At 68.2% G+C, this 776,647-nt stretch carries 647 protein-coding genes, 15 tRNA genes, 1 other RNA gene and 9 pseudogenes (1 of these 672 running past the window's edge); 329 read left to right on the top strand and 343 right to left on the bottom strand.

Features of this window, described 5'->3' with window-relative positions; genetic code table 11:
* Together K7G19_RS13520 and K7G19_RS13515 are read right to left on the bottom strand one after the other, a co-directional pair.
* A partial coding sequence (locus K7G19_RS13520) for a DNA polymerase III subunit gamma/tau (RefSeq protein ID WP_226107644.1) occupies positions 1 to 1,653 on the bottom strand: 1,653 nt, incomplete at its 3' end.
* A 99-nt stretch (positions 1,654 to 1,752) separates the two neighbouring features.
* The gene (locus tag K7G19_RS13515) at positions 1,753 to 4,275 is read right to left on the bottom strand and encodes an adenosylcobalamin-dependent ribonucleoside-diphosphate reductase (RefSeq protein ID WP_226107643.1); all 2,523 of its coding nucleotides are present in this window, start codon (positions 4,273 to 4,275) and stop codon (positions 1,753 to 1,755) included.
* Between the two features lie 215 nt (positions 4,276 to 4,490).
* On the opposite strand from K7G19_RS13515, the gene ffs reads away from it, so the two are divergent.
* Positions 4,491 to 4,589: signal recognition particle sRNA small type (gene ffs / locus K7G19_RS13510), an RNA gene on the top strand.
* Positions 4,590 to 4,784: 195 nt separating this feature from the next.
* On the opposite strand, the gene K7G19_RS13505 is transcribed toward ffs, so the two are convergent.
* The 3 genes from K7G19_RS13505 to K7G19_RS13495 all read right to left on the bottom strand — a co-directional run bounded on the left by K7G19_RS13505 (position 4,785) and on the right by K7G19_RS13495 (position 12,226).
* Positions 4,785 to 8,429: an exodeoxyribonuclease V subunit beta gene (locus K7G19_RS13505; RefSeq protein ID WP_226107642.1), complete on the bottom strand. Its 3,645-nt coding sequence runs from the start codon at positions 8,427 to 8,429 to the stop codon at positions 4,785 to 4,787.
* Positions 8,426 to 11,767 (bottom strand): PD-(D/E)XK nuclease family protein, encoded by a 3,342-nt coding sequence (locus tag K7G19_RS13500; RefSeq protein ID WP_226107641.1) that lies wholly within the window; start codon positions 11,765 to 11,767, stop codon positions 8,426 to 8,428. Before K7G19_RS13500 ends, K7G19_RS13505 begins: the two co-directional genes overlap by 4 nt.
* 144 nt (positions 11,768 to 11,911) lie before the next feature.
* Positions 11,912 to 12,226, bottom strand: a complete 315-nt coding sequence (locus K7G19_RS13495; RefSeq protein WP_370639541.1) for a hypothetical protein — start codon at positions 12,224 to 12,226, stop codon at positions 11,912 to 11,914.
* 329 nt (positions 12,227 to 12,555) lie between these two features.
* On the opposite strand from K7G19_RS13495, the gene K7G19_RS13490 reads away from it, so the two are divergent.
* The 7 genes from K7G19_RS13490 (at position 12,556) to K7G19_RS13460 (ending at position 19,764) form a co-directional block, all read left to right on the top strand.
* The gene (locus K7G19_RS13490; protein ID WP_226107640.1) at positions 12,556 to 12,891 is read left to right on the top strand and encodes a hypothetical protein; all 336 of its coding nucleotides are present in this window, start codon (positions 12,556 to 12,558) and stop codon (positions 12,889 to 12,891) included.
* 31 nt (positions 12,892 to 12,922) lie between these two features.
* Positions 12,923 to 13,249: a thioredoxin TrxA gene (gene trxA / locus K7G19_RS13485; RefSeq protein ID WP_006578220.1), complete on the top strand. Its 327-nt coding sequence runs from the start codon at positions 12,923 to 12,925 to the stop codon at positions 13,247 to 13,249.
* Between the two features lie 201 nt (positions 13,250 to 13,450).
* On the top strand, positions 13,451 to 14,713 hold the full coding sequence (gene rho / locus K7G19_RS13480; protein ID WP_006578219.1) for a transcription termination factor Rho: 1,263 nt from the start codon (positions 13,451 to 13,453) through the stop codon (positions 14,711 to 14,713).
* Positions 14,714 to 14,893: 180 nt separating this feature from the next.
* Entirely contained in the window at positions 14,894 to 15,745 is an 852-nt protein-coding gene (locus K7G19_RS13475; RefSeq protein ID WP_226107639.1) for a M90 family metallopeptidase, read from the top strand.
* A 193-nt stretch (positions 15,746 to 15,938) separates the two neighbouring features.
* Positions 15,939 to 16,202, top strand: coding sequence for a type B 50S ribosomal protein L31 (locus tag K7G19_RS13470; protein ID WP_149319853.1), 264 nt, complete (start codon positions 15,939 to 15,941; stop codon positions 16,200 to 16,202).
* Between the two features lie 291 nt (positions 16,203 to 16,493).
* Positions 16,494 to 18,275 (top strand): glycosyltransferase family 39 protein, encoded by a 1,782-nt coding sequence (locus K7G19_RS13465; protein WP_149319852.1) that lies wholly within the window; start codon positions 16,494 to 16,496, stop codon positions 18,273 to 18,275.
* A 139-nt stretch (positions 18,276 to 18,414) separates the two neighbouring features.
* Positions 18,415 to 19,764 (top strand): MATE family efflux transporter, encoded by a 1,350-nt coding sequence (locus K7G19_RS13460; protein WP_150082644.1) that lies wholly within the window; start codon positions 18,415 to 18,417, stop codon positions 19,762 to 19,764.
* 143 nt (positions 19,765 to 19,907) lie between these two features.
* Here the strand turns inward: K7G19_RS13460 and K7G19_RS13455 are convergent.
* From K7G19_RS13455 to gltX, 4 genes are all read right to left on the bottom strand, one after another.
* Positions 19,908 to 19,984 (bottom strand) — tRNA-Asp (locus K7G19_RS13455).
* A 77-nt stretch (positions 19,985 to 20,061) separates the two neighbouring features.
* Positions 20,062 to 20,137, bottom strand: a tRNA-Glu gene (locus K7G19_RS13450).
* 102 nt (positions 20,138 to 20,239) lie between these two features.
* Positions 20,240 to 20,315, bottom strand: a tRNA-Ala gene (locus K7G19_RS13445).
* Between the two features lie 316 nt (positions 20,316 to 20,631).
* Complete coding sequence (gene gltX / locus K7G19_RS13440) at positions 20,632 to 22,038, bottom strand: glutamate--tRNA ligase (RefSeq protein WP_226107637.1); 1,407 nt, start codon at positions 22,036 to 22,038, stop codon at positions 20,632 to 20,634.
* A 306-nt stretch (positions 22,039 to 22,344) separates the two neighbouring features.
* Here gltX and K7G19_RS13435 point away from each other — a divergent pair, with 306 nt between their 5' ends.
* On the top strand, positions 22,345 to 23,283 hold the full coding sequence (locus K7G19_RS13435) for a patatin-like phospholipase family protein (protein ID WP_150082646.1): 939 nt from the start codon (positions 22,345 to 22,347) through the stop codon (positions 23,281 to 23,283).
* A gap of 191 nt (positions 23,284 to 23,474) precedes the next feature.
* Here K7G19_RS13435 and K7G19_RS13430 read toward each other — a convergent pair whose 3' ends face one another.
* From K7G19_RS13430 to K7G19_RS13410, 5 genes are all read right to left on the bottom strand, one after another.
* Positions 23,475 to 24,155 carry a C40 family peptidase gene (locus K7G19_RS13430; protein WP_149319848.1) on the bottom strand — a complete coding sequence of 227 codons (681 nt, stop codon included), beginning with the start codon at positions 24,153 to 24,155 and terminating at the stop codon, positions 23,475 to 23,477.
* A 378-nt stretch (positions 24,156 to 24,533) separates the two neighbouring features.
* Positions 24,534 to 26,231, bottom strand: coding sequence for an ABC transporter ATP-binding protein (locus K7G19_RS13425; protein ID WP_226107690.1), 1,698 nt, complete (start codon positions 26,229 to 26,231; stop codon positions 24,534 to 24,536).
* A 17-nt stretch (positions 26,232 to 26,248) separates the two neighbouring features.
* Positions 26,249 to 27,451: an ABC transporter permease gene (locus K7G19_RS13420; protein WP_149319847.1), complete on the bottom strand. Its 1,203-nt coding sequence runs from the start codon at positions 27,449 to 27,451 to the stop codon at positions 26,249 to 26,251.
* Positions 27,448 to 28,497 carry a microcin C ABC transporter permease YejB gene (locus K7G19_RS13415; RefSeq protein WP_226107634.1) on the bottom strand — a complete coding sequence of 350 codons (1,050 nt, stop codon included), beginning with the start codon at positions 28,495 to 28,497 and terminating at the stop codon, positions 27,448 to 27,450. Before K7G19_RS13415 ends, K7G19_RS13420 begins: the two co-directional genes overlap by 4 nt.
* 46 nt (positions 28,498 to 28,543) lie before the next feature.
* Positions 28,544 to 30,433 carry an extracellular solute-binding protein gene (locus tag K7G19_RS13410; protein ID WP_149319845.1) on the bottom strand — a complete coding sequence of 630 codons (1,890 nt, stop codon included), beginning with the start codon at positions 30,431 to 30,433 and terminating at the stop codon, positions 28,544 to 28,546.
* Positions 30,434 to 30,806: 373 nt separating this feature from the next.
* Between K7G19_RS13410 and fabI the strand changes: the two genes are divergently transcribed.
* From fabI to K7G19_RS13380, 6 genes are all read left to right on the top strand, one after another.
* Positions 30,807 to 31,595, top strand: a complete 789-nt coding sequence (fabI, locus tag K7G19_RS13405) for an enoyl-ACP reductase FabI (protein WP_006578939.1) — start codon at positions 30,807 to 30,809, stop codon at positions 31,593 to 31,595.
* A 107-nt stretch (positions 31,596 to 31,702) separates the two neighbouring features.
* Positions 31,703 to 31,779 (top strand) — tRNA-Pro (locus tag K7G19_RS13400).
* Positions 31,780 to 31,830: 51 nt separating this feature from the next.
* Positions 31,831 to 31,907 (top strand) — tRNA-Arg (locus tag K7G19_RS13395).
* Positions 31,908 to 32,156: 249 nt separating this feature from the next.
* The gene (infA, locus tag K7G19_RS13390; protein ID WP_006578938.1) at positions 32,157 to 32,378 is read left to right on the top strand and encodes a translation initiation factor IF-1; all 222 of its coding nucleotides are present in this window, start codon (positions 32,157 to 32,159) and stop codon (positions 32,376 to 32,378) included.
* 746 nt (positions 32,379 to 33,124) lie between these two features.
* Positions 33,125 to 33,601, top strand: coding sequence for a histidine phosphatase family protein (locus K7G19_RS13385; RefSeq protein WP_149319844.1), 477 nt, complete (start codon positions 33,125 to 33,127; stop codon positions 33,599 to 33,601).
* Between the two features lie 345 nt (positions 33,602 to 33,946).
* Positions 33,947 to 34,783: a GNAT family N-acetyltransferase gene (locus K7G19_RS13380; RefSeq protein WP_149319843.1), complete on the top strand. Its 837-nt coding sequence runs from the start codon at positions 33,947 to 33,949 to the stop codon at positions 34,781 to 34,783.
* Positions 34,784 to 34,940: 157 nt separating this feature from the next.
* On the opposite strand, the gene ppx is transcribed toward K7G19_RS13380, so the two are convergent.
* On the bottom strand, positions 34,941 to 36,473 hold the full coding sequence (gene ppx, locus K7G19_RS13375; protein ID WP_226107632.1) for an exopolyphosphatase: 1,533 nt from the start codon (positions 36,471 to 36,473) through the stop codon (positions 34,941 to 34,943).
* 130 nt (positions 36,474 to 36,603) lie between these two features.
* Between ppx and ppk1 the strand changes: the two genes are divergently transcribed.
* Positions 36,604 to 38,721 (top strand): polyphosphate kinase 1, encoded by a 2,118-nt coding sequence (gene ppk1 / locus K7G19_RS13370; protein WP_149319841.1) that lies wholly within the window; start codon positions 36,604 to 36,606, stop codon positions 38,719 to 38,721.
* A gap of 92 nt (positions 38,722 to 38,813) precedes the next feature.
* Here the strand turns inward: ppk1 and phoR are convergent, their stop codons facing one another.
* The 11 genes from phoR to K7G19_RS13315 form a co-directional block, all read right to left on the bottom strand.
* The gene (phoR, locus tag K7G19_RS13365; protein WP_149319840.1) at positions 38,814 to 40,133 is read right to left on the bottom strand and encodes a phosphate regulon sensor histidine kinase PhoR; all 1,320 of its coding nucleotides are present in this window, start codon (positions 40,131 to 40,133) and stop codon (positions 38,814 to 38,816) included.
* 191 nt (positions 40,134 to 40,324) lie between these two features.
* The gene (phoB, locus tag K7G19_RS13360) at positions 40,325 to 41,032 is read right to left on the bottom strand and encodes a phosphate regulon transcriptional regulator PhoB (RefSeq protein WP_149319839.1); all 708 of its coding nucleotides are present in this window, start codon (positions 41,030 to 41,032) and stop codon (positions 40,325 to 40,327) included.
* 180 nt (positions 41,033 to 41,212) lie between these two features.
* Entirely contained in the window at positions 41,213 to 41,917 is a 705-nt protein-coding gene (phoU, locus tag K7G19_RS13355) for a phosphate signaling complex protein PhoU (protein ID WP_006576606.1), read from the bottom strand.
* A 74-nt stretch (positions 41,918 to 41,991) separates the two neighbouring features.
* A complete protein-coding gene (gene pstB, locus K7G19_RS13350) occupies positions 41,992 to 42,780 on the bottom strand; it encodes a phosphate ABC transporter ATP-binding protein PstB (protein WP_006576607.1) in 789 nt (262 codons plus the stop codon).
* A 49-nt stretch (positions 42,781 to 42,829) separates the two neighbouring features.
* Entirely contained in the window at positions 42,830 to 43,741 is a 912-nt protein-coding gene (gene pstA / locus K7G19_RS13345) for a phosphate ABC transporter permease PstA (RefSeq protein ID WP_150082649.1), read from the bottom strand.
* Positions 43,738 to 44,703, bottom strand: coding sequence for a phosphate ABC transporter permease PstC (gene pstC, locus K7G19_RS13340; protein WP_226107630.1), 966 nt, complete (start codon positions 44,701 to 44,703; stop codon positions 43,738 to 43,740). Before pstC ends, pstA begins: the two co-directional genes overlap by 4 nt.
* Before the next feature lie 95 nt (positions 44,704 to 44,798).
* Complete coding sequence (pstS, locus tag K7G19_RS13335; RefSeq protein WP_149319836.1) at positions 44,799 to 45,830, bottom strand: phosphate ABC transporter substrate-binding protein PstS; 1,032 nt, start codon at positions 45,828 to 45,830, stop codon at positions 44,799 to 44,801.
* A gap of 292 nt (positions 45,831 to 46,122) precedes the next feature.
* Positions 46,123 to 47,466: a phosphoglucosamine mutase gene (glmM, locus tag K7G19_RS13330; protein ID WP_226107628.1), complete on the bottom strand. Its 1,344-nt coding sequence runs from the start codon at positions 47,464 to 47,466 to the stop codon at positions 46,123 to 46,125.
* A gap of 85 nt (positions 47,467 to 47,551) precedes the next feature.
* Positions 47,552 to 48,418 carry a dihydropteroate synthase gene (folP, locus tag K7G19_RS13325; RefSeq protein ID WP_226107626.1) on the bottom strand — a complete coding sequence of 289 codons (867 nt, stop codon included), beginning with the start codon at positions 48,416 to 48,418 and terminating at the stop codon, positions 47,552 to 47,554.
* Positions 48,419 to 48,629: 211 nt separating this feature from the next.
* A complete protein-coding gene (ftsH, locus tag K7G19_RS13320; RefSeq protein WP_006576612.1) occupies positions 48,630 to 50,513 on the bottom strand; it encodes an ATP-dependent zinc metalloprotease FtsH in 1,884 nt (627 codons plus the stop codon).
* 250 nt (positions 50,514 to 50,763) lie between these two features.
* Positions 50,764 to 51,429: an RlmE family RNA methyltransferase gene (locus tag K7G19_RS13315; RefSeq protein ID WP_149319833.1), complete on the bottom strand. Its 666-nt coding sequence runs from the start codon at positions 51,427 to 51,429 to the stop codon at positions 50,764 to 50,766.
* A 148-nt stretch (positions 51,430 to 51,577) separates the two neighbouring features.
* On the opposite strand from K7G19_RS13315, the gene K7G19_RS13310 reads away from it, so the two are divergent.
* Positions 51,578 to 52,078 carry a YhbY family RNA-binding protein gene (locus K7G19_RS13310; RefSeq protein ID WP_150082652.1) on the top strand — a complete coding sequence of 167 codons (501 nt, stop codon included), beginning with the start codon at positions 51,578 to 51,580 and terminating at the stop codon, positions 52,076 to 52,078.
* A 67-nt stretch (positions 52,079 to 52,145) separates the two neighbouring features.
* Here K7G19_RS13310 and K7G19_RS13305 read toward each other — a convergent pair whose 3' ends face one another.
* The 15 genes and pseudogenes from K7G19_RS13305 to gloB all read right to left on the bottom strand — a co-directional run bounded on the left by K7G19_RS13305 (position 52,146) and on the right by gloB (position 72,362).
* Positions 52,146 to 52,619, bottom strand: coding sequence for a DUF4149 domain-containing protein (locus tag K7G19_RS13305; protein WP_149319874.1), 474 nt, complete (start codon positions 52,617 to 52,619; stop codon positions 52,146 to 52,148).
* Positions 52,620 to 52,686: 67 nt separating this feature from the next.
* Positions 52,687 to 53,163 carry a transcription elongation factor GreA gene (gene greA / locus K7G19_RS13300; RefSeq protein ID WP_149319831.1) on the bottom strand — a complete coding sequence of 159 codons (477 nt, stop codon included), beginning with the start codon at positions 53,161 to 53,163 and terminating at the stop codon, positions 52,687 to 52,689.
* A 303-nt stretch (positions 53,164 to 53,466) separates the two neighbouring features.
* Positions 53,467 to 56,715, bottom strand: a complete 3,249-nt coding sequence (gene carB, locus K7G19_RS13295; RefSeq protein ID WP_149319830.1) for a carbamoyl-phosphate synthase large subunit — start codon at positions 56,713 to 56,715, stop codon at positions 53,467 to 53,469.
* Between the two features lie 67 nt (positions 56,716 to 56,782).
* Positions 56,783 to 57,511 carry a leucine efflux protein LeuE gene (gene leuE, locus K7G19_RS13290; RefSeq protein WP_226107624.1) on the bottom strand — a complete coding sequence of 243 codons (729 nt, stop codon included), beginning with the start codon at positions 57,509 to 57,511 and terminating at the stop codon, positions 56,783 to 56,785.
* Between the two features lie 82 nt (positions 57,512 to 57,593).
* Positions 57,594 to 58,730, bottom strand: a complete 1,137-nt coding sequence (gene carA / locus K7G19_RS13285; protein WP_226107623.1) for a glutamine-hydrolyzing carbamoyl-phosphate synthase small subunit — start codon at positions 58,728 to 58,730, stop codon at positions 57,594 to 57,596.
* Positions 58,731 to 59,082: 352 nt separating this feature from the next.
* A complete protein-coding gene (locus K7G19_RS13280) occupies positions 59,083 to 59,505 on the bottom strand; it encodes a RidA family protein (protein WP_226107688.1) in 423 nt (140 codons plus the stop codon).
* A 309-nt stretch (positions 59,506 to 59,814) separates the two neighbouring features.
* Positions 59,815 to 60,243: pseudogene (locus tag K7G19_RS13275) on the bottom strand (acyl-CoA thioesterase); the annotation flags it as partial.
* Positions 60,240 to 61,910 (bottom strand): AMP-binding protein, encoded by a 1,671-nt coding sequence (locus K7G19_RS13270; protein WP_226107622.1) that lies wholly within the window; start codon positions 61,908 to 61,910, stop codon positions 60,240 to 60,242. The pseudogene K7G19_RS13275 and the gene K7G19_RS13270, both read right to left, overlap by 4 nt.
* A gap of 44 nt (positions 61,911 to 61,954) precedes the next feature.
* Positions 61,955 to 63,175: an acyl-CoA dehydrogenase family protein gene (locus tag K7G19_RS13265; protein WP_226107621.1), complete on the bottom strand. Its 1,221-nt coding sequence runs from the start codon at positions 63,173 to 63,175 to the stop codon at positions 61,955 to 61,957.
* A gap of 38 nt (positions 63,176 to 63,213) precedes the next feature.
* Positions 63,214 to 64,065 carry an enoyl-CoA hydratase family protein gene (locus K7G19_RS13260; protein WP_226107620.1) on the bottom strand — a complete coding sequence of 284 codons (852 nt, stop codon included), beginning with the start codon at positions 64,063 to 64,065 and terminating at the stop codon, positions 63,214 to 63,216.
* 144 nt (positions 64,066 to 64,209) lie between these two features.
* A complete protein-coding gene (locus K7G19_RS13255) occupies positions 64,210 to 65,016 on the bottom strand; it encodes an SDR family NAD(P)-dependent oxidoreductase (protein WP_226107619.1) in 807 nt (268 codons plus the stop codon).
* Positions 65,013 to 67,382: a bifunctional salicylyl-CoA 5-hydroxylase/oxidoreductase gene (locus K7G19_RS13250; protein WP_149319823.1), complete on the bottom strand. Its 2,370-nt coding sequence runs from the start codon at positions 67,380 to 67,382 to the stop codon at positions 65,013 to 65,015. The genes K7G19_RS13255 and K7G19_RS13250 overlap by 4 nt, the downstream gene beginning before the upstream one ends.
* Before the next feature lie 251 nt (positions 67,383 to 67,633).
* Complete coding sequence (locus tag K7G19_RS13245; protein ID WP_226107618.1) at positions 67,634 to 69,526, bottom strand: propionate--CoA ligase; 1,893 nt, start codon at positions 69,524 to 69,526, stop codon at positions 67,634 to 67,636.
* Between the two features lie 237 nt (positions 69,527 to 69,763).
* Complete coding sequence (locus K7G19_RS13240; protein WP_226107616.1) at positions 69,764 to 71,434, bottom strand: transglycosylase SLT domain-containing protein; 1,671 nt, start codon at positions 71,432 to 71,434, stop codon at positions 69,764 to 69,766.
* 127 nt (positions 71,435 to 71,561) lie between these two features.
* Entirely contained in the window at positions 71,562 to 72,362 is an 801-nt protein-coding gene (gene gloB, locus K7G19_RS13235) for a hydroxyacylglutathione hydrolase (protein WP_149319820.1), read from the bottom strand.
* A gap of 10 nt (positions 72,363 to 72,372) precedes the next feature.
* Here gloB and K7G19_RS13230 point away from each other — a divergent pair, with 10 nt between their 5' ends.
* From K7G19_RS13230 to K7G19_RS13215, 4 genes are all read left to right on the top strand, one after another.
* A complete protein-coding gene (locus K7G19_RS13230) occupies positions 72,373 to 73,176 on the top strand; it encodes a class I SAM-dependent methyltransferase (RefSeq protein ID WP_149319819.1) in 804 nt (267 codons plus the stop codon).
* A 141-nt stretch (positions 73,177 to 73,317) separates the two neighbouring features.
* Positions 73,318 to 73,767 (top strand): ribonuclease HI, encoded by a 450-nt coding sequence (gene rnhA, locus K7G19_RS13225; protein WP_149319818.1) that lies wholly within the window; start codon positions 73,318 to 73,320, stop codon positions 73,765 to 73,767.
* Between the two features lie 10 nt (positions 73,768 to 73,777).
* Positions 73,778 to 74,503: a DNA polymerase III subunit epsilon gene (dnaQ, locus tag K7G19_RS13220; protein WP_149319817.1), complete on the top strand. Its 726-nt coding sequence runs from the start codon at positions 73,778 to 73,780 to the stop codon at positions 74,501 to 74,503.
* A 139-nt stretch (positions 74,504 to 74,642) separates the two neighbouring features.
* A tRNA-Val gene (locus K7G19_RS13215) sits at positions 74,643 to 74,717 on the top strand.
* A 213-nt stretch (positions 74,718 to 74,930) separates the two neighbouring features.
* On the opposite strand, the gene K7G19_RS13210 is transcribed toward K7G19_RS13215, so the two are convergent.
* The gene (locus tag K7G19_RS13210; RefSeq protein ID WP_370639534.1) at positions 74,931 to 75,500 is read right to left on the bottom strand and encodes a DUF1801 domain-containing protein; all 570 of its coding nucleotides are present in this window, start codon (positions 75,498 to 75,500) and stop codon (positions 74,931 to 74,933) included.
* A gap of 215 nt (positions 75,501 to 75,715) precedes the next feature.
* On the opposite strand from K7G19_RS13210, the gene K7G19_RS13205 reads away from it, so the two are divergent.
* Complete coding sequence (locus tag K7G19_RS13205; protein WP_149319799.1) at positions 75,716 to 76,462, top strand: hypothetical protein; 747 nt, start codon at positions 75,716 to 75,718, stop codon at positions 76,460 to 76,462.
* Positions 76,463 to 76,558: 96 nt separating this feature from the next.
* Here the strand turns inward: K7G19_RS13205 and K7G19_RS13200 are convergent, their stop codons facing one another.
* Positions 76,559 to 77,473 (bottom strand): LysR family transcriptional regulator, encoded by a 915-nt coding sequence (locus K7G19_RS13200; RefSeq protein ID WP_226107614.1) that lies wholly within the window; start codon positions 77,471 to 77,473, stop codon positions 76,559 to 76,561.
* A gap of 132 nt (positions 77,474 to 77,605) precedes the next feature.
* On the opposite strand from K7G19_RS13200, the gene K7G19_RS13195 reads away from it, so the two are divergent.
* The gene (locus tag K7G19_RS13195) at positions 77,606 to 78,844 is read left to right on the top strand and encodes a M20 aminoacylase family protein (RefSeq protein ID WP_226107612.1); all 1,239 of its coding nucleotides are present in this window, start codon (positions 77,606 to 77,608) and stop codon (positions 78,842 to 78,844) included.
* Entirely contained in the window at positions 78,841 to 79,809 is a 969-nt protein-coding gene (locus tag K7G19_RS13190; RefSeq protein WP_226107610.1) for a tripartite tricarboxylate transporter substrate binding protein, read from the top strand. The genes K7G19_RS13195 and K7G19_RS13190 overlap by 4 nt, the downstream gene beginning before the upstream one ends.
* 92 nt (positions 79,810 to 79,901) lie before the next feature.
* Here the strand turns inward: K7G19_RS13190 and waaC are convergent, their stop codons facing one another.
* The 7 genes from waaC to K7G19_RS13155 form a co-directional block, all read right to left on the bottom strand.
* Entirely contained in the window at positions 79,902 to 80,897 is a 996-nt protein-coding gene (gene waaC, locus K7G19_RS13185) for a lipopolysaccharide heptosyltransferase I (protein ID WP_226107609.1), read from the bottom strand.
* 335 nt (positions 80,898 to 81,232) lie between these two features.
* Positions 81,233 to 82,984: an ABC transporter substrate-binding protein gene (locus K7G19_RS13180; protein ID WP_226107607.1), complete on the bottom strand. Its 1,752-nt coding sequence runs from the start codon at positions 82,982 to 82,984 to the stop codon at positions 81,233 to 81,235.
* A 184-nt stretch (positions 82,985 to 83,168) separates the two neighbouring features.
* The gene (locus K7G19_RS13175; protein ID WP_174107149.1) at positions 83,169 to 83,477 is read right to left on the bottom strand and encodes a DUF2160 domain-containing protein; all 309 of its coding nucleotides are present in this window, start codon (positions 83,475 to 83,477) and stop codon (positions 83,169 to 83,171) included.
* A gap of 27 nt (positions 83,478 to 83,504) precedes the next feature.
* Positions 83,505 to 84,326, bottom strand: coding sequence for a carbohydrate ABC transporter permease (locus K7G19_RS13170; RefSeq protein WP_149319796.1), 822 nt, complete (start codon positions 84,324 to 84,326; stop codon positions 83,505 to 83,507).
* Positions 84,319 to 85,200, bottom strand: coding sequence for a carbohydrate ABC transporter permease (locus K7G19_RS13165; protein WP_023265145.1), 882 nt, complete (start codon positions 85,198 to 85,200; stop codon positions 84,319 to 84,321). Before K7G19_RS13165 ends, K7G19_RS13170 begins: the two co-directional genes overlap by 8 nt.
* Positions 85,197 to 86,363: an ABC transporter ATP-binding protein gene (locus K7G19_RS13160; RefSeq protein WP_226107605.1), complete on the bottom strand. Its 1,167-nt coding sequence runs from the start codon at positions 86,361 to 86,363 to the stop codon at positions 85,197 to 85,199. The genes K7G19_RS13165 and K7G19_RS13160 overlap by 4 nt, the downstream gene beginning before the upstream one ends.
* 4 nt (positions 86,364 to 86,367) lie before the next feature.
* Positions 86,368 to 87,579 (bottom strand): ABC transporter ATP-binding protein, encoded by a 1,212-nt coding sequence (locus tag K7G19_RS13155; RefSeq protein WP_150082662.1) that lies wholly within the window; start codon positions 87,577 to 87,579, stop codon positions 86,368 to 86,370.
* 207 nt (positions 87,580 to 87,786) lie between these two features.
* On the opposite strand from K7G19_RS13155, the gene K7G19_RS13150 reads away from it, so the two are divergent.
* Positions 87,787 to 88,554, top strand: coding sequence for a DeoR/GlpR family DNA-binding transcription regulator (locus K7G19_RS13150; RefSeq protein ID WP_226107603.1), 768 nt, complete (start codon positions 87,787 to 87,789; stop codon positions 88,552 to 88,554).
* Positions 88,555 to 88,615: 61 nt separating this feature from the next.
* Here the strand turns inward: K7G19_RS13150 and purU are convergent, their stop codons facing one another.
* Together purU and K7G19_RS13140 are read right to left on the bottom strand one after the other, a co-directional pair.
* A complete protein-coding gene (purU, locus tag K7G19_RS13145) occupies positions 88,616 to 89,482 on the bottom strand; it encodes a formyltetrahydrofolate deformylase (RefSeq protein WP_149319792.1) in 867 nt (288 codons plus the stop codon).
* Positions 89,483 to 89,566: 84 nt separating this feature from the next.
* Positions 89,567 to 90,463 carry an NUDIX hydrolase family protein gene (locus K7G19_RS13140; RefSeq protein WP_226107601.1) on the bottom strand — a complete coding sequence of 299 codons (897 nt, stop codon included), beginning with the start codon at positions 90,461 to 90,463 and terminating at the stop codon, positions 89,567 to 89,569.
* Positions 90,464 to 90,555: 92 nt separating this feature from the next.
* On the opposite strand from K7G19_RS13140, the gene glpK reads away from it, so the two are divergent.
* From glpK to K7G19_RS13070, 14 genes and pseudogenes are all read left to right on the top strand, one after another.
* Entirely contained in the window at positions 90,556 to 92,166 is a 1,611-nt protein-coding gene (gene glpK, locus K7G19_RS13135; protein WP_226107600.1) for a glycerol kinase GlpK, read from the top strand.
* A gap of 180 nt (positions 92,167 to 92,346) precedes the next feature.
* The gene (locus K7G19_RS25010) at positions 92,347 to 93,957 is read left to right on the top strand and encodes a glycerol-3-phosphate dehydrogenase/oxidase (protein ID WP_150082666.1); all 1,611 of its coding nucleotides are present in this window, start codon (positions 92,347 to 92,349) and stop codon (positions 93,955 to 93,957) included.
* Positions 93,958 to 94,039: 82 nt separating this feature from the next.
* Positions 94,040 to 94,429, top strand: coding sequence for an MliC family protein (locus K7G19_RS13125; RefSeq protein WP_226107599.1), 390 nt, complete (start codon positions 94,040 to 94,042; stop codon positions 94,427 to 94,429).
* 83 nt (positions 94,430 to 94,512) lie between these two features.
* Entirely contained in the window at positions 94,513 to 94,896 is a 384-nt protein-coding gene (locus K7G19_RS13120) for a hypothetical protein (RefSeq protein ID WP_053822121.1), read from the top strand.
* Between the two features lie 488 nt (positions 94,897 to 95,384).
* Positions 95,385 to 97,726: pseudogene (bcsB, locus tag K7G19_RS25095) on the top strand (cellulose biosynthesis cyclic di-GMP-binding regulatory protein BcsB).
* 46 nt (positions 97,727 to 97,772) lie between these two features.
* On the top strand, positions 97,773 to 98,966 hold the full coding sequence (gene bcsZ / locus K7G19_RS13110; RefSeq protein ID WP_226107598.1) for a cellulose synthase complex periplasmic endoglucanase BcsZ: 1,194 nt from the start codon (positions 97,773 to 97,775) through the stop codon (positions 98,964 to 98,966).
* Positions 98,948 to 102,796 (top strand): cellulose synthase subunit BcsC-related outer membrane protein, encoded by a 3,849-nt coding sequence (locus K7G19_RS13105; protein WP_226107597.1) that lies wholly within the window; start codon positions 98,948 to 98,950, stop codon positions 102,794 to 102,796. Before bcsZ ends, K7G19_RS13105 begins: the two co-directional genes overlap by 19 nt.
* Before the next feature lie 18 nt (positions 102,797 to 102,814).
* Positions 102,815 to 104,827, top strand: coding sequence for a cellulose biosynthesis protein BcsE (bcsE, locus tag K7G19_RS13100; RefSeq protein ID WP_226107596.1), 2,013 nt, complete (start codon positions 102,815 to 102,817; stop codon positions 104,825 to 104,827).
* Positions 104,828 to 104,834: 7 nt separating this feature from the next.
* Positions 104,835 to 105,038 (top strand): hypothetical protein, encoded by a 204-nt coding sequence (locus K7G19_RS13095; protein WP_149319785.1) that lies wholly within the window; start codon positions 104,835 to 104,837, stop codon positions 105,036 to 105,038.
* A pseudogene (locus tag K7G19_RS25090) lies at positions 105,035 to 105,308 on the top strand (cellulose synthase operon protein YhjQ/BcsQ); the annotation flags it as partial. The gene K7G19_RS13095 and the pseudogene K7G19_RS25090, both read left to right, overlap by 4 nt.
* Before the next feature lie 342 nt (positions 105,309 to 105,650).
* Entirely contained in the window at positions 105,651 to 105,950 is a 300-nt protein-coding gene (locus tag K7G19_RS13085) for a cellulose synthase operon protein YhjQ/BcsQ (RefSeq protein WP_226107593.1), read from the top strand.
* Positions 105,947 to 108,514, top strand: a complete 2,568-nt coding sequence (bcsA, locus tag K7G19_RS13080) for a UDP-forming cellulose synthase catalytic subunit (protein WP_226107591.1) — start codon at positions 105,947 to 105,949, stop codon at positions 108,512 to 108,514. Before K7G19_RS13085 ends, bcsA begins: the two co-directional genes overlap by 4 nt.
* A 114-nt stretch (positions 108,515 to 108,628) precedes the next feature.
* Positions 108,629 to 110,329, top strand: coding sequence for a cellulose biosynthesis protein BcsG (gene bcsG, locus K7G19_RS13075; protein ID WP_226107589.1), 1,701 nt, complete (start codon positions 108,629 to 108,631; stop codon positions 110,327 to 110,329).
* Positions 110,326 to 110,595 carry a hypothetical protein gene (locus K7G19_RS13070; RefSeq protein WP_226107587.1) on the top strand — a complete coding sequence of 90 codons (270 nt, stop codon included), beginning with the start codon at positions 110,326 to 110,328 and terminating at the stop codon, positions 110,593 to 110,595. The genes bcsG and K7G19_RS13070 overlap by 4 nt, the downstream gene beginning before the upstream one ends.
* Here the strand turns inward: K7G19_RS13070 and K7G19_RS13065 are convergent.
* Together K7G19_RS13065 and K7G19_RS13060 are read right to left on the bottom strand one after the other, a co-directional pair.
* Entirely contained in the window at positions 110,576 to 111,298 is a 723-nt protein-coding gene (locus K7G19_RS13065; RefSeq protein ID WP_149319781.1) for a TetR/AcrR family transcriptional regulator, read from the bottom strand. The two genes, K7G19_RS13070 and K7G19_RS13065, sit on opposite strands and share 20 nt — an antisense overlap.
* Before the next feature lie 233 nt (positions 111,299 to 111,531).
* Positions 111,532 to 112,128: pseudogene (locus K7G19_RS13060) on the bottom strand (copper resistance protein CopQ); the annotation flags it as partial.
* Between the two features lie 355 nt (positions 112,129 to 112,483).
* Between K7G19_RS13060 and K7G19_RS13055 the strand changes: the two are divergent.
* The 4 genes from K7G19_RS13055 to K7G19_RS13040 all read left to right on the top strand — a co-directional run bounded on the left by K7G19_RS13055 (position 112,484) and on the right by K7G19_RS13040 (position 113,893).
* Complete coding sequence (locus K7G19_RS13055) at positions 112,484 to 112,885, top strand: VOC family protein (protein ID WP_150082672.1); 402 nt, start codon at positions 112,484 to 112,486, stop codon at positions 112,883 to 112,885.
* Between the two features lie 176 nt (positions 112,886 to 113,061).
* Positions 113,062 to 113,346, top strand: a complete 285-nt coding sequence (locus K7G19_RS13050) for an ADP-ribosyl-(dinitrogen reductase) hydrolase (protein WP_190286327.1) — start codon at positions 113,062 to 113,064, stop codon at positions 113,344 to 113,346.
* 16 nt (positions 113,347 to 113,362) lie between these two features.
* The gene (locus K7G19_RS13045; RefSeq protein WP_226107585.1) at positions 113,363 to 113,710 is read left to right on the top strand and encodes a BrnA antitoxin family protein; all 348 of its coding nucleotides are present in this window, start codon (positions 113,363 to 113,365) and stop codon (positions 113,708 to 113,710) included.
* Between the two features lie 92 nt (positions 113,711 to 113,802).
* Positions 113,803 to 113,893 (top strand) — tRNA-Ser (locus K7G19_RS13040).
* A gap of 443 nt (positions 113,894 to 114,336) precedes the next feature.
* On the opposite strand, the gene K7G19_RS13035 is transcribed toward K7G19_RS13040, so the two are convergent.
* Positions 114,337 to 114,951, bottom strand: a complete 615-nt coding sequence (locus K7G19_RS13035) for a hypothetical protein (protein ID WP_226107583.1) — start codon at positions 114,949 to 114,951, stop codon at positions 114,337 to 114,339.
* Positions 114,952 to 115,113: 162 nt separating this feature from the next.
* Between K7G19_RS13035 and K7G19_RS13030 the strand changes: the two genes are divergently transcribed.
* A complete protein-coding gene (locus tag K7G19_RS13030; RefSeq protein ID WP_226107581.1) occupies positions 115,114 to 116,169 on the top strand; it encodes a glycosyltransferase in 1,056 nt (351 codons plus the stop codon).
* A gap of 29 nt (positions 116,170 to 116,198) precedes the next feature.
* On the opposite strand, the gene K7G19_RS13025 is transcribed toward K7G19_RS13030, so the two are convergent.
* The 3 genes from K7G19_RS13025 to K7G19_RS13015 form a co-directional block, all read right to left on the bottom strand.
* Complete coding sequence (locus tag K7G19_RS13025; protein WP_226107579.1) at positions 116,199 to 116,999, bottom strand: DNA adenine methylase; 801 nt, start codon at positions 116,997 to 116,999, stop codon at positions 116,199 to 116,201.
* A 180-nt stretch (positions 117,000 to 117,179) separates the two neighbouring features.
* Positions 117,180 to 117,440: a hypothetical protein gene (locus K7G19_RS13020; RefSeq protein WP_226107577.1), complete on the bottom strand. Its 261-nt coding sequence runs from the start codon at positions 117,438 to 117,440 to the stop codon at positions 117,180 to 117,182.
* A 3-nt stretch (positions 117,441 to 117,443) separates the two neighbouring features.
* Positions 117,444 to 117,773, bottom strand: coding sequence for a hypothetical protein (locus K7G19_RS13015; protein ID WP_226107575.1), 330 nt, complete (start codon positions 117,771 to 117,773; stop codon positions 117,444 to 117,446).
* 232 nt (positions 117,774 to 118,005) lie between these two features.
* Here K7G19_RS13015 and K7G19_RS13010 point away from each other — a divergent pair, with 232 nt between their 5' ends.
* A complete protein-coding gene (locus tag K7G19_RS13010) occupies positions 118,006 to 118,908 on the top strand; it encodes a DUF3800 domain-containing protein (RefSeq protein ID WP_226107574.1) in 903 nt (300 codons plus the stop codon).
* Here K7G19_RS13010 and K7G19_RS13005 read toward each other — a convergent pair.
* Complete coding sequence (locus tag K7G19_RS13005) at positions 118,844 to 120,373, bottom strand: amidase (protein WP_226107573.1); 1,530 nt, start codon at positions 120,371 to 120,373, stop codon at positions 118,844 to 118,846. The two genes, K7G19_RS13010 and K7G19_RS13005, sit on opposite strands and share 65 nt — an antisense overlap.
* A 6-nt stretch (positions 120,374 to 120,379) precedes the next feature.
* Positions 120,380 to 121,369 (bottom strand): tripartite tricarboxylate transporter substrate binding protein, encoded by a 990-nt coding sequence (locus K7G19_RS13000; RefSeq protein WP_226107572.1) that lies wholly within the window; start codon positions 121,367 to 121,369, stop codon positions 120,380 to 120,382.
* A gap of 200 nt (positions 121,370 to 121,569) precedes the next feature.
* On the opposite strand from K7G19_RS13000, the gene K7G19_RS12995 reads away from it, so the two are divergent.
* From K7G19_RS12995 to K7G19_RS12955, 9 genes are all read left to right on the top strand, one after another.
* A complete protein-coding gene (locus tag K7G19_RS12995) occupies positions 121,570 to 122,490 on the top strand; it encodes a LysR family transcriptional regulator (RefSeq protein ID WP_226107571.1) in 921 nt (306 codons plus the stop codon).
* Between the two features lie 173 nt (positions 122,491 to 122,663).
* Positions 122,664 to 123,902 (top strand): FAD-binding oxidoreductase, encoded by a 1,239-nt coding sequence (locus K7G19_RS12990; RefSeq protein WP_226107570.1) that lies wholly within the window; start codon positions 122,664 to 122,666, stop codon positions 123,900 to 123,902.
* Positions 123,903 to 124,043: 141 nt separating this feature from the next.
* The gene (locus K7G19_RS12985; RefSeq protein ID WP_149319774.1) at positions 124,044 to 124,532 is read left to right on the top strand and encodes a GFA family protein; all 489 of its coding nucleotides are present in this window, start codon (positions 124,044 to 124,046) and stop codon (positions 124,530 to 124,532) included.
* A gap of 124 nt (positions 124,533 to 124,656) precedes the next feature.
* Positions 124,657 to 124,986: a multidrug efflux SMR transporter gene (locus tag K7G19_RS12980; RefSeq protein ID WP_149319773.1), complete on the top strand. Its 330-nt coding sequence runs from the start codon at positions 124,657 to 124,659 to the stop codon at positions 124,984 to 124,986.
* Between the two features lie 547 nt (positions 124,987 to 125,533).
* Positions 125,534 to 126,499: a helix-turn-helix transcriptional regulator gene (locus tag K7G19_RS12975; RefSeq protein ID WP_226107569.1), complete on the top strand. Its 966-nt coding sequence runs from the start codon at positions 125,534 to 125,536 to the stop codon at positions 126,497 to 126,499.
* 294 nt (positions 126,500 to 126,793) lie between these two features.
* Complete coding sequence (locus tag K7G19_RS12970; RefSeq protein WP_226107568.1) at positions 126,794 to 132,670, top strand: Ig-like domain-containing protein; 5,877 nt, start codon at positions 126,794 to 126,796, stop codon at positions 132,668 to 132,670.
* A 229-nt stretch (positions 132,671 to 132,899) separates the two neighbouring features.
* Positions 132,900 to 134,384: a TolC family protein gene (locus K7G19_RS12965; RefSeq protein WP_226107567.1), complete on the top strand. Its 1,485-nt coding sequence runs from the start codon at positions 132,900 to 132,902 to the stop codon at positions 134,382 to 134,384.
* Positions 134,385 to 134,493: 109 nt separating this feature from the next.
* Positions 134,494 to 136,761, top strand: coding sequence for a type I secretion system permease/ATPase (locus K7G19_RS12960; RefSeq protein ID WP_226107566.1), 2,268 nt, complete (start codon positions 134,494 to 134,496; stop codon positions 136,759 to 136,761).
* A 4-nt stretch (positions 136,762 to 136,765) separates the two neighbouring features.
* A complete protein-coding gene (locus tag K7G19_RS12955; protein WP_226107565.1) occupies positions 136,766 to 137,938 on the top strand; it encodes an HlyD family efflux transporter periplasmic adaptor subunit in 1,173 nt (390 codons plus the stop codon).
* On the opposite strand, the gene K7G19_RS12950 is transcribed toward K7G19_RS12955, so the two are convergent.
* Both K7G19_RS12950 and acs read right to left on the bottom strand, forming a co-directional pair.
* Positions 137,935 to 139,986: a sodium:solute symporter family protein gene (locus tag K7G19_RS12950; RefSeq protein WP_149317062.1), complete on the bottom strand. Its 2,052-nt coding sequence runs from the start codon at positions 139,984 to 139,986 to the stop codon at positions 137,935 to 137,937. The two genes, K7G19_RS12955 and K7G19_RS12950, sit on opposite strands and share 4 nt — an antisense overlap.
* 88 nt (positions 139,987 to 140,074) lie before the next feature.
* Positions 140,075 to 142,057, bottom strand: a complete 1,983-nt coding sequence (gene acs, locus K7G19_RS12945) for an acetate--CoA ligase (RefSeq protein ID WP_226107564.1) — start codon at positions 142,055 to 142,057, stop codon at positions 140,075 to 140,077.
* A 305-nt stretch (positions 142,058 to 142,362) separates the two neighbouring features.
* On the opposite strand from acs, the gene K7G19_RS12940 reads away from it, so the two are divergent.
* The 4 genes from K7G19_RS12940 (at position 142,363) to murI (ending at position 146,810) form a co-directional block, all read left to right on the top strand.
* Entirely contained in the window at positions 142,363 to 143,355 is a 993-nt protein-coding gene (locus tag K7G19_RS12940; RefSeq protein ID WP_226107563.1) for a DMT family transporter, read from the top strand.
* 143 nt (positions 143,356 to 143,498) lie between these two features.
* The gene (locus tag K7G19_RS12935) at positions 143,499 to 144,047 is read left to right on the top strand and encodes a TIGR00645 family protein (protein ID WP_149317060.1); all 549 of its coding nucleotides are present in this window, start codon (positions 143,499 to 143,501) and stop codon (positions 144,045 to 144,047) included.
* Between the two features lie 268 nt (positions 144,048 to 144,315).
* The gene (locus K7G19_RS12930) at positions 144,316 to 145,839 is read left to right on the top strand and encodes a fumarate hydratase (protein WP_226107561.1); all 1,524 of its coding nucleotides are present in this window, start codon (positions 144,316 to 144,318) and stop codon (positions 145,837 to 145,839) included.
* Between the two features lie 122 nt (positions 145,840 to 145,961).
* Positions 145,962 to 146,810 (top strand): glutamate racemase, encoded by an 849-nt coding sequence (murI, locus tag K7G19_RS12925; protein ID WP_226107559.1) that lies wholly within the window; start codon positions 145,962 to 145,964, stop codon positions 146,808 to 146,810.
* A gap of 147 nt (positions 146,811 to 146,957) precedes the next feature.
* Here murI and K7G19_RS12920 read toward each other — a convergent pair whose 3' ends face one another.
* Positions 146,958 to 149,258 carry an AAA family ATPase gene (locus tag K7G19_RS12920; protein WP_149317057.1) on the bottom strand — a complete coding sequence of 767 codons (2,301 nt, stop codon included), beginning with the start codon at positions 149,256 to 149,258 and terminating at the stop codon, positions 146,958 to 146,960.
* Between the two features lie 577 nt (positions 149,259 to 149,835).
* Between K7G19_RS12920 and K7G19_RS12915 the strand changes: the two genes are divergently transcribed.
* From K7G19_RS12915 to K7G19_RS12900, 4 genes are all read left to right on the top strand, one after another.
* Entirely contained in the window at positions 149,836 to 150,501 is a 666-nt protein-coding gene (locus K7G19_RS12915; protein ID WP_149317056.1) for an energy transducer TonB, read from the top strand.
* Positions 150,502 to 150,547: 46 nt separating this feature from the next.
* Positions 150,548 to 151,276 (top strand): MotA/TolQ/ExbB proton channel family protein, encoded by a 729-nt coding sequence (locus tag K7G19_RS12910; protein ID WP_149317055.1) that lies wholly within the window; start codon positions 150,548 to 150,550, stop codon positions 151,274 to 151,276.
* 38 nt (positions 151,277 to 151,314) lie between these two features.
* Entirely contained in the window at positions 151,315 to 151,728 is a 414-nt protein-coding gene (locus K7G19_RS12905; protein ID WP_149317054.1) for a biopolymer transporter ExbD, read from the top strand.
* A gap of 245 nt (positions 151,729 to 151,973) precedes the next feature.
* Complete coding sequence (locus tag K7G19_RS12900; RefSeq protein WP_149317053.1) at positions 151,974 to 152,318, top strand: hemin uptake protein HemP; 345 nt, start codon at positions 151,974 to 151,976, stop codon at positions 152,316 to 152,318.
* A gap of 127 nt (positions 152,319 to 152,445) precedes the next feature.
* On the opposite strand, the gene K7G19_RS12895 is transcribed toward K7G19_RS12900, so the two are convergent.
* Both K7G19_RS12895 and K7G19_RS12890 read right to left on the bottom strand, forming a co-directional pair.
* Positions 152,446 to 152,853, bottom strand: a complete 408-nt coding sequence (locus K7G19_RS12895) for a heme-binding protein (RefSeq protein ID WP_149317052.1) — start codon at positions 152,851 to 152,853, stop codon at positions 152,446 to 152,448.
* Positions 152,854 to 153,009: 156 nt separating this feature from the next.
* The gene (locus tag K7G19_RS12890; RefSeq protein WP_149317051.1) at positions 153,010 to 153,384 is read right to left on the bottom strand and encodes a hypothetical protein; all 375 of its coding nucleotides are present in this window, start codon (positions 153,382 to 153,384) and stop codon (positions 153,010 to 153,012) included.
* A 180-nt stretch (positions 153,385 to 153,564) separates the two neighbouring features.
* On the opposite strand from K7G19_RS12890, the gene K7G19_RS12885 reads away from it, so the two are divergent.
* Positions 153,565 to 153,651, top strand: a tRNA-Leu gene (locus K7G19_RS12885).
* A gap of 250 nt (positions 153,652 to 153,901) precedes the next feature.
* On the opposite strand, the gene K7G19_RS12880 is transcribed toward K7G19_RS12885, so the two are convergent.
* Entirely contained in the window at positions 153,902 to 155,002 is a 1,101-nt protein-coding gene (locus K7G19_RS12880; RefSeq protein ID WP_226107557.1) for a YeiH family protein, read from the bottom strand.
* Positions 155,003 to 155,103: 101 nt separating this feature from the next.
* Between K7G19_RS12880 and K7G19_RS12875 the strand changes: the two genes are divergently transcribed.
* Positions 155,104 to 156,033, top strand: a complete 930-nt coding sequence (locus tag K7G19_RS12875) for a LysR family transcriptional regulator (protein WP_150082682.1) — start codon at positions 155,104 to 155,106, stop codon at positions 156,031 to 156,033.
* 185 nt (positions 156,034 to 156,218) lie between these two features.
* Here K7G19_RS12875 and ybaL read toward each other — a convergent pair whose 3' ends face one another.
* The 6 genes from ybaL to uvrC all read right to left on the bottom strand — a co-directional run bounded on the left by ybaL (position 156,219) and on the right by uvrC (position 161,495).
* Positions 156,219 to 157,451 (bottom strand): YbaL family putative K(+) efflux transporter, encoded by a 1,233-nt coding sequence (gene ybaL, locus K7G19_RS12870; protein ID WP_149317048.1) that lies wholly within the window; start codon positions 157,449 to 157,451, stop codon positions 156,219 to 156,221.
* A gap of 393 nt (positions 157,452 to 157,844) precedes the next feature.
* Positions 157,845 to 157,918 (bottom strand) — tRNA-Cys (locus tag K7G19_RS12865).
* A gap of 104 nt (positions 157,919 to 158,022) precedes the next feature.
* Positions 158,023 to 158,098, bottom strand: a tRNA-Gly gene (locus K7G19_RS12860).
* Positions 158,099 to 158,152: 54 nt separating this feature from the next.
* Positions 158,153 to 158,228: transfer RNA gene (locus K7G19_RS12855), tRNA-Gly, on the bottom strand.
* Between the two features lie 159 nt (positions 158,229 to 158,387).
* Positions 158,388 to 158,987, bottom strand: a complete 600-nt coding sequence (gene pgsA, locus K7G19_RS12850; RefSeq protein WP_150082683.1) for a CDP-diacylglycerol--glycerol-3-phosphate 3-phosphatidyltransferase — start codon at positions 158,985 to 158,987, stop codon at positions 158,388 to 158,390.
* A 255-nt stretch (positions 158,988 to 159,242) separates the two neighbouring features.
* Positions 159,243 to 161,495 carry an excinuclease ABC subunit UvrC gene (gene uvrC / locus K7G19_RS12845; protein ID WP_226107555.1) on the bottom strand — a complete coding sequence of 751 codons (2,253 nt, stop codon included), beginning with the start codon at positions 161,493 to 161,495 and terminating at the stop codon, positions 159,243 to 159,245.
* Positions 161,496 to 161,673: 178 nt separating this feature from the next.
* On the opposite strand from uvrC, the gene earP reads away from it, so the two are divergent.
* Together earP and efp are read left to right on the top strand one after the other, a co-directional pair.
* A complete protein-coding gene (gene earP / locus K7G19_RS12840) occupies positions 161,674 to 162,981 on the top strand; it encodes an elongation factor P maturation arginine rhamnosyltransferase EarP (protein ID WP_226107553.1) in 1,308 nt (435 codons plus the stop codon).
* Positions 162,982 to 163,156: 175 nt separating this feature from the next.
* Positions 163,157 to 163,717: an elongation factor P gene (efp, locus tag K7G19_RS12835; RefSeq protein ID WP_006578548.1), complete on the top strand. Its 561-nt coding sequence runs from the start codon at positions 163,157 to 163,159 to the stop codon at positions 163,715 to 163,717.
* Positions 163,718 to 163,823: 106 nt separating this feature from the next.
* Here the strand turns inward: efp and nagZ are convergent, their stop codons facing one another.
* From nagZ to K7G19_RS12730, 21 genes are all read right to left on the bottom strand, one after another.
* The gene (gene nagZ, locus K7G19_RS12830) at positions 163,824 to 164,873 is read right to left on the bottom strand and encodes a beta-N-acetylhexosaminidase (protein WP_149317045.1); all 1,050 of its coding nucleotides are present in this window, start codon (positions 164,871 to 164,873) and stop codon (positions 163,824 to 163,826) included.
* Positions 164,874 to 164,890: 17 nt separating this feature from the next.
* Complete coding sequence (acpS, locus tag K7G19_RS12825; protein ID WP_149317044.1) at positions 164,891 to 165,319, bottom strand: holo-ACP synthase; 429 nt, start codon at positions 165,317 to 165,319, stop codon at positions 164,891 to 164,893.
* Positions 165,316 to 166,098, bottom strand: coding sequence for a pyridoxine 5'-phosphate synthase (gene pdxJ, locus K7G19_RS12820; RefSeq protein WP_226107551.1), 783 nt, complete (start codon positions 166,096 to 166,098; stop codon positions 165,316 to 165,318). The genes acpS and pdxJ overlap by 4 nt, the downstream gene beginning before the upstream one ends.
* A gap of 7 nt (positions 166,099 to 166,105) precedes the next feature.
* Positions 166,106 to 166,993 carry a DNA repair protein RecO gene (gene recO, locus K7G19_RS12815; protein ID WP_149317042.1) on the bottom strand — a complete coding sequence of 296 codons (888 nt, stop codon included), beginning with the start codon at positions 166,991 to 166,993 and terminating at the stop codon, positions 166,106 to 166,108.
* A complete protein-coding gene (era, locus tag K7G19_RS12810; RefSeq protein WP_150082689.1) occupies positions 166,986 to 167,936 on the bottom strand; it encodes a GTPase Era in 951 nt (316 codons plus the stop codon). The genes recO and era overlap by 8 nt, the downstream gene beginning before the upstream one ends.
* On the bottom strand, positions 167,933 to 168,703 hold the full coding sequence (gene rnc, locus K7G19_RS12805; protein ID WP_149317040.1) for a ribonuclease III: 771 nt from the start codon (positions 168,701 to 168,703) through the stop codon (positions 167,933 to 167,935). The genes era and rnc overlap by 4 nt, the downstream gene beginning before the upstream one ends.
* Before the next feature lie 59 nt (positions 168,704 to 168,762).
* A complete protein-coding gene (gene lepB / locus K7G19_RS12800) occupies positions 168,763 to 169,662 on the bottom strand; it encodes a signal peptidase I (RefSeq protein ID WP_149317039.1) in 900 nt (299 codons plus the stop codon).
* A gap of 98 nt (positions 169,663 to 169,760) precedes the next feature.
* Complete coding sequence (gene lepA, locus K7G19_RS12795) at positions 169,761 to 171,554, bottom strand: translation elongation factor 4 (protein WP_150082691.1); 1,794 nt, start codon at positions 171,552 to 171,554, stop codon at positions 169,761 to 169,763.
* Positions 171,555 to 172,003: 449 nt separating this feature from the next.
* Positions 172,004 to 173,485: a DegQ family serine endoprotease gene (locus K7G19_RS12790; protein ID WP_149317037.1), complete on the bottom strand. Its 1,482-nt coding sequence runs from the start codon at positions 173,483 to 173,485 to the stop codon at positions 172,004 to 172,006.
* Between the two features lie 158 nt (positions 173,486 to 173,643).
* The gene (locus K7G19_RS12785; RefSeq protein WP_226107549.1) at positions 173,644 to 174,717 is read right to left on the bottom strand and encodes a MucB/RseB C-terminal domain-containing protein; all 1,074 of its coding nucleotides are present in this window, start codon (positions 174,715 to 174,717) and stop codon (positions 173,644 to 173,646) included.
* A gap of 8 nt (positions 174,718 to 174,725) precedes the next feature.
* Positions 174,726 to 175,364: a sigma-E factor negative regulatory protein gene (locus K7G19_RS12780; RefSeq protein WP_226107547.1), complete on the bottom strand. Its 639-nt coding sequence runs from the start codon at positions 175,362 to 175,364 to the stop codon at positions 174,726 to 174,728.
* Between the two features lie 108 nt (positions 175,365 to 175,472).
* Positions 175,473 to 176,072, bottom strand: a complete 600-nt coding sequence (gene rpoE, locus K7G19_RS12775; RefSeq protein ID WP_006578764.1) for an RNA polymerase sigma factor RpoE — start codon at positions 176,070 to 176,072, stop codon at positions 175,473 to 175,475.
* Between the two features lie 173 nt (positions 176,073 to 176,245).
* A complete protein-coding gene (locus K7G19_RS12770; RefSeq protein ID WP_226107545.1) occupies positions 176,246 to 176,725 on the bottom strand; it encodes an FUSC family protein in 480 nt (159 codons plus the stop codon).
* Positions 176,726 to 176,753: 28 nt separating this feature from the next.
* Positions 176,754 to 177,986: a beta-ketoacyl-ACP synthase II gene (gene fabF, locus K7G19_RS12765; RefSeq protein WP_226107543.1), complete on the bottom strand. Its 1,233-nt coding sequence runs from the start codon at positions 177,984 to 177,986 to the stop codon at positions 176,754 to 176,756.
* A gap of 298 nt (positions 177,987 to 178,284) precedes the next feature.
* Positions 178,285 to 178,524, bottom strand: coding sequence for an acyl carrier protein (gene acpP / locus K7G19_RS12760; RefSeq protein WP_006577662.1), 240 nt, complete (start codon positions 178,522 to 178,524; stop codon positions 178,285 to 178,287).
* 138 nt (positions 178,525 to 178,662) lie between these two features.
* Positions 178,663 to 179,412 carry a 3-oxoacyl-ACP reductase FabG gene (gene fabG, locus K7G19_RS12755; RefSeq protein ID WP_053822165.1) on the bottom strand — a complete coding sequence of 250 codons (750 nt, stop codon included), beginning with the start codon at positions 179,410 to 179,412 and terminating at the stop codon, positions 178,663 to 178,665.
* A gap of 55 nt (positions 179,413 to 179,467) precedes the next feature.
* Positions 179,468 to 180,400 (bottom strand): ACP S-malonyltransferase, encoded by a 933-nt coding sequence (gene fabD / locus K7G19_RS12750; protein WP_149317032.1) that lies wholly within the window; start codon positions 180,398 to 180,400, stop codon positions 179,468 to 179,470.
* Between the two features lie 99 nt (positions 180,401 to 180,499).
* Positions 180,500 to 181,480 carry a beta-ketoacyl-ACP synthase III gene (locus K7G19_RS12745; protein WP_149317031.1) on the bottom strand — a complete coding sequence of 327 codons (981 nt, stop codon included), beginning with the start codon at positions 181,478 to 181,480 and terminating at the stop codon, positions 180,500 to 180,502.
* A gap of 132 nt (positions 181,481 to 181,612) precedes the next feature.
* Positions 181,613 to 182,692 carry a phosphate acyltransferase PlsX gene (plsX, locus tag K7G19_RS12740; protein WP_149317030.1) on the bottom strand — a complete coding sequence of 360 codons (1,080 nt, stop codon included), beginning with the start codon at positions 182,690 to 182,692 and terminating at the stop codon, positions 181,613 to 181,615.
* Positions 182,693 to 182,866: 174 nt separating this feature from the next.
* Entirely contained in the window at positions 182,867 to 183,046 is a 180-nt protein-coding gene (rpmF, locus tag K7G19_RS12735) for a 50S ribosomal protein L32 (protein WP_006577657.1), read from the bottom strand.
* A gap of 133 nt (positions 183,047 to 183,179) precedes the next feature.
* Complete coding sequence (locus K7G19_RS12730; RefSeq protein WP_226107541.1) at positions 183,180 to 183,773, bottom strand: DUF177 domain-containing protein; 594 nt, start codon at positions 183,771 to 183,773, stop codon at positions 183,180 to 183,182.
* Between the two features lie 258 nt (positions 183,774 to 184,031).
* On the opposite strand from K7G19_RS12730, the gene K7G19_RS12725 reads away from it, so the two are divergent.
* Positions 184,032 to 184,691, top strand: a complete 660-nt coding sequence (locus K7G19_RS12725) for a Maf-like protein (protein ID WP_370639533.1) — start codon at positions 184,032 to 184,034, stop codon at positions 184,689 to 184,691.
* A 41-nt stretch (positions 184,692 to 184,732) separates the two neighbouring features.
* Positions 184,733 to 185,464, top strand: a complete 732-nt coding sequence (locus K7G19_RS12720) for an SAM-dependent methyltransferase (protein ID WP_149317027.1) — start codon at positions 184,733 to 184,735, stop codon at positions 185,462 to 185,464.
* Between the two features lie 182 nt (positions 185,465 to 185,646).
* Here the strand turns inward: K7G19_RS12720 and K7G19_RS12715 are convergent, their stop codons facing one another.
* The 4 genes from K7G19_RS12715 to K7G19_RS12700 all read right to left on the bottom strand — a co-directional run bounded on the left by K7G19_RS12715 (position 185,647) and on the right by K7G19_RS12700 (position 189,161).
* Complete coding sequence (locus K7G19_RS12715) at positions 185,647 to 186,861, bottom strand: S49 family peptidase (protein WP_226107537.1); 1,215 nt, start codon at positions 186,859 to 186,861, stop codon at positions 185,647 to 185,649.
* A 118-nt stretch (positions 186,862 to 186,979) separates the two neighbouring features.
* Positions 186,980 to 187,432, bottom strand: a complete 453-nt coding sequence (locus K7G19_RS12710) for a Rieske 2Fe-2S domain-containing protein (RefSeq protein WP_150082695.1) — start codon at positions 187,430 to 187,432, stop codon at positions 186,980 to 186,982.
* The gene (locus tag K7G19_RS12705) at positions 187,425 to 188,084 is read right to left on the bottom strand and encodes an HAD-IA family hydrolase (protein ID WP_226107535.1); all 660 of its coding nucleotides are present in this window, start codon (positions 188,082 to 188,084) and stop codon (positions 187,425 to 187,427) included. The genes K7G19_RS12710 and K7G19_RS12705 overlap by 8 nt, the downstream gene beginning before the upstream one ends.
* Before the next feature lie 54 nt (positions 188,085 to 188,138).
* Positions 188,139 to 189,161, bottom strand: coding sequence for an RluA family pseudouridine synthase (locus K7G19_RS12700; protein ID WP_226107533.1), 1,023 nt, complete (start codon positions 189,159 to 189,161; stop codon positions 188,139 to 188,141).
* Positions 189,162 to 189,999: 838 nt separating this feature from the next.
* On the opposite strand from K7G19_RS12700, the gene K7G19_RS12695 reads away from it, so the two are divergent.
* The 5 genes from K7G19_RS12695 (at position 190,000) to K7G19_RS12675 (ending at position 197,297) form a co-directional block, all read left to right on the top strand.
* On the top strand, positions 190,000 to 193,305 hold the full coding sequence (locus K7G19_RS12695; protein WP_226107531.1) for an Rne/Rng family ribonuclease: 3,306 nt from the start codon (positions 190,000 to 190,002) through the stop codon (positions 193,303 to 193,305).
* Between the two features lie 241 nt (positions 193,306 to 193,546).
* Positions 193,547 to 194,671 (top strand): GTP 3',8-cyclase MoaA, encoded by a 1,125-nt coding sequence (gene moaA / locus K7G19_RS12690; protein WP_149317021.1) that lies wholly within the window; start codon positions 193,547 to 193,549, stop codon positions 194,669 to 194,671.
* A 58-nt stretch (positions 194,672 to 194,729) separates the two neighbouring features.
* Entirely contained in the window at positions 194,730 to 195,329 is a 600-nt protein-coding gene (mobA, locus tag K7G19_RS12685) for a molybdenum cofactor guanylyltransferase MobA (RefSeq protein WP_226107529.1), read from the top strand.
* Positions 195,330 to 195,476: 147 nt separating this feature from the next.
* A complete protein-coding gene (gene glp, locus K7G19_RS12680) occupies positions 195,477 to 196,784 on the top strand; it encodes a gephyrin-like molybdotransferase Glp (protein WP_226107527.1) in 1,308 nt (435 codons plus the stop codon).
* 234 nt (positions 196,785 to 197,018) lie between these two features.
* Complete coding sequence (locus K7G19_RS12675) at positions 197,019 to 197,297, top strand: hypothetical protein (RefSeq protein ID WP_150083596.1); 279 nt, start codon at positions 197,019 to 197,021, stop codon at positions 197,295 to 197,297.
* Between the two features lie 123 nt (positions 197,298 to 197,420).
* Here the strand turns inward: K7G19_RS12675 and K7G19_RS12670 are convergent, their stop codons facing one another.
* The 5 genes from K7G19_RS12670 to pncB all read right to left on the bottom strand — a co-directional run bounded on the left by K7G19_RS12670 (position 197,421) and on the right by pncB (position 203,668).
* Positions 197,421 to 198,818, bottom strand: coding sequence for a DNA recombination protein RmuC (locus K7G19_RS12670; protein ID WP_150083595.1), 1,398 nt, complete (start codon positions 198,816 to 198,818; stop codon positions 197,421 to 197,423).
* 90 nt (positions 198,819 to 198,908) lie between these two features.
* Positions 198,909 to 199,946, bottom strand: coding sequence for a D-glycerate dehydrogenase (locus tag K7G19_RS12665; protein ID WP_150083594.1), 1,038 nt, complete (start codon positions 199,944 to 199,946; stop codon positions 198,909 to 198,911).
* Positions 199,947 to 199,954: 8 nt separating this feature from the next.
* The gene (locus tag K7G19_RS12660) at positions 199,955 to 201,400 is read right to left on the bottom strand and encodes a sodium:proton antiporter (protein ID WP_150083593.1); all 1,446 of its coding nucleotides are present in this window, start codon (positions 201,398 to 201,400) and stop codon (positions 199,955 to 199,957) included.
* A 218-nt stretch (positions 201,401 to 201,618) separates the two neighbouring features.
* Entirely contained in the window at positions 201,619 to 202,305 is a 687-nt protein-coding gene (locus tag K7G19_RS12655; RefSeq protein WP_226107525.1) for a lactate utilization protein C, read from the bottom strand.
* A gap of 187 nt (positions 202,306 to 202,492) precedes the next feature.
* Positions 202,493 to 203,668 (bottom strand): nicotinate phosphoribosyltransferase, encoded by a 1,176-nt coding sequence (pncB, locus tag K7G19_RS12650; RefSeq protein ID WP_149317013.1) that lies wholly within the window; start codon positions 203,666 to 203,668, stop codon positions 202,493 to 202,495.
* 373 nt (positions 203,669 to 204,041) lie between these two features.
* Here pncB and fdxA point away from each other — a divergent pair, with 373 nt between their 5' ends.
* The 8 genes from fdxA (at position 204,042) to K7G19_RS24935 (ending at position 209,307) form a co-directional block, all read left to right on the top strand.
* A complete protein-coding gene (gene fdxA, locus K7G19_RS12645; RefSeq protein WP_226107524.1) occupies positions 204,042 to 204,365 on the top strand; it encodes a ferredoxin FdxA in 324 nt (107 codons plus the stop codon).
* Between the two features lie 107 nt (positions 204,366 to 204,472).
* Entirely contained in the window at positions 204,473 to 205,579 is a 1,107-nt protein-coding gene (locus K7G19_RS12640) for an NAD(P)/FAD-dependent oxidoreductase (protein ID WP_149317012.1), read from the top strand.
* 314 nt (positions 205,580 to 205,893) lie between these two features.
* A tRNA-Asn gene (locus tag K7G19_RS12635) sits at positions 205,894 to 205,969 on the top strand.
* A gap of 234 nt (positions 205,970 to 206,203) precedes the next feature.
* Complete coding sequence (gene rpsU / locus K7G19_RS12630) at positions 206,204 to 206,416, top strand: 30S ribosomal protein S21 (protein WP_006578041.1); 213 nt, start codon at positions 206,204 to 206,206, stop codon at positions 206,414 to 206,416.
* Between the two features lie 236 nt (positions 206,417 to 206,652).
* Entirely contained in the window at positions 206,653 to 207,075 is a 423-nt protein-coding gene (locus K7G19_RS12625; RefSeq protein ID WP_226107522.1) for a VanZ family protein, read from the top strand.
* 162 nt (positions 207,076 to 207,237) lie between these two features.
* Positions 207,238 to 208,149 carry a nodulation factor ABC transporter ATP-binding protein NodI gene (gene nodI / locus K7G19_RS12620; protein WP_149317010.1) on the top strand — a complete coding sequence of 304 codons (912 nt, stop codon included), beginning with the start codon at positions 207,238 to 207,240 and terminating at the stop codon, positions 208,147 to 208,149.
* Positions 208,150 to 208,271: 122 nt separating this feature from the next.
* The gene (locus K7G19_RS12615) at positions 208,272 to 209,141 is read left to right on the top strand and encodes an ABC transporter permease (RefSeq protein WP_223819659.1); all 870 of its coding nucleotides are present in this window, start codon (positions 208,272 to 208,274) and stop codon (positions 209,139 to 209,141) included.
* Between the two features lie 31 nt (positions 209,142 to 209,172).
* Entirely contained in the window at positions 209,173 to 209,307 is a 135-nt protein-coding gene (locus tag K7G19_RS24935) for a hypothetical protein (protein ID WP_255650761.1), read from the top strand.
* A 25-nt stretch (positions 209,308 to 209,332) separates the two neighbouring features.
* On the opposite strand, the gene K7G19_RS12610 is transcribed toward K7G19_RS24935, so the two are convergent.
* The 23 genes from K7G19_RS12610 to sdhC form a co-directional block, all read right to left on the bottom strand.
* A complete protein-coding gene (locus K7G19_RS12610) occupies positions 209,333 to 210,538 on the bottom strand; it encodes an O-succinylhomoserine sulfhydrylase (RefSeq protein ID WP_149317009.1) in 1,206 nt (401 codons plus the stop codon).
* Between the two features lie 86 nt (positions 210,539 to 210,624).
* Positions 210,625 to 212,151, bottom strand: coding sequence for an amidophosphoribosyltransferase (gene purF / locus K7G19_RS12605; RefSeq protein ID WP_149317008.1), 1,527 nt, complete (start codon positions 212,149 to 212,151; stop codon positions 210,625 to 210,627).
* 95 nt (positions 212,152 to 212,246) lie between these two features.
* Complete coding sequence (locus tag K7G19_RS12600) at positions 212,247 to 212,744, bottom strand: CvpA family protein (protein WP_149317007.1); 498 nt, start codon at positions 212,742 to 212,744, stop codon at positions 212,247 to 212,249.
* Positions 212,745 to 212,772: 28 nt separating this feature from the next.
* Complete coding sequence (locus K7G19_RS12595) at positions 212,773 to 213,579, bottom strand: SPOR domain-containing protein (RefSeq protein WP_149317006.1); 807 nt, start codon at positions 213,577 to 213,579, stop codon at positions 212,773 to 212,775.
* Positions 213,580 to 213,712: 133 nt separating this feature from the next.
* A complete protein-coding gene (gene folC, locus K7G19_RS12590; protein ID WP_226107521.1) occupies positions 213,713 to 215,023 on the bottom strand; it encodes a bifunctional tetrahydrofolate synthase/dihydrofolate synthase in 1,311 nt (436 codons plus the stop codon).
* 241 nt (positions 215,024 to 215,264) lie between these two features.
* Positions 215,265 to 216,137 carry an acetyl-CoA carboxylase, carboxyltransferase subunit beta gene (accD, locus tag K7G19_RS12585; protein WP_226107520.1) on the bottom strand — a complete coding sequence of 291 codons (873 nt, stop codon included), beginning with the start codon at positions 216,135 to 216,137 and terminating at the stop codon, positions 215,265 to 215,267.
* 221 nt (positions 216,138 to 216,358) lie between these two features.
* Positions 216,359 to 217,162, bottom strand: coding sequence for a tryptophan synthase subunit alpha (trpA, locus tag K7G19_RS12580; RefSeq protein WP_149317003.1), 804 nt, complete (start codon positions 217,160 to 217,162; stop codon positions 216,359 to 216,361).
* 2 nt (positions 217,163 to 217,164) lie between these two features.
* Positions 217,165 to 218,196, bottom strand: coding sequence for a site-specific DNA-methyltransferase (locus K7G19_RS12575; protein ID WP_226107519.1), 1,032 nt, complete (start codon positions 218,194 to 218,196; stop codon positions 217,165 to 217,167).
* Positions 218,196 to 219,389: a tryptophan synthase subunit beta gene (gene trpB / locus K7G19_RS12570; RefSeq protein ID WP_226107518.1), complete on the bottom strand. Its 1,194-nt coding sequence runs from the start codon at positions 219,387 to 219,389 to the stop codon at positions 218,196 to 218,198. The genes K7G19_RS12575 and trpB overlap by 1 nt, the downstream gene beginning before the upstream one ends.
* A 114-nt stretch (positions 219,390 to 219,503) precedes the next feature.
* Positions 219,504 to 220,277, bottom strand: coding sequence for a phosphoribosylanthranilate isomerase (locus K7G19_RS12565; protein ID WP_226107517.1), 774 nt, complete (start codon positions 220,275 to 220,277; stop codon positions 219,504 to 219,506).
* The gene (gene truA / locus K7G19_RS12560; protein ID WP_150083588.1) at positions 220,261 to 221,085 is read right to left on the bottom strand and encodes a tRNA pseudouridine(38-40) synthase TruA; all 825 of its coding nucleotides are present in this window, start codon (positions 221,083 to 221,085) and stop codon (positions 220,261 to 220,263) included. The genes K7G19_RS12565 and truA overlap by 17 nt, the downstream gene beginning before the upstream one ends.
* 10 nt (positions 221,086 to 221,095) lie before the next feature.
* Positions 221,096 to 223,480: a FimV/HubP family polar landmark protein gene (locus tag K7G19_RS12555; RefSeq protein ID WP_226107516.1), complete on the bottom strand. Its 2,385-nt coding sequence runs from the start codon at positions 223,478 to 223,480 to the stop codon at positions 221,096 to 221,098.
* A gap of 183 nt (positions 223,481 to 223,663) precedes the next feature.
* Positions 223,664 to 224,800: an aspartate-semialdehyde dehydrogenase gene (asd, locus tag K7G19_RS12550; RefSeq protein WP_150082706.1), complete on the bottom strand. Its 1,137-nt coding sequence runs from the start codon at positions 224,798 to 224,800 to the stop codon at positions 223,664 to 223,666.
* A 286-nt stretch (positions 224,801 to 225,086) separates the two neighbouring features.
* The gene (gene leuB, locus K7G19_RS12545) at positions 225,087 to 226,154 is read right to left on the bottom strand and encodes a 3-isopropylmalate dehydrogenase (protein WP_149316996.1); all 1,068 of its coding nucleotides are present in this window, start codon (positions 226,152 to 226,154) and stop codon (positions 225,087 to 225,089) included.
* A gap of 80 nt (positions 226,155 to 226,234) precedes the next feature.
* Positions 226,235 to 226,885, bottom strand: a complete 651-nt coding sequence (leuD, locus tag K7G19_RS12540; RefSeq protein ID WP_149316995.1) for a 3-isopropylmalate dehydratase small subunit — start codon at positions 226,883 to 226,885, stop codon at positions 226,235 to 226,237.
* A 33-nt stretch (positions 226,886 to 226,918) separates the two neighbouring features.
* A complete protein-coding gene (gene leuC, locus K7G19_RS12535; protein ID WP_226107514.1) occupies positions 226,919 to 228,328 on the bottom strand; it encodes a 3-isopropylmalate dehydratase large subunit in 1,410 nt (469 codons plus the stop codon).
* Between the two features lie 401 nt (positions 228,329 to 228,729).
* Positions 228,730 to 230,529 carry a methyl-accepting chemotaxis protein gene (locus tag K7G19_RS12530; RefSeq protein WP_226107512.1) on the bottom strand — a complete coding sequence of 600 codons (1,800 nt, stop codon included), beginning with the start codon at positions 230,527 to 230,529 and terminating at the stop codon, positions 228,730 to 228,732.
* A gap of 187 nt (positions 230,530 to 230,716) precedes the next feature.
* The gene (gltA, locus tag K7G19_RS12525; protein WP_149316992.1) at positions 230,717 to 232,018 is read right to left on the bottom strand and encodes a citrate synthase; all 1,302 of its coding nucleotides are present in this window, start codon (positions 232,016 to 232,018) and stop codon (positions 230,717 to 230,719) included.
* Positions 232,019 to 232,060: 42 nt separating this feature from the next.
* Positions 232,061 to 232,345 carry a succinate dehydrogenase assembly factor 2 gene (locus K7G19_RS12520; protein WP_006578088.1) on the bottom strand — a complete coding sequence of 95 codons (285 nt, stop codon included), beginning with the start codon at positions 232,343 to 232,345 and terminating at the stop codon, positions 232,061 to 232,063.
* A 52-nt stretch (positions 232,346 to 232,397) separates the two neighbouring features.
* A complete protein-coding gene (locus tag K7G19_RS12515; protein ID WP_149316991.1) occupies positions 232,398 to 233,099 on the bottom strand; it encodes a succinate dehydrogenase iron-sulfur subunit in 702 nt (233 codons plus the stop codon).
* 42 nt (positions 233,100 to 233,141) lie between these two features.
* On the bottom strand, positions 233,142 to 234,920 hold the full coding sequence (sdhA, locus tag K7G19_RS12510; protein WP_149316990.1) for a succinate dehydrogenase flavoprotein subunit: 1,779 nt from the start codon (positions 234,918 to 234,920) through the stop codon (positions 233,142 to 233,144).
* A 3-nt stretch (positions 234,921 to 234,923) separates the two neighbouring features.
* Positions 234,924 to 235,235: a succinate dehydrogenase, hydrophobic membrane anchor protein gene (sdhD, locus tag K7G19_RS12505; RefSeq protein ID WP_255650780.1), complete on the bottom strand. Its 312-nt coding sequence runs from the start codon at positions 235,233 to 235,235 to the stop codon at positions 234,924 to 234,926.
* 66 nt (positions 235,236 to 235,301) lie between these two features.
* Complete coding sequence (sdhC, locus tag K7G19_RS12500) at positions 235,302 to 235,712, bottom strand: succinate dehydrogenase, cytochrome b556 subunit (RefSeq protein WP_006578084.1); 411 nt, start codon at positions 235,710 to 235,712, stop codon at positions 235,302 to 235,304.
* Between sdhC and K7G19_RS12495 the strand changes: the two genes are divergently transcribed.
* Positions 235,711 to 236,043 carry a hypothetical protein gene (locus K7G19_RS12495; RefSeq protein ID WP_226107510.1) on the top strand — a complete coding sequence of 111 codons (333 nt, stop codon included), beginning with the start codon at positions 235,711 to 235,713 and terminating at the stop codon, positions 236,041 to 236,043. The two genes, sdhC and K7G19_RS12495, sit on opposite strands and share 2 nt — an antisense overlap.
* A gap of 63 nt (positions 236,044 to 236,106) precedes the next feature.
* Here the strand turns inward: K7G19_RS12495 and K7G19_RS12490 are convergent, their stop codons facing one another.
* Positions 236,107 to 237,012, bottom strand: a complete 906-nt coding sequence (locus K7G19_RS12490; RefSeq protein WP_226107508.1) for a GntR family transcriptional regulator — start codon at positions 237,010 to 237,012, stop codon at positions 236,107 to 236,109.
* Positions 237,013 to 237,433: 421 nt separating this feature from the next.
* Between K7G19_RS12490 and K7G19_RS12485 the strand changes: the two genes are divergently transcribed.
* From K7G19_RS12485 to K7G19_RS12455, 7 genes are all read left to right on the top strand, one after another.
* Positions 237,434 to 238,417 carry a malate dehydrogenase gene (locus K7G19_RS12485; RefSeq protein ID WP_006578853.1) on the top strand — a complete coding sequence of 328 codons (984 nt, stop codon included), beginning with the start codon at positions 237,434 to 237,436 and terminating at the stop codon, positions 238,415 to 238,417.
* Between the two features lie 241 nt (positions 238,418 to 238,658).
* Positions 238,659 to 239,639, top strand: a complete 981-nt coding sequence (locus K7G19_RS12480) for a CoA ester lyase (RefSeq protein ID WP_226107506.1) — start codon at positions 238,659 to 238,661, stop codon at positions 239,637 to 239,639.
* Between the two features lie 281 nt (positions 239,640 to 239,920).
* Complete coding sequence (locus K7G19_RS12475) at positions 239,921 to 240,553, top strand: hypothetical protein (protein ID WP_226107504.1); 633 nt, start codon at positions 239,921 to 239,923, stop codon at positions 240,551 to 240,553.
* A 69-nt stretch (positions 240,554 to 240,622) separates the two neighbouring features.
* Complete coding sequence (locus K7G19_RS12470; RefSeq protein ID WP_149316985.1) at positions 240,623 to 242,098, top strand: bifunctional 2-methylcitrate dehydratase/aconitate hydratase; 1,476 nt, start codon at positions 240,623 to 240,625, stop codon at positions 242,096 to 242,098.
* 267 nt (positions 242,099 to 242,365) lie between these two features.
* Positions 242,366 to 245,071 carry an aconitate hydratase AcnA gene (gene acnA, locus K7G19_RS12465; RefSeq protein WP_226107502.1) on the top strand — a complete coding sequence of 902 codons (2,706 nt, stop codon included), beginning with the start codon at positions 242,366 to 242,368 and terminating at the stop codon, positions 245,069 to 245,071.
* A 251-nt stretch (positions 245,072 to 245,322) separates the two neighbouring features.
* Entirely contained in the window at positions 245,323 to 245,472 is a 150-nt protein-coding gene (locus tag K7G19_RS12460; RefSeq protein WP_170265902.1) for a hypothetical protein, read from the top strand.
* Between the two features lie 243 nt (positions 245,473 to 245,715).
* On the top strand, positions 245,716 to 246,918 hold the full coding sequence (locus K7G19_RS12455; RefSeq protein ID WP_006579014.1) for a DUF2863 family protein: 1,203 nt from the start codon (positions 245,716 to 245,718) through the stop codon (positions 246,916 to 246,918).
* A gap of 111 nt (positions 246,919 to 247,029) precedes the next feature.
* Here the strand turns inward: K7G19_RS12455 and K7G19_RS12450 are convergent, their stop codons facing one another.
* Entirely contained in the window at positions 247,030 to 247,707 is a 678-nt protein-coding gene (locus K7G19_RS12450; protein WP_226107501.1) for a tRNA (guanosine(46)-N(7))-methyltransferase TrmB, read from the bottom strand.
* Between the two features lie 425 nt (positions 247,708 to 248,132).
* On the opposite strand from K7G19_RS12450, the gene K7G19_RS12445 reads away from it, so the two are divergent.
* Positions 248,133 to 249,782, top strand: coding sequence for an ABC transporter substrate-binding protein (locus K7G19_RS12445; RefSeq protein ID WP_226107499.1), 1,650 nt, complete (start codon positions 248,133 to 248,135; stop codon positions 249,780 to 249,782).
* A gap of 146 nt (positions 249,783 to 249,928) precedes the next feature.
* Here the strand turns inward: K7G19_RS12445 and K7G19_RS12440 are convergent, their stop codons facing one another.
* From K7G19_RS12440 to K7G19_RS12425, 4 genes are all read right to left on the bottom strand, one after another.
* Positions 249,929 to 250,843 (bottom strand): spermidine synthase, encoded by a 915-nt coding sequence (locus K7G19_RS12440; protein WP_150084888.1) that lies wholly within the window; start codon positions 250,841 to 250,843, stop codon positions 249,929 to 249,931.
* Positions 250,844 to 250,923: 80 nt separating this feature from the next.
* Positions 250,924 to 251,421 carry a DNA-deoxyinosine glycosylase gene (locus tag K7G19_RS12435; RefSeq protein WP_226107497.1) on the bottom strand — a complete coding sequence of 166 codons (498 nt, stop codon included), beginning with the start codon at positions 251,419 to 251,421 and terminating at the stop codon, positions 250,924 to 250,926.
* Positions 251,422 to 251,510: 89 nt separating this feature from the next.
* Positions 251,511 to 253,430, bottom strand: coding sequence for a molecular chaperone HtpG (htpG, locus tag K7G19_RS12430; protein ID WP_226107495.1), 1,920 nt, complete (start codon positions 253,428 to 253,430; stop codon positions 251,511 to 251,513).
* 293 nt (positions 253,431 to 253,723) lie between these two features.
* Positions 253,724 to 255,274, bottom strand: coding sequence for a PLP-dependent aminotransferase family protein (locus K7G19_RS12425; protein ID WP_370639532.1), 1,551 nt, complete (start codon positions 255,272 to 255,274; stop codon positions 253,724 to 253,726).
* Between the two features lie 413 nt (positions 255,275 to 255,687).
* On the opposite strand from K7G19_RS12425, the gene K7G19_RS12420 reads away from it, so the two are divergent.
* From K7G19_RS12420 to K7G19_RS12390, 7 genes are all read left to right on the top strand, one after another.
* On the top strand, positions 255,688 to 256,461 hold the full coding sequence (locus K7G19_RS12420; RefSeq protein WP_226107684.1) for an alanyl-tRNA editing protein: 774 nt from the start codon (positions 255,688 to 255,690) through the stop codon (positions 256,459 to 256,461).
* A 5-nt stretch (positions 256,462 to 256,466) separates the two neighbouring features.
* The gene (locus K7G19_RS12415; RefSeq protein ID WP_187829123.1) at positions 256,467 to 257,120 is read left to right on the top strand and encodes a LysE family translocator; all 654 of its coding nucleotides are present in this window, start codon (positions 256,467 to 256,469) and stop codon (positions 257,118 to 257,120) included.
* A gap of 192 nt (positions 257,121 to 257,312) precedes the next feature.
* The gene (locus K7G19_RS12410) at positions 257,313 to 258,284 is read left to right on the top strand and encodes a DMT family transporter (RefSeq protein WP_226107682.1); all 972 of its coding nucleotides are present in this window, start codon (positions 257,313 to 257,315) and stop codon (positions 258,282 to 258,284) included.
* Between the two features lie 33 nt (positions 258,285 to 258,317).
* On the top strand, positions 258,318 to 258,773 hold the full coding sequence (locus K7G19_RS12405; protein ID WP_149316979.1) for a RidA family protein: 456 nt from the start codon (positions 258,318 to 258,320) through the stop codon (positions 258,771 to 258,773).
* A gap of 103 nt (positions 258,774 to 258,876) precedes the next feature.
* Positions 258,877 to 260,064 carry a PLP-dependent aminotransferase family protein gene (locus K7G19_RS12400; RefSeq protein ID WP_150084892.1) on the top strand — a complete coding sequence of 396 codons (1,188 nt, stop codon included), beginning with the start codon at positions 258,877 to 258,879 and terminating at the stop codon, positions 260,062 to 260,064.
* A 47-nt stretch (positions 260,065 to 260,111) separates the two neighbouring features.
* Positions 260,112 to 260,756: a glutathione S-transferase family protein gene (locus K7G19_RS12395; RefSeq protein WP_149316977.1), complete on the top strand. Its 645-nt coding sequence runs from the start codon at positions 260,112 to 260,114 to the stop codon at positions 260,754 to 260,756.
* A gap of 367 nt (positions 260,757 to 261,123) precedes the next feature.
* A complete protein-coding gene (locus K7G19_RS12390; protein ID WP_150084893.1) occupies positions 261,124 to 262,800 on the top strand; it encodes an L-lactate permease in 1,677 nt (558 codons plus the stop codon).
* Between the two features lie 226 nt (positions 262,801 to 263,026).
* On the opposite strand, the gene K7G19_RS12385 is transcribed toward K7G19_RS12390, so the two are convergent.
* Entirely contained in the window at positions 263,027 to 264,301 is a 1,275-nt protein-coding gene (locus K7G19_RS12385) for an SUMF1/EgtB/PvdO family nonheme iron enzyme (protein WP_150084894.1), read from the bottom strand.
* Between the two features lie 220 nt (positions 264,302 to 264,521).
* Positions 264,522 to 265,463 carry an L-histidine N(alpha)-methyltransferase gene (gene egtD, locus K7G19_RS12380; RefSeq protein ID WP_149316974.1) on the bottom strand — a complete coding sequence of 314 codons (942 nt, stop codon included), beginning with the start codon at positions 265,461 to 265,463 and terminating at the stop codon, positions 264,522 to 264,524.
* A 34-nt stretch (positions 265,464 to 265,497) separates the two neighbouring features.
* On the opposite strand from egtD, the gene K7G19_RS25085 reads away from it, so the two are divergent.
* From K7G19_RS25085 to K7G19_RS12360, 4 genes are all read left to right on the top strand, one after another.
* Positions 265,498 to 265,710, top strand: coding sequence for a hypothetical protein (locus tag K7G19_RS25085; protein WP_150084895.1), 213 nt, complete (start codon positions 265,498 to 265,500; stop codon positions 265,708 to 265,710).
* Positions 265,711 to 266,298: 588 nt separating this feature from the next.
* Complete coding sequence (locus K7G19_RS12370; RefSeq protein WP_149316973.1) at positions 266,299 to 266,997, top strand: TerC family protein; 699 nt, start codon at positions 266,299 to 266,301, stop codon at positions 266,995 to 266,997.
* A gap of 169 nt (positions 266,998 to 267,166) precedes the next feature.
* Positions 267,167 to 267,961 carry a thymidylate synthase gene (locus K7G19_RS12365; RefSeq protein WP_226107491.1) on the top strand — a complete coding sequence of 265 codons (795 nt, stop codon included), beginning with the start codon at positions 267,167 to 267,169 and terminating at the stop codon, positions 267,959 to 267,961.
* Positions 267,958 to 268,449: a dihydrofolate reductase gene (locus K7G19_RS12360; RefSeq protein WP_149316971.1), complete on the top strand. Its 492-nt coding sequence runs from the start codon at positions 267,958 to 267,960 to the stop codon at positions 268,447 to 268,449. Before K7G19_RS12365 ends, K7G19_RS12360 begins: the two co-directional genes overlap by 4 nt.
* Positions 268,450 to 268,568: 119 nt before the next feature.
* Here K7G19_RS12360 and pmbA read toward each other — a convergent pair whose 3' ends face one another.
* Positions 268,569 to 269,939: a metalloprotease PmbA gene (gene pmbA, locus K7G19_RS12355; protein WP_226107489.1), complete on the bottom strand. Its 1,371-nt coding sequence runs from the start codon at positions 269,937 to 269,939 to the stop codon at positions 268,569 to 268,571.
* 111 nt (positions 269,940 to 270,050) lie between these two features.
* Here pmbA and yjgA point away from each other — a divergent pair, with 111 nt between their 5' ends.
* Positions 270,051 to 270,665, top strand: a complete 615-nt coding sequence (gene yjgA / locus K7G19_RS12350; protein ID WP_370639531.1) for a ribosome biogenesis factor YjgA — start codon at positions 270,051 to 270,053, stop codon at positions 270,663 to 270,665.
* Positions 270,662 to 271,330 carry a molybdopterin adenylyltransferase gene (gene mog / locus K7G19_RS12345; protein ID WP_226107486.1) on the top strand — a complete coding sequence of 223 codons (669 nt, stop codon included), beginning with the start codon at positions 270,662 to 270,664 and terminating at the stop codon, positions 271,328 to 271,330. The genes yjgA and mog overlap by 4 nt, the downstream gene beginning before the upstream one ends.
* A 133-nt stretch (positions 271,331 to 271,463) precedes the next feature.
* Here the strand turns inward: mog and K7G19_RS12340 are convergent, their stop codons facing one another.
* Together K7G19_RS12340 and orn are read right to left on the bottom strand one after the other, a co-directional pair.
* Entirely contained in the window at positions 271,464 to 272,345 is an 882-nt protein-coding gene (locus K7G19_RS12340; RefSeq protein ID WP_226107484.1) for an AEC family transporter, read from the bottom strand.
* A gap of 166 nt (positions 272,346 to 272,511) precedes the next feature.
* Complete coding sequence (gene orn / locus K7G19_RS12335) at positions 272,512 to 273,201, bottom strand: oligoribonuclease (protein WP_150084898.1); 690 nt, start codon at positions 273,199 to 273,201, stop codon at positions 272,512 to 272,514.
* A 220-nt stretch (positions 273,202 to 273,421) separates the two neighbouring features.
* Here orn and K7G19_RS12330 point away from each other — a divergent pair, with 220 nt between their 5' ends.
* The 3 genes from K7G19_RS12330 to K7G19_RS12320 all read left to right on the top strand — a co-directional run bounded on the left by K7G19_RS12330 (position 273,422) and on the right by K7G19_RS12320 (position 276,045).
* Positions 273,422 to 274,669: a M48 family metallopeptidase gene (locus K7G19_RS12330; RefSeq protein ID WP_150084899.1), complete on the top strand. Its 1,248-nt coding sequence runs from the start codon at positions 273,422 to 273,424 to the stop codon at positions 274,667 to 274,669.
* Positions 274,666 to 275,664, top strand: coding sequence for a ribosome small subunit-dependent GTPase A (gene rsgA / locus K7G19_RS12325; RefSeq protein ID WP_226107482.1), 999 nt, complete (start codon positions 274,666 to 274,668; stop codon positions 275,662 to 275,664). The genes K7G19_RS12330 and rsgA overlap by 4 nt, the downstream gene beginning before the upstream one ends.
* Positions 275,665 to 275,739: 75 nt before the next feature.
* Positions 275,740 to 276,045 (top strand): putative signal transducing protein, encoded by a 306-nt coding sequence (locus K7G19_RS12320; protein ID WP_149316964.1) that lies wholly within the window; start codon positions 275,740 to 275,742, stop codon positions 276,043 to 276,045.
* A 148-nt stretch (positions 276,046 to 276,193) separates the two neighbouring features.
* On the opposite strand, the gene K7G19_RS12315 is transcribed toward K7G19_RS12320, so the two are convergent.
* Complete coding sequence (locus K7G19_RS12315; RefSeq protein WP_149316963.1) at positions 276,194 to 277,186, bottom strand: CobD/CbiB family protein; 993 nt, start codon at positions 277,184 to 277,186, stop codon at positions 276,194 to 276,196.
* Between the two features lie 240 nt (positions 277,187 to 277,426).
* Positions 277,427 to 278,125 carry a pirin family protein gene (locus K7G19_RS12310; protein ID WP_149316962.1) on the bottom strand — a complete coding sequence of 233 codons (699 nt, stop codon included), beginning with the start codon at positions 278,123 to 278,125 and terminating at the stop codon, positions 277,427 to 277,429.
* A gap of 150 nt (positions 278,126 to 278,275) precedes the next feature.
* On the opposite strand from K7G19_RS12310, the gene K7G19_RS12305 reads away from it, so the two are divergent.
* Together K7G19_RS12305 and gluQRS are read left to right on the top strand one after the other, a co-directional pair.
* Positions 278,276 to 279,199, top strand: a complete 924-nt coding sequence (locus K7G19_RS12305) for a LysR family transcriptional regulator (protein WP_149316961.1) — start codon at positions 278,276 to 278,278, stop codon at positions 279,197 to 279,199.
* Between the two features lie 126 nt (positions 279,200 to 279,325).
* Positions 279,326 to 280,246 (top strand): tRNA glutamyl-Q(34) synthetase GluQRS, encoded by a 921-nt coding sequence (gene gluQRS, locus K7G19_RS12300; RefSeq protein WP_226107480.1) that lies wholly within the window; start codon positions 279,326 to 279,328, stop codon positions 280,244 to 280,246.
* 74 nt (positions 280,247 to 280,320) lie between these two features.
* On the opposite strand, the gene K7G19_RS12295 is transcribed toward gluQRS, so the two are convergent.
* Together K7G19_RS12295 and K7G19_RS12290 are read right to left on the bottom strand one after the other, a co-directional pair.
* The gene (locus tag K7G19_RS12295) at positions 280,321 to 281,820 is read right to left on the bottom strand and encodes a DEAD/DEAH box helicase (protein ID WP_149316959.1); all 1,500 of its coding nucleotides are present in this window, start codon (positions 281,818 to 281,820) and stop codon (positions 280,321 to 280,323) included.
* A gap of 298 nt (positions 281,821 to 282,118) precedes the next feature.
* Positions 282,119 to 283,114: a LysR substrate-binding domain-containing protein gene (locus K7G19_RS12290; RefSeq protein WP_226107478.1), complete on the bottom strand. Its 996-nt coding sequence runs from the start codon at positions 283,112 to 283,114 to the stop codon at positions 282,119 to 282,121.
* 166 nt (positions 283,115 to 283,280) lie between these two features.
* Here K7G19_RS12290 and K7G19_RS12285 point away from each other — a divergent pair, with 166 nt between their 5' ends.
* Positions 283,281 to 284,726: a D-serine ammonia-lyase gene (locus tag K7G19_RS12285; protein WP_226107476.1), complete on the top strand. Its 1,446-nt coding sequence runs from the start codon at positions 283,281 to 283,283 to the stop codon at positions 284,724 to 284,726.
* Between the two features lie 207 nt (positions 284,727 to 284,933).
* On the opposite strand, the gene K7G19_RS12280 is transcribed toward K7G19_RS12285, so the two are convergent.
* Together K7G19_RS12280 and K7G19_RS12275 are read right to left on the bottom strand one after the other, a co-directional pair.
* Complete coding sequence (locus K7G19_RS12280; protein ID WP_149316957.1) at positions 284,934 to 285,932, bottom strand: tripartite tricarboxylate transporter substrate binding protein; 999 nt, start codon at positions 285,930 to 285,932, stop codon at positions 284,934 to 284,936.
* A gap of 308 nt (positions 285,933 to 286,240) precedes the next feature.
* On the bottom strand, positions 286,241 to 287,959 hold the full coding sequence (locus K7G19_RS12275; protein WP_226107474.1) for an acyl CoA:acetate/3-ketoacid CoA transferase: 1,719 nt from the start codon (positions 287,957 to 287,959) through the stop codon (positions 286,241 to 286,243).
* A 237-nt stretch (positions 287,960 to 288,196) separates the two neighbouring features.
* On the opposite strand from K7G19_RS12275, the gene K7G19_RS12270 reads away from it, so the two are divergent.
* The 3 genes from K7G19_RS12270 to K7G19_RS12260 all read left to right on the top strand — a co-directional run bounded on the left by K7G19_RS12270 (position 288,197) and on the right by K7G19_RS12260 (position 291,122).
* The gene (locus tag K7G19_RS12270; RefSeq protein ID WP_149316955.1) at positions 288,197 to 288,982 is read left to right on the top strand and encodes an IclR family transcriptional regulator C-terminal domain-containing protein; all 786 of its coding nucleotides are present in this window, start codon (positions 288,197 to 288,199) and stop codon (positions 288,980 to 288,982) included.
* Between the two features lie 326 nt (positions 288,983 to 289,308).
* Positions 289,309 to 290,265, top strand: coding sequence for a LysR family transcriptional regulator (locus tag K7G19_RS12265; protein WP_226107472.1), 957 nt, complete (start codon positions 289,309 to 289,311; stop codon positions 290,263 to 290,265).
* Positions 290,266 to 290,435: 170 nt separating this feature from the next.
* Positions 290,436 to 291,122, top strand: coding sequence for a hydrolase (locus tag K7G19_RS12260; RefSeq protein WP_226107470.1), 687 nt, complete (start codon positions 290,436 to 290,438; stop codon positions 291,120 to 291,122).
* 61 nt (positions 291,123 to 291,183) lie between these two features.
* Here K7G19_RS12260 and K7G19_RS12255 read toward each other — a convergent pair whose 3' ends face one another.
* From K7G19_RS12255 to K7G19_RS12215, 9 genes are all read right to left on the bottom strand, one after another.
* Complete coding sequence (locus K7G19_RS12255) at positions 291,184 to 293,589, bottom strand: DNA polymerase II (RefSeq protein WP_226107468.1); 2,406 nt, start codon at positions 293,587 to 293,589, stop codon at positions 291,184 to 291,186.
* Positions 293,590 to 293,869: 280 nt separating this feature from the next.
* Positions 293,870 to 294,544, bottom strand: coding sequence for a type II CAAX prenyl endopeptidase Rce1 family protein (locus tag K7G19_RS12250; RefSeq protein ID WP_226107466.1), 675 nt, complete (start codon positions 294,542 to 294,544; stop codon positions 293,870 to 293,872).
* A gap of 113 nt (positions 294,545 to 294,657) precedes the next feature.
* A complete protein-coding gene (locus K7G19_RS12245; protein WP_226107464.1) occupies positions 294,658 to 294,876 on the bottom strand; it encodes a KTSC domain-containing protein in 219 nt (72 codons plus the stop codon).
* 135 nt (positions 294,877 to 295,011) lie between these two features.
* Positions 295,012 to 295,090, bottom strand: a tRNA-Ile gene (locus K7G19_RS12240).
* Between the two features lie 61 nt (positions 295,091 to 295,151).
* Positions 295,152 to 297,731, bottom strand: coding sequence for an RNA polymerase sigma factor RpoD (gene rpoD, locus K7G19_RS12235; RefSeq protein ID WP_226107462.1), 2,580 nt, complete (start codon positions 297,729 to 297,731; stop codon positions 295,152 to 295,154).
* A gap of 207 nt (positions 297,732 to 297,938) precedes the next feature.
* The gene (gene dnaG, locus K7G19_RS12230; RefSeq protein WP_226107460.1) at positions 297,939 to 299,750 is read right to left on the bottom strand and encodes a DNA primase; all 1,812 of its coding nucleotides are present in this window, start codon (positions 299,748 to 299,750) and stop codon (positions 297,939 to 297,941) included.
* A gap of 225 nt (positions 299,751 to 299,975) precedes the next feature.
* On the bottom strand, positions 299,976 to 300,425 hold the full coding sequence (locus tag K7G19_RS12225; protein ID WP_149316949.1) for a GatB/YqeY domain-containing protein: 450 nt from the start codon (positions 300,423 to 300,425) through the stop codon (positions 299,976 to 299,978).
* A gap of 152 nt (positions 300,426 to 300,577) precedes the next feature.
* The gene (gene rpsU / locus K7G19_RS12220) at positions 300,578 to 300,790 is read right to left on the bottom strand and encodes a 30S ribosomal protein S21 (protein ID WP_006576196.1); all 213 of its coding nucleotides are present in this window, start codon (positions 300,788 to 300,790) and stop codon (positions 300,578 to 300,580) included.
* Between the two features lie 129 nt (positions 300,791 to 300,919).
* Positions 300,920 to 302,242 carry an NAD(P)/FAD-dependent oxidoreductase gene (locus K7G19_RS12215; protein ID WP_226107458.1) on the bottom strand — a complete coding sequence of 441 codons (1,323 nt, stop codon included), beginning with the start codon at positions 302,240 to 302,242 and terminating at the stop codon, positions 300,920 to 300,922.
* Positions 302,243 to 302,358: 116 nt separating this feature from the next.
* Between K7G19_RS12215 and tsaD the strand changes: the two genes are divergently transcribed.
* On the top strand, positions 302,359 to 303,393 hold the full coding sequence (tsaD, locus tag K7G19_RS12210; protein WP_150084913.1) for a tRNA (adenosine(37)-N6)-threonylcarbamoyltransferase complex transferase subunit TsaD: 1,035 nt from the start codon (positions 302,359 to 302,361) through the stop codon (positions 303,391 to 303,393).
* A 155-nt stretch (positions 303,394 to 303,548) separates the two neighbouring features.
* On the opposite strand, the gene folE2 is transcribed toward tsaD, so the two are convergent.
* The 4 genes from folE2 to K7G19_RS12190 all read right to left on the bottom strand — a co-directional run bounded on the left by folE2 (position 303,549) and on the right by K7G19_RS12190 (position 307,746).
* Complete coding sequence (folE2, locus tag K7G19_RS12205) at positions 303,549 to 304,364, bottom strand: GTP cyclohydrolase FolE2 (protein WP_226107456.1); 816 nt, start codon at positions 304,362 to 304,364, stop codon at positions 303,549 to 303,551.
* A gap of 207 nt (positions 304,365 to 304,571) precedes the next feature.
* The gene (gene dxs / locus K7G19_RS12200; RefSeq protein ID WP_226107454.1) at positions 304,572 to 306,509 is read right to left on the bottom strand and encodes a 1-deoxy-D-xylulose-5-phosphate synthase; all 1,938 of its coding nucleotides are present in this window, start codon (positions 306,507 to 306,509) and stop codon (positions 304,572 to 304,574) included.
* A 71-nt stretch (positions 306,510 to 306,580) separates the two neighbouring features.
* Complete coding sequence (locus tag K7G19_RS12195) at positions 306,581 to 307,465, bottom strand: polyprenyl synthetase family protein (RefSeq protein WP_150084916.1); 885 nt, start codon at positions 307,463 to 307,465, stop codon at positions 306,581 to 306,583.
* Entirely contained in the window at positions 307,462 to 307,746 is a 285-nt protein-coding gene (locus tag K7G19_RS12190; protein ID WP_149316943.1) for an exodeoxyribonuclease VII small subunit, read from the bottom strand. The genes K7G19_RS12195 and K7G19_RS12190 overlap by 4 nt, the downstream gene beginning before the upstream one ends.
* A gap of 341 nt (positions 307,747 to 308,087) precedes the next feature.
* Here K7G19_RS12190 and K7G19_RS12185 point away from each other — a divergent pair, with 341 nt between their 5' ends.
* From K7G19_RS12185 to K7G19_RS12175, 3 genes are all read left to right on the top strand, one after another.
* Positions 308,088 to 309,191: an aromatic ring-hydroxylating dioxygenase subunit alpha gene (locus K7G19_RS12185; RefSeq protein WP_149316942.1), complete on the top strand. Its 1,104-nt coding sequence runs from the start codon at positions 308,088 to 308,090 to the stop codon at positions 309,189 to 309,191.
* Between the two features lie 340 nt (positions 309,192 to 309,531).
* Positions 309,532 to 310,452, top strand: a complete 921-nt coding sequence (locus tag K7G19_RS12180) for a DMT family transporter (RefSeq protein WP_226107451.1) — start codon at positions 309,532 to 309,534, stop codon at positions 310,450 to 310,452.
* Between the two features lie 233 nt (positions 310,453 to 310,685).
* A complete protein-coding gene (locus tag K7G19_RS12175; protein WP_226107449.1) occupies positions 310,686 to 311,564 on the top strand; it encodes a sulfurtransferase in 879 nt (292 codons plus the stop codon).
* Between the two features lie 295 nt (positions 311,565 to 311,859).
* On the opposite strand, the gene K7G19_RS12170 is transcribed toward K7G19_RS12175, so the two are convergent.
* Positions 311,860 to 312,705 (bottom strand): ZIP family metal transporter, encoded by an 846-nt coding sequence (locus K7G19_RS12170; protein ID WP_370639540.1) that lies wholly within the window; start codon positions 312,703 to 312,705, stop codon positions 311,860 to 311,862.
* 199 nt (positions 312,706 to 312,904) lie between these two features.
* Here K7G19_RS12170 and K7G19_RS12165 point away from each other — a divergent pair, with 199 nt between their 5' ends.
* The gene (locus K7G19_RS12165; RefSeq protein WP_226107445.1) at positions 312,905 to 313,219 is read left to right on the top strand and encodes a hypothetical protein; all 315 of its coding nucleotides are present in this window, start codon (positions 312,905 to 312,907) and stop codon (positions 313,217 to 313,219) included.
* Positions 313,220 to 313,306: 87 nt separating this feature from the next.
* Here K7G19_RS12165 and K7G19_RS12160 read toward each other — a convergent pair whose 3' ends face one another.
* From K7G19_RS12160 to polA, 4 genes are all read right to left on the bottom strand, one after another.
* Positions 313,307 to 313,798 carry a nucleotidyltransferase domain-containing protein gene (locus K7G19_RS12160; protein ID WP_226107442.1) on the bottom strand — a complete coding sequence of 164 codons (492 nt, stop codon included), beginning with the start codon at positions 313,796 to 313,798 and terminating at the stop codon, positions 313,307 to 313,309.
* 172 nt (positions 313,799 to 313,970) lie between these two features.
* Positions 313,971 to 314,846 (bottom strand): dienelactone hydrolase family protein, encoded by an 876-nt coding sequence (locus tag K7G19_RS12155; protein WP_226107440.1) that lies wholly within the window; start codon positions 314,844 to 314,846, stop codon positions 313,971 to 313,973.
* 317 nt (positions 314,847 to 315,163) lie between these two features.
* The gene (locus K7G19_RS12150) at positions 315,164 to 316,492 is read right to left on the bottom strand and encodes an NAD(P)/FAD-dependent oxidoreductase (protein ID WP_226107438.1); all 1,329 of its coding nucleotides are present in this window, start codon (positions 316,490 to 316,492) and stop codon (positions 315,164 to 315,166) included.
* Between the two features lie 138 nt (positions 316,493 to 316,630).
* Positions 316,631 to 319,435, bottom strand: a complete 2,805-nt coding sequence (gene polA / locus K7G19_RS12145) for a DNA polymerase I (RefSeq protein ID WP_150084919.1) — start codon at positions 319,433 to 319,435, stop codon at positions 316,631 to 316,633.
* Positions 319,436 to 319,439: 4 nt separating this feature from the next.
* Between polA and K7G19_RS12140 the strand changes: the two genes are divergently transcribed.
* The 4 genes from K7G19_RS12140 (at position 319,440) to K7G19_RS12125 (ending at position 323,028) form a co-directional block, all read left to right on the top strand.
* Positions 319,440 to 320,408, top strand: a complete 969-nt coding sequence (locus tag K7G19_RS12140) for a TIGR00730 family Rossman fold protein (RefSeq protein WP_149316934.1) — start codon at positions 319,440 to 319,442, stop codon at positions 320,406 to 320,408.
* Positions 320,409 to 320,576: 168 nt separating this feature from the next.
* Positions 320,577 to 321,017 carry a hypothetical protein gene (locus tag K7G19_RS12135; RefSeq protein WP_370639530.1) on the top strand — a complete coding sequence of 147 codons (441 nt, stop codon included), beginning with the start codon at positions 320,577 to 320,579 and terminating at the stop codon, positions 321,015 to 321,017.
* Between the two features lie 179 nt (positions 321,018 to 321,196).
* Complete coding sequence (locus K7G19_RS12130; RefSeq protein WP_226107436.1) at positions 321,197 to 322,180, top strand: homoserine kinase; 984 nt, start codon at positions 321,197 to 321,199, stop codon at positions 322,178 to 322,180.
* A gap of 56 nt (positions 322,181 to 322,236) precedes the next feature.
* Positions 322,237 to 323,028: a BPSS1780 family membrane protein gene (locus K7G19_RS12125; RefSeq protein WP_150084921.1), complete on the top strand. Its 792-nt coding sequence runs from the start codon at positions 322,237 to 322,239 to the stop codon at positions 323,026 to 323,028.
* Between the two features lie 15 nt (positions 323,029 to 323,043).
* Here K7G19_RS12125 and K7G19_RS12120 read toward each other — a convergent pair whose 3' ends face one another.
* Both K7G19_RS12120 and K7G19_RS12115 read right to left on the bottom strand, forming a co-directional pair.
* The gene (locus tag K7G19_RS12120; protein ID WP_226107434.1) at positions 323,044 to 325,404 is read right to left on the bottom strand and encodes a UvrD-helicase domain-containing protein; all 2,361 of its coding nucleotides are present in this window, start codon (positions 325,402 to 325,404) and stop codon (positions 323,044 to 323,046) included.
* Between the two features lie 199 nt (positions 325,405 to 325,603).
* A complete protein-coding gene (locus tag K7G19_RS12115; protein ID WP_226107432.1) occupies positions 325,604 to 326,302 on the bottom strand; it encodes a TetR/AcrR family transcriptional regulator in 699 nt (232 codons plus the stop codon).
* A gap of 371 nt (positions 326,303 to 326,673) precedes the next feature.
* Between K7G19_RS12115 and K7G19_RS12110 the strand changes: the two genes are divergently transcribed.
* Both K7G19_RS12110 and galU read left to right on the top strand, forming a co-directional pair.
* Positions 326,674 to 329,541 (top strand): valine--tRNA ligase, encoded by a 2,868-nt coding sequence (locus K7G19_RS12110; RefSeq protein ID WP_226107430.1) that lies wholly within the window; start codon positions 326,674 to 326,676, stop codon positions 329,539 to 329,541.
* Between the two features lie 143 nt (positions 329,542 to 329,684).
* The gene (gene galU / locus K7G19_RS12105) at positions 329,685 to 330,554 is read left to right on the top strand and encodes a UTP--glucose-1-phosphate uridylyltransferase GalU (protein ID WP_149316927.1); all 870 of its coding nucleotides are present in this window, start codon (positions 329,685 to 329,687) and stop codon (positions 330,552 to 330,554) included.
* Between the two features lie 153 nt (positions 330,555 to 330,707).
* Here galU and K7G19_RS12100 read toward each other — a convergent pair whose 3' ends face one another.
* The 6 genes from K7G19_RS12100 to K7G19_RS12075 all read right to left on the bottom strand — a co-directional run bounded on the left by K7G19_RS12100 (position 330,708) and on the right by K7G19_RS12075 (position 335,448).
* Positions 330,708 to 330,935 (bottom strand): sulfurtransferase TusA family protein, encoded by a 228-nt coding sequence (locus K7G19_RS12100; RefSeq protein ID WP_006578930.1) that lies wholly within the window; start codon positions 330,933 to 330,935, stop codon positions 330,708 to 330,710.
* Between the two features lie 55 nt (positions 330,936 to 330,990).
* The gene (locus K7G19_RS12095) at positions 330,991 to 331,578 is read right to left on the bottom strand and encodes an NUDIX domain-containing protein (protein WP_226107428.1); all 588 of its coding nucleotides are present in this window, start codon (positions 331,576 to 331,578) and stop codon (positions 330,991 to 330,993) included.
* A 153-nt stretch (positions 331,579 to 331,731) separates the two neighbouring features.
* Positions 331,732 to 332,763: a low specificity L-threonine aldolase gene (locus K7G19_RS12090; protein WP_149316925.1), complete on the bottom strand. Its 1,032-nt coding sequence runs from the start codon at positions 332,761 to 332,763 to the stop codon at positions 331,732 to 331,734.
* A gap of 94 nt (positions 332,764 to 332,857) precedes the next feature.
* Positions 332,858 to 333,046, bottom strand: coding sequence for a 4-oxalocrotonate tautomerase (locus K7G19_RS12085; RefSeq protein ID WP_226107426.1), 189 nt, complete (start codon positions 333,044 to 333,046; stop codon positions 332,858 to 332,860).
* Positions 333,047 to 333,132: 86 nt separating this feature from the next.
* Entirely contained in the window at positions 333,133 to 333,918 is a 786-nt protein-coding gene (locus K7G19_RS12080) for a class II aldolase/adducin family protein (protein ID WP_149316923.1), read from the bottom strand.
* A 309-nt stretch (positions 333,919 to 334,227) separates the two neighbouring features.
* Positions 334,228 to 335,448 (bottom strand): YbfB/YjiJ family MFS transporter, encoded by a 1,221-nt coding sequence (locus tag K7G19_RS12075; RefSeq protein WP_226107680.1) that lies wholly within the window; start codon positions 335,446 to 335,448, stop codon positions 334,228 to 334,230.
* A gap of 392 nt (positions 335,449 to 335,840) precedes the next feature.
* On the opposite strand from K7G19_RS12075, the gene K7G19_RS12070 reads away from it, so the two are divergent.
* Together K7G19_RS12070 and K7G19_RS12065 are read left to right on the top strand one after the other, a co-directional pair.
* The gene (locus K7G19_RS12070; RefSeq protein WP_226107424.1) at positions 335,841 to 337,364 is read left to right on the top strand and encodes a nodulation protein NfeD; all 1,524 of its coding nucleotides are present in this window, start codon (positions 335,841 to 335,843) and stop codon (positions 337,362 to 337,364) included.
* A pseudogene (locus K7G19_RS12065) lies at positions 337,361 to 338,095 on the top strand (slipin family protein); the annotation flags it as partial. The gene K7G19_RS12070 and the pseudogene K7G19_RS12065, both read left to right, overlap by 4 nt.
* Positions 338,096 to 341,956: 3,861 nt before the next feature.
* On the opposite strand, the pseudogene K7G19_RS25080 reads toward K7G19_RS12065, so the two are convergent.
* Positions 341,957 to 342,373, bottom strand: a pseudogene (locus K7G19_RS25080) (DUF294 nucleotidyltransferase-like domain-containing protein); the annotation flags it as partial.
* Positions 342,374 to 344,062: 1,689 nt separating this feature from the next.
* Here K7G19_RS25080 and K7G19_RS12055 point away from each other — a divergent pair.
* On the top strand, positions 344,063 to 345,649 hold the full coding sequence (locus K7G19_RS12055; protein WP_226107420.1) for an ankyrin repeat domain-containing protein: 1,587 nt from the start codon (positions 344,063 to 344,065) through the stop codon (positions 345,647 to 345,649).
* Between the two features lie 72 nt (positions 345,650 to 345,721).
* Here the strand turns inward: K7G19_RS12055 and ppa are convergent, their stop codons facing one another.
* Positions 345,722 to 346,249, bottom strand: a complete 528-nt coding sequence (gene ppa / locus K7G19_RS12050; protein WP_006577062.1) for an inorganic diphosphatase — start codon at positions 346,247 to 346,249, stop codon at positions 345,722 to 345,724.
* Positions 346,250 to 346,598: 349 nt separating this feature from the next.
* On the opposite strand from ppa, the gene K7G19_RS12045 reads away from it, so the two are divergent.
* A complete protein-coding gene (locus K7G19_RS12045) occupies positions 346,599 to 348,035 on the top strand; it encodes an aldehyde dehydrogenase family protein (RefSeq protein ID WP_150083601.1) in 1,437 nt (478 codons plus the stop codon).
* Positions 348,028 to 348,270, top strand: coding sequence for a hypothetical protein (locus K7G19_RS12040; RefSeq protein ID WP_006577064.1), 243 nt, complete (start codon positions 348,028 to 348,030; stop codon positions 348,268 to 348,270). Before K7G19_RS12045 ends, K7G19_RS12040 begins: the two co-directional genes overlap by 8 nt.
* A gap of 103 nt (positions 348,271 to 348,373) precedes the next feature.
* On the opposite strand, the gene K7G19_RS12035 is transcribed toward K7G19_RS12040, so the two are convergent.
* The gene (locus tag K7G19_RS12035; RefSeq protein ID WP_006577065.1) at positions 348,374 to 348,544 is read right to left on the bottom strand and encodes a rubredoxin; all 171 of its coding nucleotides are present in this window, start codon (positions 348,542 to 348,544) and stop codon (positions 348,374 to 348,376) included.
* 201 nt (positions 348,545 to 348,745) lie between these two features.
* Between K7G19_RS12035 and hemL the strand changes: the two genes are divergently transcribed.
* The 4 genes from hemL to K7G19_RS12015 all read left to right on the top strand — a co-directional run bounded on the left by hemL (position 348,746) and on the right by K7G19_RS12015 (position 352,342).
* Positions 348,746 to 350,038, top strand: a complete 1,293-nt coding sequence (gene hemL / locus K7G19_RS12030; protein WP_226107419.1) for a glutamate-1-semialdehyde 2,1-aminomutase — start codon at positions 348,746 to 348,748, stop codon at positions 350,036 to 350,038.
* 217 nt (positions 350,039 to 350,255) lie between these two features.
* On the top strand, positions 350,256 to 350,900 hold the full coding sequence (locus tag K7G19_RS12025) for a LemA family protein (RefSeq protein ID WP_149316919.1): 645 nt from the start codon (positions 350,256 to 350,258) through the stop codon (positions 350,898 to 350,900).
* A 74-nt stretch (positions 350,901 to 350,974) separates the two neighbouring features.
* Complete coding sequence (locus tag K7G19_RS12020; RefSeq protein WP_150083614.1) at positions 350,975 to 351,802, top strand: YgcG family protein; 828 nt, start codon at positions 350,975 to 350,977, stop codon at positions 351,800 to 351,802.
* Between the two features lie 12 nt (positions 351,803 to 351,814).
* A complete protein-coding gene (locus K7G19_RS12015; RefSeq protein ID WP_226107418.1) occupies positions 351,815 to 352,342 on the top strand; it encodes a TPM domain-containing protein in 528 nt (175 codons plus the stop codon).
* 102 nt (positions 352,343 to 352,444) lie between these two features.
* Here the strand turns inward: K7G19_RS12015 and K7G19_RS12010 are convergent, their stop codons facing one another.
* A complete protein-coding gene (locus tag K7G19_RS12010; RefSeq protein WP_226107417.1) occupies positions 352,445 to 353,710 on the bottom strand; it encodes a nitrate/nitrite transporter in 1,266 nt (421 codons plus the stop codon).
* A gap of 165 nt (positions 353,711 to 353,875) precedes the next feature.
* Between K7G19_RS12010 and K7G19_RS12005 the strand changes: the two genes are divergently transcribed.
* The 4 genes from K7G19_RS12005 (at position 353,876) to K7G19_RS11990 (ending at position 359,985) form a co-directional block, all read left to right on the top strand.
* On the top strand, positions 353,876 to 354,796 hold the full coding sequence (locus K7G19_RS12005; protein ID WP_149316916.1) for a LysR substrate-binding domain-containing protein: 921 nt from the start codon (positions 353,876 to 353,878) through the stop codon (positions 354,794 to 354,796).
* Positions 354,797 to 355,701: 905 nt separating this feature from the next.
* Positions 355,702 to 357,078 carry a sigma-54 dependent transcriptional regulator gene (locus K7G19_RS12000; protein ID WP_149316915.1) on the top strand — a complete coding sequence of 459 codons (1,377 nt, stop codon included), beginning with the start codon at positions 355,702 to 355,704 and terminating at the stop codon, positions 357,076 to 357,078.
* 72 nt (positions 357,079 to 357,150) lie between these two features.
* Positions 357,151 to 359,199 (top strand): GtrA family protein, encoded by a 2,049-nt coding sequence (locus K7G19_RS11995; protein ID WP_226107415.1) that lies wholly within the window; start codon positions 357,151 to 357,153, stop codon positions 359,197 to 359,199.
* 9 nt (positions 359,200 to 359,208) lie between these two features.
* Positions 359,209 to 359,985, top strand: coding sequence for a bifunctional 2-polyprenyl-6-hydroxyphenol methylase/3-demethylubiquinol 3-O-methyltransferase UbiG (locus K7G19_RS11990; RefSeq protein ID WP_149316913.1), 777 nt, complete (start codon positions 359,209 to 359,211; stop codon positions 359,983 to 359,985).
* A 30-nt stretch (positions 359,986 to 360,015) separates the two neighbouring features.
* Here K7G19_RS11990 and K7G19_RS11985 read toward each other — a convergent pair whose 3' ends face one another.
* Positions 360,016 to 361,062, bottom strand: a complete 1,047-nt coding sequence (locus K7G19_RS11985; protein ID WP_149316912.1) for a glycosyltransferase family 2 protein — start codon at positions 361,060 to 361,062, stop codon at positions 360,016 to 360,018.
* 220 nt (positions 361,063 to 361,282) lie between these two features.
* Complete coding sequence (locus K7G19_RS11980) at positions 361,283 to 362,566, bottom strand: glycosyltransferase family 87 protein (RefSeq protein ID WP_226107413.1); 1,284 nt, start codon at positions 362,564 to 362,566, stop codon at positions 361,283 to 361,285.
* A 1,155-nt stretch (positions 362,567 to 363,721) separates the two neighbouring features.
* Here K7G19_RS11980 and K7G19_RS11975 point away from each other — a divergent pair.
* The 15 genes from K7G19_RS11975 (at position 363,722) to K7G19_RS11905 (ending at position 378,045) form a co-directional block, all read left to right on the top strand.
* Positions 363,722 to 363,895: a Flp family type IVb pilin gene (locus K7G19_RS11975; protein ID WP_226107411.1), complete on the top strand. Its 174-nt coding sequence runs from the start codon at positions 363,722 to 363,724 to the stop codon at positions 363,893 to 363,895.
* 109 nt (positions 363,896 to 364,004) lie between these two features.
* Positions 364,005 to 364,175: a Flp family type IVb pilin gene (locus K7G19_RS11970; protein WP_149316909.1), complete on the top strand. Its 171-nt coding sequence runs from the start codon at positions 364,005 to 364,007 to the stop codon at positions 364,173 to 364,175.
* Between the two features lie 122 nt (positions 364,176 to 364,297).
* Complete coding sequence (locus K7G19_RS11965; protein WP_149316908.1) at positions 364,298 to 364,837, top strand: prepilin peptidase; 540 nt, start codon at positions 364,298 to 364,300, stop codon at positions 364,835 to 364,837.
* Between the two features lie 62 nt (positions 364,838 to 364,899).
* Positions 364,900 to 366,300, top strand: coding sequence for an ATP-binding protein (locus K7G19_RS11960; RefSeq protein ID WP_226107409.1), 1,401 nt, complete (start codon positions 364,900 to 364,902; stop codon positions 366,298 to 366,300).
* Positions 366,301 to 366,405: 105 nt separating this feature from the next.
* Positions 366,406 to 367,263, top strand: coding sequence for a Flp pilus assembly protein CpaB (gene cpaB, locus K7G19_RS11955; protein ID WP_150083610.1), 858 nt, complete (start codon positions 366,406 to 366,408; stop codon positions 367,261 to 367,263).
* A 118-nt stretch (positions 367,264 to 367,381) separates the two neighbouring features.
* Positions 367,382 to 369,382: a type II and III secretion system protein family protein gene (locus K7G19_RS11950; RefSeq protein WP_226107407.1), complete on the top strand. Its 2,001-nt coding sequence runs from the start codon at positions 367,382 to 367,384 to the stop codon at positions 369,380 to 369,382.
* Between the two features lie 22 nt (positions 369,383 to 369,404).
* Complete coding sequence (locus K7G19_RS11945; RefSeq protein WP_226107406.1) at positions 369,405 to 369,749, top strand: hypothetical protein; 345 nt, start codon at positions 369,405 to 369,407, stop codon at positions 369,747 to 369,749.
* Positions 369,750 to 369,803: 54 nt separating this feature from the next.
* On the top strand, positions 369,804 to 371,066 hold the full coding sequence (locus tag K7G19_RS11940; protein WP_226107405.1) for a TadE/TadG family type IV pilus assembly protein: 1,263 nt from the start codon (positions 369,804 to 369,806) through the stop codon (positions 371,064 to 371,066).
* Between the two features lie 119 nt (positions 371,067 to 371,185).
* On the top strand, positions 371,186 to 371,692 hold the full coding sequence (locus K7G19_RS11935) for a TadE/TadG family type IV pilus assembly protein (protein ID WP_226107678.1): 507 nt from the start codon (positions 371,186 to 371,188) through the stop codon (positions 371,690 to 371,692).
* Positions 371,693 to 371,844: 152 nt separating this feature from the next.
* The gene (locus K7G19_RS11930) at positions 371,845 to 372,252 is read left to right on the top strand and encodes a TadE family protein (RefSeq protein WP_262484840.1); all 408 of its coding nucleotides are present in this window, start codon (positions 371,845 to 371,847) and stop codon (positions 372,250 to 372,252) included.
* A gap of 61 nt (positions 372,253 to 372,313) precedes the next feature.
* Positions 372,314 to 373,498, top strand: coding sequence for an AAA family ATPase (locus K7G19_RS11925; protein ID WP_226107404.1), 1,185 nt, complete (start codon positions 372,314 to 372,316; stop codon positions 373,496 to 373,498).
* Between the two features lie 88 nt (positions 373,499 to 373,586).
* A complete protein-coding gene (locus K7G19_RS11920; protein WP_150081750.1) occupies positions 373,587 to 374,951 on the top strand; it encodes a CpaF family protein in 1,365 nt (454 codons plus the stop codon).
* A 27-nt stretch (positions 374,952 to 374,978) separates the two neighbouring features.
* Positions 374,979 to 376,010, top strand: a complete 1,032-nt coding sequence (locus K7G19_RS11915) for a type II secretion system F family protein (RefSeq protein ID WP_223819412.1) — start codon at positions 374,979 to 374,981, stop codon at positions 376,008 to 376,010.
* Between the two features lie 8 nt (positions 376,011 to 376,018).
* Positions 376,019 to 376,987, top strand: coding sequence for a type II secretion system F family protein (locus tag K7G19_RS11910; RefSeq protein ID WP_226107403.1), 969 nt, complete (start codon positions 376,019 to 376,021; stop codon positions 376,985 to 376,987).
* A 197-nt stretch (positions 376,988 to 377,184) separates the two neighbouring features.
* Positions 377,185 to 378,045 carry a metallophosphoesterase gene (locus tag K7G19_RS11905; RefSeq protein ID WP_226107402.1) on the top strand — a complete coding sequence of 287 codons (861 nt, stop codon included), beginning with the start codon at positions 377,185 to 377,187 and terminating at the stop codon, positions 378,043 to 378,045.
* Between the two features lie 230 nt (positions 378,046 to 378,275).
* On the opposite strand, the gene groL is transcribed toward K7G19_RS11905, so the two are convergent.
* The 13 genes and pseudogenes from groL to K7G19_RS11840 form a co-directional block, all read right to left on the bottom strand.
* Positions 378,276 to 379,919 (bottom strand): chaperonin GroEL, encoded by a 1,644-nt coding sequence (gene groL / locus K7G19_RS11900; protein WP_149316898.1) that lies wholly within the window; start codon positions 379,917 to 379,919, stop codon positions 378,276 to 378,278.
* A 108-nt stretch (positions 379,920 to 380,027) separates the two neighbouring features.
* On the bottom strand, positions 380,028 to 380,318 hold the full coding sequence (groES, locus tag K7G19_RS11895) for a co-chaperone GroES (RefSeq protein WP_149316897.1): 291 nt from the start codon (positions 380,316 to 380,318) through the stop codon (positions 380,028 to 380,030).
* Positions 380,319 to 380,714: 396 nt separating this feature from the next.
* Positions 380,715 to 381,692, bottom strand: coding sequence for a TIGR03885 family FMN-dependent LLM class oxidoreductase (locus K7G19_RS11890; protein WP_226107400.1), 978 nt, complete (start codon positions 381,690 to 381,692; stop codon positions 380,715 to 380,717).
* A 156-nt stretch (positions 381,693 to 381,848) separates the two neighbouring features.
* Positions 381,849 to 382,235: a sensory rhodopsin transducer gene (locus K7G19_RS11885; protein ID WP_149316895.1), complete on the bottom strand. Its 387-nt coding sequence runs from the start codon at positions 382,233 to 382,235 to the stop codon at positions 381,849 to 381,851.
* A gap of 67 nt (positions 382,236 to 382,302) precedes the next feature.
* A complete protein-coding gene (locus tag K7G19_RS11880) occupies positions 382,303 to 383,931 on the bottom strand; it encodes an alpha-amylase family protein (protein ID WP_149316894.1) in 1,629 nt (542 codons plus the stop codon).
* 64 nt (positions 383,932 to 383,995) lie between these two features.
* Complete coding sequence (locus K7G19_RS24930) at positions 383,996 to 384,784, bottom strand: alpha-amylase family glycosyl hydrolase (RefSeq protein WP_370639539.1); 789 nt, start codon at positions 384,782 to 384,784, stop codon at positions 383,996 to 383,998.
* A 215-nt stretch (positions 384,785 to 384,999) separates the two neighbouring features.
* Positions 385,000 to 385,608 (bottom strand): annotated as a pseudogene (locus K7G19_RS24925) (alpha-amylase family glycosyl hydrolase); the annotation flags it as partial.
* Between the two features lie 298 nt (positions 385,609 to 385,906).
* The gene (locus K7G19_RS11865) at positions 385,907 to 386,197 is read right to left on the bottom strand and encodes a winged helix-turn-helix domain-containing protein (RefSeq protein ID WP_149316893.1); all 291 of its coding nucleotides are present in this window, start codon (positions 386,195 to 386,197) and stop codon (positions 385,907 to 385,909) included.
* Between the two features lie 154 nt (positions 386,198 to 386,351).
* Positions 386,352 to 388,655, bottom strand: coding sequence for a xanthine dehydrogenase family protein molybdopterin-binding subunit (locus tag K7G19_RS11860; RefSeq protein WP_226107398.1), 2,304 nt, complete (start codon positions 388,653 to 388,655; stop codon positions 386,352 to 386,354).
* 18 nt (positions 388,656 to 388,673) lie between these two features.
* A complete protein-coding gene (locus K7G19_RS11855; protein WP_149316891.1) occupies positions 388,674 to 389,132 on the bottom strand; it encodes a (2Fe-2S)-binding protein in 459 nt (152 codons plus the stop codon).
* Positions 389,133 to 389,483: 351 nt separating this feature from the next.
* Positions 389,484 to 390,617 carry a hypothetical protein gene (locus K7G19_RS11850; RefSeq protein ID WP_149316890.1) on the bottom strand — a complete coding sequence of 378 codons (1,134 nt, stop codon included), beginning with the start codon at positions 390,615 to 390,617 and terminating at the stop codon, positions 389,484 to 389,486.
* 308 nt (positions 390,618 to 390,925) lie between these two features.
* Positions 390,926 to 392,065: a DUF3883 domain-containing protein gene (locus tag K7G19_RS11845; protein WP_226107396.1), complete on the bottom strand. Its 1,140-nt coding sequence runs from the start codon at positions 392,063 to 392,065 to the stop codon at positions 390,926 to 390,928.
* A 413-nt stretch (positions 392,066 to 392,478) separates the two neighbouring features.
* The gene (locus tag K7G19_RS11840) at positions 392,479 to 392,889 is read right to left on the bottom strand and encodes a hypothetical protein (protein WP_226107394.1); all 411 of its coding nucleotides are present in this window, start codon (positions 392,887 to 392,889) and stop codon (positions 392,479 to 392,481) included.
* 490 nt (positions 392,890 to 393,379) lie between these two features.
* Here K7G19_RS11840 and K7G19_RS11835 point away from each other — a divergent pair, with 490 nt between their 5' ends.
* Positions 393,380 to 396,895, top strand: coding sequence for a diguanylate cyclase (locus K7G19_RS11835; protein WP_226107392.1), 3,516 nt, complete (start codon positions 393,380 to 393,382; stop codon positions 396,893 to 396,895).
* Between the two features lie 160 nt (positions 396,896 to 397,055).
* Here the strand turns inward: K7G19_RS11835 and K7G19_RS11830 are convergent, their stop codons facing one another.
* A complete protein-coding gene (locus K7G19_RS11830; RefSeq protein ID WP_226107389.1) occupies positions 397,056 to 398,849 on the bottom strand; it encodes a hypothetical protein in 1,794 nt (597 codons plus the stop codon).
* A gap of 330 nt (positions 398,850 to 399,179) precedes the next feature.
* Here K7G19_RS11830 and K7G19_RS11825 point away from each other — a divergent pair, with 330 nt between their 5' ends.
* The 5 genes from K7G19_RS11825 to K7G19_RS11805 all read left to right on the top strand — a co-directional run bounded on the left by K7G19_RS11825 (position 399,180) and on the right by K7G19_RS11805 (position 405,610).
* Complete coding sequence (locus K7G19_RS11825; RefSeq protein WP_226107387.1) at positions 399,180 to 399,692, top strand: cupin domain-containing protein; 513 nt, start codon at positions 399,180 to 399,182, stop codon at positions 399,690 to 399,692.
* A gap of 536 nt (positions 399,693 to 400,228) precedes the next feature.
* Positions 400,229 to 401,539, top strand: coding sequence for a dicarboxylate/amino acid:cation symporter (locus tag K7G19_RS11820; RefSeq protein WP_149316885.1), 1,311 nt, complete (start codon positions 400,229 to 400,231; stop codon positions 401,537 to 401,539).
* Between the two features lie 179 nt (positions 401,540 to 401,718).
* On the top strand, positions 401,719 to 403,743 hold the full coding sequence (locus tag K7G19_RS11815; protein ID WP_226107385.1) for an ATP-binding protein: 2,025 nt from the start codon (positions 401,719 to 401,721) through the stop codon (positions 403,741 to 403,743).
* Positions 403,724 to 405,052 carry a sigma-54 dependent transcriptional regulator gene (locus K7G19_RS11810; RefSeq protein WP_226107383.1) on the top strand — a complete coding sequence of 443 codons (1,329 nt, stop codon included), beginning with the start codon at positions 403,724 to 403,726 and terminating at the stop codon, positions 405,050 to 405,052. The genes K7G19_RS11815 and K7G19_RS11810 overlap by 20 nt, the downstream gene beginning before the upstream one ends.
* Before the next feature lie 186 nt (positions 405,053 to 405,238).
* Positions 405,239 to 405,610 (top strand): hypothetical protein, encoded by a 372-nt coding sequence (locus tag K7G19_RS11805; protein WP_149316883.1) that lies wholly within the window; start codon positions 405,239 to 405,241, stop codon positions 405,608 to 405,610.
* A gap of 176 nt (positions 405,611 to 405,786) precedes the next feature.
* Here K7G19_RS11805 and K7G19_RS11800 read toward each other — a convergent pair whose 3' ends face one another.
* Complete coding sequence (locus K7G19_RS11800; protein WP_226107676.1) at positions 405,787 to 406,872, bottom strand: ornithine cyclodeaminase; 1,086 nt, start codon at positions 406,870 to 406,872, stop codon at positions 405,787 to 405,789.
* Positions 406,873 to 406,927: 55 nt separating this feature from the next.
* On the bottom strand, positions 406,928 to 407,836 hold the full coding sequence (locus K7G19_RS11795) for an arginine deiminase-related protein (protein WP_226107381.1): 909 nt from the start codon (positions 407,834 to 407,836) through the stop codon (positions 406,928 to 406,930).
* A 209-nt stretch (positions 407,837 to 408,045) separates the two neighbouring features.
* Between K7G19_RS11795 and K7G19_RS11790 the strand changes: the two genes are divergently transcribed.
* From K7G19_RS11790 to K7G19_RS11770, 5 genes are all read left to right on the top strand, one after another.
* The gene (locus K7G19_RS11790; RefSeq protein ID WP_149316881.1) at positions 408,046 to 408,468 is read left to right on the top strand and encodes an Lrp/AsnC family transcriptional regulator; all 423 of its coding nucleotides are present in this window, start codon (positions 408,046 to 408,048) and stop codon (positions 408,466 to 408,468) included.
* Between the two features lie 221 nt (positions 408,469 to 408,689).
* Positions 408,690 to 409,349, top strand: a complete 660-nt coding sequence (locus tag K7G19_RS11785) for a paraquat-inducible protein A (protein WP_149317106.1) — start codon at positions 408,690 to 408,692, stop codon at positions 409,347 to 409,349.
* Entirely contained in the window at positions 409,346 to 410,161 is an 816-nt protein-coding gene (locus K7G19_RS11780) for a paraquat-inducible protein A (protein ID WP_226107379.1), read from the top strand. The genes K7G19_RS11785 and K7G19_RS11780 overlap by 4 nt, the downstream gene beginning before the upstream one ends.
* Before the next feature lie 130 nt (positions 410,162 to 410,291).
* The gene (locus tag K7G19_RS11775) at positions 410,292 to 411,941 is read left to right on the top strand and encodes an intermembrane transport protein PqiB (protein WP_226107377.1); all 1,650 of its coding nucleotides are present in this window, start codon (positions 410,292 to 410,294) and stop codon (positions 411,939 to 411,941) included.
* Positions 411,938 to 412,666 carry a membrane integrity-associated transporter subunit PqiC gene (locus K7G19_RS11770; RefSeq protein WP_226107375.1) on the top strand — a complete coding sequence of 243 codons (729 nt, stop codon included), beginning with the start codon at positions 411,938 to 411,940 and terminating at the stop codon, positions 412,664 to 412,666. Before K7G19_RS11775 ends, K7G19_RS11770 begins: the two co-directional genes overlap by 4 nt.
* Positions 412,667 to 412,798: 132 nt before the next feature.
* Here the strand turns inward: K7G19_RS11770 and K7G19_RS11765 are convergent, their stop codons facing one another.
* A complete protein-coding gene (locus K7G19_RS11765; RefSeq protein WP_226107374.1) occupies positions 412,799 to 413,311 on the bottom strand; it encodes a nucleoside 2-deoxyribosyltransferase in 513 nt (170 codons plus the stop codon).
* A 237-nt stretch (positions 413,312 to 413,548) separates the two neighbouring features.
* On the opposite strand from K7G19_RS11765, the gene K7G19_RS11760 reads away from it, so the two are divergent.
* The 5 genes from K7G19_RS11760 to K7G19_RS11740 all read left to right on the top strand — a co-directional run bounded on the left by K7G19_RS11760 (position 413,549) and on the right by K7G19_RS11740 (position 417,567).
* Positions 413,549 to 414,490 carry a 2-hydroxyacid dehydrogenase gene (locus K7G19_RS11760; RefSeq protein ID WP_149316876.1) on the top strand — a complete coding sequence of 314 codons (942 nt, stop codon included), beginning with the start codon at positions 413,549 to 413,551 and terminating at the stop codon, positions 414,488 to 414,490.
* Positions 414,491 to 414,624: 134 nt separating this feature from the next.
* The gene (locus tag K7G19_RS11755) at positions 414,625 to 415,125 is read left to right on the top strand and encodes a helix-turn-helix transcriptional regulator (RefSeq protein WP_149316875.1); all 501 of its coding nucleotides are present in this window, start codon (positions 414,625 to 414,627) and stop codon (positions 415,123 to 415,125) included.
* A 191-nt stretch (positions 415,126 to 415,316) separates the two neighbouring features.
* A complete protein-coding gene (gene modA / locus K7G19_RS11750) occupies positions 415,317 to 416,129 on the top strand; it encodes a molybdate ABC transporter substrate-binding protein (protein ID WP_370639529.1) in 813 nt (270 codons plus the stop codon).
* A 23-nt stretch (positions 416,130 to 416,152) separates the two neighbouring features.
* A complete protein-coding gene (gene modB / locus K7G19_RS11745) occupies positions 416,153 to 416,824 on the top strand; it encodes a molybdate ABC transporter permease subunit (protein WP_149316873.1) in 672 nt (223 codons plus the stop codon).
* 11 nt (positions 416,825 to 416,835) lie between these two features.
* Positions 416,836 to 417,567 carry a sulfate/molybdate ABC transporter ATP-binding protein gene (locus K7G19_RS11740; protein WP_150081669.1) on the top strand — a complete coding sequence of 244 codons (732 nt, stop codon included), beginning with the start codon at positions 416,836 to 416,838 and terminating at the stop codon, positions 417,565 to 417,567.
* Positions 417,568 to 417,675: 108 nt separating this feature from the next.
* Here the strand turns inward: K7G19_RS11740 and K7G19_RS11735 are convergent, their stop codons facing one another.
* Positions 417,676 to 418,494 carry a TOBE domain-containing protein gene (locus tag K7G19_RS11735; protein ID WP_226107373.1) on the bottom strand — a complete coding sequence of 273 codons (819 nt, stop codon included), beginning with the start codon at positions 418,492 to 418,494 and terminating at the stop codon, positions 417,676 to 417,678.
* A 310-nt stretch (positions 418,495 to 418,804) separates the two neighbouring features.
* Between K7G19_RS11735 and K7G19_RS11730 the strand changes: the two genes are divergently transcribed.
* The 3 genes from K7G19_RS11730 to K7G19_RS11720 all read left to right on the top strand — a co-directional run bounded on the left by K7G19_RS11730 (position 418,805) and on the right by K7G19_RS11720 (position 421,406).
* Positions 418,805 to 419,941, top strand: coding sequence for an HPP family protein (locus K7G19_RS11730; RefSeq protein ID WP_149316870.1), 1,137 nt, complete (start codon positions 418,805 to 418,807; stop codon positions 419,939 to 419,941).
* A gap of 115 nt (positions 419,942 to 420,056) precedes the next feature.
* Positions 420,057 to 420,752 carry a transglycosylase domain-containing protein gene (locus tag K7G19_RS11725; RefSeq protein ID WP_150081663.1) on the top strand — a complete coding sequence of 232 codons (696 nt, stop codon included), beginning with the start codon at positions 420,057 to 420,059 and terminating at the stop codon, positions 420,750 to 420,752.
* A 186-nt stretch (positions 420,753 to 420,938) separates the two neighbouring features.
* Positions 420,939 to 421,406 (top strand): MgtC/SapB family protein, encoded by a 468-nt coding sequence (locus K7G19_RS11720; protein ID WP_150081660.1) that lies wholly within the window; start codon positions 420,939 to 420,941, stop codon positions 421,404 to 421,406.
* A gap of 205 nt (positions 421,407 to 421,611) precedes the next feature.
* Here K7G19_RS11720 and ppk2 read toward each other — a convergent pair whose 3' ends face one another.
* Together ppk2 and K7G19_RS11710 are read right to left on the bottom strand one after the other, a co-directional pair.
* Complete coding sequence (ppk2, locus tag K7G19_RS11715) at positions 421,612 to 422,529, bottom strand: polyphosphate kinase 2 (protein ID WP_149316868.1); 918 nt, start codon at positions 422,527 to 422,529, stop codon at positions 421,612 to 421,614.
* 206 nt (positions 422,530 to 422,735) lie between these two features.
* Entirely contained in the window at positions 422,736 to 423,644 is a 909-nt protein-coding gene (locus tag K7G19_RS11710; protein ID WP_149317104.1) for a LysR substrate-binding domain-containing protein, read from the bottom strand.
* 347 nt (positions 423,645 to 423,991) lie between these two features.
* Between K7G19_RS11710 and K7G19_RS11705 the strand changes: the two genes are divergently transcribed.
* The gene (locus K7G19_RS11705; RefSeq protein ID WP_226107372.1) at positions 423,992 to 427,627 is read left to right on the top strand and encodes an indolepyruvate ferredoxin oxidoreductase family protein; all 3,636 of its coding nucleotides are present in this window, start codon (positions 423,992 to 423,994) and stop codon (positions 427,625 to 427,627) included.
* Positions 427,628 to 427,785: 158 nt separating this feature from the next.
* Here K7G19_RS11705 and K7G19_RS11700 read toward each other — a convergent pair whose 3' ends face one another.
* Positions 427,786 to 429,930 carry an aconitase family protein gene (locus K7G19_RS11700; RefSeq protein WP_370639538.1) on the bottom strand — a complete coding sequence of 715 codons (2,145 nt, stop codon included), beginning with the start codon at positions 429,928 to 429,930 and terminating at the stop codon, positions 427,786 to 427,788.
* A gap of 394 nt (positions 429,931 to 430,324) precedes the next feature.
* Here K7G19_RS11700 and K7G19_RS11695 point away from each other — a divergent pair, with 394 nt between their 5' ends.
* Positions 430,325 to 431,209 carry a LysR family transcriptional regulator gene (locus K7G19_RS11695; protein WP_149316866.1) on the top strand — a complete coding sequence of 295 codons (885 nt, stop codon included), beginning with the start codon at positions 430,325 to 430,327 and terminating at the stop codon, positions 431,207 to 431,209.
* A 216-nt stretch (positions 431,210 to 431,425) separates the two neighbouring features.
* Positions 431,426 to 432,496 carry a tripartite tricarboxylate transporter substrate binding protein gene (locus K7G19_RS11690; RefSeq protein ID WP_226107370.1) on the top strand — a complete coding sequence of 357 codons (1,071 nt, stop codon included), beginning with the start codon at positions 431,426 to 431,428 and terminating at the stop codon, positions 432,494 to 432,496.
* A gap of 16 nt (positions 432,497 to 432,512) precedes the next feature.
* Here K7G19_RS11690 and K7G19_RS11685 read toward each other — a convergent pair whose 3' ends face one another.
* The 3 genes from K7G19_RS11685 to pcaB all read right to left on the bottom strand — a co-directional run bounded on the left by K7G19_RS11685 (position 432,513) and on the right by pcaB (position 436,508).
* Positions 432,513 to 433,922, bottom strand: coding sequence for a lyase family protein (locus tag K7G19_RS11685; protein ID WP_226107369.1), 1,410 nt, complete (start codon positions 433,920 to 433,922; stop codon positions 432,513 to 432,515).
* 5 nt (positions 433,923 to 433,927) lie between these two features.
* Entirely contained in the window at positions 433,928 to 434,914 is a 987-nt protein-coding gene (locus tag K7G19_RS11680) for a tripartite tricarboxylate transporter substrate-binding protein (protein ID WP_226107368.1), read from the bottom strand.
* A gap of 154 nt (positions 434,915 to 435,068) precedes the next feature.
* Complete coding sequence (pcaB, locus tag K7G19_RS11675; RefSeq protein ID WP_226107365.1) at positions 435,069 to 436,508, bottom strand: 3-carboxy-cis,cis-muconate cycloisomerase; 1,440 nt, start codon at positions 436,506 to 436,508, stop codon at positions 435,069 to 435,071.
* A gap of 147 nt (positions 436,509 to 436,655) precedes the next feature.
* Between pcaB and K7G19_RS11670 the strand changes: the two genes are divergently transcribed.
* Positions 436,656 to 437,390 carry a GntR family transcriptional regulator gene (locus K7G19_RS11670; protein ID WP_226107363.1) on the top strand — a complete coding sequence of 245 codons (735 nt, stop codon included), beginning with the start codon at positions 436,656 to 436,658 and terminating at the stop codon, positions 437,388 to 437,390.
* A 148-nt stretch (positions 437,391 to 437,538) separates the two neighbouring features.
* On the opposite strand, the gene K7G19_RS11665 is transcribed toward K7G19_RS11670, so the two are convergent.
* Both K7G19_RS11665 and xseA read right to left on the bottom strand, forming a co-directional pair.
* A complete protein-coding gene (locus tag K7G19_RS11665; RefSeq protein WP_053822315.1) occupies positions 437,539 to 438,120 on the bottom strand; it encodes a superoxide dismutase in 582 nt (193 codons plus the stop codon).
* A 183-nt stretch (positions 438,121 to 438,303) separates the two neighbouring features.
* Positions 438,304 to 439,689, bottom strand: coding sequence for an exodeoxyribonuclease VII large subunit (gene xseA / locus K7G19_RS11660; RefSeq protein ID WP_226107361.1), 1,386 nt, complete (start codon positions 439,687 to 439,689; stop codon positions 438,304 to 438,306).
* Between the two features lie 974 nt (positions 439,690 to 440,663).
* Between xseA and K7G19_RS11655 the strand changes: the two genes are divergently transcribed.
* From K7G19_RS11655 to adk, 6 genes are all read left to right on the top strand, one after another.
* Positions 440,664 to 441,284 (top strand): MotA/TolQ/ExbB proton channel family protein, encoded by a 621-nt coding sequence (locus tag K7G19_RS11655; protein WP_149316863.1) that lies wholly within the window; start codon positions 440,664 to 440,666, stop codon positions 441,282 to 441,284.
* A gap of 14 nt (positions 441,285 to 441,298) precedes the next feature.
* Positions 441,299 to 441,727, top strand: a complete 429-nt coding sequence (locus K7G19_RS11650) for a biopolymer transporter ExbD (protein ID WP_149316862.1) — start codon at positions 441,299 to 441,301, stop codon at positions 441,725 to 441,727.
* Positions 441,728 to 441,816: 89 nt separating this feature from the next.
* The gene (gene lpxK / locus K7G19_RS11645) at positions 441,817 to 442,929 is read left to right on the top strand and encodes a tetraacyldisaccharide 4'-kinase (RefSeq protein WP_149316861.1); all 1,113 of its coding nucleotides are present in this window, start codon (positions 441,817 to 441,819) and stop codon (positions 442,927 to 442,929) included.
* Complete coding sequence (locus K7G19_RS11640; protein WP_006579104.1) at positions 442,910 to 443,098, top strand: Trm112 family protein; 189 nt, start codon at positions 442,910 to 442,912, stop codon at positions 443,096 to 443,098. The genes lpxK and K7G19_RS11640 overlap by 20 nt, the downstream gene beginning before the upstream one ends.
* A gap of 12 nt (positions 443,099 to 443,110) precedes the next feature.
* Positions 443,111 to 443,932, top strand: coding sequence for a 3-deoxy-manno-octulosonate cytidylyltransferase (kdsB, locus tag K7G19_RS11635; protein WP_226107359.1), 822 nt, complete (start codon positions 443,111 to 443,113; stop codon positions 443,930 to 443,932).
* Between the two features lie 344 nt (positions 443,933 to 444,276).
* Entirely contained in the window at positions 444,277 to 444,942 is a 666-nt protein-coding gene (adk, locus tag K7G19_RS11630) for an adenylate kinase (protein WP_149316859.1), read from the top strand.
* 163 nt (positions 444,943 to 445,105) lie between these two features.
* On the opposite strand, the gene K7G19_RS11625 is transcribed toward adk, so the two are convergent.
* Positions 445,106 to 446,869 (bottom strand): hypothetical protein, encoded by a 1,764-nt coding sequence (locus K7G19_RS11625; protein WP_226107357.1) that lies wholly within the window; start codon positions 446,867 to 446,869, stop codon positions 445,106 to 445,108.
* A gap of 346 nt (positions 446,870 to 447,215) precedes the next feature.
* Between K7G19_RS11625 and K7G19_RS11620 the strand changes: the two genes are divergently transcribed.
* Positions 447,216 to 447,974 (top strand): 3-hydroxyacyl-CoA dehydrogenase, encoded by a 759-nt coding sequence (locus K7G19_RS11620; RefSeq protein WP_149316857.1) that lies wholly within the window; start codon positions 447,216 to 447,218, stop codon positions 447,972 to 447,974.
* A gap of 332 nt (positions 447,975 to 448,306) precedes the next feature.
* Entirely contained in the window at positions 448,307 to 450,280 is a 1,974-nt protein-coding gene (gene ggt, locus K7G19_RS11615) for a gamma-glutamyltransferase (protein ID WP_370639528.1), read from the top strand.
* Between the two features lie 185 nt (positions 450,281 to 450,465).
* Here ggt and K7G19_RS11610 read toward each other — a convergent pair whose 3' ends face one another.
* Positions 450,466 to 451,359, bottom strand: a complete 894-nt coding sequence (locus K7G19_RS11610; RefSeq protein ID WP_149316856.1) for a LysR family transcriptional regulator — start codon at positions 451,357 to 451,359, stop codon at positions 450,466 to 450,468.
* Between the two features lie 163 nt (positions 451,360 to 451,522).
* On the opposite strand from K7G19_RS11610, the gene K7G19_RS11605 reads away from it, so the two are divergent.
* Positions 451,523 to 452,542: a bile acid:sodium symporter family protein gene (locus tag K7G19_RS11605; RefSeq protein ID WP_149316855.1), complete on the top strand. Its 1,020-nt coding sequence runs from the start codon at positions 451,523 to 451,525 to the stop codon at positions 452,540 to 452,542.
* 172 nt (positions 452,543 to 452,714) lie between these two features.
* Here K7G19_RS11605 and K7G19_RS11600 read toward each other — a convergent pair whose 3' ends face one another.
* Positions 452,715 to 454,244 carry an N-acetylmuramoyl-L-alanine amidase gene (locus tag K7G19_RS11600; protein ID WP_226107355.1) on the bottom strand — a complete coding sequence of 510 codons (1,530 nt, stop codon included), beginning with the start codon at positions 454,242 to 454,244 and terminating at the stop codon, positions 452,715 to 452,717.
* A complete protein-coding gene (tsaE, locus tag K7G19_RS11595) occupies positions 454,238 to 454,750 on the bottom strand; it encodes a tRNA (adenosine(37)-N6)-threonylcarbamoyltransferase complex ATPase subunit type 1 TsaE (protein WP_226107354.1) in 513 nt (170 codons plus the stop codon). The genes K7G19_RS11600 and tsaE overlap by 7 nt, the downstream gene beginning before the upstream one ends.
* 16 nt (positions 454,751 to 454,766) lie before the next feature.
* On the opposite strand from tsaE, the gene queG reads away from it, so the two are divergent.
* Complete coding sequence (gene queG / locus K7G19_RS11590; protein ID WP_226107352.1) at positions 454,767 to 455,972, top strand: tRNA epoxyqueuosine(34) reductase QueG; 1,206 nt, start codon at positions 454,767 to 454,769, stop codon at positions 455,970 to 455,972.
* 14 nt (positions 455,973 to 455,986) lie between these two features.
* Positions 455,987 to 456,118 carry a hypothetical protein gene (locus K7G19_RS24920; RefSeq protein ID WP_255650758.1) on the top strand — a complete coding sequence of 44 codons (132 nt, stop codon included), beginning with the start codon at positions 455,987 to 455,989 and terminating at the stop codon, positions 456,116 to 456,118.
* On the opposite strand, the gene K7G19_RS11585 is transcribed toward K7G19_RS24920, so the two are convergent.
* Complete coding sequence (locus K7G19_RS11585) at positions 456,111 to 457,004, bottom strand: AEC family transporter (RefSeq protein ID WP_150081637.1); 894 nt, start codon at positions 457,002 to 457,004, stop codon at positions 456,111 to 456,113. The genes K7G19_RS24920 and K7G19_RS11585 overlap by 8 nt on opposite strands.
* A gap of 351 nt (positions 457,005 to 457,355) precedes the next feature.
* Here K7G19_RS11585 and K7G19_RS11580 point away from each other — a divergent pair, with 351 nt between their 5' ends.
* The 6 genes from K7G19_RS11580 to plsY all read left to right on the top strand — a co-directional run bounded on the left by K7G19_RS11580 (position 457,356) and on the right by plsY (position 462,137).
* The gene (locus K7G19_RS11580; protein WP_223819415.1) at positions 457,356 to 457,880 is read left to right on the top strand and encodes a chalcone isomerase family protein; all 525 of its coding nucleotides are present in this window, start codon (positions 457,356 to 457,358) and stop codon (positions 457,878 to 457,880) included.
* A 112-nt stretch (positions 457,881 to 457,992) separates the two neighbouring features.
* Positions 457,993 to 458,964 (top strand): tripartite tricarboxylate transporter substrate binding protein BugE, encoded by a 972-nt coding sequence (locus K7G19_RS11575; protein WP_149316849.1) that lies wholly within the window; start codon positions 457,993 to 457,995, stop codon positions 458,962 to 458,964.
* A 201-nt stretch (positions 458,965 to 459,165) separates the two neighbouring features.
* Complete coding sequence (locus K7G19_RS11570) at positions 459,166 to 459,732, top strand: methylated-DNA--[protein]-cysteine S-methyltransferase (protein WP_226107351.1); 567 nt, start codon at positions 459,166 to 459,168, stop codon at positions 459,730 to 459,732.
* Between the two features lie 140 nt (positions 459,733 to 459,872).
* Positions 459,873 to 460,769: a site-specific tyrosine recombinase XerD gene (gene xerD / locus K7G19_RS11565; RefSeq protein WP_226107673.1), complete on the top strand. Its 897-nt coding sequence runs from the start codon at positions 459,873 to 459,875 to the stop codon at positions 460,767 to 460,769.
* A 93-nt stretch (positions 460,770 to 460,862) separates the two neighbouring features.
* Positions 460,863 to 461,357 (top strand): Cys-tRNA(Pro) deacylase, encoded by a 495-nt coding sequence (gene ybaK / locus K7G19_RS11560; protein ID WP_149316848.1) that lies wholly within the window; start codon positions 460,863 to 460,865, stop codon positions 461,355 to 461,357.
* Between the two features lie 156 nt (positions 461,358 to 461,513).
* Positions 461,514 to 462,137, top strand: coding sequence for a glycerol-3-phosphate 1-O-acyltransferase PlsY (plsY, locus tag K7G19_RS11555; protein ID WP_149316847.1), 624 nt, complete (start codon positions 461,514 to 461,516; stop codon positions 462,135 to 462,137).
* Positions 462,138 to 462,251: 114 nt separating this feature from the next.
* Here the strand turns inward: plsY and K7G19_RS11550 are convergent, their stop codons facing one another.
* Together K7G19_RS11550 and K7G19_RS11545 are read right to left on the bottom strand one after the other, a co-directional pair.
* On the bottom strand, positions 462,252 to 463,529 hold the full coding sequence (locus K7G19_RS11550; protein ID WP_150081631.1) for an ATP-binding protein: 1,278 nt from the start codon (positions 463,527 to 463,529) through the stop codon (positions 462,252 to 462,254).
* Positions 463,526 to 464,266 carry a response regulator gene (locus tag K7G19_RS11545; RefSeq protein WP_149316845.1) on the bottom strand — a complete coding sequence of 247 codons (741 nt, stop codon included), beginning with the start codon at positions 464,264 to 464,266 and terminating at the stop codon, positions 463,526 to 463,528. The genes K7G19_RS11550 and K7G19_RS11545 overlap by 4 nt, the downstream gene beginning before the upstream one ends.
* A 297-nt stretch (positions 464,267 to 464,563) precedes the next feature.
* On the opposite strand from K7G19_RS11545, the gene K7G19_RS11540 reads away from it, so the two are divergent.
* The 4 genes from K7G19_RS11540 to K7G19_RS11525 are packed head-to-tail and all read left to right on the top strand — an operon-like array spanning position 464,564 to position 474,207.
* Positions 464,564 to 466,216: an MdtA/MuxA family multidrug efflux RND transporter periplasmic adaptor subunit gene (locus tag K7G19_RS11540; RefSeq protein WP_226107350.1), complete on the top strand. Its 1,653-nt coding sequence runs from the start codon at positions 464,564 to 464,566 to the stop codon at positions 466,214 to 466,216.
* A gap of 25 nt (positions 466,217 to 466,241) precedes the next feature.
* The gene (locus tag K7G19_RS11535; protein WP_226107349.1) at positions 466,242 to 469,412 is read left to right on the top strand and encodes an MdtB/MuxB family multidrug efflux RND transporter permease subunit; all 3,171 of its coding nucleotides are present in this window, start codon (positions 466,242 to 466,244) and stop codon (positions 469,410 to 469,412) included.
* Positions 469,409 to 472,738, top strand: coding sequence for an efflux RND transporter permease subunit (locus K7G19_RS11530; RefSeq protein WP_226107348.1), 3,330 nt, complete (start codon positions 469,409 to 469,411; stop codon positions 472,736 to 472,738). Before K7G19_RS11535 ends, K7G19_RS11530 begins: the two co-directional genes overlap by 4 nt.
* A gap of 2 nt (positions 472,739 to 472,740) precedes the next feature.
* On the top strand, positions 472,741 to 474,207 hold the full coding sequence (locus tag K7G19_RS11525) for an efflux transporter outer membrane subunit (protein WP_226107347.1): 1,467 nt from the start codon (positions 472,741 to 472,743) through the stop codon (positions 474,205 to 474,207).
* A 192-nt stretch (positions 474,208 to 474,399) separates the two neighbouring features.
* Here the strand turns inward: K7G19_RS11525 and K7G19_RS11520 are convergent, their stop codons facing one another.
* Positions 474,400 to 475,314 carry a LysR family transcriptional regulator gene (locus tag K7G19_RS11520; protein ID WP_149316842.1) on the bottom strand — a complete coding sequence of 305 codons (915 nt, stop codon included), beginning with the start codon at positions 475,312 to 475,314 and terminating at the stop codon, positions 474,400 to 474,402.
* A gap of 150 nt (positions 475,315 to 475,464) precedes the next feature.
* Here K7G19_RS11520 and K7G19_RS11515 point away from each other — a divergent pair, with 150 nt between their 5' ends.
* Positions 475,465 to 475,917 carry a PACE efflux transporter gene (locus tag K7G19_RS11515; RefSeq protein ID WP_150083293.1) on the top strand — a complete coding sequence of 151 codons (453 nt, stop codon included), beginning with the start codon at positions 475,465 to 475,467 and terminating at the stop codon, positions 475,915 to 475,917.
* A gap of 248 nt (positions 475,918 to 476,165) precedes the next feature.
* On the opposite strand, the gene K7G19_RS11510 is transcribed toward K7G19_RS11515, so the two are convergent.
* Positions 476,166 to 476,378 (bottom strand): glycine zipper 2TM domain-containing protein, encoded by a 213-nt coding sequence (locus tag K7G19_RS11510; protein WP_006579879.1) that lies wholly within the window; start codon positions 476,376 to 476,378, stop codon positions 476,166 to 476,168.
* A 208-nt stretch (positions 476,379 to 476,586) separates the two neighbouring features.
* On the opposite strand from K7G19_RS11510, the gene K7G19_RS11505 reads away from it, so the two are divergent.
* The 8 genes from K7G19_RS11505 to dacB all read left to right on the top strand — a co-directional run bounded on the left by K7G19_RS11505 (position 476,587) and on the right by dacB (position 485,590).
* Positions 476,587 to 477,339: a hypothetical protein gene (locus tag K7G19_RS11505; protein WP_226107346.1), complete on the top strand. Its 753-nt coding sequence runs from the start codon at positions 476,587 to 476,589 to the stop codon at positions 477,337 to 477,339.
* Between the two features lie 126 nt (positions 477,340 to 477,465).
* Complete coding sequence (locus K7G19_RS11500; RefSeq protein WP_150083295.1) at positions 477,466 to 478,728, top strand: flavin-dependent oxidoreductase; 1,263 nt, start codon at positions 477,466 to 477,468, stop codon at positions 478,726 to 478,728.
* A gap of 34 nt (positions 478,729 to 478,762) precedes the next feature.
* A complete protein-coding gene (locus K7G19_RS11495) occupies positions 478,763 to 479,914 on the top strand; it encodes an ABC transporter substrate-binding protein (RefSeq protein ID WP_226107344.1) in 1,152 nt (383 codons plus the stop codon).
* A complete protein-coding gene (locus K7G19_RS11490) occupies positions 479,911 to 480,405 on the top strand; it encodes a DUF3237 domain-containing protein (protein WP_226107342.1) in 495 nt (164 codons plus the stop codon). Before K7G19_RS11495 ends, K7G19_RS11490 begins: the two co-directional genes overlap by 4 nt.
* A gap of 37 nt (positions 480,406 to 480,442) precedes the next feature.
* The gene (locus K7G19_RS11485) at positions 480,443 to 480,991 is read left to right on the top strand and encodes a MarR family winged helix-turn-helix transcriptional regulator (RefSeq protein ID WP_226107340.1); all 549 of its coding nucleotides are present in this window, start codon (positions 480,443 to 480,445) and stop codon (positions 480,989 to 480,991) included.
* 195 nt (positions 480,992 to 481,186) lie between these two features.
* A complete protein-coding gene (locus K7G19_RS11480; protein WP_226107338.1) occupies positions 481,187 to 482,818 on the top strand; it encodes a hypothetical protein in 1,632 nt (543 codons plus the stop codon).
* A gap of 90 nt (positions 482,819 to 482,908) precedes the next feature.
* Positions 482,909 to 483,898, top strand: a complete 990-nt coding sequence (locus K7G19_RS11475; RefSeq protein WP_226107336.1) for a hypothetical protein — start codon at positions 482,909 to 482,911, stop codon at positions 483,896 to 483,898.
* A gap of 99 nt (positions 483,899 to 483,997) precedes the next feature.
* The gene (dacB, locus tag K7G19_RS11470) at positions 483,998 to 485,590 is read left to right on the top strand and encodes a D-alanyl-D-alanine carboxypeptidase/D-alanyl-D-alanine-endopeptidase (protein WP_150083299.1); all 1,593 of its coding nucleotides are present in this window, start codon (positions 483,998 to 484,000) and stop codon (positions 485,588 to 485,590) included.
* Positions 485,591 to 485,746: 156 nt separating this feature from the next.
* On the opposite strand, the gene K7G19_RS11465 is transcribed toward dacB, so the two are convergent.
* The 7 genes from K7G19_RS11465 to K7G19_RS11435 form a co-directional block, all read right to left on the bottom strand.
* Positions 485,747 to 486,724: an L-threonylcarbamoyladenylate synthase gene (locus K7G19_RS11465; RefSeq protein ID WP_149317097.1), complete on the bottom strand. Its 978-nt coding sequence runs from the start codon at positions 486,722 to 486,724 to the stop codon at positions 485,747 to 485,749.
* A gap of 49 nt (positions 486,725 to 486,773) precedes the next feature.
* Complete coding sequence (locus K7G19_RS11460) at positions 486,774 to 488,018, bottom strand: 5-(carboxyamino)imidazole ribonucleotide synthase (protein ID WP_150083300.1); 1,245 nt, start codon at positions 488,016 to 488,018, stop codon at positions 486,774 to 486,776.
* A gap of 126 nt (positions 488,019 to 488,144) precedes the next feature.
* Positions 488,145 to 488,642, bottom strand: a complete 498-nt coding sequence (gene purE / locus K7G19_RS11455; protein WP_149316831.1) for a 5-(carboxyamino)imidazole ribonucleotide mutase — start codon at positions 488,640 to 488,642, stop codon at positions 488,145 to 488,147.
* Between the two features lie 40 nt (positions 488,643 to 488,682).
* Positions 488,683 to 489,591 (bottom strand): phosphoribosylaminoimidazolesuccinocarboxamide synthase, encoded by a 909-nt coding sequence (locus K7G19_RS11450; protein WP_226107334.1) that lies wholly within the window; start codon positions 489,589 to 489,591, stop codon positions 488,683 to 488,685.
* Between the two features lie 179 nt (positions 489,592 to 489,770).
* Positions 489,771 to 490,835, bottom strand: a complete 1,065-nt coding sequence (gene fba / locus K7G19_RS11445) for a class II fructose-bisphosphate aldolase (RefSeq protein WP_149316829.1) — start codon at positions 490,833 to 490,835, stop codon at positions 489,771 to 489,773.
* Positions 490,836 to 491,108: 273 nt separating this feature from the next.
* Positions 491,109 to 492,545 (bottom strand): pyruvate kinase, encoded by a 1,437-nt coding sequence (pyk, locus tag K7G19_RS11440; RefSeq protein WP_149316828.1) that lies wholly within the window; start codon positions 492,543 to 492,545, stop codon positions 491,109 to 491,111.
* 113 nt (positions 492,546 to 492,658) lie between these two features.
* Positions 492,659 to 493,855, bottom strand: a complete 1,197-nt coding sequence (locus K7G19_RS11435; RefSeq protein WP_149316827.1) for a phosphoglycerate kinase — start codon at positions 493,853 to 493,855, stop codon at positions 492,659 to 492,661.
* A 400-nt stretch (positions 493,856 to 494,255) separates the two neighbouring features.
* Between K7G19_RS11435 and K7G19_RS11430 the strand changes: the two genes are divergently transcribed.
* The gene (locus tag K7G19_RS11430; protein ID WP_149316826.1) at positions 494,256 to 495,416 is read left to right on the top strand and encodes a helix-turn-helix transcriptional regulator; all 1,161 of its coding nucleotides are present in this window, start codon (positions 494,256 to 494,258) and stop codon (positions 495,414 to 495,416) included.
* A gap of 142 nt (positions 495,417 to 495,558) precedes the next feature.
* On the opposite strand, the gene K7G19_RS11425 is transcribed toward K7G19_RS11430, so the two are convergent.
* From K7G19_RS11425 to K7G19_RS11415, 3 genes are all read right to left on the bottom strand, one after another.
* Positions 495,559 to 495,882, bottom strand: a complete 324-nt coding sequence (locus K7G19_RS11425; protein ID WP_149316825.1) for an AzlD domain-containing protein — start codon at positions 495,880 to 495,882, stop codon at positions 495,559 to 495,561.
* Positions 495,879 to 496,778 carry an AzlC family ABC transporter permease gene (locus K7G19_RS11420; RefSeq protein WP_223819612.1) on the bottom strand — a complete coding sequence of 300 codons (900 nt, stop codon included), beginning with the start codon at positions 496,776 to 496,778 and terminating at the stop codon, positions 495,879 to 495,881. The genes K7G19_RS11425 and K7G19_RS11420 overlap by 4 nt, the downstream gene beginning before the upstream one ends.
* Positions 496,779 to 496,981: 203 nt before the next feature.
* Positions 496,982 to 498,016, bottom strand: a complete 1,035-nt coding sequence (locus tag K7G19_RS11415) for an AraC family transcriptional regulator (RefSeq protein WP_226107332.1) — start codon at positions 498,014 to 498,016, stop codon at positions 496,982 to 496,984.
* Positions 498,017 to 498,158: 142 nt separating this feature from the next.
* On the opposite strand from K7G19_RS11415, the gene K7G19_RS11410 reads away from it, so the two are divergent.
* On the top strand, positions 498,159 to 498,914 hold the full coding sequence (locus K7G19_RS11410; protein WP_226107330.1) for an SDR family NAD(P)-dependent oxidoreductase: 756 nt from the start codon (positions 498,159 to 498,161) through the stop codon (positions 498,912 to 498,914).
* A gap of 157 nt (positions 498,915 to 499,071) precedes the next feature.
* On the opposite strand, the gene K7G19_RS11405 is transcribed toward K7G19_RS11410, so the two are convergent.
* Positions 499,072 to 500,091 (bottom strand): tripartite tricarboxylate transporter substrate binding protein, encoded by a 1,020-nt coding sequence (locus K7G19_RS11405; protein WP_226107328.1) that lies wholly within the window; start codon positions 500,089 to 500,091, stop codon positions 499,072 to 499,074.
* A gap of 319 nt (positions 500,092 to 500,410) precedes the next feature.
* Between K7G19_RS11405 and K7G19_RS11400 the strand changes: the two genes are divergently transcribed.
* The 6 genes from K7G19_RS11400 to K7G19_RS11375 all read left to right on the top strand — a co-directional run bounded on the left by K7G19_RS11400 (position 500,411) and on the right by K7G19_RS11375 (position 505,401).
* Positions 500,411 to 501,331: a branched-chain amino acid transaminase gene (locus K7G19_RS11400; RefSeq protein WP_149316823.1), complete on the top strand. Its 921-nt coding sequence runs from the start codon at positions 500,411 to 500,413 to the stop codon at positions 501,329 to 501,331.
* An 86-nt stretch (positions 501,332 to 501,417) separates the two neighbouring features.
* Entirely contained in the window at positions 501,418 to 501,612 is a 195-nt protein-coding gene (locus K7G19_RS11395; protein ID WP_006575845.1) for a zinc-finger domain-containing protein, read from the top strand.
* A 184-nt stretch (positions 501,613 to 501,796) separates the two neighbouring features.
* On the top strand, positions 501,797 to 502,819 hold the full coding sequence (gene waaF, locus K7G19_RS11390) for a lipopolysaccharide heptosyltransferase II (RefSeq protein WP_226107326.1): 1,023 nt from the start codon (positions 501,797 to 501,799) through the stop codon (positions 502,817 to 502,819).
* A gap of 196 nt (positions 502,820 to 503,015) precedes the next feature.
* Positions 503,016 to 503,456 (top strand): nuclear transport factor 2 family protein, encoded by a 441-nt coding sequence (locus tag K7G19_RS11385; RefSeq protein ID WP_149316821.1) that lies wholly within the window; start codon positions 503,016 to 503,018, stop codon positions 503,454 to 503,456.
* Positions 503,457 to 503,574: 118 nt separating this feature from the next.
* Positions 503,575 to 504,567 carry a YheT family hydrolase gene (locus K7G19_RS11380; RefSeq protein WP_223819620.1) on the top strand — a complete coding sequence of 331 codons (993 nt, stop codon included), beginning with the start codon at positions 503,575 to 503,577 and terminating at the stop codon, positions 504,565 to 504,567.
* Positions 504,568 to 504,747: 180 nt separating this feature from the next.
* A complete protein-coding gene (locus tag K7G19_RS11375) occupies positions 504,748 to 505,401 on the top strand; it encodes a DUF2946 family protein (RefSeq protein WP_226107324.1) in 654 nt (217 codons plus the stop codon).
* Between the two features lie 121 nt (positions 505,402 to 505,522).
* Here K7G19_RS11375 and K7G19_RS11370 read toward each other — a convergent pair whose 3' ends face one another.
* Complete coding sequence (locus K7G19_RS11370) at positions 505,523 to 507,205, bottom strand: M48 family metalloprotease (RefSeq protein ID WP_370639537.1); 1,683 nt, start codon at positions 507,203 to 507,205, stop codon at positions 505,523 to 505,525.
* Positions 507,206 to 507,609: 404 nt separating this feature from the next.
* On the opposite strand from K7G19_RS11370, the gene moaC reads away from it, so the two are divergent.
* Entirely contained in the window at positions 507,610 to 508,086 is a 477-nt protein-coding gene (gene moaC / locus K7G19_RS11365; protein WP_226107322.1) for a cyclic pyranopterin monophosphate synthase MoaC, read from the top strand.
* Between the two features lie 140 nt (positions 508,087 to 508,226).
* On the opposite strand, the gene K7G19_RS11360 is transcribed toward moaC, so the two are convergent.
* The 9 genes from K7G19_RS11360 to recA all read right to left on the bottom strand — a co-directional run bounded on the left by K7G19_RS11360 (position 508,227) and on the right by recA (position 517,993).
* Positions 508,227 to 509,156: a hypothetical protein gene (locus K7G19_RS11360; protein ID WP_226107320.1), complete on the bottom strand. Its 930-nt coding sequence runs from the start codon at positions 509,154 to 509,156 to the stop codon at positions 508,227 to 508,229.
* A gap of 189 nt (positions 509,157 to 509,345) precedes the next feature.
* Entirely contained in the window at positions 509,346 to 511,184 is a 1,839-nt protein-coding gene (locus K7G19_RS11355) for a PglL family O-oligosaccharyltransferase (protein WP_226107671.1), read from the bottom strand.
* A 160-nt stretch (positions 511,185 to 511,344) separates the two neighbouring features.
* A complete protein-coding gene (locus K7G19_RS24915; protein ID WP_255650757.1) occupies positions 511,345 to 511,893 on the bottom strand; it encodes a pilin in 549 nt (182 codons plus the stop codon).
* Between the two features lie 204 nt (positions 511,894 to 512,097).
* Positions 512,098 to 512,793, bottom strand: a complete 696-nt coding sequence (locus tag K7G19_RS11340) for a TerC family protein (RefSeq protein WP_150083306.1) — start codon at positions 512,791 to 512,793, stop codon at positions 512,098 to 512,100.
* A 307-nt stretch (positions 512,794 to 513,100) separates the two neighbouring features.
* Positions 513,101 to 513,982 (bottom strand): succinate--CoA ligase subunit alpha, encoded by an 882-nt coding sequence (sucD, locus tag K7G19_RS11335; RefSeq protein ID WP_006576698.1) that lies wholly within the window; start codon positions 513,980 to 513,982, stop codon positions 513,101 to 513,103.
* 73 nt (positions 513,983 to 514,055) lie between these two features.
* Positions 514,056 to 515,222, bottom strand: coding sequence for an ADP-forming succinate--CoA ligase subunit beta (gene sucC / locus K7G19_RS11330; protein WP_149316813.1), 1,167 nt, complete (start codon positions 515,220 to 515,222; stop codon positions 514,056 to 514,058).
* Between the two features lie 100 nt (positions 515,223 to 515,322).
* On the bottom strand, positions 515,323 to 516,003 hold the full coding sequence (locus K7G19_RS11325) for a DUF2889 domain-containing protein (protein ID WP_149316812.1): 681 nt from the start codon (positions 516,001 to 516,003) through the stop codon (positions 515,323 to 515,325).
* Positions 516,004 to 516,325: 322 nt separating this feature from the next.
* Complete coding sequence (gene recX / locus K7G19_RS11320) at positions 516,326 to 516,793, bottom strand: recombination regulator RecX (protein WP_226107318.1); 468 nt, start codon at positions 516,791 to 516,793, stop codon at positions 516,326 to 516,328.
* 147 nt (positions 516,794 to 516,940) lie between these two features.
* Positions 516,941 to 517,993: a recombinase RecA gene (gene recA, locus K7G19_RS11315; RefSeq protein WP_149316810.1), complete on the bottom strand. Its 1,053-nt coding sequence runs from the start codon at positions 517,991 to 517,993 to the stop codon at positions 516,941 to 516,943.
* 436 nt (positions 517,994 to 518,429) lie between these two features.
* Between recA and K7G19_RS11310 the strand changes: the two genes are divergently transcribed.
* From K7G19_RS11310 to K7G19_RS11290, 5 genes are all read left to right on the top strand, one after another.
* A complete protein-coding gene (locus K7G19_RS11310) occupies positions 518,430 to 519,122 on the top strand; it encodes a response regulator transcription factor (protein ID WP_149316809.1) in 693 nt (230 codons plus the stop codon).
* 88 nt (positions 519,123 to 519,210) lie between these two features.
* Positions 519,211 to 520,785: a sensor histidine kinase gene (locus tag K7G19_RS11305; RefSeq protein ID WP_226107316.1), complete on the top strand. Its 1,575-nt coding sequence runs from the start codon at positions 519,211 to 519,213 to the stop codon at positions 520,783 to 520,785.
* Positions 520,782 to 521,150, top strand: coding sequence for a DUF4212 domain-containing protein (locus tag K7G19_RS11300; RefSeq protein WP_149316807.1), 369 nt, complete (start codon positions 520,782 to 520,784; stop codon positions 521,148 to 521,150). Before K7G19_RS11305 ends, K7G19_RS11300 begins: the two co-directional genes overlap by 4 nt.
* A 418-nt stretch (positions 521,151 to 521,568) precedes the next feature.
* Positions 521,569 to 523,269, top strand: a complete 1,701-nt coding sequence (locus K7G19_RS11295; RefSeq protein WP_149316806.1) for an MFS transporter — start codon at positions 521,569 to 521,571, stop codon at positions 523,267 to 523,269.
* Positions 523,270 to 523,457: 188 nt separating this feature from the next.
* A tRNA-Met gene (locus tag K7G19_RS11290) sits at positions 523,458 to 523,534 on the top strand.
* Positions 523,535 to 523,742: 208 nt separating this feature from the next.
* On the opposite strand, the gene K7G19_RS11285 is transcribed toward K7G19_RS11290, so the two are convergent.
* Entirely contained in the window at positions 523,743 to 524,699 is a 957-nt protein-coding gene (locus K7G19_RS11285) for a YafY family protein (RefSeq protein ID WP_226107314.1), read from the bottom strand.
* Positions 524,700 to 525,113: 414 nt separating this feature from the next.
* Between K7G19_RS11285 and K7G19_RS11280 the strand changes: the two genes are divergently transcribed.
* Entirely contained in the window at positions 525,114 to 525,371 is a 258-nt protein-coding gene (locus K7G19_RS11280; protein WP_149316804.1) for a hypothetical protein, read from the top strand.
* A gap of 299 nt (positions 525,372 to 525,670) precedes the next feature.
* Complete coding sequence (locus tag K7G19_RS11275) at positions 525,671 to 526,108, top strand: universal stress protein (RefSeq protein ID WP_150083310.1); 438 nt, start codon at positions 525,671 to 525,673, stop codon at positions 526,106 to 526,108.
* 87 nt (positions 526,109 to 526,195) lie between these two features.
* On the opposite strand, the gene K7G19_RS11270 is transcribed toward K7G19_RS11275, so the two are convergent.
* Entirely contained in the window at positions 526,196 to 527,227 is a 1,032-nt protein-coding gene (locus tag K7G19_RS11270; protein ID WP_226107312.1) for a serine/threonine protein kinase, read from the bottom strand.
* A 31-nt stretch (positions 527,228 to 527,258) separates the two neighbouring features.
* Positions 527,259 to 528,809, bottom strand: coding sequence for a DEAD/DEAH box helicase (locus K7G19_RS11265; RefSeq protein ID WP_226107311.1), 1,551 nt, complete (start codon positions 528,807 to 528,809; stop codon positions 527,259 to 527,261).
* 469 nt (positions 528,810 to 529,278) lie between these two features.
* Here K7G19_RS11265 and miaB point away from each other — a divergent pair, with 469 nt between their 5' ends.
* From miaB to K7G19_RS11210, 11 genes are all read left to right on the top strand, one after another.
* Positions 529,279 to 530,595 (top strand): tRNA (N6-isopentenyl adenosine(37)-C2)-methylthiotransferase MiaB, encoded by a 1,317-nt coding sequence (gene miaB / locus K7G19_RS11260; RefSeq protein ID WP_255650769.1) that lies wholly within the window; start codon positions 529,279 to 529,281, stop codon positions 530,593 to 530,595.
* A 142-nt stretch (positions 530,596 to 530,737) separates the two neighbouring features.
* A complete protein-coding gene (locus K7G19_RS11255) occupies positions 530,738 to 531,733 on the top strand; it encodes a PhoH family protein (RefSeq protein WP_149316799.1) in 996 nt (331 codons plus the stop codon).
* A 1-nt stretch (position 531,734) separates the two neighbouring features.
* On the top strand, positions 531,735 to 532,484 hold the full coding sequence (gene ybeY, locus K7G19_RS11250; protein WP_150083312.1) for an rRNA maturation RNase YbeY: 750 nt from the start codon (positions 531,735 to 531,737) through the stop codon (positions 532,482 to 532,484).
* A 271-nt stretch (positions 532,485 to 532,755) separates the two neighbouring features.
* Positions 532,756 to 533,628 (top strand): HlyC/CorC family transporter, encoded by an 873-nt coding sequence (locus K7G19_RS11245; protein ID WP_149316797.1) that lies wholly within the window; start codon positions 532,756 to 532,758, stop codon positions 533,626 to 533,628.
* Complete coding sequence (gene lnt, locus K7G19_RS11240; protein ID WP_226107307.1) at positions 533,625 to 535,343, top strand: apolipoprotein N-acyltransferase; 1,719 nt, start codon at positions 533,625 to 533,627, stop codon at positions 535,341 to 535,343. Before K7G19_RS11245 ends, lnt begins: the two co-directional genes overlap by 4 nt.
* Before the next feature lie 449 nt (positions 535,344 to 535,792).
* Entirely contained in the window at positions 535,793 to 536,782 is a 990-nt protein-coding gene (glyQ, locus tag K7G19_RS11235; RefSeq protein WP_226107305.1) for a glycine--tRNA ligase subunit alpha, read from the top strand.
* Entirely contained in the window at positions 536,779 to 537,372 is a 594-nt protein-coding gene (locus K7G19_RS11230) for a hypothetical protein (RefSeq protein WP_149316794.1), read from the top strand. Before glyQ ends, K7G19_RS11230 begins: the two co-directional genes overlap by 4 nt.
* 64 nt (positions 537,373 to 537,436) lie before the next feature.
* Positions 537,437 to 539,560, top strand: coding sequence for a glycine--tRNA ligase subunit beta (gene glyS, locus K7G19_RS11225; RefSeq protein ID WP_226107303.1), 2,124 nt, complete (start codon positions 537,437 to 537,439; stop codon positions 539,558 to 539,560).
* A 65-nt stretch (positions 539,561 to 539,625) separates the two neighbouring features.
* On the top strand, positions 539,626 to 540,267 hold the full coding sequence (gene gmhB / locus K7G19_RS11220) for a D-glycero-beta-D-manno-heptose 1,7-bisphosphate 7-phosphatase (RefSeq protein ID WP_226107301.1): 642 nt from the start codon (positions 539,626 to 539,628) through the stop codon (positions 540,265 to 540,267).
* A complete protein-coding gene (locus K7G19_RS11215; protein WP_226107300.1) occupies positions 540,264 to 541,016 on the top strand; it encodes a 1-acyl-sn-glycerol-3-phosphate acyltransferase in 753 nt (250 codons plus the stop codon). The genes gmhB and K7G19_RS11215 overlap by 4 nt, the downstream gene beginning before the upstream one ends.
* Positions 541,013 to 541,894, top strand: coding sequence for a M48 family metallopeptidase (locus K7G19_RS11210; protein WP_370639527.1), 882 nt, complete (start codon positions 541,013 to 541,015; stop codon positions 541,892 to 541,894). Before K7G19_RS11215 ends, K7G19_RS11210 begins: the two co-directional genes overlap by 4 nt.
* A gap of 129 nt (positions 541,895 to 542,023) precedes the next feature.
* Here the strand turns inward: K7G19_RS11210 and K7G19_RS11205 are convergent, their stop codons facing one another.
* Entirely contained in the window at positions 542,024 to 546,193 is a 4,170-nt protein-coding gene (locus K7G19_RS11205) for an ankyrin repeat domain-containing protein (protein ID WP_226107299.1), read from the bottom strand.
* Positions 546,194 to 546,446: 253 nt separating this feature from the next.
* Between K7G19_RS11205 and gloA the strand changes: the two genes are divergently transcribed.
* On the top strand, positions 546,447 to 546,854 hold the full coding sequence (gloA, locus tag K7G19_RS11200) for a lactoylglutathione lyase (RefSeq protein WP_149316789.1): 408 nt from the start codon (positions 546,447 to 546,449) through the stop codon (positions 546,852 to 546,854).
* 91 nt (positions 546,855 to 546,945) lie between these two features.
* Here the strand turns inward: gloA and K7G19_RS11195 are convergent, their stop codons facing one another.
* From K7G19_RS11195 to K7G19_RS11175, 5 genes are all read right to left on the bottom strand, one after another.
* Positions 546,946 to 548,232, bottom strand: a complete 1,287-nt coding sequence (locus K7G19_RS11195; RefSeq protein WP_226107298.1) for an ankyrin repeat domain-containing protein — start codon at positions 548,230 to 548,232, stop codon at positions 546,946 to 546,948.
* A gap of 238 nt (positions 548,233 to 548,470) precedes the next feature.
* Positions 548,471 to 549,283: a 16S rRNA (adenine(1518)-N(6)/adenine(1519)-N(6))-dimethyltransferase RsmA gene (gene rsmA / locus K7G19_RS11190; RefSeq protein ID WP_149316787.1), complete on the bottom strand. Its 813-nt coding sequence runs from the start codon at positions 549,281 to 549,283 to the stop codon at positions 548,471 to 548,473.
* Positions 549,284 to 549,293: 10 nt separating this feature from the next.
* Positions 549,294 to 550,397: a 4-hydroxythreonine-4-phosphate dehydrogenase PdxA gene (gene pdxA, locus K7G19_RS11185; protein ID WP_223819614.1), complete on the bottom strand. Its 1,104-nt coding sequence runs from the start codon at positions 550,395 to 550,397 to the stop codon at positions 549,294 to 549,296.
* Between the two features lie 81 nt (positions 550,398 to 550,478).
* Positions 550,479 to 551,984, bottom strand: coding sequence for a peptidylprolyl isomerase (locus K7G19_RS11180; protein WP_226107668.1), 1,506 nt, complete (start codon positions 551,982 to 551,984; stop codon positions 550,479 to 550,481).
* A gap of 9 nt (positions 551,985 to 551,993) precedes the next feature.
* Positions 551,994 to 554,417 (bottom strand): LPS-assembly protein LptD, encoded by a 2,424-nt coding sequence (locus K7G19_RS11175; protein WP_149316786.1) that lies wholly within the window; start codon positions 554,415 to 554,417, stop codon positions 551,994 to 551,996.
* A 156-nt stretch (positions 554,418 to 554,573) separates the two neighbouring features.
* On the opposite strand from K7G19_RS11175, the gene K7G19_RS11170 reads away from it, so the two are divergent.
* The 10 genes from K7G19_RS11170 (at position 554,574) to purH (ending at position 563,963) form a co-directional block, all read left to right on the top strand.
* Entirely contained in the window at positions 554,574 to 555,617 is a 1,044-nt protein-coding gene (locus K7G19_RS11170) for an aminoglycoside phosphotransferase family protein (RefSeq protein WP_149316785.1), read from the top strand.
* Positions 555,617 to 556,348 (top strand): AzlC family ABC transporter permease, encoded by a 732-nt coding sequence (locus tag K7G19_RS11165; RefSeq protein WP_226107297.1) that lies wholly within the window; start codon positions 555,617 to 555,619, stop codon positions 556,346 to 556,348. The genes K7G19_RS11170 and K7G19_RS11165 overlap by 1 nt, the downstream gene beginning before the upstream one ends.
* The gene (locus K7G19_RS11160) at positions 556,345 to 556,668 is read left to right on the top strand and encodes an AzlD domain-containing protein (RefSeq protein ID WP_149316783.1); all 324 of its coding nucleotides are present in this window, start codon (positions 556,345 to 556,347) and stop codon (positions 556,666 to 556,668) included. Before K7G19_RS11165 ends, K7G19_RS11160 begins: the two co-directional genes overlap by 4 nt.
* Positions 556,665 to 557,441: a nucleotidyltransferase family protein gene (locus tag K7G19_RS11155; protein WP_226107296.1), complete on the top strand. Its 777-nt coding sequence runs from the start codon at positions 556,665 to 556,667 to the stop codon at positions 557,439 to 557,441. The genes K7G19_RS11160 and K7G19_RS11155 overlap by 4 nt, the downstream gene beginning before the upstream one ends.
* A 221-nt stretch (positions 557,442 to 557,662) precedes the next feature.
* Complete coding sequence (locus K7G19_RS11150; protein WP_226107294.1) at positions 557,663 to 559,048, top strand: aminopeptidase P N-terminal domain-containing protein; 1,386 nt, start codon at positions 557,663 to 557,665, stop codon at positions 559,046 to 559,048.
* Positions 559,048 to 559,515: a hypothetical protein gene (locus K7G19_RS11145; protein WP_226107292.1), complete on the top strand. Its 468-nt coding sequence runs from the start codon at positions 559,048 to 559,050 to the stop codon at positions 559,513 to 559,515. The genes K7G19_RS11150 and K7G19_RS11145 overlap by 1 nt, the downstream gene beginning before the upstream one ends.
* Entirely contained in the window at positions 559,496 to 560,824 is a 1,329-nt protein-coding gene (locus tag K7G19_RS11140) for a UbiH/UbiF/VisC/COQ6 family ubiquinone biosynthesis hydroxylase (protein ID WP_226107290.1), read from the top strand. The genes K7G19_RS11145 and K7G19_RS11140 overlap by 20 nt, the downstream gene beginning before the upstream one ends.
* Positions 560,825 to 561,083: 259 nt before the next feature.
* Entirely contained in the window at positions 561,084 to 562,142 is a 1,059-nt protein-coding gene (dusB, locus tag K7G19_RS11135) for a tRNA dihydrouridine synthase DusB (RefSeq protein WP_226107288.1), read from the top strand.
* The gene (locus tag K7G19_RS11130) at positions 562,139 to 562,372 is read left to right on the top strand and encodes a Fis family transcriptional regulator (protein WP_006578759.1); all 234 of its coding nucleotides are present in this window, start codon (positions 562,139 to 562,141) and stop codon (positions 562,370 to 562,372) included. The genes dusB and K7G19_RS11130 overlap by 4 nt, the downstream gene beginning before the upstream one ends.
* A gap of 16 nt (positions 562,373 to 562,388) precedes the next feature.
* A complete protein-coding gene (gene purH / locus K7G19_RS11125; protein WP_226107286.1) occupies positions 562,389 to 563,963 on the top strand; it encodes a bifunctional phosphoribosylaminoimidazolecarboxamide formyltransferase/IMP cyclohydrolase in 1,575 nt (524 codons plus the stop codon).
* Positions 563,964 to 564,111: 148 nt separating this feature from the next.
* Here purH and K7G19_RS11120 read toward each other — a convergent pair whose 3' ends face one another.
* On the bottom strand, positions 564,112 to 564,393 hold the full coding sequence (locus K7G19_RS11120; protein ID WP_347880648.1) for a HigA family addiction module antitoxin: 282 nt from the start codon (positions 564,391 to 564,393) through the stop codon (positions 564,112 to 564,114).
* A gap of 149 nt (positions 564,394 to 564,542) precedes the next feature.
* Here K7G19_RS11120 and ruvC point away from each other — a divergent pair, with 149 nt between their 5' ends.
* The 5 genes from ruvC to K7G19_RS11095 all read left to right on the top strand — a co-directional run bounded on the left by ruvC (position 564,543) and on the right by K7G19_RS11095 (position 569,413).
* On the top strand, positions 564,543 to 565,088 hold the full coding sequence (gene ruvC, locus K7G19_RS11115) for a crossover junction endodeoxyribonuclease RuvC (RefSeq protein WP_150083327.1): 546 nt from the start codon (positions 564,543 to 564,545) through the stop codon (positions 565,086 to 565,088).
* 349 nt (positions 565,089 to 565,437) lie between these two features.
* The gene (locus K7G19_RS11110; protein WP_370639536.1) at positions 565,438 to 566,562 is read left to right on the top strand and encodes a glycerophosphodiester phosphodiesterase; all 1,125 of its coding nucleotides are present in this window, start codon (positions 565,438 to 565,440) and stop codon (positions 566,560 to 566,562) included.
* Between the two features lie 204 nt (positions 566,563 to 566,766).
* Complete coding sequence (ruvA, locus tag K7G19_RS11105) at positions 566,767 to 567,348, top strand: Holliday junction branch migration protein RuvA (protein ID WP_226107282.1); 582 nt, start codon at positions 566,767 to 566,769, stop codon at positions 567,346 to 567,348.
* 344 nt (positions 567,349 to 567,692) lie between these two features.
* Positions 567,693 to 568,769 (top strand): Holliday junction branch migration DNA helicase RuvB, encoded by a 1,077-nt coding sequence (ruvB, locus tag K7G19_RS11100; RefSeq protein ID WP_149316772.1) that lies wholly within the window; start codon positions 567,693 to 567,695, stop codon positions 568,767 to 568,769.
* A gap of 14 nt (positions 568,770 to 568,783) precedes the next feature.
* Entirely contained in the window at positions 568,784 to 569,413 is a 630-nt protein-coding gene (locus K7G19_RS11095) for a hypothetical protein (protein ID WP_226107280.1), read from the top strand.
* Between the two features lie 108 nt (positions 569,414 to 569,521).
* On the opposite strand, the gene cobA is transcribed toward K7G19_RS11095, so the two are convergent.
* From cobA to K7G19_RS11060, 7 genes are all read right to left on the bottom strand, one after another.
* Positions 569,522 to 570,286, bottom strand: coding sequence for a uroporphyrinogen-III C-methyltransferase (gene cobA / locus K7G19_RS11090; protein ID WP_226107278.1), 765 nt, complete (start codon positions 570,284 to 570,286; stop codon positions 569,522 to 569,524).
* A 48-nt stretch (positions 570,287 to 570,334) separates the two neighbouring features.
* Positions 570,335 to 571,648: a sulfate adenylyltransferase subunit 1 gene (locus K7G19_RS11085; RefSeq protein WP_226107276.1), complete on the bottom strand. Its 1,314-nt coding sequence runs from the start codon at positions 571,646 to 571,648 to the stop codon at positions 570,335 to 570,337.
* Between the two features lie 106 nt (positions 571,649 to 571,754).
* Positions 571,755 to 572,741, bottom strand: coding sequence for a sulfate adenylyltransferase subunit CysD (gene cysD / locus K7G19_RS11080; RefSeq protein WP_149316768.1), 987 nt, complete (start codon positions 572,739 to 572,741; stop codon positions 571,755 to 571,757).
* Between the two features lie 8 nt (positions 572,742 to 572,749).
* Positions 572,750 to 573,559: a phosphoadenylyl-sulfate reductase gene (locus tag K7G19_RS11075; protein ID WP_226107274.1), complete on the bottom strand. Its 810-nt coding sequence runs from the start codon at positions 573,557 to 573,559 to the stop codon at positions 572,750 to 572,752.
* Positions 573,556 to 574,134 (bottom strand): DUF934 domain-containing protein, encoded by a 579-nt coding sequence (locus tag K7G19_RS11070; protein WP_149316766.1) that lies wholly within the window; start codon positions 574,132 to 574,134, stop codon positions 573,556 to 573,558. Before K7G19_RS11070 ends, K7G19_RS11075 begins: the two co-directional genes overlap by 4 nt.
* 41 nt (positions 574,135 to 574,175) lie before the next feature.
* Positions 574,176 to 575,855 carry a nitrite/sulfite reductase gene (locus K7G19_RS11065; RefSeq protein WP_226107272.1) on the bottom strand — a complete coding sequence of 560 codons (1,680 nt, stop codon included), beginning with the start codon at positions 575,853 to 575,855 and terminating at the stop codon, positions 574,176 to 574,178.
* Positions 575,856 to 575,930: 75 nt separating this feature from the next.
* On the bottom strand, positions 575,931 to 576,704 hold the full coding sequence (locus K7G19_RS11060; RefSeq protein WP_226107270.1) for a sulfite exporter TauE/SafE family protein: 774 nt from the start codon (positions 576,702 to 576,704) through the stop codon (positions 575,931 to 575,933).
* 157 nt (positions 576,705 to 576,861) lie between these two features.
* Here K7G19_RS11060 and K7G19_RS11055 point away from each other — a divergent pair, with 157 nt between their 5' ends.
* The 12 genes and pseudogenes from K7G19_RS11055 (at position 576,862) to denD (ending at position 588,866) form a co-directional block, all read left to right on the top strand.
* A complete protein-coding gene (locus K7G19_RS11055) occupies positions 576,862 to 577,803 on the top strand; it encodes a CysB family HTH-type transcriptional regulator (RefSeq protein WP_150083333.1) in 942 nt (313 codons plus the stop codon).
* A 77-nt stretch (positions 577,804 to 577,880) separates the two neighbouring features.
* Positions 577,881 to 579,041, top strand: coding sequence for a class I SAM-dependent methyltransferase (locus K7G19_RS11050; protein ID WP_226107666.1), 1,161 nt, complete (start codon positions 577,881 to 577,883; stop codon positions 579,039 to 579,041).
* A gap of 155 nt (positions 579,042 to 579,196) precedes the next feature.
* Positions 579,197 to 580,396, top strand: a complete 1,200-nt coding sequence (locus K7G19_RS11045) for an ABC transporter substrate-binding protein (RefSeq protein WP_149316762.1) — start codon at positions 579,197 to 579,199, stop codon at positions 580,394 to 580,396.
* Between the two features lie 79 nt (positions 580,397 to 580,475).
* Complete coding sequence (locus K7G19_RS11040; protein ID WP_226107268.1) at positions 580,476 to 581,345, top strand: NAD(P)-dependent oxidoreductase; 870 nt, start codon at positions 580,476 to 580,478, stop codon at positions 581,343 to 581,345.
* Positions 581,346 to 581,490: 145 nt separating this feature from the next.
* Positions 581,491 to 581,575: transfer RNA gene (locus K7G19_RS11035), tRNA-Leu, on the top strand.
* Between the two features lie 270 nt (positions 581,576 to 581,845).
* On the top strand, positions 581,846 to 582,550 hold the full coding sequence (locus tag K7G19_RS11030; RefSeq protein ID WP_226107266.1) for a FadR/GntR family transcriptional regulator: 705 nt from the start codon (positions 581,846 to 581,848) through the stop codon (positions 582,548 to 582,550).
* Positions 582,551 to 582,583: 33 nt separating this feature from the next.
* Positions 582,584 to 583,480, top strand: a pseudogene (gene ltnD, locus K7G19_RS11025) (L-threonate dehydrogenase); the annotation flags it as partial.
* Positions 583,481 to 583,549: 69 nt separating this feature from the next.
* The gene (gene otnK / locus K7G19_RS11020) at positions 583,550 to 584,902 is read left to right on the top strand and encodes a 3-oxo-tetronate kinase (protein ID WP_226107264.1); all 1,353 of its coding nucleotides are present in this window, start codon (positions 583,550 to 583,552) and stop codon (positions 584,900 to 584,902) included.
* Positions 584,899 to 585,537, top strand: coding sequence for an aldolase (locus tag K7G19_RS11015; protein ID WP_226107262.1), 639 nt, complete (start codon positions 584,899 to 584,901; stop codon positions 585,535 to 585,537). The genes otnK and K7G19_RS11015 overlap by 4 nt, the downstream gene beginning before the upstream one ends.
* 91 nt (positions 585,538 to 585,628) lie before the next feature.
* A complete protein-coding gene (locus tag K7G19_RS11010; protein ID WP_149316756.1) occupies positions 585,629 to 586,951 on the top strand; it encodes an MFS transporter in 1,323 nt (440 codons plus the stop codon).
* A gap of 54 nt (positions 586,952 to 587,005) precedes the next feature.
* Positions 587,006 to 587,788, top strand: coding sequence for a 2-oxo-tetronate isomerase (gene otnI, locus K7G19_RS11005; RefSeq protein ID WP_149316755.1), 783 nt, complete (start codon positions 587,006 to 587,008; stop codon positions 587,786 to 587,788).
* Positions 587,789 to 587,894: 106 nt separating this feature from the next.
* The gene (gene denD, locus K7G19_RS11000; protein WP_226107260.1) at positions 587,895 to 588,866 is read left to right on the top strand and encodes a D-erythronate dehydrogenase; all 972 of its coding nucleotides are present in this window, start codon (positions 587,895 to 587,897) and stop codon (positions 588,864 to 588,866) included.
* Between the two features lie 42 nt (positions 588,867 to 588,908).
* Here denD and K7G19_RS10995 read toward each other — a convergent pair whose 3' ends face one another.
* Together K7G19_RS10995 and K7G19_RS10990 are read right to left on the bottom strand one after the other, a co-directional pair.
* On the bottom strand, positions 588,909 to 589,505 hold the full coding sequence (locus tag K7G19_RS10995) for an alpha-ketoglutarate-dependent dioxygenase AlkB (protein WP_226107258.1): 597 nt from the start codon (positions 589,503 to 589,505) through the stop codon (positions 588,909 to 588,911).
* A 183-nt stretch (positions 589,506 to 589,688) separates the two neighbouring features.
* Entirely contained in the window at positions 589,689 to 591,056 is a 1,368-nt protein-coding gene (locus K7G19_RS10990) for a TolC family protein (protein ID WP_226107662.1), read from the bottom strand.
* Between the two features lie 183 nt (positions 591,057 to 591,239).
* Between K7G19_RS10990 and K7G19_RS10985 the strand changes: the two genes are divergently transcribed.
* The 3 genes from K7G19_RS10985 (at position 591,240) to K7G19_RS10975 (ending at position 596,182) form a co-directional block, all read left to right on the top strand.
* A complete protein-coding gene (locus K7G19_RS10985; RefSeq protein ID WP_226107255.1) occupies positions 591,240 to 591,857 on the top strand; it encodes a TetR/AcrR family transcriptional regulator in 618 nt (205 codons plus the stop codon).
* A gap of 78 nt (positions 591,858 to 591,935) precedes the next feature.
* Positions 591,936 to 593,039, top strand: coding sequence for an efflux RND transporter periplasmic adaptor subunit (locus K7G19_RS10980; protein ID WP_226107253.1), 1,104 nt, complete (start codon positions 591,936 to 591,938; stop codon positions 593,037 to 593,039).
* Complete coding sequence (locus K7G19_RS10975) at positions 593,036 to 596,182, top strand: efflux RND transporter permease subunit (RefSeq protein ID WP_226107251.1); 3,147 nt, start codon at positions 593,036 to 593,038, stop codon at positions 596,180 to 596,182. The genes K7G19_RS10980 and K7G19_RS10975 overlap by 4 nt, the downstream gene beginning before the upstream one ends.
* 33 nt (positions 596,183 to 596,215) lie before the next feature.
* Here the strand turns inward: K7G19_RS10975 and K7G19_RS10970 are convergent, their stop codons facing one another.
* The 5 genes from K7G19_RS10970 to K7G19_RS10950 form a co-directional block, all read right to left on the bottom strand.
* Positions 596,216 to 597,043, bottom strand: a complete 828-nt coding sequence (locus K7G19_RS10970; protein WP_226107250.1) for an IclR family transcriptional regulator — start codon at positions 597,041 to 597,043, stop codon at positions 596,216 to 596,218.
* 72 nt (positions 597,044 to 597,115) lie between these two features.
* The gene (locus tag K7G19_RS10965; RefSeq protein WP_226107249.1) at positions 597,116 to 599,221 is read right to left on the bottom strand and encodes an acetate--CoA ligase family protein; all 2,106 of its coding nucleotides are present in this window, start codon (positions 599,219 to 599,221) and stop codon (positions 597,116 to 597,118) included.
* 4 nt (positions 599,222 to 599,225) lie between these two features.
* Positions 599,226 to 600,017, bottom strand: a complete 792-nt coding sequence (locus K7G19_RS10960) for an enoyl-CoA hydratase/isomerase family protein (protein WP_149316747.1) — start codon at positions 600,015 to 600,017, stop codon at positions 599,226 to 599,228.
* Between the two features lie 50 nt (positions 600,018 to 600,067).
* Positions 600,068 to 601,015, bottom strand: coding sequence for a tripartite tricarboxylate transporter substrate binding protein (locus K7G19_RS10955; RefSeq protein WP_226107661.1), 948 nt, complete (start codon positions 601,013 to 601,015; stop codon positions 600,068 to 600,070).
* A gap of 321 nt (positions 601,016 to 601,336) precedes the next feature.
* On the bottom strand, positions 601,337 to 603,451 hold the full coding sequence (locus K7G19_RS10950; protein WP_226107248.1) for a TonB-dependent siderophore receptor: 2,115 nt from the start codon (positions 603,449 to 603,451) through the stop codon (positions 601,337 to 601,339).
* 247 nt (positions 603,452 to 603,698) lie between these two features.
* On the opposite strand from K7G19_RS10950, the gene K7G19_RS25075 reads away from it, so the two are divergent.
* Complete coding sequence (locus K7G19_RS25075; protein WP_370639526.1) at positions 603,699 to 604,328, top strand: response regulator transcription factor; 630 nt, start codon at positions 603,699 to 603,701, stop codon at positions 604,326 to 604,328.
* Between the two features lie 27 nt (positions 604,329 to 604,355).
* Here the strand turns inward: K7G19_RS25075 and K7G19_RS10940 are convergent, their stop codons facing one another.
* On the bottom strand, positions 604,356 to 604,799 hold the full coding sequence (locus tag K7G19_RS10940) for a GNAT family N-acetyltransferase (RefSeq protein WP_149316743.1): 444 nt from the start codon (positions 604,797 to 604,799) through the stop codon (positions 604,356 to 604,358).
* 269 nt (positions 604,800 to 605,068) lie between these two features.
* Positions 605,069 to 605,719: a LysE family translocator gene (locus K7G19_RS10935; RefSeq protein WP_150083349.1), complete on the bottom strand. Its 651-nt coding sequence runs from the start codon at positions 605,717 to 605,719 to the stop codon at positions 605,069 to 605,071.
* 302 nt (positions 605,720 to 606,021) lie between these two features.
* On the opposite strand from K7G19_RS10935, the gene K7G19_RS10930 reads away from it, so the two are divergent.
* Positions 606,022 to 607,245, top strand: coding sequence for an MFS transporter (locus K7G19_RS10930; protein WP_226107247.1), 1,224 nt, complete (start codon positions 606,022 to 606,024; stop codon positions 607,243 to 607,245).
* A 21-nt stretch (positions 607,246 to 607,266) separates the two neighbouring features.
* Here K7G19_RS10930 and ant(3'')-Ib read toward each other — a convergent pair whose 3' ends face one another.
* The gene (gene ant(3'')-Ib, locus K7G19_RS10925) at positions 607,267 to 608,067 is read right to left on the bottom strand and encodes an aminoglycoside nucleotidyltransferase ANT(3'')-Ib (protein ID WP_226107658.1); all 801 of its coding nucleotides are present in this window, start codon (positions 608,065 to 608,067) and stop codon (positions 607,267 to 607,269) included.
* A gap of 243 nt (positions 608,068 to 608,310) precedes the next feature.
* Positions 608,311 to 609,231 carry a LysR family transcriptional regulator gene (locus K7G19_RS10920; protein WP_226107246.1) on the bottom strand — a complete coding sequence of 307 codons (921 nt, stop codon included), beginning with the start codon at positions 609,229 to 609,231 and terminating at the stop codon, positions 608,311 to 608,313.
* Between the two features lie 117 nt (positions 609,232 to 609,348).
* Between K7G19_RS10920 and K7G19_RS10915 the strand changes: the two genes are divergently transcribed.
* The gene (locus tag K7G19_RS10915; protein ID WP_226107245.1) at positions 609,349 to 610,356 is read left to right on the top strand and encodes a zinc-binding alcohol dehydrogenase family protein; all 1,008 of its coding nucleotides are present in this window, start codon (positions 609,349 to 609,351) and stop codon (positions 610,354 to 610,356) included.
* Positions 610,357 to 610,652: 296 nt separating this feature from the next.
* Positions 610,653 to 611,429, top strand: coding sequence for a M48 family metallopeptidase (locus K7G19_RS10910; protein WP_226107243.1), 777 nt, complete (start codon positions 610,653 to 610,655; stop codon positions 611,427 to 611,429).
* A gap of 164 nt (positions 611,430 to 611,593) precedes the next feature.
* On the opposite strand, the gene hutG is transcribed toward K7G19_RS10910, so the two are convergent.
* The 11 genes from hutG to K7G19_RS10855 all read right to left on the bottom strand — a co-directional run bounded on the left by hutG (position 611,594) and on the right by K7G19_RS10855 (position 624,469).
* The gene (gene hutG, locus K7G19_RS10905; RefSeq protein ID WP_149316735.1) at positions 611,594 to 612,409 is read right to left on the bottom strand and encodes an N-formylglutamate deformylase; all 816 of its coding nucleotides are present in this window, start codon (positions 612,407 to 612,409) and stop codon (positions 611,594 to 611,596) included.
* 157 nt (positions 612,410 to 612,566) lie between these two features.
* Positions 612,567 to 613,958, bottom strand: coding sequence for a formimidoylglutamate deiminase (locus K7G19_RS10900; protein WP_226107241.1), 1,392 nt, complete (start codon positions 613,956 to 613,958; stop codon positions 612,567 to 612,569).
* Positions 613,948 to 615,249: an imidazolonepropionase gene (hutI, locus tag K7G19_RS10895; protein WP_149316733.1), complete on the bottom strand. Its 1,302-nt coding sequence runs from the start codon at positions 615,247 to 615,249 to the stop codon at positions 613,948 to 613,950. Before hutI ends, K7G19_RS10900 begins: the two co-directional genes overlap by 11 nt.
* Positions 615,246 to 615,899 carry a HutD family protein gene (locus K7G19_RS10890; protein WP_149316732.1) on the bottom strand — a complete coding sequence of 218 codons (654 nt, stop codon included), beginning with the start codon at positions 615,897 to 615,899 and terminating at the stop codon, positions 615,246 to 615,248. Before K7G19_RS10890 ends, hutI begins: the two co-directional genes overlap by 4 nt.
* On the bottom strand, positions 615,896 to 617,596 hold the full coding sequence (gene hutU, locus K7G19_RS10885) for a urocanate hydratase (RefSeq protein ID WP_226107238.1): 1,701 nt from the start codon (positions 617,594 to 617,596) through the stop codon (positions 615,896 to 615,898). The genes K7G19_RS10890 and hutU overlap by 4 nt, the downstream gene beginning before the upstream one ends.
* A 136-nt stretch (positions 617,597 to 617,732) precedes the next feature.
* Entirely contained in the window at positions 617,733 to 619,325 is a 1,593-nt protein-coding gene (hutH, locus tag K7G19_RS10880; RefSeq protein ID WP_149316730.1) for a histidine ammonia-lyase, read from the bottom strand.
* A gap of 137 nt (positions 619,326 to 619,462) precedes the next feature.
* Entirely contained in the window at positions 619,463 to 620,260 is a 798-nt protein-coding gene (gene hutC / locus K7G19_RS10875) for a histidine utilization repressor (protein ID WP_226107236.1), read from the bottom strand.
* 76 nt (positions 620,261 to 620,336) lie between these two features.
* Positions 620,337 to 621,116, bottom strand: coding sequence for an ABC transporter ATP-binding protein (locus K7G19_RS10870; RefSeq protein ID WP_149316729.1), 780 nt, complete (start codon positions 621,114 to 621,116; stop codon positions 620,337 to 620,339).
* Positions 621,113 to 621,997, bottom strand: coding sequence for an ABC transporter permease (locus K7G19_RS10865; RefSeq protein ID WP_149316728.1), 885 nt, complete (start codon positions 621,995 to 621,997; stop codon positions 621,113 to 621,115). Before K7G19_RS10865 ends, K7G19_RS10870 begins: the two co-directional genes overlap by 4 nt.
* A 15-nt stretch (positions 621,998 to 622,012) precedes the next feature.
* The gene (locus K7G19_RS10860) at positions 622,013 to 622,993 is read right to left on the bottom strand and encodes an ABC transporter substrate-binding protein (RefSeq protein WP_149316727.1); all 981 of its coding nucleotides are present in this window, start codon (positions 622,991 to 622,993) and stop codon (positions 622,013 to 622,015) included.
* 510 nt (positions 622,994 to 623,503) lie between these two features.
* A complete protein-coding gene (locus tag K7G19_RS10855; RefSeq protein WP_150083358.1) occupies positions 623,504 to 624,469 on the bottom strand; it encodes an NAD-dependent epimerase/dehydratase family protein in 966 nt (321 codons plus the stop codon).
* 9 nt (positions 624,470 to 624,478) lie between these two features.
* Here K7G19_RS10855 and K7G19_RS10850 point away from each other — a divergent pair, with 9 nt between their 5' ends.
* The 3 genes from K7G19_RS10850 to K7G19_RS10840 all read left to right on the top strand — a co-directional run bounded on the left by K7G19_RS10850 (position 624,479) and on the right by K7G19_RS10840 (position 627,792).
* Positions 624,479 to 625,534, top strand: a complete 1,056-nt coding sequence (locus K7G19_RS10850; protein WP_149316725.1) for a CDP-6-deoxy-delta-3,4-glucoseen reductase — start codon at positions 624,479 to 624,481, stop codon at positions 625,532 to 625,534.
* 356 nt (positions 625,535 to 625,890) lie between these two features.
* Positions 625,891 to 627,078, top strand: a complete 1,188-nt coding sequence (locus tag K7G19_RS10845) for an acetylornithine transaminase (protein ID WP_150083359.1) — start codon at positions 625,891 to 625,893, stop codon at positions 627,076 to 627,078.
* A gap of 237 nt (positions 627,079 to 627,315) precedes the next feature.
* Positions 627,316 to 627,792, top strand: a complete 477-nt coding sequence (locus K7G19_RS10840; RefSeq protein WP_226107234.1) for a nuclear transport factor 2 family protein — start codon at positions 627,316 to 627,318, stop codon at positions 627,790 to 627,792.
* A gap of 82 nt (positions 627,793 to 627,874) precedes the next feature.
* Here K7G19_RS10840 and K7G19_RS10835 read toward each other — a convergent pair whose 3' ends face one another.
* The 7 genes from K7G19_RS10835 to K7G19_RS10805 all read right to left on the bottom strand — a co-directional run bounded on the left by K7G19_RS10835 (position 627,875) and on the right by K7G19_RS10805 (position 635,013).
* Complete coding sequence (locus tag K7G19_RS10835) at positions 627,875 to 628,591, bottom strand: ABC transporter ATP-binding protein (protein WP_149316722.1); 717 nt, start codon at positions 628,589 to 628,591, stop codon at positions 627,875 to 627,877.
* Positions 628,592 to 628,604: 13 nt separating this feature from the next.
* On the bottom strand, positions 628,605 to 629,381 hold the full coding sequence (locus tag K7G19_RS10830) for an ABC transporter ATP-binding protein (protein WP_149316721.1): 777 nt from the start codon (positions 629,379 to 629,381) through the stop codon (positions 628,605 to 628,607).
* A gap of 14 nt (positions 629,382 to 629,395) precedes the next feature.
* Positions 629,396 to 630,553 (bottom strand): ABC transporter ATP-binding protein, encoded by a 1,158-nt coding sequence (locus K7G19_RS10825; protein ID WP_149316720.1) that lies wholly within the window; start codon positions 630,551 to 630,553, stop codon positions 629,396 to 629,398.
* 13 nt (positions 630,554 to 630,566) lie between these two features.
* On the bottom strand, positions 630,567 to 631,502 hold the full coding sequence (locus K7G19_RS10820) for a branched-chain amino acid ABC transporter permease (RefSeq protein ID WP_149316719.1): 936 nt from the start codon (positions 631,500 to 631,502) through the stop codon (positions 630,567 to 630,569).
* Between the two features lie 220 nt (positions 631,503 to 631,722).
* Entirely contained in the window at positions 631,723 to 632,919 is a 1,197-nt protein-coding gene (locus K7G19_RS10815; protein ID WP_149316718.1) for a branched-chain amino acid ABC transporter substrate-binding protein, read from the bottom strand.
* A gap of 599 nt (positions 632,920 to 633,518) precedes the next feature.
* Positions 633,519 to 634,478, bottom strand: coding sequence for a 4-hydroxy-3-methylbut-2-enyl diphosphate reductase (ispH, locus tag K7G19_RS10810; protein WP_149316717.1), 960 nt, complete (start codon positions 634,476 to 634,478; stop codon positions 633,519 to 633,521).
* A 49-nt stretch (positions 634,479 to 634,527) separates the two neighbouring features.
* Complete coding sequence (locus K7G19_RS10805; protein WP_006575659.1) at positions 634,528 to 635,013, bottom strand: peptidylprolyl isomerase; 486 nt, start codon at positions 635,011 to 635,013, stop codon at positions 634,528 to 634,530.
* 110 nt (positions 635,014 to 635,123) lie between these two features.
* Here K7G19_RS10805 and radC point away from each other — a divergent pair, with 110 nt between their 5' ends.
* The 4 genes from radC to nadB all read left to right on the top strand — a co-directional run bounded on the left by radC (position 635,124) and on the right by nadB (position 638,292).
* Complete coding sequence (gene radC, locus K7G19_RS10800) at positions 635,124 to 635,798, top strand: DNA repair protein RadC (RefSeq protein ID WP_149316716.1); 675 nt, start codon at positions 635,124 to 635,126, stop codon at positions 635,796 to 635,798.
* A gap of 178 nt (positions 635,799 to 635,976) precedes the next feature.
* Positions 635,977 to 636,210 (top strand): 50S ribosomal protein L28, encoded by a 234-nt coding sequence (gene rpmB / locus K7G19_RS10795; protein ID WP_006575661.1) that lies wholly within the window; start codon positions 635,977 to 635,979, stop codon positions 636,208 to 636,210.
* A 13-nt stretch (positions 636,211 to 636,223) separates the two neighbouring features.
* Positions 636,224 to 636,394, top strand: coding sequence for a 50S ribosomal protein L33 (rpmG, locus tag K7G19_RS10790; RefSeq protein ID WP_006575662.1), 171 nt, complete (start codon positions 636,224 to 636,226; stop codon positions 636,392 to 636,394).
* A gap of 299 nt (positions 636,395 to 636,693) precedes the next feature.
* Positions 636,694 to 638,292: an L-aspartate oxidase gene (nadB, locus tag K7G19_RS10785; protein ID WP_149317086.1), complete on the top strand. Its 1,599-nt coding sequence runs from the start codon at positions 636,694 to 636,696 to the stop codon at positions 638,290 to 638,292.
* A gap of 118 nt (positions 638,293 to 638,410) precedes the next feature.
* On the opposite strand, the gene nadC is transcribed toward nadB, so the two are convergent.
* From nadC to purN, 6 genes are all read right to left on the bottom strand, one after another.
* Complete coding sequence (gene nadC, locus K7G19_RS10780) at positions 638,411 to 639,295, bottom strand: carboxylating nicotinate-nucleotide diphosphorylase (RefSeq protein WP_226107232.1); 885 nt, start codon at positions 639,293 to 639,295, stop codon at positions 638,411 to 638,413.
* On the bottom strand, positions 639,292 to 640,440 hold the full coding sequence (gene nadA, locus K7G19_RS10775) for a quinolinate synthase NadA (RefSeq protein WP_226107229.1): 1,149 nt from the start codon (positions 640,438 to 640,440) through the stop codon (positions 639,292 to 639,294). Before nadA ends, nadC begins: the two co-directional genes overlap by 4 nt.
* 177 nt (positions 640,441 to 640,617) lie before the next feature.
* On the bottom strand, positions 640,618 to 641,808 hold the full coding sequence (locus tag K7G19_RS10770) for an acyl-CoA desaturase (protein WP_006575665.1): 1,191 nt from the start codon (positions 641,806 to 641,808) through the stop codon (positions 640,618 to 640,620).
* 353 nt (positions 641,809 to 642,161) lie between these two features.
* Positions 642,162 to 643,523: a mechanosensitive ion channel family protein gene (locus K7G19_RS10765; RefSeq protein WP_226107226.1), complete on the bottom strand. Its 1,362-nt coding sequence runs from the start codon at positions 643,521 to 643,523 to the stop codon at positions 642,162 to 642,164.
* 109 nt (positions 643,524 to 643,632) lie between these two features.
* A complete protein-coding gene (locus tag K7G19_RS10760) occupies positions 643,633 to 645,036 on the bottom strand; it encodes an RsmB/NOP family class I SAM-dependent RNA methyltransferase (protein ID WP_149316712.1) in 1,404 nt (467 codons plus the stop codon).
* Positions 645,033 to 645,773, bottom strand: a complete 741-nt coding sequence (purN, locus tag K7G19_RS10755; protein ID WP_226107225.1) for a phosphoribosylglycinamide formyltransferase — start codon at positions 645,771 to 645,773, stop codon at positions 645,033 to 645,035. The genes K7G19_RS10760 and purN overlap by 4 nt, the downstream gene beginning before the upstream one ends.
* 195 nt (positions 645,774 to 645,968) lie before the next feature.
* Between purN and K7G19_RS10750 the strand changes: the two genes are divergently transcribed.
* Complete coding sequence (locus K7G19_RS10750) at positions 645,969 to 646,628, top strand: response regulator transcription factor (protein WP_149316710.1); 660 nt, start codon at positions 645,969 to 645,971, stop codon at positions 646,626 to 646,628.
* 210 nt (positions 646,629 to 646,838) lie between these two features.
* Here the strand turns inward: K7G19_RS10750 and K7G19_RS10745 are convergent, their stop codons facing one another.
* Entirely contained in the window at positions 646,839 to 648,644 is a 1,806-nt protein-coding gene (locus K7G19_RS10745) for a hybrid sensor histidine kinase/response regulator (RefSeq protein WP_226107222.1), read from the bottom strand.
* A gap of 215 nt (positions 648,645 to 648,859) precedes the next feature.
* Between K7G19_RS10745 and K7G19_RS10740 the strand changes: the two genes are divergently transcribed.
* The 5 genes from K7G19_RS10740 to dut all read left to right on the top strand — a co-directional run bounded on the left by K7G19_RS10740 (position 648,860) and on the right by dut (position 655,368).
* Positions 648,860 to 649,876 carry a bifunctional riboflavin kinase/FAD synthetase gene (locus K7G19_RS10740; protein WP_149316708.1) on the top strand — a complete coding sequence of 339 codons (1,017 nt, stop codon included), beginning with the start codon at positions 648,860 to 648,862 and terminating at the stop codon, positions 649,874 to 649,876.
* 117 nt (positions 649,877 to 649,993) lie between these two features.
* Positions 649,994 to 652,912: an isoleucine--tRNA ligase gene (ileS, locus tag K7G19_RS10735; RefSeq protein WP_226107220.1), complete on the top strand. Its 2,919-nt coding sequence runs from the start codon at positions 649,994 to 649,996 to the stop codon at positions 652,910 to 652,912.
* Positions 652,912 to 653,436 (top strand): signal peptidase II, encoded by a 525-nt coding sequence (gene lspA / locus K7G19_RS10730; RefSeq protein ID WP_006578057.1) that lies wholly within the window; start codon positions 652,912 to 652,914, stop codon positions 653,434 to 653,436. Before ileS ends, lspA begins: the two co-directional genes overlap by 1 nt.
* A gap of 92 nt (positions 653,437 to 653,528) precedes the next feature.
* Complete coding sequence (gene coaBC / locus K7G19_RS10725; RefSeq protein ID WP_226107218.1) at positions 653,529 to 654,728, top strand: bifunctional phosphopantothenoylcysteine decarboxylase/phosphopantothenate--cysteine ligase CoaBC; 1,200 nt, start codon at positions 653,529 to 653,531, stop codon at positions 654,726 to 654,728.
* Between the two features lie 139 nt (positions 654,729 to 654,867).
* Complete coding sequence (gene dut, locus K7G19_RS10720) at positions 654,868 to 655,368, top strand: dUTP diphosphatase (protein WP_149316705.1); 501 nt, start codon at positions 654,868 to 654,870, stop codon at positions 655,366 to 655,368.
* A 133-nt stretch (positions 655,369 to 655,501) separates the two neighbouring features.
* Here the strand turns inward: dut and K7G19_RS10715 are convergent, their stop codons facing one another.
* The 4 genes from K7G19_RS10715 to clpS form a co-directional block, all read right to left on the bottom strand.
* Positions 655,502 to 656,356: a VOC family protein gene (locus tag K7G19_RS10715; RefSeq protein WP_226107216.1), complete on the bottom strand. Its 855-nt coding sequence runs from the start codon at positions 656,354 to 656,356 to the stop codon at positions 655,502 to 655,504.
* Between the two features lie 65 nt (positions 656,357 to 656,421).
* Entirely contained in the window at positions 656,422 to 657,414 is a 993-nt protein-coding gene (locus K7G19_RS10710; RefSeq protein WP_149316703.1) for a tripartite tricarboxylate transporter substrate-binding protein, read from the bottom strand.
* 177 nt (positions 657,415 to 657,591) lie between these two features.
* Complete coding sequence (gene clpA / locus K7G19_RS10705) at positions 657,592 to 659,889, bottom strand: ATP-dependent Clp protease ATP-binding subunit ClpA (RefSeq protein ID WP_149316702.1); 2,298 nt, start codon at positions 659,887 to 659,889, stop codon at positions 657,592 to 657,594.
* Positions 659,886 to 660,212, bottom strand: coding sequence for an ATP-dependent Clp protease adapter ClpS (clpS, locus tag K7G19_RS10700; protein ID WP_006578051.1), 327 nt, complete (start codon positions 660,210 to 660,212; stop codon positions 659,886 to 659,888). Before clpS ends, clpA begins: the two co-directional genes overlap by 4 nt.
* 459 nt (positions 660,213 to 660,671) lie before the next feature.
* Here clpS and K7G19_RS10695 point away from each other — a divergent pair, with 459 nt between their 5' ends.
* The gene (locus tag K7G19_RS10695) at positions 660,672 to 660,878 is read left to right on the top strand and encodes a cold-shock protein (RefSeq protein WP_006578050.1); all 207 of its coding nucleotides are present in this window, start codon (positions 660,672 to 660,674) and stop codon (positions 660,876 to 660,878) included.
* Positions 660,879 to 661,775: 897 nt separating this feature from the next.
* Here K7G19_RS10695 and K7G19_RS10690 read toward each other — a convergent pair.
* From K7G19_RS10690 to icd, 13 genes are all read right to left on the bottom strand, one after another.
* Complete coding sequence (locus K7G19_RS10690) at positions 661,776 to 662,699, bottom strand: hypothetical protein (RefSeq protein WP_226107214.1); 924 nt, start codon at positions 662,697 to 662,699, stop codon at positions 661,776 to 661,778.
* 233 nt (positions 662,700 to 662,932) lie between these two features.
* On the bottom strand, positions 662,933 to 664,102 hold the full coding sequence (locus K7G19_RS10685) for a phage major capsid protein (RefSeq protein WP_226107212.1): 1,170 nt from the start codon (positions 664,100 to 664,102) through the stop codon (positions 662,933 to 662,935).
* 2 nt (positions 664,103 to 664,104) lie between these two features.
* Positions 664,105 to 664,833, bottom strand: a complete 729-nt coding sequence (locus tag K7G19_RS10680) for an HK97 family phage prohead protease (protein WP_226107209.1) — start codon at positions 664,831 to 664,833, stop codon at positions 664,105 to 664,107.
* A gap of 88 nt (positions 664,834 to 664,921) precedes the next feature.
* Entirely contained in the window at positions 664,922 to 665,176 is a 255-nt protein-coding gene (locus K7G19_RS10675) for a hypothetical protein (protein ID WP_226107207.1), read from the bottom strand.
* Positions 665,177 to 665,384: 208 nt separating this feature from the next.
* The gene (locus K7G19_RS10670) at positions 665,385 to 666,461 is read right to left on the bottom strand and encodes an AAA family ATPase (RefSeq protein ID WP_226107205.1); all 1,077 of its coding nucleotides are present in this window, start codon (positions 666,459 to 666,461) and stop codon (positions 665,385 to 665,387) included.
* Positions 666,452 to 666,769: a hypothetical protein gene (locus K7G19_RS10665; protein WP_226107203.1), complete on the bottom strand. Its 318-nt coding sequence runs from the start codon at positions 666,767 to 666,769 to the stop codon at positions 666,452 to 666,454. The genes K7G19_RS10670 and K7G19_RS10665 overlap by 10 nt, the downstream gene beginning before the upstream one ends.
* A 148-nt stretch (positions 666,770 to 666,917) precedes the next feature.
* On the bottom strand, positions 666,918 to 667,133 hold the full coding sequence (locus K7G19_RS10660) for a hypothetical protein (RefSeq protein ID WP_226107201.1): 216 nt from the start codon (positions 667,131 to 667,133) through the stop codon (positions 666,918 to 666,920).
* Positions 667,126 to 667,533 carry a hypothetical protein gene (locus tag K7G19_RS10655; protein WP_226107199.1) on the bottom strand — a complete coding sequence of 136 codons (408 nt, stop codon included), beginning with the start codon at positions 667,531 to 667,533 and terminating at the stop codon, positions 667,126 to 667,128. Before K7G19_RS10655 ends, K7G19_RS10660 begins: the two co-directional genes overlap by 8 nt.
* Before the next feature lie 307 nt (positions 667,534 to 667,840).
* Positions 667,841 to 668,065 carry a transcriptional coactivator p15/PC4 family protein gene (locus K7G19_RS10650; RefSeq protein WP_226107197.1) on the bottom strand — a complete coding sequence of 75 codons (225 nt, stop codon included), beginning with the start codon at positions 668,063 to 668,065 and terminating at the stop codon, positions 667,841 to 667,843.
* Entirely contained in the window at positions 668,062 to 668,295 is a 234-nt protein-coding gene (locus tag K7G19_RS10645) for an AlpA family transcriptional regulator (RefSeq protein ID WP_226107195.1), read from the bottom strand. The genes K7G19_RS10650 and K7G19_RS10645 overlap by 4 nt, the downstream gene beginning before the upstream one ends.
* 156 nt (positions 668,296 to 668,451) lie before the next feature.
* Positions 668,452 to 669,273, bottom strand: coding sequence for a DUF6387 family protein (locus K7G19_RS25070; protein WP_226107193.1), 822 nt, complete (start codon positions 669,271 to 669,273; stop codon positions 668,452 to 668,454).
* A complete protein-coding gene (locus tag K7G19_RS10635; RefSeq protein ID WP_226107190.1) occupies positions 669,251 to 670,516 on the bottom strand; it encodes an integrase arm-type DNA-binding domain-containing protein in 1,266 nt (421 codons plus the stop codon). Before K7G19_RS10635 ends, K7G19_RS25070 begins: the two co-directional genes overlap by 23 nt.
* 172 nt (positions 670,517 to 670,688) lie before the next feature.
* Positions 670,689 to 671,939 carry an NADP-dependent isocitrate dehydrogenase gene (gene icd, locus K7G19_RS10630; RefSeq protein ID WP_226107188.1) on the bottom strand — a complete coding sequence of 417 codons (1,251 nt, stop codon included), beginning with the start codon at positions 671,937 to 671,939 and terminating at the stop codon, positions 670,689 to 670,691.
* A gap of 265 nt (positions 671,940 to 672,204) precedes the next feature.
* On the opposite strand from icd, the pseudogene K7G19_RS10625 reads away from it, so the two are divergent.
* Positions 672,205 to 672,739 (top strand): annotated as a pseudogene (locus tag K7G19_RS10625) (pseudouridine synthase); the annotation flags it as partial.
* Positions 672,740 to 673,125: 386 nt separating this feature from the next.
* Entirely contained in the window at positions 673,126 to 673,662 is a 537-nt protein-coding gene (locus tag K7G19_RS10620) for a DUF192 domain-containing protein (protein WP_226107186.1), read from the top strand.
* Between the two features lie 92 nt (positions 673,663 to 673,754).
* Here K7G19_RS10620 and K7G19_RS10615 read toward each other — a convergent pair whose 3' ends face one another.
* The gene (locus K7G19_RS10615; protein WP_149316699.1) at positions 673,755 to 674,240 is read right to left on the bottom strand and encodes a YajQ family cyclic di-GMP-binding protein; all 486 of its coding nucleotides are present in this window, start codon (positions 674,238 to 674,240) and stop codon (positions 673,755 to 673,757) included.
* 167 nt (positions 674,241 to 674,407) lie between these two features.
* Here K7G19_RS10615 and murB point away from each other — a divergent pair, with 167 nt between their 5' ends.
* Positions 674,408 to 675,418: a UDP-N-acetylmuramate dehydrogenase gene (gene murB / locus K7G19_RS10610; RefSeq protein ID WP_226107184.1), complete on the top strand. Its 1,011-nt coding sequence runs from the start codon at positions 674,408 to 674,410 to the stop codon at positions 675,416 to 675,418.
* Between the two features lie 171 nt (positions 675,419 to 675,589).
* Here murB and K7G19_RS10605 read toward each other — a convergent pair whose 3' ends face one another.
* From K7G19_RS10605 to argF, 4 genes are all read right to left on the bottom strand, one after another.
* Entirely contained in the window at positions 675,590 to 676,630 is a 1,041-nt protein-coding gene (locus K7G19_RS10605) for a patatin-like phospholipase family protein (RefSeq protein WP_226107182.1), read from the bottom strand.
* An 88-nt stretch (positions 676,631 to 676,718) separates the two neighbouring features.
* On the bottom strand, positions 676,719 to 677,030 hold the full coding sequence (locus tag K7G19_RS10600) for a pyrimidine/purine nucleoside phosphorylase (RefSeq protein WP_149316696.1): 312 nt from the start codon (positions 677,028 to 677,030) through the stop codon (positions 676,719 to 676,721).
* A 169-nt stretch (positions 677,031 to 677,199) separates the two neighbouring features.
* Positions 677,200 to 678,429, bottom strand: a complete 1,230-nt coding sequence (locus K7G19_RS10595; RefSeq protein ID WP_144829900.1) for an argininosuccinate synthase — start codon at positions 678,427 to 678,429, stop codon at positions 677,200 to 677,202.
* 176 nt (positions 678,430 to 678,605) lie between these two features.
* Positions 678,606 to 679,529: an ornithine carbamoyltransferase gene (argF, locus tag K7G19_RS10590; protein WP_149316695.1), complete on the bottom strand. Its 924-nt coding sequence runs from the start codon at positions 679,527 to 679,529 to the stop codon at positions 678,606 to 678,608.
* A gap of 392 nt (positions 679,530 to 679,921) precedes the next feature.
* On the opposite strand from argF, the gene K7G19_RS10585 reads away from it, so the two are divergent.
* The gene (locus tag K7G19_RS10585; protein WP_006579060.1) at positions 679,922 to 680,221 is read left to right on the top strand and encodes a DUF3579 domain-containing protein; all 300 of its coding nucleotides are present in this window, start codon (positions 679,922 to 679,924) and stop codon (positions 680,219 to 680,221) included.
* Positions 680,222 to 680,409: 188 nt separating this feature from the next.
* Here K7G19_RS10585 and rpsT read toward each other — a convergent pair whose 3' ends face one another.
* Positions 680,410 to 680,676 carry a 30S ribosomal protein S20 gene (gene rpsT / locus K7G19_RS10580; protein ID WP_006579059.1) on the bottom strand — a complete coding sequence of 89 codons (267 nt, stop codon included), beginning with the start codon at positions 680,674 to 680,676 and terminating at the stop codon, positions 680,410 to 680,412.
* Between the two features lie 327 nt (positions 680,677 to 681,003).
* Here rpsT and murJ point away from each other — a divergent pair, with 327 nt between their 5' ends.
* A complete protein-coding gene (gene murJ, locus K7G19_RS10575; protein ID WP_149316694.1) occupies positions 681,004 to 682,554 on the top strand; it encodes a murein biosynthesis integral membrane protein MurJ in 1,551 nt (516 codons plus the stop codon).
* Between the two features lie 32 nt (positions 682,555 to 682,586).
* A complete protein-coding gene (locus tag K7G19_RS10570) occupies positions 682,587 to 683,435 on the top strand; it encodes a SirB1 family protein (RefSeq protein WP_023263957.1) in 849 nt (282 codons plus the stop codon).
* A 105-nt stretch (positions 683,436 to 683,540) separates the two neighbouring features.
* Here the strand turns inward: K7G19_RS10570 and K7G19_RS10565 are convergent, their stop codons facing one another.
* A complete protein-coding gene (locus K7G19_RS10565; protein ID WP_187829116.1) occupies positions 683,541 to 684,188 on the bottom strand; it encodes a VTT domain-containing protein in 648 nt (215 codons plus the stop codon).
* A gap of 218 nt (positions 684,189 to 684,406) precedes the next feature.
* Between K7G19_RS10565 and mutL the strand changes: the two genes are divergently transcribed.
* The 3 genes from mutL to K7G19_RS10550 all read left to right on the top strand — a co-directional run bounded on the left by mutL (position 684,407) and on the right by K7G19_RS10550 (position 688,009).
* Positions 684,407 to 686,431: a DNA mismatch repair endonuclease MutL gene (gene mutL, locus K7G19_RS10560; protein ID WP_226107180.1), complete on the top strand. Its 2,025-nt coding sequence runs from the start codon at positions 684,407 to 684,409 to the stop codon at positions 686,429 to 686,431.
* Positions 686,432 to 686,476: 45 nt separating this feature from the next.
* On the top strand, positions 686,477 to 687,430 hold the full coding sequence (miaA, locus tag K7G19_RS10555) for a tRNA (adenosine(37)-N6)-dimethylallyltransferase MiaA (RefSeq protein WP_226107178.1): 954 nt from the start codon (positions 686,477 to 686,479) through the stop codon (positions 687,428 to 687,430).
* Positions 687,431 to 687,502: 72 nt separating this feature from the next.
* Positions 687,503 to 688,009, top strand: a complete 507-nt coding sequence (locus K7G19_RS10550; protein WP_149316690.1) for a GNAT family N-acetyltransferase — start codon at positions 687,503 to 687,505, stop codon at positions 688,007 to 688,009.
* 209 nt (positions 688,010 to 688,218) lie between these two features.
* On the opposite strand, the gene purM is transcribed toward K7G19_RS10550, so the two are convergent.
* Positions 688,219 to 689,271, bottom strand: a complete 1,053-nt coding sequence (purM, locus tag K7G19_RS10545; protein ID WP_150083374.1) for a phosphoribosylformylglycinamidine cyclo-ligase — start codon at positions 689,269 to 689,271, stop codon at positions 688,219 to 688,221.
* 294 nt (positions 689,272 to 689,565) lie between these two features.
* On the opposite strand from purM, the gene K7G19_RS10540 reads away from it, so the two are divergent.
* The 9 genes from K7G19_RS10540 to K7G19_RS10500 all read left to right on the top strand — a co-directional run bounded on the left by K7G19_RS10540 (position 689,566) and on the right by K7G19_RS10500 (position 696,828).
* On the top strand, positions 689,566 to 690,636 hold the full coding sequence (locus tag K7G19_RS10540; RefSeq protein WP_149316688.1) for an AI-2E family transporter: 1,071 nt from the start codon (positions 689,566 to 689,568) through the stop codon (positions 690,634 to 690,636).
* A 10-nt stretch (positions 690,637 to 690,646) separates the two neighbouring features.
* Positions 690,647 to 691,354, top strand: a complete 708-nt coding sequence (gene hda, locus K7G19_RS10535) for a DnaA regulatory inactivator Hda (RefSeq protein ID WP_064576515.1) — start codon at positions 690,647 to 690,649, stop codon at positions 691,352 to 691,354.
* 153 nt (positions 691,355 to 691,507) lie between these two features.
* Positions 691,508 to 692,182, top strand: a complete 675-nt coding sequence (locus K7G19_RS10530) for an HAD family phosphatase (protein WP_006578919.1) — start codon at positions 691,508 to 691,510, stop codon at positions 692,180 to 692,182.
* A gap of 1 nt (position 692,183) precedes the next feature.
* Positions 692,184 to 693,689, top strand: a complete 1,506-nt coding sequence (gene pcnB / locus K7G19_RS10525) for a polynucleotide adenylyltransferase PcnB (RefSeq protein ID WP_226107177.1) — start codon at positions 692,184 to 692,186, stop codon at positions 693,687 to 693,689.
* Positions 693,686 to 694,204, top strand: a complete 519-nt coding sequence (gene folK / locus K7G19_RS10520; protein WP_149316685.1) for a 2-amino-4-hydroxy-6-hydroxymethyldihydropteridine diphosphokinase — start codon at positions 693,686 to 693,688, stop codon at positions 694,202 to 694,204. The genes pcnB and folK overlap by 4 nt, the downstream gene beginning before the upstream one ends.
* On the top strand, positions 694,168 to 694,530 hold the full coding sequence (locus K7G19_RS10515; RefSeq protein WP_149316684.1) for a DMT family protein: 363 nt from the start codon (positions 694,168 to 694,170) through the stop codon (positions 694,528 to 694,530). The genes folK and K7G19_RS10515 overlap by 37 nt, the downstream gene beginning before the upstream one ends.
* A gap of 49 nt (positions 694,531 to 694,579) precedes the next feature.
* On the top strand, positions 694,580 to 695,401 hold the full coding sequence (panB, locus tag K7G19_RS10510; protein WP_149316683.1) for a 3-methyl-2-oxobutanoate hydroxymethyltransferase: 822 nt from the start codon (positions 694,580 to 694,582) through the stop codon (positions 695,399 to 695,401).
* A 9-nt stretch (positions 695,402 to 695,410) separates the two neighbouring features.
* Entirely contained in the window at positions 695,411 to 696,109 is a 699-nt protein-coding gene (locus tag K7G19_RS10505) for an ABC transporter permease (protein WP_149316682.1), read from the top strand.
* Positions 696,106 to 696,828 (top strand): energy-coupling factor ABC transporter ATP-binding protein, encoded by a 723-nt coding sequence (locus K7G19_RS10500; RefSeq protein WP_226107176.1) that lies wholly within the window; start codon positions 696,106 to 696,108, stop codon positions 696,826 to 696,828. The genes K7G19_RS10505 and K7G19_RS10500 overlap by 4 nt, the downstream gene beginning before the upstream one ends.
* On the opposite strand, the gene K7G19_RS10495 is transcribed toward K7G19_RS10500, so the two are convergent.
* Positions 696,825 to 698,741 (bottom strand): chorismate-binding protein, encoded by a 1,917-nt coding sequence (locus tag K7G19_RS10495; protein WP_370639535.1) that lies wholly within the window; start codon positions 698,739 to 698,741, stop codon positions 696,825 to 696,827. The two genes, K7G19_RS10500 and K7G19_RS10495, sit on opposite strands and share 4 nt — an antisense overlap.
* A 366-nt stretch (positions 698,742 to 699,107) precedes the next feature.
* Between K7G19_RS10495 and K7G19_RS10490 the strand changes: the two genes are divergently transcribed.
* Both K7G19_RS10490 and K7G19_RS10485 read left to right on the top strand, forming a co-directional pair.
* Positions 699,108 to 703,133, top strand: a complete 4,026-nt coding sequence (locus K7G19_RS10490) for a hypothetical protein (protein WP_226107175.1) — start codon at positions 699,108 to 699,110, stop codon at positions 703,131 to 703,133.
* Positions 703,114 to 704,163, top strand: coding sequence for a hypothetical protein (locus K7G19_RS10485; RefSeq protein ID WP_226107174.1), 1,050 nt, complete (start codon positions 703,114 to 703,116; stop codon positions 704,161 to 704,163). Before K7G19_RS10490 ends, K7G19_RS10485 begins: the two co-directional genes overlap by 20 nt.
* Before the next feature lie 110 nt (positions 704,164 to 704,273).
* Here K7G19_RS10485 and dnaJ read toward each other — a convergent pair whose 3' ends face one another.
* The 3 genes from dnaJ to K7G19_RS10470 form a co-directional block, all read right to left on the bottom strand.
* The gene (gene dnaJ / locus K7G19_RS10480; protein WP_006575623.1) at positions 704,274 to 705,407 is read right to left on the bottom strand and encodes a molecular chaperone DnaJ; all 1,134 of its coding nucleotides are present in this window, start codon (positions 705,405 to 705,407) and stop codon (positions 704,274 to 704,276) included.
* A gap of 185 nt (positions 705,408 to 705,592) precedes the next feature.
* Complete coding sequence (dnaK, locus tag K7G19_RS10475; RefSeq protein WP_149316678.1) at positions 705,593 to 707,548, bottom strand: molecular chaperone DnaK; 1,956 nt, start codon at positions 707,546 to 707,548, stop codon at positions 705,593 to 705,595.
* A gap of 185 nt (positions 707,549 to 707,733) precedes the next feature.
* Positions 707,734 to 708,285, bottom strand: coding sequence for a cob(I)yrinic acid a,c-diamide adenosyltransferase (locus K7G19_RS10470; protein ID WP_226107173.1), 552 nt, complete (start codon positions 708,283 to 708,285; stop codon positions 707,734 to 707,736).
* Between the two features lie 208 nt (positions 708,286 to 708,493).
* On the opposite strand from K7G19_RS10470, the gene K7G19_RS10465 reads away from it, so the two are divergent.
* The 9 genes from K7G19_RS10465 (at position 708,494) to K7G19_RS10425 (ending at position 719,201) form a co-directional block, all read left to right on the top strand.
* The gene (locus K7G19_RS10465) at positions 708,494 to 709,912 is read left to right on the top strand and encodes an FAD-binding oxidoreductase (protein ID WP_226107172.1); all 1,419 of its coding nucleotides are present in this window, start codon (positions 708,494 to 708,496) and stop codon (positions 709,910 to 709,912) included.
* 55 nt (positions 709,913 to 709,967) lie between these two features.
* On the top strand, positions 709,968 to 710,858 hold the full coding sequence (locus K7G19_RS10460; protein WP_149316676.1) for a LysR substrate-binding domain-containing protein: 891 nt from the start codon (positions 709,968 to 709,970) through the stop codon (positions 710,856 to 710,858).
* A gap of 254 nt (positions 710,859 to 711,112) precedes the next feature.
* Positions 711,113 to 712,636: an FAD-linked oxidase C-terminal domain-containing protein gene (locus K7G19_RS10455; protein WP_226107170.1), complete on the top strand. Its 1,524-nt coding sequence runs from the start codon at positions 711,113 to 711,115 to the stop codon at positions 712,634 to 712,636.
* Between the two features lie 17 nt (positions 712,637 to 712,653).
* Positions 712,654 to 713,619 (top strand): ion transporter, encoded by a 966-nt coding sequence (locus K7G19_RS10450; protein ID WP_223819617.1) that lies wholly within the window; start codon positions 712,654 to 712,656, stop codon positions 713,617 to 713,619.
* A 137-nt stretch (positions 713,620 to 713,756) separates the two neighbouring features.
* Positions 713,757 to 714,863: a glycolate oxidase subunit GlcE gene (glcE, locus tag K7G19_RS10445; RefSeq protein ID WP_226107168.1), complete on the top strand. Its 1,107-nt coding sequence runs from the start codon at positions 713,757 to 713,759 to the stop codon at positions 714,861 to 714,863.
* A gap of 158 nt (positions 714,864 to 715,021) precedes the next feature.
* Complete coding sequence (glcF, locus tag K7G19_RS10440) at positions 715,022 to 716,266, top strand: glycolate oxidase subunit GlcF (protein ID WP_150083381.1); 1,245 nt, start codon at positions 715,022 to 715,024, stop codon at positions 716,264 to 716,266.
* Between the two features lie 68 nt (positions 716,267 to 716,334).
* Complete coding sequence (locus tag K7G19_RS10435) at positions 716,335 to 716,751, top strand: CidA/LrgA family protein (RefSeq protein WP_226107167.1); 417 nt, start codon at positions 716,335 to 716,337, stop codon at positions 716,749 to 716,751.
* Positions 716,748 to 717,470: an LrgB family protein gene (locus K7G19_RS10430; protein WP_006578593.1), complete on the top strand. Its 723-nt coding sequence runs from the start codon at positions 716,748 to 716,750 to the stop codon at positions 717,468 to 717,470. Before K7G19_RS10435 ends, K7G19_RS10430 begins: the two co-directional genes overlap by 4 nt.
* 174 nt (positions 717,471 to 717,644) lie before the next feature.
* Positions 717,645 to 719,201 carry a BCCT family transporter gene (locus K7G19_RS10425; RefSeq protein WP_226107166.1) on the top strand — a complete coding sequence of 519 codons (1,557 nt, stop codon included), beginning with the start codon at positions 717,645 to 717,647 and terminating at the stop codon, positions 719,199 to 719,201.
* A 134-nt stretch (positions 719,202 to 719,335) separates the two neighbouring features.
* Here the strand turns inward: K7G19_RS10425 and K7G19_RS10420 are convergent, their stop codons facing one another.
* Positions 719,336 to 719,830 carry a glutathione peroxidase gene (locus K7G19_RS10420; protein ID WP_149316670.1) on the bottom strand — a complete coding sequence of 165 codons (495 nt, stop codon included), beginning with the start codon at positions 719,828 to 719,830 and terminating at the stop codon, positions 719,336 to 719,338.
* A gap of 90 nt (positions 719,831 to 719,920) precedes the next feature.
* Here K7G19_RS10420 and K7G19_RS10415 point away from each other — a divergent pair, with 90 nt between their 5' ends.
* Both K7G19_RS10415 and proC read left to right on the top strand, forming a co-directional pair.
* Positions 719,921 to 720,649, top strand: a complete 729-nt coding sequence (locus K7G19_RS10415; protein WP_226107165.1) for a YggS family pyridoxal phosphate-dependent enzyme — start codon at positions 719,921 to 719,923, stop codon at positions 720,647 to 720,649.
* A 161-nt stretch (positions 720,650 to 720,810) separates the two neighbouring features.
* Positions 720,811 to 721,650, top strand: coding sequence for a pyrroline-5-carboxylate reductase (gene proC, locus K7G19_RS10410; protein ID WP_226107164.1), 840 nt, complete (start codon positions 720,811 to 720,813; stop codon positions 721,648 to 721,650).
* A gap of 103 nt (positions 721,651 to 721,753) precedes the next feature.
* Here proC and ubiA read toward each other — a convergent pair whose 3' ends face one another.
* The 5 genes from ubiA to recG all read right to left on the bottom strand — a co-directional run bounded on the left by ubiA (position 721,754) and on the right by recG (position 729,059).
* The gene (ubiA, locus tag K7G19_RS10405; RefSeq protein ID WP_150083385.1) at positions 721,754 to 722,611 is read right to left on the bottom strand and encodes a 4-hydroxybenzoate octaprenyltransferase; all 858 of its coding nucleotides are present in this window, start codon (positions 722,609 to 722,611) and stop codon (positions 721,754 to 721,756) included.
* A gap of 253 nt (positions 722,612 to 722,864) precedes the next feature.
* Positions 722,865 to 723,350 carry a Dps family protein gene (locus K7G19_RS10400; RefSeq protein WP_149316666.1) on the bottom strand — a complete coding sequence of 162 codons (486 nt, stop codon included), beginning with the start codon at positions 723,348 to 723,350 and terminating at the stop codon, positions 722,865 to 722,867.
* A gap of 169 nt (positions 723,351 to 723,519) precedes the next feature.
* Positions 723,520 to 724,968 carry a catalase gene (locus K7G19_RS10395; RefSeq protein WP_226107163.1) on the bottom strand — a complete coding sequence of 483 codons (1,449 nt, stop codon included), beginning with the start codon at positions 724,966 to 724,968 and terminating at the stop codon, positions 723,520 to 723,522.
* Positions 724,969 to 725,504: 536 nt separating this feature from the next.
* Positions 725,505 to 726,455, bottom strand: a complete 951-nt coding sequence (locus K7G19_RS10390) for a LysR substrate-binding domain-containing protein (RefSeq protein ID WP_149316664.1) — start codon at positions 726,453 to 726,455, stop codon at positions 725,505 to 725,507.
* Positions 726,456 to 726,827: 372 nt separating this feature from the next.
* Positions 726,828 to 729,059, bottom strand: coding sequence for an ATP-dependent DNA helicase RecG (recG, locus tag K7G19_RS10385; protein ID WP_226107162.1), 2,232 nt, complete (start codon positions 729,057 to 729,059; stop codon positions 726,828 to 726,830).
* A 277-nt stretch (positions 729,060 to 729,336) separates the two neighbouring features.
* Here recG and queA point away from each other — a divergent pair, with 277 nt between their 5' ends.
* The 5 genes from queA to secF all read left to right on the top strand — a co-directional run bounded on the left by queA (position 729,337) and on the right by secF (position 735,221).
* Positions 729,337 to 730,374, top strand: coding sequence for a tRNA preQ1(34) S-adenosylmethionine ribosyltransferase-isomerase QueA (gene queA, locus K7G19_RS10380; RefSeq protein WP_226107160.1), 1,038 nt, complete (start codon positions 729,337 to 729,339; stop codon positions 730,372 to 730,374).
* A 62-nt stretch (positions 730,375 to 730,436) separates the two neighbouring features.
* Positions 730,437 to 731,567, top strand: a complete 1,131-nt coding sequence (gene tgt / locus K7G19_RS10375; protein WP_226107158.1) for a tRNA guanosine(34) transglycosylase Tgt — start codon at positions 730,437 to 730,439, stop codon at positions 731,565 to 731,567.
* Between the two features lie 133 nt (positions 731,568 to 731,700).
* Positions 731,701 to 732,030, top strand: a complete 330-nt coding sequence (gene yajC / locus K7G19_RS10370; protein WP_149316660.1) for a preprotein translocase subunit YajC — start codon at positions 731,701 to 731,703, stop codon at positions 732,028 to 732,030.
* A gap of 209 nt (positions 732,031 to 732,239) precedes the next feature.
* Positions 732,240 to 734,114 (top strand): protein translocase subunit SecD, encoded by a 1,875-nt coding sequence (secD, locus tag K7G19_RS10365; protein ID WP_150083390.1) that lies wholly within the window; start codon positions 732,240 to 732,242, stop codon positions 734,112 to 734,114.
* Between the two features lie 135 nt (positions 734,115 to 734,249).
* Positions 734,250 to 735,221 (top strand): protein translocase subunit SecF, encoded by a 972-nt coding sequence (gene secF / locus K7G19_RS10360; protein WP_149316658.1) that lies wholly within the window; start codon positions 734,250 to 734,252, stop codon positions 735,219 to 735,221.
* 116 nt (positions 735,222 to 735,337) lie between these two features.
* On the opposite strand, the gene K7G19_RS10355 is transcribed toward secF, so the two are convergent.
* The 8 genes from K7G19_RS10355 to purB form a co-directional block, all read right to left on the bottom strand.
* Positions 735,338 to 736,330, bottom strand: a complete 993-nt coding sequence (locus tag K7G19_RS10355) for a response regulator (protein ID WP_149316657.1) — start codon at positions 736,328 to 736,330, stop codon at positions 735,338 to 735,340.
* Positions 736,327 to 737,490 (bottom strand): hybrid sensor histidine kinase/response regulator, encoded by a 1,164-nt coding sequence (locus K7G19_RS10350; RefSeq protein WP_187829093.1) that lies wholly within the window; start codon positions 737,488 to 737,490, stop codon positions 736,327 to 736,329. The genes K7G19_RS10355 and K7G19_RS10350 overlap by 4 nt, the downstream gene beginning before the upstream one ends.
* 28 nt (positions 737,491 to 737,518) lie before the next feature.
* Positions 737,519 to 738,850: a sensor histidine kinase gene (locus tag K7G19_RS10345; protein WP_149316656.1), complete on the bottom strand. Its 1,332-nt coding sequence runs from the start codon at positions 738,848 to 738,850 to the stop codon at positions 737,519 to 737,521.
* A gap of 20 nt (positions 738,851 to 738,870) precedes the next feature.
* The gene (locus K7G19_RS10340; RefSeq protein ID WP_150083391.1) at positions 738,871 to 740,262 is read right to left on the bottom strand and encodes a cyclopropane-fatty-acyl-phospholipid synthase family protein; all 1,392 of its coding nucleotides are present in this window, start codon (positions 740,260 to 740,262) and stop codon (positions 738,871 to 738,873) included.
* Positions 740,263 to 740,827: 565 nt separating this feature from the next.
* Positions 740,828 to 741,418 carry a YceI family protein gene (locus K7G19_RS10335; protein ID WP_226107156.1) on the bottom strand — a complete coding sequence of 197 codons (591 nt, stop codon included), beginning with the start codon at positions 741,416 to 741,418 and terminating at the stop codon, positions 740,828 to 740,830.
* Positions 741,419 to 741,544: 126 nt separating this feature from the next.
* A complete protein-coding gene (locus K7G19_RS10330) occupies positions 741,545 to 742,117 on the bottom strand; it encodes a YceI family protein (RefSeq protein WP_149316653.1) in 573 nt (190 codons plus the stop codon).
* An 81-nt stretch (positions 742,118 to 742,198) separates the two neighbouring features.
* The gene (locus K7G19_RS10325) at positions 742,199 to 742,747 is read right to left on the bottom strand and encodes a cytochrome b (protein WP_149316652.1); all 549 of its coding nucleotides are present in this window, start codon (positions 742,745 to 742,747) and stop codon (positions 742,199 to 742,201) included.
* Between the two features lie 377 nt (positions 742,748 to 743,124).
* Positions 743,125 to 744,516 carry an adenylosuccinate lyase gene (gene purB, locus K7G19_RS10320; protein WP_149316651.1) on the bottom strand — a complete coding sequence of 464 codons (1,392 nt, stop codon included), beginning with the start codon at positions 744,514 to 744,516 and terminating at the stop codon, positions 743,125 to 743,127.
* A gap of 444 nt (positions 744,517 to 744,960) precedes the next feature.
* Between purB and K7G19_RS10315 the strand changes: the two genes are divergently transcribed.
* On the top strand, positions 744,961 to 745,575 hold the full coding sequence (locus K7G19_RS10315; RefSeq protein WP_226107154.1) for a glutathione S-transferase family protein: 615 nt from the start codon (positions 744,961 to 744,963) through the stop codon (positions 745,573 to 745,575).
* A 102-nt stretch (positions 745,576 to 745,677) separates the two neighbouring features.
* Here K7G19_RS10315 and mnmA read toward each other — a convergent pair whose 3' ends face one another.
* Both mnmA and K7G19_RS10305 read right to left on the bottom strand, forming a co-directional pair.
* The gene (gene mnmA, locus K7G19_RS10310; protein WP_255650754.1) at positions 745,678 to 746,826 is read right to left on the bottom strand and encodes a tRNA 2-thiouridine(34) synthase MnmA; all 1,149 of its coding nucleotides are present in this window, start codon (positions 746,824 to 746,826) and stop codon (positions 745,678 to 745,680) included.
* Entirely contained in the window at positions 746,823 to 747,326 is a 504-nt protein-coding gene (locus K7G19_RS10305) for an NUDIX hydrolase (RefSeq protein ID WP_226107152.1), read from the bottom strand. Before K7G19_RS10305 ends, mnmA begins: the two co-directional genes overlap by 4 nt.
* A gap of 231 nt (positions 747,327 to 747,557) precedes the next feature.
* On the opposite strand from K7G19_RS10305, the gene K7G19_RS10300 reads away from it, so the two are divergent.
* From K7G19_RS10300 to K7G19_RS10275, 6 genes are all read left to right on the top strand, one after another.
* Positions 747,558 to 748,679 carry a Re/Si-specific NAD(P)(+) transhydrogenase subunit alpha gene (locus tag K7G19_RS10300; protein ID WP_226107150.1) on the top strand — a complete coding sequence of 374 codons (1,122 nt, stop codon included), beginning with the start codon at positions 747,558 to 747,560 and terminating at the stop codon, positions 748,677 to 748,679.
* A 169-nt stretch (positions 748,680 to 748,848) separates the two neighbouring features.
* Positions 748,849 to 749,211 carry an aspartate 1-decarboxylase gene (gene panD, locus K7G19_RS10295; RefSeq protein WP_006577190.1) on the top strand — a complete coding sequence of 121 codons (363 nt, stop codon included), beginning with the start codon at positions 748,849 to 748,851 and terminating at the stop codon, positions 749,209 to 749,211.
* A gap of 181 nt (positions 749,212 to 749,392) precedes the next feature.
* Entirely contained in the window at positions 749,393 to 750,415 is a 1,023-nt protein-coding gene (locus K7G19_RS10290; RefSeq protein WP_226107148.1) for an HAD family phosphatase, read from the top strand.
* A gap of 95 nt (positions 750,416 to 750,510) precedes the next feature.
* A complete protein-coding gene (locus K7G19_RS10285) occupies positions 750,511 to 750,843 on the top strand; it encodes an NAD(P) transhydrogenase subunit alpha (protein WP_149316646.1) in 333 nt (110 codons plus the stop codon).
* Positions 750,840 to 752,303 (top strand): NAD(P)(+) transhydrogenase (Re/Si-specific) subunit beta, encoded by a 1,464-nt coding sequence (locus tag K7G19_RS10280; RefSeq protein WP_149316645.1) that lies wholly within the window; start codon positions 750,840 to 750,842, stop codon positions 752,301 to 752,303. The genes K7G19_RS10285 and K7G19_RS10280 overlap by 4 nt, the downstream gene beginning before the upstream one ends.
* A gap of 192 nt (positions 752,304 to 752,495) precedes the next feature.
* Positions 752,496 to 753,533, top strand: coding sequence for a response regulator (locus tag K7G19_RS10275; protein ID WP_226107146.1), 1,038 nt, complete (start codon positions 752,496 to 752,498; stop codon positions 753,531 to 753,533).
* 72 nt (positions 753,534 to 753,605) lie between these two features.
* On the opposite strand, the gene K7G19_RS10270 is transcribed toward K7G19_RS10275, so the two are convergent.
* From K7G19_RS10270 to K7G19_RS10230, 9 genes are all read right to left on the bottom strand, one after another.
* Positions 753,606 to 754,862 (bottom strand): class I SAM-dependent RNA methyltransferase, encoded by a 1,257-nt coding sequence (locus K7G19_RS10270; RefSeq protein WP_226107144.1) that lies wholly within the window; start codon positions 754,860 to 754,862, stop codon positions 753,606 to 753,608.
* A 170-nt stretch (positions 754,863 to 755,032) separates the two neighbouring features.
* Positions 755,033 to 755,638 carry a 2-hydroxychromene-2-carboxylate isomerase gene (locus tag K7G19_RS10265; protein ID WP_226107143.1) on the bottom strand — a complete coding sequence of 202 codons (606 nt, stop codon included), beginning with the start codon at positions 755,636 to 755,638 and terminating at the stop codon, positions 755,033 to 755,035.
* Between the two features lie 97 nt (positions 755,639 to 755,735).
* Positions 755,736 to 756,158 carry a CopD family protein gene (locus K7G19_RS10260; protein ID WP_149316642.1) on the bottom strand — a complete coding sequence of 141 codons (423 nt, stop codon included), beginning with the start codon at positions 756,156 to 756,158 and terminating at the stop codon, positions 755,736 to 755,738.
* A gap of 24 nt (positions 756,159 to 756,182) precedes the next feature.
* A complete protein-coding gene (locus tag K7G19_RS10255) occupies positions 756,183 to 757,463 on the bottom strand; it encodes a glutamate-5-semialdehyde dehydrogenase (RefSeq protein ID WP_149316641.1) in 1,281 nt (426 codons plus the stop codon).
* 204 nt (positions 757,464 to 757,667) lie between these two features.
* Positions 757,668 to 758,723, bottom strand: a complete 1,056-nt coding sequence (holA, locus tag K7G19_RS10250; RefSeq protein WP_150083397.1) for a DNA polymerase III subunit delta — start codon at positions 758,721 to 758,723, stop codon at positions 757,668 to 757,670.
* Between the two features lie 67 nt (positions 758,724 to 758,790).
* The gene (gene lptE, locus K7G19_RS10245) at positions 758,791 to 759,297 is read right to left on the bottom strand and encodes an LPS assembly lipoprotein LptE (protein ID WP_149316639.1); all 507 of its coding nucleotides are present in this window, start codon (positions 759,295 to 759,297) and stop codon (positions 758,791 to 758,793) included.
* 64 nt (positions 759,298 to 759,361) lie between these two features.
* Positions 759,362 to 761,986: a leucine--tRNA ligase gene (gene leuS, locus K7G19_RS10240; protein ID WP_150083398.1), complete on the bottom strand. Its 2,625-nt coding sequence runs from the start codon at positions 761,984 to 761,986 to the stop codon at positions 759,362 to 759,364.
* Positions 761,987 to 762,252: 266 nt separating this feature from the next.
* Complete coding sequence (gene dapB, locus K7G19_RS10235; RefSeq protein ID WP_149316637.1) at positions 762,253 to 763,050, bottom strand: 4-hydroxy-tetrahydrodipicolinate reductase; 798 nt, start codon at positions 763,048 to 763,050, stop codon at positions 762,253 to 762,255.
* A 177-nt stretch (positions 763,051 to 763,227) separates the two neighbouring features.
* Entirely contained in the window at positions 763,228 to 763,887 is a 660-nt protein-coding gene (locus K7G19_RS10230; RefSeq protein WP_226107142.1) for an outer membrane protein assembly factor BamE, read from the bottom strand.
* A 220-nt stretch (positions 763,888 to 764,107) separates the two neighbouring features.
* On the opposite strand from K7G19_RS10230, the gene fur reads away from it, so the two are divergent.
* Positions 764,108 to 764,539, top strand: a complete 432-nt coding sequence (gene fur / locus K7G19_RS10225) for a ferric iron uptake transcriptional regulator (RefSeq protein ID WP_149316635.1) — start codon at positions 764,108 to 764,110, stop codon at positions 764,537 to 764,539.
* 96 nt (positions 764,540 to 764,635) lie between these two features.
* On the opposite strand, the gene K7G19_RS10220 is transcribed toward fur, so the two are convergent.
* From K7G19_RS10220 to tkt, 3 genes are all read right to left on the bottom strand, one after another.
* Positions 764,636 to 765,622 (bottom strand): LysR family transcriptional regulator, encoded by a 987-nt coding sequence (locus tag K7G19_RS10220; RefSeq protein ID WP_149316634.1) that lies wholly within the window; start codon positions 765,620 to 765,622, stop codon positions 764,636 to 764,638.
* A 281-nt stretch (positions 765,623 to 765,903) separates the two neighbouring features.
* The gene (gene gap, locus K7G19_RS10215; protein WP_006579985.1) at positions 765,904 to 766,914 is read right to left on the bottom strand and encodes a type I glyceraldehyde-3-phosphate dehydrogenase; all 1,011 of its coding nucleotides are present in this window, start codon (positions 766,912 to 766,914) and stop codon (positions 765,904 to 765,906) included.
* An 87-nt stretch (positions 766,915 to 767,001) separates the two neighbouring features.
* Positions 767,002 to 769,032: a transketolase gene (tkt, locus tag K7G19_RS10210; RefSeq protein WP_187829091.1), complete on the bottom strand. Its 2,031-nt coding sequence runs from the start codon at positions 769,030 to 769,032 to the stop codon at positions 767,002 to 767,004.
* Between the two features lie 166 nt (positions 769,033 to 769,198).
* Here tkt and K7G19_RS10205 point away from each other — a divergent pair, with 166 nt between their 5' ends.
* The 4 genes from K7G19_RS10205 (at position 769,199) to K7G19_RS10190 (ending at position 772,196) form a co-directional block, all read left to right on the top strand.
* The gene (locus K7G19_RS10205; protein ID WP_226107141.1) at positions 769,199 to 770,008 is read left to right on the top strand and encodes a spermidine synthase; all 810 of its coding nucleotides are present in this window, start codon (positions 769,199 to 769,201) and stop codon (positions 770,006 to 770,008) included.
* A gap of 161 nt (positions 770,009 to 770,169) precedes the next feature.
* Positions 770,170 to 770,613 carry a glyoxalase/bleomycin resistance/extradiol dioxygenase family protein gene (locus K7G19_RS10200; RefSeq protein ID WP_149316632.1) on the top strand — a complete coding sequence of 148 codons (444 nt, stop codon included), beginning with the start codon at positions 770,170 to 770,172 and terminating at the stop codon, positions 770,611 to 770,613.
* A gap of 169 nt (positions 770,614 to 770,782) precedes the next feature.
* Complete coding sequence (locus K7G19_RS10195; protein ID WP_226107140.1) at positions 770,783 to 771,529, top strand: 16S rRNA (uracil(1498)-N(3))-methyltransferase; 747 nt, start codon at positions 770,783 to 770,785, stop codon at positions 771,527 to 771,529.
* A gap of 94 nt (positions 771,530 to 771,623) precedes the next feature.
* Positions 771,624 to 772,196 (top strand): YidB family protein, encoded by a 573-nt coding sequence (locus K7G19_RS10190; RefSeq protein WP_149316630.1) that lies wholly within the window; start codon positions 771,624 to 771,626, stop codon positions 772,194 to 772,196.
* 138 nt (positions 772,197 to 772,334) lie between these two features.
* Here the strand turns inward: K7G19_RS10190 and K7G19_RS10185 are convergent, their stop codons facing one another.
* The 3 genes from K7G19_RS10185 to K7G19_RS10175 form a co-directional block, all read right to left on the bottom strand.
* On the bottom strand, positions 772,335 to 772,943 hold the full coding sequence (locus K7G19_RS10185; protein WP_006579293.1) for a barstar family protein: 609 nt from the start codon (positions 772,941 to 772,943) through the stop codon (positions 772,335 to 772,337).
* Positions 772,940 to 773,314 (bottom strand): ribonuclease, encoded by a 375-nt coding sequence (locus K7G19_RS10180; RefSeq protein WP_226107650.1) that lies wholly within the window; start codon positions 773,312 to 773,314, stop codon positions 772,940 to 772,942. Before K7G19_RS10180 ends, K7G19_RS10185 begins: the two co-directional genes overlap by 4 nt.
* Positions 773,315 to 773,644: 330 nt before the next feature.
* Positions 773,645 to 775,993, bottom strand: a complete 2,349-nt coding sequence (locus K7G19_RS10175; RefSeq protein ID WP_149316628.1) for an NADP-dependent malic enzyme — start codon at positions 775,991 to 775,993, stop codon at positions 773,645 to 773,647.
* 312 nt (positions 775,994 to 776,305) lie between these two features.
* Between K7G19_RS10175 and thiL the strand changes: the two genes are divergently transcribed.
* On the top strand, positions 776,306 to 776,647 hold the beginning of the coding sequence (gene thiL / locus K7G19_RS10170) for a thiamine-phosphate kinase (RefSeq protein WP_226107139.1). Its footprint extends 708 nt past the window's final position; only the first 342 of its 1,050 coding nucleotides appear in the window; it begins with the start codon at positions 776,306 to 776,308; its stop codon lies off the right edge, out of view.

Below are 776,647 nucleotides of genomic sequence, written 5' to 3'. Positions count from 1 at the left end.
CTGGCGCGCCGCCGCCAGCGCCGCGCGAGCGGGCGACAGCGGCTTGCCGTCGTTGGCGGGCCTGGCGGCAGCGGCCGGCGCAGCGTCGGGCGCCGCGGGGGCCGCCGCGGACGGCGCTGAGACGGGTGCCGCGGCAGGCGCCGATACGGGCGCCGCCGCGCCGGAAGCCATCGGGCTCGACGCGGCCGGACGCGGACCCGGCGTCGCGACGGGCGCTACCGGCGCTACGTGAGTGGCGGGCGCGGCAACGGGCCTGGCCGCAGCCCTTGCGGCGGCGGCAGCGGGCGTGGCGCCGGGCGCGGCAGCCGGGCCGGCAGCGGCGGCGACAGCGGTATTCGGTGCGGTGCCGGCGGCGGACCTGGCAGGACCCGCGCCGGACGGCGAAACCGGCGAACCGTGCGGAACCGGCGAAGCCGATGCTGCCGAAGCCGATGCCGTCGATGCTGCCGATGCCGATGCCGCCGCGGCGCCGGCCACACCGGCCATCGCGGAGCCGGACATCCTGCGCGCACCGGCCGTCGCCGGGCCTGCCGGCGTCGGCGCCGACGGCATCGCCGAGGGCCGGAACGCCAGCATCCGCAGCAGCGTCATCGTGAAGCCGGCGTACTCGTCCGGCGCGAGCGCCAGCTCGCTGCGGCCGAGATTGGCGATCTGGTAGAACAGCTGCACTTCCTGCGGATCGAAGGCGGCCGCCAGGCGGCGCACTTCGCCGGCCTCGGGCCATTCCTCCTGCACCGACGCCGGCACCGCCTGCGCCAGCGCGATCTTGTGCAGCAGCGAACCGAGGTCCTGCAGCGCGCCGGCGAACGACAGGCTGCGGTCGGCCATGCTGTCGGCCACCGCCAGCATCGCGGCGCCGTCCTCGGCGGCCAGCGCGTCGAGCAGCTGCACCAGGTAGCTCTGGTCGATCGCACCGAGCATGCCGCGCACCGAGGCCTCGGACACCTCGCCCGCGCTGTAGGCGATGGCCTGGTCGGTCAGCGACAGCGCGTCGCGCATCGAGCCGTGCGCGGCCTGCGCGAGCAGCCGCAGCGCATTGCCGTCGTGCGCGATGCCCTCCTCGGCCAGGATGCGGTCGAGGTGGTTGACGATATGGCCAGGCGGCATCTGCTTCAGATTGAACTGCAGGCAGCGCGACAGCACCGTGACGGGGATCTTCTGCGGGTCGGTGGTGGCGAGGATGAACTTGACGTGGCCGGGCGGCTCTTCCAGCGTCTTCAACATCGCGTTGAAGGCGTGGTTGGTCAGCATATGCACTTCGTCGATCATGTAGACCTTGAAGCGTCCGACCGTCGGCGCGTAGACCGCCTTGTCGAGCAGCTGGGCCATCTCGTCGACGCCGCGGTTCGACGCGGCGTCCATCTCGATGTAGTCGACGAAGCGGCCCGAATCGATCTCGGTGCAGGCCTTGCAGACCCCGCAGGGCTGCGCGGTGATGCCGCCGTTGCCGTCAGCCCCCGTGCAATTCAGGGCCTTGGCCAGGATGCGCGACAGCGTGGTCTTGCCGACGCCGCGCGTACCGGTAAACAGGTAGGCGTGATGCAGCCTCTGCTGTTCCAGCGCATGCGTGAGCGCGCGCACCACGTGCTCCTGGCCGACCAGCGTGGTGAAATCCCTGGGGCGCCATTTGCGCGCTAGAACTTGGTAACTCATGGCGGCGATTGTAGCAAATGGCGACCCGCCGGCCGGCGGCCTGTCGCCGGGCCCGGCAAGGGGAACGGGCGCGAGGTCGATCGGGGATTCAGCGGGCCATCAGCCGCACTCGCCGACGTAGCCGCAATTGGCGCATTTGGCGCAGCCATCGACCTTGTGCAGCGCATGCGCGCCGCATTCCGGGCATGGCTTGCCGGTGCCGACGCCCGGCGCGCCGACGGGCAGGCCGGCGCCGGGCGCCGCGGCACCCCGCAGCGGCATCGCGTCCTGCGCGAGCCCGGCCTCGCGCTGCGCCAGCCGCTCGGCCAGCGCGGCGACGGGCACCTGTTGCCCCTCCGCATCGAGAAAGCCGCGCTTGATCAGGATGCGCTGCAGCGCGTAGCCGAGCGCCGCCACCTCGGAATCGTGGAAGCGCGGCACCTCGGTGCCGTCCTGCCGCGTCAGCGTGCCATAGCGCACCGTGCCCTTGTCCCACACCACGTTGCGCATGTCGGCCAGCGCCTTGGCGATCGAGCCGCCCGAGCGCGCCACCATCGACAGCAGCCGCATCGTCGAGGTAATCCATTGCTGGCCTTCGCTGCGCTGGCCGGCCGGCATGAAGAACTCGACCGGCCGCTCGATCGTCACGGGCCTGCCGTCGACCACGCCGTTGACGCGCATGAAGTTGACGGTCAGGTAGACGGTCTTGTGGCCCTCGTAGGTCAGGTACTCGACCTTGGACGTCACGCCCTCCAGATCGCCCACCGGCCGGCTCTCGAAGGGCTTGCGCAGCGGATCGTCGCCATTGGCGCCTGTTGCGGCCGCTGCGCCGGCCGTGCCCGCCGTGCCCTGCCCCGCCGCCTCCGCGACCGACAGCACCGCGCCCAGCACGCGATTGGGCCGATAGGTGGCCAGGCCCTTCAGCCCGGCCTTCCACGCCTCCAGATACAGGTTGCGGAAGGCTTCGTACGGATAGTCCTCCGGCACGTTGACGGTCTTGCTGATGCTGGTGTCGATATAGGGCTGCACCGCCTCCAGCATCTTCATATGATCGAGCGCGGACATCTGCAGCGCGGTGACGAAGCTGTCCGGCAGCTGCTCGACATCGCCGCCCAGATGACGGTACAGGCGCCAGGCATGGTCGGCGACCTCGTAGACCTTGTAGCTGTCGTCGCCCATCCGCTTGCGCCGCTGGTAGGTCCACGAGAACGCCGGCTCGATGCCGTTGGAAGCGTTGTCGGCAAAGGCCAGCGTGATGGTGCCGGTCGGCGCGATCGACAGCAGATGCGAATTGCGGATGCCATGCGCGCGAATCGCGGCCCGCACCGGCTCGGGCAGCCGGCTGGCGAAGCCGCTCTGCAGATAGGCGTCGGCATCGAACAGCGGGAAGGCGCCCTTCTCGCGCGCCAGTTCGGTCGAGGCCAGATAGGCGGCATCGCGCAGCGTCTGCGCGATGCGCGCTGCCAGCGCGCGGCCCGCCTCGCTGTCGTAGCGCACGCCCAGCATCACCAGCGCGCTGCCCAGGCCCAGAAAACCGAGGCCGATGCGGCGCTTGGCCATCGCCTCGGCGCGCTGTTCCGGCAGGGGCCAATAGGTGACGTCGAGCACGTTGTCCAGCATCCGCACCGCCACCGCGACCAGCGCGCGGAAGCCGTCGAAGTCGAAGGACGCGGCCCCGCTGAACGGACCGCGCACGAAACGGGTCAGGTCGATCGAACCCAGGTCGCAGCAGCCGTAGGCCGGCAGCGGCTGCTCGGCGCACGGATTGGTGGCCTCGATGCGTTCGCAGTAATGGAGGTTGTTGTCGTCGTTGATGTGCGACAGGAACAGGATGCCCGGCTCGGCGTGATCGTAAGTGGCCTGCATGACCTGATCCCACAGCTGCCGCGCCGGCACCCGCCGGTACACCCACATGCCGTCATCGCGGCGCCAGGCGCCGGTGGCGATCGTCTCGGGCGCCGGCTCGGCGACGTGGACCAGGTCGATCTCGCCATCGTCCTCGACCGCCTGCATGAAGGCATCGTCGACGCCGATCGACAGATTGAAGTTGGTCAGCTCGCCGCGGTCCTTGGCGTGGATGAAAGCCTCGATATCGGGATGATCGGCGCGCAGCACGCCCATCTGCGCGCCGCGCCGCGCGCCGGCCGATTCGACGGTGGCGCACGAGGCATCGAACACCTTCATGAACGAGACCGGGCCCGAGGCGCGCGAATGGGTGCCGCGCACCAGCGCGCCCGAGGGACGGATCGCCGAGAAGTCGTAGCCGACTCCGCCGCCGCGGCGCATGGTCTCGGCGGCCTGCGCCACCGCGGCGTAGATGCCGGGCTTGCCGTCCACGGTCTCGGACACCGCGTCGCCGACCGGCTGCACGAAGCAGTTGATCAGCGTGGCCTCGATGCGCGTGCCCGCCGCGGAATGGATGCGCCCGGCCGGCACGAAGCCGCCTTCGAGCGCGGCAAGAAAACGCTGGGCCCAGCGTTCGCGCTGCGCCTCGGGCTCGGCCTCGGCCAGTGCGCGCGCCACGCGGGCGCGCACATCGGCCGCGCTGCGTTCCTCGCCCTTGGCGTACTTCTCGCGCAGCACCTCGACCGAGATTTCCTGCGGCGGCAGTACGGCCTGCATCATCTGTTCGTTGGCATTCATCGGTCAGCTCACCTCTCGCCCTTGTCGGCGCCGTTGGATTCGCACCGTCATTTGCGCCGTCATTCGCGCCGTCATTTGCCGTTCGCCCCTGCCGCATCCGGCATGCGGATATCGGGTCTCGATGCCACCCCGCCATGCCGTTCCGCGATGCCATCTGGCAATGCCGACGACGGCTTTTCGCGCGACGCACGCACTCTGGGTTACAATGCCGGTCGGACGGGCCTCCTCGCATGGCGGCGCGGTCAACCTGGTCAGGTCGGGAACGAAGCAGCCACAGCCGTTTTCCGCCAGTGCCGAGGGTCAGGCTCGTCCCCCTTCCTTCCTGTCTTTCCTTCCCCTTCTTTTTCCCTGCTGGCCACGGCGGCATGCCGCGACGCCATGATTCCCACCGGGTTCCCACGCTTCGTTGCGACGACTTGCCGAGGGACCGCGCTCGCCCGTAGTTCGCCTATCCCCTCGCCCGTAGCTCACGCGCCATCTTATCGCCGTTTGCCGCTGCCCTGCTGCCGTCAGAACAGCGACGCCTGCCGGGGTGGCGGCGGCGCCGACAGTTGCCCCAGCGCGATCCATTCGCCGTCCGCGGTGGCGATGCCCGACTCGATGCGCCGGCCCGGGAACATCGGCCGCAGCGCGGCCTCGTAGCGGCGCAACTGCGCCGCGTAGCCGGCGTGCTCCTGCGGCAGCAGGCGCAGCTTGTAGTCGACCACCACCACGCGATCGGCGTATTCGACCAGCCGGTCGATCCGCAGCAGGCGCCCCTGCGCGCCATACAGCTCGACCTCGTTGCGCGCGCCGAGCGCGCCCTCGGCCAGCAACAGCGGACGCAGCGCGGGCGCGTTCAGCATGGTGCGTACCGCCTGCACGGCGGCCTCGGCCTGCTCGCGCCACTCGGTGCGCGCCTGCTGGCTGCCGGCTCCGGCCAGCGGAAACCAGCGCATCACCGCCTCGGCATCGGGCACGCCGTCGTAGGCGCCGGGGTAGCGCGTGATCCGTTCGAGCAGCGCATGCACCAGTTCGCCATGGCGAGCGGCGGCGGCATCGAAGACGATCTCGTCGTCGCGCTCTTCGTCCTCTTCCTCACCCTCGGCACCGATGGCTTCGCGCGGCGCCATGGGCGGCGCATCGCGATAGCGCGCGCGGAAGTCGGTGAAGCGGATCGGCCCTTCCACGCCGCCCGACGCGACACCACGCACGCCGACGTAATCGTCCGGCAGCGGCGGCACCGGCTCGCCGACATCCGCGACCTGCAGGCGCACATACCAGCTGCCGGCGATCTCGCTGCCCGGTTCGCCGTCGCCCGCGCCCTTGCCGTTGCGCTGGATGCCGCTGACGATCAGCCCCTGGCGGGCGCGCGTCATCGCGACATAGAGCAGGTTCCAGTTCTCGCGTTCGGCCAGCGCGGCCTGCTCGTCGAAGCGCGCCGCGCGCGCCAGCCCACGCTCGGAGCGCTTGCCGTACGCGGAGAAATGCACCGGCGCCGCGGCCGACGGCGGCCAGTCGATCAGGATGCCGGCGCGATCGGCGGCCGGCTCGCTGTGATTGGTGTCGAGCAGCACCACGAACGGCGCCTCCAGCCCCTTGGCCGCGTGCACGGTCAGGATGCGCACCGCGTCGAGCGTGCCATTGCTGTCGTCGGCGCCCTCGGGCTCGTCGGCCTCGGCTTCCGCCGCATCGCCCATGCCGCCTTCGTCGGGGCTCTCGTCCTCGTCGCCGCGGCGGATCGCCTGCAGCTCGTCGATGAACTTCGGCAGGCTCGGATAGCGGCCGCCGTCGAGATCCAGCGACAGCTTCAGGAACGCGTCGAGATTGGCCAGCACCTGCTCGCGGATTTCCGCGGGAGCGGCCTGCGCATAGCGGCGGCGCACCTCGCCGGTGTGATAGATGTGGTCGATCAGGTCGTGCACCGGCCGATGCGGCGCGATCTCGAGCCAGCCGCGCAGGCGCGCCAGTCCTTCGCGCAAGGCCGCAGACGCGTGCTGCGGAACCTCGCCGGCCGACAGCGTCGGCCACCAGCGGCGGTTGCCTGCCAGCCGCGCGATCGCGATCAGGTCTTCGTCGCAGGCGCCCACCAGCGGGCTCTTCAGCACGTGCGCGAGATCGAGGTCGGACTCGGGCGTCATCAGGAAGGCCAGCAGCGCCGACAGGTCCAGCGCCTCGAGCGTGGCCAGCAGGCCGCCTCGGCGCGGGCTCAGGCAGGGAATGCCGGCCTCGCGGAAGGCGCGCTCGTAGTCGGCCAGATAGCTCTTGCGCCGGACCAGCAGCGTGATGTCGCGCCAGCAGGCCGGACGCTGGCCGTCGCCCTCTTGGACCGGCACGGTCGCGCGCAGATGGCGCAGCCACGCGGCGACGCGGCGGCCCTCCTCGAAGCGCGGCGAATCGCCCAGCGGCGTGCGCGGCTGTGTCAGCGTGTCCCGGGACTCGGGGGCGATGTTGGCGTCGCCGTTGCCGTTGCCGTTGCCATTGCCGTTGCCGTCCTCGCCATTGCCGCCATTGCCGCCATTGCCGTCGCTGCCGCCGTTGCCGTTCGCCGGCACCAGCGGCAGCAGCCACACCGGCCCGCCCTGCTGGTCCAGCGCGGTGGTCTGCGTTTCGTACAGCGGATAGCGTCCTTCCGCGCGCGCCTGGTCGAACACTGCATTGACCCAGCGCAGCACGCTGCCGCTGTTGCGGCGGGTGCGGTTGGTGCGCAGCACCGTCGCGCCGAACTCGCGCTGCAGCATCTGCCGCGCGACGTCGAACAGCCGCGCGTCGGCACGCCGGAAGCGATAGATCGATTGCTTCGGATCGCCCACCAGGAACACCGTCGGCCGTTCCGCCAGATCCTGATAGCCGGCCAGCCAGCCCTGCAGGATGCGCCATTGCAGCGGGTTGGTGTCCTGGAATTCGTCGAGCAGCAGATGGCGATAGCGCGCGTCGAGCCGCACCTGCAGATAGGTCGCGGTCTGCTCGTCGCGCATCAGCCGCGCCGCCAGCCATTCAAGGTCGGCGAAGTCCATCGCGCGCTGCTGGCCCTTGTGCTCCTGATAGCGCGCCAGCAGCGTGTCGCCCAGCAGATAGAGATCGCGATTGAGAGCCAGCACCGCCGCCTCGCAACGGCGCGCGGCGACCTGCCGCAAGGCGTCGCACAGTGCCGCGTGCCTGGCCAGCAGCGCGTCGGCCTCGGCCTCTCCTCCTGCGGCCTTGACCAGCGCCGCGGTGCGCCGCAGCGCGCGGGGCTCGCCCTTGCCGGTGAAGAAGGCCTCCCAGCAGCAGCCGAACGCGTCCTGCGCCGGCTGCCCGCTGAGCGCGCCGGCCTCCGCCCAGGTCCGCATTGCCGCCAGCGCGGCGCCGATGCGATCGGCATGGCCCTGCTCGGTCTTGCCAGCCTGGGACAGCGAAGCCGCCAGCGCCTCGCAGTCGGCGCGCAGCGCCGCGTCGGCCATCGCCTGTGCCAGCACGTCGATGCGCGCGTCGTCGCCCAGATCGTCCGCCAGCCGCTCGGCGGGATCTTCATCGGGCGCGGCCTCGCGCATCGCCCACCATTCGCTGCGCGCGTGGAACATCGCGTCGAGCAGCGCGTGCGCCGAGAATTCGCCGATCGCATCGACCAGCCTCTCGTAGGCTTCCCGGTACGGCGCCGCCTCGGGCGCGGACAGCCCGCGCCAGAACGGCGCCCACGCCTCGCGCTTCATGCGCAGCGCATCCTCGCGCAGCGCCGCGCCCGGCACGATGCCGGAGGCCAGCGGCGCGCCGCGCAGCAAGGTGCCGAACCAGCCGTGGAAGGTGTCGATGGCGATGCGGCCCGGGCTGGCCAGCACGCGCGCATGCAAGGTGCGGGCACGCGGCAGCGCGGCGCGCGCGGCCTCGGGCGACAGGCCGCGCTGCTCCAGCGCGGCCAGCACCTGCGCGTCGGTGCCGCGGGCCAGTTGCGCCAGCACGTCCAGCAGGCGCTCCCGCATTTCCTCGGCGGCCTTGCGGGTGAAGGTGATGGCGAGGATCTGGCTCGGCTCGGCGCCGGCCAGCAGCAGGCGCAGCAGCCGCGCCACCAGCAGCCAGGTCTTGCCGCTGCCGGCGCAGGCCTCGACCACCACGGAGCGCGCGGGATCGCAGGCGGCGCGCGTGAATTCGGCTTCGCTGACGTCCTGCCCGTCGCGCAGATAGGCGTGCACGGTCATGCCAGCGGTCCTCCTTGCTTGTTGCTCGATGGAGCGGTCGTTGGTTCGGTCGTTGGTTCGGTCGCTTGTTGGCTCGTTGGTTCGTTCGCCTGTTCGTTCGCCTGTTCGTTCGCCTGTTCGTTCGCCTGTTCGCTCATCTGCTCGTGCCCTTGCCGCCCCGGCGGCTCGTTGGCCGTTCGCCCTTCCGGCGAGCCGGACTGCTGTGCGGGCGCGCGCTCGTGCGTGTATCTGGGCGCGGCGGCGACCGCCTCCGGCAGCGCAGTCGACTGCCAATACCCCTTGCGGCACAGCCCGCGCGCATTGCACCAGGTGCACGCCGCGGCGTCGCCGAAGGCCGGCAGCGGCGCGCCCTCGCGCAGGCGCAGCACGTCGTGCGTCAGCTGCTCGTGCAGCCACGCCACCGCCTCGTCGAAGTCCGGCAGCGAGACCTCGCGGCGGCTGGCCGGCGACGCGCTGCGCGGTTCGTTGCGGCCGTCCTCCAGCGCGATCCAGCTGCCCGCGCGCGCATCGGCGCGCAGCAGGCCGTAGAACGGCAACTGGCAATCTTCCTGCGCGTCGCGCGCCTTGCGCCTCAGGCGCGCGGCGCTTTGCGTCTTGTAGTCGAGCACCGCATGGCGCCCGTCGCGATGGCGGTCGAGCCGGTCGATGCGGCCATGCAGCCGAATCGGCTGGCCGTCGCGCATGGGCAGGTCGGCGCCGGCGTCGAGCTCGCCGGCATGCCAGAACCAGCCTTCGCGCTCGCGCGCGGCCTGCCACGCGACATACGAAGGCAGCACCGCGAGCCAGCGGCGGTAGTAGCCGATCGCATTGCCGTCCTCGGCCATCACGCCGTCGAAGACCTCGCGCGAGACCGCCTGCAGATGGGCGATGCGGGCCGCGTCGTCGCGCACGTCCTGTGCCTGCACGTCGCGGTGATAGCGCAGCAGGATCTGGTGCAGCAGCTCGCCGATATCGCGCTTCTCGAGGTCGTCGCTGACCGTTTCCAGGCCGGCCAGCCCCAGCATGCGGCCGGCGAAGAACTGGTACGGGCAGCGGCGCAGCATGTTGTACGACTGCGCGGTCCAGCGCGCGGGGGCCAGCTCCGGCGCCGAGGGCGCGGGCATATTGCGGACCTCTGCCCGGGCCTCGTGCAGCGAAGGCACGACGCTCGCCCCGATCGGCGCGCCGGCGGCTTCGCAATGCACCGCCAATCGTTCGAGCCAGCCTGACACATGCTTCGGCTCGCCGCGGCCACCGAAACGCTGCCAGGTCATCACGACGTCGTCGTTGTTCAGCAGCACCTCGGCCAGGTCGCGCGCCTGCTGCGCGAAGCGCGCCTCGCGGTCCTCGAGGCCGAGCTCGCGCCGCATCTGGTTGGAGAAGAACATCAGCTCGGCGGCGGTCGACGGCAGTTGCGCGTCGTCGCAGCCGACGATCACGACGCCGTCGAAGCGCCGCATGCGCGCCCCGTTCAGCGGCAGGATCGTGATGCGCGCGGCGGCGGGCTCGCTCGGCTCCTTGTAGGCCACCGCTTCGAGCAGCGCGGCCAGCATCGCGCGGAATTCGGCCAGCGTCAGCGTGGCGGTGGCGCCGGCCTCGTCGTCGGGCAGCTCGTCGAGCCGCGCCAGCGCATCGAGCAGCTGCGCGCCGGCATCGTCGGCGGCCAGCGCCGGGCGCATGTCGAGCGCGTCCAGGGTGGTCTGCAGGCGCTGCAGCCAGAAGCCGACCGGACGCGCATCGTTGCCGCGCGGCCAGGCCTGTGCCTCGCCGGCCATCTGGCCCAGCAGCGCGGCAGCGGCGGCCTGGGCGGCGGCCAGCGCGGCCGCTTCCTCGTCGTCCTGCGGGCCGGTGTCGGCCGTCCACTGCGGCTGCGGCGCCGCCGGAAAGCGCTGCAACAGCCGGCGCCATCCGCCCGTGATGCCATGGCGGCGCACCTGCCGCTCCAGCAGCGCGATCGCGGCGCCGCGTTGCGGCAGCTGAGGCAGACAGAACGGGCTCTTGAGCAGATCGAGCAGCGCCGCGGTATCGCCGTCGCCGACCACCAGGTCGAACCAGCGCATCAGCGCGGCCGCGGCACGCGTGGTCGACAGCTTCCAGCCGGTCTCGTCGCGCACCGGCGCCCCGGCGCGCGCCAGCAGCGCGCGGGCGCGGCGCGCGACCACGCGGTCATGCGCGACCAGCGCCAGCTGCTTGCGTCCCTCGTTGAGCCAGCGCACCAGCTGGTCCGCCGCGGCGGCCGCCTCGTCCTCGAAGCGGGCGCTGCCGATCAGCCGCACGCGCGGGCGGTCGACCGGCAGGCGCGGCGCCGGCAGCGACGGCACCGCGGTGGTATCAGCGGGCAGACGGCATTCGGGCCAGAGCTCGAGCAAGGTGCGATACCAGCTGCCGCGTCCGCCATCCGGATCGTCGGCGCCATCGTGAGCGCCATCGTGAGCGCCATCGTTGGCGTGATCGTTGGGGCGACCGTTGGGGCGACCGTTGGCGCGTCCCTTGGCGCGTCCATCGGCACCATCGAGCGCAAGGTCGATCGCCGCTTCCGCAGGCGCGCCGCGGTGTTCCCGCTCGCCGCTCTCTTGATCCTCGTCGCTCGCCTCGCCTTCGGCCGCCTCGCCGCGCCAGTCGTAGCCGATCTCCAGCACCGGCACCATCTCCGCCGCGGCGCGCAGGAAGGCCGCCTCGATCGGCGTCGGCGGCGTCGGGCCGAGCCAGACCACCGGGCCGGTCAGTTGCTGGGCGAGCGCCTGCAACGCACGGCGGCGCGCCGGCAGCGGATCGTCGGGCCCGGACAGCGCCTGCCAGAACGCCAGCACGATGCGCGCCTCCTCGCCGAGGAAACGCTCGGACAGATGCGCATAGGTGCGTTGCAGCGCCTCCTGCAACAGGCTGGCGCGGTCCTCGGCGAGCACCGCGTCGTCGTCGCGGATGGCGGCGTCCTCGAGCCATCGCGCCGACAGCTCGTCGCAGACGGTCAGCACGGTCTGCGCGAGCCCCCAGGCCGCCGGTTCGGTCTGCGCGCCGAAGGCCCGCCGCAGCCAGTCCTGGCCGCGGATCGCCTGCTGCACCGCGAGCAGGCGCGCGGCGTGGCTGCGCACCTTGTCGCCATGCAGCATCGCCGGCGGAAAGTCGAGCAGCCAATGGCCCAGCGTCAGGATGCGCGGCAGCAGGCGCGGGGTGCCGGACGCGCGCGCGGCGCGGTCCAGCGCCTGGCGCACGCCCGGAATCTGTGCCGCGGTCGGCACCACCAGATGCGCGGCGGACGCGCTCTGGCCGTGCTGCTCGCAGCGGTCGAGGAAATACCAGGCCGCGGCCGCGGCATTGTCGAGAAAGTCGCGGCCGGGGCGGAAACGCAGCGTCGTCATGTAGCGGGGTGGAATGGCAGGGGCGAAGCTGGCGGAAGCAATGGCAATCGTCGGGACATCGGCAAGCGCTCGGCGCGAACCGTGCGGACGAGCCGCATCGGCGCCGCGCGGCCCCGCGCCGGCGTCAGGCGATCGCGCTCGGGATCAGGAGCGCTCGCCTTCGATGCGGGCGCGGATCTCGCGCGCGGTCTCGAGCAGCCCTTCGTAGCCGGAGCGCGCATGCTCGGGCAGGTCCGGATCGCCGACCAGCGTACCGAGCGTTTCGATGATGCTGTAGACGAGGCCCTTGGCCGCGCCCACCGCAATGCTGTTCTCTTCGACCGCGGTACTCAGATGGGCCAGCGCGTCGCCCAGGTGCTCGGCGCCGGCGGGATCGGTCGGCGCGTCGGCATCCGTGTCGGCACTCGCCTCGGGCAACTGCCTGGGATCGCGCACGGGATCGCGTACGGAATCGCGCATCGGGTCGCGGGTCGGATCGCGGGTCGGATCGTCTTCGGGCGTCATGGTGGTGGCCTGATCGATTGGGAGGGGCTGCGCCGGGCCTTGTCCGGCACGTGTTCATTCTACGCGCGCCGTGCCGGCCCACGGCAAGCGCGGCTCAGTCAAGGGCTTACTGAGGGGCTTACCGAGGGGCTCACCGAGGGGCTCACCGAGGGGCTCACTGAGGGGCTCACTGAGAGGCTCATTGAAGGGCTCATTGAAGGGCTCACTCAAGGGCGAACGCAAGGCCGAGCGCGAGAGAGCGCGCGAGGGCGAGCGCGGCCGCCGCCGCGCACCGGGAAAACCCGATGCATCAGCGCCCGATGCACAAGCGGGCGATATTGACAAAATCTCTGACGCCGATTGAAAGGCATCATTGGCTTCGCGGCGCCGAGCGCGGCAAAATGGCGCCATCCCTGGTACGAGGCCATGCCGACGGCGCCGGGACCGCACGGTTCGCAGGCATGCGGGCGACGGCGGGGACGGTTGAATTCGAGGCCGCCGCCGCCATCTTCGGTATTGCGAATCCGGGCGGCAATCCCGGCAGCCAATCCGGGCAGCATCAACCGGCGCAATATGGCCGGCCCCGACGAGCCGCGAAAAAGTCGTGTAATGTAGCGGTTCGGCATAATCCAGCCTTTTGATATCCCCGAGCGAACCCTGAGGTTTTCCGCCATGAGCGAACAAATCAAGTATGTGAGCGACGCCTCCTTCGACGCCGACGTCCTCCAGTCCGACAAGCCCGTGCTGCTCGACTTCTGGGCCGAATGGTGCGGCCCCTGCAAGATGATCGCGCCGATCCTGGACGAAGTCGCCAAGGACTACAGCGACAAGCTGCAGGTGGCCAAGATCAACGTCGACGAGAACCAGCAGGTGCCGGCCAAATTCGGCATCCGCGGCATCCCCACGCTGATCCTGTTCAAGAATGGCCAGGTCGCGGCGCAGAAGGTCGGCGCGCTGTCGAAGTCGCAGCTGACCGCCTTCCTCGACGGCAACCTGTAATTGCCCCGCGCGGCGCCGCGCAACGCGCGCCGCGACAGGCATCGCCGCCCTCCCGGGCGGCCACGATCCGGCTGGCGCCCCGGCTCTGGTGCGCCGGTCGGATTGTGCTAAGATGCCCCCTACAACTTCCCCGAGCGTTCGCTCATTTCTTTCCCCTTCCTTTGCTTCCGCCCGTCCGGGCCCCATCTGTACCCCTCGTCTATGCACCTGACAGAACTCAAATCGCTTCACGTGTCTGCCCTTCTCGAAATGGCCGCGACCCTCGAGATCGACAACGCACAGCGGATGCGCAAACAGGAACTGATGTTTGCGATCCTGAAGAAGCGCGCCAAGATGGGCGAAACCATCTACGGAGACGGCACGCTGGAAGTGTTGCCTGACGGCTTCGGCTTCCTGCGCTCGCCCGAAACGTCTTATCTGGCCAGCACGGACGATATCTATATTTCCCCCTCGCAAATCCGCCGTTTCAATCTGCATACCGGCGATTCGATCGAGGGCGAGGTGCGGACGCCCAAGGATGGCGAGCGCTATTTCGCGCTGGTCAAGGTCGACAAGGTCAACGGGCAGCCGCCCGAAGCGGTCAAGAACCGCATCATGTTCGAGAACCTGACGCCGCTGCATCCGAACCGGCCGCTGACGCTCGAACGCGATATCAAGGCCGAGGAAAACATCACCGGCCGCATCATCGACATGATCGCGCCCATCGGCCGCGGCCAGCGCGCGCTGCTGGTGGCCTCGCCGAAGTCCGGCAAGACCGTGATGCTGCAGCACGTCGCCCACGCGATCGCCAACAACCATCCCGAAGCCGACCTGTTCGTGCTGCTGATCGACGAGCGTCCCGAGGAAGTGACCGAGATGCAGCGCTCGGTGCGGGGCGAGGTGGTGGCGTCGACCTTCGACGAACCGGCGATCCGCCACGTGCAGGTGGCCGAGATGGTGATCGAGAAGGCCAAGCGCCTGGTCGAACTGAAGCGCGACGTGGTGATCCTGCTGGACTCGATCACGCGTCTGGCGCGCGCCTACAACACGGTGGTGCCGGCCTCGGGCAAGGTGCTGACCGGCGGTGTCGACGCCAACGCGCTGCAGCGTCCGAAGCGTTTCTTCGGTGCCGCGCGCAATCTCGAGGAAGGCGGTTCGCTGACCATCATCGCCACCGCGCTGATCGAGACCGGCAGCCGCATGGACGACGTGATCTACGAAGAGTTCAAGGGCACCGGCAACATGGAAGTGCACCTCGAACGCCGGCTGGCCGAGAAGCGCGTCTACCCGTCGATCAACCTGAACAAGTCCGGCACGCGCCGCGAGGAACTGCTGATCAAGCCCGAGATCCTGCAAAAGATCTGGGTGCTGCGCAAGTTCATCTCGGACATGGACGAAGTGCAGGCGATGGAATTCATCCTCGACAAGATGAAGGCGACCAAGAACAACGCCGAATTCTTCGACATGATGCGCCGCGGCGGCTGAGGCCGCCCTCGCCGGGCGCATCGCCCGGATGGCTTGCATCGCTCGACGTCAAGGCGCGCCACGGCGCGCCTTTTTTCCGTCCGCGCCACGCTGCCCGTATTCAGCCACCTCGCCGGTATTCAGCCACCTCGCCGTATTCAGCCACGCTGCCCGTATTCACCGACTGAACCGATTGCCACCATGCTCGCCCGCCTCGCCAGACTGCTGCATGCCCGCTCGCGCCAGCGCAAGCTGCGCCGCTACGCGATCGACGACGCGCTGTGGCGGCAGACCGTATCTTCGCTGCCCTTCCTGCAGCGCTACGGCAGCGACGATCTGGCGGCGCTGCGCGAGCTGGCCACGCTGTTCATCGCCGACAAGGAATATTCGACCGCGCATGAGCTGGTGCTGACCGACGAGATGGTGGTCAGCGTCGCGGCGCAGGCCTGCGTGCCGATCCTGCGGCTTGGCCTGGAGTGGTATCGCGGCTGGCACGGCATCGTGCTGTATCCCGGCGAATTCATCATCCGGCGAACCGTCGAGGACGAGATCGGCCTGGTGCATGGCGTGGTCGAGGAGGCCAGCGGCGAGGCATGGGAGCACGGGCCGGTGATCCTGTCCTGGCCCGACGCCAGTCTGCCGGGCGCGGGACTGGACGCCGCCGCGGACCAGCCCGACGACACCTACAACGTGGTGATCCACGAGTTCGCCCACAAGCTCGACATGCTGGATGGCGAGGCCGATGGCGTGCCGCCCTTCTCGCGCGCGCTGCATGCCGGCGTGCAGCGAAGCCAGTGGGGGCAGACATTCGACGCTGAATACCAGCGCTTTGCCGACGCCTGCGACGCGGTGCCCGACGCCGCCTGGGACGAGCTGGACCGCCTGCCGGCGCCGATGCGTGTGATCGATCCCTATGGCGCCGAGACGCCGGGCGAGTTCTTTGCGGTCGCTTCCGAGGCGTTTTTCGTCGAGCCGGCCGGGCTTTCGCGGCATTGGCCGGTGCTGTACGGGCTGTTGAAGACGTTCTACCGGCAGGATCCCGCCTCGATGTGACATATGAGGCATAAAGCAGCACTGCGGCGCAACGACGCACTGCTTGTTGCACCTTGCCCAAGTCCTTGTTTCTCTGCCATAATCCGCGTTTGTCCGTCACCGGCAAGTGGTTCGCTCGCCGCCAGCGATCGCAACAGCAAGCGCAACAGCAATGGCGGCCGCGGACTGGCTACCCAACCTGCAAGGAAACACCATGAAAGAAGGCATTCACCCGAATTACCGCGAAGTCGTGTTCGTCGACGTGTCGTGCGACTTCAGCTTCCTGACCCGCTCGACCATCCAGACCAAGGAAACGATCACCTGGAAGGATGGCAAGGAATACCCGCTGGCCAAGATCGAAGTGTCGTCGGAATCGCACCCGTTCTACACCGGCACCCAGAAGATCATGGACACGGCTGGCCGCGTCGAGAAGTTCCGCCAGAAGTTCGGCAGCAAGCTGGGCAAGGCCGCGAAGTAATCCGGCTGGACCAGAGACGGCGCCGGCAGCGCATCCCGCATGCCTTCTGCCGCCGTCCGATGCGCGCCTTCCTGCAGGAACCGGTGCACATTGTGTTAAAAGAGGCAGCCTAGGCTGCCTCTTTGCTTTTGCAACGCGTCTGGCGCAGCGCGGTCGTCTTTCCGATGCACGCCGTCGACCGCGCCCGCCCAGTCCGGTGCGAGCCCGGCGCCCTGGCCGGCGCTCAAGCCGACGCCAAAACCGACGCCCAAGCCAGCGCCAATCCACGCCGCCCAGTCCGCTGACCGATCGATGAGTCCCGTCAAAGCCTCCCGCGTCCACCTGACCGCCGCCGCCACCGGGGCCCTGCCCCGCGCCCTGCTGCTGGCGATCTGCATCATCTACGGCGCCGTCGGCCTGTTCGGCCGCGACCCGTGGAAGAACGAGGACGCCGCCGGCTTCGGCGTGATGTGGCAGCTGGCCATCGGCGGGCTGCACGACTGGCTGATGCCCAATATCGCCGGCCGGCCCTACGGACAGGACGGCCCGCTGGTGTTCTGGGTCGGCGCGACGATGATCCGCCTGGCCGGCGGGTGGCTTGGCGCGCCCGATGCCGCGCGGCTCGCCACCGCGCTGTTCTATTTCGCGACCTGCGCCTTCATCTGGTACGCGACCTATCTGCTCGGACGCCGTGCCGAGGTGCAGCCCTTCGCCTTCGCCTTCGGCGGCCAGCCCAATGCGCGCGACTACGGCCGCACGCTGGCCGATGGCGCGCTGCTGATCTTCCTGGCCTGCGTCGGCCTGGCCATGCGCGGGCACGAGACCACGCCGCAGGTCGGCCAGGTCTGCTTCGTCGCGATGAGCCTGTATGGCCTGGTGCGCAGCCTCGACATGCCGACCCAGGGCGCGCTGTGGCTGGGCGCCGGCCTGGGCGCGCTGACGCTGGCCAGCGGGCCGATCCTGCCGCTGGTGCTGTTTGCCGCGATCCTGATCGGCGCGCTGGTCTGCAAGCCGCTGCCACTGCGGCGCGTGCTGACGATCGCCCTGCCGATCGCGCTGGCGATGGTCGCGGCGTGGATGGCGGCGACCTATTTCGGCGCCGCGCATCGCGACGAGGCGGTCGCCTTCATCCGCGAATGGTCGCGCTACGACCGGCGTACCTACAGCTGGCCGAACGGCTTCGCGATCGGCTTCGTCGCCCGCAACTTCTTCCTGTTCTCGTGGCCGGTGTGGCCGATCGCGATCTGGTCCTGGCTGAGCTGGGCCGGCATGCGGCGCGGTCCCCATGTCGCGTTGCCGCTGGCGCTGCTGCTGCCGCTGTTCGTGCTGCTGCTGATGCTGCGCCAGCCCGGCGACGTGCAGTTCATCCTGCTGCTGCCGCCGATGGCGGTGCTGGCGGCCTTCGGCCTGCCGACGCTGACGCGCGCGACCATCAACGCGATCGACTGGTTCGCGCTGCTGTTCTTCACGATCTTCGGCGGCACCGTCTGGTTCATGTGGCTGGCCAAGACGACCGGCTGGCCGCCGCGGATCGCCAACAACATCTTCAAGCAGCTGCCCGGCTACCTGCATGTGTTCTCGGCCAGCGCGGTGCTGTTCGCGCTCGCGGCGACCGCGGCCTGGGTGCTGGTGGTGCGCTGGCGGCTGTCGCGCGCGCCCAAGCAGATCTGGCGCCCGGTGGTGATCTCGGCCGCCGGCACCACGCTGATGTGGGTGATGGCGATGACGTTGTGGCTCCCGTCGATCAACTACGGCAAGACCTACCGCGATGTGGCCGAGGCCGCCTCGATGGCGCTGCCGACCACCTACGAGTGCGTGCAGCCGATCCGCATGGGCGACGCGCAGCTGGCCTCGTTCGCGTTCTTCGGGCATTTCCGCTTCGGCGGCCCGGAGGACGGCTGCGACGTGCTGCTGCGGCACGACCCGGTCGACTACGGCGAGCCGTCCAGCATCTCGCGCTTCGAATGGCGGCTGATCTGGGAAGGCCGCCGCCCCTCGGACCGCGATGAACGCTTCCGCATGTACCAGCTGATCGAAAAGCCGCCCGCGCCGCCGCCGCGCAAGAGCACGCGCCGGCTGCCGCGGCAGCCTTGATCGGCGGTTGCTGGCAGCGCGGGGCAGCCGGCGCTTCCTCGCCTGCCAGCCCTGCCTGCGCTGCCTGCCCTTGCTCCGCCCCTCCCGGCGCCCTCGCGCAACTGTCCTGCCATCGCCCGGCCCGCGCCCTCGAACGACCATGACCCTGACCCAGGACCTTCGCCGCATCGCCGCGCTGGCCGGCCCCGTGCTGGTGGGCCAGCTGGCCGTGATCGCCTTCAGCGTGATCGACACCATCATGGCGGGCCGCGCCTCGGCCACCGACCTGGCCGCGGTCGGGCTGGGCGGCTCGATCTACGTGACGGTCTACATCAGCCTGATGGGGGTGCTGCAGGCGCTGGCGCCGATCGCCGGCCAGCTCTATGGCGCGGGCCGCCACGCCGAGATCGGCGTCGAGGTGCGCCAGGCCGCGTGGCTGGGGCTGGCGCTGGCCGTGCCGGGCATGCTGCTGCTCAGTTTTCCGGGCCCGCTGCTGGCGTTCGCCAAGGCGCCGCCCGAACTGGTCGACAAGGCCACCGCCTACCTGCATCTGCAGGCGTTCGGCCTGCCCGCGGCGCTGGGCTTTCGCATCTATTCGGCGCTGAACAATGCGCTGTCGCGGCCGATCATGGTGACGCTGCTGCAATTGCTGGGGCTGGCGGTCAAGATACCGCTCAACGCGTGGTTCATCCATGGCGGGCTGGGCCTGGCGCCGATGGGCGGGCCGGGCTGCGCGCTGGCGTCGACGCTGATCAGCTGGATGTGGTGCCTGTCCGGCGCGCTGATCCTGCGCCATGGCGGCGCCTATCGCCCGCTGGGCATCTTTGCCGCGTGGAGCTGGCCGATGCGTTCGCATCTGTGGGCGCTGCTGCGGCTGGGCGTGCCGATGGGGCTGACCTATCTGATCGAGATCACCTCGTTCACGCTGATGTCGGTCTTCATCACGCGGCTGGGCACGGTGACGCTGGCCGGCCACCAGATCATCGCCAACCTCGGCGCGGTGGCCTATATGCTGCCGCTGTCGCTGGGCATTGCCACCTCGACGCTGGTGGCGCAGGCGGTCGGCGCGCGCGACCGGGCCGGCGCGCGTCGCGTCGGCTGGCGCGGCATCCGGCTGGCGGCGGCACTGGCGCTGGCGGTCGGGGCAACGCTATGGCTGCTGCGCGCGCCGGTGCTGCGGGCCTATGCCAGCGATGCGGCGGTGGTACAGGCCGCGCTGCCGCTGGTGACCTTCGTCGCGCTCTATCAGGCCTTCGACGCCGTGCAGGTGACCACGGCCTTCGTGCTGCGCGCCTACAAGATTGCGCTGGTGCCGACCGTGATCTATGCGGTGTCGCTGTGGGGAATCGGCCTGGGCGGCGGCTATGTGCTGGGTTTCGGGCTGATCGACGGGATGCCGGCGTTCACGCACGGCGCCGCCGGTTTCTGGCTGGCCAACAGCCTGAGCCTGGCGATTGCCGGGGCGCTGCTGGTGTTCTATTTCATTCGGATCAGCGAGGAGCGCAGCTGAGGGGATTGAGGCCAGAGGTCGAACCCCACCGCACTCGCGGCGCTCCGCCCTTCCGCCCGGACGAATCGGGCGGCAAAATCCCGCGCCAAAAAGGAAAACCAAAAAGAAAAACCCGCATGGCGTTAACCATGCGGGTTCAGTTTTGGCGGAGTGGACGGGACTCGAACCCGCGACCCCCGGCGTGACAGGCCGGTATTCTAACCGACTGAACTACCACTCCTTAGTCGGCTTATCGATATTGCCGCACCGAGGTGCAGGCTTTACCAATAATCTGGACGTTTGATTACGCCCATTATCTGGCGTCCCCTAGGGGATTCGAACCCCTGTACTCACCGTGAAAGGGTGATGTCCTAGGCCTCTAGACGAAGGGGACAGAAACCTGTTTTTCAACACGTTCCGTCTTGTTTCGCGCATCGCGGCGAGCCGCTTTGCGGAAACGGATAACACCGTGCTGCTGATGTTACCGCTGGAATTTTGGTGGAGCTAAGCGGGATCGAACCGCTGACCTCTTGCATGCCATGCAAGCGCTCTCCCAGCTGAGCTATAGCCCCATAAGTACTGCTGCCGCCGTTATTGCCACCGGCGTTTCGTCTTTCGTTTCCAGATTATCCTTCGTTTTACCGAAGCGATTATCTTGTCGTTTCCAGCGAAGCCAAGATTATATAACAGCCTTGCTTTTTTGCAAGCCCCTATTTCACTTTTTTACTGCTTCGGCTTGTCGTCGATATCGCTTTGGATATTCGCCGCCGTTACCGCCGCGGTACTGCCGTGATGCCCGCTTGGTGTTGAACCGCGCTGCAGGGAGAAAGAGATTATGCGCAAGTCGCGGCAAAAGCGCAAGCCCCTGCCGCAACTTTTTTTGCTGAATCAGGCACCCACACCGGCCTGCAGCCGGCGCAGCACCGTATCGCGGCCGATCAGTTCCAGCACCGCGTCGATGCTCGGCGTCTGCAGCTGGCCGACCACCAGCAACCGCACCGGCATCGCCAGCTTCGGCATCTTCAGGCCGAACTCGGCCAGCACCGCCTTGAACTCGGCGGAGATCGCCTCGCGACGCCATTCGGCCAGGCCAGCAAGGCGCTCGGCCAGCGCGCGCACGGCCGGCACGATCTCGGCGGTCAGGTGCTCTGCCTTCAGCGCCGGATCGGGCTGCGGCTCGCCGCGATAGAACAGCAGCGCGGTCTGCGCGACCTCCTTCAGCGTATTGGCGCGATCCTTGACCAGCGCGACCACGCCGACCAGGTCGGCGCCTTCCACCTTGCCACCCAGCTGCTCGATGAAGGGTCGGGTCAGCTCGGCCAGCCGCTCGTTGTCGCCGACCTTGATGTAGTGGTTGTTCAGCCAGGCCAGCTTCTCGGGGTTGTACTGCGCCGGCGACTTGCCGAGGTGTTCGAGGTCGAACCACTCCACGAACTGATCGCGCGAGAAGATTTCGGCGTCGCCATGCGCCCAGCCCAGCCGCGCCAGATAGTTCAGGACCGCCTCGGGCAGATAGCCTTCGTCGCGATAGGCGGTCACCGCCATCGCGCCATGGCGCTTGCTCATCTTCTCGCCGTGCTCGTTCAGCACGGTCGGCAGGTGCGCGTAGACCGGCGGCGTGCCGCCCAGCGCGCGGATGATGTTGATCTGGCGCGGCGTGTTGTTGACGTGGTCGTCGCCGCGGATCACATGGGTGATCTTCATGTCGAGGTCGTCGATCACCACGCAAAAGTTGTAGGTCGGCGTGCCGTCCGGCCGCGCGATCACCAGGTCGTCGAGCTCGTCGTTCGAGATCTCGATGCGGCCCTTGACCGCGTCGTCCCACACCACGCTGCCGCCGATCGGATTCCTGAAGCGGACCACCGGATCGACGCCGGCCGGCGGCGTCGGCAGGACCTTGCCCGGCTCGGGCCGCCAGAAGCCGTTGTAGCGCGGCTTCTCGCCGCGCGCGCGTTGCTCCTCGCGCAGCGCGTCCAGCTCCTCGGTGCTCATATAGCAGTGGTAGGCCAGGCCCGCGTCGAGCATCTGCCGGACCACCTCGCGGTAGCGGTCCATCCGCTGCATCTGGTAGAACGGGCCCTCGTCGATGTCCAGGCCCAGCCACTCCATGCTTTCGAGGATCACATCGACCGCTTCCTGCGACGAGCGTTCGACGTCGGTGTCCTCGATGCGCAGGATGAAATCGCCCTTCATGCGACGGGCGAAGGCCCACGGATACAGCGCGGAGCGGATATTGCCCAGGTGGATGAAGCCGGTCGGGCTCGGGGCGAAGCGGGTGCGGACGCGTGTGGTCATAGACGGGAAACAGGGGGAATACCGCGGAAACTCGGCAAACAAAAAGGCCCGCGCAGCAACAGGCGGGGCCGACGATTCGGAGCGGGTTATTGTAGCAAAGGCCCCTGTCACCCCCGGCAGGCATATCTGTCACCCCTGCCCGTTCCGCAGGCCGCGCGGCGGAATCGTTTATGCTATCGCCCCGTCCGAACCGCTGCCCCGCCGGGCCCGCCCTCGAATGGCGCCGGTGGCTCGCTTAAGAACCGACGAACCGGCGGACCGGCGGACCGGCGGACCGACCTCCCGCCCGACCCTTTCATTTCCCGCATGCAACGACGTACCTTCCTGAGCGCGGCGGCGGGCGCCACCGCGGCGTCCCTGCTGGCGGCCTGCAGCCTGGGCCCCAAGCCTGACACTCCCGCCGAACCGTCCGCGGTCACGCCGCCGCCGCGGCCCATCCGCATCGGCCTGGCGCTGGGCGGTGGCGCCGCGCGCGGCTTCGCCCATATCGGCGTGATCAAGACGCTGGAAGCGCACGGCATCCGCCCCGACCTGGTCACCGGCACCAGCGCCGGCGCCGTGGTCGCCGCGCTGTACGCCTCCGGCATGGACGGCTTCGAGCTGAACAAGCATGCGCTGAAGATGGACGAGGCCACCATCGCCGACTGGGCGCTGCCGTTCGGCACGCGCTTCGGCGGCTGGCTCAAGGGCGAGGCGCTGCAGAACTATGTGAACCGGCTGGTGGACAACCGGCCGATCGAGGCAATGAAGATCCCGCTGGGCATCGTCGCCACCGACCTGAAGACGGGCCGCGCGATCCTGTTCCGGCGCGGCAACACCGGACAGGCGGTGCGCGCCTCCAGCAGCGTGCCGGGCGTGTTCCAGCCGGTGTCGATCCAGGGGCACGACTATGTCGACGGCGGCCTGGTCGAGCCGGTGCCCGTGGATTCGGCACGCAGCATGGGCGCGGACTTCGTCATCGCGGTCAATATCTCGGCCGATCCGGCCAGCCAGAACAATGCCGGCCAGAGCGGCGTGCTGCTGCAGACCACGGCAATCATGGGGCAATCGATCAACCGGCTTGCGCTGGCGCGCGCCGACGTGGTGATCCGTCCCGATCTGCCCGACATGAGCGGCAGCGACTTCGGCGCGCGCAACCGCGCGATCCTGGCCGGCGAGAAGGCCGCCGTCGCCGCCCTGCCCGCGCTGCGCGAGAAGCTGGCGCAGGCGCGGCTGCAGCCGGTCGCTCCGATTGCGGGCAAGTAGGCGGCGGAAGTAGGCGGCGGGAAGTAGGCGCGGAAGTAGACAAGGCGGGCGCAAGGAACGACCGCGCAAACAAACGAGGCAAACAAAAAGGACTGCCGAGGCAGTCCTTTTTGTTGCATGGCGATCGGCACGGATTGGCGCCGATTCGACACCGTGTCGCACCGATCGGCGCCGCGCGGCGCCCTCGCCGCTCAGCCGCCGTAGAACGTGCGTCCGCTGGCGTTCGGATCGAAGCGCTTGAGCGTCTCGACCATGCCGCCGATGCCGCCTGCCGCGCCGTTGTCGCGCTCGGGCATATCGTCGATGCGGCGCGCGCCGTTGTAGCGCGTGACCCAGTAGGCCGAGCGCATGTCGTCGACGCGGATCTTGCTGCCGGTCGACGGTGCGTGCACGAACTTGTTGTCGCCGATATAGATGCCCACATGCGAGAACGCGTGGCGCATCGTGTTGAAGAACACCAGATCGCCCGGGCGCAGCTCGTGCGCGGCGACGTTGGTGCCGACGCGGCTGATCTCGACCGAGCGCCGCGGCAGCATGAAGCCGAAGGTGTCATTGAAGACGTAGCGGACGAAGCCGCTGCAGTCCAGGCCCGATTCCGGCGTGTTGCCGCCGAAGCGATAACGGACACCGATCAGGCCCAGCGCGTTCATCACCAGGTCGCCGGCCTTGTTGGCGACATGGCTCGTCGAATTCATCATCGACGACAGCAGGCCCTTCCTCGGCTCGGACTGCTGCGGGGCCTCGACGCTCAGCTCCGCGCCGGGTTCCTTGAACACCGTGTCAGCCAGGGCTCCATTCGACAAGGCCGCGCCGCATGCCAGGGTCAGTCCGATGGCGGCACGCGCCAGGGAATGAAGCACCGTTCGCTGCATGGGTTCTCCCGTTGGTTCCGGTTCGGATGGTTCAAATCACACGATCCCTCACGCGACGCGGCAATCCATCGTCGTGTGGATCGGAGATGACTATGTGGAAAAACTGCTGAGGGCGGATGTCGGCACCGAATCATCCCGACAACGGCGTCGGGGCACGGCGTGCATGCATCCGCCAGGAGACGTGCGGCGTGCAAACCACCCACACATCAAGTTCTCGCGGGATGGTATAAGGTCACGCCAGCGATGTCAAAGTTCGTTACAAAATCGGCCGAAATCGCCATGTAATCAACGGAATAGCGAGGGACTTGCACGCTAATTCTTCCGATTGACCGCAATATCGGACATGAGCGCGGACATGGAGCGGAGACATCGGCGGGATCAACCCGGCCAGCCGCCCACGTCTCCAGGACGCGGTTCCAGGCCCCGCCCCAGCACCGAATCCATGCCGAGCTGGGCGGCCCGCATCAACTTGCGCGTGTAGGCATGCTGCGGTGCGCCCAGCACCGCCTCGGTTTCGCCCGCCTCGACCACCTCGCCGCCCTTCATCACGATGACCCGGTGCGCCATCGCCCGGATCACGGCCAGATCGTGGCTGATGAACAGGTAGCTGAGGTTGTACTTGCGCTGCAGCTGCGCCAGCAGCGCCAGCACCTGCTGCTGGATCGATACGTCGAGCGCGGAGGTCGGTTCGTCGAGCACCACCACCTGCGGCTTGAGGATCAGCACGCGCGCGATGGCGATGCGCTGGCGCTGTCCGCCGGAGAATTCATGCGGATAGCGTCCCAGCGCGGTCCGGTCCAGCCCGACTTCGCGCAGCGCCTCGATCACGCGCTCACGCATCGCCTCGCGCGACAGACCGGGCTGATGCAGCGCGAGGCCTTCGCCGACGATCTGCTCGATCGTCATGCGTGGCGACAGCGAGCCGAACGGGTCCTGGAACACCACCTGCAGCCGGGCCCGCAGCGACGCCCGCTCGGCCCGCTTGACCTGGTCCAGGCTGCGGCCGAGGAACTGGATCTGCCCGCCGCTCTTGCGCTGCAGGGCCAGCACGGCATGGGCGAGCGTGGTCTTGCCCGAGCCGGACTCCCCGACGATGCCCAGCGTCTCGCCCTCGCGCAGATCGAAGTCGACCTCCTTGACGGCGCGCACCACGTCGCGCCCGAACCAGCCCGCCAGCCCGCGCCGCTTGCGCGTGTAGTTGACGTCAAGTCCACGCGCGCTCAGCAGGGTCGGCGCCAGCGGCAGCACCGGCACCACGTCGCGCCGGGGGCGGCTGTCGATCAGCCGCTGCGTATACGGATGGCGCGGGTTGGCGAAGACCTCGGCGGTCTCGCCGATCTCGACCAGCACGCCCTGCTCCATCACGCCGATACGCTGGGCGAACGCGCGCACCATGTTCAGGTCGTGCGTGATCAGCATCACCGCCATGCCGAACTCGGCCTGCAGGTCGCGCAGCAACTCGAGGATCTGCACGCGGATGGTGACGTCGAGCGCGGTGGTCGGCTCGTCGGCCAGCAGCAGCTTCGGCCGGCAGGCCAGCGCCATCGCGATCATCGCGCGCTGGCGCTGGCCGCCCGACAGCTGGTGCGGGAAACTGTCGAAGCGGTGCGCGGCCTCTTCGATGCCGGTACGCTCGAGCAGCGCGATCGCGCGATCGCGCGCGGCGCGCTTGTCCAGCCCCTCGTGCAGCTCCAGCGTCTCGACGATCTGGTTGCCGACGGTATAGAGCGGGTTCAGCGCGGTCATCGGCTCCTGGAAGATCATCGCGATGTCGCTGCCGCGGATCGCGCGGATCTCCCGGTCGGGCACGCGCAGCAGGTCGCGCCCCTCGAAGTGGATCGCGCCCTGGTAGCGCGCATCCTCGACCAGCCGCAGCATCGACAGCGCGGTCACGGTCTTGCCGGAGCCGGACTCGCCGACCAGCGCGAAGCGTTCGCCGGGTCGCAGCGAGAAACTGACATCGCGCACCGCGCGGGTCGCCTCCGGGCCGTCCCCGAAGGTCACAGACAGGCGGTCGACGCGGATCAGCGCCGGGTCGGCGGCGTCCGGGGGTGCGCCCACGGGCTGCGGCGGCATCGTGATCGGAAGGTCGTTCATGGCCGCGCTCCCGCGGCGGACTGCCCCGCCGCCGCGGCGTCCGCCGCCGGTCCGCCCGCCGATCCCGCCGAGGGGTCGGGCAGCTTGGGTTCGACCCGGCCGCGCAGCGCCGCCAGGCCCAACCGCGTATCGAAGGCATCGCGCAGCGCGTCGCCCATGAAGGTCAGCAGCAGCAGCGTGACCACCAGCACGCCGAAGGTCGACAGCGAGATCCACCACGCGTCCAGATTGGCCTTGCCCTGCGCCAGCAACTCGCCCAGGCTCGGCGTGGTCGGCGGCACGCCCAGGCCAAGGAAGTCCAGGCTCGTCAGCGCCAGGATCGCGGCGCTCATGCGGAACGGCAGGAAGGTGATCACCGGCGTCAGGCTGTTGGGCAGGATATGGCGCCACATGATCTGCACATTGGACAGGCCCAGCGCGCGCGCCGCCTTGACGTAGTCGAGCGAGCGGTTGCGGTAGAACTCGGCGCGCACGTAGTCCGACAAACCCATCCAGCCGAACAGCGACAGCAGGATGATCAGCAGCGCCAGGCTCGGCTCGAAGATCGACGCGAAGATGATCAGCAGATACAGCTCGGGCATCGAGCTCCAGATCTCGATCGCGCGCTGCGAGATCAGGTCGAAGCGCCCGCCGAAGAAGCCCATCAGCGCGCCGGTGATGGTGCCGATCACCACGCCGATCACGGTCAGCGCCAGGCCGAACAGCACCGACACGCGGAAGCCGTAGATCAGCCGCGCCAGCACGTCGCGGCCGCGGTCGTCGGTGCCGAGCCAGTTCTCCGACGACGGCGGCGCGGGATTCGGCTCCTTGGCGAAGTAGTTCAGCGTGTCGTACGAATAGCGGTTGGGCGGATAGATGGCCCAGTTGCCGTTGCTGGTGATGCGCTGGCGGATGAAGGGATCGAGATAGTCGGTCGGGGTCGGGAAGTCGCCGTCGAAGGTCGTCTCGGCATAGGTCTGCACGATCGGGAAATACCACTCGCCGCGGTACTTGACCACCAGCGGGCGGTCGCTCGACAGCACCTCGGCGAACATGCTGAGCACGAACAGCACGACGAAGGCGATCAGGCTCCAGTAGCCGAGCCGGTTGCGGCGGAAGCGCTGCCAGGCGCGCTGGCGCGGCGACAGCGAGGACGGCAGCCGGTCCAGGCGCGGCGGCCGCGGGGTCGAGCGGAAAGGAGTTTGCCAACGCGGGATCATCGCGGCATGGCCTCGAAATGGATGCGGGGGTCGACCAGCACGTAGCAGACATCGGAGATCAGCCGGGTCACCAGGCCGATCAGCGTGAACAGGTACAGCGTGCCGAGCACGACCGGATAGTCGCGGCGCAGCACCGCCTCGTAGGACAGCAGGCCCAGTCCGTCGAGCGAGAACAGCGTCTCGATCAGCAGCGAGCCGGTGAAGAAGGCGCCGATGAAGGCCGCCGGGAAGCCGGTCACCAGCGGGATCAGCGCATTGCGGAAGATATGCTTCCACAGCACGCGCCGCTCCGACAGGCCCTTGGCGCGCGCGGTCAGCACATACTGCTTGCGCACCTCTTCCAGGAACGCGTTCTTGGTCAGCATCGTCACCACGGCGAAGCTGCCGACCACGGACGCGGTGATCGGCAGCACCAGGTGCCACAGATAGTCCATCACCTTGCCCATCAGGGACAGCTGCTCCCAGTTGTCCGAGGTCAGGCCGCGCAGCGGGAACCACTGCACGAAGGTGCCGCCGCCGAACAGCACCAGCAGCAGCACGCCCAGCACGAAGCCCGGGATCGCGTAGCCGACCAGCACGACCATGCTGGTCACCACGTCGAAGCGGCTGCCCGCCCGGATCGCCTTGGCGATGCCGAGCGGCACCGATATCAGATAGGTCAGGAAGAAGGTCCACAGGCCCAGGCTGACCGACACCGGCAGCTTGGACTTGACCAGCTCCCACACGCTGCGGTGCTGGAAGTAGCTCTGGCCCAGATCGAACTGCGCAAAGCGCTTGAGCATCATCCAGTAGCGCTCCAGCGGCGGCTTGTCGAAGCCGTACAGCGCCTGGATCTCCTTGATCTTCTCGGGGTCGACGCCGCGCCGGCCGCGATATTCGGCACCGCCGCCGCTGGCCTCGCCGCCGCCCCCGCGGCCCTTGAGCTCCATCATCATCTGCTCGACCGGGCCGCCGGGCACGAACTGGATCACGACGAAGGTCAGCGTGATGACGCCGATCAGCGTCGGGATCATCAGCAGAACGCGTTTGAGCAGATAGGCCAGCATGCCGTTTCCTGTTTTCCTTTGGCGCCAGTCGCGGCCATCGCCGCGGTCAGCGCGCCGCCTTGGCCGGGCCTGGCTTCGCTTCGGCCGCCGTCGCCTGGGCCGCCTTCGCCTGCGCAGCGGGCACATCGCTGCGCCACCAGCTGCTCAGCACCCAGCCCTCGGCCGTGTAGTAGTACGGCAGCCGCTGCGGATAGACCAGCTCGCGCCGGTAGGCCACGCGATGCGAGGCGCTGTACCAGTTCGGCACCACGTAGTAGCCGTGCATCAGCACGCGGTCGAGCGCGCGCGACGCATTGATCAGGTCCTTGCGCGTATGCGCGCGCAGCACCTGGTCGACCAGCTTGTCGACCGCGGGCGATTTCAGCCCGAACAGATTGTCCGAGCCCGGCATCGAGGCCGCCTCGCTGGTGAAGCGATCGCGCAGCTCGTTGCCGGGGCTCTGCGAATCGGGGAAGCGGATCGACACCACGTCGAAGTCGAAGTCTTCGAGCCGCTTCTGGTACAGCGCGAAATCGGTGGTGCGCTGATGGACCTGGATGCCGAGCTTTTCCAGGTTGCGCACATAGGTCGTGATGACGCGGCTCATCGCGCCGCCGTCGTCGAGAAACTCGAACACGAAGGGCTCGCCCTTGGCGTTGCGCAGCGCGCCGTCGCTATAGGTCCAGCCCGCCTGCGCCAGCAGCCGGCGCGCCTCGCGCAGGTTGTCGCGCAGCGAGCGCGGCGGCTCGGTGGTCGGCTGCGTGACAATGGGACCGAATACCTCGGGCGCCAGCTGGTCGCGCAGCGGCTCCAGCAAGGCCAGCTCGCCGGGGCCGGGACGGCCGTCGAAGGTTGCGCTGGCGGCCAGCTCGCTGTTGGAGAACCAGCTGTCGAGGCGCTTGTAGGCGCCGTAGAACAGCTGCCGGTTCAGCCATTCGAAATCCAGCGCGAGGATCAGCGCCTGGCGCACGCGCACGTCCTGGAACAGCGGCTTGCGCATGTTCATCACGAAGCCCTGCATGCCCGCGCCATTGCGGTGCGGGAATTCGGTCTTCATCAGCTCGCCGTTGGCGAAGCGCTTGCCGACATAGCTCTTGGCCCAGCTCTTGGAGCGGTACTCGACGATGGCGTCGAATTCGCCGGCCTTGAAGGCCTCCAACCGCGCGGTCTCGTCCTTGTAGAGGCGGTACACCACGCGGTCGAAGTTGAAGGTGCCGCGCCGCACCGCCAGGTCCTTGCCCCAGTAGTTCGGATTGCGCTTGTAGATGATGCCGCGGCCGGCGTCGTAGCGCTCGATCAGATAGGGACCGCTGGTGACGGGCGTCTCGAAGGTCAGCTTCTCGAACGGCACCTTGGCCGTCCATTTGCGCGAGAACACCGGCAGCGAGCCGACGATCAGCGGCAGCTCGCCGTTGCGCTGCTTGAAGTCGTAGCGCACCGTCCGGTCGTCGATCACGGTCAGCGATTTGACGTCGGCGCACATGCTGCGATAGCCGGGGCTCGAGGCCTTGCTCATCAGCATGTCGAAGGAATACTTGACGTCGCTGGCCAGCACCGGATCGCCGTTGTGGAAGCGCGCCTGCGGATGGATGCGGAAGGTCACCGACAGCTCGTCGGGGGCCACCGTGACGTCTTCGGCCAGCAGGCCGTAGGCGCTGGCGGTCTCGTCGGCGCTGCCGATCAGCAGCGACTCGAACATCAGCGAGGTCAGGCCCGGCGCGGCGACGCCCTTCAGCGTGAACGGGTTGAACTTGTCGAAGCTGGTGCGCCGGTCCGGATTCGCCAACGTCAGCGTGCCGCCGCGGGGGGCATCGGGATTGACGTAGTCGAAATGGTGGAAGTCGGGCGGGTACTTCAGGTCGCCGTGCAGCGCGAAGCCGTGCGCGGCCCATGCCGTGGTCGGCATCGTCGGCAACAGCGCGGCCACCAGGGCGGCTGCGGCGGACCGTGCCAGCATCTGGACCAGGCCGGTGCGAGTCCGCGCCCGGATACGATGCCATGCCGAAAACGGCCCTGCTGCTTGCCTTTGCATCCGGTCGATGCCCTCCCCCAGAACTTCGCTTGCCAAGTACGGCCGCGGTCGGTGCCCGGGCCAAGTTGTGCGACAATTTTACCTTCGTTCGGCGGCGTTCCAGCCATCCGGACATTCCAGTACGCGGCGTGGCCGCGGCCGCAACGGGCCTGCCCGCTCGCCATCGGCGATCCGGTACGGCAAGCGGGTCGGTCATCCGGCCCTGCGGCCCGGCGAGGCTCAGCACGAACCGTGCCCGGCAGCGTGCCCCACGCCGGCGCGCCGCGAACGCGCATCACAAGACCACCATGGAGAACTTATGGGATTTCTGGCAGGTAAGCGGATCCTGATCACCGGCTTGCTGTCGAACCGCTCGATCGCCTACGGCATCGCGTCGGCCTGCAAGCGCGAAGGCGCGGAACTGGCCTTCACCTATGTCGGCGAGCGCTTCAAGGACCGTATCCAGGACTTTGCCAAGGAATTCGGCAGCGATCTGGTATTCGAATGCGATGTGTCGAGCGACGAGCAGATCGCCGCCACCTTCGCCGCGCTCGGCCAGCGCTGGGACAAGCTCGACGGCCTGGTCCATTCGATCGGCTTCGCCCCGCGCGAGGCGATCGCCGGCGACTTCCTCGACGGCCTGTCGCGCGAGGCGTTCCGCGTCGCCCACGACATCTCGGCCTACAGCTTCCCGGCGCTCGCCAAGGCCGCGCTGCCGCTGCTGTCGGACAAGGCCTCGCTGCTGACGCTGACCTATCTGGGCAGCGAACGCGTGGTGCCCAACTACAACACGATGGGCCTGGCCAAGGCGTCGCTGGAAGCCAGCGTGCGCTACCTGGCCGCCTCGGTCGGCCCGCGCGGCATCCGCGCCAACGGCATCTCGGCCGGCCCGATCAAGACGCTGGCCGCCTCGGGCATCAAGGGCTTCGGCAAGCTGCTCGGCCACTTCGAGGAAGCCGCCCCGCTGCGCCGCAACGTCACCATCGAGGAAGTCGGCAACGTCGCGGCCTTCCTGCTGTCGGACCTGTCGAGCGGCGTGACCGGCGAGATCACGTACGTCGACGCGGGCTTCAATATCGTCGGCGCCAGCCTGCCGGAAGGCGAGTAAGGTCGTAGAGGGCCGAACAGGGGCGAACAGGGACGGATAACCGGGCTGTCTGTGCACCGCCGATCGCGTTTGACCGCCGCAGTGCCGACGGATACAATGCGCGGCTTCGGGGCGTAGCGCAGCCTGGTAGCGCATCTGATTTGGGATCAGAGGGTCGCATGTTCGAATCATGTCGCCCCGACCAGAACGACAAGGGTTAGCAGGCCACGGCCGGCTAACCCTTTTTCTCTTCCGACCGCCCTTAGCTCAGTTGGATAGAGCACTCGCCTTCTAAGCGAGCGGTCGCACGTTCGAATCGTGCAGGGCGGGCCACACCTCTTTGGTGGCGGCAAAGGCACTCCCAGGCGGAGACTATTCCGCCCGATTTTCCCTCTGCTTTTATCGCCGCCGGTTCACAAAGCCTGCCGCGCCGACGCCACGTTTCGCCGGTTCCCGCCCGCGTACGGGAACTAAAGGCAGGCGCCCGGAACCCAAAATGCTGCAGGTGCGTTCGTGCTATAATCGCGCATCCGCAAAGGCGGCCGTCCGGCTGCCCATCATGGAGCCACAAAGGAAGGAAGCTTGGCTAAGGAAGAACTCATTGAATTCGGCGGCGTCGTTTCGGAAGCGCTGCCCGACAACCGCTATCGCGTGCTGCTGGAAAACGGCGTGGAAATCTGGGCCTACGCATCGGGCAAGATGCAGAAGCACCGGATCCGTATTCTGGCCGGCGACCGCGTGACGCTGGAAATGTCGCCCTACGACCTGACCAAGGGTCGCATCAACTTCCGTCACAAGAGCTGATACCGGACCGCCCGGTCCAACGGTTTCGCTCCTGTTCGGCGTCGCGGCGACGACGCGATTCTGCTCGTCGCCTGGCCGCGTCGTGCCTCCCACCCAGCGCAGCTTGCACGCGGTCACTCGATCCGAATGACCGCGACGGTGGCGTTCGCGCGTCTGGCGGGAAGATGCCTCGCCGCACCCCTTCGAGGTGCCGGTGTACTGGCATCGACCGCGCCGCCCTCCCCCCTGAAGTTCGACACGGCCCTCGCCTTCGGTCGCCCCTTTGCCGGTCGTCCCGTCGCCACTCGTTTCATTGCTGGTCGCCCCGTCGTCGCTCTTAGCGTTACCCCTTTTGCCGGTCGCCCCGTCGTCGCTGGTTTCATTGCTGGTCGCCCCGGCGTCGCTCTTCCCTTACCCTTGCCGGTCGTCCCGTTGCCGGTCGTCCCGTCACGACACGCATTGTGACCGTCGCGCGACCGTCATCGTGCTGTCATCGACGCCGCCGATACTCCCGCGTCGCCCGGTGACATGATCCTGTCACCGGCATGGCGGCGCATTGCCCACGCCATGTCGGTGCGCGATACTGACCGCGGCATCGACTGGCCGGCCACGCACCGGAAGACGGCGCCGACACCACGGACCGGACGCCGCGTCGAACGCAGGCCGGACACCCCAGTCGAACCGATCCAGACGGAGCCGGTACCGGTTTCCGGAGTTCCAACACGAACGACCACCGCACGGCATTCGCGCCGTGCCGATCTCCAGCAATGAACCTGATCCTGTGGCGCCACGCCGAAGCGGAAGCGCTCCCCGATGTTGCCGGCATGGGCCGCGCCGCGGACCTGCAACGTGCCCTGACCCGCCGCGGCCGCAAGCAGGCCGAAGCCTCGGCCGCCTGGCTGCGGGCGCATCTGCCACCCGATGCGCGGCTGTTGTGCAGCCCCGCGCAGCGCAGCCGCGAAACCGCCGCGGCGCTGCGCGCTGACGCGCTGGTGGTGCCCGCGCTGGCGCCAGACAGCGATGTCACGGACGTGCTGGCGGCGATCGACTGGCCGCATGCGGCCGGTACCACGGTCGTGGTCGGCCATCAGCCCTGGATCGGCCGGCTCGCGGCTCTGCTGCTCGCCGGCACGGAGATCAGCTGGAGCATCCGCAAGAGCGGCATCTGGTGGCTGACGGCCCGCACGCGCGAGCACGAGGACCAGGTCGTGCTGCGCGCGGTGATCAATCCCGAATTCCTGTGACCTTCGTCCGGCGGCGCTGCGTGGCGAGGTGATCGTCGCCACGCCGTCATGTCGCGACGCCTTCATGCCGCGACGCCTTCATGCCGCGACGCCCTCATGCCGCGACGCCCTCATGCCGCGACGCCCTCATGCCGCGACGCCTTCATGCCGCGACGCCCTCATGCCGCGACGTCCTCATGCCGCGACGTCCTCTGTCGCGACGTCCTCTGTCGCGACAGGTTCATGCCGCCACGCCCTCATCTGCCACGGCAGCACGGTCACGCAACCGTCATCGCCGGTTCACGGCTCTGTCACCGCTCCCCTCTACATTGTTTCGCAGCCATGTTGTCATCGAAAGGACATCTGATGCGAGACCTCCCGACGCCTACCCAGCCGCTCTTCGATTCCTTGCCCAATGGCCTGGCGGGCCATCCGGGCCGGAGGCGTCTTCATCGCCAATCCGTTGCGCAGCAAGATGCAGCGCCTGCTCTCAGCGTGGCGTGGGCGCGCCACCAGGACGAAGTAGTCGAAGCGCAGCGCCTGCGCTACAAGGTATTTGCCGAGGAGATGGGCGCGCGCCTGTCGACCTCGTCGCCCGAGCTCGACATCGACATGTTCGATGCCTACTGCGACCACCTGATCGTGCGCGACCTCGCCACGCTGAAGGTCGTGGGCACCTACCGCGTGCTGCCGCCGCACCAGGCCAAGCGCATCGGCTGCCTGTACGCCGAATCGGAATTCGACCTGGTCCGGCTGGCCCACCTGAAGCCGAAGATGGTCGAACTGGGCCGCTCGTGCGTGCACCGCGACTACCGCACCGGCAGCGTGATCATGGCGCTGTGGGGCGGGCTGGGCGAGTACCTGCAGCGCTGGGGCATCGAGTCGATGCTCGGCTGCGCGAGCGTGCCGATCAACGACGGCGGCCATATCGCCGCGAGCCTGAGCCGCGTGTTCGCGCGCGACTATCTGGCGCCGATCGAATACCACGCGTTTCCCCGGCTGCCGCTGCCGGTGCACGAGCTGAACCAGGATCTGGAAGTCGAGCCGCCGGCGCTGATCAAGGGCTATCTGCGCCTGGGCGCACGCATCTGCGGCATGCCGGCCTGGGATCCGGACTTCAACGTGGCGGACTTCCTGACGCTGCTGCGCGTCGGGGATATGAATCCGCGATACGCGCGGCATTTCCTCGGGCTGCAGCGCTAAGAGGTTGAGGGCTTGAGGCAGCGCGCCAGCCGCGCGCTGTCTCCTCTCGCCGCCTCCCGCAAGCGGGGGGCACTGTCCGGAGCCCTCTCCCGCAAGCGGAAGACGTAGAACACCGGCGCAATCTCTACGCGTCTGCCGGTGGCGGATTGCCCGCCCTTCAGACGTACACCACCTTGTAGCGGATCCCGATCCGCTCCCATTCGTCGGCTTCCTTGCCGAGGCTGTATTCGACCAGCGGATTGGCCTCGACCCACGCCTTCGGCAGCCGCACCTCGAAGCCCTCTTCCAGCGCGTCGGCGCGCTGGCTGACCCTGATCTCCGGCAGTTCGACGTCGGCACGCCGCCGGCACAGCACGAAGGCCAGCCGCAGGCTGAACAGCATGCGCCAGTCGAGAAAGCGGCCGCGCCCCGACAGCTTGCCGAGCTTGCCGGCATGGCCGAGCAGCAGCGTGGCGAGCCGCGCCTGGTCGGTCTTGGAAAAGCCCGGCATGTCCGCATGCGTGGCGATATAGGCCGAATGCTTGTGGTAGCTGCTGTGCGCGATCGACATGCCGATCTCATGCAGGCTGGCGGCCCAGCCCAGCAGCGCCAGATTGTCCTCGCGCCGTTCGTTGGCCGGATCGGGAAACTGGGCCAGCAGCCGTTGCGCGGCCTGCCGCACGCGCGCGGCCTGGGCACGGTCGACGCCGTAGCGGCGCATGAACTGATCCACCGTCACCGTGCGCATGTCCTCGTGATGGCTGCGGCCGAGCAGGTCGTACAGCACGCCCAGGCGCAGCGCGCCGTCGGTGACGTCCATGCGGTCGATATCGAGCTCGGCAAACACGCCGAGCATGATCGACAGCCCGCCGGGCAGCACGGGGATGCGGTCCGGCTTCAATCCGACCAGCCGCACGCGGTTGGTGTTCTCCGCCTTGATCAGCGCGCGCTTGAGCCGCTCCAGCCCTTCCCGCGTGATGCCGTGCTCCTGCGCGTTGTCGTTCATGCCGTTGAGCTCGATCAGCTCGGCCAGCGCGCGCGCGGTGCCCGACGAGCCCACCGCCTGCTGCCAGCCTGCGCTGCGGTACTGGCGCACCAGCACCTGGATCTCGCGGCGCGCGGCCAGCTCGGCCTGCTTCATCGCGTATTCATCGACATTGCCGCTGGGGAAGAACTGCCGGCTGTGCGAGACGCAGCCGATGTAGAGCGACTCCATCAACTTGGCGGTGTAGCCATGGCCGATGATGAATTCCGTCGAGCCGCCGCCGATATCGACCACCAGCCGATTGCCGGCGCAGGCCGGCGCATCGTGCGACGCGCCCAGATAGATCAGCCGGGCCTCCTCGCGGCCGGCGATCACCTCGATCGGAAAGCCCAGCGCGTTCTCCGCCTCGATCAGGAATTCGGAGGCGTTCTTGGCCACGCGCAGCGTATTGGTGGCGACCGCGCGCACCTGGTCCGGCGAGAATTCGCGCAGGCGGTCGCCGAAGCGCCGCAGCGCCTCCACGCCGCGGCGCCGCGCCGGCTGGTCCAGGTACTTGTCTGCGGTCAGGCCCGCGGCCAGGCGCACCGGCTCGCGCAGCGCATCGACCTGGAAGATCTGGCTGACCGGACCGGTCGCGGTCTGGGTCTCGTCCACCCGGCCGATCATCAGCCGGAAGCTGTTGGAACCCATATCGACGGCGGCGAGCAGGCGTGGAGTATTGTTCATCGTCATAGCAGTCTGAAAACGCGGACCGGCTGCATTCCGTTTATCGCGGGCCGCGCGAGGCACGAAGAATATGTCCTGGCCGTGTCGGTGTCATGACAAAATCACGTTGTCATCAAGTTGACACGATTCTATGGAAAAGTCGCCGCATCGCCCAAAGAAGGTCATGCCCATGTCGACGACCCCGCCCGGTACGCTGCTCAATCGCGAACTCGGCATCCTGGAATTCAACTCCCGTGTGTTGGCCCAGGCAGCGGACCCGGCAGTGCCGCTGCTCGAGCGCCTGAAGTTCATCTGCATCGTGTCGAGCAATCTCGACGAGTTCTTCGAGATCCGGATGGCCGGTCTCAAGGAGCAGATGCGCGACAACCCGTCCGGCCTGACCCCGGACGGCCTGTCGTTCCAGCAGACCTACCAGTCGATCACCGAGCGGACACAGCGCCTCGTTGCAGCGCAGTATGCCATGCTGCAGGACGTGCTCTTCCCCCTGCTGGAGCGCGAGGGCGTGTTCTTCCATATGACCACGGTCTGGAACGACGCGCAGCGCGACTGGGCGCGCGACTTCTTCGTGCGCGAGATCGGTCCGGTGCTGACGCCGATCGCGCTCGATCCGGCCCATCCCTTCCCGCGTGTTTCGAACAAGAGCCTGAACTTCGTCGTCGAGCTGTCCGGCAAGGACGCGTTCGGCCGCGAGGCGGACCTTGCGATCGTGCAGGCCCCGCGCGCGCTGCCGCGCGTGGTGCGGATGCCGCAGTCGCTGTCGGGCTATCCGTACGGCTTCGTGCTGCTGTCCTCGTTCATGCAGGGCTTCGTGCACGAGCTGTTCCCGGCGATCGAGGTGGACGGCTGCTATCAGTTCCGCGTCACGCGCAATTCGGACCTGTTCGTCTCCGAAGACGAAATCACCGATCTGCGCGAGGCGCTGCAGGGCGAACTGCCGACGCGCCACTACGGCGACGCGGTGCGGCTGGAGGTCGCGGCCGAAACGCCGCCGGCGCTGACGCGGCGGCTGCTGACCGAGTTCGCGCTCGGCGAGCAGGACCTGTATCGCGTCAGCGGGCCGGTCAATCTGGTGCGGCTGATGTCGATCCCCGACATGGTCGACCGCCCTGCCCTCAAATATCCGCCGCACGTCCCCGCCGCAGTGAAGGCGTTCAGCGGCGGCACGCCGATGTTCGACGTGATCCGCCAGCGCGACGTGCTGCTGCACCATCCGTACGAGAGCTTCAGCTCGGTGCTGGACCTGCTGCAGCTGGCGGCCAACGATCCGGACGTGGTCGCGATCAAGCAGACCGTCTACCGCACCGGCAACGATTCGCTGGTGATGGAAGCGCTGATGACCGCGGTGCGCAACGGCAAGGATGTGACCGTCGTGCTGGAGCTGCTGGCGCGCTTCGACGAGGAAACCAATATCAACTGGGCCGAGCGCCTCGAATCAGCCGGCGCGCACGTGATCTACGGCGTGGTCGGCCACAAGTGCCACGCCAAGATGCTGCTGATCGTGCGGCGCGAGCCTGCCGGTCCGAAGAGCAAGCAGACCAAGCTGCGCCGCTATGTGCATCTGGGCACCGGCAACTATCATCCGCGCACCGCGCGGCTGTACACCGACTTCGGGCTGCTGACCGCCAACGAGGAAGTGTGCGAGGACGTGCATCACGTGTTCCAGCTGCTGACCGGCACGGCCGGCTCGATCAAGCTCAAGCACCTGTGGCAGTCACCGTTCACGATGCAGAGCAATCTGGTCGAACATATCCGGGCCGAGGCGCGCAACGCGCGGGCCGGCAAGCCGGCGCGCATCATCGCCAAGATGAACGCACTGCTGGAGCCGTCGGTGATCGAGGAGCTGTACAAGGCTTCGCGCGCCGGCGTGCAGATCGATCTGATCGTGCGCGGCGTCTGCGCGCTGCGGCCCGGCGTGCCGGGACTGTCCGAAAACATCACGGTGCGATCCATCGTCGGCCGCTTCCTCGAACACCATCGCGTCAACTACTTCCTGGCCGGCGGCACCGAGCTGCTGTATCTGTCGAGCGCCGACTGGATGGACCGCAACCTGTTCCGCCGCGTCGAGGTCGCCTTCCCGATCCTCGACAAGACGTTGAAGACGCGCGTGATCCAGGAAGGGCTGCTGGTCCATCTGCGCGACAACGGCTCGGCCTGGGTCATGCAGCCGGACGGCAGCTATGTCCAGCAGACGGGCAAGGGGAAGGAACGGCGGGTCAGCCAGATGGAGTTGCTGGGGATGTTCGCCTGAGGGCCACACGGCCTTTCCTGCTGGTTCCTGCTGAAGAGAAAGGCGTGCAGGAAAGGCGGTACCTCGTCCGCCAATCAACCCGAGATCCGCCTCTACGCCGCGTGCCGCGCGCCCGGCTGGTGAATGCTGCGATCGACGGGGAACACCACCCGGAACACGCTGCCCTTCCCCACCTCGCTGCTGATGCGCAGTTCGGCGTGGTGGCGCGACAGCACGTGCTTGACGATCGCCAGGCCCAGGCCGGTGCCGCCGGTATCGCGCGAGCGGCTGCGGTCGACGCGATAGAAGCGCTCGGTCAGCCGCGGAATGTGTTCGGCGGCGATGCCCAGGCCCGTATCGCTGACCGAGAACACCGCGTGGCCGTCGCGATAGCACAGCCCGATGCCGATGCGGCCGCCGTCGGGCGTGTAGCGCACCGCGTTCGACACCAGATTGCCCAGCGCCGACAGCAACTCGGTTTCGTTGCCGCGGATGCCGACCGCCCGGTCGATGTCGGCGGTGATCTCGTGCCGGCCCTGCGACAGCCCCTGCGCGTCATGCACCAGGTGGTGCACCAGCGCGCCGATATCGACCGGATCCTGGCTGGGCGGCTGCATGTCGCTCTCGAGCTTGGCCAGCGCCAGCAGGTCCTCGACGATATGCTGCATGCGCATGGCCTGCGTCATCATCATGTCGACATAGCGCCGACGATCCTCGTCCGAGACCGGCAGGTCGCGCACGGTCTCCAGAAAGCCCGTCAGCACCGTCAGCGGCGTCTTCAGTTCATGCGAGACGTTGGCGACGAAATCGCGCCGCATCGACTCGGTGTTCTCGAGCTTGGTGATGTCCTGCGTCAGCACCAGCTTGCGATTGTCGCCATAGGGCAGCACCTGCACCGCCAGCACGCTCTGCTTGTGTTCGCCCATGTCGCGCATCTGCAAGGGTTCGTCGAAACGTTGCAACATCAGGTACTGCACAAACTCCGGGCGCCGGATCAGGTGCGTGATGCGCTGGCGCGCGTCGCGCCGTGCGCTGAGGCCGAAATGCAGCTCGGCCACGGCGTTGCACCACTCGATCTGGTCGGCGTCGTCCAGCATCAGCACGCCGTTGGGCGAGGCCTGGATGGCCTGGATGAAGCGCGTGTGCTGCTGCTCGACCTGCAGCACCTGCATGCGCCAGCGCTTGACCAGGCGGTGCAGCCGATAATAGACCTCGCCCCACAGCCCGACCGCGCTCGGAATCTCGCCGTAGGCCGGCGCGTCGAGCACCTTCCACAGCCGGTTGATCTGATACAGATAAAAGACAAGCAGCGCGAGCAGCGCGCCGGTGGTCAGCGCCAGCGCGGCGGTCACGCCGACGAAGACGGCGAGCAGCGCGGCGGCGATGGCCAGCAGGATCAGGACGGCCGCGGATCGGGCCCAGATGACATTCATGAGATCGTGCGATGGCAGCCTGGCGGGGAACGGCGTCGGTGGAGATCAGGTCCGGCCGCCGCAGGCGGGATGGGCCGCAGTGTGCCACGAAAAATGGAACGGCGACGCAACGGCGAGGCAACCGCGCGGCGACAGAATAGCCGCCTCGCCCGGGCCGCCAACCGCGCGGCAAACCGCGCGAGGCCGGCCGCTCACTGCCCCGGCGAACGGGCCAGGCGGTAGCCGCTGCCGCGAACGGTCTCGATCATCGCGCTGTAGCCCCCGGGGGCCAGCGCCGCGCGCAGGCGCTTGATATGCACGTCGACGGTGCGCTCCTCGACGAAGACGTGGTCGCCCCAGACCTGGTCGAGCAGCTGCGAGCGGCTGTGCACCCGCTCCGGATGCGTCATCAGGAAATGCAGCAGGCGGAATTCGGTCGGGCCAAGCTCGAGCTTGATCGGGCCGGATTCGTCTTCGCCGGTGACGCGATGCGTGGCGGGATCCAGCCGCAGGCCGTTGATCGCCACCACGTCGTCGGTCAGCTGCGGCGCGCGCCGGCGCAGCACCGCCTTGATGCGCGCCAGCAGCTCCTTCGGCGAGAACGGCTTGGTCACGTAGTCGTCGGCGCCGGCTTCCAGCCCCATGACCTTGTCCTGCTCCTCGCTGCGCGCGGTCAGCATGATGATCGGGATCTGCTTGGTGCGTTCGTTGTTGCGCAGCTCCTTGGCGAACACCGCGCCCGACTTGCCCGGCAGCATCCAGTCGAGCAGGACCAGATCAGGCAACACATCGCTCATCAGCGACAGCGCCTGCTCGGCGTTGTAGGCACGAATCGGATAGTGCCCCGCGTGCTGCAGGTTGACGGCGATCAGTTCGGCGATGGCCGGTTCGTCTTCGACGACCAGAATACTGCTAGGCATGAATGAGTTCTCCGCTCTCTGGCAGGTTCAGGTATTGGCAGATGGAACAGCGAGATGGCGATATACAGCGGACGAAATACAGCGAGCCATGTACGGCAAGCGCCTCGCAACGGCCAGGTACCGACCGGGCAGCTGAACAACGGGCAGGTACCGCGGCGTCGTTCGACCGGTGCGGCCCGATCAGCTCAGCGCTTCCTTTTCCATGTCCTCGCGCGAGGTATGGCGAACGTCGGTGCCCTTGACGATATAGATGATGAACTCGGCGATGTTCTTGGCATGGTCGCCGATGCGCTCGACCGCCTTGGCGATGAACAGGAAGTCCAGCGCGACCGAGATCGTGCGCGGGTCTTCCATCATGTAGGTGATCAGCTTGCGCACGAAGGCACGGAATTCGTCGTCGATCGCCTTGTCTTCCTTGACGATGCGCGCGGCCGCGACCGTATCGAGGCGGGCGAAGGCATCGAGCGACTTGCGCAGCAGCGCGATCGCCAGGTCGCCGGCCAGCTTGACCTCGGCGTAGTTGATGCCCTGCGCGCCGGTCTCTTCCATGATGTGCTTGGTGCGCTTGGCGATCTTCTCCGCCTCGTCGCCGGCGCGCTCCAGGTTGGTGATGGTCTTCGAGATGGCCATCACGAGGCGCAGGTCGCGCGCGGTCGGCTGCCGGCGCGCGATGATATTGCCGCAGTCGGCGTCGATCTCGATCTCCAGCGCATTGATCTGGTTCTCGCGCTCGATGACCTGCTCGGCCAGCGTGGCGTCGAAATCGGCCAGCGCCTTCATCGCGGTATCGATCTGCGCCTCGACCAGGCCGCCCATCTGCAGCAGCTTGGTATTGATCGCGTTGAGGTCGGCGTCGAATTGGGTCGACAGGTGCTTGTCGGTCATCATGTTCTCCTGGCCGCGGATGCTGGCGCGTCGCGCGGCACGGCGGGCGTTGCTTGGAAGGGCTGCCTTGGTGCTCAGCCGAAACGGCCGGTGATGTAGTCCTCGGTTTCCTTGCGGTGCGGCTTGATGAAGATCTTCTCCGTCTCGCCGAACTCGATCAGCTCGCCCAGGTACATATAGGCGGTGAAGTCCGAGCAACGCGCGGCCTGCTGCATATTATGGGTCACGATCACCACCGTGTACTCGTCCTTCAGTTCGGCGATCAGTTCCTCGATGCGGCCGGTCGAGATCGGGTCCAGCGCCGAGCACGGCTCGTCGAGCAGCAGCACCTCGGGGCGGATCGCGATGCCGCGCGCGATGCACAGCCGCTGCTGCTGGCCGCCGGACAGGCTGTAGCCCGACTGGTGCAGCTTGTCCTTGGCCTCGTTCCACAGCGCGGCCTTCGACAGCGCCCACTCGACGCGGTCGTCCATCTCCGAGCGCGACAGCTTCTCGAACAGCCGCACGCCGAAGGCGATATTGTCGTAGATCGACATCGGGAACGGCGTCGGCTTCTGGAACACCATGCCGACCTTGGCGCGCAGCAGCGCGATGTCCTTGCGGCTGGTCAACAGGTTCTCGCCGTCCATGTTGATCTCGCCCTCGGCACGCTGCTCGGGATAGAGCGCGTACATCTTGTTCAGGGTGCGCAGCAGGGTCGATTTGCCGCAGCCCGAGGGACCGATGAAGGCCGTGACCTTGCGGTCCGGGATCGACATGTTGATGTTCTTCAGCGCGTGGAACTGTCCGTAGTAGAAGTTCAGGTTGCGCACGTCGATCTTGGCGCGGACGCTGTCGGGGATGTCGATGACGGTCGAAGTCATGCTGGGTCTCGCAGGTAGATTCGTGGTTTCGCAGGCTGCGCGGTTTGGCTCACTGGCTCTTCTTGAACAGCACGCGCGCCAGGATGTTCAGCGCCAGGACGCCGATCGTGATCAGGAACACGCCGGCCCAGGCCAGCTGCTGCCATTCGGTGAACGGGCTCATGGCGAAGCGGAAGATCGTCACCGGCAGGTTGGCCATCGGCTTGTTCAGGTCCGTGCTCCAGAACTGGTTCGACAGCGCGGTGAACAGCAGCGGCGCGGTTTCGCCGGCGATCCGGGCCACCGCCAGCAGCACGCCGGTGATGATGCCCGCGTACGAGGCCTTGACGGTGATCGACAGCACCATCTTCCATTTCGGCGTGCCGAGCGCGAAGGCGGCCTCGCGCAGCGCATTGGGCACCAGGTTCAGCATGTTCTCGGTGGTGCGCACGACGATCGGAATCTGCAGCAGCGCCAGCGAGCAGATGCCGGCCCAGGCCGAGAAATGCCCCATCCGGGCCACCACCAGCGCGTAGACGAACAGGCCGATCACGATCGACGGCGCCGACAGCAGGATGTCGTTGATGAAGCGGATGAAGCTGGCCAGCGGCGACTTCTGGCCGTACTCGGCCAGATAGATGCCGGCCAGGATGCCCAGCGGCGTGCCCAGCACGGTGGCCAGGCCCACCATCACGAAGCTGCCGAAGATGGCGTTGGCAAGGCCTCCGCCGGCGGTGTTCGGCGCCGGCGTCATCTGCGTGAACAGGTCGATCGACAGGCCGCCGATGCCCAGCGAGATCGTGGTCCACAGGATCCACGCGAGCCAGAACAGGCCGAAGGTCATCGCCGCCAGCGAGGCCGCCAGCGCGTAGACGTTCATGCGCTTGCGCCGTGCCTGCAGGCGCTCGCGCACCTCGTTGGCATCGGCGTGGACGGCCGGGATCGACGAGGTCGACATGGTCGCTTGGCTGGTCGAATTCATTTCTTGCCCTCATTGCGCGACAGGCGCAGCAGCAGCAGTTTGGACAGCGCCAGCACCACGAAGGTGATGAAGAACAGGATCAGGCCGAGCTCCATCAGCGCGGCGGTATGCAGGCCGGGACCGGCCTCGGCGAACTCGTTCGCCAGCGCGGACGTGATGCTGTTGCCCGGCGAGAACAGCGAGGCGTTGTCCAGCAGGTTGGTGTTGCCGATCACGAAGGTGACCGCCATGGTCTCGCCCAGCGCGCGGCCCAGGCCGAGCATCACGCCGCCGATCACGCCGGCGCGGGTATAGGGCAGCACGACGCTCCACATCACCTCCCAGGTGGTGCAGCCCACGCCGTAGGCGGACTCCTTGAGCAGCACCGGGGTGACCTCGAACACGTCGCGCATCACCGAGGCGATGTACGGAATGATCATGATGGCCAGGATCACGCCCGCGCACAGCAGGCCGATGCCCAGCGGCGCGCCCTGGAACAGCGGCCCGATCAGCGGCAGTTGGCCCACCGTGGCGGCCAGCGGCTTCTGGAAGTATTCGCCGAACAGCGGCGCAAATACCAGCAGGCCCCACATGCCGTAGACGATCGACGGCACCGCGGCCAGCAGCTCGATCGCCGTGCCCAGCGGGCGGCGCAGCCATGCGGGCGAGAGCTCGGTCAGGAAGAGCGCGATGCCGAAGCTGACCGGCACCGCGATGATCAGCGCGATCAGCGAGGTCACCACCGTGCCGTAGATCGGCACCAGCGCGCCGTAGATATCCGCGGGGGGATCCCACTGCGCGGTCCACAGGAATTTGAAGCCGAAGGCCTGGATCGAAGGCCAGGCGCTGATGGCGAGCGAGACGATGATGCCGCCCAGCAGCATCAGCGTGATGATGGCGGCGCCGCGGGTCAGGCCACCGAACAGGATGTCACCGGTGCGGCCGGGTGCGCGTACGGCGGGAAGATCGGACGTGGTCGCCATGGCAGGGAGTATTCCGGTTTGCGCCCTTCTCCCGCATGCGGGAGAAGGGCTTGGGGAGAGGGCCGACTGCGCCCTCCCTTCGCATCGACAGACGATCAGTACAGGCCCTTGCCCGAGGCGTCCTTGATGCTGCTCTTCCAGGTCGCGCGGATCTGGTTGACGACCGACTCGGGCATCGGCACGTAGTCCAGTTCGCTCGCCATGCTGGCGCCGCTCTTGTAGGCCCAGTCGAAGAACTTCAGCACTTCCGCGCCCTGCGCCGGCTTTTCCTGGTTCTTGTGCACCAGGATGAAGGTCGCGCCGGCGATCGGCCAGGCGTCCTTGCCCTGCTGGTTGGTCAGGATCTGGTAGTACGACTTGCTCCAGTCGGCGCCGGCGGCGGCAGCCTTGAAGGCGTCGTCGCTCGGCTCGACGACCGCGCCCGCGACGTTCTTCATCTTCACGTGGGTCATCTTGTTCTGCTTGGCGTAGGCGTACTCGACATAGCCGATCGCGCCGTTCAGGCGCTGCACGAAGGCGGCCACGCCCTCGTTGCCCTTGCCGCCCGTGCCGCCGCCCGGCCAGTTGACCGAGGTGCCTTCGCCCACCGAGCTCTTCCAGTCAGCGCTGACCTTCGACAGGTAGTTGGTGAAGATGAAGGTGGTGCCCGAACCGTCGGCGCGGCGCACCGGCAGGATGTCCTGGCTCGGCAGCTTGGCGTTGGGGTTCAGCGCCTTGATGGCCGGATCGTCCCACTTCTTGATCTTGCCCAGGTAGATGTTGGCCAGCACTTCGCCGGTGATGGTCAGTTCGCCCGGCTTGATGCCTTGCAGGTTGACCACGGGCACCACGCCGCCGATCACCGTCGGGAACTGCACCAGGCCTTGCTTGGCCAGTTCCTCGTCCTTCAGCGGGGCGTCCGAGGCGCCGAAATCGACCGTCTTGGCGTTGATCTGCTTGATGCCGCCGGACGAGCCGATCGATTGATAGTTGACCTTGTTACCCGTAGCTTTTTGGTATGCGTCGGCCCACTTGGAATAGACGGGCGCCGGAAAAGAAGCGCCTGCACCGGTAATTTCTGCCGCGAATGCGGAGCCTGCTACCACCATCGAAACGATGCCCGCAACGGCAGTCTTGACCAGCTTCATATGTCCTCCAGAGAACATGGTTGGGAATGTCAGTTTTTTGACATCCCGAACTGTATGCGGCCTCTATGACAGTTCCATGACATCGCGAAAATTTCTCTGAAGAGACATTTAAGGCAAGCGAGGGGGCGTCGGCTGGGGGTAGCTGGAGCGGATGCGGGTGGCTGGGGTGGCTGGGAGGACCGCGGAGGTGACCGGGCGGTGGGTTGCTGGCGGTTGAGTGGGGGCTGGGGGCCAAAGGAAAACGCCCGGCCGAGGCCGGGCGTTCCATGGCGGCTGACTGCCTTGCGCCGTGTCAGGTCGCCAGCGCGTCGGCCAGCTTGCGGGCCGCCTGTTCGGCGGTCTCGGCCTGTTCGGCCTCGACCATCACCCGCACCACCGGCTCCGTGCCGGAGGCACGGATCAGCACCCGACCCTTGCCGGCCAGCGCCGGCTCGATCTCGGCGCGCGCGGCCTGCAGGCCGGCATGGTTCTGCCAGTCGAAGCCCTTCTGCACGCGCACATTGATCAGCGTCTGCGGGAACAGCGACACGCCGTCGAGCAGCTGGGCCAGCGTCTTGCCGCTGCGGCGCAGCGCCGCCAGCACCTGCAGGCCCGACACGATGCCGTCGCCCGTCGAGTGACGATCCAGGCACAACAAGTGGCCGGAGCCCTCGCCGCCCAGCGTCCAGCCGCGCTTGCCCAACTCTTCAAGCACGTAGCGGTCGCCGACCTTGGCCCGTACGAATTGGACGCCCTGGCGTTGCAGGGCCAGTTCGACCGCCATATTGGTCATCAGCGTGCCGACCACGCCGGGGACGCTTTGTCCGCAGGCGATGCGGTCCTGCACGATCGCGTACAGCAGCTCGTCGCCGTTGTAGAGCCGGCCGTCGGCGTCGACCACCTGCAGCCGGTCGGCGTCGCCGTCGAAGGCCAGGCCGAGGTCCGCACCCTGGGCCTTGACGGCCTCGACCAGCTTGTCGGGCGCGGTGGCGCCGTAGCCGTCATTGATGTTGCGGCCATTGGGCTGGTTGCCGATCGACACCACGTCGGCGCCCAGCTCGTGGAACACGTGCGGCGCGATGTGGTAGGCGGCGCCATGCGCGCAGTCGACCACCAGCTTCAGGCCGTGCAGGTCCCGGTCGTACGGGAAGGTGCTCTTGCAGAACTCGATGTAGCGGCCTGCCGCATCGTCGATCCGGCGGGCGCGGCCCAGCTGGTCGGACGGCACGCAATGCATCGGCGCCTCGAGCTCGGCCTCGATCGCCAGTTCGACCTCGTCGGGCAGCTTGTCGCCGGTGGCCGAGAAGAACTTGATGCCGTTGTCGTGATACGGATTGTGGCTGGCCGAAATGACCACACCAGCGGCCAGGCGCAGCGCGCGGGTCAGATAGGCGATGCCCGGCGTCGGCAGCGGACCGGTCAGCAGCACATGGACACCGGCCGCGGTAAAGCCCGCCTCCAGCGCGGCCTCCAGCATGTAGCCGGAAATCCGCGTGTCCTTGCCGATCAGCACCGTGGGCTTGCCCTGCGAGCTCGGCTGGCCAAGCGCCAGCACGCGTCCGGCCGCATAGCCGAGCCGCATCACGAAGTCCGGCGTGATCGGCGCCTCGCCGACCCTGCCGCGCACGCCATCGGTGCCGAAATATTTACGTGTCATCCGATCGTTCTCCCTGTTCTGATTCGGGTTCAGGTGTTTGCGTTGTGAGGGGGTTCGCGGTGTTGCGGCGATGCAGTGCCCGGACTCAGGCCGCGGCATCCACGCGCTGTTGCCGCACGGCCCACCAGGTCTTGATCGCATCGACCGACGCCTGCACATCGTGCACGCGCACGATATAGGCGCCGCGTTCGGCCGCGCACACAGCCGCGGCGATGCTGGCCGCGACGCGCTCCCGCGGCGGCCGTCCGCCAAGGATCGCGCCAAGCGTCGATTTGCGCGACAGCCCTGCCAGCAGCGGCAGGCCATCGACGGCCAGCTGCGGCAGTTCGCCGAGCAGGCGCAGATTATGATCCGCGGTCTTGCCGAAGCCAAAGCCCGGGTCGAGCACGATGCGGCTGTCGTCGATGCCGGCCGCGCGCAGCGCATCGACCCGCTCGCGCAGGAAACCGCGGACCTCTCCGACCACGTCGTCGTAGTGCGGGGCCTCCTGCATCGTCTGCGGGTCGCGCTGCATGTGCATCACGCATAGTCCCGCATTGCCCGCCTCGGCTGCCGCCACGGCCTCGAGCGCGCCCGGCATGCGCAGGCCCCAGATGTCGTTGATCAGGTCGGCGCCGGCCGCCAGCGCGGCGCGCATGGTCTCGGGCTTGTAGGTATCGATCGACAGCGGCTTGCCGCAGCCGCGCAGCGCCTCGACGACGGGCAGCACGCGCGCCAGCTCCTGCTCCAGCGGAAGCGACGCCGAGCCGGGCCGGCTCGATTCGCCGCCGATATCGATGATGTCCACGCCCTCGGCGATCATCTGCTCGGCATGCCGCAGCGCCGCGTCGCGGCTCGCATGCTGGCCGCCGTCGGAGAACGAGTCCGGCGTCACGTTGAGAATGCCCATGACCAGCGGGCGGCGGTCGCGTGCAAAGCGATAGCGCCCGCACTGGAAATACGAGGTCGACAAGTTGCGGTCCTGAATAAGCGGGGAAGGAATATGCGGGGACGTCGGGCGAGGCACGTGGCGCGGAAAGTCGGGACGAAAGCCGGGACCAAAGCCGGCACGACAGTCGGGACGAAAAAAGCCGGTGCCCTGGGGCACCGGCTTTGCGAGGCTCAGCGCGTGACGCGCAGCGCTGCCATCATCCTTTGACTGGACAGTCCCGGACGGTCCCGGATCAGGCCGCGGCCGGCGCGTTCGACGGCGTCACCGGCGAGCCGCCCGACGGCGGCGTGCCGCCACCGCTGGCGCCCGGCATGCCGCGCGGCGGACGCGGCGGCTTGCCAGCCATGATGTCGTTGACCTGGTCGGCATCGATGGTTTCCCATTCCATCAGCGCGGCGGTCATGGCCTCGACCTTGTCGCGATTCTCTTCCAGCAGGCGCTTGGCCAGCGCGTACTGCTCGTCGAGGATGCGGCGGATCTCGCCGTCGACCTTCTGCTGCGTGACTTCGGACACCGACTTGGACGACATCTTGCCGAACAGGCCTTCCTGCTCCGTGTCGACATAGACCATCGTGCCCAGCGTGTCGCTCATGCCGAAGCGGGTCACCATGTCGCGCGCGATCTTGGTGGCGCGCTCGAAGTCGTTGGACGCCCCGGTGCTCATCGCATTGAGGAACACCTCTTCCGCGGCGCGACCGCCGAACAGGATGGCGATCTCGTCGAGCATGTTGTCCTTGTACTTCGAGTACTTGTCATGCTCGGGCAGCTGCCAGGTCACGCCCAGCGCCCAGCCGCGCGGCATGATCGTGACCTTGTGCACCGGGTCGGCCTTGGGCAGCAGCTTGGCCACCACCGCATGGCCCGACTCGTGGTACGCGGTCGCCTTGCGTTCCTCTTCGCGCATCACCGTGGACTTGCGCTCCGGACCCATGTAGATCTTGTCCTTCGCGTCCTCGAAGTCCTGCATGTCGACCACGCGCTTGTTGCGACGGGCGGCGAACAGCGCGGCCTCGTTGACCAGGTTGGCCAGGTCGGCGCCGGAGAAGCCCGGCGTGCCGCGCGCGATCACCGACGCGTCGACATCGTTGCCGATCGGCACCTTGCGCATATGGACCTTCAGGATCTGCTCGCGGCCGCGGATGTCCGGCAGGCCGACGAAGACCTGGCGGTCGAAGCGGCCCGGACGCAGCAGGGCCTTGTCCAGCACGTCGGCACGGTTGGTCGCGGCGATCACGATCACGCCCGAGTTGGCCTCGAAGCCGTCCATCTCGACCAGCATCTGGTTCAGCGTCTGCTCGCGCTCGTCGTTGCCGCCGCCCATGCCGGCGCCGCGATGGCGGCCGACCGCGTCGATTTCATCGATGAACACGATGCAGGGGGCCTGCTTCTTGGCGTTCTCGAACATGTCGCGCACGCGGGCCGCGCCGACGCCGACGAACATTTCGACGAAGTCCGAACCGGAGATGCTGAAGAACGGGACCTTGGCCTCGCCTGCGATGGCGCGCGCCAGCAGCGTCTTGCCGGTACCCGGAGGGCCGACCAGCAGCACGCCGCGCGGAATGCGTCCGCCCAGCTTCTGGAACTTCTGCGGGTCCTTCAGGAAGTCGACCAGCTCGACCACTTCTTCCTTGGCCTCGTCGCACCCGGCGACGTCCTGGAAGGTGACCGCGTTCTGGTTCTCGTCGATCAGGCGCGCACGCGACTTGCCGAACGAGAAGGCGCCGCCTTTCCCGCCACCCTGCATCTGCCGCATCATGTAGAACCAGAACACGATGATCAGCAGGGTCGGTCCGAGGTAGTACAGGGCCTGGACCAGCACATTGGGCTCGTCATCGGCCTTGCCGGTCACCTGGACGCCGTATTTCATCAGGTCGCCGACCATCCAGATGTCGCCCGGCGAGATGATGGTGTATTTCTGCCCTTCCTTGGGCGTCACCACGAGGTTTCGGCCCTGTACGTCGACGCGGCTCACCTTGCCGTTCTTGGCGTCATCCATGAACTGCGAATAGGTGACGCTTTCCTGCGCACGGGGCTTGTCGAACTGCTTGAAGACGGTAAACAACACCAGCGCGATCACGAGCCAGATTGCCGCCTTTTGAAACAGGTTGTTATTCAAGGCCGAACTCCTTTGCGAATGCCTTGCCAACGATAGCTGCATTGCATTGTAATGCAGCGCCGCCCCGGGGGGCGAAAAGCGTCCCTATCGGACCGATAGCGATAGCGCCAGCGGCCGACAGCCCGTAGGCCAATGCGGGACGACACTCAGACCGGCAACGGCTCAAATGGTGCCCGGCTTCGGGTCCATGGGCAGTGCCCGGCCCCCGTGCCGGGCGGTCCGGCGGCTTCCGCCACGCAGCCGGGCAATTTCAGCCCGGCGACTTCAGGTGGCGCCCCAGAATGAAGGTTTCGGAGGACTTGTCCCGCGAGGCCTTCGGCTTGCGCTTGGCGACCACCTTGAACTGGCGCTTGAACTTTTCGACGATCTGGCTGTAGCCGCTGCCGTGGAAGCACTTTACCAGCAACGCGCCATCGGGTTTCAGATGGGCCTGGGCGAATTCGAGCGCCAGGTCGCACAGATATTCGATGCGCGCCGCATCGGCCGAGGCCACACCGGACAAATTGGGGGCCATATCGGACAAAACAAGGTCGATCTTGTTGCCGCCGGAGGCCTCCAGCACGATCTGCTCGAGCTGGCGGAACACCGCCTCCTCGCGGAAGTCGCCCTGGATGAAGGTCACGTCGGCGACCGGCTCCATCGGCAGCAGGTCGATCGCGACCACCGCCCCGTCGATATGCCCTTCCCGCGCCCGGGGCGAGGCCGCCAGCTTGTTGCGCACATACTGGCTCCAGCTGCCCGGCGCCGCGCCCAGGTCGACGATGACCTGCCCCGGCTGGATCAGCTTGTCCTGCTCGTCGATCTCCTTGAGCTTGTAGGCCGCGCGCGCGCGATAGCCTTCGCGCTGCGCCAGCTTGACGTAGGGATCGTTGATATGGTCGTGCAGCCACGACTGCCTGAACTTGTTCTTGGCCATTTCTCGTGATTTCGCCGCCAGACCGTGACGGTTTGACGGATAATACGCGCCGTTGCGACGCCCTTGCGACGTAAGAGGCCCTACCGGCCGAATTTCCAGCCGACTTCGCAGCCGCCTTTACCGGCGTCGCCCCTATTCCTGCCTGACTATGCCTGCCCTTCAATTGAATCCCGCCCAGCGCTCCGAACTCCGCTCCCGTGCCCACGGCCTGAACCCGGTCGTGATGATCGGCGCCGAGGGGTTGACCCGTGCCGTCCTGGCCGAGATCGACCGCAGCCTCGCGGCCCACGAACTGATCAAGATCCGCGTGTTCGGCGACGAGCGCGACACCCGCATCGCCATCTACGAAGCCATTTGCGATGAACTCGGCGCCGCCCCGATCCAGCACATCGGCAAGCTGCTGGTGGTCTGGCGTCCCGGCCCCGCGCGGCTCAAGGAGAACCAGCCGCAGGACCTCGGCCGCATGGCGCCGGCTCGCCGCGGCGCGGCACCGCGCACCGTCACGGTGCGCAAGCCCGCCGCCAAGCCGGGCGGCCGCCCGACCCGCAACGAGGTCCGTGTGCTCGGCAACGAGCGCGTGACCGCCGGCGGCAACGTCAAGCGCGCCCGCAGCCGTCAGGCCAGCCAGAAGAAGAAGTCGCTGGGCTGATCCGTGCCGTGCTCCCCTCTCCCGCAAGCCGGAGAGGGGCAAAAAACCACCCGGAGGGGAAGTCCCTTCAGTCCTCCGCCACGGTGCGCCGGCCGGCGAGACGCCAGACCAGCACCAGCGCCAGCACGCTCTGCAGCAGATAGAAGGCGCTCGAGATGCCGTGCAGCATGCCGAAGCGCGCCCGGAACGGCGACTCGGACACGCCGAGCCCCATCGCCTGCGCCTTGTGCCGCAGGCTCTCCATGAAGGGCTGCAGCCCGAAATACCCAATCAGCACGCAGCACAGCATGCCGAGCACCAGCCAGCGCAGCGCCCGGTAGCGCGTGGCGCCGCGCCGGATCATCACGTTGCACAGCACCAGCTGCAGCACGCCGATCACCACGCCGAGCACGGCCTCGGTGCGGAACAGCTGCCCCGCCAGCATGCCGGCCATTTCGCGGCTCGGCAGCACGGCAAACAGCGTGGGAGCGACCAGATAGCCGATCGTCCAGAGGCTGCCGGCCCAGATCACCGTCAGCAGCAGGAACAGCCGGTGGGGCAGCAGCGGCTGGCCGGCGGACGCCGGGCCCGGCAGCGGGGAGGACGGCGAGACCACGGCGCGCGCCGCCTCAGATGTAGCGGACGGTGATGACTTCGTACTCGCGCTCGCCCCCGGGGGCCAGCACGGTTGCGACATCGCCCTCGAACTTGCCGATCAGCGCCCGCGCGATCGGCGAGCTGACGGAGATCTTGCCGCTGTCGAGATCGGCTTCGTCCTCGCCGACGATCTGATAGCGGACCGACTTGCCCGACTCCAGGTCTTCCAGGTCGACGGTGGCGCCGAACACGATACGGCCATCGGTGTCGAGCTGGGTGGGATCGATGATCTGCGCGGCCGACAGCTTGGCCTCCACTTCCTGGATGCGGCCCTCGATAAAGGCCTGCTTTTCCTTGGCTGCGTCGTATTCCGCGTTTTCCGACAGATCGCCCTGCGCGCGCGCCTCGGCGATGGCATTGATCACCGCGGGACGTTCGACGGCCTTCAGGCGTTGCAGCTCCGCTTTCAGGAGTTCTGCGCCGCGCTTGGTAATCGGAATGGTGCTCATGTCTTCGTCAGGCAAAAAAATGAGCCGCAGCGCAGCGGGCGATGTACGCAGCGGTTTTGCCGGCACACCTCCGCTCAACCGCGGCTTTTAGGTTCGTTGGTGACTACCAGGGAATATTCGGTAATGCGTTGCGATACCGTTGCAATACCGGATATTGCTTCGTATTGCTTCTTTTTCGGCCGGCAGGCCGCCGAAATTCCCGTTAGTTTAGGACAAGACGTCCGCCGGCATCAACACCGGCGGACGCAGGGGTCCGGCGCATCCGGTCCCGTCAGCCGAACCTGGGCTCGGCCGGGACCGTGATCAGGCCAGCGAAGCGTGCAGGCCCTGCAGGTCGTAGACCTCCAGATTCTGCATCTGCTTCAGGCCCTCGACCGCGGCGCGGGCACCGGCGATGGTCGTGTAGTACGGCACGCGGTTGGCCAGCGCCGAGATCCGGATCGAGCGCGAATCGGCGATCGCGGTGCGGGTCTCGTCGACCGTGGTGAACACCAGCGCCAGCTCGCCGTTCTTCAGCATGTCGACGATATGCGGACGGCCGTCCTTGACCTTGTTGACCACGCGCACCGGAATGCCGGCCGCCTCGATCGCGGACGCGGTGCCGCGGGTCGCCACCAGCGGGTAGCCCATGTCGTGCAGCATGCGGGCGACGCTGACCGCGTGCGGCTTGTCGCTGTCCTTGACGGTCAGCAGCACGGTGCCGCGTTCCGGCAGGCGCGAACCGGCCGCCAGCTGGCTCTTGAACAGGGCCTCGCCGAAGGTCTTGCCCACGCCCATCACCTCGCCGGTCGAACGCATCTCGGGTCCGAGCACCGGATCGACGCCAGGGAACTTGTTGAACGGGAACACCGCTTCCTTGACGCTGTAGTACGGCGGCACCACCTCGTCGCCAATGCCCTGCTCGTCCAGCGACTGGCCGGCCATGCAGCGCGCGGCGATCTTGGCCAGCGACAGGCCGGTGGCCTTCGACACGTACGGCACCGTGCGCGAGGCGCGCGGGTTCACTTCGAGCACGTAGACGATGTCCTGACCGTCCTTCTGCTGGATCGCGAACTGGACGTTCATCAGGCCGACCACGTTCAGCGCCTTGGCCATCGCGGCGGTCTGGCGCTTCAGTTCGTCGACGGTCGCCTGCGACAGCGAGTACGGCGGCAGCGAGCACGCCGAATCGCCCGAGTGGACGCCCGCCTGCTCGATATGCTCCATCACGCCGCCGATGAAGACGCGCTTGCCATCGCACAGCGCATCGACGTCGCACTCGATCGCATCGTTGAGGAAGCGATCGAGCAGCACCGGCGAGTCGTTCGACACCTTGACCGCCTCGCGCATGTAGCGCTCGAGGTCGCGCGGCTCATGGACGATCTCCATCGCGCGGCCGCCCAGCACGTACGACGGGCGCACCACCAGCGGGTAGCCGATTTCCTCGGCCAGCTTCAGCGCCTCGTCCTCGGCGCGTGCGGTACGGTTCGGCGGCTGGCGCAGGCCGAGTTCCTGCAGCAGCTTCTGGAAGCGCTCGCGATCCTCGGCCGCGTCGATCATGTCGGGGCTCGTGCCGATGATGGGCACGCCGTTGGCCTCCAGATCCAGCGCCAGCTTCAGCGGGGTCTGGCCGCCATACTGCACGATCACGCCGACCGGCTTTTCCTTGTCGACGATCTCCAGCACGTCCTCGAGCGTCAGCGGCTCGAAGTACAGGCGGTCGGAGGTGTCGTAGTCGGTCGACACGGTCTCGGGGTTGCAGTTGACCATGATGGTCTCGTAGCCATCCTCGCGCAGCGCGAGCGCCGCGTGCACGCAGCAGTAGTCGAACTCGATGCCCTGGCCGATCCGGTTCGGGCCGCCGCCCAGCACCATGATCTTGCGCTTGTCGGTCGGGTTGGCCTCGCACTCGCCGTGCTCGGCCTCGTAGGTCGAGTACATGTAGGCGGTGTTGGTGGCGAATTCCGCCGCGCAGGTGTCGACGCGCTTGTAGACCGGGCGCACGTTGCTCGCCAGGCGCGCCTGGCGCACGGCCTTGGCGTCGGTCTTCATCAGCTTGGCCAGGCGCCGGTCGGAGAAGCCCTTCTGCTTCAGGTAGCGCAGTTCGGCGGCCGACAGGCTGTCCAGCGTGCGGGCCTTGACCTGGGCCTCGGTCTTGACGATGTCCTCGATCTGGGCGAGGAACCACGGGTCGATATCGGTCTCGGCGTACACCTCCTCGAGCGACATGCCCAGGCGGAACGCATCGCCAACGTACCAGATCCGGTCCGGGCCCGCCTCGCCGATCTCCTCGACGATCTCGTCGCGGTCGGTCGACTTCTCGTCCAGCCCGTCGACGCCGACCTCGAGGCCGCGCAGCGCCTTCTGGAACGATTCCTGGAAGGTGCGGCCCATCGCCATCACCTCGCCCACCGATTTCATCTGCGTGGTCAGGTGGCTGTCGGCCTGCGGGAATTTCTCGAAGGCGAAGCGCGGCACCTTGGTGACCACGTAGTCGATCGACGGCTCGAACGATGCCGGGGTCTGGCCGCCGGTGATCTCGTTCTTCAGCTCGTCCAGCGTGTAGCCGACCGCCAGCTTGGCGGCGACCTTGGCGATCGGGAAGCCGGTGGCCTTCGAGGCCAGCGCGGACGAACGCGACACACGCGGGTTCATCTCGATCACGATCATCCGGCCATCCTTTGGATTGATCGAGAACTGCACGTTGGAGCCGCCGGTATCGACGCCGATCTCGCGCAGCACCGCCAGCGAGGCGTTGCGCAGCAGCTGGTATTCCTTGTCGGTCAGGGTCTGCGCCGGGGCGACGGTGATCGAGTCGCCGGTGTGGATACCCATCGGGTCCAGGTTCTCGATCGAGCAGACGATGATGCAGTTGTCCTTCTTGTCGCGGACCACTTCCATCTCATACTCTTTCCAGCCCAGCAGCGATTCCTCGATCAGCAGCTCGCGCGTCGGCGACAGGTCCAGGCCGCGCTTGCAGATCTCCTCGAATTCCTCGCGGTTGTAGGCGATGCCGCCGCCGGTGCCGCCCAAGGTGAAGGAGGGGCGGATCACGATCGGATAGCCGCTGGTGTTGGTCTCGCGCGCGATCTGCGACTGCACGGCCAGCGCCTCTTCCATCGAGTGGGCGATGCCGGACTTGGCCGAACCGAGACCGATCCTGGTCATCGCGTCCTTGAACTTCTGGCGGTCCTCGGCCTTGTCGATCGCCTCGGGCGAGGCGCCGATCAGCTCGACCTTGTACTTGTCGAGCACGCCGTGGCGGTGCAGGTCCAGCGCGCAGTTCAGCGCGGTCTGGCCGCCCATGGTCGGCAGGATCGCGTCGGGACGCTCCTTGGCGATGATGCGCTCGACCACTTCCCAGGTGATGGGCTCGATGTAGGTCACATCGGCGGTGTTCGGGTCGGTCATGATGGTCGCCGGGTTCGAATTGACCAGGATGACCTTGAAGCCTTCCTCGCGCAGCGCCTTGCACGCCTGCGCGCCGGAATAGTCGAACTCGCAGGCCTGGCCGATGATGATGGGGCCCGCGCCGATGATCAGGATGCTCTGGATGTCTGTGCGTTTTGGCATTGCACGCTCTCTTTGTCGGCCGGTCCGCGCTCGCTGGGAGCAGGCGCACCGCGCCGGATATCAATATTCAGTTCAGGGTGGCCGTCGCCAGCTTGGCGCCGAAGCCGATAAACATCGCGCCCACGCCGCTCGCCATGCCGGCCGACAGCCTGCGCCGGCGGCGGAAGGCCTCGGCCAGCTTCGCGCCGACGAAGATGATGGCGGTCAGGTAGGCGAAGCTGCAGACCTGGCAGACCAGCCCCAGCGCGGCGAACGACAGCACCGGATAGGCGAACTGCGGATCGACGAACTGGATGAAGAACGAGACGAAGAACAGGATGGCCTTGGGGTTCAGCAGGCTGATCAGCAGCGCCTTGCGAAAGGGGTTGGTCGGGTCGGTGGCCTGCACCGGTCCCTGGCCCTCGCCCCGCCCCTCGCCCTGCCCCGCAGCCTCGCACTGCTCCGCCGCCGCGGCTTGCGCGCCCTTGCCGTGGCCGGTCCAGCTGCGCAGCGCGCCGCGCAGCATCTGGAAGCCGATCCACGCCAGATAGGCGGCGCCGATGTATTTGATCACGTAGAACAGCCCGGGGCTGGCCTTGAGCAGCGAGGCCACGCCGGCCGCCGACAGCACCATCAGGATGGCGTCGCCGAGGAACACGCCGCAGGCGCCGCGATAGCCGGCGCGCACGCCCCGCTGCGCGGCGACCGACAGCACGTACATCGAATTCGGCCCCGGCAGCAGCACGATGAAGATCGTGCCCAGCAGGTAGGTCCAGAAATCGGTAATGCCGAAGGTGGCGTGCATCAGGGCGTTCATGGTCGCGATCCTGTCGTCGTCTCGTCCGCGTCTTGTCAGCGTCTTGTCAGCGTCTCGTCCGGTCTCGATGTCGAGGTCCGCCTTACTGGCGGGCCTCCTCCATCAGCTTCGTGAAGCGGTCGAACAGATAGGCCACGTCGTGCGGGCCGGGCGACGCTTCCGGGTGTCCCTGGAAGCAGAAGGCCGGCTTGTCGTTCAGCGCGAAGCCCTGCAGCGTGCCGTCGAACAGCGAGACGTGGGTCACGCGCGCGTTGGCCGGCAGCGTCGCGGCGTCGACCGCAAAGCCGTGGTTCTGCGAGGTGATCACCACGCGGCCGTCATCCAGATCCTTGACCGGATGGTTGGCGCCGTGGTGGCCGGTCGGCATCTTGACGGTCTTCGCACCGACGGCCAGGCCCATGATCTGGTGGCCCAGGCAGATGCCGAAGGTCGGGATGCCGCGCTGCAGGAATTCCTGCGTGGCGCGGATCGCGTAGTCGCACGGCTCAGGATCGCCCGGGCCGTTGGCCAGGAAGATGCCGTGCGGCTTGTAGGCCAGCGCGTCGGCGGCGGTCGACTGGGCCGGCAGCACCGTGATGCGGCAGCCGCGCTGGGCCAGCATCCGCAGGATGTTGAACTTGACGCCGTAGTCGAACGCGACCACGTGGAAACGCGGGTTCTCCAGCTTGCCATAGCCGCGTTCCAGCGCCCACTCGGTCTGGTTCCACTCGTACGGCTCCTTGACCGACACGACCTTGGCCAGGTCCATGCCGGCCAGGCCCGGGAACGAGCGCGCCAAGTCGATGGCCTTCTGCGCGTTGTCCTCGCCGGCCAGGATGCAGCCGTTCTGCGCACCCTTCTCGCGCAGGATGCGGGTCAGCTTGCGGGTGTCGATGCCGGCAATGGCGGGCACCTTCTCCTGCTTCAGGTAGTGCGGCAGCGTGTGCTGCTTGCGGAAGTTCGAGGCGAGCAGCGGCAGATCCTTGATGATCAGGCCGGCGGCATGGACTTTGGTGGCTTCGACATCCTCGGAATTGACGCCGACATTGCCGATATGCGGATACGTCAGCGTGACGATCTGCCGCGAATAGCTCGGGTCGGTGAGAATTTCCTGGTAACCGGTCAGCGCGGTGTTGAACACCACTTCGCCGATGGTATGGCCGGAGGCGCCGATGGAATAGCCACGAAAGACCGTGCCGTCTGCTAGCGCAAGGATGGCGGGCGGAAAAGACGGTAACACGGGTAGGCTCCTGCTGGATTCACCCCGTGACCGACCTCTCTCGACGCCTCGTGCCCCGAATCTGACGGCGAGCGCACCGGCGGCGAGCCGGGGCTGTCGGGCCGGGCTGCGCGGGATTCGGCGTGGGGGCGGCAAAGGTGTCGACGGCGATCGGCACGGCGCTCCGGGGCGAATCCGCAGGGCAGCGGTCAGGGCGGCGGAAGGTGGAATGCGGTTGGCGCTAGGGTGAAGGGTTCTGAAAGCGAAACTTTCGGATTCTACCTCACGCCGGCCAATTTCTCAAGTTTTCAAGGACTTGCGTATGCCGGGCGAGGGATTTCCCTCCCCCGGTTACGTGATGCGCGCGCCAGTATCACGCTGTCGCGGACACGGTGGGCGGCACCACGGCTGTCACTTCGATCTCGACCCGGGCGCGCGGTTCGATCAGGTCCGCGACCTCGATCGCGGTCATGGCCGGAAAGTGGCGCCCGATGATCTGGCGATAGTGTTTGCCGATGGCGGGATAGGCGGCGACATATTCCGCCTTGTCCTTCACATACCAGGTCATTCGGGCGATATGCTCGGGCCGAGCGCCGCCCTGCTCCAGGATCGCGACCACATTGCGCAGCGCCTGGGCCGTCTGCTCGGCGAAGTCGTCGCTTTCGAATTCGCACTGGCCGTTCCAGCCGATCTGGCCGCCGACGAAGATCAGCCGGCTGCCGGCCTGGAATTCGGTCAGGATGCCGTTGGCATAGCCGCGCGGCGCGGCCCAGCCCGGGGGCTGCAGCACGGCCATCGGCTCGCCCCGCTCGGCGGCGGTGGCGGTCTTCGCGGTGTTCGCACTGGTCGAGGATTTGGCGGCAGGCGCCACGATATCGTTCATAGCTTGGACTCGTCAGGAATTCGATGAAGTAGAGGCCGAGATGGCCGAGGCGGCGGAGGTGCCCTCTGCGGCCGAACTGCGCGCTGTGGTCGAAGCGGCCGATGTGGCCGATGTAGCCGATGTGGCCGATTTGGCCGAGCTGCCCGTTGCGGTCGCTGTGGCCGATTTGGCCGAGCTGCCCGTTGCGGTCGCTGTGGCCGATGCGGCTTCGGCCGCTTCGTCGACGAAGCGGGCCATCGCCTCGCGCACCGGCGCGGGAAAGGGCCGCGGCGCCATGCGGGCCGTATCGACGCAGACCAGGCGCTGACTGAATTCGACGCGCAGGTCCGCCCGCCCTTCGGGTTCCGCGCCGAGAAAACGCACCCGCAGCGTGCAGCTGGAACTGCCCAGCCGCGTCACCGCCAGCTCGCGCGTCAGCACCTCGCCCATCCGGCTCGGCGCGACGAAGCGGCACTGCAGGTCCGCGGTCGGCACGCCGGCATGGTCGGCGCCGTGCATGCGCTCGAACGGCCAGTCGAGCGCCTCGCGAAACCAGTCTTCGACCAGATCGTTCAGCATCTCGAAATAGCGCGGAAAGAACACGATGCCGGCGGCGTCGCAGTCCTTGAAGCGCACCCGCACCGTGTTGCGAAAGCTCGCGGCTGCCGTCATGACGCCGGCGTCCCGTTCTGCTCGGCCATCTGCCGCAGCCGGAAACGCTGCAGCTTGCCGGTCTCGGTGCGCGGCAGCGCGTCGACGAAGTGGATGCGGCGCGGATACTTGTACGGCGCGATCTGCCGCTTGACGTGCTCCTGCAGCGTGACGCGCATCGCATCGTCGCCGTGGAAGCCGGGTCGCAGCACCACATAGGCGGCCACCACCTGGCCGCGCCCGTCATCGGGCGCGCCGACCACGCCGCACTCGGCCACCGCTTCGTGCTGCATCAGCGCGGCCTCGACCTCGGGACCGGCGATGTTGTAGCCGGCGGAGACAATCATGTCGTCCGAACGCGCCTGGTAGAAGTAGTAGCCGTCGGCGTCCATCACGAAGGTATCGCCGGGCAGGTTCCAGCCGTCGCGTACGTAGTTGGCCTGGCGCGGATCGTCCAGATAGCGGCAGCCGGTCGGCCCCTGCACCGCCAGCTTGCCGGGCACGCCGGGCGGCAGCGTCTGCATGTTCTCGTCGACAATGCGCGCGACATAGCCGGGCACCACCTTGCCGATCGCCCCCGGGCGCACCTCGTCGCCGGCGCTGGAGATGAAGATGTGCATCATCTCGGTGCCGCCGATGCCGTCGATCATCTCGATGCCGGTCGCCGCCTTCCAGCTCTGGCGCGTGGCGTCGGGCAGCGCCTCGCCGGCCGACACGCTTTTCTTCAGGCTCGACAGGTCGTAGCGCCCCGCCGCCGCGGCCATCTGGCGATAGAAGGTCGGCGCGGTGAAGACGATGGTCGCGCGCGCGTCCTGGATCAGCGCCAGCAGCGTCTCCGGCGTCAGCTTCTCGGCCAGCACCGTCGAGGCGCCGGCCCGCAGCGGGAAGCACAGCAGCCCGCCCAGGCCGAAGGTGAAGGCCAGCGGCGGCGTGCCGCAGAACACGTCGTCGGCCGTGGGTTTAAGCACATGGCGCGGGAACAGGTCGCACATCGCCAGCACGTCGCGATGGAAATGCACGGTGCCCTTGGGCTGGCCGGTGGTGCCACTGGTAAAGGCGATCAGGCAGATGTCGTCGCTGGCGGTATCGCAGGCGGCGAAATCGTCGGGCTTGCCTTCCAGCGCCGCCTCGAGCGAGCCCGGCCCGCTGCCGTTGAAGCACAGCACCTGCCGCATCGTCGGACAGTGGAACTCGCCGCCCTCGCGCATGTTCGCGTCCAGCTCGTCGCGCAGCCGCGCATCGCACAGCGCGGCGCCCACCTCGGCGCGATCGATTACCTGCTTCAGTTCGCGCGCGCGCAGCAGCGGCATCGTCGGCACCGCGATCAGGCCGGCCTTCAGCGTCGCCAGCAGGCTCGCGGCCATCATCAGGTTGTTGGGACCGCGCAGCAGGATGCGGTTGCCGGGCACCAGTCCCATGTCCTCGGTCAGCACGCGCGCGATGCGGTTGGTCAGCGCGGCCAGCTCGGCATAGCTGACGGTGGCGAACCCGCCGGCGCTGCCGGCATCGGGATAGCCGATCGCGATCCGTTCGCCGCGGCCCTCGCGCACATGGCGATCGACCAGTTCCACCGCCGCGTTGAACCGCTCGGGATAGCGCGTGTCGTCGTTGAACAGGAACTGCGGCCAGGCCTCGCGCGGCGGCAGGCGGTCCTGGGCGAAGGTATCGATGTGGGCTGTGCTCGCCATGGCTGTCTCCTTGATGGGCGGCGCTCGTTCTGTGGAGCGCGCGGTCAGGACCGCGGTTGCCGCGCGGCCAGCGTTTCGCGCGCGACGATCAGCTTCTGCACTTCGGTGGCGCCCTCGTAGATGCGCAGCGAGCGGATCTCACGGTACAGGCTCTCGACCCGGCTGCCGATGCGTACGCCAAGTCCGCCAAACAGCTGCACCGCGCGATCGATCACCATCTGCGCGTTCTCGGTCGCAGTCATCTTGGCCATCGCGGCCTCGCGGGTCGTGCGGACCGGAGCGCCGCCTTGGGTGCCGCCCTGACTGCGGCCCGCGCCGGTATCGCGCAGCCACGCCGCACGCCAGGTCAGCAGCGCGGCCGCGTCGAGCGCGGTCGCCATCTCGCCGAGCGCGGCCTGCGTCAGCTGCAGGTCGGCCAGCTTGCCGCCGAAAATCGGGCGCGCGGTGGCCCGCGCGATCGCTTCATCGAGCGCCGCGCGGCCGAAGCCAAGCGCGGCGGCCGCGACCGAGGCGCGGAAGATGTCCAGCGTCATCATTGCCAGCTTGAAGCCCTGCCCCGGCTCGCCCAGCCGCTGCGAGACCGGCACGCGGCAGCCCTCGAAACGCAGCGTGGCCAACGGATGCGGCGCCATCACGTCGATGCGCTCGGCGATCCGCAGGCCCGGCGTATCGGCATCGACGACGAAGGCCGTGATGCCGCGCGCGCCGGGCGCCTCGCCGGTGCGCGCGAACACGCAGTAGAAGTCGGCGATGCCGCCGTTCGAGATCCACGTCTTGGTGCCGTCGAGCACGTAGTGGTCGCCGTCCAGCGTCGCGCTGCACTGCATCGCGGCGACGTCGGAACCGGCCTCCGGTTCGGACAGCGCGAAGGCCGCGATCGCCTCGCCGCGCGCCACGCGCGGCAGATAGCGCTGGCGCAGCGTCTCGTCGCCCGCCAGCGTGATCGCGCCCGAGCCCAGTCCCTGCATCGCGAACGCGAAGTCGGCCAACCCATCGTGGCGCGCCAGCGTCTCGCGCAGCAGGCACAGCGCGCGTGAATCGAGCTGGTCGAGCACGCCGCCGTAGGCGAGCGGCACGCAGTAGCGCAGCCAGCCGGCCTCGCCGAGCTGGCGCACGAGCGCGCGGCAGTCCGCGTCGACATCGGCGCCGGGCGCATGCGGCTGCGCGGACAACGAGCGCGCGCACCAGGCGTCCAGCTCGCGCGCCAGCGCGCGGTGCGCGTCGTCGAAGAAAGGCAGCGCCAGATCGTCTTGCCAGCCGGTCATGTCAGTTCCCTCGGTTGCCTTCACTGAGTCACCTTCACTCAGTTGCCTTCGAACACGGGCTTCGCCTTGGCGACGAAGGCCTCGTAGGCGCGGCGGAAGTCGCCGGTCTGCATGCAGATCGCCTGGGCCTGCGCCTCGGCCTCGATGGCCTCGTCCAGCCCCATGTTCCATTCCTGGTGCAGCAGCTTCTTGGTGACGCCATGCGCGAAGGTCGGGCCCGCGGCCAGTTGCGCGGCCAGCGCGGCGGCCTCGTCGCGCAGGCGTTCCGGCGCGTGCAGCGCATTGAAGAAGCCCCACTGCAGCCCTTCCTGCGCGCTCATCGCGCGGCCCGTGTACAGCAGCTCGCTGGCGCGTCCCTGGCCGATCATGCGAGGCAGCAGCGTGCAGGCGCCCATGTCGGCGCCGGCCAGGCCGACTCGAACGAACAGGAAGGCGGTACGCGCCGATTCGGTCGCCAGCCGCATGTCCGAGGCCAGCGCGATCATCGCGCCCGCGCCAGCGCAGACGCCGTCGACCGCCGCGATGATCGGTTGCGGACACGCCCGCATCGCCTTGACCAGATCGCCGGTCATGCGCGTGAAATCCAGCAGCTCGGGCATCGCCATCTTCGTCAGCGGGCCGATGATCTCGTGCACGTCGCCGCCCGAGCAGAAATTGCCGCCTGCGCCCTGCACCACCACCGCCTTGATGTCGTTCGCATAGACCAGCGCGCGGAACAGATCGCGCAGTTCCGCGTAGGCGTCGAAGGTCAGCGGGTTCTTGCGCTCGGGGCGGTTCAGCGTCACGGTGCCGACCTTGCCGTCATCGGATACCGACCACAGGAAGTGGCGCGGCGCGAAGTCCGCGAAGCCGCGCTTGTGGTGGCGCATGTCCAGTGCGATCTCGTTCATCTGCGTTCTCTCGTCGATGTGTCGATGTGTCGATGTGTCGATGTGTCGGTGTGTCGGTGTGTCGGTGTGTCGGTGTGTGTGTCGATGTATCGCTGCCGAGGTCCCGGTGCTTGGGTTCGTCGTTCGCCGCCGCGGAAAGCCGGTTCAGCCCGCCATCACCTCGCCCCCGGCGACCGCGATGGCCTGGCCCGTGATCGCGCTCGCGGACGGCCGGCACAGCCACGCGACCGCGTCGGCCACTTCATCGGGATCCACCAGCCGGCGCTGCGGATTGCGGCCGGCCAGTTCGGCGCGCGCCTGCTCTTCCGTGCGGCCGGTCTTGCTCACGATATTGGCCACCGCCTCGCGCACGATGTCGGTATCGGTATAGCCGGGACAGACCGCATTGACCGTGACGCCGCTGCGCGCCAGCTCGAGCGCCAGCGCGCGCGTCAGCCCCAGCACACCGTGCTTGGCGGCACAGTAGGCCGTCACATAGGCATAGCCGGTGAGCGCGGCCGTGCTCGCGACATTGACCACGCGGCCCCAGCCTGCGTCCCGCATCGCCGGCAGCGCGGCCTGCGTGCACAGGAAGGTACCGGTCAGGTTCACGTCCAGCATGCGCCGCCACAGCGCCAGGTCGGTTTTTGCAAATGGCGCGCTGTGCGCCTGGCCGGCGTTGTTGACCAGCAGGCCGATCGGACCCAGCGCCCGGGCGGCCGCGTCGAACGCCCGCGCCACGCTGTCGGCATCGGCGACGTCCGCCTGGACTCGATGCAGCCGCGCACCGGGATGGTCCTGCCCAAGCCTCTCCACCGCGCGCGCCAGCGCATCGCCGTCGCGGCCCAGCAGTGTCACGCTGGCGCCGTCGGCCAGCAGCCGACCGGCAATCGACGCTCCGATGCCGCGCGCGCCGCCGGTGACCAGCGCGTGCCGCCCGTGCAGCGGCAAGGACGAACGATCGCCGCTCATCGCGCCCCCGCCAGCGCCGCGGCGCGTTCGAGGTTGGTCTCCAGCTGCCGCTTGCCGGCCTGGTACTGCACCGGCCAGTCGACCGGGCGATAGCCCAGCTGCGCGGCCTGATGCAGCGTCCAGGCGGGATCGGCCAGATGCGGCCTGGCGATCGCGCACAGGTCGGCGCGGCCCGCGGCGATGATGCTGTCGACGTGATCCGCCTCGGAGATCGCGCCCACGGCGATCGTCGGAATGCCCGCCTCGTTGCGGATGCGGTCCGCGAACGGCGTCTGGTACATGCGCCCATAGACCGGCGTTTGTTCGGGGCTGACCTGGCCCGACGAGCAGTCGATCAGGTCCGCGCCGGCCGCCTTGAAGGCCCGCGCGATCTCGACCGCGTCGTCGGGCGTGATGCCGCCCTCGACCCAGTCGTGCGCGGAAATGCGGACCGACATCGGCCGCTGCGACGGCCATACCTCGCGCACCGCGGCGAACACCTCGAGCGGATAGCGCAGCCGGTTGGCCAGCGATCCGCCGTACTCGTCTTCACGCCGGTTGGTCAGCGGCGAGATGAACGACGACAGCAGATAGCCGTGCGCGCAATGCAGCTCCAGCCAGTCGAAGCCCGCCTCGGCCGCGCGCCGCGCCGCGGCAACGAAATCGTCGCGCACACGGTCCATGTCCTCGCGCGTCATCGCGCGCGGCACCTGCGAGATGCCGGGCAGGTAGGGCAGCGGCGAGGCCGAGATCAGCGGCCAGTTGCCCTCGGGCAGCGGATGGTCCATCGCCTGCCAGCCCAGCTGCGTCGACCCCTTGCGGCCGGCATGGCCGAGCTGCATGCCGATGCGCGCGCCGCCGGCGAGCCCCGTGCCCGCATGCACGAACTCGACGATGCGCCGCCAGGCATCGCGCTGCACGTCGTTCCACAAACCCGGGCATCCCGGCGTGATGCGCGCGTCGGGCGAGACGCAGGTCATCTCGGCCATCACCAGGCCGGCGCCGCCCTGCGCGCGCGCGCCCAGATGCACCAGATGGAAGTCGCCGGGCACGCCGTCGACGCAGCAATACATCGCCATCGGCGACACCACCACGCGGTTCTTCAGCGTCAGGCCGCGCACGCGGTAAGGCGTGAACATCGGCGGCAGCGCACCGTCATGCGCGCGCAGGCTTTCCTCCGGCACGCCGGCCTGGCGGGCCAGCCAGCGCTCGTAGTCCTCGACATAGGTGCGATCGCGCAGCCGCAGGTTCTCGTGCGAGATGCGCTGCGAGCGCGTCAGCAGCGAATAGGCGAACTGCTCGGGCGCCAGGCCCGCATAACGCTCGACGTTCTCGAACCATTCGGTGGAATTGCGCGCGGCGTTCTGGATCTTCAGCACCTCGACGCTGCGGGTGGCCTCGTAGCGGCGCAGCGCCTCGTCGAGCGCGTCCGGACCGGGCTCCGTCATGCCGCGCAGATTGCTGGCCAGATCGATCGCATCCTCGAGCGCCAGCTTGGTGCCCGAGCCGATCGAGAAATGCGCGGTGTGGGCGGCATCGCCCATCAGCACCACCGGCACGCGGCGGCCGCCGGCCAGCGTGTTCCAGTGGACCCAGGTGTTGCAGATCACGCGGTTGAAGCGGATCCAGTTGGCCGAGCCGCGCAGGTGGGTGGCGTTGCTGATCAAGGGCTGGCCATCGAGATATTTTGCGAACAGCCGCTCGCAGTAGGCGATGCCCTGCTGCTGGTCCATCTGCTCGATGCCGGCGGCGCGCCAGACGCGTTCCGGCGTCTCGACGATAAAGGTCGACGTATCGTCGTCGAAGCGGTAGGCGTGCGCCTGGAACCAGCCGTGCTCGGTCTGTTCGAAGGCGAAGGTGAAGGCGTCGAAGCGCTTCTTGGTGCCGAGCCAGACGAAGCGGCACTGGCGCGTGTCGATGTCCGGCGCGAAGGTGTCGGCGTAGCGGGTGCGCACGCGGCTGTTGACGCCGTCCGAGGCGATCACCAGGTCGGCGCGGTATGTCTCGGCCAGGGCCTGGTCGTCCTGTACGTCGGTCTCGAACACCAGTTCCACGCCCAGCGCCTCGCAGCGCGCCTGCAGGATGTTCAGCAGGCGCTTGCGGCCGATGCCGATGAAGCCGTGCCCGCTGGAGCGCATCGTGCGGCCGCGGAAGTGGATGTCGATGTCGTCCCAGTGATTGAAGGCCGCGTCGATCTCTCGCGCGCTCTCCGGGTCGGCCTCGCGCAGGTTGTCCATGGTGGCGTCCGAGAACACCACGCCCCAGCCGAAGGTGTCGTAGGGCCGGTTGCGCTCGACCACCACCACCTCGTGGCGCGGATCCTGCCGCTTCATCAGCAGGCCGAAGTAGAGGCCGGCCGGTCCGCCGCCAATACACAGTACTCGCATCTGTGGTCTCCTCGCGGCGCCGGGTCGCTACCGCTCGCCACCGTTCGCCCCTGACCGCCATGGATGGCCACCGGTCGCGGCTGATCACCTCTGCCGCCGTGGATGTGCCGGCGCGGCGCCGTCATCCTGTGCCACCTGCGCCGCAATCAATACAGCCCTAAATATTTTATATATAAAATAATAGGGCGAGGATGACCGCTTGGCAAGCGGCACCACCGGCATGGCCGTGGGCGCCGCTCGCCGGCGGGCGCTCAGCCCTGCAGCGCCTCCCGGAACTGCGCCAACGCCGACGGGTCCTCGATGGTCGTCAGGTCGCCGGGATCGCGCCCTTCCGCCACCGCCTGGATCGCGCGGCGCAGCAGCTTGCCGGAGCGCGTCTTCGGCAAGGCGCCGACGAACACCACGCGAGACGGCCGCGCGACCGCGCCGAGTTGCCGGTCCACGGTCTGCATGATCTCGCCTTCGAGCGCCATGCGGTCCTGCGGCGTGGCGGCGCGTCCCGCATCGCGCAGGATGCAGACCGCCAGCGCAACCTGCCCCTTCAGCGGATCGGCGATGCCCACCACCGCGACCTCGGCCACGGCGGGATGCGAGGCGATGCTTTCCTCGATCTCGCGCGTCCCCAGCCGGTGGCCGGCGACGTTCAGCACGTCGTCGGTGCGCCCGAGGATGAACAGGTAGCCGTCCTCGTCGCGCACGCCCCAGTCGAAGGTCGAGTAGCGCTGGCGATCGGGAAAGCCGGACCAGTAGGTCTTGACGAAACGCTCGTCGTCGCCCCAGACCGTGCTCATGCAGCCCGGCGGCAGCGGCCCCTCGATCGCCACCACGCCCTTCTGCCCCGGCGCGCATTCGGCGCCGGTCTGCTCGTCGACGATGCGCACGTCGTAGCCGTACACCGGCAGCCCCGGCGAACCCAGCTTGGCGGGCAGCGCCTCGATGCCGTGCTGCAGGGCGATGATCGGCCAGCCGGTCTCGGTCTGCCAGTAGTTGTCGACCACCGGCTTGCCGATGGCCGACTGGATCCAGCTCGCGGTCGGCTCGTCCAGCGGCTCGCCCGCCAGGAACAGCATGCGCAGGCTCGACAGGTCGTAGCGGGTCAGCCAGGCCGGGTCCTGCTTCTTCAGCACGCGGATCGCGGTCGGCGCGCTGAACATCACGTTGACGCGATACTGCTCGACCAGCTGCCACAGGATGCCGGCATCAGGCCGCACCGGCGTGCCCTCGTACAGCACCGTCGTCATGCCGGCCAGCAGCGGGCCGTAGACGATATAGCTGTGGCCGACGACCCAGCCGATGTCCGAGGTGCAGAACATCGTGTCGCCGGGCTTGCCGCAGAAGATGTATTCCATCGACGTGGCCAGCGCGACGGCATAGCCGCCGGTATCGCGCTGCACGCCCTTGGGCTTGCCGGTGGTACCCGACGTGTAGAGGATGTACGACGGCGCGCTCGATTCCAGCCATTCGCACGGCACCTGCGTCGCGCCGACGCGCTCGCGCCAGGCCAGGTAGTCCTCGTCGCGGCCAGGGGTGCGCTCCATCGGCGCGAGCCCGCGGTCGACCAGCAGCACTTTCTCGGGCGGGTTCTGCGCCAAGCGCAGCGCCTCGTCGAGCAGCGGCTTGTAGGGCACGACCTTGCCGCCGCGCGAGCCGGCGTCGGCGCTGACCACCACGCGCGGCCGCGCGTCGTCGATGCGGGCCGCCAGGCTGACCGAGGCAAAGCCGCCGAACACCACCGAGTGCACCGCGCCGATGCGCGTGCAGGCCAGCATCGCGAACACCGCCTCGGGGATCATCGGCATATAGATCAGCACGCGGTCGCCCTGGCGCACCCCCAGCGCCAGCAGCACCGCGGCCATGCGGTTGACCTCGGCGTGCAGCTCGCGATAGCTGTAGCTGCGGCGCTGGTCGGTTTCGGTGGAGACATGGACCAGTGCCGGCTGCTCGGCGCGCTTGGCCAGGTGCCGGTCTACCGCGTTATGGCAGAGATTGGTGCGGCCGCCGACGAACCAGCGCGCAAACGGCGGCCGGCTGTAGTCGAGTACCTGTTCGCAGGGGGTCTGCCAGTCGATGCGGCGGGCCTGTTCGGCCCAGAAGGCGTCGGGATCGACGAGGGAGCGCGCGTGCACGGCGCGGGTGGTGGTCATTGCTGTCTCCTCCGCTGGGGCGGCGGTTATCGTTGGACCGCCAGTTTGCCACCACCGGCACCGGCTTCGCCATCCGCAATGTCCACAAGGTCACGCGCGGGGCCGGCTGGTCCGACTGATCCCGCTGATCCGGCTGGCCCGGCTCGCCAAAGAAAAAGGGCACGCCCCTCGGCATGCCCTTTCCCGTGTCTTCGGCGCCGCTGTCGACTGCGCCGGTGCCTGCTGCGGTGCCGCGCCTCAGCGCGCCTTGCCCTTCGCCTTGGCCTTCGGTGCGGCGCTGGCCTTGGCGCTGGCGCGGCTGCCGGACGCCTTGGCGCTGGCCTTGACGGACGCCCTGGACGACGCCCGCACCGCCTTGCCGTGCGGTTCGACCACCACCCGCTGGCGGGCGCTCACGCGGCTGCCCTTGCCCGACACGCGGATCACCCGTACCTCGTCGTCGCGCTCGGCGATGGCCCGCGCGCGCTTGACCGGCACGTTGAGCACCAGGCTCTGCCCGGCCACCAGCTTGGAGCCGGACAGCTTGTTCCAGGCGCGCACCTGGCTGACCGACACGCCATAGCGGCGCGCCACCGAGGCGACCGTATCGCGCTTGCCGGCGCGCACCACCAGCCGGCGCGCTTCGGGCAGGTCCGGCTCCATCGCCAGGATCGCGTTCTCCGCCAGCGTGGCGCTGATGTCCTGGGTATGGCGTCCGGAGCGGGGGATCATCACGGTCGAGCCGGGCTTGAGCCGCATCCCCTTCGGAATCCGGTTGATCTCGCGCAGCGTGTCCGGATCGACGTTCAGCCGCGCCGCCAGCGATTCGACGCGCTCGCGGCCGTCCACCGTCACCGCGGTCCAGCTCGACAGGCCGCCGCGATAGGTGTTCAGGTTGTACTGGAAGCGCTCGGCGTTCTCGAACGGCAGCAGGATCTGCGGGTTCGACGCGCCCAGGATCACCGGCTTGTTGAACGACGGATTGAGCGCGCGGAATTCCTCCAGCGGCATGTTGGCCAGCTTGGCGGCCAGCGTCACGTCGATGTCGCGCGAAGTGGTTACCGTGACGAAGTACGGGTGGTCCGGAATCGGCGGCAGCGTGACGCCATACGAGGCCGGATTGCTGACGATGTTCTTGACCGCCTGCAGCTTCGGCACGTAGTAGCGCGTCTCGTTGGGCATCGTCAGGCTGGCGTAGTCGGTCGGCAGCCCGCGCGCCTCGTTGCGTGCGATCGCCCGCGACACCGCGCCCTCGCCCCAGTTGTACGCCGCCAGCGCCAGATGCCAGTCGCCGAACATGTCGTGCAGCCGGCTCAGGTAGTCCAGCGCCGCTTCGGTCGAGGCGAGCACGTCGCGGCGCTCGTCGCGGAACATGTTCTGCTTCAGGTTGTAGCTCTTGCCGGTGCTCGGAATGAACTGCCACATGCCCGCCGCCTTCGCGCTAGACACCGCCTCCGGATTGAACGCGCTCTCGACAAAGGGCAGCAGCGCCAGCTCGGTCGGCATGTTGCGGCGTTCGAGCTCGGCGACGATGTGGTACAGGTATTTGCTCGACCGCGCGATCATCCGCTCCATATAGTCGGGCCGCGCCGCATACCACTGCGTGCGGTCCTCGACCAGCGTGCCTTCCAGGTCCGGCATCGAAAAGCCGCGACGGATGCGCACCCAGATGTCCTGCGACTGGCCCAGTGTCCAGTCGATCCTGTCCTCGTCGACGTTGATCGGCGCGGTATCGCGCGAGATGGTCGGCGGCAGGTGGATCGAATTGAGCGGATCGGTGGGGGGAAGGCCGGATTTGGGCTTGGTGGCGGAGGCCAGGGCGGTCGGCGAGCCGGCCGTGCCGGCTTCATCAGGCGGGACGGGCGTGCTGGCACATGCCGCCAGCAGCGCCGCACAGGCTACGGCCGCCAGGTATCGACCAATTCTCATCAATTTCTCGGATCGTGACGCTAAAAATTGGCTGATGCTAAAGACAAAGCGGCTCGTGCGTCAATCGGATTTTCCGCATTCCGCGGGGGCGCTCAGCGGTGGCGCGGATGGATGGGCGGGATGTCGGTCAGCGAAAGCCGTCCTTCCAGGCCCGCAGCGCGCCGAACGCCGCGGCATCGTCGCCCGCCTGCGCGCCCTGCCCGGCCAGTGCCCGGCGCACGGCGGGCTCGCGCGAGCGCAGGAAGGGATTGACCGCGCGCTCGTGGCCGACGGTGGTCGGCACGGTCGGCTCGCCGGCGGCGCGCAGCGCCTCGACGCGCGCCTCCCAGGCGGCCAGCGCGGCGTTGTCCGGCTCGACCGCGCGGGCGAAGCGGACATTGCTGCGCGTATACTCGTGAGCGCAATAGACGCGGGTCGCGTCGGGCAGCGCGGCCAGCTTGTCCAGCGACGCCAGCATCTGCGCCGGCGTCCCCTCGAACAGCCGCCCGCAGCCGCTGGCGAACATCGTGTCCCCGCAGAACACCACCGGGCCGATGCCGACCAGCTCGCCGGTGTAGGCGATATGTCCCGCGGTATGGCCGGGCACCTCGAGCACCCGCAGCCGCAGCGCCGGCGCCTTCAGCTCGACCTCGTCGCCCTCGCGCACCGCGCGGGTACGATGGCCGATGCGCTCGGCGGCGGGTCCGATCACCGGCACAGGCTCGCCGTCGGGCCCGGCCGGCCAGGCCGCCAGCAGGTCCGCCACCCCGCCCTGGTGATCGCCGTGGTGGTGGGTGATTACAATGGCGCCCAGGACCAGCCCCGCCCGCGCCAGATAGGCCAGCACCGGCGCGGCCTCGCCCGGATCGACCACGGCGGCGGCATGACCGTCGTCGATCGCCCAGATATAGTTATCCTGGAAAGCGGGGATCGGCTCCACCCTCAACATGCGTGCTCCTATGTCCAAGCGTCCGATTATAGATTGGGAAAACTGGCTGGCCTCCCCGCCCGGCCAGTACATGCTGCGCTGGGAGGAAGGCCAGTACGACCGCACCGTGGCCGACATCTTCGGCTATCACGCGATCCAGCTCGGCATGCCGGTGCTGGACACCCTGCGCGAGAACCGCATGCCGTTCGGCGGCCTGGCGCTGGACGCCCGCAGCGGCCCGCACGGTCCGCGCGCCGCGGAGACGGGCAGCGCCCCCGGTGCCCAGGTACTGTGCCGCTTCGACGAGCTGCCCTTCGATACGCAGAGCCTCGACCTGGTCACGCTGCCCCACGTGCTCGAATTCTCCGAGGATCCCCACGAGGTACTGCGCGAGGTCTCGCGCGTGCTGATGCCCGAGGGGCGCGTGGTGGTGTCCTGCTTCAATCCGATGAGCCTGTGGGGCGCGCGCCAGGGCCTGAACCGGCTCGGCGCCGATCCCTTCCTGCCGACCGACGCCCAGTCGATCGGCTTCGTTCGCATCAAGGACTGGCTCAAGCTGCTCGGCTTCGATATCATCCGCGGCCGCTTCGGCTGCTATTGTCCGCCCTACCGCACCGACCGCTGGCTGCAGCGCGCCGCGTTCATGGAGAAGGCCGGCGATCGCTGGTGGCCAATCTTCGGCGCGGTCTATATGCTGTCGGCGGTCAAGCGCGTGCGCAACATCCGCCTGGTCGGGCCGGCCTGGAAGACGCCCAAGGCCGCGCTGGCGCCGGTGGCGGCCCCGGTCGCCACGCCCAACGGCACGCACGGCAAGGCGCCCGGCGAAGAGAAGTAACGAAAGTCGGGGCCAGCGCCGCGGCCCCGCCCCGCCCGCTGCCGCGGCCGTGCCGGCCCGGCACTGAATCCAACCTTGTCCGCCCCGGCGGACGCCCGGCCCGCGGCACCGTCCCGCCGCACCGGTTCCCAACCTTCATCGATGCAAGAAGTCACGATCTATTCCGATGGCGCCTGCAAAGGCAATCCCGGCCCCGGCGGCTGGGGCGCCGTGCTCGTCGCCAATGGCCACGTCAAGGAGCTGTTCGGCGGCGAGGCCAATACCACCAACAACCGGATGGAGCTGACCGCCGTCATCGAGGCGCTGCGCGCGCTGAAGCGGCCGTGCAAGGTGCAGGTCTGGACCGATTCGCAATACGTGCAGAAAGGCATCTCCGAATGGATCCGCGGCTGGAAGGCGCGCGGCTGGAAGACCGCCGAGAAGAAACCCGTCAAGAACGCCGACCTGTGGCAGGCGCTCGACGCCGCTGCCGCCGAGCACGACGTCACCTGGCACTGGGTGCGCGGCCACAACGGTCACCCGGGCAATGAACGGGCCGACGCGCTGGCCAATCGCGGTGTCGCCTCCCTCACCGGCGCCCAGGTTGAGTAGAATGCCCGCCATGCGACAAATCGTACTGGACACCGAAACCACGGGCCTGAACGCCGCCACCGGCGACCGGCTGATCGAAATCGGCTGCGTCGAGCTGGTCAACCGGCGGCTGACCGGGCGCAACCTGCATTTCTATATCAACCCGGAGCGCGACATCGACGCCGGCGCGATTGCGGTGCACGGCCTGACGGTCGAATTCCTGGCGGACAAACCCAAGTTCGCCGAGGTCGTCCACGAGATCCGCGATTTCGTCCAGGACGCCGAGCTGATCATCCACAACGCCGCGTTCGACCTGGGCTTCCTCGACATGGAATTCCAGCGGCTCGGCCTGCCGCCGTTCCGCAAGCATGTCGGCAGCGTGATCGATACGCTGCTCGAAGCGCGCCAGATGTTCCCCGGCAAGCGCAACTCGCTCGACGCCCTGTGCGAACGCCTGGGCGTCAGCAACGCGCACCGCACGCTGCACGGCGCGCTGCTGGACGCGGAGCTTCTGGCCGAGGTCTACCTGGCGATGACGCGCGGCCAGAACTCGCTGGTGATCGACATGATGGACGCCAGCGCGGGCGCCGGCCCGGCCGCGGTCGCCACCGCCGACCTGTCGGCGCTGCGCCTGCCGGTGCTGGAGCCAAGCGAGGACGAACTGGCGGCCCACGCCGCGGTGCTCAAGGACCTCGACAAGGCCAGCGGCGGCAAGACGGTATGGCAGGAGGCGCCGCCGCTGGAAGAGGCGGCATGACGCCCTGCCGCCACGGGCCGCAGGCAGGGTCGGAGGCAGCGCCGCAACGCAAAAAATTCGCCGAAGGGCTTTACAAGATACAAAGGTCCTGACATAATCTCGCTTTCTCTGCTGCACGGCAGTTCAAGCGCAGCGGCAGGGGTGGTTAGCTCAGCGGTAGAGCACTGCCTTCACACGGCAGGGGTCACAGGTTCAATCCCTGTACCACCCACCAGAATACGAAAAGCCAGCCTTGCGCTGGCTTTTCTCATTTCCGGGGTCGGGGCGCACGATCCTGCGATTTCTGCCCCCCCTTCTACCCTCTCCCCTGCAATCGGTCCGATGCCGCAATTTGCCATTGCGACCTGGACTCCGATCCTCACTTGACCGATGGGCCACGCAACGAAAGCCGTGGCACCGCGCGGTCCGCAGCGCCCAAATCGCCGGGTTACGGCACCCACCCCGGCAATTCCGCCGCCTGCCGTATCCAGTCGCCTACCTGCTTCTCGTCGATCTCGTCGGCTTCGTAAATGTCGAGATATCGGGTATTCGGGTCCTTCGATTCGCCGGGCGGCAGCGGGCGCAGCGACGATCCCTTGAAAAAGGCCACCTTCACGTATCGCGTGAAGCAATGGAAGCTGAGAAACCAGCCCTGCCCCTCCACGCCATAGAACGGCGAATTCCATTTCACTGCCTTGCGCACGTCCGGCACGGTGCGCACGATCAGCGCGTCGAGTCGTCGCCCGAGGTCGCGCTTCCAGCCGGGCATGGCAGCGATGTAGGCCTGCACCGGGCCATCGCCGTCGCCCTTCGGGATTTGAGGATTGCCGCCTGAGAGCAGGACCGGCTTTCCGTCGGGCGGCGATTTTGCTGCGGGTTTCCCGGCCGCCTTTGCTGTCGGTTTCGCGGCCGGCTTCGCCGCGGCCTTCGCCGTGGTCTTCACCGCGGCCGTCACCTCGGTCTTCACGTCGATTTTCTCCCCGGCCTTCCCCGCTTTCGTGGATGTCTTGTTTGCCATCGTCTTCCCTCCCAGCGCGACGCGCGTCCGGCACTGAACCGGTCCGATCCTAGGTCAAACACCTGGAGCCAACAAGCCAGCCCCGCTCGAAGGTCCTGCGCCCCCCACCAATCGGGAATGGCGGCCACCGCGGCCTGCCTCTAAGATTGCCGCGCCCCGGTGCAATGCCAGGGCGCCATCCCGATAAAAAACAAAGACAACCCTTCGAGAAATCCATGAACAAGACCCTGCTGATTGCCTCCCTGGCACTGGCGCTCGCCGCTTGCGGCGGTGGCGGCGGAGACGATGACGGCCCGGCTCCGCAGCCGGCCACCTCCCCTGCGGAAGGCCTGTACACGGGCAAGACTTCGGCGAACCAGGACATCGCCGGCCTCGTGCTCGACGATGGCACCTACTACATGATCTACACCTCGTTGGCGCCGGTCTCGCTCGGCGTGGTCCAGGGCAAGCTGAATGCCGCCAATGGCAGCTTCACGTCGAACGACGGCAAGGATTTCAGCGTGTCGTCGCGCGGCATCTTCGACGTGGCGGTCAACGGCACCTACGCGACCAAGGGGAACCTGAACGGCACCGTCCGCTATCCGGCAACGGGCCAGACCGCGACCTTTACCAGCACCTACGACAAGAACTACGAACTGACGCCGTCGCTGGCGACGCTGGCCGGCACCTACACCGGTACGTCGGTGATTCCGGAGGGCGGCGAGTCGGCGACCATTACGGTGGCCACTTCGGGCACGATCAGCGGCGCGGGCGCGTCCGGCTGCCGCATCGAAGGCGTGGCCAAGCCGCGCGCGCGTGGCAACGCCTACGACATCACCGTGACGTTCGGTCCGTCGCCCTGTGCCCGCCCGGGGCAGAAAATGAGCGGCGTCGCGTATTACAGCGCGGAAGACCGCGGCCTGATCGCCGCCGGCACGACTTCGGACCGGTCGGCGGGCGTGCTGTTTGTGGGTACGCGATAACGGGTAGAGGCGCGCGCAGCAGGGCCATGCCGCCGCGCCCCAGGCGGCATGGCGCATCGCGTTGGCGTGCGCGGCCACGGTGTATCCCAAGCGGGCTTAGCGGGTCTGCTGCTGACGAAAGGCCCCTTCCAGCAATCCCAGCATGCGGCGCGCCGCTTCGGTCAGCACGCGCCCCTTCCTGACGATGACGCGCGTCTTCGCCGCCTCGAGCGCCGTATTGCCGCTCCGGATAGCCACCAGCTCTCCGCGCGCGAGTTCCTCGGCCACGGCGCTGCTGGACAGAAAAGTCACGCCGAGTCGTTTCATCACGAAACGCTTGAGCAAGGCAATCGAGCCGGAAGTGAATGCCGGATCCAGCGCAATGCCCTCGGCGAACTCGCCCAGGCGAATCAACTGATGCAGTCCGAATCCGGGTGCCATGATGGCAACCGGATAATCAGCGGCCTCGCGCAGCGTGGGCGTGCCGTCGTGTTTCGTCAGCGGATGGCCGGGCCAGGTCACGATACAGACCGGCTGGCTGCATTCGCCAACGACTTCGATGTCTGCCTGTGCGGGCGCGTTCATCACCACGCCGATATGCGCCTCGTCCGTGGCGATCCTGGCCACGGCATCGGCCGCACTGGCCAGTTCGACGGCGACCTGCACCCCGGGGTATTGCCTGCAGAAGACGTCGATCACGCCATTCATCAGCAGGTCCACATATCCCTCGCCCACCAGCAGCCGCAGCGTGCCGCGCCGCAAGCCCGCCAGTTCGTCGATGCGCTCGCGCAGGGCCTCTTCGCTGGCGAGCCGGTTGCGGCAGTGCTCGAGCACCAGGGCCGCGGCATCGGTCGGCACGATGCCCCTGCCCTTGCGCTCGAACAAGGCCACGCCGAGCTCCTGCTCCAGTTGCTGGATCTGCCGGCTCACCACGGACGGTTCGACGTTGAGCCGGTCCGCCGCGCCGCGCACCGACCCGCAGGTCGCCGCCTCGTAGAAATACCCCAGCCGCTTGTCGCCCAGCTTGACCATGCCGATCTCCCGATTCCCTCCATCGTTGACCTCAAGACAACGATATTCGCCGAAATCATACATTGATCGAACAAAGGTCGGCGGCCAGTATTGCACTCCTGATCGGGCAACTCAGAACAGGAGCAACCAACCATGTCGACAGCGGACCTCTGCCAGGTCGAACACCTGACGGCACAGGCCGGGGCGTTGGCCGATATCCGGCGACGCATTCACCAGCACCCCGAACTGGCCTACGCCGAACACGCGACCGCTTCGCTGGTCGCGCAATTGCTGACCGAATGGGGCTATGAAGTGGCGACCGGCATTGCCGGCACGGGGGTGGTCGCCAGCCTGAAGGCCGGCACCAGCGACCGGAGCATCGGCATCCGCGCCGACATGGATGCGCTGCCGATCCAGGAGGCCACGGGCCTGCCCTACGCAAGCCGGACTGCCGGCGTCATGCACGCGTGCGGACACGATGGCCACACGGCGATCCTGCTCGGCGCGGCCCAGTACCTGGCCCAGCACCGTGGCTTCGACGGCACGGTCCGCCTCTACTTCCAGCCCGCCGAAGAAGCTGGGGTCGGCAGCGGTGCGCAACGGATGATCGCCGAAGGCCTGTTCGAACGGTTTCCCTGCGATGCCGTATTCGGCCTGCACAACCATCCCGGCCAGCCGGCCGGCAGGTTCCTCTTTCGCAGCGGGCCGTTCATGGCTTCGGGCGACAAAGTCACCGTCACCGTCATCGGCAAGGGCAGTCATGCGGCGCGGCCGCACCTGAGCGTGGATCCCATCGTGGTGGCGTCGAGCATCGTCATGGCCTTGCAGACGATCGTGTCCCGCAACGTCGATCCTGCTGCGGCAGCGGTGGTCACGGTCGGCGTGCTGCAGGCGGGCACCGCGAACAACGTGATTCCCGCGTCGGCGACGCTCGAGCTCAGCGTCCGTGCATTCGACTCCAAGGTGCGGGAACGGCTGCGGGCGCGCATCGACGCGCTGGTCCAGGCGCAGGCGCAGAGCTATGGCGCCACCGCCGAAATCGACTACGTCCTCGGCTATCCGGTGGTCGTCAACACCGAGCGCGAGACCGCCTTCGCCATCGAGGTGGCCCGCGATCTGGTCGGCAGCGATAACGTGGATCCCCACTTCGAACCGGTCATGGCGAGCGAGGACTTTGCCTTCCTGTTGCAGCAACGGCCGGGATGTTTCCTTCGGCTCGGCAACGGCGTCGGCGATGGCATTGGCGAAGGCGGCTGCATGGTGCATAACCCGCGCTATGACTTCAATGACGCGACGCTGCCGATTGGCGCGGCATTCTGGGCCCGGCTGGTTCAGCGCTATCTGGCGGCCCCGCTCTCGCCCACTCCCTCTCTTCCGAAGATCGACGTATGAAGTCCACTGCCCGTATCGTCCTGACCGCGCTGGCGCTGACTGCCCCGCTGATCGCCACCGCCGAGCCCGCCTATCCCTCCAAACCCGTCAAGATCGTGGTCGGCTATGCGCCGGGCGGTTCCGCCGATGCCGCCGCGCGGCTGCTGGCGAACCAGCTGTCGGTCCGGATGCGACAACCGTTCGTCGTGGAGAATCGCCCCGGCGCCGCGAGCAGCATTGCGGCGAGCGGCGTGGCGCGCTCGGCCCCGGATGGCTACACGCTGTTCCTCGGCTCGAATGCCAATGCCATCAACGCGACGCTGTACAGGAAGCTGCCGTTCGACATCCGCAAGGACTTTGCCCCCGTCGCGCTGGTTACCAGCTTTCCCAACGTGATGGTGGTCAATCCTGCGCTGCCGGTGAAGACCGTGGGCGAGTTCATCGCCTATGCCAAGGCACATCCGGGCACGGTCAACTTCGCGTCGTCCGGAATCGGCTCGTCCACGCACCTGTCGGCGGAAATGTTCAAGTCGATGGCGGGCATCAAGATGGAGCACATCCAGTACAAGGGCAGCGCTCCGGCGCTGACCGACCTGATGGCGGGGCAGGTGCAGGTGATGTTCGACAATGCGCCGTCGGTACTGCCGTTCATTCGCAGCGGCAAACTGCGCGCTCTCGCCGTGACGAGCGCGCAGCCGCAGCCGTTCGCGCCGCAGTTGCCGACGATCGCGGGCGCCGGGCTGCCCGGCTTCGAAGTGAAATCGTGGTATGGCCTGTTCGCGCCTGCCGACACGCCGCCGGCCGTCGTGCAGGCGCTGAATAAGCAGGTCAATGCCGCCTTGCAGGACCGGTCGATGCGCGACCAGCTGGCCACGCTCGGTGCCAGTCCGGAGGGCGGCACGCCGGAAGCCATGCGAAAGCATGTCGAGCAGGAAGTCACGAAGTGGGCCGCCGTCATCCGGCAGTCCGGCGCGACGGCGGAGTAGAAGGCCGTTGCGCAAAACGGGCCGTTGCACGAAACGGGCCGTCGCGCGGAAAGCGGGCCCTCAGCCGGGGCCGCGCCCGCGGCGGGCTTGCACTACGCCCCAGCGGCCGCCGGCGCGCCTACCGCTACCCTGCCGGTCACCTGATCGATGGCCCCGATCACCTCCGGCACGTCCGGCACCACGCCTTCATTGCCGATGGACACCGCCCGGCCGGGCTCCGAAATGCCGAAGTGCTCGCGCGACGTCGCGGTGAACAGCATCACCGACGGCTTGCCCAGTGCATGGGCGAGGTGGACGAAGCCGGTGTCGGTGCCGATCACCAGGTCCGCGGCGGCGACGCGCTGCGCGCATTCGGTGATCGTCATCTTCGGCAGTACCTCGGCGTCCGGGATGCCGCGCGCCAGCACTTCGGATTGCTCCTTTTCCGCCGGCGAGCCCCAGGGCAGTTGCACGCGGTACCCGCGGGCGGTCAGTTCGCGGCCGACCGCCATCCAGCGTTCGGGCGGCCATTTCTTGATCTCGAGCGAGGTCGCGTGGAACAGCATCGCGCGCGGTACGCCGTCGGTATTGAGCGGCGCGGCCGGAGCCGGGATGCGCAGTTCGTAGTGTTCCTTCGGGTCGAGTTCGTAGCCAAGCGCCTTGGCGGCGACCAGGCGCATCTTGTGGCGGGCGGTGGCATCGCCGTGCGGCGCGAAGATGTCGGTGTAGAACATCTCGGCGCGGGCTTCGCCCAGGTGTTTGGCGGCATAGCCGAAGCGGCGGCGCGTGCGGGCCAGCCAGCCGACGATGGCGCTCTTGTAGACGCCGTGCACGTCCAGCACCACGTCGTACTTTTCACGGCGCAGTTCGCGCACCGCGGCGAGGATCGCGCGCAGGTCCTTCCATTGCTTCGACTTCTTGTAGCCGCGCAGCGGGGGCGAAATCACGCGGTCGACGCCGACCGTCCAGCGGGGAATATCGGCGCAGGAGGCGTCGGCGACCCAGTCGATCTTGGCCTCGGGATAGGCGTGCCGCAGATCCCAGATCAGCGGCAGCGTGTGTGCCATATCGCCGAGGGAGGTGATCTTGATAACCAGGATGCGCTTCATGGGTGCAGGAACGGGCCTTCGCCCCGGGGCTGAGTTTTGCGAAGGCCGTAGTATGCACCAGAGGCTGGCGGGTCAACGTTTCGGGACGTAACGGGGAAATTGGACCGGGGGGAAGGCGAGCGGCTGCCCTCTCCCCCGGCCCCTCTCCCGCGGGCGGGAGAGGGGAGAACGACATCGGCAAGACCGGGCCGAACCGGCCAGGCCAACCAGGTCAGGCCCAGCCCACCCAAGCCGAGCCCGCCCAAACCAGCTAGCCCGGCCCGCCACCCAGGTGGCCAGACGAATCCGACGAGACAGTCCGGCCAGACGAGCCGAGCGGCCCGTCCGGCGCCATCTCACCGCACCTTGCCCTCCTTCCAGGCCTGCAGCAGCTTCTCGTAGGCGATCGTCTCGCCCTTCGGCTTCTCGTTGGCCAGCTTCTTCCACGGCGCGTGTTCATCCGACAGCCACTTGGCCGCATCGCCCTTGGGGTTGAGCTTCGGCGCGCAGGTCGCCATGCCCGCGCGCTGCAGCCGCGCCATCACCTGATCCATCTCCTCGGCCAGGCTGTCCATCGCGGCCTGCGGGGTCTTCTCGCCGGTCACCGCCGTGGCAACGTTCTTCCACCACAGCTGCGCGAGCTTCGGATAGTCTGGGACGTTGGTGCCGGTCGGCGTCCACGCCACGCGTGCCGGGCTGCGGTAGAACTCGATCAGCCCGCCATACTTGGCCGCGTTCTTGGTCAGGTACTCGTGGTTGATGTCGCTGTCGCGGATGAACGTCAGCCCGGTCAGCGACTTCTTCAGCGACACCGTCTTCGAGGTCACGAACTGCGCGTAGAGCCACGCGCCCGCCAGGCGGTTCGGATCGGTCTTCTTGAAGAAGGTCCACGAGCCCACGTCCTGGTAGCCGTTCTGCATGCCCTGCTTCCAGTACGGGCCATATGGCGACGGCGCCATGCGCCACTTCGGCGAGCCGTCGGCGTTGACCACCGGCAGCCCCTTCTTGGTCATGTCGGCGGTGAAGGCGGTGTACCAGAAGATCTGCTGCGCGACCTGCCCCTGCGCCGGCACCGGGCCGGCCTCGGAAAAGGTCATGCCCATCGCCTGCGGCGGCGCGTACTTCTTCATCCAGTCGACGTACTTGGTCAGCGCGTAGACCGCCGCCGGGCTGTTGGTGGCGCCGCCGCGCGCGACCGAGGCGCCGACCGGCGTGCACTTGTCCGCGGCCACGCGGATGCCCCACTCGTCGACCGGCATGCCGTTGGGCAGTCCCTTGTCGGCGGTGCCGGCCATCGACAGCCACGCATCGGTGAAGCGCCAGCCCAGCGACGGATCCTTCTTGCCATAGTCCATATGGCCGTAGACCTTCTTGCCGTCGATCTCCTTGACGTCGTTGGTGAAGAAGTTGGCGATGTCCTCGTAGGCGGACCAGTTGGTCGGCACGCCCAGGTCATAGCCGTACTTGGCCTTGAACTTCTCCTGCAGGTCCTTGCGCGCGAACCAGTCGGCGCGGAACCAGTAGAGGTTGGCGAACTGCTGGTCCGGCAGCTGATACAGCTTGCCGTCCGGCGCGGTGGTGAACTTGGTGCCGATAAAGTCCTTGATGTCGAGATCCGGATTGGTGAATTCCTTGCCGGCGCCGTTCATGTAGTCGGTCAGCGGCAGGATCGCGCCGTAGCGATAGTGCGTGCCGATCAGGTCCGAATCGGAGATCCAGCCGTCGTAGATCGACTTGCCCGACTGCATCGACGTCTGCAGCTTCTCGACCACGTCGCCTTCCTGGATCAGGTCGTGATTGACCTTGATGCCGGTGATCTCCTCGAAGGCGCGCGCCAGCGTCTTGGCCTCGTACTCGTGCGTGGTGATGGTCTCGGACACCACGTTGACCTGCGTCACGCCCTTGGCCTTGAGCTTGGCGGCCGCGTCGATGAACCACTTCATCTCGGCCAGCTGCTTGTCCTTGGCCAGCGACGAGGGCTGGAATTCGTTGTCGATCCACTTCTTCGCCTCGGTCTCTCCCGCCCAGGCGGCATGGCCGCAGGCGAGCGCGGCGGCCACCGCCACCAGCTTCACCGCAAGCCTTGCCCGTTGCTTCAGCGCTGTCATCGATGTCTCCTCGAATGGTCCTTCCCGATAGCGTTGCGGGTCGCGGCCGGGGAAGGATTGAGCCGCGCTACCTGCGAATACCAACCAAAATCACCCAAATCACCCAAATCACCCAAGTACCCAATGCACCTCTGAACCTCGGCAATACAAGCCGGACATCCGCCCGGAAAACCCGCCCGCGGGCTCACCCCTTGCGCATCACCAGCGCCAGCACCGCCATCGACAGCACGAAGCTGATCCACACCGACGGCTCCTCCGGCAGCGAGAACCAGTTCATCATCGCCTCGCCCAGGCCCACCCATGCAAGGTTGATCCACGCCGCGCACATCAGGCCGATGAACAGCCGGTCGCCGCGCGTGGTGGCGATCGGCAGCCAGCCCTTGCGCAGGCGCGTCGGCGAGCGCAGCTCCCAGATCGTCATGCCGATCAGCATCAGCACCACGCAGACGAAGAACACCGCGACCGGCGTGGTCCACACCATCCAGCCGAACATGGCCGTCGTTTCCATCGCCACCCCCGCTCAGACGCGGCCCATCGCGAAGCCCTTCGCGATGTAGTGCCGCACGAACCAGATCACGATGCCGCCGGGCACGATGGTCAGCACGCCCGCCGCGGCCAGCACGCCCCAGTCCATGCCGGAGGCGGACACCGTGCGTGTCATCGTCGCCACGATCGGCTTGGCGTCGACCGAGGTCAGCGTGCGCGCCAGCAGCAGCTCGACCCAGCTGAACATGAAGCAGAAGAACGCCGCGACGCCGACGCCGGCCTTGATCAGCGGCAGGAAGATCGTCAGGAAGAAGCGCGGGAACGAATACCCGTCGACATAGGCGGTCTCGTCGATCTCGCGCGGCACGCCGGACATGAAGCCCTCCAGGATCCACACCGCCAGCGGCACGTTGAACACCAGGTGCGCGAGCGCGACGCCCAGGTGCGTGTCCATCAGCCCGACGCTGGTATAGAGCTGGAAGAACGGCAGCAGGAACACCGCCGGCGGCGTCATCCGGTTGGTCAGCAGCCAGAAGAACACGTGCTTGTCGCCGATGAACTGGTAGCGCGAGAACGCATACGCGGCGGGCAGCGCCACGGTGACCGAAATCACGGTGTTCAGCGCGACATAGATCAGCGAGTTGATATAACCCGAGTACCAGGACGAATCGGTGAAGATGGTGCGGTAGTGCTCCAGCGTGAACTGCGCCGGCCACAGCGACAGCGTCGACAGGATCTCGTCGTTGGTCTTGAACGACATGTTGAGCATCCAGTAGATCGGCAGGATCGCGAAGAGCAGATAGACCAGCAGGAAGGCGGCGCGCCACCAGCCGCCGCGCGAGGCCGGGTCATGCATGGGGAACCTCCTCGGCGACCGTGCCCGCGCGCTGCATCCAGTTGTAGAGCACGAAACACAGCAGCAGGATGATCAGGAAATAGACGATCGAGAACGCCGCGGCCGGGCCGAGGTCGAACTGCCCCACCGCCTTCTGCGTCAGGTATTGCGACAGGAAGGTGGTGGCGTTGCCGGGGCCGCCGCCGGTCAGCACGAAGGGCTCGGTGTAGATCATGAAGCTGTCCATGAAGCGCAGCAGCACCGCGATCATCAGCACGCCGCGCAGCTTGGGCAGCTGGATATGGCGGAATACCGCCCAGCGCGAGGCGCCGTCGATCTGCGCGGCCTGGTAGTAGGCGTCGGGAATCGCGCGCAGGCCGGCGTAGCACAGCAGCCCGACCAGCGGCGTCCAGTGCCAGACGTCCATCACCAGCACCGTCAGCCACGCGTCCAGCGCGTTGCCGGTGTAGTTGTAATCGAAGCCCAGACCCGCCAGCGCGGCGCCGAGCAGGCCGATGTCGGTGCGGCCGAAGATCTGCCAGATGGTGCCGACCACGTTCCACGGAATCAGCAGCGACAGCGCCACGATCACCAGCACGGCCGACGCCTTCCAGCCGCGCGCCGGCATCGACAGCGCCAGCAGGATGCCCAGCGGAATCTCGACCAGCAGCACCGCCAGCGAGAACCCCAGCTGCCGCAGCAGCGCGTCGTGCAGTTCGCCGTCGCGCAGCACCGCGCGGAACCATTCGGTGCCGACGAACACGCGCCGCTCCGGCGAGATGATGTCCTGCACCGAGTAGTTGACGATGGTCATCAAGGGCAGGATCGCCGAGAACGCGACGCAGACGACCACCGGCAACACCAGCAGCCACGCCTTCTGGTTGATCGGCTTCATCGGACCAGCTCCTCGTCGACGTAATAGCAGGTATGGCGGTGGAAGACCGAGAACCACGCGGTCTCCCCGGGCCGCAGCGCGGCGGCCTCGTCGCCGAGCCGGGCGCGCAGCAGCGGGGAACCATCGGCGCCAACGATGCCATTGGCGCCAACGATGCCATCGGTTCCCTCGACGCCTGCGCCGCCAGCGTGGTCCTGCAGCCGCGCGGCCGCGATCCAGTAGGTGCCGATGTCCTGCGCGCGCTCGATCACCGCGGGCACCGCCTGTTCGTCGTCGGGCCGGGCGAGGCGCAGGTACTCGGGCCGCACGCCGATCTTGAACGCGCCGGCCGCCTGCAGCCGCTGCGCGATGGCCTCGTCCGCCGGCGGCGCATAGCGTCGTCCGGCCAGTTCGATCCAGCCGTCGCGCCAGCGCGCCGGCAGGAAGTTCATGCCGGGGGAGCCGATGAAATGCCCCACGAACGTATGCGCGGGCCGCTCGAACAGCGCGTCCGCGGTGCCGACCTGCACCGCCTTGCCGCGCGACATCACCACCACCTGGTCGGCGAAGGTCAGCGCCTCGGTCTGGTCGTGCGTGACGTAGATCAGCGTCAGATGGAATTCGCGGTGGATCTGCTTGAGCTTGCGCCGCAGCTGCCATTTGAGGTGCGGGTCGATCACCGTCAACGGCTCGTCGAACAGGATGGCGGCGACATCGTGCCGCACCAGCCCGCGCCCCAGCGAGATCCTCTGCTTGGCATCGGCCGACAGCCCGCTGGCCTGGCGGTCGAGCACGGCCGACAGGTCCAGCATCTCGGCCACCTGCCCCACCCGCTCGCGCACCTGGGCCGCCGGCACGCCGCGGTTGCGCAGCGGGAAGGCCAGGTTCTGCCCGACGGTCATGGTGTCGTAGATCACCGGGAACTGGAACACCTGCGCGATATTGCGCGCCTGCGGCGAGTCGCCGGTGACGTCGCGCCCGTCGAACGACACGGTGCCCTGCGACGGCCGCAGCAGTCCCGAGATGCAGTTCAGCAGCGTGGTCTTGCCGCAGCCCGACGGTCCGAGCAACGCATAGGCGCCGCCGTCGTCGAAGGTAAAGCGCAGCGGCAGCAGCGCATAGTCCTCGTCGCTGCGCGGATTGGGCCCGTAGGCGTGGGCCAGGTCCAGGTCGATGCGGGCCATGGCCTCAGTTCCCCTGCCCGTTGCCGCGCCGCAGATGCTGGCGGCGCGGTGCGCGAACGCAGCGGCCCTGCGCATCGAACAGATAGAGCTGGGACGGATCGAGGCGCAGCGTCACCGTCTCGCCGAGCGCCAGTTCCAGCACGCCGGGCACCTGTGCCACCAGGTTGCCGACCGCGGTGTCGACGTGCACGAAGGTATCGGAGCCGGACAGCTCGGCCAGCGCGACGCGGCCCGGCAGCGGCACGCCTTCGCGCGCGCGAGGCACGCCGACGGCGAGCTCGTCGTGCCGGTCGGAGACGCCATCGAGCCACAGCGTGCCGGCGCGCACGCCGACGGTGACCGGCCCGGCATAGCCTTGCAGCGCATCGCCGGCACGATCGGCGGGGCCGCCGACGGCGCCGTTGCCGCTAATGGCGCTGCTGATGGCGCCGTCATCGGGCCGCAGCGCCACCTCGATGCCGTCCGGCAGATGCACGGCGCCGTCGCGCCATTCGCCCGCGATCAGGTTCATCGGCGGATCGCTGAACGCGCGCGCCACGCGCAGCGAGTCGGGATAGTGGAAGACCTCGGCCGTCGGCCCGTATTGCAGCAGCTCGCCGGCATCGAGCACCGCGGTATGGCCGCCGAGCAGCAGCGCCTCGGCCGGCTCGGTGGTCGCGTAGATCACGGTGGCGTCGCCCTGCGCGAACAGCTGGGCCAGTTCCTCCCGCAGTTCCTCGCGCAGCTTGTAGTCGAGGTTGACCAGCGGCTCGTCCAGCAGCATCAGCGGCGCGCCCTTGGCCAGCGCCCGCGCCAGCGCAACGCGCTGCTGCTGGCCGCCGGACAGCTCGGCGGGATGGCGCTCGAGCAGATGGTCGATGTGCAGCCGCGCGGCCAGTGCGCGCACCTGCCGGTCGATCTCCGCGGCGCCGCGCAGCCGCAGCGGCGAGGCGATGTTGTCGAACACGGTCAGCGACGGGTAATTGATGAACTGCTGGTAGACCATCGACACATTGCGCTGGCGTACCGGCATGCCGGTCACGTCTGCGTCGTCGACCAGCACGCGCCCCGCGCTGGGGCGGTCGAGCCCGGCCATTACCCGCATCAGCGATGTCTTGCCCGCCTGCGTCGCCCCGAGCAGGATCGTCACCGCGCCCGGGACCGGCGCCAGCGACATCGGATAGAGATGGACCTGCGAACCTGCCTGCTGCGCGATGCCTTCCAGTCTGAGCTGCATCCGGTCTCCGTCAGGGTTCTGCTGCCCGGCGCGCGGCATCGTTCGGCCCGAAGGAAGGTCGCGGGATCAGCGGACACAGAACGGGACGCAAAAGGGAACACCGGCGCGCATCGATTGCTTGCCTGCTCGTTTTAGTAAAGAAGCGAACAAAAAACAATAGTGCAATGCGTCATTTGTTTTCGTTTTTGTTTGAACTAGAATCCCGGCATGACGCTCAATCCCCGCCAGACCGCTCTTCTGGAAGAAGTCCGCAGCCAGGGTTTCGCCTCCATCGAAGAGCTAGCACGCAAGTTCGGCGTGACCCTGCAAACGGTCCGGCGCGACGTCAATCTGCTGGCGGAGAACGGCATGCTGGCGCGCTTTCACGGCGGCGTGCGGATGGATGGCTCGACCACCGAGAACATCGCCTATCGCCAGCGCCAGTTGCTCAATGCCGAAGGCAAGGCGCGCATTGCGCGCGCGGTGGCCGCCGCGGTGCCCGAGGGCTGTTCGCTGATCCTGAACATCGGCACCACGGTCGAGGAGATCGCCCGCGCGCTGGTGCATCACCGCGGCCTGCGCGTGATCACCAACAACCTGCACGTCGCCAATATCCTGGCCGACAACCAGGACTGCGAGGTCATCGTCGCGGGCGGCGTGCTGCGTTCGCGCGATCGCGGCATCGTCGGCGAGGCCACGGTCGAGTTCATCGGCCAGTTCAAGGTCGATATCGGGCTGATCGGCATCTCGGGGATCGAGGCCGACGGCACGCTGCGCGATTTCGATTTCCGCGAGGTCAAGGTCGCGCGCACGATCATCGAGCATTCGCGCGAGGTCTGGCTGGCCGCGGACGCCAGCAAATTCAACCGGCAGGCGATGGTCGAGCTGGCGCACCTGTCGCAGATCGACCGGCTCTTCACCGACGAGCCCTTGCGGGCGCCGTTCGAGCAGATCGTTGCGGACAGCGGAGTGAAGTGTGTGGTGGCGGGGGAATAGGGCCGGAGCCCGGCCTGCGCCCTGCCCCTCTTCCGCTCGGGGGAGAGGGGCAGGGCCGTGCTTACTTGAAGACGACCGTCTTGTGCCCGTTCAGCAGGATGCGATGTTCCGCATGCCACTTGACCGCGCGGGCCAGCGCCACGCACTCGACGTCGCGGCCGACCGCGGTCAGCTGGTCCGGGTCCATGCTGTGGTCCACGCGCTCGATCTCCTGCTCGATGATCGGGCCCTCGTCGAGGTCGGCGGTCACGTAGTGGGCCGTCGCGCCGATCAGCTTGACCCCGCGATCGTGCGCCTGGTAGTAGGGCTTGGCGCCCTTGAAGCTGGGCAGGAAGGAGTGGTGGATATTGATCGCGCGGCCCTCGAGCTTGCGGCACAGGTCGTTCGACAGCACCTGCATGTAGCGCGCCAGCACGACCAGGTCGATCTTCTGGTCCTGCACCACCTCGAACACCTTGGCCTCCTGCGCGGCCTTCTGTTCGGCCGATGCGTTCATCAGCGGCAGATGGAAGAACGGAATGTCGTAGGACGCGGCCAGCTGGTAGAAATCGCGGTGGTTCGACACGATCGCGGCGATCTCGACCGGCAGCTGCCCGCTCTTGGCGCGGAACAGCAGGTCGTTCAGGCAATGGCCGATGCGCGACACCATGATCATCACGCGCGGCTTGATCGCGGCATCGAACAGCTCCCACTGCATCGAGAACTGCTCGCCGACCGGCGCGAACGCGCTCTTGAGCGTGCCCAGCTCCGGACCGCCCGGGGCCGCGGTGAAATGCACGCGCATGAAGAAGCGGCCGGTGTACTCGTCACCGTACTGGTCCGAATCGACGATATTGCAGCCGTGCTGGAACAGCAGTCCCGAAACGGCGTGCACGATGCCCGGCTGATCGGGGCACGAAATGGTCAGAATAAAGCCTGGATTGCTCATCGTTGGTGTTCTCTGGAGGGGGCGCGTCCGGCGGGCCGGCCGCCTTGCAGGGCCTCGTACGGGGTCCGGTACGGCGAGCTCGCGCTAGGCGGCGAAGCCCGGTACCGGCGGCGCCCAGCCGCGCCGGCGCAGCGCACAGAGCGTCACCAGCGTGGCATCGAGCGTCATCGCGCCATCCGCCATGATAGCAAGGGCGGCGTCCGCACCCACCAGCCGGTGCTCGGCGACCTCGCCGTCGCGGTTGTGCGGCACGAAGTCGGCGGGCAGTTCCAGGTCGTACAGATAGACCGTTTCCCACTGCACGCCCTCGTCGATTTCGCGCAGCACCTGCACCTCGCCATGGGCCTGCGCCTGGGCCGCGAGCCACGGCGCAATGCCCGATTCCTCGTCGCATTCGCGCACCAGCGTCGCCAGCGGGTCGCTGCCGTGGGGCATGCCGCCGGCGACCAGGTTGTCCCACATGCCGGGATCGACCGCCTTGCTCTCGCTTCGCCGGGCGATCCACAGCGCGCGCTGCCCGGCCACGATGCCGTTCATGTGCGAGGCGAAGGTCAGCAGCCCGAAATAGCGCGCGGCGGCGCGTTCGATCGTCGCGAAGGCCGGGTGAGCAAGCGCCGGCGTGACGGCGAACGGCTCGTCGCGCCAGCCGCGCAGCAGGTTATGCGCGGCCAGCCGGCGGGCCAGCCTGGCAAGTGCCGCGCTGCGGGCCTCGAAGCCCTGCACGTCCGGCAACAACGCGACCGCGTCCGCGCTCTCGGCGCCCAGCACGGCGAAGTCGATGCCCTCCGCTCCTTCGAGCTTGCGCAGCGTCCGCGCATGCCGGCGCGGCAGCCAGCCGACCTGCCGGCCCTCCACGGTCAGCCGCAGATGCCGCGCGGGATCGAAGCGCGAGCGCGCGGCGAGGTTGGCCGCGAGCCTGGTGGCGAGGTCCGCGGCGACGTCGGCGGCAATGTGTTGGGCAAGGTCGAGGGAATCGGGCATCGGCATATTGGCGCCCGGCAAGGGCGTTCTCCGTACGGGTCCCGGTACGAAACCACGGAATCATTGAAATCGAAATCAGCAGGATGGCAGCCATGACCGACAGCACGACGCCAGCGCGCGGCGAATACATCCTGGCGCTCGACCAGGGCACCAGCAGTTCGCGGGCAATCCTGTTCGATCATGCCGGCAATGTGGTGCGGATCGCCCAGCGCGAGTTCCGGCAATATTATCCGCAGCCCGGCCATGTCGAGCACGATCCCTACGAGATCTGGCAATCGCAGCTGGCGGTCGCGCACGAGGTGCTGAACGGCGCCAGCGTGTCGGCCGGCCAGATCCGCGCAATCGGCATCACCAACCAGCGCGAGACCGCGGTGCTGTGGGACCGCCGCACCGGCGAGCCGGTCGGCCGCGCGCTGGTCTGGCAGGACCGCCGCACCGCGCCGATGTGCGAAGCGCTGCAGCGGGACGGCCATGGCGAGCGCTTCCGCGCGAAGACCGGCCTGGTCATCGACGCCTATTTCTCCGGCACCAAGCTGCGCTGGATGCTCGACCACTACGACGGCGCGCGCGAGCGCGCGGCACGCGGCGAGCTGGCCTTCGGCACCGTCGACAGCTGGCTGATCTGGCAGCTGACCGATGGCGCGCGCCATGTCACCGACGTCTCCAACGCGTCGCGCACGATGCTGTTCAACATCCACGAATTCCGCTGGGACGACGAACTGCTGGTGCTGCTCGACATTCCGCGCAGCCTGCTGCCCGACGTGGTGCCGTCCAGCGGCGAGGTCGCGCGTACCTCGCAACGCGTGTTCGGCGCCGAACTGCCGATCGCCGGCATCGCGGGCGACCAGCAGGCGGCCACGTTCGGGCAGGCCTGCCTGTCGCCCGGCATGGCCAAGAACACCTATGGCACCGGCTGCTTCCTGCTGATGAACACCGGCTCGGCGCCGGTGGTCTCGCAGAACCGGCTGCTGACGACGATCGGCTGGCAGCTTGGCGCGGGCTCCGGCGGCACGGCACAAAGCACGGCGCAAGGCACGACACAAGGCTCGGCGCAAGCCAGCACCCAATATTGCCTTGAAGGCGGTGTCTTCATGGGCGGCGCGACGATCCAGTGGCTGCGCGACGGCCTGCAGATCATCCAGAGCGCGCCCGAGGTCGAGCCGCTGGCGCGGCAATGCGACGACACCGGCGGCGTGGTGCTGGTCCCCGCCTTCGCCGGCCTCGGCGCGCCGCACTGGGACGCGTTTGCGCGCGGCACGCTGATCGGCATCACGCGCGGCACCGGTCGTCCCCAGATCGCGCGCGCCGCGCTCGAGGCGATCGCGCTGCAAAGCGTCGACGTGCTGGATGCCATGCAGAAGGACGCCGGCATCGCGCTGGCCGAGCTGCGCGTCGATGGCGGCGCCTCGCGCAGCGACCTGCTGATGCAGATGCAGGCCGATCTGCTGGGCACCGCGGTCGTGCGTCCGCGCGTCACCGAAACCACCGCGCTGGGCGCGGCCTATCTGGCGGGCCTTGCCTGCGGCTTCTGGCGCGACCAGCAGGAACTGGCCAGCCAATGGCAGATCGAACAGCGTTTCGAGCCGCGGCTGTCGGCCGATGCACGCGAGAGCCAGCTCGCGCGCTGGCATCGCGCGGTGGAGCGCGCGCGGGACTGGGCGCGGGACGATGGGGCATCAGCCAGTGCCTCGCCGGCCGGCTGAGCGCGTTGCCTCGATACGCCAACAACGCCATCAAGCGCCAATAACCACCGACAGCCGCCGACAGCCGCCGATAGCCGCCCATAACCGACCGCCTCCGACGCCCCGCCGACGATCCCCACAATCCGCCGACGCGCCGAAGAACCGCCACCACCGACCCGACTCGCACCGCTCTTCCTTGCCATGCAGACACCCAACCCTACCCTGCCCCCGGATCGCGCGGCGCTGATCGCCACGCTGGAGCGCGAGCGCCGCTGGGACGTGATCGTGATCGGCGGCGGCGCAACCGGGCTCGGCACCGCCGTCGATGCCGCCGCGCGCGGCTATCGCACGCTGCTGCTGGAGGCCGCCGACTTCGCCAAGGGCACCTCGAGCAAGGCCACCAAGCTCGTACACGGCGGCGTGCGCTACCTGGCCCAGGGCAATATCGGGCTGGTGCGCGAGGCCCTGCAGGAGCGCGGCATGCTGGCGCGCAACGCGCCGCATCTGGTGTGGCCGCTCGGCTTCGTGGTGCCCGCCTATCAGCTGTTCGACCAGCCCTTCTACGGCATCGGCCTGAAGGTCTACGACATGCTGGCCGGCAGCCGCAACCTGATGGACAGCCGCTGGCTGAACCACCAGGAGGCGCTGGCCGCGGCGCCGACGCTGGCCGAGCATGTCGGCGGCCGCCCGCTGCGCGGCGCGAACCTGTATTTCGACGGGCAGTTCGACGACGCACGCCTGGCGATCGCCCTGATGCGCACGCTGTTCGATCTGGGCGGCATCGCGCTGAACTATGCCCGCGTGAGCGGGCTCGTGATGCAGGCCGGCGTGGTCGGCGGTGTTACCGTGCGCGACGAGCTCGGCGACGCCGAACTGACGCTGCATGCCGAGTGCGTGATCAATGCCACCGGCGTCTGGGTCGACGCGGTGCGGCGCATGGAGGACGAGCGCGCGCAGATGATGGTGGCGCCCAGCCAGGGCGTGCACCTGACGCTGCCGCGCAGCTTCCTGCCGGGCGATCGCGCGATCCTGGTGCCCAAGACCGACGACGGCCGCGTGCTGTTCCTGGTGCCCTGGAACGGCCACACGATCGTCGGCACCACCGACACGCCGCGCCGCGACCTGCCGCTGGAGCCGCGCGCCGAGGACGACGACGTCGACTTCATCCTCGAGACGGCGGCGCGCTATCTGTCGCGCGACCCCACTCGCGCCGATGTCACCAGTGTCTGGGCCGGACTGCGCCCGCTGGTCAAGGCGACCGGCGAAAGCTCGACCGCCTCGCTGTCGCGCGAACACACCATCGTGGTATCGAAAGCGGGCCTGATCACGGTGACCGGCGGCAAATGGACCACCTATCGCAAGATGGCCGAGGACGTGGTGGACACCGCGATTCGCCGCCAGATGCTGCGCGCCGCGCCCTGCGTGACCGCCGACCTGCCGCTGCATGGCGCCGGCGCGTGGGCCGGCCAGCAGGCCAACCTGAACGCGCCGGACCGCTACTATGGCGGCGACCTCGGTCTGCTGCGCAGCCTGCCGGGCGCGGACAACGTGATCGCGCCGGAATCGGGCCTGACCGAAGCGCATGTCCGCTTCGCCGCGCGCTACGAATTGGCGCGCAAGGTCGAGGACGTGGTGGCGCGCCGCAACCGGCTGCTGTTCCTCGATGCCCGCGCCGCCGAGGCCGCGGCCCCCCGCGTGGCCGCGATCCTCGCGCAAGAGCTGGGCCACGATGCCGCCTGGCAGCAGGCGGAGATCGACAGTCTGCGCAGCCTCGCGGCAAGCTACCGGCTCGATGGCGGCGCGGGACGTTGAGCGGGACGTTGCGCTTCATGTGCCGGCGCCCCTTCATCGATTGCCTTTTACCGCTTCGCTGCAGGAACCAACCGATATGGCCATGCCCTTCCCCCGTCCGTCCTTTTCCCTTCGCCGCGCCGCGCTGATGCCCTGCGCCGCGCTGATTGCGGCGGTCTCCTTCACCGCGCCGGCACAGGCCCGCCCCGGCATCGATGGCGTACGCTTCGACCCGCCGGTCACCGTGCGCTACCGCTGCGACGGCGGCAAACAGCTGACCGCACGCTATTTCAACAGCCCCGACAACCAGATCGCGATCCTGCGGCTCGACGGCAAGCCGCTGCTGTTCGTCACCGTGCTGAGCGCGTCCGGCGCGCGCTATGCGCATGGCCAGCATGTCTGGTGGACCAGGGGCGACGACGCGATGCTGCAGGACATCACGCAGGGCGAAAACGCGCCTCCCGTCTACGCGAATTGCCACGCGCAGCGATAAGCGCGCCGCGCCAGACGCGCGGAGGGTGGGCGCGGCCATGGTGTCCGAGCGATAATGCGGGTCATCGAATCAGGGAGAACACCATGGACGAGATAGACGATCTGTCCGATCTGCCGATGCCCCGCTTCATCTGGGGCTTCGCCATCGCCACCGGCAAGGGGGGCGAAGTGATGCACGACGAATTCGAGTATCTGACGCATACCCGCAGCCCGCGCTTCACCTGCCGCGTGGTGGAGCTCGAGGACATGCCCACCGAGAGCGACGAGTCCGGCATCGACGGCCGCATCGTCCACTACGACGATCCCGCACGCCTGTTCTACATCACCGATGCCGGCATGGCGCTGGTCAATTTCGAGCTGTTCGACAAGCTGCCCGACCGCCAGAAGCTGAAGAAGGTCTGCGACGAGGCCATCCGCAACTGGATGATCCGCCGCGACTTCCTCGACAGCGAGGATGACGAGGATTGAGCCGCAAACCCGCCGAAAACGGGCCGCAGAGGGCACAGACAGTCGGACACCCGGTCGGCCCAGTCCTACAAACCTAGCGGAGGGGTCCCGACAGTAGGCCCCGCCCCCGCTCCCTATAGTGAAGCCATGGAGTTCACGACAAGGAGCGAAACCATGCCTTATATCCTCGCCTGGTTGCTGGGTGTACCGGCCTTCGTGCTGGTCCTGATCTGGCTGTTCGCGCACTGATCCGCGGACGTGGCCGGCGGCCTCCGCGACCGTCTCGCCGTCGGCCACGCCCCATGTGGCAACGATCCAACGTCCGCCCGCAAGGCGGACGTTTTTATTGCGCGCCGCCATCCCGCCGCAGCGGTCGTCCAAACACATTGGTGTAGACTCCGCCGGACAAGGCGCATCGTATTGCCACAGAGCGCCGCCCCCGCCGCTGCTATCGAGGGGAACATGGCCAGACGGACGCTACACGGGCGTTCATCGTTTATTTGGCATTGATGACGAGGATCGATCTGACCGCCGCCACGCCGCGCCGACGTGGCGCCATGCTGACCACGGCATGCCTTCTGGCCGCGCTGGCCTTGCCGCCGGCGCACTCCCAACCCGCTTCCCCCGCTACGGCAATCGAAGGCCCGAACAGCAACGGAGGCGCCGCCACGTCATCCGCCAGCGCCCCGGCCGCAACAGCTGCGCCGGCCGGCACGCCGACGCGCCGCCAGACGCTGACGGTCGCCGAGATGGGCGCCTATGGTCCGATCGCACTGCGCGGACTCGACCCCGAACGCGTGCTCAATGTCGGCATCCGTGCGGACGAGGTCGTCACCAGCGCCACGCTGCGGCTGCACTATACGTATTCGCCCTCGCTGATCTATCCGCTGTCGCATCTGAAGGTCAAGCTCAACGACGAGGTCGTCGCCACGCTGCCGCTCGAAGCGAATCGCGCGGCCCAGCAGGTCACGCGCGAGATTGCGCTGGAGCCGCGGCTGTTTACCGACTTCAATCGCCTGGCGATCGAATTCATCGGCCACTACACCGTGGACCACTGCGAGGACGCCGCGCATTCGGCGCTGTGGACCGATATCAGCGCCAACAGCACGCTGACGCTGACCACCGCCGCGCTGCGGCTGCCGGACAACCTCGCGCTGCTGCCGCTGCCCTTCTTCGATCGCCGCGACAATCGCCGCGTCACCGTGCCGTTCGTGCTCGCCGAGAACGCCGACATGGCGACGCTGCGCGCGGCCGGCGTGGTGGCGTCGTGGCTGGGCGCGCTGGCCGACTACCGCGGCGCGCGCTTCCCCGTGGCGCGCAGCGCGCCGGCGGGCCAGCACGCGATCATCTGACCCTGCCCGGCCCCGGCGCGGCCGCGCTGGGCCTGCGCGAGATCGCCGGGCCGTCGGTCACGGTGATGCCCAATCCGAACAGCCCCGACCACAAGCTGCTGGTGATCGCCGGCCGCAATGCCGAGGAACTGCAGACCGCGGCCAATGCGCTGGTGCTCGGCAAGGCGGCGATGGCGGGCCGCCAGGCACTGATCCAGACCGTCGACCTGGGACCGCCGCGCGCGCCGTATGACGCGCCGAACTGGGCGCCGGTCCATCGTCCGGTGCTGTTCCGCGAGCTGGTTACCGATCCGCAGCAGCTGCAGGTCTCGGGCAACGACCCGCAGGCGATCCGCGTCAATCTGCGCGTGCCGGCCGACCTGTACGGCTGGAACCAGCGCAGCGTGCCGCTGAACCTCAAATACCGCTACACGGCACCGTCGACCTACAACGACTCGGTGCTGAACGTCGATATCAACGAGCAGCTGGTGCGCTCGTACCGGCTTCGTCCGCTGTCGGGCAGCGACGACGAGAACCTGGTCAGCGTGCCGCTGCTGTCGGGCAGCGACGCGGTGGTGTCCAACGAGATCCGCGTGCCGGCCTTCCGCGTCGGCAGCGACAACCAGATGCAGTTCCGCTTCCATCTGGATTCGCAGAAGACGGGCCTGTGCGCGTCGACGCCGGCCAAGGTCGCGCGCGCGGCGATCGATCCGGACTCGAGCATCGACTTCAGCGGCTTCGCGCACTACGCCGCGATGCCGAACCTGGCGTTCTTCGCCAACAGCGGCTACCCGTTCACGCGCCTGGCCGACCTGGCCGATACCGCGGTGGTGCTGCCCGACGCGCCGCGCGCGATCGATCAGGAAGCCCTGCTGACGCTGCTCGGCCATATGGGCCGCTGGACCGGGCTGCCGGCGCTGCGCGTCACGGTGGTGCCGGCGAAGGACGTCGAATCGGTCGGCCAGCGCAACCTGCTGATCGTCGGCAACGGCAGCGCCGGCGAACTGCTGGCGCGCTGGGGCAAGTCGCTGCCGCTGATGATCGCGCGCGGCAAGACCGAGATGGCGCTGCGCGACCAGCGCGCCAGCGCGTGGTCGAACTGGCTCAGCGACAGCGAGCCGGAGACGATGACGCCGGCGGGCCGCGCGATCCTGTCGGCCGACGGCCCGTTGGCCGCGCTGGTCGGCTTCGAATCGCCCTACCGCGAACGGCACAGCGTGGTCGCGGTGACCGCGACCGAGGCCGACCGGCTCGGCGACGTGCTCGATGCCCTCGACGATCCGACCAAGGTCGCGCAGATCCGCGGCGACCTGACCGTGGTGCGCGCCAAGGAGGTGGAAGGCCTGCGGCTCGGCGAGCGCTATTTCGTCGGCGATTTCCCTTGGTATGCGCGGGTCTGGGTGCGGGTGTCCTCGCACCCGGTATTCCTCGGCATCGCGGGCATCCTGGCCGGCCTCGCAGTGGCGCTGAGCGCGTTCTGGGCGCTGTCCCGGCTGGCGGCGCGGCGTAACGGAGGCTGAGATGGCGGGGTTCGGGATGGCCGGGTCCGCGATGGCGGGGGTCGCGATGACTGCGTGCCTGCGCGGCAACGTCCGCCGGCTCGCGGCGGCGGCGCGCGCGCTGCTCGGCGCCGCGCTGCTGACCGCGTCGCTCGGCTGCGCCGCGGCGTCCTGTCCCTGGCCCGCCTGGGACAGCTTCAAGCGCGACACCATCAGCGCCGACGGCCGCGTGATCGACGCCAGCACGCCGCAGCAGACCACGGTGTCCGAAGGCCAGGCCTATGCGCTGTTCTTCGCGCTGGTCGCCAACGACCGGCCGACCTTCGAGCGGCTGCTCGCCTGGACCGAGAACAACCTCGCCGAGGGCGATCTCGCTTCACGTCTGCCGGCATGGATCTGGGGCAAGCGCGAGGCCGCCGACGGCAAGCCCGAGAGCTGGGGCGTGCTCGACGCCAACCCCGCCTCCGACGCGGATCTGTGGATCGCCTATGCGCTGCTCGAGGCCGGCCGCCTCTGGCAGGAACGCCGCTACACCGCACTGGGCACCGTGATCGCGCGCCAGGTGGTGCGCCAGGAGACCGCGCTGCTGCCGGGGCTGGGCCGCACGCTGCTGCCCGGGCCGATGGGCTTTCATCCTTCGCCGACGATGTGGCGGCTCAATCCGAGCTATGTGCCGCCGCAGCTGATGCGCCGGTTTGCCGCGCTGTGGCCGCAACAGACGGAATGGGCGCAGCTGCTGTCCAGTTCGGCCCGCCTGCTGCTCGATACCGCGCCGCGCGGCTTCTCGCCCGACTGGGTCGAATATCACGCGGGTGCGAAACCGGGCTTCCGCCCCGACCAGCAGACGCAGGCCGAAGGCGCGTACAACGCGATCCGCGTCTATCTGTGGGCCGGCATGCTGGCGCCGCAGGATCCGCTGCGCACCCCGCTGCTGAAGACCTATCGCCCGATGGCGGACTACACCATCGCGCACGGCCATCCGCCCGAGCGCGTCGATACGCGCTCCGGCACCGTCGGGCCGAATTCGGGCAACGGGGGCTTTTCCGCCGCGGTGGCGCCGTATCTGGCCGCGCTCGGCGAGACCGGCGCGGCGCAGCGCCAGGTCGAGCGGATGCGCAAGCTGTCCGCCGAACAGCCGCTGGGCTATTACAGCCAGGTGCTGGCGCTGTTCGCCCTCGGCCATCTCGATGGCCTGTACCGTTTCGAAGCCGACGGCGCGCTGACGCCGGCCTGGACAGCGACATGCCCCGTTCGCCGCTGATCCCCGCCGCCGCGGTGCTGCTCGTCCCGGCGATGCCCGCGGCAGCGCAGGCCCCAACCGCGCCAGCTGCGCCTGCCGCGCCGGCCCCGTCATCAGCCAATGCGGAGCTCGCCCGCCTGCTGTCTTCGGCGCGCATGTGGGAAGCCAAGAATCGCGCCGACCTGGCGCGCAGCGCCCTCGACAAGATCCTGACCATCGAGCCGCAGCAGCCCGATGCGCTGCTGTTGCTGGCGCAGATCGAGCTGCGCTCGAACCGCCCGGCCGAGGCGCAACGTATCCTGCAGCGCCTGCGCCAGCATCATCCGAAGCAGCCGGCCACCCGCGAGCTCGAGGACACCTACCGCATCGCCACGCAGGACAAGCGCGAGATGGCGACGGTACGCATGCTGGCGCGCGGCGGCAACGAGAAGGAAGCGCTCGACCGGCTGCAGCGGCTGTTTCCCGACGGGCCGCCGCAGGGCGAGCTGGCGATCGACTACTACCGCATCCTGGCGGGCACCGACGCCGGCCGTCCGCGCGCCATCGCCGAACTGCGCAGACAACTGGCGCAGCGGCCCGACGATGCGCGCCTCGCGCTGGTGCTGGGGGACCTGCTGACCGACCGCCCCGCCACGCGCGCCGAAGGCCTCGATCTGCTGTATCGACTGAGCCAGCGCACCGACGCCGACCGCAAGACCGCGCTCGACATCTGGCGCCGCACGCTGTATCGCGTCAATGACGATCCCGCTTACGCGGTCTGGTTCGAGCGCTATCTGAAGGAAGTGCCCGACGACGACATCGCGCGGCAGACGCTGGCCGAACTCGAGGCCAGGCGAGAGGCGCATCGGCGCATGCTGGCCGATCCCGCCTGGCAGGCGCGCCAGCGCGGCCTGCGGCAGCTCGAGCGCGGCAACCTTGCCGAAGCGCAGGCCGCCTTCGAACAGGCCATGCGCACGCGCGGCAACGATGCCGAGGTGGTCGGCGGCCTGGGCCTGGTGCGCCTGCGCGAGGGCCGCCACGACGAGGCGCGCGCGCTGTTTTCCCGCGCGCTGCAGCTCGATCCCGAGCAGCGCAACAAATGGCGCAGCCTGCTGGATACCGCCACCTTCTGGGGCACGATCGCACGCGCGCGGCTGGCCGGCACGCAGGGCAAGCCCGCCGAGGCCGAGACACTGGCCCGGCAGGCGCTGGCGCGCCAGCCCGACAACGCCGATGCGCTCGTCATCCTGGCCGACGCGCTGGTTGCGCAGCAACGCGAGGCTGAAGCCGAGACGCTGCTGCGCCAGCAACTGGCCGGCCGCACGCCGGACCCTGGCGCGCTGCGCCGGCTGGTGGCGCTGCTGCAGAACAGCGGCCGCCACGCCGAAATCGGACCGCTGCTGGCCGCGACCGAAGCGCGCCTGCAGAAATCGCCGGCCAATGCGGAAACGCTGCGCCAGTTGCGCGCCGAGCTGCTGACGCGCCAGGCCGACCAGCTGCTGGCCGAGCGCCGCGCGAGCCCGGCCATCGCGCGGCTGGAGGAGGCGCTGCGGCTGACACCCGAGGCGCCCTGGACGCGCTACACGCTGGCGCGGGCCTATCGCGATCTCGGCCTGCCTGCGCTGGGCCGCGAGACCATGGACGAGGGCCTGCGCCTCGCGCCGGGCGCCGACATGCGCTATGCGGGCGCGCTGTTCCTGAATTCGGTCGACGACCCCGATGCCGCCGCCACGCTGCTGGCGCAGATTCCCGACACCGAGCGCACCGAGGGCATGCGCGAACTCGGCGGCAATCTGCGCGCGCAGCAGTGGCTGCGGCAGGGCCGCCTGGCGCTGGCCGCCGGCCGTCCCGACGAGGCGCGCGCGCTGCTGCGGCAAGCCGCCGACGCGACGCAGGCGGACCCGCAGATGCTGGCCACCGTCGGCCGCGAAGCGATCGCGCTGGGCGAGGCCGACTATGGGCTCGGGCTGGTGCAACAGTGGCTGGCCGCCCATCCCGACGATCCTGCGATCGGCGTGCGGCTGCGTTACGGCGAGCTGCTGGCCGCCGCGGGCCGCGACGATGCGCTGCGCGCGTGGCTGGATGACCTGCGTGCCCGCGATGCGCGGACCCGCGGTCAACGGGGCGCCTTCGAACCCGGGCAGCGCGCCGCGCTGGACGACCAGGCGCTGCGGCTCGCGCTGCGCGACACCGACCGCCATCTCGACGCCGACGATCCCGCCGGTGCGCTGCGCGTGCTGGCGGCGGTGCCGGCCGGACAGCAACAGGACCGGCGCTGGTCGCTCGCGTTGGCCGACGTGCGGGAGCGGCAAGGCGATCTCGATGGCGCCGCCGCTGCCGCGCGCACGGTGCTCGCACGCAGCCCGGACGATGCCGAGGCGCGCCTGACGCTGGCCCGGCTCGCCGAACGCGCCCGGCGCAACGACGAGGCGCTGCGCATCGTGCGCGACGTGCTGGCCGGCACGGCGGAGGACGATATCGATACGCGGCTGTCGGCAGCGCGGCGCCTGACCGCGCTGCGCCGCGACGGCGAAGCGGCCGCGGTGGTCGACGCGCTGCGCCAGCGCTATCCGCAGCGCGCGGATATCGTCGTACAGCAGGGGCGCATCGCGCAGTCGCGCGGCGAGTTCAACGAGGCGGCCTCGCTGTACCGGCAGGCCCGCACGCTCGAACAGGCCGAGGCCGCGGCGCCCGCGGCCGGCGGCACCGCCGCGCAGCGCGCGCTGCAGGATCTCGATGCGCGTCGCGACGGCCAGGTCGCCACCGCGACGCTGTTCTCGCGCAAGTCCGGCGACAGCGGCATTTCCGAGCTGAGCGCCACCGAAATCCCGCTCTACGTGCGGATTCCGCATGGCTACACCGGCCATGTGTTCTTCCACGCCGATACCGTGCTGCTCGATGCCGGCACGCTGCGCACGGACGTCGCCAACGGCGCCGACGAGTTCGGCCAGATCGCCGCGCGCGGCGGCGCCGGCATCGCGCCGCGCGGGCAATCCGACAAGGGCGTGGCGCTGGCCGCGGGCTATGCGTACAACGGCGCCTACGACAGCTGGCGCGCGGATCTCGGCACGACCCCGCTCGGCTTCCTGCAGCAGACCGTGGTGGGCGGACTGCGCTATCGCGCCGAGCTGAACCGCGCCGCGGCCACGGTCGACGTGTCGCGCCGCGCGGTCACCAGCAGCCTGATCTCCTACGCCGGCGCGATCGATCCGGCCAGCGGCGAACGCTGGGGTGGCGTGGCGCGCAACGGCATCACGCTTGGGTACTCGCACGATGTCGGGCGCGGCAGCGTGTTCGCCACCGTTGGCGCCGGCGTGCTGACCGGGCACAACGTCCGCACCAATCGCGAGTTCACGGTGCGCGCCGGCTTCGACTGGCCGCTGCTGCAGGCGCGCAACCAGCGCGTGACCAGCGGCCTGGTGGTCAACTACTGGCGCTACCAGGAAAACCTGCGCTACTACACCTTCGGCCACGGCGGCTACTACAGCCCGCAGCGCTATCTGTCGCTGGCGGTGCCGCTCGAATGGACGGGACGGCGCGGCGCGTGGTCGTGGCGGCTGGGCGGCTCGGCCGGCTGGTCGGATACCTACGAGAAGGACATGCCCTACTATCCGACCCGGCCGGACCTGCAGCGCATGGCGGGCGATCGGACGTTCCGCGGCGGAAACGGCGGCGGCTTCAGCTATACCGCGCTGGCCGCGGTCGAATACCGCTTCGCGCCGAAGTGGGTCGCCGGCATGGCGCTGCAGATCGACCGCTCGCGCGACTATGCGCCCAATCGCGCGATCGCCTATCTGCGCTATCACTTCGAACCGCAGCGCGGGCCGGTGCCGTTCCCGCCCGAGCCGGTTCGACCGTATTCCTCGTACTAGATCGGATCGACGCGAATCATGAACCCATCGACGAGGCCCGCCACCACCTCCCTGACACCGTCCTCCGCCGCGGCGACGGCGACGCCCGCCCCGCCGCGCTCGGCGCTGTTCGCGCGGCTGCAGGCGCGGCCCTCGCTGGCGATCGACGGCCTCCCGGCCGAACTGGCGACGCTGGCGGCTGGCCACGTGCATATCGTCTATGCCGAGCCGTCGCCGGCGCGCGATGCGCTTTTCTGGCAGACCGCCGCCAACGCGCTGCGCGGACCGGCCACGGTGCTGTCCGCACGTCCGGTCGACGGCATCGCGCAGGCGCTGCGCGAGCACGGCCTCGATATCGACGTCGGCGGCGCGCTGCATCATCGCGCCAATCTGTGCGGGCTGCGAGTCGGCCGCGCTCACGGCAGCAGCAACGGCAATGGAAGCCGCGCCGCCGGCATCGACACGCTGACCGATGCGCTGCAGGCGCTGGCAGACCAATGCGCGGCCCGCCACAGCGTGGTGATCGTCGAAGGCGCGGAGGCCTGCTTCTCCTGGGACGACGGCGCGCGCCTGTCGCGCGAAGGCGCGCGGCTCGCCGCGTGGTGCGCGCGCGAGCGGCTGTCGCTGCTGCTGGTGCTGGCGCCGCCGACGGACGACCTCGACGAGATCCGGCGGCCGGCCGATCTCGGCAGCCTGCACGCCCGCTTCGCCGGTGCCGCGCATCTGTCCCAGGTGCAGGGCCAATACACCTGGGAGGTGGCGTTCTGGCGCGATCGCGAAGCGGTGCTCGCCAGCCGCTCGCTGCCGCTGCGCTTCGCCGCCGATGAGCATCGCCTGATGGTCAGCGGCGCCGGCGCGGACGGCGAAGGCGAAGCGGCGGCGGCCGGCCTGCTCGCGCCCGACGAACATCGCGTGATCGTTTGCCGCGACGCCGTCGCCCACGAGCGTTGGGTGCCGGAGTCCTGGCAGCTGGTCGACAGCAACGAGGCCGCGGTGGCCAGCGCCGGCGGCGCGGTGGCGGCGACCGTGCTGCTGCACTACCAGGGCAACCGCGCCTTCGAGACGCTGGCCGAGCAGGTGCACCGGCTGCGGCGCACGCGCGGCAGCGCGCTGAAGATCGTCGTGCGCGAGGACCAGGAAGCGATGCGGCAGCACTACGAGCTGCTGCTGCTCAATCTCGGCGCCAACCTGGTGATCGCGCGGCGCACGCCGTTCGCGCGCGTGCAGGCGATGCTCGAGGGCGTGCAGGGACAGGTGTTCTCGCGTCCGCTGCCGGCGGACTACCGCACCGCGTTGTCGGCGGTGCTGACGGGCTCGGCGATCGGCTACGTGCCCCCGGCCGAATTCATCGACACGGTGCGCGGCGCGGTCGAACAGGGCCGGACCATCCGGCTGCCGCACGTGCTGCTGCGCCTGACGCTGCTGCCGGAGGTCGCGCATATCGACGCGCTGCGCGCCTGCCGCATGAACCGTACCGGCGATATCTGCAGCGCCGATGCCGACAGCGTCTACGTGTTCTTCTTTGCCTGCCGGCTCGACGACGCCGACGCGGTCTGCCGGCGCGTGTTCCAGCGGCCGCTGGAGGCGCTGTTCTCGGGCGAGCTGCGCTGCGGCGACGCGCCGACCATCGAGGCCGCGCTGAACGCGTTCGCGCAGCAGGCCGCGGAGCGGACGCTGCCCGACTACAGCGGCTGGCTGCAGGCGCGGGAGGAAGCCAGCGCGGCGGCGGTGGCGGAAGGCGCTACGGTGGCCGAAGGCGCCACGGTGCCCGCCATGCCGGCCGAGGCAAGTCCGCAGGCCGGAGCCGGTGCCTGGCCCGAGGACCGCGGCGAACATCGCGCCGACATTCGCGCCGAAATCACCGCTGAAAATCGCGCGCGGAATCGCGCCGAGGATCACGCCGAACATCGCGCAGAACATCGCGCCGGCCCCGCGCTGCCGCTGCTGTCCCCGCTCGATGCGCTGCGGCCGGCCGCAGCGGCTCACGCCACGCATTCCAAACCCCGCACCGCGCCGACGCCGGCCGCGGTGCCGCTCAAAGCCCGGGAATAGCATCGCCATGCGCGTCTTTATCGGATATTTCATCTGGGGCCTGATACTGGCCGCCCCCGTCGCCTGGCTGATCTGGAAGCTGGACCTCATGCGCGTGATGCCGCGCTGGTTCCAGCCGCGCCAGCGCCGCGCGGTGCGGCTGCCGCCCCAGCTCGAAGGCATCGTGATCCGCGGCAAGCGGTGGCAGGCGCCGAAGGACGGCACGCGATGAAGACGATCGCCATCGTCGCGCCGGTAGGCGGCGCGGGCCGCAGCACGATGACCGCCGCGCTGGCCTCGCTGCTGGCCGGGCGCGGGCATGCGGTGCTGGCGCTGGAGTGCGATCCGCGTAATCTGCTCGGCCTGCATTTTGGCCTGCGCGAGCCGGTCGAACGCGGGCTGGTCGACGCGGCGCTGCGGCCGTCGGCGAGCGACTGGGCCACCGCGGCCCTGCGCAGCGACGACGACGTGCTGCTGGTGCCGTGGGGTCAGGTGGATGGATTGCCTCGCGACAACGGTGGTGGCGACAGCCACGGCCACAGCCACAGCCACGGCCACGGCCACGGCCACAGCCACGGCGACGGCGAACGCGAACGCGAACGCGAACGCGGCGGCACCGATGATGACGCCGAGGCCGTCGCCACGCGCTGCCTGATCGAGCAGCCGCACTGGCTGCGCGCGCTGCTGGCGCAGGTCGCGACCTGCCCGACGACGGCATTGTCCTGATCGGATACGCCCGCCTGGCCGGCCCTGCATGCCACGCAGGCGCTCGCCGCCGCGGATCTGGCGCTGGTGCTGGCGCCGCCCGAGCCGGAGGTCTGCGCCACGCTGCCGCGCATGCAACATGCGCTGGAACGGATCGGCCTGCCCTATCGCGTGGTGGCAACGCGGGTCCCAGCCCGCGCGCCAGCTGCATGGCGATGTGCTGGCGCTGCTGCGCACCCGGCTGCGCGAGCGGCTGCTGCCCTATCAGGTGCATCTGGATCACGGCCTGCCCGAAGCGCTGGCGCGCGGCGAGAACTTCTGCCGCGCGATGCCGCATTCGCAGGCCGCGCACGATCTGCAGGGCATCGCAGCCTGGCTGTCGCAATGGATCGCGGCATCGCTTGGTGCGGCCGCGCAAGACGCGGGGACACGCAGATGATCCTCGGCGTGCTGCTCGACCTGACCCTGCGGCTGCGTGCCGCGCTGGCCCAAGGCCTGGATCTTGGCGAGCGGCCCGCGCGCAACGAATGGCTGGTGCGCCTGTTCTTCCGCCCGGCGCGGCCCGGCAAGCGCGACTGGCCGGCCGAGTTTGCCGCGTGGCTGTCGGCCCGCTCCGCCGAGCGTCTTGGCATCGATCCACGTCACAGCCTGCCGCGTCGCGTATGGCGATTGTTCGTGCGCCCGCCCCGGCCGCGCCGGCGCCTGGCCGCGCCGACGCGCCGGCGCAGCCCGCAGGAACAGGCGCCGCCGCAATCGCCGCTGCGCCGCTGGCTCGATCACCGGCTCGAGCCGGCCTATCGCTACGTCGCGCGCAAGCGGCGGCGCCTGGCGGCGCGCCTGCCGCGCGTCGACTGGATGCGTGCCAGCAGCGGCCTGGCCCACGTGGCGGCGCTGGTGCATCGCGTGCGCGGCCTCGCGCCCACGCTGCTGGTGCTGGCCGCGCTGACCGGGCTGGTGCTGTGCACCACGCCGCTGCCGCTGGGCGGACAGCTGACCGTGTTCGCGCTGGTCTGGATCGCGGTGATGGTGCTGCGCAGGATCCCGGGGCGCTTCCCCACGCTGACGATGATGGCGCTGTCGCTGCTGATGACGCTGCGCTATATCTGGTGGCGTGCCACCGAGACGCTGGACCTGGCCACGCCGATGGAGGTCACCATCGGCTATCTGCTGTTCGCCGCCGAGGCCTACACCTGGCTGGTGCTGATCCTCGGCTATGTGCAGACCGCCTGGCCGTTGTCGCGCCGGCCCAAGCCGATGCCGGCCGATCCTGCGCAATGGCCGACCGTCGACGTCTATATCCCGACCTACAACGAGCCGCTGTCGGTGGTGCAGCCGACCGTCTACGCCGCGCGCAGCCTCGACTGGCCCAGCGGCAAGCTGAACATCTACCTGCTGGACGACGGCCGGCGGCCGCAGATGCAGGCCTTCGCGGAGCAGGCCGGCGTGCACTACCTGACGCGCAACGACAATCGGCACGCCAAGGCCGGCAATATCAACCATGCGCTGTCGGTGACGCAGGGCGACTACATCGCGATCTTCGATTGCGACCACATTCCGACCCGCTCCTTCCTGCAGATGACGATGGGCGAGTTCATCGCCGATCCGCGCTGCGCGATGGTGCAGACGCCCCACCACTTCTTCTCGCCCGATCCGTTCGAGCGCAACTTCGATACCTTCCGCCGCGTGCCCAACGAAGGAAGCCTGTTCTACGGGCTGATCCAGGACGGCAACGACCTGTGGAACGCGGCCTTCTTCTGCGGCTCGTGCGCCGTGATCAAGCGTGCGCCGCTGGCCGAGATCGGCGGCATCGCGGTCGAGACCGTGACCGAGGATGCGCACACCGCGCTGAAGCTGCACCGGCGCGGCTACAACACCGCGTACCTGCGCACCGTGCAGGCGGCTGGGCTGGCCACCGAAAGCCTGGCCAGCCATATCGGCCAGCGCATCCGCTGGGCGCGCGGCATGGCGCAGATCTTCCGCATCGACAATCCGCTGCTCGGCAAGGGGCTCAAGCTGTTCCAGCGGCTGTGCTACTCGAACGCGATGCTGCATTTCTTCTACGGCATCCCGCGGCTGATCTTCCTGACGATGCCGCTCGCCTACCTGGTGTTCGGCATGCATGTGATCAACACCTCGGCGGCGATGATCGCGGCCTACGTGCTGCCCTATCTGGTGATCGCCAACATCACCAACTCGCGCATCCAGGGCAAGTACCGGCATTCGTTCTGGGCCGAGGTCTACGAATCGGTGCTGGCGTGGTACATCGTGCTGCCGACCACGATGGCCTTCATCAATCCGCGGCTCGGCAAGTTCAACGTGACGGCCAAGGGCGGCCGGATCGAGGACGACTACCTGGACTGGACGATCTCCAAGCCCTATCTGCTGCTGCTCGCCCTGAACGTGGCGGGCCTGGGCATGGGCGTGGGCCGGCTGCTGATGGGCACCACCACGGAACCCGGCACGGTCGTGATGAACATGGTCTGGGCGACCGTCAACCTGCTGATGCTCGGCGCGGCCATCGGCGTCGCCAAGGAAGCGCGCCAGGTGCGCGTGTCGCACCGGATTCCGATGCGCGTGCCGGCCACGCTGCTGCTGCCGGACGGCACCACGCTGGCGTGCAAGACCGAGAACTATTCGCTGGGCGGCCTGGGACTGCTGCTGCCGATCGACGTGGCGCTCGGCGAAGGCGAACGCGTCGGCGTCTGCCTGTCGCGCGGCGCGCGCGAATACCACTTCGCCGCCACGGTGGCGCGCAACGTCAACCGCCACCTGGGCGTGCGGATGCAGGACCTGAGCCCGGAAGCCGAGACGCAGCTGATCCAGTGCACCTTCGGCCGTGCCGACGCGTGGATCGACTGGCTGGACGACCAGCCGCGCGACGCGCCGCTGCGCGGGCTCAAGGAGGTCATCGAGATGGGTTATCAAGGCTTCCTGCGCCTGTACGACGCCGCGATCGACATGCTCGAGGCCGCGCTGGTGCGGCGGCGAACGCGGCAGTCCTGAGTCCGGGCACGCGCACCGTCGTTGCAAACGCCCTCGCACCGCCATCGCACGTCATAGCATCGATCAACGCACCCATCCACGCACCTCGAACCGCAATCCCGAACCGCCAACCCCATGGGAATCTGGAACCTCTACTTCGCCGCCAAGCTCTACCTGTTCGCGATCGGACAGGTGCAGCCGCGCTGGCTGCTGAACCTGCTGTTCGCGCTGTGGCTGGTGCTGCCGGTGGAACACCGCGGCCTGCGCGTGCTGCGCCAGGTGCTGGCCGTGGTCGTCGGCGTGGCGCTGCTGTACCACGAATCGAACCTGCCGCCGTTCGCGCGGGTGGTCTCGCAGTTCTCGAATCTGAGCGCCTTCACGCCGGCCTATCTGCTGGAGCTGCTGCAGCGCTTCGTCAGTCCGCAGATGGTGCTGGGCGCGATCGTTGTCACGCTGGCCTATCTGGTGATCAACCGCTGGGTGCGCGTCACCACCTTCGTGCTGCTCGCGCTGGTCCTGGTGCCGCTGTGGCAAGGGGCCGGCACGGCTTCGACGGGCGCCGCGGCGACCGGGGCCGCCGCCACGCGCGTCGCGCAGCGCCCGGCTCCGACGATGCGGATCGACAGCCCGGCCGAGGTCGGCGACAACGAGGCGCAGCTGAACGCGTTCCGCACGCAGGAGGCCTCGCGCCAGGTCGCGTTCACGCCGTTGAGCGCCTCGCCCGACAGCCAGTTCGACATCATCGTGCTGCATGTCTGCTCGCTGTCCTGGGACGATCTCGACGTCGCCAAGGCACGCAACCATCCGCTGCTGTCGCGCTTCGACTATCTGTTCACCGAGTTCAGTTCGGCGGCCAGCTACAGCGGTCCGGCGGCGATCCGGCTGCTGCGCGCAACCTGCGGGCAGCAGCCGCACCAGGCGTTGTACTCGCCGGCGCAGCCGCAATGCCATCTGTTCGAGGCGCTGGCGCAGGCCGGCTTCGATACGCGCGTGCTGATGAACCACGATGGCCGCTTCGACAATTTCCGCGGCTTCGTCGACAAGGAGATCGGCATTCCGAACGTCACGCACGTGCCGGTCGACGGCGTGCCGCCGGCGATGCGGGCCTTCGACAATTCGCCGATCCTGGGCGACTACGCGGTGCTGGAGAAGTGGTACAAGTCGCGACTCGCGCAGAACAGCGGACCGCTGGCGCTGTACTACAACACGGTCACGCTGCACGACGGCAACCGCCTGCCGGATTCGAAGCTGACCAGCATCCAGTCGTATCCGCTGCGGCTGACGCGGCTGCTGGACGATATCGACAAGCTGATCGCGTTGATCGAGCAGTCGGGCCGCAAGGCGGTGGTGGTGTTCGTGCCCGAGCACGGCGCGGCGCTGCGTGGCGATGCCAACCAGATCGCCGGCATGCGCGAGATTCCGACGCCGCGAATCGTGCATGTGCCGGTGGGGGTCAAGCTGATCGGGCTGCAGGGTGGCAATGCGGGCGGCGAGGTTGGCGGCAATGCGGGTGGTATTGCGGGCAGCGGTAGTGCCGGCGGCAACGCGGGAGGTAATGCGGCAGGAAATGCCGCAGGCCATGCGCAGGGCAACGGCAATGGCGGCGGAGGGCCGGTGACGATCCACGCCCCGAGCAGCTATCTGGCGCTGTCGCAGCTGTTGTCGAACCTGGTCGCCGACAGTCCGTTCCGGCAAGGCGCGCCCGCGCCGTCGCAGTACGCGGCGGACCTGCCGCAAACCCGCATGGTCGGCGAGAACGAGGCGACCGTGATGATGAAGCGCGGCACCGGCTACGTGGTGCGCACGCCCGACGGCGTATGGGTGGATGGCAAATGAGCGACGGCGAGCGCAAACGCGCCGGCCTGCGGCGCGGCCTGCGAGCGCGGCACGCACCGCGGCCCAATAACGATATCGAGGCGCTGGCGATGAAGGTGCCGGGCTTCGCCGCGCATCGCTATGTCGACGAGCAGGAAGCCCAGGCGGCCTGCGCCGCCGCGGCGCGGTGGCCACGGCTGGCGGGATGGCTGGGCTATGGGAAGGACGGCGAGGCGGAGCGCCACGGCGCCGTCGACGCACCGGCGTTCAAGCCGTCGCCGCGTTGAGCGCCTGCGGCTCGGCCTTTGGCTCGTTCGTTGCGTTGCCCGCGGCCGAGGTCGAAGCCGACGACAACCCTGCCGGCACATCGGGTCCCGCCACCGCGGCCAGCAGCAGATTCGCCGCCGGCTCGAGCCGCTCGGCCTGATTGAACAGCCGCACGGACACCAGGCTGTTCTGCAAGGCCGCGAACAATACCTGCGCCAGCGCCGCCGAGCCGATCGCCGGCTGCGCATCGCCGCCGTTCTGCGCGCGGGCGCGCTCCAGCAGCGCCGTCAGCCAGCTTTCGTTGATCCGATGGAACTCCTGCAGCGCGTGATGCACCGCCGGCGGCAGGCACAGCGCCTCCGTCGACAGCATGCCGGCAAGACACACCTGTTGCCCGCTGCATTCGCGCCGCCACGACGCCAGGTAACGCTTGGCCTGCTCCAGCGGCGGCAGCGCCGGATCGATGCCCTCCAGGTAACGCGCCGAGCGTTCGCTGTAGGCGTTCACCGCTTCCAGTGCCAGGTCTTCCTTGGTCGGGAAGTAGTAATGGATGCTTGAAGTCTTGACGCCGACGCGCTCGGCCAGATCGCGGTAGCTGAAGCCGTTGAAGCCCCGCTTGCGGATCAGGTCGAGCGTGTGTTCGAGCAGCCTGTCACGGACCGTCGAGCTCGCGCCGGAGGGGTGACCCCGGCCGGCGGAGCGGGAAGTCGAAGCGTCTTTCATGACATGCCCTCCCCCGCTACCACGAGCGGCCGTTGCGGTATTGCCCTTCAAGCGTTGGCACCTTCGGTGAACACGTCGAACTGGCCCTGGCGAGCGCCTTCGGTGAAGACATCGAAGCGGCCCTGGCGGGCGCCGTCGGTGTACGGGCTGCGCGACGGCTCGGCCGACACGCCGGTGCGATCGAGGCCGGCGACGAGCGCGCCTTCGGTGAACACGTCAAACTGGCCTTGGCGAGCGCCTTCGGTAAAGACATCGAAGCGACCCTGGCGCGCGCCGTCCGTGTACGGGCTGCGCGACGGCTCGGCCGACACGCCGGTGCGATCCAGGCCGGCGACGATGCGGGCGCCGTCGGTGTACGGGTCGAACTTGCCGCCACGGGCGCCGTCGGTGAACTGGTTCACGCTGCGAGCCGGGCTGGCCGACACGCCGGAGCGATCCAGGCCGGCGACGACGCGCGCGCCGTCGGTGTACGGGTCGAACTTGCCGCTACGGGCGCCGTCGGTGAACTGGTTCACGCTGCGAGCCGGGCTGGCCGACACGCCGGTGCGGTCCAGGCCGGCGACGATGCGGGCGCCATCGGTGTACGGGTCGGCCTTGCCGGTGCGAGCCCCGTCCGCGTACGGATCCGCCTTGCCGCTGCGGGCGCCGTCAACGAAGGTGTTGCGATTGCCGCTGCGGGCACCGTCGACATAGGTGCTGCGCTCGCCGGCGCGGAACTCGTAGCCGTACTTGTCGGCGGGAACGGTGGCAGCCTGCGCGGTGCCAGCCACGAAGGCGGCGGCAAGGGTGGCGGCGGTCAACAGGGTCTTGGCGAAGGTACGGTTGGTCATGATTTGCTCCTTTCAGGAAGCCGCATCGGGCGGCTCGAATCGATTTGGATTGGAATCCGGTTGTCGAATCTACTAATAGATAGATAACCCGACTCAAAAAAATCCCGGATTCCCGGGGTTGTTGCGTTGGGCTGGTGCCGCTTCACTTCTTCTTCGCTGCGGCGCCGCATCCATGAGTCTCACTTTATCTACTACTAGGTAGATAGTCAAGGAGTTTTTCGGGCGCTTCCGTTCGGGTGGGCGGAGACCATAATGCTTCGATACCGGCCACCCAGCCGTGGTGCGCCGATAAAGTCACTCCGATGCCTCACCGGCCTCGGATTGCCACCATCGAATCCTCACCCAGGAGACACCCATGCAGATCCAACGCGGCCGCCTGATCGACCATCTCCACCTCAAGGTCCGCGACCTCGGCGCGTCGCGCCGCTTCTACGGCGCGGTGCTCGGCGTGCTGGGCATCGACATCACCGACGGCGATGGCTACTTCTACGCCGACGAGCTGTGGGTCGACGAAGGCACGCCGGGCCAGATCTCCCACGCCCACTTCGCCTTCCAGGCCAAGGACCGCGAAACGGTCGACGCCTTCTACAAGGCCGGCCTCGCCGCCGACGGCCGCGACAACGGCGGCCCCGGCGAGCGCGACTATCACCCCGGCTACTACGCGGCGTTCCTGCTGGATCCGGACGGGAACAACGTCGAGGCGGTGTACCACGGGCCGCACCAGCGGTCGGCGGAGGCGGTGGTGGTCAGTTGGTGAGCCCGGCCGGGAAGTCGGCGAGCATCGCGTATATACAGAAGATTTTGCTTTTCGGCAGCATGACCAAGAAAATCGGCCGACAAAGTGCTTAAATAGGCCTCAACGTGGCGCATCGAGTATTTATCACGGTGCGCCACTTTTGTTTCGAACTCACTTACTGTATATACACTCTCATCATGAGCATAGTTCTCGCGCCTCGAATCATTGAGAAGCTGCGGACCAAGCACAATGTTTCCGAGGCGGAGGTGCGAGAGGCGTTCTCCAACATTTGCGGCCAACTCCTTATCGACACCCGAGAGGAACATGCCACCGACCCGCCAACGCTGTGGTTCGTTGCGGAGACCAACGCGGGCCGCTTGCTCAAGGTGATCTTCATCCACAAGGAAGGAAACAACGTCGTCAAGTCCGCTTACGACGCCTCCGAGAAGATCCAGGCCATCTACAACAAGTTCGGAAAGTAACTGACCAGGAGAGGGTATGACTCAAGCCGCCAAGATCCCGGGTACCGAAGAGGCATGGGACAACGGTACGCTGGGCGAAGACGAACACTACGTGGCCGTCGCGCCCAAGGACCTGCAGGATTCGGTGAATCAGTCCCTGGGGATGCAGGCGATCTCGATTCGCCTGCCCAAGGACCTGCTGGAGCAATACAAGGCGATTGCGCAATATCACAAGATGGGCTACCAGCCGCTGATGCGCGAAGCGCTTACGCGTTTCGCCACCTCGGAGATGAAACGGATCGTCATCGAAGTCAGCAACGAGCGGGACCAGGCGCGAGAGGAACAACGTGAACCTGGGCCAAAGCCCCGCCGGAAAGCGGCGTAACAGCGCTTGCTTGCTACCACGTCTCTCCCGCCCCTGCTCACATCACGAAACTGTGGCTTCTGCAGGGGAGTCTGATATAATCGCGGGCTTCCGGAGAGATGGATGAGTGGTTTAAGTCGCACGCCTGGAAAGCGTGTATGGGTTAATAGCCCATCGGGGGTTCGAATCCCCCTCTCTCCGCCAGATACCTCTAAGCCTTGTCTGGCTTGGAAAAGCAGGTGGGATAAGGGTTTCACGCAGTGCACTATGCCGCGCGGGTGTTACACAGGCGCCGGAGAAACCCGAACGGCCCACCACCTCGCGAAGCGCGGCAACGTCTATTGCATCCGCCGCAGAATCCTCTAGACCTGATTGAGCAACACAGCGGCAAGCGCGAGATTGTCCGCAGTCTTGGTGCCAAGATGGCACCTTGGCCGAGCGCGAATCCCGCTGCATGCATATCTGTCGCCCTCGATGATGAATTAGAGGCTGTCCGCCGCTCAGCGACACCGGCGGAGCCAATGACCAAGCCATCCCCGTCCAACGCATGGAAATGGTCGCGCATTGGGATGCTGTAACGTCGCGCGATGCTTGGCACCGTTTTGCAGGCCCTTTGGCATTTTCCGCTAGGGCGCATCTACAGCGAGTTAGTAATTGTTAAGGGGCCTCCAGCCGTTCCGCACAGCCGACTGCAGGAACTCGCGCCCTCTGACGGTGATAAAGAGCCCTTGTTGGTTCTCTCCTACCAAGGTCCTATCCATCAGCCATGCCAGCCAGCGGTCAAACGAGTCGGCCTGATAGACCGAGGGGTTCGCGCTTGCGGCACCATCGTAGATCGTTTTGGCCATCGCTCGCGGCATGGGGGCCGGGGAACTGTTCAATTGCGTCAGCAAAAGGTATTGGCTGTTGAAGATCCCGTAGAACACGTTATCGAACTCGCGCCCGATGTGCATTGCGGCAAGCGCCCGCAGCAAGAAACGATGGCGGTCTGCCCCAGCGACGTTCCGCTTATCCAGCTCTGCGGTGATGTGCTGTTCTACCTCACTGACCAGCGGCGAGCTATTTGCTGCCATGATCGCTTCGATCTCTTCATCGACGGACCGGGGCTTGCTTTGTGTGTCTGGAGTGCCGGTGGACAGGCCGTCTCTACCGACACGCGTCGTGCGATCCAGCAAACCGGCGATTTGCCGGTGGAAGACAAGGAGAAACACTACGCCCACCACCACGGCCGCCAGGGGCCACCACATCCCGTCCATTTCCATCGGCCTCCTTTCTTAACATCTTCGAAGCATATCGTGGAAAGGGAGGATCGGTCACCCAGGTGGTATAGGTGCCGTACAGATAACCTCACGCTAGTGCCAAGCCCGGGAGGTTCGCGCTTATAATTGCGGCAAATAACAAGAGCAGTTCGGGTCACTATTGATATGCGCGTCATCTACTACGCCACCTCGCCTCGTCCTGATGCGCACGCAGGGGGTGTTAAGGTCATCTATGACCATTGCAACGCCCTTAACGATATGGGCATCCCCGCGGCTATTCTTCATGAGAGGCGCGGGCATCTTTATCGGTGGGCGCGGCGGCCTGCTCCCACCATCGCCGCGAAGGATCTTCGCGCGACCGATCATCTGGTCCTGCCGGAAATAAAGGCCGCTTCGCTCGCCCGCATGCTGGTCAAGGCCGGCATGCCGTACTCGATCTTCGTGCAAAACGGGTACTACCTGAGCGAGCGCTGTCGTCACACGTCCGATTCCGACATTTGCTTCGCGTACCAGAACGCCTCCGCAATTCTTTCGATATCGAGTGATACGTCGGACCTCCTTGCGCTGCATTATCCGAGCCTCGCAGACCGGATCGTGAATGTCCAATGCTCGATCCATGCGGACACATTTGCGACGGGGCGAGGCAAGCGCAATGTCATTACTTTCATGCCTCGCAAGAACGGCCGACACGCCGCTGCGGTTTTGTTCGCCCTGAAGCAACGCTTACCGGCAGGCTGGGACACGATCGCGATCGATGGCATGAATGAGACGCAAGTCGCAGAAGCCTTGCAGATGTCCCGCATCTTCATGTCGTTCTCCGACTTGGAGGGTCTCGGCCTGCCACCGATCGAGGCAGCGCTTTGTGGCAACTACGTTATCGGCTATCACGGCGGAGGTGGTCGAGAGTATTGGCGCGCGCCAAACTTTGAACCAGTCGACACGGGGGACATTGGATCTTTTGCGCGCCGCGTCCTCGCAAGAGTCGATCAACTGGAAAAAACGCCCGCCGATTCCATCGGCGAGCTGCTTCCTGGCATTGACGTCCTGCGGGCACGGTACTCACCAGCTAACGAACAAGCTGGCCTCCGTCGCTTTGTTTCCGCTATTGGCGCGACATCTGCGCCCACACAGCAAGGCTCCACGGCACAGCTCGACTCGCTCTCCAAACTACAACGGCGAGCCAAGCTGCGCTGGTGGCTGGGAGCCACGGTAGCTGGCTGACACGGCCAGCATGTGCCCGTGGGCATCGCTCAGAAGAGTTGCCCGAGGTCCTCTGGCCTCCAATTCATGATCACCAGCTCACGGCTCGTCTGAGGACGTCCCTGAGCATTTGCCACGCTGTATTTGATGTCGAGGCCCATCATATGGTGGCCGGCGAAGGCTGCGCGAATGTCGGGATGGTCGTTGATGGACACCATGACCTTTCCTTGAGCCGCCCGCATCATCTCGGCCATTTCAACGTAGTTGTCGAAGGCGAACGGCACACCATACCCTTCGGTCTGCCAGTATGGTGGATCGAGATAGAAGAGCGTGTGCGACCGATCGTAACGTCGCATGCATTCCTGCCACGGTAGGTTTTCGACGTTGGTGCCAGCGAGGCGCAGATGGGCCGCCGAGAGGCTCTCCTCAATCCGGCAGAGGTTGATCATCGGCGCGGTCGTGGCCGTGCCATACGTTTGGCCGTCAACTTTGCCGCCGAACGCATGGTGCTGTAGGTAGAAGAACCGGGCAGCTCGCTGAATGTCGGTAAGCGTTTCGGGGCTGGCCAGCTGCGCCCATTTGAACATCTGCCGACTGGACAGCGCCCACTTGAACTGGCGTACGAACTCTTCCAGATGGTGCTGAACCACCCGATACAGGTTGACCAGGTCGCCGTTGATATCGTTGATTACTTCCACTGCAGCGGGCATGCGGCGCAGGAAGTAAAGGGCCGCCCCACCGCAGAACACTTCAACGTAGCACTCATGCGAAGGGAACAGCGGCAAGAGCTTGTCGGCCAAGCGGCGTTTGCCACCCAGCCAGGGAATGATGGGGCTCGGGTTTCCGAACATGGTGTAATGCGCAAGCCTTTTCTTAACTGTTAAACACTGGTAGGCTTCGCCCGCTGCGTCGACGCGGTCGGGGGCTAGGCCTTGGCTTGCAGGTCTACTCTGCAGGTCCGGGATGCGGCGGAATGCTCCAACATTCCGCCGTAACCCCGTTACTTCAAGTTCGCCACGCCGGCCACTTCGTTAGGCGGCCGTCTGGTTCTGCGCAGGAGCGTTAGGCTCCGCAATGGGGCCGAATTCACCAGCCACGGCACGAGCGTAGATCTCACGACCATGCGCGTAGCTGTCGGTTGGCATCGCGTTGAACGCGATTTTCTCGGTCTCGTACTTCGGGTCCATCGCCGCCAGATGGGGAAAGATCAGGTCCACCGTAACGCCAGTCTTGCTGGCATCGATCCAACGCGGGTTGGACACTTCCTGGTATTCAAGCGTCATCGCTTGCATGTATTACCCCACACGTACATAGAGATACACAGAGTTGTGAGCGGTGCCCGTCGGCACCCACGATCCCGGCTGGGCCGGATTCGGACCAGTATTTGATCCGAGCGCAAGCGAGCCAATGTGACGGTCTTTGAAGACCGTCGACAGCGGCCCCTGCAAATAGTCGAACAGCCTCGTGTGCGTCACCAACGCGCCTTGGTACTGTGAGTCGACGTAGGTTTGGATGTTTGCGCCATCCCAGGCCAGCTCTACCCAGTTGTTGCTGTTCGTGATGACGTAACCGGCATTGCCGTTGTTATTGCGGCGAGGCACCTTGGCGGCTAGGAGATCTGACAACCACCCGCCGCCAGGAAACCCCAAGAACAGATTCCCGTCCAACTCTGGTTGTTTTGTACCGACGCCCCCTTCTCGTGAGGAGATGACGCTTGCGGACGCTTGAGGGCAAAGCTAGACTGACCGAATAGTCGAGAGCGCTGAGACATCGGTGCGTTGGACGATCGCTCCACTCGGCTTACCTCATACCTGAGCGGACCGCAAAGCGGTCCGCTTTTTCGTTAGCAGGTGCGCTGTGTATCTTCTCTACCTGGATGAGTCGGGCCACGTCCATGATCCGGCGACGAAATTCTTCGTCTTGGCCGGATTCTGTGTGTTTGAGCGACAGACTCACTGGCTTGAGTCGCATATCGATCCGATTGCAGAGCGGTTCAGCACTACCGACCCTGGAAACATAGAGTTCCACGGTGCGCCAATGCGCACCGGAAAGGACGAATGGCAGGGCATCAAGCCCGCGGATCGAGTGCAGGCGGTAGTCGATATTCTTGGCTTGCTGGCCGACCCTCGACTGAAACTCAAGGTGTTCGCATCAGTGATCGAGAAAAGCACGATGGCGACCGACCAGATCGTCCAACGAAGCTTCGAGAACGTCGCGCGCGAGTTCGACCGGTACTTGACGTCGCTGTACCGGGCCAAGCGCTCCAACGCGCAGCGAGGGCTCGTGATCGTCGACAAGAACAGCTATGAAGAAAAGCTCCAGGCACTGTCGCGCGTTTTCAAACACCAGGGGCATACCAACGGCAAGCTGCGCAACTTTGCTGAAGTGCCGCTCTTCCTCGATTCGAAGGCCTCTCGTCTCATCCAGATGGCGGACCTGATTGCGTACTGGATATTCCGCTACTTCGAAAGCGGGGACGACAGGGGTTACCGACTCATCGCGCCGTACATTCACGGCAGGAAGAGGGCCCGGACCGGTCTGATCGCTTCGCTGACGGAGGAGACGCACCAACGGCTGGCGCGCCTTTCCGTCCCGACGTTTCCCTTTCCGGCACCGAGCGAACGAACACCGACGTCAAGGCATCGCATGGGCTGCCCTAGCCGCGGCGCTTCAGCTCTGCCGGCCGTTGGTCCCACTACACGGCCGACACCGTCCCAGTCCCCGCCTTGTCCGTCTCCACCCCCTCCGGCGGCGCCGTAACAATCGACCGCAATCCCGGCTCGGCGGGCGTCAGCCTGTCTAGGTCCGGCTTCGGGCGCGACAAGCCGGGCATCGATGCAAACGCCGATTCCATCGCCTGTGCCACGCCGAGCGTCAGTGCATCGCCGCGGAACGGGCCGGTGATCTGCAGGCCGAAGGGCATGCCGGCCTCGTCGGTGCCGCAGGGCAAGGCGAGGCAGGGATGGGTGGTCAGCGTCACCACATAGGTCAGCGCCAGCCAGCGGTAGTAGTTCTCCTGCTTCGCCCCCTCGACGACGTCCGCGTAGAGCGTGGTCCAGGGGAACGGCGACACCGGCGTGGTCGGGGACAGGATCACGTCGTAGTCGCGGAACGCCTGCTGGAAGCGCTGAAAAACGCGAGTCTGTTCGGCCTGCGCCCACGCGCTGTCGACCAGCGACATGCGCGCGCCGATCTCGTAGTTGGCGCGCGTATTGGGGCCGAGGCTGTCGGGGTCGCGCTCGTAGGTGTCGCGCAGCGACGCGACGAAGCTCTCTGCGCGCAGCACGTCGAAGCAGCGATGCACGTCGCCCAGGTCGAATGCGACCTCGTCGCAGGACTTGAACAGGTGCCGCATCGCGGCGATCCGCGCGCGGAACACGCGGCGGATATCGGCATCGACGGCGCAGCTGCCGAAGTCCTCGGTCCAGCCCACGCGCAGCCCGGACAGATCGACGCGTGCCGGCGTCAGGAACGCCAGCGGATCGACCGCGTGGCTGAGCGGATCGCCGGCCGATTCCCCGGCCGACGCGGCCAGCTGCAAGCAGGCATCGGCCACCGTGCGCCCCATCGGGCCGACCACGGAAATCGGCGTCCATCCCAGCAGCTTGCGCGAGTTCGGCACCAGCCCCGGCGACGGGCGAAAGCCCACCACCCCGCATTTCGCAGCGGGGATACGCAGCGACCCGCCGGTATCCGAACCCGTGCAGACCGGCAGAAAGTCCGCCGCCAGCGCGGCCGCCGATCCGCCCGACGAGCCGCCGGCGTTCAGGTTCGGATTGAACGGATTGCCGGTGGCGCCCCACACGGCATTGCGCGAATTGGCGCCCGCGCCCATCTCGGGAATATTGGTCTTGCCGACGACCACGGCGCCGGCCTGCCGCAGCCGCGCGACCAGCGTGTTGTCCTGCGCGGGCACATTGCCCCGGTACAGCGGGGAGCCGTAGGTCGTCAGCAGGCCGGCCGTCGCCTCGAGATCCTTGACCCCGAGCGGCAGGCCATGCAGAAGGCCCAGCGTATCGCCGCGCATCACCGCCTGTTCCGCCGCCCTCGCCTCCTCGCGTGCGCGCTCGTAGCAGGTGGCGGTGATCGCGTTGATCAGCGGGTTATAGCGCTCGATCCGCGCGATGCAGGCTTCCAGCAGTTCCACCGGCGAAATCTGGCGCGCGCCGATCAGGCGACGCAGCTCGACGGCGGACAGCGAAGTCAGTTGGTTCTGGTCGGACATGGCGGGTCAGTCGAGCTTGATGTTGGCGCGCTGCGCGATGGCTCGCATCTGCGGAATTTCCTTCTCGATCATCGCGCTGACCTGCTTGCCCGTTGCGAACGACGGCTCGATGCCGTTGTCGGCCAGCTTCTTGCGCGTGTCGGGGTCGGCGATCGTATCGGCCAGCGCCTTCTCCAGCTTCGCGTGCACCTCGGCCGGCAGGCCGCGCGGCGCCATCAGCGCGATCCATGTGCTGGCGTCCATGCCGGGATAGCCGCCCTCGGCAACGGTCGGCACATTGGGCAGCAGCGACGAGCGCTTGGCCGTCGTCACCGCGATGGCCTTGACCTTGCCCGCGCGCACCTGCGGGATCGCCGCCGCCACAGTGTCGATGCTGAACGGAATCTGGCCGCCGATCAGATCGGTCATCGCAGGCGCGCTGCCCTTGTACGGCACGTGCAGCATCTTCGCGCCCGTCAGATTGAGCAACTGCTCGCCGGCAAAATGCGCGGTGGTACCGGCGCCGAACGAACCGTACGAGTACTTGCCGGGCTCGTTCTTCGCCGCGGCCACGAACTCCTTCAGATTGTTCACCGGTACATCGCGGTTGGCCAGCAGGATCAGGCCGGTGACGCCGATCACGCCGATCGGTTCGAAGTTCTTCTGCGGATCGTACGGCAGCTTCGGATAGACCGCGGGATTGACCGTGAACGTCGTGCCGGAACTGGCCAGCAGCGTGTAGCCGTCCGGCGCGGCCTTGGCGACATAGCTGGCACCGACCACGGTACCGGCGCCCGGCCGGTTCTCGACCACGATGGTCTTGCCCAGCCGTTCGCCGAGCTTCTGCGCGACGATGCGCCCCACCACGTCGGTGGCGCCGCCGGGCGGGAACGGCAACACCAGCTGGATCGGCTTGGCGGGGAAGCTGCCCTGCGCCGACGCGGCCGACGGCGCCATCGCAACGAGCGCCAGGCCGGTGGCGGCAAACAGCAAACGGACGGGTGAGGAAGAACGCATGGGATGCTCTCTCGTAGGAATCCAGGGCAACGCCGGCATAAGCGGGTCGGTTCGATGTCATCCTAATGTCAAACTTCGCATAGAATCGTCGCAATGTTTCGAACAGTCGATTGCCGAAACGGCAATCCTTGGCGCAATCCCCGAGCGGGTTTTCCCCAGGACGCCCGCGACCCTTTTCCCCTTTTTCACCTCGATATCCCATGTCCTATCGGGCCCTGCAGGAGACCGCGGTACGCTACTTCCTCGAAGTGGTTCGCACCGGCTCGGTCAAGGATGCGGCGATCAAGCTGAACGTCGCGCCATCGGCCGTCAGCCGGCAGATCGCCAAGCTCGAAAGCGAACTGGACACGCTGCTGTTCGACCGGCGCGCGCGCGGCCTCGTCCCCAATGCCGCGGGCGAGCTGCTGGCTGCATTCGCCAAGCGTTCGCAGCAGGACATCGAGCGCGTGGCCGGCGATATTCAGGCGCTGCGTGGTCTTCGCGTCGGGCGCGTGCGGCTCGCTGCCGTCGAGGGCATCGCGCACGAATTCCTGCCGAATCTGGCCGCCAGTTTTCGCGAGACCCATGCGGGCATTCACTTCGAGCTCGAGGTCTGTCCGCAGGGCGATATCGCGCGTCGCATCCGCGACGGCGAAGCGGATATCGGCATCACGCTGGCGTGGTTGCCCGAGCCGGAAATCCACGTGGAGCTGCGGCACCCCGCTCCGGTGCTGGCCGTGATGGCGCCGGACCATCCGCTGGCGCGGCATCGGCAACTGTCGCTCGCGCAGGTCGCCACCTATCCGCTGGCGCTGCCGCCCAAGGACAGCTCCGTGCGGCAATTGCTCGATGCCGGCTGCAGCCGGCAGGGCCTGCGCTACCAGACGGTGTTCTCCAGCAACCAGCTTGATTCCCTGGTCAGCTTCGCGGCGGCCGGCGGCGGCGCGATCTGTTTCTACGGCGAGGTATCGATCCGCGGCAGGCTCAAGGCCGGCACCATCGCCGCGGTGCCGCTGCGCGACCGCGAGATGAACGAGCGGCAGATCGAGGTGCAGACGCTGGCCAACCGCAAGCTGCCGCCGGCCGCGCGCGCCTTCGTCGACCATCTGCGGCGGGGACTGATCGAGTTTCCAAATTCGTGATTGCCAAAACCGCAATCGAGGATTCGGAATATTGCGCGTGCCGCATGCCTTCACGCAGGCGCGGCGCGGCGAAAATCCAGGTACGAACCTGATCACCTGAACCATCTGACCCAGCTGATCCATCTGACCCAGCTCATCCTCCCGATCCACCTTTCCCGCGAGTCGCTGCCTTCATGTCACAGGAAATCCTCGTTCTCGGCGCCGGCATGGTCGGTGTCAGCACCGCCCTGGCCCTGCGCCATCGCGGGCATCATGTCGTCCTCGTCGATCGCGCCGCGCCGGGCACCGAAACCTCCTACGGCAATGCGGGCTTCATCCAGCGCGAGGCGGTGCAGCCGTATGCGTTCCCGCGCGACTGGAAGACGATCCTGCGTGTGATCGCCCGCCGGGGCAACGACGTGCACTACCACCCCGGTGCGATGCTGCGCCTGTTGCCCGTGCTGGCCCGGTACTGGCGCGAATCGGCACCGGACCGCTACGCCGGCACGATCGCCGCCTATGCGGCATTGGTCAGGCACTGCGTCAGCGAACACGAAAAGTGGATCGCCGCCGCCGGCGCGGACCATCTCGTCAGCAAGGCGGGATGGCTGGAGGCATACCGCAGCCAACGCGCGTTCGACGACACGGTGCGCAGCGCGACGATCGTGGCGCGCGAGCATGGGCTCGATTGCGCCGTGCTCGACGGTGCCGCGCTGCGGACCGCAGAGCCCGCGCTGCGTGGCGGACTCGCCGGCGCGATCCATTGGCGCGACCCGTGGACCGTCAGCGATCCCGGCGAACTGGTGCAGCGCTACGCCGCGCTGTTCGCGCGCCAAGGCGGCATCGTGCGCCGAGGCGATGCCGCGACGCTGCAGGCCGACGGCAGCGGCTGGCGCGTGATGACCGACGCCGGTCCGCTGTCTGCCGCCCAGGCCGTCATTGCGCTGGGGCCGTGGGCGTCAGCGCTGACGCGGCCGCTCGGGTATCGGCTGCCGCTGTTCATCAAGCGCGGTTACCACCGGCACTACGCCAGCGCGCGCATGCCGTCGCTGCCGCTGCTCGACGCGGAGCGCGGCTTCGTGCTGGCGCCGATGCGGCGCGGTCTTCGCCTGACCACGGGTGCGGAATTCGCGCACCACGACGCGCCGCCGACGCCGGTGCAATTGGCGGCGGCCGAGCGCTACGCAAGCGACCTCGTCGATCTCGGCGCGCCGGTGGAAGCGCAACCCTGGATGGGCGCGCGGCCCTGCGTGGCCGACATGCGGCCCGTGGTCGGCCGCGCCCCGCGCCATCGCGGCCTGTGGTTCCATTTCGGTCATGCGCATCAGGGCTTCACGCTCGGCCCTGCGACCGCGCGGCTGCTCGCCGAGCTGATCGACGGCGAGACGCCTTACGTCGATCCGCGGCCCTACGATCCTGCGCGATTCGGATAGGGCGCGAATCGAGCCTCCAACCAGCGCGCGAGCATGGGCCCGAACAAGGGCTCGAATACGGGTTCGATGTCATGCAAAATCCAATGGCAGCAACGGCGGGCAACGCATCGGCGACGCTCGCCCTACCCCATGGGAGGTCGCATGCATCTCGAAGGCTCCTGTCACTGCGGCGCGGTCCGCTTCAGCGTGGAATCGCCCTGGCCCTACCCCTATCTGCATTGCTACTGCTCGATCTGCCGCAAGACCGCGGGCGCGGGCGGTTATGCCGCGAACATCGGCGCGCTGAACGACACCTTGCGCATACGCGGCCGGCAGCATATCGGCATCTATCACGCCGTGATGCGTGAGCCCGGCAAACGCGCCAGGCGATCGCCGATGGAGCGGCACTTCTGTACCAAGTGCGGCAGCGCATTGTGGATACGTACCCCGGACGAGCCCGAGCGCGTCTATCCGCATGCGTCGGCCATCGATACGCCGCTGCCGCGCCCGCCGGAGATCGTCGAAGCGGAGCTCGACTCCGCGGCGTCGTGGGTCGAAGTGCCGAGCGGGAAGGGACATGTGCATTGCGCACAGTGGCCCGAGGAAACGCTGGCGCAATGGCATCGGCGGCACGGCCTTGAGCAGCGCTGAGCCGCGCCGCACAGGGGCGTATCGCCGCCGTGCGTCTTGCCGCGCGCCACGCCATGCAGCAAGGGGGGACAGGGCACCGCTGCTATGCTTGGCGCTCCGTCGATACACGACACCACGCCATCCCATGCACTGGATCTACCTGTCCATCGCCATCGTCGCCGAAGTCATTGCCACCACGGCCCTCAAGGCCGCCGCCGGCTTTACCCGTCCCCTGCCCTCGCTGGTCGTCGTGACCGGCTATGCGATCGCGTTTTTCTGTCTGTCGCTGACGCTGCGCAGCGTGCCGATCGGCATCGCCTACGCGATCTGGTCCGGCGTCGGCATCGTGCTGGTGTCGGTGGCGGCGTGGCTGCTGTTCGGCCAGCGGCTCGATCTGCCGGCGCTGCTCGGCATCGCGCTGATCATGGCCGGCGTGCTGGTCATCAATCTGTGGTCGAAGTCGGTCACGCATTGAAATGCGGGCGCCTTCGCGCGCCTTGACCGCTTCCGCGCCTTTCCTCTTGCGCTGACGCAACCGGCCTGCGCCCTACCTGCACACCCTGCGCGCACCCTACCAACACCCTACCGGCACCCTACCAAGTGCAAACAAATGTAAGCACTTTCAAAAGTGCGTTGGAAGCGACCATAATTTGTAAAAACTGCAGTACTCTAATAACAATCGATTTAAGTTATCAGTAAATATCGATTTAAACAAAACTAAAATCAAGCAACCGGCAATCGGAAGTTCGACGAAACCGCGCGGTCATTTCATTGCAGCGGCCAGATCGAATTCCAGCGCCAGTCTTGACCAGAGAATTCCGGGGGGGCATCCGGGCGCAGCCCATGCCAATTGATGGATATTCCATTGCCATGGAATATCCAGGGTCATTGTCGCGGTCTGTCGCCATCGCCTGATTCAGCCAACCCGTTTTGCCGCGGTTTTGCCGCGGCCCTTTGTGGGATCGCCTGTAGCGTTCGCCGTCCCGGCGTGCGCTCGTTTTTTGGCAGGACAGAACTGGCGTATGGCTCAAACCCGCATTGGAACGGACGCAATCATCGCGTCCAGCTGCGCGCAGGCGCAGGACTGGCTCGCTCGCCACTATCCCGGCATCACGATCGAGGCCGATGGCAGCCGGCCCAGGCTCGAAATCCAGATCGACTATCTCGACGGCATGGCCGTGCATACGCTGGTCACCGACACCACGCTTTGCCTGCGGCTGCCTTGCCAGACCGACGGCTATGTGCTGGTCACCCACGCCGAAGGGCAGCTCGCCCTGGCGGCCGATCAGGACGCGCTGCAGCCCTTGCCAGCCGGCGCGGCCGTCGTCGACGCCAGGCGCGTCACCGCCTGGAGCTTCGGTCCGGGCCGCTACGAAACCATCCTGATCGATGCGGCCCGCCTCCACGGCCGGCTGTCGCAGTCGATCGAACGCCCGGTGCCGCACCGCGTGAAATTCTTGCCGGCGGGAGACAGCGTGCCTTCCGGCGTGCGCTTTGCGGGCGAGCTGGTGCGGGCGGCGCGGCGCTATTTCAATGCGGATGGCGGCCCGCACGCCATCGCCCCGGACATCGTGCAGAGCGTGCAGGACGCCGTGATCTTCGCCATGCTCAAGGAGATCCCGCACAACTACTCGGTCTACATGGCGCGCCGGCATACCGGCCCTTCGCCGCGCCATGTGCGCCGGGCGATCGAGTACATCCACGCCAACGCCACCGCGGCGCTCGGCCTGGCCGACATCGCCAACGCCGCCCGCGTCAGCATCCGCACGCTGCAGGCGGGCTTTGCCAAGTTCAAGGGCTTCACGCCGATGGGTTACGTGAAGCGGGTGCGCCTGGAGGGCGCCCACGCCGACCTGCGGACCGCCGGCGCGGAACAGTCGATCGCCGACATCGCGCGGCGCTGGGGCTTCAGCCATCTCGGACAATTCGCCAGGGACTATCGCATGGCCTTCGGCGAAACGCCTTCCGAGACCCGTCGCGGCGATTGACGGCAATTGTCGAGGTTAATTGTCGCCAGCCAAATAAATACGGTTTAAATCAGAATTAATAGAATCGAATACTAATACCCCTTCGCCTACCGGCGTAGGGGTATTTTTTCTTTAAAACCACCCCGTGGTATTAATGACTGCCAGGCGATTCATTATCAAAAAAACGCAAACCATATCAATCGCACGCACTATATCGCTTACCGAACAGACAGAGCCATATCGCCACTTGCGAATCACTTATACGCTGCATCTCCAATAGCGAGCAGTAATCTCGATCGACCCAAGGAGATAGGCATGGCTTCGTCAGCAGTTCTGCAAAACCACATCGATGTCGCGGTGCCCGTCGGGACCAAGACCATCGCGGCGCCCGAGGGTGCCGCCAATTTCCTGGTCGCAGGCAACAAGGACAACGTCGCCAACTATGCGCGCGAAGGCAACGACCTGCTGATCGAGTTCAAGGATGGACAGACGCTGCGCATCCAGGGCTTCTTCGCCAATGGCGTGAACTTCAACAATCTGGTGTTCGTCCAGGACGATGCGCGCTGGCTGGCCACGTTCGACCAGGCCCTGATGGCAGGCGGCGACAATGTCCTCGAATCGGCGGTGGTCTACGAGCCGATCGCCGACAGCAGCGCGGCGCTGCTGGGCATCCTCGGCCTGGCGGCGGGCGCCGGCGTGATCGCGGCGGCAGCGGGCGGTGGCGGCGGCGGCGGCGATGACAGCCGGCCGGCGCCCGGTCGTCCGACCGTCAGCCTGCTGGACGACCAGTCTCCGGTGACGGGAACGATCGCCAACGGCAGCGCAACCAACGACGCCACGCCGACGCTGCAGGGCACCGGTGCCCTACCCAACGGCCGCATCCAGATCTCGATCGATGGCCAGCCGCCGGTGACCGTCAACGCCGACGCGAACGGCAACTGGAGCTACACGCCGCCGGCGCTGGCCGCCGGCCAGCATCAGATCGTCGTCACGCAGACCGGCGCCGATGGCAAGACCAGCGAGCCCACGGTGATCGACCTGGCGGTGGACACCACGGCGCCGGCCACGCCGACGCTCAACCCCTCCAATGGCGCGACCCTGAGCGGTACCGCCGAGGCCGGCAGCACGGTCGGCATCGACCTGAACGGCGACGGCACGCCGGATGCCACCGTCATCGCCGACGGCAACGGCAACTGGACCTACACCCCGACCTCGCCGCTGCCCGACGGCACCACCGTGACCGTGGTCGCGACCGACCCCGCCGGCAACACCAGCGAGCCGGCCACGACGACGGTCGACGCCCAGCCGCCAGCCACCCCAACCGTCAACCCGACCAATGGCACCTCGCTGAGCGGTACCGCCGAGGCCGGCAGCACGGTCGGCATCGACCTGAACGGCGACGGCACGCCCGATGCGACGGTCGTCACCGACGGCGGCGGCAACTGGACCTACACGCCGACCTCGCCGGTGCCGGACGGCACCACGGTGACCGTGGTCGCGACCGACCCGGCCGGCAATACCAGCGGCCCGGCGACCACGACCGTCGACGCGGCCGCCCCCGCCGCGCCCGCGATTTCCAGCGTCACCGACGACACCGATCCGGTCAGCGGGCCCCTGACTTCGGGCGGCAGCACCAACGACACCACGCCGACGATCGCCGGTACCGCCGAAGCGAACAGCACCGTGCAGATCTTCAACGGCACGACGCTGCTGGGCACCGTCGTCGCCGACGGCAGCGGCAACTGGACCTTCACGCCGACCACGCCGCTGGCCGACGGCAACTATTCGCTGACCGCCACGGCCACCGATGCGGTCGGCAATGTCAGCGGTCCCGGTACCGCCTTCATCATCACGGTCGATACGGCGCCGCCGGCCGCGCCCGCCATCTCCCAGGCCAACGGCACCACGCTGGCCGGCACGGCCGAAGCCGGCAGCACGATCGCGATCGACCTGAATGGCGACGGCACGCCCGATACCACCGTCACCGCCGACGGCAGCGGCAACTGGAGCTACACGCCGGCCACGCCGCTGCCCGACGGCACCGTCGTCAGCGTGACCGCTATCGATGCCGCCGGCAACGGCAGCGCGCCCGTCACCGCCACCATCGACTCCGTCGCGCCGACTGCACCGGCCATCGCCAGCGTCACCGACGACGCCGACCCGGTCAGCGGCCCGCTGACCTCTGGCGGCAGCACCAACGACGCCACGCCGACGATCGCCGGCACCGCGGAAGCCAACAGCACGGTCCAGATCTTCAACGGCACCACGCTGCTGGGCACCGTCGTCGCCGACGGCAGCGGCAACTGGACGTTCACGCCGACCACGCCGCTGGCCGACGGCAGCTACTCGCTGACGGCCACCGCGACCGATGCGGCCGGCAACACCAGCCCGGCCAGCACGGCATTCGACTTGACGGTCGATACCGCGCCGCCGGCCGTTCCGGTCATCGTGCAGGCCAACGGCAACACGATCGCCGGCACCGCGGACGCGAACAGCACCATCGCCATCGACACCAACGGCGACGGCACGCCCGACGCCACGGTCACCGCCGACGGTGCAGGCAACTGGACCTACACGCCGACCACGCCGCTGGCCGATGGCGCGACGGTCAGTGTCACCGCCACCGATCCCGCCGGCAACGCCAGCGCACCGGCCACCGCCACTGTCGATGCGGTGGCACCGGGCACCCCGACGATCGCACCGACCAACGGCACGCTGCTGCAGGGCACCGCCGAAGCCAACAGCACCGTCAATATCGACACCAACGGCGACGGTACGGCCGATGCCACGGTCACCGCCGACGGCGACGGCAACTGGACCTATACGCCGACCGCGCCGCTGGCCGACGGCACCGTCGTCGAGGTCACCGCCACCGATGCCGCCGGCAATACCAGCGCGCCGGCCACGGAGACCGTCGACGCCGCGGCACCGAGCGCGCCTTCGATCGACACCGTCGTCGACGATGTCGATCCAGTCTCCGCGCCGCTGACCTCCGGCGACAGCACCAACGACGCCACGCCGACGATCGCCGGTACCGCGGAAGCGAACAGCACCGTGCAGATCTTCAACGGCACCACGCTGATCGGCACGGCGACCGCCGACGGCAGCGGCAACTGGACCTTCTCGCCGACCACGCCGCTGGCCGACGGCAGCTACTCGCTGACGGCAGTCGCCACCGACGCGGCGGGCAACATCAGCCCGGCCAGCGGCGCGTTCGACTTCACGGTCGACACCGCTCCGCCGGCCGCCCCGGTCATCACCACAGCCAATGGCGGCACCATCGCCGGCACCGCGGAGGCCAACAGCAGCATCGCCATCGACACCGATGGCGACGGCACGCCCGATGCCACCGTGACCGCCGATGGCAGCGGCAACTGGAGCTATGCGCCGACGACGCCGATCGCCGATGGCACGACCATCAGCGTGACGGCGACCGATGCCGCCGGCAACGCCAGCGCACCGGCCACCATCGCCATCGATTCGGTCGCACCGGCCGCCCCGGTCATCGCGCCGACCAACGGCACGGTGATCGAAGGCACCGCCGAGGCCAACAGCACGATCGCGATCGACACCAATGGCGACGGCACGCCCGACGCCACCGTCACCGCCGATGGCAGCGGCAACTGGACCTATACGCCGACCACCCCGCTGGCCGACGGCACCGTCGTCAGCGCGACGGCCACCGACGCCGCCGGCAACACCAGCGCGCCAGGCAGCGCCACCGTCGATGCGGTGGCGCCGGGCACGCCGACGGTCCAGCCCACCGACGGCACGCTGCTGCAGGGCACGGCGGATGCGAACAGCACCGTCAATATCGACACCGACGGCGACGGCACCGCCGACGCCACGGTGACGGCCGACGGCAGCGGCAACTGGACCTATACGCCGACTACTCCGCTGGCCGACGGCACCGTGGTCAACGTCACGGCAAGCGATGCCGCCGGCAACGTCAGCGCCCCGGCGACCACCACGGTCGATGCGCTGCCGCCGGGCGTGCCGACCATCGCACCGACCGATGGCACGCTGCTCGAGGGCACCGCCGAAGCGAACAGCACCGTCGACATCGACACCGATGGCGACGGCACGCCCGAGGCCACGGTCACGGCCGACGGCGGCGGCAACTGGACCTATACGCCGCCGACCCCGCTGCCCGACGGCACCGTCGTCAGCGTCACGGCACGCGATGCCGTCGGCAACACCAGCGCGCCGGCCACCGCGACCGTGGATGCCGTGCCGCCGGCCGCGCCGGTCATCGCGCCGACCAACGGCACGGTGATCGAAGGCACCGCCGAGGCCAACAGCACGATCGCGATCGACACCAATGGCGACGGCACGCCCGATGCCACCGTTACCGCCGACGGCAGTGGCAACTGGACCTATACGCCGACCGCCCCGCTGGCCGACGGTACCGTCGTCAGCGCCACCGCCACCGACGCCGCCGGCAACACCAGCGCGCCGGGCAGCGCGACGGTCGACGCCGTGGCGCCAATCGTGCCGGTCATCGTCAGCGTGACCGATGATGTCGACCCGGCCAGCGGCCCGCTGACCTCCGGCGGCAGCACCAACGATGGCACGCCGACCATCGCGGGCACAGCCGAGGCCAACAGCACCGTGCGCATCTTCAACGGCACCACGCTGGTCGGCACGGCGACCGCCGATGGCACCGGCAACTGGTCCTTCACGCCGACCACGGCGCTGGCCGACGGCAGCTATTCGCTGACGGCGGTCGCCACCGACGCGGCGGGCAATGCCAGCGGCAGCAGCACGGCCTTCGATCTGACCATCGATACCGCGGCACCGGCCGCGACGCTCGCCATCACCGGCATGACGGACGACACGGGCACCGCGGGCGACTGGACCACCGGCGATACCGCGCCGACCTTCTCGGGAACGCTCAGCGCTCCGCTGGCCGACGGCGACCGCGTCGAGGTCAGCTACGACGGCGGCACCACCTGGACGCAGGCCACTGTCAACGGCACCAGCTGGTCGTGGTCGGCACCCAATCACCAGTTCGCCGACGGCAACCACTCGGTGACGGTGCGGCTGATCGATGCCGCCGGCAATATCGGCGCGAGCAGCGACACGCAGACCTTCACGATCTCCACCAATGTCGCTCCGGAGGTGTCGGCGCAGGAATCGGGCGGGCTGCTCGGCATCGTCGACGCCAATGTGCTGGGCCTGATCGACCTGAGCTCGCAGCAGGTGTTCGGCGCGAGCGACTACAACAACAACATCCAGCAGGTGGTGCTGCGCTACGGCGGCCTGATCGGCCTGCCGCTGCAGCGGCTGGGATACAACGCCGAGCTTGCCGCGGAGCTGGGCATCAACGTGGTTCCGCTGCACGACCCGGGCATCCTGGGCGTGATCGCGGCAGTGTCGACGCTGACGATCACTTCCGCCGACGGCGGGCCGATCGATACGCTGCGGCTCAACGAGCTGCTCGGCTCGGTGACGATCGAAGGCGGGCTGCTGGGCGTCAGCCTGGACCTGCTGTCGAACTTCACGATCACCGCGACCGACACCACCGGGTTGACCGATACCGCCAACGCCACCCAGCTCGCCAGCGCCGAGGTACTCGCCGGCCTGCTCGGCTCGAGCCAGTCCACCGCGATCGTCGAAGGCACCTCGTCCGCCGACACGGTCGATGGCACCGGCAACAGCGATCGCCTGTACGGCTACGCCGGCGACGACACGCTGAACGGCGGCGACGGCAACGACCTGCTGCGCGGCGGCGCGGGCAACGACACGCTGAACGGCGGCAACGGCAACGACCTGCTGATCGGCGGCGCCGGCAACGACACGATGAGCGGCGGCGCGGGCGGCGACGTGTTCCTGTACGAGGTCACCGCCAACGACGGTACCGGTGGCAACGGCAGCGACGTCATCACCGACTTCACGGTGGGGACCGCGCCGGGCCAGGCGGCATCCGACGTGATCGACCTGTCGAGCCTGCTGGTCGGCTACACCGGCGACGGCGATGGCCCGGCGCACTACGTCAACGGCGTGGCGACGATCGACGACGGCGACAACATCGGCGACTACCTCAGCGTCACCAACGACGGCACCAATACGGTCATCCATATCGACCGCGACGGTACCGGCGCCGCCTTCGGCTCGGAGACGCTGGTCACGCTGACCAACGTCAACACCGATCTGGAGACGCTGCTGGCCAATCGCCAGGTTCTCGTCTGAGCGAAGCGGGCGGCGGTCCCCCCGTTCCGCCGCCCGCTTCGCCAGACGCTTTCTCGCCGCGCTCTCACCGCATTCACACCACGACAAGGAGACCCGCCCCACCGCATCGATCCACCCTGCAATACCCCGTCGGCCGCGACGCTGCCTCGCGACCGATGCGTGGCCACATGTCAAAGCCTTCACCGCGAAGCGTGGTGATTTCGTGAAACCGACATTGTTGAGATCCATCGTGGCCTTCTTTGCCAACGGAGCGCGGACCCGGCAGCGCGCGCTCCTTTCCCGGCTTCCCGCCGGGTACACGCTGCGCATTACGCCCTCGTCGGCGACGCTGTCCGCCTTTACTGCGCCGGCCGCGCTGGCCGCGCTGACCTTGCTGGTGCTGCCCTGCTCCGGGCCGGCGTCGGCCGCGCCCTATACCGCTTCGACGTCCACGGCCCCGGCAAGCTCGGCCGGCATGCCGGGCCCCTCGGCACCGCAACGCATCGCCCTCGACGGCCTGACGCTGCGCAACGCGGTCGGCATCGCGATCGCGCGCCATCCCGACATCAGCCGCGCCAACGCGGTGGTCACGCAAAACCTCTCCGAAATCTCCGTGGCCAAGGCCGCCTGGTATCCGAAGATCGAATACGGCGTGCAGCCCGGCTATGGCGGCAGCTTCGGCAGCGGCGGCAACGATCTCGGCTCGCGCGCCTCGGTCGGCGCCAGCCAGCTGCTATACGACTTCGGCCGCACCCGCAGCAAGGTCTCGGCGGCCGACGCCAATCTGGGCAAGAGCCAGCATCAGCTCGCCGATACCGTCGAGACGGTGGCGGCCAATACCGCCGACACCTTCGTCGAACTGGCCGCCAGCCAGGCCGTGATCGCGGCCGCGCAACGGCAGGTGGAATCGATGAACGAAACGCGCGCCCGCATCGGCGAGCGCGTGCGCGCGGGACTGTCGGTGTCGTCCGACCGGGACCTGGCGGAGGTAGCCACGCTACGCGCCAGCGCCGAGGTGCTGAAGGCCCGCAACCGCTTCGATGTGGCGGCCACCAAGCTGGCCGAGCTGATCGGCGCGCGTCCGCAGCAGGTGGCGGACCTGGCCAACACCGGCGGCGTGATCGAGCGGATCACGCGCGACGGCGGGGGCGGGCGCGACGACCAGATCGACGACACGCCGTCGGTGCTGGCGGCACGCGCGGCGGTCGATGCGGCCGCCGCCAACGTCGATCTGGCCAAGGCCGAGCGCTATCCCTCGGTCAGCGTCGGCGTCAGCCGCTCGCTGTCGACCGGACGCGCCAACGCCAACGACGACACCTGGGTCGGCCTGTCGATCCGCGGCGACTTCTCGCTGGGCCGGCTCGCCCAGCACCGCATCGCCGCCGCGCAGGCGCAGGAGCGCGCCGCCGCCGATGCGCTGGAAAACCAGCGGCTGCGCACGCGCACCGCGCTGTACGCGGCGCAGACCGAAGCGGAAGGCGCGGCCGCGCGGCTCGCCAGCTACCGCAACGTGATCGAGCTGTCGCGCTCGTCGCGCAATCTGTACTGGCAGGAATACATGCTGAACAAGCGCTCGCTGACCGAGGTGATCACGCGCGACCGCGAGATCTTCCTCGCCGAGGAAGAATGGATCAACGCCATGGCCGACGGCATCCGCGCCCGCATCAAGGCGTATGCCGCGGTCGGCAAGTTCGTGGAGCTGCTGCGGCAGCAGGAAGGCGCACGCGATGAATGACCCCACTCCGTTGAGCGCGCTGGCGCAGGCCGCCGGGCAGTCCCCGCACACGCCAGCGTCAGCGCCACCGCATACGCCACCGCATACGCCATCGCAAATGCCATCGCAAATGCCATCGCAAACGCCACCGCCAGCGCCAGCGCCCGCGCCTTCGCAGCATGCCGAGCCCGAGGCCGATGCCACGCTGCAGCCGTGGATCGATGCGATGCTGCTCGCCGCGCGGCGGCTGAACGTGCAGGCCTCGCCCGAGCAGCTGCGCAATGCCGCGGCGTGGGTCGGGCGCGGCGAGCAGCAGCGCGACACCGCCATCGTCGAGCTGGCCGCATCGGCCGGTCTGTCCGCGCAATTCGTCGAGCTGCCGCCGGCCTCGCTGTCGCCGGTGATGCTGCCGGTGCTGGTGCCGCTGGGCCGGCAGGTCGGCATGGTGATCGCCGTGGTCAACGGCGTGGCCACGTTGCTGCTGCCGCTCGACGGCAAGCCGGTCGAGCGCAGCCTGACGCTGGACGCGCTGGCGCGCGAGGCGAGCGGCCAGCTGCTGCTGGTGCAGGCGCGCACCGCTCGCCGCGGCGACCGGCTCGATGCCTATCTGCGCGCGGCGCCGGACTCGTGGCTGACCGGCATCTTCACCGCGCACTGGCGCACCATGCTGGACCTCGGCCTGGGCTCGCTGTTCGGCAACCTGCTGGCGGTCGGCACCTCGCTGTTCGCGATGCAGGTGTGGGACCGCGTGGTGCCGGCGCGCTCGCTCCATACGCTGTGGGTGCTGGCTTCGGGCGTGGCGCTCGCCCTCGCGCTGGAGCTGCTGATCCGCACCGCGCGCGTCTCCATCACCGATCATTTCGGCAAGCGCGTCGACATGAAGCTGTCGGCGATGTTCTTCGCCCGCGTGCTCGATATCCGCAACGATGCGCGGCCGCGCTCGCCCGGCACGCTGATCGCGCAGCTGCGCGACCTCGAACAGCTGCGCGAGCTGCTGACCTCGAGCACGCTGGGCGTGCTGATCGACCTGCCCTTCGTCGCCGCCTTCCTGTTCATCATCTGGGTGCTGGGCGGCTGGCTGGTGGTGATTCCGCTGGCGGCGATTCCGCTGCTGATCCTGCCGGGGCTGCTGGCGCAGATACCGCTGGCCCGGCTGTCGCGCGAAGGGATGGCCGAGGCCGCGCTGCGCAATGCGATCCTGATGGAATCGATCTACCGCGCCGAGGACATCAAGTCGCTGCAGGCCGAGCCACGCTTTCGCGGGCTGTGGGACCAGGCCAACCACGTCAACGGCGAGATCGGGCTGAAGCAGCGCTTCATCGCCGGGCTGCTGGTCAACGTGTCGCAGACGGTGCAGCAGATCGCCTATGTCGGCGTGGTGATCGCCGGCGTCTACGGCATCCTCGACGGCAATCTCTCCTTTGGCGCGGTGCTGGCCTGCTCGATCCTGACCAGCCGCACCATCGCGCCGCTGGCGCAGATTCCGGCGGTACTGGGCCGCATCCAGAATGCGCGCGTCGGCAAGAAGGCGCTGGACGAGCTGCTGCGGCTGCCGGTGGACCACGATCCCGACAAGGACGCCTATCACAAGCCCGTGCTGCGCGGCGGCTATCGCTTCGAGAACGTGGCCTTCAGCTTCGATCCGCAGGAAAGGCCGGTGCTGACGATCCCGCAGCTGCGCATCGCGCCGGGCGAGCGCATCGCGATCCTGGGGCGCGTCGGCGCCGGCAAGTCGACGCTGCTGCGGCTCGCGGGCGGGCTGGCTTCGCCGACGCAGGGCCGCATCGTGCTCGATGACACGCCGATGGAACTGATCGATGTCGCCGACATCCGCCGCGACATCGGCAGCGTGCTGCAGGAATCGAGCCCCTTCTACGGCACGCTGCGCGACAACCTCTTGATCGCCAATCCGCTGGCCACCGACGAGCAGCTGCTGCGCGCGCTGCGCATTGCCTGCGCCGACCAGTTGCTGCTGAACCAGCCGCACGGGCTGGACCTGCGCATCCGCGAGAACGGGCTTGGCCTGTCCGGCGGCCAGAAGCAGGTACTGGTCCTCGCCCGCACCTTCCTGCGCGACCCGCAGGTGCTGCTGCTGGACGAGCCGACCGCTTCGCTGGACGAGGGCACCGAGCTCGCGGTGATCGAACGGATGCGGCAATGGATGGGCCGGCGCACGCTGATCGTGGCGACGCATCGCTATCCGGTGCTGTCGCTGGTCGACCGCATCATCGTGGTCGACCGCGGGCGCATCGTGCGCGACGGGCCGAAGGACGAGGTGCTGGCCGCGCTCAAGCGCACGGCGCCGCCACGGCCGGCGGCATCGGCCCAACCGCCGACACAACCATCCGCGCAACCATCGTCGCCGGCGCCCGCCCACGCGGCCCCGGCCGCGGAGTAGCCCCATGAACAAGATCTCGATGCGTGCGCGATTCGAAGACGGCGCCGGTGGCGCGCGCCTGCTGCTGTGGCTGGGCATCGGCGCGATCGCCGCCTTCCTGCTGTGGTCCGCCTTCGCCAGCCTGGACGAGGTGGCGGTCGGCGAAGGCAAGGTGACGCCGGCCTCCAAGGGCCAGATCATCCAGAGCCTGGAGGGCGGCATCCTCGCCGAACTGGCGGTACGCGAAGGCGACGTGGTCGAGGCCGGCCAGCAGCTGGCCACGCTGGACCCGGTGCAGGCGCGCTCGTCGATGGAGGAGACGCTGGAGCGCATCGCCGCGCTGCAGGCGCGCGCCGCGCGGCTGCACGCGGAGATGAACGACGCAGACGCGGTGGCCTTCCCCGCCGAGCTGGCGCGCGACACCGCCGTGGTCGAGCGCGAGCGGCAACTGTTCATCGCCAACCGCCGCGCCTTCCGCGAGAACCTCGCCAATCTGCGCCAGCAGTTGCGCCTGGCCGAACAGGAGCTGCAGATCGCGCTGCCGCTGCTGCGCACCGGCGCCACCAACGAGGTGGAGATCCTGCGGCTGCGGCAGAAGGTGGCCGAGTTCGCCACCAAGCTCGATTCGACGCAGAGCGAGTACTACGTCGCGCTGAAAGCCGATTACGCCAAGACGATGGCGGACCTGGGCCCGTTGCTGAAGGTGCGCGAGGGACGCGCCGACCAGCTGCGGCGCACCGCGATCACCTCGCCCGCGCGCGGCATCGTCAAGGACATCCGCGTCTCGACCATCGGGGGCGTGATCACGCCGGGCGGCGTGCTGATGGAAATCGTGCCGCTGGGCGACCAGCTGCTGATCGAGGCGCGGCTGTCGCCGCGCGACATCGCCTTCATCCATCCGAACCAGGAGGCCACGGTCAAGATCACCGCGTTCGAGCCGTCGATCTACGGCACGCTGCCGGCCAAGGTGGACCGCATCTCGCCCGACACCATCGAGGACCAGGTCGACCGGCGCATCTACTACTACCGCGTCTACGTGCTGACCCAGCATGCGTTCCTGGAGACGAAGGACGGCAAGCGCCATCCGATCCTGCCGGGCATGGTGGCGACCGCGGAGATCCGCACCGGCCGCCGCACCGTGATGGACTACCTGGTCAAGCCGCTGAACCGCGCCGCGGAGGCACTGCGCGAGCGCTAGCCCTTGCGCAGATAGGTCACCAGGCGGTCGATCACCGGCGCATTGCGCCGCGTCAGCAGGCTTACCACGATGGCGACCGCAAACCCCGCCGGCACGCCGAAGGCGCCCGAGGCGATCGGATCGACGCCGAACCAGCGGTCGCCGAAGATGCCGGTCATCCGCGTGAAGAACGGGTAGTTGACGAAGATGTAGTAGATCGACACCGACAGCCCTGCCAGCATGCCGGCGAAAGCGCCGGCCGCGGTGGTGCGCTTCCAGAAGATCGCCAGCACCAGCACCGGGAAGAAGCTGGACGCCGCCAGCGAGAACGCCGCGCCGACCAGGAACAGGATGTTGCCGGGCCGCAGCGAGGTCACGTAGGCCGCGAACAGGGCCACGCCAAGCAGCAGTATCTTGGCGGTGGTCACGCGCCGCTGCTGGCTCGCGCCGCGATCGACCATGTGATAGAAGACGTCGTGCGACAGCGCGTTGGCGATCGTCAGCAGCAGCCCGTCGGCGGTCGACAGCGCCGCGGCCAGCGCGCCGGCGGCGACGAGCCCGGAAATCACGTACGGCAGTCCGGCGATTTCCGGCGCGGCCAGCACGATCATGTCGGGCTGGATCATCACCTCGGCCCACTGCACGATGCCGTCGCCATTGACGTCGCGGATGCCGAACACCGGCGGGTCGATGCGGCGCCATTGCATGACCCACGCCGGCAGATCGGCATAGGGCGTGCCCACCAGATGATGCAGGAACTGGTACTTGACCAGCGCCGCCAGCGTGGGCGCGCTGACGTACAGCAGCGCGATGAAGAACACCGCCCAGGCCACCGAATTGCGGCTCTCCTTGACCGACGGCGTGGTGTAGAGCCGCGTCAGGATATGGGGCAGGCTGGCGGTACCGAGCATCAGGCAGAAGGTCAGCAGCACGAAGTTCAACCGCTCGGTCTTGCGCTCGGCCTCGGATGGCGACGGATAGGGCTCGGTGGCCGGCACCGGCGGCTGGCTGCGCGCCAGCGCGTCCTCGCGCTGCTGCGTCCATTGCTGCAGGGCCGCGGCCGGGTCCGCCGGATAGTCGGCGCGCTCGCGCTCGACCGCCTTGATCTCGCGCAGCGGCGCATTGCGGGCGCGCAGCTCCAGCAGCCGCGCATTGAGCCCGTCGCGCACCTCGTCGAAGGACTGCGGCAGCCGCGCGATGCGCTCCTGCAGCTCGATCGCCTGCTGCCGGTAATGTTCGCGCACCGCCAGCTCGCCCGGATCGCGCAGCAGCTCGCGCTCGCGCTGCGCGACGTCGGTCAGCACCGTGCCGTAGCCCAGCTGCGGCACCGCCTCGCCGTGATGCTTCCACGCGATCATCGACACCGTGGTCAGGAAGGCGACGATCATCACGATGTACTGCGCGACCTGCGTCCAGGTCACCGCGCGCATGCCGCCGAGAAAGGAACAGACCAGGATGCCCGCGAGGCCGAAGAACACGCCCACGGCGAAGTCGACGCCGATGAAGCGCGTGACCACCAGCCCGACGCCCTGGATCTGCGCGACCAGATAGACGAAGGAACACAGCGAGGCGGCCAGCACCGCGATGCCGCGCACCGGCAGGTTGCCGCCCGGCTTGCCGTTGCCGTAGCGCGCGGCGAGGAAATCGGGAATCGTGTAGCCGCCGTACTTGCGCAGATACGGCGCAAGCAGGAAGGCCACCAGGCAGTAGCCGCCGGTCCAGCCCATCACATAGGCCAGTCCCTCGTAGCCCGAGGCGAACAGGATGCCGGCCAGGCCGATGAAGGACGCCGCGCTCATCCAGTCGGCGGCGATCGCCATGCCGTTGAACATCGCGGGCACGCGCCGGCCCGCGACATAGTATTCGTGCAGGTCCGCGGTGCGGCAGATCAGCCCGATGCAGGCATAGATCGCGATGGTGATGAAGAGAAAGACGTAGCCGAGCCAGAGCGCGTCGGCATTGGATCGCTCGAGCAGCCCCATCATGCCGATGAAGCCGAACAGTCCGAGCGTGAACAGGCCGTAGTACAGCAGCAGCCGGCGGCGAAAGCGCGACTGGGCTTGGGCCATGGGCGGGAGCGGAATCGGGAGCGAGGAAGGCGGCGATCAAACGCGAAGCGGGCGCCGCGGCAACGGCGCCCGCTTCGCGCGGCGGGTCTTACTTGGCCTGCCGCAGCTGTTCGAGGATGGCCGGGTTCTCCAGCGTGGAGGTGTCCTGCGTGATTTCCTCGTTCTTGGCCAGCGACCGCAGCAGGCGGCGCATGATCTTGCCCGAGCGCGTCTTTGGCAGGTTGTCGCCGAAGCGGATGTCCTTCGGCTTGGCGATCGGCCCGATCTCCTTGGCGACCCAGTTGCGCAGCTCGTTGGCGATCTGCACGGCCTCCTCGTCGTTCGGACGCGCGCGCTTGAGCACCACGAAGGCGCAGATGGCCTCGCCGGTGGTGTCATCGGGACGGCCGACCACCGCGGCCTCGGCGACGATCGGATTGGCCACCAGCGCCGACTCGATCTCCATCGTGCCCATGCGGTGGCCCGACACGTTCAGCACGTCGTCGATGCGGCCCATGATGGTGAAGTAGCCGGTCTCCTTGTCGCGCACCGCGCCGTCGCCGGCGAGATAAAGCTTGCCGCCCAGCTCGGCCGGGAAATAGCTCTTCCTGAAGCGCTCCGGATCGCCCCAGATGGTGCGGATCATCGCCGGCCACGGACGCTTGACCACCAGGATGCCGCCGCTGCCGTTGGGCACGTCCTGGCCGGTCTCGTCGACCACCGCCGCCATGATGCCGGGTAGCGGCAGCGTGCACGAGCCCGGCACCAGCGGCGTCGCTCCCGGCAGCGGCGTAATCATGTGGCCGCCGGTCTCGGTCTGCCAGAAGGTATCGACGATCGGGCAGCGGCCGCGGCCGATATTCTCGTGGTACCACATCCACGCTTCGGGATTGATCGGCTCGCCGACGGTGCCCAGCAGGCGCAGGCTCGACAGGTCGTACTGTTTCGGATGCACGGCCTGGTCGGCCTCGGCGGCCTTGATCAGCGAACGGATCGCCGTCGGCGCGGTGTAGAACACGCTGACCTTGTGGCGCGCGATCATGTCCCAGAAGCGGCCGGCGTTCGGATAGGTCGGGATGCCCTCGAACATCAGCTGGGTCGCCCCCGCGGCCAGCGGGCCGTAGGCGATATAGGTGTGGCCGGTGACCCAGCCGATGTCGGCGGTACACCAGTACAGGTCGTCGGGCTTGATGTCGAAGGTCCATTTCATCGTCATCAATGCCCACAGCAGATAGCCGCCGGTGCTGTGCTGCACGCCCTTGGGCTTGCCGGTCGAGCCCGAGGTGTACAGCACGAACAGCGGATGCTCGGCATCGACCGGCTCGGCCTCGCAGGTCTCCGGCTGGCCCGCGCAGACCTCGTCGAGCCGGCGGTCGCGGCCTTCGACCCAGTTGACCTTGCCGCCGGTGCGGCGATAGACCACCACGTGCTTGACCGCCTCGCAGCCGCCCAGCGCCAGCGCCTCGTCGGCGATCGCCTTCAGCGGCAGCGCCTTGCCGCCGCGCATCTGCTCGTCGGCGGTCAGCAGCGCCACCGCGCCGACGTCGACCAGCCGCTCCTGCAGCGACTTGGCGGAGAAGCCGCCGAACACGACCGAATGGGTGGCGCCGATGCGGGCGCAGGCCTGCATCGCGCAGACGCCCTCGATCGACATCGGCATGTAGATCACGACGCGGTCGCCCTTGCCGATGCCCAGCGCCTTCAGGCCATTGGCCAGCTGGCACACGCGCGCATGCAGCTCGCGATAGGTGACCCGGGTGACCGTGCCGTCGTCGGCCTCGAACACGATCGCGACCTTGTCGGCGTTGCCGTTCTCGAGATTGCGCTCCAGGCAGTTGTACGAGGCGTTCAGCTGGCCGTCCTCGAACCACTTGTAGAACGGCGCGTTGCTCTCGTTCAGCACCTTGGTGAAGGGCTTGGCCCAGACCAGCTGCTCGCGGGCATGGCGCGCCCAGAAGCCTTCGTAGTCGCGCTCGGCCTCTTCGCACAGCGCACGGTAGGCGTCCATGCCGGAAATGGCTGCGCTCTTGGCGAACGATTCGGGTGGGGGGAATACGCGATGCTCTTGCATCACCGATTCGATGGCGGACATAGCTCGTCTCCTGAAAGGCCAGTATGGCTTCGATACTTTTGCCGCAACGCTACGCTGCGCGGCTTACTGCAACCTGACGCTGTTCCCTTGCTGTCCGTTCCCGTCCTTTCCGGTCGTGCAGGCCGAAGGCGCATTGCGATGCAGCAATGGTGCCGGCTTGGCGTTGCGCGCATGGCGTCCGCATGTGAAGCCTAAGCCTTAAGGCTAGCACAGCTATAATCGCCCGGCGCGTGCGGCGGCGCGCGCTGCGGTCCGCTGACGACCGCTGCAGCCGACCGCGCGCAGTGCCACCGAAGACCGATCCCGTGCCCCCTTCCCTTCCCCTGAATGCCCTGCTGCTGGCCGCCTCGATGGCGCTGGTCGGCAGTAATGTCGGCCTCGGCAAGGCGATCGTGGCCCATGTGCCGATCCTGCTGTTCGCGCTGCTGCGCTTCGTGGTCGCCATCGTCTGCCTGTCTCCGTGGTATCGGCCCGCGCGCATGCGCCGCGTGTCCCGCCGCGAGTGGTTCAACCTGTTCCTGCAGGCCTTCTTCGGGACCTTCCTGTTCACGCTGCTGATGCTGGGCGGCGTGCGGCTGACCAGCGCGATGTCCGCCGGCGTCATCACCAGCACCATTCCCGCGACCGTGGCGATCCTGTCGTGGCTGGTGCTGCGCGAACGGCTGTCGCGCCGCACCGTGCTGTCGGTGCTGCTGGCGGTGGCGGGCATTGCGGTGCTCAATATCGCGCGGGGCGGCCACCACGGCGGCGGCGGCAGCGATGCGCTGCTCGGCAACCTGATGGTGATGGGCGCCGTGGTCTGCGAATCGATCTACGTGATCCTGTCCAAGCGGCTGGCGCAGACGCTGGCCGCGATCGAGATCTGCGCCTATACGCACCTGATCGGCGGCCTGCTGATGCTGCCGCTCGGGCTGGTGCCGCTGCTCGACTTCGATGCGAGCACCGTGCCGCTGCATGTGTGGGCCATGGTGCTGTGGTACGCGCTGTCGGCCAGCGTGTTCTCGTTCTGGCTGTGGATGAAGGGCATCCGCCATGTGCCGGCGCAGCTGGCCGGCGTGTTCACCTCGGTGCTGCCGATCGCGGCGGCGCTCTACGGCATCGTGTTCCTCGGCGAGACGCCGGGCTGGGCACACGGCGTCGCACTGGTCTGCGTGCTGGCGGGCATCGCGCTGGCGAGCTGGCCGGGCAGGCTGGCGCGCGCGGCGGCCGTACGGGAGCACAGCGGCGAAGGCAACGGCGACGAGACCGCCCGCATCGGGTCCGGTCACGGCGCCACGGTACAATCCCGCGGCCGCTGACCGGGGCGCCGCCCCGAACCTCGATCGGGGCGCCGGCCGGCACGTCGTGCTGCCGCACCGGCAGCGCAACGTTTCCATGCAAGCTCTTTCGTAACCTCTCACGCAATCCCTGGGCACCCCAGGCAACCCCCTACGCAAGGACCATGGCATCAAACTTATCGCCGGAGCCGCAACGGATGCGGCCGATTCCCCGTCTGATCTTCGCTTCGCGCTGGCTGCAGCTGCCGCTGTATCTGGGCCTGATCGTCGCGCAAGGCGTCTACGTCTATCACTTCCTGATGGAGGTCTGGCATCTGCTGGCCCACGTCACCGAGTACGACGAGAACAAGATCATGCTGGTGGTGCTGGGCCTGATCGACGTGGTGATGATCTCCAACCTGCTGATCATGGTGATCGTCGGCGGCTACGAGACCTTCGTGTCGCGGCTGGGCATCGACAACCATCCGGACGAGCCGGAATGGCTGGACCACGTCAATGCCGGCGTGCTCAAGGTCAAGCTGTCGATGGCGCTGATCGGCATCTCGTCGATCCACCTGCTCAAGACCTTCATCGACGCGGGTCAGCGCGACACCCATACGATCATGTGGCAGGTGGTGATCCACGTCGCCTTCCTGTTCTCGGCGATCGCGATGGCGTGGGTCGACAAGATGATCACGCACTCGCATCCGGCGCTGCAGGATCGGGGGCTCTGACCCGCCCCGGCGGCCTCCCGCAGTGCCGGCCGCGACGCCGGCACTGCGCCAGCCCTCGAAGACCGCGGCTCCCGGCCGCGGTTTTTTCATGCGCCGCCATGTCGCGCCATGTCGCGGCATCTCGCGGCTCTTTCGCGCATGATATGGAATTTACGTCACATTCCATGCCGGACCGCCGGCCGGCCGCCGGGACGGGTCCTGCGAGGGGGTGTATGATTCCGGGCGGAATTTTCGTCAGCTTTTGTCCGACTGCCCTCCCCCACAAGACATGACCGTCATCAAGCAAGAAGACCTGATCCAGAGCGTCGCCGACTCCCTGCAGTACATCAGCTACTACCACCCGATGGACTACATCACCAGCCTGGGCCGTGCCTACGAGCTGGAGCAAAGTCCCGCGGCCAAGGATGCGATCGCGCAGATTCTGACCAACAGCCGCATGTGCGCCGAAGGCAAGCGCCCGATCTGCCAGGACACCGGCATCGTGACCGTCTTCGTCAAGGTCGGCATGGACGTGCGCTGGGACGGCGCCACCATGAGCCTGACCGACATGATCAATGAAGGCGTGCGCCGGGGCTACACCCATCCCGACAACGTGCTGCGCGCCTCGATCGTCAATCCGCCCGAAGGCGGCCGCAAGAACACCAAGGACAACACGCCCGCGGTGATCCACTACGAGATCGTGCCGGGCGACAAGGTCGACATCCAGGTCGCGGCCAAGGGTGGCGGCTCGGAGAACAAGTCCAAGTTCGTGATGCTGAACCCGTCCGACTCGATCGTCGACTGGGTGCTGAAGACCGTGCCGACCATGGGCGCGGGCTGGTGCCCGCCCGGCATGCTGGGCATCGGCATCGGCGGCACCGCCGAGAAGGCGATGGTGATGGCCAAGGAATCGTTGATGGAATCGATCGACATCCAGGACATCATCGCCCGCGGTCCGAAGGACTGGATCGAGGAACTGCGCGTCGAGCTGTACGAGAAGGTCAATGCGCTGGGCATCGGCGCGCAGGGCCTGGGCGGTCTGGCCACGGTGCTGGACGTCAAGATCATGGCCGCGCCGACGCACGCAGCGTCCAAGCCGGTGGCGATGATCCCGAACTGCGCGGCGACCCGCCACGTGCATTTCACGCTGGACGGCAGCGGCCCGGCGAAGCTGGAAGCGCCGGACCTGTCGCAGTGGCCGCAGGTCGAGTGGGCGCCGAACACCGAGACGTCCAAGCGCGTCGATCTGAACACCCTGACGCCCGAGGAAGTCGCCTCGTGGAAGCCGGGCCAGACGCTGCTGCTGAATGGCAAGATGCTGACCGGCCGCGACGCCGCGCACAAGCGCATCGCCGACATGCTGGCCAAGGGCGAGAAGCTGCCGATCGACTTCACCAACCGCGTGATCTACTACGTCGGTCCGGTCGATCCGGTGCGCGACGAGGTCGTCGGCCCGGCTGGCCCTACTACCGCCACGCGGATGGACAAGTTCACCGAGACCATGCTGTCGCAGACCGGCCTGATCGCGATGATCGGCAAGGCCGAGCGCGGCCCGGTGGCGATCGAATCGATCCAGAAGCACAAGTCGGCCTACCTGATGGCGGTCGGCGGCGCGGCCTACCTGGTGTCGAAGGCAATCCGCGGCGCCAAGGTGCTGGCCTTCGAAGACCTCGGCATGGAAGCGATCTACGAGTTCGACGTCAAGGACATGCCGGTGACGGTGGCGGTCGACAGCAGCGGTACCTCGGTGCACAAGACCGGCCCCGCCGAATGGCAGGCCAGGATCGGCAAGATCCCGGTCGCGGCGGTCTAAGGTCGGTGGTTGCCGGGCGATAGCGGTTCGCGATCGCCCGGTACGATTCACCGCCCCTGTTCTCTCCCCAGCCCTCTCCCCACCCTCTCCCGCACGGGAGAGGGAGCACACACCGCCCTCCCGTGTCCCCGTCCCCCATCGGCATCTTCGATTCCGGCCTCGGCGGCCTGTCCGTGCTGCGCGAGGTCCGCGCGCTGCTGCCGCACGAAACCCTGCTCTATCTCGCCGACTCGCGCTATGCGCCCTATGGCGACAAGCCGCAGGCCTTCGTGCAGGCGCGCACGCTGCAGGCCTGCGAATGGCTGGCGGCGCAGGGCTGCAAGGCGCTGGTGGTGGCCTGCAATACGGCGACCGCGCACGGCATCCAGGCGCTGCGCGAACGCCTGCCCTTGCCCATCGTCGGTGTCGAACCCGGATTGAAGCCGGCGGTCGCGGCCAGCCGCAGCAAGGTGGTCGGCGTGCTGGCCACCGCCAATACGCTGGTCAGCGACAAGTTCGCGCGGCTGCTGCACTCGCTGGAGGACCAGTGCCGCTTCGTCTGCCAGCCCGGCGGCGGACTGGTGGCGCGCATCGAGCAAGGCGATGTCGACGGGCCGCTGGTTCGCGAACGGCTGCAGACCTGCCTGGCGCCGATGCTCGAAGCCGGCGCCGATACGCTGGTGCTCGGCTGCACCCACTATCCCTTCCTGAGCGAGACCGTGCGCGAGCTGATCGGCGAGCGGATGACGCTGATCGATACCGGCGTCGCGGTCGCGCGGCAATTGCAGCGCAAGCTGGCCGAACACGGCCTGGCGGCGGACGCCGGGATGGGCGGGAATACGGGCATCGAACCTGGCGCGAATCCGATCGCGGTGGCGCGCTATTGCACCACCAGCGACGCCGAACATCTGCGCAGGATGGCGCGCGCGCTGCTGCATGTCGATGCCGCGGCGGAAACGGTGGTCATCGAACCGGCGCCGATTTCGCTGTGATGGTACGGCGGGGCGCTGCTTGCCCTGCTGGTGCCTGCTTCGTTGCGAGCCTCGCCGCTGCTTCTTTGCGAGCCTCGCTGCCAGCTTCATTGCCTGCTTCGCTGCCAGCCATGTTGCGGGCCTCGTTGCCCGCCCTCCTGCCCAACATCAACGCACGAAGCCCAGCGGACGACGCTCCCGCACCTCAGGCTTGACCGCATGCTCCTGGCGCAGCTGGGCAAGGAATTCGTCCGGCGTCAGCGCTTCGCCCAGCAACGCGCATTGCCGCTTGACGGTGGCGAAGTCCCCCGGCGTCAGGCCGTCGAGCGCCGCCAGTTCGCGCCGCATCGCATCGTCCAGCGCGGACGCATCGCCGTCGAGCGCCTCGTCGACGAACATCGATTCGCGCTGCGCCGGCAGCAGCGGCATGAAGCGAATCTTGAAGGAGAAGCGGCGCAAGGCGGCCTCGTCGAGCCGGTCGAACAGATTGGTGGTGCAGACGAAGATGCCGTTGAACCGCTCCATCCCCTGCAGCATCTCGTTGACCTCGGACACCTCGTAATTGCGCACCGCCTGCTGGCGGCTCTGCATGAAGCTGTCGGCCTCGTCGAGCAGCAGCACCGCGCCGTCTTCCTCGGCGCGCGCGAACATCGCCGCGATCTGCTGCTCGGTCTCGCCGACGTACTTGCTCATCAGGTCCGAAGCGCGCCGGATCATCAGCGGCAGCTCCAGCGCGGCGGCGATATGCTCGGCCAGGGCGGTCTTGCCGGTGCCCGGGGGGCCGTAGAAACACAGCGTGCCGCGTCGCCGCGCCTGCAGCGCCTGGATGATCCGCTCGACCCGATAGCGCGTTTCCAGGTTGAGCCGATCGAGCCGGTAATGCGTGACCACCGGCCGCGTCTCCGCTTCGGGCCGCAGTCCCATCGCGCGGTCGGCGTGTTCGAGCTGGCGCAGGATCAGCGTCTCGACCGGTTCGCCGATGCCGGGCTGGGCCAGCTGCACGAAGCGCGCGGCCGATTGCACCTGCGCCGGCGTTAGCGTGCGGCGCGCCGCCAGCGACGCGATAAAGGCATCGTCGACCGCCAGTCCGCCAAGGTGCTTGCGGATGATGTTCTCGCGCACCTGAGGCGGCGGAATGCGCAGCTCCAGATGGAACTGGAAGCGGCGCAGATAGGCGGGATCGATCTGCCGGATCGAGTTGGAGATCCAGATCACGGGCACCGGATTGCGCTCGAGCGTCTGGTTGACCCAGGCCTTGCCGTTGACCGAGGCACGCGTGTCCTCCTGCCCGAACAGGCTCATCAGCTCGCGCGCCGAGCCGGGGAACACGTCCTCGACTTCGTCGAACAGCAGCGCGGTATTGGCGCGGCCGCGCAGGAAGGCCTGCGAGACCTGCAGCGAGCGATAGCGGTCCTTGCCCGACAGGCTGTTGCCGTCGCGGTCCAGGCAGTCGACCTCGTACAGCTCGCAGCCGGCCTCGCGCGCCAGCAGCCGCGCGAACTCGGTCTTGCCGGTGCCGGGCGGCCCGTAGATCAGCACGTTGACGCCCTCGGCATGCTGGCGCGTGGCGTTGGCCAGCAGCGCGGTCAGATAGCGGGCGTCGCTCTCGACATGGGGGTAGTCGGTGCTCGACAGCGTCGGCGGCGCGGCCGGGCGCGTGAACACCGCCATCATCTCGGCCTCGTCGGCGTAGTTGCCGAGCAGCACATGCAGCAGCCGGTCCGACAGCCGCATCAGGTCGCCCAGATCGGTCACGCTGTTTTCGGGCAGCGGCTGCTCGATCAGGTTCAGCGTCTCGAGCCGCGAGCCCGGCCGCAGCGACGCCGCCACCTGGGCCGGCGCGGCACCGGTGAGCCCGGCCAGGATCTGGAAGGCTTCCTGGCTGTGCGCGACCTTGCAGTCGACCATCACCGCGCGCAGGTCGCGCTTGTACTTGGCCAGCGCGGCGAACAGCAGCAGCTTGCGCTCGTGGTCGGGCAGGTCCAGCACATGGCTGAGCATGTCGATATTGCGGACCAGCAGCACGCGCTCGCCGTCGAGCCGGGCCGCCAGCGCGGCGGCCGAGACCTCGAACACGGTGAACATGTCCTTGGCATGGTGCTTGACGTACTCGTCCAGGTAATAGAACAGGGCCCCTTCGTCGAAGGCGCTGTTCCACTGGCCGTGCCGCTCGAGAAATTCCTCGGGAGTCAGCCGGCCCGCGCCGCGCCAGGCCGGCATGTCGGCGCAGCGCGCGGCGAGGAACCGCTGCACGCGCATCACCACGCCGTAGGGCCACACCAGCTCCTGCGCGCTGACCGTCAGCACGTCGTTGATATTGCTGCGCAGATTGAAACGCGGTCCGAGCGCGCAAACCACGCGCAGCGCGAACTGGGCGCACATCCAGTCGAGCGCCGTGGTGGCGCCCGCCCCGGGGGCCGCGCGCAACAGCGCCGGCCGGTCCTCGTCGATGCTGCGGGTGAAATCCATGGGCAAGGCTCCTCGTCCCGGACGAGCGACGGAGGACCGTCGCCGCCGCTTCCTTCGCCGTTTTTTTCGCTTGGTTCTCGGCCTGCTTTGCCGCTGTTCCTGCCGCGTGCTCTTTTACTGACCTCGATCGCCTGCTGTTCCGCCTGCTTTACCCTTTGTCGTGCGGGCCGCCTGCCAGTTCACCGGCCCCCTTTTTCGTATGCTAGCTCGCTTTGCCGGGCGCAGTTAGTCGGGGCGACCCCGCACGGCGCCGCCAGGCCGACCCGCTCTCCTGCAGGGTTATGTGGCGAGAAGGCCGACAAATAGGAATCATTATCGTTTATACTCACGCGCTGACACGCTGCCAGAGAGTGGCGCTCCCCCGGGCTTTGACTTTGAAGGAGCGTTTATCATGGAACTGCTGATTAGCCTGCTGGTTGGTTGCGGTATTTCGCTGGTGCTGTTTCGCCGTAAATAGATTGCTGGGACGGCTGCAGACCAGCCGAATCGCCGCGCCGCTCGCGCCCGACACACCGTAGCCGCCTTCGGGCGGAAGGCCGCGCCTGCAACGCCGGTTAGCCGAAATTTGTTGTCTCACATGTTCGATCAACGTTTCCTGAAGATCACGCTTGCCGTTCTGCTTTTCCACGCCGGCCTGCTGTATCTGATCCAGAGTGGGCTCGCGCGCAAGATGACCGAAGCGGTGATCGCGCCCGAAATCATCGCCCGTATCATTCCGCTGGAACCGCCGCAGCAGCCGGCACCGGAGCCGCCCAAGCCGACGCCGAAACCGGAGACCCCGCCCAAGCAGGTCAAGGTCACCAAGCCGACGCCGCAGCCCAAGCCGCAACCGAAGCCGGAGCCGCGCATCGAGCCGACGCCGGCGCTGCCGCCGACCCCGACCGCGGTGGAAGCGCCGCCCGCACCGCCGGCTCCGCCCGCCCCTCCGCCGCCCCCCGAGCCGGCACCGGTCGCCACCGGTCCGCGCGCCGTCGGGATCGGCGAGATTCAATGCACGCCGCCGCAACCGACCTACCCGTCGCAATCGCGGCGGATGGGCGAGACCGGCAAGACCGTGGTGCGCCTGACCACCGACGATACCGGCAAGGTCGTCAAGACCGCCGTAGTGAGCTCCAGCGGCTCGTCGCGCCTGGACCAGGCCGCGATCGACGCGGTCCAGCGGATGCGCTGCAAGCCTTATGTCGAGAATGGTCGTGCGATCGCGGTCACCGCGCAGCAGCCGATCGCTTTCGAGCTGAACTGATTTGAACTGAACCCTCCATACGATTTACGACTTACCAGGAACCATCATGCAGGACCTCGGACTCAGCCATCTGTGGGCGCAAGGCGATTTCGTCATGCGTGCGACCGCCATCATTCTGCTCGTCATGTCGCTGGCGTCATGGATCGTGATTCTCACCAAGGCGTGGGATCTGGTCCGCCTGAAGAAAATGGCGCAGGGCGCGGAAAAGCGCTTCTGGCATTCGGACGATTTCGACCATGCGCTCGAAACGCTCGGCAGCAGCGAATCGAATCCGTTCCGCACGCTGGCGCTGACCGGCAAGGAAGCGGCCCAGCACCATCGCGCCAGCCAGCCGCAGCTGCATGACGTGATGGATATTTCCGACTGGCTGACCCGCTCGCTCAAGAGCGCGATCGACGATGCCGTTTCGCGCATGCAGTCGGGCCTGGCCATCCTCGCCTCGGTGGGCTCGACCGCGCCGTTCGTCGGCCTGTTCGGCACCGTCTGGGGCATCTACCACGCGCTGATCGGCATCGGCGCCTCGGGCGTGCCGACCATCGACAAGGTCGCCGGCCCGGTCGGCGAAGCGCTGATCATGACGGCCTTCGGCCTGGCCGTGGCGATTCCCGCGGTGCTCGGCTACAACGCGCTGACGCGCGGCAACAAGGCGGTGATCTCCAAGCTGAACCGCTTCGCGCACGATCTGCACGCCTACTTCGTCACCGGCGCCCGCGTGCGCCCGACCGGCACCCGCGCCGCCGACGACAACGCGGTGCGCCTCGCGGTCAAGAACTGAACTGACGCGGACCGCCCTCCGCTCGAAAGGAAGTCATCATGGCATTCGGTACTCTCGACGATGACGATGACGCAGTCATGAGCGAGATCAACATGACGCCGCTGGTCGACGTCATGCTCGTGCTGCTGATCATCTTCATCATCACCATCCCGGTGATCAATCACGCGGTCAAGATCGACCTGCCGCGTGCGACCAATCAGCCCAACGATCCCAAGCCGCAGAACATCAACCTGTCGATCGACGCGGCCGGCAAGGTGTTCTGGAACCAGCAGGAGATCGACGACACGACGCTGCAGAACAATATCGCGCAGGCGGCCCAGCAACAGCCGCAGCCCGAGCTGCATCTGCGCGCCGACCGCGACGTGCGCTACGAGCGCGTGGCCGAGGTGATGGCCGCCGCGCAGCACGGCGGTCTCGGCAAGATCGGCTTCATCACGGAGCCGAAGCAGTAAGACCCCCAGCGGCGCGCAGTGCCGCGCCGCTTTCCCCAAGCCCCACCCTGCGGTGGGGCTTTTTCTTTTGTGTTTCGAATGAAACCAAATGCGTTTTTTGGCAGCGCTGCCTTCGGCCGCCCGATATCATGCACAGAGTCGTTGTAATGATAACGATTCTCATTTAATATGAACGGAACGACGGCAGCCACCTTTTCCATTCCCGGCGCCGTGACACCGACCATCCCCGAACAGGAGCCCCATCGATGAGCACCCTAGCCTTGCCGCTGACGCAACCGCGCGAAGTCACCCGCCGCCGCCTGTCGCTGCGCCGCGTGGTGGTGAACGAGAATCCGGCGCCGAACGCGCGCCGCGAGACTGCGGCGCCGTCGGCGATGGCGACGGTCAAGTCGGCGGTGGCCCGTCTCGAAGCACTGGTGCGCGACAATCGCAGCACCAATGCGGCTGCCCATGCGGCCCCCGCACAGACCGCCGAGGCGGTGCCGCTGGAAGCGCTGATGCGGGGCGCGACCACGCTGCCGATCCTGCATAACGGCGAGGTCTACACGCTGCGCAAGACGCGCTACGGAAAACTGATTCTGACGAAGTAAGCCGCCCGCCGTGGCATGCCGCATCGCGCGGCATCCCGGCATCGGGCAACCCGCTCCAGGACGGAGCGGACGCGGCCGCCGCAACCGCCGGCGGCCGATGAAGAACGATCAGGCCGAAGCCGCCGGATCAGACACCCAGCGCGGCAATGCCTGCACGGCCGATCTGCGCATCCTCGCTCGACTTGACGCCCGACACGCCGACCGCGCCGACCACCTGGTCGCCGGCGATAATGGGCACGCCGCCTTCCAGCATGCCCTGCAGCACCGGCGCCGTCATGAACGAATTGCGGCCGTTGTTGATCATGTCTTCGTAGATCTTCGATTCGCGGCGGCCCAGCGCCGAGGTGCGGGCCTTTTCGGTCGCGATATAGGCGGAGATCGGCGCAGCGCCGTCGAGCCGCTGCAGAGCCAGCAGATGGCCGCCGTCATCGACGATGGCGATCGAGACGGCCCAGTGATGGGCCTTGGCCTCGGCTTCGGCTGCGGCCATCACCTTCTTCACGTCTTCCGCAGTCAGCACGGACTTTTGCTGCATACCACTCTCCTGAATCGATAAACAATGAGCCGGCAGTATAGCGCCGGCACCACTTCGGTGACCACGACGCGGGCACCTTTGTCGGGCAAAACAGCCATGCCAAAAAAGCAAAGGGCCCCGCGGGGCCCTTGTGATCCGGATCGTCGATTCGGCGATCTAGTCGCGATGATGGCGATGTCCGTGACCGCCATGCCAGTGGCCGTGCCGGCCGCCGTGATAGTGCCGGCCAGGATGGCCGTAGTAGCGCGGCGGGCCATAGTAGTGCGACGGCGGCGGGCCGTAATAGCGCGGCGGCGGACCGTAGTAGCCGTAACCCGGCCGCACCACCACCGGGGGCGGACCGTAATAGACCGGCGCGGGCGCCACTACCACGGGCGGCGGCGCGACATAGGCCGGCGGGGGATAGTAGGCGGGACCGCCGACCACGACGCCCGGCACGCCGATCACCACGCCGACGTCGACACGGGCCATCGCGGCGCCTGAGGCCATCGCAGCCAGCACGCCAAGCCCTGCGAGCAACCAACGTTTCATGATCTTGCTCCTCGCAAGGTTGATCTTGATACCCGTATTCTAGGCCCGGGCTAGATCACAGGTGCAACGGCGGGTTCTACATTGTTACCGCCAGTAACATCCTTGCCAGGAAGGGTACGAGAGCGATCATGCGGCGCTTGCGTCCCGGGCGGCGACCGCCCACAATACCGGGCTTGCCGTGCGGCCGTGGAGAAATTGGTAGACTCAGCAGACTTAAAATCTGCCGCCTTTCCGGGCTTACGGGTTCGAGTCCCGTCGGCCGCACCAACCACGCCGCAAGCCCCCGCCGTACTTCTACGGTACTACCCGCGCCGCGTTGGCACCTTACCCACATTCCGGTAACACCCTGGCCTGAATCCGGTAGTACCTTGCCTCGCACCCCGGCGGCACCTGACGTCGCAGGCGGGTAGCACCTTGCCGCGCGACGGGGCGGCGCCACGCCGATGCGGGGCCATTGCGGCCCCGCCCGCCACCCCCTCTATCCCTCATCGCTCCTGCCGACGGACTCGATCGCTCGTCACAGAAGCACCGCGCACAGCAGCGCGCCGGCACCGACCAGGAAGACGAACAGCAGCGCGGCCAGCAGCATCGGCCTGCGGCCGGCGCGCAGCAGGTCGCCGATCCGCGTATGCAGGCCGATCGCCAGCATCGCGCAGGCCAGCAGCCAGTTGTCGAAGGCAACCAGACCCGGCTTCCATTCGCTCGGCACCAGGCCGAAGGAGTTGATCGCCAGCACGGCGACGAAGCCGAGCGCGAACCAGGGGATCGCCGCCCGGATCCGGGCCCAGTCGATGCCGCGGCGGCCGGCCGTTGCACCCTGCGCCCGGTCCTCGGCACGCGGCCACAGCGCCAGGATCAGCAGCAACGGGCCGAGCGCCAGCACACGAACCATCTTGGCCAGCACGGCGGCATCGCCCGCCGTCTCGCCGACCGCCTTGCCGGCGACGATCACCTGCGCGACCTCGTGCAGCGTGGCGCCCGTATAGATGCCGAAGGCGCGCTCGCCGACCTGCCAGTGCCAGACGTTGGTCACCAGTTCATACAGATAGGGATACAGCAGCATGCCGACGGTGCCGAACAGCACCACTGTGGCCACCGCGACCGCGGTCTGCCGGTCGTCGGTGCGCGCGATCGAGGCGACCGCGATCGCGGCCGCCGCGCCGCACACCGCGCTGCCCGCGCTGACCACCACCGCCTCGCGGCGGGTCAGGCCAAGCCACCGGGTGCCGACCCAGACTCCGGCGCACAGCGTCGCCGCCAACATCAGCAACGGCGCCACCACACCGCCGACACCGAGCGCCTCGATCGAGCCGAAGGTCAGCCGCAGGCCGTACAGCGCCACGCCCAGCCGCAGCAACGTCTGCCGGGCCAGCTGCATGCCCGGCGCCAGCGGCGCCAGCCAGTGGCGCGGCAAGGTATTGCAGGCGACCATGCCGGCGCACATGGCGAGCATCAGCGGGCTGACGCCCAATTGCGACAGCGCCGGCAGCCCGGACAGGACCAGCGCGAGCCACGCAATCGCGCCAAGCGGCGCAAGCGTCAGCAGTCGATAACGCCAGGAAATGGCGCGGGCTGGGGCGGTAGCGGGGGCGGCGGCAGGAATCGAGGTGGTCGGCATGGCGCAGGGACGACATGGGCGTGGAGAATGACGCCAGCGTAACAACCGACCTCTCATCTGTAAAACAGGTAATATCGTTACTTCTTACCTGGTTTATAGATATGCAACATCGCCCCTTGCGGCTGACGCTGCGTCAGCTCGCCGTTTTCGTCGCCGTGGTCCAGCACGGCAGCACGACCGCCGCCGCCGATGCGGTGGCGATGTCGCAGTCCGCCGTCAGCGCCGCGCTGGCCGACCTGGAACGTGCACTGGACCGGCGCCTGTTCGACCGCATCGCCAAACGGCTGACCATCAACGAAACCGGACGGCAGTTCTTCCCGCGCGCGCTGTCGCTGCTGGATCAGGCGCACGAGCTGGAACGCTTCGCCGCCGACGCCGGCGTGCAGTTGCGCATCGCCGCCAGCAACACCATCGGCAGCTATCTGCTGCCCGCCCTGCTGACCGGCTTCCGTCAGGCCCAGCAACAGCCCTGCGCGCTGGACCTGCGCATCGGCAATACCCATGACGTGCTGCAGGAGCTGTTGCGGCTGGAAGCCGATATCGGGCTGATCGAGGGCACCTGCCACGAGCGCGAGCTGACCAGCGTGCACTGGTGCGACGACGAGATGGTGGTGGTCGTGGGGGCCGGGCATCCGCTGGCGCAGGCCGATGGCGATCTGGGCGCGCTGCGCGAGGCGGACTGGCTGGTGCGGGAGCGCGGCTCGGGGACGCGCGAGATCGTCGAGCAACGGCTTGCCCCGCTGCTCGGGCCGCTGCGCTTTGCGCTGGAGCTCGGCAACGCCGAAGCGATCAAGCGCGCGGTGATGAGCGGCTTTGGTGTCAGCTGCCTGTCGCTGCATGTGGTGCGCGACGAGCTGGAGCGCGGCACGCTGGTGGCGCTGCGCCGCGGCCTGCCGCGGCTGGTGCGGCCCTGGCACCTGGTGGTCCATCGGGACAAGTATCCGACCCAGGGCCTGCTGGCCTTTACCGAATACCTGCGCCGGACGGCGCCACAACTGGAACTGGAAGAAGTGGAAAAGCGGGAAGGATGAGCGAACCGATCGGCGATCCACGCGGCGAGCCGCTCGGCGATCCACGCGGCGAGCCGCTCGGCGATCCACGCGGCGAACCGCTCGGCGATCCACGCGGCGAACCGATCGGCGTGCCAAGCGGCAGGCCATTCGGGGGGCCAATCGGGGGCCTATCAGGAGGCCCGGACGCGGCCCCCGCCGGATCGTCAGGCCGCCTGCGCCTCGCCCGCCTCGCTCTGGCGCGCCACATAGCGGTCCAGCCAGCGGAACAGCAGCGGGTTGAGCACGATCGACAGCAAGGCGCCCGCCAGGATCAGGCTTTGCGCGCGTTCCGGCAGGATCTGCAGGAACACGCCGAGGCTGGCCAGAATGAAGGAGAACTCGCCGATCTGCGCCAGGCTGGCGGCGATCGTCATGCCGGTCCGGTTCGAATAACCGAACATCCGCACGATGCCGAGGGCCGCCACCGACTTGCCGACCACGATGATCGATACGGTCGCCAGCACGCCCCACGGGTCGCGCACCAGCACCATCGGGTCGAACAGCATGCCGACCGAGACGAAGAACAGCACCGCGAAGGCGTCGCGCAGCGGCAGCGATTCCTCGGCCGCGCGATGGCTGAATTCGGACTCGGCCAGCACCATGCCGGCAAAGAACGCGCCCAGCGCGAACGACACGCCGAACAGCGAATAGGCGCCGAAGGCGACGCCGAGCGCGGTCGCCAGCACGCCCAGGCGGAACAGTTCGCGGCTGCCGGTCCAGACGATGCGCTCGAGCATCCACGGAATGAAGCGGCGGCCGATCACCAGCATCACGGCGACAAAGGCCGCGACCTTGCCGAGCGTCAGCGACACCGTCAGCAGGATGTCCGTGACGCTGGCCGCCGGCGCCTCCCCGCTGGCACCGGCCGGCACCAGCAGGCCAGACAGCGCCGGCAGCAGCACCAGCGCGAGCACCATCGCCAGATCCTCGACCACCAGCCAGCCGACCGCGATGCGGCCCTGCTCGCTGTCGACCAGATCGCGATCCTGCAAGGCCTTCAGCAGCACCACGGTACTGGCGACCGACAGGGCCAGCCCGTAGACCAGGCCCTGGCCCCAACTCCAGCCGAAGCCCCAGGCGACGCCCATGCCAAGCAGTGTCGCGATGCCGATCTGCGCCACCGCGCCGGGGATCGCGATCTTGCGCACCGCCATCAGGTCGCGGATCGAGAAATGCAGGCCCACGCCGAACATCAGCAGGATCACCCCCAGCTCGGCCAGCTCCGGCGCCAGCGCCTGGTCGGCGGTATAGCCCGGCGTATGCGGTCCGACCACCACGCCCGCGCACAGGTAGCCGATCAAGGGCGGCAACCGTAAACGCCCCGCCAACGCACCGAGGACAAAGGCCAGGACAATGCCGCCGACGATGGTGCTGATGAGCGGAGTAGCGTGATGCATGCGTGGTGGTTTCCTTCTGATGGCCGGCGTGGCGCCGGGAAGTCGAACGGCGATCCGGTCCCGATCGACGCGGACACGCCGCCATCGCCGGAGCCTGGTGCCGGCGCCGCCCGGGCGGACAGTCTGCGGAAATGAAACCGAATGGGAGTCGTCGCCACCGGCAGCGGTGCCCGGGGCGCGAGGCCTGGGCACGTTGCCAGCATGGTCCAGCAACGGCGACGACTGGTGCGATAGACGTAATGTATCACGCGAGCCACGCGCCAAAGCCGCGAACAGGGCGCAAAAAGGCGGCGACAGACCGTGAAAAGCCGTGGAAGACGCAGGGAATGCCGGGATGGGTACAAGATCGGCGGCGAACACCGCGGATCGAGCCGGACAGCTGGGGAAGATCGATGGAGGCGGGGGTCGGAATCGAACCGGCGTACACGGCTTTGCAGGCCGCTGCATAACCACTCTGCCACCCCGCCGGGTGACCTGGATGCTGGATTGTAGCCGCTGTGGCTTCCGGGCGCCGGAGGCCGATGCGGCAGCATCGCAAACTAAAAAGGGAAGCGCTGCTTCCCTTTCGGACTGGAGCGGGAGACGAGTCTCGAACTCGCGACCTCAACCTTGGCAAGGTTGCGCTCTACCAACTGAGCTACTCCCGCATGACACCTGCTGCGGCAAACCCGGAAATCGCTACCGGATCGACCAGAAAATTCTGGAGCGGGAGACGAGTCTCGAACTCGCGACCTCAACCTTGGCAAGGTTGCGCTCTACCAACTGAGCTACTCCCGCAGTGTCCTGCGTACTGCACTTGCAACAACACGGTGCTAAATCACTGCATATAGACCGCTTCTTGCTGCATCTCGCTTCGTTCGTTTTGTTTCGTCAGAAGCGAGAACGAAATTATGCAAACATCCGACAATGAAGTCAAGCATATTTTTGCACTGATCCTCACTTTTGCGCCGCGGCCCGCGCGGCCGCCGCGCTGCGCTCCCGGATCTGCGGCCAGGCGAGCTTCATGTAATAGAACATCGACCAAAGGGTGAGCACCGCCGCCACATAGATCAGCCAGCCGCCCAGCATGCCCGCGTCGATACCGAACAGCGGCGCATCGAACAGCAGCAGCGGGATCGCGATCATCTGGAACGTCGTCTTGAGCTTGCCCAGGAAGTTGACGGCGACGCTCTTGGAGGCACCGATCTGCGCCATCCACTCCCGCAGCGCGGAAATGGTGATCTCGCGCCCGATGATCACCAGCGCGATCAGATCGCTGACCCGGTCCAGCGCCAGCAGCGACAGCAGCGCGGCCGCGACCATCAGCTTGTCGGCGACCGGGTCGAGGAAGGCGCCGAACGACGAGGTCTGGTTCCAGCGCCGCGCCAGGAATCCGTCGAGCCAGTCCGTGGCCGCCGCCACGATGAAGAACACGGCCGCCGTCAGGTTCTTGGCGGGCATCGACAGCCAGGCATCGGGCAGATAGAAGACGCCGACCACGAGCGGGATCATGGCCACGCGCAGCCAGGTCAGCAGGATCGGAATATTCAGCGGCATAGGCGGATCGGCAGGGTCGAAGACGGGACAATCACGCGATTGTCGCCGATTCCGACATCAATTGAGCATTTCTCGAAGCGGGGACGACCGATCACGTTCCGCGCCGGCGGTGGCCGGTATCGGCGGCCGAACCCATGTCGGACCTGCAACCGGGGGGACCACGACCGGAGTGCGGCCACCGGCGTCCCACAACCGGATGCCGCAACCGATGCCGCAACCGGTCACCGCAACCGGTCACCGCAACCGGACGCCGCGTCAGTGCAACTGCCGATAGATTTCCTCGGCCAGCGCGCGCGAAATGCCGTCGACGCTGGCGAGCTCGTCGACGCTCGCCGCCATCACGCCGCGGATGCCGCCGAAACGGGTCAGCAGCTTCTGCCGCCGGCGCGCGCCGATTCCTTCGATCTCCTCCAGCCGCGAGGTGGTCCGCGTCTTCGCACGGCGCGCGCGCATGCCGGTGATCGCGAAGCGGTGCGCCTCGTCGCGGATCTGCGCCACCAGCATCAGCGCCGCGCTGCCCTGCCCCAGTTCCAGCGCGGGCCGGCCGTCGGCGAACACCAGCGTCTCGAGGCCGACCTTGCGGCCTTCGCCCTTGGCCACGCCGACCAGCAGCCCGATATCGAGACCGAGCTCCTCGAACACCTGGCGCGCGACCTCGACCTGCCCCTTGCCACCGTCGATCAGCACGATATGCGGCATCGCGGCGCTGTCCTCCTGGCTGCGCTCGACCAGCTTCTGATAGCGGCGCGTCAGCACCTGGCGCATCGCCGCATAGTCGTCGCCGGGCGTGATGCCGTCGATGTTGTAGCGGCGGTATTCGCTGTTCTGCATCGCATGGTGATGGAACACCACGCACGAGGCCTGCGTCGCCTCGCCGGCGGTATGGCTGATGTCGAAGCATTCGACCCGCAGCGCGCCCAGATCGTCGAGTTCGATGCCGATGGTCTCCGCCAGCGCGCGCGTGCGGGCCTCCTGGCTGCCCTGCTCCGCCAGGCGCCGTGCCAGCGCCAGCGCCGCGCCCTGCTGCGCCATCTCCAGCCAAGCGCGCCGCTGGCCCTGCGGCTGGCGCACCAGCGTGATGCGGCGGCCAGCCTGCATCGTCAGCGCCTCCATCAGCGCGCCGTCGGCCGGCGCGTGACTGACCACCAGGATCGGCGGCACCGGCTGATCGAGATAGTGCTGCGCCATGAAGGCGGCCAGCACGTTGGCGGCGACGCGCTCGGCCGTCGCGGCGCCGGACTCCGCAGGCGCGGCCGCCTCGGCAGGTTCGGCGGGTTCGGCAGGTTCGACCAGATTGACCGGATTGGCCGGATCGGACAGCGCGCCGCCCTCGGCCGTGGCAACGACGTCCTCGGCCTCCTCGTCGACGATCATCGCGGCCTCCTCGACATGCGCGGGGAAGTACGCCTTGTCGCCCAGATGGCGGCCGCCGCGAACCATCGCCAGGTTGACGCAGGCGCGTCCGCCCTGCACCGCGACGGCCAGGATATCGATATCGCTGCTCTGCCCCACTTCCTCGACGGCCTGGCGCTTGAGCACCGTCGACAGCGCGCCGATCTGGTCGCGCACGGCGGCGGCCTGCTCGAACTCGAGCCGCTCGGCGTGCTGCTCCATCTTCTGCTGCAGGCCTTCGAGCACCTCCTTCTGTCGGCCCTGCAGGAAGCGCGCGGCGTTGCCCACGTCGCGCGCGTAATCCTCCTCGCTGATCGCGCCGACGCAGGGCGCCGTGCAGCGGTGGATCTGGTGCAGCAGGCACGGCCGGGTGCGGTTGTTGAAGACGGTGTCCTCGCAGGTCCGCAGCTGGAACACCTTCTGCAGGATCTGCATGCTTTCGCGCACCGCATGCGCGCTCGGGAACGGGCCGAAATACTGGTGGCGCCGATCGGTCGCGCCGCGGTAGTACGCCATGCGCGGATAGCGATGCGCCGACAGCTTCAGCAGGGGGTACGACTTGTCGTCGCGGAACAGGATGTTGTAGCGCGGCGTCAGCGCCTTGATCAGGTTGTTCTCGAGCAGCAGCGCCTCGGCCTCGCTGCGGACCACCGTGGTCTCGATGCGGGCGATGCGCGACACCATCATCGCGATGCGCGGCGACAGCTGGGTCTTGTTGAAATAGCTCGAGACGCGCTTCTTCAGGTCGCGCGCCTTGCCGACATAGAGCACGCCGCCGGCCGCGTCGTAATAGCGGTAGACGCCGGGCAGGCCCGGCAGCGCGGCGATCACGGGGCGAGGGTTGAAGTGGCTTTCCTGCTCCGATTCCTGTTCGAGCTCCGGCCGCTGCTCCGGCCCCTGCTCCGGCTTCCGCTGCGGCTCCTGCCGCTGTGCACCGGCCTTCGCGGGTGCGACCGAAGCGTCGGCCGACGAAGCCCGGGCGGCGGGCGACGTCGACCCGGGCGTGTCGAGCCCTGGCTCGGGCGCGTGGAGGTGCGGCTCAGCCTCGGCAGGCGTGTCGATGCGCGGCTCGACCTCGGCGGGCGTGCCAGTGGGTTGCGGATCCGGACGTGACATCGGGGAAGGCGGCAGGGACATGCGAGGGGCCGCCGCAAACGTGACGCGCTGCACGCGCGAAGGCTGGCGGGGCTCTAAAATCGCAAGTTTAGAGCAATTCCGCCCGCCTCCTGCCAAACCGGCGGCCCCGTCTTCGCCTCACCGGGCCTGGCCCGCGCCGGAAACGGCCGACTTCCCTATGACCATCCGCTCCTGGGACATCTTCTGCACCGTGATCGACAACTTCGGCGACATCGGTGTCTGCTGGCGGCTGGCCCGCCAACTCGCGCAGGAGCATGGCCACGCCGTGCGGTTGTGGGTCGACGATCTGGCCAGCTTTGCGCGCCTGGCGCCGGCCATCGATCCCGCTGCCGACCGCCAGCGCCTGGCCGGCGTCGAGGTCCGCCGCTGGGTCGCGGGCAGCGACGAGGGGCTGGGCGGGCCGGTGGGCGAGTCCGGAGGCCAAACGGCCGGAGAGACCGTCGGCGAGTCGGCTGGCGAGTTGGCAGGCAAGTCGGCAGGCAAGTCGGCAGGCAAGTCGGCAGGCAAGTCGGCGGGCGAGTCGATGGGCGACATCGCGCCGCACGACGCGGTGATCGAGGCCTTCGCCTGCGAGCTGCCGCCGGCCTTCGTCGCCCGCATGGCCCAGGCCCAGCGCAAGCCGGTGTGGGTCAATCTCGAATACCTGAGCGCCGAGCCCTGGGTGCGCGAGCATCACGGCATGGCGTCGCCGCATCCGCGCCTGCCGCTGGTCAAGTACTTCTTTTTCCCCGGCTTCGAGCCGGGCACCGGCGGCGTGCTGCGCGAATCGCTGCTCGCCATGCAGCGGCGCAGCTTTACGGACTCGCCGGCAGCACAGGCGCGGCTGTGGCATCGGCTCGGCGTCACGCCGATCGACGGCGCGCGCCGGGTCAGCCTGTTCGCTTACCCAAACCCGGCGCTGCCGGCGCTGCTGGCCCACTGGCGCGACGGCGACGAGCCGGTGCAGTGCCTGATGCCGTCCGGCCCAGCGGCGCAGCAGGCGTTCGCCTGGGCGGGCACGGACGCCGCGGCGGCAGCGTCGCCCGGGGCGGCCTGCACCTTGGGCCGGCTGCATCTGCAGCAGGTGCCCTTCCTGCCCCAGGAGCAGTTCGACGAATTGCTGTGGGCCTGCGATGTCAACTTCGTTCGCGGCGAGGACTCGTTCGTGCGCGCCCAATGGGCCGCGCGCCCCTTCGTCTGGCACATCTATCCGCAGGCCGACGACGCCCATCGCGTCAAGCTGGACGCCTTCCTGGCGCTGTATCGGCAGCAGATCGGCGAGCCGGCCCACGCCGAGGCGATGACGCGCTTCTGGCATGTGTGGAACGGCGCCGCGCCGCCCGAGGACATCGCGGCCGCGTGGGACGGCCTGCGCGACGCGCTGCCCGGCCTGGCGCGCACGGCGCAGCGCTGGCAGCACAGCCTGGCCGCGCTGGGCGATCTCGCAGCGAACCTCGTAGCGTTTTGCGAAAGTCGGGTAAAATAGCGGGTTGATTTGATGGCGACCGGGCTGGAAATCCTGGGTTGCCCGCACGGCGCCTGACGGCGTCCGAGCCTGCGGGCCCCGCGCGGAACTGAGCACGGATCGCGAACGCGCCGCCCCGGCGCGCCCTCGCCACGCCGAACTCCCAGACATTTTTAATTCAGGAAGATTAGTTCAGATGAAAACCGCACAGGAACTCCGCGTCGGTAACGTGTTCATGATCGGTGCCGATCCGATGGTCGTGCAGAAGGCCGAGTACAACAAGTCGGGCCGCAACGCCGCGGTCGTCAAGATGAAGTACAAGAACCTGCTGACCGACGCACCGGGCGAGGCCGTGTTCAAGGCCGACGACAAGTTCGAAGTGGTCGTGCTGGATCGCAAGGAATGCACCTACTCGTACTTCGCCGACCCGATGTACGTGTTCATGGACGCCGACTACAACCAGTACGAAGTCGAAAGCGACAACATGGGCGACGCCCTGCACTACCTCGAAGACGGCATGAACGTCGAAGTGGTGTTCTACAACGACAAGGCCATCTCGGTCGAAATGCCGACCACGCTGGTGCGCGAGATCGTCTACACCGAGCCCGCCGTCAAGGGCGATACCTCGTCGGGCAAGGTGCTGAAGAACGCCAAGATCAATACCGGCTTCGAACTGCAGGTGCCGCTGTTCTGCAATATCGGCGACAAGATCGAAATCGACACCCGTACCGGCGAATACCGCAGCCGCGCCAACTAAGGCGAGGCAGACGGACCCTCGCGGTCCGTGCCGAGACGAAAAAAGGGCAGCCCGACCGGCTGCCCTTTTTCGTTGCGGCGCGATGATTGCCGCGAGCGCTGCGGCCTCAGCCGATCAGCGCCTCGTCGCGCAGCTGCCGCAGCGCGCTGCGATAGCCCGCGTCCTGCTCGAGCTTGTTCCAGTCCATCGCCTTGCCGCGCGCGAACAGCCGGCGCACGCGCCGTTGCGAGGCCTTGTCGATCGACACGTCGAGCTCGGCCAGCAGCTGGTCGGCGCGCTCGGGATGATTGCAGATCAGCACCATGTCGCAACCGGCATCCAGCGCGGCACGCGCGCCCTGCGTGACGGTGCCGGCGACGCTGGCGCCTTCCATGCTGAGGTCGTCGCTGAAAATCACGCCCTCGAAGCCGAGCTGGCCGCGCAGGATGTCCTGCAGCCAATAGCGCGAGAAGCCGGCGGGATTGGGATCGACCTTGGGGTAGATCACGTGGGCCGGCATCACCGAGGCCAGCGTCATGCCCATCCACTGATAGGGCCGCACGTCCTGTTCCAGGATTTCGTCCAGCGTGCGCTCGTCGACCGGCACCGCGACATGCGAATCCGCCTCGACGTGGCCGTGCCCCGGGAAATGCTTGCCACAGTTGGCCATGCCGGCCAGCAGCAGGCCATGGGTCAGATGGTTGGCCAGCATCGCCACCACGCGCGGATCCGCGTGGAAGGCGCGATCGCCGATCACGCCGCTGCGCCCGTAATCGAGATCGAGCACCGGCGTGAAGGACAGGTCGATATCGCAGGCGCGCAGCTCGGCCGCCAGCACATAGCCGCACGCCACTGCCGCCCGGGTCGCGGCCAGCACGTCGCGATCCCACAGCTCGCCCAGCTTTGCCATCGCCGGCAGATGGGTGAAGCCGTCCGTCTTGCAGCGCTGCACCCGCCCGCCTTCATGGTCGATGCAGATCAGCACGTCGTCGCGCAGCGCGCGAATCTCGCGCGTCAGCGACACCAGTTGCGCGCGCGACTCGAAGTTGCGCGCGAACAGGATCACGCCGCCGGTCAGCGGATGCGAGATGCGGCGCGCATCGTCGGCGTCCAGCTGCTTGCCCTTGACATCCAGCACGACCGGGCCCGGTCGCTTGCCTGCGTTCTTCTTGGTCATCGGTGAAAGAGAGGGAGTTATCTGGGTAGGGACACGCCCGAGGTGTCGGCCGGCCCCGTCCGTTCCGCGATCGCGAAGGCGACCGCATAGTCGTGTTCGTCGCTGACGCTGACGCGCACCGTCAGGCCGCGTTCGTCCAGCCATTGCGCCAGCTCGCCGTGGCAGTGCGCATAGGGCTCGCCGGACGGCAGGTTCAGCAGCTCCATCGCGCGCCAGGTCATCGGCCAATGCATGCCCAGGCCGATCGCCTTGGAGAAGGCCTCCTTGGCGGCGAAACGCGTCGCCAGGAAGGCCAGGCCGCGCTTTTCGACGCGCGCGCGGCGCCGATGATAGACGGCAAGCTCCTGCGGGCCCAACACCTTCTCGGCGAAGCGGCCGCCGGTGCGGGCCATCACGCCGCGCACGCGCTCGATCTGGATGATGTCGGTGCCGACGCCGTAGATCACGCCGGAGCCTTCGGCGCGGGATAGCGCGTGCCGAGCCGGGCGGCGACCATGATCGCCTTCATCTCGCGCACCGCGTTCTGCCAGCCGGCGAACACCGCGTGGGCGACGATGGCGTGGCCGATATTGAGTTCGGCGATGCCCGGCAGCGCGGCGATCGGCTGCACATTGGTGTAGTGCAGGCCGTGGCCGGCGTTGACCACCAGGCCATGCTTCAGGCCGGTCTCGACGCCGTCGGCGATGCGGCGGAATTCCAGCGCCTGCGCCTCGGGCGTCTCGGCATCGGCATAGCGGCCGGTATGCAGCTCGATCACGGGCGCGCCGCTGGCGGCGGCGGCCTCGATCTGCTCGGCCTGCGCATCGATGAACAGCGACACGCGGATGCCGGCGTCGGCCAGCTGGCGGCACGCCGCCTTGACCTGCTCGAATCGCCCCGCCACGTCGAGCCCGCCTTCGGTGGTCACTTCCTCGCGGCGCTCGGGCACCAGGCAGACGTCCTGCGGACGGATCTCGCAGGCGATGTCCAGCATCTCCGGGGTCAGCGCGCATTCGAGGTTCATCCGCGTGGCCAGCTGCGGCCGCAGCGCGCGCACGTCGGCATCGCGGATATGGCGGCGGTCCTCGCGCAGATGCAGCGTGATCAGGTCCGCGCCGGCCTCCTCGGCCTGCAGCGCGGCCTGGATCGGATCCGGATAGACGGTGCCGCGCGCGTTGCGCAGCGTCGCAACGTGATCGATGTTGACGCCGAGCGCAATGACGCCGGGATGAGCGTGGAAAATCATAGGGAGATCACAGGGCTTGCAGGTCGATCAGGATCTGGCGCGTCTTCAGTGGCACGCCTTGCAGATGATAATGCAGAAGAAAGCGCATCAGCGCGCGGCCCTGCGTGACGGTCTGCGGCCGGCTGTAGTCGTCGCGGGACATGTCGAGCAGCGTCTGCCCCGATACCACCGGCCACGACGATGGATCGCTGGCATGCGCGCGCCGCACGCCGCGCTCCGGCTGGTAGACGTAGTCGAGCCCCGGCTGCACCGCCTCGCCGGTCGAGGTACAGCGGTCGAAGGCCACCGCGAAGCCGGTCTCCTGCAGCAGCACGCGCTCGAACCCGCGCAGCACCAGTCCGGCCGGCTCGCCCTGCCCCAGCCGCGTCAGCGTCGCCATGTAATGGCGGAACAGCGCTTCGTGCGCGTCCTCGCGCGGGCAGAAGCGCAGCAGCAATTCGTTCAGATAGAAGCCGGACAGCAGGGCCTCGCCGGCCAGCGGCGGCATGCCGCCGATCCACTCCGCCTTGGTCAGTGTCTTGACCTCGCCGCGCCCGCTCCACGACAGCGAGATCGGCAGGAAATGCTGCAGCACCGCGCGCAGCGCAGAATGCGGGCGCTTGGCGCCCTTGGCGACCAGCGCCATGCGGCCATGGTCGCGCGTGAAGACATCGACGATCAGGCTGGTTTCGCGATACGGCCAGGCATGCAGCACGAAGCCCGGCTGATTGACCACGCGCAGCTCGGTGCGCGCCGGTACGATCCGCATCGCGCGATCCATCATCGCGCGCGCGCCGGCCAGCTCGGCGCCGACGCTGTCGAGCACTTCGGCGGCTTCCTCTGCCACCGGGTCCGCGCGGCGCGCGGAGGCGGTCCCGCGCCGCGCAGGCGCCGGGACCGCCGGGCGGTCACTCATATCCGTAGGCACGCAATCCGGCTTCGTTGTCGGCCCAGCCGCTCTTGACCTTGATCCACAGCTCCAGGTAGACCTTGCCGTCGAACAGCTTCTCCATGTCCAGGCGCGCCTCGGTGGAGATCTGCTTGAGCTTGGCGCCCTTGCTGCCGATCACCATCGCCTTGTGCGCATCGCGCTCGACCAGGATGGTGGCGAACACGCGCCGCAGCCGGCCTTCGGTCTCGAACTTGTCGATCACGACGGTGCTGGTGTACGGCAGCTCGTCGCCGGTCCAGCGGAACACCTTCTCGCGGATGATCTCCGAGGCGAGGAAGCGCTCGCTGCGGTCGGTCAGCGCGTCGGTGTCGTACATCGGCTCGCCTTCCGGCAGATAGGGCCGGATGATGCCGAGCAGGCGTTCGATATGGTCGCGCGTCTTGGCCGACATCGGCACCACCTCGCGGAACGGAAACTGGTGTCCCATCTTCTCGAGGAAGGGGAACATGATCTCCGAACGCCGGTCGCCGGGCAGACGGTCGATCTTGTTGACCACCAGCAGCACCGGCGTATTGCGCGGCAGCAGCGTCAGCACCTTCTCGTCGTCGGGCCCGTACTGGCCGGCCTCGACCACGAACAGCACCAGGTCGACCGACGACAGCGTCGAGGTCACGGCGCGATTGAGCGAACGGTTCAGGGCGCTGGCATGCCGGGTCTGGAAGCCCGGCGTATCGACGAACACGTACTGCGTATCGTCGGTGGTCTGGATGCCGACCAGCCGATGGCGCGTGGTCTGGGCCTTGCGGGAGGTGATGCTGATCTTCTGGCCGACCAGCGCATTGACCAGGGTCGACTTGCCGACGTTGGGCCGTCCGACGATGGCCACGGTGCCGCAGCGGAATGCCGCGGGCGGGTTTGCCGCCGCGGAGTCCGTGGACTCCGGCTGCGGGCGATTCGATTCGGTCATTCCTTCAACCTGAGAGACAACTGCGGATCCGGGGGAACGGGCTGCTTGCGGGTCTTGCCGGTGCGTTCGGCGCGGCTGCGCTTGAGCAGCTGGGGCACCAGCCGCTGCACCTCTTCCAGCGCCAGCTTGGCGGCGGCCTGTTCGGCGGCGCGGCGCGAGGCCCCGGTGCCGAATACCTGCACCTCCAGTTTAGGCACGATGCATTCGACTTCAAACTGCTGGTTATGGGCGGCGCCGTGGGTAGCGATCACGTTGTACTGGGGCAGCGCGATCTTGTGGCCCTGCAGGTATTCCTGCAGCAGCGTCTTGGCGTCCTTGCCGAGCGTGCGGGGATCGACCTGCTCGAGGATCGGGATATAGAGCTTGCGGATCAGGCTGCGGGCGGCCTCGAAACCGGCGTCGAGAAAGACCGCGCCGACGATGGCTTCGAGGGCGTCCGCGAGGATCGAGGGGCGGCGGAAACCGCCGCTTTTCAGCTCGCCCTCGCCCAGCCGCAGCGACTCGGACAGCTGCAGCATCTGCGCGATCTCGTACAGCGCCTGCTGCTTGACCAGATTGGCCCGCACCCGCGACAGGTCGCCCTCGTCGAGCTTGCCGAACATGCCGTACAGCATGTCCGCGACGGCGCAGTTCAGCACCGAGTCGCCGAGGAATTCCAGCCGCTCGTTGTGGTGCGCGCTATGGCTGCGGTGCGTCAGCGCCTGCTGCAGCAATTCGGGCTTGCTGAAACGGTAGCCGAGTCGTTGCTGCAAGGCGTCGAGGTTCATGTCAGTACTGCGTTCCCGAAGAGGTAATCGAATGGCGCGCTCCGGCCGGCGGCCGCCGTTTATTGGAACGACCCCACCCGGCCCAGGTTGCCGAGATTCATCCAGATCAGGAATGCCTTGCCGACGATATTCTCGTCCGGCACGAAGCCCCAATAGCGCGAATCCAGGCTGTTGTCCCGGTTATCCCCCATGACGAAATAGTGACCCGAGGGCACCTTGCAGGTCACGCCCTGCTGATTGTAAGTGCAGTTTTCGCGGAAGGGAAAATCCGGGTCGGCACCGGCCACGAAGGCCGGCCGGTCGGCGTCGTTCAGGATGCCATGGGGCGCGCCGCCCGGCAGGGTTTCCTTGTAATGCTTGGAATACGACAGCCGCTCCTCGTCCAGATAATCGGGCAGCGCGTCGTATTGCGCCGGCTTGCCGTTGACGGTCAGCCGCTTGTTTTCATAGGTCACCACATCGCCGGGCACGCCGATCACGCGCTTGATGTAATCGAGCGACGGATCCTTCGGATAGCGGAACACCATCACGTCGCCGCGCTGCGGCTCGCCCAGCGAGACGATCTTCTTGTTGATCACCGGCAGGCGCAGCCCGTATTCGTACTTGTTGACCAGGATGAAGTCACCGATCAGCAGCGTCGGGATCATCGAGCCGGACGGGATCTTGAACGGCTCGACCACGAACGAGCGAAGCACGAACACGGCCAGGATCACCGGGAAGAAGCTGGCCGAATATTCGAGCCACCAGGGCTGGCGCAGCTTTTCCTCGGCCAGCCGGCTGCGCGAGGATTCGAAGTCGGTGCCGGAGCCGTGCCCCGGCATCGCGGCGCGGCGCGCATCGAACTCGGCCAGCGCGGCCTGCGCCGAAACGCGGCGCTGCTTCTGAAACACCAGCTTGTCGGCTACCCAGGCAATACCGGTGATGACCACCAGCACAAAAAGGATCAGTGCAAAATTCATGACGGCTAGATCGTTGGCGAAATCTTATTGGTACGAACCGGAGGGCGTGTGGGCTGGACCGGCGCTGCGCCGATTCGCCACGCTTGCCGTCCGGCGCGTCATTTCTCTTCCACCTGCAGGATGGCCAGGAACGCTTCCTGCGGAATTTCCACCGTGCCGACCTGCTTCATGCGCTTCTTGCCGGCCTTCTGCTTTTCCAGCAGTTTCTTCTTGCGCGAGATATCGCCGCCATAGCATTTGGCCAGCACGTTCTTGCGCAGCGCCTTGACGTTTTCCCGCGCGATGATGTTCGAGCCGATCGCCGCCTGGATGGCGACGTCGTACATCTGGCGCGGAATGATCTCGCGCATCTTCGCGGCAACTTCGCGGCCCCGGTATTGCGAATTGGAACGGTGCACGATGATCGAGAGCGCATCGACCTTGTCGCCGTTGATCAGGATATCGACCTTGACCACATCGGAAACGCGGTACTCCTTGAACTCGTAATCCATCGACGCATAGCCGCGCGATACCGATTTGAGCCGGTCGAAGAAATCGAGCACGATCTCGGCCATCGGAATCTCGTAGGTCAGCTGCACCTGCTTGCCGTGGTAGCTCATGTTGACCTGCGTGCCCCGCTTCTGCGTGCACAGCGTGATCACCGAGCCGACGTAATCCTGCGGCATGTACAGGTTGACCGTGACGATCGGTTCCAGGATCGCGTCGATCTTGCTGGGGTCGGGCATCTTGGCCGGGTTCTCCACCTGCGCCATGGTGCCGTCGCGCATCTGCACCTGGTAGACCACCGTCGGCGCGGTGGTGATCAGGTCCATGTCGAACTCGCGCTCGAGCCGCTCCTGCACGATCTCCATATGCAGCAGGCCGAGGAAACCGCAGCGGAAGCCGAAGCCAAGCGCCTGCGAGACCTCGGGCTCGAACTGCAGCGAGGCATCGTTCAGGCGCAGCTTCTCCAGCGATTCGCGCAGCGCCTCGTACTGGTTGGCCTCGACCGGATAGAGGCCGGCGAACACCTGCGGCTTGACTTCCTTGAAGCCCGGCAGCGGCGCCTCGGCCTTGCGCGTCACCGTGGTAATGGTGTCGCCGACCTTGGCCGCCTTCAGTTCCTTGATGCCGGCGATCACGAAGCCCACCTGCCCGGCCGACAGCGCCTCGCGCGGAATCGACTTGGGCGAGAAGATGCCGACCTGCTCGACCAGATGCTGCGAGCCGTTGGCCATCAGCAGCACCTTGTCCTTGGGACGCAGCGTGCCGTTGACCACGCGCACCAGCATCACCACGCCGACGTAGTTGTCGAACCACGAATCGATGATCAGCGCCTGCAGCGGCGCGTCGGGGTCGCCCTTGGGCGGCGGCACCTTGGCGATCAGCGCCTCGATCACGTCCTCGACGCCCTGGCCGGTCTTGGCCGAGCACGGGGTCGCGTCATGCGCGTCGATGCCGATCACGTCCTCGATTTCCTGGATCGCGTTGTCGGGATCGGCCTGCGGCAGATCGATCTTGTTGAGCACCGGGACGACCTCGACGCCGAGCTCGATCGCGGTATAGCAGTTGGCCACGGTCTGGGCCTCGACGCCCTGCGAGGCGTCGACCACCAGCAGCGCGCCTTCGCAGGCGGACAGCGAGCGGCTGACTTCGTAGCTGAAGTCGACGTGTCCCGGCGTGTCGATCAGGTTCAGGTTGTAGAGCTTGCCGTCGCGCGCCTTGTAGCTCAGCGCAGCGGTCTGGGCCTTGATCGTGATGCCCCGCTCCTTTTCGATATCCATCGAATCCAGGACCTGGGCCTCCATTTCGCGGTCGGAAAGGCCTCCGCACAGCTGGATGATGCGATCGGCCAGGGTCGATTTCCCGTGGTCGATATGGGCAATGATCGAAAAGTTACGGATATGGTCCATCGGTTGGTCAGGGGAGCGCCGCGGCAGCGCATTGGCAACGGGCGATGGCGACGTACGCGCATCCGGCCGCGGCACAGCATGTCATGGGCGGAGGGACGGGCGGCCCGCCGGGCGCGCCTGGGCCCGGCCGCAGGTTGGTGGCGCGCTTGGGTCCGACCGTTTCACAGGGTCGGCGGCTTTCGCGCCAGACGGCGATTTTACCGGATTTTCAAGGGGGTCCCGGTGCTCAATCGCAGAGCGAAGCGGGAAAATGCCGTGGCAACGACGGCGGCATCGATATCGCGGTCGTCCGGGCGCAGAAAAGCGCCCTGGACCGACCGCGAAGTCCGCCCGGAAAGGCGCCGGCGCCCCGCTTTCGCGGGGACGGCCGCAGCGCATATCTGGGGCGTTTTTTTCGCGCCAGTCGGCCTCGGTCCGACTCGCCCCCCTTCAACCCGACTCGGCCTGCCTCAGCGTGCGCCGCCGTTCGGGCGCAGCGTCAGCACCTGGGTGGCGTCGCCGCGGCGCACGAAGACCGCCGCCATCCGGCTCTTGTCCAGGCCGCGCACCAGTTCGTTGAACTGGCGGGCGCTGGTCACATCGGTGTCGCCCAGGCGCAGGATCACGTCGCCCGGACGAATGCCGGCACGTGCCGCGACGCCTTCGGCCGCCTGGACCTCGACGCCGGACTTGATCTTCAGCTCGCGCAACCTGGCCTCGGACAGATCGCCGACCACCAGTCCCAGCGCATTGGGCTTGGCGCCCGCCGCGCCGTCATCGCCCGGCGTGGTGCCGGCGCGCGGGCGCGGCTTGGCATCCGGCTCCAGCTCCGCCACCGTGATGGTGACCTCGCGGGTCCCGCCCTTGCGCCACAGCTGCATGGGCACGCGCGTACCCGGCTTGGTCTCGCCGACCAGGCGCGGCAGGTCCGAGGCGCGTTCGATATCGCGGCCGTTGAACTTCAGGATGATGTCGCCCGCCTCGATGCCGGCCTTCTCCGCCGGACCGCCCGGCTCGACGCTGCCGACCAGTGCACCGCGCGCCCGGCCCAGGCCCAGCGAATCGGCGACTTCCTTGGTGACGTCGCCGATCGCCACCGCGATACGGCCGCGCGTGACCTTGCCGGTCGACTTCAGCTGCTCGCTGACGCGCAGGGCCTCGTCGATCGGAATCGCGAACGAGATGCCCATGTAGCCGCCGCTGCGGCTGTAGATCTGCGAATTGATGCCGATCACCTCGCCGCGCAGATTGATCAGCGGTCCGCCCGAGTTGCCGGGGTTGACCGCGACGTCGGTCTGGATGAACGGCAGGTAGTCGCCGGTGTCGCGCCCCTTGGCCGAAACGATGCCGGCGGTCACGCTGTTGTCCAGGCCGAACGGCGAGCCGATCGCCAGCACCCATTCGCCGACGCGGATCTTGTTCGAATCGCCCATCTGCAGGCGCGGCAGGCCATTGGCATCGACCTTCAGCAGCGCGACGTCGGTGCGCCGGTCGGTGCCGATCAGCCTGGCCTTGAACTCGCGCTTGTCGGGCAGCGTGACGTAGATGGTCTCGGCGTCGGCGACCACGTGGGCGTTGGTCATCACGTAGCCGTCCTGGCTGATGATGAAGCCCGAGCCGACGCCGCGGCTCTGCTCCTCGCCCTGCGGCGGCTGGCCGCGGCGCGGCGTCCCCGGCGGCGTCGGCGCGCCCGGCATCGGGATGCCGAAGAAGCGCCGGAAGAACTCGGCCATCTCCTCGTCCTCGGGCGTCATGCCGCGCGAACGCACGCGCTCGGTGGTGCGGATATTGACCACGGCCGGGCTGACGCGCTCCACCAGGTCGGTGAAGTCGGGCAGGCTGTAATTGGAAGCGGTGGCCTGCGCATGGACCGGCGTGGCCAGCATGGGACCCGCCGCCAGCACGGCGGCCAATGCCATGGTCCTGGCCACGGCGTAATAGTTTGACGACATGGTCGACTCCCGCGAGTTCAGCGTAACAGGGTAAGCAAGCCGGGGCGTCCGGTCCAGTCAGGGCCAGCCCGAAGGGTGTCCACGCAACCGTGCGGAGAACATCCGAAGAATTGCCCGGCGTGTGCAGGCGGGCGCGCCGGCGCGCGCCGCATCCCGGCTCAGCGTGGCTTGGGCGCGCGGTATTCCACCGCGGCCGCGAACTGCTTGACCGTGGCCGCCGGCACCTCGCCGACGACGGTGATCCAGAAATCGGCGACCTTGCGCACCACCACCTGGGTCGCGCCCAGCGAGGCAACGCCCTCGCGGCGCACCCGCTGTTCCGATACCGGTTCGATGAATACCGACAGCCCGGTCAGGCCATCGCTGTAGACGACCTGCAGCACCTCGAACACCTGTTCGCGGCCGCTGCCTTGCGCGCTGCGCAGGTCGCCCAGCGGGCGACGGACCTCGCGAATCTTCTGGAAACCCTTGACCGGCACCGTGATCAGCCAGCCCTCTTCGGCGATATTGGCCGGCTGGTAGTTGATCTCGTAGCGCTGCCAGTTGGCGGCGCTCTTGATCGCGCCGAGGATCTTCTGCTTTTCGGACGGCACGCCGATCTCGATCTGCGAGAACGCGACCTGCTCGAGCACCTTGCCGCCCTCGCCGATGGTCTGCGCACGCATCAGCAGGCCGGAATGCTTCTCGGCCCAGAGGCGGACCGCATAGCGGGCGCCGTCGTGCGGCACCAGCGAGAAGACTTCGCATTCCATGCCCGCCACGCGTTCGGGCGACAGCCTGCGCATCTCGTAGAGATCGAGCACATCGCCCTTGTTGGTGGCAAGCAGTGCCGGGAAACGGTCCTTGGCGTCCTGGCGCTCGACCACCACGAGCTTGGCTTCGGGGATCAGGCTATGGACGATGTCGTTCTGGCGCAGGACCTCGCGCGGCTTGCCGTCGAGCGTCTCGAGCCGCTCGTACTCGTTGTGCACCAGGTCGCTGAAATGCTGGATGCGCGAGGCATGCATCACGCTGCCACGCTGGTAGATCAGAGTACCGACGTAGTTTTCGCGCTGCGCGGCGCGGTGGATCTTGCCAAGCCAGGCCGCGGCATCGCGGCGCGCCAGCGTGGGCTCGGGCGTCTGTGCCGTCGCCACCGCGGCCGTCAGGCACAAGGCGAGAAAAAAGGACCTCCTCAGGGCCCTTATTCCTTGTGCGCCCGCTGCATGGGCGGGCGCCCATCCTTTTTGCATGTCCGGCATTATTCCTGCGTGTTGTCCTGAGAGAAGCTTGCACTATTGGCGACGTTGCGCATGGTCGGCACCATGGCGTTGGTCGTCACGGACACCCGGTGAGCCCGCAGGTACTCGTCCAGGCGCGGATCGCGGATCATCTGGCCGGCATCGGCGGCGACGGTCAGCACGCCGGTGGCCTTGGGCGCCGCGGGGACGCCTTCACTGGTGCTGGCGACGATGGCGCCGGGCGCGGCCGGATCGGCATCGCGCATTTGCGGCACCACCACCCAGCTGACCGCCGCGACGGCGGCCGCGATCGCGGTGCCCGGCATCACGCGGCGCACCCACGACGGGCGCAGCAGCAGACGGTGGCGGCGTACCGGCGCATCGGCCAGCGCGGCCGGCGCCAGCAGATGCGGCTCGTCTTCGAGACGGCTGGCGAAGCGCGACACGAAGGCCGCGGTCGAGCCGGCATGGGCCAGCTCCTCGGAACGCAGCGTATCGCCGATCAACTGGAACACCGACCATTGCTCCTGGCCCGGCTCGCTTTTCGCGAGCGCCAGCACGGCCTCGAATTCATGCGGCGCCAGTTCGCCGTCGATCAATGCGGAAATCTGCTCCGCTGCCTCGGGCGCATGAACCGATTGCCTGTGAGCCTGACCCATTTCCAACCCCTCGATAACCATCGAACACCGAACAATCCCGTCACAATACTGTCGCTTCTCGATGCAGGAGCAGGCTGCAACGCTGGCCGCACGACATGTCTTTGACTTCTACCACCGCTTGCCTTCTGCCGTTCCCAGCAGCGGGCGTAATTTTTCCGCAATCGCTTCGCGTGCCCGGAAAATGCGCGATCTGACCGTACCGATCGGACACCCCATCGCTTCGGCGATTTCCTCGTAGCTGAGGCCTTCGATCTCGCGCAGCGTGATGGCGGTTCGCAATTCCTCCGGCAGGGCCTCCATGGCGCGGTTGACGGTGTCTGCCACCTGGCGCGTATGGAGCATCGACTCCGGCGTATTGATATCCCTTAGTTGCTCACCATCCGCAAAAGTTTCAGCCTCTTCGGCATCGATGTCGCTGGACGCCTCGGGCCGGCGGCCCTGCGTGGCCAGGTAGTTTTTGGCCGTGTTGACAGCGATCCGATACAGCCAGGTGTAGAACGCCGATTCCCCGCGGAATTGGGGCAAGGCGCGATATGCCTTGATAAAGGCATCCTGCGCCACATCCTCCACTTCAGCGGGGTCCCTGACCAGACGCGAGATCAACCGGATGATCTTGCGGTGGTATTTGGCCACCAGCAGTTCAAAGGCCCGCTTGTCGCCCTGCTGGACGCGTTCAACAAGGAGCTGGTCGGCTTCGCGTTCGCTCACGAATAGTTCACCTGCAGTGTATCTCTTGGTATCGCTGTCAAAACAAACGTTGTATTTTACCTACGCCGCACCCCGCGAAACCGCCGCGGAGCGAAAAGCGTATTGACAGCCGGGGCGAATGCCACCGGGCGTCAGTATGCATTAAGCGGCACCGCTTGGGCCGCCGATCGTGTTCAAAGCGGCCCAGAGGACGCATGCAGCGCCCGCAGCATCGCTCGCCGGGAGGCACCGGAGGCGCTGTCCCGATCGTCCGGAACGCCACCGCTGCCCATCACCAGCACGGGCGGCACGGCGGCTTGCCCGGACTCCACAGGCGCCAGCCGAAGCACCGCGGCAACCCCGCCCAACTGCCAGCACGCCACCACGCGGGCCCTCACCTGGCCGCCGTCGGGCAACGCGACGACGATCCGAGCCGCCGAACCGCCCGGCGCGACGCCGGCAAGGCGGCATGCCGCCGCCCGCCACGCCCCTCGCCAGGTACGGCCACCCGACAGCATGGCAGCCACTGCCAGGACCGCCCAACACAGCGGCGCCGTCTCGCCCGCCGCCCAACCCTGCCCTGCCCGCCACAGCAACCACAGCAACGCGGCAAGCTCGCAGCCCAGGAACGCCGCCAGCAGCCAACGCTGCGGATGACGTCCCCGGGACAGCAAGCAAGGGAGGGGCCGGCGGGCGCCGGCTTCAGGCACGACGGAAGACGAGCGTGCCGTTGGTACCGCCGAAGCCGAAGTTGTTCTTGACGGCCACGTCGATCTTCATCTCACGCGCGGTGTTCGGCACGTAATCGAGATCGCACTCGGGGTCCTGATTGAAGATATTGATCGTCGGCGGCGCGACCTGGTGATGCAGCGCCAACACCGTGAAGACCGACTCCAGGCCGCCGGCGCCGCCCAGCAGATGGCCGGTCATCGACTTGGTGGAGTTCACCGCGATCTTGTAGGCGTGCTCGCCGAAGGCCAGCTTGATCGCGTCGGACTCGTTCTTGTCGCCCAGCGGCGTCGAGGTGCCGTGCGCGTTCAGGTAGTGCACTTCGTCCGGGTTGACGCCTGCGTTCTTCAGCGCATTGACCATGCAGCGGCGCGGACCGTCGGTGCTCGGCGCCGTCATGTGGAACGCGTCTCCGCTCATGCCGAAGCCGGACAGTTCGGCGTAGATCTTCGCGCCGCGCGCCTTGGCCGACTCGTACTCCTCGAGCATCATCACGCCGGCGCCTTCGCCCAGCACGAAGCCGTCGCGATCGACATCCCACGGACGCGAGGCGGCTGCCGGATCGTCGTTGCGGGTCGACAGCGCCCGCGCTGCGGCGAAACCGCCGATACCCAGCGGCGACACGGTCGATTCCGCACCGCCGGCGAGCATCGCGTCGGCGTCGCCCGCCTCGATCAGCCGCGCGGCCAGGCCGATGCTGTGCAGCCCGGTGGTGCAGGCGGTCACGGCGGCCAGGTTCGGGCCCTTGAGGTTATGGTTGATCGACAGGTGGCCGGAGATCATGTTGATGATCGAGCCGGGCACGAAGAAGGGCGAGATCCGGCGCGGGCCGCGGTTGGTCAGCTCCGCGTGCGTATCCTCGATCATGGGCAGGCCGCCGATGCCCGAGCCGACCAGCACGCCGATGCGATCGGCGTTGGCCTCGGTCACTTCCAGGCCGCTGTCGCGCAGGGCCTGGGTGCCGGCCGCGATGCCATAGTGGATGAAGGTATCCATATGGCGCGCTTCCTTGGCCGGGATGTAGTCCTCGACGTTGAAGCCCTTCACCTCGCCGGCGAAATGCACCGCCAGCGCGGAATGATCGAATTTGGTGATGGTGGCAATGCCGGACTTGCCGGCAACCAGATTGGCCCAGCCTTCGGCAACCGTGTTTCCGACCGGAGACACAAGGCCGAGCCCGGTGACGACGACGCGACGACGGCTCACTATGATTTCCTACGGGTGGATGAGGCAAGGCGGAACGGGCGGCAGCCCGCGGCACCGTGAAGGCGCCATGGCGATTCCGCCGCGCCGGCGGACCGGCGCATCGGCCAACATGCCGGCCGGACCGACGGACCCGATCCGGGGCCGGCAGCGCGGCGGCACGATGGCCGCTGATGGAGCCAGGTTCAGCTCCACCGCAACTCCGCTTGCTCGAACAAACGAAAGCCACAGAAAACGGCACAACGGGATCTGACGACCCCTTCGCCCGTTTTCTGTGGCCCGGAATCCGGATACGACAGGCTTACGCCTTGACGTGCGCCGAGGCGTAGTCGATGGCCTGCTGCACGGTCGTGATCTTTTCGGCTTCCTCATCGGGAATTTCCATGCCGAATTCATCTTCCAACGCCATCACGAGTTCAACCGTGTCCAGCGAGTCGGCGCCGAGGTCGTTCACGAACGAGGATTCGTTCTTGATGTCGGCTTCGGCGACGCCGAGTTGCTCTGCCACGATCTTCTTGACGCGTTGTTCGATATTGTCCATTTAGCCCTCCAGGGAAGTTCGACAAAAAAGTGGGCGCATTTTAGCAGGTTTGGCCCGTGAAAATGCCGTCCGCAGTCTTTCGCAAGAAATGCGCCCGTTCTTCTAAAAAAGGGGGTGACGCCAAGGCGTCGCGCCCCCTCAGTTCATATACATGCCACCGTTGACATGCAGCGTGGTGCCGGTCACATAAGCCGCCTGCGGACCGGCCAGGAAAGCCACCGCATTGGCGATGTCCTCCGGCTGACCGAGCCTGCCGAGCGGAATCTGGGTCTTGAGCGCGGCATGCTGCTCTTCCGACAGCACCTTGGTCATATCGGTATCGATAAACCCCGGTGCGACGCAATTGACGGTGATGTTGCGGCTGCCGATCTCGCGGGCCAGCGCCCGCGTCATGCCTTCCACGCCCGCCTTGGCCGCAGCATAGTTCATCTGGCCCGGATTGCCGGTCGAGCCGACCACCGAGGTGATGTTGATGATGCGTCCGCCGCGGGCCTTCATCATCGGCCGCAGCACACCGCGCGACAGGCGGAATACCGCCGTCAGATTGGTGTCGATCACCGCGCTCCAGTCCTCGTCCTTCATCCGCATCGCCAGCTGGTCCTGCGTGATGCCGGCATTGTTGACCAGGATATGGATGCCACCGTGATTCTTGACGATCTCGTCAATCAGCGCCTCGCAGCGCGCCGCGTCGTTGACGTCGAGCACCGCGCCGGCGCCCTTGAGCTGCTCGGCGGCCAGGTATTCGCCGATCGCGGCGGCGCCCTTCTCGCTGGTGGCCGTGCCGATCACCAGCGCGCCCTGCCGGGCCAGTTCCAGTGCGATCGCGCGGCCGATGCCGCGCGAGGCGCCCGTCACCAGCGCGACCTGATTGTCCAGGGTCTTGCTCATCCCGTTATTTCTCCTTGTTCGCTTGGCCTAGCCGTATCCGTTTGCCGTACGCGAATCAGCCGCGCACCAGCGCCAGCGTGTCCTGCAGCGAGGCCGGATCGACGATCGCGCCGCCGACCAGATTGCCGTCGATGCGCTTGGTCAGGCCGGCCAGCACCTTGCCCGGGCCGCATTCGATCACATGCGTGACGCCGTCGGCGGCCATCTTCTGCACCGACTCGACCCAGCGCACCGGCGCCGCGGCCTGACGCACCAGCGCGTCCTTGATCGCCTCCGGATCGTTGACGATCGCCACGTCGACGTTGTTGATCAGCGGGATCGACGGCGCCGAGAACGTGAGGCCCGCCATGCGTTCGCGCAGGCGGTCCGAGGCGGGCTTGAGCAGCGACGAATGGAACGGCGCCGAGACCGGCAGCGGCAGCGCGCGCTTGGCGCCCTTGGCCTTGGCGATTTCGCAGGCCTTTTCGACCGCCGCCTTGGCGCCGGCGATCACCACCTGCGCCGGGGCGTTGAAGTTGACGGCTTCGACCACGCCGGCGGCCGAGGCCTCGGCGCAGGCGGCGCGCACGTCGTCGTCGGACAGGCCGAGAATCGCGGCCATGCCGCCCTCGCCCACCGGCACTGCCTCCTGCATCGCCTGGGCGCGGAAACGCACCAGCGGCACGGCATCCGCAAACGGAATCACGCCGGCGGCGACCAGCGCCGAATACTCGCCCAGGCTATGGCCGGCCACCAGCGCCGGGGCCGGCCCGCCGGCCTCGCGCCAGGCGCGGTAGATCGCCACCGCGGCGGTCAGCATCACCGGCTGGGTATTGGTGGTCAGGTTCAGCTCTTCGGCCGGACCTTCGGCGATCAGGCGCGCCAGGTCCTGGCCGAGCGCGTCGGACGCTTCCTGCAGCGTCGCGCGCACCACCGGGTTGTCGGCGAAGGCATTGAGCATTCCGACCGACTGCGAGCCTTGGCCGGGGAAGACGAATGAGAATTTCATCGGTTTCCGATCGGTTTGAAAATGGAATCGCCGGTGCGCCATCACGCATCCGGTCGCGCAGCGGCTGCCGCGCGCCGATGCCGGGCACCGGCCTGCGAATTACATGCGCAGCAGCACCGCGCCCCAGGTGAAACCGCCGCCCACGCCTTCCATCAGCACGTGGTGGCCGGGGCGGATGCGCCCGTCGCGCACCGCGACGTCGAGCGCCAGCGGAATCGACGCGGCCGAGGTGTTGCCGTGCTCGTGCACGGTCGCGATCATGCGCTCGAGCGGCAGGCCCAGCTTCTTCGCGGTGCCCTGCATGATGCGGATATTGGCCTGGTGAGGAATCAGCCAGTCGAGCTTCTCGGCCGGGAAATCTGCCGCGGCCAGCGTTTCGCGCGCGACCTTGTCGAGCACGCTGACGGCGAGCTTGAACACCGCTTGGCCATCCATGTGCAGGAAGGCATTGCCGGTGATATTGCCGGCCGCCACATTGCCCGGCACGCACAGGATATCGACATGGCTGCCGTCGGCGTGCATCGCCGAGGACAACACGCCGGGCTCGTCCGAAGCGGTCAGCACGACCGCGCCGGCGCCGTCGCCGAACAGCACGCAGGTGGTGCGATCGTTGAAGTCGAGAATGCGCGAGAACACTTCGGCGCCGATCAGCAGCACGTTGCGATGCGAGCCGCTGCGGATGAACTTGTCGGCGGTGGCGAGCGCATAGGCGAAGCCCGAGCACACCGCCTGCAGGTCGAACGCCGCGCAATGGTTGGTGATGCCGAGCTTCTGCTGCACCAGGCAGGCGGTACTCGGGAACACGTAGTCCGGCGTCGAGGTGGCGACGATGATCAGGTCGATCGACTGGCGATCGATGCCGGCCGCTTCCAGCGCGCGCTCGGCGGCCTTGACCGCCAGGTCGCTGCTGGTGACATCGGGCTCGGCCCAGTGGCGCGCCGAGATGCCGCTGCGCGAGACGATCCACTCGTCGCTGGTCTCGATGCCCTTCTCGGCCAGCTGCGCCGCGAGCTCGTGATTGGTGACGCGCCGCGGAGGCAGGTAGCTCCCCGTGCCGATGATTTTTGCGTAGCTTGTCATGTGGTGTCGGATCGTATTGCCGGACTCAGCGCGACCCCGCCGCGGCGGCATGCCGGCCTGGCCGGTGCTGGCGCGCGGGGCGTGGGACCAGGGGCACCGGCGTCGCCGCTGCCTGGGTGATGCAGGGCAGGATCATGCGGCGTGTGCGCTGCGACCCGCGTCCGGCGGGTCCGTCTCCTGGCCCGCGGATGCGGTGCCCGCGGTGCTCGTCTTGTTGGCGAACGCCTGCGAAATACGGGCGATGACGCCATTCCTGGCCGCATCATACCCGCGTTTGATAGCCCACTCAAAAGAGTGGGCATCGGCGGAACCGTGGCTCTTGATCACCAGGCCGCGCAGCCCGAGCAGCGAGGCGCCGTTGTAGCGGGCGGGATCGAGCCGCCGCGCCAGCCGCGTCAGCACCGGCATCGCGATGCCGGCCAGCAGCTTGGTGAACCAGGAGCGGGTGAATTCCTCCTTGATCATGCTGCCGATCATCTTGGCCAGGCCTTCGGTGCTCTTGAGCGCCACGTTGCCGACGAAGCCGTCGCACACCACGATGTCGGTGGTGCCCTTGAAGATGTCGTTGCCCTCGACGTTGCCGTAGAAGTTCAGCTCCGAGGCGCGCAGCAGCTCGCCGGCGCGCTTGACCACCTCGTTGCCCTTGATCACTTCCTCGCCGATGTTCAGCAGGCCGACCGTCGGGTGTTCCTTGTGGTCGACCACTGCCACCATGGCCTCGGCCATGCGGGCGAATTGCAGCAGATGTTCGGGTTCGCAGTCGGCATTGGCGCCGAGGTCCAGCACCGTGGTGCCCCAGCCCTGCTCGTTCGGGATCGTGGTGGCGATGGCCGGGCGCTCGATGCCTTCGAGCGTCTTGAGCACATAGCGCGACACCGCCATCAGCGCGCCGGTGTTGCCGGCCGAGATGCAGGCGTCGGCGCGGCCTTCCTTGACCTGGGTCACCGCGACGCGCATCGACGAATCCTTCTTCTTGCGCAGCGCGACCTCGACCGGGTCGTCCATCGTGATCACTTCGGTGGCGGCCACCACGGTCACGCGCGGATGGTTCTGCGCGTGCAGCTTCCTGAGCTGCGGCTCGATGGCATCCGGCCGCCCCACGAGCACCATCTCGGCATCCTCGTGGGCGGCAAGAAAACTGATCGCCGCCGGCACCGTCACGGACACGCCGTGATCGCCGCCCATGCAGTCGATAGCGAGTTTGATCGTCATTGTTTGCTGATGCGCGAGGCGCCGAATCCGCGCTGCGGTGGCCTCGCAGGGAAAGCGGCGCCAGCGTCCACGCTTGCCGCGCCCAACAAAAAAGCGGCAAGGAGTTTGCCGCTTCTTTGTATGTCTTCTACCTGCAAGCGCGTGCGGGACGCAGCGTCACGCCGAGCGAATGCTTCAGTCGTTCTTGGTCTTGACGACCTTGCGGCCACGGTAGTAGCCGTTCGGGCTCACGTGGTGGCGCAGGTGCGTCTCACCCGTGGTCGGCTCGACTGCCAGCGGCGCGACGGACAGGTGATCGTGCGAACGATGCATGCCGCGCTTGGACGGCGACTTCTTGTTCTGTTGAACAGCCATGATGACTCCTTGGAGAATTTGCGGATATTAACACACGCATCCCGCACGAGGCGTAGCCGGGCCCGGCCGGATGCTGATTACGGGTACGACGCTTTTACTGCCGAAGCGCGCCGCCGCGGACCATGTCCGGGCGTCAGTGCTTCGTCTTCAGACTGGCCAGCGCCGCGAAGGGCGATGGCCGCTTTTCTTCCTGCTCGTCCTCGGGTTCCGGCTCGACGCTGCCGTCGGTGCCGGTCACCAGGCTCTCGTGCACCGCCGGACAGACCTCGTGCTTCGGCGCCACCGGCAGCGACAGCAGGATCTCGTCCTCGATCAGCGCCAGCAGATCGAACCGGCGCGAGCCCGCGATGACATCGATCTCGTCGTCGTCCATCGGCGCGGCGTCGGCCTCGGCTTCGCTGGCCACCACCTCGAAGCGGGTCGCGGTCGAGATCGGCTCGGCGTAGACCGCCAGGCAACGCTGGCAGTTCAGCCACATGCTGCCCTGCACCGCCAGATCGAGAAACAGGCGCCGGCGCGCCGGCTTGCCGGGCTCGGCCGCTTCGTCCTGAGTGGAACCGCTCATGGTGTAGCGGAACACTTCGTCCGGGGCCGAGGCTGGCGCTTCGGCGGAGGTCTCGGCTATGATGCGCGGCAATTCACGCGCCGCGATCTCGCCGGCCGCCGAGCCCGAGGACCGGCAGAACTCGAAGAGATCGAACGCTTGCAAGTCGATGGGCTGAGTCATGTCGCTGAGTGCGCCTCTGTACCTTGTACCAAGCTGGCGCTGGCAATGCTGCTGAACGCTGGTCCTGTCGCCGCCGCAACCGTCGAGTGACGAGGCCGCCGCACAAAGTCCAAATCGAGCGGACTTTGGCACCTGCAGGACACCACGCGGCGGATGCCTGCGCGGTAAAACGCGTGATTATACGTCGAAATCTCCGCCGCGGTCAAAACCGAACGCGCTTTGCCCGTTGCGCATTCCTCTTTCGCTTCAAACACTTATATGTCTTCCGCTGTGACACGCGATGCGGCGCCCGGTGCGGCGCCCGAAGTGGCTTCCCACGCGGCACCGGCCGCGGTTCCCAGGCTGATTCTCGGTTCCAGCTCGCGCTATCGCCGCGAACTGCTGGAGCGCCTGCGCATTCCGTTCGAGATCGACGTGCCGGACATCGACGAGACGCCGCTGCCGGGCGAGACACCCGAGGCGACCGCGCTGCGCCTGTCGCGCCGCAAGGCCGAGGCGATCGCGGCCCGCCACCCCGGCGCGCTGGTGATCGGCTCCGACCAGGTCGCCACGCTGGACGGCACGCAGGTCGGCAAGCCCGGCTCGCACGAGCAGGCCCTGGCGCAATTGCGCTGGATGCGCGGCCGCACCGTGACGTTCCATTCGGCCCTGTGCCTGCTCGACGGCCGCAGCGGCGAGGTCCAGCTGGAGGACGTGCGCACCCAGGCGACCTTCCGCGAGCTGGATGACGACGAACTGGAAGCCTATCTGTGGCTGGAGCGGCCCTATGACGTGGCCGGCAGCGCCAAATCGGAGGGACTCGGCATTGCGCTGCTGTCGCGCGTCGAGTCCGACGATCCGACCGCGCTGGTCGGCCTGCCGCTGATCGCGCTGACCAGCATGCTGCGCCGCGCCGGCTATCCCTTCTTCAAGGCCTGATTCCCCGGACCTTCCTTCTTCGCTGTCGAGGACATCCGCACATGAGCGGCACGCTATACCTGATTCCCAACACGCTCGGCAAACGCGACGAAGCCGATCCGCTGCCGGCCGTGATCCCGGCCGACGTGCAGCAGATCGCCGCGAGCCTGGACTACCTGGTCGCGGAAAACGCCAAGACCGCGCGCGCCTATCTGAAGAAGCTCGGGCAGACCTGTCCGCTGGCGCGGCCGATCCAGCAGATCGAGATCCGCGAGCTGAACGTCAATACGCCCGAGGCGGCGCTGGCGGAACTGCTGGCCCCGGTGCTGGCCGGCCGCGACGCCGGCCTGCTGTCCGAGGCCGGCGTGCCGGCGGTGGCCGACCCCGGCGCCAATCTGGTGCGGCTCGCCCATGCGCGCGGCGTGCGCGTGCGGCCGCTGGTGGGCCCGAGTTCGATCCTGCTGGCGGTGATGGGCTCCGGGCTCAATGGCCAGAGCTTTGCGTTCAACGGCTATCTGCCGGTCGATCCGGCCGAGCGCACGCAGCGCCTGCGCGAACTGGAGCAATGGTCGCGCAAGCACCGGCAAACCCAGGTCTGGATCGAGACGCCGTATCGCAACGATGCGCTGCTGGCGGCGCTGAAGGCCAGCTGCGCCGGCACCACGCTGCTGTCGATCGCGGTGGACCTGACGCTGCCGAGCGAGACCATCGTCACGCAGCCGCTGTCGGCCTGGCAGCCGGGCCGGCTTGAACTGCACAAGCGGCCGGCGATCTTTTCGATCCTGGCGGCTTGAGCGGCTGGCCGCGCCGTCCGGCAGGCCTTGGGGCCGCGCCGAGGGGGCCGGGGAGCCGGGGAGCCGAGGAGCGGGCAGCCGGGGCCGGGCCAAGCAAGCCCAGAAGCACGCAGGCCACCAGGCCGGGAGCCGGCGAGCAAGCCGCGCCGCGCGCGGTACGCGAGCGCCCCCTGGCGATCGAATCAATACAGCGACTGCACCCGCGAGCTCCACATCAGCGTCTTGGCGGCCGCGGTGCCGACCGCGGCGCCGAAGCGCTTGGCCACGCGTTCGGCGATGTTCTCCTTGACCGTGTAGTCGACGATGTTCTCGGCCTTCAGCACGTCGCGCGCCACCGATTCGGCGCTGCCCAGGCCGTCGGCCAGGCCCAGCTCGATGCTGCGCTCGCCCGACCAGAACAGGCCGGAGAACAGCGTCGGATCGTCCTTCAGGCGGTTGCCGCGCCCTTCCTTGACCACCGCGATGAACTGCTCGTGGATCTGGCGCAGCATCTGCTCGGCAAAGGCCTTCTGCTGCGGCGACTCGGGCGAGAACGGGTCGAGCATGCCCTTGTTGGCGCCCGAGGTGTACAGCCGGCGCTCGACGCCGAGCTTGTCCATCAGCCCGGTAAAGCCGAAGCCGTCCATCAGCACGCCGATCGAGCCGACGATGCTGGCCTTGTCGACATAGATCTTGTCCGCCGCGGCCGCCACGTAATAACCGCCCGAGGCGCAGATCTCCTCGACCACCACATACAGCGGCTTGGACGGATGCAGCGAGCGCAGGCGCTGGATCTCGTCGTTGATGATGCCGGCCTGCACCGGCGAGCCGCCGGGCGAGTTGATCTTCAGGATCACGCCGGCGGCGTTGGCATCGGCAAAGGCGGCCTGCAGCGAGGCATTGATCGATTCGGCGCTGGCCGGCGTGCCGGCGGCGATCTCGCCCTCCAGCGTGACCATCGCGGTATGCCGGCCGCTGGTGATGGCGCCGTCGGGCTTGAAGTCGAACAGCGAGAACAGCACCAGCGCGACCAGCGCGAAGCCGGCAAGACGGAAGAAGATCTTCCAGCGGCGCGCGGCCCGCTGCTCGCGCAAGGTCGCCATCAGCACGCGCTCGAGCACATCGCGCTCCCAGCCGGCGCCGGTCTTGACCGGCCCCGCCGACTCGCCCTTGAGCCGCGCCTTGCGCTCGACCGACTCGCGGCGCGCGGCGGCCTCGGCGTCCCTGACCTCGGCCTCGAGCGGATAGTCGGCGTGGGGCGCGGTTTCAAGCCGCTCGCCGGGCTCGTTCCCGCCCTCACGCCGGACCTCGCTTCGGCCCTCGCTTCCGCCCTCTCGCCGGCCCTGGCCCTCGTCGTGGCGACCCGGTTCGGCATCCGGCTCGTTCGGGTTCACCGGCGGTTTGTTCTGGTCTGTCATGCAAATACTCTCGAACGGGTGTCACCGCGCAAACATCGTTGCGCAGGCGGCCCCGAGGATTTCCTCGGTCAAATCGCGGTTCTCGGGGTTTCCGATGCGCGGTCGCGGCTTCCGCCGCCTACGGCACCGGCGGTGGCGACGGCGACGCCGGCGGATCGTCGTACGGCGACTCCGGTATCCAGTAGACGGCGCCGTCGCGCTCTTCGACCCGCAGCTTGGCGAGCGAAGCGCCGCGGCACGGTCCGCCGACGCACAGTCCGCTGTCGGGCGCATAGATCGCGCCATGTGTGGCGCACATCAAGTATAGGCCCGACGATTCGAAAAAGTGGCCTTCCTGCCAGTCGAGCTCCATCGGCACATGGGCGCACTGGTTCAGATAGCCATGCACCGCGCCCTCGTAGCGCACCGCGAAGGCGCCGATCTCGCGGCCGCCGATCGCGACCGTGAAGCGCACGCCGACGCCGCCTTCGGCCAGCTCGTCGGCCGCGCACAGCCGGCGCGCGCCGGCCGGCACAGCCGGCGTGCCCGCCGCCGAGCCGGGTCGATCGGGTCCGGGACCGGCATCAGCCATGGGTATGCAGCCAGTCGTGCAGGTCGGCGATCGAGCTGGCGCAGTGCAGCGGCGTCATCGCCCGCAGCGAATCGGCCGGGTGGGCGCCATAGCAGACGCCGATGCCGTGGGCGCCGGCGTTGACCGCCATCTGCAGGTCGTGCGTGGTGTCGCCGATCATCACGGTGCGCCCCATCTCCTGGCCCAGTTCGCGCGTCAGCTCGTGCAGCATTGCCGGATGCGGCTTGGAGAACGTCTCGTCGGCGCAGCGCGTGGCATCGAACAGCGCCGTCAGGCCGGTGGCGGCCAGTGCCCGCTGCAGTCCGACGCGGGTCTTGCCGGTGGCCACGCCGAGGAAATAGTGCTGGGCCCGCAGCGCCTGCAGCATCTCCAGCGCGCCGTCGAACAGCACCAGCTCGGCGTCGCGGGTCAGGAAGTGATACCGATAACGCTCGGCCAGCTTCGGATAGTCGACCGGGTCCAGCGTCGGGATCGCATATTCGAGCGCGTCCCTCAGCCCGAGTCCGATCACGTGGCGGGCGGCGTCCTCGTCGGGCACCGGCAGGCCAAGGTCGCGGCTGGCAAGCTGGATGCATTTGGCGATGGTCGGAGTGGAATCCATCAGGGTTCCATCCCAGTCGAAGACGATCAGGTCGAAGCGTTGCCGGGCCATGGGGGTTCTCGATCGAAAAAATTGGGCCGCCGAGGTGACGATGACGTCATCCGGCTAGGGGGCGTGGGTCGTAGACGCGTGGCCGGCCTGTCCCATCTGCTTCAGCTGGCGCAGGAAGGCTTCGCACTCGTCCGGCAGCGTCGCACTGAGCGTCAACGGCTGGCCGGTACCCGGATGCACGAACGTCAACCGGTGCGCGTGCAGGAACATCCGCTTCAGGCCCGGCTTGGCGCCAGCGCGCGCCAGTGCCTTGTTCAGCGCGAAGTCGCCGTACTTGTCGTCGCCGACGATGGGAAAGCCCAGTTGCGCCAGATGCACGCGAATCTGATGGGTGCGGCCGGTCTTGAGCTCGGCCTCCAGCAGCGTGTAGCCGGGGAAGGACGCGACACGGTTGAACACCGTATGGGACGGCTGGCCATCGGCCTGCACGCGCACGCGGCGCTCGCCGTCCGGCGTGGTGTACTTGAACAGCGGAAAGCGGGCGTGCTGGCGGTTGTGGCCGAATTCGCCGGCGACGCAGGCGAAATAGCGCTTGTCCATCGCGTTGTCGCGGATCTGCTGGTGCAGGTGCACCAGCGCGGCGCGCTTCTTGGCCAGCAGCAGGATGCCGGAGGTTTCGCGGTCGAGCCGGTGCACCAGCTCCAGAAAGCGGGCCTCGGGGCGCGCTTGGCGCAGCTGTTCGATCACGCCGAAGGCCACGCCGGAGCCGCCATGCACCGCCACCCCGGCCGGCTTGTCGATCACCAGCAGATGCGCGTCCTCGAACAGCACCGGAAACGAGGCCGCGGGCACGTAGACGTCGGCCGCCGCCGTCGCCGACATCCGAAGTGGCGGAATGCGCACAACATCGCCCAGCTTCAGCCGGTAGGTCGCATCGACGCGGCCCTTGTTAACCCGTACCTCGCCGGAGCGCAGGATCCGGTAGACATGGCTCTTGGGCACGCCCTTGGCGACCCGCAGCAGGTAGTTGTCGATACGCTGACCGTCGGCGTCTTCCCCGATGGTCACATACGCCACCTGGGGCGCATCCGTGCCGGATCGCACCTCTTTTTCAATTCGATGGCGTAACTCATTCATTTTCAAATATAATTTCCGCGCTACCCCGGCCATAGCCGGCAGCGCAAGCGGTGTAAGCGAATTGTCGCATTTTACACTTCGGGTCACCGCTGGCCCGGCCCGGTCCCCCGCCATCGCGTAATCCGCAGGCGCCGGACGGGCAAATGGCGGTACAGGCCGACAGCTCCGCTGGCAGCCTACAGCAGTAAATAAAGTAACAAGCAGCACGCACGGTACCGGCTGTGCGCAGGAAAACCGCCCAAAGGCGGGTTCGGCGCGGACGCGGTCACGTGGGAGCAGAGTGTTCAGGTAGAACAGAATTTGAAGGCGGATGCCAATACGGCATTCGCTTCGGTGAGAGAAAGTCCCGCCGCACCGGAAATCGGTGCCGGCCGGTTGCCTGGCCCCTCGCCTGATCGACGACATGGTGACAATCGCGGCGCCCGGTCGCAGAACTCCAACAAGCAGCAGGTGCGCCTGCCTTGTCGGTCGCTCAGGTCGTGGTGGCATGCCGCCGCGTCCGACAACCTTGCTCTTTGACGCGTCCTGGCCGTTCGTGGCCGGCCCCGGTGCGAGCCGAAGCGCAAGCGGCATCCTGTCGTCGCTGCCCTCCCCCGCACCCCGGCCTCCGTCCGATATCGCCGCCTGACCCTGCGCGCAGCTCGCGCATGGCGGGCATGGCGGTCCGAACCCCGCGCAGCGCGCCGACGTCTCTCTCTTTCACCCGTGCCCAGCCGGCGGCTTGCATTCGCCCCGGCGCCTTCGGCAATTCTCACGCCACCTCTCGCTTCCTCGCGTGCTTTCGAAACGCCGCGCGGCACTACCGGTGCCGGCCGCGGCATTGGAACGAGGGTTTGCGATGAAACGCATGCTGTTCAATGCGACGCAGCAGGAGGAATTGCGCGTCGCCATCGTCGACGGTCAGAAACTGATCGACATCGACATCGAGACCGCCGGGCGCGAGCAGCGCAAGGGCAATATCTACAAGGGCGTGATCACCCGCATCGAGCCGTCGCTCGAAGCGTGTTTCGTCAACTACGGCGAAGAGCGCCACGGCTTCCTGCCGTTCAAGGAAGTGGCCCGTGCCTACTTCAAGGAAGGCGTCGACGTGCGCAACGCGCGCATCCAGGATGCGCTGCACGAAGGCCAGGAACTGATCGTCCAGGTCGAGAAGGAAGAGCGCGGCAACAAGGGCGCGGCGCTGACCACCTTCATCTCGCTGGCCGGCCGCTATCTGGTGCTGATGCCGAACAACCCGCGCGGCGGCGGCGTGTCGCGCCGCATCGAGGGCGAGGATCGCCAGGAACTGCGCGAGACGATGGGCCAGCTGACCGTCCCCGACGGCATGAGCATCATCGCCCGCACCGCCGGCATCGGCCGCTCGGCCGAGGAACTGCAGTGGGACCTGAACTACCTGCTGCAGCTGTGGAAGGCCATCGACGGCGCCGCGCTGGACAACAAGGCGCCGCTGCTGATCTATCTCGAGTCGAGCCTGGTGATCCGCGCGATCCGCGATTACTTCCAGCCCGACATCGGCGAGATCCTGATCGACACCGACGACATCTACGAGCAAGCCCGCGCCTTCATGAGCGTGGTGATGCCCGACAACATGAACCGCGTGAAGAAGTACCGGGACGACGTGCCCCTCTTCTCGCGTTTCCAGATCGAACACCAGATCGAATCCGCGTATTCCCGCATGGTGATGCTGCCGTCGGGCGGCGCCATCGTGATCGACCACACCGAGGCCCTGGTCTCGGTCGACGTCAACTCGGCGCGCGCCACCAAGGGCGCCGACATCGAGGAAACCGCGCTGCGCACCAACCTGGAAGCGGCCGACGAGATCGCCCGCCAGCTGCGCCTGCGCGACCTGGGCGGCCTGATCGTGATCGACTTCATCGACATGGAGTCGAACAAGGCGCAGAAGGACGTCGAGACGCGCCTGAAGGACGCGCTGCGCCATGACCGCGCGCGCGTGCAGATGGGCAAGATCAGCCGCTTCGGCCTGATGGAGCTGTCGCGCCAGCGCCTGCGTCCGTCGCTGTCCGAGGGCTCGCATATCACCTGCCCGCGCTGCAACGGAACCGGCCATATCCGCGATACCGAATCGTCCGCCCTGCAGGTGCTGCGCATCATCCAGGAAGAGGCGATGAAGGAAAACACCGCCGCGATCCACTGCCAGGTCCCGGTCGAGGTCGCCGCCTTCCTGCTGAACGAAAAGCGCCAGGACATCAACCTGATCGAGCTGCGCTTCAAGGTCAACGTGCTGCTGATCCCGAACAAGCATCTGGAAACGCCGCACTACAAGCTCGAGCGGCTGCGCCACGACGATCCGCGCCTGGAAGAGAGCACGGCCAGCTACCGCATGGCCGAGGCCGCCGCCAAGGAACTGGAGGCGGACACCAGCTACAGCAGCCGCAAGAAGGAAGACGCCAAGCCGCGCCAGGAAGCCGCGGTCAAGGGCATCACCCCCGAGCAGCCGGCCCCGGTTTCGGTGCCGCGCCCCGAGCGCGCCCCGCGCCAGGAAGCCCCGGCCGCCAAGCCGGCCGCTCCGGCAGCGCCGACGCAGCCGATCGGCAGCGGCGGCTTCATCGCCTGGCTCAAGGGCCTGTTCGGCGCCCGTCCGGCGCCGGCTCCCGTGCAGCCGGCCAAGCCCGCCGCGGCGGAAGCCCGCACCGGCGGCAATGGCGAAGGCGGCCGGCGCGAGCGCGGCCAGCGTGGCGAACGTGGCCAGCGCGGTGAACGCGGCGAGCGCACGGAGCGTGGCGACCGCGCAGAACGTGGTGAGCGCGCCGAACGCGGCGAGCGCCAGGCCGCTCGTGGCCAGCGTGCGGAACGCGGCGAGCGTGGCGCCGAGCGCGGTGAGCGTGCCGAACGCGGGGAACGTGCGGAACGCGGCGAGCGCGCCGAACGTGGCGATCGCGCCGAGCGTCAGCCGCGCCAGCCGCGCCAGGGCGAGGCGCAGCCGGCGCAGGCCGAAGCCCGCCAGCCGGACGCCCTGCAAGGCGAACGTGGCGAGCGCACCGAGCGCAGCGAAAACCGTCGCGAACGCAACCAGGAACGCCGCGAGCGCCAACGCGACCGGCAACGTGAGCGCAGCGAGGCGCGCGCCCCCGACGCCGACCAGGCCGACCTGGAAGCCGGCGTGCCGACCCAGCCGCTGCCGGTGGCCGCACTGACCGACGAGGCTGGTGCCGTCCGCGCCGACCTGCCGGAAACCGCCGATACCGCCGAAAACGGCGAGGGCGAGGAGCGCCGCCGCCGCAATCGCCGTGGCCGCAACCGCTATCGCCGCGAGCGCGAGGAAGGCGCCACCACCGAAACGTCCGAGACCGCCGACGCAGAAGGCGCGGAAGGCCAGGCCGAGAACGCCATCGCCACCATGCCGGCCACCGGCCAGGCCCTGGCCGAGGCCAGCGAGGCTGCCGACGTCACGCCGGTGCCGGTCGCCGCGGTCGCGGCTGCCGAAGCCGAAAGCGCGGGCGTCGCACCGACCGCCGCGATGCCGACCCAGGCCGTGCCGGCCCAGCCGGCCCCGGCTCCGGTGATCGCCGCCGAACTGGCCCCGGGCAGCTCGGCCGCCACGCAGGTGTCGCCGGCCGAGGCCGTCGCCCCGACCGCCCCGGCGCCGCAGGCGCCTGCCACGGCAGCCGCCGAGGCAGTGCCCGCGCAAGCGGCTACTGAAGCAGCCACCGAAGCAGCCACGAAAGCGTTGGCCGACGTGACGTCCGAGGTCGCCATGCCAGCCACGCCGGCCCCGGCCGCCGAGGCCGTGCCGCAACCAGCCGAGGAAACGATCGCCCAGCCGGTCGCCCAGCCGGTCGCTCAGCAGACCGTCGAGGCGGTCAGCGCCCCGGCAGCGCAGCAGCCGCAGGCTGCCCCGGCGCAGGCCCAAACCCAGGCCCCGGCCCCGGCCGCAGCAGCCGCACCGCTGTCGGCCGACGCGCTCGAGCCGATGCTGAACGCCGCCGGCCTGCAGTGGGTGCACACCGACAGCGCCAAGTACCGTGCCGCGCAGGAAGCCGCTGCCCGCATCGTGCCGGCGCCGCGGGTGCCGCGCGAGCGCAAGCCGCTGCCGCCGCTGCCGCAGGGCCCGATGGTGCTGGTCGAGACCGGCGGCCGCGAGGTCACCATGGACTCGCAGCAGCAGTCCGCCGCGCAGCAATAGGCGCGAATAAGCGCGAACAAGCGCGACGATAGCCCCATGGTCTCCGCGAAAGCGGGGACTCCGAGGGCTCTCAACGACGCTGGCTTCCCGCATGCGCGGGAACGACGCGATCCAGGGGGACGGCACGGCCGTCCCCTTTTTCATGGCCGCGCGTGCCCGCGGGCGCTTCGGCGACCCCTCAACGCAAGCTCGGCTAGAATGGCGGCAGAACGGCGCCGGTCTGGCGGCGACCTATCACGACATGACCGAATCCGTCATCCCCATCTTCGACCTGCGCGAGCATCGCTATCACTCGATGCAGCCCGCGATTCCGGCGCAACTGGAATCGCCGACCGGGCTGTTGGCCGACCGTCGCGGACGGCCGCTGCACGACCTGCGCATCTCGGTGACCGACCGCTGCAATTTCCGCTGCGTCTACTGCATGCCGAAGGAAGTCTTCGACAAGGACTACACCTTCCTGCCGCATTCGGAACTGCTCAGCTTCGAGGAGATCGAGCGCGTCGCGCGGCTGTTCGTCGCCCACGGCGTCGAGAAGATCCGGCTGACCGGCGGCGAGCCGCTGCTGCGCAAGAACATCGAGAAGCTGGTCGAGATGCTGGCGCGCATCGAGACGCCCGCCGGCAAGCCGCTGGACCTGACGCTGACCACCAACGCCTCGCTGCTGGCCCGCAAGGCGCGCGCGCTGCGCGATGCCGGGCTGACGCGGGTTTCGGTCAGCCTCGATGCGATCGACGACGCCACCTTCCGCCGCATGAACGACGTCGACTTCGCCGTGGCGGACGTGCTCAAGGGCATCGAGACCGCGCAGGCGGTCGGGCTGGCGCCGCTCAAGGTCAACATGGTGGTCAAGCGCGGCACCAACGACGCCGAGATCGTGCCGATGGCGCGCCATTTCCGCGGCAGCGGCATCATCGTGCGCTATATCGAATTCATGGACGTGGGCGCCAGCAACCACTGGCGCATGGACGAGGTGCTGCCGTCCGACGAAGTGGTCGCGCGCATCGACGCGGAATTCCCGCTCGAGCCGATCGCCGCCAACTACAGCGGCGAGACGGCGCAGCGCTGGCGCTACCGCGACGGCGCCGGCGAGATCGGCGTGATTTCCAGCGTCACCCACGCCTTCTGCGGCGATTGCAGCCGCATCCGGCTGTCGACCGAGGGCCGGCTCTACCTGTGCCTGTTCGCCACCGAGGGCTACGACCTGCGCGCGCTGCTGCGCGGCGGGCACAGCGATCTCGAGATCGCCAACGCGATCGCCGGTGTCTGGCGCGAACGCACCGACAACTATTCGGAGCAGCGCGGCGACGCGCAGGTGCGCGCGGCCCGCGCGGCGCGCAAGATCGAGATGTCCTATATCGGCGGCTAGGCGTTCGCCTCGCCTCCGACTCCGTTCAACGCTTCACCGCTTTTCACCGACACCTGCGATGATCGAACGCGAAGACATTACCGGCCTGATCCTGGCCGGCGGACGCGGCAGCCGCATGGGCGGCACCGACAAGGGCCTGCAGTCGCTGCGCGGCGCCCCGATGGCGATGCACACGATGATGCGGCTGGCGCCGCAGACCGGCGCGCTGCTGATCAACGCCAACCGCAATCTGGCCGCCTACGAATCGTTCGGCGTGCCGGTGGTCACCGACTCGGTGCCCGACTTCGCCGGCCCGCTGGCCGGCATGCTGGCGGGGCTGGAACAGTGCCAGACCCGCTGGATGGTCACCGCCCCGTGCGATTCGCCGTTCCTGCCCACCGACCTGGTCGCGCGGCTGGCGCAGGCAATCGAGCGCGAAGGCGCCGAGATGGCGATGCCGGTTACCGTCGACGAACAGGTCCGCCGCCAGACCCAGCCGGTATTCCTGCTGATGCCGCATACCGCGCTGGACAGCCTGGTGGTCTTCCTCAACGGCGGCGGCCGCAAGATCGAGGCCTGGGCCTCGCAGCATCGGCTTGCCGAAGTGCCGTTCGACGACGCGGCGCCCTTCGCCAACATCAACACGCTGGACGAACTGCGCACCTTCGAGGCGCGCTGAGCGGGGGCCGAGGCGCGGCCCTGAGCTGCTCCACCGCCCTCGCCGCCCTGCTGTCCTGCTGCCCTGCTGCCCTGCTGCCCGACCGGCGCACGACCCCTCGCCAGCCTGAGCCCCGAACCCGAACCGAACCCCAACGCGAACCCTGCCATGCCGTCCCTGCAATCCGTGATCTCCTGCCTGTCCGACTACGATCCCAGCGCGCTGCCCGTGGAGCAGGCCAACCGGATCATCGCCGAGGTGATCGAACCGGTCAGCGGCATCGAGCAGGTCGCGATCCGCTCGGCGCTGGATCGCGTGCTGGCCGAGGACGTAGTCTCGCCGATCGACGTGCCGGCGCACGACAACTCCGCGATGGACGGCTATGCCTTCTCCAGCGCCGCGCTGCAGGCGGCGAACGGCGGCGAGGTGACGCTGCGCGTCATCGGCACCGCGCTGGCCGGCGAGACCCACGGGCTGACCCCGGCGGCCGGCGAGGCGGTACGCATCATGACCGGCGCCGTGATGCCCGTCGGCTGCGACACGGTGATCCCGCAGGAATTCACGCAGGCCGTGCCGGGGGCGGGCAGCGAATCGGGCGGCGAAGCGGTGCGCTTTGCCGCCGACGCGGTCCGGGCCGGCGACAACCGCCGCCTGCGCGGCGAGGACCTGGCCCGCGGCAAACCCGCGCTGAACCAGGGGCGCGTGCTGCAGCCGGCCGACCTCGGCCTGCTGGCCTCGCTCGGCATCGCCGAGGTCAAGGTACGGCGCCGCCTGCGCGTGGCCTTCTTCTCGACCGGCGACGAGCTGCGCTCGATCGGCGAGCCGCTCGACGCCGGCTGCGTCTACGACTCGAACCGCTACACGCTGCACGGCATGCTGCGACGCCTGCATGTCGAGCTGATCGACATGGGCGTGGTGCGCGACGATCCGGCCGCGCTCGAGGCCGCGCTGCGCAGCGCGTGCGAGAACGCGGATGCGGTGATCACCTCGGGCGGCGTGTCGGTCGGCGAAGCCGACTACACCAGGCAGATCATGGCCGAACTCGGCGACGTGACCTTCTGGAAGATCGCGATGCGCCCCGGCCGGCCGATGGCCTTCGGCCGCATCGCGTCGAACGGCCATCAGGCGCTGCTGTTCGGCCTGCCGGGCAATCCGGTCGCCGTGATGGTGACCTTCTACCATTTCGTCCGCGCCGCGCTGCATCGGATGATGGGCGCGGACATCGCGCCGCCGCCGCTGATGCGCGTGCGCAGCGCGCACGCCATCCGCAAGAAGCCCGGCCGCACCGAATACCAGCGCGGCATCCTCGCGCGCGGCGCCGACGGCCAGTGGGAGGTGCGCATTACCGGCCAGCAGGGGTCCGGCGTGCTGCGCTCGATGAGCGAGGCCAACTGCTTCATCGTGCTGGGCCACGAGCAAGGCGGCGTCGCGGCCGGCGATCCGGTCGAGGTGATGCTGTTCGAGGGCCTGCTGTAAGGCCGGGGCACCGCGCCCAGCCCCCTCGCCGGCCCCATCGCCGGCCCCATCGCTGCGCCTTCGCTCGCCCCATCGCGCATCCGTCTGCGGGCCGGCGGGTTCGTCCCTCGCCACTGTCGTTTTTTTGCGTACCGAAGCCGTGCGCGCGGCCGCCCCGGCGGGGCGAGGCTATGCGCCACGCCACCCATTCGCTACACTTGCCGCACCCCAACTCTTCCCCACTGCCACGCTGTCATGAATCAGGAGATCGCTTACCTCCACCCCGTCAAGACCGCACGCGCGCTCGTTCTGGTCTACCTGTGCTTCTCGGTGCCGATCGTGTCGATGGGGTTGTTCGTGGCCTTTGTCCGCTACGGCGATCTGCCCGGCATCACGGTGTTCACGGCGCTGATCCTGAATGCGCTGGTCGGTTTCGGCCTGCTGTGGCTGGCCTGCAAGGCCTACAACTGGGTGGCGGCCCGCTTCGGCGGCATCGAGGTGACGATCCGCAATCTGCCGCCCGAGGGGCAATAAGCTCCGGCAGCCGGGCCCTTCTCCGACAAAAAAAGCGCATCCCGGCGGATGCGCTTTTTTTTTGCTCGGACGCTGCCGCCGGCAGCCCCCAGGCCGGCGGGCCCGAATCCCTGCCGGCGCCGCTCAGGCCGCCGGGCCGGCATCCTTCGGCCCGGCCTCGCCGTCGTCCTCCTCCGGCAAGCCCAGCAGCTGCTCGGCGGCCTCGGACGGCAGCGCCTCGACCTTGCGCAGCTTGCGCGCCATCTGGCGGCTGCGCACCTCGGCCTGCTCGATATTGCGGGCGGCGCGCTCCAGCGTGTCGCGCGTGCGCGCCAGCACGTCGCCGAACTTGCCGAACTCGGTCTTGACCGCGCCCAGCACCTCCCACACCTCGCTCGAGCGCTTTTCCAGCGCCAGCGTGCGAAAGCCCATCTGCAGGCTGTTCAGCACGGCGGTCAGCGTGGTCGGGCCGGCCACCGTGACGCGATGATTGCGCTGCAGCAGGTCCGTCAATCCGGGCCGGCGCAGCACCTCGGCATACAGGCCCTCGGTCGGCAGGAACAGGATGGCGAAGTCGGTGGTGGCCGGCGGCGACAGGTACTTCTCGGCGATGGTCTGGGCCTCGCGCTTGATGGCCACTTCGAGCTCGCGCCCGGCGGCGGCCACGCCTTCGACATCGCCGCGTTCCTGCGCGTCGGTCAGCCGTTCGTACTGCTCCTTGGGGAACTTGGCGTCGATCGGCAGCCAGACCGTGCCGTTGCCGCTGCCGCTCCCTCCGCCGTTGCCGACGCCCACTTCCTTGCCCGGCAGGCGGATCGCGAACTCGACGCGCGCGCCCGAGTTCGGCACGGTCTCGACGTTGCGCGCGTACTGCTCCGGCGTCAGGATCTGCTGCAGCAGCATTTCCAGCTGGACCTCGCCCCAGGTGCCGCGCGTCTTCACATTGGTCAGCACGCGCTTGAGGTCGCCGACGCCCTGCGCCAGCATCTGCATCTCGCCCAGGCCGCGATGCACCTGCTCGAGCCGGTCCGACACCATGCGGAACGATTCACCCAGCCGCTGCTCCAGCGTCGCGTGCAGCTTCTCGTCGACGGTACGGCGCATCTCGTCGAGCTTGGCGGCGTTGTTGGCCTCGATGTCCTTGAGCTTCTGCTCCAGCGTGGCGCGCACCTCGCCCAGGCGCCGCTCGTTCGATTCGGTCAGCTTGGCGAGCTGCTGCGCGAACATGTCGATCTGGTTGTTCTGCAGCGTGGCGATATGCGTCATCTGCGCCGACAGCGTCTGCTGGAAGCGCATCATCTGCTCGCTGGTTTCGTCGCGCCCCAGGCGCGCGGCCTCGGCAACCTCGCCGCGCAGGCTGCGTTCGAGCCGTTCGCTGTCGCGCTCGCCACGTTCGCGCCAATCGGCCAGGCGTTGCATCAGTTCGGCATGCAGCTGCCCGGCGCTGCCGTCGCGCCCGCGCATCAGCAGCACGACGAGCGTCAGCAGGGTCAGCAGCAGGATCGCGGCCAGCGCGATCAGGATCAGCGAGGAGGAAGACATCGGGGATCGAGTCATGAAGCCGGGTGGAAGCCGGCGCCGCCGCGGCCAGGCCAGCCGTGGCCACCGCGCGGTGGCCACCACAGCGGCACGCTAGCGGCGCGCCAGCACTTCGGGGTTCAGCACACAAGGCGGCCGGCCGGCATCTGGCCCGGCGCCGAGCGCGGCAATCAGATTGTCGGCGGCGAGATTGGCCATCGCGCGCCGCGTCTTTTCGGAGGCGCTGGCGATATGCGGGGTCAGCACGACGTTGGGCACCTGCAGCAGCGCGGGATGGACCTTGGGCTCGCCCTCGAACACGTCCAGCCCCGCGGCGAAGATGCGCCGCTCGCGCAGCGCCTCGGCCAGCGCCGCGTCGTCGACGATGCCGCCGCGTGCGAGGTTGATCAGCGTCGCGGTCGGCTTCATCTGCGCCAGTTCGGCCGCGCCGATCGCATGGTGGCTCTGCTCGCTGTACGGCAGCACCAGGATCAGGTGGTCGGACTCGCGCAGCAGTTCCGCCTTGCTGACGTAGCGCGCGCCGAGACCCTGCTCGATCTCGGCCGGCAGTTGGCTGCGGTTGTGGTACAGCACCGTCATGCCGAAACCGGCGGCGCGCCTTGCCAGCGCCTGGCCGATGCGGCCCATGCCGAGGATGCCCAGCTTGCTGCCGTGCAGGTCCATGCCGAGGAACATGTCGTAGGACCAGCGCTCCCATTTGCCGGCGCGCAGGAAGTGCTCCGACTCGGTGACGCGCCGCGCGGTGGCCATCAGCAGCGCCCAGCCGAAATCGGCGGTGGTCTCGGTCAGCACGTCCGGCGTGTTGGTGGCGACGATGCCGGCCGCCGTCAGTGCAGGCAGGTCCAGGTTGTTGTAGCCCACCGCCATGTTGCAGACCGCGCGCAGTTCGGGCAGCGCGCCGATCAGCCCGGCGTCGATGCGGTCGGCGGCATTGGAAAGCACACCGGCCTTGCCGGCCAGGCGTGCCTTCAGCGCGGCGGCGTCGAGCGGCACGTCGGGCTGGTTGTGGTCGACCTCGAAATACTGCGCGAGGCGTTCGATCACATCGGGGAAGATCGCCCGCGTGACCAGCACGGCCGGACGCGGCGAGGAAGATTGCGCTTGGGATTGCGGTTGGGATTGCGAAGCCATCGTGAACCTCAGACGCGGAAGAACAGCAGGGTCATCACCCCGAACAGCGGCACCAGGATGCCGCAGGACCACAGCATATAACCGAAGAAGCTCGGCATGCGCACGCCGCGGTCCTCGGCGATCGCCTTGACCATCAGGTTCGGCGCATTGCCGATATAGGTGTTGGCGCCCATGAATACGGCGCCGGCCGAGATCGCCGCCAGCGTGGTGGCGTCGCGCGTCATCAGCGTGGCCGCGTCGCCGCCGGCGGTATTGAAGAACACCAGGTAGGTCGGCGCGTTGTCGAGGAAGGACGACAGCAGGCCGGTGGCCCAGAAATACATGCTGTCGATCGGCTGGCCGTTGCTGTCGCTGACGGCGCGGATCACGCCGGCGAAGGCACCGTCGGTGCCCGCCTTCAGCATCGCGATCACCGGGATGATGGTCAGGAAGATGCCGGCGAACAGCTTGCCCACTTCCAGGATCGGATCCCAGTTGAACTCGTTGCCGGCGCGCGCGCTGTGCGGCGTGATCGCCAGCGACACCAGCGCCACCACCACCAGCGCCACGTCGCGCACCAGCGCCTGCAACGGCACGACGGTGCCCATCACGTCGAACGCGATATCCGATTGCCACAGGCCGCTCATCAGCACCAGCGCCATGATCGCCAGCAGCAGCGCGAAATTGGCCTTGCCGTCGATGCGGATGCCGCGCGAATCCGGCGTCGGATCGAGCCGCGGGGGCAGTTCCTCCTCGCGATTGAGGAAGTAGTGGCGATCGACGAAATAGAAGATCACCAGCAGCGCGATGCACAGGAACAGCGTCTGCGGAAAGATATGGCGCGTGGTCCAGAAGAATTCGACGCCCTTCAGGAAGCCGAGGAACAGCGGCGGATCGCCCAGCGGCGTCAGCGAACCGCCCGCATTGGCGACCAGGAAGATGAAGAAGACCACCACGTGCGCGACATGGCGGCGGTTGTCGTTGGCGCGCAGCAGCGGACGGATCAGCAGCATCGCCGCGCCGGTGGTGCCCATCACGCTGGCCAGGCAGGTGCCGAGCGCGAGGATGCCGGTGTTCAGCTTCGGCGTGCCATGCAGGTTGCCCTGCACGCAGATGCCGCCCGCGACGATATACAGCGCGCCGATCAGCACGATGAACGGAATGTACTCGGCCACCAGCGCATGCACGACGTTGGCCGTGGCGGCATGCATGCCGAATGCGAGCGCGAACGGCACCAGGAACAGCAGGCCCCAGCCGGCCGCGACCTTGCCGAAGTGGTGATGCCAGAAGCGCGGCGCCAGCAGCGGAAACAGCGCGATCGACAGCAGGATGCCGGCGAAGGGCAAGGCCCACTGCGGCCCCAGCGCGGCGCCGTCCAGTTCGGCGGCGCCGGCCAGCGCGGGGAACATCGCCAGCATGGCCGGCAGCGCCAGCCGGGGCGCGTTGGACAAGCGCGGCGCGAGGGCGGACTGCATCGTGTTCGGTCTCCTGTTATTGCTGTTTGTTGGAAGTGGGTTCGAATGCGGGATGCCCGTCGTCGTATCAGGGCCGGCGCGACGGGATGCGGCGCGCGAGAGCAGGACGGGCGTCGCGTGCCGTGGCGCAGCGATATTCAGGCCGGCTCAACCACGCTCAACCACGCTGCGGCGCGCTCGAAAACCGTTCCGGCACGCACCTGCACGTCAACGCGCCCTCAGGCCTGTTCGACCAGCACCACGTGCACGCGATACGGCCCGTGCGCGCCCAGCACGATGGTCTGCTCGATATCGCCGGTACGGGACGGGCCGCTGATGATGTTGGTCGCGCGCGGCAATTCGCCCCGCGCGGCGCGCACCAGCGCGAAGGCTTCCTCGAGGTCGGCGACGATGCGGCCGGCCGGCACCACCGCGATATGGGTCTCGGGCAGCAGCGCGCCGGAGGCGAAGGTTTCCGGCCCCGACAGCAGCATCAGCGAACCGGTCTCGGCGATCGCGCAGAAGCAGCCGGTGATGCCGACCAGATCGCCATGGTCGCGGTCGGCCTCCGGATCGCGCAGCGGCGGCCGCGCTTCGACCGCGATGCCCTGCGCCTGCCAGTCGAGCGCGGCGAGCGCGGGCCAGGCGACCGCGCGCGGGGGCAGCGCCAGTCCGCTCAGATAGTGCGCCACCGCCGCCGGCACGTCGGCCAGCGTGGCGACGCGCTCGACCGTCGAGGCCATCTTGCGCGCCTGCACGCTGAACGCTTCGACCAGATCGCCGGCCACGCCGGGACGCGGCCCTTGCGGATGGCGCGCCAGGTAGTCGGCCACCGCCTCGCGCTCGCCTCGGGTCGGTTGCGCCGGCCGCCCCTGGGCGGCACGGATACGGGCGAAGATGCGGTCGCGAGCGGAATCGGTATTCATGGTGCGGACGATCGGTGTCGGGAGGCCGGGGCAGCGGGCATTATAAGTCCCCCTGCCCGCGGCTTTCGCCGAAAACGCAGCGGGAAGGGGCCGCCGGACGCAGCAGCCGGAAGCCGCCGCCCGAAGCTGCGTCCGGAAGCGGCGGCGGAAAGCAGCGGCGGAAAGCGGTTGCGGAAACCGGCCAGGATCAGGCCGGCTCGACGCCGAACACCTGGCGCAGATAGCCAAGGTAGGCCGGGTCGTCGCACATGGTCTTCTCCGGCGTGTCCGACAGCTTGGCGACCGGTTGCCCGTTGCAGCGGACCATCTTGATGACGATCTGCAGCGGCGTGTAGCCCAGGTCGTTGGTCAGATTGGTGCCGACGCCGAACGCCAGCCGGCAGCGGCCGCCGAAGCGTTCGTACAGCTCGATCACGCGCGGGATATTGAGGTTGTCGCTGAAGATCAGCGTCTTGCTGCGCGGATCGACGCGGTTCCTGCTGTAGTGCTCCAGCATCCGCTCGCCCCAGGCCACCGGATCGCCCGAGTCGTGCCGCACGCCGTCGAACAGCTTGCAGAAGTACAGATCGAAGTCGTTCAGGAAGGCATCGAAGCCGTAGGTGTCGGACAGCGCGATGCCGAGGTCGCCGCGATATTCGCGCGCCCAGGTCTCCAGCGCGAACACCTGCGAATCGCGCAGCCGCGGCCCGAGCGACTGGCAGGCCTGCAGGTATTCGTGGGCCATGGTGCCGAGCGGCGTCAGGTTGTGCTTGCGGGCGAAATGCACGTTGCTGGTGCCGGCCAGCTGCGGTCCCAGCAGTTGCTGCATCGACGACAGCACCTCCTCCTGCCAGTCGCGCGAGAAGCGCCGGCGCGTGCCGTAGTCGGCGATCACGCAGTCGTCGCGGCCCGGCATGCGCAGCAGCGCCAGCTTGTCGACCAGCCGGCGCCGGCCTTCCTCCCAGTCGGGCTGCGGCTGGGTATGGCGGAAGTACACCTCGTTGACGATCGCCAGCAGCGGGACTTCGAACAGGATGGTATGCAGCCACGGGCCGCGGATCGTGATGTCGATTTCGCCCGGATGCGTCGGCGACGGGTTCACCGACACGTATTTGGCGTTGAGCTGGAAGAGGCCGAGGAAATCGACGAAATCGCTCTTGATGAAGCGGAAGCCGCGCAGATATTCCAGTTCGTCCTCGGTGAAGCGCAACTGGCACAGCAATTCGATCTGCGCGCGGATCTCGTCCGCGTACGGCGTCAAATCCACGCCGGCATTGCGGCATTTGAAGCGGTACTCGACCTGGGCCGCCGGAAAATGATGCAGCACGACCTGCATCATCGTGAATTTGTAGAGGTCGGTGTCGAGCAGAGATTGGATGATCATGGCGTAACCCGCACAAGTGTGCCGAATCAGGCCCACATGCTAACCCATCGGGCGACCTCGTCGCGCATGGGGCCAATGCGCGACGGCGGCCCATACCGGGACCAAAGCGGCCACCGGATCGACCCGCGGACCAATGCCGAACAGTGCCGCATAAAGAAATAAGAAAACTATCTGATTCGGCTATATAGGGCCGCTGTGCGGCACGAACGGGTCGGCTACAATACCGATCTTTGAAAGGCCGCGGTCGACGCTCGTCCCGCGTGTGCGTGCGCTGTACGGGAACAAGCGCGGACACAAGCACGGGGCACAAGTACCGGCACAAGCGGCCCAAAACAGTCTCCCATCGAAGCCGATCCGTTTTCCTGGAACCGAAATGACTCACGTTGTCACCGAATCCTGCATCCGTTGCCGCTATACCGACTGCGTTGACGTGTGTCCGGTTGATTGTTTCCGCGAGGGCCCCAATTTCCTCGCGATCGATCCGGACGAGTGCATCGACTGCGCGGTGTGCGTCGCGGAGTGTCCGGTCAACGCGATCTATGCCGAGGAAGACGTGCCGGGCGACCAGCTGCAGTTCATCGAACTGAACGCCGAACTGGCCCGCAGCTGGCCTTCGATCACCAAGACCAAGGCCCCGCTGCCCGAGGCCGAGGAATGGAAGGACGCCACCGGCAAGCTGCAATACCTGGAACGCTGAGCCGACGCGCCAGCCACCCCCACCCGATAGCGACAAAGAGAAGGCCGTCCCCACGCGCTTTCCCGCAATGCCGGGCACCCCGTGCCCCCAAACGTATCAGGACGCATATGGACTTGAGCATCCCCAACCCCGTCGCGGACACCACCAATCAGGTCGGCGGCAACGCTGGCGGTGGCCAGCCCCTCGAAATCGACGCGCTGATCGTCGGCGCCGGTCCGGTCGGCCTGTTCCAGGTCTTCGAACTCGGCCTGCTCGAGATCAAGGCGCACGTGATCGACTCGCTGAAGGTCGTCGGCGGCCAATGCGTCGAGCTGTATCCGGACAAGCCGATCTATGACATCCCGGCGGTGCCGATCTGCACCGGCCAGGAGCTGACCGACAACCTGCTCAAGCAGATCGAGCCGTTCGAGCCGACCTTCCATCTCGGCCAGGAAGTCTCGGTGGTCGAGCGCCAGGAGGACGGCCGCTTCTTCGTCGAGACCTCGCTCGGTACCCGCTTCCTGACCAAGACCATCTTCATCGCCGCCGGCGTCGGTTCGTTCCAGCCGCGCACGCTGAAGGTCGAGGGCCTGGACAAGTTCGACGGCAAGCAGCTGTTCTACCGCGTCAAGGATCCGAGCCGCTTCCACGGCCGCAACCTGGTGATCGTCGGCGGCGGCGACTCGGCGCTGGACTGGACGCTGGACCTGGTCGGCAAGGCCGAGTCGGTCGTGCTGATCCACCGTCGCGACGGCTTCCGCGCCGCACCGGCCTCGGTCGCCAAGATGAAGGAACTGTGCGAGCAGATGGAGATGCAGTTCATGGTCGGCCAGATCAGCGGCTACGAGGAAAAGGACGGCGTGCTGACCGAGATCAAGGTCACCGGCGGCGACGGCGTGACGCGCCGCATGCCGCTGGACGATCTGCTGGTGTTCTTCGGGCTGTCGCCCAAGCTCGGCCCGATCGCCGAATGGGGCCTGGACCTGGAGCGCAAGCAGATCAAGGTCGATACCGAGAAGTTCGAGACCAATATCCCGGGCATCTTCGCGGTCGGCGACATCAACACCTATCCGGGCAAGAAGAAGCTGATCCTGTCGGGCTTCCACGAGGCCGCGCTGGCCGCCTTCGGCGCCGCCCCGTACATCTTCCCCGAGAAGAAGATCCACATGCAGTACACGACGACCTCGCCGAAGCTGCACAAGATCCTGGGCGTCGAATCGCCGGTGTTCGACTGAGCGATGCTCGACGGAGCGATGCATGGCCAACGCCGGGCATCGTCTCGCAGGTCTGTTGAAGAACCGCCTTCGGGCGGTTTTTCATTGCCTCCCGCAAATTCTTCTTGGCATTCCGCTCGCCCGCCGTCTATAATGCGCCCCTCGCCAACGCACATTCGCGGCACCGGATCGGCCCCAGGGCTTCCGACCCAACGAATGCGCAGGCAGGCCGGACACTTCGGCGCGGCGTTTTGCGGATGACGCAACGACAACAAAATGTCGAAACGTTGTTGACGAAGTAACGAGAAACTGGCTATAATCCTTTTCTCAGCTGTTCCCCGATAGCTCAGTCGGTAGAGCGACGGACTGTTAATCCGCAGGTCCCTGGTTCGAGCCCAGGTCGGGGAGCCAAAGAATAAAAGGCCCGCCATCCGAGATGGCGGGCCTTTTCACTGGTGCGCTGGCATCCTGCGTGACCGACCCTGTCGCGACTCGCACGCCCACCCTTCCGGTCCACTGCCCCGCCATGCTTGCGGGGTTTTGCCAACACCCAGCTCCGCGGGTATCGGCAGCGAGCACAGGCTCGAGGCTGCCGAGGCTCACCGTTCCACCCCGCCGCAGCAGCGGCACCCCGAAGGACAAGCTTTGACCAAGATCGTTTTGAAGCCGGGCGAACCGGTTGACGTCGCCATGCGGCGATTCCGCCGGGCCATTCTGCAAAATGGCCTGATCGTCGAACTGAAGAGCCGCACGGCCTACGAGAAGCCGACCACCGAGCGCAAGCGCAAGAAGAAGGCCGCCGAGTCGCGCCTGCGCAAGCGTCTGCGCATGCAGATGCTGCCGAAGAAGATGTACTGATCGTCTTCGACTGCCGGGAGTCCCGCGGGCGCGGCGCATCGTCCGCCGCGTGACCCCCGTTGCTGTCCCGTTCTCCCACCGCCCGGGAGAACGCGCACTCCCCCGGGGAGCGCCCTCTCGTCCAGCCATCTGGCCGACGACACCCGCTGCGCCACCCATCCCCACAGCCGATATCGGCCCCCTGCCCCGGCTGCTACAGTACGTTCCTGTTGTCTCGCCCCAGGAATCGTTTCCGCATGCCTTCCGGATCTTCCCGTCCGTCTTCACGTCGGTCTTCTCGTCCGTCGCCCAGCCTGACAATCGGCCCGTCGCAGTGGCGTCTCGCCTTCTGGCTATGCCTGTGCGCCGTGCTGACACTCGCGCTGATGCCGCCGACGACGCCGATGCCGACCACCGGCTGGGACAAGAGCAACCACCTGCTGGCGTTCGCCACGCTCGGCGTGCTCGGATGGCGCGCCTATCCGGCGCGGCCATGGGCCGTGCCGCTCGGCTTGCTGGTCTATGGCGGACTGATCGAGTGGCTGCAGTCGATGACGCCCTACCGCTCCGCCGACGCCATCGACATATTGGCCGACGCGCTGGGCCTCGCGCTGGGGTGGCTGCTGCACGGACTGGTGCGTGCGCTGATGCGCCGCCTGCGGGCACGACGCGCGGCCTGACGGGCCTGGCCGGCATAACCGGCATAAACGGCATAGCGGGCCTGGTGAGCCTGGCCCCCGGCCGGATTGACCGACGCCCTGCTGCGGCGCGCCAAGGACCGATCGCAAGCAGATCGGCATAATGGCGGGATTGCGCCAGGCGCGCTTCACCGGAACGCTGCGTTGACTGCCATTCTCGAATTGCGCCACGTGCGCAAGCAATACGGCAACACCGTCGTCGTCGACGATCTGAGCCTGCAGGTGCAGCGCGGCCAGTGCTTTGGCCTGCTGGGCCCCAACGGCGCCGGCAAGACCACCACGCTGCGCCTGCTGCTCGGGCTGACCACGCCGGCCTCGGGCGAGCTGACGCTGTGCGGCGAACCGGTTCCCGCCCGCGCGCCGCAGGCCCGCATGCGCGTCGGCGTGGTGCCGCAGTTCGACAATCTCGACCCGGACTTCACCGTGGTCGAGAACCTGCGCATCTTCGGCCGCTATTTCGGCCTGTCGGCCGCCGAGATCGAACGGCGCGTGCCGATGCTGCTCGAATTCGCCCGCCTGGAAAATCGCGCCGACGCGCATGTGCGCGACCTGTCCGGCGGCATGCGCCGGCGCCTGACGGTAGCGCGGGCGCTGATCAACGATCCCGACCTGCTGGTGATGGACGAGCCGACCACCGGGCTGGACCCGCAGGCGCGCCATCTGATCTGGGACCGGCTCAAGTCGCTGCTGGCCGCCGGCAAGACCATTCTGCTGACCACCCATTTCATGGAGGAGGCCGAGCGGCTGTGCAACTATCTGTGCGTGATCGACGGTGGCCGCAAGATCGCCGAAGGCAAGCCGCATGAGCTGATCGACCGGCAGATCGGCTGCGACGTGGTCGAGGTCTATGGCGAGGAACTGGACGCGCTGCGCGAGCGCTTGGCGCCGCTGGCCGAGCGCACCGAGAAGAGCGGCGAGACGCTGTTCTGCTACGTGCGCGAGCCCGAGCCGCTGCTTGCGGCGCTGCACGGCAATGGCGGCATCCGCTACCTGCATCGCCCGGCCAATCTGGAGGATGTGTTCCTGAAACTGACCGGCCGCGAGATGCGGGATTGAACGCCTGACCGGCCTGCCCGCAGCCGAGCCGCAGCCAGCTTGACGCTCACCCGCACCGAGCCCTCAACGACCCCGCAACCCATCCGCAGCCCACCGCCACGCACCGAACCATCGAGGAAACCATGAGCGAACGAGACCCGGACCCGGGCAACGACGGCAAGCTGGCCACCGCGGCGGCGGCGTCCGGCGGCGCGACCCTCACCACGCGGCGCTATCCGCAGCCGCTGTGGCCGCTGAACCTGCGCAACTGGACCATGGTCTGGTATCGCAACTACCGCGTCTGGCGCAAGCTGGCGATCCCGTCGATGATCGGCAACCTGGCCGATCCGATGATCTACCTGTTCGGCCTGGGACTGGGGCTCGGCCTGCTGGTCGGACGCGTCGACGGCGTCTCGTACATTGCCTTCCTCGCCGCCGGCACCACCGCCTCCAGCGTGATGATGTCGGCCAGCTTCGAGTCGATGTATTCGGCCTTCTCGCGCATGCACGTGCAGCGCACCTGGGAGGCCATCATGCACGCGCCGCTGACGCTGGGCGACGTGGTGCTCGGCGAGGTGCTGTGGGCGGCCAGCAAGGCCGTGCTGTCGGGCGTGGCGATCATGCTGGTGGCCAGCGCGCTGGGCTATGCGCAGATGCCGAACGCGCTGCTGGCGCTGCCGGTGATCGCGCTGGCGGGCATCGCCTTCGCCAGCCTGGCGATGATCGTCACCGCGCTTGCGCCCAGCTACGACTTCTTCATGTTCTACCAGACGCTGGTGATGACGCCGATGCTGCTGCTGTCGGGCGTGTTCTTTCCGCTGGAACAGCTGCCGCCCGGCGTGCAGGCCGCCACGCAGGCGCTGCCGCTGGCGCACGCGGTGGCGCTGATCCGGCCACTGATGCTGGATCGCCCGGTCGACCAGGTCGGCCTGCATCTGGCCGTGCTGGCCGCCTATGCGGCGGTGGCCTTGGTGGTGGCGCTGATGCTGCTGCGCCGGCGGATGCTGCGGTAGGGAGGGCGCCCCGCGTGCTGGGGGACACGCCATGGAAAAAGCCGGCCCTGGGGCCGGCTTTTTCCTCGTCGATCGAATCGAGCGAATTAAGCGAATCGATTGGATCGCGCGAATCGAGCGAATCGAGCGGGTCGGGCGGGTCGAGCGCGTCGAGCGCGTCGAGTAGGTCGAGCGCGTCGAGTCAGTGAAGCTTAGTCGCCCAAGCCGCGCAGCAGATCCGCCTTCAGGTCCTCGACCGACTCCAGCCCCACCGCCATGCGGATCAGGCCCTCGCCGATGCCGGCCGCGGCCTTGGCCTCGGGGCTGACGCGTGCGTGCGTGGTGGTGTACGGATGCGTCACGGTGGTGCGCGTGTCGCCCAGGTTGCCGGTGATCGAGCACAGGCGCGTGCTGTCGATCACGCGCCAGGCGTTGGCGCGCTGCTGTTCCGGCGTCGCGCCCTTCAGTTCGAACGACACGATGGCCCCGCCGCCGCTCTGCTGGCGCATCGCGATGTCGTGCTGCGGATGCGACTTCAGCGCGGGGTGATAGACCCGTGCCACCGCCGGATGCGATTCGAGGAACTGGGCCAGCGCCAGCGCGCTGGCCGAATGGCGCTCCATGCGGATCGCCAGCGTCTCCATGCCCTTGAGCATCACCCAGGCGTTGAAGGCGGACAGCGTCGGGCCGGCGGTCCGCACGAAGGGGAACACCTTGCCCATGATGAAGTCGTGCTTGCCCAGCACCGCGCCGCCGAGCACGCGGCCCTGGCCGTCGATATGCTTGGTCGCCGAATGCACCACGAGGTCGGCGCCGAAGCGCAGCGGCTGCTGCAGCGCCGGCGAGCAGAAGCAGTTGTCGACCACCAGCAGCGCACCGGCGTCGTGCGCGATATCCGCCACCGCGGCGATGTCGGCCACCTCCGTCAGCGGGTTCGACGGCGTCTCGAGGAAGAACAGCTTGGTGTTCGGCTTGACCGCGGCGCGCCAGCCGGCCAGGTCGGTGCCGTCGACGAAGGTGGTCTCGACGCCGAACTTGGCGAAGATGTTCGAGAACAGCGTCATCGTCGAGCCGAAGATCGCGCGCGAGCTGACGAGGTGGTCGCCGGCCTGCATCGACGACAGCACCACCGACAGGATCGCGCTCATGCCCGAGGCGGTCGCCATGCAGGCCTCGGCGCCTTCCAGCGCGGCCAGCCGCTGCTGGAACATGCTGACGGTCGGATTGGTGAAGCGCGAGTAGGTGTAGCCCTCTTCCGAGTTGGCGAAGCGCTCGGCCGCCTCGGCGGCGCTGCCGAAGCAGAAGCTCGACGTCAGGTACATCGCCTCGGAATGCTCCATGAACTCGCTGCGCAGCGTGCCGGCGCGCACGCCGAGCGTATCAATGCCGAGGGAGTCGAGGTCGAGCGGGTCGTTCATGGTCGGGGCAATCGTGGGTAGCGATGGAATGGCTCCCCTCCCCCGCGCGCGGGAGAGGGGTTGGGACAGGGAGAAACCGGCGGGCCTTACTCGTTGCCGCCCGAGCGCTGCAGATGCAGCTGCGAACGCTCGGTATCGCCGCCGCCTTCGCGGTCGGCTTCGCTGCGTGCGGTCTCGAGGCGGTCCAGATAGGCCTCGTCGATATCGCCGGTGATGTACTTGCCGTCGAAGCACGAGGCCTCGAAGTCCTTCAGCGCCGGGTTGATGTCGCGCACCGCCTGCTTCATCGCCTCGACGTCCTGATAGACCAGCTGGTCCGCGCCGATCATGCGGCAGATCTCGTCATGGCTGCGGCCATGCGCGACCAGCTCGCTGCGGGTCGGCATGTCGATGCCGTAGACGTTGGGGAACTTCACCGGCGGCGCCGCGGACGCGAAGATCACCTTGTTGGCGCCCGCATCGCGCGCCATCTGCACGATCTCGAACGAGGTGGTGCCGCGCACGATCGAGTCGTCGACGATCAGCACGTTCTTGCCCTTGAACTCGACGCCCATCGCGTTGAGCTTCTGGCGCACCGACTTCTTGCGCACCGCCTGGCCCGGCATGATGAAGGTGCGGCCGACATAGCGGTTCTTGAAGAAGCCCTCGCGATAGTTCAGGCCAAGCTTGTTGGCGACCTGCATCGCCGCCGGCCGGCTCGAATCGGGAATCGGCATCACCACGTCGATATCGCCCGCGCTGACTTCGCTGCGGATCTTCTCGGCCAGGTAATCGCCCATGCGCAGGCGCGCGTCGTAGACCGGCACGCCGTCGATGCACGAATCCGGCCGCGCCAGGTAGACGTATTCGAAGATGCAGGAATTGAGCAGCGGATTGTCGGCGCACTGCTTGGTGTACAGCTTGCCGTCCAGGTCGATGAAGATCGCCTCGCCCGGCGCCACGTCGCGCTCGAGCTTGTAGCCGATGCCTTCGAGCGCCACCGATTCCGACGCGACCATCCATTCCTTGCCGGTCGCCGTCTCGATGCTGCCCAGGCACAGCGGGCGGATGCCGAACGGATCGCGCACGGCCAGCATGCCGTAGCCGGCGATCTGCGCGGCGATCGCATACGAGCCTCGCACGCGGCGGTGCATGCCCGCCACCGCGGCGAAGATGATCTCGGGATCGAGCGAGGTGCCGTTGCTGGCGCGCTGCAGCTCGTCGGCCAGCACGTTCAGCAGCACCTCGGTATCCGAGTGCGTATTGATGTGGCGGCGATCGCGCCGGAACATCTCCTCGCGCAGCTGCTGCCAGTTGGTCAGGTTGCCGTTATGCGCCAGGATGATGCCGTACGGCGCATTGACGTAGAACGGCTGCGCCTCTTCCTCGCTGGAGGCCGAGCCCGCGGTCGGGTAGCGCACCTGGCCGATGCCCGCCGCGCCCGGCAGGCCGCGCATGTTGCGCGTGCGGAACACGTCGCGCACCAGGCCGTTGGCCTTGTGCATGTGGAAGGTGCTGCCGTTGGCGGTCGCGATGCCAGCGGCGTCCTGACCGCGATGCTGCAACAGCAGCAGGCTGTCGTAAATCAACTGATTGACGGGCGTGGCAGACACCACACCGACGATACCGCACATGCCAAGCTCCCAGGAAAGGCTTTGATTCGGCGCGCCCTGCGCGCTGCCGACGGCAGACCAGGCGCGAAAAGTTCATGCCGGGCGCGCGCCCGGCCTCAGGTTCTGACGTATTTGGCGATTTCCGGCGGCAACCAGGGCCGCAGCGACTCCATCGCGGCGATGACATAGGGGCGCGACACCGCGTCGCGCCAGAAAGGTTCGTCGGGCATCTTGGTGAAGCCGGCCAACGTGACCAGCAGCATCACCACCAGCGCGCCGCGCGCCACCCCGAACACCAGTCCAAGCCCGCGATCCGCCGGCTTCAGGCCGGTGGTTTCCAGCAACTGGCCGATCACCGCGCCGGCCAGCGCCGCGGCAATCACGGTGCCGAAGAACAATACCGCGAATCCGGCGGCGCTGCGCGCGAGCGCGCCGCCGGGCAGCGACTCGGGCATCCATTGCGTCGCGACGCCGACATAGTTGTAGGCCACGAAAAAGGCCGCGATCCACCCCACCAGCGACAGCAGTTCGCGCATCAGGCCGCGCAGCGCGCCGACCAGCCCCGAGGCGACCAGCACGAACACGACCGCGTAGTCGAAGAACGTCAGCTGCATTCCCGCGAGCACCGCCGTCCGCCGCCGCTCAGAGCTCGACCACGCGGGCCGTCAGGCCGGTGGCGCGGACCCGCTTTTCGGCGGCATCGGCGGCATCACGGTCCGAGAACGGGCCGGCGCGCAGCAGGATGCGTTCGCCGTCGGCCAGCGCCTTGCGTTCGATATATGCGGGCACCTTGTTCGCCTTCAACTTGCTCATCCACTGCCTGGCCTTGTCCTCGGTCGAGAAGGCGCCGACGAGGATCACGTATTTGCCGCTGCCGGACGATTTGGCTTCGGCCTTGTCGGTTTTCGATTCGGCCTTCGATTCCGCCTTGGGATCGGGTTTCGCCTCGGCCTGGCGCGCCGCTTCGGTACGCTCGGCCGGCTTTTCCGGCGCCTTGTCGGCGGCGCGGGCCGCCGGTGCGCTGACCAGTTCCTCGCCGGCATCGAGCGCCTGCGCATCGAGGCGCGATTGCTGCTGCGGCGCCAGCGGCGCGGCCTTGCGCGGTTCCGGCCTGGCCTGCGCCTCGCCCTGGCCACCGCTCAGGCGCACCGCGATCTGGTCGGCGGCGGGACGCGGCTCGGTCTCGAAGACGATCGGCAGCACGATCACCGCGGCCACCGTCATCACCAGCGCGCCGATCAGGCGACGCCGCGCGCGTTGCTTCTGGGGGAATTCCGGGTCCAGCATGTCGTCCGCATAGTCGTCGCCACCGCGGTCGCCACCCCGGCGCATGTCGCGGCTGCCGGCGCGCGCGCCGGCTGCTCCGGCGTCGGCGCTGCGGGCGCGCCGTGCGCGCTCCGGTGCCGCGTCTTTGCCCTTGCGGAAGGAAAACAGCGAAAGCAGGCCCATAGATTGGTTCGGTGCGGGCGGCAGGCGCGGCCGCCCCTTGAGTTTGTCGCTCGACCGCGGCGCGTGCCCCGGCAGTGCCCCGGCAGTGCCCCGGCAGTGCCCCGGAAGTGTCCCGGGAAAACGGTGCGGCAGGCTAGTTCGCCTGAGTCGCCCGGTACGCCATCACGCCGGCCACGGTATAGAACGATCCGAAGACCAGGATTCTATCATTCTCGGTGGCACGCTCGATGGCGTCCCGATAGGCCGCCTCGGGGCTGGCGAAGCACGCCGCGGTGGCGTCCGGGCCCGGCCGGAAGCCGCCCTGCTCCAGGTGCTCCAGCAGGTCCTGGGCGCTGGCCGCACGCGGCGTCGGCAGGTCGCACAGGCACCAGTGATCGACCTTGTCGCTCAGGTGGCGCAGCACGCCGGCGATGTCCTTGTCCGCCATCGCGCCGAACACCGCGTAGGTGTAGCGGAAGAAGCCCATGTTCTCCAGGCTCTGGCCCAGCGTGGCGGCGGCATGGGGGTTGTGGGCGACATCGAGGATTACGGTCGGACGCCCCGCCATCACCTGGAAGCGGCCCGGCAGATCGACGAAGGCGAGCCCGTTGCGCACCTCCTGCGCGCTGACCGGCAGCCGGTCGCGCACCGCCTGCAGCGCGGCCAGCGCGGCCGACGCATTCAGCAGCTGGTTGGCGCCGCGCAGCGCCGGATACCCCAGCCCATTGAGCTTGCGCCCGCGGCCGCTCCAGTCCCACTGCAGGCGCTCCTGGCCCTTGGCGGCCTGGTGCTGGAAATCGCGCCCGACCAGCCACAGGTCGGCGCCGATCGTCTCGGCATGCTCGACCAGCGAGGCCGGCGGCATCGGGTCGCCGCAGATCGCCGGCACATGCGGGCGGAAGATGCCGGCCTTCTCGAAGCCGATCTTCTCGCGGGTATCGCCCAGGTACTGGGCATGGTCGATATCGACGCTGGTGACGATGGCGCAGTCGGGATCGAACACATTGACCGCGTCGAGCCGGCCGCCCAGCCCGACCTCGAGGATGATCGCGTCAAGCTGCGCGGCGGCGAAGGCATGGACGATGGCCAGCGTGGTGAACTCGAAATAGGTCAGGCTGACCGGGTCGGCGAAGCTGGTGCGGGCGCGCTCGACCGCCTCGAAATGCGGCAGCAGCTGCGCGTCGGTCGCCATCTCGCCGTTGATGCGCGCGCGCTCGTTGAACGACAGCAGATGCGGCGAGGTATGGCAGCCGACCTTGTAGCCCGCCTCCAGCAGGATCCGCTCGAGCATCGCGCAGGTCGAGCCCTTGCCGTTGGTGCCGCCCACGGTGAACACCAGCGCGTCGATGCGCAGGCCGAGCGCTTCCTTGACCCGGCTGATCCGTGTCAGGCCCATGTCGATGCCGACCGGGTGCGCGGTTTCGAGGTGGGCCAGCCACTCGGGCAGGGAGGAGAAGATAGGCATGATGCTGCTGTGATGTGCTGCGGTTCGCGCCCGGTTACGCCAGGCGTCCCATGCGGTTTCCTCCCCTCTCCCGCTGGCGGGACAGGGGTTGGGGGAGAGGGCAACTCAACACCACCCCGCCTCCCCAACCCTCTCCCGCTGAGGGGGAGAGGGAGAACACCCTGCGGCGAACCATACTATCCAATGAAAAACGCGGACCAGGTCCGCGTCGTCAAACCATCCTTCGGCGATCGGGGTCCGCTCAGGCCACCGCGTCGGCCGGCTGCTTCTGCAGCAGCGCCAGCAGTTGCGCGAGCTCGGCACGCAGCTTGCGCCGGTCGACGATCATGTCGATGGCGCCCTTCTGCAGCAGGAACTCGGCACGCTGGAAGCCTTCGGGCAGCTTCTCGCGCACGGTCTGCTCGATCACGCGCGGGCCGGCAAAGCCGATCAGCGCCTTCGGCTCGGCGATCACCACGTCGCCCAGGAAGGCGAAGCTGGCCGACACGCCGCCCATGGTCGGGTCGGTCAGCACGCTGATGAACGGCAGCTTGGCGGCCGACAGCTTGTTCAGCATCGCGGTGGTCTTGGCCATCTGCATCAGCGACAGCAGGCTTTCCTGCATGCGCGCGCCGCCGGTGGCGGTGATGCAGATGAACGGCACCTTCTGCTCGAGCGCGGCCTGCGCGCCGCGCGCGAAGCGCTCGCCGACCACCGAACCCATCGAGCCGCCCATGAAGGCGAATTCGAAGCAGCTGACCACCACCGGAATGGTATGGATCGCGCCGCCCATCACCACCATCGCGTCGGTCTCGCCGGTCTCGTCCATCGCCGCCTTGATGCGGTCCGGATACTTCTTCGAGTCCTTGAACTTGAGCGCGTCGACCGGCACGATTTCCTGGCCGATCTCATAGCGGCCCTCGGCGTCGAGCAGCGAATCGAGCCGCTCGCGCGCGCGGATGCGCATATGGTGGTCGCACTTGGGGCAGACATGCAGATTGGCCTCGACGTCGGTCCGGTACAGCACGGACTCGCACGACGGGCACTTGACCCACAGGCCCTCGGGGATGCCCTTGCGGGACGAGGGGTCGGTCTGTTGAATCTTGGGGGGCAGGAGTTTATCCAACCAGCTCATCAAAACGCTCCTTTCGGATAAGGCCGCGGCCTGGCGCATCGCGAAGTGATATGGCGCACGCGCGCGCAGGTGGCAGGCCCGGCCATCGGCCAAGGCGGCGAATGTACCACGGGCGCCGCACAAGGGCCGAGATTCTGTGCCGCGGAAGGCAGGAATCGGCGGCCGTCGACGGGGAAATGTCGCCAGAGCCCGCCGATGGCCGCCGATATGAGGCTAATACATCACGCCTTGGCGTCCAGCGCCGTGCGGATCTCCGCGATGAACGAACGCAGCGATTGTACCGCCTGTTCCCGCGGCGCTTCCTCCAGCAGTTGCACCAGCCGGCTGCCGATCACGACCGCGTCGGCCACGCTGGCGATCGCCCGCGCGGTCTGCGCGTCACGGATGCCGAAGCCGACGCCGACCGGCAGGTTGGCGTGGCGCTTGATCACCGGCAGGCGCGCGGCGACGCTGTCCAGGTCCAGCGCGCCCGAACCGGTCACGCCCTTGAGCGACACGTAGTACAGGTAGCCGCTGGCCACCTTGGCGACCTGCGCGATGCGCGCATCGGTGGTGGTTGGCGCCAGCAGGAAGATCGGATCGATGCCGTGCTCGCGCATCAGCTGGGCAAACGACTCGCACTCCTCGGGCGGGTAGTCGACCACCAGCACGCCGTCGACGCCGGCCTCACGAGCGGCCTGCGCGAACGCGCGCTCGCCCATCCGCTCGATCGGGTTGGCATAGCCCATCAGCACCACGGGCGTGCCGGCGTCGCGCTGGCGGAATTCGCGGACCCAGCCCAGCACCTGGGTCAGGCTGACGCCGTTGGCCAGCGCCCGCTCGGACGCGCGCTGGATCACCGGGCCGTCGGCCATCGGGTCGGAGAACGGCACGCCCAGCTCGATCACATCGGCGCCGCCCTCGACCAGCGCATGCATCAGCGCGACCGTCAGGCCGGGCTCGGGATCGCCGGCGGTGATGAAGGGAATCAGGCCCTTCCTGCCTTGTGCGGACAGCGCCGCGAAAGTCGATTGGATGCGGGACATGGTCAGGATGCGAGGTGGGGCAGCGCGTCCGCCGGACCGGCGTCGTTGGCGGCTGCCGGGGTAGACGGGGTAGACGGAGCCGAGGCGGCGATCGCGGAGACGGAGGCATTGGCGGCGGCTTGGGAGGCGGCTTCCGCGGCAGCTTCGGCCGCCTCCGCCGCCGCGGCGGCATCGGGCCGCGCCAGCGGCATCACCGAGGCGACGCGCGCCCGCGCGACATCGACATAGTCGGGATTGATCTCGAAGCCGACGAAGCGGCGCCCATGCCGGGCGCAGGCCACCGCGGTGGTGCCGCTGCCGGTGAACGGATCGAGCACCAGCCCGCCGGGCGGACAGCTGGACAGCACCATCCGCTCGACGATCTGCAGCGGCTTCTGGGTCGGATGGTCGGCGCGCTCCGGGTCCTGCCGATGGATGCGCGGCACGCTCCACAGGTCCTTCGGGTTGTAGCCGACCTCCAGCCACTTCTTGCCCTCGAAGCGCGGCCGGCTGCGCGCCTTCTTGGTCTCGGCGTCGTACGGCACGCGCACCGAGTCCAGGTCGAAGTAGTAGTCGCGCGCCTTGGCGAAGAAGCCGATGTTGTCGTGCACCGACGAATACTTGCGCGTGGTGCCGCCCATGCTGGGCACGCGCCGGTCCCAGATGATCTCGTTGACCATCGTCAGCCGGCGCTTGAGCATCACGAACAGCTCGGGCGAGTACTGCCAGGTGCAGAACAGGTACAGCGAGCCGCGCGGCGACAGTTTGGGCACCACCGCGTCGATCCAGCGCTCGGACCATTCCAGATAGGCCTGGCCCGACAGCCGGTCCGAATCGTTGCCGTAGTCCTTGCCGAGCCCGTAGGGCGGGTCGGCAACCACGAGATCGATCGAACCGTCGGCCAGCCGGCGCACGCCGTCGAGCACGTCCTCCTGGTACAGCAGGGCCGGCAGCGCCGGCGCGGCGGTCAGCGCGATCGCGTCGCCGCCGCCGACCGTCGGCGTGGTGGTATCCGCGGCGGCGGCGCCCGGCGCGGCTTCGGGAAGCGTGCGCATCAGAGCGTCAACCCCGCACGTTCGGCGACCGTGTGCATGTCCTTGTCGCCGCGCCCGGACAGATTGACCAGCAGCAGCTTGTCCTTGGGCAGCGTCGGCGCCAGCTTGCACGCGTAGGCGATCGCATGGCTCGACTCGAGCGCCGGGATGATGCCCTCGATGCGGCAGCAATCGTGGAAGGCGCGCAGTGCCTCGTCGTCGGTGATGCAGACGTACTCGGCGCGGCCGCTGTCCTTGAGCCACGCGTGCTCGGGACCGACCCCCGGATAGTCCAGCCCCGCCGACACCGAATGCGTCTCGATGATCTGGCCGTTCGGATCCTGCAGCAGATAGGTGCGGTTGCCGTGCAGCACGCCGGGGGAACCGGCGCTGAGCGACGCAGCGTGCCGGCCGGTGTCGATGCCGTCGCCGGCCGCCTCGACGCCGATCAGCCTGACGTCCTTGTGGTCGATATACGGATAGAAGATGCCCATCGCGTTGGAGCCGCCGCCGATGCAGGCGATCACCGCATCGGGCTGCCGGCCGGTCAGCTCGGGCATCTGCACCTTGGCCTCCTCGCCGATCACGCACTGGAAATCGCGCACCATTGCGGGATACGGGTGCGGGCCGGCGACGGTGCCGATGATGTAGAAGGTGTTCTCGACGTTGGTCACCCAGTCGCGCATCGCCTCGTTCAGCGCGTCCTTCAGCGTCCTCGAACCGCTCTCGACCGGCACCACGGTGGCGCCGAGCAGCTTCATCCGGTAGACGTTGGCGGCCTGGCGCTTGATGTCCTCGGCGCCCATATAGACCACGCACTCCATGCCGAAGCGCGCGGCGATGGTGGCGGTGGCCACGCCGTGCTGGCCGGCGCCGGTCTCGGCGATCACGCGCGGCTTGCCCATCTTCCTGGCAAGCAGGGCCTGGCCGATCACGTTGTTGATCTTGTGCGCGCCGGTGTGGTTCAGGTCCTCGCGCTTGAAGAAGATCTGCGCGCCGCCGAGCGTCTCGCTCCAGCGCTGCGCATGGTAGATCGGCGACGGCCGGCCGACGAAGTGCTTCAGCTCGCGGCGGAATTCGGCGTCGAACTCGGCGTCGTTCTTCAGGCCGGCATAGGCCTCGCGCAGTTCGTCCAGCGCATGGGTCAGGGTCTCGGAGACGAAGGTACCGCCATAGGGGCCGAAATGGCCGCGGGAATCGGGCAGGTTGTACATGAGTGGGGCTTCCGGGTGGCGCGGCCGTCCTCGATGGATCGGCCGCGGCAGGGGAACAGGGTGGCTTGCGGGACCGGCGCGATGTCTGTCATCCGCGCCGGTCGGTCGCCAGGCTCAGGCGGCGTGGTTGGCATCCGCGGCGCGCACCGCGCGCACGAAGTCGGCGATGCGGGCGGGATCCTTGACGCCCTTGGCCGCCTCCACGCCGCTGCTGACATCGACGGCGTAGGGGCGCACGCGCTCAATCGCGCCAGCCACGTTTTGCGCGTTCAACCCACCACTCAAAACGATGCGAGGAGCGGCGCTTGCGGTTCGATTGCCGTTGCATGGTGATGTGCTGGGGCGAGGCGCAATCCATCCGGGAGGGATCAGGGTCCAGTCGAAGGCGTGGCCGCCGCCGCCATAGCCTTCGACGAAGGCATCGAGCAGGATGGCCGCGGCGTCACGATATTGATCGCCGAATTCTACCAAATCGAGGCCGGGGCGCACACGCGCGGCGCGCAGGAACGGCAGCCGGCAGCGCTGGGCGGCGCGCGCGCAGTCCTGCGCGCTCTCGTCGCCGTGGAACTGCAGCAGCGACAGCGGCACGCGCTCGGCCACGTGGGCGATGTCCTCGGCGTCGGCATTGACGAACAGGCCGACCACCGCGACGAAGGGGCCGGCGGCCTCGGCCAGCGCCGCGGCGCGGGCCACGTCGACATGGCGGGGACTGCCGGGATAGAACACCAGCCCGATCGCATCGGCGCCGGCGTCGACCGCCGCGCGCACATCGTCCTCGCGCGTCAGCCCGCAGATCTTGATGCGGGTGCGCGGGCGGACCGGCACAAACTCGGCCGGCGCAGCGGCGGGCGCGGCTGCGGCGCCGGGCGCGCTAGTTGGCGAAGGCATCGGCAAACACTCCATGAAACAGGCTGCCGGCCGGATCGGCGGCCGGGATGCCATAGGGCTCAGGATACCTGACCCCGGCCAGATACAGGCCGTCCGGCATGAAGGTGGGCGCGGCCATGCTGCGCTGGCGCGAGGCCAGCACCTCGGCCAGCCACGAGGCCGGATAGCGACCCCGCCCCACCGCCACCAGGCAACCCATCAGGTTGCGGACCATGTGGTGCAGGAAGGCGCTGGCGCGAAAACGCAGGAACACCCAGTCGCGGTCGGCGTGGATGCGGATCTCGTACATCGTCTTGACCGGCGACTTTGCCTGGCATTCGGCGGCGCGGAAGGCCGAGAAATCGTGCTCGCCGATCAGGCAGGCGGCGGCCTCGCGCATCGCGTCCACGTCGAGCCGCTTGCCCGGCGGCAGCATCAGGTAGCCGGCGCGGCCGTGCACCAGCGGCGCGCGGTGCGGTCCGGTATAGAGCGCGTAGTAATAGGTCCGCTCGAAGGCGGCAAAGCGCGCGTGAAACGCCTCGTCGACCGGCTTGGCCCATTGCAGCGCGATCGTCGGCGGCAGGAAGGCATTGACGCCGCGCACCCAGGAGAACGGTTCGCGCGACAGCACGGTATCGAGATGGATCACCTGCCCCAGCGCATGCACCCCGGCATCGGTGCGCCCCGCCACGGTGGTCGGAAGCCGCTCGCCGGCGAAGCGGGCGATGGCGTCCTCCAGCACGTCCTGCACGGTATTGCGATGCGGCTGGGACTGCCAGCCGGAGAAGGCGGTGCCGTCGTAGTGGAGGCCGAGGGCAAGACGGGTCATGGATGCGAGGTTACGGACGCGGGGGCGTGTCGGCGGGCTTGTCGGGGGGCGCCATGATATCAGGCGAGCCCTTGCGGGGCTGGTCGCCCGGGTCGTTGGCGTCGGCGTCGGCGTCGGCGTCGGCGTCGGCGTCGGCGTCGGCGGCGTCGGCGGCGTCGGCGGCGTCGGCGGCATCTGCGGCATGGCGGCCGGCATCCCCGCCGGCATCGAGGTCGAGCGAGATCCCGCCGAGGTCGAAGGCCAGCGGGCGGGGCATGGGCGCGGCGGCGCGGGCGGTGTGCGATACGCCGCCGGCGCCCTCGTCGCCGTCATTGACCTGGATGCCCTCGTTGCCCGCATCTGCCTCGATGCCCTCGATGTCCTCGATGCCCTCGATGTCCTCGATGTCCTCGATGTCCTCGATGTCCTCGATGTCCTCCATGCCCTCGTCGGCCTCGATGCCCTCGCCAGCCTCGTCGCCCTCGCGGGCCGCGATCGAGGGACCGGCGAAGGCCTGCGCCGCGGACGCCGGTGCCGCGATGGGCTGGTCACCGGCGGGCGCCGGGAAGGCGTCCAGCGGCAGGCTCAGGCCGGTCAGCGCGACCGGCGCACCGGCGAGGATGTCGTCGCCCGAGCGGGGCACGCCCGGCTCTCCAGCCAGCGGCCGGCGCTGGCGGCGATACAGCGCGTAGCCCCCCAGCAGCGCGATCGCCAGGCCGCCGCCCGGCAAGGTCCACGGGCTCTGCAGCAGCGTGTCGAACCAGGAGGCCGAGGCGCGCAGCGGCGAGACGGCGGGAGTGGAGGCGGCAGCGGACGCCGCTGGCGCAGCCGCGGCGGGCTGCGCGCCCTGGGTGACCGAGGCCGGCGCAGCCGCGGCGGGCTGCGCGCCCTGGGTGGCCGAAGCCGGCGCTGCCGCGCCAGGCGGCGTCCCCTGGGCAACAACCGGGGCGGGCGCGGCTGCTGCAGGCTGCGTGCCTTGCGCGACCGTGGCCGGCGCCGCCGGTGCGCTGGCGCCCTGCCCCTGCACCCCACCCTGCCCGTCCGGCCCCAGCCTGGCCAGCTCGGCGCTCTTCATCTCCAGCAGGCGCTGCATGTCGCCGACGTTCTTGCGCAGCTGCGTCAGGCGCTCCTCCGCCTCGCGCAGCTGGCGTTCACGTGCGACCTGTGCTTCCGTGGTCTCGCCCTTGGGCGCCACGGCGCCGGCCTCCGGCTTGCTGAGCCGCAGTTCGTCGCGGGCCTGTTCGGGCACGGCGGCATCGCGCACGCGCGCGGTGATCTGGCCCCGCTGCTGCTGGCCGCTTTGCGGCTGCACCTGCATCGCGGCAGCGGCATCGGCCAGGCGGTTGCGGTAGGCGTCGAAGGCGCGGGTATGGGCGACGATCTCGCGGCGCGCCTCGGGCCCGGCGATCGTGCCGGCCTGCTGCGCCGACGGCAGCGACAGCACCGCGCCGGCCTTCAGGCGGTTCATGTTGCCGGCGATGAAGGCGTCGCGATTGGCGCGGTACAGCGCCACCACCATCTGATCGAGCGAGACGTCGTCGGCCACCACGCGCTGCTGCGCGAGCTCCCGCGCGATGCCGTACAGATGGTCGCCACGGCGCACGGTATAGCTGCCGCCGGCCATGGCGGGCGACTTCGTGGCGGGCTTGGCGGCCGGCTTCGTGACCGAGTCGGCGGTGGCGTTCGCGCCCGGCTTCGCACCCGAGTTGGCAGTGGCGGCCGGCCGTTCCTGATCGGGCGCGGCAGCCGACGGCCCGGCCGGCTCCGGCGTGGCGGCCTGCACCAGCGGCGCCGCGCCGGCGTCGGGCTGCGCCGCGATGGCGGGATCGGCCGGCGGCGGGGCAAGCAGCACGGTGTAGGCCCTGGTCACAGTCCCCGTTGTGCCCGTTGCCCCAGTTGCCCCAGTTGTGCCCGTTGTGCCCGTTGTGCCCGTTGTGCCCGTTGTGCCGGTTGTGGCCGTTGTGCCCGTTGCCCCCGTTGTCCCCACGGTTCCCGCTGGCCCGCGCAGCTCGAGCAGCAGGTCGATGAAGTTCTCCCCCACCGGCTGCGCCGAGCGCAGCCGCGCCACCGGGCGGCCGTCGGCATTGCGCGTCAGCTCGATCCGCAGCCCCTCGGCCCCCGCCGGGTAGGTCAGCCCCGCCGCGGCATAGGCCTGCGGCGACGCCAGTGCCACCGTCAGGCCCTCGGCCTCTCCGGCCGCGACATCGCGCAGCTCGATCTCCGCCTGCAGCGGCTGGCCCTGCCCCGAGAGCACCTGCAGCGAACCGAGCGCCGCGGCGTGAGCGGCCGACGGCAGCAGCGCCTGGCTCAGCAGCACGCCGAGAGCGGCGGCCGCCAGCGCGTGGCGGCGCGGGCGGCGCGCACCTTGCGCACGGTGCGGATGGTTCGGCGTGGGGTGGCGGCGATGGTGGCTCACAGGGACCTCATGCGGGGTGGGGGTTCGACGGGCGATCGCGCGAAAGCACGGTATTGTGACCCAGGACCCCGACGGAACAATGTCCGGAAACGACGACGCCGCGCATCGGCGCGGCGTCGTTGGCCAGCGGGTGGCGCGGCGGCGGCCTGCATGTTGCCTTGCCGCAACGCCACCTCGGCGGGATCAGCTCTCGATCAGGATCCGCAGCATGCGGCGCAGCGGCTCGGCGGCGCCCCACAGCAGCTGGTCGCCGACGGTGAAGGCCGACAGGTACTCGCCGCCCATCTGCATCTTGCGCAGGCGGCCGACCGGGATCGTCAGCGTGCCGGTCACCGCGGCCGGCGTCAGGTCGGTCATGCTGGCTTCGCGGGTGTTCGGCACGACCTTGGCCCACGGGTTATGGGCGGCCAGCATGCCTTCGATCTCGTCCAGCGGCACGTCGCGGCGCAGCTTGATGGTCAGCGCCTGCGAGTGGCAGCGCATCGCGCCGATGCGTACGCACAGGCCGTCGACCGCGATCGGCGTGGCGCCGGTCGCACCGAGGAAGCCGTCGCCGCGGCCCAGGATCTTGTTGGTCTCGGCGCCGCCCTTCCATTCCTCGCGCGACACGCCGTTGCCCAGGTCCTTGTCGATCCACGGAATCAGGTTGCCGGCCAGCGGCACGCCGAACTGCTTGGTCTCTTCGCCGGACAGGCCGTGCTGGGTCGCCAGGATGGTGCGGTCAATCTCGAGGATGGCCGAGGCCGGATCGTCCAGCAGCGGCTTGACCGCGGCGTTCAGCGTGCCGAACTGCGTCAGCAGCTCGCGCATGTGCTGCGCGCCGCCGCCCGAGGCGGCCTGGTAGGTCATCGAGGTCATCCACTCGACCAGGTCGTGCTGGAACAGCCCGCCCAGGCCCATCAGCATGCAGCTGACCGTGCAGTTGCCGCCGATGAAATTCTTGACGCCCTTGGACAGCGCGTCCTTGATCACACCCTGGTTGACCGGATCGAGCACGATGATCGCGTCGTCCTTCATCCGCAGCGACGAGGCGGCATCGATCCAGTAGCCCTTCCAGCCTGCGGCGCGCAGCTTGGGGAAGACCTCGTTGGTGTAGTCGCCGCCCTGGGCGGTCAGCACGACGTCGCAGCGCTTGAGCGCCTCGATGTCGTTGGCGTCCTGCAGCGTGGTTTCGTTCTTCGCCATCGCCGGGGCCTTGCCGCCTGCGTTGGACGTGCTGAAGAAAACCGGCTCGATATGGTCGAAGTCGCGCTCTTCCTGCATGCGTTGCATCAGCACGCTGCCGACCATTCCTCGCCAACCGACGAGACCTACAATCATGACAAACCTCGGATGTGATTGAAACTTCCCCGCATTTTCCTCGCCCGGCGTGGCTGCGCGGGGAAGACGAGCAGGCACGACGAACGATCTAGGCGATCGTGGTTTTAATAATGGTTTTAATCGTCGTTGCGGTGATGGTGCCGCGCGCACCCGCGCCCGTCGTCGCGCGCAGGGCGGCCGTCGAGGCGATGTCAGTCGGAAGGGACCGGGGGTTCGGGAGCATCGGCGCAGTCTACACGATTTTGCGGGATCCGGCCGGGGCGCACGCGCCCCGGCCTGCGAGCCCTTACAGCGCGGCCAGCACGGCCTCGCCCATCTCGCGGGTGCCGACCTGCCGGCAACCCGGCGTGACGATGTCCGCGGTGCGGTAGCCCTGGGCCAGCACGGACTTGACGGCGTTCTCGATGCGGTCGGCCTGCTCGGCCTTGTTCAGCGAATAGCGCAGCATCATCGCCGCCGACAGGATGGTCGCCAGCGGGTTGGCGACGCCCTTGCCGGCGATGTCCGGCGCCGAACCGTGCGAGGGCTCGTACAGGCCCTTGTTGTTGGCGTCCAGCGAGGCCGAAGGCAGCATGCCGATCGAGCCCGTCAGCATCGCCGCCTCGTCCGACAGGATGTCGCCGAACATGTTGCCGGTGACGATCACGTCGAAGCTCTTGGGTGCCTTGATCAGCTGCATCGCCGCGTTGTCGACGTACATGTGCGACAGCTCGACGTCCGGATACTCCTTCGAGACCTCGATCACGATGTCCTTCCAGAACTGGAAGGTCTCCAGCACGTTGGCCTTGTCGACGCTGCACAGCTTCTTGCCGCGCTTGGCCGCAGCCTGGAACGCCACGTGGGCGATGCGGCGGATTTCCGGCTCGCTGTAGCGCATCGTGTCGAAGCCCTCGCGCGCGCCGGGGAACAGCCCGTCGGTCGCCGTGCGCACGCCGCGCGGCTGGCCGAAATAGATGTCGCCGTTCAGCTCGCGCACGATCAGGATGTCCAGGCCCGCCACCAGCTCGGGCTTCAGGCTCGAGGCGCCGGTCAGCTCGGGATAGCAGATCGCCGGGCGGAAGTTGGCGAACAGCTGCAGATGCTTGCGCAGGCCCAGGATGGCCTGCTCGGGGCGCAGCGCGCGCTCCAGGCTGTCGTACTTCCAGTCGCCCACCGCGCCGAACAGGATCGCATCGGCCTGCTGGGCCAGCTTGAGCGTCTCCTCGGGCAGCGGGTGGCCCTTGGCCTCGTAGCCGGCGCCGCCCACCGGGGCGGTTTCCATCTCGAACTTCTCGTCGAGCGCGTTCAGGACCTTGACGGCCTGTTCGACGATCTCGGGGCCGATGCCGTCGCCCGGCAGGACTGCGATCTTCATGCTGTGTTTGCCTTGTTGTCGTTTCGGTTCGTTGCAATGCGCGCGCGGCTCGGCGCGCGCTGTGCGGTGCTACGGCGGCGTCAGCCGACCAGCCGGTTGTTCAGCCACGGCATCTTCGTCACGCGCTCGGCCTCGAAGGCGCGGATCTTGTCCGCGTGGCGCAGCGTCAGGCCGATATCGTCGAAGCCGTTCAGCATGCAGTACTTGCGGAACGGCGCGATGTCGAACTCGAAGCCCGCGCCCGACGGCGTGATCACGGCCTGGCGCTCCAGGTCGATGGTCAGCTGGTAGCCGTTGAAGGCGTTGGTCTCGTTGAACAGCTGGTCGACCTGGGCCGCGGTCAGCACCACCGGCAGCAGGCCGTTCTTGTAGCAGTTGTTGAAGAAGATGTCGGCGAAGCTCGGCGCGATCACCGCGCGGAAGCCGTACTGCGTCAGCGCCCACGGCGCATGCTCGCGGGAGCTGCCGCAGCCGAAGTTCTCGCGCGCCAGCAGGATCGACGCGCCCTGGTAGCGCGGCTGGTTCAGCACGAAGTCCGGGTTCAGCGGGCGCTTGCTGTTGTCCTGGCCGGGCTGGCCGACATCGAGATAGCGCCATTCGTCGAACAGGTTCGGGCCGAAGCCCGTGCGCTTGATCGACTTGAGGAATTGCTTCGGGATGATCGCGTCGGTATCGACGTTGGCACGATCGAGCGGCGCCACCAGGCCCTTGTGTACAGTGAACTTTTCCATGGTCTCGTCCTTGGTTCCGGGGTCGGCGATGCGTCAGCCGAGCTGGCGGATATCGACAAAATGGCCTTCGATCGCGGCCGCCGCGGCCATCGCCGGGCTGACCAGATGCGTGCGGCCGCCGGCGCCCTGCCGGCCCTCGAAATTGCGGTTCGAGGTCGAGGCGCAGCGCTCGCCCGGATCGAGCCGGTCGGCATTCATCGCCAGGCACATCGAGCAGCCCGGCTCGCGCCATTCGAAGCCGGCGGCCTTGAAGACCTTGTCCAGCCCTTCGCGCTCGGCCTGTTCCTTGACCAGGCCCGAGCCCGGCACCACCATCGCCAGCTTGACGTTCGGGGCGATGCGGCGGCCCAGCTTCTGCACCACCCAGGCGGCGGCGCGCATGTCCTCGATCCGGCTGTTGGTGCACGAGCCGATGAACACCTTGTCGATGCGCACGTCCTGGATCGGCACGTTCGGCTGCAGGCCCATGTACTGCAGCGCGCGTTCGATCGCGTTGCGCTTGTTCGGGTCCTTTTCCTTGTCCGGATCGGGAATGCGGTCCTCGATGCTGATCACCATTTCGGGCGAGGTGCCCCAGGTGACCTGCGGACGCACTTCCTCGGCACGCAGCTCGACCACGCGGTCGAAATGCGCGCCCGGGTCCGAATGCAGCGTGCGCCAGTAGGCGACCGCCTGCTCCCATTCGGCGCCCTGCGGCGCGTAGGGACGGCCCTTGACGTATTCCAGCGTGACGTCGTCGACGGCGATCAGGCCGGCGCGCGCGCCCGCTTCGATCGCCATGTTGCAGACCGTCATGCGCCCTTCCATGGTCAGGTCGCGGATCGCCGAGCCGGCGAACTCGATGGTGTAGCCGGTACCGCCCGCGGTGCCGATCTTGCCGATGATGGACAGCACGATGTCCTTGGCGGTGCAGCCGCGCGGCAGCTTGCCCTCGACCTTGACCAGCATGTTCTTCGCCTTCTTGCCCAGCAGCGTCTGCGTGGCCAGCACGTGCTCGACCTCGGAGGTGCCGATGCCGTGCGCCAGCGCGCCGAAGGCGCCGTGCGTGCTGGTGTGCGAGTCGCCGCAGACCACCGTCATGCCCGGCAGCGTCGCGCCCTGCTCCGGTCCGATCACGTGCACGATGCCCTGGCGGTGGTCGTTCATCTTGAACTGCGTGATGCCGTAGGCGTCGCAGTTGGCGTCCAGCGTGTCGACCTGCAGCCTGGAGATCGGATCGGCGATGCCGTGGCTGCGGTCGGTGGTCGGCACGTTGTGGTCGGACACCGCCAGGTTCGCGCTGATGCGCCACACCGGCCGCTCGGCCAGCTTCAGCCCTTCGAACGCCTGCGGGCTGGTCACCTCGTGCAGCAGGTGCCGGTCGATATAGAGCAGCGTGGTGCCGTCTTCCTCGACGTGCACGGTATGGTCGTCCCAGAGTTTGTCGTAGAGCGTCTTGGCCATGTCGCGGGGGGCGGCGACAGCCTCGCCGAGGCGGGCCGGCACCGCTGATAGAAGTTGCGGGGAGGAGGTCTTCGCAGCGTCGGTTGCAACGCGGGGCTGCGTGGCTGCGTTTGCTTGACTTCGGGGGGAATTATGCCGGAAACCCCGGCGAAACAAGGGTTTGGCGCCGCCAGCGATGTAATGTGATTGGCGAAAGGGGGATTTCGCGGATGGCGAAAACGGGGTTTTGGCGCCGGTTTTGACACCGTTCTCGAACGCCCCGTTTCGCAAGGCCTCGTTTCGCAAGGCCGCGTTTTGCAAGGGCGCGTTTTTCAGGGCCGCGCTTTTCGGGGCCTTGCAAGGCCGGCGGCGGGCGGCTGCCCGCTCGCCCGCCCCTTCCCTCCGTCAAGCCGTCGATGCCCTCAATCCAGCCTGAACGTCCGCACCACGCCGGCCAGCCGGCCCGCCTGGTCCTGCAGCATCGTGGCCGCCGCGGTCGACTGCTCCACCAGCGCCGCGTTCTGCTGGACCATCTGGTCGAGCTGCCCCACCGCGGCATTGACCTCCTGGATGCCGCGCGTCTGCTCCTGCGCCGCATGCAGGATTTCGGAGATCACCTGCGACACGCTGTTCACGTTGCCGACGATCTCGCGCATGGTGCCGCCGCTGCGCTCGACCTGCTCGGAGCCGGCGTTGACGCTGCTGACCGTCGACTCGATCAGCGTCTTGATTTCCCTGGCGGCCTGAGAACTGCGCTGCGCCAGCGAGCGCACTTCGCCCGCCACCACCGCAAAGCCGCGCCCCTGCTCGCCGGCGCGCGCCGCTTCCACGGCGGCGTTCAGCGCAAGGATATTGGTCTGGAACGCGATGCCGTCGATCACGCCGGTGATGTCCGACACCTTGACCGCCGCCTGCTGCACGTCCCCCATGGTCTGGACCGCGGCGTCGATCGCCTGCCCGCCCTCGTTGGCGACCTGCCTGGCCTGCACCGACGAGCGCTCGGCGGCGCGGGCAGACGCTTCGGACTGCCCCACCGTGGCCGTGATCTGCTCCATCGACGCGGCGGTCTGCTGCAGGCTCGCGGCCGCCGATTCGGTGCGACGCGACAGGTCGGCATTGCCGGCGGCGATCTCGTTGGCGGCCCCGTGCACGGCCTCGCTGGCATCGCGGATCTGCCGCATCACGCCGACCAGCTTGTCGGCAAACGCGTTGAAGGCGACGGCGATCTGCGCGACTTCGTCCTTGCCCTGCGCCGGCAGCCGGCGCGTCAGGTCGCCGTCGCCGCTGCCGATGGCCGCCATCGCATCGCGGATCGACGACAGGCGGCGGAACGAGACCGCCGTCACGGCCGCCATGATCAGCGCGGCGGCCAGCGCAACGACGACCAGCGAGATCACCGAGGCGACCAGCACCGAACGCATGCCCGCGGTGGCCTCGGCCTTGTCCAGCGCGATCACCGCCATCCAGTCCGTGCCCGGAACGGCGGTGACGCCCAGCAGCTTGGCCTCGTCGCCGACCATCACCTCCATCGGCGTGTCGAGCCCCAGCTGCGCCGCCAGCTTGTCGCCGTCGAGACCCGGAATCAGTTCGCCGATCGGCTTGAGCATCAGCTTGTCGTCGCCGTACGCGACGATCTGGCCGTTGCGCGACACCAGGATGCCGAAGCTGCTCGGCGTCGGATGGATCGAGCGCACGTTGTTGACCACGCCGTCCATCGGCACATTGCCGCCGACCACGGCGCGCAGGCTGCCGTCGCGGACGATCGGCACCGCGAACGTCACCACCATCTTGCCGGTACTGGCCGAGACATAAGGCGGGGTGACCACCGGCTTGCCGGCGGCCGCGGCGAGCTTGTACCACGGCCGCGAGGTCGGGTCGAAGCCCGGCTTCACGCTCTCGGGATTCGAGAAATGGTGGCGCTTGTCGGGGTAGCCGACGAAGGTGTTCAGAAACCCGCCGGCCTCGACGATCAGCTTGAGCACGGGGCCGGGATCCTCCTGCAGCGCGGCCTCGTGCAGCGCGGCCATGCTGACCGTGTGGGCCGACACCCATTCGGCGATGGCATCGACATGGCCGGCCTGCACCGCGCGCAGGTTGTTGCGGATGGCTTCGTCGTTGTAGCGGGAGGCAACGAGGTGATTGACGAAGGCGTTGCAGACCAGCGCGACGACGACGATGGCGACGGAAAATCCAACGATGCGCGCGCGCAGCGAGGCAAACATGTGATTACCCCTTCTCTTGTGATGGGCCGGATGCAGACGATTGCTGCATCGATTTACGGCGCACTGGACGAAAGGGTTGAGTAGGGACAAATCCCTGTTCAGAAATCGCGCTCGCTAGCCGCGCCCCAAAAAAAACGCCCCGTGCCGAAGCACGGGGCGTCCTCTGACGCGGAACGGGATGCGGGAATCAGCGCTTGCCCATCTCCGGCACGTCGCGGGTCGCGGCGCCGTTGAACAGCTGGCGCGGACGGCCGATCTTGTACTCCGGATCGGTGATCATCTCTTCCCACTGCGAGATCCAGCCCACGGTGCGGGCCAGCGCGAAGATGCAGGTGAACATCGAGGTCGGGATGCCCAGCGCGCGCTGCACGATGCCCGAGTAGAAGTCGACGTTCGGGTACAGCTTGCGGCTGACGAAGTACTCGTCTTCCAGCGCGATCTTCTCGAGCTCCATCGCCAGCTTGAACAGCGGGTCGTTGTGCAGGCCCAGCTCGTTCAGCACCTCGTGGCAGGTCTCGCGCATCAGCTTGGCGCGCGGGTCGTAGTTCTTGTAGACGCGGTGGCCGAAGCCCATCAGGCGCACGCCCGAGTTCTTGTCCTTGACCTGCTTGATGAACTCGCTGATGTTGTCGACGCTGCCGATCTCTTCCAGCATGTTCAGCGCCGCCTCGTTGGCGCCGCCGTGAGCCGGGCCCCACAGGCAGGCCACGCCCGAGGCGATCGCCGCGAACGGGTTGGTGCCCGACGAACCGGCCAGGCGCACGGTCGAGGTCGAGGCGTTCTGCTCGTGGTCGGCGTGCAGGATGAAGATGCGGTCCAGCGCGCGCTCGAGCACCGGGTTGACCTGGAACGGCGCGCACGGGGTGGCGAACATCATGCGCATGAAGTTGCCGGTGTACGACAGGTCGTTCTGCGGATAGATGTACGGCTGGCCGATGTTGTACTTGTAGGACATCGCGACCAGGGTCGGCATCTTGGCGATCAGGCGGATCGCCGAGATTTCGCGCTGGTGCGGATCGTTGATGTCCATCGCGTCGTGATAGAACGCGGACATGCCGCCCACCAGGCCGGTCAGCACGGCCATCGGGTGCGCGTCGCGGCGGAAGCCGCGCATGAAGAACTGCATCTGCTCGTGAACCATCGTGTGGTTCATCACGCGGCCGACGAATTCTTCCTTCTGCTTGGCGTTGGGCAGCTCGCCCTTGAGCAGCAGGTAGCAGACCTCGAGGAAGTCGCACTTCTCGGCCAGTTGCTCGATCGGATAGCCGCGGTACAGCAGTTCGCCCTTGTCACCGTCGATATAGGTGATACGGGAATTGCAGGAGGCCGTCGACATGAAACCCGGGTCGTAGGTGAACTTGCCGGTCTGGCCGTACAGCTTGCGGATGTCGATCACGTCCGGGCCGACGGTACCCTTGTAGATCGGCAGCTCGACGCTGGGGGACCCATCGGAGAACGATAGCGTGGCTTTCACATCGGACGGCGTCATGTCGGTTCCTTCAAATGCTAAGAATAATAGTGTTGACCAAACTCACACCGAGCGCAGCAGGCCTAGCAGCTTGCGCATCGGCGGCGTGTCGAGCTCACCGTCCAGCTCCTTGCGGGCAAGCAGCAGGTCCATCAACTCGTTGTCGCTGAGCTCGAGCAGCTCGCTCAGCGATGCCACGTCCTCGTCGGACAGGCTCTCCTCGTAACGGTTGAAAAAACGTTCGACGATGATGTCGTTCTCCAGCAGGCCGCGGCGCGCGCGCCAGCGCAGTCGCGCCCGCTTGTGCGGGTCGGCCTGATGGGAGAAAGTGGTGGGGTGATCCGTCATATGGCTTGGCCTTCACGGACGACGCCGTGGGGCGTCGTCCGGTCCAGCAGGTTCAGACCGCGCGGCGAACCATCAATTCCCGAATCTTGCCGATCGCCTTGGTCGGATTCAGTCCCTTCGGGCACACATCCACGCAGTTCATGATGGTGTGGCAGCGGAACAGGCGATACGGGTCGTTCAGGTCGTCCAGACGCTGGTTGGTGGCCTGGTCGCGGCTGTCGGCGATGAAGCGGTAGGCCTGCAGCAGGCCGGCCGGGCCGACGAACTTGTCCGGGTTCCACCAGAACGACGGGCACGAGGTCGAGCAGCTCGCGCACAGAATACACTCGTACAGGCCGTCGAGCTCGTCGCGCTCTTCCGGCGACTGCAGGCGCTCCTTCTCGGGCGGCGGCTCGTCGTTGATCAGGAACGGCTTGATCGAGTGGTACTGCTTGAAGAACTGCGTCATGTCGACGATCAGGTCGCGCACGACGGGCAGGCCCGGCAGCGGACGCAGCACGATGCGGTCCGGCAGCTCGCGCATGTTGGTCAGGCAGGCCAGGCCGTTCTTGCCGTTGATGTTCATCGCGTCCGAACCGCACACGCCTTCGCGGCAGGAGCGGCGGAACGAGATGCTCTCGTCGAGCTTCTTGAGCTTGACCAGGGCATCGAGCAGCATGCGCTCGTGACCGTCGAGCTCGACCTCGTAGGTCTGCATGCGGGGCGCCGCGTCCTTGTCCGGATCGTAGCGGTAGACTTCGAAAATACGCTTCATTTCTGTGGGTCCTGTAGTCGTCTGTAGTCGCCTACGCGGTGCTTAGAAGGTGCGGGCCTTGGGCGGAACGCTTTCGACCGTCAGCGGCTGCATCTTGACCGGCTTGTAGTCGAGACGGTTGCCTTCGCTGTAGAACAGCGAGTGCTTGAGCCAGTTCTCGTCGTCGCGGGTCGGGAAGTCGCTGTGGGCGTGGGCGCCGCGCGATTCCTTGCGCGCCGCGGCCGAGATCATCGTGGCCTTGGCCACTTCGACCAGGTTGGCCACTTCCAGCGCCTCGACCAGCGCGGTGTTGAACACCTTCGACTTGTCCTTCAGGTGGATGTTGTCCGAACGCTCGGCCACTTCCAGGATGCGCTGCACGCCTTCGTCCATCAGCTTCTGCGTGCGGAACACGCCGGCGTGCGACTGCATGTTGCGGCGGATGTCGTTGGCGACGTCCTGCGCATACTCGCCCGACGAGGACGACTGCAGCTTGGCCAGGCGCGACAGCGCGCGGTCGGCGGCGTCCGCCGGCAGCGGCTTGTGTTCCTTCTGCTTGAGCGCGGTCGAGATGATGTGGTTGCCGGCGGCGCGGCCGAACACCACCAGGTCCAGCAGCGAGTTGGTGCCCAGGCGGTTGGCGCCGTGCACCGACACGCAGGAGCATTCGCCGATCGCGTAGAAGCCGTTGACGACCTCGTTGGGGTTGCCGTTCTTCGGCACCACCACCTGGCCGTAGTAGTTGGTCGGAATGCCGCCCATCTGGTAGTGGATGGTGGGCACGACCGGGATCGGTTCCTTGATCGCGTCGACGTTGGCGAACTTCAGGCCGATCTCGCGGATCGACGGCAGGCGCTTCATGATCTTCTCGGCGCCGACGTGGGTCAGGTCGAGCAGCACGTAGTCGCCGTTCGGGCCGCAGCCGCGGCCTTCCTTGATTTCCTGGTCCATCGAGCGCGAGACGAAGTCGCGCGGCGCCAGGTCCTTCAGCGTCGGCGCATAGCGCTCCATGAAGCGTTCGCCGTCCTTGTTGCGCAGGATGCCGCCTTCGCCGCGCACGCCTTCGGTGATCAGCACGCCCGCGCCGGCCACGCCGGTCGGGTGGAACTGCCAGAACTCCATGTCTTCCAGCGGCACGCCGGCGCGCGCCGCCATGCCCAGGCCGTCACCGGTGTTGATGAAGGCGTTGGTCGACGCGGCGTAGATGCGGCCGGCGCCGCCGGTGGCGAACAGCGTGGTCTTGGCTTCGAGGATGTAGACCTCGCCGGTTTCCATTTCCAGCGCGGTCACGCCCAGCACGTCGCCGTCCTGGTCGCGGATCAGGTCCAGCGCCATCCATTCGACGAAGAAGTGGGTCTTGGCGCGGACGTTGCGCTGGTACAGCGTGTGCAGCAGCGCGTGGCCGGTACGGTCGGCCGCGGCGCAGGCACGCTGCACCGGCTTCTCGCCGTAGTTGGCGGTGTGGCCGCCGAACGGGCGCTGGTAGATCGTGCCGTCGGGGTTGCGGTCGAACGGCATGCCGAAGTGTTCGAGCTCGTAGACCACCTTCGGCGCTTCACGGCACATGAACTCGATGGCGTCCTGGTCGCCCAGCCAGTCCGAGCCCTTGACCGTGTCGTAGAAGTGATAGTGCCAGTTGTCCTCGCTCATGTTGCCGAGCGAGGCACCGATGCCGCCCTGCGCCGCCACCGTGTGCGAGCGCGTGGGGAACACCTTGGAGAGCACGGCGACGTTCAGGCCGGCTTCCGCGAGCTGGAGGGATGCGCGCATCCCGGCGCCGCCCGCCCCGACGATGACCACGTCAAAGCGCCGACGCGGCAATCCAGTCTTGACTGCGACCATGAATTACACCCTCCAGAGAATCTGAGCAGCGTAGCCCGCGCATCCGACGAGCCACAGAATCGTAAGAACTTGCAGCACGAGGCGAACCGCCATCGGCTTCACGTAGTCCATCCAGATGTCGCGCACGCCGATCCAGGCGTGATAGAGCAGCGACAGGATCGTGACGAATGTCAGGATCTTCATCCATTGATTGGCGAACAGGCCCGCCCAGCCCTCATACGAGGCACCGTTCGACAACAGGAACGCCACCGCCAGCACGACGGTGTAGACCACCATCACCACGGCGGTCACGCGTTGCGCCAGCCATTCCTTCATGCCGTAGTGGGCACCGACGACCAGACGCTTGGGACCGATATTGTTATTTGCCACCTTGCATGCTCCTCAAAACACGCCGAACAGCTTCAGACCGAACACGGCGGTCAGAAGCAGGCTGACGATCAGCACGGCGATGGCCGACTTGGCCGACGACGGCTTGTCCACGCCGACGTGCATGTCCAGCAGGAGGAAGCGGATACCGGCGCAGAAATGATGCAGATAGCCCCAGATCAGAACCAGCAGAACCAGCTTGACGAAGCCACCGGACAGAAGGGCCGAGAACTTTGCGAAGCTCAGTTCGGAAGTGACGCTCTGCTCGAAGAGGTAGAGGATGAAAGGAAGGAGGAGGAACAGCAGCGCACCGCTGACGCGATGCAGGATGGACACCTTGCCGGCCCAGGGCAACCGGTAGCGTGCGAGTTGCCCGATACCGATATTCCGGAACTCCGGCCTGGCTTGTTTGACGGCTTCAGCCATGCGAGACCCCATTAGCGATAAAAAAACGAAAGAGCCGAATGCACAATGTGCAAATCCACGTGATTTTAGCGCCTTTGTTGCGCGGCGCACCAATAATTTTCGACTATCGCACACCAACATGGCGGCCGCGACAATCGCGCGCAACGCCATTGCGCAGCGAATCTCGCGGTGCCGGATTTCGCGCCGCCGTCACGCATGCCACGCGCTCGCATCACGCATTGAACGGGCATTGAACGCGCATTCAACACGCCACGCGACACGCAGCCGCGGCGCTCTCCACCACCCCTCGCCGCGCATTCCGATCGCCCTGCGCAATGCCGGCCGCCGTTGACGACAAGGCGCGCAACAATCGCCCGCGTCATGCGTTCTCTCGCGCGTGGGTGCGCGGGGCCGTTCAGCTCAGATCGTTCTGGTAATAGTGCCGCGTGGTCACATACAGCCCGCGCCGCACTTCGACGGGACGGTCGCCATAGGTGAACGAGACCCGCTCCACCGACAGCAGCGGCGAACCGGGTTCGACCGACAGCAGCGCCGCGGCGGTCTCGTCGGCGCTGACGGCGCGGATCTTCTCGGTGGCGCGCACCATGCGCGTGCCGTACTCGGCCTCGAACAGCGCGTACATCGGCCCTTTCCACTCGGTCAGCTTCTCCGCCGTCAGGCCCTTGAAGTTCGCGCCCAGCAGCCAGATGTCGTCGAGCACGGTGGCTTCGCCGGAGAAGAACAGCACGCGGCGGATCTGCACCACGCTGTCGCCGGTGCGGATGTCGAGCAGCCGCGCGATCTCGGCCGGCGCCCGCAGGCGCTTGCATTCGAGCACCCGGCTGGCGCCGTAGTGCGGCTCGCCCTCGTCGGGGACCAGCCGCAGGAATCGGAACTTGACCACGTCTTCGTGATGGGTCGTCACGAAGGTGCCCTTGCCCTGCCGGCGCGCGACCAGGTTCTCCGCCGCGAGCTCGTCGATCGCCTTGCGGACCGTGCCCTGGCTGACCTTGTAGCGGGCCGCCAGCTCCATCTCGCTGGGGATCATCTCGCCCGGCTTCCACTCGCCGGACTGCAGGCTCTGCAGGATCAGCGACTTGATCTGCTGGTAAAGCGGGCTGAAGGTCGGGGAAACCGCCTGGGAAGCGGCCTGGGAAGCGGCGGAGGCAGTGGCCGGGGGGACGGCCGCGGCACTGGCGGCGCTGGAAGCGGCCGGTGCGCTGGCGGGCGTGGACGCCGACGTCCCGGCGCCGGGCGTGGCGGCGCCATCTTGCGCGGCCGTCACGGCGGGGGCGGCGAGGGACGTGGGCAACGTGGACATAGGCGGATTTCACCACAGATCGGCAAAGCGCGTCCAGCACTGCATCAAATGTCTTATGTCTTATATAAGACATATGAATTGACAGCCCATGCCACGGCGCCTACACTCGCGCCCTGTCGTGCGCCCGCGGTCCGCCCACGGATGCGCGTCCCCGGGTGCGCTGTGGTGCGGTTCGCCGCCCGCCTCGGCCGGAATACGGCTGGATGCGGTCCCCGGCTTCGCAGTAGACTTACGCCTTGTCGTCATCCGCGACCCGCCGCGGCACCTCCGCCCGCCCTGCCGAGCGCGGCGCCGGACGGTGCGCCGCCGCCCGTGGCGACAACCTCGCTCCCGGTGTGCCCCGGCGCAATGGCGCGACAATCGCGCGCCGCGCCTCGTGCCGCACCGGCCGGTTTCCCTTTCTTCGTTTGGAGACTTACAGATGGCTAAAGCCCCCATGCGCGTCGCAGTGACCGGCGCCGCTGGCCAGATCGGCTACTCCCTGCTGTTCCGCATCGCCAACGGCGACATGCTCGGCAAAGACCAGCCGGTCATCCTGCAGCTGCTGGACCTGCCGCAGGCCCAGAACGCCGTCAAGGGCGTCGTGATGGAGCTGGAAGACTGCGCGTTCCCGCTGCTGGCCGGCGTGGTGATCACCGACGATCCCAAGGTCGCGTTCAAGGACGCCGACGTCGCGCTGCTGGTCGGCGCCCGTCCGCGCAGCAAGGGCATGGAGCGCAAGGACCTGCTCGAAGCCAATGCGCAGATCTTCACGGTGCAGGGCAAGGCGCTGGACGAAGTCGCCAGCCGCAACGTCAAGGTGCTGGTGGTCGGCAACCCGGCCAACACCAACGCCTATATCGCGATGAAGTCGGCACCGAACCTGCCGAAGGAAAACTTCACCGCGATGCTGCGCCTGGACCACAACCGCGCGCTGTCGCAGATCGCTGCCAAGACCGGCAAGCCGGTGTCGTCGATCGAGAAGCTGTTCGTCTGGGGCAACCACAGCCCGACCATGTACGCCGACTACCGCTACGCGACCGTCGACGGCCAGAGCGTCAAGGACCTGATCAACGACCACGCCTGGAACAACGACGTGTTCCTGCCGACCGTCGGCAAGCGCGGCGCCGCCATCATCGAGGCGCGCGGCCTGTCGTCGGCCGCCTCGGCCGCCAATGCGGCGATCGACCACGTGCGTGACTGGGTGCTGGGCTCGAACGGCAAGTGGGTCACGATGGGCATCCCGTCGGACGGCTCGTACGGCATTCCGCAGGACGTGATGTTCGGCTTCCCGGTCACCACCGCCAACGGCAAGTACGAACTGGTCAAGGGCCTGGAGATCGACGCCTACAGCCAGGAAAAGATCAACATCACGCTGAAGGAACTGGAAGAGGAACGCGCCGGCGTGCAGCACCTGCTGGGCTGATACCCTTCCCTTCGCCGCATGCGAAACCGGGGCACCGCAACGAATCATCGAAGCGGGCCCCGGTTTTTTGTTGGTCCCCGCGTAGGCGTACGTCCGATACCGGCCGCGCCGCCTTCGCTGTAAACGGGTTGTTCCGGCGTTTGCCGTCCTTGCCCTGATGTGCCGCGATGCGGCCGGGCAAGCCAGCCCCGCTTCCCGAATTTTCCCGATTCCCTCTCCCACCGTTAGAGACGAAGACGACGTGCATCCATCCGAAGTCTTGTTCCAGGGCGAAGCCGTACCGGTCCAGTTGCCGGTCTGCGACCACTATGCCGGCAGCGAGAAGCTGATGCGCAAATCGCTGGCGCTGCAGCAGGAGCTCGGCCCGGTATTCGACCTGACGCTCGATTGCGAGGACGGCGCCGCGGTCGGCAGCGAGCGCGAGCATGCGCAGCTGTGCGCGCAGCTGATCAACGGCCCGCTGAACCTGTACAACCGCGTCGGCGTGCGCATCCACGATCCCGCGCATCCGAGCTGGGGCGACGACGTCGATATCCTGGTCGCCGGCGCCGGCGCGCGGCTGGCCTATGTGACGGTGCCCAAGGTCACCGACGTGGTCGAAGTCGCCCGCGTGACCGACCGCGTCAACCAGGCCGCGCGCGCGGCCGGCATCGCCCGCCATATCCCGATCCACGTGCTGATCGAAACCCACGCCGCGCTCGAGCAGGTATTCCGCATCGCCTCGCTGGTGCAGGTCGAATGCCTGAGCTTCGGCCTGATGGATTTCGTGTCGGCGCATCACGGCGCCATTCCCGGCGAGGCGATGCGCTCGCCGCAGCAGTTCGAGCATCCGCTGGTGCGCCGCGCCATGCTGGAGATCTCGGCGGCCTGCCATCGCCACGGCAAGGTGCCCTCGCACAACGTCAGCACCGATATCCAGAACCCGGAGCGCGCCGGCGACGACGCGCGCCGCGCCCGCGCCGAGCTCGGCTTCCTGCGCAAATGGAGCATCCATCCGGCGCAGATCGCGCCGATCGTGCGGGCCTTCCAGCCGGGGGACGAGGAGATCGGCCTGGCCAGCGCGATCCTGCTGGCCGCGCACGAGAACAACTGGGCGCCGATCCGGCACCAGGGCGAGCTGCACGACCGCGCCAGCTACCGCTACTACTGGGCGCTGCTGCAGCGCGCCCATGCGACCGGCGCCACGCTGCCGGCCAATGTGACGGAACTGTTTTTCGGCTAGGCCGGCGCCGGGGGCATCGCCAATGACGGTGCGCCGGCGGTTCGGCAAATCGGCGAGAATAGCGGCGCCGCGTTTGGCGTGAACCCGGCAGACCGGCAGGCCGCAAGGCCAGGACCAAGATCCGGGACCCGTATCCAGGACCAGGGACACGGGACTCAGGACCCAAGACCCAAGACCCAAGACCAATAAGCGCGACAGCGCAGATTCCGCAGATCCAGATCCAATTTCAGATTGAGACCTGCAATTTCCGCATCCACCCATCCATATCGAGGAAGTATCCGATGAAACACCTCCTGCTCGCCGCCTGCCTCGGCGTCTTCACGCTGTCGGCCGGAAGCGCCGCCATCGCCCAGGAAACCGCCAAGAAGGCCAGCACGGCCAAGAAGAGCGCCGCCAAACCGAAGGCCAAGGCCAGCAGCAAGAAAGGCACGACCAAGACCGCGGCCGCGGCCCCGGTGGTGCCGGAAGGCGAGAAGTGGCAGTGCGAACTGGGCAAGTCGCTGTACGTCGCCGGCAACATGCTGCGCGACGAAGTGATCACCGTGCACTGGGATGGCCGTAACCACCGCCTGCCCCGCCAGGCCACGGTGACCGGCGCCGACCGCTATTTCGACCCGCAATCGGGCCTGGACCTGGTGGTGATCCCCAGCAAGGCCATGCTGTTCGACCGCAACCACGGCCAGCGCCTGGCGGACGAATGCCAGACCACCGCCATGCTGGCTGGCGCCGCCGCACCCACCCAGTCCGGCGCGCTGCGCGCCCCGGTGACCACGCCGCTGCTGGTCGCGCCGCAGACGTCTACGCCGGCCACGCCCGCCCAGGACGGCCAACCCGCCGCTCCGGCCGCTCCGTCGGCCGCCGCCCCGGCCGCGGCCGCCGGCGCCACCGAGCAGCAAGCGGCGCCGCGCCAGTAAGGCGCGGTACCCGGCCCCGCGCTCGCATGCCGCGCGGGGCCACGCAGCACCACACCGAGGAGAAGTGTCGTGTCCGCAGCCAGTCCGAATCTCCGTCCAAATCCCCATCCGCAGGCCCGGCCCGAGCCGGACCAGGTGCTGGTCGACATCGCCGACTATGTGACCCGGTACCAGGTCAAGAGCGCCCTCGCCTACGACACCGCCCGCAACTGCCTGATCGACACGCTCGGCTGCGGCCTCGAGGCGCTGTCCTACCCCGCCTGCACCAAGCTGCTCGGCCCGATCGTGCCTGGCACCGTCGTGCCGCACGGCGCCCGGGTCCCCGGCACCCAGTTCCAGCTCGACCCCGTTCAGGCCGCCTTCAACATCGGCACGATGATCCGCTGGCTGGACTTCAACGACACCTGGCTGGCGGCCGAATGGGGCCATCCCTCCGACAACCTGGGCGGCATCCTGGCCACCGCCGACTGGCTGTCGCGCCAGCGCGTCGCGGGCGGCAGGAAGCCGCTGACGATGAAGGACGTGCTGACCGCGATGATCAAGGCCCACGAGATCCAGGGCTGCATCGCGCTGGAGAATTCGTTCAACAAGGTGGGGCTGGACCACGTGGTGCTGGTCAAGGTCGCCTCCACCGCCGTGGTCGCGCAGATGCTGGGCCTGTCGCGCGACGAGATCGTCGATGCGCTGTCGCTGGCCTGGGTCGACGGCCAGAGCCTGCGCACCTATCGGCATGCGCCGAATACCGGCAGCCGCAAGAGCTGGGCCGCCGGCGACGCCACCAGCCGCGCGGTGCGGCTGGCGCTGATCGCCAGGACCGGCGAGATGGGGTATCCCTCGGTGCTGACGGCCAAGACCTGGGGCTTCTACGACGTGCTGTTCGACGGCAAGCCGTTCCGCTTCCAGCGCCCGTACGGCACCTACGTGATGGAGAACGTGCTGTTCAAGATCTCGTTCCCGGCCGAATTCCACGCGCAGACCGCGGTCGAAGCCGCGATGACGCTGCACGGGCTGCTGGACGGCATGGGGCGCACGGCGGCCGAGATCCGGCGCGTGACCATCCGTACCCACGAGGCGTGCCTGCGCATCATCGACAAGAAGGGGCCGCTGGCCAATCCGGCCGACCGCGACCACTGCATCCAGTACATGGTGGCGGTGCCGCTGCTGTTCGGGCGGCTGACCGCCGAGGATTACGAGGACAGCGTCGCCGCCGATCCGCGCATCGATGCGCTGCGCGAAAAGATCGCCTGTGTCGAGGATGCCGGCTTCACCGCCGACTATCACGATCCGGACAAGCGCTCGATCGCCAACGCGCTGACGGTCGAACTGACCGACGGCACGGTGCTGCCCGAGGTGGCGGTCGAATACCCGATCGGACACCGGCGGCGGCGCGAGGACGGCATCCCGCTGCTGGTCGAGAAATTCCGCACCAATCTGGCACGCCGCTTTCCGCCGAAACAGCAGCAGGCGATCCTCGACGTGTCGCTGGACCAGGCGGCGCTGGAGGCGATGCCGGTGCACGAGTACGTCGACCTGTATGTCATATAGCGTCGCCTCGGCCTCGCTGGATGCCGCTCCGGCGCTTCGGGTCATCATCCCAGAATGTGATTTGTTTAGCTCTTTTACTGGTATAGGATGCGCGAGGCCGAAGTGGCGTGCCGGTTGCCCGTGCCGAACGTGACGCATAAAGTAATGCTGATGCCGTCACGCCGGCGCTGCAGTCGCCGCCCGCCACGTCATGTCGATGCGCAGCGAAGTTCGCACAACGTCCGCACGAAGTCCCGCAAATAGCACCTCTTCGATTGGAGTCAGGCAATGCCCCACAACTTGAACGACACGCTCAAAGAATTCCAGATCGGCCCTTCCGCGAAGGGACAGTTCTACTCGCTGCCGCAGTTGGGCAAGACCCTGGGCGTCGCCATCGAGCGCCTGCCGGTGTCGATCCGCCTGGTGCTCGAATCGGTGCTGCGCAACTGCGACGGCAAGAAGGTGACCGAGGAACACGTGCGCCAGCTGGCCAACTGGGACCCGACCGGCGCGCGTGTCGACGAGATTCCCTTCGTGGTCGCGCGCGTGGTGCTGCAGGACTTCACCGGCGTGCCGCTGCTGGCCGACCTGGCCGCGATGCGCAACGTCGCCGAGAAGATGGGCCAGAACCCGAAGAAGATCGAGCCGCTGGTGCCGGTCGACCTGGTCGTCGACCACTCGGTGCAGGTCGACCACTTCCGCGAGAAGAAGGCGCTGGACCTGAACATGCAGCTCGAATTCCAGCGCAACAACGAGCGCTACCAGTTCATGAAGTGGGGCATGCAGGCGTTCGACACCTTCGGCGTGGTGCAGCCCGGCTTCGGCATCGTGCACCAGGTCAATCTCGAATACCTGGCGCGCGGCGTGCACCGCAAGGACGGCATCTACTACCCGGACACGCTGGTCGGCACCGACTCGCACACGACCATGATCAACGGCATCGGCGTGGTCGGCTGGGGCGTCGGCGGCATCGAGGCCGAGGCAGGCATGCTGGGCCAGCCGGTCTACTTCCTGACGCCCGACGTGGTCGGCGTGGAGCTGCAGGGCCGGCTGCGCGAAGGCGTCACCGCCACCGACCTGGTGCTGACGATCACCGAGATGCTGCGCCGCGAGAAGGTGGTCGGCAAGTTCGTCGAGTTCTTCGGCGAAGGCACCGCCAGCCTGTCGGTGCCGGACCGCGCCACCATCGGCAACATGTCGCCGGAGTACGGCGCGACCATGGGCTTCTTCCCGGTCGACGAGAAGACCATCGAATACTTCCGCGGCACCGGCCGCACGCCCGACGAGATCGCCGCGTTCGAGGCGTATTTCCGCGCCCAGGAGCTGTTCGGCATCCCGCGCGCCGGCGAGATCGACTACACCAAGGTGCTGACACTGGACCTGTCCACGGTGGCGCCGTCGCTGGCGGGCCCGAAGCGTCCGCAGGACCGGATCGAGATCGGCAACGTCAAGCGGACCTTCGCCGACCTGTTCAGCAAGCCGGTCGCCGAGAACGGCTTCAGCAAGGACCCGGAGGACCTGGAGCGCGTCTACAAGACCTCGGACGGCATTCCGGTGCACAACGGCGACGTGCTGATCGCGGCGATCACCTCGTGCACCAACACCTCGAACCCGAGCGTGATGCTGGCCGCCGGCCTGCTGGCCAAGAAGGCCGTGCAGGCGGGGCTGCACGTGGCGCCGCACATCAAGACCTCGCTGGCCCCCGGCAGCCGCGTGGTGACCGAATACCTGAAGGCCGCGGGCCTGCTGCCGTACCTGGAGAAGCTCGGCTTCGGCGTCACCGCCTACGGCTGCACCACCTGCATCGGCAATGCCGGCGACCTGACGCCGTCGCTGAACGAGGCCATCGTGCAGAACGACCTGGTGGCCGCCGCGGTGCTGTCCGGCAACCGAAACTTCGAGGCGCGCATCCATCCGAACATCCGCGCCAACTTCCTGGCGTCGCCGCCGCTGGTGGTGGCCTACGCGATCGCCGGCAACATCCTGTGCGACCTGATGACCGAGCCGCTGGGCAAGGGCAAGAACGGCCGCGACATCTATATCGGCGACATCTGGCCGACCTCGGACGAGGTCAATGCGCTGATGCGCTTCGCGATGGACGAAGAGACCTTCAAGGACAACTACGAGAAGGTCAAGAAGCCGAGCACGCTGTGGGGCAAGATCAAGGGCACCTCGGGCCAGGTCTACGACTGGCCCAAGTCGACCTATATCGCGCAGCCGCCCTTCTTCGAGAACTTCACGATGGAGCCCGACAGCGGCGCGCGCAGCATCCGCGGCGCCCGCGCGCTCGGCATCTTCGGCGACTCGGTGACCACCGACCACATCTCGCCCGCGGGCTCGATCAAGGACACCTCGCCGGCCGGCAAGTACCTGCTCGAGAACGGCGTGCTGAAGGCCGACTTCAACAGCTACGGCTCGCGCCGCGGCAACCACGAGGTGATGATGCGCGGCACCTTCGCCAACGTGCGCATCAAGAACCTGATGATCCCGCCGCGGGAAGACGGCACGCGCGTCGAGGGCGGCTACACGCTGTTCCAGCCCTCCGGCGAGCAGCTGTCGATCTACGACGCGGCGATGAAGTACATCGCCGAGGGCACGCCGACGGTGGTGTTCGGCGGCGAGGAATACGGCACGGGCTCGTCGCGCGACTGGGCCGCCAAGGGCACGCAGCTGCTGGGCGTCAAGGCGGTGATCGCGCGCAGCTTCGAGCGGATCCACCGTTCGAACCTGGTCGGCATGGGCGTGCTGCCGCTGCAGTTCAAGGGCGAGGACAGCGCGCAGTCGCTGGGACTGACCGGCACCGAAACCTTCGACATCGAAGGCATCGAGGGCGAGCTGCGGCCACAACAGGACGTCACGCTGGTGATCCACCGCGACGGCGGCCAGACCCAGCGCGTGCCGCTGCTGCTGCGCATCGACACGCCGATCGAGGTCGACTACTTCAACCACGGCGGCATCCTGCCCTTCGTGCTGCGGCAGCTGCTGGTGGCGTAAACGCCGCGCCATGAAGGCCGCGCCATGGCCCCCGGTGGCATTCGCCGCCCGGGGCGATGGCGCGGTCATCGCCTTGTCATGACTCCGTCATCGCCGCTTCATGGCCGCTGCATGGCCGCTTCATGGCCGCTGCATGGCCACTTCATGGCCGCATGTAAGTTCCACGCAAGCCTGCGCTGCCACACTCGGTCTCATCCATAGAACAGCGCGGCCCCGCCCTGGCGGCCGCCAACGAGACCTGGGAGACAAGCATGGCCAAGATCCTGATCGCCTTTATCGTCATCGCCGGCGCCGCCCTGATGCTGCTGATGCAGGGAGGCGGCGACGTCTCGATGGGTGGCGAGCAACACGGCACCGAGACCCACGCGCCGGCCTCGGGCGAGGCCAAGACCCAGAAGTGACCGGGCAGCCCTGACGGGCTTGTGGCAAGGCGGACACCGTTCCGATGCGTCGCCCGGCGGCACCGCGCCGGTCCGGCAGGCACCTGCCGTATCGCTTGCGGATGCGCACTCCATGCGGGCGATGCCGACACGCCGACGATGCGGCGCATGGCACATCCATCAGGGTTTGCCCATGTGTTGGCTGGGCCGTGTCAACGCAACGAGTAGAATACCGTTTTACCGAAAAACGGATGAACTCAGCATATGGCAGGTTTTCGCCCCAAGGCCTCTCAACGACTGTCGCCGGACGCCGAGCGTCTCGTCGCCGACGCGCTCGCACTCGATGCGTCGGGTAGCCGCATGGAGGACGCGTATTGGGAACGGCGCCTATCGCAACGCCTGGGCCGGCTGCTGAAAAACGGCAGCCAGTCGGCGCTGGACGCCGCGCTCGAGCATCTGTTCAAGCACAACGTCGACGCCTCCGACGTCCTCGCCGAGCAGGCCGAGACGCTGGCCGAGTCGGCCACCGTCGAGATCGACGGCGTGCGTTACGACGCGCTGCTGATCGCGGCGCCGATTCTCGCCCACACCCGCTACGCGATTCCGTCGGGCGCGCTCAAGCCCGAGCAGGCGCAGACGCTGGCCGTCCACCTGCAGGCCCATGTAGTGGCCTCGAATGCCCGCATGGCGCTGTCGCCGTATCTGTACAGCATCGACCAGTTGCCGCGCACCCATAGCGACACCTTCGCGCTGACCCACAAGCTGATCTCGGCCGCGCTGGCCGGCGTCGCGCCCAAGGTCGATCTGCGCGACCTGCCCGAGACCGCGCCCATCCTGGCCGATCCGCGCTATCTGCTGGCGGTGGTGGTCGCCGAGCACGAGCAGCCGCTGTTCCGCTGGCAGGAGGAATCGAAGGAGCACCATGCCGAGCGCTCGGTGTGCCTGGAGCAATGGCGCACCCAGGTCCAGCCCTCGCTGGCGCTGCTGCTGCCGGGCTGCGAGTTCGAGCTGCTGCTGCCCGACGCCTTCTTCCTGTCGTGCCGCGAGTCGGACAAGAGCATCCGTCCGCTGACCGTGCGCGCGGCGGTCAACTATCTGTGCGGCACGCTCGATATCACGGCCGGCCAGCTGGCGGCCGTCACCGCGGCCTTCGGCGAGGACGAGGTCGAGGAATACCGCGTCGCCTTCACGATGCGCGGCGAGAAGGACGTGATCTACGGCATCGTCTGGCCGGTCTACGGCCGCGAGTCGGGCGAGATCGACGACAGCGGGCAAGGCAATCCGCTCGAACAGATCTGCGAGGAACTGCGCAACGCCGGCGTCGACGACATCTTCCGCCACGCCTCGCTGTTCGATCCCGAGTACTGCGAGGACTGCGGCACGCCGCTGTACGCGGACCGTTCCGGCGAGATCGTGCACGCCGAGCTGCCCGAGGACGCGCCGACGCAGCAGCCGCTGTTCCACTGAGCCGCGCGAGGCGGCAACGGAACGACCCGACGGCCCGCAACCTTGCGGGCCGTTGTCATTGCGGCGTGGCTCGTTGAGACGCGGACCGTTGCCCTTGCGCCGGGCCCGTTGTCATTGCGGCGCCGGCCCCTCGCTGACGCAGCGCCACAGCGGGTGGCCCGAGGCCTGGTACTTGCGCTCGAACGGCGTCATCGGCTGCGCCGGATGCCAGGGCTCGGTACGGGCGGGCCGGCCCACCAGCGCCAGCGCCTGCGCGAATTCGTCGATATACACCGGCCAGTTGCTGCGGCACTCCAGATAGTCACCGCAGGCGGCCAGCGCGGGAAACACCGCATGGCCGTGCCAGCGCCGTCCGAGATGCCCGATCTTGGGCCAAGGATTGGGATACAGCACGTAGTGGCGCGACACCGCGATGCGGTCGCGCTGCAGCAGGCGCCAGACGTCCACCAGATCGGCGCGCGCCCAGACGAAGTTGTCGGGCAGCGCGCCCTGCCACCAATCCTTGCCGGCGGTCAGCCGCTTCTCGGACTGATCGACGCCGATGACGAATTGGTCCGGAAAGGCCTGCGCCAGCCGCAGCGTGCTTTCGCCGACGCCGCAGCCGGCATCGAGGATCAGCGGCGCGCCGCCGGCGGCCTGCCAGCTGGCCAGCGCCGCGTCGAGCGCGCGCCGGCTGACCTCGCCGATCGGCTTGCGGAACGGTTCGGCGAGATGGCGGGCGACGCGGGTGGCAAGCTGGTGGTGGGCATCGGTCTGGGCCGACGCGATCGGGCGGGAGTTGGCGAACATGGGCGCGATTCTACCGGGCGGGCTCCGGCGGGCGCTCGTTGGTGGACGTGCTTCGGTGTTTCGGTGCTTCGGTGTTTCGGTGTTTCGGTGTTTCGGTGTTTCGGTGTTTCGGTGTTTCGGTGTTTCGGTGTTTCGGTGTTTCGGTGTTTCGGTGCTTCGGTGCTTCGGTGCTTCGGTGGATGGGCTTCGGTGGGACGCGCGTCGGTTCGGGCGCGCCGTGCCTGCGCGACCCCCGCCTGCAGTCGCCATAAGCATATGACGCACGCATCGCACGCCGGCCGCGATTTATCGGCACAATGCGCACGAAGCCATCCGCGAACCCGCCTGCCCGGCGTGGCCGCCGTCCTCCCCAATGCGTCGATGTGTCGATGCGGGGACCGGCAAGCCCGCCTCCCGCGCAGGCCCGTACCAGGAGCCAAGCAACGATGCCGCACCGCCACCGCCCCCTTCACAAGTCCCGCCAGACGACCCCCGCCCAACCGTCCCGCCGCGGCTGGCTGCGCACCAGCGCCGCGCTGCTGGCCACGCTGAGCGCCAGCGCGGCCTTCACGCTGCTGCCCGCGGGCGCCGCCCAGGCCGAGGACCTGCGCATTGGCCTGGCGGCCGACGTCACCTCGATGGACCCGCACTGGAACAACGCCGGGCCCAACAACGCGATCGCGCTGCATATCTTCGAGTCGCTGGTGTTCATGGACAAGAACGCCCGCTATATCCCGGGCCTGGCGTTGTCGTGGAAACCGATCGACGCCACCACCTGGGAAATCAAGCTGCGCCCCAACGTCAAATGGCACGACGGCTCGCCGTTCACCAGCGAGGACGTCAAGGCGTCGCTGCAGCGCCCCGAGAAGCTGACCAACGCGCCGGGCTCGTTCACCAGCTACACCAAGCCGATCGCGCGCATCGACACGCCGGACCCGCTGACGGTGCGGCTGACCATGAACGTGCGCAACTACGCCAACCTCGCCAACGACCTGAACAGCGTGCCCATCATGCCCAAGCGCATCGCGGCCACGCTGAACCAGACCGACTTCGACAGCGGCAAGGCGATGATCGGCACCGGGCCGTTCAAGTTCGTCCGCTTCGCGCGCGGCAGCGAGATCGTGATGGAGCGCAATCCGGACTACTGGGGTCCGAAGCCCGAGTGGGACCGCGCGGTGTTCCGCATCATCACCGACAGCGGCGCGCGCACCTCGGCGCTGCTCGCCGGCGATGTCGACGTGATCGAGAGCGTGCCGTCGGCCGACGTGGCCAAGCTGAAGAAGGATGCGCGCTTTCGCATCGAGCAGCAGGTCTCGTGGCGCACGATCTTCTGGCAGATGGACCAGTGGCGCGACGATCCGCCCTATGTGACCGACCGCGCCGGCAAGCCGCTCGGCAAGAACCCGTTCAAGGACGCGCGCGTGCGTGCCGCGATCAGCCATGCGCTGAACCGCGACGCGATCGTCTCGCGCATCATGGAAGGCCTGGCGGTGCCGGCCTCGTCGATCGTCTCGCCGCAGATCTTCGGCCATCCGGGCACCAAGCCGGACGCCTACGATCCGCAGCGCGCCAGGCAGTTGCTGGCGCAGGCGGGCTATCCGAACGGCTTCGGGCTGACGCTGCATGCGACCAACAACCGCTATCTGAACGATGCCGCGGTGGCGCAGGCCACCGCCAGCATGCTGACGCGCATCGGCATCCAGACCAAGGTCGAGACGATGCCGGTGGCGGCGTACTTCACGCGCGCGCGCCAGGGCGATTTTTCCTTCCAGATGCTGGGCTGGGGCTCGGCCGCGGCCGACGTCGCGCTGCGCTCGATCACGGGCACGCCCGATCCCAAGACGGGCTACGGCACGTGGAACTGGGGGCGCTACAGCAATCCGCAGCTGGACAAGCTGATCGAGACCTCGCTGACGACGATCAGCAGCGACAAGGCGCGCGAGGAGAACGCGCGCACCGCGGCCAGGTTCGCGCTGGCCGACCACGCCATCATCCCGTCGCACAGCCAGCTGGCGATGTGGGCGATGCGCAAGGGCGTACGCTACGAAGCCCGCACCGACGAATGGTCGCTGGCGCAGTTCTTCCACAAGGAATAACGGCGGGCGGAGGAACCACCTCGCTCTCCCCGACTCTCCCACCCCTCTCCCCCCTGATCGGGAGAGGGAGAACCCCTGAGCAGAAATCCGGCGAGAGGCGCCCCTCTCCCGCGCGCGGGAGAGGGGCCGGGGGAGAGAGCCGCGGCTTAAATCCGCAGCCGCTCTTCCTGCCGCGCATTCGCGCGGCGCAAGCCCTTGACCCACTGCCGCGCCGGCAGCCCGGTCGCTTCCTGCACCACGCGCGCGCGCTGCTCCAGGGTCTCCCAGTCGATATCGATCGCCGGCCCGTTGAAGGCCAGCGCGATCACGTTGCCGTCGTGCACCTCCGGGAACACCAGCACGCGGTCCTCGAACGCCTCGCAGATCCGCACGATGTTCTTCGGGAAGCTGTCGTGGTCGCCGAACAGGTTGATCGTCATCACGCCGGGGGCCTTCAGCACGCGCCGGCAGGCCTTGTAGAAGGCCGTGGTGTCCAGCACCGGACCGCGCGCGGTGGCGTCGTACAGATCGACCTGCAGCACGTCGTGCGCGCCAGTGCTCGCGGGGTCCATCACATAGTCCCAGGCGTCCTGCTCGCGTACCGTCAGCCGCGCATCGTCCTCGCGCAGGCCGAACATGCTGCGCCCGGCGACGATCACGGCCGGATTCAGTTCGACCGCGGTCACGCGCGCCCTGGCGAAATGCCGATGGCAGAACTTCGTCAGCGAGGCCGCGCCCAGCCCAAGCTGCGCGATATGGAAATCGCGCTGCGACGGCGACAGGAACAGCAGCCAGGCCATCATCTGCTGCGCGTATTCGAGCTCGATCGCGTCGGGCTTGCGCAGCCGCATCGCGCCCTGCACCCACTCGGTACCGAAATGCAGGTAGCGCACGCCATTCCATTCGGAGAAGGTCACCGGCGCAAAGCGCGGCGTCATCCGTTTCTCGTCGCGGCGATCCTCCGCCGCACCGAGATCGGAGGCGGTGTCGCGATCGTGGCGGCGCGCATTGCGCTCCCGTTCGCCGCGCGCGGGACGGCGGGAAGCCACGGCTTCGATCGATTTTCGTTTCAACAGGGTCATCAGTCAGCAATGCGGCAGGCTACGGAAAGACAGCCCGGGTCCAAGGCGTCCAAGGAGTCCGACGGGCGGTCCGCGTCAAATCACGGCCGCGATTGTGACAGAAGCGCGCGCCACAGCTGCAGCTTCTGCTCGAAGGTGCGCGCGGCATGGGCGGGGCTCGACGAGGGCAGCACCACGGTCTCGTAGCCGGCCGCGGCGAATTGCGGCGCAAAGCGGCCGGATGTGCCGCCGTTGAAGCCGACGCGGCGCAGCGCCGGTGCAAGCTGCCGCAGGCGCTCGAAATCGTTCGCCTGCGGATGGCGGATATTGGAATCGAGGCTGCCCGGGCGCACGCAGGCGCCCAGCACGTCCCAGATGCCGACGCGATGTGCCAGCACGCGCGTCAGCCGCTCGGCATAGGGCAGCTCGGGCAGCGGCTCGCCGAGCAGCGCCCCCAGCAGCGGCCAGAACTGGTTGCGCGGATGCGCGTAGTACTGGCGCGCCGCCAGCGAGGCGGCGCCCGGGAAGCTGCCGAGGATCAGCACGCGGGTATGGCGGTCGATCACCGGCGGCAGACCTTGCTGCAGGTCCGCCGGCATCTCCGGTGTTGCAACGGGCGTTGCACCGGGTAGTGCCCCCGCTGCCGCCTCCGGTCGCGCCGCCCGTGGCGCCCCACGCCGGGCCGGCATCAGGCCAGCAGCTTGTTGATCCGCTGCACGTAGGCCGCCGGATCCTCCAGCATGCCGCCTTCGGCCAGCAGCGCCTGGTCGAACAGCACGTGCACGCGGTCGGCGAAGGCATCGGCATCGCCATCGGCCCCGGCGCCCGCGAGCTGGCGCAGCTTGCCGACCAGCGCATGCGACGGATTCAGTTCGAGGATCGGCTTGGTCTGCGGCGCCTTCTGGCCGGCCTGCTTCAGCAGCCGCTGCAGATAGCCGCTGATCTCGCCCTCGTCCGACACCAGGCACGAGGCCGAGTCGGTCAGGCGCAGCGTCACGCGCACGTCCTTGGCCTTGTCGGCCAGCACTTCCTTCGCGCGCGTCAGCACGTCCTTCCATTCGTCCTCGGCCTTCTGCTGCTCGGCCTTTTCCTCTTCGTCGGCCAGCGCGCCCAGGTCCAGGCCGCCGCGCGCGACCGACACCAGCTCCTTGCCGTCGAACTCGTTCAGGAAGGACAGCATCCACTCGTCGACGCGGTCGGTCAGCAGCAGCACCTCGATGCCCTTCTTGCGGAACACCTCCAGATGCGGGCTGGCCTTGGCGGCATTCCACGTGTCGGCGGTCACGTAGTAGATCTTGTCCTGGCCTTCCTTCATGCGGCCGACATAGTCGGTCAGCGACACGGTCTGCTCGGCCGAGTCCTGGTGCGTGGAGGCAAAGCGCAGCAGCTTGGCCAGCCGCTGCTGGTTGGCCGTGTCCTCGCCCAGGCCCTCCTTGAGCACCTGGCCGAACTGCTGCCAGAAGCTCGCGTACTTGTCGCGCTCGGCCTGGTCCTCGCTGTCGGCCATCGCCTCGAGCATCGACAGCACGCGCTTGGTGCTGCCCTCGCGGATCGCCTTGACGTCGCGGCTTTCCTGCAGCAGCTCGCGCGAGACGTTCAGCGGCAGGTCGGACGAATCGATCACGCCCTTGACGAAGCGCAGGTAGTTCGGCAGCAGCTGCTCGGCGTCGTCCATGATGAAGACGCGCTTGACGTACAGCTTCAGGCCGCCGCGATGGTTGCGGTCCCACAGGTCGAACGGCGCGCGCGCCGGGATGTACAGCAGCTGCGTGTATTCGTTGCGGCCTTCGACGCGGTTGTGCGTCCACGCCAGCGGCTTCTCGTGGTCGTGCGCGATGTGCTGGTAGAAGGCGACGTACTGCTCGTCGGTGATGTCGCTCTTGGCGCGGGTCCACAGCGCGCTGGCCTGGTTGACGCTCTCCCACTCGCCGGTGCGCTTGTACGCGCTGGTGTCGGCGTCCCAGACCTCCTTGGGCATGCGGATCGGCAGCGAGATATGGTCCGAGTACTTGCGGATGATGTCCTTGAGCTTCCACGCCGACAGGAAGTCGTCCTCGCCCTCGCGCAGATGCAGCGTGATGGCGGTGCCGCGCTCGGCGCGCTCGATCGCATCGACGGTGAACTCGCCGTCGCCGCCGCTCTCCCAGCGCACCGCCTCGGAAGCGGGTACGCCGGCGCGGCGGGTCTCGACCGTGACGCGGTCGGCGACGATGAAGGCCGAGTAGAAACCGACGCCGAACTGGCCGATGAGCGCGGCGTCCTTCTGCTGGTCGCCCGACAGCTGCTCGAAGAATTCCTTGGTGCCCGAACGCGCGATCGTGCCCAGGTTGCGGATCGCCTCGTCGCGGCTCATGCCGATGCCGTTGTCGGTGATCGTGATGGTGCGGGCCTTGCTGTCGGTCTCGATGCGGATCGCCAGGTCGGCGTCGTTCTCCAGCAGCGCGGGATTGGCGATCGCCTCGAAGCGCAGCTTGTCGGTGGCATCCGAGGCGTTCGAGATCAGCTCGCGCAGGAAGATCTCCTTGTTGCTGTACAGGCTGTGGATCATCAGATGCAGCAGCTGCTTGACTTCCGCCTGGAAGCTCATCGTCTCGTGCGTGGCGTTCATGGTTCTCCTCGTGAATGGATCCGGGCGCCGCCGCCGCGCAGGGCGGCAGCGCCATCGTGCAATTCGCGTCGCCGCGGCGGGCTTGGCATGGCGCTGGGCCAGGGCCGGCATGGCCGCGCCGGTGGCGGCCAGATAGGGACGCCCCGGCGGTTTTTCAAGTGGTGGCCGCGGCACGGCGGGGGCGGCTCGGTGGTGGCCGCGGCACGGCCCGGGGCGGCTCGGTGCCCCCCAAGCCAAGGGCGGGGCCCCGCCACGGCCAGGGGGACGCGGCCCGGCCCCGGCCCCGGCTCCGGCTACAACCGGTCCAGCTGGCGCGCGAGGAAATCGAGCATCTGCGGATCGTGGCCGCAGGCGACGTTGAAGCGCATCCAGCCCGACGGCAGCTGCGACGGCGAGAACAGGCTGCCGGGCGCGAACAGATAGCCCTCCTCGTGCCCCGCGGTGGCGATCGCATTGGTATCGCGGCCGGTATCGGCCCACAGGTACATGCCGGCATGCTGGCCCGGAAACAGCGTCAGGCCCAGCTTCTCCAGCGCGTGCCGGGTCTCGTCGCGGGCGCGCTCGAGCCGGTTGCGCACGCGCTCGACGTGCTTGCGGTAGTGCCCCTCGGTCAGCACCTTGTACAGCACGCGCTCGTTGATCTCCGGCGTGGCGAGCCCCGCCAGCAGCTTGGCGTCGGTCAGGCTCTGCACCAGTTCGGGACGGGCCGCGACGAAGCCGACCCGCAGATTGGCCGCCAGCGTCTTGGAGAAGCTGCCGAGGTAGACCACGCGCTTGAGCTGGTCCAGGCTCGCCAGCCGCGTGGCCGGATGGCCCGGCGGGCACAGGTCGCAGTAGATGTCGTCCTCGACCACCAGGAAGTCGTACTGCTCGGCCAGCCGCAGCAGCTGGAAGGCCTTGGCGGCCGACAGCGAGGTGCCGGTCGGATTGTGCAGCACCGAATTGAGGATCAGCAGCCTGGGACGGTGGGCCTGCACGATGCGCTCCAGCGCTTCGAGGTCCGGGCCCTCCGCCGTGTACGGCACGCCGATCACCTGCGCGCCCTGGGCGGCGAAGCGGGCGAACATCACGAACCAGGCCGGATCGCCGACCAGCACCGGATCGCCAGGCCGGACATACAGGCGCGCGATCAGGTCCAGCGCCTGGGTGATGCCCGAGGTCAGCAGGATCTGCTCGGGCGCGGCGCCGATCTCCAGTTCGGCCAGCCGCGTGCGCAGTTGCTGGCGCAGCGGCAGGAAGCCCTCGGGCGTGCCGCTGGCGAGGAAGTGGCTGCCCGGCTGGCGCGCCAGGCCGCGCAGCGCGCTGCCGATCAGCTCGCCGTCGAGCCAGTCGTTGGGCAGGAAGCCCAGCCCCGGCGCCTTGCGCGGCTCGGCCCGGTGGAACATGTTGCGCAGCAGCCAGGGCACGTCGATATTGCGCGACCCATGCGGCGCCGGCGGCGCGGCCTCGCTGGGCAAGCCCGCGCCCAGGCCCGGACCGATGCCGGGCCCGCGCTCGCGCACGAAAAAGCCCGAGCCCCGCCGCGATTCGAGGTAGCCCAGCGCGACCAGCCGGTCGTAGGCCTCGACCACGGTAAAGCGCGAGATGCCCTTGTCCTGCGCGAGCTGGCGGATCGACGGCATGCGCATGCCGGGGCGGAACACCCGCTCCTCGATCCGCATCCGCGCCCATTCGGTCAGTTGCCCGACCAGCGTCATCTGCGCCGACGGCACCGGGTCGGGCAGGCTGCCGGCGGCCGACAGCTCGCCGGATGCCGTGGGGGCCGACGGCAACACCAGCCGCAGCGGACGGCGGCTGCCGGCACGCGCGGCCTTGCCGGCAGCCTCGGCCTTCGCTTCGCCCATCGCGTGCCCGGCTGGCGGCGCTGGTTCGGTCTCGCCGTGCGGCGATCCGGCTTGGTTTCCTGTTTCCATGGACGGCCCCCGAAAACTGTACTGAGGATCAGCAGAATAACTGTATCGGTACTGTACCGACAACCTTGTCTAACATCGACCCACGTTGAAAGCCTGCCGGGCATCACCTGACGGCCGGCGCCAGCCTGTCCGGGCGGCACCGCCATGCCGGGACAGGCGGCCGCACCGGTACAGGCCCAGAGGCACCGCCGACCCAATAGCGATACCCGAGCCGATACCCAGGCCGATGCCGGCGATACCCGCGATACTCGCGATACCGCTGATATCCCGCGGTATCCGCCGATATCCGCCGATATCCGCGATTTCCCGCAGAACAAAGGAGACTCCCGATGTCCGACACCCTGTTGCCGCCGACGCGCAAGCGCTTCGACGAGGACGCCTATCTCGACCGCTGCAGCGCCACCGTGCTGGCGGTACTGCCCGAAGGCATCGTGCTCGACGAAACGGTCTGCTACGCGCGCAGCGGCGGCCAGGCCGGCGACACCGGGACCCTGACGCTGGCCGACGGCAGCACGATCGCGCTGGCCGAGACCCTTTACGCGGCCGACCGCAGCGTGATCCTGCACGTGCCCGCGCCGGACCAGGCGCTGCCGGCGCTGGCCCCGGGCGACCGCGTCACCGTGGCGATCGACTGGGCGCGCCGCCATCGGCTGATGCGCCTGCACACCTGCCTGCATCTGCTCGGCTCGCTGATCCCGGTGCCGGTCACCGGCTGCAACATCAACCCGGACACCGCGCGCATCGACTTCGACCTGCCCGAATCGACGCTGGACAAGGCCGATCTGACCGAGCGCCTCAATGCGCTGATCGCCGCCGATACGCCGGTTCGCATCGACCGCATCACGCCGGAGCAGCTGGCGGCCGAGCCGGACCTGGTGCGCACCATTGGCGCGGCACCGCCGGCGGGCACCAGCCAGATCCGCATCATCGAGATCCCCGGCATCGACCGCCAGCCCTGCGGCGGCACCCATGTCGCCGCGGTCGGCGAGATCGGCCCGGTGGTGGTGAGCAAGATCGAGAAGAAGAGCCGCACCAACCGGCGCGTGGTGGTGAACTTCGCCGAAGCGGCCGATCAGGCGATGATCTCCGACGCCGGTCCGGCGCGTGCCGCGGCATGAGCCCGATGCCGATCGATGCGGCCCTGCCCGCCTGGCTCGCCGGCCTGTCCGTCACGCAGTTTGCCGCGCTGCTGTCGCTGATGACGGTCGGCCTGTTCACGCCCGGCCCCAACACCACCATCGCCGCGGTGACCGGCGCCAACTTCGGCCTGCGCGCGACGCTGCCGCACTGCATCGGCGTCGCGCTCGGCTTCGCCAGCATCCTCGCGCTGTGCGCGGCAGGGGTCGGTGCGCTGATCGTCGCCAGCCCCGTGCTGGCCACGATCGTCCATCTGGCGGGCGTCGCCTACCTGCTGTGGCTGGCCGCGAAGATCGGCCGCAGCGCCGCGCTCAGCGACCGGCAGGTGCTGGCGCCGCTGTCGGTCTGGCAATCGGTGGCGCTGCAGTACGCCAACATCAAGGCCTGGATGCTGGCGCTGGCGATCGCCGCCTCCTACATGTCCGGGGCCGAGTCGCCGCTGCAGCGCGGCCTGCTGGTGTGCGCGGTGTTCGGCGTGTTCGGCTTCCTCAGCAATGGCGCCTACGGCGCAATGGGCGCGTCGCTGCGCCAGTGGCTGCAGGTCGGCCAGCGCATCCGCTGGTTCAATCGCGCGATGGGGCTGGCGCTGGCCGCGACCGCGCTGTGGATCGCCTTCGCGGGGCGGCCGGCGATGCCGTAGCGCACGCAAAAGCCGCCGCAAGAACAGCGCACAAGCACAGCCGCACAAGAACAGTCGCTCAAGAACGCCACCGAACACAGTCCCTGCCAGAACAGCCCGCATAAACGCCCGCAAGACCACCCGCAAGAACGCCACCAGGACCCTGCCATGACGCAACGCGACACCGCCGCGCCCTGTCCCTCGCGCGCGGCCATGCCCGCCGAGGCCCCCAGCGGCGGCATGCTGCTCGGCTTCATCGGCGTGGCGATCTTCAGCCAGACGCTGCCGTTCACGCGCATGGCGGTGGCCGAGCTCGACGCCACCTTCGTCGCGCTGGCCCGCGCGCTGGTGGCGACGCTGCTCGCGCTGGCGCTGCTGTGGCAGCGCGGCGCGCTGTCCGCGGCGCGCCGTCCGCGCGGCGGCCAATGGTTCCGGCTGGCCGTGACCGCGCTCGGCGTGGTGATCGGCTTTCCGCTGTTCTCGTCGCTGGCGATGCGCGAGGTGCCGGCCAGCCACGGCGCCATCGTGATCGGGCTGCTGCCGCTGGCCACCGCGGTGTTCGCCGCCTGGTTCGGCCGCGAGCGGCCGTCGATCGCGTTCTGGGCCGCGGCGCTGGCCGGCAGCGCGCTGGTGGTCGGCTTCGCGCTGTGGCAAGGCGCCGGCGCGCTGCAGCACGCCGACTGGCTGCTGTTCGCCGCGATGGTGCTGGGCGCGCTGGGCTACGCCGAGGGCGGCAAGCTGTCGCGCGAGCTCGGCGGCCTCGAGACCATCAGCTGGGCGCTGGTCGTGTCGCTGCCGGTGGTGCTGCCGACGGTCGCCTGGATGGCCGCGCAGACGCTGCCGCAGATCGCCGCCGCGTCGGCGCGCGCATGGCTGGGCATGGCCTACGTCTCCCTCTTCTCGATGTTCATCGGCTTCGTCTTCTGGTACGCCGGACTGGCGAAAGGGGGCGTGGCCCGCGTCGGCCAGATACAATTGCTGCAGCCGTTCATGACGCTGGCCGGCGGCGCCTTGCTGCTGGCCGAGCCGCTCGACGCGCCGACCATCGGTTTCGCCGTCGCGGTGATCGCGGTGGTGGCGCTGGGGCGCCGGACCGCAGTGCGTGCCGCGCCCGGGTCCGCCACGTCGGCCACGTCGGGCCCGTCCGCTGCGTCCGTGGGCCTGCCGCCCGCACGATCCCGCTGAACCCTCACGAACTCTCGCACAACAGGAGTCTGCATGTCCGTCTATGACACCCTCGCCCGCCTGGGCATCGAACTGCCGACCGCCGGCGCCCCCGCCGCCGCCTACGTGATGGCCGCGCAGACCGGCAACACGGTCTTCCTGTCGGGCCATATCGCCCGCAAGGACGGCAAGCCTTGGGTCGGCAAGCTCGGCGACCAGCTGGGCACCGAAGAGGGCAAGGCGGCGGCGCGCGCGATCGCGATCGACCTGCTGGCGACGCTGCACGCGCACGTCGGCGACCTGAACCGCGTGACGCGCATCGTCAAGGTGATGAGCCTGGTCAATTCGACGCCGGACTTCACCGAGCAGCACCTGGTCACCAACGGCTGCTCCGAGCTGCTGGCCGAAGTGTTCGGCGACAAGGGCAAGCATGCCCGCAGCGCGTTCGGCGTCGCGCAGATTCCGCTGGGCGCCTGCGTCGAGATCGAGATGATCGTCGAGGTCCAATAAGGCCAGCCCCAACTTTTCAGGCGTGCGCGCAGCGCGCATCGCCGCACCGATTTGACCGACATCGCGCGGCGCCGCCGCGCGAGAACCACACCAAGAGACCATCATGCATTGGGCCATCTCCCGCCGGGCGCAACAACTGACCAGCTCGGCCATCCGCGAAATCCTCAAGGTCACCGAGCGTCCGGAAGTCATTTCGTTCGCCGGCGGCTTGCCGTCGCCCGCGACCTTCCCGGTCGCCGCGATGGAACAGGCGGTGGCCCGTGTATTCGCCGACAATCCGCACGCCGCACTGCAGTACACCGCCACCGAGGGCTATCTGCCGCTGCGCGAATTCATCGCGCGCCGCCATGGCGTCGATGTCGAGCGCGTGCTGATCACCACCGGCTCGCAGCAGGCGCTGGACCTGCTGGCCAAGGTGCTGATCGATCCGGGCAGCCCGGTGCTGGTCGAGACGCCGAGCTATCTCGGGGCGCTGCAGGCCTTCTCGCTGTTCGAGCCCGAGTTCGTCTCGTTGCCGAGCGACGACCAAGGCCTGCAGCCCGAGGCGCTGACCGCCGAGCTGACCGCCGGCGCGCGCTTCCTGTACGCGCTGCCGAACTTCCAGAACCCGACCGGCCGCCGCATGCCGCTGGAGCGCCGCCAGGCGCTGGTGCAGCGGGCGCGCGAACTGAACGTGCTGCTGATCGAGGACGATCCCTACGGCGAGCTGAGCTACACCGGCAACCAGCTGCCCACGCTGCTGTCGATGAACCCGGACGGCGTGATCTACATGGGCTCGTTCTCGAAGGTACTGGCGCCCGGCCTGCGGCTGGGCTACGTGATCGCCCCGCCCGAGCTGCATTTCAAGCTGTGCCAGGCCAAGCAGGCCTCCGACCTGCATACGCCGAGCTTCACGCAGCGCGTCGCCTACGAAACGATCCGCGACGGCCTGCTCGATACGCATATCCCGACCATCCGCGAGCTCTACGGCAACCAGTGCCGCTACATGCTCGATGCGCTGGCGCGCCATATGCCGGCCGGCGTCAAGTGGAACCAGCCCGAGGGCGGCATGTTCATCTGGATGTCGCTGCCGGAAGGGCTGGACAGCATGGCGATCCTGCAGGAAGCGGTCAAACGCAACGTCGCCTATGTGCCCGGTGCCCCGTTCTTCGCCACCAATCCGCGGCAGAATACGCTGCGGCTGGCCTTCGTCACGGTGCCGCCCGAGCGCATCGAGCAAGGCGTGGCGATCCTTGGCAAGCTGTTCGCGGAGGCCATCGCGGCGCAGGCCGGCCACGCCAAGGCGGCCTGATCCGGCGCTGACTGGCCACGGCACCAACCAGAACAAGGAAGACCAATATGTTGCGCATCTGGGGCCGGCTCTCTTCGATCAACGTCCAGAAGGTCGTCTGGTGCGCGCGCGAACTGCATCTCGATCACGAGCGGATCGATATCGGCGTCACGCGCGGCGACCTGGATACCGAGGCCTACGTCCGCCTGAACCCGAACCGGCTGATCCCGGTGATCGAGGACTTCCGCGGCACCGATATCGGCGGCGAGCCGTTCGTGCTGTGGGAATCGAATGCGATCGTGCGCTACCTGTGCGCGCAGTATGGCGAAGGCACGCTGTGGCCGGAGGACGTGCGCACCCGCGCCTCCGCCGACCGCTGGATGGACTGGCAGAACACCGCCTTCACGCCGGCCATGGTCGACGCCTTCGTGCAGACCGTGCGCACGCCGGCGGAGCGCCGCGACGCCGACGCGATCGCCCGTTCGATCGCGCGGGCCGAGCCACTGGCCGCCCTGCTCGACAAGGCGCTGACCGGGCGCGAATTCATCTGCGACGACCGCTTCAGTATGGCCGACATCTCGCTGGCCTGCGCCGCGCATCGCTGGATGGGCATGCCGATCCAGCGCGAGCCGCGCCCCGAGCTGGAGCGCTGGCTGGCGAAGATGCGCGCGCGGCCCGCCGCGTCGGGCATCCTGGTGCTGCCGCTGGCTTGAACACCTCCGATGGCCCCGGCGCTGGCGCCGGGCCAGCCGCCGGAACACCATCTCCGCAGCGGTTCCCTCCCCCGCAGTTGTTCCTTCCCCGCCCGCCGTGCCGGCAAGCAGACATTTCCGTTCCGCAACAATTGGAGTACGCTGCACACCGGACGCGCGCCCCGGGCAAACCCTGATTCCTGAATCCGGTTCACGCCCATCGTGACGCGATGTATCGCGGGTGACCTATAGCCGTCCTTAAAATCCTTCGCTTGCTCGTGCGCGAAGCTTGGGTCACCCCTGCGCGTCCCTGTCGTGCGCAGGCAAACCGGCGAGGATCGCCCGCAGAAGGATGGCTCGCCGGCCCATCACTGAGGAGGATTCAATCGTGTGGAGTCAAGTCTACGACCCGCTCGGCAGCATGGCCCTGTCCACGCTCGCCGCGGGCGTGCCGGTCGCGGTGCTGTTGGGCGCGCTGGCGTTCTTTCATTTGCAGGCCCATCTGGCCGCCGGCCTGGCGCTGGTGGTCGGCATCGTGGTCGCCTCGGCGATCTTCGGCATGCCCGCCGCGATGGCCGGCAAGGCCGCCGGCCTGGGCATCGCTTCCGGCCTGTTCCCGATCGGCTGGATCGTGCTGAACATCATCTTCCTGCACCGGCTGACCACGCTGAACGGCTCGTTCAAGGTGCTGCAGGGCTCGATCGCCGGCATCACCGAGGACAGGCGCCTGCAGCTGCTGCTGGTGGCGTTCAGCTTCGGCGCCTTCTTCGAGGGCGCGGCCGGTTTCGGCACGCCGGTGGCAGTGACCGGCGCCATCCTGATCGGCCTGGGCTTCTCGCCGCTGGCCGCGTCGGGCCTGGCGCTGATCGCCAATACCGCGCCGGTTGCCTACGGCGCGCTCGGCTCGCCAATCATCGCGCTGTCGGCCGTGACCGGCCTTGACCTGCTCGACCTGTCGGCGATGATCGGCCGCCAGCTGCCGCTGTTCTCGGTGCTGGTGCCGTTCTGGCTGATCTGGGCCTTTGCCGGCTTCCGCGGCATGCTTGAAGTCTGGCCCGCCATCCTGGTAGCGGGCGTCAGCTTCGCGATCCCCCAGTTCCTGGTGTCGAACTACCACGGTCCGTGGCTGGTGGACGTGATCGCCGCGCTGGTGTCGATGGGCTCGCTGGCGCTGTTCCTGAAGGTCTGGAAGCCGAAGAAGATCTGGACCACCACCAAGATCCTCGGTCGCCACGACGAGTCGAAGGTCGACGATCCCGAGGCGGTCGCCGCCGAGGCGCGCGCCAACGCCGCTGCCGCCGGCATCTCGACCGCCAAGGCGTGGATGCCCTGGGTCATCCTGACCGTGTTCGTCTTCATCTGGGGCGTGCCGCAGATCAAGAAGGCCTTCGACGCGATCTGGTCCTGGAAGTATGCGATCCCGGGCCTGGACAAGGCCGTGCTCAAGGTGCCGCCGGTGGTGCCGCAGCAGGTCGCCGAGGCCGCGGTGTTCAACTTCAACGTGCTGTCGATGGCCGGCACCGGCATCCTGGTCGCTGCCGTCGTCGGCGGGCTGCTGATGGGCTATTCGGTGCCGCGCCTGCTGCGCGAGTACTGGAACACCATCAAGCTGGTGCGCTACTCGCTGCTGACGATCTGCGCGATGTTCGGCGTCGGCTACCTGACCCGCTATTCGGGCCTGGACGCGACGCTGGGCCTGGCCTTTGCCCACACCGGCGTGTTCTACCCGCTGTTCGGCACCATGCTGGGCTGGCTGGGGGTCGCGCTGACCGGTTCGGACACCGCGTCGAACGTGCTGTTCGGCGGCCTGCAGAAGACCACCGCGGAGCAGCTTGGCCTGTCGCCGGTGCTGATGGCCTCGGCCAACAGCTCGGGCGGCGTGATGGGCAAGATGATCGACGCACAATCGATCGTGGTGGCCTCGACCGCGACCAAGTGGTACGGCCACGAGGGCGACATCCTGCGCTACGTGTTCTTCCACTCGGTCGTGCTGGCGATCCTGGTGGGCCTGTTCGTCACGTTGCAGGCCTATGTGGATCCGTTCACCCGCCTGGTGATCCACTGATCCACTGATCCACTGATCCACTGATCCACTGATCCACTGATCGACCGACGGCGATGCCGTTCTCGCGCAAGCGGGACGGCAAGTCCGGCAACGAAAAAAGCCCCGCTTCGGCGGGGCTTTTTCATGGCGGGACGATCCGCGTCGCCGGTGCTTCGCCGCTTCGTCGCCGGTTCTTCGGGGCGTTACGCACTCGGAGCGCCCACAGTGCTCAAAGCGCTGACAGCGCTCACAGCGCGCAGGTACGGAACCCCACGAAGGCCGCGTCTTCCTCGGGCGCCAGCGCCAGCCGCGCGCGCGCATGGCGCAGCCGCGTGGGCCCCACGAAGCAGGCGCCGCGCACGGCCTGGCAAAGGCCGAACCGCGCCTGCATCTCGCTGTCGCCGGGACCCGGGTGCGAGGGCACGTCGGCGAAGCCGGCATAGGGCTCGTACGGCGTCGCGGTCCATTCACGCACCATGCCCCAGCGGAAGCCGCCGCGATTCTGCACCGCGGCCATCTCCCACTCGGCCTCGTCCGGCAGGCGGCGGCCGGCCCAGGCGCACCAGGCCTGCGCCTCGTACAGCGTCACGTGGCGCACCGCCTCGTCGGGATTGAGCGTGCGCAGCGTGTCGAAGCGCTGCGCCATCCAGGCGCGCGTCTGCGCATGGCGCTCCCAGTAGCGCGGCGCCGAGCGCTCCTGCGTCATCAGCCACTGGCGGCCGGCGGGCGACCACCAGTTGGGCCGCTCGTAGCCGCCGTCGTCGACGAATTCCAGGTATTGCGCGTTGGTGACCGGCGCGGCGTCGATCTCGAAGGCCGGCACATAGGTCGGCTGCGCGGGCAGTTCGTCGGGCATCGCGAAGCCGTCCGGCTCGCCCCAGCCCTGCGTGAAGCGGCCGCCGGGAAACTGCAGCGTGCCGGCGTCGGGCACGCTGACCGGCGGGCGGGTCAGCGCGGGATCGTCGGGCGCCATCGCCAGCGCCTGCAGCAGCGCCGCGATGCGCTCGATCTGCGCGTCCTCGTGCTGCAGGGCCCGGCGGAAGGGATACAGCGTGTCGTCGCCATCGTCGGGCAGCAGCGCGATCCGGCGCAGCACCGCGTCGAGCACCGAGGCCGCGTAGTGCTTCAGCGCGGCGACGTCGGGCAAGGCCACTTCCCAGCGCGCATCGGGGCCGATGCGCTCGGGATCGAACCATTCGTCGGCGCCGTCGAGCAGCGCCGGCGCGGCCGGCACCGGCAGCAGCACGCCGGCGCGCTCCTGCCATTGGACGTCGCGCAGGCACCACCATTCGGCATGCCAGGCGAGATGGCCCAGCGTCCATAGCGGTGGATCGGCATCGTACTGGCGCGGCACGATCCAGCCGCGGCGGGCCGCGCCGAACGCGGACAGCCAGGCCAGCGTGCGGTTGCGGCTGTCGACCAGCGCCTGCGCCAGCCCCTCGCGCGGCAGGCGCCGCGCGTCGCTCCAGTCGTGCCGGCCGCCGGTGAAATACAGATCGGGAAGCATGGTGAAGCCGCTCATCGGATTGCCCGTCTCGTCAAACGCCGCTGGAAAAACCGCTCGCAGCGCGGGCGGCATGTCAGCGGACATTATGACACCGCGGCTTTTCCCTTCCCCGGGCGCGCCTTTGGCGCCGGGCCTTCGCCTCACCCTCAGGCCCGTCAAGCGCGTCGAGACCCTCAGGGCCGTTGAGACCTCAGGCGCAGTGGGGCCATCGGGCCCGGTGAGACCATCACCCCCGTCAAGCCGGCACCCGCGCGTGGAACACCGCGAACCATTGCCGCGCGTCGGTCCAGCACACCGGATCGGCAAAGCCCGCTTCCTCGAGCAGCGCGGCGAAGCCCTCGACGCGGTACTTGTGCGAGTCCTCGGTATGGATGCGCTCGCCGGCATGGAAGGCGCGGCCGCCGCCGGTCCAGTGGACCTCGACGTCGCGCACCGCTTGCAGATGCATCTGGATACGCGAGCCCTGCCGGTCGAAGCTGGCGACATGGCGCCAGTCGGCCAGCGCGAAGTTGGCGTCGATCGCGCGATTGACGTTGCGCAGCACGTTGCGGTTGAACGCCGCGGTCACGCCCAGCGCATCGTCGTAGGCCGATACCAGCTGCGCCTCGTCCTTGAGCAGGTCGACGCCGATCAGCACGCCGTCGCCCTGGCGCGCCGCGGCGCGCAGCCGCTGCAGCAGCGCCAGCGCGGCGTCGGGCGCAAAGTTGCCGATGCTCGAGCCCGGATAGAAGAACAGCCGCCGGCCCTGCCGGATCGGCGCCGGCAGCGCGAGCGGCGCGCACAGGTCCGCGCCCAGTCCCATCATCGGAATCTGCGGATGCTGCTGTTGCAGGCCGGCCAGCGTGTCGCGCAGGAACTCGACCGAGATATCGAGCGCGACGTACTGGGCGGGGCGCAGCACGCCGAACAGCCGCGCAGCCTTCTGGCAATTGCCGGCGCCCAGGTCGATCAGCACGCCGCCGCTGCCGCAGCGCGCGCCGATCGCGGTGGCATGCGCGGCGAAGATCTCGGCCTCGGTGCGGGTCGGGTAGTACTCGGGCAAGGCGGTGATGGCCTCGAACAGCCGCGAGCCCAGCACGTCGTAGAAGTGCTTGGGCTGGACGCTGGCGTGCGGCGCCAGCAGGCCGTCGATCAGGTCGGCGCGCTCGGCCTCGTCGTCGTGGCGGTACTGCTGCACGAAGGCGAGCGGATCGCCGAAACGCGAGCGGGCTTTGGCGAGGGACGAAGCCGCGGCGGCGGCCCCGTTGGTGGTTGGAGAAGACGACGACGAAGAAGGGGCTGAAGAAGAGGACGAAGAAGGGGACGAAGAAGACGAGGACGATGAAGAAGCGGCGCGCGGTCCGGATCCATTGTCCTGGCGAAGGCGGCGCGATGGCATACCGATGGAATCAGCCGGCATGGAGTTCTTCCTTCTGGTCGGTTGATGTGGCTGGATGTGGCTGGATGTCACTGGGCACTGCACAACCCCGAACCCCCGGCACACCGCCGCGGCAAGCGGCCGGTGCGGGCAGAAGGACGCGCCGCCATCGCTGTCCGGCGGCGCATCGGCCACTGCCGATCCGGTAAGGATAGGCGCTATCGGGCCCCTCTGCCTGCCCGGCTGCCTCCGACACGCCGCGTGGCGGCCCTCGCCGCACCGCCACCGTGGCCCCGCCGTGGACCCCGCGCGATCGCCCCGGGGCCACGCGCCATGGCCCGCCGCGAGGGTAAACGCCATTTGCCGCAAAGGCGACAATCGCCATGGACCTCGTTTATAATCCGTGCCCAAGCAAGGCCGACCACGGCCAAGCCCCTTCAAAGGGGAGTAGCTCCAGGGCAGCCCGCCCTTAGCACAATCGTCATTACGAGCGCCGCGTCCCCATTGCGGCCTCCGGTTGTGCTGACCGTACCGGCGAATCGCCGGTCGGTCGAGCAAGACCTTTGCAACCTGGATTCATGGTTTGCAGAGGCTCCCGTCCGCGGCTGCATGACTCCAGGCGAACCTGTATTTCACGTTTCCAATAGGAGAGTTCATGGAGTGGCTTACCGATCTGTTCACGATGCAGTTTCTGACGGCACTGCTGTCGATCGTCGTCATCGACCTGGTGCTCGCTGGCGACAATGCCATCGTGATCGCGCTGGCGGCGCGTAATCTGCCGCCGCATCTGCAAAAGAAGGCCATCGTCTGGGGCACCATCGGCGCCGTGGTCGTGCGTTCGGCCATGACCATCGGCGTGGTCTGGCTGCTGAAGATCCCTGGCCTGATGCTGGTCGGTGGCCTCGCGCTGGTGTGGATCGCCTACAAGCTGCTGTCGGACGAAAACGGCGAGGACGAGCACGGCGCCCCGGCGACCACGCTGGCCGGCGCGATGAAGACCATCATCATCGCCGACGCCGTGATGGGCGTCGACAACGTGCTGGCCGTGGCCGGCGCCGCGCACGGCAGCTTCCTGCTGGTGGTGCTGGGCCTGCTGATCAGCATCCCGATCGTGGTCTGGGGCTCGCGCCTGGTGCTCAAGCTGATGTCGCGCTACCCGGTCATCATCTACCTGGGCGCCGGCGTGCTGGCCTTCACCGCGGCCAAGATGATCCTGGGCGAACCGCTGGTCAAGCCGTTCTTCGCCGCCAACCCGGCGCTGGCATGGCTGCTGTATGCCGTGATCATCGGCGGCGTGCTTGGCGCCGGCTATCTGGTGCAGAAGCGCCGCGCACCGGCGGTCGAAAGCCAGTAAGCAGCACGCTCGCTTCCCGCCCGCGCGGGAATGACGAGATCGGATCAAGGGGCGGCTCCACAGGGGCCGCCCCTTTTTTCATGCCGGCGCCCGTTCGAGGCGCATCGGCTAGAATGACGGCCTGGCCCGCAAGCCGCCGCGCTGCGGCCCTTTTTCCTTTCCGACGCCGATGAAACAGTATCTCGACTTCATGCGCCATGTGTACGAGCATGGCACCGTCAAGGCGGACCGCACCGGCACCGGCACGCGCTCGGTGTTCGGCTATCAGATGCGCTTCGACCTGCGCGAAGGCTTCCCGGTGGTCACCACCAAGAAGCTGCATCTGAAGTCGATCATCTATGAGCTGCTGTGGTTTCTGCAGGGCTCGACCAATGTGCGCTGGCTGCAGGAAAACGGCGTCACGATCTGGGACGAATGGGCCGACGAGAACGGCGAGCTCGGCCCGATCTACGGCTACCAATGGCGTTCGTGGCCCGCGCCCAACGGCGAGCACATCGACCAGATCGCCCAGCTGATCGAACAGATCCGCGGCAATCCGGATTCGCGCCGGCTGATCGTGTCGGCCTGGAACGTCGGCGACATCCCCCGCATGAAGCTGCCGCCCTGCCACGCGTTCTTCCAGTTCTACGTGGCCGACGGCCGGCTGTCGTGCCAGCTGTACCAGCGCAGCGCCGACATCTTCCTCGGCGTGCCGTTCAACATCGCCAGCTATGCGCTGCTGACGCACATGATCGCGCAGCAGACCGGCCTCGAAGTCGGCGATTTCGTCTGGACCGGCGGCGACTGCCACATCTACAGCAACCACGAGGAGCAGGTGCGCACGCAGCTCGCGCGCGAGCCGATGGCGCTGCCGAAGCTGCAGATCCTGCGCAAGCCCGATTCGATCTTCGACTACCGCTACGAGGACTTCGCGCTGGTCGGCTACGAATCGCATCCGGCCATCAAGGCCCCGGTCGCGGTATGACGCTGCTGACGTTGATCGTCGCGCGCGCGCGCAACGGCGTGATCGGCCGCGACAACACGCTGCCGTGGCGGCTGCCCGAGGACCTCGCGCACTTCAAGCGCACCACGATGGGCGCGCCGGTGATCATGGGCCGCAAGACCTGGGAATCGATCGGCCGGCCGCTGCCGGGCCGCCGCAATATCGTGGTGAGCCGCAATGCGGGACTGCGGCTGGAAGGCGCGGAAACCGCGTCCTCGCTCGAGGATGCGCTGCGCCTGTGCGTCGGCGTCGAGCAGGTCTTCCTGATCGGCGGCGCGCAGCTCTATGCCGAGGCGCTGCCCAGCGCCGACCGGCTGATCGTCACCGAGATCGACGCCGATATCGAGGGCGATGCCCACTTCCCCGAGATCGATCCGCGGCGGTGGATTGCCACCGAGCGCGAGCGGCATCATTCGGAGTCGAACGGCTTCGACTATGCGTTCGTGACGTACGAACGGGCGCCGGAGTAAGCAGCAGCCAGAATCGGCCAGCGCTGAAGCGAGCGCACTGGCGATAACGATACTCCCTCTCCCGCATGCGGGAGAGGGGAGAACACCGCCGGCTTCGCTTGAGCGAGCGAGCTTTCCGCTCAATTCCCCGCAATCGTCATCTGCTCGATCAGGATCGAGCCGGTCTCCTTGGTGCCGCGCACCAGCGTGTCGGCGCCGATCGCGACGATCTGGCGGAACATCTCCGCCATGTTGCCGGCGATCGTGATTTCCTCGACCGGATACTGAATCACGCCGTTCTCGACCCAGTAGCCCGACGCGCCGCGCGAATAGTCGCCCGTCACGTAGTTGACGCCCTGCCCCATCAGCTCCGTCACCAGCAGGCCGGTGCCCAGCTTGCGCAGCATCGCCGGGAAATCGTCGCCCGGCTGCGTCAGCTTGCTGGTCAGCGCCAGGTTGTGCGAACCGCCGGCATTGCCGGTGGTCTGCATGCCGAGCTTGCGCGCCGAATAGGTCGACAGGAAATAGCCTTCCACCACGCCGTCGCGCACCACGTCGCGGGCGCGGGTCTTGACGCCCTCTTCGTCGAACGGCGCGCTGCCCATCGCGCCCGGCACGTGGGGACGCTCGTGGATGTCGATATGCGGGGCGAATACGGCCTTGCCGAGCGTGTCGTACAGGAAGGTCGACTTGCGATAGAGCGCGCCGCCCGATACCGCCTGCACGAAGGCGCCCAGCAGACCCGCCGCCAGCGGGGCCTCGAACAGCACCGGGCAGCGGCGCGTCGACAGCTTGCGCGCATGCAGCCGCGCCAGCGCGCGTTCGGCGGCGTAGCGGCCGATCGCCTCGGGCTCGGCCAGCGCTTCGGGCGCGCGCTTGGACGAATACCAGTCGTCGCGCTGCATGCCGCTGCCGCTGCCGGCGATCGGCGCGCACGAGACGAAATGGCGCGAATACGGATAGCCGCCGACGAAGCCGCGCGTGGTGGCCAGCACGAACTGCGAATGCTGCGCCGACACGCTGGCACCATCGCTGTTGCGGATGCGCGGCGACACCGCGAAGGCCGCGGCCTCGGCGCGGCGCGCGATCTCGATGGCCTGCTCGGCATCGATGGCCCAGGGGTGGAACAGGTCCAGGTCGAGCGGATCGCGTTCGAGCAGTTCCTCTTCGGCCAGCCCCGCGCAGTCGTCCTCGGCGGTGAAGCGCGCGATGTTGTAGGCCGCCTCGGCGGTGGCGCGCAGCGCGGCCGGGGAGAAGTCCGAGGTGCTGGCATTGCCGCGCCGCTTGCCGATCATCACGGTCACGCCGACCACCTTGTCGCGGTTTTGCTCGATCGTCTCGACCTCGCCCTTGCGCACCGAGACCGACAGGCCGCTGCCCTCGGAAATCTCGGTGGCGGCATCGGTGGCGCCCAGTTCGCGGGCGACGCGCAGCACATCGGCTGCCATTTCGCTCAGTTGCGCCTGGGTGTAGGTGAAGTGGACGTTCTGGTCGGTCATGAGATCGGACATGCGTAAGTCTGGCGTAGGTCGGGCGTGGGAGGGGCGATTCCGGCGTCGGGCCGGAAGCCGGGGAGGCAAACGAAACCCAAACGGGAATCATAGCAAGATAAAATGCCGCCCATGACGCGACATCCCCGCCACTCCCCCGGCGCCGGCTTTCCCGGCGCCTTCGCCCCCGAGCCCGACGACGACTCGCCCAAGAGCAAATCGCAGCGCAAGCGCGACATGCATGCGCTGCAGGACCTGGGCAGCGAGCTCGAGGCGCTGCCCAAGGACCGGCTGGCGCGCGTGCCGATGCCCGAGGTGCTCGAGGACGCCATCCGCGAGGCCCGCCGCATCACCAGCCACGAAGGCAAGCGCCGCCAGATGCAGTATGTCGGCAAGGTGATGCGCGGCCTGAACGACGACGAGATCGACGCGATCCGGCGCGCGCTGGACGGCTTCAAGGGCACCAGCAAGGCCGAGACCGCACGGCTGCATCTGATCGAGCGCTGGCGCGAGCTGCTGCTCAAGGACGACGAGGCGCTGACGCGCTTCCTCGCCGAGCATCCGGCCGTCGACGTGCAGGCGCTGCGCAGCCTGATCCGCAACGCGCGCAAGGAGCAGCAGCTGTCCAAGCCGCCGCGGCACTTCCGCGAGCTGTTCCAGGCCATCAAGAGCGCGCTGGAGGCACGCGAGCAGCCCGGCTCGGCCGCGGCCGAGCCCTCACCCGGACAGGACCAGGAGCCAGCATGAGCGACCCCACCCAAACCCTCAGCCAAGCGAGCAGCCAGCCGATCACCCAACCGATCGCCCGCCGCCATCCCGACGAGCTGCTGGTCGGCTTCGTGTCGATCTCGGACCGCGCCTCCGCGGGCACCTATCAGGACGAAGGCATCCCCGCGCTGCGCGACTGGTTCGGCCGCACGCTGACCTCGCCGTGGCAGGGCGTCGAGCGGCTGATCCCGGACGAGCAGGCGCAGATCTCGCGCACGCTGATCGAGCTGGTCGACGTGGCCGGCTGCGACCTGGTGCTGACCACCGGCGGCACCGGCCCGGCGCGCCGCGACGTGACGCCCGAAGCCACGCTGGCGGTCGCCACCAAGGAGATGCCGGGCTTCGGCGAACAGATGCGCCAGGTCAGCCTGCATTTCGTGCCGACCGCGATCCTGTCGCGCCAGGTGGCCGTGATCCGCGAGACGCCGAGCCATGCGGCGCTGATCATCAATCTGCCGGGCCAGCCGCGCGCGATTCGCGAGACCCTCGAAGGGCTGCGCGGCGACGACGGCAAGCCGCTGGTGCAAGGCATCTTCGCCGCGGTGCCGTACTGCATCGACCTGATCGGCGGGCCCTACATCGAGACCGACGAGGCCGTGGTCAAGGCCTGGCGGCCCAAGCACGCGATCCGTCCGTCCAGGTAGCGAGCCCCGGGCCCCTCTCCCGGCGCCTCTGTCGCGCGTCGGAGGGAGAACACCAAGGGCGCTTGCTACCCGCTCCTTCCTTCCCCGCTTGCGACAGCGGGGTTGGCGGAGAGGGCCTGCAGGCCAACGCCCTCTACCGCAGTCCCAGATACAACCCCACCGGCACGAACACCACCGCCGCGATATTGCCCAGCAGCACGATCGAGGCCACCTGGTCCGGCTCCTGCCGGAAATGATCGGCCACCAGGAAGTTCAGCACCGCCGGCGGCAGCGCGGCAAAGACGAACAGCAGCCCGCGCTGCAATTCAGTCAGCGGCACCACCGCCGCCAGCGCCAGCGCGCAGGCGATGCCGGTCAGCGGGCAGATCACCGCGCCGGCGAGCCCCATGCCCCAGTTGCGCAGATTGACGTCCTTCATCCGCACGCCGAGCGCGAACAGCATCAGCGGCACGGTGGCGTCGCCCAGCAGCTTGATCGACTGGTAGACCGGATCGGGCAGCGCGAACCACGGGCGCATCAACGACAGGGCCACGCCGGCGATCGTCGCCAGCACCATCGGGTTGCGCGAAATCTGCGCCAGCGAGGCATGGCGGTTGACGATCTTCAGCCCCAGCGTGAAGTGCATCAGGTTGGACGCCGCGAACAGCGCCACGGCCGGGGCCAGCCCGGCCGGCCCGAAGGCGAACACCGACAGCGGCAGCCCCATGTTCCCCGAGTTGTTGAACATCATCGGCGGCACGAAGGTGCGCGGGTCCGCGCCCATCAGCCGCGCCGCGCCCAGCGCGAGCAGGCCCGAGCCGAGCACCACGCCGACCGCGCAGGCCAGCAGCGCGACCTGGTCGGCCAGCACGAACTCCTTGCTGACGAAGGCCGACACCACCAGCAGCGGCGCGATCACGTCCAGCGTGGCGCGATTGATGCCCGCCATGTCGGGATGGGCCTTGCGCCCGTACAGCCAGCCGACCAGGATGATCAGGATGACGGGCGTGATGATCGAGACGATGCGCTCAAGCATGGCGGGATGGATGTAGGTGGGACGAGTGCCGGTGGACGAGTGAGGGCAATGGCGAGCGGGACGAAACCGGCGGCGGCATCATCCGCCGTCCCCGCGCAGGCGGGGACCAGCGGCTCGCGGCAGGTCGCTGGGCCCCGCATCCAAGCGGACGACGAACCGGGAAGGATCAGGCGCCGCCGGTAGAGGCGGCCGTGCCGCCCGCGTCCGCCGCGCCCTGCTCCGCCTGCTGGCTGCTGCGAATGAAATGCGTGCGGTAGTAGCGCAGCTCCTCGATCGACTCGAGGATGTCGGCCAGCGCGGTATGCAGCTGCCGCTTGATGAAGCCCTTGTGGATCGCCGGCTCCCAGCGCTTGCACAGCTCCTTCAGCGTCGACACGTCGAGGTTGCGATAGTGGAAGAAGGCCTCGAGCTTGGGCATGTAGCGCGCCATGAAGCGGCGGTCCTGGCAGATCGAGTTGCCGCACATCGGCGACTTGCCGGCCGGCACCCAGCGCTTGAGGAAGGCGAGCAGCTCGGCCTCGGCCTGGGCCTCGGTCAGCGTCGAGGCCTTGACCTTGTCGATCAGGCCCGAGCGGCCATGGGTGCCCTTGTTCCAGTTGTCCATCGCGTCGAGCACGGCGTCGTCCTGATGGATCACCAGCACCGGGCCCTCGGCGAGGATATGCAGCTCGGAGTCGGTGACCACCACCGCGACCTCGATGATGCGGTCGTTCTCGGGCGACAGCCCGGTCATCTCCATATCGAGCCAGACCAGATTGTTTTCGCTCTTGACCGACTTGACGGCGGGCGTGGCGGAAGCCGGGGCCGGGACGGAGGCGGGAGCGGGTACGGAGGCGGCGGTGCTGGAGCTTGTCATCGGACTGCGTGAGGATCGGGAAGCGGGAGGGATCGAAAGAACCGGACTCATCGGATGATCGGAATGATCGGAATCTTCGGAACATCCGGTACGGACGATCGCGACCGGACGGCGGCACGAATGGGCTGCACGAATGGACAGCACGGACGGCGGCCCGGCGCGAAGACATATAATTCTCGCATATCGATGGCACTAGACCGCCCCACAAGGCAAGGACCCGATGTTCACGCTGCTTTTTCTCGTCGCCCTGGTGGTGATGGTGCTCACCAAACTCTGGCTGGCCGCGCGCCAGGTTCGCCATGTCGGCCTGCATCGCGACACCGTGCCGCCCCGCTTCGCCGACACCATCTCGCTGGCCGCGCACCGCAAGGCCGCCGACTACACGATCGCCCGCACGCGGCTGTCGATGCTCGAAGTGCTGGCCGGCGCCGCCGTGCTGATCGGCTTCACGCTGCTCGGCGGCCTGCACTGGCTGAACCAGTTCTGGTACGGCACCTTCGGTCCCGGCTATGCCTATGGCGTCGCGCTGATCGCCAGCGTCGCGCTGATCGGCGGGCTGGCCGAGCTGCCCTTCACGCTGTACGCGCAGTTCGGCATCGAGCAGCGCTTCGGCTTCAACCGGATGACGTGGCGGCTGTGGCTGCTCGACACCATCAAGATGCTGGTGGTGGCCGCGGTGCTGGGCCTGCCGCTGCTGCTCGCGGTGCTGTGGCTGATGGACCGGACCGGACCGTGGTGGTGGCTGTGGACCTGGGTGGTGTGGATGGCCTTCAACCTGGTGCTGCTGGTGATCTTCCCGACCTGGATCGCGCCGCTGTTCAACAAGTTCGAGCCGCTGACCGACGAGACGCTGAAGCAGCGCATCGAGGCGCTGATGCGCCGCTGCGGCTTCGCCAGCAAGGGCCTGTTCGTGATGGACGGCTCGCGCCGCAGCGCGCACGGCAACGCCTATTTCACCGGCTTCGGCGCGGCCAAGCGCATCGTCTTCTTCGACACGCTGCTGTCGCGGCTGAACGCCGACGAGATCGAGGCCGTGCTTGCGCACGAGCTCGGCCACTTCAAGCGGCGCCATATCGTCAAGCGCATCGTCGTGACGTTCGCGCTGAGCCTGGCCTTCCTCGCGCTGCTGGGCTGGCTGTCGACGCAGGCGTGGTTCTACACGGGCCTGGGCGTGCTGCCGAACCTGATGTCGGACAGCCATGCGCTGGCGCTGGTGCTGTTCTTCCTGACGCTGCCGGTATTCACCTTCCTGCTCGGACCGCTGTCGAGCCTGACCTCGCGCCGGCACGAGTTCGAGGCCGATGCGTTCGCCGCCGAGCACGCCGACGCCGGCCATCTGGTATCGGCGCTGGTCAAGCTGTACAAGGACAATGCCTCGACGTTGACGCCCGATCCGCTCTACAGCGCGTTCTACTACTCGCACCCGCCCGCGGCGCAGCGCATCGACCGGCTGCTGGCGCACGCATGAACCGCCCCGCCCGACAACGAGGCGGCGCCGCCGCCGGCCGCGGCGTGCTTGGCGCATTGCCAGGCGCATCGACGCGCGAGTCAAAACGAGACACCGCGCTGATCGTCGCCGCGCACGGCCGCCATTATGTGATCGAGCTCGACGATGGCGAGCGCACGCGCATGCATGCGTTTCCGCGCGGCAAGAAGAGCGAATGCGCGGTCGGCGATCGCGTGCGCGTCGAGCGTGCCGCGGCGGACCAGTGCGTGATCGTCGAGGTCGAGCCGCGCCGCAATCTGCTGCATCGCTCCGACCAGTTCAAGTCCAAGCTGCTGGCCGCCAATATCGACCAGGTGGCGATCGTGCTGGCGACCGAGCCCAGCTTCTCCGAGGACCTGCTGGGCCGCGCGCTGGTTTCCGCCGAGGCGCTGGAGATCGCGCCGCTGATCCTGCTGAACAAGACGGACCTGACCGAACGGCTGGAGGAGGCGCGTCGCCGGCTGACGCTGTACCGCCAGCTCGGCTATCGCACCGTGGAGCTGTCGGTGCACGGCAACCCCGAGGACGCGCTGGCGCAGCTGCGCCCCCTGACCGCCGGGCGCGCGACCATCCTGATCGGCCAGTCCGGCATGGGCAAGTCGTCGCTGCTGAATCTGCTGATTCCCGGCGTGGAGGCGCAAACCCGCGAGATCTCGGCCAAGCTCGATTCGGGCAAGCACACCACGACGTTCACGCGGCTCTACCACCTGCCCGACGACTGGGGCCAAGGCGGCAGCCTGATCGATTCGCCCGGCTTCCAGGAGTTTGGCCTGCACCATCTGTCCGAAGGGATGCTCGAGCGCGCCTTCCCCGAATTCCGCCCGCGGCTGACCGAATGCCGCTTCTACAACTGCCACCACATCAACGAACCGGGGTGTGGCGTGCTGGCCGCGGTGGACGCCGGCGGCATCGCGCCGCGGCGGCATCAGCTGTATCTGCAGCTGCTGCACGAGTCGCGGCAGCAGAAGCCGTGGTAGGCAAGCCGTAGGGGTCTCTCCCCTCTCCCCAACCCCGTGCTAAGGTGTCCCGCATCCCCACTGCCGGTGACGCCGATGAAACTGCTGCTGTCGACGCCCTCGCTGGTGCATGCAGCCCACTGCCGCAATCTGCTGCTGGCGGCGGGCATTCGCGCGCAACTGCGCAATACCTGGCTGGCCGGGGCGACCGGCGATATTCCGTTTCAGGAGAGCGCGCCGCAGGTGTGGCTGCTCGACGATGCGCGCGAGGAGGAAGCGTGGGCGGTGCTCGATGCCGCCGCCAATCCGGCGCCGGGGCCGCGCTGGCGCTGCACGCGCTGCGGCGAATGGCACGAGGCGCAGTTCGGCGCCTGCTGGCAGTGCGGCAGTCCGCGGCCGTGAATCGGCGGCCGTGAGCCTCAGCCCTGAACCGCAGCACTGAGCCGGGGCACTGAGCCAAAGCGCCGAGCCGGGGCACTGTATCCGCAGCCATGAACCGGGACACTGAACCGCGGCCCGGGCATGGGCCGACTGCTCTGGCTGCCGACCCTCAGCCGACCCAGCTCGCCAGCGACAGCATCGCCAGCAGCAGCATCCACAGCACCACCGCGCGCCAGACCAGCCCGACCGCCGACTGCAGCGCCCGCACGCCGGGATCGGCGCCAAGTTCGGGCGCGGCCGGCTCGGGCACGCCGTCGTCCTCCATGCCGGGCGCATAGTCGAACGCGGCGCCGGTGCCGGGGCTGGCCAGCACCACGCTGGTGTCGTCCTCGGGCAGCGGCGTGCCGAGCCGCACGCCGAGCGCGCCGCCCCCGCTGGCCAGCAGGATGCCGTTGGTCTCGTCGCGCCACTTGCGCGCATGGTTGCGCCAGGCGTAGACGGCGTCCTCGAAGTTGCCGACGATCGCAAAGCCGATCGCCGTCAGCCGCGACGGGATCCAGTCCATCAGATGGAAGGCGCGCGCCGCGAAGCGGCCGAAGGCCGGGCTGCGCTCGGACGACGGCAGGTTCCACTGCCGCGACAGGTATTCGGCGACGCGGTACAGCACCACGCCGGCGGGGCCGATCGGCAGCAGGAACCAGAAGAACACCCCGAACACATGCCGGTGCACGGCGACGATGGCCGCCTCGAGCGTGTGGCGCACGATCTCGCTGATCGGCATGTCGACGGTATCGAGCCCGGTCCACTCGTGCAGCAGCGCGCGGGCGGTGGCCGGATCGTCGCGATTGAGCGCGTCGTGGATATCGGTGAAGTAGTGGCTGAACTGGCGGAAGCCCAGCGTCAGGTACAGCAGCAGGACGTTCCAGGCGAGCGTCAGCGCCACGCTGATGGTGGCCAGCAAGTGATGGACTACGAGCGCCGCCAGGGTCAGCGGCAGCGCCACCGTCATCCACGCCAGCGCCGCGTCGCGCGGCCGGCCGGTGTCGAAGGCGCGCTCGGCCCGTTCGGCGAGCGCGCGCACCATTTCGTGAATGGGATTGTTGCGGCCCAGGGCGCGGAACTGCTCGGCGATCAGCGCAAGAAGGACGGAAACGAAGGTCATCTCGGGTCGAAAATAGGCGGCGAGGCGAGCTGCCGGGGCGTCCCGGACCATGTGCCGGTCCGGGCGCTTATCTATAGCGAGAAGATAGCACAGCGCTTCCGCCTGCCCTGCCGGGCGGGACTTTGCGTTACATCTGCCTGCCGTCATCCCGCCGCCCCCGCGCATGCGGGCGCGCGGCGGCCTGACGGCACAGGGATGAGTCAGCGGGTCCCCGCTTTCGCGGGGACGACGCCTTGCATGTCACGGCAGGTCGAACACCAGCACCTCGGCGCCATCGCCTTGCGCCAGGCTGACCGCATCGACGCCTTCGAGCTTCGCGGCATCGCCGGCCTCCAGCGCCTGGCCGTTGACCGTGATGGCGCCGCGGGCGACATGCACATAGGCGCGCCGTCCCCGGGCCAGCGCCAGCGTGGCGGCCTCGTCGCCATCGAACAGGCCGGCGTAGAGACGCACGTCCTGATGGATCCGCACCGAGCCGTCGGCCCCGTCGCGGCTGCCGACCAGGCGCAGCCGGCCGCGCTTGTCGGCAGCGTCGAAATGCTTCTCCTCGTAGCCCGGCTCGATGCCGTTGCGGTCCGGCACGATCCAGATCTGCAGGAAATGCGTGGTGTCGTGCGCCGCGTGGTTGTACTCGGAGTGCCGCACGCCGGTGCCGGCGCTCATCCGCTGCACGTCGCCGGGGCGGATCACGCTGCCGTTGCCGATGCTGTCCTTGTGCGCCAGTTCGCCGGACAGCACATAGCTGATGATCTCCATGTCCCGGTGGCCGTGCGTGCCGAAGCCCATGCCGGGCGCGACGCGGTCTTCGTTGATGACCCGCAGCGGCCCGAACTGCACATGGCGCGGATCGAAGTAATCGGCGAACGAGAAGCTGTGATACGACTGGAGCCAACCATGGTCGGCATAACCACGTTCTGCGGACTTGCGAATTTCAATCATTTTGATGTCCTTCCTGGCTAGTGGTCCTCGGCTTCATCCTCCCGGACTTGCATATGGACCGTCTGTTCTGCAACGATGCTAGGAAGTTTAGGACGCCTGCGCTATATTGGCGGCGGGCCATTTGCAAGCACTCATTCAGAATTTCTGAATATGCCACTCTCTCTCGAATCCCTGGAAGTTCTCGACGCGATCGAACGCAAGGGCAGCTTCGCGGCCGCCGCGCATGAAATGGGCAAGGTGCCGTCGGCGCTCACCTATGTGGTGCGCCGGCTGGAGGAAGACCTCGACGTGCTGCTGTTCGATCGGCGCCGCCACCGTGCCGAGCTGACCCCGGCCGGCCGCGCGCTGCTCGACGAGGGCCGCCACCTGCTGCACGCGGCCGACGACCTGGCGCGCCGGGTCAAGCGCCTGGCCACCGGCTGGGAGGCCAGCCTCAATATCGTGGTCGACGACCTGATCAATTTCCGCGCGCTGCTGCCGGTGATCCAGGACTTCTACGCGGAGAACAGCGCCACGCGGCTGCGCTTCGCCAAGGAGGTGCTGGGCGGCTCCTGGGACGCGCTGGTCAGCAACCGCGCCGACCTGGTGATCGGCGGCGCCTACGACGCGCCCAGCACGCAGGGCTTCCAGATCCGCTCGCTCGGCGCGATGCCGTTCGTGTTCGCGGTCGCCGCTCACCATCCGCTCGCCACCGAGCCCGGCCCGCTGACCAGCACGCAGATTGCCCGCCACCGCATCGTCGCGGTCGGCGACACCTCGCGCAATCTGCCGGCGCGCACGCATGGCGTGCTGGCCGGGCAGGACATGCTGGTGGTGCCGACCATGCGCGACAAGCTCGATGCGCAGATCCGCGGCCTGGGCTGCGGCTGGCTGCCGGCGCCGATGGCGCAGCCGCATATCGAGAGCGGCGTGCTGCAGGTACGCGAGACCGTCGAGGTGCGCGCGCCGGGCACCTTCACCATCGCCTGGCGCACCAGCCATCGCGGCAAGGCGCTGCAATGGTGGACCGACAAGCTGCAGAATCCCCGGCTGGCGCAGGCGCTGCTGTCGCAACAACCGGGCGCGCCGGAGTAGCCGGACATGACAGCAGTACCGGGGCAGACCGATCAGCCATCGGATCGTCGGCCGTCAGAACCCCGGCCCGCCGGCCGTCGGTCGTCCGATCTTCAGCCGTCCGATCTTCCGCCGTCCGACCGTCAGTTGCCGGATAGCCGGCCGCGAGATGGCCGGCCGTCAGATCCACCCTACCGCGGCCGCTTCGCCCCCTCCCCCACCGGGCCGCTGCATCTGGGCTCGTTGGTCACCGCGCTGGCAAGCTGGCTCGACGCGCGCGCCCATCGCGGCCGGTGGCTGGTGCGCATCGAGGACATCGACTATCCCCGCTGCGTGCGCGACGCCGACCGCCAGATCCTGCAGACGCTCGACCGCCTGGGCCTGCATCCGGACGAGGAGCCGGTCTGGCAGAGCCGGCGGGAGGCGCTGTACGCCGACGCGCTGCACCGGCTCGAGGCGGCCGGGCTGGTCTATCCCTGCGGCTGCTCGCGCAAGGAGATCGCCGACTCGCTGCGGCACGTGCGCGAGCGCCATCAGACCCTGGCCTATCCCGGCACCTGCCGCAACGGCCTGCACGGCAAGCTGCCGCGCGCCTGGCGCGTGCGCGTGCCGGACGGCGAGGCGGCGCTGCTGTGTTTCGACGATCGCTGGCAGGGCCGGCAATGCCAGGACCTGGCCACCGAGCTGGGCGACTTCGTGCTGCGCCGGGCCGATGGCCTATGGGCGTATCAACTGGCGGTGGTGGTCGACGACGGGCTGCAGGGCATCACGCATATCGTGCGCGGCGCCGACCTGCTGGATTCGACGCCGCGGCAGATTCATCTGCAGCGGCTGCTGGGGTTGCCGACGCCGGCCTATCTGCATGTGCCGGTGGTGGTCAACGAGATCGGGGAGAAACTGAGCAAGCAGACCGGCGCCGAAGCGGTCGACGCGCTCGCGCCGCTGGACGCGCTGCGCGCGGCCGGCGCGCATCTGGACTTGCGCAGCGGCCGCACCGATGTGGAGGGCTGGCTGGCCGAGGCGACGGCGCAGTGGGCCGCGAGGTGGGTGACACCGGCGGCCAGTTAGGGAACCGCGCCGTCGTCAGGCGGCGCGTCGTGACGAAACGCTTCGCCGGGAAGCGCCCGGAAGGCGAGCAGGATTCAGGACTTGCGCGGCACGCCGCCGAGCAGCGCGGCGACGGGGCGCTTCGGCCGGGCGCGTGCCAGGCCGACCTGGCGCGGATCGAGCGTCGGCTCTGCAGGCGCCGACGATGCGCTCGGGCTAGGCTCGTAGGGCCGCGAGAAGAAGGGATCGTCGGCCGGCCGGAAGGCGTTGCGCGCATTGCCGTGATCGGTCTTGCGCGGACGGTCCTCGCTGTCGGCGCGCGGGCGGCGCGGTTCGCTCGAGCGGCCGCGGCGGCGGTCGTCATCGGCGGCACGGAAGCGCGCAGCCGCCGGATCGAAGCCCTCGAGCTGCGCCCGCGGAATCTGCCGCTTCAGCATCTTCTCGATATCGGCCAGCAGGCGCTCGTCGCCCGGCACGAAGATCGACAGCGCGTCGCCGGTGGCACCCGCACGGCCGGTACGGCCGATCCGGTGCACATAGTCCTCGGCGTTGAACGGCAGATCGAAGTTGATCACGCAGGGCATGTCGGCGATGTCGAGGCCGCGCGCGGCGACGTCGGTCGCAACGAGCGCGTCGATGTTGCCCTGCTTGAAGCCTTCCAGCGTCTGCATCCGCTCGGTCTGGGTCTTGTCGCCGTGGATCGCGGCGGCATTGATGCCCTCGCGCTCCAGATGGCGCGCCAGGCGCGAGCAGCCGATCTTGCTGTTGACGAAGACGATGCACTGGCGCGACAGGCCCTGTTCGGCGCGCTGCTTCAGCAGATGCACCACGGCCTCCTGTTTCTGGCCGTCCTGCACCTGGTACACGGTCTGGCGCACGTTCTCGTTGGCCGAATTGCTGCGCGCCACTTCGATCGTCACCGGCTGGTGCAGATAGCTGGCCGCCAGCTTCTTGATCTCGGGCGAGAAGGTCGCGGAGAACAGCAGCGTCTGGCGCTTGGCCGGCAGCAGGTTGATGATGCGCTGCAGGTCCGGCAGGAAGCCCATGTCGAGCATGCGGTCGGCTTCGTCCAGCACCAGCATCTGCACCTGCGACAGGTTGACCGACTTCTGCTGCACGTGGTCGAGCAGGCGGCCCGGGGTCGCGACCAGGATCTCGACGCCGCGCCGCAGCGCGTCGGTCTGCGGATTCATGTCGACGCCGCCGAACACCACGGTGCTGCGCAGGTCGGTGTGGCGCGCATAGCGGGCCACGTTGTCGTAGACCTGGTCGGCCAGTTCGCGCGTCGGCGTCAGCATCAGCGCGCGCACCGGGTGCCGCGCCGGCGAGGCGCTGGCGTTGGCCAGCGGCAGCAGGCGCTGGATGATCGGCAGCGCGAAGCCCGCGGTCTTGCCGGTGCCGGTCTGCGCCGCGCCCATCACGTCCTTGCCCAGCAGCACCACCGGGATCGCCTGCGCCTGGATCGGCGTCGGCTTGGTATAGCCCTGCTCGGTCAGCGCCCGCAGCACGCGCGGGTCGAGCCCGAAGCTGTCGAAGGTGATGTCGTCGGTGGAAGTCGGTACAGCAGTGGTGTTCGTGTTCGTGGTGGTGGTCATGGTATGGGTGTCTGGCGAAGGCGAACCCGGCGCCAGCGGACACGCATCGATCGAACGCAATGGAACTGGCGGAAGCCGCGCAGCACTTGGCCTGGGCGGCAAGGGCGGAGTGGGGCTGTGGGGTCGGCACCGCATTCCGGCGCCGATTTCGAGGCCCCTGCCGCGTCGAGATCGGCAACATCTGGCAAGCCGATCAATAGCGCTACAGAATCAAAGACTTAGATTCTACAACAGCGGGCAGGTGCGGGGTAGTGCGGCGCTCGGGAGTGTGGTACGGGCGCTCCCTGGCCTCGGCAAGCTATCGGGGGCGCCGCGGCGGTGGCCGGCGCCTCTTGCCCGGCGCGGCGGCCCGCGTCAGCCACAGCGTCCGTGCCGCGCGAAAGCGCGCCCCCTCGGCCTCCAGCCAGCTTTCGATGGCAGCCACCTCCGGGCTCTGGCCGTGAGCCGAGACGAAGTAGTAGGCGGCCTGGCTGGGCAGATGCAGGCCGAACAGGTCGACCAGCCGGCCGGCCTGCAGGTCTTCCAGCACCAGCGCGGTCCGCCCCATCGCGACGCCCTGCCCCGCCAGCGCCGCGCCGATCGCCAGCTGCGACAGGTTGAAGCGCTGGCCCTGCGCCAGGTCCGGCACCGTGACGCCGGCCTGCTCCAGCCACGCGCCCCATTCGTCGAATTCTCCGGCGCCGTCCCAGGGGCTGGCGTCGTGCAGCAGCAGCTCGCCGCGCAGGTCGGCCGGCGAACGCAGCTCCGGATGCGCGGCGACGAAGGCGGGGCTGGCCACCGGCAGCAGCCATTCGTCGAGGAAGCGCCGCGCGTGCACGTCGCGGTAGGCACCCGGATCGAAGCGCACCGCCGCGTCGATGCCCTCGCGCAGCATCCGGCCGCGGTCCAGCGCCTGGAATTCGCCCTGCACGCGCAGGCCGATATCGGCATGGTCGCGGAAGAAGCTGCCCAGCCGCGGCGTCAGCCAGCGCATCGCGAACGAGGGGGAACAGGACAGTGACACCGGCCCCATCTCGCCGCGGCGGCGCAACTGGCCCAGCGCGCCTTCGATCGCTTCGAAGGAATCGCGCAGCACCACGCGCAGCCGCTCGCCCTCGGGCGTCGGCACCAGCGCGCGCGGTGTGCGCACGAACAGCGGGCGTCCCAGCCATTGCTCCAGGTGCTTGACCTGCTGACTGACCGCGCCCTGGGTCACGCACAGCTCGCCGGCGGCACGGGTGAAGCTGTGGTGGCGCGCCGCCGCCTCGAAGCAGCGCAGCCAGGCAAGGAGGGAGGCGGAGAGCGTCGTGGTCATCGTTGTCATTAGTGCAGCTAATGCATGGCGCAGCAGGAATGGTTTGCCGGAATCGGTGGTTGCGCGAACAATGCGGGAAAAGCGCCCGCGCAAGGTCGGCCTGCCTGACACCCGAAGAACGACGCCAACTGTTTTACAACCGCACAGCAGCCGCGCTCCCGCACCGATGACCGAAGTGAACAACTCCAGCCCCAACTCGACGTTTTCCCCGCCCGAAAACACCGGTTCCGCCCCGGCGGCAAGCGCGGCGGCTCCCGCGGCCGATGCCGCGCTGCTGGCGGCGCTCGGCGCGGCCCGGCCCTGCCTGTGGACCAACCCGCTGCTGGCGCCGCAAACCCCGGCGGCAGTCCGCACGGGCGAGAAGGACATTAGTCTAGCTGATGTCCATGCAGCCCACGCCCGCTTCCCGCGTTTCGCCCCGCTGCTGCAGCGGCTGTTTCCGGAGCTGGCGGACAGCGCCGGCGCCATCGAATCGCCGGTGCTGCCGGCCGCCGCGCTGGCGCCCGCCATTGGCTTGCCTTCCGGCAGCGGCGCGCTGTGGATCAAGGCCGATCACAGCCTGCCGGTGGCCGGTTCGATCAAGGCCCGCGGCGGCATCCACGAGGTGCTGGAATTCGCCGAAGGACTGGCGCTGCAACACGGACTGGTCACCAAGGATGCGAGCCCCGACGACTATCGCCGGCTGGCCGAACCGACGGCGCGCGCGGTCTTCTCTCGCTACCAGGTCGCGGTGGGCTCGACCGGCAATCTGGGCCTGAGCATCGGCGTGATGGCGTCTGCGCTGGGCTTTCGCGCGGTGGTGCACATGTCGGCCGACGCCAAGGCGTGGAAGAAGGACCGGCTGCGCTCGCGCGGCGTCGAGGTGATCGAGCACGCGGGCGACTACCAGCAGGCGGTGGCCGCCGGCCGTGCCCAAGCGCAGCAGGACCCCTTCTGCCATTTCGTCGACGACGAGCGGTCGCTGTCGCTGCTGCTCGGCTACAGCGCCGCGGTGTTGCGGCTCGACGCGCAGTTGCGCGAGCACGGCATCGCGCCCGACGCGAAGCGTCCGTTGTTCGTCTATCTGCCTTGCGGGGTCGGCGGCGCGCCGGCCGGCATCGCCTTCGGCCTGAAGCAGCTGTACGGGCCGCACGCGCATTGCTTCTTCGCCGAGCCGACGCAGTCGCCCTGCTTCCTGGTGCAGATGATCGGCGCCGAGGTCAACGGCGCCGGCGGCAATCCTTCGGTCTACGACTACGGGCTCAGCAATCGCACCGAGGCCGACGGCCTGGCTGTGCCGCGCGCCTCCGAGCTGGCCGCGGCGGCGATGCGCGAACTGCTGTCGGGGGTCTATACCGTGGCGGACGAACAGCTGTTCCGCGACCTGTATCTGGCCAAGCGGGATGCCGGCATCGAGATCGAACCGTCGGCGGCCGCCGGCTTCAGCGGCCCCGCGATGCTGACGGGCACCGAGGCCGGGCAGGCCTATCTGGCCCGCCATGGCTTGACGGAGGCGATGCCCACCGCCACGCATCTGGTCTGGACCACCGGCGGGCTGTTCGTTCCCCCCGAGGAATACCGGCGCTTTCTCGCGCGCGGCGAGGCGCTGGCGACTTCGCCGGCACGGCAGTAGGCGCACCCGAGCGGGCCGCGTTCGACGGCGGCCATCGAGCGGAGCCACCGACCGCAGTCATCCAGCGCAGTCGTCGAGCGCCGACATCTACGGCAGCCACCGACGCCCGCCACAAAGAGCAAGGGCCGGCGACCATACGATCGCCAGCCCTCACCCTACCCCGCTAAGAAGGCAAGCCACGGTGCGCCCATGACGGGCGCGGGCGTATCAGTCGCCCTTGATGCCGTTGTCCTGGATGACCTTGCCCCACTTCTTGTCGTCGGCGCGCATGCGTGCGGCCAACTGTTCCGGCGGCATATAGGCCGCCACCGTGCCCGCGCCCAGCATCTTCTGCTGGACGGTCGGATCGGCCAGCGCGGCCTTCAGCTCGGCCGACAGCTTCGCGATGATGTCCTTCGGCGTGCCGGCCGGCGCCAGCAGGCCGCCCCAGGCGGTCGCCTCGAAGCCCGGGAAGCCCTGCTCGGCCACGGTCTTGACCTCGGGCGTGAAGCTGACGCGCTTGGCCGAGCCCACCGCGATCGGACGCAGCTTGCCGGCCTTGATGTGCGGCAGCGCGGCGATCATGTCGGAGAACATCATCGGCACCTGGCCGGCGAGCAGATCCGAGATCGCCGGCGCGCTGCCCTTGTACGGCACGTGCTGCACGTCGAAGCTGCCCAGGTTCTGCAGCAGCTCGGTCGACAGATGGCCGAAGCTGCCGTTGCCGGCGCTGGTGTAGTTCATCTCGCCCGGCTTGGCCTTGGCCTTGGCGATGTACTGCTGCAGCGTGGTCACGTCGGGCAGCGCGTTCGGATTGACCACCATCACGATCGGCAGATCGTAGGCGGCGCCGATGGGCGCGAAGTCCTTGAACAGGTCGTAGCCCTTGCGGTTGATCAGGTGCGGCGCGATCAGCGTGGGCGTGGCCAGCACCAGCAGCGTGTAGCCGTCCGGTGCGCTCTTGGCCACGGTCTCGGCGCCGATGGTGCCGGAGGCGCCGGGGCGGTTGTCGACCACCACGGGCTGCTTCAGCGAATCGCTGAGCTTCTGCCCGATGATGCGCGCGGCGGTATCGGTCGGGCCGCCCGGCGGGAACGGCACCACCAGCCGGATCGGCTTGGAGGGATAGCTGTCGGCGAACGCCTGGGTGGCGCACAGCGGCAGGGAAAGGGTCAGCATGGCGGCGCCGAGGCGGCGCGCGAAGGTACGGCGGCTTGTGTTCTGCATGGCAACAAGAGAAACGTCATCCGAAATCGGCGCGGTCCGCGTCGGGCGCGCCGGCGAAACAGGCAACTCTCGGCGACTCGCGGGGCAGTCCATGGCCCGTGGAGCGCAAATCGATCCCGTCATTTCCAGTCGAAACAAGGCGTGGTTGGTCTCCTTGGCGTACTGCGTGGCCGGTGGTCCGGCCTTGTCGTTGTTGTGGAGGAAGGGCGGGCGGTGCTCCGCCCCGCGAAATCTTCGGGCTGCCGGCGAGCATCGGGCGTCGGCGGGTGTCGGCTCGCCTCGGCCCGCGTCGGCCGCGCCGGCCCGCGTCAGCCCGCCGTGGCGATCGAGAACGGCCCCGGCCGGAACAGGCAGGCATCCATCGTGCGCAGATCCGGCGCGACCGCGATCGGCGTCGCGCACTGCGCCAGCACATCGCGCTGCAGGTCCACGCCGGGCGCGATCTCGATCAGCGTCAGGCGCGCTTCGCCATTCGCATCGGCTCGCATCTCGAACACCGCTCGCTCGGTGATGTACAGCACCGGCACGCCCAGCGAGGCCACGTACGGCCCGTTGAAGCTCAGGTGCGAGACCTCGGGAACGATCTTCTTCACGCGTCCCTCGCGCGCGATCTGCAGCTGGCCGCCTTCGGCGCGGACCTCGAGCCCGCCCGCCGTCAGCGTGCCCATGAAGACCACCGCCTTGGCGCTCTGCGTGATGTTGATGAAGCCGCCGACGCCGGCGATCAGCGCCTGCGTGCCCTCGCCGAACTTGCTGACGTTGACGTTGCCGTGGCCGTCGAGCTCGGCGAGACCAAGGATGGCCAGGTCGATGCCGCCGCCCTCGTAGAAATCGAATTGCGCGGGCTGGTCGATCACCGCCTCGGGATAGGCCGACGCGCCGAAGCTCAGGCCGTCGGCCGGCGTGCCGCCGATCGGGCCGGCCTCGACCGTCAGCGTGAAGCCGTCCAGCCCCGCCTGCTCGGCCAGCATGCCGACCGCCGCCGGCATGCCGACGCCTAGATTGACCACGCGCGGCCGGCGCCTGGCCAGCTCCAGCACCGCACGGCGCTGCGCGATGGTGCGGGCGTCGAGTGTTGGGGGCGCGGGATCGATGTCGGGCACAACATCGGCATCGGGCACAACATCGGCATCGGGCGCGACGCCGGCTTTGGCAACCGCACCGGCCTCGGCAGTCGCCGCCTGCTGCGCCGCCGCCTTGCCGCGCCACGGCGTCACGTAGGCCGGATTGAAGCGCTCGGCGAAGGTCATCTGATGATGGGCCGGATCCTCGCTGACCACCACGTAGTCGACCAGGATGCCCGGCACATGGATGGCCTGCAGATTGTCGTGATGGTCGACCAGCTGCTCGACCTGCGCGATCACGATGCCGCCGGAGTTGTGCGCGGCCTGCGCCATCGCCAGCAGCTCGTGGTGGAAGGCTTCGCGATGCGTGCTCAGGTTGCCGCGCGGATCGGCCGCGGTGCAGCGGATCAGCGCGCAATGGATCGGGAAGCTTGGATAGAACAGGTAGTCGTCGCCGCGGAAGGACACCGCCTCGACCCAGTTGGCGCGGCCCTCGGCGATCGCCTCGCGGGCGCGCCGGTTGACGGCGCCGCCGTGGTAGCGCGGATCGCGCTCGCTGCGCGGATCGACGAAGGTGTGCAGGCCGATTTTTGTCATCACGCCGGGCTTGCCGCCGGCGATCGCGCGGTACAGGTGCGTCAGCACGCCCTGCGGCAGGTTGTAGCCCTCGCACTGCTCGGCCATTGCCAGATCCGCCAGCCGCGTCGCGGAGCGCCAGTGGCCGCCGACGATCGACGCGGTCATGCCGGCATTGCCGAAATGATTGACGCCGCGTGCGCCGCGATCGCCCTGCCCGGCCGAGTAGACCAGCGTCAGGTCGCGCGGCAGGCCGCTCTGCAGGAAGCGCCGCTCCAGCGCCTCGGTCACCGCCTCGGCATGGCCGGCCCCGACGAAGCCGGCGCTTGCCACCGTCCATCGGTCCTGTACCAGGGCCGCCGCCTGGTCTGCGGTGATCACCTTCATGCTGTCTCCTGATGCTGCGGCGCGCGGGGCGCCGCTGTCGCCGTCGGCGCCCGGCATCGGAGCGCGCTTGTCGGCGGAATATTGCGGTTCGCGTTTTGCGAACATTTGTTCGCGGATCGCCGTATCATACGGACGACTGGCCGATTCGCGCAAGCCCGAAGTCGGCACTAGAATCGCCGCAATTCCATTTCGACGTATATTTCACGTCACTTCAACGCTCGATCCAGGACGCTCTCCATGCCCGAAGCCGAGGCCCCGACGCAGAAAAAGGATGAGTTGCTCGACTCCCTGAACAAGGGGCTGGCGCTGCTGCGGCTGTTCGCCAGCGGCGTCGAGAGCCTGTCGATGCAGGACGTGGCCGACCGCCTCGATGTCACGCGGGCAGCGGCGCGCCGGCTGCTGTTGACGCTTCACCACAACGGTTATCTGGCGCAGAACGGCCGGCAGTTCTCGTTGACCCCTCGGGTGATGGAGCTCGGCTACGCCTATTTCGCCTCGATGAGCCTGCCGCGGCTGGCGCAGCCGCATCTGCGCGCGCTCGCGAGCCGCTGCGGCGAGACCTGTTCGATCGGCATGCTGGACGACGACGCCGTCGTGCTGGTCGCGCGGGAAGAGCCGCGCCAGATCCTGCGCGTGGACATGGCGATCGGGCGGCGCATGCCGGCCTACGCGCATTCGCTCGGACGCGTGCTGCTGGCGGGCCTCGATGACGCGGCGCTGGAGCGCTACCTCGCGCACGCCGAGCTGCGCAAGCTGACGCCGTTCACCATCGATTCGCGCGAGGCGCTGCGCGCCACGCTGGCGCAGGTGCGCGAGGACGGCCATTGCGTGCTGGTCAGCGAGCTGGTCGACGGCTTCGCCGGCATCTCGGTGCCGCTGCGCGACCAGACCGGCAAGGTGGTCGCCGGCCTGGGCTTCAGCATGGTGCTCGGCAGCCGCAGTGCCGCCACGCTGGTCGAGCGCTATCTGTCGCCGCTGCGCGAGGTCGCCGCGGCGATCGAGGCGGTACTGCGCGCCCGCTGAGCCCAAACCCCGCCCCGTTCGGGCAGGCCCAGGGCGCAAACAAAAAAAGCCCCGCAAGCCGGGGAGCTGCGGGGCATCAGTGGTAGCGGGGTCGAATTGCATTCGCACCCACGGGCGCTATCTTGCTCAAGGATTGTCCGAAGCACATCACCCGAACGTAGGGCGCGATGGCGTTGCCGCTCACGAGAGGCGGCATTCGGCGTGTGCGCGGCCGACAAAACGCACACCGGCCAGACACCGGGCGCGCGACACAGCCGAGGAGCGCAAAGCCATCTTCGCTACCATGCAGCCTTCGAAGACGACAAGAACTGGCAAGGGACCGCGCCATGGAACTCAGACAACTGCGCTACTTCGTCACCGTGGTGCAGCACGGCAGCATGGGCAAGGCGGCGCTCGAACTGGGCGTCGTCACCTCGGCCCTGAGCCAGCAGATCAGCCGCCTCGAGAGCGAGCTGTCGACGCGGCTGCTGCAGCGGACCTCCAGCGGCGTGGTGCCCACCGATGCCGGCCTCGCGTTCTGGCGGCAGGCTCAGCTGGCGCTGCGGCATATCGACGATGCCGCCGAGGCGGCCAGGCATGCGCGGCTGTCCGGCCATGTCAGCGTCGGCCTGGCGCCGACCACGGCAAGCGTGCTGGGCCTGCCCTTCATGCGCGCGATGGCCGAGCGCTACCCCGACGTGCGGCTGCGCATGGTCGAAAGCCTGTCGGGCTATCTCGCCTCGATGCTGAACGCACGCCAGATCGATCTGGCGATGCTGTTCAATGACGAGCCGGCGCAACGCTGGACCGTGCAGCCGCTGCTCGACGAACGCCTGTTCGTGATCGGCGTGAGATCGCTCGCCGGCATGCCCGACGGCGAAGGCGTCGCCATGGCATCGCTGGCGGGGCTGCCGCTGGTGCTGCCAAGCGGCACGCACGGCCTGCGCGCGCTGGTGACGAGCTGCTTCCACGATGCCAAGGCGCAGCCGCGCATCGTCGCCGAGGTCGATGGACTCGCGGTGCTGATGGACGCGGTGCAAGGGGGCCTGGGCGCGACGATCCAGCCCGGCGCGGCGCTGGCCCGCACCCACAGCGACCAGCTCGCCAGCGTGCCGCTGCTCGACGAGCGCGCGAGCCGGCCAAACCTGCTGGTCAGCCTGAACGACGATGAGCTGTCGCCCGCCGCGCTGGCCGCGCGCGTGGTGCTGACCGATGTCGCGCGCACGCTGGTGCGCGAGGGGAAATGGCCCGGAGCCACGCTGCGCGTCGGCACGGCGCACGATGCCGAGGCCGCAGCGGGCTGAAAAACGGCCACCCCTATAATTCAAAATTATTGAATAACTGTTTCGCAAATAGCCCCATTCTGCGACTCCATTGGTCCGTATAGTTCACTCCATCGCAGCAATAAACCGATAAAAAAACGGCAACACAGCGCGCCGCGATGAATTCAACCAATTTGACCAAAGGAACCACCATGTCGAACCCGAAGCTCGAAGTCCTGACCCCGCAAAACAGCCAGCTGATCATCATCGACCACCAGCCGCAGATGGCCTTCGGCGTGCAGTCGATGGACCGCCAGTTGATGAAGAACAATGTGGTGGGCCTGGCCAAGGCCGCCAAGATCTTCGGGATTCCGACCATCATCACCACGGTCGAGAGCGAATCGTTTTCGGGCTACACCTATCCCGAGCTGCTCGATGTGTTCCCGAACCAGAAGACGCTCGAACGCACCTCGATGAATTCGTGGGACGACCAGAAGGTGCGCGACGCGCTGAAGGCCAACGGCCGCAGGAAGGTGGTCGTGGCCGGCCTGTGGACCGAGGTCTGCAATACCACGTTCGCGCTGAGCGCGATGCTCGAGGGCGACTACGAGATCTACATGGTCGCCGACGCCTCGGGCGGCACCACCAAGGAAGCGCACGACTACGCGATGCAGCGCATGATCCAGGCCGGCGTGGTGCCGGTGACCTGGCAGCAGGTCGCGCTGGAATGGCAACGCGACTGGGCGCGCCGCGACACCTACGACGCCGTGATCGGCCTGGCGCAGGAACATTCGGGCGCCTACGGCATGGGCATCGACTACGCCTACACGATGGTCCACAAGGCCGCGCAGCGCACCGCCACGCCGCACGAGTCGATCGCTCCGGTGGCGGCGAACTGAACGCCCGCCTGAACGCCCACCTGAACGCGACACGGAACGCGATCCATGGACGCGCCGGCGACTAGAACAGCCCCAGCTGCCGGCTGACCACGTTGTCGAAGGCGTCGCCGACGAAGGGCAGGATCGCGTCGGCGACCGGCTGCAGCTGCCGGCTCAGGTAGTGGTCGTAGTCGATCGGGGCCCGGCGGACCTCCAGCGGTTCCGGCCCCGCGATCGTCATCACGTACTGGATCCACGCGCCCTGCCGGTATTGCAGCGGCCGGCCCCGCTCGCGATTGAAGTCGTCGGCCACGCGCGCCGCCCGCACATGCGGCGGCACATTGCGCTGGTAGTCGTCGAGCTGCCGGCGCAGGCGCTTGCGATAGACCAGCAGCGCATCGAGCTCGCCGCGCAGCAGCCTGGCGACGTACTCGCGCACATAGTCCGCATACGGCTCGTCCTGGAAGACGCGCCGATACAGCTCCTGCTGAAAGGCCTGCGCCAGCGGCGACCAGTCCGTGCGCACCGCCTCCAGCCCCTTGAACACCATCTGCTCGCTGCCGTCCGCGCCGCGCACCAGGCCGGCATAGCGCTTCTTGCTGCCGTCCTCGGCGCCGCGCACGGTCGGCATCAGGAAGCGCCGGTAGTGGGTCTCGTACTGGATCTCCAGCGCGCTGTCGAGCCCGTAGGCGTCGCGCAGGTGCTCGCGCCACCAGTCGTTGATGTGCGCGACCAGCTCGCCCCCGATGCGGTCCGCCTCCTCGTCGGCGTGGCGGCGGCCCAGCGCGACGAAAGTCGAATCGGTATCGCCGTAGATCACCGTATAGCCGCGCCCCTCGACCAGCTCGCGCGTCCTGCGCATGATCTCGTGGCCGCGCATCGTGATCGACGAGGCCAGCCGCGCATCGAAGAAGCGGCAGCCGGTCGAGCCCAGCACGCCGTAGAACGCGTTCATGATGATCTTCAGCGCCTGCGACAGCGGCTTGTTGCCGTCGCGCTTGGCGGCGTCGCGCCCCTGCCAGATCTCGGCGACGATGGCCGGCAGCGCGTGGCTGTCGCGCGAGAAGCGCGCGCCGCGAAAGCCCGGCACGGTCTGCGCCGGATCGGCGCTGTGCATGCCCTCCACCAGCCCGACCGGATCGATCAGGAAGGTGCGGATGATCGACGGATACAGGCTCTTGTAGTCGAGCACCAGCACCGAGTCGTACAGCCCCGGGCGCGAATCCATCACGAAGCCGCCGGGACTGGCCTCTTCCGGCTGGTCGCCCAGGTTCGGCGCGACATAGCCGAGCCGATGCATGCGCGGCAGATACAGATGCGTGAAGGCCGCCACCGAGCCGCCGCTGCGATCGGCCTCGAGGCCGGTGACGGTGGCGCGGTCCAGCAGGAACTGCAGCAGCTCGGCCTTGTGGAAGATGCGCGTGACCAGCTCGCAGTCCTTCAGGTTGTAGCGCGCCAGCGCCGCCTTGTCGGTGGCGAACATGCGGTCGATCGCATCCATCCGGTCGTACGGATCGTCGATGTCCTTGCCCTCGCCGAGCAGCGAGCGGGCGACGAATTCCAGGCTGAACGAGGCGAAGCTCCAGGTCGCCGATCGCATCGCCTCGATGCCGTCGATGATCAGGCGTCCGGGCAGCGCGGCGAAGTAGTGATGCTCGCGCGTGCCGTGCTGGCGCCATTCGAGCGGCGCGCCGCCGCGGCCCAGGCGCAGCGGCACCTTCAACTGCTCGGCATGCTGGCGCAGCACGCGCAGGTCGAACTGCACCAGGTTCCAGCCGATGATCGCGTCGGGGTCGTGGCGGTCGAACCAGGCGATCAGCCGGTGCAGCATGTCGGCCGGGTTGTCGCAGTATTCGAGGTGGAAATCGACGCCGGGATCGAGGCGGGGATCGACGCGGGAATCCTGCGTGCCGGCATCGCTGCCGGTCGGCGGACCGAGCATCAGCACCGTGCGATCGCCGCAGCCTTCCAGCGCGATCGAATAGAGATCGCCCTGCATGCTGGTCTCGATATCCAGCGACACGCAGCGCAGCTGGGGGCGATAGCTGGCGGCGGGCCGGATCTGCACGTCGACCAGGGCGCCGTCCCCGTCCGGCCGCCCGGAGAACTGCACCGGCGCGGTGATGAAGCGCTCCATCAGATAGCGCTCGGGCGGACGGATGTCGGCCTCGTAGACATCGATGCCGGCCTGCCGCAGCGTCTTCTCGATGCGCAGCAGTTGCCTGTACTGACGGCAATAGACGCCGGTGACGGGACGCAGCCGGAAGTCCTTCAGCGCCAGCGGCTTGAGCTGAACCTGGGGCTCGCCGCGCAGCAAGGCATCGGCGCGCGGCTGCTGTTCCTCGGGAATGAAGGCGACGCACGGCTGCGGCGGCAAGCGCAGGCGCCGCGGACCGTCATCGGTGGCCAACCAGATTTCGATCTCGGTGCCGGCCGGCGTGTCGCGCCAATGGCGGGTCAGGATGAAGCCGTGCTGCGGCGGGACCACGGTGGGGGGGGTGTCGGGGAAGGGTCGGAATCTGGACGTCGCCGGCGCATGCGGCCGGGGATCGGCGGCGAGTCTAACATGCGGCCTCGCCGGTCGAGGGACGCTGACCTGCCGCTCACCTGCCGCTCACCTGCCGCTCACCCCCCGCTCACCCCCCGCTCACCCCCCGCTCACCCGCCGCTCACCCGCCGCTCGGCTGCCGCTCACCCCCCGCTCACCCGCCGCTCGCCCGCCGCTTACCTGCCTCTTACCTGCCTCTTACCTGCCGCTTACCTGCCGCTTACCCGCCGACCATCGCGGCCAGCGTCAGGTGCGCCACGACATGGGCGACGATCGCCGCTTCCAGGCCGTAGCGCCAGAACAGGAAGCCCGCGATCACGCCGAAGGCCGCGTTGGCCCCGGTCAGATGCAGCACCACCGGCCACGCCAGCGGTCCGGCCAAGCCTGCCGCGGCGGGCAGATGCGCGAGCCCGAACACCACGGCGCTGAGCGCGATCGCGATCCAGAACAGCCCCGCGCCGGGGTTGGCGGCACCGCGTCGGAATACGCGCCACAGCGCCCACACCAGCAGGCTCATCAGTCCCCATCGGACCAGGACTTCCTCGGTCACGCCGCCGTACAGCAGCCGCACGGCCAGTGGCATCGTCGCGCCGTGAATCGGCGCCGCCGCTTGCGGCGCGGTCGCGATCAAACCCCACAGCAATACGCCGGCAAGCAGGCCCCCTATCAAGCCCGGCAAGCACTGCGGACGCAACGCGCCCCACGGCGCCCGGCCCGCCGCCAGCTCGGCCATGGCCTGCGCCCGCAGCCCGGCCTTGCCGGCGAGCCGGGCACCGGCGAAGGCCGCCAGCGCGAGCAACAGCGCGCTCTGCACGCCGCTGGCCACGCCCACCACCCACATCGGCACGGGAAGGACCTGGTGCTGCAGCAGCACCGGCACCCCCAGCCATGCCATGGCGATCACGCCGGGAAGGCCGGCACACCAGGTGAGGAGAAACAGGCGGCGGTTCAGGGTTCGCTGAGCGGTCCGCTCGGGGATTGGCTTCGTGTCGATCGCTTGGGTCTGCATCATGGTTCGTGGATGGACTCGTATTCGTAGGCGCCCAGGATGTAGTCGTTGAAGTATCCGCCCTTGGAGTCGGCGTCCATGAAATCGCGGTACACGCTGGCCGGGACGTCGAGATAGTGGTAGAGCTTGCCGCTGACGAACTCGATGCCGAGCACGCGCTTGCGGTAGTCGTAGCCGATGGCGGCCACGACGGACGATTCGACGGGATCGAAGTACATGGCTGTCGTTCTCATCCGGTGCCGAAGGCAGTGCTCAAGCCAGTGCTCAGGCCAGTGCTGAAACCAATGACGGAGCCGATGCCGGAGCACCAACAAAAAGGGGTTACGTTTGCACGTAACCCCTTTTTACTACAGTGGTGGGCCTCCCGTGAGTCGAACACGGCACCAATGGATTATGAGTCCACTGCTCTAACCAGGCATGAGCTAGAGGCCCCAAAAACCGATCCCAATAGCCGCCGCACCATGGATGCTTGCCGGCCATCAGGGCAGTTCTATCAGCTGCCTTCCAGGAAGCTCTTCAGCTTGTCGGAGCGGCTCGGGTGGCGCAGCTTGCGCAGTGCCTTGGCCTCGATCTGACGGATCCGTTCACGCGTGACGTCGAACTGCTTGCCGACCTCTTCCAGCGTGTGGTCGGTGCTCATTTCGATGCCGAAGCGCATGCGCAGCACCTTGGCTTCGCGCGGCGTCAGCGAATCGAGCACGTCCTTGACCACGTCGCGCATCGAGCCGTGCAGCGCGGCCTCGGCGGGCGCCAGCGTGTTGGTGTCCTCGATGAAGTCGCCCAGATGGGAATCGTCGTCGTCGCCGATCGGCGTTTCCATGGAGATCGGCTCCTTGGCGATCTTCATGATCTTGCGGATCTTGTCCTCGGGCATCTCCATCTTCTCGGCCAGCGTCGCCGGATCCGGCTCGTTGCCGGTTTCCTGCAGGATCTGGCGCGAGATGCGGTTCATCTTGTTGATCGTTTCGATCATGTGCACCGGGATACGGATGGTGCGCGCCTGATCGGCGATCGAACGCGTGATGGCCTGACGGATCCACCAGGTCGCGTAGGTCGAGAACTTGTAGCCGCGGCGATATTCGAACTTGTCCACCGCCTTCATCAGGCCGATGTTGCCTTCCTGGATCAGGTCCAGGAACTGCAGGCCGCGGTTGGTGTACTTCTTGGCGATCGAGATCACCAGACGCAGGTTGGCCTCGGTCATCTCGCGCTTGGCCTCGCGGGCGCGCTTCTCGCCCTCGGACATCTTGCGGTTGACTTCCTTGAGTTCCTTCAGCGGCAGCACCACGCGCGCCTGCAGGTCGATCAGCTTCTGCTGCAGCTCGTGCACGGCCGGCACGTTGCGCTCGACGATCGTGCTGTACGGCTTGTTGTCGGCGACGACCGTGTGGATCCAGTCCAGGTTGGTCTCGTTGCCCGGGAAGCGGGCCACGAAGTCGGCGCGCGGCATGCCGCACTTGTCGACCACGATGTTCAGGATCGCGCGTTCGAGCTTGCGCACTTCGTCGACCTGGCCGCGCAGCGTGTCGCACAGGCGCTCGACGTTGCGCGCGGTGAAACGGATACCCATCAGTTCGTTCTGGATGGCTTCCTGCGCCTTGATGTAAGGCTTGGACTTGTAGCCTTCCTTCTCGAAGGCGCGGCGCATCTTGTCGAACTGGTCGGCGATCACGCGGAATTTTTCCAGCGCGGCCACCTTGAGCTCTTCCAGCTGGCGTGCCGAGGCACCGCCGCCGGCGGCGTCGTCGTCCTCGTCCTCGTCGGCTTCCTCGTCGTCCGATTCGAGTTCCTCGTCGTCGGAGGCCGCGGCGGCCGCCGGCGTCACGCCGACTTCCTCGACCGCCTCTTCGGCGTTCGGATCGATCAGGCCGTCGACGAACTCGTCGATCTTGATCTCGTCATTGGCGACGCGCTCGGCGTGCGCCAGGATTTCCGAGATCGTGACCGGGCAGGCCGAGATGGCCATCACCATGTCCTTCAGGCCGGCCTCGATCCGCTTGGCGATCTCGATTTCGCCTTCGCGGGTCAGCAGCTCGACGGTACCCATTTCGCGCATGTACATGCGGACCGGGTCGGTGGTGCGGCCAAATTCGGAGTCGACCGTCGACAGCGCGGCTTCGGCCTCTTCCTCGGCTTCTTCCTCGCTGGTGGCGGACGGGGCATTGTCGTTGAGCAGCAGCGTCTCGGCGTCGGGCGCCTGCTCGTAGACGGCGATGCCGATGTCATTCAGCGTCGCAACCAGGGTGTCGATCGTTTCCGAATCGACCATGTCGTCCGGCAGGTGATCGTTGATCTCGGCGTAGGTCAGGTAGCCGCGCGACTTGCCCAGCTTGATCAGCGCCTTGAGCTTCTGGCGGCGCGCCTCGAGCTCTTCCTCGGTGCCCTGCTGGGCCGAGGCGAACTCCTTGAGCAGCGCCTTTTCCTTGGCCTTGCGGTCCTTGGCTTTCTGCTTCTCGGTCTTCGGAGCGGCCGCCGGCGCGGCGGCACGCGTGTCGTCTTCGTAAAGCTCGTCGTTCACGTCGTCAGTATGGCTTTCGTCTTGCAGCATCTCGGCCTTGGGCTTGCGGCCGCGCTTCTTGGGCTCCGGCGCGACGGCCGCAGCGGGACGCTGGGATGCTACGGGTGCGGAGGTGGCGGCGCGCGCCTTGGACGCCGCCGCGGTCGCGCCGGACTTGGCGCTGGCGGTCTTGGCGCCGGCGGCTGCCGTTCGCTTGCTCTCGACTTCGGTGTTCTGCTGTTTCGCCACGGGGATACTCTTGCCTTTAACAGGTTCGGACGCGGCACGTTTGCCGCCCGCTGTTGCCGTATGCGCGCTTGCGCTCGCGCTTGCATTGGCGTTCTTGCCGCTCTCGCGTGCCGAAGTCGAGGGCTGTTTCTCGGATGCGCGGGTTCTGGTGGGTGTCGTCGTTGCGGCCGCCTTGGCGGGACGCGCTGACTTGGCTGGCGCAGACCTGGCTTGCGTCGCAGATCGCGTGGCGGGCTTTTCCGCCGCGGTCGCTTGTGTCGACGCCTTGCCGCTCCCCGCTCGGGGAGCCTTAGTGGAAACCTTTTCGGTTGCTTTGGCCTTTGCCATTGGCACGCTCACTTTCACCAGAACTGGAGAGAAAGATTTCGCAATCCAAACCGGCTATTGTAGCACGTCCCCACTAGCCGGCCTTCCCGACAGGTGAGGTTTTCACCTGAAAAATCAAGGCTTAAGCCCAAAATCGATGGACTTTTGCCCTGTTTGTTGCCAGTTGGCCGCGTACCTGTCTCCGGTATGGCGGCCGAATTCCGTTTTTCAACCAAGGCGCTTGCGCCGGTGGATCTCCGCGATGAGCCAGCGCATGCGCGTCTTGCCCGCCTCGTCCGCGGTGCCGTTCTCGATCGCGGACTGCAGCTGCGTCAACTCGCGCTGCAGCGGCTCGACCAGCAGCTTGGCGATCGCCGCGTCGAACTCCAGCGTCGCCGGCTCCTCGTCGATGTCCTCGCGCAACACGCCGGCGCGCACATTGGCATAGACGTCGGCAAACGGCGACTGCGCCAGCTGCTCGCTGAAGGCGGCGAAGTTGACCTCGCCCTGCAGGGCGTCGCAGCTCGCCACCAGATGGGCCAGCACTTCGGAACCGCCGGTATCGGCATCGAGCAGCAACGCACGCGCGTCGTCGTCGAGCCGCGCCGACAGCGCCGGATAGCGCATCAGCAGCTGCAGCACACGCTGCTCCAGTCCCGCCGGGGCCTGCCGGCGTGCCCGCGCACGCGGCTGGGCGAAGCGGCCGACCCGCGCGGCGTCGCTGCCCAGACCGCACACCGCCTCGATCTCGGCCGGCGTGGTACCGGTGGCCTCGGCGAGCTCGCGCACGATCTGCAGGCGCAGGCCGCCGGGCGGCATCGCCTTGAGCAGCGGCTTGGCCTCGTACTGCGCACGCGCCCGGCCTTCCGGCTGCCGCAGGTCCTGCTCCTCGGTCACGCATTGCAGCAGGAAGCGCGACAGCGGCATCGCATCGCGCACCTGGGCGGCGAAGGCCTCGGTGCCTTCCTCGCGGACGTAGCTGTCGGGGTCGTGCTCGGCGGGCAGGAACAGGAAGCGGATGGTCTTGTTGTCGGCGACGTAGGGCAGGCACGCCTCCAGCGCACGGCGCGCGGCGCGGCGCCCGGCGGCATCGCCGTCGAACGAGAACACCACCGCGTCGGTCTGGCGCAGCAGCTTCTGCACATGCACGGGAGTACAGGCGGTGCCCAGCGTGGCCACCGCATTGGCGAAACCCAGTTGAGCCAGCGCCACCACATCCATATAGCCTTCGACCACCAGCACATAGCCGGTTTCCCGGATCGCATGCCGCGCCTCGAACAGCCCGTACAGCTCGGTGCCCTTGCTGAACAGCGGCGTTTCGGGCGAATTCAGATACTTGGGCTCGCCCTGCCCCATCACGCGGCCGCCGAAGCCGATCACCTGTCCCTTGGTATTGCGGATCGGGAACATGATGCGATCGCGGAAGCGGTCGTAGCGGCGCGGCTTGCCGTCGGCGTCGCGCTTTTCGCTCTCGATCAGCAGCCCCGCCTCGATCAGCGGGCCCGCAATCGCATCGTCGCGATAGCTGCCGAACACCGACTCCAGGCCCTGCCAGTCGTCCGGCGCATAGCCCAGGCCGAACTGGGCGGCGATCTCGCCGGTCAGGCCGCGGCCCTTCAGGTACTGGATCGCCGTCGGCGCCCCGCGCAACTGGCGACGATAGAACTCGCCGGCCCGCGTCATCGCGTCGGACAGCGCCAGCGACTTCGCCTGCTGCTCGGCACGCTGGGCCGGCGGCAACCGGTCGCGCTCCTCGGGCACGCTGAGGCCGACCGACTGCGCCAGTTCGCGCACCGCATCGGGATAGCTCTGCGCGGAGTACTCCATCAGGAAGCCGATGGCCGACCCATGCGCGCCGCAGCCGAAGCAATGGTAGAACTGCTTGGCCGGCGATACTGTGAACGATGGTGACTTCTCGTTATGGAAGGGGCACAGCCCCATGAAGTTCGCGCCGCCCTTCTTCAGCTGGACATACTTGCCCACCACATCGACGATATCGACGCGGTTCAGCAGGTCCTGAATGAAGGATTGCGGAATCACCCGGTTGGCCGTCCTGACGACGCGGCCGCCGCAAACCTCGGGCAGCCCTTGTAGAAATGCAAGCCGGGCGGTGTTCCACCCGGCGAAGTGTGAAATTATTGTAGTGCGTCGATCGCAGCTTGCCAGAAATTTGTGACTATATTGCCACTATGCTGTGCCGCGGCATGCGATCGCACCGGCGCCGCGCCCGACTTGCCGGCGCTGTTTGCCGCACTACCTGCCGCGCTACTTGCCGGTCAACGCGGCCTTGACCTGGGCCGACACGGCGCTCATATCGGCGCGGCCCGCCAGCCGGCCTTTCAGCAGGGCCATGACCTTGCCCATGTCCTGCGGGCCCGCGGCGCCGCTCTCGGCGACCGCCTTGGCGACTTCGGCCGCCACCTCATCCTCGGACAGCGCGGCCGGCATGTAGACCTGCAGCACTTCGACCTCGGCGCTCTCCTTGTCGACCAGATCGGTGCGGCCGGCCTGCTGGAACTGCGAGATCGAATCCTTGCGCTGCTTGATCAGCTTTTCGACCACCGCCAGCACGGCGGCATCGTCCAACTCCGTCCGCTCGTCGACCTCGCGCTGCTTGATCGCCGCCAGCAGCAGCCGGATCGTGCCGAGCCGCTCGGACTCGCGCGCCCGCATGGCGGCCTTCATGTCATCGCTGATTCGTTGCTTGAGGGACATGGCAATCTTTCCAGGTGAACTCGTCGGCACAAAACCGCGACGAGCGAGGGCGGACAGGGAAGCGCAGCACCAACACAAAAACCCGCCGGAGCAAGGCCCACAGCGGGTCGGGATGCTGACGCGGAAAGGCGATCAGCCGATCGACTGGTCGATCAGTACAGCTTCTTCGGCAGCATCTGGCTGCGAATGCGCTTGTAGTGGCGCTTCACCGCCGCTGCCTTCTTGCGCTTCCGCTCTGCCGTCGGCTTTTCATAAAACTCGCGCGCCCGCAGTTCAGTAATCAAACCGTTCTTTTCAATGGTGCGCTTGAAACGACGCATTGCAACTTCAAACGGCTCGTTTTCTTTGAGGCGAATCGTGGTCATGTGCCAAAAAAGGAGTTAGCGGTTTTACGAAGACTTGGAGTCTAGCACGAAATCCGTCAAGCGTACCAGTTTACTTGGCGGCCGGGTTGCTTTTCGGCGCGTTCAGTTGGCGGCGGGTCTGGTCCGCAATTACGTCGAAGACGCGACCCCATCGCCGGATGCCTGGGCCACGGCCCGAACGTTCTCGGCCACCGCCTTGCCGGCCGCGACGCCGGACGCCCAAGCCCACTGGAAATTGTAGCCACCGAGCCACCCGGTGACGTCAACCACCTCGCCGATGAAGTACAGGTTCGGCACCGAGCGCGCCATCATCGTGCTGGACGACAGCGCGCGCGTATCGACCCCGCCGCGCGTGACCTCGGCCTTGCGGTAGCCCTCGGTGCCGGACGGCACCAGCTGCCAGCGGTTCAGCGCCTCGCCCAGCTTGCGCAGCGCCTTGTCGGGCAGATCGTGCGGCAGCCTGGCGGCGTCCAGCCCTGCCGCCTGGCACCAGGCGTCGGCCAGCCGTGCCGGCATGCGCGCGGCCAGCAGATTGCCAAGATGCTTGCGGGTGCCGTTCTTGGCCTCCAGCAGCCAGGCCGCCGCGTCCTCGCCCTCGAACAGGTCGATGGTGATCGGCGTGCCGGGGCGCCAGTAGCTGGAGATCTGCAGCACCGCCGGGCCGGACAGCCCGCGGTGGGTCCACAGCAGATCTTCGCGGAAGGCGCCGGCCTCCTTGCCCTTGCCGGTGGCGATATCGACTTCCTTGGACAAACCTGCCAGCGGCGCGAACGGCTGCCAGGCGGCCCCATCGAAGGTCAACGGCACCAGCGCTGGCCGGGTTTCCACGATCGGCAAGCCGAACTGGCGAGCGATCCGGTAGCCGAAGTCGGTGGCGCCGATCTTCGGGATCGACAGCCCGCCGGTCGCGACGACCAGGGCGCCCGCGCGCACCGGGCCGTCGGGCGTCAGCAGTAGAAAATCGTCCCCTTCGCGCCGGACCTCGGCGACCGTGCAGCCGGTGCGCCAGTGCACCTGCCCCGCGCCGCACTCGGCGCGCAGCATCTCGATGACCTGCTCGGCGCTGTCGTTGCAGAACAGCTGGCCGCGGTGCTTCTCGTGCCAGTCGATCTGATGGCGCCGCATCAGCGCGAGAAAGTCCTGCGGCGTATAGCGCGCCAGCGCCGAGCGGCAGAAATGCGGGTTGTCGGACAGGTAGTTCGCGGGACCGGCATGCAGATTGGTGAAATTGCAGCGCCCGCCGCCGGAGATGCGGATCTTCTCGGCGAGCCGCGTGGCATGGTCGATCAGCACCACGCGGGCGCCCTGCTGGCCCGCGACCGCGGCGCACATCATTCCCGCCGCCCCGGCGCCGAGCACGGCGACGTCGTAGCGCCCGGCCCGGGACGATGACGACGGCTGGCGCGATAATGGGCGCGCCGATGGGGGCACTGCTGGGTGCGACTGTGGCATGACTGTCCTGCTGGAGAATCGGCGATTGTAGCGAAAAGCGGGCAATGGCCTGCTGTGCTACCCTCACAGGCTTTGCCCCGCAGCCACCTGGGGACTCCTGGACCCCGCCTTACACCATGCTCGTTCTCGGCATCGAATCCTCCTGTGACGAAACCGGCCTGGCCCTCTACGACACCGAGGCCGGCCTGCTCGCGCACGCGCTGCATTCGCAGATCGCGATGCACCGCGACTACGGCGGCGTGGTGCCGGAGCTGGCCTCGCGCGACCATATCCGCCGCGTGCTGCCGCTGCTGCAGCAGGTGCTGGACGAGGCCGGCCGCAAGCGCGGCGATATCGACGCGATCGCCTTCACGCAGGGCCCGGGCCTGGCCGGCGCGCTGCTGGTCGGCGCCTCGGTGGCCAACGCGCTGGGATTCGCCCTCGATGTGCCGATGCTCGGCGTTCATCATCTGGAAGGCCATCTGCTGTCGCCGCTGCTGACGCCGAATCCGCCCGCCTTCCCCTTCGTCGCGCTGCTGGTATCGGGCGGCCATACGCAGCTGATGGAAGTGCGCGGCATCGGCGACTACGCGCTGCTCGGCGAGACGCTGGACGACGCCGCGGGCGAGGCCTTCGACAAGACCGCCAAGCTGCTCGGCCTGGGCTACCCCGGCGGGCCGGAAGTGTCGCGGCTGGCCGAGTTCGGCCTGCCGGGCGCCTACGAACTGCCGCGGCCGATGCTGCATTCGGGCAATCTGGATTTCTCGTTCGCCGGCCTGAAGACCGCCGTGCTGACGCAGGCGCGCAAGCTCGGCAATATCTGCGAGCAGGATCGCGCCAACCTGGCGCGCGCCTTCGTCGACGCGATCGTCGATGTGCTCGCCGCCAAGTCGATGGCGGCGCTGAAGGTGACCGGCCACAAGCGGCTGGTGGTCGCCGGCGGCGTCGGCGCCAACCGCCAGTTGCGCGAACGGCTCGACGAGCTGGCGGCGAAGCGCCGCGCGCAGGTGTTCTATCCCGACCTCGCCTTCTGCACCGACAACGGCGCGATGATCGCCTTCGCCGGCGCGATGCGGCTGCAGGCCGCGCCGCAACTGGCGCAGCGCGAGTACGGCTACGGCGTCACGCCGCGCTGGGATCTGTCGGATCTGCGGCTGCCTGCGGTGCAATGAGCGGCGCCATGTGCCAGGCCGTGCCATGAGCCGCGCGCTGACCTGCCCCGTGGCCCGCCCCATGACCCCCGCCTGAACCGCAGGGCGCATCAGCGAAAAAAAACGCCACCCGGCCGGGTGGCGTTTTTCTTGGTGGGTGGCGACGAAAAGATCGCTCAGCCGGCCAGCTGGCTCACCCGCTTGTCGCGCTCGATCACCGCATACGCGCTGTGGTTGTGGATCGACTCGAAGTTCTCGGCTTCCAGCACATAGGCGACGATGCGCTCGTCGGCATTGAGCCGCATCGCGATGTCTCGCACCAGGTCCTCGACGAACTTCGGGTTCTCGTAGGCGCGCTCGGTCACGTACTTCTCGTCCGGGCGCTTGAGCAAACCCCAGAGCTCGCAGGAGGCCTCTTCCTCGGCCATGCGGACCAGCGCCTCGATCGGCAGATCAGCCGCCAGTTCGACGCTCATCGTGATGTGCGAGCGCTGGTTGTGCGCGCCGTACTGCGAGATCTTCTTCGAGCACGGGCACAGGCTGGTGACCGGCACCAGCGCCTTCAGCCACACGCGGGTGACGCCGTCGCGCGCTTCGCCGATCAGCGTGACTTCGTAGTCCATCAGCGAAGCGACGCCCGACACCGGCGCGATCTTGTTGATGAAATACGGGAAGGTGACTTCGATACGGCCGGCCTGCGCTTCAAGGCGCTGCAGCATCTTGTCGAGCAGCGCGCGGAACGAGGCCAGGTCGAGCGGCTCGCGCTCGTCCTCGAGCAGCGCGACGAAGCGCGACATGTGCGTGCCCTTCTGGTCGGCGGGCAGATGCACGTCGAGGTTGAAGGTGCCGACGGTCGGATGCACGCCCTGCGCGGTACGCATCGTGAGCGGATAGCGCACGCCGCGCACACCCACGCGCTGGATCGGGATCTGGCGGGTGTCCAGGCTCGATTGCACATCGGGCATCACGAAGGCCGGATTGATGTCATTCATGACGGATTTCCTCGGTTTCCTTTACGGTCGCGGCATCTTCGCAGTCCACCTTGCCGCGCAACGAGTGTGAAACCACGGGCGCGCCGGAAAACACGGCGGCGCCAGCCCGCAGCTGCGAACACGAAACCCGCGATTCTAAGGGAATTCGGGTGATGCCGCCCGCACCGGGCCGACAGCGGCCGGTGCGGGTGCGTGGGAAGAACCCGCTCAGGCGGCCTTGGTTGCCGCGGCAGAGGCGGCGGTGGCGGCCGTGGCAGCGGGCGCCGCCAGGCCGAAACGCTCGCGCACCGAGCGCTCGATGCCGCCCGCGTCCAGGCCGCATTGCGACAGCAGGAAGGCGGGATCGCCGTGGTCGATGAAGTGGTCCGGCAGGCCGAGCTGCAGCACCGGAATCTCGATGCCGGCCGCTGCCAGCGCCTCGAGCACCGCGCTGCCGGCGCCGCCCATCACCACGCCCTCTTCCACCGTGACGAGGTAGTCGTGCTCGCGCGCCAGCGTCTTGACCAGCTCCACATCGAGCGGCTTGACGAAGCGCATGTTGGCCACCGCGGCGTCGAGCTTGTCGGCCGCGCCGAGCGCGGGATGCAGCATCGAGCCGAACGCCAGCACGGCGACCCGCTGGCCGGCACGCGCGCCGCAGTTGCGCCGCATCTCGCCCTTGCCGACCGGCAGCGTCTCCAGGGTGGCCGCGGTCGCCACGCCCGGACCGGCGCCGCGCGGATAGCGCACCGCGGTCGGGCAGTCCTGCGCAAAGGCGGTGCTCAGCAGCTGGCGGCATTCGTTCTCGTCCGCCGGCGTCATCACCATCATGTTGGGGATGCAGCGCAGGTAGGCGATATCGTAGGCGCCCGCGTGGGTCGCGCCATCGGCGCCGACCAGGCCTGCGCGGTCCAGCGCGAACACCACCGGCAGGTTCTGCAGCGCCACGTCGTGGATCAGCTGGTCGTAGCCGCGCTGCAGGAAGGTCGAGTAGATCGCGACCACCGGCTTCAGGCCCTCGCAGGCCATGCCGCCGGCGAAGGTCACCGCATGCTGCTCGGCGATGCCCACGTCGTAGTAGCGGTCCGGGAAACGCTGTTCGAACTCGACCAGCCCCGAGCCCTCGCGCATCGCCGGCGTGATGCCGATCAGGCGCGGATCGGCCGCGGCCTGGTCGCACAGCCATTCGCCGAACACCTGCGTATAGGTCTTGCGCGCCGGCTTGGCGGCCGGGCGGATGCCCTCGGCCGGATTGAACTTGCCGGGGCCGTGATACAGGATCGGGTCGGCCTCGGCCAGCTTGTAGCCCTGGCCCTTCTTGGTGACGACATGCAGGAACTGCGGGCCGGCGCCCTCGAGCGCGCGGCGGCGGATGTTCTGCAGCGTCGGCACCAGCGAATCGAGATCGTGGCCGTCGATCGGCCCGATGTAGTTGAAGCCGAATTCCTCGAACAGCGTGGCCGGCACCACCATGCCCTTCGCATGTTCCTCGAAGCGCTTGGCGAATTCGAGTACCGGCGGCGCGACCGACAGCACGCGCTCGATGCCCTTCTTGGTCGCGGCATAGAACTGCCCGCTCAGCAGGCGCGCCAGGTGCCGGTTCAGCGCGCCGACCGGCGGCGAGATCGACATGTCGTTGTCGTTGAGCACCACCACCAGCGGCAGGTCCTTGTAGACGCCGGCGTTGTTCATCGCCTCGAAGGCCATGCCGGCGGTCATCGCGCCGTCGCCGATCACCGCGATCGACACGCGCTGCTCGCCGAGCGTGCGTGCGCCGAGCGCCATGCCCAGCGCGGCCGAGATCGACGTCGACGAATGCGCGGTGCCGAAGGTGTCGTACTCGCTTTCGCTGCGGCGGGGAAAGCCCGAGATGCCGTTCCACTGGCGCAGCGTGTTCATGCGCTCGCGCCGCCCGGTCAGGATCTTGTGCGGATAGCTCTGATGGCCGACGTCCCACACCAGGCGGTCCACCGGGGTGTCGAACACGTAGTGCAGCGCGATCGTCAGTTCGACCGTGCCGAGATTGGACGACAGATGGCCGCCGGTCTGCGAGACCGACTCCAGCACGAAGGCGCGCAGTTCGTCGGCCAGCGTGGTCAGCTGGCGGCGGTCGAGCTTGCGCAGGTCCGCGGGGTCGTCGATGGTATTGAGCAATGCGTAAGTCATGGTATCCGTCCTGCCGCCGGATTCTCCCGTCCGGCTCGTCGTTTTACGGCGATCGGTCGCGCGGCGCGCAGTCAATGCGTGCGCAGCACGATCAGGTCGGCCAGGTCCGCCAGTCTTGCCGCGGGGGCGCCGAAATCGCCCAGCGCCTTGCGCGCGTCGTCGCGCAGCCGGGCGGCCAGTTCGCGAGCCGCATCCAGGCCCAGCAGCGACACATAGGTGGGCTTGTGCTGCTCGGCATCCTTGCCGGCGGTCTTGCCCAGTGTGGCGGTATCGGCGGTAACGTCCAGAATATCGTCTACCACCTGGAACGCCAAACCGATCGCGGCGGCGTAGCGGTCCAGCGCCGCCAGTCCGGCCTCGTCGATGCGGCCGCACAGCGCGCCCATGCGGATGCTCGCGCGCAGCAACGCGCCGGTCTTCATCCGGTGCATCGTTTCGAGCTGGTCCAGCGACATCGCCTGGCCGACATGCTGCAGGTCGATCGCCTGGCCGCCGGCCATGCCGATCGAGCCCGAGGCGCGCGCCAGTTCGCCGACCAGCCGCAGCCGCGCGGCGGGTTCGAGCGCGTCGGTCTCGGCCAGCACGATGAAGGCCTGGGTCTGCAGCGCATCGCCGACCAGCAGCGCGGTGGCCTCGTCATAGGCCTTGTGCACGGTCGGCCGGCCACGGCGCAGGTCGTCGTCGTCCATGCACGGCATGTCGTCGTGCACGAGGGAATACGCGTGGATCATCTCGACGGCGCAGGCCGCGGCATCGCAGGCCCGCGGGTCGGCGCCGCCAACCTCGCCCGCCGCATGGACCAGCAGCGGGCGCACCCGCTTGCCGCCGCCCATCGCCGCGTAGCGCATCGCCTCGTGCAGCCTTGCCGGCAGGCGGTCCGCCGCCGGCAGCGCGGCCGCCAGCGCCGCCTCGGTACGGGCGGCGCGGTCCTGCATCCATTGCGCGAAGGCGGTCATTCGGTCTCTGCCTGGCTGCCCGGCTCGGCCAGGGGCTTGAGGGTATCGCCCTCGAGCACCTTGACCTGCTGCTCGATGCGCTCGAGCATCTGCTGGCAATACTTGACCAGTTCGGCACCGCGCCGGTAGGCCGCCAGCGATTCCTCCAGCGGCAGGGCCCCGCTTTCCATGCTGGTGACCAGCGCTTCGAGCTCGGCCATGGCGGCCTCGTACGAGGCCGGCGGCGCGCTGGTGGGGACCTGGTCGCCGTCGCCGGCAGGCACGGTGTTTGTCTTTGGCATAAAGGGGATTCGATCCAGAAACCGCGATTTTACGGCAAATCGCCGCGGCCAAGCCCGATCCGATGGAGGGGGCCGGCGCGGCCCGACCGGCACGCCGATAGCCGACATGTCGCCGTGAGCATAAATCGCCACATTACGACCGACCAATGTTCGCGGTCGCGCCAAAAAGGCAAAAAAATCAGGCCCTTATCCCGGGGGGTGGGGTACAATCCCCGGTTCGTCAGCGAAAACCGCGGCACCATGCCCCGGGGCTCAGGGTCTGACTGTCTTTCCCATATCGATTTCAATTTCGATGGTTGGGTTGTTCACTGCTTTCGCCTGTTTATTAGGGAGTGGGGATAATGTCCAATCTCAGCACCGCGCTGAAGCTTGCGCCGGCTGATACACAGCTGCCCGTCCGTGCGTACTTCGACGAGGCCTTGCATCAACAGGAACTGGATCTGCTGTTCAAGAAGGGCCCCGGTTATGTCGGCCACGCGCTGATGGTGCCCGAAGTCGGCGACTACCATACGCTGGCCGCCGAGGAAGAGGGCCGCATGCTGGTGCGCAATCCGGAGGGCATCGAACTGATGTCCAACGTCTGCCGCCACCGCCAGGCCATCATGCTGAACGGCCGCGGCAACGCCTCCAACATCGTCTGCCCGCTGCACCGCTGGACCTACGATCTGAAGGGCGAGCTGCTCGGCGCGCCGCATTTCGCCCAGCAGCCCTGCCTGCATCTGAAACGTTCGCCGCTGCAGAACTGGAACGGCCTGCTGTTCGAAGGCGAGCGCGATGTGCGCGCCGATCTCGCGCGCCTGGGCGTCTCGCAGGACCTGAACTTCGACGGCTACATGCTCGACCATGTCGAGGTCCACGACTGCGACTACAACTGGAAGACCTTCATCGAGGTCTATCTCGAGGACTACCACGTCGTGCCCTTCCACCCGGGCCTGGGCAGCTTCGTGTCCTGCGACGACCTGAAGTGGGAGTTCGGCGAGTGGTACAGCGTGCAGACCGTGGGCCTGCACGCCGGCCTGAAGCGCCCCGGCAGCGCGACCTACCAGAAGTGGCACGACGCCGTGCTGCGCTTCAACAACGGCGAGCTGCCCAAGCACGGCGCGATCTGGCTGACCTACTACCCGAACGTGATGGTCGAGTGGTACCCCAACGTGCTGGTCATCTCGACGCTGCACCCGATGGGCCCGCGCAAGACCCGCAACGTGGTCGAGTTCTACTACCCCGAGGAAATCGTGCTGTTCGAGCGCGAGTTCGTCGAGGCCGAGCGGGCCGCCTATATGGAGACCTGCGTCGAGGACGACGAGATCGCCGAGCGCATGGATGCCGGCCGGCTGGCGCTGATGAAGCGGGGCGACAACGAGGTCGGCCCGTACCAGTCGCCGATGGAAGACGGCATGCAGCACTTCCACGAGTGGTATCGGCGCGCGATGGGACCGGCGGCCTGAGCGCCGGCCCCTGCCCTGCCTGAGACGGACCGCCACGGCGGTCCGTTTTCATTGGCGCGGACGCGGGCGTCGCTGCGTCGTACACTGCCTCGCACGCCACACATCGCCTCAACCGCCGCCTCCACCGCCGCCTCGCACGCCCCCTGGTGCGCCGCCCGGCACGCCGCTTCGCACACTCCTGGGCGATGACCGCGCATGCGCTTTGGTGCATTGCATCAGCACTGCTACAATCGGCTCGCCCAAGCGGCTGTCACCTCACTTGCCGCCCGGCACGCTGCCGCGCCGATTGGCGCCGCGCCGCGGTTCCCGACATTCCCCGCTGTCCTCGCCTTTCCTCGCCATGCAATCGCTCTGGATGCTGTTCGCCGCCTTCTCGTTCTCGTTGATGGGGGTGGGCGTCAAGCTGGCTTCCGAGATGTACACCACCGGCGAGATCGTGTTCTACCGCAGCATGATCAGCATGCTGATCATCTGGGCGATCCTCGCCTCCAGCGGCATCTCGGTGCGCACCCCGCATATGACCACGCATATCAAGCGCAGCCTGTTCGGCGTGACCGCGCTGATGCTGTGGTTCACCTCGATCAGCCTGCTGCCGCTGGCCACCGCGATGACGCTGAACTACATGTCGCCGGTCTGGATCGCGCTGATCGTCGGCGCCGGCGCGGCGCTGGCCGGCACCGCTGGCGGCGCGGACCGCAAGCTGATCGGCGCGATCGTGATGTCGTTCGCCGGCGTGATCTGCCTGCTGCAGCCTTCGGTCGGCAAGGACCAGCTGACCGGCGGCCTGGTCGGGCTGATCTCGGGCATGTTCACGGCGCTGGCCTATGTCGAGGTGCGGCAGCTCGGCCAGCTGGGCGAGCCCGAAGGCCGCATCGTGTTCTATTTCTCGCTGGTCGGCACGCTGGCGGGGGTGGTCTGGATGATGTTCTCGGGCGTCAGCAGCCACACCTGGCACGGCGCCGGCCTGCTGCTGGGCATCGGCATCCTGGCCACCCTGGGCCAGACCGCGATGACGCGGGCCTACAAGCGCGGCAACACGCTGCTGACTGCCAACCTGCAGTACGCCGGCATCGTGTTCTCCAGCCTGTGGGGCATGATGATCTGGGACGACGCGCTGAACTGGCTGTCGTGGCTCGGCATGGGCCTGATCATCGCCAGCGGCATCGCTACCACGCTGACCCGCGCGCGCGAGAGCACCAGCCAGCCGACGGCGGCGACGCCGGTCAAGTCGGCCGAGGCGGAGGTGCATCCCGAGGTGTAGGCCCCTCGGCGTGGCACTCCCCTTGGGGAAGTCGCGGTCGTTCCGGGACGGCGAACGCCGCCCCCCCTCTCCCCGGCCCTCTCCCGCAAGCGGGAGAACGCCCCGCGCAAGCCGGCATGGCGCGCGCGCAGGCTGGCCCGCTCCGCGTCAGCCTCGGCCCGATAGCGGCAGACGCCACTTTCGGCGATCATCGGAATTCCTCGACGATCCGTCGCCACTAGACAGGTTTTACGATGCCCCAAGCCGTTTGGACCACGCTGATCTCCTGCGCCGACCTGCATGCGCTGCGCCAGGATCCGGGCCGGCACAGCGTGCTGATCGATTGCTCCTTCGACCTGACCGATCCCGCCGCCGGCCGCGAGGCCTACCACCAGAGCCATCTGCCCGGCGCCTTCTACCTGCATCTGGACAACGAGCTGTCGGGCGAGAAGACCGGCAGCAACGGCCGCCATCCTCTGCCCGATGCCGATGCGCTGACGGCGCGCCTGCGCGCGCTCGGCGTCAACGACGACACCCAGGTGGTGGTCTACGACGCCCAGGGCGGCATGTACGCCGCGCGGGCCTGGTGGCTGCTGCGCTGGATCGGCCATCAGGCGGTGGCCGTGCTCGACGGCGGCAAGCAGGCCTGGGTCGCCGCCGGCCTGCCGCTGGAGAGCGGCACCACGCCGGAGCCGGAGGCATTGGCAGGCGGCAACCTGACCCGCCGCCCTTCGCTGGTCGGCACGGTCGACGCCGATACCCTGATGGCCAATCTGCAGTCGCCGACGCGGCTGGTGGTCGATGCCCGCGCGCCCGATCGCTTCCGCGGCGAGAACGAGACGCTGGACCCGGTCGGCGGCCATATTCCCGGCGCGGTCAACCGCTGCTTCAAGGACAATCTGCAGCCCGACGGCCGCTTCAAGCCCGCCGAGGCGCTGCGCGGCGAATTCGGCGGCGTGCTGGGCGCGACGCCAGCGGAGCGCGCGGTGATGCAGTGCGGCTCCGGTGTCACCGCCTGCCACAATCTGCTGGCGCTGGAAGTGGCGGGACTGCAGGGCGCGGCGCTCTACCCCGGTTCGTGGAGCGAGTGGTGCGCCGATCCGGCGCGGCCGGTCGCGACCGGGGACCGGTAGGCCGGCGTCGGTCAAGCCAGCCGCCCTCGGGACTGGCAAGCCGGCGTCAGTCGAGTCAACCGCCCTCGGGGAGCGGTAGCCGGCGCCAGTCGAGTCGATCGCCCTCGGCGAGCGGTAGCCGGCGCCAGTCAAGTCAACCGCCCTCGGGGAGCGGTAGCCGGCGCCAGTCGAGTCAACGGCCCTCGGAGAGCGGTAGCCGCCGCCAGTCGACTCAACCGCCCTCGGGGCGCGGTAGCGGGCGCCGGTCCGGCGCTAGTCCAGCCAGCCGCCCGGGGAGAGCGGGGGCTGGACGAACTCAATGGTCGGTGTGCGCGTGCGCATGGCCGGCTGCGCCATGGCCGGCCTCGCCGTGGCCGTGGTGATCGTGGACCCCGTCGGTCACCCAGACGATCGCCGCGATGCCGGCCGCCACCAGCACCACCTGCACGATCGATTCGCGCCAGCGCGGCTTGCGCTGCATCTGCGGCATCAGATCGCTGACCGCGATATAGAGGAAGCTGCTGGCGGCGATCACCAGCACATACGGCACCCAGCTGCTCATCTCGTCGAGCAGGAAGTACCCCACCAACCCGCCGACCACCGCGGCCAGGCTCGACAGCAGATTGAAGGCAAACGCGCGCGCCTTCGAAAACCCGGCATTGAGCAGCACGATGAAGTCGCCCACTTCCTGCGGGATCTCGTGCGCGGCGATCGCCAGCGCGGTGACGATGCCGATCTTCGGGTCGGCCAGGAAGGCCGCGGCGATCACGATGCCGTCCGCGAAATTGTGGAAGGTGTCGCCGACCAGGATGGTCAGGCCGCTGCGGCCCGCCTCTTCGCGGTCATGCCCGTGATGGTGATGATGACCGTCGCCCTCGTGATGGTGCGAATGGCGCAGCAGCGAGATCTTTTCCAGCAGGAAGAAGCCCAGCAGGCCGGCCAGCAGCGTGCCGAACAGCGCGCGCGGGTCGGCGCCCGAGGCGAACGCCTCCGGCAGCGAATGCAGCAAGGCGGTGGCCAGCAGCACGCCGACCGAAAAACTGACCATGCGCTCCACCGCGCGCGATGCCGCGGTCAGAGACAGCAGGGCGGCACCGAGAATGCTGCCCACGCCGGAAATCGTGGTGGCCAGCAGGATCAAGACGAGCGTGGAAAAGATGATGGGCTCCCGGAGGGTTCGCCCCCTGCCCGTGTCGCGGGCCGCGCGGCCTGGCCGCGTCGATCCGTATAAACGCAACACTGTTGCAAGAGGCGCAAAGCCCGCATTGTACGGAGGTCGGGGGCGGTTTTGCAATGGGCTTGACGCGTGCCGGCCCTTTGCGTCTTCGCTACTCTTCCGCCCAGGATGCGCCGGTCAAGCGATGAGCCTGTCCCAGATACTTTTCGAGTATCGAAAGGAGGCTCGTGGCCTGACCGGCGGAAATTGGGGGAAAGGGAGACGTGTAGCTCGTGCCGTTGCGCCGCATATGGGCATTGACCACAAAAGCGAATTCAGCATTGCTCATTCCGAGATCCGCACAGACCCTCTGAATCGCCATATTGCGACCGGCATCGCGAATCCGTACCTCGTGGAACTCCAACACTGCCTGAACCACCTGGAAAAACCCTTCGTAGCAATGGAAAAGACGGGCATTGGCGCTTCGTCAGCATCCAGTTGCCGCCCGGCAGCCAAATAGGCGCGCGCGTTACGTAAATAGGCCTCCAGTGCGCCTGGCGTTCGAGGTTGCTCCGTAAAGCAGTTAAGACGAATCAGATTTTCATACTCATGTGGCCGGGACATCAGGTAGCACCCTCACGATCGATCCGGCGGCAATACGGGCAACGAGGGGGTCGCTGCTCACGAGATCCGCCCATTCGGCAGGAGAGTACGCATTCAGATGTACGGGGCGACCAAGTTCAACTCCGACCTTCAGCATTGCGTCCATTAACGCCATCATCGGCGCTGTCCCTATCACCATCAGGTCGATATCGCTGCGATGGCTGTCCTCCTCGCGTGCAACCGATCCAAACAGAAAGGCCTCGGCGATTTCGGCTGCAAACGGCCGCAGCGCATTTCGTATCGGCTCTACCAAGCCAAACGACTTGCTGCAAATGCTCTGTAGTTCGGGATAAAGGGCAAACGCGGTATTGGCCCGGATGACGCGTTGGTTGCCGCGTCGCGGCTCCTCCGACAAGACGCCCGCATCAATGAGCCGTTGGACGTGGCGCTGACCGTTGCCACGCCCTCCACCGACATGCTCGATCAGTTCACTCAACGTGAACGTCCGCGTCGGCTCCCCGTAGACTCTCGCCAACACGCGTTGAACCCCCGGCGAGAACATGAAGTCAGCTAGTCCCACACATATCCCCAATTTAGGTACGATCGTACCCATTATAGGGATACTTGGACGGCGGTTGGCTCCCGGTATCGTGGTTCTTTTGGTAGAGCTACGCCACCCCATGCTCCTTGAACCACGCCAGGCACTTCTCCCAGCCGTCCTTCGCGTCCGCCTCGCGGTAGCTCGGCCGGTAGTCGGCATGGAAGGCGTGGCCGGACTCGGGGTAGACGATGAACTTGGAGGCCTTGGCCCCCGGGTTGTTGGCCGCCGCCAGCGCGGCCTTCATCCGGTCGACCGCCTCCAGCGGGATGCCGGTGTCCTTGCCGCCGTACAGCCCAAGCACCGGCGCCTTCAGCTGCGCGGCGAGATCGATCGGATGGCGGGGCTGCAGCGGCGTGGTGTCGCCGTTCAGCCGGCCGTACCACGCGACGCCGGCCTTCAGCTGCCTGCTGTGCGCGGCGTACAGCCAGACCACGCGGCCGCCCCAGCAGAAGCCGGTGATGCCGACCTTGCCGAGATTGCCGCCGTTGGCGCCGGCCCACGCCACCGCCGCATCGAGGTCGCCCAGCACCTCGTTGTCCGGCGTCTTGGCGATGATCTCGCGCTGCAGTTCCTGGATCGTGCCGAAGCTGGTCGGATCGCCCTGGCGCGCAAACAGCTCGGGCGCGATCGCCAGATAGCCCTGCTTGGCGAAGCGTCGGCAAGTATCGGCGATGTATTCGTGCACGCCGAAGATCTCGCTGATCACCAGCACCACCGGCAGGTCGCGCTTGCCCTGCGGCATCGCGCGGTAGATCGGCATCTTGAAGTCGCCGGATGGGATGGTGACCTCGCCGGCCGTCAGCCCTTCGAAGTCGGTCTTGATCGCTTGCGCGGTGACCGGCAACGCTGCGGCGGCGAAGGCCGAGCCGATGGCGGTCTTGACGAAGCTGCGCCGGTCGAACGTCTGGCCGGGTACGAGGCTTTCCACTTCGGGCTTGAGCATGCGGGTCTCCTGATGTTGGCGAACGGGGGACGCTGCGCCAGCAGACGAGCCGGGGCATCAGGAAGGCGATTCTAAGCAAACATGGTGTCCAGCGCACGCTGCAGGCCGGCGGGCGGCGCGCGCAGTGCCCGCGCCCTTGCCGAGCGCATGTCGAGCTTCTACCGAGTCCCTACCAAGACCGTGCGGAGCCACTGCAAAACCCCTGCCGAGCCCCTGCCGAGCCTCCGCCGAGCCCCCTCCGAGCCCCTGACGTGCCTTTGCGGCGCCCCTCGGAGCCCGGCCCTTGCCGCGCCCGCCCCGCCCGGGGCGGCCACCGCTCAGTGCAGCTTCACCCGCGGATTGGTCTTGCTGCGCAGCCAGTGCGCGACCGTATCGAGCGCCATCCGCACCGCGCCGTGCAGCGCCATCACGTGCATCCGGTACAGCGACGAGTACATCAGCCGGGCCATCAGCCCCTCGATGAACATCGAGCCGCCGATCAACCCACCCATCAGGTTGCCGACCGCGGTGAAACGGCCCAGCGACACCAGCGAGCCGAGATCCTTGAACTGGAATTCCGGCAGCGGCCGGCCCTCCAGCCGCGCCCGCAACGCGTCGTACAGAAAGCTGGCCTGCTGGTGCGCGGCCTGCGCGCGCGGCGGCACCGTGGTCTGCTTGGCCGGCCACGCGCAGCTGGCGCAATCGCCGAACGCGAAGATGTCCGGGTCGTCTTCGCTCTGCAGCGTCTGCCTGACCACGATCTGGCCCTGCCGGCTCAACGTCAGGCCGAGCGTCTTCAGCACCGGCGGTGCGGTAATGCCCGCCGCCCACACCGTCAGTTCGGCGGGAATCCGTTTGCCGCTGGCGGTCAGCACCGCATCGGGCGCGATCTCGGTAACGCGCTCGCCGACCAGCATCCGCACGTCCAGCTTGCGCAGCAGTTCGGCGGTTTCGCTCGACACGCGCTCGGACAGCGCCGGCAGGATGCGCGGGCCGCCTTCGATCAGCGTGATATGGATATCGCGGCGGGGGTCCAGGCGGTGCAGCCCGTAGGCATTGAGCACCTGCGCGGTATTGCGCAGCTCGGCCGACAGCTCGACGCCGGTCGCGCCGGCGCCGACGATCACGACATCGACGTCCGGCCGGCCGTCGCCATCGTCGTCGTTTCGGCTGAGCCCGTTCTGCGCGCGGACACAGGCCGAGATCAGCCGGCGGCGGAAGCGTTCGGCCTGCTCGACGGTATCGAGCGCGATCGCATGTTCGGCCGCGCCGGGCGTGCCGAAGAAATGCGTGACCGAGCCGATCGCCAGCACCAGCGTGTCATAGGGAATGTCGCGCGCGGGCAGCAGTTCCAGCCCGTCCTGGTCGACACAGGCCGCGACCGAGATCGTCTTGCGCGTGCGGTCGAGGCCGGTCAGCTCGCCCTGCTGGAACTCGAAATGGTGCCAGAGCGCCTGCGCCGCATATTCGAGCTGATGGGTGTTCTGGTCCATGCTGCCCGCGGCGACCTCGTGCAGCAGCGGCTTCCAGATATGCGTGGGCGAACGGTCGACCAGCGTGATATGCGCGGCGCCGCGCTTGCCCAGCTTGTCGCCGAGACGCGTCACCAGTTCCAGGCCACCTGCTCCACCGCCGACTACGACAATCCGATGCGCACTTGTTTGCATTGTTCTACCCGTTCTGAATGGTCGGACCGCCGGCATGCCGGCGGCGACTGCTGCCTGCTGCTGTCAGTTCTGTCAGTTCTGTCGGCACCAGTTTGCTGCAATGCAGCAAACTTGGCAAGACGGCACCGGGCGAACACCTCAGTGCGCTTCTTCCCAATTCGCACCGACCCCGGTTTCGGCGACCAGCGGCACCCGCAGCGCCGCCACGCCGCACATCAGTTCCGGCAGGCGCGTGCGCACCAGTTCCAGTTCGGCGGTCGGCACCTCCAGCACCAGTTCGTCGTGCACCTGCATGATCTGCCGCGTGCCGAGCGACTCGCGCTCGATCCAGTCCTGCACCGCGATCATCGACAGCTTGATCAGGTCGGCCGCGGTGCCCTGCATCGGCGCATTGATCGCGGCGCGCTCGGCGGCCTGGCGGCGCGGGCCGTTGCCGCCGTTGATGTCCGGCAGCCACAGCCGGCGGCCGAACACGGTCTCGACATAGCCCTGCTCCCGCGCGGTCTGGCGCGTCTCTTCCATGTAGCGCGCCACGCCGGGATAGCGCATGAAATAGCGGTCGATATAGTGCTTGGCCGCGTCGCGCTCGATGCCGAGGTTGCTGGCCAGGCCAAACGCGCTCATGCCGTAGATCAGGCCGAAGTTGATGACCTTGGCATAGCGGCGCTGCTCGCTGCTGACCGCATCCGCCGCCACGCCGAAGATCTCGGCCGCGGTCGCGCGGTGGATGTCGTCGCCGCGCGCAAAGGCGCCGAGCAGGTTCTCGTCGCCCGAGATATGGGCCATGATGCGCAGCTCGATCTGCGAATAGTCCGCCGACACGATCGCATGGCCCGGCGACGCGATGAAGGCCTCGCGAATGCGGCGGCCCTCCTCGGTCCGCACCGGGATGTTCTGCAGGTTCGGCTCGGTCGACGCCAGCCGGCCGGTCACCGCGGTGGCCTGGCCGTAGCTGGTATGCACGCGTCCGGTGGCGGGATTGACCATGCGCGGCAGCTTGTCCGTGTAGGTCGACTTCAGCTTGGACAGCGCGCGATAGTCGAGCAGCAGCCGCGGCAGCGGATAGTCCTCGGCCAGCTTCTGCAGCACCTCTTCGTCGGTCGACGGCGCGCCGCTGCTGGTCTTCTTGACGACCGGCAGCTGCATGCGCCCGAACAGGATCTCGCCGATCTGCTTGGGCGAGCCCAGGTTGAACGGCTGGCCGGCGGCCTCGTAGGCGCGCTGCTCCAGTTCCATCATGCGCTGACCCAATTCGGCGCTTTGCGCGGCCAGGCGCGGCGCATCGATCAGCACGCCGTTGCGCTCGATCTTCTGCAGCACCACCGACACCGGCATCTCGATGCGCTCGTAGACGTAGCGCAGGCCCTCGGCCGCCTCGAGCTGCGGATACATCTTGCGATGCAGGCGCAGCGTCACGTCGGCGTCCTCGGCCGCGTATTCGGTCGCGCGCGCCAGGTCGATCTGGTCGAAGCACAGCTGGTTGACGCCCTTGCCGCAGACCTCCTCGTAGGTCAGCGTCTTCAGGTTCAGCAGCCGTTCGGCGAGGCTGTCCATGCCGTGATTGCGGTGCGAGGCCAGCACGTAGCTCTGCAGCATGGTGTCATGGCGAATGCCGCGCAGCGCGATGCCGTGGTTGGCGAACACATGGACGTCGTATTTCAGATGCTGGCCGACCTTGTGCCGGTCCGGGTCCTCCAGCCACGCACGCAGCCGCGCCAGCACGAAGTCGCGCGGCAGCTGGCCGCGGCCTTCCATGCCGGCCACGTCGGGGCCCTGGTGCGCGACCGGGATATAGCAGGCGATGCCGGGCTCGACCGACAGCGAGATGCCGACCAGTTGCGCCTGCATCGGATCGATCGATGTGGTCTCGGTATCGATGCAGGTCAGCTCGGCGCGTTCGATGCGGCGCGCCCATTCCTCGAGCGCGGACTCTGTGACCACGGTCTCGTAGCGGATCTCGGCCGGCGGGGTCTCCGCCACGGGCTCATCGGTGGCGGCCGGACCGTCGAACAGGCTCGCCTGCGGACCGCGCGACGCCGCGGCGGCAGCGGCCTGCGCGCGCGCATCGGGCAGGCGTTCGCCGGTCAGCTCGCGCAGCCAGGTCTTGAAGCCGTAGCGCGAGAAGAACGCGACCAGCTTCTCCTTGTCCTCGCCCATGTCGCGCAGCGCGTGGAAGTCGGGGATCGGTCCGGACAGATCGCAATCGATCTTCACCGTCACCAGCTCGCGCGCGCGCGGCAGCCAGTCGAGCGTGTTGCGCAGGTTCTCGCCGACCACGCCCTTGATCTTGTCCGCGTTGGCCATGATGCCGTCGAGCGTGCCGTATTCGGTCAGCCATTTGACCGCGGTCTTCGGACCGACCTTGGGCACGCCCGGCACGTTGTCGACCGCATCGCCGATCAGCGACAGATAGTCGACGATGCGTTCCGGCGGCACGCCGAACTTGGCCACCACGCCCGGCGGATCGAGGACCTCGCCGCTCATCGTATTGACCAGCGTGACGCTGTCGTTCACCAGCTGCGCCAGGTCCTTGTCGCCGGTCGACACCACGGTGCGGATGCCCTCCGCGGTAGCCTGGCAGGCCAGCGAGCCGATCACGTCGTCGGCCTCGACGCCATCGACGACGACGATCGGCCAGCCCAGCGCGCGCACCGCCTCATGGATCGGCTCGATCTGCCGCGCGAGATCCTCGGGCATCGACGGGCGGTGTTCCTTGTATGCGGGGTACAGCGCATCGCGGAAGGTCTTGCCCTTGGCGTCAAACACGCAGGCGCTATACTCTGCCGGGTAATCGTTGCGCAGCTTGCGCAGCATGTTGATCATGCCGTAGATGGCCCCTGTGGGCAGGCCTTCGCCGTTGCGCAGATCCGGCAGCGCGTGATACGCGCGATATAGATAGCTCGACCCATCGACGAGCAGCAGTGTTTTAGGACTATCCGACATTCCCATGGACTCGAAATTGACTGGTGCCGCGGCAAGCGGTGAACCCACCGCCCCCGACCACGCCAACGGCGTGGCCGGCAGCCGCAGCAACCCCGTGACCGCGGCGGTCCGTGCCAACGAAGGCAAGATCACCACGGCTGCGGATATGGATGTGAACGTCACCGTCGGCCCCGCCGACGATGGCCCGGGCGATACCGCCTCGCCCGCCGAAGCGCCGGCGTCCGCCAAGGCGGCGCGGACCAACCCGCGCAAGATGATTCCCAGCCTGCGTGCGCTGGCCGACGAAGATCGCGCGACTGCAAAGAAGGCGCGCGCCTCGTGGCAAATGTTCACGATTATGGCAGAGTTCATCGAGGCGACCGAGTACCTGTCCGAGGTCCGGCCGGCCGTCTCGATCTACGGCAGCGCGCGCCTGCGCGAGGATTCGCCGTACTACCAGCAAACCATCGACATCGCGCGGCTGTTCTCCGACGCGGGCTTCGCCGTGATCTCCGGCGGCGGCCCCGGCATCATGGAAGCGGCCAACAAGGGCGCGCACGCAGGCAAGTCCGCGAGCGTCGGCCTCAATATCGAACTGCCGCACGAACAGCAGGGCAATCCGTACCAGGACATCGCCATGCGCTTCCGCCATTTCTTCACGCGCAAGGTGACCTTCGTCAAGAACTCGGACGCCTTCATCGTGATGCCGGGCGGCTTCGGCACGCTCGACGAACTGGCCGAGGTGCTGACGCTGGTGCAGACCGGCAAGTCGCGCGCGGTACCGGTGGTGATGGTGGGCAGCCGCTTCTGGAAGGGCCTGCTCGACTGGTTCCGCTTCACGCTGCTGCCGATGGGCCTGATCGCCGAGCACGACCTCGATCTGATGCAGATCGTCGACGAGCCGCACGAGGTGCTGGAGGCGGTCTACGACTACTACGAGCGCCGCGGCGGCGAAAACCCGATCCCGCCGAAGGAAGAGATGTTCTATCTGTGAGTGGCGTGGGCGGGCGGTGCCCGAGTGCCCGAACCGCCTCGCCACGGGCCCGCGGGCGGCAGGAATTGCTAGAATGCAAGCCTGATGCCCGAGTCGCGCCCGGCCCTGCCGCGCGCGGCGCCCATTCGGATGCGCCGGCACCCCGCGCGCATCGCACAGGAGCCCGAGATGACCTCCCTTTCCTTTCCGGCCGCCAGCGCGGACGAGCCGGAGCCCCTGCCGGGGGTTGCGCGACGCGGCCTGACGCTGGCCGCGACGGTACTCGCGCTGATCGCCGCGCCGGCCGCGCTGGCCCAGCAGTCCGCACAGCAGGCCGCCGACGACAACGGCGCGCTGTCCCAGCAGGAACTGAACGAGATCAACAACCAGCCCATCGCCCCGTCGGCGAAGACCCAGCTCAATCATCCGCGCGAGCCGAGCTTCCAGCTGAACGAGGCCGATGGCACGCAGGTGCGCGAATACCGCGACCGCCGCGGCCAGCAGGTCGATATCGAAGTGAAGTCCGGCGCGGGCACGCAATACCAGATGAGCCGTCCCGAGGACAGCTCGCCGCGCATCCGCGAACGGGAAGTCAATCGCGTGCCTTCGGTGCGCGTGCTGCAGTTCTGAGCCTGCCGCGGACGGGGCCGACCCGTCCGCGCGCGCCATCCGACGTTTCACCGCTCCCGGCCCGGGGGTTCGCTTCCGGGCCGCGCCGGACGCCGCTGTCCGCGGCGCCACGGCATGCCGCGGGCCTTGCCCGCCGGCGCCATCCGGCTTTACATCCGGTTCCAACCAGACAAGACAGTATGGCTGTATTCACCACGGTCTCGCACGACGAGATCGCGCAATGGCTGCTCGACTACGACCTCGGTACGCTGCGCGCGCTGCGCGGCATTCCCTCGGGCATCGAGAACAGCAATTTCTTCGTGACGATGGAGCGGGACGGCCAGACGCGCGACTACGTGCTGACCATCTTCGAGCGGCTGCGCTTCGACCAGTTGCCGTACTACCTGCATCTGATGGCGCATCTGGCCGAACGCGGCATCCGCGTGCCCGCGCCGATGCCGGGCAAGGACGGCGAGATCCTGCGCACGCTCAAGGGCAAGCCCGCCACCATCGTCACGCGGCTGCCGGGCAGCTCGCAGCTGGCACCGAACGCGCAGCAATGCGCCGAGGTCGGCGACATGCTGGCGCGCATGCACCTGGCCGGCCGCGGCTATCCGCGCCAGCAGCCGAACCTGCGCAGCCTGGCGTGGTGGCGCGAGACGGAAGGGCAGATCCTGCCCTTCCTCGACGACAGCCAGCGCGCGCTGCTGCAGGACGAGCTCGCGTTCCAGAGCGCGTTCTTTGGCGGCGCAGCCTATGCCGCACTGCCGGGCGGCCCCTGCCATTGCGACCTGTTCCGCGACAACGTGCTGTTCGAGGACGCCGGCAACGGCCAGTCGCGGCTGGGCGGCTTCTTCGATTTCTACTTCGCCGGCGACGACAAGTGGCTGTTCGATCTGGCCGTGACCGTCAACGACTGGTGCATCGACCTGGCCAGCGGCGAGCTGGACGCCCCGCGCGCGACCGCGCTGCTGCGGGCTTATCATGCGGTCAGACCCCTGGACGCGATCGAGGCCGCGCACTGGCAGCACATGCTGCGGGCCGGCGCGCTGCGCTTCTGGGTCTCGCGGCTGTGGGACTACCATCTGCCGCGCGAGGCCGACATGCTCGAGCCGCACGACCCGACTCACTTCGAACGCATCCTGCGCCGGCGCATCGCCGCCACCGCGCTCCCCTGGACCTGATGGGCGCCGCCGATGGCAGCCCCTGATCGCCGCACCTGATTCGGACCCGATTCGTCATGCAACTACTGGAAGTCCCCGCCAAGGAAGGCTACGTCTGGTTCCGCCAGGGTCTGTGGCTGTTCCGCAAGAACCCGCTGACCTTCCTGATGCTGCTGTTCATCTATCTGATCGCCGCGCAGATCGCCATCTTCATTCCGCTGATCGGCATCGTTGCGCTGCTGGTGGTGACGCCGGGCCTGTCGGTCGGCATCATGACCGCGTGCCGCGAGGTGATCCAGAACCGCAAGGTGATGCCCACCGTGCTGCTGGCGGGATATCGCAGCAACGGCAAGGTGGCCGCGCGCCATCTGCTGATCCTGGGCGCCATCTATGCGGGACTTGTGTTCCTGCTCAGCCTGATCGCCGGCACGCTGGTCGACATGCGCGCGCTGCTGCCGGTGCTGCTCAAGGAAGAGCCGCCGACCCCGGAGGCGATCCGCCAGCTGTATTACGCGCTGCTGGTAGGGGCGGCGCTGTACACGCCGATCGCGATGCTGTTCTGGTTCGCGCCGCTGCTGGCCGCCTGGCACAACGTGCCGCCGGTCAAGGCGCTGTTCTTCAGCTGGACCGCGTGCTGGCGCAACCGCGGGGCCTTCTTCACCTATGCGATGCTGTTCGTGCTGCTGCTGGTGGCGGTGCCCTTCTTCCTGGAGGCGATCTTCAGCGCCTTCGGCGCCGAAGGCGTGCTGTCCTTCCTGGTGACGCCGTATTCGCTGCTGATGCTGGCGATCCTGTACTGCTCGTTCTACGCGACCTATCGCGGCTGCTTCAACATCGCGCCGCCGAATGGGGACAGCGCGGCAGCCTGACACCACCCACCAGGCTCAATCGATCGCGTCCAGCTTCGCCACCGACAGCGCCAGCCACTTGGCGCCGTGGCGCTTGAACTCGATATTGGCGCGGGCATCCGCGCCCTCGCCTTCGAGCGCCTTGATCACGCCCTCGCCGAACTTGTTGTGGAAGACCTGCTGGCCGATGCGCCAGCCGGATTCGGCCTGCCGCTTGTGGTCGGCGTAGCCGTTGCCGGTGTCCATGCCGCCGGTCGCGCGGCTGCCGGTATAGGGCACGTCCTCGGCCCGCTTGTACCAGTCGCGGCCCCACGCGCTTTCCGATGACTGGCGCCGCTGCGCGCCGTAGTTCTGCGCCGGCGGGGTCAGCCACTTCAGCGCGCCCTCGGGCAGCTCGTCGAAGAAGCGGGAGCGGATGTGGTAGCGCACCTGGCCATGCAGCACGCGGCTCTGCGCGAACGACAGGTACAGCCGCTCGCGCGCCCGCGTGATCGCCACATACATCAGCCGGCGCTCTTCCTCGAGCCCGTCGGCGTCGAGCATGCTGTTCTCGTGCGGGAACAGCCCTTCCTCCAGCCCGCTGATGAACACCACATTGAATTCGAGGCCCTTGGCCGCGTGCACCGTCATCATCTGCACCGCGTCCTGCCCGGCCTGGGCCTGGTTGTCGCCGGCCTCCAGCGAGGCATGGGTCAGGAAGGCGACCAGCGGCGTCATCACCTCGGGCAACGCTTCCGGGTCCAGCACCTGCTGCGCCTGGTCGCCCTCGGCCAGGGCCGGCAGCGGCCGATCCAGGCTCTGCCGGCGGCTCACCGGAATCGCGTTGGCCGGCGCGTCGAGGCCGTAGCCCTCTTCCACCACGAAGGCCTGCGCCGCGGTCACCAGTTCGCGCAGGTTCTCGATGCGGTCCTGGCCTTCCTTCTCGGCCTGGTAATGCGTGATCAGCCCGCTGGTATTGATCACGTATTCGACCGTCTCCGGCAGCGTCATCTGCCGGGTCTCGAAGCGCATCTGGTCGATCAGCCGCACGAACGACGCCAGCTTGCCGCCGGCCGCGCCGGCGACATAGGCCACCGCCTCGGACAGCGCGCAGTTGTACTGCCGCGCGGCGTCCTGCAGCGACTCGATCGAACGCGCGCCGATGCCGCGCGTAGGGAAGTTGACCACGCGGGCGAAGGCGGCGTCGTTGCGCGGATTTTCCAGCAGCTGCAGATAGGCCAGCGCGTGCTTGACCTCGGCCCGCTCGAAGAAGCGCAGGCCGCCGTAGACGCGGTACGGAATGCCGGACGAGAACAGCGCGTGCTCGATCACGCGCGACTGCGCGTTGCTGCGATACAGGATCGCGATCTCCGCGCGGCTGGTGCCCTGGGCGATCTGGTCGCGGATCTCCTCGACGATCCACCCGGCCTCCTGCCCGTCGGTGCCGGCCTGGTAGACCCGCACCGGCTCGCCGTGGCCCGCGTCGGTGCGCAGGTTCTTGCCGAGCCGGCGCGCGTTGTGGGCGATCAGGTGATTGGCCGAGTCGAGGATATGGCCGTGCGAGCGATAGTTCTGCTCCAGCTTGATCAGATGGCGCACGCGGAATTCGTGCTCGAAATCGCGCATGTTGCCGACATTGGCGCCCCGGAACGCGTAGATGCTCTGGTCGTCGTCGCCGACCGCGAACACCGCCGCGGCATTGCCGGTGCCGAAGCCCGCCAGCAGCTTCAGCCACTGGTACTGCAGCACGTTGGTGTCCTGGAACTCGTCGACCAGCACATGGCGGAAGCGGTGCTGATAGTGCTGGCGGATCGCGTCGTTGTAGCGCAGCAGCTCGTAGCAGCGCAGCAGCAGCTCGGCGAAATCGACCACGCCCTCGCGCTGGCACTGCTCGTCGTAGGCGGCATACAGGTCGACGAAGCGGCGGTTGAAGTCGTCGTTGGCCTCGACGTCGGCCGCGCGCAGGCCCTGCTCCTTCGCGCTGTTGATGAAGTACTGCAGGTTCTTCGCCGGATATTTCTCGTCGTCGACGTTCAGCGACTTCAGCAGGCGCTTGAGCGCCGACAGCTGGTCCTGGCTGTCGAGGATCGAGAAGGTCTGCGGCAGCCCGGCATCGCGGAAATGCGCGCGCAGCATGCGGTTGCACAGGCCGTGGAAGGTGCCGATCCACATGCCGCGGGTATTGATCGGCAGCATCGACGACAGCCGCGTCTGCATCTCCTTGGCGGCCTTGTTGGTGAAGGTCACCGCCAGGATGCCGGCCGGCGACACGCGGCCGTTCTGGATCAGCCACGCGATGCGCGTGGTCAGCACCCGCGTCTTGCCGCTGCCCGCGCCCGCCAGGATCAGCGCCGGTTCGTCCGGCAGCGTGACGGCGGCAAGTTGTTCGGCGTTCAGATTGGCAAGCAGGTCGGACATCGGGAGGGGCCTTGAGGAATCGGGCCATTATAACGGCGCGCCTTTCCACGGCCTCGCCGGCCGGCTCAGCCGGGGGCCTGCCTCAGCCTCCCTCAGCCTCCCTCAGCCTCCCTCAGCCTCCCTCAGCCTCCCTCAGCCTCCCTCAGCCTCAGCCTCACCTCGGCCTCCGCCTCACCTCGGCCTCGTCCGGCCTCCCGCGCTACGGCAGCGCCGCGTCGTCCAGCCGCTGCGGCTCGAAGCACGGCGCCAGGCAGGCCTTCAGCAGGCGCCGGGCCTCGGCGTGGATGCGCTCGCGCACCGCCTCGTGCTCGCCCTCGGCCAGGTCCATCAGCGCGGTCAGCACCTCGATCGCGCAGCGCGCGGTCAGGCGGGCATCGTCCTCGGCCACCTGCTGGTGCTGCATCAGCCAGCGCGCCAGCAGTTCGGCGACCTCGCGGCTGGTGGCATCGTGGATGCGGCGCAGCTCCGGCGACGACTGCATCGCCCGGCGCAGCGCGATGCTGCCCGGCTGGCGGCTGCGCGCGGTGCGGACCTGGTCGAACACCGCGTCGACCACCGCGCGCCAGTCCTCCACCGCCCCGGCCGAGGGCAGCACCGCCAGCGAATCGGCCGCGCGCTGGCGCATCTGGTGCTCGAACAGCGCATTGATGACCGACAGCTTGTTGGGAAAGTACTTGTACAGCGTGGCGATATTGATCCCCGCGCGGCTGGCGATCAGGTTGGTGGTGATCCGCTCGACCCCGACCTCGTCGAGCAGCAACGCGGTGGTATCGAGGATCCGTTCGAAGGTGACCCGGCCGCGCGCCCGCACCGGGGCCCGGCGCAGGCGCAGCAGCAGCGGCGCCAGGCTGTGGCCTGGGGCGCCGCCCTGATTGTGTTCGTTCTCGTTCTGGTTCATGTCCATGACCCGGCCGTCGGCCGACTGCACGCCGGGGGCCCGCCCGCGCCCCGGCAACCCGCCCGGACCGCCATGCGGCGTCCCCTGCCCGAGCCCCCAACGCAGACGATAGGCCCGGCGGCCTGCCGCGACCGTGCTCTAGCGAACGCATCGGCGTCCACGGAGCGGCGATACTGCGGTTTGTCCTGCGGTGGATGTGGAGGCGGCGCGCGGCGGGCAGGCGCGCCCCGCAAGGGCATTTTGGGCGTCACCGAGCGGGCTCCCCTATAATTTAGGGCTTGTCTCCCTTTGGCCGCGCCCTGCAGGCGCGCACCAGACCGCGAGAGCCGCACCGGCTCGCCGGCCTTCACGCATCGATCGACATCCCAAGCATGACCGCCCAAGACCAGTCCCTAGCCAAGAGCTTCGAACCCGCCGCCATCGAGGCCAAATGGGGCCCCGAGTGGGAAAAACGGGGCATCGCCAGGCCCACCCTCGACCCGGACCGGCCCGATTTCGCCATCCAGCTGCCGCCGCCCAACGTCACTGGCACGCTGCACATGGGACACGCGTTCAACCAGACCATCATGGATGGCCTGGCACGGCACGCGCGCATGCGGGGCGCCAACACGCTGTGGGTGCCCGGGACCGACCACGCCGGCATCGCCACGCAGATCGTGGTCGAGCGCCAGCTCGATGCGCAGGGCGTCTCGCGCCACGACCTCGGCCGCGAGGCTTTCGTGCAGAAGGTCTGGGCCTGGAAGGAGGAATCGGGTTCGACCATCACGCGGCAGGTGCGGCGCATGGGCGCGTCGATCGACTGGAGCCGCGAATATTTCACGATGGACCCGAAGATGTCGCGCGTGGTCACCGAGGTGTTCGTGCGCCTGCACGAGCAGGGGCTGATCTACCGGGGCAAGCGGCTGGTCAACTGGGACCCGGTGCTGGGCACCGCCGTGTCCGATCTGGAAGTCGAGAGCGTCGAGGAGGAAGGCTCGCTCTGGCATATCCGCTATCCGCTGGTCGAGCCGGATACGCGCACCGGGCTGACCCATCTGACGGTGGCCACCACCCGCCCGGAAACGATGCTGGGCGACGTCGCGCTGATGGTCCATCCCGAGGACGAGCGCTACGCTCACCTGATCGGCAAGATGGCGAAGCTGCCGCTGACCGATCGCGAGATCCCGGTGATTGCCGACGACTACGTCGACCGCGAATTCGGCACCGGCGTGGTCAAGGTCACGCCGGGCCATGACTTCAACGACTATGCGGTGGGCCAGCGCCACAACCTGCCGCAGCTGTCGGTGCTGACCCTCGACGCGAAGATCGCCGATGGCGCGCCCGCGCAATACGTCGGCCTGGACCGCTTCGAGGCGCGCCGCCGCATCGTCGCCGACCTCGACGCGCAGGGCCTGCTGGTCGAGGTCAAGAAGCACAAGCTGATGACGCCGAAGAGCGAGCGCACCGGCAGCGTGATCGAGCCGATGCTGACCGACCAGTGGTTCGTCGCGATGAGCAAGCCGGCGCCGGAAGGCACCTTCTACCCCGGCCGCTCGATCGCCGAGGTCGCGCTCGACGCCGTGCAGAGCGGCGAGATCCGCCTGATCCCCGAGAACTGGGTCAGCACCTACAACCAGTGGCTGGCCAATATCCAGGACTGGTGCATCTCGCGCCAGCTGTGGTGGGGCCACCAGATCCCGGCCTGGTACGACGAGGCCGGCAACTGCTACGTCGCGCGCACCGAAGAGGAAGCGCGCGCGCAGGCGCAGGCCGCCGGCTTTGCCGGGCCGCTGCGCCGCGACGAGGACGTGCTCGACACCTGGTTCTCCTCGGCGCTGGTGCCGTTCTCCTCCCTGGGCTGGCCCGAGCAGACGCCCGAACTGCAGCACTTCCTGCCGTCGTCGGTGCTGGTTACCGGCTACGACATCATCTTCTTCTGGGTCGCGCGCATGGTCATGATGACCAAGCACTTCACCGGCCAGGTCCCGTTCAAGGACGTGTACGTGCACGGCCTGGTGCGCGACTTCGAAGGCAAGAAGATGAGCAAGTCCGAGGGCAACACGCTCGACCCGGTCGACCTGATCGACGGCATCGAGCTGCCCGAACTGCTGAAGAAGCGCACCACCGGCCTGCGCCGGCCCAAGGATGCGCCGAAGATCGAAGCGAAGACGAAGAAGGAATTCCCCAACGGCATTCCGGCCTTCGGCGCCGACGCGCTGCGCTTCACCTTCGCCTCGCTGGCCACGCTGGGCCGCAACATCAACTTCGACACCGGCCGCTGCGAGGGCTACCGCAACTTCTGCAACAAGCTGTGGAACGCGACCCGCTTCGTGCTGATGAACACCGAGGGGCACGACTGCGGCATGGGGCCGTGCAGCCAGGACTGCGGTCCGGACGGCTACCTCGACTTCTCGCAGGCCGACCGCTGGATCGTGTCGCTGCTGCAGCGGGTCGAGGCCGAGGTCGAGAAGGGCTTCGGCGAATACCGCTTCGACAATATCGCCAACGCGATCTACAAGTTCGTCTGGGACGAGTACTGCGACTGGTACCTGGAACTGGCCAAGGTGCAGATCCAGAACGGCACGCCGGCGCAGCAGCGCGCCACGCGCCGCACGCTGCTGCGCGTGCTCGAGACCGTGCTGCGGCTCGCGCATCCGATCATCCCGTTCATCACCGAAGAGCTGTGGCAGAAGGTCGGCCCGCTGGCCGGCCGCGGCAAGGGCGACGGCAGCGAATCGATCGCGCTGCAGCCCTACCCGCTCGCCGCCGCCGCGAAGATCGACGAAACGGCCGAGGCCTGGGTCGCGCAACTGAAGGCGATGGTCGATGCCTGCCGCAATCTGCGCGGCGAAATGAACATCTCGCCGGCGCAGCGGATCCCGCTGTACGCGCATGGCGACAACGCCTTCCTGCACGCGGCAAAGAACTATATCCAGGCGCTGGCGAAACTTTCCGAGGTTCGCGTCTTCGAAGACGAGCACACCCTGATGGCCGAAGGCGCCGGTGCGCCGGTCGCCATCGTCGGCGGCAGTCACCTGCTGCTGAAGATCGAGATCGACGTCGCCGCCGAACGCGTGCGCCTCGGCAAGGAGATCCAGCGCATCGGCGGCGAGATCGCCAAGGCCCGCGGCAAGCTGGCCAACGAGAGCTTCGTGGCCAAGGCGCCGGCCGCGGTGGTCGAACAGGAAAACCAGCGGCTGGCCGATTTCGAGCAGACGCTGGCCAAGCTGCAGGACCAGTTGCAACGGCTGCCGGCATGAGGTCGCCACCGGCCGCGTTCGCGTCGGTGGTGGCCTCGATGTCGGTGTCCGTGCCGGCAGCAGTGCCGGCAGCGCAGTCCAGGGCATGCGCCTTGCTTTAACGCAAGGCTGACGACATCAAAAACTGAGAAGGAGCCTCTTTTATGGAAACCCGCGTCACCAAGGCCGTATTCCCGGTAGCCGGGCTCGGCACCCGTTTCCTGCCCGCTACCAAGGCGAGCCCCAAGGAAATGCTGCCCGTGGTGGACAAGCCGCTGATCCAGTATGCGGTCGAAGAGGCGATGGCTGCCGGCATCACGGAGATGATCTTCGTGACGGGCCGCTCCAAGCGTGCGATCGAGGACCATTTCGACAAGGCCTACGAGCTCGAGGTCGAGCTGGAGGCGAAGAACAAGCAGGCGCTGCTCGAGGTGGTCCGCTCGATCAAGCCGTCGCATGTGGAATGCTTCTACGTGCGCCAGCCCGAGGCGCTCGGCCTGGGCCATGCGGTGCTGTGCGCCGAGAAGCTGGTCGGCGACGCGCCCTTCGCCGTGATGCTGGCGGACGACCTCCTCGACGGCCAGCCGCCGGTGATGAAGCAGATGGTCGACCTCTACAATCATTACAACTGCTCCATCCTGGGTGTGGAAGAAATTGCACCCGAGCAGAGTAAATCTTACGGCGTGGTCGACGGCCGCGAGTGGGACGAAGGCGTGATCAAGGTCGCCGGCATCGTCGAGAAGCCGGACCCGGAAGTGGCACCGTCGAACCTGGGCGTGGTCGGCCGCTATATCCTGACCCCGCGCATCTTCGAACATATCCGCAACCTGAAGCCGGGCGCCGGCGGCGAATTCCAGCTGACCGACGCGATCCAGTCGCTGCTCGGCCAGGAACAGGTGCTGGCCTACCGCTACCAGGGCGTGCGCTACGACTGCGGCAGCAAGCTCGGCTATCTGAAGGCGATGGTCGAGTTCGCGCTGAAGCATCCAGAGGTGCGCGACGAGTTCGGCAGCTATCTGCGCGAGCGGATCTGAGGCGTTCGGCCGGAAGATTGTCCGGACAAGGGCGCCTGCGATCGCGGGCGCCCTTGCCCTCTCGCAGCCCTAAAACAAAAAGCCGCCCGAGGGCGGCTTTGTCGTCTGCGGCCCGAACTGCGGGACCGCTCGGTTGCTGGCCTGCTCGCCCGCTTACCGGCGCTTCATGTAGAACACGAACACCTTGTCGACCTCCTGGTGCGACAGCAGCTCGTTGCCGGTCTGCTTGGCGAAGGCCTGGAAGTCGCGGGTCGCGCCCGGGTCGGTGGCCAGCACCTTCAGCACTTCTCCGCTCGCCATATCGGCCAGCGCCTTCTTGGTCCGCAAAATCGGCAGCGGGCAGTTCAGCCCGCGCGCGTCCACTTCCTTCTGGAACTCCATGGTCTCTTCCTTGTTTCCCTGGTATGGGCGATGTCGGCAAGCCTTCCCTGAGGCTTCATGGCCGGTATTGTAGCGTCGCGCCGGCGCCCTCCGCCCGCAAGGCCTGGCGCGGGTCGGGAATGTCCTCGCCGGTCTGGCGGTCGAAGAAGCGCACCGGATAGCCGCGCGCGGCCAGCCAGTCGGCCACCGCGAAGCCGGTGCCCGCATTCCAGATCCGCATCTTTTCCGGCGCCACCAGCTTGTAGTCGGCCAGCTCCTCCGACAGCGCGATGGTGCCGGTCGCGCGCACGTGGTAGGCGATGATCAGCTCGTTCTTGCGCATGAATTCGTAGACGCCGATCAGCGAAACCGATTGCGCATCGAGGTTGGTCTCTTCCTTCAGCTCGCGCGCCACGCCCGCCTCCGGCGTTTCGTCGCGCTCCAGAAAGCCGGTGACCAGCGCGTACATCGACGGCGGCCACGCGGCATTGCGCGCCAGCAGCAGCTTGCCCTCGTACTCGACCACCGCGGCCAGCACCGGCAGCGGGTTGTCCCACTGCACGAACTGGCAGCCGTCCTGCACGCAGGCCATGCGTTCGCGCCCGGACATCGGCAGCGCCATCAGCGGCGTGCCGCAGTGGGGACAGTAGCGATAGGAGGGCATGGCTCGATTTCCTGTTCGATGGCGCAAGGCGCCGGGGTCAGACAACGGTCCATATGGACACGCCGACAATCACGTGCCGGCAAGCGGGCGCCGGCATCCACACGCCGGCATCCACACGCCGGCATGCACACGCCGGCATCCACACGCCCGCAATCACGCGGCGCAGACCTCGCGCATGTCGGCCGCCAGCGCTTCGACCGTCTCGGGCCGCAGGTCCCACGAGCACATGAAGCGGCAGCCGCCGGCGCCGATGAAGGTATAGAAGCGCCAGCCGCGCCCGCGCAGCGCCTCGATCGCCGGCAGCGGCAGCTCGGCGAACACGGCGTTGGCCTGCGTCGGGAACATGATGCGCACGCCGGGAATGCCGGCGATACGATCGTGCAGCAGCTGCGCCATCGCATTGGCATGGCGGGCGTTGGCCAGCCACACGTCGTTCTCCAGCAGCCCCAGCCACGGCGCGGAGATGAAGCGCATCTTCGAGGCCAGCTGCCCGGCCTGCTTGACGCGATAGGCAAAGTCCTCGGCCAGCTTGCGGTCGAAGAACACCACCGCCTCCCCGACCGGCAGGCCGTTCTTGGTGCCGCCGAAACACAGCACGTCGACGCCCGCGCGCCAGGTGATCTCGGACGGATGCACGCCCAGCGACGCCACCGCGTTGGCAAAGCGCGCCCCGTCCATATGGACCCGCAGCTGCCGCCGCTTGGCGATGGCCGAGATCGCGCGCACTTCCTCGACCGTATAGACGGTGCCGACCTCGGTCGACTGCGTCAGCGACACGACCTTGGGCTTCGGATAGTGGATGTCGCTGCGGCGCGTGACCAGCGCCTCGACCGCATCCGGCGTCAGCTTGCCGTTGGCGCCCGGCGCGGTCAGCAGCTTTGAGCCGTTGGAGAAGAACTCCGGCCCGCCGCACTCGTCGGTCTCGATATGCGCCAGCTCGTGACAGATCACGGAGTGATACGACTGGCACAGCGCCGACAGCGCCAGCGAATTGGCCGCCGTGCCGTTGAATACGAAGAACACCTCGCAATCGGTCTGGAACAGGTCGCGGATGCGATCGCAGACCTTCTGCGTCCACGAATCGTCGCCATAGGCCTGCTCGTGCCCGCTGCCGTTGGCTTCGAGGAAGTACTTCAGCGATTCCGGGCAGAAGCCGGCGTAGTTGTCCGAGGCGAAATGCTGCATGACGGTTCCGTACAGGGGCGCGAGGCGCCGGTTCGTGGATGCCCGGAGAAGGAACGATGACCAGGAACGATGGCGAGGACGATGTCGACGGGCGTTACTTCTTGTCGGCCCACAGCTCGCCGCCGGTGGCCCAGTTCTCGCGCTTGACGTCGATGATGATGATGTCGACCGCGCCGGCCGAGCAGCCGAGGGTTTCGCAGGTGACACGGGTCACTTCCTCGACGAACTTGCGCTTCTGCTCAATGGTGCGGCCCTCGAACATCTCTACGTGGAAAGTCGGCATGGATGGCTCCTGTTGTTATGGATGAGTTATGGATGAATGGTGCAAGGACTGAAGCGGGCGCTGCCCTGCGTTGCGCTTGCTCGCGCTCAGTCGCGATACGAGGGATCGATTTTATCGAGTTTGCGCAGCAGCGACGGCCATTCCAGCGCGCCCTCGATGGCGCCGCCGTCGTCGAGCTGGGCCGAGGTCCGCGTCGCCACCTCGACCGAGGGCAGCACCACGCGCGTGGCGGTCAGCGCGCCGAGCTGGATTTCGCAGGCCTTGATCAGCGTGGCCATCAGCACATGGGCCTCGGCCACGGTACGGCCGACCGTCAGCGTGCCGTGGTTGCGCAGCAGCATGGCGGGATGACTGCCCAGCGAGGCGGTCAGCCGCGCGCCCTCGGCCGGCGTGAAGGCCAGGCCCTCGTAGTCGTGATAGGCGAGCCGGCCGTAAAAGCGCATCGCATGCTGCGACAGCGGCAGCAGCCCGTCGGCCTGGGCCGACACCGCGACGCCGGCGGTATTGTGCAGGTGCATCACGCAGACCGCGTCCGGACGCGCCGCGTGCACGGCCGCATGCAGCGCAAACCCGGTCACGTTGACCGGATGCGGGCTGTCGCCGACCACCTCGCCGCGGCCGTTGATCTTGACCAGGTCCGACGCGCGGATCTCGTCGAAGGCATGGCCGAACGGGTTGATCAGGAAGTGGTCCGGCTCCCCGGGCACCGTCGCCGAGATATGCGTGTAGATCAGGTCGTCCCAGCCGGCCAGCGCGCACAGCCGGTACGCCGCGGCGAGATCGACGCGCATGCGGCGCTCGGCTTCGGAAACGGTCGCCGAAGCGTTGGCGGAAGCGCCGGTGGCGCGGGCGGGTTGCAGGGCGAAGGACATCGATGGCTCCTTGCGCCGTCGGCGATGCCGGCCCGCGGGCCGGTTGCCGATGGCGGCGAAGGCGATACTGTAGCCGAAGCGCGCAGGGGCGTGGATTGGGCCGGCTCGCCGCGCCCAGCTGCTCGCCGGCCCAGCCCGCTCGGGTCAGCCCGCCCAACCCTGCCCGGCCTCCTCTACCCAACTCTGCCCCAGCTCTGCCCCAGCTCTGCCCAGCTCTGCCCAGCTCAGCCCGGCCCAGCTCAGCCCGGCCCAACTCTGCCCGGCCCAACTCTGCCCGGCCCAGCTCGGCCCGGCCCAGCTCGGCCCGGCTCAGGCATGCGGCGCCGCGGCGGACGGCAAGGGCGCGACCCGGCGCAGCCACAGGTAGATCAGCGCGCCGGCCAGTAGCGCCAGCGCGGCGCCGACCAGCGACGCGGCAAAGCCGCCGGTGCGGGCCACCAGCGCGGTGGCGAACGGCGGCCCGACAATCTGACCGAGCCCGTACGCGGCCGTCATCAGCCCGATCAGCCGCGGCGCCTGGCCGCCGGCCAGCCGGCGCGCCTCGTGCATGGCGAACAGCACCAGCGCGGTGAACGGCAGCCCCGCCAGCAGGCTGCTGAGCGCGAAACCGGCCAGCGTCGGCCACACCGCCGCGATCGCCACGCCCGCCGCCTGCATGCCATAGGCCAGCGCCAGCAGCACGCGGTTGTCGTGCCGCACGCCGATGCGCACGGCCGTCAGCGCGCCGAGCGCCACCGCGGCGCCGAACAGCGGCCAGAACAGGTCCGCCCACAACGAGCCCGGCATCGCCTGACGCGCGATCACCGGCAGGAAGGTCGCGGTGATGATGTAGCCGAAACCGGCCAGCCCGTAGGCCACGGTCAGCGCCCAGGCCTCGCCGGACCACGCCGCCATGCGCGGCGGCGCGGCCGCGGCGGAAGCCGTGGCCGAGTGGGGAGCCGAGTCGGGCTGGAAGATGCGCCATACCGCCGCCACCAGCACCAGCGCCAGCACGCCGAACGCGATCCAGCCCCAGGCCGCGCTCCAGTCCATGCCGACCATGCCGAAGGCCGAAACCCCGGGGGCGACGATGCCGATGCCCGGTCCGCAGAAGATCAGGCCCCCGAGCGCCGGCTTGCCGGCCTCGGCCAGCCGCTGCATGCACCAGGCCGCGGTATAGACCAGCACGAAGGCGCTGGCGACACCGGCGGCGGCGCGCCACAGCGACCAGGACAGCATGCCCAGCGGCAACGCCATCGCCAGCGTCAGCGCGACGGTGGCCGCCAGGCCCCAGCGCACCATGCGCGCGGCATCGGGCCGGATCAGCAGGCAGGCCAGCGCGCCGACGAAATAGCCGATGTAGTTCCAGGTCGCGATCCACCCGCCCTGATGCAGCGTCACGCTGCCGTCGTGCAGCATCATCGGCAGCAAGGGCGTGAAGGCGAAGCGGCCGATGCCCATGGCGACGGCCAGCGAGACCAGGCCGCCGAGCGCGACGGCCCAGGCGCCGGGACGGCGGGCTTCGCTGCCGGCGAGCGTGCCGTGGACCAGCTCGGGATTGCGGGAGGGCGAGACTGACACGATGCGGATTCTCCGTTCTGGCGCGTCGGCGATCCCGCTATCGTACCCGCGGCGGGCAAAGCGCGACGGCGGCGCGCCAAGACCACGGCACCGTCCCGGGCAAGCCGTGTCGTGTCGCCTACACTGGAATGAGCGCCGCAAGGCGTTTCAGCGCCTCGACGAACTGGTCGTCCCCGCGCACGCGGGGGACCCAGTGGCTGTCCAGGACGCCGCATTTCCGCTTTCGCGGGAACGACACGATGACCGTTGCAGCGCAATCGGCGGACGGCGCGCCACTGGGCGGCCACCGCGCAAGCAATGGTGCGAACGCTGGCGCGGCAGCCTTGGCCCCGCCGGCGCGAAGGACTTCACGAGCGCAGACCATGAACGCACAGGCAAGCTTCGCGCGGCGGCTCGCCGCCGTCATGCTGCTGATCGTCGGCATGACGCTGGCTCTGGCCCAGCCCGGCGGCCCGGCCGACCGCGCGCGTGCGCAGCCGGGAGGCGTTGCGCCGGTCTACCTGATTCCGCTCAAGGGCGCGGTCGGCCCGGCCAGCGCCAGCTTCGTGCGGCGCGGCTTCGAGCAGGCGCGCCAGGCCGGCGCCCAGCTGATCGTGCTGGAGATGGACACGCCCGGCGGGCTGGACCCATCGATGCGGCAGATCATCCAGGACATCCTCGCGAGCCCGGTGCCGGTGCTGAGCTACGTCTATCCGGGCGGGGCGCGCGCCGCCAGCGCCGGGACCTACATCCTCTACGCCAGCCATCTGGCCGCGATGGCGCCGGGCACCAATCTGGGCGCGGCCAGCCCGGTACGGCTCGGCATCGGCGGCCCGGAACGGCGGGAGCGAGCCGAGCGGGCCGAGCGGCCTGCGGATACCCGCCCGGCCTCGGAGAGCGCCGCCAGCGCGCCCGGCCGCGCCGCTCCGGACAGCAAGGACGACGGTCTCGACACCCTCGAGCGCAAGCAGCTGCACGATGCCGCCGCCTATATCCGCGGCCTCGCGCAGCTGCGCGGACGCAATGCCGAATGGGCCGAGCGCGCGGTGCGCGAGGCGGTCAGCCTGTCGGCCGACGAGGCCGCGGCGCAGCGCGTGGTCGACCTGATCGCGCCGGACTTGCCGGCGCTGCTGCGCGCGGTCGACGGGCGCGCCGTGGTCGCGGCCGGCGCGTCGCGCACGCTGCGCACCGCGCAGGCCGGCGTGATCGAGCTGGAGCCCGACTGGCGCTATCGGCTGCTCGCCGTGCTGACCGAACCGAGCGTCGCGCTGATCCTGATGATGATCGGCATCTACGGGCTGATCTTCGAATTCTCGACACCCGGCATGGTGCTGCCCGGCGTGGCCGGCGCGATCTGCCTGCTGCTGGCGCTGTTCGCGCTGCAGATGCTGCCGATCAATTACGCCGGCCTGGCGCTGATCGCGCTGGGCATCGGCTGCATGGTGGCCGAGGCCTTCCTGCCAAGCTTTGGCGCGCTGGGCCTGGGCGGCATCGTGGCGTTCGCGCTGGGCGCCGTGATGCTGATCGACACCGACATCCCGGGTTTCGGCGTGCCGTTGTGGATGATCGGCACGCTGTCGCTGGCGGCCGCGGCGCTGAGCTTCGGCGTGTCCGCGGCCGCCGTGCGCGCACGCCGCCAGCCCGCGGTGATCGCCGACACCCGCGTGGTCGGCAATGCCGGCCGCATCATCGATGACGGCTGGGCCGAGGTGCAGGGCGAACGCTGGCGCGTGCGCAGCGCGGCGCCGCTGCAGACCGGCCAGGCCGTGCGCGTGACGGGCCGCCAGGGCCTGGTGCTCGACGTCGAGCCGGCCGACAGCCTGTCCACGGACGAATCCCCCGCGCGGCCGCCGCCCTCCCCCACGTCCCCCACCTCTCCCACCTCCCCACAAGGAGACCGACCATGATCTTCAGCCTCAGCGCCGGCACCCTCGTCATCCTGCTGGCCCTGCTGATCTTCTCCGCCTTCCGCGTGCTGCGCGAGTACGAACGCGGCGTGGTGTTCATGCTGGGCCGGTTCTGGCGCGTCAAGGGACCGGGTCTGGTGCTGGTGATCCCGGTGATCCAGCAGATGGTGCGGGTCGACCTGCGCACCGTGGTGATGGACGTGCCGGCGCAGGACGTGATCTCGCGCGACAACGTCTCGGTCAAGGTCAACGCGGTGGTCTATTTCCGCGTGGTCGATCCGCAGAACGCGATCATCCAGGTGGCCAACTTCCTCGAGGCCACCAGCCAGCTGGCGCAGACCACGCTGCGCGCGGTGCTCGGCAAGCACGATCTCGACGAGATGCTGTCCGAGCGCGAGAAGCTGAACCTGGACATCCAGAAGGTGCTGGACGCGCAGACCGACGCCTGGGGCATCAAGGTGTCGAACGTCGAGATCAAGCATGTGGATCTGAACGAATCGATGGTGCGCGCGATTGCGCGGCAGGCCGAAGCGGAACGCGAGCGGCGCGCCAAGGTGATCCACGCCGAGGGCGAGCTGCAGGCGTCGGTGAAGCTGCTGGAAGCGGCGCAGATGCTGGCGCGGCAGCCGCAGGCGATGCAGCTGCGCTATCTGCAGACGCTGACGCAGGTGGCGGGCGATCGCAGCTCGACCATCGTGTTCCCGGTGCCGATCGAGATGATGGAGGTGTTGCGGCCGCATGTGCGCGGCGCCGCGGCGCAGGCCGCCGAGGCCGCCGCGGCCACCGGCGCGACGATGGGGACCGCCGCCAGTGCCGCGGACAGCAACGAGCCGCCGCATTGAGTGGGGCGCATTGCGTCGGGCGCTTTGAATTGGGTGCATTGAGTTGGGTGCATTGAGTTGGGTGCATTGAGCCGGTCGCAATGACTCGGGCGCAATGCGCCCAGCGCACCAGGCCCCGCACCACTACCGCGACACCGCCCCATCGCGCTGCGCCCAGCGCACGACATCCTCCCGCGAGGGGATCGCAATGAGGCCGCCGAGCGCGGCCGCCGCCGCGATGCGGCTCTCCTCGCTGCCGGACGACGACAGCGCCGGCACCAGCATGCCGATGCCCAGCGCCGGCTGCGAATCGGTGGCGTTGCCGATCAGCGTGGCGGCCGCCACGCCGGCCTCCCGCTGCGCCACGCTCTCGCGGCCCAGCAGCGCCGCCTCGGCGGCCTCGCGCAGGCGCCGCGGCGTGCCGGGGTCGCGGTAGAGCCGGTTCAGCGCCTGCACCGCCCGCTCACGCTCGCGCAGCCAATCGGTGATCTGCCGGATCACGTAGCGCGGCATCGGGCCGCAAGCGCTGCCGTCGGGCCCGGACAGCGACTGGCGCAGCCGCGCGATGCCGCCTTTGGTCCAGCCGTCCCACGGCCAGGCCAGCAGCCAGGGATGGGCCTCGCACAGCGCGGCCTGGCGCAGCTGTCCGCAGCCCGCGAGCTGGACCTCGGCAAGCGCGGGATTGTCGCGCGCCAGCGATCGCAGCACCGGCTCGGGCAACGCGGTGCAGTGACGTGCGTCGAGCCGGCTCAGCTGCCGGGCGCCATCGAGCCGCAATTCGCGCAACGCCGCGCAGCCGTCCAGCCGCAGCACGCGCAGCGCCGGCGCCTCCAGCCGCACCGTCCGCAGCGCGCCGTTGTCGCGCAGATCGAGCTCCTCCAGCGCGCGCAGAACGAGCAGCGGCGATTGCGGCGGGCCCGGCTGCGCGACCAGCGGCGCGGCGGCGCGCTCGGCCAGCGTCGGGTCGCCCGGCATCCAGTCGCCCGGCATCCGCATCGCTCGCAGGAGCAGCGTCCGCAGCCCGGGCGCATACGCTTCCACATGGCGCAGCGCCTGCGGCGACAGCCGCGAGCAGCCGCTCAGATCGAGCCGCCTGAGCGACGCGCCCGTGCCGCGCAACAGCGTTTCGAGCAGCGCGTCGGTCAGCGCCGCGGCGAAGGGACTCAGATCCAGGCAGACGAGCGCCGTGCCGGCCAGCGCCGCCAGCAGCCGGCGCTGGTCCTCGACGGCGATGGCGCGCGCGTCGGCATGCAGTGCCATGGCGATCGCATCGAGCACGGCGGTGCGCTGGCCCGCGGGCAGCGCGGCGAAGGTGCGCGCGGCGCCGTCGCGCCCGCCCAGCACGCCGAGCACGATGGCCGCGAGATCGCGCGCCGGCGATCCGGCGAGCCGCGACAACGCGCCGGCGGCCGACATGGTGCCGCCCGGCGCGATCTGCAGCGCATCGGCGGGCCGCCACGGCAGCGCCCGGGGGCGCGGATGGATCGCCGTGAGGCCGAAGCGGGCGGCAAGTGCGCTTGCCGGGGCGCCTGCCTGGCCCCCTGCTCGGGCGCCTCCGCCGCCGGCATAGCCCCCATCCGCGTCCGCGCCGGCAAGCCCCTCGTCGAGGCAGGCGAAGCGCGAGGCCGGTGCTCCTGGCTCGCTCGCGCGCACCGGATAGCGCGCGAACGCCGCCAGATACGGCACCGCCAGCTCCGGCGCGAGGCTGCGCAGCCAGGCGATAGCCGTTGGCGCGATGCGCATGCGCGCCGCCAAGGCCGCCATGCCGACGACGGTCTCGACGCGCTGCCGCAGCGCCGGCACCGCGTCGGCCGGGATCGCGCCCAGCAGGCCCGCATGCGGCGGCATGGCGTTCCCGTCCCCGCCTTCCGCGCCGGCAAACAAGGCGCCAAGATCCCGCTGCAAGCGGGCACCGTCCTCGAGCCAGCCGCGCAGCACCGCGTCCGGCTGCAGCCGCCCCACCTCCTCCAGCACGGCAAGGTCCAGCGGCTGCATGATCTGGTCCAGGCAAAACAGATGGCTGCGCACCGGCAACGCGTGCCGACCGGGCGCCGCCAGACCCATCGCGCCCATGGCGGCGCGCCCGTTGTCGATCCGCTTCAGCACCTGACGCGGACCGCGTTCGACCACGACATAGTCGTCGGCCTTGTCGTCGCCGGGCCCGCCGACCAGTTCCCGCAGCAGCGCCCGCGTAAACGAGGCGGCATCGATCGCGCGCAGCGCGGCCGGCTCCTCGCGCAGCAGTTGCGCCAGCGAGCGACCCCCGACCGCTTCGATGACCTGCACATTGAAGATGCGCGTGCCGCTGCACAGCTGCATCGGCACACTGGCCGGCATGCCTCGCCCGCCGGTCAGGCGGCGGTCCAGCGCATGCCATATCGCCTCGCTGCCCGGCGCTTCCGGATCGAACTTGACCCAACAGACCTGCTCGCGCCCTTCGGCCTCGAAGGTGACCGGCAACACGCGGTGCGAGCCCGGCTGACCGGCGGGCTTCGGCAGGACATTGCCCTGCTCGTCGAATAACTGCCGCGCGATCTCGGGCACCAGCGTACGTACGCCGATGGCATGGGACGTCGGAAGTCGCACCTGCACCGCATCCCAGGCGGCTCCCCATGCCGCCCTTGCGCTCGCGCTTGCCCCCGCCGCTGCCGCATTCCCCTCGTCGGCCAGCCAGCCATCGAGGCGCGCGCGAAACGCCGCCTGCCGTTCGGCCCATTGCGCGCGCCAGCCGTCGGGCCACGGCACCAGGCCCAGTGCGCGCAGCCGGCCTTCGTTGCCCGCCACCGCGCACAGCGCATCGCGCCAGACGCTCCAGCGCTGCATGGCCTCCTCAGGCGGCACGCCGGCCGTCGCCGCCTCGTAGTGGCGGCGCAGTTCGGCCGCCGGGGCGCGGCGCACCGCCAGCGTGGCGGCAAGGCTCCGCGTCGCCTCCAGCGACAACGTCCGGCCCGCCGCGCCGAGCACGAGCGGATGCAGCGCGGGATCGGCGTCGTCGAGCCGGCGCAGCGCGCGCACGGCCTCGCCGACCGGCCAGGGCGGGCGTTGACCGATGCCCGCGAACGCCGATAGCGCCGCCCGCAGCGGCAGCACCACGCGGTCGTGGACGGCCTGCAGCATGCGGCGATCCGACGGGCTCCATGCCGCATCGGCCCGTTCCGCGCGCCGGTTCGCCTGGAGCTGCAGCCGATAGCGCAGCATCTGTACCGCTGCCATGGCCCAGCGCCAGTCGGCCAGGAACGGCGCCCAGAAACGCTTTAGCGCATCGAGCCGCGCCAGCGCCGCGCGCGGCGGCGTGTCGGGGTGGCCGGACAGCAGCGACAGCGACGTCAGCGTATGCACCAACGGGCCGCGATAGCCGTGCTTCAGATCGAGGCCGCCGCCGGGCGGATGCGCCAGCGCGTCGCCGAGCCGCACCATGTCTGCCTGCAGCTGGCGCAGCGCCAGATCCTCGCGCGCGCACAGGCGGCCCGGGTCGTCCGCGCGCAGCGGCACGTCGAGCACGGCCGCCATCGCCGCCGACAGCCGCCGCATCAGCGTGGGCTCGCCATGCGCGAGGCATGGCGTCAGCAACGAGAAATGCAGCCCCTGGTCCGAATCGGGATGGGTGTTGGCGTTGGCCGTGCAGCGCTGGCGCAGCATGTCGGCAAGCTGCTCCGGCGTGCCCGTCCAGGCCAGCGCCGACGCCGCCACCCGCACGCCGGCGTCGACCTCGAATCCGCCCGGCGCCGGCAGCGGATGATCGCCGCCCGCCGCCGTTTCGCCGAGGCTGCAGACGGCCAGGTCGAACAGCCGCCCGAAGTTGGCGAACCATGCCTGCGCGAGGCTGCCGGCCGGTGCGGGCTCGGCCAGCAGCAGCGCATATTCGAAGTCGGAATACGGACTCATGTCGCCGCGGCTCATCGAGCCCAGTCCGACGATGGCGAACGCGCACGGCGGCTCGGTCAGCATCCAGTGCCGGCAGGCGCGCGCGATCTGCGCGACCAGCGCCTTGTAGCGCGCGGTCATCCGTTCCTGCAGTTCCTCGATGGGCAGCGGGGTTTCCCAGTCGCGCAACGCCGCGCGATCGCTCGGATCGGGCAGATCCACATGCGCCAGCTCCGCCGCGGCCTGGGCCCGCAAGGCCTCGAGGCTGTCGCGCAGCGTGCGCCAGACCGGCCGTGGCGGATCGGCGGGCGCCCCCGGCACCATCGACCCGCCGCGCAAGGCCTGCGCCATGCGCCGATGCGCGCCGCAGTCGTAGTTCCTGAGCGAGGCCACGCACTCTTCCTGCTCGACGTTGCGCACCACGCTGTCGCACCACGCGGCGCCATGCGCGTGCAGGCCGATCGCGCCGGCCGATTCGGCAAGCAGCAGCACGCGCTGCGCGACGTCGACGAAGTCGATCGCACCTCGGGTGGTCCGGCGCAAGCGGTCCAGCGCCGCGGCGATCGCGATGGACAACTGGCGCGCCGGCAGGGCCTCGCGCGGGTCCTCCTCCGGCGCGAGCGCCATGCCGTGCGCGGCCATCAGCGCCTCCGCGCGCGCCACCGCCTGGAACAGGCAATGCGCGCGCTCCAGCATCCGCAATGGCGCCGCCATCGACGCGCACTGCATGCCGAGGTCGAACAGTGCGGCACGCAGTTGCACCTGCGCGCGCGGCGCCCACTGTGACAGATGCTCGCGCACCATCGCGGCTTCCAGCCGGTCGATCACCGCGCCGAGCTCCCCGGCGAGGCGGCCGCCGGCGGGCAGCAGGCGCCGCGCGTGATGCGCGTAGCAGAAGCCCTCCTTCCAATGGCTGCCGCGCGTCCACATCCGCACCAGCGCCTCGTACAAGGGCACCATGTCGTCCCGGCGGGTATGGTCCAGCGCCGGGTACCGCTGCAGCAGCAGGCGCAAGCAGGACAGGCAGGCCTTGGCGCAATCGGCGCCGGCGTCGCGGTACAGCGCGACCAGCTTGCCAAGCAGCCGCGGCACGCCGACGGGCGGATCGGCCTGCGCGCGCAGCATGCCTGCGATGCCGTGCAGGCCCTGCTGGACCGTCATGCCCTCGTGGTCGTGTGCCGCGCCCTCGTCGCCGCGGTCCTCGTCGACGCGGCCTTCATTGATTCGGCCATCGGCATCGGCAGCCTCGTCCGCGGCGTCGTGCGCCGCGTGCGGGCCGCCGGCACGCAGCGCGCCCAGCACCGCCGGATCGTATGGCACCTGGGCGGCGAGATCGAGCGGCGTCAAACCCTGCCGGTTCCTGGCCTTGCAGTCCGCACCCGCTTCCAGGAGGCAGGTCACGATGACGCGCCAGTCCTCGACGTCGTGGCGCCCCGCGGCACGAACCGCCCAGTGCAGCGGCGAGTCGCCGTCGTCGTCGACGGCGCGCGCCAGCGCGGGCATGCCGGCCAGCAGGTCCTTGACCCGCCGCCGGTCGCCGGCGAGGACAGCATCGCGCAGCGCGTCCCGCTGCGTGCCGGGGGAAAGGCCGGCCCCCAGCTGGACCAGCATGCCGATACGTGTGCTGACGGTGCTGAACATGGCGATGCAACCCTCCCGGACCCGCTCCGTTCGATGGATGGCACCGCCTGGCTGCGGGCACCGGCGGCGCAGCGAACGGTAGGCGATGCCCCTGCCGCCAACCAGTCGGCGCGGATCATTCGCGACAGAGACGATGCCAAATTCGACAGGGCACGGGGCGCGGGCCGTTAGATTCGGAGCCCGTCCGGTCTCGTCCGTATTGCGTCCACATTGCGTCCGCATTGCGTTCGCGTTCGTCGAGTTCGTTGCGCTCGTATTGCGCTTGTATTGCGCTCGTATTGCGTTCGTACTGCGTCCGTATCGCGCGCGCATTGCGCCGGTATTGCGCCGGTTTTTGCGCCCGTATTGCGTCCCCTCAGCCGGAGAACCGCCATGCTGTCCGTATCCGCTCACAACGCCCTGAGCGCGCGCGCCGACGCGCTGACGCAGCAGATGGCGCAGGCCGCCATCGCGCACCATCCAGTGGTGTCCCCGATCGAGGAACTGGAGCGATGGCTGAGCCGGCGCTCGCAGGTCGTGCATCTTCAGTTGACGCTGCTGCGCGACGATCGGGCCGATGATGCCGACGAAGCGCACTCCGCCGCGCCGCACGCGCAGCAAGCCCTGGCCAGGCGCTATCTCGCCGAACTGGACGCGCTGGCCGCCACGATCGCCGCGCGCTATCGCGAAACCATCGAGGCCCGCATGCCCGAAGCGAGGACCGCCCATGTGGTCGCCGAAGACGGCAGCGGCTTCGTCCGCCTCGACGCCGACGAAGTGGCGCGCCGCGTCGCCCGCTTCGATCGACGGCTCGCTGAAGAGATGGCCGTGCACCGGCGCTTCTCGTTCGGGCCGCCGACCCGGTGGGCAGCCTTGCGTGCCGACCTGGAACACGAGTGGACCGCGCTCGAAGCCATGCTGTGCGAGTTGAAAGACCAGCTCGATGCCTTGAACCTGCCCACGGTCGAGCAGCAGGCACGCGTCGCGCAGGCGCTGGCGCGGCTGCGCGGCGAGCGCCATGCCACGGTGGTCGACGCGGGGCTGCACCAGGGTTGGCTGCAGGCCTGCAGGCAGGGCCGTCTCGACGTGGTGCAGGCGGTGCTGCAGGCCGTGCCGGACGCCGAGCGCAAGGCCTTCATCGACCGGCCCGGGCCGGACGGGTGCAATGCCTTTCATCTGGCCTGCGAGCACCACGAACTCGCGCTCGCCGTGTCGCTGTTGCGGCTGGGTGCCGATCCACACAGGCGCACCGAGCTGGGCCGCCTGCCGATCCAGCTGGCCACGCACGAGGACCATGGCGAACGCACGCGCACGCTGCTCGCCTGGCTGAAGATCCAGGGCGCCGATCCCCTGGCCCGCGACGACAATGGCCGCAGCGCGCTGAACGAAGCCGCCTATCACGGCAACCGTTCGGCGATCGGCTGGCTGCTCGAACAGGGCGCGAGCCTGGCCGAGCGCGACCGCCAACAGCGCACGCCGCTGCATGCGGCCGCCGCCGCGGGCCATGCCGCCACGGTGACGCTGCTGCTGGCGGGCGGCGCCGACCCGCACGCGCGCAATGCCGCGGGCGAGCGGCCGATCTTCGAGGCTTGCCGGATGGGACGGGTCGACGCGATGCGGGCCTTTCTCGATGCCGGCCAATGGCTGGACGCGGACGAGCGCCGGCAATTGCAGCAGAGCGGGATGGTCGGCGAGACGGCGGTGGCGCAGGCCTGTGGTGCGCCGCTGCGGGCCGCGCTGGCACAGGCGGTGCCTGCGGTGCACGCCTCCGCCAACGCCGCTGCGGCGGGGGTCTACGGAGCAACGACAGGGAAAGGACTGGCGGGACAGCCGGTGGGAACGGCGGCCGGCACGGGCGCCAGGGTGGCCGTCACGGCCGACGCGGCCTCGAAGGTGGCCGCCGCCGCGGACTCGGCCTCGAAAGCGAGGCAGGGTCCGCGTCTGCCGCCGGCGCTGCGGCGCCTGCGGCAATGGTTCTGATCGCGGCGCGCCCGGGGAGAGCGCGCCGCCCCGCCGCAAGCATCGGAGCAAGCAGCGGGATCGTGCGGCGGCTTACTTCTTGTAGTTCGCCACGCCGTCGGTGATTTCCTTGTGCGCTTCCTCGATGCCGCCCCAGCCCTCGACCTTGACCCACTTGCCGGCCTCGAGCGCCTTGTAGTTCTCGAAGAAGTGCTTGATCTGGTCCAGCGTGTTCTGCGGCACGTCCGACAGGCCCTTCATGTAGGCCGTGGCCGGCGACAGCTTGTCGACCGGCACCGCGACCAGCTTGGCATCGACGCCGGCTTCGTCGGTCATCTTCAGCATGCCCAGCGCGCGGCAGCGCACCACGGCGCCGGCCAGGATCGGGAACGGAGTGATCACCAGCACGTCGACCGGGTCGCCGTCGCCCGACAGCGTCTGCGGAATGAAGCCGTAGTTGGCCGGATAGCGCATGCCGGTGCCGATGAAGCGGTCGACGAACAGCAGGCCGGTTTCCTTGTCGGCCTCGTACTTGACCGGATCGCTCTGGGCCGAGATCTCGATGATCACGTTGAAGTCGTTCGGGATGTCCTTGCCCGGCGGGACGAGATTGAAGCTCATGCGGTTCTCCAGATGCCTGTATTCGGCCGGTATTTGGCCAAGGTTTGACGATGGCCGGCATTATAGCGGCTCGGTCTGACCGGGAACTGACAAGCCCGGGGACGAGCCCGGCGGCCTTGCCGACGCGCTGCCGACGCGCTGCTGACGCTCTGGCGACGCGCTGCCGATGCGCTGCCGATGCGCTGCCGATGCACTGCCGACGCTCTGGCGACGCGCTGCCGACGCGCTGCCGATGCGCTGCTGACGCTCTGGAGACGCTCCGCCGGGGCGCTGCCGGCGGCGCGCCCTTGCAGCCGCGCGGCCCGGCTGGGCGATAATGCCGGCTTGGAATTTCAGCCGCAGCATGACGATGCACGCCCAGCACTTCGTTGCCAACCGCCTGATGGCGCCGGATTCCGGCATGCGCATCAAGGTGTTCGACCCCTCCACCGGCGCGCCCTTCGCCGAGATCGCGCGCGGCAACGCGACCGATATCAACGCCGCGGTCTATGCCGCCCGCCAGGCCTTCGATGGCGCCTGGGGCGCGCTGTCCGCCGCCGAGCGCGGCCGCCTGCTGACTGACCTCGCGCGCAAGCTCGCCGAGCACGAGGCCGAGCTGGCCGCGCTCGAGGCGCGCGACACCGGCAAGCCGCTGAGCCAGGCGCACGCCGACGCCCGCGCGATCGCCCGCTATTTCGAGTTCTACGCCGGCGCGGCCGACAAGCTGCACGGCCAGACCATCCCGTATCAGAACGGCTATACGGTGCTGACCGTGCGCGAGCCGCACGGCGTCACCGGCCATATCGTGCCGTGGAACTATCCGCTGCAGATCTTCGGCCGCAGCGTCGGCGCGGCGCTGGCCGCCGGCAACGCCTGCGTGGTCAAGCCCGCCGAGGACGCCTGCCTGTCGCTGCTGCGCGTGGCGGAACTGGCCGCCGAGGTCGGCCTGCCCGAGGGCGCGTTGAACGTGGTGACCGGCTATGGCCACGAAGCCGGCGCCGCGCTGGCGCGCCATCCCGGCATCGACCATCTGTCGTTCACCGGCTCGCCGCAGACCGGCAAGCTGGTCGCGCAGATGGCCGCCGAGAACCATGTGCCGGTGACGCTGGAGCTGGGCGGCAAGTCGCCGCAGATCGTGTTCGCCGACGCCGATGTCGATGCGCTGGTGCCGGTCGTGGTGCGCGGCATCGTGCAGAACGCCGGGCAGACCTGCTCGGCCGGCAGCCGGCTGCTGGTCGAGCGGCCGCTGTACGACGCGCTGCTGGACCGGCTGGCGATGGTGTTCGAGTCGCTGCGGGTCGGCCCCGCCGAGCAGGACCTCGAATGCGGACCGCTGATCAGCCGCAAGCAGCAGCAGCGGGTCTGGGACTTCGTCTCGGACGCGCAGCACGCCGGCATCCCGGTGATGGCGCAGGGCCAGATCGTCGCCGACGCGCCCGAGACCGGCTACTACCAGGTGCCGATGCTGCTGCGCGACGTGCCCGCGACGCACCGGCTGGCGCAGGAGGAGGTATTCGGCCCGCTGCTGGCGGCGATGCCCTTCGACGACGAGCAGGACGCGATCGCGCTGGCCAACGGCACGCCCTATGGCCTGGTGGCCGGCATCTGGACGCGCGACGGCGCGCGCCAGCTGCGGCTGGCCCGCAAGGTCCGTGCGGGCCAGGTCTTCATCAACAACTATGGCGCCGGCGGCGGCGTCGAATTGCCGTTCGGCGGCTCCGGACAGTCGGGCCACGGGCGCGAAAAGGGTTTCGAGGCGCTATACGGCTTCACCACCCTCAAAACCATCGCCATCCACCATGGGTAATATCAATTTCCTCTCGGTCGCCTTCGCCATCTTCTTTTTCTGGATGGCCTGGCACGTCAATCACAAGCGCGCCACCAATCCGTCGGGCATGCCGCGGCTGCAGGTATTCAAGCGCAAGTGGGGCGAAACGATCGGCGACCGGGTGCACTGGTGCCTGTATGTCGCGCTGCCGTTCCTGCTGGCGCTGATGATGGTGGCCAATGCGCTGCGTGGGCGCGGGCCGTTCTCGGGCTAGGCTGGCCCAGCCGGACGGTGGCGGCGATGGCCACCGTCGGCCGATGCGTTGTGCGGGTGCGGGGATGCGTGTAATGCGTACCTGATGCCTGCCGGACCGTCCCTCAGATCGCCACCATCTCGAAGTCTTCCTTGCGGGCCCCGCATTCCGGGCAGGTCCAGTTGATCGGCACATCCTCCCACTTGGTTCCGGGCGGGATGCCGTCTTCGGGCGCGCCGGCGGCTTCATCGTAGATCCATCCGCAAATCAGGCACATCCAGGTCTTGTATTCCATAGGGTGGTGACGTCTCGATTAAAATTCAGCGCAGATGGTACCGAATCGACGCGCGGCGCGCCACCGGCATCCCGGTATTTGGCGCCGATATCGATGGCGATTGACGCGGATTGCAGCCGATCGCAGACGGTTCGCGCGAATTGGCGTCCGCCCGCCTCTCTCCCGGCGGCGCCCCCTCTCCTCCTCCAGGCAGATCACGACATGTCACGAAACCAGCAGCTTTTCGACCGCGCCCAGCAGACCATTCCCGGCGGCGTCAATTCGCCGGTGCGCGCCTTCCGCTCGGTCGGCGGCACGCCGCGCTTCATCGAGCGCGCCGAAGGTCCCTACATGTGGGACGCGGACGGCCAGCGCTATATCGACTACATCGGTTCGTGGGGTCCGATGATCGTCGGCCATGCCCACCCGGAAGTCGTCAGTGCGGTGCAGCGGGTCGCGGCCGGCAGCTTCTCGTTCGGCGCGCCGACCCAGGCCGAGATCGAGATGGCCGAGGAAATCTGCAAGCTGGTGCCGTCGATCGAGCAGGTCCGGCTGGTGTCGTCGGGCACCGAGGCCACCATGAGCGCGCTGCGGCTGGCGCGCGGCTTCACCGGGCGCGACCTGATCATCAAGTTCGAGGGCTGCTATCACGGCCATGCCGACAGCCTGCTGGTCAAGGCCGGCTCGGGCCTGCTGACCTTCGCCGACACCACGCAGAACGCGCCGTCGTCGGCCGGCGTGCCCGCCGACCTCACGCGCCACACGATGGTGCTCGAGTACAACAACGTCGAGCAATTGGAGCAGGCCTTCGCGCGCCACGCCGGCGAGATCGCCGCGGTGATCGTCGAGCCGGTGGCCGGCAACATGAATCTGGTGCGTGCAAGCGACGCCTTCCTGCAGGCGATGCGCCGGCTGTGCAGCGCCGACGGCGCGGTGCTGATCTTCGACGAGGTGATGACGGGCTTTCGCGTCGCGCTGGGCGGCGCGCAGGCGCACTACGGCATCAAGCCCGACATGACGTGCCTGGGCAAGGTGATCGGCGGCGGCATGCCGGCGGCGGCCTTCGGCGGCCGGCGCGACATCATGGCCAAACTGGCGCCGCTGGGCGGCGTCTACCAGGCCGGTACGCTGTCGGGCAATCCGCTGGCGGTGGCGGCCGGCATGGCGACGTTGAAGCTGATCCAGGCGCCCGGCTTCCACGACAGGCTGGCAGCGCAGACCCGCAAGCTCGCCGATGGCCTGGCCGAGGCCGCGCGCGCCGCGGGCGTGCCGTTTGCCGCGGACGCGGTCGGCGGCATGTTCGGGCTGTATTTCCGCGAGGGCGTGCCGGCCAGCTTTGCCGAGGTCACGCGATGCGATACCGCGCGCTTCAACCGCTTCTTCCACGCGATGCTGGACAACGGCGTCTACCTGGCGCCGTCCGCCTTCGAGGCGGGCTTCGTCGGCGCGCAGCATGACGACGCGATCCTCGAGGCGACCTTCGAGGCCGCGCGCCGGGCCTTCGCGGCGCTGTAACGAGGGCAGAGAGGCGCTGCGGCAAGGCGGTGCGGTGAGGCGCTGCAGTGAGGCGGTGCGGTGAGGCCGCGCAGTGGGGCGGTGCAGTGAGCCCTGCAGCAAGGCCGCCCTTCCCGCCGCTGCCTGTCCGCGCCGGCGCCCTCTCCCGGCCCGCTCCGTGGATGAATCAAGCGGCCGGTGCGCTACACTGGCGTTCCGATGATCCACGGAGTTTCCGATGCGCGCCTTCCTTTCCTCGTCGCCCACCTTCGCTTCGTCGCGGTCTTCCCTGTTGTCGCTGCGCCCCTTGCGCTGGCTGCTGCTGGCCTGGCTGGCGAGCCTGCTGAGCGCCTGCGGCTACAACGACTTCCAGGCCAAGGACGAAGCCATCAAGGCGGCCTGGGGCGAGGTCGTCAACCAGTACCAGCGCCGCGCCGACCTGATTCCGAACCTGGTCAATACCGTCAAGGGCTACGCCTCGCATGAGCGCGAGACGCTCGAGGCCGTGACCAAGGCCCGCGCCACCGCCACCAGCATCCAGGTCACGCCCGAAACGCTGAACGACCCGCAGGCCTTCCAGCGCTTCCAGCAGGCGCAGGGCGAACTGAGCGGCGCGCTGTCGCGGCTGCTGGCGGTCGCCGAGAACTATCCGCAGCTCAAGGCCGACGCCGCCTTCCGCGACCTGCAATCGCAACTGGAAGGCACCGAGAACCGCATCACGGTCGCGCGCCAGCGCTATATCGCCGCTGTGCGCGACTACAACGTGCTCGCCCGCAGCTTCCCGACCAACCTGACCGCGATGATCTTCAACTACGAGGTCAAGCCGTCGTTCACGGTCGAGAACGAGAAGGCGATCTCGACGCCGCCGGCGGTCAAGTTCTGATCCTCGTGCCGATGACCTTCGCCGCAGGACTTCGGCGCTGGCTGCGGGCAGCGCTGGCGCCCACGCTGTTGCCGATGCTGGCTTCCATGCTCGCGCTGGCGATGCTGCCTGGCGTGGCCGGCGCGGCGCGTGCCCAGGGCGACGGCTTCGTCGCGGTGCCGCCGCTGGCGCAGCGCGTCACCGATCTGACCGGCACGCTGGCGCCGGCGCAGCGCAGCGCGCTGGAGAACGTGCTCGCCGAATACGAGCGCACGCGCGGCAGCCAGATCTTCGTACTGATGGTGCCGACCACCGATCCCGAGACCATCGATGCCTATGGCATCCGCGTGGCCGACGCGTGGCGCGCCGGCCGCCAGGGCATCGACGACGGCGTGATCGTGCTGATCGCCAAGGACAATCCGCCCGGCCTGCGCAAGATGCGGCTCGAAGTCGGCCGCGGCGTGCAGGGCTCGCTGACCGACGCGATGTCCAAGCGCATCCTGCAGGACATCATGGCGCCGCATTTCCGCCAGAACGATTTCTATGGCGGCCTGGCCGCCGGCATCTCGGCGATCCAGGCGACCATCGACAAGGAAGGCCTGCCCGGCCCGCAGACGCGCCGCCAGGCGCAGCAGAGCGGGCTCGCGGACTGGCTGCCGGTGCTGTTTCCGCTGCTGATCATCGCCTTCTTCCTGTTCTCCGCCACGCGCGGACGCCGCCGGCAGATCGTGGTCGGCCGGCGCGGCTGGGATGCCGCCGCAGGCGGCCTCGGCGGGCTGGGAGGACTCGGTGGCCTCGGTGGCGGTTGGGGTCGCCATCATGGCGGCGGCGGTTTCGGTGGCGGCGGCTTCGGCGGCGGTGGCGGCTTTGGCGGTGGAGGCGGCGGCGGCTTCGATGGCGGCGGCGCTTCCGGCAACTGGTAAGGGAACGACATCATGCCTACCCGTTCTCCTTCCCCCGCCGGCGGACTGCGGCGCGCCCTGCGCCATGCGCTGACCCCGGTCTCGTTCGCGCACCGCCACTTCCCGCCCGATGCGCTGGCGCGGCTGCAGCGCGCCGTGCGCGACGGCGAACGCCAGCATCGCGGCGAAGTGCGCGTGGTCATTGAATCGAGCATGCCCGCGATGCAGGCCTGGGCCGGCGTGACGCCGCGCGATCGCGCCCGCGCGCTGTTCGCCGCGCTCGAGGTCTGGGACACCGCCGACCACACCGGCGTGCTGCTCTATATCAACCTGGCCGATCATGCGGTCGAGCTGCTCGCCGACCGCGGCATCGATGCCCGCGTCGAGCACGAGACCTGGGCCGCGCTGTGCCAGTCGCTGGCACATGGTCTCGCCAGCGATCTGTCGATCGAGCCCGTGCTCGCCACGGTGGCACAGGTCCACGCGCTGCTGGCCCGGCACTTCCCGCAGCACGGCGACGGCAATCCGAACGAGCTCGACGACCGGCCGATCGTGCTGTAACGGGGGGCGCCGCTACCGGCGCTCCCGCCTTCCTGGCGCACCGGCGCACCGGCGCTCCTGCCCGCGGGCGTTCATGCGCGCCTGCGCCGCGGCGTTCCCGCGTTATGCCGCGGCCGCGCCGCGATACCGCCGCGCGCCCATCCAGTACCAGATCGCGGCCAGCGCCTGCAGCCCGACCAGCACGGCCCATGCGGCCAGATGCGCGCGCACCGGATAGCGGCCCGCCACCGCCGGCCACAGGTCCAGCACCATGCCGATGCCGAGCTGGCAGAGGAAGATCGCCAGGAACACCGTCAGCGTCAGCGCGGTGGTCGCGCGCCCGATCATCGCGCCGTCGAACTGGCGCGCCAGCACCGCGTAGGTCAGGATGCCGGTCGAGCCGAACACGCCGTAACCCGACCACAGCAGCCAGGCGGGCAGCGGCGCGCCGGCCATCAGCAGCGCCTGCACCACGATGAACATCGTCATGCCGGCGCCCGCGAACGCGTACAGGCTGACGCCGAGCCGCTCCAGATGGCGCGCGGCCCAGCCGGTCACCACGCAGCCGCCCATCATCGCGAAGCCGATCAGCGAGACAAGCCTCGCGGCCTGGGCCGGCTCCACGCCGCCGACATCGCGCAGGAAGGCGCCGACCCACAGGCTCTGCACCGCGAGGAACACGCCCTGGTTCAGCAGCGTCAGCGGCACCACGCGCCAGAACGGCGCGCTGCGCAGGATCGCCACGGTGCCGCGCCATTGCGCGCCCAGGCTCTCGCGTGCGCCGGGCCGCGCGGCCTCGGGCGCGCCGAACCACAGCAGCGGCGCCATCGCCAGCGTGACGCCGCCCAGGCCCATGCAGACCGCGCGCCAATCCACCAGCGACAACAGCCAGTCGAGCGGCGTACCGACGACCACCGCGCCGAGGCCGCCGATGGCCATCACCAGCCCGTTCAGCAGCGGCATGCGCGACAGCGGAAACCACATCGACAGCGCCTGGATCGCGGCGCCGAGGCAGACGGACACGCCCACGCCGATCAGCATGCGCCCCGCCGCCAGCGCGGCCATGCCCTCGCCCAGCGCGAACAGCAGCGTGCCCGCGGCCGCCACCAGCAGCAAGGCCGCCTCGGTGCGGCGCGGACCGAAGCGGTCCAGCAGCAGGCCGGCCGGCAATTGCGCGCAGGCAAAGCCGAGGAAGTAGCAGCTGGTCAGCAGCCCCAGATCGCTGGCCGACAGTCCCAGCTCGCGCGACAGGTACGGCGCGAAGCCAAAATTGACGCCGCGATAGACGTAGGAGACGAAGAAGCCGAGCGAGAAGATCGCCAGCACGCGCCAGCGCAGGCCGTTGGCCGCGGCCGGAAGTCCGGAAGGAGAAAGCGTTGCGGTTGTCATGCGCGGATTGTCGGCGCTCCGGCCCGCCGGCACCAACGAAGAATTCCCGCTCGGATTGTGAGTAAAATTTGACGGCCGACGTTCGATTGTGCCGCTGTCTCCATCTCGGTTTCCTCGATCCCGGCTTCGCCCCTCCCGGTTTCCTCCCTCCCTTCCCTCGACACCATGGCCCAGGTTCCGCATCTTCCTCCGCTGCAGGCGCTGCGCGCGCTGGAGGCGGCGGCGCGCCATCGCAGCTTCTCGCGCGCCGCGGAGGAACTGGCGCTGACGCACAGCGCGATCAGCCACCATGTGCGCGCGCTGGAGCAGAGCCTGGGCACCAAGCTGTTCCAGCGGGCCGGCGCCCGCATGCTGCCCACCAGCGTCGGCGCGCGGCTGGCCGAGCGCGTACGCGCGGCGCTCGATGGCCTGCAGCAGGCGCTGAACGAGGCCGGCGGCGAGGGCGAGCAGCCCGCCGTCCGGCTCGAGGTCAGCGTGATGGCGGACCTGGCCAACGCCTGGCTGATCCGGCGGCTGCCCAGCCTGTACGAGGCGATGCCGATGCTGGACGTGCACCTGCGCCTGCATGCCGAGATCCCGCCGCCGGACCCGTATTCGGTGGACGTCGGCATCTGGCACCAGCGCGTCGACCTGCCCGGCTTCGAATGCCACCGGCTGATCGAGGACACCGTCATCGCGGTGGCCAGTCCCGCGCTGCTGGCCCGCTATCCGGGCTTCACGGTGGCCGACCTGCCGCGCCTGCCGATGCTGCGCTTCGCGCTGCGTTCCTGGCGCGACTGGCTCGAGCAGGCCGGCCTGCCGACGAACGAGCCGGAGCGCGGGCCGATCTTCCAGGATGCCGGCATGCTGCTGCAGTCGGCGGTGGCCGGCGTCGGCGTGGCCACGGCGCGCGCGCTGCTGGCCCACGACTATCTGGTCAGCGGCGCGCTGGTGCAGATCGGGCCCACGCGCATTCCGTCGACGCTCCAGTACTGGATGATCTGGCGCGAAGGCCATCCGCACGAAAGCGCGATCCGGCGCATGCACGCGTGGCTGCGGCAGCAGATCGAGGCGTCGCGCGTACCCGATGCCGGCGCCGCCGACTGACACAGCGGCGTATCGGCGACGGGCACCGGGTATTCCTTCGGCGCCGCTTTGTTTCAGGATCGGAACACTTTGGCCAGCCCGCGCAGGGCCATGCCGTAGGCGCACCGCCTACGCCGAATGGATGAGACCGGTCGGCGTTGGCGCCCCGCATGGGCATCGGGCGCCCTCTGCCCGCCCCCGGTGCCCCATGCGCCGGGCCGCCCATCCGGGCGATGCCGCGATGGCGTGGCGTATGCAGGGTTCCGCCTTGCCGTTTCACAGGTGGCACCACGCTGTAAAGCAAACGCAACCATTCGGCATCTCGGCGGACGCGCTGTCACATCGGCGAAAACCCTGCCTGGTCAATCGTGCCGATGAAGCCATCCGCCGGAGCGCATCCAAAGAACCGCCTCCTGCGCCACTTTCATCCCGAAGAATAAGAATCGTTCGCCTCATCCTTCGCGACTGATGCACTGGAGTGCATCACGCCGAAACAGGCCACCGTTCCAGGTCGGATACATGGTGTTACAAGATTTCATCGATGTAACAAGTGCGCAGAAATAAACGCAATAAAAATCAAGGACTTATAGTGCGTGGCACGCTCGTCGCTGGGTGAATCGTTACAAAAACGCGTGCGGTCTCGCAAGAAGGCACGCGGCAACGCCGGGCGGCAAGGCGGCACCACGACCGCTACCGCCCGACGCCGCAACACAGGCGATGCGCCACTGGCCACTGGTCATGTTTGAAGCAGCGGTCAGGCAATGGGAGGTTGCACATTGCCTGGTTGGGGATGGGCATCTTCGCGCGAGCGGAGAACGGCGACGGGCACGTCTGTCTGGGACGGCCCGCCGCCGGCCGGAACCGTGGCAGGCGCGGGACGTTGTCCGCGTCTGCCTCGGCAATAAGAAGAATCCGGGGGAATCATCATGAGCGGCGCCATCACCCGCCCGCTGCTGTTCGTATCGCAGCACCACGAGGCCAATCTTTGCCGCTTCCTCAGCCAGCGTGGCTGGAAGCTGCTGTTCGCCGCCACCCCGCACGAGGTGGAAGCACACCCGCTGGAGGAGCAGCCGATCGCCGGCCTGCTCGACCTCGGCGGCGATATCGGCGACGCCGATCTGGAGGCGCTCGAACCCTGGTTCGCGCAGCCCAACATTGCGTGGATCGCGATGGTCGGCTGTCGCGACCGGCTGACGCCGACGGCGCGCCGGCTGCTGGGGCTGTATTTCATCGACTATCTGACCGCGCCATTCGAATCGGCGACGCTGGCCCAGGGTCTGGGCCACGCCTGGGGCATGGTCCAGCTGCGCCACGACAGCCTGGCACCCAACGCGCGTGTACCGGGCCCGGCCGGCATGGTGGGCGAATGCGAGGCGATGCAGGCCTTGTTCCGCGGCATCGCCAAGGTTGCGCGCTGGGACGCGCCGGTGCTGATCGGCGGCGAATCGGGCACCGGCAAGGAACTGGCCGCGCAGGCGATCCATCGCGCCTCGCCGCGTGCCGCGCAACCGTTCGTCGCGCTGAACTGCGCCGCGATCCCGCCCGCGCTGCTGCAGTCCGAACTGTTCGGCTACGAGCGCGGCGCGTTCACCGGCGCGCTCAAGCGCAAGCCGGGCCGCATCGAGCTGGCCCAGGGCGGCACGCTGTTTCTCGACGAGATCGGCGACATGCCGCTCGAGAGCCAGACCAGCCTGCTGCGCTTTCTCGAAACGGGCTGCATCGAACGGCTGGGCGGCACGGACTCGGTCGCCGTCGATGCGCGCATTGTCTCGGCCACGCACGTCGATCTCGAGGCGGCCGTAGCGGCCGGCCGCTTCCGCCAGGACCTGTATCACCGGCTGTGCGTGCTGCGCATCCGCCAGCCCGCGCTGCGCGAGCGCGGCAGCGACATCGTGCTGCTGGCCGAGCATGTGCTCGGCGAGATCCGGAGGCAGGCGCCGGCACGCATCAAGGGGTTCTCCAACTCGGCGATGCGCGCGATGGCCGTGCATCCGTGGCCGGGCAATGTGCGCGAGCTGATCAACCGCATCCGCCATGCCGCGGCAATGTGCGAAGGCGGCGTGATCCGCCCCGCCGATCTGGACCTGCAGCCGCCCGCCGAGGCGCATCCCTGCACGCTCGCCGCGGTGCGCGAGGCGGCCGAATGCAACGCGATCCGCGAGGCGCTGCAACGCCATCACGAGCGGCTGATCGATGTCGCCGCCGAACTGGGCGTGTCGCGGGTGACGCTGTTCCGCTTGATGCGCGACTACAAGCTCCAGATTCGCAGGCAGGACCTCGGGCTGGTGGTACGCGAGGGCTGAGCGCTGCTGCGCCCTCGCCGCCTGGACCCCGCACCCGGCACCCTGCCCTGCGCCCCCATCGAGTCTGCCCGCATGCCATCCGCCACCGCCCGGCCGTGCGCCGCCGTCCGCCACACCGGCTTGCGCTACCTGCTGGTCGGCGCCAGCAATTCCGTGCTGGGCTTCGCCGCCATCTGGCTGGCGCTGCGCGGGCTGGACTGGCATCCGGCCGCGGCCAATGCCGCCGGCTATGCGGTCGGCTTCCTGTGGAGCTTCGCGCTGAACCGGCGCTGGACCTTCGCGCATCGCGGCCATGTTCTGGCAAGCCTGGGGCGCTTCGGCGCGGTCTGCGCGCTCGGCTACCTGGCCAACCTGGCGACGGTGCTGGCCCTGTCGAACGTGCTGGCGCCGCGCAGCCTGCTGGCGCAACTCGGCGGCATGGCTGTCTATACGGGGCTGACGTACCTGGGGGCGCGGCATTGGGCGTTTCGCGGACATGTGGGCTGCACGCAGCGGAAGAAGATCGGCCGCGCCACGCGCATCGCGGCAGCGCGCGCCGTCATGGCCAACGCGCCGTTCGTCGTTGCCGTCGCGGCCGGCTCCGCCCTGCCCTGGCTCGCGCCCTATCCCCCGATGATCGACCTGCCGCAGCATGCCGGCCAGATCGCCGCGCTGCGCGACCTGCTGGCCGGTACCTCGCCATGGCAGCAGGACCTGCGCATCAATCCGTTCACGCCCTACCTGCTCGGCTATGGCGCGGCGCTGGCGCTATCGTGGTGGATGCCGGTGACGGCCGCGCTGAAGCTGCTGCTGTCGCTGGCCTATCTCGCCTGTATCGGCGCCTGTATCGCGCTGCGCCGGCAGCTTGGCGCCGATGCGCGGCTGGACTGGCTGTTCGTGCCGGGATTCTTCGGCTTCGCCTATGAATGGGGCTTCCTGACCTTCCTGCTGGCGGTGCCGCTCGGCCTGCTGTTCCTGCTGCCCGCATGGCGCCATGCGCGTACGCCCACGCTGCGTACCGGCGCCATGATCGTGGCCGGCGGCGCGCTGCTGTTCGTCGCGCATGGGCTCGTCTTCCTGTTCGCCTGCGCGGTGGGCGGCGCCTGCACGCTGATCGGACTGGGTGGCATCGTTTGCCGTGCCCGCCGTAGCGACGGTGCCCACCGCGCCCGCTCCTCGCACACGCCGCGCATCGTGCTGCGCGCGCTGATGCCGTACGCGCTGCTGGGCCTGGTCGCGCTGCTGTACGCATGGCACGCGCAGCGGTTCGACGCCACGCTGGATTACGCGTGGCCCGCGGTCGAATGGCGCTGGGACTGGATGCGCGTGCCGTTGCTGCTGGTCTCGCCCTGGGGCGCGTGGTCGACGCATCTGCCCTTCGCGCTGGCCACGCTGCTGATGCTGGCTGCGCCGTGGGCGATGGGCCTGCGGCCGCGTTGGCGTCTACCGCAGGCCTGGCTGCCTCTTGCGGCCGTGCTGCTGGTCTGGCTGTGCGTGCCGCACTACGCGATGCGCACCGCCTTCCTGTTCCAGCGCTTCGGCATCCTGCTGCTGCCGTGCTATGCGCTGCTGTTCGCGGCGCCGACGAGCACGAACGGTCCGCGCCGCGCGATGGCTGCGCACTGGTGCGCGCTCGCGCTGTGCGCGGCCTGCGCACTGCACCTGGGTTGGCAGGCCAGGCGCACGCTGGCTTTCGGCGCGGAGACGCGCGATTTCGACGCGGTGCTCGGCGCGGCCGCGCCGGGCCAGCGTGCGCTGATGCTGGTCTTCGATGCGGGCAGCGCGGCCGCCGCGCATCCCGGCGCCTATCAGCACTTCCCGCTGTGGTACCAGGCGCGGCGGCACGGACTGGTCGACTTCAACTTCGCCTGGTTCCTGCCGCAGATCGTCCGCTATCGCAGCGGCCATGCGCCACCGCTCGATCCCGCCGACATGCTCGACAACGCGTTTCCGGCCAACTTCGACTGGCACCGCCACGATGCCGGACGCTATCGCTATCTGTTCGTACGGCGCGCGACGCCGCTGCCCGCCGGCTATTTCGCCGCGGCCGACTGCCGCGTGGAACGGCTGCGTACGGCCGGCGACTGGTCGCTGTACGCCACGCGCGATTGCCCGCCGCCATCCGGGCGGCCGCTTCCCTAGGAGACCACCATGTCGCCGCAAGCCTATCTCGAAATGGCGCAGACCGAAGCCGATCACTGGTGGTTCCGCGCGCGCCGCGACATCGTCGCCGCGGTGCTCGAGCAATTGGCGCTGCCGCCCGGCGCCGCCATCCTGGAGATCGGCGCCGGCACCGGCGGCAATCTCGACATGCTGGCGCGCTTCGGCACCGTCAGCGGCCTCGAGATGGACGCGATGGCCCGCCGGCTCGCCGTGGCCAAGACCGCGGGCCGCTATGCCATCGCCGACGGCCGCTGCCCCGACGCGATGCCGTACCGCCCGGGCAGTTTCGACCTGGTCTGCCTGCTCGACTGCCTCGAACACATCGCCGACGATGCCGGCGCGCTGCTGGCGGTGCGCTCGCTGCTGCGGCACGGCGGCGCGGCGCTGATCACGGTGCCGGCGCATCCGTGGCTATGGAGCCGGCATGACGTGTTCCTGCACCATCAGCGCCGCTATCGCCGAACGGCGCTGACCACGCGGCTCGGCAACGCGGGACTGTGCGTGGAAACGGTGAGCTACTTCAACACCGTGCTGTTTCCGCTGGCGGTGGCGGCACGCTGGCACGACCGGCTGCGCGACCTGCTGCACGCGCGCCTGCCCGAGCATGGCGTGCCGGGCGAGGCCGGCGGCTCGACCGGCACGGCGATGCCGCCCGCCCTGCTGAACGCGCTGCTGTACACGCTGTTCCGCAGCGAGCGGCACTGGCTGCGGCGCGGCACCTTGCCGTTCGGCGTATCGCTGCTCGCGGTCGCGCGTGCCGTCTGACAACAGGGAGCAAAGCAGAACGCCGCGGAATCAGCGCGTGCGGGCCCGTTGCACCGCGGACAGCTCGATCACGCGGCGGCCGCCGAGCCCCTGCGTCGCCGGCCGCTCCTGGTAGCGCCGGCGCACCAGATAGATAGGACGGCCCTTGGTCTCGTGATAGATGCGGCCGACGTATTCGCCCACCACGCCGACGCCGATCAGCTGCAGCCCGCCGAAGAACAGCAGCGCACACAGCAGCGAGGCGTAGCCCGGCACGTCGACGCCGAGCCACAGCGTGCGGCCGACGATGAAGCTGCCATAGCAGAAGGCGGCGAAGGCGACGGCCACGCCGATATAGGTCCAGCAGCGCAGCGGCACCGTGCTGAAGCTGGTGATGCCCTCCAGCGCGAAATTCCACAGCCGCCAGCCGGAGAACTTCGACTGCCCGGCGCTGCGCGGTTCGCGCGTGTACGGCAGCGTCACCGTATGGAAGCCCACCCAGGCGAACAGGCCTTTCATGAAGCGGCGCCGCTCCGGCAGGCTCTTCAGCGCGTTGACCACGGCGCGGTCCATCAGCCGGAAGTCGCCGACGTTCTCGGGCAGCCGCAGTTCCGACATGCGGTTGTGCAGCCGGTAGTAGGCGCCGGCGGTCACGCGCTTGAGCCACGAATCGCAGGCACGGTCGATGCGCTGGGCCAGCACCACCTCGGCGCCTTCGCGCCAGCGCGCCACCATCTCGCCGATCAGTTCGGGCGGGTCCTGCAGGTCGAAGTCGATCGGCACCACCGCATCGCCGAACGCCTCGTCGATGCCGGCGGTCAGGGCGGCCTCCTTGCCGAAGTTGCGGGTCAGGTCGATCACGCGGATGCGCGCATCGGCGCGTGCCTGCGCCAGCAGCCGCGGCAGCGTGTCGTCGGCGCTGCCGTCGTTGACGCAGACGATCTCGAAGCGGATGCCCGGGATCGCCTCGAGCACCGGGATCACACGCGAGAAGAACGGCACGATGGCGTCGCTCTCGTTGTAGCAGGGCGCCACCACCGACAGCAGCCGGGTATCGCGGTGCCACGGCGTCTGGCGGTCGGGGCGCGCGGCGCCCATGGATCCGGCCGGCGCGCCGACGGCCCCCTCGGTCGTACCCTCGCCGCCGAGGCCGCCATGGAAGACACCGTGACAGCCCCCATGAGGGCCGCCATCAGAGCGGACGTGATTGCCACCGCCGACATTGCCGCCCTTGGGGGCGCCCTCGACGGCGCCCCCGGCGGTTCTCCTCCCTGCCCCCGTGTCCTCGCGGCGGCGCTGGCTTGCGGCGCCGAGCCTGTCATGTCGCGACATGTCCCGTCCCCCCGCCCTTGCTGCCCGTATCGGTGTCCGTCCGCCAGGCGCGCCGCAGCACCGCGGCCATGCCCAGCGCGAGCAGTTGCACCCCGCCCTGCCACAGCTGCGCCAGCGCATTGGCGAACATCAGCATCGGCGTGCACCACAGCGCGACCAGCAGCAGACGCTCGCCCGGCATCCAGCCGCGCCGCACGCCCTCCCCCGCCAGGCCCGCCACCGCCATGCCGAGCCACGCCAGCTCGTAGTACCAGAGATAGGGTGTGGCCAGCATCGCCGCCAAGGCCAGCGCGGCGGTGCGCAGGCCGGTGTCGCGATGGCGGCGCCATACGCAGGCCAGCGCGCCGGCCGTCGCCAGCGTCAGCACCGCCTGCAGCGCATAGGCCAGCGCGGGCGGGCCGCCGGCAAGCCGCACCGAGGCCACCAGCGTCGGGCTGACGTACCAGGCGCGGATGCCTTCCTGAATCAGCAGGTCGGTGACCTGCGCGGTGGCGCTCGCGAAGGCCGGCACCGTCTGCCAGCCGAACGCCGCGACGCTCCCGGCGGCCAGCGCTCCCGCCGTGACCGCCGCGGCCGCCAGCGCGCGCCATTCGCGCCCGGCGATCAATGCCACCGGAAACATCAGTGCCAGCTGCGGCTTGATCGCCAGCAGGCCGATCAGCACGCCGGCCAGCAGAGGCCGGCGCGGCAGCAGCACCAGCGCCCATGCGGCGAGCGCCGCGGTCAGCAGCGCGTTCTGGCCGATGGTCGCCGCCAGGAACAGGCCAGGGAAGCCGAGCAGCGCCATCACGATCGCGCCGCGCGCCGCGCGTGGCGGCGAGGCGAGTGCGGCCAGGCGCAGCAGCGCGGCGACATAGCCGGCCGCGGACAGGCCGATGAAGGCGACGTAGCTCCATGCGAACGGCAGCAGCGACAGCGGCAGCACGACCCACAAGAAGGTCGGCGGATAGAGCCACGGCAGATAGAAGCCCGAGTCGGCCGGCACGGCGCCATGCGCGGCGATCACCGGCTGCAGCTGCGCATAGTCGTAGACCGCCAGCGCGCCGGCGCCTCGCAGCAGATGCGAGGCGCTCCAGAACACCGAGAAGTCGGCACCTGGCCGAACGATGGTGTCTGCCGTGAAGCCACGCGTGATCCAGGCCCATGCCACCAGGATCAGGCATTGCGCCAGCAGCATCGCGCCGGCGTACAGCCGCACACGCTCCAGCGTCAGCCAGTGTCCGCGCGCGGCGGGCAGTGTGTTGGCAATCGAGGCGCGTTCAAGGGTCATGGGGTCGCTCGGAAGGGGAATGGGCACGGCGACGCGGCATCGCGTGTCCTTGTTCTATCAGACGCGGCCCGCGGCGCAAGGCGCGCCACCCGACGGGGCCGCGACGATCGAGGCGGTTTGCACGCCGGCGTTTCCGCGCGGAAGCACGGCACGGCGAACCGCTGCATTCGCCGATGCGAGCGGCCGATGCGAGCGCGCGCTGGCGCGCCGGCGCGGTGCTTGCGGTCGCCTGGCCATCGTGTCCGTCAGCGCGCCAGGCGTGCCGACGCGGCTTCATGCAACGCCGCGGCACGCGGCAACGTTTCAAGTGGGAAACACGGCGCCGGCGCAAACCGGCTGCGCCAGACGGATGGCAATCGCCGCGCAACGGGCGGGCACGCATCATCGCCATCCTCGTGCGAAAGGATGAGGCGGGCATCCCGGCACGCCGCCACGTCACCGCCGCCTCATGGCGCGCCTCATCCTTTGCGGCGAGTGCCGGACGGAGGCGCGCGCCGCATCGCCGAACCATCATCGGCCAATCGTCCACCCATCGCACGGCATCGCGTTTCCGCTCGGAAACGAGCGGCCGTCCACGGGCCTGCTTTCGGCCTGCCGGTCGACACCCCGCTTGCTGCAAGGCCTTATCGCACAACGATTTCGCATCGGCTGGCAAAGCTCTTGCCTTGATGTGGCCACACGGTCGCCGGCACAGCGCCGCCGGCCCCGGCAGCAGTTCCGAATCACGCGGCGGCAGCGCGAGCGCGCCGCAAGCGACAGGACATTGACCATGCTGACGAACCCGCACCGCCTCACGCAGCCTCCCGCCTCGCGGGGATCGCGGCCGCACCGCGCGCCGCGCCTGCGCTGCATGCATGGCGCCGATGCCTCGTCGCCGCGGCACGCCGCGCCGCGGCATGCGCGGCGCGACCACACGCATCGCCGCGCACGCCGCCTGGCGGCGAGCGGCCACCCGGCCCATGCGGACCGCCATCGGGGCGGTCATCCCACCGGACACTGCGGCGGCCATGGCCGCTGGCCCTTCGATGCCTGCGCGGCATGCGGGCCGCCGCACCGGCGAGCGCGTGCCATCACGCATCGCAGCGGGCAACTCCCCGCTGCCAACCGTAGCCAATCGACAGAGTAGTGCCCTGCATTCCAACCAAGGAGAGAGCCATGCAAGACCTGATGCAACAAGCCAAGCAGTTCGTCCAGGACGAAGACGGCGTCACCGCGATCGAGTACGGCCTGATCGCCGCGCTGATCGCCATCGTGATCATCGCCGGCGTCAAGCTGGTCGGGCAGAACCTGAGCGCGGTGTTCGACAAGGTGCAGTCCGCACTGAAGTAAGGGGCGCGCTCCGGGCGCCAAACCCGCGCCGGCGAGATCGGCGCAAGCAAAACCCCGCGGGGCCACACGCTCCGGCCCCGCGGGCCTGCGACACCAAAGGGAGACACCGATGCGCGCGCTACCGAATGCCATCCGCACCTTCGTCGATGAAGACGGCGCCGTCACCAGCATCGAGTACGCATTGATCGCGATGCTGATCGCGCTGGTGATCATCGTCTCGGTCAGGGCCGTCGGCGAAACCCTGAGCACCATCTTCGACAAGGTCGCGTCGTCGTTCTGAACGACGTGCCCATGTCGCATCGAGCAATCCGCATCGAGCAATCCGCATCGAGCAATCCGCATCGAGTGACTCGCACCGAGCGACCTGCACGAATGCCCCGCACCGAATCACCGGAGCCAGCCATGTCCCACCCGCACCTCGCCACGCTGATCGGACCCGCCGCGATGCTGCTGGTGCTGGCCGCGGCCGCGACCGACCTGCACAGCCGCCGCATTCCGAACTGGCTGACCTTCGGCGCCTGGCTGCTGGCGCTGCCGGTGCTGATGGCGACGACCGGCGCGCTGGCCGGCGCGCTGGCCTGGGCCGGCGGCTGGCTGACCGGACTGGCGATGTTCCTGCCGATCTACCTGCTGCGCGGCATGGCTGCCGGCGACGTCAAGCTGATGGCCGCGGTCGGCGCGTGGCTGGGCGCGGGCATGGCCTTCGACATCGCGCTGGCCGCCTTCGTACTCGGCGGCGCGTGGGCCCTCGCGTGGGCGCTGCTGCGCCGGCGCGGCCGCGAGCTGGGACGCAACATGCTGAACATCCTGCGGGCGCCCGGCGGATGGAATCCGGACCGGTGCAAGCCCGGCGCGCTCGATCCATCGGTATCGGTGGGCGCGATGCCCTACGGCATCGCCATCGCCGCGGGCACCGTCGCGATGCTGTTCGCGTCGGCGTAGCGGCCATGGCGACCGGCGAACCGGCCCATCGGGCAGGCAACCAGCACAGATCGGGGGATCTCATGATCGAGCAACAGCCGACCACGCCGCTGCACCGGCTGCCGACCGCGGCCGATGCCGGCGACCCTGCGCCGGCCGAGGCGGCGGAGACCGCGCAGCCCCAGCCCTGGCACGTGGCGCCGCGCACGGTCGCCGATACCGGCATCGACATCACGATGCTGGCGAGCCTGCTGATGAAGGCGGCTTACCTGTACCGCGACGTCACGCTGCTGCAGCTGTCCGAGACGCTGCGCCTGCCCGGCTCGGTCATCGGCGAGATCGCGACCTCGTGCGTGCGCGAACGCCTGCTCGAGATTGCCCATCGCGGCGCCAGCGACCTCGACGTGCGCTACCGGCTCACCGATGCCGGCTACGCGCGCGCCGCCGAACTGGCCGCCCGCTGCAGCTATGCGGGCCCGGCGCCCGTCACGCTGGACGCCTATCTGGAAGCGGTGCGGCGCCATTCGGTGCGCCAGGCCAGCGTGTCGAAGGCGGACGTGGCCGCCGTGCTGGGCGACATGGTGGCCGCGCCGCACGTGGTCGACGAGGCCGGCATCGCGCTGAACGCAAGCGCGGCGCTGCTGCTGTACGGCCCGCCGGGCAGCGGCAAGACCTTCCTGGCGCGGCGGCTGCGCGAGCTGATGCCCGGCGCGGTGCCGGTGCCGCACGCGCTCACCGTGGCCGGCGAGATCATCCAGGTATTCGATCCGCTGGTGCACGTGCCCTTCGACGAGGGCACCAACCCCGGATGGCGGCGCGGCGCCGACCGGCGCTGGACCATCTGCCATCGTCCGGCGGTGCTGACCGGCGGCGAACTGACGCTCGACATGCTGGACCTGCGCTACGACCAGGTCGCGGGCTACTACCAGGCGCCGCCGCACATGAAGGCCAACAACGGCGTCTACATCGTCGACGACCTGGGCCGGCAACTGGTCGGCGTCAGCGAACTGCTGAACCGCTGGATCGTGCCGCTGGACCGCGGCATCGACATGTTCACGCTGCACAGCGGCGTGCGCTTCTCGGTGCCGTTCGATGTGTGGCCGGTGTTCTCGACCAACCTGGAGCCCAGCGCGCTGGGCGACGACGCCTTCCTGCGCCGGCTCGGCAGCAAGCTCTATATCGGCCCGCTGGCCGAGGACGACTACCGCGAGGTCTACGCGCGCGCCGCGCACGCGCTCGGCCTGCACGGCGCCGACGAGGTGTTCCGCTTCCTGCTCGACGGCCTGCACCTGGCCGACGGGATTCCGCTGCTGGCCTGCATCCCGGGCGACCTGCTCAAGCTGATCGACTCGGCCCGGCGCTACCACGGCGACCCGCCGCGCGTCACCGAGGCGGCGCTGCGGCGCGCCTGGCAGGCGTACTTCGGCCGCGAGGCCGGCGACGGCATGCGCTGGCGCAGCGGTGAGCGAACGGCGCGGCGATAGCAGATCGGACGGACGCCGCGCCGACAAGGAAACGCGGAAGAACGCAGCGAACGCGCAGGGAATGAGGGAACGAGGGAAACGAGGGCGACCTCAGGGAGAGCTTCCATGAAAAACGCACGGGCAATTCTGATGCTTCTGGTCGCACTGGCCGCGGGGGTGGCGGCGGTGATCGCGGCCTCGCGCTGGCTGATGCAGCAGTCGTCGAACTCGGTGGCGCAGGTGGTGGTGGCCGCCAGCGACATCAATCTGGGCCAGCCGATCGGGCCCGAGCAGTTGCGGATGGTCAGCTGGCCCAGCGGCAGCGTGCCGCCCGGCGCCTTCACCAACGCCGCACTGCTGCAGGGGCGCGTGGCCAGGACCAGCGTGCTGCGCGGCGAGCCGCTGCTCGAGGCCAAGCTGGCGCCGCAGGGCACCAAGGGCGGGCTGTCGGCGGTGATCGGCGAGGGCAAGCGCGCGATCACGGTGCGTGTCAACGATGTGGTCGGCGTGGCCGGCTTCGCGCTGCCGGGCAACCTGGTCGACGTGATCGTCAACACCGCGGCCGAGGCCAGGCGCAACGGCGCCGCCAGTGGCAACGGCGAAGCCAGCATCTCGAAGATCGTGCTGGAAAAGATCCTGGTGCTGGCGGTCGCGCAGCAGGTCAGCCGCGACGACACGCAGCCGAAGGTGGTCAATGCGGTGACGCTGGAGGTCACGCCCGAACAGGCCGAAAAGCTCGACGTCGCGCGCAGCGTGGGAACGCTGTCGCTGGTGCTGCGCAATCAGGTGGATCTGGCCGCGGTCGATACCGAAGGTGCAACGAAGACCACGCTGCTGGGCACGCCCGCCGCGGCGCCGGCAGCCGCGCCGCTCAAGCCGGTCAAGGTCAGCGCGCCGGTGCGTGCGCGCCCTGCCGCGCCGGCCCGATCCGGCCACTGCATCGGCGTGCTGTCGGGCGTGCAGGGCAGTCTCGAATGTTTCTGAGCCGGAGGGTTTCAGCCGGGACGGCAGCGGCATGACTGGGCATGCCGCGCAAGGCGGGTCGCACGTCAGGAACGATGTGCAGCGAATCGGGCAGCACCAATTCTCTCCGGGGGGAGATATGAAAACAAACCATGAGCAGAGGGACCGCGCGCGCACGGCGCGCACGCTGGGCGGCGCGGGCACGGCCTGCCTGCTGCTGGCTCTGGCCGGCACCGCCGGCGCGCAGACGGCAGCCGAAGCCGGCGCTGTGGCCAGGGGCACCACGCCCGCGGCCGGCACCCGCGCCGGCAGCAATGCCAATGCCAACGCCAATACCAACGCCAACGCCGGCATCGCCGCCGGCGCGCCAATGCAGATGACGATCAGCATGGCGCCCGCCCGCGCACCGGTGCCCGCCGCCGATACGCGCGGGCCCAACTGCAGCGGCGCGGTACGCGAGGAAAGCCATGTGGTGGTGCCGATCGGCAAGTCGACGCTGATCCCGCTGCCCGAGCCGGTGCGCAACCGGACCGTGGGCAATCCGGAGATCGTGCAGGCGACCATGGTGTCGCCGCAGACGATGTATGTGCTCGGCCGCAGCCTGGGCACCACCAACATGATCGTGCAGGGGCGCAGCGGCGCCTGCAGCGTGATCAATATCGCGGTCAATGTCGATGCCGGCGGGCTGCAGGGCTCGCTGGCGCAGCTGATGCCCACCGAGCGCGGCATCCGCGTCGCCACCGCCGCCGACAACCTGGTGCTGACCGGCAGCGTCTCCAGCGCGCAGGCAGCCCAGCAGGCGGTGGAGATCGCGCGCGCCTATGCCGCCGTCGCGCAGGGCGACAAGGAGGCGAAGAACGGCGGCGTGCTGAACATGCTCAGCGTCGATACGCCGCAGCAGGTGATGCTCGAGGTCAAGGTCGCCGAGGTGTCCAAGACCCTGCTGAACCAGCTCGGCTCGCAGCTGAACCTGCAGGGCGGCTTCGGTTCGTGGACCGGCGGCCTGCTGACCTCGCTGCTGACCGGCTCGCGCACCGCGATCTTCGGCAGCAAGGCCAACAACCTGCCGCTCGACATCGCGATCGACGCACAGAAGAACGACTCGCTGGTCAAGATCCTGGCCGAGCCGAACCTGGTCACGCTGAGCGGCCAGGAGGCGAGCTTCCTCGCCGGCGGCAAGATCTATATCCCGGTGGCGCAGAGCAACGCGGTGGTCGGCGGCGTCCCTACCATCACGCTGCAGGAGGAGGAATTCGGCGTGGGGCTCAAGTTCACGCCGACCGTGCTGGCCAACGGCCGCATCAACCTGAAGGTCGCGCCGGAAGTGTCCGAGCTCTCGCCCACCGGTGCCACGGTGACGGGAGCGACGCTGACCGGCCAGACCATCCTGCCGGTGATCACCACGCGGCGCGCCTCCACCACCGTGCAGATGCGCGATGGCGAGAGCTTCGCCATCGGCGGGCTGCTGCAGAACAACGCGCGCGGCACGCTGAAGGCGCTGCCCGGCGCGGGCGAGGTGCCGGTGCTCGGCGCGCTGTTCCGCAGCACGTCATTCCAGCAGGACATGTCCGAACTGGTCTTCATCATCACGCCGCGGCTGGTGCAGCCGATGCAGCATGCGGGCGCGCCGCTGCCGACCGACAGCTTCTCGACGCCGAATCCGCTCGAGCTCTACCTGCTCGGCAATATGGAAGGCTCGGCCGGCCAGCGCGCGGCCACCCCGGCCACGACGCCGGCAGGCAGCGCGCCCGCACCGCAGTCGCCGGCACAGCGATCGCCGGCGCCGCAGCCCGCCGCCCCGCAGCCCGCCACGCTGGCGCCGCCGCCGTCGACGCCCGCCTCGCCGTCTCCGGTGCCGCGCACCGCGCTGCCGGTGGGCCGGCCGCTGGGCGAGGCGCCCGCCGCGGCGCTGTCCGCGACACCGGCCGCTGCCACTACCACTGCACCGGCAGCGTCAGCGGCGACGCGCGCGGCACGGCCGGCCGCGCTGCCGACAACCGCCGCACGCGAGGAATCGCAGGCCGAACGCATCGCCCGCATCGAGGCCACCGCCTCGCGGCTCGCCAGGGCACGCGCCGCCGCCCCGGCGGGAAACGACGTCACCGGCGCCACCGACGGCAAGCCGGCCGCACTGAACTGAGCGCCACCGCAAGGAGAACGCCATGAACCAGCCTTCGCAATCGTCCCGCCTGCGCGCGCGCGGCCGCCCCGCGGCCCTGCTCGCCGCCCTGCTCGGCGCGCCGCTGCTCGCGGCCTGCATCAGCACCACGCCGATCTGGGACAGCCGCTTCGGCCAGTCCGTCAATGCGGTCAAGCAGGCCCAGATCATCAATCCGAATGCGCCGGCCGGCCTGCCTTCGCTGACCGGCGTCGACGGCAGGGCCGCGGTGGCCGCGATGGGCAATTACGACCGCTCGCTGCAACGCCTGTCGCCCGCCGGCGCCTATGGCAATGGCGCCGGCATGCAGGGCGGCATCGGCATGTCCGGCGGCATCGGCACGCGCTGAACGCGGCCGATGCAGGGGCGCAAGCCATTTCGCCAAGCCATGGAGGAACCCATCATGAAGCCGAACACAGCGGGATCGCGCATACGCCGGCGAACCGCCATGCGGCAGCGCCAGCAGGGTGCCGTCGCGATCATCGTCGCGCTGGCGCTGGTGGCGATGGTGGGCTTCCTCGGCCTGGCGCTGGACCTGGGCAAGCTCTACGTGGCCAAGAGCGAGTTGCAGAACGGCGCCGATGCCTGCGCGCTGGCGGCGGCGCGCGACCTGACCGGCGCCACGCCGCTGGCGGTGTCCGAGGCGGCCGGCATCACCGCCGGCTATCGCAATCTGGCGCTGTTCCAGAGCGAGTCGGTGCAGTTCACCGCCGACAGCAGCGTGACCTACAGCGACGCGCTGGCCAACCCCTTCTATCCGAAGAACAGCGTGCCCTATGCGCTGGACACCATCAAATACGTCAAATGCGCGGCCTCGCGCGCCGGCATCGCCAACTGGTTCGCCCAGGTGCTGAACCTGCTGCCGGGCGGCAGCGTGGGGCCGAGCACGGTGTCCTCGTTCGCGGTGGCCACCGTGGGCGCCGCGCAGACGGCGTGCGCGATCCCGGTGTTCGTCTGCAAGCCCGACACCATCAGTCCGCCCGAACCGCCCTACACCGTGGGCCAGTGGCTGGTGTCCAAGCTCGACGCAGGCAACAAGGGCGAGTATGGCGGCGGCAATTTCGGCTGGGCCGACCTGGCGGGCGGCAGCGGCACCAAGAGCCTGGCCGAGCAGCTCAAGGGCTCGGGCCAGTGCAACCTGCCGGCGCTCGGCACCGAGATCGGCACCACCGGCAACAAGTCGTCGCTGGCGGACGAGTGGAACAGCCGCTTCGGCATCGTCAAGGCCGGCAAGGTCGCCGGCGTGCCCGACTTCACCGGCCACGCCTACAACGACACCACCTGGCCCGCCAAGGCCAATGCCTATCCGGACTTCACCGCCAGGCGCAAGACGTTTGCGCCTTACCAGGGCGACAGCATCGCGATGATCGATACCAAGGGATCGCCGTCCAGCACCGCCGCCCATCAGGGCGGCGCCGACCGGCGCATGGTGCTGGCCCCGGTGGTCGACTGCAGCGGCTTCGCTGTGTCGGGCACGCACAAGGCCAGCGTGCTGGAGTGGGCCTGCCTGCTGATGATCGAGCCGATGCAATGGGGCGGCAACATCAACTCGGTGCGGCTCGAATATCGCGGCGTGTCGAGCTCGATGGGCAGCCCCTGCGCGACGCAGGGCATCCCCGGACTCGGCAGCGGACCCGGCCCGCTGGTGCCGGTCCTGGTGCAGTAGCGGCCGGGCACATCGACAAGCGACAGGAGGCCATCGTGAAGACGCCGATCCCCCGCTCCGCTGCCGGCAATGCGGCGGGCCATGGACCGCGCCACAACCTGCGCCGCGGTCCGCGCCGACTGCGCCGCGCCGGCGCACGCGAACGCCAGCGCGGCGTGGCCGCCGTCGAGTTCGCCATCCTGTTGATCCCGTTGCTGCTGATGCTGTGCGGCGTCGCCGAATTCGGCCGCGCGATCTACCAGTACGACGCGCTGACCAAGGCCACGCGCGGCGCCACCCGCTACCTGTCGCAGTTCTCGCCCGACGACGCCGGCTACCCCGCCGCGCAGGCCAAATGCCTGGCGGTGCATGGCAATACCGGCTGCACCGGCAGCCCGCTGGTCGGCGGCCTGAGCACGTCGATGGTGGTGATCTGCGATCGCGTCGACGCGCGTGGGTGCCCGGGCATGGCCTTCGCCAACGTCAATACCTACGACAACGGCGGCGGCGCCGGCGTGCCGGCCGGCACCGTCAACCTGGTGGCCGTCAAGATCACCGGCTTCGCCTATACGCCGATCCAGCCGCTGATCGATGCCAGCGGGCTGGTGTTCTCCGATGTGATGACCGTGATGAGGCAAGTGCTATGAATCCCGCTGTCCGCCCATCCGCACCGATGGCATCGCCATATCGGACGACATATCGGACGACACGTCGGCCGCCACATCGGTCGCCACACCGCACGCCAGCGCGGCCGCCAGTGGGCGCACCGCGGCCTCGCGCGCGCCAGCGCGGCGCCACCGTGGTCGAGTTCGCGATCGTCGCGATGCTGTTCTTCACGCTGCTGATCGGCGTCGTCGAAATGGCGCGCGTGCTGTTCCACTGGAACACCGCCAGCGAAGCGACACGCTGGGGCGCGCGCATGGCCGTGGTCTGCGATGCCAATGCCGCCATCATCAAGACCCGAATGGCGGCGCTGATGCCGCAGCTGTCGCCGTCGAACATCGCGCTCGACTACGAACCCGCCGGCTGCGACAGCGATCCCGATACCGCGCGCGCGAGCTGCGCCAGCGTGACGGTCCGCGTCACCGGCCTGACCGTGCGCACGCTCGTGCCGATGATTCCGATGACGCTGCCGGTGCCGCCCTTCGCCACCACGCTGTCGCGCGAAAGCATGAACAGCGCGACCGGCGGGCCGGTCTGCAGCTGAACGTGGGCAAGCATTGCCGCGCCCGCCGCGGCGCGCAGGACAACGAACAGGAGAAGCCGTCATGCTGACGATTCTGATCGCCTCCGAGCAAACCGAACGGCTGGCCGAAATCGCGCGGCTGTGCGCGCAGTGCGGGTCGTTCCAGACGCTGGCGCTGAGCGAAGCGCCGGCGCGCATCGCGTCGCATGCGAGCCAGCTGGCGCTGGCCGACATGCTGGTGATCGCGCACGACAGGATAGGCCCGGCGCAGATGCAGGGCATCGAAACCATGCGGCAGCAGCATCCGGAGCTGCCCTGCATCCTGGTCACCGATGCGGTCGAGCCCGAGCTGCTGATCCAGGCGCTGCGCACCGGCATCCGCGACGTGCTGGCGTGGCCGCTGGAGCAGAACCAGCTCGGCGACGCGCTGCGCCGGCTGCAGGCGGCCAGCACGCAGCGGCGCCGCCGCAGCGCGCGGCTGGTGTCGCTGCTGTCGTGCAAGGGCGGCGCCGGCGTCAGCTTCCTGACCGGCAACCTTGGACATGCGCTGGCCGCCCAAGGCAAGCGCGTGCTGGCGCTGGACCTGAACCGGCAGTTCGGCGATCTGGTCCACACGATCTGCGACCGCACGCCGCCGGCGACGCTGCCCGACGTCTGCGCGCAGATCGACCGCATGGATGCGGCCTTCCTCGAAGCGTGCCTGACGCCGGTGGCCGAGGGCTTCGACGTACTGGCCGGCGCGGTCGATCCGATCAAGGCGGCATCGGTGCGCAAGGAACAGGTCGAATGGATCCTGTCGCTGGCGCTGCCGCACTACGACTTCGTGCTGGTCGACGCCGGCCAGGCCATCGATCCGGTGTCGATCGGCGTGCTGGACCGCAGCGACCGCATCGGCGTGGTGCTGCAGCCGACCATCGCGCATGCCCGCACCGGCCGGCGCCTGCTCGACATCCTGCGGGCGCTGCACTATCCCGACGACAAGGTGTGCCTGCTGCTGAACCGCGACGACCGCCGCAACGAACTGGACCGCGCCGCGCTGGAGCAGATCTGCGGCACCCCGGTCTGGCAGGCGCTGCCCGAGGACGCCGCCGCGGTGAACGCGGCGATCAGCCACGGGGAGCCGGTGCTGGCGATGCACCGGCGCAGCGCCATCGCGCGCGCGCTGCAGTCGCTCGCCACGCAGCTGGCCGCGGCCGAGCCGGAACCGCGCGCGGGCGGCGAGCCGTTGTCGCTGCGCCGGCTGCTGCTGCGGGTCAAGGCGGCGTGAGCGCGGTAACCCTATCGCTTCGTCGTACGCCACCTCGCCGCGCGCGCCCACACACCACACGCACCCACCTCTCGAGCCGGAGACCGCCATGTCGATCCGCGAACAACTGTCGAACGCCAGCCCGGGCTTCGCCGCCCTGCCCGTCAACGGCCACCCGGCCGCCGCGCTGCCCGTGGGCAGCGGCTATCGCGCGCTCAAGCGCGCCGTGCACGAGACCGTGCTCGAGCGCGTCGAGCTCGAGCGGCTGGCCCGCATCCCGCTCGAGCAGGTCCGGCACGAGATCGGCCTGCTGGTGGGCGCCATCGTCGACGAGGACAAGGTGCTGCTCAACGACGCAGAACGCCGGCAGCTGATCGGCGAGATCTACGACGAAATGTTCGGCTTCGGCCCTCTGGAGCCGCTGCTGCGCGACCCCACGGTCTCCGACATCCTGGTCAATACCGCGCGCCAGACCTATGTCGAGCGGCGCGGCAAGCTCGAACTGACGGACATCACGTTCTACGACGACGCCCACCTGATGAAGGTGATCGAGAAGATCGTCTCGCGCGTCGGGCGCCGCATCGACGAGACCAGCCCGATGGTCGATGCGCGCCTGCCCGACGGCTCGCGCGTCAATGCGATCATCCCGCCGTCGGCGATCGACGGTCCGCTGCTGTCGATCCGCCGCTTCGCCGTCAATCCGCTGCAGATCGCGGACCTGATCGCGTACCACAGCCTGACGCCGCCGATGGCGCAGCTGTTGCAGGCACTGGCGCACGCCAAGGTCAATCTGGTGGTGTCGGGCGGCACCGGCAGCGGCAAGACCACGCTGCTGAACATCGTGTCGGGCTTCATCCCGGCCGACGAGCGCGTGGTGACCATCGAGGACGCCGCCGAGCTGCAACTGCGGCAGCCCCATGTGCTGCGGCTGGAAACGCGCCCGCCCAATATCGAGGGCAAGGGCGAGATCACGCAGCGCTCGCTGGTGCGCAACGCGCTGCGCATGCGCCCCGATCGCATCATCCTCGGCGAGGTGCGCGGCGCCGAGGCGCTCGACATGCTCAATGCGATGAACACCGGGCACGAGGGGTCGCTGACCACCATCCACGCCAACACGCCGCGCGATGCGCTGACACGGCTGGAGAACATGGTCGGCATGGCGGGCATGAACGTGCCGCCGAAAGCGATCCGGCAGCAGATCGCCTCGGCCATCACGGTGATCGTGCAGGCCGCGCGCCTGACCGACGGCAGCCGCAAGATCGTCAGCATCCAGGAGATCACCGGGATGGAGGGCGACGTGATCAACATGCAGGAGATCTTCACCTTCCAGCGCACCGGTGTGGGACAGGACGGCACCGTGCGCGGCCACTTCCGCGCGACCGGCGTCTATCCGCGCTTCGCCGAGCGGCTGCGCGTCTACGGCGTGGGGCTGCCGGACGAGACCTACGATCCCGCGCGGCGTTTCGAGATCTAGCACCTGCCGGACTGACGGAGAGCGATCATGGACCTTGGCCGATTCGGGCAACTGGGGCAACTGGGGCAATTGGGACAACTGGGACACTACGCGCTGTACGCCTTCGGCGTGCTGCTGTTCATCGCGGTGGTGCTGGCCATCGAGGCCGTCTACCTGTGGTGGAACAGCCATCATGGCGCCTCGGCCCGCCGCATCGACGCGCGCATCCGCGCGCTGTCGGCCGGCGGCCAGCTCGGCCGCGAGCAGATGTCGATCCTGAAGGAGCGGATGCTGGCCGGCAGCCCGCGGATGCAGCGCCTGCTGATGCGGGTGCCGCGGGTGGCGGCGCTGGACCGCTGGCTGCAGCAGTCGGGCAGCAGCTGGTCGGTCGGGCAACTGCTGGGCTTCAGCGCCGCCAGCCTGCTGATCGCCTTCGCCGCGCTGTCGCTGCTGCCGCTGCCGTTCTCGCTGGCGGCCGGCGGCGCGCTGCTGGCCGCCGCGCTGCCATGCCTGCGCACGCTGGCGCAGCGCCAACGGCGCCTGAAGCGCATGGAGGCGCAGCTGCCGGACGCGATCGACATGATCAGCCGCTCGCTGCGCGCCGGGCATTCCTTCGCCGGCGCGCTCGGCACCGTCGGCCAGGAGATGAAGGCCCCGCTCGGTCCCGAGTTCCGCCTGGCCTTCGAGGAGATCAACTACGGCGTCTCGCTCGACGATGCGCTGACCAGCCTGGCGATCCGGGTACCGGTCGGCGATCTGCGTTATTTCGTCATCGCGGTGCTGATCCAGCGCGACAGCGGCGGCAACCTGGCCGAGGTCCTCGACACCATCAGCCGCCTGGTGCGCGAGCGGCTCAAGCTGTTCGACAAGATCCGCGTGCTGTCCGCGGAGGGCCGGCTGTCGGCATGGATCCTCGGCCTGCTGCCGTTCGGCACCGCCGGGCTGATCTCGGTGCTGAACCCCGGCTTTCTCGACGTGCTGTGGCAGGACCCGGCCGGCATCCGCATGGCGGGCACGGCGCTGGGGATGATGGCGCTGGGCGTGCTGTGGATGCGCAAGATCATCCGCATCCGGGTATAGGAGAAATCATGCAAGCCATGCAGACACAACAATGGCTGTTGCTCGGCCTGGTGTTCGTCGCCGCCTTCGGCGCGGCGCTCGGCCTGATGCTGGTTTGTTCGCCGAACCGGCTGCGTGCGCGGCTGGAGCGGCTTGGCGGCGCCGGCACGGGCGCCGCGGGGACGGCGGGAACGTCGGCACGCAACGAGTGGGGCGCGCGGCTCAGCGAGTGGGCAAGGCCGGTGTCGCGCCTGGCGCTGCCGAAAGAGGGCTGGGAGAACTCGGCGCTGCGGGTGCGCTTCATGAACGCGGGCTGGCGCGGCGCCGCCGCGCCCACGCTGTACTTCGCCGCCAAGACCGTGCTGGCGCTGGCACTGCCGCTGGCGGCGCTGGTGGCGACGGTCGGCACGCCGCTGGCCAGCGACGGCGCACTGCTGGCGGTGCTGCTGATCGCGATCTGCGCGGTCGGCTACTACCTGCCCAACGCGGTGCTGGCGCGCCGGATCGCCCAGCGCAAGCGCGCCGTGTTCGAGGAGTTTCCCGATGCGATCGACCTGCTGACCGTCTGCGTCGAGGCCGGGCTCGGCCTGGACGCGGCGCTGATGCGCGTCGCCAGCGAACTGTCGCTGCGCTGCCCCGTGCTGGCGGGCGAGCTGGAACTGATGCTGCTGGAGATGCGTTCGGGCTTTTCCAAGGAAAAGGCGCTGTCCAACCTGGCGCTGCGCACCGGCGTCGAGGACGTCGAGCGCTTCGCCGCGATGCTGGTGCAGGCCGATCGCTTCGGCACCAGCCTGGGCGAATCGCTGCGGGTGCTGTCCGACATGCTGCGCACCAAGCGGCGGATGCTGGCCGAGGAACAGGCGGCCAAGATCGCGCTGAAGCTGCTGTTCCCGCTGATCTTCCTGATCTTCCCCTCGCTGCTGGTGGTGCTGCTCGGCCCCGCCTTCATCCAGATCGTGCGCGTGCTGCTGCCGACCATGACCGGACAGGGCGGATAACGCCGCCGGGCTTCGGCCCTCGGCTGGCCGCCATCACCCCAGGCAGTGCGGACAGCCTTTGCCCGGACCCGGTCCGGGCTTTTTCGCTGGGAGTCGTTCTGCCGCGCCGCGGCGCGGGAACCCGCGCACTTGACCGGTACCGCCGCATGCTGAACACTCCGAAGGCACAGGCCCATTGGAGGCCGGCTGGAGGCGGCATGAAGCTACGCGTTCTGAGCGATCTGCACCTGGAACACCATACCCCCGAAACGGTCCCCGACTGCGAGGCCGATGTCGTCGTGCTCGCGGGGGACATCGCCAACGGCCGCCATGGCATCGACTGGGCGGCGCGGCACCTGCGCGGGCCGATCGTCTATGTGCCGGGCAATCACGAGTACTACGACAGCACCTTCACCCGGGTCGATGCGCAAATGGCCGCCGCCGCGGCCGCGCATCCGCAGGTGCATCTGCTGACCGGCGGCGTGGCGGTGTTCGAACTGCCGGGCCAGGCGCCGGTGCGCGTGCTGGGCACGACATGGTGGGCCGACTACGCGCTGTTCGGCCGCGAGCGCATCGACGACGCGATGCAGGCCTGCGCCAGGGTGATGCTCGACCACCGGCTGATCTCGGTCGAGGACGACAGCGCGGACGGCGGCGAGGACGGCGGCGCGCACGACAGCGCGGATGACAGCGCGGACGGCCGCGGCGGCGGGCACGGTGGCATCCGCCGCTTCACGCCCGCCGACGCGCTGGCGCGCCATCGCGCCGAGTCGGCGTGGCTGGCCGGCGAACTGGACAAGCCCTTCGACGGCGCCACCGTGGTGGTCACCCACCATGCGCCGGACCTCGGCAGCCTCGACCCGCGCTATGCGCACGACCTCGCCTCGGCCGGCTTCATCTCGCGCCGGCCCGACCTGGTCCAGCGCGCCGACCTGTGGATCCATGGCCATACGCACACCAGCTTCGACTACCGCGTCGACCGCGCGCGCGTGGTCTGCAACCCGCGCGGCTATGTGCGGCGCGGCGACGGGGCGCTGGAGAATGCGAAGTTCGATTGGGGGTATGTGGTGGAGGTGTGAGGGTCGGTTGTGGTTCTCGCGGCCTTCTCTCGGGTTGGGGACAGGGAAGAGCCGCCGATAATCCCGCACCCGTCAGCCATCCCGACCGCCCCATACGCTCTGCCACGGCAAGGAAGGAAGCCCAAAACAAAAACCCCCACGGGCTTGCACCCGCGGGGGTTTCGACTGAAGCGACGACTCGCGCCGTCTCGGCAGTCTGGGCAGTCGGCCGAAGCCGACAGCCGGCGTGATTACATCATGCCGTCCATGCCGCCCATGCCACCCATGCCGCCCGGCATTGCCGGCGCCGACTCTTCCTTCGGCGTTTCGGCGATCGCGCAGTCGGTGGTCAGCATCAGCGATGCGACCGAAGCGGCGTTCTGCAGCGCGGTGCGGGTCACCTTGGTCGGATCCAGCACGCCCATCTCGACCAGGTCGCCGTACTCGCCGCTGGCGGCGTTGTAGCCGAAGTTGCCCTTGCCTTCGATGACCTTGGCCACGACGACCGAAGCTTCTTCGCCTGCGTTCAGCACGATCTGGCGCAGCGGCTCTTCCATCGCGCGCAACACGATCTTGATGCCGGCGTTCTGGTCGGCGTTGTCGCCGGTCAGGCTCGAGATCGCAGCGCGGGCACGCAGCAGGGCCACGCCGCCGCCCGGGACGATGCCTTCTTCAACGGCAGCGCGGGTGGCGTGCAGCGCGTCTTCGACGCGTGCCTTCTTTTCCTTCATTTCGACTTCGGTGGCGGCACCGACCTTGATCACCGCAACACCGCCGGCCAGCTTGGCCACGCGCTCTTGCAGCTTTTCGCGGTCGTAGTCCGACGTCGCTTCCTCGATCTGGGCACGGATCTGCTTGACACGGCCTTCGATCGCGGCGGCGTCACCGGCACCGTCGATGATGATGGTGTTTTCCTTGCCGATCTCGACACGCTTGGCTTGACCCAGGTCTTGCAGGGTCGCCTTTTCCAGCGTCAGGCCGACTTCCTCGGCGATCACGGTACCGCCGGTCAGGATGGCGATGTCTTCCAGCATGGCCTTGCGGCGGTCGCCGAAGCCAGGCGCCTTGACGGCGGCGGTCTTCAGGATGCCACGGATGTTGTTGACCACCAGGGTCGCCAGCGCTTCGCCTTCGACGTCTTCGGCGATGATCAGCAGCGGACGGCTCGACTTGGCCACTTGCTCCAGCACCGGCAGCAGATCGCGGATGTTCGAGATCTTCTTGTCGAACAGCAGCACGAACGGGTTGTCGAGCTGGACGACTTGCTTGTCCGGGTTGTTGATGAAGTACGGCGACAGGTAGCCGCGGTCGAACTGCATGCCCTCGACGACTTCCAGCTCATCGGCCAGCGACTTGCCGTCCTCGACGGTGATCACGCCTTCCTTGCCGACCTTGTCCATCGCTTCGGCGATCAGCTTGCCGATCACTTCGTCGCTGTTGGCCGAGATCGCGCCAACCTGGGCGATTTCCTTGCTGGTCGTGGTCGGCTTGCTCAGCTTCTTGAGCTCTTCGACAGCCGAACCAACGGCCTTGTCGATGCCGCGCTTCAGGTCCATCGGGTTCATGCCGGCGGCAACGTACTTCATGCCTTCGCGCACGATCGACTGGGCCAGCACGGTCGCGGTGGTGGTGCCGTCACCGGCGTTGTCGCTGGTCTTGGAAGCGACTTCCTTGACCATCTGGGCGCCCATGTTCTGCAGCTTGTCCTTCAGCTCGATTTCCTTGGCGACCGACACACCATCCTTGGTCACGGTCGGGCCGCCGAAGCTGCGCTCGAGCACCACGTTGCGGCCCTTCGGACCCAGGGTCACCTTGACCGCGTTGGCCAGGATGTTCACGCCTTCGACCATCTTGTGGCGAGCGCTGTCGCCGAACACTACGTCTTTAGCTGCCATGTTCTAGATCTCCAGAATTCTGTACGGGAAATGTCCCGGGCGCGATTGCCGCCGCGGCGGAACCGAGGCGCCCAGGGGTTCCGGACGCGCGGCGCCCGGACAGCGACATCACTTGTTGATGACCGCCATGATGTCTTCTTCGCGCATGACCAGCAGTTCCTGGCCATCCACCTTCACGCTCTGGCCGGCGTACTTGCCGAACAGGACGCGGTCACCCACCTTGACGTCGAGGGCGATCGAGGCGCCCTTGTCATCCTTCTTGCCCGGGCCGACGGCCAGCACTTCACCCTGATCGGGCTTCTCGGCAGCATTGTCGGGAATCACGATGCCGGAAGCGGTCTTGGTTTCGTTGTCCAGACGCTTGACGATCACGCGGTCGTGCAAAGGACGCAGATTCATACGGACTCCTTAGTACAAGTGAGCATTTATTTGCAAAGTGGCCACCGCGGGAGTGCGGAGACCCTTGAAATCGGACGCCGGATGCAGGCTACAGCACGCTGTTAGCACTCGCACCCGGCGAGTGCTAATTATAGGGACGGGGTTTCGGGTTTTCAAGACGAGGCCTGAATACGGGTTTACCCGCAGAAAGGAAGGAAAAACGTCGCGGCCCCGCGCCGGGCAAGGCCGGACGGGCATTGTCTCTTATATTGTGCGGCCGGTATTTTTTCAGGCGGATGTCGCCCGGGGAGTCGATCTCCCTCTACCGTCGTCCCCCCTGCAAGCGGCGACCCGGCGATTGTCGCCTTTCGAGCCGAGACACTGGGCCTCGCCGTCGCGGGGGGAGACACGAAAAGCTCAGGCCCCGCCCCGCAGCTGAGGCAAGACCGTCTGCGCGCAGGCGTCGATCCAGGCCTGCTGGTTTCCGCAGACGTTGTGCAGGAAGACCGCGTCGGCGCCCATGGCCAGGTCCTCGGCCAGCCAGGCCGCCTGCTGCGCGGCATCGCAGGAGATGCGGACCGCGCGCTCGATGTCGTCCGGGGACACCGTCCGCGCGCGGGCATCGAATTCGGCGGGGGTCGCCAGGTTCGCCGCCGTTTCGCTGTCGAACACATTGGTGCGCCACTGTTCGTAGGCCATTCGGCGGGCCGCCTCGTCGCCCTGGGTGGGGTCGGCATAGGCGATCTTGGCCTGGATATGGACCGGCTTGGCCTCGCCGCCGCCCTCGCGGAAGGCATCGATCACCGCGCGCATGGTTTCGCGTGGGGCCGAGATCGTGATCAGGCCGTCGGCCCACTGCCCCGCCCAGCGCGCGGTCTGCGCGGTCAGCGCCGCGGCGAAGATCGGCGGCGGACGCTGCGGCAGCGTATAGAGCCGCGCGCGATCGACCACGATGCTGCCGTGGTGCGTCACCTCCTCGCCGCGCCACAGCGCGCGCATCGCGTCCACCGATTCGGTCAGCATGGCCTGCCGCTCTGACTTGGACGGCCACGGCCGGCCGGTGATGTGTTCGTTCAGCGCCTCGCCGGTGCCCAGCGCGATCCAGAAGCGGCCGGGAAACATGGCCTCCAGCGTCGCCGCGGCCTGCGCGACCACGGCCGGGTGGTAGCGGCCGAACGGGCACGCGACCACGCCCGTGGGCAGATCGACGGTCGCCATCGCGGCGCCGAGCCAGGACCAGGAATGGCCGCTCTCCCCTTGCCGCTCGCTCCACGGATGGAAGTGGTCGGAGCTGCTGAGCGCGTTAAAGCCGGCCAGCTGCGCGGCACGCGCGTAGCGCAGCAGATCGCCCGGCGAGAACTGTTCGTGCGAGGCGTGATAGCCGATCAAGGGCATGGCGGACTCCTGGGCGGGATTGGGGATGGGCCGGTCGTCTTCCGGTCGTCTTCCGGTCGTGTTCTGGTCGTGTTCTGGTCGTGTTCTGGTCGTGTTCCGGTCGTGTTCTGGTCGTGTTCTGGTCGTCAGGTGAACGACAGTGGCCGGCAGTGGCCGTCAGCCGGCCGCTGCCGGAACCGGATAGGCCAGCGTGGTCATCAGCGCCAGCGCGGCCTGGCGCGAATCGAGCCGGGTGTGCTGCACGACGATCGGCACGTCGGACTCGATCACGCTGGCGTAGTCGGTGTCCTCGGGGATCGGCTCGGGGTCGCGCAGATCGTTGAAGCGCAGATGCAGCGTGCGGCGAGCCGGTACCGTCAGCCGGTAGGGGCCCACGGGCTCGCGGTCGGCATAGAAGATCGTCACGGTGACATTGGCCTCGGTATCGCCGGTATTGAGCAGGCAGGCCGCCTCGTGGCTGTTCAATTGCCGGCTCGCGGCCGGGTCGGTCGGCGGCAGATAGCCTTCGGCAATCACCCAGCGCCGTTGTCCGATCGCTTCCATCGGTTTCTCCTTTGTTGTTCGCCAGTGGCGGGATTGGCAGTGTCCAGGCCGTCCACCGTGTCGACGATCACGGCGCAAAGCACGGCCGCTGCCGCAGCCAGCGATAGCCGTAGGCACGCAGCTTCAGCGCATGGGCCCCGTTCTGCTGCGGCGGATACGGGCCGTCGACCAGCATGTCGCGCAGCTCGCCGACCTCGACATCGGGCAGCCCCACCTCGACGTCCTGGCCCGACAGATTGGCGAAGGTGAAGACCACCTGTCCATCCAGTTCGTGCCGCAGCGCCAGCACCGCCGGGCAGCCCACGTCCATCACCGTGCATTCCCCGTAACCGATCTCCGGCATGCCGAGGCGCGCGCGGATCATCTTGCCCGTCCTGGCCAGCAGCGAATCGTCGCGCAGCGTTTGCTCGTAGATATTGACCTTGTCGTAGGCGAACGGCCCCTCGCGGATCACCGGCACCGGCAGCGAGTCGGGATCCGCGGGCGAGAAGCCGCCATTGACCTCGTCGGACCATTGCATCGCGGTGCGCACCGCGTGGCGTTCCTTTTGCGACAGATCCTCCCCCATGCCGATCTCCTCGCCGTAGCGCAGGATCGGCGTGCCCGGCAGAGAGAACAGCAGCGCATGGACCTGCGCGATGCGGCGCTGGTCGCCATCGAGCATCGGCGGCAGCCGGCGGCGGATGCCGCGGTTGTAGACGCGCATGTCCTCGTCCGGCGCGAAGCGCTGCATCACCTCTTCCCGCTCGGCCTCGCTGAGCCGCTCCAGGTCGAGCTCGTCGTGATTGCGGACCCATACCGCGTATTGCGCGCGCTCGGGCGGGTCGGGCTGCTCGCGCAGCGCGCGCTCGATCGGCTCGGCGCGCTCGCGCGCCAGCGCCAGGAACAGGAAGTTGTTCAGGAAGAAGTTGGACACCAGCGTCAGGCGATGGCCCTTGCCGAAGTAGCGCGCGTAGTCCTCGGCCGGCACGTCGACCTCGCCGAGCAGCACCGCGTCGGAACGACGCAGCGTCGCGAACGCGCGCAGGTCGTTCAGCAGCCAGAAGCCGTCGTCGCGCGGGTCCGCCTCCTTCGCCCCGTCGATCATGTGTCCCGCCGCGTCGATGCGGAATCCCGATACGCCCAGCCGCAGCCAGAACGACATGATGTCCTCGATCTCGGCGCGCACCGCCGGGTTGGCGATATTGAGATCGGGCTGATGCGAATAGAAGGCGTGCCGGTAATATTGCCCCGCCTCCTCGTCCCAGGTCCAGACGCTGTCCTCGACGGTCGGGAAGATCGGCTTGACGTGGGTCTCCTCCGGCTCGTCGGCCCAGACGTAGTAGTCGCGGTACGGCGAATTGCGGTCGCGCCGCGCCTCCTGGAACCAGCGATGCTGATCGGACGTGTGGTGCGCCACCAGTTCCACCATCACGCGGATACCGAGTTCCTCGGCCTTTTCCAGCAGCGCGACCATGTCGGCCAGGTCGCCGAAGCGCGGGTCGACCGCGAGATGGTCGGTGACGTCGTAGCCGCCATCGCGAAACGGCGACTGGTAGAACGGCGACAGCCAGATGCAGGTCACGCCGAGCCCGCGCAGGTATTCGAGATGCGCCGTCAAACCCTGGAGATCGCCCCAACCGTCGTTATTGCCGTCGCGAAATACGCTGACGTCGATTTGGTAGATGATCGCATTGCGGTACCAGAGCGAACGCATGGACTCTCCTTCCTGACGATTGAACGGCGACCTCGGGCGCGCGGTGCCGCGCCGCCCGCATCGATTACGGCTGCAGCGGCTGCCGCTGTTGCTGCGGTTGCGGCCGTGGCCGATGCAGCGGCTCCAGCAGGACGGCTTGCTCCGGCTGCAGCATGCCGTCGAAACAGCGGTCCGGACCTTCCGGCAGGCTGTCGATCGCGACGCGCCAATCGCCCTCGAGATCGATCGGCAGCGGCCGTTCGGCGAAGTTGATGCAGACCACGCGCTCGTCGTCGCCATGCCGGCGGCGATAGGCCAGCACCTCGGGCGGCGACGGCAATTCCTCCCAGCTGCCCAGGCGCAGCGCCGGGCTGGCGCGGCGCGTCTCGATCAGCGTGCGGTACAGATGCAGCATCGACGAGGGCTGCGACCATTGCGACTGCACCGACAGCGTCGCGGCCTCGGGCGGGAACGGCAGCCAGGTGCGGGCCGCGCGCCAGCCATGTGGCGGTGCGAAGTCCCACGGGATCGGGCCGCGCGGACCGTCGCGTCCGCCCGGATCGACGCGCTGGCCCGGCTCGACCACCACGTCCTCGAGCCCCAGTTCCTCGCCCTGGAAGATGAATGGCGTGCCGCGCAGCGTCAGCAGCATCACGGCGGCGGCGCGGGCGCGGCGCATCGAGCCGCCGTAGCGGGTGCGATGGCGCTCGTTGTCGTGATTCGACAGCACCCAGGTCGGCCACGCCTGCGCCGGCTGCAGCAGCGCATCGACCTCGCGGATGCAGGTGCGGAACACCACCGGGTCCCAGGGCGCATCGAGCGGCGGGAAGTTGAACGACATGTGCAGCTCGTCGCCGGCGCCGTAGTACTGCACCACGGTGGCGGTCGAGCGGATATTGACCTCGCCGACCAGCACGCGATCGCCGGGATAGCTGTCGACAGCTTGCGGATGCCGCGCAGCACCTCGTGGCTGTACGGGTCGTCGTTGAAGTCGGCCAGCGGCTCGCCCGCCAGGCAGCGCGGATGGTCGGCGAAGGTCGGGTCCTTGCCGGTGCAGTGCGCGACGTCGATGCGAAAACCGTCGACGCCGCGGTCGAGCCAGAAACGCAGCACGCCGTGCATGGCCTGCACGACCTCGGGATTGCGCCAGTTCAGGTCCGGCTGCTGCGGCAGGAACAGGTGCAGGTAGTACTGGCCGGTGGCCTCGTCCCAGGTCCAGGCGCTGCCGGCACCGAGCGCCGCGCGCCAGTCGTTGGGCTGGTCGCGCCAGATGTACCAGTCGCGCTTCGGGTTGTCGCGCGACGAGCGCGATTCGATGAACCACGGATGCTGATCCGAGGTGTGGTTCGGCACGAAGTCGAGCAGCACGCGCAGGCCGCGCGCGTGCGCCTCGCCGATCAGCCGGTCGGCATCGGCCAGCGAGCCGAACACCGGATCGACATCGCAGTAGTCGCTGATGTCATAGCCCGCGTCGGCCATCGGCGAGCGATAGATCGGCGAGATCCAGATCGTGTCGGCGCCCAGCGCGCGCACATGGTCCAGCCGCTCGATGATGCCGGCCAGGTCGCCGACACCGTCGCCATTCGCATCGGCGAAGGAGCGTGGGTAGATCTGGTAGACCACGGCGCTCTTCCACCACAGCGAGGTGTCGCGCGTCGCTTCGACGGTCTGCGAGGGATCGGCGGGCGGGCCGGGCATGGCCCCGGCCGGTACGGTGGCACGGACGTTCACATTCATGGGCACGCTGGCAATGACGGTTGTCATCCGCCCATCGATGCAGCTTCCATGCCTGTCTGGCGGCATCTGCGGGTTCGTCCGAGGCCCCACCGATATGGACGCCGAGGCGCCGTGGGACCGATGCGCAAATCCTGCGCGCGCGCGGTAATTTTTTCCGACGGGGGATCAGGGGGATGGAAGGGAGGCGGAAAGCGTGCCGACGGAGGCGGCTGGAGGAGCGGACACCGGCGCGGACAGCGGCGCGGCAGGTTTCAAGCGGCTAGGACAACAGCCCCGAGTCCTCGATATACCCGAGGGCCTGCCGTATCTCCCGGCGTGCCTTCAGGCTGTAACAGACCTGCCGGTCCCGCACCGTCAGCGCAACGATGTCCGCCTGCAGCAGCTCCTGGAAGATCCGCCCCGCGCGGCGCAAGTTCAGGCCGACCGCCGCGGCCAGGTCGGCAGCGGGCATGCCGTCCTCGCCGGCCTCCAGCAGCGCGCGGCAGATGTCGGCACGCGCCGGATCGGTCAGCAAGGCATAGCTCAAGGTGGCTTCCTGCTTGGGGTCCATGTCCGTACATTAGGCGCCACATCCGGCAATGGCAAGCCGCGTTCGGGGGATGACACACGGCCGCATCCACGTGCCGCTTGAACAAGGCAAACAAAAGCGGCCGGCCCCAACCAGGGTCGACCGCTTCCGCTTTCCGCGACGCAGCAGCCGCCGCCTACGCCATCACGAACGGCAACTGCCGCTGGCGCTTGCCGGTCAGCTTGAACACCGCATTGGCGACCGCCGGCGCGATCACTGGTACGCCCGGCTCGCCAAGCCCGGTGGGCGGGTCGTCGGACGGCACGAAGTGCACCTCCACCGGCGGCGCATCATTGATGCGCACCGGCGGGAAGTCGCCGAAGTTGCTGTTCCTGACCGCGCCGTTGTCGATCTCGATGGCAAACCCGGGCCGGATCATCGCCAGGCCGAACACACAGCCGCCCTCGATCTGCGCGCGCGCCGACAGCGGGTTGACCACGCGATTGGCATGCACGCCGGCGGTCACGCGATGCACGTGCGGCTGCCCGTTCTGCAGCGAGACCTCGACCACATAGGCCACCGCCGAATCGAAGGACTGGTGCACCGCGACGCCCCAGGCGCGGCCCGTCGGCAGCCTGCGCTTGCCGTAGCCCGACTTCTCCACCGCGAGCTGCAATGCCGCCCGCTGCCGTGCGCCCTTGACCGGATCGAGCTGCGCGAGCCGGTAGGCCACCGGATCCTGCTTCGCCACCGTCGCCAGCTCGTCGATCAGCGTCTCCTTGACGAAGGCCGTGTGCGTGTGGCCAACCGAGCGCCACCACAGCACCGGCACCTGCACCTTCGGGTGATGGACCGACAGCCGCAGCGGGAAGCCATAGTCATGGTCGACGATGCCCTCGGTCATGGTGTGGTCGACGCCGTCCTTGACGAGGAAGGCCTCGAACGGCGAGCCCATCGTCAGCGACTGGCCGACGATCGCGTGCTCCCAGCCCAGCACCCTGCCCTGCGCATCGACGCCGATGCGCGCGCGGTGCAGATGCAGCGGCCGGTAGTAGCCGCCGCGGATATCGTCCTCGCGGCTCCAGATGACCTTGACCGGCTCGCGATGGCCCTTCGCGACCCAGGCGCGCATCACCTGCGCGGCCTCCACCAGATAGTCCGAGGTCGGCACCGCACGGCGGCCGAAGCCGCCGCCGGCCATCATCGTCACCACCGAAACCTGCTCGGGCGGCAGGCCGAAGGCCTTGGCCAGCGCGCCTTGGTCGACCGTCTGGAACTGCGTGCCGGCCCAGACCTTGACGCGGCTTGGCTTGCCGCCCGCCACCTCGGCCTGCATCGTGCAGTTCAGGGGCTCCATCGGCGCGTGCGCCAGATACGGGAAGCGGTACTCGGCCTCGATGGTGCGCGCGGCGCCCGCCAGGTCGAAGGCATCGGCGCGCGGCGTCCTGCCGGGCTGGCGCGCGAGCTTCGCGTATTCCTCGTACAGCGCCGCGGTCGAGACCGTCGAGCCGCTGTCGTCCCATTCGGCCTGCAGCGCATCGCGCCCCTGCTTGGCCGGCCAATAGCCGTTGGCAATCACCGCGACGCCGGTGCCGCCGCCATCGGTCGGTACCTCCAGTACCTCGGCCACGCCCTTGATCGCGCGCGCCGCGTCGGCATTGAAGCGGCGCACCTTGCCGCCGAAGCGCGGCGGGCGCGCGACCACGGCGACCATCAGGTTGTCGAGCTGCGTGTCGATGCCGAAGCCGACCGAGCCGTCGAGCTTGCCGCGCGTGTCCAGCCGCGGCGTCGGCTTGCCGATCAGCGTGAAGCGCGACGGATCCTTCAGCGTGACCTGCTGCGGCACCGGAAGCGCCATCGCGGCCTGCGCGAGCTCGCCGTAGGTCGCGCGGCGATTGCCGGCGGTGACCACGCCTTGCGCGGCGGTGCACGCGGACGGCTCCACCTGCCACTGCTGCGCGGCGGCGGCCACCAGCATCGCGCGGGCACGGGCGCCGAGCTCGCGATACTGCTGGTACGAGTGCTTGACCGCGGTCGAGCCGCCGGTCATCTGGATCCCCATCGCGGGGTCCTTGTACGGATCGCCGGCCGGCGCCAGCACCGCGCGCACGTTGCGCCAGTCGACGTCGAGCTCCTCGGCCAGCGCCATCGGCAGCGCGGTGTGCACGCCCTGGCCGAATTCGAGCCGGTTGACCGCGACCGTCACGGTGTTGTCGGGCGCGATCACGATGAAGGCCTGCGGCGCGGCGGCCGGGCCCTTCGCGGTGGGCGCGGCAGCCTCGTCGGCGCGGACTTCACCCAGCGGCGCGATGCCCAGCGCCAGTCCGCCGCCGGCCATGCCGGTCAGCTTCAGGAAGGTGCGCCGGTCGATGCCGGCGGCCGGCGCGTCATGGCTGTCGTGCGCGCCATGGGCGCCATGGGCGCCATGGGCGTCATGCGGGCCGTCGCCGGCACCGCCGGATAGCGCGGCAATCCGCGCGCCAAGTCGTTGCATTTGCATGGTGTCTCCGGTAGCCGATCAGCCCAGCGTCTTGGCCGCGTCCTTGATGGCGGCGCGGATGCGCTGGTACGTGCCGCAGCGGCACAGGTTGCCCGCCATCGCCTGGTCGATATCCGCATCGGTCGGCTTGCGCTTGTTGCGCAGCAGCCCGATCGCGCTCATCACCTGCCCGTTCTGGCAATAGCCGCACTGGGACACATCGTTCCTGACCCAGGCATCGAGCACCGCGCGGCCGACCTTGTCGGTGCCGGCGCCTTCGATCGTCGTGATACGCGCGCCCTGCAGCGCGGAGATCGGCGTCACGCAGGCGCGGATCGGCTGGCCGTTCATGTGCACCGTGCAGGCGCCGCAGGCCGCGATGCCGCAGCCGAACTTGGTGCCCGTCATATGCAGCTGATCGCGCAGCGCCCACAGCAGCGGCGTGCTCGGATCGGCGTCGACCTGCATCGGCTTGCCGTTGATTTCCAGCGTCGTCATGGGGATCGTTCCTTGTCATGCCGCCCCCTTGTCGAACCGCCAGCCACGCGCGCCGCGACAGGGGGCGGAATGCCGGTGGCGCGCTAAAACGACGCAAGCATAGTGCAAAGTCGCGCGTTTGTTTGGCGCGGAATCGATGCTGTCAGCGGAGCGCAAGGTTGATGACAGCCTGGTGTCAGATTGGTCGCGCTGCCGGGAAAGACGCTGGGTCCCCGCCTGCGCGGGACGCCCGGGACCAGGCCAAATTCCCGATGTTGCGGTCAGCCGGGCGGAGCATTCATTGAGCCAATGAACCGTGGACAAGTGGTGTAAAGCCACCGATAGCGGGCAACGGAATGGCTATTGCGCGTACTAGGGAGCATCCGCCAGGTTCCGAACCCAGGCGCCAAAGTTCTCGTTCTCGAATTCGTACAAGCCCCGAGGCGACTTTGACACGACGCCCTTCTCGTCGAGGCGTGCGAGCGCCTTCTGCACGTGGGCAGCGCCAAGGACCTCGATTCCAAGTTGCTCCCTGAAGGCTGCGAGCAGGGAGCGTGCGAAAGGCTTGACGGCTGGGTTGTTCGCAAACTCTTTTACCAAGAGACGTTCCAGGGCGCTCAAGTTCGCCCACGTGGCCTCGTGATTCTCGGCCAGCGCCAGCTTCTCCAGTTGTAAGGCAACCGCCTTGGCAAAGCTCATCTTCGGCTGCATCATCAGCGTCACGGCGACTTCGAGCAGCGGCTCCGGTCGCTGATGGAACTGCTTGAACGCTGCCTTTGCCTTCTTCAGATCGAGTGTGCGGCCGGTGGAGGCGGCAAACTGCTTGGCGACGAACTCGACAAAATCGTCGTCCAACAGCGGAAAGTCCTGCAGCGGGTGGCCTGCCGAGTAGAGCGGAGCCCGCGTATCGGTAAAGACGTGACCCAGTTGGGTGCGCGACGAGCCGGTGAACACTACGCGGAGCCGTTTGTTGTACTTGGTCAGAGCCGTGCGAAGGGCACGCGCCACATCCTCGCCCTCCTCACTGCGCCCCAGAGACTGGGCCTCGTCGATCAGCAGCAGAACCTGACTGTCGTTTGTCAGGCGGCCAAGCAGGTCATCCAGTCGCAGCGCCATGTCGACGGCCAGCCGCCCCTTCTCGTCACCCAACTCGATCGTCCCTTCGACGGATCCGGCGCCGACGGATGCCTTCCCCTTGATGGACTTGATCGAAGGCGACAGTTTCGCCTTCAACCTGCCGGCGAACGTCCTCGGCGTCTTGGCAGTCTCCAGGGCGTGCAATAGTGCGGCACCAGGAGTTTGCCTGGTCTGCCAGAGATCGACATATACGACGAGGTAGCCGTCCTTCTCCGCGGCAGGGGTCAAGTCATGCCGCAGGAACACGGTCTTGCCTGTGCGCCGTGGCGCGAAGATGGTCAACGAGGCAAGGATTCCCGCGTTCAGCGCCGCCAGGTACGACCGGGCGAGTTGAGGTCGGGGGAAGTGCCAGAGGTCCGTGAGCTTCATGGCATTACACCGAATTATACGTGGTTGGCATAATTATACCCACGACGGATAATTATGGATAATTCAGGATCCCGATAAGCGGCGGGCGCCACACCTGGATGGAGTTGTCCAGGCCTATCCAAGTGCTCTGGGACCAAGACGGCGCCAGCGCTGACCGCGATGTCGCTACCCCTACACGCACGTCTCGATACCGCTTGCGACGAGAGATAAGAATGATATTGCTTCTGCCGTTGACATCGCCTGCCCCTGCGCCAAGCTCCGCGATGGTGCCGTGGTGTCGCAGGACAAGTGCGCGAGCGTGGCGGCGATTAAGCTCGAAGTTGTCGAAACGATGCGCGATAGTCGATCGGCTCCAGATGGAGGTGGCGGCTCACATCGCCACGGAGCATGTAGAGAGATGGCGATTGCCGGAAACTGAAGATGCGATACAGGAAGAAGGCGTCCCCCATTTCGCGGGCGCAGCGTAACTCATTCCGGCTAATGACAAAGGGGGACTCGTGGGGTCCGTTGGTCGTCTTCACTTCGATATAACGCGGAGCCCCCGGTGCATCATATGACAGGATGTCATAGCCCATGCCGTCGCCAAGCTCGTCCGAAATCCATTCAACCCGGTCGAATAGCTCGGGGCAACCTGCGTCTGTCAGGCGTCGCTGCTCGAACGCGATAGCCCATTGTTCGCCGGCGCGACCCAGTCGCCTGTTAACTTCGTCCCGTGCGGCGAAATCGACCTTCCTGGGCATTGGGACCCAGGGCCGTTGGTCGTCATTGACCTTGATGATCCGCACGCGCGGAGGGTCAACCAGCACAGCTCTGAAGGGTTGCTCCGCTGGGTCTCGCGCTTCCTGAAGCGCATTGACAATTTGCGTCAGAGTATCGGGGTGGGTCAGGATGAACTGATGGACCTCCTTGCGAAGCAACAGCTGCACGTTACCCCGAGGCTTGTAGCCGGGGATGAAGGGCAGATCCATATCGTGGAGAACCGCGCTGATGTTCTGATGCTTGAGCTCCACCGCGGCTTTGCTTCGTCCGTTGAGGCGCTCACGCAGTGAGGCATTGAACTGCGTCTTGGTGTAGGGATGCCCCCGTGCTTCGAGATTCAACATTTCGAAGTACGATGAAACGGTCGCCCTCACCTCTTCAAGCGACCAATCTTCACCCGTCCGCGTCACTGCAAAGCCGAGTGCCTGCAGTTTCACCGCGATCGCGTCGCCATTGGTGAGGTCGGTCGGCTTCAGTGGGCCGCTCTCTGGAAATTGCTTGCCAAACGCGACGGCAACGATGGCCTTGGCGTCGCACAGCGTGCCGGTTTGTGGATCGCGAACGAGATAGTCCCGAGCCTTGCCAAAGCCGTAATGTTCGAGGAATCCGGTTCTCCCCTGTGCAACGAACTCATCGAGAGCGGTCTGGATCGCTGCGGGGCTCTGCAGCTGCGAAAGCAGAGTTGTCATGGCGCCTGATTGATCGAGATGGCAGTGTTGTACTCGTTTCGCTGGATGACCGGCATGATGGCAAGGGGCCAAATATGCCTTCGATAGAGCAGCGCAACAGCGCGCATTGTGCCATCGAGTGACAGCCGTTGACCGAGGCACCGGCGATGAGGGCACGACGTCGACGGGCGGAGGGTGGTCCATCGGCATCTGCGATTACCGACCCTTGTTCCCCTTCCTGTCCGATGGGCGTTCAGCATTGCGGGCGAAAGGAAGGTGCGTCGAACTGGGGAAAGCGGCAACCGCCGCCTGGACTGCTGGCCCCTCATTGGTGTCGAGTGACGTCGGCGGCCAACTCGATGTCGAATTGAGCGGGGTATGAAAAACCGCCCGCATCGGCGGGCGGCGTGGGGCAAGGCGTCGAGCCCGGGCGCTCAGGCCATCGCGCTGCGCTGCCCTTGCGCGCGGCGCAGGCCCACCCACTGCAGGCACGCGAACACCGCCACGCCCCATGCCTGCAGCAGCACGAAGGCGCTGCCCAGCCAGGTCGGCGACAGCCAGCCGGCGGCCAGCAGCAGCATGCAGTCGATCGCCCACAGCGCATTGCAGGCGATCACCGCAAGCACCAGCGCGCGCGGCATCGGATTGCGCGTCGCCAGCAGGCCGACGATGGCGGCATAGGGCAGCAGCACCAGGCCGGCATAGCGCAGCCAGGACGCCGGAATGGCGAACCAGTTCGACAGCACGTTGGCATCGAACACCATCAGCAGGCCCATCAGGCCGCTGACGATGGCGTCGGCAATCAGGACATTGCGCAGCAGGCGGGTCGGTTGGACGGTTTGCATGGTCGATCTCCGTAGGGTGAAGGGAAGGCGAAGGGAAAACGAAGGGGAAAAACGAATGGCGGTTGCGATGGCTTCATCATCGTCGCTGGCCGCGCGCAATGCGATGACCTGCAAGGTAATCGCCGCAATACCGCAGCACTACCGCCGCCATTCCACCGCCATTCCACCGCCATCCCGCCGCTATTCCAACGCCATCCCGCCGCTATTCCAACGCGCTACCGCCGCCCTACCACCGCCCTACCGCCTCCATCCCGCGCCGGCCCCTACCTCAAAACGCCGCCGAACGCCATCCCCAAATGCGCCCCGACTTTGCGCCTTATCGGCGCTTGGCCGACATCGTGCCGACGCTATAGTCGCCCGATGCTGCCGGTCCCGCGTCCGGCATGGCCCCCCGTTGCCCGGCACCGCGCCGGATGGCACGGGATGCCTCCTGGCCCCGCACCTTGTCCGCCCGTCGCCGGCACCACGCCATGCGCCAACACACCTTCCCATGACGTCCGCTCAGGAAGCCCCGCCCCTGCCCGCCCTGCCTCGCTGGCAGCGCGTATCGCTTGCGTCCGCGCTGTTCTTCCTGCTGGCGATCGCCGGCATCGCGCTGACGCGCTATCCCGGCAATGCGGCCATCGTCTGGCTGGCCACCGCGTTCGGCGCCGGCGTGGCGCTGCACCAGCGGCCGCGCGAGCGCGCCTGGATGCTGGCAGGCATGCTGGTGTCGGGCGTGGCCGCCAATGCGATGTTCGGCGACCCCTGGTGGCTGGCGCTGGTGCTGGGCGCATCCAATATCGCCGAGATCCTGTTCGTCGCGTGGCTGGCGCCGAGCATCAGCGGCGGGATCGGCCGGGCCAGCGCGGTGCCGCTGGCCCGCTTCGCGCTGATGCTGGGGGCGACCTGCACGCTGGCGCCCGTGATCGGCGCCACCATCGGCGCCGCGGCCATCTCCGCCGCCTATGGCCGGCCCATCGGCGACATCTGGTCGACCTGGTGGAGCGCCGATGCGATCGGCATGCTGATGCTGGTGCCGCTGTCGGTCACCTACTCGCGCGAGCGCCTGCGGGAGACCTTTTCCCGCGCACGCCTGCCGCGCGTGGCCGGGCTGCTGCTGTTGACCGCCTCGGTCGGCGGCCTGTCGGTGCTGCAGACCCACGACCCCTTCGGCGTGCTGTCGCTGCCGCTGGTGGTCGCCGCGCTGTTCACCAACCCCTTCACCACCGCATTGCTGACGCTGCTGTCGATGCTGGTCACGGTGATGCTCGGACTGGCCGCGGCACAGGCGGGCCTGGTCGACGCGCCGGCATTCCTGACCCATGCGATGAAGCTGTCGACCAGCCTGATCCTGGTGTTCCCGGTCTGCATCGCCTACCTGAGCGAGCAGAATCGCCGCGACCGCAGCGAGCTGCGCGGCAGCGAACGGCGCTTCCGCCAGGCGATGCAGCATTCGGCGATCGGCATGGCGCTGGTCAGCCTCGACGGCCGCTGGCAGCAGGTCAATCGCGCGATGTGCGAGCTGTTCGGCTACAGCGCGGCCGAGCTGAGCCGCATCGCCTTCCAGGACATCACGCACCCGGACGACCTCGCCGCCGACCTGGCGCAGCTCGAACGGCTGGTGGCCGGCCAGACCGACAGCTACCGGATGGAGAAGCGCTACCGCCGCAAGGACGGGAACTTCATCTGGACGCTGCTGGCGGTATCGCTGGTGCGCGACGAGGCCACCGGCGCGCCGCTGCATTTCATCGCGCAGGTCGAGGACGTCCATGAACACAAGCTCGCGCAGCAGCGGCTCGAAGCGCTGTCGCGGCGCACCGAGCTGGCCGTCGAAGCGGGCCGGGTCGGCATCTGGGAATGGGACATCGCCGCCGGCACGCTGTCATGGGACCGCCGCATGCACGCGCTGCACGGCACCGAGGCCGCTGGCGGCGCACCGGACCTGGACGGCTGGATCGCGATGGTGCATGCCGACGACGTGGTGCGCGCGCGCCACGAAATGCGCCAGGCGGTCAAGGGCACGCAGCCCTTCGACACGCAGTACCGGATCGTGCGGCCCGACGGCGAGGTTCGGCATATCCGCGCGATGGCGGTGGTTTCGCGCGCCGACGATGGCACGGCCCTGTCGATGGTCGGCACCAACTGGGACATCACCGAGCACCATCGGCTGACCGAGGCGCTGTTCGAGGAGAAGGAGCGGCTGCATATCACGCTGCGATCGATCGGCGATGCGGTGATCTGCACCGATGCCGCGCTGCGCATCACCTTCATCAATCCGATCGCCGAGCAGCTGACGGGCTGGACCATGGCCGAGGCCGACGGCCGGCCGCTCGCCACGGTCTTCCACGTGGTCGACGAGACCACCGGCCAGCCGATTGCCTGCCCGGTCGCCAAGTGCCTGCAGACGCTGCGGCCGGTCTATCTCGAAGACGGCGCGGTACTGATCAGCCGCCATGGCGAGCGCCACGACGTGCAGGATTCCGCCGCGCCGGTACTGACGCCGCGCGGCGACGTGATCGGCGCGGTGCTGGTGTTCCAGGACATCACCACCGCACGCGCGCTGCAGCGCAAGCTCGCGCATTCGGCGATGCATGACGCGCTGACCGGGCTGCCCAACCGGATCTGGTTCGAGCAGCGCCTGCGCGAGGCCTGCGAGTCGGCGCGCGAGTTCGAACAGCAGCATGCGCTGTGCTTCATCGATCTGGACCGATTCAAGATCGTCAACGATACGGCTGGCCACGCGGCCGGCGACGTGCTGCTGCGCGAGCTGGGACACGTGATCCGCAGCCAGGTGCGTCCGGGCGATCTGCTGGCGCGCCTGGGCGGCGACGAGTTCGCACTGCTGCTGCGCAACTGCTCGGTGGACCAGGGCGAGCGCGTCTGCCTGAAGGTCATCGATGCGATCCGAGCGCGGCGTTTTCCGTGGGAAGGCCGCGTCTACGACGTCGGCGCGAGCGTCGGCATCACGGCGATCGATCGCGAGGCGCCACCGCTGGGCGAGCTGATGAGCCGCGCCGACGTGGCCTGCTACGCCGCCAAGGCGGCGGGCCGCAATCGCGTCTCGGTCTATCGCCGCGACGAAAGCGATGCGCGCCGTCACCATCGGGAGCTGCAGGTGGCCGCGGGCATCCACTCGGCGCTGGAGGCCAACCGCTTCCGGCTGTTCGCACAGGAGATTCGCGCGCTGGCGCCGGAGGCCGGGGGCACGCCGCCTGCATCGACGACAGCATCGTCCTCTGCATCGGCGTCCGCATCGATGCCGGCATCGGCGTCCGCATCGGCATCCGCATCTGCGTCCGCATCGCCGGCTGCGTCCTCCCCTCCGACCCATATCGAGATCCTGGTGCGCATGGTCGATGAGCACGGCAGCCTGGTGATGCCCGGCGCCTTCATCCCGGCGGCCGAGCGCTACGACCTGATGGGCCATGTCGACCGCTGGGTCATCCAGCACGTGCTGCGCGATTTCGGCGCACGGCTGCTGGCGGTGCCCGGGCTGTCGGTGTCGATCAACCTGTCGGCCAATTCGCTGGGCGAGCCCTTCCTGCTGCCGTTCCTGCATGCCGAGCTGTCGAACTCGGTGCTGCCGGCCAGCCGCATCCGGCTGGAGATCACCGAGACCGCGCTGATCAACAACATGGCCGCGGCCAACCGGCTGGTCGCCGACATGCGCAAGGCCGGCTGCACCATGGCGCTGGACGACTTCGGCGCCGGCCTGTCGTCGTTCGCCTATCTGAAGCAGTTCCCTGTCGACTACCTGAAGATCGACGGCAGCTTCATCCGGCATCTGGCCGCGAGCGCCGTGGATCGGGAAATCGTCAGTTCGATCAACGACATCGGCCATCGGCTGGGCATCCGCACCGTGGCCGAATCGGTCGAGGACGAAGCCACGCTGGACGTGCTGCGCGAGATCGGCGTCGACTATGCGCAGGGCTATGCGATCGGCCGGCCGATGCCGCTGGAGGACTACCTGGCGCGCTGCGCGGGCAGCGTGCCAGGCGAGACGGCGCAGCGGCAGTCGCGGTAGCGACGGCTCGCCGCGGTTTGGCCGCGGTTTGGCCGCGGTTTGGCCGCGGTGTCGCCGCGGTGTCGCCGCAGTTTCGCCGTGGGGTCCCGCCGGGCTCGCGGCAGGCTCGCGGCGCGGTCGCGGACGATCGCCGCAGATCGCCGCTGCCGGCCCGGCCTGATCAGCTCGCACTGGCGGTGGCGGCCATCCGGTGCAACAGCGGCACGCGGTCGTCGCGCACATCGCTTTGCACGTCACGCTGCGCATCGTCCGGCGCCTCCCCCGGCGGCTCCGACGCGCCATCGGCATCGCGCGTCGAGACAGCCTCCTGCTCGCGCCCCGGATCGATGCAGCGGCCGTCGAGATGACGCAGCACCAGCTTGATTGCCAGCCGGCATTGCTCAGGCGTCTGCGCGGACTCGATCGCGGCCACTACTTCGGCATCCGCACCGAGGGTGCGCATCAGCGCGCGTGCCAGGCTGCGCTCGGCCAGCGCCTGCGCGGAACCGCGCGCCTGCAGATGCTGCATCACGCGTGCCGCGATCAGATGGCGGTGATCGGCCGCGTTGCCGGCATCGAGCTGCGCGCAGGCCGCGGCGATCGCCTTGGAGGCGGCGGCGTCGTTGCCGGCGGCGGGCGTCAGCACCTGCCGGGCCGTCAGTGCGGCGTCCCGCAGCGCGCGCCGGCTCTTGACCCATTTCACCATCCGGTAGACCGCGAAACCGAGCCAGCACAGCCCCAGCACCCCGCCCACCACCATCAGCCCCGTGCCCGCGGTAGCCGCGGTCACGGTGGTCAACGCGGCCACCGTCAGTCCGAGCACGGCGCCGTTGACGCCCAGCGTGCCGGCACCGTACGCGATGCGCAGGCCGGCCTTGCGCACATCCTTGTTCGCGGACTCGATCGCCTCGCCGATCTGGCTGTCGCAGTACTGCATCACGGTGCGATAGAAGTCCGCGGTCTGCCGCAGTTGGGCGGGGTCGGCCTCGCCGACGATGCGCTGCCGCCGCGGGGACAGCGGCTGCGCCTTGCAGACGGTGGCCGCAGCGCCGTGGCGCTCCAGGTCAGCCAGGGCGGCGGCCAGCGGCGAACGCCGCAGGACCTCGCGCCGCTGATGCAAGGCCGCGCGCTGCCTGGCCGAGTCTCGCCACTGCATGACACCGGTGACGATTTGGGCCGTCGACATGGCCACCGACGCCGCGCATCCCGCGATGCCGGTCCACGGCAGCGCGGCTGCCACGGTGGGAAGCATCCGGCTGAGCACCTGCAGCACACCGGACGAGGCGGCGACGCCCTGCACGACGGCGTCGCGCGCCAGCGTCAGGCCGCTGCTGAACAGCTTGCCGTCGTTGTCGCCGCGCTCCGCGCGCGAATGGCGATACAGCAGGAAGGCGTCGAGGCTGCCGTCGTCGCGCAGCGCCTGCCGCTGCTGCCGCCGCACCGCGCGCTCGGCGGGCAGCGCCGCCTCGGTCCGCGAAGCCAGCCGCTGACGCAGCGCCGCTTCGCACCGGGTGTGGTCGGCGGCGGTATCCCGGAGCCGCGCGTCCAGACGGCCGCGCTTGCGCACCACCTTGACGAATCGTGCGATCGCCACGCCAGCCTCCAGCGCCGCCAGCACCGGCATCGCGATTCCGATCCGAAAGCTGCACGTGGCGAGGATGCCGGCGCTCGGAACATCGCGCAGCATGGCGGGCAGTTGCGCGCCGCGCACGCCAGTCAGCGCGGCGGCCAGCAGCCCCCAGAACGGATAGAGCACGCATTCGGTCTTGCCGAGCCGGCCGATCGGCTTGGTGGCCTTGTCGGCGGTGATGCGGCACGCCACGCCGGCGAGCACCGCGGCGTCGGCGCCGACCTTGCCGGCGGCCGCAGGCGGCGGCAACGGTCCTTGCCGCAACGGTCCTTGCAGCGGCCCCTGCGGCAATGGGGCCGTCAGCGGCAAACCCGTGAAGGAAGGTGCAAAGGCAGTCGTAGGCATGATGGTCGTCCCCGCAACGGCCGCCAGGCGCTGCTGGCGACACATCGCAAATACACTGCAGACACAAGACCGACGCACCGTATGGTGCGGCGCACTATCGAATTCGGGATGGCGGGAATGTACGACGTGTGCAACTGCAAAAGTCACGCGGAATGCGTGCTTCTTTAGTTTCCGGGCAAGCGAATCGGAAGGACCTCACCTCGATCTTGATCCGCAAAGGTGGGATGGCATCGTGCGTGAACGCACAGAGACCGGAAGTGCGGCCTCGCTACGCTGGGACCACGCCCGCTGGGCCCATCCGCGCTACCGGAAAAGACAGGAGACCGCGCCATGCCGCCACGCAGGCCCGCCCACGCACCCGACGCCCGCATCGAAGGCATGTTCAGCCGCATCGAGGCGATGACGCTCGAGGACTGCCCGATCGAACCGGGCTGGGTGCGCGCCGGCCGGCCGCATGCGCGCGCCGCGACCCATGCGATGGCGCGCGACGGACTGGCGTCGACCCATCTGTGGGAATGCAGCGCCGGCGCGTTCGCCTGGCGCTTCAGCGTCGAGGAGACCGTGCTGATCCTCGACGGCGAGGTGCGGGTGACCAGCCCAGGCGGACAGGTGCGCACGCTGCGGGCCGGCGACGTCGGACATTTCCCGGCGCACACGACCTGGCTGTGGGAGGTCGACCGCCATGTGCGCAAGATCGCCTTCTGCCGCCGCGAGGTGCCGTGGCCGCTGAGGCTGGCGACGCGGGCCCTGGATCGGCTGCTCGAACGTGCCCGGGCGCTGAGGTCGGACAGCGGCCCGGAACCGCGCGGCGGCCGGGACGCCGGGATGTCGTCGGCGCCTTGAGGGCCTGCAGGTCCTGCGCGACCGGGGGATTTGGGGCCCGGAGCACCCGGGCACCTTGAGCACCTTGAAGCACCTTGAGTACGGAGCACGCGGAGCACTGAGGACCTGCGGACCTGAGGACCAGGCCATCTCCCGTCCGCCGTTCGGAAATCCGAACACGCCCACATCACGCCCGCTCGGAAATCCGAACGCGGCCGCCAGCGCGCGAAACTTTTCCCTTTCGTTTCAATCACTTGCAGGCTGCTGTCAGCCTGGCAAAGCTGGCACGCCTCGTGCGAACTAGGCCCCCCATCTATAGCGCCGCCGCCCCCGGCTGCGCCACAACGATGGAGGAAACGACATGGCAGCCCCCACCCCGCCCGCCCGGCCCACACAGCGCCCCCGATTGCGTCCCCGCCGGCTGACCTGAAGCCGGCCCGCGTCGCCGCACGGGCGCTCCGGCGTCCGTCGAGCTGTGCGGGGCGGTACGCCGCCTTGCGCGTCTTTCGTTTCCCAAGCTGTCCGGCCCGCGCCGGACGCCCCAGGTTTGAATCACGATGAAACTGAACCGACTGCCCACCCTGATCCTGTTCGCCATGCTGCTCGGCCTGCTGGCCGGCACCACCGCGCACCACCTCGCGCCCGATGCCGCCGCGGCCAAATCGATCGCCGGCCATCTGTCGATCCTGACCGACGTGTTCCTGCGGATGATCAAGATGATCATCGGCCCGCTGGTGTTCGCCACGCTGGTCAGCGGCATCGCCAGCATGGGCGACGGCAAGGCGGTCGGCCGCATCGGCCTGAAGGCGATGGGCTGGTTCGTGATCGCGTCGGTGACCTCGCTGCTGCTCGGCCTGGTGATGGCCAATCTGCTGACGCCCGGCCATGGCATGAACCTGCCGCTGCCGCCGGCCGACGCCACCTCCAACCTGAAGACGGGCGCGCTGAACCTGCGCGACTTCGTCACCCACATGTTCCCGAAGAGCATCGCCGAGGCGATGGCCAACAACGAAATCCTGCAGATCGTGGTGTTCTCGCTGTTCTTCGGCTTCGCGCTGGGCGCCGTCAAGGACGGTCCGGGCAAGCCGCTGCTGGCGGCGATCGATGGCCTGGCCAAGGTGATGCTGAAGGTCACCAACTATGTGATGGCGTTCGCCCCGGTCGGCGTGTTCGGCGCCATCGCCGCGGTGATCACCGCCGAGGGCCTGGGCGTGCTGACGGTCTACGCCAAGCTGCTCGGCAGCCTGTATCTGGCGCTGGCGCTGCTGTGGGTCGCGCTGATCTTCGGCGGCTATCTGTTCCTCGGCCGCGACGTGTTCCGCCTGCTCAAGACGCTGCGCGCGCCGCTGATGATCGGCTTCGCCACCGCCAGCAGCGAGTCGGCCTATCCGAAGGTGATCGACCAGCTGACCCGCTTCGGCGTCAAGGAGCGCATCACCAACTTCGTGCTGCCGCTCGGCTACTCGTTCAACCTCGACGGCTCGATCATGTACACCTCGTTCGCGGCGCTGTTCGTCGCGCAGGTCTATGGCATCGAGCTGACGCTGACCCAGCAGATCACCATGCTGCTGGTGCTGCTGGTCACCAGCAAGGGCATCGCCGGCGTGCCGCGCGCCTCGCTGGTGGTGGTCGCCGCCGTGCTGCCGATGTTCGGCCTGCCGGAGGCCGGCATCCTGCTGGTGCTGGGCATCGACCATGTTCTCGATATGGGCCGCACCGTCACCAACGTGCTCGGTAACGCCATTGCCACGACCGTCGTCGCCAAAAGCGAAGGCGCGATCGGCGCGCCGGTGCCGGAAGAAGCGGACGACACCGCTGAAGACGGCGCTACCGACCTGGCACCCGTCCAGGTCCTGGCGAGCAAGTAGCCTCCCTGCCTGCTCCACGGGGCGTGCCAGGGGCCCGACCGCCAATCCGGCGGCCGGGCCTTTTTCATTCGGGGGTTTTGCCCTCTCCCCATCGCGCTCCGGAAGCGGAAGAAGAAGCCGGGGAACGAAGCCGAAGCCGGCGTCCGGGCCGGCTCACCGGGTGTGATAAAAGAGAGCGCATGCAGATAACCGCCATGCCGAACCGCCAGTCTTCCGCCGTGTCTTTGCCCCGTTCCGGCCCTGCCGCCGCTGCTGTCGGCACCGCCGCTGCCACCGCTGCTGCCGTCCTCTCCCGCCCGGCCCGCCCTGCGCACCATCGTCCGCCCCACCGCGAGCGCGGACTGGCCGCCGCCGCGCAGCTGCTCGCGTTGCTGGCGCTGGCCGGGCTGGTGGGCCTGGCCGGCTGGCTGGGCTACCGCTATACCTTCGACGCCGCGCTGGCCCGCCAGGCCGAGCGCGGCCAGGTGCAGCTGCGGCTCTACGGCCAGGCGCTGTCGAGCGAACTGGCGCGCTACGACTTCGTGCCGAGCCTGCTGTCGCTGGACGACGAGATCAGCTCGCTGCTGGCGCGGCCCGAGGATTCCGCCCGCGTCGCCGCGGCCAACGCGCACCTGGCCGCGGTCAATGCGCGCGCCGGCACGCTGGCCGTGTTCGTGCTCGACCGCCAGGGACGCGTGCGCGCCACCAGCAACTGGCAGCGCCCCGACAGCTATCTGGGCGAAGACCTGAGCTTCCGCCCCTACTTCCAGGCCGCCATCGACGGCCAGTTGGGACGCTTCTACGGCGTCGGCACCACGCGCGATGAATCGGGCTACTACCTGTCGGCGCCCCTGGGCAATGGCAACGGCCAGCGGCCCAGCGGCGTCGCGGTGGTCAAGGTCGGCCTCGAGCCGCTGGAGCAGCGCTGGCAGAGCGCCGACATGCAGATGCTGCTGTCCGACGAGAACGGCGTGGTGATCCTCGCCTCCGAGCCGTCGTGGAAGCTGCGCGCGCGCCGGCCGCTGAGCGCCGCGCAGCGCGAGCGGCTGAACCGTAGCCTGCAGTACAACCGCGCACCGCTGGACCTGCTGGAGTTCACCCGCGTGCGGGCGATGAACAACGGCGACGCGCTGGTGCGCATGCGCCGCGGCCCGTCGATGCTCGAGCAGAACGCGATGCTGCCCGGCACCGAATGGCAGCTGACGCTGCTGACCGATACCTCGCAGGCCCGTATGGCTGCGCTGAACACCGCCGCCCTGTGCGGGGTGCTGACCGCCTTCGTGCTGCTGCTCGGTGCCGCCTGGAACGTGCGCCGGCGCATCGTCAGCGAGCGGCTGGCCGCGCGCGCCGCGCTCGAGGCCGCCAACAGCGAACTCGAACGCAAGGTCGCCGAACGCACCGCCGACCTGACCAGCGCCAACCATCTGCTGCAGACCGAGATCGCCGAGCGCATCCGCACCGAGCGCGAACTGCGCCAGGCCCAGGACGGTCTGCTGCAGGCCGGCAAGCTGGCGGCAGTCGGACAGATGTCGACCGGCATCGCGCACGAGCTGAACCAGCCGCTGGCCGCGCTGCGCACGCTGTCGGGCAACACCCAGAAATTCCTTGCGCGCGGCGACCTGGCCACCGCGCAGGCGAACCTCGGCACCATCATCGGCCTGGTCGAAAAGATGGGCCGCATCACCGGCGCGCTCAAGTCCTTCGCCCGCAAGCCCGGCCGCAACGGCAAGGGCAGCGCGCTGCTGGCCGATGCGATCGACAACGCGCTGTTCCTGCTGGAGACGCGCGTGCAGGCGGTGCAGCCGCAGATCGTGCGCGATGTCGACCGCACGCTGGCGGTCGCCTGCGATCCCAATCGGCTCGAACAGGTGCTGGTCAACCTGATCGGCAATGCGCTCGACGCGATGGCGGCCGGCCCGGCGCAAGGTGCCCAGCCGGCCCGTCTCGAGCTGCGCGCCGCGGTGGCCGAAGGCATGGTCCGCTGCACCGTCCGCGACAACGGCCCGGGCCTGTCCGAGGAAGCGTTCGCGCGGCTGTTCGAACCCTTCTTCACCACCAAGCCGGCGGGACAGGGTCTGGGCCTCGGCCTGACGCTGTCAGCCGGCATCCTGGACGAATACGGCGGCACGCTGGTCGCCAGCAATCATCCCGACGGCGGCGCCTGCTTCACGATGGTGCTGCGGATGGCCGGCAAGGAGACACACAATGGCGCCCAAACTCAATGACCTGTCGGTACTGATCGTCGAGGACGACGCCGACGTCCGGCTGGGCTGCGAACAGGCGCTGCGCCTCGAAGGCATCGCCACGCGCGCCGTCGGCACGGCCGAGGCCGCGCTGCAGACGGTGGCGCCGCACTTCCCCGGCATCGTCGTCAGCGACATCCGCCTGCCCGGCATCGACGGCATGGCGCTGCTGGCGCAGCTCAAGGCCCGCGACGCCGCGCTGCCGGTGGTGATGATCACCGGCCATGGCGACGTCGGCCTGGCGGTGCAGGCGATGAAGCAAGGCGCCTACGACTTCCTGGAAAAGCCCTTTGCCCCCGAGCGGCTGGTCGAGGTCGCGCGCCGCGCGCTGGAGCAGCGCCGCCTTGCACTCGAGGTCGCCGAACTGCGCGACCGGTTGGCCGGCCGCGAACGGCTCGAGGCGCGGCTGATCGGCGTGTCGCCGGCGATGGAACGGCTGCGCCGCCTGATCGCCGAACTTGCCGACACCAGCGCCAATGTGCTGATCCACGGCGAGACCGGCACCGGCAAGGAACTGGTGGCGCGCTGCTTGCACGACGCCAGCACCCGCCACGCGCGCAACTTCGTGCCGATCAACTGCGGCGGGCTGCCGGAGCAGCTGTTCGAGAGCGAAATCTTCGGTCACGAGGCCGGCTCCTTCACCGGCGCCGCCAAGCGCCGCATCGGCAAGATCGAACACGCCGAGGGCGGCACGCTGTTCCTCGACGAAATCGAGAGCATGCCGATGTCGATGCAGATCAAGCTGCTGCGCGTGCTCCAGGAGCGCGTGGTCGAACGGCTCGGCTCCAATACGCCGGTGCCGGTGGACGCCCGCGTGGTCGCGGCGACCAAGGCCGACCTCAAGGCCCTGGCCGACGCCGGCCAGTTCCGCGCCGACCTCTACTACCGGCTCAACGTGATCACGCTGGAACTGCCGCCGCTGCGCGAGCGGCGCGAGGACGTGCCGCTGCTGTTCGACCACTTCGTCGCGCAGGCGGCGCTGCGCTTCGAGCGCGACGCGCGTCCCGCCTCCCCCGCCGAACTCGCACGGCTGGTCGCCTATCCGTGGCCCGGCAATGTGCGCGAGCTGCGCAACCTGGCCGAGCGGCATGTCCTGGGCCTGGGCTGCAATCCCGAACAGGGCACCGAGGAACCGGCCCTATTGCCGCTGGCGCAGGCGGTGGAGCAATTCGAGCGGGCATTGATTGCGGATGCGCTGCGCCGGCATGAGGGAAACCTTAGCCGGGCTAGTGAGGCGTTGGGGGTGGCCAAGACGACGTTGTTCGACAAGGTCAGGAAGTACGGGCTGTAAGCCGCCGTCGGCAGCCGCCGGCAGCCCCCGCCCGGGCCCGCGCCCTCTGTCGGCTAGCGAACAGAGCGGCGGCCACCGCAACAGGGATACTCAGCGCAAAAGCGCCGCGGCCACGATTCTCGGCGCCATGCCCGGAGCGGCCGCACGGCGGCCGGCCCGGCCCGTTCCCTGCCAGGAAGCCACGCGATGAAGCCCGATCCCAGATCCTGCGCCGGCATGTCGAGCCACCGGTCGCCGTTCGAGAGGACCGTGCTGACGCGCGGCAAGGCGACCCTGATCACCTATATGGGCGCCGGCGATTCGCACCCGACGCTGGTGCTGTGCCAGGTCGAGCGCCTGCGCGAGAGCGACCTCGAGCCGCTGGAGAAGCTGCAGTCGTTCTGCACGGCGCGCCATGTGCTGTTCGCCGTCGTGGCGCCCGACGAGGCTGCGCGCGGCATGGCGGAGACCTTGCAGCGCTGGGGCATCATGGTGTTCCTGAAGGCGCCGACCGACGACGAAGTCGAAGCCTTCGTGCGGGTGCAGCGATTGATGCGCCATCCGGCGGTGTGGATCTGAACCGCGGGCGGCGCTTGCGCTCGGGCCGGTCGCCCAGTCAAGACGCTCAGTCAAGCAGCCCAGTCAAGCAGCCCAGTCAAGCCGCTCAGTCGAGTCGCCCAGCCGCGCCGCTCACCCCGGTCGCTTAGCCCGGTCGCTCAGCCCGGTCGCTCAGCCAGGTCGTTGGCGCGGCTCCCTCAAGCGGCCGCCCGCCGCGTGACCGGCGCGCCGTCGGCTTCGTCCTGCCGCATCAGCCAGCCATATAGATCCCGCGTATCGTCGGGCGTCGCCACCAGCTCCACATAGCGCCCCGCGTGCCGCGCGCAGGCGGCGGCGTGCAGCCAGCGCAGCGTCGAATAGTCTTCCAGCGCGAAGCCCACCGAATCGAACAGCGTCACGTCCTCGACCGCGGTGCGGCCCGGCACCTCGCCATTCAGGATTCGCCACAGCTCGATGACCGGGAAGTCCGCCGGCATCTGCTGGATCTCGCCTTCCAGCCGCGACTGCGGCTCGTATTCGACCGCGACGCGTGCGCGCCGCAACAGCGCCGGGTCGAGTTCGGTCTTGCCGGGGCAGTCGCCGCCGACCGCGTTGATATGCACGCCGGGCGCGATCTGCTCGTCGCGCAGGATGGTGGCGCGAGTCTTGTCGGCGGTCACCGTCGACACGATGTGCGCGCCGGCCAGCGCCTCGTCGATCGACGCCATCGGCACGATGCGCAGTTCGCCCGCTTCGGTCAGGCCGGCCAGATTGCGCTGCAGCTTGGCGGTCGCCGCCGGGTCCACGTCGTAGGCGCGGATCTCGCGCACGCCAAGCATCGCGTGGAAGGCCAGCACCTGGAATTCGGCCTGTGCGCCATTGCCGATCAGCGCCATCGCGGTGGTGCCGTGCGGGGCCATCGCCCTGGCCGCGACTGCGGATGTCGCCGCGGTGCGCAAGGCGGTCGCCAGCGTCATGTCGGCCAGCAGCAGCGGAAAGCCGGTCGATACCTCGGCCAGCGCGCCGAACGCCATCACCGTCGGCATCGCGTGCGCGGCGTTGCGCGGATGGCCGTTGACGTATTTGAACGCGTACTGTTCGCCGTCGGTGACCGGCATCAGCTCGATCACGCCGATCGGCGAATGGCTGGCCAGCCGCGCGGACTTCTCGAAGCGCTGCCAGCGCAGGAAGTCCTGCCGCACGTGCTCGGCCAGCTGCCGCAGCGCGGTCTGCACGCCGATGCTGCGCACCAGGGCCGCCACCGCCGTCGCGTCCAGGAAGCGGGTCATCGCGGTCTCCTTCATCGTCGTCTCCTTGTGGTTCTGTGCTGAAGCCATGGCCCTGGCGCCGTCGGTACGGTCAGGCCGCCGCGACGCTGGCCCGGCCGCCGGGCGCTTGCTCGATCCCTTGGCGCGCCCCGCTGCTGCGATCGAGCCGCAGCGTCATGCAATACGCGCCGCCGCCGGAAAGCATGAACGGCGCGAGATCGACCTCCTGCACGCGATAGCCGCGCTTGCCGAGCGCATCGCGCAGGCGAGGCGTGGTGCGCGCCATCACGATGCGGTCGTGCAGATTGACGGCGTTGACGCTGAAATGCCGCAGGTCGTCGGCGCTGGCCTCGATGCGCTGGCTGGCCGGCAGCCGCGCGTGCAGCTCGCGCAGCGAGGCCTCGGTGAAGGCCGGCGGGTAGTACAAAATTTCGCCGCCGGCCAGCGGGCAGAAGCAGACGTCGAGGTGGTAGCTCTGCGCGGTGGCGAGCTCCAGGGCGACCACTTCGCGTCCGAAATAGGCGCCGACCGCATCGGCCGCGCAGCGGGCGGAACGCGGCCCGAAGCCGGCCCAGAAGTGGCCGCGCACCGCGTCCCAGATGCAGTCGCCCGCGCCCTCCTGGTAGCAGCCGTCGGCCAGCGTCGCCACCTCGTCGAGCAGGCCACGCTCGCGCAGCCCGGCGAACAGGCGCGCGAACGGCGCTTCCTCGCCCTGCCGCTGCGGGTAGCGAAAGCGCGCCAGCAGCGCGCGGCCGTCGAGCACCACCGCGGCATTGGCAGGAAACACCATGTCGGGCAGGCCGGGCTCGCCCGCGGCGACCTCGACCGCGAAGCCGGCCGCTTCAAGCGCGTCGCGCAGATCGGCGAACGCGCGCAGCGCGCCCCGATGCATGCCCTGCGGATCGGCGGCCCAGCGCAGCGGATCCATCCACGGATTGATGCTGTACGACACGTCGTAGTGGGTCGGCTCGACAAGCAGGATGGTGGGTTCGGTGATCACGCCGCGCTCCTTCCGGTTCGGGTTATTGTCGGAATGGATTGTGGTGCACACGCGTGCCAGCGGATAGCGCACAAACTGCGCAAAAAGCGCGGTCCCTATGACAGAATGCCGGCATGGGCCGGCGTTTTGCCAAGCCATCCGCCGGGAACCTGCGAGCCGGCATGGGCCGGCGTTTTTCAAGCCATCCGCCGCGAGACCTGCGAGCCGCCATGGACGATATCGACCGCCAACTGCTGGCACTGCTGCGCGACAATGCGCGCACGCCGACCACCGCGCTGGCCAAGGCGCTGCGGCTGTCGCGCGCGACCGTGCAGAACCGGATCGACAAGCTGCAGGAGGCGGGCGTGATCGTCGGCTACACCGTGCGGCTCAAGCCCGAGGCGGAGCCGCACCGCATCCGCGCGCTGACGACGATCTCGGTGGAAGGCAACCGCATCGGCAAGGTATTGCAGGCCCTGCGCGGCGAGCCGAACGTGCAGACGCTGCATACGACCAACGGGCGCTGGGACATCATCGCGGAACTGCGCGCGGACACGCTGGAGGCGTTCGACCGGACGCTGGACCGGATCCGGCTGATCGAGGGGATTGCGGCGACGGAGACCAGCATCCTGCTGTCGACCTACAAGCTGTGAGGGCGGTCGAAGGTCAAGGGGATGGCGATTGCCATTGACCCCTGCCGGGGTGATTGGCGGACAGCGAAGGAAAGCAGCGTTCGCCATCCAGCGGCGAAGTCTCACTTTCGTGATCCCAAAGACACATACTGAAATTCCGATATATTGACGTGTTTCCCGCTCCCAATGCGGGTAGTTGGAGATCTGTTCGAATGACGTCCGGCAATCCGGTTGAAAAGTCGATGGAGCGGGTCCCGCCGGGCCCTGCCGTCACCGACCGCGCCGAGCTGGACCGGCTGGTGGCCTGCGAGTATTGCGACGCGGTCTACCGCCGCCTCGTGCTCGGCCCCGGCGAACGCGCGCAGTGCCTGCGCTGCGGCGGCGAGCTGTACCACGAGAGCCGGCGCGCCTACCGGCGGCTGCTGCCGCTGGTGCTGACCGCGCTGATCCTGTTCATCGTGTCGAACGCCTATCCCATCGTCGAGATGGACCTGCAGGGCGTGCGCACGCGCACCACGCTATGGGGCGCCGTCCAGGCGCTGCAGGCCGACAACATGACGCTGGTGGCAGTGCTGGTGTTCGCCACCACCATCGTGTTCCCGCTGGCCGAGATGCTGATGATGGCCTATCTGCTGGTGCCGCTGATGCGCGGCACCGTCCCCCCGGGCTTCGAACGCATCATGCGCGGCATCCGCCAGACCCGCCCGTGGGGCATGCTCGAGGTCTTCATGATGGGCGTGCTGGTCACGCTGGTGAAGCTCTCGACAATGGCCCAGGTGCTGCCTGGCATCGCGCTGTGGTCGTTCGGTGCGCTGGTGATCGTGCTGGCGACGATGCTGACCTACGATCCGCGCGACCTGTGGCGCCATGCCGAGCGGCGCCAGGGGGAGGCGCAGCGATGAATCCCCGCGATCCCAAACCCTCGGTGCGCCAGCGCGCGCTGCGCCGCTCGCGCGAGGTGGTCGCCGGCGTCGTGCAGGAGCTCGCCGACGACGACGAACGCACGCCGCTGCCGGAGGTGCCGACCGCGACGTCGATGGGCCTGCTGTCCTGCCACGCCTGCGACGCGCTCAGCCCGATCGACCAGGAGGGCCAGCCGTGCCGCCGCTGCGGCGCGACGCTGCACCATCGCAAGCCGGCCAGCCTGACGCGGACCTGGGCCTTCCTGCTGGCGGCCTACATCCTGTACATACCGGCCAACGTGCTGCCGATCATGATCACCCGCTCGATCCTCGGCACGCAGGAGGACACGATCCTGTCGGGGATCATCTATCTGTGGTTGTCGGGCTCGCGCATGCTCGCCATCGTGGTGCTGATCGCCAGCATCGTGGTGCCGCTGCTGAAGATGATGATCCTGACCTTCCTGCTGCTGTCGGTGCATCTGCGCTCGACCTGGCGGCTGCGGCAACAGACGAAGCTGTATGGGCTGGTCGAGCTGATCGGCCGCTGGTCGATGCTCGATATCTTCGTGGTGGCGCTGCTGGCCTCGCTGGTGCGTGCCGGCGCGCTGGCCCAGGTCGACCCGGGCACCGGCGCGGCGGCGTTCGGCATGGTGGTGGTGCTGACCATGCTGGCCTCGCTGTCGTTCGACCCGCGCCTGCTGTGGGATGCGCACGACCACGCGGAGGACCACGCGCATGGCCGCGCGGCCGGCCACGCGCAACGCGAGGCGCCCGGAGGCGCCGCCCCGGCTTCGGCACGGGCGAACGACTGAGCCGCCGCGACGGCTGCCGAACATCGATACCGATACCGACCGATACCGATACCGATACCGATACCGATCCGATACCGAACACCGATCCGATCACCCATACCGAACACCGACGTACGCTGGACTTTTATCGATGCCCGATCCGGACAACCTTTCCTCCTCTCCTCCGCCCGCGCGGCCGCCACAGCCCGGCGAGCCGGCGCGCCGGCGCCGCGCGCGCTGGCTGCCATCGGTGGTCTGGCTGATTCCCATCGTCGCCGCCGTGGTCGGGCTGTCGCTGCTGTTCCATACGCTGTCGCAGCGCGGCCCCGAGATCCAGGTCACCTTCCGCACCGCGGAGGGGCTGGCTCCGGGCAAGACGCCGGTGCGCTACAAGGACGTCGATATCGGCCTCGTCAAGTCGGTGCGGCTGGCGCCCGACCGCTCGCATGTGGTCGCGACGATCGACCTGACCAAGGACGCGGACAACTTCGCGGTCAAGGACACGCGTTTCTGGGTGGTGCGGCCGCGGCTGGCCGTCAGCGGCGTATCGGGACTGGAGACGCTGCTGTCCGGCTCCTATGTCGGCGTCGACGCCGGCAAGTCCGAGGAAAGCCAGCGCGAGTTCGTCGGCCTGGAAACCCCGCCGGTGGTCACCACCGACTCGTCCGGCAAGCAGTTCGTGCTGCGCGCCGCGGACCTGGGTTCGCTCGACATCGGCTCGCCGGTCTACTACCGGCGCGTGCAGGTCGGCCAGGTGGTCGCCTATCAGCTCGAACCGGCCGGCCGCGACATCACGCTGCGGGTCTTCATCAACAAGCCCTACGACGAACTGGTCACCGCAGACACGCGCTTCTGGCATGCCAGCGGCGTCGACCTGAAGCTCGATGCGGGCGGCTTCAAGCTCAATACGCAGTCGCTGGTGACGATGCTGCTCGGCGGAGTCGCCTTCCAGGCGCCGCCGAACTCGAACGTGACCGAGGCCGCCAAGGAGAACACCCAGTTCCTGCTGGCGGGCGACCAGGCCGACGCGATGAAGGAGCCCGAGGAACTGGCGCCGACGCTGGCGGTGCTGAACTTCGAGCAATCGGTACGGGGCCTGGCGCCCGGCGCGCCGGTGGACTTCCGCGGCGTGGTGGTCGGCCAGGTGCGCTCGATCGGCATCGATTACGTGCGCGAGACCAAGTCGTTCCGGCTGCCGGTGGTGGTCGAGCTCTATCCGCCGCGGATGGGCTTCCGCGAGCGCGACCTTGCCGACCGCGAGCGCGCCCGCCAGCTGATGCTGGGCCTGATCCAGCGCGGCCTGCGCGCGCAGCTGCGCACCGGCAACCTGCTGACCGGCCAGCTGTACGTGGCGCTCGACTTCTTCCCCAACGCCAAGGCGGTCAAGCCGCCGGCCGATACCGCGATCGCCGAGCTGCCGACCATGCCCGGCGCGCTCGACGAACTGCAGGCCAAGCTCGGCAGCATCGTCGGCAAGATCGAGAAGGTGCCGTTCGATGAGATCGGCCAGGATCTGCGCAAGACGGTGGCGCAGCTGAACACGACGCTGGCCAGCGCGGACAAGCTGGTCGCGCAGCTGCAGGGCGACGTCGCGCCCGAGGTGCTGGCGGCCCTGCAGGACGCGCGCCGCACGATCCAGTCGGCCAACGGCACGCTGGCCTCGGACGCGCCGCTGCAGCAGGACACGCGCCGCATGCTCCAGGAACTGACGCGCACCGCGATCTCGCTGCGCACGCTGACCGACTACCTCGAACGCCATCCCGAAGCGCTGCTGCGCGGCAAGACGGAGACTCAACGATGAAGGGCTCGCTTATCCTGTCCCGCCGGCTGCGGGCCGCGACGTTTGCCACGGCCTGCGCCGGCGCCCTGCTGCTCGGCGGCTGCGCGTCGTCGTCGGAGCCGCGCTACTACACGCTGGCGCACGGCGGCGAGGCCGCTGCGGCCGGCGCGGCGATGCCCGCCACCGCGGTGGTGAGCGGCACCAGTTCGCCCACGGGCACAGGCACGGGCACAGGCACGGGCACAAGCGCCGCCAGCCAGCCGCTGTGGATCGAGGTCGCGCCGGCGCGCGTGCCGGAACGGCTCAATCGCCAGCAGATCGTGATCGGCGGAGCCGACGGCCGCGTGACCCCGCTCGACATGGCGCGCTGGTCGGCGCCGCTGCCCGACGAGTGGCGCGATGCGCTGTCGCAGCGCCTGCAGATCGTGCTGGGCGCGGTCGATGTCTATCAGCAGGGCTTGAGCGGCGTGCAGCCGCTGTACCGCATCACCACCGAGGTGGTGCGGCTCGATGCGCAGCCCGGCACGCGGGTCGGCGCCACCGTCAACTGGACCGTGCGCCGCCTGCCCGATGGCCGCACGCTGGCCGGACGCACGCAGGCCGAACTGCCCGCCACGGGCAGCGGCGACGACGTCGCCGGCGTGGTCGCGGCGATGCGGCAGGTGGTGGCCGACACCGCCACGCAGATCGCGGCCGGCGTGGCGTCGTTGCGGACGGAGCCGGCGACGGTCAGCGGCAAGCCTTAGCGCGTCGGCGCCGTCAGCGCCAGCCTCCAGGGTCGCCAGGCGCTTCAGCCTATCTGGACTTTCAGCGGCTCCGGCACCTTCACGCCTCCAGGTCCTTCAACCTCTCCGGGTCCTTCACCGCCCCGAGGGCCTTCAGCGCCTGGCGCCGGCGCCCGCCGCGGCCATCGCCGCCAGGCACTGCGCCGGCCCGCCCTGCACCAGCTGCACCGAGCAGGCCAGCATCAGGTTCTTGCCCAGGCCGAAGTCCTCGACATGAAAGCCGCGCGCGTCGAGCGGCCTCCCCTCGGCGTCATGGCCCACCGCGGCGCGCTCCACGATGGTGCCGCGGTCGCCGGTATAGGCCCACACCGGCTTGCCCAGCGCCACCGCAAAGCCCACCTCGAAGGCCGTGCCGGAATCCGGCTCGGCCGGCCCCCGAAAGTCGTCCAGATTGGCCATCACCAGATCGGCACGGCGGATCAGCGCGACATTGGCCTGGTAGATCCAGCGCGCCGCGGCCTCGCCGGCCAGGCCGGATGGCAGCTGATGGTCCAGCGGAAACAGGCCGGTGAAGCCGTGCTGCGCACAAAGATCCTTCAGCGCCTGGCCATGGGCCATCGCATCGGGACGGAACACATCGGGGCCGGCGAGGTAGACGGTGGGCATGGGGTTCGGATGCGGGATAGGCGGTAGAGACGCAGTTTTTGCCGACAAACGTGGTCGTCCACGCGAATACGGGGACCCGGTGGCGCTTGAAGACGCCGGATTCCCCCTTTCGCGGAAGCGACGGCATGGTGCTGCGCGGCAAGCACGCCAGCAAGCCCGCCGGCGAGGCCGCCGGCACGGACAAGAGGCCGTCCGGCAGGATACACTCTGCTGTCTTTTTCCCGTATCCACTACACCATGCCTGCCATCGACCTGATCCAGATCGGCCCGCTCGCGCCGCACCTCAACGCCACGCTGCAGGAGCGCCACGGCGCCGCCGCGCTGTGGGAGCAGGACGACTGGCCCGCCTGGCTGCGCGAGCATGGTGCACAGGCGCGCGTGGTGGTCACCTCGGCCCGGCACGGCTGCAGCGCCGCGGTCATCGACGCGCTGCCGCAACTGGCGGCGATCGTCAGCTTCGGCGTCGGCTACGACAGCATCGCGCTGGACGCGGCCCGCGCGCGCGGCATCCAGGTCAGCAATACGCCGGACGTGCTCAACGATTGCGTGGCCGACCTCGCCTTCGGCCTGATGATCGATGCCGCGCGCGGCATCTCCCACGGCGACCGCTTCGTGCGCGACGGCCGCTGGCACCAGGGCCCGTTCCCGCTGACGAGCAAGGTATCCGGCAAGCGCCTGGGCATCCTGGGCCTGGGCCGCATCGGCGAGAAGGTCGCGCGCCGCGCGCAGGGCTTCGACATGGAGATCGCCTACAACAACCGGCGTCCGCGCGAGGGCGCGCCGTGGCGCCATGAACCCGACCTGCTGGCGCTGGCCGCATGGGCGGACTTCCTGGTGGTGACCTGCGTCGGCGGCCCGGAAACCGAAGGGCTGGTGTCGCGCCAGGTCATCGAGGCGCTCGGGCCGAAGGGCGTGCTGGTCAATGTGGCGCGCGGCAGCGTGATCGACGAGGACGCGATGGTCGAAGCGCTGCGCGATGGGCGCCTGGGCGCCGCCGGGCTCGACGTGTTCCGCGACGAACCGCGCGTGCCGCCGGCGCTGATCGGGCTGGACAACGTCGTGCTGGCCCCGCACATGGCCAGCGGCACGGTCGAGACGCGCGGCGCGATGCAGGCGCTGATGCTCGACAATCTGCGCGCCTTCCTCGAAACCGGCAAGGTGCTGACGCCGATCGTGTAAGACCCTTCGGCGGGCTTGCCGCCCTGCCCGATGCCGCGGCGCGGCGTTCCCCGGGAGCGCCGCGCCGCGTGATTTCGCGTTTGCCGATTCTCGATTCCCGTTTCCCGATTCCACGCCTCGCCCTCGCGCCAGCCATGCCACGGCATTTTCTTTACCTGTTCGTCTTTATCGCGCTGTACGCGTGCTTCGACCTGGTGTTCGACTACGACGAGGCCGAAGGGCTGCAGCACGTCATCATCGATGCGATCGGCACTTCGATCACGCTGGCCGGCGTCTTCATGCTGGCGCGCGAACGGCTGCGCACCGATCAGGAAATCCGCCAGCTGCGCGCCTCGCTGGGCGAGGCCGAGCGGACGCTGGCGCAGCGCGACGCGGCCGCGCATCAGGCCGGCCTGCAGATGCGGCATGCGATCAGCAGCCAGTTCGATCGCTGGAACCTGACCACCAGCGAGCGCGAGGTGGCCTATCTGCTGATCAAGGGCCTGTCGCTGGAAGAGATCGCCGGCGTGCGCGACAGCAAGCCGAAGACGGTGCGCCAGCACGCCACCAACATCTACGCCAAGGCCGGCCTGCGTGGCCGGCACGAACTGGCGGCCTACTTCCTCGAAGACCTGCTGGTGCCCGAGGTGCCCTGAGCGGGGGCCGATTTACCGCGTCCAGGGTATCGGCTGCCCTGCGCCGGCGTGCATTGACGCCCCGCTATATACCACCGTATATTGCGCTCGATGTGACTCGGGTGTCCCCCAGCGCCTGGCCTCTGCGGCTGGGCGCCTTCGATGGCCCCGGCCGCTGTCCTCACCGACTCCCCGAATCCGGAACACCTGCCATGCCTGCTCGTCGTTCTCCCGCCATTGCCGCCGCGCCCATCCGCGCGCGCTCGCGTCTGTCAGGCGCCTTCGTTGCGGCGGCGCTGGCGATGCTGGCGATCCTGCCGGCCCGCCCCGCGGCGGCCGCCGAACTGGTGGTGTCCGCCGCGGCCAGCCTGACCAATGCCTTCCGCGCGGTCGCCACCACCTATGAGCAGGCGCATCCGGGCACGAAGCTGATACTCAATTTCGGCGCCTCCGACGTGCTGATGCAGCAGATCGTGCAGGGCGCGCCGGCCGACGTGTTCGCCTCGGCCGACCAGCAGGCCATGGACAAGGCGCAGGCCGAGCACGTGATCGTGCCGAGCTCGCGCCGCGATTTCGCCGCCAATGCGCTGGTGCTCGTCGAGCCGGCCGACAGCACGCTGAAGCTCGCCTCGCCGCGCGACCTGCTGCGCGACGACGTGCGGCGCGTGACCTACGGCAATCCGGCCTCGGTGCCGGTGGGCCGCTACACGCGCGACGCGCTGGAGGATGCCCGGCTGTGGCAGGCCGTCTCGGCCAAGGGCGTGCCGGCGCAGAACGCGCGGCAGGCGCTGGACTACGTCGCGCGCGGCGAGGTCGATGCCGGCTTCGTCTTCGCCACCGATGCGGCCGTGACGCCGGGCAGGGTCCGCGTCGTCGCGCACGTGCCGACGCGCACGGCGGTCACCTACCCGATCGCCGTGACCGCCCGCTCGCGCCAGAAGGACGAGGCTGCGCGCTTCGTCGATTTCGTGCTGTCCTCGGAAGGCCAGGCGCTGCTCGCGCGCCACGGCTTCCGGCCGCGCTGAACGTCGCCCTGGACTACCCGCTGATGGAATCGGTCTGGGTCCCGCTGGCACTGTCGCTGAAGGTGGCCGGCTGGGCCACCGCGATCAATGCGGTGCTCGGCGTCGCCGCCGCGGTGGCGCTGTCGCGCTGGCGCTCGCCGCTGCGCGACCTGGTCGACGCCGTGCTGACGCTGCCGCTGGTGCTGCCGCCGACCGTGCTCGGCTATTACCTGCTGGTGCTGGTAGGACGCCGCGGCGTGTTCGGCGAATGGCTGTCGTCGCTGGGCATCGAACTGGTCTTCACGTGGCAGGGCGCGGTGCTGGCCGCCACCATCGTCGCCTTTCCGCTGGTACTGAAGTCCGCGCGTGCGGCCATCGAGGGCGTCGATCCGCAGCTGGAGCACGCCGCGCGCGTGCTGGGCGTCAGCGAGACCGGCATCGTCTTTCGCGTGACGCTGCCGCTGGCGGTGCGCGGCATCGCCGCCGGCGTGCTGCTCGCCTTCGCGCGGGCGCTCGGCGAATTCGGCGCGACGCTGATGGTGGCGGGCAATCTGCCCGGCCGCACGCAGACCCTGTCGGTGGCGATCTACGAAGCGGTGCAGGCCGGCGACGACGACACCGCCAATCTGCTGGTGCTGGTCACCTCGCTGACCTGCGTGCTGCTGCTGGTGATCGCAGGCCGCCTGGTGCCGAGCACGCGCCAGGCGGTGCGTTGAACGGAGGCTGCATGTCTGCCCCCCTGCCTGGCTCCCTCCCGGTCACCGCACCTCCGGCTACGACGCTGCAGGTCGAAGTCAGCAAACGGCTGGATACCGCCGACCGGCATTTCGCGCTGGATATCGGCTTCTCGTCCACCAGCCGCCGCATCGCGCTGTTCGGCCCCTCGGGCGCCGGCAAGACGCTGACGCTGCGCGCCATCGCGGGCCTGCTGCGGCCGGACCGCGGGCGCATCGTGCTCGGCGAGCGCACGCTGTTCGACGTGGCGGCGGGGGTCGATGTGCGGCCGCAGCAGCGGCGCGTGGCCTATCTGTTCCAGGACTATGCGCTGTTCCCGCATCTGACCGTCGCGCAGAACGTCGCCTTTGGTCTCGCGCGCGGCTGGCGCAATCCGCCGCGCGGCAAGAGCCATGACGATGCCGAACGCTGGATCGACGCCTTCGGCCTGCGCGAGGTTCGCGGCCACTATCCGGCCGAGATTTCGGGCGGACAGAAGCAGCGCGTGGCGTTGGCACGCGCGCTGGCGACGCGGCCCGATATCGTGCTGCTCGACGAACCGTTCTCCGCGCTGGACCCGGCGCTGCGTGCGCGCATGCGGGCCGAACTGCGCGCGCTGCAGACCAGCCTGGAGGTGCCGATGCTGGTCATCTCGCACGATCCCGACGATGTCGCGGCGCTGGCAGACCATGTGATGGAGATCCGCGACGGGCGGATCTATGCGCCGCAGGGCTTGAGCGCTTAGTGGCGTTGTGGGGAGAGGGGCGGTCTCGAACCACGGCGGGCGGCCCTGCGAGCGCCGCTTGCCCTCCCCCAGCCTCCCCCAAAGCGGGAAACGGACAAACCGTGGACCTCAGTCCATCGTCCCCAGGATCACGCTCGACGCCTTGAAGATCGCCAGCGCCGGCGCGCCTTCGGTCAGCCCCAGCTCGTCCAGTCCGGCATGCGTGACGATGGCCGCGATGGTGGCGCCGCCATCGAGCGCGAGCACGACCTCGGCATTGACCGCACCCGGCACGATGCGCGCCACCGTGCCGGGCAACTGATTGCGCGCCGACAGCCGCAGCCCGGGCGACGGCACGCCGATCAGCACCGACGACGCCTTGACCAGCGCGAACGCCTCGCTGCCCGGCGCCAGGCCCAGCGTCTCGACGCTTTCATGCGTGACCGTGGCGACCACCTGCTGCCCGCCGGGCAGGGCCAAGGTGACCTCGTCGTTCACCGCGCCGGTCCGCACCTCGGTCACGGTGCCGAACAGCCGGTTGCGTGCACTGGTCTTGATCATCAGTCGCCGGATCAGATGGATATCGTGTTGCAGCGCGTCGGCGGCCGTCGCGTCGAGCTGCTCGCTGACGCGCGAGAGCTGCGCGACGAAGGCGCGGTGCTCGGCCTCGAGCGCGCGGTAAGTGCGCACCAGCCCCTCGCCGCGCGGCGTCAGCATGGTACCGCCGCCGCCCTTGCCGCCGGCGGCGCGCACCACGAGCGGTTCGCCGGCGCTGTTGTTCATCGCGTCGACCGCGTCCCACGCCGCCTTGTAGCTGAGTCCGACCGCCTTGGCGGCCGCCGTGATCGAGCCGTGTTCGGCGATCGCCGCGAGCAGCGCGATGCGGTCCTTGCCGCCGAGGTCCCGGCTGCCGGCGCGAAACCAGATCTTGCCCTGTAGTTCGAGCATGAGGGTGGCGCCGCCACGGACGGCGCGAGGGTGTCGGAACGGCGCTATGTTACCGCGCCGGTCGGGCGGGGCCGCGCTGGGACGCGCTGGGACGCGCTAGGACGCGTTGGGCGGTGCTGGCCGAGCCAAGCCGGGCCGGGTTGGGCTCGGTTGGGCTGGGCCGCTGGCCAAGCCGAGCCGAGCCACACCCGGCCACGCCGAACCAAGCCGGGTCGCGGCGCCGCCGGCAAGGTATGTCATCACGTGATACATTGACGGCTTTTTTGCGCGACGCTTTTTTTGCTGCGTCGCGGCACGCGCTGGCGCCTTCATGTCCTCCCGAACCTCTCCCCTTCTAGCCCTGGCCGGCGAAGTCCGGTTGCGCTGGCGCGGCTGGCTGGCCGCCTTCGTTCCGATGCCGGTGGCGGCAAGCAGCCGTGAGCGGTTCAAGAGCTGTCTCGGCGCGATATTCGCGCTGGCCTGCACGGAGTGGATCAGCCGGCATATGCTGGGCGGGCACAACCCCTGGTTCATCGCGCCGATGGGCGCCTCCGCGGTGCTGCTGTTCGCCGTGCCTTCGAGCCCGCTGGCGCAGCCGTGGTCGGTGATCGGCGGCAATCTGCTGGCGGCGCTGGTGGGCGTGACCTGCGCCCGCTGGATTCCGGACCCGGGCCTGGCGGCCGCCGTTGCGGTGGCCGTGGCGATCGGCCTGATGTTCCATCTGCATTGCGTGCATCCCCCCGCCGGCGCGGTCGCCATCACCGCGGTGTTCGGCGGCCCGGCGGTGGCCAAGCTCGGCTATGCCTTCGTGCTGTTCCCGGTCGCGCTCAATTCGATGCTGATGCTGCTGATCGCGCTGTCGTTCAACAACCTGACCGGCCGCCGCTATCCGCATCGGCCGCCGCCTGCGGTGCCGGGACATGGCACCAGCGATCCGCCGCCGGGCCAGCGCGTCGGCTTCACGCGTGCGGACCTGGACGAAGTGCTGGCGGCGCGCGGCGAATTCCTCGACGTCGACCGCGACGACCTCGAGGAGATCCTGGTCGCCGCCGAGCTGCGCGCGTTCGGCCGCCGCTTCGGCGACGTGCGCTGCGGCGACATCATGTCGCGCGACGTGGTGGCGGTCCACGCCGACCAGCGCATCGGCGAGGCATGGACGCTGCTGACGCGCCACCGGCTGCAGGCGCTGCCGGTGGTGTCGCCGCGCCAGCGCCGGCTGGTCGGCCTGATCGCGCTGCCGGACCTGTTCGTCGGCGACCCCGCCAAGGGCCAGCGCCGGCCTGACGGTCTGGTGCGCGACGCGATGCTGACCGAGCTGCCGACCGCGCGCCCCGACCAGCCCATCGTCGAGCTGGCCGGCGCGATGTCGGATGGCGGCTGGCACCTGATGCCGGTGGTCGACGAGCAGCGGCGGCTGCTGGGACTGATCACGCAATCGGACCTGCTGGCGGCATTGCTCAAGCGGTGACGGGAGCGACGGCTCCTCTCCCGGGCCCTCTCCCCGGCCAGTTCCAGCCAGCGAGACGGGGCGAGCGACCCCACATCGCGGTTTCCATCACACAACGCTGGCAAAATAGCGGCCCATGAAACGTCTCTGGTCGCATCTTCTGGGCTTGCTCGTGCTGGTGGTGGCAACCTGCGCGCTGCTCGGCACGCTCGCGGTGGTGGTCGCCAGCCGCCAATTGCCCCCGCTCGACGCCATCGCCGCGTTCCGCCACTCGGCCGGCTACGTGCCGCTGGACAAGATGCCGCCCGCGCTGACGCAGGCCGTGGTCGCCATCGAAGACGAACGCTTCTATTTGCATGACGGCATCGACTACGTCGGCGTGATCCGCGCCGGCGTGGCCAATCTGTCCGACGATCTGTCGCAGGGCGCGTCGACCATCACGATGCAGGTCGCCCGCAACTTCTTCCTGTCGCGCGAAAAGACCTACACCCGCAAGCTCTACGAGGCGCTGCTGGCTTACCGCATCGAGGGGGCCTTCAGCAAGGACGAGATCCTCGAGCTGTACATGAACAAGGTCTATCTCGGCGAAGGCGCCTATGGCTTCGCGCAGGCGGCGCGGACCTATTTCGGCAAGCCGCTGGCCGAGCTGACCCTGGCCGAAGCCGCGATGCTGGCCGGCCTGCCCAAGGCGCCGTCGGCCAACAACCCGGTCGTCAATCCCCGCCGCGCACGCCAGCGGCAAGCCTATATCCTGCTGCGCATGCTGGAACTGGGCCGCATCGACCGGCACCAGTACGATGCCGCGCTGCTCGAACCGCTGCGGCTGCGCTAGGTCATTCTCCTTGCCCGCGCTGCTCGAACGGCTGAGGTAGCTGCGGGCTTTCCCCCTTCCGGCACCGCTGTCAGCGCCCACCCGACGGCGCCGCCCGGCGCGCCATGCTAGCCTGCTGGCAGCCGGGTTCCGCCTGCGCCGAACCCGCTCGCCACGCCGCGACGGCGGATTCTCGGGGAGGCAACGATGGATGGCATCTGGTCAGACATGCTGAGCGCGCTGCGCACGGAGTTCGCCGACATTCCCGACATCGAGGAAGCGACCCGCGTCGTGCTCCGGCTCGGCATGGCGATGCTGCTCGGCGCGATGATCGGCTACGAACGCGAAGCCGCCGGCAAGGCGGCCGGCCTGCGCACCCATATGCTGGTCGCGCTCGGCTCGGCGATGTTCGTGCTGGTACCGCTGCAGGCCGGCGTGCCGCTGGCCGACATGAGCCGCGTGCTGCAGGGCATCGCCTCGGGCATCGGCTTCCTCGGCGCCGGCGCCATCATCAAGCTCAACAGCGAAGAAAGCATCAAGGGCCTGACCACCGCCGCCAGCATCTGGATGGTGTCCGCCATCGGCGTCGCCGCCGGCATGGGCCGCGAGGCCACCGCGCTGCTCGCCACGATTTTTACGCTGGTGATTTTGGAGATTCTGCAGCGGGTGAAGTAGCGCCTTTGCCCTGCCGTCAATCCACCAAGGCCGCGTAGCGGACCGCGGGTCATCCGCTGACATCCATGCGGTCGGGGTGCGCCGGACCGCCCTGCTGACGCTGCCGCAGGCGTTTCCCGAGCTGCAGCGCCAGCGATCGCATTCAAGCCGGCGCTCGGGCCGGTGTCCAGCCGGCCGGCCCTCAATAGACGCTTGAATCAGTGCCTCAATACACCTGCGGCACCCACATCTCGTCGGGCACCGGCTGGCGCGCGTAGTCGTTGCTGCGCTGGCGCTCGGGCAGCACGATGTTTGGCTGCTCGATCTCGCGATAGGGAATCAGCGTCAGCAGATGGTGGATGCAATTGAGCCGCGCGACCTTCTTGTCGTCGGCATGCACCACCCACCAGCGCGCCTCGGGGATATGCGTGCGCGCCAGCATGATTTCCTTGGCCTTGGTATAGGCCTCCCAGCGGCGGCGCGATTCGAGGTCCATCGGACTGAGCTTCCACTGCTTGAGCGGATCGTGGATGCGCGACAGGAAGCGCAGCTCCTGCTCCTCGTCCGAGATCGAGAACCAGTACTTGATCAGCCGGATGCCCGAGCGCACCAGCATCTTCTCGAACTCGGGCACCGTGCGGAAGAATTCCTCGTACTGGTCGTCGGTGCAGAAGCCCATCACACGCTCGACGCCGGCGCGGTTGTACCAGCTGCGATCGAACAGCACGATCTCGCCGGCCGCCGGCAGATGCGAAACATAGCGCTGGAAATACCACTGCGTGCGCTCGCGATCGTTGGGCGCCGGCAGCGCAGCCACGCGGCAGACGCGCGGATTGAGCCGCTGCGTGATGCGCTTGATCACACCGCCCTTGCCCGCGGCATCGCGCCCTTCGAAGACGATCACGATCTTCTGGCCGGTGGCGACCACCCAGCTCTGCAGCTTGACCAGCTCGCCCTGCAGGCGGAACAGCTCGCTGAAATAGTGCCGGCGCGATTCCCGGTCGGCCGCGCCTCCGGGCAGCGATTCGGAGTTCAGCAACGCCTGCGCGTCGCCATCCTCGAGCGCGAGCTCGAATTCCTCATCGTAGTGGTCCGCCACCTCGCGGTGAATGCGGCGTACCAGTTCCTCTTCGCTCGGGGTCATCGTCGCGCTCCTTCACGTCCATCACGTCTATCACGCCGCTCACGTCGGCCACGTCCTCGGCGACCGCCGGCAATGCCGCCACCGGTCCCGAAGGCCCGCCGCCGGAAGCCGGAAACCGGCAGCCGGCCGGTCGTCCGCAGCCCGCGGGCTCGCCAGCGTAGCCGCCCGGTATGTCAGCGCCGTGAAAGCACGCGGCCGAGGCAACGTCACGGCGCTCCACAAGCGTAGACCAGAAAATCGCGCAGCAGCTGCGCGGGCTCGCTCAACGGCTCGTCGCGCCGCCAGATCAGCCCGACCTCCATGTCCGGCACCGCGTCGGCCAGCGGGCGCGCCTCGATCTCCTTGCCCTCCAGCGACCACGGGCGGAACACCATGTCCGACAGCACCGTGATGCCGAAGCCGTGCGCGACCAGCCCGCGCAGCGCCTCCATCGAGGTGGTGCGAAACGCAATGTCCGGCGTCAACCGCTTGCTCTTCCAGTAGCGCAGCGTCGAGGTTTCGCCCTCGTCGACCGTCAGCAGGATGTACGGGTAGCTGGCGACTTCCTTCAGCGTCGGCGCGCCGCCCTGCAGCAGCGGATGGCCCGGCGGCGCCCACAGCTGACGGCGGGAGCGGATCAGCGTGCGGTGGGCGAAGCGCTGCGGGCGCGAGACGTTCGACAGCAGCACCACGCCGAGCTCGATCTCGCCGGACAGCACCGCCTCCTCGATGTCGACCCGGTCGAGGTCGCGCAGGTCGAAGACGATCTCCGGATAGTGCGAGCGAAAGCGGGCCAGCAAGGCCGGCAGCAGATAGCCCAGCACCGTGTAGGAGGCGGCGAACGACACCGTGCCCTGCTGGCTCGGGCCCTGCAGCGAGGGTTCGCGCAGCATGTCCTCGACCGAATCGAGAATGCCCGCGACCCGCTGCAGCAGCCGGTGTCCTTCGGCGGTCAGCGCGACGCCATGCGGCAGCCGGTCGAACAGGCGCACGGCCAGGCGCTGCTCCAGCGCCAGCACCGCATTGGTGATGGCCGACTGCGACACGTGCTCGCGCGTGGCCGCCATCGAGAACTGGCCGGTCTCGGCGGCGGCCTGGAAATAGCGCAGCTGCCGCAGCGTGATGTCGCGGGCCAGCGGCGCCGGACGGGTCTTGGCGTCGCGCGAGGCCCCGCCGGTCATGGCGGGGGAAATGGCGGGAGAAGTGGGTCGGGTAGCCATGCGATTTCCAAATATCAGCGCTCTGAATTTGTGATTTTACGATAGCGAGGCGCTTTCCTACACTCGTTCGGCAAACCAGAACGCGCAGATCCATGGATCGAATGCGCGCACCGCGCAAGACCACGCGCACACGGCGCCCGCTCGCGGAACCGCATCCCGAGCGCGCACAAAAACCGCATACCGAACGATACCGCCCGACCTTGTCAGCGAGATATCGGGCGAGATATCGGGCGAGCTATCGCCCCCCGCCGGAGACACCCCCCATGAACAGTCCGCTTTCGCCCGCGCAGCAACAGGCCCTCGCCGACGCGCTGGCCAACGTCAGCCTCGACGACAAATACACCGTGGAAAAGGGCCGCATCTACCTGAGCGGCACCCAGGCGCTGGTGCGCCTGCCGATGCTGCAGAAGGCGCGCGACCGCGCGGCGGGGCTCAATACCGCGGGCTATGTCTCCGGCTACCGCGGCTCGCCGCTCGGCGGGCTCGACCAGGCGTTGTGGCAGGCGAAGACGCATCTGGCGGGCAGCGACGTGGTGTTCCAGCCCGGCCTGAACGAGGACCTGGCGGCCACGGCCGTCTGGGGCACGCAGCAGGTCAACCTGTTTCCCGGCGCCACGCGCGACGGCGTGTTCTCGATGTGGTACGGCAAGGGGCCCGGCGTCGACCGCTCGATCGACGTGCTCAAGCACGCTAACTCCGCCGGCTCCGCGCCCCACGGCGGCGTGCTGCTGCTGGCCGGCGACGACCATGCCGCCAAGTCCTCGTCTGTCGCGCACCAGTCCGAGCACGTGCTGATCGCGGCCGGCATTCCGGTGCTCTACCCGTCCACCGTGCAGGAATACCTCGACTACGGCCTGCACGGCTGGGCGATGAGCCGCTATTCGGGCCTGTGGGTGGCGATGAAGTGCGTCACCGACGTGGTCGAGTCGAGCGCCTCGATCGAGATCGATCCCGAGCGCGTCCAGGTGGTGCTGCCGCAGGACTTCGCGATGCCCGAAGGCGGACTCAATATCCGCTGGCCCGATCCGCCGCTGGCGCAGGAAGCGCGGCTGCTGGACCACAAGTGGTACGCCGCGCTCGCCTATGTGCGCGCCAACAAACTGAACCGCGTGGTGGTCAATTCGCCGCGGGCCCGCTTCGGCATCATGACCGCGGGCAAGGCCTATCTCGATGTGAGGCAGGCGCTGACCGACCTCGGCCTCGACGACGACACCTGCGCGCGCATCGGCATCCGCGTGATGAAGGTCGGCTGCGTGTGGCCGCTCGACGCGCAGGACGCGCGCGAATTTGCCACCGGCCTCGACGAGATCCTGGTGGTCGAGGAGAAGCGCCAGATCCTCGAATACGCGCTGAAGGAAGAGCTGTACAACTGGCGCGACGACGTCCGCCCGCGCGTGTTCGGCAAGTTCGACGAGCGCGACAACGAGGGCGGCGAATGGTCGGTGCCGCGCGGCCACTGGCTGCTGCCGGCGCACTACGAGCTGTCGCCGGCGATCATCGCCAAGGCGATCGCGCGCCGGCTCGACAAGGCCGACCTGCCCGACGACGTGCGCGCGCGCATCGCGGCGCGCGTCGCGCTGATCGAGGCCAAGGAGCGCGACGCGTCGCGTCCGCGGCTGTCGGTCGAACGCAAGCCCTGGTTCTGCTCGGGCTGCCCGCACAACACGTCGACCCGCGTGCCCGAGGGCTCGCGGGCGCTGGCCGGCATCGGCTGCCACTACATGGCGATGTGGATGGACCGCAATACCGACACCTTCAGCCAGATGGGCGGCGAGGGCGTGGCGTGGACCGGCCAGATGCATTTCACCGACGAGAAGCACGTGTTCGTCAATCTGGGCGACGGCACCTACTTCCATTCGGGCCTGCTGGCGATCCGCGCGGCGATCGCGGCGAAGGCCAATATCACCTACAAGGTGCTGTTCAACGACGCGGTGGCGATGACCGGCGGCCAGCCGGTCGACGGCGTGCTGACCGTGCCGCGTATCGCGCATCAGGTGCTGGCCGAAGGCGCGCGCGAGATCGTCGTGGTGACCGACGAACCGGAGAAGTACGCCGGCGGCGGCGGGCTGCCTACCGGCATCGCCGTGCATCACCGTGACCGGCTCGACGACGTGCAGCGGCGCCTGCGCGATACGCCGGGCGTCACCGTGCTGATCTACGACCAGACCTGCGCGACGGAGAAGCGCCGCCGCCGCAAGCGCGGCGACTATCCGGATCCGGCGCGGCGCGCCTTCATCAACGACGCGGTATGCGAAGGCTGCGGCGACTGTTCGGTGCAGTCCAACTGCCTGTCGGTCGAACCGCTGGAGACGCCGCTCGGCACCAAGCGCGCGATCAACCAGTCGTCGTGCAACAAGGACTTCTCCTGCCTGAACGGCTTTTGCCCGAGCTTCGTGACGGCCGAGGGCGCGCAGGTGCGCAAGCCGGCTGCGGCGGGGACACAGACTGGAACACAGACCGGGACGAAGGCGGGTGCGATCGACCTCGACGCCCTGCCCTCGCCCACGCTGCCCGCGCTCGAGCGCGCCTACGGCATCGTCGTGACCGGCGTGGGCGGCACCGGCGTGGTGACGATCGGCGGCATCCTCGGCATGGCGGCGCATCTCGAAGGCAAGGGCGTCACGGTGCTCGACATGGCGGGACTCGCGCAGAAGGGCGGCGCCGTGCTCAGCCATGTGCAGATCGCCGCCACGCCGCAGGGCCTGCATGCCACCCGCGTCGCCACCGGCGAGGCGCGGCTGGTGATCGGCTGCGATGCAATCGTGTCGGCATCGGCCGAGGTGCTGTCCAAGGTCTGGCGCGACATCACCGCCGCGGCGATCAACAGCGCGCGCACGCCGACCGCCGACCTGATCGCCAATCCGAAATGGCGCTTCCCCGGTGCGTCCGCGGAGCAGGACCTGCGCGACAACATCGGCGAGGCCTGCGCGTTCATTGACGCCAATGCGTGGGCCGTCCGGCTGCTGGGCGATGCAATCTTCGCCAATCCGCTGCTGCTGGGCTTCGCCTGGCAGCGCGGCTGGGTGCCGCTGTCGCTGGCCAGCCTGACGCGCGCGATCACGCTGAACGGCGTCGCGGTACAGAAGAACCTGCTCGCCTTCGCTTGGGGCCGCGCGCTGGCGCATCGCGGCGAGACGGCCGTACGCGCGGCGCTCGACGGCGCGGGCCAGGCTTCGCGCCAGGCCGGCGCCGCGCCGACGCAGGTGCTGCCGCTTCCACCGACGCTGGACCGCCTGATCGAGGACCGCGCCGCCCTGCTGCGCGCCTACCAGAACGACGCCTATGCCGCGCGCTATCTGGCTGCCGTCGACAAGGTACGGCAGGCGGAGCTGGCGCTCGGCGCCGACCGCAAGCTGCCGCTGACCGAGGCGGTCGCGCGCAACCTGGCCAAGCTGATGGCCTACAAGGACGAGTACGAGGTCGCGCGGCTGTACGCCGATCCGGCCTTCCTCGACAAGCTGCGCGCGCAGTTCGACGGCGAGCCCGGGCGCGACTATCAGCTGAATTTCTGGCTGGCGCCGCCGCTGCTGTCCGGCGAAACCCGCAACGGCCGCCCCGTCAAGCGCCGCTTCGGCCCGCGCACGATGACGCTGTTCCGGCTGCTGGCCAAGCTCAAAGGGCTGCGCGGCACGCCGCTCGATCCCTTCGGCCGCACCGCGGAGCGCCGCGAGGAGCGGCGGCTGGTGGACGAGTACCTGGCGATGGTCGACGAGTTTGCGCGCAGCCTCGATGCGCAGCGGATCGACACGGCGCTGGCACTGGCGGCGCTGCCCGACGATATCCGCGGTTTCGGGCCGGTGAAGGAGGCCAGCATGCGCAAGGCGGCCGAGCGCCGGGCCGAGCTGATGGCGCGTTACCGCGGTGGCGTGGTCGCGGACGGCGAGCGCGCCGCGGCTTGAGGTTGCGTTGTCGCGGCGGCGACGTCGCGAAGACCGAGCGTGCCGCCGCTTGATGCCAGCGTTATCGCGGCGGCGGCGCGACGCGGCCGGCGCGCACCGGCTTGATGCCGCGAGCGCGCGGGTCGGCTACGTCATCACGGCATCACGTCATCACGGCATCAAGCCGGCGCCGCGGCACGCGGCGAATCGCCCCGCTCCCATTGCGCGCGCAGATCGTCGAACGACAGCAAGCGGCCCGCGATGGCGCTGGCTGCGACCGTCGGCGGACTCGCCAGCCACACCTGCCCCGGTCCCGAACGGCCGGGGAAATTGCGATTGACCGAACTGACCGTGACCTGCTCGGGCGCGGTCGACGAGCCCGGCCCGCAATTCGCGCAGGCGCCGCAGGAAGGCTGCAGGATCTTCGCGCCGACCGCGTCGAACGCATCCAGATAGCCCTGCGCGATGCAGTAGTCGCGCACCGCCGTCGTGCCGAACTGCAGGTACAGCGTGACGCCGGCCGGCACCTGCAGGCCGCGATCGGCGGCCCAGCGCAGCACCGCGTGATAGTAGTCGAAGTCCTCGCGCTTGCCGGCCGTGCATGAGCCGCCGTAGGCGATATCGATCCGCACCGGCTCGTGCGTTTCCGACAGCGCGGACAGCGCCAGGCCGTTGCCTGGATCGCCGGGGCGCGCCACCATCGGGGAAAGGCCGCTGCAATCGACCTCGATCGTCGCGGCATAGTCCGCGCCCTCGTCGCTGCGCATCCACGGCTCGATCGCGAAATCGACGCCGCGCCGGGCCTTCAGGAAGCGCACCGTTTCCGCGTCGGGCGCGACGATGCCGGTGAAGCCGCCGAGCTCCGCGCACATATTGGTCAACGTCGCCCGTTCGTCGGTCGACAGCGCCGACACCACCGGGCCGGTGAACTCGAACACCTTGCCGACGCCCGCGCCGCTGCGAATCTCCGGCAAGGCCAGCAGATGCAGCACCACGTCCTTGGCCGTCACGCCGGCGGGCAACGCGCCGTCCAGCACGATCCGCAGCGACGCCGGCAAGGTCATGCGCACCGCGCCGGTCACGAAGGCATTGGCCATGTCGGTCGTGCCGACGCCGAACGCCACGCAGCCGAGCGCGCCGCTGTGCGGCGTGTGCGAGTCGGTGCCGACCACCAGCTGCCCGGGCAGCGCGTAATGCTCGGCCATCATCGCATGCGAGATGCCGGCGACATTGCTGCCGTCGTCGCGCAGCGCCTCGTCCTCGGTCAGTGTCCGGTGGACCCGCAACGCGTAGTCCGCGACGAAGCGCCGCTGGGCGTCCCGCATCTGCACGACGTTCCCCACCAGGCCGCCGCGCACATGGGCGGGACTTTGCTCGACGTAAGAGGTGTGGTCCTCGAACACGACGACCCGCTCGGGCGCGTGCAAGGTAAGCGGCCGACCCAGCGCGGCGTGCAGCATATGGGCCGCCATGCCGGTGTAGTACTCGTGGATGAAGCGCCAATCGGCGCGCACGAAGATGCCGTCGCCCGGCGCGGGATCGGCCGGCGTGACCGCGGTCGCGATCGCATGGCGGGCGACGATCTTCTCGAACAGCGTACGCGGTCGCTCAGCGGCCGGCGGCGTGGGCTGCGTGGGCTGCGTAGTCTGCGTAGTCTGCGTAGGCTGCGTGGGCTGCGTGGGCTGCGTGGGCTGCGTGGGCTGCGTGGGCTGCGTGTGCTGCGCGGACTGCGTGGGCTGCGTGGGCCGCGCGGCCGGCGCGCGGTCGCCGGCGAGGCCGCGCAGATGCCGCTGGCCGAAGCGCAGCAGGCCGCCCTCGCGCAGGATCTGCGCGGCCAGCGCATCGCGGCCGGCCAGCAGTTCCTCAAGGGCGATCGCCTCGCCCGCCAGCAGGCGCGGGATCAAGCCAAAGTCCGTCGAGGTCAGCAGGCCGATATTGTCGGCGTTCTGCCGATAGATCCGTTCGAAGCTGCGGGCGATCACCAGCCGGATGCCGGCCAGCTTCTCGGCCGCGGGACTGTGCTCGCGCGACGAGCCCTTGCCGTAGCGGTTGCCGGCGACGGTCACGGCAAACCCGCCCTGCCGGATCGCATCGACGCCGATCGGCTGCGCGCCGCCCGCGCGAAAGCCGGTATAGGGATAGCGCCCGAGCTTGTCGTCGAAATGGGTCAGGATCGGGACCGGCGTGATCTCGTCGGTCGAGACATCGTCTCGCAGCGCGCCGGCCTGCTCCAGCGTCAGCGCCTCGCCGTGCAACTGCCGTTCGATGGTCCGCGGGCAATCGGCAAGGAACAGAATGCGGCCATCGATCTGCAGGCGGTCCATCGCGGTCTTCTCCAGTCTCATCGGTGAACGTCGGCACAGTGCCGAACATCGCCGAATCTACGCGCGGCGTCGCGTGGCGGCCAAGCGCCGATGCGGCATCGGGGTTATCTTCGGCAGAGATATCCGGGTAAACGCGCGGCCCGGCCGCCGACGGGACAGCCCGGCGAAAACGGCGCGCGGCGAGCCGCCCTTGTCCCGCGCCGCGGTTTTGCGGGACACTTGCGCGGCCAAGGCAAGAGCCATCGGGCCGTTCCATGGTGATCCCATTGCGGTCCCATCGCCGTCCCATGGCGATCCCATGGCGATCCCGCGGCCCGCCCATGGACGCCCGATGGCCGCCCCATGATCGCCCCATGATCTCCCCATCGTCGCCCACTCCTAAGTCCGAGTCCGCATGCACCGCATCGATCCCGTCAGCATCCAGCTCTTTCTCGCCGCCGCGCGGGAAGGCTCCATCAAGCGCGCCGCCGAAACCGAGCACATCGCGCAATCGGCGCTGAGCCGGCGGATCGCCGATCTGGAGCGCAGCTTGGGCGTGACGCTGCTGGTGCGCTCGCCCACCGGCGTGGCGCTGACCGAGGCCGGCGTGCGCGCGTTGGAACTGGGCCGCAAGCTGAACGAGGACATCGCCGCCTTCGCCCGCGAGGTGCAGGACCTCGGCGACCAGGTGGCCGGCACCGTGCGGCTGTCGGCCAGTCCTTCGTCGATCGTCGGCTTCCTGCCCGAACGGCTGCACGCCTTTCGCGCCAGCCATCCGCATGTCGATATCGCGCTACACGAGCGCTCCACCAGCGACACGCTGCGCGCCTGCCTCGACGATCATGCCGACGTCGGCGTGGGCGTGGCGATCGACGGCGCGCGCGGGCTCGAATCGTGGCACTTCGCGCAGGATCCGCTGATGGTGCTGCTGCCCGCGGGTCATGCGCTGGCCGACCGCGCGGGACTGCGCTACGCCGAGGTCCTGCAGTATCCGCTGGTGATCGTGCAGCAAGGCGGGGCGCTCGATACCGAGCTGCGCGACCGGGCCGCCGAGGCGGGCCTGCCGATGCGGCAAAGCGTGGCGGTGTCGAGCTTCGAGGCGGCGTGCCGGATGGTCGAGGCGGGGCTGGGCCTGGCGGTGATTCCGCACAGCGCGACCACTGCCTACGCGGGCACGCGGGGCTTCGTGCGGGTGCCGCTGGACGAGCCGTGGCGGCAGCGCGAACTGCGCGTCTACGCGCCGCGCAAATCGCCGCGGCTGCGGGCGGTGGATGCGCTGATTGCCGCCCTGCGGGCCTGACGGCCGGCCGCTCTGTCCGCATCCCCTCCGTCTGCACCGGCCGCACCGTCAGCGCCGTCGGCACCGTCCGCCCCAGACTGACGCCGCGCGGACCGATATCGCGGAACGCGATACCCGGTCCGTCGCAACAGCATTTCTTGCCGGCAAGCCGACCGCTCTAGACTGGCGCGCAGAGGAACCGCCCACAGGTTCCCGCCTCGCGACAACGGAGACAGCATGCCCCCCTTCCTTCGCACAATCGGCCGCCTGCGCCGCACCTTGCCTTCCCTGCGCCACGCCCTGCTTCCCCTGCGCCGCGGCGTTCGGCTGACCTCGTCCCTGACCGCGGCCGCCACCTTCGCCGCTGCCTTCGCTGCCGCATTGGCCGCCGCTCCCGCGGCCCACGCACAATCGCCCGATGGCAAGCCGCTGCGGCTGATCGTGCCCACCCAGCCCGGCTCGCAGGCCGACGCCGTGGCGCGTGCGCTTAGCGAATCGATGGGCCGCCAGCTGGGCCACCCGATCGTCATCGAGAACATCGCCGGCGCCGGCGGCATCCCGGGCACGCAGCAGATCGTGCGCGCGCCCAAAGACGGGCTGACGCTCGGCCTGGTGTCGTCGAACCACGTGATCAATCCCGCGATCTACCGCTCGATGCCGTTCGACTCGCTGCGCGACATCACGCCGATCACGGTGATCGGCACGCTGCCGCTGGTGCTGGTGGTCAATCCCTCGGTGCCGGCCAACAACGTGCAGGAACTGATCGCGCTGCTCAAGAGCAAGCCCGACCAGCTGAACTACGGCTCATCGGGCAACGGCACCGTGCTGCATCTGGCCGCCGAACTGTTCTCCAGCGAGGCCAAGGTCGAGGTCCGCCACGTGCCCTACAAGGGCGCGGGAAACTACACAACCGACCTGCTCAGCGGCCAGGTGCAGATGGGCTTCCTGACGGTGCCGGCCGTGCTGCCGCAGTTGAAGGCCGGCAAGCTGAAGGCGATCGCGGTGTCCACGCCGAAGCGCATCCCGATGCTGCCGGAGGTGCCCTCGCTGGCCGAGTCCGGCCTGCCGCGCTACAGCTTCGACGCCTGGCTGGCGATCGTCGGCCCGGCCGGATTGGCGAAGGACAAGACGGCCGACCTGCAGGCAAGAATCAAGGCCGCGCTCGACGAGAAGCCGGTGCAACAGAACCTCGCCGCCCAGGGCCTCGTCATCATCGGCAGCACGCCGGATCAGGCGGCGCCGTTCTTCAGCAGCGAGCTGGAGAAGCACGCGCGCATCGTCAAGCAGGCGGGAGCGACGCTGAATTGAGCGGCGGCGCCATGCGTCAATGGCGTTCTGACCCGCCGTACCCACGGGCCATCCGCTGCAGATCGACCAGCCGGTCGTACTCCTCTGCGGCAAGCACACCGAGTTGCACGGCGGCGTCCCGCGGCGACACGCCGTGGGCCATCGCATGCCGGACAATGCGTGCGGCCTGATCGTAGCCGAGCACGGGGTTGAGCGCGGTCGCCGCCAGCAGCGGGCTGTCCAACTGGCGTGCCAACCGCGGCAAGTCGGGCTCCAGGCCGGGAATCACCCGTTCGGCCATCACACGTGCACTGTCCGACAACAGCCGGATCGACTGCAGCACGTTGTAGATCAGCACCGGCTTGGCCACGTTCAGTTCGAAGTTGCCCGAGGCGCCCGCCATCGTGGCCGCGACATGGTTCCCGGCGACCTGCATGCCGGTCTGGATCATGACCTCGGCAATGGTCGGATTGCGCTTGCCGGGCATGATCGAGGACGTCAGGCCGTCCTCCGGCATGATCAGTTCGCCGATGCCGCAGTTTGGCCCCGAACTCATCCAGCGCAGATCGTTCGCGATCTTGATGAACGAAGCCGCGATGACGTTCAGCATGCCCGACAGTTCGAGCAGCGCGTCGTGTGCAGCCATGCCTTCGACCTGGCAGGGGTTCGGCCGGAACGCATGCCCGGTCAGGCGGCCAAGCTCGGCGGAGAACGCCTGCGCGAAGCCGGCCGGTGCATTCAGTCCCGTGCCTGCCGCGGTCCCTCCCTGCGGCAACGTCAGCAGGCGCGGCAGCGTGCCTTCGATGCGCGCGATTCCGTGATCGATCTGCACGGCAAAGCTGTCGAAGCTCCTCCCCAGCGTGGTGGGCACCGCATCCATCAGATGGGTACGGCCCAGCTTCAGAATGTCCGCGAAGTCGGTGGCGCGCGCCCGCAGCGCATCGCGCAGCTGCGCCAGCGTGGGCAACAGGCGGCCCCGCAGTTCGAGCACCGCGCTCAGATGCATCACGGTCGGGAAGCTGTCGTTCGAGGACTGCGAGCGATTGACGTGGTCGTTGGGATGCACCGGCTGCCTGGTTCCGAGCGGCTCGCCCAGGCGCTCGTTGGCCCGGTTGGCAATGACCTCGTTCGCATTCATGTTGGTCTGTGTGCCGGAGCCGGTCTGCCAGATGGTCAACGGGAAGTGGTCATCGAACATGCCGGCATGCACTTCGGCCGCCGCATCGACAATTGCCGCCGCGATACGCGGCTCCAGCTCGCCGCACTGCAGGTTGGCGGCCGCGGCCGCCATCTTTTGCAGCCCGAATGCGTGGATCAGGCAGGCGGGGAATCGCTCGGTGCCGATGTCGAAAACAGTCAGCGCGCGCTGCGTCTGCGCGCCCCAGTAACGGTCGGTGGGAATCTCGACCGGGCCAAAGGCGTCGTGCTCGATCCGAAACGGGGACATGACGCTCATTCCAGCGAGATGTTGGCCTTGGCCGCCAGTACCTTCCAGCGCGCCACCTCGGCCTCGGTGTGCTTGCCCAGCGCGGTGGCCGTGTACTTGTCGGCGGGCAGCATCTGGATGGCCTGTGCCGCCAGCCGGTCGGTGAACGCCTTGTCCTTCATCACCTTCAGATAGGCCTGTTGCATCCTGTCGATGGCGGCGGGCGCCGTACCCTTCGGTGCATATATGCCGTACCACGTGGCGGCCTCGAAGCCGGGAACGACGGTCTCGGCGATGGTCGGCACGTCTTTCAGTTGCGCAACGCGGGTGGCGGAAGTTACCGCCAGCGCGCGCACCTTCGCCTCGGTGATCTGCGGCAGCGCGGTATTGGTCTGGTCGAACATGCCGTCCACCTGTCCGCCGATCACGTCGATCAGGGCCGGGCCCGCGCCCTTGTACGGCACCAGCGTCATCTTGATTCCCGCCGAGGACGCCAGCATTGCTGCAATCAGATGCGAGGTCGAGCCCATGCCGGCATTGCTGATGAACAGCTTGCCCGGATGCTGCCGGCCGTAGTCGATCAGGGCCTTCACGTCCCTGGCTGGATGGTCCTTGCGCACCATCAGCACCATCGGCGTGTCGGGAAAGCGGAAGACCGGAGCGAAGTCCTTGACCGGGTCGTACGCCAGCTTCTTGTACAGCGCGGGCGCAGCGCCCATGTAGCCCATATGGCCGACCAGCATGGTGTAGCCGTCGGCCGCCGCACGGGCGGCCTTGGCGGCCCCGATCGTGCCCCCCGCGCCCGGCGTGTTTTCGATGATGATCGACTGCCCGACTTCGCGCGAAACGCGATCGGCGATGGTGCGGGCGAGCGCGTCCGTCGGTCCCCCGGCGGCGAACGGGACGATCCAGGTGATCGGCCTTGTCGGCCAGTTCTGCGCGTGAGCGGGGGCAGCAGCAATCAGGGCCGCGATGGCCAGTGAGCCCCGTAACAGGGCGGCGAACGGTTGCATCGGTTGTCTCCTCCAATGGGTATTTGCCGTAGTGGGTACGGAATTTCGCGACAGCTCGTCAGCGCGTCAGCGCGTCAGCGCGACAGCTCGTCAGCGCGACAGCTCGTCAGCTCGTCAGCTCGTCAGCTCGTCAGCTCGTCAGCTCGTCAGCTCGTCAGCTCGTCAGGGGCATGTTCCCCGCATCGAACCCGGGACCTGCGCCGCGTTGATTGCCAAGGCGGTCGTCGACCTGCGCGGACAGCGCCAGCGCGCGGTCGACCATTTGCGGCGCAAGGCCAAGGTAATTGGCGGGGTCCACCATCCGTTCGATGGCGGCACGATCGAAGTGCCGGGTCACCGCCGGCAGCGCGAGCAGCGCCTCCGCCAGCGTGCCGCCCGCCTCGTTGACGGTGCGGCAGGCGTCGTAGACGATGTCATGCGCCTGCTGGCGGCCAATATGCGGAGCCATCTGCATCATCACGGCCTCCGCCACGATCAAGCCCCTGGAGATGCCAAGGTTGTGCGCCATGCGAGGCGCATCGACGATCAGCCCACCGAGCGCGAATCTGGCCTGGTGCAACGCACCGGCGGTCAGGATGAAACTCTCGGGGACGGCGATCCATTCGGCATGCCACGGCCCGGTCGCGCGCTCGAAGTCCTGCACCATCGCGTCCAGCATCAGGCCGGCGTGCTGGCGCACCGCCTTGGAGGCCGCCAGCATCAGCTCGCTGGAAATCGGATTGCGCTTCTGGGGCATGGTGCTGCTGGCTCCCCGGCCCTTGACGAACGGCTCGTAGACTTCTCCGAACTCGGTGGACGCCATGATCATGATGTCGAGCGCGATCTTGCCGAGCGAGCCCGTGATCAGCGCCAGCAGGTTGACCGCTTCGGCAAGGCCATCGCGCGCCACGTGCCACGTGGTCGCCGGCACACCCAGGCCGAGCTCCTCCGCCAATGCCCGCTGCACCGCGAAGCCATGGTCGCCGAGCGAAGCCAGGGTGCCCGCGGCACCGGCGAACTGGACCAGCGCAATCCGAGGGCGCAGTTCCGCCAGGCGCTGCTGATGACGGTCGAACATCGCCAGCCAGATCGCGACCTTGTAGCCGAACGTCACCGGCAGCGCCTGCTGCAGATGGGTGCGCCCCGCCATGGGCGTATCGCGGTGCGCCTTGGCCAGGTCGGCCAGGATGCGCCGCAGCGCGCGGATATCGGCGTCGATGCTGTCGAGGCCGTCGCGTACCTGCAGCGCCACGGCGGTGTCCATGATGTCCTGCGTCGTCGCGCCCCAATGGACATACCGCCCTGCCTCGCCGCACATCCGGACCAGCTGATGCACCAGTGGCAGGATCGGATAGCCGACAATGTCGGTTTCCTCGCGCATCTGCTCGAAGTCGATCCGGTCGATGCGGGACTCCCGCGCGATGGTCTGCGCTGCTTCCGCGGGAATGACGCCTGCCCTGGCCTCGGCTTTTGCCAAGGCGATCTCGACGTCGATATAGCGCTGCACGAGCGCGCCGTCGGAGAAGATGTCGCGCCTCGCTCTGGTGCCAAAGGCGTCGCGGAACAGGGCGGAATCGACCACGGTGCTGGCGGCGGGAATCGTGTAATCGGGCATGGTGCGGGCGGCGAGGAGTCGTTAAAAATCATCGATATGTTCGAACATATTGGCATTAAATATGTTCGAACATATTTCGGGAAATGGGTGTAAACCCGATGTGTCTGCCCGAGCGGAACCGGCCGCGGGGCTGGAACAATGCAAGCCATGAGCAAAAGAAACGCTGCCGACATCACTCGCGAACTGCTGGACGACATCACTGGGGGTCGCTTTCCGGTGGGGGCGCTGCTGCCCACGGAATTCGAGTTGTGCGAGCAATTCCAGGCGAGCCGCTACACGATCCGGGTAGCGCTGCAGGAATTGCAGGAGATGGGATTGGTGTCGCGCCGCAAGAACGTCGGCACGCGAGTGGAAGCCACGCGGCCGAAAGCCGTGTTCAAGCCGACCTTGTCGTCCGTCGAAGACCTGATGCAATTTGGCGAGGCACACCGCCGCGTGGTGCAGTCGGTGGAGACCGTGGCGGCCCCAGCGGACGTTGCCGCTGCCCTCGGCGGCTCGACCGATACGAAGTGGCTGCGCATCTCCAGCGTGCGGCTCGACGGCGAAGCAAACGCGACGCCGATCGCATGGACCGACGTGTTCATCGATGCGGCCTACACGGACATCGGCGCGATTGTTCGCGACATGCCCGACGTGCTGGTCAGCTCGCTGATCGAATCACGCCATGGTCGGCGGATTGCCGAGATCGAACAGGAGGTGCGGGCGTCCACGCTGACGGACCAGCGCATCGCACGCGCGCTTGGACTGGAACCGGGGGCTGCGGTGCTGAAGATCGTGCGCCGCTATATCGATCACGCCGGCGATACGTTCGAGGTATCCGTGTCCATTCATCCGGCAGAGACCTTCTCCGTGACCACGCGGATGACGCGATCGGCAGGGTGAAGATGCGCGAGGAACTGCGCGCGGCTGGCGTTCCTCGGCACGGAAGGAGGCGCTGGTCTGCATCGGGAGCACCAGCGTCCCAAAAAAACAAAAGCCCTCGCAGAGAGGGCTTTCTTGCTTGCGCTTGCTGCTTGCGCTACGGGAACGCTCAGCCAGCGAAGTTCTTGCTGACGAAGTCCCAGTTCACGACGTTCCAGAAGGCCTCGACGAACTTCGGACGGGCGTTGCGGTAGTCGATGTAGTAGGCGTGTTCCCACACGTCGCAGGTCAGCAGCGGCTTGGCGTCGGTGGTCAGCGGGGTGGCGGCGTTCGAGGTCGACACCAGGTCCAGCGAACCGTCGGCCTTCTTGACCAGCCAGGCCCAGCCCGAACCGAAGGTACCGACCGCGGTCTTGGTGAACTCTTCCTTGAACTTGTCGAACGAGCCCCACTTGGCGTTGATGGCGTCGGCCAGCGGGCCGGTCGGCTGACCGCCGCCTTGCGGCTTCAGGCAGTTCCAGAAGAAGGTGTGGTTCCACACCTGGGCGGCGTTGTTGAAGATGCCGCCGGACGATTTCTTGACGATCTCTTCGAGGGTCGCGTTCTCGAATTCCGTGCCCTTGATCAGATTGTTCAGATTGGTGACGTACGTCTGATGATGCTTGTCGTGATGGAACTCCAAGGTCTCCTTGGACATATGCGGGGCCAGCGCATCATGGGGGTACGGCAGCGGGGGGAGAGTATGTTCCATTGTTCTGTCTCTGTGGGTTGTGGGACGGGAGACACCGATTGTAGGTGACTTGCCATAGTGGCGCAAACCAGCGGCAAAACCCCTTCAAGGCGCGGCAGTATGCGGCTGCGCGCCCCGCCGCGCCGCGCCTGTGGGGCACCTTCCGGGGCAACTCAGCCGGCCATCGCGGCCTGTAGATCGGCCCTATAGATCGAGCAGTTTGGCCTGCACGCTGGCGATGCCGATATCGGCCACGCCCTCGGCCAGATGGACCTCGACGCGGCCGCCGGCGCGCAGCTCCGACGGGGCCCGCAGCGCCTTGCCGCGCGGGTCCAGCAGCACCGCATAGCCGCGCTCGAGCGTGCGTTGCGGCGCCAGCAGTTCGAGCGCGCCGGCGGCGCGATGCAGGCGCTGCGCGGCACGTTCGTGCTGGCGTTCGCTGGCTGCCTGCATGCGCGCGGCGAGCCGTGCCAGTTCGGCCTGGCGCGTGCCCGCATCGGGACGCTGGGCCGTCCACCGCATCGACCACAGCTGCAGCCGATGGCGCCGCGCCACCACGCTGTCGCGCCATGCCGCGCGCAAATGTCGCGCGAGATTGTCGAGCTGTCCGCGCCGCTCCTGCAGTTGCGCCTGCGGGCTGCGCACGCGCCGCGCCAGCCAGTCCAGATGTTGGGCGCGCCGCTCCAGCTGGCGGCGCATGCATTGGCCGAGCGCGTCGCGCGCCCGCGCGGCCTGCGCCAGCAGATGCGCGCGATCGGGGCTGACCAGTTCGGCGGCGCCCGTCGGCGTCGGCGCGCGCACGTCGGCGACGAAGTCGGCGATGGTGAAGTCGGTCTCGTGGCCGACGCCGCAGACCACCGGCAGCGTGCAGCGCGCGACCGCATGCGCGACCACTTCCTCGTTGAACGACCACAGGTCCTCGATGCTGCCGCCGCCGCGGCACAGGATCACCACGTCGCACTCGGCGCGTTCGCTGACGGTGTCGAGCATCGCCGCGATCTTGTCCGCGGCACCGGCGCCCTGCACCGGCACCGGATAGACCAGCACCTGGATATGCGGCGCGCGGCGGCGCAGGGTCGTCAGCACGTCGCGCAGCGCCGCGGCCTGCAGCGACGTGATCACGCCGATCGTGCGCGGATGCGAGGGAATCGGCCGCTTGCGTGCGGGATCGAACAGACCGTCGCGCGAGAGCTTGTCCTTCAGGCGCAGGAAGGCCTCGTACAGATTGCCGACGCCGGCGCGCCGCATCGCCTCGACGCTGAGCTGCACCTCGCCGCGCGCCTCGTACATCGACACCAGCGCGCGCACCTCGACGGCCTCGCCTTCGCGCACCGGAAAGTCGACATGCTGGTTTCGTCCGCGAAACATCACGCAGCGGATCTGCGCGCGGGTGTCCTTCAGCGAGAAATACCAGTGCCCGCTCGCGGCGCGCGTGAAGTTGGAAATTTCTCCACGCACCCAGGCCAGCGGAAAGTTGCGTTCGAGTACCGATGCGATCGCATGGTTCAATTCGCCGACCGGGATCACATCGCGCCCGCCGGGTGCCGTCCGGGAGACTGGCGAAGGCGGAAACGAGAATGGTTCAGACATGGCAAATCGCCGCCGAAGCGGCGTCAGATGGACATGTCCACAGCATAACCGCTATGTCAAGCCCATCGCTGTAGGGTGGCTGAAACGGCCTGTATATCGAGGGGCTTGACACAAGCCATTGATTCTTAATGACTTTCCCGAACATCACTTTTTAAGCAATGTAAGAATTTCTCTTACGCGTCAATCACTTACCATTTGTCCACACCAGCTTGTTCACAAAGTTATCCACAGGAACTCTGGACAACTACAGAGCGGTAACACGGACCGTACGGCGGCACACACTGCCTCGTGACCGAAACGTCGCTCTCGCACCGAAACCGAAGCACCCGGTTCGGGAAGCGGCGAAGCTCGCGGCCTGCCGTGTTGCCACTTTATTAGGCAGCCCGGGGAATTCCGTTACGGATCAAACCCTTGCCTCGCTTCTCCCGCGCTTATCCACAGGCGCTCCACAACACTGTCCCGTTGAGATGTGGAAAGAAGTCGACTTTTGAATTTTTGTTGCCCAACGCCGACGCCGCAGGCCGTTTGAAGCCATCTGCACAATTTTTAAGCAAGGCGTCGGAATACCATATGGATCAAGGACTTGGCACGCTTGTCAGGCGTCTGTCCACACTTGTTCCACAATCCTGTCCCGCTGCGGTGTGGAAAGCCGGGACGCGGCATCGGCAGGATCGGCACGTCCCGTGGCCTCGGACAACCACGGCGCGCCCGCCGCCGCTTCTGCCCATATTTTAAGCAAGCCGGCGTTCGCCCTTTTGAATCAAGGACTTGGCGAGGCTGTCCGCCTGCTTTCCACAATCCATCCACAGCACTGTCCCTGCCGGGTGTGGACATGTCGGCGAAGTGGATGGCAGGTGGATGGCGCGCGCCATCGCGGCTTGCCCCGCGGGGGGCCGCGCGTTAGAGTGGCGCCTGTTTTTTTACGCCGGCCTGCCGCAGTCCTTCCCTTCGCGCCGGCGACTCGGGGTGTCCTTGTGTTTTCCATCATTGAAGCGGCCGGTTGGCCGATCTGGCCGTTGCTGCTCGCCTCGGTCATCGCGCTGGCGTTGATCGTCGAACGTTCGCTGAGCCTGAAGCGCAGCAAGGTGCTGCCGGCGAAGCTGTACGACCAGGCGCTGACGGTGGCGCGGCAACGGCGCGCGACGCCGGACGTGGTCGACTCGCTCGAACGCGATTCGCCGCTGGGCCGGGTGCTGGCCGCCGCGCTGCGGCACGTGATCGCCCAGCCCGACACCTCGCGCGATGCGGCCAAGGACGCCGTCGAGGAAGCGGGCCGCGCGGTGGCGCACGAACTGGAGCGCTATCTGAACGCGCTGGGCACGATCGCCTCGGTCGCCCCGCTGATGGGCCTGCTCGGCACCGTGATCGGCATGATCGAGATCTTCGGCAGCCAGGGCGGCACCGGCGCAAACCCTGAACAACTGGCGCACGGCATCTCGGTGGCGCTGTACAACACCGCCTTCGGCCTGATGGTCGCGATCCCCGCGCTGATCTTCTGGCGCTATTTCCGCCGGCGCGTCGACGACTATGTCGCCGAGCTGGAATCGCGCGCGGCCACCTTCCTCGACGCGATCCTGCCGCAGCGGCGCGCCTGAGACGGATGGCGGCCATGCGATTCCGTACCCGTGCCAGGCGCGACGAGCCGGAGATCAATCTGATCCCGCTGATCGACGTGCTGCTGGTGATCCTGATCTTCCTGATGATCACGACCACCTATTCGCGCTACACCGAGCTGCGCATCCAGCTGCCGACCGCCGAGGCGGAAACGGCCCTGCAGCGGCCGCGCGAGATCGTGGTGTCGGTGTCCGCCAGCGGCGAATACGCGATCGACAAGGAGCGCGTGGGGGCGCGCGATGTCGCGGGGCTCGCCGAGCGGCTGCGCGCGCTGGCCGGCACGGCGGCGGCGCAGGCACCGGTGCTGATCGTCAGCGCGGACGCCCAGGCCAGCCACCAGTCGGTGGTCAACGTGATGGAAGCCGCGCGGGTCGCCGGCCTGTCGCGGCTGACGTTCGCGACGCAGAGCGGCGGGACGCGCTAGGCGTCCTGCCTTCCCACGAAGGCCCGGGCGGGAAGCAGCATCATCCCGACCCGATACACTCTGGCGAAAACCGTTCTTCCTGGAACCCGATGCCCGCTGCCCGCCATCTCCTGTCCGACTTCGTTACCCGCCAGTGGCAACGCCGCGGCTGGTTCGCCTGGCTGATGCTGCCGTTCGCCGGCCTGTTCGGCGCGATCAGCGCGTTGCGGCGGCTGGCGTATCGGCGCGGGTGGTTCGAGTCGACGCGGCTGCCGATGCCGGTGGTGGTGGTCGGCAACGTGACGGTCGGCGGCACCGGCAAGACGCCGGCGGTGATCGCGCTGGCCGATGCGCTGTGCGAGGCCGGGCTGCGTCCCGGCGTGGTCTCGCGCGGCTATGGCGTCAAGCTGGAACGGCCGCGCCGCGTCAAGGCGACCTCGAAGGCCGAGGACGTCGGCGACGAACCGCTGCTGATCGCGCGCTCGACCGACGTGCCGGTCTGGGTCTATCCCGATCGCGTGGCCTGCGCGCAGGCGATGCTGGTCTCGCATCCGGGCATCAACGTGCTGCTGCTCGACGATGGCCTGCAGCACTATCGCCTGCAGCGCGACTTCGAGATCGTGATGTTCGACGGCCGCATGGGCGGCAACGGCTGGCTGCTGCCGGCCGGGCCGCTGCGCGAGCCGCTGTCGCGCCGCCGTGATGCCACGCTGATCAACGATCCGTATTTCCGCGCGACGCCGGACCGGCCGGAGGTCTACGGCATGCGGCTCGAGCTCGAGCAGGCGTGGCAGCTCGCCGATCCGACCATGGTGCGGCCGCTGTCGACCTTCGCGGGGCGGCGCGTGCTGGCGGCGGCCGGCATCGGCAACCCGGAACGCTTCTTCGCCAGCCTGCGCGGCGCGGGCCTGCAGCCCGAGACGCTGCCGCTGCCGGATCATTACGATTTCGCCGAAGACCCGTTCGTCGACCATCCGGCCGCGCAGGCCGCCGAGGTGATCCTGATCACCGAGAAGGATGCCGTAAAATGCGACCGGCTTCGCGAGCCGCTCGACCCGCGCATCTGGGTCGTCCCCACCAGGCCCGTGATCGATCCGGGTCTGATCGATCGAATTCGCCGCACGGTCATCGCGCGCTGCCAGGCAGCGCCGACCGCGGCCACCGGCGCCGCTGCCGCGGCCAGCCACACCAAGGAACACCAAGATGGACAACCGGCTGCTTGAAATCCTGGTTTGCCCGCTGTGCAAGGGCAAGCTCGAATACGACCGCGCGGCGCAGGAATTGATCTGCCATGCCGACAAGCTGGCCTATCCGATCCGCGACGGCATTCCCGTGATGCTGGCCGACGAGGCCCGCCAATCGGTGCCTGGCCGCGCCATCGATCCGACCTGAGGCCTGGCTTCGATGTCGCTCGCCGATTTCTCCGTGGATTTCACCGTCGTCATTCCCGCGCGGCTGGCGTCGACGCGTCTGCCTAACAAGCCGCTGGCCGACATCGGCGGCAAGCCGATGATCGTGCGGGTCGCCGAGCGCGCCCACGCCTCGGCGGCCCGCCGCACCGTGGTCGCCACCGACGCGGACACCGTGCGCGCGGCCTGCGCCGAGCACGGCATCGAAGCCGTCATGACGCGCGCCGACCATGCCACCGGCACCGACCGGCTGGCCGAGGTGGCCACCCTGCTGTCGCTGGACGACGATGCGATCGTGGTCAACGTGCAGGGCGACGAGCCACTGATCGCGCCGGCGCTGATCGACGCGGTGGCCCGGCATCTCGCTGCGCATCCCGAATGCGCGATCGCCACCGCCGCGCACCCGCTGCACGAGATCGGCGAGGTCTTCAATCCGAACGTGGTCAAGGTGGTATGCGACAGCGCCGGCCGCGCGCTGTACTTCTCGCGCGCGCCGATCCCCTGGGCGCGCGATGCCTGGTCCGGCGTACCGTCGGCCCCGGCCGCGAGCGCGCAGGTGCCGCTGCCCGACATGCCGGTGCTGCGCCATATCGGCCTGTACGCCTATCGCGCCGGCTTCCTGCGCCGCTTCCCGACGCTGGCCGCCGCGCCGCTCGAGCAGACCGAAGCGCTCGAACAGCTGCGCGCGATGTGGCACGGCGAACGCATCGCGGTGCTGGTCACCGAGGCCGCGCCGGCGCCCGGCGTCGATACCCCGGCCGATCTCGAACGCGTGCGCGCGCTGTGGTCCGAGGCCGCGGCGCAGCCCGGCCGCTGAGCGCAAACGGGCGCAATCCCACGCGGGGCGGGCCATTCGCCCGCTCCGGTTTACACACCGTTGACCGCCGCGGCGGGCCGGATTCGGGCTCCCTCGTGGCATAATGCTCGCCAATAAAGAGCCGCTGTCGCCGTCAATACGGGCGACGACGCAAGCTCGGTGGGGAGATGAAGAATGAGCCGTCCGGCTTGCGCCCATGCCAACCGCATGCGGGCCGCGCCGGTCACCAGCCATGGCGGCGCCTGCGTGCCTGACCATCGCGCGGTAAGCCACACGTCAAGTTTCGGCGTTACCCTCCTTCCATTCCCCCGCAATACCGGATTCAAAACTCTGAGGACCCGTAAATGCGTTTGATCCTGTTGGGCGCGCCCGGCGCCGGCAAAGGCACGCAAGCCAAGTTCATCTGCGAGAAGTTCGGCATCCCGCAGATCTCCACAGGCGACATGCTGCGCGCCGCGGTCAAGGCCGGCACCCCGCTGGGCATCGAGGCCAAGAAGGTGATGGACGCGGGCGGTCTGGTCTCCGACGACATCATCATCGGCCTGGTCAAGGACCGCCTGAAGCAGGACGATTGCCGCAACGGCTATCTGTTCGACGGCTTTCCGCGCACGATCCCGCAAGCCGAGGCGATGAAGGAAGCCGGCGTACCGATCGACTACGTGCTGGAGATCGACGTGCCGTTCGACGCCATCATCGAACGCATGAGCGGCCGCCGCGTGCATGCCGCCTCGGGCCGTACCTACCATCTGAAGTACAACCCGCCGAAGACGGCCGGCGTCGACGACGAGACCGGCGAGCCGCTGATCCAGCGCGACGACGACAAGGAAGAGACCGTGCGCAAACGTCTCGATGTCTACGCGCAGCAGACCCGCCCGCTGGTCGACTACTACTCGGACTGGGCCGCCAAGGGCGCTCCGGGCGCGAGCGTCGCGCCGCCGCAGTATCGCAAGATCAGCGGCGTCGGTTCGGTAGACGAGATCACCGCGCGGGTGTTCGAGGCGTTGAAGTAAGGCGCCGAAGTTCGGGCGATCCGGAAGAACGCTCCGGAAGAAGCAAAGGCGGCCACTGGCCGCCTTTTTCTTTGCCCCGGTTTCTTCGCCCCGGTTTCTTCGCCTTGGTCGCTTTGCCGTTGGTCGCTTTGCCCTTGGTTGCTTTCTTGCCCTCGGGGAGCGCCTAGCCCCCATGGGCCCGGGACCGCGGCGCGTCGGCCGTCTCCGCGCGATGGAAGATGCCCTCGCGCCAGGCCGCCTGGGCGCCGTCGCCGTGCAGGTAAAGGAAGATCGTTCGATAGGCCAGCTCGAAGCCGGCGTGCTTGAGCAGCGTGGTCGACAGCTTCGGCATGCCGAGCGCCTGCAGCAGGGCCGACGTTTCGAGCCGGGACGCCTTGCCGGCGGTCTTGTCGGCGGTCTTGTCGGCGCTCTTGCCAGCGCTCTTGCCGGCAGGCTTGTCGGCCGCATCGTCGATCAGCAGCCGCCGCGTCAGCACCGCGGCCTGCCAATAGCGATTGCCGGACAGCGCCGGGCAATCGCGCCGCAAGGACTCGAGCTGCGCCACGCTGCATTGCGACAGCCTGTCCGCGCACAGGCCCCGCGCGGCGCCGCGCCGGACCGCATCCGCCAGCCGTTCGCGCTCGCGCGTATCGGCGCGGCCACGCATGAAACGCATGGCGATCCTGATCAACGTGAACAGGAACCAGGCGCCGCCGAGCACCCCGCCGATCGCCACCAGCGCGGCGCCCACGGGAGTCGCAAGCACCGCCGTGCCCAGTATCGACACCATCGCCATGCCGGCGCCGGACAACAGCACGGTGCCGACGCCATAGGCGATACGCCCGACGGACCAGCGCGTCAGCTCGCCCGCACGCTGGCGCCAGCGGCGCTGTCCGTCGGCAAACCAGCGCAGCGCCTCGCTGGTGGCGGGCGATTGCAGCCGCTTGCTTCGGGCCGGATCGGCCGACAAGCGGCGCAGATTGTCGCCGACCGCCTGGCCGATTTCCCGCAGCGCCCCACGGCGCCGCCTGGCCTCCGCCAGTTCGCCGATGCCGCAACCGACATGGGCCAATCCGATCGCGGCGCCGAGGCCGAAGGAGAACACGTCGCCGGGGATCAGGCCCAGGTCCAGCGGCGCATCCCAAGCGCTGTCCACCAGCGGACTCGCTTCGTAGCCGACGCGCAGTCCCTGCAGGCCGCTGTCGCGCAGGCAGGCGACGGCGCTGCCGCGCAGCCGCCGCGTCGCGCTGCGATCGGCGCGCGTGGCGGCGTCGTGCTCGAGAAGGTCGGCGGCATGTTGGCGCAGGATGGCGTCGCGTTCTCGATCGATGGCCGCCAGTTCGCGCTCGATCACGCCCAAGGCGGCCTTGCCGAGCGCGGCGGCATCGCGGTTGCCGGCGGTCAGGGCCTGGCGGAACGTGTCCGGAATGTACGCGGCGCCGTCCTGTCGGAGCCGATGCGCGGCGAGGGTCGGCGCCGGTGCGCCATCGTGCCGAGCCGGGGTCGCCAGGCAGGCGCGGATCCAGTGGCGCGTCGTCTTCAGGGCGGCCTTGCGCCGCTCGACCTCTTCCGGCAGCCGCGCCCGGGCCAACGAGGCGACCGCAAGGCGATAGCCGGGCTCGGACGCGCAGACGCGCCGCCAGGTCTTGACCTTGTCCGCCGCCGTCCCGGCCAGATCCACCACGCCCAGCACGGCATCGCCGGCCGGCAGCAGCTGGCTGGCCTCGACCAGGTCCGGCGAAATCGCGTCAGTGGCCTCGAACAGCGGCTCCACCTCCTGCACGGCCGACGACATCAGCGACACGCCAGTGGTATCCAGATGCAACGTCAAGGTCGGCCGCGCCGCGCGCAGATCGCGCATGAACTGCCGCAACAGGCCGGCTTTCCCCTCCGGTTCGGTCGGATCGCGCCGGATCGCGGCAGCCGGTGGCGCCGCCTTCGCAGACATGGGGTCGCAGGCCGGGAAATCTTCGAACCGATCCGCGCCTGGCGATGACGGACGGCTGCGAATCCAGGATGCGCGGAGCTCGCTCACGGCAGGCCTCCCGAGGTGTGACGTGGGCGCACTCTAGCCAGTCAAGGTGCGGACATCTCGCGCTAACGGTTGCGGGCTTACGATTCTCGTGACCGCTATCGGGGCGCCGGCCGGGCCTTTACAATACGGCGCGATGCTTGACGTTTACGTAAACGTTATATTCAGCGTTACGTCCGCCGTGAAGTTTGGTGCGATGTTTCTCACCTTCAGGCGCCGGCGCGGTATCGGTCGGTGCCCCCCAACCCCGAGGAGACAGTTCATGCAGATCCGAGACAACGTATTCATCGTGACCGGCGGCGCGTCCGGCCTGGGCGCGGGCACCGCCCGCATGCTGGCCGAACAGGGCGGCAAGGTCGTCATTGCCGACCTGAACGAGGCCGCCGGCAACGCACTGGCGCAAGAGCTGGGCGGCCGCTTCGTCCGCTGCGACGTGACCTCGGAAACCGATGGCCAGGCCGTCGTCGACGCCGCGGTGGGCCTGGGGCGGCTGGCCGGGCTGATCAACTGCGCCGGCATCGCGACCGCCAACAAGACCGTCGGCAAGAACGGTCCGCATCCGCTGGACGCCTTCGAGAAGACCATCCGGATCAACCTGATCGGCACCTTCAACATGATCCGGCTTGCCGCCGCGGCGATGGTGCAGAACACGCCGGACGAGGGTGGCGAACGCGGCATCATCGTCAACACCGCCTCGGTGGCGGCCTTCGACGGCCAGATCGGCCAGGCCGCCTATGCCGCCTCGAAGGGCGGCGTGGTCGGCATGACGCTCGCGGTGGCGCGCGACCTGTCGCGCGACGGCGTGCGCTGCATGACGATCGCGCCGGGGATCTTCGAGACGCCGATGCTGCTGGGCATGCCGCAGGAGGTGCAGGACGCGCTCGGCAAGATGGTGCCGTTCCCGCCCCGGCTGGGCCGTCCGGCGGAATACGCCCAGCTGGTGCAGGCGATCATCGGCAACACGATGCTCAACGGCGAGGTGATCCGGCTGGACGGCGCGATCCGGATGCAGCCGAAGTAAGCCGGCACTCTCCGGGGAACGGCGGCGCGGCGGCAGCGGAGCAGCAGAGAAGCAGCACGGCGGTAAGCCGTGAGCCGTGAGCCGTGAGCCGTGAGCCGTGAGCCGTGAGCCGTCAGCCGTCAGCCGTTAGCCGTGAGCCGTGAGCCGTAAGCGTGAGGCGGTGCGGCGGCGAGGCGGTGCGGCGGTGCGGCGGTGCGGCGGCGAGGCGGCGAGGCGGCCCTTCACCGCCGCCCGGGACGTGAGCGCGCGGCCGGATTGTGCTGTGCATGACACGGCGGCCGGTGGCAGTGACTACAATCGCTGTACCTCATAGGCCTCAAAGGGAGTGCAGCATGCCGCCACGTTCGCCGGTTCCGCCGTTCCTTTCCACCGCAGCCGCCCATCAGGCATTGGCGCCGACGGCCATGCTGGCCGGCGCGCTGGCAGCGTTGCTTCTTGCCGGCTGCGCCGCCCCACAGGCTGGCAAGGAGGCCGGCACAGCGGCGGCGACCGCAGCCGCTGCCAGCGCCAGCCCCAGCGCAAGCGCAAGCGCAAGCGCCAGTGCCACCCGCAGCGCGAGCGCCACCTCCCCAAGCACCACCACCCTCCCCCCGGCCCCCGAAGGCGCCTCCGGCTGGACCGACAAACCCGGCTGGACCGCGAGTTCCTTCATGGTCGCCGCCGCCAATCCGCTCGCCACCCAGGCCGGCTACGACATGCTCAAGGCCGGCGGCACCGCCATCGACGCGGCCATCGCCACGCAGATGGTGCTCAATCTGGTCGAGCCGAATTCCTCCGGCATCGGCGGCGGCGCCTTCCTGATGCACTTCAACGGCAAGCAGGTCCAGGCCTACGACGGCCGCGAGACTGCGCCCGCCGCCGCCACCGACCGGCTGTTCTACGGCCCCGACGGCAAGGTGATGCCGTTCCGCCAGGGGCTGGTCGGCGGCCGCTCGGTCGGCGCGCCGGGCGTGCTGCGCATGCTGGAGCTGGCGCATCGCCAGCATGGCAAGCTGCCCTGGCGGCGGCTGTTCGAGCCGGCGATCCGGCTGGCCGAGCAAGGCTTCGCGATCAGCCCGCGGCTGGCGACGATCATCGCGCAGGACCAGGACCTGATGAAGGACCCGACCGCGCGCGCCTACTTCTACAACGCCGACGGCACGCCCAAGGCCGCCGGCACCGTGCTGCGCAATCCCGAGCTGGCGGCGGTGCTGCGCAGCGTCGCGGCGCGCGGTGCCGACGCCTTCTACCGGGGCGACGTCGCCCGCGATATCGCCGCCAAGGTCCGCTCGCATCCGACCAACCCCGGCGTACTGACCGCCAAGGACATCGCCGACTACCGTCCCAAGGTGCGGCAGCCGATCTGCACCGACTACCGCCAGTGGACCGTCTGCGGCATGCCGCCGCCGTCGTCGGGCGGCATCGCGGTCGCGCAGATGCTGGGCATCCTGCAGGCGCTGCCGCCGGCGCGCCAGATCGCGGCGGCCAGGCCGCAGCGCAACGCCGTCGGCCTGGAGCCGTCGGTCGAAGGCGCGCATCTGTTCGCGGAAGCGGGCCGGCTGGCCTACGCCGATCGCAACCAGTACGTTGCCGATACCGACTTCGTGCCCCTGCCCGGCGGCGACTGGCGCAGCCTGGTCGATCCGCGCTATCTGGCGAGCCGCGCCGCGCAAATCGGCGAACGCAGCATGGGCAAGGCCAGCCCGGGCACGCCGGCCGGCGCGACGGTGGCGATGGGGCGCGACCGCGCGCCGGAGTTTCCGTCGACCTCGCATATCTCGGTGGTCGACCGCTACGGCAATGCGCTGTCGATGACCACCACGATCGAGGACCAGTTCGGCTCGCGCCAGATGGTGCGCGGCTTCCTGCTGAACAACCAGCTGACCGACTTTTCCTTCGCCGCGGAGGAGGACGGCAAGCCGGTGGCCAACCGCGTGCAGCCAGGCAAGCGGCCGCGCTCGTCGATGGCGCCGACGCTCGTGTTCGACCGCCAGACCCGCGAGCTGGTGATGACGGCCGGCTCGCCCGGCGGTTCGGCCATCATCAATTACGTGGCGAAGACGCTGGTCGGTACGCTCGACTGGGGTCTGAACGTGCAGCAGGCGATCTCGCTGCCGAATGTGGGCTCGCGCAACGGCCCGACCGAGCTGGAGAAGGGACGCGTGTCGGACGCCCTGGTGGAGGGCCTGAAGGCGCGCGGCCACGACGTGCGCGTGATGGACCAGACCTCGGGCCTGCAGGGCATCATGCGCGTGCGCGTCGACGGCAAGCCGATGTGGTTCGGCGGCGCGGACCCGCGGCGGGAAGGGGTGGCGATGGGGGATTGAGCGGCGATGGGGGGAAACGGCACGGCGACCACCGCTGCCGTCCCCGCCCGTTTCACGCGCGGGACACGCCAGCAAAGCGGCGCCGTCGGCATGAGCCGGCCACCGCCATCGCTGCAACGTTGCTGTCCCTCGCCCCTCATGGGCACAGGGTCATGGAGCGGGCAAGCTCCGCTCTCTCCCAAACCTCACGCCGCCGGAATCGGCATCGTCCTGACCATCTCCCACACCGCCGCGGCCGCCGGCGACAGCGAGCGGTCCTCGCGGCGGACCATCACGATGCGCCGCTCCTCCTGCGGCACCAGCGGGCGCCACACCAGATTGGACGCGGCCGGCAGCGGCAGCGAGAACGACGGCAGCACCGACGCCCCGATGCCCGCCTGCACCATGCCGAACACGCTGGCCGAGTGGCCCAGCTCCTGCACCACGCGCGGCGTCACGCCGTGCATCGCGAACACGCGGTCGATCAGCGGGCGGCTGCCGGAGGCGAAATCCAGCAGCACCAGCGGCACGCCGTCGAGCGCGGACCACGACACCGTGTCGCGTCTTGCCAACGGATCGTCGTCGCGGCAGACGAAGCAGAACGGATCGGTGCCCAGCGGCACCGTCTCCAGCCCTTCGCTGGCCAGCGGGTCGATCAGCACGCCGAAATCGACCGCGCCGGCGCGGATCTGCTCGAGCCCGTCGGCCTGCACGTTGTCCCGCACCGACAGCCGGACCTCCGGATATTGCCGCGCGCACGCGGCCACATAGAGCGGCATCAGCCGTGCCGAGATGGTCGGCGCGCTGGCGATCACCACCCGGCCGCGGTAGCGCTCGCCGAGCTGACGCGTCTCCTCCAGCGTGTCGTCGAGCTGGCCGAGCAGCCGCTCCAGCGCCGGCACCAGCGCCTGGCCGGCATCGGTCAGCACCACTTCACGCGTGGTGCGGTCCAGCAGGCGCAGCCCAAGCGCCTCTTCCAGCTCCGCCACGCCCCGGCTGACCGCCGGCTGCGTCAGCCCGACCGCGTCCGCCGCCCGGCTGAAACTGCCGTGCGACGCCACCGCCAGGAAGACCCGCAACTGCCGCAAGGTGTAATTCATGCGCCAACCATATCAATGAATACGACAAATGAATTTGCATTCTAGACAGGACTATCGTCCAATACCAGCGTTAACCCTGATTCCACCGTTTTCTGTCTATTTCTTCTTCTTTTAAACCCTTCGTTCCGGCGCGCCGCTCCGGTGCGCTTCAGTCCACGCAGTCATGTCCTTCCTGCTGAATCCCTTCAAGAAACTCTACGATCTGATCGACGGCTTCGTGCTGATCATGCTGGCCGCGATCGCGCTGGCGCTGGCCGCCCCCGAGGTCGGCACCGGCGACGGCCCGCTGCACCTCGGGCTGGTGACCAGCCTCGGCGTCGCGCTGGTGTTCTTCCTGCACGGCGCCGCGCTGTCGCGCGACAAGCTGGTCGCCGGCGCGCGCCACTGGCGCCTGCACACCTTCGTGCAGGCCTTCACCTACGTGGTGTTCCCGCTGATCGGCGCGGTGCTGATGTTCGCGCTGCGCGACCAGCTGCCGGCCGATCTGCTGCTGGGCGTGTTCTTCCTGTGCGCGCTGCCGTCCACCGTCTCGTCGTCGGTGGCGATGACCTCGATGGCGCGCGGCAACGTGCCCGGTGCGATCTTCAACGCGACCATCTCCGGCCTGATCGGCATGGCGCTGACCCCGCTGCTGATGGGCCTGGTGATCAGCGCCAGCGGCGCGTCGATGCCGCTGGGCAAGGCCCTGACCGGCGTGGCGCTGCAGCTGCTGCTGCCGTTCGCGCTGGGCCAGCTGGCCCGTCCGGTAATCGGCGCCTGGCTGGGGCGGCACAAGGCCATCACCAGCAAGATCGACCGCGGCGTGATCGTGCTGATCGTCTACTCGTCGTTCTGCGATGCCACCTCCGAGGGCCTGTGGCACCAGTACAGCTGGCAGACCATCGCCGCCGTGATGGCGCTGGCCGCGGTGCTGCTGTTCGCGATCCTGGCCACCACCACCTTCGTCGCTCGCCGCCTCGGCTTCTCGGTCGAGGACGAGATCACCGCGGTGTTCTGCGGCTCGAAGAAGAGCCTGGCCAACGGCATCCCGATGGCCAAGATCCTGTTCGCCGGCCACCCGGCGCTGGGCCTGCTGGTGCTGCCGCTGATGGTCTATCACCAGCTGCAGCTGATCGTCTGCTCGGTGATGGCGTCGCGCTATGCCAACCGCGAGCAGATCGAAGGCGCGGTCGCGCGGGCTTGACCGGGACGTCGGCGCCGTCCGGTGCCGACGCTCCCGCGACAGCGAGAGCCCAGCGTCCTGACAAGCCACCGGGTCCCCGCCTTCGCGCGGACGACAAGCGTGTCAGCAATAGGAAAGGCCGGCGATTTGCCGGCCTTTTTCTTTTGATCGTTGCGTCGATGGCTGGGCGCCCTCACACCGACGGGCTGCGCGCGAGCGGCGGATTGCGCGCGAAGTAGCCGCGGATGCCACGCAGGATCGCGTTGGCCAGCTGCTCCTGGTGGGCCTCGTCGTTGAGCTTGCGCTCCTCCTCCGGGTTGCTGATGAAGGCGGTCTCGATCAGGATCGACGGGATGTCGGGCGCCTTCAGCACGGCAAAGCCCGCCTGCTCGACATGCGCCTTGTGCAGCTGATGCATGCCGCCGATCTCGGACAGCACCGCCTTGCCGACCCGCAGGCTGTCGTTGATCTGCGCGGTGGTCGACAGATCGAGCAGCACGCGCGCGACCTGCGCGTCCTTGTTGTTCATGTTGGCGCCGCCGATCAGGTCGGCCGCGTTCTCCTTGTTGGCCAGCCAGCGCGCGGCCGAGCTCGAGGCGCCGCGCTCGGACAGCGCGAACACCGAGGCGCCGCGCGCCTCCGGCTTGACGAAGGCATCGGCATGGATCGACACGAACAGGTCGGCCTTGACCCGGCGCGCCTTCTGCACGCGCACGTTCAGCGGCACGAAGAAATCGGCGTCGCGCGTCATCATCGCCCGCATATTGGGCTGCGCATCGATCTTGGCGCGCAGGCGCTTGGCGATCTGCAGCACCACGTCCTTCTCGCGCGAGCCGGCGGCGCCGATCGCGCCGGGGTCCTCGCCGCCGTGGCCCGGATCGATCGCCACCGTCAGCAGCCGGCGCATCTTGAAGCGCGACGGCGCGGGATCGTCGGCCGGATCGCTCTTGCCGGACTTGTCCTGTGCGAGCGGTGCCTGCGGCGGGGTCGGCTGGGTCGGCTGGGTCGACGCAGAGCCCGCGGGCGGCTTCGGCCTCGCGGCCGCGACCGGCGGATTAGCCGGCAGCGGCGGCGTGGCGGGGGTCTTCGCCTGGTCCTCGAACTGGCGCACCAGCGCGGCGATCGCATCCTCTTCGCTGCTCGACGGCGCGCCGGCCACGCTGTCGGCGCCCTCCGTGGCCGGCGTCGAGGCGAAGCGGCGCTGCTTGTCCTCGGTCTCGCGCACCAGCTTCCACAGCGGATCGGGCGGATTGACCGGGTAGAGATCGAACACCAGCCGGTTGCGGTACTGGCCGATCGGCCCCAGCGTGAAGACCTGCGGCGCGATGTCTTCCTTCAGGTCGAACACCAGCCGGACCACGCGCGGCCGGTTCTGGCCGACGCGCACCGACTGGATATAGGGATCGTTGGGAGTAATCTTGGCGACCAGCTCGCGCAGCGTCGGCGACAGGTCCAGGCCATCGATATCGACCACCAGCCGATCGGGATTGCGCACCATCGTGTGGACCGCGGCGAGGCGCTCGTCCGATTCGATGGTGACCCGCGTATAGTCCTCGGCCGGCCAGACACGGACCGCGACGATGCCGGCGCCGGCCGCGATCTGCGGACCCGCCAGCGTCAGCACGACCGTTCCGGCGCCGGCTTTCAGGCATTGCGCCAGCCATTTGCGGCGGGCGAGCAGCAGTTCATCGGGACGGTCGGTGGCGAGGCGCTTGATCAGCATGCGTGCAGCAGGAGAAGTCCGGTTGGAGTATAGGCCCGCAGGATCGCGACTCGCCGATCGGCGGCCTCATCGCTGGGCGAGGTGTCCGATTGGAGCAACAGGTGCAGGTCGGGTTCCCCAAGCAGCGACGCGGCCTTCTCCGCCCACTCGACCAGATTGAAGGCCGGCTCGGCAAAACAGTCGCGAAATCCCGCGTCGAGCCATTCCTCGGGATCGGCGAAGCGATAGAGATCGAAGTGATAGACGGTCAGCGGCGAACCGTCGGCGCGGGCGACCTGGTACGGCTCGCACAGCGTGTAGGTCGGGCTGCGGACCTTGCCGGCATGGCCGAGCGCGCGCAGCACCGCGCGCGACAGCGTGGTCTTGCCCGCGCCGAGATCGCCCGAGAGCTGGACGTGCACCGTCTGCGGCGGCATGGCGCGCACCGCGCCGGCGAGCGCCGCGCCGAGGCGGTCGGTGGCCGCTTCGTCGGGCAGGATCACGGTGCGTTGTTCGAGCAGGGGCATTGCGTACAATTGACGGATGATCGACCGAGCAGCACAGGCGCCTGACGCCGTTCTCAGCGGGACGCCAGCGGCGCAGCACGCCACCGGCGCGGATCCGCATGCGCTGGTCGCGCAGATTCGCGCCTGGGGCGCGGCGCTCGGCTTCGACGACGTGCGCGTCGCCGACGTGGACCTGAGCCATGCCGAAGCGGGTCTGCTCGCGTGGCTGGCGCAGGGTTGCCATGGCGACATGGATTATATGGCGAACCATGGCCTGAAGCGCGCGCGGCCGGCCGAACTGGTGCCCGGCACGGTGCGCGCGATCGTCGCGCGCATGCCCTATCTGCCCGCCTCCACCGATGACGAAGACGATCGCAACGACGGCAACGACGGCGATCGCGACGACTGGCGCGAGCGCGAATTCGCGCGGCTCGCCCAGGTCGAGGCCGGCGGCACCGCGGCCACGATCTCGCTGTACGCGCGCGGCCGCGACTATCACAAGGTCCTGCGCACGCGCCTGCAGCAGCTGGCCGGCCGCATCGAGGCCGCGATCGGCCCGTTCGGCTATCGCGTCTTCACCGACTCGGCACCGGTGATGGAGGTCGCGCTGGCCGGCCAGGCGGGGCTCGGCTGGCGCGGCAAACACACGCTGCTGCTCGATCGCGACGGCGGCTCGATGTTCTTCCTCGGTGAGATCCTGGTCGATCTGCCGCTGCCGATCGACCCGCCCGCCTCCGCGCATTGCGGCCAGTGCCGCCGCTGCATCGACATCTGTCCGACCCAGGCCATCGTCGGCCCGTACCGGCTCGATGCGCGCCGCTGCATCTCCTACCTCACCATCGAGCACAAGGGCGCGATTCCCGAGCCGCTGCGCGCGCCGATGGGCAATCGCGTCTACGGTTGCGACGACTGCCAGCTGGCCTGCCCGTGGAACAAGTTCGCGCATCGCGCGACGCTGCCGGACTTCGCCGTGCGCAACGGCTTCGATGCGCCCGACATGGTGGCGCTGTTCGGCTGGAGCGAGGAGGAATTCAATCGGCGGCTGGAAGGCAGCCCGATCCGGCGCATCGGCCACGAACGCTGGCTGCGCAATCTGGCGGTAGGTCTTGGCAATGCGCTGCGCGGGGCCGGCGAGCCGGCGCAGGCCGAACGCATCCGCGCGGCCTTGCTGGCGCGCGCCGGGCATCCCTCGGAGCTGGTGCGCGAGCACGTGGCATGGGCGCTGGCGCAGCGGCCGCAGTAGCAGCGCGCACCACCATGGTCGCCGTCACGGCCACGATGCCGGTTGCAGTGGGGCCGCTGCAGTTATTGCTGCTGTCGCTATTGCTGCTGTCGCTATTGCTGCTGCCGCTATTGCTGTCGCTGCAGCCGCCCCAGCCGCCTAGCTGACCAGCGCCAGCCACATCGGCGCGGTGAAGATCGCCGACACCGTCATCGCCGAGATCGCCGCGGCCACCATCGGCCCGTTGCCGCCCATGCGGACCGCGAGGATGTACGCGCTCGAGGCGGTCGGCATCGCGGCATAGAGCACCGCGATCTGCAATTGCAGCGGCGACAGCGGCAGATGGCGGCCGACGGCCCAGGCGAAGGCCGGCATCGCCAGCAGCTTGACCCCGGTCCACCAGGCCACCGGCCCGATCGTGCCGACCGCGCCGCGCATCTGCAGGCCGGCGCCGACCGTCATCAGGCCCAGCGCCGTCGAGGCCGAACCCAGCCGGGCCAGCGTCATGCCGAGGACTTCGGGCGGATGCAGGCCGAGCAGATTGGTGATCAGGCCGCCGGCCGTGGCCAGGATCAGCGGATTGCGCGCCAGCTCGCGCCACAGCCGCGCCTCGCCGTGCCGGGCCAGCGCCCACACCGCGGCCACATTGCACATCGGCACCACGCAGCCGACGATCACCGCCATCATCGCCAGCCCTTCGCTGCCGCCCAGGCGGGAGGCCAGCGCCAGCGCGATATACGAGTTGAAGCGGAACGCCGTCTGCAGCCCGGAGGCGAAATCGACCGGGTTCGGCCGCAGCACCCACTTGACCGCGTAGCCGGCGGCCATGCCGAACACCGTGGTCAGCACCGCCAGCCCAAGCATCGCCGAGGTGGTCGAAAAATCGAATACCGCGCTGTTGGTCGCCTGCAGCAGCAGCGCGGGAAACAGCACGAAGTAGACCAGCCGTTCGACGCCGGACCAGAAAGCGCGGTCGAACGAGGTATAGCGCACCAGCAGCCAGCCGATCAGGATCAGGCTGAAATCGGGCACCATCAGCAGAGCAGGCGACATCGGCGTCTTGTTGTTGTCGGGACGCGGGGGCGCGTCGGAGGATGTCAGGAAGGATGGCAGGAGCCCCGTGCGGACGGCGCTCCGCGAGCGAGGCGAAGCGGCCCGGAGTGCGCCCTAGGGCAGATACGGATTGGTATTGTTTCAGAAAACCCGGAAGATGGCACGCTCCGGATTTCCGTCGATCTTGTTCCGCCTGCCATTCCGTTCTCGATGTACCGCCCCGCCATGCCCGCCCCCCGCCGCCCTTCCGCCCGCGTTTCGTTCGCTCGGACCGGAGGAACCGCACGGACCGCACGCCGCCTGCGCCAGTGGCTGGCGATCTGCTGCGTGGCCGTCGCGGGCGCGCTGCCGATGGCCGCTGGCGCGATGGAGATCGAGGGCGTGCGGCTGGACGAGGCGACGCGCCTCGGTGGCAAGGAACTGCAGCTGAACGGCGCGGGCCTGCGCTCGGTGTTCATCGTCAAGGGTTATGTCGCCGCGCTGTACCTGCCCGAGAAGGTGCGCAACGCCGCCGTGGTGCTGGGCGCCAAGGGTCCCAAGCGGCTGCAGATCCGGCCGCTGCGCGAGGTGGAATCGAGCACCTTCGTCAAGGCGCTGAACGAAGGCATGCGGGAGAACCACAACGAGGCGCAGCTGGAGAAGTTCGCCGATCGCCTGCACCAGCTGGAGCAGGCGATGAACCAGGTCGGCACGGCGCGCAAGGGCGACGTGATCGACTTCGACTACACGCCGGACAGCGGCACGGTGATCGCCGTCAATGGCACGCCGCGCGGCAAGCCCATCCCCGGCGAGGATTTCTACCAGGCCGTGCTGCGCATCTTCCTGGGCGAACGCCCGGTCGATCGCGACCTGAAGCGCGGCCTGCTCGGCGGCTGACGGGCCGCCGATGCATCGCGCCGGCGCGGCGGGCCCTACCGGGTCCCTGGCCGGCATTTTCAGTTCTGGACGGACACTCTCCGTCCGGCTTCACGACGGGAGACACGATCTCATGCAAACCAAGCACATTGCCCTGGCCCTGGGTCTGGCCGCCTGCGCCTCGCTGGCACAGGCACAGAGCAACTATCCGACCAAGCCGATCAAGCTGATCATTCCGTTCGCCCCGGGCGGCACGACGGACATCGTGGGCCGCGGCGCGGCCGACCAGATGAGCAAGATCCTGGGCCAGCCGGTGGTGGTCGAGAACCGCGCCGGTGGCGGCGGCTCGATCGGCGCCGACGCGATCGCCAAGGCGGCGCCGGACGGCTACACGATCGGCATCTCGACGGTGTCGACGATGGCGGTCAACCCGGCCTGCAATCCGAAGCTGTCGTACGACCCGATCAAGGACTTCAAGCCCATCACGAACCTGGCCAACGTCGCCAACGTGATCGCGGTCAACCCGAACTTCCCGGCCAAGGACTACAAGGAATTCCTGGCCACGCTGAAGGCCAACCCGGGCAAGTATTCGTACGCGTCGTCGGGCACCTGCGGCTTCGGCCACATGCTGGGCGAGCAGTTCAAGGTCTCGACCAAGACCTTCATGGTCCATATCCCCTACCGCGGCGCGGGCCCGGCACTGAACGACGTGCTGGCCGGCCAGGTGCCGATCATGGTCGACAACCTGCCCTCGTCGATGCCGCACATCAAGGCCGGCAAGCTGCGCCCGATCGTGGTGGCCGCCGAGAAGCGCCTGGACTCGCTGCCGAACGTGCCGACTTTCGGCGAAATGGGCCTGAAGGAGCCGAACGATCCGGCCTGGTACGGCCTGGTGGCGCCGGCCGGCACGCCCGACGACATCATCAAGAAGCTCAACGAGGCCGCCGTCAAGGCGCTGCAGGACAAGGGCTTCCGCGAACGCCTGATCGCCGCCGGCGCCGAGCCGTCGGGCAACACGCCGGCCCAGCACGCCGCCGAGATCAAGAAGGAGTTCGACAAGATGCGCAACCTGGTCAAGGTGCAGAACATCAAGCTCGAGCAGTGATGGCCTGACGCAGGCCGCCGTCCATCGGCCGGCGCCTGTCTGCAGGATCGAAGAGGGCTCCGCGGAGCCCTCTTTTCTTTGCCAAGCCGCGAGGTCGAGGCAACAGGCTCGCCTCTCCCGCCAGCGGGAAAGGCGCACCCGATCAGCACGGGGAGCGTCAAGGCACTAGAATCCGGTATCCGGATCGACCGTTGTCACGCCATGCATTCCCATTCGGATCCGTCCACGGATTCCCCGCCCGCGCCGCGCCCCGACACCGACAGCAATGCGCAGTTGCGCGACGCCAGGCTCGCCGCCCGCTTCGATGCCATCCTCGCCGCGCCGTTCGGCCGCATCGGCGTGCGCGCGGACGCGCAGTGCGTCCACGCGATCCATTTCCTTCCCGAGCGTTTCGCACCGCGCGACTCCGACCTGCCGCCGATCCGGCAGCTGGCGGCGCAGCTCGAGGCCTACTATGCCGATCCCGATGCGCCGCTCGACGTGCCGCTCGCCGGCACCGGCACCGACTTCCAGCGCCGCGTCTGGCAGGCGATCCGCAGCGTGCGGTGCGGCCGCACCGCGACCTATGGCGAACTCGCGGCCAATATCGGCGGCACCGCGCGCGCGGTGGGCCAGGCCTGTGGCGACAACCCCTTTCCGCTGGTTGTGCCCTGCCATCGCGTGGTCGGGGCCAAGGGTCTGGGCGGCTTCGCCCATCACGGCGAGGACGGCTTCCATCTCGAAGTCAAACGCTGGCTGCTGCGCCACGAGCGGGTGATGCTGCTGTGAGCGCGCGGCACCACAGCACGGCGGCGCTGGCGGACCCGCCGGTGCCGAACAATGGCCCGAACGGTGGTCCGAACGATGGACCGAACGGTGGCCCGAACAACGCCCGGAACGACGACCGGGAGGCCCAGCTCGAAGCCGACATCGCCGCCGACCTGACGCTGGTCGACCGCTTCTGCGACGCGCTGTGGCTGGAGGACGGCCTCGCGCGCAACACCATCGACGCCTACCGCCGCGATCTCGCGCTGCTGGCGCGCTGGCTGCGCGGCGAACGCGGGGTGGCCCTGCTGGCGGCCGACGACGGCGCGCTGTCCGGCTACTTTGCCGCGCGCCATCCCGACACGCGCGCCTCGTCGGCGAACCGGCGGCTCGCGGTATTCCGGCGCTTCTTCCGCTGGGCGCTGCGCGAGCATCTGGTCCAGACCGACCCCTGCCTGCGGCTGCGCGCCGCCAAGCAGCCGCCGCGCTTTCCGAAGACGCTGAGCGAGGCCCAGGTCGAGGCGCTGCTGCAGGCGCCGGACATCGACACGCCGCTCGGCCTGCGCGACCGCACGATGCTGGAGCTGATGTACGCCAGCGGCCTGCGCGTGTCCGAGCTGACGCAGATGAAGACGGTGGAGATCGGCCTGAACGAGGGCGTCGCACGCGTCGTCAGCGGCAAGGGCAACAAGGAGCGGCTGGTGCCGTTCGGCGCCGAGGCCGGCGTCTGGTTGCGCCGCTATCTGGCCAGCGCCCGTCCCGCGCTGCTCGGCCAGCGCGGCAGCGACGCGCTGTTCGTGACCCAGCGCGGCGAGGCGATGACGCGCCAGGCCTTCTGGTACCTGATCAAGCGCTATGCGCGCCAGGCCGAGATCCACGCCCCGCTGTCGCCGCACACGCTGCGCCATGCCTTCGCGACGCACCTGCTGAACCATGGTGCCGACCTGCGCGTGGTGCAGCTGCTGCTGGGGCATGCCGACATCTCGACCACGCAGATCTACACGCACGTCGCGCGCGAGCGGCTGCGCGTCCTGCATCAGCAGCATCATCCGCGCGGATAGTCGCGCCAAGGCGCGGCGCATCCCCAGGCACGACAAGACGAACCCGGCAAGACAGAGCAAGACAGAGCAAGACAAGGCAGACACGGGCACAACATGGCCAAGTCCAGACACATCTCCGAAACGCCCGCCACGCAGATGCTGCGCCAGCACGGCATCGCGTTCGGCGAGCACCCCTACGACTATGTCGAGCACGGCGGCACCGAGGAATCGGCGCGACAGCTCGGCGTCGACGAGCACCACGTGGTCAAGACGCTGGTGATGGAAGACGACAAGGCGCAGCCGCTGATCGTGCTGATGCATGGCGACCGCACCGTCTCGACCAAGAACCTCGCGCGGCAGATCGGCTGCAAGAGCGTGCAGCCGTGCAAGCCCGAGGTCGCGCAGCGCCACAGCGGCTACCTGGTCGGCGGCACCTCGCCGTTCGGCACGCGCAAGCGGATGCCGGTCTATGTCGAGGAAGGCGTGCTGGCGCTCGAGCGCATCTATATCAACGGCGGCCGGCGCGGCTATCTGGTCAGCATCGAGCCGGCCGTGCTGACCACGCTGCTCGGCGCCAGGCCAGTGCAATGCGGGCTGGCGGAGGGCTGAACACGCCCGCGCGCCGGCCTGTGCGTTCCTCCGTGCCCGGGTAATCACGGTCGTGAGCGCCACGCCGGCGCGCTACAATCGCGCCAGTTTTTTGCTCCCGTTGCGGTTCTCCTCCGCCCTTCCGCTGCTTTTTCGACCCCGTCTTCGACCCCGCCCATGGCCAATCTCGCCAATCCGCTGTTCGCCCTGCTCGCCTACCTGATCGGTTCGATCTCCTTCGCTGTCGTGGTCAGCAAGACGATGGGGCTGCCCGATCCGCACTCCTACGGCTCCGGCAATCCGGGCGCGACCAACGTGCTGCGCACCGGCAACAAGAAGGCGGCGCTGCTGACGCTGCTCGGCGACGGCCTCAAGGGCTGGCTGGCGGTCTGGCTGGCGCAGCGCTTCGGGCCGGACTACGGCGTCGACCAGACCGGCATCGCGCTGGTCGCGGTGGCGGTGTTCCTCGGGCATCTGTTCCCGGTGTTCCACCGCTTTGCGGGCGGCAAGGGCGTGGCGACCGCGGCCGGCATCCTGTTCGCGATCCATCCGTGGCTGGGGCTGGGCACGCTGGCGACCTGGCTGATCATCGCCGCCTTCTTCCGCTACTCGTCGCTGGCCGCGCTGGTGTCCGCCGTGTTCGCGCCGTTCTTCTACGTGCTGATGTTCGGCACCGACGTGGTTGCCGCGGCGATCCTCGCCATCAGCGCGCTGCTGATCCTGCGCCATCGCCAGAACATCGCCAAGCTGCTGGCGGGCCAGGAAAGCCGCATCGGCGAAAAGAAAAAGCCGCAGCAGTAAGCCGCGGCTGCACGTTGCTCGTCGCCTCCGCGCAGGCGGGGCCCCGGTCTTTCGCCCGCACGCGATCCATCGCAAGTCACCGGATCCCCGCCTTCGCGGGGACGACGGCATGCCTCAGGCCGCCTTGGCCAGCTGCGCGAACGGGAACACCATCTCGACGCGCAGGCCGCCCTCGGGCCGGTTGGCCAGCGTCAGCCTGCCACCGGACTGGCGCACCAGCCGATCGACGATCGCCAGCCCGAGGCCCGAATGCGCATTGCCGCCGCGGGCCGGGTCCAGCCGCACGAACGGCAGCGTGACCTTGTCGAAGGCATCCTCCGGAATGCCGCCGCCCGCGTCCTCGACCACCAGCTGCCACCCCTCCGCCACGCGCGCGGTGCGGATGCTGACCGGCGGCGCGCCGTAGTGGTAGGCGTTGTCGACCAGGTTGCCGATGATGCGATCGAGCTGCGTGGCGATCAGCCGGAAGCCTTCGCCGGCCTCCAGCGACAGGTCCACCGGACGCTCCTGCTCGGCGAGCGACGCCGCCAGCTCCGCCATGCGGCGATCGACCGGCACCGGCCGCGCGGTTGGCTCGGCGCTCTGCGCGAAGGCCAGGAACTGCTCCACGATCGCCGACATCGAGTCGACGTCGCGCGTGACGCCCGCCGCCGCCTTCGGATCGGCCAGCATCTCGGCGCGCAGCCGCAGCCGCGCCAGCGGTGTCTTCAGGTCGTGCGCGATGCCGGCCAGCATCGTGTTGCGCTCCTGGTCGATGCGCGCCAGGTCGGCCACCATCTTGTTGAAGCGCTCGATCAGCTGGCGCAGCTCCAGCGGGCCGCGCTCGCGCAGCGGCGCCACCGGCTGCTGGCGCGACAGCTGCCCGGCGGCATTGGCCATTTCGCGCACCGGCCGCTGGATCTGCCATGCGATCAGCAGCGCGAACACGATCGCCACGCTGACCACCAGCATCGCCCCGGGAATCAGCCGGTTGTCCAGCGGCGGGTTATGGACCCACAGGATCGGCATCGCGATCCAGTCCTGGCGCGTCGGCAGCTTGATCCAGATGCGCGGCGTGTCCTCGTCCTCGATACGCACCTGGGTGCCCGGCGGCAACCGGCCCGAGAAGCGTTCGACCAGCCGGCGCGAGCGGTCGGTCGGCGCGCGCGCATGTTCCTCGGCGCTGGCCTCGCCGGCGACCTCGACCAGGCTCGGCAGCTTCGCCGGCGGCCTGGCGTCGAGCGCGCGCTGGATGCTGTCGAGCTGGAACAGCATCTGCTCGACCGAATATTCCATGCGCTGCTCGCGGCGGTCCATGCGCAGGATCGCCAGCCACGAGAAATGGCTGATCACCAGCACCGCGGCAATCAGCAGCGCCATGCGGCCGAACAGGGTGTCGATGCGCAGCTTCATGACGCGGCCTGGTCCGCCTGCTCTGCCTCGTCGGGCACGAAGGTGTAACCGCGCCCGCGCACGGTCTGGATATAGCGGGGCCGCTGCGCGTCCTCGTCGAGCAGCCGGCGCAGGCGCCAGATCTGCACGTCGATGCCGCGGTCGCTGACGCCGCTGGCCGCGCCGTACATCAGCTCGACGATGCGCTCGCGCGACAGCACTTCGAGCGGATGCATCAGCAGCAGCTTCAGCAGCGCGAATTCGGTGTCGCTGATCGGCAGCGCCTGCCCGGAGCGCACCAGCGTGCGCTGGCGGAAGTCGACCTTGAACGGGCCGAAGGTCGCGCTGTCGCGGTCCTCGGGCGCCGCCGCCGGACGCGCCAGCTTGCGGCGCAGCACCGCGTTGATGCGGGCCAGCAGCTCGCGCGGGGAGAACGGCTTGCCCAGATAGTCGTCGGCGCCGATCTCGAGGCCGACGATGCGGTCGATCTCGTCGCTGCGCGCGGTCAGCAGGATCACCGGGATATCGTCGTTGCGGGCGCGCAGCTTGCGCAGCGCGGTCAGGCCGTCGACCTTGGGCATCATCAGGTCGAGCACGATCAGGGCCGGGCGTTCGCGTTCGAGGCGGGCCTGCAGGCCGTCGCCGTCGTGCAGCACCGAAACGGCGAAGCCTTGCTGGGTCAGGTACTCGCGCAGCAGGTCGCGCAAGTCGGGATCGTCGTCGACGACCAGGATCTGGGTGGGCTGATTGGGTCGCATAGCCGGATGATAAACAGGCACGCCGGCCGGGCCGCCGCAATGTTGTTTCGGCAAGTTACACGGGGCGCGCTGGTAATTATCTGTAATAAAGCCCTTCCCCGCCGACATAGGTCTGCCCCGCCTCACGCCGTATCCTTGCCACGTCGCCGCAGGTCGCCCCCGCTCCGCATCCGGAGCCGCCTCCGACCGTTGCGGCATACTTCTGCGTCTTTCCATCGATCGACAGGGCCGCGCAGCGCCGCGTGCGCAGGCCCCGCATCCGGATCTGCTTCAGGACCCGCTCCAGGACCCCAGTGAATGGCCAATTCCGATTCCAACCAGCCCGCCAAACCCACGACGCACGGCGAGAATCATCCGATCGATGCCTCCACCGAGGCGCCCGCCGGCCGGCCCGCTGATGGCCGCGCTGACCGCCCCGCTGATGGCCCCACCATCCGCCCGGATGCCGGCCCCGAGCGCCGCAACGGCCCCGTCCCGCCATCCGAGCCTGGCCATCCGCGCCGCCGCCGCGGCATCTGGATCGCCGGCCTGCTGGTGCTGCTGCTGGCCGGCGGCGGCTGGTACTGGTACAGCCACCGCGGCGCGCCCGATGCCGGCCAGGCGGGCCAGCCCGGCCCGGGCGGCCGCATCCCCGGCGGACCCGGCGGCCCCGGTCGCGGCATGAGCGGCCCGGCCGCGCCGGTGGTGGTCAGCCCGGTCGTGCAGCGCGACATGGACGTGGTGCTCAACGGCCTTGGCAACGTGACCCCGGTCGCCAACGTCACGGTACGCGCGCAGGTCTCCGGGCCGCTGCTGCGCGTGCTGTTCAAGGAAGGCCAGATGGTCAAGGCCGGCGACCTGCTGGCCGAGATCGACCCGCGCCCGTTCCAGGCCGCGCTCGACCAGGCGCTGGGGCAGCTGGCGCGCGACCAGGCACTGCTGCAGAACGCGCGCATCGACCAGCAGCGCTACCGCACGCTGCTGGCGCAGGATTCGATCGCCAAGCAGCAGGTCGACACGCAGGACGCGCTGGTGCGCCAGTACGAGGGCGTGGTCAAGACCGACCAGGCCAACGTCGACAACGCCCGCCTGCAGCTGGGCTACACCCGCATCAAGGCGCCGACCTCGGGCCGCATCGGCCTGCGCCAGGTCGACCCGGGCAATATCGTCAGCACCTCCGACGCCAACGGCATCGCGCTGATCACGCAAATCCAGCCGATCGCCGTGCTGTTCTCGATTCCGGAAGACAACCTGCCCAGCGTGCTCAGACAGCTGAACGCCGGCCAGACGCTGCCGGTGCAGGCCTGGGACCGCCAGGCGCGCAACAAGCTGGCCGACGGCACGCTGCTGACCACCGACAACCAGATCGACACCACCACCGGCACGGTGCGGCTCAAGGCCGTGTTCCGCAACGACGACGGCATGCTGTTCCCGAACCAGTTCGTGAATGTGCGGATGCGCGTGGATACGCTGGCCGGCGCCACCGTGGTGCCGGTCGCGGCGATCCAGCGCGGCCAGCAGGGCACCTTCGTCTATGTGGTCGACCAGGAGAACAAGGTCAAGGTGCAGACCGTCGCGCTCGGACCCAGCGACGGCGAACAGACCGCGGTGCTGCGCGGCCTGCAACCGGGCCAGCGCGTCGTGGTCGACGGCGCCGACCGCTTGCGCGAGGGCATGACGGTGCAGACCGTCGATCCGGCCGCGCGCGCGGCGGCGGTGGCGCCCGCCAGCGAGCCGCGTGCGCGTGGCCGCCGGCGTGCGGGCGGCGCTTCGGGTCCGGAGGCGGCCGGTCCGCGTGGTCCGCGCGAGCAAGGCGGCGCGAGCGCGCCGGCCGCGGGGTCGGCACCAGGCGCGGCGCCCGACGCGGCCCCGAGCGCAGCCCCAAGCGCAGCCCCAAGCGCAGCCCCAAGCGCGACGCCGGGTGCGGCTCCGCGCGCGGCCTCCGCCGCCGCGCCGGCACCACGACAATGAGCCCGCGCCGTAACGAGGACGCTGCATGAACCCGTCACGCCTATTCATCGAGCGGCCGGTCGCCACCGCGCTGCTGATGCTCGCGATCCTGCTGTCCGGGCTGGTCGCCTACCGGATGCTGCCGCTGTCGGCGCTGCCCGAGGTCGACTACCCGACCATCCAGGTCACCACGCTGTATCCGGGCGCGAGCCCCGACGTGATGACCTCGGCGGTGACCGCGCCGCTGGAGCGCCAGTTCGGCCAGATGCCGGGCCTGAAGCAGATGTCCTCGTCCTCGTCGGGCGGCGCGTCGGTGATCACGCTGCAGTTCGACCTGACGCTGCCGCTGGACGTCGCCGAGCAGGAGGTGCAGGCCGCCATCAATGCCGGCAGCAATCTGCTGCCCGGCGACCTGCCGATGCCGCCGGTCTACAGCAAGGTCAATCCCGCCGACGCGCCGATCCTGACGCTGGCGATGACCTCCGACACGCTGCCGCTGCCCAAGCTGCAGGACCTGGTCGATACGCGCGTGGCGCAGAAGATCTCGCAGATCCAGGGCGTGGGCCTGGTCACCATCAGCGGCGGCCAGCGCCCGGCCGTGCGCATCCAGGCCAATCCGACCGCGCTGGCCGCGCTCGGCATGTCGATCGACGACCTGCGCACCGCGATCGGCGCGGCCAACGTCAACGGCGCCAAGGGCAGCTTCGATGGCCCGGCGCGCGCCTCGACCATCGACGCCAACGACCAGCTGCGTTCGGCCGACGAATACCGCCAGATCATCATCGGCTACCAGAACGGCGCGCCGATCCGCATCACCGACGTGGCCACCATCGTCGACGGCCCGGAGAACTCGCGGCTGGCCGCGTGGGCCAACGGCAAGCCGGCCATCGTCGTCAACATCCAGCGCCAGCCCGGCGCCAACGTGATCGCGGTGGTCGACCGCATCAAGGCCATGCTGCCGCAGCTGCAGGCCTCGCTGCCGGCCTCGGTCAAGGCCGAGGTGCTGACCGACCGCACCACCACCATCCGCGCCTCGGTGCACGACGTCGAGATCGAGCTGCTGCTGGCGATCGCGCTGGTGGTGATGGTGATCTTCCTGTTCCTGCGCAACGTGCCGGCGACCGTGATCCCCGGCGTGGCGGTGCCGCTGTCGCTGGTCGGTACCTTCGGCGTGATGTACCTGGCCGGCTTCTCGATCAACAACCTGACGCTGATGGCGCTGACCATCGCGACCGGCTTCGTCGTCGACGACGCCATCGTGATGATCGAAAACATCATGCGCTACATCGAGAAGGGCGAGTCGCCGATGGCGGCGGCACTCAAGGGCTCGAAGCAGATCGGCTTCACCATCATCTCGCTGACCTTCTCGCTGGTGGCGGTGCTGATCCCGCTGCTGTTCATGGGCGATGTGGTGGGCCGGCTGTTCCGCGAGTTCGCGGTGACGCTGGCGGTATCGATCCTGATCTCGGCGGTGGTGTCGCTGACGCTGACGCCGATGATGTGCGCGCGCATGCTGCGCCATGTGCCCGAGGACCAGCTGCCGCGCTTTCATCGCGCCACCGGCGCCTTCTTCGACCGCGTGATCGAGCGCTACGGCCGCGCGCTGAACTGGGTGCTGGGGCGGCAGCGCGCGACGCTGCTGGTGGCGATCGGCACGCTGGCGCTGACGGTGGTGCTGTACCTGGCGATTCCGAAGGGCTTCTTCCCGGTGCAGGACACCGGCGTGATCCAGGGCGTCACCGAGGCCTCGCAGAGCATCTCGTTCCAGGCGATGGCGCAGAAGCAGCGCGCGGTCTCCGAGGTGGTGCTGAAGGACCCGGCGGTGCAGAGCGTGTCCGCCTTCATCGGCGTCGACGGCACCAACACCACGATGAACGCCGGCCGCATGCTGATCAACCTGAAGCCCAAGGGCGAGCGCGACGACATCGCGACCGTGACCGACCGGCTGCAGGCCGCGGTCGAGGAAATGGGCGGCGTTTCGCTGTACATGCAGCCGGTGCAGGACCTGACCATCGAGGACCGCGTCTCGCGCACCCAGTACCAGTTCACGGTGGAAGACCCCGATCCGCAGACGCTGGCGACCTGGGTGCCGAAGCTGGTCGAGCGGCTGAAGGAGGAACCCGAATTCCGCGACGTCGCCACCGACCAGCAGAACAACGGCCTGCGCGTCTATGTCGACATCGACCGCGACGCGGCCGCGCGCTTCGGCATCACCACCGCGGTGATCGACAGCGCGCTGTACAGCGCCTACGGCCAGCGGCTGGTATCGACGATCTTCACGCAGGCGAGCCAGTACCGCGTGGTGCTGGAAGCGATGCCCGAATTCCGCGACAACCCGCAGGCGGTGGCCGAGCTCCGGCTGCCCTCCTCGTCCGGCGGACAGGTGCCGCTGGGCGCGTTCGCCCGCATCAGCGAGCGCACCGGCCCGCTGGTGATCAACCACCAGGGCCAGTTCCCCGCCGCGACGATCTCGTTCAACCTGGCGCCGGGCGCGTCGCTGGGCCATGCGGTCGACAAGATCAAGCAGGTCGAGCAGGAGATCGGCCTGCCGATCTCGATGCAGACCACCTTCCAGGGCGCGGCGCTGGCCTTCAGCGCGTCGCTGTCGAACACGCTGTGGCTGATCCTGGCCGCGGTGGTCACGATGTACATCGTGCTCGGCGTGCTGTACGAGAGCACCATCCATCCGGTGACGATCCTGTCGACGCTGCCGTCGGCCGGCGTCGGCGCGCTGCTGGCGCTGCTGCTGGCCGGCCATGACCTGGGCATCATCGCGATCATCGGCATCATCCTCCTGATCGGCATCGTCAAGAAGAACGCGATCATGATGATCGACTTCGCGCTGGAGGCCGAACGCGAACGCGGCATGGCGCCGCGCGACGCGATCTTCGAGGCGTGCCTGCTGCGCTTCCGCCCGATCCTGATGACGACGATGGCGGCGCTGCTGGCCGCGCTGCCGATGATGCTGGGCACCGGCATCGGCTCCGAGCTGCGCCGGCCGCTGGGCATCACGATGGTGGGCGGCCTGCTGGTCAGCCAGGTGCTGACGCTGTTCACCACGCCGGTGATCTACCTGGCGTTCGACCGGGTCGCCGGCCGGCTCAAGGGCTGGCGGCGCCGCCGCTTCGGCGATCCCGACGCCGACGTCGATGCGGACTTCGGCCCGGGCGGCACCCCCGGAGCCCCGCCGCCCGTCGACACGCCGAGGGCGCCATGAACCTGTCGGCCATCTTCATCCACCGGCCGGTCGCGACCGCGCTGCTGACGCTGGGCATCCTGCTGGCGGGGCTGGCCGCGCTGCGGATGCTGCCGGTGTCGCCGCTGCCGCAGGTCGACTATCCGACCATCTCGGTGTCGGCCTCGCTGCCGGGCGCGAGCCCCGAGACGATGGCCGCCACCGTGGCGACGCCGCTGGAGCGCGCGCTCGGCTCGATCGCCGGCGTCAACGAAATCACGTCGAGCAGCTCGCTCGGCTCGACGCGGATCGTGCTGCAGTTCGACCTGTCGCGCGACATCGACGGCGCCGCCCGCGACGTGCAGGCAGCGATCAACGCCTCGCGCGCGACGCTGCCGAGCAGCCTGCCGGGCAACCCGACCTACCGCAAGGTCAACCCGTCGGACGCGCCGATCATGATCATCGCGCTGACCTCGCCGACGATGACACGCGGCCAGCTGTACGACGCCGCCTCGACCATCCTCGCGCAGAAGCTGTCGCAGATCGAGGGCGTCGGCCAGGTCACGATCGGCGGCGCCTCGCTGCCGGCGGTGCGGGTCTCGCTCAACCCCACCGCGCTGAACAAGTACGGCATCGCGCTATCCGACGTGCGCAACGCGATCAGCGCGACCAATGCGAACCGGCCGCTGGGCGTGGTCGAGAACGACAGCAAGGCCTGGCAGATCTACGCCAACGACCAGGCGATGAAGGCGGAAGACTACATGCCGCTGATCATCCGCTATGCGACGCCGGGCAGCTATTCGACCACCACCGCCGGCGCGCTGATCGCCAGCACGTCGAGCGCGACCTCGGGCGGCACGGTGCGCACCACCACCGTCAACGGCGTGACGACCACCACGGTGACCGCGGGCGGCACGACCACCACGACCGTCAACAATGCCAGCGGCAGCAATGGCGCCACCAGCGGGCCGAACGCCTTCGCGGTGCCGGTGCGGCTGTCCGACGTCGCCACCGTGACGGACTCGGTGCAGGACGTGCGCAACGCCGGCTCGGCCAACGGCGAGCCTTCCGTGCTGCTGGTGCTGAACCGCTCGCCGGGCGCCAACATCATCGAGACCGTCGACCGCGTCAACGAGATGCTGCCGACGCTGCGGCAGATGATCCCGGCCGCGATCTCGATGGACGTGATGATGGATCGCACGCCGACCATCCGCGCGTCGCTGCGCGAGGTCGAGCACACGCTGATCATCTCGGTGGCGCTGGTGATCATGGTGGTGTTCCTGTTCCTGCGCAACGTGCGCGCCACGCTGATTCCCAGCGTCGCGGTGCCGGTGTCGCTGATCGGCACCTTCACCGTGATGTACCTGGCCGGCTTCTCGCTGAACAACCTGTCGCTGATGGCGCTGACGATCGCCACCGGCTTCGTCGTCGACGATGCGATCGTCGTGCTGGAGAACATCTCGCGCCATCTGGAGGCCGGCATGCGGCCGGTGCAGGCGGCACTGCGCGGCGCAAGGGAGGTCGGCTTTACCGTGATCTCGATGAGCCTGTCGCTGATCGCGGTGTTCATCCCGCTGCTGCTGATGGGCGGCATCATCGGCCGGCTGTTCCAGGAGTTCGCGATCACGCTGTCGGTGGCGATCCTGGTCTCGCTGGTGGTCTCGCTGACCACCACGCCGATGATGTGCGCGCGGCTGCTGCGCGAGCCGCAGCGGCAGCGCCCGCCTGGCCGCTGGTATCGCGCCAGCGAGCGCGTGTTCACCTGGATCAACGAGCGCTATGCGCGCTCGCTGTCGGTGGCGCTGCGGCACAGCCGCCTGGTCTGGCTGATCCTGCTGGTGACGATCGGCCTGAACGTCTGGCTCTATGTGATCGTGCCGAAGGGCTTCTTCCCGCAGCAGGACACCGGCCGGCTGATCGGCTTCATCCGCGCCGACCAGGCCACCTCGTTCCAGGCGATGCGCCAGAAGCTCGACAGCTTCATCCGCATCGTGCAGTCCGACCCCGCCGTGGTCAACGTGACCGGCTTCACCGGCGGCTCGCAGCGCAATACCGGGCAGATGTTCGTCACGCTCAAGCCGCTGTCGGAACGGACCGAGACCGCCAACGAGGTGATCGCCCGGCTGCGCGGCAAGCTTGCCAGGGAGCCCGGCGCCAACCTGTTCCTGGTGCCGGTGCAGGACATCCGCATCGGCGGCCGCCAGAGCAGTTCGCAGTACCAGTTCACGCTGCGCTCGGACGACCTCGAGGTGCTGCGCGCCTGGGAGCCCAAGGTCCGCAATGCGCTGTCGAACCTGAAGGAGCTGGAGGACATCGACACCGACACCAACGACAAGGGCCTGCAGACCTCGGTGATCGTCGATCGCGACACCGCGTCGCGGCTCGGCGTCACGATGCAGCAGGTCGATTCGCTGCTGAACGACGCCTTCGGCCAGCGCCTGGTGTCGACGATCTACCATCCGCTGAACCAGTATCGGGTGGTGATGGAGCTCAGTCAGGAGTACCTGCAGGGGCCCAACGCGCTGAAGGACATCTATGTGGTGACCGGCGCGGGCAATCGGGTGCCGCTGTCGGCGTTCGCGCGCGTGGTGCCGACCAGTACGCCGCTGGGCGTCAACCACCAGGGCCAGTTCGCGGCCTCGACGATCTCGTTCAACCTGGCCGAGGGCGTGTCGCTGTCGCAGGCGACCGAGCGCATCCAGCACGAGATGGCCCGCATCGGCGCGCCCGAATCGCTGCAGGCGAATTTCGCCGGCACCGCCAGCGCCTTCCAGGAGTCGCTGCGCAGCCAGCCGCTGCTGATCCTGGCGGCGCTGATCACGATCTATATCGTGCTCGGCGTGCTGTACGAAAGCTACGTGCACCCGCTGACGATCCTGTCGACGCTGCCGTCCGCGGGCGTCGGCGCGCTGCTGGCGCTGCTGGCCTCGGGCACCGAGTTCAGCGTGATCGCGCTGATCGGGGTGATCCTGCTGATCGGCATCGTCAAGAAGAACGCGATCATGATGATCGACTTCGCCATCGATGCCGAACGGCGCGAGGGGCTGACGCCGCGCGAGGCGATCTATCGCGCCTGCCTGCTGCGCTTCCGCCCGATCATGATGACGACGATGGCGGCGCTGCTCGGCGCGGTGCCGCTGGCGCTCGGCCGTGGCGACGGCGCCGAGCTGCGCGCGCCGCTCGGTATCTCGATCGTCGGCGGCCTGCTGGTCAGCCAGCTGCTGACCCTGTACACCACGCCGGTGGTCTACCTGACGCTGGACCGCTGGCGCCTGAAGTGGCAGGCCTGGCGCAACCGCCGCCAGGCCCGTCGCAACAGCGGCGGCGGCGCGCCGTCCGCGCCCACGCCTGCCGGATTCGATTCGTGACGATGACCCAGAAAGCGATGACCCGCCCCTTCTCCCTGCCCCGCTGCGTCGTGATGGCCTGCGCGCTGCTGCTCGGCGCCTGCGCGGTCGGCCCCGACTACCAGCGGCCCGATGCGCCCGTGACGCCCACCTTCAAGGAGGCGCCGGCCGAATGGGGCCAATGGAAGCCCGCCGAGCCGGGCGACGCCAGCCAGCGCGGCGACTGGTGGACCGTGTTCGGCGATCCGCACCTCGACGCGCTGATGGCGCGCGTGAAGATCTCCAACCAGACCATCGCCGCCGCCGAGGCGCAGTACCGGCAGGCCACCGCGATCCTGCGCGCGGCGCGCTCGGGCTACTTCCCGGTGGTCGGCGCGCAGGCCAGCGTGGACCGCTCGCGCAGCGGCAACGGCAATATCAGCAGCGGGCAGACGGCGACGCTGTCGGCCAGCTGGGAAGTGGACCTGTGGGGCCGCGTGCGGCGCCAGGTCGAAAGCAGCGAGGCCAGCGCGCAGGCCAGCGAGGCCGACCTGGCCTCGACGCTGCTGTCGACGCAGGCCACGCTGGCGCAGACCTATTTCCTGCTGCGCGTCGCCGATGCGCAGCAGGCGCTGCTGCAGCGGACCGTGGCCGACTACGAGAAGTCGTTGCAGCTGGTGCGCAACCAGTACCAGGCCGGCATCGCGCAACGCTCCGACGTGCTGCAATCGGAGACGCAGCTCAAGAGCGCGCAGGCGCAGCTGATCGACATCCAGATCGAGCGCGCGCAGTACGAGCATGCGATCGCGGTGCTGACCGGACAGCCGCCGGCCGCGTTCTCGCTGGCGCCGATCGACTTCACCGAGACGGTGCCGCGCGTGCCGGTCGCGGTGCCGTCGCAGCTGCTCGAACGCCGCCCGGACATCGGCGCGGCCGAGCGCCGCATGGCGGCCGCGAACGCGCAGATCGGCGTCGCGCAGGCCGCGTATTACCCGACGCTGAGCCTGTCGGCCGCGGGGGGCTTTACGTCCAGTTCGCTGGAGCGCTGGCTGTCGCTGCCGAACCGGATCTGGTCGTTCGGCCCCGAACTGGCGATGACGCTGCTGGACTTCGGCGCGCGCAGCGCGGCCAAGGAACAGGCCATCGCGGTCTACGACCAGACCGTGGCCAACTACCGCCAGACGGTGCTGACGGCGTTCCAGGAGGTCGAGGACAACCTCGCCGCGGCGCGCCTGCTCGAGCAGGAAGCGGTGGTACAGAACGAGGCGCTGCAGTCCGCGCGCGAGGCGCTGTCGCTGGTCAACAACCGCTATCGCGCGGGTACTGCAGGGCTGCTGGACGTGCTGACGGCACAGACCGCGGCCTATACCGCCGAGCGCACCGCGCTGTCGATCGCCGGCCGGCAGTTGAGCGCCAGCGTGGTGTTGATCAAGGCGCTGGGCGGCGGCTGGCAGGGGCCGGGGACGGCGGTGGCGAAGGAAGCCGGGGACGGCGCGGCGGTGGCGCGCTGAGCGGTGCGCCGGCGGGATGCCGGCGCCCTTGCCCTCTCCCCCGCCGCCCCTCTCCCGCTTGCGGGAGAGGGGAGAGAACCGGCGTATTCACCCACGCATCGCCAGTTCCAGCGATACCGTGCTCCCCTCTCCCGCTTGCGGGAGGGGGGGCTGGGGGAGAGGGCAAACCCGCCTGCCACCTTGCTGCGCAACTCATCCCCCTGCGCGCCGCCGTGGCGCCGGCTGCGGCAGCGGCTGGTGGCTGACCCGCTCCTGCAGCCACGCGCCGGCCTTGCCGAGCGGACGCTGCTTGTGCCAGACCAGCTCCATCGCCACCGGCCAGTCCTGATCGTCGAAGTCGAGTTCGGGCGAAACGAGTTGCGCGGCGGCCGGCGAATTGGCGGCGACGTGCCACGGCACGAAGGCCCAGCCCAGTTCGCGCTTGACCAGCTCGACGATGACCCAGTGGCTCTCGACCCACCAGACCTCGGCGGCCACGCGCAGGCGCATCTTCTCCTCGCTGTCGCTGCGCACCGCCACCATCAGCTGGCGATGGCGCTTGAGCTCTTCCCAGCCGACCCGCTGCTGCGCCGCCAGCGGATGGTCGGGCGCGCAGATGATCTGCATCGGCACCCAACCGAGCCCGCGGAACGCCAACGCGGGCGGCAGGACCTCCTGCCGCCACATCAGGCCCAGGTCCGCGCCGCCCTCCAGCACCAGCCGGCTGACGTCCTCCATCACCGGGAACAGCAGCTCCAGCTCGACCGCGGGAAACCGGTGCGAGAACTCCTCCAGCAGCACGCCCAAGGTCTCCTCGGGATACAGCTCGTCGACCGCCAGCACCAGCCGGCTTTCGACGCCCTCGCCCAGGCTCTTGGCCACGCCGCGGAAATGCTCGCAGCGCTCCAGGATCACGCGGGCCTCGACCAGCAGGCGCTCGCCCGCCGGCGTTAGCGCGGGATAGCGGCCGCTGCGGTCGAACAGCGCGTTGTCGAGATCGATCTCGAGATTGGACACGGCGGTGCTGACCACCGACTGGGCCTTGCCGAGGCGGCGCGCCGCCGCCGAAAACGAGCCGGTCTCGGCCGCGGCGACAAAGGCTTGCAGTTGTTCAAGGGACAGGCTCATGGCAGATGCTCGGCTGGATGCGGATGAAGCGGAGGAAGGCCCCATGGTGCCACAGTTCCGGCGACCCATCTGTATAAGCGATACTTCCCAACTTGTATCTGCTGCTCTACCCGATAGACTCGGCGTCATTGTCTTTCATGGAGCAGCACAATGCGCGGTACGCTCGACAGAATCCGTCACACGGTCGGCTTCGAACTGATCGGCCTGCTGATCTTCGCGCCCCTGGGCAGCTGGGTGTTCGGCTACGCCCTGCACCAGATGGGCGTGATCGCCGCGGTCGCTTCGCTGGTCGCCGCGGTCTGGAACTACGTCTACAACCTGATGTTCGACAAGGCCATGGTGCGGCTGACCGGCTCGGTGCGCAAATCGCCGGCGGTGCGCGTCTGCCATGCGCTGCTGTTCGAGCTGGGCCTGCTGATCGTGTTCCTGCCGTCGGTGGCGTGGTATCTGAAGATCAGCCTGCTCGATGCGCTGCTGATGGATCTGGCGGTGGCCGGCTTCTACGTGGTCTACGCCTTCGTCTACAACTGGGCCTACGACATCGTGTTCCCGGTGCCGGGCCGCGCGGTCCCCGGCGAGGCCTCGGGCAGTGAGCCGGCCTGACCGGCGCGAGGCCAACACAGACGGCATCAACGACAACGCCCCGGCCATCGGCCGGGGCGTTCTGCTTTTTGGCGCCGCCAATGCGCGACGAATCTGCGGGCAAGCCGCGCGCCCTGCGGTGGCGCGCTGCGGTGGCGCGCTGTGGTGGCGCGCTGGGGTGGCACGCTGCAAGGGCTCGCTGCGATGACTCTGCTGGCGGCGCCCTCGCGCGATCCCTGCTTCTTGTCCCTGCTTGTTGTCCCTGTTTCTTATTTCTTCTTGTCGTCGGTCAGCACATTGCCGACCACGCCGCCAAGCGCGGCGCCGCCCAGCGTGGCGCCCGGCCCGCCGATCAAGGTCGCGCCCGCGACCCCGCCCACGCCCGCACCGATGGCGGTGTTGCGCTGCTTGGCGGTCATGTCGGCGCAGCCCGCGGTGGCGAGCAGCGTGGCCAGCGCGAACGACAGGGTAAGGGTACGCATCGAGAGCTCCTTATACGGGCGAGAGGTACTTCGATTGTGCGGGGGCATGGCCCACGGCAGGCAGACGATGGCCACCTATGTCGGTGTCAGATAAATCCCACATGGGTCGCCGCACCGTTGGCGACGGCGGCGTGGCGCGACACCTTGTCATCGGTGCGCGTTAGACTTCGGGCGCGCCACTGCGAGCCCGACCATGCTGCCGATTCTCATGCCGCTTCTCCTGCCGATCCGCCTGCCGATCCCCCTTCGCCTCTGCGCCTTGCGCCGCCCCTTCGCGGCAGCGCTGCTGCTGTGCCTGAGCCCGCTGGCATGGGCGGCGCGGCCGCTGGTCACCGACGACGCGCGCATCGTCGATCCGCAATCGTGCCAGCTCGAATCGTGGCTGCGCTTCAACCGCGACGGCACCGAGCGCTGGGCGCTGCCGGGCTGCAATTTCACCGGCAACTTTGAATGGACGTTCGGCGGCGCGGTGCAGCGATACGGCGACGGCCACGGCAACGCGATCACCGACCTGCAGTTCCAGGGCAAGACGGTGCTCAAGCCGGTCGAGACCAACGGCTACGGCGTCGCGCTGACGCTCGGCATGACCGAATACCCGAAGGCCGAGCGGCGCAGGACCCCGGGCGGGCTCTATCTGAATCTGCCGCTGACGGTGTCGATGCGCGACGACCGCCTGCTGCTGCATGCGAACCTCGGCGCCACCCACGATCGCGCCGAACGGCAGACCCGCATGACCTGGGGCGTGGCCGGCGAGGCGGCGGTCAGCGAGCGCTGGGCCATGATCGCCGAGAGCTTCGGCGAAAGCGGAGACAAGCCGTGGATCCAGCTGGGCGCCCGGGTGTGGATCGTGCCGCAGCGCGTCCAGGTCGACATGACCTGGGGCACGCAGCTGAACCAGCCGCGCGAGACGCGCTTCGTGTCGATCGGCCTGCGCCTGCTGTCGCCGAGCTGGGGCAACTGATCCCGGCCGGCGTACCGGCTCGCGCTTGCGCACGTCGACGATTTAGTTATACTCCATAACAATTCGTCGACCATCAAGATCGAAAGCGGATCGCCCGTCGCGCGCAGGTCCGCCACAGGAGACACCATGCGCATCGCCATCGCAGGCGGCGGCATCGGCGGGCTGACGCTCGCGCTGCTCTGCCATCGCCACGGCATCGACGCCGAAGTCTGGGAAGCCAGCGAATCCCTGAAGCCCCTCGGCGTCGGCATCAACCTGCTGCCCCATGCGGTCCGCGAACTGGCCGAGCTCGGCCTGCAGCCGGCGCTGGCGCAGATCGCGATCGAGACCAGCTCGCTGTCCTACTACAACAAGTTGGGCCAACGGATCTGGCACGAGCCGCGTGGACTCGCCGCGGGGTATCCCTATCCGCAGTTCTCCGTGCATCGCGGCGAGCTGCAGATGCTGCTCTATCGGACCGCGGTGGAAAGGCTCGGCGCCGAGCGCGTGCATACCGGCCATGCCTTCGAGACGGTGCACGACACCGGCGCGCGGCCCGGCTCGCCGGTGCGATTCACGCTGCGCCGGCGCGCCGACGGTGCCGAGGTGCAGGCCAGCGCCGACGTGCTGGTCGGCGCCGACGGCATCCATTCGGCGGTGCGGCGGCAGTTCTATCCGAGCGGCGACGAGCCACGCTTTTCGCGGCGGATGCTGTGGCGCGCGGTCACCGAGGCGCCGCCCTATCTCGATGGCCGCTCGATGTTCATGGCCGGCCACCAGGACCAGAAGTTCGTCGCCTATCCGATCTCCGAGCCGCTGCGACGGCAGGGCCGTTCGCTGATCAACTGGATCGCCGAGCTGCGCGTGCCGGACGACGCGTCGGACACGCCGCCGCGCAGCGACTGGAACCGGCAGGTCGACAAGTCGGTGTTCCGCGAGGCCTTTGCCGGCTGGCGCTGGGACTGGATCGACATTCCGGCGCTGATCGACGGCGCTGCCGCGATCTACGAATTTCCGATGGTCGACAAGGACCCGCTGCCGCGCTGGACCTTCGATCGCGTCACGCTGCTCGGCGACGCCGCGCATCCGATGTACCCGATCGGCTCGAACGGCAGCGCGCAGGCGATCGTCGATGCGCGCCATCTGGTCGACTGCCTGCTCGGCACGCCCGATACCGGTTACGCGCTGCGCGAGTACGAGGCGGAGCGGCTGCCGCGCACGGCGGGCATCGTGCTGCGCAACCGGCTCAACGGTCCCGAGCAGGTCATGCAATTGGCCGAGCAGCGTGCGCCGCAGGGCTTCACCGATATCGAGCAGGTCATTGCGCGCAGCGAACTCGAGGCGATCGCATTGCGCTACAAGCAGTTGGCGGGATTCGATCGCCAGTCCGTGCAGGGCGGCGCCCGCTGACCGCCCGCGCCATCATAAAAAAGGGAGACATTCGATGACACTTCGCCGCACCACGCTTGCGCGCCTCGTTCTGGCGCTCGCCGCCACCGGCGCGCTTGCCGGCCCCGCGCTGGCCGACGTCACCGTCGGCGTCAGCATTTCGTCGACGGGGCCGTCGGCATCGCTGGGCATTCCGCAGAAGCAGTCGCTGGGCCTGCTGCCGCAGCAGATCGCCGGGGAGACGATCCGCTATGTAGTGCTCGACGACGGCTCCGATCCGACCCAGGCGACCAAGGTCGCGCGCCGCTTCGTCAGCGAGGACAAGGTCGACATCATCCTCGGCTCGTCCGCGGTGGCGCCGTCGATTGCCATCGCCGAGGTCGCCGACGAGAGCAAGACCGTGCAGTTGGCGTTCTCGCCGATCGAACTGAAGCCCGGCCGCGGCGAATGGACCTACCGGCTGGCCCAGCCGATCAGGCTGATGGCCGACGCCGTCGCCGCGACCGCCAAGGCCAGGGGCGTCAAGACGATCGGCTTCATCGGCTTTGCCGACGCCTATGGCGAGACCTGGCTGAAGGAATTCACCACCGCGGCGGCGGCCAACGGCATCCGCGTCGTCGCCACCGAGCGCTACGCGCGCTCGGATACCGCGGTCACCGCGCAAACGCTGAAGCTGATCTCGGCGCGCCCGGACGCGATGCTGATCGCCGGCGCCGGCACCGGCGCCGCCCTGCCCCACACCACGCTGCGCGAGCGCGGCTATCGCGGGCCGATCTACCACACGCACGGCGCCGCCACCAAGGACCTGATCCGCATCGGCGGCAAGGCGGTCGACGGCGCCATCCTGCCGGCCGGCCCGGTCATCGTGCCCGAGCAGCTCGCCGCCGACAGCGCGCCGAAGAAGCCGGGCCTCGACTACGTGAACCGCTACGAGAAGCAGTACGGCGCGGAGAGCCGCACGCAGTTCGGCGCGCATCCCTACGATGCCGGCCTGGTGCTGCAGCGGATCGTGCCGGTCGCGCTGAAGCGGGCCAGGCCGGGCACGCCGGAGTTCCGCGCGGCACTGAAGGCGGCGCTCGAAAGCGAGCGCGAGATCGTGGTCTCACACGGCGTGCTGAACTACACCAGCCAGGACCACTTCGGCTTCGACCAGCGCGGCCGCGTGATGCTGACGATCGACAACGGCAACTGGAAGCTGCTCAAGTGACGACGGCCGATTTGGTGTTGCCCACGCCGAAGCTCGAGCATGTCGCCGACTTCAGCTTCCGGCTCGATCCGGCGATCGAGGTCGGCGCCAGCGCGGTGGGGCAGCGGCGCGTGATCCCGATTCTCGATGGGGTCGTCGATGGACCGCTGCTGCGCGGCCGTGTGCTGTCCGGCGGCGCCGACTTCCAGCTGGTCCGGCCGGACCTTGGCGACGGCGTCACGGTCGCGGAGATCGAAGCGCGCTATGTCGTGCAGACCGATGACGGCGCACGGATCTACATCGTCAACGCCGGCCTGCGCAGCGGTCCCGCCGATCTGCTGGCGCGCCTGTCCGCCGGCGAGACGGTCGATCCGTCGCGGATCTACTTCCGCACCGCCCCGCGCTTCGAAACGCAGGCGCCCGCCTATCGCTGGCTGATGCAACACACCTTTGTCGCCACCGGCGCGCGGTTCCCGGACCGCGTGCAGATGCGATACTTCCGCGTCGCCTGAATGGATCGCGGGCTTCGCGTCCGCCATCCCCTGCTCCATGTCCGCTTCGCCGCCCTCCTCGCCGCCCTCGCCCTCGTCCCCTTCTTCCCGGGCCGCGCGCAAGACCCGCGATACGCTCGCGCCCGACCCCGCCACCGAAGCCGGCGGCTTCGATCCGCATCTGCCGGACGTCGACTACGGGGTTCTGGACGGCCTGATCGGCTACGCGATTCGCCGCGCGCAAATCCGGCTCTACGAAGACTTCGTGCGCTCGCTGGCGCCCTGGAACATCACGCCGCCACGCTTCTCGGCACTGGTGCTGATATCGCGCAATCCGGACCTGAAGTTGACCGACCTGGCCAGGATCATGGGCATTGCACGTTCGGGGGCGGTGCTGCTAGTCGATGCGCTGGAGGAAATGAAGCTGGTGGCGCGACGGCCGGCCGCCAACGATCGGCGGGCGTTCAGCCTGGTGTTGACGGCGGCGGGACGCCGAACGCTGGAGGCGGCAACCCGGGCGGTTTGCGACCACGACGTGAAGATGGCGCGCGCCCTGTCGGAGCAGGAACAGCAGACGCTGAGAGGGCTGTTGGCGCGACTCGGCTGAGGCTCTCGCCTCCCCGACAGCCGCCGGATATCGCGACGCCGCCCGGGGTCGCTGAACCATCGGTTCAAATTCTTTAGCGGCCGCCACGATTAGAACAGCGGCGTCGCAGTGCGGTGGGTAGGCTTCGCTGTCCTGAAGCCCCAGCCAACGTTGCCGTCCATCGTTGGCGTTTCTCCACCCCACCGCCGCGACGACATGTTCCGTATCTTTGCCCAGCCTCGCTCCACCGAAAATCCCGCCGGCTCCCTCCCGGACACCAGTTCAATCCACTCCGAAGCCCATCCTCAGCCGCATGAGATCGAGCCGTCCCGCGTCGATGCCGCGGCCGCCAATGGCGCGCAACACGTGCAACCCACCGGCGCTGTCGAGCACCCGCCGGCGCCCCGTGTGATCGACCTGCTCGATGCCGGCTGGCAGGAGCTCACAAACGCGGTGCATTCGTTGCCGGATACGAGCCGCAAGGCCGAGATCCTGAGCAGCGCGGCACGATGCGGCAAGAAGATCGCGGATGCCCAGTCTGCCGCTGCCCGCATCGAAGCATGGGATCTGCAGCAACACAACGACGTACGTATCACGCGCCAGGAACTGCTGCGGCTGCGTGCCGATATCAAGCAGTGCGCGAAGTCGGTGGGCGATGCGCTGGCCGACCTGGATCAACTGGCCACCGATGTTCGCGACTATCCGGACAACGAGGCGCCCGGCGCCAAGGCCATCCTGTTGCTGGGCATCGCCGGCATCGCCAGCGCACTGGCGATGCTCGTCGTCACGGTCGCCTTCCCTCCTCTCGGTCTCGTGCTGCTCGGAGCGCTCGCTGCCGGGGGCGCGGCGGGGGGCGGCTATCTGATTCACAAGATATGTCAGGCCGCATCCGCTCACGAGGGCTTCGAAAGAGCGAACAGCGACGTGTCCGGCGCCCTCCGGCAATCGCTCGAACAGGCCAGGGCCCTGGAAGCCCGGTTCAACGACGAATTGCTGCCCGCGTTGATGCGGAACGCGAAGCTCCGATCCACGGAGGACCTGCAGGAATTCTTCGCCGACCAGATGGCGCTGAATCGGTTTGCCAGTTATGGCGATGTCACGAAGCAAAGGGCGGAATGGCGGCGGGATCTGATTGCTCAGTTGCAGGCCGACATTCCAAGGGATCAGTCGGAACTGGTGTATCCGTGCGAGATCGCCAACGAGCGATTGATTCCGCCAGGCTTCGGTGAGGGGCTTGCAGGGCTGCCGGTGGAGCAGCAGCAGAAGGAGATCCAGAATCGTCTGCCGGGGGCTGTGGATATCGCCATGGAGAAGATCCACGCGGCCGCCGAGGGCAACGATGACACGTTCGATGCCCTGCTGTATCTGATCACGCAGCGGCCCCGCAGCGCGGTGGAGAACGCGGCGACGATCGCGCTGGCCAGGGCCATTGGACTTCCCGAGGCGATCACGACCGCCGCGGGGCAAAAGATCAACCTCGTGCAGATAGCGTGCGATGAAAGCGGAAGAGCGATCGGCGGCACGATCACCTACAAGCTATACCAGCCGGCGCCCGACATCGGCACCGCGTTGCATATCATGCCGCTGGCGGCCGGCAACATCGTGCCGGCGCCGGAAGATGCCGGTCTTCGTGCTGTCGCGACGTTCGCGTTGGAAGGCCGGAGCATCAAGATCACGTCGCTCAAGTTCAAGGCGACGCTTTCCATCCTTGCAGCCTGCGCCGAAATGTTCGCGCACGAGATCGACCGGTTGGCGCAGTCGGGCGACCCGCGGCATTTTGTGTTTGACGAGAAGCCGTCCAGCAGCAACGTTCCGGTACCCGGCGATCTGTCCGCTGGCGGCGGCTGAGCACTGACGAGCGAGCCCGATCGGCAGACCGGATCGGCTCGACGGCGGTATCGGGGCAATCCATGATTCAAACCTGGGAGGGAACTGCATATGCCATTGGTACCGACAGCATCGACGCACACGGCCAGGCCGCACGATCTCTACGGAACGGACCATCACGACCGGCCACATTCCAATCGACCCGGATATCTGGGCGCCCTGCCGACGGAATTGAAGCTCGCGGTGATCGATGCCGATCCGGACGCCGCGCTTGCCTTGATGGATACCACGCACGAATTCGAGGTGCTGGTTTGCGGCGGACCACTGCGCCCGCTTTTCCAGTACTTCGAACGGTCGCCCGGCCGCCTGCGGTCCTTCTTGCAGGCAGGTATCCGCTCGGGAAAGACGGCCAGCCAATTCGTGCGCCTGGCGACGGTATTCGACGAGGTGACGAGCGCCCCGCCCGAATGCATTCGTTATGCCGCGCGATACCTGGTGGAGTTGGGAATGCTGACTCCACGAATCTACAACGCCATGTGTCCCGAATTCGTGCATCTGCTGTGCGACAAGGACACGTTGACGTTCTCGTTTTCGCGCCACTTTCCCTTGCTCAGCGAAGGCGAGTTGGCCGAGCATCAAAACATGCTGCAGCCGTACGCCGACGAGCACGCGGTCAATCATGTTTCCGAACTCGATATCGTCCTGCTTCGTATTGCACCCGCGCTCGGTGAAAGAGGACTGCTCGGACTTGCTTTTGAACAGTTGTTCGATCGGGACCGCTTCGGCCGCTTTCTGGTCCCCAACGGATTCGCTGATCGTGAGGAGGCCTACACGTATTCAAGAATCGACTCGGCGGCTCTTGCACAAATGTTGAAGCGGTTCTATTGCGCGCTGGACCTTCGGGTCATCAATTTCGACCGAAGCGCGCGGGATGGTGCCCTCTACCGGACCGCCTTCGGCAGCGCGGGAAGCTCGTCCGCCGGCTGTCAATCCACGGCGTCGCAGTCATCGCCCCGTGTCCGTATTCTTCCCGGGGCAGGCAGGCGTCACACTCGGGACGACCAGCGAATCTGGCTGTTTCAGCTGTTCCGCCAACTCTGAAGCCAACGCACGGAAGCCGGGATCTGGCAGCGCTTCCTCGCCACCATGAGCAGGTGAGTCGGGCATCGGGGTCGCATCGTTGCAGACGACTACGGTACCATGCTGCCCATGCCTGCTCGCCCCCTTCTCGCCCGCAGCATGGTGCCATTCCTGGCGTTTGCCCTGGCAATCGGCGCCGCTGCCAACTCCGAAGCCGCCACCAAGCGGTCCAAGTCAAAGGCCGCCGCTGCCAAGGCAGCGGGGCCCTCGTCGTCGACAAGGGTGGCGGCATCCAAAGCCAGGCTGCTGTCGCTCGCACAGGATCAAACGGGCCTGCCACCGTCCGTGCTGCTGGCGTTGCGGCAGGCGGGCGTACCGCTTTCCGCCACCAGCTTCTACGTCGTCCGCCAAGGCGCGCCGACGGCCACCGCCAGCTGGAACGCCCAGACGCCGATGAACCCGGCCTCGACGATGAAGCTGATCACCACGTTCGCCGGCCTGCAACTGCTGGGCCCGAGCTACCGGTGGCAGACCTCGCTCTATGCGGATCGCGAGCCCGGCGCGGATGGCGTGGTCGGCAACGTCTATCTGCGCGGCCAGGGCGACCCGAAGCTGGTGCCCGAGGAAATGGCCAAGCTGGTCGCCGGGGCGCTGCGCGCGGGCGTGACCACCATTGCAGGCGACATCGTGCTCGATCGCAGCTACTTCCAGAATGGGCTCGACAACGGCGGCACCATCGACGGCGAGACCCATCGCGCCTACAACGTGGCGCCGGACGCGCTGCTGTATTCGTTCAAGACCCTGTCCTTCACGCTGACGCCGGATGCCGCCACGCAAACGGTCGGCGTTTCCGTGACGCCGCCGCTCGCGCAACTGCGCTTGGACAATCGGCTCGCGCTGACCAACGGCCGCTGCGGCGACTGGCGCGCCGGCGCGACGCCGACGCTGTCGCCGCAGACGGACGGCACCGTGGTGGCCGCGTTCGAGGGAAGCTACTCGGCCGATTGCGGCGAGCAGGTGCTGAACTTTGCCGCGCTCAGTCATGACGACTTCATCGGCGGCGGCTTCATCGCGCAATGGCTGGCGGCCGGCGGTACCTTCGCCAGGCCGCCCGCGGTCCGCAGCGGCCGCGTGCCGCGGCCCGCGTTCCGGCTGACGCGCCACTACGGCATGCCGCTGGCCGACATCGTCCGGGACATCAACAAGTACTCCAACAACGTGATGGCGCGCCAGCTGTTCCTGACCGTCGGCGCGGAGATCGATCGCGGCGGCCCGGCCAGCACCGCGCGCTCGGCGGCGGTGATCCGCCGCTGGCTGTCGCACCAGGGCCTCGACATGCCGGGGCTGACGTTGGACAACGGCTCGGGACTGTCGCGGCAGGAACGCATCAGCGCCTACGATCTGGCGCGCCTGCTGCAACAGGCGCTGGCGAGCGAGGCGGCGCCGATCTTCGTGAACTCGCTGCCGGTGCTGGGCGTGGACGGCACGCTGCGCAACCGGTTGACGCGCAGCAGCGCGGCCGGGCATGGCTATCTGAAGACCGGCACGCTGGCCGATGTGCGGGCCATCGCAGGCTATGTCGATGCGGCCGACGGCGGACGCTATGTCGTCGTCAGCCTGATCAACCATCCGAATGCATCGCAGGCGCAGCAGGCGCATGACGCGCTGCTGGAGTGGGTGTATCGGGGCGCGCCGGCGTCCGCGGCGCATTGACGGTCCAAAGCACTAACGAACGGTCTGGAGCACCAACGGTCTGGAGCACCAACGGACCACGGCACTGACGCATTGACGCACTGACGCATCGACGCATTCCCACACTAAGGCATTCACGCACCGGCGCACCAGCGCGCCGCCACCGGCCGCCCAGCGCTAGTCCTGGAACGCGGCGGCGGCACGCTGCAGACGGTCCCGTACGCCCGCCCACTCGTGCCCCTCGGGCAGGGGCTCGACGTACAGCCGGGCGAAGCCTTCCTTGTCGAGCCGGCGCAGCAGCCGGTACAGCTCCCGCGCATAGGCCCTGGCATCCGCCGGGGCCTGCACCCACACGCAGCGGGGATCGTCCGCCGGCGCGGCGGCGACCCAGGCCACGCGGGCATCGGCCGGCAGCGTGGCGAGGTCGCGTGCGAGCGCACGCGTATCGGCCAGATACAGAGGCGTGCGCGGCGCGTAGTGGGCCTTCAGCGTGCCGGAGGCTCGCGGCGCGGCCGCATCGGGCGGCAGCGGCGCGGTGCCGAGCACGTCGGCCATCATCGCCGGCGTGATCGCGCCCGGGCGCAGCAGCACCGGGCCGACGCCCTGGTCAAGCCGCGACAGGTCGACGATGGTCGATTCGATGCCGACCTCGACGCCATCGCCCTCGAGCACATAGACGCTGTCGCCGAATTCCTCGCGCACATGCTGCGCGGTCGTGGGGCTGACCTGGCCGAACTTGTTGGCCGACGGCGCCGCGATGCCGCCGCGGCCGCGCTTGAAGCGCGACAGCAGCGCCTGCGCGACCGGATGCGAGGGGCAGCGCAGGCCGATGCTGTCCTGCCCGCCGGCGACATCGGCGGGGATATGCGCGGCACGCTTCAGGATCAGCGTCAGCGGCCCGGGCCAGAAGGCATCGATCAGGCGCTGCGCGGCCTCCGGTACCTCGTCGGTCCAATGGCCGATGTCGGCGCCGTCGACCACGTGAACGATGATCGGATGGTTGGACGGCCGTCCCTTGGCCGCGAAGATGCGCGCCACCGCCTCCGGGTTCTCGGCATCGGCGCCGAGGCCATAGACGGTTTCGGTCGGAAACGCGACCAGCTGCCCGGCCTCGAGCAGGCGCGCGGCCTCGTCGAGTTCGGCGGCGGTCGGCATGCGGGAGGCATCGGAAGCGGCGGCCATCGTCATCACCCTGTGCAGGAAATCAGGGCGCGATATGCAGGATCTGCAGCGCCGCGTCGAAGGCGCGCTGCGCGTCTTCGGCACGCTCGCCGATGCAGTTGACGTGGCCCATCTTGCGTCCGGGCCGCGCATCGCTCTTGCCGTACAGATGCAGCTTGGCGCCGGGCTGGCCAACCACCGCATCCCACGCCGGCTCGCGCTCGAGCCCGTATTCGTACCAGACGTCGCCCAGCAGGTTCAGCATCTTGCCGGCCGAATGCTGGCGGGTGCTGCCCAGCGGCAGCCGGGCCATCGCCCGCACCTGCTGCTCGAACTGGCTCGTCTCGCACGCATCCATCGTGATATGGCCGGAGTTGTGCGGGCGCGGCGCCATCTCGTTGGCGACCAGGCTGCCGTCCTGCAGCACGAAGAACTCGATGCACAGCACGCCGACATAGCCCATCTCGCCGGCGATGGTCGCCGCGGCGGCACGCGCGCGGTCGGCGATCTCGGCCGACACCTGGCGCGACGGCATCACCGTCGAGAACAGGATGCCATCGCGATGGACGTTCTCGGCCAGCGGCCATGTCGCGGTCGCGCCGTCGACGCCGCGCGCGGCCAGCACGGAGACCTCATAGGCCAGCGGCAGCATCTGCTCCAGCACGCACGGCACATGCTGCATCGCGTTCCAGGCGGCGCGCACGTCCTCGCGGGTCTTGACGCGGGCCTGGCCCTTGCCGTCGTAGCCCATGCGCGCGGTCTTCAGGATGCCCGGCAGCAACTGTTCGGGCAGCTGGTCGATATCGGCATCGTGCTGGATTACCCAGTGCGGGGCCGGCGGCACGCCGGTGCGCTCGGCGCAGGCGGCGAAGAACTTCTTCTCGCCGATGCGGTTCTGCGCGATCGACACGCAGTGGCCGCGCGGCGCGACGAACGCGCCGAGCTGCTCCAGCCGCTCCAGCGACATCGACGGCACGTTCTCGAATTCGGTGGAGACCGCCTGGCACAGCTTCGCCATCTCGGCCAGCGCGGCCTCGTCGGTGTAGGCCGCGCAGATATGCCTGTCGGCGACCGCGCCGGCCGGGCTGTCCTGGTCGGGATCGAGCACGCAGACCTTGTAGCCCATCGCCTGGGCGGCGTGGGTGAACATCCGGCCCAGCTGGCCGCCGCCGAGCATGCCGAGCCAGGCGCCGGGCAGGATCGGCGCGTTCGGGCCGCCGACGCCGAATTCGGCGCGCGACTCCGGCGTGTGCGCTTCGATCAGATGGGGATGGATATCGGTGGGCATGCTCGTGCGGATTCCAGGGGAACGGTTCGCGGCCGCCGGCGACGGCCGCGGGGCGTGATTCAGCGAGTCGGCAAATCAGTGAATCGGTGACTCAGTCAATCGGTGAAGCGGATCGGCGTCGGGCGCTCACAGCGGCAAGGTCATCGCCCGCGCCGCTTCGGTCTGGCGCGTGCGGAACGCTTCCAGCGCCGCGGCCAGCGCGTCGTCGGTGGCCGCCAGCGTGGCGATCGCGTGCAGCGCGGCATTGGCCGCGCCCGCCTCGCCGATCGCGAAGGTGGCGACCGGCACGCCCTTGGGCATCTGCACGATCGACAGCAGCGAATCCTCGCCGCGCAGGTATTTGGACGGCACCGGCACGCCGAACACCGGCACGATGGTCTTGGCCGCGATCATGCCCGGCAGGTGCGCGGCACCGCCGGCGCCGGCGATGATCGCGCGCAGTCCGCGCGCGCGCGCCGTCTCGGCGTAGCGGAACATCTCGTCGGCCATCCGGTGCGCCGATACCACCTGGGCCTCGAACGGGACGCCAAAATCCTTCAGCATCGCCACGGCGTGCTGCATCACGTCCCAGTCCGAGCTGCTGCCCATCACGACGCCGACCAGCGGCTTGTTTGTCTGGCTCACTTCCAATCCTTGCTTGCGTGGCGTGCCGGCGGCCGCCCGGTTATTGCAGTTCCTGCCCGGTCAGCCGGGTCAGCGCCTCGCGGTACTTGGCCGCGGTCTTCTCGATCACCTCGGCCGGCAGGGCCGGCGCCGGCGCGGTCTTCGGCCACGGCTTGCCGTCGATGCGCACCGCCTCGAGCCAGTCGCGCACGAACTGCTTGTCGAACGACGGCGGGTTGGTGCCCACCTGGTAGGAGTCGGCCGGCCAGAAGCGCGACGAATCGGCGGTCAGCACCTCGTCCATCAGCGTCAGCGTGCCGTTCTCGTCCAGGCCGAACTCGAACTTCGTGTCGGCGATGATGATGCCGCGCGTGGCGGCGTAGTCGGCCGCTTCCTTGTACAGGCGGATCGAGATGTCGCGCATCTGCGCGGCCAGCTCCTTGCCGATGCGCGCCTCGACCTCGGCGAAGCTGATGTTCTCGTCGTGCTCGCCCATCTCGGCCTTGGCCGCCGGCGTGAAGATCGGCTCGGGCAGCTTCTGCGCGTTCTGCAGGCCCGCCGGCAGCTCGATGCCGCAGACGCGGCCGGTCGCCTGGTAATCCTTCCAGCCGGAACCGGCCAGATAGCCGCGCACCACGGCCTCGACCAGGATCGGCTTCAGACGCTTGACCACCACCGCGCGGCCGCGCACCTGCGCGACTTCGTCCGGCTGCACCACGGTCTCGGCGGCGATGCCGGTCTCGTGGTTCGGCACGATATGGGCCAGCTTCCGGAACCAGAAGTTGGCCATCTGGTTCAGCACGCGGCCCTTGCCCGGGATCGGCTCGCCGAGGATCACGTCGAACGCCGACAGGCGATCGGTCGTCACGATCAGCAGCTTGTCGTCGCCGACGGCATAGTTGTCGCGCACCTTGCCATGGCCGAGCAGCGGCAGCGAGCGGATGGAGGACTGATAGAGAGCGTCAGACATAGAAATAGGTCGGCGAGCCGGAGAGAGGGAGAAACAATGAGGGGCTTCGTGCAGTCGCGAAGCCCCATCGGTCGATGCACTGGCCACGCCATGGCGTCGGCCATGGCCCGGCCCTCATGCGCTGAAGGCCGGGCCGCGACGGCTCAATGCACCGCTTGCCGCATGGCCTGATGCACGGCTTACTGCACCACCTGCGACAGCTTGCCCGACTTGTACTGCTCGGCGATGTCCTTCAGCGCGATCGGCTTGATCTTGCCGGCCTGGCCTTCGCAGCCGAACGCGACATAGCGCGCCTTGCAGACCTGCTTGGCGGCCTCGCGGGCCGGCTTCAGGTATTCGCGCGGGTCGAACTTGCTCGGGTTCTCGACGAAGAAGCGGCGGATCGCGCCGGTCATGGCCAGACGGATATCGGTGTCGATATTGATCTTGCGCACGCCGTACTTGATCGCTTCCTGGATTTCCTCGACGGGCACGCCGTAGGTTTCCTTCATGTCGCCGCCGAACTTGCGGATTTCTTCCAGCAGTTCCTGCGGGACCGACGACGAGCCGTGCATCACCAGATGGGTGTTGGGGATGCGGGCGTGGATTTCCTTGATGCGGCTGATCGCCAGGATGTCGCCGGTCGGCTTGCGGGTGAACTTGTACGCGCCGTGCGAGGTGCCGATGGCGATCGCCAGCGCGTCCAGCTGGGTCGCCTTGACGAAGTCGGCGGCCTGCTCGGGGTCGGTCAGCAGCATCGAGTGGTCGAGCTTGCCTTCGGCGCCGATGCCGTCTTCCTCGCCGGCCTCACCGGTTTCCAGCGAGCCCAGGCAGCCCAGTTCGCCCTCGACGGTCACGCCGACGGCGTGGGCCATCTGGACGACCTTGCGGGTCACCTCGACGTTGTACTCGTACTCGGCCGGGGTCTTGCCGTCTTCGCGCAGCGAGCCGTCCATCATCACCGACGAGAAGCCCAGGTCGATCGCGCCCTGGCAGATCGCCGGCGACTGGCCGTGGTCCTGGTGCATCACGACCGGGATGTGCGGATAGGCTTCGACCGCGGCCTCGATCAGGTGGCGCAGGAAGTGTTCGCCGGCATATTTGCGGGCGCCCGCGGAAGCCTGCATGATCACCGGCGCATTCACTTCGTCGGCGGCCTGCATGATGGCCTGGACCTGCTCCAGGTTGTTGACGTTGAATGCCGGCAGACCGTAGCCGTTCTCGGCGGCGTGGTCGAGCAACTGGCGCATCGAAACGAGTGGCATGTCAGACTCCTAAGAAAAGAATGGGGTTCTCGGTATTGGGATGTTCTTCGGGCTGCCGGGCTGTCGCCACGGTCCGCCGCTATCGTGGCAAGTTTCCGTGGGGCGCGGCACCGGGCTGTGTTCCCCAGCGCACCGTGCTCGCCATCATGGTTTGCGTCATGGTTCGCGTCATCGGCATCGCCTCCCGCTTGATGGTCGGCCTTGTGGTCGCCCTTGTGGTCGCCCTTGTGGTCGGCCTCATGGTCAGCCCCAGGCTCGGCATCAAGCTCTCCGTCACAGCCCGACCCGGACGATCTTCAGCGTATTGGTGCCGCCCGGCTGCCCCATCGGCTCGCCGACCGTCAACACGATGAAATCGCCGCGCTGCACCACGCCCTTGGCGAGCAGCAGCTCCTCGGCCTGTTCCAGCGCGGTGTCGCGGTCGGTGCTCGATTCCAGCGGCAGCGGCACCACGTTGCGATACAGCTGCATCTTGCGCTGCGAGGCCAGGTTCGGCGTCATCGCGTAGATCGGCACATGGATGCGGTGACGGCTCATCCACAAGGCGGTCGCGCCCGAGTCGGTCAGCGCGGCGATGGCCTTCACTTGCAGATGATAGGCGGTGAACAGCGCGCCCATCGCGATCGACTGGTCGATGCGGGTAAAGGTCTGGTTCAGGAAGTCGGTGTCGAGCTGGACCACTTCGGACTTCTCGGCCTCGACGCAGACCGCGGCCATCGCCTCGACGGTCTCGACCGGATAGCGGCCGGCGGCGGTCTCGGCCGACAGCATCACGGCATCGGTGCCGTCGAGCACGGCGTTGGCGACGTCCGACACCTCGGCGCGGGTCGGCACCGGGTTGACGATCATGCTTTCCATCATCTGCGTGGCGGTGATGGTCAGCTTGTTGGCCTCGCGCGCGAGCCGGATCATCCGTTTCTGCAGCGCTGGCACCGCGGCGTTGCCCACTTCCACGGCCAGGTCGCCGCGCGCCACCATGATGCCGTCCGAGGCCGCGAGGATTTCCTCCAGCACGCCCGGCCGGATCGCCTCGGCCCGCTCGATCTTGGCGATCATCCGCGCCTTGTGGCCGAACTGCTGGCCCGCCACGGCGGCGAGCTGGCGCGCCATTTCCATGTCGGTGGCATTCTTCGGGAAGCTGACCGCGATATAGTCGGCGCCCAGCGCCATCGCGGTCTTGATGTCTTCCATGTCCTTGGCCGTCAGCGCCGGCGCCGACAGGCCGCCGCCCTGGCGGTTGATGCCCTTGTTGTTGGACAGGTCGCCGCCGACCTTGACGGTAGTGAAGATCTCGTTGCCGATCACGCGGTCGACGCCCAGCACGATCAGTCCGTCATTGAGCAGCAGCAGGTCCCCGGGGCCGACATCGCGCGGCAGGTCCTGGTAGTCGAGGCCCGCGCGCTCCTGGTTGCCGAGCTTGCAGCCGGCGTCCAGCACGAAGGGGTCGCCCGCCTTCAGCGTGACCTTGCCGTGCTCGAACTTGCCGACGCGGATCTTCGGCCCCTGCAGGTCGGCCATGATCGCCACCTCGCGGCCGCAGGCCTGAGCGGCCTCGCGCACCAGGCGCGCGCGCTCGAGGTGGTCTTCGGCCACGCCGTGCGAGAAATTGAGCCGCACCACGTCGACCCCGGCCGCAATCATGCGGGTCAGCATCTCGAGCGTGCTGGAAGCGGGGCCGATGGTGGCGACGATCTTGGTCGAACGGGTCATCTGGTTTCCTTGTCCTTAGCGTGTCGCGGCGGGTTGCCGGCGGGTCGCCGGCGAGCGCTGCAGCTGCGGCCGCGTCCCGCGTCCGGTGAACGGCGGGCGGCCGGGTCCGGCGCTCAGCCCGCGGCGCGCTGCTCCAGGACTTCGAAGGCCGGCAGCTTCTTGCCTTCGAGGAATTCGAGGAAGGCGCCGCCACCGGTCGAGATATAGCCGACCCGGTCCGCGATGCCGTATTTGGCGATGGCGGCCAGCGTGTCGCCGCCGCCGGCGATCGAGAAGGCCTTCGATTCGGCAATCGCTTCGGCCAGCACCTTGGTGCCGTTGCCGAACTGGTCGAATTCGAACACGCCGACCGGGCCGTTCCAGACGATGGTGCCGGCGGCCTTCAGCTGCTCGGCCAGCATCGCCGCGGTGCGCGGACCGATGTCGAGAATCATGTCGTCGTCGGCCACGTCCTTGACATCCTTGACGGTGGCCGCGGCGTTGGCGCTGAACTCCTTGGCGCAGACCACGTCGACCGGGATCGGCACCGAGGCGCCGCGGGCTGCCATGATGTCGATGATGGCCTTGGCTTCGGCGGCCAAGTCCGGCTCGGCCAGCGACTTGCCGATCTTCAGGCCGGCGGCCAGCATGAAGGTGTTCGCGATGCCGCCGCCAACCACCAGGTTGTCGACCTTGTCGGCCAGCGACTTCAGGATGGTCAGCTTGGTCGAGACCTTCGAGCCCGCGACGATCGCCACCAGCGGCCGGGCCGGCTGGCCCAGCGCCTTGCCCAGCGCGTCGATCTCGGCGGCCAGCAGCGGGCCGGCACAGGCGATCGGCGCGTACTTGGCGATGCCGTGGGTGGTGGCCTCGGCGCGGTGCGCGGTGCCGAAGGCGTCGTTGACGTAGATATCGCAGAGCTTGGCCATCTTCTGCGCCAGCTCGTCGCTGTTCTTCTTCTCGCCCTTGTTGACGCGGCAGTTCTCAAGCAGCACCACCTGGCCGGGCGCGACCTCGACGCCGTCGACCCAGTTCTGCACCAGCTTGACGTCCTTGCCCAGCAGTTCCGACAGGCGCTTGCCGATCGGCGCCAGCGAATCGGCCGGCTTGAATTCGCCCTCGGTCGGGCGGCCCAGGTGGGAGGTCACCATCACGGCGGCGCCGGCGGCCAGGCAGGCCTCGATGGCGGGCACGGAGGCGCGGATGCGGGTGTCCTCGGTGATATGGCCGGCGTCGTCCTGCGGCACGTTGAGGTCGGCGCGGATGAACACACGCTTGCCGGACAGTTTGCCTTGGGAAATCAGGTCGGATAGACGCAGGACAGAGGTCATGGCTCTTGCGGGAAAGATCGGAAAAACCGGCATTTTACCTGAACGGGGACCCCCTTTTGCGCAATTGCAACGGGGTTGCGACGCCCAGCGCACAAAGGCAGGTGAAACCCTCATCACATCCTGCTGACGGCCACGCGTCAAACCCGTACCATAGCTTCTCGGCCACCGCAGGCGCCCTCGGGCGCCGCCATCGAGAAGCCGTCCCAATCAAGAAGAAAGAAGAAAGAAGGTCGAAGCCGACCGGGCCGTCGCAAGAGCCTGGCGGCGCATTGCTTTGTCGTCGGAACCAGGGGTAGTCGATGAACCAACGGGAAGTCCATGGCGCAGACCATGGGCGGCGCCAGCCTTTGCACGTGCCGCCCGCCGCCTGCCGCGCCATCGCGTCGATGCGGAGGCGGCAATGAACGACAGCGACATCCACGACACGATCCGCGGGCTCTACGAGGGCATCGTCGATCCGCAGGCGTGGCAGCGCAGCCTGCAGAACCTGCGCCGCGCGAGCGGCAGCACCCAGATGGGCATGGTCGTACTGGACAGGCGCAATGACCGCATGTCGGTGACCGAGCTGGCCAATCCGGTCGAAGGCCTGGCTCAGGCGTACCAGCAGACCTTTCAGGCGCTGGACCCGGGACGATCCTTCGCGCCGCGGATGCCGGTCGGCGGCTGGTACATCGATGCGCGCGAGCTGGGTGCGGGCACCATCGCGCGGCATCCCTTCTACGGCGACTTCCTGCACCGCTACGGCATGGGCTCGGTGATGGCCTGCCTGGTCGATCGCCAGCCCTACTACGAGGTCTATTTCTCGCTGCAGCGGCCAGTCGATGGGCCGCTGTTTGCGTACGAGGACGCGCGGGCGCTGGACTGGGCGATTCCGCATATCCGCCAGGCGATGGCCCTGCGCGAACGCACCAGCGCGCTGACCGCGCTGCAGCGCATGTCGATGCAGCTGCTGGACCAGCTGGCCTTCGGCGTGATCGTCTTGACGGCCGACGCGCGCGTGCTGCTGCACAACAGCGAGGGCGAGGCCTGGGTGCGCCGCCTGGTGCCGAATCCGGCCGCGCCGCGCACCGGTACTGGCGCCGGCACGGGCGACGAATGGAAGCTGTCGCGCCCGTTCACGGCGATGGTCCGCGCCGCTTGCGACGCCAACGCGCCGGTGCCGGCCCAGGCGGCGACGGCGCAGTCGCGCCAGGGCGCCCGCGCCCAGGTCATCGTGCTGCCGCTGCCGCCGTCGCACGCGATGGGGCAGGCCTGGCAGCAGCCGGCCGCGCTGGTCGCGATCCACGACGCCCGCGGCAGCTCCCCGCTGCTGCCGCAGGTGCTGCGCGATCTCTACGGGCTGACGCCGGCCGAAATGCGGCTGGCGACGCTGCTGACCACCGGCATCGGGCTGCCCGAGGCCTGCGAGCAGTTGCAGATCGGCCGCGAGACCAGCCGCACGCAGCTGAAGTCGGTGTTCATCAAGACCGGCACCAACAGCCAGGCGCAGCTTTCGCACCTGCTGACGCAACTGAGCGCCACGCTGAAGGCGCCGCGGGCCGCGCCCGATGGGGGCGGCTGACGTCTGCCCAGCGCCTGCCCAGTGCCTGCCCGACGTCTGCCCGACGTCTGCCCGAGGCTGCCCGATGGCTGCCCGATGGCTGGCCGAGGCTGCCCGATGCTGCCCGATGCTGCCCGACGCCTGCCTTAGGCCTGCCTGACGGCTACGCCAGCAACCGCAGCGCCGTATAGACCGCCATGCCGACCGCGATCATGCCGAGCATCTTGCGGGTGGCGAGGTAGAACAGCGCCGCGGCGATGCCGGCGATCAGCTTGTAGTTTTCCAGGCCGACGGTGAAATGGCCCTGCCAGGTCATCAGGTCGGGCAGGATGATGGCGGCCAGCGCGGCGGCGGGCGCGTAGCGTAGCGCCCGCTGCAGGCGGTCGGGCAGGCTGACGTGCTCGCCGGCCATCAGGAACAGGGCGCGCGTGACGATGGTCACCACCGCCATGCCGATCAGCGCGATCCAGATCTGCCAATGGCTCATGCCTTGTCCTCCGCCGACGACGCGGCATGGCTGGCCCGAGTGCCAGCGTCCTTGCCGAGGTTCATGTTGACCGTGCCGGCGGCCTTGTCGCGCCGCCGCTTGTTTTCGATGCCGCGCAGCGTGGCGCGGGCCGCCATCTGGTCGCTCGCCATGCCGGCCGCGATCGCCCCCGCCACCGCCACCACCAGCCCGAGCCGGTACGGCAGGTCGAAGAAGAACAGCGCCAGCACCGCCGACACCGCGACCGCCATCAGCGTCGAGCGGGAATTGATCGTCGACACCATCACCGGGATCAGCGCCAGCGTGCCGGCCAGCGCCAGCCCCCAGCTGTCGGGAAACAGGCTGGCCAGCAGGATGCCGGCCAGCGACGAGACCTGCCACATCACGAAGTTGGTCAGCGCCATGCCCCAGAAATAGCCTTCCTTGCCGGGCTCGTAGCCCGGCGCCTGGTAGCGCTGCATGAAGAAGACGAAATGCAGGTCGCCGTTGAACGACCCGAGCAGCGTCCGGCGCCACAGCGGCAGATAGCTGAAGTGCGGCTGCAGCGCGGCGCTGAAGATCACGAAGCGCAGATTGACCACGGCGGCGGTCAGCCAGATCGTCCACAGCGGCATGCCGGCGGCGAACAACGGCAGCACCGCCAGCTGGGCCGAGCCGGCGTAGACCAGCAGGCTCATGCCGATCGCCTCGGGCACCGTCATCACCGACTTGCTCATGGCGACGCCGGTCACCAGCCCCCACGAGAAGGTCGCCGGCAGCGACGGCGCGAAACGGCGCGCGCCGGCCAGGAAGCCGGTGCGCTCGGCGGGCGGAAAGCGGGTCCAGAAATGGTGCAGGACGCCTTGCGTGGCACGATGCCAAAGGCGCAGCCAGGCCGGGGGCCGAGGGGATGTCATGGAGCGGACGCGGTGAGGATTCCGGCCGATCGCGCGACGGCGATCCACGCGCCGCGCCGGCATCGCCGGACACCCCGCCGCGAGCGCGGCGGGTAAGGCGCCATTATAGGGCCTGGCGGGAATTGGGTAAGTGGGCGCTTAAATGATGCGGGCGGACAGCAATCACGCGCACTCTTTGGCCGTACGGGACGGGGACGAGGGCATCAATTCCGGTCCCCCGCCGACGCGCCCAGTTCCGCGATTGCCGCGTTCATGTCATCGACCGAAACGGGTCTGCCCGGTTTCGGCACAACGCCCTTCAGCCGCTTGACCGACCGGTGCGCCGAAATTGCCTCGTCGTTGCCTCTGGCTTCGTTCAGTACCGCGCTGCGCATGGCCTCCGCATCTTTTGCCGGCGGCATGCCGAACAGGCGGCGGTATTCGCGCGTGAACTGCGGCACGCTTTCGTAGCCCACGGCAAAGGCGGCACTGCTGGCCGTCATGCCGTCGGCCAGCATCAGGCGGCGCGCTTCGATCAGTCGCAGCTGCTTCTGGAATTGCAATGGCGACAGCGACGTGACCGCGCGGAAGTGCTGGTAGAACGACGATGGGCTCATGCCGGCGACGCCGGCGAGCCGCGCCATCGGCAATGGCCTGGTGAACTCCTCGCGCAGCACCGCCACGGCGCGCGCCACGCGCCGTGCATTGCCTTCCGGCCATCCCAGTTCGCGGATGGCCGCGCCATGCCGGCCGGCCAGCAGCCAGTAGTGCAACTCCCGTACGCGCTGTGCATGGAGTACCGGCACCGCTTCCGGCCGCTCGAACAGGCGCATCAGCCGCAGCGCGGCGTCGGCGACCTCGGCCTCGGTCGGCTGGTACCGCACCGCCCCGCCATCGGCCGCCGGCAGGCTCTGCATCTGCGTGGCGAGGTCCGCGATCACGGCCGGCTCGAGGTCCAGCACCAGCGAGAGATACGGCGCTTCGGGGCTGGCCCGCGTGACCTGGCTGACGGTCGGCACGTCGGCGGTGATCAGCAGCGAGTCGCCCGCCTCGAAGGTGAAGGTCTGCGTGCCCATGGTGACCTGCTTGCTGCCCTGAAGCACCAGGCAGACCAGCGGCCGCGCGATGGCATGGAGCAGTCCGCTGGGCGCGGTCGCCCTGATCGTGGTCAGGCCGGGCACGGGCGTTTGGGCAAGGCCCTCGGGGTCGGCGTAGGCGTCCGTGTACCGGCGGACGGCATCGAGCAGGTCGGCGTTCATGGACGCAGCATAGCGCTGCCCTCCGGCGACGGCGAGCCGGCTCGGAGATTCAGGCAAGAAAGCGGGAGGAATTGGCTAAGACTATTGGCGTCGGAACTCCAATAATTCGAAGCACCATCCACCGAACCAAGGAGTGATCGCCATGACCAGAATTGCCCTCGTGACGGGCGCCAGCCGCGGGCTGGGCCGAGCCACCGCCCTGAGCATCGCCCGCAGCGGCGGGGATGTCATCGTGACCTACCAGCGCCGGGCCGACGAGGCGAACGCCGTCGTCGCCGAGATCGAAGCACTGGGGCGCAAGGCCTGTGCGCTGCAGCTCGACACCGGGGACGTCGGCAGCTTCGCGGCCTTCGCGCAAACGCTGCGCGCCGCCCTGCGCCAGACATGGCAGCGCGACACCTTCGACCATCTGGTCAACAACGCCGGCCACGGCGACTATGCGTTGATCGGCGACACCACGGAAGCGCAGTTCGACGCGCTGGTCAATGTGCACTTCAAGGGCGTCTTTTTCCTGACGCAGACGCTGCTGCCGCTGATCGCCGACGGCGGGCGCATCGTGAACCTGTCCAGCGGGCTGACGCGGGTGTCCTTCCCCGGCTACGCCGCGTACGCCGCCGTCAAGGGCGCGGTGGAAGTGCTGACCCGGTATATGGCGAAGGAACTGGGCGCGCGCGGCATCGCGGTCAATACCGTGGCGCCGGGCGCGATCGAAACAGACTTTGGCGGCGGCGCCGTGCGCGACAACCCGGAGATCAACAAGCTGTTCGCCGAGATGACCGCGCTGGGCCGCGCCGGCGTGCCCGACGATATCGGGCCGATGATTGCGGGCCTGCTGTCGGAGAGCCACCGCTGGGTCAACGCCCAGCGGATCGAGGTGTCGGGAGGACAGGGGATCTGAGGCGGCACGCCTGCAGAACGTGGCCGGCACATGCCGTGTGCATGGCCGGGACATGGCGGGCACATGGCGGGCAGGTGCCGGCGCCCCGGACCCTGACCGGGGCTGCTGCCTGGCGGGGCCGACCGGCGGCGGTGCCGCCAGGCGATCCCAATCCATCTCAGTCGATCGACGCCCCCACCGTCTTGACGACGTTCGCCCACTTCTGGCGGTCGGCCTTCACCGTGGCGCGGAACTGGTCGACGGTCTCGACGCGCGGCGTGTTCCCCGCCTCGACCAGCTTCTGGCGCACCGCCGGGTTTTCCAGCGCGACGCGCACGGCCTCGTTGACCTTGCGGGCGATCTGCGGGTCCAGCCCCTTGGGTCCGAAGAAGCCGAACCAGATCGTGCTGTTGTAGTTCGGCACGCCGCTCTCGGCGATGGTCGGCACGTCGGGGATCACCGGCACGCGCTTGGCGGTGGTTACCCCGAGCAGGCGCACCTTGCCGGCGCGGTATTGCGGCAGCACGCTCTGCACCTGGTTGAAGATGCAGCAGACCTCGCCCTTGAGCACCGCCTGCAGCGCGTCCGGGCCGCCCTTGTACGGCACGTGGACCATGTCGAGGCCCGCGCGCGCGTTGAATTCCGCGAAAGCCAGATGCGTGCCGGTGCCGTTGCCGGTGGACGCGTAGTTGTACTTGCCCGGATTGGCCTTGACCTTCTCGATGAATTCCTTGACCGACTTGACGTCGATCACCGCCGGATTGACGGTCAGCACGTTGGACACCTCGACCAGCGGGGCGATCGGCGTGAAGTCCGCCTCGGCATCGAACGGCAGGTTCTTGTACAGCGCCGGGTTGATGCCATGGGTGGCGGCGGTGCCCAGCAGCAGCGTATAGCCGTCCGGCTTGGCGTGGGCGACCACTTCGGAGGCCACGTTGCCGCCGGCGCCCGGCCGGTAGTCGTACAGGATCGTGGTCTTGAGCGACTTCTGCAGCGAGTCCTGCAATGTGCGGCCGACCATGTCGACGCCCGAGCCAGCGGTAAAGCCCATCAGGATCGTGATCGGCTTGTTGTCGGGCCAGTTGGCCGGACCCTGGGCGTGCGCGGACGGAGCCAACGACAGGCAGGCGAGGCTGCCCAGGCTGGCCAGAGTGGCGGCAAGACGGGTCACGAGGCGGCGGGTCGAAGTGCGGGTCATGGCGGCAGGAATCGAAATACCAGGATGGAAAGGCAGGAACAGAGCCAAAAACGGCTCGGCCGGCGCGGCCCGCTGCCTGCATGCGCTGCGGGGGCCGGATTCCAAAGCAAGTACGATACCAATGAATCGCCACTTTCCAAACGATTGAGTTCGCTTGAGCGTATGCCGTGCCGATATAAGCCCGGCACCACGGCCACTGGATCGGCCCCGATCCCCAGCCTGGCGGCGCCATACCGCCGCCTCGCCGCGTTGGCACGGGGTGTGCCGGGGCTTACAATGTCGCCTTTGCACCTTTTTGACGTTTTTGCGGGAGACGAGCATGTCGATGGCCGATCGTGACGGAAAGATCTGGATGGATGGCAAGTTGATCGATTGGCGCGATGCCAAGATCCACGTGCTGACCCATACCCTGCACTACGGCATGGGCGTATTCGAGGGCGTGCGCGCCTACAAGACCCCGGCCGGCACCGCGATCTTCCGGCTCAAGGAGCACACCCGCCGGCTGTTCAACTCCGCCAAGATCTTCCAGATGGAGATCCCGTTCGATCAGGCGACCCTGGAGGCGGCGCAGCGCGAGGTGGTCAAGGCCAACCAGCTCGAGTCCTGCTACATCCGCCCGCTGGTCTGGATCGGCTCGGAAAAGCTCGGCGTCTCCGCGCGCGGCAACACGATCCACGTGGCGATCGCCGCCTGGCCCTGGGGCGCCTACCTGGGCGAGGAAGGCATGGAGCGCGGCATCCGCGTCAAGACGTCCTCGTTCACCCGCCATCACGTCAACGTGTCGCTGGTGCGCGCCAAGGCCAGCGGCTACTACATCAACTCGATCCTGGCCAACCAGGAGGCGACCAGCCTCGGCTACGACGAGGCGCTGCTGCTCGACACCGACGGCTATGTCAGCGAGGGCTCCGGCGAGAACGTCTTCATCGTGCGCAACGGCGTGATCTACACTCCGGACCTGGCCTCCTGCCTGGATGGCATCACCCGCGACGCGACGCTGACGATCGCGCGCGACCTGGGCATCGAAGTCCGCGAGAAGCGCATCACCCGCGACGAGGTCTATTGCAGCGACGAGGCCTTCTTCACCGGCACCGCGGCCGAAGTCACGCCGATCCGCGAGCTCGATGACCGCGTCATCGGCGAAGGCCGCCGCGGCCCGATCACCAAGCAGATCCAGGACGCGTTCTTCGCCGCCGTCGGCGGCACCAACGAGAAATACCAGCACTGGCTGACCCTGGTCTGATGCCGGCGGCCCGGCCGCCCAAGGCGCCGGGCCCCGCCGCAGCACGAGCCAGAACCCTCCCCTGACAAGACTGACCCCGCAACACCATGACGCAAACCGCAAACGTCGTCGAAATCGGCGCCGAAGACCTTCCGCTGCACTGCCCCACGCCCAATACGCCGACCTGGAACTACCATCCGCGCGTGTTCCTCGATGTGGCGGACACCGGCCAGGCCAAGTGCCCGTACTGCGGCACCGTCTACCAGCTCAAGCCGGGCACCGTGCTCAAGGGCCACCACTGATCGCCCGCTCGTCCGTTCCCGCGCGCGGCCACGCTGGCGTGGCCGCGCCCGCGCCGCAACCAGCGCCGGCCCCGGCCGCCTTACCGGCAGGGGCCGCTTCGCCCGCCGGCGCCGAACGCCCCGTTTCGCTCTCGCCGCTCTGCCGCCCCGGTCACCTCCCGGGCGGCACGGCGGCGCCTTGCTTATGAACAAAGCCCTCGTCATCGCGCCCAACTGGATCGGCGACGCCCTGATGGCGCAGCCGCTGTTCGCGCTGCTCAAGCAACGCCATCCGCGTCTGGCCATCGATGCGCTCGCGCCGAAATGGGTCGCGCCCGTCCTCGCGCGCATGCCCGAGATCGGGCGCGTGTTTCCCAGCGACCTGGCGCACGGCAAGCTGCAGCTGTCGGCGCGGCTGATGTTCGCCCAGCAGCTGAAGAACGAAGGCTACGACGTCGCCTACGTGCTGCCCAACTCGCTGAAGTCCGCGCTGATCCCGTGGCTGGCCGGCATTCCGCTGCGGGTCGGCTATCGCGGCGAGGCGCGCTTCGGCCTGCTCAACATCCGCCACGCCAATCCGCCGAAGGACAAGCGTCCGCCGATGGTCGAGCACTATGCGCGGCTGGCGCTCAAACCCGGCGCGCGGCTGCCCGAGGGCCTACCCGAGCCGCGGCTGCGCGTCGATCCGGCGCGCGTGGTCAAGACCGCCGAGCGCTTCGACATCGCGCCGCAGACCCGGCTGATCGCCTTCTGCCCGGGCGCCGAATACGGTCCGGCCAAGCGCTGGCCCGCCGCGCATTTCGCCGAGCTGGCGCAGATGCTGCGCCGCTCGTACCCGTACGCGCAGATCGTGACGCTGGGCTCGGCCAAGGACGGCGAGATCGCCGCCGAGATCTGCGCCGGCGCGCCCTTCGTGCGCAATCTGTGCGGCCAGACCTCGCTGGACGACGCGGTCGACCTGCTGGCACTGTCCGAGGCGGCGGTCTGCAACGACTCCGGCCTGATGCACGTGGCCGCCGCGCTAAACCGGCCGCAGGTCGCGGTATTCGGCTCCAGCGATCCGCGCCATACGCCCCCGCTGTCACAGGCAGCGAGTATCATGTGGCTCCAGCTCGAGTGCAGCCCGTGTTTCCAGCGCGAATGTCCGCTCGGCCATCTGCGCTGCTTGCGGGAGATCGAGCCCGAAATGGTCTTCGTGGAACTGCGCAAGCTGCTGCACCGGCCCTGATGGAACCACCGCTGACTGAATAGCTGAACTGCGAATAGCTGAACCGCGTGCGCCGACCCGGCGCCGCCAGGCGCGTCCGGCGCGCCGTTGATTGACCCGCGATGGCCGTCCCCGCCCACACCGCCAGACACCGGCGACCGGGACGGCTTCGATTCATGGCCCGGCCTGCCGGCAGGGCCCACCGACCGATCCCGCCATGCCTCGCTTCGCCCGCCTGTTCGATTCCGCCGAAGACATCCTGGAAGCCTTTCGCGAGGCATTGAAGCTGCGCGATGCCGAAGGCGCGCTGAAGCTGTGGCTGGACGAGGATTCGATCACCTGCGTGATGCCCGACGGCCAGCGGCTGATCGGCCACGATCATCTGCGCCAGGCCTTCCTGCAGCTGCTGGACCGCCAGCCGGTGCTGATCGACGTGCTGGAAAGCAGCAGCCATTCGACGCTGGGCGTCTCCATCTTCGACGTCACCGAGGCGCTGCGCTTCGCCACCGACCGCGTCGAGGCCGACCTGTACGTGCACACCACCTACGTGCTGCTGCAGAACCACGAGGGCTGGCGCCTGGCACATATCCATTGCAGCCCGGCCAACGCCGCGCAGGTCACGATCTCGACCGCGACGGCCAAGCAGGCCCTGCACTGAACCGGCCGGGGAAACGCCCGGCATCCGACCACCCGCCGTCATGTCCCGCCCCGCCGACCTGCTCCGGCATCCGCCCTCGCCGCTGGCCGACCCGCACGGTTTCGACGCCCACGCGCGCATGCCATGGTGGCTGCGCGACGGCCATAGCCAGACCATCATCCCAGCGAGGCTGACGCGCCGGCCGCGCGTGAGCTTTCGCCGCGAACGCTGGGACACGCCCGACGGCGACTTCATCGACCTGGACTGGACCACGCACCCGGTCGCGCCCGGCACGCCGCTGCTGGTGCTGTTCCACGGGCTGGAGGGCAACTCGACCAGCCACTACGCGCAGTCGATGATGGCGGCGCTGCGCGAGCGCGGCTGGCAGGGCGTGATCCCGCATTTCCGCGGCTGCTCCGGCGAGCTGAACCTGGCGCCGCGCTTCTATCATTCCGGCGACTACGTCGAGATCGACTGGGTGCTGCGGCGGCTGCGCGAGCGGCATGCGGCCGATGGCCGGCGGCTGTATGCGCTCGGCATCTCGCTGGGCGGCAATGCGCTGCTGCGCTATCTGGGCGAGGCCCAGTCGAGCGCCGGTTTCCTTGCCGGCGCCGCCTCGGTGTCGGCGCCGCTCGATCTTGCGGGCGGCGGCGCGGCGCTGTCGCGCGGCTTCAACCGCGTCTATACGCAGATGTTCCTGCAGACGCTCAAGCGCAAGTCGCTGGACAAGCTGGCCCAGTACCCTGGCCTGTTCGACCGCGCCGCGCTGCTGGCCAGCCGCGACCTCTATGCCTTCGACAACGTGGTCACGGCCCCGCTGCACGGCTTTCGCGATACCGACGACTACTGGGCGCGCGCCGCCAGCAAGCCGGTGCTGCGCCATATCGCGGTGCCGACGCTGGTGCTGAACGCGCGCAACGATCCCTTCCTGCCGGCGCACTATCTGCCGGGCGCGCGTGACGTCAGCGGGCAGGTGCTGCTGGACCAGCCCGAGCATGGCGGGCACGTCGGCTTCCTGGCGCCGCCGCGCGACTGGCGGCGCCATCTGCCGCTGTCGTCGCTGCTGCCGGGCGGCGGCCATACCGACTGGCTGCCGGCGCGCGTGCTGCGATTCTTCGATAGCCTGGGCTGACAGGGTCTACGCTGGGAACGTAGTGTATTGCGGCGTATAGCGGGCGTATAGCGGGCGTATTGCGGGCCTGGTGCAGGCCTGCTGCGGGCCTGGTGCGGCCCTTCTGTCGGCCTGCTACGGGCGGGCGTACTGCAACGAGGCCGCAAGCCGCGCAGCCAAGGAGTTCAACAGGAGACGAGCATGGACGAAATCGTCAAGCAGGCGATGGCCCGCTGGCCCAATGTCCCCTACTGCTATGGCTGGCTCGCGCTGGACCGGCGCGGGCAATGGCGCATCCGCAACGAATACGCGCAGCAGCATGGGCTGTCCGGCGATCCGCTGCGGCATCCCGCGCTGGTGGCCTTTATCGAACGCAACTACGTGTGCGACGAGCATGGCGCCTGGTTCTTCCAGAACGGGCCGCAGCGCGTGTTCGTCGAGCTCGCCTATGCGCCCTGGGTAGTGCGGCTCCACCAGGGACAGTTCCACACCACCTCGCAGCGGGCCTTCACGCCGCGGTCCTGCCATGCCGACGAGCACGGCAACGTGGTGCTGGTGGGCGAGATCGAGGGCGAGATCGAGGGCGGGAATGAGGGCGGGAACGAAGGCGGGAACGAGGGCAGGAACGCGCTTCATGCCGCGCTGCTGCACGACCACGATCTCGACGCGTTCAGCAGCAGCTGCGACTGGCACGGCGAGGCCTGCGGCACGGACCTTGGCGTCTTCCACTTCGGCGGCCACGATCTGCCGATCGAGCCGATCGCCGAGGCCGAGGTGCCGCGGCGCTTCGGCTTCGTGCGGCAGCCGCGGCCGGCACCGCAGCAGCAGACCCAGGAACCGCCGCCGTCCCGCTGAGGCGCGGGATGGCGCGCGCGGCGGCGGCGGGGGCCGCTTTGGCTTCGGCTTTGGCTTCGGCTTTGGCTTTGGCTTTGGCTTTGGCTTTGGCTGCGACTGCGACTGCGACTGCGACTGCGGCTCAGTTCGGCATGCCCTTGTTGTCCTGCCGCTCTTCCCGATACTGCCGCTCGAGCTGATGCAGCCGGGCATCGACCTCGGACAGCGTATAGAAGTCGCCGTCGCCGGCCTTGCGCGCGATCTGCAGCTGCTCGATCGCGGCCTGATAGGCGCCGTCGCGCGCGTACTTCTCGGCCAGCGCCTGATGCTGCTGCACGCGCTTGCCCTGCGCCGCGTAGGCGCGCGCCAGCAACTCCCACCATTCCGCGCGCGCGCTCTCCTCGCGGGTGCGTGAACGCAGGAACGTCACCAGCTCGTCGGCACGGCCGGCTCCCAGCAGCGTCTCCGCATACGACAGCGCGACCGCGTGCGACAGCGGGAAGGTCTTCATCGACGCCAACGCCTGGTGGACCGCGTCCGGCACGCGGCCCTGCGCGCGCGCCAGCTCGATCGCCATCACGTCGAGCATCGGGCTGCCCGATGACGCCCCGGGAATATTGCCGTACAGCCGGCGCGCCTCGGCCAGCGCCTGCTCCGCCTGCACCAGCCGGCCCAGCCGCTGCTCGGCAAACGCAATGCCGTAGTAGATCGCCGGCTGCCGCATCGGCGATGCGCTGGACAACTGGGCCTGCAGCGCGGCGCGCGCGTTCTGGATATCGGTGGGATTGGCTTCCTGCAGGATGCGCGCGCGCACCCGCGCGAATTCGTATTCGGGCGTGCTGCCGACCTTGCGCGCCGGCAGATGGCTGGCGCGGTCCTGCATGTCGGCGATCCGCTCGGAGGTCAGCGGGTGGGTGCGCACATACGACGGCACCGAGCTTTCCGAGATGCCGGTGACGCGCTGCAGCCGGCGGAAGAAGTCCGGCATGCCCTGCGGATCGAAGCCCGCCGCCGACAGGATCTGGAAGCCGACCCGATCGGCCTCGCGCTCGGCGCCGCGCGAGAACGACAGCTGGTTGGCCAGCGCCGCGCCCTGCCCGCCCATCGCCAGCGCGGCCGCGGCGTCGGGGCTGCGGGTCGCGGCCAGCCCGGCCAGCACCATCGACGCCAGCGCGATCCACATCGACTGATCCTGGCTGGTGATGCCGCGCGCGATATGCCGCTGCGTGACGTGGCCGATCTCGTGGCCGATCACCGACGCCAGTTCCGACTCGGTGTCCGACTGCACCAGCAGGCCGGTATGCACGCCGATATAGCCGCCGGGCAGCGCGAACGCGTTGATGGTCCGATCGCGTACGGCAAACAGTTCGAAGCCGGTGGCGAAGGTGCCGCCGCCGGTGGTGCCTGCAAGGTTCTGGCGGCGCGCGGCCTGGATCAGCTTGTAGCCGAGCGCGTTCAGATAATCGGCCAGCAGCGCATCGGTGACGTACTGCGGATCGCGGCGGATATCGCGCATGATGCGGTCGCCCAGCCGCTTCTCCATATCGGGCGACAGCGCCGCGGTCGACGGGTCGCCCATGTCCGGCAGCTGGATGCCGTTGCTCTCGACCACCGGGTTGCCGCTGCGCAGGCCGAAGTCGGACTTCTGCCCAGCCTTCACGCTGCGGTTCAGGTTGTCGTAGACCTGATCGCTGGCGTCGCCCGGCAAGCCCAGCAACGGCGGCGCGATCGTCGGCACCGCCTTGCCCGCCGGCGCCGATGCGGCCTGGGGCCAGGCCGGCGTGGCCAGCGCCAGCATCAGCAGCGCCGCCAGCGGGCGACGCAGCACGGCAAGGCGGGGCCCGGCATGGCGCGATGCGGGCGCCGAGCGTGAACGTCCGGCGGCACGGGCATCGGCACGGCGATCGGCACCGAGATCGGCTTCGACATCGGCACCGAAATCGGCACGGAGATCAGCACCGAAATCGGCTCCGGGATCGGCTCCGGGATCGGCACGGGAATCGGCGCGGGAATCGGCGCGAAGATCGGCGAGCGAAGCGCGCCGGGCGACGGGGCGGAAAATCAGCATGTTGCTATGATAGCGGCCTGGCGCGACCGTTCCGCGCCCGGCGGGCACCCCTGCCCTGCCGTCCTGCTTTCCGGATTTCCTGCGATTTCCTTCGATCCCCTCCCGCTTCGGTCCCAACCGTTCGACCCCAACCGTTCGACGCCAACCCTGCGACGCCAATCATGAGCAAGCTCACTCACTTCGATACCGCCGGCCAGGCGCATATGGTGGATGTCGGCGTCAAGGACGCCACCCACCGGGTGGCGATCGCCACCGGCTCCATCACGATGGCGCCGGAAACCTTCGCGCTGGTGCGCGACGGCACCGCGAAGAAGGGCGACGTGCTCGGCATCGCTCGCATCGCCGGCATCATGGCCACCAAACGCACCGCCGACCTGATTCCGCTTTGCCATCCGCTGGCGCTGACCAAGGTCGCGCTCGAATTCGCGCTGGACGAGGCGGGCAGTTCCGTGCACTGCACCGTGCGCGCCGAGACGCGCGGCCAGACCGGCGTCGAGATGGAAGCGCTGACCGGCGTGCAGGTCGCGCTGCTGACGATCTACGACATGTGCAAAGCTGCCGACCGCGGCATGGTGATGGGCGGCATCCGCCTGCTGGAGAAGCATGGCGGCAAGTCGGGGGATTGGGTGGCGCAGTAAGAGCGGCACGCCGAGGCCCGCAAGAGGGGCAATCAGCCAAGCCCACGCACGACGCCGGGCGGCCCCGCTTCCCCGCCTCCCCGCCTCCCCGCCTCCCCGCTTCCCCGCTTCCCTGCTTCCCCGCAGTCCCCGCAGCCCCGCTAGTGGCGCAGACCGAACGCGGCGACGTGGCGGCCGCCGGCGGGCAGATTGGCCGCGGCCAGCAGCGCGTCGGCGAGCAGGTCCTGTCCTTCCGGGCTCAGGTGGATGTCATCGAGATAGGCCACATCGCGTGCGCGGCGCTCGGCGTCGCGCATGCTGACGACCGGCACCTCGTATTCCTCGCACAGCCGGGAGAAGGCCTGCAGGCCGGCGGGCAGGCCGGCGCCATCCAGTTCGTCGCGCTCGTAGTGCTGTACCAGCCGGACCTGCACGCCGGCCCTCCTGGCCATCACGATCAGTTCGGCCAGGTCGCGCAGCGAGGCGGCGCGATCGGCATCGGTCGATTCGCGCGCCGGTCCGGACGATTGATCCAGCCCGAGATAGGCGGGCAGATAACGGGTGGCGCCCTCCACCAGCGCCGACAGCGGCGGTTGCGAGGGATGGGTATCCGGCCGCAGCGGCGCGAAGGTCGGCACATCGCCATAGTCGGCGCCGTTGACGACGATGATCGCGGTATCGGCGTCGAGAAAACCGAAGCGCCGCGCGTAGGCGAGCCAGTTGCCCGGCCCCCAGCTGAATGCCGCCACATTGCCCACGGTCGCCACCCGGCTGGTCCGGCCCAGCCGTACCCGCAATTGCTCGGTGGCGAGGCGCCCCTGGTCGACCTGCGCGCCGCCGTTGACGACGGAATCGCCGAACACCAGCACGCGCCGCTCCCCGGGCACGCCTTTCTTCGGCTCGAAATCGTCCGAGCGCATGCCGTAGCGGTTGACCACATAGCGATGGCCGAAGCGCTTCACGCGCTGGTTGGGCTTGAGCAGGTACTCGATTTCCGGATCGGTCTGATAGAGCGGCGGATCGCCCAGGCCGAGGCCGGCGCGCGCCAGCACCTCGGTGGTGATGATGGCCACCAGTCCCAGCACAGCCACCGTCAGGATCCTTCGCTTGCCAGTCCGCATTCGTCTCTCCCGTGTGACACAGGCACCGGGCGAGTCTATGGGCCGGAACTGGCGTGACAAATCGTGCCGACGGATGAAATGCCTCGGCGCGGCGCTTCTCCGGAAACGAAGCCGCGCACGGCTTGCGGCAGCGCGGCATTCCTCCTTCGGACTACCGCCCTACCGTGGTATCGGTGTGGCGGCCCGGCGGCGCTGGACCCACTCGCAGAATTCGCGCGGCCGCCTGGCAGCGTCGACGCCCTCGCAATAGCCGGCGACGCGGGCGAACTGGGCGGCCTCGTCGCCGCGATAGTAGTAGCGCAGCCGCTCGAGCCATTCCCGGCCCTGCTCCGGCTCGCCATTGAGCGCCAGCAGCCAGGCGCCGCGCGCGATCACCGTCGGGGTGGGCAACAGGCGGATCGCGGCGATATGCGGCGGCAGCCACGCATCGGCGCCGTCGGCAGACAGGGGCGCGAGCTCGGCCCGGTGCGCCTCCGCGTGCTGGCCGAACCACAGCTTCGGCGCCGGCAAGGTGTCGACCCGCGCGGGGCTGGCGTACTCGCGCGCCTCGACGCGGCGGTAGTCCTGCCACATCGTCGCGAGCACCAGGGCCGCGGCCAGGCCGGCCACCGCGGGCCCCATCGTGGCCAGCGCGCGCGGCATGCGCATGACCGCCAGCGCGGCGGGCTCGAGCCAGCCCAGCAGGAAACAGAACGGCAGCAGGAAATACAGGTAGTGCAGCGGATATTCGAGCATCGAATGCGCGCACAGCATCGCCAGCCACGTCAGCGCCGCCGCCGTGCGGGCGCGTTCCGCCGTATCGGCACGCCACAGCCTCGCGCGCACCACCCGCCATAGCCAGGCCGCCAGAAACAGCGCGACGCCGGCGGTGCCGACGATCCCGGTCTTGGCCAGCAGGTCCAGCACGGCGTTATGCGCGTGCAGCGACATCTCGACGGTGATGCCCAGGCGCGCCAGCTGCTCGAACTGTGCCCAGCCGAATTCGCCCCAGCCGACGCCGAACCACGGATGCGCGACGAACATCGCCCAGGCATGCGCCCACAGCGCGCCGCGCGCGGAAATCTGGTCGCCGGCCTGCAGTTGCGCCATGGTGTCGAACAGCGACCAGCCGAACGCCTGCCCCGCCGCCTTGATCGCAGGCTGCAGCAGCATCAGCATGGCCACCAGCGCCGCCGCCGCAAACACGAGCCCGGCGGGGGCGCGCAGGGACCAGCGCGCTGAGGCCGGCGCCACGTCCTGCGCGGAGCGCGCCAGCCAGGCCGCGACCAGCGCATAGCAGGCGGCCAGCCCCACGTGCAGCACGCCAGTGCGCGAGCCGGACAGCACGACACCGCTTTCGACCAGCGCCACCGCGACCAGCCACGGCAGCGCGCGCAGCTCGCCGCGCGAGGCCAGCCACACCGACGCCGCCAGCGCCAGGCCATGCACGGTCGCCTGGTGGTTGGGCTGGTTCAGATTGCCCCATAGCCGGCGATTGGCGTCGTAGAAGTAATCGGACACCAGCCCGAAGCTGTCGCCCTCGAGCCGGAACAGTTGCACCCATTGGGCGAGCGTGCCGAACAGCCCTGCCGCCAGCCACGCCGTCGCGAACGCGGTCAGCACCACGTCGGCGTCGAGCGCGCGGCGATAGCGATGGCCGGCCCAGATCGCGCCGGTGGCGAGCAGCAGCGCGGCCAGCGTCAGGCTGCGGCTGCCGGTCACGTCGGGCTGACCGGCCAGCGTGGCGCCCGTGCCCAGGGCGATCAGCCACAGGCAGGACGCGGTCACGAACGGAACGCCGGCGGGGGTGGCGGCACCAACGGTGGCATCAACGGGGGCACCAGCGGTGGCACCAGCGGCGGCACCGGCAGCGGCACTGCCGGCGGCCCCACCGGCGGCGCGCAGCGTCGCGGACCACAGCACCAGCACGACGAAGGCCAACGCCGACGCCCACTCGCCGTAGAAGGTGGCCAGCGGCAAGGTGTGTTTGGAGACCAGCGGCGGCAACGCGACGGCCATCGCCAACAGCGGGCACGCCCAATCCAGCGCAACGTTCCTGCGCAAATTCACATTCGATTCCCGACGAAGGCGACACGCCCATGGGCGCGTCGCCGAGATGATCCTTGCGCAGTCCGGCGTGGCTGGCGTCGTCCGTCATGACACCGGCCCGGCTACCCGACTACGCCCTCGCCTGCGATGTATCGGCGGGCGACTGGCTGTTCCTGAGGACATACTGCCTGGCGACCGCGTTCTCGATCGTGGTGGTGATCTCCCAGCTGACCGAGGTCGCGTTGACCGATGGCCGCAGCACGATCTCCCTGCCGTCGACCCCGGCGCCGAGCCCGCTGGCGGACAGCGTCAGCGTGATCACGCCCGGACCGCTGACGGTCGCCTGCGCGATCTCGCGGCTCCGCGCGAACGGCGGAATCGCGGCGGCCGCGTTGTCGTCATTGCAATCGTCCAGCACGCCGCCCGCTTCCTGCGCGCACAGGCTGACCGCCATCTTCAAAGGCGAGGCCGCGGTCAGCACGCTCGACAGCCTGGCCCGAATTGTATCGTCCCGATATTGCGGCACCGCGATGGCGGCCAGGATGCCGATGATGGCGACCACCACCATCAGCTCGATCAGCGTGAAGGCGCGATGGGTTCGATGAGTTCGAGGGGCCCGATGGGCATGATGGGCGTGATCAGCGCGGCGGCCCCGCGGCAAGCGTGCGGCGACTGGCATGGAGCGGCTCCCGAACGATTGGAAGGCCGACAGTATCGAGCGGGCGGACCGCGTTTCGCCGTCCATTCACAAAATTTGGCATCGAAGCCTTGCCCTGGGACCGGCGGCAGCGTCCATGAAAAAGCCCGGCAACGCTGGCGCGTGCCGGGCTCGGTTCGCATGGCCGCACCTGCCCGCAAGAGGGCAAGCGCGCCGGGCGGGGCGTCAGGCGGTCTGCGCGCCGCGCTTCTGCATCAGCTTGCCGATCACCACCACCAGGATCGCGCCGATGGCGCCGAACACCAGGTGGGCGTGGGGCACGTGCACCTCGAACCAGGCGGCGTCGACCGGATCGCTGACCAGCATCTCGCCGGCCAGATAGCCGAGCAGCGCGGCGCCGGCCACGATGATCACCGGGAAGCGTTCCATCACCTTCAGCAGCAGCGTGCTGCCGAACACGATCAGCGGAATCGACAGGCCCAGGCCGATCACCAGCAGCAGCAGCTGGCTGCCCTCGGGGCCCTTCTGCGCGGCGGCGGCGACCGCCACCACGTTGTCGAGCGACATCACCAGGTCGGCGATCAGGATCGTGCGGATCGCGGCCCAGATGTTGTCCTTGGCGTCGTGGCCTTCCTCGTCGTCATCGCCGGTCAGCAGCTGCACGCCGATATAGACCAGCAGGATCGCGCCGATGATCTTCAGGTACGGCAGGCTCAGCAGCTTGACCGCGGCGACGGTCAGCACCACGCGCATGATGATCGCTGCGGCGCTGCCCCAGAAGATCGCGCGCTTCTGCTGCGCCGGCGGCAGGTTGCGCGAGGCCAGCGCGATCACGACGGCGTTGTCGCCGGACAGCACGATATTGGTCAGGATGATGGATCCCAGTGCGATCCAGAACGTGGTGGACGACAGCAATTCCACTGCGTGGCTCCTCGAAGTCGATATTGGAATTGGAATGAAGACGGGGTGTCAGGGCCCAGCCAGCAACGGAACTTGCCCGTCCGCGATTGCGGCCTTTCGGATGTCTGACGCCCAAGACATTGAGATGTACCGCAGAAACCTTTCGTTTTGATTTCAACAAACCGGCAGATACATCAGAGAATGATCTATTGGTCGTTCCAGTGGCGCCAAAACGACAATGCCCTCGCGTGGAGCGAGGGCATTGCAGGGGAGCCGCGGCGGACCGCGGCCCCGGCCGATGGACCGGCAAGGCCGGCCCCGACCCGTATTACAGGATCGACTTCAGCAGACGGCCCATTTCCGACGGGTTCTTGGTGACCTTGATACCGCAGGACTCCATGATCTCCAGCTTGGCCTGCGCCGTGTCGGCACCGCCCGAGATCAGCGCGCCGGCGTGGCCCATGCGCTTGCCCGGAGGCGCCGTCACGCCGGCGATGAAGCCAACCACCGGCTTCTTCATGTTGTCCTTGATCCAGTAGGCGGCATTGGCCTCGTCCGGACCGCCGATCTCGCCGATCATCACGACCGCATCCGTGTCCGGATCGTCGTTGAACATCTTCATCACGTCGATGTGCTTCAGACCGTTGATCGGGTCGCCACCGATGCCGACGGCCGACGACTGGCCCAGGCCCAGCGCGGTCAGCTGGCCCACGGCTTCATAGGTCAGCGTGCCCGAGCGCGACACCACGCCGATGCGACCCTTCTTGTGGATGTGGCCCGGCATGATGCCGATCTTGATTTCGTCGGGCGTGATCAGGCCCGGGCAGTTCGGTCCGAGCAGCAGCGTCTTCTTGTTTTCGCGGCGCATGCGGTCCTTGACTTCCATCATGTCGCGCACGGGGATGCCTTCGGTGATGCAGACCACCAGGTCCAGGTCGGCGTCCACGGCTTCCCAGATCGCGGCGGCGGCGCCTGCGGGCGGGACGTAGATCACCGACACGGTGGCGCCGGTCTGCTGCTTGGCTTCCTTGACGCTCGCGTAGATGGGAATGCCCTCGAAGTCCTCGCCGGCCTTCTTCGGGTTCACGCCGGCGACGAAGGCGTTCTTGCCGTTGGCGTAGTCGCGGCAGCCACGGGTGTGGAACTGGCCGGTCTTGCCGGTAATACCTTGGGTGATGACCTTGGTGTCTTTGTTGATCAGAATCGACATGCTGTAATCCTTTGCTTGGCTGTCGCGGCGGGCGCCCGGCGCCACGCCGCTCGCTTTCGGTTTCGCGTCTGGCTTACTTGCCTGCGGCCGCGGCCACCACCTTCTGGGCCGCTTCTTCCATGGTGTCGGCGGAGATGATCGGCAGGCCCGACTCGGCCAGCATCTTCTTGCCGAGGTCTTCGTTGGTGCCCTTCATGCGGACGACCAGCGGCACGCCGAGCTGCACCGCCTTCGAGGCCGAGATCACGCCTTCGGCGATCACGTCGCAGCGCATGATGCCGCCGAAGATGTTGACCAGGATGGCCTGCACGTTCGGGTTCTTCAGCATCAGCTTGAAGGCCTCGGTCACCTTCTCGGTGGTGGCGCCGCCGCCCACGTCGAGGAAGTTGGCCGGCTCGCCGCCGAACAGCTTGATGGTGTCCATGGTGGCCATCGCCAGGCCGGCGCCGTTGACCAGGCAGCCGATATTGCCGTCGAGCGAGATGTAGGCCAGGTCGAACTTCGAGGCTTCGATTTCAGCCGGATCTTCTTCGTCCAGGTCGCGGTAGGCGACGATTTCCGGGTGGCGGAACAGCGCGTTCGAGTCGAAGTTGAACTTGGCGTCGAGCGCGATCACCTTGCCGTCGCCGGTCAGGATCATCGGGTTGATTTCGGCCAGCGAGGCGTCGGTGTCCCAGAACGCCTTGTACAGGCCCTGCAGCGCCTGGCGGGCTTGCGACAGGCTGGCGTCGGGCACGCCGATCTTGCGGGCGATGTCGTCGGCGTCCTTGTCGGTCAGGCCGATCGACGGCTCGATGATCAGCGTGTGGATCTTCTCGGGGGTCTGCGCGGCGACTTCCTCGATGTCCATGCCGCCTTCGCTCGAGGCCATCAGCGCGACCTTCTGCGACACGCGGTCCACCACCAGGCTGACGTACAGTTCCTTCTTGATGTCAGCGCCTTCTTCGATCAGCAGGCGGTTGACCTTCTTGCCTTCCGGACCGGTCTGGTGCGTGACCAGCTGCATGCCCAGGATGTTGCTGGCGTAGGTCTTGACCTCGTCCAGGCTCTTGGCCACCTTGACGCCGCCACCCTTGCCGCGGCCGCCGGCGTGAATCTGCGCCTTGACGACCCACACCGGGCCGCCAAGCTGTTCGGCCGCCTTCAGCGCTTCTTCGACCGAGAATGCGGGGATACCGCGGGGAACCGGCACATTGTATTTGCGCAGGATTTCCTTGCCTTGGTACTCATGGATATTCATGCGTGTTTCCTTTCGGGTAGGCGTAAATGGGTAGAAAAGCCGGGTAGTAAAGCGGGTGATGAAGCGGGAGAGGTCGAGATCTCGTGGGGATCCCGGAACCTCACCCGGAGGTTCCGGTGGACCGGTGCGGAGCGCCGCCGTCGTCGTCGGCAATCGCCTGCGGGGCCTGCGGTGACTGCGGCGGCGAGGCCGGCGGCGCATCGGCCCGGGCTCTCGGTTTCGGCTGGTGTCCGTACCAGCGCGGATAAAACTGGCGAACCACCTCGCCTTCGAAGTGCAGCGCATGGCAGCCATGCAGCTGGTAGGGCGGTTCGGGATTGCTGTCGTCGCTGGCGCCGTCGCGAATCTTGAAGACGTCGCCAGCAAAGGCCTGGATTGCCGTCGTCGGCAGGATCCCGGCCAGTTCGGTCAGATGGGTGCAGCCGGCCACCCCGCCCAGGCGTTCGCGCACGGCCTTGCGGAAGCCCTTCATCAGGTTCAGGCCGATCAGCTGGCGGTAGGCCGGGCCGATGGTGTCGCAGTGGCCGGGATAGGGAACCCAGTCGGAGCAGGCCTCGGCGTCGACCACGTTCATGCGCAGGTCGATGGTCACGCGCAGCCACAGGTCGTGCAGCGGCTGGCCGATCGGACGGACGCCGCCGCCGGCGAGCGGAATGTCGCGGGGCTTGGTGTCGGTAAGCCGGGCCTCGATGTCCCACAGGCCGTCTTCGCGGAGATACGCCTCGGCCGTGATGGCGCGACGATGACGCAGGGCGCGATTGACGGGGGCGGAAAGCGGCATGGCACCAGGCTGTGACAAGGGAAGGCGCGGCGGAACCGGCCTGAAGACGATTTGCTGCGGGCGCACGAATTCGCGCCGCGCTTGCGGAAAACTCGTGGAGTTTAACATGCCGGACCGCATTGGCCGGGAATACCCGGATGTGCGCAATGTCGAGCCCGATTGTCGGCGCGGATGATCGGACTGACCGGGCGGACTACGGCGGCGGACTACCGCGTCGGACTGACGCGCCGGACTGACGCGCCGGACTGCCGCGTCGGACTACCGCGGCGGCTGCATCACATCCTGCACGCCTGCCGCTCCGGCACGCCGTTCCATCGGTCTTTCACTCGCCCTCCTCGTCCGGCGGCCGCTCGGCATCGCGGATCACCCGGCTGATCGTCGCCTGGGAGAAGCCGCGCGCGGTCAGAAAGCGCAGCTGTTTGGCCTTCTCCTCCGGCGTGGCCGGCACGACGCCGAAGCGCTTGCGCCAGACCTCGCGCGCCCGCTCGAGCTCGGTGGCGCGCAACTGCTGCTGCAGGTCGGCCAGCTGCTCGCCGTCGAGCTGGTGAGTGCGGGCCTCCTGCATGACGCGGGAAGCGCCATAGCGGCTGGCGCGCCGGTGCACCAGGCTCTCGGCAAAGCGGGCGTTGGACAGCCAGTTCTCGCGCTCCAGCGTATCGAGCAGGCGCTCCAGTTCCTCCGGCGACTCGGCATGCGGCGCCAGCTTGCGCGCCAGTTCCGCGCGGCTATGCTCGCGGCGCGACAGATAGCCGACCGCGCGCGCTTTCAGGGACAGCGGAGGACGAGGCATGGGGTTGGGAGGGAACGGCGGAGCGGCGGGGCAAGGACGGCAGCCGGGACGGGACGCCCTCTCCCGCTGGGCGAAAGGGGTGGAGGGCGAGCGAACGCGGCGCTTGCAGGCCCGGCGGAGCCGGACCCACAGCGCCGCAAACCCGGCTTACTCTGCCGCCAGCGCCGGCGTACCGTTCATCGGCACCACGCCGAGGGCGGCGCGGACCTTGTTCTCGATTTCGTCGGCGATATCGGGATTCTCGCGCAGGAATTCGCGCGCATTGTCCTTGCCCTGGCCGATCTTCTCGCCGTTGTAGCTGTACCAGGCGCCCGACTTCTCGACGATCTTGGCGTCCACGCCGAGGTCGATGATTTCGCCCTGGCGCGAGATGCCCTGGCCGTACAGGATGTCGAAGAAGGCCTCGCGGAACGGCGGCGACACCTTGTTCTTGACCACCTTTACCTTGGTCTCGTTGCCGATCACGTCGTCGCCCTTCTTGATCGAGCCGATGCGGCGGATGTCGAGGCGGACCGAGGCGTAGAACTTCAGCGCATTGCCGCCGGTCGTGGTTTCCGGCGAGCCGAACATCACGCCGATCTTCATGCGGATCTGGTTGATGAAGATCACCAGGCAATTGGTGCGCTTGATGGTGCCGGTCAGCTTGCGCAGCGCCTGGCTCATCAGGCGGGCCTGCAGGCCCGGCAGCGCGTCGCCCATCTCGCCTTCGATTTCGGCCCGGGGCACCAGCGCCGCCACCGAGTCGATCACGATCAGGTCGACCGAGCCCGAGCGCACCAGCGCGTCGGTGATTTCGAGCGCCTGCTCGCCGGTGTCCGGCTGCGAGATCAGCAGATCGCTGACGCTGACGCCCAGCTTGCTGGCGTAATTGACGTCCAGCGCATGCTCCGCGTCGATGAACGCGCAGGTGCCGCCCAGCTTCTGCATCTCGGCGACCACCTGCAGCGTCAGCGTGGTCTTGCCCGACGATTCCGGGCCGTAGATCTCGACGACCCGGCCGCGCGGCAGGCCGCCGACGCCCAGCGCGATGTCCAGGCCCAGCGAGCCGGTCGACACCACCTGGATGTCCTGCTCGACCTCGCCGTCGCCCATCCGCATGATCGAGCCCTTGCCGAACTGCTTCTCGATCTGGGCCAGCGCGGCGGCCAGCGCCTTCTGCTTCTCGGCGCTCACGCCAGCTGCCTTCTTGCCGTCATCCATGGTCGTCCTTCCGTCAATGGTGTATAAATAGGCCGCATGCGGCGCGCCGCCTGCTATTCGATGCCGATATTGTGCGGCACCTCGTTACGCAGACCCACGCGCCCGACCCGCGCCACCCCGGCGTCTGCATCGTCGGAGCGCGCTGCGGCAACGCATTCTAGAGGCGGAGCATGGCAGCCGTGAATCAGCATCGGCTCAAAAATGCAGCCGGGTTGGACCACGGCACCGCCCGGCTGACCGGCGCCCTCCGTGACGCGTGGCCCCGGTTGCGATCCAGCCCCATGCGCTCGCCTGGAATCAGCGGGTACTGTATAAAAAAACAGTATGCTTGGCAAGCCCCATTTCATCCCATAGTGCGCATGACGATCGGGAGGACAGGGGAAACAGGGCGGCCCGCGCGGGCCGGCGCCCGCCTGCCGAGCCAGGGGAGACCACCATGCGCATTCTGATTGCCGAAGACGACGACGTGCTGGCCGACGGCCTGACCCGTTCCCTGCGCCATTCCGGCTATGCGGTCGATCATGTGGCCAACGGCATGGAAGCCGATTCGGCGCTGTCCACGCAGGCCTACGACCTGGTCATTCTCGATCTGGGGCTGCCCCGCATGCCGGGGCTCGAAGTCCTGAAGCGGCTGCGCGCCCGCGGCGCGATGGTGCCGGTGCTGATCCTGACCGCTGCCGACAGCGTCGACGAGCGGGTCAAGGGCCTGGACCTGGGCGCCGACGACTACATGGCCAAGCCCTTCGCGCTGTCGGAACTGGAGGCGCGCGTGCGCGCGCTGGTACGGCGCGGCACCGGCGGCGGCGCCACGCTGATGCGGCACGGTCCGCTCGCATTCGACCAGGTCGGCCGCATCGCCTATCTGAACGACCAGATGCTGGACCTGTCCGCGCGCGAGGTGGGCCTGCTCGAGATCCTGCTGACGCGCTCGGGGCGGCTGGTGTCGAAGGAGCAGCTGGTCGACCACCTGTGCGAATGGGGCGAGGAAGTCAGCAACAACGCGATCGAGGTCTACGTGCACCGGCTGCGCAAGAAGATCGAGGTCGGCGGCATCCGCATCGCCACCGTGCGCGGCCTCGGCTATTGCCTGGAGAAATTCCAGCCGGCCCCGGCCGCCGCGCATTCCTGATTCCGCCGACCGCAGCGGCGCCCGGGCTTTCCCTTCGAACCTGCCCGGCGCGCCTCCGCCCTCCGCCCCTATCTCCCACGCCCTTCGCATGTATCCGCTGCGCCTGCCCTGGAAACGCCCGTCGCCGGCGCTCGGCGACACGCGCCGCCGCCGCGCCGCCGCGGCGGCCACCGCCGAGGACGAGGTGACCGACGAGATGCTGGCCGACGCCCTGCCCCATCTGGAGGACGACGCCGGGCACGCGTCGCCGCGCTCGCTGTTCGGCGAGATCCTCGACTGGATGCTGGCGCCGCTGCTGCTGCTGTGGCCGCTGAGCATCGCGGTGACCTACCTGGTCGCCAAGTCGATCGCCAACGGCCCCTACGACCGCGCACTGGAATCGAGTGCGATCGTGCTGTCGCAGCAGGTGCGCGAGGTCAATGGCGGCGTGACGCTGCAGCTGCCGCTGTCCGCGCGGGAGATCCTGCGCGCCGACGAGACCGACGCGGTCTACTACCAGGTGGTCGGCACGCGCGGCGAGCTGGTGGCGGGCGATCGCGATTTGCCGCTGCCCGTCGAGGAAGACCGCGGCCACGCCGGGCTGGTGTCGCTGCGCGACGACCAGGTGGCCGGCAACGACGTGCGCATGGCGTATACCTATGTCGAGATGCCGGCGGTGCCCGGCGGCCATCCGGTGCTGGTGCAGGTCGCCGAGACGCTGGACAAGCGCGCGCGCCTGGCCAACGAGATCATCAAGGGCGTGATCCTGCCGCAGTTCGTGATCCTGCCGCTGGCGGTGCTGCTGGTGTGGTTCGGCCTGTCGCGCGGGCTGGCGCCGCTGACCGCGATCCAGCAGCGCATTCGCGCGCGCAATCCGGGCGACACCAGTCCGATCGACGAACAGGCCGCGCCGCAGGAAATCACGCCGCTGGTGGCCTCGTTCAACGAACTGCTCGAGCGGCTCGATCAATCGGTGCAGACGCAGAAGCGCTTCATCGCCGATGCCGCGCACCAGATGAAGACGCCGCTGGCCGGGCTGCGCATGCAGGCCGAACTGGCCCAGCGCGAGCAGTCGCCCGAGGAACTGCGCAAGTCGCTGGCGCAGATCGCCGGCAGCTCGCAGCGCACCGCGCATCTGGTCACGCAGCTGCTGTCGCTGGCGCGCATGGAGAACTTCGCCGGCAGCGGCAACATGGCGCCGCTGGACCTGGCCGCGCTGGCGCGCGAGGTGGTCAAGGACTGGCTGCCGCAGGCCTGGGCCAAGCGCATCGACCTGGGCCTCGATGCGTCCGACCATCCGGTGATGGTCCAGGGCAACCGCCTGATGCTGACCGAGATGCTGAACAACCTGCTCGATAACGCGATCCGCTACACGCCGCCGGGAGGCCACGCGACCGTTCGCGTCAGCGCCGATCCGTTCGAACCGTTCGCCTATCTGGACGTGGAGGACACCGGGCCGGGCATTCCGCCGGCCGAGCGGCCGCGCGTGATGGAGCGCTTCTATCGCGTGCTGGGCACCAGCACCGAGGGCAGCGGCCTGGGGCTGGCGATCGTGCGCGAGATCGTGCAGCAGCATGGCGGCGACGTCGCCATCGAGGACCACGTCTACCAGCAGCAGCCGCGCCTGGCCGGTGCGCGGCTGCGCGTGACGCTGCGCCGTCCGGCGTCCGCGGAGGCGGCATGAACGCGCCCGATCCGGTACGCCTTGCCCGCCAGCAGCGCGCCGCGGCTGCCTGGCGCACCAACCTGCGCTGGACCGCGGTGCTGCTCGCGCTGTGGTTTGCCGGCACGTTCGGCGTCAGCTGGTTCGCGCGCGAGCTGCGCTTCGACTTCTTCGGCTGGCCCTTCTCGTTCTGGGCCGGCGCGCAAGGGCTGCTGATCCTGTACGTGCTGATGGCCGCGGCCTATGCCTGGCGCATGAACCGGGCCGATCGCGAGATCGGCGAGCCGGCGGACGAGCCGAGGGACCAGTCGAGAGACCAGTCGGGATACGAGCCGAGCAACGATGCCGGGCACGCCGACGACGGCGATGCCGCACGGCACCGCTGAACGCCGCGAACGCGCTCGTCGCCCTGCGGGCCGTTCTGCCGGCCGCCCTGCGCACCGCCCCTGCGCACCGCCCCCCAGCACCCCCCCAGCACCCCCCCAGCACCCCCGCAGCACCCCCGCAGCATCGCCTGCAGTACCGCCTGCAGTACCGCCTGCAACACTGCTCGCCGCGTGCTCGGGACCTGCAGCGTCCCGCATCGCAGCATCGCTCTCCCCCCACGAAAGGCGGGTGCCCGCACCGCGCGACGCTAGCGTATACCCCGAGCAATATCGGCCCCCGCGCACCCTCCGCTGTCAGAACGCCGTAAGTTTCGCCTCCCAGAATCCACACACATTCGACGGCCCGCGCCGGAACGCGGCGTGTCCGCCTGCCTTGCGCGGCCGTGCGAAGGACCCCTGAACAGTAGGAGGAGACAAAATGGCTAATGCCCCGAATGTCGCGGTGCCCGGAGGCAGCGCGCAGAACACCCCGATGACGGCCGAGGAGAGGAAAGTCATCATCGCGTCGTCGCTCGGCACGGTATTCGAGTGGTACGACTTTTATCTGTACGGTTCGCTGGCGGCGATCATCGCCAAGCAGTTCTTCGCCGGCCTGGATCCGACCTCGGCCTTCATCTTCGCGCTGCTCGCCTTTGCCGCCGGCTTCATCGTGCGGCCGTTCGGGGCGCTGGTGTTCGGCCGCCTCGGCGACATGATCGGACGTAAATACACGTTCCTCGTGACGATCCTGATCATGGGCGTGTCGACCTTCATCGTCGGCCTGCTGCCCAGCTATGCCACCATCGGCTGGGCCGCGCCGATCATCCTGATCGCGTTGCGAATGCTGCAGGGCCTCGCGCTCGGCGGCGAGTACGGCGGTGCGGCGACCTACGTCGCCGAACACGCGCCGCACGGCAAGCGCGGTTCGTACACCTCGTGGATCCAGACCACCGCGACGATGGGCCTGTTCATGTCGCTGATCGTGATCCTGGTGTGCCGTCAGCTGACCGGCCCGGATTTCGAGGTCTGGGGCTGGCGCATTCCGTTCCTGCTGTCGATCGTGCTGCTCGGCGTCTCGGTCTACATCCGGCTGTCGATGGCCGAATCGCCGGCGTTCCAGCGCATGAAGTCGGAGGGCAAGACCTCGAAGGCGCCGCTGACCGAATCGTTCGCGCAATGGCGCAACCTGAAGATCGTGATCCTGGCGCTGGTGGGCCTGACCGCCGGCCAGGCCGTCGTCTGGTACACGGGCCAGTTCTATGCGCTGTTCTTCCTGACGCAGGTGCTGAAGGTCGACGCCAAGACCGCCAACCTGCTGATCGCCGGCGCGCTGGTGATCGGCACGCCGTTCTTCGTGTTCTTCGGCGCGCTGTCGGACAAGATCGGCCGCAAGTGGATCATCATGGCCGGCTGCGCGCTGGCGATGCTGACCTACTTCCCGCTGTTCAAGGCGCTGACGCACTACGCCAACCCGGCGCTGGAGCGCGCTCAGCAGTCGGCCCAGATCGTCGTCACCGCCGATCCGAAGCAGTGCTCGTTCCAGGGCAGCCCGATCGCCCGCGAGATCGACTTCCGCAGCTCCTGCGACATCGCCAAGCGCACGCTGGCGCAGTCGTCGGCCAGCTACGAAGTCGTCGAGGCGCCGGCCGGGACCACCGCGACCGTCAAGATCGGCGATCGCGAGATCCAGTCCTTCAACGCGTCGCTGGTGCCGCAGGGCCATAGCTTCGAGCCGGAGAGCAAGGCCAGGATCGACGCCTTCAAGAAGGAGGTCGCCGGGGCGATGTCCGCGGCCGGCTACCCGACCAAGGCCGACCCCGCCGAGATGAACACGGTGATGGTGCTGGTGATCCTGGTGATCCTGGTGATCTACGTGACCATGGTCTACGGTCCGATCGCCGCGATGCTGGTCGAGCTGTTCCCGACCCGCATCCGCTACACCTCGATGTCCCTGCCCTACCACATCGGCAACGGCTGGTTCGGCGGCATGCTGCCCACCATCTCGTTCGCCCTGGTCGCGCAGAACGGCAACATCTACTACGGCCTGTGGTACCCGATCGTGATCGCCGGCATCACGCTGGTGATCGGCTCGCTGTTCATCCGCGAGACCAAGGACGTGGATATCTACGCGAACGACTGATATCCGCATCGCGCCACGCCGGCTCCCGTGCCGGCGGCGAAACGGAGACGAAACCGGCGGTCCGGCAGGGCCGCCGGTTTTTTTGTGGGATAGCTGCATCCGCCGCCGCCGCCGGCAGAACCGGATGCAAGGGCCCGTACAAAAGTGTTGACAGCGATCCAACGGCCCGTATAATGGCGGTCTTCGTCGGCGAATTAGCTCAGTCGGTTAGAGCGACGGAATCATAATCCGCAGGTCCGGGGTTCGAGTCCCTGATTCGCCACCAGTATTTCGAAGGGGTCAGCGCAAGCTGACCCCTTTTTGTTTTGGTGCCGCGGGAGTTGCGCCACGGGTTTGGTGGCGTCGCGGCTTGCCGCCGTGCCGGCGCCGCGACGCGGGGGCGGATCGGAAGCCGATCCATCGCCCCCCTTCCCAGCCCCCCTTCCCAGCCCTCCTTCCCAGCCCCTCCTTCCCGCCCCCTTCCCCAAGCCCGCTCAGCTCCTGCAGTAAGCCCGCGCCATCGTCTTGACCTCGTGCGCCAGCGCGCGCCGCAGCGAGACCGGCTCGAGCACCTCGGCCTGCGGACCGAACGAGCGCAGCCAGCGCACCAGCCAGTCGGCCATCTCCACCGTGCAGCGGACCACGAGCGAACCGTCCGGACCGATCTCCTCGGTCTGGTCGGGCGAGATCGGCGCATCGCGCACGATATCGCCGCAGCCCTTGGCGAAGCGGACCGCCAGCTTGATATTGCCGTCCGCGTGCAGGCCGAATTCGGCCGCCTCTTCCACATAGTCGGCCAGCGAGAAATGGTCCGGGTAAATGAAGCGCTCTTTCAGCGCGTGCGCCGCATGGACCCGGTCCAGCCGCAGGCATTGGGGCGCGGGGTCCTCGTCTTCCAGGCCCACCAGGTACACCATGCCGGCCTTCTCGACCACGCCAAGCGGCATCAGCACGCGCTTGCGCTCGGGCTCGAAGCGCGGCCGATACACGACCTCCAGGTTGCGCTCCTCGAATACCGCGGTCAGTACCGGCAGCAGCACGGTCTCGCGCAGCCGCGGCGGCACCAGCGGCGAGCTGCGTTCGACCACCGACAGCTTGCGATGCCAGGCGATCCGGCCGGCGCAGCCTTCGCGGCCACGCCGCCGCAGCTGCGACTCGGCGGCATCGAACAACGGCCGCAGCAGGGTCGCCATCACCGAAGTGATCTGGCGGCCGGCGAACCGCTTCAGCACCTGCAGGGCAAGCGCCTCTTCGTCGCTGAGCCAGGTATCGGCGTTGGCCAGCACCTTGCCGGCACATTCGGCGCGGCGCCACATCAGGCCGCGCCCTTCCGCGCGGCACTCGGCCGAGCCGTCGGCGACCAGCAGCACCAGGCGCTGCTGCAGCACCTCGGCGGGCGGCTCGGCCACCTCCAGGGCGGCCAGGCCGCGTGCCACGTCCTGGGTGCTCATCCAGCGCCGGGGACCGCCGTCGTCAAGCAGGACGGAAAGAATGGAAACGTCGAGTTGCGAATCGAACTGGTGGGCCATAAAGCGCAATGAAAGGTTGGTCTGCGTGGGGAGAGCGAAGCCTATCAAGCGGGGCGTCCGGAAATGAAGGAAATGGACAAGGAACGACGGTTCCCGGCACGCACTTCGGCCCTCCGAATCGAAAGTGCGAGCAACAGCCTATGCGATGCGCGCCGGCACGCGGAGTGAGCAGCGCCCACGCCGGGCCCGCACAAGCATGCGCATTGTTAAAAACTTTGAATAACTGATACGAGGCGGTCGCGCGTTGCCTCCGGGATGTGAGCCTATTCTTCTCCCATCGGCTGACGACATCCCCAAGCAAAACGATTCTCAAAAATTCAACAACTGGAGAAAATCATGAAGATCACGACCGCCCGCCTGGTTCTCAGCGCTGCCATCGCCGGTACCGCCCTGCTGTCGCTGAACAGCGTGTTCGCCGCGCCGGTGCGCGGGTCGCATGCCGGCGACGACTATGGCTACACCTTCCGCGCGGTGGACCGCTTCGCCGAGGGCGCGCGCGCCTTCGACGTCTACGCGGAGGGCGCACGCACGCACGACGTCTTCAGCGAGGGCGCGCGCTCCCGTGCCGACTATCCGGCGCCGATCGGCGAATGAAGGACGGGATGAAGGAAGGAATGAAGGAGCAAGCGATGAGCCTTCGAGACAATGCACTGATCGTCGCGGCGTGGATCGGCGCCTGCCTGGCCAGTGGCTGGCTGGTCACCTTTACGGGGCTGCTGCTGTCGCAATAAGTGCCGAGACGGGCATGAAGGCAGGCCAAGTGCCGAGTTTTTGACCGGAATCATGGCGAGATCGCCGCCTAGCTGCCATCATGAATTCAGCCAGGCAAGGCGCCGCCGAACCGCCTGGCCGTCGACAACGCCTGCAAGGCCCGTGATAGGAGAACCCTCGCCATGACCCATATCGTGCTCGCCACTGACGGCTCCGCCTTCAGCGACGCCGCCGCCCGCTTTATCGTCGAAGGGAAGCTGCTGCAGGGCGAAGTGACCGTGCATGTGGTGCACGTCGCCCCGGAGGTCACCGGACAGGTGCGCGCCTTCGTCAGCAAGGACGCGATCGACGACTGGCATCGTGAAGAGAGCGAGAAGGCGATGCGCTCGGTGTGCGACATCCTGGGCGCCGCGCAGCTGCGCGTGGAAAAGCATGCGCTGAGCGGCTTTCCGCCGGACCGGATCGTGGCGCTGGCCAAATCGGTGAACGCCGATGCGATCGTGATCGGCACCCATGGCCGCGGATCGTTCTTCGATGCGGTGCTCGGCTCGGTCGCGGGCCGCGTGGTGGCGCACGCGTCGTGCCCGGTCATCCTGGTGAAGGCACCGGACAAGGCCTGACGGCCCGACGCGGGGCCATTCAAAGGTAGAAGTGGGAGTAAGACCGGGAGCTGCCGCGGCGCCCGGGACAGTTGCCCGGTCAGCCGTTCAGCTGGACCACAGCGGCGGCTCGTCCATCAGCGCGATCTGCTCGCGCAATTCGAGGATGCGGTCCTGCCAGTAGCGCGCCGTGCCGAACCACGGAAACGCCGCCGGAAACGCGGGATCGTTCCAGCGGCTCGCCAGCCAGGCGCTGTAGTGCAGCAGCCGCAGCGTACGCAACGCCTCGACCAGATGCAGCTCGCGCGTCGAGAATTCGGCGAAATCCTCGTAGCCGGCCACGATATCGGCAAGCTGGCTCTGCATCGAGGCGCGGTCGCCCTCGAGCAGCATCCACAGATCCTGTACCGCCGGGCCGGTCCGGCTGTCGTCGAAATCGACGAAATGCGGACCCGTGCTGCCGCCGCGGGCCAGATCCGCTTCGATCCACAGCAGATTGCCGCGATGGCAGTCGCCATGCAGCCGCAGCAGCGCCACGTCGCCGGCGCGCTCGTAGCAGCGCCGCACGCCCTCGATGGCGAGATCGGCGGCGGCCTGCCAGGCCGGCCGCAGATCGGCGGGAATGCAATCCTGTGCCAGCAGCCAGTCGCGCGGCGCCACGCCGAAAGTCTCGACATCGAGCGCGGGCCGGTGGACATAGGGCTGGGTCGCGCCGACGGCGTGGATGCGGCCGATGAAACGGCCAAGCCAGGTCAGCGTATCGGCCCGGTTGAGCTCGGGCTCGCGGCCGCCGCAGCGCGGGAACACGGCGAAGCGGAAGCCGCCATGCGACAGCAGCGTGCTGCCGCCGCAATCGAGCGGCGGCACGGCCGGGATCTCGGCCTCGGCAAGCTGCCGCACGAAGGCATGTTCCTCGAGGATGGCGGCATCGCTCCAGCGCCCCGGCCGGTAGAACTTCATCACCATCGGCGCGCCGTCCTCGACCCCCACCTGCCAGACTCGATTCTCGTAGCTGTTCAGCGCCAGCAGCCGGCCGTCCGGCATGAAGCCGGCCGCCTCGAGCGCATCGAGGATCAGGTCGGGTGTCAGCCCCGCGAACGGAATGTCCGGCGAGGCGGCGGGATCGGGCGACGTCACCATGGCTAAGCGCTAGCTTAGGACACCGCGCGCGTCAGGACCCCTGCCGCGAGCGCTGTCCGCCGAGCAGCGCGGCCTGCGGGCCGGGCCGGCGGTTGCGCGAGGGACCATTCGACTCGGACGCCGCGCGCGGTGCCGACTGCGAACGCTCGCCGTTGCCAGCCGGGCGGGCACCGCCCTTGGGCTGCCCGCTGGGTTGACCGCTGCGCTGACCGCCGGGCTTGCCATTGCGTTGGGGCGCGGCGCCGGCCTCCTGCGGCTGGCGGGCGGGACGCGGCTGGCGCGGCGGCCGGGCTTCCGCCCGGCGCTCGCCCGAGGGCGCGCCGACAGCGGGCCTGCCGCCACCATTGCCCCCGCCATTCCCCTGCGGACGTCCCCGTCCTCCACCGCCATTCTGGCCGCGCGCCTGGCGGCCCTTCTGGATCGGCTCGGGGGCGATGGTCGGATCCGGTTCGAAGCCAGGCAGCACGATCTGCTCGAGCTGGCGCTTGATCAGGCGCTCGATGTCGCGCAGCAGGCCATGCTCGTCGACGCAGACCAGCGACACCGCCTCGCCCTCGGCGCCGGCACGGCCGGTACGGCCGATCCGGTGCACATAGTCTTCCGGCACGTTGGGCAGGTCGAAGTTGACCACATGGGGCAGCTGATCGATATCGATGCCGCGCGCGGCGATGTCGGTCGCCACCAGCAGCCGCAGCGTGCCGGCCTTGAACTCGGACAGCGCGCGCGTGCGCGCCGACTGGCTCTTGTTGCCGTGGATCGCCAGCGCCGACAGGCCTTCCTTGCTCAGTTGCTCGGCCAGCCGGTTGGCGCCGTGCTTGGTGCGGGTGAAGACCAGCACCTGATGCCAGTCGTTCTCGCGCACCAGGTGCGCCAGCAGTTCGCGCTTGCGCTCGCGATCGACCGCGTAGACGCGCTGCGCCACGGTCTCGGCCGTGGTGTTGCGGCGCGCGACCTCGATCGAGGCCGGATTGTCGAGCAGGCGGTCGGCCAGCGCGCGGATCTCGTCGGAGAACGTCGCGGAGAACAGCAGGTTCTGCCGCTTGGGCGGCAGCACGTTCAGGATCTTGCGGATGTCATGGATGAAGCCCATGTCCAGCATGCGGTCGGCCTCGTCCAGCACCAGCATCTCGACATGCGACAGATCGATGGTGCGCTGGCCCACGTGGTCCAGCAGACGACCCGGCGTGGCCACCACGATATCGACGCCGCGCTTGAGCTGCTCGATCTGCGGATGGATGCCGACGCCGCCGAACATCACCATCGAACGCAGGCGCAGGTACTTGCCGTAGTTGCGCACGCTCTCTTCGACCTGCGCGGCCAGTTCGCGCGTCGGCGTCAGCACCAGCGCGCGGATGCGGGGCCGCTCGCCGCGCGCGGGCGGCTCGGCCCGCGACAGCAGCTGCAGCATCGGCAGGGTGAAACCGGCGGTCTTGCCGGTACCGGTCTGGGCGCCGGCGAGCAGGTCGCCGCCCTTCAGGATCGCGGGAATGGCTTGTGCCTGGATCGGCGTGGGCGTGGTATAGCCCTGCTCCGCCACGGCGCGTACAAGCTTGTCAGACAAGCCTAGTTCGGAAAAAGACATGGAATTCGTTTCGGCCGCCCCTTGCGCACGGATGCGCCAATCGTCGGGGCCGGCATGGATAGTGGCGACTGGCCGGCTGCCGCCGTCACCGCCTGCTTGGGCGGGGCGAAGGGCGCCGGGGAAGCGGAACGACTGCCTCCGCTTCCAGGTTCGGAAGGCCCGTAGTGTATCAGCCCCGGCGCATTCGCACCGGACGCCCCATGTGCCGAGCGGGTAGAATAGCGGGCTGTCCCGCCTGCCCCGTCCCCGCCTGCCTGTCCGCCTGTCCACCCGCCTGGCGCCGGCCCCCGCGGCGGGCCGCGCGGCAGGCCATGTAACGCCCCCTGAAGCATCCGATGCCCCCAGGTCAACCACTGAGATCGGCACCATGAATCCACGTCCCCAAGACACCCAGGCCGCCCCGGCCCAGCCCGCCGCCGCCCCTGCCGCGCCCACGAAAAAGGTCTTCGTCAAGACCTATGGCTGCCAGATGAACGAGTACGACTCCGACAAGATGGTCGACGTACTGCACGCCAGCCAGGGCCTGGAAAAGACCGACAACCCCGAAGACGCCGACGTGATCCTGTTCAACACCTGCTCGGTACGCGAGAAGGCGCAGGAAAAGGTGTTCTCCGAACTGGGACGGATGAAGGCGCTGAAGGCCGCCAAACCCGACCTGGTGATCGGCGTCGGCGGCTGCGTGGCCAGCCAGGAAGGCGCGGCCATCGTCTCGCGCGCGCCGTATGTCGACGTCGTGTTCGGCCCGCAGACGCTGCACCGGCTGCCCGAGATGATCGCGCGCCGCCGCCAGAGCGGCCATTCGCAGGTCGATATCTCCTTCCCCGAGATCGAGAAGTTCGACCATCTGCCGCCCGCGCGCGTCGAAGGCCCGAGCGCCTTCGTGTCGATCATGGAAGGCTGCTCGAAGTACTGCAGCTACTGCGTGGTGCCCTATACCCGCGGCGAGGAAGTGTCGCGCCCCTTCGACGACGTGCTGGCCGAGATCGCGGGCCTGGCCGACCAGGGCGTGCGCGAGGTCACGCTGCTGGGGCAGAACGTCAACGCCTACCGCGGCCGCATGGGCGACACCAGCGAGATCGCCGACTTCGCGCTGCTGATCGAATATGTGGCCGAGATCCCGGGCATCGAGCGGATCCGCTACACCACCAGCCACCCGAAGGAATTCACCGCGCGGCTGATCGACGTCTATGCACGCGTGCCCAAGCTGGTCGACCACCTGCACCTGCCGGTGCAGCACGCCTCGGACCGCATCCTGATGGCGATGAAGCGCGGCTACAGCGTGCTCGAATACAAGAGCATCATCCGCAAGCTGCGCGCGATCCGGCCGACCATGTCGATGTCGTCGGACTTCATCGTCGGTTTCCCCGGCGAGACCGATGCCGATTTCGACAAGCTGATGGCGATGGTCGAGGAGATCGGCTACGACACCTCGTTCTCGTTCATCTTCAGCCCGCGGCCCGGCACGCCCGCTGCCAACCTGCACGACGACACGCCGCACGAGGTCAAGCTGCGCCGCCTGCAACGGCTGCAGGCGACCATCGAGGAAAACGTGCAGCGCATCAGCCGCGGCATGGTCGGCACGGTGCAGCGCATCCTGGTCGAGGGCCCGGCGCGCAAGGACCCGACCGAGCTGCACGGCCGCACCGAGAACAACCGCGTGGTCAACTTTGCGCTGCCCGGCGTGCCGCAGGCCAGCCGCGACCGGCTGATCGGGCAGATGGTCGAGGTGACCATCACCGAGGCCTTCCCGCATTCGCTGCGCGGCGAGATCGAGGTGCGCCAGTAGTGCAAGGAGTGCCAGGAGTGCCAGGAGTGCCGGTAGTGGGACGATCGAAGGCACGATCGCCGGGCCGCGAGTCCGCCGAGGACCGCGGCCGGCACGTGGCCATCGCACGCCCAACGACGAACAAGAACGGAGCGCTCTCCCGATGAAAATTCCTTCCGCTGAATTCGTGGCGCCCAAGGACGACAACGCCCGCCTGCAGAACCTGTGCGGGCCGCTGGACGAAAACCTGCGCCAGGTCGAACAGGCGCTGGACGTCACGATCCAGCGGCGCGGCCACAAGATGACGGTGCGCGGCGCCAATGCCAACGAGGCCGCCGCCGCGCTGGAGCGCTTCTACAACCAGGCCCGCACCCCGCTGTCGATCGACGACGTGCAGCTGGGCCTGATCGAGACGCGTCAGTACGCGGCGCATGTCGCGGGCCCGCCGGGGGCGGAGAACGACGCCGGCGGCGACGCCGACGACGAATCGCCGGTGCTGCATACCCGCCGTACCGGCCTGGTCGGCCGCACCGCCGCGCAGCGCGACTACCTGCGCAATATCGTCTCGCACGACCTGACCATGGGCATCGGCCCGGCCGGCACCGGCAAGACCTATCTGGCGGTAGCCTGCGCGGTCGATGCGCTCGAGCGCGACGCGGTCAAGCGCATCGTGCTGACCCGGCCCGCGGTCGAGGCCGGCGAGCGGCTGGGCTTTCTGCCCGGCGACCTGGCGCAGAAGGTCGATCCGTACCTGCGCCCGCTGTACGACGCGCTGTACGACCTGCTCGGCTTCGACCGCACGCAGAAGATGTTCGAGCGCCAGATGATCGAGATCGCGCCGCTCGCCTATATGCGCGGCCGCACGCTGAACCACGCCTTCATCATCCTGGACGAGGCGCAGAACACCACGCCGGAGCAGATGAAGATGTTCCTGACGCGGATCGGCTTCGGCTCCAAGGCGGTGATCACCGGCGACACCACGCAGATCGACCTGCCGCGCGGCCAGAAGAGCGGCCTGATCGAAGCGCAGCACGTGCTGCGCGACGTGCGCGGTGTCGCCGCGACGCGCTTTACCAGCATCGACGTGGTGCGCCATCCGCTGGTGGCACGCATCGTCGAGGCCTACGACGAATACCACGCCCAGCACAAGGACACCTGATTTGACCAGCAAGAACCCAGCGCCCAGCCTGATCCTGTTCGACGGCGAAGGCCGGGCCCGCAAGAGCGCCGCGCACGCGCTGCGCGTGCAGCTGCCCGACGGCCGCAGCCTGACCGTCGACCTGTCGCAAGCCGCCGACGGCGTGGTGTCGCTGCTGGCCGAGCACAGCGACCCGCGCCAGCGCGCGGGCCTGCTCGCCCGCCCCGACAGCCACGATGCGCTGGCGGTGGCGGTCACCGCCACGCCGCAGCTGACCACCACCGGCACGCCGGCCACGCCGCCCGAACTGACGCTGGACGTGCAGTACGGCGACGGCATCCGCGGCCGCCGCGGCCTGCCGCCGCGCGCGCGGGTGCAGACCTGGCTGCGCTCGGCGCTGTTCGCCGATGCCCAGCTGACCGTGCGCTTCGTCGACGAGGACGAGGGCCGCGCGCTGAACCGGGGCTTCCGCGGCAAGGACTACGCGACCAATGTGCTGACCTTCGCCTATGCCGAGCACGACGACGACCCGGTCAGCGCCGACATCGTGCTGTGCTGCCCGGTGGTCGAGCGCGAGGCGCGCGAACAGGGCAAGCCGCTCGAGGCCCACTACGCGCATCTGCTGGTGCACGGCGCGCTGCACGCCCAGGGCTACGAGCACGAGGACGACGCCGAGGCCGAGGAGATGGAGGCCATCGAGACCGAGACGCTGCTCGCGCTGGGCTTTGCCGACCCGTACCGCGACGACCGCGGCCCGCGCCTGGGGCACTGAGTCCCGGGGACGGACCGGGCCCGGCCCGGCCCGATATTCGGCCCGAGATCCGGCCTGAGGTCCGGGCCGAAATTCGGACCGAGCCCGCCTACCAAAACCTTGCGCCCGCGCCCCGCACGGGGCCGGCGCGATCCCTCCGGCGCGGCGCCGCCCGTGCGACCCCGGCGCCGCATCGGACCGGCGGTGGCGCCAACCCCCGGCCGCCCCCGGTCTGAACCGAAAAACAATTGGTGTATGCTTGCTCCGGTATCCACCACGCGCAACTTGCGCCATGAACGACCCTTACCCTAGTTCGAAACCAGTCGACCGGCCCCGGTCCCTGCTCGAACGACTGAGCGATCTGATTTCTCCCGAGCCCGAATCGCGGGCAGAATTGCTCGAAGTCCTCCAGGACGCCCACGCCCGCAATCTGATCGACGCCGAGTCGCTCTCGATGATCGAAGGCGTGTTCCAGGTCTCGGAATTGACCGCGCGCGACATCATGGTGCCGCGCGCCCAGATGGACGCGGTCAATATCGCCGATGCGCCGGAAGCCTTCATCCCCTTCATGCAGGAGACCGCGCACTCGCGCTTTCCGGTCTACGAAGGCAGCCGCGACAACATCATCGGCATCCTGCTCGCCAAGGACCTGCTGCGCTACTACACCGACAGCGACTTCGACCTGCGCGAGATGCTGCGGCCGGCGGTCTTCATCCCCGAGTCCAAGCGCCTGAACATCCTGCTGCGCGAATTCCGCAACAACCGCAATCACATCGCGATCGTGGTCGACGAGTACGGCGGTGTCGCCGGGCTGGTCACCATCGAGGACGTGCTGGAACAGATCGTCGGCGACATCGAGGACGAATTCGATCTCGACGAGGATGACGACAATATCGTGCCGCTGCCCGACGGCAGCTGGCGCGTGCACGGGCTGACCGAGATCGAGCAGTTCAACGAGGCCTTCGGCACCCAGTTCCCCGACGACGACGTCGATACGGTCGGCGGCCTGCTGACCAACCATGTCGGCCACGTGCCGCACCGCGGGGAAATCATCACGCTGCCGCCGCTGCGCTTCGAGGTGCTGCGCGCCGATGCGCGCCAGCTGCACCTGCTGCTGGTCCGGCGTGAAGCGCCCGCGCTCACCGACGCCGTGGCCAACGCATGAAGCGGCTGGCGCAGGGCTGGAACGGCGCCGCCGCTGCCGAACTCGAAACACCGCTGAGCGACACCCACCGCCGCGCGCGCTGGGGCCATCTATTGCTGGCCGGCGTGCTCGGCGTCGCCCATACCCAGGCCTTCGCGCCGCGGGACTGGTGGTGGCTGCAGCTGCTGGCGCTGGCGGGACTGGCCGCGCTGCTGTTCGACACCCGCCGCGCGCGCGATGCCGCCGCGCTCGGCTACGCCTTCGGGCTGGGCTGGTTCCTGTCCGGCATCTGGTGGCTCTATATCAGCATGCACGTCTACGGCGAGATGCCGGCCTGGATGGCCGCGCTCGCGGTGCTGCTGTTCTCGGCCTACCTCGCGCTCTACCCCGCGCTGGCGGCCGCCGCCTGGCATCGCGCCACCGCGCCGCGGCGCTTCGATCCGGCTCGGCGCACCGGCTGGTTCGGCCTGCTGGCCGCGCCGCTGGCGTTCGGCGCGGCCTGGGGCCTCGCCGAATGGCTGCGCGGCGTGATCTTCACCGGTTTTCCGTGGCTGGGCAGCGGTTACGCGCACACCGACGGTCCGCTGGCCGGCTACGCGCCGCTGCTGGGCGTCTACGGCATCGGCGCGCTGGCCGCCCTCTGCGCGGCCTGGCTGGCGGCGCTGGCGCGCGTCGCCCGCCCGGGATCGGCGGAATCGCCCGGATTGCCGCAGGGCGAGCGTGCCGCCGCGCCGTCGGCGACCCTGTCGGCGACCCTGTCGGCGACGCTGTGGGCAAGGCTCGCGGTCCCGCTCGGGCTGGCGGCCGTGCTCGGCGCCGGCTGGCTGCTGGCCGGCCGCGCCTGGACCGAACCGGTCGGCAAGCCGCTGTCGGTGCGGCTGCTGCAGGGCAACGTGCCGCAGGACATCAAGTTCGAAGCGGCCGGCATCGCCCGCTCGAACGCGCTGTACCGGGACATGATCACCGCCGCCCCGGCCGACCTGGTGGTCACGCCCGAGACCGCGTTTCCGCTGATCCTGCAGGACATGCCGCCGGAGATCGCGCTGGCGCTGCGGCAGTTCAGCACCGGCACCGGCACCGCGCTGCTGTTCGGCGCGGCGGGCGCCGACTCGCCGATCGACTTCACCAACAGCGTGTTCGGCATCGGCCCCGAGATGCAGGGCCTGTACCGCTACGACAAGCACCACCTGGTGCCCTTCGGCGAGTTCATCCCCTGGGGCTTCCGCTGGTTCGTCGACATGATGAAGATGCCGCTGGGCGACTTCCGCCGCGGCGGCCTGGCGCAGGCGCCGCTGCCGGTGCGCGGCGTCATGGTGGCGCCCAATATCTGCTACGAGGATCTGTTCGGCGAGGAAATCGCGCGCACGCTGCGCGGCCAGCCGCAGCCGGCCAATGTGCTGGTCAACGTCACCAACCTGGCCTGGTTCGGCGACACCATCGCGCTGGACCAGCACCTGCAGATCTCCCGCATGCGCGCGCTGGAAACGCGCCGGCCGATGCTGCGCTCGACCAATACCGGCATGACGGCGGTGGTGGCCCCGGACGGCAGCGTGCCGGCGCGGCTGGCGACCTTCACCACCGGCACGCTGAGCGCGCAGGTACAGGGCACAAGCGGGCTGACGCCCTATGTGCGGGTCGGCAATGTGCCGGCGGTGCTCGGCTGCCTGCTGGTGCTGCTGGTGGTGGCCTGGCGCACGCCGTCGGCCCAGGGCCGTGGCCGGAGCGGCGGCGCCTGAGCCTGTGCCGAGGCCGAGCCGGTGCTCAGCCCTGGCGGTCCAACCTCAGTGGATCACGCCCGCCACGATCGATACCGCGGCGGCGGCCGCCATCACTGCCAGGGCGACCCGATAGGGTTTGCGCGAGAGAAACGACATGATGTTTGTCCCCGTTGTTGGCGCCGACGGTCACCGCGGGGCGCCGTCCGCTGCCTCTGTCGAACAGCTTTTCAATAATGTATACAAAAATCGATAACGGCAGGCCCTTCCGGAACTTGAGCGCCCTCGGGATTTACCCGAGGTCCTCGCCCACCTGCCTCCCCCTTCCCTTCGACGGCTGCCGGGCAAAAACCCGCTAGAATTCTGGGTTTGGCAACGGCGGGACCGGCCGGCCCGGCCGCCGTCCCCTGCCCGCTTCCGCTTCGGTGGCCCGCCGCCGGGCCAACTCTCCGCGATCCGTCGTCTTCGTTATGCTGACCTTCCAACAAATGATCCTGACCTTGCAGTCCTACTGGGACCGGCAAGGATGCGCGCTGTTGCAACCCATCGATCTGGAGGTTGGCGCCGGTACCTCGCACGTGCATACCTTCCTGCGCGCGATCGGCCCCGAGCCGTGGCGCGCGGCCTATGTGCAACCGTCGCGCCGCCCCAAGGACGGCCGCTACGGCGAGAACCCGAACCGGCTGCAGCACTACTACCAGTACCAGGTGGTGCTCAAGCCCGCGCCGGAGAATATCCTCGAGCTCTACCTGGGCTCGCTCGAGGCGCTGGGCCTGGACCTGAAGCAGAACGACATCCGCTTCGTCGAGGACGACTGGGAAAACCCGACGCTCGGCGCCTGGGGCCTGGGCTGGGAGGTCTGGCTCAACGGCATGGAGGTGACCCAGTTCACCTACTTCCAGCAGGTCGGCGGCATCGACTGCAAGCCGATCACGGGCGAGATCACCTACGGCATCGAGCGCCTGGCGATGTATCTGCAGGGCGTGGAAAACGTCTACGACCTGGTCTGGACCGAGTGGGAGGAGAACGGCAAGACCCGCCGCCTGACCTACGGCGACGTCTATCACCAGAACGAGGTCGAGCAGTCGACCTACAACTTCGAGCAGAGCAATACCGAGATCCTGTTCCGCCATTTCGCCGAGCACGAGGGCGAGGCCAAGCGGCTGATGGGCGTCGGCGCGGACGGTGACGCGGCCGAGGCGGCGGGCGTCAAGCTGGCGCTGCCGGCCTACGAACAGGTGCTCAAGGCCGCCCACACCTTCAACCTGCTGGACGCGCGCGGCGCGATCTCGGTGACCGAGCGCGCCGCCTATATCGGCCGCATCCGCAATCTGTCGCGGCTGGTCGCGCAGGCCTACTACGAATCGCGCGAGGCGCTGGGCTTCCCGATGTGCGGACCGGCCGGTGCCAACGCCGCGGCCGCGATGGCCGCCAGGCCCTCCGTCGAGGCCGCCGCATGAATTCGATGGCACGCCGTGCGCTGTGCTGCGCGCTGGCGGTGGCCGCCGCGGGCGGCGCGCACGCCATCGTGCCGTCGGCCTATGCCCAGGCCTCGCAGGTGCTCTACCCCTCGGCCGAGCAGGCCAATGTCTGCGAAGGCGATTCGCAGGCGCTGCAGCAGGCCATCAACAAGCATCTGCAGCCGCCCGCCAATGCGATCGACCAGTGGACGCAGCTGGTGCGCTCGATGTCCTGCGACCTGTCCGGCTCCAGGGACCTGGGCTGGCGGCGCGTGCCGCTGCGCGCCTACGAGAGCGCGATCCGCTATCCGCTGACCTGGGTCGAGACCGTGCACCGCAACGGCCGGCAACGGCGCCTGGTGCGGACCTATCATTCGGCCTCGCAACTGCCGCCGCGGATCGATTTCTGGATCGGCGGCCGCATCGACGAGATCCGCTACGATCGCCGCCATCACCGCCTGTACGCGCGCTTCTCCGCCAATAGCGAGAAGCTGGCCGGCAATGCGCAGTCCGCGTGCCGCTCGACCACGCTGCAGTTTCGCCAGCAGCACGGGCTATGGCTGCTGTCCGGCGTCGAACCGCGCTGTTGAGCACCGCTGAACCCTTCCGGCGCCGCCGATGCCGGCGTGCGCCACAAACCGTTGGAACCGATTCATGTCGCAACCCCTGACCGATTCGCTGCTGATCGAACTGTTCACCGAAGAGCTGCCGCCGAAGGCGCTGGCGCGCCTGGGCGAGGCCTTTGCCCAGGGCCTGTTCGCCGGCCTCGCCGAACGCGGCCTGCTCGATGACGGCAGCACGGTAACGCCGTACGCCACGCCGCGCCGCCTGGCCGCGCTGATCAGCGGCGTGCGCGCCAGCGCGCCGGACCGCGAGCAGCGCGAGAAGGTGCTGCCGGTGTCGGTGGCGCTGGACGCTGCCGGCGAGCCGACCGCGCCGCTGGCCAAGAAGCTGGCCGCGCTGGCGAAGTCGGTCGGCGTCGAGGCGATCGACTGGCAGACGCTGGAGCGTGCCTCCGACGGCAAGGCCGAGGCGCTGTTCTACCGCTACACCGCGCGCGGCGCGGTGCTGGCCGACGGCCTGCAGGCCGCGCTGGACGACACCATCGGCAAGCTGCCGATTCCGAAGGTGATGAGCTACCAGCGCCCGGACGGCAGCACGGTCAACTTCGTGCGCCCGGCCCACCGGGTGATCGCGCTGCACGGCGACAAGGTCGTGCCCGTCTCGGTGCTCGGGCTGGCCGCGGGCAACCGCACGCTGGGCCACCGCTTCCTGTCCGAGGGCGAGATCGAGATCGCGCACGCCGAGCGCTACGCCGCCGTGCTCGAGAACCAGGGCAAGGTGCTGGCCAGCTACGCGCAGCGGCGCGAGCGCATCCGCGAGCAGCTGCTGGCCGCCGCCGGCGCGGACCGCGTGATCATGCCGGACGCGCTGCTCGACGAGGTCAACGCGCTGGTCGAATGGCCGGTGGTCTACGCCTGCCATTTCGAGGAGGCCTTCCTCGCCGTGCCGCAGGAATGCCTGATCCTGACGATGCAGACCAACCAGAAGTACTTCGCGCTGACCGACGCCAACGGCCAGCTGCGCAACCGCTTCCTGATCGTGTCGAACCTGGCCACCGACACGCCGCAGTCGATCATCGGCGGCAACGAGCGCGTGGTGCGCCCGCGCCTGGCCGACGCCAAGTTCTTCTTCGACCAGGACCGCAAGAAGACGCTGGCCTCGCGCGTGCCGCAGCTGGCCAACGTGGTCTATCACAACAAGATCGGCACGCAGCTGGACCGCGTGCAGCGGCTGCAGCAGATCGCCGGCCATATCGCCGATGCGCTGGCCAGGGCCGGCGTGCCGGTCGACAAGGCGGCCGCGATGCGCGGCGCGGAACTGGCCAAGGCCGACCTGCTGACCGATATGGTGGGCGAATTCCCCGAACTGCAGGGCACGATGGGGACCTACTACGCCCGCCACGACGACGAGGCCGAGGAAGTCGCGCTGGCCTGCTCCGAACACTACCGTCCGCGCTTTGCCGGCGATGCGCTGCCGTCGAACGCCGTCAGCATCGCGGTGGCGCTGGCCGACAAGCTTGAGACGCTCGTCGGCATCTGGGGCATCGGCCTGCAGCCGACCGGCGAGAAGGACCCGTTCGCGCTGCGCCGCCATGCGCTGGGCATCCTGCGCATGCTGGTCGAGACGCCGCTGCCGCTGGGCATCGACGCGCTGCTGGCGCTGACCGAGCAGGCCTTCGCCGGCGTGCCGGCGGTCAAGCCCGCGCGCGAGGACATCACCGACTTCCTGTACGACCGCCTGCGCGGCTACCTGAAGGACAAGGGCTACACCACCAACGAGGTCGAGGCGGTGGTCAGCCTGCGCCCGCAGCGGCTCGACGACATCCTCGGGCGCATGGAGGCGGTGCGCACCTTCGCCGCGCTGCCCGAGGCGGCCGCGCTGGCGGCCGCCAACAAGCGCATCACCAACATCCTGCGCAAGAATACCGAGGCCGTCGGCGAGGTCGCCCCCGCGCTGTTCCAGGAGGATGCCGAAGGCGCCCTGCATGCCGCCATCGACAGCGTGCGGCCCGGGGTCGAGGCGGCGTTCGCACGCGGCGACTTCACCGCCGCGCTGCGCGACCTGGCCCGGCTGCGCGAGGCGGTGGACCGCTTCTTCGACGGCGTGATGGTGATGGCCGAGGACGCAGGGCTGCGCGCCAACCGCCTGGCCCTGCTGGCCTCGCTGCACGCGCTGGCCAACCGCGTCGCCGACATCTCGAAGCTGGCCGCTTGACCCGCGCCCGCAGCACGACCAGCAGAACCAGCAGCATCGACCGTACCCGTTACCGAAGCGCCGCCATGCCGCAGACACCGCCCAAATTCGTGATCCTGGACCGCGATGGGGTCATCAACCTCGACAGCGACCAGTTCATCAAGACGCCGGACGAATGGATTCCGATCCCCGGCAGCCTGGAAGCGATCGCCGCGCTGAACGAGGCCGGCTACCGCGTCGTGGTCGCCAGCAACCAGTCGGGCATCGGCCGCGGCCTGTTCGAGATGAGCGCGCTCAACGCGATGCACGAGAAGATGTACAAGGCGCTGGCCCGCCTCGGCGGCCGCGTCGAGGCGATCTTCTTCTGCCCGCACACCGCGGCGGACGATTGCGACTGCCGCAAGCCCAAACCCGGCCTGATCCAGCAGGCGGCGCAACGCTTCGGCATCGAGCTGCGCGGCGTGCCGATCGTCGGCGATTCGCTGCGCGACCTGCAGGCGGGCGTCGCCTTCGGCTGCACGCCGCATCTGGTGCGCACCGGCAAGGGCGAAGCCACGCTGGCCAAGGGCGGCCTGCCGCCCGGCACGCTGGTCCACGACGATCTGCGCGCGTTCTCGCGCTGGCTGCTCGAAGGCGAAGGCTCGCGCCACAGCGCCGCGGCATCGCACGCGGGCACGGCCGCTTCGCCATCCGCCACGTCACCGGTTGACTCGACGAACCCTCGATGATCTTTCTACGCTCCCTGCTGTTCGCGTTGTACCTGCTGGTACTGACGCCTCCCTATGCCTGTGCCTGCTTCCTGGCCTTCCCCTTCATGAGCGCCAACCGGCGCTATCGCTTCGTGCGCGGGTGGCCCAAGCTGGTGATCGGCGCCGCCTGGCTGATCTGCGGCATCCGCTACCGCATCGAAGGCGGCGAGCATCTGCGGGCCATGATCGACAAGCCGGTGGTGCTGCTGTCCAAGCACCAGTCGGCGTGGGAGACCGTGGCGCTGGTGGCGACAATGCCCAAGCCGCTGTGCTTCGTCTTCAAGCGCGAGCTCCTGTTCGTGCCGTTCTTCGGCTGGGCGCTCGGCATGCTGAAGATGGTCCATATCAACCGCAAGGACGGTTCGCGCGCCTTCGCCTCGGCCGTGCGCCAGGGCCGCGAGCGGCTCGCCGAAGGCGCGTGGATCATCATGTTCCCGGAAGGCACTCGCACCCCCGCCGGCATGGAAAACCCGCGCTACAAGAGCGGCGGGGCACGCCTGGCAGTCGAGACCGGCGCCTCGGTGATTCCGATCGCGGTCAACTCGGGCCGCCTGTGGCCGCGCAACTCGTTCCTGAAGTACCCCGGCACCATCACGATCTCGATCGGCCCGCCGCTGTCGTCGGCGCACAAGACCGCCGACATGCTGAACCAGGAAGTCGAGCAATGGATCGAGCGCGACATGCGCCGCATCGATCCGGAGAGCTATCTGCGAGGGCAGCCTGCATGAAGCCGGCACGCCGCGCCCCGGAACCCGCGGACGGCCAGATGGAACTGCCGTTGATGGATTCCGGCGCCGGCACGTCCGGCGCGCGGCCGGCGGCCAGCGCGCTCGATGGCACCACGTCGGCCGGCCCTGCCACGGCACCCTGGCCGGCGCCCCAGCCCAACGCCCGGCTGCTGCGGCTCGGCGAACGTCCACTCCACTACACGCTGAAGCGTTCGTCCCGGCGCACCATCGGTTTCGTCATCGATGACCGCGGGCTGTCGATCACGGCGCCGCGCTGGGTCACGATCGCCGACATCGAGGCGGCTATCGCCGAGAAGCAGCGCTGGATCTTCGGCAAGCTTGCCGAATGGCAGCAGCGCGACGCGCAGCGCGTGCTGCCCGCGGTGCAGTGGCGCGACGGCGCGACCCTGCCCTTCCTCGGGAAACCCATCACGCTGCGCCTTGATTCGCCGACCGGTACGCTGCTGTTCGATGGCGAGGCACGCGTGCTGCATCTGGCGCTGCCGGAGCAGGCCGACGAGCAACAGATCAAGGACCGCGTGCAAGCCTGGCTGCAGCACCAGGCCAAGCGCCTGCTGGCCGAACGGCTCGATATCTATGCGGAAAAGCTCGGCGTGCGCCACCGCGCCTTCGCGCTGAGTTCGGCCAATACGCGCTGGGGCAGCTGCACCTCGGACGGCAAGATCCGCCTGAGCTGGCGGCTGATGCATTTCCCGCTGTCGGTGATCGACTATGTGGCCGCGCACGAGCTGGCGCATCTGAAGGAAATGAACCACAGCCCGCGTTTCTGGGACACGGTGGCGTCGATCTTCCCCGAGTTCCGCGACGCACGCGCGCAGTTGCGCAGCCATCCGCCGGAAGCCCTGCCGGCGTTCTGAAGCGGCGCCCCGGCTGTCGCTGTCGCTGCCCCCACCGCTGGCCCCACCGCTGGCCCTACCGCTGGCCCTACCGCTGGCCCTACCGCTGGCCCTACCGCTGCCGCTCGCCGCGCTGGCGCCGCCCCCGCGCTAGGCGGAGGCAAGCCCCACCGTCTTGTCGCGACTGGCTGCGCCGCATTGGCGCAACTGCGACAGCCAACCGTCCCGCCTCCAGCGCTCCGCCAGCGAACGCAGCGTTTCCCCGCTGGCCAACGGCGTGTTGATCCAGGCATTGCGTCCATGGCGCAGGAATGCAATCAGGCGGCTGAACGGATTGCGCGCCCTGGCCTTTTCCCGCAGCTTGCCGAGCAGCAGATCCATGTCGCGTCCCACCTCGATGGCGTTGTCGGCGATGGCCTTGCCGAGCAGCTCACGCGCTTCCCGCAGGTCATGCCATTGCGCGCCTGCCCTGAGCGCCTTGACGATCCGGTTCCAGTCGCCGACGCTCGCCGCGTCGCGCAGCAGGCGCTGTCCCGCCTTGCCGCCAACCGATATCCCGGTGGCGTTTTCCAGCCGATCGACGACCGCTGCCGGACAGCACAGGGCCAGCGCCAGCAGCTGGGGCGCCAACGGTTCGATCAAGCGCTTTGCAGCGGTCCGAGGACCGCTGGCGAGGCAGTCCACCAGGTCGACAACGACGGCGTCGCGCCGGGCCAGGGCATCCCATCGTTTCGGATCGAAGCCGTGGATCGCCTCCACCCGCTGCAGACACGCGATCAAGGCTCGGATCGTTCCGGCGCCACGGCTCACGATGGCGCCGATCCGGTCGGCCCTCATTCCGTCAACCACCGCGGCGGCCACTTCCGGAGAGCCCTCGGCGGCCACGACATCGAGCGCGGTCCTGCCGTCGGCAAGCGGGGCCAGCAGCGAGTCCCCCTGCTCGAGGCAGGCGCGCACCAGTTCGACATCGCCGCACTCGACGGCGGCAACGAGCAACGTCGCGCCTCCGCGGTGATCGACCGGTATGTCGGCATGGCCGCCTTGCTCGATCCACCACCGCGCGAGCCGGCGCCAGTCCTCGTTGTCGGCCCGATAGTCGTCGCGAATCATGCCGGGCAGTTCCCTTAGCACCTCGGCACGGTCCTGTTCGTCCAGGCGATGCCATATGGCCTTGGCGATTTCGTTGCGATGCGATCGCAGCGCCATCACCAAATGGCGCGCTCGCGGCTTGACCTGCGGCCAGTGCAGCATGCGCAGGACCTGCACATCGGTGTGCACTGCCCCCAGCACCGCCATCAACGCACGATCGGCGGTCTCCTGCGTCGCGGCGTGCTGTTGGACCCAGTCGATCGGCCGGACACGGAAGGCGAGCTCCTCCAGCGCCGCGGCGCCGTCATTGCCAAGGGCCCCGCGCCACTGCCACAGGCAGGCGACCAACCTGGACGCGAACACCGCATTGGCCGGGTTCCGCAGCCAGTCCCAAGGGATCGCGGCGGCCGGGGAGATGCCATCGCGCGCCGGCAGCGCCAGCAAGCGCCTCATCATCCGGCCGCTGTCCGCGCTGATCGCGCGCTCCCACGCGCCGCGCAACCAGGCAGGATAGGCCTTGGCGAATGGCGGTTGCGCGAGCCACGCCGCCAGGCGGTCGCCCCCGCCGGCGACGATTGCGCTGTCGAGAATCGCATCGATCGACGCTTCGGGCCACGATCCGGCGCGCTCGGGGGAGAGCGTGTCGAGAATGGGTACGAGCAGCGGTGTGCAAGGGTCGAGCCGCCATACCGCCGTCAGGGCATCGATCCGCTGTGCCTGGCTGCAATGGGGCAGCATCAACGTCCACAGCGGCACATTGCGGCCGCGGATGGCGGCGTCCATGGAGGCCTTGGCCAGCCGGCCATCCGGTGCCCAGCGGCAACCGGCATCGAGCAGGATGCGCGTCAGGTGGTAGGCCGATTCCGAATCGGCCAGCGTACTTGCCTGATGCAACAAGGACTCGCCCGAGCATTGCCATCTCGCCGCCACGGCCAGAGGCGACTGGATCAGGTACGCGAGCAGCTTGTGGCGGCCAGTACGGATCGCCGTTTCGAGCGCTTGCCACGGCAAGCTGTCCCGCTGGCGGGATGCCAACCATGCGGGCGAGACGGCCAGCAGCAGGCGGCACAACTCGACGGCGACGTCGTCCGGTGCCTGGCAGGCCGCGCGGATGGCCTCGTCCAGCATGGCGTGCAGGCGCGGACCGGCATCGCGGGCGGCGTGCTGCAGCAGCAAGCCGACCATGGCGATGTCCCCGCGCGCGATCGCCAGGGACAGCAGCGGCACACGGTGTGCTGTCATTGCGTTGGGATCGGCCCCTTGTTCGATCAGCCATGCCGCGATGGCGTACTGCCCCTTCTCGATCGCATGCTTCAATGGCGGATCGCCGCTCAGGTCCCGGAAGTGCGGCCCCGGCGTGTCCGGCAGCGCGGCCTGCACGGCATCGAGCCTGCCGGCGCGAATCGCGGCGATCGTCTGCGCCTGCGCGTCCAGCGTCGCCTGCACGAAGTCTGCCGCCTCGGGATGGCCGCTGCGCCGGGCCAACTCGATCGCTTCGTAGGCCACCGGCGCGAGCTGCGCTCCTCCGGCCATCAACCCGGCCAGCATCGCGACGTCGCCGGTCTTCGCGGCCCCGAGCAATGGCGAGCGGGCTGGATTGCGGCGCACGTGTTGCCAATCGCCCTCTGGCGCGCTTCGCCGCTGCGCCGCGCAAGCCAGCAACGGCAGGCGGTAGCGCAGCGCCAAGGCGAGCCAGCGTGATGCGGTGGAAGCCGGCGCCGGCTCGCTGGCCGCCATCGGCGCCATCGCTGCCATCGACGCCATCGCCGAGACAAGCCGTTGCTGGAACTGCGTGAACGCTTGCGGCGAACGCCTGAGCGCCTCGATGATGGGGTCAAGCCCCTCGGCGCCGGCCGGATCGCCTTCGGCGCCCTCGGCAACCGCGGCGACGCAATCGCCCAATGCGTCGACGATGGCGCCGTCCGGCGCGGCGACCGCTCGGCGCAGCAGGTTGCCGGCGTGCCGCAGGAAACCTTCCGCATCGAACGGTCCCGGAAGCATGCGCATGCCTTCGTAGAGGTGGCACAGATCGCTCGGCTCCAGCAGACGCACGGCATGGTCGTCATGGACGCTCTCGATCCAGAAGACGTCGGCGAAGCGATGCAACTGCATGTCGCGCGGCCGCCCGCCGGGTTGCAGCGGCGCTTCGCTCCACTGGCGCAACACGTCGGACTTCACGCCGGTCAGGACACCGATATCGCGCAGCGTCCGCGCCAGGTTCCATTGCAGCAGGGACCGGTCCGGACACAGCTGATACCCGCCGCCGGGCTCGTCGGGCCCGAGCTCGCGCAACAGCGACCCCAGTTCGATGGATCCGAAGTCGCGCAGCAGCGCATCGTCTTCGAGCAGGGGCATGATCTCCGCCGCGACCGCGGACTCGGAAATCGCCTGCCCGGACCACAATGGATGCTCCGCGCCGATACGCGTCTTGAGGGCCTCCATATACTCGTCGGCCAATTGGGCCAGCATCGCTCCGGTCAAGCGCGCGACCTCTGCCGGTTCGGTGATGGCCGCCAGCGCCTGCCGGTCGGAGTCCTCCAGCGGACGGTCGGCGACGAATGGATCCTTGACGACGGGCTGGCCAAGCCATTCGGACAGCGCGTTCAGGCAAGCCTGCAAACGGTGCGTGTCCCAACCGCGGTGGCCCTGGCGCAGTACCAGCCGAAGCAGCTGCTCCGTCATGACATCGTGGAAGATCGCCCTCGCCCTGCCGGCCAGCGAGCTGTCGCAGGCGAGATCGAGCTTGTGGGCGGCCATGGCGATGCCATTGATCGCGCCGGGCCCGCACTTGGGCACGCTGTCGGCCAGGGCAAGCATCACCCGCGTACGCAACGGCATGCAGACCCGGGGATCGTGCAATCGCGCAGCGATCCGCTCCAGCGCCGGCTTGACGACGGTATAGGCAAGCTCCAGATGCGGCTGGAAGCGCGCCCCGGGGCCATCGACATCGTCGCCGAAGAGATCTTCCACCAGTGCATGGATGGCGCCGCGCAGCGGATGATTGAGGTCCTCGGCCATGGCGCAGGCCGCTATGCTGGCGGCCGCCTTCTCGCACTGCTTGCGGAATCGCGGGAATGCCGGGGATCGGCCAAAGGCCTTCACGTCGCCATGCGCGGCGGGGTCGTAGTACACGGGTTCGTCGGGGCCAGCGCCCGCACGCCCCGGCTCCCCATTTGCCGCGGCAGGCCCCATGCCGCCGGGATTGCCTTGCGCAAGGACCATCATCACCATCGCCGCTCTCCGATCCGCCGTTTGAAAGGCGCCCATCTTAGGTGGCTGCGTCAGCTTTGCTTAACACATGGCGCCCGCATGTCGGGTTTCGACGGCGGCCGGGCCTCGGCCGCGGGTTCCGCATCCGGATCCCGCTGCGCCGGCGAAGGGAGGCGGCAAGGGGCCGCGGGGAGGGACCGTCGCCCTGCTCCACCGGTCAAATGCGACTAAACTACGTCCTCGCCTATAAAACGATCCACAAAGGTTTCAATTCATGCGACTCCTCCACACCATGCTCCGTGTCGGCGACATGCAGCGCTCGATCGATTTCTACACCCGCGTGCTCGGCATGCAGCTGCTGCGCGAGAGCGACAATCCCGAATACAAGTACCGGCTCGCCTTCGTCGGCTACGGCCCCGAGAGCGAGACCGCGGTGCTCGAGCTGACCTACAACTATGGCGTGGACAAGTACGAGATGGGTACCGCCTACGGCCATATCGCGCTGGAAACGGACGATGCCGCGGGCGCCTGCGAGCGTATCCGCGCGGCGGGCGGCAAGGTCACGCGCGAGGCCGGCCCGGTCAAGGGCGGCACCACGGTGATCGCCTTCGTCGAAGACCCGGACGGCTACAAGATCGAGCTGATCGAGCGCAACTCCACGCGCGACGCCAGCCGGCCTTGACGGCCCCGGGGCCTCGGCGCCCCTGGGCACGCGGTGACACGTCGGGCCGCGGTACCGCGGTGCGCCGCGGTCGGCGCGGCGCACCGCGGCCTCAAAGGATGGTGCAAGTGCTCTTGCCCTCCGCCGCCCGACGTAGATTGCTTTCGCGCTGATAGTCCCTGATGGTCCGGCCCTCGCCATCCACCATGTCGGTCCGCGCCCCCGCCATGATGATCTTCAAGATGAAGCCCAGCGGCTGGTCGCCCAGGTGCGCGTGCATCAGCGGCGTGCGTCCCAGCCCATCGCGGCCGTTGATGTTGCCGCCGGCATCGCGCAGGCTCTTGACGATGTCCAGGTGTCCGGCCGACGCTGCCGCCATGATCGGCGTGGCGCCGGTCTCGTCGCGGGCGTCCGGGTGGGCGCCGTAGGACACCAACTGCCGCACGGCATGCAGCTGACCTGACGCAGCGGCGAGATGCAGCGCCGTGAGGCCGAACGGCCCCTGGACATCGACGGGGACGCCATGGAGCAGCAAGCGCGCGAACGGCGCGCCGGCCTTGAGCGCTACCGCTGTCATCAACGGCGTCATGCCGAGCTGGCTTTTGGCCTGTTCCAGCACGACGCGATTGTCCACCGCCGCGGCCAGGTCGATGATGTCGCAGGCCACGCGCGGCGCCTCGTACCGCAAGGCCAGCTGCAACAGATCCAGCTCTTCCGCCAGCGGCATATCGAGGCACCAGCCGCCGGTGGTCACCAGGTGCCGCACCGCGGCCGCATTGTCGGCATCGATCGCGGCCAGCACACTGGTGCGAAACCCTTCCATCCACTCCACCAGCGCCGACTCCAGCGCCGGCAGAACCGCCGCATGGCCGGATGCCGGCGCGCCGCCCACATCCCTGCCGAGCTCCAGCGCGGTCCTGCCGTGCCGGTTCGGCTTGCCGAGCGCGCCGAGCCCGATGCCGCCGCCGAACCAGCGCCCGTGGTCCAACAAGGACTGGACCACCGCTGGCATGGTCGGGCGCATGCCCAGCGCCAGATGCATGCAGGTATCGCCGTCGCCGTTGGTGATCGCGGGATCGGCCCGATGGGCAAGCAGCGTATTGATCAGCTCCGGTTCGCAACGCGACCGGATCGCCGTGTGCAAGGGCGTGTTGCCCTGCTCGTCGCGCCAGCCGACCGCCGTCGGCTCGCGGGCAAGCCACTCGCGGACCGCCGGCCCATCGTGGCGCCGCAGCGCCAGCGTCAGTTCGCGGCCGGCTTCGGAGCCGCCGGCGCCGCGGTCAGCACGGTGGACGGCGTCAGGCACGGGGCCGGGCTGGAACAGCGGTGGCTGGGTCGTGGTAAGGCGTGCATGCATGCTCGCGCTCCTTTGCGGTTGAGGGATCGGGCGACGGGGCATTCGGCCTGTCGCGGCGCGATTCTCATCCGCGCCGGAGGGCGGGCTTTAGCATTCGGGCGGGGTTCTTTCGCGCGCTGCAGCGGTGGTGGGCTGGACCGCGGCTGCCGGCGAACCCGGGAAGGAAGGCAGAGGAAAGCGAACGGCGAAGGGGACGGCGAAGGGGACGGCGAAGGGGACGGCGGAGGGGACGGCGATAGAAGCGGCAAAGGAAGCCCGCAAGGGCAACGGCGGGGCCGCCTTACCCGCCGATGCGATTGGCCAGCTCGACGTATTCGGCGACCGGCACCTCTTCGGCGCGGCGGCCCAGGTCAAAGCCGATCGCGTCGAAGTCGACGTGATCGCGCAGCATCGACAGCGTGTTGCGCAGCACCTTGCGGCGCTGCGAGAACGCGGCGGTGACGAGATCGCCCAGCACGGTCATGTCGCAGGCAGCGTACGGCGAGCGCAGCCGGCCGTCCTCATGGCGCGGCCACGGAATCATCCGCACCACCGCCGAATCGACCTTGGGCGGCGGGTTGAACGACTCCGGCGGCACGTCGAGCACGTACTCCATGTGGTAGCGCACCTGCAGCATGATCGACAGCCGCCCGAATGCCTTGCTGCCCGGCTCGGCGACCATCCGCTCGACCACTTCCTTCTGCAGCATGAAATGCTGGTCGCGCACGTGGTCGGCGAACTCCATCAGGTGGAACAGCAGCGGGCTGGAGATGTTGTACGGCAGGTTGCCGACGATGCGCAGCGGGCGGCCGGGCTGCTTCAGCTCGTCGAAGTCGAAGGCGAGCGCATCGCCGGCGTGGATCGTCATGCGGTCGCCGTGGCGGCGGCGCAGCCGTTCGACCAGATCGCGGTCCAGTTCGATCACGTGCAGATGATCGAGGCGCTCCAGCAGCGGCTCGGTCAGCGCGCCCAGGCCGGGACCGATCTCGACGACGAGGTCGCCGGCCTGCGGGTCGATGGCATTGACGATGCCATGGATGATGCTGTCGTCGACCAGGAAGTTCTGGCCGAATCGCTTGCGGGCCGTATGGCCCTGGTGAACAGGGGAACGCATCGATGTCTCTTCAGTGTCCGGCCGGCGGCTCGCCGTGCAGGCGCCGCCCGGTATGGCCGACCATCCCGATCGCGCAGCGGATCGCCTCGATCATGCTGCCGTGCTCAGCGCGGCCCGTGGCGGCCAGGTCCAGCGCCGTGCCGTGGTCGACCGAGGTGCGGATGAACGGCAGGCCCAGCGTGATATTGACGCCATGGCCGAAGGTGCCGTATTTCAGCGGCGCCAGGCCCTGGTCATGGTACATCGCCAGCACGCAGTCGGCATCGCGCAGCAGCCGGGGCTGGAACAGCGTGTCGGCCGGATAGGGGCCGCGCGCGTCGATGCCCGCTTCGCGCGCCTTCGCCAGCGCCGGCGCGATGATGTCGATCTCCTCGCGCCCGAGGTGGCCGCTCTCGCCCGCGTGCGGGTTCAGGCCGGTCACCAGGATGCGGGGATGGGTCAGGCCGAAGCGGCCCCGCAGATCGTTGTCGACGATCGTCAACGTCTCGAGCAGCATCGGCACGTCCAGCGCATCGGGCACCGCGCGCAGCGGCAGATGGGTGGTGGCCAGCGCCACCCGCAGCATCGCATTGGCATGCGCCGGCTGCGGGCCGGCCAGCATCATCACCACGCGCGACACGCCGGCCCGCTCGGCCAGATATTCGGTATGGCCGGTAAACGGCACGCCGGCGTCATTGATGGTGCTCTTCTGCACCGGTGCGGTGACCACGGCCGCATAGCGGGCGGCCTGCCCCGGTTGGGGCAGCAGGCCGGCCAGCGCCGCATCGAGCAGCGCCAGCACATGGCGGCCGTTGCGCGCGTCGAGCACGCCCGGCGTGCAGGGGGCCGCCAGCGGAATATCTTCGACCACCGCCTCGCCCGCATCGAGCTTGGCCTGCCACGCCTGCGCCAGTCCGAGCGCCGCGGCCCGTTCGGCCAGCAGCCGCGCGTCGCCCAGCACATGGAAGCGCGGACCGCCCTGCCCGCCGGCCAGCTCCAGCACCGCGCGGATCGTGATGTCCGGCCCGATGCCGGCCGGCTCGCCGGTCGTGATCGCGATCGGCAGCGGCGCGGCCGGATGCGATGGGACGGACGGGGCGGGCGAGGAGGAGGGTGTGGCAGGCGGCGCGGTCATCGTGGTCGCGAAACGGAGCCCTTGGCGGGTCCCATCGCAGGTCCTGTGGCGGGTCCCATGGCCGGTCCGTTCGCGAGTCCCTTAACGGGACGCCTCGCGATTGGTCCGGTATTCGACATAGGCGGCCTCGCGCAGCTGGCGCAGCCAGTCCTCGTAGGCGGCGCGCAGCTTCTGCTCGCGCACCTCGGCGCGGGCGAAGTCGCGCTGCTTCTCCGGCGACACCTCGACCTCGCGGCGGTTTTCGACCTGGATCAGGTGCACGCCGAACTGGCTGGTGACCGGCTCGGAAACCTCGCCCGGGCGCAGCCGGTTCATCGCCTGCTCGAACTCGGGGACCAGCTCGCCGGGCGACACCCAGCCGAGCTCGCCGCCGTTCTGTGCCGAGCCGTCCTGCGAATAGCGCTTGGCGACATCGGCGAACTGCGTGCCGTGCTGGATGCGTTCGCGCAGCGTGGACAGCTGGCGGCGCGCCTCGGCCTCGGGCATGTTGGGGCCGGTGCGGATCAGGATATGGCGCACCTGGGTCTGCGTGATGCGGCTGGGCGCGACATCGCCGCCGGCAGGCGCGGTGCGCTTGCCGGCGAGCTTGAGCACATGGAAACCGGCGGGGCTTTCGACGACCTCCGGCACCACCTTGCCCGGCTGCAGGTCGAGCACGGCGTTGGCGAACTGCGCCGGCAGGCGGCCGATTTCGCGGTAGCCCAGCGAGCCGCCCTTGGGACCTTCGGCGCCGTCGGAATTGTTCTGTGCCAGCTGCGCGAAGTCGGCGCCGCCCTGGGCCTGCTTCAGCAGCCCTTCCGCCTTGGCGCGCAGCTGCGCCTTCTGCGCCTCGCTGGCGCCCTCGGGCACGCGCACGAAGATCTGGGCGACGTCGTACTGCGGCTCGCCGGTCGGCGCGGCACCGCTGCGTGCCGCGCGCGCGGCCAGATAGTTGTTGATCTCGCCGTCGAACACCTGCACCTTGGAATCGACCTCGCGCTCGCGCAGCCGGATCACCTGCACCTGCTTGCGCAGCTCGCTGCGGTACTTGTCCCAGGTCATGCCGCTGCGGTCGACCTGCGCACGCAGATCGGCCACGCTGATGCGGTTCTGCTGCGCGACCGATTCGATCGCGCGGTCGACCTCCTGGTCGGTCACGCGGATGCCGGCGTCCTGCGCGGCCTGGGTCTGCACGCGCTCCATCACCAGCCGTTCCAGCACGTCGCCGAGCAGTTCCTCGCGCGGCGGAATCGGACGGCCGGCCGTACGCAGCTGGTTCTCGATCTCGTCGGCGCTATCGAGCAGCTCGCGCCGCGTGATCACGGTGTTGTTGACCACCGCCACCACCTCGTCGACCAGTTGCGAGCGGCCGGTGCGCTGCCCCGAACCCAGCCGCGGCTGAGTGGGCGAGGTCGGCGGCGTGGCCTGCGAGCCTTGCGGCACGAAGATGCCGGTGGCGCGCGGTGTGGAGCCGGACCCGCCGGGTGCCTTGAGCTGCGCCGCCGCCGGAACGGCCACGCAGGCTAGCAATGCCGACAGCACGATGCCGCGCGAACGCCGCGACGAAGCCGCGGCAACGGAAAATACGGAAACTGCTTGACGCTTCATCATGGTCCGTCATTCGTAATGGTCGAACTGGGTCTGAGGGATCGGCGCGGCCGAGACAGGCTCGTAGCCAGGCACGTTCAACCTCATGATATCCAGCGGATTGGAGCCGATCTTCGACAGGCCGCGGAACTCCACCTGCAGAAACACCCGGCCGGTGTAGCCCTGCGTGGTATTGCGAAAACGCTGGTAGGCGATCCGGCCGACCCAGCAGTCGGCGGCGTATTCGAGCCCCAGCAGCGTATCGACCAGCTGGTTGGCGCTCATGTCGTAGGCGACACGCCCGATGCCGTAGGTCCGCCGCGTGATCGGCCACTGGCTCGAGATCTCGAACTGGTCGATCGCGGTATTGTCGGTGACCGCGGTCGGGCGCCGGTAGCGATAGCCGATGTTCAGCAGCTTGCGCGCCTCGGGCCGCCAGGCGAACGCGATGTTCGACTGGATCACCCGGTCGTTTTCCGGGTTGTACTGCATCCCGGCATTGATGTAGTAGCCGCGGAACAGCTGGATCGTGGTGGCCGCCAGCAGATCGGAATAGCCCCGCTCGGCGTCGTCCAGCGTGCCGGTCAGCTGCACGCGCTGGCCGCTGAAGTCGAAGCGCTGCGCCAGCGTACCACGGAAGCGTTCGATACCCGTCTCGGACTCGATCAGGCGGGTGGTCACGCCCGCGGTCAGCTTGTTGTTGTCGGCGATGCGGTCGTAGCCGGTGAACGGGTTCTCGCTGAAGATCTGCCCGTAGCCGAAGTCCGACTGCACCGTATCGAACAGCGGGAACGCGCTCTGGTCGCGGAATGGCGTGTAGACGTAGAACAGGCGCGGTTCCAGCGTCTGCAGGTACTTGGTGCCGAACAGCCGGCTGATGGTCGGCGCGTCGCGCTCGAACGTCATGCCGCCGTCGAGGCTGAAGGTCGGCACCGAGCGCGTCAGCGTGTTGTTGGCGCCCGGCGTGTTGGTCGACGGCTCCATCTGGTACTGTGCCGCGTTGAACATGACCTTGGGCGTCACGAACCAGCCCGGGCGCACGATCGGATAGCTGATCGACGGTTGGATGAAGACGCGCTCGCCCTGCGGCTGCTGGAAGCCGGTGCTCGTCAGCGGGATGCGGAAGCGCGTGTAGTCGGCCTCGACCTGCACGTCGAAACCGCCCCAGTTGTAGCGCGTGAACTTGCCGTTCAACTGCGGCACGCGCTCGTAGGTCGGCTGGCTCGGCGCCAGCGTCTGGAAGGTCTGCACCCGCGCCAGCAGCGAGAAGTCCTGCCAGTTGTAGGTGACCCCGCCCTCCTGCGTGTACTGCCGCAGCGTCGACTGCGCGACCGTACGCGTCAGGTCGTCCGGATAGCGGTCGTCCGATACCCGGTTCAGGTTCACATAGGCGTTCAGGCCCTTGGCCAGGTTCTGGCTATGCTGGATCGAGTACAGCCAGCGGTCCGAGTTGGTCTTCTGGTCGTTGGGCAGGAACTCGCCGCGGATGCGCCCCGCATAGCCGTTGCCGATATAGCGGAAGTCGCCGCCGAGCTGCACGCCGCGTTCGCTCATCACGCGCGGATACAGCGTCAGGTCGCGGTTCGGCGCGATATTGAAGTAATACGGCACCGTCAGGTCGAAGCCCGAACGGGAGCTGTAGGCCATCAGCGGTGCGAGGAAGCCGCTGCGGCGCTCGTCGGTCAGCGGGAAGGTCACCGCCGGCGCGGCCAGGATCGGCACATCGAAGAAGCGCAGCACGGCGCCGTGCGCGGTGCCGACCTGGCGGTCGCTGTCCAGGTCGAGCTGGCGTGCGCTGAAGTACCAGTCCGCGTTGTCGGGCGAACAGGTGGTGTAGGTGGCGCGCTGGATGGTGCTCTGGTCCTTGGTCAGGAAGTCGATGCGCTCGGCCGTGCCCGAGCCGCCGGTCTGCTGGAAGTAGTAGTCCGGCGACAGCATGTAGCCTTCGTTGGCCTCGACGCGCAGCCTGGCCTCGGGGCCCACCGCCAGCGTGCCTTCGCGCGAGAGCCGGACGTTGCCGGTCGCCAGCGCCTCGTCGCTGTCCTGGTCGTAGGTCAGCTTGTCCGCCTTGATCACGGCGCCGTCGCTGCGCAGCTCGGCATTGCCCTGCAGTTCCAGGCCGCGCTCGTTGTATCCGGTCATGCTGTCGCCGGAGACATAGGTCGGCGCGCTGGGATCGCCCTCGGCGCTGCGCCAGGTGGCCGGCTCCGACAGGTAGGGGATCAGTTCGCCGGGGCGCGGGGGCTGGCGCGGGTCCGCTGCCTCGGCCGTCGGCTCCGCCGCCGGCAGCGCGGGAATCGCCGAGCCGACCGCCTGGCCTTGCGCCTGCGCGCCCAGCGACCAGCCGGCCATGGCCAGCACCAGCGGACGCAGGGCCCGGACTGGCCGGCGCCCGGGCTGGCGGCCCGGCGCCTGGATTGCGGTGTGATTCGGTGATCGTTGTTGTTCGGTCATGCGAGCGGGTCGTCGGTCGGACGGCGGGACGGTTGCGCAGAACCGCGCAGCCACCGTCCAAACAGGCTGCCAGGCACAGGACGGCCCACCTGGGAGCCGCCCGGCGCCCGGGTCTGGTCGGGTATTATACGGGGCAACTTATCGACCCTTTCCGGCATGGCAGCACTTCCCCTCGACCCGCGCCAGGACCAGCTCAAAGCGTGGGTGTCCGGACTCGCTCCGGATTGGTCCATCGATCCCGAATCCTGCGTACCGGCTTCGGCCGACGCCAGCTTCCGCCGCTACTTCCGGCTGCGCACCGACAATCCCGCGCATCCGACCGTGATCGCGATGGACGCCCCGCCCGCCCGTGAGGACTGCCGCCCCTTCATCCATGTCGCCGCGCTGTTCGGCGAGGCCGGCGTCACGGTGCCGACCGTGCTGGCGCAGGACCTGTCGCAGGGCTTCCTGCTGCTGGCGGACCTTGGCAACACCACCTATCTGTCGAAGCTGGACATCACCACCGCGCGCACGCTGTACGGCGACGCCGCCGCGGCGCTGGTCAGGATCCAGGCCGCGACCCGGCCGGGCGCGCTGCCCGCCTACGACCGCGAACTGCTGCAGCGCGAGCTGGACCTGTTCCCGCAGTGGTACGTGGCGCGCCATCTGGGCGTGGAACTCGATGCCGGCCAGCAGGCGGACCTGAGCGAGGTCATGCAAACCCTGCTCGCCAACAACCTGGCCCAGCCGCAGGTCTACGTGCACCGCGACTACCATTCGCGCAACCTGATGGTGCTCGACGGGGACGACAAGGGCGGCAACCCCGGCATCCTCGACTTCCAGGACGCGGTGATCGGCCCGATCACCTACGATGCGGTCTCGCTGTGGCGCGACGCCTATATCGAATGGGACGAGGAGCTGCAGCTGGACTGGCTGATCCGCTACTGGGAGCGCGCCCGCAAGGCCGGCCTGCCGGTGGCCGGCGACTTCGGCGAGTTCTATCGCGACTTCGAATGGATGGGTCTGCAGCGCCATCTGAAGGTGCTCGGCATCTTCGCGCGCCTCTACCATCGCGACGGCAAGGACGGCTACCTGGCCAACATGCCGCTGGTGCTGAAGTACGCTCGCGCGGTGGCGGGCCGCTACGGCGAGCTGCGCAAGCTGGTGCGGCTGTTCGATACGCTCGAAGGCGTCGAGCGCCCGGCGGGCTATACCTTCTGATGGACGCGGAAAGCGGCCCGACCCGGCGCGGTGAATGGTGGGCCGGCGTGCGCGCGCTGGCGCCGATGCTGCTGGGCGTGGTGCCGTTCGGCCTGATCTACGGCGTGCTGGCGGTCGGGGCCGGCATGCCCGCGTGGCTGGCCTGCGCGATGAGCGCGATCGTCTTCGGCGGCGCCTCGCAGATGATCCTGACGCAGTTGTGGGCGGCGGGCACGCCGGCGGCGATCGTCGCCACCACGGTCGCGATGGTCAATCTGCGCCACGCGCTCTACTCGGCCACCATCGCTCCCGCGCTGGCGCATCTGCCGCGCCGCTGGAAGGCGCTGATCGCCTATCTGCTGACCGACGAGGCCTTTGCCGCGATGACCCGGCGGCTCGGCGACGACCCGGTGCAACGGCGCTACCGGCACTGGTACTTCTTCGGCGCGGGCTTCGCGCTGTGGAGCAGCTGGCAACTGTCGACGCTGGCCGGCGTGCTGGTCGGCGCCCAGGTGCCGCGCCACTGGCCGCTGGACTTCTTCCTGCCGCTGACCTTCATCGCGATCATCGTGCCCGGCCTGAAGCACCGCTCGCACATCGCCGCGGCGGTAACCGCCAGCGTGCTGGCGGTGCTGTGCTTCGGCGTGCCGCACAAGCTCGGGCTGATGGCGGCGGCGCTGGGCGGCATCGCGGTCGGCATGCTGCTGCTGCCGCGCCAGAGCGGTCCCGCCGGCAAGGAGCGCGCCGCATGAGCCCGTGGATGCTGCTCGGCGTGATGGCGGCCGCGGGCCTGGCCACCTATCTGATCCGCCTGTCCTTTATCGCCGTCGAAGGCAAGGTCCGTCTGCCGGCGTGGTTCCGCACCGCGCTGCAGTTCGTGCCGGCGGCGATGCTGTCGGCGCTGATCGCGCCCGACCTGCTGATGCGCGATGGCCAGCTGGCCATCGGCCTCGACAATGCCCGCCTGATCGCCGGCGTGGTGGCCATCGTGATCGCCGCGCGCACGCGCAGCATCGGCTGGACCATCGCCGGCGGCATGGCCACCCTGCTCGTCCTGGAGACCCTGATTTGAAAGCGATGATCTTCGCCGCCGGACGCGGCGAGCGCATGCGCCCGCTGACCGATGGCTGCCCGAAGCCGCTGCTGCAGGTCGGAGGCAAGCCGCTGATCGTCTGGACCATCGAGGCGCTGGCCCGCGCCGGCCTGACCGAGATCGTGATCAACCACGCCTGGCTTGGCGAGCAGATCGAGGCGGCGCTCGGCGACGGCAGCCGCTTCGGCGTGCGGCTGGCCTATTCGGCGGAGGGCGAGGCGCTGGAAACCGCGGGCGGCATCGCGCAGGCGCTGCCGCTGCTGCGGGAAGGCACCGGTGGCGATGGCGAGATCGGCGATGGCGGTGCGGACGACGGCACCGGCCGCGATGGCAGGGGCGAGATCTTCGTCGCGGTATCGGGCGACATCTATTGCGACTACGACTTCCGCGCGCTGCTGCCGCGCGCCGCGGCGATGGCGGCCTCGCCCGAACCGCGCATGCATCTGGTGATGGTGCCCAATCCGCCGTTCCACCCCGAGGGCGATTTCGCGCTCGGCGCCGATGGCAAGCTGTCGCTGCCGGGCGAGGCGCCGCTGGCCGAGGGCGCTGCGCGCCTGACCTTCGGCAATATCGGCCTGTACGACACGCGCACCTTCGCCGGCATCGCGCCCGGGCAGAAGGTGCCGATGACGCCGTTCTACCGCACGGCCATTGCGGCGGGCCTGGCCACCGGCGAGCGCTTCGCGGGCCGCTGGGAGAACGTCGGCACGCCCGCGCAGCTGGCCGCGCTGGACGCCGCGCTGTCGCGCTAGGACGCGCCGCGCTCGCAACGGCTGTCATCGCCTGTCGTTGCCGCGCGGGCCCGGCTCGGCGGCCTGGCGCGCGGCCCTCGACGTCCCTGAGGCCCCCGCCCGCGCAGGAACGACGTGGAGGCATCGGCGAGACCTCCTCGCCGCGCACGTCAACCTCGGCAACGAGCGGCGTTAGAATCGGGCCATTGCCCACTGCCTGCCCGATGCGAGTCGGTCCCCTCATGTCCGCACCAGATTCCGCCCTTCTCCAGGCCTGTCGCGCGCGCCGCGCCCGCGTGCTCGACCACCTGCGCGCCGCCGGCGGCGGCGTGGCGATCCTGCCCACGGCCCCGGAAGCGATGCGCAACCGCGACAGCGACTTCCCGTACCGGCACGACAGCTACTTCTACTATCTGAGCGGCTTCACCGAGCCCGAGTCGGTGCTGGTGCTGATCGCCGCGCCGGCCGGCGGCAGCGACCGCAGCATCCTGTTCTGCCGCCCCAAGCACGAAGAGCGCGAGATCTGGGACGGCTTCCGCTACGGCCCCGAAGCAGCACGCGAGGTGTTCGGCTTCGACGAGGCCCACTCGATCGAGGAGATCGACGCCCAGCTGCCGCAGCTGCTCGCCAACCAGAATCTGATCGCGTATCCGCTGGCCGCTTCGACCCGCATCGACATGCAGGTGCGCCGCTGGCTCGACGCGGTGCGCACGCAGGGCCGCGCCGGCGTGGTGGCGCCGTCGAGCGCGCTCGACATCCGCACGCTGCTCGACGAGATGCGGCTGTTCAAGGACGCCGGCGAGCTCGACATCATGCGCCGCGCCGCGCAGATTTCGGCCCAGGCCCATGTGCGCGCGATGCAGGCCAGCCGCGCCGGCCTGCGCGAATACCATCTGGAAGCCGAGCTGCTGTACGAATTCCGCCGCAACGGCGCGCAGAGCGTGGCCTACAACTCGATCGTCGCCGCCGGCCCCAACGCCTGCGTGCTGCACTATCGCGCCGGCCCGGCCGAACTGCGCGACGGCGACCTGTGCCTGATCGACGCCGGCTGCGAACTGGACGGCTACGCGTCCGATATCACGCGGACCTTTCCCGTGTCGGGCCGCTTCTCGCCGGCGCAGCGCGAGCTCTACGATCTGGTGCTGGCCGCGCAGCAGGCCGCCATCGACCAGACGCGCGTCGGCGTGCCGTACAACGTGCCGCATGACGCGGCGGTGCGCGTGCTGGCGCAGGGCATGCTCGACACCGGCCTGCTGGACCGGAACAAGGAAGGCGCCGTCGACGACGTGATCGCCAGCGGCAGCTATCGGCGTTTCTATATGCACCGCACCGGCCACTGGCTCGGCATGGACGTGCACGACGTCGGCGAGTACCGCGTGCCCGGCCCGGCCCCCGCCGAAGGCGAACGCCCGTGGCGCCCGCTCGAGACCGGCATGGTGCTGACGATCGAGCCCGGCATCTACGTCCGCCCGGCCGAGGACGTACCGGAGCGCTACTGGCATATCGGCATCCGCATCGAGGATGACGCGGTGGTCACGGCCGACGGTCCCTGTGAATTGATGACCCGCGGCGTCCCGGTCGACGCCGACGAGATAGAGGCGCTGATGCGCGAACGGAGTGAGTTGTAATGGTCAGCTGGTTGAGAAAACTGTTCGGCGGTGCCGATGGCAACACGACGGCGTCGCGAACGCAGGCTGAGCCGGAACAGCCGTTCATCGTCAATCTGTTCGACGACCGCCTGGTGGTCCATCGTCCCGACGGCCAGCGCGAAGAGGTCGAATGGCAGGCGCTGGAGCGCGTGGTCGCGCGGGTCTCGCGGCGCGCGCCGTGGACCGGCAAGGCCTGGCTGATCCTGGTCGGCGAGGAACGCCCCGACGGCCGCCAGCAAGGCTGCGTGACGCCGCTCGACGCGGTCAACCACGAGGCGCTGCTGGCACGGCTGCGCGCAATGCCGGGCTTCGATCAGACCCTGCTCGACAACGCCCTGCGCGATGCGCGCAACGGCAGGACGCGCGAGGACGTGGTGTGCTGGCAGCGCGGCGGGCCGGAAAGCGCCGCTGCCGGAGGTGCCAACGATGAACCAGCCCAGCCCTGAACTGCACGGCGACGCCTGTGACATCGCCATCGTCGGCGGTGGCCCGGTGGGCCTCGCGCTGGCCTGCCGGCTGCTGCAGACCAGCCCCTGGCGTATCGCGCTGATCGATGCCGCCACGCCGGCGCGCGCCGCCCGCGATCCGCGCGCGATCGCGCTGTCGCACGGCAGCCGCGATCTGCTGGCGCAGCTCGATGCGTGGCCCGTGGCGGCCACGCCGATCGAGCACATCCATGTGTCGCAGCGCGGCCGCTTCGGCCACGTCAAGCTGCATCACGACGACTACGGCATTCCGGCGCTCGGCTATGTGGTCCGCTACGGCGACCTGTGCGCGGCGCTCGAGCACGCACTTGGACGTGCCGGCGGCCAGCAGCGGCTGGTGCGCGCGTTCGACACGCGCATCGATGCCATCGACCAGAGCGACCGGACCGACCGGATGGACGGAGGCTTTCCGCCCGAAGCCAGGCACGGCCCCGCGGGCGCCGCGGCCGATGCCGTCGCCGCGGGTTCGCCGGACACCGCGCCGGTGCAGTTGCGCGGCGCCGGTCCCGACGGCCAGCCGGTGCGCCTGGGCGCGAGCCTGGCGGTGCAGGCCGAGGGCGGCCTGTTCCATCAGCAGGTCGCGCGCACGGCCGCGGCCGGCGCCACGGGAACGCGCCGCCGCGACTATGGGCAGACCGCGATCGTTTCGCATGTCGCCTGCAGCCATCCGCTGCCCGGCTGGGCCTGGGAACGCTTCACCGAGCAGGGGCCGCTGGCGCTGCTGCCGCACGATCTGGACGACGACCCGCATGGCGACGGCGGCTCGGGCTACGCGCTGGTCTGGTGCTGCTCGCCCGAGGAGGCGGCGCGGCGTCTCGCGCTGGACGACGCCCGCTTCCTGACCGAGCTCGGCGAGGTCTTCGGTCCGCGCATGGGACGCTTCACGCGGGTCGGCAAGCGCCACGCCTTCCCGCTGGGCCTCAATGCCGCGCAGCTGACCGTCAAGGGCCGGCTGGTGGCGATCGGCAACGCGGCGCAGACCCTGCATCCGGTCGCCGGCCAGGGGCTGAACCTGGGGCTGCGCGATGCCTTCGCGCTGGCCGACGAGCTGCGCACCGCCTGCACGCCGCAGGCGCTGGCCGCCTTCGGCGCGCGCCACCGGCTCGATCGCGCGGTGACCATCGGCGTCACCGACCTTCTGCCGCGCGTGTTCGGCATTCCCTATCCGCTGGCCGCGCACGCGCGCGGCGCCTCGCTGGCCGCGCTGGCCTGCCTGTCGCCGCTGAAGCACGCGCTGGCGCACCAGATGATCTACGGCATGCGCCGCTGATCCCGCTGGCGCAACGAGTCGTCGGGAGTTCGGACCCGGCTCCCGGCCGCTCCGGTCCCATGTCGCGCCGCAGCACATCGGCCCTGCTTATTTCTTGGGCAGCCGGCCGGTTTAGCGGTAAAATCCCGCCCTCGCACATGCCCCCCGCTTTACCGCCGACGCTGCCTCGGCCGGGCATGCCTTTCGCCATTCGATCCGTGACACCGCCCATTGGCGCCCGGTCACGGCCAGCCTTTCTGGACGTCGCCGGACCCTAGCCGTGCAAATCGGACCTCACCAACTTCGCAACAACCTGTTCGTCGCGCCGATGGCCGGCGTCACGGACCGCCCCTTCCGCCAGCTGTGCAAGAAGCTCGGCGCGGGCTATGCGGTCTCGGAGATGGTGGCGTCGAACGCGCAGCTGTGGAAGAGCGAAAAGACCATGCGCCGCGCCAACCACGACGGCGAGGTCGAGCCGATCGCGGTGCAGATCGCCGGCGCCGAGCCCGGCATGATGGCGGAGGCGGCGCGCTACAACGTCGACCGCGGCGCGCAGATCATCGATATCAATATGGGTTGCCCGGCCAAGAAGGTCTGCAATGTCGCGGCCGGCTCGGCGCTGCTGCAGAACGAGCCGCTGGTCGTGCGCATCGTCGAGGCGGTGGTCGGCGCGGTGGGCGACCGCGTGCCCGTCACGCTGAAGATCCGCACCGGCTGGGACCGGCAGAACCGCAACGCGGTGCGCGTCGCGCGCATGGCCGAAGCGGCCGGCATCAGCATGCTGACCGTGCATGGCCGCACCCGCGCGGACCTGTACCACGGCGAGGCCGAGTACGAGACGATTGCCGCGGTCAAGGATGCGATCCGCATCCCGGTGGTCGCCAACGGCGACATCACCACGCCGCAGAAGGCGCGCCACGTGCTGGCAGTTACCGGCGCCGACGCGATCATGATCGGCCGTGCCGCGCAGGGACGCCCGTGGCTGTTCCGCGAGATCGCGCATTTCCTCGCCACCGGCGAGCTGCTGCCGGCGCCGGAAGTGGCCGAGATCCGCGCCATCATGAACGCGCATCTGCAGGACCACTACGCCTTCTATGGCGAATTCACCGGCGTGCGTACCGCGCGCAAGCATATTGCCTGGTACACGCGCGGGCTCAAGGGTGCCAACCTGTTCCGGCACCGGATGAACACACTGGAAAGCACCGAGGCGCAGCTGGCCGCCGTCAACGCTTTCTTCGACGAGCAGGCCGCGCTGTCCGACCGGCTGGTGTATGTCGACGAAGGCGAAGCACAGACCGGCGCATCGAACAACAACAACAGGGAGTTGCTTGCCGCATGAGCCGCAATGTTATCGACCAATGCATCCGGGACAGCCTGAGCGCCTATTTCCGCGATCTGGACGGCGAGCAGCCGTCGAACATGTACAACATGGTGCTGGAGGCGGTGGAACGGCCGCTGCTGGAGACGGTGATGGCGCGTGCCGACCGCAACCAGTCGCTGGCCGCGGCCTATCTCGGCATCAATCGCAATACGCTGCGCAAGAAGCTGCAGCAGCACGGTTTACTTTGAAGCGTCCTCCATCACCATGATCAAGCAAGCCCTTCTCTCCGTTTCCGACAAGACCGGCATCGTCGACTTCGCGCGCGAACTGCATGCGCTCGGCGTGACGCTGCTGTCCACCGGCGGCACCGCCAAACTGCTCGCCGACGCCGGCCTGCCGGTCACGGAAGTGGCCGACTACACCGGCTTCCCCGAGATGCTCGACGGCCGAGTCAAGACGCTGCACCCGAAGGTGCACGGCGGCATCCTGGCGCGCCGCGACCTGCCGGAACACATGGCCGCGCTGGCCGCGCACGACATCCCGACCATCGACCTGCTGGTGGTCAACCTGTACCCGTTCCAGCAGACCGTCGCCAAGGACGACTGCACGCTGCCCGACGCGATCGAGAACATCGACATCGGCGGCCCGACCATGCTGCGCTCGGCGGCGAAGAACCATCGCGACGTGACGGTGATCGTCGATCCGGCCGACTACGCGCCGGTGCTCGACGAAATGCGCGCCAACGGCAACCAGGTCGGCTACGACACCAACTTCCGGCTGGCCACCAAGGTGTTCGCGCATACCGCGCAATACGATGGCGCCATCACCAACTACCTGACCAGCCTCGGCCCGGACAAGTCGCACCAGGCCCGCAGCGCCTATCCGCAGACGCTGAACCTGGCGTTCGAGAAGGTGCAGGAGATGCGCTACGGCGAGAACCCGCACCAGTCGGCGGCGTTCTACCGCGACCTGAAGGCCGTCGACGGCGCGCTGGCCAACTACGTGCAGCTGCAGGGCAAGGAGCTGTCGTACAACAACATCGCCGACGCCGATGCGGCGTGGGAATGCGTCAAGTCCTTCGGGCCCGGCGATGGCGCGGCCTGCGTCATCATCAAGCACGCCAACCCGTGCGGCGTGGCGATCGGCGCCAATGCGCTGGAGGCCTACGAGAAGGCGTTCAAGACCGATTCGACCTCGGCCTTCGGCGGCATCATCGCCTTCAACGTCGAGCTCGACGGCGCGGCCGCGCAGGCGGTCGCCAAGCAGTTCGTCGAGGTGCTGATCGCGCCGTCGTTCAGCGCGCAAGCACGCGAGGTGTTCGCCGCCAAGCAGAACGTGCGCCTGCTGGAAATTCCGCTCGGCAAGGGCGTCAACCAGTATGACCTGAAGCGCGTCGGCGGCGGCCTGCTGCTGCAAAGCCCGGACGCCAAGAACGTGCAGCCGTCCGAGCTGCGCGTCGTCACCAAGCGCCATCCGACGCCGAAGGAAATGAGCGATCTGCTGTTCGCGTGGCGCGTCGCCAAGTTCGTCAAGTCCAACGCCATCGTGTTCTGCGGCGGCGGCATGACGCTCGGCGTGGGCGCCGGCCAGATGAGCCGCGTGGACTCGGCCCGCATCGCCAGCATCAAGGCGCAGAACGCCGGCCTGACGCTGGCCGGCTCGGCGGTGGCCTCCGACGCGTTCTTCCCGTTCCGCGACGGCCTGGACGTGGTGGTCGACGCGGGCGCGACCTGCGTGATCCAGCCGGGCGGCTCGATGCGCGACGACGAAGTGATCGCCGCCGCGGACGAACGCAATATCGCGATGGTGCTGACCGGCACCCGGCATTTCCGGCATTGAGTCCGGACCAAGGGGACCGAGCGGCAACGCGCCGCTCGCAGCCGGGCGAGCAGATCGAATGAGCGGTACGAACGCGCAGTTCGACGAGCACCGGCTGTCCTCTCCCCTGCCCCTCTCCCGCTAGCGGGAGAGGGAACCTTGACGACCCTCAAGCCGCGCGCGCCAACCTTTGAATGCGCTTGCGCGGCTTTCGTGAGGCAGTCCAAAGATCATAGGCGGACTGCAAACCGATCCACATCTCGCTGCTGGTGCCCAGCGCGTCTTCCAGCCGCAGGGCGATATCGGGCGTGATCGCGGCGTGTCCGTTGACGATGCGCGATAGCGTCGCCCGCGTGACGCCGATATGTCGCGCGAAATCGGTCAGCGTCATGGCATCCAGGTCGCGCAGCCATTCGGCGAGCACCGTACCCGGATGCGGTGGGTTGTGCATCCTCGTCATGATTCGATCCCCTCGATAGCCTAGTGATAGTCCTGGTATCCACCCTCTGAGAGCTTTGGCTTTACGCCCGGCGATTTGCGGGATTCGACGACCGTAACGAACGCGCTTACACTAGCGGCCAACCTAGACTCATTGATCCAATGCGCATCCTCGGCATCGACCCCGGCCTTCGTACCACCGGCTTCGGCGTGGTCGAAAAGCACGGCCACAAGCTCGCCTACATCGCCTCGGGCACCATCAAGAGCGATGGCAACGGCAGCCTGCCCGAGCGTCTGAAGACGCTGTATGACGGCATTGCCGAGGTCACGCGAACCTATGCGCCCGATTGCGCGGCGATCGAGAAGGTGTTCGTCAACGTCAATCCGCAATCGACGCTGCTGCTCGGGCAGGCCCGTGGCGCGGCGATCTGCGGGCTGGTGGGCTATGGCCTGCCGGTGTTCGAATACACCGCGCTGCAGTTGAAGGTCGCCGTGGTGGGCTATGGCCGCGCGAACAAGGCGCAGGTGCAGGAGATGGTGGCGCGGCTGCTGGCCCTGCCCGGCCATCCCAGCTCCGATGCGGCCGACGCGCTCGGCGTGGCGATCTGCCATGCCAATGGCGGCGATACGCTTGCCACGCTGAGCGGCCTGGCGCCCGAACTCGCGCGCAAGGGCGTGCGGGTGCGGCGCGGCAGACTGGTCGGCTAGCGCCGGCTCTTTCGGTTCTCGGGCTCTCGGGCTCTCGGGCTCTCGGGCTCTCGGGCTCTCCGGCTCTCCGACTCTCCGGCTCTCCGGCTCTCCGGCTCTCCGGCTCTCCAGCTCTCCAGCTCTCCGGCTCTCCAGCTCTCCAGCTCTCCGGCTCTCCAGCTCTCCAGCTCTCCAGCTCCCCGGCTCTCGGGCTCTCGCGGCTCTCCAGCCCCCGCGGCGCTGACGGCGTCCCAGGCGACGCCCGCCTCACTTACAATCGGCCTCATCCAGCGCTCGAGGAGGCCGCATGTCCCGTCCCAGCTTGATCCCCCGTTTTGCCTTGCAGCCCGCCGCGCGGCTCCACGCCGCGATGTCGGCCGCGATACTGGCCGCCCTGCTCGCGGGCTGCGCCACCCAACCCGTGCCGCCCGCCGCGCCTGCCGCCGAACCGCCGCAAGCCCAACCGGCACCGCCGAAGCCCAAGCCGCTGGTGATCGGCCATCGCGGCGCCAGCGCGCTGCGGCCCGAACACACGCTGGCCGCGTACACCAAGGCGATCGAGGACGGCGCCGACCTGATCGAACCCGATCTGGTCGTCACCCGCGACGGCGTGCTGGTGGCCCGGCACGAAAACGAGATCGGGGGCACCACCAACGTCTCCACGCTGCCGCAGTTCGCCGACCGCAAGCGCATCAAGGTGATCGACGGCGAGCGGCTGGAAGGCTGGTTCACCGAGGACTTCACGCTGGCCGAGCTGAAGACGCTGCGGGCGCGCGAGCGCATTCCGAAGCTGCGCCCGGCCAATACGCAATACGACGACAAGTTCGAGATCCCGACGCTCGCCGAGATCATCGAACTGGCCGCCAATGCCTCGCGCCGCAGCGGCAGGACCATCGGCCTCTATATCGAGACCAAGCATTCGAGCTACTTCCGCGGCATCGGCCTGCCGATCGAAGAGAAGCTGGTCGACGCGCTGCGCGCCAACGCCCACACGCGCCGCGCGCCGGTCTATCTGCAATCGTTCGAGACCGCCAATCTGCGCGCGCTGCGGCAGCGCATCGGCAAGTCGATGCCGAACGTCAAGCTGGTACAGCTGATCGGCAATGCCACGAAGGCGCCGGCCGACTGGCGCCTGGCCGGCGATACGCGCCGCTACGCGGACATGGTCACGCCGCTGGGACTGCGCGAGGTGGCCACCTATGCCGACGGCATCGGCCCCGAGCGCACGCACGTGCTGCCGCGCGACAGCGCCGGCGCGCTCGGCACGCCGACCGCGCTGGTACGCGACGCGCATGCAGCCGGCCTGGTCGTGCATCCCTACACGCTGCGGCCCGAGAACGCCTTCCTGCCCAAGAGCCTGCGCGGCCCGGGCGGGGACGCGGCGCGGCATCCGGCCGGCATGATCCGCGAGGCGCGGGCGCTGATCGACGCCGGCGTGGACGGCTTCTTCACCGACGATCCGGCGCTCGGCCGCCGCGCGGTGGATGTGCCGTAGAACCGGCGTAGAAGCGCCGTAGAAGCGCCGTAGAAGCGCCGTAGAAGCGGAGTAGACCCGCCGCAGACACGCCATGGACCGCCATGGAGCCCCGTGGTCGCGCGGCGGACGCTCTGCCTCGCTGCGCTACACTGGCGCCCTTTCAGACCGACCCATGCCGGCGTGCGCAACAACGCGCCGGCAGCCCATCCCCCGCAAGCCACCATGATCGGACGCATCGCCGGCACCCTCATCGAGAAGAATCCCCCGCATCTGCTGGTCGACTGCCACGGCGTCGGCTATGAGGTCGACGTGCCGATGAGCACCTTCTACAACCTGCCCGCGGTCGGCCAGCCCGTCACGCTGCTGACGCAGCTGATCGTCCGCGAGGATGCGCATCTGCTGTACGGCTTCGGCAGCGCCGAGGAACGCAATACCTTCCGCGAGCTGATCAAGATCAGCGGCATCGGCGCGCGCATGGCGCTGGCGGTGCTGTCGGGCATGTCGGTCGCGGAACTGGCGCAGGCCATCACGCTGCAGGAGGCCGGCCGGCTGACGCGCATTCCCGGCATCGGCAAGAAGACCGCCGAACGGCTGCTGCTGGAGCTCAAAGGCAAGCTCGGCGCGGAGCTCGGCCACGTCGGCGGCGCGGCGGCCGCGCAAGACAGCGCCGCCGATATCCTGAACGCGCTGCTGGCGCTGGGCTATTCCGACAAGGAGGCCGCCGCGGCGACCAAGCAGGTGCCGGCCGGCACCGGCGTCTCCGAAGGGATCAAGCTCGCGCTGAAGGCCCTGTCGAAAGGCTGAGGCCGCGCGGCGGCGCGGGCCGGTGTGCAGCAGTGGGCGAGCCGGCATGCGAGCCGGTGTGCAGGCGGTTTGCGAGCCGGTGTGCGAGCCCGTGTGCGAGCCCGTGTGCGAGCCCGTGTGCGAGCCCGTGCGCGAGCCGGTGTGCGAGCCGGTGTGCGAGCCGGTGTGCGAGCCGGTGTGCGAGCCGGTGTGCGAGCCGGTGTGCGAGCCGGTGTGCGAGCCCGTGTGCGGGCCGGTGTGCTGGCCGGCGCGCGAGCCCCCGCGTGACCTGTGCCCGCTGAGACGGCGGCCGGCGCCGATGATGCCGTGGGCTACAATCGAGCCAGTTTTCCCGCCTCCGCCCCATGATCCAGACCGACAAGTTCGCCCCGAGCCGCCCTGCCGACAGCGGCGACCGCCTGATCGCCGCCACGCCCGCCTCCAGCAGCGAGGAGGCCTTCGAGCGCGCGCTGCGGCCCAAGCTGCTCGACGACTATGTCGGCCAGCAGAAGGTGCGCGACCAGCTCGACATCTTCATGCACGCGGCGCGCAATCGCCGCGAGGCGCTCGACCACGTGCTGCTGTTCGGCCCGCCGGGCCTGGGCAAGACCACGCTGGCCCACATCATCGCGCGCGAGATGGGCGTCAACCTGCGCCAGACTTCCGGGCCGGTGCTCGAGCGGCCCGGCGACCTTGCCGCGCTGCTGACCAACCTCGAAGCCAACGACGTGCTGTTCATCGACGAGATCCACCGGCTGTCGCCGGTCGTCGAGGAGATCCTGTACCCCGCGCTCGAGGACTACCAGATCGACATCATGATCGGCGAGGGCCCGGCCGCGCGCTCGGTCAAGCTGGATCTGCAGCCGTTCACGCTGGTCGGCGCCACCACGCGCGCCGGCATGTTGACCAATCCCCTGCGCGACCGCTTCGGCATCGTCGCCCGCCTGGAGTTCTATACCGCCGACGAGCTGGCCCGCATCGTCACGCGTTCGGCGCAGCTGCTGCACGCGCGCATCGATCCGACGGGCGCGCTCGAGATCGCGCGCCGCTCGCGCGGCACGCCGCGTATCGCCAACCGCCTGCTGCGGCGCGTGCGCGACTATGCCGAGGTCAAGGGCGACGGCACCATTACGCGCGAGATGGCCGATGCCGCGCTCGCGATGCTCGATGTCGATCGTGTCGGCTTCGACCTGATGGACCGCAAGCTGCTCGAGGCGATCCTGCACAAGTTCAGCGGCGGCCCGGTCGGCGTCGACAACCTGGCCGCGGCGATCGGCGAGGAGCGCGACACCATCGAGGACGTGCTCGAACCCTATCTGATCCAGCAGGGCTATCTGCAACGCACGCCGCGCGGACGCGTGGCGACGCCCGCGGCCTACCGGCACTTCGGGCTGGCGGCGCCGGGCGGCGCGCAGGGCAGCATCCTGCCGGACGAGGCATGATCCGATAAACCACCGTGGAGGCGCCGATGCGAAACGATCGAGACAGCACGATACGACGCGGGGCGCGCGCACTGGCGCTGGCCTGCACGAAGACGGTCACGTTGACGGGCGCGTTGATGGGCGTGTTGATGGGCGTGTTGGCGGCCGGCGCCATCGGCAGCGCGAGCGCACAAACCGCGCCGGCCACCACCGCGGCAGAGGTCGTCCGCATCGACGCCTCGAATGCGGTACTGGTGCGCGGACCGCAGGGTCAGCTGACCGAATTGATGACCGGCGACGAGGCTCGCCATTTCGGTACGGTCAACGCCGGCGACCGCCTGACGGTGACGCGCGGCCCGGCACGGATCACGAAGCTGGAGCCGCTGGCGAGCCGCAATGTCGCGACCGCGGAGTCGGTGGACCGGCTGTCGCGCCGTCTCGACGACGGCCGGCCCGGCGTGGTGCGCGAGATCACCACCACGGCCACGGCCGAAATCGTCGCGGTCGATCCGATCGGACGCACGGTAACCTTCCGCGGCCCGCGCAACGCGGAGCACGCCGCGCGGGCGGACGACATCTCGATCGACGTGGCCGGCCTGCGGCCGGGCCAGATGGCCCGGATCGTCTATCGGGAGACGGTGGAGATTACGAGGGAGGGACGGTAGTCCCGACGCTGTCCGCTGTGATCGGAGTCAGGAAGGTTTGCTCCCCTCTCCCGCGAGCGGGACAGGGAAGAAAACCATTGCGGCGGCTACCGGCTCACGAGCCTTGCGTCAGGCCGCTTTCGATTGGGGCTGGCTGTCCCGCTGCTCATCGTCGACCGCACCGCTGACGCGCGCACCCAGCGCCTCGCCGATCATCAGCAGGCTCGGATGTTGCGGGTCAATCCATGCCGCGGCTTCGCCCGCCGCCATCTGCCGCAGCGTGAACTGTCGGCTGCGTTGATGCGGGGTCGAGGCGGCCTCGACCACCCAGGCCGGCGTCGATGCCGGCTTGCCGTGCGCGATCAGCTGCGCGGCGATCGAAGCCGCTTGGTCGCGGCCCATGTAGTAGACCAGCGTATCGGCCTTGACGTCGGCCTCCACGTCGATGGTGTCGGGCGCCTTCGCTTGGGTGGCAAACGCCACGCTGCGCGACACGCCCCGCTTGGTCAGCGGACGCGCGATCGCCGAGGCGGCGGCCAGCGCGGCCGTGATGCCCGGCACGATCTCGTAGGCGATGCCCGCCTCTTCCAGCGCCTGCAATTCCTCGTCGGCGCGGCCGAACAGCATTGGATCGCCGCCTTTCAGACGCACCACGCGTTCGTACTTGTGCGCCAGGTCGACGATCTGCCGGTTGATGAAGAGCTGCGCGGTCGAGCGCTTGCCGCAGCGCTTGCCGACCTCGACCAGCCGGGCCTGGGGACACCAGGCCAGCATCTCGGGCGACACCAGCGCATCGTGCAGCACCACTTCGGCTTCGCCCAATAGTCGTGCACCACGCACCGTAATGAGGTCCGCCGCGCCGGGACCGGCGCCAATCAGGTAGACCTTGCCCATGTTGCTGCTCCTCGTGATTCCTGGATCGACTTCGATCTCGCTTCGATGTCAGGAATATGCACGGATCATGCCCGCGGCGACCGTGTGATTGGTGGCCTCGTCGATCAGCACGAACGCGCCGGTGGCCGGGTTGTCGCTGTAGACGTCGCACACCACCGGCTTCTGCAGCGTGATCTGCACCGAGCCGATATCGTTCAGCCGAATGTCGTGACGGCCGGTCTCGTGCGACAGCGTATGCACGTCGAGCACGCGGTCCACCGACGACACGCGCGCGAACACGCTGGCGGTGGTGTGCTTGAGCACGTATTTGCGCGCGGTGTTCAGCGCCGCATCGTCGAACCAGCACAGGTCGGCCTGCAGCTTCTTCGCCGGCAGCGCCTGCTCGGTTTCCGCGGCGGCGGCCACGAACATGTCACCGCGCGATACATCGACGTCTTCCGCCAGCCGGATGGTGATGGTCTCGCCGGCGCTCGCCTCCTCGGCCGCGCCGTTCGGCGTCAGCACCTCGGCGACCACCGCCTCGCGGTTGGCCGGCAGCACGCGCACGGTCTGGCCGACACGGACCGTGCCCGCCTCGACGCGGCCGGCATAGCCGCGGAAATCGTCGGACTGCGCACCGTCCTGGCGGATCACCAGCTGCACCGGGAAGCGCAGCGCGGCTTCGCCCTGCGGCGCGACTTCCTCGACCGGCAGCGCCTCGAGCAGCGGCAGCAGCGGCTCGCCCTGATACCAGGGCATCGCCTCGCTGGCATGCACGATGTTGTCGCCACGCAGCGCGGACACCGGCACGTAGCGCACGTCCTTCAGGCCCAGCTGGCTGGCCAGCTCCGCATAGGCGGCACGGATCTCGTTGAAGCGCTGTTCGCTGTAGTCGACCAGGTCCATCTTGTTGACCGCGACGATCACGTGCTGCAGCTCGAGCAGCTTGACGATCGCGGTATGGCGCTTGGTCTGCGCCAGCAGTTGCGCGCGGCCGTCGGCGACGGTCACGCGGGTGGCGTCGATCAGCACGATCGCGGCGTGCGCGGTCGAGGCGCCGGTGACCATGTTGCGGGTGTACTGCTCATGGCCCGGCGTATCCGCGATGATGAACTTGCGGCGCGCGGTCGAGAAATAGCGGTAGGCCACGTCGATCGTGATGCCCTGCTCGCGCTCGGCCTCGAGGCCGTCGGTCAGCAGCGAGAAGTCGATCTGCTCGCCGGCGGTGCGCTTGTTCTTGGCGTTCGCCAGCGCGGTCAGCTGGTCCGACAGCACCGCCTTGCTGTCATACAGCAGGCGGCCGATCAGCGTGCTCTTGCCGTCGTCGACCGAACCGGCGGTGATGAAACGCAGAAGGCCCTGGTGGGCGGCTTGGGTGGTCATGATGCAATCCTGTCTCGGGGCGTCGCTGCTTGCGTCGCGGCGTGCGTCGTTACTTGCGTCGTTAGCTGCGTCGCGGCGTGCGTCAATGTCGCTGGATCGGTCCGGCTCAGAAGTAGCCTTCCTTCTTGCGGCGTTCCATCGACGCTTCGCTGGTCTGGTCGTCCATGCGCGTGGCGCCGCGCTCGGTGATCTCGGTGACGGCGGTCTCGGCGATGATCTCGACCGGGGTCGCCGCGGTGCTGGCCACCGGGCAGGTGCAGCTGATGTCGCCGACCGTGCGGAAGCGCACCGACAGCACCTCGCTGACATCGCCGTCCTGCTTCGGCGTCAGCGGCGTCACCGGCACCAGCAGGCCGTTGCGGCGGACAACCTCGCGCTGGTGCGCGTAGTAGATCGGCGGCAGCGCCAGGTTCTCGCGCGCGATGTACTGCCACACGTCCAGCTCGGTCCAGTTCGAGATCGGGAACACGCGCATCTGCTCGCCCGGCGCCATGCGGGCGTTGTACAGGCTCCACAGCTCGGGCCGCTGCGCCTTCGGATCCCATTGGCCGAACTCGTCGCGGAACGAGAAGATGCGTTCCTTGGCGCGCGCCTTTTCCTCGTCGCGGCGGGCACCGCCCATCAGCGCGTCGAACTGGTGCTGCTCGATCGTCTCCAGCAGCGTGACGGCCTGGGCCGCGTTGCGCGAATCGGTTTCCTTGCGCAGCCGCACGGTGCCGCGCTTGATCGAATCCTCGACATGGCCGACCACCAGCCGCGCGCCGATCTCGGCCACGCGCTGGTCGCGGAAGGCGATCACCTCGGGATAGTTGTGGCCCGTGTCGATATGTACCAGCGGAAACGGCAGCTCGATCTTGCGGTTGCCGAGCCGGAACGCCTTCAGCGCCAGATGCAGCATCACGATCGAGTCCTTGCCGCCGGAGAACAGCAGCGCCGGGTTGCGGCACTCGGCGGCGACCTCGCGGATGATGTAGATCGACTCGGCCTCGAGCCGGTCCAGGTGGTCGTTCTGCACCTCGATCAGGTGCGCGATGTCGGGATTGCCGTCGCGCGTGGCCGCGGCGCCGGCCTGGAGTTCGTTCATGATGCCCATCTGTGGCCTCAATGCTTGATGTTCTGTTCGTGCAGGCCGCACTCTTTCGAGTCGCGGCTTTCCCACCACCAGCGGCCGGCGCGCACATCCTCGCCGGCGCGCACGGCGCGCGTACACGGTTCGCAGCCGATGCTGGGATATCCCTTGGCGTGCAGCGCGTTGATCGGCACCGCATGGCGCTTCAGATAAGCCCACACTTCGGCCTCGGTCCAGTCCGCGAGCGGATTGAACTTCGGAATGCCGCGCGCCTCGTCGATTTCCTCGAACGGCAGGTCGGCACGCGTGACCGCCTGCTCGCGGCGCTGGCCGGTCAGCCAGGCATCGGCGTGCGACAGCGCGCGGTTCAGCGGCTCGACCTTGCGGATGCCGCAGCATTCCTTGCGCAGCTCGACGCTGTCGTAGAAAGCGTTCAGGCCGTGCTTGCGCACATAGTTCTCGACCGCTTCGGCATCAGGCGTGAAGCGCTCGATCTCGTAGCCGTAGTGCGCCTTGACCTCGTCGAGCATCGCCAGCGTCTCGGCGTGCAGGCGGCCGGTCGCCAGCGTGAACACGCGGATGCCGGCGCGCAGCGCGGCCGAGCCGCGCAGGATCGCGTCGGTGATCACCATGTCCTCGGCGGCCAGGCTCGACGCAAAGCGCGCGCGGTAGAAGCGGCTCGCGATCGCTTCGAGCCGCTCGGCCAGCGTGGCCTCCTTGGCCTCGAGCGCGGCGGTGCTGCCGGTGTATTCCGGCGCCGTCCACAGCGCGGGGCGCAGCGGCGAGGCGGCCGGAATCTCCGAGGCGGTCGCCGGCAGTTCGACGATCGGAATCACGCTCATGCCGATTCCCGCTGTTCGGCGCGCGCCCGGCGGAACAGGGGCAGCGGCTCGTCCACCGAGGCCTGGTAGGTCACGGTGAATTCGCTGAAGCCCTTGAGCGCGTCCTCGATGTTCTTGTCGGCGCGCACGGCAAAGGCGTCGAAGCCGCAGCGCTTCATGAAGTTCAACTGGTCGCGCAGCACGTCGCCGATCGCGCGCAGCTGGCCCTTCCAGCCATAGCGGGTGCGCAGCAGATAGGCGGTGGAAAAGCCGCGGCCATCGCGGAACACCGGGAAGTCGACCGCGAGCAGCGACACGCGCGCCAGCTCGCCGGCAACGTCGCCCGGCTCGTCGTCCGGTGCCAGCCAGATGCCGGTGCGGGCCGCGTCGCGGCTGGCCAGCAGGCCGTCCTTGTGCGCCAGCCAGACCGGCAGCGGGAACAGCACCGCGTCCTGGCTCGATGCCGCCGCGGCGATCTGCTCGTCGGTCGGGGCCTGGCCCTCGGCGCCGCGCAGCACGGTCCACGCGTCATCGACGATCGCCGGCACGGCGGCCTGGCCGCCGTCGGCGCGTTGCAGTTGGATGATCTTTGCCATATTCGTTCTCGATGCGTTTGCTGTCGTCGATGCCGTCAATCTCAGGCTTCGGCGCGTTCGCGCTGCTTGTCCGCGTAGACGCGCTCCTTGAAGGGCGCGACGCCGATGCGGGCGAAAGTGTCGATGAAGCGTTCGTCCTCGATGCGGTGCGCGACGAAGGTCTCGATGATGCGGCTGACCACGTCCGGCATTTCCTCGGCCTTGAACGAGGGGCCGATCACCTTGCCCAGCGCGGTCTGGTTGCCCTGCGCGCCGCCGAGCGTGACCTGGTACCACTCCTCGCCGTCCTTGTCGACGCCGAGCACGCCGATGTTGCCGACGTGGTGATGGCCGCAGGCGTTGATGCAGCCCGAGATGTTCAGCGAGACCTCGCCGAGGTCGTGCACGAAGTCCAGATCGTCGAAGCGCTGCTGGATCGCCTGCGCGATCGGGATCGACTTGGCATTGGCCAGCGAGCAAAAGTCGCCGCCGGGGCACGAGATGATGTCGGTCAGCAGGCCGATGTTCGGCGTGGCCAGGCCGTTGGCCTTGGCCAGCTGCCACAGGTCGTACAGGTCGCGCTTGCGCACGTCCGGCAGCACCAGGTTCTGCTCGTGCGCGACCCGCAGCTCGCCGTAGCCGAAGCGGTCGGCCCAGTCGGCCACCAGCTCCATCTGCTCGGCGGTCACGTCGCCGGGAGGCGCAGCCACGCCGGGCTTGGTCGACAGCGTCACCGCGGCATAGCCCGGCACCTTGTGGCCGTGCACGCTGCGGCGGACCCAGCGGGCGAAGGCCTTGTCTTCCAGCAGATGCTTCTCGAAGCTGGTGTCGGTGTCGGCCAGCTTCTCATAGGCCGGCGGCGCGAAATGCCGCGCGACGCGGTCGAACTCGGCCTGCGTCAGCGTGCCGGGACCATCCTTGCTGTGCTGCCATTCGGCCTCGACTTCCTCGGCGAACTTCTCCGCGCCCAGCGACTTGACCAGGATCTTGATGCGGGCCTTGTACTTGTTGTCGCGGCGGCCATAGCGGTTGTAGACGCGGATCGCCGACTCGATATAGGTCAGCATGTGCTGCCACGGCAGATCGTGCTTGATGATCGTGCCCAGGATCGGCGTGCGGCCCAGGCCGCCACCGGCCAGGATGTTCAGGCGCAGCTCGCCGGCCGCGTTGCGGTAGGCGTAGACGCCGATGTCGTGCATCTGCACCACGGCGCGGTCGTCCTTCGAGGCCGAGATCGCGATCTTGAACTTGCGCGGCAGGAAGGCGAATTCGGGCTGGAACGTGCTCCACTGGCGCAGCAGCTCGGCCAGCGGACGCGGGTCCACCGCCTCGTCCGGCGCGACGCCGGCGAAGTGGTCGGTGGTGATGTTGCGCACGCAGTTGCCCGAGGTCTGGATCGCGTGCATCTCGACCGAGGCCAGGTCGGCCAGCGCATCGGGCACGCGCTCGAGCTCCATCCAGTTGTACTGGATGTTCTGGCGCGTCGAGAAGTGGCCGTAGCCGCGGTCGTAGTGGCGCGCCAGATGCGCCAGCATGCGCAGCTGCTTCGACGCCAGCAGGCCATAGGGAATCGCCACGCGCAGCATGTAAGCGTGGCGCTGCATGTAGAGGCCGTTCTGCAGGCGCAGCGGCAGGAATTCTTCCTCGGTCAGCTCGCCCGACAGGCGGCGACGCACCTGGTCACGGAACTGCGCGACGCGCTCGGCAACGATGCGCTGGTCGTATTCATCGTACTGATACATGGTGTGGGTCCGTTCAGTATGCGTTCGTGTTCGTGGGTGTTCGTTCGTACGGGGCGCGAGACAGCAGCACCGCCGCTAGGAAACCAGCTTGATCGCCACCAGCGTCAGCGTGGTGGCCAGCGCGCCGCGCACCAGCCGCTCCGGCAGCGCGCGCGACAGTTGCGCGCCCAGCCAGATGCCGGGGATCGAGCCCACCAGCAGCGCCAGCAGCAGGTTCCAGTCGACGGTGCCGAGCCACACGTGGCCCAGCCCGGCCAGCGCGGTCAACGGCACCGCGTAGGCGATATCGGTGCCGGCCACCTCGGCCGGCTTCATGCGCGGATACAGCAGCAGGATCAGCGTCGCGCCGACCGCGCCGGCGCCGATCGACGACACCGTGACCAGCACGCCGATCACCACGCCGACGATCACCGTGGCCACCGCCTGGGCGCGGCCTTCCAGTTGAAAACGGGGATTGCGGGCCAGCCATGCGAGCAGCTGGCGGCGGAACAGCAGCGACAGCACGGTCAGGATCACCGAGATGCCGATCGACAGACGGATGGCGTGCAGCCAGCCGGCGTCGAGTTCGCCGGCGCTCTTGAGGACGAGGATGGCGGCCAGCGCGGCCGGCAGGCTGCCGATGCACAGGCGCCTGACCACCTGCCACTGGATATGGCCGTGGGCGCGGTGCGCCAGCGTGCCGAAGCCCTTGGTGATCGCCGCGAAGGCCAGGTCGGTACCGACCGCGGTGGCAGGCGAGAAGCCGAACAGCAGCGTCAGCAGCGGCGTCATCAGCGAGCCCCCGCCCACGCCGGTCAGACCGACGAGGACGCCTACCAACAGACCGGAAACGGTAAAGGCCAGGGACATGGGGGCGCACCGAAGTGGGTCCCCGCCGGGCCGCGCCGGCGATGTAACGCCGGGCGCACGGGGACTAGCCGTTCATTAACAAAGTTCGCAAATCGTAATAAACTCGCCTCATATCTCAAACTAATAAGAAGTTGTTTGTTTATACGGACGACGATATATGAACCTGCACCAATTCCGCTTCGTGCGCGAGGCCGTCCGTCAGAACTTCAACCTGACCGAAGCCGCTAAAGCGCTCTACACGTCACAACCCGGGGTCTCCAAGGCGATCATCGAGCTCGAAGAAGAGCTGGGTGTCGATATCTTCACTCGCCACGGCAAGCGTATCCGCAGCCTGACCGAGCCGGGCCGCCGCATCCTGACCTCGGTCGAGAAGATCCTGCAGGAGGTCGAGAGCCTGAAGCGGGTCGGCAAGGACTACGCCGCCCAGGACCAGGGCAACTTCACGATCGCCACCACGCACACGCAGGCCCGCTATGCGCTGCCCCGGGTCATCGGCGAGTTCACCAAGCGGTACCCGAAGGTGCGCCTCTCCATTCAGCAGGGCAACCCGGCGCAGATCGCGGACATGGTGCTGCACGACCATGCGGACCTGGGCATCGCCACGGAAGGCATCTCCGGCGACAAGAATCTGGTGTCGCTGCCCGGTTACCAGTGGCAGCACACCATCGTGACGCCGCCGGACCACCCGCTGCTGGACAAGCCGCACCTGTCGCTGGAGGACCTGGTCAGTTATCCGATCGTCACCTACGACCCGAACTTCGCCGGCCGGACCAAGATCGACAAGGCGTTCGAACTGCGGCAGCTGCAGCCGGACATCGTGCTGGAGGCGATCGACGCCGACGTGATCAAGACCTATGTGGAGATCGGCCTGGGCATCGGCATCGTCGCCGGCGTGGCGTTCGACCCCGAGCGCGACCGCAATCTGCGCGGCATCCCGGCCGGCCACCTGTTCGGCACCAATGTGACGCATCTGGCCGTCAAGCAGGGCGCCTACCTGCGCAGCTTCGTCTATACCTTCATCGAACTGTTCTCGCCGACGCTGAACCGCAAGCTGGTCGAGCAGGCGATGTCGGGCGACCACGAGGCCTACGAACTGTGAGCGGACACCAACCTGAACAGCGGCCCAGCCAGGACGGCTCGCCTGAGACCACCCTCGGCGCCACGGCCGAGCCCACCATCGAGTGGACCGAGGAAGGCGTGACGCACCGCGCCCGCTGGCGCTCCGAAGCCGGCATGCCGCCGCCGCGGCGGGTGGTGATCGCCGACGACCGCACCGACGCCGATACCGCCTACCGGCTCGCCTGCGAGGGCACCGCCCTGCTGTGGCGCGGCGACTTCCAGAACGCGCGCCAGCTGCTGCAGGCGATGGCGCGCCGGGTCGAACGCAAGCCCCGCCGGGCCCAGCGCCAGGCCAAGGCCAAGCCCGCGCCGGCCACGCCGGCCGAGGCCTTCCATCTGCATCGGCAGGCGCAGGCGCAGCGCGCCCGCACCTTGGGCATGCTGCTGCTGCCGTTCGGGGCCGATCACACCGTACCGCTGCGCCGCGCGCCCGATGTGCGCGAGGCCTGCACCGAGGCCTACGGGCCGGGCGACCAGCCCTATGTCGCCTCGATGCGCGAACTGCTGGGCCTGATCGGCGCGCACGAATGGCGCAAGAAGGGCGTGCCGGTGCCGGCGCTGGGCGACCGTATCCATCCCTGGTATGGCGTGTTCTCGCCGGTGCGCGGCGAGTATGTCGATCTCGTCGGCCAGGCACCGTTGCCGAAGGCACTGGCGCGCGAATCGCTGGCATTCGATATCGGCACCGGCACCGGCGTGCTGGCCGCGATGCTGGCGCGACGGGGCGTGGCCCGCGTCGTCGCCACCGACCAGGACCCGCGCGCGCTGGGCTGCGCCGCCGACAATATCGCCCGGCTGGGGCTGACCGGACAGGTGGAGATCGTGCAGGCGGACCTGTTTCCGTCCGGCCGCGCCCCGCTGGTGGTCTGCAATCCGCCGTGGGTGCCGGCGCGCGCCAACGCGCCGATCGAGCACGCCATCTACGATCCCGACAGCCGCATGCTGCGCGGCTTCCTGGCGGGCCTGGCCGCGCATCTCACCGATGACGGCGAAGGCTGGCTGATCCTGTCGGACCTCGCCGAGCATCTCGGCCTGCGCAGCCGCGAGGCGCTGCTCGGCATGATCGAGGCCGCCGGGCTGCAGGTGCTGGGCCGCATCGACATCAAGCCGCGCCATCCCCGCGCCGCCGACGCCGAGGATCCGCTGCACGCCGCCCGAGCCGCGGAGATGACTTCGCTGTGGCGGCTCGCGCCGAAGGCCGCCGGCCAGCCAGGCTGATGCCGGACCCGACGGGATGGAAGTCCGATCGAAGCCGGATGTAAGCCCTATAGGACTGGATCGAAGCCGGATCGAAGCCGGATCGAAGCCATATGGAAGCCACATCGAAGCTGGATGAGCCAGACAGAAGCCAACAAGCCGAAGGAGGAGACCCCATGCCACGATCCACCCTGCCCCGCCTGCGACGCTCGCTGCGCCCGGTCACGCTGGCGCTAGCCGCCGTCGGCGCCGCCGGTGCCCTGCTCAGCGGCACCGCGCGCGCCGACATCCGCGTCGGCATCGACGTCTCGACCACGGGTCCTGCCGCGTCGATCGGCATTCCGTCGAAGAACACCATCCTGATGTGGCCGGCGACGCTGGGCGGCCAGAAGGCCGAGTACATCCTGCTCGACGACGGCTCGGACCCGTCGGCCGCGGTGCGCAACGTCCGCAAGCTGATCTCCGAGGAAAAGGTCGACGTGATCGTCGGACCGAACATCACGCCGACCGCGCTGGCGGCGCTCGACGCGGTGTCGGAGGGCGAGACCCCGATGGTCGCGCTGGCCGCCTCGGCCGCGATCGTCGAGCCGCAGACCGACCCCAAACGGCGCTGGGCCTTCAAGATGCCGCAGAACGACTCGCAGATGGCGACCGTGCTGACCGAGCACATGAGCAACCACGGCGTGCGCACGGTCGGCTTCATCGGCTTCAACGACGCCTACGGCGAGAGCTGGTGGCGCGAGTTCTCCAAGCTCGCCGAGGTCCGCAAGATCCGCGTGGTCGCCAGCGAACGCTTCTCGCGCAACGACACCTCGGTCACCGGCCAGGTGCTCAAGCTGATGGCCGCCAACCCCGACGCGATCCTGATCGCCGGCGCCGGCACGCCGTCGGTGCTGCCGCAGAAGACGCTGGGCGAGCGCGGCTACAAGGGCAAGGTCTATCAGACCCATGGCATCGCCACCGGCGAGTTCCTGCGCATGGGCGGCAAGGATGTCGAGGGCACGCTGTTCCCGACCGGCCCCGTCGTGGTCGCGCGCCAGCTGCCCGACACCCATCCGGTCAAGAAGGTCGCGCTCGACTTCGTGACCCGCTACGAGGCCAAGTACGGCGCGGACTCGATCACGCAGTTCGCCGGCGATGCCTGGGGCGCGTGGCAACTGCTCGATGACGCCGCGCGGCGCGCGCTGAAGACGGGCGCGCAGCCCGGCACGCGCGAGTTCCGCCAGGCCATGCGCACCGCGCTGGAAACCACCGCCAATCTGACCGTGCCGAACGGCGTGCTGAACCTGAGCCCGCGCGACCACCAGGGCTTCGATCAGCGCTCGCGCGTGATGGGCGTGATCCGCAACGGCAAGTTCAGTTACGCGGGACAATAAGGCCGGCATTGCCGGGCGCGGCCTTTCTTGGCCGGCGCCCGGTGCCGCGCAACAACAAGATGAGCAAGGAGTTGTCGTCATGACTACGATCGCCTTTATCGGCCTGGGCGCGATGGGCTCGCAGATGGTGCGCCATCTGCTCGCGGCCGGACATACGGTACGCGCCTCGGTGCGCCGGCGGGAAGCCGCCGACGCGGCGCGCGAACTGGGCGCCGAACCGTTCTTCAGCCCCGCCGAGGCCGCGCGCGGCGCCGAGGTCGTATTCACCAACGTGACCTCGTCGGAGGATGTCCGCATGGTGCTGCTCGGCGAAGGCGGCGCGATCGAAGGCGCCGCGCCGGGCACGATCTGCATCGACCACAGCACGATCTCGCCCGTGGTCACGCGCGAGATCGCCCAGGCGCTCGCCGAGCGCGGCATCGAGGCGCTCGACTGCCCGGTGTCGGGCGGCACGGTCGCCGCCGAGGCCGGCACGCTGACCATCATGGTCGGCGGCAAGGCCGAGCTCCTCGAGCGCGTTCGGCCGCTGCTCGCGTGCTACGGCAAGACCATCACGCATATCGGCGACAACGGCGCGGGCCAGGTCGCCAAGCTGTGCAACCAGATCGCGCAGGTGGTCAATATCGAAGGGATCGCCGAGGCGATGCGCTTCGCGCAGTCGCAGCAGGTCGACATGCAGCGCGTGCTCCAGGCGATGTCGACCGGCATGGCCGGCAGCCGCATGCTGGACATGATGGGGCCGAAGATGGTCGCCCGCGATTTCGCCGCCGGCATCCAGGCGCGCCTGCACGACAAGGACTTCGGCCTCGCCGCCGACGTCGCCCGCGAAGCGGGCCTCGCCCTGCCCGCGATGCAGGCCACCGCGGCGCAGCTGCAAACCCTGATGCGCAACGGCTGGGGCAAGGACGACACCTCGTCGCTGCTGCGCGTGCTGGAGGATCAGGGCTGAGGCCTGCGGCCGGCCAATCGGCGCCCGGCCAGTCCGTGGCCGGCCCCCCCTTGGTTGTCCGGCCAGTCGATTTGCGGCATAATCCGCTGCTCAGCGCAGTGCCTCCGCCGTTTCTCCGGCAACCCTCCGGCACGATCGCGCACCCGCCCGGGTGGTGAAACAGGTAGACGCAGGGGACTCAAAATCCCCCGCCGCAAGGCGTGTCGGTTCGAGTCCGACCCCGGGCACCATCACGAATCCATTCCCTCTTGTCTACATTGCTTGGCCAGCATCCCCATTAGGGACATGCATCGGCGTGGGTTTTTCGCGCACCTTACTGGTCGCCTTTGCTGCCCGGTATCGAGAGGTATCACGAGGTATCACGACATTTGATACCGCGTGGCACCCAGCGGGTTCGACTCCTTAAGCCCGTTCCCAAGGGTTGACCCCAATGGAACCCCCTCAGTCCAAATTTGTATGATGACCTTATTACCTGATAAGGCATCACACCGACCACCGGCATGTTCGACAAGGTTTCCGCCCCCGCGATGAGCGATACGGTCGCTCAGCAACTGCTCAAGCAGATCGAGATCGGTAGCTTTGCGGCCGCCGGCAAGCTGCCCACCGAGGCCGTGCTGGCGCAGCAGTTCGGCGTCAGCCGCACGGTGATTCGCGAGGCGATCTCCCGGCTCAAGAACGAAGGCGTGGTCGAGCCGCGCCAGGGCAGCGGCGTGTTCGTCAAGGAGCATGGCGCGATCCGGCCGCTACGGATCGACTACGCCGAGGCGGTGGAGGCGAGCTCGATGCCGCATTTGCTGGCGGTGCGCCGGGCCATCGAGGCGGAGGTGGCGGCGGAGGCCGCGCGGCGCTGCACGGACCGGGATATCGCCGACATCGACGCGGCGCTGGCCAACATCGACGAGGCGGTCGCCGCCGGGCGCGATGGCGTGGCCGAGGATGTGGCCTTCCACCGCAAGATCGCCGCGGTGACCGGCAACCCCTATTTCATCAAGACACTGAATTTCCTGAACCAGTACCTCGAAGCCGGCGTCGCAGTGACCCGCCGCAACGAGGCGACACGCGACGATTTCTCGCGCCAGGTGCGCGAAGAACATGCGGCCATCGTCGACGCGATCCGTGCGCGCGACCCCATGGCGGCGCGCAATGCCGCCCTCACCCACCTGTACAACGCCGAGCGCCGGCTGTCGCAAGCCGGCATCTGCTGAGCGGCCGCGGCGGCGGCACGCGCCAACCAGAAACAGATCATGTCACGACATATTGGAGTCATCGGCCTCGGTGCCATGGGCCTCGGCGTTGCGCGCTCGCTGCTGCGCGCCGGCTTTCGTGTCCACGCCTGCGACGTGCGGGGCGATGTGCTGCGCGCGTTCGCCGGCGAAGGTGGCATCGCGTGCGCCACGCCGGCCGAATTGGGCGCGCAGTGCGACGTGGTGGTGACGCTGGTGGTCAATGCCGCGCAGACCGAAGCGGTACTGCTCGGCGAGCACGGCGCCGCTGCCCGCATGAAGCCCGGCAGCGTCGTGATCGCCAGTGCCACGGTGGCCCCGGACTTCGCCGCGCAACTCGGCGCGCGCCTGGAAGCGGCGGGACTGCTGATGCTCGACGCGCCGGTGTCGGGCGGCGCGGCACGCGCGGCGTCGGGCGAGATGACGATGATGACGTCGGGACCGGCGGCCGCCTATGCCGCCTGCGAGGATGTGCTGGAGGCCATGGCAGGCAAGGTCTATCGCCTTGGCGAGCAGTACGGTGCCGGCTCCAAGGTCAAGATCATCAATCAGTTGCTGGCCGGCGTGCATATCGCGGCCGCCGCCGAGGCGATGGCCCTCGGCCTGCGCGAGGGCGTCGATCCCGACGCGTTATACGACGTGATAACCCATAGCGCCGGCAACTCGTGGATGTTCGAGAACCGCGTGCCGCATATCCTCAATGGCGACTACACGCCACTGTCGGCGGTCGACATCTTCGTCAAGGACCTGGGCCTGGTGCTCGATACCGCGCGCCGCAGCAAGTTTCCCCTGCCGCTGTCGGCCACCGCTCACCAGATGTTCATGAGCGCGTCCAGCGCCGGCCATGGTGGCGAGGACGATTCCGCGGTGATCAAGACCTTCCCCGGCATCACGCTGCCGGCCTCACGCTGACCACAGCCACGCTGAACGTCCTCCGTCACCCCGTAGCCCGTCGCCGCTGTCCGTTCTCCTGGTTTGCCCATGTCCCAGTCCAACTCGCCCCGCCCGCTTCCGGGCCCGCTTCTTGGTTGCATCGCCGACGACTTCACCGGCGCCACCGACCTGGCCAACATGCTGGTCAAGAGCGGCATGCGCACGGTGCAGACCATCGGCGTGCCGCCGTCCGCCGCGCCGCTGCAGGCGGATGCCATCGTGGTCGCGCTCAAATCGCGCACCATCGCCGCGGCGGACGCCATTGCGCAATCGCTGGACGCGCTCGCCTGGCTGCGCGAACAGGGCTGCCGCCAGTTCTTCTTCAAGTACTGCTCGACCTTCGATTCCACCGATGCGGGCAATATCGGCCCGGTGGCGGAGGCACTGCTCGATGCGCTGGGCGAGCAGCCTGGGTTCTCGATCGCCTGTCCGGCCTTTCCCGAGAACGGCCGCACCGTCTTTCGCGGCCACCTGTTCGTCGGCGACGCGCTGCTCAACGAGTCGGGCATGCAGAACCACCCGCTGACGCCGATGCGCGATGCCAACCTGGTGCGCGTGCTGCAACGGCAAACCCGCGGCAAGGTCGGTCTGATCCGCTACGACACGATTGCCGCCGGCCCGGCCGCGGTGCGCGAGGCGATCGGGCAGCTGCGCGCCGATGGCGTACGGCTGGCGATCGCCGACGCGCTGTCCGATCGCGACCTGCATGTCCTGGGCGAGGCCTGCGCCGACCTGCCGCTGGTGACCGGCGGCTCGGGCATCGCGCTCGGCTTGCCCGCCAACTTCCGCCGCGCGGGCCTGTTGGCCGAACGCACCGATGCCGCGCAATTGCCGCGCATCGCAGGCTACGCCGCCGTGCTGGCAGGCAGCGCATCGCAGGCCACCAATGCGCAGGTGGCGGCTTGGCGCGGGGAGACAACGAACTCCGATTCCAATACGAACTCGGCAGCAGACGCCCGCCCGAGTTTCCGCATCGACCCGCTCGCGGTGGCACGCGGCGAAGCGGTGGTGGAGCAGGCGCTGGCGTTTGCCCGTTCGCATCTGCCCGAGCCGGTACTGATCTATGCCACCGCCACGCCCGACGAAGTACGCAGCGTGCAGCAGGCGCTCGGCGTGACGGAGGCCGGCCAACTGGTGGAGGCGACGCTCGCCGCCATCGCGCGCGGTTTGCGGGAGATGGGTGTGCGCAAGTTCGTCGTCGCCGGCGGCGAGACGTCGGGCGCCGTCGTGCAGGCGCTCGAGGTCAAATCGCTGCAGATCGGCGCACAGATCGACCCCGGCGTGCCGGCCACCGCCACCATCGATACCGAGCCCATGGGGCTGGCGCTGAAGTCGGGGAATTTCGGCGCGGTGGACTTCTTTGCCAAAGCGCTGCGTCAGCTGGAAGGAGGCTCGCAATGAGAGAGGAAGCCCGACTGCGCGAGGAAATCTGCACGATCGGTGCGAGCCTGTATGCGCGCGGGCATGCGGTAGGCAGCGCCGGCAATATCAGCGCCCGACTCGATGACGGCTGGCTGATCACGCCCACCGATGCCTGCCTGGGCCGCCTGGACCCGGCGCGCATCGCCAAGGTCGATGCGAACGGCCGGCATGTCTCCGGCGACAGGCCATCGAAGACGCTGGCCCTGCATCGTGGCATCTACGCCAACGACCCCGAGGCGCGCGGCGTGGTCCATACCCACTCTACCCATCTGGTGGCGCTGACGCTGGCCGGCGTCTGGAGCGAGGACGACGTGCTGCCGCCGATCACGCCCTATTACGTGATGAAGGTCGGCCATATTCCGCTGCTGCGCTATCGGCGCCCTGGCGACCCGGAGGTGGCGGCGCAGGTCGCCGCGCTGGCCTCGCGCGTGCGCGGCGTACTGCTGGACCGGCTCGGCCCCGTGATGTGGGGCCCGTCGGTGTCGCAGGCGTCGTGGGCGCTCGAAGAACTCGAGGAAACCGCGCGCCTGTGGTTGATGACCGATCCCAAGCCGGCGCCGCTCGACGCCGCGGCCCTCGAAGAACTACGCCAGACCTTCGGCGCACGCTGGTAGCGCGCGCCAGCCCGCGGTGTGCACGGGCTTTCGTCACGCACACCGGAGCCGGCGCGACAGCCGGCCCGACACCATCCAAAGGAGACAATCCATGACAGCCTACGACGCGGCAGCGGCCGCCTACGTCGACGCACCCGGCAAAGCCGAACTCGACCTGACCTACCGCAAGGTGTTCTGGCGCATCGTGCCCTTCCTGATGCTGTGCTACGTGGTGGCCTATCTGGACCGCGTCAACGTCGGCTTCGCCAAGCTGCAGATGTCGCAGGATCTGGCGTTCAGCGAGACGGTGTTCGGCCTGGGCGCCGGCATCTTCTTCCTCGGCTACTTCCTGTTCGAGCTGCCGAGCAACATGCTGATGCACCGGCTCGGCGCCCGCATCTGGATTGCCCGCATCATGATCACCTGGGGCATCCTGTCGGCCATGTTCGCCTTCGTCACGACGCCGACGCAGTTCTACGTGCTGCGCTTCCTGCTGGGGCTGGCAGAGGCGGGTTTCTATCCCGGCGTGATCCTTTACCTCACCTACTGGTTTCCATCGCACCGCCGCGCCAAGATCATCGCGGTATTCATGTCGGCGATTCCGGTATCGGGCATCTTCGGCAATCCGTTGTCCGGCTGGATCATGGAGAGCTTCCACGGCGGCGCCGGCTTCCACGGCTGGCAGTGGATGTTCGTGCTGGAGGCCATCCCCGCGGTGCTGATCGGCATCGCGACGATCCTCTATCTGGACAACAACATCCGCAGCGCCAAATGGCTGACCGAGCGCGAGAAGCAGCTGCTGGCCGACGAGATCGCCGCGCAGCCGCAGGAGCAGCAGAAGAACGCGCATTCGCTGCGCGCGGTATTTCGCGACCCGCGCATGTGGTGGATGTCGCTGATCTACTTCGCCTTCGTGTCCGGGCAGTACGGCCTGACCTTCTGGATGCCGACCTTCGTCAAATCGACGGGCATCAAGGGCACGCTGGAAATCGGGCTGCTCAGCGCGATCCCGTTCGTGGTGGCCATCGTGGCGATGAACCTGTTCGGCCACAGCGCGGACAAGCGCCGGGAGCGGCGCTGGCATCTGATCGTACCGGCGCTGATGGGCACCATCGGCTTCACCGTCGCCGCTTCCGCGGCGGGCAACACGACGCTGTCCATCGTGGCGCTGTCCGTGGCCGCCGCCGGCGTGCTGACCTGCGCCCCGCTGTTCTGGTCGCTGCCGACCGCGTTCCTGGCCGGCAGCGCCGCCGCGGCCGGCATCGCCATCATCAATTCGATCGGCAATCTGGCCGGCTTCGCCAGCCCCTATCTGATCGGCTATCTGCGCGACGCCACCAACAGCACGGCCAGCGGCATGTATGTGCTGGCCGGCATGCTGGTGCTTGGCGCCGTCGCCGTGTGGCTGACGCCGGCCAGGCTGGTCAACCGCTAATATGGACGCGGCGCGCTTGCGCCGCCTTCTCCCAACCCATCACGACTTGCTGCCATGCCACGCTTTGCCGCCAATCTTTCGATGATGTACAACGAGCACGCGTTCCTGGACCGCTTCGCCGCGGCCGCGAACGATGGCTTCCGCGCCGTCGAATACCTGTTCCCGTACGACTTTCCGGCGGGCGAACTGAAGTCCCGGCTCGACGCGAATGGCCTGCAGCAGGCGCTGTTCAATGCGCCGCCCGGCGACTGGGCTGCCGGCGAACGCGGCATCGCTTCGCTGCCGGGACGGGAGGACGAATTCCGGCGCAGCATCGATACGGCCCTCGACTACGCGCGCGTGCTCGGCAACGACAAGCTGCACGTGATGGCGGGCCTCGCGGCGCCGGGCGTGCCGCGCGAGCAGCAACGCGCGGTCTATCTGCGCAACCTCGAGTACGCGGCTCGCGCGGCGCAAGGCGACGGCATCACGGTGCTGATCGAGCCGATCAACACGCGCGACATTCCCGGCTTCTTCCTGAATCGCCAGGACGACGCGCAAGCGATCTGCCGCGAGATCGGCGCGTCCAACCTGAAGGTGCAGTTCGACTGCTACCACTGCCAGATCGTCGAAGGCGATGTGGCCACCAAGCTCCGGCGCGACATCGACGGCATTGGACATATCCAGATCGCCGGCGTGCCGGAACGGCACGAGCCGGATATCGGCGAACTGAACTATCCCTATCTGTTCGAGACGATCGACGCGCTCGGCTACCAGGGCTGGATCGGCTGCGAATATCGCCCCAGGGCAGGTACCACCGACGGGCTTGGCTGGCTGCGCGCGTGGCTGCAGCGGTAGCCCCTTCGGCAACCGAGGGCAACCGAGGCCACCGAGGCAATCCAGGGCAGTGGCGCATTCGTCCGGCGCTGCCCCATTCATCGCGATTTCAACAAGGCAATCGATCATGAAAGTGCTGATCACCGGCGGCGCCGGATTCCTGGGCCAGCGTCTGGCCAAACAGCTGCTGTCGCGCGGCGAACTGAACGGCCCCGACGGCAAGCCGGCCCCCATCACGGAACTGGTGCTGGTCGATGTCGTGCAAGGCAACGATTTCGCCGACAAGCGCGTCACCACGCTGGTCGGCGATATCGCCGATGCCGCCCTGCTCGAACGCGCGATCGACCGCGAGACCGCCGTGGTGTTCCATCTGGCCGCCATTGTCAGCGGCCAGGCCGAGGCCGATTTCGATCTCGGTATGCGCATCAATCTCGACGCCTCGCGCACGCTGCTGGAAGTGTGCCGGGCGAGGGGCCATCGGCCGCGCGTCGTGTTCACCAGCTCGGTGGCCGTCTACGGCGGCACGCTGCCCGAGGTGGTGCGCGACGATACCGCGCTCAATCCGCAATCGTCCTATGGCACGCAAAAGGCGATCGCAGAATTGATGCTGGCCGATTACAGCCGGCGCGGCTTTGTCGACGGCGTCGTGCTGCGGCTGCCAACCATCAGCGTGCGTCCCGGCCGGCCCAATGCCGCCGCCTCGTCGTTTGCCAGCGGCATCATTCGTGAACCGCTGAACGGCGAGGAGGCAATCTGCCCGGTGCCGGGCGACACGCGCCTGTGGCTGCTGTCGCCGCGCCGCGCCATCGAGGCGCTGATCGCCGGCAGCGAGCTGCCCGGCGAACGCCTGGGCAACCGGCGCATCGTCAATCTGCCGGGCGTTTCCGTGACCGTGGACGAAATGATCGACGCCCTGCGGGAGGTCGCCGGCGACGAAGCCGCCAACTGCATCCGCCGCGAGCCCGACAGCCGCGTGCAGCAGATCGTCGGCAGCTGGCCGGGCCGGTGGGACACGACGCGCGCCGAGCAACTGGGGCTGCGCGGCGACGCGAGCTTCGTCGATGTCGTGCGGGCCTATATCGAGGATGAGTTGCGCTAAGACGGGTTGCGACAAGGCGAGTTGCCCTACGCCGAAGTTGCGCTAGGGCGAACGCGCCGCGTTCCGCCGCTCCCGAAACGTGATCGACCAGCGCAATTCCCGCGTCGGCTCGACGCTGTGCTGCCACCGCCAACGGGCGTCGCCTTCCAGCCGATAGATCGACCTGGGTTGCACTTCGAGCGCCAGGATCTGACGCCGCAGCGACGGGCTGTAGGGATAGGGCCGAAAGCGCAGCCGCGCGGCGCCGCCGAGCGAGACGCCAAAAACGCGCTCGAAGTCCGGCACATCGCGGTGCCAGCCCAGCGGCGTACCTGCGGCGTACTCGGCCACCAGGGCATGCACGAGCCGCTCCGGCGGCACGCCGGCCCATTGCGCCACGCGCTCGCGCAGCGGCAGCAGCCGCTCATCCAGGGCCTGTGCCGGCCGTAATTGATTGCTGTCGAAGTCGTAACTGCCGCCGAAGCTCACCACGCGGCGCAGGGCGAGGTAGCCCTTGTATCGTGCGGCTTCCAGCGGCAGCGTGCGGATGATGCCGATGCGGGACGCCTCTTCGTCGAGGGACAGGAATTCGGGGTGGTAGACGAGACCCGGAATCGAGGCCGGCGCGGCGTCGCCTTCGAACAAGCTGAACTGTTCCATCGCGTTCCTTCTGGCTTTCACGGCGCCTTCCGCGGGGCCCGGTTTGCCGGGCGGCAGGAAAGCCGACTGGAAATCCACCGTGTGGCGGGAGGACCCGAAGGTGCCGCCTGCACCCTGCCCAGTCTACGCCGACGACGCCGTCGCAAAGCACCCTGCAGCAAACGCAATTGGCCTGCTCACGTATCAACGGGTCGCCAGCGCTTCGGGCGGCAAGGGCTGCCAGCCCCCACCGAGCGCCTTGAATGCGGCGACGGCCGCTCGCGCCGATTCCGTCTGTGCCTGTGCCCGGGCATCCGACGCCTGCAGAAGCGATTCGTCGGCGTGCAGCACGTCGATCAGGCTCGCGGCCCCCTGCTGGTAAGCCGCGAACGACGATCTTCTTGCACGGGAGAGCGAGGCCTCCCCTTGCGTCAGTACGGCGGCTTGCTCCCGGCGATTGACCAGTGCCGAGAAGGCGTTTTCCACATCTTCGGTGGCCCGGAGCACCGACTGGCGATAGGCGGCCAATGCCTCGGCATCCCGCCCCTTCGCGACATCGATCTGCGCATTGATGCGGCCGAAATCGAACAGGCGCCACCGCAGCCCGAGCACACCGGACGCCTGGCTCGCGCCACCGGTCAGCAGATTGCCGCTGGAAATCGCCGTGGCACTTCCCAGAAGACCGCTCAATGAAAACTTGGGGAAATACTCGGCCATCGCTTCGCCGATACGGGCGTTGGCCGCGGCGAGCCGGCGTTCGGCAACGATCAGGTCCGGCCGGCGCTGAAGCAGCTCGGCGGGCGTCCCCATCTCGGCGATCTGCGGCGTCGCGGGAATCGGTGCTGCGGCTTTGAGTTCGGCGCGATGGGTGCCAGGCGGGACACCCAACATCACGTCCAGCGCGTTCATCGCCGCATCGAGGCCCGTCTGCAGGACGGGAACGGTGGCCTGGACGCGCGCCAGCGCCCCTTCGGTCTGTCGCACTTGATACTCGGCGGCCAGTCCCTTCGCGTACAGCAACCCGACTTTCGCCAGCAGGTCTTGCTGCGTGCCGACTTGCCGCCGGGCGATGTCCAGACGCGACTGCAAACCCCGGATGGCGATGTAGATGTCCGCCGTCTGCGCGGCCACCGCCAGCCGGGCCGCCACGGCACTGGCCTGCGTCGCTTGATAGTCGGCCAGCGCGGCTTCGCGGCCGCGTCGCAGCCCACCGAACACGTCCACCTCCCAGCTCGCTCCCACGCCCACTTCGTAGGCACTTCCCCACCTGTCGTATCCGGGCGTGGCATTGAGGACCTGTCCCAGCGGCGTTTCTATCGACTGATACGCACGGGCTGCCGAACCGCTCACCACGCCCGACGGCAGCAAGGCGGCGTTGGCCACCTTGAGTCCGGCGCGCGCCTGCGTGACGCGCGCCTGCGCCTGCGCGAGGTCCAGGTTCTGTTCCAGCGCCAACGACACGAAGCGCGGCAACAGTGGATCGCCAAACGACTGCCACCATGTCGCGAGCTCGGCGCGGGCCGTGCCCGGCGCCTGTTTGGCGGCCGCCTGCCCGATGTAATGGCTGGCAATGGGCGGGTCGGGCCGGCGCTAGTCGGGACCCACCGCGCAGCCAGCCATCACGCCGGCACACAGCAGCAGAACGAGGGGACGGCGGGAAGGCATGGGCGGAATCTTGGGTGGGCGGGTGTGAGTGACTATAATACAAATCGGTCACTCGTTGTCAACCCTTGCCGCACCGGGTAATCTGATGAAATGACCAAGACACGTTCTCCCGCACCCCGGCTTCGGGGGCCGTCGGACCATGATGTCCGACACCAGATCGTCGAAGCGGCGACCGAATACTTCGGCCTTTACGGCTATGAGAAGACGACCGTCTCCGACCTGGCGAAGGCAATCGGCTTTTCCAAGGCCTACATCTACAAGTTCTTCGACTCCAAGCAGGCGATCGGCGAGGTCATCTGCTCCAACCGCCTGAGCGCGATCATGGCGGCCGTCGACGAAGCCGTTGCCGACGTCTCCTCCGCGTCGGAGCGGCTGCGCCGCATGTTCGGCGCGCTGGTCGAGGCCGGCAGCCACCTCTTTTTCAACGACCGCAAGCTCTACGACATCGCCGCGACCTCGGCCAGCGAGTCCTGGCCGTCGGTTCGCGCCTACGAGGACCACCTCAGGAACCTGGTGCTGCAGATCCTGCGCGATGGCCGCGAGTCCGGCGAGTTCGAGCGCAAGACTCCGCTGGACGAGGCGGCCAACGCGATCTTCCTGGTGATGCGGCCGTACATCAATCCGCTGCTGCTGCAGCACAACCTCGACAATGCCGCCGAAGCCACACGACACCTGTCCAGCCTGATATTGCGCAGCCTGGCACCGTAAGTTTTCTCCCTGTGACCATTGACTAAATTGGTCACACGAATTAAAAATGGGGATTCGACTCCGTCAGGAAGGATTCCCATGCTCCGGCGCCTTGCCCCCTTTGCCATCTGCCTGTTGCCGCTCGCGCTCCCGGCATGCGGCGACACCTCTGCCTCCGATCCGCGCACGGAGGCCCCGCTGGTCAGGGTGGGAACGGTGCAATCCGCCTCCGCCCCGTCGCGGTCGTTCACGGGGATCGTGGCCGCCCGGGTGCAGAGCGACCTTGGCTTTCGCGTCTCCGGCAAGGTGCTGGAGCGCCTCGTCGATACCGGGCAGACCGTCAGGCGCGGCCAGCCGCTGATGCGCATGGACCCGCTGGACCTGGGATTGCAGGCGCGGGCGCAGCGCGAGGCGGTCGCCGCGGCGCGGGCGCGCGCCAGGCAAACGGCGGACGACGAAGCGCGCTACCGCGATCTGGTCGCCGAAGGCGCTGTGTCGGCGTCCGCATACGATCAGATCAAGGCCGCGGCCGAATCGGCCCGCGCGCAACTCAATGCCGCCGAGGCGCAGGCGGACCTCGCGCAGAATGCGTCGAGCTACGCCGTGCTGCTTGCCGATGCGGATGGCGTCGTGGTGGAGACGCTGGTCGAGCCAGGTCAGGTCGTCAGCGCCGGCCAGCCGGTGGCGCGCCTGGCGCGGGCAGGACAACGCGAAGCCGTCGTGCATCTGCCCGAGACGCTGCGGCCGGCCGTGGGGTCAGTCGCGCAGGCCAGGCTGTACGGAAACGGAGAGGCCGCCGTGCCGGCGAAGTTGCGGCAGATATCCAGTGCGGCCGATCGGGTGAGCCGTACCTTCGAGGCCCGCTACGTGCTCGAAGGCGCGCTGGCCCAGGCGCCGCTCGGTGCCACCGTCACCGTCGAGATTCCGGACGGCACGAATGCCACCCCGTCGTTGCTGGTACCGGTCGGCGCATTGTTCGATCCCGGCAAGGGGCCGGGCGTCTGGGCCATCGAAGGAAGCCCGGCGAAGGCGGTCTGGCGCTCCGTCAAGGTGCTCGCCTTGACCGACGACATGGCCCAGGTGTCGGGCAATCTCAAGCTCGGGGAACGGATCGTATCGCTGGGTGCTCATCTGCTGCGTGAGGGCGAGACCGTCAGGCCTGTCGGCGATGGCGAAGCGACGACCGCCGGAGAACGTCGATGACCGAGGGGCGTTTCAATCTTTCGGCGCTGGCAGTGCGCGAGCGCTCCATCACGCTGTTCCTGATCGTCCTGATCTCCGCCGCGGGCATTCTCGCGTTCTTCCAGCTCGGCCGCGCGGAAGACCCGCCGTTCACGGTCAAGCAGATGACCATCGTCACCGCATGGCCGGGCGCGACAGCGCAGGAAATGCAGGACCAGGTCGCCGAACCGCTGGAGAAGCGCATGCAGGAGCTGCGGTGGTATGACCGCACCGAGACCTACACACGCCCCGGACTGGCCTTCACCATGGTGTCGCTGCTCGACAGGACGCCGCCTTCGGAGGTCCAGGAGGAGTTCTATCAGGCCCGCAAGAAACTCGGCGACGAGGCGAAGAGGTTGCCCGCCGGTGTCATCGGACCCATGATCAACGACGAGTATGCGGACGTCACCTTTGCACTGCTGGCGCTCAAGGCCAAAGGCGAGCCGCAGCGGCTGCTGGCGCGCGAGGCGGAAGCGCTGCGTCAGCAACTGCTGCACGTGCCGGGGGTGAAGAAGGTCAACATCATCGGCGAGCAGCCCGAACGCATCTTCGTCTCCTTCTCCCACGACCGCCTCGCCACGCTGGGCGTCACGCCGCAGGGCATCTTCGCGGCGCTCAGCGCGCAGAACGTGCTGACCCCTGCCGGTTCCATCGAAACCCGGGGGCCGCAGGTCTTCATCCGCGTCGATGGCGCGTTCGACAAGCTGGAGACAATCCGCCAGACCCCGATCACCGCGCAGGGCCGAACGCTGAAGCTGTCGGATGTGGCGACCGTCGAGCGCGGCTACGAAGACCCCGCCACCTTCCTGGTCCGCAACAACGGCGAACCGGCATTGCTGCTGGGCATCGTCATGCGCGATGGCTGGAACGGGCTCGACCTGGGCAAGGCGCTGGAGGCGGAAACCACCAAAATCAACGCGGCGCTGCCGCTGGGAATGACTCTGACCAAGGTCACGGATCAGTCGGTCAATATCAGCTCGGCGGTCAACGAGTTCATGGCCAAGTTTTTCGCCGCCCTGCTCGTCGTGATGGTGGTCTGCTTCCTCAGCATGGGCTGGCGCGTCGGTCTCGTCGTCGCGGCCGCGGTGCCGCTGACGTTGGCGGCCATGTTCGTCATCATGGTCGCCACCGGCAAGAACTTCGACCGTATCACGCTCGGCTCGCTGATCCTCGCACTTGGACTGCTGGTCGACGACGCCATCATTGCCATCGAAATGATGGTGGTGAAGATGGAGGAAGGCTATAGCCGTCTCGCCGCCTCGGCCTACGCCTGGAGCCACACGGCGGCGCCGATGCTGTCCGGCACGCTGGTCACCGCCATCGGCTTCATGCCCAACGGCTTCGCGCGTTCCACGGCGGGCGAATACACCAGCAACATGTTCTGGATCGTCGGCATTGCGCTGATCGCATCGTGGGTCGTGGCGGTGGCATTCACGCCCTATCTGGGGGTCAGGATGCTGCCGGACATCCGGAAGATCGAAGGGGGGCACGATGCCATCTACAACACCCGCCACTACCAACGCCTGCGCACGGTGCTGCGGCACGTCATCGCCCGCAAATGGCTGGTGGCCGGCACCGTCGTCGCGGCATTCGCGGTGGCGATCCTCGGCATGGGGCTGGTCAAGAAGCAGTTCTTTCCGACCTCCGACCGGCCCGAGGTGCTTGTCGAAGTGCAGATGCCGTATGGCACCTCGATCGAGCAAACCGGCGCCGCGACGGCGAAGGTCGAAGCCTGGCTGGCGAAGCAGAGCGAGGCGAAGGTCGTGACGTCCTACATCGGCCAGGGCGCTCCCCGCTTCTACCTGGCCATGGCGCCGGAACTGCCCGATCCGTCATTCGCCAAGATCGTGGTGCTGACCGGCAACCAGCAGGAACGGGAAGCCCTCAAAGCCAGGCTGCGCCGGGCGGTCGCCGATGGGCTGGCCGCCGAGGCACGCGTGCGCGTGACCCAGCTCGTATTCGGTCCCTATTCGCCGTTTCCCGTGGCGTTCCGTGTCATGGGCCCGGACCCGGACAAGCTGCGCGCCATCGCCGCGCGCGTCGAGTCGGTCATGCATGCCAATCCGATGATGCGTACGGTCAATACGGATTGGGGTCCGCGTGTTCCCACCTTGCGCTTCACGCTGGACCAGGATCGTCTGCAGGCCATCGGGCTGACGTCGAGCTCGGTGGCCCTGCAGCTGCAGTTCCTGCTGAGCGGGGTGCCGCTTACCGAGGTCCGCGAGGACATTCGATCGGTACAGGTGGTGGGCCGCGCGGCCGGCGATATCCGCCTCGATCCGTCGAAGATCGCCGGCTTCACGCTGGAAGGAGCGGCCGGCCAGCGCATTCCGCTGTCGCAGGCAGGAACCGTTTCCGTCCGCATGGAGGACCCTATCCTGCGGCGCCGCGATCGCACGCCGACCATCACCGTGCGAGGCGACATCGCCGAAGACTTGCAACCGCCGGACGTATCGAGCGCCGTCATGAAGGAGCTGCAGCCGATCGTCGATGCGCTCCCCGCCGGCTATCGGATCGAACAGGCGGGCTCGATCGAGGAATCCGGCAAGGCGACGGTGGCGATGCTGCCGCTGTTCCCGATCATGATCGCGCTGACGCTGCTCGTCATCATCCTGCAAGTGCGCTCGATTGCAGCGATGGTGATGGTGTTCGCCACGAGTCCGCTCGGCCTGATCGGCGTCGTGCCGACCCTGCTGATTTTCCGGGAGCCGTTCGGCATCAATGCGCTGGTCGGCCTGATCGCGCTGTCCGGCATCCTGATGCGCAATACGCTGATCCTGATCGGCCAGATCCACCATAACGAGCAACAGGGACTCAGTCCGTACCACGCCGTCGTCGAGGCCACCGTGCAGCGTGCGCGGCCGGTGATATTGACGGCCCTGGCGGCGATCCTGGCGTTCATTCCGCTGACGCATTCGGTGTTCTGGGGAACGCTCGCCTACACGCTGATCGGCGGCACGTTCGCGGGGACGGTGCTGACCCTGGTGTTCCTGCCGGCCATGTACTCCATCTGGTTCAGGATCCGTCCCGCCACGGATCGCCCTCCCCTCGATCGCGACGCCGGCGACGCGAATCGGCCGACGCGGGAGCACTGGCAGGAGCGGGAGCCGGTCACGGGCGGCTAGCCGCGTCCGGCCGAAAGCCGGGTGTGGCAGACCTCAGGCCATCTCGCTCTCGAGCCGGCGCATCCGCGCCTGTATCGTCGCGGACAGCGCCATCAATGGCCCGGCCAGGTCGGCCTCGACGGTCTCCATATCCTGTTGCGTCGATACGCTGACGTTCAGGACATGGACGCCGTAGCCACTGATCTGCAGCGGCGTCGCCATGGCAACCACCTGCGGCTGCCATGACGCCACGCAGTAGCCCTTCTCGCGCACCGAAACGACGGCCGCCTCGATTTCGCGGCACAGGCGGCTCCAGCCGCGGCCCCGGTGTTTTTCTGCCATCGCCAGCAACATCGCCTGGAACGCGTCGGGGGCGAGCGTCGCGAGGTAGGCCCGTCCCAGCGAGGTCAATGCCATCGGGATGCGCTGCCCGCTGACGACCGTTCGCAACGACTGCCGCCGGTTGTAGCGGAACGACTCGAGATAGACCATCTCGTCGCCGTCGGCGGCGGCCAGGCCGACATTGATCTTGTGCCGCACCGCGGCCTCCACCATCACCGGCGTCGCGACCTTGAGGATCTGCGAGCCGTCGCGCATGGCGTGGGCCATGCTGAGCACCGACACGCCGAGCCGATAGGCGCGCAAGCGCGGGACGTATTCGAGCATGCCGGTCTCGATCAGCGATTGCGTCAGGCGGCTGACGGTCGATCGGGACAGGCCGGTTCGCTCGGCGATCTCGCCGTTGCCCGGCATCGAGGAGCCGGCGCGGAACGCGCGCAGCACGGCGATGCCGCGTTCGAGCGAGCGATTGGGTGTTGCCTTGCCCTGGCCTGGCTTGATCCGTTCCATGCCGACAGTGTATTCGGCAGGAGTGTGCTCCATGGCGGATCGGCTCGTTCGCATGCAGGAGGGGACCGCGCCATCGATGGCTGCAAAGGGGCGGCCCCCCTTGCCTCATTCCCGCTTGCCCCCGCCGGCCAATATCGCCACCCCATCGACCGCCACAACGCCCTCACCCTGCGGCAGGACGAACACCGGGTTGATCTCGGCCTCCACCAGCCTGTCGCCGAGCGTGACTACCATCCGCGAGAAGGCGACGATGGCGTCCGCCAGCGCTTCCACGTCGGCGACCGGACGACCGCGGTAGCCTTGCAGCAGCGGCGCGGTCTTCAGCCGCTGGATCATCTCCAATGCGGCCTGCCGCGTCAGCCCCTGGCCGGGTGGCAACAGGCGCAGCGTCGTATCGCTGAACAGCTCCGCGGCCACGCCGCCCATGCCCAGCAGGATGGCGGTACCCAGCTCGTCGCGGTGCATGCCGAGGATAACCTCGACGCCGCCCCTGACCATTTCCTGCACCAGGTAACGCTCGGGCGCGATGCCCGTCGCGGACTGGACCGCCGCCGCCATCGTTGCCAGCCGTCCCGCCACCTCGTCAGCCGGAACATTGACCGCCACGCCGCCGATATCGCTCTTGTGCGCGATCTCGGCCGACAGCACCTTCAGCACGACATTGCCGCCGAAGTCCCGCGCGGCGGCGCTCGCCTCCTCGCCGTTGCCGACGATGACCTCCTTCGCCACCGGGATGCCAAAGCGCGCGAACAACGCCTTGGCCGCGGCCTCGTCCAGCGAACCCGTAGCGACCGTACCGAGGTCAGGCAACGGCAGCGCCGGCGTGCCCTCGTCGGCGTCCGTCGCGGCCCTGCCGGCCCGCCACATGGCGTCGAGCGCCACGGTGCATGCCTCCGGCGCGGTGAAGGCCGGCACGCCGCGGCGGTTGAGCAGCGATCCCACTTCCGGCGCATGCGGGCTGACGAAGGCGATCACCGGCTTGTCGCTGTCCGGAAGACAGTCGCGGATGGCATTGGCCATCAGGTCCGGCATTGCCAGACCGGACGAACCAACGATCACCGATACCGCGTCATAGCTCGGACTATCGAGCAGGATGCGGATCGCGGCGCGCAGCAGGTCCGGCTGCAAGCCCGCCAGCGTCACGTCGATCGGATTGCGGTCGAGCGCCGCATGGTCGCCCTTCTGCAGCGCGCGCAGCTTTGCCGCGGTGTCCTCGTCCGGTGCGGGCGTCTCGAAGCCGGCCAGCCCCAGGCTGTCCGAGACCAGGGTGCCGGCGCCACCGGTCGAAGTCAGGATGGCGATGCGCTTGCCGCGCAGCTTACGCCCGGCCGCCAGCGCCGCCGGCATGTCGAGCAGGTCCGAGAAGTTCTGCGCGCGGATCACGCCAACCTGCTCGAACAGCGCGTCGTACATCCGGTCCGCGCCGGCCAGCGCGCCGGTGTGCGACACGGCGGCCCGTGCCCCGCTCTCCGAGCGGCCGATCTTGAACGCGACGACCGGCTTGCCGGCGCGCCTCGCCTTCAGCGCGGCACGGCGGAAGGTTTCCGGATTGCGCACGCTCTCCACGTACAGCGCGATCACGCGGGTGGCCTCGTCGTCGGCCAGGTAGTCGATGAAGTCGGCGAGGTCCAGGTCCACCTCGTTGCTGGTGGAGATCAGCTTGCTCAGCCCGATGCCGCGTGCCGCGGCGCGCGACAGCAAGGCACCGAGGATGCCGCCGCTTTGCGACACCACCCCGATGCTGCCCGCCGGAAACCGGTCCATCTCGAGCGCGCCGCTGGCCGACAGCGGAATATTGTCGGTCAGGTTGACCAGCCCGATGGTGTTCGGCCCGAGCAGGCGCATGCTGCCGGCCGCCTCGATCAGCTCGGCCTGGCGTCGTGCGCCTTCCGCGCCGGTCTCGGTATAGCCGCTCGCCAGCACGATCGCAGCGCCGGCACCGCGGGCGGCCAACTCCCGCACCGCCACGTGAGCACGCTCGGCGCCGAGCAGCACGATGCCGACGTCCGGCACCTCCGGCAGCGAGGCGATATCGGGATAGCAGCGCAGCCCGTCGATCGAATCGACCTTGGGGTTGACCGGGTAGATCGCCCCGCTGAAGCCATGCTTGCGCAGGTAGGACACGGGACGGCCGGCGGTCTTGGCGGGGTCCGCCGAAGCGCCGATCACCGCGACGCTGCGCGGCTTGACCAGTCGTTGAATGGCGTTCATGGTGTCAGGCCTGGCTGGTCTTGTTGAGGAAGGCCAGCACGGACTCGCGATGCGCGGTGCTGGTGTAGCAGATGCCTTGCGCCTGGCTGCCTTGCGCGAACACCTGGTCGGCCGGCAGCTCGAACGACTGGTTCATGATGCTCTTGCCCAGCGCGATGGCGGTGGCCGAGCCCTGGCTCAGTTCCGCGGCCCAGCGCAGTGCATCGTCGAGCAGCGCTTCGGGCGTGCTGAGGCGGTCGGCGATGCCGAGCGCCTTGGCTTCCTGCGCCGGCACCTTGCGGCCGGTGAACACGAGTTCCTTTGCCATCGACAGGCCGACGCGGCGCGGCAGGAAATACATGCCGCCGCCATCGGGGATCAGGCCGCGGTGAATGTACGACCAGGAGAACGATGCCGCTTCCGACGCGAGCACGAAGTCGCAGCACAGCGCGGTGTCGGCGCCGAGGCCGGCCGCGGCGCCGTTGACCGCCGCAATGGTGGGCTTGGGCATCGTATGCAGCAGCTTGACGGTATGGTGCACGCGCTGCTGGCGGCTCCACCCGTTGAACGCCACCTCGCCCTGCGGCGCTTCCATGCGGCGCTGCATGCCGGCCACGTCGCCGCCGGCGCAGAAGCCCTTGCCGTTGCCGGTCAGCACCAGCGCGCGGATCGCCTTGTCCGACGCCACACGTTCGAGCGCATCGATCAATTCGGTGCGCATGTCGTCGCTGATGGCGTTGCGCTTGTCGGGACGGTTGAAGGCGAGCAGCGCGATGCCCGCTTCGATCTTCAGTTCGATCAGGGAGTAGTGGTCCATGTCTTGATCCGGTGCGGTGTATGGAATGGGTTCTGTGGTCGGCGCCGCGCTCAGTCGACGGTGATGTTGGCTTCCTTGATGACCTTGCTCCACCGCTCGCTCTCGCCCTTCACGTAGCGGCCGAACTCTTCCGGCGTGCCGCCACCAACGGCCAGGCCTTCCTGCTCGGCGCGCTTGCGGAACGCTTCGGTCTGCACGGCCTTCTTCGCCGCCGCGTTCAGTCGCGCGATCACGGCCGGCGGCGTACCGGCCGGCGCAAACAGGCCATACCAGCTGTCGGCCACGTAATTGGGCACGCCGCCCTCGGCGATGGTCGGCACCTTGCTCAGCGCCGGCGCCTGGGAACGCTGCGCGGTCGTGACCGCTACCGCGCGCAACTTGCCGCTCTCCAGGTGCGGCGCGACGGCAGCCGCGGTGGCGAACATCGCGTCGACCTGCCCGCCCAGCAGGTCGGTAATGGCAGGGCCGGCGCCGCGATACGGCACATGGGTGATGTCGACCTTGGCGAGCTTCTTGAAGAGTTCGCCCGCCAGATGGGCCGAGGTGCCCGGGCCCTGCGACGCGTAGTTGAGCTTGCCCGGCCGCGCCTTGGCCGCTGCGATCAGGTCCTGCACGGTCTTGATGGGGCTGTCCGGCTTGACGACCAGGACATTGGGCGAGCGCCCCACCAGCATGACCGGCGAGAACGCCTTGTCGGTATCGAACGGCAGCTTCTTGTGCAGGCTCGGATTGACGGCGTGGGCCATGGTGGCCATCACCAGCGTGTAGCCGTCAGGCGCGCTCTTGGCGACCAGGTCGGTCCCGATGATCGTGCCGCCGCCCGGCTTGTTGTCGACCAGCACGGGTTGGCCGAGATCCTCGCCCATGGTGACGCCCATCGCGCGCGCGATCAGGTCCGTTCCGCCGCCCGGGGCAAACGGCACGACCAGGCGGATCGGCTTGTCGGGGAAGGCTGCCAGCGCGGGCAGCGGCGCGGCAACGGCCATCAGCAACGGCATGGCGGCGCTGGCGAGCCGGCGGGCGAATGGAGTGAAAATGGGGCCGAAAATCGGGGTTCGGATCGATGGCATCAAGCGTCTCCTGAAAATCCTTGAAGCGCCGCCGCCTGTTCACCTGCCGGCGAGGCGCGCCTTGTTTGTGGGAGACAGCTTAGGCCTTGTCCGCTCGGCATACAGCCCCCTATTTCCATTGCATGGAAATGCCGGAAAATGCAGCCGAGGCCGGATCACACGGACGAAAAAAAGCCCGGCAGCGCGAAGCACGCTGCCGGGCACGATGCCCTGTGCGGCCGGTCCGGGGATGCCGCCCGCCGGCGGCCCTCAGAACTGATATTTGACGCCCGCGACGAACTGCCGGCCCAGGCCCGGGATCACCGCGAGATTGCCCCACGATGCGGGGTAGTACTCCTTGTCGAACACGTTGTGGACGTCGAAGAAGACGCGCGTCTTGCGGTCGATCTGCCAGTACGACACCAGCTTGACCGTGGCATAGGCGGGCAGCGAATACGTGTCGGTGGCATTCCCCGAGCGCGAGCCCACGTAGACGATGCCGGTGCCTACGCCATAGCGGCCGCCGAATCGCGGCATCGCATCTTCGCGGATCGCCAGCAGACTTGCGCTGACCTTCGGGATATTGGTCACGCGGGTACCGGGCGCGATGGCATTGTCTTCGGTGACCTTGGCGTTCGTCAGCGTGAAGCTGGCGCTGACACGCCAATGCTGGTCGAGCTGGCCGAAGGCGTCCGCCTCGAAGCCGCGGCTGGTGACCTCGCCGGCCGCGACGCTGAAGTTCGGATTGGTCGGGCTGCGCGTCAGCACATTGCTCTTGCGGATGTCGAAGACCGCCAGCGTTGCGCCCAGCTTCGCATCGGCCGATTGCCATTTGACGCCCGCCTCCAGCGCGCGGCCGCTCTGCGGATCGAAGGGGTTGCCGGCCTCGTCCACGCCGCTGTTGGGCCGGAACGACTTGCCCCACGAGGCATAGAGCGAGGTCTGTGCATTGGGCAGCCACGTCACGCCCAGGCGCGGCGACACGGCATGTTGGTCCTGGCTGGTGGACCGGCCGGTGATCAGGTTGTCCAGGCTCTGGTGATAGCTGTCGAAGCGCACGCCGGCCAGCACCTTCCATTGCTCGCTCAGCGAAATCTCGTCCTGGACGAAGGCGCCCACGTTGCGCTGGTCTTCGCGCGTCGACGTCGTCATCACCAGCGGCGGCTTGGGCTGGCCGTAGACCGGCTGGTAGATGTCGATCGCATAGGGGTTGGTGGCCAGCGTCGAGTAGGCGATGTCCATGCCCATGTGCAGGCGCGACGCGTCGACGCCGAACAGCATGCGATGTCCCAGACCGCCCGTGTCGAAGTTGCCTTCGACTTCGGCCTGCATCGAAGTGTCGCGCGACGGCAGCGTGCGCCAGCTGTGGCGGCGGGTCAGCGTGCGGCCGTCGGCCAGCACACTGCCGAGATCGGCGGCATAGCCTTCGAAGCTCGACTCCTTGTAGCTCGCCCCGATGCGGGTACGCCAGCCCGGCGCCAGCTCGCGGTCCAGCGTCAGCTGATGCGTATCGCTCGACAGATGCAGGTTCGGATCGTTGGGCTCGCCCAGATAGCGGTTGCGCGGCAGGTCGATCCTGCCGTTGACGTTGACCAGGCCGCGGTCCAGCGGCGTGCGCACGCGCATGAACTCGCCTTCGTACTGCAGCAGCGTCTTGTCGTCGAGCGCCCATGCCAGCGCCGGCGCGACGAGGTACTTGTTGTTGTCGATCAGCGAACTGCGGCTCGCGCCGTCTTCGCCCATGACGTTCAGGCGGTAGGCCAGCTTGTCGGTGATCGGACCAGTGCTGTCGACCGCGGCACGCCGAAAGCCGAGCGTGCCGACGCTGAGCTCGGCGCTCGTCGCCGGGGTGAACCTCGGCTTCTTGGTCACGATATTGATCGTGCCGCCCGGCTCGCTGCTGCCGTAGACGGCGGCCGCCGGGCCCTTGAGGAATTCGAAGCGCTCGACCGTGGCGGTGTCGCGCATCGGGTTATAGCCGCGAGAGCCGGGGAAGCCATTGACCAGGTATCCCATGTCCGTGCTGCTGAAGCCGCGGATTGCATAGTTGTCCCAGGTGCCGCCGAAATCGTTCAGGCGCGAAACGCCGCTGACGTAGTCGACCGTGTCGGCGAGGCGCGTGGCGCCGAGGTCGTCGATCAGTTCGGTGGTGACCACGCGAACGGATTGCGGTATTTCGCGCAACGGCGTGTCGGTGCGCGTCGCGCCGCGGCTTTCGGTAGGCACGTAGCCGCCGCCGGCATTCGCGCTGACGCGGACTTCGGGTAGATCGGCGGGGGCATCGTTGCTGGGCGTGTCGGCGTGGGCCATACCGAGCCCGAACCCGGACAGGACAGCCAGCGTGACCGGCCAGGCGAAGCGGCGGGTCGACAGGGTGATGGACATCGAAGGAGCGAAAAGTCGGCGGAAAACCGGCAATGATAACCGGAATCGCGAACGATTCGCATTTCGATTAGCCCTCGCCCAGGGTCGGGATGATGCCGGATCGCGGAACGGGTTCAGCGTAAGCGTCCTTGACATTTAAACCATCGTCCATCAAACCTTCCATCAGGGACCATAACGGAACGGCCTGACTCGGTCGGGCACCTTCCGGCAAATCGACAAACGGTCTCTACAGTGGCGGGGAGGACCAATGCGTGCGCTGCTGATTGTGGAAAATCCCACGCGACAAACGGCGCTCGCCGATTGGCTGCGGCGTCACCGCGATGTCGAACTGGTTTCCTGCATCGGTTTTTCCGAACTCGAAACGCTGTGCAGCCAGTTGGCCGAGCATGGGGCGCAACTTCTGATCATGGCGAAAGCCCCTTCGTACGAGCTTGCCATGGCGCAATTGGAAAAGGCGTGGCATTGCGCGCGCGAATTGCCGATCGTGCTGTTGCCGTGCCTGGAGCAAATCGATGGGAACGCCGCCGACCACAGGCAGGCTGCGTTCGAGCATGCCGTGCGCGTGATATCCGCGGGCATTCGTCCCATGCCACAGCCATCGGCGTTGGGCGACGCGTTCGCCGACGCAGAGGAGGAAGCGCGCAAGCTCGACCTGACACTGCGTCAATACCAGATACTGGTGCTGCTTTCGATGGGGCACCAGCAAAAGGTCATCAGCCGCATGCTGGACATCTCGCTTGCGACAGTCAAAAGTCATTCGGGGCAGCTGTACCAGCGCCTGGGCGCGCGCAACAAGGCGGAAGCCATCTATGCCGCGCGCCAGCGCGGCGCGCAACTGGCGTGGCCCGATGTGCAAGCACCGGACAAGCCGGCCTGACACGTTGCATGGCCGCGCCTCGATGCGTCAATCAAGACGGCGGCACATGCAGTATGTCCTTGCGCTGAAACGCCGGTGGAAGTCCCTGGCGATCCGGATCTCTTCCGGCAATTGCTCCGGGGAACTGAGCGAAAAGCCGTATCGCGCAAAGAAGCTTGGATGCCTGTTGGTAAACAAGGCAGCGGATTTGCAGCCATTGGCGCGGGCGCGCATCAGCACGGCGCCGACGAGATGTGTCGCGATCCGTTGGTCGCGATATTCGGGAAGAACGGCGACTGCGCGGATGACGACCGTTTCGCCATGAATCTCGCCGCATACGCAGCCGATCGGCTGTTTGCCAAGCATGGCGAGGTGATACAGATGGGTCGATGCTTCGGCTACCTTGTACTTCAGACTGCAGATATCGAGCACCTCCAGGACTGCTGCCAAATCGACCGCCTTGGCGGCTCGAATTCTCACGCCCCTGATCATTCCTTGCACTCCGCTACGGGGACGCGTCTCGATGCTGCATCGATGATGCCGAAACGATGCAGCCCTGCATCCCGTCGGGCAAGGATGGCGCAATTGGCCGCGCCTAACCACTATCCATAGGAATACTTGATTTTCTCGGCGAGCCGCTTAGAGTCGGAATGTGCGAGATGAAAATCGCATCGCCATCAAGGCCATCAACAGAGGAAGGACGCCGCGCGATATCCGGTTGTATCGACGCGGCAATTCCAATTCCATGTGGACCGCGGCCGTTATTTCTTGCCGTTCCCCGCAAACGCCGCCGTAATGCCCAGCCCGATCAGCAGCGAGCCACCGACGTAGCGCTCGAACGTCAGATACCCGCGGCTATGCCGCAACCAGCGGCCCGCCGCGCTCGCGGCAAACGCGTAGCACGCATCGCTGACCAGGCCGAGCAGCGTGAACAGCAATCCCAGGAACACGATCTGCATCGCCACGTGGCCGCGGCCGACATCGACGAATTGCGGCAGGAAGGCCAGGAAAAACAGCGCGGTCTTCGGATTGAGCAGATTGACGATGAAGCCGTCGCGGAACAGCCGCGCATAGCGGCGCTGCTGCGGTACGGCATCGACGGCGACGGGCGCCGGCCGGCCGAAGATCTTCTTCAGCCCGAGCCAGATCAGATAGGCGGCACCGGCATACTTCAGGATGCTGAACGCCACGGCCGACGAGGCAAGCAATGCAGACAGGCCCAGCGCGGCGGCCAGCACGTGCACCAGCGTGGCCGTATGGATGCCCAGATCCGATACCAGCCCGGCCTTGCGGCCCTGCTCCACCGATTGCGCAATGATGTACAGCACCGCGGGGCCCGGAATCACCAACAACACGAGCGCCGCGCTGACGAACAGAATCAGATTGCCTGTACTGGGGATGACGAATTCCATGGCTCGGTCTCCTGGTGGCGAGCATCGCTGGGAAGAAGAACCGTTACTCTACAGCAGGACCGAAATCGGGGCCGGTCATGCGCTGCAGCATGCTTTACCTTGTCGCGCCCAGGCGTTCCAATGGCGCGGTACGCGGCGAATTGCCTATCGGCAAAGACATTCTTTCCATCATCGATATTTAATCTTGTTTGCCGGTCGAGGATAATCCTCAAAGAATCGCCGCTGTCCTCCCGTCCCGGGATTTCCACCGACCCTGCGTCACCGTTCAGAAGTGGGAACCCAATTTTCTGCCGAGGTATGTCTTGTCAAACGTCGCCCCAGCCGCATTGAGTGATTCCGTCGCCGAACTCTCCGAACGCGAGCAGCGCGGCAACATCCTGCGGCTGACCGTCGCCCAGGCACTGGCCGGTGCGAATTCCGTCGTGGTCTATGCGACCGGCGCGATCGTCGGCGACATGCTGGCCCCGGACAAGACGCTGGCCACGCTGCCCATCTCGATCTTCGTCGTCGGCATGGCGGCGTGCATCCTGCCGACGGGCGCCATCGCGCGCCGTTACGGCAGGCGCGCCTCCTTCCTGGCCGGCACCGGCTGCGGCGTGCTGGTCGGCCTGCTGGCCGCCGCCGCGGTCGTGTGGAGCTCGTTCTGGCTGTTCTGCCTGGCGACGTTCTTCGGCGGCGCCTATGCGGCGGTGGTGCTGTCGTTCCGCTTCGCCGCGGCCGACGGCGTCTCGCCGACGCTGCGTCCGCGCGCGCTCTCGTTCGTGATGGGAGGCGGCGTCGTCGCCGGGGTCGTCGGCCCGCAACTGGTCACGCACACCATGCATCTGTGGCCGCAGCACATGTTCGCGGCGACCTTCGTCATGCAGGCCGTCGTCGCGCTGGTGTCGGCGCTGGTGCTGTGGGGCGTGCGGCTGCCGATGCCGACGGCGGCGGAAGTCGCCAGGGGACGGCCGTTGTCGGCGATCGCGCGCCAGCCGCTGTTCGTCACCGCGGTCATGTGCGGGGCCGTGACCTACATGCTGATGAATTTCCTGATGACGGCGGCGCCGCTGGCGATGCATCTGTACGGCCATTCGCAGGAGAACGCCAACCTCGGCCTGCAGTGGCACGTCATCGCGATGTACGCGCCCAGCTTCTTCACGGGACGGCTGATTACCCGCTTCGGCGCGCAGCGCGTCGTCTCGGCCGGCCTGCTGCTGACCGGGATCTCCGCGGCGATCGGCCTGACCGGCATCGACGTGGCCCACTTCTGGCTGACCTTGATCCTGCTGGGGCTGGGCTGGAACTTCGGCTTCGTCGGCGCCTCGGCGCTGGTGCTGGAGTGCCACCGGCCCGAGGAAAAGACCAAGGTGCAGTCGCTGAACGACTTCATCGTCTTCGGCACGATGGCGATCGGCTCGTTTGCCTCCGGCGGTCTATTGGCCGCGTACGACTGGGATACCGTGTTGTGGGTATCGTTCGTGCCGCTGGCCCTCGCGGTCGCGGCGCTGATCGTGATGGCCGCCCAGGTCAGGCGCACCGCCTAGCGTGGCGGCCTGGGCGATCAGTCATGCCTTGACGCTGTCGTGGAGCGTTCGCGCGATGGCCTGGCTGACCTCGCTCACCCATTCGCTGACGTCGGCCCGACATTCGTGCCAGGCTTCGTCGGCGACATGACCGCGATACGCGTCGCGCGCCGTCGCCAATAACGCGCGCCGCTCCGGCGGCAGACGCGGCAGCAGCCAATCGGCCGCCGCGTCCTTCGGCACGATGTCGCCCGTGGCAACCGTGACCCACATGCGGGCCAGCGTCAGCATGACGTTGCGTTCGTCGCCGCGGACGTTGGCCACCAGCCCCGGCAAGCTGTCCGCCATCGCGCGCCGGATATCGGCGTAAGGAATCGCGGGGAGAAATTCGGCAAGCCCCGGCCCCATCAATGCGCGGTGACTCTGCAAGGCCGTGGCCAGCACCAGCGTCAGATCGGGATCGGCGGTCGGCGCCGGCACCACGCCCGCTGCGAAATCGTCGCGCAGCCATTCGCCGTAGACGAAGTCGCTCCGCGCCGGGTGGCGCCACGGGGCGATGTCGCCGAGCACGACGACCGTGACCTCGGCATTGCGGGCCGGCCCCCGCCCCGCGCGCGCGCCGGAGACTTCCATCAACGCGGCCACCAGATCCTCGCGGCTCTGCCGGGACATCGTTCGATGCGTCAGCACCAGCAGGTCGACATCGCTGTCCGGCCGCAGCCCGCCTGCAATGGCGGAGCCGAACAGGTACGCGCCGGCGATGTCGTCACCCAGCGCGCGGACCACGACATCGAGAATGGGCTGGACTTCGATCGGGACGGGGTCGTTCGCAGGCGGTGGCATGGTGCAGTGTCGTCGTTGGGGCGTCGGGTCGTTGTTCGCCTCGTTCAATGGCACAGCAATCCTAGCGCGCTGTCGGCGGTAACGAGGCCGCCGACGCTATCGCGACGAGCCTTCAACCGCTGCAGACCGCGCGGTGAACAGGCCGGCTAATCACCGCATAACGTGCGGCGAATCGGCCCGCCAATCACCGCATCCCTTGCGGTGACAGTCCGACCACCACCGCGGCCACCCTGGATGCCGGCGTCACGCCATCACTTCCGCATACTGCGCTGTCAATCCCGCGCATCGCTCCTTCAACAACGCCTGCAATTGCCGCACGGCCGGGGAGAACTGCTTGCGGTGCGGGCAGACCAGTTGCAGCGGCGTGCTTTCGCCCGGCTCGTGCGGCAGCAGCACCGTCAGGCGGCCGGCCTGCACGTCGCCGCAGACGTCGAGCCACGACTTGTAGGCGATGCCCTCGCCCTGCACCGCCCAGCGGCGGACCACGTCGGCGTCGTCGGTGTACAGGCTTCCCTTGACGGGGATCAACCGGGGGCCGGCCGCCGTCTCGAACGGCCATTTGTCGTAGACGCGGCCGCTCAGGTGGTACAGCAGGCATCGATGCGAGGCGAGGTCGTCGAGCGATTGCGGACGGCCGTGCCGGGCCAGATAGGCCGGCGAGGCGATCAGCACGCGCCGGTTCTCCGGCGCGAGCGGCAGGGCAACATAGCTGGCCTCCTCGATACGGCCGTAGCGGATGGCGACATCGACCGGATCGCGGAATACGTCTGTGACTTGGTCGGACAGATAGAGCCGCAGCGTCAGGTCGGGATGCGTGCGGCGGAATTCGGTGATCCAGGGCAGCAGCACATTGCGGCCGAGATCCGACGGCGCCGTGACGCGCAGCAGCCCGCTCAGCGCCGCACCGTCGCCGCGCAGCCTGTCGCGGCCCTCGTTCAGCGTGGCCAGGACTTCCTGCGCGTAGGGCAGGTAGCGCTCGCCCTCGGCGGTCAGGCGCAGGCTGCGGGTCGAACGGGCGAACAGCCGGATATCGAGATCTCGCTCGAGCCGCTTGACCGCGGCGCTGACCTGCCCCGGCAGCAGATCGGCCTCGCGCGCCGCGCTGGAAAAGCTGCCGAGGGCGGCGCTGCGCACGAACAGGGTCAGGTCTTCGAGGCGGATCATTTTCACTCGCGGAGAGAAAGTGCTGGCGGATTTTACCGCTTACCGGATAGGCCGCAGCGGAGCAAGATGGCGTCACTGTCCATCCAAACCCTCCCCTCAAATCACGGAGCCGCCCACATGAAAGCCATCGCCTACCTGCAGCACGGCCTGCCGATCGACGATCCTGCCGCGCTGATCGACGTCGATCTGCCGATGCCCGAGCCCGGTCCACGCGACCTGCTGGTGCAGGTGCGGGCCATCGCGGTCAATCCTGTCGATACCAAGGTCCGCGCCTCGTCCGCCGTCGCCGCGCTGCGCGTGCTGGGCTGGGACGCTGTCGGCAAGGTCGTCCGCGCGGGCAGCGCGGTCACGCTGTTCGCGCCAGGCGACGAGGTCTACTTTGCCGGCTCGATCACGCGCTCGGGCAGCAATGCCGAGTATTGCCTCGTCGACGAACGCATCGCCGCGCGCAAGCCCGCTTCGCTGTCGGACGCCGAAGCCGCGGCGCTGCCGCTGACGACGATCACCGCATGGGAACTGCTGTTCGACCGGCTGCGCGTTCCCGAGCACGGCGGCGCGGGTGAGCATCTGCTGATCGTCGGCGCGGGCGGCGGGGTCGGCTCGATCCTGACCCAGCTGGCCCGCCAGCTGACCGGCCTGACCGTGATCGGCACGGCCTCGCGTCCGGAGACGCGCGACTGGGTGAAGTCGCTGGGCGCCCATCATGTGATCGACCACACGAAGCCGCTGCGCGAGGAACTGGAGCGCATCGGCGTGCCGCAGGTCGAGCACGTTGCCAGCCTGACCCATACCGGTCAGCACTACCCGCAGCTGATCGACGTGCTCGCGCCGCAGGGCCAGCTTGCCGTGATCGACGACCCGGCCACGCTCGACGTCATGCCGATGAAGCGCAAGTCGCTGTCGCTGCATTGGGAATTCATGTTCGCGCGGCCGATGTACGAGACGCCCGACATGATCCGCCAGCACGAACTGCTGACCCGCGTCGCGCAACTGATCGACGCCGGCACGATCCGCACCACGCTCGGCGAACACTTCGGCACGATCAACGCGGCCAATCTGCGCCGCGCCCATGCGCTGATCGAAAGCGGCCGCGCGCGGGGCAAGGTGGTGCTGGAAGGGTTTTGAGCGCGGACGGGAGGCTTTCGCGCAAGCGCCGTCCGCGCTGCGTGGAGCTGCATCGCCCGCCGCGATATGGGTGAGTCCAAGAGCCTCATGTCGCCGAAACGGGAAAATGGCGACAGGTCCGACGCTCATGTCGCCGCCAGCGACATATCGACGGGACGTGTCGCCAAAACGCGATTTTTGCGACATGACGGGGGATCTTGTGCCGAATAATTCACCCTACGTCGGACATCGTCCGCTACCGCCGTGCGGTTTCGCTGCGTATGCTGCTGGATTTCCCAGCACCGAGAGGAACCGTCATGACTCCAGCCTCGCCCCGCCGCACCGCCTTCCGCGTCAAAGCCACCCTGCTCGCGACCTTCACCGCCGCCCTGCTGGCCGGCTGCGCCGGCGCCAACATGCAGGGCCTGACGCAGGCGGGCGGCAGCCTGTTCACCGCCGCGACGCTCAGCGACGCCAATATCAAGACGCTGTCGGACCAGTCCTGCGCCGAGATGGACAAGAAGAACAAGATCGCCGCGCCGACCAGCACCTATGGGCAACGGCTGACCAAGATCATGGCGGGCCTGCAGAACACCGGCCTGCCCCTCGACGCCAAGGTCTACGAGACCAAGGAGATCAATGCCTGGGCGATGGCCAACGGCTGCGTGCGGATCTACAGCGGGCTGATGGACATGATGACCGACGACGAAGTGCGCGGCGTCGTGGGGCACGAGATCGGCCACGTGGCGCTCGGCCATACCAAGGCGGCGATGCAGGTCGCCTACGCAACCGCGGCGGCGCGCGGTCTGCTCGGCTCGGCGGGCAGCGCCACGCTGACCGCGCTGTCGTCGTCGCAAGTGGGCGAGCTGGCCGAGACGCTGGTCAATTCGCAGTTCTCGCAGCGGCAGGAAACCGCGGCGGACGACTATTCCTTCGATCTGCTGACGAAGAACAAGTCCAATCGCCAGGCGCTGGTGACGGCCTTCCGCAAGATGGCGGCGCTCGACGGCGGGCAATCGAGCATGCTGAGCACGCACCCCGGTTCGCTGCAGCGCGCCCAGCATATCGAGGAGCGGCTGCGCAGCGGGAAGTAACGGCGGCCTGCGTCAAGTTGGCCTGATGCGTTGGCCGGATAGGTTGGCCCGATACGTTGGCCTGATGCGACGGCCCGCGATACGAAGAGCTTCGATGAGAGACGGGACACGCCGTCTCTCATCGGCACATGTCATGGCGACATCAGCGCGCCATCATCGCGCCATCAACGCGCCTCGACGAAGGCCAGCACGGCCTCCAGCATCCGCCGCAGCGTCGGCTGCAGCTTGCCGGCCAGCGCCTCGTCGTAGTCGAACGGATATTGCTCGCGCATATAGGTGCATTGCGACAGCTCGAGCTGGATCGCATGCACGCCCTGCGCGGGCTGCCCGTATTGGCGCGTGATATAGCCGCCCTTGAAGCGGCCGTTCAGCACCGAGGTATAGCCCTGGGCTTCGGCGGCGATCTTCGCCACCTGCTCGGCCAGCCCCGCATCGCAGCTCGCGCCGTTGGCGGTGCCGAGATTGAAGTCGGGCAGCTTGCCGTCGAAGAAGCGCGGCAGCACCGAGCGGATCGAATGCGCGTCCCACAGCGCGATCGTGCCGTGCTCGGCGCGCAGCCGCGCCAGTTCGCCGGCCAGCGCATCGTGATAGGGACGCCAGACCGCGTCGCGGCGCGCGAAGATCTCGGTCTCGTCGGGACCCACGCCGTTGGCATACACCGGCGTCTTGTCGAAGGTATCGACCGGACAGAGCCCGGTGGTGTCCTGGCCCGGATACAGGTTGGCGTTGTCGGGCGGGCGGTTCAGGTCGACCACATAGCGCGAGTGCGTCGCCATCAGGACCGACGCGCCGAGCTCGCGGGCGAAGCCGTAGAGCCGGTCCATGTGCCAGTCGGTGTCCGGCACGGTACGCGCCTCGTCGGTCAAGCGGTCGGCGACCGACGGCGGTAGATACGTGCCCACATGGGGCATCGAGATCAGCAGTGGGCGCGTGCCACGCTGCAGCGTGAAGGCCGGGGTATCGGTGGAGAAGGAAGTCATATTGCTGCTACGAGTGGCATCGCGACCGGCCAGTTTCGCTTTGCTTGTCGCTTGTCGCTTGTCGCGTGTCGCGTGTTGCGCGGGGCCGGTGGCGATATCAGGTTTCGTGGGGAATGCGGTCCGCGGCGCGTAGGCGTCGGCGTGGGCGAGCCCGTCGTCATGGCGCCAGCAGGCTGGCGCGCGCGCTGGCGAAGGCCGCGCCCGCCTCGGCCTGCAAGGCATGGACGCCCCGGTGCACGCGGCAGCGTCCCGCGCTGCGGACTTCCGCTAGTGTCTCATGTCCGTGATTGGCGAACACGTGCACGGCCAGCGCCTGCTCGCCGCGCAGGCCCGCCAGCGTCGGATGGCTGCCGTCCAGCACGACGAAATCCGCCTGCTGTCCGATGGCCAGGCCGCCGACCGCGCGTCCCGCAGCACGCGCCCCGCCGGCGACCGCATCGAGATAGAGCCGGTCGGCCACCTGCGGATGCCGGCTCGACGCGAGCACGTTGCGCTTCTGCAGCGCGAGCCGCTGCCCGTATTCGAACAGCCGCAGTTCCTCGCTGACGCTGACGCTGGCATGGCTGTCCGAGCCGATGCCCCACGCCCCGCCCTGTTCCAGATACGGCGCGGCATCGAACACGCCGTCGCCCAGGTTCGCTTCGGTGGTTGGACAGATGCCGGCCACCGCGCCGCTGTGCGCAAGCCGCCGGCGCTCGTCCCAGTCCAGATGCGTCGCATGCACCAGGCACCAGCGCTGGTCGACCGGCGCATGGTCCAGCAGCCAGTCGACGGGACGGGTGCCGCACCACGCCAGGCATTCGTCGACCTCGCGCTGCTGTTCGGCGATATGGATATGCACCGGCGCCGTTGGGTCCATCGCATGCAGGCCCGCCACCGCCGCACGCAGGCTGTCGGGCGGCACCGCGCGCAGCGAGTGCGGCGCGAGGCCAAGCCGTGCCGTGCCCGTGCACGCCGGCGCGAGCCGCTGCAGCAGCGCCAGCATCGCGTCCGTCTCGTGCAGGAAGCGGCGTTGCTCTGCCAGCGGCGGCTTGGGGCCGAAGCCCGCGCTCTGGTACAGCACCGGCAGCAGCGTGATGCCGATGCCGGCGCGCTGCGCAGCGCGCAGCAGCCGCAGCGACATCTCGGCCGGATCGGCATAGGGCGTGCCGTCGGCCTGGTGATGGACATAGTGGAATTCGCAGACGCTGGTATAGCCCGCGCGCAGCATCTCGACATAGAGCTGCGTCGCGATCGCCTCCAGCGTCTCTGGCGCGAGCCGCAGCGCAAAGCGGTACATCAGCTCGCGCCAGCTCCAGAACGAATCGTCGGCCGCCGAGCGGAATTCGGTCAGGCCGGCGAAGCCCCGCTGGAAGGCGTGCGAATGCAGATTGGTCATGCCCGGCAGCACCGGGCCGACGGCGCGCGGCGTGCCGGCCGACGGCGTGGCGTTAGGCGTCACCGCGGTCAGCCTGCCATCGGCGTCCCAGCTCAGCAGCACATTGCCGGCCCAACCGTCAGGCAGCAGCGCCTCGGCGGCGAACAGCGTGGAATCGAGGTCAGGCTTCATCGCGAAACTCCTGCGGGGCCGAAGAGGCGGGTCCGAAGAACACGCGCCCCTGGCGTACCACCGCGGCGAGCGGGTTGCGGCCGAACCAGTAGGCCAGCTCGGCCGGCGAATCGATGCGCCACAGCGCAAGATCCGCGCCGCGGCCCGCGGCCAGCAGCCCATGCCGATCGCTGGCGCCCAGCGCGCGCGCCGCGTGCGTGGTGACGCCGGCGAGCGCCTCGGGCACCGTCATGCGGAACAGCGTGCAGGCCATGTTGAGCATCAGCAGCAGCGAGGTCACCGGCGACGTGCCGGGATTGTGGTCGGTCGACAGCGCGATCGGCACGCCGTACCGGCGCAGCAGCGCGATCGGCGGCAGATGCGTGTCGCGCAGGAAATAGTAGGCACCGGGCAGCAGCACGGCGACGGTCCCCGCCTCGGCCATCGCCGCGACGCCGGCCTCGTCCAGATGCTCCAGATGATCGGCCGACAGGGCGCGATAGCGGGCCGCCAGCGCGGCGCCGCCGAGATTGCTCAGCTGTTCGGCATGCAGCTTGACCGGCAGGCCATGCCGGTGCGCGGCGTCGAACACGCGCTCGGTCTGCGCCGGCGAGAAGCCGATGCCCTCGCAGAAGGCGTCGACCGCATCGACCAGGCCTTCCTGCGCCAGGGCCGGCAGCATCGTGTCGCAGACCAGCGCGATGTAGTCGTCGGCGCGGTCCGCGTATTCGGGCGGCAACGCGTGCGCGCCGAGGAAGGTGGTATGCACCGCAACGCCGTAGGCCTTGCCGAGCCGCCGCGCGACGCGCAACTGCTTGCGCTCCGTATCGAGATCGAGGCCGTAGCCCGACTTGATCTCGATCGCGGTGACGCCTTCGGCCAGCAACGGCTTCAGCCGCGTCGCGGCCTGCGCGAACAGCGTGTCTTCGTCGGCCGCGCGCGTGGCCCGGACCGTCGACACGATGCCGCCGCCGGCGCGCGCGATTTCCTCGTAGCTGGCGCCGGCGAGCCGCATCGCGAACTCGTCGGCGCGCTGGCCACCGTAGACCAGATGCGTGTGGCAGTCGATCAGGCCCGGCGTGATCCACGCCCCGCCAGCATCGTGATGCGGCAGGCCGCGGTAGGCCTCGGGCAACACGGCCTGCTGGCCAAGCCATGCAATACGCCCCTGCTCGACGACCAGCGCGGCATCGCGAATGGCGTTGGCCGGATCGGCATCCGGCAGCAGATGGCAGCGATGCCAGACGCCGTCGGCCGACGGCGCGCCGGCCACGCTGGCATCGACAGCGAAGTCTTCAACGGACTGCGTCATGACGTGGTTTCCCTATCGGAGGATGACTGCGTCGATTGCAGCCTGACGACGAGGCAGCGGGCGCCCTCGCCCTCGTCCTGGGGCAGCCAGCGGAAGGCGCCGCCCGGCGGCAGCAGCATGCCGCTGCCGGCCGTCAGCACGCCCGCCTCGGCGTCCTGCGCATCATCGCAGTGCCAGCTGCCGGCCAGCACGTAGAGCACGACCGTCGTATCCGACTCCACCCCGGCGCTATCGATGGCCGCGCCGGTGGACGCCACGCTCGCGCGGCAGCGGCCGCGGCGCGTCATCACATTGAAGTCGCGCGTCGGCCCGCCCAGCAGCGTGGCGTCGACCGTCGCTTCGCCGGCAAAGGCGAACGGCTCGCCGACCGCCACCAAGCGATGATCGAAGCTGCCATCGCGCGCGTGCAGCCGCACGCCGTCGCCATCGAGCAGCACGATCTGGCGGTCGATGCCGGGGAACGCCGAGAACGGGCCGTCGGCCGCGATGTCGGCGATGCTCAGGCGCCAGTCGAATGCATCGAGCCCGGCGGCGGGCGGCCACGCGGCGATCTCGCGCGTGGTGCCGCCGCCGTTCTTCCACGGCATCGGCGTCAGCTCGTCCAGCGCAAAGCGCCGTGCTTGCGGGGATAGCGATGGCGCCGCGCTCATGCGCGATTGACCATCGGCAGGTTCAGCCCCTTCTCGCGCGCGCAGTCGATCGCGATGTCGTAGCCCGCGTCGGCGTGGCGCATCACGCCGGTGGCCGGGTCGTTCCACAGCACGCGCTCGATGCGGCGGGCAGCGGCATCGGTGCCGTCGCAGACGATCACCACGCCGCTATGCTGCGAGAAACCCATGCCGACGCCGCCGCCGTGGTGCAGGCTGACCCAGGTCGCGCCGCCCGCGGTATTGAGCAGCGCATTGAGCAGCGGCCAGTCGGACACGGCGTCCGAACCGTCCTTCATCGCCTCGGTCTCGCGGTTGGGCGACGCCACCGAGCCGCAGTCCAGATGGTCCCGGCCGATCACCACCGGCGCCTTCAGCTCGCCCGACTTGACCATCTCGTTGAAGGCCAGGCCCGCGCGATGGCGCTCGTCCAGTCCGACCCAGCAGATGCGCGCCGGCAGGCCCTGGAAGGCGATGCGCTCGCGCGCCATGTCGAGCCAGCGGTGCAGGTGCTTGTCCTCCGGGAACAGCTCCTTCATCTTGGCGTCGGTCTTGTAGATGTCCTCGGGATCGCCGGACAGCGCGACCCAGCGGAACGGTCCCTTGCCGCGGCAGAACAGCGGGCGGATATAGGCCGGCACGAAGCCCGGGAAGTCGAAGGCGTTCTTGACCCCCTCGTCGAAGGCGACCTGGCGGATGTTGTTGCCATAGTCCAGCGTCGGCACGCCCATCTGCTGGAAGGCCAGCATCGCCTTGACGTGTTCGACGATCGAGGGGCGCGCGGCCGCCTCGACCGATTTCGGATCGGCCTTGCGTGCCGCTTCCCACTGCTCGACGGTCCAGCCGGCCGGCAGATAGCCGTTGACCAGGTCGTGCGCCGAGGTCTGGTCGGTGACGATATCCGGGCGCATGCCGCCGGCCTGCGCGCGCTTGACCAGCTCGGGCACGATCTCGGCGGCATTGCCGAGCAGGCCGACCGAGATCGCCTGCTTGCTGGCGGTGGCCTCGGCGATCATCGCCAGCGCCTCGTCCAGCGTGGTGGCCTTCTTGTCCAGATAGCGCGTGCGCAGGCGGAAGTCGATGCGCGATTCCTGGCATTCGATCGCCAGCACGCACGCCCCGGCCAGCACGCCGGCCAGCGGCTGCGCGCCGCCCATGCCGCCCAGGCCCGCGGTCAGGATCCACTTGCCGGACAGGTCGCCGCCGTAGTGCTGTCGACCCGCCTCGACGAAGGTCTCATAGGTGCCCTGCACGATGCCCTGCGTGCCGATGTAGATCCACGAGCCGGCGGTCATCTGGCCGTACATCATCAGGCCGGCGCGATCGAGCTCGTTGAACTTGTCCCAGTTGGCCCAGTGCGGCACCAGGTTGGAGTTGGCGATCAGCACGCGCGGCGCGTCGGCATGCGTGCGGAACACGCCGACCGGCTTGCCGGACTGCACCAGCAGCGATTCGTCTTCGCCGAGGCGGCGCAGGCTATCGAGGATCGCGTCGAAGCATTCCCAGTTGCGCGCGGCCTTGCCGATGCCGCCGTAGACCACCAGGTCCTGCGGGCGCTCGGCGACGTCCGGGTCCAGGTTGTTCTGGATCATGCGATAGGCGGCTTCGATCAGCCAGTTCTTGCAGTGCAGCTGGGTGCCGCGCGGCGCGCGGATTTCGCGCTGGCCGCGGGCGAGGAATTGCTGTTCGTTGGCGTTCATGGTGGTCTCCTGCGAGCGGTATTCGGTTGCGTGTTCGGTTGCGTGTTCGGTTGCGTATTCGGTTGCGTATTCGGCTACGTATTCGGTTGCGTATGCGGTTTGCGGTGTTTCGGCATGCGAGCGTCAATGGCCGCGCTTATTGCGCTTCGCCCTGCGCCGGCAGCACGGCACGCACGGCCTGGGGCCAGCCCGCGCCGGCGTCGCCCTGCAGCACCCACTGCTTCATTGCCTCGATATCGGGCGCCAGGTAGCGGTCGACCTCGACGAAGTCGACGCGGGCGCGGATGCGCGCCAGTTCGGTCTCGACCAGCGGCGAGGACTTCAGCGGCCGATGGAATTCGATGCCCTGCGCGGCCGCCATCGCCTCGATGCCGACCACGACCGCGGTGTTCTCGGCCATGTCGCCGAGCCGGCGCGCGCCGTAGGTGGCCATCGACACGTGGTCCTCCTGGTTGGCCGAGGTCGGCAGGCTGTCGACGCTCGACGGATGCGCCAGCGACTTGTTCTCCGACGCCAGCGCGGCGGCGGTGACCTGCGCGATCATGAAGCCCGAATGCAGGCCCCCGTCGCGCACCAGGAAGGGCGGCAGGCCCGACAGGCCGGTGTCGAGCAGCAGCGCCAGGCGCCGCTCGGAAATCGCGCCGATCTCGGCCAGCGCCAGCGCGATGATGTCGGCGGCGAAGGCCACCGGCTCGGCGTGGAAGTTGCCGCCGGACACCACGTCGCCCTGTTCGGAGAACACCAGCGGGTTGTCCGACGCGGCATTGGCCTCGATCTGCAGCACGCGCGCGGCGTGGCGCAGATTGTCCAGGCACGCGCCCATCACCTGCGGCTGGCAACGGATCGAATACGGGTCCTGCACGCGGCCGCACTCGCGATGCGAGTCGACGATCTCGCTGCCGGCCAGCAGCTCGCGCACCGCGCCGGCGACGGCGATCTGGCCGGCCTGGCCGCGGGCGGCGTGGATGCGGGCGTCGAACGGCTTGACCGAGCCCTTGATGGCCTCGAGCGACAGCGCGCCCGCAACCAGCCCGGCGGCGAACACGTCCTCGGCGGCGAACAGGCCGGCCAGCGCCAGCGCGGTCGACACCTGCGTGCCGTTCAGCAGCGCCAGGCCTTCCTTCGGTCCGAGCTCGAACGGCTTGAGACCGGCATGCGCCAGCGCCTCGACGGCCGGCAGACGGCGGCCGTCGACGATAGCCTCGCCGACGCCGATCAGCGTGCACGACAGATGCGCCAGCGGCGCGAGGTCGCCGGACGCGCCGACCGAGCCCTTGGCCGGAATGCACGGCGTGACGCCGTGGTTGGCCAGCGCCAGCAGCGCCTCGATCAGTTCGGGCCGCACGCCCGAATGGCCGCGCGCCAGGCTGACGGCCTTGGTCGCCAGGATCAGGCGCACCGTATCGGCGGGCAGGTCGCGGCCGGTGCCGACGCTGTGCGACAGCACCAGGTTGCGCTGCAGCTCGGCCAGCTTGTCGTGCGGGATGCGCGTGTTGGCCAGCTTGCCGAAGCCGGTGTTGATGCCGTAGACCACCGCGTCGGTGTCGACGATCTGCTGCACGGTGGCCTGCGCGGCGCGCACATCGGCCCAGGCCGAATCCGCCATCGCCAGCTGGACCTCGCCGCGGTAGATGCGGCGCAGTTCGGCGAGCGAGACCTCGCCGGGATGCAGGGTCAGCGTGGGACGGGATTGGGAAGCGGCGTGTTGCACGGAGGATTGGGTTGTCATTGTATGGTCCTGTCTATACAGCTTGGTACGGCTTAAATCAGCTTAGGTCGAATCGTGGTCGAAGTCAGGTGCGGAAGCGCTCGGTTCGTTCGGTGGCGAGGGCAGCGCGGCTGCGGGCCGCGCCGCGGGCCGCCACGCTAGCCGAACGCCGGATTGCCATCGGCACGGAAGCGGCTGCCGAGGCGATAGCGGTTGCCGGGATGCAGGCAGCGCACGAAGGTCACCGGCGTGCCGGCGGTCCAGGTGCGCCGCGTCAGCAGCAGGCAGGGCTGGGTCACCGGCATCTCCAGCTGGCTGGCCTGCTCGGGCGTGGCCGCGACCGCGTCGACCACGTGCTCGACCTGGTCGTAGGGCACGTGCCGCAGCAGATATTCGCCCGGCTTGACGCCGCTGAAGTCCTGATTGATGAAGTCGGGCGCCACGCGCGGATTCACGTAGCGGTCCTCCAGCTGCACTGGCACGCCGTCCTCGCGATGCACGCATACCGAATGGAAGACCGACTCGCCGGTGCGCAGGTCGAGCGCCGCCGCCACCTCGATCGAGGCCGAGGCGCGCTCGACCAGGATCACGTCGCAGGCGTAGTCGTGCCCGCGCATGCGGATCTCGTCCTGCAGATTGACCACCGACAGCAGCGTCGACTGCGGCTTGTGCTCGGCAACGAAGGTGCCGACGCCCGCCACCCGCACCACCCTGCCCTGCTCGGCCAGCTCGCGCAGCGCGCGGTTGACCGTCATGCGCGACACGGCGAAGCGGTTGACCAGCTCCTGCTCGGACGGCACGCGATCGCCCGGCTGCCAGGCGCCGCTCTGGATCTGGCGCGCGATGTACTCCTTGACCTGCTGGTACAGCGCGGTCGGCGTGGCATCGGACGACGGGCGGTGGCCGTTGGCATCGGGACGGGTGGCGGGGCGGCGGGTGCCGGCTTCTACGGTCATGGTCGGTGGTTGCGTGGGTCGATGCGTCGGTCGATGCGTCGGCCGATGCGCAAGTCGGTGGGCTTCATTGGCCGCCTCAATGCTCGGCCGAGGCCATCGCCTCGGCACGGATCTCTTCGGTCAGCCGCGCCTTCAACGCCGAGAATTCCGGCGAGGTCTTGATCGTGTAGTGGCGCGGATGGGCGAAGTCGACCGCGATCTCGGTCTTGATCCGTCCGGGCCGCGCAGAGAATACCGCAACCCGGTTGGCCATGAAGATCGCCTCGTCGATATCGTGCGTGACGAACAGCACCGTCTTGCGCGCGCTCTCCCAGATGCCGAGCAGCAGTTCCTGCATCAGCACGCGGGTCTGGTTGTCCAGCGCGCCGAACGGCTCGTCGAGCAGCAGGATCTTCGGATCGTTGGCCAGCGCCCGCGCGATCGCGGTGCGCTGCTGCATGCCGCCCGACAGCTGCTTCGGATAGTGATGCTCGAAGCCGCGCAGGCCCACGCGGGCGATGAAGAAATCGCTGCGCTCGCGCTGCTCCGCCACGCTCATGCCGCGCTCGCGCAGGCCGAAGCGGACGTTCTGCTCGATCGTCAGCCACGGGAACAGCGTATAGGACTGGAACACCATGCCGCGGTCCGCGCCCGGTCCGGTGACCGGCTCGCCGTCGAGCAGCACGCGACCGGAGGTCGGCGCGTCGAGGCCGGCGACGATGCGCAGCAACGTCGATTTGCCGCAGCCGGACGGCCCGAGGATGGTGACGAAGTCGTTCTCGCGGACCTCGAAGTCCACCGGCAGCAAGGCCTGGGTCTGGCCACCGCGCGGATTGACGAAGGTGCGCGACACCTGCTGGATCGACAGCGCGCTCATTGGATGGTGCTCCACGGAAACAGCCGCTGGTTGGCGAGCTTGAACAGCAGGTCCGAGACCAGGCCGATGCAGCCGATCACGATGATGCCGAAGATGATCTGCCCGGTATTGAGCAGCGCCTGGCTGTCGGTGATCATGTGGCCGATGCCGGACGACGAGCCGATCAGCTCGGCGACGATCACATAGGTCCAGGCCCAGCCCAGCACGAGCCGCAGGATTTCGGCGATGCCGGGCGCGGCGCCGGGGATCAGCACGCGCTTGACGATGCCGGCGCTGTTGGCGCCCAGCGTGTAGGCGGCCTCGACCAGGTCACGGCGCGCGCCCCCTACCGTCACGGCGACCATCAGCACGATCTGGAAGAACGAGCCGATGAAGATCACCAGCAGCTTCTGCGTCTCGCCGATGCCGGCCCACAGGATCAGCAGCGGAATGAAGGCCGACGCCGGCAGGTAGCGGCAGAACGAGACGAAGGGCTCGAAGAAGGCTTCGGCGGCCTTGTAGGCGCCCATCAGGATGCCCAGCGGCACCGCGAGCACCGCGGCCAGCACGAAGCCGCCCAGCACGCGCCAGACCGTCATGCCGATGTCGCCGAGAAAGCCGTATTCGGTAAACAGCAGCCACGCCTCGCGCGCCATCGTCATCGGGTCGGCGAGGAAAGTCGGCGGCACCAGGCCGCCCAGCGTCACCGCGCCCCAGACGGCGAAGAACAGCACGAAAAAGCCCAGGCCCAGCACCCAGCGGGTGCGCGGCGCGACCGGGGTCAGCGGCGTCAGCCACGGATGGGTCCGGCGCGCACGCGGCGCGGCCGGCATCGTCCGGGCGGGCGCCGGGCTGTCGGGCGCGACGGCCCGCAGCGAATCGGCGTGCAACGGTTGTGTCATCGCTACTCCTGCCGCTTAGCGGATGAACCGCGGGTCGTACAGCGTCGTCACGTCCGGCACCTGGCGGATCACGCCGACATCGAGCAGCACCGCGGCGGCCTCCTTGCTGAACTGCGCCAGCTCGCCGGCGAAGAACTTGCGGTTGGCCTCGCGATCCTGCCAGCGCAGATACGAGGACGACTTGGCGAACTGCTCGGCGGTCTGCTTGACGGCCGCGCCCATGATCTCGTTGGACTTGGCCGGCTCCTTGCGGATCATCTCGAGCGCCTCGAAGTAGCCGTCGACCAGCGCCTGCGCGGCCTTCGGGTTCTCCTTCAACCATTTCGGCGCGCAGCCGAGCGTGTCCATCACCATCGGGTAGTCCAGCGTGGTGGCGAGGATCTTGCCCTTGTCGGGGTTCTGCCGCACGGTCGACAAGTACGGCTCGTAGGTCATCGCGGCGTCGTTCTGGCCCGAGACGAAGGCCTGCGCGGCCGCCTGCGGCGACAGCGTGGTGGTCTTGACGTCCTTGATGGTCATGCCGTTCTTCTTCAGCATCCACGCCAGTCCGAAATACGGCGCGGTGCCCGGCGCGTCGACGCCGATGGTCTTGCCCTTCAGGTCGGCGAAGGTCTTGACGTCGTTGCGCACCGCCAGCCCGTCGGCGCCATAGGACTTGTCGAGCTGCACGATCTGCGTGATCGGCACGCCGTTGGCATTCCACGCCACGTGGGTTTCCACCGTGGTCGCGGCGCACTGGATCGCGCCCGAGGCCAGCGCCAGATGGCGATCCTTCTGCGGAATCATCTTGATGTCGACGTCGACGCCGTGTTTTTCGAAGATGCCGGCCTTGGCGGCCAGCGTCAGCGGCGCGAAGCCGGTCCAGCCGCTCATGCCCAGCGCCACCTTGGTGGTTTGGGCCTGCGCCGCGCCGGCACCGGCGGCGAGCGCCACCGTGGCCAGCCAACCGAGCGCACGGCCGGCGCCCCCTTTACTCCCCAACTTCCGCTTCTGCATCTGCACTGTTTGGCTCCTTTGGTGTCGCGAACGGTGCCGCCGGCTGGCGGCCCGCCCGGGTCGTGCCGGCGTCCTCGGTCGGGGCGCCGGTCGGTTTCCGGGCAATGTAGCAATCCTGTATATACAAGTCAAGGCGACGAAACGTCACTACGGCACGCCGCCGAAGGGACGTCTCCAATGGCAGCCCCGGATCCCGGGCGTTGCTCGCAAACCCTGATAGGGAAAGCGATAACGGGCGATGCAAGGGATTGGCGGGGCCCGCGGCGGTCAGCCGGATCGGTATCCCGCACCAGGCTGGTGACCGGGCCGCACGGCCTGCGGGCATCGTGCCCCAATATGCTGTATAGACAGGGTGGCGGGCGTAAGCACGCAATCGCCATGCCATCGGGGGGCGGCGCTTGCCGCGGGGGTACGACGATTGCCGCGGAGGTGCCGCGCTTGCCGCGGAGGTGCGGCGCCTGCCCGGCGGTGCGGCACTTGCTGGGGTGTGTGCGCCGCTGGGCGCGGGGGTCAGGTCTCGAAGAAGTGGTGAACCGTCGGATAACGCAGCCGCAGCCGCAGCTCGCGCTTGAGCCGCGCGTTCTCGAGCCGGCGCGATTCGCTCATGAAGCTCAGCAGCGCCGGCTCGACGGCCTGGCGGATCTGCTCGCGCGACAGCCGGGGCGGCCGCGGCAGCCCGCGCCGGTCGGCCACCAGGTCGAAATAGTCGGCCATGCGCAGTTCGCTGTCGTCGCTGGCATGGACGACGCGCTGCGGCCGGCCGCGCAGCAGCGCGGCGATCATGGCGCGGGCCAGGTCGTCGGCGTGGATGTGGTTGGTGTAGACATCATCGTCGCGCACCAGCGCCGGCGTGCCCTTGAGCAGGCGCGCCACCGGCAGCCGGTCCGCGGCGTAGATGCCGGGAATCCGCACGATGCTGGCACGCCAGCCGCTGGCGCGGCCGAAGCTCCGCACCGCCCGCTCGGCGGCCACGCGGCGGCGTGCGCGCGCGGTCTGCGGCCGTACCGGCTGGGCCTCGCCGATGCGCGCGCCGCCGCGGTCGCCATAGACGCCGCTGGTGCTGGCGTAGACCAGCGCCGGCGCGCCGCCGCGAGTGGCCACGCCGGTCCCCCGTCCGGGCCGCTCGGGTAGAATGCGGGGTTCCCGCGCGGGGCGGCGCCATGCGCTGCGCCGCAGCGCCCGCAACAGGGCAACGGTACGTGGATCGTCATCGCCGCGCGCCGGCGGCGGCGCCAGGTGCAATACGCGATCGGCCAGGCCGCCCAGGCGCTTGAGCGTCGCCGGCTCGTCCAGATTGGCTACCAACGGCACCGCGCCGGCCGCCCGCAAGGCCGCCACGCGGCCGGGCTGCGAGGTCACGGCGAACACGCGCCAGCGCGGGGCAAGCATTTGCAGGCAACGCATGCCTACGTCCCCACAGCCCACGATCAGCAAGCGCGGGCGGGCCAGACGGGGTGGCGACAGATCTTTGCTCATCGAGAGATTATGGCTTATCAAGTAACCGTGCTGCCGAGCGGCCGCCAATTCGAGGCGGAAGCGAACGAAACCATCCTGTCGGCGGCGCTGCGTCAAGGCATCGGCCTGCCCTACGGGTGCAAGAACGGCGCCTGCGGTTCGTGCAAGGGCCGCGTCACCGCCGGCGACATCGTCCAGGGCGACCATGCCGCCTCCGCGCTGACCGCGCAGGAAAAGACCGAGGGCCGCGCGCTGTTCTGCTGCGCCAATGCGGCCTCGGACGTGACCATCGAATGCCGCGAGGTGCATGGCGCCGGCGATATCCCGATCAAGAAGGTGCCGTGCCGCGTGCAATCGCTGGAACGCGTGGCCGAAGACGTCATCGTGGCGAAGCTGCAATTGCCGGCCACCGAGCGCCTGCAATACCTGGCCGGCCAGTACGTCGAATTCCTGCTGCGGGACGGCAAGCGCCGCAGCTATTCGATCGCCACGCCGCCGCACGAGGAAGGCCCGATCGAACTGCATTTCCGCCATATGCCGGGCGGCGCCTTCACCGACTATGTGTTCGGCGCGCGCGAGGGCCAGCCGGCAATGAAGGAGCGCGACATCCTGCGCTTCGAGGGTCCGCTGGGCAGCTTCTTCCTGCGCGAGGACTCGGACAAGCCGATCATCCTGCTGGCCTCGGGCACCGGCTTCGCGCCGATCAAGGCCATCGTCGAGCACGCGGCCTACACCGGCATCACGCGGCCGATGACGCTGTACTGGGGCGGCCGCCGTCCGCGCGATCTCTACATGCACGCGCTGTGCGAGCAGTGGGCGCGCGAGCTGCCGAACTTCCGGTACGTTCCGGTGGTCTCGGACGCGCTGGCCGAGGACGAGTGGGACGGCCGCACCGGCTTCGTCCACCAGGCCGTGATGGCGGACTACCCGGATCTGTCGGGCCACGAGGTCTATGCCTGCGGCGCCCCGGTGATGGTCGAATCGGCGCGGCGCGACTTCACCGCCCAGTGCGCGCTGCACGAGGATGCGTTCTTCGCCGACTCGTTCACCTCCGAGGCCGACCTGCACCCGGCCGGCGTGGCCTGAACCAGGGCTCGCGGCGCGGCCCGGCTGGCTCCGCCGACCGGGTTGGCGCCCTGCCCTGCCCGCGCCGACGGCCCACGCCACGACCGCACCACGACCGCGCCACCGTTTCACGAGAACAACAATGACGATCCGGACCGCCACCGTCGTCTTTGACACTGGGGCGACTGCGTCTTATAGTTGGCCGCATGAACCACGCCAACATCCGACGCAGCTTCCGTACGTCGCATCCCGCCAGGGTGCCACGCGGCTGACCGTCGACAGCGTCTGTTCAGGTCATCAAGCCACGGGCAACCCCCGTGGCTTTTTTGTTTTGCCGCCCTTCCCTTTTCCTTGTTTGCCGATCTCTGGAGTCCGCCATGGCATTTGCTGAGTATCCCGTCCAATCGCTGATGTACATCACCAACCGGCCCGAGCTCGTCTTCACCGAGGGCAAGGGCTCGTGGCTGACGGACCATCAGGGCAAGCGCTATCTGGACTTCGTGCAGGGCTGGGCCGTCAACTGCCTGGGCCACTCGAACGAGGGCATGATCGCGGCGCTGAACGAGCAGGCCCGCAAGCTGATCAATCCGAGCCCGGCCTTCTACAACGAGCCGATGCTGCGGCTGGCCAAGACGCTGACCGACAACAGCTGCTTCGACAAGGTGTTCTTCGCCAACAGCGGCGCGGAGGCCAACGAGGGCGCGATCAAGCTGGCGCGCAAATGGGGGCGCAAGCACAAGAACGGCGCCTACGAGATCATCACGATGGACCACAGCTTCCATGGCCGCACGCTGGCGACCATGAGCGCGTCGGGCAAGGCCGGCTGGGACACGATCTTCGCGCCGCAGGTGCCGGGCTTTCCGAAGGCCCAGCTCAATGACCTGGCTTCGGTCGAGGCGCTGATCAACGACAAGACGGTCGGCATCATGCTCGAGCCGGTGCAGGGCGAGAGCGGCGTGGTGCCCGCCACGCGCGAATTCATGCAAGGGCTGCGCGCGCTGGCGGACAAGCACAAGCTGCTGTTCATCGTCGACGAGGTGCAGGCCGGCTGCGCCCGCTGCGGCACGCTGTTCGCCTACGAGCTGTCGAACGTCGAGCCGGACATCATGACGCTGGGCAAGGGCATCGGCGGCGGCGTGCCGCTGTCGGCCCTGCTGTGCAAGGCCGAGGTGGCGAGCTTCGAAGCCGGCGACCAGGGCGGCACCTACAACGGCAACCCGCTGATGTGCGCGGTGGGCAGCGCGGTGTTCGAGCAGCTGCTGGCGCCGGGCTTCCTGCAGCAGGTGCAGGAGAAGGGCGCGTATCTGCGCGAACAGCTGCTGGCGCTGTCGAACGAGTTCGGCCTGGCCGGCGAACGGGGCGAGGGCCTGCTGCGCGCGCTGATGCTCGGCAAGGACATCGGCCCGCAGCTGGTCGAGCAGGCGCGCGAGATGCAGCCGGAGGGCCTGCTGCTCAATTCGCCGCGGCCGAACCTGCTGCGCTTCATGCCGGCGCTGAACGTGACCCGCGGGGAAATCGACCAGATGATCGGCATGCTGCGGACGCTGCTGAAGTCGCTGGCCTGATCTTCTGGCGCCGGCCGTCTGCCGTCGTCCACGGCGCGATGGTCCGTGATGGTCGGCGATGGTCGGCGATGGTCGCCCGTGGTTCGGAAACGGGCCGCCCTGCTGCGATGGCACGGCGGCCTTTTTCTTTGGCTCCTCTCCGTAGCCTCCCTTCGTTCACCGCCACCCGCCGCGCGTGGGGACGACGGTAATATTCGCTTGCCTATACTGATGCCATCCAGGACCGGGAGAACAACAATGGGCGGTCGCCTCCATCCCCACAGGCGCGGGCTGGCTACCACGCTTGCCGTGGCCGCCCTGGCGCTCGGCACCCTGGCCGCCACACCGGCCGCGGCCGACGAGGCCGCCGACCACGCCGCCATCCTCAAGGCCGAGCAGGACTGGCTGACCGCCACCGAGTCCGGCGACCGCGCCGCGCTGGAACGCCTGCTCCATCCGACCTTCGTCAACATCTCGCCGCTCGGCGGCATGCGCAACCGCGCCGAATCGCTGTCCGCCGGCCCCCCGCCGCCGGGCTCCAGCCAGACGCTGACCGAACTGAAGGTACGCACGTTTCGCGACAGCGCGGTGGTCACCGGCGTCAACCGTTATCGGCCCAACGCGAAAGCCAAGCCGACGGACGTCGTCTTCACCGACGTGTTCGTACGCACGCCGCATGGGTGGCAGGTGGTGTCGTCGCACAATTCGATCCGGCCGGCGCCGGCGGAACGATAAAAAAAGCCCCATCCATGCAGGCATGGCGGGGCTGGCGACTGCACGGCGGCCCTTCGGCCGCCGTTTTCCTATCGCGACAGGCTCATTCCCCCAGATACGCGGCGCGTACCTTCGGGTCGTCGAGCATGTCGGCGGCATTGCCGCTCATCGTGATCAGGCCGGACTCCATCACATAGCCGCGGTTGGCGGCCTGCAGTGCGAGGCGGGCGTTCTGCTCGACCAGCAGCACGGTGACGCCCTGGCCGGAGATATCGCGCACGACCTCGAAGATCTTCTCGACCATGATCGGCGACAGGCCCATCGACGGTTCGTCCAGCAGCAGCAGGCGCGGCTGGCTCATCAGCGCGCGCGCCATGGCCAGCATCTGCTGCTCGCCGCCGGACATGGTGCCGGCCAGCTGGTTGGCGCGTTCCTTCAGCCGCGGGAAGATGCCGAACATGCGATCGATGTCGTCCTTGATGCCGGCCTCGTCCTTGCGCGTGAAGGCGCCCATCAGCAGGTTCTCGGTGATGGTCATGCGCGCGAACACGCCGCGGCCTTCCGGCACCATCGCCAGGCCCTGCTTCAGCAGCTCGTAGCTCGGCACGCCCTTGATCGAGCGGCCCAGGTATTCGACCTCGCCGCCGGCCCAGGGCTGCAGGCCGGTGATCGCCTTCATCGTGGTGGTCTTGCCGGCGCCATTGGCGCCGATCAGCGTCACGAGTTCGCCGTCGCGGATTTCCAGGTCGATGCCCTTGACGGCCTGGATGCCGCCGTACGCGACCTTCAGGCCGGCGATCTTCAGTAGTGTGTCTTTCATGTGCGGCTCCCCGTCAGTGGGCCGAAGTGCCGAGGTAGGCCTCGATCACCGCCGGGTTGTTCTGGACATCGTACGGCAGGCCCTGCGCGATGACCTTGCCGTAGTCGAGCACGGTCATGCGGTCGCACAGGCCCATCACGAGCTTCACGTCGTGCTCGATCAGCAGGATGGTCCGGCCATCGCTGCGGATCTTGTCGAGCAGGCCGCGCAGCTCGACCTTCTCGGTCGCGTTCATGCCGGCCGCGGGCTCGTCGAGCGCCAGCAGCTTGGGCTCGGTCGCCAGCGCGCGGGCGATCTCGAGACGGCGCTGGTGGCCGTACGACAGATTGCGCGAGGTGAAGTTGGCGTACTTGCCGATGCCGACGTACTCGAGCAGGTCATGCGCCATGTCCTCGACGCCCTCTTCTTCCTTGCGCACCGCTGGCGGACGGAAGATCGCGCCGATCACGCCGGCCTTGGTCCGCACGTGGCGGCCGACCATCACGTTCTCGAGCGCCGTCATGTCGCCGAACAGGCGGATGTTCTGGAAGGTGCGGGCGATGCCAGCCTTGGCCACTTCATGCACCGCGGTCGGCTGATAGGGCTTGCCGTCCAGCACGAACTCGCCGGAATCGGGGGTGTAGAGCCCGGTGATCACGTTGAAGAAGGTGGTCTTGCCGGCGCCGTTCGGGCCGATCAGGCCGTAGATCTCGCCGGACCGGATCTCCAGGCCCACATCCGACAGCGCCTGCAGGCCGCCGAAGCGCTTGTTCACTCCCTTGACGGACAGGAGGATGTTTTCGTTGCTCATCAGGTCCTCCCGCTTCACAGACGTCCAACGCTACCGGGGCGGCGAATCACCGGCCGGTCTTCCTTGCGCGGCGACGGCCACAGGCCCGCCGGGCGATACAGCATCACGCCGACCAGCGCCAGGCCGAACAGCAGCTGGCGCAGCACTTCGGCGTCGACGATCACATGGCCGAACAGCATGTTCTGCACCGGCTCGGCCACCACGCGCAGCAGCTCCTGGAAGCCGATCAGCAGGATGCCGCCCAGGATCACGCCCGGGATATGGCCCATGCCGCCGAGCACCACGATCGCCAGCACATAGATCGATTCCCACAGCGTGAACGATTCCGGCGAGACGAAGCCCTGGAAGGCGCCGAACACCGCGCCCGAGACACCGCCGAACGACGCGCCCATGGCGAAGGCCAGCAGCTTGATGTTGCGGGTGTTGATGCCCATCGCCTTGGCCGCGATCTCGTCCTCGCGGATCGCCACCCAGGCGCGGCCGATGCGCGAGTTCTGCAGCCGCAGCGAGACGAACACGATTGCCACGACCAGCAGGATCAGCAGGTAGTAGTACATGAACACCGGCGTGAATTTCAGGCCGAAGAACTCGTGCGTCTTGGAGAAGTTGAAGCCGAAGATCGTGATTGGATCGACCGCGGTGATGCCCTTGGGACCGTTGGTGATGTTGACCGGCCGGTCCAGGTTGTTCATGAAGATGCGGATGATCTCGCCGAAGCCGAGCGTGACGATCGCCAGATAGTCGCCGCGCAGCTTCAGCGTCGGCGCACCGAGCAGCACGCCGAAGATGCCCGCCACCAATGCCGCCAATGGCAGCACCCACCAGACGCTGACATGGAAGCCGTTGGGGAACAGCTGCGCGATGGTCTCGAACTGGTTGGCCAGATGCGGCGAGCCGAGCAGCGCCATCAGATAGGCGCCCACCGCATAGAAGGCGATGTAGCCCAGGTCCAGCAGGCCGGCGAAGCCGACCACGATGTTCAGGCCCAGCGCCAGCATGATGTACAGCAGCGCGAAGTCGAGCACGCGCACCCAGTAGTTGCCGCCCAGGAACTGCACGGCGAACGGCGCGCACAGGCCGATCACCAGGAAGGCCGCCAGCGCGAACATGGTCTTGGCCGGCGTCTTGGTCAGCGGCGCGGCCTGCGCCGTCGTAGAAATCGGAGTGTTCATCGTTGCGATCCCCTTACGCCCGGTCGGCCACACGTTCGCCCATGATGCCGGACGGACGGAACACCAGCACGGTGATCAGCACGATGAAGGCAAACACGTCCTGGTAGTTCGAGCCGAACACGCCGTTGGTCAGATCGCCGATGTAGCCGGCGCCCAGCGCCTCGATCAGGCCCAGCAGCATGCCGCCGACCATCGCGCCGGCGAGGTTGCCGATGCCGCCGAGCACGGCCGCGGTAAACGCCTTCAGGCCGGGGATGAAGCCCATGTAGAAGTGCGCGTTGCCATAGTTCGTCGCCATCATCACGCCGGCCAGCGCAGCCAGGGTCGCGCCGATCATGAAGGTGGCCGAGATCACGAAGTTCGGGTTCACGCCCATCAGGCCCGCCACGCGCTGATTCTCGGCGGTGGCGCGCATCGCGCGGCCGAGCTTGGTGCGGTTGACCAGCGTCAGCAGCCCGGCCATCACCATCACGGCCATGCCGATGATGACCATCTCCTTGCCGGTGATCGTGGCCCCGGTGTTGCCGATATCGATCGGGCTCGAGGGCAGCAGCTGCGGGAAGGTCAGCGGATTGCGCGACCAGATCATCATTGCGATGGTCTGCAGCATGATGGAGACGCCGATCGCGGTGATCAGCGGAGCCAGCCGGGGCGCGTTGCGCAGCGGCCGGTAGGCAATCCGTTCGATCGAATAGGACAGCATCGCGCAGACCGGCATCGCGATCAGCGTGGCGATCACGAGCGTCAGCCATTCCGGCAGGCCGGGGGCGAATTGCTGGAGTGCGAGAATCGCCGACAGTGCGGTCAGCGCGCCGATCATCAGCACATCGCCGTGGGCGAAGTTGATGATCCCGAGAATGCCGTAGACCATGGTGTAGCCGAGTGCAATCAGCGCATAGATGCTGCCGAGCACCAGACCATTCACGATCTGCTGGATAAGGATATCCATGAATACTCCTGGCTTGCCGCCCGCACTTCCGGCATGGATGGATGCCGACCGGGCAGCGGGGTGTGAGTGGTTTGGTAAGTGGTTATGTGCTGGTAAGCGGGTAAAGCAACGGCCTGCCGCGTTCCACCCATGGTAAGGGCGCTGTCACAAAAGGCGAGGCTAAAAAGAACGGCACCGCAAAGTACTCACGGTGCCGTTCGGAGGACCGGGTAGGTCCGAATTACATCTTCACGACGTCAAGCACGGACTTCTTCTTGTCCTTGTAGTCGTACAGCGTGATGGTGCCTTCCTTCATGTCGCCCTTCTCGTCGAAGGCGATGTTGCCGATCACGCCCTGGTAGTTGGTCTTGGGCATCTCCGCCAGGATCGCCGCGGGCTCGGTCGAGCCGGCGCGCTTCATCGCATCGACGATCACCATCACGGCGTCGTAGGTGAACGGCGCGTAGATCTGCACCGGTGCGTTGAAACGTTCCTGGTAGCGCTTCTGGAACTCGGCGCCCTTCTCCATCTTGGACAACGCCAGGCCGGCCTCGGAGCAGATGATGTTGCTGACCGCATCGCCCGCCAGTTCCGCCACCTTGTCGGTACAGACGCCGTCGCCGCCGACGATCTTGGCCGGGATGCCGAGTTCCTTGGCCTGCTTGGCGAACGGGCCGCCGGTGGCGTCCATGCCGCCGTACATGATGACGTCCGGCTTCTTGCCCTTGATCTTGGTCAGGATGGCCTTGAAGTCGGTGGCCTTGTCGTTGGTGGCCTCGCGCGCCACGATGTTGACGCCGGCGGCCTTGGCGGTCTTCTCGAACTCGTCGGCCAGGCCCTTGCCGTAGGCGGTGGCGTCGTCGACGATCGCCACGCTCTTGGCGTTCAGGCTCTTGGCGGCGTAGTTGGCCAGGGCCGGGCCCTGCTGGGCATCGGTGGCCACCACGCGGAAGGTCGTCTTGAAGCCCTGCTTGGTGTAGTCGGGGTTGGTCGAGGACGGCGAGATCTGCACGATGCCCGCATCGCTATAGATCTTGGAGGCAGGAATCGACACGCCCGAGTTCAGGTGGCCGACCACGGCGACGACCTTCTCGTCGACCAGCTTCTGGGCCACCGAGGTGCCGGTCTTCGGATCGGCCGCGTCGTCTTCGCCGACCAGTTCCAGGCGGACCTTCTTGCCGCCCAGTTCCAGACCGGCCTTGTTGACCTCTTCGACGGCCAGGCGCGCGCCGTTCTCGTTGTCCTTGCCAAGGTGGGCGATCCCACCGGTCAGCGGCGCCGCATGGCCGATCTTTACCACCACCTCGCCGCCAGCCGGTGCTGCCGCGGCAGGTGCCGAGGCCGTCGCACCGGGCGCCGCCTCTTCCTTCTTGCCGCAGGCAGTAACCAGTGCCACTGCCGCTGCGATCGGCAGAATCTTGGCCAACGTGATTTGCATGAGTGATCTCCTAGGATTCACAAGATCAGGGTTACGCAACGCCTCCCGTCCGTTTCCCTGCACCGCCTTGGTTTAGTTTCAATTTGAAACGCGCGCATTGTATCCCCTTTTTTTGCGGATGCAATACGCGACGCAACAACCTGAGCCTTTTGCCCTTCTATTGAGCTAGGTAATTTCCCCAATGCCGTCATTGGGGCAATTCCCATTCACAACAGGGGCTCTTTGAGATACCTAACAAGATCCGTGCCCGCCACGTCACTAGGCGGCCTTCCGGACGTTCCAGCGTGGCTGACAAGGCACCTATCTTTATAGATATTAATTAGGCATTTCATAAAAGAAATATGCACCAATTTAGAATGTCGGCAATCCGCGTTCGCACCAATCGAGGGAAAACCCGTATTTAGGGGAATTACCCTAAAGTCCTTCGCAAAAGACGCGCCTTGTGCCGAGCCAATATATCGTTGTGACGATCAAGTTTCTTTCGGCGGAAGCACGACACTCGGCATGGCGCGGTGCAATGGCGCGAAAACACGCCGGCCAAAACGACAACGCCCCGCTCGAGGCGGGGCGCTGCTAAAAACCGGGAAGGTCCGCGGGACTCAGGCGGCGGTCGCCTGCAGGCCCTTGGGCAGGGGGAACGACATGTTTTCCTCGATGCCCTCCAGCGGACGCACCTGCCGCGCGCCGAGCGCGCGCAGCCGGTCGACGATCGACTGGGCCAGCGCCTCCGGCGCCGAAGCGCCGGCGGTCAGCCCGATGCGGCGCTTGCCGGCGATCCATTCGGGACGGACCTGTTCCGGCGCATCGACCATATAGGCAGGCACGCCGAGCCGCTCGGCCAGTTCGCGCAGGCGGTTCGAGTTGGAGCTGTTGGGACTGCCGACCACGATCACCACGTCGACCTGCGGCGCCATGAACTTGACGGCGTCCTGGCGGTTCTGCGTCGCATAGCAGATGTCCTGCTTCTTCGGCTCGCGGATTTCCGGGAAGCGTGCCTTCAGCGCGGCGACGATCTCCTCGGTCTCGTCGACCGACAGCGTGGTCTGCGTGACATAGGCCAGCCGCGTGGGATCGGCGACCTGCAGGGTCTGCACGTCGGCGGGCGACTCGACCAGCAGCATGCCGCCGTCGGCCTGGCCCATCGTGCCCTCGACCTCGGGGTGGCCGCGATGGCCGATCATCACGATCTCGCAGCCTTCGGCGCGCATCTTGCCGACCTCGACATGCACCTTGGTCACCAGCGGACAGGTCGCGTCGAAGACGTTCAGGCCGCGCGCCTGCGCCTCGGCGCGGACGCTGCGCGACACGCCGTGGGCGCTGAAGATCACGGTCGCGCCGGCCGGCACCTCGTCGAGGTCCTGCACGAAGACGGCGCCCTTGCGGCGCAGATCGGCCACGACATAGGCGTTGTGCACGATTTCATGGCGCACGTAGATCGGCGCGCCAAAGCGCTGGAGCGCGCGCTCCACGATCTCGATCGCGCGATCGACCCCGGCGCAGAAGCCGCGCGGCTGGGCCAGCAGGATCTCGGCGTCGGGGGCGGGAGTCATTTCGGACATGCGGGGGAGGTAGCTGCGCTCCGGCGGCCGAGGCGGCCGGAACAGGTCGTCAGAGGATGCCGATCAGCTGGACGTCGAACAGGATGGTCTGTCCGGCCAGCGGATGATTGAAGTCGAACAGCGCCGAGGTCTCGCCGATTTCCTTGAGGACGCCGGCATATTTGCCGCCGCCGGGCGCGTTGAACTCGACCAGGTCACCCGGGCTGTAGTCCTCTTCGAACGAGCTGTTCTCGCGCAGCGTGGCCAGCGACACGCGCTGCAGCAACTCGGGATTGCGCGGCCCGAAGGCGTGCTCCGGCGCCAGACGGTAGCTGGTGCGCTCGCCCTCGGCCATGCCGAGCAGCGCCTGTTCCAGCGTGGGCGCGAACTGGCCCTGCCCCAGCAGCAGCGTGGCGGGCTTGTCGTCGAAGGTGCTGACGACCTCGGTACCGTTCTCCAGCGAGATGCGGTAATGCAAGGTCAGGAAGGAATCGGCCTGCACGGTCTTGCGCGCGGTGGCGCCGCCGGAGTCCGACGCAAAAGTTTGCGAATTCATGAATGCTCAACCAGTCGAGAACCCGTATTGTAAGCGACTGGACCCGGCGCCGCCGATCGCGGCCACGGGTCCGCCCCGCCCTCCGACGCCGCTTCCCGAACGAGACCGCCATGCCCATCCCCGATTGGCCCGCCAGCGAACGTCCTCGCGAAAAGCTGCTGCAAGCCGGTGCCGCCTCGTTGTCCGACGCCGAACTGCTCGCGGTATTCCTGCGCGTCGGCGTGCCGGGCAAGAGCGCGGTCGATGTGGCGCGCGAGCTGATCGCGGCATTCGGCTCGCTGACCGGGCTGCTCGCCGCCAGCCAGACCGAACTGAGCCGGGTGCGCGGCGTCGGCACCGCCAAGTACGTGCAGCTGCAGGCGGTGGTCGAGTTGACGCGGCGGGCGTTGGCCGAGCAGCTGGCGATGGCGCCGGGCCTGGAGTCGCCGCAGGCCGTGCGGGACTACCTGCGGTTGTCGCTGGCGCAGCGGCCTTACGAGGTGTTCCTGTGCCTGTTCCTGGATGCGCGCAATCGGCTGCTGGCCGCCGAGGAGCTGTTCCGCGGCACGCTGACGCAAACCAGCGTCTACCCGCGCGAGGTGGCCAGGCAGGCGTTGGCGCATAATGCGGCCGCGGTGATCGTCGCCCACAACCACCCGTCGGGCAATCCGGCGCCGAGTCCCGCGGACCTGGCGATGACCAAGGCGCTGGCGCATTCGCTGGCGCTGATCGACGTCCATGTGCTCGACCACTTCATCGTCGCCGGCAATACGACCTACTCGCTGGCCGAGCACCGGCAACTGTGACGCCAAAGGCACGGGCGCGTCGCCGTGGCGTCAACGCACAGAAGGCATTGATCGGCCGAGGGATTTCGGTCTATAATGCCCGTTTTGCTGAAGTCTTAACCGCTGCAGTCCGGGCCCGCGCGCCTTTTGTTGATCTGTTGCGAACATTGTCCACGAATAGAAGATTTAGGAGTGCTTCATGGCACGCGTCTGTCAAGTGACCGGGAAAGCGCCGATGGTCGGCAACAACGTTTCCCACGCAAACAACAAGACCAAGCGCCGTTTTCTGCCCAACCTGCAGAACCGTCGTTTCTTTGTTGAATCGGAAAACCGCTGGGTGAGCCTGCGCGTCTCGAACGCCGGTCTGCGCCTGATCGACAAGAAAGGCATCGACTCCGTGCTCGCCGACCTGCGCGCACGCGGCGAAGTCTAATTAGGAGTTCATCATGGCCAGCAAAGGCGGACGCGACAAGATCAAACTGGAATCCACCGCGGGTACCGGTCACTTCTACACCACCGACAAGAACAAGCGCACCATGCCGGAAAAGATGTCGATCAAGAAATTTGATCCGGTCGCGCGCAAGCACGTCGAGTACAAGGAAACCAAGATCAAGTAATTGATCCTGCGTTCCAGCGAAGAACCCCGCCATGGCGGGGTTTTTTGTTGCCTGCTCGTCGCCGCTGCCCCGCTCCCCGACTTCCCGACTTCCCGACTTCCCGACTTCCCGACTTCCCGACTTCCCGACTTCCCGACTTCCCCGACTTCCCCGCTCCCCACTGCCGGCTCTGCCCAACATGCCGTGGGAGACGCAGCACGCCGCGCCGCCAGCAGGGGCAAGGCGCGGCGGCTTGATCGGCGGTGTACACTTTCGAGCTTTCCCGCACCACCGGCGCCCTCGCCGCGCCACCACGCATCATGAACTTCGACGTCGCCATCGTCGGCAGCGGCCTGGCCGGCCTCACGGTCGCGCTGCAACTGGCCGACAGCCACCGGGTTGTCATCGTGAGCAAGCGCGCCATGACGCAAGGCGCCAGCGACTGGGCCCAGGGCGGCATCGCGGCGGTGCTGGACTCCGGCGACAGCCACGACGAACACACGCAGGATACGCTGATCGCCGGTGCCGGCCTGTGCGATGAAGGCGCGACCCGCTTCATCGTCGAGCACGGGCGCGAAGCGATCCAGTGGCTGATCGACCGGGGCGTGCCGTTCACGCGCGACGAACAGGCCGAACTCGGCTATCACCTGACCCGCGAGGGCGGCCACAGCCATCGCCGCATCATCCACGCGGCCGACGCCACCGGCCATGCCGTGGTCACGACGCTGACCGAGCAGGTGCGCCGCCATCCCAATATCACGATCCTCGAAGACCATTTCGCGATCGACCTGATCACCTCGCGCAAGATGGGACTGGGCGGCAACCGTTGCCTCGGGCTGTACGTGCTCGACGACGCCAACGGCCAGGTGCATACGCTGACCGCCAGCCATACCGTGCTGGCCACCGGCGGCGCGGGCAAGGTCTATCTCTATACGACCAATCCGGACACGGCTACCGGCGACGGCATCGCGATGGCCTGGCGCGCGGGCTGCCGGGTCGCGAACATGGAATTCATCCAGTTCCATCCGACCTGCCTGTACCACCCGTATGCCAAGTCATTCCTGATTTCCGAGGCGGTGCGCGGCGAAGGCGGCCGGCTGGTGCTGCCCGACGGCACCCGCTTCATGCCGGAGCACGATGCGCGCGCCGAACTGGCGCCGCGCGACGTGGTGGCCCGCGCGATCGACTTCGAGATGAAAAAGCGCGGCCTGGACTGCGTGTACCTCGACATCACGCACCAGCCCGCGCCCTTCCTGCGCGAACACTTCCCCACCATCCACGCGCGCTGCCTGGAACTGGGCATCGACATCACGCGCCAGCCGATCCCGGTGGTGCCGGCCGCGCACTACACCTGCGGCGGCGTGGTCACCGACACGTCGGGACGCACCGATCTGGACAATCTGTACGCGGTCGGCGAGACGGCCTACACCGGCCTGCACGGCGCGAACCGGCTGGCATCGAACTCGCTGCTCGAATGCATGGTGATCGGCCGGGCGGCCGCCAACGACATCGCGTCGCAGGCCAAGGCCGGCAAACCCGATCTGGCGTTGCCGCCGTGGGACGAGAGCCGCGTGTCCGATGCCGACGAGGAGGTCGTGGTCTCGCACAACTGGGACGAGCTGCGCCGGATGATGTGGAACTACGTCGGCATCGTGCGCACCAGCAAGCGGCTGGAACGCGCGCAGCATCGGATCGCGCTGCTGCGCGAGGAAATCACCGAGTACTACGCGAACTTCCGCGTCACACGCGATCTGCTGGAACTGCGCAATCTGGTCGAAGTGGCGGCGATGATTGTCGACAGCGCCTATGCGCGCCACGAAAGTCGCGGCCTGCATTTCAGCCGCGACTACCCGGGGACGTTGCCGAAGGCGCTGCCGACCGTGCTGCAGCCGCCGAACGGACGCCGCCGCGGCAACTGAACGCGCGGCCGGAGGGCAACCGGAGCGCAATCGAAGCGCGACCGGTGGGCAACCGAAGCGCGACCCAAGACGGGGCCGGGGCAGCAGCCGGCTCGGGCTCGACGCAGTGCGAGCCCGCTCAGCCGATGATGCGCAACGAGTAGTCGGTCGCGCGCACGTCCTTGGTCAGCGCGCCTACCGAGATCCGGTCGACGCCGGTCTCGGCGAAACGCCGGATCGTATTCGCGTTGACGCCGCCGGACACTTCCAGCACCGCGCGGCCGCGATTGACGCGCACCGCTTCGCGCATCATCGGCTCGGTGAAGTTGTCGAGCAGGATCGAGACGGCACCGGCGGCCAGCGCCTCCTCCAGTTCGACCAGCGACTCGACCTCGACCTGCACCGGCACGCCGGCGTTCAGCGCGGCCGCGGCCTGCAGCGCCGCGGTGACGCCGCCGGCCGCGGCGATATGGTTTTCCTTGATCAGGATGCCGTCATAGAGCGCAAGCCGCTGGTTGTCGCCGCCGCCGACCTTGACCGCGTACTTCTGCGCGAGGCGCAGCCCCGGCAGCGTCTTGCGCGTGTCGAGCACGCGGGCGCGCGTACCGACGACCAGGTCGGCATAGCGCCGCGTCGCGGTGGCCACGCCCGACAGCAGTTGCAGGAAATTCAGCGATGGCCGCTCGGCGGTCAGCAGCGAACGGGCCGGGCCGTCGATCTCGCAGACCACGGAATCGGCCGCCATGAGAGTGCCTTCCCGTTGCAGCCAGCGGATTTGCAAACGCGGATCCACCGCATGCATGCAGGCATCGAACCATGGCTGCCCGCACAGCACCGCCTCCTCGCGCACGATCACACGGGCGTGCGCCTGCTTGTCGGCCGGCACCAGCTGGCCGGTCCAGTCGCCGGTGCCGACGTCCTCGGCAATCGCCGCGCGGACGTTCTCGCGCAGCGCCTCGACCAGCGCGGGTCCGTACTGGTCGAAGACCGGATTCACTGCGTCGTTGTTCGAGGACTCGCTCATGCCGGACCGATCCCCTGGAACAGCGCCTGCTCCTTGGCCAGGTCGGCGGCGGGCCGTACGTTGGCCTTCTGCTGGGCGGCAAAGTCGAGCATGCGGTCGATGCAGGTATAGGCGCGACGGCCGATCTCCGGATCGACATGGATCTCGTTGCGGCCGGTCTCCAGCACCTCGGCCAGATTCGTCAGCGCATTCATCGCCATCCACGGGCAATGCGCGCAGCTCTTGCAGGTCGCGCTGTTGCCGGCGGTCGGCGCCTCGATGAAATGCTTGCCCGGCGCGGCCATCCGCATCTTGTGCAGGATGCCGTTGTCGGTGGCGACGATGAACTCGTTGGCGTCGAGCTGCTGGGCGGCGGCGATCAGCTGCGAGGTCGAGCCGACCACGTCGGCCTGGGCCACCACGTTGGCCGGCGATTCCGGATGCACCAGGATCCTGGCCTTCGGATGCTCCTTGCGCAGCAGATCGAGCTCGATGCCCTTGAACTCGTCGTGCACCAGGCACGAACCCTGCCACAGCAGCATGTCGGCGCCGGTCTGGCGCTGGATATAGCCACCCAGATGCTTGTCGGGCGCCCACAGGATCTTCTCGCCGCGCGCGTGCAGATGTTCGACGATCTTCAGGCCGATGCTCGAGGTCACCATCCAGTCGGCGCGCGCCTTGACCGCGGCGCTGGTGTTCGCATAGACCACCACGGTGCGGTCCGGATGCGCGTCGCAGAACGCGGCGAACTCGTCGGCCGGGCAGCCCAGGTCCAGCGAGCAGGTCGCGTCCAGGTCCGGCATCAGGATGGTCTTTTCGGGGCTGAGGATCTTGGCGGTCTCACCCATGAAGCGCACACCGGCCACCACCAGCGTCTGCGCCGGATGGTCGCGCCCGAAGCGGGCCATCTCCAGCGAATCGGACACGCAACCGCCGGTTTCCTCGGCGAGGTCCTGCAGGTCGGCGTCGACATAGTAGTGCGCGACCAGCACCGCATTGCGCGCCTTCAGCAGCGCGCGGATGCGATCCTTCAATGCCGAGCGCTCGTCCGGCGTCAGCGCGGGCGGCACCTTGGCCCAGGCGTGGGCGACGCAGCTCGCGCCACCGTCCGCCTGCGTCTGCGTCGGTTTCTCGAACTCGACGGTCTTGATCGTTTGGGGGGTCATCTCCTGTACTCCTCGGGGCACCCGTGCTCGCCGCCGCATCGCCTCGCGTGGTCATTGCGGCCGGGACCGGCCTCTAGATGGGGCGGCGTCGCCAAAAGAAAAGCCCCGCCAGCGACAGCATGGCGGGGCTTCGGGCGCGCCTGGCATTGTAGCAGGCGCTGTCCTTCTTATCAGGCGTTACGCGTAGCGGCGCAGGCGCAGCGAGAACTCCTGCAGCGCCTGGATGCCGCTCGCTTCGGCGCGGTGGCACCAGGCCTGCAGCTGTTGCAGCAGCTGTTCGCGCGTCAGGTTCGAACGGCCCCAGATCGCGGCCAGTTCGCGGCGCATCTCGACGAAGGTCTGCAGTGCCTTGTTGTGCTCGACGATGCTGGCCAGTTGCTGGCGCTGGGGCTCGGCCAGCTTGGTCTCGTCGCGGTGGAACCACTTGCGCGCCAGCTTGAAGCGGCGATAGTCGGCAACGCGCTTGGCCTTCAGCTGGGCCAGTTCCTCGCGGTAAGCATTCTTGACGGCCTTGGCATAGCGCGCCATCACGTCATAGCGGTTGGCGATGATGGCTTCCAGCGTGTTGTGATCGACCGGACGGGCCTCGACCAGACGCGCCTTGGGCGGGGTCTTCTTGACCTTGGCCAGGCCGACCGCCTGCATCGCGCGGATGTAGCACCAGCCGATATCGAACTCGTACCACTTGATCGAGAACTTGGCCGAGGTCGGATAGGTATGGTGGTTGTTGTGCAGTTCCTCGCCGCCGATGATGATGCCCCACGGCGACACATTGGTCGACGCGTCCTCGCAATCGTAGTTGCGATAGCCCCACCAGTGGCCCAGGCCGTTGATGATGCCGGCGGCATGAATCGGGATCCACAGCATCTGCACGCCCCAGACCGACAGGCCGACCACGCCGAACAGCGCCAGGTCGATGATCAGCATCAGGCCGACGCCCTGCCAGGTGAAGCGCGAATACAGGTTGCGCTCGATCCAGTCGTTGGGCGTGCCGTGGCCGAACTTGGCCAGCGTTTCCTTGTTCTTGGCTTCGGCCCGGTACAGCTCGGCGCCTTCGAGCAGCACCTTGCGGATGCCGCGCGTCTGCGGGCTATGCGGATCGTCTTCGGTTTCGCACTTGGCGTGGTGCTTGCGGTGGATCGCGGTCCACTCCTTGGTGACCATGCCCGTGGTCAGCCACAGCCAGAAGCGGAAGAAGTGCGCGGCGATCGGGTGCAGATCGAGCGAGCGGTGCGCCATGCACCGGTGCAGGAAAATCGTGACGCCGGCGATGGTGATGTGGGTCATGACCAGGGTGAAGATCACGATCTTCCACCAGGACCAGTCGAGAAGGCCGTTGGCGGCCCACTGAAGAATTGTGTCGAACAAACTGTTCTCCGTGCTTGATAGAGGCTGGCTGCGACGTGTCAGGGTGTCGCAGCAACGCGCAGAAAAATGACTGCAAATCCAGTGATTGCGTCTTATGGCGTCAGCCAAGGCGCCTTGCGCCTTCGCGGGACCCCGGCACGCGCCGCTGCAATCTGGCGGCTGGCCCTCGGGCACGGATCGGTAGTCCGGCCGGGGGAATCCCCGGGACGACCCGCGATTTTACCGGAACGCCAGCGTCCCGGCATCCGCTTTTACCCGTGCGTGTGCTTTTCGTTTGCCGTGTTGGACGCCGAAAACGATACTTCGTTCCTTCAATGGCGATGGCGTCACATACGCGACCTGTCGCGCCCTTCTTATGCCGATTCCGCCGCATTGGCCGCGACCCGCGACACCAGCGTCCCGTCCGTGGGCAGCACACGCAACTCGCGCTGCGGATAGGGAATCGAAATGCCGCTGGCCCGGAATGCCTTCCAGATGGCGCGGTTCATTTCCGATTGCACGCCCAGCTTGCCGTTCTGCGGATCGGCGATGAACCCCGCCACCTCGTACTCGACCCCGCTGTCGGCAAACGCCACCAGGAAGGCCGACGGCGCCGGGTCCGCCAGCAGGCGCGGAATGCCGCGCACGGCCTCGGTCAGCAGTGCCAGCACCATCTCGGGATCGGCGTCGTAGTCGGCCTGCACCCGGGTCGCCACCCGTACATTGGTATTCGAGAACGAATGGTTCTGCACCGACTGCGCGACCAGCTGCTCGTTCGGCACCAGCGTCTCGCCGTCGCCATTGCGCACCACGGTGTAGCGGGTGCGGATCTGCGCCACGATGCCGGTGTACTTGTCGACCGTGATCTGGTCGCCGAGCTTGACCGAGCGGTCCAGCAGGATGATGAAGCCCGACACGTAGTTGCTGGCGATCTTCTGCAGGCCCAGGCCCAGGCCGACGCCGAGCGCCCCGCCGAATACCGAGAGCACGGTCAGGTCGATGCCGACCAGCGACAGGCTGAACAGCAGCGAAACCAGCAGCAGCAGCGCCTTGGACAGCCGCGTCAGCACCACGCGCAGGCTGGTGTCGATGGTCGCCGAGCGCATCAGCCGCTCTTCCAGCCACGAACCGAACCACAGCGCGGCCAGCACCGTCAGCAGGATCCACACGCAGGCCATCAGCAGATCGGCCACGCTGATGCGCTGCTGCCCGAGAGCGAACTGGATCGAATCGAGCCACTGCACCGCCTCGGACAGCATGCCGAGCACGTACAGCGCCATGCCGACCCAGACCAGCGTGGTCAGCACCTTCTCCACCAGCGTCAGCATGCCGTGCAGCTGGCCGTTCCCGGACAGCACGCGGCGCAACACGTAGAAGGCGAAATAGAGGAAGGTGATGCCGAACAGCGGCACCAGCGCCAGCCGCAGCATGCTGACCGGAATCAGCGGCGCCAGCGCGAAGCGCGCCGCCAGCACCAGCAGCCAGCCGAACAGCGGAAACATCGCGCGCTCCAGGCTCGCGGCGGCAAAGCGCAGCGCGAAGCTCGAACCCGCGTAGCGCGCCTCGAGCCGCCCGGCGACATGGCGCGCCAGCGGCCAGGCCAGCAGCACGCAGCCGGCCAGCACGGCCAGTTGCCACAGGAAGCCGGGGTCGCCGGCATCCTGCATCAGGTCGCCCAGCATCTTGCCGAACACGGTATGGGATTGCGACAGATCGGTCAGGGAGTTGGAGGCCATCGATCGACGAGTTCAACCAGTGAAGAAAGCAACGACAGTGAAGAACAAAAAAATACCGGGCGGTGAGTGCCCGGTATCCGCGAAACGACAGGGGCCGGGGCCCCCATGCTCATTGGCGCGAGCGCTCCAGCACCGCCGCGAAGAATCCGTCGGTCTGGTGCAGATGGGGATAGAGCGCCAACGTCTGCGCGTCCTCGGGCAGGTCGGCGATCGCGATCTTCTGCTCGGCCAGCACCTGTGCCACCGGCACGAGCTGGAAGTCGGCATGGCGGCTCAGGAAGTCACGCACGATCGCCTCGTTCTCGGCCTCGAGCACGCTGCAGGTGGCATAGACCACGCGGCCGCCCGGCTTGACCAGGCGCGCCGCCGATTCGAGGATGGCCGCCTGCTTGGCGGTCAGCTCCAGCACCGTCTGCGGGCTCTGGCGCCATTTGAGGTCCGGATTGCGCCGCAGCGTGCCCAGGCCGCTGCAAGGCGCGTCGACCAGCACGCGGTCGATCTTGCCGGCCAGCCGCTTGACCTTGGCGTCCTGCTCCGAGTCGATCAGCACCGGATGGACGTTCGACAGGCCGCTGCGCGCCAGGCGCGGCTTCAGGTTGGCCAGGCGCTTGTCCGACACGTCGAAGGCGTAGAGCCGCCCGGTCGAGCGCATCAGCGCGCCGAGCGCCAGCGTCTTGCCGCCGGCGCCGGCGCAGAAGTCGACCACCATCTCGCCGCGCCGCGGGGCGACCAGATGGCACAGCAGCTGGCTGCCCTCGTCCTGCACCTCGACCAGTCCGTTGATGAACAGCGGCAGCTGGTTCAGCGCCGGCTTGCCCGCCAGGCGGATGCCGGTCGGGGCGATCGGCGTCGGCTCGGCCGCAAGTCCGGCCTCCTCCAGCTCCGCCAGCACGGCCTCGCGCGAGGTCTTGATCAGATTGGCGCGCAGATCCAGCGGCGCGGGCCGCAGCCAGGCATCGCCGAGCGCGGCGGTAAAGGCCTCGCCGTGCCGGGCGACCAGCTGCTCGTACAGCCACTCAGGCAGATTGGCGCGCACGCGCGGCGCCAGGCTGGCGCGTTCGATGGTCATCAGCCGGTCCAGCCACTGGGCCTCTTCCGGATACAGGAACGGCGTCAGCGCGTCGCGACCCAGCGTCGCCGCCAGGCCCAGCAGGGCCAGCCGGCGCGGCGCGGCGCCCGAGCCGGACTCGGCGAACTGGGCGAATTCCACGCGCCGGCGCAGCACGGCAAACACGGCCTCGGCGATGATGCCCCGCTCGCGGTGGCCGAGCTTGGGATTCTCGCGGAAGTAGTAGCTGACCACGGCGTCAGCGGGCCGCGCGAACAGCATCACCTTGCCGAGCAACCGGTCGATATGCTGGATATGCGTGGCGTGCAGGGCGCCGTGCGGACGCGCCTGGCCGTCGTTGGCGCTCTCGCGCGGCGAGGTGGCCTTGCGCAGCGGGCTTGTCTTGCGTTTGGTGCGGGAGGGCGGACGCGCGCCGCCGCGCGGTGCCTGGGCGGGACGGGTCATTGACGGGCTCCGGTGGTATCGATGGGGGTGGCGGAGTCCGAGGGGGAGTCCGAAGTGGGGTTCGAAGCGGAATTCGGGGCGGTGGCGGCATCGTCGGACGATGCGGCCAGCGCGATCAGCAATTGCGGTTCGGGCGGCTCGACATGGACCACGCTGTCCTTGACGCGCAGCCGCCCTTCGACGAACCAGCGCACCGCGCGGGGATAGATCTGATGCTCGCAGGGCAGCAGCCGCTGCGCCAGCGTGTCGGGGGTGTCACCAGGACCGACCTCGATCGCCGCCTGCAGCACGATGGGACCGTGGTCCAGCGCGGCGGTGACGAAATGCACGCTGGCGCCGTGCACCTTGACGCCGGCCTCCAGCGCCTGCTGGTGGGTATGCAGGCCGGGGAAACTGGGCAGCAGCGACGGATGGATATTCATCATGCGGCCGGCATAGTGCTCGACGAACTCCGGCGTCAGGATCCGCATGAAGCCGGCCAGCACCACCAGGTCCGGCACGTGGGCGTCGATCGCGTTCGCCAGCGCCTTGTCGAAGCTGGCCCGGTCGGGATAGTGGCGATGATCGACCACGCCGACCGGAATGCCTTGCGCCGCGGCGAACTTGAGGCCGGGCGCGTCGGGGCGGTTGGACAGCACGGCGGCGATCCGTGCCGGCCACGCCTGCTCGGCGCAGGCCCGGACGATCGCTTCCATGTTGGAACCGCGCCCCGAGATGAGGATGACGATATTTTTCATCGCGCAATTCTACCAAGCGGCGCCCCGCGACAGCGCCGTGGAAGCCTTCCGCCGCAAACTGACCGGCCCGCGCTTCCCCCGATTGCGGATTGTGACGTCCCGCTCGCTCTGCTAGAGTCGCCCTATCGCCCATCCGCCCGCTCGACGGGACGGGACCATACAACAAGGGCGAAGCTGTTTTAGACGGGAAATCGCATGTCGAATGTTGCACCGACCTTGCTGGTGGTCGACGACCACCCCATGGCGCTGTCCGGCACCACCCTGTTCCTGGCGCAGGTGATGCCCGATGTTGCGGTCCATGCCGCCGGGAGCGCCTCCGAGGCGCTGGACACCCTCCAACGCGGGCTCCGGCCCGATATCGTGCTGCTCGACATCTGGCTGAACGACGGCACCGGCTTCGATGCCATGCAGACGCTCAAGGCCATCGTGCCGGCCGCACGCTTCATCTTCATGTCGGCCGAGGCCACGCCCGAGATCGTCGAGCGGGCCCGCGCGCTGTCCGCCTTCGGCTTCGTCGGCAAGCATCTGGACGCGCCGGCCTTCGCCGCGGTGGTGCGCCGCGTGCTGGCCGGCGACACCGCCTTTCCGTCCGACGAGGCGCTGAACGGCCAGCCGCGCGCCTTCGGCCCGACGCACAGCATCCCGGTCACGCCGGCCGAACTCGGCCTGACGCCGCGCCAGGGGTCGGTGCTGGCGCTGGTGCTAGAAGGGCTGCCCAACAAGGTCATCGCGCGCGAGCTGGGCCTGACGGAGAACACCGTCAAGGAACACGTGTCAGCGATCCTGCAGCGGCTGGGCGTGCGCACGCGGATGCAGGTGATGTCCCGCATGGAGCGGTTCCGGCTGCGACAGTAGACGCGGCTCGCCGGGCAGCACGCGGCCAGCCGGCTCAGGCGAGTCAAAGCCTGTTGAAGCCCGTCAAAGCCAGTTGCCAGCTCAATCTGGTTCAGGGCGGCTCGGGGCGCTTCAGGGCGGCTCGGGGCGCTTCAGGGCGGTTCAGGGCGGTTCAGGGCGGCTCGGGGCGGCCTGGGGCGGCTCAGGCAACCCAGGCGGCCGCCAACGCCTTCATGCCGTCCGCAGCCAGCGCCGCAGCAGCATCCGCAACGCCCCCGGGTCGACCGGCTTGGGCAGCACGAAATAGCCGGCCTCCTCGGCCTCGGCCAGCGCGGCCGACTTGAGGTCGCCGGTCAGCAGCGCGCTGCGCGCCTGCGGCTGGGTCTGCTGCCACCGCTCGAGCAGCGCCAGCCCGTTCTCCGTTCCCGGCAGCCGCAGGTCGCAGAAGATGATGTCGGGCCGCAGGCCGCCGGCGAACATCCGCTCGGCCTCGGCGCCATCGGCGGCGCACGACACCCGCACGCCCCAGGCCTCCATCAGCGCGATCCAGGCATTGCGCACGTGGCTGTCGTCGTCGACCACAAGCACCTGGCCGTGCAGCCGGTCCGGCATCGCGTGCTGGGCCACCGCGTCGCGGCGCATCGCGCGGATCGTGGCCACCGACTCGGCCGGCGCCGGATTGAGCGTGAACCAGAACATCGAGCCCTTGCCCGGCACCGAGCGTACGCCGTAGGTCCCGCGCATCAGCCGCACGCATTCCTTGAAGATCGCCAGCCCCAGACCGAGCCCGTGCGAGCGGTCGCGCTGCGGGTTGTGGACCTGGAAGTACGGCCCGAAGATGTCCGGCAAGTGCTCGGCCGGGATGCCGGCGCCGGTGTCCCAGACCTCGATGCGCACCTGGCTGCCGCGCATGCGGGCGCCGACCAGCACCCGGCCCTGGCGCGTGTAGCGCAGCGCGTTCTGCACCAGATTGAACAGCGCCCGGCGCAGCAGCACCGGCTCGGCCATCGCGTGCAGCTCGCCGGCCACGCGCGGCGACAGCCGCAGCCCGGCCGCCCGTGCGTCCCCGGCGAACTGGTCGCAGACCTCGCGCACCAGCTGGCCGACATCGCAGGGCTCGAGCGTCGGCAAGACCTTGCGGCCTTCCAGCTTGGACAGGTCCAGCAGCGAGCGGAACAGCAGATCGATGGTCTGCGTGCCGGCCGCGACCTGCTCGACCAGCGGCCGCAGCGCCGGCGAATCGTTGCGCGCGCGCAGCGCCTCGACCAGCATCACCAGCGCATGCACCGGCTGGCGCAGGTCGTGGCTCGCCGCCGCCAGGAAGCGGGATTTCTCCTCGCTGGCATGCAGGGCGCGCTCCTTCTCCTGCTGGAACTGCCGCGCCAGCCGGCGGCTTTCGCCCTCCAGCCGGATCGCCCGCACCAGCGAGCCGTGCAGGTTCAGCGCATGGCGCGCCAGCATCAGCGCATAGATCACCAGCAGCAGCCGGATATAGCCGCCGTGGCCGGGAAACGCGTAGCCCGCCAGCAACAGATTGGGCACCAGGATCGGAATGCCGACATAGAGCAGGTTGACCGGGGCCGGCGCCTGCGAGCTCGCGCCGCCGGCCAGCGCGCCGAGCGTCAGCACCAGCAGCACGCCGGAAAACACCGGGGACGACGACACCAGGTGCAGCAGCGCCGCGCTGCCCCAGCTCACGCCCACCAGCACCGCCACGCCGCGCATCGGGTCGCGCCACTTGCGGGTATGGGCCGAGCGGCTCAGCGTCGGGATATCGCGCAGGTAGCCCAGGTAGAACCAGGCGCAACCGGCCGCCTGCAGCAGCATCGCCGCGCACCAGGCCAGCAGCGCGCCGCGGCTGGCCTCGTGCCAGAAGGCGGCGGCCGTCAGTCCGGGCAGCAGCAGGGCCGTCACGATGCCGCTGGGCATCACACGATGCACCGCGGCCAGCAGCTTGGCCTCGGTATCGGCGTCCAGCGGCGGCGCGGGCGGCGGAAGGATGCGCTTGAGCAGCGCGATCAGGTTGGCGGGCGGCACCGGGAAGCGGCGTGCGTGACGGCGAGAATGTGGACGCGACATATCATGCCGACTTTCGCCGCCGTCCGCCACCGGGCCTGGGGCCTCGACACAGCCGAGGGTGCCCCCGCCACGGCCGCCCGGCAGGCACCGGGCAGTGTTGTGCGGCAAGGCGGGGGGAAAGCGCCCATTCCCTTTATAATCCTGCCTTTATCCAACCGATTGTCGCCGTCCTCGTGAAAGTCTTCCGCGGCCTGCCCAATGCCGAGAGCCGGGCACCCTGCGCACTGACCATCGGCAATTTCGATGGCGTGCACCGGGGCCACCAGTCCCTGCTCGCGCGCGCGCGCGCGGCCGCCGACGCGCGCGGACTGCCGCTGTGCGTGATGACCTTCGAGCCGCACCCGCGCGAATTCTTCACGCCGGACCGCGCCCCGACCCGCATCGCGCTGCTGCGCGACAAGCTCGAAAGCCTGCGCCGCAACGGCGTCGACCGCGTGGTGGTCGAGCACTTCAACGCCCATTTCGCCGCCCAGTCCCCCGAAGCCTTCGTCGAGAACGTGCTGTGGCACGGGCTGCATGCGCGCTGGGTGCTGGTCGGCGACGACTTCCGCTTCGGCGCGAAGCGCGCCGGCGACTTCGCCTATCTGCAGCAGGCCGGCAAGCGCTACGGCTTCGACGTCGAGCAGATGGGCTCGGTCTCCGAGGGCGGCGTGCGGATTTCCAGTTCGGCGGTGCGCCAGGCGCTGGCCGAGGGCGACCTGGACCACGCGCGCCGGCTGCTGGGCCATGGCTATGCGATCAGCGGCCACGTCGTGCATGGCCGCAAGCTGGGCCGCGACCTCGGCTTTCCGACGCTGAACCTGCGCATTCCGCACAAGCGCCCGGCCGTCAACGGGATCTTCGTGGTACAGGTGCACGGCATCGCCGACACCCCGCTGCCCGGCGTGGCCAGCATCGGCGTGCGGCCCACGGTCGAGGACGCCGGGCGGGTGCTGCTGGAAGTCCATCTGTTCGATTTCGACCGCAGCGTCTACGGCAAGCTGGTGCGGGTCGAGTTCATCAAGAAGCTGCGCGACGAAGCGCGTTTCGACTCGCTGGAAGCGCTGACCGCGGCGATCGCCAAGGATTGCGCCGACGCGCGCGCCTTCTTCGGCATGACCGAGCCCGATGCGCAGGCCGCGGCGGACGCCGCCGGCGCTGCCGGCACGCCGGCGGAGCGCACCACCTCGGCCACGGACCGAATTAGCTAGCGGCCGGCTTTCGCCGCGCATGCGCGCGCAGCCGGGTCACCGCCGACCCAGCCCCAATTTTCGCGCCGGCCCGCACCCCCCGGGCCGGGCGCTCACCGAATCGCCCTGAGAATCGTCATGTCCGACACCAAGCAAGCCAAGGCCGGCGCCAAGCCGGAGAACAAGAGCGCCGAGAAGAGCAAATACCCGGTGAACCTGCTCGACACCCCGTTCCCGATGCGGGGGGACCTGCCCAAGCGCGAACCGCTGTGGGTCAAGCAGTGGCAGGAAAAGAAGATCTACCAGGCGATCCGCGCGGCGCGCCGCGGCGCGAAGAAGTTCGTGCTGCACGACGGCCCCCCGTATGCCAACGGCGACATCCACATCGGCCACGCCGTCAACAAGGTCCTGAAGGACATGATCATCAAGGCGCGCGGGCTGAGCGGGCTCGACGCCGTCTACGTGCCGGGCTGGGACTGCCACGGCATGCCGATCGAGATCCAGATCGAGAAGCAGTACGGCAAGGGCCTGCCGGTGCAGGAGGTCCAGGCCAAGGCGCGCGCCTACGCGACCGAGCAGATCGCGCGCCAGCGGAAGGACTTCGAACGGCTGGGCGTGCTGGGCGACTGGGACGACCCCTACCTGACGATGAACTTCAGCAACGAGGCCGACGAGATCCGGGCGCTCGGCAAGATCCTCGAGAAGGGCTACGTCTTCCGCGGCCTGAAGCCGGTCAACTGGTGCTTCGACTGCGGCTCGGCGCTGGCCGAGGCCGAGGTCGAGTACAAGGACAAGACCGACCTGTCGATCGATGTCGGCTTCCCGTTCGCCGAGACCGACAAGCTGGCGCGCGCCTTCCACGTGCCGCTGGAAACGCTGGGCGCGAAGCCCGGCTGGATCGTGATCTGGACCACCACGCCCTGGACGATCCCGTCGAACCAGGCGCTGAACCTGCATCCCGAAGTCGAATACGCGCTGGTCGACACGCCGCGCGGCTTCCTGATCCTGGCCGCCGAGCGCGTCGAGGAACAGCTCAAGGTCTACGAGCTGGAAGGCAAGGTCGTGGCGACCTGCTCGGGCGCGGCGCTGACCGAGATCCGCTTCCACCATCCGCTGGCGAAGATGGACGCCGGCTACGACCGCCTGTCGCCGATCTACCTCGGCGACTACGTGACCACCGATACCGGCACCGGCATCGTGCACTCGGCGCCCGCCTACGGCATCGAGGACTTCCAGTCCTGCAAGGCGCACGGCATGCGCGACGAGGACATCCTGAGCCCGGTGATGGGCGACGGCGTCTATGCCAGCTGGCTGCCGCTGTTCGGCGGCCTGTCGATCTGGGACGCCAATCCGCGCATCGTCGAGACGCTGAAGGCCTCGGGCAACCTGTTCAACTCGCACCGCTACGAGCACAGCTACATGCACTGCTGGCGGCACAAGACGCCGATCATCTACCGCGCGACCTCGCAGTGGTTCGCCGGCATGGATGTGGTGCCCGCCGACAACGGCCCGACGCTGCGCGAGACCGCGCTGGCCGGCATCGAGGCGACCGCCTTCTACCCGTCCTGGGGCAAGCAGCGCCTGCACAACATGATCGCCAACCGGCCGGACTGGACGCTGTCGCGCCAGCGCCAGTGGGGCGTGCCGATGGCGTTCTTCGTCCACAAGGAAACCGGCGCGCTGCATCCGCGCACGCCGCAGCTGCTCGAAGCCGTGGCCAAGCGCGTCGAGCAGCATGGCATCGAGGCCTGGCAGACGCTGGACGCGACCGCCTTCCTGACCGAACTGGGCGAGGCCGACGCCGCGATGTACGAGAAGAACCGCGACACGCTGGACGTGTGGTTCGACTCGGGCACCACGCACTGGACCGTGATCCGCGGCTCGCATCGGGAAGACCTGTACGATGCGGCCGCCGATACGCCGGACGGCCGCCTGGCCGACCTCTACCTGGAAGGCTCGGACCAGCACCGCGGCTGGTTCCACTCGTCGCTGCTGACCGCCTCGATGCTGTACGGCAAGCCGCCCTACAAGGCGCTGCTGACGCACGGCTTCACCGTCGACGGCGAGGGCCGAAAGATGTCGAAGTCGGTCGGCAACACCGTGTCGCCGCAGGACATCGCCAACAAGATGGGCGCGGAGATCATCCGCCTGTGGGTGGCCTCGACCGACTACTCGGGCGAGCTGTCGATCTCCGACGAGATCCTGAAGCGCGTGGTCGAGGGCTACCGCCGCATCCGCAATACGCTGCGCTTCCTGCTGGCCAACCTGACCGACTACGACCACGCGCGCGACGCGCTGCCGCCGTCGGAATGGCTGGAAATCGACCGCTACGCCGTCGCGCTGACCGCGCAGCTGCAGAAGGAAGTGCTGTCGCACTACGACGTCTACGAATTCCACCCGGTGGTGGCCAAGCTGCAGACGTTCTGCTCGGAGGACCTGGGCGGCTTCTACCTGGACGTGCTGAAGGACCGGCTCTATACCACCGCGCCGGACTCGAAGGCGCGCCGCGCCGCGCAGAACGCGCTGTTCCACATCACGCAGGCGATGCTGCACTGGATGGCGCCGTTCCTGTCGTTCACCGCCGAGGAAGCGTGGCAGGTGTTCGCGCACGGCACCGCGCATGCCGACACGATCTTCACCAGCACCTACTACACGGTGCCGGAGGTCGATCAGGCCGACGATCTGCTGCAGAAGTGGCACGCGGTGCGCGCGGTGCGCGCGGAGGTGACGAAGCAGCTGGAGGCGGTGCGGGCCGAAGGCGGCATCGGTTCGTCGCTGCAGGCCGAGGTGTCGATCCAGGCCGGCGGTCCGGCGCTGGAGGCGCTGGCCAGCCTCGGCGACGATCTGCGCTTCGTGCTGCTGACCTCGGCCGCGACGGTGTCGCCGGCGCCCGAGGCGGGCGACCTGCTGGTGACCGTGCATCCGTCCAGCCATGCCAAGTGCGAGCGCTGCTGGCACTATCGCGAGGACGTCGGCCATGACGCCGCGCATCCGACCCTGTGCGGCCGCTGCACCAGCAATCTGTTCGGCGCCGGTGAACCGAGGAGCCACGCCTGATGGCCGCGACCACCCGTACCGCCCGCGGCCGGGCCGCGAGCAACAAGAGCCGCAGCGGCACGCCGCTGCTGTGGCTGGCGTTCGCCGCGCTGGTCGTGGTGCTGGACCAGTTCTTCAAGATCGTGATCGTGCGCAGCTTCGACTATGGAGAATCGCGCCCGGTCACCGGCTTCTTCAACCTGGTGCTGGTCTACAACAAGGGCGCCGCGTTCAGCTTCCTGGCCGACGCCGGCGGCTGGCAGCGCTGGTTCTTCACCGGGCTGGGGCTGGCGGTCGGCGCGTTCATCGTCTGGCTGCTGTTCCGCCATGCCGGCCAGAGGCTGTTCAGCCTGGCGGTGTCGCTGGTGCTCGGCGGCGCGATCGGCAACGTGATCGACCGCATCGTCTATGGGCATGTGGTCGACTTTCTCGACTTCCATCTGCGCGGCTACCACTGGCCGGCGTTCAACGTCGCCGACTGCGCGATCACGGTCGGCGCGGTGCTGCTGATCGTCGACGAATTCCGGCGGGTGCGCCGGCACTGAGCCCGCGCCGAAGCGCGCCGTGCGATGAGCCGGCGCGTCGTTCGGCGCGCCGGTATCATCGACTCCCTCCCCCTCGCATCGAAGGCCACTCCATGGATCTGCGCGGCAAACATCTCGTACTCGGGCTGACCGGCGGCATCGCCTGCTACAAGTCGGCCGAGCTGGTCCGGCTGCTGACCAAGGCCGGCGCCACCGTCCAGGTCGTGATGACCGAGGCGGCGACGCAGTTCATCACGCCGGTCACGATGCAGGCGCTGTCCGGGCGCCCCGTGTTCACCTCGCAATGGGACGGCCGGATCGCCAACAACATGGCGCATATCGACCTGTCGCGCGAGGCCGATGCGATCGTGATCGCGCCGGCCTCGACCGATTTCCTCGCGCGGCTGGCCAACGGCCTGTGCGACGACCTGCTGTCGACGCTGTGCATCGCGCGCGATTGCCCGCTGCTGGTGGCGCCGGCGATGAACCGGCAGATGTGGATGGCGCCCGCGACCCAGCGCAACATCGCGCAGCTGCGCGCCGACGGCGTCGCGGTGCTCGGTCCGGGCAGCGGCGACCAGGCCTGCGGCGAGGTCGGCGACGGCCGCATGCTGGAGCCCGAGGAACTGCTCGACGATATCGTGGCCCACTTCCAGCCGAAGGTGCTGGCGGGCCGCCGCATGCTGATCACCGCCGGCCCGACCTTCGAGGCGATCGATCCGGTGCGCGGCATCACCAACCGCTCGTCGGGCAAGATGGGCTTCGCGCTCGCGCGCGCGGCGCGCGAGGCCGGCGCCGACGTGCTGGTGGTGGCGGGCCCGACCGGGCTGCCGACCCCGCGCGGCGTCGCCCGCATCGACGTGCAGAGCGCTCAGCAGATGCACGACGCGGTGCTGTCGCAACTGCGCGGCATCGACGTCTTCGTCGCGGTGGCCGCGGTGGCCGACTGGCGCCCGGCCGAGGTGGCGGAGCAGAAGCTGAAGAAGGCCAACGACACCGACACGCCGACGCTGCGCTTCGTGCAGAACCCGGACATCCTGGCCACCGTGGCGGCCCGGCCGGATGCGCCCTATTGCGTGGGCTTTGCCGCCGAAAGCGAAAACCTGGAGCAGTACGGCGAGCAGAAGCGCCGCCGCAAGGGCGTGCCGCTGCTGGTCGGCAATATCGGCCACCACACCTTCGGCCTGGACGAGAACGAGATCGTGCTGTTCGACGAGCGCGGCGCCACGCGTCTGCCGCGGGCGGACAAGCTGGCGCTGGCGCGGCAGCTGGTGGCGGCGATCGCCGAGCGGCTGCCGGTCGCGCGGCCTTGACCGGCATCGCGCATATCACCGCCCCCTGCTTGTCTCCCCTCTCCACCTGAGGCGGAAAAGGGGAACACGGTCTCCCTTCGAGCCCCTGATCCCGTATTCCCGTATTCCATATTCCCGTATTCCCGATTCGCACATTCCCATGACCGCTTCCCCGAACCCGACCGTCGAAATCAAGATCCTGGACGCGCGCCTGCACGAGTGGGGCCTGCCCAGCTACCAGAGCGACATGGCCGCCGCGATCGACCTGCACGCCTGCCTGGACGCGCCGCTGACGATCGAGCCGGGCACGCCCGCGCAACTGGTGCCGGCCGGCATCGCGGTGCATATGGGCAACCCGTATATGGCCGCGACGATCGCGCCGCGCTCGGGCCTGGGACACAAGAAGGGCCTGGTGCTGGGCAACTCGATCGGCGTGATCGACGCCGACTACCAGGGCCCGATCATGGTCAGCGTCTGGAACCGCAATGCGCCGGGCACCGAGCCGATCGTGATCCAGCCGGGCGAGCGCATCGCGCAGATGATGTTCGTGCCGGTGCTGCGCCCGGTCTTCACGACGGTGGAAGCGTTCTCGAGCGAATCGGCGCGCGGCGCCGGCGGCTTCGGCTCGACCGGCGTGCATCACGGCGGCGCGGCGGCCTGAGGGTCGCCGGCGCGGTCACCGAGGCGGTCACTGGCGCGGTCGCCAATGCAGTCACCAATGCAGTCACCAACGCAGTTGCCGCCGCAGTCGCCGGCGCGGTCCCCTGCGCAGTCACCGGCCCGGTGACCGGCCCTCAGCGCTGCTCGAACAGCAGCGCGACGCCGGCGGCCGCGTGGGCCGGGATCAGCGTCTCGGTCGCGCTCAGGTCGAGGCTGGGCACGCCGGCCTCGCGCCACAGCGCGCGCGCCTGTTCCAGCGACGCGGTGCGCATGCGGATTGCCGCATAGCCCGGCACCGCCTGGCGGATATGGCCGGTGCCGGTCGCGGCGGCAAGGGCCTGCGGGGTCGACAGCACCAGCGTCGCGTCGCCGACGGCCAGGCTGCAGACGTGCTCGCTCAGCTGGGTCAGCTCGGCGCCCATCAGTTCGGCATAGGCCCGCGCGGCGGCATCGACCAGCGACGGCGCCACCACCAGGAACATCGTCCCGATCGCCTGCGCACCGTTCGCGTGCGTCATCCATTCCGGCCGCCACAGCAGCTCGGGCGTGCGGTGCTCGCACAGGAAGAAGCGGGCGCCGGGCGCGTCGTCCATCGCGGTTACGCGGAAGCTGGCCGGGTGTTCCGATCCGTCGTCCAGGCGCACCGGACGCGAGAACTCGACCGGCTCGGCGGTATGCCAGCCGCCGCCGCGCAGGGCCGCGGCATCGGCCACCGCATCGTCGCTGCGGCACGACAGCGCGGCGCAGCCCCCGCCGTGCTGCTGGCTGTGCCAGTAGTACTGCAGCGCCTCGCTGGGGCCGTCGACATGCATCAGCTCGAGATAGTCTCGAGCCAGCATCACGCAATGGTTCTGCGAGCCCAGCGTATGGAAGCCCCGCGGCGTCAGCGTGAAGCCGAGCCGTTGCCAGGTCTGCGCGGCGGCATCCAGGTCGGGGCAGATCACGACGGCATGGTCGAACTGGCGCTGCGCTGCGATGGTCGCTGTCATTGCCGCTGTCCTTGCGTCACGGTGGGACGATTGCCCGGATCGATCAGGGATCGGTCTCGGGGCGATTATTCGAACTGAAGATTGGCATGGCGGGCAACCGCCTGCCACCTGTCGTGCTCGCGCCGGACCAGCTGGCCCAGCGCTTCGGGTGTACCGGCCACGGGTTCGAGGCCATGCGCGGCCAGCGCCGAGGCGACCCGCGGCGCGCGAATCGCGTTCGACAGGGCGCCATGCAGGCGACCGACCACGGCCGCCGGCAGTCCGGCCGGACCGAACACGCCGATCCAGCCATAGGCCTCGAAGCCCGCCAGGCCCTGCTCCGCGACGGTCGGCACCTGGGGCAGCTGTGCCAGCCGGCGCTCGCCGGTCACGGCCAGCGCCTTCAGCGTGCGCGTCTGCAGGTGGGCCTGCACGGCCGCGTAGCTCGCCAGCACCAGGTCCGCCTGGTCCGACAGCACGGCCTGCACCGCCGGCCCCGTGCCCTTGAATGCCACGTGCCGCCACGACGCCCCGCCCTCGCTCGCCAGCGCCTGCGCGGCCAGCTGACTCAGGCTGCCGGAGCCGGGCGACGCGACCCGGATCGCTTCGTCACGCTGCCGGGCCAGGCCGATCAGCGCACGAATATTGTCGACGGGCAGCGAAGGATGGACGGCGACCACCAGCGGATGACGGGCCAGCTGCGAGATCGGCGTGAAGTCGCGGAAGGTGTCGTACGGCAACTGCTTGTACGCGATCGGCTGCAGGGCGAGGCTGTCGAAGGCCATCAGCAGCGTCTGCCCATCGGGCCGGGCGCGCGCCACCGCGGCCGCGGCCTGCAGGCCGGCGGCGCCGGGACGGTGATCGACCACCACCGGCTGGCCGAGCGCCTGCTTCAGGCCCGGCTGCAGCTGGCGGGCCACCACGTCGCCGCTGCCGCCCGGCGGGATCGGCAGCACCATCGCCACGTGGCCGCCGTACGTGCTCGCGGACTCGCCCGGCAAAGCGTGGGCGGTCAACGGGATCGGGGACGTCGCGGCCAGCGGCAGCGACTTCAGCATCAGACGACGCAGGCGAAACATCGGTGGCTCGTTCAGCTTGCCGGCAGGCTCGGCGCCACGTCAGGCGGCGGCCCGCACCGTGCTCGGCCAAATGAATAGGGGCGGCATCGCTGCCGCCCCGTACTATTTTGCCGAAGGATAGCATGGAACGCGGGTGACGGGCCTTGTCCGCCCCGCCACCCGCTTCCTTTCCTGCGATCAGGCCTCCGCGCGTTGCTCGCTTTCCGGCGCCTCCGGCGGCTCGGTATCGATCTCGGCGAACTCCAGCTTGATCTGGTCCTTCTCGTCCAGGTCGACCACGACCTTGCCGCCCGACGCCAGCTGGCCGAACAGCAGTTCGTCGGCCAGGGCCTTGCGGATCATGTCCTGGATCAGCCGTTGCATCGGACGCGCGCCCATCAGCGGATCGAAGCCCTTGCGCGCCAGGAACTTGCGCAGCTTCTCGGTGAAGCTGGCCTCGACCTTCTTCTCGTGCAGCTGCTCTTCCAGCTGCATCAGGAACTTGTCGACCACGCGCAGGATGATTTCCTCGTCCAGCGAGCGGAAGCTGATGATCGCGTCGAGCCGGTTGCGGAACTCGGGCGTGAACATCCGCTTGATGTCCGCCATCTCGTCGCCCTGCTCGCGCGACGACGTGAAGCCGATCGTCGCCCGGTTCATGGTCTCGGCGCCGGCGTTGGTCGTCATGATGATGATCACGTTGCGGAAGTCCGCGCGCCGGCCGTTGTTGTCGGTCAGCGAACCGTGGTCCATCACCTGCAGCAGGATGTTGAAGATATCCGGATGCGCCTTTTCGATCTCGTCCAGCAGCAGCACGCAGTGCGGCTTCTTCGTCACTGCCTCGGTCAGCAGACCGCCCTGGTCGAAGCCCACGTAGCCCGGGGGCGCGCCGATCAGGCGGCTCACCGCATGGCGCTCCATGTATTCGGACATGTCGAAGCGGATCAGCTCGATGCCCATGATGAAGGCCAGCTGCTTCGCCACTTCGGTCTTGCCGACACCGGTCGGGCCGGAGAACAGGAACGAGCCGATCGGCTTGTCGGTCTTGCCCAGGCCCGCGCGCGACATCTTGATCGCGGAGGCCAGCGCCTCGATCGCCGGATCCTGGCCGAACACCACCGACTTCAGATCGCGGTCCAGCGTCTGCAGCTTGCTGCGGTCGTCCTGGTTGACGCTCTGCGGCGGGATGCGGGCGATGCGCGAGACGATGTCCTCGATCTCGCCCTTGCCGATGGTCTTCTTCTGCTTGGACTTCGGCAGGATCCGCTGCGCTGCGCCAGCCTCATCGATCACATCGATCGCCTTGTCGGGCAGATGACGGTCGGTGATGAAGCGCGCCGACAGCTCGGCCGCCGCGGTCAGCGCCGCCGAGGCGTACTTGACGCCGTGGTGCTCCTCGAAGCGCGACTTCAGGCCGCGCAGGATCTGCACGGTCTGGTCGACCGAGGGTTCGACCACGTCGATCTTCTGGAAGCGCCGCGAAAGCGCCGCATCTTTCTCGAAGATGCCGCGATATTCAGTGAACGTCGTGGCGCCGATGCACTTGAGCTGGCCCGACGACAGCGCCGGCTTCAGCAGGTTGCTGGCGTCCAGCGTGCCGCCCGAGGCGGCGCCCGCGCCGATCAGCGTGTGGATCTCGTCGATGAACAGGATCGCGTTGGGGTTGTCCTTCAGCGATTTCAGCACGCCCTTGAGGCGCTGCTCGAAGTCGCCGCGGTACTTGGTGCCGGCCAGCAGCGCGCCCATGTCCAGCGAGTAGACGACCGCCTTCTCGAGGATGTCGGGCACCTCGTTCTTGGTGATCCGCCAGGCCAGGCCTTCGGCGATCGCGGTCTTGCCGACGCCGGCCTCGCCGACCAGCAGCGGATTGTTCTTGCGCCGCCGGCACAGGACCTGCACCACGCGCTCGACTTCGCTCTCGCGGCCGATCAGCGGATCGATCTTGCCGGCCTTGGCCAGCGCGTTCATGTTCTGGGTGTACTGCTCCAGCGGGCTTTCCTTGCCGTCGCCGCCCTCGCCCTCGGCCGCGCCGTCGCCATGCTTGGCGGGCTCGGACTGATCCTTGCGGATGCCGTGGCTGATGAAGTTGACGACGTCCAGGCGCGTCACGCCCTGCTGTTGCAGGTAGTAGACGGCGTGCGAGTCCTTCTCGCCGAAGATGGCCACCAGCACGTTGGCGCCGGTGACTTCCTTCTTGCCGTTGGAGGTCGACTGGACATGCATGATCGCGCGCTGAATCACGCGCTGAAAGCCGAGCGTCGGCTGCGTGTCCACCTCGTCGGTACCAGGCACGACGGGGGTGTTGTCGACGATGAAATTCTTCAGGCTGGTGCGCAGGTCCTCGATATTGGCCGCGCAGGCGCGCAGAACTTCCGCTGCGGTCGGGTTGTCCAGCAACGCCAACAGCAGGTGCTCCACGGTGATGAATTCGTGGCGTGCCTGCCTGGCCTCGACGAAGGCCATATGCAGGCTGACTTCCAGTTCTTGCGCAATCATGCTTCCTCCATCACGCACTGCAGTGGATGCCCTGCCTGCCGCGCGTGCGTTGACACCAGCTCGACCTTCGTCGCGGCGATATCCCTGGTATAGATACCGCAGACTCCCTTGCCTTCCCGATGGACGGTCAGCATGATTTGCGTCGCCGTTTCTCGGTCCCTGCTGAAATACTGTTGCAGGATCATGACGACAAACTCCATCGGAGTGTAGTCGTCGTTCAGCAGGACGACCTTGTACATGGCCGGCGGTTTGAGCGCCTGCTCTTTCCGCTCCAGTACGGTGCCTGCATCGCGTTGTGGGACATTCGCCAGCCGTGTAGCCATGGCTTTATTCTAACCCCTCCGCTCAAGTCTGCAATTTGGGCAAAAGCTGTCGGTTTCAAGGGCCAGCTACCATTTCCGGACCAATCCTCGCCCCTCCAACCGCGCCGCCCGGCGCAGCGGGGAACGGCGTGCCCGAGGGCGTGCCAATGCGCGCTGCGCGAGCCGTCACAGTAGCACGGTTGCCCGCCGTCCCATTCCTGCCACATTGGCATCAGGGTCGGGAATGTGCCGGGTTGACAGTCTGATTGTTTGCCAGAAGAATCGTTCGGACATTCAGGTCCGGTCCCGCGAGCCAAAGCAACAGACCGGACCTCGAGTGCTCCGTGAGCAGGGAGGCCTACGGAGCTGGCAGCGGCGCCTCGACAGAGGCGCTGCAGTGTTTGGTGCAACGGTGCGTTGCGCCGGCGGCTGGCCTGAGCGCCCCCCTGTTTGAAATCTGTTTTTTCGTTGGGGGAGTTTATGGCAAGCGGTACGGTCAAATGGTTCAATGATGCCAAGGGCTTCGGGTTTATCACCCCGGACGACGGTAACGAAGAACTGTTTGCGCACTTTTCGGCTATCCAGATGAATGGCTTCAAAACCCTGAAAGAGGGCCAGCGCGTTTCATTCGAAATCGTGCAAGGTCCGAAGGGCAAGCAAGCCACGAACATCCAGAGCGCCGCCTGAGCGCGACATCGCGACCGCACCGGCCGACAGAGCGCGCGGCGGTCGCTACAGGCTTCGGCGGCAGGCGTCCGGCGGGGGCAATCGGATCATCGATTGCCGAGGCGCAGGTCGTTGAATCCTGGGGAAAGGGCCCGGCAATGCCGGGCCTTTTCCATTCCGGCAGCCCCGCATCGGCCGCCCACATTGGCCGCCGGCATCGGTGACCCATATCGGCCGCCCACATCGACCACCTCCCTGGGCCATAGATCCTGGCCACCCACCTTGGCCGCCGAACTTGGCCACCCGCCTTGGCGACCCACCTTGGCTGCCGACCTTGGCCGCCGGCCTTGGCTGCCCACCTTGGCCGCCGACCTTGGCCGCCCACGTTGGGCGTCCACCTTGGTCGCCTACATCGGCCCGCTTTAAACCCGGCTCAAAAAACAACCCCCGCTACCTGACGGCAACGGGGGTTCGCGCCAACACCGCGCACCGCGCAGCCAGAGGCAACGCGACGCGCGCGAAGCGGGCGATTACATGTTGTCGATCATTCTGCGTCAACCGCCCGCAAAGCCGCACCGCACCTAGGAAGCGGCGAGTCGGCCATCCGAACACCCTCACCAACCCCCTCACTACCTGCGCTTTGCCCTTCCCGTTTTCTGCGTCAGTTGAGAAAAAACGGTTTTTCTCAACCGACGGCGTGAAAAAAAGGCTGGCGCCCGTGCCGACGGTGACAAAGCCCTACGGTTTCGACCCACCCTCCCCCGTGCCTTCCGATTTTCCCTCGATCCATTGCCTGGTACCGGACAAGGGGAGCCGTCAGCCCAAGGGGCATCGCCCCCCAGCAAGGGAAGACGCCGAACCCCACCGACTGCCAGCAGACTCCGCCGGCCGGCGATGAGGCAGGGAGATGGGAGCGGGCTATCCGACCAACTCCCCAAGCTTCTGCAGGATGCTCGGAAGCGCAGGGATGGCGCTGCCCAAGGCCCCGCCAATTGCATTCTCAAGGACGTTGCGCACGCTCGCCACGGATTCACGCAGGATCGAGACCTTGGGTCGAGGCGCAGCCGCTTGCGCTTCGATGGTGGACAAATCGGCCTCAAGCTCCTGCGCGACAAGAGGCGGGAGTGCAAGCCCCTTGACCAGCTCTCGTAGTTCGCGAAGTAGACCGCGGACTGCCTCTGCATCAAACCCGGCAGAGGGCGCATAGTTTTGAGTTGAAGCGTTGGTGCCCTGTTGGATCTGAGATGCGTGCATGGATTGCACAACAGTCTGGTTCTGAATTTGGTAGATCACGGAAGCGCTCTGCGCGTTCTGCTTCTCCTGGGCGGAGAAGGTCATGCCTTCGCCTACGACACCATCCCTCTCCAGCTTTAAGGCCCATTCGAGAACCATATTGCGCACCGTGTCGACAATGCGGACGAGAGCGGTCCGGCTCACCACTAGAGCTGGCTGCATGCCAAACTCCATTCTGTCCATAAGCTGCTTTTGCAGCTTGGGAGAAAACTGCATCTGGTAAGTCGCCTTGTCGTCCGACTTCAGGAGTTCTTCCAACTCTGCGATGGGTTGGCCGCAGTTCCGATGCCGCAAGACCTCAGCGTCCGAAGGTTTCGCAAAGTGGAGCGGTATCCATCCATTGTATGGGTTGAAGACCTTGATCTCCCCGGTGATCCGGCGGTAGGGAGGACAGTCTTCCTGGTAGCCGTTTAGCTCTGCGCTCAGCCATGCCTCCGTATCATCCAGACCAAGTTTCCGGGACACAACCAAGGCCTTGCGCAGCAGCGACGACACCGGCTTGGTTGGATCCAAAGCCTCCTGCTGGAGCTCAATCACTAGACCCGTCATCACCCCTTCCCATCTGTATAACCGAACGAACCGCCGATGTTACATGACGCCCAAAGAGAGGGGTGGGCAACGACGTGGGTCTGTGTCCTTTCGTTCGCCAAATGAGAATGCCCGCCACGCGCTGAGGATTAGCGCTGCGGGCTGTCGGGGTTACTTTGAGCCGCGGGACTCGCCGACTAATCCGCGCCCTGGCACCAGCTATACGCCGTACGCCGTACGCCAAGGAAACAGCATTAAGCGGCAGCGGCAAACGTGCCTTTCACCAACAATTGCGGTCGCGGAGTCGCCAGCGTCAGCCGCTCTTCGGCCAGAATTGCCGCCATGTTTCGAACGAAGAAATCGGCGTGTTCAAGCGAGATCATCACGGTCGCGTTCTGACGGTCATACAACCGGGCGGCTCGCACAAAGTCTCCGACAAGAAAGTCGTCAGCCGCCATCGCGTCGGTGGCAACAACAGGAACCCGCCATGTCACGCTACGGCCGTTGACCGTAACATCGAAAGTCATCAGATAACGGCCTTGTTGATCGGTTTCGAGCTCCAGGCGCTCAAGGCCCTGAGGATTCAAGACAATGCCCGTCGGCGTGCCGCGCGCGAGCTGGACCTGAGTGATAGCACGACGCAGCGTGTCGTTAGCTCGGTCGCCCGTCTGCCCGCGGTTGTAGGCGGTTGCCTGCGTCATCAAACCCTCAAGGTTATTGGCGACGCCGCTACCATACAGAAGTTGCCGATCCTCTTCCTCGCGGACCGCGTCCAGCAACGTGGTGTTGAGGAAGAATTGCAGCTCTTCAACATCGTCCAGCGCCTGGCGCGATACCGGCACCCAGCACGCAATGGTGCTGACCTTCGCGTTCTCCAAAGAGAACGTAACATCCAGCTGCTTTTTGAGGGCGCCGTCTGAGGTGTTCGTATCGGGGTCGTACTGAGGAGCTGCATTGCCGCTTCGTTGGGCCTTCACGTACTCCACCACACCAGCCGCCGTGGGGCGAGTAATCAGCAGGTCCCGCACGCTCATCGGCCGGGTCAGCTCGTAATACATCTCCGGATCACGCGCGGCCACAACCGGGAAAGTTGCCGTAGTGACAGCCTTCTGCTCGATTGGGTGGAAACCCTTAACCGCAAAGCGAATGGACTTAGCAGTGCCATCGCGCAACTGCTCGATCAGGTCCCGCTTCTCCATAAGAGCCTGCCCCGGACCTTCGAAGGCGGAATCGCCACCACCACCGGCATTCTTCAGGCCCTTCACCAGCGCCTGCTCCATCCCGAGCATGCGATCGCTCAACGCGGCCGATTTCTCGTTCAGATCGCTCACGGCGCCTTCCACCTTGGCAACCTTTTCCATGGTGGCCGCCTTCAGGTGCTGAACGGCTGCGACGATTTCCTTCACTTCAAGATCTACGGCCATGCTTAGGCTCCTTTCAACTGTTGTGTGAATTCACGGATGGCAAGGACGGCCTCTCGAAGTTCGGAGCCGCTGTCCGCATCGCGCCATCCGTGGAGCGCGATACCGGATGCTTCCTTTTGACTGAAACCCATGTCACGCAACGCGCGCTCAAGCTCGCGAATGGTCTGCGGCTTCGAGCCGGCACGAGACTTGACCGCCGTGATGAGCGCATCTCGGTTGGCTGGCATAGAGACGATGGAAATCTCTGCCAGGTCGACACTCTTGAGGACACGCACATCGCCCCGGTACTCCTGCCCGCCTGGGGCGACCTGAAAGCCGATAGAGAGACCGGTAACGTCCCCGGCCTTGAGGTGGGCATATGCGTCTCGGCCGCGTGTCGACTCGAGGTTTAGCTTGCCCGTCACGAGGAGCCCGTCTCTCGTCTCTTGAAGGTCGATCCAACGGCCAATGGGCTCGGACGGCTTATGGGACCACAGCATGGCCGGCGCAGTCCCGCGCGCGGCATGTTCGCGCAGAGAAGCAGCGAAGGCGCCAGGAGAAACAATATCGCCGTGGCTGTCAGGCGGGCCGTTGAAGGTCGACGCAAACCCCTCGATCAGTCCCGATTCGGCGACTGCGCGGGTTTCAAAGCGTGCTGCAGGAGAAAATCGTAGGTCTGTCACGGAATGCCTCACGAAAACGGGTACAGGCACCGACTGATCGGTCCCTTTCTCGCCTTCGGTCACACGCATCCCGCGATGATTTGGAAGGTCGCACCCACCATCCCGGTGGGCACAGGCAATAGTTTACGACCGATCGGTACGGTTTACAACTGGTGGTTCAGTGCTTGCAGGGATCGCGGAACTCAAATGACTGCAGGACCTGCATGCCGCCCGCGGCATCCGTCAAGGTGATATTCACCTCCGGTGCGCCAGTGGTTGTCATTTGCAAACCCAGCCTCAGCCCCTTATCAAGGAAGCCCATCAGCTGGGCCAGTCGGTCAGGCGGCAATTGCTCTGCCCACAACGTCAGGAACTCCGTAATGCCCGTCCTTCCTTGCATGAAAGCCTTGCGCATCTCTTGCGTGAATTCCATTCCAGTCCTCTCTCTTGGACAAAATTTGCCTAAGGCGCTCAAAAAACCCTAAGTTGCTCAGAGAAAACACTGAGCAAGTTAGGCAAGAACTGAGCACCTTAGGGGGGTCGCCACCTCCACTTTCCCCCTCTGTTTTGCTCGTCATACTTTCCAAACCACCCCCATACTTTCCATACTTACGCGCGTAGAAGTATGGAAAGTATGAAAACTATGGGCCCGCCAGAGCCCACCTCCAGCGCCCCTTGAACTCGGGGTCTTTCCGCATCTCGACACCGAGTTTCTTCGCTGTCCGGCGCACCGTAGACATGCTGAAGCCAGCGCCGCGGGCATCCCTTTCGATGTCGCCGACGTACACCGGACCGTCGGCAAGAAGATCCATCAGGAAGCGTTCCAGATCGCGCGCCTCGTCATCGTCCTCCTGGTATTCCATGTCCCCCAGGATTTCGCGAGCGGTGCCATTGATGGGGCTGCCCCACAACACCCGCGACGCCGTGATGCCCGCCTCGATCTCCGTGACGTCGATGCTGTAGGTCACCCCGCCGCCGTCCGGCGCGATGTTCGACTTCGCCCGCGTTACCGCCCGCTCGGTGGAACCTTCCCGCTTCCCGGCGACCAGCACCATCCGGGCAAGGGCGCCGAATGCCTGGGAGCCGGTGACGCGATGCAATGGACTAGCGCCGGCGCTACCCTTCGTGAAGTGCGTGATCCCCAGAATGGCGCAGCCTTCCGCGCTACCCAAGTCGACAAGGGCTTGCAGGCTCCGGCGCACGTCATTGGCCTTGTCCATGTTCCCGGTTACGGCACTCACGATCGGATCCACGATCAGGAGCGACGCGCCTCCGATTTCCCTCATCCGTTCGGCCAGCAGCACCATGTCCTCGGCTGGATCAAACGGGCGAGAATCCCCCGCCTCCACGGTGGCAGCGATGAAGTAGCACCGGGCCATGTCGGCGCCGGCCGCCATCAGCCGAGGCGCCAGCGTGTCAGCCACGTTGTCCTCCCCGGACCAGATGAGGACGTTGCCAGCCTGCCGGCATGGCGTTCCGTCTGGCCACCGGCCAGCGGCGGTCACGGTCGCGGCGAGACCAAGGGTCAGCGTCGTCTTCCCGGTGCCGGCGTCCCCGGCGAGAATGGTCAGCTTCCCAGCCGGGAGCCAGTCTTGCCACAGCCAGGTAATCGGCTCAGGCCGGACATCCGACCCGCGGATCAGGTGAACGCCCGTGGTGCTCTTCACCCTATACGCCGCATCGGTCTGGCCGTCCGCTACTGCCAGGTTCAATGCCATGTAACCCCCTTCTTCAATGCCATCAGAGCCGGCTTGTCATTCATTGCCATCAGCAGCAGCCGGCGAGGCTCCGCGGCAAGGATTCGTGAGCACAGATCCCGGAGGCGTCCGAACCGCTCCCCCTCGGAAAACACCACCTCGACATCTAGAGCTGCGAGAGCCGCCAGACTGTCCTCCTCTGATGGCCAGTAGTCGGATGGGACGTCGATAACGGGCAGGCTCGGAGCGAGCTGCACGCCGAGGGACAGCACTAGATACCTGTCCTTGGGCATCAAACCCTGCTGGCGGGCGCTGTCCAGCTCCTGCAACCATGAAGGCACACGCATGGTCAGGCCCCCAGCAGTCGCCAGAAGGCAGCGGCGGCGCGCCGCAGAATGGCGCGACGACGGTTGTAGTAGCGGCTGGCTACATACCCACCCAGACCACTTCGACGGACGTGAGGAATGAGCGCCATGGTCAGTCCTCCAGGATCGCGGTAAGCACCTTGGACAGCGCCTGGGCAGTCAGTCGGCGCGACGAAGCAGGAATGCCGCAGAGCGAGTAGGCGAACCCGTCGGGGCCGACGCGGATCAAGATGCTGTCCTTCGGCTGGCCAGCGTGGTCCGCCGCCACCGCGGCTGCCCGGTCCTCCCGACGCCGGCGCGCCTCCGCAATGCTGTGAAGTTCAGCCATGACGCACCTCCGCCTGGCAGAGACGCAGCACGGGAGCCGACGGGCGGACGGCCTCCGCCTGTGGCGCTCGCACGCCAAACTTCTCCTCGATGTGTCGCAAGACGTCCGACAGTGCCTCAGCGGTGTACGTCAGGTCATCTTTGTACTTGCCATGCAGATACACCTCCCGCGTCAGGTCTTCGTTCCGCACGATCTGAATGGCGTGATAGTCCGGCGTCGACGCGTCGGTCTGGTGGCTGGCCGTGAACTGGGCGAATCTACGCTCACGCAGAATCGTCGGGATGCGCGGGATGGCGCGCGGCAGACGACCGCGGCGCACCGGCTGCTGGACGGGCTCTTGGAGAAACTTCTGGGATGTGTAGACGGTCGCCTCGAGCGGGCGAGCGGGGGCATTAGGCATTGCGGCCTCCATCGTGAGTTTGGAGGCTCGCCGTCCGCTGCTAAACGGGTGGGCGAGCACGAGGTGGGTTAGCAGACCAGCACGATGGCACTGGCGAGCCCGAAGGCTCCCCACCAAGGCCCGCCCAATGAAATGGGCACGCGAAGGCAATACGGACGAAAAAAATGCCGCGTTGGGCGGCTGTCCGCCATCGTGATTCGGGCTGCTAAACCCGCCAGTCGTTGTTTCGACTGAGCCTGCAGGATAGCACAGCCACAGCGGTTTACAAGAGGCTGTGCGAACCGCTGTGAAACGGCGTGGGCCCATGTCAGCGCCCTCCGTTCGGGTCCACCGCCTGGGTCGCGAGCATCAGGCCCTGAATGATCTGCGGCACCTGCGTCGGGCGAAGCATGACGCCCTTGCTCGATCGCTTGTATTCGTCCCGATCGAGAAACCAAACCCGGAGATCAATGTAGGTCTTGCCCTTGTACTCGCAGATCTCCACGCGCAGCCGCTCGCTGCTGTTGCGTTCGATGTCGAGGAGAGCGGTCATGCCGCCTCCGGCACGCGATAGCCGATCGGATCCTCGAGGTACTTCCTCACGTCCTCGACTCGCCAAGCGGTGATGCGGGCGGAGAGCTTCACCGGCTTGGGGAACGTTCCAGCGGCAACCTTCCGCCAAAGAGTCGGCCCCGAGAATGGAAGGATGGTGGGAATGAGCTGCGACTGTCGCACAAACCCTGTCTGCGGCAGATCGCGTACTGCTACGGTTTTTCCTGACATGCCAAGACACCTCATTGAGTGGAGAGTGTCGGCATTCTTTTGCTTTCGCTCCATCAGAGCGAGGGAGCAAACACGAGGAGAATTAATCCGGGCCGTTGGAGCGAGATTTCGCCCCCCGGCAGTGGGTTTTACGCTGGAACCGCCCGGAACAGTTTTTCAGGATTTTCCTTCCACCCCGTCCGGTTGGCGCTCAATGGCGGCGATGAATTGTGAGTCCAACAGCTGCATGGCAAGCGGTCGAACCGTCTTCCGGACCTTCTCAGTGGCGTCCACGTCCTCATCCCAAAAGAGCAGCTCGCCAGCAAGAGAATGCGTCAAGGGCCGGCCTGTTGCCTGGCTCAGCAGCAATAGGTCGATATAGGGCAGCACACGGTTCTTCACCCAGCTTTCGAAGTCCTTGTTGTCAGTTCTTCGCTTGGCGGCCATAGAGCCGGCCGCCCTGCGCTTCTGTGCCAGCCAGTCCTTGAAATCCGCCAGAATTTCCGAGTCACTGGCGTTCAGATCTACATTCACCTGCGTGCCAGCATGGAATATTTCATTCTCTCTGACATAGTCATCGAAGCTCTGCCCGATCACGCTCCGGTACTTCTGCCAGGGCAAGTTAGGAACAGACAGATCGTCACCTTCTCGCTCCTTCTCATAGGCAATACACTGCTCGAGCACCGGTAGGCCATCAAGGGCATAGCGCATGTTGTACACCTGGTCGATCGTCAAATCGGACACCGTGGGTCCGCGCCGCGGAAGCGACAACAGCGCATTGTCGGTTTTCCGCAAGGGCGCGCGCAGAAGCTCCACCACCATCCCTGCAACGTCCAGCGCTTCTCTCATCGGCGGCTCTGCAAGGACGAACATCAGCTTCCGTAGATTGAGCTGCTCCGCCCATTCCCGCGCGGTAAGTCCCCTCGCGGCCTCATAAGGCTCCACGCTGAACCACTTGAGATCCGCCCTTGTCAGCTTATGCCGGTAGTCTTGCGTCACCTTCCACCTCCCGTTGTTGATTCCGACTGGCGGCCGCTTGCCGATCGATCTCGTCCGCCAGGTATTGCAGCGCGCGCCGGCGCTCCGGCTCGAGCTCGTGATGGTGATAGCTGGCGGCGGTCTTGTTCCGCTCGGTGTGTGCCAGAAGCAGTTCCACCACGTCCCGGCCAAACCCATGCTCCCGGAGGAGCGTTGCCGCGGTGCCACGCGTGCCGTGGGGCGAGAAGTCCGGCACGCCGAAGTCCAGGCGCTTGAACAGGTGATTCAAGGTTGCGTCCGCCAGCGGCATCGTGCGGATCTGTGGCGAGGGGAAAACGTACCCTTCCCCGCCTGTTATCGCCTTCTGGACCTTCAGCACTTCGATGGCCTGGCGAGACAGGTAGACGCGGTGCGGCCGGCGCGCCTTCATGCGCTCGGCCGGCACCTCCCACACCGCCCGCTCAAGGTCGATTTCAGTCCAGGTCGCGCGCAACACCTCGTTCTTCCGACACATCGAGTACATCAGCATGCGGGCGGCGGCCACCGTGGACGGATGCGCGTTTTGTCGACCAAGCGCGCGCCAGAAGGCGCCGAGCTCGGCCTCATTGAGATGACGATGGTGCTCGCGCGCCGGCACCGCTATGACACCCCGCAGCGGCGCGGCAGGGTTGGATTCAACCAGCAGCTTCTGGATGGCATAGTTGAATACCTGTTGGATGATGACCCTCACCCCCTCCGCTGTGACGGGCGTCGCCCGTCGCGCCTCGATGATCTTGAGGACGTGTGCCGGCCGAACGTCAGGCAACTGCATTCCGCCGATCTCCGGCCAGACAAAGCGCTCCAGGCGGGACCGTACCTGGGCCCGGTACCCGTCGCTCTTGGTGGCCAGCTTCTCATCCAGCCAGACCAAGGAAAACGCCCTGAATGATCCCGCCTCGTTCTCCTTGGCCTCCTGCTCCTTTCTGGCCTCGAGCTCGGCGCGCCGGTGATCGGCCGGATTGATGCCTCGCTCGACCATCGCCCGGTATTCCGCGTGCAGGTCGCGCGCATCGGCCACACCCAGTTCGGGATAGCGGCCGACCTTCACTTCCCGCCGCTTGCCGTTCAGCACGTATTGATAACGCCAGGTCTTGGTCCCGCCTGGCTCGATCTGGACGAACAGGCCGCCGCCGTCGGTCAGCTTGTAGGGCCGATCCTTCGGCTTCGCATTGTTCAGGCGGGTCGGCGTCAGCGTGTAATTGAAGTGCCGCACTCGTCTCGTCATGACCCCTCATTAGTGAGGATTTTTCCCGTTTTAGTGAGGGAACCCCCTCACGAACCCCCTCAGTTAGTGAGGGACTTCCTGATTCTACGCGAAACGAGGTGAAACAAAAAAAGCCCCGGAAGCCTTGTGGCACCGGGGCTCGTGGGTCGTAGTGAAACGCCCTGATACTGCCTTACATATTGTCGATCATCACCTGACCGAAGCCCGAGCACGAGACCTGGGTCGCGCCTTCGAGCAGACGGGCGAAGTCGTACGTGACCTTCTTCGACAGGATCGACTTCTCCATCGACGAGATGATCAGGTCCGCCGCCTCGGTCCAGCCCATATGGCGCAGCATCATTTCGGCCGACAGGATTTCCGAACCCGGATTCACGTAGTCCTTGCCGGCGTACTTCGGCGCGGTACCGTGGGTCGCTTCGAACATCGCCACCGAATCCGACAGGTTGGCGCCCGGCGCGATGCCGATGCCGCCGACCTGCGCGGCCAGCGCGTCGGAGATGTAGTCGCCGTTCAGGTTCAGCGTGGCGATCACCGAGTACTCGGCGGGACGCAGCAGGATCTGCTGCAGGAACGCGTCAGCGATCGCGTCCTTGACGATGATGTCCTTGCCGGTCTTCGGATTCTTGAACTTGCACCACGGGCCGCCATCGATCAGCTCGGCACCGAATTCCTTCTGCGCCAGCTCGTAGCCCCAATCGCGGAAGCCGCCTTCGGTGAACTTCATGATGTTGCCCTTGTGGACCAGGGTCACCGAGGGCTTGTCGTTGTCGATCGCGTACTGGATGGCCTTGCGGACCAGGCGCTGGGTGCCCTGCTTCGACACGGGCTTGACGCCGATACCCGAGGTTTCCGGGAAGCGGATCTTCTTGACGCCCATTTCGTTCTGCAGGAAGGCGATGACCTTCTTGGCCTGCTCGCTATCGGCTTCCCACTCGATACCGGCGTAGATGTCTTCCGAGTTCTCACGGAAGATCACCATGTCGGTCTTCTCGGGCTCGCGCACCGGCGAGGGGACGCCCTTGAAATAGCGCACCGGGCGCAGGCAGACATACAGGTCCAGCTGCTGGCGCAGCGCGACGTTCAGCGAGCGGATACCGCCGCCGACCGGCGTGGTCAGCGGGCCCTTGATCGAGACCACGTATTCACGCAGCACGTCCAGGGTTTCGTCGGGCAGCCACACATCCGGGCCATAGACCTTGGTCGACTTCTCGCCGGCGTAGATCTCCATCCAGGAGATCTTGCGCTTGCCGGCGTAGGCCTTGGCCACGGCCGCGTCCACCACCTTGATCATCACCGGGGTGATATCGAAGCCGGTACCGTCGCCTTCGATATAAGGGATGATCGGGTTGTCCGGAACATTCAGCGAGAGATCCTGGTTGACCGTGATCTTCTCACCGGCCGGGACCTTGATGTGTTGGTACATGACGTCTCCAGTACGGAACGGGGGTTTTCGAACGGCCGGCGGGTTCGTGACCAGACGGCGAAATGCGGGCCTAGCGGGAGGCATTGTAACGGCCCTCGCGACACCGGCATTGCTGCATCGCGAGACTGCGTCCTATCTGGGTCTTATATAAGACACAAGACCGGTTTCGTATTATGCAGCAATTTTTCATCATCCGCCATCCCGGACAGCCGCTTGCGTCATGCCCGCTGCGGCATACTGGCGCCTTTCCCGCACCGGTTTCCCCATGACATTGATCGCCCTGAACAAGCCGTTCGGCACCATGAGCCAGTTCTCGCCCCATCCGAGCCGGCAGACGCTCGCCGACTGGATCGCGATGCCGGACGTCTATCCCGCCGGCCGGCTCGACGCCGACAGCGAGGGGCTGCTGCTGCTGACCGATGACGGCGTGCTGCAGGCGCGCATCGCCGACCCGCGCCAGAAGCTGGCCAAGACCTATCTGGCGCAGGTCGAAGGCGTGCCGGACGAGGCCGCGCTGGCCCGGCTGCGCGCCGGCCTCGACCTTGGCGACTTCCAAACCCTGCCGGCGCAGGCCACGTTGATCGACGAGCCGGATTTCCTGTGGCCGCGCACGCCGCCGATCCGCTTTCGCGCCGCGATCCCGACGCAGTGGCTGGAGATCGTGATCCACGAGGGCAAGAACCGGCAGGTGCGCCGCATGACCGCGGCGGTCGGCTACCCGACGCTGCGGCTGGTCCGGGTCGGCATCGGCGCGCTGGACCTGCGCCAGCTGGGTCTCGACCCGGGGCAATGGCAGGAGGTCGCGCCGCAGAGCCTGGGCATGAGCGGGCCTGCCCGTGGCGCCACGCCCGTCCGGCCTCGGTCGAATCCCGGCGGCACCAGCCCGGGCCGCACGAACCCGGGCCGCACGAACCCGGGTCGCACGAGCCCGGGTCGCACGAACGCCGGCCGCACCAATCCGGACCGCACCGACACGGGCCCTGACAACGCCGACCCTGCCAAGGCCCGCCGTACCGACGCGGGTCGTACCAACACCGGCCGCACCAACGCCGGCCGTACCGACTCGGACCGGACTGCCGGTCCCAACCGCCGCCGGCGGCCGGCCTAGCCGCGCTGCGCTATGCTTGCGGCTGCGTTCCGCTGTGTTTGCGCCGCACTCGCGCTGCGTTTTCCTGACTCCGCCGACATGACCTTCGCCATTCCCGCCATGCCTGTCCGCCGTCCGTCGTCCGCCGCCCCGCTCGATTGCACTCCGCTGTCTTCGTCCCGCCTTCGCCTGGCGCGCCGGCTCGCTGCGCTGGCCTGCGGCGCAGCGCTGCTGACCCCGCTCGCGCACGCGCAAAGCCAAACGCAGCAGCGGCTGCCGGTGGTGTCGCTGAGCGCGGGCATGTACGTGATCCGCGCCGAGGTCGCCGCCGATCAGCAATCCCGCCAGCAAGGGCTGATGTACCGCAAGTCGATGCCCGCCAACGCCGGCATGCTGTTCGTGTTCGAGCAGAAGGCTGGTCACTGCTTCTGGATGAAGAACACCGAGCTGCCGCTGTCGATCGCCTTCCTGGCCGACGACGGCACCATCGTCAACATCGAGGACATGCGGCCGCACAGCGAGGACAACCACTGCCCGAAGGCGGCGATCCGCTATGCGCTGGAGATGAACCAGGGCTGGTTCGCGCAGAAGGGCATCAAGGCCGGCGCGAAGATCGGCGGCCTGCCCCCACAATAAGACGGCCCCGTAAAGAGCAGGCCGGAAGGAAGACGCGGCCTTCGGACAGGCCGCGTCGGCATCCCAGGGCCCATCAGGCCCCGATCCGGACTTCAGTCCCGGAAGTTGTTGAAGTCCAGCGGTGCCTCGGACACGTCCTTGCGCAGCATCGCAATCACGTTTTGCAGATCGTCGCGCTTCGCGCCCGACACGCGCACCGCATCGCCCTGGATACTGGCCTGCACCTTGATCTTGCTGTCCTTGATCATGCGCACGATTTTCTTGGCCAGATCGCCGGTGACGCCCTTCTTGATCGTGATGACCTGCTTGACCTTGTCGCCGCTGATCTTCTCGGTCTTGCCATAGTCGAGGAAGCGCACGTCGACATTGCGCTTGGCCATCTTGCTGAGCAACACGTCCTTGACCTGGCCGAGCTTGAAGTCGTCATCGGCAAACGCGGTCAGTTCGCCTTCCTTCTGCTCGACACGGGAATCGGAACCCTTGAAGTCGAAGCGCGTCGAGATTTCCTTGTTGGCCTGCTCGACCGCATTCTTGACCTCGACCATATTCGCTTCGCACACCACGTCAAACGACGGCATCGCCTACTCCTTCTGTATTTCCGGTACCTCGGACCTCGGTACCCTGTTCGATCCCTGAACCTGGCCGGCCCTCGCCGGCGGTTCCGTATAATCCAGCCAACCCTGCAGTCCAGGCCGTTCCGCTCCATCCCCCTGTTCGGGCATCCTCGTCCGGCAACTTTTTCCGCATGGCAGATTTCCACGAATTTTATCCGCTGCGCCAGCACAACACATTGGGTTTCGACGTACGCGCGCGCTTCGCGATGGCGGTGCGCAGCGAAAGCGACCTCGTCGAGGCGCTCGCCGACCCCCGCGCCGCGCAGCGGCCGGTGGTCGTGCTGGGCGGCGGCAGCAACGTGGTGCTGACCGGCGATCTCGATGCGGTCGTGCTGCTGATGCAGATTCCGGGCTACACCGTCGCCAGCGACGACGACGCCTGGCTGGTGACGGTGGGTGCCGGCGAGAACTGGCACGCAACCGTCAATCGGACCATCGCCGACGGCATGCCGGGGCTCGAGAACCTGGCGCTGATTCCCGGCAGCGTGGGCGCCGCGCCGATCCAGAACATCGGCGCCTATGGCGTCGAGCTGCGCGAGCGCTTTGACAGCCTGCGCGCCTGGGACCGGCAAACCCGCGGCTTTGTCACGCTGAGTCTGAGCGATTGCGCCTTCGGTTATCGGGACAGCCTGTTCAAGCAAGCCGGCCGGGATCGCTACGTGATCACCGCGGTCACGCTGCGCCTGCCGCGCCGCTGGCAGCCGGCGCTCGGCTATGCCGAACTCGCCCGCGAGCTGCACGATCATCCGGCGCCCGATGCGGCCGCGATCCGCGACGCGGTCATCGCGATCCGCCAGCGCAAGCTGCCCGACCCCGCGGTGCTGGGCAATGCCGGCAGCTTCTTCAAGAACCCGGTGGTCAGCGCCGCCCAGCGCGACGCGCTGGTGGCCGCGCATCCGGACCTGGTCAGCCATCTGCAGCCGGACGGCAGCTACAAGCTTGCCGCGGGCTGGCTGATCGATCGCTGCGGATTCAAGGGCCTGCGCGAAGGCCCGGTCGGCGTGCACGAGCGGCAGGCGCTGGTGCTCGTGCACCATGGCGGCGGCGACGGCCGTGCGCTGCTGGCGCTGGCGGGGCGCATCGCCGATACGGTGCGGGAGCGCTTTGGCGTCGGGATCGAGCCCGAGCCGGTGGTGCTGTAGTCCGGACGGTAGTTCCGGCGGTAGCTTCGGCGGTACTGCGAGCGCCCTTTCCCCCCTCCCCCGGCCCGCGGGAGAGGGGAGCATGCCCACAGCGGCTCGATGGTTCCCCGCCGATGTTGGCCGCCGATGTTGGCCGCCGAGGTTGCCCGCCGGTGCTTGCGCGCTGACCGGTTACAACGGCAGATCCTGCAGGAACTCCTTGCGGATATCGACGGTGCCGCGCTTGCCGACGGCCTCGTAATGCTGCTCGAGCCAGGCCTGCGCGGCGGTGCGTCCGCGCTCGCGCAGCATCAGCAGGAAATTCCAGTCGGTCACCAGCTTGGTCGACGACGACAGGTCCGCCAGCGCCTCGTCGGCGCGGATCGAATGCAGCAGGATGTATTTGAGCTTGTCGCGGTATTCGGGCTTGAGCCACTCCTCGTCGAGCAGCTTCTGCACAAAGGCGATCGCGCGCATCTCGCGCAGCAGCGACGCGTTGAAGGTGATCTCGTTGAGCCGCTCCATCACTTCCTGCGGCTGCGTGGGCACGTCGGGGCGCGAGATCGGATTGATATGGACGACCAGGATGTCGCGCGTCGCGGTCTGGTAGAAGAACGGGAACAGCACCGGATTGCCCATGTAGCCGCCGTCCCAGTAGTACCGCTCGCCGATCTCGATGGCCGGATACAGGTACGGCAAACAGGCCGAGGCCAGCACCGCGTCGACGGTGAGATCGGCGGTCTGGAACACCCGCACGTTGCCGCTGTTGACGTCCGTGGCGGCGACGAACAGCTTCGTTTCCGGGCAGGCTCGCACGCGCTCGAAGTCGACCTGATCCTCGAGCAGCGAGCGCAAGGGGTTGAACGTGCTGCCCTGCGCGGTCGCGCTCCACCAGCCGGACCACATCCGCATCCAGTCCTGCAGCGGCCAGCTGTTGCCGGGCTGGCCCGACAGCCAGTCGACCGTCTGCTGGCCCAGCGTCGAGAACGGCGAGCCGGCGCGCGACACGCCGAACCAGAAGTCGTGCAGCTTCTCTCGCGCGCGCTCAGGCCCGCCTTCGAGCAGGCCGTCGATCATCACCACCGCGTTCATGGAGCCGGCGCTGGTGCCGCTGATGCCGTCGAAACGCAGGCGGCCATCCTCCAGCAGCGCGTCGAGCACGCCCCAACCGAAGGCGCCGTGCGCGCCGCCGCCCTGCAGGGCGAGATTGATCGGCTTGTGTCGATTGGCCATGCGGAACTCCGTGAAGCGGGGCGATCAAGGGGGACGATCAGGAGAGACGGCCGCGCCATGCGCGCGGCCGCGGACGCGCGGCGAGCGATCAGCCGAAGTGGCAGACGTAGTCGAGCGTCTGCTGCACCTCGATATCGAAGCTGCTGTCGCCCGGGACGTTGAACTGCTGGCCCGCGCCGTAGGTTTGCCATTCGTCGGAGCCCGCCAGCCGCACGCGGCAGACGCCGGCGTTGATCTCCATGATTTCCGGCGCGCCGGTCTTGAAGGTCAGCGAGGCGGGGAAGATCACGCCCAGCGTCTTGCGGGTGCCGTCCGGAAACAGCACGGTGTGGCTGACACATTTGCCGTCGAAATACAGATTGGCTTGCTTGACGACGGAAACATTGTCGAACTGGCTCATGGTGACTCTCCTGATGAACGATGGATGTTGGGGGGCGGACCCACATGGACCTACGTGGGCCTGAAAGGACCTGCGCGGACATATGCCAACCTGCGCGGACATGAAAAGAGGGGCCGCCTGGGCCCCTCTCCTTCCTTACCGATGCGCGTGGCAGCCGCTCGCTGACGGCTTACTTGCCGCGCTGGCGGCGCGCATTCTCGGCGATGCGCATGCGCAGCGCGTTCAGCTTGATGAAGCCGCCGGCGTCGGCCTGGTTGTAGGCGCCGAAGTCGTCGTCGAAGGTGGCGATGGTCTTGTCGAACAGCGTGTCCTTCGAATCGCGGGCCAGCACGATGACGTTGCCCTTGTACAGCTTGACGCGCACCCAGCCGTTGACGTTCTGCTGCGTATGGTCGATCAGCACCTGCAGCGCGCGGCGCTCCGGGCTCCACCAGTAGCCGTTGTAGATCAGGCTGGCGTAGCGCGGCATCAGGTCGTCCTTCAGGTGGGCGACTTCGCGGTCCAGCGTGATCGATTCGATCGCGCGGTGGGCGCGCAGCAGGATCGTGCCCCCCGGCGTTTCATAGCAGCCGCGGCTCTTCATGCCGACGTAGCGGTTCTCGACCAGGTCCAGACGGCCGATGCCATGCTTGCCGCCCAGGCGGTTCAGCTCGGTCAGCACTTCGGCCGGCGACATGCGCTTGCCGTTCAGCGCGACGATGTCGCCCTGCTCGAATTCGATGTCGAGGAACTCGGGCGCGTCCGGCGCCTGCTCCGGCGACACCGTCCAGCGCCACATGTCTTCCTCGGCCTCGGCCTTCGGGTCTTCCAGATGGCGGCCTTCGAACGAGATGTGCAGCAGGTTGGCGTCCATCGAGTACGGCGCGCCGCCCTTCTTGTGCTTCATGTCGATTTCGATGCCGGCCTTCTCGGCGTAGGCCAGCAGCTTCTCGCGCGACAGCAGATCCCACTCGCGCCACGGGGCGATGACCTTGACACCCGGCTCCAGGCCGTAATAGCCGAGCTCGAAGCGGACCTGGTCGTTGCCCTTGCCGGTGGCGCCGTGCGACACGGCGTCGGCGCCGGTGCTGCGCAGGATCTCGATCTGGCGCTTGGCGATCAGCGGACGGGCGATCGACGTGCCCAGCAGGTATTCGCCTTCGTAGACCGCATTGGCGCGGAACATCGGGAAGACGAAGTCGCGCACGAATTCTTCGCGCAGGTCGTCGATAAAGATGTTTTCGGGCTTGATGCCGAACTTGAGCGCCTTCTGGCGAGCCGGCTCCAGTTCCTCACCCTGGCCGATGTCGGCCGTGAAGGTGACCACCTCGCATTGGTAGGTGTCTTGCAGCCACTTCAGGATCACCGAAGTGTCCAGCCCGCCGGAGTAGGCGAGCACGACTTTCTTGATATCGCTCATGTTCGACTCGATGCGCAAAAGAGGCGCGGACCGGCAGGTAAGACAGTCCGCACATCGGATATGGAAAAACGGAAAGCCGCTATTTTGACATGACCGCCCGGGCTTGGGCGCCACATCGCCGGACGGCGCGGCTCGGATGCCAGGCGATCGACCGGATCATCGATCCGACGCGTCGCTCAATAGCGCCCGCACAGCAGGTACTCCATCAGCGCCTTCTGCACGTGCAGCCGGTTCTCGGCCTCGTCCCAGACCACGCTCTTGGGGCCGTCGATCACGGCGGCCTCGACTTCCTCGCCGCGGTGCGCCGGCAGGCAGTGCATGAACAGCGCGTCCGGGTTGGCGCGGTCCATCATCGCGGTGGTCACCATCCAGTCCTGGAAGGCGCGCTTGCGGACCTCGTTCTCGGCCTCGAAGCCCATGCTGGTCCAGACGTCGGTGGTCACCAGATCGGCGCCCTGGCAGGCGGCCAGCGGGTTGTCGAAGACCTTGACCAGGCTCGCGGCGCTGGCGGGCACCATCGCCGGATCGAGCTGGTATCCCGGCGGCGCCGAGAAATGGAAGGTGAAGCCCAGCCGTTCGGCGGCCTGGATCCAGGTATAGGCCATGTTGTTGGCATCGCCGATCCACGCCACCACCTTGCCGCGGATGCTGCCGCGGTGCTCGATATAGGTGAAGACGTCGGCCAGCACCTGGCACGGATGGTATTCGTTGGTCAGCCCGTTGATCACCGGCACGCGCGAATGGGCGGCGAAACGGTCGATGATCTCCTGGCCGAAGGTGCGGATCATGATGATGTCCACCATGCGGGAGATCACCTGCGCGGCGTCCTCGATCGGCTCGCCGCGGCCCAGCTGCGAGTCGCGCGTGTTCAGGAACACCGCGTGGCCGCCCAGCTGGTGGATGCCGGCCTCGAACGACAGTCGCGTGCGGGTCGAGTTCTTCTCGAAGATCATCGCCAGCGTACGGTCGTGCAGCGGATGCCAGGTCTCGTAGTTCTTGAACTTGGTCTTCAGAATCCGGGCGCGGTCGAGCAGGTACTCGTACTCCTTCGCATCGAGGTCGCTGAATTGGAGGTAGTGCTTGATCGGCGTTGGGCTCATAAAACAAAGAAGGCGGCTCGATGGGGACACGCGAGGCCATGAACGGTCATGGAACCACGCTGTCGCGGAGCCGCCTTTCGCGTCGCTTGCGCAATGTGAGTTCAGGAATCATAAGGGATTATTCCTGCTTTGGCGAGCCTGGGCGGGCGCACGGCCGGGCCGCCGGGGAGCCCTCCCGGCTTATGCGGCAGTCTTATATAAGATATAATACTCGCTGATTCACGCGGGGCCCGGCATACCCTTGCCGCCGCCCGCCGCCGGCATCAAAAGTGCCCCCGCCACGACCGACGCCCCGCCTTCCGGCCAGATTCGCGCGAACCCATCGCCGCTCGCCGCGTCAAACGGGCGCCCGTTGCGGGTTTCCCGTCGAGTCACCAGCCTCACCGCAGTCCATGAATTCCACCGTTCGCCAGTACTTCATCCAGGGCATCACCAAGGAAGGCAAGACCTTCCGTCCGAGCGATTGGGCTGAACGGCTGTGCGGCGTGATGGCGCAATTCCGCCCGCCCGGCGATACCGGCGATCCCCGCCTGACCTACTCCCCTTACGTGCGCCCGGTGATGTCCGGCGGCGTCAAATGCGTGGTGGTCGATGCGCGGCTGCGCGAGATCGAGCCCAAGGCGCTGGACTTCGTGCTGAACTTCGCGCGCGACAACCACCTGCAGCTGGTCGAGGCCTGCTCGCTGGATTGAGTGCATCGACGAATAAGCGCGGGAGCGCGCCGAGGGCGAAGGGCAAGGACGAAGCGCAATGCCGCAAATCGGAAGCGCAACGCCGAAGCGCAATGCCGAAGCGCCAAGCGGAATGCAAAAAGCCCGTCATCTGACGGGCTTTTTTACTGCGCCGACCGCGCGCCAGGCGCGGCCGGTGAACGCGGCAATCAGGCGGCCATGGCCTTGATCGCAGCCGACAGACGCGACTTGTGGCGCGCTGCCTTGTTCTTGTGAACGATCTTCTTGTCGGCGATGCTGTCGATCACGGCTTGCGAGTTCTTGAAGATCTCGGCAGCAGCGGCCTTGTCGCCGGCGTCGATCGCCTTGCGGACTGCCTTGACGGCCGTGCGCAGACGCGAGCGCAGGCTGGAGTTGTGCGCGTTCTGGGCGACGGCTTGACGCGCGCGCTTGCGAGCTTGTGCGGAATTTGCCATTTCGTAAATATCCTGAATTCAGATGCGTGCGTGGATTGCACAAGAGCGACCCGGGATGCACTGACACACGAATCCGGAACGCAACTATCTTCTCGAATCGGCGATTATACACACAAGATCGAAGCCGCCGCAAGGAAGATCCCGCCCGTCGGCGAAGGCGGCGGGCCGCGCACACCAATCCGTATAATTGGCGCCACAATTGGCGGGCCCAGGCTCGCCCGGTGTGGTGGCATTGCAACTTTCGGCGCTCCGCGGCCGTCTGACTGCGATCCGCCGCCCGGCGACGCGTCCCGGCGGCGCCACAACCGTTTCCTCTCCTCCCCGACCTTGAACCTGCTCAAATCGCTCGCCACCATCAGCGGCCTGACGATGCTGTCGCGCATCACCGGCCTGATCCGCGAGATCCTGATCGCCCGCGCGTTCGGCGCCTCCGACATGACCGACGCGTTCAATGTCGCCTTCCGCATCCCGAACATGCTGCGCCGGATCTTCGGCGAGGGCGCCTTCCAGCAGGCCTTCGTGCCGATCCTCGGCGAATACCACGGCAAGCGCGGCGACGAGCCGACCCGGCTGCTGGTCGATGCGGTCGCCACCGTGATGGCGTGGGCGCTGGCCGCGGTGTCGCTGGTCGGCGTGCTGGCCGCCCCGGTGATCATGACGATCGTCGCGACCGGCTTTCGCGGCGACAACCAGACCTACGACGCGGCCGTCTTCATGACCCGCGTGATGTTCCCCTACATCGGCCTGATCTCGATGGTCGCGCTGGCCTCGGGCGTGCTGAACACCTGGCGCAACTTCGCGGTGCCCGCCTTCACGCCGGTGCTGCTGAACCTGTCGCTGATCGGCGCCGCGCTGTTCGTCGCGCCCCATCTGCAGCAGCCGATCTACGCGCAGGCCTGGGGCGTGCTGGTCGGCGGCCTGCTGCAGCTGGCGATCCAGGTGCCCGCGCTCAAGCGCATCGGCATGCTGCCGCGCATCGGCGTGAACCTGCGCGCCGCCTGGCGCGACCCCGGCGTGCGCCGCATCCTGCGGCAGATGGGCCCGGCGCTGCTGGGCGTGTCCGTGGCGCAGATCAGCCTGATCATCAATACCAATATCGCCTCGCGCCTGGCCACCGGCAGCGTGTCCTTCCTGACCTATGCCGACCGCCTGATGGAGTTTCCGACCGCGCTGCTCGGCGTGGCGATCGGCACGATCCTGCTGCCGAGCCTGTCGAAGGCCAGCGCGCGCGAGGACAGCGTCGAGTATTCCGCGCTGCTCGACTGGGGCCTGCGGCTGACCTTCCTGCTGGCGATCCCGAGCGCGATCGGCCTCTATGTCTTTGGCCGGCCGCTGACCGCGGTGCTGTTCCACTACGGCAAGTTCGACGCCCATGCGGTCGAGATGACCAGGCTCGCGGTGATGGCCTACGGCGTCGGCCTGGTCGGCCAGATCCTGGTCAAGATCCTCGCGCCCGGCTTCTACGCGCGGCAGGACATCCGCACGCCGGTCAAGATCGCGATCGCGATGCTGGTGATGACGCAGCTCGCCAACCTCGCCTTCGTGCCCTGGCTCGGGCACGCGGGGCTGGCGCTGTCGATCAGCGTCAGCGCGACGCTCAATGCCGTGCTGCTGTTCATCGGCCTGCGCCGCGTCGGCGTCTACCGGCCCGCGCCGGGCTGGTGGCTGTTCCTCGCACAGCTGTCGGCCGCGGCGACGCTGCTGGCGGGCGTGCTGCTGTGGTTCGCGCGCACCTTCGACTGGGTCGCCCTGGGTACCACCCCGCTGCTGCGGATCGCGCTGATGGCCTCGTGCCTGGTGCTTGCGGCGGTCGTCTACTTCGGTACACTGTGGCTCACGGGCCTGCGCTATGCTGCCTTCAAGCGCAAAGCAGCCTGAAGACATGGCGCCGGCCGCAACCAGGAACCGCTATGACCTCGACCAAAGTCCTGGACTATTTTGCCGCGCTGGTGGCGGACGACAGCGGTATCCCGCTGACCGAAACGGCCCTGTCGATCGCACAGGATGCCTACCCTGACCTGGATCTGCAGGCCGAACTGGCCGCCATCGACGTATTGGCCCTGCGGCTGAAACGGCGGATCGCCGACGGCACCCCGGCCATCCAGCGCCTGCGCCTGCTGAACCATTTCTTCTATCGCGACCTGGGCTTCGGGCCCAACGCGAACGACTACTACGACCCCGACAATTCGTATCTGAACGTGGTGCTGCGGCAGCGGCGCGGCATTCCGATCTCGCTGGCGGTGCTGTACATGGAGCTGGGCCAGCAGATCGGCCTGCCGCTCAAGGGCGTTTCCTTCCCCAACCACTTCCTGCTGCGGATGTCGATTCCGGCGGGCGAGGTCGTGCTCGATCCGCTGACCGGCGAGACGCTGTCCAAGGAACAGCTGCAGGACATGCTGGACCCGTACCTGGAGCGCGAGGGCATCGCCGATCCGAACGCGGTGCCGCTCGGCCTGTTCCTGCAGACCGCCAGCCATCGCGAGATCATCGCGCGGATGCTGCGCAATCTGAAGGCGATCTATCTGCAGGAGTCGCGCTGGCAGCGGCTGCTGGCGGTGCAGAACCGGCTGGTGATCCTGCTGCCCGATTCCATCGAGGAAGTGCGCGACCGGGGCCTGGCCTACGCGAATCTGGAATGCTTCCGGCCCGCGCTGGAAGACCTCGAGGCCTATGTCAGCGCCCGGCCCGATGCGGCCGATTCGACCCAGATCCGCGACCGCATGCCGGCGCTGCGGATGATGAGCCGGTCGCTGAACTGAGCGGGCGAACGCAACCAGGCAAGGAAGAACGGAGAGACAGAGAAAGAGACAGGCCGGCATCGCAAAGATGCCGGCCTCGCAGCAAGCCGCGTCCTACGACACGTCTTACGACACGCGGCGGCGCTTGTCGCCGCGCCGCAGCAGGCGCCACAGGCCGCCCAGGATCAGCGGCACGATCGCCGCGCTGATGCCGGCCAGCACGATCAGGTTCAGGTACTGCTTGATGAAGGGCAGGTTGCCGAAGAAATAGCCGGCGAACACCAGGCCGAACACCCAGATGACCGCGCCGAGCACATTGAAGAACTGGAAGCGCGCGAACGTCATCTGCGACACCCCCGCGACGAAGGGCGCAAACGTACGCACGATCGGCACGAAGCGCGCGATCACCAGCGTCTTGCCGCCGTGGCGCTCGTAGAAGTCGTGCGTCTTGCGCAGCGCCTGCTGGTCGAGGAAGCGCCATTGATGGTCGAACACCTTCGGGCCGATCCAGCTGCCGATCCAGTAGTTGACGGTATTGCCGCCGATCGCGGCGGCGAGCAGCAGCCCGATCAACACCCACTCGTTCATCGCCCCGGTGGCGCAGAACGCGCCGGCGATAAAGAGCAGCGAATCCCCGGGCAGGAAGGGCACCACGACCAGGCCGGTCTCGGCAAAGACGATCGCGAACAGAATGGCATAGACCCAGGCGCCATATTGCTGAATCACGGTGCCGAGATACTTGTCGACGTGCAGCAGCATGTCGATGAACTGCAATACGATTTCCAAGACGTTCCCCATCTTTGTCCAGCCCGACATCATACAAGACGAACGTGGCCGCACCGGTGGCGTAACCCCCCCATCTGCGGCAGGGGTGCGAGCTTCCGCACGCAATCGGGCACATCGCTCCCGCGCCATCCCGGCCCCGTCCCCGACGCGTCGCGGCCCCGTTCCGCTCCCATGCCGCAACGAGGCCGGCACGTATAATCGCTGCCATGTCCGCGCCACCCTCCTCTCCTGCCTCCGCCGCCGCATTTCCCGCATCGGGCACCACCCCGGGTGCCGACCCGCGTGCAGACCGCCCGCAGCGCCGCCTGGCCCCCTCACGCCCGATCCGCCCGCTGCCCGATCAGCTGGTCAGCCAGATCGCGGCCGGCGAGGTGGTCGAGCGCCCGGCCTCGGTGGTCAAGGAGCTGCTGGAGAACGCGCTGGACGCCGGCGCGACGCAGTTGTCGGTGCGGCTCGAGGAAGGCGGCGTACGCCGCATCGTGATCACCGACAACGGCTGCGGCATCCCGGCCGAGGAGCTCTCGGTCGCGCTGATGCGCCATGCCACCAGCAAGATCGCCTCGCTCGATGAGCTCGAATCGGTGCTGACGCTGGGCTTTCGGGGCGAGGCGCTGGCCTCGATCGCCTCGGTCTCGCAGCTGGTGCTGACCAGCCGCACGGCGAACTGCCCCCACGCCAGCCAGATCCATGCGGACACCGGCGCGCTGCAGCCCGCCTCGGGCGGGGTCGGCACCACCGTCGACGTGCAGCACCTGTATTTCAATACGCCGGCCCGCCGCAAATTCCTGAAGAGCGAACAGACCGAGCTCGGCCATTGCCTCGAGGTGATCCGGCGCATCGCACTGGCCCGGCCCGACGTCACGCTGTCGGTCCATCACAACGGCAAGCCGATGGAGCACTGGAATGCGGGCGATGTCGCCACGCGTACCGCGCAGGTGCTCGGCAGCGAATTCGCCCGGGCGCGGCTGCCGCTGGAAGAACAGGCCGGCGAGCTCGCGCTGTACGGCTTCGCCGGATTGCCGACCGCCTCGCGCGGCCGTCCCGACCAGCAGTTCTTCTTCGTCAATGGCCGCTTCGTCCGCGACAAGCTGCTGACGCACGCGGTGCGCAGCGCCTATCAGGACGTGCTGCACGGCGACCGTTTCCCTTCGTACGTGCTGTGCCTGGACCTGCCGCCCGAGCTGGTCGACGTCAACGTGCACCCGTCCAAGATCGAGGTGCGCTTCCGCGAGTCGCGCGCGGTCCATCAGTTCGTCTACCACGCGGTGCAGCGCTGCCTGGCGCGCCAGGCGGGCGAAAACGGCGACAGCCTGCATACCGGCGACGACGGCATCGGTCATGGCGGCCAGGCCCCGGCGCTGCGCGTCGCCGCCACCAGCCCCGCGCAGCCGGGCGGTCGCCCCTGGGTCGATTACACCGCGGCCGCGCGCCAGACCGAGCTCGGTATCGCGCAGCCGCGGCAGGCGTATCTGGGCATGGTCCGCGATGCGCTGTCGCCGGCCGGCCAGCGCTTCACGCCATCGAGCCAGCCGCCCGCCTGGCTGGCCGATGCGCGCGCCGCCCGCGCGGACGAACCGCCGTCGCTGCTCGACCGTGCCCCGATGCAGGGCGCAGGCGCCGGCGACGGCGAGCAGGACGACGCCGGCGACCATCCGCTCGGCTATGCGATTGCCCAGCTGCACGGCATCTACGTGCTGGCGCAGAACGCGCGCGGCCTGGTGCTGGTCGACATGCACGCCGCGCACGAGCGCATCCTGTACGAGCAGATCAAGAGCGCGCTCGACGCGCGCCAGATGACGGTGCAGCCGCTGCTGATTCCGGTCACGCTGCCGGCCAGCCCGGTCGAGATCGGCGCCGCCGAGGAACACCAGGACACGCTGGCGCTGCTGGGCTTCGACATCGCGCCGGTCTCGCCGACCACGCTGGCGGTGCGCGCGATTCCGGCGCTGCTGAAGCAGGCCGACGCCGAGGCGCTGGCGCGCGACGTGCTGCGCGACCTGCATGCCTATGGCGGTTCGCGCGTGCTGGCCGAGCGCCAGAACGAACTGCTGGCGACGCTGGCCTGCCACAGCGCCGTGCGCGCCAACCGCAAGCTGACCGTCGAGGAAATGAACGCGCTGCTGCGCCAGATGGAACAGACGGAGCGCGCCGACCAGTGCAACCATGGCCGGCCGACCTGGGTCCAGCTGACCGTGGCCGAGCTGGACCGACTGTTCCTGCGCGGCCAGTAAGGCCGCGCGCTGTCGTTGTCCGCCTCGTCGTTGTCCGCTTATTCCATGGCCTCCGCCTCGCCCGCTCCCATCGTCTGCCTGCTCGGCCCCACCGCCTCGGGCAAGACCGTGGCCGCCCTGGCACTGGCCGCGCGCGCGCCGATCGAGATCATCAGCATGGATTCGGCGCTGGTCTATCGCGAGATGGACATCGGCACCGCCAAGCCCTCTGCCGCCGAACTGGCCGCGGTGCCGCACCATCTGATCGACATCATCGATCCGGCCGACAGCTATTCGGCCGCGCAATTCGTCGCCGATACCAATGCGCTGATCGACGCGATCCGCGCGCGCGGCCGCGAGCCGCTGATCGTCGGCGGCACCATGCTCTATTACAAGGCGCTGACCCAGGGCCTGAACGATCTGCCGCAGGCCGATCCGCAGGTGCGCGCCGAGCTCGACAAGCTGGCCGAGCAGCGCGGCTGGCCGGCGCTGCATGCGATGCTGGCCGAAGTCGATCCGGTCACGGCGGCGCGGCTGGCGCCCAACGACGCACAGCGCATCCAGCGCGCGCTGGAGATCCACCGGCTGACCGGCCGTCCAATGTCGGCGCTGCTGGCACGCCAGGCCGATGCGCGCACCTTCGACGGCGCGGCCGGCGCGCGCTTTCGCGCGATCGCGCTGGAGCCGTCGGACCGCGCGGTGCTGCACGCGCGCATCGAGGCCCGCTTCGACGCGATGCTCGCCGGCGGGCTGCTGGACGAGGTCGAACGCCTGCGGGCACGCGGCGACCTGCATCCGGGACTGCCATCGATCCGCTGCGTCGGCTACCGGCAGGTCTGGGAATATCTGGACGGCCTCTGCGACTTCGCCACGATGCGCGAGCGCGGCATCGCGGCGACGCGCCAGCTGTGCAAGCGGCAGCTGACGTGGCTGCGCTCGACGCCCGAGCGGCTGGTGGTCGATTGCCTGGCGCCGGACTATGTCGAGCAGGTCGCGCGGCTGGCGCAGCCGGGCCCGTAGCCGACGGCACGGCGAGCGCGCGATAATCGCGGCTTCGTCCCGTCCGGGCTACTACATTCAAATTCCGCCGCCATGACCGCCACCGCCTTCACGCTGCGCCCCGCCACCGCCGACGACTGCGACACGCTGCTGCGCCTGATCGCCGAGCTCGCCGAGTACGAAAAGCTGACCCATCTGGTCGAGGCCACGCCCGAGAAACTGCGCCGGACGCTGTTCGGCGCGCGCCCGCTGGCCGAGGCCGTGCTGGCCGAGGTGCCCACGCCCGAAGGCCCGCGCGCGATCGGCTTCGCGCTGTTCTTCCATAACTACTCGACGTTCCTGGCCAAGCCCGGCCTCTATCTGGAGGACCTGTATGTCGAGCCGGCCTGGCGCGGCCACGGCATCGGCAAGGCCCTGCTGATCCATCTGGCGGGACTGGCGGTCGAGCGCGGCTGCGGCCGTTTCGAATGGACCGTGCTGGACTGGAACACGCCGTCGATCGACTTCTATCGCGCGATGGGCGCCAGCGTGCTGCCGGACTGGCGCATCTGCCGGGTTACCGGCGAGGCGTTGACGGCGATGGCGGGGAAGTCAGCCTGACGGCGCGGGCATGAACAAGTGGGCTTGAACAAACGGGCTTGAAGAAGCGGGCGTGAACAAGCGGGCTTGAACAAACGGGCTTGAACAAACGGGCCTGGACAAGCCGGCCTGCCTCGACACGGGCAGCGACGCGCCCAAACAAAAACAGGCGGATGCCAAAGCATCCGCCTGTTTTTTGTCCCAACGCCGGGAGGATCAGACCACCGTGGTCAGACCACCACGGTCGGCGCCTGCCCCTCCTCGCGCTCGCGGATCTCGCCGATCTGCCACACCGCCTCGCCGGCGGCCTGCAGATGCCGGATCGCGCGTTCGGCGTCTTCCTTGGCCACGATCACCACCATGCCGACGCCGCAGTTGAACACGCGGTGCATCTCGTCGTCGGCGACGCGGCCCTGGGCCTGCAGCCACTGGAACAGCGGCGGCAGCGTCCAGGCATCGCGCTGCAGCACCGCGGTCACTTCCTTGGGCAGCACGCGCGGCACGTTCTCGGTCAGGCCGCCACCGGTGATGTGGGCCATGCCCTTGACGGGGAGCGTCTCGATCAGCGACAGCAGCGGCTTCACGTAGATGCGCGTCGGCGCCATGATGGCGTCCTGCAGGCGCTGGCCGTGGAAATCGGCCTCCAGGTCCGGCTTGGCGACCTCGATGATCTTGCGCACCAGCGAATAGCCGTTCGAATGCGCGCCCGACGAGGCCAGGCCCAGCACCACATCGCCCGGCACGATGGTGGTGCCGTCGATGATGCGGCTCTTCTCGACCGCGCCGACCGCGAAGCCGGCCAGATCGTATTCGCCGTCCGGGTACATGCTCGGCATTTCCGCGGTCTCGCCGCCGATCAGCGCGCAGCCGGCCAGTTCGCAGCCATGGGCGATGCCCTGGATCACGGTGGCGGCGGTATCGACGTCCAGCTTGCCGCAGGCGAAATAGTCGAGGAAGAACAGCGGCTCGGCGCCCTGCACCAGGATGTCGTTGACGCTCATCGCGACCAGATCCTGGCCCACGGTGTCGTGGCGGTTCAGCTGGAAGGCCAGCTTCAGCTTGGTGCCGACGCCGTCCGTGCCGGACACCAGCACCGGCTCCTTGAACTTGCGCGACAACTCGAACAGCGCGCCGAAGCCCCCGATGCCGGCCATCACGCCCTCGCGCATGGTGCGCTTGGCGAAGGGCTTGATACGGTCGACGAGCGCGTCGCCCGCATCGATGTCAACGCCGGCATCGCGGTACGAAAGGCCTGCCTGGCCGGAAGTGGGGGCTGCGCTCATGGAATTCTGCGGGTCCTGGATGGTGGAAATGACGACACTCGGGCGAGTCGGATCACGCGTCGGACCACGCACAAGTGAGGAATGCGGCCCTCGCGGCGCCGGTTGGCGGGTCGCGAGTCCAGTAGAATCGCGATTTTAACGGATACCGGGTGTCGGCTTCCAGTTGCATCGGCTTGTGCCGTGCAAACCCGCCGCCGCCGGGCGACGACCCGCGCTTGCCGCGCGTCCTCGGCTTTCCTTTTGCTGGTCTCTTTCAGCTGGTCACTTTTTACCGGTCTTTCCCCCACTGTCCCGATGAACGCCCCCCTGCTGTCCCACGAGGCCAAGCGCATTCTGCTCTGGGTCGCGCTCGGCGTCGCGCTGTTCGCCACGCTGCTGGCGCTGGCGCCGGTGCTGTCGCCCTTCCTGTTCGCGTTCATCTTCGCCTACATCCTGAACCCCGGCGTCGATTGGCTGCAGCGGCACAAGGTGCCCCGGGTGATTGCCGTCTCGCTGATGATCCTGCTGCTGATCGTCGTCGTGGTGTTGCTGGTGCTGCTGGTCATCGCCGTGCTCCAGCGCGAGATTCCGCAGTTGCGCGAGCAGCTGCCCGAACTGCTGAAGAAACTCAATTCGGTGGTGGCCCCGCGCTTGTCCGAACTCGGCGTGCGCGTGCGCTTCGACTTCCCGGGGCTGCGCCGCATGATGTCGGAGCGCTTCGCCGCCAGCCCGGAGGACCTGCTGGCGGTGCTGCTGACCTATGTGCGCGTCTCCGGCACCGCGCTGATCACCTATGGCGGGCTGGCGCTGCTGGTGCCGATCGTCATGTTCTATCTGCTGATGGACTGGCACATGGTGATGCGCCGCATCGAGGGCCTGGTGCCGCGCCGCTGGGTGCCCAAGGTGCGCGAGCTGACCGCCGAGACCGACGCGCTGCTGTCGCAGTATCTGCGCGGGCAGATCGTGGTGATGCTGATCCTGGCCGCCTTGTATTCGATCGGCCTGACCATCGCCGGCTTCGAGATCGCGATCCCGATCGGCGTGTTCACCGGCCTGGCGGTCTTCATCCCCTATATCGGCTTCGGCTTCGGCCTGGCGCTGGCGATCGTCGCGGCGCTGCTGCAGTTCGGCAATCTGTACGGGCTGGGCGCGGTCGCCCTGGTCTACGGCATCGGCCAGTTCGTCGAGAGCTTCTATCTGACGCCGCGCCTGGTGGGCGACCGAATCGGGTTGCATCCGCTGGTGGTGATCTTCGCGCTGCTGGCCTTCGGGCAGCTGTTCGGCTTCTTCGGCGTGCTGCTGGCGCTGCCGACCTGCGCGGTCCTGCTGGTCGGCGCCCGCCAGTTGCGGCGGCTGTATGTGACAAGCGACCTCTACCGGAAGTAATCGATACGCCATGTCTCCGCGCCCCAAGCAACTGTCGCTCGAATTGGGCAGCCCGCCACCGTCGACCTTCGAGAACTTCTTCGTGTCGGCCAACCGCGAACCGGTGCAGCGGCTGCGCGAGCTGCCGGGCGCGGTGGCGCAGGAGCGCGCCGCCGACCGGCTGATCTATCTGTGGGGCGAGACCGGCTCGGGCCGCACCCATCTGCTGCACGCGCTGTGCGACGCCGGCGCCCATGCCGGCCTGCGCTGCCGCTATCTGAGCCCGCACCACGCGCTGGCCGATTTCATCTTCGATCCGAGCTGCCAGCTGTACACGGTCGACGACGTCGACCTGCTCGACGAGGCCCGCCAGATCGCGGTGTTTTCCCTGTATAACGAGGTGCGCGCGCACGTGCGCACCGCGCTGGTGGTGGCCGGCAGCCTGGCTCCTGTCACCATGCCGGTGCGCGAGGACCTGCGCACCCGGCTCGGCTGGGGCCTGGTCTACCAGCTCGCGCCGCTGTCGGACGACGACAAGATGGCCGCGCTGGTGCAGGCCGCGCGCGAACGCGGGCTGCAGCTGTCCCCCGAAATCCCGCACTGGCTGGTGACGCGCCACTATCGCGACATGCCCAGCCTGATGGCGCTGCTGGACGCGCTCGATACCTATTCGCTCGAACGCAAGCGGGCGGTGACGCTGCCGCTGCTGCGCGAAATGTTCGCCGAGTTGCGTGAATAGCGCGCGGGCCGGCCGGAAGCCCTACACACCGGCCCACACGCCGGCCCGCGCAGCGGCCTCAAACACCGGCTCGCACGCGGCCCGCCCCCTGGCACGCTCCCTGCAATCGGCCGCCAAGCCGGCCGTCATCCCCTTAAGGTAAAATCGCCGCCCATGAATCTGGCATTGTTCGACCTCGACCACACCCTGATCCCGACCGACAGCGACCACGAATGGGGCCGCTTTCTGGTCCGTCTTGGCGTGGTCGACGAGGAAACCTATCGTCGCAAGAACGACGAGTTCTACGGCCACTACAAGGCCGGCACCCTCGATATCCAGGCCTTCCTGAAGTTCGCGCTGGCCCCGCTGGCGGCCCATCCGCGCGAGCGCCTGAACGCCTGGCGCCAGCAGTTCATGCACGAAGTGATCGAGCCGGCCATCACGCCGCAGGCGCGCGCGCTGGTCTACAAGCATCTGGACGCCGGCGACCTGTGCGCCATCGTCACGGCGACCAACAGCTTCGTCACCGCGCCGATCGCCGCCGCCTTCGGCATCAAGCACCTGATCGCCACCGAACCCGCCACCGCCGACGGCCTGGCCGAGAGCGCCTACACCGGCGAGGTGTTCGGCATCCCGAGCTTCCGCGAAGGCAAGATCGCCCGCGTCGAGGCCTGGCTGAAGGAACAGGGCGCGCGCTGGCAGGACTTCGCCACCACCACTTTCTACAGCGATTCGATGAACGACCTGCCGCTCTTGGCCAAGGTCACCGAGCCGATCGCCACCAACCCGGACGAGCGCCTCCGCCATCATGCCGCCGCGGCCGGCTGGCGCATCATGGACCTGTTCTGACGTGATCAAGAAGCTTATCAACCGGCTGCTGGGCAAGCCCGGGCCCAAGCAGCGACGCCTCGGCCGCGCCCACACACCGCGCATCATCAGCGCCGACGAGCACCAGATCGATCCCACGCTGCTGTCGCGCAACGCGGTCAAGGTCACCAGCACGCTGCAGCAGGCCGGCTACCAGGCCTTCATCGTCGGCGGCGCGGTGCGCGACCTGCTGCTCGGCATCAAGCCCAAGGACTTCGACGTGGCGACCAACGCCACGCCTGACCAGGTGCAGGCGCTGTTCCGCCGCTCGCGCATCATCGGCCGGCGCTTCCAGATCGTGCACGTGACCTTCTACGGCGGGCGCGAGCAGGAAATCATCGAGGTGTCGACCTTCCGCGCGCTGGTCGACGCGGTGGCCAGCGAAACGCTGCCCGAAGGCCGCCGGCTCAAGCGCGCCGAACTGGACAACAAGACCCACGCGATCGACGCCTCCGGCCGGGTGCTGCGCGACAACGTCTGGGGCTCGCAGGCGGAGGACGCCGAACGGCGCGATTTCACCATCAATGCGATGTACTACGACCCGGCCGAGCAGACCGTGCACGACTACCACCACGGCATGGAAGACATGCGGGCGCGCACGCTGCGGATGATCGGCGATCCGGTCACCCGCTATCGCGAGGACCCGGTGCGGATGCTGCGCGTGGTGCGGTTCGCCGCCAAGACCGGCTTCGACATCGACGAGGCCACGCGCCAGCCGATCGCCGACCTGGCCTCGCTGATCCACAACGTGCCGAGCGCGCGCCTGTTCGACGAGATGCTCAAGCTGCTGATGTCGGGCCACGCCTGGGCCTCGCTGCAGGAGCTGCGCAAGGCCGGCCTGCACAAGGGCCTGCTGCCGCTGCTCGACGTCGCGATCGAACAGCCGCTGGGCCAGCGCTTCGTGCAGCTGGCGCTGGACAACACCGACCGCCGCGTGCAGGCCGGCAAGCCGGTTTCGCCGGGCTTCCTGTTCGCCGCGCTGCTGTGGCACCACGTGCTGCAGCGCTGGAAGTCGCTGCGCGAAGGCGGCGAGCATCCGATCGCGGCGCTCAATACGGCGATGGACGACGTGCTCGAGCGGCAGACCGGCCAGCTGGCCATCCAGCGCCGCTTCGTCACCGACATGCGCGACATCTGGGGCATGCAGCCGCGCTTCGAGAAACGCGTCGGCCGCATGCCGTTCCGCCTGCTGGAATCGCCGCGCTTCCGCGCCGGCTTCGACTTCCTGCAGCTGCGCTGCGAGGCCGGTGAGATGCCGGCCGAACTGGCGACCTGGTGGCTGGACTTCCAGAACGCCGACTCCGAAGGCCGCGAGAATCTGATCGAAGCGGCACGCGCCTCCGGCACCGCCGGCAGCGAGGGTCCGGCGCGCAAGAAGCGCCGTCGGCGGCCGGCGCGGAAATCGGATAAAGTTTCCCCCCGGGATGAGACGGACGCGGCAGCCGACCAGCAAGGCGGCGCGCGCGGCCAGCCGGAGGAAACCGAATGACACTGGCCTTCATCGGCATCGGCGCCAATCTGGGCGACGCAAGACAAGCCGTCAAGGATGCCATCGTCTGCCTGGCGCAGCAGGTCGGCATCCGGATCGTGGCGCGATCCTCGCTGTATCGCAGCGCGCCGGTCGATGCCGGCGGCGACGATTACTACAACGCGGTGGTCAAGCTGGAGACCAGCTTCACGGCCGCCCAGCTGCTGGTCATCTGCCACCATATCGAAGACCAGTTCGGCCGCGAGCGGCCCTTTCGCAATGCACCGCGCACGCTGGACCTGGACCTGCTGGTGTTCGGCGACGAAATGCATGACGGCGCGCAACTGACCGTACCGCATCCGCGCGTCGCGGCGCGCGCGTTCACGCTGGTGCCGCTGCTCGAGCTCGAACCCGAGCTGGTGATTCCGGGCCTGGGCCGCGCGGCCGACCATCTGCCCGCGGTCGCGGGCCAGCGCATCGACAAAGTTTCCTTCTGCCAATGTACGCGCCAAGCGGAATCTCCCCGTTCTTCCTGACTGCCGGCCTGCTGACGCTGTCCAATGTGTTCATGACCTTCGCGTGGTACGGCCACCTGAAGGACCTGGGCAGCCGCCCCTGGTATATCGCGGCGATCGTCAGCTGGGGCATCGCGCTGTTCGAGTACCTGCTGCAGGTGCCGGCCAACCGGATCGGTTTCCAGCATGGCATCTCGCTGGCGCAACTGAAGATCCTGCAGGAAGCGATCACGCTGACGGTGTTCGTGCCGTTCTCGCTGCTGTACATGCAGCAAAGCTTCAAGTGGGACTACGTGTGGGCGGCGCTGTGCATGGTCGGTGCCGTCTATTTCATCTTCCGCAGCTGACGGCCCCGCCCGTTCCGGGCGCCGGCCAGCGGACCTCCGAGGCACAACGATGAGCTATCTCCTGGAACCCTCCCGCAAGTCCATCACGATCCCCAAGCTGCAGGCGATGCGCGCCGCCGGCGAAAAGATCGTGATGCTGACCGCGTACGACTCGAGCTTTGCCGCGCTGCTCGACCACTGCGGCGTCGAGGTGATCCTGATCGGCGATTCGCTGGGCAACGTGATGCAGGGCCAGCAGACCACGCTGCCCGTCACGCTGGAACAGATGGCGTACCACACCGAATGCGTGGCGCGCGGCAACCAGACCGCGCTGGTCGTCACCGACCTGCCCTTCGGCACCTACGGCACGCCCGAGCAGGCCTTCGCCAGCGCCGTGACGCTGATGCGCGCCGGCGCGCAGATGGTCAAGCTCGAAGGCGGCGAGTGGCTGGCGCCGACCGTCCGCTTCCTGGTCGAGCGCAGCATTCCGGTGTGCGCGCATATCGGGCTGACGCCGCAGTCGGTGCATGCCTTCGGTGGCTTCAAGGTACAGGGCAAGACCGACGCGAGCGCGGCCCAGCTGCGCCGCGACGCCGAGGCGCTGCAAAGCGCCGGCGCCCAGCTGATCGTGATGGAAGCGGTGCCGGCCGCGCTGGCCGCCACCGTGACCAGCCAGCTGGAGATTCCGACCATCGGCATCGGCGCCGGCGTGGATTGCTCGGGCCAGGTGCTGGTGCTGCAGGACATGCTGAACATCTATCCCGGCCGCAAGGCGAAGTTCGTGCGCAACTTCATGGAAGGCCAGACCTCGATCGAGGCCGCGATCCGCGCCTATGTCGCCGCGGTCAAGGACGGCAGCTTCCCCGCGCCCGAACACACCTTCTCGGCCTGACGCCGCCCGATGGAGATCGGCGCCGCCACCGCGACCGCCTTCGCGCTGCTCGCCGGCGGCGATCCCGCGCTGTGGGAGATCGTCTGGACCTCGCTGAAGGTCGCCTTCGCCGGGCTGGCGATCGCCACCGCCCCGGCGATCGGCGCCGCCTACCTGATCGCCACCCATGACTTCCCCGGCCGGCGGCTGGTGGTGGTGCTGGCGCAGGCCTTCCTGTCGTTTCCGACCGTGCTGGTCGGCCTGATCCTCTATCTGCTGCTGACGCGCCAGGGGCCGCTGGGCAGCCTCGGGCTGCTGTTCACGCCCACCGGCATGGTGATCGGCCAGGCCGTGATCGGCTTTCCGGTGGTGCTGGCGTTCGCGCTGTCGACGCTGCAGGGCGCCGATGCGCGGCTGCGCGAGACCGCCTGGGTGCTGGGCGCCGGCGCCTGGCGCACCTTCTTCACCGTACTGCGCGAGCTGCGCTTCGGCCTGATGGCGGCGGTGGTCGCCGGCTTCGGCCGCGTGATCGCGGAAGTGGGCTCGGCGCTGATGATCGGTGGCAATATCGAAGGCTCGACCCGTACCATCACCACCGCGATCGCCCTGGAGACCAGCAAGGGCGAATTCGCCCAGGGCATCGCGCTTGGCATCGTGCTGGTGGCCCTCGCGCTGCTGGTCAACGTGCTGCTGGCGTGGTTGCAGGGCGCCGGAGGATTTCGCCGATGAATGCACCGGAGTCGGATCGGAACCGCCCCGCCGGGGACGCGCTGGCGCCGCCGCTGCTGGTGGTGCGCGGGCTGCGCCGCCGCATCGGCGCGCGAGCGCTGTTCGATATCGACGCGCTGGCCTTTCCGCGCGCCACCGCGGTGGTGCTGACCGGCGTCAACGGCGCCGGCAAGACCACGCTGCTGCGGATGATCGCCGGCCTCGAACGCGCGCCCGGCGCCACCGTCGACTGGACCGGCACCGACGGCCGGCCGTGCAGCGCCTCGCTCGATCCGCTGCCGCTCGCGCTGCGCCAGCGCATCGCCTACATGCATCAGCATCCCTACCTGTTCCGTACCTCGGTGCGCGAGAACATCGCCTACGGGCTGCATGCGCGCGGACTGCCGGCCGACGAGGTCGCGCGCCGCGTCGGCGCCGCGCTGGGCTGGGCCGGGATCACGCATGTCCAGGACACCGCGCCCGACCGCCTGTCCGGCGGCGAAATCCAGCGCGTGGCGCTGGCCCGCGCCAAGGTGCTCGAGCCGGACCTGCTGCTGCTCGACGAGCCGACCTCGAACCTGGACGGCCACGCGCGCGAACAGGTGATCGCCCTGGTGCGCGAGCTTGCCGCCGAAGGGCGGACCGTGGTGATGATCTGCCACGACCGCGACCTGATCAATCTGCCCGGCGTGGTGCGCTGGAAGCTGACCGACGGGCGGCTCGACACCCATCACCGTTAGGGCTTTTCTGCGGGCAAGCGCAGCGTGGCGGGCAGCACGCCGCGCAGCGCGTTGGCGATCGCCAGTTCGTCGGCGCGCAGCAGCATCTCGCGCGTGATCGGGCTCTCGACCACCGTTCCGCCGAGATAGCCAACGCCATCGCGCAGCACCTCGTTACGCATCACGCCCGGCAGGATGTCCGCCGACAGCGGCGGCGTCAGCCAGCGGCCGTCGACGCGCACGAAGACCGAGCTGCGTCCCCCTTCCAGCAGTTCGCCGCGCGTGTTGAAGAACAGGCTGTCGAAGGCGCCGATGCGCTCGGCTTCGCGCCAACCGGCGTCGAAGGTGTCGCGCGCGCTGGTCTTGTGCCGGCGCAAGGGATCGGCGACAGGCAAGGCGACGTCGGCGACGATCAGGCCCACCGGTCCTTGCGGCAACGGGGCCAGCGCACCGGAGGTGCATCGCAGCGTTCCGGCCTTGTCCAGCGTGAGCCGTAGCCGCGCGGGACCTTGTGCGAGGGCTGCCGCCTCCCGCGCGATCGCCTCGCGCACCGCTTGCTGATCGAAACGAAAACCGAAACACGCCGCCGACGCACGCAGCCGGGCCAGATGCGCATCTAGCCGCAGGCAGCGGCCCTGCTCCACGCGCATCGTCTCGATCAACGTGAAGCCCGGATCGTGCCCCGTCAGGAAGCGCGCCTTCCAGCCGCATTCGGCGTACTCGTCGGCGGCAACGCTGTCGTGCACGATGCCGCTGCCGACACCCATTTCGCCTGCCCTCAGGCCGTCGTCGCGGCGCGGACCGAGCACCAGCGTGCGGATCGCCACGGACAAGGCCGCCTGTCCCAGCGTTTCGCCCGGTTCGGGCGCGTCGACCCAGCCGATCGCGCCGGTATAGAGGCCGCGCGGGGCGCGCTCCAGCTCGGCGATGATCTCCATGGTCCGGCGCTTCGGCGCACCGGTGATCGAGCCGCACGGAAACAGCGCGGCCAGCAGGCCGGCCAGCGTGGTCCCGGCGCGAGCGGTGGCCGTCACCGTCGAAGTCATTTGCAGGACCTGGCCGAACGGCTGCACGGCGAAGCGTTCGGGCACCTGCACCGTACCCGGCTGCGCGACCCTGCCGAGATCGTTGCGCAGCAGGTCGACGATCATCACGTTCTCGGCCCGGTTCTTGTCGTCCGCCGCCAGCGCGGCCGCGGCTTCGGCATCGCGCTTCGCATCGCCGCTGCGCAAGGCGGTGCCCTTCATCGGCCGGGTCACCAGCTTGCCGCCGCCGTCATGACGGAAGAACAGCTCGGGCGATAGCGACAGCACCCAGTGATCGCCGGGCAGCCTGGCCAGCGCGCCATACGGCACCGGCTGCGCGCGGCGCAAGTCCCGATAGAAAGCGATCGGATCGCCAAAGGATGCGAAGCGCAGGCGCTGCGTGAAATTGACCTGATAGGTATCGCCAGCCTCGATCCATTCGTGGATGCGGGCGATGGCCGCGTGGAAGCTGCGTTCGTCGGTATCCGAGCGGACCTGCATCGCGCCGGCGAGCGCGGTGGTGTCGCAATGTTCATCGAGCCAGCGCCCGATCTTCGCCGCATCGCACACCGTCTTGGACGCGAACCACAGGACGCGCATCCCGCCATCGGCAAACGGATTGTCGGCACTGGGCTGCGCCAGCGTCGGCACCCGAACCAGGGGCGCGCCGAATTCGTAAGGGGCGAACAGGCAGGCATGCCAACCTTCCCTCCACCCGTCTTTCAGGCTCGGCTCCAAATGCTCCAGTGCACCCGCCGGCACGACGTCCATGCGCATGAAGCCGGTATAGAGCCGGCACGTCGTCCCCTCGCCCGTGGCCTCGTCGAGCAGGACGAACGGCGCGCCAGGGTCGATCCGAGGCAGGAAGGACGAAGCGGAATGGCCTGAGCTAGGGGACAACGTGGACATCGGGCAGCAGGGTGAGGGAACGCCTTGGGCGCGGCTTCGGGCCGGCAGACAAAAGAGAGGCCACATTATCGCCCGCGATGGACCCGCCTTCGCAATTCGCTCGCGGGACAACCACCGCTCGACGTCGCCGTCCGCGCGCCTTCCCACAAGCGCACAGTCTTCGTCGTTGCCAGCAAAAACAACTCTCCGCCGTTTTTTATAGCGAGGTCTGCCCAATGCGCGGATCGTTGCCGCCATGCCGTCCGCAGTGATGGCGAAAAAAGAAAACGGGACCGTCGCCCCGTGCATGACGCACGGGACTGAAACCGCTACGGGGGAGAGATGGGAGCCAGGACATCTACCATCAAGTGTGCGCGCCTCGAGGACTTGGCCACCGTCCCAAGGTCAGAGAAGGAACCGCTGCTCCGGGTTCGTGAAGGCGACATCGGCTATGTGAATGTACAAGTCGAGGGCCACGAATACCTGGTCACCAGAACCGGCCAGTTCGGCGTTCAGGTCTGCCGACTCGATATCGAAGATCTCCCGCTCGCCACGCGATTCATCCAGGCCATCAAGGAGTTCTTTACTCACCGAGTTGCCGATTTTTTTCAACTCCGCGGTGTAGGCAGCCGGTCCTATCGGATCGGCAAGGCAGTCGAAAGCTGGACGGGATTTGCGGATGGGCAGGAGAAGGCGGAGGGGCCGCCGAGCGTACTGGCGCCAACAGTCAGTATCCAGACGCCCGGTAAAAAAACGACGGAAGGCCAGTCCAACTACGCCGTCGTGCATTTGGCAAACCATGGTACGCGGCCGGCGGGCAAGATCAAGATTTCGACAGCGTGCAAGCCTCTGAGCGAACGCGATTACACGTGGCGAAATGGCTTGCTCTGTCGGCTCTTTGGGCCAGCAACGAAATTGCAGGCTGGAGCAGCGCCAGAATTGGATGACGAGGCTTGCCGAACGGAACTCACGGCAGCCTTCGACCTCGCCGGCGAAGACGCACAGCAGGCATTTGCGCGGCTATATGAAACGATGCTCGCCATGGTTGGCGTCCAGGGGGCTGCGGTTGCCAATGCTGGCAGTGCGCACGTGCCGCTCGTTACACGCGCAAAGCTGCTGTTGCTTGGATGCGCAATCTCGACCCACGTCTGTGCCGAACAAACGCCACGGAAACGGTCACCGCAGGAAGCAGCCGAGGTGCTCGGCATGCTGGGCTCTTCTTGGCATCAGTTGAGCGACCACAGTGAGGCAGCGATTCAATGCTGGCAGGCCGCTCGTCGGCTATCTCGTTGCGAGCTTGGCCTTCAGATGCTCCTGGAGCTGATCGGCCGGCCCACAGATTTGCCGGAGCCGGTCGTGGAACAGTGGCAAGCGGCATTGCGGATCTATCTTCAAGCGTGCGATTACTTGAGCTCCCGTAGTGATGCGGCCCGCCAAGAGGACGCGCGCCGTGGATCGGCAAACGCCGACGGCAACATCGCAAGCGAACTTGATGCCCTGCGGGCCTGGACCGGACATCCCATCGGCGCCGCCGAATATGCCGCGGCCATGCTGGCCGATGCAAACCATCCACGGGAAAACCGGCTGGCGTATCGCGCGTTGATCGGTGCCGTCAAGCTGATGCAGATTCGCGCGTTGGCCGATCCTGCATGGATGAAGGCCCAGCGCCGAGCGATGGAGGGCGCAGGTTCGGTGCCATCCTTGGCGGCACCGTTGTCGAAAGACGAAGTCGTGGCGCTCGCCTTGTGGCGTAACGGCTTCCGCGACGACCTGGACGATGGCCTGCTCGCACAATTTCAGCACCTGCTCAACAAGCTGGTATTGGAGTGGCTGCCGCGCAGGCGCGTCGATCTGCTGACGGGTGTCGAGAACGAGCTGATGCCCGACGATTCACCCGTTGCCTTGGCGTTGGGTGATCCGATGACGCAGGCAGTCACCCGAAGAACCGTGACGCAGCAGAGCCAGGACTACCACACGGCAATGGGCCGGATGACACGATTGCTGGTGTTGCATTTCAAGATGGTCGCGGGGATTCCGTTGCTTCAGCATGAGGCATTGTTGCGGGATGTTTTGGGATTCGGGGATGAAGTACGGAAACTTGGTTTATCGGTAGAAGCCGCTGCGCAGTTGGAGCTGGAACTCGAGCACGTTTTGGCTCGGCTCGACAGTGTCGCGCGCGTCATGGAAATTAATGAGGGCGTTCAGGCTTACTCCAAAGACGATCTTCGAAAACTGCATCCCGAACTACACATTCAAGGCGATACCAAGACACGCATAGCAAGGCTGCGTCGGCAACTGGCGGCCATGCAAGCGCGGCATCCGAAGGCCGACTTAGCTCTCCAGTCGGAGCCATCATTCGATGGAGCGGCGGAGAACGTTACGGCCACGCAGCGAATAGTCTTCCTTGTCCGAGGTGGCCTTCTAACGCAATGGCTGTGCTCCACTGAATTCGGCATGCGTCTGCACGCATATACCGTCACGGATGCATTCAAGAGCGCCGTCATCAGCGACCTGATCGATGTTCCAGCCAATCGTCCGCATCGACTAGAAATGGAAGCGGAATTGAGCGGCATTACACGAATCGATCTAGGCGTGATTGACGAATGGGCGGCGGAGGCCGGCGTGCTGAGTGCAACGGCACCGGAAGCGATCCCGGCAAGGCCGGGAGTGTCTACGGAAGTGACTGAGATATCTCGCCGCTTCCAGGAATACCGGCAGGTCGTCGCGATGCTGCGAGCCGGCCGCGACAAGGCCGATGCCGGGGTGGTACTTCCCGAAACGCCGCGCACCAGGGAAGACTTCCGACAGATCGCTAGCCATCGAATCGACACCAATCTCGGCAACGGCGCCAAGGGCAGCGTTTCGAGGACTGGGGGTGCAGGGGCGAGCGTCAGCATCGGTGCCGGCGCCTCCGCCATCCTCGCCGGCCCCGCCCCCACGATAAGCGTCTCGTTCTCGCAGGCGAGTACCACCACCCGTACGGGAAGCTTCGGCATCTTGAGTAGTTCCGTCGGTGGGCAAACGATGACCGTCAGCGAGACCACGGGAGATACCGGCCAGGTCGGGGCCGGCATCAGCGTCTCCACGACGACCGCCCTGGACGTCGGTGTGGACGCAAGCTACGTCGATCGAGACGGTACCGAGATCGGCATCGCCATACGTTCCCCGGCCACCCCCGGCTCAAGAGACTGGGTAAAGACTAGCCAGGACGCCGTCAACGTCGTATTCGGCAAGAAATTGGCGAACAAGATTGAGAAAGACCTGGCTGCTGCGCCGTATCCATCGAAAGGTGACCGCGCGCTTCGAGAGCTGTGCTACCAGTGCTTTCAGCCCCTGTTGAAGGGGACACTCGCCCTGAATGTCTTTGACAACAAGACCTCATCAGAATCCGTCAATGCTGGCATTTCTGCCGGCGTTGGATTCAAGGTAAAAGAAGGGCTTCTTCAGGGTTCTCTCAATGCACGCCTGGGCAAGGAGACCGATCTGCTGACTCGCCAGACGCGGGTCGACCGGACCGGATCCACGCGGGTGGCGGTTCACGGCATTGGGGCCGGCTCCCGCTGCAGTGCGGCAGTGCGCGTGCTCGCTACCGTGCTGCCAAGTGAACTGACAAGCCATCTCAAGAGCGCCCTGTCATCAGGCGAACTGGTGGGTACAACAGTAACTTTCAGGGAACGAGGCGCTCAACATTTTATTCGGCGAGAAACAAGGGATGGCCTCACTCAGCCTTCTTTCGCGTGGGACATCGTTTTTCGCAATGTCGATGACTTGATCGCACACTCGAACATTCCGGAAGTGCAAGAACAATGGGGTGCGTACAACGAATCGCTGACCCCTGACGCGATGAAACTGGAGCTCGACAAGTGCATGCAGTACCTGCGATTGCACACTCGGGACTCCAGGCAGACCTTCATGGTCCGGCGATATCTGGTGGACGACAAGCTCACCGAGCTCAACGCATGGACGGCATTGGCAGAAGGACTGAGCGGCGACATCTTTCCGTTTGGCGACCTGTGTGATCGCTACGCGGTGACGCAGCGCTGCTTGAGTTTGCTGACCAAGAACGAGCACTACAAGCTTGGCGGATTCGGCGCCTACACGGGCGACTTTCGCGAAGAAGAGATCGGCCTCCACGGTGGCTTGATGCTCACGGAGACCAGAACGGTATCCGTGTCGACGGAGCTGCTGTGGTTCAACGCTCGAATCTCTCCACGCGCACCGAAGTCTTTGGAGGAGACAGACGCATCGGGATCTGAAGGAACCAACCCCACGCTGCTTGTGCAGCCGCGAGAAAAGCCAGCCCGTGCGTCATATTCCCCCGAGTTGCGTAACCCGTCCCATTCCGAGGTCCAGGCGCAAGTCGGCTCCCCAATCCCATCCCAGGAATTAGACCATGCTCCACTCCTCCACTAGCCGCTCGTCACCTTTGAACACGTTAAACCCCATGGATCACGCGCGTCGGGCCTCGGCCTTCATTGCGCGTACCTGCATCGATGCATCGCCTTCAGATACGAAGCGCTTAGGACAATTCGCTATCGCGCCAAGCGATCACTCAGCCGATGGAGTGACGAATGCATGTAGATCAGCAAATCCAGAGACTGTGGGCAAAAGCGATATGCTAAAGACGCTAAAAGCGCGCAACCTGAGTGTCCACGGTGCGCACATATATCATGTTGGGATCCCGGACATCTTGTTGGTGGCATCTGCGTACGGCGCCGATCGAATAACGCGCAAGGTCTTTTTTGAGACCTTGGATCTCTTTGTCCGACATGCACAGCGAGACGCAGATCACCCCAATGGGATCAGGCCGCATCACCTCACGCCCCTTGGCATTTCTGCTGCCGACGCTAAAAAACTACCATTGCATGATTCCATGCACGACATTGTGCTCGTCGCAGGCCTGTTGAACGGCGTGGTCGACATGGAAGACTTTGAGCTGCTATACGGTCCCGGGCCTAAGGGGCGATTTTTGCAACGCCATTTTCCCGGCGCCCCAGTATTGCCTCCGCGCCCGCCCTTGGCCGACCACTTCTACTGCGATACCTACAACCTCCTAATAAAGGATTCAAGCTATCGTCGACAGGAATTGAACGCGGAGATCCCGCTGATCTGTGCTGACCTCGAACAAGGCCCCGACTTATACACTTCCACAAACCACTACAAGCTCCGCCTGCTCGCCGCCGAAAGGAAGGGCGTTCCACTGAACGTCCTCGGCCCCTTCGACAACGAGGAATCGATGAGGCAAGCCTTCGCCGACATCTTCCATGTCGTGGCGCCCGACTACGAACCCAATGGCACCTGGCGTCAGGACGTCAAAACCTTCCGCTTCGTGGAGCCGAAGAGGATCGACTGGGTACACCAGCAGCCGAAGACGATGGAAACGGGCACCGGACGACCTAAGCCGGACCACAGCTGCTCGCAGCTTCTATGCAACGTCGTATGACGGCCCAGCCGGCATAGCCAGCACACAACGCCTCCCGCACCAATAAAAAAGCCGCGCCCAACCAAGGGCGCGGCTTTTTGTCATTCCCCACACACCCGGGGAAGCGCGACTCAGCTAAAAAAGCTCTTGACCTTATCCAACCAGGACTGCTCCTGCGGACTATGCCGCGAGCCGCCTTCGTGGACCGAGCGATCGAACTGGCGCAGCAGTTCCTTCTGCGCCTCGGTCAGCTTGACCGGCGTCTCGACGTTGACGTGCACGTAGAGGTCGCCGGGCGTGCCAGAGCGGACGCCCTTGATGCCCTTGCCGCGCAGGCGGAAGGTACGGCCGGTCTGGGTGCCTTCGGGGACCGGGAAGCTGGCCTTGCCATTCAGCGTCGGCACTTCGAGGTCGCCGCCCAGCGCAGCGGTGGCGTACGAGATTGGCATCTGGCAATGCAGGTCGTCGCCGTCGCGCTCGAACACCGGGTGCGGCTTGATATGGACCTCGACATAGAGGTCGCCCGGAGGGCCGCCGTTGATGCCGGGTTCGCCATTGCCGGTCGAGCGGATCCGCATGCCTTCGTCGATGCCAGCCGGGATCTTGACCTCGAGGGTCTTCTGCGTCTTGATCTTGCCCTGGCCGTGGCATTTGACACACGGCTTGGGGATGTACTTGCCGGTGCCGTGGCACTTCGGGCAAGTCTGCTGCATCGTGAAGAAGCCCTGCGACACGCGCACCTGGCCGATGCCCTTGCAGGTCGGGCAGGTTTCGACGTGCGAGCCGGGCTCGGCGCCGTTGCCGTGGCAGTGGTCGCAATCGTCCCAGTGCGGCACGCGGATCTGCGCCTCGTGGCCGTGCGCGGCCTGCTCGAGCGTGATCTCCATGCTGTAGCGCAGGTCGGCGCCGCGATAGACCTGCGGACCGCCGCGTTGCCGCCCGCCGGCCGCCTGGCCAAAGATGTCGCCGAAGATATCGCCGAAGGCCTCGGCGAAGCCGCCGTAGCCCTGGGCACCGCCGAAGCCGCCCGCCATGTTCGGGTCAACGCCCGCGTGGCCGTACTGATCGTAGGCCGCCTTCTTCTCGGGATCGGAGAGCATCTCGTAGGCCTCCTTGGCCTCCTTGAATTTCTCCTCCGCATCCTTGCTGTCCGGATTGCGGTCCGGGTGGTACTTCATCGCGAGCTTGCGATACGCCTTCTTGATGTCGTCGTCGCTCGCGTTCTTGCCCACCCCGAGCACTTCGTAGTAGTCACGTTTTGCCATGGTGGCTCAAACCCTGATTGGCCGACCGGTGCGCACATGCGCGCCGGTCGACGAATAGCAAAAAGCCGAGCGGGGAAATCCGACGGCGCCGGCCCGCAGGTCCGCGCTTGGTCCGATATCCGCCGCCCGGCGTCGGGACAGGCATGGCGCCGGCGCAAGGCCCGCGCCATCCCATGTCCGTCGCATTACTTCTTGTCGTTGACTTCCTTGAACTCGGCATCCACGACGTTGTCGTCCTGCGGCTGCGCTTCGTGCGCACCGCCGGCCGCGCCAGCGCCGGCACCAGCCCCCGCCGCGCCGGTTTCGCCGGCCTTGGCCTGCATGTCGGCGTAGACCTTCTCGCCCAGCTTCTGGCTGACCTCGGACAGCGTCGCGACCTTGGCGTCGATCTCGGTCTTGTCGCCGCCGCGTGCGGCGTCTTCCAGTTCCTTGATCGCAGCCTCGATCTTTTCCTTCTCGCCCGACTCCAGCTTGTCGCCGTACTCGGTCAGCGCCTTGCGGGTCGAGTGCACCAGCGCGTCGGCCTGGTTGCGCGCGTCGGCCAGTTCGCGGGCCTTGCGGTCTTCCTCGGCGTTGGCCTCGGCGTCCTTGACCATGCGCTGGATCTCTTCTTCCGACAGGCCCGAATTCGCCTTGATGGTGATCCGGTTTTCCTTGCCGGTCGCCTTGTCCTTGGCGCCGACGTGCAGGATGCCGTTGGCGTCGATGTCGAACGACACCTCGATCTGCGGCATGCCGCGCGGCGCCGGAGCGATGCCTTCCAGGTTGAACTCGCCCAGCAGCTTGTTGCCGCTGGCCATCTCGCGCTCGCCCTGGTAGACCTTGATGGTCACCGCCGGCTGGTTGTCGTCGGCCGTCGAGAACACCTGCGCATGCTTGGTCGGGATCGTGGTGTTCTTGCTGATCATCTTGGTCATCACGCCGCCCAGCGTCTCGATGCCCAGCGACAGCGGGGTCACGTCGAGCAGCAGCACGTCCTTGCGATCGCCGGACAGCACCGAGCCCTGGATCGCCGCGCCAACCGCAACGGCTTCATCCGGGTTCACGTCCTTGCGGGCATCGCGGCCGAAGAACTCGCGCACCTGCTCCTGCACCTTGGGCATGCGGGTCATGCCGCCGACCAGGATCACGTCGTCGATATCGCTGACCTTGACGCCGGCGTCCTTGATCGCGATGCGGCACGGTTCGATGGTGCGCGTGATCAGTTCCTCGACCAGCGCTTCGAACTTGGCGCGCGTGATCTTCAGGTTCAAGTGCTTCGGACCCGAGGCGTCGGCCGTGATGTACGGCAGATTGATTTCCGTCTGCTGCGAGCTCGACAGTTCGATCTTGGCCTTCTCGGCCGCTTCCTTCAGGCGCTGCAGCGCGAGCACGTCCTTGGACAGGTCGACGCCCTGCTCCTTCTTGAACTCGGCGATGATGTAGTCGATCAGGCGCTGGTCGAAGTCCTCGCCGCCGAGGAAGGTGTCGCCGTTGGTCGACAGCACTTCGAACTGCTTTTCGCCGTCGACATCCGCGATCTCGATGATCGAGATGTCGAAGGTACCGCCGCCGAGGTCATACACCGCGATCTTGCGGTCGCCCTTCTCGTTCTTGTCCATGCCGAAGGCCAGCGCGGCCGCGGTCGGCTCGTTGATGATGCGCTTGACCTCCAGGCCGGCGATGCGGCCCGCGTCCTTGGTGGCCTGACGCTGGGCGTCGTTGAAGTACGCCGGCACGGTGATGACCGCTTCGGTCACCGGCTCGCCGAGGTAGTCCTCGGCGGTCTTCTTCATCTTGCGCAGCACTTCGGCCGAGACTTGCGGCGGGGCCAGCTTCTGGTCGCGCACCGACACCCAGGCGTCGCCGTTGTCGGCCTTGACGATCGAGTACGGCATCAGGCCGATGTCCTTCTGGACTTCCTTCTCTTCGAACTTGCGGCCGATCAGCCGTTTGACGGCGTACAGGGTGTTGCGGGGATTGGTCACTGCCTGGCGCTTGGCGGGGGCGCCGACCAGGATCTCGCCGTCTTCCATGTAGGCGATGACCGAGGGGGTGGTACGCGCCCCTTCCGAGTTCTCGATCACCTTGGGCGTGTTGCCCTCCATGATCGCGACGCAGCTGTTGGTGGTACCGAGGTCGATACCGATGATCTTACCCATTTATTCTCTCCTCTTGAGCCATCGCTATCCGCGCGGCCTCAACTCAACCTGAGGCCGAAGTGTGGCCGGCCGGCACCTTTTCAAGGGCGGAACCGGCAAATCCGAGTAATTTTGTTGGTTTTTAGGGCGCCGGGCGCCGGCGCCGCCGGGGGCGAGAATCGGCCCGAACCGTCACTTATGTCAAATCAATTCTTGCGGCCGCGTTGCCATTGCACGTCGGTCTGCCCACCGGCCCGGTTGGCGACGCGCGCCAGCACGAACAGCAGGTCCGACAGCCGGTTCAGGTACTGGCGGAGCGCCTCATTGACCGCTTCGACCGCGCCGAGGGCGACCAGCGCCCGTTCGGCCCGCCGGCAGACGGTGCGGCAGACATGGGCCAGCGCCGCCGCGCGGGTGCCGCCCGGCAGAATGAATTCGGCCAGCCGGGGCAGATCGGCGTTGTAGTGCGCCAGCCAGTCGTCGAGCTGGGCGACCTGCTCGGGCTTGACCAGGGTGTATCCAGGGATCGACAGCTCCCCGCCCAGATCGAACAGGTCGTGCTGGATGTGCAGCAGCGCCGCGCGGATGTCGTCGGGCAGCGCCTCGGTCAGCAGCACGCCGAGCTGCGCGTTCAGCTCGTCCACGTCGCCGATGGCGGCGATGCGCAGGCTGTCCTTGCCGGTACGGCTGCCGTCGCCCAGTCCGGTGGTGCCCGCATCGCCGGTGCGGGTGGCGATCCGGCTCAAACGATTGCCCATGGAAGTCCTCCGTCTCGATGTCGCATTATGGCGCGCCATGCACGCGGCGTAGAATAACGGGGTCCGCAACCCGGGCCGCCCCGTGCGGCCGCATCCTGACACGGGCGGCGGCTCGCCCGGTCGCAATGAACGACGACCGTCCATGCCGACCGCAGCCAGACAAGGCCAAGCAGCCTGCCTGGCCCGCCCAGCCCCGCCGGAGACCAGCATGAACCATCCCACGCCCCACGCCGACCTGACTCGCCGTCCGCTGCCGCCGGAGGTGGCCGACGCCCTGCAGGCGCGCTTCGGCGAGCGCTTCACTACCTCGGCGGGCGTGCGCGAGCACCACGGCCGGGACGAATCGCCGTTCCCGCCGGCCCCGCCCGATGCGGTGGTGTTCGCCCACAGCACCGAGGAGGTGGCCGAGGTCGCCCGGCTGTGCAACGCCCACGGCGTGCCGCTGATTCCCTACGGCGCCGGCTCGTCGCTGGAAGGCCATCTGCTGGCCGTGGCCGGCGGCATCAGCCTGGACCTGTCGCAGATGAACCAGGTGCTGGCGGTCCTGCCCGAGGACCTGACCGTCACGGTGCAGCCCGGCGTCACCCGCAAGCAGCTGAACCAGGAAATCAAGGACACCGGCCTGTTCTTCCCGATCGACCCGGGCGCCGACGCCTCGCTGGGCGGCATGTGTGCGACGCGGGCGTCGGGCACCAACGCCGTGCGCTACGGCACCATGCGCGAGAACGTGCTCGCGCTGACCGTGGTGACCGCCGACGGCCGCGTGATCAAGACCGGCACCCACGCCCGCAAGTCCTCCGCCGGCTACGACCTGACCCGGCTGTTCGTCGGCAGCGAAGGCACGCTGGGCATCATCACCGAGATCACGGTGCGGCTGTATCCGCAGCCCGAGGCGATCTCGGCCGCAGTCTGCGCCTTCCCCGACATGGGCAGCGCGGTGCGGGCCGTGATCGACACCATTCAACTGGGCGTGCCGGTCGCGCGCGTCGAGTTCGTCGACGCGCTGGCGATCCGCGCGATCAACCGCCACGACCGTCTGACGCTGCCCGAAAGCCCGCATCTGTTCTTCGAATTCCACGGCACCGAGGCCGGCGTGCGCGAGCAGGCCGAGACCGTGCAGCAGATCACCGCGGAGCATGGCGGCCAGGGCTTCGAATGGGCGACGCGGCCCGAAGACCGCAGCCGGCTGTGGAACGCCCGCCATACCGCCTACTTCGCGATGCTGCAGCTCAAGCCGGGCTGCCGCGCGGTGACCACCGACGTCTGCGTGCCGATCTCGCGGCTGGCCGACTGCGTGGTCGAGACCGAGCGCGACCTGATCGCCTCTGGCCTGCCCTGCCCCATCGTCGGCCACGTCGGCGACGGCAATTTCCACGTGGCGATCCTGACCGACCCCGACAAGCCCGAGGAACTGGAACAGGCGGAAGCGCTGAACGCGGCGATCGTCTCGCGCGCGCTGGCGATGGGCGGCACCTGCACCGGCGAGCACGGCGTCGGCCTGCACAAGATGGACTTCCTGGTCAGCGAGCATGGCGAAGACGCGCTGGACGTGATGCGCGCGATCAAGCGGGCGCTGGACCCGAACGGCATCCTGAATCCGGGCAAGATCTTCCGTCCGAGCCGCTGAACCGCTAAATCACTGAACCGCTGAGCCGCCCCCTCAAGCCCACCCGAAACCGACCATGGCCGCGCTGTTCAACCGCATCCCGCCGCTCCACCTGCTGATCGCCTTCGAGGCGGCGTCGCGGCTGGGCAGCTTCGCCCGCGCGGCCGAGGAGCTGTCGGTCACGCCCAGCGCGGTGTCGCACCGGATCAAGAATCTCGAGGAGCTGTGGGGCGAGGACCTGTTCGTGCGCGCCAACACCGCGCTGCGGCTGACCGCGGCGGGCACGCGCTATCTGCGCAATGTGCAGGACGCCCTCAAGTCGCTGAACGAGCTCGCCCGGCCCGAGTACAACAAGATGCGCACGCGGCTGCGGGTCGCCACGCCGCCGACCTTCGGCCGCCAGCATCTGGTGCCGCGGCTGCCCGAGTTCGGCGCGCTCTATCCGCATATCGACCTGGAACTGCAGCTGGCGATCCCCTTCCTCGACGTGAAAGCCGAGGACACCGACGTCGAGATCCGCTATGGCACCGGCCGCTACCCGGACCTGAAGACCACGCGGCTGCTGGTGGAGCCGGTGTTTCCGGCCTGCGGGCGCGAGTACTATGAACGGATCGACGGACGCGCGATCACGCGGCCCGAGCACCTGGCCAATCTGGTGCTGCTGCGCAGTCCGCTGGAGCCGTGGAAGCCGTGGTTCGAGACTGCCGGGCTGGACTGGCCCGAGCCGCAGAGCGGCCCGCAGTTCAACGACATCGGCTTCATGCTGGAGGCGGTCGCCTCGAACCAGGGTGTCGCCCTGGTGCGCCAGCGCATGGCGCGGCACTGGCTGTCGCTGGGCCAGATGGTGCGGCTGCTCGATATCGAATCGGAGTCGCCGCATGGCTACTACATCGTCGAGCGCGAACAGGCGCCGCTCAAGCCCGAGGCCCGCTACTTCGTCGACTGGCTGCTCAGCCTGGAGTGGTAGGGGCATGCCCCTCGCCGGGCGCCCGGCTGCTGCCGGCCCGGCCGCCCGGTCCCGGCATGGCCTCGGCGCCGCGCCAACCAGCCGCGCCGCACGCGTGGCAGGACCGCCAAGCCGCCACGGCATGAGCGAATTTGATCGGCGCGGCGCGCCGAATTCACGTGCGGCGGCGGCTGCGCGGCCATCGCCTGCGCTATAGTCTGCCGTCCCCCGCCTCGCCTGCGCCGCCAGGGCCGCGAGGCCATACAGGAGTCGCCATGAACGCCCCGCAAGACGCTGCCCTCCCCGCGGCCTCCTCCGCCGCGCTGGCCGCCGCGCTCTCGCCCGAGCAGACCGCCGAGCTGCTGCGCGAACTCGCGCGCATCCTCCCCGAGCCCGCGCTGCTGACGCGCCCCGAAGACACCGTGCCCTATGAATGCGACGGCCTGGCGGCCTATCGCCAGGTGCCGCTCGCGGTGGTGCTGCCCGATACCGAGGAACAGGTGATCGCGATCCTGCGGCTGTGCCACCGGCTGCGGGTGCCCGTGGTGCCGCGCGGCGCCGGCACCAGCCTGTCCGGCGGCGCGATGCCGATCGCCAGCGGCGTAGTGCTGTCGCTCGCCAAGTTCAAGCGCATCGTGTCGATCGATCCGCTGTCGCGCACCGCCATCGTCCAGCCCGGCGTGCGCAATCTGGCGATCTCCGAAGCCGCCGCACCGTACGGCCTGTACTACGCGCCCGATCCGTCCTCGCAGATCGCCTGCACCATCGGCGGCAACGTCGCCGAGAATTCCGGCGGCGTGCATTGCCTGAAATACGGCCTGACCGTTCACAACGTGCTGCGCGTGCGCGCGATCACGATGGAAGGCGAGGTGGTCGAGTTCGGCAGCGCCGCGCCCGACGCCCCGGGCCTGGACCTGCTCGCGGTGCTGATCGGCTCGGAGGGCATGCTGGCGGTCACCACCGAGGTCACCGTCAAGCTGGTGCCGCGGCCGCAGCTGGCGCAGGTCATCATGGCCAGCTTCGACGACGTCGAGAAAGGCGGCAATGCGGTCGCCGACGTGATCGCCGCCGGCATCATCCCGGCCGGGCTGGAGATGATGGACAAGCCGGCCACCGCCGCGGTCGAGGAATTCGTCCATGCGGGCTATGACCTCGATGCCGCCGCGATCCTGCTGTGCGAGTCCGATGGCACGCCCGAGGAAGTGGCCGAGGAAATCGAGCGCATGAGCGAGGTGCTGCGCGCATCCGGCGCGACCCGCATCGCGGTGTCGCAAAGCGAGCCCGAGCGGCTGCGCTTCTGGAGCGGCCGCAAGAACGCCTTCCCCGCCGCGGGCCGGATCTCGCCCGACTACTACTGCATGGACGGCACCATCCCGCGCAAGCACATCGGCACGTTGCTCAAGCGCATCGAGCAGATGGAGCACAAGTACGGCCTGCGCTGCATCAACGTCTTCCATGCCGGCGACGGCAACATGCATCCGCTGATCCTGTTCGATGGCGCGGACCATGACGAGTGGCAGCGCGCCGAGCTGTTCGGCGCCGACATCCTGGAGACCTGCGTCGAGCTCGGCGGCACCGTCACCGGCGAGCACGGCGTCGGCGTCGAGAAGCTCAATTCGATGTGCGTGCAGTTCGCGCCCGAGGAGCGCGAGGCCTTCCTGCGCGTGAAGGCGGCCTTCGATCCGGCGCGGCTGCTCAATCCGGACAAGGCCATTCCGACGCTGGCGCGTTGCGCCGAATACGGCAAGATGCACGTGCGCCGCGGCCTGCTGCCGCATCCGGACCTGCCGCGCTTCTGAGCGAGACCCGCACGCCGATGGCCGACTACCGTCAAGCCCCTCGCCAAGCACCGCGCCAGGCCACTCGCCAGGCGCCGGGCCAGCCCCGGCGCGACGATCCGCGCCGGCGCCAGGAAGCGTTCGTCCGCCAGTACCTGGGCAAGCCGGAGACCGGCTGGCGCCAGCGGTGGTACACGATCATCTTCGAGGCGGATACCCGCGAGGGCCGGCAGTTCGATGTCGCGCTGCTGCTGGCGATCGTGGCCAGCGTGATGGTGGTGATGCTCGACAGCGTGCCGGCGATCCATGCGCGGTTCGGCATAGCCTTCACGGTGCTCGAGTGGATGTTCACGCTGCTGTTCACCGCCGAGTACGTGATGCGCATCCTGGTGGTGCGGCGGCGCCTGCGCTATGTGTTCAGCTTCTTCGGCATCATCGACTTCGTCTCGATCATGCCGACCTGGCTGGCCTTCTTCATGCCGGAGCTGGCCTTCCTGATCGACGTGCGGCTGCTGCGGCTGCTGCGCGTGTTCCGGATCCTGAAGCTGACGGTCTACTTCGAGGAGGCGCAGATCCTGTATCGCGCGCTGGCCAACAGCCGCCGCAAGATCGCCGTGTTTCTCGGCACGGTGTTCATCATCACCGTGATCCTCGGCACCGTGATGTACGTGGTCGAGGGGCCCGAGAACGGCTTCGTCAGCATCCCGCGCAGCATGTACTGGGCGGTCGTGACGCTGACCACCACCGGCTACGGCGACATGGTGCCGAAGACCGCCGTGGGGCAGTTCATCACCTCGCTGACCATCCTGCTCGGCTACGGCATCATCGCCTTCCCGACCGGCATCGTCGGCGCGGAACTGGCCGCCAGCATCATCCGGCGCCCGCTGACGACGCGCACCTGCGTGCATTGCCTGACCGAGGGGCACGACCCCGACGCCTCCTATTGCAAGCACTGCGGCAAGAAGCTGCCGCCCTATCAGGTCGAGGTCGGCGACCAGACCTGACGTCCCGCGGCGACGAACGACGGAACGCCAGGACAACAGAACGACAGAACAGAAGCGCCCGCCGGGCGCGGCCATGTGCCGCCCCCAAGCGCCTGAACCGAAGACAACCAGAACCCTAGCCATCCCCTGCCCACGCCATGCAAGACAAGCTCGACGCCTTCCGCGATGCCATCCGGCACGCCGCCGCCAGCCGTACGCCGCTGCGCTTCACCGGCGGCGGCAGCAAGGATTTCTACGGCCAGCCGCCCGAGGGCGAGCTGCTGGACACGCGCGGCCATGCCGGCATCGTCGACTACGACCCCGCCGAGCTGGTGATCACCGCGCGCTGCGGCACGCCGCTGGCCGAGATCGAGGCGACGCTGGCCGAACGGCGCCAGATGCTGGCCTTCGAGCCGCCGCACTTCGCCGGCGCCGACGGCGTCAGCCGCGCGACGCTGGGCGGCGCGGTCGCGGCAGGCCTCTCGGGTCCGCGCCGGCAATCGGTCGGCGCGCTGCGCGACTTCGTGCTCGGCGTGCAGATGATGGACGGCCGCGGCGACACGCTGCAGTTCGGCGGCCAGGTGATGAAGAACGTCGCGGGCTACGATGTCTCGCGGCTGATCGCCGGCTCGCTCGGCACGCTGGGCCTGATTCTCGAAGTCTCGCTGAAGGTGCTGCCTGTGCCGTTCGACGACGCCACGCTGCGTTTTGAACTTGGCGAGGCCGACGCGCTGCAGCGCCTGAACCAGTGGGGCGGCCAGCCGCTGCCGATCGCGGCCTCGGTCTGGCACAACGGCGTGCTGCACGTGCGGCTGTCCGGCGCGGCGGCGGCGTTGCGCGCCGCGCGCGAGCGTCTCGGCGGCGAGGCGATCGAGCAAGGCGAGGCGCAGGCCCTGTGGCAGGCGCTGCGCGAGCAGACCCATCCGTTCTTCGCGCCGTCCCATGCCGGCGCGCCGCTGTGGCGCCTGGCGCTGCCGACCACGGCCGCGCCGCTGGCCCTGCCACCGGCGGCGGGCGGCACGCAGCTGATCGAATGGGGCGGCGGCCAGCGCTGGTGGATTCCCGCGCAGCCGGTACCGGCCGCGCAGGTGCGCGCCATCGCGCAGGCCGCGGGCGGGCACGCGACGCTGTTCCGTAACGGCGACAAGTCCGAAGGCGTGTTCACGCCGCAGTCGGCGCCGCTGATGGCGATCCACGCGCGGCTGAAGGCGGCCTTCGATCCGGCCGGCATCTTCAATCCGGGGCGGCTGTACCCGGACCTCTGAATTTGGCGCTCCATTCCCGGCTCCATTCCCGGCTCCATTGCGCGCCATCCCCGATCCGCTAGACAAACGCCCCGGCAAGTCCCCACGAGAAACACAGGCGACAAGCCCGACGACAAGCCAAACGACAAGCCGGCGCGACAACCACTCTGGTCCCTATCATGCAAACGACCCTGGCCGATTTCCTCCGCGACACGCCCGATGGCGAAGAAGCCAAGTCCATCGTCGGCAAGTGCGTGCACTGCGGCTTCTGTACCGCGACCTGTCCGACCTACCAGCTGCTCGGCGACGAGCTCGACGGGCCGCGCGGACGCATCTACCTGATGAAGCAGGTGCTGGAAGGCAACCCCGTCACCGAAAGCACGCGCCTGCATCTGGACCGCTGCCTGACCTGCCGCAACTGCGAATCGACCTGCCCGTCGGGCGTGACCTACGGCCGGCTGGTCGATATCGGCCGCCAGGTCGTCGACGAGCGGCTGGCCGAGCAGGGCCTGCATCGTCCGGCACGCCAGCGCATCGCGCGCTGGGTGCTGCGCGAAGGGCTGACGCGCCCACGCCTGTTCGGCGCGGCAATGCGCATGGGACAGCTGGTGCGTCCGCTGCTGCCCGAGGTGCTGCGCAACAAGGTGCCGGTGGCCGCGCCGGCCGGCGCGTGGCCGCAACGCGAGCACGCCCGCAAGATGCTGCTGCTGGCCGGCTGCGTGCAGCCGTCGATGTCGCCCGACATCAATGCCGCGACCGCGCGCGTGTTCGATCGTCTCGGCGTGCAGATGGTGGTCGCGCCCGAGGCAGGTTGTTGCGGGGCAATCCGTTACCACAATGGCGACCATCCGGGCGGGCTCGACAATATGCGCCGCAATATCGATGCATGGTGGCCGCACGTCGAGGCCGGCGCCGAAGCCATCGTGATGAACGCCTCGGGCTGCGGCGTGATGGTCAAGGAGTACGGCCATCTGCTGCGCCATGACCCGAAGTACGCCGAACGCGCGGCGCGCATCTCGGCGCTGACGCGCGACGTGTCCGAACTGCTGCCCGCGTTTGCCGAGCCGCTGCAACGCCTGGCCGAGGCCGCGCCGCCGCCCGCGCAGCGCGTCGCATGGCACCCGCCCTGCACGCTGCAGCACGGCCAGCAGATTCGCGGCAAGGTGGAGGCGCTCTTGACCGCACTCGGCGTGGAGGTCAAACTCTGCGCTGACAGCCACCTGTGCTGCGGATCGGCGGGTACCTACTCGGTGTTGCAGCCGGACCTGGCCTATCGCCTGCGCGACGACAAGCTCGCCAAACTGCAGGCCACGCAGCCGGACACCATCGTGTCCGCCAATATCGGCTGCATCACCCATCTGCAAAGCGGCACGCAGACGCCGGTGCTGCACTGGATCGAACTGGTGGATCGCATGCTCGGTTGACGGTGCGCGGGAGGCTGCCGCCGGTGGAATCGCGGTGATTCCGCCTGGCCGACCAACCTGCCTCTCGCATGCTCCAGACGCTTGCCATCCTGCTGGTATTCCAATCCGTGGGCGAGGTGTTCAGCTACGCGCTGCGCCTGCCCGTGCCCGGTCCCGTGATCGGCATGATCCTGCTGTTCTGCTGGCTCGCGATCGACGATCGCCTGCTGGCGATCATCCAGGGCACCACCGCCGAGCTGCTCAAGCATCTGTCGCTGCTGTTCGTGCCGGCCGGCGTCGGCATCATGGTGCACGGCAGCCGCATCGGCGGCGAATGGATGCCGATCATCGTCGCGCTGGTGTTGTCGACCTGGCTGGCGATCGCCACCACCGCGCTGGTCACGCGCGCGCTGATGCGCAAACCTCCGGCCTCTCCGGCCTCCCCGGCGTCCTCCCCCGGCCCCTCCGCGGACGATGCCGCCACCGACGCGGGAGAGCGCCAATGACCCCGCGCCTGAACGAGATCTGGGTCTATCTGGCCGCCAGCCCGCTGCTCGGGCTGACCGCGACGCTGCTGGCCTATGTGTTCGCCTTCCGAATCTACGAACGCGCGCGTTTCTCGCCGCTGGCCAATCCGGTGATGATCTCGGTCGCGCTGCTGGTCGCGGTGCTGACGGTGACCGGCACGCCGTACCAGACCTACTTCGACGGCGCGCAATTCGTGCACTTCCTGCTTGGTCCGGCCACGGTGGCGCTGGCGGTGCCGCTCTACCAGCAGCTGCCGAAGCTGCGCGCGCACGTGCTGCCGCTGCTCGGCGGGCTGCTGGCCGGCTCGCTGGTCGCGGTGGTGTCGGCGGTCGGCATCGCCTGGCTGCTGGGCGCTTCTCCCGAGGTGGTGCGCTCGCTGGCGCCCAAGTCGGTGACCATCCCGATCGCGATGGGCGTGGCCGAGAAGATCGGCGGCCTGCCGTCGCTGACCGCGGTGCTGGTGATGGGCACCGGCATCATCGGCGCGATCAGCGCGACCAAGATCCTGAACCTGCTCGGCATGCGCGACTACAGCGTGCGCGGCTTCGCCACCGGGCTGGCGGCGCACGGCATCGGTACCGCACGGGCCTTCCAGGTCAACCAGGAGGCCGGCGCCTTTGCCGCGCTCGGCATGGGGTTGAACGGCGTGCTGACCGCGGTGCTGGTGCCCTTGCTGGCGACGTGGATGCCGCGCTGAGCCGGGCTTCGCGGCTGGTACACGCAAGCATGCGCTTGGGCGTGCCTGGGCGCGTGTCTGAACGCGGGCCTGGGCGCGCCTAAGCCTGGCTGAGGTTCCTGAACGCAGCCAAACGCATCCAAGCACGCTCGCGCCCGGCGCCGCAGGACGAACGACAACCGAAGGGAGAACGCGATGGTACTGAAGCTCGCTCTGGCGCTCGTCTCGCTGTTCGTGCTGTGGGGCGCGCTGGCGCCCGACCAGCTCGGCACCACCATGCAATGGCTGCTGACGGGCGTGATCGCGCGCTTCGGCTGGTTCTACCTGCTGTCGATGTTCGGCTTCCTGGTGTTCGCGCTGTACCTGGCGTTCGGCCGCTTCGGCAGCATCCGGCTCGGCGGGGAGGACGCCGAGCCGCAGTTCCACCGGCTCAGCTGGTTCTCGATGCTGTTCGCCGCAGGCATGGGCATCGGCCTGGTCTTCTGGGGCGTGGCCGAGCCGGTCTCCCACCTGATCAAGCCGCCGCTCGGCCTCGAAGCGCTGACGCCGCAGGCGGCCGGCACCGGGCTGCGCTACGCCTTCTTCCACTGGGGGCTGCATCCGTGGGCGGCCTACTCGATCGTCGCGCTTGCGCTGGCCTTCTTCCAGTTCAACCGCGACCGGCCGATGCTGATCAGCACCACCTTCGAGCCGCTGATCGGCGCGCGCGCCAACGGGCCACTCGGCAAATGGATCGACGTGCTGGCGCTGATCGCCACCGCCTTCGGCGTGGCCACCTCGCTGGGACTGGGCGCGCTGCAGATCAATGCCGGCCTGTACCGGGTGTTCGGCATACCAAACGATATCGCGGTCGAGCTGATCATCATCGCGGTCGCCGGCGCGCTGTACATCCTGTCGTCGCTGAGCGGCCTGACGCGCGGCATCCAGTGGCTCAGCAACCTGAACATGGTGCTGGCCGTGCTGCTGCTGTTGACGGTGTTCGTGCTGGGGCCGACGTCGTTCATCCTGGACGCGCTGACCACCACGGTCGGCGCCTACCTGGACAACCTGGTCGGCATGAGCATGCGCATGACGCCGTTCAGCAAGGGCACCTGGGTCGCCGACTGGACGCTGTTCTACTGGGCCTGGTGGATCGCGTGGGCGCCCTTCGTGGGCACCTTCATCGCGCGCATCTCGAAGGGCCGCACCATCCGCGAGTTCATCGTCGGCGTGCTGCTGGCGCCGACGCTGATCAGCTTCCTGTGGTTCGGCGTCTTTGGCGGCGCGGGGCTGTATGCGTCGATGTTCGAGAACGTGCCGGTGGTGCAGGCGGTGCAGCAGGACCCCTCGCTGGCGCTGTTCGCGCTGCTGGAGGCCTACCCGGCGGCGACGCTGACCTCGATCCTGGCGATCGTGCTGGTCACGGTGTTTTTCGTGACCTCGGCCGACTCGGCCACCTTCGTGCTCGGCATGATGTCCGACCACGGCAATCCGCGTCCGCCGGCGCGGCTCAAGCTGATCTGGGGCGTGCTGATCGCGCTGATCGCCGGGGTGCTGCTGGTGTCCGGGGGGCTGAAGGGGCTGCAGTCGATGTCGATCCTGGCGGCGCTGCCCTTCGCGGTGGTGATGGCGGCGATGTGCTTCAGCCTGTTCCGCGCGCTCGACGAGGAATCGAACCGGCTGGAGCGCCGCCACCGCGCGCGCGACCGGCTGCTGGAGCGGCTGCTGCGCGACCGCGAGACCCAGCCGCCGGCGGGGCCGCCGCAGGACTGAGCCCCCGGGGCGCCAGCCAGCGTCGGCTCAGCGCGGTTTCGGCGCAGGTTTCGGCGCAGGTTTCGGCGCAGGTTCGGCGCAGGTTCGGCGCGAGTTGGACGCGGGTTCGGCCGGCTGCGGCTTCGGCTTCCGCTTCAGCGCGCCGGCTCGGCCAGCAGCGTCTCGATGTCGGCCTCGATGTCCTCGGGCTTGGTGGTCGGCGCATAGCGCTTGTACACCGTGCCGTCGCGGCGCAGCAGGAACTTGGTGAAGTTCCACTTGATCGCCTCGATGCCGAGCAGGCCGGGCTTCTGCCCGGTCAGCCAGCGATACAGCGGATGCGCGTTGGCGCCGTTGACGTCGATCTTGGCGAACATCGGAAAGCTGACCTGGAAGCGCGTTTCGCAGAACTGGCCGATCTGCTGCGCATCGCCGGGCTCCTGCTTGCCGAACTGGTTGCACGGGAAGCCGAGTACCGCGAAACCGCGCCCGGCATGGCGCTCGTGCAGCCGCTGCAGGCCAGCGTACTGCGGCGTGAAGCCGCATTCGCTGGCGGTATTGACGATCAGCAGCACCTTGCCCTCGAACTGCGATAGCGAAACCGGCTGGCCGGCCAGCGATTCGGCGCTGAACTGGTAGACGTTGTCCATGGCGTGTTCCTGTCGGCGAATGGGTTGGGAGCAAACACTATAATGGCCTACCGCTTGTTGCCAACCGTTTCTTTCGATGTTTGCCGAACCATGTCGGTCATAGCCGCGAATCTCCAAACCGTGCGACGGCGCCTTGCCGCCGCCGAACTCGAGGCGGGCCGATCGGCCGGCGAGGTGTCGCTGCTGGCGGTGTCCAAGACCTTCCCGCCGGGCGCGGTACGCACGGCCTTCGAGGCAGGCCAGCGCGCCTTCGGCGAGAACTATGTGCAGGAAGGCCTGGACAAGATCGCCGCGCTGGCATCGCTGCGCGAGCAGCTGTCGTGGCACTTCATCGGTCCCCTGCAAAGCAACAAGACGCGCGCGGTGGCCGAGCACTTCGACTGGGTGCATTCGGTCGACCGGCTGCGCATCGCCGAGCGGCTGTCGGCGCAGCGCCCCGCCTCGATGGGACCGCTGCAGGTCTGCATCCAGGTCAATATCAGCGGCGAGGCCAGCAAGAGCGGCGTCGCGCCGGCCGACGTGCTGGCCCTCGCGCGCGCCATCGCGCCGCTGCCCAATCTGCATCTGCGGGGGCTGATGGCCATTCCCGAGCCCGCGGACGATATCGCGGCGCAGCGCCGCCCCTTCGCCGCGCTGCGCGCGCTGCTGGCCACGTTGCGCGAGGACGGCCTGGCGGTCGACACGCTGTCGATGGGCATGTCCGGCGACCTCGAGGCGGCGGTGGCCGAAGGCGCGACGATCGTGCGGGTCGGCACCGCGATCTTCGGCGCCCGTCCGCGGCCGGCCGAAAGCGGCATGAACCCGGCCGGCGCGCCGTGATGCGGCCCTGATGCGGCCCTGATGCGGCCCTGACGCTGCCCTGACGCTGCCCGGGCTGGCGCGAACCGTCCCGGGACCCGCTGCCGACGTTCCGATTTCCCGATTTCCCGATTCCCCGATTCCCCGATTCCCCGATTCCCGACTCACAGCGAGACCCACCCATGCTCACCACTCTGACCTTCGGCTTCGTCGGCGGCGGCAACCTCGCCACCGCCCTGATCGGCGGCCTGATCGCCCGCGGCGTGCCGCCTTCGTCGATCCGCGTCGCCGACCCCTACGCGCCGGCGCGCGAACGGCTGGCGCGCGAGCAGCGCGTGCATACCGTCGAGACGCCCGACGTCGAATTGGCCGGCAGCGACGTGATCGTGATGGCGACCAAGCCGCAGCAGTTCCGCGAGGCGGCCGAGCAGCTGCTGCCGCATCTGCGCACCGCCGGCAGCCGCAGCCTGGTGGTCAGCGTGGCCGCCGGCATCCGTTTGCAGGACATCCAGCGCTGGCTGGGCGGCCATGCGCGCGTGGTGCGTTCGATGCCCAATACGCCGGCGCTGGCCGGCAAGGGCATGACCGGATTGAGCGCGCCGGCCGCCCTGTCGGCCGAGGATCGCGCCGTCGCCACCGCACTCGCCGAGGCGGTCGGCCAATGCCTGTGGCTGGACAACGATGCGCAGATGGACGCGGTCACCGCGGTCTCGGGCAGCGGCCCGGCCTATGTGTTCTACGTGATCGAGGCGATGGAGCGCGCCGCCACCGAGCTGGGCCTGAGCGCGGCGCAAGGCCGCCAGCTGGCGATCGAGACCTTCCGCGGCGCGGCCGCGCTGGCGGCGCAATCGAGCGAGCCGGTCGCGACGCTGCGGGACCGGGTGACGTCCAAGGGCGGCACCACCTACGCGGCGCTGACGGTACTGGAGCAGTCGGGCGTGGGCGAGGCCTTCGTCAAGGCCGTGCACGCCGCGGCGGCGCGCGGCGCGGAAATGGGCGAGGAATTCGGCCGCGAGGGTTGAGGCGGGATTGCAGGACGGTCGTCCCCGCGCAGGCGGGGAGACCGCGACTTTCCGGCGCCGCTCGTTCCCGAGGTCGCTGGTCCCCTATGCGGGAACGACAGGACTACCGCAGCGCGTACGCCAGCGCGGTGCCGGCAAACACCCAGGCGCCGAGCCAGTTGTTGTGGCGGAACGCCGCGAAGCACTGCATGCGGTCGCGCCCGCGGATCAGCGTGTAGTGGTACACGGCGGTCGCCGCGGCCGCCGCCAGGCCGAGCCAGTACGGCCAACCCAGTCCGAGCATGCCACCGGCCAGCGCCATCAGCGCCAGGAAGCCGGCGTAGCAGATCATGATCGCCGCGACATCGAAGCGGCCGAACGTGATGGCCGAAGTCTTCATGCCGATCAGCAGATCGTCGTCGCGATCGACCATCGCATACGCGGTGTCGTAGGCCACCGACCAGAACACATTGGCCAGCAGCATCAGCCAGGCCACCGGTGGCACCTGCTCCTGCACCGCGGCGAAGGCCATCGGGATACCGAAGCCGAACGCGATGCCCAGGTACGCCTGCGGAATCGCGAAGAAGCGCTTGAAGAAGGGATAGGTCGCCGCAACGATCACCGCCACCACCGACAGCCACTTGGTCAGCGCATTGAGCGGCAGGATCAGCAGGAAGGCCAGCACGGCCAGCGTGCCGGCCACCGCCAGCGCCTCCCAGGGCTGGATGCGCCCGGCTGTCAGCGGCCGCTCGCGGGTGCGCTTCACATGCTTGTCGAAGTCGCGGTCGGCCCAGTCGTTCATCGCGCAGCCGGCCGAGCGCATCAGGAACGTACCCACCACGAAGATCCAGAAGATGGGCCACGGCGGCGGCCCGCCGGCGGCCATCCACAGCGCCCACAAGGTCGGCCACAGCAGCAGCAGCGTGCCGATCGGCTTGTCGATGCGCACCAGGCGCGCGTACAGGGCGAGACGTTCGAACATCGGGGTCGGGTGGTGGGACGGGGACAGCGGCACGGGATCGGCGGAGGGATCGGGAGCGGCGAGGGATCGGGAGCGGCGAGGGATCGGAAGGACCGGCGAGGGACCGGGATGGAGCGGACGCGGATCGGATCAGGATCGGCATCGTGGCCCGGCGGTCACGGGCAGATCGATCGCCCCTGGCGAGGCCCCTGCCACAATCTGGAACGATACGCCGCCGGCGCGGCGGCGGCGCATCGTCAGGACGCGAGCCTGCTCAGGCCAGCATCGAGCGCAGCATCCACGCGGTCTTTTCGTGCGTCTGCATGCGCTGGGTCAGCAGGTCGGCGGACGGCTCGTCGGCGGCGGCCTCGACCAGCGGGAAGATCGAGCGCGCGGTGCGCACCACGGCCTCCTGGCCCTCGACCAGCTTGCGGATCATCTCGGTGGCCTCGGGCACGCCCTCTTCCTCCTGGATCGACGACAGCCGCGCGTATTCCTTGTAGGTGCCCGGTGCCGGATAGCCCAACGCGCGGATGCGTTCCGCGATCGAGTCGACCGCCAGCGCCAGTTCGGTGTACTGCGTCTCGAACATCAGATGCAGCGTGTTGAACATCGGGCCGGTGACGTTCCAGTGGAAGTTGTGCGTCTTCAGATAAAGCGTGTAGGTGTCCGCCAGCAGCTTGGACAGGCCCTCGGCGATCTTCTTGCGGTCCTTGTCCGAAATCCCGATGTTCACGCTCATCTCGTTCTTCTTCGCCATGATCGATACGCTCCGTTCTGATGTGGCCACGACTAACTGCGGAAAAAATGCGACAGGGGCCGCCAGCTCTGCGCCAGCGGCCCCGGCATCGCATTATGGCATCCGAACGGCGGCGCGGACAAACCCGCGCCGGCCGTTCGGGCGCCCTGCGCCGACCTTCAGCGTACGGTCAGCGGACGTTCAGCGCCCGCTCCACCCCTTCCGCATAGGCCGGATCAACCTTGCGGAAGTGCGCGAGCTGGACCTGCACGATGTCGGCCGGCACGCCCTGCATCGCCGCCGCGATATTGCCGAACAGGCGCTGGCGCTGGCCCTCGTCGAACAGCTGGAACAGCGCGCGCGGCTGGCTGTAGTAATCGTCGTCGTCCGCCCGGTGGTCGAAGCGGTCCGCCACCGCGCCCACCGCCAGCGGCGGCTCGACCGCGCGCTCGCCGGCGGCGAAGGCGCCCTGCCGGTTCGGCTCGTAGTTCAGCTTGCTGCCCTGGTTGCCGTCCACGCGCATCGCGCCGTCGCGGTGGAAGCTGTTGTGGAACGGGCATTTCGGCGCGTTGACCGGGATCTGGTGGTGATTGACGCCCAGCCGGTAGCGCTGCGTGTCCCCGTACGAGAACAGCCGGCCCTGCAGCATCCGGTCCGGCGAGAAGCCGATGCCGGGCACGATGTTGGACGGGTTCATCGCCACCTGCTCGACCTCGGCGAAATAGTTGTCCGGATTGCGGTTCAGCTCCAGCACGCCGACGTCGATCAGCGGGTAGTCGGCATGCGGCCACACCTTGGTCAGGTCGAACGGATTGATGCGATACGTCGCGGCGTCGGCCTCGGGCATGATCTGCACCTGCAGCTTCCAGCGCGGGAAATTGCCCTGCTCGATGTTCTCGTACAGGTCGCGCTGCGCGCTCTCGCGGTCGCCGGCGACCACTTTGGCCGCTTCCTCGTTGGTCCAGTTGGCGATGCCCTGCTGCGACTTGAAGTGGAACTTGACCCAGAAGCGCTCGCCCGCCGCGTTGATGAACGAGTACGTGTGCGAGCCGAAGCCGTGCATCTGCCGGTAGTTCTGCGGCAGGCCGCGGTCGCTCATCAGGATCGTGACCTGGTGCAGCGATTCGGGATGGCGCGACCAGAAGTCCCAGACCGCGATCGGATCGCGCAGGTTGGTGCGCGGATTGCGCTTCTGCGTGTGGATGAAGTCGGGGAACTTGAGCGGATCGCGGACGAAGAACACCGGCGTGTTGTTGCCCACCACGTCCCAGTTGCCCTCGTCGGTATAGAACTTGACCGAGAAGCCGCGCACGTCGCGCTCGGCATCGGCGGCGCCGCGCTCGCCGGCCACCGTCGAGAAGCGCAGGAACAGCGGCGTCTGCTTGCCGATCTCGGCGAAGATCGAGGCCTTGGTGTACTGCGTGATGTCATGCGTCACGGTGAAGGTGCCGTGGGCACCCGAGCCCTTGGCATGCACCCGCCGCTCGGGAATGACCTCGCGATCGAAGTGCGCCAGCTTCTCCAGGAACCAGACGTCCTGCAGCAGCATCGGACCGCGCACGCCGGCGGTCAGCGAATTCTGGTTGTCGGCGACCGGCGCGCCGGCGGCGGTGGTGAGGGTGTCCTTGTCCTTGCTCATCGTGACCTCTGCTGGTGGGGATAGGGTGGTACGGAGTAACCGGGGAATACCGGAAATACGGAAATACCGGGATGCGCGAAACGGCTGCATCAACGACCGCGAGACTACGCGGCGTTTGCGATGCCGCCGTGACGCCGCCGCGGGCTGTCGCCCATCAATAGACGGTGGCGAAACAGGCCAGGCAGTCGGTCAGCTGACGGCGCAGGTCGCGCCAGACGGCGCCCGGGGCGGGCAACGGCAAGGGACGGTTGCGGTTCATGCTGACTCCTTTTGCGAGCGGTATCGTGCGTCGATGGAAGGAGTTTAACAATCACCTATTGGTATAGGAATTTAATTATTTAAAACTATTACATAGCGTAAAGCTAACAGGCGGGCCGGCGGGGAAGAAGGCGGAACGAAGCGGCAGACGGCGAGGAAAAGGCGGCGGGGAAGCGAGCGAAAGGAGCCCGAAAGAGGCGGCTGCATCCGGCGGGTCCGAGGCGCAGCTTGGCGCCGGCCCCGCTCGGAGAAACGGTCTGGAGAGGGTCCGGAAAGCCTCAGGCCGCCTTGGCCAGCGCGTCCGGCGTCAGCTTCCGCACGCCCGGCAGTTCGCAGGCCGCCACCGCCGCGCACAGCGCTTCCATTGCCGGCAGCCGGGTGAAGCTCTTGCGCCAGGCGAGCACGACGCGGCGATCGGGCACCGGCTCGGCGAACGGCACGTAGGACAGCAGATCGTTGCCGGCGTGCATGTCGGGCACCGAGGTCCGCGGCAGCACGGTAATGCCGACACCGCTGGCCACCATATGGCGGATGGTCTCGAGCGAGGAGCCCTCGAAGGTCTTCTGGATGCCGTCGGCGGCCTGCGAGAAGCGCGACAGTTCCGGGCAGACGCCCAGCACATGGTCGCGGAAGCAGTGGCCGCTGCCCAGCAGCAGCATGGTTTGCTGCTTGAGTTCGTCGGGCGCGACGTTTTCCGCCTTTTCCAGCTGATGCCCGCGCGGCACCGCGACGACGAAGGGCTCGTCGTACAGCGGCCGCACCGTCAGGCCGGAGTCCGGGAACGGCTCGGCCATGATCGCGCAGTCGATCTCGCCCTGCTTGAGCAGTTCGATCAGCTTGACCGTGTAGTTCTCCTGCAGCATCAGCGGCATCTGCGGCACGGTGTGGATCATCTGCTTGACCAGCGCCGGCAGCAGGTACGGCCCAATCGTGTAGATCACGCCGACGCGCAGCGGCCCGGCCAGCGGGTCCTTGCCCTGCTTGGCGATCTCGCGGATCGCCATGGTCTGTTCCAGCACCCGCTGCGCCTGCGCGACGATCTGCTCGCCGACCGCGGTCACCGAGACCTCGGAGGTGCCGCGCTCGAAGATCTGCACGTTCAGCTCGTCTTCCAGCTTCTTGATCGCCACCGACAGCGTCGGCTGCGACACGAAGCAGGCCTCGGCGGCACGGCCGAAATGGCGCTCTCGCGCGACGGCAACGATGTACTTCAGTTCGGTCAGCGTCATGTCGTATCGGCTTGGGATTGTGGTGGAGCGGGCGATGTCGGGATGGTCCGAAAGGGGTGTCCCGGCGGGCTGGTGCAGCCGGCGAGACAGTCGGATCGCCGGTCGAATCGCCGCGAAAGCACGTGACAGAAGTGCTTCGCAAATTATCGCTTTTCAGAAGCGATAGATTTTACCTTCGAATCGAGGTTCTGTCAGAGCCGCGCGGAAAAGCGGCGTGCACTGCTCTTGGGCCACCGGCGCGGCGAAGGCGGACTTCCGAGCTTGCGGCCCGGGATTCTCGGCTCCCACGCCCTCACGCCCTCACGCCCTCACGCCCTCAGGCCCTCACGCCCCGACGCCCTCGCCCTTTCACGCCTTCACGCCTTCACGCCTTCACGCCTTCAAGTAATGCTCCCGCCCGCCCAGCCAGCGCGACAGATGCGCCTGCGCCGCTTCGGGGTAACGGCTCAGCAGCAGTTCCGCCGCCTGCTGCGCCGGCTCGACCAGCCAGGCGTCGGTTTCGAGATCGGCAAAGCGCAGCATCGCCTCGCCCGACTGGCGCGCCCCCAGGAACTCGCCCGGCCCGCGGATCTGCAGGTCGCGCCGGGCGATCTCGAAGCCGTCGGTCGTCTCGCGCATCGTCGCCAGCCGCTGCTTGGCCGTCGGCGACAGCGGGGCCTGGTACATCAGCAGGCAGACCGACTCGGCGCTGCCCCGGCCGACGCGGCCGCGCAGCTGATGCAGCTGCGCGAGGCCGAAGCGCTCGGCATGTTCGATCACCATCAGCGAGGCGTTCGGCACGTCGACGCCCACCTCGATCACCGTGGTGGCCACCAGTACCTGCAGCCGGTTGGCGGAAAAGGCGTCCATCACCGCGGCCTTCTCGGCCGGCGGCAGGCGCCCATGGACCAGCCCGACCTCCAGGTCCGGCAAGGCGGCGGCCAGCGTCTCGTAGGTTTCCTGCGCGGTCTGCAGCTGCAGCGCCTCGCTCTCCTCGATCAGCGGACAGACCCAGTAGACCTGCCGGCCCTGCGCGGCGGCGTGGTGCACGCGCTCGATCACCTCGTCGCGGCGCGCGTCGTTGACCAGCCGCGTGACCACCGGGCTGCGGCCGGGCGGCAACTCGTCGATGACCGACACGTCGAGGTCGGCGTAATAGGTCATCGCCAGCGTGCGCGGGATCGGCGTGGCCGACATCATCAGCTGGTGCGGCACGGTGGCGGGCTCGTCGGCGTGTGGTGCGGACCCCGCGCCGTCCTGCTCGGCCCCGTCCGCCTTGCCGCGCAGCGCCAGCCGCTGCGCCACGCCGAAGCGGTGCTGCTCGTCGACGACCGACAGGCCCAACCTGGCGAACCGCACCGTGTCCTGGATCAGCGCGTGCGTGCCAATCGCCAGCTGCGCCTGGCCGGATTCGACCCGTGCCACGGCGTCGCGCTTTTCGGTGCGCTTCAGGCTCCCGGCCAGCCATACCACCTCGACGCCCAGCGGCGCGAGCCAGCCCGACAGCTTGCGGTAATGCTGCTCGGCCAGGATCTCGGTCGGCGCCATCAGCGCGGCCTGGTAGCCGGCGTCGATCGCCTGGCAGGCGGCCAGTGCCGCGACGATGGTCTTGCCGCTGCCGACATCGCCCTGCAGCAGCCGGTGCATCGGGTGCGGCGCGCCCATGTCGGCGGCGATCTCCTTGACCACGCGCTGCTGCGCGCCGGTCAGCGCGAACGGCAGCGCGGCGAGGAAACGGTCCAGCAGGCCGCCGGCGCGGCGCGGCATCGGCGGCGCGTTGCGGGCGCGGCGCGCCGCCTGCGCGCGCTTGAGCGACAGCTGCTGGGCCAGCAGCTCGTCGAACTTGATGCGCACCCACGCCGGGTGCGAGCGGTCGATCAGCGCGGCCTCGTCGACCTGCGGCGGCGGCGCATGGAGCAGCCGCAGCGATTCGGCCAGCGGCTGCAGCTTCAACGGCGCCAGCGGGCCGTCGAGCAGCGGCCGCGGCAGCGTCTCCGGCAGCGGCGTGCGCTGCAGCGCCCCGCCGATCGCCTTGCGCAGATAGGCCTGCGAGATGCCGGCGGTAGCGGGATAGACCGGCGTCAAGCGGTCCGGCAGCGGCTCGTCGGGGCCGACCGGGCGCACGACGGGATGGATCATCTCAGCGCCGAAGAAGCCGCCGCGGACTTCGCCGCGCACGCGCAGCCGCACGCCCTCGGCCATCTGCTTTGCCTGGCTGCCGTAGAAATTGAGAAAGCGCAGCGTCAGCTCGCCGCTGTCGTCGGCGATGCGCACCACCAGTTGCCGGCGCGGCCGCAGCGTGACCTCGTTGGACACCACCTCCCCCTCGACCTGCACGGCGAAGCCCAGGCCCGCGCGATGCACGGCCTCCCTGATCGGCAGCAGCGTGGTCTCGTCCTCGTAGCGCATCGGCAGATGCAGCACCAGGTCGACGTCGCGCTTCAGGCCCAGCTTGGCGAGCTTGGCCATCGCCGACGACGGCGCGGCGGGCTTGCCGGATTTGGCGGGCGCGTCGGCCTTGGCGGCAGCGCCGGACTTGGCGGCCTTGGCGGACTTGACAGCCGGCTTGGCCGATTGCGGCTGGGCGTCTGGCTCGGGCGTGCGTTCGCTGGCGGTGACGGGCATCGAGGCGTGGTCGGCAGGGCGCGGCGGCGCCGCGGGCGTGTCGGATCGGATCGTGGGAAACGGCGGGGCCGTCGGCGCTCCGCGGGTCGCCCCGGCGGAATACCCGCCATCACGGCCATGGCGGCAAGCCTGGCGGCCGAAGCCTTACAATAGCGGGTCCGCCGATTGTACCCATGCCTGCGCCGCGCGCTCCAGGCGCCACCGGCGGTATCCCGACCCGCTGCCCCTTTTGCACCTGCCGCCGGCCTCGTTGCGAGGCGCCGGTCCCTGTCCTTTTATGCTGACGCTGTCCGATTTCGACTTTCCGCTGCCCCCCGAACTGATCGCCCAGACCGCGCTGCCCGACCGCAGCGCGAGCCGGCTGCTGGTCGTGCGGACCGGCGCGGACGGCGCCACCGAGCTGGACGATCGCGCCTTCGCCGACCTGACCGACTATCTGCGCCCGGACGACCTGCTGGTGTTCAACGACACCCGCGTGATCAAGGCCCGCTTCTTCGGCCAGAAGGCCAGCGGCGGCAAGGTCGAGGTGCTGGTCGAGCGCGTGCTCGACGCCGACACGGTGCTGGCCCAGGTGCGCGCCTCGAAGACGCCGGCCGAGGGCAGCACGCTGCGGCTGGCCGATGCTTTTGATGTCACGGTCGGCCCGCGCGTGGACCAGTTTTTCACGCTGCGCTTTCCCGAGCCGGCGCTGGACCTGATCGAGCGCTTCGGCCGCCTGCCGCTGCCGCCCTATATCACGCACGATCCGGACGCCTACGACGAGAGCCGCTACCAGACCGTCTATGCGCGCCATCCGGGCGCGGTGGCGGCGCCGACGGCCGGGCTGCATTTCGACGACGCGCTGTTCGCCCGGCTCGACGCCCACGGCGTGCGGCGCGCCTTCCTGACGCTGCACGTCGGCGCCGGCACCTTCCAGCCGGTGCGCACGGAGAACCTGGCCGAGCACAAGATGCATTCGGAGTGGTACGCGATCTCCGAGGAACTGGCGCAGGCGGTGCGCGACACCCGCGCCGCCGGCGGCCGCGTGATCGCGGTCGGCACCACCTCGCTGCGCGCGCTGGAATCGGCCGCGACGCCCGAAGGCGAACTGCGGGCCGGCAGCGGCGACACCGACATCTTCATCACGCCGGGCTATCGCTTCCGGCTGGTCGACGCGCTGATCACCAACTTCCATCTGCCCAAGTCGACGCTGCTGATGCTGGTGTCGGCGCTGGCCGGCATCGAGCCGATCCGCATCGCCTATCGCCATGCGGTCGAGCAGCGCTATCGCTTCTTCAGCTACGGCGACGCGATGCTGCTGCAGCGCCAGCCCTGAACCGCCGCCCGCGCGCTGCCCCGGCACGCCCCGACCCACCGAATCTCCGCCACCCCTACGCCATGCTCGAATTCGAACTGCTCACCACCGACGGCAACGCCCGCCGCGGCCGCGTCACCCTGAACCACGGCGTGGTCGAGACGCCGATCTTCATGCCGGTCGGCACCTATGGCTCGGTCAAGGCGATGTCGCCGCTGGAGCTCAACGAAATCGGCGCGCAGATCATCCTGGGCAATACCTTCCATCTGTGGCTGCGGCCCGGGCTGGAGGTCATCGACACCCACCAGGGCCTGCACCGCTTCATTGGCTGGGACAAGCCGATCCTGACCGATTCGGGCGGCTTCCAGGTGTTCTCGCTGGGCGAGCTGCGCAAGATCACCGAGGAAGGCGTGACCTTCGCCTCGCCGGTCAACGGCGACAAGCTGTTCCTGTCGCCCGAGATCTCGATGCAGATCCAGCGCACGCTGAACTCGGACATCGTGATGCAGTTCGACGAATGCACGCCGTACGAGATCGAGGGCCGCCCGGCCACGCACGAGGAGGCCGCGCGCTCGATGCGCATGAGCCTGCGCTGGGCCAAGCGCTCGCGCGACGAGTTCGAGCGGCTGGCCAACCCGAACGCGCTGTTCGGCATCGTCCAGGGCGGCATGTTCGAGGACCTGCGCGACGAATCGCTGGCCGGGCTGTCGGAGCTCGGCTTCCATGGCCTGGCGATCGGCGGCCTGTCGGTCGGCGAGCCCAAGGAAGACATGATGCGGGTGCTCGAACACGTCGGCCCGAGGCTGCCGGCGGACAAGCCGCACTATCTGATGGGCGTCGGCACGCCGGAGGACCTGGTGGCGGGCGTGGCCTCCGGCGTCGACATGTTCGACTGCGTGATGCCGACCCGCAATGCCCGCAACGGCTGGCTGTTTACCCGCTTCGGCGACGTCAAGATCAAGAACGCGGCGCACCGCAACGACCCGCGGCCGCTGGACGAAAGCTGCGCCTGCTACACCTGCCGCAATTTCTCGCGGGCCTATCTGCACCATCTGCACCGGGTCGGAGAAATTCTGGGCGCGCGGCTCAATACGATCCACAATCTGTATTACTACCTGCAGCTGATGCGCGAAATCCGCGAGGCGATCGAGCAGCACCGCTTCGACGCCTTCCGCCGCCAGTTCGCCGCCGACCGGGCGCGCGGCACGCAGTAAGACGGCCCCTGCCGCCCTGCCGCCGGCAGCCCGCGACGGGCGGGCCCGGCAAGGCGACGCAAGCCGCTGAACGGGCCGAACCGGGTGATAGAATGCCCGATTCCTTGAATCAATTTTGTGACGGAGAAGCAACGTGCTGATTTCGAACGCATTTGCCCAGACCGCCGGCGGGGCCGGCGGCGCGGCGGGTGGCCTGATGAGTTTCCTGCCGATCATCCTGATGTTCGCGGTGCTGTGGTTCATCATGATCCGCCCGCAGATGAAGCGGCAGAAGGAAGCCAAGGCGATGCTGGAAGCGCTGGCCAAGAACGACGAAGTCGTCACCGCCGGCGGCATCCTGGGCCGGGTCACCAAGGTCAACGAGCAGTATGTGACGCTGGAAATCGCCGAAGGCACCGAGATCACGGTGCAGAAGAACGCCGTCACCGCGGTGCTGCCGAAGGGTTCGCTGAAGGCGCTCTGAGCCCCTCGCTCTCTCAGGCCTTGCGGGTCCGCCGCAAGGTTCCGGCACGCCGCCAATAGCGTGCCCGCACAGCCGCCTGGCCCCGCCCCGGGAAGTCTCCGGTCGGGCCAGGCGGCTGTTTGCCAACCGGTTGCCTGCGCGATACGCCCGCGGATTCCCGTCCGCGCGCTGCGCCGGCCGTAGAAAGACCGTAGAAAGACTGGCCGAAGATGAATCGCTATCCGCTTTGGAAATACCTCGTGATCCTGGTGGCGCTTGCCATCGGCATCATCTATACGCTGCCCAACTTCTTCGGCGAGGCGCCTGCGGTGCAGGTCTCGTCGGGCAAGGCCACCGTCAAGGTCGATCTGGCGATGCAGAAGCAGATCGAGCAGGTGCTGGCGCAGAACGGCTTGCAGCCCGACGGCGTGTTCTATGACGTGTCGGGACAGTCCGGCTCGGTCAAGGCGCGCTTCCGCACCACCGACGAGCAGCTGCGCGCCAAGGACGTGCTGTCGCGCGCGCTCAATCCCGATCCCAACGATCCGACCTATGTGGTCGCGCTGAACCTGCTGTCCGGCTCGCCGAAGTGGCTGACCTCGCTGCATGCGCTGCCGATGTACCTGGGCCTGGACCTGCGCGGCGGCGTGCACTTCCTGCTGCAGGTCGACATGAAGGGCGCGGTAGACAAAAAGCTGGACAGCCTGGCCGGCGACGCGCGCACCGTGCTGCGCGACAAGGGCATCCGCCACGGCGGCGTGGACCGCAACGGCGACCGCGTGACGGTGCGCTTCAACAACCCCGAGGACGCCACCCGCGCGCGCGGCGTGCTGGCCGACAGCCTGCCGGACCTGACCTTCGCGATGGACGGCAACAACGTGGTCGGCACCTTCACCGAGGTGGCGCGCCGCGCGGTGCAGGACGCCGCCGTGAAGCAGAACATCACCACGCTGCACAACCGCGTCAATGAACTGGGCGTGGCCGAGCCGGTGATCCAGCAGCAAGGCGCGGAGCGCATCGTGGTGCAGCTGCCGGGCGTGCAGGACACCGCCAAGGCCAAGGACATCATCGGCCGCACCGCCACGCTGGAGGCCCGCCTGGTCGATCCGGACGCACCGCGCGCCCCGCGCCAGGGCGATCCGATCCCGTTCGGCAGCGAGCTGTTCCTGCACGGCAACGGCGCCCCGGTGGTGCTGAAGAAGCAGGTGATCTTCACCGGGGACCGCATCGAAAGCGCGTCGGCCGGCTTCGACCAGAACCAGCGCCCCTCGGTCAACATCAAGCTCGACGCCCAGGGCGGCCGCGTGCTGCGCGACGTCTCGCGCGAGAACATCGGCAAGCCGATGGGCATCGTGCTGTTCGAGAAGGGCAAGGGTGAAGTGCTGACGGTGGCGACGATCCAGTCCGAACTGGGCTCGAGCTTCCAGATCACCGGCTCGTACTCGACCGAGGCCGCCAACGACCTCGCGCTGCTGCTGCGCGCCGGCTCGCTGGCCGCGCCGATGGACATCATCGAGGAACGCACCATCGGCCCGTCGCTGGGCGCCGACAACATCGAGAAGGGCTTCGACTCGGTGGCCTACGGCTTTGCCGCGATCGCCGTCTTCATGGTGCTGTACTACCTGCTGTTCGGCGTGTTCTCGGTGATCGCGCTGGGCGTCAACCTGCTGCTGCTGATCGCGGTGCTGTCGATGCTGCAGGCCACGCTGACGCTGCCCGGCATCGCGGCCATCGCGCTGGTGCTGGGCATGGCGATCGACGCCAACGTGCTGATCAACGAGCGCATCCGCGAGGAACTGCGCGCGGGGGCGTCGCCGCAGATGGCGATCGCGGTCGGCTTCGACCGCGCCTGGGCCACGATCCTGGACTCGAACGTGACCACGCTGATCGCCGGCCTGGCGCTGCTGGCCTTCGGTTCGGGCCCGGTGCGCGGCTTCGCGGTGGTGCACTGCCTGGGCATCCTGACGTCGGTGTTCTCGGCGGTGTTCTTCAACCGCGGCCTGGTCAACCTCTGGTACGGCCGCAAGAAGAAGCTGCAGAGCGTGTCGATCGGCCAGATCTGGAAGCCCGGCCCGGACAACAAGGGCACCGTGGCCAACAAGTGAGGGCAATGAGCGTGAGCGCGGCGGGGCCCTGCCCCGCGGCTCCGGCCTGAAGGCCAGACTCGAACGTCACCTTCGCACGATACCCTCGAACGAAACACCCGAACGCAGCACGCTGCAGCAGATACAGGATTCACCATGGAATTCTTCCGCATCCGGCGCGACATTCCGTTCATGAAGCACGCGTTGATCTTCAACGTGATCTCCTTCGTGACGTTCTTCGCCGCCGTCTTTTTCCTCTGGCAGAAGGGCCTGCACCTGTCGATCGAATTCACCGGCGGCACGGTGATGGAGGTCAGCTACCAGCAACCCGCCGACCTGGAACGGATCCGCGGCCAGGTCGGCAAGCTCGGCTACACCGACGTGCAGGTGCAGAACTTCGGCACCTCGCGCGACGTGATGATCCGCCTGCCGCTGCAGAAGGGCGCCGACGGCAAGCCGGTCAGCTCGGCACAGCAGAGCGAGCAGGTGATGGGCGCGCTCAAGGCGGTCTCGCCCGACGCCAACCTGCAGCGCGTCGAATTCGTCGGCCCGCAGGTCGGCAAGGAGCTGGCCACCGACGGCCTGCTGGCGCTGCTGTGCGTGATCGCCGGCATCGTGATCTACCTGTCGATCCGCTTCGAATGGAAGTTCGCGGTGGCGGGCATCATCGCCAACCTGCACGACATCGTGATCATCCTGGGCTTCTTCGCCTTCTTCCAGTGGGAATTCTCGCTGTCGGTGCTGGCGGCGGTGCTGGCGGTGCTCGGCTATTCGGTCAACGAGTCGGTGGTGATCTTCGACCGGATCCGCGAGAACTTCCGCAAGTTCCGCAAGATGAATACCCACGAGGTCATCGACAACGCGATCACCAGCACCATCTCGCGAACCATCATCACGCACGGCTCGACCGAGATGATGGTGCTGTCGATGTTCTTCTTCGGCGGCCCGACGCTGCACTACTTCGCGCTGGCGCTGACGGTGGGCATCCTGTTCGGCATCTATTCGTCGGTGTTCGTCGCCGCGGCGCTGGCCATGTGGCTGGGCGTCAAGCGCGAGGACCTGATCAAGGGCGAAAAGAAGGCCGGCGGGGCCGACCGCGACGATCCGAACTACGGCGCGCAGGCATGACGTGCCGCTAGCCAGAAAGCAGGCGTAAAAAAAACGGGGCCCAGGCCCCGTTTTTCATTGCCCCGCTCCCGGCGGAAGGAAGCGAACCGGCTTCCTTCAGATGCTGTCAGGTTCGGTCAGAACTGCTCGATCCAGATCGCCAGCCGGTCGGCGCCGAACTGCGTCGATGCCGGCGCCAGGCGCGAGACGATGGTATTGCCGTCGCGCAGCATCTGCAGCGCATTGCCGCTGCGATCGAGCCACAGCAGCGCGGCAAACCACGCTGCGTGCTGGTCCGACACCGCGGTGCCTACCGGCGCGCCGAGGAATTCGGACAGCACCGGCAACGACAGCCACACCAGCGCGTCACCATCGCGGCGCACCGCCTCGCCCAGCTGCTGCGCGATCACCGCCAGCGCGTCGGCACCCGCCGCGGCGTCATGCGCGCTGCGCAGTTGTGCCAGCCGGCTCGCCACCGCATGGCCGAAGGCGCCGCTGCGCTGGCTTTCGGCACCGATCAGGTCGGCGTAGTCCATCCTGGCCCAGTCGGGCTCCGGCCCCTTGGCACCGGCCATCACGGCCGCCGCCAGATAGGTCTCGACCGGCTGGAAGCGCTCCGGACCGATCAGGCTGGCGCACAGTGCACGCACCATGCCGATACGCCCCGCCAGCGTCTGGCGCTGGATCACGCTCAGCTTCTCGCGCACCAGCTGGTCGCGTTCGCGGCGCAGGCCGGCGATCTCCAGCGCCTGCTTGAGCTCCATGCGCAGCGCGGTAATGTCCCACGGCTTCTTGATATAGCGGTGGATCTGCCCTTCGTTGACCGCCTGCACGGTCGACTCGAGCTCGGAATACGCGGTGGTCAGGATGCGGACGATATGCGGATAGTGCTCGCGCGCATGGCGCAGCAGCTCGTTGCCGTATTCGCCCGGCATGCGCTGGTCGGAGACCAGCACGGCCAGCGTGTCGCCATGGGCTTCGAGCAGCGCCTTGCCCTCCTCGACCGAACCGCCGGTGACCACGGGCGCCAGCCCGCCGATCGCCCTCTGGAAATACTTGACCGCGGTGGCCTCGTCGTCGACGAACAGAATCGCGGGAGGCGATGCCTGGTTGTCGTTCGGTTCGTTCATTGACCGCTCCTATTGCTGTGCATTCGATTCTTCGTCTGAGGGAATTCCAGCGTCACGGTGGTGCCGGCGCCCGGAATCGATTCGATCCGGATGCCGCCGCCGAACGACTGCATGACGCGGTTGCAGAAAATCATGCCGAGGCCATTTCCGCCGGCGGCGGCATGCGTGGTGACCGGATCGACCAGCAGGCGCTCCATCACGTCGGGCGGAATGCCTGGACCGTTGTCGCTGATGCAGATCACGGGGTCGGGCTGCGCCACGACACGGAAGCGCAGCGACGGCTTGGGGACATCGGTCAGCGCCCGCAAGCCATTGTTCAGCAGCGACGACAGCACCAGCGACACGCAGTTCGGCAGCGTATGGACGATGAAGTCGCCGTGCAGTTCGACCTCGACCCAGTTGCGCTGCGGCCCGGTGAACGGATAGCTGTCGAGCAGCGCCATGATCAGGCTGCCTGCGGTGATGTCGCGATCGTTCTCGCTGGTCAGCGGCCGTTCGCCATTGCCGCGCACCGACTGCAGGAACGACGAAATCACCGCCAGGCAGTACTGCGCATTGCTGTGCATCACCGCGGCCGCCTGGCCGATCTCGGCCTGGCGCTGCGGATCGTATTCGGCGCTGCTGCGGCTTTCAACACCGCGGGCGAAATTCGCGATAGCCGCCAGCGGGGTGTTAAGTTCGTGCGCGAGGAAAGCCAGCGTCTCGTCGATCGCGGTCAGCCGCTGGTGCCGCGACTGCCGTTCGCGATGACGCTCCCGCGCGAGGGCCAGCACATCCCGCACCGCCTGCAGGCCGAGCGGCTTCTCGAGGATGCGAAATACCTCGCCGCTGTTGACGGTCTGCAGCAGCATGTCCTTGTCGGCGTAGGCCGTCACCAGGATCCGCACGATCTGCGGATACTCGGCGGCGACCTGCCGCAGCAGATCGGCGCCGTTGCGCCCCGGCATGCGGAAGTCGGTGACCAGCACCGCGGTGCGGCCGCTGTCGTTGCGCAGCATCTCGATGGCCTGGTCCGCGCCCTGGGCGAGCAGCACTTCGTACTCCGCGCCGGCCGCGCGGGCGAAATACTTGCAGGCCATCTCCTCGTCGTCGACGTAGAGCACGGTCAGCCGCGGCTGGCGCAAATCGGTCCGCAGTTCGGTCCGCGGCTCTGTCCGCATGTCTGTCCGCTGTTCCGTCATGGCGCGCTCATTCCGCCCGCGGCAGATCGAAGCTGAACGCGGCCCACTGGCCCAGTTCGCTTTCGGCGAACAGCACGCCGCCATGCCGCTCGATCACCGCATAGCTGATCGACAGGCCCAGGCCCAGGCCCTGGCCGACCTCGCGCGTGGTGAAGAAGGGCTCGAACACGCGCGCGAGATTCTCGCTGGGGATGCCCGGGCCGTTGTCGCGTACGTTGACGTGCAGCCGGCCGTCCTTCCACACCACGGTGGTATGGATCGCCGGTGCCGGCGTGCCGGCCTTGCGCATCGCCAGCGCGGCGTTCGAGAACAGGTTGATCAGCACGCCGATGATGGCGGCCTCGTCGCCGAACACCAGCGTGTCCGGCGGCAGCTCGCGCGTCATCCGCACGCCGCGCAGTTCGTGCGCGGTCAGCCGGCTGGCCGAGTCGAGCGCCTTCTCGAACAGGAAGGGGCGGCCCTCGACCTCGGCGCCGGGTTGCCGATAGGCAAAGATCTTCAGGTCCGAGACGATATGCTGGATCCGCTGCATCCCTTGCCGGGCGTCGATCAGGCATTCCTGCAGCGAGGCGCTCTCCTTGGCCTGCGGTTCCTCCAGCGCGATCTCGATCGCCATCAGGCAGAAATTGACCGGGTTGTTGACCTCGTGCAGCAGCCCCGCGGCCAGCGTACCGACCGCGGCCATCTTCTCCTGCTGCAGCAGCTGGCCCTTGATCTGCGCCAGATTCTCGTTGATGCGGGCGAGCTCGTCGTTCTTGTTGGCCAGTTCTTCCTTCAGCCGGAACAGCTGGAAGCGGCCCTTCTCGTTGAAGTAGGTGTAGACCGCGCTGGCCGCGCCGGCAAACAGCACGAACAGCGAGTTGACCAGGAAGGTGCCGACCGGATGCAGGCCGTCCGGATGCAGCAGGCAGGCCACCAGATAGCAAAGGTACGACAGCCCGCCGAACACCACGTTCTGCCACAGGCCGAACGGCAGCGCGATACCCGAGGCGAAGATCGCCAGGTTCAGGCCGACGTAGTACGGCGAGGCGACGCCATCGGTCTCCCAGATCATCCACGCGATCATCAGCTGCGGCAGCAACAGCCACGACAGCGTCAGCCATGGCGCCAGCCTGCGCCCGTGCTGGCTGTACAGCACCACGACGATGCCGGCGATCAGCATCGAGACGACGATGCGCGCGACCGCGAAGGGTCCCTGCCACTCCGGGTACTGGCCGTAGTCGAGACCCATGCCGAGCAGCACCAGCACGATGGCGGTGTAGGCCCCGCCGCGGCTGAACGCCAGGCGAAAGTCGGCCAGTTCGGCCTGGTATCCGGCGTAGAGTCGGTTGACAGTCATGGCAGATCGGCGGCGCCGCCTCAGGAGATGGTGGCTTCAGCGAACACGTTGACGCCCGTGGCATCGACATAGACCTCGTGGTCGGTCGACTGCTCGGGCAGCAGGCTCAGCATCTTTGGTTCGTCGCGATAGATCAGGTACCACTCGAGCAGATGTTCCATCCCGTATCGCTCGGGATTGTTCGAATGGACGTTGGTGACCAGCACCCGCCCGCCCGGGCGCGTGCGCGCGGCGAAATGGCTCAGCAGACGGGCGCAGACCTTGTCGGACAGATAGTCGAACAGGCCGGCGCAATAGACCGCATCGAACTCGCGCACCGAAGGATCCTCGACCGCGATACGCCGCTTGAGCAGCTCGTGCACCGACTCGTGCACCATCTCGACCTGCAGGCTGCGTCCCGCCTCCCGGGCGGCGCGCTGGATGGAGCCGCGGGTAAATTCGAGGGTCTCCTCGCTGAAGTCGACCAGCTGGAACGACAGCCGGTCCGGCTCGGCGTATTCGCGCGCAAAGCGCTGGATCTCGAAGGCCGGGCCGCAGCCGACGTTCAGCACGCGGAACGGCCGCCCCGCCGCGCGGGCGCTGTCCGCCTGCCGGCTGAGGAAGTTGACCAGCAGATCGATGCGGTTGCGGTGCGCGGTGGCGACCGCCGCCTTCAGGAAGGCCGTATTGACGATCTGGAAGTAGGTGGTCGGTCCCTGCTGCGGATCGCTCAGGATCTGGTTCACCATCTCGTAGTCGCCGGCGTAGCCGAGCGGCTTGGTGAAGGTGCGATAGACGAACGGCGCGCGCAGCAGCAGCGGATGCAGCGCCGATTGCGCATAGGTCCGATGCACCGGCGCCAGCTCGACGTCGACGCGCTCGGCCTCCCCTTCGAGCCGGTCCAGGTACGACTTGACCTTCACCATCAGCGGCGTGGCCAGCTCCTGGAACACGTCTGCGCGCAAGCGGCCGTCGACCTTGGGCAGGCTTTCGGTCAGGTCGACCTGCTCGACCCAGCGCGAGACCTCGGACAGGAAGGCGCGCATCTCGTTGACGGCGATCTGGTAATCGCGGCGGATGTTGAAGCGCGTGTCCCAGTCGCTGACGAACAGCTCGGCCTCGCGCCCCACCGAGCGGGGCTCGTTGGGCAGGTCGCTCAGTTCGCGCCATTCGTCGATCAGCGTCAGCGAGACCACCGCCGTGAGACCGGTATTGACCAGGCTCATCACCACCGCTTTGCCAAGATAGGCGTTCTTGGCCCCGATCCTGACGCTCAGGTCGCTCAATACCTCGCTGACCTGGACAATCGAGTACGGGTTATAGACTTCCATCACCAGAGATTTTCTCTGGAGATTAATGATCGTGCCCCGCACCTGCTCGCCCTGCGAGTTGCGGAAGCTGACCACCGGATCAATTTGCGTTTGGGAGTACACGGTTTTGCGCCAGGGAAAATCCGAAGGATGCGGCTGGCTCATGCCGACACGGTGGTCGGAACGGTCCGGCGCGGCATGGGCGAAGGAACTCGCGAACGGCTCGGCGAAGGCGATGCACGGAAACTAGGGGTTGGGCATACGCTTGCGATCCTGATCGGGAAGTGAGCGGCGAAGGGGCAAGCTGCGGGACTGCCGCCGGGCCAACGACAGGCCGATGCGGGCCAGCAGCCTGACCGAAAGCCGGCCGGCAACGGCCTGGAGCGCGGGCCGGCAATGCCTGCCCCCGGTCTCGCTCCCGGGCCGCCAGGTGCGAATCAGCGACCGATTGTACTGTGCGCTCGCTGCAGTGGACAACGGCCCTCATCCCAACGAGGGGAGCCACCCCACATGGCCCCCCACCGCGGGAGGGTTGCCGCCAATGAAAAAGGGCCGGTTGAACCGGCCCTCGAACTGCTGACAAACTGGTGTCACGATGCTGTCGTTCCCGCGCAAGCGGCAATCCGGCGTCCTTGAAATTCAACGGGACCCCGCTTGCGCGGGAACGGCAGGTTCGGACGCCGCAGCCTCAGTCGGCGCGCACGCCCTCGACCTGGATCGCCAGCTTGACCTCGGGCTTGAAGCCCATCTTGACGCCGTAGTCGATGCCGAAGTCGGTGCGGTTGAAGGTGGCATAGGCGTCGGCACCGCAGGCCTCGCGCTTGAGCATCGGATGCTGCATGCACTTGAACTCGCGGATCTCCAGCTTGACCGGCTTGGACACGCCGCGCAGCGTCAGCACGCCATCGACCTCGGTCGGCACGTCGCCGGCGAACTTCGAGAACTTGCCCTTGTAGGTCGCCTCGGGATAGGCCTGGACGTCGAACATGTCCGGGCTCTTGGCGTGCTCGTTCATCTTGCCGTGGCCGAAGTCGATCGACGCGGTATCGATCTTGATGTCGAGCGTGCCGGTCTTGGCGGCGCGGTCCAGCGTGACGACGCCGCTGGACTTCTCGAACTTGCCGCGCCACTTCGACAGCCCGCCCAGGTGATCGGCCTCGAAGCTCGGATACGTATGGGTCGGATCGAGGTTGTAGGTCACGGCGGCCGCCGAGGCGAGGCTGGCGAAGGCGGTGGCGGAAGCGGCGGCGAGGATGGCGGCGGCGGTACGCAGTTTCATGGGTTCTCCGGTAAGCGTTGGTTCGGCGATTGGATTCAGCCGTTGGTTTCGTCGGGCAGGTGCGGCGGTGACCGCAACGATGGTTTCAGGGCGGGATCGCGATTCCGGGGGCGGTGGTCGTCCGGCTCAGGACTTGGCGGCCGTGACGAGGCGGAACTTGATCTGGACCTCGTCGGCGACCACCGAGGTGTCCTTCCACTCGCCCTCGCCGATATTGAAGACGCTGCGCTTGATCGGCAGCACGCCCTCGAAGACCTGATTGGCGCCTTCCTGGCGATAGGTCGCGGGCACCACCACGTCCACGGTCTTGCCCTTGATGGTCAGCTTGCCGGCGACATCGAACTTGCCGGCGGCGGCCGGCTTGATGCCGGTCGATTCGAACACCGCCTTGGGGAAGCGCGCGGCATCGAACCAGTCCTTGCCCTTGACCTCCTTGGTGGTGGCGGCGTCGCCGATCTCGAAGCTGGCCACGTCGATCTCGACCTTGGCGCTGGAGCTGGCCAGCCTGGCCGGATCGAAGTCCACCGCGGCGGCAAAGCGCTTGAACTTGCCTTCCATCGGCACGCCGATCTGGCGCGCGACCGCGGTCACCGAACTCTTGCCGGCATCGAGCTGGGCGGCGGCGAGATTGGCGGCAAAGCCGGCGCAGGCCAGCGACGCGGCCAGCAGCAAGGCACCGGGACGGGGAATACGTTTCATCGAGGACTCCTCGGTTTCATTCGGTCAATGCGGAACAGCAGAACAGCGGAACAGCGGAACAGCGGCAGCGATCGGCCGGACTCAGCGCAGGAACGGCAGCATGCGGCCGAGTGTGCCGTCGCGGTCCAGCCACTGGTGCTTGAGCGCCGCCGCGGCATGCAGCACGACGAGCGCGGCCATCAGATAGTTCAGCCAGACATGGGCGAACTTCAGCGTTTCCTTCAGCGCGTCGTTCGGCTCGATCAGCGTCGGCAGCGGCCACAGGCCCAGATAGACGACGGGCACGCCGGCGGCGAGGCTGTACAGATAGCCGGTTACCGGCACCACCAGGATCAGCAGATAGAGCAGCCCGTGGGCGGCCTTGGCCGCGCCTGCCTGCCAGGCCGGCATGCCGGCCACCGGCGCCGGCGCGGCATGCGTCAGGCGCCAGAGCACGCGCAGCACCGCCAGCGCGAACACCGTCACGCCCAGCCACTTGTGCCACGAGTACAGCTTGAGCTTGGTCGGCGTGAAGCCCGGGATGTCGGTCATGTAAAGACCGAGCCCGAAGGCCGCGAAAATCAGCAGAGCGACGATCCAGTGCAGGCCGATCGCGGTCGCGCCATAGCGCGCTGGGGTAGTGGAACGCATCGATGAAATCAGGCTTCAGTCTTTATTCTTTCGGCAGACGCTGTTAATTCTCGCATTATTGCGTCCGCAAAGTGACGCCGGGAAGGCGGAACTTCATTGAGTCGTTCAAAGCGTTTGAATAGATCCGGTCCCCGACGTCGGCGCAGAACCGGTTGGATTATGGTGTGTCGCAAAAGTCGCAACCGCAAATTTGACCGATTCGAGGATCAAGCGGTTTCGGCGGCAAGTGGTCGATATCCCGCCGGCTTTCCCGGAGCGGCTCCCATTTCTCGAGCAGTTGCCAGTCACCGCTCCAAAGAAAAAGCCGCCCGGAGGGACGGCTTTAAGGAATCGTCGTGCGCCACCGACACAAGATCGTGTCGGCACCCCTCGAGGCCTTACTTCAACCTTTCCGCCAACTCCACCGCCCGGCCGATATAGCTGCCCGGGGTCATCGCCAGCAGGCGGGCCTTGGCCTCGTCGGGGATCGCCAGGCCTTCGATGAAGGTGCGCAGCGCCTCGCGGGAGATGCCCTTGCCGCGGGTCAGTTCCTTCAGTTGCTCATAGGGATTGGCGATGCCGTGGCGGCGCATCACGGTCTGTACCGGCTCGGCCAGCACTTCCCAGCAGTTGTCCAGGTCCTCGGCCAGCCGCTCCGGATTGGTTTCCAGCTTGCCCAGGCCGCGCAGGCAGGCCTCGTAGGCCAGCAGGCTGTAGCCGAAGGCGACGCCGATATTGCGCAGCACCGTCGAGTCGGTCAGGTCGCGCTGCCAGCGCGAGACGGGCAGCTTCTCCGACAGGTGGCGCAGCAGCGCGTTGGCCAGGCCCAGGTTGCCCTCCGAGTTCTCGAAGTCGATCGGATTGACCTTGTGCGGCATCGTCGACGAGCCGATTTCGCCGGCCTTGGTCTTCTGCTTGAAGTAGCCCAGCGAGATATAGCCCCAGACGTCGCGGTCCAGGTCCAGCAGGATGGTGTTGGCGCGGGCCACCGCGTCGAACAGCTCGGCCATGTAGTCGTGCGGTTCGATCTGGATCGTGTACGGGTTGAAGGCCAGGCCCAGCCGGTTCTCGATGACGTCGCGCGAGAAGGCCTCCCAGTCGAACTCGGGATAGGCCGACAGATGCGCGTTGTAGTTGCCCACCGCGCCGTTCATCTTGCCCAGCAACTCGACCCGCTCGATCCGTTCGATCGCGCGCGCCAGGCGGGCCGCGACGTTCGCCATTTCCTTGCCCAGCGTGGTCGGGCTGGCGGGCTGGCCGTGCGTGCGCGACAGCATCGGCTCGCGGGCGTTGGCGTGCGCCAGTTCCACCAGCCGCGCATGCACGCGGCGCAGCGTCGGCACCAGCACGCTGTCGCGCGCGCCCTTGAGCATCATGCCGTGCGAGGTGTTGTTGATGTCCTCGGAGGTGCAGGCGAAGTGGATGAATTCGCTGGCGGCCACCAGCTCGGCGTTGTCCTGCACGCGCTCCTTCATCCAGTACTCGACCGCCTTGACGTCGTGATTGGTGACCGCCTCGATTTCCTTGATCCGGGCCGCGTCGGCCTCGCTGAAGTTGTCGACCAGCGCCAGCAGCGCGGCTTCGGACTGCGCCGAGAACTTCGGCATGTCGGGCAGGCCGGTGCGGGCCAGCGCGATCAGCCAATGGACTTCGACCTTGACGCGGTGGCGCATGAAGGCGGCCTCTGACAGCCATTCGCGCAGCGGGTCGGCCTTGGCGGCATAGCGGCCATCGATCGGGGACAGGGCGGTGAGCGGCGAGAGCGCGGCGGGGGAGGCGGTAGCGGACATGCTGGCAGACGGCGGGAGGGAATGAAGAGGGAAACTGGAACGGTGTCGGCAGGGGCGTCGGCGCACGCGGCAGCGGCGAGCTGCGCTGGCACATCCCATGTACTCAAGCGCATACAAAGCCGGGAAGTACGATCCTGCGCGATCCGGGGCGATCCGGCGCACCAGCCTGGCAGCCGGCGCTGGAAAGCCGCGATTTTACCACCGCCCTTCCCGCTGCGCCGCGCGATCGTCGTCAGTGTTGCGGGCAATCCCGCCGGCCCGCCGCTGCACGCCGGCGCCGTGCCGGAACGGCCGCCCGGGCGGTTATACTCGCCACGCCGAGCCAGTAGCCTGTTACGAAGTGCATCAAGGCAGACAGGACCCGCGCGCCACCGCCGGCGCACGAGGCCAGCCGCTCCATCGCGAAGCGCCCGATGCACTCCATAACGAGCTCAAGGGGAGAACATGAAGCTGTACGCATCGCAGACCAGCCCTTACGCGCGCAAGGTGCGCGTGGTGATGGCCGAGAAGAAGATCGACTATCAGCTGGTGGAAGTCGACGTGTGGTCGCCGGACACGGTGATCGGTCAATTCAATCCCCTCGGCAAGGTGCCCTGCCTGGTGATGGAAGACGGCGGCGCGGTGTTCGATTCGCGCGTGATCGTCGAGTACGTCGACACGCTGACGCCGGTCAGCCGCATGATCCCGCAGGGCAGCCGCGAGCGGCTCGAGGTGCGCTGCTGGGAAGCGCTGGCCGACGGCCTGCTCGATGCCGCGCTGCTGGCGCGTCTGGAACATACGCAGCGCGAGCCGGCCGAGCGCAGCGAGCGCTGGGTGCGCCGCCAGCTTGGCAAGATCGACGGCGCGCTGGTGGCGATGGCCAACGGCCTGGCCGACCGCACCTGGTGCGCCGGCAACCATTATTCGCTGGCCGACGTCGCGGTCGGCTGCGCGCTGTCCTATCTGGACTTCCGCTTCCCGGACATCGCCTGGCGCGAGCGCCATCCCAACCTGGTCGCCTTCCACGACAAGGTCAGCAAGCGCCAGTCGTTCATCGATACGGAGCCGCCGCGGGGCTGAGGATGACCGGGTCACCGTGGCCACCGAGGTCGCTGTGGCCACCGTGAACCGTGCCGTCCGCGGCCACCGGCACGCCGTCGCTGGAGGACGGCGTGCGCGGCATCACTGGATGATGCCGCCGCCCAGGCAGACCTCGCCGTCGTACAACACCGCCGATTGCCCCGGCGTCACGGCCCATTGCGCTTCGTCGAAGCGCAGCTGCAGGTTGTCGGCATCGACCGCGTCGACGAGGCACGGCGCGTCGCTCTGCCGATAGCGCGTCTTGGCGCTGAGCGCGGTGCCCGCGCGCGGCGCTTCGCCGGCGACCCACGACAGGTCGGCCGCGCGCAGCGTCGGCGACAGCAGCCACGGATGATCGTGGCCCTGCACCACGTACAGCGTGTTCGACGCCATGTCCTTGCGCGCGACGTACCAGGCATCGCCGCTGCCGTCGCGGCTGCCGCCGAGGCCGATCCCCTTGCGCTGGCCCAGCGTGTAGAACGCCAGCCCGATATGCTCGCCGACGACCTTGCCGTCGGCCGTCTTCATCGGCCCCGGCTTGGTCGGCAGATAGCGATTCAGAAAATCCCGGAATGGGCGCTCGCCAATAAAGCAGATTCCGGTGGAATCCTTCTTCTTCGCGTTCGGCAGGCCGATTTCCGCGGCGATTTCGCGCACCTGGGTCTTCGGCAGCTCGCCCAGCGGAAACAGCGTGCGCGACAGCTGCGCCTGGTTCAAGCGGTGCAGGAAGTAGCTCTGGTCCTTGGTATGGTCCAGCGCCTTGAGCAGTTCGAAGCGGCCGTGCCCGCCCTGCCGCACGCGCGCATAGTGGCCGGTGGCGATGCGCTCGGCGCCGAGCGACATCGCATGGTCGAGGAAGGCCTTGAACTTGATCTCGGCGTTGCACAGCACGTCGGGATTGGGCGTGCGCCCGGCCGAATACTCGCGCAGGAAATCGGCGAACACGCGGTCCTTGTACTCGGCGGCGAAGTTGACCGCCTCGACGTCGACGCCGATCAGGTCGGCCACCGACACCACGTCGAGCCAGTCCTGGCGCGTCGAGCAGTACTCGCTGTCGTCGTCGTCCTCCCAGTTCTTCATGAACAGGCCGACCACCTCGTAGCCCTGCTGCTTGAGCAGCCAGGCGGTGACGGACGAGTCCACCCCGCCCGACATGCCGACCACGACGCGTTCGCCGCGGCCGATGCCGGGATTCAGTTCGGGGCCGGCCGAAGTGGCGGCGCTCGTGACGGCGCTCGTGACGACGCTCATGGCAGCGCTGCCGGCATCAGCGCCGACGGATGCGTGTACAGCGCGTCGAGCGCGAAGCGCTTGCCGGCCAGATAGTCCTCGACGCAGGCCAGCACCAGCGGCGAGCGATGGCGCTCCGGGCAGGCGCGGATCTCGTCGGCGCTGAGCCAGACCGTGCGCACGATGCCGGTATCGAGGGGACGGCCGCTGTCGAGCGGACCCAGATCGCCGGTGAAGGCGAACCGCACATAGGTGATGTTGCCGTCGGGATGCTGGCCGGTCGGCGAGGTCACCGAACCGGCCAGATAACAGCCGAGCAGCGCGCGCGGCTCGAAGCTGTGCGCGGTTTCTTCCAGCGTTTCGCGGATCACGGCGCGCACCAGGCTCTCGCCCGGGTCCAGATGGCCGGCCGGCTGATTCAGCTTCAGGCCGTCGCGGGTTTCTTCTTCGACCAGCAGGAAGCGGCCGCCGCGCTCGATCACGGCCGCCACGGTGACGCTGGTTTTCCAGTCTTGGGACATGATGCACAAGTTTTAGGCAATCCGGCATTCTACCGGCTGGCGCGCGGCGCTGCAGCGAGACGGACCGCGCCAGGGCCTCGCGCGGAACGCACCCCGATCGCACCCATTACCGGCAGATTCCTGTAAGCTGCGAAAAAATTGTGCGCTGCGCTGGACGGCGGCGCCCACAAACGAGCCCGGATGCCTGCCCGGCCGTAGCCCGGAGCGGCACCGCAACAGGAGAAGCTGACGATGCAGATCGGTATCCCGCTGGAGACACGGGCCGGCGAAGCGCGTGTCGCCGCCACCCCCGAGACCGTCAAGAAGTACGTCGCCCAGGGCCATCAGGTGCTCGTGCAGATCGGTGCCGGTGTACGTGCCAGCTGTCCGGACGCGGCCTACGAGGCGGCCGGCGCCAGCATCGTCGATGCGGCCCGCGCGTTCGGCGCCGAGCTCGTGTTGAAGGTCCGCTCCCCCGATCCGCAGGAACTGTCGCAGATTCGCCCCGGCGCCACGCTGGTCGGCATGCTCGATCCGTTCGACGCCGACAACAATGCGCGCATGGCCGCCGCCGGCATCGTCGCCTTCGCGCTCGAGGCCGCGCCGCGCACGACCCGCGCGCAAAGCATGGACGTGCTGTCCTCGCAGGCAAACATCGCCGGCTACAAGGCCGTGCTGGTCGCCGCCAACCACTATCAACGCTTCATGCCGATGCTGATGACCGCCGCCGGTACGGTCAAGGCCGCGCGCGTGCTGATTCTCGGCGCCGGCGTGGCCGGCCTGCAAGCGATCGCGACCGCCAAGCGGCTGGGCGCGGTGATCGAGGCCTCCGACGTGCGGCCCGCGGTCAAGGAACAGATCGAATCGCTGGGCGCGAAGTTTCTCGACGTGCCGTTCGAAACCGACGAGGAGCGCGAGATCGCGCAGGGCGTCGGCGGCTACGCGCGGCCGATGCCGGCCAGCTGGATGCAGCGCCAGGCCGCGCTGGTGCACGAGCGCGCGAAGCAGGCCGATATCGTCATCACGACCGCGCTGATCCCCGGGCGACGCGCGCCGGTGCTGCTGAAGGAAGAGACCGTACAGGCGATGAAGCCGGGCTCGGTGGTGGTCGACCTGGCCGCCGCGCAAGGCGGCAACTGCCCGCTGACCGTGGCGGACGAGGTGGTCGAGCGCCATGGCGTGACGCTGGTCGGCTACACCAATCTGGCCAGCATGGTCGCGGCCGATGCCTCCGCGCTGTACGCGCGCAACGTGCTCGACTTCCTCAAGCTGATCGTCGACAAGGACGGCAAGCTGACAATCAACCCGGAAGACGATATTGTCGCGGCCTGCCTGATCAGCAAGGACGGCGCGCTGGCCCGCCAGGCCGCCTGAGCGGCTGCCGGATCGGCGCTGCCTGTGCGATCGGCGCGCCGGCAGCGCCAACCCTCCAGATCGATTCAACCCGGATTCAACCCGCGCCCATCCCGGGCGCGTTTTCACGGTGCCGCGGCCACCCGTTCGAGCCGTCGCGGCGCCAGCATCAACGAAGGAAAGCAACACCATGCAACGCATCATTCTGCGCGCCAAGCTGCATCGCGTCACCGTGACGCAGGCGGACCTGCACTACGAGGGGTCGTGCGGCATCGACGAGGATCTGCTCGACGCGGCGGACATGAAGGAGTACGAGAAGATCGAGCTCTACAACGTCAACAACGGCGAGCGTTTCTCGACCTACATCATCAAGGGCAAGCGCGGCACCGGCGAGATCTCGCTGAACGGCGCCGCCGCGCGCCGGGCCCATCTGGGCGACCACCTGATCATCTGCACCTACGCGCCGATGAGCGATGCGGAACTGGCCGACTACAAGCCGAAGATCGTGCTGGTCGACGACAACAACCGCATCAAGGAAATCAAGAAGGTGTGATCCCATGATCGCCGCGCGCAGGCAGTCTCGCCCGCAGTCCCGGCATGCCGACGGTGGCCCTGGCGCATGGCGCCGCTGGCTCATCGTTGTCGTGGCGGCGGGCTGTGCGGCCTGCGCCGGCGTATCGGCACCCAGTACGGCACCCGTTACGGCACCAGCTGCGGCGCCGGTTACGGCCCCGGTGTCGGCGTCCGACTCGACGCCGGCATCGCCATCGCCTGACGTCGGCGCCCCGCCCGCTTCGGCGGCGGACCCGCTACCCTCCTGGCGCGACGGCGCCGCCAAGCAGGCGATCCTGCGCTTCGTGCGCGACACCACCACCCCGGGCGGCCGCGACTTCATCGCCCCGGCCGACCGCATCGCCATCTTCGACAACGACGGCACGCTGTGGCGCGAGGACCCGCGCGCCGAGCTGCTGTTCGTCGCGCATCTCGCGCGAGCACGCACCGACGCCGATCCGACGCTCGGCGCGCAAAGCCCCTACCGCGAATTCCTCGCCGATCCGCGCGGCTATCTGCAGCGCGGCGACACCGCGGCGCTGCAGCTGCTGCACGCGGTGTACGGCAACACCGCGGTCGAATCGTTCCAGGACGAGGCGCGGCGCTTTCTCGCCGTCGCCCGCCATCCCCGCAGCCGCGCGCCGCTGCGCGACGGCATCTACCAGCCGATGCTGGAATTGCTCGGCTTGCTGCGCGCGCAGGGCTACCAGACCTGGCTGTGCGCGGGTTCCACCGCCGACTTCATGCGCGCCTTCGCCGCCGACTACTACGGCATCGCGCCGCAGCAGGTGATCGGCTCGCGGCTGGCGCTGCGCTTTCGCGAGACCGCGCAGGGCAACGCCGTCTGGCGCGAGCCGCGCGTCGACAGCTTCAACGACAAAGAGAACAAGCCCGCCAATATCGCGCTGCAGATCGGCAAGCGTCCGGTGTTTGCCGCGGGCAATGTCGGCGGCGCGGGCGATATCGCGATGCTGGCCTACAGCCAGGGACGGCGCGGGCCGTCGTTCCAGCTGTTGATCGACCATGACGACGCGCAGCGCGAGTCCGCCTACACCGAGCCGGATGGCGCCTCGCTGAAGGCCGCCGCCGCGCACCGCTGGACCGTGGTCAGCATGCGGCGCGACTGGGAACGCGTGTTCGTGGCGCCGTCGGCGCCAGGCCGGGCACTGGCCGGCGAGCCAATGGCGAGGCCGGCCGCGCCGTAACGCGGAACTGTGCGGAAAAGCTGCGCGGGAAACCGCGGGCGCAACTGCGCTGGGAAGAGCGGACAACCGAATTCAAGCAACGGGAGGAGAAGTCGATGGAGATGGTGAACCACACGGTGATCAACCTGATCATCTTCGTGCTGGCGATCTACGTGGGCTACCACGTGGTCTGGACGGTCACGCCGGCGCTGCATACCCCGCTGATGGCGGTCACCAACGCGATCTCGGCGATCATCATCGTCGGCGCGATGCTGGCCGCCGGGCTGACCGAGGGCGGCGTCGGCCGCGCGATGGGCACGCTCGCCGTGGCCCTGGCCGCCGTCAACGTGTTCGGCGGCTTCCTGGTGACCCAGCGCATGCTGGAGATGTTCAAGAAGAAGGAGCCGAAGAAGGCCGCGCAGGCCGCCGGCAAGGAGGGCGCGCAATGAGCATGAACGTCGTCACGCTGCTCTACCTGGTGGCCTCGGTCTGCTTCATCCAGGCCTTGAAGGGGCTCTCGCATCCGGCCACCGCGCGCCGCGGCAATGCCTTCGGCATGATCGGCATGGCGATCGCCGCGCTGACCACCGTCGCGCTGATCGTCAAGCTGAAGAACGAGTTCCTGGCCGCCGGCATCGGCCAGTCGTCGATCGGCACCGGCCTGGGCCTGATCCTCGCCGGACTGGTGGTCGGCGGCGGCATCGGCGCCTACGTCGCGAAGAAGGTCGAGATGACCAAGATGCCGGAACTGGTCGCGGCGATGCACTCGCTGATCGGCCTGGCCGCGGTCTTCATCGCCATCGCGGCGGTGGCCGAACCGGCGGCCTTCGGCATCACGGCGGCCGGCTCGCACGAGATCCCGCTGGGCAACCGCATCGAGCTGTTCATCGGCTGCTTCGTCGGCGCGATCACGTTCTCGGGCTCGGTGATCGCCTTCGGCAAGCTGGCCGGGCGCTACAAGTTCCGGCTGTTCCAGGGCGCGCCGGTGGTGTTCTCGGGCCAGCACTGGCTGAACCTGGCGCTGGCGGTCGCGATGGTCGGCTTCGGCATCGCCTTCTTCATGACGCAGCAGTGGCTGCCCTTCCTGGTGATGCTGGCGATCGCCTTCGTGCTCGGCGTGCTGATCATCATCCCGATCGGCGGCGCCGACATGCCGGTGGTGGTGTCGATGCTGAACTCGTACTCGGGCTGGGCGGCGGCGGGCATCGGCTTTTCGCTGAACAATCCGATGCTGATCATCGCCGGCTCGCTGGTGGGCTCCTCCGGTGCGATCCTGTCGTACATCATGTGCCGGGCGATGAACCGCTCGTTCTTCAACGTGATCCTGGGCGGCTTCGGCGGCGAGGCGAGCAGCGCGGCCGCGGCGGGCTCGCAGGCGCAGCGCAACGTCAAGTCGGGCTCGCCGGACGACGCGGCCTTCCTGATGGGCAATGCCGAGACCGTGATCATCGTGCCCGGCTACGGCCTGGCGGTAGCGCGCGCCCAGCATGCGCTCAAGGAGCTGACCGAGATGCTGTCCGAGAAGGGCGTCACGGTGAAGTACGCGATCCACCCGGTGGCGGGCCGCATGCCGGGCCACATGAACGTGCTGCTGGCCGAGGCCGAGGTGCCGTACGACCAGGTCTTCGAGATGGAGGACATCAACAGCGAGTTCGGCCAGGCCGACGTGGTGCTGGTGCTCGGCGCCAACGACGTGGTCAACCCGGCGGCCAAGACCGACCCGAACTCGCCGATCGCCGGCATGCCGATCCTCGAGGCCTACAAGGCCAAGACCATCATCGTCAACAAGCGTTCGATGGCAGCCGGCTATGCCGGGCTGGACAACGAGCTGTTCTACATGGACAAGACGATGATGGTGTTCGGCGACGCCAAGAAGGTGGTCGAGGACATGGTCAAGGCGGTCGCCTGACCGGGGCGGTCTCGCCCGGAAATCGCGTCCCGCCGGCCCCCCTCCAGGGCCGGTTGCACCCCCGCTCCGGCGCGCTATACTGGCCCTCGGCCGCGGGGGCCGGCATGCGCCGGCCATCGCGGCCCTGGCGCCGGCCCCGCGTTCCCTGCTGCAGGCCGGACCCGCTTCTCGCCTCCCGGGGTCGCACGCGACATGACATTCAATCCGCAGGACAGGCATCTGCCGGTCTTCCAACATCCGATCCTGACCGTGCTGGTCGACGACAGCCGTTCCTTCATGGACAGCCTCGTCTTCCAGATGGACCGGACCCGCCCGGTGGTCACCTTCACCGACCCGCGCGAGGCGCTGCAGTGGATCCGCGAGGCCTACACCACGCGCTTCACCGGCTTCCTGCCGGTGCGCGTCACGCACGACGATCTGACCTTCCTGACCGAGCGCCGCACGGTGCAGCTCGATATCGACCGCATCCACCGGCAGATCCACGACATCCACCGCTTCGTGCAGCCGGGCGTGATCGTGGTCGACTATTCGATGCCGCAGATGGACGGGCTCGAGTTCTGCCGCGCGCTGCAGGACCTGCCGTGCAAGACCATCCTGCTGACCGGCACCGCCGACGAAGGGGTCGCGGTACAGGGCTTCAACCACGGCCTGATCGACCGCTACGTCAAGAAGCACGACACCAATATGGTCGAGCGGCTGGACCAGGAGATCGACGCGCTGCAGCAGCAGTACTTCACCACGCTGTCGCACACGCTGCGCGACCTGCTGACGCGGCACTCGTTCTCGTTCCTGTCCGATGCCGCGATGGCCGAGCGCGTGCGCCAGCTGGCGGCGCGCTACGGCTTCGTCGAGTACTACCTGTACCCGAACCCCGCCGGCATCCTGCTGCTGACCGCGCAGGGACAGGCCACGCTGATGGTGATCGAAACGCGCACGAGCCTCGCCAGCCAGGTCGAGTCGGCCGAGGCCTACGATGCGCCCGCTGCGCTGACCGAAGGCCTGCGCGAAGGCCGCATCGTGCCGTTCTTCTGGCCCGGCAACGGCATGTACACGCCGGCCTGCGTCGACTGGGAGCAGTACTGCCTGCCGGCCGAACGCGTCGAGGGCCGCGAGGAATTCCTGTACGCGCTGTTCGACCTGCCGCGCCATCTGCTCGACGAGCCGGTGGTCAGCTTCCGGACCTTCCTGACGGAATTCGAGCGCAACGAGGGAAGCCTGACGGGGCGTTGAGCGTCACGTCGGTCCACTCCCTCTCCCGCTGGCCGAAGCCCGGTTGGGGGAGCGCGAGGACGCCCTTGCTTTCTACGACTGCGCCCGGTTGCCGCCCTTCACCATCTCGAAGCGGAACAGCCGGCATTCGATATTGCCGTTGTAGAGCGGCACGCGCCGCGATTCCTTCAGCCGCAGCCGGCGCGGCAGCGACAGGTCGCCGGTGAAGATCCAGGCCTCCCAGCCCGAGAAATGCTGCTTCAGCGTGGTCGCGAACGCGCTGGCGAACTGGTTGGCGGCGGCCTCCTCGGCGCTGTCCACCGGCGCCTCGTCGAACGCCGGCCGGCGCTGGCCGCGCACAGCGATCCGCTCGCCATAGGGCGGGTTCAGCAGCAGCAGGCCCGGTTCCGCGAACGGCGGCTGCACGTGGCGCGCGTCGACCTGCTTGGCCCGCAGCTCGCCCGGCAGGCCCGCACGCTGCCAGTTGGCGCTGGCCATCGCCAGCATGTCCGTCGAGATATCGCTGCCGGCAATGGCCAGGTCCGTCGGCGCGGCGGCCGCGGCGCGCTGGCTCGCGGCCTGGGCCTCGCTCTTGAGCGCCTTCCAGGGCTTCAGGTTGATTCCCTTGAGCCATTCGAAGGCGAAGCTGCGCGCCGCGCCCGGGGCCAGCCCGAGCGCGACCTGCGCCGCCTCGACCAGGAACGTGCCGCTGCCGCACATCGGGTCGTAGAAAGGCCGCGAGGTCTTGCCCGGCGTCCAGCCGGCCAGCCGCAGGATGCCGGCGGCCAGGTTCTCCTTCAGCGGCGCCTCGCCCTTTTCCATGCGCCAGCCGCGCTTGAACAGCGGCTCGCCGGTGGTGTCCAGGTACAGCGTGCAGTCGTGCTCGGTCAGATGCGCGTAGATCCGTACGTCGGGGCTGGCGGTGTCGACGCTGGGCCGCGCACCGAGGCGCTCGCGCATCGCGTCGCAGACGCCATCCTTGACCCGCAGCGCGGTGAAGTTCAGGCTGCGCAGCGGCGAGCGGTGCGCGGTCAGCTCGATCTTGATGGTCTCGTCCGGCCCGAACCACTGGTCCCAGCGCTGCGTGCGCGCCAGCTCGTAGATATCGTCCTCGTGGCGGTAGCCGCGGGCGGCAACCCGCAGCAGCACGCGGCTGGCGATGCGCGAATGCAGATTGACCGCATAGGCGGCCGCCATGTCGCCGGAGAAGCTGACGCCGCCAGACACCTCGCGATGGACGTCGAACGGTGCGAGGGCATCCACATCGGGCCGCACGGCGATCTCGCGCAGCTCGTCGGCGAGCGCGCTCTCGAGGCCGCGCGGGCAGGGGGCGAAGAAGGCTTGGGTCATCACAGCGGTCCGGCAAAAAGGGGGCGCGAACGGGTCGCAAAGGTCGCAAACGGTCGCAACGGGTCAAATCAACAGCAGGCGAAACGGGGCAACCGCTTCAAACAAAAACGTCCGCCGTGGCGGACTGCAGGCGCCGGCGCCAGCCCCGGGCCGGACCGGCAGGACCGCGCTCAGGCGGCCGCCAGCGCGCGATCGAGAAAGTCGAGCCGGTCCTGGCCCCAGTACGGCTGGCCGTCGTAGACGTACCAGGGCGCGCCGAACACGCCGGCCGAGATCGCATCCTGGGTATGGCGCGCGTATTCCTCCTGCGCGCCCTGCCCTTCGCTGGCCTTCAACAGCGCCGCGCCATCGAGGTCCAGGCGGTCGGCCAGCTCGGCCAGCGTGGCGGCATCGGCGATATTACGCTCCTCCGCCCACAGCGCCCGGCCGATCGCACCGAGCAGCGCCATCGCGCGCGCCGTGCCATGGGCCAGCCGCGCCGCGATGATCAGCCGGCTGGCGGCGTCGCCGGAGACCGGAAAGTATTTGGGCTCCAGATCGAGCGGCACGCCGAGGTAGTCGCGCCAGCGCGCCAGTTCAACCAGCCGGTAGGCCTGGCGCTGCGGCGGCCGCTGGGCCAGCGGCAGGCCGCCCGAGGTCGCGAACACCTTGCCCAGGTCGCAGGGCTTCAGATTGACCTGCGCGCCATGGCGGGCCGCGATCTCGGTAAAGCGCGCGTGGCCGAGGTAGACGTACGGCGACTGCGGCGAGAAGTAGTAGTCGATCTGCTTGCTCATCGGTTCCTCGGGGTAGGTTCAGGCGGGGGAATTCAGGGGCGTTGCGGCCGATCCAGGCAATGCCGAGGGTTCGGCCATGCCGCCCGACATGGAGGCGTCAGAACGGCTTGACCACCACCAGCACCACGATCGCCAGCAGCACCAGCACCGGCAGTTCGTTGAACCAGCGGTAGAAGCGATGCGAGCGCGTATTGCGTCCGGCCTCGAATTTGCGCAGCAGCACCGCGCAGCCATGGTGATAACCGAGCAGCACCAGCACCAGCGCCAGCTTGGCATGCATCCAGCCCTGTCCCGGCCCGCGCCCGATGCCATAGCCCAGATAGAGCCACAGCCCGAACGCCAGCGCGGGGATCGCCAGCATCGTCATGAAGCGCAGCAGCTTGCGCGCCATCGCCAGCAGCCGCGCCACCGCGGCGGGATCGGTCTCCATCGCCAGATTGACGAAGATGCGCGGCAGGTAGAACAGCCCCGCGAACCAGGAGACCACGAAGACGATATGCAGCGATTTGACCCAGAGCATCGGCGATCCGTATGACCCGGTAATTTACGTGCGAACTTCGCCGTGGCCGAACACCACGTACTTCAGCGAGGTCAGCCCTTCGAGGCCGACCGGGCCGCGTGCGTGCAGCTTGTCGTTCGAGATGCCGATCTCCGCGCCGAGGCCGTACTCGAAGCCGTCCGCGAAACGCGTCGACGCGTTGATCATCACGCTGGCCGAATCGACCTCGCGCAGGAAGCGCATGCCGGCCGAATAGTTCTCGGTGACGATCGAATCGGTGTGGGCCGAGCCGTAGGTGTTGATGTGGGCGATCGCCTCGTCGAGGCCGGACACGGTGCGGATCGCCAGCACCGGCGCCAGGTATTCGAGGCGCCAGTCTTCCTCGGTCGCATCGACCAGGCCTTCGATGCCCGCGGCTTCCAGCGTGGCGCGCGTGGCCGGGCAAACCCGCAGCTCGACGCCCTTCTGCTGATAGATCGTGCACAGCGGCGGCAGTACGCGCGCGGCAATCGACTCGGCCACCAGCAGCGTTTCCATCGTATTGCACGGCGCGTAGCGCTGCGTCTTGGCGTTGTCGCAGATGCGCACCGCCTTGTCGAGGTCGGCGTCGCCGTCGACATAGACATGGCAGATGCCGTCCAGATGCTTGATCATCGGCACGCGCGCCTCTTCCATCAGCCGCGCGATCAGGCTCTTGCCGCCGCGCGGCACGATCACGTCGACATACTCGGTCATCGTGATCAGGCGCCCGACCGCGGCGCGGTCGGTGGTCTCGATGACCTGCACCGCCTCGGCCGGCAGCCCGGCCTCGGCCAGGCCCTCGGCGACCAGCCTGGCCAGCGCGGTATTCGATTCGATGGCTTCCGAGCCGCCGCGCAGGATGGTCGCGTTGCCCGACTTCAGGCACAGCGCCGCTGCGTCGATGGTCACATTGGGGCGCGACTCGTAGATGATGCCGATCACGCCGAGCGGCACGCGCATCTGGCCGACCTGGATGCCGGTCGGCCGGTATTTCATGTTGCCGATCTCGCCGATCGGATCGGGCAGCGCGGCAATCTGTTCCAGTCCGGCGGCCATGGTGGCGATGGCCTTGTCCGACAGCGTCAGGCGGTCGACGAAGGCGGCGTCCTGGCCGTTGGCGCGGGCGCGCTCGACATCGCGCGCATTGACGGCCTTCAGCTGCTCGGCGTCGCGGCGGATCGCGGCGGCGATGGTCAGCAGCGCGCGGTTCTTGTCGGCGGTGGAGGCGCGCGCCATCGCGCGCGACGCGGCGCGGGCCTGGCGGCCGACGCGGTCCATGTACTGGTAGAGGTCGAGCTGGTTCATATCGGTGGCCGGTCGGTGCGGCCTGGCAATCTTGTATTTGGCGGGCGCGCTGCGGGCGGCGCGACGTCGCGGGTTCCGGCGGCGCTCGGCCGCAGCGTTGGGGCAGATCAGCGTGCCGTTCTTCCGCGCAATGGTGAGCGCAAGATGGTCAGCGCAAGATGGTCAGCGAAACATCGTCAGCGCCAAACCATCAGCCCGAAGCCATCAGCGCGCGATCATCAGCGCCAGCTGCAGCAGGCCGTCCCACGGCTCGGCCGGCATGCCGTCGACGCGCAGGCCCTTGGTCTGCCGGTCCAGCTTCGCGGCCATCGCCAGCGCGGCCTCGAGCCGCTCGGTGGACAGCCGCTGCGCGGCCTGCGGCACCAGCTTCTCGCGCGGTCCCCAGATGCGCAGCTCGCGGGTCAGCACGCCCATCGGCTTGCCGCCGGCCAGCCCCTGCCGGACCTTGGATAATACGCGAATTTCCTCGGTCAGCGCCCACAGCACCAGCACCGTGGCCTCGCCCTCGCCGCGCAGTCCTTCAAGCATCCGCACCAGCCGCGGCACGTCGCCGCCGAGCATCGCCTCGGACAGCTTGAACACGTCGTAGCGGGCGACATTGAGCACCGCGTCGTGGACCTGGTCGAAGGTCAGCACGCCGGCGGGATACAGCAGGCCGAGCTTCTGGATTTCCTGATGGGCGGCCAGCAGGTTGCCCTCGACCTTGTCCGCGATGAACTGCAGCGCGCGGCGGCCCGGTTCACCCGGCTCCACGCGCTGGTTCTGCAGCGCCAGCCGTTCGCCGACCCAGGCCGGCAGCCGGGTGCGATCGACGCTGTCGACCTTGATCGAGACGCCGGCGCCTTCGAGGGCCTGGAACCAGGCGGACTTCGACGCGGCAAAATCCAGCCGCGGCAGCGTGATCAGCATCACCAGATCGGAGGCGACCGGCGAAGCCGACAGCTGCGCCGCGACAGCGCGCAGCACCTCGCCGCCTTCCTTGCCGGGCTTGCCGGACGGAATGCGCAGCTCGACGATCTTGCGGTCGCCGAACAGCGACATCGACTGCTGGGCCTCGAGCAGCTGGCTCCACTGGAAGCCGCGCTCGGACACCAGCACGTCGCGCTCGCTGTAGCCGGCCGCGCGCGCGGCCTGGCGCAGGCGATCGACCGCTTCGAGCACCAGCAGATGCTCGTCGCCGTGCACCACGTACAGCGGCGCCAGCCCGCGCGCCTGGGCCTGGCGCAGGTGACCGTCGAGAGCGTCGAGCTTGAGCTGCATCCGGTGGTGGTATTCGCCTGTCCTGGCTGTCTTGGCTGTCGTACCTGGGCGCGCTGCGTGCGCGGCCTCAGGCGGGCTTGGCGGCGGCGAGCCGGCGCATCAGCTGCTGCACGATGTCGCGCTGCATGTCGCGGTACAGCTGCTCTTCCTCGTAGCCCTTGGCCAGCGCGTTGGCCTCGTTGTAGGTCAGGTCGCGGAACAGCACCATCTGCGACGGCGCGATCATCTCGCGGCCGGCCGCATCGCGCAGCCGGAACGTGAAGCGCTGCGTCAGCCGGTATTCGCGCACGACGCCCGCCGTCGTGATCGACAGCACGGTCTTGGTGCGGCTGTCCTCGAGCACGTCGAGCAGCGCGTCGGCCTGCTTGGGATCGGTGACGACGATGGTGTCGGAACCGCCCTGGATGGCGCGCGTCAGTTCGGCGCCCATCAGCGAGTTCTTCGGGATGCCGACATACAGCCGCTTGAAGGCGAAGTCCGAGCTGCCGCGCAGATGGAAGCCGCAGCCGGCCAGCGCACCGGCGGCCAGCAGCGCGGCCAGCACGGCGCGGCGATTCGGGTTCGGTCTAGTCATGGCGCGATTCCTTTGATTGGGTCGATGGCGCGGCGGCGGGATGCCATTGCGGTGGCGGCCCGCCTCAGATCACCACATTGACCAGGCGGCCGGGCACCACCACGATCTTCTTCGGCGCGGCGCCCGCGGCGAACTTGGCGACGGTCTCGCTGGCGGCGGCCATCGCCTCGATCGCGGCGCGGTCGGCATCGGCGGGCACCGTCAGGCTGCCGCGCACCTTGCCGTTGACCTGCAGCACCAGTTCGATCTCGCTCTGCACCAGCGCGGCCTCGTCGACCTGCGGCCACGGCGCATCGAGCAGGTCGCCATGCGCGGCGGCGTAGCCCAGTTCCTGCCACAGCACGTGGGTGATGTGCGGCACCACCGGGTACAGCACGCGCAGCAGGATGCCGAAGCCCTCGCGGCGCGCGGCCGGCGACGCCGACTTGGCATCTTCCAGCGCGTTGAGCATCTTCATCGCGGCGGACACCACGGTGTTGTACTGGATGCGCTGGTAGTCGTAGTTGGCCTGGCGCAGCACGCCATGCACGTCGCGGCGCAGCGCGCGGTCGGCGTCGACGGTCTCGCCGCCGGCACCGGCGGCACGGATCGCCTCGGCGTTCGCCTGCCCATAGGCCCAGACCCGGCGCAGGAAGCGCGAGGCACCCTCGACGCCGGAACTGCTCCACTCGAGCTGCTGCTCGGGCGGCGCGGCGAACATCGTGAACAGGCGCGCGGTATCGGCGCCGTACTGGTCGATCAGCGCCTGCGGGTCGATGCCGTTGTTCTTGGACTTCGACATCTTCTCGACGCCGCCGATCTCGACCGGCTGGCCGTCGGCCTTCAGCGTGGCGCCGACCGGGCGGCCGCGCTCGTCGGTCCTGACGTCGACGTCGGCCGGATTGAACCAATGCTTCTTGCCGTTCGCGTCCTCGCGATAGTACGTCTCGTTCAGCACCATGCCCTGCGTCAGCAGGTTGGTGAACGGCTCGCCGAACTTGACCAGGCCGAGGTCGCGCATCACCTTGGTCCAGAAGCGCGCGTACAGCAGGTGCAGGATCGCGTGTTCGATGCCGCCGATGTACTGGTCCATCGGCATCCAGTAATCGTTGCGCGCATCGACCATCGTGTCCGCGTCCGGGCAGGTATAGCGCATGTAGTACCAGCACGAGTCGATGAACGTGTCCATCGTGTCGGTCTCGCGCCGGGCCGGCTTGCCGCAGGACGGGCACGTGCATTCGAGGAAGCGCGGGTCCTTGGCCAGCGGGTTGCCGCTGCCGTCCGGCACCAGGTCCTCCGGCAGCACCACCGGCAGGTCCTTCTCGGGCACCGGCACCACGCCGCAGCTGTCGCAATGGATCAGAGGGATCGGCGTGCCCCAGTAGCGCTGGCGCGAAATGCCCCAGTCGCGCAGGCGCCAGGTCACCTTCTTCTCGCCCAGGCCCTTGGCCGCCAGGTCGGCGGCGATCGCGTCCACCGCGGCGCGATGGTGCAGGCCATCGTAGTGGCCGCTATGGATGCAGCGGCCATGTTCCTTGTCGGCGTACCAGTCCTGCCAGGCCTCGGTCGAGAACGGCTGGCCCTTGACGTCGATGACCTGCTTGATCGGCAGGCCGTACTTGCGCGCAAAGGCGAAGTCGCGCTCGTCGTGCGCAGGCACGCCCATCACCGCGCCGTCGCCGTAGGTCATCAGCACGTAGTTGCCGACCCAGACGTCGACCGGCTCGCCGGTCAGCGGGTGCACGACCTTCAGACCGGTCGGCATGCCCTTCTTTTCCATGGTCGCCATGTCGGCTTCCATCACCGAGCCGCGCTTGCACTCGTCGATGAAGGCGGCCAGCTCGGGATTGGTCGAGGCGGCGTGCGTGGCCAGCGGGTGCTCGGCCGCGACCGCGCAGAAGGTCACGCCCATGATGGTGTCGGCGCGCGTGGTGAACACGTACAGCTTGCCGCCGCCGATCAGTTCGCCGTCGTCGCCGACGATCGCGTGCGGGAAGGCGAAGCGCACGCCCTCGCTCTTGCCGATCCAGTTCTGCTGCATCACCTTGACGCGCTCGGGCCAGCCCAGGCCCTCCAGCTCGCCCAGCAGCTCCTCGGCGTACTGCGTGATGCCGAGGTAGTACATCGGAATCTCGCGCTTCTCGACCACCGCCCCCGAGCGCCAGCCGCGGCCGTCGATCACCTGCTCGTTGGCCAGCACGGTCTGGTCCACCGGGTCCCAGTTGACGGTGCCGGTCTTGCGGTAGGCGATGCCCTTCTCCAGCATCTTCAGGAACAGCCACTGGTTCCAGCGGTAGTAGTTAGGATCGCAGGTGGCGACCTCGCGCGACCAGTCGATCGCCAGGCCCATCGACGCCATCTGCTTCTTCATGTATGCGATGTTGTCGTAGGTCCAGGCCGCCGGCGCCACGCGGTTGTTGATCGCGGCGTTCTCGGCCGGCATGCCGAAGGCGTCCCAGCCCATCGGCATCAGTACGTTATGCCCGTTCATGCGCAGGTAGCGCGCCATCACGTCGTTGATGGTGTAGTTGCGCACGTGCCCCATATGGAGCTTGCCCGACGGATACGGCAGCATCGAGCAGGCGTAGAACTTGGGCTTCTCCTTGCCGTCGGGGCCCACCGCGTGCTCGTCGACGCGATAGGCGTCGATGGCTTGCCAGTGCTGGCGGGCGGATTCTTCGACTTCGGCGGGGAGGTATTTGTCTTGCATGGTTGGGACAGCGGCGCGCGCGCGGCGCACCAGCGATGTGGAATCTGGCAGCGGTTGGGGGCACGCCAGCCGTTGGCGGCGTGCGGGAAACGCCGATTATAACCGGCGGTGGGCCGCGGAAACGGCCTGCGCGCGCCGCCTTGGGGACGGCAGGCGCGGCCGGGCAGGCTGCGCGTCGTACTTCAGGCCCGCTGGCTTCAGGGCTGCCTACTTCGCGCGTGCCAACTTCCGGCCCGCTTGCTTCAGGCGTACTGACGTCGGGCCAGTTACTTGAGCCCCAGCACGTCCTGCATGTCGAACATCCCGTTCGGCTTGTCCGCCAGGAAGCGGGCGGCGCGCACCGCGCCGTCGGCATACGACTGGCGGCTCGAGGACTTGTGCGTGATCTCGATGCGCTCGCCGATGCCGGCGAACAGCACGGTGTGGTCGCCGACGATATCGCCGCCGCGCACCGTGGCAAAGCCGATCGAATTCGGATCGCGCGGGCCGGTATGGCCTTCGCGGGCGAACACGCCGCAGGTCTTCAGGTCGCGGCCGAGCGCCTCGGCGATGATCTCGCCCATCTTCAGCGCGGTGCCCGAGGGCGCATCGACCTTGTGGCGATGGTGCGCCTCGATGATTTCAATGTCGTAGCCGGAGGACAGCATCTTCGCCGCGACCTCCAGCAGCTTGAAGGTCGCGTTGACGCCGACGCTCATATTGGCGGCGAAGACCACGCCGATCGACTGCGCGGCCTCGGCCAGCGCGGCCTTGCCGGCGTCGTCGAAGCCGGTGGTGCCGATCACCATCTTGACGCCGAGCCGGCGCGCCACCTGCAGGTGGGCCAGCGTGCCTTCGGGACGGGTGAAGTCGATCAGGCAGTCGGCGCCGGACAGCGCGGCCTCGATGTCCGAGGTGATCCTGACACCGGTTTCGCGCCCGAGGAACAGGCCCGCGTCCTGCCCCAGCGCGGCCGCGCCGGGCACGTCGAGCGCGCCGGCCAGCGTCACGCCCTCCGCGTTCAGCACATATTCGATCAACATGCGGCCCATGCGGCCGGAGGCCCCGGCAATAGCGAGTTTCATGGCGAGTCGGTTCCCCGGAAAGAAATCAGGCGAATAACAGTGAAGTCAGGACAGGAGGACAAGGCACGACGCCGGCGCTGCGTGGGAAGGCCACGCCCAGGCGTGGCTTGACTGTCCTCATCGCGCGACGGCGCCGGTGCAACGGCATGGGCGGCCCCGCGGGCCGCACCCTGCGATTTACTTGACGGTGTCGGCGGGGCTGGCGCTGGCGGCGCGCTCGCTGGCCGGCTCGGCCGCCGGCTGCGACGGCGCCGCACCGGCGGGCGTCGCGGCGGCCTCGGGCGCCGAGGCGGACGGCTGGGCCTCGGCCTGCGGCTGCGCGGCATCGGCCGGCGCCTGCGGCTGCTGGGTCTGCTGCTCGGCTGGGGCGGCGGCCTGCTGCGGGGCCGACTTGGTGCCCTTTGCGTCCGGCGTGCGCTTCATGCCGTCGATTTCGGCGATCAGCTCGTATTCCGACGGCAATTCGTCGCCGCCAAAGCGCACCAGGCGATCATTGTCGAAGAACACCGTGAAGCGGCGCTGCTGCACCACCTGGGTGTTGCCGCGCTTGAACGAGAACACATAGTCCCAGCGATTGGCGTGGAACACGTCCGTCAGCAGCGGCGTGCCCAGCAGGAACTGCACCTGGTCGCGCGTCATGCCTTCGCGCAGTTGCGCCGCGGCTTCGCGCGAGACGAAGTTGCCCTGGACGATATTGATCCGGTACGGCGTGATCGCGCTGGCGATCTTGCGGGAAGTGCTGTCGTAGGTCGAGCAGGCGGCGGAGGCCAGCGTGATGGCTGCCAGAAGCGTGGTCAGCAGCGCCGGGCGCAGGGCGGATGTTCGAATGGAATCCATGTAACTCGCAGTTCTCGCTACCGAAGAAAGGGAAAGTGCCGGGCGGTGGGCTGGATGGGCGGCCCGCACGACGTGTCCGGCAACGTGCCCGCGCGGACACGCGCTCGCCGCCGCGTGAAGGGCTCAGCGCATTGCCGGCACCGGCGACGCCGGGCGACTTTTGCCGGCAAAACCCTTATGATTCAACAATCCAGACATTGTACTCTAGGGAGTCACGCCCATGCCGAGTCCGGCGGAACTCAAAAATATCGGCCTGAAAGCGACCGTGCCGCGGCTGAAGATCCTCGAAATCTTCCAGACCAGCGAGCAGCGCCATCTGAGCGCGGAAGACGTCTATCGCATCCTGCTCAACGAGCATATGGATATCGGGCTGGCCACCGTGTATCGGGTGCTGACCCAGTTCGAACAAGCCGGCCTGCTGTCGCGCAACAACTTCGAATCGGGCAAGGCGATCTTCGAGCTCAACGAAGGCAAGCACCACGATCACCTGGTCTGCCTCGATTGCGGGCGCGTCGAGGAATTCTTCGACGCCGAGATCGAACATCGCCAGCAAAGCATCGCGCGCGAGCGCGGCTTCGCGCTGCAGGAGCATGCGCTGTCGCTGTATGGCAATTGCACCAAGACCGCTTGCCCGCATCGGCCCAAGCGCTGATACGGAGACCGCGTGCGACGAGGCACGCAGCAAGGAAAAACCGGCGCCTGGCGCCGGTTTTTTATTGTGGAGCGATGTGCAGCGAGGCCGCGCGGCCTAGGCCTGCTCGCGCTCGATCTCGGCCATGCGCTGCGGCAGCCCGGGCGCCGGCGCACCGACGAATTCGGCCACGACCTGACGGAACAGCCCGCGCGCCCACACCAGCATCGGATGCGTGTTGCGGCTGCGGTGCCAGAACATGTTCAGGCCCAGCGTGGTCTGGATTTCGGCCGGCAGCGGGAACGCGTTCAGGCCGTAGCTTTCGCACGCCACATCCTTGGTCAGCGCGTTGACGGTGAAGATCATGTCGGTCTGCGCGGCCAGTTCGGCCTGGGCCCGCCACGAATGCACGGTCAGGGCCGCGTTGCGCTTCAGGCCACGCTGCTGCAACGCGTAGTCCAGTGGAATCAGCGAAGGCGCCGGCCGCCCGGTGCCGCCCGCGGAGGCCATGAAGATATGGCCGCATTCGAGATAGTGGTCGAGCGTGCAGGCCGTCTGCAGCAACGGATGTCCCTTGCGCGCGCAGACCCACAGGTTCAGCGAGGCCACCGTTTCCTCGACGATCTCGGGGTGGCCGGTGGGCAGCGCGCAGAATGCCAGGTCGAGCTCGTTGGCGCGCATCGACGCCACGTCGGCCTCCCACGAATGGGATTCGACCAGGCGGATGTGCAGTTCGGGGGCGAGCTGCGCCAAGCGCAGCACGAAGCGGTTGAATACCGTATCGCCGAGTTCGGCGGCGAAGCCGATATGCAGCGTGCCGGACGCGACCGCGGGATCGAAATTGTCGACGTCGCCCTCGTTGATCGAGGCCCACAGGTCGAGCATCTCGCGAATCTTCGGACCGAGCTCGAGCGCGCGCGGCGTCGGCGTCAGGCCATGCGGGACGCGGATGAACAGCGGATCGTCGAAGATTTCGCGCAGGCGGCCCAGCGAGTGGGACACCGCCGGCGCCGTCATGTGCATCTTCTCCGCGACATAGGTCGCGTTCCGCTTGCTGAGCAACTCGGTGAAGATCACGAGCAGCTTGGTGTCAACGTTCACCATGATCACGCCCAGTTCAGGTTTGATACGCGTGGCCAGGCGAGCGCACGCGAGGACACTAAGGCTAGTGTAAGATCAAATCGCCACTTCGGGGAAGCGAAAACGCCATTTTTACCCGCCCGGGAACCCCTCCGTGGAAGGGTTCGTGTGTCGTATTTACCATATTTTATAGCGCGTGCGTGTGGTAGCGCACACTGACCATGAAAAACGGCGCCACCAGGGCGCCGCTTCCGAGTCGCCGCCAAAGCGGCGACATCGGCCATCCACATCCACTACCAAGCCGATTACTTGGCGTTCATCAGCGCCACGGTGGTATCGAGCATCCGGTTGGAGAAGCCCCACTCGTTGTCGTACCAGCTCGACACCTTGACCAGGTTGCCGGACACCTTGGTCAGCGTCGCGTCGAAGGTCGACGAAGCCGGGTTGTGGTTGAAGTCGACCGACACCAGCGGTGCGGTGTTGTAGTCGAGGATGCCCTTCAGTTCGCCTTCCGAGGCGGCCTTCAGGATCGCGTTCACTTCGTCGACGGTGGTTTCGCGCGCGGCGACGAACGACAGGTCGACCAGCGACACGTTGATGGTCGGCACGCGGATCGCGAAGCCGTCCAGCTTGCCGTTCAGTTCCGGCATCACCAGGCCGACCGCGGCGGCGGCGCCGGTCTTGGTCGGGATCATCGACTGGGTCGCCGAACGGGCGCGGCGCAGGTCCTCGTGGTAGACGTCGGTCAGCACCTGGTCGTTGGTGTAGGCGTGCACCGTGGTCATCAGGCCGGTCACCACGCCCAGCTTCTCGTGCAGCGGCTTGACCAGCGGGGCCAGGCAGTTGGTGGTGCACGAGGCGTTCGAGATCACGGTGTCCGAAGCCTTCAGCACGTTGTGGTTGACGCCGTAGACGATCGTCGCGTCGACATCCTTGCCGCCCGGCGCGGAAATGATGACCTTCTTGGCGCCGCCGGCCAGGTGGGCCGAGGCCTTTTCCTTCGAGGTGAAGAAGCCGGTGCACTCCATCACCACGTCGACGCCCAGCTCGCCCCACGGCAGCTCGGCCGGGTTGCGATTGGCCAGCACGCGGATCTTGTCGCCGTTGACGACCATGTAGTCGCCCTCGACCGACACGGTGCCCGGGAACTTGCCATGGGCGGTGTCGTACTGCGTCAGGTGGGCGTTGGTCTTGGCATCGCCGAGGTCGTTGATCGCGACGATCTCGATGTCATGCTTCTTGCCGCCTTCGTAGTGGGCGCGCAGCACGTTGCGGCCGATACGGCCATAGCCGTTGATGGCAACCTTGATGGTCATGGTACGTCTCCTGAACGGGAAGTAGAAAAAGCTGCGGGCGCCCGGGCCGGCGACGGCAGCGCCGCCGCGCCCGCACGTCCCTCGAAGTCAGATCACGCTCTTGACGGTGTTCGCCACGTTCTCGACGGTGAAACCGAAGTGCTTGAACAATACGCCAGCCGGCGCGGATTCGCCGAAGGTGTCGATGCCCACCACCGCCTGCACCTGGTACTTCCACCAGAAGTCGGTGACGCCGGCCTCGACCGCCACGCGGGGCACGCCCGCCGGCAGGACTGCCGACTTGTATGCCGCATCCTGCTTGTCGAACACAGTCGTCGAGGGCACAGACACGACGCGCACGCGGATGCCTTCCGCGGCCAGCTGGTCGGCCGCGCCGACCGCCAGGCCGACTTCCGAGCCGGTGGCGACGATCACCGCATGCGGCAGGCCGGTGCGCGGGTCGACGTTGTCGCGCAGCACATAGCCGCCGCGCGCGATGTTGGCGCGGGTGGCGTCGTCGCGCTTCTGGAACGGCAGGTTCTGGCGGCTGAAGATCAGGCAGCTCGGGCCATTCTGGCGGCGGATTGCCTCGGCCCAGGCCACCGCGGTCTCGGTGGTGTCGGCGGTGCGCCAGACGTCCATATTCGGGATCAGGCGCAGGCTGGCCACGTGCTCGATCGACTGGTGGGTCGGACCGTCCTCGCCCAGGCCGATCGAATCGTGGGTGAACACAAACAGCGTGCGGATCTTCATCAGCGCCGCCATGCGCAGCGCATTGCGGCTGTAGTCCGAGAAGGTCAGGAAGGTACCGCCGTAGGGGATGTAGCCGCCATGCAGCGTGATGCCGTTCATGATCGCGCTCATGCCGAACTCGCGCACACCATAGTTGATGTGGTTGCCCCAGGCATCGACGCGCACCGCCTTGCTGCCCGACCAGTTGGTCAGGTTCGAGCCGGTCAGGTCGGCCGAGCCGCCGAGCAGTTCGGGCAGCACCGGCGCCAGCGCCTCGATCGCGTTCTGGCTGGCCTTGCGGGTGGCGATGGTCTCGGCCTTCTCCTCGCACTTGGCCAGGTAGGCTTCCACCGCGGCGTCGAACGCGCCGGGCAGCTCGCCGCGCATGCGGCGCTCGAACTCGCCGGCTTCGTACGGATAACGCTCCGAATAGCCCTCGAACAGCGCGGTCCAGGCCTTCTCCAGCGCCGCGCCGTTGGCCTTGGCGTCCCACGCCGTGTAGACCTCTTCCGGCAGCTCGAACGGAGCGTGGCTCCAGCCCAGCGCCTCGCGCGTGGCCAGGATTTCGGCGCCGCCCAGCGGGGCGCCGTGCACGTCGTGGCCGCCCTGCTTGTTCGGCGAGCCCTTGCCGATCACGGTGCGGCAGCAGATCAGCGTCGGCTTGTCGCTGGCCTTGGCCTGCGCGATGGCGGCATCGATCGCGTTGACATCATGGCCATCGACCGCGCGGATCACGTTCCAGCCGTAGGCCTCGAAGCGCTTCGGGGTGTCGTCGGAGAACCAGTGCTCGACGTCGCCGTCGATCGAGATGCCGTTGTCGTCCCACAGCGCAATCAGCTTGTTCAGCTGCAGCGTGCCGGCCAGCGAGCAGGCCTCGTGGCTGATGCCTTCCATCAGGCAGCCGTCGCCGAGGAAGACATAGGTGTAGTGGTTGACGATGTCGAAGCCGGGACGGTTGAATTCCTCGCCCAGCAGCCGCTCGGCCAGCGCCATGCCGACCGCGTTGGTGATGCCCTGGCCCAGCGGGCCGGTGGTGGTCTCGACGCCCGGCGTGATGCCGTATTCCGGATGGCCCGCGGTCTTGCTGTGCAGCTGGCGGAAGTTCTTCAGCTCCTCGATCGGCAGCTCGTAGCCGGTCAGATGCAGCAGCGCGTACAGCAGCATCGAGCCGTGCCCGTTGGACAGCACGAAGCGGTCGCGGTCGGCCCACTTCGGATTGACCGGGTTATGCTTCAGATGACGGCTCCACAACGCGACGGCGATATCGGCCATGCCCATCGGCATGCCCGGGTGGCCCGAATTGGCCTGCTGGACGGCGTCCATCGCCAGGACGCGGATCGCATTGGCCATCAGCGACGCGGGCTGGCTGGCATAGGGGCTGGTGGCTGGGTGTGCGAGGTGAGACATGCGGCGGGAAATTGGCGGCGGGAAAAGCGCGATTTTACCAGAACGAGGCGACGTTTCCGGTACGGCGGCGACCCCGCCGGCGCCTTCCGAGGCGGCCCTCGAATGGCGCGAATGGCTGACGAGCGGCGTCGGCTCCACACTGGCTGACATCACCCTCCGGGCCTCGGTGCGCTCAGCCCACCAGCACATCGAGATCGGCGAGCATCCGCTGTTCGGCCGCGTGTTCCGGCTCGATGGCCGCATCATGAGCGCGGAAGCCGACGCGTTCATCCAGCATGAGGTGATGGTCCATCCGATGGCGCTCGCTCACGGCTCACCCGCCAGCGCGCTGGTGATCGGGGGCGGCGACGGCGGCTCGGCGCGCGAACTGCTGCGGCTGCCGGGCATGCGCGAGGTCGTGGTCGCGGAGCTCGATGCCGAGGTGGTCCGGCTGGCGCGGCGCTGGCTGCCGGGCATCCACCACGGCGCCTTCGACGATCCGCGCGTGACGCTCGAAATCGGCGACGGCCTGGCCGTGATGGAGGCGCTGCGCGATTCGGGCCGCCGCTTCGACCTGCTGGTGTTCGATCTGACCGAGGCCGACGATGGCAGCCCCGCCGCCGCGCTGTTCGGTGCGCGCGGCCTGCAGGCGGCGCACGACTGCCTGGCGCCGGGCGGCGCGATGTCGCTGCATCTGGGGCCGCCTTTCCACCGCCCCGACACGGCGCGGCTGCTGTGGCGGCGGCTGGGCGACCATTTCCGCCTGGTGCAGCCGATGACGGTGGCGATCCCGGTCTATGGGGCGCTGTGGGCGATTGCGGTCGCCAGCGACACGCTGGACGTGCGCGCCGCCGATCCGGTCATGCTGGCCGCGCGGCTCGCGGACTGGCAGCTCGACGGCGCGCTGCGCTGCTATCACGCCGGCCTGCATGCGGCGCTGTTCGCGCTGCCGCGCCACCTGCAGCCGCTGTTCGACGGCGGCGCCACATCGGCATGATATGCTCGGCTGACCGCTCCACCGGGGGGGGGACTTGCGGCAAGCCAGGCGCAGCGCTCGTCCGGCGTTCGCTTCGCGCGCGATGCCTGCCACCGTGGAGCGTGCGTGCAGGTGCGCCCACCCCGGCGCCTCTGCCGTACGGAATCCGGGAGGACACCATCATGACCAAACCTGCCAACACGCCCTGGCTGATTCCCTACCTGACCGTCAGCGATGCACGCCGCGCGCTCGACTTCTACAGCCGCGCCTTCGGCTTCGTGCCTGGCAATGTGGTCGACGAGAACGGCGTGCCCACCCATGCCGAGATGCACTATCACGGCGAGCTGGTCGTGATGTTCGCCCCCGAGGGCGCCTGGGGCAGCACCGCGCGCACGCCGCGCTCGACCGGCTTCGAATGCCCGCAGACCTTCTACCTCTACTGCGACGACGTCGACACGATGCATGCCCGTGCGGTGGCGGCCGGCGCGGTCAGCCTGATGGCGCCCGGCGACCAGTTCTGGGGCGACCGCTATTGCATGGTCGAGGACCTCGACGGCTACCGCTGGGGCTTCGCCCGCCCGCTGGACCAGGCCGTCGCCGCGGCCACGGGTTCTGAGGCTGCCTGAGCGACTGACAGCCTGACCGCCCGGATGCCGGAGCCCGATGCCGCGATGGGGTCCATGTCGGCCCGGTTGCCCATATCGGCCCTGTCGCCCATGTTGCCCATATTGCCCATGGCGGTTGTCGCGCCCATCCTGCGGACCCGCCCCGCCTGACCGATTTTCCCTGGATTCGATGCCACCCCGCTTCTACGTCGATCAACCGCTTGCCCCCGATACCCTGCTGCCGCTGCCCGAGGCGGTGGTGCGCCATGTCCAGGTGCTGCGCCTGCATCCCGGCGAGCCCATCACGCTGTTCGACGGGCGCGGCGGCAGCCATGCCGCGACGCTGGTCGAGATCGGCAAGCGCAGCGCGACCGCACAGGTCGGCGCGCGCGACACCGCCGAATGCGAACTGCCCTTCCGCGTGACGCTGGCCCAGGGCATTGCCGGAGGCGACAAGATGGACTGGCTGATCGAGAAGGCCGTCGAGCTTGGCGTCGGTGCGATCCAGCCGCTGCAGACCGCGCGCGCGGTGGTGCGGCTCAGCGGCGACCGTGCGCAGAAGCGCCACGCGCACTGGCAGGCGCTGGTCACCGCGGCCTGCGAACAATGCGGGCGCAATCGCTTGCCGGCGGTGTCGCGGGTGGCTAACTTGGAGGCGTGGCTGGCGGCGATTCCGGCCAATGCCGGACAGCGGCTGCTGGTATCGCCGCGCGCCGAATCGACGCTGGTGGCCCTCGCGCAGGCACACCGTGACGACTGGATCGCCAGCGGCGTCACGCTGCTGATCGGGCCCGAAGGCGGACTGTCGCCCGAGGAAGAACGCGCCGCGCTGGCGCAAGGTTTCACGGCGGTGTCGCTCGGACCGCGCATCCTGCGCACCGAGACCGCCGGTCTGGCCTGCCTGGCCGCGCTGAACGCGCTGCTGGGCGGATTCTGACGGCACCGCGCCGTCGACCGCTATCGAGCCGAGCCGGTCCGCGCAGCATGGCACCGGCCGGTCCGATAAACGAATCAACAACAAGGAGCTGAAGATGGGACTGCTCGATAGTGTGCTTGGCGGCGTGCTCGGCCAAACCAATCCAGCGCAGGCCGGCGAATCCGGCCAAGCCGGCATGAATCCGAAGATGATGCTGGCGCTCGGCCTGCTGGCGATGCTGGCCATGCGCGGCCGCCAGGGTGGCGCCGAGGCGACGCAAGACCCGGCCGGCATGGCGGGCGGACTGGGCGGCGTGCTCGGGGGGTTGGCCGGCGGCGGTGGCGGGCTCGATCTCGGTTCGCTGCTGGGTGGCCTGCTCGGCGGCCAGGGCGGCGCGGCCGGCGAGGCACAGACGATCGGCGCCGCGGCCGGCGGCATCGGCGCGCTGCAGCAGATCCTCGCGCAGGCGGGACTGGGCGAGCAGGTGTCCTCGTGGATCGGCACCGGTCCGAATCAGCCGGTGTCGCCGTCCTCGCTGGCCGAGGCGCTGCAAGGCACCGGCGCGCTCGACACGCTGTCCTCGAGCACCGGCATGTCGCGCGACGACGTCGCGGCGCAGCTCAGCGCCGGCCTGCCGGAACTGATCGATCAGCTGACGCCGCAGGGCCAGGTGCCGCCGGCGGCCTGATCGTTTCCGCGACGTATCGGAACGGCCGCCGCGCCGTTTTGCACGCAAAAAAGGCCCGCCGTTTTGGCGGGCCTTTTCTATCCGAGGTTCCTGCGCGGCGATGCGCGGGAATCCGGCGAACGCGCCAGCTTGACGCGGTCAGGCGAACGAGTAGAACACGCGGAATTGCACGCGGCGCTCGGCCCAGAATTCCGCGGCGTCGCGGAACACGTCGAGCAGCGTCTCGCGCGCTTCCTTGTCGAACTTCTGCGCGCAGGGCAGACCTTCGAGCACGATGACGAAACCGGGTTGCACGCCGGCCTTGTGGATCATGTCCGTCAGGCAATCGGCCAGCGCATCGAAGTTCTTGCCGAAGTGCTTCGGAAAGAGGAACGCGGTGGCGATGGTTTCCAGCACCTCGCCCTTGGTCGTGCAATGGGCGCAATTGGCGTAGAGGAAATGCTGGCCGAGGTCGGCGGCAGCCTGTGCCAGCTCGGGCACGCGGAAGGCGCGGATCGACTGAACGATATTGGGTCGCACGGTCTTGAACAGGTTCAACGCGGCCTCCCTGCCGCAGGCCACTTCGGCGTTGCCGTCCTGCGGCGATGCCGGCGGCAGTTTATTGTGCGCGACCTCGTAGCGGGGCATCATCAGCACACTGTCATAAAGGTTCTGGGCATGTTGTTGAGCCCGCTGCCAGCCATCTCCGGCGCCGCGCTCTTCGCGGGCGGCAAGGGCGTCGCCCAGTCCGAAAATGTCAGTCATCATCTGATTATCCGTTTGAAGCTGTTGTAGTGGTCTTCCGTGTAATAGCAGTCGTTGGCGGCCCGTTGTTCGCCGCCACAGACGATTCGCTTCGCGCCCCGATTCCGGCTGCCCGGACGGGCAACCGTGTACTCACGGTAATAGCCGCGCGGCCGCCGAGGCAGGATCCGTTCATAGTTGCCGAACCGCGAGCCATCCTTTGCGTAGGGATACGGCCCCCCGGCCTCGATGCGCTGCAGCGTCTGCTGTGCCTCGTTGGGCAGTTGCTGCACTGCAATGGTTCCCAGCGTATCCGACAGCACCTCCGGGGACTGCTTCGCCTGAGCCGGTTGCGCCAGCGTGGCCGCCACGGCCACCACAGCCAAGGTGTGCAGAACTCCGCGCGCAACCCGTTGGAGCGAAGGCTGGACCCGTTGCAGGATCTTGTCGGAGCGCGATGCGCGTTGCGGCAAAGAAGTCGGGGAACCCACGTTGTCTGGTCTGGTGGCGCAGCAATCCAACGCCAAGCGCGGTCGACGGATCGCCTGCATCGAAGGCGCTAGGTTACGCGCAAGCTGTTAAATAATCAATCCCCGCGCCTCGGTGACGGCGAAAACCTGAATTGTTTCAATGCGTTAATGGAATGTATGCGCACACTAACCGAGTTTCAGCGGCGATAAAAAAGCCGGGGCATGCCCCGGCTCCTCCACTCGCGTGGCGAGTTCTTACCGCTTCGCCGCGGCGTCCACCACCACCAGCGACGTCATATTGACGATGCGGCGGACCGTCGCCGACGGCGTCAGGATGTGCACCGGCGCATTGACACCCAGCAGGATCGGGCCGATCGCGACGTTGTTGCCGGCGGCCGTCTTCAGCAGGTTGTAGGCGATATTGGCCGCGTCGATGTTCGGGCACACCAGCAGGTTGGCTTCGCCCTTGAGCGTACCGTCCGGCACCAGCTGGTCGCGCAGCTTCTGGTCCAGCGCGCAGTCGCCATGCATCTCGCCGTCGACCTCCAGCTCCGGCGCGCGCTCGCGCAGGATGGCCAGCGTCTCGCGCATCTTCTGCGCCGACGGCGCCTCGGACGAGCCGAAGTTCGAATGCGACAGCAGCGCGATCTTGGGCTCGATGCCGAAGCGCTTGAGCTCCTCGGCGGCCATGATCGTGATCTCGGCCAGTTGCGTCGCGCTCGGATCGACGTTGACGTGGGTGTCCACCAGGAAGATCTGGCGGCCCGGCAGCACCAGGCCGTTCATCGCCGCATAGACCTCGTTGGTGCCGCCCAGCACCTGGTCGATGTAGCGCAGATGCGCGGCGGTATTGCTGACCGTGCCGCAGATCATGCCGTCGGCCTCGCCCTTGTGCACCAGCATCGCGCCGATCAGCGTGGTGCGGCGGCGCATCTCGAGCTTGGCGTACTGCGGCGTCACGCCCTGGCGCGCCATCATCCGGTAGTAGGTGTCGGAGTAGTCGCGGAAGCGGTCGTCGTGTTCCGGGTTGACCACGGTGAAGTCCACGCCCATGCGCAGGCGCAGGCCGAAGCGTTCGATGCGGTGGGTCAGCACGGCCGGGCGGCCGATCAGGATCGGGTTGGCCAGCTTCTCGTCGACGATCACCTGCACCGCGCGCAGCACGCGCTCTTCCTCGCCCTCGGCGAACACGATGCGCTTCTTCTCCATCGCCACCTTGCGGGCGGCGGCGTAGATCGGCTTCATCAGCGTGCCCGAGTGGTAGACGAACTGCTGCAGTTGCAGCTTGTACGCCTCCATGTCCTCGATCGGGCGGGTCGCCACGCCGGAGTCCATCGCGGCCTGCGCCACGGCCGGCGCGACCTTGACGATCAGGCGCGGATCGAAAGGCTTCGGAATCAGGTATTCGGGGCCGAACGACAGGTCCTGGATGCCGTAGGCGGTAGCGACGATATCGCTCTGCTCCTGCCGCGCCAGTTCCGCCACGGCGTGCGCGGCGGCGATTTCCATCTGCTTGGTAATGGTGGTCGCGCCCACGTCCAGCGCCCCGCGGAAGATGAACGGGAAGCACAGCACGTTGTTGACCTGGTTCGGATAGTCGGTGCGGCCGGTGGCGATCACCGCGTCGGGCCGCACTTCCTTGACCTGCTCCGGCATGATTTCCGGATTCGGGTTGGCCAGCGCCAGCACCAGCGGACGGTCGGCCATGCGTTGCACCATGTCCTGCTTGAGCACGCCGGCGGCCGACAGGCCCAGGAAGATGTCCGCGCCGTCGATGACCTCGGCCAGCTTGCGCTTGTCGGTCTTCTGCGCGAAGCGCGCCTTCTCCGGATCCATCAGCTCGGTCCGGCCCTCGTAGACCACGCCGGCCAGGTCCGTGACCCAGATGTTCGACAGCGGCAGGCCGAGATCGACCAGCAGGTCCAGGCAGGCCAGTGCCGCGGCGCCCGCGCCCGAGGCCACCAGCTTGACGTCCTTGATGTCCTTGCCGACCACGCGCAGCCCGTTGATGACCGCCGCGCCGACCACGATCGCGGTGCCGTGCTGGTCGTCGTGGAAGACGGGAATCTTCATCCGCTCGCGCAGCTTGCGCTCGACGTAGAAGCATTCCGGCGCCTTGATGTCCTCGAGGTTGATGCCGCCGAAAGTCGGCTCCAGCGAGGCGATGATATCGACCAGCTTCTCCGGGTCCTTCTCGTCGATCTCGATATCGAAGACGTCGATGCCGGCGAACTTCTTGAACAGGCCCGCCTTGCCTTCCATCACCGGCTTCGATGCCGCCGGGCCGATGTCGCCCAGGCCGAGCACCGCGGTGCCGTTGGTGACCACGCCGACCAGATTGCCGCGCGCGGTGTAGCGGAAGGAATTGGCCGGGTCGGCGACGATTTCCTCGCAGGCGGCCGCCACGCCCGGCGAGTAGGCCAGCGCCAGGTCGCGCTGGTTCGACAGCGGCTTGGTCGGCGTGACCGAGATCTTGCCCGGGGTCGGAAACTCGTGATACTCGAGGGCGGCTTTGCGCAGCGCCTCGCGCTGCTGCTGTTTCAGTTCGTCTTGCGAGAGTGCCTGCGAATTCGGCTGCGAAGCGGGCTGCGAAGGACTGGTCATCGGCGCATCTTCCGGTCTGTGGAGCCGTGTTTGACGAAGCGGAAAACGGTGGGAACACACCCTCGCGGGCCGGCTCCACCTGCCCGCTGTCTCCTGATCGAGCCCCGCATTTTATATTGTGAAATTTTATTTCACAATAAGCGTTTTGCGAGAGGCACCTTTGCGTTTCGGTACAATATGCCGGATGCGGGCGGGACTGACCAGCCACGCATGCCGTCCGAGCTTCCGTCCGGCGGCGCCGTCACCAGACTCCCGGGACTCTCCCGCCTTCCTGCCGCGCCCCGCCGGGCGGGTTTCCGAGCCGACTCCAGCATGCCTTCGACAGACGCCGCCCCAGCCGCGCCCGCTTCCGCCGATCCCTCGGCGAACCCTTCGGCCGATCCCTCCGCCGATCCTTCCGCGCCGCTTTCCGAGTTTGAACTGATCCGCCGCTATTTCACCCGTCCGGCCCGCAAGGCCGTGCTCGGCGTCGGCGACGACTGCGCGCTGCTGGATCCGCGCCCGGGCCATCTGCTGGCGGTCAGCAGCGACATGCTGGTCAGCGGCCGGCACTTCTTCCCCGACGTCCCGCCGCGCGCGCTGGGCCACAAGGCGCTGGCCGTCAACCTGTCCGATCTGGCGGCGATGGGCGCCGAGCCGCGCGCCTTCACGCTG

Origin of the sequence: Cupriavidus sp. DB3 (genome assembly GCF_020418465.1) — a bacterium.
Lineage (GTDB): Bacteria > Pseudomonadota > Gammaproteobacteria > Burkholderiales > Burkholderiaceae > Cupriavidus > Cupriavidus cauae.
The sequence above is the reverse complement of the archived record's forward strand: the minus strand, read 5'-3'. Positions and strand labels throughout refer to the sequence as shown.

What these genes read in the sequence shown, in the direction of transcription:
- K7G19_RS11730 (WP_149316870.1), top strand. Translation starts at nt 418,805, where the DNA reads ATGTCCTCCCGAACCTCTCCCCTTCTAGCCCTGGCCGGCGAAGTCCGG.
- K7G19_RS12445 (WP_226107499.1), top strand. Translation starts at nt 248,133, where the DNA reads ATGCCGCACCGCCACCGCCCCCTTCACAAGTCCCGCCAGACGACCCCC.
- rpsT (WP_006579059.1), bottom strand. Translation starts at nt 680,676, where the DNA reads ATGGCAAATTCCGCACAAGCTCGCAAGCGCGCGCGTCAAGCCGTCGCC.
- K7G19_RS12960 (WP_226107566.1), top strand. Translation starts at nt 134,494, where the DNA reads ATGCCATCGCAAACGCCACCGCCAGCGCCAGCGCCCGCGCCTTCGCAG.
- K7G19_RS10940 (WP_149316743.1), bottom strand. Translation starts at nt 604,799, where the DNA reads ATGATCAGGGGCGTGAGAATTCGAGCCGCCAAGGCGGTCGATTTGGCA.
- htpG (WP_226107495.1), bottom strand. Translation starts at nt 253,430, where the DNA reads ATGAACGCCACGCACGAGACGATGAGCTTCCAGGCGGAAGTCAAGCAG.
- K7G19_RS25075 (WP_370639526.1), top strand. Translation starts at nt 603,699, where the DNA reads ATGCGTGCGCTGCTGATTGTGGAAAATCCCACGCGACAAACGGCGCTC.
- K7G19_RS10675 (WP_226107207.1), bottom strand. Translation starts at nt 665,176, where the DNA reads ATGGAATTCACGCAAGAGATGCGCAAGGCTTTCATGCAAGGAAGGACG.
- panB (WP_149316683.1), top strand. Translation starts at nt 694,580, where the DNA reads ATGAGCTATCTCCTGGAACCCTCCCGCAAGTCCATCACGATCCCCAAG.
- acs (WP_226107564.1), bottom strand. Translation starts at nt 142,057, where the DNA reads ATGTCCGCCATCGAATCGGTGATGCAAGAGCATCGCGTATTCCCCCCA.
- K7G19_RS11265 (WP_226107311.1), bottom strand. Translation starts at nt 528,809, where the DNA reads ATGTCTTTTTCCGAACTAGGCTTGTCTGACAAGCTTGTACGCGCCGTG.
- K7G19_RS10995 (WP_226107258.1), bottom strand. Translation starts at nt 589,505, where the DNA reads ATGGAACAGTTCAGCTTGTTCGAAGGCGACGCCGCGCCGGCCTCGATT.
- K7G19_RS10425 (WP_226107166.1), top strand. Translation starts at nt 717,645, where the DNA reads ATGGTACTGAAGCTCGCTCTGGCGCTCGTCTCGCTGTTCGTGCTGTGG.
- K7G19_RS11480 (WP_226107338.1), top strand. Translation starts at nt 481,187, where the DNA reads ATGTTCCGTATCTTTGCCCAGCCTCGCTCCACCGAAAATCCCGCCGGC.
- K7G19_RS13195 (WP_226107612.1), top strand. Translation starts at nt 77,606, where the DNA reads ATGTCGACAGCGGACCTCTGCCAGGTCGAACACCTGACGGCACAGGCC.
- K7G19_RS12165 (WP_226107445.1), top strand. Translation starts at nt 312,905, where the DNA reads ATGAGCCTGTCCCAGATACTTTTCGAGTATCGAAAGGAGGCTCGTGGC.
- K7G19_RS10975 (WP_226107251.1), top strand. Translation starts at nt 593,036, where the DNA reads ATGACCGAGGGGCGTTTCAATCTTTCGGCGCTGGCAGTGCGCGAGCGC.
- K7G19_RS11940 (WP_226107405.1), top strand. Translation starts at nt 369,804, where the DNA reads ATGAAGCCGAACACAGCGGGATCGCGCATACGCCGGCGAACCGCCATG.
- K7G19_RS12035 (WP_006577065.1), bottom strand. Translation starts at nt 348,544, where the DNA reads ATGGAATACAAGACCTGGATGTGCCTGATTTGCGGATGGATCTACGAT.
- K7G19_RS12985 (WP_149319774.1), top strand. Translation starts at nt 124,044, where the DNA reads ATGCATCTCGAAGGCTCCTGTCACTGCGGCGCGGTCCGCTTCAGCGTG.
- K7G19_RS11030 (WP_226107266.1), top strand. Translation starts at nt 581,846, where the DNA reads ATGTTCGACAAGGTTTCCGCCCCCGCGATGAGCGATACGGTCGCTCAG.
- K7G19_RS13230 (WP_149319819.1), top strand. Translation starts at nt 72,373, where the DNA reads ATGTCCAAGCGTCCGATTATAGATTGGGAAAACTGGCTGGCCTCCCCG.
- K7G19_RS10230 (WP_226107142.1), bottom strand. Translation starts at nt 763,887, where the DNA reads ATGGATTCCATTCGAACATCCGCCCTGCGCCCGGCGCTGCTGACCACG.
- K7G19_RS12290 (WP_226107478.1), bottom strand. Translation starts at nt 283,114, where the DNA reads ATGACCACGACGCTCTCCGCCTCCCTCCTTGCCTGGCTGCGCTGCTTC.
- K7G19_RS11925 (WP_226107404.1), top strand. Translation starts at nt 372,314, where the DNA reads ATGCTGACGATTCTGATCGCCTCCGAGCAAACCGAACGGCTGGCCGAA.
- radC (WP_149316716.1), top strand. Translation starts at nt 635,124, where the DNA reads ATGCCCATCCCCGATTGGCCCGCCAGCGAACGTCCTCGCGAAAAGCTG.
- K7G19_RS11650 (WP_149316862.1), top strand. Translation starts at nt 441,299, where the DNA reads ATGCGATTCCGTACCCGTGCCAGGCGCGACGAGCCGGAGATCAATCTG.
- K7G19_RS10460 (WP_149316676.1), top strand. Translation starts at nt 709,968, where the DNA reads ATGGCCGCGCTGTTCAACCGCATCCCGCCGCTCCACCTGCTGATCGCC.
- pstC (WP_226107630.1), bottom strand. Translation starts at nt 44,703, where the DNA reads ATGGCGACCACGTCCGATCTTCCCGCCGTACGCGCACCCGGCCGCACC.
- K7G19_RS12780 (WP_226107547.1), bottom strand. Translation starts at nt 175,364, where the DNA reads ATGGGTCAGGCTCACAGGCAATCGGTTCATGCGCCCGAGGCAGCGGAG.
- ppx (WP_226107632.1), bottom strand. Translation starts at nt 36,473, where the DNA reads ATGAACAATACTCCACGCCTGCTCGCCGCCGTCGATATGGGTTCCAAC.
- K7G19_RS12120 (WP_226107434.1), bottom strand. Translation starts at nt 325,404, where the DNA reads ATGTCCGACCTGCTTGCCAATCTGAACGCCGAACAACTTGCCGCCGTC.
- K7G19_RS11355 (WP_226107671.1), bottom strand. Translation starts at nt 511,184, where the DNA reads ATGGCCGTCGCGTTGCCGCCGCTGGTCTCCAAACACACCTTGCCGCTG.
- accD (WP_226107520.1), bottom strand. Translation starts at nt 216,137, where the DNA reads ATGAGCTGGTTGGATAAACTCCTGCCCCCCAAGATTCAACAGACCGAC.
- K7G19_RS12195 (WP_150084916.1), bottom strand. Translation starts at nt 307,465, where the DNA reads ATGACCGCCTTCGCGCAATGGATGCAGGACCGCGCCGCCCGTACCGAG.
- proC (WP_226107164.1), top strand. Translation starts at nt 720,811, where the DNA reads ATGCTCACCACTCTGACCTTCGGCTTCGTCGGCGGCGGCAACCTCGCC.
- bcsA (WP_226107591.1), top strand. Translation starts at nt 105,947, where the DNA reads ATGATCCTCGGCGTGCTGCTCGACCTGACCCTGCGGCTGCGTGCCGCG.
- K7G19_RS13280 (WP_226107688.1), bottom strand. Translation starts at nt 59,505, where the DNA reads ATGGCCGTGCTGCAGCCCCCGGGCTGGGCCGCGCCGCGCGGCTATGCC.
- K7G19_RS11255 (WP_149316799.1), top strand. Translation starts at nt 530,738, where the DNA reads ATGAAAATTCCTTCCGCTGAATTCGTGGCGCCCAAGGACGACAACGCC.
- K7G19_RS12450 (WP_226107501.1), bottom strand. Translation starts at nt 247,707, where the DNA reads ATGTTCGCCAACTCCCGCCCGATCGCGTCGGCCCAGACCGATGCCCAC.
- K7G19_RS11055 (WP_150083333.1), top strand. Translation starts at nt 576,862, where the DNA reads ATGAACCTGCACCAATTCCGCTTCGTGCGCGAGGCCGTCCGTCAGAAC.
- K7G19_RS11540 (WP_226107350.1), top strand. Translation starts at nt 464,564, where the DNA reads ATGGCCAATTCCGATTCCAACCAGCCCGCCAAACCCACGACGCACGGC.
- hutC (WP_226107236.1), bottom strand. Translation starts at nt 620,260, where the DNA reads ATGACCGTAGAAGCCGGCACCCGCCGCCCCGCCACCCGTCCCGATGCC.
- K7G19_RS11110 (WP_370639536.1), top strand. Translation starts at nt 565,438, where the DNA reads ATGTCGGCCGCGATACTGGCCGCCCTGCTCGCGGGCTGCGCCACCCAA.
- K7G19_RS12130 (WP_226107436.1), top strand. Translation starts at nt 321,197, where the DNA reads ATGGCTGTATTCACCACGGTCTCGCACGACGAGATCGCGCAATGGCTG.
- K7G19_RS10485 (WP_226107174.1), top strand. Translation starts at nt 703,114, where the DNA reads ATGCTCCACTCCTCCACTAGCCGCTCGTCACCTTTGAACACGTTAAAC.
- trpB (WP_226107518.1), bottom strand. Translation starts at nt 219,389, where the DNA reads ATGTACAACCTGCCCGATTCCCGCGGCCATTTCGGCCCCTATGGCGGT.
- K7G19_RS10330 (WP_149316653.1), bottom strand. Translation starts at nt 742,117, where the DNA reads ATGAAACGTATTCCCCGTCCCGGTGCCTTGCTGCTGGCCGCGTCGCTG.
- K7G19_RS10595 (WP_144829900.1), bottom strand. Translation starts at nt 678,429, where the DNA reads ATGAGCGATATCAAGAAAGTCGTGCTCGCCTACTCCGGCGGGCTGGAC.
- gloA (WP_149316789.1), top strand. Translation starts at nt 546,447, where the DNA reads ATGCGACTCCTCCACACCATGCTCCGTGTCGGCGACATGCAGCGCTCG.
- K7G19_RS12400 (WP_150084892.1), top strand. Translation starts at nt 258,877, where the DNA reads ATGCATTGGGCCATCTCCCGCCGGGCGCAACAACTGACCAGCTCGGCC.
- K7G19_RS12370 (WP_149316973.1), top strand. Translation starts at nt 266,299, where the DNA reads ATGGAGTGGCTTACCGATCTGTTCACGATGCAGTTTCTGACGGCACTG.
- K7G19_RS12655 (WP_226107525.1), bottom strand. Translation starts at nt 202,305, where the DNA reads ATGAATACCGATTCCGCTCGCGACCGCATCTTCGCCCGTATCCGTGCC.
- K7G19_RS11855 (WP_149316891.1), bottom strand. Translation starts at nt 389,132, where the DNA reads ATGACGACGCTGGAAATCAACGGCAAGCCGATGCAGGTCGACGCCGAT.
- K7G19_RS10195 (WP_226107140.1), top strand. Translation starts at nt 770,783, where the DNA reads ATGCCACCCCGCTTCTACGTCGATCAACCGCTTGCCCCCGATACCCTG.
- K7G19_RS11180 (WP_226107668.1), bottom strand. Translation starts at nt 551,984, where the DNA reads ATGAAGCGTCAAGCAGTTTCCGTATTTTCCGTTGCCGCGGCTTCGTCG.
- K7G19_RS12125 (WP_150084921.1), top strand. Translation starts at nt 322,237, where the DNA reads ATGCAACTACTGGAAGTCCCCGCCAAGGAAGGCTACGTCTGGTTCCGC.
- K7G19_RS13150 (WP_226107603.1), top strand. Translation starts at nt 87,787, where the DNA reads ATGACGCTCAATCCCCGCCAGACCGCTCTTCTGGAAGAAGTCCGCAGC.
- K7G19_RS12095 (WP_226107428.1), bottom strand. Translation starts at nt 331,578, where the DNA reads ATGCCCTCCTATCGCTACTGTCCCCACTGCGGCACGCCGCTGATGGCG.
- K7G19_RS10960 (WP_149316747.1), bottom strand. Translation starts at nt 600,017, where the DNA reads ATGGACCACTACTCCCTGATCGAACTGAAGATCGAAGCGGGCATCGCG.
- K7G19_RS13500 (WP_226107641.1), bottom strand. Translation starts at nt 11,767, where the DNA reads ATGACGACGCTGCGTTTCCGCCCCGGCCGCGACTTTCTCGACAATGCC.
- K7G19_RS11545 (WP_149316845.1), bottom strand. Translation starts at nt 464,266, where the DNA reads ATGCGACCCAATCAGCCCACCCAGATCCTGGTCGTCGACGACGATCCC.
- K7G19_RS13045 (WP_226107585.1), top strand. Translation starts at nt 113,363, where the DNA reads ATGACTCAAGCCGCCAAGATCCCGGGTACCGAAGAGGCATGGGACAAC.
- K7G19_RS10325 (WP_149316652.1), bottom strand. Translation starts at nt 742,747, where the DNA reads ATGCGTTCCACTACCCCAGCGCGCTATGGCGCGACCGCGATCGGCCTG.
- K7G19_RS11295 (WP_149316806.1), top strand. Translation starts at nt 521,569, where the DNA reads ATGGCTAATGCCCCGAATGTCGCGGTGCCCGGAGGCAGCGCGCAGAAC.
- K7G19_RS10315 (WP_226107154.1), top strand. Translation starts at nt 744,961, where the DNA reads ATGAAGCTGTACGCATCGCAGACCAGCCCTTACGCGCGCAAGGTGCGC.
- K7G19_RS12460 (WP_170265902.1), top strand. Translation starts at nt 245,323, where the DNA reads ATGGCCAAGATCCTGATCGCCTTTATCGTCATCGCCGGCGCCGCCCTG.
- K7G19_RS11725 (WP_150081663.1), top strand. Translation starts at nt 420,057, where the DNA reads ATGAAACGTCTCTGGTCGCATCTTCTGGGCTTGCTCGTGCTGGTGGTG.
- purH (WP_226107286.1), top strand. Translation starts at nt 562,389, where the DNA reads ATGATCAAGCAAGCCCTTCTCTCCGTTTCCGACAAGACCGGCATCGTC.
- K7G19_RS12745 (WP_149317031.1), bottom strand. Translation starts at nt 181,480, where the DNA reads ATGACAAGCTACGCAAAAATCATCGGCACGGGGAGCTACCTGCCTCCG.
- K7G19_RS10815 (WP_149316718.1), bottom strand. Translation starts at nt 632,919, where the DNA reads ATGCAAATCACGTTGGCCAAGATTCTGCCGATCGCAGCGGCAGTGGCA.
- K7G19_RS10470 (WP_226107173.1), bottom strand. Translation starts at nt 708,285, where the DNA reads ATGGGCAATCGTTTGAGCCGGATCGCCACCCGCACCGGCGATGCGGGC.
- K7G19_RS12385 (WP_150084894.1), bottom strand. Translation starts at nt 264,301, where the DNA reads ATGAGCGGCTTCACCATGCTTCCCGATCTGTATTTCACCGGCGGCCGG.
- K7G19_RS11150 (WP_226107294.1), top strand. Translation starts at nt 557,663, where the DNA reads ATGTCCGCACCAGATTCCGCCCTTCTCCAGGCCTGTCGCGCGCGCCGC.
- K7G19_RS12085 (WP_226107426.1), bottom strand. Translation starts at nt 333,046, where the DNA reads ATGCCGACTTTCCACGTAGAGATGTTCGAGGGCCGCACCATTGAGCAG.
- K7G19_RS13495 (WP_370639541.1), bottom strand. Translation starts at nt 12,226, where the DNA reads ATGCGCGATTCCGTACGCGATCCCGTGCGCGATCCCAGGCAGTTGCCC.
- K7G19_RS10980 (WP_226107253.1), top strand. Translation starts at nt 591,936, where the DNA reads ATGCTCCGGCGCCTTGCCCCCTTTGCCATCTGCCTGTTGCCGCTCGCG.
- K7G19_RS11755 (WP_149316875.1), top strand. Translation starts at nt 414,625, where the DNA reads ATGCCACGGCATTTTCTTTACCTGTTCGTCTTTATCGCGCTGTACGCG.
- fabD (WP_149317032.1), bottom strand. Translation starts at nt 180,400, where the DNA reads ATGAAATTCTCATTCGTCTTCCCCGGCCAAGGCTCGCAGTCGGTCGGA.
- K7G19_RS11695 (WP_149316866.1), top strand. Translation starts at nt 430,325, where the DNA reads ATGCACCGCATCGATCCCGTCAGCATCCAGCTCTTTCTCGCCGCCGCG.
- K7G19_RS10355 (WP_149316657.1), bottom strand. Translation starts at nt 736,330, where the DNA reads ATGAACGAACCGAACGACAACCAGGCATCGCCTCCCGCGATTCTGTTC.
- K7G19_RS11825 (WP_226107387.1), top strand. Translation starts at nt 399,180, where the DNA reads ATGCCGCCACGCAGGCCCGCCCACGCACCCGACGCCCGCATCGAAGGC.
- K7G19_RS12875 (WP_150082682.1), top strand. Translation starts at nt 155,104, where the DNA reads ATGCAACATCGCCCCTTGCGGCTGACGCTGCGTCAGCTCGCCGTTTTC.
- ppk2 (WP_149316868.1), bottom strand. Translation starts at nt 422,529, where the DNA reads ATGACCCCGAGCGAAGAGGAACTGGTACGCCGCATTCACCGCGAGGTG.
- rpmG (WP_006575662.1), top strand. Translation starts at nt 636,224, where the DNA reads ATGGCCAGCAAAGGCGGACGCGACAAGATCAAACTGGAATCCACCGCG.
- otnI (WP_149316755.1), top strand. Translation starts at nt 587,006, where the DNA reads ATGCCACGCTTTGCCGCCAATCTTTCGATGATGTACAACGAGCACGCG.
- ruvA (WP_226107282.1), top strand. Translation starts at nt 566,767, where the DNA reads ATGATCGGACGCATCGCCGGCACCCTCATCGAGAAGAATCCCCCGCAT.
- K7G19_RS12295 (WP_149316959.1), bottom strand. Translation starts at nt 281,820, where the DNA reads ATGACCACCACCACGAACACGAACACCACTGCTGTACCGACTTCCACC.
- K7G19_RS11070 (WP_149316766.1), bottom strand. Translation starts at nt 574,134, where the DNA reads ATGGCAAAGATCATCCAACTGCAACGCGCCGACGGCGGCCAGGCCGCC.
- K7G19_RS11305 (WP_226107316.1), top strand. Translation starts at nt 519,211, where the DNA reads ATGTATCCGCTGCGCCTGCCCTGGAAACGCCCGTCGCCGGCGCTCGGC.
- K7G19_RS12395 (WP_149316977.1), top strand. Translation starts at nt 260,112, where the DNA reads ATGTTGCGCATCTGGGGCCGGCTCTCTTCGATCAACGTCCAGAAGGTC.
- K7G19_RS11215 (WP_226107300.1), top strand. Translation starts at nt 540,264, where the DNA reads ATGATCTTTCTACGCTCCCTGCTGTTCGCGTTGTACCTGCTGGTACTG.
- K7G19_RS11670 (WP_226107363.1), top strand. Translation starts at nt 436,656, where the DNA reads ATGAGCAAAAGAAACGCTGCCGACATCACTCGCGAACTGCTGGACGAC.
- K7G19_RS12670 (WP_150083595.1), bottom strand. Translation starts at nt 198,818, where the DNA reads ATGTCTTCCTCCTCGCTGATCCTGATCGCGCTGGCCGCGATCCTGCTG.
- K7G19_RS10255 (WP_149316641.1), bottom strand. Translation starts at nt 757,463, where the DNA reads ATGAACCAGCTCGACCTCTACCAGTACATGGACCGCGTCGGCCGCCAG.
- K7G19_RS11905 (WP_226107402.1), top strand. Translation starts at nt 377,185, where the DNA reads ATGAAGCTACGCGTTCTGAGCGATCTGCACCTGGAACACCATACCCCC.
- K7G19_RS10695 (WP_006578050.1), top strand. Translation starts at nt 660,672, where the DNA reads ATGGCAAGCGGTACGGTCAAATGGTTCAATGATGCCAAGGGCTTCGGG.
- K7G19_RS12225 (WP_149316949.1), bottom strand. Translation starts at nt 300,425, where the DNA reads ATGTCCCTCAAGCAACGAATCAGCGATGACATGAAGGCCGCCATGCGG.
- K7G19_RS10680 (WP_226107209.1), bottom strand. Translation starts at nt 664,833, where the DNA reads ATGCGTGTGACCGAAGGCGAGAAAGGGACCGATCAGTCGGTGCCTGTA.
- K7G19_RS10615 (WP_149316699.1), bottom strand. Translation starts at nt 674,240, where the DNA reads ATGCCGTCGTTTGACGTGGTGTGCGAAGCGAATATGGTCGAGGTCAAG.
- K7G19_RS11575 (WP_149316849.1), top strand. Translation starts at nt 457,993, where the DNA reads ATGCAAACCAAGCACATTGCCCTGGCCCTGGGTCTGGCCGCCTGCGCC.
- K7G19_RS13190 (WP_226107610.1), top strand. Translation starts at nt 78,841, where the DNA reads ATGAAGTCCACTGCCCGTATCGTCCTGACCGCGCTGGCGCTGACTGCC.
- K7G19_RS13270 (WP_226107622.1), bottom strand. Translation starts at nt 61,910, where the DNA reads ATGGCGAGCACAGCCCACATCGATACCTTCGCCCAGGACCGCCTGCCG.
- sdhD (WP_255650780.1), bottom strand. Translation starts at nt 235,235, where the DNA reads ATGAAGGAATGGCTGGCGCAACGCGTGACCGCCGTGGTGATGGTGGTC.
- K7G19_RS12140 (WP_149316934.1), top strand. Translation starts at nt 319,440, where the DNA reads ATGGACTCGAAATTGACTGGTGCCGCGGCAAGCGGTGAACCCACCGCC.
- K7G19_RS10830 (WP_149316721.1), bottom strand. Translation starts at nt 629,381, where the DNA reads ATGAGCAACGAAAACATCCTCCTGTCCGTCAAGGGAGTGAACAAGCGC.
- lepB (WP_149317039.1), bottom strand. Translation starts at nt 169,662, where the DNA reads ATGAATTTTGCACTGATCCTTTTTGTGCTGGTGGTCATCACCGGTATT.
- K7G19_RS11685 (WP_226107369.1), bottom strand. Translation starts at nt 433,922, where the DNA reads ATGTCCCCGTTTCGGATCGAGCACGACGCCTTTGGCCCGGTCGAGATT.
- K7G19_RS11505 (WP_226107346.1), top strand. Translation starts at nt 476,587, where the DNA reads ATGCCGCTTCTCCTGCCGATCCGCCTGCCGATCCCCCTTCGCCTCTGC.
- K7G19_RS11820 (WP_149316885.1), top strand. Translation starts at nt 400,229, where the DNA reads ATGAAACTGAACCGACTGCCCACCCTGATCCTGTTCGCCATGCTGCTC.
- K7G19_RS10200 (WP_149316632.1), top strand. Translation starts at nt 770,170, where the DNA reads ATGACCAAACCTGCCAACACGCCCTGGCTGATTCCCTACCTGACCGTC.
- K7G19_RS11325 (WP_149316812.1), bottom strand. Translation starts at nt 516,003, where the DNA reads ATGCCGCTTTCCGCCCCCGTCAATCGCGCCCTGCGTCATCGTCGCGCC.
- K7G19_RS10650 (WP_226107197.1), bottom strand. Translation starts at nt 668,065, where the DNA reads ATGACCGCTCTCCTCGACATCGAACGCAACAGCAGCGAGCGGCTGCGC.
- K7G19_RS10275 (WP_226107146.1), top strand. Translation starts at nt 752,496, where the DNA reads ATGACATTCAATCCGCAGGACAGGCATCTGCCGGTCTTCCAACATCCG.
- K7G19_RS12700 (WP_226107533.1), bottom strand. Translation starts at nt 189,161, where the DNA reads ATGAATGAGTTACGCCATCGAATTGAAAAAGAGGTGCGATCCGGCACG.
- miaB (WP_255650769.1), top strand. Translation starts at nt 529,279, where the DNA reads ATGAACGAGTACGACTCCGACAAGATGGTCGACGTACTGCACGCCAGC.
- K7G19_RS10715 (WP_226107216.1), bottom strand. Translation starts at nt 656,356, where the DNA reads ATGACAGCGACCATCGCAGCGCAGCGCCAGTTCGACCATGCCGTCGTG.
- waaF (WP_226107326.1), top strand. Translation starts at nt 501,797, where the DNA reads ATGAACAAAGCCCTCGTCATCGCGCCCAACTGGATCGGCGACGCCCTG.
- K7G19_RS11765 (WP_226107374.1), bottom strand. Translation starts at nt 413,311, where the DNA reads ATGCCCACCGTCTACCTCGCCGGCCCCGATGTGTTCCGTCCCGATGCG.
- K7G19_RS12275 (WP_226107474.1), bottom strand. Translation starts at nt 287,959, where the DNA reads ATGAAGGTGATCACCGCAGACCAGGCGGCGGCCCTGGTACAGGACCGA.
- K7G19_RS11705 (WP_226107372.1), top strand. Translation starts at nt 423,992, where the DNA reads ATGAACAGTCCGCTTTCGCCCGCGCAGCAACAGGCCCTCGCCGACGCG.
- K7G19_RS11600 (WP_226107355.1), bottom strand. Translation starts at nt 454,244, where the DNA reads ATGCTGATCAAGCGCCTCGCCACCGACCGTCCCGATGAACTGCTGCTC.
- K7G19_RS12785 (WP_226107549.1), bottom strand. Translation starts at nt 174,717, where the DNA reads ATGCAAAAAGGATGGGCGCCCGCCCATGCAGCGGGCGCACAAGGAATA.
- K7G19_RS11465 (WP_149317097.1), bottom strand. Translation starts at nt 486,724, where the DNA reads ATGCCGACCGCCGCCGAACTCGACGAGGCCGCGCGCCTGCTCGAGGCC.
- K7G19_RS12185 (WP_149316942.1), top strand. Translation starts at nt 308,088, where the DNA reads ATGTCCAATCTCAGCACCGCGCTGAAGCTTGCGCCGGCTGATACACAG.
- K7G19_RS11960 (WP_226107409.1), top strand. Translation starts at nt 364,900, where the DNA reads ATGATCGAGCAACAGCCGACCACGCCGCTGCACCGGCTGCCGACCGCG.
- K7G19_RS12410 (WP_226107682.1), top strand. Translation starts at nt 257,313, where the DNA reads ATGCCCGCCGAGGCCCCCAGCGGCGGCATGCTGCTCGGCTTCATCGGC.
- ybaK (WP_149316848.1), top strand. Translation starts at nt 460,863, where the DNA reads ATGGCCAAGTCCAGACACATCTCCGAAACGCCCGCCACGCAGATGCTG.
- K7G19_RS12920 (WP_149317057.1), bottom strand. Translation starts at nt 149,258, where the DNA reads ATGGATTTCACCCGCAGCATCGACGAGGACCGGCCGGCGCTGTTGCGC.
- hutH (WP_149316730.1), bottom strand. Translation starts at nt 619,325, where the DNA reads ATGACAACCCAATCCTCCGTGCAACACGCCGCTTCCCAATCCCGTCCC.
- dnaJ (WP_006575623.1), bottom strand. Translation starts at nt 705,407, where the DNA reads ATGGCAAAACGTGACTACTACGAAGTGCTCGGGGTGGGCAAGAACGCG.
- coaBC (WP_226107218.1), top strand. Translation starts at nt 653,529, where the DNA reads ATGGATCTGCGCGGCAAACATCTCGTACTCGGGCTGACCGGCGGCATC.
- mutL (WP_226107180.1), top strand. Translation starts at nt 684,407, where the DNA reads ATGTCCGCGCCACCCTCCTCTCCTGCCTCCGCCGCCGCATTTCCCGCA.
- mog (WP_226107486.1), top strand. Translation starts at nt 270,662, where the DNA reads ATGAGCGACCCCACCCAAACCCTCAGCCAAGCGAGCAGCCAGCCGATC.
- K7G19_RS10260 (WP_149316642.1), bottom strand. Translation starts at nt 756,158, where the DNA reads ATGCTCTGGGTCAAATCGCTGCATATCGTCTTCGTGGTCTCCTGGTTC.
- K7G19_RS11920 (WP_150081750.1), top strand. Translation starts at nt 373,587, where the DNA reads ATGTCGATCCGCGAACAACTGTCGAACGCCAGCCCGGGCTTCGCCGCC.
- groES (WP_149316897.1), bottom strand. Translation starts at nt 380,318, where the DNA reads ATGAATCTGCGTCCTTTGCACGACCGCGTGATCGTCAAGCGTCTGGAC.
- K7G19_RS10220 (WP_149316634.1), bottom strand. Translation starts at nt 765,622, where the DNA reads ATGGTGAACGTTGACACCAAGCTGCTCGTGATCTTCACCGAGTTGCTC.
- K7G19_RS12055 (WP_226107420.1), top strand. Translation starts at nt 344,063, where the DNA reads ATGCTGTCCGTATCCGCTCACAACGCCCTGAGCGCGCGCGCCGACGCG.
- K7G19_RS11075 (WP_226107274.1), bottom strand. Translation starts at nt 573,559, where the DNA reads ATGAGCGTGATTCCGATCGTCGAACTGCCGGCGACCGCCTCGGAGATT.
- dacB (WP_150083299.1), top strand. Translation starts at nt 483,998, where the DNA reads ATGCTGCCCATGCCTGCTCGCCCCCTTCTCGCCCGCAGCATGGTGCCA.
- ruvC (WP_150083327.1), top strand. Translation starts at nt 564,543, where the DNA reads ATGCGCATCCTCGGCATCGACCCCGGCCTTCGTACCACCGGCTTCGGC.
- icd (WP_226107188.1), bottom strand. Translation starts at nt 671,939, where the DNA reads ATGTACCAACACATCAAGGTCCCGGCCGGTGAGAAGATCACGGTCAAC.
- K7G19_RS11610 (WP_149316856.1), bottom strand. Translation starts at nt 451,359, where the DNA reads ATGAATTACACCTTGCGGCAGTTGCGGGTCTTCCTGGCGGTGGCGTCG.
- K7G19_RS13415 (WP_226107634.1), bottom strand. Translation starts at nt 28,497, where the DNA reads ATGCTGGCCTATCTGCTCAAACGCGTTCTGCTGATGATCCCGACGCTG.
- K7G19_RS12340 (WP_226107484.1), bottom strand. Translation starts at nt 272,345, where the DNA reads ATGCTTGAGCGCATCGTCTCGATCATCACGCCCGTCATCCTGATCATC.
- asd (WP_150082706.1), bottom strand. Translation starts at nt 224,800, where the DNA reads ATGATTGTAGGTCTCGTCGGTTGGCGAGGAATGGTCGGCAGCGTGCTG.
- holA (WP_150083397.1), bottom strand. Translation starts at nt 758,723, where the DNA reads ATGCAGCTCAAGCTCGACGCTCTCGACGGTCACCTGCGCCAGGCCCAG.
- recA (WP_149316810.1), bottom strand. Translation starts at nt 517,993, where the DNA reads ATGGATGACGGCAAGAAGGCAGCTGGCGTGAGCGCCGAGAAGCAGAAG.
- K7G19_RS10540 (WP_149316688.1), top strand. Translation starts at nt 689,566, where the DNA reads ATGAACGCCCCCCTGCTGTCCCACGAGGCCAAGCGCATTCTGCTCTGG.
- K7G19_RS13385 (WP_149319844.1), top strand. Translation starts at nt 33,125, where the DNA reads ATGAACCTGATCCTGTGGCGCCACGCCGAAGCGGAAGCGCTCCCCGAT.
- K7G19_RS12405 (WP_149316979.1), top strand. Translation starts at nt 258,318, where the DNA reads ATGTCCGTCTATGACACCCTCGCCCGCCTGGGCATCGAACTGCCGACC.
- K7G19_RS11160 (WP_149316783.1), top strand. Translation starts at nt 556,345, where the DNA reads ATGAGCCCGTGGATGCTGCTCGGCGTGATGGCGGCCGCGGGCCTGGCC.
- K7G19_RS10300 (WP_226107150.1), top strand. Translation starts at nt 747,558, where the DNA reads ATGCAGATCGGTATCCCGCTGGAGACACGGGCCGGCGAAGCGCGTGTC.
- K7G19_RS12320 (WP_149316964.1), top strand. Translation starts at nt 275,740, where the DNA reads ATGAAACTGCTGCTGTCGACGCCCTCGCTGGTGCATGCAGCCCACTGC.
- K7G19_RS12250 (WP_226107466.1), bottom strand. Translation starts at nt 294,544, where the DNA reads ATGGCATGGCTGGGGGTGCCGGTGCTGCTGCAGCACCAGGTCCTTCCC.
- K7G19_RS10900 (WP_226107241.1), bottom strand. Translation starts at nt 613,958, where the DNA reads ATGAAGCCTGACCTCGATTCCACGCTGTTCGCCGCCGAGGCGCTGCTG.
- K7G19_RS12515 (WP_149316991.1), bottom strand. Translation starts at nt 233,099, where the DNA reads ATGAAGCGTATTTTCGAAGTCTACCGCTACGATCCGGACAAGGACGCG.
- tsaE (WP_226107354.1), bottom strand. Translation starts at nt 454,750, where the DNA reads ATGCCCCTGCTCGAACAACGCACCGTGATCCTGCCCGACGAAGCGGCC.
- K7G19_RS11620 (WP_149316857.1), top strand. Translation starts at nt 447,216, where the DNA reads ATGCAGATCCGAGACAACGTATTCATCGTGACCGGCGGCGCGTCCGGC.
- queA (WP_226107160.1), top strand. Translation starts at nt 729,337, where the DNA reads ATGCTGACGCTGTCCGATTTCGACTTTCCGCTGCCCCCCGAACTGATC.
- lptE (WP_149316639.1), bottom strand. Translation starts at nt 759,297, where the DNA reads ATGACTAGACCGAACCCGAATCGCCGCGCCGTGCTGGCCGCGCTGCTG.
- K7G19_RS10395 (WP_226107163.1), bottom strand. Translation starts at nt 724,968, where the DNA reads ATGAGCAAGGACAAGGACACCCTCACCACCGCCGCCGGCGCGCCGGTC.
- K7G19_RS10835 (WP_149316722.1), bottom strand. Translation starts at nt 628,591, where the DNA reads ATGAAAGACACACTACTGAAGATCGCCGGCCTGAAGGTCGCGTACGGC.
- K7G19_RS13005 (WP_226107573.1), bottom strand. Translation starts at nt 120,373, where the DNA reads ATGTCCGACCAGAACCAACTGACTTCGCTGTCCGCCGTCGAGCTGCGT.
- K7G19_RS11815 (WP_226107385.1), top strand. Translation starts at nt 401,719, where the DNA reads ATGCAGATAACCGCCATGCCGAACCGCCAGTCTTCCGCCGTGTCTTTG.
- K7G19_RS10850 (WP_149316725.1), top strand. Translation starts at nt 624,479, where the DNA reads ATGGCTTATCAAGTAACCGTGCTGCCGAGCGGCCGCCAATTCGAGGCG.
- K7G19_RS11130 (WP_006578759.1), top strand. Translation starts at nt 562,139, where the DNA reads ATGAGCCGCAATGTTATCGACCAATGCATCCGGGACAGCCTGAGCGCC.
- K7G19_RS10280 (WP_149316645.1), top strand. Translation starts at nt 750,840, where the DNA reads ATGAGCATGAACGTCGTCACGCTGCTCTACCTGGTGGCCTCGGTCTGC.
- K7G19_RS10505 (WP_149316682.1), top strand. Translation starts at nt 695,411, where the DNA reads ATGGAGATCGGCGCCGCCACCGCGACCGCCTTCGCGCTGCTCGCCGGC.
- K7G19_RS13205 (WP_149319799.1), top strand. Translation starts at nt 75,716, where the DNA reads ATGAACAAGACCCTGCTGATTGCCTCCCTGGCACTGGCGCTCGCCGCT.
- K7G19_RS11015 (WP_226107262.1), top strand. Translation starts at nt 584,899, where the DNA reads ATGAGAGAGGAAGCCCGACTGCGCGAGGAAATCTGCACGATCGGTGCG.
- K7G19_RS10190 (WP_149316630.1), top strand. Translation starts at nt 771,624, where the DNA reads ATGGGACTGCTCGATAGTGTGCTTGGCGGCGTGCTCGGCCAAACCAAT.
- K7G19_RS11585 (WP_150081637.1), bottom strand. Translation starts at nt 457,004, where the DNA reads ATGTCGCCTGCTCTGCTGATGGTGCCCGATTTCAGCCTGATCCTGATC.
- K7G19_RS12020 (WP_150083614.1), top strand. Translation starts at nt 350,975, where the DNA reads ATGCTGGCTTCCATGCTCGCGCTGGCGATGCTGCCTGGCGTGGCCGGC.
- leuD (WP_149316995.1), bottom strand. Translation starts at nt 226,885, where the DNA reads ATGGAAAAGTTCACTGTACACAAGGGCCTGGTGGCGCCGCTCGATCGT.
- K7G19_RS12665 (WP_150083594.1), bottom strand. Translation starts at nt 199,946, where the DNA reads ATGGCTTCGCAATCCCAACCGCAATCCCAAGCGCAATCTTCCTCGCCG.
- K7G19_RS10910 (WP_226107243.1), top strand. Translation starts at nt 610,653, where the DNA reads ATGACTCCAGCCTCGCCCCGCCGCACCGCCTTCCGCGTCAAAGCCACC.
- K7G19_RS25010 (WP_150082666.1), top strand. Translation starts at nt 92,347, where the DNA reads ATGCAGACACCCAACCCTACCCTGCCCCCGGATCGCGCGGCGCTGATC.
- K7G19_RS11275 (WP_150083310.1), top strand. Translation starts at nt 525,671, where the DNA reads ATGACCCATATCGTGCTCGCCACTGACGGCTCCGCCTTCAGCGACGCC.
- glp (WP_226107527.1), top strand. Translation starts at nt 195,477, where the DNA reads ATGCCGTCCCTGCAATCCGTGATCTCCTGCCTGTCCGACTACGATCCC.
- K7G19_RS13095 (WP_149319785.1), top strand. Translation starts at nt 104,835, where the DNA reads ATGCGCGTCTTTATCGGATATTTCATCTGGGGCCTGATACTGGCCGCC.
- fabI (WP_006578939.1), top strand. Translation starts at nt 30,807, where the DNA reads ATGGGATTTCTGGCAGGTAAGCGGATCCTGATCACCGGCTTGCTGTCG.
- K7G19_RS10400 (WP_149316666.1), bottom strand. Translation starts at nt 723,350, where the DNA reads ATGGCGAAGAAGAACGAGATGAGCGTGAACATCGGGATTTCGGACAAG.
- glyQ (WP_226107305.1), top strand. Translation starts at nt 535,793, where the DNA reads ATGCTGACCTTCCAACAAATGATCCTGACCTTGCAGTCCTACTGGGAC.
- K7G19_RS11980 (WP_226107413.1), bottom strand. Translation starts at nt 362,566, where the DNA reads ATGACCCTTGAACGCGCCTCGATTGCCAACACACTGCCCGCCGCGCGC.
- K7G19_RS24935 (WP_255650761.1), top strand. Translation starts at nt 209,173, where the DNA reads ATGGAAAAAGCCGGCCCTGGGGCCGGCTTTTTCCTCGTCGATCGAATC.
- K7G19_RS12575 (WP_226107519.1), bottom strand. Translation starts at nt 218,196, where the DNA reads ATGCGCACGCTTCCCGAAGCCGCGCCGGGCGCCGCCGCCGCGGATACC.
- K7G19_RS12475 (WP_226107504.1), top strand. Translation starts at nt 239,921, where the DNA reads ATGAAACACCTCCTGCTCGCCGCCTGCCTCGGCGTCTTCACGCTGTCG.
- murB (WP_226107184.1), top strand. Translation starts at nt 674,408, where the DNA reads ATGGCAGATTTCCACGAATTTTATCCGCTGCGCCAGCACAACACATTG.
- efp (WP_006578548.1), top strand. Translation starts at nt 163,157, where the DNA reads ATGAAAACCGCACAGGAACTCCGCGTCGGTAACGTGTTCATGATCGGT.
- K7G19_RS11385 (WP_149316821.1), top strand. Translation starts at nt 503,016, where the DNA reads ATGCCTCGCTTCGCCCGCCTGTTCGATTCCGCCGAAGACATCCTGGAA.
- dxs (WP_226107454.1), bottom strand. Translation starts at nt 306,509, where the DNA reads ATGACTTACGCATTGCTCAATACCATCGACGACCCCGCGGACCTGCGC.
- acpP (WP_006577662.1), bottom strand. Translation starts at nt 178,524, where the DNA reads ATGGACAATATCGAACAACGCGTCAAGAAGATCGTGGCAGAGCAACTC.
- K7G19_RS11580 (WP_223819415.1), top strand. Translation starts at nt 457,356, where the DNA reads ATGGCCGCTGGCGCGATGGAGATCGAGGGCGTGCGGCTGGACGAGGCG.
- modB (WP_149316873.1), top strand. Translation starts at nt 416,153, where the DNA reads ATGGAATCGGTCTGGGTCCCGCTGGCACTGTCGCTGAAGGTGGCCGGC.
- dapB (WP_149316637.1), bottom strand. Translation starts at nt 763,050, where the DNA reads ATGAAACTCGCTATTGCCGGGGCCTCCGGCCGCATGGGCCGCATGTTG.
- nadC (WP_226107232.1), bottom strand. Translation starts at nt 639,295, where the DNA reads ATGAGCGAGTCCTCGAACAACGACGCAGTGAATCCGGTCTTCGACCAG.
- K7G19_RS11770 (WP_226107375.1), top strand. Translation starts at nt 411,938, where the DNA reads ATGAAGGGCTCGCTTATCCTGTCCCGCCGGCTGCGGGCCGCGACGTTT.
- K7G19_RS11975 (WP_226107411.1), top strand. Translation starts at nt 363,722, where the DNA reads ATGCAAGACCTGATGCAACAAGCCAAGCAGTTCGTCCAGGACGAAGAC.
- K7G19_RS10985 (WP_226107255.1), top strand. Translation starts at nt 591,240, where the DNA reads ATGACCAAGACACGTTCTCCCGCACCCCGGCTTCGGGGGCCGTCGGAC.
- K7G19_RS11395 (WP_006575845.1), top strand. Translation starts at nt 501,418, where the DNA reads ATGACGCAAACCGCAAACGTCGTCGAAATCGGCGCCGAAGACCTTCCG.
- K7G19_RS11450 (WP_226107334.1), bottom strand. Translation starts at nt 489,591, where the DNA reads ATGTCTGACGCTCTCTATCAGTCCTCCATCCGCTCGCTGCCGCTGCTC.
- K7G19_RS11780 (WP_226107379.1), top strand. Translation starts at nt 409,346, where the DNA reads ATGAATCCCCGCGATCCCAAACCCTCGGTGCGCCAGCGCGCGCTGCGC.
- K7G19_RS10890 (WP_149316732.1), bottom strand. Translation starts at nt 615,899, where the DNA reads ATGAGCGCGGCGCCATCGCTATCCCCGCAAGCACGGCGCTTTGCGCTG.
- ppk1 (WP_149319841.1), top strand. Translation starts at nt 36,604, where the DNA reads ATGGAAAAGTCGCCGCATCGCCCAAAGAAGGTCATGCCCATGTCGACG.
- K7G19_RS24920 (WP_255650758.1), top strand. Translation starts at nt 455,987, where the DNA reads ATGGTCGCCGTCACGGCCACGATGCCGGTTGCAGTGGGGCCGCTGCAG.
- K7G19_RS12305 (WP_149316961.1), top strand. Translation starts at nt 278,276, where the DNA reads ATGCCACTCTCTCTCGAATCCCTGGAAGTTCTCGACGCGATCGAACGC.
- phoR (WP_149319840.1), bottom strand. Translation starts at nt 40,133, where the DNA reads ATGAATGTCATCTGGGCCCGATCCGCGGCCGTCCTGATCCTGCTGGCC.
- pcaB (WP_226107365.1), bottom strand. Translation starts at nt 436,508, where the DNA reads ATGCCCGATTACACGATTCCCGCCGCCAGCACCGTGGTCGATTCCGCC.
- K7G19_RS12890 (WP_149317051.1), bottom strand. Translation starts at nt 153,384, where the DNA reads ATGAAACGTTGGTTGCTCGCAGGGCTTGGCGTGCTGGCTGCGATGGCC.
- K7G19_RS12610 (WP_149317009.1), bottom strand. Translation starts at nt 210,538, where the DNA reads ATGAACGACCCGCTCGACCTCGACTCCCTCGGCATTGATACGCTCGGC.
- K7G19_RS13180 (WP_226107607.1), bottom strand. Translation starts at nt 82,984, where the DNA reads ATGACAGCGCTGAAGCAACGGGCAAGGCTTGCGGTGAAGCTGGTGGCG.
- K7G19_RS12315 (WP_149316963.1), bottom strand. Translation starts at nt 277,186, where the DNA reads ATGACCTTCGTTTCCGTCCTTCTTGCGCTGATCGCCGAGCAGTTCCGC.
- leuE (WP_226107624.1), bottom strand. Translation starts at nt 57,511, where the DNA reads ATGAACGCCCTGATGCACGCCACCTTCGGCATTACCGATTTCTGGACC.
- K7G19_RS11805 (WP_149316883.1), top strand. Translation starts at nt 405,239, where the DNA reads ATGAAGCCCGATCCCAGATCCTGCGCCGGCATGTCGAGCCACCGGTCG.
- K7G19_RS12045 (WP_150083601.1), top strand. Translation starts at nt 346,599, where the DNA reads ATGCACGCCCAGCACTTCGTTGCCAACCGCCTGATGGCGCCGGATTCC.
- K7G19_RS12000 (WP_149316915.1), top strand. Translation starts at nt 355,702, where the DNA reads ATGAGCGGCGCCATCACCCGCCCGCTGCTGTTCGTATCGCAGCACCAC.
- K7G19_RS12600 (WP_149317007.1), bottom strand. Translation starts at nt 212,744, where the DNA reads ATGCAGCTGACGTTCTTCGACTACGCGGTCGTGTTCGTGCTGGTCGCC.
- K7G19_RS12595 (WP_149317006.1), bottom strand. Translation starts at nt 213,579, where the DNA reads ATGGGCCTGCTTTCGCTGTTTTCCTTCCGCAAGGGCAAAGACGCGGCA.
- K7G19_RS13200 (WP_226107614.1), bottom strand. Translation starts at nt 77,473, where the DNA reads ATGGTCAAGCTGGGCGACAAGCGGCTGGGGTATTTCTACGAGGCGGCG.
- K7G19_RS11700 (WP_370639538.1), bottom strand. Translation starts at nt 429,930, where the DNA reads ATGGACCGCCTGCAGATCGATGGCCGCATTCTGTTCCTTGCCGATTGC.
- K7G19_RS13030 (WP_226107581.1), top strand. Translation starts at nt 115,114, where the DNA reads ATGCGCGTCATCTACTACGCCACCTCGCCTCGTCCTGATGCGCACGCA.
- uvrC (WP_226107555.1), bottom strand. Translation starts at nt 161,495, where the DNA reads ATGTCACGTCCGGATCCGCAACCCACTGGCACGCCCGCCGAGGTCGAG.
- K7G19_RS11740 (WP_150081669.1), top strand. Translation starts at nt 416,836, where the DNA reads ATGTCTGCCCCCCTGCCTGGCTCCCTCCCGGTCACCGCACCTCCGGCT.
- K7G19_RS11300 (WP_149316807.1), top strand. Translation starts at nt 520,782, where the DNA reads ATGAACGCGCCCGATCCGGTACGCCTTGCCCGCCAGCAGCGCGCCGCG.
- pncB (WP_149317013.1), bottom strand. Translation starts at nt 203,668, where the DNA reads ATGATCATCCAATCTCTGCTCGACACCGACCTCTACAAATTCACGATG.
- K7G19_RS12455 (WP_006579014.1), top strand. Translation starts at nt 245,716, where the DNA reads ATGGCAGGTTTTCGCCCCAAGGCCTCTCAACGACTGTCGCCGGACGCC.
- K7G19_RS11420 (WP_223819612.1), bottom strand. Translation starts at nt 496,778, where the DNA reads ATGACATCCCCTCGGCCCCCGGCCTGGCTGCGCCTTTGGCATCGTGCC.
- K7G19_RS11790 (WP_149316881.1), top strand. Translation starts at nt 408,046, where the DNA reads ATGGACGATATCGACCGCCAACTGCTGGCACTGCTGCGCGACAATGCG.
- rsgA (WP_226107482.1), top strand. Translation starts at nt 274,666, where the DNA reads ATGAACCGCCCCGCCCGACAACGAGGCGGCGCCGCCGCCGGCCGCGGC.
- sucD (WP_006576698.1), bottom strand. Translation starts at nt 513,982, where the DNA reads ATGTCGATTCTGATCAACAAAGACACCAAGGTCATCACCCAAGGTATT.
- secF (WP_149316658.1), top strand. Translation starts at nt 734,250, where the DNA reads ATGGAATTCTTCCGCATCCGGCGCGACATTCCGTTCATGAAGCACGCG.
- K7G19_RS11485 (WP_226107340.1), top strand. Translation starts at nt 480,443, where the DNA reads ATGTCCGCTTCGCCGCCCTCCTCGCCGCCCTCGCCCTCGTCCCCTTCT.
- K7G19_RS11605 (WP_149316855.1), top strand. Translation starts at nt 451,523, where the DNA reads ATGTCCTTCCTGCTGAATCCCTTCAAGAAACTCTACGATCTGATCGAC.
- moaA (WP_149317021.1), top strand. Translation starts at nt 193,547, where the DNA reads ATGACCGAATCCGTCATCCCCATCTTCGACCTGCGCGAGCATCGCTAT.
- K7G19_RS12110 (WP_226107430.1), top strand. Translation starts at nt 326,674, where the DNA reads ATGACCGCCCAAGACCAGTCCCTAGCCAAGAGCTTCGAACCCGCCGCC.
- K7G19_RS13250 (WP_149319823.1), bottom strand. Translation starts at nt 67,382, where the DNA reads ATGCGAGTACTGTGTATTGGCGGCGGACCGGCCGGCCTCTACTTCGGC.
- clpA (WP_149316702.1), bottom strand. Translation starts at nt 659,889, where the DNA reads ATGATTGCGCAAGAACTGGAAGTCAGCCTGCATATGGCCTTCGTCGAG.
- K7G19_RS13265 (WP_226107621.1), bottom strand. Translation starts at nt 63,175, where the DNA reads ATGACCGGCTGGCAAGACGATCTGGCGCTGCCTTTCTTCGACGACGCG.
- K7G19_RS12440 (WP_150084888.1), bottom strand. Translation starts at nt 250,843, where the DNA reads ATGACCCTGTTGAAACGAAAATCGATCGAAGCCGTGGCTTCCCGCCGT.
- folK (WP_149316685.1), top strand. Translation starts at nt 693,686, where the DNA reads ATGACACTGGCCTTCATCGGCATCGGCGCCAATCTGGGCGACGCAAGA.
- glcE (WP_226107168.1), top strand. Translation starts at nt 713,757, where the DNA reads ATGCAAGACAAGCTCGACGCCTTCCGCGATGCCATCCGGCACGCCGCC.
- K7G19_RS10760 (WP_149316712.1), bottom strand. Translation starts at nt 645,036, where the DNA reads ATGACCCGTCCCGCCCAGGCACCGCGCGGCGGCGCGCGTCCGCCCTCC.
- K7G19_RS12790 (WP_149317037.1), bottom strand. Translation starts at nt 173,485, where the DNA reads ATGTCGTCAAACTATTACGCCGTGGCCAGGACCATGGCATTGGCCGCC.
- K7G19_RS12660 (WP_150083593.1), bottom strand. Translation starts at nt 201,400, where the DNA reads ATGCAGTCCGCCCTCGCGCCGCGCTTGTCCAACGCGCCCCGGCTGGCG.
- K7G19_RS12640 (WP_149317012.1), top strand. Translation starts at nt 204,473, where the DNA reads ATGGACTTGAGCATCCCCAACCCCGTCGCGGACACCACCAATCAGGTC.
- lepA (WP_150082691.1), bottom strand. Translation starts at nt 171,554, where the DNA reads ATGGACCATATCCGTAACTTTTCGATCATTGCCCATATCGACCACGGG.
- sdhA (WP_149316990.1), bottom strand. Translation starts at nt 234,920, where the DNA reads ATGGTCGCAGTCAAGACTGGATTGCCGCGTCGGCGCTTTGACGTGGTC.
- K7G19_RS10185 (WP_006579293.1), bottom strand. Translation starts at nt 772,943, where the DNA reads ATGATGACTGACATTTTCGGACTGGGCGACGCCCTTGCCGCCCGCGAA.
- K7G19_RS12615 (WP_223819659.1), top strand. Translation starts at nt 208,272, where the DNA reads ATGAGCGAACGAGACCCGGACCCGGGCAACGACGGCAAGCTGGCCACC.
- K7G19_RS11535 (WP_226107349.1), top strand. Translation starts at nt 466,242, where the DNA reads ATGAACCCGTCACGCCTATTCATCGAGCGGCCGGTCGCCACCGCGCTG.
- K7G19_RS12025 (WP_149316919.1), top strand. Translation starts at nt 350,256, where the DNA reads ATGCGCGCCTTCCTTTCCTCGTCGCCCACCTTCGCTTCGTCGCGGTCT.
- K7G19_RS12950 (WP_149317062.1), bottom strand. Translation starts at nt 139,986, where the DNA reads ATGGCCCAAGCCCAGTCGCGCTTTCGCCGCCGGCTGCTGCTGTACTAC.
- K7G19_RS11550 (WP_150081631.1), bottom strand. Translation starts at nt 463,529, where the DNA reads ATGAAGCTGCGCATCGACACCCTGTTCGGCCGCATGGCGCTGCTGATT.
- K7G19_RS12135 (WP_370639530.1), top strand. Translation starts at nt 320,577, where the DNA reads ATGACCTCCCTTTCCTTTCCGGCCGCCAGCGCGGACGAGCCGGAGCCC.
- K7G19_RS12520 (WP_006578088.1), bottom strand. Translation starts at nt 232,345, where the DNA reads ATGACGGATCACCCCACCACTTTCTCCCATCAGGCCGACCCGCACAAG.
- K7G19_RS11990 (WP_149316913.1), top strand. Translation starts at nt 359,209, where the DNA reads ATGTCGCCGCAAGCCTATCTCGAAATGGCGCAGACCGAAGCCGATCAC.
- K7G19_RS13160 (WP_226107605.1), bottom strand. Translation starts at nt 86,363, where the DNA reads ATGGCCCGCATCGACCTGGACCTGGCCCACGCCTACGGGCCCAATCCG.
- K7G19_RS12930 (WP_226107561.1), top strand. Translation starts at nt 144,316, where the DNA reads ATGACCGTCATCAAGCAAGAAGACCTGATCCAGAGCGTCGCCGACTCC.
- K7G19_RS11850 (WP_149316890.1), bottom strand. Translation starts at nt 390,617, where the DNA reads ATGAAGCTCACGGACCTCTGGCACTTCCCCCGACCTCAACTCGCCCGG.
- K7G19_RS10605 (WP_226107182.1), bottom strand. Translation starts at nt 676,630, where the DNA reads ATGGCCAATCGACACAAGCCGATCAATCTCGCCCTGCAGGGCGGCGGC.
- K7G19_RS11985 (WP_149316912.1), bottom strand. Translation starts at nt 361,062, where the DNA reads ATGGGCGCCGCGCGCCCCGACCGCCAGACGCCGTGGCACCGCGATACC.
- K7G19_RS11045 (WP_149316762.1), top strand. Translation starts at nt 579,197, where the DNA reads ATGCCACGATCCACCCTGCCCCGCCTGCGACGCTCGCTGCGCCCGGTC.
- K7G19_RS13065 (WP_149319781.1), bottom strand. Translation starts at nt 111,298, where the DNA reads ATGAAAGACGCTTCGACTTCCCGCTCCGCCGGCCGGGGTCACCCCTCC.
- K7G19_RS10805 (WP_006575659.1), bottom strand. Translation starts at nt 635,013, where the DNA reads ATGAATTCGCAAACTTTTGCGTCGGACTCCGGCGGCGCCACCGCGCGC.
- glcF (WP_150083381.1), top strand. Translation starts at nt 715,022, where the DNA reads ATGCAAACGACCCTGGCCGATTTCCTCCGCGACACGCCCGATGGCGAA.
- K7G19_RS12530 (WP_226107512.1), bottom strand. Translation starts at nt 230,529, where the DNA reads ATGTTTGCCTCGCTGCGCGCGCGCATCGTTGGATTTTCCGTCGCCATC.
- fdxA (WP_226107524.1), top strand. Translation starts at nt 204,042, where the DNA reads ATGACTCACGTTGTCACCGAATCCTGCATCCGTTGCCGCTATACCGAC.
- groL (WP_149316898.1), bottom strand. Translation starts at nt 379,919, where the DNA reads ATGGCAGCTAAAGACGTAGTGTTCGGCGACAGCGCTCGCCACAAGATG.
- fba (WP_149316829.1), bottom strand. Translation starts at nt 490,835, where the DNA reads ATGCCACTCGTTTCGATGCGCCAGTTGCTCGACCACGCCGCCGAGAAC.
- purB (WP_149316651.1), bottom strand. Translation starts at nt 744,516, where the DNA reads ATGTCCGCTACCGCCTCCCCCGCCGCGCTCTCGCCGCTCACCGCCCTG.
- K7G19_RS11175 (WP_149316786.1), bottom strand. Translation starts at nt 554,417, where the DNA reads ATGACCGAACAACAACGATCACCGAATCACACCGCAATCCAGGCGCCG.
- K7G19_RS12895 (WP_149317052.1), bottom strand. Translation starts at nt 152,853, where the DNA reads ATGCAGCAAAAGTCCGTGCTGACTGCGGAAGACGTGAAGAAGGTGATG.
- K7G19_RS11510 (WP_006579879.1), bottom strand. Translation starts at nt 476,378, where the DNA reads ATGCGTACCCTTACCCTGTCGTTCGCGCTGGCCACGCTGCTCGCCACC.
- dnaQ (WP_149319817.1), top strand. Translation starts at nt 73,778, where the DNA reads ATGCGACAAATCGTACTGGACACCGAAACCACGGGCCTGAACGCCGCC.
- K7G19_RS10635 (WP_226107190.1), bottom strand. Translation starts at nt 670,516, where the DNA reads ATGACGAGACGAGTGCGGCACTTCAATTACACGCTGACGCCGACCCGC.
- denD (WP_226107260.1), top strand. Translation starts at nt 587,895, where the DNA reads ATGAAAGTGCTGATCACCGGCGGCGCCGGATTCCTGGGCCAGCGTCTG.
- K7G19_RS11845 (WP_226107396.1), bottom strand. Translation starts at nt 392,065, where the DNA reads ATGACAACTCTGCTTTCGCAGCTGCAGAGCCCCGCAGCGATCCAGACC.
- K7G19_RS10920 (WP_226107246.1), bottom strand. Translation starts at nt 609,231, where the DNA reads ATGATCCGCCTCGAAGACCTGACCCTGTTCGTGCGCAGCGCCGCCCTC.
- recG (WP_226107162.1), bottom strand. Translation starts at nt 729,059, where the DNA reads ATGCCCGTCACCGCCAGCGAACGCACGCCCGAGCCAGACGCCCAGCCG.
- queG (WP_226107352.1), top strand. Translation starts at nt 454,767, where the DNA reads ATGATCGACCGAGCAGCACAGGCGCCTGACGCCGTTCTCAGCGGGACG.
- K7G19_RS10335 (WP_226107156.1), bottom strand. Translation starts at nt 741,418, where the DNA reads ATGAAACTGCGTACCGCCGCCGCCATCCTCGCCGCCGCTTCCGCCACC.
- K7G19_RS12975 (WP_226107569.1), top strand. Translation starts at nt 125,534, where the DNA reads ATGGCTCAAACCCGCATTGGAACGGACGCAATCATCGCGTCCAGCTGC.
- K7G19_RS11120 (WP_347880648.1), bottom strand. Translation starts at nt 564,393, where the DNA reads ATGCACAACCCACCGCATCCGGGTACGGTGCTCGCCGAATGGCTGCGC.
- K7G19_RS12900 (WP_149317053.1), top strand. Translation starts at nt 151,974, where the DNA reads ATGAGCACCCTAGCCTTGCCGCTGACGCAACCGCGCGAAGTCACCCGC.
- K7G19_RS11280 (WP_149316804.1), top strand. Translation starts at nt 525,114, where the DNA reads ATGAAGATCACGACCGCCCGCCTGGTTCTCAGCGCTGCCATCGCCGGT.
- K7G19_RS11665 (WP_053822315.1), bottom strand. Translation starts at nt 438,120, where the DNA reads ATGGAACATACTCTCCCCCCGCTGCCGTACCCCCATGATGCGCTGGCC.
- rho (WP_006578219.1), top strand. Translation starts at nt 13,451, where the DNA reads ATGCACCTGACAGAACTCAAATCGCTTCACGTGTCTGCCCTTCTCGAA.
- K7G19_RS11435 (WP_149316827.1), bottom strand. Translation starts at nt 493,855, where the DNA reads ATGACCTCTGTCCTGCGTCTATCCGACCTGATTTCCCAAGGCAAACTG.
- ppa (WP_006577062.1), bottom strand. Translation starts at nt 346,249, where the DNA reads ATGAGCTTCAATCTCGTCCCGCCGGGCAAGGACATCCCGAACGACTTC.
- K7G19_RS13425 (WP_226107690.1), bottom strand. Translation starts at nt 26,231, where the DNA reads ATGCCGCCGCAGCCCGTGGGCGCACCCCCGGACGCCGCCGACCCGGCG.
- K7G19_RS11145 (WP_226107292.1), top strand. Translation starts at nt 559,048, where the DNA reads ATGGTCAGCTGGTTGAGAAAACTGTTCGGCGGTGCCGATGGCAACACG.
- cobA (WP_226107278.1), bottom strand. Translation starts at nt 570,286, where the DNA reads ATGGGCAAGGTCTACCTGATTGGCGCCGGTCCCGGCGCGGCGGACCTC.
- K7G19_RS10270 (WP_226107144.1), bottom strand. Translation starts at nt 754,862, where the DNA reads ATGACCCAAGCCTTCTTCGCCCCCTGCCCGCGCGGCCTCGAGAGCGCG.
- K7G19_RS12270 (WP_149316955.1), top strand. Translation starts at nt 288,197, where the DNA reads ATGCCCGAAGCCGAGGCCCCGACGCAGAAAAAGGATGAGTTGCTCGAC.
- K7G19_RS11195 (WP_226107298.1), bottom strand. Translation starts at nt 548,232, where the DNA reads ATGCCCCGTCGCCCGATCCCTCAACCGCAAAGGAGCGCGAGCATGCAT.
- K7G19_RS10655 (WP_226107199.1), bottom strand. Translation starts at nt 667,533, where the DNA reads ATGCCTAATGCCCCCGCTCGCCCGCTCGAGGCGACCGTCTACACATCC.
- K7G19_RS10935 (WP_150083349.1), bottom strand. Translation starts at nt 605,719, where the DNA reads ATGGAATTCGTCATCCCCAGTACAGGCAATCTGATTCTGTTCGTCAGC.
- K7G19_RS12905 (WP_149317054.1), top strand. Translation starts at nt 151,315, where the DNA reads ATGGCATTCGGTACTCTCGACGATGACGATGACGCAGTCATGAGCGAG.
- leuS (WP_150083398.1), bottom strand. Translation starts at nt 761,986, where the DNA reads ATGCAAGACAAATACCTCCCCGCCGAAGTCGAAGAATCCGCCCGCCAG.
- K7G19_RS11835 (WP_226107392.1), top strand. Translation starts at nt 393,380, where the DNA reads ATGACGTCCGCTCAGGAAGCCCCGCCCCTGCCCGCCCTGCCTCGCTGG.
- K7G19_RS11425 (WP_149316825.1), bottom strand. Translation starts at nt 495,882, where the DNA reads ATGAGCCATTGGCAGATCTGGATCGCGCTGATCGGCATGGCGGTGGTG.
- trpA (WP_149317003.1), bottom strand. Translation starts at nt 217,162, where the DNA reads ATGTCCCGCATCCAATCGACTTTCGCGGCGCTGTCCGCACAAGGCAGG.
- leuC (WP_226107514.1), bottom strand. Translation starts at nt 228,328, where the DNA reads ATGGCCAAGACGCTCTACGACAAACTCTGGGACGACCATACCGTGCAC.
- cpaB (WP_150083610.1), top strand. Translation starts at nt 366,406, where the DNA reads ATGAAAAACGCACGGGCAATTCTGATGCTTCTGGTCGCACTGGCCGCG.
- K7G19_RS11230 (WP_149316794.1), top strand. Translation starts at nt 536,779, where the DNA reads ATGAATTCGATGGCACGCCGTGCGCTGTGCTGCGCGCTGGCGGTGGCC.
- K7G19_RS11475 (WP_226107336.1), top strand. Translation starts at nt 482,909, where the DNA reads ATGCCATTGGTACCGACAGCATCGACGCACACGGCCAGGCCGCACGAT.
- K7G19_RS11530 (WP_226107348.1), top strand. Translation starts at nt 469,409, where the DNA reads ATGAACCTGTCGGCCATCTTCATCCACCGGCCGGTCGCGACCGCGCTG.
- argF (WP_149316695.1), bottom strand. Translation starts at nt 679,529, where the DNA reads ATGAGCCCAACGCCGATCAAGCACTACCTCCAATTCAGCGACCTCGAT.
- K7G19_RS12310 (WP_149316962.1), bottom strand. Translation starts at nt 278,125, where the DNA reads ATGATTGAAATTCGCAAGTCCGCAGAACGTGGTTATGCCGACCATGGT.
- mobA (WP_226107529.1), top strand. Translation starts at nt 194,730, where the DNA reads ATGATCGAACGCGAAGACATTACCGGCCTGATCCTGGCCGGCGGACGC.
- rpoD (WP_226107462.1), bottom strand. Translation starts at nt 297,731, where the DNA reads ATGGCAAAGGCCAAAGCAACCGAAAAGGTTTCCACTAAGGCTCCCCGA.
- K7G19_RS12090 (WP_149316925.1), bottom strand. Translation starts at nt 332,763, where the DNA reads ATGCAGCATTTCGCCTCGGACAACTACGCCGGCTTCTGCCCGGAATCG.
- K7G19_RS12725 (WP_370639533.1), top strand. Translation starts at nt 184,032, where the DNA reads ATGTCTTCCGCTGTGACACGCGATGCGGCGCCCGGTGCGGCGCCCGAA.
- K7G19_RS12015 (WP_226107418.1), top strand. Translation starts at nt 351,815, where the DNA reads ATGCCTACCCGTTCTCCTTCCCCCGCCGGCGGACTGCGGCGCGCCCTG.
- K7G19_RS11890 (WP_226107400.1), bottom strand. Translation starts at nt 381,692, where the DNA reads ATGCCCTTGATCGGCTATCACGCCTCGCACGAACAGTTCTCGCCGGGC.
- K7G19_RS10420 (WP_149316670.1), bottom strand. Translation starts at nt 719,830, where the DNA reads ATGGACAACGTCTACCAGTTCAGCGCCGAATCGCTGGCCGGCCAGCCG.
- ispH (WP_149316717.1), bottom strand. Translation starts at nt 634,478, where the DNA reads ATGTCCGAAATGACTCCCGCCCCCGACGCCGAGATCCTGCTGGCCCAG.
- plsX (WP_149317030.1), bottom strand. Translation starts at nt 182,692, where the DNA reads ATGACGATCAAACTCGCTATCGACTGCATGGGCGGCGATCACGGCGTG.
- folC (WP_226107521.1), bottom strand. Translation starts at nt 215,023, where the DNA reads ATGCCTATCTTCTCCTCCCTGCCCGAGTGGCTGGCCCACCTCGAAACC.
- K7G19_RS13105 (WP_226107597.1), top strand. Translation starts at nt 98,948, where the DNA reads ATGCCCCGTTCGCCGCTGATCCCCGCCGCCGCGGTGCTGCTCGTCCCG.
- gap (WP_006579985.1), bottom strand. Translation starts at nt 766,914, where the DNA reads ATGACCATCAAGGTTGCCATCAACGGCTATGGCCGTATCGGCCGCAAC.
- plsY (WP_149316847.1), top strand. Translation starts at nt 461,514, where the DNA reads ATGGCCAATCTCGCCAATCCGCTGTTCGCCCTGCTCGCCTACCTGATC.
- K7G19_RS11520 (WP_149316842.1), bottom strand. Translation starts at nt 475,314, where the DNA reads ATGAGCCTGTCCCTTGAACAACTGCAAGCCTTTGTCGCCGCGGCCGAG.
- K7G19_RS11410 (WP_226107330.1), top strand. Translation starts at nt 498,159, where the DNA reads ATGACCAGAATTGCCCTCGTGACGGGCGCCAGCCGCGGGCTGGGCCGA.
- K7G19_RS11500 (WP_150083295.1), top strand. Translation starts at nt 477,466, where the DNA reads ATGCGCATCGCCATCGCAGGCGGCGGCATCGGCGGGCTGACGCTCGCG.
- K7G19_RS12730 (WP_226107541.1), bottom strand. Translation starts at nt 183,773, where the DNA reads ATGACTCAGCCCATCGACTTGCAAGCGTTCGATCTCTTCGAGTTCTGC.
- acnA (WP_226107502.1), top strand. Translation starts at nt 242,366, where the DNA reads ATGCCCCACAACTTGAACGACACGCTCAAAGAATTCCAGATCGGCCCT.
- hemL (WP_226107419.1), top strand. Translation starts at nt 348,746, where the DNA reads ATGTCACGAAACCAGCAGCTTTTCGACCGCGCCCAGCAGACCATTCCC.
- glmM (WP_226107628.1), bottom strand. Translation starts at nt 47,466, where the DNA reads ATGACACGTAAATATTTCGGCACCGATGGCGTGCGCGGCAGGGTCGGC.
- K7G19_RS11860 (WP_226107398.1), bottom strand. Translation starts at nt 388,655, where the DNA reads ATGCAAATGCAACGACTTGGCGCGCGGATTGCCGCGCTATCCGGCGGT.
- K7G19_RS11210 (WP_370639527.1), top strand. Translation starts at nt 541,013, where the DNA reads ATGAAGCCGGCACGCCGCGCCCCGGAACCCGCGGACGGCCAGATGGAA.
- K7G19_RS10865 (WP_149316728.1), bottom strand. Translation starts at nt 621,997, where the DNA reads ATGACACAACCGTTGCACGCCGATTCGCTGCGGGCCGTCGCGCCCGAC.
- K7G19_RS10710 (WP_149316703.1), bottom strand. Translation starts at nt 657,414, where the DNA reads ATGTTTCGCCTGCGTCGTCTGATGCTGAAGTCGCTGCCGCTGGCCGCG.
- K7G19_RS11760 (WP_149316876.1), top strand. Translation starts at nt 413,549, where the DNA reads ATGCCTGCCATCGACCTGATCCAGATCGGCCCGCTCGCGCCGCACCTC.
- K7G19_RS11285 (WP_226107314.1), bottom strand. Translation starts at nt 524,699, where the DNA reads ATGAGCACCCAGGACGTGGCACGCGGCCTGGCCGCCCTGGAGGTGGCC.
- otnK (WP_226107264.1), top strand. Translation starts at nt 583,550, where the DNA reads ATGTCCCAGTCCAACTCGCCCCGCCCGCTTCCGGGCCCGCTTCTTGGT.
- bcsE (WP_226107596.1), top strand. Translation starts at nt 102,815, where the DNA reads ATGAACCCATCGACGAGGCCCGCCACCACCTCCCTGACACCGTCCTCC.
- K7G19_RS11515 (WP_150083293.1), top strand. Translation starts at nt 475,465, where the DNA reads ATGCGCGGTACGCTCGACAGAATCCGTCACACGGTCGGCTTCGAACTG.
- K7G19_RS13085 (WP_226107593.1), top strand. Translation starts at nt 105,651, where the DNA reads ATGCGCTGGAACGGATCGGCCTGCCCTATCGCGTGGTGGCAACGCGGG.
- K7G19_RS12330 (WP_150084899.1), top strand. Translation starts at nt 273,422, where the DNA reads ATGTTCACGCTGCTTTTTCTCGTCGCCCTGGTGGTGATGGTGCTCACC.
- K7G19_RS10690 (WP_226107214.1), bottom strand. Translation starts at nt 662,699, where the DNA reads ATGACGGGTCTAGTGATTGAGCTCCAGCAGGAGGCTTTGGATCCAACC.
- K7G19_RS10570 (WP_023263957.1), top strand. Translation starts at nt 682,587, where the DNA reads ATGACCTCGACCAAAGTCCTGGACTATTTTGCCGCGCTGGTGGCGGAC.
- phoB (WP_149319839.1), bottom strand. Translation starts at nt 41,032, where the DNA reads ATGCCTAGCAGTATTCTGGTCGTCGAAGACGAACCGGCCATCGCCGAA.
- gloB (WP_149319820.1), bottom strand. Translation starts at nt 72,362, where the DNA reads ATGTTGAGGGTGGAGCCGATCCCCGCTTTCCAGGATAACTATATCTGG.
- ybaL (WP_149317048.1), bottom strand. Translation starts at nt 157,451, where the DNA reads ATGCATCACGCTACTCCGCTCATCAGCACCATCGTCGGCGGCATTGTC.
- K7G19_RS12695 (WP_226107531.1), top strand. Translation starts at nt 190,000, where the DNA reads ATGAAACGCATGCTGTTCAATGCGACGCAGCAGGAGGAATTGCGCGTC.
- K7G19_RS13245 (WP_226107618.1), bottom strand. Translation starts at nt 69,526, where the DNA reads ATGACCACCACCCGCGCCGTGCACGCGCGCTCCCTCGTCGATCCCGAC.
- gmhB (WP_226107301.1), top strand. Translation starts at nt 539,626, where the DNA reads ATGCCGCAGACACCGCCCAAATTCGTGATCCTGGACCGCGATGGGGTC.
- kdsB (WP_226107359.1), top strand. Translation starts at nt 443,111, where the DNA reads ATGTCGCTCGCCGATTTCTCCGTGGATTTCACCGTCGTCATTCCCGCG.
- sdhC (WP_006578084.1), bottom strand. Translation starts at nt 235,712, where the DNA reads ATGGCTGAAGCCGTCAAACAAGCCAGGCCGGAGTTCCGGAATATCGGT.
- K7G19_RS10285 (WP_149316646.1), top strand. Translation starts at nt 750,511, where the DNA reads ATGGAGATGGTGAACCACACGGTGATCAACCTGATCATCTTCGTGCTG.
- pdxJ (WP_226107551.1), bottom strand. Translation starts at nt 166,098, where the DNA reads ATGATTTTCCACGCTCATCCCGGCGTCATTGCGCTCGGCGTCAACATC.
- panD (WP_006577190.1), top strand. Translation starts at nt 748,849, where the DNA reads ATGCAACGCATCATTCTGCGCGCCAAGCTGCATCGCGTCACCGTGACG.
- K7G19_RS12265 (WP_226107472.1), top strand. Translation starts at nt 289,309, where the DNA reads ATGGAACTCAGACAACTGCGCTACTTCGTCACCGTGGTGCAGCACGGC.
- K7G19_RS11625 (WP_226107357.1), bottom strand. Translation starts at nt 446,869, where the DNA reads ATGTCTGCGAAGGCGGCGCCACCGGCTGCCGCGATCCGGCGCGATCCG.
- K7G19_RS13035 (WP_226107583.1), bottom strand. Translation starts at nt 114,951, where the DNA reads ATGGAAATGGACGGGATGTGGTGGCCCCTGGCGGCCGTGGTGGTGGGC.
- K7G19_RS12010 (WP_226107417.1), bottom strand. Translation starts at nt 353,710, where the DNA reads ATGACAACCGCAACGCTTTCTCCTTCCGGACTTCCGGCCGCGGCCAAC.
- K7G19_RS13475 (WP_226107639.1), top strand. Translation starts at nt 14,894, where the DNA reads ATGCTCGCCCGCCTCGCCAGACTGCTGCATGCCCGCTCGCGCCAGCGC.
- pmbA (WP_226107489.1), bottom strand. Translation starts at nt 269,939, where the DNA reads ATGTCCGATCTCATGACCGACCAGAACGTCCACTTCACCTACACCCAG.
- miaA (WP_226107178.1), top strand. Translation starts at nt 686,477, where the DNA reads ATGGCCTCCGCCTCGCCCGCTCCCATCGTCTGCCTGCTCGGCCCCACC.
- K7G19_RS12915 (WP_149317056.1), top strand. Translation starts at nt 149,836, where the DNA reads ATGTTCGATCAACGTTTCCTGAAGATCACGCTTGCCGTTCTGCTTTTC.
- K7G19_RS11810 (WP_226107383.1), top strand. Translation starts at nt 403,724, where the DNA reads ATGGCGCCCAAACTCAATGACCTGTCGGTACTGATCGTCGAGGACGAC.
- era (WP_150082689.1), bottom strand. Translation starts at nt 167,936, where the DNA reads ATGACCGAATCGAATCGCCCGCAGCCGGAGTCCACGGACTCCGCGGCG.
- orn (WP_150084898.1), bottom strand. Translation starts at nt 273,201, where the DNA reads ATGACAAGCTCCAGCACCGCCGCCTCCGTACCCGCTCCCGCCTCCGTC.
- K7G19_RS10660 (WP_226107201.1), bottom strand. Translation starts at nt 667,133, where the DNA reads ATGGCTGAACTTCACAGCATTGCGGAGGCGCGCCGGCGTCGGGAGGAC.
- K7G19_RS12990 (WP_226107570.1), top strand. Translation starts at nt 122,664, where the DNA reads ATGTCACAGGAAATCCTCGTTCTCGGCGCCGGCATGGTCGGTGTCAGC.
- xseA (WP_226107361.1), bottom strand. Translation starts at nt 439,689, where the DNA reads ATGTCTGAACCATTCTCGTTTCCGCCTTCGCCAGTCTCCCGGACGGCA.
- gltA (WP_149316992.1), bottom strand. Translation starts at nt 232,018, where the DNA reads ATGACGCCGTCCGATGTGAAAGCCACGCTATCGTTCTCCGATGGGTCC.
- K7G19_RS10620 (WP_226107186.1), top strand. Translation starts at nt 673,126, where the DNA reads ATGACCTTCGCCATTCCCGCCATGCCTGTCCGCCGTCCGTCGTCCGCC.
- gltX (WP_226107637.1), bottom strand. Translation starts at nt 22,038, where the DNA reads ATGACCACACGCGTCCGCACCCGCTTCGCCCCGAGCCCGACCGGCTTC.
- K7G19_RS13070 (WP_226107587.1), top strand. Translation starts at nt 110,326, where the DNA reads ATGAGCGACGGCGAGCGCAAACGCGCCGGCCTGCGGCGCGGCCTGCGA.
- K7G19_RS12245 (WP_226107464.1), bottom strand. Translation starts at nt 294,876, where the DNA reads ATGTACTTCGATCCCGTCGAATCGTCCGTCGTGGCCGCCATCGGCTAC.
- phoU (WP_006576606.1), bottom strand. Translation starts at nt 41,917, where the DNA reads ATGACCGACAAGCACCTGTCGACCCAATTCGACGCCGACCTCAACGCG.
- K7G19_RS10915 (WP_226107245.1), top strand. Translation starts at nt 609,349, where the DNA reads ATGAAAGCCATCGCCTACCTGCAGCACGGCCTGCCGATCGACGATCCT.
- galU (WP_149316927.1), top strand. Translation starts at nt 329,685, where the DNA reads ATGGAAACCCGCGTCACCAAGGCCGTATTCCCGGTAGCCGGGCTCGGC.
- glyS (WP_226107303.1), top strand. Translation starts at nt 537,437, where the DNA reads ATGTCGCAACCCCTGACCGATTCGCTGCTGATCGAACTGTTCACCGAA.
- K7G19_RS11800 (WP_226107676.1), bottom strand. Translation starts at nt 406,872, where the DNA reads ATGAAGGAGACCGCGATGACCCGCTTCCTGGACGCGACGGCGGTGGCG.
- trxA (WP_006578220.1), top strand. Translation starts at nt 12,923, where the DNA reads ATGAGCGAACAAATCAAGTATGTGAGCGACGCCTCCTTCGACGCCGAC.
- K7G19_RS12215 (WP_226107458.1), bottom strand. Translation starts at nt 302,242, where the DNA reads ATGCCACAGTCGCACCCAGCAGTGCCCCCATCGGCGCGCCCATTATCG.
- K7G19_RS12280 (WP_149316957.1), bottom strand. Translation starts at nt 285,932, where the DNA reads ATGCAGAACACAAGCCGCCGTACCTTCGCGCGCCGCCTCGGCGCCGCC.
- secD (WP_150083390.1), top strand. Translation starts at nt 732,240, where the DNA reads ATGAATCGCTATCCGCTTTGGAAATACCTCGTGATCCTGGTGGCGCTT.
- K7G19_RS13490 (WP_226107640.1), top strand. Translation starts at nt 12,556, where the DNA reads ATGCATCAGCGCCCGATGCACAAGCGGGCGATATTGACAAAATCTCTG.
- K7G19_RS12415 (WP_187829123.1), top strand. Translation starts at nt 256,467, where the DNA reads ATGCCGATCGATGCGGCCCTGCCCGCCTGGCTCGCCGGCCTGTCCGTC.
- rpmB (WP_006575661.1), top strand. Translation starts at nt 635,977, where the DNA reads ATGGCACGCGTCTGTCAAGTGACCGGGAAAGCGCCGATGGTCGGCAAC.
- K7G19_RS13410 (WP_149319845.1), bottom strand. Translation starts at nt 30,433, where the DNA reads ATGCTGGCACGGTCCGCCGCAGCCGCCCTGGTGGCCGCGCTGTTGCCG.
- K7G19_RS13125 (WP_226107599.1), top strand. Translation starts at nt 94,040, where the DNA reads ATGCCCTTCCCCCGTCCGTCCTTTTCCCTTCGCCGCGCCGCGCTGATG.
- K7G19_RS12980 (WP_149319773.1), top strand. Translation starts at nt 124,657, where the DNA reads ATGCACTGGATCTACCTGTCCATCGCCATCGTCGCCGAAGTCATTGCC.
- K7G19_RS13430 (WP_149319848.1), bottom strand. Translation starts at nt 24,155, where the DNA reads ATGCAGCGAACGGTGCTTCATTCCCTGGCGCGTGCCGCCATCGGACTG.
- K7G19_RS11380 (WP_223819620.1), top strand. Translation starts at nt 503,575, where the DNA reads ATGCCATGGTGGCTGCGCGACGGCCATAGCCAGACCATCATCCCAGCG.
- K7G19_RS11040 (WP_226107268.1), top strand. Translation starts at nt 580,476, where the DNA reads ATGACTACGATCGCCTTTATCGGCCTGGGCGCGATGGGCTCGCAGATG.
- K7G19_RS12150 (WP_226107438.1), bottom strand. Translation starts at nt 316,492, where the DNA reads ATGCAAACAAGTGCGCATCGGATTGTCGTAGTCGGCGGTGGAGCAGGT.
- yjgA (WP_370639531.1), top strand. Translation starts at nt 270,051, where the DNA reads ATGACGCGACATCCCCGCCACTCCCCCGGCGCCGGCTTTCCCGGCGCC.
- rsmA (WP_149316787.1), bottom strand. Translation starts at nt 549,283, where the DNA reads ATGCGTTCCCCTGTTCACCAGGGCCATACGGCCCGCAAGCGATTCGGC.
- K7G19_RS10455 (WP_226107170.1), top strand. Translation starts at nt 711,113, where the DNA reads ATGAACGCCCCGCAAGACGCTGCCCTCCCCGCGGCCTCCTCCGCCGCG.
- fabG (WP_053822165.1), bottom strand. Translation starts at nt 179,412, where the DNA reads ATGAGCAAGACCCTGGACAATCAGGTCGCGCTGGTGACGGGCGCCTCG.
- ileS (WP_226107220.1), top strand. Translation starts at nt 649,994, where the DNA reads ATGTCCGACACCAAGCAAGCCAAGGCCGGCGCCAAGCCGGAGAACAAG.
- K7G19_RS10500 (WP_226107176.1), top strand. Translation starts at nt 696,106, where the DNA reads ATGAATGCACCGGAGTCGGATCGGAACCGCCCCGCCGGGGACGCGCTG.
- K7G19_RS12435 (WP_226107497.1), bottom strand. Translation starts at nt 251,421, where the DNA reads ATGCCGGCGGACCTGCAGCAAGGTCTGCCGCCGGTGATCGACCGCCAT.
- K7G19_RS11735 (WP_226107373.1), bottom strand. Translation starts at nt 418,494, where the DNA reads ATGCTCGAACTACAGGGCAAGATCTGGTTTCGCGCCGGCAGCCGGGAC.
- K7G19_RS10415 (WP_226107165.1), top strand. Translation starts at nt 719,921, where the DNA reads ATGTCGGTCATAGCCGCGAATCTCCAAACCGTGCGACGGCGCCTTGCC.
- K7G19_RS13020 (WP_226107577.1), bottom strand. Translation starts at nt 117,440, where the DNA reads ATGCAAGCGATGACGCTTGAATACCAGGAAGTGTCCAACCCGCGTTGG.
- K7G19_RS10515 (WP_149316684.1), top strand. Translation starts at nt 694,168, where the DNA reads ATGTACGCGCCAAGCGGAATCTCCCCGTTCTTCCTGACTGCCGGCCTG.
- K7G19_RS12715 (WP_226107537.1), bottom strand. Translation starts at nt 186,861, where the DNA reads ATGACAGACCAGAACAAACCGCCGGTGAACCCGAACGAGCCGGATGCC.
- K7G19_RS12100 (WP_006578930.1), bottom strand. Translation starts at nt 330,935, where the DNA reads ATGGAGTTCCAGAAGGAAGTGGACGCGCGCGGGCTGAACTGCCCGCTG.
- K7G19_RS13165 (WP_023265145.1), bottom strand. Translation starts at nt 85,200, where the DNA reads ATGAAGCCGATCAACCAGAAGGCGTGGCTGCTGGTGTTGCCGGTGGTC.
- K7G19_RS13170 (WP_149319796.1), bottom strand. Translation starts at nt 84,326, where the DNA reads ATGCATGACCCGGCCTCGCGCGGCGGCTGGTGGCGCGCCGCCTTCCTG.
- K7G19_RS10950 (WP_226107248.1), bottom strand. Translation starts at nt 603,451, where the DNA reads ATGTCCATCACCCTGTCGACCCGCCGCTTCGCCTGGCCGGTCACGCTG.
- rpmF (WP_006577657.1), bottom strand. Translation starts at nt 183,046, where the DNA reads ATGGCTGTTCAACAGAACAAGAAGTCGCCGTCCAAGCGCGGCATGCAT.
- K7G19_RS11865 (WP_149316893.1), bottom strand. Translation starts at nt 386,197, where the DNA reads ATGGACCCCAAGCAGGAAGCCACCTTGAGCTATGCCTTGCTGACCGAT.
- K7G19_RS13000 (WP_226107572.1), bottom strand. Translation starts at nt 121,369, where the DNA reads ATGCGTTCTTCCTCACCCGTCCGTTTGCTGTTTGCCGCCACCGGCCTG.
- greA (WP_149319831.1), bottom strand. Translation starts at nt 53,163, where the DNA reads ATGAGCACCATTCCGATTACCAAGCGCGGCGCAGAACTCCTGAAAGCG.
- K7G19_RS11065 (WP_226107272.1), bottom strand. Translation starts at nt 575,855, where the DNA reads ATGTATCAGTACGATGAATACGACCAGCGCATCGTTGCCGAGCGCGTC.
- dnaK (WP_149316678.1), bottom strand. Translation starts at nt 707,548, where the DNA reads ATGGGTAAGATCATCGGTATCGACCTCGGTACCACCAACAGCTGCGTC.
- K7G19_RS13140 (WP_226107601.1), bottom strand. Translation starts at nt 90,463, where the DNA reads ATGCCCGATTCCCTCGACCTTGCCCAACACATTGCCGCCGACGTCGCC.
- K7G19_RS11165 (WP_226107297.1), top strand. Translation starts at nt 555,617, where the DNA reads ATGGACGCGGAAAGCGGCCCGACCCGGCGCGGTGAATGGTGGGCCGGC.
- K7G19_RS10750 (WP_149316710.1), top strand. Translation starts at nt 645,969, where the DNA reads ATGTCGAATGTTGCACCGACCTTGCTGGTGGTCGACGACCACCCCATG.
- K7G19_RS10305 (WP_226107152.1), bottom strand. Translation starts at nt 747,326, where the DNA reads ATGTCCCAAGACTGGAAAACCAGCGTCACCGTGGCGGCCGTGATCGAG.
- K7G19_RS11690 (WP_226107370.1), top strand. Translation starts at nt 431,426, where the DNA reads ATGCCCCCCTTCCTTCGCACAATCGGCCGCCTGCGCCGCACCTTGCCT.
- K7G19_RS10265 (WP_226107143.1), bottom strand. Translation starts at nt 755,638, where the DNA reads ATGAGCAAGCAGATCGACTACTACTTCTCGCCGCAGTCGCCGTACGTC.
- K7G19_RS10670 (WP_226107205.1), bottom strand. Translation starts at nt 666,461, where the DNA reads ATGGCATTGAACCTGGCAGTAGCGGACGGCCAGACCGATGCGGCGTAT.
- pdxA (WP_223819614.1), bottom strand. Translation starts at nt 550,397, where the DNA reads ATGACCGCGCCGCCTGCCACACCCTCCTCCTCGCCCGCCCCGTCCGTC.
- hutG (WP_149316735.1), bottom strand. Translation starts at nt 612,409, where the DNA reads ATGACTTCCTTCTCCACCGATACCCCGGCCTTCACGCTGCAGCGTGGC.
- K7G19_RS11785 (WP_149317106.1), top strand. Translation starts at nt 408,690, where the DNA reads ATGGAGCGGGTCCCGCCGGGCCCTGCCGTCACCGACCGCGCCGAGCTG.
- K7G19_RS11270 (WP_226107312.1), bottom strand. Translation starts at nt 527,227, where the DNA reads ATGGTGACGTCGCCCGATCCCGCCGCCTCGCCGGACATTCCGTTCGCG.
- K7G19_RS11880 (WP_149316894.1), bottom strand. Translation starts at nt 383,931, where the DNA reads ATGCGTTCGCTCTGGTACCGCAATGCGATCATCTACCAAATCGACGTC.
- K7G19_RS11375 (WP_226107324.1), top strand. Translation starts at nt 504,748, where the DNA reads ATGGACGAAATCGTCAAGCAGGCGATGGCCCGCTGGCCCAATGTCCCC.
- leuB (WP_149316996.1), bottom strand. Translation starts at nt 226,154, where the DNA reads ATGAAGATCGCAGTCCTGCCGGGCGACGGCATCGGCCCCGAGATCGTC.
- rpsU (WP_006576196.1), bottom strand. Translation starts at nt 300,790, where the DNA reads ATGACCACGATTCGCCTCAAAGAAAACGAGCCGTTTGAAGTTGCAATG.
- K7G19_RS13025 (WP_226107579.1), bottom strand. Translation starts at nt 116,999, where the DNA reads ATGTTCGGAAACCCGAGCCCCATCATTCCCTGGCTGGGTGGCAAACGC.
- K7G19_RS13255 (WP_226107619.1), bottom strand. Translation starts at nt 65,016, where the DNA reads ATGAGCGGCGATCGTTCGTCCTTGCCGCTGCACGGGCGGCACGCGCTG.
- hutI (WP_149316733.1), bottom strand. Translation starts at nt 615,249, where the DNA reads ATGACGCAGTCCGTTGAAGACTTCGCTGTCGATGCCAGCGTGGCCGGC.
- K7G19_RS12425 (WP_370639532.1), bottom strand. Translation starts at nt 255,274, where the DNA reads ATGGGCGAAGCGAAGGCCGAGGCTGCCGGCAAGGCCGCGCGTGCCGGC.
- K7G19_RS10955 (WP_226107661.1), bottom strand. Translation starts at nt 601,015, where the DNA reads ATGCCGTTGCTGATGGCCGTTGCCGCGCCGCTGCCCGCGCTGGCAGCC.
- tsaD (WP_150084913.1), top strand. Translation starts at nt 302,359, where the DNA reads ATGCTCGTTCTCGGCATCGAATCCTCCTGTGACGAAACCGGCCTGGCC.
- K7G19_RS11965 (WP_149316908.1), top strand. Translation starts at nt 364,298, where the DNA reads ATGTCCCACCCGCACCTCGCCACGCTGATCGGACCCGCCGCGATGCTG.
- K7G19_RS10965 (WP_226107249.1), bottom strand. Translation starts at nt 599,221, where the DNA reads ATGAACGCCATTCAACGACTGGTCAAGCCGCGCAGCGTCGCGGTGATC.
- nadA (WP_226107229.1), bottom strand. Translation starts at nt 640,440, where the DNA reads ATGACCCCCCAAACGATCAAGACCGTCGAGTTCGAGAAACCGACGCAG.
- moaC (WP_226107322.1), top strand. Translation starts at nt 507,610, where the DNA reads ATGAGCAAGCTCACTCACTTCGATACCGCCGGCCAGGCGCATATGGTG.
- K7G19_RS13050 (WP_190286327.1), top strand. Translation starts at nt 113,062, where the DNA reads ATGAGCATAGTTCTCGCGCCTCGAATCATTGAGAAGCTGCGGACCAAG.
- K7G19_RS10495 (WP_370639535.1), bottom strand. Translation starts at nt 698,741, where the DNA reads ATGTCCACGTTGTCCCCTAGCTCAGGCCATTCCGCTTCGTCCTTCCTG.
- glpK (WP_226107600.1), top strand. Translation starts at nt 90,556, where the DNA reads ATGACCGACAGCACGACGCCAGCGCGCGGCGAATACATCCTGGCGCTC.
- K7G19_RS10465 (WP_226107172.1), top strand. Translation starts at nt 708,494, where the DNA reads ATGAACCATCCCACGCCCCACGCCGACCTGACTCGCCGTCCGCTGCCG.
- K7G19_RS10855 (WP_150083358.1), bottom strand. Translation starts at nt 624,469, where the DNA reads ATGAGCAAAGATCTGTCGCCACCCCGTCTGGCCCGCCCGCGCTTGCTG.
- K7G19_RS12490 (WP_226107508.1), bottom strand. Translation starts at nt 237,012, where the DNA reads ATGTCCACGTTGCCCACGTCCCTCGCCGCCCCCGCCGTGACGGCCGCG.
- lpxK (WP_149316861.1), top strand. Translation starts at nt 441,817, where the DNA reads ATGCCCGCTGCCCGCCATCTCCTGTCCGACTTCGTTACCCGCCAGTGG.
- K7G19_RS13315 (WP_149319833.1), bottom strand. Translation starts at nt 51,429, where the DNA reads ATGGCCAAGAACAAGTTCAGGCAGTCGTGGCTGCACGACCATATCAAC.
- K7G19_RS11720 (WP_150081660.1), top strand. Translation starts at nt 420,939, where the DNA reads ATGGATGGCATCTGGTCAGACATGCTGAGCGCGCTGCGCACGGAGTTC.
- K7G19_RS11245 (WP_149316797.1), top strand. Translation starts at nt 532,756, where the DNA reads ATGAACGACCCTTACCCTAGTTCGAAACCAGTCGACCGGCCCCGGTCC.
- K7G19_RS12495 (WP_226107510.1), top strand. Translation starts at nt 235,711, where the DNA reads ATGCGAGACCCCATTAGCGATAAAAAAACGAAAGAGCCGAATGCACAA.
- K7G19_RS10550 (WP_149316690.1), top strand. Translation starts at nt 687,503, where the DNA reads ATGACCGCCACCGCCTTCACGCTGCGCCCCGCCACCGCCGACGACTGC.
- dut (WP_149316705.1), top strand. Translation starts at nt 654,868, where the DNA reads ATGACCGCTTCCCCGAACCCGACCGTCGAAATCAAGATCCTGGACGCG.
- K7G19_RS11885 (WP_149316895.1), bottom strand. Translation starts at nt 382,235, where the DNA reads ATGGAAGCGATCGGACAACGGCGCTGGGTGATTGCCGAAGGCTATCTG.
- K7G19_RS10530 (WP_006578919.1), top strand. Translation starts at nt 691,508, where the DNA reads ATGAATCTGGCATTGTTCGACCTCGACCACACCCTGATCCCGACCGAC.
- K7G19_RS13470 (WP_149319853.1), top strand. Translation starts at nt 15,939, where the DNA reads ATGAAAGAAGGCATTCACCCGAATTACCGCGAAGTCGTGTTCGTCGAC.
- K7G19_RS10390 (WP_149316664.1), bottom strand. Translation starts at nt 726,455, where the DNA reads ATGACGCTGACCGAACTGAAGTACATCGTTGCCGTCGCGCGAGAGCGC.
- K7G19_RS11460 (WP_150083300.1), bottom strand. Translation starts at nt 488,018, where the DNA reads ATGCCCACCGATATCCATCCCCATCTGATCGAAGCGCACACGCCGGAG.
- K7G19_RS10435 (WP_226107167.1), top strand. Translation starts at nt 716,335, where the DNA reads ATGCTCCAGACGCTTGCCATCCTGCTGGTATTCCAATCCGTGGGCGAG.
- K7G19_RS11060 (WP_226107270.1), bottom strand. Translation starts at nt 576,704, where the DNA reads ATGTCCCTGGCCTTTACCGTTTCCGGTCTGTTGGTAGGCGTCCTCGTC.
- K7G19_RS10345 (WP_149316656.1), bottom strand. Translation starts at nt 738,850, where the DNA reads ATGACTGTCAACCGACTCTACGCCGGATACCAGGCCGAACTGGCCGAC.
- K7G19_RS13460 (WP_150082644.1), top strand. Translation starts at nt 18,415, where the DNA reads ATGACCCTGACCCAGGACCTTCGCCGCATCGCCGCGCTGGCCGGCCCC.
- K7G19_RS12070 (WP_226107424.1), top strand. Translation starts at nt 335,841, where the DNA reads ATGAACGCACAGGCAAGCTTCGCGCGGCGGCTCGCCGCCGTCATGCTG.
- waaC (WP_226107609.1), bottom strand. Translation starts at nt 80,897, where the DNA reads ATGAAGCGCATCCTGGTTATCAAGATCACCTCCCTCGGCGATATGGCA.
- K7G19_RS11405 (WP_226107328.1), bottom strand. Translation starts at nt 500,091, where the DNA reads ATGACCCGCACTTCGACCCGCCGCCTCGTGACCCGTCTTGCCGCCACT.
- tkt (WP_187829091.1), bottom strand. Translation starts at nt 769,032, where the DNA reads ATGTCTCACCTCGCACACCCAGCCACCAGCCCCTATGCCAGCCAGCCC.
- K7G19_RS12675 (WP_150083596.1), top strand. Translation starts at nt 197,019, where the DNA reads ATGAATCAGGAGATCGCTTACCTCCACCCCGTCAAGACCGCACGCGCG.
- modA (WP_370639529.1), top strand. Translation starts at nt 415,317, where the DNA reads ATGCCTGCTCGTCGTTCTCCCGCCATTGCCGCCGCGCCCATCCGCGCG.
- K7G19_RS11205 (WP_226107299.1), bottom strand. Translation starts at nt 546,193, where the DNA reads ATGGTGATGATGGTCCTTGCGCAAGGCAATCCCGGCGGCATGGGGCCT.
- K7G19_RS12485 (WP_006578853.1), top strand. Translation starts at nt 237,434, where the DNA reads ATGGCTAAAGCCCCCATGCGCGTCGCAGTGACCGGCGCCGCTGGCCAG.
- K7G19_RS11430 (WP_149316826.1), top strand. Translation starts at nt 494,256, where the DNA reads ATGAACGACAGCGACATCCACGACACGATCCGCGGGCTCTACGAGGGC.
- K7G19_RS11775 (WP_226107377.1), top strand. Translation starts at nt 410,292, where the DNA reads ATGCCCGATCCGGACAACCTTTCCTCCTCTCCTCCGCCCGCGCGGCCG.
- K7G19_RS11415 (WP_226107332.1), bottom strand. Translation starts at nt 498,016, where the DNA reads ATGAACGCCGACCTGCTCGATGCCGTCCGCCGGTACACGGACGCCTAC.
- fur (WP_149316635.1), top strand. Translation starts at nt 764,108, where the DNA reads ATGCCGAGTCCGGCGGAACTCAAAAATATCGGCCTGAAAGCGACCGTG.
- K7G19_RS11400 (WP_149316823.1), top strand. Translation starts at nt 500,411, where the DNA reads ATGTCGATGGCCGATCGTGACGGAAAGATCTGGATGGATGGCAAGTTG.
- K7G19_RS12910 (WP_149317055.1), top strand. Translation starts at nt 150,548, where the DNA reads ATGCAGGACCTCGGACTCAGCCATCTGTGGGCGCAAGGCGATTTCGTC.
- K7G19_RS11085 (WP_226107276.1), bottom strand. Translation starts at nt 571,648, where the DNA reads ATGACCACCCAAGCCGCCCACCAGGGCCTTCTGCGTTTCATCACCGCC.
- earP (WP_226107553.1), top strand. Translation starts at nt 161,674, where the DNA reads ATGACCATCCGCTCCTGGGACATCTTCTGCACCGTGATCGACAACTTC.
- hutU (WP_226107238.1), bottom strand. Translation starts at nt 617,596, where the DNA reads ATGAACGCCAACGAACAGCAATTCCTCGCCCGCGGCCAGCGCGAAATC.
- K7G19_RS13155 (WP_150082662.1), bottom strand. Translation starts at nt 87,579, where the DNA reads ATGCAGCTCAGACTGGAAGGCATCGCGCAGCAGGCAGGTTCGCAGGTC.
- K7G19_RS10585 (WP_006579060.1), top strand. Translation starts at nt 679,922, where the DNA reads ATGAATTCCACCGTTCGCCAGTACTTCATCCAGGGCATCACCAAGGAA.
- K7G19_RS10600 (WP_149316696.1), bottom strand. Translation starts at nt 677,030, where the DNA reads ATGAGCCAGTTCGACAATGTTTCCGTCGTCAAGCAAGCCAATCTGTAT.
- K7G19_RS13380 (WP_149319843.1), top strand. Translation starts at nt 33,947, where the DNA reads ATGCGAGACCTCCCGACGCCTACCCAGCCGCTCTTCGATTCCTTGCCC.
- K7G19_RS12155 (WP_226107440.1), bottom strand. Translation starts at nt 314,846, where the DNA reads ATGCTCAAGCCCGAAGTGGAAAGCCTCGTACCCGGCCAGACGTTCGAC.
- K7G19_RS13055 (WP_150082672.1), top strand. Translation starts at nt 112,484, where the DNA reads ATGCAGATCCAACGCGGCCGCCTGATCGACCATCTCCACCTCAAGGTC.
- K7G19_RS12625 (WP_226107522.1), top strand. Translation starts at nt 206,653, where the DNA reads ATGCCTTCCGGATCTTCCCGTCCGTCTTCACGTCGGTCTTCTCGTCCG.
- K7G19_RS12710 (WP_150082695.1), bottom strand. Translation starts at nt 187,432, where the DNA reads ATGGCTGATGCCGGTCCCGGACCCGATCGACCCGGCTCGGCGGCGGGC.
- K7G19_RS12285 (WP_226107476.1), top strand. Translation starts at nt 283,281, where the DNA reads ATGACCGAAGTGAACAACTCCAGCCCCAACTCGACGTTTTCCCCGCCC.
- ruvB (WP_149316772.1), top strand. Translation starts at nt 567,693, where the DNA reads ATGATCCAGACCGACAAGTTCGCCCCGAGCCGCCCTGCCGACAGCGGC.
- purF (WP_149317008.1), bottom strand. Translation starts at nt 212,151, where the DNA reads ATGTGCGGTATCGTCGGTGTGGTGTCTGCCACGCCCGTCAATCAGTTG.
- K7G19_RS10970 (WP_226107250.1), bottom strand. Translation starts at nt 597,043, where the DNA reads ATGGAGCACACTCCTGCCGAATACACTGTCGGCATGGAACGGATCAAG.
- rnc (WP_149317040.1), bottom strand. Translation starts at nt 168,703, where the DNA reads ATGAACCTCGACGCCTTGCAGCAACGACTCGGCTACCGTTTCAGCAAG.
- K7G19_RS10645 (WP_226107195.1), bottom strand. Translation starts at nt 668,295, where the DNA reads ATGTCAGGAAAAACCGTAGCAGTACGCGATCTGCCGCAGACAGGGTTT.
- K7G19_RS11950 (WP_226107407.1), top strand. Translation starts at nt 367,382, where the DNA reads ATGAAAACAAACCATGAGCAGAGGGACCGCGCGCGCACGGCGCGCACG.
- K7G19_RS13175 (WP_174107149.1), bottom strand. Translation starts at nt 83,477, where the DNA reads ATGTTCGGCTGGATGGTGTGGACCACGCCGGTCGCGGTGTTCTTCGTC.
- K7G19_RS12935 (WP_149317060.1), top strand. Translation starts at nt 143,499, where the DNA reads ATGGCATCAAACTTATCGCCGGAGCCGCAACGGATGCGGCCGATTCCC.
- ubiA (WP_150083385.1), bottom strand. Translation starts at nt 722,611, where the DNA reads ATGTTCGAACGTCTCGCCCTGTACGCGCGCCTGGTGCGCATCGACAAG.
- K7G19_RS13515 (WP_226107643.1), bottom strand. Translation starts at nt 4,275, where the DNA reads ATGAATGCCAACGAACAGATGATGCAGGCCGTACTGCCGCCGCAGGAA.
- K7G19_RS12175 (WP_226107449.1), top strand. Translation starts at nt 310,686, where the DNA reads ATGCCCCAAGCCGTTTGGACCACGCTGATCTCCTGCGCCGACCTGCAT.
- K7G19_RS12360 (WP_149316971.1), top strand. Translation starts at nt 267,958, where the DNA reads ATGACGCTGCTGACGTTGATCGTCGCGCGCGCGCGCAACGGCGTGATC.
- K7G19_RS13260 (WP_226107620.1), bottom strand. Translation starts at nt 64,065, where the DNA reads ATGAACGAGATCGCACTGGACATGCGCCACCACAAGCGCGGCTTCGCG.
- pstA (WP_150082649.1), bottom strand. Translation starts at nt 43,741, where the DNA reads ATGAATTCGACCAGCCAAGCGACCATGTCGACCTCGTCGATCCCGGCC.
- K7G19_RS12260 (WP_226107470.1), top strand. Translation starts at nt 290,436, where the DNA reads ATGTCGAACCCGAAGCTCGAAGTCCTGACCCCGCAAAACAGCCAGCTG.
- K7G19_RS13420 (WP_149319847.1), bottom strand. Translation starts at nt 27,451, where the DNA reads ATGATCCCGCGTTGGCAAACTCCTTTCCGCTCGACCCCGCGGCCGCCG.
- K7G19_RS11970 (WP_149316909.1), top strand. Translation starts at nt 364,005, where the DNA reads ATGCGCGCGCTACCGAATGCCATCCGCACCTTCGTCGATGAAGACGGC.
- K7G19_RS12040 (WP_006577064.1), top strand. Translation starts at nt 348,028, where the DNA reads ATGGGTAATATCAATTTCCTCTCGGTCGCCTTCGCCATCTTCTTTTTC.
- ggt (WP_370639528.1), top strand. Translation starts at nt 448,307, where the DNA reads ATGCCGCCACGTTCGCCGGTTCCGCCGTTCCTTTCCACCGCAGCCGCC.
- K7G19_RS11830 (WP_226107389.1), bottom strand. Translation starts at nt 398,849, where the DNA reads ATGCCTACGACTGCCTTTGCACCTTCCTTCACGGGTTTGCCGCTGACG.
- purU (WP_149319792.1), bottom strand. Translation starts at nt 89,482, where the DNA reads ATGAGCAATCCAGGCTTTATTCTGACCATTTCGTGCCCCGATCAGCCG.
- K7G19_RS10765 (WP_226107226.1), bottom strand. Translation starts at nt 643,523, where the DNA reads ATGGCCTCCAACTCCCTGACCGATCTGTCGCAATCCCATACCGTGTTC.
- K7G19_RS10820 (WP_149316719.1), bottom strand. Translation starts at nt 631,502, where the DNA reads ATGGATATCCTTATCCAGCAGATCGTGAATGGTCTGGTGCTCGGCAGC.
- rnhA (WP_149319818.1), top strand. Translation starts at nt 73,318, where the DNA reads ATGCAAGAAGTCACGATCTATTCCGATGGCGCCTGCAAAGGCAATCCC.
- K7G19_RS12880 (WP_226107557.1), bottom strand. Translation starts at nt 155,002, where the DNA reads ATGCCGACCACCTCGATTCCTGCCGCCGCCCCCGCTACCGCCCCAGCC.
- mnmA (WP_255650754.1), bottom strand. Translation starts at nt 746,826, where the DNA reads ATGAGCGTCGTCACGAGCGCCGTCACGAGCGCCGCCACTTCGGCCGGC.
- hda (WP_064576515.1), top strand. Translation starts at nt 690,647, where the DNA reads ATGTCTCCGCGCCCCAAGCAACTGTCGCTCGAATTGGGCAGCCCGCCA.
- K7G19_RS11995 (WP_226107415.1), top strand. Translation starts at nt 357,151, where the DNA reads ATGCCATCCGCCACCGCCCGGCCGTGCGCCGCCGTCCGCCACACCGGC.
- K7G19_RS13465 (WP_149319852.1), top strand. Translation starts at nt 16,494, where the DNA reads ATGAGTCCCGTCAAAGCCTCCCGCGTCCACCTGACCGCCGCCGCCACC.
- K7G19_RS11310 (WP_149316809.1), top strand. Translation starts at nt 518,430, where the DNA reads ATGCGCATTCTGATTGCCGAAGACGACGACGTGCTGGCCGACGGCCTG.
- K7G19_RS13505 (WP_226107642.1), bottom strand. Translation starts at nt 8,429, where the DNA reads ATGACCGTGCACGCCTATCTGCGCGACGGGCAGGACGTCAGCGAAGCC.
- K7G19_RS10175 (WP_149316628.1), bottom strand. Translation starts at nt 775,993, where the DNA reads ATGACCAGTCCTTCGCAGCCCGCTTCGCAGCCGAATTCGCAGGCACTC.
- folE2 (WP_226107456.1), bottom strand. Translation starts at nt 304,364, where the DNA reads ATGAATGACATCAATCCGGCCTTCGTGATGCCCGATGTGCAATCGAGC.
- K7G19_RS13240 (WP_226107616.1), bottom strand. Translation starts at nt 71,434, where the DNA reads ATGAGAATTGGTCGATACCTGGCGGCCGTAGCCTGTGCGGCGCTGCTG.
- K7G19_RS11495 (WP_226107344.1), top strand. Translation starts at nt 478,763, where the DNA reads ATGACACTTCGCCGCACCACGCTTGCGCGCCTCGTTCTGGCGCTCGCC.
- K7G19_RS13435 (WP_150082646.1), top strand. Translation starts at nt 22,345, where the DNA reads ATGCAACGACGTACCTTCCTGAGCGCGGCGGCGGGCGCCACCGCGGCG.
- K7G19_RS10685 (WP_226107212.1), bottom strand. Translation starts at nt 664,102, where the DNA reads ATGGCCGTAGATCTTGAAGTGAAGGAAATCGTCGCAGCCGTTCAGCAC.
- lnt (WP_226107307.1), top strand. Translation starts at nt 533,625, where the DNA reads ATGAAGCGGCTGGCGCAGGGCTGGAACGGCGCCGCCGCTGCCGAACTC.
- K7G19_RS11140 (WP_226107290.1), top strand. Translation starts at nt 559,496, where the DNA reads ATGAACCAGCCCAGCCCTGAACTGCACGGCGACGCCTGTGACATCGCC.
- K7G19_RS11570 (WP_226107351.1), top strand. Translation starts at nt 459,166, where the DNA reads ATGCATTCCCATTCGGATCCGTCCACGGATTCCCCGCCCGCGCCGCGC.
- sucC (WP_149316813.1), bottom strand. Translation starts at nt 515,222, where the DNA reads ATGAATATCCATGAGTACCAAGGCAAGGAAATCCTGCGCAAATACAAT.
- K7G19_RS11640 (WP_006579104.1), top strand. Translation starts at nt 442,910, where the DNA reads ATGGACAACCGGCTGCTTGAAATCCTGGTTTGCCCGCTGTGCAAGGGC.
- tgt (WP_226107158.1), top strand. Translation starts at nt 730,437, where the DNA reads ATGCTCGAATTCGAACTGCTCACCACCGACGGCAACGCCCGCCGCGGC.
- nadB (WP_149317086.1), top strand. Translation starts at nt 636,694, where the DNA reads ATGAACTTCGACGTCGCCATCGTCGGCAGCGGCCTGGCCGGCCTCACG.
- K7G19_RS12720 (WP_149317027.1), top strand. Translation starts at nt 184,733, where the DNA reads ATGAGCGGCACGCTATACCTGATTCCCAACACGCTCGGCAAACGCGAC.
- recO (WP_149317042.1), bottom strand. Translation starts at nt 166,993, where the DNA reads ATGAGTGACCGCCCGGCGGTCCCGGCGCCTGCGCGGCGCGGGACCGCC.
- K7G19_RS11910 (WP_226107403.1), top strand. Translation starts at nt 376,019, where the DNA reads ATGCAAGCCATGCAGACACAACAATGGCTGTTGCTCGGCCTGGTGTTC.
- K7G19_RS10845 (WP_150083359.1), top strand. Translation starts at nt 625,891, where the DNA reads ATGGCATTTGCTGAGTATCCCGTCCAATCGCTGATGTACATCACCAAC.
- recX (WP_226107318.1), bottom strand. Translation starts at nt 516,793, where the DNA reads ATGCCTCGTCCTCCGCTGTCCCTGAAAGCGCGCGCGGTCGGCTATCTG.
- bcsZ (WP_226107598.1), top strand. Translation starts at nt 97,773, where the DNA reads ATGACTGCGTGCCTGCGCGGCAACGTCCGCCGGCTCGCGGCGGCGGCG.
- K7G19_RS12970 (WP_226107568.1), top strand. Translation starts at nt 126,794, where the DNA reads ATGGCTTCGTCAGCAGTTCTGCAAAACCACATCGATGTCGCGGTGCCC.
- truA (WP_150083588.1), bottom strand. Translation starts at nt 221,085, where the DNA reads ATGACCCGTCTTGCCCTCGGCCTCCACTACGACGGCACCGCCTTCTCC.
- K7G19_RS10860 (WP_149316727.1), bottom strand. Translation starts at nt 622,993, where the DNA reads ATGCAGAAGCGGAAGTTGGGGAGTAAAGGGGGCGCCGGCCGTGCGCTC.
- K7G19_RS12190 (WP_149316943.1), bottom strand. Translation starts at nt 307,746, where the DNA reads ATGCCAAAGACAAACACCGTGCCTGCCGGCGACGGCGACCAGGTCCCC.
- K7G19_RS10840 (WP_226107234.1), top strand. Translation starts at nt 627,316, where the DNA reads ATGGGCGGTCGCCTCCATCCCCACAGGCGCGGGCTGGCTACCACGCTT.
- K7G19_RS13120 (WP_053822121.1), top strand. Translation starts at nt 94,513, where the DNA reads ATGGACGAGATAGACGATCTGTCCGATCTGCCGATGCCCCGCTTCATC.
- polA (WP_150084919.1), bottom strand. Translation starts at nt 319,435, where the DNA reads ATGTCGGATAGTCCTAAAACACTGCTGCTCGTCGATGGGTCGAGCTAT.
- bcsG (WP_226107589.1), top strand. Translation starts at nt 108,629, where the DNA reads ATGGGAATCTGGAACCTCTACTTCGCCGCCAAGCTCTACCTGTTCGCG.
- K7G19_RS12365 (WP_226107491.1), top strand. Translation starts at nt 267,167, where the DNA reads ATGAAACAGTATCTCGACTTCATGCGCCATGTGTACGAGCATGGCACC.
- K7G19_RS11170 (WP_149316785.1), top strand. Translation starts at nt 554,574, where the DNA reads ATGGCAGCACTTCCCCTCGACCCGCGCCAGGACCAGCTCAAAGCGTGG.
- carB (WP_149319830.1), bottom strand. Translation starts at nt 56,715, where the DNA reads ATGCCAAAACGCACAGACATCCAGAGCATCCTGATCATCGGCGCGGGC.
- purM (WP_150083374.1), bottom strand. Translation starts at nt 689,271, where the DNA reads ATGAGCGCAGCCCCCACTTCCGGCCAGGCAGGCCTTTCGTACCGCGAT.
- pyk (WP_149316828.1), bottom strand. Translation starts at nt 492,545, where the DNA reads ATGACCCGTTCGACCAAGATCGTCGCCACCATCGGCCCCGCTTCCAGC.
- K7G19_RS11840 (WP_226107394.1), bottom strand. Translation starts at nt 392,889, where the DNA reads ATGCAAACCGTCCAACCGACCCGCCTGCTGCGCAATGTCCTGATTGCC.
- K7G19_RS12080 (WP_149316923.1), bottom strand. Translation starts at nt 333,918, where the DNA reads ATGTCCTTCGCCCTGCAACCCGCCCGCGCCACCGGCGCTTCCGCCAAC.
- purN (WP_226107225.1), bottom strand. Translation starts at nt 645,773, where the DNA reads ATGAAAAATATCGTCATCCTCATCTCGGGGCGCGGTTCCAACATGGAA.
- K7G19_RS10870 (WP_149316729.1), bottom strand. Translation starts at nt 621,116, where the DNA reads ATGAGCGCGCTGTCGATCCAGCAGGTGTCGCGCACCTTCGTCAATCCG.
- K7G19_RS12995 (WP_226107571.1), top strand. Translation starts at nt 121,570, where the DNA reads ATGTCCTATCGGGCCCTGCAGGAGACCGCGGTACGCTACTTCCTCGAA.
- clpS (WP_006578051.1), bottom strand. Translation starts at nt 660,212, where the DNA reads ATGGCTACACGGCTGGCGAATGTCCCACAACGCGATGCAGGCACCGTA.
- K7G19_RS12955 (WP_226107565.1), top strand. Translation starts at nt 136,766, where the DNA reads ATGAACAAGATCTCGATGCGTGCGCGATTCGAAGACGGCGCCGGTGGC.
- adk (WP_149316859.1), top strand. Translation starts at nt 444,277, where the DNA reads ATGCGTTTGATCCTGTTGGGCGCGCCCGGCGCCGGCAAAGGCACGCAA.
- pgsA (WP_150082683.1), bottom strand. Translation starts at nt 158,987, where the DNA reads ATGCCGCTGAATATTCCGATCCTGCTGACCTGGCTGCGCGTGGCCATG.
- cysD (WP_149316768.1), bottom strand. Translation starts at nt 572,741, where the DNA reads ATGGGCATCATGAACGAACTCCAGGCCGGCGCCGCGGCCACGCGCGAC.
- K7G19_RS10450 (WP_223819617.1), top strand. Translation starts at nt 712,654, where the DNA reads ATGGCCGACTACCGTCAAGCCCCTCGCCAAGCACCGCGCCAGGCCACT.
- K7G19_RS10825 (WP_149316720.1), bottom strand. Translation starts at nt 630,553, where the DNA reads ATGAACACTCCGATTTCTACGACGGCGCAGGCCGCGCCGCTGACCAAG.
- K7G19_RS11945 (WP_226107406.1), top strand. Translation starts at nt 369,405, where the DNA reads ATGAACCAGCCTTCGCAATCGTCCCGCCTGCGCGCGCGCGGCCGCCCC.
- K7G19_RS10350 (WP_187829093.1), bottom strand. Translation starts at nt 737,490, where the DNA reads ATGCGGACAGAGCCGCGGACCGAACTGCGGACCGATTTGCGCCAGCCG.
- K7G19_RS12115 (WP_226107432.1), bottom strand. Translation starts at nt 326,302, where the DNA reads ATGAACCAGAACGAGAACGAACACAATCAGGGCGGCGCCCCAGGCCAC.
- pstB (WP_006576607.1), bottom strand. Translation starts at nt 42,780, where the DNA reads ATGACTTCGACCGTCATCGACATCCCCGACAGCGTCCGCGCCAAGATC.
- K7G19_RS13310 (WP_150082652.1), top strand. Translation starts at nt 51,578, where the DNA reads ATGCCTGCCCTTCAATTGAATCCCGCCCAGCGCTCCGAACTCCGCTCC.
- K7G19_RS12705 (WP_226107535.1), bottom strand. Translation starts at nt 188,084, where the DNA reads ATGGCCCGGCAACGCTTCGACCTGATCGTCTTCGACTGGGATGGAACC.
- K7G19_RS11525 (WP_226107347.1), top strand. Translation starts at nt 472,741, where the DNA reads ATGACCCAGAAAGCGATGACCCGCCCCTTCTCCCTGCCCCGCTGCGTC.
- K7G19_RS11680 (WP_226107368.1), bottom strand. Translation starts at nt 434,914, where the DNA reads ATGCAACCGTTCGCCGCCCTGTTACGGGGCTCACTGGCCATCGCGGCC.
- pstS (WP_149319836.1), bottom strand. Translation starts at nt 45,830, where the DNA reads ATGAAGCTGGTCAAGACTGCCGTTGCGGGCATCGTTTCGATGGTGGTA.
- K7G19_RS13210 (WP_370639534.1), bottom strand. Translation starts at nt 75,500, where the DNA reads ATGGCAAACAAGACATCCACGAAAGCGGGGAAGGCCGGGGAGAAAATC.
- K7G19_RS12005 (WP_149316916.1), top strand. Translation starts at nt 353,876, where the DNA reads ATGGCCCAGGTTCCGCATCTTCCTCCGCTGCAGGCGCTGCGCGCGCTG.
- nagZ (WP_149317045.1), bottom strand. Translation starts at nt 164,873, where the DNA reads ATGACCAAGAAGAACGCAGGCAAGCGACCGGGCCCGGTCGTGCTGGAT.
- K7G19_RS11010 (WP_149316756.1), top strand. Translation starts at nt 585,629, where the DNA reads ATGACAGCCTACGACGCGGCAGCGGCCGCCTACGTCGACGCACCCGGC.
- K7G19_RS12565 (WP_226107517.1), bottom strand. Translation starts at nt 220,277, where the DNA reads ATGCCTTCGCCAACTAGCGCGCCCGGCGCCGCAGCCGCGCCCGCCGCT.
- K7G19_RS10430 (WP_006578593.1), top strand. Translation starts at nt 716,748, where the DNA reads ATGACCCCGCGCCTGAACGAGATCTGGGTCTATCTGGCCGCCAGCCCG.
- lspA (WP_006578057.1), top strand. Translation starts at nt 652,912, where the DNA reads ATGGCCGCGACCACCCGTACCGCCCGCGGCCGGGCCGCGAGCAACAAG.
- K7G19_RS12180 (WP_226107451.1), top strand. Translation starts at nt 309,532, where the DNA reads ATGCAATCGCTCTGGATGCTGTTCGCCGCCTTCTCGTTCTCGTTGATG.
- K7G19_RS24915 (WP_255650757.1), bottom strand. Translation starts at nt 511,893, where the DNA reads ATGCCAGTCGCCGCACGCTTGCCGCGGGGCCGCCGCGCTGATCACGCC.
- K7G19_RS11915 (WP_223819412.1), top strand. Translation starts at nt 374,979, where the DNA reads ATGGACCTTGGCCGATTCGGGCAACTGGGGCAACTGGGGCAATTGGGA.